The organism is Sphingobacterium paramultivorum (assembly GCF_014109745.1).
GTDB lineage: Bacteria > Bacteroidota > Bacteroidia > Sphingobacteriales > Sphingobacteriaceae > Sphingobacterium > Sphingobacterium paramultivorum.
On record NZ_CP058555.1, the window covers coordinates 4,093,533 to 5,016,278 of the forward strand.

At 39.8% G+C, this 922,746-nt stretch carries 731 protein-coding genes, 13 tRNA genes, 6 rRNA genes, 1 pseudogene and 1 riboswitch (1 of these 752 cut by a window edge); of the genes and pseudogenes, 308 read left to right on the forward strand and 443 right to left on the reverse strand.

Annotated features, from left to right (window positions below; all coding sequences use genetic code 11):
- From HS960_RS17185 to HS960_RS17200, 4 genes are all read left to right on the forward strand, one after another.
- Positions 1 to 1,708 carry the 3' portion of a SusC/RagA family TonB-linked outer membrane protein gene (locus HS960_RS17185; protein ID WP_182330200.1) on the forward strand. It extends 1,640 nt beyond the left edge of the window, so 1,708 of the gene's 3,348 nt are visible here — the last part of the coding sequence; its start codon lies beyond the left edge, outside the window; the stop codon is at positions 1,706 to 1,708.
- 11 nt (positions 1,709 to 1,719) lie between these two features.
- Positions 1,720 to 3,300, forward strand: a complete 1,581-nt coding sequence (locus tag HS960_RS17190; RefSeq protein ID WP_182330202.1) for a SusD/RagB family nutrient-binding outer membrane lipoprotein — start codon at positions 1,720 to 1,722, stop codon at positions 3,298 to 3,300.
- 74 nt (positions 3,301 to 3,374) lie between these two features.
- Positions 3,375 to 4,811: an alpha-L-fucosidase gene (locus HS960_RS17195; protein WP_120333537.1), complete on the forward strand. Its 1,437-nt coding sequence runs from the start codon at positions 3,375 to 3,377 to the stop codon at positions 4,809 to 4,811.
- Positions 4,812 to 4,972: 161 nt separating this feature from the next.
- A complete protein-coding gene (locus tag HS960_RS17200) occupies positions 4,973 to 6,007 on the forward strand; it encodes a sialidase family protein (protein ID WP_228280056.1) in 1,035 nt (344 codons plus the stop codon).
- Between the two features lie 221 nt (positions 6,008 to 6,228).
- Here the strand turns inward: HS960_RS17200 and HS960_RS17205 are convergent, their stop codons facing one another.
- From HS960_RS17205 to HS960_RS17240, 8 genes are all read right to left on the reverse strand, one after another.
- Positions 6,229 to 8,592 (reverse strand): glycoside hydrolase family 3 N-terminal domain-containing protein, encoded by a 2,364-nt coding sequence (locus HS960_RS17205; RefSeq protein ID WP_182330204.1) that lies wholly within the window; start codon positions 8,590 to 8,592, stop codon positions 6,229 to 6,231.
- A 412-nt stretch (positions 8,593 to 9,004) separates the two neighbouring features.
- On the reverse strand, positions 9,005 to 9,499 hold the full coding sequence (locus HS960_RS17210; protein ID WP_153847080.1) for a hypothetical protein: 495 nt from the start codon (positions 9,497 to 9,499) through the stop codon (positions 9,005 to 9,007).
- 93 nt (positions 9,500 to 9,592) lie between these two features.
- Positions 9,593 to 10,441: a glycerophosphodiester phosphodiesterase family protein gene (locus HS960_RS17215; protein ID WP_182330206.1), complete on the reverse strand. Its 849-nt coding sequence runs from the start codon at positions 10,439 to 10,441 to the stop codon at positions 9,593 to 9,595.
- Positions 10,442 to 10,598: 157 nt separating this feature from the next.
- The gene (locus tag HS960_RS17220) at positions 10,599 to 11,792 is read right to left on the reverse strand and encodes a purple acid phosphatase family protein (RefSeq protein ID WP_153847082.1); all 1,194 of its coding nucleotides are present in this window, start codon (positions 11,790 to 11,792) and stop codon (positions 10,599 to 10,601) included.
- A gap of 58 nt (positions 11,793 to 11,850) precedes the next feature.
- The gene (locus tag HS960_RS17225) at positions 11,851 to 13,503 is read right to left on the reverse strand and encodes a SusD/RagB family nutrient-binding outer membrane lipoprotein (RefSeq protein WP_153847083.1); all 1,653 of its coding nucleotides are present in this window, start codon (positions 13,501 to 13,503) and stop codon (positions 11,851 to 11,853) included.
- A 12-nt stretch (positions 13,504 to 13,515) separates the two neighbouring features.
- Positions 13,516 to 17,169: a SusC/RagA family TonB-linked outer membrane protein gene (locus HS960_RS17230; protein ID WP_202883700.1), complete on the reverse strand. Its 3,654-nt coding sequence runs from the start codon at positions 17,167 to 17,169 to the stop codon at positions 13,516 to 13,518.
- 116 nt (positions 17,170 to 17,285) lie between these two features.
- Positions 17,286 to 18,275, reverse strand: a complete 990-nt coding sequence (locus tag HS960_RS17235; RefSeq protein WP_182330208.1) for a FecR family protein — start codon at positions 18,273 to 18,275, stop codon at positions 17,286 to 17,288.
- Positions 18,276 to 18,338: 63 nt separating this feature from the next.
- Positions 18,339 to 18,959 (reverse strand): RNA polymerase sigma factor, encoded by a 621-nt coding sequence (locus HS960_RS17240; RefSeq protein ID WP_153847085.1) that lies wholly within the window; start codon positions 18,957 to 18,959, stop codon positions 18,339 to 18,341.
- Between the two features lie 450 nt (positions 18,960 to 19,409).
- Between HS960_RS17240 and HS960_RS17245 the strand changes: the two genes are divergently transcribed.
- Positions 19,410 to 21,800, forward strand: coding sequence for a TonB-dependent receptor (locus HS960_RS17245; RefSeq protein WP_153847086.1), 2,391 nt, complete (start codon positions 19,410 to 19,412; stop codon positions 21,798 to 21,800).
- Positions 21,801 to 21,935: 135 nt separating this feature from the next.
- On the opposite strand, the gene HS960_RS17250 is transcribed toward HS960_RS17245, so the two are convergent.
- Positions 21,936 to 22,103, reverse strand: a complete 168-nt coding sequence (locus tag HS960_RS17250; RefSeq protein WP_182330210.1) for a hypothetical protein — start codon at positions 22,101 to 22,103, stop codon at positions 21,936 to 21,938.
- Between the two features lie 284 nt (positions 22,104 to 22,387).
- Here HS960_RS17250 and HS960_RS17255 point away from each other — a divergent pair, with 284 nt between their 5' ends.
- The 4 genes from HS960_RS17255 to HS960_RS17270 all read left to right on the forward strand — a co-directional run bounded on the left by HS960_RS17255 (position 22,388) and on the right by HS960_RS17270 (position 30,617).
- Positions 22,388 to 25,588, forward strand: a complete 3,201-nt coding sequence (locus tag HS960_RS17255) for a SusC/RagA family TonB-linked outer membrane protein (RefSeq protein WP_182330212.1) — start codon at positions 22,388 to 22,390, stop codon at positions 25,586 to 25,588.
- A 92-nt stretch (positions 25,589 to 25,680) separates the two neighbouring features.
- Positions 25,681 to 27,384 carry a RagB/SusD family nutrient uptake outer membrane protein gene (locus HS960_RS17260; RefSeq protein WP_153847088.1) on the forward strand — a complete coding sequence of 568 codons (1,704 nt, stop codon included), beginning with the start codon at positions 25,681 to 25,683 and terminating at the stop codon, positions 27,382 to 27,384.
- A 2-nt stretch (positions 27,385 to 27,386) separates the two neighbouring features.
- Positions 27,387 to 29,315, forward strand: a complete 1,929-nt coding sequence (locus tag HS960_RS17265) for a heparinase II/III domain-containing protein (RefSeq protein ID WP_182330214.1) — start codon at positions 27,387 to 27,389, stop codon at positions 29,313 to 29,315.
- A 45-nt stretch (positions 29,316 to 29,360) separates the two neighbouring features.
- Positions 29,361 to 30,617, forward strand: a complete 1,257-nt coding sequence (locus HS960_RS17270; RefSeq protein ID WP_153847090.1) for a glycoside hydrolase family 88 protein — start codon at positions 29,361 to 29,363, stop codon at positions 30,615 to 30,617.
- A gap of 67 nt (positions 30,618 to 30,684) precedes the next feature.
- On the opposite strand, the gene HS960_RS17275 is transcribed toward HS960_RS17270, so the two are convergent.
- Together HS960_RS17275 and HS960_RS17280 are read right to left on the reverse strand one after the other, a co-directional pair.
- The gene (locus HS960_RS17275) at positions 30,685 to 32,787 is read right to left on the reverse strand and encodes a polysaccharide lyase 8 family protein (RefSeq protein WP_182330216.1); all 2,103 of its coding nucleotides are present in this window, start codon (positions 32,785 to 32,787) and stop codon (positions 30,685 to 30,687) included.
- A gap of 20 nt (positions 32,788 to 32,807) precedes the next feature.
- Positions 32,808 to 34,217, reverse strand: a complete 1,410-nt coding sequence (locus HS960_RS17280) for a sulfatase-like hydrolase/transferase (protein ID WP_182330218.1) — start codon at positions 34,215 to 34,217, stop codon at positions 32,808 to 32,810.
- Positions 34,218 to 34,327: 110 nt separating this feature from the next.
- On the opposite strand from HS960_RS17280, the gene HS960_RS26935 reads away from it, so the two are divergent.
- Positions 34,328 to 34,975 (forward strand): hypothetical protein, encoded by a 648-nt coding sequence (locus tag HS960_RS26935; protein WP_228280057.1) that lies wholly within the window; start codon positions 34,328 to 34,330, stop codon positions 34,973 to 34,975.
- A 16-nt stretch (positions 34,976 to 34,991) separates the two neighbouring features.
- Positions 34,992 to 36,074, forward strand: a complete 1,083-nt coding sequence (locus tag HS960_RS17290) for a Gfo/Idh/MocA family protein (RefSeq protein ID WP_153847093.1) — start codon at positions 34,992 to 34,994, stop codon at positions 36,072 to 36,074.
- Positions 36,075 to 36,183: 109 nt separating this feature from the next.
- On the opposite strand, the gene HS960_RS17295 is transcribed toward HS960_RS17290, so the two are convergent.
- From HS960_RS17295 to HS960_RS17325, 7 genes are all read right to left on the reverse strand, one after another.
- Complete coding sequence (locus HS960_RS17295; protein WP_228280062.1) at positions 36,184 to 37,428, reverse strand: YdcF family protein; 1,245 nt, start codon at positions 37,426 to 37,428, stop codon at positions 36,184 to 36,186.
- A 17-nt stretch (positions 37,429 to 37,445) separates the two neighbouring features.
- Complete coding sequence (locus HS960_RS17300) at positions 37,446 to 38,966, reverse strand: RagB/SusD family nutrient uptake outer membrane protein (RefSeq protein WP_153847094.1); 1,521 nt, start codon at positions 38,964 to 38,966, stop codon at positions 37,446 to 37,448.
- A gap of 135 nt (positions 38,967 to 39,101) precedes the next feature.
- Positions 39,102 to 42,353, reverse strand: coding sequence for a SusC/RagA family TonB-linked outer membrane protein (locus HS960_RS17305; protein ID WP_153847095.1), 3,252 nt, complete (start codon positions 42,351 to 42,353; stop codon positions 39,102 to 39,104).
- Positions 42,354 to 42,560: 207 nt separating this feature from the next.
- Positions 42,561 to 43,526 (reverse strand): DUF1735 domain-containing protein, encoded by a 966-nt coding sequence (locus HS960_RS17310; protein ID WP_159730634.1) that lies wholly within the window; start codon positions 43,524 to 43,526, stop codon positions 42,561 to 42,563.
- A 30-nt stretch (positions 43,527 to 43,556) separates the two neighbouring features.
- Entirely contained in the window at positions 43,557 to 45,131 is a 1,575-nt protein-coding gene (locus HS960_RS17315; protein ID WP_159730636.1) for a SusD/RagB family nutrient-binding outer membrane lipoprotein, read from the reverse strand.
- 28 nt (positions 45,132 to 45,159) lie between these two features.
- Positions 45,160 to 48,240: a SusC/RagA family TonB-linked outer membrane protein gene (locus HS960_RS17320; RefSeq protein ID WP_182330220.1), complete on the reverse strand. Its 3,081-nt coding sequence runs from the start codon at positions 48,238 to 48,240 to the stop codon at positions 45,160 to 45,162.
- A 295-nt stretch (positions 48,241 to 48,535) separates the two neighbouring features.
- The gene (locus tag HS960_RS17325; RefSeq protein ID WP_182330222.1) at positions 48,536 to 49,666 is read right to left on the reverse strand and encodes a TlpA disulfide reductase family protein; all 1,131 of its coding nucleotides are present in this window, start codon (positions 49,664 to 49,666) and stop codon (positions 48,536 to 48,538) included.
- 275 nt (positions 49,667 to 49,941) lie between these two features.
- On the opposite strand from HS960_RS17325, the gene HS960_RS17330 reads away from it, so the two are divergent.
- Positions 49,942 to 50,292 (forward strand): helix-turn-helix domain-containing protein, encoded by a 351-nt coding sequence (locus HS960_RS17330; RefSeq protein ID WP_120333559.1) that lies wholly within the window; start codon positions 49,942 to 49,944, stop codon positions 50,290 to 50,292.
- Positions 50,293 to 50,352: 60 nt separating this feature from the next.
- Here the strand turns inward: HS960_RS17330 and HS960_RS17335 are convergent, their stop codons facing one another.
- From HS960_RS17335 to HS960_RS17350, 4 genes are all read right to left on the reverse strand, one after another.
- Positions 50,353 to 50,664, reverse strand: a complete 312-nt coding sequence (locus tag HS960_RS17335; protein ID WP_182330223.1) for a hypothetical protein — start codon at positions 50,662 to 50,664, stop codon at positions 50,353 to 50,355.
- A gap of 159 nt (positions 50,665 to 50,823) precedes the next feature.
- Entirely contained in the window at positions 50,824 to 51,513 is a 690-nt protein-coding gene (locus HS960_RS17340; protein WP_182330225.1) for a hypothetical protein, read from the reverse strand.
- 16 nt (positions 51,514 to 51,529) lie between these two features.
- Positions 51,530 to 55,027, reverse strand: a complete 3,498-nt coding sequence (locus HS960_RS17345) for a DEAD/DEAH box helicase (protein WP_182330227.1) — start codon at positions 55,025 to 55,027, stop codon at positions 51,530 to 51,532.
- A 10-nt stretch (positions 55,028 to 55,037) separates the two neighbouring features.
- Positions 55,038 to 56,777, reverse strand: coding sequence for a hypothetical protein (locus tag HS960_RS17350; RefSeq protein WP_182330229.1), 1,740 nt, complete (start codon positions 56,775 to 56,777; stop codon positions 55,038 to 55,040).
- An 802-nt stretch (positions 56,778 to 57,579) separates the two neighbouring features.
- On the opposite strand from HS960_RS17350, the gene HS960_RS17355 reads away from it, so the two are divergent.
- From HS960_RS17355 to HS960_RS17405, 11 genes are all read left to right on the forward strand, one after another.
- Positions 57,580 to 58,425 (forward strand): S41 family peptidase, encoded by an 846-nt coding sequence (locus HS960_RS17355; protein WP_182330231.1) that lies wholly within the window; start codon positions 57,580 to 57,582, stop codon positions 58,423 to 58,425.
- Positions 58,426 to 58,459: 34 nt separating this feature from the next.
- Positions 58,460 to 59,551: a DKNYY domain-containing protein gene (locus HS960_RS17360; protein ID WP_182330233.1), complete on the forward strand. Its 1,092-nt coding sequence runs from the start codon at positions 58,460 to 58,462 to the stop codon at positions 59,549 to 59,551.
- Between the two features lie 323 nt (positions 59,552 to 59,874).
- Positions 59,875 to 61,338, forward strand: a complete 1,464-nt coding sequence (locus tag HS960_RS17365) for a hypothetical protein (RefSeq protein ID WP_182330235.1) — start codon at positions 59,875 to 59,877, stop codon at positions 61,336 to 61,338.
- Between the two features lie 127 nt (positions 61,339 to 61,465).
- The gene (locus tag HS960_RS17370; RefSeq protein ID WP_112373850.1) at positions 61,466 to 61,993 is read left to right on the forward strand and encodes an RNA polymerase sigma-70 factor; all 528 of its coding nucleotides are present in this window, start codon (positions 61,466 to 61,468) and stop codon (positions 61,991 to 61,993) included.
- A gap of 96 nt (positions 61,994 to 62,089) precedes the next feature.
- A complete protein-coding gene (locus tag HS960_RS17375; RefSeq protein WP_182330237.1) occupies positions 62,090 to 63,037 on the forward strand; it encodes a FecR family protein in 948 nt (315 codons plus the stop codon).
- A 34-nt stretch (positions 63,038 to 63,071) separates the two neighbouring features.
- Entirely contained in the window at positions 63,072 to 66,449 is a 3,378-nt protein-coding gene (locus HS960_RS17380) for a SusC/RagA family TonB-linked outer membrane protein (RefSeq protein ID WP_228280065.1), read from the forward strand.
- A 53-nt stretch (positions 66,450 to 66,502) separates the two neighbouring features.
- Positions 66,503 to 68,023: a RagB/SusD family nutrient uptake outer membrane protein gene (locus HS960_RS17385; protein WP_182330239.1), complete on the forward strand. Its 1,521-nt coding sequence runs from the start codon at positions 66,503 to 66,505 to the stop codon at positions 68,021 to 68,023.
- Complete coding sequence (locus tag HS960_RS17390; protein WP_182330241.1) at positions 68,017 to 69,870, forward strand: alkaline phosphatase; 1,854 nt, start codon at positions 68,017 to 68,019, stop codon at positions 69,868 to 69,870. Before HS960_RS17385 ends, HS960_RS17390 begins: the two co-directional genes overlap by 7 nt.
- A gap of 166 nt (positions 69,871 to 70,036) precedes the next feature.
- Positions 70,037 to 71,830: an alpha-L-fucosidase gene (locus HS960_RS17395; RefSeq protein ID WP_228280067.1), complete on the forward strand. Its 1,794-nt coding sequence runs from the start codon at positions 70,037 to 70,039 to the stop codon at positions 71,828 to 71,830.
- A 211-nt stretch (positions 71,831 to 72,041) separates the two neighbouring features.
- A complete protein-coding gene (locus tag HS960_RS17400; RefSeq protein WP_182330243.1) occupies positions 72,042 to 73,937 on the forward strand; it encodes a PAS domain-containing sensor histidine kinase in 1,896 nt (631 codons plus the stop codon).
- A 159-nt stretch (positions 73,938 to 74,096) separates the two neighbouring features.
- Positions 74,097 to 74,504, forward strand: coding sequence for a response regulator (locus tag HS960_RS17405; RefSeq protein WP_153847470.1), 408 nt, complete (start codon positions 74,097 to 74,099; stop codon positions 74,502 to 74,504).
- 105 nt (positions 74,505 to 74,609) lie between these two features.
- Here HS960_RS17405 and HS960_RS17410 read toward each other — a convergent pair whose 3' ends face one another.
- Positions 74,610 to 76,385 (reverse strand): aminopeptidase P family protein, encoded by a 1,776-nt coding sequence (locus HS960_RS17410; protein ID WP_159730652.1) that lies wholly within the window; start codon positions 76,383 to 76,385, stop codon positions 74,610 to 74,612.
- A gap of 236 nt (positions 76,386 to 76,621) precedes the next feature.
- On the opposite strand from HS960_RS17410, the gene dacB reads away from it, so the two are divergent.
- The 5 genes from dacB (at position 76,622) to HS960_RS17435 (ending at position 84,217) form a co-directional block, all read left to right on the forward strand.
- Entirely contained in the window at positions 76,622 to 78,046 is a 1,425-nt protein-coding gene (dacB, locus tag HS960_RS17415; RefSeq protein WP_159730654.1) for a D-alanyl-D-alanine carboxypeptidase/D-alanyl-D-alanine endopeptidase, read from the forward strand.
- Between the two features lie 93 nt (positions 78,047 to 78,139).
- The gene (locus HS960_RS17420; RefSeq protein WP_153847473.1) at positions 78,140 to 80,422 is read left to right on the forward strand and encodes an NADP-dependent malic enzyme; all 2,283 of its coding nucleotides are present in this window, start codon (positions 78,140 to 78,142) and stop codon (positions 80,420 to 80,422) included.
- Between the two features lie 32 nt (positions 80,423 to 80,454).
- Positions 80,455 to 81,036 carry a Holliday junction branch migration protein RuvA gene (gene ruvA / locus HS960_RS17425; RefSeq protein ID WP_153847474.1) on the forward strand — a complete coding sequence of 194 codons (582 nt, stop codon included), beginning with the start codon at positions 80,455 to 80,457 and terminating at the stop codon, positions 81,034 to 81,036.
- A gap of 667 nt (positions 81,037 to 81,703) precedes the next feature.
- On the forward strand, positions 81,704 to 83,560 hold the full coding sequence (locus tag HS960_RS17430; RefSeq protein WP_153847475.1) for a beta-N-acetylhexosaminidase: 1,857 nt from the start codon (positions 81,704 to 81,706) through the stop codon (positions 83,558 to 83,560).
- Positions 83,561 to 83,740: 180 nt separating this feature from the next.
- Complete coding sequence (locus HS960_RS17435) at positions 83,741 to 84,217, forward strand: GAF domain-containing protein (protein WP_153847476.1); 477 nt, start codon at positions 83,741 to 83,743, stop codon at positions 84,215 to 84,217.
- 134 nt (positions 84,218 to 84,351) lie between these two features.
- On the opposite strand, the gene HS960_RS17440 is transcribed toward HS960_RS17435, so the two are convergent.
- The 13 genes from HS960_RS17440 to HS960_RS17500 all read right to left on the reverse strand — a co-directional run bounded on the left by HS960_RS17440 (position 84,352) and on the right by HS960_RS17500 (position 96,008).
- On the reverse strand, positions 84,352 to 84,954 hold the full coding sequence (locus HS960_RS17440; RefSeq protein WP_182330245.1) for a hypothetical protein: 603 nt from the start codon (positions 84,952 to 84,954) through the stop codon (positions 84,352 to 84,354).
- A 31-nt stretch (positions 84,955 to 84,985) separates the two neighbouring features.
- Positions 84,986 to 86,206: an LVIVD repeat-containing protein gene (locus HS960_RS17445; protein WP_153847478.1), complete on the reverse strand. Its 1,221-nt coding sequence runs from the start codon at positions 86,204 to 86,206 to the stop codon at positions 84,986 to 84,988.
- A gap of 124 nt (positions 86,207 to 86,330) precedes the next feature.
- A complete protein-coding gene (locus HS960_RS17450; RefSeq protein ID WP_153847479.1) occupies positions 86,331 to 87,233 on the reverse strand; it encodes a WD40 repeat domain-containing protein in 903 nt (300 codons plus the stop codon).
- A gap of 276 nt (positions 87,234 to 87,509) precedes the next feature.
- Positions 87,510 to 88,094: a bifunctional phosphoribosyl-AMP cyclohydrolase/phosphoribosyl-ATP diphosphatase HisIE gene (gene hisIE, locus HS960_RS17455; RefSeq protein WP_075990989.1), complete on the reverse strand. Its 585-nt coding sequence runs from the start codon at positions 88,092 to 88,094 to the stop codon at positions 87,510 to 87,512.
- Between the two features lie 114 nt (positions 88,095 to 88,208).
- Positions 88,209 to 88,961, reverse strand: coding sequence for an imidazole glycerol phosphate synthase subunit HisF (gene hisF, locus HS960_RS17460; protein WP_153847480.1), 753 nt, complete (start codon positions 88,959 to 88,961; stop codon positions 88,209 to 88,211).
- Position 88,962: 1 nt separating this feature from the next.
- The gene (locus HS960_RS17465; protein WP_075990987.1) at positions 88,963 to 89,715 is read right to left on the reverse strand and encodes a 1-(5-phosphoribosyl)-5-[(5-phosphoribosylamino)methylideneamino]imidazole-4-carboxamide isomerase; all 753 of its coding nucleotides are present in this window, start codon (positions 89,713 to 89,715) and stop codon (positions 88,963 to 88,965) included.
- A 12-nt stretch (positions 89,716 to 89,727) separates the two neighbouring features.
- Positions 89,728 to 90,327, reverse strand: a complete 600-nt coding sequence (hisH, locus tag HS960_RS17470; protein ID WP_153847481.1) for an imidazole glycerol phosphate synthase subunit HisH — start codon at positions 90,325 to 90,327, stop codon at positions 89,728 to 89,730.
- Between the two features lies 1 nt (position 90,328).
- A complete protein-coding gene (hisB, locus tag HS960_RS17475) occupies positions 90,329 to 91,468 on the reverse strand; it encodes a bifunctional histidinol-phosphatase/imidazoleglycerol-phosphate dehydratase HisB (RefSeq protein ID WP_153847482.1) in 1,140 nt (379 codons plus the stop codon).
- Positions 91,469 to 91,472: 4 nt separating this feature from the next.
- On the reverse strand, positions 91,473 to 92,531 hold the full coding sequence (gene hisC / locus HS960_RS17480) for a histidinol-phosphate transaminase (protein ID WP_120333585.1): 1,059 nt from the start codon (positions 92,529 to 92,531) through the stop codon (positions 91,473 to 91,475).
- Between the two features lie 119 nt (positions 92,532 to 92,650).
- Positions 92,651 to 93,562 carry a ribonuclease Z gene (locus HS960_RS17485; protein ID WP_159730662.1) on the reverse strand — a complete coding sequence of 304 codons (912 nt, stop codon included), beginning with the start codon at positions 93,560 to 93,562 and terminating at the stop codon, positions 92,651 to 92,653.
- 1 nt (position 93,563) lies between these two features.
- Positions 93,564 to 93,944 (reverse strand): STAS domain-containing protein, encoded by a 381-nt coding sequence (locus HS960_RS17490; protein ID WP_075990983.1) that lies wholly within the window; start codon positions 93,942 to 93,944, stop codon positions 93,564 to 93,566.
- 33 nt (positions 93,945 to 93,977) lie between these two features.
- Complete coding sequence (locus tag HS960_RS17495; RefSeq protein ID WP_153847524.1) at positions 93,978 to 94,928, reverse strand: phosphoribosylaminoimidazolesuccinocarboxamide synthase; 951 nt, start codon at positions 94,926 to 94,928, stop codon at positions 93,978 to 93,980.
- A gap of 114 nt (positions 94,929 to 95,042) precedes the next feature.
- On the reverse strand, positions 95,043 to 96,008 hold the full coding sequence (locus tag HS960_RS17500; RefSeq protein ID WP_153847484.1) for a PhoH family protein: 966 nt from the start codon (positions 96,006 to 96,008) through the stop codon (positions 95,043 to 95,045).
- Positions 96,009 to 96,359: 351 nt separating this feature from the next.
- On the opposite strand from HS960_RS17500, the gene HS960_RS17505 reads away from it, so the two are divergent.
- The 19 genes from HS960_RS17505 (at position 96,360) to HS960_RS17595 (ending at position 115,924) form a co-directional block, all read left to right on the forward strand.
- On the forward strand, positions 96,360 to 97,148 hold the full coding sequence (locus tag HS960_RS17505; RefSeq protein ID WP_046672337.1) for an SAM hydrolase/SAM-dependent halogenase family protein: 789 nt from the start codon (positions 96,360 to 96,362) through the stop codon (positions 97,146 to 97,148).
- A gap of 157 nt (positions 97,149 to 97,305) precedes the next feature.
- Positions 97,306 to 97,860 (forward strand): hypothetical protein, encoded by a 555-nt coding sequence (locus HS960_RS17510; RefSeq protein ID WP_153847485.1) that lies wholly within the window; start codon positions 97,306 to 97,308, stop codon positions 97,858 to 97,860.
- A gap of 160 nt (positions 97,861 to 98,020) precedes the next feature.
- A complete protein-coding gene (locus HS960_RS17515; protein WP_182330247.1) occupies positions 98,021 to 99,856 on the forward strand; it encodes an ABC transporter ATP-binding protein in 1,836 nt (611 codons plus the stop codon).
- Between the two features lie 103 nt (positions 99,857 to 99,959).
- Complete coding sequence (locus HS960_RS17520; RefSeq protein WP_075990980.1) at positions 99,960 to 100,358, forward strand: hypothetical protein; 399 nt, start codon at positions 99,960 to 99,962, stop codon at positions 100,356 to 100,358.
- Positions 100,359 to 100,435: 77 nt separating this feature from the next.
- On the forward strand, positions 100,436 to 101,095 hold the full coding sequence (locus HS960_RS17525; protein ID WP_182330249.1) for a heme exporter protein CcmB: 660 nt from the start codon (positions 100,436 to 100,438) through the stop codon (positions 101,093 to 101,095).
- A gap of 37 nt (positions 101,096 to 101,132) precedes the next feature.
- Entirely contained in the window at positions 101,133 to 101,795 is a 663-nt protein-coding gene (gene ccsA, locus HS960_RS17530; protein WP_153847489.1) for a cytochrome c biogenesis protein, read from the forward strand.
- Between the two features lie 148 nt (positions 101,796 to 101,943).
- Positions 101,944 to 102,153 (forward strand): CcmD family protein, encoded by a 210-nt coding sequence (locus tag HS960_RS17535; RefSeq protein WP_046672332.1) that lies wholly within the window; start codon positions 101,944 to 101,946, stop codon positions 102,151 to 102,153.
- Between the two features lie 20 nt (positions 102,154 to 102,173).
- Positions 102,174 to 103,157: a DUF6427 family protein gene (locus HS960_RS17540; protein ID WP_153847490.1), complete on the forward strand. Its 984-nt coding sequence runs from the start codon at positions 102,174 to 102,176 to the stop codon at positions 103,155 to 103,157.
- 175 nt (positions 103,158 to 103,332) lie between these two features.
- Positions 103,333 to 104,658, forward strand: coding sequence for a hypothetical protein (locus HS960_RS17545; protein WP_182330251.1), 1,326 nt, complete (start codon positions 103,333 to 103,335; stop codon positions 104,656 to 104,658).
- An 8-nt stretch (positions 104,659 to 104,666) separates the two neighbouring features.
- Entirely contained in the window at positions 104,667 to 105,296 is a 630-nt protein-coding gene (gene lptC, locus HS960_RS17550) for an LPS export ABC transporter periplasmic protein LptC (RefSeq protein ID WP_182330253.1), read from the forward strand.
- 293 nt (positions 105,297 to 105,589) lie between these two features.
- On the forward strand, positions 105,590 to 107,695 hold the full coding sequence (locus tag HS960_RS17555; RefSeq protein ID WP_182330256.1) for a peptidylprolyl isomerase: 2,106 nt from the start codon (positions 105,590 to 105,592) through the stop codon (positions 107,693 to 107,695).
- 61 nt (positions 107,696 to 107,756) lie between these two features.
- The gene (locus HS960_RS17560) at positions 107,757 to 108,278 is read left to right on the forward strand and encodes a DUF2480 family protein (RefSeq protein ID WP_075990973.1); all 522 of its coding nucleotides are present in this window, start codon (positions 107,757 to 107,759) and stop codon (positions 108,276 to 108,278) included.
- Between the two features lie 118 nt (positions 108,279 to 108,396).
- Positions 108,397 to 109,182 carry a DUF3108 domain-containing protein gene (locus HS960_RS17565; RefSeq protein ID WP_182330258.1) on the forward strand — a complete coding sequence of 262 codons (786 nt, stop codon included), beginning with the start codon at positions 108,397 to 108,399 and terminating at the stop codon, positions 109,180 to 109,182.
- 5 nt (positions 109,183 to 109,187) lie between these two features.
- Positions 109,188 to 109,751, forward strand: a complete 564-nt coding sequence (locus HS960_RS17570) for a DUF3109 family protein (RefSeq protein ID WP_182330260.1) — start codon at positions 109,188 to 109,190, stop codon at positions 109,749 to 109,751.
- A gap of 50 nt (positions 109,752 to 109,801) precedes the next feature.
- Positions 109,802 to 110,773, forward strand: coding sequence for a polyprenyl synthetase family protein (locus HS960_RS17575; RefSeq protein WP_182330262.1), 972 nt, complete (start codon positions 109,802 to 109,804; stop codon positions 110,771 to 110,773).
- A gap of 1 nt (position 110,774) precedes the next feature.
- Positions 110,775 to 111,827 (forward strand): TerC family protein, encoded by a 1,053-nt coding sequence (locus tag HS960_RS17580; RefSeq protein ID WP_153847496.1) that lies wholly within the window; start codon positions 110,775 to 110,777, stop codon positions 111,825 to 111,827.
- Between the two features lie 267 nt (positions 111,828 to 112,094).
- On the forward strand, positions 112,095 to 113,282 hold the full coding sequence (locus HS960_RS17585) for a C1 family peptidase (protein WP_153847497.1): 1,188 nt from the start codon (positions 112,095 to 112,097) through the stop codon (positions 113,280 to 113,282).
- Between the two features lie 111 nt (positions 113,283 to 113,393).
- Positions 113,394 to 114,632 carry a thioredoxin family protein gene (locus HS960_RS17590; protein ID WP_153847498.1) on the forward strand — a complete coding sequence of 413 codons (1,239 nt, stop codon included), beginning with the start codon at positions 113,394 to 113,396 and terminating at the stop codon, positions 114,630 to 114,632.
- Positions 114,633 to 114,685: 53 nt separating this feature from the next.
- Positions 114,686 to 115,924 (forward strand): thioredoxin family protein, encoded by a 1,239-nt coding sequence (locus HS960_RS17595; RefSeq protein WP_182330264.1) that lies wholly within the window; start codon positions 114,686 to 114,688, stop codon positions 115,922 to 115,924.
- Positions 115,925 to 116,054: 130 nt separating this feature from the next.
- Here the strand turns inward: HS960_RS17595 and HS960_RS17600 are convergent, their stop codons facing one another.
- Positions 116,055 to 118,178: a prolyl oligopeptidase family serine peptidase gene (locus tag HS960_RS17600; protein WP_182330266.1), complete on the reverse strand. Its 2,124-nt coding sequence runs from the start codon at positions 118,176 to 118,178 to the stop codon at positions 116,055 to 116,057.
- Positions 118,179 to 118,416: 238 nt separating this feature from the next.
- Here HS960_RS17600 and HS960_RS17605 point away from each other — a divergent pair, with 238 nt between their 5' ends.
- From HS960_RS17605 to HS960_RS17645, 9 genes are all read left to right on the forward strand, one after another.
- The gene (locus HS960_RS17605) at positions 118,417 to 120,585 is read left to right on the forward strand and encodes a M1 family aminopeptidase (RefSeq protein ID WP_182330268.1); all 2,169 of its coding nucleotides are present in this window, start codon (positions 118,417 to 118,419) and stop codon (positions 120,583 to 120,585) included.
- A gap of 59 nt (positions 120,586 to 120,644) precedes the next feature.
- A complete protein-coding gene (locus HS960_RS17610) occupies positions 120,645 to 121,400 on the forward strand; it encodes a UDP-2,3-diacylglucosamine diphosphatase (protein ID WP_120333599.1) in 756 nt (251 codons plus the stop codon).
- Positions 121,382 to 121,972 (forward strand): Crp/Fnr family transcriptional regulator, encoded by a 591-nt coding sequence (locus HS960_RS17615; RefSeq protein WP_120333600.1) that lies wholly within the window; start codon positions 121,382 to 121,384, stop codon positions 121,970 to 121,972. Before HS960_RS17610 ends, HS960_RS17615 begins: the two co-directional genes overlap by 19 nt.
- A 66-nt stretch (positions 121,973 to 122,038) precedes the next feature.
- Complete coding sequence (locus HS960_RS17620; protein WP_153847502.1) at positions 122,039 to 122,368, forward strand: DMT family transporter; 330 nt, start codon at positions 122,039 to 122,041, stop codon at positions 122,366 to 122,368.
- A 98-nt stretch (positions 122,369 to 122,466) separates the two neighbouring features.
- Positions 122,467 to 123,540 carry a peptide chain release factor 1 gene (prfA, locus tag HS960_RS17625; RefSeq protein ID WP_153847503.1) on the forward strand — a complete coding sequence of 358 codons (1,074 nt, stop codon included), beginning with the start codon at positions 122,467 to 122,469 and terminating at the stop codon, positions 123,538 to 123,540.
- A 73-nt stretch (positions 123,541 to 123,613) separates the two neighbouring features.
- A tRNA-Asp gene (locus HS960_RS17630) sits at positions 123,614 to 123,687 on the forward strand.
- A gap of 59 nt (positions 123,688 to 123,746) precedes the next feature.
- Positions 123,747 to 123,823, forward strand: a tRNA-Asp gene (locus HS960_RS17635).
- Positions 123,824 to 123,854: 31 nt separating this feature from the next.
- Positions 123,855 to 123,928, forward strand: a tRNA-Asp gene (locus tag HS960_RS17640).
- A gap of 25 nt (positions 123,929 to 123,953) precedes the next feature.
- Positions 123,954 to 124,030 (forward strand) — tRNA-Asp (locus HS960_RS17645).
- A gap of 64 nt (positions 124,031 to 124,094) precedes the next feature.
- Here the strand turns inward: HS960_RS17645 and HS960_RS17650 are convergent.
- The 3 genes from HS960_RS17650 to HS960_RS17660 form a co-directional block, all read right to left on the reverse strand.
- Positions 124,095 to 124,316, reverse strand: coding sequence for a (4Fe-4S)-binding protein (locus HS960_RS17650; protein ID WP_088160155.1), 222 nt, complete (start codon positions 124,314 to 124,316; stop codon positions 124,095 to 124,097).
- A 62-nt stretch (positions 124,317 to 124,378) separates the two neighbouring features.
- A complete protein-coding gene (locus tag HS960_RS17655; protein ID WP_182330270.1) occupies positions 124,379 to 125,620 on the reverse strand; it encodes an MFS transporter in 1,242 nt (413 codons plus the stop codon).
- Positions 125,621 to 125,841: 221 nt separating this feature from the next.
- Positions 125,842 to 129,888, reverse strand: a complete 4,047-nt coding sequence (locus HS960_RS17660; RefSeq protein WP_182330273.1) for a glycoside hydrolase family 2 TIM barrel-domain containing protein — start codon at positions 129,886 to 129,888, stop codon at positions 125,842 to 125,844.
- A gap of 384 nt (positions 129,889 to 130,272) precedes the next feature.
- On the opposite strand from HS960_RS17660, the gene HS960_RS17665 reads away from it, so the two are divergent.
- On the forward strand, positions 130,273 to 130,845 hold the full coding sequence (locus tag HS960_RS17665) for an RNA polymerase sigma factor (RefSeq protein WP_075990961.1): 573 nt from the start codon (positions 130,273 to 130,275) through the stop codon (positions 130,843 to 130,845).
- A gap of 15 nt (positions 130,846 to 130,860) precedes the next feature.
- Complete coding sequence (locus HS960_RS17670; protein WP_153847507.1) at positions 130,861 to 131,976, forward strand: S1 family peptidase; 1,116 nt, start codon at positions 130,861 to 130,863, stop codon at positions 131,974 to 131,976.
- Between the two features lie 78 nt (positions 131,977 to 132,054).
- On the opposite strand, the gene HS960_RS17675 is transcribed toward HS960_RS17670, so the two are convergent.
- Positions 132,055 to 132,690, reverse strand: a complete 636-nt coding sequence (locus HS960_RS17675; RefSeq protein WP_145331041.1) for a peroxiredoxin — start codon at positions 132,688 to 132,690, stop codon at positions 132,055 to 132,057.
- 473 nt (positions 132,691 to 133,163) lie between these two features.
- On the opposite strand from HS960_RS17675, the gene HS960_RS17680 reads away from it, so the two are divergent.
- Positions 133,164 to 134,300, forward strand: a complete 1,137-nt coding sequence (locus HS960_RS17680) for an acyl-CoA dehydrogenase (protein ID WP_159730690.1) — start codon at positions 133,164 to 133,166, stop codon at positions 134,298 to 134,300.
- A gap of 74 nt (positions 134,301 to 134,374) precedes the next feature.
- On the opposite strand, the gene HS960_RS17685 is transcribed toward HS960_RS17680, so the two are convergent.
- The 5 genes from HS960_RS17685 to uvrB all read right to left on the reverse strand — a co-directional run bounded on the left by HS960_RS17685 (position 134,375) and on the right by uvrB (position 140,188).
- On the reverse strand, positions 134,375 to 134,749 hold the full coding sequence (locus tag HS960_RS17685) for a hypothetical protein (RefSeq protein WP_228280070.1): 375 nt from the start codon (positions 134,747 to 134,749) through the stop codon (positions 134,375 to 134,377).
- 39 nt (positions 134,750 to 134,788) lie between these two features.
- Positions 134,789 to 136,039 (reverse strand): glutamate-5-semialdehyde dehydrogenase, encoded by a 1,251-nt coding sequence (locus tag HS960_RS17690; RefSeq protein ID WP_159730694.1) that lies wholly within the window; start codon positions 136,037 to 136,039, stop codon positions 134,789 to 134,791.
- Entirely contained in the window at positions 136,036 to 137,067 is a 1,032-nt protein-coding gene (gene proB / locus HS960_RS17695) for a glutamate 5-kinase (protein WP_046672306.1), read from the reverse strand. The genes HS960_RS17690 and proB overlap by 4 nt, the downstream gene beginning before the upstream one ends.
- A 350-nt stretch (positions 137,068 to 137,417) precedes the next feature.
- Positions 137,418 to 138,023, reverse strand: coding sequence for a porin family protein (locus HS960_RS17700; protein ID WP_153847511.1), 606 nt, complete (start codon positions 138,021 to 138,023; stop codon positions 137,418 to 137,420).
- A gap of 131 nt (positions 138,024 to 138,154) precedes the next feature.
- Positions 138,155 to 140,188, reverse strand: coding sequence for an excinuclease ABC subunit UvrB (uvrB, locus tag HS960_RS17705; protein WP_182330275.1), 2,034 nt, complete (start codon positions 140,186 to 140,188; stop codon positions 138,155 to 138,157).
- A 284-nt stretch (positions 140,189 to 140,472) separates the two neighbouring features.
- Between uvrB and upp the strand changes: the two genes are divergently transcribed.
- The 8 genes from upp to HS960_RS17745 all read left to right on the forward strand — a co-directional run bounded on the left by upp (position 140,473) and on the right by HS960_RS17745 (position 149,140).
- Positions 140,473 to 141,120: a uracil phosphoribosyltransferase gene (gene upp / locus HS960_RS17710; protein WP_153847513.1), complete on the forward strand. Its 648-nt coding sequence runs from the start codon at positions 140,473 to 140,475 to the stop codon at positions 141,118 to 141,120.
- Positions 141,121 to 141,224: 104 nt separating this feature from the next.
- Positions 141,225 to 141,698 (forward strand): ribonuclease H-like YkuK family protein, encoded by a 474-nt coding sequence (locus HS960_RS17715; RefSeq protein ID WP_046672303.1) that lies wholly within the window; start codon positions 141,225 to 141,227, stop codon positions 141,696 to 141,698.
- A gap of 52 nt (positions 141,699 to 141,750) precedes the next feature.
- On the forward strand, positions 141,751 to 142,353 hold the full coding sequence (pnuC, locus tag HS960_RS17720; protein WP_075990952.1) for a nicotinamide riboside transporter PnuC: 603 nt from the start codon (positions 141,751 to 141,753) through the stop codon (positions 142,351 to 142,353).
- Positions 142,354 to 142,376: 23 nt separating this feature from the next.
- Complete coding sequence (locus HS960_RS17725; RefSeq protein ID WP_153847514.1) at positions 142,377 to 142,910, forward strand: AAA family ATPase; 534 nt, start codon at positions 142,377 to 142,379, stop codon at positions 142,908 to 142,910.
- 151 nt (positions 142,911 to 143,061) lie between these two features.
- Positions 143,062 to 143,472, forward strand: a complete 411-nt coding sequence (locus tag HS960_RS17730) for a BrxA/BrxB family bacilliredoxin (RefSeq protein ID WP_070563263.1) — start codon at positions 143,062 to 143,064, stop codon at positions 143,470 to 143,472.
- A gap of 341 nt (positions 143,473 to 143,813) precedes the next feature.
- Positions 143,814 to 145,379, forward strand: a complete 1,566-nt coding sequence (locus HS960_RS17735; protein ID WP_227550291.1) for an amidohydrolase — start codon at positions 143,814 to 143,816, stop codon at positions 145,377 to 145,379.
- Between the two features lie 195 nt (positions 145,380 to 145,574).
- Positions 145,575 to 146,480, forward strand: a complete 906-nt coding sequence (locus HS960_RS17740) for a GLPGLI family protein (RefSeq protein ID WP_153847516.1) — start codon at positions 145,575 to 145,577, stop codon at positions 146,478 to 146,480.
- Positions 146,480 to 149,140 carry a peptidase associated/transthyretin-like domain-containing protein gene (locus tag HS960_RS17745; RefSeq protein WP_153847517.1) on the forward strand — a complete coding sequence of 887 codons (2,661 nt, stop codon included), beginning with the start codon at positions 146,480 to 146,482 and terminating at the stop codon, positions 149,138 to 149,140. The genes HS960_RS17740 and HS960_RS17745 overlap by 1 nt, the downstream gene beginning before the upstream one ends.
- A 133-nt stretch (positions 149,141 to 149,273) precedes the next feature.
- On the opposite strand, the gene lipA is transcribed toward HS960_RS17745, so the two are convergent.
- Positions 149,274 to 150,155, reverse strand: coding sequence for a lipoyl synthase (gene lipA / locus HS960_RS17750; RefSeq protein WP_182330277.1), 882 nt, complete (start codon positions 150,153 to 150,155; stop codon positions 149,274 to 149,276).
- A 173-nt stretch (positions 150,156 to 150,328) separates the two neighbouring features.
- On the opposite strand from lipA, the gene HS960_RS17755 reads away from it, so the two are divergent.
- Positions 150,329 to 152,563, forward strand: a complete 2,235-nt coding sequence (locus tag HS960_RS17755) for a beta-N-acetylhexosaminidase (RefSeq protein WP_228280071.1) — start codon at positions 150,329 to 150,331, stop codon at positions 152,561 to 152,563.
- A gap of 260 nt (positions 152,564 to 152,823) precedes the next feature.
- Entirely contained in the window at positions 152,824 to 155,643 is a 2,820-nt protein-coding gene (gene carB / locus HS960_RS17760; protein WP_153847519.1) for a carbamoyl-phosphate synthase large subunit, read from the forward strand.
- 49 nt (positions 155,644 to 155,692) lie between these two features.
- Here the strand turns inward: carB and HS960_RS17765 are convergent, their stop codons facing one another.
- The 9 genes from HS960_RS17765 to HS960_RS17805 all read right to left on the reverse strand — a co-directional run bounded on the left by HS960_RS17765 (position 155,693) and on the right by HS960_RS17805 (position 166,907).
- Positions 155,693 to 156,631 carry a formylglycine-generating enzyme family protein gene (locus tag HS960_RS17765; protein ID WP_228280073.1) on the reverse strand — a complete coding sequence of 313 codons (939 nt, stop codon included), beginning with the start codon at positions 156,629 to 156,631 and terminating at the stop codon, positions 155,693 to 155,695.
- Between the two features lie 167 nt (positions 156,632 to 156,798).
- Positions 156,799 to 158,205 carry a Gfo/Idh/MocA family protein gene (locus HS960_RS17770; protein ID WP_220801655.1) on the reverse strand — a complete coding sequence of 469 codons (1,407 nt, stop codon included), beginning with the start codon at positions 158,203 to 158,205 and terminating at the stop codon, positions 156,799 to 156,801.
- 1,008 nt (positions 158,206 to 159,213) lie between these two features.
- Positions 159,214 to 159,325 (reverse strand): 5S ribosomal RNA (gene rrf, locus HS960_RS17775).
- Positions 159,326 to 159,450: 125 nt separating this feature from the next.
- A 23S ribosomal RNA gene (locus HS960_RS17780) occupies positions 159,451 to 162,330 on the reverse strand.
- A gap of 229 nt (positions 162,331 to 162,559) precedes the next feature.
- Positions 162,560 to 162,633: transfer RNA gene (locus HS960_RS17785), tRNA-Ala, on the reverse strand.
- An 11-nt stretch (positions 162,634 to 162,644) separates the two neighbouring features.
- A tRNA-Ile gene (locus tag HS960_RS17790) sits at positions 162,645 to 162,718 on the reverse strand.
- A 121-nt stretch (positions 162,719 to 162,839) separates the two neighbouring features.
- Positions 162,840 to 164,369: ribosomal RNA gene (locus HS960_RS17795) — 16S ribosomal RNA — on the reverse strand.
- Together the 16S, 23S and 5S rRNA genes with 2 tRNA genes alongside form the textbook arrangement of a ribosomal RNA operon.
- A 143-nt stretch (positions 164,370 to 164,512) precedes the next feature.
- Complete coding sequence (locus HS960_RS17800; RefSeq protein WP_153848835.1) at positions 164,513 to 164,656, reverse strand: hypothetical protein; 144 nt, start codon at positions 164,654 to 164,656, stop codon at positions 164,513 to 164,515.
- Between the two features lie 1,078 nt (positions 164,657 to 165,734).
- Positions 165,735 to 166,907, reverse strand: coding sequence for an acyl-CoA dehydrogenase family protein (locus HS960_RS17805; protein WP_153848128.1), 1,173 nt, complete (start codon positions 166,905 to 166,907; stop codon positions 165,735 to 165,737).
- Between the two features lie 125 nt (positions 166,908 to 167,032).
- On the opposite strand from HS960_RS17805, the gene amaB reads away from it, so the two are divergent.
- Positions 167,033 to 168,562: an L-piperidine-6-carboxylate dehydrogenase gene (amaB, locus tag HS960_RS17810; protein ID WP_153848129.1), complete on the forward strand. Its 1,530-nt coding sequence runs from the start codon at positions 167,033 to 167,035 to the stop codon at positions 168,560 to 168,562.
- A 19-nt stretch (positions 168,563 to 168,581) separates the two neighbouring features.
- On the forward strand, positions 168,582 to 169,871 hold the full coding sequence (gene lat / locus HS960_RS17815; protein ID WP_153848130.1) for an L-lysine 6-transaminase: 1,290 nt from the start codon (positions 168,582 to 168,584) through the stop codon (positions 169,869 to 169,871).
- Positions 169,872 to 169,932: 61 nt separating this feature from the next.
- On the opposite strand, the gene HS960_RS17820 is transcribed toward lat, so the two are convergent.
- From HS960_RS17820 to HS960_RS17830, 3 genes are all read right to left on the reverse strand, one after another.
- Complete coding sequence (locus HS960_RS17820; protein WP_202883701.1) at positions 169,933 to 170,700, reverse strand: suppressor of fused domain protein; 768 nt, start codon at positions 170,698 to 170,700, stop codon at positions 169,933 to 169,935.
- 79 nt (positions 170,701 to 170,779) lie between these two features.
- Positions 170,780 to 171,184, reverse strand: coding sequence for an energy transducer TonB (locus HS960_RS17825; RefSeq protein WP_159731349.1), 405 nt, complete (start codon positions 171,182 to 171,184; stop codon positions 170,780 to 170,782).
- A gap of 115 nt (positions 171,185 to 171,299) precedes the next feature.
- Positions 171,300 to 172,283, reverse strand: a complete 984-nt coding sequence (locus HS960_RS17830) for a hypothetical protein (RefSeq protein ID WP_153848133.1) — start codon at positions 172,281 to 172,283, stop codon at positions 171,300 to 171,302.
- Positions 172,284 to 172,508: 225 nt separating this feature from the next.
- Between HS960_RS17830 and HS960_RS17835 the strand changes: the two genes are divergently transcribed.
- Genes HS960_RS17835 through HS960_RS17850 form a run of 4 tightly spaced genes read left to right on the forward strand, consistent with a single transcriptional unit; the run spans position 172,509 to position 174,685 of the window.
- A complete protein-coding gene (locus HS960_RS17835) occupies positions 172,509 to 173,015 on the forward strand; it encodes a GbsR/MarR family transcriptional regulator (protein ID WP_112373885.1) in 507 nt (168 codons plus the stop codon).
- 4 nt (positions 173,016 to 173,019) lie between these two features.
- Complete coding sequence (locus tag HS960_RS17840; protein ID WP_153848134.1) at positions 173,020 to 173,382, forward strand: hypothetical protein; 363 nt, start codon at positions 173,020 to 173,022, stop codon at positions 173,380 to 173,382.
- A gap of 4 nt (positions 173,383 to 173,386) precedes the next feature.
- Complete coding sequence (locus tag HS960_RS17845) at positions 173,387 to 173,767, forward strand: hypothetical protein (RefSeq protein ID WP_075990933.1); 381 nt, start codon at positions 173,387 to 173,389, stop codon at positions 173,765 to 173,767.
- A gap of 27 nt (positions 173,768 to 173,794) precedes the next feature.
- Entirely contained in the window at positions 173,795 to 174,685 is an 891-nt protein-coding gene (locus HS960_RS17850; protein WP_153848135.1) for a TIGR01777 family oxidoreductase, read from the forward strand.
- 33 nt (positions 174,686 to 174,718) lie between these two features.
- Here the strand turns inward: HS960_RS17850 and HS960_RS17855 are convergent, their stop codons facing one another.
- Positions 174,719 to 176,830: a type IA DNA topoisomerase gene (locus tag HS960_RS17855; RefSeq protein ID WP_153848136.1), complete on the reverse strand. Its 2,112-nt coding sequence runs from the start codon at positions 176,828 to 176,830 to the stop codon at positions 174,719 to 174,721.
- A gap of 111 nt (positions 176,831 to 176,941) precedes the next feature.
- Positions 176,942 to 178,300: a deoxyguanosinetriphosphate triphosphohydrolase gene (locus tag HS960_RS17860; protein WP_153848137.1), complete on the reverse strand. Its 1,359-nt coding sequence runs from the start codon at positions 178,298 to 178,300 to the stop codon at positions 176,942 to 176,944.
- Between the two features lie 250 nt (positions 178,301 to 178,550).
- Between HS960_RS17860 and HS960_RS17865 the strand changes: the two genes are divergently transcribed.
- The gene (locus tag HS960_RS17865; protein WP_153848138.1) at positions 178,551 to 179,609 is read left to right on the forward strand and encodes an aldose epimerase family protein; all 1,059 of its coding nucleotides are present in this window, start codon (positions 178,551 to 178,553) and stop codon (positions 179,607 to 179,609) included.
- Positions 179,610 to 179,693: 84 nt separating this feature from the next.
- On the opposite strand, the gene argH is transcribed toward HS960_RS17865, so the two are convergent.
- Positions 179,694 to 181,025 carry an argininosuccinate lyase gene (argH, locus tag HS960_RS17870; RefSeq protein ID WP_075990928.1) on the reverse strand — a complete coding sequence of 444 codons (1,332 nt, stop codon included), beginning with the start codon at positions 181,023 to 181,025 and terminating at the stop codon, positions 179,694 to 179,696.
- Between the two features lie 672 nt (positions 181,026 to 181,697).
- On the opposite strand from argH, the gene rbfA reads away from it, so the two are divergent.
- The 4 genes from rbfA to HS960_RS17890 are packed head-to-tail and all read left to right on the forward strand — an operon-like array spanning position 181,698 to position 184,480.
- Complete coding sequence (gene rbfA / locus HS960_RS17875; protein ID WP_088160129.1) at positions 181,698 to 182,069, forward strand: 30S ribosome-binding factor RbfA; 372 nt, start codon at positions 181,698 to 181,700, stop codon at positions 182,067 to 182,069.
- A 29-nt stretch (positions 182,070 to 182,098) separates the two neighbouring features.
- Positions 182,099 to 182,746: a leucyl/phenylalanyl-tRNA--protein transferase gene (gene aat / locus HS960_RS17880; protein ID WP_153848140.1), complete on the forward strand. Its 648-nt coding sequence runs from the start codon at positions 182,099 to 182,101 to the stop codon at positions 182,744 to 182,746.
- Complete coding sequence (locus HS960_RS17885) at positions 182,739 to 183,827, forward strand: aminotransferase class V-fold PLP-dependent enzyme (protein ID WP_182330279.1); 1,089 nt, start codon at positions 182,739 to 182,741, stop codon at positions 183,825 to 183,827. Before aat ends, HS960_RS17885 begins: the two co-directional genes overlap by 8 nt.
- A 2-nt stretch (positions 183,828 to 183,829) precedes the next feature.
- Positions 183,830 to 184,480, forward strand: coding sequence for a hypothetical protein (locus HS960_RS17890; RefSeq protein ID WP_153848142.1), 651 nt, complete (start codon positions 183,830 to 183,832; stop codon positions 184,478 to 184,480).
- A gap of 50 nt (positions 184,481 to 184,530) precedes the next feature.
- On the opposite strand, the gene HS960_RS17895 is transcribed toward HS960_RS17890, so the two are convergent.
- Positions 184,531 to 184,929, reverse strand: a complete 399-nt coding sequence (locus tag HS960_RS17895; protein ID WP_153848143.1) for a hypothetical protein — start codon at positions 184,927 to 184,929, stop codon at positions 184,531 to 184,533.
- 220 nt (positions 184,930 to 185,149) lie between these two features.
- Here HS960_RS17895 and HS960_RS17900 point away from each other — a divergent pair, with 220 nt between their 5' ends.
- The 5 genes from HS960_RS17900 to hemL all read left to right on the forward strand — a co-directional run bounded on the left by HS960_RS17900 (position 185,150) and on the right by hemL (position 191,783).
- Positions 185,150 to 185,989: a flagellar basal body-associated FliL family protein gene (locus HS960_RS17900; protein WP_182330281.1), complete on the forward strand. Its 840-nt coding sequence runs from the start codon at positions 185,150 to 185,152 to the stop codon at positions 185,987 to 185,989.
- Positions 185,990 to 186,208: 219 nt separating this feature from the next.
- Positions 186,209 to 187,450, forward strand: a complete 1,242-nt coding sequence (gene hemA / locus HS960_RS17905) for a glutamyl-tRNA reductase (RefSeq protein ID WP_153848145.1) — start codon at positions 186,209 to 186,211, stop codon at positions 187,448 to 187,450.
- Positions 187,451 to 187,808: 358 nt separating this feature from the next.
- Positions 187,809 to 189,395, forward strand: a complete 1,587-nt coding sequence (gene hemC, locus HS960_RS17910; protein ID WP_159731359.1) for a hydroxymethylbilane synthase — start codon at positions 187,809 to 187,811, stop codon at positions 189,393 to 189,395.
- 90 nt (positions 189,396 to 189,485) lie between these two features.
- The gene (hemB, locus tag HS960_RS17915; RefSeq protein ID WP_120333168.1) at positions 189,486 to 190,469 is read left to right on the forward strand and encodes a porphobilinogen synthase; all 984 of its coding nucleotides are present in this window, start codon (positions 189,486 to 189,488) and stop codon (positions 190,467 to 190,469) included.
- Positions 190,470 to 190,472: 3 nt separating this feature from the next.
- A complete protein-coding gene (gene hemL, locus HS960_RS17920) occupies positions 190,473 to 191,783 on the forward strand; it encodes a glutamate-1-semialdehyde 2,1-aminomutase (RefSeq protein WP_182330282.1) in 1,311 nt (436 codons plus the stop codon).
- Positions 191,784 to 191,876: 93 nt separating this feature from the next.
- Here hemL and HS960_RS17925 read toward each other — a convergent pair whose 3' ends face one another.
- Genes HS960_RS17925 through HS960_RS17940 form a run of 4 tightly spaced genes read right to left on the reverse strand, consistent with a single transcriptional unit; the run spans position 191,877 to position 194,203 of the window.
- A complete protein-coding gene (locus tag HS960_RS17925; RefSeq protein ID WP_182330284.1) occupies positions 191,877 to 192,422 on the reverse strand; it encodes a DUF4252 domain-containing protein in 546 nt (181 codons plus the stop codon).
- A gap of 6 nt (positions 192,423 to 192,428) precedes the next feature.
- Positions 192,429 to 192,950: a DUF4252 domain-containing protein gene (locus HS960_RS17930; protein WP_120333165.1), complete on the reverse strand. Its 522-nt coding sequence runs from the start codon at positions 192,948 to 192,950 to the stop codon at positions 192,429 to 192,431.
- Between the two features lie 6 nt (positions 192,951 to 192,956).
- Positions 192,957 to 193,646: a hypothetical protein gene (locus HS960_RS17935; RefSeq protein ID WP_182330286.1), complete on the reverse strand. Its 690-nt coding sequence runs from the start codon at positions 193,644 to 193,646 to the stop codon at positions 192,957 to 192,959.
- 41 nt (positions 193,647 to 193,687) lie between these two features.
- Positions 193,688 to 194,203 carry an RNA polymerase sigma factor gene (locus HS960_RS17940; RefSeq protein ID WP_182330287.1) on the reverse strand — a complete coding sequence of 172 codons (516 nt, stop codon included), beginning with the start codon at positions 194,201 to 194,203 and terminating at the stop codon, positions 193,688 to 193,690.
- A 272-nt stretch (positions 194,204 to 194,475) separates the two neighbouring features.
- On the opposite strand from HS960_RS17940, the gene HS960_RS17945 reads away from it, so the two are divergent.
- Positions 194,476 to 195,312, forward strand: coding sequence for a hypothetical protein (locus HS960_RS17945; protein ID WP_182330289.1), 837 nt, complete (start codon positions 194,476 to 194,478; stop codon positions 195,310 to 195,312).
- 105 nt (positions 195,313 to 195,417) lie between these two features.
- Here the strand turns inward: HS960_RS17945 and HS960_RS17950 are convergent, their stop codons facing one another.
- Positions 195,418 to 196,710, reverse strand: coding sequence for a DUF3472 domain-containing protein (locus tag HS960_RS17950; RefSeq protein WP_182330292.1), 1,293 nt, complete (start codon positions 196,708 to 196,710; stop codon positions 195,418 to 195,420).
- A gap of 429 nt (positions 196,711 to 197,139) precedes the next feature.
- Between HS960_RS17950 and HS960_RS17955 the strand changes: the two genes are divergently transcribed.
- The 4 genes from HS960_RS17955 to HS960_RS17970 all read left to right on the forward strand — a co-directional run bounded on the left by HS960_RS17955 (position 197,140) and on the right by HS960_RS17970 (position 200,539).
- The gene (locus HS960_RS17955) at positions 197,140 to 198,294 is read left to right on the forward strand and encodes a sensor histidine kinase (protein WP_182330295.1); all 1,155 of its coding nucleotides are present in this window, start codon (positions 197,140 to 197,142) and stop codon (positions 198,292 to 198,294) included.
- A 61-nt stretch (positions 198,295 to 198,355) separates the two neighbouring features.
- Positions 198,356 to 199,045 (forward strand): LytR/AlgR family response regulator transcription factor, encoded by a 690-nt coding sequence (locus HS960_RS17960; RefSeq protein ID WP_182330297.1) that lies wholly within the window; start codon positions 198,356 to 198,358, stop codon positions 199,043 to 199,045.
- A 74-nt stretch (positions 199,046 to 199,119) separates the two neighbouring features.
- Positions 199,120 to 199,842 (forward strand): dioxygenase family protein, encoded by a 723-nt coding sequence (locus tag HS960_RS17965; protein ID WP_182330299.1) that lies wholly within the window; start codon positions 199,120 to 199,122, stop codon positions 199,840 to 199,842.
- 10 nt (positions 199,843 to 199,852) lie between these two features.
- Entirely contained in the window at positions 199,853 to 200,539 is a 687-nt protein-coding gene (locus HS960_RS17970; RefSeq protein WP_182330301.1) for a hypothetical protein, read from the forward strand.
- A 129-nt stretch (positions 200,540 to 200,668) separates the two neighbouring features.
- On the opposite strand, the gene HS960_RS17975 is transcribed toward HS960_RS17970, so the two are convergent.
- From HS960_RS17975 to HS960_RS17990, 4 genes are all read right to left on the reverse strand, one after another.
- Positions 200,669 to 201,166, reverse strand: coding sequence for a DUF1648 domain-containing protein (locus tag HS960_RS17975; RefSeq protein ID WP_159731368.1), 498 nt, complete (start codon positions 201,164 to 201,166; stop codon positions 200,669 to 200,671).
- Positions 201,167 to 201,455: 289 nt separating this feature from the next.
- Positions 201,456 to 202,469, reverse strand: coding sequence for an N-acetyl-gamma-glutamyl-phosphate reductase (gene argC / locus HS960_RS17980; protein ID WP_159731370.1), 1,014 nt, complete (start codon positions 202,467 to 202,469; stop codon positions 201,456 to 201,458).
- A 105-nt stretch (positions 202,470 to 202,574) separates the two neighbouring features.
- Positions 202,575 to 203,759, reverse strand: a complete 1,185-nt coding sequence (argG, locus tag HS960_RS17985; RefSeq protein ID WP_159731372.1) for an argininosuccinate synthase — start codon at positions 203,757 to 203,759, stop codon at positions 202,575 to 202,577.
- Between the two features lie 161 nt (positions 203,760 to 203,920).
- Positions 203,921 to 204,637, reverse strand: coding sequence for a GNAT family N-acetyltransferase (locus tag HS960_RS17990; RefSeq protein WP_070561978.1), 717 nt, complete (start codon positions 204,635 to 204,637; stop codon positions 203,921 to 203,923).
- Between the two features lie 575 nt (positions 204,638 to 205,212).
- On the opposite strand from HS960_RS17990, the gene HS960_RS17995 reads away from it, so the two are divergent.
- Complete coding sequence (locus HS960_RS17995; protein ID WP_075990905.1) at positions 205,213 to 205,476, forward strand: hypothetical protein; 264 nt, start codon at positions 205,213 to 205,215, stop codon at positions 205,474 to 205,476.
- 24 nt (positions 205,477 to 205,500) lie between these two features.
- Here the strand turns inward: HS960_RS17995 and HS960_RS18000 are convergent, their stop codons facing one another.
- Positions 205,501 to 207,609, reverse strand: a complete 2,109-nt coding sequence (locus HS960_RS18000; protein ID WP_182330303.1) for a S9 family peptidase — start codon at positions 207,607 to 207,609, stop codon at positions 205,501 to 205,503.
- A gap of 325 nt (positions 207,610 to 207,934) precedes the next feature.
- Here HS960_RS18000 and HS960_RS18005 point away from each other — a divergent pair, with 325 nt between their 5' ends.
- The 5 genes from HS960_RS18005 (at position 207,935) to HS960_RS18030 (ending at position 213,925) form a co-directional block, all read left to right on the forward strand.
- Positions 207,935 to 209,560, forward strand: coding sequence for a S8 family serine peptidase (locus HS960_RS18005; RefSeq protein ID WP_159731376.1), 1,626 nt, complete (start codon positions 207,935 to 207,937; stop codon positions 209,558 to 209,560).
- A gap of 436 nt (positions 209,561 to 209,996) precedes the next feature.
- Positions 209,997 to 210,674, forward strand: coding sequence for an endonuclease III (gene nth, locus HS960_RS18015; protein ID WP_153848181.1), 678 nt, complete (start codon positions 209,997 to 209,999; stop codon positions 210,672 to 210,674).
- Between the two features lie 67 nt (positions 210,675 to 210,741).
- Positions 210,742 to 211,767 (forward strand): recombinase RecA, encoded by a 1,026-nt coding sequence (recA, locus tag HS960_RS18020; RefSeq protein WP_153848162.1) that lies wholly within the window; start codon positions 210,742 to 210,744, stop codon positions 211,765 to 211,767.
- 190 nt (positions 211,768 to 211,957) lie between these two features.
- Complete coding sequence (locus HS960_RS18025; RefSeq protein ID WP_182330305.1) at positions 211,958 to 212,725, forward strand: endonuclease/exonuclease/phosphatase family protein; 768 nt, start codon at positions 211,958 to 211,960, stop codon at positions 212,723 to 212,725.
- Positions 212,726 to 212,743: 18 nt separating this feature from the next.
- Positions 212,744 to 213,925 carry a metallophosphoesterase family protein gene (locus tag HS960_RS18030; RefSeq protein ID WP_159731380.1) on the forward strand — a complete coding sequence of 394 codons (1,182 nt, stop codon included), beginning with the start codon at positions 212,744 to 212,746 and terminating at the stop codon, positions 213,923 to 213,925.
- Between the two features lie 61 nt (positions 213,926 to 213,986).
- Here the strand turns inward: HS960_RS18030 and pruA are convergent, their stop codons facing one another.
- The 6 genes from pruA to HS960_RS18060 form a co-directional block, all read right to left on the reverse strand.
- A complete protein-coding gene (pruA, locus tag HS960_RS18035; protein WP_159731382.1) occupies positions 213,987 to 215,624 on the reverse strand; it encodes an L-glutamate gamma-semialdehyde dehydrogenase in 1,638 nt (545 codons plus the stop codon).
- 168 nt (positions 215,625 to 215,792) lie between these two features.
- Positions 215,793 to 216,452 carry a peptide-methionine (S)-S-oxide reductase MsrA gene (msrA, locus tag HS960_RS18040; protein ID WP_159731384.1) on the reverse strand — a complete coding sequence of 220 codons (660 nt, stop codon included), beginning with the start codon at positions 216,450 to 216,452 and terminating at the stop codon, positions 215,793 to 215,795.
- Positions 216,453 to 216,607: 155 nt separating this feature from the next.
- Positions 216,608 to 217,216 carry a superoxide dismutase gene (locus HS960_RS18045; RefSeq protein WP_120333147.1) on the reverse strand — a complete coding sequence of 203 codons (609 nt, stop codon included), beginning with the start codon at positions 217,214 to 217,216 and terminating at the stop codon, positions 216,608 to 216,610.
- 101 nt (positions 217,217 to 217,317) lie between these two features.
- Complete coding sequence (locus tag HS960_RS18050; protein ID WP_046674913.1) at positions 217,318 to 217,785, reverse strand: nucleoside deaminase; 468 nt, start codon at positions 217,783 to 217,785, stop codon at positions 217,318 to 217,320.
- A gap of 9 nt (positions 217,786 to 217,794) precedes the next feature.
- Positions 217,795 to 218,136: a tRNA-binding protein gene (locus tag HS960_RS18055; protein WP_153848168.1), complete on the reverse strand. Its 342-nt coding sequence runs from the start codon at positions 218,134 to 218,136 to the stop codon at positions 217,795 to 217,797.
- On the reverse strand, positions 218,133 to 218,342 hold the full coding sequence (locus HS960_RS18060; protein WP_070561956.1) for a hypothetical protein: 210 nt from the start codon (positions 218,340 to 218,342) through the stop codon (positions 218,133 to 218,135). The genes HS960_RS18055 and HS960_RS18060 overlap by 4 nt, the downstream gene beginning before the upstream one ends.
- A gap of 87 nt (positions 218,343 to 218,429) precedes the next feature.
- On the opposite strand from HS960_RS18060, the gene HS960_RS18065 reads away from it, so the two are divergent.
- From HS960_RS18065 to HS960_RS18085, 5 genes are all read left to right on the forward strand, one after another.
- Complete coding sequence (locus HS960_RS18065; RefSeq protein WP_153848169.1) at positions 218,430 to 219,026, forward strand: porin family protein; 597 nt, start codon at positions 218,430 to 218,432, stop codon at positions 219,024 to 219,026.
- Between the two features lie 171 nt (positions 219,027 to 219,197).
- Positions 219,198 to 219,968, forward strand: coding sequence for a succinate dehydrogenase cytochrome b subunit (locus tag HS960_RS18070; protein WP_046674909.1), 771 nt, complete (start codon positions 219,198 to 219,200; stop codon positions 219,966 to 219,968).
- A gap of 57 nt (positions 219,969 to 220,025) precedes the next feature.
- Entirely contained in the window at positions 220,026 to 221,960 is a 1,935-nt protein-coding gene (locus tag HS960_RS18075; protein ID WP_088160104.1) for a fumarate reductase/succinate dehydrogenase flavoprotein subunit, read from the forward strand.
- A gap of 14 nt (positions 221,961 to 221,974) precedes the next feature.
- Entirely contained in the window at positions 221,975 to 222,748 is a 774-nt protein-coding gene (locus HS960_RS18080; protein WP_182330307.1) for a succinate dehydrogenase/fumarate reductase iron-sulfur subunit, read from the forward strand.
- Between the two features lie 169 nt (positions 222,749 to 222,917).
- Positions 222,918 to 226,664, forward strand: a complete 3,747-nt coding sequence (locus HS960_RS18085; RefSeq protein ID WP_159731386.1) for a HAMP domain-containing sensor histidine kinase — start codon at positions 222,918 to 222,920, stop codon at positions 226,662 to 226,664.
- A gap of 313 nt (positions 226,665 to 226,977) precedes the next feature.
- Here the strand turns inward: HS960_RS18085 and HS960_RS18090 are convergent, their stop codons facing one another.
- From HS960_RS18090 to HS960_RS18100, 3 genes are all read right to left on the reverse strand, one after another.
- Positions 226,978 to 227,904 carry a hypothetical protein gene (locus HS960_RS18090; protein ID WP_153848173.1) on the reverse strand — a complete coding sequence of 309 codons (927 nt, stop codon included), beginning with the start codon at positions 227,902 to 227,904 and terminating at the stop codon, positions 226,978 to 226,980.
- 98 nt (positions 227,905 to 228,002) lie between these two features.
- On the reverse strand, positions 228,003 to 229,154 hold the full coding sequence (gene gmd / locus HS960_RS18095) for a GDP-mannose 4,6-dehydratase (protein WP_046674906.1): 1,152 nt from the start codon (positions 229,152 to 229,154) through the stop codon (positions 228,003 to 228,005).
- A 248-nt stretch (positions 229,155 to 229,402) separates the two neighbouring features.
- Complete coding sequence (locus HS960_RS18100; protein ID WP_046674905.1) at positions 229,403 to 229,957, reverse strand: lipocalin family protein; 555 nt, start codon at positions 229,955 to 229,957, stop codon at positions 229,403 to 229,405.
- Positions 229,958 to 230,431: 474 nt separating this feature from the next.
- Between HS960_RS18100 and HS960_RS18105 the strand changes: the two genes are divergently transcribed.
- Positions 230,432 to 231,346 (forward strand): lysylphosphatidylglycerol synthase transmembrane domain-containing protein, encoded by a 915-nt coding sequence (locus tag HS960_RS18105; protein WP_075990891.1) that lies wholly within the window; start codon positions 230,432 to 230,434, stop codon positions 231,344 to 231,346.
- Positions 231,347 to 231,348: 2 nt separating this feature from the next.
- Positions 231,349 to 232,056, forward strand: a complete 708-nt coding sequence (locus HS960_RS18110; RefSeq protein ID WP_159731388.1) for an SDR family NAD(P)-dependent oxidoreductase — start codon at positions 231,349 to 231,351, stop codon at positions 232,054 to 232,056.
- Positions 232,057 to 232,215: 159 nt separating this feature from the next.
- On the opposite strand, the gene HS960_RS18115 is transcribed toward HS960_RS18110, so the two are convergent.
- Genes HS960_RS18115 through HS960_RS18130 form a run of 4 tightly spaced genes read right to left on the reverse strand, consistent with a single transcriptional unit; the run spans position 232,216 to position 235,012 of the window.
- Positions 232,216 to 233,589 carry an alpha/beta hydrolase family protein gene (locus HS960_RS18115; RefSeq protein WP_159731390.1) on the reverse strand — a complete coding sequence of 458 codons (1,374 nt, stop codon included), beginning with the start codon at positions 233,587 to 233,589 and terminating at the stop codon, positions 232,216 to 232,218.
- A gap of 12 nt (positions 233,590 to 233,601) precedes the next feature.
- Complete coding sequence (locus HS960_RS18120; RefSeq protein ID WP_159731392.1) at positions 233,602 to 234,186, reverse strand: hypothetical protein; 585 nt, start codon at positions 234,184 to 234,186, stop codon at positions 233,602 to 233,604.
- On the reverse strand, positions 234,176 to 234,667 hold the full coding sequence (locus HS960_RS18125; RefSeq protein ID WP_153848179.1) for a hypothetical protein: 492 nt from the start codon (positions 234,665 to 234,667) through the stop codon (positions 234,176 to 234,178). The genes HS960_RS18120 and HS960_RS18125 overlap by 11 nt, the downstream gene beginning before the upstream one ends.
- Positions 234,668 to 234,712: 45 nt before the next feature.
- Positions 234,713 to 235,012 (reverse strand): DUF2089 family protein, encoded by a 300-nt coding sequence (locus HS960_RS18130; protein ID WP_153848180.1) that lies wholly within the window; start codon positions 235,010 to 235,012, stop codon positions 234,713 to 234,715.
- 123 nt (positions 235,013 to 235,135) lie between these two features.
- On the opposite strand from HS960_RS18130, the gene HS960_RS18135 reads away from it, so the two are divergent.
- A complete protein-coding gene (locus HS960_RS18135; RefSeq protein WP_153844948.1) occupies positions 235,136 to 235,870 on the forward strand; it encodes a lysophospholipid acyltransferase family protein in 735 nt (244 codons plus the stop codon).
- Between the two features lie 7 nt (positions 235,871 to 235,877).
- On the opposite strand, the gene HS960_RS18140 is transcribed toward HS960_RS18135, so the two are convergent.
- Positions 235,878 to 236,888 carry a glycosyltransferase family 2 protein gene (locus HS960_RS18140; protein ID WP_227550101.1) on the reverse strand — a complete coding sequence of 337 codons (1,011 nt, stop codon included), beginning with the start codon at positions 236,886 to 236,888 and terminating at the stop codon, positions 235,878 to 235,880.
- A gap of 103 nt (positions 236,889 to 236,991) precedes the next feature.
- Positions 236,992 to 237,966 (reverse strand): lysylphosphatidylglycerol synthase domain-containing protein, encoded by a 975-nt coding sequence (locus tag HS960_RS18145; protein ID WP_153844947.1) that lies wholly within the window; start codon positions 237,964 to 237,966, stop codon positions 236,992 to 236,994.
- A 100-nt stretch (positions 237,967 to 238,066) separates the two neighbouring features.
- On the opposite strand from HS960_RS18145, the gene ruvC reads away from it, so the two are divergent.
- Positions 238,067 to 238,633: a crossover junction endodeoxyribonuclease RuvC gene (ruvC, locus tag HS960_RS18150; protein ID WP_088160095.1), complete on the forward strand. Its 567-nt coding sequence runs from the start codon at positions 238,067 to 238,069 to the stop codon at positions 238,631 to 238,633.
- On the opposite strand, the gene HS960_RS18155 is transcribed toward ruvC, so the two are convergent.
- Positions 238,634 to 239,680, reverse strand: coding sequence for a hypothetical protein (locus HS960_RS18155; RefSeq protein WP_159731397.1), 1,047 nt, complete (start codon positions 239,678 to 239,680; stop codon positions 238,634 to 238,636).
- Positions 239,681 to 240,068: 388 nt separating this feature from the next.
- Between HS960_RS18155 and HS960_RS18160 the strand changes: the two genes are divergently transcribed.
- Positions 240,069 to 240,542: an Lrp/AsnC ligand binding domain-containing protein gene (locus HS960_RS18160; protein ID WP_046674894.1), complete on the forward strand. Its 474-nt coding sequence runs from the start codon at positions 240,069 to 240,071 to the stop codon at positions 240,540 to 240,542.
- A gap of 35 nt (positions 240,543 to 240,577) precedes the next feature.
- On the opposite strand, the gene HS960_RS18165 is transcribed toward HS960_RS18160, so the two are convergent.
- The 34 genes from HS960_RS18165 to rplC form a co-directional block, all read right to left on the reverse strand.
- Positions 240,578 to 241,642: a M20 family metallo-hydrolase gene (locus HS960_RS18165; RefSeq protein WP_182330309.1), complete on the reverse strand. Its 1,065-nt coding sequence runs from the start codon at positions 241,640 to 241,642 to the stop codon at positions 240,578 to 240,580.
- On the reverse strand, positions 241,632 to 242,438 hold the full coding sequence (gene proC, locus HS960_RS18170; protein WP_182330312.1) for a pyrroline-5-carboxylate reductase: 807 nt from the start codon (positions 242,436 to 242,438) through the stop codon (positions 241,632 to 241,634). Before proC ends, HS960_RS18165 begins: the two co-directional genes overlap by 11 nt.
- A 27-nt stretch (positions 242,439 to 242,465) precedes the next feature.
- A complete protein-coding gene (gene argB, locus HS960_RS18175) occupies positions 242,466 to 243,263 on the reverse strand; it encodes an acetylglutamate kinase (protein WP_046674891.1) in 798 nt (265 codons plus the stop codon).
- 51 nt (positions 243,264 to 243,314) lie between these two features.
- Positions 243,315 to 244,277, reverse strand: a complete 963-nt coding sequence (locus tag HS960_RS18180; RefSeq protein ID WP_075990879.1) for a Rossmann-fold NAD(P)-binding domain-containing protein — start codon at positions 244,275 to 244,277, stop codon at positions 243,315 to 243,317.
- A gap of 141 nt (positions 244,278 to 244,418) precedes the next feature.
- Entirely contained in the window at positions 244,419 to 245,564 is a 1,146-nt protein-coding gene (locus tag HS960_RS18185) for an aspartate aminotransferase family protein (RefSeq protein ID WP_153844942.1), read from the reverse strand.
- A gap of 157 nt (positions 245,565 to 245,721) precedes the next feature.
- Positions 245,722 to 246,225 carry a 50S ribosomal protein L17 gene (gene rplQ, locus HS960_RS18190; RefSeq protein ID WP_153844941.1) on the reverse strand — a complete coding sequence of 168 codons (504 nt, stop codon included), beginning with the start codon at positions 246,223 to 246,225 and terminating at the stop codon, positions 245,722 to 245,724.
- 130 nt (positions 246,226 to 246,355) lie between these two features.
- Complete coding sequence (locus HS960_RS18195; RefSeq protein WP_153844940.1) at positions 246,356 to 247,348, reverse strand: DNA-directed RNA polymerase subunit alpha; 993 nt, start codon at positions 247,346 to 247,348, stop codon at positions 246,356 to 246,358.
- A gap of 95 nt (positions 247,349 to 247,443) precedes the next feature.
- Entirely contained in the window at positions 247,444 to 248,052 is a 609-nt protein-coding gene (gene rpsD, locus HS960_RS18200; RefSeq protein WP_153844939.1) for a 30S ribosomal protein S4, read from the reverse strand.
- 60 nt (positions 248,053 to 248,112) lie between these two features.
- On the reverse strand, positions 248,113 to 248,502 hold the full coding sequence (gene rpsK / locus HS960_RS18205; protein WP_046674885.1) for a 30S ribosomal protein S11: 390 nt from the start codon (positions 248,500 to 248,502) through the stop codon (positions 248,113 to 248,115).
- 10 nt (positions 248,503 to 248,512) lie between these two features.
- Complete coding sequence (rpsM, locus tag HS960_RS18210; protein WP_112373918.1) at positions 248,513 to 248,890, reverse strand: 30S ribosomal protein S13; 378 nt, start codon at positions 248,888 to 248,890, stop codon at positions 248,513 to 248,515.
- A gap of 30 nt (positions 248,891 to 248,920) precedes the next feature.
- Positions 248,921 to 249,037 carry a type B 50S ribosomal protein L36 gene (gene ykgO / locus HS960_RS18215; protein WP_013665024.1) on the reverse strand — a complete coding sequence of 39 codons (117 nt, stop codon included), beginning with the start codon at positions 249,035 to 249,037 and terminating at the stop codon, positions 248,921 to 248,923.
- Positions 249,038 to 249,082: 45 nt separating this feature from the next.
- On the reverse strand, positions 249,083 to 249,301 hold the full coding sequence (infA, locus tag HS960_RS18220) for a translation initiation factor IF-1 (protein WP_002997456.1): 219 nt from the start codon (positions 249,299 to 249,301) through the stop codon (positions 249,083 to 249,085).
- A 74-nt stretch (positions 249,302 to 249,375) separates the two neighbouring features.
- On the reverse strand, positions 249,376 to 250,158 hold the full coding sequence (map, locus tag HS960_RS18225) for a type I methionyl aminopeptidase (protein ID WP_046674883.1): 783 nt from the start codon (positions 250,156 to 250,158) through the stop codon (positions 249,376 to 249,378).
- Between the two features lie 9 nt (positions 250,159 to 250,167).
- The gene (gene secY / locus HS960_RS18230) at positions 250,168 to 251,505 is read right to left on the reverse strand and encodes a preprotein translocase subunit SecY (protein ID WP_046674882.1); all 1,338 of its coding nucleotides are present in this window, start codon (positions 251,503 to 251,505) and stop codon (positions 250,168 to 250,170) included.
- A 3-nt stretch (positions 251,506 to 251,508) separates the two neighbouring features.
- On the reverse strand, positions 251,509 to 251,955 hold the full coding sequence (gene rplO, locus HS960_RS18235; protein WP_046674881.1) for a 50S ribosomal protein L15: 447 nt from the start codon (positions 251,953 to 251,955) through the stop codon (positions 251,509 to 251,511).
- Between the two features lie 119 nt (positions 251,956 to 252,074).
- Complete coding sequence (gene rpmD / locus HS960_RS18240) at positions 252,075 to 252,254, reverse strand: 50S ribosomal protein L30 (RefSeq protein ID WP_046674880.1); 180 nt, start codon at positions 252,252 to 252,254, stop codon at positions 252,075 to 252,077.
- Positions 252,255 to 252,259: 5 nt separating this feature from the next.
- Positions 252,260 to 252,778: a 30S ribosomal protein S5 gene (gene rpsE / locus HS960_RS18245; protein WP_075990876.1), complete on the reverse strand. Its 519-nt coding sequence runs from the start codon at positions 252,776 to 252,778 to the stop codon at positions 252,260 to 252,262.
- Between the two features lie 12 nt (positions 252,779 to 252,790).
- Complete coding sequence (gene rplR, locus HS960_RS18250) at positions 252,791 to 253,144, reverse strand: 50S ribosomal protein L18 (protein WP_088160091.1); 354 nt, start codon at positions 253,142 to 253,144, stop codon at positions 252,791 to 252,793.
- A 5-nt stretch (positions 253,145 to 253,149) separates the two neighbouring features.
- Positions 253,150 to 253,704 carry a 50S ribosomal protein L6 gene (gene rplF, locus HS960_RS18255; protein WP_153844938.1) on the reverse strand — a complete coding sequence of 185 codons (555 nt, stop codon included), beginning with the start codon at positions 253,702 to 253,704 and terminating at the stop codon, positions 253,150 to 253,152.
- Positions 253,705 to 253,725: 21 nt separating this feature from the next.
- Entirely contained in the window at positions 253,726 to 254,124 is a 399-nt protein-coding gene (rpsH, locus tag HS960_RS18260; protein WP_046674876.1) for a 30S ribosomal protein S8, read from the reverse strand.
- 139 nt (positions 254,125 to 254,263) lie between these two features.
- Positions 254,264 to 254,533: a 30S ribosomal protein S14 gene (rpsN, locus tag HS960_RS18265; RefSeq protein ID WP_028071569.1), complete on the reverse strand. Its 270-nt coding sequence runs from the start codon at positions 254,531 to 254,533 to the stop codon at positions 254,264 to 254,266.
- The gene (gene rplE, locus HS960_RS18270) at positions 254,526 to 255,095 is read right to left on the reverse strand and encodes a 50S ribosomal protein L5 (protein ID WP_153844937.1); all 570 of its coding nucleotides are present in this window, start codon (positions 255,093 to 255,095) and stop codon (positions 254,526 to 254,528) included. Before rplE ends, rpsN begins: the two co-directional genes overlap by 8 nt.
- Positions 255,095 to 255,439 (reverse strand): 50S ribosomal protein L24, encoded by a 345-nt coding sequence (rplX, locus tag HS960_RS18275; protein WP_070570406.1) that lies wholly within the window; start codon positions 255,437 to 255,439, stop codon positions 255,095 to 255,097. Before rplX ends, rplE begins: the two co-directional genes overlap by 1 nt.
- A 2-nt stretch (positions 255,440 to 255,441) precedes the next feature.
- Positions 255,442 to 255,810, reverse strand: a complete 369-nt coding sequence (rplN, locus tag HS960_RS18280; RefSeq protein WP_046674873.1) for a 50S ribosomal protein L14 — start codon at positions 255,808 to 255,810, stop codon at positions 255,442 to 255,444.
- Between the two features lies 1 nt (position 255,811).
- Entirely contained in the window at positions 255,812 to 256,066 is a 255-nt protein-coding gene (gene rpsQ / locus HS960_RS18285) for a 30S ribosomal protein S17 (RefSeq protein ID WP_153844936.1), read from the reverse strand.
- A gap of 14 nt (positions 256,067 to 256,080) precedes the next feature.
- Positions 256,081 to 256,299 (reverse strand): 50S ribosomal protein L29, encoded by a 219-nt coding sequence (gene rpmC / locus HS960_RS18290; RefSeq protein ID WP_153844935.1) that lies wholly within the window; start codon positions 256,297 to 256,299, stop codon positions 256,081 to 256,083.
- A gap of 92 nt (positions 256,300 to 256,391) precedes the next feature.
- Complete coding sequence (gene rplP / locus HS960_RS18295; protein ID WP_046674870.1) at positions 256,392 to 256,814, reverse strand: 50S ribosomal protein L16; 423 nt, start codon at positions 256,812 to 256,814, stop codon at positions 256,392 to 256,394.
- Between the two features lie 60 nt (positions 256,815 to 256,874).
- Positions 256,875 to 257,669 (reverse strand): 30S ribosomal protein S3, encoded by a 795-nt coding sequence (gene rpsC, locus HS960_RS18300; protein WP_046674869.1) that lies wholly within the window; start codon positions 257,667 to 257,669, stop codon positions 256,875 to 256,877.
- 11 nt (positions 257,670 to 257,680) lie between these two features.
- Positions 257,681 to 258,115, reverse strand: coding sequence for a 50S ribosomal protein L22 (gene rplV / locus HS960_RS18305; protein WP_077438121.1), 435 nt, complete (start codon positions 258,113 to 258,115; stop codon positions 257,681 to 257,683).
- A gap of 6 nt (positions 258,116 to 258,121) precedes the next feature.
- Positions 258,122 to 258,388 (reverse strand): 30S ribosomal protein S19, encoded by a 267-nt coding sequence (gene rpsS / locus HS960_RS18310; protein WP_002997495.1) that lies wholly within the window; start codon positions 258,386 to 258,388, stop codon positions 258,122 to 258,124.
- Complete coding sequence (rplB, locus tag HS960_RS18315) at positions 258,388 to 259,215, reverse strand: 50S ribosomal protein L2 (RefSeq protein WP_046674867.1); 828 nt, start codon at positions 259,213 to 259,215, stop codon at positions 258,388 to 258,390. The genes rpsS and rplB overlap by 1 nt, the downstream gene beginning before the upstream one ends.
- A gap of 6 nt (positions 259,216 to 259,221) precedes the next feature.
- Positions 259,222 to 259,512: a 50S ribosomal protein L23 gene (gene rplW, locus HS960_RS18320; RefSeq protein ID WP_075990874.1), complete on the reverse strand. Its 291-nt coding sequence runs from the start codon at positions 259,510 to 259,512 to the stop codon at positions 259,222 to 259,224.
- 1 nt (position 259,513) lies between these two features.
- Positions 259,514 to 260,143 carry a 50S ribosomal protein L4 gene (rplD, locus tag HS960_RS18325; protein ID WP_075990873.1) on the reverse strand — a complete coding sequence of 210 codons (630 nt, stop codon included), beginning with the start codon at positions 260,141 to 260,143 and terminating at the stop codon, positions 259,514 to 259,516.
- A gap of 5 nt (positions 260,144 to 260,148) precedes the next feature.
- Positions 260,149 to 260,766, reverse strand: coding sequence for a 50S ribosomal protein L3 (rplC, locus tag HS960_RS18330; protein ID WP_104385215.1), 618 nt, complete (start codon positions 260,764 to 260,766; stop codon positions 260,149 to 260,151).
- A 338-nt stretch (positions 260,767 to 261,104) separates the two neighbouring features.
- On the opposite strand from rplC, the gene HS960_RS18335 reads away from it, so the two are divergent.
- The gene (locus tag HS960_RS18335) at positions 261,105 to 261,575 is read left to right on the forward strand and encodes a DinB family protein (protein WP_153844934.1); all 471 of its coding nucleotides are present in this window, start codon (positions 261,105 to 261,107) and stop codon (positions 261,573 to 261,575) included.
- A 151-nt stretch (positions 261,576 to 261,726) separates the two neighbouring features.
- Here the strand turns inward: HS960_RS18335 and HS960_RS18340 are convergent, their stop codons facing one another.
- The 7 genes and pseudogenes from HS960_RS18340 to HS960_RS18365 form a co-directional block, all read right to left on the reverse strand.
- Complete coding sequence (locus HS960_RS18340; RefSeq protein ID WP_153844933.1) at positions 261,727 to 262,680, reverse strand: helix-turn-helix transcriptional regulator; 954 nt, start codon at positions 262,678 to 262,680, stop codon at positions 261,727 to 261,729.
- 517 nt (positions 262,681 to 263,197) lie between these two features.
- Positions 263,198 to 263,389 (reverse strand): annotated as a pseudogene (locus HS960_RS27060) (glucuronyl hydrolase); the annotation flags it as partial.
- 132 nt (positions 263,390 to 263,521) lie between these two features.
- Positions 263,522 to 263,989 (reverse strand): hypothetical protein, encoded by a 468-nt coding sequence (locus HS960_RS18345; protein WP_153844932.1) that lies wholly within the window; start codon positions 263,987 to 263,989, stop codon positions 263,522 to 263,524.
- Between the two features lie 590 nt (positions 263,990 to 264,579).
- Positions 264,580 to 265,854 carry a glycoside hydrolase family 88 protein gene (locus HS960_RS18350; RefSeq protein WP_153844931.1) on the reverse strand — a complete coding sequence of 425 codons (1,275 nt, stop codon included), beginning with the start codon at positions 265,852 to 265,854 and terminating at the stop codon, positions 264,580 to 264,582.
- Between the two features lie 38 nt (positions 265,855 to 265,892).
- On the reverse strand, positions 265,893 to 267,161 hold the full coding sequence (locus tag HS960_RS18355) for a DUF2264 domain-containing protein (RefSeq protein WP_153844930.1): 1,269 nt from the start codon (positions 267,159 to 267,161) through the stop codon (positions 265,893 to 265,895).
- A gap of 139 nt (positions 267,162 to 267,300) precedes the next feature.
- Complete coding sequence (locus tag HS960_RS18360; protein WP_153844929.1) at positions 267,301 to 269,193, reverse strand: RagB/SusD family nutrient uptake outer membrane protein; 1,893 nt, start codon at positions 269,191 to 269,193, stop codon at positions 267,301 to 267,303.
- 108 nt (positions 269,194 to 269,301) lie between these two features.
- Positions 269,302 to 272,643, reverse strand: coding sequence for a SusC/RagA family TonB-linked outer membrane protein (locus HS960_RS18365; protein WP_153844928.1), 3,342 nt, complete (start codon positions 272,641 to 272,643; stop codon positions 269,302 to 269,304).
- Positions 272,644 to 272,779: 136 nt separating this feature from the next.
- Here HS960_RS18365 and HS960_RS18370 point away from each other — a divergent pair, with 136 nt between their 5' ends.
- The gene (locus tag HS960_RS18370) at positions 272,780 to 276,655 is read left to right on the forward strand and encodes a hybrid sensor histidine kinase/response regulator transcription factor (protein WP_153844927.1); all 3,876 of its coding nucleotides are present in this window, start codon (positions 272,780 to 272,782) and stop codon (positions 276,653 to 276,655) included.
- A 196-nt stretch (positions 276,656 to 276,851) separates the two neighbouring features.
- On the opposite strand, the gene HS960_RS18375 is transcribed toward HS960_RS18370, so the two are convergent.
- Both HS960_RS18375 and HS960_RS18380 read right to left on the reverse strand, forming a co-directional pair.
- On the reverse strand, positions 276,852 to 278,099 hold the full coding sequence (locus HS960_RS18375) for a glycoside hydrolase family 88 protein (RefSeq protein WP_159731401.1): 1,248 nt from the start codon (positions 278,097 to 278,099) through the stop codon (positions 276,852 to 276,854).
- A gap of 168 nt (positions 278,100 to 278,267) precedes the next feature.
- Complete coding sequence (locus tag HS960_RS18380; protein ID WP_153844925.1) at positions 278,268 to 280,409, reverse strand: glycosyl hydrolase family 95 catalytic domain-containing protein; 2,142 nt, start codon at positions 280,407 to 280,409, stop codon at positions 278,268 to 278,270.
- Between the two features lie 384 nt (positions 280,410 to 280,793).
- Between HS960_RS18380 and HS960_RS18385 the strand changes: the two genes are divergently transcribed.
- The 3 genes from HS960_RS18385 (at position 280,794) to HS960_RS18395 (ending at position 286,878) form a co-directional block, all read left to right on the forward strand.
- Complete coding sequence (locus tag HS960_RS18385; RefSeq protein ID WP_088160080.1) at positions 280,794 to 282,062, forward strand: Gfo/Idh/MocA family oxidoreductase; 1,269 nt, start codon at positions 280,794 to 280,796, stop codon at positions 282,060 to 282,062.
- 12 nt (positions 282,063 to 282,074) lie between these two features.
- Positions 282,075 to 285,476, forward strand: coding sequence for a DUF1080 domain-containing protein (locus HS960_RS18390; protein ID WP_182330314.1), 3,402 nt, complete (start codon positions 282,075 to 282,077; stop codon positions 285,474 to 285,476).
- Positions 285,477 to 285,627: 151 nt separating this feature from the next.
- Positions 285,628 to 286,878: an ROK family transcriptional regulator gene (locus HS960_RS18395; RefSeq protein WP_153844923.1), complete on the forward strand. Its 1,251-nt coding sequence runs from the start codon at positions 285,628 to 285,630 to the stop codon at positions 286,876 to 286,878.
- Here HS960_RS18395 and HS960_RS18400 read toward each other — a convergent pair.
- The 8 genes from HS960_RS18400 to HS960_RS18435 all read right to left on the reverse strand — a co-directional run bounded on the left by HS960_RS18400 (position 286,875) and on the right by HS960_RS18435 (position 295,579).
- Positions 286,875 to 287,234: a CoA-binding protein gene (locus tag HS960_RS18400; protein WP_153844922.1), complete on the reverse strand. Its 360-nt coding sequence runs from the start codon at positions 287,232 to 287,234 to the stop codon at positions 286,875 to 286,877. The genes HS960_RS18395 and HS960_RS18400 overlap by 4 nt on opposite strands.
- A 128-nt stretch (positions 287,235 to 287,362) precedes the next feature.
- Positions 287,363 to 288,553 (reverse strand): serine hydrolase domain-containing protein, encoded by a 1,191-nt coding sequence (locus HS960_RS18405; RefSeq protein ID WP_153844921.1) that lies wholly within the window; start codon positions 288,551 to 288,553, stop codon positions 287,363 to 287,365.
- 382 nt (positions 288,554 to 288,935) lie between these two features.
- A complete protein-coding gene (locus HS960_RS18410) occupies positions 288,936 to 290,561 on the reverse strand; it encodes a pyruvate dehydrogenase complex dihydrolipoamide acetyltransferase (RefSeq protein WP_182330316.1) in 1,626 nt (541 codons plus the stop codon).
- 29 nt (positions 290,562 to 290,590) lie between these two features.
- Positions 290,591 to 291,586 carry a pyruvate dehydrogenase (acetyl-transferring) E1 component subunit alpha gene (pdhA, locus tag HS960_RS18415; protein ID WP_046674850.1) on the reverse strand — a complete coding sequence of 332 codons (996 nt, stop codon included), beginning with the start codon at positions 291,584 to 291,586 and terminating at the stop codon, positions 290,591 to 290,593.
- Positions 291,587 to 291,829: 243 nt separating this feature from the next.
- Entirely contained in the window at positions 291,830 to 293,212 is a 1,383-nt protein-coding gene (gene hisS, locus HS960_RS18420; RefSeq protein ID WP_182330318.1) for a histidine--tRNA ligase, read from the reverse strand.
- Positions 293,213 to 293,236: 24 nt separating this feature from the next.
- A complete protein-coding gene (gene rnc / locus HS960_RS18425; protein ID WP_075990857.1) occupies positions 293,237 to 293,977 on the reverse strand; it encodes a ribonuclease III in 741 nt (246 codons plus the stop codon).
- A gap of 84 nt (positions 293,978 to 294,061) precedes the next feature.
- The gene (fabF, locus tag HS960_RS18430) at positions 294,062 to 295,315 is read right to left on the reverse strand and encodes a beta-ketoacyl-ACP synthase II (protein ID WP_120333106.1); all 1,254 of its coding nucleotides are present in this window, start codon (positions 295,313 to 295,315) and stop codon (positions 294,062 to 294,064) included.
- Positions 295,316 to 295,342: 27 nt separating this feature from the next.
- Positions 295,343 to 295,579 carry an acyl carrier protein gene (locus HS960_RS18435; RefSeq protein WP_028070665.1) on the reverse strand — a complete coding sequence of 79 codons (237 nt, stop codon included), beginning with the start codon at positions 295,577 to 295,579 and terminating at the stop codon, positions 295,343 to 295,345.
- Between the two features lie 287 nt (positions 295,580 to 295,866).
- On the opposite strand from HS960_RS18435, the gene HS960_RS18440 reads away from it, so the two are divergent.
- Entirely contained in the window at positions 295,867 to 296,361 is a 495-nt protein-coding gene (locus HS960_RS18440) for an IPExxxVDY family protein (protein ID WP_227550100.1), read from the forward strand.
- A 134-nt stretch (positions 296,362 to 296,495) separates the two neighbouring features.
- A complete protein-coding gene (gene pyk, locus HS960_RS18445) occupies positions 296,496 to 297,923 on the forward strand; it encodes a pyruvate kinase (protein ID WP_153844918.1) in 1,428 nt (475 codons plus the stop codon).
- A gap of 47 nt (positions 297,924 to 297,970) precedes the next feature.
- Here pyk and HS960_RS18450 read toward each other — a convergent pair whose 3' ends face one another.
- The gene (locus tag HS960_RS18450) at positions 297,971 to 298,300 is read right to left on the reverse strand and encodes a hypothetical protein (protein WP_153844917.1); all 330 of its coding nucleotides are present in this window, start codon (positions 298,298 to 298,300) and stop codon (positions 297,971 to 297,973) included.
- A gap of 381 nt (positions 298,301 to 298,681) precedes the next feature.
- Here HS960_RS18450 and HS960_RS18455 point away from each other — a divergent pair, with 381 nt between their 5' ends.
- The 3 genes from HS960_RS18455 (at position 298,682) to metE (ending at position 303,985) form a co-directional block, all read left to right on the forward strand.
- Positions 298,682 to 300,514 (forward strand): sensor histidine kinase, encoded by a 1,833-nt coding sequence (locus HS960_RS18455; protein WP_153844916.1) that lies wholly within the window; start codon positions 298,682 to 298,684, stop codon positions 300,512 to 300,514.
- 102 nt (positions 300,515 to 300,616) lie between these two features.
- Entirely contained in the window at positions 300,617 to 301,306 is a 690-nt protein-coding gene (locus HS960_RS18460; protein ID WP_172840643.1) for a response regulator transcription factor, read from the forward strand.
- Positions 301,307 to 301,490: 184 nt separating this feature from the next.
- Positions 301,491 to 301,594, forward strand: a riboswitch (SAM riboswitch).
- A 78-nt stretch (positions 301,595 to 301,672) separates the two neighbouring features.
- A complete protein-coding gene (metE, locus tag HS960_RS18465) occupies positions 301,673 to 303,985 on the forward strand; it encodes a 5-methyltetrahydropteroyltriglutamate--homocysteine S-methyltransferase (protein WP_159731409.1) in 2,313 nt (770 codons plus the stop codon).
- Positions 303,986 to 304,085: 100 nt separating this feature from the next.
- Here the strand turns inward: metE and HS960_RS18470 are convergent, their stop codons facing one another.
- Positions 304,086 to 304,616 (reverse strand): hypothetical protein, encoded by a 531-nt coding sequence (locus HS960_RS18470; RefSeq protein ID WP_153844914.1) that lies wholly within the window; start codon positions 304,614 to 304,616, stop codon positions 304,086 to 304,088.
- 422 nt (positions 304,617 to 305,038) lie between these two features.
- Here HS960_RS18470 and HS960_RS18475 point away from each other — a divergent pair, with 422 nt between their 5' ends.
- Positions 305,039 to 305,629, forward strand: coding sequence for a helix-turn-helix domain-containing protein (locus HS960_RS18475; protein ID WP_153844913.1), 591 nt, complete (start codon positions 305,039 to 305,041; stop codon positions 305,627 to 305,629).
- A 31-nt stretch (positions 305,630 to 305,660) separates the two neighbouring features.
- Here the strand turns inward: HS960_RS18475 and HS960_RS18480 are convergent, their stop codons facing one another.
- Positions 305,661 to 306,026, reverse strand: a complete 366-nt coding sequence (locus HS960_RS18480) for a hypothetical protein (protein ID WP_145327180.1) — start codon at positions 306,024 to 306,026, stop codon at positions 305,661 to 305,663.
- A gap of 174 nt (positions 306,027 to 306,200) precedes the next feature.
- Here HS960_RS18480 and HS960_RS18485 point away from each other — a divergent pair, with 174 nt between their 5' ends.
- Entirely contained in the window at positions 306,201 to 306,596 is a 396-nt protein-coding gene (locus HS960_RS18485; protein WP_153844912.1) for a single-stranded DNA-binding protein, read from the forward strand.
- Between the two features lie 53 nt (positions 306,597 to 306,649).
- Here the strand turns inward: HS960_RS18485 and HS960_RS18490 are convergent, their stop codons facing one another.
- Both HS960_RS18490 and HS960_RS18495 read right to left on the reverse strand, forming a co-directional pair.
- Positions 306,650 to 307,057, reverse strand: a complete 408-nt coding sequence (locus tag HS960_RS18490; RefSeq protein WP_153844911.1) for a hypothetical protein — start codon at positions 307,055 to 307,057, stop codon at positions 306,650 to 306,652.
- A 644-nt stretch (positions 307,058 to 307,701) separates the two neighbouring features.
- Entirely contained in the window at positions 307,702 to 308,421 is a 720-nt protein-coding gene (locus tag HS960_RS18495; RefSeq protein WP_227550099.1) for a helix-turn-helix domain-containing protein, read from the reverse strand.
- 31 nt (positions 308,422 to 308,452) lie between these two features.
- On the opposite strand from HS960_RS18495, the gene HS960_RS18500 reads away from it, so the two are divergent.
- The 6 genes from HS960_RS18500 to HS960_RS18525 all read left to right on the forward strand — a co-directional run bounded on the left by HS960_RS18500 (position 308,453) and on the right by HS960_RS18525 (position 317,657).
- Positions 308,453 to 308,842 carry a YbjN domain-containing protein gene (locus HS960_RS18500; protein WP_046674974.1) on the forward strand — a complete coding sequence of 130 codons (390 nt, stop codon included), beginning with the start codon at positions 308,453 to 308,455 and terminating at the stop codon, positions 308,840 to 308,842.
- Positions 308,843 to 308,846: 4 nt separating this feature from the next.
- Entirely contained in the window at positions 308,847 to 309,554 is a 708-nt protein-coding gene (locus HS960_RS18505; protein ID WP_088160063.1) for a PspA/IM30 family protein, read from the forward strand.
- On the forward strand, positions 309,541 to 309,735 hold the full coding sequence (locus HS960_RS18510; RefSeq protein WP_088160062.1) for a DUF4177 domain-containing protein: 195 nt from the start codon (positions 309,541 to 309,543) through the stop codon (positions 309,733 to 309,735). The genes HS960_RS18505 and HS960_RS18510 overlap by 14 nt, the downstream gene beginning before the upstream one ends.
- 11 nt (positions 309,736 to 309,746) lie before the next feature.
- On the forward strand, positions 309,747 to 310,472 hold the full coding sequence (locus HS960_RS18515) for an OB-fold-containig protein (RefSeq protein WP_153844910.1): 726 nt from the start codon (positions 309,747 to 309,749) through the stop codon (positions 310,470 to 310,472).
- A 120-nt stretch (positions 310,473 to 310,592) separates the two neighbouring features.
- A complete protein-coding gene (locus tag HS960_RS18520) occupies positions 310,593 to 312,710 on the forward strand; it encodes a flotillin family protein (protein ID WP_153844909.1) in 2,118 nt (705 codons plus the stop codon).
- Between the two features lie 102 nt (positions 312,711 to 312,812).
- Positions 312,813 to 317,657 carry a DNA repair ATPase gene (locus HS960_RS18525; RefSeq protein WP_153844908.1) on the forward strand — a complete coding sequence of 1,615 codons (4,845 nt, stop codon included), beginning with the start codon at positions 312,813 to 312,815 and terminating at the stop codon, positions 317,655 to 317,657.
- A gap of 104 nt (positions 317,658 to 317,761) precedes the next feature.
- On the opposite strand, the gene HS960_RS18530 is transcribed toward HS960_RS18525, so the two are convergent.
- The 9 genes from HS960_RS18530 to HS960_RS18570 all read right to left on the reverse strand — a co-directional run bounded on the left by HS960_RS18530 (position 317,762) and on the right by HS960_RS18570 (position 328,881).
- Positions 317,762 to 319,465: a bifunctional alpha/beta hydrolase/class I SAM-dependent methyltransferase gene (locus HS960_RS18530; RefSeq protein ID WP_159731413.1), complete on the reverse strand. Its 1,704-nt coding sequence runs from the start codon at positions 319,463 to 319,465 to the stop codon at positions 317,762 to 317,764.
- Positions 319,466 to 319,528: 63 nt separating this feature from the next.
- The gene (locus tag HS960_RS18535) at positions 319,529 to 320,965 is read right to left on the reverse strand and encodes a phosphatase PAP2 family protein (protein WP_159731415.1); all 1,437 of its coding nucleotides are present in this window, start codon (positions 320,963 to 320,965) and stop codon (positions 319,529 to 319,531) included.
- On the reverse strand, positions 320,947 to 321,702 hold the full coding sequence (locus HS960_RS18540) for an SDR family NAD(P)-dependent oxidoreductase (protein WP_153844905.1): 756 nt from the start codon (positions 321,700 to 321,702) through the stop codon (positions 320,947 to 320,949). The genes HS960_RS18535 and HS960_RS18540 overlap by 19 nt, the downstream gene beginning before the upstream one ends.
- A complete protein-coding gene (locus HS960_RS18545) occupies positions 321,699 to 322,727 on the reverse strand; it encodes a patatin-like phospholipase family protein (RefSeq protein WP_159731417.1) in 1,029 nt (342 codons plus the stop codon). Before HS960_RS18545 ends, HS960_RS18540 begins: the two co-directional genes overlap by 4 nt.
- 50 nt (positions 322,728 to 322,777) lie before the next feature.
- Positions 322,778 to 323,608 carry a phosphatidate cytidylyltransferase gene (locus HS960_RS18550; protein WP_159731419.1) on the reverse strand — a complete coding sequence of 277 codons (831 nt, stop codon included), beginning with the start codon at positions 323,606 to 323,608 and terminating at the stop codon, positions 322,778 to 322,780.
- Complete coding sequence (locus HS960_RS18555; protein WP_075990835.1) at positions 323,601 to 324,203, reverse strand: CDP-alcohol phosphatidyltransferase family protein; 603 nt, start codon at positions 324,201 to 324,203, stop codon at positions 323,601 to 323,603. The genes HS960_RS18550 and HS960_RS18555 overlap by 8 nt, the downstream gene beginning before the upstream one ends.
- 162 nt (positions 324,204 to 324,365) lie before the next feature.
- A complete protein-coding gene (locus tag HS960_RS18560) occupies positions 324,366 to 325,850 on the reverse strand; it encodes a TPM domain-containing protein (protein WP_182330320.1) in 1,485 nt (494 codons plus the stop codon).
- A 180-nt stretch (positions 325,851 to 326,030) separates the two neighbouring features.
- Positions 326,031 to 327,353, reverse strand: coding sequence for a gluconate:H+ symporter (locus HS960_RS18565; RefSeq protein WP_153844902.1), 1,323 nt, complete (start codon positions 327,351 to 327,353; stop codon positions 326,031 to 326,033).
- Positions 327,354 to 327,369: 16 nt separating this feature from the next.
- Entirely contained in the window at positions 327,370 to 328,881 is a 1,512-nt protein-coding gene (locus tag HS960_RS18570; protein WP_159731421.1) for a gluconokinase, read from the reverse strand.
- Positions 328,882 to 328,892: 11 nt separating this feature from the next.
- Here HS960_RS18570 and HS960_RS18575 point away from each other — a divergent pair, with 11 nt between their 5' ends.
- Both HS960_RS18575 and gndA read left to right on the forward strand, forming a co-directional pair.
- The gene (locus HS960_RS18575) at positions 328,893 to 329,075 is read left to right on the forward strand and encodes a hypothetical protein (RefSeq protein WP_182330322.1); all 183 of its coding nucleotides are present in this window, start codon (positions 328,893 to 328,895) and stop codon (positions 329,073 to 329,075) included.
- Positions 329,062 to 330,477: an NADP-dependent phosphogluconate dehydrogenase gene (gene gndA, locus HS960_RS18580; RefSeq protein WP_182330324.1), complete on the forward strand. Its 1,416-nt coding sequence runs from the start codon at positions 329,062 to 329,064 to the stop codon at positions 330,475 to 330,477. Before HS960_RS18575 ends, gndA begins: the two co-directional genes overlap by 14 nt.
- Positions 330,478 to 330,600: 123 nt before the next feature.
- Here gndA and HS960_RS18585 read toward each other — a convergent pair whose 3' ends face one another.
- Positions 330,601 to 332,232 (reverse strand): ABC-F family ATP-binding cassette domain-containing protein, encoded by a 1,632-nt coding sequence (locus HS960_RS18585; protein ID WP_182330326.1) that lies wholly within the window; start codon positions 332,230 to 332,232, stop codon positions 330,601 to 330,603.
- A gap of 77 nt (positions 332,233 to 332,309) precedes the next feature.
- Between HS960_RS18585 and trmD the strand changes: the two genes are divergently transcribed.
- From trmD to dusB, 13 genes are all read left to right on the forward strand, one after another.
- Positions 332,310 to 332,987, forward strand: coding sequence for a tRNA (guanosine(37)-N1)-methyltransferase TrmD (gene trmD, locus HS960_RS18590; RefSeq protein ID WP_088160046.1), 678 nt, complete (start codon positions 332,310 to 332,312; stop codon positions 332,985 to 332,987).
- A 258-nt stretch (positions 332,988 to 333,245) separates the two neighbouring features.
- A complete protein-coding gene (locus HS960_RS18595) occupies positions 333,246 to 334,649 on the forward strand; it encodes an anthranilate synthase component I family protein (protein WP_153844898.1) in 1,404 nt (467 codons plus the stop codon).
- The gene (locus tag HS960_RS18600; RefSeq protein ID WP_153844897.1) at positions 334,646 to 334,939 is read left to right on the forward strand and encodes an isochorismate pyruvate-lyase; all 294 of its coding nucleotides are present in this window, start codon (positions 334,646 to 334,648) and stop codon (positions 334,937 to 334,939) included. Before HS960_RS18595 ends, HS960_RS18600 begins: the two co-directional genes overlap by 4 nt.
- A complete protein-coding gene (locus HS960_RS18605) occupies positions 334,926 to 335,501 on the forward strand; it encodes an anthranilate synthase component II (RefSeq protein ID WP_153844896.1) in 576 nt (191 codons plus the stop codon). The genes HS960_RS18600 and HS960_RS18605 overlap by 14 nt, the downstream gene beginning before the upstream one ends.
- An 11-nt stretch (positions 335,502 to 335,512) precedes the next feature.
- Complete coding sequence (gene trpC, locus HS960_RS18610) at positions 335,513 to 336,295, forward strand: indole-3-glycerol phosphate synthase TrpC (RefSeq protein WP_153844895.1); 783 nt, start codon at positions 335,513 to 335,515, stop codon at positions 336,293 to 336,295.
- Between the two features lie 66 nt (positions 336,296 to 336,361).
- Positions 336,362 to 336,877: an RNA polymerase sigma-70 factor gene (locus tag HS960_RS18615; protein ID WP_227550098.1), complete on the forward strand. Its 516-nt coding sequence runs from the start codon at positions 336,362 to 336,364 to the stop codon at positions 336,875 to 336,877.
- A gap of 54 nt (positions 336,878 to 336,931) precedes the next feature.
- Positions 336,932 to 337,564, forward strand: coding sequence for a hypothetical protein (locus HS960_RS18620; protein ID WP_088160043.1), 633 nt, complete (start codon positions 336,932 to 336,934; stop codon positions 337,562 to 337,564).
- Positions 337,565 to 337,707: 143 nt separating this feature from the next.
- Positions 337,708 to 338,796, forward strand: a complete 1,089-nt coding sequence (locus HS960_RS18625; RefSeq protein ID WP_182330328.1) for a DUF4374 domain-containing protein — start codon at positions 337,708 to 337,710, stop codon at positions 338,794 to 338,796.
- 112 nt (positions 338,797 to 338,908) lie between these two features.
- Complete coding sequence (locus tag HS960_RS18630; protein WP_088160041.1) at positions 338,909 to 341,296, forward strand: TonB-dependent receptor; 2,388 nt, start codon at positions 338,909 to 338,911, stop codon at positions 341,294 to 341,296.
- A 23-nt stretch (positions 341,297 to 341,319) separates the two neighbouring features.
- The gene (locus HS960_RS18635) at positions 341,320 to 342,549 is read left to right on the forward strand and encodes a DUF4374 domain-containing protein (RefSeq protein WP_088160040.1); all 1,230 of its coding nucleotides are present in this window, start codon (positions 341,320 to 341,322) and stop codon (positions 342,547 to 342,549) included.
- 70 nt (positions 342,550 to 342,619) lie between these two features.
- A complete protein-coding gene (locus HS960_RS18640) occupies positions 342,620 to 343,753 on the forward strand; it encodes a PepSY-associated TM helix domain-containing protein (RefSeq protein ID WP_182330330.1) in 1,134 nt (377 codons plus the stop codon).
- A gap of 28 nt (positions 343,754 to 343,781) precedes the next feature.
- Positions 343,782 to 346,223 (forward strand): outer membrane beta-barrel family protein, encoded by a 2,442-nt coding sequence (locus HS960_RS18645; protein ID WP_182330332.1) that lies wholly within the window; start codon positions 343,782 to 343,784, stop codon positions 346,221 to 346,223.
- Positions 346,224 to 346,289: 66 nt separating this feature from the next.
- Positions 346,290 to 347,285, forward strand: a complete 996-nt coding sequence (dusB, locus tag HS960_RS18650; RefSeq protein WP_153844891.1) for a tRNA dihydrouridine synthase DusB — start codon at positions 346,290 to 346,292, stop codon at positions 347,283 to 347,285.
- Between the two features lie 67 nt (positions 347,286 to 347,352).
- Here dusB and HS960_RS18655 read toward each other — a convergent pair whose 3' ends face one another.
- From HS960_RS18655 to HS960_RS18665, 3 genes are all read right to left on the reverse strand, one after another.
- On the reverse strand, positions 347,353 to 348,822 hold the full coding sequence (locus HS960_RS18655) for a lipopolysaccharide biosynthesis protein (RefSeq protein WP_088160036.1): 1,470 nt from the start codon (positions 348,820 to 348,822) through the stop codon (positions 347,353 to 347,355).
- A 44-nt stretch (positions 348,823 to 348,866) separates the two neighbouring features.
- On the reverse strand, positions 348,867 to 349,148 hold the full coding sequence (locus HS960_RS18660) for an acylphosphatase (RefSeq protein ID WP_046674815.1): 282 nt from the start codon (positions 349,146 to 349,148) through the stop codon (positions 348,867 to 348,869).
- 118 nt (positions 349,149 to 349,266) lie between these two features.
- Complete coding sequence (locus tag HS960_RS18665) at positions 349,267 to 350,442, reverse strand: amidohydrolase family protein (RefSeq protein WP_088160035.1); 1,176 nt, start codon at positions 350,440 to 350,442, stop codon at positions 349,267 to 349,269.
- Between the two features lie 408 nt (positions 350,443 to 350,850).
- Here HS960_RS18665 and HS960_RS18670 point away from each other — a divergent pair, with 408 nt between their 5' ends.
- The 5 genes from HS960_RS18670 (at position 350,851) to HS960_RS18690 (ending at position 356,421) form a co-directional block, all read left to right on the forward strand.
- Entirely contained in the window at positions 350,851 to 353,286 is a 2,436-nt protein-coding gene (locus HS960_RS18670; protein ID WP_153844890.1) for a TonB-dependent receptor, read from the forward strand.
- A gap of 140 nt (positions 353,287 to 353,426) precedes the next feature.
- Entirely contained in the window at positions 353,427 to 353,885 is a 459-nt protein-coding gene (dtd, locus tag HS960_RS18675) for a D-aminoacyl-tRNA deacylase (RefSeq protein ID WP_088163428.1), read from the forward strand.
- 16 nt (positions 353,886 to 353,901) lie between these two features.
- On the forward strand, positions 353,902 to 354,228 hold the full coding sequence (locus HS960_RS18680; protein ID WP_088160033.1) for a nucleotide pyrophosphohydrolase: 327 nt from the start codon (positions 353,902 to 353,904) through the stop codon (positions 354,226 to 354,228).
- 61 nt (positions 354,229 to 354,289) lie between these two features.
- Entirely contained in the window at positions 354,290 to 355,990 is a 1,701-nt protein-coding gene (gene ggt / locus HS960_RS18685; RefSeq protein WP_088160032.1) for a gamma-glutamyltransferase, read from the forward strand.
- A gap of 56 nt (positions 355,991 to 356,046) precedes the next feature.
- Entirely contained in the window at positions 356,047 to 356,421 is a 375-nt protein-coding gene (locus tag HS960_RS18690) for a hypothetical protein (protein ID WP_159731427.1), read from the forward strand.
- Between the two features lie 60 nt (positions 356,422 to 356,481).
- Here the strand turns inward: HS960_RS18690 and groL are convergent, their stop codons facing one another.
- From groL to HS960_RS18820, 26 genes are all read right to left on the reverse strand, one after another.
- A complete protein-coding gene (gene groL / locus HS960_RS18695) occupies positions 356,482 to 358,119 on the reverse strand; it encodes a chaperonin GroEL (protein WP_153844887.1) in 1,638 nt (545 codons plus the stop codon).
- Between the two features lie 167 nt (positions 358,120 to 358,286).
- Positions 358,287 to 358,562, reverse strand: a complete 276-nt coding sequence (locus tag HS960_RS18700) for a co-chaperone GroES (RefSeq protein ID WP_028070710.1) — start codon at positions 358,560 to 358,562, stop codon at positions 358,287 to 358,289.
- A 302-nt stretch (positions 358,563 to 358,864) separates the two neighbouring features.
- On the reverse strand, positions 358,865 to 359,278 hold the full coding sequence (gene secG / locus HS960_RS18705; RefSeq protein WP_159731429.1) for a preprotein translocase subunit SecG: 414 nt from the start codon (positions 359,276 to 359,278) through the stop codon (positions 358,865 to 358,867).
- A 12-nt stretch (positions 359,279 to 359,290) separates the two neighbouring features.
- A complete protein-coding gene (locus HS960_RS18710) occupies positions 359,291 to 360,361 on the reverse strand; it encodes a hypothetical protein (protein WP_159731431.1) in 1,071 nt (356 codons plus the stop codon).
- 13 nt (positions 360,362 to 360,374) lie between these two features.
- Entirely contained in the window at positions 360,375 to 360,890 is a 516-nt protein-coding gene (locus HS960_RS18715; RefSeq protein ID WP_046674805.1) for an LptE family protein, read from the reverse strand.
- A 9-nt stretch (positions 360,891 to 360,899) separates the two neighbouring features.
- Positions 360,900 to 362,174, reverse strand: coding sequence for a sigma-54 interaction domain-containing protein (locus tag HS960_RS18720; RefSeq protein ID WP_153844884.1), 1,275 nt, complete (start codon positions 362,172 to 362,174; stop codon positions 360,900 to 360,902).
- 36 nt (positions 362,175 to 362,210) lie between these two features.
- The gene (gene miaB, locus HS960_RS18725; RefSeq protein ID WP_153844883.1) at positions 362,211 to 363,647 is read right to left on the reverse strand and encodes a tRNA (N6-isopentenyl adenosine(37)-C2)-methylthiotransferase MiaB; all 1,437 of its coding nucleotides are present in this window, start codon (positions 363,645 to 363,647) and stop codon (positions 362,211 to 362,213) included.
- 266 nt (positions 363,648 to 363,913) lie between these two features.
- Positions 363,914 to 364,597 carry an OmpA family protein gene (locus HS960_RS18730; protein ID WP_394353570.1) on the reverse strand — a complete coding sequence of 228 codons (684 nt, stop codon included), beginning with the start codon at positions 364,595 to 364,597 and terminating at the stop codon, positions 363,914 to 363,916.
- 218 nt (positions 364,598 to 364,815) lie between these two features.
- Complete coding sequence (locus tag HS960_RS18735; protein WP_153844882.1) at positions 364,816 to 365,568, reverse strand: hypothetical protein; 753 nt, start codon at positions 365,566 to 365,568, stop codon at positions 364,816 to 364,818.
- A 207-nt stretch (positions 365,569 to 365,775) separates the two neighbouring features.
- Positions 365,776 to 366,174 carry a hypothetical protein gene (locus HS960_RS18740; RefSeq protein ID WP_182330336.1) on the reverse strand — a complete coding sequence of 133 codons (399 nt, stop codon included), beginning with the start codon at positions 366,172 to 366,174 and terminating at the stop codon, positions 365,776 to 365,778.
- 11 nt (positions 366,175 to 366,185) lie between these two features.
- Positions 366,186 to 367,595, reverse strand: coding sequence for a 23S rRNA (uracil(1939)-C(5))-methyltransferase RlmD (gene rlmD / locus HS960_RS18745; protein WP_153844881.1), 1,410 nt, complete (start codon positions 367,593 to 367,595; stop codon positions 366,186 to 366,188).
- Positions 367,596 to 367,828: 233 nt separating this feature from the next.
- The gene (locus HS960_RS18750) at positions 367,829 to 368,404 is read right to left on the reverse strand and encodes a TetR/AcrR family transcriptional regulator (protein ID WP_046674798.1); all 576 of its coding nucleotides are present in this window, start codon (positions 368,402 to 368,404) and stop codon (positions 367,829 to 367,831) included.
- A 125-nt stretch (positions 368,405 to 368,529) separates the two neighbouring features.
- On the reverse strand, positions 368,530 to 369,570 hold the full coding sequence (gene pheS, locus HS960_RS18755; RefSeq protein WP_153844880.1) for a phenylalanine--tRNA ligase subunit alpha: 1,041 nt from the start codon (positions 369,568 to 369,570) through the stop codon (positions 368,530 to 368,532).
- 239 nt (positions 369,571 to 369,809) lie between these two features.
- Entirely contained in the window at positions 369,810 to 370,268 is a 459-nt protein-coding gene (locus HS960_RS18760; protein ID WP_046674796.1) for a single-stranded DNA-binding protein, read from the reverse strand.
- Between the two features lie 19 nt (positions 370,269 to 370,287).
- Positions 370,288 to 371,337 carry an A/G-specific adenine glycosylase gene (gene mutY / locus HS960_RS18765; protein ID WP_182330338.1) on the reverse strand — a complete coding sequence of 350 codons (1,050 nt, stop codon included), beginning with the start codon at positions 371,335 to 371,337 and terminating at the stop codon, positions 370,288 to 370,290.
- A 42-nt stretch (positions 371,338 to 371,379) separates the two neighbouring features.
- Positions 371,380 to 371,862 carry an urease accessory protein UreE gene (locus HS960_RS18770; protein WP_153844878.1) on the reverse strand — a complete coding sequence of 161 codons (483 nt, stop codon included), beginning with the start codon at positions 371,860 to 371,862 and terminating at the stop codon, positions 371,380 to 371,382.
- On the reverse strand, positions 371,855 to 372,796 hold the full coding sequence (locus HS960_RS18775; protein WP_153844877.1) for an urease accessory protein UreD: 942 nt from the start codon (positions 372,794 to 372,796) through the stop codon (positions 371,855 to 371,857). Before HS960_RS18775 ends, HS960_RS18770 begins: the two co-directional genes overlap by 8 nt.
- A gap of 12 nt (positions 372,797 to 372,808) precedes the next feature.
- Positions 372,809 to 373,429, reverse strand: coding sequence for an urease accessory protein UreG (gene ureG / locus HS960_RS18780; RefSeq protein ID WP_075990808.1), 621 nt, complete (start codon positions 373,427 to 373,429; stop codon positions 372,809 to 372,811).
- Between the two features lie 18 nt (positions 373,430 to 373,447).
- Positions 373,448 to 374,134: an urease accessory protein UreF gene (locus HS960_RS18785; RefSeq protein ID WP_153844876.1), complete on the reverse strand. Its 687-nt coding sequence runs from the start codon at positions 374,132 to 374,134 to the stop codon at positions 373,448 to 373,450.
- 23 nt (positions 374,135 to 374,157) lie between these two features.
- The gene (locus HS960_RS18790; RefSeq protein ID WP_153844875.1) at positions 374,158 to 374,652 is read right to left on the reverse strand and encodes an urease accessory protein UreE; all 495 of its coding nucleotides are present in this window, start codon (positions 374,650 to 374,652) and stop codon (positions 374,158 to 374,160) included.
- A gap of 10 nt (positions 374,653 to 374,662) precedes the next feature.
- Positions 374,663 to 376,513 carry an urease subunit alpha gene (ureC, locus tag HS960_RS18795; protein WP_088160014.1) on the reverse strand — a complete coding sequence of 617 codons (1,851 nt, stop codon included), beginning with the start codon at positions 376,511 to 376,513 and terminating at the stop codon, positions 374,663 to 374,665.
- Positions 376,514 to 376,515: 2 nt separating this feature from the next.
- Positions 376,516 to 376,887 carry an urease subunit beta gene (gene ureB, locus HS960_RS18800; protein WP_075990804.1) on the reverse strand — a complete coding sequence of 124 codons (372 nt, stop codon included), beginning with the start codon at positions 376,885 to 376,887 and terminating at the stop codon, positions 376,516 to 376,518.
- 15 nt (positions 376,888 to 376,902) lie between these two features.
- The gene (gene ureA, locus HS960_RS18805; RefSeq protein ID WP_046674789.1) at positions 376,903 to 377,205 is read right to left on the reverse strand and encodes an urease subunit gamma; all 303 of its coding nucleotides are present in this window, start codon (positions 377,203 to 377,205) and stop codon (positions 376,903 to 376,905) included.
- A 37-nt stretch (positions 377,206 to 377,242) separates the two neighbouring features.
- A complete protein-coding gene (locus tag HS960_RS18810) occupies positions 377,243 to 378,433 on the reverse strand; it encodes a porin (protein WP_153844874.1) in 1,191 nt (396 codons plus the stop codon).
- A gap of 157 nt (positions 378,434 to 378,590) precedes the next feature.
- Positions 378,591 to 379,973 (reverse strand): sensor histidine kinase, encoded by a 1,383-nt coding sequence (locus HS960_RS18815; protein ID WP_088160012.1) that lies wholly within the window; start codon positions 379,971 to 379,973, stop codon positions 378,591 to 378,593.
- A complete protein-coding gene (locus HS960_RS18820; protein WP_088160011.1) occupies positions 379,963 to 380,643 on the reverse strand; it encodes a response regulator transcription factor in 681 nt (226 codons plus the stop codon). Before HS960_RS18820 ends, HS960_RS18815 begins: the two co-directional genes overlap by 11 nt.
- A gap of 408 nt (positions 380,644 to 381,051) precedes the next feature.
- Between HS960_RS18820 and HS960_RS18825 the strand changes: the two genes are divergently transcribed.
- The 6 genes from HS960_RS18825 (at position 381,052) to HS960_RS18850 (ending at position 386,256) form a co-directional block, all read left to right on the forward strand.
- Positions 381,052 to 382,455, forward strand: a complete 1,404-nt coding sequence (locus HS960_RS18825) for a WG repeat-containing protein (RefSeq protein WP_182330340.1) — start codon at positions 381,052 to 381,054, stop codon at positions 382,453 to 382,455.
- The gene (locus tag HS960_RS18830; RefSeq protein ID WP_182330341.1) at positions 382,445 to 382,885 is read left to right on the forward strand and encodes a hypothetical protein; all 441 of its coding nucleotides are present in this window, start codon (positions 382,445 to 382,447) and stop codon (positions 382,883 to 382,885) included. The genes HS960_RS18825 and HS960_RS18830 overlap by 11 nt, the downstream gene beginning before the upstream one ends.
- A gap of 83 nt (positions 382,886 to 382,968) precedes the next feature.
- On the forward strand, positions 382,969 to 383,529 hold the full coding sequence (locus HS960_RS18835; RefSeq protein WP_198386026.1) for a YeeE/YedE family protein: 561 nt from the start codon (positions 382,969 to 382,971) through the stop codon (positions 383,527 to 383,529).
- The gene (locus HS960_RS18840) at positions 383,530 to 383,943 is read left to right on the forward strand and encodes a DUF6691 family protein (protein WP_182330343.1); all 414 of its coding nucleotides are present in this window, start codon (positions 383,530 to 383,532) and stop codon (positions 383,941 to 383,943) included.
- 88 nt (positions 383,944 to 384,031) lie between these two features.
- Entirely contained in the window at positions 384,032 to 384,847 is an 816-nt protein-coding gene (locus HS960_RS18845) for a sulfite exporter TauE/SafE family protein (RefSeq protein ID WP_182330345.1), read from the forward strand.
- Positions 384,848 to 384,858: 11 nt separating this feature from the next.
- Complete coding sequence (locus HS960_RS18850; protein WP_182330347.1) at positions 384,859 to 386,256, forward strand: MBL fold metallo-hydrolase; 1,398 nt, start codon at positions 384,859 to 384,861, stop codon at positions 386,254 to 386,256.
- Positions 386,257 to 386,380: 124 nt separating this feature from the next.
- On the opposite strand, the gene HS960_RS18855 is transcribed toward HS960_RS18850, so the two are convergent.
- Positions 386,381 to 387,238 (reverse strand): hypothetical protein, encoded by an 858-nt coding sequence (locus tag HS960_RS18855; RefSeq protein WP_153844868.1) that lies wholly within the window; start codon positions 387,236 to 387,238, stop codon positions 386,381 to 386,383.
- 160 nt (positions 387,239 to 387,398) lie between these two features.
- Here HS960_RS18855 and HS960_RS18860 point away from each other — a divergent pair, with 160 nt between their 5' ends.
- Entirely contained in the window at positions 387,399 to 389,276 is a 1,878-nt protein-coding gene (locus HS960_RS18860) for a M1 family metallopeptidase (protein WP_182330349.1), read from the forward strand.
- A 101-nt stretch (positions 389,277 to 389,377) separates the two neighbouring features.
- On the opposite strand, the gene HS960_RS18865 is transcribed toward HS960_RS18860, so the two are convergent.
- Entirely contained in the window at positions 389,378 to 390,499 is a 1,122-nt protein-coding gene (locus HS960_RS18865; RefSeq protein ID WP_202883702.1) for a glycoside hydrolase family protein, read from the reverse strand.
- Positions 390,500 to 390,867: 368 nt separating this feature from the next.
- On the opposite strand from HS960_RS18865, the gene hemW reads away from it, so the two are divergent.
- Entirely contained in the window at positions 390,868 to 391,995 is a 1,128-nt protein-coding gene (gene hemW, locus HS960_RS18870) for a radical SAM family heme chaperone HemW (protein ID WP_153844866.1), read from the forward strand.
- A gap of 134 nt (positions 391,996 to 392,129) precedes the next feature.
- Entirely contained in the window at positions 392,130 to 393,581 is a 1,452-nt protein-coding gene (locus tag HS960_RS18875) for a glyceraldehyde-3-phosphate dehydrogenase (RefSeq protein WP_228280076.1), read from the forward strand.
- Between the two features lie 84 nt (positions 393,582 to 393,665).
- On the opposite strand, the gene HS960_RS18880 is transcribed toward HS960_RS18875, so the two are convergent.
- On the reverse strand, positions 393,666 to 394,910 hold the full coding sequence (locus HS960_RS18880) for a 3-deoxy-D-manno-octulosonic acid transferase (RefSeq protein WP_182330351.1): 1,245 nt from the start codon (positions 394,908 to 394,910) through the stop codon (positions 393,666 to 393,668).
- Positions 394,911 to 394,975: 65 nt separating this feature from the next.
- On the opposite strand from HS960_RS18880, the gene HS960_RS18885 reads away from it, so the two are divergent.
- Positions 394,976 to 395,968 carry a UDP-glucuronic acid decarboxylase family protein gene (locus tag HS960_RS18885; RefSeq protein WP_120333049.1) on the forward strand — a complete coding sequence of 331 codons (993 nt, stop codon included), beginning with the start codon at positions 394,976 to 394,978 and terminating at the stop codon, positions 395,966 to 395,968.
- On the forward strand, positions 395,968 to 396,999 hold the full coding sequence (gene galE, locus HS960_RS18890; protein WP_153844864.1) for a UDP-glucose 4-epimerase GalE: 1,032 nt from the start codon (positions 395,968 to 395,970) through the stop codon (positions 396,997 to 396,999). The genes HS960_RS18885 and galE overlap by 1 nt, the downstream gene beginning before the upstream one ends.
- Positions 397,000 to 397,122: 123 nt before the next feature.
- Here the strand turns inward: galE and HS960_RS18895 are convergent, their stop codons facing one another.
- The 8 genes from HS960_RS18895 to HS960_RS18930 form a co-directional block, all read right to left on the reverse strand.
- Complete coding sequence (locus HS960_RS18895) at positions 397,123 to 398,793, reverse strand: helix-turn-helix transcriptional regulator (protein WP_153844863.1); 1,671 nt, start codon at positions 398,791 to 398,793, stop codon at positions 397,123 to 397,125.
- A gap of 327 nt (positions 398,794 to 399,120) precedes the next feature.
- Positions 399,121 to 399,705 carry a 5-formyltetrahydrofolate cyclo-ligase gene (locus tag HS960_RS18900; RefSeq protein WP_153844862.1) on the reverse strand — a complete coding sequence of 195 codons (585 nt, stop codon included), beginning with the start codon at positions 399,703 to 399,705 and terminating at the stop codon, positions 399,121 to 399,123.
- Positions 399,706 to 399,958: 253 nt separating this feature from the next.
- Positions 399,959 to 400,519 (reverse strand): elongation factor P, encoded by a 561-nt coding sequence (gene efp, locus HS960_RS18905; RefSeq protein ID WP_153844861.1) that lies wholly within the window; start codon positions 400,517 to 400,519, stop codon positions 399,959 to 399,961.
- Positions 400,520 to 400,819: 300 nt separating this feature from the next.
- On the reverse strand, positions 400,820 to 401,449 hold the full coding sequence (locus HS960_RS18910) for an ABC transporter ATP-binding protein (protein ID WP_310889295.1): 630 nt from the start codon (positions 401,447 to 401,449) through the stop codon (positions 400,820 to 400,822).
- A 17-nt stretch (positions 401,450 to 401,466) separates the two neighbouring features.
- Positions 401,467 to 402,255 (reverse strand): acyl-ACP--UDP-N-acetylglucosamine O-acyltransferase, encoded by a 789-nt coding sequence (gene lpxA / locus HS960_RS18915; protein WP_075990789.1) that lies wholly within the window; start codon positions 402,253 to 402,255, stop codon positions 401,467 to 401,469.
- A 10-nt stretch (positions 402,256 to 402,265) separates the two neighbouring features.
- Entirely contained in the window at positions 402,266 to 403,666 is a 1,401-nt protein-coding gene (locus tag HS960_RS18920) for a bifunctional UDP-3-O-[3-hydroxymyristoyl] N-acetylglucosamine deacetylase/3-hydroxyacyl-ACP dehydratase (RefSeq protein ID WP_172840641.1), read from the reverse strand.
- 139 nt (positions 403,667 to 403,805) lie between these two features.
- Positions 403,806 to 404,846 (reverse strand): UDP-3-O-(3-hydroxymyristoyl)glucosamine N-acyltransferase, encoded by a 1,041-nt coding sequence (lpxD, locus tag HS960_RS18925; RefSeq protein ID WP_182330352.1) that lies wholly within the window; start codon positions 404,844 to 404,846, stop codon positions 403,806 to 403,808.
- Between the two features lie 33 nt (positions 404,847 to 404,879).
- Positions 404,880 to 406,130, reverse strand: coding sequence for an HD domain-containing protein (locus HS960_RS18930; protein WP_182330355.1), 1,251 nt, complete (start codon positions 406,128 to 406,130; stop codon positions 404,880 to 404,882).
- A gap of 220 nt (positions 406,131 to 406,350) precedes the next feature.
- Here HS960_RS18930 and porX point away from each other — a divergent pair, with 220 nt between their 5' ends.
- From porX to HS960_RS18945, 3 genes are read left to right on the forward strand one after another with little or no spacing between them, the layout of a single operon-like run.
- Positions 406,351 to 407,904, forward strand: coding sequence for a T9SS response regulator signal transducer PorX (gene porX / locus HS960_RS27230; RefSeq protein WP_153844857.1), 1,554 nt, complete (start codon positions 406,351 to 406,353; stop codon positions 407,902 to 407,904).
- A gap of 12 nt (positions 407,905 to 407,916) precedes the next feature.
- Positions 407,917 to 408,327, forward strand: a complete 411-nt coding sequence (gene tsaE / locus HS960_RS18940; protein WP_182330357.1) for a tRNA (adenosine(37)-N6)-threonylcarbamoyltransferase complex ATPase subunit type 1 TsaE — start codon at positions 407,917 to 407,919, stop codon at positions 408,325 to 408,327.
- Positions 408,328 to 408,350: 23 nt separating this feature from the next.
- Positions 408,351 to 409,397, forward strand: a complete 1,047-nt coding sequence (locus HS960_RS18945) for an ABC transporter ATP-binding protein (protein WP_182330359.1) — start codon at positions 408,351 to 408,353, stop codon at positions 409,395 to 409,397.
- 9 nt (positions 409,398 to 409,406) lie between these two features.
- Here the strand turns inward: HS960_RS18945 and HS960_RS18950 are convergent, their stop codons facing one another.
- Together HS960_RS18950 and HS960_RS18955 are read right to left on the reverse strand one after the other, a co-directional pair.
- Positions 409,407 to 410,258 carry an alpha/beta hydrolase gene (locus HS960_RS18950; RefSeq protein ID WP_182330361.1) on the reverse strand — a complete coding sequence of 284 codons (852 nt, stop codon included), beginning with the start codon at positions 410,256 to 410,258 and terminating at the stop codon, positions 409,407 to 409,409.
- Positions 410,259 to 410,337: 79 nt separating this feature from the next.
- Entirely contained in the window at positions 410,338 to 411,549 is a 1,212-nt protein-coding gene (locus tag HS960_RS18955) for an alanine dehydrogenase (RefSeq protein ID WP_153844853.1), read from the reverse strand.
- An 85-nt stretch (positions 411,550 to 411,634) separates the two neighbouring features.
- Between HS960_RS18955 and HS960_RS18960 the strand changes: the two genes are divergently transcribed.
- From HS960_RS18960 to ytxJ, 5 genes are all read left to right on the forward strand, one after another.
- The gene (locus HS960_RS18960; protein ID WP_227550096.1) at positions 411,635 to 413,608 is read left to right on the forward strand and encodes a polysaccharide biosynthesis protein; all 1,974 of its coding nucleotides are present in this window, start codon (positions 411,635 to 411,637) and stop codon (positions 413,606 to 413,608) included.
- A 78-nt stretch (positions 413,609 to 413,686) separates the two neighbouring features.
- A complete protein-coding gene (locus HS960_RS18965; RefSeq protein ID WP_088159993.1) occupies positions 413,687 to 414,358 on the forward strand; it encodes a tetratricopeptide repeat protein in 672 nt (223 codons plus the stop codon).
- A gap of 87 nt (positions 414,359 to 414,445) precedes the next feature.
- Positions 414,446 to 414,934: a 6,7-dimethyl-8-ribityllumazine synthase gene (gene ribH, locus HS960_RS18970; protein WP_182330363.1), complete on the forward strand. Its 489-nt coding sequence runs from the start codon at positions 414,446 to 414,448 to the stop codon at positions 414,932 to 414,934.
- A gap of 287 nt (positions 414,935 to 415,221) precedes the next feature.
- Positions 415,222 to 415,962 carry a hypothetical protein gene (locus tag HS960_RS18975; RefSeq protein WP_153844850.1) on the forward strand — a complete coding sequence of 247 codons (741 nt, stop codon included), beginning with the start codon at positions 415,222 to 415,224 and terminating at the stop codon, positions 415,960 to 415,962.
- Between the two features lies 1 nt (position 415,963).
- Positions 415,964 to 416,302, forward strand: coding sequence for a bacillithiol system redox-active protein YtxJ (gene ytxJ / locus HS960_RS18980; protein WP_200845685.1), 339 nt, complete (start codon positions 415,964 to 415,966; stop codon positions 416,300 to 416,302).
- Between the two features lie 121 nt (positions 416,303 to 416,423).
- On the opposite strand, the gene HS960_RS18985 is transcribed toward ytxJ, so the two are convergent.
- Positions 416,424 to 417,509, reverse strand: a complete 1,086-nt coding sequence (locus tag HS960_RS18985; RefSeq protein ID WP_228280078.1) for an isoaspartyl peptidase/L-asparaginase family protein — start codon at positions 417,507 to 417,509, stop codon at positions 416,424 to 416,426.
- Entirely contained in the window at positions 417,466 to 417,876 is a 411-nt protein-coding gene (locus tag HS960_RS18990; RefSeq protein ID WP_088159990.1) for an RNA-binding S4 domain-containing protein, read from the reverse strand. The genes HS960_RS18985 and HS960_RS18990 overlap by 44 nt, the downstream gene beginning before the upstream one ends.
- Before the next feature lie 399 nt (positions 417,877 to 418,275).
- Here HS960_RS18990 and HS960_RS18995 point away from each other — a divergent pair, with 399 nt between their 5' ends.
- The 4 genes from HS960_RS18995 to folP are packed head-to-tail and all read left to right on the forward strand — an operon-like array spanning position 418,276 to position 421,054.
- The gene (locus tag HS960_RS18995; protein ID WP_075990775.1) at positions 418,276 to 419,094 is read left to right on the forward strand and encodes a 2,3,4,5-tetrahydropyridine-2,6-dicarboxylate N-succinyltransferase; all 819 of its coding nucleotides are present in this window, start codon (positions 418,276 to 418,278) and stop codon (positions 419,092 to 419,094) included.
- A 25-nt stretch (positions 419,095 to 419,119) separates the two neighbouring features.
- Entirely contained in the window at positions 419,120 to 419,698 is a 579-nt protein-coding gene (locus tag HS960_RS19000; protein WP_153844849.1) for an L-threonylcarbamoyladenylate synthase, read from the forward strand.
- Position 419,699: 1 nt separating this feature from the next.
- The gene (locus tag HS960_RS19005) at positions 419,700 to 420,179 is read left to right on the forward strand and encodes a DUF4920 domain-containing protein (protein WP_182330365.1); all 480 of its coding nucleotides are present in this window, start codon (positions 419,700 to 419,702) and stop codon (positions 420,177 to 420,179) included.
- A 32-nt stretch (positions 420,180 to 420,211) separates the two neighbouring features.
- Entirely contained in the window at positions 420,212 to 421,054 is an 843-nt protein-coding gene (gene folP, locus HS960_RS19010; RefSeq protein WP_182330367.1) for a dihydropteroate synthase, read from the forward strand.
- 7 nt (positions 421,055 to 421,061) lie between these two features.
- On the opposite strand, the gene HS960_RS19015 is transcribed toward folP, so the two are convergent.
- The 29 genes from HS960_RS19015 to HS960_RS19155 form a co-directional block, all read right to left on the reverse strand.
- Positions 421,062 to 422,084 (reverse strand): cytochrome-c peroxidase, encoded by a 1,023-nt coding sequence (locus tag HS960_RS19015; protein WP_182330369.1) that lies wholly within the window; start codon positions 422,082 to 422,084, stop codon positions 421,062 to 421,064.
- A 147-nt stretch (positions 422,085 to 422,231) separates the two neighbouring features.
- The gene (locus HS960_RS19020; protein ID WP_159731466.1) at positions 422,232 to 423,080 is read right to left on the reverse strand and encodes an MbnP family protein; all 849 of its coding nucleotides are present in this window, start codon (positions 423,078 to 423,080) and stop codon (positions 422,232 to 422,234) included.
- Positions 423,081 to 423,102: 22 nt separating this feature from the next.
- Positions 423,103 to 425,091 carry a TonB-dependent receptor plug domain-containing protein gene (locus tag HS960_RS19025; protein WP_159731468.1) on the reverse strand — a complete coding sequence of 663 codons (1,989 nt, stop codon included), beginning with the start codon at positions 425,089 to 425,091 and terminating at the stop codon, positions 423,103 to 423,105.
- 5 nt (positions 425,092 to 425,096) lie between these two features.
- Positions 425,097 to 426,002 (reverse strand): hypothetical protein, encoded by a 906-nt coding sequence (locus HS960_RS19030; protein ID WP_228280080.1) that lies wholly within the window; start codon positions 426,000 to 426,002, stop codon positions 425,097 to 425,099.
- A gap of 413 nt (positions 426,003 to 426,415) precedes the next feature.
- Positions 426,416 to 426,793, reverse strand: coding sequence for a hypothetical protein (locus HS960_RS19035; RefSeq protein WP_153844843.1), 378 nt, complete (start codon positions 426,791 to 426,793; stop codon positions 426,416 to 426,418).
- Positions 426,794 to 426,990: 197 nt separating this feature from the next.
- Positions 426,991 to 428,328, reverse strand: coding sequence for a DUF5125 domain-containing protein (locus tag HS960_RS19040; protein WP_182330371.1), 1,338 nt, complete (start codon positions 428,326 to 428,328; stop codon positions 426,991 to 426,993).
- Between the two features lie 57 nt (positions 428,329 to 428,385).
- Positions 428,386 to 429,858, reverse strand: a complete 1,473-nt coding sequence (locus HS960_RS19045) for a glycoside hydrolase family 30 protein (RefSeq protein ID WP_228280082.1) — start codon at positions 429,856 to 429,858, stop codon at positions 428,386 to 428,388.
- 79 nt (positions 429,859 to 429,937) lie between these two features.
- Positions 429,938 to 431,455, reverse strand: coding sequence for a RagB/SusD family nutrient uptake outer membrane protein (locus HS960_RS19050; protein WP_182330375.1), 1,518 nt, complete (start codon positions 431,453 to 431,455; stop codon positions 429,938 to 429,940).
- 11 nt (positions 431,456 to 431,466) lie between these two features.
- Positions 431,467 to 434,412 (reverse strand): SusC/RagA family TonB-linked outer membrane protein, encoded by a 2,946-nt coding sequence (locus HS960_RS19055; RefSeq protein ID WP_227550092.1) that lies wholly within the window; start codon positions 434,410 to 434,412, stop codon positions 431,467 to 431,469.
- Positions 434,413 to 434,701: 289 nt separating this feature from the next.
- Positions 434,702 to 436,330 (reverse strand): DUF6377 domain-containing protein, encoded by a 1,629-nt coding sequence (locus tag HS960_RS19060; RefSeq protein WP_153844838.1) that lies wholly within the window; start codon positions 436,328 to 436,330, stop codon positions 434,702 to 434,704.
- Between the two features lie 163 nt (positions 436,331 to 436,493).
- Positions 436,494 to 441,044, reverse strand: coding sequence for an efflux RND transporter permease subunit (locus HS960_RS19065; RefSeq protein WP_182330377.1), 4,551 nt, complete (start codon positions 441,042 to 441,044; stop codon positions 436,494 to 436,496).
- A gap of 13 nt (positions 441,045 to 441,057) precedes the next feature.
- Entirely contained in the window at positions 441,058 to 442,164 is a 1,107-nt protein-coding gene (locus HS960_RS19070) for an efflux RND transporter periplasmic adaptor subunit (RefSeq protein WP_153844836.1), read from the reverse strand.
- A gap of 184 nt (positions 442,165 to 442,348) precedes the next feature.
- Complete coding sequence (locus HS960_RS19075) at positions 442,349 to 442,711, reverse strand: hypothetical protein (protein WP_070561742.1); 363 nt, start codon at positions 442,709 to 442,711, stop codon at positions 442,349 to 442,351.
- Positions 442,712 to 442,936: 225 nt separating this feature from the next.
- Positions 442,937 to 445,234, reverse strand: coding sequence for a GH92 family glycosyl hydrolase (locus HS960_RS19080; RefSeq protein WP_153844835.1), 2,298 nt, complete (start codon positions 445,232 to 445,234; stop codon positions 442,937 to 442,939).
- A gap of 250 nt (positions 445,235 to 445,484) precedes the next feature.
- Positions 445,485 to 446,528, reverse strand: a complete 1,044-nt coding sequence (locus HS960_RS19085; RefSeq protein WP_182330379.1) for a PKD domain-containing protein — start codon at positions 446,526 to 446,528, stop codon at positions 445,485 to 445,487.
- Positions 446,529 to 446,570: 42 nt separating this feature from the next.
- A complete protein-coding gene (locus tag HS960_RS19090) occupies positions 446,571 to 447,941 on the reverse strand; it encodes a discoidin/SUN/FTP domain-containing protein (protein WP_153844833.1) in 1,371 nt (456 codons plus the stop codon).
- 16 nt (positions 447,942 to 447,957) lie between these two features.
- Positions 447,958 to 449,694, reverse strand: a complete 1,737-nt coding sequence (locus tag HS960_RS19095; RefSeq protein WP_159731485.1) for an alkaline phosphatase family protein — start codon at positions 449,692 to 449,694, stop codon at positions 447,958 to 447,960.
- A gap of 16 nt (positions 449,695 to 449,710) precedes the next feature.
- The gene (locus HS960_RS19100; protein ID WP_159731487.1) at positions 449,711 to 451,327 is read right to left on the reverse strand and encodes a DUF5008 domain-containing protein; all 1,617 of its coding nucleotides are present in this window, start codon (positions 451,325 to 451,327) and stop codon (positions 449,711 to 449,713) included.
- Between the two features lie 36 nt (positions 451,328 to 451,363).
- Positions 451,364 to 452,125, reverse strand: coding sequence for a fasciclin domain-containing protein (locus HS960_RS19105; protein WP_153844830.1), 762 nt, complete (start codon positions 452,123 to 452,125; stop codon positions 451,364 to 451,366).
- 11 nt (positions 452,126 to 452,136) lie between these two features.
- The gene (locus HS960_RS19110) at positions 452,137 to 453,684 is read right to left on the reverse strand and encodes a RagB/SusD family nutrient uptake outer membrane protein (RefSeq protein ID WP_153844829.1); all 1,548 of its coding nucleotides are present in this window, start codon (positions 453,682 to 453,684) and stop codon (positions 452,137 to 452,139) included.
- A gap of 12 nt (positions 453,685 to 453,696) precedes the next feature.
- Complete coding sequence (locus HS960_RS19115) at positions 453,697 to 456,855, reverse strand: SusC/RagA family TonB-linked outer membrane protein (protein ID WP_153844828.1); 3,159 nt, start codon at positions 456,853 to 456,855, stop codon at positions 453,697 to 453,699.
- A gap of 11 nt (positions 456,856 to 456,866) precedes the next feature.
- Positions 456,867 to 457,976 carry a DUF5007 domain-containing protein gene (locus HS960_RS19120; protein ID WP_227550091.1) on the reverse strand — a complete coding sequence of 370 codons (1,110 nt, stop codon included), beginning with the start codon at positions 457,974 to 457,976 and terminating at the stop codon, positions 456,867 to 456,869.
- Between the two features lie 21 nt (positions 457,977 to 457,997).
- Positions 457,998 to 459,104: a fasciclin domain-containing protein gene (locus HS960_RS19125; RefSeq protein ID WP_120333017.1), complete on the reverse strand. Its 1,107-nt coding sequence runs from the start codon at positions 459,102 to 459,104 to the stop codon at positions 457,998 to 458,000.
- Between the two features lie 11 nt (positions 459,105 to 459,115).
- Complete coding sequence (locus tag HS960_RS19130; RefSeq protein ID WP_153844826.1) at positions 459,116 to 460,630, reverse strand: RagB/SusD family nutrient uptake outer membrane protein; 1,515 nt, start codon at positions 460,628 to 460,630, stop codon at positions 459,116 to 459,118.
- Positions 460,631 to 460,640: 10 nt separating this feature from the next.
- Entirely contained in the window at positions 460,641 to 463,574 is a 2,934-nt protein-coding gene (locus HS960_RS19135) for a SusC/RagA family TonB-linked outer membrane protein (protein ID WP_182330381.1), read from the reverse strand.
- A 603-nt stretch (positions 463,575 to 464,177) separates the two neighbouring features.
- On the reverse strand, positions 464,178 to 466,472 hold the full coding sequence (locus tag HS960_RS19140; RefSeq protein WP_182330383.1) for a GH92 family glycosyl hydrolase: 2,295 nt from the start codon (positions 466,470 to 466,472) through the stop codon (positions 464,178 to 464,180).
- A gap of 10 nt (positions 466,473 to 466,482) precedes the next feature.
- Positions 466,483 to 467,205 (reverse strand): basic secretory protein-like protein, encoded by a 723-nt coding sequence (locus HS960_RS19145; protein WP_153844823.1) that lies wholly within the window; start codon positions 467,203 to 467,205, stop codon positions 466,483 to 466,485.
- A gap of 10 nt (positions 467,206 to 467,215) precedes the next feature.
- Positions 467,216 to 469,564, reverse strand: a complete 2,349-nt coding sequence (locus tag HS960_RS19150; RefSeq protein ID WP_153844822.1) for a GH92 family glycosyl hydrolase — start codon at positions 469,562 to 469,564, stop codon at positions 467,216 to 467,218.
- 148 nt (positions 469,565 to 469,712) lie between these two features.
- Positions 469,713 to 470,699 carry a LacI family DNA-binding transcriptional regulator gene (locus HS960_RS19155; RefSeq protein ID WP_153844821.1) on the reverse strand — a complete coding sequence of 329 codons (987 nt, stop codon included), beginning with the start codon at positions 470,697 to 470,699 and terminating at the stop codon, positions 469,713 to 469,715.
- A 400-nt stretch (positions 470,700 to 471,099) separates the two neighbouring features.
- On the opposite strand from HS960_RS19155, the gene HS960_RS19160 reads away from it, so the two are divergent.
- The 16 genes from HS960_RS19160 to HS960_RS19235 all read left to right on the forward strand — a co-directional run bounded on the left by HS960_RS19160 (position 471,100) and on the right by HS960_RS19235 (position 495,916).
- Entirely contained in the window at positions 471,100 to 472,533 is a 1,434-nt protein-coding gene (locus HS960_RS19160; RefSeq protein ID WP_228280085.1) for an arylsulfatase, read from the forward strand.
- A 160-nt stretch (positions 472,534 to 472,693) separates the two neighbouring features.
- Positions 472,694 to 473,269 (forward strand): RNA polymerase sigma factor, encoded by a 576-nt coding sequence (locus HS960_RS19165; RefSeq protein WP_120333010.1) that lies wholly within the window; start codon positions 472,694 to 472,696, stop codon positions 473,267 to 473,269.
- Positions 473,270 to 473,420: 151 nt separating this feature from the next.
- Entirely contained in the window at positions 473,421 to 474,548 is a 1,128-nt protein-coding gene (locus tag HS960_RS19170; RefSeq protein WP_182330385.1) for a FecR family protein, read from the forward strand.
- 303 nt (positions 474,549 to 474,851) lie between these two features.
- Positions 474,852 to 478,310, forward strand: a complete 3,459-nt coding sequence (locus HS960_RS19175) for a TonB-dependent receptor (protein WP_182330387.1) — start codon at positions 474,852 to 474,854, stop codon at positions 478,308 to 478,310.
- Positions 478,311 to 478,322: 12 nt separating this feature from the next.
- Entirely contained in the window at positions 478,323 to 480,239 is a 1,917-nt protein-coding gene (locus HS960_RS19180) for a RagB/SusD family nutrient uptake outer membrane protein (protein ID WP_153844817.1), read from the forward strand.
- A 22-nt stretch (positions 480,240 to 480,261) separates the two neighbouring features.
- Positions 480,262 to 481,569, forward strand: a complete 1,308-nt coding sequence (locus HS960_RS19185) for a DUF5000 domain-containing lipoprotein (protein ID WP_120333187.1) — start codon at positions 480,262 to 480,264, stop codon at positions 481,567 to 481,569.
- Positions 481,570 to 481,575: 6 nt separating this feature from the next.
- Positions 481,576 to 482,301, forward strand: a complete 726-nt coding sequence (locus HS960_RS19190; protein WP_182330389.1) for a DUF4998 domain-containing protein — start codon at positions 481,576 to 481,578, stop codon at positions 482,299 to 482,301.
- A 200-nt stretch (positions 482,302 to 482,501) separates the two neighbouring features.
- Positions 482,502 to 483,059: an RNA polymerase sigma factor gene (locus HS960_RS19195; protein WP_153844814.1), complete on the forward strand. Its 558-nt coding sequence runs from the start codon at positions 482,502 to 482,504 to the stop codon at positions 483,057 to 483,059.
- A 209-nt stretch (positions 483,060 to 483,268) separates the two neighbouring features.
- A complete protein-coding gene (locus HS960_RS19200) occupies positions 483,269 to 484,384 on the forward strand; it encodes a FecR family protein (protein ID WP_153844813.1) in 1,116 nt (371 codons plus the stop codon).
- A gap of 34 nt (positions 484,385 to 484,418) precedes the next feature.
- Complete coding sequence (locus tag HS960_RS19205) at positions 484,419 to 487,901, forward strand: SusC/RagA family TonB-linked outer membrane protein (protein ID WP_182330391.1); 3,483 nt, start codon at positions 484,419 to 484,421, stop codon at positions 487,899 to 487,901.
- 2 nt (positions 487,902 to 487,903) lie between these two features.
- Positions 487,904 to 489,358, forward strand: a complete 1,455-nt coding sequence (locus tag HS960_RS19210) for a RagB/SusD family nutrient uptake outer membrane protein (RefSeq protein ID WP_153844811.1) — start codon at positions 487,904 to 487,906, stop codon at positions 489,356 to 489,358.
- An 8-nt stretch (positions 489,359 to 489,366) separates the two neighbouring features.
- Positions 489,367 to 490,149 (forward strand): DUF4843 domain-containing protein, encoded by a 783-nt coding sequence (locus HS960_RS19215; protein ID WP_153844810.1) that lies wholly within the window; start codon positions 489,367 to 489,369, stop codon positions 490,147 to 490,149.
- Between the two features lie 7 nt (positions 490,150 to 490,156).
- Positions 490,157 to 491,719 (forward strand): PKD-like family lipoprotein, encoded by a 1,563-nt coding sequence (locus HS960_RS19220; protein WP_153844809.1) that lies wholly within the window; start codon positions 490,157 to 490,159, stop codon positions 491,717 to 491,719.
- A 75-nt stretch (positions 491,720 to 491,794) separates the two neighbouring features.
- Positions 491,795 to 493,288 carry a retropepsin-like aspartic protease gene (locus tag HS960_RS19225; RefSeq protein ID WP_182330393.1) on the forward strand — a complete coding sequence of 498 codons (1,494 nt, stop codon included), beginning with the start codon at positions 491,795 to 491,797 and terminating at the stop codon, positions 493,286 to 493,288.
- Between the two features lie 45 nt (positions 493,289 to 493,333).
- Positions 493,334 to 494,560 (forward strand): thioredoxin family protein, encoded by a 1,227-nt coding sequence (locus HS960_RS19230; RefSeq protein ID WP_182330395.1) that lies wholly within the window; start codon positions 493,334 to 493,336, stop codon positions 494,558 to 494,560.
- 12 nt (positions 494,561 to 494,572) lie between these two features.
- A complete protein-coding gene (locus HS960_RS19235; RefSeq protein WP_182330397.1) occupies positions 494,573 to 495,916 on the forward strand; it encodes a TlpA family protein disulfide reductase in 1,344 nt (447 codons plus the stop codon).
- An 87-nt stretch (positions 495,917 to 496,003) separates the two neighbouring features.
- On the opposite strand, the gene HS960_RS19240 is transcribed toward HS960_RS19235, so the two are convergent.
- The 11 genes from HS960_RS19240 to HS960_RS19290 form a co-directional block, all read right to left on the reverse strand.
- Positions 496,004 to 496,858: a PIG-L deacetylase family protein gene (locus tag HS960_RS19240; protein ID WP_182330399.1), complete on the reverse strand. Its 855-nt coding sequence runs from the start codon at positions 496,856 to 496,858 to the stop codon at positions 496,004 to 496,006.
- Positions 496,859 to 497,036: 178 nt separating this feature from the next.
- Positions 497,037 to 499,514: a phosphocholine-specific phospholipase C gene (locus HS960_RS19245; protein ID WP_182330401.1), complete on the reverse strand. Its 2,478-nt coding sequence runs from the start codon at positions 499,512 to 499,514 to the stop codon at positions 497,037 to 497,039.
- A 141-nt stretch (positions 499,515 to 499,655) separates the two neighbouring features.
- Entirely contained in the window at positions 499,656 to 501,179 is a 1,524-nt protein-coding gene (locus HS960_RS19250) for a SusD/RagB family nutrient-binding outer membrane lipoprotein (protein ID WP_227550089.1), read from the reverse strand.
- A 22-nt stretch (positions 501,180 to 501,201) separates the two neighbouring features.
- Positions 501,202 to 504,549 carry a SusC/RagA family TonB-linked outer membrane protein gene (locus tag HS960_RS19255; RefSeq protein ID WP_182330403.1) on the reverse strand — a complete coding sequence of 1,116 codons (3,348 nt, stop codon included), beginning with the start codon at positions 504,547 to 504,549 and terminating at the stop codon, positions 501,202 to 501,204.
- Positions 504,550 to 504,552: 3 nt separating this feature from the next.
- On the reverse strand, positions 504,553 to 505,509 hold the full coding sequence (locus HS960_RS19260) for a FecR family protein (protein ID WP_153844801.1): 957 nt from the start codon (positions 505,507 to 505,509) through the stop codon (positions 504,553 to 504,555).
- A 56-nt stretch (positions 505,510 to 505,565) separates the two neighbouring features.
- Positions 505,566 to 506,120, reverse strand: a complete 555-nt coding sequence (locus HS960_RS19265; protein ID WP_153844800.1) for an RNA polymerase sigma factor — start codon at positions 506,118 to 506,120, stop codon at positions 505,566 to 505,568.
- Positions 506,121 to 506,417: 297 nt separating this feature from the next.
- Positions 506,418 to 508,001, reverse strand: coding sequence for a DUF3843 family protein (locus tag HS960_RS19270; RefSeq protein WP_182330404.1), 1,584 nt, complete (start codon positions 507,999 to 508,001; stop codon positions 506,418 to 506,420).
- Positions 508,002 to 508,272: 271 nt separating this feature from the next.
- On the reverse strand, positions 508,273 to 509,073 hold the full coding sequence (locus tag HS960_RS19275; protein ID WP_227550088.1) for a tyrosine-protein phosphatase: 801 nt from the start codon (positions 509,071 to 509,073) through the stop codon (positions 508,273 to 508,275).
- Positions 509,074 to 509,248: 175 nt separating this feature from the next.
- Complete coding sequence (locus HS960_RS19280; RefSeq protein ID WP_153844798.1) at positions 509,249 to 511,219, reverse strand: DUF4836 family protein; 1,971 nt, start codon at positions 511,217 to 511,219, stop codon at positions 509,249 to 509,251.
- A 91-nt stretch (positions 511,220 to 511,310) separates the two neighbouring features.
- Complete coding sequence (locus tag HS960_RS19285) at positions 511,311 to 512,015, reverse strand: hypothetical protein (protein WP_182330406.1); 705 nt, start codon at positions 512,013 to 512,015, stop codon at positions 511,311 to 511,313.
- A 160-nt stretch (positions 512,016 to 512,175) separates the two neighbouring features.
- Positions 512,176 to 513,306 carry a clostripain-related cysteine peptidase gene (locus tag HS960_RS19290; RefSeq protein WP_182330408.1) on the reverse strand — a complete coding sequence of 377 codons (1,131 nt, stop codon included), beginning with the start codon at positions 513,304 to 513,306 and terminating at the stop codon, positions 512,176 to 512,178.
- A gap of 156 nt (positions 513,307 to 513,462) precedes the next feature.
- Between HS960_RS19290 and HS960_RS19295 the strand changes: the two genes are divergently transcribed.
- The 6 genes from HS960_RS19295 (at position 513,463) to HS960_RS19320 (ending at position 522,601) form a co-directional block, all read left to right on the forward strand.
- On the forward strand, positions 513,463 to 515,067 hold the full coding sequence (locus HS960_RS19295; RefSeq protein ID WP_120332985.1) for a fimbrillin family protein: 1,605 nt from the start codon (positions 513,463 to 513,465) through the stop codon (positions 515,065 to 515,067).
- A 37-nt stretch (positions 515,068 to 515,104) separates the two neighbouring features.
- Positions 515,105 to 516,541, forward strand: coding sequence for a fimbrillin family protein (locus HS960_RS19300; RefSeq protein ID WP_182330410.1), 1,437 nt, complete (start codon positions 515,105 to 515,107; stop codon positions 516,539 to 516,541).
- An 87-nt stretch (positions 516,542 to 516,628) separates the two neighbouring features.
- Entirely contained in the window at positions 516,629 to 519,346 is a 2,718-nt protein-coding gene (locus tag HS960_RS19305) for a TonB-dependent receptor (protein ID WP_182330412.1), read from the forward strand.
- A gap of 11 nt (positions 519,347 to 519,357) precedes the next feature.
- Positions 519,358 to 520,737, forward strand: coding sequence for a DUF5689 domain-containing protein (locus HS960_RS19310; RefSeq protein WP_227550087.1), 1,380 nt, complete (start codon positions 519,358 to 519,360; stop codon positions 520,735 to 520,737).
- Positions 520,738 to 520,744: 7 nt separating this feature from the next.
- A complete protein-coding gene (locus HS960_RS19315; RefSeq protein ID WP_182330413.1) occupies positions 520,745 to 521,770 on the forward strand; it encodes an endonuclease/exonuclease/phosphatase family protein in 1,026 nt (341 codons plus the stop codon).
- Positions 521,771 to 521,956: 186 nt separating this feature from the next.
- A complete protein-coding gene (locus HS960_RS19320; protein ID WP_153844791.1) occupies positions 521,957 to 522,601 on the forward strand; it encodes an HAD family hydrolase in 645 nt (214 codons plus the stop codon).
- A gap of 133 nt (positions 522,602 to 522,734) precedes the next feature.
- Here the strand turns inward: HS960_RS19320 and HS960_RS19325 are convergent, their stop codons facing one another.
- The gene (locus HS960_RS19325) at positions 522,735 to 524,243 is read right to left on the reverse strand and encodes an alpha-L-fucosidase (protein ID WP_182330414.1); all 1,509 of its coding nucleotides are present in this window, start codon (positions 524,241 to 524,243) and stop codon (positions 522,735 to 522,737) included.
- Positions 524,244 to 524,308: 65 nt separating this feature from the next.
- On the reverse strand, positions 524,309 to 525,916 hold the full coding sequence (locus HS960_RS19330; RefSeq protein WP_182330415.1) for a beta-N-acetylhexosaminidase: 1,608 nt from the start codon (positions 525,914 to 525,916) through the stop codon (positions 524,309 to 524,311).
- A 469-nt stretch (positions 525,917 to 526,385) separates the two neighbouring features.
- On the opposite strand from HS960_RS19330, the gene HS960_RS19335 reads away from it, so the two are divergent.
- Together HS960_RS19335 and HS960_RS19340 are read left to right on the forward strand one after the other, a co-directional pair.
- Positions 526,386 to 528,620 carry a glycoside hydrolase family 2 protein gene (locus tag HS960_RS19335; RefSeq protein ID WP_182330416.1) on the forward strand — a complete coding sequence of 745 codons (2,235 nt, stop codon included), beginning with the start codon at positions 526,386 to 526,388 and terminating at the stop codon, positions 528,618 to 528,620.
- Positions 528,621 to 528,877: 257 nt separating this feature from the next.
- A complete protein-coding gene (locus HS960_RS19340; RefSeq protein ID WP_182330417.1) occupies positions 528,878 to 529,156 on the forward strand; it encodes a DUF4342 domain-containing protein in 279 nt (92 codons plus the stop codon).
- Positions 529,157 to 529,180: 24 nt separating this feature from the next.
- Here HS960_RS19340 and HS960_RS19345 read toward each other — a convergent pair whose 3' ends face one another.
- Positions 529,181 to 531,190, reverse strand: coding sequence for a beta-N-acetylhexosaminidase (locus tag HS960_RS19345; protein WP_182330418.1), 2,010 nt, complete (start codon positions 531,188 to 531,190; stop codon positions 529,181 to 529,183).
- A gap of 250 nt (positions 531,191 to 531,440) precedes the next feature.
- On the opposite strand from HS960_RS19345, the gene HS960_RS19350 reads away from it, so the two are divergent.
- Positions 531,441 to 533,555: an ATP-binding response regulator gene (locus HS960_RS19350; RefSeq protein ID WP_182330419.1), complete on the forward strand. Its 2,115-nt coding sequence runs from the start codon at positions 531,441 to 531,443 to the stop codon at positions 533,553 to 533,555.
- A 33-nt stretch (positions 533,556 to 533,588) separates the two neighbouring features.
- On the opposite strand, the gene HS960_RS26820 is transcribed toward HS960_RS19350, so the two are convergent.
- From HS960_RS26820 to HS960_RS19435, 16 genes are all read right to left on the reverse strand, one after another.
- The gene (locus tag HS960_RS26820; RefSeq protein WP_202883703.1) at positions 533,589 to 533,954 is read right to left on the reverse strand and encodes an SHOCT domain-containing protein; all 366 of its coding nucleotides are present in this window, start codon (positions 533,952 to 533,954) and stop codon (positions 533,589 to 533,591) included.
- Between the two features lie 594 nt (positions 533,955 to 534,548).
- Positions 534,549 to 534,660: ribosomal RNA gene (rrf, locus tag HS960_RS19360) — 5S ribosomal RNA — on the reverse strand.
- A gap of 124 nt (positions 534,661 to 534,784) precedes the next feature.
- A 23S ribosomal RNA gene (locus HS960_RS19365) occupies positions 534,785 to 537,664 on the reverse strand.
- A gap of 229 nt (positions 537,665 to 537,893) precedes the next feature.
- Positions 537,894 to 537,967, reverse strand: a tRNA-Ala gene (locus HS960_RS19370).
- An 11-nt stretch (positions 537,968 to 537,978) separates the two neighbouring features.
- Positions 537,979 to 538,052: transfer RNA gene (locus HS960_RS19375), tRNA-Ile, on the reverse strand.
- A gap of 121 nt (positions 538,053 to 538,173) precedes the next feature.
- Positions 538,174 to 539,703, reverse strand: a 16S ribosomal RNA gene (locus tag HS960_RS19380).
- A 1,301-nt stretch (positions 539,704 to 541,004) separates the two neighbouring features.
- Complete coding sequence (locus tag HS960_RS19390; RefSeq protein WP_182330420.1) at positions 541,005 to 542,597, reverse strand: M60 family metallopeptidase; 1,593 nt, start codon at positions 542,595 to 542,597, stop codon at positions 541,005 to 541,007.
- 109 nt (positions 542,598 to 542,706) lie between these two features.
- Positions 542,707 to 543,702 carry a hypothetical protein gene (locus HS960_RS19395; protein WP_182330421.1) on the reverse strand — a complete coding sequence of 332 codons (996 nt, stop codon included), beginning with the start codon at positions 543,700 to 543,702 and terminating at the stop codon, positions 542,707 to 542,709.
- Between the two features lie 5 nt (positions 543,703 to 543,707).
- Positions 543,708 to 544,394 (reverse strand): fasciclin domain-containing protein, encoded by a 687-nt coding sequence (locus tag HS960_RS19400; RefSeq protein WP_182330422.1) that lies wholly within the window; start codon positions 544,392 to 544,394, stop codon positions 543,708 to 543,710.
- 11 nt (positions 544,395 to 544,405) lie between these two features.
- On the reverse strand, positions 544,406 to 545,869 hold the full coding sequence (locus HS960_RS19405; protein ID WP_182330423.1) for a RagB/SusD family nutrient uptake outer membrane protein: 1,464 nt from the start codon (positions 545,867 to 545,869) through the stop codon (positions 544,406 to 544,408).
- Positions 545,870 to 545,880: 11 nt separating this feature from the next.
- On the reverse strand, positions 545,881 to 549,033 hold the full coding sequence (locus tag HS960_RS19410) for a SusC/RagA family TonB-linked outer membrane protein (RefSeq protein WP_182330424.1): 3,153 nt from the start codon (positions 549,031 to 549,033) through the stop codon (positions 545,881 to 545,883).
- A gap of 568 nt (positions 549,034 to 549,601) precedes the next feature.
- Entirely contained in the window at positions 549,602 to 551,818 is a 2,217-nt protein-coding gene (locus HS960_RS19415; RefSeq protein ID WP_182330425.1) for a glycoside hydrolase family 16, read from the reverse strand.
- An 11-nt stretch (positions 551,819 to 551,829) separates the two neighbouring features.
- Positions 551,830 to 554,565, reverse strand: a complete 2,736-nt coding sequence (locus HS960_RS19420; protein ID WP_182330426.1) for a glycoside hydrolase family 2 TIM barrel-domain containing protein — start codon at positions 554,563 to 554,565, stop codon at positions 551,830 to 551,832.
- A gap of 9 nt (positions 554,566 to 554,574) precedes the next feature.
- Complete coding sequence (locus tag HS960_RS19425) at positions 554,575 to 556,497, reverse strand: 7TM diverse intracellular signaling domain-containing protein (protein WP_182330427.1); 1,923 nt, start codon at positions 556,495 to 556,497, stop codon at positions 554,575 to 554,577.
- A gap of 162 nt (positions 556,498 to 556,659) precedes the next feature.
- On the reverse strand, positions 556,660 to 558,540 hold the full coding sequence (locus tag HS960_RS19430; protein WP_182330428.1) for a RagB/SusD family nutrient uptake outer membrane protein: 1,881 nt from the start codon (positions 558,538 to 558,540) through the stop codon (positions 556,660 to 556,662).
- Positions 558,541 to 558,554: 14 nt separating this feature from the next.
- Entirely contained in the window at positions 558,555 to 561,632 is a 3,078-nt protein-coding gene (locus HS960_RS19435; protein ID WP_182330429.1) for a SusC/RagA family TonB-linked outer membrane protein, read from the reverse strand.
- A 451-nt stretch (positions 561,633 to 562,083) separates the two neighbouring features.
- Between HS960_RS19435 and HS960_RS19440 the strand changes: the two genes are divergently transcribed.
- Positions 562,084 to 562,632: an outer membrane beta-barrel protein gene (locus tag HS960_RS19440; protein WP_153848040.1), complete on the forward strand. Its 549-nt coding sequence runs from the start codon at positions 562,084 to 562,086 to the stop codon at positions 562,630 to 562,632.
- Between the two features lie 74 nt (positions 562,633 to 562,706).
- On the opposite strand, the gene lepB is transcribed toward HS960_RS19440, so the two are convergent.
- The 6 genes from lepB to HS960_RS19470 all read right to left on the reverse strand — a co-directional run bounded on the left by lepB (position 562,707) and on the right by HS960_RS19470 (position 571,377).
- Positions 562,707 to 564,284: a signal peptidase I gene (lepB, locus tag HS960_RS19445; protein ID WP_153848039.1), complete on the reverse strand. Its 1,578-nt coding sequence runs from the start codon at positions 564,282 to 564,284 to the stop codon at positions 562,707 to 562,709.
- Between the two features lie 9 nt (positions 564,285 to 564,293).
- Positions 564,294 to 565,025 carry a hypothetical protein gene (locus tag HS960_RS19450; RefSeq protein ID WP_153848038.1) on the reverse strand — a complete coding sequence of 244 codons (732 nt, stop codon included), beginning with the start codon at positions 565,023 to 565,025 and terminating at the stop codon, positions 564,294 to 564,296.
- A gap of 329 nt (positions 565,026 to 565,354) precedes the next feature.
- A complete protein-coding gene (locus tag HS960_RS19455; RefSeq protein ID WP_153848037.1) occupies positions 565,355 to 565,828 on the reverse strand; it encodes an LIC11966 family surface protein in 474 nt (157 codons plus the stop codon).
- A gap of 113 nt (positions 565,829 to 565,941) precedes the next feature.
- The gene (locus tag HS960_RS19460) at positions 565,942 to 567,003 is read right to left on the reverse strand and encodes a hypothetical protein (RefSeq protein ID WP_182330430.1); all 1,062 of its coding nucleotides are present in this window, start codon (positions 567,001 to 567,003) and stop codon (positions 565,942 to 565,944) included.
- Positions 567,004 to 567,104: 101 nt separating this feature from the next.
- Positions 567,105 to 568,892 (reverse strand): HSP90 family protein, encoded by a 1,788-nt coding sequence (locus HS960_RS19465; RefSeq protein WP_159730381.1) that lies wholly within the window; start codon positions 568,890 to 568,892, stop codon positions 567,105 to 567,107.
- A 7-nt stretch (positions 568,893 to 568,899) separates the two neighbouring features.
- Positions 568,900 to 571,377, reverse strand: a complete 2,478-nt coding sequence (locus tag HS960_RS19470; protein WP_153848034.1) for a tetratricopeptide repeat protein — start codon at positions 571,375 to 571,377, stop codon at positions 568,900 to 568,902.
- Positions 571,378 to 571,621: 244 nt separating this feature from the next.
- Between HS960_RS19470 and HS960_RS19475 the strand changes: the two genes are divergently transcribed.
- From HS960_RS19475 to HS960_RS19485, 3 genes are all read left to right on the forward strand, one after another.
- Positions 571,622 to 573,790 (forward strand): TonB-dependent receptor, encoded by a 2,169-nt coding sequence (locus tag HS960_RS19475; protein WP_182330431.1) that lies wholly within the window; start codon positions 571,622 to 571,624, stop codon positions 573,788 to 573,790.
- A gap of 111 nt (positions 573,791 to 573,901) precedes the next feature.
- On the forward strand, positions 573,902 to 574,378 hold the full coding sequence (locus HS960_RS19480) for a DUF4625 domain-containing protein (RefSeq protein WP_075990700.1): 477 nt from the start codon (positions 573,902 to 573,904) through the stop codon (positions 574,376 to 574,378).
- Positions 574,379 to 574,422: 44 nt separating this feature from the next.
- Positions 574,423 to 575,442, forward strand: a complete 1,020-nt coding sequence (locus HS960_RS19485; RefSeq protein WP_182330432.1) for a DUF4625 domain-containing protein — start codon at positions 574,423 to 574,425, stop codon at positions 575,440 to 575,442.
- Positions 575,443 to 575,546: 104 nt separating this feature from the next.
- Here the strand turns inward: HS960_RS19485 and HS960_RS19490 are convergent, their stop codons facing one another.
- From HS960_RS19490 to HS960_RS19505, 4 genes are all read right to left on the reverse strand, one after another.
- Complete coding sequence (locus HS960_RS19490; RefSeq protein WP_182330433.1) at positions 575,547 to 575,996, reverse strand: PepSY-like domain-containing protein; 450 nt, start codon at positions 575,994 to 575,996, stop codon at positions 575,547 to 575,549.
- 82 nt (positions 575,997 to 576,078) lie between these two features.
- Positions 576,079 to 577,362 carry a sensor histidine kinase gene (locus tag HS960_RS19495; protein WP_182330434.1) on the reverse strand — a complete coding sequence of 428 codons (1,284 nt, stop codon included), beginning with the start codon at positions 577,360 to 577,362 and terminating at the stop codon, positions 576,079 to 576,081.
- Positions 577,359 to 578,036 carry a response regulator transcription factor gene (locus tag HS960_RS19500; RefSeq protein ID WP_153848028.1) on the reverse strand — a complete coding sequence of 226 codons (678 nt, stop codon included), beginning with the start codon at positions 578,034 to 578,036 and terminating at the stop codon, positions 577,359 to 577,361. The genes HS960_RS19495 and HS960_RS19500 overlap by 4 nt, the downstream gene beginning before the upstream one ends.
- Positions 578,037 to 578,173: 137 nt before the next feature.
- On the reverse strand, positions 578,174 to 581,230 hold the full coding sequence (locus tag HS960_RS19505; protein ID WP_182330435.1) for a beta-L-arabinofuranosidase domain-containing protein: 3,057 nt from the start codon (positions 581,228 to 581,230) through the stop codon (positions 578,174 to 578,176).
- A 416-nt stretch (positions 581,231 to 581,646) separates the two neighbouring features.
- On the opposite strand from HS960_RS19505, the gene HS960_RS19510 reads away from it, so the two are divergent.
- Both HS960_RS19510 and HS960_RS19515 read left to right on the forward strand, forming a co-directional pair.
- The gene (locus tag HS960_RS19510) at positions 581,647 to 582,543 is read left to right on the forward strand and encodes a helix-turn-helix domain-containing protein (RefSeq protein ID WP_159730369.1); all 897 of its coding nucleotides are present in this window, start codon (positions 581,647 to 581,649) and stop codon (positions 582,541 to 582,543) included.
- A gap of 126 nt (positions 582,544 to 582,669) precedes the next feature.
- Entirely contained in the window at positions 582,670 to 584,019 is a 1,350-nt protein-coding gene (locus HS960_RS19515; RefSeq protein WP_159730367.1) for an amidohydrolase, read from the forward strand.
- An 86-nt stretch (positions 584,020 to 584,105) separates the two neighbouring features.
- On the opposite strand, the gene HS960_RS19520 is transcribed toward HS960_RS19515, so the two are convergent.
- Positions 584,106 to 585,143, reverse strand: a complete 1,038-nt coding sequence (locus HS960_RS19520) for an acyltransferase family protein (protein ID WP_182330436.1) — start codon at positions 585,141 to 585,143, stop codon at positions 584,106 to 584,108.
- A 215-nt stretch (positions 585,144 to 585,358) separates the two neighbouring features.
- On the opposite strand from HS960_RS19520, the gene HS960_RS19525 reads away from it, so the two are divergent.
- Genes HS960_RS19525 through HS960_RS19535 form a run of 3 tightly spaced genes read left to right on the forward strand, consistent with a single transcriptional unit; the run spans position 585,359 to position 588,107 of the window.
- On the forward strand, positions 585,359 to 585,880 hold the full coding sequence (locus HS960_RS19525; RefSeq protein WP_159730363.1) for a hypothetical protein: 522 nt from the start codon (positions 585,359 to 585,361) through the stop codon (positions 585,878 to 585,880).
- Between the two features lie 21 nt (positions 585,881 to 585,901).
- On the forward strand, positions 585,902 to 586,705 hold the full coding sequence (locus tag HS960_RS19530; RefSeq protein ID WP_159730361.1) for a fimbrial biogenesis chaperone: 804 nt from the start codon (positions 585,902 to 585,904) through the stop codon (positions 586,703 to 586,705).
- Complete coding sequence (locus HS960_RS19535) at positions 586,680 to 588,107, forward strand: hypothetical protein (RefSeq protein WP_182330437.1); 1,428 nt, start codon at positions 586,680 to 586,682, stop codon at positions 588,105 to 588,107. Before HS960_RS19530 ends, HS960_RS19535 begins: the two co-directional genes overlap by 26 nt.
- On the opposite strand, the gene HS960_RS19540 is transcribed toward HS960_RS19535, so the two are convergent.
- Together HS960_RS19540 and HS960_RS19545 are read right to left on the reverse strand one after the other, a co-directional pair.
- A complete protein-coding gene (locus HS960_RS19540; RefSeq protein WP_182330438.1) occupies positions 588,104 to 590,938 on the reverse strand; it encodes an MSCRAMM family protein in 2,835 nt (944 codons plus the stop codon). The genes HS960_RS19535 and HS960_RS19540 overlap by 4 nt on opposite strands.
- 85 nt (positions 590,939 to 591,023) lie before the next feature.
- Positions 591,024 to 591,635 (reverse strand): LuxR C-terminal-related transcriptional regulator, encoded by a 612-nt coding sequence (locus tag HS960_RS19545; RefSeq protein WP_159730355.1) that lies wholly within the window; start codon positions 591,633 to 591,635, stop codon positions 591,024 to 591,026.
- A 372-nt stretch (positions 591,636 to 592,007) separates the two neighbouring features.
- On the opposite strand from HS960_RS19545, the gene HS960_RS19550 reads away from it, so the two are divergent.
- Positions 592,008 to 593,945 (forward strand): tetratricopeptide repeat-containing sensor histidine kinase, encoded by a 1,938-nt coding sequence (locus tag HS960_RS19550; RefSeq protein ID WP_182330439.1) that lies wholly within the window; start codon positions 592,008 to 592,010, stop codon positions 593,943 to 593,945.
- Between the two features lie 6 nt (positions 593,946 to 593,951).
- On the opposite strand, the gene HS960_RS19555 is transcribed toward HS960_RS19550, so the two are convergent.
- The 6 genes from HS960_RS19555 to HS960_RS19580 form a co-directional block, all read right to left on the reverse strand.
- Positions 593,952 to 594,764, reverse strand: a complete 813-nt coding sequence (locus HS960_RS19555) for a glycosyltransferase (RefSeq protein ID WP_202883704.1) — start codon at positions 594,762 to 594,764, stop codon at positions 593,952 to 593,954.
- Between the two features lie 86 nt (positions 594,765 to 594,850).
- Entirely contained in the window at positions 594,851 to 595,711 is an 861-nt protein-coding gene (rfbA, locus tag HS960_RS19560) for a glucose-1-phosphate thymidylyltransferase RfbA (RefSeq protein ID WP_182330440.1), read from the reverse strand.
- A gap of 30 nt (positions 595,712 to 595,741) precedes the next feature.
- Entirely contained in the window at positions 595,742 to 596,599 is an 858-nt protein-coding gene (gene rfbD, locus HS960_RS19565; RefSeq protein WP_182330441.1) for a dTDP-4-dehydrorhamnose reductase, read from the reverse strand.
- Between the two features lie 6 nt (positions 596,600 to 596,605).
- Positions 596,606 to 597,160, reverse strand: a complete 555-nt coding sequence (rfbC, locus tag HS960_RS19570; protein WP_182330442.1) for a dTDP-4-dehydrorhamnose 3,5-epimerase — start codon at positions 597,158 to 597,160, stop codon at positions 596,606 to 596,608.
- 2 nt (positions 597,161 to 597,162) lie between these two features.
- A complete protein-coding gene (rfbB, locus tag HS960_RS19575; protein ID WP_182330443.1) occupies positions 597,163 to 598,218 on the reverse strand; it encodes a dTDP-glucose 4,6-dehydratase in 1,056 nt (351 codons plus the stop codon).
- Between the two features lie 202 nt (positions 598,219 to 598,420).
- On the reverse strand, positions 598,421 to 600,421 hold the full coding sequence (locus HS960_RS19580; protein WP_228280087.1) for a polysaccharide biosynthesis protein: 2,001 nt from the start codon (positions 600,419 to 600,421) through the stop codon (positions 598,421 to 598,423).
- Positions 600,422 to 600,869: 448 nt separating this feature from the next.
- On the opposite strand from HS960_RS19580, the gene HS960_RS19585 reads away from it, so the two are divergent.
- Positions 600,870 to 601,667, forward strand: coding sequence for a tyrosine-protein phosphatase (locus HS960_RS19585; RefSeq protein ID WP_228280093.1), 798 nt, complete (start codon positions 600,870 to 600,872; stop codon positions 601,665 to 601,667).
- A 5-nt stretch (positions 601,668 to 601,672) separates the two neighbouring features.
- Here the strand turns inward: HS960_RS19585 and HS960_RS19590 are convergent, their stop codons facing one another.
- From HS960_RS19590 to HS960_RS19625, 8 genes are all read right to left on the reverse strand, one after another.
- The gene (locus HS960_RS19590) at positions 601,673 to 604,453 is read right to left on the reverse strand and encodes a hypothetical protein (RefSeq protein WP_182330444.1); all 2,781 of its coding nucleotides are present in this window, start codon (positions 604,451 to 604,453) and stop codon (positions 601,673 to 601,675) included.
- A 57-nt stretch (positions 604,454 to 604,510) separates the two neighbouring features.
- Entirely contained in the window at positions 604,511 to 605,587 is a 1,077-nt protein-coding gene (locus HS960_RS19595) for a hypothetical protein (protein ID WP_182330445.1), read from the reverse strand.
- On the reverse strand, positions 605,571 to 606,386 hold the full coding sequence (locus tag HS960_RS19600; protein WP_182330446.1) for a fimbrial biogenesis chaperone: 816 nt from the start codon (positions 606,384 to 606,386) through the stop codon (positions 605,571 to 605,573). Before HS960_RS19600 ends, HS960_RS19595 begins: the two co-directional genes overlap by 17 nt.
- A 91-nt stretch (positions 606,387 to 606,477) precedes the next feature.
- Positions 606,478 to 607,059, reverse strand: coding sequence for a hypothetical protein (locus HS960_RS19605; RefSeq protein ID WP_182330447.1), 582 nt, complete (start codon positions 607,057 to 607,059; stop codon positions 606,478 to 606,480).
- Positions 607,060 to 607,281: 222 nt separating this feature from the next.
- A complete protein-coding gene (locus tag HS960_RS19610) occupies positions 607,282 to 607,809 on the reverse strand; it encodes a hypothetical protein (protein WP_182330448.1) in 528 nt (175 codons plus the stop codon).
- A gap of 236 nt (positions 607,810 to 608,045) precedes the next feature.
- The gene (locus tag HS960_RS19615; protein WP_182330449.1) at positions 608,046 to 608,876 is read right to left on the reverse strand and encodes a helix-turn-helix domain-containing protein; all 831 of its coding nucleotides are present in this window, start codon (positions 608,874 to 608,876) and stop codon (positions 608,046 to 608,048) included.
- Between the two features lie 159 nt (positions 608,877 to 609,035).
- On the reverse strand, positions 609,036 to 610,616 hold the full coding sequence (locus tag HS960_RS19620; RefSeq protein ID WP_182330450.1) for a fimbrillin family protein: 1,581 nt from the start codon (positions 610,614 to 610,616) through the stop codon (positions 609,036 to 609,038).
- A 28-nt stretch (positions 610,617 to 610,644) separates the two neighbouring features.
- Positions 610,645 to 610,833 (reverse strand): hypothetical protein, encoded by a 189-nt coding sequence (locus HS960_RS19625; protein WP_182330451.1) that lies wholly within the window; start codon positions 610,831 to 610,833, stop codon positions 610,645 to 610,647.
- A gap of 1,306 nt (positions 610,834 to 612,139) precedes the next feature.
- Here HS960_RS19625 and HS960_RS19630 point away from each other — a divergent pair.
- Positions 612,140 to 612,295, forward strand: coding sequence for a hypothetical protein (locus tag HS960_RS19630; protein WP_182330452.1), 156 nt, complete (start codon positions 612,140 to 612,142; stop codon positions 612,293 to 612,295).
- Between the two features lie 50 nt (positions 612,296 to 612,345).
- Positions 612,346 to 614,154: a hypothetical protein gene (locus HS960_RS19635; protein ID WP_182330453.1), complete on the forward strand. Its 1,809-nt coding sequence runs from the start codon at positions 612,346 to 612,348 to the stop codon at positions 614,152 to 614,154.
- A 291-nt stretch (positions 614,155 to 614,445) separates the two neighbouring features.
- On the opposite strand, the gene HS960_RS19640 is transcribed toward HS960_RS19635, so the two are convergent.
- From HS960_RS19640 to HS960_RS19650, 3 genes are read right to left on the reverse strand one after another with little or no spacing between them, the layout of a single operon-like run.
- Entirely contained in the window at positions 614,446 to 615,234 is a 789-nt protein-coding gene (locus HS960_RS19640; RefSeq protein WP_182330454.1) for an HAEPLYID family protein, read from the reverse strand.
- 39 nt (positions 615,235 to 615,273) lie between these two features.
- On the reverse strand, positions 615,274 to 616,452 hold the full coding sequence (locus HS960_RS19645) for a C1 family peptidase (protein WP_202883705.1): 1,179 nt from the start codon (positions 616,450 to 616,452) through the stop codon (positions 615,274 to 615,276).
- An 8-nt stretch (positions 616,453 to 616,460) separates the two neighbouring features.
- Positions 616,461 to 617,588, reverse strand: coding sequence for an acyltransferase family protein (locus HS960_RS19650; RefSeq protein WP_182330456.1), 1,128 nt, complete (start codon positions 617,586 to 617,588; stop codon positions 616,461 to 616,463).
- A 298-nt stretch (positions 617,589 to 617,886) separates the two neighbouring features.
- On the opposite strand from HS960_RS19650, the gene HS960_RS19655 reads away from it, so the two are divergent.
- Positions 617,887 to 620,211: a TonB-dependent receptor gene (locus HS960_RS19655; protein WP_228280094.1), complete on the forward strand. Its 2,325-nt coding sequence runs from the start codon at positions 617,887 to 617,889 to the stop codon at positions 620,209 to 620,211.
- A 4-nt stretch (positions 620,212 to 620,215) separates the two neighbouring features.
- Entirely contained in the window at positions 620,216 to 620,995 is a 780-nt protein-coding gene (locus HS960_RS19660) for a DUF4249 domain-containing protein (RefSeq protein ID WP_182330457.1), read from the forward strand.
- A 67-nt stretch (positions 620,996 to 621,062) separates the two neighbouring features.
- On the opposite strand, the gene HS960_RS19665 is transcribed toward HS960_RS19660, so the two are convergent.
- Positions 621,063 to 622,133: an endonuclease/exonuclease/phosphatase family protein gene (locus tag HS960_RS19665; RefSeq protein WP_182330458.1), complete on the reverse strand. Its 1,071-nt coding sequence runs from the start codon at positions 622,131 to 622,133 to the stop codon at positions 621,063 to 621,065.
- Between the two features lie 88 nt (positions 622,134 to 622,221).
- A complete protein-coding gene (locus HS960_RS19670; RefSeq protein ID WP_228280095.1) occupies positions 622,222 to 623,307 on the reverse strand; it encodes a mechanosensitive ion channel family protein in 1,086 nt (361 codons plus the stop codon).
- Between the two features lie 777 nt (positions 623,308 to 624,084).
- On the opposite strand from HS960_RS19670, the gene porL reads away from it, so the two are divergent.
- Together porL and porM are read left to right on the forward strand one after the other, a co-directional pair.
- On the forward strand, positions 624,085 to 624,897 hold the full coding sequence (gene porL / locus HS960_RS19675) for a type IX secretion system motor protein PorL/GldL (protein WP_075990642.1): 813 nt from the start codon (positions 624,085 to 624,087) through the stop codon (positions 624,895 to 624,897).
- A gap of 30 nt (positions 624,898 to 624,927) precedes the next feature.
- On the forward strand, positions 624,928 to 626,463 hold the full coding sequence (gene porM / locus HS960_RS19680; RefSeq protein ID WP_159730309.1) for a type IX secretion system motor protein PorM/GldM: 1,536 nt from the start codon (positions 624,928 to 624,930) through the stop codon (positions 626,461 to 626,463).
- A 74-nt stretch (positions 626,464 to 626,537) separates the two neighbouring features.
- Here the strand turns inward: porM and HS960_RS19685 are convergent, their stop codons facing one another.
- The 10 genes from HS960_RS19685 to HS960_RS27035 form a co-directional block, all read right to left on the reverse strand.
- Positions 626,538 to 626,948 carry a hypothetical protein gene (locus HS960_RS19685; RefSeq protein ID WP_182330459.1) on the reverse strand — a complete coding sequence of 137 codons (411 nt, stop codon included), beginning with the start codon at positions 626,946 to 626,948 and terminating at the stop codon, positions 626,538 to 626,540.
- Between the two features lie 65 nt (positions 626,949 to 627,013).
- Positions 627,014 to 627,574 (reverse strand): CHAP domain-containing protein, encoded by a 561-nt coding sequence (locus HS960_RS19690; RefSeq protein ID WP_182330460.1) that lies wholly within the window; start codon positions 627,572 to 627,574, stop codon positions 627,014 to 627,016.
- Positions 627,493 to 627,879 (reverse strand): hypothetical protein, encoded by a 387-nt coding sequence (locus tag HS960_RS19695; RefSeq protein ID WP_182330461.1) that lies wholly within the window; start codon positions 627,877 to 627,879, stop codon positions 627,493 to 627,495. Before HS960_RS19695 ends, HS960_RS19690 begins: the two co-directional genes overlap by 82 nt.
- Before the next feature lie 28 nt (positions 627,880 to 627,907).
- Positions 627,908 to 628,450, reverse strand: a complete 543-nt coding sequence (locus tag HS960_RS19700; RefSeq protein WP_182330462.1) for a DUF6266 family protein — start codon at positions 628,448 to 628,450, stop codon at positions 627,908 to 627,910.
- Between the two features lie 85 nt (positions 628,451 to 628,535).
- A complete protein-coding gene (locus HS960_RS19705) occupies positions 628,536 to 629,180 on the reverse strand; it encodes a DUF6266 family protein (protein WP_159730290.1) in 645 nt (214 codons plus the stop codon).
- A 371-nt stretch (positions 629,181 to 629,551) separates the two neighbouring features.
- Positions 629,552 to 629,857, reverse strand: a complete 306-nt coding sequence (locus HS960_RS19710) for a MerR family transcriptional regulator (RefSeq protein ID WP_182330463.1) — start codon at positions 629,855 to 629,857, stop codon at positions 629,552 to 629,554.
- Between the two features lie 30 nt (positions 629,858 to 629,887).
- A complete protein-coding gene (locus HS960_RS19715; RefSeq protein WP_182330464.1) occupies positions 629,888 to 630,640 on the reverse strand; it encodes a LytR/AlgR family response regulator transcription factor in 753 nt (250 codons plus the stop codon).
- Positions 630,641 to 630,667: 27 nt separating this feature from the next.
- Positions 630,668 to 631,726 carry a histidine kinase gene (locus HS960_RS19720; RefSeq protein WP_182330465.1) on the reverse strand — a complete coding sequence of 353 codons (1,059 nt, stop codon included), beginning with the start codon at positions 631,724 to 631,726 and terminating at the stop codon, positions 630,668 to 630,670.
- A gap of 82 nt (positions 631,727 to 631,808) precedes the next feature.
- The gene (locus tag HS960_RS19725) at positions 631,809 to 632,714 is read right to left on the reverse strand and encodes a hypothetical protein (protein ID WP_153845431.1); all 906 of its coding nucleotides are present in this window, start codon (positions 632,712 to 632,714) and stop codon (positions 631,809 to 631,811) included.
- 80 nt (positions 632,715 to 632,794) lie between these two features.
- On the reverse strand, positions 632,795 to 632,920 hold the full coding sequence (locus HS960_RS27035; protein WP_262885289.1) for a hypothetical protein: 126 nt from the start codon (positions 632,918 to 632,920) through the stop codon (positions 632,795 to 632,797).
- A 310-nt stretch (positions 632,921 to 633,230) separates the two neighbouring features.
- Between HS960_RS27035 and HS960_RS19730 the strand changes: the two genes are divergently transcribed.
- A complete protein-coding gene (locus tag HS960_RS19730; protein ID WP_182330466.1) occupies positions 633,231 to 633,854 on the forward strand; it encodes a cyclic nucleotide-binding domain-containing protein in 624 nt (207 codons plus the stop codon).
- Between the two features lie 108 nt (positions 633,855 to 633,962).
- The gene (locus HS960_RS19735; RefSeq protein ID WP_153845429.1) at positions 633,963 to 634,352 is read left to right on the forward strand and encodes a hypothetical protein; all 390 of its coding nucleotides are present in this window, start codon (positions 633,963 to 633,965) and stop codon (positions 634,350 to 634,352) included.
- A gap of 44 nt (positions 634,353 to 634,396) precedes the next feature.
- On the opposite strand, the gene HS960_RS19740 is transcribed toward HS960_RS19735, so the two are convergent.
- Genes HS960_RS19740 through HS960_RS19755 form a run of 4 tightly spaced genes read right to left on the reverse strand, consistent with a single transcriptional unit; the run spans position 634,397 to position 639,973 of the window.
- Positions 634,397 to 635,740: a RagB/SusD family nutrient uptake outer membrane protein gene (locus tag HS960_RS19740; RefSeq protein ID WP_182330467.1), complete on the reverse strand. Its 1,344-nt coding sequence runs from the start codon at positions 635,738 to 635,740 to the stop codon at positions 634,397 to 634,399.
- A 28-nt stretch (positions 635,741 to 635,768) separates the two neighbouring features.
- The gene (locus tag HS960_RS19745; protein WP_182330468.1) at positions 635,769 to 638,924 is read right to left on the reverse strand and encodes a SusC/RagA family TonB-linked outer membrane protein; all 3,156 of its coding nucleotides are present in this window, start codon (positions 638,922 to 638,924) and stop codon (positions 635,769 to 635,771) included.
- Between the two features lie 43 nt (positions 638,925 to 638,967).
- Complete coding sequence (locus HS960_RS19750; protein ID WP_228280096.1) at positions 638,968 to 639,594, reverse strand: TlpA family protein disulfide reductase; 627 nt, start codon at positions 639,592 to 639,594, stop codon at positions 638,968 to 638,970.
- 1 nt (position 639,595) lies between these two features.
- Complete coding sequence (locus HS960_RS19755) at positions 639,596 to 639,973, reverse strand: hypothetical protein (RefSeq protein WP_182330469.1); 378 nt, start codon at positions 639,971 to 639,973, stop codon at positions 639,596 to 639,598.
- Between the two features lie 875 nt (positions 639,974 to 640,848).
- On the opposite strand from HS960_RS19755, the gene HS960_RS19760 reads away from it, so the two are divergent.
- Entirely contained in the window at positions 640,849 to 641,334 is a 486-nt protein-coding gene (locus HS960_RS19760) for a helix-turn-helix domain-containing protein (RefSeq protein WP_159730278.1), read from the forward strand.
- 309 nt (positions 641,335 to 641,643) lie between these two features.
- On the opposite strand, the gene HS960_RS19765 is transcribed toward HS960_RS19760, so the two are convergent.
- Positions 641,644 to 642,552: an RpnC/YadD family protein gene (locus HS960_RS19765; protein WP_159730276.1), complete on the reverse strand. Its 909-nt coding sequence runs from the start codon at positions 642,550 to 642,552 to the stop codon at positions 641,644 to 641,646.
- Positions 642,553 to 642,804: 252 nt separating this feature from the next.
- Entirely contained in the window at positions 642,805 to 644,436 is a 1,632-nt protein-coding gene (locus HS960_RS19770) for a TlpA family protein disulfide reductase (RefSeq protein WP_182330470.1), read from the reverse strand.
- 368 nt (positions 644,437 to 644,804) lie between these two features.
- On the opposite strand from HS960_RS19770, the gene HS960_RS19775 reads away from it, so the two are divergent.
- The 4 genes from HS960_RS19775 (at position 644,805) to HS960_RS19790 (ending at position 651,614) form a co-directional block, all read left to right on the forward strand.
- On the forward strand, positions 644,805 to 647,543 hold the full coding sequence (locus tag HS960_RS19775) for a TonB-dependent receptor (RefSeq protein WP_182330471.1): 2,739 nt from the start codon (positions 644,805 to 644,807) through the stop codon (positions 647,541 to 647,543).
- 11 nt (positions 647,544 to 647,554) lie between these two features.
- Positions 647,555 to 648,907: a DUF4876 domain-containing protein gene (locus tag HS960_RS19780; protein ID WP_159730270.1), complete on the forward strand. Its 1,353-nt coding sequence runs from the start codon at positions 647,555 to 647,557 to the stop codon at positions 648,905 to 648,907.
- A gap of 155 nt (positions 648,908 to 649,062) precedes the next feature.
- The gene (locus HS960_RS19785; RefSeq protein ID WP_182330472.1) at positions 649,063 to 650,484 is read left to right on the forward strand and encodes a DUF6850 family outer membrane beta-barrel protein; all 1,422 of its coding nucleotides are present in this window, start codon (positions 649,063 to 649,065) and stop codon (positions 650,482 to 650,484) included.
- A gap of 11 nt (positions 650,485 to 650,495) precedes the next feature.
- Positions 650,496 to 651,614, forward strand: a complete 1,119-nt coding sequence (locus tag HS960_RS19790) for a cytochrome-c peroxidase (protein WP_182330473.1) — start codon at positions 650,496 to 650,498, stop codon at positions 651,612 to 651,614.
- A gap of 244 nt (positions 651,615 to 651,858) precedes the next feature.
- Here HS960_RS19790 and HS960_RS19795 read toward each other — a convergent pair whose 3' ends face one another.
- A complete protein-coding gene (locus tag HS960_RS19795) occupies positions 651,859 to 652,767 on the reverse strand; it encodes a DUF4625 domain-containing protein (protein ID WP_182330474.1) in 909 nt (302 codons plus the stop codon).
- Positions 652,768 to 653,129: 362 nt separating this feature from the next.
- On the opposite strand from HS960_RS19795, the gene HS960_RS19800 reads away from it, so the two are divergent.
- Positions 653,130 to 656,108 (forward strand): SusC/RagA family TonB-linked outer membrane protein, encoded by a 2,979-nt coding sequence (locus HS960_RS19800; RefSeq protein WP_182330475.1) that lies wholly within the window; start codon positions 653,130 to 653,132, stop codon positions 656,106 to 656,108.
- 11 nt (positions 656,109 to 656,119) lie between these two features.
- Entirely contained in the window at positions 656,120 to 657,802 is a 1,683-nt protein-coding gene (locus HS960_RS19805) for a RagB/SusD family nutrient uptake outer membrane protein (protein WP_182330476.1), read from the forward strand.
- Between the two features lie 62 nt (positions 657,803 to 657,864).
- Here HS960_RS19805 and HS960_RS19810 read toward each other — a convergent pair whose 3' ends face one another.
- The 7 genes from HS960_RS19810 to HS960_RS19840 all read right to left on the reverse strand — a co-directional run bounded on the left by HS960_RS19810 (position 657,865) and on the right by HS960_RS19840 (position 667,515).
- Positions 657,865 to 659,778, reverse strand: a complete 1,914-nt coding sequence (locus HS960_RS19810) for a polysaccharide biosynthesis protein (RefSeq protein WP_182330477.1) — start codon at positions 659,776 to 659,778, stop codon at positions 657,865 to 657,867.
- A 133-nt stretch (positions 659,779 to 659,911) separates the two neighbouring features.
- On the reverse strand, positions 659,912 to 660,874 hold the full coding sequence (locus tag HS960_RS19815; RefSeq protein WP_202883706.1) for a nucleotidyltransferase family protein: 963 nt from the start codon (positions 660,872 to 660,874) through the stop codon (positions 659,912 to 659,914).
- A 158-nt stretch (positions 660,875 to 661,032) separates the two neighbouring features.
- Complete coding sequence (gene porN / locus HS960_RS19820) at positions 661,033 to 662,049, reverse strand: type IX secretion system ring subunit PorN/GldN (protein ID WP_182330478.1); 1,017 nt, start codon at positions 662,047 to 662,049, stop codon at positions 661,033 to 661,035.
- Positions 662,050 to 662,081: 32 nt separating this feature from the next.
- Positions 662,082 to 663,380, reverse strand: coding sequence for a T9SS ring complex lipoprotein PorK/GldK (porK, locus tag HS960_RS19825; protein WP_182330479.1), 1,299 nt, complete (start codon positions 663,378 to 663,380; stop codon positions 662,082 to 662,084).
- Positions 663,381 to 663,411: 31 nt separating this feature from the next.
- Positions 663,412 to 664,104 carry an outer membrane beta-barrel protein gene (locus HS960_RS19830; protein WP_182330480.1) on the reverse strand — a complete coding sequence of 231 codons (693 nt, stop codon included), beginning with the start codon at positions 664,102 to 664,104 and terminating at the stop codon, positions 663,412 to 663,414.
- A gap of 214 nt (positions 664,105 to 664,318) precedes the next feature.
- A complete protein-coding gene (locus HS960_RS19835) occupies positions 664,319 to 666,724 on the reverse strand; it encodes a GumC family protein (protein ID WP_182330481.1) in 2,406 nt (801 codons plus the stop codon).
- Positions 666,725 to 666,732: 8 nt separating this feature from the next.
- Complete coding sequence (locus tag HS960_RS19840; protein WP_182330482.1) at positions 666,733 to 667,515, reverse strand: polysaccharide biosynthesis/export family protein; 783 nt, start codon at positions 667,513 to 667,515, stop codon at positions 666,733 to 666,735.
- Between the two features lie 334 nt (positions 667,516 to 667,849).
- On the opposite strand from HS960_RS19840, the gene HS960_RS19845 reads away from it, so the two are divergent.
- The gene (locus HS960_RS19845; protein ID WP_182330483.1) at positions 667,850 to 668,953 is read left to right on the forward strand and encodes a hypothetical protein; all 1,104 of its coding nucleotides are present in this window, start codon (positions 667,850 to 667,852) and stop codon (positions 668,951 to 668,953) included.
- An 88-nt stretch (positions 668,954 to 669,041) separates the two neighbouring features.
- Positions 669,042 to 670,145: a nucleotidyltransferase domain-containing protein gene (locus HS960_RS19850; protein WP_182330484.1), complete on the forward strand. Its 1,104-nt coding sequence runs from the start codon at positions 669,042 to 669,044 to the stop codon at positions 670,143 to 670,145.
- A gap of 42 nt (positions 670,146 to 670,187) precedes the next feature.
- Here HS960_RS19850 and HS960_RS19855 read toward each other — a convergent pair whose 3' ends face one another.
- From HS960_RS19855 to HS960_RS20035, 37 genes are all read right to left on the reverse strand, one after another.
- Positions 670,188 to 671,324 (reverse strand): aminotransferase class I/II-fold pyridoxal phosphate-dependent enzyme, encoded by a 1,137-nt coding sequence (locus HS960_RS19855; protein WP_182330485.1) that lies wholly within the window; start codon positions 671,322 to 671,324, stop codon positions 670,188 to 670,190.
- Positions 671,325 to 671,341: 17 nt separating this feature from the next.
- Positions 671,342 to 671,929, reverse strand: coding sequence for an acetyltransferase (locus tag HS960_RS19860; RefSeq protein WP_182330486.1), 588 nt, complete (start codon positions 671,927 to 671,929; stop codon positions 671,342 to 671,344).
- Between the two features lie 9 nt (positions 671,930 to 671,938).
- Positions 671,939 to 672,544, reverse strand: a complete 606-nt coding sequence (locus HS960_RS19865; protein WP_182330487.1) for a sugar transferase — start codon at positions 672,542 to 672,544, stop codon at positions 671,939 to 671,941.
- Positions 672,537 to 673,703: a glycosyltransferase family 4 protein gene (locus HS960_RS19870; protein ID WP_182330488.1), complete on the reverse strand. Its 1,167-nt coding sequence runs from the start codon at positions 673,701 to 673,703 to the stop codon at positions 672,537 to 672,539. The genes HS960_RS19865 and HS960_RS19870 overlap by 8 nt, the downstream gene beginning before the upstream one ends.
- A gap of 11 nt (positions 673,704 to 673,714) precedes the next feature.
- Positions 673,715 to 675,310 carry a glycosyl hydrolase family 28-related protein gene (locus tag HS960_RS19875; RefSeq protein ID WP_182330489.1) on the reverse strand — a complete coding sequence of 532 codons (1,596 nt, stop codon included), beginning with the start codon at positions 675,308 to 675,310 and terminating at the stop codon, positions 673,715 to 673,717.
- Complete coding sequence (locus HS960_RS19880) at positions 675,300 to 676,382, reverse strand: glycosyltransferase (protein ID WP_182330490.1); 1,083 nt, start codon at positions 676,380 to 676,382, stop codon at positions 675,300 to 675,302. Before HS960_RS19880 ends, HS960_RS19875 begins: the two co-directional genes overlap by 11 nt.
- Positions 676,379 to 677,464, reverse strand: a complete 1,086-nt coding sequence (locus tag HS960_RS19885; protein ID WP_182330491.1) for a glycosyltransferase family 4 protein — start codon at positions 677,462 to 677,464, stop codon at positions 676,379 to 676,381. Before HS960_RS19885 ends, HS960_RS19880 begins: the two co-directional genes overlap by 4 nt.
- A gap of 3 nt (positions 677,465 to 677,467) precedes the next feature.
- Positions 677,468 to 678,862: an O-antigen polymerase gene (locus tag HS960_RS19890; RefSeq protein ID WP_182330492.1), complete on the reverse strand. Its 1,395-nt coding sequence runs from the start codon at positions 678,860 to 678,862 to the stop codon at positions 677,468 to 677,470.
- Positions 678,863 to 678,867: 5 nt separating this feature from the next.
- A complete protein-coding gene (locus tag HS960_RS19895; RefSeq protein ID WP_182330493.1) occupies positions 678,868 to 679,821 on the reverse strand; it encodes a glycosyltransferase family 2 protein in 954 nt (317 codons plus the stop codon).
- A 1-nt stretch (position 679,822) separates the two neighbouring features.
- Positions 679,823 to 680,938 (reverse strand): polysaccharide pyruvyl transferase family protein, encoded by a 1,116-nt coding sequence (locus HS960_RS19900; RefSeq protein ID WP_182330494.1) that lies wholly within the window; start codon positions 680,936 to 680,938, stop codon positions 679,823 to 679,825.
- A 1-nt stretch (position 680,939) separates the two neighbouring features.
- Positions 680,940 to 681,512 carry an acyltransferase gene (locus tag HS960_RS19905; RefSeq protein WP_182330495.1) on the reverse strand — a complete coding sequence of 191 codons (573 nt, stop codon included), beginning with the start codon at positions 681,510 to 681,512 and terminating at the stop codon, positions 680,940 to 680,942.
- Positions 681,502 to 682,962, reverse strand: coding sequence for a lipopolysaccharide biosynthesis protein (locus HS960_RS19910; RefSeq protein WP_182330496.1), 1,461 nt, complete (start codon positions 682,960 to 682,962; stop codon positions 681,502 to 681,504). The genes HS960_RS19905 and HS960_RS19910 overlap by 11 nt, the downstream gene beginning before the upstream one ends.
- A gap of 74 nt (positions 682,963 to 683,036) precedes the next feature.
- Positions 683,037 to 684,320 carry a nucleotide sugar dehydrogenase gene (locus HS960_RS19915; RefSeq protein WP_182330497.1) on the reverse strand — a complete coding sequence of 428 codons (1,284 nt, stop codon included), beginning with the start codon at positions 684,318 to 684,320 and terminating at the stop codon, positions 683,037 to 683,039.
- Positions 684,321 to 684,350: 30 nt separating this feature from the next.
- Positions 684,351 to 685,319, reverse strand: coding sequence for an SDR family oxidoreductase (locus HS960_RS19920; protein WP_182330498.1), 969 nt, complete (start codon positions 685,317 to 685,319; stop codon positions 684,351 to 684,353).
- A 205-nt stretch (positions 685,320 to 685,524) separates the two neighbouring features.
- Complete coding sequence (locus HS960_RS19925) at positions 685,525 to 687,186, reverse strand: FAD-dependent oxidoreductase (RefSeq protein WP_182330499.1); 1,662 nt, start codon at positions 687,184 to 687,186, stop codon at positions 685,525 to 685,527.
- Positions 687,187 to 687,316: 130 nt separating this feature from the next.
- Positions 687,317 to 687,799 carry a hypothetical protein gene (locus tag HS960_RS19930; protein ID WP_182330500.1) on the reverse strand — a complete coding sequence of 161 codons (483 nt, stop codon included), beginning with the start codon at positions 687,797 to 687,799 and terminating at the stop codon, positions 687,317 to 687,319.
- Positions 687,800 to 688,072: 273 nt separating this feature from the next.
- Positions 688,073 to 689,071, reverse strand: a complete 999-nt coding sequence (locus tag HS960_RS19935; protein WP_182330501.1) for a mannose-1-phosphate guanylyltransferase — start codon at positions 689,069 to 689,071, stop codon at positions 688,073 to 688,075.
- A gap of 6 nt (positions 689,072 to 689,077) precedes the next feature.
- On the reverse strand, positions 689,078 to 689,500 hold the full coding sequence (locus HS960_RS19940) for an adenylyltransferase/cytidyltransferase family protein (RefSeq protein ID WP_182330502.1): 423 nt from the start codon (positions 689,498 to 689,500) through the stop codon (positions 689,078 to 689,080).
- Positions 689,501 to 689,558: 58 nt separating this feature from the next.
- On the reverse strand, positions 689,559 to 690,023 hold the full coding sequence (locus HS960_RS19945; RefSeq protein ID WP_202883707.1) for an adenylyltransferase/cytidyltransferase family protein: 465 nt from the start codon (positions 690,021 to 690,023) through the stop codon (positions 689,559 to 689,561).
- Between the two features lie 114 nt (positions 690,024 to 690,137).
- Positions 690,138 to 690,659: a 3'-5' exonuclease gene (locus HS960_RS19950; RefSeq protein ID WP_182330503.1), complete on the reverse strand. Its 522-nt coding sequence runs from the start codon at positions 690,657 to 690,659 to the stop codon at positions 690,138 to 690,140.
- A 125-nt stretch (positions 690,660 to 690,784) separates the two neighbouring features.
- Positions 690,785 to 691,915: an MraY family glycosyltransferase gene (locus tag HS960_RS19955; protein ID WP_182330504.1), complete on the reverse strand. Its 1,131-nt coding sequence runs from the start codon at positions 691,913 to 691,915 to the stop codon at positions 690,785 to 690,787.
- A 139-nt stretch (positions 691,916 to 692,054) separates the two neighbouring features.
- The gene (locus tag HS960_RS19960) at positions 692,055 to 692,651 is read right to left on the reverse strand and encodes an LbetaH domain-containing protein (RefSeq protein ID WP_228280097.1); all 597 of its coding nucleotides are present in this window, start codon (positions 692,649 to 692,651) and stop codon (positions 692,055 to 692,057) included.
- A 59-nt stretch (positions 692,652 to 692,710) separates the two neighbouring features.
- On the reverse strand, positions 692,711 to 693,499 hold the full coding sequence (locus HS960_RS19965; protein ID WP_182330505.1) for a glycosyltransferase family 2 protein: 789 nt from the start codon (positions 693,497 to 693,499) through the stop codon (positions 692,711 to 692,713).
- A 51-nt stretch (positions 693,500 to 693,550) separates the two neighbouring features.
- A complete protein-coding gene (locus HS960_RS19970; RefSeq protein WP_182330506.1) occupies positions 693,551 to 694,747 on the reverse strand; it encodes an O-antigen polymerase in 1,197 nt (398 codons plus the stop codon).
- A 6-nt stretch (positions 694,748 to 694,753) separates the two neighbouring features.
- Positions 694,754 to 695,716, reverse strand: a complete 963-nt coding sequence (locus tag HS960_RS19975) for a CgeB family protein (RefSeq protein WP_182330507.1) — start codon at positions 695,714 to 695,716, stop codon at positions 694,754 to 694,756.
- A gap of 12 nt (positions 695,717 to 695,728) precedes the next feature.
- Entirely contained in the window at positions 695,729 to 697,264 is a 1,536-nt protein-coding gene (locus tag HS960_RS19980; protein ID WP_182330508.1) for a polysaccharide biosynthesis protein, read from the reverse strand.
- Positions 697,254 to 698,426, reverse strand: coding sequence for a hypothetical protein (locus HS960_RS19985; RefSeq protein ID WP_182330509.1), 1,173 nt, complete (start codon positions 698,424 to 698,426; stop codon positions 697,254 to 697,256). Before HS960_RS19985 ends, HS960_RS19980 begins: the two co-directional genes overlap by 11 nt.
- Before the next feature lie 44 nt (positions 698,427 to 698,470).
- Positions 698,471 to 699,223, reverse strand: a complete 753-nt coding sequence (locus tag HS960_RS19990; protein ID WP_182330510.1) for an SDR family oxidoreductase — start codon at positions 699,221 to 699,223, stop codon at positions 698,471 to 698,473.
- Positions 699,224 to 699,271: 48 nt separating this feature from the next.
- Positions 699,272 to 700,567 (reverse strand): glutamate-1-semialdehyde 2,1-aminomutase, encoded by a 1,296-nt coding sequence (locus tag HS960_RS19995; protein ID WP_182330511.1) that lies wholly within the window; start codon positions 700,565 to 700,567, stop codon positions 699,272 to 699,274.
- Positions 700,560 to 701,267, reverse strand: coding sequence for an acylneuraminate cytidylyltransferase family protein (locus HS960_RS20000; protein WP_182330512.1), 708 nt, complete (start codon positions 701,265 to 701,267; stop codon positions 700,560 to 700,562). The genes HS960_RS19995 and HS960_RS20000 overlap by 8 nt, the downstream gene beginning before the upstream one ends.
- A gap of 2 nt (positions 701,268 to 701,269) precedes the next feature.
- Positions 701,270 to 702,319 carry a nucleotidyltransferase family protein gene (locus tag HS960_RS20005; protein WP_182330513.1) on the reverse strand — a complete coding sequence of 350 codons (1,050 nt, stop codon included), beginning with the start codon at positions 702,317 to 702,319 and terminating at the stop codon, positions 701,270 to 701,272.
- Positions 702,316 to 703,470: a UDP-N-acetylglucosamine 2-epimerase gene (gene neuC / locus HS960_RS20010; protein WP_182330514.1), complete on the reverse strand. Its 1,155-nt coding sequence runs from the start codon at positions 703,468 to 703,470 to the stop codon at positions 702,316 to 702,318. The genes HS960_RS20005 and neuC overlap by 4 nt, the downstream gene beginning before the upstream one ends.
- Positions 703,471 to 704,475 carry an N-acetylneuraminate synthase gene (gene neuB, locus HS960_RS20015; RefSeq protein ID WP_182330515.1) on the reverse strand — a complete coding sequence of 335 codons (1,005 nt, stop codon included), beginning with the start codon at positions 704,473 to 704,475 and terminating at the stop codon, positions 703,471 to 703,473. It lies immediately after the preceding gene.
- A gap of 44 nt (positions 704,476 to 704,519) precedes the next feature.
- Positions 704,520 to 705,662, reverse strand: a complete 1,143-nt coding sequence (locus tag HS960_RS20020) for a LegC family aminotransferase (protein ID WP_182330516.1) — start codon at positions 705,660 to 705,662, stop codon at positions 704,520 to 704,522.
- A 2-nt stretch (positions 705,663 to 705,664) separates the two neighbouring features.
- Entirely contained in the window at positions 705,665 to 706,852 is a 1,188-nt protein-coding gene (locus HS960_RS20025; RefSeq protein ID WP_182330517.1) for a UDP-N-acetylglucosamine 4,6-dehydratase, read from the reverse strand.
- Between the two features lie 8 nt (positions 706,853 to 706,860).
- On the reverse strand, positions 706,861 to 707,940 hold the full coding sequence (locus HS960_RS20030) for a GumC domain-containing protein (protein WP_182330518.1): 1,080 nt from the start codon (positions 707,938 to 707,940) through the stop codon (positions 706,861 to 706,863).
- A gap of 10 nt (positions 707,941 to 707,950) precedes the next feature.
- Positions 707,951 to 710,479 (reverse strand): SLBB domain-containing protein, encoded by a 2,529-nt coding sequence (locus HS960_RS20035; protein ID WP_182330519.1) that lies wholly within the window; start codon positions 710,477 to 710,479, stop codon positions 707,951 to 707,953.
- 365 nt (positions 710,480 to 710,844) lie between these two features.
- Here HS960_RS20035 and HS960_RS20040 point away from each other — a divergent pair, with 365 nt between their 5' ends.
- From HS960_RS20040 to HS960_RS20060, 5 genes are all read left to right on the forward strand, one after another.
- A complete protein-coding gene (locus tag HS960_RS20040) occupies positions 710,845 to 711,756 on the forward strand; it encodes a DUF5106 domain-containing protein (protein WP_182330520.1) in 912 nt (303 codons plus the stop codon).
- Between the two features lie 3 nt (positions 711,757 to 711,759).
- A complete protein-coding gene (locus tag HS960_RS20045) occupies positions 711,760 to 712,218 on the forward strand; it encodes a S24/S26 family peptidase (RefSeq protein WP_182330521.1) in 459 nt (152 codons plus the stop codon).
- 185 nt (positions 712,219 to 712,403) lie between these two features.
- Entirely contained in the window at positions 712,404 to 712,673 is a 270-nt protein-coding gene (locus HS960_RS20050) for a PqqD family protein (RefSeq protein WP_120335714.1), read from the forward strand.
- On the forward strand, positions 712,670 to 714,298 hold the full coding sequence (locus tag HS960_RS20055) for an ABC transporter ATP-binding protein (protein WP_153845368.1): 1,629 nt from the start codon (positions 712,670 to 712,672) through the stop codon (positions 714,296 to 714,298). Before HS960_RS20050 ends, HS960_RS20055 begins: the two co-directional genes overlap by 4 nt.
- 179 nt (positions 714,299 to 714,477) lie before the next feature.
- Positions 714,478 to 715,392: a hypothetical protein gene (locus HS960_RS20060; protein ID WP_153845367.1), complete on the forward strand. Its 915-nt coding sequence runs from the start codon at positions 714,478 to 714,480 to the stop codon at positions 715,390 to 715,392.
- A gap of 240 nt (positions 715,393 to 715,632) precedes the next feature.
- Here the strand turns inward: HS960_RS20060 and HS960_RS20065 are convergent, their stop codons facing one another.
- Together HS960_RS20065 and HS960_RS20070 are read right to left on the reverse strand one after the other, a co-directional pair.
- Positions 715,633 to 717,132 carry a S41 family peptidase gene (locus tag HS960_RS20065; RefSeq protein WP_153845366.1) on the reverse strand — a complete coding sequence of 500 codons (1,500 nt, stop codon included), beginning with the start codon at positions 717,130 to 717,132 and terminating at the stop codon, positions 715,633 to 715,635.
- A gap of 190 nt (positions 717,133 to 717,322) precedes the next feature.
- Positions 717,323 to 718,603 carry a replication-associated recombination protein A gene (locus tag HS960_RS20070; RefSeq protein ID WP_159730151.1) on the reverse strand — a complete coding sequence of 427 codons (1,281 nt, stop codon included), beginning with the start codon at positions 718,601 to 718,603 and terminating at the stop codon, positions 717,323 to 717,325.
- Between the two features lie 314 nt (positions 718,604 to 718,917).
- Here HS960_RS20070 and HS960_RS20075 point away from each other — a divergent pair, with 314 nt between their 5' ends.
- The 3 genes from HS960_RS20075 (at position 718,918) to HS960_RS20085 (ending at position 723,428) form a co-directional block, all read left to right on the forward strand.
- Positions 718,918 to 720,021, forward strand: coding sequence for a tetratricopeptide repeat protein (locus HS960_RS20075; RefSeq protein ID WP_182330522.1), 1,104 nt, complete (start codon positions 718,918 to 718,920; stop codon positions 720,019 to 720,021).
- 207 nt (positions 720,022 to 720,228) lie between these two features.
- On the forward strand, positions 720,229 to 722,349 hold the full coding sequence (locus HS960_RS20080) for a carboxy terminal-processing peptidase (RefSeq protein WP_153845363.1): 2,121 nt from the start codon (positions 720,229 to 720,231) through the stop codon (positions 722,347 to 722,349).
- Positions 722,350 to 722,597: 248 nt separating this feature from the next.
- Positions 722,598 to 723,428, forward strand: coding sequence for a universal stress protein (locus HS960_RS20085; protein ID WP_159730145.1), 831 nt, complete (start codon positions 722,598 to 722,600; stop codon positions 723,426 to 723,428).
- Between the two features lie 145 nt (positions 723,429 to 723,573).
- Here the strand turns inward: HS960_RS20085 and HS960_RS20090 are convergent, their stop codons facing one another.
- Positions 723,574 to 723,981, reverse strand: coding sequence for a DoxX family protein (locus tag HS960_RS20090; RefSeq protein ID WP_159730142.1), 408 nt, complete (start codon positions 723,979 to 723,981; stop codon positions 723,574 to 723,576).
- 223 nt (positions 723,982 to 724,204) lie between these two features.
- On the opposite strand from HS960_RS20090, the gene HS960_RS20095 reads away from it, so the two are divergent.
- Complete coding sequence (locus HS960_RS20095; protein WP_153845362.1) at positions 724,205 to 725,035, forward strand: universal stress protein; 831 nt, start codon at positions 724,205 to 724,207, stop codon at positions 725,033 to 725,035.
- A gap of 41 nt (positions 725,036 to 725,076) precedes the next feature.
- Here the strand turns inward: HS960_RS20095 and HS960_RS20100 are convergent, their stop codons facing one another.
- Positions 725,077 to 725,979 (reverse strand): S66 peptidase family protein, encoded by a 903-nt coding sequence (locus tag HS960_RS20100; protein WP_153845361.1) that lies wholly within the window; start codon positions 725,977 to 725,979, stop codon positions 725,077 to 725,079.
- A 324-nt stretch (positions 725,980 to 726,303) separates the two neighbouring features.
- On the opposite strand from HS960_RS20100, the gene metG reads away from it, so the two are divergent.
- A complete protein-coding gene (gene metG / locus HS960_RS20105) occupies positions 726,304 to 728,373 on the forward strand; it encodes a methionine--tRNA ligase (RefSeq protein ID WP_182330523.1) in 2,070 nt (689 codons plus the stop codon).
- 77 nt (positions 728,374 to 728,450) lie between these two features.
- Here the strand turns inward: metG and HS960_RS20110 are convergent, their stop codons facing one another.
- From HS960_RS20110 to uvrA, 5 genes are all read right to left on the reverse strand, one after another.
- Entirely contained in the window at positions 728,451 to 729,245 is a 795-nt protein-coding gene (locus tag HS960_RS20110) for a GLPGLI family protein (RefSeq protein WP_228280100.1), read from the reverse strand.
- Positions 729,242 to 732,034 carry an outer membrane beta-barrel protein gene (locus tag HS960_RS20115; protein WP_182330524.1) on the reverse strand — a complete coding sequence of 931 codons (2,793 nt, stop codon included), beginning with the start codon at positions 732,032 to 732,034 and terminating at the stop codon, positions 729,242 to 729,244. The genes HS960_RS20110 and HS960_RS20115 overlap by 4 nt, the downstream gene beginning before the upstream one ends.
- A 217-nt stretch (positions 732,035 to 732,251) precedes the next feature.
- Positions 732,252 to 732,692 carry an RrF2 family transcriptional regulator gene (locus HS960_RS20120; protein WP_153845359.1) on the reverse strand — a complete coding sequence of 147 codons (441 nt, stop codon included), beginning with the start codon at positions 732,690 to 732,692 and terminating at the stop codon, positions 732,252 to 732,254.
- A 290-nt stretch (positions 732,693 to 732,982) separates the two neighbouring features.
- Positions 732,983 to 734,626 carry an alkaline phosphatase PafA gene (gene pafA, locus HS960_RS20125; protein WP_153845358.1) on the reverse strand — a complete coding sequence of 548 codons (1,644 nt, stop codon included), beginning with the start codon at positions 734,624 to 734,626 and terminating at the stop codon, positions 732,983 to 732,985.
- A gap of 141 nt (positions 734,627 to 734,767) precedes the next feature.
- A complete protein-coding gene (gene uvrA, locus HS960_RS20130) occupies positions 734,768 to 737,569 on the reverse strand; it encodes an excinuclease ABC subunit UvrA (protein ID WP_182330525.1) in 2,802 nt (933 codons plus the stop codon).
- A 419-nt stretch (positions 737,570 to 737,988) separates the two neighbouring features.
- On the opposite strand from uvrA, the gene HS960_RS20135 reads away from it, so the two are divergent.
- A complete protein-coding gene (locus tag HS960_RS20135) occupies positions 737,989 to 738,495 on the forward strand; it encodes an ecotin family protein (RefSeq protein WP_182330526.1) in 507 nt (168 codons plus the stop codon).
- Between the two features lie 95 nt (positions 738,496 to 738,590).
- Here HS960_RS20135 and typA read toward each other — a convergent pair whose 3' ends face one another.
- From typA to HS960_RS20155, 4 genes are all read right to left on the reverse strand, one after another.
- A complete protein-coding gene (gene typA / locus HS960_RS20140; RefSeq protein WP_153845355.1) occupies positions 738,591 to 740,396 on the reverse strand; it encodes a translational GTPase TypA in 1,806 nt (601 codons plus the stop codon).
- A gap of 78 nt (positions 740,397 to 740,474) precedes the next feature.
- Positions 740,475 to 741,665: a glycine C-acetyltransferase gene (kbl, locus tag HS960_RS20145; protein WP_153845354.1), complete on the reverse strand. Its 1,191-nt coding sequence runs from the start codon at positions 741,663 to 741,665 to the stop codon at positions 740,475 to 740,477.
- A gap of 482 nt (positions 741,666 to 742,147) precedes the next feature.
- Positions 742,148 to 743,395 carry an ABC transporter permease gene (locus tag HS960_RS20150; protein ID WP_088159803.1) on the reverse strand — a complete coding sequence of 416 codons (1,248 nt, stop codon included), beginning with the start codon at positions 743,393 to 743,395 and terminating at the stop codon, positions 742,148 to 742,150.
- Between the two features lie 154 nt (positions 743,396 to 743,549).
- Complete coding sequence (locus tag HS960_RS20155) at positions 743,550 to 743,975, reverse strand: DUF2147 domain-containing protein (RefSeq protein WP_182330527.1); 426 nt, start codon at positions 743,973 to 743,975, stop codon at positions 743,550 to 743,552.
- A 385-nt stretch (positions 743,976 to 744,360) separates the two neighbouring features.
- Between HS960_RS20155 and HS960_RS20160 the strand changes: the two genes are divergently transcribed.
- Positions 744,361 to 744,702, forward strand: a complete 342-nt coding sequence (locus tag HS960_RS20160) for a phage holin family protein (protein ID WP_153845352.1) — start codon at positions 744,361 to 744,363, stop codon at positions 744,700 to 744,702.
- A gap of 264 nt (positions 744,703 to 744,966) precedes the next feature.
- A complete protein-coding gene (locus HS960_RS20165; RefSeq protein WP_182330528.1) occupies positions 744,967 to 746,883 on the forward strand; it encodes a heavy metal translocating P-type ATPase in 1,917 nt (638 codons plus the stop codon).
- 111 nt (positions 746,884 to 746,994) lie between these two features.
- Here the strand turns inward: HS960_RS20165 and pgi are convergent, their stop codons facing one another.
- A complete protein-coding gene (gene pgi / locus HS960_RS20170) occupies positions 746,995 to 748,665 on the reverse strand; it encodes a glucose-6-phosphate isomerase (protein ID WP_153845350.1) in 1,671 nt (556 codons plus the stop codon).
- A gap of 218 nt (positions 748,666 to 748,883) precedes the next feature.
- Here pgi and prfB point away from each other — a divergent pair.
- From prfB to HS960_RS20205, 7 genes are all read left to right on the forward strand, one after another.
- Positions 748,884 to 749,967 (forward strand): peptide chain release factor 2 gene (gene prfB / locus HS960_RS20175; protein ID WP_153845349.1). Its coding sequence is split into 2 segments (ribosomal slippage): positions 748,884 to 748,943 and positions 748,945 to 749,967, totalling 1,083 coding nucleotides; the frame shifts between segments, so codons are not numbered across the junction.
- A gap of 452 nt (positions 749,968 to 750,419) precedes the next feature.
- Positions 750,420 to 751,865, forward strand: coding sequence for a glycosyltransferase (locus HS960_RS20180; RefSeq protein WP_202883708.1), 1,446 nt, complete (start codon positions 750,420 to 750,422; stop codon positions 751,863 to 751,865).
- 201 nt (positions 751,866 to 752,066) lie between these two features.
- Positions 752,067 to 752,609, forward strand: coding sequence for an RNA polymerase sigma factor (locus HS960_RS20185; RefSeq protein WP_120335693.1), 543 nt, complete (start codon positions 752,067 to 752,069; stop codon positions 752,607 to 752,609).
- A gap of 140 nt (positions 752,610 to 752,749) precedes the next feature.
- Positions 752,750 to 753,859, forward strand: coding sequence for a FecR domain-containing protein (locus tag HS960_RS20190; RefSeq protein ID WP_182330529.1), 1,110 nt, complete (start codon positions 752,750 to 752,752; stop codon positions 753,857 to 753,859).
- A 237-nt stretch (positions 753,860 to 754,096) separates the two neighbouring features.
- Positions 754,097 to 757,495, forward strand: a complete 3,399-nt coding sequence (locus tag HS960_RS20195; protein WP_182330530.1) for a TonB-dependent receptor — start codon at positions 754,097 to 754,099, stop codon at positions 757,493 to 757,495.
- An 11-nt stretch (positions 757,496 to 757,506) separates the two neighbouring features.
- Positions 757,507 to 759,312, forward strand: a complete 1,806-nt coding sequence (locus HS960_RS20200) for a RagB/SusD family nutrient uptake outer membrane protein (protein WP_182330531.1) — start codon at positions 757,507 to 757,509, stop codon at positions 759,310 to 759,312.
- 62 nt (positions 759,313 to 759,374) lie between these two features.
- Positions 759,375 to 761,756, forward strand: coding sequence for an outer membrane protein assembly factor BamB family protein (locus HS960_RS20205; protein WP_182330532.1), 2,382 nt, complete (start codon positions 759,375 to 759,377; stop codon positions 761,754 to 761,756).
- 196 nt (positions 761,757 to 761,952) lie between these two features.
- On the opposite strand, the gene HS960_RS20210 is transcribed toward HS960_RS20205, so the two are convergent.
- From HS960_RS20210 to HS960_RS20220, 3 genes are all read right to left on the reverse strand, one after another.
- Positions 761,953 to 762,588, reverse strand: a complete 636-nt coding sequence (locus HS960_RS20210) for a carbonic anhydrase family protein (RefSeq protein ID WP_153845343.1) — start codon at positions 762,586 to 762,588, stop codon at positions 761,953 to 761,955.
- A gap of 82 nt (positions 762,589 to 762,670) precedes the next feature.
- Entirely contained in the window at positions 762,671 to 764,260 is a 1,590-nt protein-coding gene (locus tag HS960_RS20215) for a GrpB family protein (protein WP_182330533.1), read from the reverse strand.
- Between the two features lie 149 nt (positions 764,261 to 764,409).
- Positions 764,410 to 764,481, reverse strand: a tRNA-Glu gene (locus tag HS960_RS20220).
- Positions 764,482 to 764,621: 140 nt separating this feature from the next.
- Here HS960_RS20220 and HS960_RS20225 point away from each other — a divergent pair.
- On the forward strand, positions 764,622 to 767,138 hold the full coding sequence (locus HS960_RS20225; RefSeq protein ID WP_182330534.1) for a family 20 glycosylhydrolase: 2,517 nt from the start codon (positions 764,622 to 764,624) through the stop codon (positions 767,136 to 767,138).
- Positions 767,139 to 767,383: 245 nt separating this feature from the next.
- On the opposite strand, the gene nagB is transcribed toward HS960_RS20225, so the two are convergent.
- On the reverse strand, positions 767,384 to 769,312 hold the full coding sequence (nagB, locus tag HS960_RS20230; RefSeq protein WP_153845340.1) for a glucosamine-6-phosphate deaminase: 1,929 nt from the start codon (positions 769,310 to 769,312) through the stop codon (positions 767,384 to 767,386).
- Between the two features lie 141 nt (positions 769,313 to 769,453).
- Entirely contained in the window at positions 769,454 to 770,602 is a 1,149-nt protein-coding gene (locus HS960_RS20235; RefSeq protein ID WP_153845339.1) for a methionine aminotransferase, read from the reverse strand.
- 72 nt (positions 770,603 to 770,674) lie between these two features.
- On the opposite strand from HS960_RS20235, the gene HS960_RS20240 reads away from it, so the two are divergent.
- Positions 770,675 to 771,358, forward strand: a complete 684-nt coding sequence (locus tag HS960_RS20240) for a peroxiredoxin family protein (protein ID WP_153845338.1) — start codon at positions 770,675 to 770,677, stop codon at positions 771,356 to 771,358.
- Positions 771,359 to 771,511: 153 nt separating this feature from the next.
- Here the strand turns inward: HS960_RS20240 and radA are convergent, their stop codons facing one another.
- From radA to HS960_RS20255, 3 genes are all read right to left on the reverse strand, one after another.
- Positions 771,512 to 772,897 (reverse strand): DNA repair protein RadA, encoded by a 1,386-nt coding sequence (radA, locus tag HS960_RS20245; protein ID WP_182330535.1) that lies wholly within the window; start codon positions 772,895 to 772,897, stop codon positions 771,512 to 771,514.
- Positions 772,898 to 773,129: 232 nt separating this feature from the next.
- Positions 773,130 to 774,290, reverse strand: a complete 1,161-nt coding sequence (locus tag HS960_RS20250; RefSeq protein ID WP_153845336.1) for a dipeptidase — start codon at positions 774,288 to 774,290, stop codon at positions 773,130 to 773,132.
- Positions 774,287 to 776,011: a serine hydrolase domain-containing protein gene (locus tag HS960_RS20255; protein ID WP_159730052.1), complete on the reverse strand. Its 1,725-nt coding sequence runs from the start codon at positions 776,009 to 776,011 to the stop codon at positions 774,287 to 774,289. The genes HS960_RS20250 and HS960_RS20255 overlap by 4 nt, the downstream gene beginning before the upstream one ends.
- A gap of 197 nt (positions 776,012 to 776,208) precedes the next feature.
- Here HS960_RS20255 and xseA point away from each other — a divergent pair, with 197 nt between their 5' ends.
- Positions 776,209 to 777,495 (forward strand): exodeoxyribonuclease VII large subunit, encoded by a 1,287-nt coding sequence (gene xseA / locus HS960_RS20260; protein ID WP_153845334.1) that lies wholly within the window; start codon positions 776,209 to 776,211, stop codon positions 777,493 to 777,495.
- Positions 777,496 to 777,537: 42 nt separating this feature from the next.
- Positions 777,538 to 777,759 (forward strand): exodeoxyribonuclease VII small subunit, encoded by a 222-nt coding sequence (gene xseB, locus HS960_RS20265; RefSeq protein WP_182330536.1) that lies wholly within the window; start codon positions 777,538 to 777,540, stop codon positions 777,757 to 777,759.
- Here xseB and HS960_RS20270 read toward each other — a convergent pair whose 3' ends face one another.
- From HS960_RS20270 to purD, 10 genes are all read right to left on the reverse strand, one after another.
- Entirely contained in the window at positions 777,760 to 778,137 is a 378-nt protein-coding gene (locus HS960_RS20270) for a hypothetical protein (protein WP_182330537.1), read from the reverse strand.
- A 47-nt stretch (positions 778,138 to 778,184) separates the two neighbouring features.
- Entirely contained in the window at positions 778,185 to 778,829 is a 645-nt protein-coding gene (locus HS960_RS20275; protein ID WP_120335676.1) for an MgtC/SapB family protein, read from the reverse strand.
- Between the two features lie 85 nt (positions 778,830 to 778,914).
- The gene (locus tag HS960_RS20280; RefSeq protein WP_153845332.1) at positions 778,915 to 779,628 is read right to left on the reverse strand and encodes a pirin family protein; all 714 of its coding nucleotides are present in this window, start codon (positions 779,626 to 779,628) and stop codon (positions 778,915 to 778,917) included.
- 98 nt (positions 779,629 to 779,726) lie between these two features.
- Positions 779,727 to 780,473 (reverse strand): aspartate/glutamate racemase family protein, encoded by a 747-nt coding sequence (locus HS960_RS20285; protein WP_182330538.1) that lies wholly within the window; start codon positions 780,471 to 780,473, stop codon positions 779,727 to 779,729.
- A 56-nt stretch (positions 780,474 to 780,529) separates the two neighbouring features.
- A complete protein-coding gene (locus HS960_RS20290; protein ID WP_182330539.1) occupies positions 780,530 to 781,513 on the reverse strand; it encodes a DUF4973 domain-containing protein in 984 nt (327 codons plus the stop codon).
- 15 nt (positions 781,514 to 781,528) lie between these two features.
- On the reverse strand, positions 781,529 to 783,586 hold the full coding sequence (locus tag HS960_RS20295) for a RagB/SusD family nutrient uptake outer membrane protein (RefSeq protein ID WP_159730046.1): 2,058 nt from the start codon (positions 783,584 to 783,586) through the stop codon (positions 781,529 to 781,531).
- A gap of 11 nt (positions 783,587 to 783,597) precedes the next feature.
- Positions 783,598 to 786,687: a SusC/RagA family TonB-linked outer membrane protein gene (locus HS960_RS20300; protein ID WP_182330540.1), complete on the reverse strand. Its 3,090-nt coding sequence runs from the start codon at positions 786,685 to 786,687 to the stop codon at positions 783,598 to 783,600.
- Between the two features lie 13 nt (positions 786,688 to 786,700).
- Complete coding sequence (locus HS960_RS20305) at positions 786,701 to 788,167, reverse strand: IPT/TIG domain-containing protein (RefSeq protein WP_182330541.1); 1,467 nt, start codon at positions 788,165 to 788,167, stop codon at positions 786,701 to 786,703.
- 735 nt (positions 788,168 to 788,902) lie between these two features.
- Positions 788,903 to 788,974 (reverse strand) — tRNA-Glu (locus HS960_RS20310).
- An 87-nt stretch (positions 788,975 to 789,061) separates the two neighbouring features.
- The gene (purD, locus tag HS960_RS20315; RefSeq protein ID WP_153845327.1) at positions 789,062 to 790,336 is read right to left on the reverse strand and encodes a phosphoribosylamine--glycine ligase; all 1,275 of its coding nucleotides are present in this window, start codon (positions 790,334 to 790,336) and stop codon (positions 789,062 to 789,064) included.
- Between the two features lie 123 nt (positions 790,337 to 790,459).
- On the opposite strand from purD, the gene HS960_RS20320 reads away from it, so the two are divergent.
- The 7 genes from HS960_RS20320 (at position 790,460) to idi (ending at position 798,966) form a co-directional block, all read left to right on the forward strand.
- Positions 790,460 to 793,144 carry a carboxypeptidase-like regulatory domain-containing protein gene (locus HS960_RS20320; RefSeq protein ID WP_182330542.1) on the forward strand — a complete coding sequence of 895 codons (2,685 nt, stop codon included), beginning with the start codon at positions 790,460 to 790,462 and terminating at the stop codon, positions 793,142 to 793,144.
- Positions 793,145 to 793,180: 36 nt separating this feature from the next.
- On the forward strand, positions 793,181 to 793,945 hold the full coding sequence (locus HS960_RS20325) for an enoyl-CoA hydratase/isomerase family protein (RefSeq protein ID WP_153845325.1): 765 nt from the start codon (positions 793,181 to 793,183) through the stop codon (positions 793,943 to 793,945).
- Positions 793,946 to 793,962: 17 nt separating this feature from the next.
- Positions 793,963 to 794,646 (forward strand): hypothetical protein, encoded by a 684-nt coding sequence (locus HS960_RS20330; RefSeq protein WP_153845324.1) that lies wholly within the window; start codon positions 793,963 to 793,965, stop codon positions 794,644 to 794,646.
- A gap of 32 nt (positions 794,647 to 794,678) precedes the next feature.
- On the forward strand, positions 794,679 to 796,415 hold the full coding sequence (locus HS960_RS20335; RefSeq protein WP_153845323.1) for a phospho-sugar mutase: 1,737 nt from the start codon (positions 794,679 to 794,681) through the stop codon (positions 796,413 to 796,415).
- Positions 796,415 to 796,957, forward strand: a complete 543-nt coding sequence (locus HS960_RS20340; RefSeq protein ID WP_153845322.1) for an NUDIX hydrolase — start codon at positions 796,415 to 796,417, stop codon at positions 796,955 to 796,957. The genes HS960_RS20335 and HS960_RS20340 overlap by 1 nt, the downstream gene beginning before the upstream one ends.
- Positions 796,958 to 797,036: 79 nt before the next feature.
- Positions 797,037 to 798,350, forward strand: a complete 1,314-nt coding sequence (locus HS960_RS20345) for a nicotinamide mononucleotide adenylyltransferase (protein ID WP_153845321.1) — start codon at positions 797,037 to 797,039, stop codon at positions 798,348 to 798,350.
- A gap of 76 nt (positions 798,351 to 798,426) precedes the next feature.
- Positions 798,427 to 798,966 carry an isopentenyl-diphosphate Delta-isomerase gene (gene idi, locus HS960_RS20350; protein WP_182330543.1) on the forward strand — a complete coding sequence of 180 codons (540 nt, stop codon included), beginning with the start codon at positions 798,427 to 798,429 and terminating at the stop codon, positions 798,964 to 798,966.
- 75 nt (positions 798,967 to 799,041) lie between these two features.
- On the opposite strand, the gene HS960_RS20355 is transcribed toward idi, so the two are convergent.
- The 3 genes from HS960_RS20355 to gcvP all read right to left on the reverse strand — a co-directional run bounded on the left by HS960_RS20355 (position 799,042) and on the right by gcvP (position 803,820).
- The gene (locus HS960_RS20355; protein WP_182330544.1) at positions 799,042 to 799,869 is read right to left on the reverse strand and encodes an N-acetylmuramoyl-L-alanine amidase; all 828 of its coding nucleotides are present in this window, start codon (positions 799,867 to 799,869) and stop codon (positions 799,042 to 799,044) included.
- A gap of 209 nt (positions 799,870 to 800,078) precedes the next feature.
- A complete protein-coding gene (locus HS960_RS20360; RefSeq protein WP_182330545.1) occupies positions 800,079 to 800,735 on the reverse strand; it encodes a hypothetical protein in 657 nt (218 codons plus the stop codon).
- 211 nt (positions 800,736 to 800,946) lie between these two features.
- Positions 800,947 to 803,820, reverse strand: a complete 2,874-nt coding sequence (gene gcvP, locus HS960_RS20365) for an aminomethyl-transferring glycine dehydrogenase (RefSeq protein WP_182330546.1) — start codon at positions 803,818 to 803,820, stop codon at positions 800,947 to 800,949.
- A 575-nt stretch (positions 803,821 to 804,395) separates the two neighbouring features.
- On the opposite strand from gcvP, the gene ctlX reads away from it, so the two are divergent.
- Complete coding sequence (gene ctlX, locus HS960_RS20370; RefSeq protein WP_182330547.1) at positions 804,396 to 805,346, forward strand: citrulline utilization hydrolase CtlX; 951 nt, start codon at positions 804,396 to 804,398, stop codon at positions 805,344 to 805,346.
- Positions 805,347 to 805,505: 159 nt separating this feature from the next.
- Here ctlX and HS960_RS20375 read toward each other — a convergent pair whose 3' ends face one another.
- From HS960_RS20375 to rpmB, 7 genes are all read right to left on the reverse strand, one after another.
- Complete coding sequence (locus HS960_RS20375; protein WP_182330548.1) at positions 805,506 to 808,691, reverse strand: TonB-dependent receptor; 3,186 nt, start codon at positions 808,689 to 808,691, stop codon at positions 805,506 to 805,508.
- A gap of 297 nt (positions 808,692 to 808,988) precedes the next feature.
- On the reverse strand, positions 808,989 to 810,578 hold the full coding sequence (gene bshC, locus HS960_RS20380; RefSeq protein WP_182330549.1) for a bacillithiol biosynthesis cysteine-adding enzyme BshC: 1,590 nt from the start codon (positions 810,576 to 810,578) through the stop codon (positions 808,989 to 808,991).
- A gap of 363 nt (positions 810,579 to 810,941) precedes the next feature.
- Positions 810,942 to 812,279 carry a 30S ribosomal protein S12 methylthiotransferase RimO gene (rimO, locus tag HS960_RS20385; RefSeq protein WP_182330550.1) on the reverse strand — a complete coding sequence of 446 codons (1,338 nt, stop codon included), beginning with the start codon at positions 812,277 to 812,279 and terminating at the stop codon, positions 810,942 to 810,944.
- Between the two features lie 18 nt (positions 812,280 to 812,297).
- Positions 812,298 to 813,260, reverse strand: a complete 963-nt coding sequence (ftsY, locus tag HS960_RS20390; RefSeq protein ID WP_046672598.1) for a signal recognition particle-docking protein FtsY — start codon at positions 813,258 to 813,260, stop codon at positions 812,298 to 812,300.
- A gap of 139 nt (positions 813,261 to 813,399) precedes the next feature.
- Entirely contained in the window at positions 813,400 to 813,561 is a 162-nt protein-coding gene (locus tag HS960_RS20395) for a DUF4295 domain-containing protein (RefSeq protein ID WP_153845312.1), read from the reverse strand.
- A gap of 51 nt (positions 813,562 to 813,612) precedes the next feature.
- Positions 813,613 to 813,795, reverse strand: a complete 183-nt coding sequence (rpmG, locus tag HS960_RS20400; protein WP_002998409.1) for a 50S ribosomal protein L33 — start codon at positions 813,793 to 813,795, stop codon at positions 813,613 to 813,615.
- 75 nt (positions 813,796 to 813,870) lie between these two features.
- On the reverse strand, positions 813,871 to 814,104 hold the full coding sequence (gene rpmB, locus HS960_RS20405; protein ID WP_046672597.1) for a 50S ribosomal protein L28: 234 nt from the start codon (positions 814,102 to 814,104) through the stop codon (positions 813,871 to 813,873).
- A 217-nt stretch (positions 814,105 to 814,321) separates the two neighbouring features.
- Between rpmB and HS960_RS20410 the strand changes: the two genes are divergently transcribed.
- The 3 genes from HS960_RS20410 to HS960_RS20420 all read left to right on the forward strand — a co-directional run bounded on the left by HS960_RS20410 (position 814,322) and on the right by HS960_RS20420 (position 816,009).
- Positions 814,322 to 814,573, forward strand: coding sequence for a signal peptidase (locus HS960_RS20410; RefSeq protein ID WP_120335659.1), 252 nt, complete (start codon positions 814,322 to 814,324; stop codon positions 814,571 to 814,573).
- Positions 814,557 to 815,279, forward strand: coding sequence for a DNA repair protein RecO (gene recO / locus HS960_RS20415; protein ID WP_088159768.1), 723 nt, complete (start codon positions 814,557 to 814,559; stop codon positions 815,277 to 815,279). The genes HS960_RS20410 and recO overlap by 17 nt, the downstream gene beginning before the upstream one ends.
- A 241-nt stretch (positions 815,280 to 815,520) precedes the next feature.
- On the forward strand, positions 815,521 to 816,009 hold the full coding sequence (locus HS960_RS20420; RefSeq protein ID WP_182330551.1) for a DUF805 domain-containing protein: 489 nt from the start codon (positions 815,521 to 815,523) through the stop codon (positions 816,007 to 816,009).
- A gap of 134 nt (positions 816,010 to 816,143) precedes the next feature.
- On the opposite strand, the gene HS960_RS20425 is transcribed toward HS960_RS20420, so the two are convergent.
- Both HS960_RS20425 and HS960_RS20430 read right to left on the reverse strand, forming a co-directional pair.
- Positions 816,144 to 816,338 (reverse strand): quinol oxidase subunit 4, encoded by a 195-nt coding sequence (locus tag HS960_RS20425; protein ID WP_088163406.1) that lies wholly within the window; start codon positions 816,336 to 816,338, stop codon positions 816,144 to 816,146.
- Positions 816,339 to 816,539: 201 nt separating this feature from the next.
- Positions 816,540 to 816,731 (reverse strand): cold-shock protein, encoded by a 192-nt coding sequence (locus HS960_RS20430; RefSeq protein WP_046672593.1) that lies wholly within the window; start codon positions 816,729 to 816,731, stop codon positions 816,540 to 816,542.
- Positions 816,732 to 816,893: 162 nt separating this feature from the next.
- Here HS960_RS20430 and HS960_RS20435 point away from each other — a divergent pair, with 162 nt between their 5' ends.
- The 6 genes from HS960_RS20435 (at position 816,894) to gcvT (ending at position 821,287) form a co-directional block, all read left to right on the forward strand.
- Positions 816,894 to 817,610: an SIMPL domain-containing protein gene (locus tag HS960_RS20435; protein ID WP_182330552.1), complete on the forward strand. Its 717-nt coding sequence runs from the start codon at positions 816,894 to 816,896 to the stop codon at positions 817,608 to 817,610.
- Positions 817,611 to 817,612: 2 nt separating this feature from the next.
- A complete protein-coding gene (locus HS960_RS20440) occupies positions 817,613 to 818,104 on the forward strand; it encodes a DUF4112 domain-containing protein (protein ID WP_153845311.1) in 492 nt (163 codons plus the stop codon).
- Positions 818,105 to 818,249: 145 nt separating this feature from the next.
- On the forward strand, positions 818,250 to 818,618 hold the full coding sequence (locus HS960_RS20445) for a DUF4359 domain-containing protein (RefSeq protein WP_075990458.1): 369 nt from the start codon (positions 818,250 to 818,252) through the stop codon (positions 818,616 to 818,618).
- A 1-nt stretch (position 818,619) separates the two neighbouring features.
- Entirely contained in the window at positions 818,620 to 819,312 is a 693-nt protein-coding gene (locus tag HS960_RS20450; RefSeq protein WP_182330553.1) for a pseudouridine synthase, read from the forward strand.
- On the forward strand, positions 819,306 to 820,124 hold the full coding sequence (locus HS960_RS20455) for a DUF6929 family protein (protein ID WP_182330554.1): 819 nt from the start codon (positions 819,306 to 819,308) through the stop codon (positions 820,122 to 820,124). Before HS960_RS20450 ends, HS960_RS20455 begins: the two co-directional genes overlap by 7 nt.
- A gap of 80 nt (positions 820,125 to 820,204) precedes the next feature.
- Entirely contained in the window at positions 820,205 to 821,287 is a 1,083-nt protein-coding gene (gene gcvT, locus HS960_RS20460) for a glycine cleavage system aminomethyltransferase GcvT (protein ID WP_153845308.1), read from the forward strand.
- 29 nt (positions 821,288 to 821,316) lie between these two features.
- Here gcvT and HS960_RS20465 read toward each other — a convergent pair whose 3' ends face one another.
- The gene (locus tag HS960_RS20465) at positions 821,317 to 821,547 is read right to left on the reverse strand and encodes a DUF6358 family protein (RefSeq protein WP_046672586.1); all 231 of its coding nucleotides are present in this window, start codon (positions 821,545 to 821,547) and stop codon (positions 821,317 to 821,319) included.
- A 302-nt stretch (positions 821,548 to 821,849) separates the two neighbouring features.
- Positions 821,850 to 822,164 (reverse strand): rhodanese-like domain-containing protein, encoded by a 315-nt coding sequence (locus HS960_RS20470; protein WP_070562591.1) that lies wholly within the window; start codon positions 822,162 to 822,164, stop codon positions 821,850 to 821,852.
- A 258-nt stretch (positions 822,165 to 822,422) separates the two neighbouring features.
- On the opposite strand from HS960_RS20470, the gene HS960_RS20475 reads away from it, so the two are divergent.
- Entirely contained in the window at positions 822,423 to 823,727 is a 1,305-nt protein-coding gene (locus HS960_RS20475) for a M20/M25/M40 family metallo-hydrolase (protein ID WP_182330555.1), read from the forward strand.
- Here HS960_RS20475 and HS960_RS20480 read toward each other — a convergent pair.
- From HS960_RS20480 to surE, 8 genes are all read right to left on the reverse strand, one after another.
- Entirely contained in the window at positions 823,724 to 824,224 is a 501-nt protein-coding gene (locus tag HS960_RS20480; RefSeq protein ID WP_182330556.1) for a GNAT family N-acetyltransferase, read from the reverse strand. The genes HS960_RS20475 and HS960_RS20480 overlap by 4 nt on opposite strands.
- Positions 824,221 to 824,799 (reverse strand): hypothetical protein, encoded by a 579-nt coding sequence (locus HS960_RS20485; protein WP_182330557.1) that lies wholly within the window; start codon positions 824,797 to 824,799, stop codon positions 824,221 to 824,223. Before HS960_RS20485 ends, HS960_RS20480 begins: the two co-directional genes overlap by 4 nt.
- Positions 824,800 to 824,806: 7 nt before the next feature.
- Complete coding sequence (locus tag HS960_RS20490) at positions 824,807 to 825,997, reverse strand: M20 metallopeptidase family protein (RefSeq protein WP_153845303.1); 1,191 nt, start codon at positions 825,995 to 825,997, stop codon at positions 824,807 to 824,809.
- Positions 825,998 to 826,010: 13 nt separating this feature from the next.
- Positions 826,011 to 826,469, reverse strand: a complete 459-nt coding sequence (locus tag HS960_RS20495) for an SPOR domain-containing protein (protein ID WP_153845302.1) — start codon at positions 826,467 to 826,469, stop codon at positions 826,011 to 826,013.
- Between the two features lie 20 nt (positions 826,470 to 826,489).
- Entirely contained in the window at positions 826,490 to 829,777 is a 3,288-nt protein-coding gene (gene secA, locus HS960_RS20500; protein ID WP_153845301.1) for a preprotein translocase subunit SecA, read from the reverse strand.
- A 258-nt stretch (positions 829,778 to 830,035) separates the two neighbouring features.
- Positions 830,036 to 830,905 carry a menaquinone biosynthesis family protein gene (locus HS960_RS20505; RefSeq protein ID WP_159730012.1) on the reverse strand — a complete coding sequence of 290 codons (870 nt, stop codon included), beginning with the start codon at positions 830,903 to 830,905 and terminating at the stop codon, positions 830,036 to 830,038.
- Between the two features lie 48 nt (positions 830,906 to 830,953).
- Complete coding sequence (locus HS960_RS20510) at positions 830,954 to 831,214, reverse strand: hypothetical protein (RefSeq protein ID WP_153845299.1); 261 nt, start codon at positions 831,212 to 831,214, stop codon at positions 830,954 to 830,956.
- A complete protein-coding gene (gene surE / locus HS960_RS20515) occupies positions 831,204 to 832,004 on the reverse strand; it encodes a 5'/3'-nucleotidase SurE (protein WP_075990445.1) in 801 nt (266 codons plus the stop codon). The genes HS960_RS20510 and surE overlap by 11 nt, the downstream gene beginning before the upstream one ends.
- 542 nt (positions 832,005 to 832,546) lie before the next feature.
- On the opposite strand from surE, the gene kduI reads away from it, so the two are divergent.
- From kduI to HS960_RS20530, 3 genes are read left to right on the forward strand one after another with little or no spacing between them, the layout of a single operon-like run.
- Positions 832,547 to 833,392, forward strand: coding sequence for a 5-dehydro-4-deoxy-D-glucuronate isomerase (gene kduI / locus HS960_RS20520; protein ID WP_159730010.1), 846 nt, complete (start codon positions 832,547 to 832,549; stop codon positions 833,390 to 833,392).
- Position 833,393: 1 nt separating this feature from the next.
- Positions 833,394 to 834,515 carry a DUF4861 family protein gene (locus tag HS960_RS20525; RefSeq protein WP_182330558.1) on the forward strand — a complete coding sequence of 374 codons (1,122 nt, stop codon included), beginning with the start codon at positions 833,394 to 833,396 and terminating at the stop codon, positions 834,513 to 834,515.
- 5 nt (positions 834,516 to 834,520) lie between these two features.
- The gene (locus HS960_RS20530; protein WP_182333283.1) at positions 834,521 to 835,285 is read left to right on the forward strand and encodes an SDR family oxidoreductase; all 765 of its coding nucleotides are present in this window, start codon (positions 834,521 to 834,523) and stop codon (positions 835,283 to 835,285) included.
- Positions 835,286 to 835,311: 26 nt separating this feature from the next.
- Here the strand turns inward: HS960_RS20530 and HS960_RS20535 are convergent, their stop codons facing one another.
- From HS960_RS20535 to dnaN, 10 genes are all read right to left on the reverse strand, one after another.
- Positions 835,312 to 836,151, reverse strand: a complete 840-nt coding sequence (locus HS960_RS20535) for a formylglycine-generating enzyme family protein (protein ID WP_159730004.1) — start codon at positions 836,149 to 836,151, stop codon at positions 835,312 to 835,314.
- Positions 836,148 to 836,930, reverse strand: a complete 783-nt coding sequence (locus HS960_RS20540) for a hypothetical protein (RefSeq protein WP_159729995.1) — start codon at positions 836,928 to 836,930, stop codon at positions 836,148 to 836,150. Before HS960_RS20540 ends, HS960_RS20535 begins: the two co-directional genes overlap by 4 nt.
- Positions 836,911 to 837,666, reverse strand: coding sequence for a hypothetical protein (locus HS960_RS20545; RefSeq protein WP_153845293.1), 756 nt, complete (start codon positions 837,664 to 837,666; stop codon positions 836,911 to 836,913). The genes HS960_RS20540 and HS960_RS20545 overlap by 20 nt, the downstream gene beginning before the upstream one ends.
- Before the next feature lie 222 nt (positions 837,667 to 837,888).
- The gene (gene nadD, locus HS960_RS20550) at positions 837,889 to 838,464 is read right to left on the reverse strand and encodes a nicotinate (nicotinamide) nucleotide adenylyltransferase (protein ID WP_075990440.1); all 576 of its coding nucleotides are present in this window, start codon (positions 838,462 to 838,464) and stop codon (positions 837,889 to 837,891) included.
- A gap of 4 nt (positions 838,465 to 838,468) precedes the next feature.
- Positions 838,469 to 839,038: a guanylate kinase gene (gmk, locus tag HS960_RS20555; RefSeq protein ID WP_075990439.1), complete on the reverse strand. Its 570-nt coding sequence runs from the start codon at positions 839,036 to 839,038 to the stop codon at positions 838,469 to 838,471.
- 2 nt (positions 839,039 to 839,040) lie between these two features.
- On the reverse strand, positions 839,041 to 839,916 hold the full coding sequence (locus HS960_RS20560; RefSeq protein WP_083663423.1) for a YicC/YloC family endoribonuclease: 876 nt from the start codon (positions 839,914 to 839,916) through the stop codon (positions 839,041 to 839,043).
- Positions 839,917 to 840,000: 84 nt separating this feature from the next.
- Entirely contained in the window at positions 840,001 to 840,573 is a 573-nt protein-coding gene (locus HS960_RS20565; RefSeq protein WP_159729993.1) for a CAP domain-containing protein, read from the reverse strand.
- A 172-nt stretch (positions 840,574 to 840,745) separates the two neighbouring features.
- Entirely contained in the window at positions 840,746 to 841,393 is a 648-nt protein-coding gene (locus tag HS960_RS20570) for a DedA family protein (RefSeq protein WP_182330559.1), read from the reverse strand.
- A 27-nt stretch (positions 841,394 to 841,420) separates the two neighbouring features.
- Positions 841,421 to 842,083: a DedA family protein gene (locus HS960_RS20575; protein WP_182330560.1), complete on the reverse strand. Its 663-nt coding sequence runs from the start codon at positions 842,081 to 842,083 to the stop codon at positions 841,421 to 841,423.
- A gap of 13 nt (positions 842,084 to 842,096) precedes the next feature.
- Positions 842,097 to 843,218 carry a DNA polymerase III subunit beta gene (gene dnaN / locus HS960_RS20580; RefSeq protein ID WP_088159749.1) on the reverse strand — a complete coding sequence of 374 codons (1,122 nt, stop codon included), beginning with the start codon at positions 843,216 to 843,218 and terminating at the stop codon, positions 842,097 to 842,099.
- Positions 843,219 to 843,427: 209 nt separating this feature from the next.
- Here dnaN and HS960_RS20585 point away from each other — a divergent pair, with 209 nt between their 5' ends.
- The 7 genes from HS960_RS20585 (at position 843,428) to HS960_RS20615 (ending at position 849,205) form a co-directional block, all read left to right on the forward strand.
- Positions 843,428 to 844,573 carry a DNA polymerase III subunit gene (locus HS960_RS20585; RefSeq protein WP_153845288.1) on the forward strand — a complete coding sequence of 382 codons (1,146 nt, stop codon included), beginning with the start codon at positions 843,428 to 843,430 and terminating at the stop codon, positions 844,571 to 844,573.
- A 6-nt stretch (positions 844,574 to 844,579) separates the two neighbouring features.
- Complete coding sequence (locus HS960_RS20590; protein WP_182330561.1) at positions 844,580 to 845,956, forward strand: PSP1 domain-containing protein; 1,377 nt, start codon at positions 844,580 to 844,582, stop codon at positions 845,954 to 845,956.
- 53 nt (positions 845,957 to 846,009) lie between these two features.
- Positions 846,010 to 846,480 carry a gliding motility lipoprotein GldH gene (locus HS960_RS20595; protein WP_182330562.1) on the forward strand — a complete coding sequence of 157 codons (471 nt, stop codon included), beginning with the start codon at positions 846,010 to 846,012 and terminating at the stop codon, positions 846,478 to 846,480.
- Positions 846,477 to 847,526 carry a tetraacyldisaccharide 4'-kinase gene (gene lpxK, locus HS960_RS20600; protein WP_182330563.1) on the forward strand — a complete coding sequence of 350 codons (1,050 nt, stop codon included), beginning with the start codon at positions 846,477 to 846,479 and terminating at the stop codon, positions 847,524 to 847,526. Before HS960_RS20595 ends, lpxK begins: the two co-directional genes overlap by 4 nt.
- 151 nt (positions 847,527 to 847,677) lie before the next feature.
- Positions 847,678 to 848,046, forward strand: a complete 369-nt coding sequence (locus HS960_RS20605; protein WP_147420956.1) for a hypothetical protein — start codon at positions 847,678 to 847,680, stop codon at positions 848,044 to 848,046.
- 303 nt (positions 848,047 to 848,349) lie between these two features.
- Entirely contained in the window at positions 848,350 to 848,733 is a 384-nt protein-coding gene (locus HS960_RS20610; RefSeq protein ID WP_182330564.1) for a hypothetical protein, read from the forward strand.
- A 64-nt stretch (positions 848,734 to 848,797) separates the two neighbouring features.
- Positions 848,798 to 849,205, forward strand: coding sequence for a hypothetical protein (locus tag HS960_RS20615; protein WP_182330565.1), 408 nt, complete (start codon positions 848,798 to 848,800; stop codon positions 849,203 to 849,205).
- A 145-nt stretch (positions 849,206 to 849,350) separates the two neighbouring features.
- Here HS960_RS20615 and dnaA read toward each other — a convergent pair whose 3' ends face one another.
- Complete coding sequence (dnaA, locus tag HS960_RS20620; protein WP_046672557.1) at positions 849,351 to 850,775, reverse strand: chromosomal replication initiator protein DnaA; 1,425 nt, start codon at positions 850,773 to 850,775, stop codon at positions 849,351 to 849,353.
- A 549-nt stretch (positions 850,776 to 851,324) separates the two neighbouring features.
- A complete protein-coding gene (gene dxs, locus HS960_RS20625) occupies positions 851,325 to 853,253 on the reverse strand; it encodes a 1-deoxy-D-xylulose-5-phosphate synthase (RefSeq protein WP_182330566.1) in 1,929 nt (642 codons plus the stop codon).
- A 160-nt stretch (positions 853,254 to 853,413) separates the two neighbouring features.
- Between dxs and HS960_RS20630 the strand changes: the two genes are divergently transcribed.
- The gene (locus tag HS960_RS20630) at positions 853,414 to 854,202 is read left to right on the forward strand and encodes a segregation and condensation protein A (RefSeq protein WP_182330567.1); all 789 of its coding nucleotides are present in this window, start codon (positions 853,414 to 853,416) and stop codon (positions 854,200 to 854,202) included.
- Between the two features lie 33 nt (positions 854,203 to 854,235).
- Here HS960_RS20630 and thiL read toward each other — a convergent pair whose 3' ends face one another.
- The gene (thiL, locus tag HS960_RS20635) at positions 854,236 to 855,288 is read right to left on the reverse strand and encodes a thiamine-phosphate kinase (protein ID WP_182330568.1); all 1,053 of its coding nucleotides are present in this window, start codon (positions 855,286 to 855,288) and stop codon (positions 854,236 to 854,238) included.
- Between the two features lie 228 nt (positions 855,289 to 855,516).
- Positions 855,517 to 856,512 carry a quinolinate synthase NadA gene (nadA, locus tag HS960_RS20640; RefSeq protein ID WP_153845280.1) on the reverse strand — a complete coding sequence of 332 codons (996 nt, stop codon included), beginning with the start codon at positions 856,510 to 856,512 and terminating at the stop codon, positions 855,517 to 855,519.
- A gap of 3,132 nt (positions 856,513 to 859,644) precedes the next feature.
- On the opposite strand from nadA, the gene nadB reads away from it, so the two are divergent.
- Both nadB and HS960_RS20650 read left to right on the forward strand, forming a co-directional pair.
- Positions 859,645 to 861,237 (forward strand): L-aspartate oxidase, encoded by a 1,593-nt coding sequence (gene nadB, locus HS960_RS20645; protein WP_088163399.1) that lies wholly within the window; start codon positions 859,645 to 859,647, stop codon positions 861,235 to 861,237.
- A gap of 5 nt (positions 861,238 to 861,242) precedes the next feature.
- Positions 861,243 to 861,749, forward strand: a complete 507-nt coding sequence (locus HS960_RS20650) for a gamma carbonic anhydrase family protein (RefSeq protein ID WP_182330569.1) — start codon at positions 861,243 to 861,245, stop codon at positions 861,747 to 861,749.
- A gap of 29 nt (positions 861,750 to 861,778) precedes the next feature.
- On the opposite strand, the gene HS960_RS20655 is transcribed toward HS960_RS20650, so the two are convergent.
- The 4 genes from HS960_RS20655 to apaG form a co-directional block, all read right to left on the reverse strand.
- A complete protein-coding gene (locus tag HS960_RS20655; protein ID WP_182330570.1) occupies positions 861,779 to 863,479 on the reverse strand; it encodes an Ig-like domain-containing protein in 1,701 nt (566 codons plus the stop codon).
- 78 nt (positions 863,480 to 863,557) lie between these two features.
- Positions 863,558 to 865,417, reverse strand: coding sequence for a tRNA uridine-5-carboxymethylaminomethyl(34) synthesis enzyme MnmG (mnmG, locus tag HS960_RS20660; protein ID WP_182330571.1), 1,860 nt, complete (start codon positions 865,415 to 865,417; stop codon positions 863,558 to 863,560).
- A 93-nt stretch (positions 865,418 to 865,510) separates the two neighbouring features.
- Positions 865,511 to 867,376 carry an ABC-F family ATP-binding cassette domain-containing protein gene (locus tag HS960_RS20665; protein WP_182330572.1) on the reverse strand — a complete coding sequence of 622 codons (1,866 nt, stop codon included), beginning with the start codon at positions 867,374 to 867,376 and terminating at the stop codon, positions 865,511 to 865,513.
- A 348-nt stretch (positions 867,377 to 867,724) separates the two neighbouring features.
- Positions 867,725 to 868,111, reverse strand: a complete 387-nt coding sequence (gene apaG, locus HS960_RS20670; protein ID WP_046673176.1) for a Co2+/Mg2+ efflux protein ApaG — start codon at positions 868,109 to 868,111, stop codon at positions 867,725 to 867,727.
- Positions 868,112 to 868,260: 149 nt separating this feature from the next.
- Here apaG and HS960_RS20675 point away from each other — a divergent pair, with 149 nt between their 5' ends.
- From HS960_RS20675 to HS960_RS20720, 10 genes are all read left to right on the forward strand, one after another.
- The gene (locus HS960_RS20675; RefSeq protein ID WP_182330573.1) at positions 868,261 to 868,971 is read left to right on the forward strand and encodes an SAM-dependent methyltransferase; all 711 of its coding nucleotides are present in this window, start codon (positions 868,261 to 868,263) and stop codon (positions 868,969 to 868,971) included.
- Between the two features lie 204 nt (positions 868,972 to 869,175).
- Positions 869,176 to 869,931: an alpha/beta hydrolase gene (locus tag HS960_RS20680; RefSeq protein ID WP_182330574.1), complete on the forward strand. Its 756-nt coding sequence runs from the start codon at positions 869,176 to 869,178 to the stop codon at positions 869,929 to 869,931.
- Between the two features lie 22 nt (positions 869,932 to 869,953).
- Positions 869,954 to 870,439: a hypothetical protein gene (locus HS960_RS20685; RefSeq protein ID WP_153847935.1), complete on the forward strand. Its 486-nt coding sequence runs from the start codon at positions 869,954 to 869,956 to the stop codon at positions 870,437 to 870,439.
- Positions 870,429 to 871,529, forward strand: coding sequence for a Nif3-like dinuclear metal center hexameric protein (locus tag HS960_RS20690; RefSeq protein WP_153847936.1), 1,101 nt, complete (start codon positions 870,429 to 870,431; stop codon positions 871,527 to 871,529). The genes HS960_RS20685 and HS960_RS20690 overlap by 11 nt, the downstream gene beginning before the upstream one ends.
- Entirely contained in the window at positions 871,529 to 872,281 is a 753-nt protein-coding gene (locus tag HS960_RS20695; protein ID WP_153847937.1) for a zinc ribbon domain-containing protein, read from the forward strand. The genes HS960_RS20690 and HS960_RS20695 overlap by 1 nt, the downstream gene beginning before the upstream one ends.
- 145 nt (positions 872,282 to 872,426) lie before the next feature.
- Positions 872,427 to 875,744, forward strand: coding sequence for a S41 family peptidase (locus HS960_RS20700; RefSeq protein ID WP_228280101.1), 3,318 nt, complete (start codon positions 872,427 to 872,429; stop codon positions 875,742 to 875,744).
- 239 nt (positions 875,745 to 875,983) lie between these two features.
- Positions 875,984 to 876,907 carry a CPBP family intramembrane glutamic endopeptidase gene (locus HS960_RS20705; protein ID WP_153847939.1) on the forward strand — a complete coding sequence of 308 codons (924 nt, stop codon included), beginning with the start codon at positions 875,984 to 875,986 and terminating at the stop codon, positions 876,905 to 876,907.
- Positions 876,882 to 877,097: a putative signal transducing protein gene (locus HS960_RS20710; protein ID WP_182330576.1), complete on the forward strand. Its 216-nt coding sequence runs from the start codon at positions 876,882 to 876,884 to the stop codon at positions 877,095 to 877,097. Before HS960_RS20705 ends, HS960_RS20710 begins: the two co-directional genes overlap by 26 nt.
- Complete coding sequence (locus tag HS960_RS20715) at positions 877,094 to 877,894, forward strand: phosphatidate cytidylyltransferase (protein ID WP_182330577.1); 801 nt, start codon at positions 877,094 to 877,096, stop codon at positions 877,892 to 877,894. Before HS960_RS20710 ends, HS960_RS20715 begins: the two co-directional genes overlap by 4 nt.
- A gap of 7 nt (positions 877,895 to 877,901) precedes the next feature.
- The gene (locus HS960_RS20720) at positions 877,902 to 878,573 is read left to right on the forward strand and encodes a DUF2461 domain-containing protein (protein ID WP_182330578.1); all 672 of its coding nucleotides are present in this window, start codon (positions 877,902 to 877,904) and stop codon (positions 878,571 to 878,573) included.
- Here HS960_RS20720 and HS960_RS20725 read toward each other — a convergent pair whose 3' ends face one another.
- Positions 878,574 to 879,770 (reverse strand): anhydro-N-acetylmuramic acid kinase, encoded by a 1,197-nt coding sequence (locus HS960_RS20725; RefSeq protein ID WP_182330579.1) that lies wholly within the window; start codon positions 879,768 to 879,770, stop codon positions 878,574 to 878,576. It abuts the gene before it with no gap.
- A gap of 100 nt (positions 879,771 to 879,870) precedes the next feature.
- On the opposite strand from HS960_RS20725, the gene gcvH reads away from it, so the two are divergent.
- Positions 879,871 to 880,251 (forward strand): glycine cleavage system protein GcvH, encoded by a 381-nt coding sequence (gene gcvH / locus HS960_RS20730; RefSeq protein WP_075990412.1) that lies wholly within the window; start codon positions 879,871 to 879,873, stop codon positions 880,249 to 880,251.
- Positions 880,252 to 880,315: 64 nt separating this feature from the next.
- Here the strand turns inward: gcvH and HS960_RS20735 are convergent, their stop codons facing one another.
- The 3 genes from HS960_RS20735 to mqnB form a co-directional block, all read right to left on the reverse strand.
- A complete protein-coding gene (locus HS960_RS20735; protein WP_182330580.1) occupies positions 880,316 to 881,071 on the reverse strand; it encodes a DUF6263 family protein in 756 nt (251 codons plus the stop codon).
- Positions 881,072 to 881,180: 109 nt separating this feature from the next.
- Positions 881,181 to 882,167: a pyruvate dehydrogenase complex E1 component subunit beta gene (locus HS960_RS20740; RefSeq protein ID WP_046673190.1), complete on the reverse strand. Its 987-nt coding sequence runs from the start codon at positions 882,165 to 882,167 to the stop codon at positions 881,181 to 881,183.
- A gap of 123 nt (positions 882,168 to 882,290) precedes the next feature.
- Positions 882,291 to 882,932 (reverse strand): futalosine hydrolase, encoded by a 642-nt coding sequence (gene mqnB / locus HS960_RS20745; protein WP_159729971.1) that lies wholly within the window; start codon positions 882,930 to 882,932, stop codon positions 882,291 to 882,293.
- Between the two features lie 593 nt (positions 882,933 to 883,525).
- On the opposite strand from mqnB, the gene HS960_RS20750 reads away from it, so the two are divergent.
- The 8 genes from HS960_RS20750 (at position 883,526) to HS960_RS20785 (ending at position 889,619) form a co-directional block, all read left to right on the forward strand.
- Entirely contained in the window at positions 883,526 to 883,939 is a 414-nt protein-coding gene (locus tag HS960_RS20750; protein WP_159729969.1) for a 6-pyruvoyl trahydropterin synthase family protein, read from the forward strand.
- 28 nt (positions 883,940 to 883,967) lie between these two features.
- Positions 883,968 to 884,597 carry a GTP cyclohydrolase I FolE gene (folE, locus tag HS960_RS20755; RefSeq protein ID WP_046673193.1) on the forward strand — a complete coding sequence of 210 codons (630 nt, stop codon included), beginning with the start codon at positions 883,968 to 883,970 and terminating at the stop codon, positions 884,595 to 884,597.
- Between the two features lie 241 nt (positions 884,598 to 884,838).
- The gene (locus HS960_RS20760) at positions 884,839 to 885,474 is read left to right on the forward strand and encodes an O-methyltransferase (protein ID WP_153847979.1); all 636 of its coding nucleotides are present in this window, start codon (positions 884,839 to 884,841) and stop codon (positions 885,472 to 885,474) included.
- A 22-nt stretch (positions 885,475 to 885,496) separates the two neighbouring features.
- Positions 885,497 to 886,021: a glucosaminidase domain-containing protein gene (locus HS960_RS20765; RefSeq protein WP_159729967.1), complete on the forward strand. Its 525-nt coding sequence runs from the start codon at positions 885,497 to 885,499 to the stop codon at positions 886,019 to 886,021.
- Between the two features lie 15 nt (positions 886,022 to 886,036).
- On the forward strand, positions 886,037 to 886,870 hold the full coding sequence (locus tag HS960_RS20770) for a glucosaminidase domain-containing protein (protein WP_182330581.1): 834 nt from the start codon (positions 886,037 to 886,039) through the stop codon (positions 886,868 to 886,870).
- A gap of 70 nt (positions 886,871 to 886,940) precedes the next feature.
- On the forward strand, positions 886,941 to 887,693 hold the full coding sequence (locus HS960_RS20775; protein ID WP_220801722.1) for a hypothetical protein: 753 nt from the start codon (positions 886,941 to 886,943) through the stop codon (positions 887,691 to 887,693).
- A gap of 22 nt (positions 887,694 to 887,715) precedes the next feature.
- Complete coding sequence (locus HS960_RS20780) at positions 887,716 to 888,753, forward strand: DUF3078 domain-containing protein (RefSeq protein ID WP_159729960.1); 1,038 nt, start codon at positions 887,716 to 887,718, stop codon at positions 888,751 to 888,753.
- 11 nt (positions 888,754 to 888,764) lie between these two features.
- Complete coding sequence (locus tag HS960_RS20785) at positions 888,765 to 889,619, forward strand: N-acetylmuramoyl-L-alanine amidase (protein WP_228280102.1); 855 nt, start codon at positions 888,765 to 888,767, stop codon at positions 889,617 to 889,619.
- 25 nt (positions 889,620 to 889,644) lie between these two features.
- Here the strand turns inward: HS960_RS20785 and HS960_RS20790 are convergent, their stop codons facing one another.
- The 6 genes from HS960_RS20790 to HS960_RS20815 all read right to left on the reverse strand — a co-directional run bounded on the left by HS960_RS20790 (position 889,645) and on the right by HS960_RS20815 (position 896,280).
- Entirely contained in the window at positions 889,645 to 891,360 is a 1,716-nt protein-coding gene (locus tag HS960_RS20790; protein ID WP_182330582.1) for a sodium:solute symporter, read from the reverse strand.
- Between the two features lie 94 nt (positions 891,361 to 891,454).
- Positions 891,455 to 891,664, reverse strand: coding sequence for a hypothetical protein (locus tag HS960_RS20795; RefSeq protein ID WP_070562731.1), 210 nt, complete (start codon positions 891,662 to 891,664; stop codon positions 891,455 to 891,457).
- Between the two features lie 7 nt (positions 891,665 to 891,671).
- Positions 891,672 to 894,125 (reverse strand): PIG-L family deacetylase, encoded by a 2,454-nt coding sequence (locus HS960_RS20800; protein ID WP_182330583.1) that lies wholly within the window; start codon positions 894,123 to 894,125, stop codon positions 891,672 to 891,674.
- A 642-nt stretch (positions 894,126 to 894,767) separates the two neighbouring features.
- Positions 894,768 to 895,022 (reverse strand): DUF6952 family protein, encoded by a 255-nt coding sequence (locus HS960_RS20805; RefSeq protein WP_046673203.1) that lies wholly within the window; start codon positions 895,020 to 895,022, stop codon positions 894,768 to 894,770.
- Positions 895,003 to 895,317, reverse strand: a complete 315-nt coding sequence (locus tag HS960_RS20810; protein ID WP_046673204.1) for a thioredoxin family protein — start codon at positions 895,315 to 895,317, stop codon at positions 895,003 to 895,005. Before HS960_RS20810 ends, HS960_RS20805 begins: the two co-directional genes overlap by 20 nt.
- 84 nt (positions 895,318 to 895,401) lie before the next feature.
- A complete protein-coding gene (locus HS960_RS20815) occupies positions 895,402 to 896,280 on the reverse strand; it encodes a peroxiredoxin (RefSeq protein ID WP_228280103.1) in 879 nt (292 codons plus the stop codon).
- A gap of 42 nt (positions 896,281 to 896,322) precedes the next feature.
- On the opposite strand from HS960_RS20815, the gene HS960_RS20820 reads away from it, so the two are divergent.
- The 3 genes from HS960_RS20820 to HS960_RS20830 all read left to right on the forward strand — a co-directional run bounded on the left by HS960_RS20820 (position 896,323) and on the right by HS960_RS20830 (position 897,564).
- Positions 896,323 to 896,406 (forward strand) — tRNA-Tyr (locus HS960_RS20820).
- Between the two features lie 233 nt (positions 896,407 to 896,639).
- A tRNA-Arg gene (locus tag HS960_RS20825) sits at positions 896,640 to 896,711 on the forward strand.
- A 178-nt stretch (positions 896,712 to 896,889) separates the two neighbouring features.
- A complete protein-coding gene (locus HS960_RS20830) occupies positions 896,890 to 897,564 on the forward strand; it encodes a phosphatase PAP2 family protein (RefSeq protein WP_153847952.1) in 675 nt (224 codons plus the stop codon).
- A gap of 33 nt (positions 897,565 to 897,597) precedes the next feature.
- Here the strand turns inward: HS960_RS20830 and HS960_RS20835 are convergent, their stop codons facing one another.
- The gene (locus tag HS960_RS20835; RefSeq protein WP_182330584.1) at positions 897,598 to 898,785 is read right to left on the reverse strand and encodes an MFS transporter; all 1,188 of its coding nucleotides are present in this window, start codon (positions 898,783 to 898,785) and stop codon (positions 897,598 to 897,600) included.
- Between the two features lie 555 nt (positions 898,786 to 899,340).
- On the opposite strand from HS960_RS20835, the gene HS960_RS20840 reads away from it, so the two are divergent.
- The 4 genes from HS960_RS20840 (at position 899,341) to HS960_RS20855 (ending at position 904,542) form a co-directional block, all read left to right on the forward strand.
- The gene (locus tag HS960_RS20840) at positions 899,341 to 902,544 is read left to right on the forward strand and encodes a S41 family peptidase (protein WP_182330585.1); all 3,204 of its coding nucleotides are present in this window, start codon (positions 899,341 to 899,343) and stop codon (positions 902,542 to 902,544) included.
- Between the two features lie 315 nt (positions 902,545 to 902,859).
- A complete protein-coding gene (locus tag HS960_RS20845; protein WP_159729924.1) occupies positions 902,860 to 903,621 on the forward strand; it encodes a hypothetical protein in 762 nt (253 codons plus the stop codon).
- Positions 903,622 to 903,755: 134 nt separating this feature from the next.
- Positions 903,756 to 903,828, forward strand: a tRNA-Lys gene (locus HS960_RS20850).
- 249 nt (positions 903,829 to 904,077) lie between these two features.
- Positions 904,078 to 904,542 (forward strand): response regulator, encoded by a 465-nt coding sequence (locus HS960_RS20855; protein ID WP_046673283.1) that lies wholly within the window; start codon positions 904,078 to 904,080, stop codon positions 904,540 to 904,542.
- A 100-nt stretch (positions 904,543 to 904,642) separates the two neighbouring features.
- Here HS960_RS20855 and HS960_RS20860 read toward each other — a convergent pair whose 3' ends face one another.
- The 5 genes from HS960_RS20860 to HS960_RS20880 all read right to left on the reverse strand — a co-directional run bounded on the left by HS960_RS20860 (position 904,643) and on the right by HS960_RS20880 (position 911,118).
- Positions 904,643 to 905,728 carry a hybrid sensor histidine kinase/response regulator gene (locus HS960_RS20860; RefSeq protein WP_153847956.1) on the reverse strand — a complete coding sequence of 362 codons (1,086 nt, stop codon included), beginning with the start codon at positions 905,726 to 905,728 and terminating at the stop codon, positions 904,643 to 904,645.
- Positions 905,729 to 905,810: 82 nt separating this feature from the next.
- Entirely contained in the window at positions 905,811 to 907,961 is a 2,151-nt protein-coding gene (locus tag HS960_RS20865; RefSeq protein ID WP_182330586.1) for a sensor histidine kinase, read from the reverse strand.
- A 9-nt stretch (positions 907,962 to 907,970) separates the two neighbouring features.
- A complete protein-coding gene (locus HS960_RS20870) occupies positions 907,971 to 908,735 on the reverse strand; it encodes a methyltransferase domain-containing protein (RefSeq protein ID WP_153847958.1) in 765 nt (254 codons plus the stop codon).
- On the reverse strand, positions 908,735 to 909,544 hold the full coding sequence (locus HS960_RS20875; RefSeq protein WP_070562848.1) for a hypothetical protein: 810 nt from the start codon (positions 909,542 to 909,544) through the stop codon (positions 908,735 to 908,737). Before HS960_RS20875 ends, HS960_RS20870 begins: the two co-directional genes overlap by 1 nt.
- Before the next feature lie 239 nt (positions 909,545 to 909,783).
- On the reverse strand, positions 909,784 to 911,118 hold the full coding sequence (locus HS960_RS20880) for a metal-dependent hydrolase family protein (RefSeq protein WP_153847960.1): 1,335 nt from the start codon (positions 911,116 to 911,118) through the stop codon (positions 909,784 to 909,786).
- Between the two features lie 211 nt (positions 911,119 to 911,329).
- On the opposite strand from HS960_RS20880, the gene HS960_RS20885 reads away from it, so the two are divergent.
- The 5 genes from HS960_RS20885 to HS960_RS20905 all read left to right on the forward strand — a co-directional run bounded on the left by HS960_RS20885 (position 911,330) and on the right by HS960_RS20905 (position 915,474).
- Entirely contained in the window at positions 911,330 to 912,193 is an 864-nt protein-coding gene (locus HS960_RS20885; RefSeq protein WP_153847961.1) for a LytTR family DNA-binding domain-containing protein, read from the forward strand.
- Positions 912,194 to 912,286: 93 nt separating this feature from the next.
- Positions 912,287 to 913,069, forward strand: coding sequence for a CPBP family intramembrane glutamic endopeptidase (locus HS960_RS20890; protein WP_153847962.1), 783 nt, complete (start codon positions 912,287 to 912,289; stop codon positions 913,067 to 913,069).
- Between the two features lie 190 nt (positions 913,070 to 913,259).
- Positions 913,260 to 914,390: an SH3 domain-containing protein gene (locus tag HS960_RS20895; protein WP_153847963.1), complete on the forward strand. Its 1,131-nt coding sequence runs from the start codon at positions 913,260 to 913,262 to the stop codon at positions 914,388 to 914,390.
- Between the two features lie 132 nt (positions 914,391 to 914,522).
- The gene (locus tag HS960_RS20900; protein ID WP_153847964.1) at positions 914,523 to 914,999 is read left to right on the forward strand and encodes a hypothetical protein; all 477 of its coding nucleotides are present in this window, start codon (positions 914,523 to 914,525) and stop codon (positions 914,997 to 914,999) included.
- 7 nt (positions 915,000 to 915,006) lie between these two features.
- A complete protein-coding gene (locus HS960_RS20905; RefSeq protein WP_182330587.1) occupies positions 915,007 to 915,474 on the forward strand; it encodes a hypothetical protein in 468 nt (155 codons plus the stop codon).
- Positions 915,475 to 915,603: 129 nt separating this feature from the next.
- Here the strand turns inward: HS960_RS20905 and HS960_RS20910 are convergent, their stop codons facing one another.
- The 4 genes from HS960_RS20910 to HS960_RS20925 all read right to left on the reverse strand — a co-directional run bounded on the left by HS960_RS20910 (position 915,604) and on the right by HS960_RS20925 (position 920,433).
- On the reverse strand, positions 915,604 to 916,353 hold the full coding sequence (locus tag HS960_RS20910; protein WP_153847966.1) for a LytR/AlgR family response regulator transcription factor: 750 nt from the start codon (positions 916,351 to 916,353) through the stop codon (positions 915,604 to 915,606).
- Between the two features lie 127 nt (positions 916,354 to 916,480).
- Positions 916,481 to 917,548: a sensor histidine kinase gene (locus tag HS960_RS20915; RefSeq protein ID WP_153847967.1), complete on the reverse strand. Its 1,068-nt coding sequence runs from the start codon at positions 917,546 to 917,548 to the stop codon at positions 916,481 to 916,483.
- A 6-nt stretch (positions 917,549 to 917,554) separates the two neighbouring features.
- On the reverse strand, positions 917,555 to 918,169 hold the full coding sequence (locus HS960_RS20920; RefSeq protein ID WP_153847968.1) for a tetratricopeptide repeat protein: 615 nt from the start codon (positions 918,167 to 918,169) through the stop codon (positions 917,555 to 917,557).
- 116 nt (positions 918,170 to 918,285) lie between these two features.
- On the reverse strand, positions 918,286 to 920,433 hold the full coding sequence (locus HS960_RS20925; RefSeq protein WP_182330588.1) for a TonB-dependent receptor: 2,148 nt from the start codon (positions 920,431 to 920,433) through the stop codon (positions 918,286 to 918,288).
- A gap of 272 nt (positions 920,434 to 920,705) precedes the next feature.
- Between HS960_RS20925 and HS960_RS20930 the strand changes: the two genes are divergently transcribed.
- Together HS960_RS20930 and HS960_RS20935 are read left to right on the forward strand one after the other, a co-directional pair.
- The gene (locus HS960_RS20930; protein ID WP_153847970.1) at positions 920,706 to 921,674 is read left to right on the forward strand and encodes a D-2-hydroxyacid dehydrogenase family protein; all 969 of its coding nucleotides are present in this window, start codon (positions 920,706 to 920,708) and stop codon (positions 921,672 to 921,674) included.
- A 23-nt stretch (positions 921,675 to 921,697) separates the two neighbouring features.
- Positions 921,698 to 922,744, forward strand: coding sequence for a PLP-dependent aminotransferase family protein (locus tag HS960_RS20935; RefSeq protein ID WP_182330589.1), 1,047 nt, complete (start codon positions 921,698 to 921,700; stop codon positions 922,742 to 922,744).
- Positions 922,745 to 922,746 lie beyond the last annotated feature (2 nt).

A 922,746-nucleotide genomic window follows, 5' to 3' on the forward strand; every position in this document is an offset into this window, starting at 1 on the left:
ATTAGGAAATCAAAATGCAAATATCTATTATACCGATTTATTAGCTACTTATAACAAAAAGATAAATAAAGACATCAAAATCGGTGTCGTTGGTGGTTATACAGCTACAAGGTCAGAAGATGTCTATGTTCAAAATCAAACAGAAGGTGGATTGACGGTGAGAAATTGGTATGATGTCAATGCAACTTTAAATTTAGCAACGAGAAACGACAAGTACAATTATAGAAATCGCATGCTAAGAGATGCATTATTTGGAACTGTCAATTTCAATCTTAAAGAATTTTGGAATGTGGAAGGAACAATACGTAGAGAGCGAATTTCAACTATGCGCCCAGATAATAATGTGCTCTATTATCCGTCAGTAAATTCAAGTTTTATTCTTTCTGACGCCTTCCATTTACCAGAGTTTTTCAACTATGCAAAGCTTCGTGGTTCTTGGGGGATTGTAGGTAACTATCCGGATATCTATAAGAGCGCATTGTCTTACACACAAAAGACTTTGGGATCACAAGTTGACGGTGGCGCATCTGTTATCTACACAACAGTGCCGACAACAGAATTTGGAAATGAAAACATCAAACCAGAAACTAAAAATGAGGTAGAATTTGGTTTGGAAACTAGAATGTTGAATGGACGATTAGGATTTGACATAACCTATTATAATGGGTTGATCAAAGATCAAATTTTGAATTATACATTACCAATCAGCACAGGCTCTAACTCAATCCTTGCCAATGTGGGTACATTAAGAAATACAGGTTGGGAGTTTGCAATCAATGGAACTCCGATTCAAAAAGAGAATTTCAAATGGTCTACTACGTTGAATTTCTCTATGAATAAAAATGTCGTCAAAGAATTGCCTGGCAATACAGGAACATTATTATTGAGAGATTATGATGGTAATGCTGCTCAGCTTGTAGCCAACGTAGGACAGTCGATGGGTGATATTATGGTTCGTCCTATTAAAACAGATGAAAACGGCAACAAAATTGTATCTGCTAATGGTATGTACGAAATCGATGGAGACCGTTGGATAAAGGCTGGAAATGCTATGCCAAAAGCAGTAGGAGGATTCATAAATAACTTCAGCTATAAAAATTTCAATTTAGATGTTTTGATGGATTTTAGACTTGGAGGTAGTGTCATGCCTACTGGTATAAACTGGATGACAAGTAGAGGTCTAACAGAAGAAAGTTTAAATTACATGGATGCTGCACATGGTGGGCTAAGCTACTATCAGACAAAAGATGCAAGTGGCAATATCATCGGGGTAGCTACGAGTGGCAATACTGGACCTAATGGTGAAACTGTTTACCACGATGGTATGTTGATGGACGGAAAACTCGCTGATGGAACAAACAACAGCAATATTATCTCTCAAGCAACCTACTATAATGGCACTTACAACTGGGGAGGTCCTCAATACTCTCAATCGAGATACGAACTTTATGTCAAAAAAAATAATTACATAAAAATGCGTGAGATTTCGCTAGGCTATCGTCTACCTGCCTCTGTAGCTTCCAAATTAAAAGCAAAAAATATACAGCTCTCAGCATTTGGACGGAATCTATTCTTCATTTATAGATCGATCAAAGATATAGATCCTGAACAAATGACAGGTGGTTCTAACTGGATCAATAACGTTTCTAATGCAGGTACATCGCCAGCAACTAGAACCTATGGTTTAATGCTACGCGCTAGCTTCTAAATTTTACGACAATGAAAAAACAACTTTTTATTTGTGGCCTATTGGCAGCATCCATATCGACAATAACATCTTGCAAAAAAGATTCATTTGGAGAATATTATGAAAATCCGGGAAAAGTTTCTGAGTCTACGCCAGAAAAGCAATTTACAGGAATGATCTATGACTTTAGAGCATTAATCATTCCAACATATGGAAATTATTTTATCACATTACGCCCTACAATTAATTTATATATACAGAATCTAGGATCCATAAATCAAGCGAATCAATTAGTTCCGGGCTCTGCAGCAATCGAAGAACGTTGGAATAAATATTACGCAGGCTTAGCACAATATAAAGAATTTGTTCGCCTATATGAGGCATTGAGTGATGAAGACAAAACTCAAAAACGTTCAATGGCGTTGGCAGCAAAGATTCTATTTTACGACCAAACACAACAAATGGTAGATTTGGTCGGTGATATTCCGTGGACGGAAGCTGGTAAATTGATGGGCAATGGGGGAGATTATACAATTTCCTATCCAAAATATGATAAAGCAGAGGATATCTACACAACGATGTTGGATGACTTAAAAGCGATTAGTACAGAACTTAATTCCATAACTGTTCCACAAACTTTTGCATCGACCTTTAAAACGCAGGATCTAATTAATAATGGTAATCTTACGTTATGGAAAAAATACTGTAATTCACTTCGTTTGAGGATGTTGACGCGCGTATCTGAAAATTCTCAATTTTCTGCTAGAGCGGCAACGGAACTAGCTCAAATCGTAGAAAACCAAACAACTTTTCCACTTATTCTAACAAATAGTGAAAATGCACAATTGGATATTTTCAATACAAGTTCAGATATTAAGTCCGAGGATATTAAAGGTGCTTTTGAAACTGATGGTTGGTATTCGAACATAGCAAGTAAATATATGATCGATGAAATGAATAAAATCAGCGATCCAAGACGTCAGCTATTATTTGAAACAGGATCAACAGCGAATGGTGTATACATCGGTCTTGATCAAAGTGCCCCCTCTGCAGAACAAAATATTTTAGTTAGAGGAACAACTTTAAGCTTCTTACATCGTAACACTATTTCACGTAACAGATTTCTTCCCGGTCTGTTGGTCACTGCATCGGAAGTTAATTTTCTCTTAGCAGAATACTATAGCAGACACAATAACAATGCTGCAGCTAAAACTGTATTCGAAACAGCACTCAAAGAATCTGTCGATCTGTATACAAAAATTAGTCAGAAAAGTGATGATGCCACTATCGCTAAGGCTGCGGTACCTACTGCAACACAAATTACTGATTTCGTAACCGCTGTAAATTGGGATAATACTACGAATAAAATCCAATTGATCGCTACGCAAAAATGGCTACATTTCAACCTTTTTCAGGCTGTACAAAACTGGTCAGAGCAACGTCGTTTGGACTATCCGAAGTTTACAATCCCTACATTTACTACCGATAGACAGAAAACTGTTCCTGTTAGGTTGACTTTGCCACAAACAGAAGCAACATACAATGCAAAAAATTATGAGGAAGTAAAAAGTAAAGATACGCCAGACACCAAACTTTTCTGGGACGTTAATTAACGTATAAACTACATCTATCTATAAGAAGGCCACCTAAGGTGGCCTTCTTTTTATCATTTTCACTATCTTTATCCATGCAAAAACTAAAAACCATTATATCCACTGCGCTGATTGCTTCAAGCGCAACACTAGCGTTTGGCCAGGCACACAACGTATCTAATGGCTATCAAAAACCGACTGATCCCTTAGTAATTGAAAATCTCGAACAATGGCAAGATATGAAGTTTGGTCTTTTCATGCATTGGGGTACCTATAGTCAATGGGGAATCGTTGAAAGCTGGAGTATCTGTCCTGAAGATGAAGGCTGGACCCAACGCAAACCCGAACATGGTAAAACTTATTTTGAATACCTAAAGAACTACGAAAATCTACAGACCACCTTTAATCCTACGGATTTCAATCCACAAAAATGGGCCGATGCCGCGAAAGCTGCCGGCATGAAATATGTCGTCTTTACAACAAAACATCACGATGGATTTGCCATGTTCGATACCAAAGAATCGGATTATAAAATTACATCCTCCAAAACGCCATTTTCCACAAATCCAAAGGCAAATGTGACCAAAGAAATCTTCAATACCTTCCGCAATGACGGTTTTAAAATTGGGGCCTATTTCTCCAAACCGGACTGGCACTCCGATTACTACTGGTGGTCATACTTTCCGCCAAAAGACAGAAATGTAAATTATGACCCTAAAAAATATCCGGATCGTTGGCAAAAATTCAAAGACTTTACCTACAATCAAATCAACGAGCTGACCTCAGAATATGGCAAAGTCGATATCCTCTGGTTGGATGGTGGCCAGGTGCGCCCCTTAGAAACCGTTGACAAATCTGTTGACTGGCAGCAAACAATCAAAATGGATCAGAATATTGACATGGACCGCATTGGTGGCATGGCAAGGAAAAATCAACCCGGCATTATCGTTGTCGACCGTACAGTACCTGGAAACTGGGAAAATTATGTTACACCTGAACAAGCGATCCCTGAACATCCCTTGGATATTCCATGGGAAAGTTGTATCACCATGGGTAATTCGTTCAGCTATGTGCCCAACGACCAATACAAGCCGACAAAAAAGATTGTTGAAACATTGGTAAAAATTATTTCCCGCGGTGGAAACTACCTATTGAACATAGCCCCTGGCCCAACAGGAGATTATGACCAGGCAGCATACGATCGCTTGAACGAACTGGCAGCCTGGATGAAAATCAATCAAACGGCAGTGTTTGCAACACGTACGATTGCTCCATATCACCAAGGTGACTATTACTACACAAGAAGCAAAGACAGTAAAGTGGTCAATGTATTCCATCTTTCTGAAGGTGATACTTACCAACAACCCAATGAATACGTCTTTCAAGTACCTGATAATTTTAGCGTAAAGAAAATCGCTATTTTGGGTCATAAAGGTAAATTGGACTGGTCTCAACGTGGTAACCAAATTACCTTAAGAAGCCCCAGTACACGATTTAGTTATGCTACTGCAATTCAATTGCAAAGCAAATAATATAAAATTCCGTTGGATTATATCCAACGGAATTTTATCATTTAACAAGGTCATTATTTACCGATCACCGCCTGAATATCTCAATATTCCCAAAGCCTCTGCTCAGGAATAAGAAAATAAGTCATCAACAAACTATGGGGTTTTTAGAACCTTAAATTCCAATGAAAAAAATCAACCTATTTCCACTATTTATCCTTCTTTTTCTATCCTCATGTACAACGTATAAACCTCAGATCCTGGTGTCAGAGCAAATTTTTAAAACAGGCCAGGTTCCATTCCAACAATGCCATGCTTCCACGATTCAAGTCATCGGAAAAGACAGTTTATTGGCAGCCTGGTTTGGTGGTACACATGAATCTAACGCCGATGTTGTCATATGGAGTTCACTGTATAGCCAGGGACAATGGCAGCGTCCTGTACAGATTGCAGATGGAATCCTTGCTGACAACCGCTTTCCAACATGGAATCCTGTCTTCTATCAATACCCGCACAGTGATACACTCTCTTTGTATTATAAAATAGGGCCCAACCCCAGAGAATGGAAAGGCTATGTCAAACATTCGCTGGATAAAGGAACGACCTGGTCTGCACCGCAGCAATTGCCTGAAGGTATATTGGGGCCAATCAAGAATAAACCACTCACCTTGACAAACGGACTTCTTCTCTCCCCTTCCAGCACGGAGTCCAAGGAAGAAATCTGGAAAGCACACCTGGAAATCAGCCGCGATCATGGCCGCTCCTGGTCCGTCAGCGCAATACGCCCAGATACCAGTATCCAGGTTATTCAGCCAAGTGTGATCCAACATGCGGATGGTCGCATTCAGGTGCTCTGTCGAAGTAAAGAAAATAAAGTGATGGCAGCATTCTCAGCAGATGAAGGCCTTACCTGGGGCCCCTGGCAAGCCACAAACCTGCTCAATCCCAATTCTGCCACAGACGCCATCCGTTTAAATAATGGTTTATTTATGATCGTCTTCAATCCGGCTATCGCTGGTAACGACTGGTGGGAAGGGCGCACAAAACTGCATGTCGCCATATCAAAGGATGGCTTACAGTGGAAAGATGTCCTAACCCTTGAAGATGGGGTAAAGAACGATGAGTATTCTTATCCGACAATTATTCAGGACACAAACGGTCTTATCCACATCACCTATACCTGGAATAGGAAAAGTATCAAGCATATTGTGCTCAGGTAACTTTCTTGAACAGAAACAGCGCCAGTAGATCCGACTAAGACACCATGCTATCGGTACAGTAAAAAAGAGATTGTCTGGCATTTAATATAAATCGCTGTGGGCCCAATATTCAAAATAATACAGCAGTTTGAAATGGTACAATAGGTGGTTTCAACTCGCAAGATAAAAAATGGGGCGGTCCAAAAAAATTGGACCGCCCCATTTCATATTTTTGTCTAGGATTAATAATCTTTTGTTAAAACCGTTTCTCCCTTCAACCGGATATCATCGGAAGATGCGCCGACCAAAAGTTTAAACCTGCCTTTTTCCGTCTTCCATTCGTTTCCTGCATTCCAAAGTTTGAGGTCCTCCTTGGTCAATTGAAAAGAATAACGTTCTTTCTTTCCTGCGGCAATGTTTTTACGCTCAAACCGCTTCAACTGCATAACAGGTGTCACGACCGAACTTACTTCATCCACAACATACAACTGAGCGACCTCATCGCCCGCCAATTTGCCGTTATTAGCCACGTCGAACGACACCATACATACAAAATCATTGCCATTCTCCTTCAGAGAGACCTGTAAATTGGAGTAATCAAAACTGCTGTAGCTCAACCCATAACCAAAAGCATACAATGGTTTGGCCGACATTTCCACATAATCGTGATGTTTAGGTTTTGTATGGTTGTAATGTACCGGAAGCTGGCCGACCGAACGAGGTACCGAAATCGGTAATCTTCCAGCCGGATTATAGTCACCGAACAATACATCGGCAATAGCCAAGCCGCCTTCTTGTCCCGGATACCAGGCATTGACGATCGCAGGCACATGTTCAGCTGCCCAATTTAAGTTCAATGGTCTCCCCATAATCGTAACAAGTACAACTGGTTTTCCCGTTGCCTGTATCGCTTTCAGCAACTTGATCTGATCGCCCATCATATCCAGAGAAACGCGATCAAATCCTTCTCCGCTCTCCATATCACTTACCGTATTGGGATCAACATTGGCTGCTCCAGTTGCTTGATACGACGTTTTAAAATCACGTGCACTCGAACCACCTAGGACTAAAACCACCGCATCGGCCTGCTTTGCAGCTGCGACGGCGGCAGCAATATCGGAATTGCTTGTATCACGGATCGCACAACCTTTCACATAATCAACCTTCGTACTGTTACCAACTGCCGCCCTTATTCCGGTCAATAGGGTCTGAACTTTCCCTTCAGCCTGTGGAGCAGTATAATCGCCCAGCTGATTATAGGCATTGTCGGCATTCGGTCCTATAACGGCTATTCGTTTCAACGATTTACTTAAGGGTAAGATATGCTGATCGTTTTTAAGCAAAACAATCGACTCGCGGGCCACCTGTCTTGCCACCGTTTTATTTTGTGCCGTAGCGACTTTTTGGGCTACCAACTTTTCATCCGCATAAGGATGATCAAAAAGCCCCAGATTGAACTTCATTCGCAGTACACGGGCCACTGCTGTATCAAGAACAGCAGGTTCAACGAGACCCTGTTGGACAGCCTTAAGCAGATTTGAACCGTAACCAGTCCCGCTTAGATCGACATCCAATCCGGCATGTATACTTTGTGAAGCCGCTTCTTCTGCGGTCGCTGCTGTTGCATGCCCTCCATTGAGCCCTGATATACTCAATAGATCAGATACAACAAAACCCGTAAACCCCCAGTCTTTACGTAGAATGTCTTTTAGCAACCAGGGGTTCGCTGAACAAGGAATACCATCAATGCTATTATATGCTGTCATAACCGACCCAGCTCCTGATTTTACAGCACGCTCAAAAGGCGGCAGAAAATACTGTCTCAGGCTTCGTTCTCCAAACGATACGGACTCACCATTGTGACCGCCATCTGGAGCAGCATAGGCAACAAAATGCTTTAAAGTTCCTATTATTTTATCGCGCTCACCTAACTTCTCACCCTGAAAACCACGGATCATCGCAGTTCCCATCTGACCGATCAGATAGGGATCCTCCCCATAGGTCTCTTCAGTGCGCGACCAACGTGGATCTCGTGCTAAATCTAATACAGGACCGTAGCCGTTTTTACCACCCACGGCATAAGTCTCCATGGCAATTGTTGATGCCATATCCTGAATCAACATTGGGTTCCATGTACTCGCCTGTCCGATCGCGGTAGGAAACACTGTTGCACCAATCGCCATATGTCCATGTGGCGCCTCCTCAGACAACAACAATGGAATCCCTAATCGAGTACTATCCACCATATAACGTTGGATCGCATTTGTAGCGCGTGCAGCTTCTACAGGGCTCAGGCCATTCAGCAAGGTTTTCTGTGTCCAAGGATCAGCACGTAAGGTTGCCCATAATAATCCGATATGCTGTTCTTTTACGGCCTTTCGCAATTTATTGCTGATTGTAACCTGCTTTCCGTTTTTGCTATACATTTCCCAGCCCAGCAATTTGCTCAATTGCCCGACTTTCTCTTCCACAGTCATTCTTCCCAATAGATCACTTACCCGTTTTTCAATTGGTAATGTACTATTCTTATAGGGCAATTGCTGGGCTTGAAGTTGTGGGCAGAGCAATGTCGTCATTGCCGCCATAAGTAATATACGGACTTTCATAAGTGGATTATTATTTATCTAGTTTTCTTCATTGATCGGATCCGGTTTAATTATTTCACATCATCTATGCAACCGGTTTCCAAGTCACTAAATTAACGATTTAGCCCAAATAATCAAGTTAAATTTTGATTCCTAATTCTTTTAACAATCTATAGGGCGGCAGCATTGGTTTGAACAGCGTTCATCTAAGCAATCTAACATAGGGTGTACTTTATGTACTGAAGTAGAGGAGAGCAAATGGCAAACATCCACGAAATTGATTCTTGCACGTTGGGCAACAACAAAACAGGTAGACAAAGAAAAAATTAATGTGAAATATTCAATTGCAACTTCATCAAAACAGAATTTAACAAAAAAAGAAAGAAGGCAAGCCGTCTTTCTTTTGAGTGTTAAAGGAAATATACTACTTATTTTATTTTGTTGCAGCCGTTCGCTTACCTTGAAAATAGTATTCAATTGGTAGTACGTATGCTAAAGGATTATTATTGCGCGAAATTAATATGAGCTGATCAGCATCAAGCTGTACCTCATAACTTTGGTAAGGATCACTGTCAGCAAACTTGATACTTTTCTTCCCTTTATCATAGGTAAATCCGCGATGCTGTTGTTCAGAAAAAATCAAACTTTCAAATGTTAGCTTATCATCCCCACATAGTTCTTTACCACGATTGACAGTGAACTTATTCGCTGATTCAGCAAATGTAAACGTATACACATTATCCTTTTCACAATCTTTCGGTTTATGCTTCAATTGCTCGTTTGCCGTCCCTTTCGCAGACACGATAGGGCTCCATTCAAAACTTTCCAGCTGTTTTTGAACATCCATAGGTACAGTCACTTCATTTTCCTTACTACAGCTCGTCAGTAAAAAGAGAATAGCAAAACTCCCAGTAAATAATTTATTCATTGTGGTTTCCATTAGTTATATCTTGATGACGATCATTTTACCAATATCGCTACAATAAAATCAAGAATTTTTAACTAAACAGATAAAAATAGACTAAGAGCCGGAGAGCACTTCGCGCCACAAACTAGGATGATCTGTTTGAATAAGACGTACAAAAGGATATTTCTCCAAAAAAGATCGATAAGCCTCCCTTCCCTCCTGTTTTGCTTTTTCGTCATATTCCCCCAAACTATTCATCCAAAAATAAATGCCCTGTTGGCGCAATGCATTAAGTTTTTCGGTATCAGTAAATGATTCATCAAGATGGACAATTGAGGTTAATTTCATCTTCAGTATGGCCGTTAGATCCTTCATACTGCGTGCCCTCGGAAAAAGCGTGATCGTTGGATTGAGTTTGTAAATCTTGGGCATGTCTTTGTAATCGTAAAGAAAAAACAGTACCTGGTCTTCCATCCCCTCCTGTTCAACAAGCGCATAGGTTTTCTTAATAAACTCTTTGCGTTCTTCTTTAAAATCGAGATCAACAAGGATTTTTCCCTTTGCAACGCGCAAAGCTTCCGATAGGGTTGGTATAACATGATCCGAGGCTTCACCATTTGCCTTTTTGCGTAAGTGGAGCAGTTGAAGCTCGGCATAGGTCTGTTTGGCGACCTCTCCTTGCCCGGTTGTCGTCCGATTGACTGTTTTATCGTGCATCAGCACAAGTACACCATCTTTGGTGGCCCGCACATCTACCTCTACCACGGAAGCCCCCTGCCGAATAGCCTCTTCGATAGCAGCAATTGAATTTTCAGGTTGCTCCAGATGAGCTCCCCGGTGTGCGGCAACGTGTAAACTTTTTTGATCTAATTTTTTTATTAAATCGTTCGACTGAGCATATAAGTGGGTTGTAGAACTTACTATCATACTCAACAAGATAGTAGAAAATAAAATCTTTTTCATTGCTGTATAGCTATTTTTTTGCAATCTCTTTTTGTTATACTTTAGAAACCGGCGATCTCGCCGCAGTTACATCTTAATCGCGTCATGGATTGAATCCCGCACCTATATTGACGGAAAGTAATCCGGTTTGAATGGATCACCTTCCGTCTATGTCGTTCTACTTTTTCGACAATTCGAATGAATCAAACAACTGCCCATTCAGCTTGTAGCTTGAAAAATATAGTTTATTATCGGTCAGCTTGATCACTTGATACAATTGCGTCTGTGACGTTGCAACTTCCATCCAGCGTTCAGAATCAGATTCGTACATCTTAGGCCCCGCTACAGACAGGAGATAGACAGGTCGCTTTTTACCCAGCCTGCCACGAGCGTAGGTATGATCGTGGCCCTGAAGGACCAAATCGACACCATATTTCTCGAAAATAGGTTTGAAACGTTCTCTCAAGATGGTATTGTCACGATTTTTTGCCGTAGAGTATACGGGATGGTGCATGACAACAATATTCCATTTTTTTTGTGATGAAGACAACACTTTCTCCAACCACTTTTCCTGTATCGCTGCTGCAGTAGAGTCGAGCATAATCAATTGAGAATTTAGGGAAATCATACGTAGATCCTGATAATCGAGGTAGTAAACAGCATCTTGCATACCCTCAGGGCCATTCCTTGGCAAGTTGAACTGTACTTTCCAATGCGGGTCAAGTACAAGCTTCCCAAGCGAGTCGCGACGGTACTCGTGATTACCCGGTGTTGGAACAGCAGGAATCATCTGATGAATAAATCCTGCGGCCTCATGCCATTCTGCCCACTCCTCGTCTGCATTCGAACGATTGATCAGATCGCCCGCGTGAACAATAAAGCGTGCATTCGCTTCCTGCTGGAAAGCACGCCGAATGGCACGTGCCCAGCGTGAACGTAAGTCGTTCTGTGCATCACCCAAATAGATAAATGAAAACGCGCCTGAACGCTCCGCAGTCCTAAATTGGTTCCAGGCACTCCAATTGCTGCCATCTCCAACGCGATAGGCATAAACTGTACCTGGTTTCAGGTCACGGAAGGTTACCTGTCCATAAGCATCCTCTTGCTGTCCTCGCTCGAGCGGTAGTGCTGTTCCATTTATTGTGATCGCGTTTTTTTCAAGTTCTGGATTGCTCTGTTCTTCAGCAATCTGACCAATTATTTTGGTCCTATCCGCATTGATCCGCCAAGAAACAGACTGCGTACTGCTGGGCTCATCGGACCAGGTCAACGTAATACGATCAGGTTGTTTGTCTTTATTATCCGTCTGGCTTTTCCCTTCCAATAAAGCACAGCACAGTACTACAGCAAGAAGAATATGTTTGATTTTCATTGTGATATTGATTTTATAAGCGATTTGATTACTCTATTTAATAACTTTTAATTACTAATTACCAGGGCTTGTTTGTTCCTTGCAATAACCAAGGTTTTGACCAGGCACTATTTTCATTGTCTGCCTGTGAATAAGCTGTCTTTTCAATACGTTTCAATGCCTCCTCGGCATTTTTTTGATTCACACTCATTTCGGTTTGCATATAAGGTACACGAACAGGAAGCTGTGTACGAATGGCTGCGGGGCCGGCCTTTAAAGCGGGGTACCCTGTGCGACGATAATCAAACCAGGACTGTGCGGCAGTTGACCAACTAGCGATCCATTTTTGTTCAATGATCTGCACTTGCGTATTTTCAAACGCCACACCTTTCTGGCGGATATAGTTGGAATAGTCTGCGCCCTTTCCCCAGCTTGCCAAAGATTCCTGTATAGCACGCTCATAATAGGTCTTGGCTGACTCAGGCAGCCCCCATCCTTTCCAGGCTGCTTCAGCCAAAATAAAATTAACTTCGGCAGCAGAAAGCAAGCGTGCTTTTAACAAACTTCCCTTCGCCGAACGATAGCTATCATTCAGGTAAGAAACATGCGGATTGATCGAGGTTTGCCCCGGTGTTGGATTGAGGTTGTAGGCCGAAGGGTTTTTAGATACACTTGGCGGCAGTCCAACATACTCCTTATCGGTATCCACCGGAACGCCTTTGACGACATCTGGCGATACAATCCGAACACCATTAACGATCTTATCTGTACCTGCGGGCTCGTTGCTGCGGATCTCAATGGGTATGTCTACCTTTCTGGCCCAAACCGCCAAACGGGGGTCGCCAAGTTCCTGTAGTCGGTCGACCAATGTTGCACACATTTTCATTCGTCTAAAATTACTTCCACTGGCATCATACACCGTATTTGACGGCCAGGAGTCATTTGCATTATTTCCAACAAAATCCATCAATACATCATCAGTGGTACTCGTAATAATTGGAAATTTATCGGGATTGGCAACAATACTTTCAATCCCCTGTCTGGCAAAGTCAGCAGACTTTCCTGAAATACGCATATAATACCGTAATGCCAAAGAATTGGCAAAACGACGCCATTTGGAAGCCTTTCCGCCAAAGTAAACATCCGCATTCGCCAGCACCTCATAAGAACCATCGGGGCGGGATAGAAGTTCATTGGCTTGATTCAACTCGTCGATAATTCCCTTATAGATTATTTCCTGACTATCGTATTTCGGAAAATTATATACAGCATCTCCCAGTTCCGCTTTTAAGGCATCGGTATAAGGAGCGTCTCCCCAGAGATCAGTCACCAATCCGAATAAGTAAGCGCGCATCACCAGCGAAACTCCTTTATGAAAATCCAACCCTAATTTCTCCGCGCGTTTACGCATAAGCTCATTGTCACGTAAAAAGCCATAATAAGCATCCCAACTCAGAATCCCTCCTGTCCATTCGTAGTCATTATGTGAATTGAACCATGCATCAAATTGGGTGTGCTGCATAACTCCGCCAAGATCTGAGAAACTCAATTCGTTGTATTTTTTCGCTGTTCCTGTCAATATCGTCGGCAATAACAGATTGGGATTGGCGTCTTCCTCACTTACACCGTTCGGATTGATATTAAGTTCAGTCAGATCTTTACAAGCTGAAATATTCCATACCATCCCAAGGCCTACTACAGCCATGGTGAATCTCTTCAACTGATTTTTCATTTATGTCGTATATTAAAATGTCACATTTACTTTAAATCCAATAGGCATTGACCAAGGGGTAACGTTGTAGCGCTCAATCCCCTGTTTAAATCCAACACCAGTTTCTGGCTGAAAGGCCATTTCCGGATCTATACCTACTTTCGCTTTGGTCCATAAGATCAGGTTACGGGTATAGACTCCCACGCTACCATTCTCTATTCCAAGACGTTTCAGCCATTTTCCTGATAAATCGTAGCTAAAGGACAGTTCCCGAAGCTTGATAAAAGAAGCATCAAATGTCGCCGCATTCATAAAATCCCAAGGGTAATTGTCTGAATAAGCGATATATTTTGTTCCTTCACCACCAAGATTCTCTGTATAACCTGTGATATTACCTTTATCATCATATTGTGCGATAACACCTGGATTAAACACCCCGAAATTGCCAACAAGACCACCCACACTGATCGGATAACCACCATACTCTTCGCCTGGTCCTCCAACAATGGGATACCTATTGCCCTGCACGCGAACAAGATTGTTATCGACCAAATAATTGCGTAGCGTTTCACCTGTCATCCCATTGGGGTTGATCATTTGGTCAAGAAAACGTTGCGTGGTTAGATTCGATTCGAAATAGCGATAGGTCTGCGACATAAATTTCCCTCCAAAACGCATATCTGCGGCAATATTCATTGTCCATTTTTTATAGCGAAGACTTGACTGTAGGCCCATCGTGAAATCGGGATTAAAATTTCCGATTTTGTTTCGGCTATTATTGATCCGTACAGCCTGCCAAGAACCATTTTTATTGAGAATAGGAAAACCATAGTACGGCGACGATTGATCCTCCACGGTCACTAACTTGGAATCGTACAGATCCCCGATCTCTTCCCCGACATAGGTACGTGCCCCACCCCGACCGTCGGTCCAAAAGGTATAGAATTCTACACCATCAGAAAGCTCATCGATACGAGTACGATTGCGATGCCAGTTGACACCAACGTCCCAGGACCAATTTTCCTTGGCAATAGGTCGCCCGGAAACAGCAAGTTCAATACCGCGGCTGCTTAACAGTCCGGCGTTGATATTTTTCGAATTGAAACCACTTGATCCGGGAAGTGTTGTTGAAATAATTTGGTTTTTGTTCTCCAGCTTATAGTAGGTTCCTTCAAACTTCAGTCGATTATTCCACATGCCCAGATCCAAGCCAAATTCGTAAGATGTGGCAATTTCGGGCTTCAGATTAGGAACCAAGAGTGACCCCGAACGTGTTAGTCGCAATACATCACCCCAGCTACCGGGATTACTCAGTACATTGGAGAGATTATAGGGATAAGTATCATTTCCCACGCGCGCAATACCCGCTCTCAGTTTTGCCAAATTGATCGTTTTAGGCAGAGAAAACACCTGGTTAGCCAACACACTTAGGGATGCCGAAGGATAGAAATAGGATCGATTGTTCACAGGTAAGGTGCTGGACCAGTCGTTGCGCCCAGTCACATCCAAATAAACCATATCCCGGTAGCTTAGATTGATCAGTCCGTAAACACTGTTTATGGCTCTTTCAGAAATTGTACTGTAGAAATCCAAATTTAATGGACTGATATTGGCCAATGTGTAGAGTCCCGGCGTGATTAATCCTGCGCCATTCTTTGAGGTATTTTGCACGGATTTACCACGATTATACCGCAAATTTCCACCCAATGACCCTGTGATCTGAAAGTCGCTCATCTTCTTTGTATATGCTGTCAGAAAATCGATATTCTGTTCCATATTCATCAGATTAACAATCCCATAAGCACCTCTGGGTTCGTTCGTATAACTGTAAGGGATTTTTGTTTCCCTATTTTCCCAATAAATATCTGTTGCGTACCGTATCATGGCCGTCCAATCTTTTTTGATGGTCCAATCTAACCGTAAGTTTCCAAAGACGCGGTCTCTTGTAAAAGCATTATTTACTCCATAAGCAAGGAAATACGGATTATTGTGGTTGCCAATAGACTGTGAACGCTGTTGGATCTGCTCCTGCCCTGGCAGCCAATAATCCTGTAAGTCCAGAATATTGATGTGAGGTGCAACTTCATAAGCCGCTTGCATCGGATTGGTTCCCCGATTTCCCGCAGGTCTATTGTTGGAGTTATTTCTGCTGGCATCTAGCGAGAGCCCCAATGTCAAACTATTGCGAAGGCGCATGGTCGAATTGATATTCAAGGTGTTTCTGAACAGATCCGAATTGGGGATAATACCCTTATTGGCCATATTGGAATACGAGAAACGATAGTCCAATTTTTCGCTTCTGTTGCTGAGGGAAATCCCATTGGTACTTGTGACCCCAGTCTGGACAAAGTTTTTAATGTTATTTGGGTACGCTTTTAGTTCCGTAGGAATGGGCTTGCCGTTCTCGTCAAGTGGACTATTCCATTGGACAGCTTTATACCCCTTATCCAGTGCAGGGCCTACCATAACACTAGACTCCTCCTCAATAACTAAATTGCCGGGCAGGTCGCCTGGTCGCCATGGCAAGGTACCGCTTGCAAATTTGTTATGCAATTCAATAAATTTATACGGGATATCAAATACTGTGTTACTAGTCACAGCAATGGTCATCTTCTCCGCATTCTTACCACTTTTGGTTGTGATCAGCACCACACCATTACCTGCACGTGAGCCGTAAAGCGCAGCTGCACTTGGCCCCTTCAAGATGGAAATATTGTCAATATCTTCGGGATTGATATTGGCAATTGCATTACCATAATCCACTTTGTTGTCGTCACCGATCTGACCAACATTATTTAAACTATTCATCAAGGGCACTCCATCTACGACAAATAGCGGCTGGTTGTCTGTACTTAGCGATGATGCCCCCCGAATCACCATATTCACGCTGGAACCGGTGGGTCCTGTAGAACTAATCGAAACCCCGGGTATTCTACCTGCCATACCAACCAGAAAGTTATCATTATTGACCCGATTGATATCCTCGCCCTTAATTTTACCGACAGCATAACCAAGGGAACGATCCTGTCGTTTGATGCCCAATGCAGTCACGACCACTTCATCCAATTCGTTGTCATCTTCGTTTAAGACCACCTGACGTATACCTGCTGTGTTGGCATCGAGCTTGAGATCGTTCAACTCTTTTTTTTCATAGCCAACATGGCTTATCAGTACATCATATACGCCGGCAGCTAATCGAATGGTCACTTCACCTTTGGCATTCGACAAGGCGCTCTGTCCAGTCAGTGGAATATGTACAGAAGCTCCTCCAATAGGTCGTTTTGTGCGATCGACAAGCTGCAATTTCAAATCATAAGACTCTTGTTTACCCGTATTTTTTACAAGGACAATACCCCCTGACACTCTTTTTGACTTAATGTTGGTCCCGTTCAGGATATAGGCAAGGACTTCCTCGAAGCTCGCATTCTGGAATTTTTTTTCGGCAATTAAAATCCGATCTAATTGGAGCATACTCCGATCGTAGCCGATCGCTTGACCTGTTTGTTTTGACAACTGCAGTACCGCCTGCGCGGCGTTACCACTAGACAAATGAATATTGATATTATCCCAGTAAGCGTGATTGATCTTTTCCAATCCCTCAGCATGGCTATTGGTTACAGCACAAGAGACCATAGCGCAGATGGCAAGCTTTGTCGCAAGGCCGGTAAGCTTAATTATTTTATACATATATTTGTATGAATGTTTTAAACATGAATATTCAGGTGCTCACTGGTCGATTTAGCGGTTTGCCAGATGAGCACTTTTCTTGGGCAGATAAATTATGCTGTTCTACCCCCTACAGCTTATTTGTATAAGATTATTTCATTTTTCTCCCTCCTAAATTTGATTTGATGAATATTGCAAACGATATTCAGCACCTGGTCTAATGACTGTACATGCGGTATCATAAGCGAATAATTGAAAGTATCTGTATTCAGATTTTCGGTAAGCAACACAACACCGAAGCGGTTATAGATTATTTCTTTCAGTTCCTTGAAGCTGATGTTATTCAATTGCATACCGCCTTGTGTCCAAAGACTGATGTAAGCTGCATCGCTATCGAAAGTTTCAAAATCATTTTTATCTACGCTATACCGGACGGCCTTACCTGCTGTAAGAATATGGTTTGCTCCATTTTTTGCATTTAGAACACTCACCCGCCCAGTTTTAACTTCGACGGTGACATGTTTAGTAGACATCGAATTGTTGACGTTGAATGATGTTCCTAGGACTGCAACAGAGACGCTGCCTGTTTCTATCTTAAATGGATGTAAAGTATCCCGTCTGACCCGAAAGAATGCCTCCCCCCGATCTAAAAAGAATCTTCTATTTGATGCAAAATTCTTACGATCGTAGCGGATACGTGTATTTCCGTTTAAAAAAATGGATGTGCCATCAGGTAACTGAATTTCTTTCAATTCGCCCGCATTCGTAACCGTTTCCGTCAGTAATGCGACCGTTTCTGTACGCTTCCGAGAAAGCGACATCGGGTTGTGCTGTAAAAATAGCAGACTGATGCCTCCTAGGACCAAAATAGCCGCCGCTGCAGAAAGCCAGGAGAATTTTCTGATCGGTATGTTGGGCACCTTCTTTGCCCTGGCAGGTTCTTCAGCTATTCCTACACGAATAAATAATTCTTGTTTGATTTTTTCCCGATGATTTGCATCTATAAAAGGTGGAATGTCGTCGTTTGAAATAGACTCGTACCAGTCGTCAACATGACCTTTTTCCCCTTCAGTCAATTTCCCCTCGAGATAATCTGTTATGATAAGTTTAAAGCGTTCTAAATTCACCTGCATTAATTTTTATACTAATACAGATCAAAACGGGCAAAGTACTTTAATTAAATATGTTCTTTATATTAAATAATCATAAAGGAGATAGCTACCCGCAAGCAATAAAAATACAGAATCGTGGTTGGCAAATCTTCTTGTCAATTCGTACCGCATGATCTTTTTGGCCTCTGACAGGTAATTTTTAACGGTCTGTTCCGCCAGATTGAGTTCCTTGGCAATTTGTGTTATTGAATAATTGTCAGAACGCATTAGATAGACTGCTTTCATCAATTTAGGCAATTTGTCTATCGAATCATCCACAATAGCCTCCAGCGCCCTATACCTGGCAAAGGCCTGGCTATCCAAATTGGAAAAAGCTTCCATGCGTTCCATTGATTTCTCCAGGACCTGTTTTCGTACACGCTCCGAGGCGTAGTAATTCAGTATTTTGTTTTTGAGGGCTTTGTGAAAATAGAATTTTATATCGGAGTATTCAGTACTCACGAGCGATCGTTTTTCCCAGATATGGATGAATACTTCCTGCACAAGATCCTTAGCCTGATCCTCTTCCCGAAGATGACGAAAAGCGACGGTGTATAGATCCTCCCAATACCGCTCAAAGAAATAAGCAAAGGCAATGGGGTCACCTTCTTTAAAACGCAACACATAGTGGTTATCTACATTGGCTTCGGTAGTTTTCACCTAACAAAGATAGGTTCGTCAGATTATCAAAATGTTAATTTTTCGGGAAGCTTTTATTTGAATGAACTGCGCCATTTGAATGCACTCCACCATTTGAATGCACTCCGCCTGGCATTTGTAAAAAAACGTCCCAAAAATTGTTAATAAACATGTTAACTTTCTAGTATAGAGCAGATCTTTTGTTAAAAACGTAGCGGACTTCCTATTTTTTTACAATTAGGCATTTAGGGCAAAAACAGTTCAGACAAAATGTTAACAACAATGTTAATTAACTTGTAATCAACAACCTTTATGTTAATAACTACTTATCAGTAAAACCTATAAATTTCATGTAATGACATGTTAACAAAAGTTGAATCATGCATATTCGTGGGGTGAAAAACAAAAAATTCGGTAAAAGCTAAGGGTAAATTGAAAGTCGGCTGTCATAAAGATAAAAACTAATCTTTTATGAAACTATCGCCAATCTTACTCATTGGATTATCGCTTCAAGCAGGGTTTACATTCGCCCAGCAACCAGCATCGCCAAAGCAAAAAAATCAGGTTGTGACCGAAACTGTCAAAGGAACCGTGATAGATAAAAATACCAGACTACCGCTTACAGGTGCCACAATTGTCATTTCATCCAGTGATGGGACAAAGTCTGTAAGTACAGACGCACAGGGCATATTTCGGCTGCAGCAAGTTCCGGTTGGGCGTCAACAGCTTCAAGTTCGCATGGCTGGATATAAACCAGAAGAATTTACGGAATTACTGATCACCAGTGGACGGGAGAATATGGTCAATGTGGAAATGGAGCCGCAAATAAATGCATTAAATGAAGCTGTCGTCTATGCCAATGCCGGAAAACAACCGCTCAACCAGATGGCAATGACGAGTGGACGCTCTTTTTCGCCGGAAGAGACCAACCGCTATGCTGGCGCCTTTTTTGATCCCGCCCGTATGGCACAGAGTTTTCCAGGTGTTGCTGCCGGCGGCGATGACAATGAAATTATTGTTCGCGGAAATTCCCCCAAAAGCTTGCAATGGCGGCTTGAAGGTATCGAAATTGTAAATCCCAATCATTTTGGAGCCGAAGGCGCTGCAGGCGGCGGAATCAGTATGCTCAATACCATGGTATTGGGAAAATCTGATTTCTATACCGGTGGACTTGCCGCGGAATACAGCAATGCAACAGCAGGTGTTTTTGATCTTAGGTTCCGTAAAGGAAATACCGACAAACGCGAATACACATTCAACGTCGGAGTCCTGGGCGTAGGAGCAACGTTAGAGGGGCCTTTCAAAAAAGGAAGTGACGCATCTTATTTGATTAGTTACCGCTATTCTTCATTGAGTCTACTGGAAAAAGTAGGTGTAAAAGTTTCAGACACTGGCGTCCCAAAATATCAGGACCTTTCTTTTAATTTTGTATTTCCCACAAAAAAAGCCGGAACCTTTTCCTTATTCGGTATAGGTGGCTTGGGGAAACTTCAACAAACTGCCGAGCGTAATTACGAAAAATGGGAGGAACGAACAGATGCCCAGGATCTAAATTTAAAGTTCAACGCGGGGAGTGCTGGACTAAAACATCAATACATTGCAAACGACAGATTATATTTCACCGATATTGTTTCCATGTCCCTTAGCCGTAATTCCAATAGCACCGATACATTAACACGGGACTATATTTCCAGCCTCTATCACAAGGACAAATTTACGAATACGGCTCTTCGCTATGCGGGTACGCTTAACTATCGCGCCAACAGTAAAAACACGATTAGAGCGGGCTTAAATGCAAGTTTATTACACTATGACCTCTATGCGCTGTCCTACGACACCGAGCTAGCGGCATTGAAAGAGCGGATTAATGAAACTGGGAATACAAGTACTTATGATGCTTTTGCACAGTTAAAAACAGTTTTGAACGACAAAATAACGCTAAATACAGGAATACATGCAAATTACTTCGCCTTGAGCAAGAGCTGGTCTATCGAGCCAAGGCTTGGCCTAAACTGGCGTATTACCACAGATCAAACGATCTCCTTTGGGACTGGTCTATATAACCGACTGGAGCCCTTGGTCTACTATTTTGCCAAAAGTAGCGATCAAACAAGTCTTGAGCCAAACAAGCCTCTTTCGCCAACGAAATCTGCCCAGGCTGTTATTGGCTACGAAAAGAACCTAAGCAGAACACTCCGGTTTAAGACAGAAATCTATTATCAGCATCTTTATGATGTCCCAGTATCTACCGATTCCGACATCAACTTCTCCTTACTCAATGTATCGGATATTGCAGCCATTGGCACATCAAACTATCATCAGCTTATCAATAAAGGAACCGGCAAAAATTACGGCATTGAGCTAACGCTTGAGAAATCATTGAGTAAGGGTTATTACTTCATGGTAACGACCTCCTTCTTTGATTCCAAATTCAAAGCACGCAATGGCAAAGAATATAATACCACATTTAATACACGTTATGTAGGAAATATACTGATGGGGAAAGAATGGACCGTGGGAAAGAGTAAAAATAATCTGTTCGGTCTTAATGCAAAATTAATTTATGCCGGGGGAAGAAAGTACTCTCCTGTTCTGGAAGAAGAATCGCTTCGTTTAGACGAAGAAGTTATTGACCAAGATCGCATCAATACACTGACTGCCGCCCCCTACGTACGTGTTGATTTCTCATCGAGCTATCGGGTTAACCGCAAAAAAGTAAGCCATCTGTTTATTTTGGATATTCAGAATCTACTTAATAGAGAGAACACTGTGGGTATGCACTACAATTTCAGCAAACGCATCATTGAACCCCAAAAATGGACTGGTATTATTCCAACCATTAACTACCGGATTGAATTCTAATACGCAATAATAGCAAGTACAACGAAAAGGTTTATTTCCAATCGTTTGTCTCCAGACACTAGCCGCTGAAGACAAACGATTGGATTAATGAGACGAGCTCATGCTTCCAACAACGCTCTTAATTATTCGCTGTTTTTAAGTTACTAAAACCGATAGCCAACTGAAATACCTAAGGCGGTTACGTATAGCATCCACATTTGAAAAGGCAACTCCGGCTTTTACATTCCATTTTGTCTGTGCATAGCCTGCATATGCTCCAAGTGACAGATACAACAATAACGCGGTTTTTTTGATATTCATCATTTGATATTCACCATTTGATATTCATCATACGAAAAGAAATAGGCTTACATAATTTCCTTATTAAACGACAATCGCTTACAGACGCTACACTGACCTTTGAATTATTGATCCAAATACTCCCAGCAGGCATACCTTTATAAACAGATATTAACCAAAAATCTTTCGGTTTTTAGGCGGGTTGTTACGAAAACGATTGCGAGAAAACGTCCTTATTGTTCTTTATCAATACTGTAAATTCACTTCACAGAAAATTCATTTTTCAGACCAATTAAATCTAAAAGCCTATGATCAAGATCAAGAACACATCCGTTTCGAAGAATCGTTGGATGTATCCGGCAATACCATTATCCTGCTTGTTGGTCGTATCTAGCCTGACAACACAAGCGACTCCATTTGCACCTGTTAAAACAAACAGCAAGCTTTCACTGGCCATGCAGCAGACAACCATTCGGGGTAAGGTTGTAGACAAAGATGGCAAAGGCATCGCCAATGTCACCGTTCAGATTAAAGGAACGAATCTAGCAACATCGACCAATGCAAGTGGTTCATTCGAAATCAAGAGTCAGCAGAACGACGCAACATTGATTTTCACGAGCATCGGTTATAAAAGTATCGAAACGAAGGCGCAAGCTGGCAGCCCGCTTACGATCACCTTGGAGAATGAGTCCAAGGGACTCGACGAGGTTGTTGTTGTCGGTTTTGGTACACAGAAAAAAGAGAATGTAACCGGTTCGGTCTCTTCCATCCAGATGTCCGAGGTTGTGGAAAGCAGACCTGTAACCTCCTTGTCAGCTGGTCTAGCTGGACAGGCGCCGGGATTATATGTTAATCAGGGCTCAGGCAGACCGGGCAGTGATGGGGGAACACTACGTGTTCGTGGACAGGGAACACTCAATAATGCCAATCCTCTTGTCGTGATCGACGGTGTTATTGGCGACATGAACCTGATCAACCCGCAAGATGTTGAAAGCATATCTGTTTTAAAAGATGCAGCTTCGGCATCAATTTATGGTTCAAGAGCCGCAAATGGCGTTATCCTCATTACAACCAAAAAGGGTAAATCGGAGCAATTTAAAGTTATTTACAACAATTATTTCTCGAGTCAAAAACCATCCAATACCATTGGAATGGTTTCCAACTATGCCAACTATATGGAGCTGATCAATGAAGGCTATCGCAATGGCGATCCAAATGCTAAGCCCATATTTTCGCAGGAAAAAATTGACCTTTGGCGCCAGGACGCTGGACAGGATCCATTGAAATATCCCAATACGGACTGGGTTTCGGATCTTTTCCAGAACAAAATCAGCCAAAACCACAACCTTTCCTTTACCGGAGGTAGTGACAAAATCAAATTCTTTGGTTCCTATGGTCTCCTCAACAACCCTGGGATCATCGAACAGGCAACCTATAAACGTCATACCGGACGTATCAATCTAGAAGCTGATGTAAAACCCTGGTTAACGTTGGGAGCCAACATCAATGGTGTCGTTTCCAAAACAGATATTGGTACCAACATCATCGATGATGTATTTACTTTTGCTGCAGCAAGTACTCCGGGAATGGTACTGCGTGCTCCAGATGGAAGATTTGGTTCGCCAAACAATCCGGAAGATGATCCGCAGTCCAACAACGTACTTCACCGCCTTTATGCGCAGAAAGGTAACATCAACAAAAACCGCTTCGTGTCGCGCTTCTACGGAAAACTGAAACCCATTGAGGGACTTTCCATCGAAGGATCATACACCTATACCTATGATGATGATTTCGTCTATTCCCAACCCGTGTTCAATGACCGGTGGAACTTTTTGACAAATACAATTGCCTCAGCGGGTACAGGCCGTTCGTCGGTAACTAACGAATCAATCAAATCCTACCGCTATTACATGGATGGAATTGCCAAATATAAAAACAAGCTCTTTGAGAAACTGAACTATGAAGTCATGGTCGGTGCCAGCCAGGAGTATTTTAAAGATGGCTGGTTTGCTGCATCCAAACTCGATCTTGTAGATCCGTCGCTGACCGTTCTGAATGCGGCGACTATGGATGCCTCAGCATCCGGCAATATCACCGATTGGGCTATGCGTTCGTTTTTTGGTCGGATCAACCTATCCTGGGATGACAAATATTTGTTGGAAGCCAATCTACGGACAGACGGTTCATCGCGTTTTATGAGCGGAAAAAGTCGATGGGGAACTTTTCCTTCAGCTTCTTTTGGCTGGAAAGTTTCTTCAGAGGATTTCTATGACATCAAATGGATGCCCACTTTGAAATTCCGCGCATCATATGGCGCCTTGGGTAACAATGGAACCTCCGATGAGTCTTTCCGCAAAAACGCCAACATCAACAATTATGAATATCAAGCGCTTTATAATCCAACAAACTATGTGTTAAACAACCAGCTCTATGTAGGTTTTGCACAGACCGTATTGAGTAATGCGCTTCTGACTTGGGAAAACACTTATATCCTGAATGCTGGTTTAGATTTTGACCTTTTCAATTACAAACTAGGAGGCTCGATCGATGTCTTCAACAAAGTAACAGACAACATCTTAATCAACCTACCCGCTCCGCTTGTTGTCGGAAATGCAACAATACCACGCACCAATGCAGCGAAAGTACGCAATAATGGTGTCGAGCTGAATTTGACTTACCGCGATAAAATTGGCGATAATTTTAAATTCAACATTGGAGGTAACTTTACTTTCATTGACAATAAAGTAGTCAAGTTTAAAGGCAATGACAAGTCTATTAGCGGTTCCAATTTGCTTCAGGAAGGTTATGCCATCAATACCCAATATATTCTGTTGACAGACCGCATTTTACAGACAGATGCTGATATGCAGCTCGTGCAACAGATGATCGATAATGCGCCAATCGACCCAAACACCAATCAAAAAGTCAATCCATTCGCATCCTATGGTACACCTAAAAAAGGTGATCTCTTGTATAAAGACACCAATGGCGACGGCGTCATCAACGACAATGACCGGGTCCCGGTAGGTCATGGTACAGCGCCACGGATGACCTATGGTTTTAACATGGGATTCGATTATAAAGGATTTGATTTCTCAGTCTTCTTGCAAGGTAACGCAGGCAACAAAGTCGTGTGGACAGACGGTTATTACACACCTACTGTTCGCTGGGGCTATCAAATCAATCAGGAAATTGCTGATGGCCGATGGACTGAAGGTGCAACAGATGCAAAATTTCCGCGATTGTTGCCTTATACAGATACAAGAAATACCAAAAACAGTGATTTCTGGTTACAGAACAAGGCATTTATCCGCGTAAAAAATATCCAGCTGGGCTATACAATTCCGAACGATATCACCAAGCGGATACAGGTACAAAACCTACGCGTCTTTGCTTCGCTGGAAAATTTCTGGACCATTACCAAATATAAAGGTTTCGATCCGGAGATCAGCGGTACCAACTATCCAACAATGAAACAGGCCGTTTTTGGAGTTAGCTTATCCTTTTAAGAAGAAAGGTGTGCGACAGGGGATATGTTCCCTACCTGTAACAGATAAATTATGAACAAAAGTTGAATAGGGCTTTTAATTAATTAAACCTCATGAAAAAGATTTCACTACTCATAGCCGGATGCATTGCTTTATCATCTTGTTATAAGCTTGATACCAACCCCTACAGTCAGGTAAGTGCTAGCACATTCTGGCAGAATGAAGACCAGGCCTTAGCTGGCGTACTGGGCTGTTATAACGACTTAAAAAAAGAAGCCACCTTTGGCTTGCAATTTTCTTACGATGGACTTACCGATATTGGTCTGGGCTATGATCCTCCGGGTTTGGGCGAAGTAATCAGCGGTACTTTTACGGACCGTTCGTCAATTATTGTGGATAGATGGCAAGCGGGTTACGATCTTATCCAACGTTGTAATCATGCAATCGCGCATATCCAGCCCATGACCATAGACAAGGCCAAACAGGAGGGCTTTATTGCAGAAGCGAAGTTCTTACGTGCGCTCATGTATTTCCAGCTCACCAATCTATATGGCGCCTTGCCGATATACGATGAAACTGTCGACTTGAACAAAGATTTCGCTGATCTTAAAAACAGTCGGTCTTCGGTAGAAGATGTCAATAAGTTTATCCTCAATGATCTGAACTATGCAATTGAAAAATTGCCGGTAAGCTATGATGCAAAGTATTATGGCCGGGTCACCAAAGGAGCTGCGTATGCTTTGAGAGGGAAAGTAGCCCTTTACAATAAAGATTGGGCGGGAGCAATCCGGGATTTTGAAGAGATTGTTTACAACAAGACCAACACCTATGGCTATAGTTTAAGCACAAGCTACTCGACCTTATTCACCATGGATGGTGATCAATCGCCGGAGATGATTTTTGCCATTCAGAATATGGGTGGTACGGGCTTCCCTTATGGTATGCCCATGGCCTTCTATATGGGAACGCGTTCAACCTTTGGTAGCGACTGGAACAACTGTATGCCGAGCACACGTCTTGCTGATCGCTACGAAAACCGCGATGGTAGTCCATTCAACTGGAATGATTATTTCCCCAACTATACAACCGATAATGCGGTCAAAAAACAGGCGATGGAGTCTACGCAATCTGGAGGCACGCTTACCAAAGTACCAGATACAGCAAAACTGCGTCAGATCTATGCCAATCGCGATCCTCGGATGAATCAAACCTTGATCGTACCTTATTCGCATTACTTAGGATGGAATGCCAACAAAGAAAGAGATATGCAGCTGATATTGGCAACCGGTGTAAACGAAAACTTTGGTCAGATCCGCAACAATCGGGGTTGGTACACCTATCTATGGCGGAAATTTGTTCCTGAAGGGAACCTAAAAGGCGCCATTACCGATCGTGCACATACACCGATCAATTTCCCTATTATACGTTTGGGCGATGTACTTTTGATGCTTTCCGAAGCGTACAACGAGTCCAATCAATTGGACAAAGCGATTACTGAGCTTAATAAAGTACGTACACGCTCTAAAATGCCAGCACTAAATAGTGGCAGCTCATTTTTGGTTGTCGGCAGCAAAGCAGATATGAGCAAACGTATTCAGCATGAACGCGCTGTAGAACTAGCAGGTGAAGGATGGCGTTATTTTGATCTTAAGCGCTGGAACCTTTTAGAAAGCCTCTCCAAAGACTACATTGAAAAAAGTATTACCGGAGACAATCTCGTTACGCGTGGTTACCAAAGCCGTCATAAGCTTTGGCCAATACCAGGGCAAGAGATTGAAATGAACCCGGCATTACTACCACAAAATCAAGATTGGTAATTATGAGAATTTACTTAATCCTACTATTTTTCCTTAGCAGTTTTTCTTTCCAAAGACTGCTAGGGAAAGATCTGAACCTGCTAACAGGAGCTTTTAAACAGGAGAACCTGAAAGCCAGCCTAGGCGATGACAAATCTTGGGTTCCCTACCCTGCTTATTCCGACCGTTTAGCCTGGGATAAGCTGATGGCTCCCTTTAAAGAGCGTATTATAAAAAAGGGAAACGAGGCCCTGAACTACCAATGGCAGGTCGTCAAAGCAACCGACTACCTTGAATATGAGCGTTCAGGCAACCGCAGCATAATGGAAAAGCCAATGAATGAAAATTGTACCGCGCTGACCAACCTACTGTTGGCGGAGCTTGCAGAAGGACAGGGGCGCTTTGTTGACCAAATCCTAAACGGCAGTTGGCAATTGACGGAAATGGCAACATGGTCTCTCTCGGCACACCTTGGGGCCTTTCAGTCCAGTAAGCGATCATTGCCGCAAGAGCGCACAAAAGTAGTCGATCTGATGGCCGGTGATGTAGGCTCGCTCCTCTCCTGGGTTCATTATTTCTTCCGCGATACATTCAATACAATAAACCCCGAAATCAGTACCCGTCTAAAACAACAGATCCAACAACGCATTATACAGCCCTATCTGGATCGTAACGACATGTGGTGGCAGGCATTTGAACTCAAGGAAACACAGGTGGTCAATAACTGGAATCCATGGTGTAACTTTAATGTTCTTACGGCCTTGCTTTTGGTTGAGGACGATCCCGATATACAACTGGCGGGAATTTATAAGACAATGTCTTCTGTGGATCGCTTTATCAATTATGTCAAAACAGACGGTGCCTGCGAAGAGGGTCCCTCCTATTGGGGCCATGCTGCGGGCAAACTGTACGATTATTTAAAAATACTTTCGCTGGCCACCAAGGGCAAGATCAATATTTTTGATAAACCTGTAATTCGCGATATGGGCGAGTACATTGCACAATCCTATATTGGCGGAGATAAATGGGTAGTTAATTTTGCCGACGCTTCGGCAAAAGGGGGCGGCGACCCACTATTGATCTACCGTTATGGACAGGATGTCAATAGTAGCGAGATGATGCAATTTGCCCGATATATGGAAAATACCGGCGACAAAACTGCAAATTTCAAACCTTCAAGGGATATTTTTCGCGCCTTCGAAGACCTGAGATGCTATCCACAACTAGAGCGTGTTACCGCTGCGCTCCCTCAAAATAATGCGAAGTGGTATCCGGAAACACAATTTATATATCTCAAAAAGGGTCCGTTTTTCTTTGCCGCCAAAGGTGGTTTCAATAATGAAAGTCACAACCATAACGATGTCGGGAGTTTTATCTTATACGAAGATCAACAACCACTGTTCATTGATGCCGGCGTCGGCACCTATACCAAAAAGACCTTTAGCGATGACAGATACAGTATCTGGACGATGCAGAGTGCTTACCATAATGTTCCGATGATCAATGGAGCCGACCAATCTTTTGGAAAGGAATATAAAGCTGAAAATGTAGCATTTCTGCCTGCACAAAATAGATTCCAACTTGATATTGGAAAAGCATATCCGAAGTCGGCGAATGTTGAACACTGGAATAGAAGTTACACCCTCGTACAAAACGGGCTGGACATTCAGGATGAGTTTAAAATCACAGGTCCTAAGCAGGCCAATATTATCCATTTTCTGGTTGCTCAGGAACCAAAAATTGGCAAAGGGGAAATCCGCCTCAATAATGGGCACGCAACCCTACACTTTGATGCCGGACAGTTCACAGCGAGCTACGAAGTCATTCCTCAAGATGACTCCCGTTTGAGTCAGGTATGGGGTAAGGAACTCTATCGTATCAAACTCACCGCTAAAAGCATCAAATCCGCTGGAAAATACACCTTTACGATTCGCCAAGAGGCTATAAAATAAAAAGAATCGAGATTATTATGTAACTTACTAAGAATATAAGCCGTTATGAAAAAAAGAAAACCTGGTCTAAAAGCACTTTTTGTGATCACATCCAGTCTGATTGCACTGAGTTTTACAGATCAAAAACCAAGCTTTATTGACACAAGTTTTAAAGCTGCAGAAAAACAATATCAATTTTTAGAACAAGCTGCAGAAAAGCAGCACAAATTTCCACGCACATTGAGTCCTGCAGGAAAACTGGTAGGGACAGACGAATGGGATTGGACCGGCGGTTTCTTCCCAGGGTCACTGTGGTATATCTACAACCATACCCATAACAAAGAGACCGAAGCTGCGGCGATCAAATGGACAGAGGCGCTTGAAAAAGCCAAAGACCTTGATCAACATCATGATATTGGTTTTGTGATGTATTGTTCCTATGGCAATGCCATTAAATACCTCAAAGATCCCAAAAAGGTTGCCGCTTATAAGGATATCCTCATCCACTCGGCAAATACTGCGCTTAAACGTTATAATCCACAGGTGGGCGTCATCAAATCATGGAACGAGAAGAAGTCCTGGGACGGCAAGACCCTATGGAAATATCCAGTTATTATCGACAACATGATGAACCTGGAAATGCTGTGTTATGTGTCCGACTTGACTGGAGATACCAAATATAAGGATGTGGCCATCAGCCACGCCACCCAAACCATGAAAAACCATTTTCGTAAAGACTACAGTACTTACCATGTTGTCGATTACGATGGTAATGGCCATGCTATCCACCAACAAACGAACCAAGGATATGCCGACAATTCAACCTGGGCACGCGGTCAAGCCTGGGCTATTTATGGATTTACCATGATGTACCGGGAGACCAAAAAACCAGAATTTCTTAAAACGGCAAAAGCGGCGGCGAAGTTTTACATGACCCATCCGAATCTTCCAAAAGATAAAATTCCGTATTGGGATTTTAATGCCGGAAAGCCGGGTTATAAATCGGATGCTGATTTTTCTTCCTTGAAATTAAATTTTGTACCGCGCGATGCCTCAGCTGCGGCCATTGTTGCGTCTGCACTGATTGAACTCTCAACATTGACCACTGGCACCGAAAGCAAATCCTATTTGACATTTGCTCAGGAAAGCCTGCAAACACTATCAGGAGCCACCTATTTTGCTAAATATGCAAGCAATGGCGGTTTCTTACTGCAGCATAGTGTGGGTAGCTTACCCCATCATTCGGAAATCGATGTTCCGCTGACCTATGCAGATTATTATTATCTGGAAGGTTTGACACGGTTGGAGCAGCTCAAAAAATAAAAATACAAAGGGGAGATATTTAATATCTCCCCTTTGTATTTTTATAAGCTTTCCAATTGAATCTGGATTATTTCTTCCCGATCGCGATTTGGTTACTTACAGTACTCCCGGCGTATTCGCCCTGTGGAAGCGAAACCTCCAACGATTGATTTACACGAAGCTGTTTATTGACGAGCAGAACCTTCACTGTTTTGGCTCTTTGGAGTGGATCTGCCACATCAAGCTGCATGCTAGTTGCTTCTCGTAGGTTCAATTGCATGATAGCAGGTTGATCGAGCTTTATAGACCAATCGCCAACTTGGTACGTTCCTGCTTGATAACAAACAATTTGTAGAATCCGGCTCCCTTTATGCTCCACGGCCTGTAAATCCGATGTATTCTGCCAAATTTTTAGCTGCTGCATTACTTTTGTATCAACAGTTTTGGTACCAGGCACAACAATATAAGCATAGCTCGCATTGTTTGGAGCAACAGCATGATCAAACCAAAGCTTGAAGACCTTTCCATGTACAACATCTTTGGAACGGGAACGGTTGATCCGGTACCAGGAACCAACCTGATCTTTGGTTGTCAATCCAACATTCATAGCTGCTGGAAAATAATACAGAACATTGTTATGGGTTATAAAATCGCCTGCTTTGACAGGTCTCTGTACTGAATCGAGTGCAGACATTTCCTTTCCATTCCAGACAACGGGTCCATTCAGCCAAGTTTGGTTTAAGGTTGTTACCACAGCTTCTGGCGCAGCACAATGAATCCCAGCACCCAAACAAACAATTTCCCGATCGAAAAAGAACCAGGCTTTTTGAGCCCTGACCCCGTCGTACTGGACCGACATAGCTGAAGCCCCTGTCTTATCGTTGCTTACGCCGCCCGCAAAGTTATTTGCAGCAAGTGCTCCCCATTGTTCTTTCAATTCCAGGTCGCCTGGATAATCGCGTGTTGTCGTTCCAGGAATTTTATCCCACTCCCATACGGGCATAATATTATAATATTCGGGTCCAAATACCTGAATATTGGTCACACCATCAGACATATTGCGACCAAGAACGTTTTCTCCATTTCCAGACTCCGATTTATTGGTACGGCTACTGGCCAACCGAACATTAAAATGGAATTGCTTACGCAGATGAGTCGTGTAGTCTCCTTTCCAGTAATGGCGGTGAGCCTCGATATTCTCAGCGTCAAAAGGCTGGACGCTATCTAGTTTCGCTAGCGCTTTATTCCAAATGGTATTTTTGGCGGGATCAATCAACTTCATTTGTTGTAATATGGCGGTTTCCTGTGTTTTTTCCAAGATATTGGGGCGTGAGATCCCGCGACCATGTACATTAAAATCGATATAGCGCGAACGAATAATTGGCAGGTAGGTTTCTGTAAGAAAATGTTCAAAAAGGCCGAGTCTCTTCATGTCTACAGCATAAGGTGTCTCGCGCACATAGGCCATAACTTTTGAGATCCCCTTCAGAAATTCCTCCCCATAGCCTGCAATGTATAATTGAGGGCCATGTTGTAAGTAAGAGAAATCGTATTGCAGTCCTTCCTTGCCATTCACGAGCTGTATCGGAAAAAGCAGCTGCTCCATAGCAGCAGCTAAAAGATTTTCATCTTCCAAGATCAATGCACGATAAAAATAGTGCATGGCAATATCACTTTTATTCGCCCCTGTTTTTGTGTAAGGATCACCACGCTTCATCAGCTCAACAAGTGGAGTCTCTAGTGTAGTAGGAATTTTTTCCTTTCCAAATTTCATCAGGATAAGACAGACACCGATGGCTTTTGGCGAAGCGATCTCGTTATGCCACCAATTTGAAGACTCAAAACGATTATTTGCCCAATATTGTGCGGCAAGCAGGATTTTATCGTAAAGTGATTTTTGCTGATAAGATGCACTTTGTGGAGACACATAGGCGACAATAAGTGTCCTTAACCGATCCAAGTGTTCTCCCGGAGGCCAAAGCGATATTGACTTACTGCTGTAATCGATATCTGCCCAAGTACCATCAGTACGCAGTTGATTACATAGGCTTAACGTTTTATCTGCATTTGGCAATGGGCCACTTAACTCATCATCGTATACATGCTTTTTAATACGCACAAACGTATCGCTGTTCTGCGCCTTTGCCATAACCAAGGCAAAGGACAATAAAAATAGGATTAGTCCTTTCATCTGTTTTTAGTATTCATTACTTAAGGATATTGTCGTTCTGCGGCTCGTCCGACGACATCCATCCGGTGTTTCATCAGTTGATTTTGATCATTGTCCAATACGGAGCTCAGCCATTTGGGATTCTCCAGTCCCTTTTCCCATTCCGTCAGTTTATGCAGCATCTCCTTTACATGCTCAGGGTATTTAGCGGCCAGATTATGCTGTTCCCGAAGGTCATCCCTAAGATTGAACAATAATATCGGATCATCTTTAACCACAATCAGTTTCCACTCTTTGTGTCGCACAGCACGTGCAATCCCTCGACGCCAGAATAAATAGTCGTGTCCATTTTTCACATCCTTATAGGAAGAGAGTAAACTGATGCCATCGATTTGCTGACCCTGGATTTTCTTCCCTTTTATTGCGTCGATGCTGGTGGGTAAAATATCCATTCCCGATACCATGGCATTTGATGTTATCCCTTTCGGTAGCTTGGCTGGCCATTGCATGATAAGGGGAACCCGAATTCCACCTTCCCATTTCGATCCTTTTAAACCACGCAATTGCCCATTGTCTGCGCCATTATTTGTTGCCGCACCATTATCATTCATAAAAATAATTAAGGTGTTTTCATAAAGTCCTTCTTGCTTTAAATGTTCGATCAGACGTCCAATATTTTCATCCATATTGTCCAACATAGCCAAGTAAGCACGTCGCAAAGGATCCGCTACATCTTTATACTTATCAATGGTCTTCAAGGGCGCTTCGACGGGTGTATGCACAGCATTGAAAGCTAAATACATAAAAAAAGGCTGGCTTCGATACTGTTGAATATACGCAATTGCTTTATTGGTCAATGTTTCAGTCAAATAATGAATTGAGTCTTCGGGGACTATACGTCGATCGTCATAAAGCAGCTGCGTTGGCTTCACGGCTCCATGGATTGGGAAGTAAGGCCGGTCACCACCAATAAAACCATAAAAATGTTCAAACCCACGTTTCAATGGATTAAATTGTGGACCATCCCCCTGATGCCATTTGCCAATCGCTACAGTTTTATAGCCGTTATACTTCATGAAGTCAGCAATGGTGGCTACCTGCGGATCCATTCCGATATCTTCCGGTGCGACACCCGCAGTCGGGCGTTTCGAAATATTATGTTCAAAACCAAAGCGCTGCTGGTAGCGGCCAGAAAGTAAGCCCGCCCGAGAAGGAGCGCATACTGAAGCTGAGGCATAGGCCGACTGAAAACGCACGCCATTTTTCGCAAGTGCATCAATATTTGGAGTGTAGACCTCCTTACCGCCGTAACAACCAAAATCATCGTAACCTCCATCGTCGCTCAGGATGACAATAACGTTAGGATGTTGCTGTCCGAATACAGGAATCCCAAACCTAAAGAGTATATTCACAAGAGTTAATATACTATAGCAAGTAAATCGGTAGATCATAACATTAGATTTATCCTTAAATGTATCGTTAAATGTATAGGATTTTTTGTTAAAAAACCGCAAACGATTTCGTTAGGCTATTTTTAGACGATTAAAAATAAAGGTCAGAGATGAAAACAGATGAAAAAAAATTGGTCGGTACACTTGCTCATTTTTTGGTCAGTGATTCGGATGGCACTGCATTAAGGTCATTTTTGTGTTCATTGACCTATCCGCCCAGTACCATTAGAACCGAACTCGTTCAATTGTTGAACAAATGGCAAAACAAAGCTGCTGGAACAGTTTTTCTTGGGGAGGATCTCTGGACGGATTTTAAGCAACTTGTGGGGAGCAATCCCGATCTCGGCGTGGCTGTGATTGATTGCTGTAACATCAACGATATTGCAAGTTTTTACGAAGAAATCAATGCCGTCTACATGTCCAGCGAAAGCTGGAAGATAGGAAGCCTAGACGGCTTTGACGACCTGCTTTACGGTGGATTTGGGACCTTCAAAGACGCAGCTTCACATTGCATTGTTTGGAAGGATATTGCACACAGCAGGACGTCATTGGGCGTTGAAACAACTTTGGCGTATTATCAAGGTAAACTTGGAGCAGAATCACCGTTCAATCAAACGCATTTTCAAAAGAAACTCGATGAGCTAAAAGCTGGTCGTGGAGAAACCTATTTTGACATTGTGGCCGACATCATCCAATCGCACCGCAAAGTAACCTGGATTTACAACGGGTATCCTCAGCACAAATCGGTATATTTATAATAACTAAACTTAACATATGAAGCATCTTATCCGCCTAGTTTTCCTGCTCCTATTCTTCCAACAAATTGCACAGGCCAGTGAACGGCTTAAGGTTGCTGTTGCAGGGCTCAACCATGACCACGTATTCTTGCTTTTAAATTTATATAAGGATAAAAAAGTCGATATTATCGGTATTGCCGAACCGAATCAAACCTTATCAAACAAAATACGAACGCAGTATAATTTACCTGACGCAATCTTCTATCATGACTTACCCAGCTTATTGAAACATGTCAAACCGGATGCGGTACTTGCCTACAATCCAACCGATGAGCATATCCGCGTCGCAGAGACCTGTCTCCCGCTTAAGATCCCTGTAATGGTAGAGAAGCCCCTTGCTACGACTCTTTCTGACGCAAAACGTATTGCATTTTTGTCAAAACAGTTCGAAACACCCTTTTTGGTAAATTACGAAACGACCTGGTATAAAAGTAATCAACAGTTGAAGCAGCTGGTCGACAAGGGTGAAATTGGAAAAATCACACGCATACTTGTAAAAGACGGGCACGAAGGACCTAAAGAAATTGGCTGTAGCAATTACTTCCTCGACTGGCTTACTGATCCGAAAAAAAATGGTGGCGGTGCCGTGATGGATTTTGGTTGTTATGGTGCCAATCTGATGACCTGGCTCAAAAATGGAGAAAGGCCAATTTCAGTGACAGCCTTTACACAACAGCTCAAGCCAGATGTTTATCCAAAGGTAGACGACAATGCCACCATCATACTAAGCTACCGTGACGGCAGCACAGGTATTATTCAAGCTTCTTGGGCTTGGCCATACAGTGTTAAAGATCTGCAGGTTTTTGGCACAAAAGCTCAGCTCTACGCTAAAAACGATAAAGAGCTTCTAAAATACAAACAGCAGAATGATCCACCTACAAATATAACGACTACGGTCCCCTATTTTGAGAACCATATTGCCTATCTGGAACAGGTTCTGAAAGATGCCATGCCACCAGAAAATGATCTCGGATCGATCAATAATAATGTCACTGTGGTCGAAATCCTGGAAGCGGCAAAACGCTCGGCTAAAGAAGGAAAATCCATTGTTTTAAAATAAAAAAGGTCCGTAGCTTGCACCGCTACGGACCTTTTTCATGCCTTCCCATAAGCCATATACAACCCCGATCTGCTCAGTTAATAGATTAGCAATCGGCCTAGTTAGTCGACTAGGGGTCTAAGGGTTCATCAGGATCGATTGTATAGGCCTCTTCTTTTGCCTTGAACTCGATGATCACATCTGAAATTCGTTTACCCAATGTATAGGGAATATACCCCAATTCACGCATACAACGATCGCCCATCTTTTCCACCGCATCAATGTGCACTTTACTACTGTTAACGATGGCGTATTTATCTTTCGGAAAACCATAATTCAACAGAATACGTGCAGTATTACGCAAATTTGTGGTCGTATGCCTTGCATGTGGATCAATCAATATTGCCGCTTCAGGTACTCCCATAACCTCGATCAGATACTTTTTCATTTCTATTGCCTCAATAAAGCGAGTCTTATAGGGATGTACTTTACCGCCAGACAACACAATAAAAGGGGCTAGTTTTTCAAAGTAGCTTCGGGCTGCCATTCGCGCACGTAACATTCCACCAGGACTAATAGGCTGTCCATACACCTCGGGGCCTGCACCTAAGGTCAGCAACAGACTATAGGGATAGCTTGCGAAGTCGGTATTTTTGACCGCTTCGTAAGCTTTCTTGTTTTCGAGTTCAATCAGCGGCTCCAGTTGTGCCGCGTCCCATCGCTCATTAATTTCCAACAAGCGTACAGCAGTCATCATGGTCAAAAAAAATGCCGTTTTATGTGTTGGAATATCTTTGCGGATGTCTTGGCGAACATCGTCCAAAAGATGAAGGTAGGCCGCACGTCTTACATCGAAAGAGATCGAATCTATCTTGGGGTAATTGGGACTTTTGCCTCCTCCATAGACGTCCACCACATAATTCATTGCTTTTAAATCCTGTTTCAAGGCTTTCATAAAATAGGCCTTTGCCGTTTCATGATGCAACACACCATAGGTCATTGATGGAATAAGATTAGCCTGAACAAGCTGGTCCAATTTCTTGTTATGACCAATTTGCTCCGCCAACTGCTCTGCCAACAGGTCAATTTCGTTATCCTGCCATTTGAAGGCATTCAAATAGCACATGAGATCAGGACAACTGGCGCTGTTGTTAAAACGTTCGAACCGTTTTTCCAACACCTGTGCTACCGGCTTGGAGCCCACGAGCTCCTGTATAAAGGCAGGATCTTTTAAGAGCAAATAGGATGCATAATAATTCTTTTTGATCAGCCAATCCTGTGGACCAACAGGCATATTGTTTACTTGACCTTTGGAAATATGCAGGCAGCATATTCCCAAGGTAAGTAACAAGATCTTTCTGATATTTTTTATCATATCTATTCAATTGCAGATTAATAACCGGGGTTTTGATACATACGTGCCGGATCCAGCTTGTATTCATCAAAAGGAATTGGATAGTATCTATCTTTTGTCGAGATATTGGAGATTTTAGCATTTCCATAATCAGCCTGGCTCTTCGTTTTGAAATAAGTCACCAGTTCTTGTGCATTATAATTACGGATCAAATCAAACCAACGTTGGTTTTCAAATGCCAGTTCTACACGGCGTTCATGCAATATGGCCTCCTTTAAGGTTGGATATTTACTACGATAAGCCGTATTCAACATGGAAGTAGCATACGAAGGCAATCCTGCACGTTCACGTACTTGATCCAAAAGCGCGATAGCTTCCGCATCTTTACCCAAGTGATATTTTGCTTCTGCCAACAACAGCATCACATCGGCGTAACGGATCAAGATCCAGTCGTTTCCGCCCCAACCATTGGTACCGGCAGCGTCACTATTATCTCTAAATTTGGTTACAAACCAATCGTTAACCTGTGTATTCGCTGCAAACTTTACCGAGAAGCCTTTTCGGATATCGTCTTGCTCATAATCTTTAATCAGATCTAGTTTTGCTACCTCACCAGCACCTGTTGAATTGTAGCGTGAGTTGATGGTCTCTCCTCTCGCCTGGTAATTACGGGCAATACTCGAGCTATAGTTTTGGTCACCTTGTTTGTACTGAATCTGAAAAACAAGTTCTTTACAGCTATTCTTCTTAGTCACATCGAAAACATCCGCATAGGGGATTTCGTTCAGTTTGCCAAAAGTTCGCATTTGGTAGGCCGCATTGAGGTACTGTTCTGCCTTCGCAAAATTTTCTGCACTCCCCGACGTCTGCGTTGCTCCCAACGTTAAGTATACTTGACCCAAAATTGCATTAATGGCCGATTTAGATGCTCTGCCAATGACGTAATCTTTCTGTATATTGGGAAGATTGCTGGACAATGCCTCCGTCAAATCCTTAATGATCTGTTCGTACACAACCGACTCTTTTTGCCGAAAAGCCAATTCATTTGCTTGCTCTTTACTGGTCACCTGTACCGTAGATAATGGAATATCTCCGAATTTACGCACCATATGGAAATATAATAATGCACGAACGAATTTCGCTTCCGCAATATAACGTCCTTTTAATTCTGCACTTGTAAAGGTTACATCGTCGACATGTGATAGAACCACATTACAGCGGCTGATTGCCGCATACATAGCCGACCAATGAGTCTTTAGATAGGTATTACTTGGCAGCAACGAAAAGTCATTGAATTGGAATGGCTCCCCAGCGTTGGATTGGTTATCATTACGTCCACTATTATCCGAACGTTCCTCGTTATACAATGTACTGGATTCACCGATCGTACTTCCCGAACGAAGGGACTGGTAAAGACCGTTAACCGCCAAGAGCACATCATTTTCTGACTTAAAGTAATCATCGATCGTAACGGCGTTGGGATTTTTCTGATTTAAAAAATCTTTGGTACATGAAGACAATGCCAACAAAACAAAGGGTAATATATATCTTTTTTTCATCCTGTTATTTTTTTATTTTTCATCAGCCCACGGAACGGCAAAGAGCAGTCTGTAGGACTATTTTTACAATACTGGAGCTATTAACACGGGGTTTTCCTTGATATTCCTATGCACAATAGCTCCTCGATCCTGCTATTAGAACGTTACTTTCACACCAAGGTTATATGATCTCACCAATGGATAAAGCCCATAATCCACACCTGGAGTCAGGTTGCCGCGTTGATTATAATCCGGTTCCGGATTGTAGCCTTTGTATTTAGAAATCGTAAATGGATTGTCCACTGTCGCGTAGACTCTTACCCCAGAAAGTGTTAGTTTTTCTGCTAGGCTTTTGGGAAGATTATAACCCAAAGCAATATTTGTCATACGCAAGAATGAACCGTCCTGCAGATAAAAATCGGAAAGACGTGTACTGTTACTTTGCGTACCGCCACGCGAGGCACGGTAGACTTTACCATTTCCCGGATTTTGAGCCGAACGGTAGCGTTGTGCGACATCCGCATACTGATTGCCGGAACCTTCCATATTGTAGAGGTAATAATCATAGCCATCCAGCACTTTATTCCCTTGGGAGCCATTAAATGATGCGCGTAGATCAAATGCCTTATAGCGTGCGTTGACGGCAAAGCCATAGGTAAAATTAGGATGCGGATTGCCGATCACACGTTTATCGGCGTCATTGACGATACCATTGCCATCTACATCTTCAAAATAAAGATCTCCAGGTTGTAGCGGAGTTGTTGAAGCCGCTGAAGGTGCGACAGTTTTATAGTTTTCCTCTGTTGCAACCCCCAGAACTTTAAAACCATAGAACATACCAATTGGACTTCCTTCTTGTGTAATATGCGTTAAGTAGGAGCGTTCAGCACCATTCGTCAAGATGGTAGAAGCCCCACCAAGATCGAGCACTTTATTTCTGTTGACATTGATATTTCCACTGAATCCTAATTCAAATTCATTTTTGCGAATCAGTGTTGCATCAATCTGTAGATCAAAACCTTTATTCTGCACCTTCGAATTTGGCAGATTGGTCAAGATCGTTGTTGATCCAGATACAGCGGAGAGTGGCTGGTTGAATAATAAATTGAAGGAACGGCTCAGGTAGAAGTTGGTCATAATGTTGAGGCGGCCTTTCAACAAACCGAGATCAAGACCGGCGTTGTATTGCGAAGTTGTTTCCCAGCTCAATTTTGGATCGAGTAGATTGCCTGCCGTATAAGAGGTCTCTACTTTATCCCCAAGGATCACACCCGCTGGTGAGTTGATCACGGATATCGCATTGTAATCACCAATATTATTATTTCCACTACGACCCCAGCTCGCTCTTAGTTTGACTGTCGATTGTTGCCCTAACCAATCCGTATAAAACTCCTCTTTGGAGAGGGTCCACCCGGCTGAAACCGATGGGAAAGTTCCCCATTTACTGTTCGGTCCAAAGCGCGACGAACCGTCTGTACGAATGGATGCCGAAAGGAAATATTTCGAATCAAAGCTGTAATTTACGCGGCTGAAATAAGACTGGAGCGTTGTTATACGTTTGAACGTATCGTCTTTTAGCAATTGGAAATTAGAAGGATCGGCTCCCTTATCTGTAATTTCCCCAATTGCATTATTATTAAAACCGTTGGCTCTCACACCTTGATAATCGTAATCTGTTCGTTGAGCCGAATAGCCCAATAAAGCGGATACCTGATGTTTACCACCAAAGGTCTTGTTATAGTTTAGCGTTGTTTCCAGCAATTTGTCCAATTCATTTTTTGTCTTGGCATCTGCATAGGCAGCAGAAATTGCCTGCGGTGAAAACGGTTTGTTGTTTCCATCGGATATACTTGTCGGACGGAAATAATCATACTTCTCGTCATAAGTAGACAGTCCACCGTTTACTTTTAGATTTAGGCCGTCAATAATGGAAAAATCAGCAAAGGCGTTGTATAGCCCCCTCTTTCCACGACGGTTGTTTTTAATCTCAGTAACATAAGCCAATGGGTTTTCAGGGTTCTGGATACCGTAATTATTCGCCGAAAGATCGGCCATCAGGTATTTGGCATAGGTTCCATCTTCATTATAAACCGGCAGTGTCGGCAGATAGATTAAAGCTGCCATAGACGGACTTCTGTCGTAACGGCCTGTCGTCACCTCGTTATTGTCGTTATATGTAAACGAAACATTTGCGCCGACGGTCAACCTCTTGCTTACTTTGCTATCGATATTGGCACGAAAATTAAAGACTTTTTGATCCGTCCCAAGCATGATCCCTTGTTGATTCTGATAAGATCCACTTAGGAAATAGCGATTTTTTTCGTTACCGCCATACGTAGAGAGATTATGACGTTGGAAAGGAGCATTACGGTATAAGGCATCCTGCCAATCCGTATCATATTTCGCTTTTTTTGCTGTACCGGACGCAAAGTCATAGTAGTCTTCAGGAATACTTACTGAACCGGCATTTCCGACATTGGCGATACGCGTTTTATTATCATCAAAGCGTCTACTATCACTCCAAGCAATCCCTTTCGTAGCCAGAAGGTCTTTATAGGAATTGTTACGACCATCAATCAAAAGATCAATAAACTGTTCCGAATTTAAAACATCGATTTTCTTGGAAAGTTGACCAAAGCCCCCCAATACTTCGTAGTCCACATTACTTTTACCTTCCTTGCCACGCTTGGTCGTAATCAATACAACACCACCAGCGCCACGAGATCCATAGATCGCTGCAGAAGCGGCATCCTTTAAAACATCGATAGACTCAATATCATTGGGGTTGATATTTAGATTGTTCCCTGCTGGATAACCATCAATAACGTACAATGGATCCGAACCAGCATTGATCGATCCCATTCCGCGAACACGCATTTTGGTCCCATCGTATGGAGCACCACTTGTTTGCATCACCTGTACGCCCGCTACTTTACCAACCAATGCCTGGGATAATTTTGGTGCGCTCAAATTAAGTTCCTCGGCCTTAACGCTAGCGATCGCGCCAGTGACGTCCGACTTTCTGATCCGCTGATATCCGATAGAGATGGTCACCTCTTCCAGTGTGTTTTCATCGGTCTGTAGAGAAAATATCTGCCCATTGGATTGGGTAACAGCTTGCACAAGTCTGCTATACCCAATAAAAGAAATACCCAGGTTATCACCCATTTCGGCTTCGATCTGAAAATTTCCTTTTTCGTCAGACTGAACAGATTTTTTACTTTTCAAATTTTGAACGGTTGCTCCTGCGACAGCATTTCCTTGGGCGTCAACGACACGGCCTTTAACGATCCCCTGTGCATACGTAAATTGTGACGTGGTTAGTGTGAGCGATTTGGCTTGAACAGCGGGTGAGCTCGCTGCAATGGCACATAACAACCAAAAGACATTGTTGGCTTTAAATTTCATAAGTAGCGCATTTGATTTATGGGTACAAGATTACAAATGCTATATGAAGGTAGGGTCAATAAAACATTAACAGTTTTTAACTAAACCGAGTTAGCAAGCTACGGAAGCTTAACAAAAAGGTAATACGAAAAAGGCGACTGTGTACTCAGCCGCCCTGCAAAATAGCTATAAATATATTAAAAAAGTGCTGCGGAAACCTCGTATCAACTAACGCGTTTTTTTGAACGTATAAATCTCCGTAAATTTCCCCCGCCGCCCGGAAGGCTGGACAAGATAATACGTCACATGTATGGTCTTAGTTGCTGGATCATAATAGTTATTTGCCGTATTGTCGATCTCGCCATACCGTCCACTACTATTGGTACCCTGTCCATAATAGTTTGCCACCCCTGTGACCTTATTCGTTGCATTGTCAAACGTGAATATCGGGCTCCAATTGCCGAAATATGAATTTGATCCCCCTGCGTTAAAGTAATAGGAATGCGGAGAACTACCGTTATTGAAGGTTGTATAATTAATTTCACTGGTATTACCTGTGAGCGTAACCAGATTTGCGGTCTGTGGATAGATTCCCGTGAATGCAGCATTAACATAGTCCTGATAGGTTCCTGTGACCTCATAAATACCATCGTATTTATTTTTTATCGACACCGCATAAACCCCTTCGGCATAATTTCCGCTGATCTTTCCTCCTGTCGCAGACTGGATCTGAACGCCAAGCGCATAGGATTTGGTAAAATCGATGGCAGTAAAACGTGGAGGATAAATTTTAATATTCAAGATAGCTTCTTTTGCCCCTTTGGGGATGATAACATCATAAGTGTCCACAGCATATAAACGAGTAGGCAATGCTTCATATTTAGATTGCCAGGCCAGGTTGTATTTTTCAACAGAGCCGTCGTTTATTTTCAAGGTTAGCTTCAGCTCTTCTGTGGCACCCTGTGCACCTGTCAACTGAACTTTTACAGGCAGCGTCACAACGTCCAGGGCTTCAAAAACAGTCGTCACAGCACGGGCAATTGCCGTACTGCTTGTCCGTGCTGGAAGTACAAGCTGCACGATACCTGAACTTCCACCATCTTCAAAGACACCTTTTTCTTTCACGCAGCCCCAGAGCGTCATACTCAAGGCGACAGCTGCCACGCCTAATAGTGATTTTTTATTTATTTTCATTGATTTTCAAGCTTTAGTTGATGATGTTGATCAATTGATATCCCAAAAGATTGGATCCGAAAATCCATTCGTCAATTTGGGAACGTTCGCATTTAAATTTATTTCAGTCTGTGGATAAAGATTGCGTATTGGAAGTTTATCTGTACGGGGCGAACCCGATTGGACCGATGCAAATGTTTCCGTGGCAACTTGCGAACCATTGACAATTTTTGGATATCCTGTACGGCGAAATTCGTTCCAGGCCTCATGACCATGGAAAAAATTCAAAGCAATATATTTCTGCGTGATGATAGCCTCCAACCGTTGTGCGGTTGTGGTAGCCAATGCGTAATTGACAAGATAATTTGTACTATTTTCTGTTTTATAATTCGCAGCATCGTTAGCAGGTACCTGTCCTGTTGCTAACGCGTTAGTCGCATTCTTTTCCAGATAAGTAAATGAAGCTAAAATGCCTTTTTCGAAGTTGGCTGATGCCGAGCCACTAAGCTCGTGCCCATATAGAGCTGCCTCGGCCAATAAGAAATATGTTTCCGAAGCAAGAAATATAGGTAAACCTGCGGTACGTCCTTTCAATACACCTAGGGCATCTGCACTTCCTGTTCCAACATACCAGACATAGTCATCAGAATTGGGATTATTAACTTCATCGCCGAGCTGACCGATGGATGTATTGGGGAAATTTCGGAACGTAAGCTTGCCCCGTTTTTCATCGGTTATTTTACGACCGTCATAGAAGGTAAACAGATATTTAGAAGGCACATAATAATTGGCTGCCGTCGAAATTGAACCAGCAGTTGAGCTATGAAAAGTTGCAAATAGGGGGTTCTGTGTTGCCGTGGCCTGATATCCGGGATCTACGAGTACATCATCGATCAGAAATCCATCCGTCGAGAATTTACTAAAAGCCGATTGGACAAAGCTGTCAATAGAAGTGCCTCTTGCCCGCACCAAAAGACGCAATTTAAGGTTGTTAGCAAACTTAATCCAGTTATCGAGATTACCAGCAAACACCGGATCGGTCTTTTTCGATAAACTCCGGTAATTTAGATCACCTTTATACTGCTTAATATCCGCGATAATTGCATCGAGCTCGGTAACCAAAGCTTGGTAAACGACTGCATCATCGTCAAACTTAGGAGCCAAGTTGTTATCTCCTTGGAGCGCTTCCGTGTAAGGAACATCTCCGTAGGCATCGACAAGCAACTGATAATTGAATACTTTAAAAATGCGCGCTATATCACCAAAAAATTTATACTCGGGACTTTTTTGTGCATAATTGATAATAAACTGATAATCGCGAAGATTGTTGAACACATTGTTCCACAATCCAACGTTGGTATTGGATGTAATGTTATAGGTATATGTATCTCCATAACCGCCAATTCCGCCACCTGGAAGCTGATATCCAACCAAAAATGCGCCATAAGAATGATAGCTAACAATATTGGAAGCTGTGCTCGCGATCGCCTGCGTCAACACCAGGTCGGGTGTTATGGTCGCTTCGGTTGCCGCATTGGGATTTTCATTGATATCCAATTGCGAGCAAGAAGATAGTGCAATGATTATTCCAAGAGACAATATATTTTTCAAATGTAATTTTTTCATTGAGAATAAGTGTATGATAGTTCACTAGTTAAAAAGTAAGTGACAGTGTAGCCCCAAAATAGCGTGTAGGTGGAGTCTGCCCTGTCGTCGAGACCCCTATGGCATTGTTATCATTGGCACTGTAATCGGGGTCGGTATACTCGTTGGATTTAGGGGTAAATAGCAAAAGATTACGTCCTTGGATGCTGACCGAAGCAGCTTTAACACCTTTTAGGCGAGAAAGGATACGCTGTGGTAAGCGGTAGGAAAGCGAGGCCTCGCGCCATTTCCAATAATTACCAGAAATCACATAATTGCTGTACACACCTCTATTGTATGTGCCCGAAGTCCAAAATCCAGCTCCACCGTCTGAAACTGTAATATGATCATTAGTTACATATTGACCACTGGTAGCATCTAAATAAGAGGAGTTTGGAAAGACAAACGCCTCCCGGTTGTAGTAGGCACTTCGAGCCGATGACCCGCCAAAATCAAGCGTGCTACCGAGGTCTATAGCGGCAAATTTGTACCCACCACGATATTCAAAAAGGGTGCTGAAAGAGAAATCCTTCCAGCGTAAAGAAAGGTCAAGGCCCAGACGGTGCCGTGGTGTGGTATTGCCAAGTATCTTACTTTCAGAAGCCACGGAAGGGTAACCTGTATTTGCATCGACGATGACACGGCCCTGTTCATCACGAGCATAATCTGAAACGATGATCTGATTCACCTCCAGGCCCTTCTGTCCATAGATCACACTACTTCCATTAATAGAAATACGATCTAGCCCGGGGTAAAGATCCTGTAAGATGTTTTTATTGTGCGTATAGTTTCCGCCAACTGTTAGTTGGAAATCCCTGCTACGAATAGGCGTGATATGCAAAGCGGTTTCGATCCCCTCGTTCGTTACTTTACCCGTATTGACATAAAATTGAGAATAGCCGGAGGAAATCGCTATCCCGGCAGGAATCGCCTGTCCTGTTGTTCCTGTATGATAGTACGTGATATTTGCATCAATGCGGTTATCCCACAATCTAAAATCGGTACCAAACTCAAACCCTGTAGTAATCTCTGGTTTTAAATTAGATGAAATAATGCGGCTTCCCTGAGAAAAGAATGTTCCGCTACTATATCCTGTAACTGAGGAGAAGGTAGGTACCAGCGAGTAAGGATCCACGTTGACATAGCCAGTGCGCGACAGACCACCTCTCAACTTCCAGTAATTGACAATCGAATTGTCTTTTAGTTGCTTAAAGGCATCCGTTGGAATGAAAGACAAGTCTACAGAAGGGTAGAAATAAGATCTATTTGCTTTGCTGAGGACTGATGTCCAATCGTTTCGGCCTGTAGCATGTAAGAAAAGGTAATCTTTGTATCCGACCAAGAGGTCACCCCATACCGCAAATGTACGTGCCAGGGTATTCGATTCGCTGGCGCCAGCTTCCCCGATTCGGTTGGACACATTGTAAAGCCCTGGGATTTCAAGACCCGATGCCGAAACAGCTACCGATTTATATCGTCGGCTAATAGCAGTACCGGTCAGATTAAAATTGAAAGAGAAGTCATTGACATCTTTTTTTATCCCTATCTGAAGATCATGGTTGATACGGGCACTGTTATATTCGGTGTCCGAAACACCACCCGCTAAATTGGTACGTCCAATAGTATTGACAGAATAGCTCGAATAAGTCTGTTTGGGTGAAACAGATTTTGTATCATACCATCGGTTGGAAATTGAGGGTCTATAGGTAAACTCTAACCAAGTTGTCGGACGATACTTTAATTCGATTTTGGCTGTCAGATAGCTGTTTTTTGTTTTCGACCGATAATTATCCGCTGTCCAATAAGGATTTAAGTACCAAGGATTGTACCAGCCATCAGGTGTCGCAAAGGGATTATTGACATAGTCTTTGTAGCTCAATAATGGAATATTGGCTGGAGTCTGTGTTAACTGCGTATAAATGGAGCTTGTCGCTGAGGTAATATCATAAAAGTTCTCGACATAACTCGCTGAATAATCCAGATTCAGATTGGGATAAAAAGCTCTTGTACCGTTTAAACGAAAAGAGATCCGGTTGTATTTATCGCCGGGAGTTGTTCCTCGACCGGTAAGATATTGACCGGCGATGTATTGCGAAGATTTATCATTTCCGGAGGAGATCGAAAGATCAGTTTGGTTATTGCGGCCGACATTCCAAAAATCAAAACGATCATTACGTGCTGAATAAGTACCATATTGCTGTTCCCCATTTTCCAGCGGATTACCGATCGCAACGGTAGACCCGTCGAAAGCAGGACCATACTGTTGGTTTTCTTCGGGGTTGTAGATCTGTGTACCCGAAGTGGATCCTGCACCAAACTTATCCTGTAACTTCGGAAAGAAACTGATTTCTTCCAACGTAAAGGTATTACTCAAGTTGATCGCGGTACGTCCCGCCTGTCCTTTTTTCGTTGTAATGATTAACACCCCATTGGATCCTTCAGCTCCATACGCAGCAGCACCTGAAGCTCCATTCAGAACCTGTACATTTTCTACATCTGCAGGATTAATATTGTTGAGCAGATCACTGCTCACAACAGCATTATCCAACACGATTAAAGCTGTATTGTCGCCCAATAAAGATCTGTTTCCTCTAAGCACCAACCGGTAATTAGGGTTCACACCACTGCTGATCTGATTAATCTGCAATCCCGGTACCTTCCCCTGAAGCCCCCCAGCAATAGTCGGTGATTTCCCTTGGGTGAGATTTTCGCCGGTGACCTGCGTTGTTGCATAGCCCTGCTCGCGGGGAGTCCTGAGAATCCCCCCTGCTGATACCACAACTTCATCCAATACAGATTCCTCTTTCAGTAACACAACATCCAACGATGATCGTCCTTTTAAATCAATGTGACGGACCTGATAGCCTATGAAGCTAAATATAAGTTTTTCGGAAGCAGCGACACGGATGCTATATTGACCATCTCTACCTGTTTGTGTGGCCTCCTTCGTATTCTCCACCCGGATAGAAACTCCAGCCAAAGGAGTACCATCCGGTGCAGATACAATTCCGCTGACTTTACGAGAAGACTGTGCCTGAACATGGATGGCAAAGAGGATCCCCAACAAAAAATAGATTAATTTTTGTTTCATTGTAATTTTCGATTAATAAAAGTGTAGCATGTCACACAGGGACAAGGCAATGCCCTAGGGGCATTTGCTCAGCATCCCTTTTTGCGACAAAAAATATAACAACATGAGGTAAACCCCATATCGTCAATAAATAAAATAGAGGGAGTAGTTTAGACCTACATATATGGAATAGGCATGCACATTCGTGCTTGGGAAATATAGACTGAATCAACAACATGCACTGTCGTCGTAGCAATGGATTTTTTACGGGATAAAATCGATAACTGTCTTTTCATAAATTCTGTATGTTTACTGTTTAATCAACGATATATTTAGAAAGTTGGAGTTCCAAATCTTCACCACGAAGGTTTTTGGCAATTATTTTTCCATTGGGATCGATCAGAAAATTTTGAGGAATCGATCGGATATTATAAAGCTTAGCGACCTGGTTATCCCAAAAATTAAGATCCGAAACCTGATCCCACTCTAATTTATCATCTGCAATAGCCTTTAGCCAATTGTTCTTTTTGCCAGGTTGATCTAAAGATACGCCGAGCACGGTAAATTTTTTGTTTTTTAGGGCATGATAAGCTTTTACGACATTTGGATTTTCATGACGGCAGGGACCACACCAACTTGCCCAGAAATCCAACAACACATATTTACCTCGATAATCAGCAAGGGAAATATTTTTACCTTCTGGGTTAGCTTGCGTAAAAGCCGGAGCAATCTGTCCGATCGACGTCGCTTTGGTTTGATCAATCTGTAGTGCAAAAGCTTTTCCTTTTTCTGAATGACGTATTTCTGGACTGAGCTGTTTGAAATATCGATCCAGGTCCTCAGCTTCGGGAGCATAGCCTACGACCTCTGCAATACGGTCTAGGCTGACGAAAGAATTGGGATTCTCTGAAATAAAGGTTTCCAGGATTTTTTTATTCTCAAGCTGATAGTTTTCGCTGAGCTGTTCGATTTCCTTTTTGAATTCGGGGGAGTTTCGTTGCTCTTGGCTTGCCGAAAAATATTTTGTATTCAGCGCATCACGCAAAGGGGCAATTTTTTCAAGCCGCGTCTTTAATTGGCTAAGCTCCGTATTTGTCTTTCCTCCTTGAACCGATGGATTTTTCAATGAATCGGTAGACTGAACCTTGATCGCTGTGTTTTCAAGATAGAACGTCAGACTTTTTGAACGTTGCGCTAAGGCCAGTGTTTTACCTATCGTAAGGCTAGCTATTGTCGGATCGGCAATCGTATAATTGAATTGAAATGTTCCGTTTGAACCGATGATAACCGAATCGGCTATGCGTTGTGTACCATTCCGATAGCTCAGAAAAGCTTTGTCCTGCGTTGTATAGCCAGTCACTTGACCGTTTAGCAGGGCAGTTTTATGCTGCGCCATAATCGCTGTAGAGAAAGTGAGCGATGCAATCAATGTAAATACTTTAGTCATATGTTTATTTTTTAATAAAAACTACTAAATAAGTAGACTACTCAAAAATAAGGGGTTTGACTATTCATTTCCAACAGTTAGGTAGAAAATATTCCTATATTAAATGGTGCTATGAACATTTAATACGCCTTAGCGGGAAAGATTTTTCGAGGAGGTAACAGTAGTTTTGAAATAAATAAAAATAAAGACTACCATATAAGTAGATTATATTTTCAAATTACTTATCTTTGGCTATACCAAACCCTGTGTTCACATTAATTTGAATTGTACTAACCATGAGCAATGTTACATCACAAGAAATTATCAAAGCCGTTAAAGAGCGTAGGAAATATCTCAAGATATCACAACGGGCAATGGCTGAACAGCTATATATTTCCTTAAAAGCCTATCAGAACCTTGAGATTGGAACGACGAAGATAGACATTGAACGTCTACAGCAAATTGCGGATATATTACAAACGGATATGAATAGCTTGATCAATCCTCCGACAGCTCAGATAAAGGGAGAAAAATTACCCTTAGCAAAGGAAAAGCAGCTTTTACGGGACAAAGAAAGTTATATTTCTTATTTGGAGGAAAGTTTACAATTCTACAGAAATCTTATTAAGGAGAATAATCTGATGTAGCTAAAGAGCTTCAAATTAGAAAAGGTATGCTTGACATTCTTTATGAAATTCATAGACCACCTAGCGCTTTCGTATGGTGACGCTATAAATCCGGAAAATCATCAAAGCCAGGGTTGCAGCAAAAAGAATATTGCCGATCAATTTTAGAGGTTCAAATTCATGGTATCCGACCTGCTCATTAAGATCTGGGCTATAACCGCTTCCTTCCCTATAAAATGTCCAGGGAAATCCTATCGTCAAGCTGCCGTCAACATCAAGTTGATTATGATAGAAACAAGCGGTCAAAATAGCAAAAACACCAATAGTCCCAACAAGAATTTTGCATAATACTGGTACTATTGATGTTTTTCGTTGTTCAGGTTTTGCATGCATGATTAAATATAGCAATTCATTTTGATTGCATGTTATAATCACTATCGTTGCCCTATTAATGACTAGTTAGGTTTAAACATTTTGATCCTCGTATTTTACAAGGTTGATCAAACTTAACATAGCATTATGCTGTATGTGTTGTTTTATCTCTCACTATCATTAATTGAATTTCTCATGTCCCATCTTTCTATCAACCGGATAAAAAGAATACCTTCCTTCCACATTTCTGACGACCAACCTATTTTGCTGAATGAGTCCATACAGCACATTTTTCAAATGCCTTGGATAAATCTGGAGATGAACCTGCCCCGTTTCCTTAACTTTCCGAAACAGTTGCCAAGGAGCTGCGCCATGCACAAAGAATTCCAGATCCAATAGCCCTTCAATCTTTTGGCGCACATGTAACATCGCATCCGATTCAAGCTGGATATCCTTTTCAGCTTTCCATTCCTCAAATTGCAATGCAATTGAAGACTTTTTTTGAGAGACAAACTGCCAAGGAATTTCAATAGAATAATGCCATCTGACCTCGTCCTCTTCAATATGAAGACGGACGAGACGTTCTTCGGTAACTTCATATCTTTCGCGATGGAATTCCATCGGTTCAATGTATGAGCTCATGTATATTCGATCCAGCAAGATCGATTCCTGGGTCAAAAAACTTCGTACCTGATACATTTTTTCAAAGTCTAAATATGCATGATCAGGTCTACCAACCAGGAACGACAGTTCTTCAGGTCTCCAGCCCTTTTCTATCCTCCGTTTTAGATAGGTGTACCATAGTTGAAAATCGTGCGAATACATCATTCCTCCAAAAGATACCTTTAGTCTAGATACTTTTTTCATCATTATAGTGTACAATTGGTTATTCAAATAATTTAAGCAGCTCATCTTTACTGATCGATTTCATTAGATTGGCCTCATCTAAAATCAGTCCTTCGGATATTCGTTTTTTACTTTCTTGAAGGGCTAAGATGTGCTCCTCAACGGAATCCCGACAAACAATCTTATAAGCCATCACATGCTTTTCTTGCCCTATTCGATAACAACGATCTATCGCCTGTGCTTCGGCAGCAGGATTCCACCAGGGGTCCAAAATATAGACATAGTCGGCAGCCGTTAGATTTAATCCTGTTCCTCCCGCTTTAAGGCTGATGAGAAACACACGGCATTCGTCCTCTTTCTGAAATCTTTCGACCGCATTTTGCCGCTGATCTTGATTCATCTTACCATCAAGGTAGGCATAAGCTATTCCCTTATTTTCGATTCGTTGAGCCACCAGCTTAAGCATGGAAGTATACGCCGAAAAGAGAAGAATCTTATGATTTGGAGCTACTTCATCCATGATATCATCAATAAAATCCAATTTAATAGATTCATGACCGAAGCCGCCATCTTTCATCAGAATGGGCGAGTTGCAAAGCTGCCGTAGTTTTTGCAGCGCCTCGATCGCCCAAAATTTGGATTTCGGGGAATCAGCGTTATTCAGATTATTTTCAATCTCTCCCTTGAATATTTTTCTGACCTTATCGTATATTTTCCTTTGCTCCGGAAGCATATCCATATACAGAATTGTTTCGGTCTTTTCAGGAAGGTCCAAAGCAACCTGTTTTTTTGTACGCCGAAGAATAAAAGGTTGGATCATCTTTTGGAGGCCAAGGACAGTTTCTTGCGCTGTATTTTCATCTTTGATCCCCCGATAGGTGTTATTAAAATTGCCATAAGTTCCAAAAAAACCCGGGTTGACCATACTCATTTGTGCATAGATATCCTCCACGCCATTTTCAATAGGTGTTCCTGTCATCGCTATGCGATAGCAGGATTTTAGCTCAGTAAGCGATTTAAATCTTTTTGAATTACGATTTTTCACCGCCTGCGACTCATCTAAAATCATGTAACTAAAGGACTGGGATTTAAGAAAATCGAGCTCCATCATAACTGTTCCATAGGTTGTAATCAAGATGGATTCGTTCTCTATTTCTGTGACTTCCCTCCTTTTTTGTCCATGATAAATAGATGTCCGACGATTTGGGGAAAATTTCTTAAATTCTGCCAGCCAATTGAATAGCAGGGAATTGGGTACAATAATAATTGAGGGGGCTGCCTTTGGATTATTTTGATAGAAATATTCCAAAAGCGTTATTGCCTGTAAGGTTTTCCCTAATCCCATATCATCAGCCAAGATACCGCCCCATTGAAAATCGCTTAAGAATACCATCCAGCTAAACCCTGCCTGTTGGTAAGGGCGCAACTCTGCCTGGATCTCTTTCGGAACATCCAACAAGGCTATTTCATCCGTATTCAACAGTTTCTTTCGACGTTCCGCTAGGCTATTTTGAATAATACGGGGATCAATTCGATCCAGCCGTGTTTGGAAAGATAGCAATTGGGCTGAAGTGAGTTTAAGACAGTCGGTTTCAACAACCGCATAATTAAACAGCACATCAAATAATGCTTTATCTGAGGCTTTGATATATCCGAAAGATTTGTCCGCCAATTGAATGCTACTGTAGTCGTTTACGATCTTTTCTTCAAACTCTCCCGGTAAATAGATCATAGTTCCAAATTTGAAAATCATGTAAATGGAAAATACATTATTGTCCTGACGAATATCCAATACTTCCCATTTCAGTTGGTGCGGCAGCAAATAAGCTCCCTTTGAAATATTGTTCAGTATAGTTTTGTACCCCTTGCTCTTACATTTTTTTATAAATTCATACAGTCTATTTCTGTTGCTATACCCCTGCCATTCCAAGCGCTTAACCATCCTATTGCTGCAACTTTTCAAATTTGGCAACTGTGCTTCAATAAAGGTATTAAACTCATTCTCGCCAACAAGATCTCGCTCAGTATATAGGCAGGTTCCATTTTCCGATTTTAAAATCAAGTTTCCTCCATATGGAATTACATATTCTTCCTTTTCACTCAGCATAGCTTTCAATTCGAAATTTAAATGATCATCGTCGTCTTTCTCCACCACAACCTTAAATTGCGGCACATGATGAGCGGTATTAGAAATAAAAACTGTATCCTTGTTTAAAGGTTCAAGGTCTATATGAAGGGATGTTGACAATGGAATCAACATACACGTAAAGAAGTCTTCATAGTCCCTCTTTAACACCGTTATTTTAGTGGAAATACTGTGAAAGAAACGTAATAGAAACTCCTTTTGTAGATTATCAACAAAAAGACACTCATCTTCATTTAGATTGATAAAGAAGAAATTGGACCGACATTCGGATGTATAGTCTTTCAACTCCTCTCCTTTGTAGACAAGAATTAACGATAGAAGCAGGTGATCGCTGTATTCTTTCAAATGAAATTTCAGGCTAAGATCATCGCCCGCCAAAATCACATTCCGATAAGTTGTACGATATTTGGATGGATATTTAAAGTTTTCGATTGTGGTTTTAAAATTATTCCTATCGACAAAGGCAACACGTAATCTTTGATCCGATTTTCCTTCCAAAAGTTTACGCCAAGCACTGACGATAAAATCCTTCTCCACATGATCAAAGTCATTCCGCAGGTTATCTTGTTCCCTATCCCTTATTTGTCTTTGTGGACTTTTGGAAAAGGCTAAAATCTTACGACATAAATCGATTTTTAAGACATCACTATCAGCAAAATTCGCCAACTCATTACCAAATTCTCCTAAATAATTTATCTTACTGTCTATTTCAAAAGGTATTAAAAAGGGCAGTCCGTCCACCTGACGCTCACTAGGAATAACATACATAAAATCCGGGAAAGGCGCCCCAGGCTGTCCCAGCCATCGATTTTCAGATGCTGCATCTAGCAATTCCGATTTAAGCTCCTGGTGGTCGAAATAATTATATACCTGACCAAATTGCTTATGGTTTTCAATACAAACCTTATCATTGCGGTAATATAGTCTAGAAATACCCAATTGAAAGAACTTATGCTGACTTTCGGGTAGGATGGCAATATCTTTTGCATATAAATCATGTAAGAATTTATTACTGAGTAAAAACTTACGATAAAGTCCAATAATTACATAATCACACAGACTATCATGACGCTTTTTACAATCACACTTAACCTTCAATCCGATTTCTTTGATCTCGAGATCAATTTTGAGATATTTGTTTTTATAATTTCCGTCTCTTCTTAAAGAAAATGGCCATTTAAACTTGTTGACTTTGATTATCCTAACGCTGTAACAATACAGGCGGAAATCTTCCAGTGGTATTTCTCCTTTATAGAGCTTAAGAAAGTAGTCTGATGAAATATAAAGATCCTCTTGGTTTTCCCAAGGAATAATAAAGCTATTCTTCTCTTTGTCAGGTATAATCGGAGCAACATCTGTTGCTAGCCCCAGATTTTCAACATTATTTCCCATAGATCCTTCTTTAGTGCTTATTGAAATTAACCTCCGATTTCAGCTCCATATACCGTATGCTCTGACCACAGAGATCGACAAAGAAATCTGTAATTTCTCTCGCTTTTGACCTAAAGTAGTCCATATCAAGCTGAGCTAATTGTGAAGGAAGCTCATAGACCCGCCCTTTCATTTGTTTTAATAACTCTGCATTCAATATTTCTTCTATATCAGCTCTGGTTGTAAAAAACTCTTTCACTTTTTTATCACAGATACAGGTCCAGTCCACCAGATCGGCTATAGTCACATTCATTGGGGCATAACCGATCCGGAGGTAGAGATAACTGTATAGTCCAATTGAAGTCAATTGATTTAAAAATAATACAGCCAATTGTGGACTAGCGAGTCCTTCAAAAGCAAATACACCTAGCAGATCCTGCATGAGTTTTGAATTGCGTGTCCATGAAATGGATGTCTTAAACAATGTATCATGCCAATTGACAGGAGAAACGGAATATGTTGGCTTATAACTCGGACGACGGTAAACAACAACAGATTCATTCCAGATGGTATGGGAGAAACGGCTGCCCAGATCCAGTTTTGTTGTCAGGAAATCTGTACTCATAAAAGCTACAACTGCAGTAACTCGACCATAAACGATTTTTCGAAAATGACAGTGACCTATTTTCTTTTTTATTACTGCAAGGTAGATTTCTGCCTTTTCATTTTCCACCGCAGGAAAATGAAAAAGTCCTTTTCCATGTGCATCGCTGACGTAATAATTGAGCAGCATCATTTGTTCGGGATTATTCTCCTGACGAATCTGAGCCAGCACATGAAGTATATCTTCCTCATACCGTTCCGGCCAAGGAAATGCATGAAACTGCGAGGCCGTGGCATTCGATAATGTAGTCTCCTTCGCCGCCAGATTACCTACTGCAACTTCGACGTTTTTATTTGCGACTTTTTGTTCCGCTATTGCCAACAATTTTTCATAGCCCGTTTTAAGGCCTTCCATAAAACTCAAGTACAGCTGTTCAATTGTATGAAGAACAAACTTGCAATGCTCATAAAGCCAGGAGGCATCAAAGGCGGAGATTTCGAGGTCCTTATTTTGTTTAACCGCATCAAAGGCACTGTCCAATAATCTAAAACGTTTCTTTTCTTCCTCATCCTTTCCGACAAGGGACTCCCTTAAAATGGAAAAATGCTCATTGAGGCTTTTAATTCTGTTATTAACATGATGTACATTATTGGCTTTTCCGTCAATCATTAGCTGTAAAAAACGCAAGTGGTTTTCCATACTTTGATGTAACATAAATACAGCCCTTTGATAGTTGCCCTGTTGACCAAATGTTTCAGCCCCCTGTAAGAAGCCCGCTGAAATAGGCAAGAGCTTCTGGTAATATTCATCAGCTATTTCTAGAACACTTTTTAGCTCTTTCGCTTGAAGGGGTGGGTTCTTTTTGCTACCAGCCTGATGAACGGTATTTTCAAGTAGGGAGGCATAGGAATAATACAGACTCCCCACTTTGACTTTACTGAGCATTTCAGCAATTGGCACCAGCTCAAAGGAAATATTCTTCTGGTCCATTAAACATAATTCCACAATAGGCTTTAAGACCTTCGGTGAAAGCCCGCTCACATGCTTGAGCGCAAGAAGCAAATGATAATGATCCTGACCGAGAAACTGATATTTAAAAAGATAGGCACGATCGAGATCCATACGCTGAGAAAGCCGATCGATAATTAATTGGCTATTAATTTCCATACTAAATGATTTGAGATTAAAAATTTGGCACAATAAATTACCCCAACAGATCAGACTGTTACAGATCATTATTGCAAATAATCAATACTTTATTGTAAAAAAAACAGTATTACAACCAAGGAGACTAAAGAGGGGTTAACACATTACTACATATAGACGTTCGCCCCTTGGCTTTTCAGGAAATACCAGCATTTAAATCAACATGTATTCAAATCATTCATTTAGCGAAAAAGTGTTTCACCGTCGCTGGCAATATAGACAGAGAAAACACTTTGTTTTCCCCATTAAAAGAAAAACAAAATAGAATACATTAATATAGTTTATATATACAAATATATAAATAAACAAAACCAAATCAAAATATTATTTATCATTAAAGTTTTAAATAAAGGATATCGGCCTGTACATAAACACACGACCATTTATTTCCGGCTTTTACAAATTATAAATATATGCTGCGAATTGTAAACAACTCACGAATCAATTATATATTTCTATTATTTTTAGGCTATTCAATTTTTAAGCTATCAGAAAATACGCTATTTCTTAAATTGCATTAATTTTAACAACCATATCCATGACCAATACCAAATTATTCCTCATCTTTTGTCTCGTTTTCTTTGTTCGACCAATATATGGTCAAACCACCTGCAACTGCTCACAGTCACTTAAGCAATTAATTATAAAAATAGAGAGCGAGTACCCTGGTTTTCCAGAAAAAACCAAGCAGAATAAGGACCTGTATCAAGCTAAAAAAAATATATTAACGAAGAAAAGCTTGCTGGTTTCAAATGGGACCTGTATGCAACTTTTGCAGGAATATCTTGACTTCTTCCACGATGAACACATTGTCTTAGATGATCTTTCCAAAAAGAAAAATGCTCCACAGACAAGTACCGAAACCCCAAAGGCAGAACCAGAAGAGGAAATAAGTTCAAAATCGATCAGTCCCGATATATTTTATATTAAGATCTCAAGCTTCGGGTATGAAAACATAGCCCCTTTCAAAGAGCTGATCGAAAAAAACAAAGAAAAGATCGAAAGCAGTAAAGGACTTATTATAGATGTACGAAACAACGGTGGTGGAACGGACGATGTATACCAGCCGCTGTTGCCTTACATCTTAACTAATCCCATCCGGATTATGAGTGTTGAGTTTTTTGCGACACAAACCTTAGTCAATGGATTGCGTGATTATGCCATCAAGAATATCAAGCAGGATTCTCTGAATGAAGTAAAAAGAATTGACGAAGATCTGCGGGAATACAGGGAGAATATCGGAAAATTTGTACTGTATGGTGACAAGAAGGTGATCATAGATACGATTGTCCTTAATAAAAAGAGTCCGCAACAGGTCATTATCCTAGCCAATAGAAATGTAGCCAGTTCAGCGGAGAATTTTTTATTCAGTTCCCGCCAGAGCAAAAAAGTAAAAATCATGGGAACCCCGAGTATGGGCGCCCTTGATTATGGCTCTATACGTGAGTTCAAATTTGGTTGCGACAATTATCAGCTCCTTTTGCCGACCTACCGATCTACCCGTTTACCGCAATATCCGATTGACAATATAGGTATACAGCCCGATATCTATCTAGATGAATCCATTTCAGACTGGATCGATTTTGCGGTGCGTTACATCAATGAATAATCAATAATTGCAATAAGGTATAACGTTGGCGAGTATGAAAAATATCTTAAAAATGGGAATAATAAGTGCTTTGATAGGTCTGCTCTTTTCCTGCAAAGAGCAAGTGAGTCCTTTGTCTGAAGATTACTACAAAAAGAGCGGTGCGATTTATTTTATACCGGGCGGAAACGGTTTTGAACGAGGTTCGAGAAAGATGGTTGCCGATCTGGCAAGTTTTGCTGTGATCAAAGAGGTCTATGCCCGCGATAAAGATCACGTCTATTTTATGGGATGCCCGCAAGAGCTGGTCGATGTAAAGACCTTTCAACTGAAAAACAACATTCCAATCGATCAGGAGCATGTATTCAAATTTGAAGGTTTTGCTTCGGCTACTTCAACGTGTAGCCAAAATCAGCTCACCATTATCGAAGGTGCCGATCCTGCAACTTATACAACGTTATATCATCAACTTCCAGCACTAGCTAAAGATAAAGCACATTACTTTTATAGGTATCAACCGCTGAACGTCGACTATGCTTCATTCAACGTAGTTAACAGTAATTTTGTAAAAGATAAAAATCTGCTTTTCGTAGTAACAGACAAGGCGATTCTTCCGCTCCACTATAAAACAGAAAACGTTAAGGCTCTCAATATAGCCTATCTACTACTGAATGACCGAATACTGCTCTACTACGAGCCTTATCAAAACATCGGCATACTGGAGATCAAACTTCCCTCGTCAAACAACATAAAATTCCTTAATGATAAGACAGTAATCATTGACCAATTGGTGATTATCTCGGGTAAGCAATTTAAATATGCAGCGGTCGATGCCGAAAGTTTCGAGCTATTGGAAGGGGCAAATGGAAAAGTCCTTTGGTCGCGCGACAAAAATCATGTCTATTACGAGCAACAATTATTTGCTGAGGCAGATCCGAAAACCTTCGAGGTTCTCAAGTTCGCTGTGGCAAAAGACGCGAACCACATTTTCATTGGAAATAAAATATTCAATGGCCCTGATGTAAAAAGCTTCAGAAAGGTTGATAAGTCGCGAGTAAACCATGATTTCGAAGATGACCTGGGCAACAAATACTGGTACCAAACCAACAAAGGGGAGGTTATTTTGGTTCCGGTTACTAAAAAGTGATCACACTAATCGGCTCAACCCCAAAATTAGCGCTGCTCCTTCCCGATATCATCTGTCCAATCAACGGTTAATATTACACGCCAACTGGCTATAACTTACAATATACGGTATTCCATTCACTTTCATTACACTAAATCTCCCCTGATTGCCGCCAAGATAATCACTGAAATCGGCTATTTTCCTAAAGCTTGTTTTCCACTACTTTAGCTTCGAAACCAACGCGTTTCAGCCCGTGTACGATTCGCATTCGGGCTCGATCAACGAGAGCAATTGCAATAACATGCGAGCTGCAAACAAGTAGGTCCAATTTATAGAAAAAAAGGATGATCAAATCATTATTGCTAAGTATAACAGCTATGCTATGTATCACAGCATGTGCACAGGAATCCGCCATAATCACAAAAAATGACCGGGTTAAATGGATTCCGTATCAAACCAAAAATAAGCAGTTTGTCTATGTCGACAGTGCATTCCATAAGAAGCTATCCCAAGAGTTCCATTGGGCTCAGCCTTTCACGTCCACAGGATTTGCACTGGTAGCCAATGAAAAGGATCAAACGGGGATCATTAACAGCAAAGGTGAATTTATCGAACATTATTCCGACGCAGATTTACAGCTCTTAGACCTCGAACAGGTGACTCTCGTAATGAAACACCAGGAATATGAAAAGAAATTGCCCTTCTGGAAATGGGACTGGAATATCCTAAGCAGTTATATCAAGAAAACAGCTACTTATGTCAAGCTCGAAATACGGGTATTGGAAAGTAATCAGTTCTTGCTGAAAAAAGATATTCCTTACGATGAGAACGAGTATAACCTTGCAACTTACCCCTTAGACGACAAGCACCTGATCCTCAACGGAAACCTGTATCTGCTAAAAGATCAAAAAGTTAAGAAAATAGAAGAACACATTGAAATGCCCTTGGAAAACGGACGTTATATTCCAGCATCAGCAAACAGTTTTGCTATCCTTGATATCCAAAGCAAAAAACCGGTTTTATCCGCTTTGACAGGCATAGACAAAATAGACCTTCTTTGGAAAAATGAGGCCATACAGCTCGATTCCATCAATCAGGAGCGCTACAGCCCAGCAATCCCCAAACTACTAAAGGACAATAATACAGGCAGCATATATACCTTTCCACAATACGACAAAGCTTTTCCAAAACAAATTAGACAAGCCAATGCTACACAGATTGCCTTTCTAAAAGAAATATCCTTAGTTTATTCGGTGACTAATTCGCCCTATTTTATTCTAGGCAGATTTAACTACGATCATGCCATCTGGGCTTATGATTGGCTATATATAGATAAAGATGGCAACTTATTGGACACCATCAAAGCCCCGAATTTCTATATCCTGGATCAGGTGGGTAATTTGGTCTGGCCAGACAAACACATGTTACTCACCTCAAATGCCATGGAGAAGAATTGGAAGACCGGAAAAATAAAATACATCGATTCATCAGAAGATCTTTATTTAATTGATGTAAAACGAGGTGATCTGGAACCTACAAAAGGCCTATGGAATTCAAGTGCAAAGACTTGGGATATAAATCCCAAGTTCGAACATATTGAAACCTTAGATGGTAAACGACAAATCTTCGCATTACAGGAACATAAAGAAGCTCACTATACTTTATACAACAATAAGACAAAACAACGAATCGGCAACAAAAGCTACATGACCATAAATCCCAACGGTTGGGTACAGCATAAAAATGAACACAATCAGAATGAGAGCTATTTTATAGACATCGCTACAGGCAAGGAATTTAAAGAATAAAAATATACCGCTCAATTTCAGCAGAAATCCCAAAGATTAATTTATAACAGACAAAATATACTCTTTAAGATTTATTAACTTTAAAGGAATACTGAGTTATTAGCTTTGTCCAATTAAAACTGATCTTGTGAGCGAATTATTGATAGCATCATTAAAGCAAGGTGACCACTTTGCCATGGAACAGATTTTTAATCTGTATTGGGAAGCCATATTTGATGCAGCTTTTAAGAAAATAGGTGACGAAAATGTGGCTCAGGACATTACCCAGGAAATCTTCATTTCGCTGTGGGAAAACCGTGAACAGGTCATCATATCTGGTGGCCTTGCAGCCTATCTACATGGGGCTGTAAAATTCAAAGTAATCAACCATTTTCGGAATACGACAGTTAAAGATGGACACAAAGCCGAACTAGCGACTTTAATGAACCAACAATATGCGGATTCAGCGGACGACCTGCTGATCCTAAAAGATGCGCAGCAAAAAGTTGAAGAAGCTTTAATGCAGCTTCCCGAACGTATGCGACTGGTCGTCACAATGAGCCGCAAGCAAGAAAAATCAATCAAGGAAATTGCGAGCGAGCTGAATGTATCAGTACAAACCGTCAAGAATCAAATTACCTCGGCCATGAAACTGCTCAAAAAAAGCCTCTCTTAGGCAGTTCCTACATTTTTTTGAGTGTTAACAATAAATTAATATACTCCTAATATTTTCGACTAGTACCAATTCCCATTTGAAGTGACATGTATTCAAATGATGGAAGAAAAAGCAAAGCAGCTACTGCAAAAATATTTAAATGGAGAGGCCAGCGCCGCCGAGATTAAACAAGTCGAAGATTGGTACGCCCAACTGGATAACGCATCAAAAAAAATTCCGCAGGAACGCAAGGCAGCACTGCGCGAACAATTATTGGCCAATATCCAGTCCGGTATTTCAGAAAAGGAAAGTAAACGACCTTCCCTGCTGTATTCACCTGTATTCAAAATAGCGGCCGCTATTTTAATGATTGCTTCTATAGGACTTCTTTATTGGAAAGTAAATAATCAACCTATCGCACCATCTTCGCAGATCGTCACAACAACCCTTGCAGGTGAACATAAAAAGATTGTATTGGCAGATGGTTCGGAAATTATCATGGAACCATCTTCCAAAATCAGCTATCCAAGTAAATTCACGGGAAATATCCGTGAAATAGCACTTACCGAAGGGGAAGCCTTCTTTGATATTGCCCACGACGAACAACACCCATTTCAGGTACAGCTTGCATCCAAGCTAGCAGTTAAAGTATTGGGTACCTCCTTTCGGATAAAAGCTTATCAGGCTTCCGACCAAGTCGAAGTCACCGTTGCTACCGGTAAGGTGGCGGTACAGCAACAAGATAAAATCTTGGGTATATTAACCAAAAACCAAAGTCTACGTTACAGCAAAGAAACCGCACAATCTTCACGTAGCGTAGTAGAAAAAAATACAGCTGTCGCCATAGCGTTTGATGGAACAAATCTACAAGAGGTCGCAAAAAAACTGGAATATATCTACAACATTGAAATTATCTTAAAGGATACATCGCTTACGTCTCTAAAAACAACAGCCACATTCAATAGCACACAAAATCCGGCCGAAATACTGGATATCATCTGCAGCCTGCATCACCTCAAGTACAGTACGATTGAAAAGGATAGAGTATTTAAAATCCACAAATAATGTCTAAAAATTTACCTAAAACATCTTAGTCACCATGCGTAATTCATTACCTAATTATTACAAAAAAATGAAAACACCTGCATTCAAGAGAGAATTCTCTTTTTACCGGATCATGAAGTATCCCTGCATCGCATTTTCGATTACTTCAGTATTCTGCAGTTCATTGATGGCCTCCCCAAGCATGGCCCAACGTTTGGACAAAAGCAGCGTAAACATCAAAATAAGCAAGGGCGAAAAACTCGATGTGATTCTCCACAAAATCGAGAGTCTTTCGGGCCTTCATTTTGTTTACAATCCCGATCTATTGCAAGAACGGAACACAGTCTTAAGCGGCAGCTTTAAAACTGAACCCGTTCGCTCTCTCTTGAATAAGCTTGGAATCAATGCGGTGGAAAAAGAGGACTATGTGATCCTGAACACGCAAGCAAACATCAAGGCAGACCGCATCGTTACCGGTTTTGTAAGAGATACAACAGGGGTTGCAATTGCGGGTGTTTCTGTAAAAGTAGTGGGCACGCAGGTTGGGACCACAACAGATATAAAAGGTGCATTCCGTATCGAAGCAGGACCGCAAGCCGTACTTTCCTTTTCGATGGTCGGATTCCATTCTAAAGATGTTTCTGTTGGTGAAAATGAAGTTATAAATGTAACGCTAAGCGAAGAGCGTTCGACCTTATCAGAAGTTGTTGTAGTGGGATATGGAACCCAGAAAAAAGAAACATTAACAGGTGCCGTCAGCTTGGTATCACTTGACAAATTATCGTCTAGATCTGTCAACAGTGTTGGCGAAGTATTGGCTGGTAAATCACCAGGTGTTATTGTTACGAATGAAGGTGGTGACCCAACTGCAACGCCACGTATCAATATCAGAGGCGCCGGTGGTATCAATGGCGAAAGTGTACTATACGTTATTGACGGTTCAATTTTCCTAGGCACCCCACAGCTCAATCCAAACGATATCGAATCCATTTCGGTCCTTAAAGATGCATCTGCAGCGATCTACGGAGCGAGAGCTTCTGGTGGTGTGGTATTGATCACCACTAAAAAAGGAAAAAAAGGACAGATGCAAATTAGCGTTGATGCCAAGTTAGGTCAACAAAGTGCATGGCGAAAATTACAGCCTTTAAATGCCGAACAACGTGCACAAGTCGCTGCAACAGCCGCTCAAAATGGTGGAACAACTATCCTACCTGCTTTTGATCCGACCAAATACCCAGAAGGTTTAGTCACCAAAACAAACTGGATGGATGAAGTTTTTAGAAATGCGACACTACAGGATTACAATGCTGCAATTAATGGTGGTAGCGAGAAGTCCAACTTTTACCTGAGTTTTAATTACCGCAACGCCGAAGGTATTGTACTGAATACCAAAACCAAGCGCTATAATTTCCGTATAAATTCAGAACATCAACTTACCCCTTGGTTGAAAGTTGGTGAAAACTTATCCTATAGCAGTACCAATGGAAATGGTGCCAATACCAGCAGTGACTATACAGGAGCCCTACTTTCTGCCATTTATTATCCAACTAATGGAACCCCTTACAATGCAGATGGAAGCTTTGCTGGTTTACCGGGTCCATTCCCTGGCGATTACGGTGATATCATTAACCCCGTTGCCGAACTGATGCGCATCGACATCAACAATCCGGTCAATGTCCTTGTTGTCAATCCTTATGCTAGCATCCAATTAGCAAAAGGTTTAACATTCAGATCTAATTTAAGTATTACTAAATCGAATGCTCGATTTAAAAGCTTTACACCAAGACGTCCTGAAATAGGTAAACCGGTTTTGAGCAATAGTCTAGTTGAACGAGCTGATGATGCAAATGATATCCTTGCAGAACAAGTTTTAAATTACAAAACTTCTTTCGACAAGCATCAACTTGACCTAACCGGTGGTTATACCTTTCAAAAAACAAAAAGTACCAGTCTATACGCTTCAGGATCCGGATTTGATGATGAATCTAAACAATATCGATATTTAGGTAATGCCAATATCTCTCAACCTTCGGAAAGCGGATTAAATGCCACAGCAATATCATCTTTATTCTTAAGAGCAAACTACAGTTATAACGACAAGTATTTACTATCGTTGATTGGTAGACGAGATGGTTCATCCATGTTGACAAAAGAAAATAGATTTAAAAACTACGCTTCTGCTTCAGCAGGTTGGGTGATCAGTAAAGAAGAGTTTTTAAAATCAGCAACCTGGTTAGATCAATTAAAATTACGCGGTAGTTATGGTATTTTAGGTAATCTTGCTAGCTTGTCGCCAGCGGCTGTAAACCCGCTACTCGCCATTACCCAAAGCTATTTTGGTCAAACACCGGCCTTACAAAAAGGATATGTTCAAACTATTCTAGCGAACAAGAACCTGACTTGGGCTGAAAGTAAACAAACCAATATTGGTTTAGATCTGGGGATCTTCAACCATTTTAACTTAGTAGCCGATTACTTTATTAAAGAAACAAATAAAATGATCTTGACGAGATCGCTTCCAGGGACAGCGGGTCTAAATAGTCAAACGATCAACGCTGGTTTAGTCAATGACAGAGGAATTGAGCTGGGATTGACGTACAATAGCTCAAAAAACGCTGACTTTAGCTATTCCATCAATGCGACCTTGACCAAATTGAACAATAAAGTTAAAGAATTGGATGCGGGTTTATCAACAATAGCGGTGCCTACAAATTTCAGGAATGAATTGGCTCCTCTCTCTATTACTGTTGGTCAACCGCTCTACAGCTACTATGTACTAAAAACAGATGGTATCTTCCAGAGCCAGGCCGAAGCTGATAATTACAAAAATGCCAATGGACAAAAAATTCAACCGAATGCAAAAGCAGGAGATTTCAAATTTGTAGACATCGATGGCAATGGTTCAATCGGGTCTGAAGATCGTTATTTTGCGGGCAGTGCATATCCGGATTTCTCCTATGGATTGAGCTTTAATGCGAATTATAAGGATTTTGATTTCAATATTTTTGCTCAGGGCGTTCAAGGCAACAAGCTTTTCAACGCTATCAAAAGAACAACGTATAGTGCGAGTGGCCCTTCTTACAATAAGTTAACGGGCATTTTGGACGCCTGGTCTCCAGAAAATCCAAATGGTAAAGTGCCGATCATCTCCACTTCAGATGCAAATGGCAATTTCAATGCGTCCGATTTTTACATCGAAAATGGTTCTTACCTCCGCATTCGTAACGTTACATTAGGCTATACCTTACCAAAATCAATTGCAAACAAATTTAAGATGGGTAATGTACGCGTTTATGCAACGGCCAACAACCTATTTACCATTACGAAATATACAGGTTTTGACCCAGAAATTGGAATGGATAACAATGGTCTTGACGTGGGACGTTATCCACAAGCCAGAAGCTTTATTGTTGGTTTAAATGTCAATTTTTAATCTTAAAAAAATGCCGATGATTTATACTCATCAGCCATTAAAAAAATAAAACGATGAAAACGAATATAAAATACCTTGCAATAGCAGCAGTAGCACTTTTTGCATCGTGCAATAAACAGTTAGATATAACACCAGAGGGCTCACCATCCGCACAGAATTTCTGGAAAACAGAACAAGATGCGATCAAAGCAGAAGCCGGGATGTACGAAAAGTACAATGAAGAGGATTATTACGGTCGCGGGATGTTTTGGTTTATTAATGCCAGTGACGACATGGTAACGGGACGTAACAAACCGGAAGCCGATAATATCAAAAATTTCAACCGCAATTATATCGGTGGTGGTTATACAGAATCCCAATGGAGCATGCGTTATGCGATTATAAAAAGAGCTAACGACATTATTATTAATGTTCCCAATATAACCATGGATGAAGCTCGAAAAAAACAGATCATTGGCGATGCCTATTTCAACGCAGGTCTGGTTTATTTTCAATTGGCGGCAAACTATGGTAACGACAAGGCAGGTGTGCCTATTGTTACACCTGAAACAGATGCTTCTGTTCCTGTAGCTAAAGCCAACAACGTTAACGAAAACTACGATTACATCATTTCACTACTATTAAAAGCGGCCGACAACCTTCCTTATTTTTCTGAAATGAAGGATACCGATTATGGTAAAGCCCACAAAACAGCTGCATGGGCCTATTTATCAAAAGTATATCTGTACAAAAAAGATTATACAAATGCTGCGAAGTACGCGGATATGGTGATCAGTTCGGGCAAACATGATTTATTGACCAATTTTGTGGATGTGTTTAAGGCGGCTAACAACTGGTCCAAAGAATATATCTGGTCGGTGGTCTGTACACCCAATGGTGGTGGTACTGGCTGGGGCAGCAAACTTCCCGGTGTTATGCTCACCAATAAAGCTTGGGGAATATACAACGGTTGGGGCTACTATCTACCGACAAAAGAACTGTATGATTCTTTTGAATCTGGAGATCTACGCCGTGAAGCGACTATATTGAAACCCGGGGACAAATTCCAGTTTTTTGGCGCAGAACGTACATTTACAAAAGACGGTGGTGCGACTTCGAACTATCAGTTCAAAAAGTACATGGAACCATTTTCATACGCCAATCCTATTCCAACACATGTCAATCCAAATGGCGATAACGGAACAACAGACCTCAATGTACCATTGATGCGTTATGCCGAAGTATTATTGATTAAAGCTGAGGCAGCCATTAATTTAAATGGGGCTGGGGCCGGTGATACTGAATTAAATAAAATTAGGAAGAGAGCTGGTTTAATAGCAAAAAGCGGAATGACCCTTGTAGACCTAAAACGTGAGCGCCGCAATGAGCTTGCTGGTGAATGGGCAGACCGTCACCGTGATCTGGTCAGATGGGGCGATGCGCAAGCTACCTATGCCAAACCTTTACACGATTTCGATGGTGCTGTAATCTGGCCGGCTAGAAATTTCAATCCGCAAGTACATGATGTTTGGGCAGTTCCGCAACGCGAGATCGACAACAGTTCCGGTGTCATTAAACAGAATGCAGGATGGTAAAAAACAATAAATTAATGTGGCTGCTATTTGCCGGCCTAAGCATTCAGTCAGTTTCTGCACAACAGAAACTGACTGCCAATGCAGGTCACAGCCACAATGATTACAAACAGCAAATCCCCCTGTTGGAGGCTTACTATGCTGGAATGGGCTCTATCGAAGCGGACGTCTTCTATCGCAATGGAGAGCTTTACGTCGCCCATGAAAGCAGCGAAATCAAACCAGGGAAGACGTTAAAAAAACTTTACATCGACCCTTTAATTGCTTTCTTTAAGGAGAACGGCAATAAACCTTATGCCAAACCTGAGCAGACCTTACAGCTCGTGATTGATATCAAAGAAAATTACGAACAGGTATTGTCTAAATTGTTGGCCGATTTGAAGGGCAACGAATCTATATTCGACCAGCAGAAAAATCCTTCCGCCATTAAAATTGTCGTCAGCGGTGAAATCCCGCCGCCGGAAAAGTTCGACAATTATCCATCGATGATTTATTTTGATGGCCGGCCGGAAAAAGATTATACGCCGGCACAGCTCAAACATATTGGGATGATCAGTCAGGATATTAAACAGTATTCTGTCTGGAATGGCAAAGGGACGCCTACTCCACCCGACCTTGAAAAGATGAAATCTGTGATAGACAAAGCGCATAAATTGGGTAAACCCTTTCGTTTTTGGGCAACCAAAGACAGTCCCAATAGTTGGAAAGAACTTGGTCACATGGGGGTAGACTGGATCAATACAGACCATCCTACTGCGCTTAAGAATTTCTATTTAAACAACGCTAAAGTCGAATACGCAAATCCAAAGGCCTACGTTCCCTATCAGCCAACCTATAAAAATGATGGCGCAACGAGCAAGGTCAAAAATGTTATTTTACTTATTGGTGATGGAATGGGCTTGGCCCAAATACAAGCAGGTTTAAGTGCCAATTTTGGTCAGTCCAATATCATCAATATGAAACATATTGGTCTTTCGCGCACCGAAGCATCCAATTCGGATTTTACCGACTCCGCTGCGGGCGGGACAGCTTTGGCTACCGGACATAAAACCAATAACCGTTACATTGGCGTGGATGCTGACGGTAAATTGTTGAGCGCTATTCCCGACACACTTGCTCAACATGGGATCAAAAGTGGTATCATCAGTGCGGGAGATATTACAGATGCTACTCCGGCTGCATTTTACGCACATCAGATCGATCGAACAATGTCACAGGAAATTGCGGCAGATTTCAAAAATAGCCATGTGGATATCTTAGTTGGATCCCGTCGCGAAAGCTTCCTCAACAACAAGGATAACACGCTGATGAAGCAACTGACCGAAAAAGGGTATCAGCTTCAGCAAAATTTAGACGACTTTGAAAAAGCGACATCGGGCAAACAGTTGGTGCTCCTAGCGGATTCTGCGACAAGAAGAATACTCGATGGACGGGGAGAAATGCTAAAAAATTCCCTCTCAAAAACGATTCAGCTTTTGTCTAAAAATAAAAATGGCTTCTTTATCATGGCCGAGGGTGCACAAATCGACTATGGAGCCCATGCCAACGATCTTCCCTATGTTGTCACCGAGCAACATGACTTTGATCGGCTTGTAGGGGAAGCCCTAAAATTTGCGGACCAAGATGGTGAAACACTAGTCATTGTCACTGCAGATCACGAAACTGGCGGACTTTCCCTATTGGATGCCAATTATAAAAAGGGAACTGTTAGGGGTAATTTCAGTAGCGATGACCATACCAATATTATGGTACCTGTCTTTGCTTATGGACCAGGTGCGCAAAATTTTATTGGCATTTACAACAATACAGCAGTTTTTAAAAAGATTATACAAGCCTATAACTTGAAATAATCGCTTTAAAGTTTTCATACAACACGAAAACCCTTAGTTTAAATACGAGGGGTTTTCACTTTTTCACCGACTACATTCCATAGTTTACAACCACTCCAAAATCCAATTTAAGGATTGATGTTCGATTTTTTGCCTATCTTGTAAGTCAAAAAACAGAACAACCTTTATGATACCATCAATCAAGCGACTACTGATTTTGTCATTATTGCTATTCAGTATTTCGGCCAAACTATTTGCACAAACTTCTGAAAAAGCCTCTTGGTTTAAAGATGCCCGCTTTGGCATGTTCATTCATTGGGGACTATACAGTGCGGCTGAAGGCATGTGGAAGGGTGAACCTTTACGTTATATGAATAACTATGCCGAGTGGTTAAGATATCGCAACCGCGTTTCCAAAGAAGAGTACGGTACTTTGGCAAAACGTTTCGACTGGAGTAAAATAGATCCTGAGCAATGGGTTCTTCTAGCAAAAGAGGCTGGGATGAAATATATCATCATCACCGCCAAACATCATGATGGTGTTGCCCTTTGGGACACAAAAGTTGGTCATTATAGCCTCCCAAAATTGAGTGGTTCCAATCGGGATGTCATCAAAGATATCGCAGAGGCTTGTAGAAAGCACGGCATGAAATTAGGTTTTTATTATTCACATTGGATTGACTGGGAACATCCATACGGCTGGAACCATCAACAGGAGCTGTCTGGACATGTTACCGATGCTCAATACAATCAATATTGGCAGGAAAAAGTTATCCCTCAACTTCGCGAACTGATGACTAACTATGGCGACATTGCATTGATATGGTTCGACATGTGGATCCCTTATCAAAAGTCGATCATTAAAAAAGAACAATTACTGCAAGTTGTCAAACTGATCCGTGAACTACAGCCTAATTGCCTGATTAATTCACGTCTAGGTCTTCCTACGGATGCGGAGAATGTGGATTTTGAAACATTAGGAGATAACCAATTTGGCAGCAATTACATTAACCATCCATGGGAGACACCGGGCACCATCGCGCATTCATGGGGTTACAACGGTCAGGAGAATGAATGGAAATCAACCAGTCAAATTTTCCAGTCATTAATCTCCAATGTAAGTCTCAACGGGGGCTTCACCTTAAATATCGGGCCACGTGCCAACGGAACAGTTCCCTACGAAAGTGTCAGTCGTCTGCACGAAGTCGGAGATTGGCTAAACAGCTATGGAGAGGGCATCTATGGCAGTACCGGCCTTGATCTAAAAAACAATCATTTCGATTGGGGTTACCTAACGACCAAAAAAGAAGGACAAAAAACAGTCGTATATGCGCACGTCTTTAATTGGCCCTTAGATCATACACTTCGGATTACAGGAATCAAATCGACCCCAGAACAGGTTTCACTAATGAAGGGAAGTGTATCTACGGCACTAAAATTTGATCAAAGTCTCAGTCTAATCCATATCCAATTACCTGACGCGCAACCTGACCACTATGTTTCAGAAGTTAAATTGACTTTTAACAGTCCGCTGGAATTGGACAAAAATACAATCTCGGAATCAACCTTTGGTGGCTTTTCGTTGAAATCAACCAATAGCCTCAACCAAGGGCTCAAAATTGTACGCTATAACGGCAAAAATCCAACGCATGCGATCCTGACGGATGATACGAAGATAGATTGGGAGGTAACCATCCCTGAAGCAGGCGTCTACTCACTCGATTTCTCAGCACATAATCCCAATAAACAAAACAGTGTTTTTGAAGTCAGTACTGCCAATCAGCTGCTGAAAGGAAGTTTTGCTCCTACAAACAAAATGGTGGTCGAGCCCAATGAAAACAATTACACAGAAGAATTTGTCGAAAACCGCATCGGCAAATTTAAATTCGATAAGCCCGGAAAATATATCGTAACCTTTAAAAGTAAAGAATTACAGCCACTTTGGTTTAACTGGATTTGGCTCGAAAAAATTAAGAATTAAACATAAGTCCTTAGGTACAGAAGATGTAAATTACCAGCAAGCAGATTACTATGCACACATAACAATCTGCTTGCTAGTAATTTATACAAAAAGTTACATATTTTAATATTTATTTATTATTTTGGGGTAAAAGTTACCAATTTTGCAAATAGGGGCTGATAGGCCACTTATGCTTATAAATGAGAAAATTAACCCTAAACATTGTTGGATAATGCATCTGCAACGGGACTCTTTATCTATGCTTTCTGACCAAACTGTAAATACAAGGTTGGAGGGATTAATCACGACCACCGATGATGGCACTATTCTACTGTTTAACAAACGCGCACAAGAGCTTTTAGACCTCGAAAGTACGGCAAACACCAACAAACTACATGAATTAATTACGTTTTATACAGCTGATGATCTTTCAGAACTATCGCCTACAGAAACGCCATTTTTTAGTGCTCTTTCCAAAAACCAAAACCAAAATGAAATTATCCTAGGACGAAAAAAGGATCAAGAGTTTAGATGGTATCAATTCAATGTTCATCTTATTATAGAAGACAATAAAAAAGGTCTTTTAATCTCATTTATTGATGTATCGAAATTGGTCAACAAAAATCGTGTCCTAGAAGATAAACAACACCAACTTCAATTGCTTGTTGCCTCATTGAATGATCTTGTATTTGAAGTAACCGATACTGGGGTATTTAAAAACTACTGGACCAACAATCCGGATCTATTGTTCTATACGCCAGAAGAATTTCTAAATAAGAGCCTCACGGAACTCTTTCCACCTGATCTTGCAGTGCCCGCTCTTCAATTAATACAAAATTCATTAAAATTGGACCGCGAACTTAAGATGGATTTTCAATCCAATTTAAAAGAGCACAAAGACAAATGGTACCGTTTACAGATTAAACCTATACATAGGGCCCTGAACCGGGTAGCCCTGGTTATTTCCGACATTACAAAACAAGTCGAGTCCAATGAAAAGAGTAAATTTAATGAACACAAGTTTAATCAAGCATTTTATTTATCTGGTCTGGGAATCTCGTTGACAAGCCTCGAAGGTTACTGTATAGAATCCAATAACATGTTAACCAAAATTCTTGGTTATTCTCATGAAGAAATGTCGACAACCAAGTTTACTGATAGAACACACCCAGACGATATAGACAAAGATGTTGAACTTAGAGAAAAACTTGTCAGGGGCGAAATCGAAGCATTTACGCTTCAAAAACGCTATCTACATAAATTAGGGCATTTTGTATGGTGTTCTGTAACGGTTGCGGCAGTTTTTGATAATGCCAATACCGCACAATTTCTGATCGTCCAGGTGCAAGATATTTCAGAATCAAAAAAGAATATCGAAATCCTAAAAAGGCAAAAGATTGAATCGGATCTAGTCAAAATAGATCTTGAAACCAAAATACGACAACTAGAAGAATTTGCTAACATCCTCGCTCATGATCTAAAGGGCCCACTCAGCAATATACAGATGCTTATTGACGAAATCAAGGTAACGGATGATGAAAAAATAAAGGCTGATTTTATGAACCTTCTGCATATTAGCAGTGACAACCTGAACGAAACATTACATGATTTGGGGGGTATACTTGATATCAAATCAAACAATTCACTGATTTACGAGCAATGTAATTTTCTAGACGTATTCAAAAAAGTGCAACAGCAATTTATGGAAGAAATACAGCAAAAAAATGCGACTATTTCCATCGAATTCAATGTAAAAGACATTTATTATCCCAAGATTTACCTCGAAAGTATCTTAAGCAATCTCCTGAGTAATGCACTCCGATTTACGGCAACAGATAAAGCCCCTAGGATCGAAATACATACACATCTGGAACAAGAAGGAACGTTATTAACGGTTAAAGACAACGGGCTGGGTATTAACCTGCCAAAATACAAATCTGAGCTGTTTATGTTTAAAAAGGTTTTTCACCGTGGATTTGAGACTAAAGGTGTCGGGTTGTTTCTCATTAGATATCAAATCGAATCATTGGGCGGAAAGATCGATGTACAAAGTAAAATCGATTCGGGTAGTACCTTTTATGTCAAATTTTTAGAAAAAGCATATAAAGATCCGCTGATACAACTATAATAAAAAAATAGTGTTCAATCCTGTTCGTAGAAAATGACTGCTACGATCCTGGACAGCGTGATATCACAAGTAAAAGAGTAAAAGAAAAACTGCAATGTCAATCAACAACAAAGATGAGGTTTATTGACACGATGAAAACAATTATTAATCAAAAAGACCATGACTCCTGAAACTAAAAGAACGATCATTCTCATTGATGATAATGCCATTTTACGTACTATTTTCGGTCATATGCTACAGGGATTTACCGAATATGAGATTGACTTTCATTCCTTCAAAAATGCACTGGATGCATTGGATTTTTTGGATAACAATGACATCAGCCAGTCGTTGATGCCACCCATACTCTTTGTGGATATCAATATGCCATTTATGACTGGTTGGGAGCTAATGGATGTACTTGAAAACAGGACCGACTTCATCAAACGAACCAAGATTTTTATTGTCAGTTCCTCTACGAGCAAAAACGATCAGGAGCAACTGGCTAATTATCCTTTTATAAGCGGTTTCATTCTGAAACCTTTTGGAAAAGAATCTATTTATGAAATTTTGAAAAAAATCGATTAAAAAAAGCCCCCCAAACTTTATTACTTAATTATTGGGGGGCCTTTTATTTTGACAACTTATTGTTGTGGACAGCGGACAGCCACTGTCGTTATTCTTTTTGAGCGATTAAATTGCCTGACACTTATCTGCCAACCAATTTTTTTCCTCAACAGTAAGATGAGTCGATAATTGATCAAATACCCACTGATTATAGTTATTTAGCCAGGCAATATGTTTCTTATCCAATAAGGATTTTTCGACTAAATCGGTTGCGATATAACATATTGTTAGTGTCTCAAAGTCCAGAAATTCTCCAAATTCGGAAGATCCTGCTTTACGGGTCAACACGAGGTTCTCAATGCGAATACCATGTTTGCCGACGCGATACAATCCAGGCTCTATCGAAGTAATCATACCTGGTTCAACAGCAACATCTATTGCAGCTGCATTGAACACTTGTGGACCTTCATGTACGTTCAAGAAGAAACCGACACCATGTCCCGTACCATGCCCATAATTGCGTAATGTTTCCCACAATGGACGACGCGTAATTGCATCGATCTGATAGCCCCGTGTTCCAGTAGGGAAAATGGCCTGAGAACCTTCTATTGTTCCCTTGAGTACAAGCGTATAATCCTCTTTTTCCTCCTGCGTAAGGCCTCCAAGCGTTACCACTCTTGTAATATCCGTTGTACCTGTAGTATATTGCCCCCCAGAATCTACCAATAGTAAACCTTTAGGCTCTAGTGCATAATTCGATTTTTCATTAGCCGAATAATGCGGCAGGGCACCATGATCCAAATATCCCGCAATTGTCGTGAATGAGACGTCAACAAAGCCATCTTGACTTTCGCGAAATCCACGTAATTTGTCAGCAATAGATAATTCAGAAAGCTCACCAGAGGAGACATTCTCTTCCAACCATTTGAAGAAACGAGTCAACGCTATACCGTCTTTTACAAATGTATGGCGGTTATTTTCAACTTCAACCTTATTCTTAATTGCTTTTAAACTCGTCGAAGGGTTTATTTTCTCAACAATTTTAACCTGTTTAGGTACGCTGTCGAAAACAGCAAAACAAGTCCGTTTGGGATCAATTAAAATTGAAGTAATATCTAATGTAGGAATCGTTTTAAAAACATCCTCATAAGCTGCAATATCCACTCCATAGCCTTTCAGTTCTTCCGTTGCCTGAGTTGTCAACTTCGAAGGTTCAATATAAAGCGTTGCTTTTTCTGCTGTAATCAATACAAATCCCAAAACAACAGGATTACAAGGTACATCCTGACCACGGATGTTTAATAACCAGGCCAGGTCATCCAAAGATGAGATCAGATGAGCCTCCGTTCTGTTCTTTTTCATCTCCGCGCGGACAGCTTCAATTTTAGAAACTGTTGACTGCCCCGTAATATTTTCGTCCAGCAGGTAGGCCTGTGCCTTAGGCAGCTCTGGTCGTCCTTCCCATAATGATGACAACAGGTCAACATGACCATCTACTTTAATCTCCAAAGGCTCCAAAGTATTCTGAACAGATTGAGCCACCAATAAAGAAGCGAGATTGCCATCAAAAGCAACCTTAGCACCAGCACCCAACTGCTCGCCCAACCAATCTGCATACTCCGCTGCGCCCTGCACTTTCAATTTCACCAATTCAAAACCTGTTCCTGCCAATTGCTCCACTGCTTGGACAAAATAGCGAGAATCGGTCCAAAGGCCGGCAAAATCTTGTGTGATTGCCAACGTACCTGCTGACCCGGTAAAACCCGAGGCCCAGGCAATGCATTTATAACGTTCCGGTAGATATTCACTGATATGAGGATCTGAAGATGGAATGATATATCCATCGATTCCCTGAACCTTCATCGCCTCACGAATGGCAGCTAATTTTTCGATATGCTTCATGTCGTCTATACAATTTTATGCAAGTTAGGATTTTTTAGGGTCGAATGCCTAACTTTAAGCCAAATAAAACAAACGAAGTACAGCGAACGCTTTTCCCTTAAAATAGGCTGCGTTCAAGTCATCATGATAAATCCAATGGAATATCCATGATTGCCAGCACGAATAGAGATAACCGTGTTTACAAACTCATTGAAGATAAACTGGGATATACCATAGGACGATAAAAAATATTATATATGAACCAATTTCTGCTAAGTACCATTGCTTTTTCTACTTACGCGTTAACGACCGTTACCACTCCATTATTTGCGCAGGATCTTCGCAGTAAAATTCAGGATGCTTTTACGCAGTTTCAAAATCAGGAAAGCCTCAGGAATGGTTTGAGCTCACTGATAGTTTTCGACGGAAAAACAGGCCAGACTGTATTCGCGGCAAATGAAAATATCGGACTAGCAACCGCATCCACCATGAAGGTAATCACTTCGGCGACGGCCTTGGACTTCCTGGGCAAGAATTTTCAGTTCAAAACAACCCTGTATTATACAGGTGAAATCGACGAGAATGGTGTGTTAAACGGAAGTATTATTGTGACAGGCACGGGAGACCCCACCCTTGGCAGCGCTCGCTATCCGGAGACTCAGGCAACAACGATACTGAACAAGTGGCTTACAGCGATCCAAAATGCCGGTATCAAAAGTATTAATGGCGCTATTATCGCCGATGATCGGCTTTATAATGGGAACCAGCTTCCGGGTGGCTGGATCTGGACTGACATGGGTAACTACTACGGCGCGGGGATTTCTTCGCTCAATTGGTGTGAGAACGCTTTTGGCATCAATTTTACCCCAAGTAATAAAATTGGCGCCAAAGCGGAGATCCTTAGTTATACAGCCCAAGTTCCCTATCTGGAAATTATCAATGAAACAACCACTGGTAAATCAGGAAGCGGCGACAATGTATACGCCTATGCTGCCCCCTATTCAACCAAGATATTTGTGCGTGGTTCGTATGGCCAGGATCTCAAGAAAACAATTGAGCTCTCCTCTCCCGATCCGGCTTACGATCTCGCTTATCAATTAAACGAAGTCTTAAACAACAACGGTATTGTTGCCAGCGAACGACCTGCTACTGGGGCAAAAATGGATTCAGTCGATGTTTCAAAAAAACAAACCCTGGATATTCACCTATCCCCAACCTTAGATAAAATTGTCTACTGGTTTAACCAAAAGAGCATCAATCTCTATGGAGAAGCTCTATTGAAAGCGATCGCTTATACAACAGCGGGTAAAACGGGCACCGACGATGGCGCCTATTATATCCAAAAATATTGGAATGCCAAATTAGGCATAAAATCCAGTGAGCTCAATAGTATGGATGGTTCGGGACTATCGCCTCAAAATCGAGTGACCACATCAGCGATGAATAAGATTATGCAGTATGCACAAAAACAAAGTTGGTACCCTGCTTTCTACGAAAGTCTTCCCACCTATAACAATATGAAGATGAAAAGTGGAACAATCGGCGGCGTACTTGGTTATACAGGTGTACATACCAATAAAACAGGACAGTCATTTACCTACACTTTACTGGTTAACAACTATTCTGGGTCGGCCTCCAGCATGCGTCAGCAAATGTTTAAACTGTTGGATGTCCTGAAGTAACATATTATTGTCTAATTATAATAAGATATTGGCAAATATTTCCAATTATCAAAAAGAATGATAGATTTGTAGCCTTAAATTAATAAAATCGTAATGAGTAACACTAATCGTAAACAGGCAGCGTTAAACTACCACGCAATGGGTAGACCTGGTAAAATAGCTGTTGTTCCGACCAAACCAACAAATTCGCAAAGAGACTTATCATTAGCATATTCTCCAGGTGTAGCGGAGCCATGTTTGGCTATTGCTGAGAACAAAGAAGATGCTTATAAATATACCGCAAAAGGAAACCTCGTTGCTGTTATCAGTAATGGTACCGCAGTATTGGGCTTAGGCGATATCGGCGCCCAAGCTGGTAAACCAGTCATGGAAGGTAAGGGTTTATTATTCAAAATTTTTGCCGACATTGATGTATTTGACATCGAAGTGGACACCAAAAATGTGGATGAGTTTGTCAACATCGTCAAAGCATTGGAGCCTACTTTTGGAGGGATCAACCTGGAAGATATCAAAGCACCGGAATGTTTTGAAATCGAACGCCGTCTAAAAGAAGAAATGAACATCCCAGTGATGCACGATGACCAACATGGTACGGCAATCATCTCAGGTGCAGCATTGATCAACGCCTGTGAAATTATCGGTAAAGATATTTCAAAAGTAAAAATCGTCGTCAATGGTGCTGGAGCAGCTGCAATGTCGTGTACAGCAATGTATATTTCAGTAGGTGCTCGCAAAGAAAATATTGTGATGCTGGATAGCAAAGGTGTAATCCGTACTGATAGAGAAAATCTAGACAGTATGAAAGCACAATATGCAACAGATCGCGATATTCGCACCCTGGCAGATGCTGTAAAAGATTCGGATGTATTTATCGGTCTATCGGCAGCAGACGTCATGTCGGCAGAGATGTTGTTATCGATGGCTCCAAACCCAATTGTATTGGCAATGGCAAATCCAAATCCTGAGATTGCTTATGATTTGGCGATGGCAACACGTAACGATATTATCATGGGTACAGGTCGTTCAGATTATCCCAACCAAGTAAACAATGTATTGGGTTTCCCATATATCTTCCGTGGTGCTTTGGATGTACGTGCAACAGCAATTAACGAGGAAATGAAAATTGCCGCAGTGCGTGCAATTGCAGATTTGGCGAAACAACCTGTTCCAGAAGAAGTAAATCAAGCCTATAACACGAGTAATTTAAAATTCTCGGAAGAATATATCATTCCAAAACCTACTGATCCGCGTTTGATCACTGAAGTTTCCATGGCTGTTGCAAAAGCTGCCATCGCATCAGGTGTAGCAAAGACCGTAATCGAAGATTGGGATCAATACAGCGATGCCCTACGTAAACGTCTTGGTAAAGATGATGCGATTATGCGCAATTTGACTATGGCTGCTAAAAGAGATCCTAAACGTGTTGTCTTTGCAGAAGCAGACAATTACAAAACGTTGCGTGCGGCACAGATTGTTAAAGAAGAAGGCATTGCGATTCCAATTCTTTTAGGTAGAAGAGATAAAATCGAACGTTTAATCAAAGAATATGCTTTTGAATTGGATGGTCTTGAAATTATCGACCCAGTTGCTGAAGTTGACAACGAAACGGAGCGTTCGAAGAAATTTATTGAACATCTTTACATCAAAAGACAACGCCGTGGTATATCGAAATACGATGCCCGTAAGTTGATGTACGACCGTAACTATTTTGGTGCCTCTTTAGTGGAATTTGGCGAAGCTGATACCCTAATTTCCGGTATGACCAAAAATTATGCAAATACAATCCGTCCTGCATTACATGTAATCGGTGCTAAACCAGGCAGCCGTGTCGCAGGTATGTATATGATGTTAACTAAAAAAGGACCAATCTTCATGGGTGATACAACCGTAAATGAAGACCCTACAGCACAAGAATTAGCAGACATTACCCTGTTACTAGATAAAGCTGTGAGACGCATGAACATTCAGCCACGTATTGCATTACTATCTTACTCTAATTTTGGTTCAAGTGAAGGAAAAACGCCAACAAAAGTGAGAGCGGCAGCGCAGATCCTGCACGATCAACATCCAGAGATTATTGCTGATGGTGATTTACAAGCAAACTTCGCCTTAAACAGCGAAATGTTGACAGCAAACTTCCCTTTCAGCTGCTTAAATGGAAAATCTGCGAATACACTCGTATTTCCTAATTTGGAGTCCGGAAATATCGCTTATAAATTATTGCAAGAAGTTGGTGAAGCTGAGGCTGTAGGTCCAATCCTTTTGGGTATGAACAAACCAATTCACGTATTGCAATTGGACAGCTCTGTGCGCGAAATCGTCAATATGGTTACCATTGCCGTAGTAGATGTACAAGCACATCTTAAAAATTTATAGAATAGCTTAAAATCTTCCTATATTCGTATACTATGTACGAATATTTCAATGGAAAATTAGCATATAAAGCCCCCACTCATGTTGTTATCGATGTGAGTGGGATTGGTTATTATGTCCACATCTCTCTCTATACCTTCTCCCAAATCAAGGATCAGGAAAATTGTAAACTATTTATTTCATTTCAAGTTCGGGAAGATTCACACACGCTTTATGGCTTTGCGACAGAAGGCGAGAAAAAATTATTCGAAAATTTGATCTCTGTTTCCGGTATTGGCCCAAATACAGGCCGTATGATCCTATCGTCAAACACACCGGATGAGATCCAGTCTGCCATCGTCAATGGCCAGGTTGCCCTAATTCAAAAGATTAAAGGAATCGGCCCTAAAACAGCACAACGTCTTATATTGGAACTTCAGGATAAATTAAAAAAACAGGGCTTCGAAGCCTTGGCATCACCTATCCAATCCCAATCTGTGCCAGAAGAAGCTTTATCAGCGCTGGTTATGCTCGGATTCAACAAAGCCGCGGCAGAGAAGGTGTTAAATACCATTTTAAAGACCGAAAGCAATCTTTCCGTAGAAGATATGATCAAATTAGCACTGAAACGACTTTAATGCATAAACATTTGCTGAACATATCCGATATCAATCATTGGATGATGAATACATGTTGTTAATGCTGTAGCGTAAAAGATATAAAGGAACCTTCGGGTTCCTTTGTCATTTCCCGAACCTCAGTTTTGCTACAAATCGGTCGCTATTCACAGTGCTTCAAATATAAAGCATCAAAACAATATATCCATAAATTATAAGGAGCTAATAGGGACTTTATAGGGACCTCATTCGGACCTTATTCGGATAAGCCCCTATAAGATCCGTTTAACATACCTATAAATTAAGTCGTAATAACAGATTAAAAATGGCTGTCGTCAGAAGATGGTCCAAGGTTGTTATCTCCTCTATCGCTTCAATCGTCTAAATCAGCCGCCTGCACAGCAAATGATATTTATGGGTAGATCATCCGGCCATAAAAAGAAAAAACAGTTAAAAAGCACATTTTTTTTACGCGAATTTAGATCGCATTCCTCGAAGTAAAATGTCAGCTTTAACAGGCTAAACAAACGATTGATCTACTTCAAACAGGCTATTACCCAAAACACTTCTAAGTGCCCAAGAACACTTTTAACAGTGTTTTCATACCCTATTTGTTACATTTTCTCTTTGCTAAAACGTATTTATTCACCTATTTTTAGGACTTCTTATTTCAGTTATAATCTCACGCATGAAGAAACTATTTTCACTTGCGCTGGCTCTAAGTGTAGGAGCAGCAGTATTTGCGCAAGAAAAGAAAGATGCTACCTTGAACATTGTGCCATTACCGCAACAGGTTCAAATTAAAAATGGCACGTTTAAAATCAACGCTAACACCAAAATCGCCTTTGATAGCGAAGAGGACAAAAAAGTTGCAACGCTGTTTCAGGATTTCCTAAAAAGCAACTACAATCTCAATTTATCAGTAGTGAAATCAGCGAGCAGCAATACGATCTATTTCTCCTCCAAAAACGCAAAATCCACTAATGCTGAAGCGTATGAACTTAACATAAGTTCGGACCGCGCAACTATTAGCGGAAAAGCTGCCGGTCTATTTTATGGTATGCAATCGTTGATCCAACTGCTACCTGTAGATAAAAAGGCCAGCATAGAAATTCAACAAGCTTCAATCCAGGATGAACCGCGTTTTGCCTATCGTGGATTACATCTCGATGTTGGCCGTCACTTCTTTCCTGTAGAATTTGTAAAAAAATACATTGATATTCTGGCATCTTACAAATTGAATACGTTTCATTGGCATTTGACAGACGACCAAGGCTGGCGTATAGAAATCAAATCACATCCAAAATTGACTCAAATTGGCGGTTACCGCAAGCAAACACTGCTGGGTAACTACAAGACAGATGGCGATTATGACAACACACCTTATGGTGGTTTCTATACCCAGGACCAAATCAAAGAAGTGGTTGCTTATGCAAAAGCTAAATATGTAACGGTTATACCCGAAATCGAGATGCCAGGGCATGCACTAGCAGCACTTTCGGCTTATCCAGAATTGGGCTGTGGTGATAAGCCAGGACCTTATACAGCTGCTCAGACTTGGGGAGTGTTTGACGATGTTTTCTGTGCCGGAAAAGAAGAAACATTCAAATTGTTAGAAGATGTAATTGATGAAGTCATTCCCTTATTCCCTAGCGAATATATCCACATCGGTGGTGATGAGTGTCCAAAAACAAAATGGAAAACATGTCCATTTTGTCAAAAAAGAATCAAAGATAACAACCTCAAAGATGAACATGAGTTACAGAGCTATTTTATCCAACGTATGGAAAAATACATCAATAGTAAAGGTAAACGTATCATTGGATGGGATGAGATCTTAGAGGGCGGTTTAGCGCCTAATGCGACTGTCATGAGCTGGAGAGGCGATCAAGGTGCAATTGATGCAGCCAATCAAGGTCACGATGTGATCATTACGGCAAACAGCTATGGTCTATATTTTGATCACAAACAAGGTCCTGATCAAAACAGAGAACCTTTAAGTATCGGCGGACTTTCCACATTGAGCAAAGTATATTCGTCTGACCCAATGCCTAGCAAAATTGCTGAGAACAACAAAAAACACGTTTTAGGTGTACAAGCAAATATTTGGACAGAGTATATTGGATCATCCAATAAAGTCGAATTTACAGTGCTACCGCGCGTTTTAGCGCTTTCTGAAATTGCCTGGACTCAGCCAGAGAAAAAGAACTGGAAAAATTTCTCAGAACAGCGTGCAGCAAATCAGCTGGCTAAACTTGACCAAACCAATACATTCTATCGTGTACCGGAAGTATATGGCATAACAGATACCACCGTATATGCTTCGGAATATACGATCAGAGGTTTGAAACCATCTGTTGAAGGGGCCAAAATTTATTACACATTGGACAACTATGATCCTTCAGAATTGGATTTAGAATATACAGGTCCAGTGAAAATTACGGTTCCTAATAGCAAGGAACGTGTTTTCAAAGCCGTTGTTGTAACGCCTTCCGGCAAAAGAAGCAACTACATTCGGGTGAACATTATCAACACCAAGAAATAATAACATTTGCCTGATGCGAAAGCGCTAATATTCTGTTAACTTTGAACAGCGTATTAGCGCTTTTTCATTTCATGCAGGTTGGAACGCAATATGCCGTGAAGCCTTCCGGACAGGCAAAACATGCTTGGCAATTGTAATCCTGATAGCAAATGCATGATTATTTTTTTTACATAGATTTTTATGGCAGAGGATTTACAAATAGCTAAAGGTAGCAAAGAAGAACAATATCAAAATTTACTTCCTCAGATCGGAGGACTATTGCAAGGCGAACCTAATCAAATTGCCAATTTGGCTAACATCGCTGCTGCACTGAAAGAACAATTCAATTTTTTCTGGGTTGGTTTCTATCTTGTGGATGGAGACGAGCTCGTATTAGGCCCTTTTCAGGGACCCGTTGCATGCACACGTATAAAAAAAGGTCGTGGCGTATGTGGGGGTGCTTGGGCACAGGAAAAAACATTGATTGTTCCTGATGTGGAGCAATTTCCGGGACACATTGCCTGTAGTTCGCTCTCGCGGTCCGAAATAGTGCTACCCGTTTTTAAACAGGGACAGATTATCGGTGTGCTAGACGTTGACAGCAGTGAATTAAATAGTTTTGATGAAGTCGATGAGAAATACCTTACGCAGATATTACAGCTTTTAGACAACGAATAAGTAAGCTCTACAACTGAAGAGTGAAATAGCGTAAGTATCGGTCTAGATTTGAAAAACGAACCGTATACTTACGCTATTTTTTTATAATTCAAGCTATCGACACCTGTTAATCCAAAAAAACATCCGATCGATACCTAAAAACCAAATCCTACCTGTAAAGTAAAACGGTGCAGATCATATTTTTTATCCATTTGTGTTATTCCATACCCTATGCTAGTGTGTGGTAAGTTTGCTGAGGGACGCGTATAAGTATCCTTTCGGCTATAGTGCTGATACCGGTATCCCGTTGCCAAAGACCAATATTTCGCTGAATTCTTAAATTTAAAGCGCCAACCCAGCTGTGGATTTACCAACAAGCCGCCCTGATATTCATATTTTAAATTGCTCTCGACTAGATTTTTATTTAAGAAAGCAAAACTATAGCCTAAATCCAATCCTGCAAAAAAACTACGTTTTCTGTCAGGGAATTCCACATAATTCACTCTGGCTGAGAGTGGTAAAAACCATTTTGATCCTTCATTGTTTACAGGATACCTATCCACCCCTGTATTTAAACCCAGAGCGATATTTTCATGGAGCTGCACCCCATGGAATGTATGCAGACCAAATCCAGATTCGAGAAAGGCAGGGCCATAAGTAATAACCGAAAATTCATTATGATTTGTATATTTTTTTGTTTGGGCATCAACAGTTAAATACCCGAGAAGAGCCAAAATGGCAATCGAAAGTCTTTTCATATCAGAATAATGAAGCTCTTGAAATAGTTTCTTAATTGGATCTAATAACAGGAATAATGCTCAATTCCTTCAATTTGGCCTTATTGCTATAATCATATTGATGTACACCTTTTTCTCCAACAACGATCAGCGATTTTGGTCCAGCGATAACATCTATGCTCATCAGATCTTTGTGAGTTTCTAAAAGCTTATTACCTATTTGGCTAACATCACTGGCATCGAATGACTTCAATCCGAATTTTCCATCACAGACATATAAGGTTTTGTCTGCTAGCGCCAGGCCATAGGGATTCTCCAAAGTGAAGGTATTTTTCAACATCGGTTTTGTCAAATCTTGGATATCGATAACTTCCAACAAATTTTGTTGTCCACCACATACCACGCCTGCACGTAAAGTTACAAAGGCATATTTCTCATTGACAACGACAGGATCACAGGCACGAATATGTGCATAACGTGACAGTTCTACGGGAGCAGATGCCGTCGTGATATCATAAATCACCATGCCTGTATTGGAACCGATAAACAGGCTATTTTTAAAGGGAAAAATTGTTTCGATACCAGGGCCTATTTTGATATCCTTTACATAGGCCGGTTTACTTGCATTCTGTACGTTAAAAAGGTGTAATGTCGTTTGATCTACAGCATAGAGGTGTTTATTCGCAATGGTAAATCGCGCCATGGATCCGCCCTGTCCTGATCCCGAATTGGTCTCGTTATAGAGAGGTTCTTTTCGGTCATAAGGTGAATATTTATCTTTTTGGCTATAGCTTACCAGACTATCTCGGAATCCTGTAATGATGCGATCGGCACTGTTATTGAAGTAATCCATTTGAAGCAACATCTTAAACACATCCTTATTCCGTGTCAATAATTTGGGAGATGCAGGGTTTTCGAGATCGAAGGTCAATAGATCTGTAAAACTATCAGCATACAGCTTTCCATCTAGAACCGCAAGATCCACATTGCCAGGTATACTCAGGAACGATATCGCCAGAGGTTTTGACGGATCGACATTATTAAAAATATGAATACCTTTACCCGGCTCATTAATAAACAGGTAATCTTGATAAATATAGATCTTTCCAGTTTGAACAATTGTCGTGGGGCTGCTCACGGGATTAGCTTTAGCCCGTATACTTTCCATTGTTTCGAATATGGGCACTCGAGTCAGATACATTCCTTTACTTTCGATTTTATCACAGCTCGAAAGCGCTATACAGCCTAATAAGATAAGCCAAATTCTTTTCATAAAATATAACTATAAGGTCAATTAAATTTATAATTACCATAGTTAACGATATAATTATGAATTCGCTACAGAGGAAATCTATTTTTTTATCTGCTCAGTTAGTCCGTACCTTCTGCCCAATCTTTTATAAATGAAATTCCCAGACTTTTACTAATTTGTCGTCACCGACACTAAAGAAATATTGTCCATTTTCGGACCATGCTCCTGCATTTACAGATAAATGATGGCCATCTTGCATCTTCTCGCGGCTCATATTTTTCAATAGTGCAAAATCGGCTGTGGACCAAAATTTCAACGATTTATCGCGACTGACAGTTGCAAAAACTGGCGCTTCAGGATGGGGATATATTCCGTATACGGTAAAAAGATGAGGTACAAAGGAAAAATTAGTTGTCAATTGATTTGGATCTGAAATCACCAATTGCGCATCCCTTCCACCGCTTAGCAATTTATTATGGATAAATGCCAGCGACGTAGCGGGCATACTATGCAATTTTGAATCATTAATAACATGAAAGTCAGCACTGTCCAACATATAAACCTTTCCATCTTTATCGCCCAATGCTATTCGTCCAAGTCCTTCATCAATTGCAATTGCTCGAATTGTTGTTGGGGATATACGCTTCTCGTAAATACTTTTATAAGTTTCCAAATCAATGACATACAATGTCCCCTCTTCACCTACTGCCAAAAGCTCATTTTTCCAGGACATATAAGCCAATGCAAAAATAGCTTTGGTGCTCAGTTGTATGCTTGCTACAAGCTTTTGCTCTTCAACATGTACAAAAAGCAGCTTGCCCTCGCGCAATGCTATGGCCAGAATCGGCGTACCCGTTATCAACCGTAAAGCGTAAACCGATGAACTTACCGCGCAGAGAATACGCTTAAATGCATTCTGCTCAATATCCCATTCGACAACGCCCTTATCGTTACCAGCCGTAAAAAATGTATGCGTATAATAGCCCTTTTCTACACAAAAAATAGGGTTTTGATGTCCTGGTAATGTCGATTTTAATGTAATATCCATAGTAATTTCGCTAAAACTCTTTCTCTATCCGGATCGCATATTTTACGCCCATTTTTTATGCTGTAGGGCTAAATTCTCCGCTGATCAAGCTATGCATCCAGTAAAGATCAATACAGCAATACGTATTGTTAGCCCGTAGAAACAAGAAGTGCAGTATATCCACAAATATACTGCACTTCTTAGATTATTTTGTCATCTTAGCTTAAAGCCTTCTCCCGGCTTCGGATTTTGTTCAACGGTAATGCCATTTTCCAGGTAATGCCATTGTCCAAATACCTATTGATGTCTGCTCTCGAGGTTTTTCGCAATTGTTTCTAGAGAAAATCCTTTCTCACGCAACAATACGATCAAATGAAACAGTAAGTCTGAAGTTTCATTGATAAAATCAGTATCTGTTTCTGTCAATGCTGCAATTACTGTTTCTACGGCTTCCTCGCCAACTTTTTGGGCAATCTTATTGATACCGCGAGAACGCAGACGATTGACATAAGATTCGTCAGAAGGATGTTCATAGCGATGGTTGACAATACGCTCTAGCTCCAACAGAAAGTTTTGGTTGAAGTCTGTACTGAAACAGCTTCTGCTCCCTGTATGACAGGTTGGCCCCATTGGTTCTGCTTTGATCAAAACAGTGTCCTTATCACAATCAACATGGATGCTTTTTACATTCAAAAAGTTTCCACTCTCCTCTCCTTTTGTCCAAAGGCGATTTTTGCTTCGGGAGAAAAACGTAACACGTTTTTCTGCTTGTGTCTTCTCCCAAGCTTTCTCGTTCATATAGCCTAACATCAACACTTCCAACGTTTGGAAGTCCTGCACAATCACTGGAACGAGGCCGTCACTTTTTGCAAAATCTAACATGATTTTAGTATTTCAATTTTTAATTATTTTCGAAGAGCCATGAGCTCTGTTTTAACTTCTCAGGATTTCAATCAGCAAGTTTATGGCTTACTTCTCCTTGGTCAATCTTGTTTCCTATCTTACGACAATTCCATTTTGACGCAAGGTAGCTTTAAGATCGGGAATCAATATTTCACCATAATGGAAGACCGATGCCGCCAGGGCAGCATCCACGTTAGCTTGCTGAAAAACATCCACAAAATGCTGTTGATTACCAGCTCCGCCAGAGGCAATCAGTGGAATATGAATCTGGTCGTTTATTGTTTTTAAAAAACCATTGTCAAAGCCATTTTTTGTTCCGTCATGATCCATTGACGTCAGCAGGATCTCTCCTGCTCCACGTTCCTGCGCTTCAAGTATCCAATCTGCTGTGTTCAATTCCGTCTTGATACGCCCGCCACTCAGATGGACAAAATTCTGCCCTTCGATGGATCTAGTATCCACAGCAACCACAACAAACTGCGCACCAAAAGCTGCCGCCATCTGATTGATAAGAGCGGGGTTACGTACCGCAGCGGAATTGATGGAAATTTTATCTGCACCTGCATTCAACAGGATGTCAGCATCTTTGATTTCATTGATACCACCGCCGATTGTAAAAGGGATATTCACCTGACGTGCGACCGCTTTGACTAAATCAATTGTCGTTTTACGCTCCTCATGTGTCGCTGTAATATCCAGAAAAACGAGTTCATCAGCCCCTTGTTGAGAATATTCATAGGCCAATTCAACGGGATCACCCGCATCGCGCAGATCCACAAAATTGACTCCTTTTACAGTCCGCCCATCCTTGACATCCAAACAGGGAATTATACGTTTTGCCAGCATTTTAAAATCTGATTAACGATTTTAAATTCCAATCTTTGATTTCATCGATCGAGATTCTATTTTCATAGATTGCTTTACCAACGACAACAGATTCTACACTGCCCAATTCCTGAAGTTTCTGAATATCATCCATTGAACTGATCCCGCCAGAAGCAATTAACTTGATAATTGGAGAATGGTTTAACAACTTTTGGTACAATTCAACGCCTGCACCGCCCAATTTACCATCTTTACTAATATCGGTACATAAGAACCTAAAGAATCCTAAAACCAAGCATTTATCAATATATTCGATCAATTTGATTGGAGAACTTTCCAGCCACCCGGAGTATTTGATGACTTCATCCAAAACGTCAATTGCTATAACGATGTGGTCGGCATATTTTACTTTACCTTCGTTCAATGTAGCCAGTTCCTCCAAAAATGAAGGATTTGTGATTGCCTGTGTTCCGACAATAACGCGATAAACACCCGCATCTACCAATTCTTTAACCTTCTCTATGCTTCTAACACCACCGCCATATTGAATCTTCATATCCGTCTTCTGGATGATATCAAATAAATAGGCCTGATTGCTGAAGTCTCCTTTTGCACCATTTAAATCAATGATATGGACGAGTTCCGTACCATTTGCACGGTAGGTTTCGATTTGCTCTTCTAAACTAATCGCATACGTTGTAACGTCATTGTAGTTACCCTCTCTCAAACGGACAACTTTTTTGTCCAAGACGTCTATTGCTGGAATGATATACATAGTCGAATATTTTTAATCAATTTGAATAGTTGAAAAATTGAGCAACAGCTGCTCTCCTGCTTTTCCAGATTTCTCTGGATGGAATTGTACGCCAAAGAAGTTGTCTTTAGAAATTGCAGCCGAAAAAGGCTGTCCATAGACACATTTTGCCGCGGTATATGTCGCATCGAATTCGATAAAGTACGAGTGGACAAAATAAAAATAAGTCTGATCTTCAATATGTGCAAATAAAGGACTATTTGCTGGCACGGAAACACTATTCCAGCCCATATGTGGTACTTTACCCGACTTTTCGACATCAAAATGTAACGTCTTCAAAGGAAATAGCTTTAACATTTCGGCATTTCCTTCTTCTGAAAAAGCCGTCAGTAATTGCATACCAACACAAATCCCCAATACAGGCTTTTTTAGCTTTTTGATATAAGGCACCAATCCTGATTCCTGTAGTTTGTCCATTGCTGCGCCAGCATGCCCCACTCCAGGAATGATGATACGATCGTATTGATCGATATCATCTGCGGTATTGACCATACCATAGGTAAGCCCAACACGATCCAGTGCCGCTGTCAAAGAGAAAATATTCCCCGCACCGTAATTAATAATTCCTATCATCTTACAATACTCCTTTTGTACTTGGCAATTGCATATGGTCGGCATCGCGTCTTACCGCCTTCTTGATAGATTTAGCAAAAGCTTTGAAGATCGCTTCGATCTTATGGTGCTCATTGTCACCTTCCGCTTTAATGTTTAAATTCGATCGTGAAGCATCTGAAAACGACTTAAAGAAATGGAAAAACATTTCCGTAGGCATATCGCCAATCTTCTCCCGTTTAAATTCCGCATCCCACACAATCCAGTTGCGACCACCAAAATCCAATGCAACCTGAGCCAAACAATCATCCATTGGCAAAGTATAGGAATAACGCTCAATTCCACGTTTGTCTCCTAAAGCCTTCAAAAAGACCTCGCCCAGTGCGATACCCGTATCTTCGATGGTATGATGTTCGTCGATATGAAGATCCCCTTTCGCCTTAATGGTCAAATCAAGTGCTCCATGTCTAGCCAATTGATCCAACATATGGTCGAAAAACGGCAATCCCGTTTCGATATCAGACTTACCCGAACCGTCCAAATTCAACTGAATAAAAATATCCGTTTCATTGGTTTTACGATGATGTTCGGCAGTGCGCGTACCCAATTTAAGGAATTCATACACCGTCTTCCAATCTGTTGTCTCTAAAGCTATAACAGTTGGATCTATCGCAAGGTTTTCCAAAACACCTAATTGATCGTTAGCACGCAGCCAAATTGCCTTTGCGCCGAGGTTTTGTGCTAATTTAACATCATTCACACGATCGCCGATGACGAAGGATTGGCTCAAATCGTATTTCGACGTATCAAAATAAGCTCCAAGCATACCAACTCCCGGTTTTCGGGTTTCCGCATTCTCGTGTGGAAAGGTTTTATCAATATGTTCCTCGGCAAACACTACTCCTTCTCCTGCAAACGTATCAATCACAAAATGATGGACTGGCCAGAAATTCTCCTCCGGATGGGAAGACGTTCCTAAACCATCTTGGTTGGAAACCAAGATCAATTCGAAATCCAGCTCCTTTGCGATACGTGGAAGATACTGCAAAGCACCAGGATAGAATTTTAATTTGGTAAAAGAATCGATTTGTTCGTCTTCAGGTTCCAAAATTAATGTTCCATCGCGGTCTATAAACAGTACACGTTTTAAGTTTTCAGGCATAGTATTATTTATTGATTTGATTAAGTTTTTCTAACAATATTTGATTTTCGGCAGGCGTTCCAACAGTGATCCGCAGACAGCCTTCACATAATTCGACCTTGGATCTATCTCTAACGATAATTCCATACTGAACTAGATAATCGTAAACTTCACGTGGCTGCTCCATCTTGACCAAAATAAAGTTGGCATCAGAAGGTGTAATATGCTGCACATAGTCCAGTTCAAGCAATTCACGCACGAGTTTCTCACGCTCTGCCACTGTCTCCTTGATCCAGTCATTGACTTGATCAACCTGATCTAAGGCTTCCAACACAATATCTTGTGTAGCCTGATTAATGTTGTATGGCGGTTTTATTTTATTGTAAACAGCTATAATCTCTTTACTGGCAAAAGCCATGCCCAGGCGTAGGGCCGCAAGCCCCCAAGCTTTAGACAAAGTCTGCAATACCACTAGATTGGGGTATTCAGCAAGTTCTTGCGTAAATGACTTGACAGCAGAAAAATTAATATAAGCCTCATCCACAACAACAAGCCCCTGAAAATTATTCAAGATCGTTTCAATATCCTGACGACGGATTGAGTTTCCTGTTGGATTATTTGGAGAACAGATAAAAATCAGTTTAGTATGTGCGTCTATTGCATTGGCAATACCATCCAAATCCAGCTGGTAATCAGCAGTAAGGTTTACCTTTTTGAAAGCAACATCATTGATGTTCGCAGAAACTTCATACATCCCGTAAGTTGGCGGAACTAATATGACATTGTCAACACCAGGGGTACAAAATGCACGGTATAAAATATCAATAGCTTCATCACTTCCATTTCCCAAAAAGATATTCTCTGATGGTACACCTTTTATTTTAGAAAGTTTGGCTTTAACTTGATGTTGGAGAGGGTCTGGATATCGGTTGTAATCATGGTTTAAGGGGGATCCAAAAGGATTTTCATTGGCATCAATCAATATGGATGCCTCCCCTTTAAATTCATCTCTTGCGGATGAATAAGGTACGAGCTTCTTAATATTTTCCCGTAGTAGGTTGTTTAAGTTGAATGGATTATCCATTATAAAAAAATTAGAGCCGTAAACTTAGATAAATTGTTCATCATATGCAATATAATAAGCAATTATTCATAGGTCTTAACCCATTCATCGTTGGGATGTAAGAGAAAATTCAAAAAAAACTAAACGGAAAACCATCTACCTTCCACAGAGAGTTCCGTGTTTGGGAATACAGTTCTCGCTTCTTCCAACAGGGGATTTAAATCTCTGTACCGAGCTGAATAATGACCTAATAGCAACTTCTTTGCGTGAGTTTCCTGGGCGATTTCTCCAGCTTCCAGCGCTGTTGTGTGAAACGTCTCTTTTGCGCGATCAACCATATCGTGCAAGAATGTAGACTCATGATACATCAGATTAGCCTTTTGCACATAAGGCAGATATTCTGGCGTCCGTACGGTATCCGAACAATACACATAACTGCGCGATAAGGGGGCAGGAAGGCTCAGGTCGTCTGCACGATATACTGTACCGCTTTCATCGACGTAATCAAATCCTTTTTTGATCATCGGAAAATAGGCGGTAGGTATATTTAATTCCTGTACAACATCGCCAAGCAATGTTCGCGCGCGGGGTCCCTCATCAAAACGAAAGCCAGTACAGGAAATACGATGCTTTAATGGAAAAGCACTTACTTTTAATGTTCTGTTTTCAAAAATAACGCCAGGCTGTTCCGGTGAAATCGGATGAAAAACAAGATTATAACGTAAGATAGTCTCGGAATGCAAAAACTGCACGTCTAAAATTTCCTTTAACGCAGGTGGGCCATACAAATGGAGATCACTTTTTCGGCCGACAAGGTGCATTGATGAAAGCAGCCCCACCAAGCCCAAATAATGATCCCCATGCAGATGGCTAATAAATATATGTGCTATGCGATTGCTTTTGATACCGTATCTGCTGAGTTGCATCTGTGTGCCTTCTCCACAGTCGATCAAAAACAATTGCTCATTAAAGTTCAACACTTGGCTAGTCGGATGACGATCAAACATTGGCGTTGCCGAGCTATTTCCTAATATCAGAACTTCAAACTTCATATTAATCCTCAATTGTCCCCCGATACTCAGATTCCAATTCGTGTGCAAAGATTAAATCCTCCGCAACCTTTAAAGATGGTGCTATTTTCAGCGATTTATCCAAATGCGATACACGAACCATATCCATTAACGTTGGACAAAGATTAACCAAAATAAATATGCCACCAACAGACTGACATAAACGATGGGCAAGCACGCCTAAACGGATACCTACCTCGTCCGTTTGCTTAACGTGGATCATATCCAAAACGATATTCCGTTGTCCAATCGTATTCCGCAACAAAAACTCCCCTTTGAGTTTAGCGGCATTATCCGCGTCAATCACATCGACATGAGGTTCTATGACAATATAGCGATCGTGCTTATCAATGGTATACTTCATTAGTCTATCTCCTTTGTTTGAGGATACAATGTACTAATAATTTAGCGTTTTCAAGGCGTTTGCCACATTTCTTTCCACACGTTCCAGTACGTTTTCCTGATCTGGGTACACAAACTTCTCTCCGACGATATGCTCGTATAGCTCAATATAACGTTCAGAAATGGAAGCCACGATCTCATCGGTCATCTCCGGAACGACCTGACCGTCTTTCCCTTGGAAGCCGTTTTCGATTAACCATTTGCGAACAAACTCCTTCGACAATTGCTTTTGTGACTCACCTTTATCCTGGCGTTCCTGATAGCCTTCTGCATAAAAATAACGGGAAGAATCTGGTGTATGAATCTCATCGATCAGCACAATTTTGCCGTCTTTTTTTCCAAACTCATATTTTGTATCCACCAATATTAGCCCTCTTTGCGCCGCAATTTCAGTTCCTCTTTGGAACAACGCTTTGGTATATTGCTCCAATTGAACATAATCTTCCTCGCTTACGATACCTTTTTTCAAGATATCGGCACGTGAAATATCTTCATCATGTCCAACAGCAGCCTTTGTTGTCGGTGTAATAATTGGCTCAGGCAATTTGTCATTTTCTTTCAGTCCTTCTGGCAATGCCTCACCACATACTTCACGTTTGCCTGCAGCGTATTCACGCCAAGCGTGTCCCGACAAGTAGCCTCTAATAACCATTTCTACTTTAAACGGCTCACACATTTGACCGATAGTTACACTTGGATCCGGAACAGATACAACCCAATTTGGAATAATATCAGCCGTAGCCTTTAAAAATTTGGCCGCAATTTGATTCAACACCTGCCCTTTATAGGGTATAGGACGTGGAAGTACCACATCAAATGCCGAAATACGATCTGAGGCAACCATCGCCAAATAAGTATTGGCAATCGTATATACGTCACGTACTTTTCCCCTGTAAAAAGCAGTCTGATTGTCGAAATTGAAATTTGTTTCTTTTATAGCATTCATGTTCAAAGTAAAATTCAAATGTAAGTAATTGTTCATTTATGACTGCGTTTAATGGCATTCATAGATGCAGCGCATTGATTTAAGAGCTCGCTCTGCTCGATTTGCCTTTTAATATTAAATATCACCATACGCTTCGAGGATGCGGCGAACCAATTTATGGCGAACCACATCTCCACCACTGAGGTGGATAATGTCTATTCCTTCGATATTCTCCAATAAACGAATCGAAGTAGATAATCCAGATTGATTTTTTTTCGGTAAATCTACCTGTGTCATATCACCTGTAACGATAAATTTTGCCGTTGGCCCCATACGGGTCAAAAACATCTTCAGCTGCATATCCGTTGCATTCTGAGCTTCGTCCAGAATCACAAAACAGTTATCAAGTGTTCGTCCACGCATAAACGCTAAAGGGGCGACCTCAATGGTCCGATTTTCCAGATAACCTTTTAGCTTCTCCGCTGGAATCATATCGTCCAACGCATCGTAGAGCGGTCTCAAATAGGGATCTACCTTCTCCTTTAAGTCGCCAGGTAAAAAACCGAGATTTTCGCCGGCCTCTACGGCTGGTCTTGTTAGAATGATTCTTTTGATTTCTTTATTTCGAAGTGCTCGAACAGCTAATGCAACCGCTGTATAGGTCTTTCCTGTACCCGCCGGTCCGATAGCAAATAAGATGTCATTTTTCGAAATACTATCCACCATCTTCCGCTGGTTGGCCGTACGTGCACGTACAATAATACCATTAGGCCCATAAACGATCGGTTCGGATCCAAAGGCTGCATGTTTGGCCGCAAGTTCTTTTTCTTGTTGAACAGCAGAACCTGCACTTGCTCCAAGGAGATTTTCAAAATCCAATAAAGTAACGTTGTTAAATTTCTCCAGATGAGCCATGACTTCCTTAAACGATTGCTCAAACAGATCTAATTCCTTCGCGTCTCCCAACACTTTCATTTCACTTCCGCGAGCTACAATCCGCAGTTTTGGGAATTGCTTCTTCAAATAATCGAAGTGCTCATTGTCTGCTCCCCATAATATGGGCAAATTCAGACCATCTAATGCAATTAGTAATTCGTTCAAATTTTATCCTATTTAGAATTAATTAGATTGTAGCCATTACACAATATCGTTCCTGTATAATACTATTCAAAATTAACGTATTCTAACGAAACAACCAAGAAGATACAGCGTACAAACGACGATGATTTAGAAGCTTATGGAGACAGACCACAAAGGGACACAAAGATTTCATTATACATAAAATCTTCGCTATGTTTGTGTATATCAATCGAAAAAAGACCGATTCAAAATAAGTTATCCAATTAGCTTTATAAATCATCTGATAAATAGTAATTTTGTCCACTATTTAGATAAATATAAGGGTATATTTAAGGGAATTCGACAGCAATTCGATCTAGGATTTAGATTATAATGGCAGTAATTACATTAACAACAGACTTAGGACACAAAGATTTTTATCAAGCCGCGTTAAAAGGTAGTCTTTTATCGCAGCTGTCCGGTGCCAATATTGTTGATATTACCCATGAAATTCCCGCGTTCAACATCCCTCGTGCGGCCTTTGTATTAGGTAACGCTTATCATTATTTCCCTAAAGGAACTGTACACATTATCGGAATTAACACTTTGTTTCATGAAGAATCGAAATATATCGGCATGAAATACAACGATCATTATTTCGTCGGGGCCGACAATGGTATTTTCAGTCTATTGCTGAATGGCAATGAACCACAGGAACTCTATGAGCTCAACTTAATGCAAGACCTTCGGTATCTTCACTTTCCGCTTGCAGATATCCTTTCTAAATCCGCTTGTCATATTGCCAAGGGGGGCAAACTGAAAGAAATCGGGACTTCAATGCAACAGCTCATCGAAAAAGTAACTTTGCAGCCTATCTTTGATAAAGACATGATCCGAGGCAACGTCATTTATGTTGATGCTTTCGGCAACGCCATTACCAATATCTCAAAAGATCTATTCAATAAAGTTCAAAAAGGACGTCATTTTGTCCTTTATTTCAAACGCAATGAAACCATTACCAACCTTTCCTGGCATTACAACGAAGTTGGAGAAGGCGAGAAACTTTGTTTATTTGGTATTTCCAACTACCTTGAAATCGCCATCAATAAAGGTAATGCAAGCCAGCTACTCGGACTTCATGATGACGATTCCAATGTAATTCGTATAGAATTTAAAGATTAATTTCATAAATTCATTTGTAGTGCTTTCGCTCCATTTTTTTATCCTTGGTCAAACTGATCATAGGGCTAAAATTGTAGATGTAGCTTTATGGCAAAATAAAATTTTACCATGAACGTTAGTTTAAACTAAACATTTGATAAATAGATCGTCCAAATACATGATGAAATTCTTAAGATTCCTACTTCCAATCGCCGTTCTATTTTGCTTCTTTGGACAGGCCAAGTCGCAAAACAACGCAGACTCCAGCTCTTTTGAGGTACAACGAAGCCGTGTAAATGACCTACTCGATGCTAGACAACAGAAATTCGGGGCTTATGACACAAGCCTCACTCAAAAAACAGGACTTTTTGGCCTTTTCAAATCAAAAGGTGATATGCAAAAGAGCATTGATATCCTAAAAGATATCGTCATCACAGATAACAACATTTTCCTGGAAACCCAAAAACTATTGAAAATCAAAGATTTTGAGAAGGATAAATACCAACAATTGGCAACAGATTACGACAAGCAGGTCTCAGCCTATATTGGAACCATAAGTAAGCTTCAAAAAGAAAACGAAAAGCTGCGGGCACAGGGAGACAAAACATCCGGGAATCTGCCGCTAAGCAACATCCTCCTTTATATCGCTTTACTTATTATCGCCGTATTGGGATATTTACTCTATAAATTTAAAGCGCAACAAACAGCTTCGAAACAACAAAATTTAGGATAAAGCACCACAGCGATAAGCATTTGCACAACGACAAGCTACTTAAAACAGCTGTTTAAATCAGAAAAAGTACGATTCTGTTCAAAAATTGACTAAAGTATGATAGCAAAATATTTTTAATCTCTTTACATTTGTCCTCGCAACAAAATTTGAAGTAGCGGATATGGCAAGAGGATTCAACAGCGGTAATAAACAAGAAGAAGATCTACCAAAACCAAAATTGAATAAGGAGCTCCTATTGAGAGCATCTAAATTGATGACCTATTTAAAACCTTATCGGTTTAAATTTGGGATCGGCATGTTTTTCTTGGTATTATCCAGTTTGGCCATGCTCGCCTTTCCGGCTTTGCTTGGTGCAATGATTGATGCTGCGCAAGGCAAGCAAACCTATCCATGGCTTGCACCACACGTTTATTATATTGGTGGAATTGCCTTTATTATTCTGTCTTTTCTATCAGTCGTCTCTTTTTTTCGTATACGAATTTTTGTTGAGATTGCTGAACGTACGCTATCCGCATTACGCAAGGACACCTACCTCAAACTCATTTCATTACCAATCGAATTTTTCGCCAATCGTCGTGTTGGGGAATTAAACAGCCGCTTGTCTGCAGACCTTTCACAGATTCAGGATACGTTAACAACAACATTGGCTGAAATCTTAAGACAGTTGATTAGTCTTTGTTTCGGTGTATTCCTTTTGGTTTGGGTATCGCCCAAACTTGCGCTCATGAACCTTTGTATATTACCGATCATTGTTGTGGCTGCTATTATTTTCGGAAAATTCATCCGCGAATTGTCGCGGCAGGCACAGGATAAAATGGCCGAGTCAAATAGTATTGTCCAGGAAACATTGTTGGGGATAAGCAACGTAAAAGCCTTTGTGAATGAATATTTCGAATTCAACCGCTACAGTAATCAGATGGATTCGGTCGTGAAATTAGCGGTCAAAGGAGCTACCTTCCGGGGTGCTTTTGCGTCTTTTATTATCTTCTGTATTTTCGGAGCTGTGATCGCTGTCATCTGGTATGGAGCGGCATTAGTTTCTATCCATGAAATGACAGTAGGCGACCTCACGACCTACATTCTATATTCGATGTTTGTAGCAGGTTCTATGGGTAGTTTTCCTGAGCTATATGCCAATATCCAACGTTCCCTAGGAGCGAGTGAACGGATTTTGGAAATTTTAGATGAGCCGCAAGAAAACCTCAATGTGAAGCCGACTTGTAAGGAAATTCACAAGACCATGACTGGTAAACTAAGCTTCAATCATGTTTCCTTTGCCTACCCAAGCCGTCCCGATATTGAAATCCTGAAAGACATCAACTTTACAGCCAATGCGGGCGATAAAGTCGCCATAGTCGGCCCAAGTGGAACCGGAAAATCAACAATAGCTTCATTGATTCTACAATTCTACACAGCAAAAAAAGGGGAAGTAAGTTACGACGACAGACCCGCATCCGATTTTGAACTTTGTGATATCCGCAACCAGGTCGCTATCGTACCACAGGATGTTTTGCTATTTGGCGGGACAATACGTGAAAATATAGCTTATGGTAAGCTCGAGGCTACAGAAGATGAAATTATAGCAGCTGCGAAACGAGCCAACGCACATCAATTTATTTTAAATTTTCCTGAAGGCTATGACACCCTGGTTGGTGAACGTGGCGTTAAACTCTCCGGTGGTCAGCGCCAGCGCATTGCCATTGCCCGTGCACTTTTAAAAGACCCTGCAATTCTTATCCTGGACGAAGCCACCTCTTCCTTAGACTCAGAGTCAGAAAGACAGGTACAGGAGGCATTGGAGGAATTAATGCGTGGACGCACCTCGATCATTATTGCACACCGACTATCGACCATTGTTGATGCCGATAAAATTATCGTTGTCGAAAATGGAATCGTGTCCGAAAGCGGCACTCACTTTGAACTGCTCCAAAAAGAAAGTGGTCTCTATCAGCATCTGTATAATCTACAGTCAAAGCAGCAGAAAATTGATATGTAAAATTTTGTTAATTATTGATTCTTTTTAAACAAATTCACCCTGTGATTGTTCATTTGGTATCATACTTGATTATCATTTGAATATATAACAAAATAGAAGAATTATGAAAAATAGCAAAAATGGATTAGTGGCATTTGCTTTGGTAGGATTAGCTGCGGGAGCTGCTGCATGGTATCTTTTAGGAACTGATGATGGAAAAAAACAATTAGATCGTGCAAATGATGGCATTAAAAGCTTAACTAAGTCATTGAAAGATCTTTCAAAAAAAGAAGCTAAAAAGGCGCAAAAACTAGCTAACAGAGCTTCGGCTGAACTAGACCATTTGAAATCAAAGGCACAAGCAGCGTTCAGCAGAGCTTCAGATGATGCAGATGCATTGAAAAACAAAGCAAAAGAAGCCGGCAGAGAAGCTTTGGACCACGCCAATAATGCCGCTCAAAATTTGGCAAGCAAAATCGACAATACAACTGATGCTGCAAAGTCCAAAATTTCTAACGCATAAGTAAAAAAACAGCTTTTTTAAGAATTGATGGTTTTGGTCACTCTCGTGGTCAAAATACATTTGTATCTTTGCTGCATATGACTTTGCTGCAACAGGTAAAAACTTTAATTCTTAAAGACATCATTCTGGAATGGCGTTCAAAATATGCTATTAACGGAATTCTACTATATGTCGTATCAACTGTTTTCGTCTGCTATCAAGCGTTCAAATCAGTTGATACGGCTACTTGGAATGCATTATTCTGGATCATTATGCTCTTCGCTTCGATCAATGCAATCAACAAAAGCTTCGTCCAAGAAAACCCAAACCGGCAACTTTACTATTATTCACTGGTCGATCCCAGAGCAATCATTTTAGCGAAAGTCATTTACAATATAATGATGATGAGCCTGCTGGCCATCATTGCCTATTTTGTCTATTCGACAATATTCAGAAACCCTGTCGGTGATCCAACGCTTTACTTCATTTCGGTCATCTTGGGCAGCATTAGTTTTGCTACTGTTTTTACCATGATCTCCGGGATCAGCTCCAAAGCGGGCAACAATAGCACTCTAATGGCCATCTTGAGTTTCCCCGCCATTATCCCGCTGTTGATCGTATTAATCAAGCTGTCTCGCAATGCAATAGAAGGCCTAGAAAGGGCTTCCAGCAGCAAAGAAATAATCGTATTACTTGCAATTAATGTAATCACCATCACTATTTCTTTGTTGTTATTTCCGTACCTTTGGCGAGATTAAATGTCAGAATTGAGAACAAACTAAATTCAATTTATCCATGAGAAAAAAATGGTGGAAAATATTAGCGGTAATGATTATCTGTGCGGTCATTATCAATGGTCTTTTAGGACCTGTTCCCCGTCTATTCATCCTTCACGAAAGCATACGAAATGTTTATTTTCATGTCCCAATGTGGTCTGCCATGTTCGTTATGTACTTGGTTTCCGTTATTTACAGTATTAAATACCTCAATACGGGCAAACAGGAGTATGATTTAATGGCCATTGAAGCTGTCAATACTGGAATAACATTTTGTTTTCTTGGACTTGCGACAGGCATGCTTTGGGCAAACATCACCTGGGGAGAACCCTGGCCAAACGATCCGAAGCTTAATGGCTCTGCAATAGCAACACTTATGTATCTGGCCTATCTGGTACTCCGTAATGCGCTGGAAGAAGAGCAAAAAAGAGCCAAAATATCGGCGGTGTACAATATCTTTGCATTTCCAATTATCGTCGTGCTACTTTATATTCTACCGAAGATGACAGACTCTCTTCACCCCGGAAGTGGTGGGAACGCCGCCTTTGGCGATTTAAAAATGAGCAGCGAGCTGCGTCCTACATTTTATGCAGCGATGATTGGCTGGCCAATGATTGCAGCTTGGATCTGTTCACTCCGCTATAGAGTACGTTTGCTCGAAAAGAAAGATTTGAACGCATAGAATTGAACGGCTAATACGACCCTTCATTTCTAAAATAGAGAAATCGGGTAAAGCCCAATCAATAAAAAAACAGGATATTACATAAATCAAATAGCGTGTATCGAATCATGTATAACAATGAAAACGACACGAATAATATTTTAAACAAATGAAAAAAATAACATTGTCAATCGCCTTACTACTCTTATCGACTTTGAGCACATTTGCACAAGATGATGTCGAGATGGCGACTGGATTGCGTAGCGAAGGTAAGATCTACGTTGTTGTATTGGTCATGTTGGTCATTTTTTTAGGTTTGGCTTTCTTCCTTTTCTTGCTCGATCGCCGTATCAGTAAATTGGAAAAAAAGAATAAATAGCATTTTATTGATCGCATACAATGATTATAAGTCAGTTTAGAAATTATTCACCCATCAATATTTTATTTCTATCCCTCGTGGGTTTTGTTTTATGTTTAGGCATATTTCTTCACCTTCCGGACAAACTTGATTCTGTAATCTTTGAACCTGCCTTGGGGAATCTTTTGGGAGAGAATAACTTAATCAACCTCTCTCCTTCGACCAATGTTTTTATCACACTCATCTTGACGATTTCTCAGGCAACGATACTCAATCGCATCACAAGCCATTTTAACCTGCTGGGCAAACCCAGTTTCTTGGTTGCTTTGATGTACATGACATTGGCCAGCTTGTTTTTACCATTTTTGGTACTGTCTCCGACCCTGATCTGTAATTTTATTTCGATATGGATGTTAAGCAAGTTGCTCTCCCTCTATCGGCAGACAGATGTTAAAGCCGAAATGTTTGATCTCGGTATGATTGTAGGTATAGGAAGTCTGATCTACTTCCCGTTTCTGAGTATGTTCTTCTTATTGTGGATAGGCCTACTCATTTTTAGACCCTTCAATTGGCGTGAGTGGATCACCCCTTTACTTGGCCTAGCAACAGTCTATTTCATCTTAGCGGTTATCTATCTATGGATGGGTAAAATGGAGCAATTTTATACCATTTGGCTGCCATTTACCTACAAATTCCCTACTGCAATTCGCATTCAATTAGTCGATTATCTGGTACTCGTCCCGGTAATCTTTACGTTAATACTTTTCCTTTTGGTATTGAAAGACAATTTTTTCAAAAGTGTCGTGCATATTCGCAAGTCATTTCAACTGTTGTTTTTTATGTTATGCCTAGCGATCGTCTCTTTTTATTGGAATAAAAAACTAACGGAGGCCCATTTTTTACTTTGTGCCCCTTCTATCGCTATTTATATGGCTTATTATTTCACTTATGCCAAAAAGAAATGGTTTTTTGAAGTCGTATACGCCATCATAACACTTACCATAATCTACTTTCAGTTTTTCTAAGCCGTTGTACAATAGGTGTTTAACCTTTTTTAACAAAATCGGCTTAACAAGCTCGCAAAAATTGAATAGTTTTGTATGCGATTAAAAGCAAAGAACATTTAATATAAGAGTCAGATAACTCGAAAATTTCACTAAAACTAAATAAACATTAGTTTCTCAATTTTATAGATTGACCATGCAGAAACGCTTTACAAGCTCTCTAAGAAATAAATCACTCCAACTGTTGTTAGCAGGTGGAATTTTAGCTAGTTCTACTACCGCATTTGCACAAAAAACGACATCCGCATCACCTTATTCTCAATTTGGACTTGGTCAGATGCGTGAAGATTTATTGCCACAATATAGAGGGATGGGAGGTGTCAATACCGCTGTCCGGAGAATCAATGGCGTATACAATACCAACCCAAGCAATCCTGCATCTTATTCTGCAACACAGTTTACAACCTTTGATGCTGGTTTATATGGGAATTACACGCAGTTGAATTCGACGACCAGATCCGATAATACCGCGGACTTTGCCTTTAGCCACATTACCATGACTTTCCCAATGAAACGATTTGGTGGTATCAGCTTGGGTATCCTTCCCTACTCAGATATAGGCTATCGGACATCTTCAGCTGGAACAGTAAATTCTGATCCCTATACGAAAGTTTTCACGGGAGAGGGTGGTTTAACTAAAGCCTATGCCGGTTGGGGGGTACGCATTGTAAAAGGTCTGAGTATTGGTGCCAATATGTCTTATCTATTTGGAACTTTAAATGATTATAGCCGTGTAGAGTTTTTACCTACATCCGGAGCATTAAATACGCAACAACAAAATAAACGTGAAATCCAAGGGATTATCTTTGATTATGGCCTGCAATACGAACAACCTTTAAATAGAGAATATTCGTTGATCGTTGGTTATTCAGGATCGCTAAATAATGACGTCAAAGAAAGAGCAACAATTTTTAATACAAGAGTTACACCTTCAACGGATCCAGACAACCAAAATATTCCTTTGGATAGTACCTATGTTTCAGACCGTAGCAGCAGGCATTTGACGCTTCCGTTGAGACATAACGTAGGTATTACCCTTGCACGTAATAACCGCTGGTTAATAGGAGCCGATTTTAAATATGCCGATTGGTCAAGATTTCAGACAAGAGCGGGTGAAAACGAACTAAGGAAGAATTATGGCGTAGCCATTGGAGGTCAGATTACACCAGATGTTACTTCGCTTAAATATTTGAACCAAGTAGACTATAGAGTTGGTTTCAGGTATAATAAAACGCAATATTTCTTAAGCGACCAGAATATCAACGATATGGCGGTTACTGTAGGCGTAGGCTTGCCATTGGCAAGAAATCAATTTTCAGGGGCCTTCTCTAAAATAAATTTCTCTGCAGAATTTGGCCAAATGGGCAAAATCAGCAATAGCCTCCTACGTGAGCGTTATATTAACTTTAATATCGGCTTTACCCTAAATGACCGCTGGTTTAGAAAACCTCCTTTAGATTAATTAATACGATGGTACGCAAGGCATTTGCTTCATCCATATTCCAAAATATATCGCCCCTAGTAATATTATCTTTACTAGGGGCGCTCTCATTGACCTCTTGCGAACCGGATCTCAAAGAGGTGGATCGCCTTGCCAACATGAAAAAGGAAGAGGCGGTCGACATTTCACGTCATGTCGATATTATCTATAGCGATTCCACACGGGTGAAAGCGAATCTCACAGCGCCCGAAATGCGTATCAAACACGATAGCACCGAAGTATACGAATTTCCAAAAAGCATAAAAATCATCTTTTATGACGACAATTTAAAGGAAACTCAGCGAATCACTTCCGACCACGCCATTCGAAGGGAAAAAGAAAAGACGACCACCTTTACAAAAAATGTGGTGGTAACGATGGCCGACGGTTCTATCATCAAAACAGAAGAGATCATCTATGACGAAAGTAAAGCCGATAGCAACAGCAACATGACCTTTTATAATCATGTTCCCATTACGGCATTCTTTCGAGATAATCGCGGCAACTTACAAGGTTCATCATTTACTTCGGACAAGGATTTTAAACATGTCAATATTGCTAACGCAACCGGCTATACCATCGTTACCAACAATAACCTATTCCCCTCGCTAGGTAAATAGCTATGTACAGGCCATAAACCGGATTCAGGTTTAGTTTAACAGCCGGTATGGATCTGACAGGATGGCTTCAGCCAGTTTATTTATACGATTAAGTTACTCAAAACGAATCGTTTGAACTAAAAGAGAACAAAAAACTCCGCTTTATACAAATAGTTTTCAAATTTGTTTTGCTACATTCAGGAAAATATTCCGTTTTTTTTTATAAAAATTGTATCTTGCACCGCATTTTGCTATGCTATGCATAAATTAACGAAATACAAGTATTTACACAATATAAACACAATAAGCAGACTATGGGATTAATGGGCTTTTTGCGTAACAAAGCTGGCGTCATCTTGACCGCGGCTATGGCTATCGCAATTTTAGCATTTTTACTAGGCGATGTCGTTCGAGGAGGAGCTCCTTTTTGGGCGAGACATCAAAATCGTGTAGGGGAAGTCAACGGAACTGAAATTGAATATCCTGCGTTCAGTAAGCAAGTTGAACAAACAGAGGAAATGTTCAAACAACAAATGGGCGGTGCAGTTACCCCTCAAATGCGGACCTACGCTGTTCAACAAGTATGGAATCAATTTTTGTCAAGAGAGATCTTGAAAAAGGAAATTGAAAAAATAGGTTTGACTGTCGGTAAAGACGAATTAAATGATTTAGTACAAGGCAACAACCCTTCGCCTCAAATCGTTCAAGCCTTCACCAACCCACAAACAGGACAATTTGACCCGAGTCAACTTCGTGCTTTTATTAGCCAAATGAACACATCAGGCAACCAACAAGTGGCTGATCAATGGGAAGCACTACTGGAAGGCGTTAGAGATGAGCGTTTAAGCAGCAAATATGGCGAATTGCTTTCCAATAGCGTATATGTTACTTCTTTGGAAGCAAACGAAGAATACCAAGAGCGTAATAAACTAGCAGACTTCAAATACATTCTTTTAGATTACGCTTCTGTTAAAGATGCTGACGCTAAATTGACTGATGCAGATTACCAAGAATATTATAATGAGCATAAAAGTATGTTCAAAACACAAGAGGAAACACGTGCGATTCAATACGTAATGGTGGATGCAAAACCTCTTGCGAAAGATTCATTGGCCGTAAAAGAGACGATCAATAAATTGAAACAAGATTTAATCGTTGCCAAAGATGACTCTTTATTTGCTTCGATCAATTCAGACAACAAATTTCCGTTTACTTATGTAAAAAAAGGACAGTTGAGTCCTTCTTTGGATTCAGTTGTATTCAATGTGGCAGCCGGAACAACAGTTGGACCTTTCTTAAACAACAATGCGTTTGAAATCGCGAAAGTTGTTTCGACGATCGTAAGCCCTGACTCTGTGAAAGCATCACACATCCTATTGGATCCTGCTGCCGAAGGTGGAATGGATAAAGCATTAGCGAAAGCAGATTCTATCAAAGGATTGATTCAAAAAGGAGACAATTTCGCAGCATTGGCAGTTCAATTCAGCAAAGATCCAGAGAGCAAAACCAATGGTGGAGAGTTGGGTACTTTAACAAGAGGCCGTATGGCTCCAGATCTTGAGACAGCCATCTTCGAAAGTAAAACAGGCGATATCAAAGTTGTAAAATCACAATATGGTGTCCATGTCATTAAAATAGAGAAACAATCAGGTAGTTCAAAATATGCTAAAGTTGCCATCATTGACAAAGTGATCAACAGTGGAAAAGAAACGTTGAACAATGCGCATAGTAAAGCAACAGCATTCTTATCTGCAGCTACAGCTCAGAACTTTGCTCAAGAAGCGAAAAAACTTGGTCTAGAAGCAAAAACAGCCTCACGCGTAACAGCGATGGACAATGTACTAGATGGCGCCGAAGCTCCACGTGATTTAATCAAATGGGCTTTCGAAGCTAAAAAAGGTGAAATTTCAGATAAAGTATTTGAGACTGAAACCTCTTATATCTTAGCAAGCCTAGTCGACATACAGCCTAAAGGAACCCTTTCCTTGGATGCTGTTAAGAAAGATATTGAACCTGCAGTAAGAAATATGGTTAAAGCTAAAATCTTGAAAGATAAATTTGACAAGGCTTTAGCAGGTACATCTTCTATTGATCAAGTTGCACAAAAAGTCGGTAAAGCAGCTATTCACGTTGAAAATGTTGTCTTCGCAAATCCAGTTATCCCTGGTGTTGCATTAGAAAACAAGGTAGTTGGTACTGTTTTTGGACTACAGCCAAACAAACCTTCCAAAGCTATTGAAGGTAATACAGGTGTATATGTTGTACAAGTGAATGGTTTTACCAATCCTGCCGCTATTTCGGATATCAACGGACAAAAGAAACAAATGCTTGCAGCTAAAGCACAACGTGCTTGGGGATCTATTTTCCGCGCATTACAAGACAAAGCTGAAATCATTGACAATAGAGTGAAATTCTTTTAAAAGATTTTTAAGTAAATTTGTAGCCGGACGAATTATCGTCCGGCTTTTTTTTGATGTAAATATGGATATTCAAACAAATATTGTCAACAAAGTTGCGCAAAGTGGGTTAGTCACAGTTGACTTGGCCAACTACCATCCTAAAGCAGACAATGTAGTATATGATATTAAGGATAATCTCTTCCATGGCTTGATTCTTAAAGAAAAGGACTTCCGCGAATTCATTAAGACACACGACTGGTCGCAATACGCGGGTAAACATGTCGCCATTACGTGCACTGCCGATGCCATTGTCCCGACTTGGGCTTATATGTTATTGGCCAACAAATTGGAGCCCTATGCAACGACAGTTATTTTTGGGGATTCAGAAGAGTTATTGCGTATTCAGTATGCTGCGGCAATTGAACAGATTGACATGGAACAATTTCGGGATCAACGTGTCGTTGTGAAAGGTTGTGGCGATACTTTTATTCCAGAGTCTACATTTGTACAGTTTACAGTAAAACTAAGTAAGGTGGCAAAAAGTATTATGTACGGTGAACCCTGTTCTACAGTCCCGGTATTTAAGCGGACACAGCCTAAATAAATCAGCTCAGAAATAAGTATAAGTCATCGTCCATGAACGTCTCATTAACTCCAAAAGTTAAATTTATTTGAATGAAATTAACATTTCTTTTTCAAACAAATTTCGTAAACTTACGTACATGAAACTTATATCGACTTTGCTCCTTTACTTATCCGTTATCGTAAGTACTGCTTTCGCTCAAGATTTACCGCATTTAAAAGAATCGGCATTTAAAGGTGGTGAGAAATTAAAATATAAACTCCGTTATGGCTTTATTTCAGCCGCTACGGGGACATTAACCGTTGAGGATACCAAGGACGGAGCTGGAAACCCTTCCTTTCATCTATACGCTGCCGGCAAAACAGCTGGCGCCTTTGCGATATATACCGTAAAAAATGAATACAACTCGTATATCAACAGCAAAACATTTTTACCGTATTATTATACAGAGAACATTCGTGAAGGTGGATATAGACGGAATGATAAGGTGCGCTTCAACCAGGAGACAAATAGTGTTATAGGCAATAAAGGGACTTTCAACTCGAAGGTAGATCAGACTTTCGACTTGCTTTCTTCCTATTATTTCGCCCGTAATTTAGATCTGTCGACTGTTAAACCAGGAGAATCTTTTAAGCTGACTTATTTTTTGAATGATGAGATTGCCACCTTAGGCATACAATATATTGGAATAGAAAAAATAAAAACGGAATTAGGCACATTAGAATGTCTCAAATTCAGTCCTGAGATTAAACCGGGACGTATCTTTAAAAAAAATAGCAAGCTTTATCTGTGGGTAACCAACGATGGCAACCGTATTCCGGTCAAAGCCAATGTAGATATTCTCATCGGCTCGGTAACATTAGAATTACTCGAAGCCAGTGGATTAAAATACAAATTGGGACAAAAAGCAAGCTACTCAAAATAATTAGAATGATTGAAGTAGGAAATGTATTGGTACACGAAGATCTAATCAACAATGACTTTGTGTGTAATTTATCAAAATGTAAAGGAATCTGTTGTATTGAAGGCGATTCAGGCGCCCCTTTATTGGAGAGTGAAAAGGCTATATTGGAGGAAATTTATCCCAAAGTAAAGCCCTATATGACCGAGAAAGGCATTGAAGCGATTGAAGGGCAAGGGAAGTATGTTGTCGATGTTGATGGCGATCTAACCACCACCTGTGTCGATGGAAATAAAGAATGTGCCTATGTGACCTGGGAAAATGGAATTACAAAATGTGCTATCGAAAAGGCGTACGAACTTGGTGAGGTCCATTGGCGCAAACCCGTTTCGTGTCACCTCTATCCTATCAGGACAACACATTATCCCGAATTCGACGTACTTCACTATGACCGTTGGCATATCTGTAAAGATGCATGCTCATTTGGCAAAGAATTAAAGGTGCCTGTATTTAAATTTTTAAAGGATCCTCTCATCCGCACCTATGGTGAAGAATGGTACAAAAATCTTGAGAAAGCAGTCGAAGAGTTGTAACAAAATCACTATCTTTAAGCTTTAACTATTTTGGTATTTCACCCCAATTCATGTCAAAATTAAGAGAGATCCAACGCCCTATTGCCCACGAACTTGAGGCTTTTGAAAAAAAATTCAAAGCTTCAATGAAAAGCTCCGTCCCCTTGTTGGATCGTATTACACAATACCTGATCAAACGTAAAGGCAAACAAATGCGGCCTATGTTTGTGTTCTTTTCTGCTGGTATCTGCAACGGAATTAATGAGTCCACCTACCGAGGAGCTGCTCTTGTAGAATTGTTGCATACCGCCTCACTCGTACATGATGATGTAGTGGACAATTCCTACGAACGCAGAGGTTTTTTCTCCATCAATGCATTATGGAAAAATAAAATCGCTGTTTTGGTGGGTGATTTTCTGCTGTCTAGAGGCCTACTCCTTTCTGTAAAACATCAGGATTATCACTTGTTAAAAATTGTATCGGAAGCTGTGGATCAGATGAGCGAAGGTGAATTGCTTCAAATCGAGAAGGCCCGTAAACTGGATATCGAAGAATCTATTTATTTTGAGGTCATACGGAAGAAAACAGCTTCGCTGATTGCCTCTTGCTGTGCCTGTGGATCGGCTTCTTCCAATGCAGATCAGGAAACAATAGATAAGCTCCATCAATTTGGTGAAAAAATCGGAATTGCATTTCAAATCAAGGACGATTTATTCGACTTTGGGTTAGATGATGTCGGCAAACCGCTCGGCAATGATATCAAAGAGAAGAAAATGACCTTACCGCTAATCTATGCCTTGAATCAAGTGACTTCAAGTGAAAAGCGTAGAATCATTAATTTGATTAAAAACCATAATGAAGATACGCACAAAGTGGCCGAAGTCATTGCCTTTGTCCGCCAGAGCGGAGGGCTCGAATACGCTACAAATAAGATGCTGGAATACCAACAAGACGCTTTCCGGATTTTGGAAGACTTTCCCGACAGTGAATACAAAGCGGGGTTGGAGCAGCTGGTAAAATATACAACAGAAAGAAAAAAATAAAATGAGTCACGAATTAATGTTTTTTGGCGGATTCCTCATCTTTATTGCACTTATGCTCGCAATAGATCTAGGCTTATTCTCCAAAGGCGACAAGCCTGTTAGCCTAAAGATGGCTAGCATCATGAGCGCCATCTGGGTCTTATTCTCATTGGGTTTCTATTGGCTTCTTCGTCACTATGGATTTGAACTACACAACATCCATGACTTGGACCACCTTCAGGAAATCATTACCAAACACCACCATGATATTAAAATCATTCCGGGTGATTTAGCGGCGAGTCTCGAGCTCTACAACAAAAATCTTGGTCTGGAATATCTCACCGGTTACGTTGTGGAATATGCCCTATCCGTAGATAATATCTTTGTGATGGTATTATTATTTACATCTTTTGGGATTCCGGAGCGCTATTACCATAAAGTTTTGGTATGGGGAATTTTGGGCGCAATCATTATGCGTTTCTTATTTATTTTCCTTGGCGCTACCCTGATTGCTAAGTTCGGCTGGATTCTATATGTTTTTGGTGCTTTTTTGGTCTTTACAGGGGTAAAAATGTTTATCAACCGTAACCAGGAAGAAGAAGTAGATCCACAAAACCACCCAGTTGTTAAATTCGCTTCCAGATACTTTAAGGTAACACCAAAATTAGATGGCGGGCACTTCTTCCATGTAGAGAACGGAGTGAAATATATGACGCCACTATTTCTTGTATTACTGGTCATAGAATTTACGGATTTGATTTTTGCTGTGGATTCTATCCCTGCAATTTTCTCGGTTACCAAAGATGCCTATGTTGTATTTTTCTCCAATATTTTTGCCATACTTGGATTGCGGTCTATGTTCTTCCTTTTGGTCAATATTATCCACAAATTCCAATACCTCAAAGTCGGTTTAGCATTTTTGCTGGTCTTCATTGGTTTAAAGATGCTGCTGCATCACTGGTTGGCCGAAGTAGGTTTTACAACAACACATTCGTTGATCGTTATTGTCGGCATACTTGCGTTGAGTATCATTGCTTCGCTGCTTTTTCCAAAAAAGCCTTCACCGGCTGATTAAGCGATTATTGACAACCTACCGGTGGTCATTGTTCGACAAGAAACACCGGTAATCAGCGCTAAATTATAAACGACACAAAACACCATGGTCAGAAAAAATTTCTGACCATGGTGTTTTGTGTTATCGCTTCTTACATATCCTATTCTCCAACAAAAGATTAGCAAAAAAATAGTAGATTTTTAAGAACAATTATTTTACAGAGGAATTTACCTTACTAAATTTAATTTATTTAATTTAGCACCACACTAAATTAACAAAATACTAACAATGAATTGGAATAAAACTATTGTACTAGCTGCTTCACTTTTCGCAGCTTCATTCCAAGTACAAGCACAAGACAATTTGATCAATGCACTAAAAGCAAATCAAAATGACAATAGCAAATCTGGATTTACATTTACTGAAGTTATCAATTTAGGTAACACATCCATCAAAAACCAAGGTTCATCAGGCACTTGTTGGTCTTATTCAGGTAATTCTTTCCTGGAGTCAGAGATGATCCGTATGGGTAAAAAACCAGTTGAGATCTCCCAAATATATACTGCGCGCAATACGTACTTAGATAAAGCACGTACTTATGTTCGCCTTCATGGTGGATTGTCATTGGGTGAAGGTGGTCAATTCCATGATGTTTTGAACTCATTCCGTAAATACGGTACAATGCCGCAATCTGCTTACACAGGTCTTCACTACGGTACTACACGTAACAACTTTGGTGAAATGACAAATATGTTGGATGCGATGTTAGGAGCAGTAGTAAAAGGCAAAACATTAACTCCAAACTGGGAGAAAGCATATACCGCAGCGATGGATTCTTATCTTGGGGAAGTACCTGAGAAATTTGATTACAACGGTAAATCCTATACACCACGCACTTTTGCAGATCAGGTAATCGGTATCAATCCGGATGATTACGTAGGTATTGCTTCGGTAAGTGACCATCCATACTACAGCCAATTCGTATTGTTGATTCCTGACAACTGGTCATTCGACCGTTTCTATAATGTTAAGATGAACGATTTAACGGACATCATCGACAATGCTTTACAAAAGGGTTATACTGTAGCTTGGGCAACTGACGTATCAGAAAAAGGGTTCTCTTGGAAAAATGGTGTAGCTTATGTACCAGAAAAACCTTTCGAGGAAATGACAGATCAGGAAAAGTCAACGATGTTTGTTGGTCCTAAACCAGAGTTAAAAGTAACAGCGGAAGAAAGACAAAAAGCTTTCGACAACTGGCAAACTACAGATGACCACGGTATGCATATTGTAGGTCTTGTAAAAGATCAAAACGGAAAAGAGTATTACATCGTTAAAAACTCTTGGGGCACAACAAATGACTATCATGGTTATTTATATGCATCAAAAGAATTTGTACGTTATAAAACAACTTCTTTGATGTTACATAAAGACGGTCTAACAAAAGATTTAAAATCGAAGATAAATATCAAATAAGCGATTTATCCGTCCACGAAAACACCTCTGAAATTAATACTTCAGAGGTGTTTTTGTTTTCAGATTAATTTAATAACTTAAACATAATTATGAATCTTTTGTTGAGTGAGTATGAGAAGTATAATCGCGTTATGTCTTACAATTTTATTCGGGAATTTGGCTCAGGCCCAGACTAAGGGGGTGAAATTTGTAGAAGGGTTGAGTTGGAAGCAAATAAAGGAGCGGGCACAAGCTGAGAACAAGTTTATCTTTGTAGAGCTATTTGCAACCTGGTGTGGCCCTTGCCAATATATGAGCAATGAGATCTTTCCCTTAGAGCAGGTGGGGCAGCCAATTAATCAGAACTTCATTAGTGTCAGGGTACAAATGGATTCCACAGAGTCCGACAATGCCAATGTCAAAAAATGGTATGCCGATGCGCGTGCTATTTCCAATGAATACAATATTCAATCCTTTCCCACATTTCTTATCTTTAATCCCAATGGGCAAGTGGTACACCGAATTGTCGGTGCAAGTGATGCTCCCGAATTTGTCGGTCATGTGATGGATGGACTATATCCCGAAACACAGTATTACACGCTGTTAAAAAAATTCGAGAAAAGACCTCAAGATATTTATACAGCCAAGCAGATGCTGAAAGCAGCGAATATCGCTTACGATGAAAATACAGCACGAAAGGCAGAAAATACTTTAGCAAATTCGTTGGGCACGGATGAGTTATTCAAAAAAGAAAATGTCCATATTTTATTGGCGGCTGCCAAATTCACCAATTCAAAAGCTTTCAATCTTATTCGCAACAATAAAGAGAAAATTGATATTCTATTAGAGTCACCAGGTATTGCCAACCGCACACTGGCAAATGTTGTCGTCAACGAATTATTTCAGATTAAAATAGATGCCAAACATGAACCCAACTGGGATAGTTATCAAAATGAACTTGCTGCAAAATATCCAGACATCGATTTCGTCCCGATGTTCAAGAAGATAAAAGCACACTATTACCTTCAGGTGAAGAATTATATAGCCATGAAGAATACCATCAATGATTACCTTTCGTCAGAAGATTTTACTCCACACCAATTAAATACCTTTGCCTGGACTATTTTTAACAATAGCAGTGATGCTGCATGTATTGAATCCGCGTTAAGCTGGAGCAAGAAATCCATCATTGAAGATCCAAGCAGTGCATTCTTGGATACCTATGCAAACCTACTCTATAAGAAAGGAGAAAAAGAAAAAGCCATAAAGTGGCAAAACAAAGCTATTGAAATGGCCAGTGAGGACGATCGTCCTATCTATCAAGAAACACTGGACAAAATGATGAAAGGAATAAAAACTTGGGAGAACTAACCTTATCCCGACCAATGTGAACGATTAAATTAAAAATCTAAAATACCGACATTATGAAAAAATTGATTTTAATGCTATTTCTAATTCCTACCCTACTATTTGCGCAAAGCGAGGGGGTCAAATTTGAGCATAGGCTCAACTGGAGTCAGATTAAGGAAAAAGCGGCTAAAGAAAACAAATTCATTTTTGTAGACTGTTTTACAACCTGGTGTGGCCCTTGTAAATATATGTCGAGTACCATCTTCCCACAAGCTAAAGTAGGTGATTTCTTCAATGCGAAGTTTATCAATGCAAAAATTCAGATGGATAAAACCAAGAATGACAATGAAGATATAAAATCATGGTACGAAGAGGCCGACCGTTTTGCCAAAGATTATAAAGTTAGGGCATACCCAACTTTTCTGATCTTTGATTCAAAAGGTACCCTTGTGCATCGTATCGTTGGTGGCGGTGAAGCGGACGATTTTATAGCGAAAGCACAAAAATCACTTGATCCAAATACACAATATGAAACGCTATTAGCAAAATTTAATGCCGACCCAACTAATGTAAACATTGCCAAAAGTATGGCTATGGCAGCCAAAGAAGCTTATGATGAAGAGACACAGGCAAAAGCGGAAGGAGTCGTATTAGCGTCCTTGACTACCGATCAAATCTTTACAAAGGAGAATATCAGTTTATTACTTTCGGCGGCGAATGTTGTCGATTCTAAGGCTTTTAATTTAATCAAAGATAACCCTGCTAAATTTGACGCCGTTAGTGAAAAAGTAAAAGCAAATGACTTCTTGTCCCAGCTGTTGGTTAGCAACGCCGTAAATACCAAAATCCGTGCAAAGGAAACGGTTGATTTCGCAAGCATAGAAAAAGAATTGGCGCAAAAATATCCAACTGTCAATACAGAAAAAGCAAGTCTCGAAATGCAACCACGTTATTACGGTTATACCAAAAATTACCCGGGCTTAAGAGATAGCTTCAATAAATATATTGCAAAATATGGGTCGACCATCACAGCAGCGGAATTGAACAACATGGCTTGGTCTATTTTTGAAAACTGCAATGATCCTGCCTGTTTAAAAGCAGCAGCGGAATGGAGTAAATTGTCCAATGAGAAAGAAAAAGATGCGCCGATGTATCTAGACACTTTTGCAAACATATTGTATCGCCTTGGAGAAAAAGAAAAAGCAATTAAAACGCAAGAAAAAGCGATTTCACTGATCACAGATGCTACCCAAAAAGAAGAATATGTAGCGACCTTACAAAAAATGAAAAAAGGTGAAAAGACTTGGCAATAAGAAGATATTCTAATCGTCGATGAATAAAAAAGCCGCGGTCAATAACTTGATCGCGGCTTTTTTATTCATTGCTCTACAGACAGTGCTTTGAACCAACAGATAATGCTTTGAGCATTGGAAAACTGTCTACTTATTTTAATTCTTTAACCCCCATATTCCAGAGCGCGAAAGCATATTTATCAACTGTACTATTGATCAGAACTTCTGTTGACCGTCCAGCGCCGTGGCCAGCTTTTGTTTCAATACGAATCAATACTGGGTTATCACACGCTTGTTTTGCCTGCAGTTCGGAAGCAAACTTGTAGGAGTGCGCCGGTACCACCCGATCATCATGATCTCCGGTAAAGACCATCGTTGCGGGGTAACAAACTCCAGATTTCACATTATGCACCGGAGAATATGCTTTCAGATAATCAAACATTTCTTTGCTATCACTGACCGTACCATAATCATAGGACCAACCTGCACCAGCTGTGAAGGTATGATAACGCAACATGTCCAAAACACCAACCTCAGGCAGTGCGACCTTGGCTACTTTGGGATCTATTGTCATTGTTGCCCCAACGAGCAAGCCACCATTGGATCCCCCCGATAAAGCAGTATACTCGGGTGATGTATAACCATTCTCCTGAAGATAATGTGCCGCGGCAATAAAATCGTTAAACACATTCAATTTATTGAACTGTCTACCGCCATCATGCCATTTCTGACCATACTCACCACCTCCGCGCAAATTCGGAACAGCATAAATACCACCATTTGCCAACCAAACCGCAACGGAAGTACTAAAGGCAGGTGTCAAGCTGATATTAAAGCCGCCATAACCATACACAATCGTCGGGTTTTTCCCATTCAAGACAATCCCCTTTTTGTACGTAATAATCATCGGAACCTTAGTACCATCTTTGGATGTGTAGAAAACCTGTTTCGATTCATACTGATCGGAATCAAATTTCACCTTAGGTTTGATATAAAGTGTAGACTGACCAGAATTTACGTCAAACTTATAACTTGAAGAAGGTGTAATGTAATTTGAAAAACCAAAATAGATTTCTTTTTCCTTTTTCTTACCCGAAAAGCCACTCGCCGTACCCACACCAGGCAATTCTATTTGCCGAATCTTTTTACCTGTATAATCATATTGAATCACAACCGAAACGGCATCTTTCAAATAGTTTGCAAAAAGATAGCCCCCACCTGTACTGATCGAAAGTACATTTTCAGTTTCTGGAATAACATCTTTCCAGTTTTCCTTCGCAGGATTCTTCAAATCAACTTTTACCAAACGGTTGTTGGCAGCCTTGTAGTTCGTCTCCAATAAGAAACTATCCCCAATATTGTCAACGACACCTGTATTGGCATCAAAATGATCTTGTAGGCAGACAATCTTGCTATTCGGCTGATGGAGATCCTGATAATAAAGTTCATTTCCCGTTGTTGTATTTGCAGCGGAAATAATCAGGTAACGTTGATCGTCTGTTAATGAAGCACCGACATAACGTCTCGGTGTTGCAGCACCGCCAAAAACCAATTTATCTGTAGATTGGGCTGTTTTAAGTTTATGGTAGTATAATTTATGTTGGTCTGTTTTTTCAGAAAGTTCAGATCCCTTCGGCTTATCGTAACTCGAGTAATAAAAACCATCGTTTCCTTTCCAAGCAATACCAGAGAATTTGATATCCACTAATGTTTCACCCACAGGCGACTTATCTTTGGCATTCAGTACAATGACTTTCCGCCAGTCCGATCCCCCTTCAGAAATAGAATAGGCGACTAAGCTCCCATCCTTTGAAAACGAAACATCGGCCAATGAAGTCGATCCATCTTTCGAGAATGTATTTGGGTCCAAGAAAACTTCTTCTGCTCCTCCCTCCCCTAGTTTACGGTAAAGGACAGCATGTTGCTGCAAGCCATTATTCTTAAAAAAATAAGTATACTCGCCTTCCTTAAACGGGGTTCCTATCTTTTCATAATTCCATATTTCGGTTAATTGATCTTTTAATTTTGTACGGAATGGAATTGCATTCAAATAGTCAAACGTCACTTTATTCTCCGCCTGTACCCAGCTTTTTGTTTCAGCTGAACGATCATCTTCCAGCCAGCGGTAAGGATCTGCTATCTTTTCACCCCAAAATTCATCCACGACAGTCCCTTTATTTGTCGTCGGATATGTCAACTGTTGTCCATAACCGGTCGTCGCCGTACCTGCCATACCTATCATCATTAGAATAAGGCCAAAATTTTTGTTTATCATAAAAAATCGTCTACTTGTTTCAACCAACCTAAGTTTTATTCACTTAGCATCTGAAAATTCAATTTGAGTTGAATATAAATAAATTTATCGATCTCTTATCTTAAAATATACGATACACCTGCATTTTTTCACTCACAACAACCTATCCAACAACATTATACACATATTTCTTCGCGGTATATTTTTATAGCAACCGAAATTTCTTTAGATTTATTTAAATCTTGAAAATATTACAACAATGTTAAAAAAAGTCATATATCTTTCTTTGTCAATTTCCATTCTTCAAATTGGAATAAGCGAAGCACAACAACTTTCCATAGATCAACAATATCGAGCCACTCCTACTAAGATCAACGATCTTGTCCACACCAAGCTCGATGTACATTTTGACTATACCAATCAATTCCTCAATGGAAAAGAGTGGGTTACATTAAAACCTCATTTCTACCCAACGGACTCCCTTCGCCTCGATGCAAAAGGCATGGATATCAAACAGGTTTCTTTGGTCAATGGCTCACAATTGATTCCTTTAAAATATACCTATGATGATCATTCGATACTGATTAAGCTCGACCGTAATTACCTTGCAAAGGAGCAATATACGGTATACCTCGATTACACAGCAAAACCCAACTTATTAAAAGTTCAGGGCAGCGCAGCGATTAACGATGCTAAGGGACTATATTTTATCAATTCTGATGAACGCGTGCCGAACAAACCTCGTCAAATATGGACACAAGGTGAGACTGAAGCATCATCAGCCTGGTTCCCGACGATTGATCGCCCCAACCAAAAGACTACAGCAGAAATCTCCATGACCGTTCTTGACAATTATGTAAGTTTATCGAACGGTGCATTGAGCAATCAACAGAAAAATAGTGATGGCACACGTACAGATACCTGGAAAATGGATTTACCACATGCCCCATACCTATTTATGATGGCTGTTGGTGATTTTAAAATCTATCAGGACAAATACAACAATATCCCCGTTGACTACTATCTTGAACCGAAATATGCGCCCTATGCCAAAGATATCTTCGGTAAGACACCAGCGATGATGGACTTCTACAGCAAGACATTGGGTGTTCCTTACCCTTGGAATAAATATGCGCAGATCGTCTGTCGCGATTATGTCTCAGGCGCCATGGAAAATACAAGTGCAACACTACATGGCGAACATGTACAAAAGACAAAACGCGAATTGTTGGACGATAATCAGGAAGGAACGATTGCGCATGAACTATTTCACCAGTGGTTTGGTGATTTGGTCACAGCAGAATCCTGGTCCAATTTGACCATGAATGAATCTTTCGCCACTTTCGGCGAAGTGATCTGGCGTGAGCACGACGGCGGTAAAGATCGTGGAGATAAATCCAGATTTGAAAAACTCCAGTCCTATCTCAAATCGACTAAAAATGGGAAAAGCCCGACTTTAGCCCGTTATCATTATCATGATAAAGAAGATATGTTTGATAATATCAGCTATGCGAAAGGCTCATTGATTCTCTATGCCCTAAAAGAGCAAATGGGTGATGAAGCGTTCTATCAATCGTTGAAAAAATACTTGACAGACAATTCTTTTAAAACCGGTGAACCACAACAGCTCCGTCTAGCGATGGAAGAAGTGACCGGCAAAGACTGGGCTCCGTACTTCAATCAATGGTATTACCAAGGCGGACATCCAATTTTGAAGATCACAACAAGAAACGGAGAGAACAGTGTCGTACTAAATGTAGCCCAAATTCAAGATTCTACGGTACAGACTTTCCAGCTTCCCTTGGCCGTCGATATCTACACCAAAAATGGGAAGATCAGACAGACCTTTCAACTCAACAAGCGGAATGCTCAATTTATGATTCCATTACCTGCTGCTGTTGAATTTATTGATATTGATCCCGAAAAAACACTCGTGGGTCAAATTCAAATCGATAAATCAGATGGCGACTATCTATATCAATATGAGCACGCCCCTTCATTTGCCAACCGCGTCGGTGCGATTGTCTATGCCTCAAAAAATCCGACAAATACCATCAGCCAGCAAATCTTAACAAAAGCATTGGCGGATACCGATGCGGATCTTGCTGCAACAGCGATTCAAGGTCTCGATCTAAGCAATCCCGCGGTTCGCAAGTCAACAGAAAAAACCATCCTAACACTTGCAGAGAAATCCGAAGCATCTGTTATCCGTGCCTCTGCGATTCAAAAGCTTTCACAGACAAAAGATAAAAAATACAAAAGTCTAATTTTAAATGCTGTAGCCGACAAATCCTATATGGTTATTGCAAGTTCAATCATGGCAATAAAAAGTGCTTATCCAGATCAACTTCAGCAGTCTTTGAAGCGCATTGATCCCGATGCTACGGAATATCTAAAAGCGCTCATCACCGAATTATCTAAATCATAGCAAAATATATTGTGGAGGCGAATTTTGTATTCGCCTCCATTTTTTTTAGTTTTGGCCACATGTCAACAAGAACAAAAATTTATTTTGCCTCCGACTTCCATCTTGGATCTTACCCCTTGGAACGTTCACGGGAAAGGGAGCTGCAAATTATACAGTGGCTGGACCAGATCAAAACAGATGCTGCACAGCTCTATCTTGTTGGTGATATTTTTGATTTCTGGTTTGAATATGCTACTGTTGTTCCAAAAGGCTATATCCGCTTTTTGGGTAAATTAGCCGAAATTGCAGATCTCGGCATTCCCATTACTTTATTTAAAGGCAACCACGATATGTGGATGTTTGATTACCTCAAAAAGGAATTAAATGTACGGATCATCGACAATGAGCTGGAGTTACAACTCAACGGCAAACATTTTTACATTCACCACGGCGATGGTTTAGGTTCGGGAGATTACAAATACAAGATACTCAAGAAAGTATTTCGGAGCCGTCTCTGTCAATGGTTATTTGCACGGTTGCACCCAAATCTCGGAATCGGAATCGCGACACGTTGGTCCAAACATAGCAGGCTTTCGAATAATGAGGACGAAAAGTTTCTGGGCGAAGACAAAGAATGGTTGATCGGTTATGCAAAGGAACTGGAGTCAACCCAACATCACGACTATTATATCTTTGGCCATAGGCATCTTCCCTATGATGTTGAGCTGAACTCCAATAGCCGTATTCTAAATTTAGGGGAATGGATCAATTACCATACCTATGCCGTATGGGATGGTGAAACTTTACGTTTGGAAAAATGGGCGAGCAAATCCTAATTTCTTTATCCGATTGCCTGAATGGTTATCACTTTCTAACGCCTGAAAGTGCTGCAAAATTGGAGCAGGTCAGTAAGAAAATCACGGCGAAAAGAAATAGCCTGTTGATCGAACAGGACAAAATTCAAAAAGACATCTATTTTCTGGCTTCAGGATTAGCCCGCGTTTACTACGAGACGGCCAACCGTCAGATTACCCTGGATTTTGTTTCACCCGGCGGAACACTCATATCGATGAATAGTTATGTCCATGATACCCCGGGTTATGAAAACATAGACCTTTTGGAAGATAGTGTTGTTTATCAGATAGACCAAAAGCAACTTTTTGACCTCTACGAAAGTGATATTGCCATTGCAAACTGGGGAAGAAAGATGGCTGAACTTGAGTTTATCAAGGCCGAACAACGAACCATGTCCAAGCTCTTTAATACTGCCCAAGAGCGCTATGCTGAATTACTTCAAAAGTACCCCCAATATATCCAACGGATCAAACTTGGTTACATCGCCTCCTATCTCGGCGTCAGTCAGGTTACCTTAAGCCGGATTCGCGCAAATATTCACTCAAATTTTTAACATTTGTAAAAATTATTATCGGCCAAAAGCTGGACCTTTGTACCAAAACAAAAAATAGAAAACAATATGAACTGGATATTTTTAATATTGGGCGGATTATGTGAAATTGGTTTCACCACGTGTTTGGGTAAAGCCAAAGATGCAACCGGGAATGGGCAATGGTTCTGGTATGGTGCCTTTGTCGTATTCCTATTTGCAAGTATGGGCTTATTGATCAAAGCCACACAGACACTTCCCTTGGGCACAGCTTATGCTGTTTGGACCGGAATAGGTGCGGTAGGTACTGTTTTAATGGGGATCATCTTTTTTAAGGAGCCAGCAGATTTCTGGCGCATATTCTTTATTTTCACGCTGATTGCTTCCATCGTAGGACTAAAAGCAGTTTCCTCTCATTAATAGCAGGCTAGGTTGTTTAAAAGCAACAAAATTTCCTTACTTTTGTACACTCAATAGTAATCTAGGTCATACATTCCTAGAAGAAGCATTTTTGATATATGTTAGACAAATTACAAGCGATAAAAGAAAGATGGGAAGAAGTGGAAGCTGAATTGAGCAACCCTGATACCATGCAAGATATGAAACGTTTTGCCAAATTGAATAAAGAGTACAAAGATTTGGGCAAAATTGTGGACCAATACCATATTTACAGAAATATGGTGAGTAATATTGATACCAATAAGGACATCATCATGAACGAGAAGGATCAAGAACTTCGTGAGATGGCAAAAGAGGAATTGGATCTTTTATACGTAGCAAAAGAAGAAAAAGAAGAAGAAATTCGCTTAATGCTTATTCCGAAGGATCCTGAAGATGCGAAAAATGCCATTATCGAAATTCGTGGTGGATCAGGTGGTGATGAAGCAGCCTTATTTGCGGGCGACCTTTACCGCATGTACACACGTTATTTCGAAACCAAAGGCTGGCGCAACGAAGTAATGGACGTTACTGAAGGAACTTCTGGCGGTTACAAGGAGGTGATCTTAAAAGTTATTGGCGATGATGCTTATGGTCAATTGAAATACGAATCAGGCGTTCATCGTGTGCAACGTGTTCCTGACACGGAGACACAGGGCCGTGTACATACTTCTGCGGCATCTGTTGCAGTTCTTCCTGAAGCTGAAGATGTCGATGTTGAGATCAATCCGGGTGATATTGAATTACAGACATCCCGTTCAGGTGGTGCTGGTGGACAAAACGTCAACAAGGTAGAAACAAAAGTACAGTTGACGCATAAACCAAGTGGCATTGTTGTTGTTTGTCAGGTAGAACGTTCCCAATTAGCCAACCGTGAGTTAGCGATGGAGATGTTGCGGAACAAACTTTACGAGCTCGAGTTGAACAAAAAGAACGGCGACATCGCTGCAAAAAGAAAAACTTTGGTTTCTACAGGAGACCGTTCGGCAAAAATTCGTACATATAACTACCCACAAGGTCGCGTAACGGAGCACCGTATTGGAATGACGATGTACAACTTACCGGCAATTATGGACGGTGATATTCAAGGAATTATCGATGCATTGCAGTTTGCTGAGAATGCAGAGAAGATGAAAGATGGCCAAGTAGATTAGTTTTTTTTCAAAAAATCTTTGCAGATACGTAAACAAACGCTATATTTGCACACCTTCTGAGGAGAAGGGTTGAGGTCTGGTAGTTCAGCTGGTTAGAATACATGCCTGTCACGCATGGGGTCGCGGGTTCGAGTCCCGTCCAGACCGCTTCAAAAGAGAGAGAAATCTCATACGTTCTTTAACAAAATAAGTTTTTAAGATTTTTAGGTCTGGTAGTTCAGCTGGTTAGAATACATGCCTGTCACGCATGGGGTCGCGGGTTCGAGTCCCGTCCAGACCGCCAAAAATTATTAAAAACAATCCTTAAGATTTTAGGTCTGGTAGTTCAGCTGGTTAGAATACATGCCTGTCACGCATGGGGTCGCGGGTTCGAGTCCCGTCCAGACCGCTAAAATTTTAAAAACACAATTGTTGGTCTGGTAGTTCAGCTGGTTAGAATACATGCCTGTCACGCATGGGGTCGCGGGTTCGAGTCCCGTCCAGACCGCCAACAAAAAAAAGCATCATTTAATTATAAATGATGCTTTTTTTTTGCCTAAACAATACACCAGTTATTATTTTTTTAATTCGTACTGAAGAGCTCCCGAAGGACAGTGCTTGATCTGTTCAATCAATTCGGCCGTACTCGCATTTTGGGCCGTGACCCAGGGCTTATCTTTCGGATGATACACATTCGGCAGACTCTTTACACAAACTGCAGCATGTACACAGCGTTCAGGTATCCAAAGGACGGTTATCTCTCCATTTGGATGTGGATATCTAACTATTTTTTCCATAATTCCATCTCTCTTTAGCAATTCATATTTTAAGAACTAATAACGATAAAGACAATTTTGTTTTAAGAAACAGCGCGTCGTTTTCTGATCATATTACTCACCCGATAGACCATAAAAATACCCACGATGGAAAGTAGAATAACAATCATCCCCAATGTCGGGTAATGCTCCAAGGGGCTTTCTTTTGTTTCTTGGACAATGATCACACCAGCCATTGAAGCTGCCACTCCACCAGCCAACTGTTGTAATGATGAACTGATACTCATAAATGCGCCCCTATCTTTCATCTCCGGAACAGCAGTGATCAAAGCCGAAGAAGGTGTCATCCGGCTCAAAATGCCCGCCATCATCAAAATGTTCAAGATAACAACGATATAAAATGGCGTAACACCTAGGTTCGTATAGATAAATACGACGACCATAAGCCAAAGGGAAGCGAAAGCGAAAATCTTAAACTTATCGTAACGGTCACTCAATTTCCCTACAATGGGCATAATAATCAAGGATGCGATACCCGATATCATAAACAACATCGGTAGCTGTTCGTGGCTTACTTTTAGATTATTTACTGCAAAAGCACTTCCAAACGGCATCATCATATATCCCCCGATCGAAAGCAAAGCTGTTGCCATAAAGCCGATCCGATACTCTCGCTGTGAAAAAGTCAACCAAAGATGTTTTAACGCAGATTGATGTTTCTGAAGGCCTATATGCGCTGTAATAGGAACGAGCTTGGCCGCTATGATAACGACAATAATCAAAGCCATCACTGCAATCCACAAAAAGGCGCTGTGCCAGCCCCAATTGTTTGCAATATATAATCCTATGGGAATACCCAAAACCTGACTTGCACCAAAGCCCATCTGGACAAAACCCATAACACGTCCGCGCTGTTGGAGTGTAAAGATATCGGTAATAATAGCCATAGAAATTGAACCAATAACACCGCCAAACAATCCCGTGACGATTCGGGCAACGACCAAAGTCCCGTAATCGTTGGCAAAACTACAGCAGAATGTTCCGATGATAAATCCAGTATAGAAAAACAGCAACAGTTTCTTCCGGTCAAAACGATCGGCAAACCCGGCAGTCAGCAAGCCCGAAGCCCCCGCGCTAAAGGCGTAGGCCGAAACCGCAATACCAAATTGAGCCGGTTTGAGATCTATGGCTTTCATCAGGATATCCCCCATCGGTGACATCACCATAAAATCGAGTACAACCGTAAACTGTGTCATTGCCAATAAAAACACCACAAGTTTTTGATATGCCGTAAAGGGCGCGTTATCAAGTTTATTTATTTCCATACTGTTCAGATTGCCTCGGTTTAAACTGGTCTAAAAATACAGAAGTGCGCGAACATTCTTTGTAATATGTTTGCAAAATTATCGCTCAAGATTCTATCTTACCTGTTTAGGCTAGACAATCAATCGTTTCTGTCAATCGCTATTTGAACATAGCATAGGGTCGCTAACAAAAAAGCCAGCACCTGTGACAGGTGCTGGCTCAATATGCGATATAAAGCAAATTATTCAGCTATAACAGCAAATTCAGCTCCGGAAGCATAGTCGTCACCACGCTGTGAGTTAAGTCCTGTAAAACGGATATAACGTCCTTTAACAGGCGTTTCGAATCGAACAGTTTTTAGTTTTTTATTCCGTTCAAAAGATCCTGACATCACATCTTCCCAGTTCTTCCCATCTTTACTCACCTGAATCTTATAATCCTTGATATCACCATTGGGTCCATCCTGTCTTGGCAGAAAAGTGAAGCCCTTGATTGTTTTGCTACTTCCAGCATCAAAATCAACCCAATGTGGATACTGTGCTACGGTAACCGAATACATCGTATGCCAAATCGAGGAAGGATCTCCATCCAAAAGGTTCTTAGCATCACCTTCGCCAGTCTCTTGACTTGAAGCAAAAACAACTTCCATTGGAATAGTTTCGATTTTAGTGTATTGCTGTGTTACCTTTAATTTTTCATTATGCTGATACCAAGCCGTTACTGTACCGCCGGCGCGTAAATCAAAAGGCGCTTTGTAGACGCTTGCTTTCGCATTGTTCAAACTGTATACAACAGGTTCATTCTCATTACCTGACAAAATAGAAACTTCACCGTTTGAACTTCTTGCCAAAGAAATTGGCGCATCGCCTGCAGTCGCTACCTGAGCCTTCTCCATCATATCATTATTCTGAATCGGTCGGATAATAAAGCCCATAGACGTTGGCACTGCTTTCACACGGTCTTTTTCCAACGGTGGCCCTTGTCCACAGCTATTACCGCCCAATCCTGTTACCGCCGCATCTAGATGCAGATGTACACCTGAACTTTTTGGCAATTGATAAGGGTGCGGTGCAAACGTCAGTTCGAGCTCACTATATTCCAAAGCGGAAGTTGCTAAATGATTTTTTGCAACAAAGATAGCTCCTTGACCATTATTGTTTGTTAATGCTGTCCAGCGCACATCCTCGTTATTGCTCATATTTTGCGGATTAGGCCATGGCACAAACTGATCTTTTACGGTGCTTTTGTGCAATTCAATAAATTGAGCAGTCTTGCGATCAGCATAATTGTTGATCGGTCCGCGGCCATAATAACTATAGTTGCTATATTCAGCCGGTAATTGCAAAGAATAGCCCAATCGAGCTAACACGACACTCGCATTATTGGATGTAATACTTGACGACAATTCAATAGAGCCATCCTTATAGATTGTCCAGATCTGATTGCTTGTAAATTTAAAATCATCCTTACCAAAAGGCTTATCTGTATGCTCTTTAAGGGTATACGTTCCCGAAGTTCCCCCCAACAAAGACGCACCATATGGAGCTTGTGATTCAATCGTAAACGCCAATACAACTGTTCCATCCTTCTTGGTATAACTGTTTGAAGACAAAACCTTATGTTTCAGGTTATGCAATCCTTTTTCAAACCATTGTTGGTAAGCCCAGTTGTCATTGTCAACCGGAGCACGTAGTGCATCTAATTTGGGTCCTTCACCATCGCGAATGATCTGTTTACCAGCATAGATTAAGTTATATAGCGACCCTGTCTTATTATCAAATTTGGCAGTAAACTGTTGTCCTTTCACCACCTGCAAATCACCTTCTTTGGAAAGCAACGCAGCCTCTCCGTGTGCCACAGATGAAATCAACGGTTTATTTTCAGCCGCTTTTACAAACAGTTGTTCCTCCATTTGTACAAAACCTTTGGCTGCCCAAGGTCGATCCGTATTGAGAATAAACTGTACTTTTACAAAATACTCCGATCCCGCATCTAACTGCGCATAATTTATCGGCAATACAAGCTGCTTGCGTTGGCGCGCCTTAGGCAAATCTGTTGCACTGATTGTACCCGTGCTATTTTCCACCTCTACCCCATTTTTATATAGCGACCATTGAACCTGATAATCGGATAGATCCTTAAAATAATTTTTATTGAAAAGCTCAATTTTCCCTTGTTGAATATCAACAGCTTTTACACCGGCATTTTGGTACACTTTCTTTACCTCATAATACTGTGGCTTAGGTTTCATATCGGCAAAGATCAACCCGTTATTGACAAAGGTTCCATCATTGGGTTTGTCTCCAAAGTCGCCACCATAGGCTAAGAAGCGTTCGCCGGTCTTTTTATCATAATAATACATGGCCTGATCAATCCAATCCCAGATGGCACCGCCCATAAAAAAGTTGGTCGATTCGATGGCTTCCCAATAATCTATAAGGTTACCAACGGCATTCCCCATGGAATGTGAATATTCCGAAATATGAAATGGATATTTCAATTTGTAGGTACCTTTTACCGCTCCTCTTACCCAGTCTATCGAAGGATATTGGTTGGACCCCATATCAACGATTGTATTGTTACGCTCGTATTGAACAGGTCGTGACGTATCAATTTTCTTGATAGCCTGATAGGCGGCCACGAAATTATCACCCGGACCGGCTTCGTTTCCTAAAGACCAGATCACAACAGCCGGATGGTTGATGGTCGAATGCACCATCTCGATATTACGGGCTACATGGGCATTTTTCCATTCAGGAACATGAGAAAGAGACTCTTTGCCATAATAATACTCATGACTTTCGATATTGGCTTCATCTTCAAGATAAATTCCATATTTATCGCATAAATAATACCAATAAGCAGGTTCTGGATAGTGCGAATTCCGGACATGGTTGATATTCGCCCGTTTCATCAATTTCACCTCAGCTTCCATCTGCTCTCTGGTCACTACCTTACCATGTTCAGGATTGGTCTCATGACGGTTGACACCTTTCAGTTTCACCGTCTTGCCATTGACATAATAATAACGTCCGGCCAAGCCAAATTCATCATCAGCAGCCTTGGTGTCTTTAATCTCAACCTTTCTAAATCCAACGTAGGTAGAAATAGTCTCTATGGTTTTGTTCTTTTTATCCTTCAATTCAGCTACCAAAGTATACCGATATGGTAATTCGGCAGACCATTTATCTGGATTTTTAACGTTCAACGTTGCTGCGATGCTATTGGAAACTTGATCATCCAGGGTTGGCACAGCAGAAGAGGCTTCTGTCTGGTCAACAAGGGTATTCTCGTCACTGTATAGCTTATTTTTATAAAGTGAATAAACAACTTTATACCCTTCAGCCTTCTTATTCCCTAGATTGCGTACAGTACTCGTAATTTTTAACGAACCATTTTCGTAATTGCTATCCAAGTCTGGAATAGCCGCTAAATCGCGAATCTGAACTTTTGGCGTTGAAGTCAGAGAAACATCCCGAAATATCCCGGGCAATCTAAACATATCCTGGTCTTCCAAAAAGGAAGCGTCCGAACTGCGGTAAACTTCAACAGCCAACACATTTTCAGCACCCTTTTTTAAGTAAGGTGAGATATTGAAAGAAGCGACGTTTCTTGAATTTTTTGAAAATCCGACATATTTGCCATTTATCCACAGGTAGAAAAAGGAGTCTACACCATCAAAATTGATAAATACCTCACGACCGTCCCAATCAGTAGGTACTGTAAAATTGCGTCGGTACGATCCCACTTCATTACGGTAGACATAAGTTGTCCAATCTTGGGCTGGTGTTCGCATGACTCCACCGCGCCAATCATCGACCTTTACTTGATGATGAAAGATCACACGTTGGTTGGTATAAATAGGTACACCATATTTTAGGCTTCCATCCTTCTGTATACCATAAATATTCCAGCTCATCGGGACTGGAACAGATTCCCAGGCACCAACATTATAACTAGGATCATAAAAGTCCTTTGGTCGCTCTTCCGGAGTCTTTACCCAGTTAAACTTCCAAGATCCATTGAGCGAAAGCCAATAGTTACTATGCTCGGGAAGTACTTTTCTTGCACTTTCTACGTTCTGAAAGGAGAAGAACGAAGCATGTGGCAACTCCTTATTAAGTGATAATAATTGAGGCGATTCCCATTCATTCCCTTTTGGAGCCACTGCAGCTCCATACTGGAAACCGTCGATAGATGGCGTAATCGTTTGCCCTATCGCAACGGTAGTGTCCAGCGACAGCAATGAGGCTAGAATCGTTGAAAAAATAACAGAGTTTCTTAACATAATGTAATTAAGCAATTTAGTCCAGGAAATCAAATGTAACTTCATTTTGCAGTAATAACAAGCAGATTATTAAAGCACTCGATTGCGAAACTTTTTCGATACAAAAAAAGATCATATAGAACGTTAAAATCGTCCCATAAGATCTTCTTTCGAGAATTGTACATAAAACAAAGCAAAAACATAAAAAATAGAGGCGGCGAAAAATCACTATTTCCTCCCAAAAGCAGCTGATTTCAATAAAAAACAAATGCTTTCGGTTTCAAGGAATAAGCCTTATTTTTGGGGATAGATTTCGCTTTAAACAAATAAAAGTTTACGTTTGAAAATATTTCGAAGAATTTTATTTTTCAAAGGGTTACAATTTAAGCATTAAGGTATTAATAGGTGAGTAAATTCAGTAAATCAGTCCTGCTAGAAAATGATGAGCAAATCATTGAAGGCATCAAAGACGGCAACAGCTTGGCGATAGATGCTATCTATAAGCGGTACTATCCGTCTATAAGCCATATGATCTTGCAAAACAATGGAAGTGAGGACGAAGCGAAAGATATTTTTCAAGAAGCTGTCATTGTGCTCTACGATAAAGTTTCCAAAGGGAACTTTGAGCTCAGCAGCAAACTAAAAACATATCTTTACTCGATTTGCAGAAGGCTTTGGCTTAAGCAACTCAATCGTGCTGGTTTTGGCAATAGTGACATTCGCGGTTATGAAGATTCCTTATTTGAGGAAGAAGATCTTCAACAGCATCAAGAACTTGAAAAAAAGTTCGATCAAATGGAGCTTGCCTTAGAGAAAATGGGAGAACCTTGTAAGACAATCTTACATGATTTCTACATCTTAAACCATTCGATGCAGGACATCTGTGAAAAATTTGGTTATACCAATACAGATAATGCCAAGACTCAGAAGTATAAATGCCTACAACGGCTGAAAAAAATATTTTTTTCAACAGATTAAAACTAGTGTAACACCATGGGAACAATGAATCAAAAAGAATTTTTCGAATTAGCAGACCAGTATCTTCGCGGCGAATTATCGGCCGAAGAAAATGCTGCATTTGAATCTTTTTGTGCTGATCAGCCCTCCTATGCTGCCCAATTACAACAACACCGGGAATTTGTTGCCAATATGAAAGAAACTAGTCAACGGCTGGATTTCAAAAATGCATTAGCGCAATCAGCAAAAGAATACCATAAAACCCAAAACAAACCCGCAAAGGTCGTTCCTATAAAACAATCAACGGTAATTTCACTTTGGGAACGCATCAAAGCAAGTTCTTTGGTGGCTGCAGTGGTAGCGGTATTTGCAGTATTTGGCACATTATGGCTGAGCGGTTATTACAGCAACCTCGAGAAAGCTTCTTCCGATTACAGTGCATTACGTAGAGACATGAACAATGTCAAAAAGAACGTCAACGCTCACAACGCTGCAATCAGGGATATCAATGACAAAAAATCAGTAAAAGGTACCGAAAGCCAGTTTGGCGCAACAGGATTTATGTTGACAACAGATGGCTATGTCGTCACCAACTACCATGTCATCAGTGGGGCTGATTCGATCTATTTACAAAATAGTAAGGGCGAATCGTATAAAGCACAAATCGTACATACCGATCCAAGCAAAGACTTGGCTATTTTATACATTGCAGATAAGACCTTTAAGAAAGCTAAAAGCTTACCTTATACATTCAAAACATCGACTTCAGATCTTGGCGAAGATATTTATACGATCGGCTTTCCTCGTGACGAAGCAGTATATGGTCAGGGATACCTAAGCTCATCAACAGGTTATGCCGGCGATACCATCGCTTATCAGATCTCCGTGCCTGTCAATCCAGGTAACAGTGGCGGTCCGGTATTGGATAGCAGAGGTAATGTGATTGGTATTATTTCCGGAAAACAACGTGGCATCGATGGTGCCGCCTTTGCAATCAAAACGAAATCAATCTTGAATGCTTTAGCGGACATCCCAAGTGATTCACTGGTTACTGGTCTTAAGATCAACAAAAAGAATAGCTTGGCAGGTTTACCAAGAACAGAACAAATCAAGAAAATGCAAGACTATATCTACATGGTTAAAGTCTATTAGGACGCATTTATAACTTATAAAAAAAGGCAACGTTTTCCCAACGTTGCCTTTTTTTATCCCTTAATACAAGCCTAATCCTTACAGATTAGGTTGTGGCGTCGTCCTCAAATACGGTTTGATCTCCTTAAACCCTTTTGGAAATTTAGCAGGAATATCTTCTGTCTTTATCGCTGGAACAACAATAACATCTTCACCATGCTTCCAGTCAGCAGGCGTAGCCACTTGATAATCGGCTGTTAACTGTAAAGAATCAATGACTCGTAAGATTTCATCAAAATTACGACCTGTTGATGCTGGATAAGTCAACGTCAATTTGATCTTTTTGTCAGGGCCAATAATAAATACGGAACGTACGGTCACTGTTGCGGAAGCATTTGGATGGATCATATCGTACAATTCGGATACATGATGATCTTCATCAGCGATAACCGGGAAATTCACTTCGGTATTTTGCGTTTCATTGATATCCTTAATCCAATTCAAGTGATCGTTTACATTATCGACGCTTAGCGCAATGGCCTTCACACCTCTCTTGTCAAATTCAGATTTCAATTTTGCAGTACGGCCCAACTCTGTTGTACATACCGGCGTATAATCTGATGGGTGCGAAAAGAAAACGACCCAGCTATCTTTGATATAATCGTGAAAGTCTATTTCACCAATGGTTGTTTGCGCTTTAAAATTTGGCGCTTCATCCCCTAATCTTAAACTCATAATCTTATTTTTTAAATGTGTTTAAATCATATAGTCTACAAATATAGTAGATTAAATTTAGCAAACAAGTAATTCTTCAATTTTTTAAATTAAGATGAAAAAACTAAACTTAATCCAATTGAAAGTAAGGATTTTACACCTATAAACAAAATGGAAAATCAACATGATCCTTTATGTTTATCCCATGGAGAGGTTGACTTCCCTCTGCAAATACGTCTCCAGATTAAACGAGACTAGATGCCCTATCCAGCCCATTATTCACCAAAAAGTTTATTATGATTAACTAAAGTAGTATAAAAAGTAATTTGCCTAATTACTATGCTTGCATAATATATATTTTGTATATTTGAGTATGGTGATACACCAATCTCATAAAATGATTGTGAGTTGGGAGAAAACTTTTTGACAGCAAACCTTATTAGATATATAAGTTATCGGCTTGGTAACTGACGAACCAAAAAAACTGAAATGCCATGAATTTTGAATTAAGCGAAGAACATAAAATGATCCGCGACGCAGCGCGGGAATTCGCCCAGGAGCTAAAGGCTGGGGCAATCGAGCGCGATGAAGCCGCAAAATTTCCAACAGATTTTGTCAAGCAGATGGCCGAATTAGGATTTATGGGTATCATGACCCCCGAAGCTTATGGTGGAGCTGGCATGGATACGTTGGCCTATGTTCTTGTTCTCGAAGAAATTGCCAAAATTGATGCCTCTGCGGCCGTTATTGTATCCGCCCACAATTCCCTGGTATTATATGGACTCAATGCTTTTGGTACAGAGGAGCAAAAACAAAAGTACCTAGTTCCTTTAGCGAAGGGCGAGAAACTTGGCGCTTTTGCGTTATCAGAACCTGAAGCCGGTTCGGACGCCTCCTCGCAACACACAACCGCCGAAGATAAAGGAGATCACTATCTACTAAATGGCACAAAAAATTGGATCACCAACGGTGGCCATGCCGATATCTACCTTGTCGTTGCACAGACACATCCTGAAAAAGGCCACAAAGGAATCAATGTATTGATCGTTGAAAAAGGGCTGACGGGATTTACCATTGGTCCTAAAGAAAACAAATTGGGTATCCGCAGTTCTGATACCCATTCACTCCTATTTTCCGATGTTCAGGTTCCTAAGGAAAACCGCATCGGAGAAGATGGCTTCGGGTTTAAATTTGCCATGAAAACACTCGATGGCGGTCGTATCGGCATTGCAGCACAGGCCTTAGGAATTGCTGCCGGTGCTTATGATCTCGCTTTGGCTTACTCAAAAGAGCGAAAGACCTTTGGAAAACCAATTTCGGACCATCAGGCCATACAGTTTAAATTGGCCGATATGGAAGTCGATATCGAGGCAGCTCGACTTTTGACGTATAAAGCTGCCTGGACGAAAGACCAGGGACTTCCTTACGGTAAAGAAGCTGCCATGGCCAAACTACATGCATCGGAAGTCGCCATGAAACACACCGTAGAAGCTGTACAGATCCACGGTGGCTATGGTTACGTAAAAGAATATCACGTCGAAAGGTTAATGCGCGACGCAAAAATCACACAAATCTATGAGGGGACCTCTGAAATCCAACGTCTGGTGATCGCCCGCGAGATTCTGCGCTAAGCTGTCAGTCATGCTATGAACCCAAAAAGTGTCTAACTTTTTTGTGGCATTGCATGACTGACAGCTTTTTAAATTTAAAGGCTCTTCAACTTGTTATCGATCATGGCAAGATATTGATAATCCTGAAAGGCAAAGCTCGCCGTTTCGGCCATCGCCAGATTCAAAATAAACTTTGCTTTGCGAAGTAAATTCTCCTGATTACCATCTGTAGCATTCAAACCGTCAAACAAAAAGGTTAAAGCCAATGGATGTAGTTGCTGTATTTGAAGATCTGTTTTGAGATATGCCGAAAGCTCGCTTTCGGAAAGATTTAAAAAATAGGCCCTACTCTTTTCGAAGAATTTCTCATAAGCATCTTCAAACACTGCTGGATCAGTCGGCTCCGTAAAGGCATCATGGCCTTCTGTCCAAATGCGAAGAAATTTACCAATTTCTTCGATCCAATTCATCAATACATCTTTTTTAAAACTTAATCCCATGATCTATGCTTATCTGATCTGTCCATTTCCACGGACAATCCATTTCTCTGTTACCAATTTTTCCAATGCAAATGGTCCGCGGGCATGTAACTTTTGGGTAGAGATACCGATTTCTGCCCCCAAGCCAAACTCACCACCATCCGTAAATCGTGTTGACGCATTGGCATACACCGCAGCTGCATCCACTGTATTTAAAAATTGTTCAATATGGAGTTCGTTAGAGGAAACAATACATTCCGAATGTTTAGAGGAATATTTTGCAATATGCTCCAACGCTTCATCTAAACTCCCAACCGTCTTTATTGAACACTTCAAATCTAAAAATTCTCTTCCAAAATCCTCTTCTTCTGCGTGCTTTAAATTTGAAAAACTTTCACCCTGCAGTACCTCATAAGCCGTAGAATCCGCGAAAATTTCCACCTGAGCATCTTCAAAATAAGTTTTCAATTTCCGTAGAAACTCGGGAGCAATAGCGCGATCGACCAAAACAGTATCTAAAGAATTACACACCGATGGCCTGGAAATTTTAGCATTAGCAACAATTTTAGCTGCCATATCCAAATCTGCTGTACGGTCCACATAAGTATGGCATACTCCCGCTCCTGTTTCAATGACAGGCACCTTAGCGTGCTCCCTGACATAATCAATCAACGACTGTGAGCCACGTGGTATGATAATATCAACATATTCGGTAGCCTCCAATAATTCCAAAACATGCTTCCTCTCAACAGGCAACAGTTGCACAATAGTTGTTGCAATACCATGCAGTTCCAAAATATTATGGATCACTGTCAATAACGCTTCGTTAGTGTGTAATGCATCAGAACCGCCGCGCAATAGACAAACGTTACCCGATTGAATACATAATGCAGCAACATCTATCGTCACATTGGGCCGCGATTCATAGATTACCCCCACGACACCGAGCGGCACCGTAATTTTCTCGATCTCCAATCCATTCGGTAATATCTTTTTTAGTAATAGCTGATCTGTTGGATCCGCTAACTGAGCGATCTGCTTAACACTGTCTGCCAAACCTTTTAGACGATCGCTATTGAGCAAAAGACGATCCTTTTTGGGGTCGTCATCAGACATACGATCCAAATCAATCTTATTGGCTTGTAATATATCCGCAGTATGTGTGACAAGACCATCTGCGATGGCATTTAAAATAGCTATTTTGGTATCAGGAGCCAGTTGTTGCAAAATTTGTTTTGCTTTGGCCGCCGCCTGAAGTTGTTTTACGATGGATTCACTCATAACAATACGATATCATTTGCATGTGCAATTTCTACATTTTTTTTACTGGTTTGGGACAAAGCAGATGAATCCATCTTCGCCCGGGCAACGGCAACGGTTAAGCCTTCTAGATTGACGATATTTAACACTTCTCCTTTTTCAAAATGTTCAACGATACGGGTTACCCCCACGGCTAGTAAACTTTTGTGCTTCAATAATGCTTCCTCCGCTCCACGGTCAACCATCAATTCCCCTTTTATCAAACTTCCACTCGCAAGCCATTTCTTGCGGGAAGAGATCTTCTTACTTTGAGCCAGACACAATGTGCCAGTCTCGTGCTTAACCGCTTTTTGGATCGCCTCTTCGGTTTGCATACTAAAAATGACAACAGCGATCCCCATCTGATTGGCCAATCGGGCAAAGTTCAATTTCGAAGTCATTCCCCCCAATCCCACTGAAGATTTGTCCTTCCTTGCCAAACCTAAGATATCCCGATCGATGGTTTCAATTTGCGGTATAATCTTGTTGTTTGCATCCAACACACCGGGGACGGAAGTGCTAAACAATAACTTTTCGGCCCCAAAACCAACAGCAATCAAGGTTGCCAGCTCATCATTATCTGAAAACTTCAGTTCTTTATTACTCACCACATCATTTTCATTTGCGATTGGAATAACATTGTTCCGCCACAATTCCTCGTAGGTATTTTTTAATTGTAGAAATTGATCCCGATTGGAAAAATGATGTCGCTCGCATAAACTTTGCGCCAATGAAATTTTAAACGGTCGGAAATAAGTTGAATAAGTATTAATCAATATGGGGTTCCCAATTGCAGCAGCGGCCTTTCGTTCGGATAACGTCCCCGTATAACTGGGCAGAAAACGTTTACCGGCAGCAACAGCACCTGAAGAGACCAAGACAATATTGTATTTCTTTTGTAAGGAAGCAATCTGCCTAGCGATCTCCAAAACAATACGTTCATCAACTTCTCCCTCTTTCGTGGTAATAGAAGCCGATCCAAATTTGACAACGAGAATTGGCTTTTTCATTTTTTAGTATGTTTTAGTTTAGATTTGAGCACTAATTTACTGAGAAGAATTTGATTTACGCAAAATATGTTAACAATTGAACAATATAATTCAATTGAAAAACTCATGAAATAAGGTCGATTCCAATGGATCAGGAGACATCCGATGTGAAAGAAAGGAAAAGAATTAGAATAGATCCCAGAGGTCAATACAGATCTCAGAGATCAGTACAAATGACCTGAAGATGAAAACATAAAACTTGAGCTTACAAAAAAGCAGCAAATCCGATGATAACGCTTTAAAAAAAACAGGTTCTTTCTGAGGCGATATAATTGATGGAGTGCTGCTTCCCGTTAAAGTTATATTAGTTGCTATTTTTTCAGTATCTGATGGAGGTCAAATCGTAAGCCAACATTGAACGTACGGTTATAGAGTTTTACATTTTCATTGACGCTCATATCCTTCATCCCATAATTAGAGCCAATGAAGAAACCATAGCCCCCATTCCATTTGTAACCTAAGTTAAAACCCAAACCATAGTCTGAAGGATTGGTCGTTGCATCGTAAAATTTTCCATCATTATTATTCACAGACATCTGTATACCATAATAGGGACTAGCAGCAAGATAAATCCGACCTTCTCCAACCGTAATATTATAAGCTATGTTTAAAGGAAGATCGATCGCATTTCTTCGGTATGTTGTCCAGTTATTTTCAAGAGCATGCTTTGCCTCCATACCATTTTGGGTAAAGTTTACTTCAGGCTGAATAGAGAGTCCACCAACGAGCGGTATTTCAAGAAAAAGCCCTGCTGTAACACCCGAAATGCTTCGGAAGCTATAACTGTGCGTTCGTTTATTGGATACCAATGATCCGGCATTTGTGTACCCTGCGTTTATACCGTAGGAAATTTTACTTTGGCAGCATGCTGTGGAAAACACAGAAAACAGTATTATACTGCAGATTAAATGTTTCATATGTGGTCAATTTATTTACAATTGCCACAAATATGCACGGCGGAATCTTAATTTAAACGCTATTTAGCGTTGTTTAACAAATCTTAATATTGATTAACAATAATTAATACATATTAACAAACCGCCTTCCTTTACCATGGGAATCGCTCTTCATAGAGCTTCTCCAAGGAGAACATTTCATCACGGTATTTCGCTGCTTCCAAGAAGTCCATTTCTTTTGCTGCTTTATCCATTTTCTTCCGTACGTTATCGATCGCTTTCTTCAGATCCTTCTCACTGAGATACTGCATCACTGGATCAGCTGCAATGGCCTGCGACGGATCAGGTTCAACATAAATTTTAGGTTCAATACCCGAGAAATCAGCAACAGAAGTCTGCTCTAAGATCTCCTCTCTTGTTTTGCCGACTGTACGCGGTGTAATGCCATGTTCCAAGTTATATTTCATCTGCTTGTCTCGACGACGATTGGTCTCGTCTATCGTAACACGCATGCTATCGGTCATTTTATCCGCATACATGATTACTTTTCCCTTATCATTTCTGGCGGCACGACCAATCGTCTGGATAAGCGATCGTTCGGAACGCAGAAAGCCTTCCTTATCTGCATCGAGAATAGCAACAAGCGTGACCTCAGGTAAATCAAGCCCCTCACGGAGTAAGTTCACCCCGACCAGGATATCAAATTCACCCAAGCGAAGACCCCGTAAGATTTCCACCCGCTCCAAGGTTTTAATTTCGGAGTGTATATAACGGACTTTTAAGTTCAGCTTGGTCATATATTTGGAAAGTTCTTCGGCCATGCGTTTGGTCAATGTAGTAGCCAAAATACGTCCTCCTTCTTTGATGGTCTTATCCACTTCCTCCAATAAGTCATCCACCTGATTGATCGCTGGCCGCACTTCAATAATCGGATCCAGAAGTCCTGTTGGACGAATGACCTGCTCAACGACAACACCTTCGGTCTGTTGCAGTTCGTAATCGCCCGGAGTCGCCGATACATAGATTGTCTGATTCGTCAGGGATTCAAACTCCGGAAAGTTCAGTGGCCTATTATCCATTGCAGCGGGTAACCTAAATCCATGTTCCACCAAGGAAACTTTTCGCGATCGATCTCCGCCATACATCGCACGCAATTGCGGTAAGGTCACGTGGCTTTCATCGATGACCAACAGGTAATCCTCCGGAAAATAATCCAGCAAACAGAACGGACGCATCCCCGGTTGTCTACCATCGAAAAAGCGGGAATAATTTTCAATTCCCGAGCAATAGCCCAGTTCACGCATCATTTCCAAATCATAATTGACCCGCTCTTCCAAACGCTTCGCTTCAAGCATTAAGCCTTCCTCTTCCAGTTGCGTTTTCCGTTGCATCAATTCATCTTGAATAGCCCAGATCGATTCTTTGAATTTTTCCTTCGGTGTGACGAAGAGATTCGCCGGAAAAAGAGCAAGATCTTCCATCTTGTTGAGCGTTTTTCCTGAAACAGGGTCGATTTCACTCAGTTCATCAATTTCATCACCAAAAAAGGAAACGCGAATTGCAAAATCCAAATAGGCGGGATAGATATCCACCGTATCACCTTTAACACGAAAAGTACCCCGTTTAAACTCTGTGGTGGTACGTGAATATAAGATCTCCACCAATTTATGCAGGAAAGCATTTCTTGTGACAGTCATACCGACACCAAAACGAAAAATAGACCGGGAGAAATCCTCCGGATTTCCCATACCGTAGATACAGGATACCGAAGAAACGACTACGATATCACGCCGCCCCGACATCAATGACGACGTGGTTGCCAAACGCAACTTCTCGATTTCTTCGTTAATCGCTAAATCCTTCTCGATGTAGGTATTCGTCGAAGCAATAAAAGCTTCGGGTTGATAATAATCATAATAAGATACAAAATAGTTGACCGAATTATTGGGAAAGAACTGCTTGAATTCACCGTACAACTGAGCCGCCAATGTTTTATTATGGCTTAAAATCAATGTTGGCTTTTGTGTTTCCTGAATCACATTGGCAACAGTAAAGGTCTTACCCGATCCCGTTACCCCCAAAAGCGTCTGGTATTGCTCTGCCTGCTCTACACCTGCAACCAACTGCTTAATTGCTTCTGGCTGATCGCCTGTGGGTTTGTACTCCGATGTCAATTCAAATTTCATATACTTCCTATTTCTTAAAGAAAACTATTCAGGCCTTTTCCAGCAAACATTGCACCACGAATTGCTTGAGCCGTAGGCTCAAAAACAGCTTTTGTGATCCGATGGTTTCAATCTGCAAAAAAGAGGATTTTTCGACCTGTGGTCCAGGCCATATCCTCCTACGGTCTTACACAAATTTACTAAAAATTTTACCATTTTAGCGCAAACTATAATAATACCATAGATGTTATTACTTTCAATTGATTATTTATTATCTTTAGTTTAATTGAACTAGCACACACGCCATGGTCACTATTCTATCTACCCAAAATAGCATTGCAAATCATTTTATTGCCGAGCTGAGAGATATCAGCATTCAACAGGATCGCATGCGCTTTCGTCGGAATCTGGAACGATTAGGTGAAATTTTCGCTTATGAAATCAGCAAGACGATGGCCTACAAACCTGTTGAAGTTGAAACTCCGTTAGGTGTGGCCAAAACCCATCTCTTGATGGAACAACCCGTGCTCGCAACAATTCTGAGAGCGGGCCTTCCCTTTCATCAGGGACTTTTAAACGTATTTGATCAGGCCGACAACACCTTCATTGCGGCCTATCGGCATACAAAAAAGAGCGGTGAGTTTGAAATTCATAAGGAATATGTCAATACACCAAACTTAGACAACCGTACAGTAATCATTGTAGACCCCATGCTGGCCACAGGAAAGAGCCTTGTTTTATGCTGTAAGGATCTACTGGCCGAATATGATATCAAAGAATTACACATTGTTGCGGCCATTGCATCCGAAGAAGGACTAAACCACGTTCAGGCTTTTGTACCCACGGCGCATATCTGGGTTGGTGACGTCGACCACGAACTGACCTCAAAAGCCTATATTGTACCTGGGCTCGGTGATGCCGGAGACCTGGCCTATGGTGTAAAACACCATTAATGTGGATAAATTATTTAAAACTAAATTAACACTTAGCTCATTGAAATTCAGTAAATTTATGTCAATGATGAAGTTTAATTTTTTTATATCTAATTTATATCGCTATGAGATGGCAAAAATACAATGGCGAATCCATTCGCTCCACGATTTTCGATGCTGTTGAAGAAGTCATTAAACGAGAAGATGCCCTAGGGAATAAGCTCAAGGTTTATATCGGCACCGATTCCCAAGTCAAGAGAGGCATCATCGACTTCGCAACAGTCATCGTCTTTCTCCGGGAACATAAAGGTGGATTTATGTTTATCCAACGGGACAAAAGGCACCACCGAATGAGCATTAAAGAAAGGATGCTACTCGAAGTCCAAAAATCCATCGATATAGCCTATCAACTCTGCCCCCTCCTCGAAAAACACAAAGTAGACCTCGAAGTCCACGCCGACATCAACACCAATCCAAATTTCCAGTCAAATGTTGCCCTGAAAGAAGCCATGGGCTATATTATGGGTATGGGATTTGTTTTTAAGGCCAAGCCCGAGTCTTTTGCCAGTACCAATTGCGCTAATAAACAGGTTCAATAATTGACTATAAGGCAGACTTTGTATATTTAGGGTGTAATTTTTAATACACCACATGCATGAATTTTTTCAGCAGATTGCACGTCAATTTGCCCAGACCTCTTGGCTCGAATGGTTAGGTACCCTGACAGGCTTTCTTTGCGTCTATTTGGCCGCTAAGCAAAATATATGGAACTGGCCGATTAGTATCATCAGCGTGGCGTCCTATGCTATTCTGTTTTATGATGCCAAACTATACGGAGATACTGTACTGCAATTCTACTTTCTGTCTACTGCTGTTTATGGCTGGTATTATTGGATAAAACGAAAAGAGGAAAAAAAGAAACCCATCGTCAAAGCCAGCAAGGGGCAGTTGCTCCTTTGCCTCCTGGCAATCCTCGTCCTGACACTGTCAATCGGTTATCTCCTCGATAGCAAGACAAATTCCGATGTTCCTTATATTGACGCTTTCTGCACGTCCGTAAGTTTTGTTGCTCAATTTCTGATGACACGCAAAGTGCTTCAAAACTGGCTCTTATGGGTATTTGTGGATATTTGTTATATCCCGCTCTATATACACAAAGACCTTATGCTGACCGCAGTACTCTACCTTGTTTTCACACTCATTGCTTGGAATGGCTATCGCGATTGGCAGAAAACCTATAAAAATTTTGCGTAATATTGCCTATCAAAACGATCGATGTGGGAAAAGATTTCATAAAAATTGCCGTTGTTGGCCCCGAGTCCACCGGAAAATCAACGATGGCACAATTTCTTGCGAAGGAATTTCAGACGGTATGCGTGCCCGAATATTCACGTTATTATTGCCAAAGCCTCAACAATAAATATACCTTACAGGACGAAGTCAATATGTTTTATGGACAGGTCGCTTTGGAGGAAGCGCTGGTCCCTTTAGCACAAGGACAGCTCCTCATCTGTGACACCACCTTCCTTACGGTCAAAATTTGGTCAGATCATCTTTTCGGTCATACTCCACAGGAAGTCACCGATAAAATTCAACAACATGTTTATGACCTTTATCTGCTGATGGATATCGATCTACCCTGGCAGGATGACCCACTACGGGATTTTCCCGAACAGCGTGAACATTTCATGGAGATCTGGAAAAGCGAATTGAACGCCATTAGTGCGAATTATCATCTTATTTCGGGGCTCGGCGACCAACGTCTTGAAAATGGACTTCATGCTGTAAAAGATTTTCTGACATTGATTTGAGACAAGTGTCTTGACGAAGCAGCCTTTTACAGCTATATTTGTAGGAATAAAATATAGCTTATTGTTTATGCGGAGTAAGTATACTTGCCCGGCGACAGAAAGCTTTATAGACACAATTAAAATAGAATATTAACATTTTACTTAAGAAATAATGTATCCAGAATATTTAGTAACTCCAATGCGTCAAGAGTTAGTTGATGCGGGATTCGAAGAATTAAAAACACCTGAAGCAGTTGATCAGGCTATCGCATCAGAAGGAACTGTTTTTGTGGTTGTAAACTCTGTTTGTGGTTGCGCTGCTGCAAATGCACGTCCAGCTGCAAAAGCTGCTGTAAAAAACGAAAAACACCCAGCCAAATTGGTGACTGTTTTCGCAGGTATGGAAACTGATGCAGTAAACACTGCACGTAACTACATGTTGCCTTACCCTCCATCTTCACCAGCAATGGCTTTATTTAAAGACGGGAAATTGGTACACATGATTGAAAGACATATGATTGAAGGTCGCCCGGCACAAATGATTGCTGACAATTTAGTTGCAGCATTTGACGAGTACTGTTAATCACGTATTTTGATTTTTGAATTAAAAAGGCTGTCCAAGTTATTTGGATAGCCTTTTTTGTCTATTGGATAATTCGTATTTTCCTTACTTTTCCTGCACGTCCCCTTTCATAACTTTACTGATGGTCCCCTGTCCGAACAATATGCGGCAACCCAGCATAGGCGCTTCACGTAAAGCAATTCGATCAGCCAAAACCTCAAGTCCGCATATCCAGCAGACCTAGCCCCAAGTCTAGTTTTAGTTTATTAAAAGCTTTTTCCTATTTTTAGGTTATGAAAACCTTCCCAATAATCATTTTTTTATTCTGCTTGACGATCATATCATGTTCACCGCAAACGAAAGTGGACCTTATTGTTTATCATGCGCAAGTATATACTGTAGATTCGGCTTTTAGTACAGCACATGCTTTTGCAGTCAAAGATGGTAAGTTTATTGCCATCGGTTCCGATGAAGAAATACAGCGAAAGTACAAAGCAGTAGAAAAAATTGACGCACAGGGGAAGGCCATTTATCCGGGATTCTACGATGCCCATGCGCATTTATTTGACGAAGCCGAACTAATGGATCAAGTCGATCTAAACGGCGCCGATTCTTTCGAGGAGGTTATTCAACGTGTCAAAAACTACCAACAAAAAAATCCGCACAAAACTTGGCTGATCGGTGGTGGCTGGGACCAAAATCGCTGGAAAGATAAAACTTTCCCAACCAAGGATCTACTCGACACAGCTTTCCCGGATATCCCCGTCTACCTCATGCGTGTAGATTATCATGCGGCGGTTGCGAACTCCAAAGCGCTCGAATGGGCAAAATTAATGAGTATCCCCATCATTCGCGGCGGTGTGGTCGGCGGGACTAATGATACTCCCAATGGTCTCTTGATCGACAATGCAATGGATCTTGTCAATAAGAAAATTCCGGTTCCGAGTGAAAAAGAATATTTAAGAATGCTCAAGCGGACGCAAGACTCTCTCCTTTCCGTTGGCCTTACCTCCATTGTAGACGCAGGTTTATCAAAAGAAAGACTCGATCTGCTAAAGAAATACTATCGGGAAGGGCAGTTGAAAATTAGAGATTATGCCATGATCCTAGGCAATCCCCAAAATATAAAGTCATTTATCGATCAGGGTTTCTATGAAACAGACCGTTTCGAGATCAAAGGATTTAAACTGCTCGCCGATGGCGCATTGGGATCCCGTGGTGCATGCCTCCTTGCGCATTACCATGATGCACCCACCCACGGCTTTCTCCTCCATAGCCCTCAAGAATACGAAGCAATGATCAAACAGATTGCCGAAAGTAAGTTTCAGGCAAATACCCATGCGATAGGCGATTCGGCCAATCGTATTATATTGGATATTTATGGCAAATACCTCCATAATAATGGCGATCGTAGATGGCGAATCGAGCACGCCCAAATTATATCGCCTGCAGATTTTGATAAGTTTCGAAAGTATCAAATCATACCATCTGTACAACCCACACATGCAACCTCCGATATGTACTGGGCCAAAGATCGACTCGGTGAAGAACGTATGAAAGGCGCTTACGCTTATAAGCATCTGTTGAAAGAATATGGAAAACTCGCATTGGGGAGTGATTTTCCGGTCGAACATTTCAATCCCTTATATGGTTTCCACGCGGCAGTAGCCCGTGTCGACAAAAAAGGGTATCCTAGCCACGGATTTCAGATGCAAGACGCGATAAGCCGTGAAGACGCTTTGAAAGGAATGACAATCTGGGCGGCATACTCCTGTTTTCAGGAGAAAAAAAGAGGAAGTATCGAAGTAGGAAAAGATGCCGATTTTGTTATCCTCGAAAAGGATATCTTGAAAATCCCGAATGAGCAACTGCGAAATGTAAAAACAGAACGGACAGTAATTGCAGGTGAGACTGTGTTTAAAAGATAACAATAGCTCATATGCCTAAACATGTCTACTAAACTTATATCGCTAACAATACAACATAGTTAACAAAAAAATCGCTAACAAATCAAACATTTCTTCACCTGCAGCAACCTCCTCTAGGGAGGATTACAAGGAAAAGTTTGAATAAATTTTCATGATTACGAATATTTCGTATATTTACGATATAAACATACATTTATGAAATATTCATTACCACTCCTATTATCCTTAGCGACACAGCTGTTATTTGCACAAGAGCGTACTCCAGCAATCGCTAAAGTACATTACGAATTCAAGCATGTAAATGACAGTACCCAACGGGATCAATTTATACGCGATGAAACAGTCGTTTACCTGAATCAACAGGCGAGCTACTACACATCATATTCATCCAAGCGCATGCAAGATGAGGTCAAAAAACAAATGGAGGGCCCCAGTTTCGACGGTACACTAAACATTACTACTCGTTCGACACCATCGAGCTCCTCCTATTTATTAGACGCCAATCAAAACAAAATGACCGAAGTGGTCAGCGTTGCCAGTGACAATTTTGCCATTCCACAGGTTTACCCTATTCAAGATTGGGAAATACTGGGTGACCGCAAAGAAATTGGTGGCTACAATTGCCAGAACGCAAAAACAACATTCAAAGGCCGAACCTATATCGCCTGGTTTACAACCGAACTGCCGTTTTCCTATGGTCCGTGGAAACTTCATGGCCTTCCTGGCCTAATTCTGGATGCCCGTGACACAAAAAATGAAGTGATTTTTGCTTACGCCGGATTCGACAAAATTGAGGATGGCAAAACATCGGTGGCCCTGCCGCAAAACGCCATCGTAAGTACTGTAGAAGAGGTGAAAAAAGTTCAGGAAGCCTTTAAGGCCAATCCACAAGCTTATATGCAAGCCCAATCGGGAAAAAACAGAACCATCAGTGTAGGTTCATCGGGAAATATGGTTGCAGTGAGATCCAGTTCCGGCTCCGGAGGAGGCTCCCCTACTGGTGCTTTGGATCCGTCAAAAATAAAGAGTTTCAATATTTCAAGAGACGATAAATACAAACCTTCAAAAGTTACCAACAATCCGATAGAGCTGACGCCTTAATGAAAGTATTTTTATGTTTATTTATAGTCGTTTTGCTTGGGCAAATGACCTTTGCCCAGCAAACGATTAGTGGAACGGTCCAAGTGGATAAGATGCAGCATCCCGTACCCTTTGCCAGTGTCAACATCCTTTCAGACAACAAAATCATCGCTTTCAAACCGACAGATAAAGAAGGGCGTTTTACAATTACATTAACAAAGGACTATGCAAGCCTCTACCTGCAGATCAATCACCTTACTTACGAAAAATTTGAGCTCAAACTTGGCACGCAGACATCCAATCTTCGGATCGCCCTCGTACCAAAAACCAATCTACTACAAGATGTCATTGTAAAGAGCAAACCTAAAGTAAGCCGTTCAAATGATACAATCTCTTACGACGTCGGATCTTTTGCCAAAGAAGAGGATCGAAATATAGGCGACGTAATCAAACGTCTTCCGGGTATGGAAGTTACTGAATCGGGTCTTATTAAATACCAGGACAAAACCGTTTCTAAACTTTACATTGACGGTGACGATCTATTGGAAAATCGCTATGGTGTAGGTACACGGACAATCCCGCATAAAATGGTAAAGGACATTCAGGTACTCGACAATCACGAACATTATAAAGTCCTTAAAAATAAAAGGTTTACAGACGACGTCGCCATAAATCTCGTTATCAAAGAGGAAGCAAAGCTAAAACTCACTGGGCAGGCCAAAATTGGCGTCGGCACGCCCAATCTCTATGATCCTGAATTGAACTCAATCCTATTCAACAAAAAAGTTAAGATGTTGAATGTCCTCAGCGGTAATAATACCGGCAATGATCTTTCCGGAGATATCATCGGCGCCAATCAGTCCTCTTTACTGGCCAAGTTTGGCAGCTCGCCCATCAACAATCTCCTGGCGACGAGCACAACAGGCAGTCCAAATATTCCTAAAAGCAACTATTATTTCAACAATACAGGTTCGCTAAACACCAATAACCTATATAACCTTAAGAATCACTGGCAGCTAAAATCAAATATTCAGGTTTTATACGACAACGATAGGCAAAATAATACCTCAAGCACACAATACCTGCTCGATGATGGCGACGTCTATTTTAATGAGCAAAATCACCTGAAAACAGCGCGATGGCTCGGCGCAGCCAGACTTTCGGCATCCACCAATACGGAAAAGAAATATGCGAGTAATGCCTTGTCATTTGAGTATGAAAAAAAAGATATAACAGCATTGTTGGCAAACTCTTCAGGCCAGATCGAGCAGTTCCAAAAACACCACATCAAGGGATTCAGCAACTTGTTCAGCTATATACCCCAACTTAAAAACAATGACATTATTGCAATCAACTGGTCTTTAAATTATGGTAATAAACCACAGACTTTACAGATCTATCCTGGGGTTTTTCCAGAAATACTCAACGATAGCATTCCCTATAAAAGTAGTCGCCAGCAAATTGAAGTTCCTTCCTTTTTTACGGAGATCAGTACAGGTTATCGCTTCAATAAAGGCAGAATCAAGCAATACTATCAAATTGGCTTCAATACAGATCGCCAACACTTCAACTCGCTCCTTGCAATAGCGGATAATGATCAACATATTCGAACATTGGGCGATAATACCCGTAATGATCTGCATTGGAGCAGGTCCCAAGCATTTATTACTCCTCAATATTCATGGAAAACAAATCGGTTTGAAACCCAGCTCGACATCCCGGTCACCTATTTATTTACGCATTATGAAGACGTCAGTCATCAGCTGTCCACTTCCAAAAATTCTGTGCTGATCAATCCTAATTTAAAAGCGAGATGGCAGGTTTCTCAAGAAGACTATCTTCAATTTAACTATCAATTTGCGCAGGACATTGGCAACATAGAAGATATATACCGTGGTGCAGTATTACGGAACTATAGAATGCTCAGCCAAAATAATGCAGCGCTAAATGAATCAAAAAAACATACATTTAATCTCAATTATAACTTAGCCCGTACCCTAAAAGTATTATTTGCAAATGCTGGTATTAGCTATTCAAGATCGCTTTCCAACACGATATTATCTTCCGTTATAAAAAATAACATCACCGAAAATATCTTGGTCAATATGGATAACCTTCAGGAGCGCTGGTCTTCTCAGATCGGGTTTGATAAATATATTTTCCCCCTGGCAAGTACCCTCAAACTAAAAGCAAGCATTTCTCACTTCAAATACAATCAATTGTTAAACAATGCCCTAGTCCCTATTCGAAGTATGAGCTATCTATTTCAACCCAGTATAGAAGCTAAAGTCTTTAAATCTTATAACATTTCCTATTCAGGACTATTCAATTGGAGCAGGAGTAAACAACAGGGTCTGGACAATACGATCCAAAATAAAACCACCACAATGATGCATAATATAGGTTTTCCGACCAGCCCCTTCAAAAACGGCTTTATGCGGCTAAACCTGCGCAATCTTGCCACCTTTCAAACAAACATGAAGAATGCAAGTTATACCTTCATAGACTTTTTTACGCGCTACAAGGTCAACAAGTGGAAAATGGATTTCGAATTGGAAATGAATAATTTGGCCAATATCAAAAACTATCGTACTTATCTGATGACGGCCAATATGATTTCCCAGAATGAATTTGAACTTCGCGGAAGAACAATTTTACTCCGCACAGTTTTTAACCTTTAAAGCATCAGACCACATCGGAAAGAAACAATTGCGTTGGGCTATAAAAAAAAGAAGCCTGAGCAAAAAAATCACTCAGGCTTCTTTTTATATCTTGCGAAAAGTATTCTTTGTTAAAAAACTTTAGAACTGTTTTCTATTGCATATCGAATAAATGTTTCTCAGCATGATAAGAAGAACGAACCAACGGTCCAGACTCCACATACTTGAATCCCATTTCTAAACCAATTTTCTGATATTTCTCAAATTGTGCAGGTGTAATCCATTCGATTACAGGATGGTGAGCTTTCGTAGGCTGTAAATATTGACCTAATGTCAAAATATGCACCCCGACGTTATATAAATCTTGCATTGCCTCGATAACATCTTCCTCAGTTTCACCTAAGCCAAGCATAATACCAGATTTTGTACGGAGTCCAGCTTCAGAAATGCGACTTAGGCACTCGAGTGAACGATCGTATTTAGCCTGAACGCGAACTTCTCTTGTCAAACGACGGACAGTTTCGAGGTTGTGCGAAACAACTTCGGGACGTACTGCGATCACGCGGTCCAAATTATCCCATTGTCCTTTAAAATCTGGCAAAAGTGTTTCCAGGGTTGTTTCTGGGCTTTCTCTACGGATTGCATTGATTGTCTCCGCCCATATTATCGAGCCACCATCTTTTAGGTCATCACGATCTACCGAAGTGATCACACAGTGTTTCACCTGCATTAACTTGACAGAATTGGCGACACGATTGGGTTCATCCAAATCAACCGCCAAAGGACGACCGGTTGCTACCGCACAAAATGAACAAGAACGCGTACAGATATTTCCCAAAATCATGAAGGTTGCCGTTCCAGCCCCCCAACATTCGCCCATATTCGGGCAATTTCCACTCTCACAAATTGTATGTAATTTATGCTCGTCTACAAGACTTCTGACATGTCTATACTCTTTACCAACAGGCAATTTGACACGCAACCAATCAGGCTTGCGTTGTGCAGGAGTTGCCGGAATAACTGGAAGTTCAATCATACAACAAAGTTAAGGATTAAAAATGTAATTTCTAACCGTCAATTTGTTGGTTTTATATCATAAAAAATGACCGATTGCCACCAATAATAGAATTATGAAACAAAAATTAGGATATTTGTGTTGATTATCATTAATCTAATAACAAAACTATGCGACTGAGCCGATCTTTATCCATGTTGTTACTTGGGGGTGCAACCATCTTTACTGCACATGCCCAAACCAACTTTGACATTATACCCAAACCTTCGAAAATCACATTGGCTACGGGAACATACGCTATCTCTACACATCTTCAGGTTATTGTTTCAGATGAATTTCAGGAGGCGACACAACTGCTTACTGAACACCCAGCTATCAAAAGCCTAGCTGTCGAAGTACTCAAGAAAAATAAAAAAGGTCCAAAAGAAGGCTTTCGCATTATTAAAGCAGTTGATGCAGATAACCTTAGCAAGAACGCCTATTCCATCCAAATCGATGAAAAAGGCCTGCTGCTCAGGGCCTGGAATGTACCCCAGGTTATCAATGGGATTTACACACTGGTTCAATTGGGCTATCTACAAGCTGATCCAAGTAAAATAGCCTATGCGACTATAGTCGATGAGCCACGATTTGCCTACCGTGGCTTACACCTGGATGTATCGCGCCATTTTATGCCGCTATCTTTTGTAAAAAAGTATATCGACATCATGGCCATCTATAAATTCAACAACTTTCATTGGCATTTAACTGATGGAGCGGGATGGCGGCTGGAGATTAAGAAATACCCCGAGTTAACACAAAAGGCGGCCTGGCGTACACATACGGGCTGGAAAGATTGGTGGAACAATGGTCGTCAGTATGTAGAAAAAGGGAAGCCAAATGCCAGCGGTGGATTCTATACGCAGGAAGAAGCCCGCGAATTGGTCGACTATGCAGCCCGCAAAGGAATCAATGTTATTCCTGAGATAGAAATGCCCGGGCATTCGGAAGAAGTATTGGCCGTATATCCAGAACTCTCCTGTTCCGGAAAGCCCTATGGTCAGGGAGAATTCTGTATCGGCAATGAAAAAACCTTTGAATTTTTAAAAAATGTTTTGGATGAAGTCCTCACGATATTCCCTTCCCAGTACATTCATATCGGCGGTGATGAAGCTGAGAAAAAGCATTGGGAAACCTGCCCAAAAGATCAGGCGCTCATGCAAAAAGAAGGATTAAAATCTGTCGACGAATTGCAGAGCTATGCTATCAAACAAATGGATCTATACCTGCAATCCAAGGGTAGAAAGCTGATCGGTTGGGACGAAATCCTCCAAGGGGGGCTCACCGAAGGAGCTACCGTCATGAGCTGGCGCGGTGAAGATGGCGGCATAAAGGCCGCAAATGCAGGCCATGATGTCATCATGACTCCCGGTTCACACCTTTATTTTGATTCTTATCAGACAGACCCTCGGACACAGCCTGAGGCCATCGGAGGTTACCTTACACTTGATAAGGTTTATTCGTATGATCCTATTCCAGCTGCCATACAAGGAGATAAGGCGAAGCATATCCTCGGAGCACAGGCGAATATATGGACAGAATATGTACCTACCACCGAGCACCTCGAATATATGGTTTTCCCACGGGCATTGGCTTTGGCGGAGGTCAATTGGACGAATAAAGATGGAAAAAGCTGGACTGACTTTCAGCGAAGACTGCAATCACATTATAAGCTTTTACAAGATCTAAACGTCAATTATTATCGTCCTTCCTTTAATGTCGCTTATACAGCAACATACAATGCCGCTAAAAACAATAATAAAATTACGCTGACAACGGAGCAACTAAAAACGGATCAGATCCGATATACTATTGATAGCAGTGAGCCTACGATCTTGTCTACGCCATATACTGGACCATTTGAACTCAGCTCAACAGGTCATATCAATGCCGCTTATTTTCAAGATTCTATCAAAATAGGTCCAACCCTATCCTTTGATATTGACATTCATCGTGCTATCGGAAAAAAAGTAACGTACAACACAGCATGGTCTGGATATCCAGCACAAAAAGATTCTACCTTAACTAACGGAATCATGGGCGGTCTTTCCTATCACGATGGTCAATGGCAAGGATTCACCAGTCCGATTGATGTTGTTGTCGATATGGAACGAAGAGAAGAAATACACCTGGTAGCCATGAATTTTATGCAGATGATTGGCCCGGGCGTTTATATGCCAGGAGAAATGGAAGTCCTACTTTCGGATAATGGCCGTACCTTCAGATCCGTAGGAACAATCAAAAATGACATATCCGATAAAGAATCCAAGTTGACTTTCAAAAGGTTTGAACTCAAACTTGACAAAGCCCAACAGGCTCGTTATATAAAAATCAAAGCCAGCAATCCAAAAAAAGGCTACTTGTTTACGGACGAAATCATCATTTATTAAACAAATCAACCCCATTATTGCCTACGAGTTGGAAAACATATCGCTTATGTTTTCCAACTCGTTTTTGTTTTTTCAGGACCACTTTTCTAAAAAACTACATTTTTTCTGAAATATTCTTAAAATAAATAGTTAATTTTCAAAATTTAAAATGTAACTTTGCACTCCGACAAAGCAGTCGGAATGACCCTTCCCCATGAGCTACTTTTGATTGTCTTTGCTCAGATTTACAATAGGAAATTTAATTTTTTGAACTAGATATAATGCCAAGAAACACTTCCATTAAGTCGGTTTTAATCATCGGATCAGGTCCCATCGTTATCGGTCAAGCTTGTGAATTTGATTATTCTGGATCTCAAGCATCCCTTTCATTGAAAGAAGAAGGTATTGAAGTATCCATCATCAACTCAAACCCTGCAACAATCATGACGGACAAAGTTGTTGCAGACAATGTCTACTTACTTCCATTAACATGCGAAAGTATTGAAGAAATTTTGCAAAAACACAACATTGACGCTGTACTTCCTACCATGGGTGGCCAGACTGCTTTGAACTTATGTATCGAAGCTTCTAACCTAGGTCTTTGGGAAAAATACAATGTAAAAGTTATCGGTGTTGATGTTGCTGCCATTGAAAAAACTGAAAACCGTGAAGAATTCCGTCAATTAATGGTTGATATCGGTGTGGGCGTTGCAACATCCAAAATTGCAAACTCATTCCTTGAAGGTAAAGAAGCGGCACAAGAAATTGGCTATCCGCTTGTTATACGTCCATCTTATACTCTTGCAGGTACAGGAGGTGGATTTGTTCACAGAAAAGAAGATTTTGATGCGGCCTTAAATAGAGGTTTACACGCTTCACCAACACACGAAGTTTTGGTAGAACAAGCGGTATTAGGCTGGAAAGAATTTGAGTTGGAATTACTTCGTGATACCAACGACAATGTTATCATCATCTGTACCATTGAAAACTTCGATCCAATGGGTATCCACACTGGAGACTCAATCACTGTTGCACCAGGCATGACATTGTCAGACAAATGTTATCAAGATATGCGTAATCAGGCTATTCTGATGATGCGTTCTATTGGTACATTTGCAGGTGGATGTAACGTTCAGTTCTCTGTAAACCCAGAAAACGAAGAGATCATTGCCATCGAAATCAATCCACGTGTATCACGCTCTTCGGCTTTAGCATCGAAAGCAACGGGTTATCCGATTGCGAAGATTGCAGCTAAATTGGCGATTGGTTACAACTTGGATGAATTGCAAAATCAGATCACAAAGACAACATCCGCATATTTTGAACCAACATTAGACTATGTGATCGTTAAGATCCCTCGTTTCAACTTCGATAAATTCAAAGGAGCAAACAAGGAATTAGGTCTACAGATGAAAGCGGTAGGTGAAGTAATGGCAATCGGCCGTACATTTATCGAAGCTTTACAGAAAGCTTGTCAATCATTGGAGACTGGCCGCGCTGGTTTAGGTGCTGACGGTCGTCAATGGAGAAACCTTGACGAAATCATGGACAGTTTGGAACATCCAAGTGGTGACCGTTTATTCCATATCAAAGATGCTTTCGAATTAGGCGTTCCTTTGGAATCTATCCGTAAGGCAACACGTATCGACAAATGGTTCTTAGTACAGATCCAAGAGTTGGTACACCTTGAGCAAGAATTACGTCGTTATCAATTGAATAATATTCCACGCGATTTCTTCATGACCTTAAAACAAAAAGGTTATTCAGATGTACAAATCGCATGGTTATTAGGAAATGTAACAGAGGATCAAGTTTACGATCGTCGTAAGGAGTTAGGTATCAACCGTGTTTACAAAATGGTAGATACTTGTGCTGCAGAATTCCCTGCACAAACACCATACTACTATTCGACATTCGAAGAAGAAAACGAATCGATCTCTTCAGATAAAAAGAAAATCATCGTTTTAGGCTCAGGTCCTAACCGTATCGGTCAAGGTATCGAGTTCGATTACTCCTGTGTACACGGTTTATTGGCGGCTAAAGAATGTGGTTACGAAGCGATTATGGTTAACTGTAACCCAGAGACTGTATCGACAGACTTCAATATGGCTGACAAATTATACTTCGAGCCCGTATTCTGGGAGCATGTACGTGAGATCATCGAATTAGAAAAACCAGAAGGTGTTATCGTTCAGTTGGGTGGACAAACGGCTCTTAAAATGGCTGAGCGTCTAGAGCAACTTGGCGTAAAAATCATCGGTACTTCATTTGAGAATATGGACTTGGCAGAAGATCGTGGCCGTTTCTCCGATCTATTGAAAGAATTGGAAATTCCATATCCAAGATACGGTGTAGCAACTTCAGCAGAAGAAGCATTACAAGTTGCAAACGAAGTTGGATATCCAGTATTGGTTCGTCCTTCTTACGTGTTGGGTGGACAAGGCATGAGCATTGTCATCAACGATGAAGATTTAGAAAAAGCTGTCGTCAACTTGTTGAAAAACCTTCCTGGAAACCATATCCTGATCGACCACTTCCTGGATCGTGCAGAAGAAGCTGAATCAGATTCAATCTGTGATGGTGAAGATGTACACATCATTGGTATGATGGAACATATTGAACCTGCTGGTATCCACTCAGGGGACTCTTCAGCTGTATTGCCTCCATTTGGCCTATCACAAGCAGTTCAGGATAAAATGGAAGAATATTCCATTAAACTAGCAAAAGCATTGAACGTAAGAGGTCTATTAAACATTCAGTTTGCCGTAAAAGGTGAAAATGTGTATGTTATCGAGGCCAACCCACGTGCATCACGTACGGTCCCTTTCATCGCTAAAGCTTATGATGTTCCTTACATCAATATTGCAACTAAAGTCATGTTGGGTGTTAATAAATTGAAAGACTTTACGATCGAACGTAAACTAAAAGGATACGCGATTAAAGAACCTGTATTCTCTTTCAGTAAATTCCCTGAAGTAGACAAGCAATTAGGCCCTGAGATGAAATCAACTGGTGAAGCAATTCGCTTTATCAAAGATCTTCAAGATCCTTATTTCAGAGAATTGTACAATCAAAAATCAATGTTTTTGAATGCACAATAAGACATATCAATAAAATAGAATAGAAAAGGCTTGCAAATGCAAGCCTTTTCTATTTTATATCTTTTACACAGCGGAACCCTACATTATTTGTAGGACTGTTGACCTCCCCTTTTCCTCTGCTTCCGGCTTTATACCTTTCGCAATATTGATCATTGCAAAGAAATGACCCTCCCCGCTGAACGCGTTTTTCAAGATTTGGTTCCTGCGGATCATAAGAATCTTGTGGTCCTTTGGGGTTAGCAGTTGTACTATGCTGATAATAATCGGGTCTATAAAAATCAGCACACCATTCCCACACATTCCCTTCCATATCGTACAGTCCCAACGCATTTGCCTGAAATGATTTTACAGGTGCTGTCCCTTCAAATCCATCTTCTTTCGAATCTTGTACAGGAAACTTTCCCTGGTAAATATTTGCGGTCCATTTACCATTAGGCTTCAATTCCTTACCCCAATAATACAAGTCGTCGTTTGCATCTTTACGTCCTCTAGCCGCATATTCCCATTCCGCTTCTGTAGGTAATCGTTTGCCTGCCCATTTCGCATAAGCTGCAGCATCTTCATAGGCAACCTGAACAACAGGATAATTCATTTTATCCTTTATCGAGCTATTCGGTCCCTCGGGATGTTGCCAATTTGCACCAGGGACATACTCCCACCACATCAGATAATTATTTAATGAATTGAGTTCTTTAGGTTTGGAAAATACAGCCGATCCCGGAACTAACATCTTGGGATCCACTCCAGGAAAGTCTTTCGGATCCAGCTCCCGCTCAGCAACAGTTATATAACCTGTCTCCTTTACAAACTGCGCAAACTGTGCATTTGTGACCTCATGTTCGTCCATATAAAATGAATTCAGTTGCACCTGATGTAAAGGCTTACTATCTTCAAAGTTCGAACTTCCCATCAAAAATTTGCCCCCTTCGACTAATATCATCTTGTCCGTAGTCTTACTTTTTAACTGAGCAATTTGGGATTTTATCATACCTGCGCGCGTAGGTATATTTTCCCCAACACAACAGGAAAGTGTATCCTTGGTGGAAAATAACGATAAACAGGTAATTAGAGTCAGATTGAATAACATAATTAAAGATAAACATAAAAGGGGAACAATAAAAAGTTCCCCTTCAATAAGTCATTTATATAAGAGGGCTATACGCCCAATTGTATATTTTCTTTTTTCGCTGATCTAGAACGAATAGGCGTATTTCCACCGCCTTTTAACGTGATTTCTACCGGCGTATTATTTTTCCATGCACCCTTTGTGAAATCCGGTACATCAACTGTTTTACAGTTCTTTTCTACAGATTCGAAACTCAATGGCACGATACAGCTCCATGAAGCAGCATCATAGACATCCTGGTCCAAAGGTAATCCGTTGCGCAAACAGTCAATCAGACGCCAGTCCATCATAAAATCCATCCCACCGTGTCCACCAACCTGTTTTGCCTGCTCACCAATATATTTTACCAATTCTGGTGTGTATTTATCGTACAGTTCTTTTAATTTCTGTTCTGTAATGAATTCATGGCCAAAAGCAATATTCTCCGTAGGATACTTTTGTGCAAACCCTTTGGTTCCACTTAGTGTATGTAATCTAGAGTAAGGTCTAGGAGAAGTGACATCATGCTGCAGCATAATCGTTTTTCCTTTTGCGGTGCGGATAAGCGTTGTATTCATATTACCGCGGTATTTCTTTCCGACAAATTCCTGAAAAAAAGAATCCTTGGCCGCTAGCTCTTTTGCTTTTTCTCCCATCATAAAATCATTGGAAGACATTGCCACAAGATGATCCATCTTATCCCCTCTATTGATATTTAAGCATTGTGCCACAGGCCCAAGTCCATGAGTAGGATATAGATTTCCATTTAATTTTATATTTTCTCTCAGGCGCCACATGTTATCATAGCCATTCTTTGCAAAATTAAGATCAAGCAAATCGTGAATATAAGCACCCTCGGCATGGACGAGTTCGCCAAACAAGCCTTGGCGCACCATATTCAATGTCAGCATTTCGAAGAAATCATAACAGCAATTTTCCAGCATCATACAATGCTTTTTAGTCGCTTCAGATGTCTTCACGACCTCCCAACAATCTTTGATCGTCAAAGCAATCGGCACTTCACAAGCCACGTGATTACCCGCTTTCATCGCGGCAATACTCATCGGAGTATGATAATCCCAAGGCGTACAAATATAGACGAGATCGAGTTTCTCTTCTTTCAACAAGGATTTCCAGCCATCTTCACCTGAATACGCTTTCGGAGCTGTTAGACCTTTCGATGTAACGATTTTTGTTGCGCGCTCAACCCGATCCGGATGTTTGTCGCAAAGTGCGACAATTTCGCATCCCTCAATAAAGGATAACCGTTCAACAGCACCAGGACCGCGCATGCCCAGTCCAATCACCGCTACTCTGACTTTATCAATTTTTGGAGCTGCATAGCCACACATATTAAACGACTCTGCTGCCGTATTGGCATTGACCAAAGTAGGGAGTGAAACAGCCAGTGATGACAATATTCCGGCCTTTTTTAGAAAATCTCTTCTAGAATCCATAATTTAAAGTTCATATAAATTTAAAGGGACCAATTGGTCCCTCTAAAAAATCACCTATTTTAAAACAAACTAAACAGTCAATAGAAAAATCCTTTTGGATTGGATTTATATTTGGTTCTTATGTAAGAACTTAATCTCTATAACAATAATATAACACTTTTTTCTAAATAAAAAATGAAACTTGAAAGCAATCGTTTGCTTAATCTACACAAACGATTGCTTAATTTTTTATCTTCGTTGTTTTTCAATCGATATTCATCAGCCACAAAGTTTTCAATAATGAAATCCCTGATAGGATAAGCCCATCATAACCGGTTACCCTAGCAGGGAATATCGAGCTGCATTTGCTATCGTTATACAATTGTAACTACACAGAGGTATAGCTGCAGGTATAATGTTATATTACGTTCCTGATCAGGATGTGTAAATAAGAAGATCAACTTATGTGGCTAATGACATTTGCCAATAAAGCTTAATAATAGAGTAGAATAGCTGTATAGCATGTAATTATGAGAGCTATATCTGTAACCACTACCTGTATACTTCCCAACAGTCGGATAGCATATACAACTGCTTATTACAAGTAGCTACTGCAAGGCCATTGATATACAGCAATACGATACAGATGAAAAACAATATAGCTTGATAAGGATAGTAGCAGGACAGGATATTCCCCAATAATTACGAGTAGTCCTTGCTGTACTTACCGATATACGGCTATAGGACACTGGTGAAAAGCAATAAGGTTTGACACGGTCAGTGAAGGCTGTATGAGTGCTGTCCACTGGATTACAATTCCCCTCGGCTACAAGGATGCTCCATACCACTGAGCAATACCACTGAGCACAGTGAGAGTTGCGGAACAGCTACCGATGGATCAGGCTCATCGACGGCCATGTGCTGCGATAACCAATATGCGGAGGACAGGCAATAGCCTGTACATGGAAATACGGAAGTATTTAAACGAAAGAAGCCCTTGACTGTTTCCAGCAAGGGCTTCCGTGTAAAAAAAGGCACCGACCTACTCTCCCACCTGTTACGGCAATACCATCGGCTCTGGCGGGCTTGACTGCTCTGTTCGGAATGGGAAGAGGTAGACACCGCCGATATAGGCACCTAAAAATCTTTATTGGCTGATCTATGATATTCATATCATCTTATTCATGCCAACTGACATATCTATTGAAAGAGGTTCGTTTCTGTTTGTTTCAAAAATTAAAGAGGAAGACAACAGTGTCTGTCTGCTTGAGAAAGCTTCGGGCTATTAGTACCACTTGGCTTTGGTCTCTCAACCTTTACACCTATGGCCTATCAACGTAGTCATCTTCTACGACCCTATAAGGAAGTCTCATCTCGTGGCTAGTTTCGCACTTAGATGCTTTCAGCGCTTATCTATTCCAGACGTAGCTACCCTGCCGTACACCTGGCGGCATAACAGGTTCACCAGAGGTCTGTCCAACCCGGTCCTCTCGTACTAAGGTCAGATCCACTCAAACTTCCAACGCCCACAACAGATAGGGACCGAACTGTCTCGCGACGTTCTGAACCCAGCTCGCGTGCCACTTTAATGGGCGAACAGCCCAACCCTTGGGACCTTCTCCAGCCCCAGGATGTGACGAGCCGACATCGAGGTGCCAAACCTCCCCGTCGATATGAGCTCTTGGGGGAGATCAGCCTGTTATCCCCAGCGTACCTTTTATCCTTTGAGCGATGGCCCTTCCATACAGAACCACCGGATCACTATGTCCGTCTTTCGACCCTGTTCGACTTGTCGGTCTCACAGTCAAGCAAGCTTATGCCATTGCACTCCACGTACGGTTACCAAGCGTACTGAGCTTACCTTTGAAAGCCTCCGTTACCTTTTTGGAGGCGACCACCCCAGTCAAACTACCCACCAAACAATGTCCTCGGCATGACCGAGTTAGAAACCGAATACAGAAAGGGCGGTATTTCAAGGTTGATTCCATGACTCCTGGCGAAGCCACTTCAACATCTCCCGCCTATCCTACACATCCTGTACCCAATCTCAATGTTAAGCTATAGTGAAGGTGCATGGGGTCTTTCCGTCCCGTTGCGGGTAATCGGCGTCTTCACCGATACCACAATTTCACCGAGCTCATGGCTGAGACAGCGCCCAGATCGTTACACCATTCGTGCAGGTCGGAACTTACCCGACAAGGAATTTCGCTACCTTAGGACCGTTATAGTTACGGCCGCCGTTTACTGGGGCTTCGATTCAATGCTTCTCTTGCGATGACATCCCCTCTTAACCTTCCAGCACCGGGCAGGTGTCAGGCCTTATACTTCATCTTGCGATTTTGCAAAGCCATATGTTTTTGTTAAACAGTCGCCTGGGCCTTTTCACTGCGGCTGCTCATCGCTGAGACAGCGCCCCTTCTCCCGAAGTTACAGGGCCATTTTGCCGAGTTCCTTAGCCATGACTCACTCGAGCACCTTAGGATTCTCTCCTCGACCACCTGTGTCGGTTTGCGGTACGGGTCTTCATAACCTGAAGCTTAGCGGGTTTTCTTGGAAGTCTGTTTACCTGCTCTATCAGCGCCACCGGAGCTTTGCTGTACTATTGGGTTTCAGCAGGGTCGGCGGATTTGCCTACCGTCCCTATACCTACGCCTTTCAACGAACTATTCCGTCAGTTCGCGGCAGTGTCACTACTCCGTCACCACATCGCAGTTATGAAGAGTACTGGAATATTAACCAGTTGTCCATCGGCTTGCCCCCTTCGGGTGCGCCTTAGGTCCCGACTGACCCTGATCCGATTAACGTTGATCAGGAAACCTTGGTCTTTCGGTGGGCGGGTTTCTCACCCGCCTTATCGTTACTTATGCCTACATTTGCTTTTCCATAACCTCCACAGTTCATTGCCAAACTGCTTCTCCGGCGATGGAATGCTCCCCTACCAGATGCACCTAAGTGCAAATCCATAGCTTCGGTACCGTTCTTGATGCCCGTTTATTATCCACGCCCGGCCGCTCGACTAGTGAGCTGTTACGCACTCTTTAAATGAATGGCTGCTTCCAAGCCAACATCCTAGCTGTCTGGGCAACCGGACCTCGTTAGTTCAACTTAGAACGAATTTGGGGACCTTAGCTGATGGTCTGGGTTCTTTCCCTCTCGGCCTTGGACCTTAGCACCCAAAGCCTCACTGCCGGCTATATTTGATAGCATTCGGAGTTCGTCTGGATTTGGTAGGATTTGACTCCCCCGCACCCAATCGGTAGCTCTACCTCTATCAAACTCTACGCCGACGCTGTTCCTAAAAACATTTCGGGGAGTACGAGCTATTTCCCAGTTTGATTGGCCTTTCACCCCTACCCTCAGGTCATCCGGAAACTTTTCAACGTTTATCGGTTCGGTCCTCCATTACATGTTACTGCAACTTCAACCTGCCCAAGGGTAGATCACAAGGTTTCGCGTCTACCTCATCTGACTATGCGCCCTATTAAGACTCGCTTTCGCTTCGGCTGCGTCCCTGAAGGACTTAACCTTGCCAGACAAGAGTAACTCGTAGGCTCATTATGCAAAAGGCACGCTGTCACAGAACTTGTCTGCTCCAACCGCTTGTAAGCACACGGTTTCAGGTTCTTTTCACTCCCCTGTTCGGGGTTCTTTTCACCTTTCCCTCACGGTACTGGTTCACTATCGGTCTCTCAGGAGTATTTAGCCTTACCAGATGGTGCTGGTGGATTCCCACAGGATTTCTCCGGTCCCGCGGTACTCAGGATACCACTATGTCAACATTCTTTACCTGTACGGGGCTCTCACCCTTGTCGCGCAGTTTCCCACCTGCTTCCAGTTCATAGCGCTGTACAATCTCGTGGTCCTACAACCCCGACCATGCCGTAACATGATCGGTTTGGGCTCTTTCCCGTTCGCTCGCCACTACTTGGGAAATCATTGTTATTTTCTTCTCCTACGCCTACTTAGATGTTTCAGTTCAGCGCGTTCGCGTTTTATACGACTATTCTTCAAATAGTCAGGTTGCCCCATTCGGAAATCTCTGGATCAAGTCGCATTTGCCAATCCCCAAAGCTTATCGCAGCTTATCACGTCCTTCTTCGCCTCTGAGAGCCTAGGCATCCCCCGTGTGCCCTTATTTACTTTCTTCACCGGCATAGCCTTTTGCTACTATGCGGCTGCTTTTGATATATATACACGTATGCTAGGTTCGGGATCGTTCGGCCTTGACCGAGGGTCTCTCCCTTACTTCAAACACATACACGTATTGTCTCTATACTGTTGTCTTCTCTTGTAATTTTTTTTCTCTTTCAATATGTCAAAGAACTCTTTTTCCGGTTTATTTTAGGAGCATCTGTCGATGCTCCTCCCGGAGATGTGGAGAATAACGGATTCGAACCGTTGACCCCCTGCGTGCAAGGCAGGTGCTCTAGCCAGCTGAGCTAATTCCCCTCTTTTTTTCGTAGTCCCGAGCAGATTTGAACTGCTGACCCCTACATTATCAGTGTAGTGCTCTAACCAACTGAGCTACGGGACTAGCTTATCTTGTTCATCTCTTTCTCTCGGTCCTGCTCCTTTCGGGGCGGGCACTTTCTTCTGATGTTTTCTCTTTTTGCAATCATATGTAACGTGACGAGTACCGATCCGCGATACTCTAGAAAGGAGGTATTCCAGCCGCACCTTCCGGTACGGCTACCTTGTTACGACTTAGCCCCAATTATCGGTTTTACCCTAACACGCTCCTCGCGGTAACATGCTTTAGGTACCCCCAACTTTCATGGCTTGACGGGCGGTGTGTACAAGGCCCGGGAACGTATTCACCGCGTCATTGCTGATACGCGATTACTAGCGAATCCAACTTCATGGGGTCGAGTTGCAGACCCCAATCCGAACTGTGAATGGCTTTTAGAGATTAGCATCATATTGCTATGTAGCTGCCCGCTGTACCATCCATTGTAGCACGTGTGTAGCCCCGGACGTAAGGGCCATGATGACTTGACGTCGTCCCCACCTTCCTCACTGTTTGCACAGGCAGTCTGTTTAGAGTCCCCACCATTACATGCTGGCAACTAAACATAGGGGTTGCGCTCGTTGCGGGACTTAACCCAACACCTCACGGCACGAGCTGACGACAGCCATGCAGCACCTAGTTTCGTGTCCCGAAGGACGAATGCGTCTCTGCATTCTTCACTAACTTTCAAGCCCGGGTAAGGTTCCTCGCGTATCATCGAATTAAACCACATGCTCCTCCGCTTGTGCGGGCCCCCGTCAATTCCTTTGAGTTTCACCCTTGCGGGCGTACTCCCCAGGTGGATAACTTAACGCTTTCGCTTGGACGCTGGCTGTCTATCGCCAACATCGAGTTATCATCGTTTAGGGCGTGGACTACCAGGGTATCTAATCCTGTTCGATCCCCACGCTTTCGTGCATCAGCGTCAATACCAGCTTAGTGAGCTGCCTTCGCAATCGGAGTTCTAAGACATATCTATGCATTTCACCGCTACTTGTCTTATTCCGCCCACTTCAAATGGATTCAAGCCCATCAGTATCAAAGGCACTGCGATGGTTGAGCCACCGTATTTCACCCCTGACTTAATAGGCCGCCTACGCACCCTTTAAACCCAATAAATCCGGATAACGCTCGGATCCTCCGTATTACCGCGGCTGCTGGCACGGAGTTAGCCGATCCTTATTCTTCCAGTACATTCAGCTTCCTACACGTAGAAAGGTTTATTCCTGGACAAAAGCAGTTTACAACCCATAGGGCAGTCATCCTGCACGCGGCATGGCTGGTTCAGGCTTCCGCCCATTGACCAATATTCCTTACTGCTGCCTCCCGTAGGAGTCTGGTCCGTGTCTCAGTACCAGTGTGGGGGATTCTCCTCTCAGAGCCCCTAGACATCGTCGCCTTGGTAAGCCGTTACCCTACCAACTAGCTAATGTCACGCGAGCCCATCTCTATCCTATAAATATTTAATAGCTAACCGATGCCGGTCAGATATGTTATGCGGTGTTAATCTCTCTTTCGAGAGGCTATCCCCCTGATAGAGGTAGGTTGCTCACGCGTTACGCACCCGTGCGCCACTCTCACCGTCTTCGAGCAAGCTCTCCGACGGATCCCGTCCGACTTGCATGTATTAGGCCTGCCGCTAGCGTTCATCCTGAGCCAGGATCAAACTCTCCATTGTAAAATGAAGTTTTTGATTCCAACTATTTACATAATCAGAATTCTTTTTTTTATATCTCTGATCTTGGATCGAATTGAACTAATTCTTGAATTTGTTCATGACTTTCGTTTGTCTACTCGTCACGCTTACATGATTGTGTTTTCTTAAAGAACTTTTCGCGCTTCAACTTCCGTATCCGCTATATTCCGATAGGCATTGCGCCCCTCTTTATCGTTTTGTTTTTCCCTTCGTTTCCGTTGGGACTGCAAAGGTAGAAATCTTTTTTGAACTTCCAAAAACTTTTTCAAGTTTTTTTTCTTTTTCTTTTTTTCGATTTCCGCGTTTAAAATAAACTGAGCGGGATCTTAAATCCTGTCAGGCTTCTCTTAAACCCTTCTTTTTTCATCGTTCCCTCTTTCGGGGTAACCGTTCCTCCCTTGCGGAGTGGTGCAAAGATAGGGAGTTTTAACAATCACTTCCAAGCCTTTTGTTCTTATTTATTTCGTTTTGTCCCTAACTGCCTGTAACGGTGCGAGATTCTTTTTGTAAAACAGGTGATCGGAGGGCCAGGATGGCTGATCCGGCAGCCAGATTGGGCCTTCGGAGAACCCCAGGTCATCATATATAGTATGGAGGCAGGCTTCGCATCGGATCTATTACCAATTTCGTTCAACTTTTGTTCCTAATTAAAAGGGATATTACAGGGATATTACAGGGGGTTAACAGGGGGGTAGCAGGGGTACAACCCCTATTAACCCCCTGTTAAAGCGGTGCTATAGTGCTGTTAATTACAAATCAGTATACAATTTGAACATAAGCAACGTAACAACAGAGCTCCGCAGCGTTTAATACCATCGATATACATAATAGAGATAGGACGTGACAGCGAACCGCAACCGCAGCGGAATAGAGGATGGCGGAACCAGTCTAAAGTAAACCTTGATCAATTCTCATTTTGGTATAGCTTTTACTTAGGGTTTACTTAGGGTTTAGTTAGGGTTAGTTTAGGTATAGCTTAGGTTATACCTAAACTAACCCTAACCAAAAGCTAACTAAATACCAATTAAAATCTAGCTTAAAGAAGAACTAAATAAAAGCGAATAAATAGAACACTACATAAATAGCCCTATAAGTGTCCCAGCATCCAACCAGAATCGCCATGATATAGGCATTTTTTATGAAAACGTTAGCCTGTTATCCGTTTTGGAGACTGCTCATTATAGCGCGACGGTATGAGATTAAGAATAAATAAGTCTATACGGACCGAAGATTTATTTTGGCAATAGCAAAGCCTGCACAAACTATACGATGCTTTATTGGATAAAAATTCACTAAAGCATCGTATAGTTAATCCCCGTGGAGGGTGGGTTGGATCAAAGAAAATGATTAAGAAAAAGCGTTCAGCCCCGTAATATCTTGTCCTGTGATTAATAAATGAATATCATGCGTCCCTTCATAGGTAACTACAGACTCTAGGTTCATCATATGCCGCATTATTGGAAAGTCACCAACAATCCCCATTCCGCCAAGGATTTGCCTAGATTCACGCGCTATCTGCAGCGCCATATTCACATTGTTCCGCTTTGCCATGGAGATTTGCTGTGGAGTAGCACGCCCCTCATTCTTGAGCAGCCCTAAACGCCACGACAACAACTGCGCCTTGGTAATTTCTGTCAGAAATTCCGCTAGCTTCTTTTGCTGCAATTGAAAACCAGCAATTGGTTTATCAAACTGATGTCGCTCTAACGCATAATGAACAGCAGTTTCATAACAGTCTATTGCTGCTCCAATCACCCCCCATGAAATTCCATAGCGGGCTGAATTCAAACAGGAAAGCGGTCCACGCATTGAATTTACAGCAGGAAGCACATTTTCCGCAGGGATATAAACATCATGAAAAACCAATTCACCTGTTTTAGATGCGCGTAACGACCATTTATGCAAAGTCTCCGGAGTTTCAAAACCAGCCATTCCACGCTCAACAATTACTCCCCGCACTTTTGCGGACTCATCTCGTGCCCAAACGACGGCAATATCACAGACAGGCGAATTTGTAATCCACATCTTTGCCCCATTTAATAAAAAACCATCTCCTTTTGCCGTCAATTTCGTTTCCATTCCACCCGGATCAGATCCATGATTAGGCTCAGTAAGCCCAAAAGACCCGACCAACTCGCCGGATGCCAACCCCGGTAAATATTTACGACGCTGCTCCTCGCTGCCATACGTATAAATGGGAAACATCACCAAAGAGGACTGCACCGATGCTGCAGAACGAATTGCCGAGTCACCGGCTTCCAGTTCCTGCATAATCAAGCCATAAGAAATCTGATCCAATCCCGCCCCGCCATATTCAGCAGGAATATAAGGCCCCAAAGCTCCAATTGCCCCCAATTTAGGCATCAACCCCCCAATAGCGCGATGTTCCTGTGCCGCATCTTCAATGAAAGGCTTGATCTCTGTTTTCACAAAATCACGGACAGACTGCCGTATCAGTTTATGTTCTTCGGACAATAAATCGTCCACTTGGTAATAATCGATATTAATCTGTTTGATCATGATATAGTCTACATTAGCTTATCTAAGATAATGATTATTTCTCACTGAACAATATTCAGAACAAACTTGTCAACAAAAAATTTATTTCATATATTTAAACTATTCCACGAATAAAATAAACCATTATGATAAAAGTAGCGCTTAAAACACTTGGAATATCTTCCCAGAATTTAGGATCATCAACTGGACAGCAATGGTTTTCCGAAGGTAAAGAATTCGAATCCTTTTCACCTGTCGATGGAAAACTCATCGCAAAAATAAAAGGCAGCAATCGTAAGGACTATGAAGCGGTCATTAAGCAGGCCGGAGATGCATTTTTACAATGGCGCCTACTACCTGCCCCAAAAAGAGGCGACATCGTTCGCCAACTGGGAGACAAGCTCCGGGAGCTTAAACCCATTCTCGGAAAATTAGTTTCCTATGAAATGGGTAAATCTTACCAAGAAGGCATGGGGGAAGTGCAAGAGATGATCGATATCTGCGACTTTGCGTTAGGCCTATCCCGCCAACTGTATGGTAACACCATCCACTCGGAACGCCCCGGGCACCGCATGTACGACCAATATCACCCTTTGGGCGTCGTAGGTATTATTACAGCGTTTAATTTTCCGGTGGCGGTATGGGCATGGAACACCGCTCTCGCCCTGGTCTGCGGCAACACTGTCGTCTGGAAACCCAGCGAAAAAACACCGCTATGTGCCATAGCTTGCCAAAAATTACTTGCAGAAATCCTACACAACAACGGGCTGCCCGAGGGAATATCCAACCTCATTATGGGCGACAGAGAAGTTGGCGAGTGGCTTTCGGCAGACAACCGCATCGCTTTGATTTCTGCAACAGGATCCACGCGCATGGGAAAAGAAGTCGCCGTCACCGTAGCACAACGCCTCGGTAAAACACTTTTGGAACTCGGTGGAAACAATGCGATCATCGTTACTCCAGACGCAGACTTAAAAATGACCATCATCGGCGCTGTATTTGGTGCCGTGGGTACAGCCGGACAACGCTGTACAAGTACCCGAAGACTTATTATCCATGAGCACATTTATGACAATGTCAAAAAACAACTGACCAAAGCTTATGGTCAGTTAAAAATTGGTGACCCTTTGGACACGAAAAATCATGTAGGACCATTGATCGACAAAGCCGCCGTAAAATCATACTTAAACGCACTGGACAAAATTAAAACACAAGGGGGAAAAATGCTGATCAAAGGAAAGGTACTTGAAGGCAAGGGGTACGAAAGTGGCTGTTATGTGCAGCCTGTCATTGCCGAAGTCGAAAATCATTATGAAATCGTACAGCATGAGACCTTTGCCCCTATTCTTTACTTAATCAAATACAAGGGAGATATCGGTGCGGCCATAGACCTACAAAACAGCGTCGCACAGGGATTGTCTTCTGCCGTCATGACGAACAACCTACGGGAAGCCGAGCTATTTCTGAGTGCTGCTGGCTCTGATTGTGGTATCGCCAACGTCAATATCGGCACATCAGGAGCCGAAATCGGAGGTGCTTTTGGAGGCGAAAAGGAGACTGGCGGAGGTCGGGAATCTGGGTCGGATGCCTGGAAAGCCTATATGCGCCGTCAAACAAATACCATCAATTATACGACTGACCTACCGTTGGCACAAGGTATCAAATTTGATTTATAAACCATTTAGACACAAAATTATGAGCAACGTACATGAAAGATTAAGCAAACATATATTGGCTGATGGATTTCCTTTGGTTATGGATATGGAAAAATCCCATGGTTCTTATGTCGTGGATGAAAATGGAGATGAATACCTCGATATGTTCAGTATGTTTGCTTCCATGGCCGTGGGTTACAATCATCCACATTTGGTCAAACAACGTGACTTCTTAGGCAAAATGGCCGTCAATAAACCAGCCATGTCGGATATTTACCCAAAAGAGTTTGCTGATTTTGTCGACACTTTTGACCGCGTAGCCATACCGAAAGAACTCTCCTATGCCTTTTTCATCTCGGGCGGAACACTCGCCGTGGAAAATGCTTTAAAAGCTGCCTTTGACTGGAAAACAAGGCTTAATTTTGCACAGGGAATACAAAAGGAAGCCAGCCAGGTCATTCACTTTAAACAGGCTTTTCATGGTAGATCCGGTTATACCCTATCATTAACAAATACACAAGACCCCAGAAAATACCTTTATTTTCCAAAGTTCAACTGGCCACGCATTACCAATCCGAAGTTGAGCTACCCCTTAACAAGCGAACATATCGATCAGACGATTGCTTTGGAGGAAAAGGCTGTCTCTGAAATACACCAAGCCCTTGCCGCCAACCCCAACGATATTGCCTGTATCATTATTGAACCGATACAGGGTGAAGGTGGCGACAACCATTTTCGAAAGGAATTTTTCGTACAGCTTCGTCAAATCTGTGATGAAAATCAGATCCTATTGATTTTTGACGAAGTACAGACTGGATTGGGTATTACGGGGAAAATGTGGGCTTACCAACATTACAACGTAATTCCCGATATCATTGCCTTCGGCAAAAAAGCACAGGTATGTGGTATACTGGCGAGTAAGGAAAAATTTGATCAGGTGGAACATCATGTCTTTAAAGAATCCAGTCGTATCAATTCAACATTTGGTGGCGATTTTATGGATATGCTCCGCTTTAAATTAATTCTTGAAGTCATAGAACAAGAAAATCTGGTTCAAAATGCAGCAGAAAAAGGGCGCTATCTACAAGATAAGCTCCAGGAACTGTTAGCGAAAAAACCGCAGCTGTCCAATTTACGAGGCGAGGGTTTATTCGTTGCATTGGATTTCGCATCGGAAGCTGCACGCAATGAATTTATCAAAAATGCCTATGCAAATAAACTGATTATGTTAGGCTGTGGAGAGAAAAGTATCCGTTTTAGACCGCACCTTAATGTGAGTTATGAGGATATTGATAAAACGATAGCAATTATAGAAAAGAGTATTTCCTAAAAAATAAGCAATGCTAAAAAGCTTCAATGTAGCCTATAGCATTGCTTATTTTTTTTATAAACTATCTATCTCTACATACATTGGGACGGTCAATATCGACCAGTTCTGAAATTCCATACTCATCAAACAGGTCTAAGAGTGCATCTGTACCCTCTTCAAGTTTGTAATCCATCTCTTCTTTATATACAGGGATCATTGCATAAAAATTGATCAGATTACCATCTTTGGTTTTTAACTCCAAAAATTCCTCATCAAAACTTAGCATAGGTGGAAGCAGCAACATACAACCGAAACCAGTATTTGCAATATCCTCGGCTTCCATCCCATTGGGAATGGTATGCCCATATCCCAACCAGGTTTTATATTCATGGGGAAACCGTGCTAATCTTTTCAAAAAATAGACCGGCCAATAATTGTTATCATCCTGAAATTCCTCTTCTCCGATCTTCCAATCTGCAGGCAACACGACCATTAGCTCCGCCCGCTCATAAGCCTCTTTGTTTTCCACTTCATCTGGAACATGCATGGCCAAATCACTCATGCCCGACGTAACCAATATATGGTATGGATAGTTTGCACTTGGTTTAATCCAATGTACATCGATATGAACAAGTTCGGAGATAATCTCATGGAACACCATATCGGGTTCGGCAATATATTTGGTCAAATGCTCCTCGATTTCATCCAGATAGACACATTGTACCTCGGGGAATAAGTTTTTTGGATCCTTATCATCAGATTGATCTTCATAACGGTAGACCGTAGACCCTCCAGCAGTAATTTCTGTATCTTTTTTTTCGGACGGAGATTCTTCCTCTTCGCCGCTCATAATTTTTTTGACTTTATCCCAAAATGACATATTATCTTATAAAAGGTGAAAATTTAAGCTATTCTTTTGCTTTTCAAATTTATTCGATCACAGCAACTACAGGTTGCCTAAATCTTGTTTTAACTGGTTTTCCCTTGACCTGTCCCGGCATCCATTGCGGCGATCTGCGCATGGCAGACAACACAGCCTTTGCAAACTCGGGACTCACTTTATCGGGATTCTCGATTTCAATATTACAGATCGCCCCATCTTCACAAACAATAAATTTCAGAATTGCCGTCTGTCGAGATCCGTATTTTGCATAGGCCACACTGTCCATTGCCCTGATTGTTCCCGACAAATCCAGGTTATTTTGCAAAAATCTGGACCAGGCCACCACCCCGCCCTTGAAATAGGGAAAATCATCAACGTTCTGCGCAATACTATCTGCAGGAATATCCCGTTTAGCAATCACTTGTGCACTTGCGGAAGTACACAATACCATAAAAAGTAGAATTGAAAAAAAAGTCTTAAATCCCGTTAAATACATAACCTATCCTATCCATAATCGTACCATTTAACGCTTGTATAAGATAATTTATTGCTTTAAATACTCCGGACTAATTGAGCGGCATAGCAACCTCTGCAACAAACGCCCCTGTTTCATCAACAAGAAAACTGATCGGATGCTCCGGATTTTTAATAATCTCGAATAAAGTCAATCCCCAAGGTTTCCAAAAATTTTCCAAAACTTGGCCATAAGTCTTATTTTGCCAATGATCAAAGATAGGTTTCATCGACATATCTGCTAATGGCATAGGTTCAACATAGACTTTTTGCGGGGTGTTTAGATAGGTATAATCTGGCAGACGGTTAAATAAGTAGGCTGAATAAAAATAGCGTGCACACAATTCTTCAAACTGGATCGGGTGTAATGTTTTGCCCGCAATGACTTTGAGAATATCTTCGTGATAAATATTGTTTGTAGCATTATCTTGAAGACAGGCAACTACAGCAAAGTCCTTCATACGGATCGAGAAGATCAAGGTATTGATTTCATCACGATACATAAATGTATCAGGTGCATTCTCAACAGGTACAACAACCAATGAAAATGGGAATGTATTTTCAAACTCCATCGGTACAACCAGAGACTGTAACATCGCATGTAGATTCGTAAAACGCTGCGCGAGTGCCTGAGAAAAGTTCATATCTTCACCAGAAGCTTTTTGCTGCTGAATTCCCGCAAGAATTTCATTAAAAACCACCCCATAGATAATTTTTGTCATCCATTGAAACAATAGTAATGGATCCAACTGTTTGACGGCTTCATAGCCTTGTTCAAACGACTGTTCTACCGCACGCTCCATTTGCTCAATAGCTTCGGATGCAGCCATGGAACAGGGTAGTTTCAACGATTTGTAAGTAACCAGATTCTCATCCAGCATTTTAAAAGGTTTATCTTCCAATTGAAAAGATTTCATCATCCATACAGGAAACACCTGAATGGATTCTTCTTCCGACTGAAGCTTATTCCCTGTTAAAAAACAAATATCTGAATCAAACTGAAATTGTTTGAATGGATTATACAAAGTTGTCGCCATAATGCTGGCAAAGTTAAAACAAATCGAAAAGCCCGCAAGAAAAGCAAATTCTTATTACGATATGGTGACTTGCATCTTTAAACTTATTTTATTTTCAGAAATTATTGAAAATACAAAAACTTTAAATACCTTTGATATAGGCAATCACAAAAAAGGATGGGAAAGCCGATCGGTTCAATAGTCCGATAAAAACAAATTGAGGTATTGGCAAAAAATAAAAACACGATGGAATTACAAGAAGCAAAACAACAGTTCATAGACACCTGGGGCGCATTAGGTTCTGAATGGGGGATCAACAAATCTGTTGCTCAGGTTCATGCCCTACTCCTTTCCGCAAGCAATCCCATGTCTACAGATGAGATTATGGAAAAGTTGGTGATCTCGCGCGGGAATGCCAATATGAGTATCCGGCAATTGATCGATTATGGTATTGTCTACAAAAAACATATTGCTGGTGATCGAAAGGAATATTTCGTTGCAGAGAAAGAGGTCTTAAAATGGGCGATGAAAATTGCGGTGATGCGTAAGCAGAAAGAGCTTGACCCCGTTATGGATATTCTAAAGGATATAAGCCGAAATACCGAAAAGGACCAGACAGCAGAAGGCAAGGAGTTCCATAAAACGGTAAAGGACATCCAAAATCTGACGGATCAACTCGAAACTATTGCCAACAAGATTTTCAATACAAGCGGCGGAGATTTATTAATCAAATTGATTAAACTAATGATGTAGCGTCATGAACTTCAATATCCTAGCGTACGCAATCTACGGCCTGCTCACCTGTTATATTATTCTTTGGGTCGGTCGGTTATTCCATAAAAATGGTCGGATTTTCATCCTATCGCTTTTCCGCCAGGAGGTCAACTTGGCCGATACGACAAATAATTTATTGCTGCTGGGATATTACCTACTCAACATCGGATATGCAATCCTGCAATTTAGTTATTGGCGACAAATTGAATCATTTGATGAAATGATCAGCAGCATTGCCTTTAAAACAGGACGATTACTTTTTGTCCTTGTTGGGTTACATTACTTCAATATGCTCAGTATTTACTTTTTCGCAAAAAGAAAGAATTCATTAACCATTAAACATTAATATCATGGGAAATTTAACAGTTATCGGGTACTTTATCTACTTACCCATTGCAATAGGATTAACCTATTATGTTGCCTACGTGCTTTTTAAAAATAGCATTGTTTACATGAATGATATCTTTGCCGGTAGGCCGGAGGTAGCCCATGCGACGAATAATTTATTTCGCATCGGATTCTACCTCATGAATTTAGGATTTGCACTCTATATACTTGAAATCAGCCTGTACAAGCCGAGCATTCAGGAACTCATTGAGCGTCTGAGTTATAAAATCGGTGGATTTAGCATATATCTTGGTGTAATGCTCTTTCTTAATATGTTTCTCTTCTTTAGAGGCAAACGGATTGCAAAACAACGAAGAAACATGGATACAACCTTCAATGCATAATTAAAACAGACTGCAGATACACTTGTCATGAATAAAATAGTCATCGCTGGAGGAACAGGTTTTGTTGGACAATATCTTTCCGAGAGATTTCGTACATTAGGCTATCAGGTGATCATCATTGGCCGTCGGCCGGGCAATATCCTTTGGACCGATCGATCCGCTATTTCCGATTCACTGGAAAATGCAGCGATGCTAATCAATCTAGCCGGAAAATCTGTCAACTGTCGGTATAACGAAAAAAATAAGGCCGAAATATTTTCTTCACGAACAGCAACGACTACGCTTCTCGGGGAGCTCATAGCAGGCTGTACCAATCCACCAAAGCTATGGCTAAACGCGAGTACCGCTACCATCTATCGTCATGCCGAAGATCATCCAATGACAGAAAGTTCGGGGGAGATCGGAACAGGTTTTTCCGTTGATGTTGCAACATTATGGGAAAAGACTTTCTTCGACTTCAAATCGGAAAAGACAAGACAGGTGGCACTTCGGATGGCGATAGTTTTGGGCGCGGATGGAGGGGTTATCCTTCCTTTTAAAAATCTTGTACGTGCCGGACTAGGGGGTATACAGGGAAATGGTCAGCAATATTTTAGCTGGATTCATATTGAAGATCTATTTCAGCTTATTTTGTTCTTAAAAGGTCATGAGGATTTGGATGGTGTCGTTAATTGTGCGGCACCCAACCCGATTATGAATAAGACTTTTATGGCAACTTTTCGACAGGTAATGAACCGTAAAATTGGCCTACCATCTCCAAAATGGCTACTGGAAATAGGTGCGGTTTTAATCGGGACGGAGACAGAGCTGCTTTTAAAAAGCCGTTGGGTATTACCTGAAAGGTTGGAGAACAGTGGATTTACCTTCCAGTTTCCAACGATTTCAACTGCTTTGCAGGATATTCTGCAGCGGGGATAAAAACCGAAAAGATAAATACGTGGGGTAAACCATTTATCCCACGTTAACCTTGAAATTTTCAAATACAAGCGGCGCAGTGACAATGGCGCCCTCGTTATTTTTTACGCCTTTAAACTCGGAGGTTTTTCCTTTCTCCAATAGGTTCTTCATCTCTTTTTCGTCCAGAAAGATACCATTTAATGTCCGCCAGATCTTAAAATCACATCCACGGGCATAATGGTCGCACTGGGCTACTTTATCGTAGAGCAAAATCAATCCCTTCTCACATTTCGGACATTTTATCTTTCCTTTTTGTTGAGGTTTAACTTCCTCTTGTGCGAGAGAAATCCGCAGTGTCAACAATTCTTTTGTGATTTTGGCCGTATAGTCCTTAATATGTTTCATAAAAACATCATAAGACACTTTATTGGCCCGCATTTCCTCCAGCTTCTGCTCCCATTTACCGGTCAAAGTTACTTTGGCAATGGAACGATCTTTTACAAGATTGTATACCGCAAGCCCCTTTTCCGTTGGAATCAGTTTTTTCTTGTCGCGCTTAATATAATCACGTTGAAAAAGTGTTTCGATGGTTGCAGCACGCGTAGCAGGTGTACCAAGTCCACAGTCCTTCATGGCCTGTCGCATCTCATCGTCTTCAATTTCCTTTCCCGAGGTTTCCATGGCCTTCAATAACGAAGCTTCGGTATGTATGGGTCTTGCTTTGGTAAAACGTTCGGCAAGTTCGAGGGTCAGAACCTGCAATAATTCCTCGGCTAACAGCTTCGGTAATTGCGCATTTTCATTATCCTGATCGTCATTGTTTTTATCTTCATCAGGCGCTTCGATCTGCTCCGCGGAAAGGCGCCAGCCGTACTGCTTGATCACAGTACCTTTGGCGATAAGTTCAACTCCCTGCGCATCAATTGTCACGGTGGTAATATCTTTTATACAAACTTCCGAGAAACTTTCCACCATACGCTTGGCAATCATATTGTAAACGTTCTGTTGCTCTTTGAGCATGGGCCCCGGTTTTTCATCCGTCACCAACAAAGCGTGGTGATCTGTTACCTTTTTGTCATCGACAGAACGTTTGTTCAATTTTGCACCGATCAGGTTTTTTGCAATCGACGCGATGGATTCATCTGCGGTATCTGCTAAATGTTGAAAAAGTGCGCCAATTTCTTCAAAAACATCCTCACCGATGTAACGGGAACCCGTACGCGGATAAGTGATGACCTTCTTTTCGTAAAGTGTTTGTGCGATATTCAGTGTCTGATCTGCCGAATAACCATATTTTTTATTTGCATCCTGTTGCAGCGATGTCAAATCAAACAGCAAGGGCGGCTGCTCTTTTGTTTCTTTGGCTTCCACCTTTGCCACACGGGCATTGGAACCAACGGTCAATCGCGCAATGGTTTGCTCGGCAACATCTTTTTTATCGATCTTATTGGAGGTTGCCTTAAAACTGATATTGTCTTTTTCAAACCCAGCCTGAATTTTATAAAATGCCTGGGGTTTAAAGTCTTTGTTTTCCAGATAGCGCGAACAGATCATGGCCAAAGTTGGTGTCTGTACGCGACCCAAAGAAAGTAATCCTTTATTCCCCGCCGCCAAGGTGATGGCCTGCGTCGCATTGATACCGATGAGCCAGTCCGATTCCGAACGTGAGCGGGCAGACATGTATAGACTATCATATTCCGTACCTGCTTTCAAATTGGCAAATCCTTCTTTAATGGCCTTATCTGTTTGGCTCGATATCCAAAGGCGTTTAAAAGGCACTTTAGAACCCAAAAAATAATATATATTACGAAAGATCAATTCACCCTCACGTCCAGCATCGGTAGCCACAATGATTTCTTCGGCCTGTTCCAAAAGGGATTTTATGGTGTTGAGTTGCTTAACTGCTCCGGTATCGTCCATCTGCTTGCCATCACGCTTCACCTTCTTCGACTCCAGCTTAAATGTTGGTGGAATGATCGGCAAGTTCGAGATTGTCCACGAATTGTATCCATAAGCCTGTGGCGTACAGAGTTGAACCAAATGACCAAAAGCATACGTAAAAGCGTAGCCATTGCCGGCGATATAACCGTCTTTGACTTCCTTCGCCCCCATCACTCGAGCTAGATCACGCGCCACGGAGGGCTTTTCAGCAATTACAACCTTCATTTTAGATATGAGATGTTAGATTTTAGATCCGAGACTTTAGGATAATACCTCCTGGTATTACAGCTAGTCTCAATTTAATATTGATGTTTTACCCCTTTACCTTAAACGTCCCTATTCTATTGATGGTATCGTTATTCCCTGGATCTTACGATAAAGTTCAATGGCATAAACATCGGTCATTCCGGAAACAAAGTCTAAAACACAGCGAATTTTCGAATACGAATCTTGTTTTTCCGTATAAAATTGTGCTGGAATTAAAGCGACTAGTTTCTTATCGTAATTATTTTTGTTCTTCTTAAGATACGCCGGAACAAACTCTTTTAATAATGCATCCATCACCCGGTAACCGGCAATTTCAATCTGAACAACTGTTGGAGCGTTGTAGATTTTTGCGATGGAAATTTTAGAAATTTTGTTCATCTGCGTGACAATCTCCTCATCAAGGGCGTCCATCAAAGCTGATCCGAAAGTTCCCGATAAAAACTTGTCCTGTTCCCGGACAAAGACATCAACACACCCCTTAATCAAGGTATTGATCGCTTTGGCACGCAACAATGCTACGCGGCTCGGGGTATCCAGCAATCCATCGAGCCTGTCACGAAGATTCTCTTTACCACATAGCGGCAATAGTAATTCTTCCACTTCTTGATAGGACAATATTTTAAGATGATGAGCATCTTCCAAGTCAATAATATTGTAACAGATATCATCTGCAGCCTCCACGAGATAAACCAAGGGATGTCTCAGATAGCCCTTTGGATTAGAGGGATCTTTTAATAGTCCCAATTCATTGGCAACCTTCTCAAACGCCTTTTGTTCTTCGGTAAAAAAACCATATTTCTTGCGGTGATGGTTCTTCTTAAGGTGGCCATCAATTGCCAGACAGGGGTATTTTACAATGGAAGCCAGGGAAGTATAGGTCAATGCAAAACCTTTGGGATCCTTGCCCTGGAAGGCATGCGTCAGAATCCGTAGGGCATTTGCATTTCCTTCAAAGTGGGTCAGATCTGCCCATTCTTCGGCCGTGACCTGCTCTTGGTATTTACGTCCATCTCCATCCGTGAAATACGTGGATATGGCGGATTCACCCGAGTGACCAAAGGCAGGGTTGCCCAGGTCATGTGAAAGACATGCCGCCGAGATAATATTTCCGACTTCTTGCAGAAAAGGGTAATCATTATCCAGGTTTGGGTTTTCCTCTTTCAGCTGCGCATAAAACATACGCCCCAAAGAACGTCCCACACTGGCAACTTCTAAACTATGTGTCAATCTATTATGCACGAATACAGCGCCAGGAAGTGGAAAAACCTGCGTCTTATTCTGTAATCTCCGAAATGGGGATGAAAAGATCAAACGATCATAATCCCGTTGAAATTCCGACCGGGCCACAAGGTAACTATCTACGCTCCGATCTTCGTAACCCCAGCGCTTTGCAGAGAGCAAATCTTTCCAATTCATTTTTTCAGACATAGCGCAAACTTAGATAAATTTGCCTTCAAATACAATTATAATCATAGGATACAGATTTAGGAATTACCCGAATGACTGTCCGCATATCGCTATATTTTACTCCTGTTATTCACCTATCAAGGAGTCATTTTTGCAACAGTATCTATGATTGTATTTCAAAATGACAAATTTTACAAACAGCTGTTATCAAAGTCATTTTTATACTGGTTATATTCTGTATCTTTAACCTAAATACCAATAGGGATCCATCATGACGAAATATCAAACACTTATTCCAAAATATTTTGAAGGTACAATCGAAGGCAAAAACACGCATTTGCTCTTATTAAAAAACGAAGGAGGCATGCAAGTCCTCTTAACGGATTACGGTGCTCGTATTGTCAGTATTTTGGTACCTGATAACAAGGGAAATTTAGTGGATGTAGCACTGGGCTTCGATTCAATTCAGGCCTATCTCGATTCTGATGAGAAATACCATGGATGCACAGCGGGGCGTTTTGCCAATCGCATTGCTGATGGCAAATTTGAGCTCAACGGAAAACACTATACGCTTCCGCAAAATAACGGAAATAATTGTCTTCATGGTGGCATTTCGGGCTTTCATGATAAGGTTTGGGACAGAAGGGTAACTTACCAATCGCACGTCGAATTTTATTATGTTTCCCCAGATGGTGAAGAGGGCTTTCCAGGAAACTTAAAAGTTATGGTTTCTTATACCCTGACCAGAAATAACGAGATCATTATCAAATATCATGCGCAATCGGATGCCGATACGCACGTCAACTTGACCAATCATACGTACTTCAATCTGGATGGGGAAGGCAGTGGCGACGTATTGCAGCAGATCCTTCAGATCAACTCAGATGAGGTCTTATTTGTAGACGACAACCAGATACCAAATGCAATAGTACCTGTGGAAGGCACCGCCTTCGACTTCCGCATACCCAAACCTATTGTCCAAGATATTACGGCAAATAACGAACAATTGATCGCTGCCAAAGGCTATGACCATTGTTATGTCAACAACCTGCCTATTTCGCAGCCTTGTGCAACAGTCTATTCAAAAAACACAGGCATTCAGCTGGATGTATTTACAACGGAGCCGGGTGTACAGCTCTATACAGCAAACTGGATGACGGGAAATGATTTTGGCAAAAGAGGTTATAAATATCTACCTTATGCCGGATTCTGTCTGGAAACACAGCATTTTCCGGATACACCCAATCAAGCAGAATTTCCTTCAACCCTGTTAAAAGCGGGCGAATCGTTCGACTCCGAGACACATTTTAAGTTCTCTATAAAAAAATAAGAAAAGAAAACGGCCGATAAGCACATGCTTACCGGCCGTTTTTTGTTGATGTGCTGTTTCCTTTGTAGGGTCACAGCACATTTTTTATTTTAAAAGATCATCCAATGCTGATTCGACTTTTTCAAAACCAAAAGTGGCTTTGACCTCTCCGAACATACGTTGAATCTGATCATTGCATAGATTTCCAATGCTTCCTTCGTGGGTATGGTTTACCTCTTTTGATGGCTTGAAACGCCCTTCATCAATATCAATGCCGATAGTCCTGTAGGCCTCCCGGAAAGGAACCCCTTTCAGGACCTCATTGTTCACGACTTCAACAGAGAACAAGTAATCGTATTTTGGATCGTCCAGGATATTTTCTTTAACGGAAATGTTTTCCAACATGAAAGTTGCTATTTCAAGACATTCATTGAGCGATTTAAAAGCCGGGAATAAATTTTCCTTTAACAATTGAAGATCTCTATGGTAACCAGATGGCAGGTTGGTAGTCATCAACGCAATTTCATTTGGCAATGCCTGTATCTTGTTACAGCGTGAACGGATCAACTCAAAGACATCTGGATTCTTTTTATGCGGCATGATGCTCGATCCCGTAGTTAAATGTGCTGGAAAGGAGATAAAGCCAAAATTTTGATTAATATACAGACATACGTCCATTGCAAATTTAGCCAATGTCGCCGCGATGGAACTCATGCCCTGTGCCAAGATACGTTCGGTCTTACCTCTCCCCATCTGTGCATAAACCACATTGTAATTTAGGTCTTCAAATCCCAGCAATTGCGTCGTCATCGTTCTATTTAATGGAAAAGATGATCCATAGCCTGCAGCAGATCCTAAAGGATTCTTATTACAAACCTTCCAGGCTGCACGCATCATCTCCAGATCATCAACAAGGCTTTCTGCGTAAGCACCAAACCATAATCCAAACGATGAAGGCATAGCAATCTGCAAGTGCGTGTATCCAGGAATCAAAATATGCTTATATCGCTCGCTGAGTTGGATCAATTCATTAAAAAGAGCTTCCGTATTCTGGATGATATGCTGAATCTCTGAGCGGAAGTATAATTTTAGATCGACCAAAACCTGGTCATTACGGGATCTGCCGGAGTGAATTTTCTTACCTGCCTCTCCAATACGCTGTGTAAGCAGCATTTCAACCTGTGAATGCACATCTTCTACCGAGTCCTCAATACGAAAGTCACCGGCTAAAATTTCTTTATAGATATTTTTCAGTTCTTTTTGTACAAGCACTAGATCCTCATCGGTCATCAGATTTATGCTATTCAACATGCGTGTATGGGCCAATGAACCCAAAACATCCGCAGCAGCAAGTTGCAGGTCCATTACGCGGTCATTGCCCACCGTAAACGATTCTACAAAAGAATCGACATCTATATTTTTTTGCCAGATTTTCATTCGTATAATTTCTTTTTGATCCTGTTATTATCAAAAGCCTTTGGTCGGTTTAGGGTTGATTGAAGCTCCTGATAATTCTATCACATACAATTTTTACAAAAATACCAATTGCAAATGGTTATATCAATGCAAAGATTGCATACATTTTGCTCGGACAATTTGATGAAAAACAAAAAATCGGGTGAAAAAAAAGTGCCGTTACAAAAAAAATTAAATGTTAAAAGTTTGTTAAATCGCGATAAACACACATTATAAGTAACCACTCACTTTATTTTTAAAAGTTATTTTGTCAGTTTTTTAAGTATTCCTATGTTTGTAGTGTAAGGGAGATGAAAAAATAGAAGATGGTAAGGTTAGTAAATACTTACCGCTTTAAATACACCGAAATTTCAAACCAAATATGATAGACCCCAAAGTCTTAAAACTTGAAAGAAATTACCTAACCAATTGTGAATCGAAATTTAAAGGCACGTCAAACCAAGATGTGCCTTTTTTCTTGTGCTGCTTATTTTAGTGTTTTCAAAGCTGTAATCCGTTCGCTACCAATCGATGGTTTATTGTATATTTTTTGTCAAGTAAGCGGCAAGAGGTCGAACCAAATTTCTCTTTTAATTGAAATTTTGGCTATTTTTGTTTGACATAATTGAGAATATTCAACATAAAACGTATACGATGGGAACAGAAAGCAAGAGACAGCAACGTTTTGCTGGGGTGATTCAACAGGATTTAGCAGCATTATTTCAACGCGAAGGTAATTCATGGGCTCCTGGAGCATTTATTACGGTTACACGGGTTCGTGTTACGCCGGATTTAGCAATTGCCCGCGTTTACGTGAGCTTTTTAAACACAAAAACGGCACAGGAGGATATTAAGGCCATTCGTTCCAAAACATCTGAAATACGCTACAAATTGGGTGCAAAAATTAAGAACCAGGTAAAGATTGTTCCTCAATTGGAGTTCTTCCTCGATGATACCAACGAATATGTTGAACACATGGATAAACTATTTGAAGAAATAGGCAAAGAACCGCGTCAACCAGAATAATGCCATCTATCGCAGCATGTTAAATAACCATGGTATTTGAACTGGATACTAAAAGGCTGGAGTTTCCACACCCAAGCTATGCAGAAGAAGATGGTTTACTCGCCGTAGGTGGAGATCTTTCGGTAGATCGTTTGCTACTGGCCTATAGTAACGGAATTTTCCCGTGGTTCAGCGATGATAGCCCAATACTTTGGTATGCCCCAAACCCCCGATTTGTGATCGATCCGTCCAAGATAAAGATCAGCAAGAGCATGACGAATGTTCTCCGGAAAAAAACATTTTCCTTATCGATAGACCGCAGCTTTAAAGAAGTCATTCAGCTTTGCGCGACTATGAATAGAAAAGATCAGACTGGAACCTGGATAACACAGGACATGATTGAAGCATACAGTAAACTTGCTGAGCTAGGTTATGCACATTCGGTGGAAGTTTGGCAAGATAGTATACTGGTTGGGGGGCTTTATGGTGTGTTAATCAATGGCGTCTTTTGTGGCGAAAGCATGTTTTCAAAAGTCGCCAACGCTTCGAAAGCGGCCCTGATTTATCTCGCCCAAGAAATTGAACTTCGGTTAATTGATTGCCAATTTCACACGGATCATTTGGAAAGCATGGGCGGAGAATACCTCTCCTTGACAGATTATTTAGCAATACTAACAAAAGACCAAAGACATGAGTAGTCCCTATCGTAAACATTTTGACATCGCTTCAGCGGTAACTTACCTCACCACACCAGGATCCGGCTTACTTTCACGTGAAACAAAGGCCTGGCGTGCAAAAAGAGACCAAGATTTCTTTGACTCGAATACCACCTTACGCGAACAGCAAGGCGCAACTTTAGACGCCTGTCGGGATACACTCGGTAAATTTTTCAATTGCCCTTCCCAAAATGTCTTCTTATCAAGTTGTTTTTCCTTTGCCTTCAATGCGCTATTGGCAGGTTTACCAAAACAAACTAAGGTTTTATTACTGAATAATGATTATCCTTCCGTTAATTTTCCGACGATATTAAGTGGTTTTGAACACCAATTTGTCACGATGGACGAACAACTGGAAACGAACTTATTGGACACAATAGCAACATTCAAACCAGATGTCCTTATCCTTTCTATTGTTCAATATATTTCGGGGTTAAAAATAGATCTATCCTTCATACAGGAATTAAAGCATCAGCATCCCGAGTTGTTGATTGTAGGCGACGGCACCCAATATTTAGGGACGGATCTTTTTGATTTCGCACTTTCGGGCTTTGACGCCGTATTATCAAGTGGATACAAATGGCTTATGGCAGGCTTTGGTAATGGTTTTGTTCTCCTAAGCGAAAGGCTCAAAGCGACGCTTTATGCGGATATCCAAAAAAATTACAGCTTCCTCAACAATCAATGGATGAATAAATCTGTGGTACAACTCTGTTTTGAACCAGGGCATTTGGACACCCTGTCCCACGGAACTCTACAGCAGTCTCTTCTTCAATTGGAGGAATGGGGATTTGCCGAAACAGTGGCCTATACCCAAAAATTGATCGAAGATGTCCGCGCTGAACTTGCCGACAGAAAACTGTTATTGGACAGCATCATCAATAGACGTCCGCAGAGCAATATTTTCAATATTCAGATCAACCCCGACTATTATCAAACTCTCCTGGATGAGGGTATAAAATGCTTTCCCCGAGGTTCGGGCATCCGTGTCGGATTTCATTTGTACAATGATCACTCGGATCTTGAAAAGCTACTATATATTATTGACACAAAAGTAAAGTAAACATGAAATTTAGAATAGGCGACTTAGTACGGTTTGTCGATGAACCCATTGAAGGGCATATCACATCCATGCAGCCCAACGATATTGTAGGCGTTACAGACGACACTGGTTTTGAGATTCCGGTGCCAATGGATAAAATCACCCTTGTCTTCGGTAATATGCGTCGCGCAGATGATGAACTTGACCAGCATGCGACACCACTGACACCACATCGATTTATCGAAAAAGGAATACTTTTGGCAATCTCGGGAGATCACAAAGATGGACTTGCCAAATTACATATCATCAATGAAACCAGCTTTGAGCTCCTGGTATCCGTATCTGAAGCGACAGCGAATAAAGTGAAAGGTATTTTCAGCAATAAGATACCGCCGCACGACTCTATGCAGTTTTATACAGGCAACTTTGCAAATGTTGGGAAATGGCCTGCCTTCCGTTTTCAGATCATACGGCATAGCGGCAGTTTGCAGGAACTGACCTCACCAATCAACAGGGAACAACGTGTACGTCCTGTAGATCTTACTAATCCAAAAGTCCTTAACGAAATTTTGGATGAAAAAATATGGTCCTACGAACTGGATAAGATTGAAGAGGATTTAGGACTGGACAAGCTGAAAAGTCATTTCGTACCGCATCGTCCAAACAAAAAATAAGCTAGATGAATTTCATCTAGCTTATTTTTTGTTTGGCAAACGGCTTTATTTTATTCAGCTGTTGCAGAAACCTTCTTGGTACTCAACAATAACAGTAAGATTCCAATCAAATAGACAATCCAGCCCCAGCGCATGTGTAAGGATTTAGAAAGCAATTTATCGGCAAATCCCCAACCGAAATAGTTATTGATCTTGAACCAGACCGCTGTTATACTCAACAGGTACCAACAGGCGGCTAATCGAGTCATCCATTGATAAGCTCGAACTGCACGAACAAAAAATAAAAGGGCCGTCACCCCCAGAATAAGTAATGTAATAAAGAATAAATAGGCATCTACCTGATATAAATTCCAATTTCCTTTAATAGGCACTTTTAAGAACGGCGTCATGCTGGACAAAAAAGAAATGACTAGTCCAACGATGGCAAAGTATTTTTTGATAATAATCATGATTCAAATTCCTTTAAAACTGCTACGAATATAAGTTGAATATTGACACATATATAACTTGTATTTCACTTTTTGAAAAATTATTCTATTTTTAAGCGCAATTAACGCTTAGAACAAATAAAAAACAAGGATAATCAAAAGACCATCAATCATTTATAGCCTTTTTTTACTTGTTTAAAAGAGATGAGTATAATTTTTAGCATTAAGCCGAATAATAAACATGAAAAGAGAAGTTGAAGAAATCGCTGCGGAACAACCTGCACAACCAAATAAAAAGAAAAGGGTATATATCATTATTGGCGTCGTCCTATTGGTTATCCTAGCGGGTGGCGGATATTACAATTATAGCCAGCGACAAGCTTTCGACGGCTTGCAGGTAGATAGCGCCGCTACGGCTGCCGTCGGATTTGACAATGCCGATCCCAAAGACTTGGAAGATGCTGATGGCTGGAGTTCATTAGAAAACTATCAACACTGGAATAATGCAATCTTCACTCTTCCGGAATATGACAACATCCCATTACGCTATAGAAGGGGGATTACAAAGATATTTATGGGTAATAACTACCTAGAACCTGTAGATGATAAACCTATATACAAGTTTACTCGGATAAAAGATCGGGCTAAATCTGTTTTCTGCTATGGAAACTTTACCGATCGCAACGATTCTGACAGTTGGAATAAAGAAATGGCTTTCCTAGTAGAAAAGAACGACTACCAGAGCAGTGCCATCTGGATTATATCGGCAAAAGGCGATATTTTATTCTGGAAGGAATATTCAAGCGAACTGCCACTCATCAACAGCTTCAAAAAGGGACAGAAAATTTTTATGGATGAGATGAAGTTAGTGCCCGCTCCTGCCGATGGAATTATTGTCAAGAATAAAAACTCCAAGTACGCATTGATTTACAATAAAAGCAGCAAGACCTTCGACAGCTATTACCAATATAGCGATAGTGAAATTCAAGAAGCTACTACTTCTGAAGAGGAGCCTTATGTGGAAGAATTGGAAGATGTCACCATCGACTCTGCAAGAACAAATACGGGTACTAAAGAGTAGTTTATCGTATTTTATAGCTTAAAATTTTCGTCACGACAGATCGTGACGAAAATCACTTAGCACCGAACCACAACATAATAAACTATAATACAATAACTTAAATAAAAAAAACAGCTATTTAAAATCTTTCTAAATTAATCCCTTTGACAGATTTTTGACACAAGCACAAAGCTTTTAAGCTACATTTGTACCGTTAAATATAAGCGAGGGATTAGAGCTTTGAAAAATCTTAAAGTATTAGCGTTTACTCATAAACATGTCGAACTAAAAGATCTAGGTAATCTAGTGATCTGCAATGAGGATTTAGAAAGTCGTCTCATCAATCTAAAGCATAGCCTAGACATTCCGGAGATCTTTTATATTGGTACTTGTAACCGAGTAGAGTTTGTATTTTATGGTGCTCACGAATTGACCCATGAATTCATTGCTGATTTTATGGGAAAATTGAACTTCTGTGTACCTCAGGAAAGACTACAATGTTATTTAGGACAGGTCAACAAATACGAGGGTATGGATGCTTTAAATCACCTGCTTCGGATGTCATGTTCACTTGAAAGTCTTGTTGTTGGTGAAAAAGAAATTTTGGCACAGGTACGTCGCGCATATGATCGTTGTAGAGAAGCCGGTTTTACTGGAGATTTTCTACGTCTGATGATGGATCGTCTCGTAAAAACAGCTAAAGAAGTATACACCTATACTAAAATTTCCAGAAACCCAATTTCCGTTGTCTCTCTTGCCTACCGCAAATTGCGCGAACTAAAACTGGTTGAAAACCCTAGAATCATCATCATCGGTTCTGGAGAAACCAATCAGAATTTAGCGAAATATTTCCAAAAGAACCAAAAAGCGAAGTTCGTTATTTTCAACCGCACACTGGAGAATGCAAAGGCCCTAGCTGAAGAATTAAATGCTGAAGCTTACCCCTTGGCTGATATTGATCAGTACAAAGAAGGTTTTGATATTCTGATTACTTGTACAGGTGCGCCTACCTCCATTATTGACAACACACTTTATCAATCGTTATTAAACGGAGAGACTGATAAGAAAATTATCATTGACTTAGCCGTTCCGAATGATGTTGATGCTGAAGTTCTCCAAAATAATCTGATTCATTATATCGAAGTAAGCAGCTTACAAGCTATTGCGGAGAAAAACATCCAAGAGCGTTATAATGAATTGGAGAGTGCCGAAAAGATTATCCAGGACAATATCCAAGAATTTTTACCTTTAATCAAACAGCGACGTGTAGAAGTTGCTATGCGTGAGGTTCCTGAAAAGATTAAAGAAATTAAATCATTCGCTCTAAATGAGGTTTTTGCCCAAGAGGTTCAAGCCCTAACTCCCGAAGCGAGAGAAGTTTTGGAAAAAGTCATCAACTATATGGAAAAGAAATACATTAAGGTTCCAATGGTTATGGCGAAAGAAATTTTGGTTAAAACTCCAGAAACGGAAAAAAACTAACATTAAACTTGCTCTTGGAGCAGTGATTTCCTTTTACTTTTAATTATTACCCTAGGTTTTGTACTAAGGTTATTCTGCTCGCTGAATGTGCTCTGCTCACATCCCATGAAGCTACCCTTTGACTGTTTCCCATAAATTTCGGTTTATCAATTATTTCCTGACATATAATGACAGTAACGTGTCAACATATTCCTTTCATTTATTTATTTTTGCTCTGATAAATGGTATTAAACACATTTTTCCGAAATTGTTCATTTTCCGGGGCTCAATTGAATTAAAACACATTCTGTGCTAGTTGAATACGTAGCTACCGGTGGAACATCTTTGTGATTGTTTTAATAGGTAAAGTAAAATTAACGTGAATAGAAAACTAATTATTGGTACCCGGGGAAGCGTTCTTGCCATGTGGCAGGCAAATTTTGTAAAAGATCGATTGGCAGAAATCGGAATTGAAGCAGAATTAAAAGTCATTAAAACACAGGGTGATATCATTCAACACCTTCGTTTGGATAAATTAGAAGGCAAAGGATTTTTCACCAAAGAGCTTGAAGAGGAGCTTTTAAGCGGGACCATTGATTTAGCTGTACACTCACACAAAGATTTACCTACGGTCAACCCTCCGGGATTGATCATTGCAGCGGTTTCTGAGCGCGAAGATCCAGCTGAATTATTGATTATCCACAAAGATTGCGTAGATATCAAAAAACGTCTTTCATTAAAGCACAATGCGACTGTTGGAACGTCATCCAACCGTAGAAAAGCGCAGATCTCGGCATTACGTCCTGATCTAGAATTTGACGATCTCCGTGGTAATTTGCAGACAAGAATCCAGAAACTACGTGATGAGCAATATGATGCCATAGTACTTGCAAAGGCAGGTATTAGCCGTATTGAAATGGATATTACAGATTTTCATGTCGAGGAGATTCCTCCCGTTGAAATTATCCCGGCACCAGCGCAAGGGGTACTTGCTATTCAGATCCGTGAAGTTGACAAGGAACTTTTTGACGCTTTACAGCCCTTGAACAATGAAGAAGTAGCACAAACAATCTCCGTAGAACGTTTGGTATTAAATAAATTTGACGCAGGATGTCATGCGCCACTTGGCTGTTATTGCCGCAAAAGCGGTGATGAATATGAAGCTTGGGCCTCTATTGCTGAAACAAGTGAAGATTTCCCTGACCGTGTTTACCTTAGAGATACCGATGCGACACGTTTAGCGGAGCGCATTTTCAATAAGTATGCAAAGGATAGAAAGCTGCCACAATCTGTATTTATCTCCCGAGAGGTAGACGAAAATTCCTATTTCGCAAGAGCAATGGCCAAACACAATATTACTATTGAGGGCCGCTCTTTGATCAAAATATTCCCTATTATCAATAAATTGGATCCTTTTATCCTAAAACACGTTGATTGGATTATATTTTCAAGCAAAAATGGTATTGAGCACTTTTTCAATTTAGAGCCTCGTTTGAGCAAAAAGACCAAGATAGGTGTCATTGGCCGCGGCTCGGAAGAGATTTTGCGTAAATATGACCGCGTTGCTGATTTCTCTGGCGACAGTGAGGGTATCAATATGGATGAAATTGCGAAGAAATTTGCTGAATTGGCCAATGGTGGTACCGTCCTTATTCCACGTGCGAAAGAATCTTTGGAAACGATCCAAAAAGCATTAAGCCCGGAGACGAAAATCATCAATATACCGGTATACGAAACTGTCTTAGAAGAAAATGTAGATCCATCCAATGCGGAGGTATTGGTCTTTACCAGTCCAAGCAATGTGGAAGCTTATTTTGCGGATAATTTATTGGAACCGGGCCAGAAAGTAATTTGTATTGGCCGCTCTACCGGTGCAAAGTTTGATGAGATGAATGTCCCTTATACACTTCCTTATTCTCCAGATGAGATCGGTCTTTCCGAAGCCGTTTTTGGATTGGAGTATTAGAATCGTATAAAGTAGTTTGTATTTCAACGTCGGTAAATGATTCCATTGACGTTGAAATAAACAACATAGATCATAAATAATCTTAATATAATGTTACAACGTCCGAGAAGAAATCGTAAATCTGCCGTGATTCGCGACATGATTCAAGAGACACGTTTAGACGCGTCAAATTTGATTTTCCCACTTTTTATCGTCGATGGGCAAAATCAAAAAACTGAGGTTAAATCGATGCCTGGCATCTATCGCTATTCAATAGACAATCTATTGAAAGAAGTGGAAAGTTGCCTAAAGTTGGGCTTACGCTCATTTGATCTTTTCCCTAACATTGAAGAGTCCTTAAAAGACAAGTATGCTACAGAAAGCTACCGTGATGGAAGTTTATACTTACGTGCGATTGCAGCCGTAAAGAAAAATTTTCCGGAAGCTTGTATCGTAACGGATGTTGCTATGGACCCTTACAGCAGTGATGGGCACGATGGAATTGTCGAAAACGGTGAGATCCTAAACGATGAGACATTAGACGTATTGGGCAAGATGGCTTTGGCACATGCGCAATCAGGTGCAGATATCATTGCTCCCTCAGATATGATGGATGGCCGCATCGGTTACATCCGTGAGCTATTGGACCATAATGGTTTTACAAACGTTTCTTTGATGTCCTATACAGCAAAATATGCTTCGGCCTATTATGGTCCTTTTAGAGATGCCTTAGGCTCGGCGCCCAAGCATGGTGATAAAAAGACCTACCAGATGAATCCTGCCAATGCAAAAGAGGCGCTTATCGAAGCACAGCTCGATGCACAAGAAGGAGCAGATTTTCTGATGGTAAAACCAGGACTTCCCTACTTAGATATCGTTAAACTTCTTGCAGACAACTTCGATCTGCCAATTGCGGTGTATAATGTCAGCGGAGAATATGCGATGTTAAAGGCGGCTATTCAAAACGGCTGGTTGGACGAACGTGTCATTCTAGAAACGTTATTGAGCTTCAGACGTGCTGGCGCTACAGCAATCTTATCCTACCACTCCAAAGAAGTATTGGAGAAAGGTTTTATTTCGCATTCAACTATTTAGACTATGCAAGCACCTGATATTTCAAGAGCAAAATCTGCTGAGCTATTTGAAAAAGCAAAACAATATTTCCCTGGAGGTGTAAACTCACCTGTTAGGGCCTTCAAATCCGTATATGGTACCCCATTATTTATTGAGCGTGGCGATAAGGCACATCTTTGGGATGCGGACGGGAATGAATTCATCGATTTTTGTTGTTCATGGGGTCCCCTAATTTTAGGGCACAATAATGATCAAGTTCGTGAAGCTGTAGCGGCACAACTCGGGAAAGGCTTAAGTTTTGGCGCTCCTACTGCGTTGGAGAACCAACTGGCTGAGTTGATTATCGAAAACAATAGATTTATTGAAAAAATTCGCTTTGTCAGTTCTGGAACCGAGGCTGTAATGTCTGCTATCCGTTTGGCTAGAGGCTATACGAAACGTGATAAGATCATCAAATTTGATGGCTGTTATCATGGCCACTCCGATTCTCTTTTGGTGAAAGCGGGTTCTGGCCTGGTAACCTTTGGTGAGACATCCTCGGCGGGTGTACCTAAAGCATTTGCAGACGAAACCATTGTTATCCAATTAAATGATAAGCAAGCTTTAGAAGCTGCTTTTGCAGAATTTAAAGATCAGATTGCGGCAGTTATCATTGAGGGTATACCTGCAAACAATGGTTTATTGTTGCAATCTAAGGAGTATGTTCACTTCTTACGTAATATCACCAAAGAACATGGTGCAATGTTGATTATGGATGAAGTGATCACAGGATTCCGTATTGGTTTTGAAGGTGCTTCAGCTTACTATGATATACAACCTGATATTATTACCTACGGTAAAATTATTGGCGGCGGAATGCCTGTCGGTGCTTATGGAGCCTCAAAAGAATTGATGGCCTGTATATCTCCTGATGGTGCAGTTTACCAAGCAGGAACTTTATCCGGAAATCCAGTTGCTATGGCTGCCGGCATTGCTGCATTGGGTATCTTGGCTCAAAAGGATTTCTACACAAATTTAAATGCCAAAACAGAAGCTTTCGTCAATGATATGCGTACTTATATTGCTGAGAAGGGGTATAAAGTTCAACTTTTCCATGTTGCTTCTATTTTTTGGTTTGCATTCACTGAACAGCAAGAAATTAAAAAAGCGAGTGAAATCGATCCTAAATCGATGGAATCTTATAAAATTATGCACCGCGAGTTGTTAAATCGCGGCGTTTATTTTGGTCCTTCAGGCTATGAAGTAGGTTTTGTTTCTGATGCACATACAACGGCGGATCTTGACCAGGCAAAAAAACATATTTTCGATGCTTTGGACATTGTCTTTAGCGCATAAAAATCAAACTACTATAAAAAGAGCCCTCTAGTATATTACTAAAGGGCTTTTTTTATGGGTTAGTGGAAGTTTCGGTTTGAATCAACGTACTTATTAAAGTTTGTTTGCCAACTTCTTATCTTTGGATTTCATCTTATTTAATCCGGCGATAAGTTCATCCAACGAAAACTTACCTTTGATATCCATAAATACACTTTCATCTTCATCATCATGGACCAGTAAAGAAACCCGCTGAATGACATTATTCTTATCAATACGAGCATTTAGCGAAATTTCCTGGCCATCGGTGTTAATAACCAGAAGTTCCTCAAATTTATTTTTCTTTAAAAACTTATGGTAATCGTCCAAAATACGCGCATTCTTTGTTTTATCATTATTCGAAAGCGTCAGCATTCTGAACTTCTTTAATTTCTTTACAATTTCGGCCATTGCACGAGTATCTTCATCGTTATCATCCTTTAAGGCTTTTTTCATAAAGGGTTTTGTTAACCACATCGGTAAATTAATAGCAACAATCTCAGCATCGTCAGATACATTAGACCGGCTGACGAAGTCCATATTGGACGCTTTTTTTATCATACAAGATTGCATGGAGAAAAGAACGCCCACTAGGCACAACAAGGTTAGTAATCTTTTCATAATTTTCTACTTTTTGTTGTTATCTCCTTTGTTCTTATTCACTTTATTATTCCCTTCATTGACCAAGCTAGTCACATCTTTCAACGGTATAGCCCCGTCAAGAATCATAAATAGGTTTTGCCCATCTCCATTGATTGTAAGTAACAGATTGTTTAGGATATCAGCATTTGCGGACATATTTTCCACCATGAAGCGGATATCTTGCCCATCACTGTTGAGAGACATAAGCTCTTCATACTTTAAATTTGACACTGCTCCCCGAATAATACCTGTTAAGGCTTTATCTTCTCCATCCTCAACAATCAGCATCCGCAACGATTTAACATTCTTAAGTAGTGGTGTAATTGTCTGCATATCCTCATCGTCTATTTTCAAATTACCCAATAGTTTGAACATCGGCGCCCCGATTTTGAGTGTTGTCACGCCTTTCTTTCCTTGGTATTGTTCAAAAAGTTTATCCAACTTTGAAATTTGTGCATTTGCCATACTTGCTACAAGTAGAAGGCAAGCTATTAAAAAACCTTTCATTTTATTTTAGTTAATCGTTATTGACATTTGTTTTATATTCATTGCTTTATCTACACCATTTTCCAAATTATTTGCCAGTAAGCCTAAAGATTTTAGGGTCAGTTCAACAGCTTCCTGTTCGTTCGCTACAGGTTTCCCATTCAAAACAACATAATCTGCCTGATAGAGTTCACTTTCGACTGACTGCAGACTTTCAGCAACTATTTCCTTCTTTTCAGTCCATTCCTTAGCTTGTTTTTTAACTTTAGGATGTTTGACCGTTTCTGCGATCTGTAACGTCTTACCGCTTTTCACCGAACGGAAGCTATCATTAGAGTTAGGAACTACTGTTTCTTTATTTTGATCTTCGATCAGCTTCTTGTCCGCGGATTTTAGCTCCTTCATTTTCTTTTCAGCAAGTACCGGTACTCGAGTTGTTGGTTCCTGATTTAGGAATAGCGCAATTCCAATAGCCATTACCAACATGGCTGTTGCAGCATATTTTATCCAGCTATTATTCCACCACACAATTCGTTTCTTATCATCATTGATCTCACTTTGGAAGTCCTCAAAGGACCAGTCCATTGTCTCGTTCTTTTCCTGATTCAATGATTGAAAAAAAGCATTGTCCGAGTTTTTCAATGCTCTTTCTTCCTCTAATGACGACTGGCCATTAAAGTACTTCTCTTCCAATTCTTTTAATTTCTTATCTTTCATCACTGTATATCTTATTTTCAAAGAAGATGAAACAATCGGGTTTATTTTTTACCTGAATAAATCCGCGTGGTTTCATAATCGAATAATCTTGTCAATTGTTCTTTTACCTTCTGTCTTGCACGCATCAAATTAACTCTCACTGCTGACTCCCCCATCTCCAATACTTCACCGATTTCATCGATGTCATAATCCTCAACATCGCGCAGGTGCATAACAAGCCGTTGTTTTTCGGGAAGAGAATTGATCATCTCCAGAATAATTTCTTTTGTATTCCCAACAGTATGTTCCGTCATCGCAACAACCTGATGCTGTTCAACAAAATCTGCCCGGACCTTATCTCTTTTTATACGATTGAGTGCTTCATTTTTCACACTCTGCATGCAGAAGGCTTCCATATTTTTGTATTGAAGCAACTGATCTTTTAATTGCCACAACCGCATCATCACATTTTGTACCGCATCGAAAGCCTCGTCATCATCAACCAAGATCCGTTTCGCAAAGCGAAATAGCTTATCCTTATGGATGAAAACGGTATTTTTAAATTGCTCTTGATTCATGTTATCGTCAATATTGAGACTTACTCTATTTTAATTTTTAATCGGCTTATGCTCCATCTCAATATCACCCGTGCCTTTTATATAATCAAGACATTTCAGCATATCGATTTATTACATCTAATATGACTATTTTTTTAAAAATATTTAATTCACTGTGTATTACTCTTCAATGAGTAGCCCAAACGGCCTATTTTTAACCTTATTACAAACAAAATAGGAACATAGACTGTTACTTAAGATGCTGAATGATTAAAAAATTAAACAAAAAAATTATGAAGTATTACAGAATTACAGGTATTACTGCTGCAGTAGCACTCATGGTAGGCGCTATTGGGTGTAACAACTCTTCTACGAAAAGTACAGGTGGAGCTGACTCAAGCAGCAGTATCGACACAAATACTGCACAAAAAATGGACTCTATCACCGTTAGTCCTATTGCAGACTCGAAAGAATTTCCTGGAGCTGATCTGCAGATCGCCTCGATCACTGCAGAAAAGGTAGGAACAGACTCCGCAAAAGTAACTGTAAAATATGCGATTAAGAATTTCAAATTGACTGAGATGACCGATGATGCCCATGCTGCCCATATGGCAAATTCGCATGATGGACAACATATTCATTTTATTTTAGACAATAAACCTTACACGGCTCTTTACAAGCCCGAGAACTCCGTAACAGTACCGTTAAATTCGGAACATTACCTGCTCTCATTTTTATCAAGATCCTATCATGAATCCATAAAAACCACTGAAGCTTCTAAATTGGTAAAATTTAAGATTGATGCAACAGGTAAATTGACGACAGATGCAACACCAAAGGAACCATCACTTTTCTATTCGCGACCTAAAGGTGAGTATAAAGGAGATGAAACAAAAAATTTACTGTTAGATTTTTACGTAGTCAATACCAAACTTGCTCCAGACGGCAACAAAGTAATTGCAGATATTAATGGCCAGACATTTACATTAGACAAATGGGGCCCATATGAGATAAAAGGCCTGCCAATGGGCAACAATAAAGTAAAATTGACCCTAGTAGATAAGGATGGTAATGCTGTTACCGGAGATAATGTTTCGGTAGAACGTGATATCAAACTGTCTGAAAAATAAATTGAGGGCTGTACTAAACATAAAAGAGTCGCATTTCAATGCGACTCTTTTATGTTTAGGATAAACTTTGAGCGACAATAAGATATTGTCTTTATTCTTTTTTGATTAAGGCAGTTTGTCAAAATCAATTTGCGGTGCACTGTTTTTATTCCGGAATTCAAACTTACTTCCTGGCTTAACAACGTCATTAAAGAAACCACCATTTCTAAGGAAGTATCCGTTTTTGGTAACGCCGCCGATTGCATCAATGCGTTGATTTGCACGATAGGTATTATCGACACTGAAAGAAGCCTCCTGTACAGCTTTCCATTGTCCATCATAGACCCATTGATTGCCAAACCCAACCTTTCTACCCAGGTAGCCTTGATTAGGACTAAAGTTCTCCAAGAAACTATGGAATCGTTTGAGGTAGGTATTTGTCTGTGGACGTTTGAAGCTTGCGATCACATTCCATGCATTCTCTTCGGGTACAAAAAACCAAGCCGTATAATCAGTATTCCCTTTTCCATCGGGCACGCCTTTCAAGAGAAACTTATAGGTTACACCTGCTTTCCAAAAGTACTTACGGTAACTCTGTCCGCCTGACCCTTCATTTCCAAACTCACCCGAATGCACATCCTTTCCTTTTTTTAGTAGATGGATTTTTTGCTCATCTGGAATACTTTTCGGATCATCTGTGTGGAATGGACTCCATACGGAAAATAAGATACGTCGCTCGGTTTCTGAATTAACCTGTATACCAAAGTAGCCTTCGCCAAAACCATTCGCCATAAAATAGGAACCAACTTTATCTTCACCTTGAGGGACGGTTACTTCGTTATAATAGTAACTAACGTTACCCTCCGTAGGAACAGTATAATTTAGATGACAAGAAGGGCCTCTTCTGGACCAATAGTAATACTCAGGATCATTGGAAAATAGAAGACCTCCCGAAGCCGCTTCGCCGCTCACAAGCAATTCGGTTACATTGGCAAAATTGCTTCCCGATTTACTTAAGCCTTTTAAATTAACCTGAACGTAACCGGGCGATTTTACATCAATGGACAGAGGCGCTGTTTCCGACAGCTCAGTACTTTCCACATTCACGATCGCCTTTTTTCCTAAAGCGTCTACTGCTATTTTGGATTTTCCAGCATCGTTTTTTGCCTTCAGTTTCAAAGTCAATTTCCCCGCCTTTTGAGCCCTAAAATAAACCGATACCACTTCCTGATCGCTTGACCATTTTACAAGGCCATTACGACCGGAAATTTCCGCTTCACCAGCTTGTCCTGCGGTAATGAAAGCATTCCCAGCAAGTGGTACGGCATAAGTCTTCCCTACTGTCTGCGCTATACTGCTTATCGAAAGACAGGATAAAGCTCCCATAAAGAGATACTGGATAAAGTGTTTTCTTTTCATACTTTATTTTTTTTATCAATTTATATATCAAACCTAGGCTAGCTATACTACCTGTGGTTATTAATGCTTGCCATGAATTCGAGATGCTGCTATACTCGAATACTTCACGAAACCAAACTCCTTTAGCTCTGCTGAAACTCAATTTATCAGCTATCTTTCTGTTGCACTTTACTATTGAATAAAGATGGTATCGGTTTGTGAAACTGGATTATTTGATGAAGATAAGGCTTAGATTTACAGAAAAAGAAAGGAAATGTATATCAATCGATTGTGTAAAAAAACAGCAATAATTGACCACCATTCCTTTCCATTTAAATGAACTATTATAAAATGAGATGTATATTTTAACATTTTAAAAATACGGTCTAATCTTTTTGCGTATTTTTAGGATCAGAGTCGCCATTAATAAAAGCTAAAATAGCAAGCTCCATGGACAAATCTGCTGATAGCACATCAAAACGTATCTTAGGACAAAAACAAATCTCCATATTGATCCATGGACTCGCCTGGCTTATTTTCTTATCCTTTCCAGTACTATTTTTTAACAACGGTCAATTGGAAATTAAGGAAATACTTTTTGCACCAGCATTTTGGATTTTTACAGGCTGTTTTTTAATCCTATTCTATGTCAATGCTTACCTGCTAATTCCTTATGCGATAAGAAAACGAAAATTTATCCGTTACGGAATCTCCATTATTTTGACAGGCTTGTTACTAGCCTGTTATCTTCAGCCCTTCGATCGCTTGATGCATATTGGACGTCAGCAATTACCTACCCCTGGAGAAAGAGAATTTTCGCCTAGGCATCACCCTGATTTTCCACCGCCGCCATCTGCTAGGCATTTCCCAGACCGAGGTCCGGGGCAGACCCCGGGACAACGGCCACAACCCATCGATATTGCTTCCGTGTATATTTTCCTGTTAACCATTAGCCTTGCCGCGCTCTATAGAATCGTAACCTACTGGATGGAAACCCAGCAAAAGATGCAATTGGTCGAACAAGACCGGATGAAGGCCGAACTATCCTTCTTAAAAGCCCAGGTCCACCCCCACTTTTTGTTCAACACCTTAAATAATATTTATGCATTAGCATTGACCAACGATGATGCCGTCGCGAGTAGTATTCATCGTCTTTCGCAATTAATGCGTTATTATATGGATGAACGGCATAGTGATACGATTGACATCAAGATCGAAATTCAGGCTATACAAGATTTTATCAATCTCCAAAAGCTACGCACTGGCCCAAATTGTTCGATCAGTGAACACTATGCGGGGCTCGAACACGCCAAAACGATACACGCATTTGTGCTGCTTCCGTTTGTTGAAAATGCGTTCAAATATGGATTAAGCACCATAGAGCCCTGCCAATTAAGTTTTGAGGTCATTCTAACGCCAACATCCTGTGTATTAAATGTAAAGAATAGCATAGCTACACAGTCAACCGAACAACACCGCACAGGAACAGGTCTCAAAAATGTCAAACGTCTATTGGAACATTTTTATGTCGACAGACATTGCCTGACTATCCAGCAGCAAGATCACTCATTTTTTGTTCAGCTTATCCTTTACATTTCTCCATAAATTGTTTTTATATTAGACTATACGATTATATATACAAAAGCAATTTATCTTAATTTAATCGATGTTAACTTGCATAGCTCTTGACGATGAACCCCTGGCTCTTCGTATTATTTCGACGTTCACAGCAAAGCATCCTGCTATACAGCTTGCTGCAACCTTCTGTAACCCCCATGATGCGAAGCTGTATCTCGCCAATAACAGTGTTGATTTGATTTTTTTGGATATTGATATGCTCGAGATCAATGGTATTGATTTTGCAAAGAACTTAAATCCAAGACCTTTATTGATTTTCACCACAGCACATAAGGAGTATGCGATAGATGGATTTGAACTTGATTCAGTAGACTATCTTCTCAAACCATTTGACTTCGTTCGTTTTGAACGGGCCATCGATAAAGCGATGACACGTTCAGCTATACAGAGCCATCGCCCCTTTTTAATCGTGAGTGTAGAATATCAACGAATCAAGATCTATCTTGACGAAATTGAGTGCTTGGAAAGCATGCAAGATTATATCAAAATACACCTCATACACGGAAAAACAATATTGACCCTATCGACAATGAAAGCCATGCTCGAGCGTTTGCCAAAAAATCAGTTTATCCGTATCCACCGCAGCTTTGTTATCGCAGCCAAACACATCATTACATTTTCACAGCGTAAAGTACAATTACCCAACTTCACATTGAAAGTCGGCGACGGATACTATAATGAAGTTATCAAGTTTCTACGTGATTCGTCGATGCAATAAGTCTCTTTATCGGCACTTAACATTATTTTACATCTCCGTCCACTACCTTGCTTCAATTAAGAAAAAAAAGAGATATGGAACGCAAAAATTTTATAAAAACCTTATCATTGCTCGCATTTTCAGGACCAATGGTTTGGGCTGCTTGCAAGAAAGACGATGCCTCAACAACGCCTGATGGAGGCACGGATGTAAATATCGATTCAAGCTGTAGTGTGACACCTTCGGAAACCGAAGGGCCTTTTCCGACAAAAACACCTTCAAGTTATGTCCGGTCAAATATACGCAAAGGTGATAGTATTGGGGCGAATATGCTCGGTTTAATTACCATTGTTAATACAAACAATAACTGTGCGGCACTAGAAGGAGCTTTAGTGGATATTTGGCATTGTGATGTGGAAGGTAACTATTCCCAATATGGCGGAACACAGATGCAATCCAGCAACTACCAGTCTGTCAATTGGTATCGCGGTAGACAAATCACCAATGCCAATGGACTTGTTTCTTTCCAAACCATCTTTCCGGGCTGGTATCAAGGTCGAGCAACGCATATTCACGTCCACGTATATGATGCTACGGGTAAATCGCTATTAGTGACGCAAATCGCCTTTCAAGATAGTCTGTGTCTTGAAGTCAATAACACAGGTTCATCTTATGGTTACAAAAAAGGTGTTTCAGGATATACCTATAATGCCAATGACAACGTATTCAGCGATGGTGTTACCAAAGAAATGTCTACGGTCACAGGATCCTTATCTGAAGGTTTCCAAATGAAAATGACGATTCATGTTAATGCTTAACAGCCTGATCATGCAGGATATTAGAATCTATATCGCGGAACAGCGAGGGGAAACATCTATTGGAACACATTTAGTCAGGAGCACACTCAATTATGGCTCCTTTGCTGCTCCTCACCGGGAGGCTATTGGCCGGCTGCAACTGGTGAATAGCTGGCAAGTAGCGCCTCAAGGTACTTTGGAACTCCCGACCAGTCAAGATACGGTCTCACTTTTGATTCCTTTGGTTGGGGATCTACTCGTGACGATGGATGCCCAAACCTATACCGTTCCTGTCGGAACAATCTTAGTACACAATTTTGAAAATAATACGGCAATTCACATAAAGGCATCGTCCGAAGTTGCGGAGCCTGCGATCTTTCAAGAATTTGTGCTTAATTCGGCAATAAACAATCCTACACTACCTCATATTGTGGATCTTCCACTTACATCTTCGTTTGGGAAAAACAAGATGTATCCTGTAGGCACCGACTTAGCTACTGATTTTCAGTTCTACTTCGGTGCGTTTGCCGGAAAACATGATTTTGAATTACAGATTGGCCAAGACCACAAAAACGCATTTGCATTTGCGTTAGATGGTAATTTTGAAGTTGAAGAACGCATTCTTTATCCATCTGATGGTCTTTATCTACCATATTCAAACAATTTAGACATCGAATGCTTATCGGCAACTGGCCTTCTGGTTGTTTTGTGTTTCTAACATTAATATCTATCATCGAAGTTCAACATGTCAATTCGCTCAGATTCACTAAGCTTTCGGCGCTCTAATGGCATTATATCCCTTATGGAGTGAACACGATATATAGAAAATTTAGATAAATAAGGAAATTTAAGCCGTCTTGACCGATTTTATGAGAAAGTAGATGACAGGTACAAAAACCGATAACAATACGAAGGGCAGAAACCAAGTTCCCAATCCCTCTGAAGTTGCTGCGACATTGGGAATAGATTTAAAAGCGATTATCCCAAAAATAACGACCACAATAAACTTTAAATATCGTATCAAACGACTCGCAGAAGTATATTGTTGCAATGCATTTTCTTCAGTAATCTTGACAGGATAGTTGAATAGATGTGGAAACCTGTTGATGATGGTCATTGCTACGTATAAAACAGTGGTAATGAAAGGTATCATCAATAGGACTGACTTTGGACCAAATTTGTCAACCTTTCCTTCTGCATTATAATGTACGGGAACAATTTCAGGTAATTTGCTATAATGAACAGTTACCGCATACCATAACAATAGCACTACACACCAGCCCATAAATTCTAACACTTTATCAGCAGCCGTTAGTCTAAGTTTAATTCTTGGCCTATTGTTCATAATCGAATCAGCTCTTGTTTATTTGCTCAGCATGGACTTCCTATCCCTAAGTTAAGGAACTTAAGCAGTCAATGCAAAATGATGATCCGTTTTTTTATAGACGACATGTCATTGTTTATTACCGGATGATGTATGTTTGGGAAGGCCGATTCATAAAAAAAGTGCAGGGTCTACCCTTCACTTTTCCACACGATGTTAATAAAATGTTGAAAACCTCGTTTCGACCTAAAAGCAATTCCTAAAGTTATTCACAACTTGTTGGTATTGATGTTTAATACCCCAAAAGAGTTTAAAAACCAACGCTCTTCAAATTCAGCCCTGTACGTTCATCTAAGCCAAACATTAAATTCATATTTTGTACTGCTTGACCCGATGCACCTTTCAGCAAATTATCTGTTGCATTTAAAATAAGGAGCTTATTTCCGTGTTTTTCGAGATGGATTATACTTTTATTTGTATTAACGACCTGTTTGAGGTCAATATTTTTAAGGCTGACATGTGTAAAAGGATGAGCGGCATAATAGCTCTCATACAATGTGTAGGCCTGCTCTTCAGATAAATCGGTGTCTACATAAATTGCCGAGAAAATTCCGCGGGCAAAATCTCCACGTTGTGGAACAAAATTAATTTTCGCTGCAGCACGTTCCAACAATGATCCTTCTGACACCGGCAAAAATCCCACTTGCAGCTGATCCAAGGACTCTGAAATTTCCTGCAAATGCTGGTGTTCAAAAGATTTGTAAGCAGAAAGGTTATTGTTACGCCAGGAGAAATGCGTTGTTGCCCCCGGCTTTTGTCCTGCCCCTGTTGATCCAGTCGTCGCATTGACATGGATTTGGTCTGGCAACAAGCCTTTACTCGCCAATGGTAATAAAGCCAGTTGGATATTTGTTGCAAAGCATCCTGGATTAGCAATATACTGAGCTGTTTTGATTGCTTCTCTGTTTAGTTCTGGAAGCCCGTACACAAATTGTTGTCCTTGATAAGCCGTATTCGCACGAAGACGATAATCTTGTGAAAGATCAATAATCTTCACGGATGCATCGATCGGATTTGCATCTAAAAATTTCCGTGCATCACCATGACCAACACATAAAAACAATACATCAACAGCTGAGTAAAAGTCCGAAGAGAAGGTCAATTCAGTATCACCAAATAAATCATTGTGAACTTCATATAACTTATTTCCTGCATTGGAAGCGCTATTAGCAAATACGATTTCCACCTCCGGATGATAAATCAATACACGTAATAATTCACCACCGGTATATCCTGCCGAACCAATAATTCCTACTCTTATCATTTTTTTGAATTTAGTATTTAGGTATACGTTATCACTTATAGGGAAGTGTATCTTTTCTTACCCAGTTCGTCATGGTAAGAAAAAATACATTACGCCAAACAAGGTTTATTTTTTATTCACTTTGTGCCAAATGATGGTTTGATTTCCAAAAATTTTGGAGAAACCTTTCACATCGTCACCTGTATAACCTTTATTCATTTCACCATAGCTACCGAATTTGTTGGACATCAAATCGTGTTCAGACTCGACACCAATGACGACAAAACGGTATGGGTGAAGCTCAACAATCACTCGGCCCGTCACTGTTTCTTGTGAAGATTGCAAGAATGCTTCGATATCACGCATAACGGGATCGTGCATTTGGCCTTCGTGCATATAATTTCCGTAGAAAGCAGCGATTTGATCTTTCCAGGACAATTGCCATTTAGTTAAGGTATGTTTTTCTAAGGCATGATGTGCCTTGATTAAAATTACAGACGCAGCGGCTTCAAAACCCACACGGCCTTTAATACCAATGATTGTATCACCAACGTGGATATCACGGCCAATACCGTATGGTTGAGCTATTGCCTGTAATTCTTGAATCACTTTAACGGAAGCCATTTTATCACCATTTAATGCAATAGGCTCTCCCTTCTCAAAATCGATTGTAATTTGTTGTGGCTCTGAAGAAGTCACTGGAGTTGGCCATGCCGATTCAGGCAAATATTGGTTGGATGTCAATGTTTCCGCTCCACCAACAGAAGTACCCCAAAGACCTTTATTGATGGAGTATTTTGCTTTTTCAGCAGAATACTCTACACCATGCTTATTCAAATACTCAATTTCGGCTTCACGCGACAATTGTAAATCACGGATTGGTGTGATTATTTCCACGCCTGGAATCAGGGTTTGGAAAATCATATCGAAACGTACTTGGTCGTTTCCTGCACCTGTAGATCCATGCGCAACACATTCAGCTCCAATTTTCTTTGCGTAGTTTGCAATTGCGGTTGCTTGGCATACACGCTCAGCAGATACTGACAATGGATAAGTCGCATTTTTTAACACATTGCCAAAAATCAAAAATTTAATAGTTTCGCGGTAATAGTCTGCCGTTTCGTCTATAGCTGTATGTGATTTCACACCTAAAGCATAAGCACGTTCTTCAATATTTTTTAATTCTTCATCCGAAAAACCACCTGTATTTACAACTACGGAATGAACTTCTAAACCTAAATCTTGTGTAAGATAGATACAACAGAATGAAGTATCTAATCCGCCACTAAATGCTAAAACTACTTTTTTCATTAGAATGTTATTTTATGAGTGTTTGTTTTCAACGGCTGATTTAAGCTCGTTTCACTCGGTTTTTTATTATTATGTTGAGAGAACCTTGAACTGATCTTGTTGCTATGAACACATCCAGTTACCTGTTACATCTATTTTCAATATAATCGCTCAGCCTTAGCTTAATATCCTTTTGCGACTTTGTTATGCTTCGGAAAATTGACAGCAATAAATTTATTGGCCGATTTCCAAAACTTCGCCTGTATACGCTTTAGCAGAGACTGTTTTTGTGTAATTCTTTCCAAACGTTCTTTCGCTTCATGCTTGCGCTGGATCTTCTCCCGCAATTCACGTTCCTTCTCTTCGGGATCCCAAAGCATGGCGGTACACATACAGTTTTTACGGTCTTTACTCATCAGGATCTCATAATTCACGCAGCTTTGACAGCCTTTCCAGAATTCATCATCGGAAGTCAATTCGGAATACGGAACCGGTTCATAGCCTAGTTCTGAATTGATTTTCATCACGGCGAATCCGGTTGTCAAACCAAAGATCTTCGCTTTAGGGTATTTCTCACGTGAAAGCTCAAAGACTCTTTTTTTGATTGCTTTTGCCAAACCCACTTTTCTGAATTCGGGATTGACAATCAAACCTGAGTTAGCGACATAATCACCATGCCCCCAAGTTTCTATATAACAAAAGCCTGCCCATCGGCCATCTCTATGTAAAGCAATCACTGCTTTACCTTCATTCATCTTGTTGGCAACGTACTCTGGTTTACGACGTGCAATACCAGTACCACGAGCCTTTGCAGACTCGAACATTTCGTCGCAAATAACCTCTGCATAATGTGCATGCTCAGGTTTAGCTGGGATAATTAAAAAATCTGATATAGTCATTGACTTACGACCCTAATAATAAAACAACAACTACTGTCGTGTTTTGTTACTAAATAAATTAAAATAATGGATTCAAAACCATCGGACAATCATGGTCTTGCTTGGAAAGATTCACTACCTCAAATCAAGCCCGAGGTAGTATAGGTCGTCGGAGGCGTAAAACAGGTATTTCTACAAAAATGAAAGCACAAAAGACCTTCTTCATAAACTTCTCAAAAGTTTGAATATAAGAATAATCGTTCTTTTTGTTCTGCTTCATTTTTTTATGCTCTGTCAATTGTTTCTGACGATGCAAATGTATAAAAATATTTTTTTCTTTTCCACAATATTCTCATTGATTTTTTGCAAAAATTAAAAATTTACAATCCACCGTCAAAACCTTCCTGTAAGCTTCATTTTCAAGCAATTAATCCACAACAAGCCGGTAATAGACCGCTCACATTAGTGATATTAATTTGACAATAAAACGGATAAAGGTTTAAGGCTTTATCAATTGGAATTGTTGTTTTTTCTATAGGTTCGTTATTTTTAGTCAAAAACGATACTTTTGTAGGGATCATTTAATGGAGAATAGTATGTCACCGAGTTTAATTTTCTATATTATTTTTGCCGTCCCTTACATTATCTTTATGTATTGGCTCGTCAAACAGGACAAACATAAGTATGCCTGGGGAATAGCAATCATTACTATTGTTGCCCTATTGGCGATCTATGTATCGCAGAAAGCCAGTAAAGTGGCCATGGACAATTATCAACAGCATCAGATCGATTCTAGAGAGATCGAACGGGAAGAGCGTTTACAAAAACAACAGGATAGCATTAATCATGCTCAACAATAAAAAAAGCGGTTAATACCGCTTTTTTTATTGTCCCTTTCTATCATCTGGGATAATCCCTTCCAATTTAAAGAGAAAAGCATATTCCAATGCAATTTCCTTTAAATAGTCAAATCGACCCGATGCCCCACCATGACCATAATCCATATCTGTTTTCAACAATAAAACCGCATCTCCTATTTTAGTAGCTCTCAGTTTTGCTACCCATTTTGCTGGTTCAAAATACTGCACCTGACTATCGTGCAGCCCGGTTGTGACCAATAAATTAGGGTATTCTTTTGCCTCAATGTTTTCATACGGAGAATAGGCCTTCATATAGAAATAAGTTTCCTTCTCATTGGGGTTACCCCATTCATCATACTCGTTTGTAGTCAACGGTATTGTATCGTCCAACATGGTATTCACGACGTCCACAAAAGGCACCTGAGCTATTATGCCATGATATTGCTCGGGTGCAATATTAGCGATTACACCCATCAGCAAACCTCCAGCACTTCCCCCTTGCGCATAGAGATGCTCGGCTGTGCAATAATGCTTTTCAATCAGATATTTACCACAATCCACAAAATCATAAAAGGTATTCATCTTGTGCATCATTTTTCCATCTTCATACCACTGCCGCCCCATTTCTTCACCTCCTCTAATGTGAGCCAAGGCGTAGATAAATCCACGATCCAACAAACTCAGTCGATTGCTCGAAAAGGTAGGGTCCATCGAAGCACCATAGGACCCATAGGCATATTGCAATAATGGAGCTGAACCATCGAGTTTGGTTCCCTTTTTATAAACAATAGAAATTGGCACTTGAATACCATCTCTTGTGGTTGCAAAAACACGTTCGGTGATATATGCGGTTTGGTCATATCCACCCAAAATCTCCTGTTGCTTTAACAATACTTTCTTCTGCCTAGCCATGTCATATTCATAGACTGAACTCGGTGTCACTAAAGACGTATAGCCATACCGCAACTTGTCACTGTTGTACTCGACATTAATACCTGGATATACCGTATAGGCAACTTCCCCAAAATCCAAGTAGTGCTGTTGTTGACTGTTTAAATCATAAATCGCCAATTGGGTCAATCCATTTTTCCTTTCAGCAATCGCTAGAAAATCCTTAAATTCTTCGATATCGCTGACCAGCACATCTGGTCGATGGTCTATGAATGTATGCCAGTTGCTGCGCTCTGTACGATCTAAGGGACATTGCATGATTTGGAAATTGATGGCCTCATCATTGGTCAGAATTAAAAAGCGATCATCCAGTGCAATGATCGAATACAGAACATTGTGTATCCTTGGCTGAAAAACGCGAAATTCAGCCTGCGGTAAATCAGCATTCAATACCCAGATTTCTGAGGACAATGTTCCTTCTGAATTGATAATAATATATTTTCCATTTTTGGATTTACCAACAGCAATATAATTTGTATTATCTTTCTCTTCATACACCGGTACATCGGCTTTTGGATCGCTGCCCAATGTATGTCGCATAATCTTCTCGCTAAGTAAGGTGATGGGATTTTTGGCCGTATAAAACAAAGTTTGGTTATCATTTCCCCATATCGCAGCCCCCTCTGTATTCTTTATCTGGTCAGGATATATTTCTCCGGTCTCAATATTCTTGATAAATATAGTATATTCCCTCCGAGATACGGTATCCACACTAAAGGCTATCAAACGATTATCCGGACTAACAGAAAATCCCTTTGCCGTATAATATGCATACCCTTGGGCCAGCTGATCTACATCCAACAGCACTTCCTCTTCGCCCTCAAGTGTGCTCTTTTTCCGACAGAATTTGAAATATTGGTTTCCCTCCTCTGTTCGGCTATAATAGTAATAGCCATTTTTGTAATAAGGTACAGACTCGTCTTTTTCCTTAATACGGGACTTCAACTCCTGGAAAAGATTTTCCTGTAAATCTACTGTATCTTGAAGCATCAAACTGGTATAATCGTTTTCCTTTTCCAGATAGTCAATAACTTCTTGAGATTTTTCTCCTTTTTTAAAGTAGTCGATCATCCAGTAATAATCATCTTGAACAGTATCATCATGTATCTTTCTGACATGAGGGTAAATTGCTGACACTGGGGCCATCACATTAGGCCAAACTATTTTCTTATTTTGTTGCATTCGCTCTTTTATACGCTAATCAATATATACTCTTTCTTATCCTAGCTATCTAGATCATCCAAATAAAACAGGAGACTCTTAGAAATGGTTTGAATTTAAGATATTTCGTCAACAGTTTGCCAAGAGATATGGATTATAAATACTTTTAATAAAAATTAACAGTTCAGAAGAAGCATTAGCATTATCTTTGCTATTCTGCTATAGTCAGGAATAAGCGAGTTTACACGCTCATGAGGAAAATTTAAAATAAACAGTAGAAAATAACCGGGTGGGACGCGTGCATTGAAACAAATGAAAGCAAACACTTATAAAGAATTATTTACATATGAATTTAAAAAAATCACTATATCTAATTGCTTTAGGCTCATTGCCACTTATCTCTTTCGGACAATCTGATACCATTCCAGCAAATTGGTTTAATTTGGATTATAAAACGGATGGGGTCATGGGAATCAGTACCGAAAAAACGTATAAAACGTTATTGAAAGGAAGAAAATCTACTCCAGTCATTGTTGGCGTATTGGATGGAGGTGTTGATGTTTATCACGAAGATCTCAAAGATGTTGTGTGGATCAATACGAAAGATAGTCTCGCGAATGGTTTAGATAATGATGGCAATGGCTATATTAATGATAAATACGGGTGGAATTTCATTGGTAACGCAGATGGAAAAGATGTGCAATTCGACAACTTGGAATTGACAAGACAACTTAGGATCCTGGATAAAAAGTTTGCAAATATTACAGCAGCAACAGAACTCAATGAAGCTGGTCGAAAAGCTTTCACTAGTTATCAAAAGATGCTTGCCAAATATAAAAACAAGCTAGAAGAAGCTAAGATGGGCCAATTTTCCTACGATGCGCTCAAACGCAACATAGACGCTGTGGTACGTGAAATAGGTAAAAAGCCCGAAGATATCACACAGGATGATATAGATAATTTCAAAGCAACCACAAACACGCAACGTATCGCACTTGGCTATGCAAAGGATGAAATCAACAACGGCGGCTTCGCCAAATTTTTTGATGATATCACCGAAGGTGCAACATATTTCAACAATCAAGTTGATTATCATTTAAACAAAGCATACGATTCTCGACCTATTGTTGGAGATAATTATGAAGATGCGTCGGAGCGACATTATGGCAACGCTGATGTAAAGGGACCGGATGCATTACATGGTAGCCATGTCGCAGGAATCATTGGTGCAAAACGCAATAATAATATAGGTATCAACGGAGTAGCGGACAATGTTAAGATACTTACCGTTAGACTCGTTCCTGATGGTGATGAGCGTGATAAAGACGTCGCAAATGCTATTCGCTATGCAGCAGATAACGGAGCCAAAGTACTCAACATGAGCTTTGGAAAAAGTTATGCCTATAATAAACAGGCGGTAGATGATGCGATCAAATATGCTGAATCCAAAGATGTACTGCTGGTACATGCCGCGGGGAATGACAGTGAAGATAACGATATAGAACCTAATTTTCCGATGAAGTATTATACGGATGTAAAAGGTGACACAACCGGGGTTGCCAATGCATGGATCACAGTGGGCGCAACCGGCCTTCATTTGGACAATGAACTTTTGGCTGATTTTTCCAATTATGGTAAAAAAACTGTCGATGTTTTCGCACCTGGTGTCCACATCAACTCTACCGTACCGGATTCCAAGTATAAAGAAGAACAGGGCACTAGTATGGCTGCTCCCGTTGTTGCCGGTTTAGCCGCAATGATCCGTTCTTATTATCCCAATTTGAGTGCTGTGGAAACCAAACAGATTATTATGGAATCTGTAGAAAAGCCGAATCAACTGGTGCAGATAAAAGTTGGTGAAGATGCCAGCAAAACGGTTCGATTAGCTGACATCTCGGTCACCGGAGGTATCGTCAATGCATATAATGCCATTATTAAAGCGGAGGAATATACCAACAAAAAGAAAAAATAAATATTTTCTCGTTTTTTATACCAAAACTATCTTTTGTCCGTTTAATTAATTAACTTACAGAGACAAAACAACAGATGCTTATGGTAGAAAATTTTACCCAATCAGAAAACGAAGTTCAAAATTTGCTAACCCAAAACGAGAAGGTAATGACAGACGAGGACATAGAAAATGAATTGAAACTTCAATTACCAAAAATGTTGCTTCATCCAAGCAAAAGATGTGTTGAGAATATCCTTGCATATTCTAAACAACTAGAAAAAAGAAAGGCCTAATCTGGAGATTAGGCCTTATTTTTTTACCTTACGACATCCATGATCAGCTATAGTATAAAACAGCTGTGACTCACCTTACCTTTCACAAACTAAAATCGGTTATTCCCCGTGGACTGGACTTCAAAATTTCTTTTTTGATGGAAATTTTGGCTAGTTTTGAACCGATGTTAAAACAAGAACGATACAAGGCTTTCGTAGATTATTTCTCCAAAAATAGTCCTGACGCACAGACAGAACTCAACTATAGTAATCCATTTGAATTACTGGTTGCTGTTATTTTATCTGCACAGTGTACAGATAAAAGGATCAATCAAGTCACGCCCAAATTGTTTGCACGCTACCCTGATGCACACAGCTTGGCGGCTTCCAGCGTAGACGAGGTGTTTAGCTATATACGATCTGTAAGCTATCCGAATAATAAGGCCAAACACCTTGTGGGGATGGCTCAGCTACTGATTGAAAAGTTCGACAATATTGTACCCGAAAAAATCGAGGATCTTGTGAAACTTCCAGGTGTAGGTCGAAAAACTGCTAATGTCATTTCCTCTGTTGTTTATCATAACCCCGCTATGGCTGTAGACACACATGTTTTTCGTGTTGCAAACCGTCTTGGGCTAACTTATCGTGCGACAACGCCATTGGCCGTGGAAAAACAGTTGGTAAAAAATCTACCCAAAGATACAATTGCGATTGCCCATCATTGGCTGATCTTACATGGACGTTATATATGTCTGGCCCGAAAACCAATGTGTGAGAAATGCCCTATCACTTATATGTGTAAATACTTTGAAAAAAATCACCATATAAAAAGTGTCTCAGCTATACCAGAAACAAAAAACTAATTTTTTTAGTGAAAATATTTGGTTTATGATTTTTAATTTTTAATTTTGAGAAATATATACTAAAAATATGAGCAACACAGATAAACTAAAAGCTTTACAGCTGACGTTAGATAAATTGGAAAAGAACTTTGGAAAAGGTTCAATTATGAAATTAGGGGATACTGCTGTTGAGCCGATCGAGGCTATTTCTACAGGATCTCTAGGTTTGGATATTGCCTTAGGAATTGGCGGTGTACCAAAAGGCCGTATCATTGAAATATATGGACCTGAATCGTCAGGTAAAACTACCTTAGCAACTCACATTGTTGCAGAGGCACAAAAAAAAGGCGGTATTGCAGCAATCATTGATGCTGAGCATGCTTTTGATAAATATTACGCTCAAAAATTAGGCGTAGATGTAGAAAATTTATTGATTTCTCAACCAGATAATGGTGAGCAAGGTTTAGAAATTGCTGATAACCTAATCCGTTCTGGTGCAATCGACGTTATTGTTATTGACTCCGTTGCGGCTTTGGTGCCAAAAGGTGAGATCGAAGGCGAAATGGGTGATTCTAAAATGGGCCTTCAAGCTCGTTTGATGTCTCAGGCTTTACGTAAACTGACCGGTACAATTTCAAAAACAAACTGTTGTTGTATTTTCATCAACCAATTGCGTGAAAAAATTGGTGTGATGTTTGGCAACCCAGAAACAACAACTGGTGGTAATGCATTAAAATTCTACGCTTCTGTACGTTTAGATATCCGTCGTACATCACAAATCAAAGATTCTGATGAAGTATCGGGTAACCGCGTAAAAGTGAAGATTGTAAAAAATAAAGTAGCCCCTCCTTTCCGCATCGCGGAATTTGATATCATCTTTGGTGAAGGTATCTCTAAAGTAGGTGAAATCATTGATTTAGGTGTTGAATATGGCATCATCAAAAAGGCAGGCTCTTGGTTTAGCTATGGTGAGACCAAACTAGGACAAGGTAGAGATGCCGTCAAAGCTTTATTATTCGACAATCCAGACTTAATGGATGAACTTGAAGCTAAAATCCGCGCTGAAGTAACAGGAGAAGATCCAATGCTTAACATCGAGGAAAACCAAGACTAGTTCCTGTAAAAATTAGTATAATGTAGGTAGCCATTCTGTTTAGGATGGCTATTTTTTTTCATGAAGGCTCAAGTGCTTAAATGATTATTTTGTTACATGTCTCAAGTTTTCAATTTGTACTCATAGATTTTATTAATTTTAGCAGGAAGAACTAAAATCCGACATCCAAATGCTAAACTTAATATAAACAATGAACCGTAAACTAATTCCATTCCTCTTGATACTGCTAGGATCAGTATTTCATCTAAATGCACAAACGATACGCGTACTCTCCTTTAATATCCACCATGGGAACCCACCCACCGAAAAAGAATCAGTTATCAACCTTGACACAATTGCCAAGATTATTAAAAATTCAAAAGCCGATCTCGTAGGGCTTCAAGAAATCGATGTTAATCTCGGTAGGTCTTATTTTGAAAACCAAGCAAAAAAACTCGCAGAATTGACAGACATGCATTATGTATTTTCCAAAGGAATAGATCTTGAAAAAGGCGAATATGGTACTGCTATCCTATCTAAAAGTCCGATTGAACGTGTAGAGAAACACTTTCTGCCCTCCCCTGTGGAAAGCGAAAGGCGCAGTTTATCTATCATCGAAGTTACAATTCACAAAAGGAAAATCCTCTTTGCCAATACACACCTGGATCTAAAGGACAAAAACAAAATCGAACAGGCGAAATTCATCACCAATCGTTTCGAGAATGAAAAATTACCCACCATCCTCGTCGGTGATTTAAACTCCGAGCCCAAAGATCCTGCCATTACGGAGCTTGGTAAAGTATTTAAAAAAACCAGTATCACCAAGGGGTTTACTTTCCCTCAAGACAAGCCCACCACTGAAATCGATTATATCATGATTACTAAATCTGCCGCTGCGAAATTTTCCAACCACCGTATTCTGAACGAACAATATGCGAGTGATCATCGGCCATTATATGTCGAGATAAACATTAAATAACCACTTGTGACCTTAAATATGAATTTTAACAGAAGAAGATTCTTAGAATCCCTGGCTCTGGCCGGGCTTACATTACCTAATATAAGCGTTGCGCAAGAAAAAGACGCCAATGAGGCAGAAAACGAGTTTAGCTTTGTCGTACCTGCCTATCTACAAAATCAAACCGAAACAGGAATCAGTATTTTTACGATTTTGAGCAAAGATGCCTTTGCTTGGCTCGAGATTCTCGACAACACAGGGAATGTCCAAAAAAAGATCTACCAATCCGAGGATGGGATGATCAATGCCAATACTGATTTCTTTCATTTTACTATTGAGGACGCACCCCGATCGTTTCGCTATCGCGTCAAGGCGAAGGAAATCCAAAAATTCGATCCTTATAAAATCGTATACGGTCAAGAAATAGAAAGCCCTATTTTTGAGGCTAAATTAGCCCGGAATAATCAAGAGCAGATTCGATGTCTGGTCTATAACGATGTGCATGAGGAAAAAAGCAGCTATCTTGATCTTATCCCGCGTCAGGATATTTCACCCTATGATTTTTTTGTACTGAATGGTGATTCCTTCCATTATGTCACCAATCAGCAAGATATTACAGAGAAACTACTAAAGCCAATTGAATTTTTTGCGACAAGCAAACCATTCATTATGAATCGGGGAAACCATGAGACAAGGGGATCCTTCGCACGTAATTTCAAACGATATTTTGGTTATCCTGACAATAAGTACTACCAAGCTTTTAAAAGGGGACCTATTTTTTGGATCATGTTGGACAGTGGTGAGGACAAGCCCGATAACCATGAAGTGTACGCCGGAACAGTAGATTATGATAACTACAGAAAAGAACAGGCTAAATGGCTGGAACAGGTCCTCCAGTCCAAGGAAAGAAAGAGAGCCCAACACACGGTCGTCATTAGCCATATTCCAATTTTTCATTCGGATGATTGGCATGGCACCCTGGACAATAGAGCATGTTTTCATCCCCTATTTCAAAAATATAAAATTGATGCCATTATCTCTGGCCATACCCATCAATATGGATACTACCCGGCAGATAAAGACCATAATTATCCTGTTTTTATAGGCGGAGGTCCCAAAGTAGGTAAAAGAACAGTTATCGATGTATCCGGGAACAGCAAGTCACTGGCTATACGGATGACAAGAGACGATGGTACCGAATTGGGATTATTTAAGAAATAGAAAAGGGCGCTTAATTAATCGTCCTTTTCTATATTTAACAAACCTATAATGCTAGCTTCGCTTATTCTCCTTTTTCCAAGAAAGGATATCTATAATCTGTATCTGGATTAAATGTCTCTTTGATTGTACGTGGAGACACCCAACGAAGCAAGTTGATCATTGATCCCGCTTTGTCGTTTGTACCCGAGCCTCTAGCACCGCCAAACGGTTGTTGACCTACGACAGCACCTGTACACTTATCGTTCACATAGAAGTTACCAGCGGCATGTCTCAATTTATCTGTTGCTAAACTAATGGCATAGCGGTCTTGTGCTATAATCGATCCTGTCAAGGCATAAATAGATGTTGTATCAACAATATCTAAAGTTTCTTCAAACTTAGCATCCTCGTAAATATATACGGTCAATACAGGTCCGAATAACTCCTCAACCATCGTTTCGTAATCTGGTTTTGAAGCCTCAATGATTGTTGGATGAATGAAATACCCTTTAGATTTATCGTATGTACCGCCCACTACAATTTCTGCTTCATTAGATTCTTTAGCTTTGTCGATATACTTCGCTAATTTATCAAATGACTTTTCATCAATTACAGCATTGAAAAAGTTTGTAAAATCTTCTGTTCCACCGATTGTAAAAGATTTTACGTCAGTAGTCATAGATTCTTTCAATGCCGGCCACAATGATTTTGGAATATATGCACGTGATGCTGCAGAACATTTTTGACCTTGGTATTCAAAAGCGCCACGAACTAAAGCCGTATTCGCCACTTTTAAATCAGCCGAAGGGTGTACAACGATAAAATCCTTACCACCAGTCTCACCAACAATACGTGGATATGTTTTATAACGGTGGATATTGTTACCGATCGTTTTCCAGATATCTTGGAATACTCCTGTTGAACCGGTAAAGTGGATACCAGCGAAATCAGGGTGTTGGAAAATCACATCGCCAGCGTCAGGACCTGAAACATATACCAAGTTGATTACACCATCCGGAAGCCCAGCTTCACGGAAGATTTTCATCAATACATTTGCTGAATAGATTTGTGTATTGGATGGTTTCCATACCACAACATTTCCCATCATTGCAACACAAGAAGGTAGATTACCCGCAATAGCTGTAAAATTGAATGGAGTCAATGCAAATACAAAACCTTCAAGAGGACGTTGTTCTACACGGTTCCAAACACCTTTACCAGATACTGGAGGTTGTTGTTTATAGATTTCACTAAGATATTGCACATTGAAACGCAAGAAATCTATGATTTCACATGCCGAATCAATTTCTGCCTGATATGGGTTCTTCGATTGCCCCAACATTGTAGCAGCATTCAACTCATAACGATATTTTCCCGAAATCAATTCAGCAGCCTTTAAGAATATCGCAGCACGATCTTCCCAAGTAAGATTTTCCCAATCTTTTTTTGCGGCTAAAGCTGCATTGATTGCATCTGTAACGTGAGATTTATCGCCTTGATTGTATTGACCTAAAATATGTTGGTGGTCATGTGGAGGAGCTAGGTTTACTTTTTTAGAAGTAGTGATTTCTTTACCACCAATATACATTGGGATATCGATTTGTTTAGAACGTGCCTCATCAATTGCTGCTTTCAACAATTTACGTTCTTTCGTTCCGACAGCGTATGTGTACACCGGTTCATTGGTAGGAACAGGAACTGTAAAAAATCCTTTAGACATATTACAATTATTTATTATTCATCCAAAAAAATGCTATTTAACAGTCATGAAGCTATCAAGTTTGTTTAACCATTATTTACATAAGAAACCATGGTTTCAACTTATTAGCATGATACTAAATAGCGCTAATAGAAGTAAAATTACCTCAAATTTTATGAATACCCAAAGTTACTGTCCCGCTTTGAGCACAGTGGAAAAGATACGTTTAAATTTTTCCAATTTCGGTTTAATGACCAATTGGCAATAGGGTTCTTTTCCATTTAATCTATAATAATCTTGATGATAGTCTTCTGCCGGATAAAATACTGTTGCCGGAACTACTTCGGTTACAATGGGTTTGTTAAAAACTTTTTCTTTCTCCAAGACCGAAAGATAATATTGAGTCTTGTCAAGCTGCTCTTTATCGTGTACAAAAATAGCCGAACGATATTGCGTGCCAACATCATTTCCCTGACGATTGAGCTCCGTTGGGTCATGTGCCACAAAAAAGGCTTCCAATAATCTGTCGTAGCTGATCACTTTAGGATCAAAAATAATATTGGTTGCTTCTGCGTGTCCTGTACTCCCGGTACAAACCTGCGCATAACTTGGATTTGCTACCCATCCGCCAGTATATCCTGAAACAACATTTACAACACCCTTTAACTCCTTAAACTGTGCCTCAGTACACCAAAAACATCCCGCCGCAAATGTCGCCGTATCCAAACTTGCCCTATTTTTTGCAGGTAATTTGGTGAAATCAGGTTTCTTTACCCGCGGCCCCTGTTGCTGCCCCTGACAAGAGTTCAATGCAAAAAGTACTGTTAAAAATATCAGAATATTTCTCATAAATAGCTATCTTTCTTCCATCCGTTTTTCTTCCTTTAATTATTGGAGTCAAATTGATGTTCTATAAACAAACACTAACGACGTTTTGTTTCTAAAATAGAAAAGCGACAATAATAACTTATTGTCGCTTTTCTATTTTTCTATCAAATGATCACTTATTTTGCTGCAGCATAGTTTTGTGCTACTGCATCCCAATTGATAACATTAAAGATTTCCTCTAAATACGCCGGACGCTTATTTTGGAATTTCAAATAATAAGCATGCTCCCAAACGTCGATACCTAAGATAGGCGTGCCTTTTACCTCAGCAACATCCATCAATGGATTGTCTTGGTTTGGTGTAGAAGTTACAGCTAATTTACCATCAGCACCAACAATTAACCAAGCCCATCCTGATCCAAAACGAGTTGCACCAGCAGCTTGAAGTTGCTTTTTCAATTCATCAAATGAACCAAAAGTAGCATTGATTGCTTCAGCTAACTCACCTGTTGGAGCTCCGCCAGCATTTGGGCCTAAAACTTTCCAAAACAAAGAGTGGTTGTAGTGACCACCACCGTTGTTACGTACTGCCGCAGAATATTTACTTACATTTTTGATGATATCCAATAACGATAGGTTTTCTGCGTCTGTTCCTGCGATTGCTTTATTTAAGTTATCCACATATGCCTGATGGTGTCTGTCATGGTGGATTTCCATTGTAGTTTTGTCAATATGTGGTTCCAATGCGTCGGCTGCGTATGGTAACGCTTCTAATTCAAATGCCATATCTATTTTAATTTAAATGTTTATTACTTCGTTTATATATACAAATATAACATAATATACACGGTTATGTTTTTATGTATTACAATAAATCCATTATCTCTCTACCGTTTTTGACGAAAAAATGATTTTACCAGATCAGCACATTCTTCCTGCAAAACGCCATGTGTAATGACAGTTTTGGGGTGTAATATTTTATCGTGAAAATGAGAATAACCACGCTTTTCATCTTTGGCTCCATAGACTATTTTACCAATATGTGTCCAATAGGCCGCTCCGGCACACATAATACAAGGTTCAATAGTAACATATAATGTGCATTCATCCAGGTATTTGCCTCCAAGGTAATTTGCAGCTGCCGTAAAAGCCTGCATCTCAGCGTGAGCTGTCACATCATTCAATCGCTGCGTCAAATTATGACCTTTCCCTATAACACGTCCTCGATGAACAATAACCGCCCCAATAGGTACCTCTCCCTCTTCGTACGCAACCTTAGCTTCATTCAATGCCATACGCATGAACGACTCGTCACTATCGATGAGTTGTGTTCCTTCAAAATCTATAAATGTCATGGTACAAACTTAACTAAGTTTAGATCCATTTGGTAATTTTTTGTCGACTGATGTCAAAATAATATCTCCATTTTCGTCAGGAAATCCTGTTACCAAGCACTCAGAAAAGAAATTAGCAATCTGCTTTCTGGGGAAGTTTATGACTGCAACCACTTGCTTTCCGATCAGCTCCTCTTTGTTATAGTGTACTGTAATCTGGGCACTACTCTGTAATATACCGATTTCATCTCCAAAATCTAGTTCCAGTTGATAAGCTGGTTTCTTCGCTTTTGGAAAGTCTTTTGCATCCAGGATCGTTCCTACCCGTAAATCCACTTTCTCGAAATCGCCCCAACTAATGGCATCACTCATAATCGGTTGCTACTAATATCCTGAATCTCTTTACCTATTGTAAACAAAACATATGAAGGTTTTCTTCCCAAACGTAAAGACAATCTATTGATCAGTTTATCTTCCTCTCCTGCTTGAAAAGCTAAATCTTCATCACTTAAGTGGTTGTACTTGCGACGGAGTTTTTCTTTGGCTACTTGCCATTGTTCTTCGTTAATTTTCAGCATAACTAAGATTTAGGTATAAAATTTGTATATCTTTACTGAACTGTAAAAGTTTGTTTAAAGATACAATATATACATAAATAAAAGATTATGAAAAAGATTTTACCAGCATTACTTTTGATTTGTGGTAGCGTAGCAACGGCACAAGCGCAGCTTCTGCCCGGGTTTGAGGTGGGTGTAAAAGGAGGCTTGAACTTCTCTAAGCTTAAAAGCGATGGCAAATATTTCAATTCAGACACAAAAGCAGGCTACCAAGCAGGTCTTTATGGACGTGTTGGTGTATTGGGATTCCATATTCAACCTGAGGTTTATTTAACCGGTAAAAACACGACAGTGAAAGCTGAGAATGGCGAATCGACAGATGTAAAATTTACAACGGTTGATGTTCCTATTTTATTGGGCAAGCGCTTTGGTTTGGGCCCTATCGGAGCAAGAATCCAGACTGGTCCTATATTTTCATTTAAAGTAGATGACAAGCAAGATAAAGTCATTGATCAGTTGAACCCAAATAACTATAAAAAGAGTGGTACTTCTTGGGCCTTCGGTGTAGGTGCTGACATTTCAAGCTTACGTGTCGATGTAAGATACGAAATGGGCTTAAACAAAGTCAACAATGAGAGCCAGGCAAATCCAAAAATTAACATGTGGAGTATCGGTTTAGGCTATAGATTATTCAGTATTCTATAGTTCGTTAAACACTGTTCATATACCGTTAGAAAGTCCGTTTTTATTCAAAACGGACTTTTTATTTCAATAAACTTTAGAACCGTTCTAAATTGTTGCTTTTTCTTGTCAAAATGGTATCATATTTAATAGCAAATAGTAGATTTGCCTAATTCAAATTAAATTACAAGGATAATGAGTAAATCAAAGCCAGTTTTCAGTTCTTCGATTGGGAAGAAGCTAATCATGAGCTTAACAGGAATCTTCCTATGTTTATTCCTAGTTGTTCACTTGGTTGGTAACTTGCAATTATTTAAAGATGATGCGGGTCTAGCGTTCAACAAGTACGCCTATTTTATGACTCACTTTACACCAATCAAAGTTGTTTCTTACTTATTGTATGCTTCGGTAATTGTTCACGTCATCTACGCCATTACATTGTCGATGAAAAACAAGGCCGCTCGTCCTATTGGTTATGCCAAATATGATGGTCAAGCAAACAGCAAGTGGAATTCACGCAACATGGGTATCTTAGGTACTGTCATTTTAGTATTCTTAGCTACGCACATGTCTAATTTTTGGTGGAAGTTTCACAATGATGAAGTGCCGTACATTGAATACCGTACTGATTTGGCAACTGGACAAACCACAGCGAGAGAACTTCAAGCTTCTGAATTCCACGACTACCAAGAAACGGTAGAAAACAATGTTCAAATCTTAAAAGCGAGAGATTTGTACAAGCAAGTTGACTTTGCATTCAAAAATGTTGCATTGGTAGCTTTGTATGTTATTGCGATGGCAGCTTTGGCATTCCACTTAATTCATGGTTTCCAATCTGCATTCCAAACTTTAGGTTTTAACCACAGAAGATATATTGGAATCATCAGAGCAATCGGTGTTTGGGTATTTGGGGTATTAATTCCAATTGGCTTTGCAATAATGCCATTGTTTTTCTTCTTTAAATAATTCAGAATCTTTTAAGATAAAGCTCTGGCTTTATCGATCAATATAAAATTAAGAGATATGTTAGATTCAAAAGTACCAGCGGGCCCATTAGCCCAAAAGTGGTCAAATTATAAATTTAATCTTAAGTTGGTTAACCCTGCTAACAAACGTAAATTTACTGTTATTGTTGTTGGTACAGGTCTTGCTGGTGCATCTGCAGCAGCATCTTTAGCCGAATTAGGATATAATGTAATTACCTTCTGTTACCAAGATTCACCTCGTCGTGCGCACTCTATTGCGGCACAAGGTGGTATTAACGCAGCAAAGAGCTACCAAAACGACGGAGACTCTGTTTTCCGTTTATTCTACGATACAATCAAAGGTGGTGACTACCGCTCACGTGAGGCAAATGTTTACCGTTTGGCAGAAGTATCTGTCAACATCATCGACCAATGTGTTGCGCAAGGTGTTCCTTTTGCACGTGAATATGGTGGTTTATTGGACAACCGTTCTTTCGGTGGTGCTCAGGTAAGCCGTACGTTCTATGCGCGTGGTCAAACTGGACAACAATTGTTGTTAGGTGCGTATTCAGCATTAAACCGTCAAATCAAAAAAGGAAAAGTAAAATCTTATACGCGTCATGAGATGTTAGACTTAGTTATGATCGATGGTCATGCTAAAGGTATTGTAACTCGTGACTTGGTTTCAGGTAAAATCGAAACTCATGCTGCACATGCAGTATTGATGTGTACTGGTGGTTACGGTAACGTATTCTTCTTGTCTACAAATGCAATGGGATGTAACGTTACAGCAGCTTGGAGAGCACACAAACGTGGTGCTTACTTTGCAAACCCTTGTTACACACAAATTCACCCAACGTGTATTCCGGTAACAGGCGATCACCAATCCAAATTGACATTGATGTCAGAGTCTTTACGTAATGACGGCCGTGTATGGGTTCCTAAAACTCAAGAAATGGCAGAAAGATTACGTAAAGGTGAGATCAAAGCCAATGATATCAAAGAAGACGACAGAGACTATTTCTTGGAGCGTAAATACCCTTCATTCGGTAACTTGGTACCACGTGACGTAGCATCTCGTAATGCAAAAGAAGCCGTTGATGATGGTCGTGGTGTTGGTAAAACTGGTTTCGCCGTATTCTTGGATTTTAAAGAAGCGATCGGTCGTCTAGGCGAAGATGCAGTACGTGCTAAATACGGTAACTTATTTGACATGTACTACCAAATCACTGACGAGAACCCATACAAACAACCAATGCGTATCTACCCGGCTGTTCACTACACAATGGGTGGCGTATGGGTTGACTACAACTTGATGACTACAATCCCTGGTTTGTATGCTTTAGGTGAGTGTAACTTCTCTGACCACGGTGCAAACCGTTTAGGTGCATCTGCATTGATGCAAGGTCTTGCCGATGGTTATTTCGTAATTCCTTACACTGTGGGTGATTACTTAGCTAAATTAGGCTCATTCGCACCAGTAGATCACAGCCATCCTGCCTTCGAAGCTACACGTAAGGAAGTTGAAGACAAAATCAACAAATTATTGTCTTTAAACGGTACAGAAACTGTTGATGATATCCACAAAAAACTAGGTCTCATCATGTGGGAATATTGTGGTATGGCTCGTACAGCTGAAGGATTACAAAAAGCACAAGGTTTGATCCAAGAGTTGAAAAAAGAATTCTGGACAAACGTTAGAGTACTTGGAGAGAACGAAGAATTAAATCTTTCTTTAGAAAAAGCTGGTCGCGTAGCTGACTTCTTAGAGTTAGGTGAGTTAATGGTTGTTGACGCATTGCAACGCGCTGAGTCTTGTGGTGGTCACTTCCGTTTAGAAAGCCAAACTGAAGAAGGTGAAGCAAAACGTAACGATGATGAATTCGCCTATGTATCTGCTTGGGAATACAAAGGAGACAATGTACCTGAGGAATTACACAAGGAAGACTTGGTATTCGAGAACGTTCAGTTAACACAAAGAAGTTATAAATAAGAAGGAAAATTATCATGGCACAACATATGAATTTAACGCTGAAAGTTTGGCGTCAAAAAAATGATAAAGATAAAGGTCAATTTGTAACTTATCAGGCAAACGATATCGCTGATGATATGTCTTTCTTAGAGATGCTTGATATTGTCAATGAAGAATTGACTCGTAAAGGAGAAGATCCTGTATATTTCGATCACGACTGTCGTGAAGGTATCTGTGGGATGTGTTCATTAGTAATCAACGGTCGCCCTCACGGTCCTAAAGAAGGTACCACAACATGTCAATTGCACATGCGTAGCTTCCACGATGGACAGACTATCGTGATAGAACCTTGGAGAGCTGCTGCATTCCCGGTATTGAAAGACCTTGCAACAGACCGTACGGCTTTTGACCGCATTCAACAAGCGGGCGGATATGTAAATGTCAATACAGGTGGTGTTCCTGATGCCAATGTTATTCCGATCCCTAAACGTATTGCTGACGAAGCATTCGAATCGGCTACATGTATCGGTTGTGGTGCTTGTGTTGCAGCATGTAAAAATGCTTCTGCAATGTTATTTGTGTCTGCAAAAGTATCTCAATTTGCCTTATTACCTCAAGGCCAAACTGAGCGTTACGAACGTGCACAGGCAATGGTAGATCAAATGGATGCAGAAGGTTTTGGTAACTGTACGAACACTGGAGCTTGCGAAGCAGAATGTCCTGTTGGTATCAAATTAACAAACATTGCTCGTCTAAACCGCGAGTATTTGACTGCCAAAATCTTCCGTCAAGAAGAACCACACGTTTAATTAGCGTATTAAATCCTTCATGTTTTCGCTAGCATCAACAGCTAAAGAAATCTAATGAAGATTCTTTCTGGCCCATGAAAATAGATAGTTCAGAAAAATAATATAAAAGTCCTTGCCCTAAGAAAGCAAGGACTTTTTTTTATATTTACAATAATGTAAATTGACGAACGTGAATTCTGGTATAAAAATTCGATTACTCCTACTTATCTTGACTTTATGCTTTATAGGAACAGCTATCACCATTAAAGAATCTGTTACCAATAAGGAAATACTGGACATTGATACAAAATCACTCAATGATTATATCGCTCAACAAGAGAAAAAAGTCGACCGAATTTTCAATGATTCACTCCTACTCAAAACATTTAAAAACTACGATCAGTATCCGATAGCAGTTTATCAGGCATTTGAAAAGTTTAAAACCAATGAGAAGGTTTATTTATTTCTCTTTAAGGACCATGAACCGAAGATGTGGAGCACGCATCTATTTGTACCTATTACAGATCAGGGATTTCCAGAAAAATCCAATTTTATTCAGGATGATAACCGTTCTTACGTTGTTCGAAAAAAAACAATTGGCAATATCAGTATACTCGCCTATATTATTGTAAAAGGCTATACAAATAACAACAACCCCTATTTAAATAGCTCTTTGCGGAGAAACTTCTTCGACACCAGAAATATTGACATTGCCTCCTATACAGACACGGTCACCATTAAAAATATCTATAGCAATGAGGGGTCTTATCTGTTCTCCGTTAAGCTGAAAGATGGAGAGCATGAAAATGCCTATACAATTTTGCAATTCTTCTGCTGGCTACTTGCCTGGATCGCATTACTGATCTTCTTCAATAGCCTCTGCTTACATATGGCCAAGACAGGACGGGCCTGGTGGTCTGCAATCCTGCTGTTATCGATATTTAGCCTTGTCAAATTTGCTGATCTTAAATGGAATCTGCTGTCCGAAAATGCGACATTTTCAATTTTCGACTCGCGTAATTATGCTTACAACCGTTTCTTCCCTAATATATGGTCCGTGATGTCCACCACCATATTGGTGCTATGGTTGGTTCTATTTATCTATGCAATTCGCAAAGAGCTCAACTTTGACAAAATAAAAAACATCCGGCTCTTTAGAATTCCTATCGCAATCGGATTTATTCTAAGTATATATCTATCGTTCGGTCTATTGTATGATATCGCTGGTACATTGATTACACACTCCAACAACATCTATTTTGATTTCACAAAACTTGTCGATTTACATTTCTTAAGTTGGGTAGATCTAGGCATTGTTGGCATGGGTATTTTGGCCTTAAGTATCTACATTGATCTTGTACTATTTTTTCTTAAAAAATTAGAATTAAAACCGACGCAGCTACTCAATATTCAACTGGCATGTGTCATTTTTGTCATCCTGATCATTTCCTTCTATATAGAGAAAAATAGCCTGGTCAATTTGTTACTTGCACTGATCATCCTTATTAAATCATTTGGCGAGAAGTATTTCGACCGACATATATTAACAAATTATATCGCTGTACTGATACTTTGGGCAATCATAAGTGCGATCACGCACGCACGTTTCTATCAGGAACGGAACTTAATCGACATGAAAATCTTGTTGAGTAATCTACAATCAGAAGATGATGTCAATGCTGTTTCATTATTCTCTGATATTGAAAGCAGCATAGCAAACGATGAAGAATTAAAACATTTATTTAATATCAGTCTACCCTATACCAATACCGAAGGGATCAACGATTTTATCAAGAAAAAGTATTTTAGTGGCTATCTTTCCAAGTATGAGTTCAAAGCATATTATTATGATCAAAATAATATTCCCCTCAATCCAGCCAGTCAGAATAAGATCAATGAATATCGAGAAAAGGTAATCAACAAGTCTATAAAAGTCACGCAGAACTTCTACCGTGCCAGTGCGGAATTAGGTACGCATGAATACTTCTCCATTATTCCTGTCGCCATTGACCAAAATAGGGTTGTCAATGTCATCATCAATCTTTCCAATAAAGATTTTAGTTATACGGTTCCCTATCCCGAAATCCTCACCGATATGCGGATCAACAATTCACAATATTATAATAAAGGGGATTATTCGATAGCCCTCTATAAAGGAGGCTCTTTAATAACACAGTTTGGAAAATATACCTACGAGAACAATTTAAGGGGGCTGAAAGGTGTTCCAGGAGAATATATTCAAGTACTGGACCGTGATGCATACCTACATATGGCTTATGTTGCCAATAAATTCTCAACATATGTTATCAGTAAACAGAAACCTTCTTTTTGGGATTATCTAGCGACTACTTCATTTTTGTTCCTGGTATTTTTTATGATTTTCATGTTTTTCCATTTTATAAAATCATTCTATATCTTTCTCAAGAATACCAAGCTAACTTTCCGTAATTTAAAATATCAGTTCTACAAAATAATAAATAAAATACAGTACTCTACACGTATTCAGACCTCCATTATCTCATCAGTAATACTGGCGATCCTTATATCGGCGGTAATTTCGTATATAAGTATCAACAAGCAGCTTTATAATAATAATAGAGCAAGTAAGGAACGTTTTATTATCGAATTGGGCAAACGGATGGAAAATATGTTGACCTACACGGATGAAACATCCACCGAAACGCAGCTTATCAGCATGCTCAAGACATTATCTGAAACTATTTCCAAAGACTTCAATCTTTATTCCAAATCAGGCAGGTTACTTTATAGCTCACAGCGTAGAATCTACGATCTGGAGCTTTTCTCTACATTCATTAATCCAGCTGCACTGAAGAATCTTTCTATCTTAAAAAAATCGGAGACGATTGAAGATGAGCGTATAGGCACTTTTCAATTTGAGACCAGTTATGCCACCATCAGGGATAAAAACTATAATACACTGGCTTATATAGGTATACCAAACTTCTCGCTTCAGAAGGAAGAAAATATCAATAAAAATCTTCTTTTAAATACGATAGTGAACATTTATTCGCTGATCATCATAGGCTTTGGTTTTTATGCGACATTTGTGGCCAACAGTGTCACCAATCCATTGAGCATCATCAGTAAGAAGATCTCACAACTACGCCTGGGACAACCCAACGAACCTCTGTTTTGGCAACGAAATGATGAAATAGGTACATTGATCAAAGAATATAATCTCATGATCATAAAACTTGAGGACTATGCCAATAAAATCAAAGATACTGAGCGAGAATCCACTTGGCGCGAGATGGCTCAACAGATAGCCCATGAAATCAAAAATCCGCTGACACCAATGAAATTAGGCATTCAGCAACTCCGTAGATCGTACAAAGATGAGGACCCTAAATTTCCGGATCGCTTCAATAAATTCTCCACTTCATTTATCGAACAAATCGATGCATTGACACATATTGCCTCAGAATTTTCGCACTTCGCAAAATTCCCAAATACGGTAATGGAAAACATCAATATTGTAGAAAAAATAACAAAGTCCATTTCCTTGTACAACAATACACCAAATGTAAGTATTCGTCTCATTAACAATGCTGATCACAAAACCCTTATTGTTAAGGCTGATGGTAATGAGCTATTGAGAACCTTCAATAATTTAATAAAAAATGCAATTGAAGGCGGTTATGGACGAAAAAACATGAAGATCGAGATTTCCATTGAACGCTACTCAGACAAATTTGTCAAGATAGACATCAAAGACAATGGTTATGGAATTCCCAAAGAGATGCAGGATAAAATTTTCCAGATTAATTTCACGACAAAGAGTTCAGGAAACGGTTTAGGGCTAGTTCTTGTCAAAAAAACAATTGAAGCCAGTAATGGGCAAATTTATTTTGAGACTGTAGAAGGCGAAGGTACGACGTTTCATATACTGCTTCCTTTGCAACAGGTAGAGTCTTAATATGTGCAGATAACAATCAACAAAAATAAGACATCGAAGAAAGCGTATATGAAACCTATCTCCAGTATATCTAATAAGGACCTGCCGCTCCATTTGTGTAAAGAAGGGGTCGTCATGCCAACTAATGTAAATAAAAATATAGCGTTCAATTAGGGCACCTCATAACTCAAACACTGATAGCATAAAACTAACCAGTTAATGGATAGCCTTACTCTTTTGTTTTAAGGGTCAGTATAACAAGAACAGTATACTATAAACAAAAAAGCTCTCTGCATGACTGCAAAGAGCTTTTTTGTTTATAGTATATTTATTTTTAACGCAATACAACAGTAGATCGTCCCATAATTGCATTATCTTCATATAACAAAATCGTATAGGCCCCTTTAGAGAATCCTTCCTCTGCTGCCCAATAGACGATATAATCTTCACCTTTGTTGGTAAATAAAATATTGTGTTTAAAAGTATATTGTAATTTCTCGCCATGTACATAGAAAATATTATCACCTTGCACGACCAGATTTCCCTGTGGATCTATAATTCTGACATAGATATCACGTTCTCCATTTTTTGCTAAGGGGTTATCAGCAATGGTAAAATTGATTTTTAACTTATCAATTTTTTTAGCGCGTTCCTCTACAAATTCCTTTCCATTCTTTTTGACTTCAAGGCCATTTATACTGATGCTTGAAACCTTTAATGCTGAAGCAGTTGCAACCTTCTCTTTCAGATCCGAATTTGATGTAACTAATGAAGTAATCTGTTTTTCTTTTTCGACAACAGATTCGCTCAAGTTGGAGTTTTGCTTCGATAAAATCTGATTTTCCTGAATCAGCCGCTGCACATTTACACGATAAGTATCCACCTGCTTCTTAAGCTGATTGATCTTGTGCTGTGCTTCATCGATATCTTTTGGAGTAATACTCTTATTTTCAAGTTTTTTACGAAGCTCTGCGATCTCAGCTCTGGAATCATCCTTCTGCACGGACATCTCTGGAGTCAATTGGACATTTTCTACATCAATTTTATCCAATTCAGCTTCAATACGATCGATTTGTACCTGCAAATTTTCTTTTTCCACTGTAAGTGTATAGACCTTTTCACCATTGGTCTTAAACTTGACATAAAAATATATGTTCGTTGCAAGTAATGCTGCTATCGCAATGATAAAGAAGTAAATCTTCGAAGAATCTTTCTTCTTTTCTTCTTCTTTCTTACTCGAAACAACTTCTGAATTTATCATAATATACTGTCATATTCATAGGTATAAATCTATAATTTATACTATTGAATGTTTAAACAAAAATTATTCCAGTTTTATTTTTTATTACCAATTATGAATTATTCAAAATAATTCAAGGTCTCAAATCCGCCTTGTTTTAAGTATTCTTCCTTTCTCATCAGGTGAAGATCGGATTGTACCATATCTGTTACCAACATCTGAAGATCATATTTTGGCGTCCATCCAAGTTTTGTATTTGCTTTAGTCGGATCACCAATAAGTAAATCGACTTCAGTTGGTCTATAATATGCTGGATCAACTTTGACAACAGTCTGACCGAATTTAATCAGCGACTTATCAATATTTAACTGGGCTAGGCGCTCCTCGTCAATATCGATAATTACCCCCTTCTCCTGCTCTCCCTTTCCACTGAACTCAATCTCGATTCCCAATTCTGCAAAAGCCATGCGAACAAAGTCCCTTACAGTTGTTGTCACACCTGTAGCAATCACAAAATCTTCTGCGGTTTCTTGTTGTAGAATCAACCACATTGCTTCTACATAATCTTTGGCATGCCCCCAGTCGCGTTGTGCCGACAGATTACCAAGATATAATTTATCCTGTAGCCCTAGCGCGATTTTTGCTACAGCTCTGGTAATTTTACGTGTCACAAAAGTCTCTCCCCTTACAGGGCTCTCGTGATTAAATAAAATTCCATTACAGGCATACATCTTATAGGCTTCACGATAATTGACAGTAATCCAATAACCGTACATTTTTGCTACAGCATAAGGACTTCGCGGATAAAAAGGTGTTGTTTCACTTTGTGGAACCGCTTGCACCAATCCATACAGCTCGGAAGTAGAAGCCTGATAGATACGGGTTTTCTCAATCATTCCCAATAATCTGACTGCTTCAAGAATCCGCAAGGTACCGATACCATCGGCATTTGCAGTATATTCCGGCGTATCAAAACTAACTTTTACGTGAGATTGCGCCGCAAGATTGTAAATCTCGTCAGGCTGTGTTTCCTGTATAATACGGATTAAGTTGGTTGAATCCGTCAAATCACCAAAATGCAATGTGAAATTTCTATTGTCAAGATGGGGATCTTGATAAAGATGATCAATACGATCTGTATTGAATAAAGAACTGCGACGCTTTAAACCGTGTACTTTGTAACCTTTCTTCAATAGGAATTCTGCTAGATAGGCACCATCTTGTCCTGTTATACCTGTTATTAAAGCAGTTTTCGTGTTTTGTTCAGCCATGTTTCTCTCTAGATTAAGCAATACCTGACGAAATCGTTAGGTATATATCCCATTTTCATACTTAAAATAAGCTTATCCGCCCACAAGATTATCATGCATAGTTGGCTTTTTCACTGTATCGGTAAATTCCGCAGCCTATGGCACAAATAAATCATAATGAATTGGGAGTGTAAAAGTATTAAATTTTAAACAAAAAAAGCCATAGGAATTCCTATAGCTTTCTGTTATTCTTCTTTTATCGTTTACGTTTAGTTCGAACGCGTAAAATTAAACACTAAATAGGCTTCTCCGTTAGCAACAGTCAATGGCATGCGCATAACTAATTTATTCCCATCCGAATAAGATAAATCCAAACGGTAACCTGTTGTTACGTTCTTCGCCTTATCGCCTGCATAAATCTTTTTAAATTGAAACTGAGGTTCTCCTAAGCCTTTTCCAGGGTTATAGATAGACCAAAAGATCTCACGTGATGCACCCGGAGCACATAAAGTTCCTTGCGCATTAAATGTAATTGATCCTTTACCATTTCCAATAAAATTCCATGTACTACCTACGAAACATTCTGCAGGAGCCTCTTCAAATACACTTTTAATCGTGAATGAAGAAGGTAAATTCTCTCTATCGATTGTATTCAATGTCCACGTTCCTTTTACAGCGGATTTCCAATCCGAAGCGCTAGGACCAGAAGCTGCACTCGTATTGGAAGAAGGATTTCCAGTTGATGTACCTTGCTTTTGTGCTCCACAAGAAAATAAGGTCACCGTAGCAAAAACTGTTGCTAATGATAAAACGAATCGATTCATATGTATAAATTTTAATTTCAAATTGTATTTTTGGGGTAAATTAATCCACAAATCATGAAGATTACAGCCAAAAATCATACCATAAGCAAAATAATCGCAAAAACGCTGTTAAGGTTATTTATCATTTTATTGGCCTTTGCTTCTTATCCGCTTTTTTTAGGACAGGAAGCAAAAAGCAAATTGAATCAAATCAGCCTTGCATTTACCAATAAGATCGCGCTTGTCGCTCCTATTTTATTATTTTGCTTCATCATTGGATTGATGATCGCTGTGCTCAAGCACAAATATAACAGAATTGACCTAAATTGGCTATTTTCTCTTGCTACTATCTTTGGTATTTTATATTTGATATTATTGTATTCAAGAATTTACCCAACGATAGCTTAAGCACAATTGCACAATTCGACAAAGTTTCTAACTTTGGATTCGCCAAATCGCTAATTACAGCTGAACAAGATTGGACGTATAATTTCTATGGATAAAAAAAAGGGGCTCAAAATAGCCAAAAATATAGCAAAGATCGTTGTTACTGTGGGAGCCTTATATTGGGTATTCAGCAAGGTATCTCTAAAGGATCTGAAAGAAGCTGTCATCAATTCCAATCCGCTCTATCTATTCTTTGCTTTAGTCGCTTATAGTATCTCCATTTTTATTTCCTCTTCGCGTTTATTAACCTTTTTAAAGGCAATCGGTCTGGATGTCACGGAAAAATATAATTTGAAATTGTACCAACTTGGCCTATTTTATAACCTCATTCTACCTGGGGGTGTTGGCGGAGATGGATATAAGATATTTTTCCTCAGGAAAAGATTCAATATTAAAGGAAGAAAATTATTCACGGCCCTATTTTTAGACAGATTAAGCGGCCTATGGGCACTATGCCTTATCATCGCAGCGCTGGTTACCTATATGCCACAGCTAGGGATTCCAAACTATCTTACCATCATTTTATTTATTATAGGGAGCGTTCTCTATTACTTTATCGTAACCAAGTTCTTTAAGGAATACAAGGCAACATTTCTAAGAGCACATTTAAAGGCTATTGGTGTACAATCAATGCAGGTTCTCGCAGCAATCCTCATTCTTTATGCCTTAGGTTTTAGCGGTAAGTTCTCTCCGTACCTATTTCTATTCCTTGCATCTTCTTTGGTTTCAATCATTCCGTTTTCTGTTGGGGGATTGGGCATGCGTGAACTTGTGATTATGTGGGGAGCTGGCATATTCCAGGTAGACTCTCACAATGCGGTTTTGATCACATTGTTATTTTATATTATTTCCGCTCTCGTTGCTCTTTCGGGGATTTACTTTATCTTTCATCCGCAAGCAATTGGCGAGGACAAATTACCTTCCGCAGAAGAAGTTGAACAAAGTCAAAAACTAGAAGAATAAACATGGCAAATATTATTATTACAGGTGCAAGCAGTGGTGTTGGATTTGAAGCGGTATTGGATTTGACCTCTAAAAAGGACAACAAAGTAATTGCTTTGGCTAGATCAGCAGACAAACTGAGAAAACTTCATGAAATTGCAGGTCAGCTCAACTATGATGGCGGCACTTTATATCCGGCTCAATTTGATATTGTCTACGATGACTATACTACTCTCGTTCCCTTCATCCAATCAAAATTTGATAAGGTTGATATCTTGATTAACAATGCTGGAGCACTCATCAATAAGCCATTTATGGAAACTGATGGAAAGGATTTTGCTGAAATGCTACAAACCAATGTGATGGGACACGTCAATATGATACAACACGTTGTTCCCATGATGCAATCAGGCTCACATATTGTCAATATTAGCAGTATGGGCGGATTCCAGGGATCCCTAAAGTTTCCCGGACTTTCGGCATATTCAACCAGTAAAGCTGCATTAGCAGTGCTTACAGAATGCTTAGCGGAGGAATTTAAGGAAAAGGGAATCAAAGTGAACTGCCTAGCCTTAGGATCTGCTCAGACTGAAATGTTCGAAGCTGCTTTTCCAGGTGTTGAAGCGGGTACTTTAGCCTTTGAAATGGGACGCTACATCGCAGATTTCGCTCAAAATGGGCATCACTATTTCAATGGGAAAATACTTCCCGTAGCCAATACAACACCCTAATTGGAATAGCGCACTTCAAAGAGATATCCCTTGTTCTAATACACTCAGGTTTATCTAATATAGTCAGGACCATTTAATGCACTATTAAATGGTCCCGATTTTTTTAAACTTATTTGATCCGGAAAAAATATTAAAATCCGCAGCCTTTAGTTGATTAAATCAATTTGTTTTCAGTTTAAGCCATTTCGTAAGGTCATCCATCAATTGTTCATTAAAGCTCTCTGAGTTTTCAAAATATTCTTCAATTTTTCCTGTTTGCGCATTTTGAAAAAGGTGATTCAAATTAGGATAATCCTTAATGGTGACGTCGGTGGTGTTTAAATGCAGGTGTTGGAGACAATAGATGTTTTCATTCGCCGGGACTTGAACATCCTTTCCCCCGAAGGAAGCGAAAATCGGTACTTTCACCTGCTTCAGATAATAAGCTGGATCGATGCGAAGAAACGTTCTAAACCAGGGGCTCATCATTGGACTAAGTTTAATCTTCATATCAGGAGTCAGTGGATTCCCGTTATTTTGCTGAATAAGTTCTTTTTCCAACGATTCGGCCAATACTTTTGGTGGCTCGTCTTCCAATAGAATATTATACAATTTTCGATTATTTGCTTTATTTACATCCAAAGCCTTTTCAGATAAACCACCGACTTTCCCCAAGGCGTAACTTTGTAAGATCAGTAGGGAATCACCTTTAATCACAGGTCCGGATAGAAGCGCTATGTATTTTACTTTACTATTTTCTGATGCCACTATTTCAGCAATTAAAGCGCCCTCACTATGGCCAATCATCCCGATTTTATCCACATCAACTACAGCTTTTTTGCTTAGAAAATCAACTGCAGCATTGGCATCGGAAGCAAAGTCAATCGTTGTTGCCAAATTAACTTCTCCTTTGGAGCCACCTACTCCCCTGTCATCGTAACGTAATACGGCAAAACCATTTTTCGTAAGACGATCAGCAAGCACCTTAAATGGCCTGTGACCAAACACTTCAGAATCTCTATTTTGTTGCCCACTGCCATTGATTAATACTACCGCAGGAAACGGCCCTCCACTTTTGGGATAAGTCAGGGAACCCGTAAGTAGCGCATTGCCCGCGCTATTTTTGAATTCCACTTCCTCTTCCGTATAGCTATAAGGGGGGAAAACATCCTGTTTACGAGAAAGCCCACTCTGTTCGTTCTCGCTTCGTACCAAAATCATAGCAGATTCAAAAGGACCTTGTTTCATCACTCCTTTCATAACATCTTTATCCCGATCCAAAAAGCCAGCATACAGAAGACCTATATTCCTAACGTCCATCCAAATGGAATCGTGCTCTATACGTATTTGATTGATTGCAAATTTCTGCGCTGTTTGCATCGGACTCTCAAAGGTTCCATTCCACTTCCCTGCGCTATCTTTTTGAATGTTGAACACCAGCAGCAACTTCTGCCCCGAAACCTCAACCTCGCCCTTCCATGATCCATCAAATGTCTGTGCATGGGAACATGAAAAGTGGAAACAAATGATAAATAGGTATAAAATTTTTCTCATTGTCGTTTTTTACTAGAAATTAAACTGTATACATAGATCCAGTATAAAATATAATGCCACAAATAGTACACTGATACCAATCTTCTTATTGTTAACCGCTACATTCATGCCCTTGACCAATAAATAGAACTGATAAAACAGCAATAATAAACTGATTATTCCAAACATACCAAATAAAAATAGTTCAGTTTTATCAACTCCGGCCAATGTATGATCGCCTTTTTGCACCGCTTTTAATAGTTGGTCAGTAAATTTGTCCGGATTTAATAGTTTCCCCAAAAATAATGCAAAATAGAGCGGAAATGGTATAATCAAAACGACATTCATGACATCAATGATTCTAGTCTTTCTGTTTAATAACATCCCTGTACCGTAAAGAAGTGTAAAAGGAGCCAAAACCATAAAGGCATGAACGCCCAAGACAACCCATATGGACACCCCTATATCTGGTTGATAGAAATGCATAAATCCATTAAACTGCTGGCCCGATAAATAAATAACATAGCTTGATAACAAAAATCCGATAACACCAGCAAAGAATAGTTTCCACTCCGGCAATTCCGCAAATGGATTCTGAAAAATCTGTTTAACTTTCATTTTTTAAGAATTGAGATAAGCTCAGCTTTTCGATTTCTACTGGATTTTGGGTTCCAATAAGTAATATCTTGCCAGTTTCCAATGTAAGTTGTAAGCCCATATTACCACGAGCTGAAAAAGCCAGCCCTTTCTGCCCTCTCCGAAAACCCCATCCACCAAACTCACCAATCGGGTTATATTTTCGTACCTCAACAGCACGAATATCTGTCCAACGCGCTCTTTTACGATAGAAATTAAATGGAAAAAAATAGACTTCAATTCCATCTTCACGAATAGTAGTTCTTAATCGTAGAACGCCAAACAATCCCCATAATACCAAATTGATCCAAAACCCCGGTAATTGAAATAATGGAGCAAAATTCAACCGCAAGAGCTCATTCCAGTGCACAGAAAAACTGGCCACACTGACAGATAAAAGGATCAGACAGAGCCACCAGCTAAAAAAAGATTGGCTTTCGGTATAAAGCGTATTATTTTTCATCTTGATATAATTCTTTGTTTATCAATCATTCGATTGTCCAGACTGCTAAATACTTCTATTTTTGCCACCATTGTTTGTATGATCAAGCGATTTCAATTTGCGAATCAGATCATCGAGAATATTACGGACCGTCGGATAGGATTTGCCCATCTGATTTGCCATTTCTTTTAAACTCCCTGAGTGCATCAAAAAATTCAAAACAAGTTCTTGCTCCTCTACAGTAAGCTGCATCAACACAGGTAAAGAAAACTTACCTACAACTTCGGTTTCACAGGATTCACACACCAATTTGGCGACTTTTAACTTCGACTCACAACAAGGGCAATCAACCGGTATTTTTTTCATTAAATAATAACATTATTAACATTATTAAAGATAATATTAATAATGTTAAAACAAAACATTATAAAATCAATATTTTTCAAAAACCATTGCTTAATGATATATTTGTATCATTAAATAACGTTTATGAAGAAGTTTTTAGGCTATTTCCTATCTATTATATTTTGGTTTTGTTTTGGTTTATCCTTAATTATTTTTCACCCCATACAGTGGCTATGTTTAAAGCTAGGTGGATATGATGCCCACAAAAAAAGTGTCGATATGTTAAATGCCTGCCTCGTTGCCTGCTATTACACGCTATTTAATCGGGTGACATTTATCGACAACAAAAATATTCCAACAGGTCAACCTATCGTGTTCGTTGCCAATCACCAAAGTACTTTTGATATCCCCCCAATGATCTATTTTTTGCGTAGATTTCACGGAAAGTTTATTTCTAAAATAGAACTTGCCAGCGGTATACCTAGTATCTCATTCAACTTAAAACATGGTGGTGCCGCAAATATAGATCGCAATGACCCCAAACAATCTATTGCTGAAATATTAAAACTTGCCAATAATATGAAAACCAAAAACTGGTCCGCGTTTATTTTTCCAGAAGGTACAAGATCAAAGACCGGGAAAATGAAGGCCTTTCATGTTGGTGGGATTGCCACATTATTAAAGAAAAATCCACATGCACTCGTTGTTCCTATTGCGATCACTGGATCATATGAAATGGTACAATATGGGATGTATCCACTGACCCCATTTCTTCACATGACCTGGGAAGTGCTAAATCCGTTGGATACGGAGGGTAAGAATATTGAGGAGATCGTTAAATTAGCTGAAGAAGCGATAAAACTAAAGGTCGAGAAATAGGAATAAGCTACTTAACCTGCCTTCCCTTCCAGTCGTACTTACCCACATTACCCAATATGCCTATATAAGCCAGATAAAGAATATGAGCCAAGCTCAATAAAGGAAGATACCATAAGAGTTCCTTTCTGCTTGCGAACCTGGTCAAAGGTTCAATAAAAAGAAATTCGACGACCATCTTCAATAGCAATGCAAAAAGTACAACCCAAGCAACGAATTTCACGCCGAAAAGAGCAAGAACTGAAGCTACCAAAATCAATAAATTAAAGAACCAAATGGAAATCCCCAATGCGATGACACCTTTATTTTTATATTTGGTACTTTTTGAAGCCCAACGTCTGCGTTGACTAATGAATGACTTCAAATCTGGTTTCGCATCCGTATAAACAACGGCATCTTTTGATTTACAAAACATTATTTTCTCGGGATATTGTTCTGCTACCTTATGTAAAAAAAGTTCATCATCTCCGGATGCTAGCTCATCAATCCCTTTAAATCCGCCCATTTGTTTAAAAATATCCTTTCGATAGGCCAAATTTGCTCCATTACAGGTCGTTGGTTTTTTGTTACCAATACCTGCAGCGCCCAGACCTATCAAATACAAAAATTCCAAGGTTTGCAGTCGTTCAAAAAAACTTTTCTCCTCCGAATACACCACTGGAGAAGATTGTAGATAAGCACCTTCTTTCTCAAATGTGCTGATAACCGTTGCTAACCAGTTCGACCCCATGCGGCAGTCCGCATCAGTGGTAATAATAATTTCACCATGACAACATTCTATTGCTCTTGAAATTGCTAATTTCTTGTACGAATTCAAACGGCCATTTTCGTTTAATTGAATCAGCTTAACACCTTTATCTTCATATTCTTTCACAATCAAAGACGTATTGTCGTCTGAATGGTCATCGATAATAATTAGCTCAAGGAGCTCTTTAGGATAATTCTGCCCTAGTATGGATTCAATGGTGCGCCTAATATTTAACTCTTCATTCCGCGCAGCGATAATCACAGATACGGTCATTGTTGGCCTAATAGAATTGTTAGGTTCCAAAATCAAGGACCAGCCCCTGCGCATCCATAAAACTAGAATTGCATATACGCAGGTAAAAATGATCAATAAATAGTTAAGAATTTGTATCACCGAAAAAATTAATCTTAAAAACAAAAATAGAACCAAATATAGCTGGAAGAATCAAATTAACGAACCAAATACAGGAAACAATAGCCATTACAGCAATTTCTTGTGTGGTAATATAGCTATATAGATTGCTAGCAACAAAACTTCTAACACTGAAATCAAAAATATCCAATGTAGGTAGAGCTGCCTGGACAAAAAACAGGATAAAAATCATCAGAATCATGGATAAAAGTGGTAACTCAGGCAAAGTTAGCTTCATCAAGATGATATACTGAGAAGTAAAAATAACAAATCGCGCCAAAGAATTTAAAAGAACAATACTGAGCTCCCGCATTGAATAATGCTCCAATACTTCAAAGAAGGGCTTAATCCGTGTCAAAAACTTAATTTTACCGACCAATAAATCAATCCATTTTACATTGAAATATAAGATTACAAATCCTCCAGCATAGATAATAGCAAGTAGCCATACCCCAAATTGTACTGTTAAAGGAGTAGAAAGAAATTTACAGATAAACCAAGCGATACTTAGTGATCCAGCAACGCTTGTGAGCACCAATTGCGCAAATAATCCAACGCCCATCGCTACGGCTCCTTTTGCCCGATGTTGGGGCTGTAGAAAAAGTACCCGCCCGCCATATTCTCCAATCCTATTGGGTGTAAAAATAGCCCAGGTAAGCCCGCAGAAAACGGATTGGAAAGCCTTCCAAAATGACATATGCTCCAGTTTAGATGCAAGATACCGCCATTTCACAACTTCAAGCAACCAATTGACAAGCATTAAAACCACAATTAAAATAAGGGTCCAAACAACCGAATGCTGCTCCAAACCGGCAATTAGGGTTTTGAACTTCTCAATATTGCTTCTATCGGATACCTTCACAACGATATACCAGGTCGCTAGGGCGAAAACCAGTATCTTCAATAAAAGACTGATGTATTTTTTTTGTCTTCCAGTCAACTTTTGATAATTAGAGAGCAATGTTACTAAATTTTAGCCAAATGATTAAGTTTTGTCGAACGCAATCCGCGAATAAAACGCAAAATTTGTATTATTGTATATGCAGAAGGAAAAGGCGAAAGAAAGAATAATTTTAGGTATAGACCCCGGAACAGTAATACTTGGGTATGGCATCATCAAAGAAGTCGGCAATAACATATCCTTGGTCTCAATGGGGGTCATCAAAATGGGACATTTAGATGACCATGCCCTAAAACTACAACGTATATTCAAAAAAACTTCTGCTCTAATGCAGGAATATAATCCCGACTGCGTAGCTCTTGAATCACCATTTTATGGCAAAAACATACAGGTCATGCTCAAATTAGGGCGAGCGCAAGGTGTTGCCATGGCGGCGGCGCTGGCGCAAGATATTCCAATCTTTGAATATTCTCCAAGAAAGATAAAACAATCCGTTACAGGAAATGGAAATGCTACAAAGGAGCAGGTTTCCGCTATGCTAAAAAATCTATTAAAATTTGAGGAAACACCACAATTTTTAGATGCCACCGACGGATTGGCAATCGCTGTCTGCCACTCGTTTCAGAAAAATGCAGTATCAGGCAGCAGCAAGTCGTACACTGGATGGTCCGCCTTTATCAAAGACAACAAAGATCGGATCAAGTAATTACATTTGCACCTGACGAATCACATTCTTCACATTCAACTCAACAATATCCGTCATCGTTTTACACTTGAGGTAGGAGTTATTCTGATAAAATTCAGCATAGCCCTCACGTAACTGTTCGATATTCTCCTGCGTCGAGAGCACCTGCGTTTGCGAAGCATCCCTCAGATCAGCAATCCGATGTCTTTCGCTTCTGACTCTATGCACAATGGAAGAACGTTCCTCCTGTTGGTATTGCAGCACTGTTTTTTCATTTAGATGTTCCATCGCTAGTTTGACATAGGGAAGATTCTCCTTAAAAAATTGTGGCATATATACTTTTGGATTTCCCTCATAAAACTGCTGGTCAAAATCTATTGCCCGAATTCGAAACTGGAAATCATCGAAATCCGGTGTAATCTGCATCACAAAATTGTAGGCTCTCATATCCCCCAACAACGTAATAATACACCGTTCATTAAACTTGACAAATTCTTTGGAAATCCGGGTCAGATTATAATCAGGCGAGAACATACGTGTTTTCGAAAACGTGTCCCCAGGAATTCCAACAATATGTTCTTCAACCAAAGTATCATGGTCTACCATATAATTCACCTGATTGGGCGACAATATTTCTTCTAACTCCAATCCATATATTCTTGACGCATCAGCTTGCTTGATGTAAAAATAATCGTACACATCATTTAAACGGTTTACGATACGAATACGAAATGGTTTAGTATTGCCAAAGCCGCAATACTCGACACGATCAATATATTTATGCTGGACGATTCGCGTATTACCTGATGCTTTCAGTTTAGCATAAATCACCTTCAACCCGTCATACAATTGGTCAATAAGATATTGCGGATACAGTGGAGTCTCCCAAAAAGTATCGTTGCCAAATTTATCCATGACAGGTACTGTCTCCGTAAAATTCAGTAGATCTTTGTATCCTATCGGCAACTTTTCGTCTCGCTGATACAGCTTAAGGTATTTATGAAGTCCTTCCCCTACTTCAAAAATCGGTTTCTTTTTCGAAATCTTTACATCTTGAACTTCTTCCATCTCTATTCCGTATTTGATTTTTCGATTACTAAAACATCACACAGTCTGCTACATTTTTAACCCATCATACGCTAAATACGAACTGATTAGATTTTTAATATGCCAACTGTTTTTCCTACTTCTAAAAAAGGTAATACTAAATTAATCTATCATAATCTTGATATCAAACATGAAAACAATCACTTAACCTATAATAAGATCACCATGAAACAATTATAATCACTTTCAATCAAAAACATATAACATTATCAATATGAATAAGTATTTTTTATTAAATTTACATCTATAAACCGAAAATTCTTAGTAATTTTGAAATAAATTTAATTATTTTAGCTATTGGTCAGATCTTGATGCAACGACCAATTAATGAACACAAAAACCATTGTTAATGGAAAATCAATATGCAAACTATGATCTAGACAATTTGGATATCCAAATCTTGTCTATTCTAATGAACGATGCCTCTATTCCTTATACAGAAATAGCAAAAAAGCTAATTGTATCAGGTGGTACAATTCACGTTAGAATGAAGAAGATGGAAGAACTAGGTATCATTAGAGGGTCAAATCTAATTATCAATCCCCAAAAAGTCGGATTTGATATCACTGCCTTTTTGGGTATCTATCTTGAAAAAGGTTCACAATATGCAGATGCGGTAGATAAATTGAAAGAAATCAAAGAAGTGGTCGAATTACACTATTGTACTGGCCAATACAGTATTTTTGCAAAAATCATCTGTAGAGATACAGTTCACCTGAGAAAAGTATTGAATGAAGATATTCAATCCGTACCAGGGATTCAACGTACCGAGACGATCATCTCTCTCGAGGAGAGTATCAAACGTCAAATCAGCTTAGTCTAGTATAAAAAAAGCTTCCATTTTTATGGAAGCTTTTTTTATACTATCTTTTCTAACATGGCGATATAGAGATCGATCCCTGCTCTAATTTCGTCAATATAGATAAACTCATCTGCCATATGCGACCGCGCGCTATCGCCAGGTCCCAGCTTCAGAGAAGGGACAGGAATAAGAGCCTGATCACTCATCGTCGGTGAACCATATACTTTACGTCCCAGTACAATGCCTGCTTTGACGATTGGATGCGTTTCAGGAATAGAAGAAGACTTCAGGCGCGTCGATCTCGCTGTGACCTCTGATTTTACATGAGACTTGATAATATCCAACGTCTCTTCATTCGAATAAGCATCTGTGGTTCTGACATCAACAACAAAGTTACAAGTAGCCGGTACCACATTGTGCTGTGATCCCGCCTGAATTACTGTTACCGACATCTTAATTGGGCCTAAGGTTGACGAAGTTCTTTCAAATGTATAATTTTGAAACCATTCAATATCCTTGATCGCTTTATAGATCGCATTATCACCCTCATTACGTGCAGCATGTCCAGCCGTCCCTAAAGCGGTACAATCCAACACCATGAGCCCCTTTTCTGCAATTGCCAAATCCAATAAGGTAGGTTCACCCACAATTGCAAAATCAATTGAACCGATAGCATCCAAAACAGATTCTACACCATTCTTACCTGAGATCTCTTCTTCGGCACTGGCGACAAGACAGAAGTTATACTTCAATTCCGTCTGCTGGTAAAAATACAAAAATGTAGCTATCAATGATACCAAACAGCCTCCAGCATCATTGCTCCCCAATCCGAACAATTTACCTTCCTCTACAGTTGCCGCCAAAGGATCCCTTGTATAACCCGTATTTGGTTTTACTGTATCGTGATGGGAGTTAAGCAATATCGTAGGTTTAGTGATATCATAATGGGCGTTATACACCCAGACATTATTGCCTTTCCGATGCGTTTTGATATCACGCTCCCGAAAGAAGCGATCAATTAAATCTGCCGTGAACTCTTCCTCTTTACTTAAAGACGACAGTCCAATTAATTGTTTTAAAAGGGCCAGAGCATCTTCAAATAGATGCTGTTTATCCTTCATGGTATAGTCCTCCTGCTTTATCCGCAGACAGTTTAATTCCCTTTATAAAAGCAGAACTAAAACCGTTATGTTCCATTTCGTTCAATCCCGCTATTGTACATCCCTTTGGTGATGTTACCTTATCAATCTCTCCTTCTGGATGAGCATTGGTATGCAATAACAAATCAGCAGCGCCTTTTGCAGTTTGAACTGCCATTTTTAATGCGTCGTGCGCATGAAATCCGATTTCAACTCCACCTTGTGAAGCAGCACGAATAGCACGTAGGAAGAATGCGATACCGCAGGCACACAATGCCGTTGCCGATGTCATAAGGTCTTCATTAATGACAACCACTGAACCAACAGTTTCAAACATCTTCTCAACCTCCTTCAAACTATCGTCCGAAGCATTGTCGCTGGCGATACAAGTCATTGATTGAGCGATTGCTATTGCTGTGTTGGGCATTGCCCGTATAACTGTGGCATCTGCACCCAACTCTGCTTTTAAATCGGTACAAGAGACTCCTGACACGATGGAGACAAAAATCTGATTTGTCTTTTCAATTACAGGGGCCACTTCCACCAATACCTTTTTTAGTTGTTGAGGTAGTATTGCGAAAACAACAATATCAGCCCCCTTTACAGCGAGCCTATTATCATTACTTACTGAGAAGCCCTGGCTCGCTTCTTCGGCCAGTGCATTCAAATTTCTCCTCGTCAATGTAATATCGGCAGCATGGGCAAATTCACTTTTTACAAGTCCTTTTGCCAAAGAAAGACCGATATTACCGCTTCCGATAATGGTGACCTTTTTCATAGCGATCGTTGGGTTTAGGTTAGATTTTTATTTTAATGTCAAGCAAGTGCCAAATTGTCCTTGTTGAAACAAATGCAAATTATTAGCATTTCCAATATAGACCTCTTGAACACCTTTATTTATAGCATTGAATGCATTTTGCAACTTAGGGATCATCCCGTCATTCACCACGCCGGATTCCTTAAGATGTTCAAACTCTTCTGACTTAATCGTTGGGATTACTGAATTCTCATCTGTTACATCGCGTAAAACGCCGTTCTTCTCGAAACAATAAACCAAAGAAGTTTCATATAATGAAGCCAAAGACACCGCCAATGAAGAAGCTATAGTATCCGCGTTGGTATTGAGCAATTGTCCAAGGCCATTGTGTGTAATAGCCGAAAACACCGGAACAAACCCAGCTTCTAGAAATTTCTTGATAGCCAGCGTATTTACAGAGTCATGCAACAAATCACCTACAAAGCCGTAATCGATATCTTTAACCGGACGCTTTATCGCTTTAATGACATCACCATCGGCTCCAGTCAATCCAACAGCATCACATTTCAAATTTTGTAACTTAGCAACGATTGTTTTATTTGTCAATCCAGCATATACCATTGTTACAATGCGTAACATTTCCTCATTTGTCACACGACGCCCTTCTACCATTTGGGCTTCAATTCCCAGTTCACTAGCCAAACGAGTTGCAATTTTACCCCCACCATGTACAAGAATCTTTTTCCCTGATAATGCGGAGAACTTTTCTAAAAAAGAATCCAATTGGCGCTCATCATCAATAATATTCCCGCCAATTTTAATTATATTTAATACACTATTAGCCATTACGCAACTTTTCCCAATAAAAATAGTTTTTCAATAATCTATAGGATTGGACTATGCCAAATCCTCTAACATACGTTTTAAAACAACCTGAGCAGCCCATACACGGTTGCTAGCCTCTTTAATCACGAGTGAGTTTGGTCCATCTAAAATCTCAGAAGACAATTCAAGATCTCTTCTTACTGGCAAACAATGCATTACTTTGGCATCGTTCGTCAAATTGAGCTTCTTGTTATCCATCATCCAATCTTCATCAACACCATATACCTCGCCATATTCTTGATAAGAAGACCAGTTTTTCACATAGACAAAATCAGCATTCTTTAAACTTTCCTCAAGATTATTAGATATGGTTGCTCCAGCAGTAAATTCTTCACTTAACTCATACCCCATAGGTTGAGCTATCGTAAAATCGACCAATCCCTCTTCTTGTGCTTTGCACATCCATTCTGCAAAAGAATTAGGTACTGCCTGAGGTAATGCCTTAACATGCGGAGCCCAAGCCAATACCACTTTCGGCTTTTCAGTCTTCTTGTACTCAGTGATGGTAATCATATCTGTCAAACTCTGCAATGGATGGCGTGTTGCACTCTCTAAGGAAACAACAGGAACACCACAGTACTTAATGAATTTGTTGAACAGGTCCTCACTATAATCCTCTTCACGATCTTTCAATTTTGGAAAGGAACGAAGTCCCAAAATATCACAATACTCGCCCATAACAGCGGCGGCTTCTCGAATATGTTCAACAGTTGTTCCGTTCATCACAACACCATCTTGTGTCTCAAGAGCCCAACCATCTTTATCCATATTCATAACCATCACATTCATGCCCAAATTCATCGCCGCTTTTTGTGTGCTCAAACGCGTACGTAAACTCGGATTCAAAAATACAAGTCCCAAGGTTTTATGTTGGCCAAGGTCCTGATTGTCATATGGTGCAGCTTTCAAAGCTAACGCTTCTTGAACAACGTCCGCTACACTGGAAACATCCTTAACAGAGAAAAACTTTTTCATCTATATTTATTTATTCGAGTGCATTTTCAACGGCAATAAATAGGCGCCTCACACTCAGTATATATTTTAACTACTATGGCGCAATCAAATTTGCATTAGCCGATGTGTGGCTATTGGATAATTTGATCGACAGCCTTAAGGTTATGCAACCGTTACTGCTTTGATATGTGCTTTCAATGCTTCTAAAAACTGATCAGCATGATCTTTCGTAATATTCAAAGCAGGCAATAAGCGAATCACAAAAGGCTTAGCCTCTCCTGTAAAGATACGGTTCTTTAGCAAGAGATCTTTCTTCACATGGGCCAAAGATTCAGGTAGTTCTATACCGATCATTAATCCTCGGCCTCTCACTTCTATAATCTCATCGAGTTGCTTAAGCTCATCAATAAGATATTGTCCGACTTGAGCCGCATTTTCCATCAGTTTATCTTGTTGGATAATCTCCAATACAGCCAGTGCGGCAGCACATGCGAGATGATTGCCACCAAATGTCGTTCCCAAGCTACCGTAAGTCGCTTTAAATTTGGGCGATATACTGATTGCACCAATTGGGAAACCATTGCCCATACCTTTTGCCATGGTGTAAATATCGGCCTCAACGCCCGAATAGTCCTGCGCATAGAATAAGCCTGTTCTTCCGTACCCACATTGTACTTCGTCTGCAATAAACACCGCATTATATTGATCGCAAAGAGACCGAATCAATCGAAGAAACGATACTGACGCTTCTCTGATTCCACCTACCCCTTGGATACTTTCCACGATAACAGATGAAATTTCATCACCATATGATGCGAAAGCCTCAGTCAAAGCCTCTTCATCATTGAAAGGAAGAAATACAATATTATCAGTTTCATTGACAGGAGCAACTATACTCGGATTGTCTGTAGCCGCTACGGCCAATGAAGTCCTTCCATGAAAAGCTTTTGAAAACGCTATGACTTTTTTACGCTTATTGTAAAAAGAAGCCAGCTTCAATGCGTTTTCATTTGCTTCTGCGCCAGAATTGCAAAGAAATAAATCGTAATCAACCTTTCCCGAAATTTCCCCTAACAATCGGGCAAGTTCACGCTGAATTGGAATCTCGACAGAGTTGGAATAGAACCCAATACGGTTCAATTGTTCTGTGACGCGTTGTACATAATGTGGGTGCGTGTGTCCTATCGATATCACAGCATGGCCACCATACAAGTCCAAGTAAGCATTTCCTTCGGCATCCCACACCGTTGATCCATTAGCTTTTACTATGTTAATGGGATTAATGGGATAAACATCAAATGGTTTCATCTTAATGAATTATAGATTGATAAACGAAATAGCTAGTAATAGAAAAAGCTATCAGATTTTAGCATTACAAATATATTAGTTATAACGGTAGGAATGGTCATAAAATAAAAAAAGTCCCCTTAAAAAGAGGACTTTTTTATGCTAGATCAGAAGAAGACTATTCTCCGTCTACTTTTTCTTCACCTTCTACTTCAGCTTTAACTTCTGCAGGAGCTTCAGTTTCGGCAGCTGTAGTTTTCTTAGCACCACCACGACGACGAGTAGCTTTTTTATCAGCAGCAGCAGCTTTTTTACCATAGATTTCGTTGTAATCAACTAACTCGATGAAAGCCATTTCTGCGTTATCACCTAAACGGTTTTCCATTTTGATGATACGAGTATAACCACCTGGACGGTTAGCTACTTTTTCAGAAATTTCGCGGAATAAGATAGAAACTGCGTCTTTATCTTTCAAATAAGCGAATACTGTACGACGAGAGTGTGTTGTGTCGTTTTTAGATTTAGTAATCAAAGGCTCTACATATGTACGCAATGCTTTAGCTTTAGCTAAAGTAGTCGTAATACGTTTGTGTAGGATTAATGATGTTGCCATGTTAGCCAACATTGCTTTTCTATGGCTATCCGTACGGCCTAAGTGATTTACTTTTTTTCCGTGTCTCATTTTGATTTTATTATACTATATATACCGTTCTTGCTTTACTTAAATTGCGAAATCTATCAAAGGCAAAAGCCCATCTTGTTCAGCAATCAGCTTGAAGAGGAATTACATATAGTGGTCGCTTAATAAATTATTATTCTTCGTCTAATTTGTATTTTGCTAAGTTCATTCCGAATGACAAACCTTTTGATTTAACCAATTCTTGAATTTCACTTAACGATTTTTTACCGAAGTTTCTGAATTTCAACATATCAGCCACGTCGTAAGTTACTAACTCAGCTAATGTGCGAATATCAGCAGCTTTCAAACAGTTCAATGCACGAACTGAAAGATCAAGATCCACTAATTCTGTTTTCAAGATCTTACGCATGTGTAAGATTTCTTCATCAACAACTTTAGTTTCTTCTTTCGTTTGAGACTCAAGAAGCATATTCTCATCAGAGAATAAAATAAAGTGTTGAATTAAGATCTTAGCAGCTTCTTTCAAAGCTTCTTCGGGGTGAATTGAGCCATCAGTAGAGATATCCAACAACAATTTCTCGTAGTCAGTTTTTTGCTCTACACGGTAATTCTCAATGGTATATTTAACATTCTTGATCGGAGTAAAGATCGAATCGATTGCGATAACACCTACTGGCGCATCAACAACTTTATTCTCATCAGCATTTACGTATCCACGACCTTTGGCAATACTCAATTCCAATTCAATTGTCACTGAATTATCCATGTTACAGATTACCATGTCTGGGTTTAAGACCGTAAAGTTATTAGAGAACTTTGTGATATCACCAGCTAAGAATTGTTCTTGACCATTGATTACTACAAATACCTTTTCGTTGTCGCCAATCTCACCTGTTTTTTTGAAACGAACTTGTTTCAAGTTCAAGATAATTTCAGTTACGTCTTCAACAACACCTTTGATCGTTGAAAATTCGTGCGAAACGCCAGAAAACCTTATCGACGTAATTGCATATCCTTCTAAAGAGGACAATAGAATACGGCGCAAAGCATTACCAATGGTTACACCAAAACCAGGCTCCAATGGACGAAATTCAAACGTACCATCAAAATCCGTAGATTTTTGCATGATAACTTTATCCGGTCTTTGAAATGCTAAAATTGCCATTTATTTTCTTTTAATGTTTTATTTGTAATAATAATTATAATACAATAGAAGATGCATACCCCAAAATTGGACTATGCATTCTTCTATTTTATTTATTATTTAGAGTATAACTCAACGATTAAGTTCTCTTTGATGTTTTCAGGAATATCAGCTCTTTCTGGATAGCTTAAGAAAGTACCTGTCAATTCTTTCGCATTCCACTCTAACCAAGAAAATTTGTTTACAGTACGACCTGCAACTGAATTTGTGATGGCTTCAAGTGTTTGAGAACGTTCACGAACTGCTATAACGTCACCTGGACGTAAGCTATATGATGGAATGTTAACAACTTCGCCGTTAACAGTAACGTGTTTATGGGATACCAACTGACGAGCAGCGGCACGAGAAGTAGCGATACCTAAACGGTAAACTACGTTATCCAAGCGAGCTTCTAACAATTTTAAGAAGATCTCACCTGTAATACCTTGTTTAGAGGCAGCTTTAACAAATAAGTTTGCGAACTGGCGCTCCAATACACCATAAGTGTATTTTGCTTTTTGTTTTTCTAACAACTGAATAGCATATTCAGATTGTTTACCTCTGCGTTTAGAAGCTCCATGTTGTCCAGGAGGGTAGTTTTTCTTTTCTAACGCTTTATCTGGGCCGAAGATCGGCTCTCTAAATTTACGGGCAATTTTGGACTTAGGTCCTGTATATCTAGCCATTTTCTTTTACAATTAAAGTATCTATCAGCCTATTGCCGATGAATCTTATCTTTAAATTAATTAAACTCTTCTGCGCTTTGGAGGACGACAACCGTTGTGAGGAAGTGGAGTGATATCTTTGATAGTAGTCACATCGATTCCTACAGTTTGCAATGTTCTGATTGCTGATTCACGACCAGCACCAGGTCCTTTAACAAACACTTCAACTTTACGTAAACCCAAGTCGTGAGCAACTTTTCCACAGTCTTGTGCAGCTTGACCAGCAGCGTATGGAGTGTTCTTTTTAGAACCACGGAAACCCATTTTACCAGCACTAGACCAAGAAATAGTTTGACCTTGATTATTTGTCAAAGTTACAATGATATTGTTAAACGTTGCGTTAATGTGAGCCTGACCTACAGGTTCGATAACAACGATACGCTTTTTTGCAGCTTTTTTAGTTTTAGCCATTTCTTATTTATTATTTAGTAGCTTTTTTCTTGTTTGCAACTGTCTTACGTTTACCTTTACGAGTACGTGAGTTGTTTTTAGTACGTTGACCACGAACTGGTAAGTGTTTACGGTGACGCAATCCACGGTAACAACCGATATCCATTAAACGTTTGATGTTTAATTGAATTTCTGAACGCAATGCACCTTCAACTTTCAATTCGTCGTTAATGATGGTACGAATTGCTGCCAATTGGTCATCATTCCACTCTTGTACCTTCACATCTTCGCTGATACCAGCTTTTTCCAAGATATATTCAGCTCTTGTACGACCGATACCAAAAATATAGGTAAGGCCGATCACACCTCTTTTGTTTTTAGGTAAATCAATACCTGCTATCCTTGCCATATAATATTAAGCTATTATTTTTTTAATGAATTAACCCTGACGTTGTTTAAACTTTGGGTTCTTTTTGTTGATTACAAAAACTTTACCTTTACGACGGATGATCTTACAGTCCGCGCTACGTTTTTTTATTGATGCTCTTACTTTCATGATATTTATTTTTTCAAAAGCTTGCACTAATACAAGGACTTACGGCTATTTATAGCGATAAGTAATCCTTCCTTTAGTCAAATCATACGGAGACATTTCCAATTTAACTTTATCACCAGGTAAAATTTTGATATAGTGCATACGCATTTTACCAGAAATATGGGCAATGATTTCATGTCCATTTTCCAACTCTACCCTAAACATAGCATTAGAAAGTGCCTCTCTAATTATACCGTCTTGTTCTATTGAGGCTTGTTTAGCCATATATTCTCGATTAAATTTAATTTAAAAGCCTGCGAACAGGAGTGCAAAGATAAATAAAAATAATTGAAAACCAATTACTTTTTGTTCAAAACTTTCTCTACATGTTCGAATGTCAGCAACACATCTGGTTCTCCTTTTCGGATTGCAACCATCTGTTCGAAGTGCGCCGATAATTTTCCATCCACTGTACTTACTGTCCAACCATCATCCCAAAAACGAACACCCGCACGCCCCGCATTGATCATCGGTTCGATACAAATAACCAAACCTTCTTCCAATTTAGGACCAGCACCTCGTTTTCCATAATTGGGAACCTCAGGTTTTTCATGTAAGTGATAACCAACTCCGTGTCCAACCAGCTCGCGAACAATTCCGAATCCGAATTTGCTCACATACTCCTGAACAGCCGAAGAAATATCCCCAACACGTTTACCAGCCACAGCCTGTTCAACACCTTTGTACAATGATTCCTTTGTTACATCTAATAACAACTGTGCTTCCTCAGATATTTCACCTACACCAAAGGTATAAGCCGAATCACTGATAAAACCATTCAGATTGACACCACCATCGACCGAAACAAGATCTCCATCTTTAATTTCATAATCACTTGGAAAGCCGTGTACAATTTGATCGTTGACAGATATACACAAAGAATATGGAAATCCTTGATAATTTAAGAACGCAGGCGTCCCGCCGTTATCATGAATATACTCATAAGCTAATTTATCAAGAGATATAGTCTTTACCCCAGGCTTAATCACTTTTGCGATTTCACCAAGCAATTGCGAAAGCACATCTGCTGACTTCCGCAATTGCTCTATATCTTCTGCTGACTTATAAAATACTTTAGACATCTAAAGAAATTAAATTGCCGAATGATCCATTCCCTCAACAGACGCGGCCGAACGACCTTTAATGCGACCTGTTTTCATTAATCCATCGTAATGACGCATCAATAAATGAGATTCGATCTGTTGCAAAGTATCCAACACCACACCTACTAAAATCAATAAAGACGTACCACCGTAGAAGTGCGCAAATTGATTATTAATACCAAACAAACTTGCAATAGCAGGTAGAATAGCAATGATCGCTAAGAAAATTGCACCTGGAAATGTAATATTTGATATTACGCGGTCTATAAAATTACTAGTTTCCAATCCCGGTTTAATACCCGGTACAAAACCTCCATTCTTCTTCATGTCGTCCGACATCTGTTGTGGGTTCACCATGATCGCTGTATAGAAAAACGTAAATGCGATAATTAACACCGCAAATGTCACGTTGTATGCTACAGAAGTATAGTTACTCAACGAAGTCAAAAATTCCGACTGAAGATTTGGGAAGAACTGTCCTAAACTCATTGGCACAAACATGATTGCCTGCGCAAAAATGATAGGCATTACACCTGCAGCATTTACCTTTAAAGGTATATACTGACGTACTCCACCGACTTGCTTGTTTCCAACGATTTTCTTCGCGTATTGTACAGGGATCTTACGAACACCTTGTACGATCAAGATCGTAAAGATCACAACAAAGAACAAAGCTACAAATTCAAGCAACAATGGAATTGGACCACCACCACCTTTCGCCATTCTAGAAACCCATTCCGCAGTGATACCACTTGGCAATTGAGCGATAATACCAGTCATGATGATCAAAGAAATACCATTACCGATACCTTTATCAGTAATTTTTTCCCCTAACCACATCACAAATAAAGTACCGCCTGTCAAAACTATGGCAGTTAGAATAGTGAATAATGGGTCAGCTATTGTCTTAGCACTTGGCTCGATTTGAGTACGTACATAAGCAAAAGCCTGAAGCAAAGTAATCCCTAAAGTTAAATAGCGAGTAATTTGATTCATTTTTTGACGACCACTTTCCCCTTCCTTCTGCATCTTTTGGAAGTAAGGAACCGCGATGCCCAGCAATTGAACAACAATGGATGCCGAGATATATGGCATTACCCCTAAAGCAAAGATAGCCGAACGAGAGAAAGATCCCCCCGCAAACATATCCAATAAGCCCAATAAACCCTCTTTTTGACCAGAAGCCAAAGCATGAGGATTTACACCTGGTAATACCACGTGACATCCAATACGGTAAATCAAAAGAAAAAGTAAGGTATTTAGAATACGCGTACGTAAATCATCGATTTTCCAAATATTGGTTAAGGTTGTGATTAGTTTCTTCATTTATTAAATTTTAACGATAGAACCGCCTGCAGCTTCAATAGCTTTTTGAGCAGAAGCAGTAAACGCGTGCGCTGTTACTTCAACTTTAGCTTTCAATTCACCGCGACCCAAGATTTTAACTTTGTCATTTTTAGACACTAAACCATGAGCTTTCAATGCGTCGAAATCTACAGCTGTTAAATTGTATTTCTCGATCAACGCTTGTAAAGTATCTAGGTTTACACCATTGTACTCAACACGGTTGATGTTTTTGAAACCAAATTTAGGCACACGACGTTGCAAAGGCATTTGACCACCTTCGAAACCGATTTTCGTAGAGTGACCTGAACGAGAACCAGCACCTTTGTGACCACGAGTTGAAGTACCACCACGACCAGAACCAGTACCACGGCCAATACGTTTGCTACTTTTTACTGCACCTTTTGCAGGTTTTAAATTACTTAAGTTCATTTTTAAACTAAATTGTGCTAGCCCTTCGCTCTCACTAAACAGGTACTAGCGATTAAAAAATAATGATTATTAATAACAAGTAATGGAAGAAGCCCAAAGACCTCTTCCATATGCTAATATTAAATAGTTTCGATAGCTACTAAATGGTTTACTTTACGTACCATTCCAATAATTGATGGAGTAGCTTCAACTTCTACTGAGTGGTTGATTCTTTTCAAACCCAATGCCTCAATAGTTTTCTTTTGGCGCTCGCTTCTGTCGATAACGCTCTTTATCTGGGTGATTTTGATTTTTGCCATGATAATTAACCGTTAAATACTTTATTCAAATCGACACCGCGGTGTTGTGCTACTGTATATGCATCACGCATTTCTGCTAAAGCAGTTACAGTTGCTTTTACCACGTTGTGTGGGTTAGAAGAACCTAATGATTTAGCCAATACATCTTTGATACCAGCAGACTCCAATACTGCACGCATTGCACCACCTGCTAAAACTCCAGTACCACCTACAGCTGGTTTAATCAAAACTGAACCACCAGAATATTTACCATATTGTGCGTGAGGAACAGTACCTTTGATAATAGGAACTTTTACCAAGTTTTTCTTCGCGTCATCGATACCTTTTGTGATTGCTTCAGTTACCTCTTTAGCTTTACCTAAACCGTAGCCAACAATACCGTTTTCATCACCTACTACAACAATTGCAGAGAAGCTGAAAGTACGACCACCTTTAGTAACTTTAGCTACACGTTGGATACTTACTAAGCGATCTTTTAATTCAATTTCGCTTGATTTTACTCTTTTTATATTGCTTAATGCCATTTCTTTCTATGATTAAAAGTCTAAACCGCCTTCGCGAGCACCTTCAGCCAAAGATTTGATACGGCCATGGTATAAGTACCCATTACGGTCAAAAACTACTTTATTAATACCTGCTGCTACTGCTTTTTCAGCCACCAATTTACCTACAGCTTTAGATTGATCAACCTTGTTACCAGATGCAACAAACTCTTTTGACAAGCTAGATGCAGCAACTAATGTTTTACCTGCATTGTCATCAATGATTTGCGCATAGATACCTTTGTTACTTCTAAAAACCGATAAACGTGGACGTTCAGACGTTCCAGCAAGGTTTTTTCTGATTCCTTTTTTGATTCTCTCTCTACGAGATGCTTTTTGTCCTGCCATGATTATTATTTTTTAGCTGATTTACCTGCTTTTCTTCTCAATACTTCACCTGCAAACTTAACACCTTTTCCTTTGTAAGGTTCTGGTTTACGGAAGCCACGGATTTTAGCCGCTATCTGACCGATTAATTGTTTGTCAGCACACTCTAAAGTGATTGTAGGGTTTTTACCTTTGTCAGCAGTAGTTGATACTTTAACCTCGTTTGGCAATACAAAAACAATCTGGTGAGAGAAACCTAAAGTTAACTCTAATACATTACCAGTACTTGAAGCACGGTAACCTACACCGACTAACTCTTGCGTAGTTTTGTAACCTTCAGTCACACCGTGAACCATGTTAGCCAACAGGGAACGATATAGACCGTGTAATGCTTTGTGTTTCTTTTGATCAGTTGGACGTGTTACAACGATATTGCCTTCTTCTTGAGCAATCGTGATGTCACGGTCAACTTGTTGTGTTAATTCGCCTTTAGGACCTTTTACTGAAACTAAGTTTTTGTCCGAAATAGTAACAGTTACCCCAGCAGGGATAGCGATAGGCGCTTTTCCAATTCTTGACATTTCTTTGTGCTTTTACCTAGATTAATAAACGTAACATAAAACTTCACCACCAACATTTTGAAGTCTAGCTTCTTTATCTGTCATTACACCTTTAGATGTTGACAAGATAGCAATACCTAAACCATTCAAAACACGAGGCATAGTATCAACGCTTGCATACTTTCTTAAACCAGGTTTACTCACACGTGTCAACGTACGAATAGCCGGAATTTTGCTAATTGGGTTATATTTCAATGCGATTTTGATCGTACCCTGTACGCCATTCTCATCGAATTTGTAATTAGCAATGTAACCTTTATCAAAAAGAACTTTAGTAATCTCTTTTTTTAGGTTCGATGCAGGAATTTCAACAACCCTGTGGTTGGCCTTGATGGCATTCCTTACTCGTGTAAGGTAATCCGCAATTGGATCTGTAGTCATTATATATGAAAATTTGTGACAGCGGTTTCCCTCCCAACCGTTGGTATGGGACCTTCTATCTGTTAAACAATTTTAAAATGCAAAAACCCCGGCAATCCTAAGTTGAATTGCCCGGGCAAAATTAAGTATTTTTTTTTAATTACCAAGAAGCTTTTTTCACCCCTGGGATTTTGCCATCTAAAGCCATCTCGCGGAATGTTACACGAGAGATACCGAATTGACGCATATATCCTTTAGGACGGCCAGTCAATTTACAACGATTGTGTAAACGTACTGGAGAAGCATTTTTAGGCAATTTATCTAATGCAACGTAATCGCCAGCAGCTTTTAATTCTGCACGTTTTGCCGCATATTTAGCTACCAATTTAGCGCGTTTTACTTCGCGTGCTTTTAATCCTTCTTTAGCCATTGTTATTAGTATTTTGATTTTTAAATGGTAAACCGAATTGTTTCAACAATTCTAAAGCCTCAACATCATTTTGAGCAGAAGTCACGAAAGTGATATCCATACCTTGGATCTTGTTGATTCTATCAATGTTGATCTCAGGGAAAATGATTTGCTCAGTGATACCTAAGTTATAGTTACCACGTCCGTCAAAACCTTTATCGTTGATACCGCGGAAGTCACGAATACGTGGAAGCGATACTGCTACCAAACGATCCAAGAATTCAAACATGTTGTTGTCACGTAAAGTAACACGTGCCCCTACAGGCATACCTTTACGTAATTTAAAGTTTGAAATATCTTTTTTCGATTTTGTAGCAACGGCTTGTTGACCTGTGATTAAAGTCAACTCAGCAATAGCGTTATCGATTAATTTTTTGTCAGCTGTTGCAGCTCCTACGCCTTGTGAAACAACGATTTTCTCAAGTTTAGGAACCTGCATAATACTTTTATACTGAAATTTTTCTTGAAGTGCTTTACGGATTTCTTCCGCATATTTCACTTTTAATCTTGGTACGTAAGTCATTATTTAATTTCCTCCCCTGATTTTTTAGCGTAACGAACTAATTTACCATCTGCATTTAACTTACGACCTACACGTGTAGTTGCACCTGTTTTAGGATCGATAACAGCTAAATTAGAGATGTGAATACCAGCTTCTTTCTCAATGATACCACCATTAGGATTAGCTGCACTTGGTTTAGTGTGTTTTTTTACGATGTTAGCGCCCTCAACGATAGCTCTATTTTTATCCACTAAAACAGTTAATACTTTTCCTTGAACACCTTTAGAGTTACCAGCGATAACTTTCACTAAATCACCTTTTTTAATTTTGATTTTGTGCGTAGTTGTTTTTGTTTTCTGTGCCATAATTATAAAACCTCCGGTGCTAATGATACAATTTTCATGAACTGTTTCTCACGCAACTCTCTAGCAACAGGGCCAAAGATACGTGTACCACGTGGTTCATCATTATTATTTAATAATACAGCGGCGTTGTCATCGAAACGGATATATGAACCATCTTTACGACGGATTTCCTTTTTCGTTCTAACTACTACTGCTTTAGAAACGGAACCTTTTTTCACGTTTCCTGAAGGCATAGCGCTTTTCACCGATACAACAATCTTATCTCCGATTGATGCATAACGCTTGCGCGTACCGCCCAATACACGGATTACTAAAACTTGTTTAGCACCGCTATTGTCAGCTACATTAAGTCTTGATTCTTGTTGTACCATGTTATTTAGCTCTTTCTATAATTTCAACTAATCTCCAGTTTTTTGTTTTACTCAGCGGACGAGTTTCCATGATTAATACCGTATCGCCGATACCGCAGGTATTAGTTTCGTCATGAGCTTTAAATTTAGTAGTTTTTTTCACGAACTTACCATAGATCGGGTGTTTCACTTTACGTTCCACTGTTACCACGATAGATTTGTCCATCTTGTTGCTAACTACTAAGCCGATTCTTGTTTTTCTTAAATTTCTTTCCATTTCGACTTTAAATTTTACGCCTCAGAGGCTGTTTCATTTTTAGCTGCAGCTTTGCGTGCACTGATCTCTGTACTGATACGAGCGATAGTTCTGCGTGCTGCTTTGATCACGTTAGGGTTCTCAATAGCTGAAACAGCATGTGCAAATTTCAATTTTGTAAGGGCTGTTTTCTCTTCTACAAGACGAGCTTTTAAGTCCTCATTAGATAATTCTAAAATTTCTGAATTTTTCATGTTTTTTCAGTTGTTATTTGGGTTATCATCGCTTTATATATAGCGTTAGGGGTAACGGCCCTAACGCTTAAATGATGACATTACCAAGATTTTTATGCTTCAACGTAGTCTCTACGAATCACAAACTTAGTTTGAACCGGAAGTTTTTGAGCTGCAAGGCGTAATGCTTCTTTGGCAATTTCCAAAGGCACACCTTCTGCTTCAAATAACATACGGCCTGGGCGTACTACTGCTACCCAGTATTCTGGAGCACCCTTACCTTTACCCATACGTACCTCTGCAGGTTTTTTGGTAACAGGTTTGTCAGGGAAAATACGAATCCAAACTTGACCTTCACGTTTCATATAACGTGTAACCGCAATACGAGCTGCCTCGATTTGACGACTAGTGATCCATGCTTGCTCCATTGTTTTGATACCGAAAGAACCGAAAGCTAACTCCGCTCCACGAGAAGCGTTACCTTTCATGCGGCCTTTCTGCATCTTTCTGAACTTCGTTCTTTTTGGCTGTAACATGTTCGTATACTTTTTAAATCTGCTTTTTCAGCAGGTTTTGTTGTAATCTAAATAAAACTATTAATCTTTTTTCGGACCACGGTTGCTTCCACCACGGTTGTTTCCACCACGGTTATTTCCACCGCGACCACCTTTGTTATTACGGTTGTCACGACGTTCGCCACCACCTTCGTGGTTGCCACGTGATTTTACACCAGATGCTTGACCAATGTTTGGAGATAAGTCACGTTTACCGTAAACCTCACCTTTACAGATCCAAACTTTGATACCGATTTTACCGTATGTAGTCAATGCCTCAGCTAAAGCGTAGTCGATATCAGCACGTAATGTGTGTAAAGGAGTTCTTCCTTCTTTGTATTGTTCAGTACGCGCCATTTCAGCACCACCTAAACGACCAGAACACATGATTTTGATACCTTCTGCACCCATACGCATTGTAGAAGCGATTGAAGTTTTCATTGCACGACGGAATGAAATACGTGCCTCTAATTGTTTAGCGACACCTTCAGCTACTAACTTAGCATCTAACTCAGGGCGTTTGATCTCGAAAATGTTGATTTGAACATCCTTTTTAGTCAGTTTTTTCAACTCTTCTTTGATCTTGTCAACTTCTTGACCACCTTTTCCGATAACGATACCTGGACGAGCAGTGTGAATTGTAACAGTGATACGTTTTAAAGTTCTTTCGATAACAACTTTAGCTACACCACCTTTTGCAATACGAACAGAAAGATATTTTCTGATTTTTTCGTCTTCAACTAATTTATCGGAATAGTTTTTACCTCCGAACCAGTTAGAATCCCAACCTTTGATGATTCCTAATCTGCTACCTATTGGATTTGCTTTTTGTCCCATTTCTCAATAAATTAGTTTTGTTCAACGTTTAATTTGCTATCAACTACCAACGTAACGTGATTTGAACGTTTACGAACTCTGTATCCGCGACCTTGAGGAGCTGGGCGCAATCTTTTCAATTGACGACCGCCACCTACTGATACTTCTTTTACAATTAGTTCGCTTTCTTCCACTGATTTACCTTCGTTTTTGGCTTCCCAGTTTTTGATTGCAGATAATAATAATTTTTCTACACGAGCAGCAGCTTCTTTACTTGAGTGTTTCAAAATGTATAATGCATTTTCCACACGTTGACCGCGAATTAAGTCTACCACTAAACGCATCTTACGAGGCGAAGTAGGGCAGTTCAATAATTTGGCATCCGAAGCTCCTCCTTGTTGAGCTTTCTCTTGCTCTTTGCGTTGTCTAATTAAGACAGACTTTTTAAGTTTTTTTGTTGCTTCCATTACCTATTATTTTTTCTTTTCTGCGTGGCCTCTGAATGTACGCGTAGGAGCGAATTCACCAAGCTTGTGACCTACCATATTTTCTGTTACATAAACAGGGATAAATTTATTCCCGTTGTGCACTGCGAAGGTATGGCCAACAAAATCAGGGGAAATCATTGATCTACGAGACCATGTTTTGATAACTGACTTCTTGTTAGTTTCATTCATAGAAAGAACTTTTCTCTCTAAGTTGTGATCGATATAAGGACCTTTTTTAATTGAACGAGCCATTATTTTTTCCTTCTCTCAATGATGTAACGATTCGATGTTTTCTTCTTGTAACGTGTTTTGAAGCCTTTAGCTAATACACCTGTACGTGAGCGTGGGTGACCTCCTGAAGTACGGCCTTCACCACCACCCATAGGGTGATCTACTGGGTTCATCGCAACACCACGAACTCTTGGACGACGACCTAACCAACGTTTGCGACCTGCTTTACCTAACACTTGGTTAGATCTTTCATGGTTCGATACCGAACCAATTGTAGCAACACAAGTCAATAAGATCATACGTGTTTCGCTCGAAGGCAATTTGATGATGGCATATTTACCATCACGAGCAGACAATTGAGCATAAGTACCAGCCGAACGAGCAATTGAACCACCTTGACCAGGATTTAATTCAATGTTGTGGATGATAGAACCCAATGGAATGTTTGCTAATGGTAATGTATTACCAACTTCTGGGGCAACTTTATCACCTGCGATTACAGTTTGACCAACTACTAAACCAGCTGGAGCAAGGATGTAACGTTTTTCACCATCAGCGTAATGCAACAATGCAATACGAGCAGTACGATTTGGATCGTACTCAATAGTAGCTACTTTTGCAGGGATATCTTTTTTATCGCGTTTGAAATCAATTAATCGGTATACTTTTTTATGTCCCCCACCGAGATAACGCATAGTCATTTTACCGGAGTTATTACGACCGCCTGATTTCTTGTTGATTTTTACTACTAACGATTTTTCAGGAACGTTTGTAGTAACATCAGAGTAGTCAGCGCCTACTCTGAAACGAGTACCAGGGGTTACCGGTTTGAATCTTTTAACTGCCATTTTTTATTATATAGTACTGTAAAAGTCAATAGTTTCGCCGTCTTTAATAGTAATGACAGCCTTTTTATACTTAGGAGCTCTACCAGATACGAAACCTGCTTTTGTGTAACGGCTTTTTGCTTTACCAGCTACTACTGCAGTGTTTACAGCAAGAACTGTAACACCAAACATAGCCTCAACAGCTGCTTTAATCTGGATTTTGTTTGCTCTGTGATCCACTTTGAAAGCGTAACGGTTTAATTTTTCCGTTAACATAGAAGCTTTCTCAGTCAAGATAGGTTTTTTAATAATTTCCATATTACTTAGCTAATGCTTCCTCCAAAGATTTAACAGAATCTGTAGTCAACAATAATTTTGTTGCGTTCAATACATCATATGTATTTAAATCAGATGCAACAATAACTTTTGCTTTTTTCAAGTTTCTGCTTGATTTATAAACAATTTCATCGTAAGCTGGCAATACCAACAATGTTTTCTCATCAGCTACATTCAACGCATTTATTAAAGCAACATAATTTTTAGTTTTGATAGCATCGAATTTTACTTCATCCAATACCACAATATTATTATCTTTTGCTTTGTAAGACAACGCTGATTTACGTGCTACTTGTTTCAATTTTTTGTTCAATTTGAACGAGTAGTCACGAGGTTGAGGACCGAATACACGACCACCACCATTAAACAATGGAGACTTGATAGAACCCGCACGAGCACCACCAGTACCTTTTTGTTTGTGTAATTTACGAGTAGAACCCGCGATTTCGTTACGTTGTTTAGATTTGTGAGTTCCTTGGCGTTGGTTCGCTAAGTATTGTTTCACATCCAAATAGATCGCATGATCGTTAGGCTCTAACCCAAATACCGACTCAGGAAGTTGCACCTTGGCACCTGTTTCTTTACCTGATAAATTTAAAACTTTAACTTCCATCTCTACTATTTGTCTACGATTACATAAGAACCTTTAGCTCCTGGAATGGAACCACTAACAACGATAAGGTTTTGCTCAGCGTAAACTTTCAACACCTGTAAGTTTTGAACTTTAACTCTGTCACCACCTGTACGACCCGCCATGCGCATACCTTTGAATACGCGTGAAGGCCATGATGAAGCACCTAATGAACCTGGAGCACGTAATCTGTTGTGCTGACCGTGAGTCGCACCACCTACACCACCAAATCCATGACGTTTCATTACACCTTGGAAACCTTTACCTTTTGAAGTACCGACTACATCCACGAATTCGCCTTCCTCGAAAAGTGTAACGTCAACTACGTCACCAAGTTGTTTTGCATCTGGGAAAGTTTTAAACTCTACCAACTTACGCTTAGGCGTTGTGTTTGCTTTCGCAAAGTGCCCTTTCAAAGGAGCTGTCGTGTTTTTCTCCTTAGCTTCGTCGAAACCAAGTTGAATTGCCGAGTAGCCATCCTTTTCTTCCGTACGTATCTGCGTAACCACGCACGGCCCGGCCTGAATCACTGTACAAGGAATATTTTTCCCATCAGCGTTAAACAGGCTCGTCATTCCTACTTTTTTTCCAATAATACCTGACATGTTGTAAATTAATTAATTAAAAGTCCTTCGAAGCAGTAGGGCTTCGCTCAAGACACACTATTCCCATTAAGGGACTGCAAAGTTACAAACATTTTTATAACTGTCAAATAATTAGTGAATTATTTTTTTTATTTTCTACTTCTTTTTATTCTCCCCTCCTATTTTACGATTTATCCCTTCAACATTCCATACACGAAATAAACGCCCTCAAAAAAAAATAAAATTAGTATTCCGAATTTATACTGCCACACAGCTGTCACAAACCGCAGTAATTTTGAACTGTCATACAACGCAGAAGGCGATGTATAGCTTACTCAAAAACTTTAAATACGAGAATCATGAAAACAGAAATCATTTCCAAGAACGAGCTACTTCAGCATTGGTTAGGCCACAGAAACCTAACAAGACAAACCATTGAAAAATTTCCAGAAGAAGGATTGTTCGATTACAAAGTAGAAGGCATGCGCACCTTTGCAGATATGATTAAGGAGCTATTAGGTATTGCTGTTCCAGGTCTCCAAGAGATTGTCAACAACAAGAGCGGCGAACTCAATGAGAATCTCAGTTATTCGACCAAAGCACAATTGCTTCAGGCTTGGGATGAAGCTACTCCTCAGATCAGTGAACTGTTCAATCAAATCCCAGAAGAACGCTTTGCCGAAGAGTTCAATTTATTTGGACAATACAAATCGCCCATTATCCACAGCATATTTTATTTTATCGACAATGAGATCCACCACCGCGGTCAGGGATTTGTTTATCTAAGATTACTCGGCATAGAACCTCCATTTTTTTGGGAAAGAGGTTAAATAGGTAATGTCTGCAATGAAAATTCCTTCTTAACAGAGCGCTGAAGCTTATTTTTAGTACAGCCTACAAATGACTTGTTCGGTACCTGTCCTTTCAGCCGAACAAGTTTTTTGCGTACAATAGCAGCAAGGCTGATTTCGTCGTTTTTGACTAAACTTGCTCCAATGCCGATGAGAGCAACCGCTTTACGACCTCTTTTAACGATTCAGGTTCAATAATTGTTCCTTTATCGGCAAACATCAGATACCAACGCGCAAAGCCATTCTCCATATTAATGCTTTCAAAATGCATTTCCACATAGTTATCAGTGACCGTTTCTTTTTGGAAACCAAAATAGTGGCGATCCCATTCCATATAGCGGGCCATATCCTTGTCCACTTGCACGACAACTTTTGTCGTGGGAACGTCATGACGTTTATTCAGAAAAGATGAAAGTTCAGGATGCTCCTTTGCAAAGTCATCGGCAAGTATTCTAATATTGTTTATTCTATCCAAACGGAATTGCCTATAATCTTTCCGTAATCTACAAAAAGCAAGGACATACCAAAACTTGCTCTCCACAAAAATACCCACAGCTTCGATTTCACGCCTTTCTGGAGTTTTATCCGAAGGTTTGGAATAATAGATTTCCACACATTTCTTTGCAGCGATACTTTCGATCAGTATATTGGTGCCATGGGTAAGCTTCTCATTGAATTGATGACGCCCACCGCGCACCAGAAAGTTATCCCCTACTAAGGCCACCTGTTCTTTTTCATTGCCCCGCAATATGGCTTTCATTTTCAGCAATGCTGTTGTAAAATGATGCGCAAGATTCCGATCTGTATACTTTTCCACCAGTTTCTCCGCTGCGACAAAACTCAATGCCTCCTCTCGGGTAAATTGCAGAGGTGGCATCTTATATCCCTCCACCAAAGAATAACCGCTTCCCGCTTCACCATAAATCGGAATTCCAGCTTGCATCAGGGATCTGATATCACGATAAATCGTACGCTGACTAACTTCATAACGTTCCGCCAAAGCAGCGGCGGTGACCACAGGTTTAGCTTGTAGATGCATATAAATAGCGAGTATGCGGTCGAATCTCTTTTGAATATCGGTCATTGGGATAAAGGTACAAAAAGCCCAAATGATTTAATGAATGTCACAAAAAATGGCAAAGTTTTAAATTATGGAACACGGCAAATATAATACAGCAAAATATATAGTTCTGCTCGTGTATCTTTATCGAACGTATATCAAATATAAAGCTTACCTGTAACTGGCTTCTTCAGGAGCAAATAATTAACAAGTTAACATCAGATTCCGAATTAAAAAAGGAGTAACACTATTTTTATTAGGGGTTAGCAGGGGGTTAACAGGGGTAGTACCCCTGTTAACCCCCTGTTATCCCCCTATAAAACCCCTATTAATATAGAAAATAATATCATGTTATACTACCCATGTGCACTAGATGAAAGAGACTGTATTTGACAGAGAATAGAATCAAGTACAACATGAAGAAACTTGTTTTTAGATTGAGAGCGTTAAATCCAATAAAACAAAAAAAGTGAAGTACCTATATACTTCACTTTTCCACATCGTGTTAATAACTTTGTTGAAAACTTAAAAAAGTCACTCCTTATTGCTTGATTACCTTTTCTCCTCGGAGCAACCGATCATATCGCACCAATGCCTCCACATAGTAGTAATCGGCATAGGTCAAGGGCACATCCACTTCTGTTTTATGTGGAATTGATCCGACACTATGCTTCAAGATATAGCCACCGGCTTCTTTATAATCTGCTTTGTAGGGTTTAGAAGAAAGCGACCGCTACATCTGCTTAGCCTTCGCGATGTAGCGGATCAAAAATTCTTTCGGCTTCTACCATCGTATTCGACCGAAATAGTAAATAGCTGCCCCAATGAAGACATTGAGACAGCAACATTAATTATTTTGGGCAATTTAATTGCTTCCGACATCTAACGATGTACAGCCAGTATCGCTCAAATAAACATTTTCGAAAGTGTAAGATTGTCCGGAGCCCGAATGACCGCAGCTCATCGCATACCACATTGTTAACCAACTAGGACAACTTGCATAAATATCATAATTTCCACTTTGAATATTGACTGGATAAGACAACGTATTCGCAGGGACTACAACATGCTGTGTGGTTCCTCCTGGAAAATTCCCGCTAAAGGTCAAATAAATGGGTGAATTACTAAAGTTATACACATAAAAGTCGAATGTGCTGCTTAGTGTTTTAATAGTCGTTTTGGTATTTTTTTTTGCCCCAACATTTTCCGTAGAAATTATATTTCGTTTATTAGATAATTTTACTGCTGCTGGTACACTCAAATCTCTAGCTTGAACGAACAAACCAGTGACAATAAATAACGCAAAGGCTATTACAAATGATTTTTTTAACATAATTCAAAAGTGTTTATAAATAATTGACTATTTCAATAAGCTTTTTTGAGATATAGCTTATCAACAATTGGCTTCTGTCTTAACTAAATCATAAGGGCCTCCTTTCTTTTAGATAAATTGACTAAAGTTTCTCGATCATTAGCGAATGATGCCTCACCATTAATAATTATGGTTGAAAGATCAACGGCGCATCGCTTTAAAAAATTCTCCGTAAAAAAATAGGTGTACTGCCTACTAATACGTCCAAATGATTACTTGATCAGAATATACAATTTTAAAATACAAGAACTTACCGACCCCTAAAAAACACAATAAGTGTAATTTCAATAAATCTGACTTTACTATTTGTTGTTTTCATTCTTTGTTAGATTTATGATATTGGTAACGTATAAACGGAGCGGTATAGATCTGACACATCCGGGTGACAGATCTCGCCAAATATTATGGGTCTATCGCGACTATTATAACAGGAGATGCTCCAATGAAAATTTGGGATTGGTTGGAACTGCATTTTTCCCAAGAGCACAAACGGCTAAAACTGTTCCTAAAACAACACTTATTTTAAGAACAGTTTAAACGTGCCTTATCGTCTATTGTTTAATCACCTTTTCTCCGCGGAGCAATCGGTCATACCGCACCAATGCCTCTACATAATAGTAATCGGCATAGGTTAAAGGCACATCCACCTCTGTTTTATGTGGGATTGAACCGACGCTATGTTTCAAGACGTAGCCACCGGCTTCCTTGTAATCTGCTTTGTAGGGTTTAGAAGAAAGCGAGCGCAACATCTGCTCAGCCTTCGAGATATACAGCTGGCTTTCACTGCCTGTTGTGTATTGTGCCAGTTCCAGCAAAGCCGAAGCAGTCACTGAAGCTGTCGACACATCGCGAAGATCTTTTTGGCTATAATATTTACTGTCCGGCGTAAGTTTATTCTGATCCATATCCCAATAAGGTATCAGATCTTTCGGAAGATTGGGATGATTCAGATAAAACTGAGCAATATGCCTAGCCTGCTCCAAATATTTCTTGTCGCCCGTTTCGCGGTACATCATTGTATAACCATAAAGTCCCCAAGACTGTCCCCTAGCCCATGCAGACTCATCAAAAGCGCCTTGTGCCGTCTTTCTCGAAATAATACGTCCATCTTTCGGATTGTAATCCACCACATGGTAGGAACTATAATCTTTTCGATAGTGATTGACCATCGTTGTATTTGCATGCGTTATAGCAATATCACGATAGCGTTTGTCTCCTGTCATTTTGGAAACTTCCGTCAAAAACTCCAGGTTCATCATATTGTCGATGATCACTGGATAGGTCCAGGGTTGGTCATCCCAGTTTTTGCCACCATCCCATGAACGAATCGTTTGCGGTGCTACATGGAAACGTGTTGCCAGCGATGCTGCTCCTGTACTTAAAATCTCCTTATAAGCAGCTGAATCTCCCGTCAAACGTAATGCATTACCAAAACTGCAGTATAACATAAAGCCCAAATCATGTGTTCCCTTGTTGTTCTTCTCCTTCTCGAGTTCTTTTAACTTACTTTTCGCTTCCGTTAATAGCTTCTCATCTTTGGTATATTCATAGAGATAGAGCACTGTACCGGGATAAAACCCCGAACACCACCAACTCGAACCCCAATTCACATATTTACCATCTTTATAAGTCGTGGGCATATCGGATTCATTGATCGATGCTGCGAGGTAAGCGATTTGTTTATGTGCATCTTCTAAATTTGAATGAACGAATTCTTTGTCAAGCCCCAACTTAACGGATCCTAAATTCCGTTGACTAGAACAAGAAATTCCTTGCATTCCCAGCCCAATGATTAGGCCCCCCGTAATATAATGTTGTATCTTCATGTTTATATAAAATTTAGAACCCTCTATTCTTGTTTTATTTAATAACTTACATAATAGTCCTTCGGAAATTGCTCGGCACTCCAGCATTTCTGAGAAGTCCAGGGTTGTGAAGCACAGGTCCAGAACTCATCGTCTGCAGGTAATCCCAAAGGCAAGAATGACAGGGAGGCCACATACATAGACCCTGCATTTGTATAGTAATCTGCGAGATTGGATTGTTTATCACCTACCACTCCCATACGCAGCCATCCTGACGAGGCAAAGGTTTTGTCAATATAAATATGCCTTAATATCGCTGTAAGAGCTGCCCGGACCTGTCCTTTTGAGATATCCTCAGGTAGCTTGTTTTCTAAAGCAACTGTCGCCAAAGGTTGGAACGCTGCATTCTTATAAGTTGACGAGCGACCGACAACGACATAGTGACCTTCTGGAGAAATCATACGTTCCAAATGATGTGCATAGCGCTGCATTCGTTTATACGCTCTATCATACATTTCTTTGTATTTTCCGCCGGCGGTAATATTATGGCGTAGCGACTCAACCTGCATGCAGTGAATCACATACCCATTGTAATGATCAAAACTAAAACGCGCTCCGTCGCTGTACCAGCCATCTCCGACATACCATTCCTGATCAAATTTATTGACTGCATAATCGATCTTTTCACGCGCGCACTCCTCCCCGATGCTATAGAGAAATGTCTCTGTCATCGCGGCAAACAGCAACCAATTACTCTCATTCGGCTTGATCTTCCGCAGCAGTTTGAATTCTTCAACTACTCTTTTTTTAGTAACTTGGTCCAAAGGCTGCCATAAAGCCTGTGGGGCCCTCAAAAAAGCCAGCGCAAGATGCGCCGCATCGACGAGTGTTTGGGATGAAGGGCCTCGCCAGGTAAAATAATCCGGCGATTTAGGATCGACACCATATTGTATACCGAGTAATGCTTGGTCACGTAATTTTTTACGCAATTGACCTTCTTCAGTTGCGTCATCTGGCAAAGCCAACCAAGGAGCCATACCTGCCAACAAACGACCGAAAGCTTCTAAGTATCCGACTCCAGGGTCTCGACTATCAAAAGTAGGGCTCACTTCCATCGGCATATTTTTACGCCATTGTTGCTTACTGATATTGCCTAATATTGGAGCAGCCATCTTATGTAAAATAGACACCCAATAGGCACGATCGTTCTCGCTGTAATTATTTCTTTCCGACGCGGCAACATTGGCTTTCGCATCACCAGCAAAAGATGTCGCCAGTGCGCCCATCCCGGCACCGCCCAATAGTTTTAATAAGAGTCTTCTTTTCATTGACATTGGTTTATAACGAACATAATCGAAGTGTTACACAAAACATTAAAAATCTTTATTTTAAGCTAAAAAAACAAATCAAAAAAAATCAATCGCTCTAGCAAACGATTGCGTGAGCGATTGATAACAACTTCTTTACTTAATAAACCCACCCTGGTGTTGGCTTCAAATTTTTATTTAACTCTATTTCAGATTTAGGGACTGGCCACGTGTACCATTGGTCACCTATCCATTCATAAGTGGTACCACCAGTATTTTCTGTGCCACCCCAAACATGTTGTGCGAATTTTTCGTTGAACTTTGTTTCTTTCAGTGTCTTCCAACGCATTTCATCAAAAAAGTTAACTCCTTCACCAATTAATTCCCGGCGCCGTTCATCTCGTACATAATTCCGTGCTTTGGTTTGATCTGAAAAAGAAGAGGCCATTGTTGGAATTCCAACCCGATCTCTGACCTGTTTTACTTTTGCCATCGCACCAGGTAAATCATTCATTTCGACTAATGCTTCTGCCCACATCAACAAAACATCAGCATAACGAATAATAGGTTCGTCGACCGGATTTTGCTCACGGCGAGCATATTCTAACCCTTCGCCCACAAACTTACGATGGATATACTTAAATTCTGCCTGCGCATTGGCACTTCCCGAAGTATAATAACTACCAGGTAAACTACTATTTAAATTGGGCTCAGCTCCAGATTGGTCTACATAGTACTTACCTGTGACTGGGAATCTGTATGTATACATACCTGCAGCCGTGGAATTGCTATTCACTCCCTGGAAAGATGCATAAGGAGTCACTACATTATAAGCTAACCGTGGATCCCTATTTGCATAAGCTGCTTTAAGCCGTGCTTCGTTACCCTCAGGCAGATACAACACTCGCGCAGTACTATTCAATTTATTTAATTCTGTATTGATTACTGTGGTTACCGTAGGGTGAACATCATTTCCGTTAACTTTTTGGTCTCGTATAAAAAAGACCTTTCTATTGGGAGCTCCTAAAGCATTTACAGTATTCCATTCAGGAATATAATCCGACCAACTAAAAGGACGTACAGTAGTACCATCAATTATTTCTTCATACAAATTGACCAAAGCCGGGGTTACTTGCAAATCTGTCCAACACCCTCTACTATCTTTTGCTCCCTGTTGAAATGCGGCGGTATATTTCTGTACGGCAGAACCGTATCCTGAAGGTTCCTCAATATATTGAACGCTCAAAATCATCTCTTCACAACGTTCATTGGCAACTTTAAATAATTGCTTATAATTTGAAAAGAGTTTATAGCCGCTCTCTCCAACTTTCGCAAAATCAGCAACTGCCTGATCGTATTTTTTGGTCATAAGATAAGCACGGCCACGTAGTGCATAAGCGGCACCTTTACTCACACGTCCTTCACCTTGGATTTGATTGTTCGGCAAAGCACTCTCATTGATTGCATCAGTCAAATCTTTAATAATAAGCGCCCAAACATCCTCTTCTGAACTCTGCCCTTTATTACCTTCTGCAGGACTGATAGGCTCGGTGTAAATAGGAACACCTAAACCATTCCGACCATACAGTTCATTGAGCCGCATGTAAAAAAAGGCTCGTAATACTTTACATTCGGCTACTAATTTATTCTTTTTCTCCTGAGCCATCGTCGCACCGGGAATATGAACAATTGCATCGTTAGCGCGATGTACACCATCATACAACCATTTCCATTGGAATGAAAAATAGGAATTACTTGGATTCACAGCGCTGGAGAAAAGGTTATTTAAGTTATATTCACCTTGACCAGTCATACCAAATGCCTCATAAGCATAATACCCAATATTTGCAGATGTCCCTACAATTCCGTCACTTCTTACCGGACGTTGTAACGAATAGTAAACACCTATTACCCCTTGATCAACCAGCGTTTCCGTTGACCACATTGTTCCCGAAGATATTTTGTCATTAGGTGCAAGGTCCAATATTTTCGTACAAGACGATAAAGAACTTGCTATACCAATTGCTATGACAGATTTTAATATTTTTTTCATCTCTATTTCTATTTTATTTGACTAAACAGAGTTTAAGATTAAGATGCTAGTCTAAGTCTTACTCTATTGAAAACTCAAATTAACTTATCCTTCTGTTCTGAGATTAAGTTAAAAAGTTACTGATACCCCGGCGGAATATAACTTCGCGATCGGATAAACAATCAATGAACCACCTAATTCCGGGTCCACTCCTGGAAAGTCTTTATGTTTAAAAGTCAATAGGTTTTCTCCAGTTACAAATACCCTTAAGTCTTTAATTTTAGCTTGATTAATCCATTTTTTAGGAAATGTGTACCCCAACTGCAAAGACTTTAACTTTAAATACGAGGTATTGTACAGATAGAATGTATTAGCCTGCATGATTGAACTTGAAGAAAGTAAACGTGGATATTTACCATTTATATTTGCATTTGGATCTGTAGCAGGATCATAATTATCATAATCGCTATTTGCTCTTACTGCATCATAAGAATAATATTTGGTCCAGGCATCTGCTGGCAATTGATCACCTGTATTCGCTAAGATTGATCCATTAGATCCACGCTCATTAATATAATGATAAGAGCCGACACGTCCCGCCAAAAGCATGCTTAGATCAAAGCCCTTGTACGCTGCTGTCAGATTTAAGCCAAACACAAATTTGGCAACAGAAGACTTCCCAGTGAATTCACGGTCATCATCATTACCGTACTTACCATCACCGTTCGCATCTGCCATAAGCATTTGTCCATACCAAATATTTGCTGCTCCCGGGCCCACTGTATTGTTATTGAAAGAATAATTTGCAGCAATCATGGATTTCACCCACTCCAGGTCGGCTTTAGTACGAATCATTCCATCTGTTGGACCACCATTGGGATCTACACTTCCATCAGATTTCATATAAGTTCCAGTACCCGCGTAAGGCTTTCTTAAAAACCATTCGTCAAGCATATGCTGTTCCACACGACGCTCGTTTCCTCCTGTAGACACATCTGCTAAATTCGTATAACGCCAAGTTGGATTACCCCAAATATCGAGAGTCGATGGATCTTGTTCATACTTTAACGTTCCTTTAAATCCGGAAACTCTGTTCATGTTGTAAGAGATATTACCACTAACTCCATACCTGAAATCTCCAATTTTGTCGTTCCACCCCAAATTTAGTTCTATCCCTTTATTATTCATTGAAGCAGTATTGGACATCGGTGCATTGATATTACCCATCGTCAAATAAATAATAGCTGCCGTTAAGATATCAGAAGTCTTTCGGGAATACATATCGGCCTCGACACTCAAACGACGATTTAAGAAACTGGCTTCCAACCCAACATTATATGTCGTTAGTTTCTCCCATGATAAACTAAGATTTTGGATAGTTTGCTGAATAACCCCATTCGCAACCGACTCGTTAAATACATTATTCACTTTCTGATAAAGAGTCTGCCAATCGTAATTTCCACTTATTGTATTCCCTAAGGTTCCATAGGACCCTCTAAGCTTTAAGTAATTAACCGTTGTTTTGGCTGGATCAAAAAACCCTTCGTTACTGATAACCCAACCTGCCGAGAAAGAAGGGAAAAATCCTGTGCGATGTCCTGGAGCAAACTTAGATGACGCATCCGAACGAAAGTTTCCTTCGAACAAATATTTACCATCATAGGCATAGTTTACCCGCCCAAAATAAGAAATCATTGCGTTCTCCGCTTTTGCATTATCTTTTCTATTCTGATCAGAGCCGCCAATGGACTCCATTGTACCTCCCGAGTTTATATCAGTAACACTCCAATCAAGCAATCCTCGTTGAGTAGCATTAAACCCACTTGTCTTTGAATAATATTGCTCGTAACCTACTAATCCGCCAACATCGTGTTTTCCAAAAGTATGTGCATAACGCAATAATGCATTCGCTGTATAACTGGAAGATTTATAAGAAAAACGGTAAGTTGTCGCCTGGTCCAAATTTCCTATACCCTCTTTAGGCTTCTCAAAGCTTTCTCTAAAACTATACCTCGGCAAATTTTGGGAATAATTTTCATCTTCACGCGTATACTCACTGTAGTTAAAGCGAGCCTCTGCAATAATTCCCTTCCAAAGGTCCGCGTTAGCATACCATGTGCTATTGATACGTGTGTAGTTGTTTTCTCCACCATTCGAAGCCACCTGTTGGAGAATATTATCCTTATTTGTTGTGTTGGGATCTTCACTGGATCCATATTTTCCCTCATAAATTGGTGTCATTCCTGGAAAAGCCTGAAGCAAATAAGTCATTGAAGTGCTACCAGGCTGCTTATACTCCTTTGTAGCATAGGTTTGTGTTCCAAAAGTAATTCTATCCGCAATTTTTGTTTCCAAATTGGTCCGAATGTTGAATCTCTTCATTCCAGTATTTGCCAACGTTCCAGGATTATTTTGGTATCCGGCGGACATGAGATAAGAAGATTTATCACTCCCTCCAGTTACTGAAACACCATATCGCTGATAATATTGAGGCTGGAAGAGAACCTGCGCCCAATCAGTATTTGGATATGCCAACCAATTAGGGATGCTGTTCCCAGTGATCGGATTAGTATATGTACCATTAGGATCAGCATTTGCTTTGCGCCAGTCTTCAATCGTTGAAAGTGTATAATCAGGAGATGTCGAAGTCGGGTTAGCATTCACCTTAGCGATGTTGTGTAGTTCCATCCAATCTGCTGTACTCGACATAAATTTCAAATCAGTTTGCGCTTTCTCACGCGCATACAATGCATTGAATGTTATTTTAGGCGCCTCACCTTTCCGCCCTTTTTTAGTAGTTACGAGAATGACGCCATTAGCAGCACGAGATCCATAAATTGCTGCTGAAGCCGCGTCTTTCAAAATAGAAATATTCTCGATATCATCCGTATTTAATGGAACCATATCGGCTACAGCACCATCAACAAGAATCAGCGGGTTATTATTATTGAAAGACCCTGTACCACGAACACGAATGGACACATCCTCGCTTCCGGGATTCCCATTGCCCTGCGTAACACGTATACCAGGTGCAGTTCCACCTAGAGCCGCGGCAAGGTTCATTATCGGTCTATTTGTAAGTTTATCTGCACCGACAGTAGCGACAGATCCAGTCAAATTGACTTTTTTCTGCGTGCCATAACCCACAACAACAACTTCATCAAGCGCTGAGGTGTTTTTTTCCAGACTGATATTAATTATCGAACGCCCTTTAGGATTGATTTCTTGATCCTGATATCCTATATATGAAATCAGTAATGTAGCATTTTCTAAAACAGAAATGGCATATTGACCTGCCTCATTTGTTGAAGTGGCGGTCTTTCCGCCCTTTTCTCGAATCGTTACACCCGATAAAGGTGCTCCTTGACTGTCTGTAATCCGCCCCGTAATTGAAATTTTCTGTTGTGCCATACTCGCACCCACAGTAAACATCATCATAGCAGACAGTCCAACTTTGTAAAACTTTGCCATACTTTAGGAAATTAGTTTTATAATAAAAATTGGTTGTTTAATAGGTCAAAGATGAGTCTATGAGCAAATTAAGAGGGGTGAAATTCATAAATATTTGGGGGTAAAATCTTAAATTTGACACAAATACCCCATAACCATGAGCATACTACCTATTTTATCGCGACAATTTCTGCTGTTGATATCCATCATTTCCATTTGTCATGCCCAGAATTTAAAATTTGAGACACTAAGCCAGGAGAACGTATTGGATAAACAGGCGGTATTAGCAATTGCTCAAGATAAACAAGGTAAACTTTGGTTCGGCGGCGGAGCCAACCTTTTTGTATATGACTCCCAAAATATCACCAATATTCTCGTACAGGATACGGTATTTAAAAAGGTAGATTACATTAACAAGATTGCCATCAACGCAAATAATGACCTTTTCATTGCTACAGCAACGCAGTTATTCATTTTCGATATCGACAAACGCAAAGCGGTATTTAAACAGGGAAAACCTTTTCAAGAAAAAATTGCCGTCGCCGACATACAGATCTTTTCAGACAAAATATTTCTGTGCACCGACAAAGGGCTCTTTCAGGCTATCCCCACAGCAGGCACCTACAATCTAAAAAAAATCATTAACCAATCCCGTGTACAATCGATTATTCAGACAGGACCGGAAACCTATATCATGGCGAGCATGGATGGTATAACGTCCTTTTCATTAAAAAATAATCAAATTTCTACGATCCAGAATCTTATAGCATCCCCCCTGCCGCTAAAAGAACAGATTTTCAGCACAATGTATCTTCATAAAAACATCCTGTGGGTTGGCACAAAATTGCATGGAATATTCCAATACAACTTCGTTGATAAAAAATGGAATAATCTAACAGAAACAAATAGCAATCTGCTCAGCAATAACATCAGAAAAATCGTCCCAACTAAACAGGGAGACCTCTTGATCGGTACATTAAAAGGACTCTCCATCTTTAATGGGGCACCACATTTCCTAAATTATAAACATAATACCTCCGTCAAAAACTCATTGAGTCAAAACTCTATCTATGATATCTTTATTGATCGACAACAGATCACCTGGATAGGAACTTATTTTGGAGGAATCAATGCCATCTACCCCGATCTGATCCCCATACAGCATTATTCAACACGTTCACGTCCTGGTCTCAGCCTCAACAGCGATATCACCGGCAGTTTCGCAGAGTCAGAAAATGCGTTTTGGATTGGAACAGAAGAAGAAGGAATCAACAAAATTGACAAAAGAACAGAAATGACCTCCCCTTTGTCTAAATTAACCCAGTCAAACCTGATCAAGGATCTATACGTTAGAGATAACAAAATTTATGCGGCACAGTATGGCGGCGGTTATTCCATTATCGATGCACAATCTGGAAACACACAACACTTTTACCTGGAAAAAGATCTCCTGAATCTCAAAAACAATATTTATAGCATTTATGTCGATCCAGTTCACCGCATTTACCTCGGAACCAATAAAGGGCTTTACATCGTCGATCCTGGAAAACCTGCAGCATATAACGCTGCATTAAAAACAGGCACAATTGATGATATCCAAGCGGACAATAAACAGCAGACATATTTTCTCAGAGGAGGTACACTTTTTCGCAAAAAAACGAATGAATCAAACATAAAACCAATAAAACAGCTGGATACATTGACGCTAGGTGGGTTTTATGTTCATCCGAACGGGGACATCTGGCTGACATCCAAAGAATACTTATATCATTTTGATCAGCATGATCACTTAACCAAGGTATCTCGCTTTCCGAACAATTCGCTAGGCTGGCCCATCTTTGTGAACAAGCAGGTATGGCTTACCAGTAAAAATGGATTAATATGCTATAATCCCAAAACAAAACATAGCTACCTCCTGAATCAGTATGACGGTTTACCGGTCAAAAATTTACTTGGAGCCAAAGTCTTTGCCAGCAAAACAGGAACACTATTCGTCACAACTCTCAATGGTGTAGTTGCCCTGGATACCCGAAAAATAATCTTCAATCTGACTATCCCTGAGGTATTTTTCCGAAATATCTTTCTTGAAGAGACACCATTGAACTACGGACGGATTCAGAAAACAACAGATCCCAACAGTTATCAGCTCAAACTCCGACATGATGAAAACTTTGTTACGATTAATTTCTCAGGTTCTAATTTCATCAAACCGCAAAAGAATAGATACCGATACAAGCTCGATGGTTTTGACAAGGATTGGCTTGAAACAAGTACTCCGTCAATACGATATACCAATATTCCAGTCGGAATGCATACCTTGACCATATTCGCTAGTAATAACGACGGCATCTGGAGCAGTATACCCCTACGGATCAATATCGATATTAAACCTCCCTTTTGGAGAACTTGGTGGGCGTATCTGTTGTATGCCGGCTTGTTTACGCTGGGGGTACATTTTGTCATCAAGTTCGTTGTCGAACGTGAGATGTTGATCAATTCAGAACGGGAACAGGAAAAGAAAATAAAATTCTTTACACAGATATCGCACGAAATTCGCACACCCTTGACTTTGATTACAGCTCCATTAGACGAAATTATTTCCGAAACGGCCAATCTTACCGCTACTCAAAACAAAGTAAAACGGATAAAAAAGAATGCCAGTAAACTCCTTGGTGTAATCAACGAGCTGCTGGACTTTAAAAAATTCGATGACAAACACTTTGTGCTGAAGAAAACCGACATCTCTTTTAGAGAATACATAGAAGATACGTTCTACTTACTGAATGACCTTGCCAAAACAAAACATCTCAACTATTATATACGTCAGTTGGATGCTGTAGGACTGCAGTCCATCGATACAGTCCAATTTGACAAAGTGATGTTTAACCTACTCTCCAATGCCATCAAATACACACCCGAATATGGTACAGTCTATCTGGATCTGATCGAAAGCGAGGACTCGTTTTCCATAAACATAGTTGATAACGGCATTGGCATTGCCACAGACAATCAGTTTAAAATTTTTGAAGAATACTATCGTGAAGAACAAGCTAATGATGCGATCGGCACAGGCATTGGTTTGGCACTTACCAAACAAATTGTACTGCAGCACAAGGGAGAGATTCGTTGTTTTTCACAGGACGATGAAAAAGGAAAATGGACGGTATTTACGGTAACCTTACCGAAACAAGCTGGCGAGAAAGTAGAGCCACAAGCAATAGGCCTCCTTGCAAAGGAAGCAGAAGACGTTAGCATACTGGTACCAAACACGCTCGATACTTCCTTGCAACAAACTATTTTAATTGTAGAAGACAACAAAGAATTATTAGCAACGGTAGTCAGTCTGTTTCAGGACACCTACACAATCATTACGGCTGATCATGGCGAAGAAGCTCTTTCCAAAGCATTGGAATATATCCCTGATCTTATTATTTCAGACCTGATGATGCCTTATATGGATGGAGCCCAACTGTGTCAGGCCGTTAAAACAAATATGGTGACAAGCCATATTCCGTTCATTTTGTTGACAGCCGTAACAGACAGCCATTCACAAACCTTAGCCCTGGAGCAGGGTGCAAATATCTATTTAACAAAGCCCTTCGACAATAAACAACTATTTCTTTCTGCTCAAAACCTCCTGGCTATCAGCCACAAAAAGAGTAAAGAATTTCAGGTCAAAACAGCTTCATTCGACAATGAACTTGATGCGCAATTCATCTCATCCCTAAATGAGTTGATCGAAGAAAATATCCAGTCAGATAGCTTTGATGTTAATTTTATATCGCGTACAATGGGAATGAGCGCTCCAATTCTCTATCGTAAGCTGAAGGCCATATCCAATTTATCGCTCAATAATTATGTTAAAACGTATAGGCTAAACAAAGCGAAAGAACTACTGAATTCTGACATGAACATCAGTGAGATCGCCTATGCTGTGGGGTTTTCGGACAGGAAGTACTTTAGTAAGGAATTTAAAAAACAGTTTGGATACAATCCGTCGGAACAAACCGCTACGCCCAACCAGAATAGCTAAACCCTGTTATATCGAACTGTAGTCTCCGTAATGCTCAATAAACGCTGTTATTCCCAATAAAAAAGACAGAGGTGGCTATGCCACCTCTGTCTTTTAGCTTTAACTACGTTTTTAATCAAGTTCGAGCCTTACTTAAAACAAATCATTTTTTAAACGATCTGATCCCACTAAAATAAGCTTTTAACTGTTGACAACCTTATTTAGCGATCTCTTTGATCATAGGTTCTCCGGACAATAGGCGTTGATAACGAACCAAGGCTTCAACATAGTAATAATCTGCATAAGTCAACGGCACATCGATTTCCGAATTTAATGGCAGCGCTCCAACACTGTGTTGTAAGATATACCCACCATTTTGACCATAAGGTGCCAGATAAGGTACCTTCGACAGGTTCTTAAGAATCGTTTCTGCTTTATCAAAATAATTCAAAGCTTCACTTCCCTTTGTGTATTGTGAGAGCTCTAACAAAGCAGATGCATATAATGCCGCCGCAGATACATCCCGCAGATCCTTATTCGGATACATTTTATCTGACTGCGCAATTTTATCTTTATCAAAATCCCAGTAAGGAACCAGATCAGCAGGCAAATTCGGATTGCTTAGGATATACTTTGCGATTTGCTGGGCCTGCTTCAAAAATTCTTTCTTCTTTGTCTCGCGGTACATCATGGTATAACCATACAGCGCCCATCCTTGTCCTCTTGACCATGCCGATTCATCAAATGCGCCCTGATGGGTCTTTTTACCAATGGCCTTACCTGTGTTTTTATCATAATCGATCACATGGTATGAGCTATAATCTTTTCTGAAGTGATTTTTCAAGGTTGTTTCAGCATGAGATACCGCAATATCATAGAATTTTTTATCTCCAGTCATTTTAGACACCTGTGTCAAAAACTCCAGGTTCATCATATTATCGATTATAACCGGATACTGCCATGATCCGTGATCCCAAGAACGGATCGTTTTGGTAGTTGGACTATAGCGAGATGCTAGGGAATTGGCGCCGGTGCTGAGTACTGGTCCATACTTTTGGTTATCACCCGTGAGACGCAGTGCGTTTCCAAAACTACAGAATAACATAAACCCTAAATCATGTGTACCCTTGTTGTTCTTTTCTTTTTCTAGATAGGTCAATTTCTCAGTTGCTTTCTTTAATAGCCCTTCATCTTTGGTGCCTTCATATAAATACAACAATGTCCCTGGATAGAACCCCGAACACCACCAGCTCGACGAAGAAAATACCTCTTTGCCATTTTCGAAAGTTTTTGGAAACTTTTCTGCCGGAGTTTCACTCGCCAGGACTTTTATTTGCTTCGCTGCAGCATCTAGCTGCTGCTGAATAAACGCTTTGGATAGATTTGGTTTTGCCGTTTGCGCCTGAACGACAGTCGAAGTACCCAAAATGGCCAATAATAACACGGAAAGTTGTTTTAATTTCATTATTTTCTATTCTTTTATTTTTATTTGGTCAGCGCATTAGCGCTTCAATTTTATACCTAAATAATATGCTCTTTTTCCTTATTTCAATTGATTGAGGAATATAGAGCGTTGATTCACAGAATCTGCCTATTTAGCTCGTCCTGTCTTACTTTCTTTAATCTCGCGTTATCAATGTGTGTTGATCAAAGCGATTGCTCCCTTATCAAGCTGCAGATCAATCATTCCGTCTTTCCTGATATCAAACGTACCCTTTCCCTGTATCTTTACCTCTGGTATTCCGATATCGGATTTTAAACGTAGACGACCTCCATATTGACTTTTGATCCGGATGTTGGCCGTTTTTCCATTTTTCCGCTCTGCTGATACGAGATTTCCACCATCTGTCAAAAAATTGGTAAAGGAAACATCCTTCCATCTATGAGGAATAGCAGGAAACACTCGTAATACACCATTCCAATACTGCATACACAATTCTTGAATACTCGCCATCGCTGCCAGTGGGGTTTCTATCACCGGACCGCTTTCAGCATATAGCGTATTGGCTTTAATATATTTCTGCAATAGAACATCCAGTAAAGCCAAAGCCGAGTCTCCTCTCCCCATCATGGCATACATAGAGGCAGCCCCCGTAAATGAATAGCCCTGCAACCATTGCTTTTTGCTCTGCCAATGTGCAATAGAGCGCTCAATAAGAGCTTGATTAGTTACCTGATCCCAATTTATATCGTAAAAAGGATAAATCATCATTAGATGCGAATAGTGCCGATGCGACTCGCCATAGGGAAGATCTTTTGCGATCATAAAGCCATCGACATCTTGTGGATAATCAATCAAGTTGGCCAATACGTCTTTCCAGACAGCATGAAGTTTATCCTTGCCGCCTCTTTCTTGATCCAGCTCAATAAGCGTCTTGAGCCCCCATTTGAAAATAGAAAGATCATAATTTGTATCATAAGCATACCCTTTTGAATATTCTGGCGAATAGGTTTTCACACCGATATGGTATTTTCCTGCTTGATTCTTTTCCACTAGGTGCAAATGATAATTTATCGCTTCCTTCAGTAGCGGGAACAAGCGATCATATACTTCCTGCGACAGCGTCGCTCGATAATATTGATAATAACTATGCAACAGCCATACGAGATTCCCCAGTTCCTTTTCTCCATCGGAAGCCGCATCCAATGAAACATTTTTTGCCAGAAGAACAGGACTCCATAAACTTGGCCCCGAGGAGCGACCAACAGCCAAACTGTTATAGCGATAAGGCTCGGGAACATTTTGTCTTAAATTATCTTTATTCCGATCAATCATCTGGATCAACGAGCTTGCAATACCGAGCTGGTTCGCTTTGAAAACAGGGGAATAAGCAAGTTGCATATTAAGATTAAGCCAGTACGCTGGCCACGGAGTTGGACTTGTCCAGGGACCCTGTAAATCCATGGCGGGTTTATCTGACCTTGTTGCACTGGCAAGCTTATACAGTTGCATATCATAAAACTGCTGGTAAACCGTATCTGGCAGCTCCAGTGTAGATGCTGCAAAATAGTCTGTCCACCACTTGCGATGGGCTGCCAGTCCCTTTGTTAACTTTTGCTTATTAAAATTCCGAATATAATTGATCGCCTTTTTGACATAAGCGGTTCCCCGCTGGTTATAATCTACGGTAATTAAATAGGTATCCACTTCTTTGCCGGATCTGCTACAATAAGCCGTCACATACCCTCCCCCGGCTAGAAGGGGCTGATCAAAATATTTTGTTTCGCCTTGGGTGCCAAAACTTCCTTTTGGATTTGTCGGATAATTTTTCGGTTTTTGCGTATAGCTGAATCCCATCCTTGGACTGATGGCTTCGTCGGGTTTCCATGTAAGATGGTAATTCCCGTTAAAATCTTTTTTAAATACCTCTAGCAAAATAATGTTGTCATTTGATAAGGTGATCGTCCGAATTCTCACCATCCCTTGGTCTGTGCCGACTTTCGCCTCAGCATAGGCATCTTTTAAATGAATTTCTCCTTGTGCCTGCACAATAGGGCTTTCAAATTCTATTTCAAAATGACCTAACGACATACGCGCCTGATCAAACAATTTATCGGCCGAATTCGCTCGATGATCATAAATATCAGTTCTTCCAATATCCACACGCATCGAATTCTTACCAGCTAAGTAAGTCATCGTTCCCAGGAGACCATTTCCGGTAAACACACCTTCATAAATCGTATGGCCCAATACTGGAATTCTAAATTGAGCTGATCCTCCAAATGGCTGGCATAGGATGCAAACGAGTAAAAACAGTATTCTTAGATTCATCATTAGGATTTAATGCTATCAGAGCGACCATAAAGATGCTGGATTATTCTCCTGAAATCAAGCCTCTTTTACGAAAACGATTGAGGAAAACCTAGATTCAACTCCTTCTCTGTCCATCACATCGAATAGCTACATCATTGAAATGTAACAATTTAGTAGATAAAACAACAAAGCATAGGCAATAATGGGGTGGCTATATATGAAAGAAATGAATTCAACAGCATTCTTTTGTTATTTTTTAACAAAACACAAATAAACAATATGTAAAATTTTAGTTATCAGTTTACATTTATCAGTTTTTTATCTATTTTTAAGATTAAATATCCAATGCCGTTATTTTTAACAGCCTAATAGTGGATCAATTATAAAACAACTAATCCAACCAAAATGAAAGAACAGAATTCATCAAGGCGTGATTTCATAAAAAAATCCGTGGTCGGTGCTGCGGCATTTTCTATTGTACCACGCTTTGTACTCGGAGGACAGGGCTATCTTGCTCCGAGCGACCATCTAACCAAAGGTGTAATTGGTGTCGGCAATATGGGCCGTGGGCACTTTGGCTACGCCGGAACTAAAACAGTAGCCATTTGTGATGTGGACAAAACCCATCTAGCGGCAGCACAAGCAGACTTAGGCGGTGGTGTGAAGGAATACCATGACTTTAGGGAGTTGATTAAATCTCCGGAAGTAGATATTGTGCATATTGCTACTCCGCCACATTGGCATGGACTGATGTCCATTGAAGCGGCAAAAGCAGGAAAAGATATCTGGTGTGAAAAACCAATGACACGTACTATCGGTGAAGGTAAAAAAGTGAAAGAAGCCATTGCACAACATGGCAATATCTTCCGTTTAAATACCTGGTTTCGTTTCAAGGATGACTTTTATGGAATGAATGTTCCAGTAAGCAAAATCAAAAAATTAGTTGATACTGGCATGTTAGGTTGGCCTTTGAAAGTTACGATAAGCAAACATACCGGCTTTGACTGGAAGTTCTATTGGGTAGGAAAAGAAAATTTACCAGAGGAGAAAGTACCGGCTGAACTTGACTACGATTTTTGGTTAGGTCCGGCGCCATACAAGCCTTACAATAAACACCGCGTACATACCACTTTTAGAGGATATTGGGATTATGATGGTGGCGGTCTAGGAGATATGGGGCAACATTATATGGATCCTGTTCAATACTTCTTAGGTAAAGACAACGAAAGCCCGATTACCGTCGACGTTGATGCTCCGCAGCAACATCCGGATGCCGTGGGCACATGGAGACGAATTACATTTACCTATGCCGATGGTTGTCAGATTATTTTAGACGGTGAAGCGAAAGATGAAAAGGCAGCCTATATTGAAGGTCCAAAAGGTAAATTATATCGAGGATTCCAATCAGATATACCAGATTTGGAAAGAAAACTTGCACAGTACCCTGAACCTGCACCACAGATTACTGACTTCTTGGAATCCGTTCGCACAAGAGAAAAGTTTGCACTGAATGAAATCAATGGACACCGTTCTTGTACCTTGGTCAACATGGGATTAGCAGCATTGCGACTGAACAGATCACTAAAATATGACTCCCAAAATGAGCTATTTATTAATGACGACGCCGCAAATAGATTAATTCACCAACCAATGAGAGGCCCTTGGTCTATTTAAAAAGATATCCTAATGAAAAGAATATTCAATTCGCTGACCGTATTGCTTCTTATATCTAGTGCAACCTACGCTCAGCAACCACAAAATAGAACGACTGCAACTAAAATAGCAGACGTATTGGCACAACAGCCTGCCGAAGAAAAAGAAAAGTTTTTACTTGCCATGCATGAGCTGGAAGGTTTTTCTTCTGATGACGTCGTTACCTTCCTCAAAGGACTTAAAGCACCAGGTAGCAACAATGCTCCGATAGAATTTGCGGCAAACAGCTATTCGTTTTACGTAAACCAACCAGGCAAAGAACAGCAGAAAAGAGTGTTTGTTGAAGGATTGGCAAAATCCATAGCGCAATTGAGTGAACCAACAAATCAGGTCTTTGCCCTACGCCTGTTACGTCAATGCGCCGATAATACAGCTATACCAGCTGTCGCTAATTGTTTGACAAACGATTATCTTGCCGATGCAGCAGCGAGAACCCTAGTATCTATTCGTACCCCAGAATCGACAGCAGTCTTAGAAAAAGCTTTAGCAGCATCCACAACAGAGAAAACTGCCATTGCCCTGGTTACAGCACTCGGAGATCTAAAAGATAAAAATGCTGAAAGTGCCATTTTAGGATTAACGCAAAAATATAATTCGGATGGCTTCCAAAGGACAGCATTAATCGCGCTGAGCAAAATCGGGGGCACAGCTTCTGAATCGCTATTCCAGGAAAAACTAAATGCTGCCGGCTATAGCTATGACAAATTGGATGCGGTAGGACTTGGTATTGACTATGCTCAAGCATTGATCGACAATAAACACGACCAAGATGCGGTTAAGTTCCTAAACAAGTTTTTCCAGGAATCACAAAAAGTAAAATCGATCAACGGCCAAATTGCATCGCTTAAATTATTGACGACCATCGACCCAGCGAAACAACAAAAGAACTTGTTAGCAGCTGTTAAGAGCGATAATGGTGCTTACCGTAACATTGCATTACAATTACTTGGAAAATACGGAAAAGGCGCCGACGCAAAAAGCTTGCTTGCTTTAGCAAGCAAGGGTACTCCTGAAGTGCAAGAAAGTGTATTGAACTACTTAGCCCACAATGGTTCGGCAAGCAGCTTAAAACTAATCCAGGCATTAGTAAATAAAACACAGTCTCCCGTAACTAAATTAGCTGGATTAAGTGCACTAAATACACTATCTCAGGGTAAAGAAACCAATACCTTAATCCAGGCGCTCAATGCTGATCAACAATTCAACAATTCGGTAAAAGCATTGATCCTGTCATCGAAAGATGCAAATGTCGTTACCGATGTCAACAATGCACTTGCCACTGTAGACGATGACAAAAAGATTCAATTGCTGGATATTTTAAGTAAACGTTCCAACAATGCATCATCCAAAGCTGTATTAGCCATAAAGAGTTCAAACCCTGCTGTCGAAGAAGCGATCAACAAAGCACTCCCAAATGTAGCTCAGGAATCGGACTTAGAAGAACTATTCAGTAGGTTAAACAATACGACAGACAATAAATCTGCCGTGCTATTGCAACGTGCCATTGTCAATGTGGTTCAGTCAAGCACAAATTCAAAAGGATTAACAGAAAAACTAGCAGCCAATATATCGAAGTCTGCAGCGCCTAATACGGCTAAATATTTCCCTATTTTTGCTGGACTTGGTGACGCCCAGTCATTGAAAGCTGTAACTGCATACCTTAACAACAATAATACAGGTCTACGGTCCGCAGCAATTGAGTCTTTGGCTAGCTGGTCTACCTCCAACGCACTGCCAGAATTGGTATCTCTTTCCCGAACAGAAAAAGACGATAATCTTTTCAATACGGTATACAGAGGATTAATTAAATCAATTTCTTCTTCTTCGAATACGCCTGAACAGAAAACTTTGTTATTAAGAGATGCATTCAACGTTGCCAAAACAACAGATCAGAAAAAAGCAGCATTATCGGCGTTACAACCTACAGGAACATACCAGTCTTTAGTTTTTGCCGCCGATTTAATGAACGACGCTCAACTTGGCGGAACTGCGGCCAATGTAGCGATGAACATTGCAATGGACAACAAGTTCTATGGCAAAAAGGTTAGAGAGGTTCTTGAACAGGTAATCGGTAAATTGTCGGGTAGTGAAAGTGGATACCTTAAAGAAGCTGTTGTTCGCTATCTTGCTGAAATGCCAATCAAAGAAGGCTATGTTTCGATGTTCAACGCTAAAGACCTAAGTGGCTGGAAAGGTTTGGTAGCGGATCCGATCAAACGAAGTAAAATGAACGAGAAAACTTTAGCAGCAGAACAAGCTAAAGCCGACGATATCATGCGCAAAGGCTGGACAGCATCCAACGGTGAAATTGCCTTCAGTGGTAAAGGAGATAATCTGGCTACCGTAAAGAAATATGGCGATTTTGAAATGCTCGTAGATTGGAAATTGGAGAACTATGGCGGTATAGAAGGTGATGCCGGTATCTACTTGAGAGGTACTCCACAAGTACAAATTTGGGATATTGCAAATACAAGAGTCGGCGCCCAAGTTGGCTCTGGCGGATTATACAACAACCAGAAAAATGAAAGCAAACCATTAAAGGTTGCCGACAATGCTACTGGCGAATGGAACACGTTTAAAATCAAAATGGTAGACGATAAAGTCACAGTTTGGTTAAATGGACAGTTAGTAACCGATAATATTCCTCTTGAAAACTATTGGGATAGGAACCAGTCAATTTTCCCTACCGAACAAATTGAGTTACAAGCGCATGGTTCAGTTGTTTATTATAGAGATCTTTTTATCAAGGAATTTCCAAGAAAACAAATCTTTAAATTGAGCGATCAAGAGAAAAAAGAAGGTTTTGAAGTACTTTTTGATGGAACAAACCTCGACAAGTGGACAGAAAACCAAGCTTATGTCGTCAATGACGAAGGTTATATCTGGGTGTATCCAAATGCAAAATTTGGTGGAAACCTTTACACAAAAGAAGAATATGCAGACTTCATTTATCGCTTCGACTTCAAATTAACTCCTGGTGCCAACAATGGTGTGGGAATACGCGCTCCTCTGGAAGGAGATGCCGCATATGAGGCTATGGAAATCCAGGTACTTGATGATGGTGCAGATGTTTATAAAGACTTGAAGCAATACCAATATCACGGTTCAATTTATGGAGTTGTTCCTGCCAAAAAAGGTCATTTAAAACCTGTAGGTGAATGGAACTCCGAGGAAATAGTGGTGAAAGGAAATCGCATCAAAGTTACACTGAATGGCGCGGTTATCGTGGATGCGGATATCGCAGAGGCAAGCAAAAATGGAACCCTGGATGGCAAACAACATCCCGGGCTTAAAAGAACCTCTGGTCATATCGGGTTTTTAGGACACGGTACCGAAGTATTCTTTAAAGATATTCGAGTGAAAAAACTCAAATAGTCTAAACTTATACGTAGAGAGGGGATAAGGAATCTTATCCCCTTTTTGCTAATTAGCCCACTTGCTTGTCAAGTGAGAAAAATAACCAAATGATTCCAAAACTTTTGCTAAATTAAAGCCCTGAGGATTCTATTTCAAAATATGATGTTTTATGACTAAAGCCGTAAACTTACTGATTAACAAAAAATTGGAGAGTAAACCTGAAAAGAAAAATCTGTTCAATAAAATCTCCATTATAAAATTAATAGCCGAATTAGGATCTGTATCGGTAAATGACATTGTAAAAAACCTCTATTTAAGCCTGCCTACGGTAAATAGCCTCATTGCAGAATTGCTGGAAGATGATTTTATCCGTCAATTTGACAAAGGAGAATCTATTGGAGGACGTAAACCCAATTTATATAAGCTTTGTGATGGATTGTTTCAGGTGCTATCGATTGAACTCCAACGTTTCTCCATCACACTGAGCATAATGGACAACAACCAGAACATTATTGCTGAAACGATTGAGCTTGATAATGAATTATCTCGCAATGGAGAAAATCTAGCTATTATCACACAAATCGTTGATCAATATCTCATCGATAAATCAGTTGATACCGAGAACCTAACAGGGATTATTATTGGCATGCCAGGACTAATCAACGCTGAAGAAGGTACCAACGAGACTTTTTTACATGAGGACAATCAATCCATAACAAACTATTTTGAGCGCATATATAAAAAACCGGTCTTCATTCTGAATGACGTCAAAGGTGCAGCTTATGCTGAATTAAAATTTGGATTGGCAAAAAACACAAAAAACAGTTTAATTATCCTAATGGATTGGGGGATAGGTTTAGGAATCGTGTCCAATGGCGAAGTCTACCTAGGCCGTGATGGCTACTCCGGCGAAGTAGGACATATGCCCTTTATCGACAACGGTGAACTTTGCTATTGTGGGAAAAGGGGCTGTTTGGAAACCGTAGCTTCCGGAATTGCTTTGGTCAACAATGCTAAACAGGAAATCCAAAAAGGAGAGCTGACTAAATTAAATGAATTGCAACCCGATGAATTACAACATTTAACACCGACACATATTATTGAAGCGGCAAACAAGGGTGATCAATTTGCAATAAATCAGATTTCAAAACTAGGGACAAATCTAGGAAAAGCTTTTGCATCCTTAATACAGCTACTCAATCCCGAATTGATCGTGTTGGGTGGAAAAATTGCAAAAGCAAATGAATTGATCACGATTCCGATACAGCAAGCCATAAATTCCTATACCATGGCCATTTTGAAGGAACATTGTGACATAAAAGTGTCAAGTCTAAATCTCGACAGCAATACCGTGGGTCTGACAAATTATTTTATCACGAAGTACCTATCGGTTGAATTGCTTCATAAATCCAAAATCTAAAACTGTCCTGTACTCAACAAGACAAGAGTACAGGCTCTTTCTGTCTTAATACCGTGCTCCATAGCGAGCTGTTCCAATTCTGCATTCTCCGCACCAGGATTAAATATGATCCGTTTTGGCTTCGTCGCTAATATATAATCGTAATATTCTTTCTGATTAGGCTCACTAAGATACATTGTCACAGTATCAATATCTGTATAGATCTCACCTTTCTTTTCAATAGGAACTCCTGCAGCTTCCCCTCCACTCAAGCCAATATTGACGATAGCATGCCCATGTTTATGCAGCATATTTGCAGCTTTATTCGAATAACGTGAAGGATTGGTACTAGCACCTAAAATCAATGTTCTTTTCATCCCTTTTTATATCTTTTGTATTTACCTGTTGCATGCACACTCAAGGCGTGTAGATTATCTTCTTTGCCTGCTAATTACAATAGGATAAAGAAGATAATCCAAATTCTCAAAATAGCATCGCTCAGAAATTACTCATCAATGATAAAATCACCATGATTGCTATACGCATTTTTACGCAATACTGGCATTCCCATGATTTTATAAAGCTCGTCCAACTTGACCAAGCTTCCATTCGTCATATTAGAAAGTAAAACAATAACAATGTTTCTTTTCAAATCTCTTACATAAATATGTCTAAAACCGTGCCACCAACCTGTATGGTATACGATATGATCATTACCATGCTCAAACGTACGCCAACCGTAACCATAGCTAAAGATTCCCTTTTTGGCATCGGGATATCCCCGGTATGCCGAATCCAATGTTGACTGCTTTAACAATCGTCCATCTCTCAAAGCAAGATCAAAACGATAAAGGTCACGCACTGTACTATAAATTCCTTTGTCACCAAGCGGTCCATCCTGAAAATTTTGCACGACCGATCTTCGCCATACCTTGTCATGCCCAATAACGTTAGTCGGGATTTTATCATACACTGCCTTAGAAAGTGCAGCTGTATTTGTCATTCCGGCAACATTAAATACGCTATCTTTCATATACGTAGCATAATCTTGCTTTGATATCTTTTCAATAATGGCCCCTAAGACCATAAAGTTCGAGTTATTGTAAAAGAAACGGCCTCCTGGCGCACCATAGCGATTAGGCTTAAATTCGGTCAGCATTTTCATCACATCCTGATTCGTCATTCCTTTCTTGCGATCAGGCCAATGTTCCTCTGAAAAATAAACGTAATTAGGTAATCCCGAACGGTGTGTCAATAACATTTTTATGGTAATACCAGGATAAGGAAAATCTGGATAGAAGTCATTGATCGTTTGATCGAGCCGTAACTTTCCTGCCTCCACTAACTTTAAAATTCCGACAGCTGTAAGCGGTTTAGAAACGGAAGCGAGTTCAAATTTGTCATCAATTTTTAGACTATCCCGTTTTAAGTAATTGGCCCAGCCGAATGTATTCTGATATAAGATTTTACCATCTTTAGCAACAAGAACATTCCCATTGAATGCAGCTTTTGAATGAAGATTTTTCATAAAAGCATCGATCTTCTGATCTGCATTATTTGGATTATAGATGAGCCTTGTGCTATCCACTTTTGCCTGCGCTATCGCTGCTTCCTTCTGTTTTTTCTCTTTTGAACTACAAGCCACTGTAGATACAAACAAAAGAGCGACTATTCCCTTTAAAAAAAATAATTTCACTATACTAAGTCTCCCGGATTTTTGTGTTTTCTGTATTGTATATCAATAAATAGCCCCTATTTCCTGTGTCCTAAATAATATCAAATTATTGAAGCTCGTAATAGAAGGACCAGCATACTGATAATAATGCTAAAATGAAGATTTTAGTATAAAAAAACGAATTTTTCCCCACAATAATTGTTATTCATCGTATATGTTACCTTTTTTACGCACAGACTCTCCTTTACTATAGCGTTGGACAACGTGTACTTACTTCAACCAAACAGATAACGATAGAAACTATCGGTAAAAAAAGCTTTCCCGTGGAATGAGCTTAATCAATTAAGGCCATAAAAAAAGCCACTTTATTACTAAAGTGGCTTTTAATTCCTCTATTAAAGGATTATGCTAATAATCTTACTGGATTTTCAACCAAAGATTTTAATGTTTGCAAAAATGCAGCTCCAGTTGCACCATCAACCACGCGGTGATCACAACCCAAAGTCACTTTCATTACATTACCAGAAACTACAGCACCGTTTTTAACAACAGGAACTGCTTGAATAGCACCAACAGAAAGAATAGCTCCATCTGGTGAGTTGATAATGGATGTAAATTCGTCAATTCCAAACATACCTAAGTTGGAAACTGTAAATGTAGATCCTTCCCAATCCGCAGGCTGTAATTTTTTAGCTTTCGCCTTTTGGGCGAAGTCTTTCACCTCTGCAGAGATATGTGACAATGATTTACCATCTGCAAAACGCACAACAGGAACTAATAAACCATCTTCAACAGCCATTGCAACACCAATGTTGGTATGCTCGTTGAAACGGATTTTATCGCCTTGCCATGAAGAGTTTACAGCAGGATGTTTTTTCAAGGCAACAGCAACAGCTTTTACAACGATATCATTGAAAGAAACTTTTACTGGAGCAATCTCATTGATCTGTGCACGAGCAGCCATTGCATTGTCCATGTCAATAGATACAGTCAAATAAAAGTGTGGAGCTGTAAACAATGACTCTGCTAGACGACGCGCAATAGTTTTACGCATTTGGTTAACTGGTTTTTCAGTATAACGCTCTTCACCAACAAATGTAGGCAAAGTAATTGCTTTTGCTTCGGTTGCAGGAGCAGCTTTTGTCTCCGCAGGTTGTGCAGCAACAGGAACAAATGATTCAACGTCTTTCTTCACAATACGGCCACCATCTGCAGAACCTTTGATATCACCTAAGTTGATCCCTTTTTCTTGTGCAATTTTACGTGCTAAAGGAGAAGCTTTCACACGAGAATCATCGCTTGAAGACGATGCTACCGGTGCAGCAGTTACAGCAGCAGCTGAATCAGCTTTAGGAGCTTCAGCACTTTCCGCCTTTGCAGGTGCAGATTTTTGATTTAACAAAGGTGTGATATCAGTTCCAGCAGGACCAACGATCGCGATGATATCGTTAACCTTTGCAGCTTGTCCAGCTTCAAGACCAACATATAACAAGGTACCATCAGCATAAGCTGTAACTTCCATAGTCGCTTTATCAGTTTCTACATCAGCAATAGCATCGTCAGATTTAATCGTATCACCAACTTTGAAGTTCCATTGCGCAATGACGCCCTCTTTCATGGTATCACTTAACAAAGGCATTGTAATAACTGTACATCCCAATTCTTCAGGAGTTACAGTACTAGCCGAAGATTCTGATCCAGAAACTTCTTCTGCTTTTTTTTCTTCAGTTTTTTCTGGTGCTTTTTCAGCAGCAGGTGCATCACCACTCAACAATGCTTGAAAATCTTCACCCGGCTCTCCTAAAACAGCAATAACAGCATCAATAGCTACTGCTTCGCCTTCTTTGGGACCAATATATAAAAGAGTTCCTTCTTGGTAAGACTCAAAGTCCATCGTAGCTTTATCTGTTTCAATCTCAGCTACTAAATCACCAGAATTTACTTTATCACCAACTTTTTTGTGCCATTTCGCGATGACCCCTTCGGTCATTGTATCGCTCATTTTCGGCATTCTTACTACTTCAGCCATTCTTTATTATATTATCAAGTTAAAGAGTATTAATCTAAAATAAATGGATAGTCTTGTTGTACATATACATCTTTGTACAATTCATCTGCAGTTGGATAAGGAGATTCCTCTGCAAATTTCACAGACTCCTCAACGACCTTTTTCACATCAGCCTCAACTTCTGCAAACCAAGCGTCATCTGCATAGTTGTTTTCTAAAATAGCATGTTTAGTCGACAACAATGGGTCACGGTCTTTATACGCTTCTAGTTCTTCTTTCGTACGATATTTAGCTGGATCAGACATCGAGTGTCCTTTGTAACGGTATGTACGAATTTCTAGGAATGTTGGACCTTCTCCTGCACGAGCACGTTGAACAGCTTCGTCCATCGCATTATGTACAGCAACAACATCCATTCCATCAACCGGAGCAGAAGGCATATCGAAACCTAAGCCCATTTTGTAAATATCCTGCATGTTCGTTGTACGTTGTACAGAAGTACCCATTGCATAACCGTTGTTTTCACACACGAAGATAACCGGAAGTTTCCACAACATCGCCATGTTCAATGTCTCATTGAATGCACCTTGACGCACAGCTCCATCACCCATATAACAGATATTTACATTATCTGTACCAAGATATTTTTCAGCAAATGCAATACCAGCACCTAAAGGAATCTGACCACCAACAATACCATGGCCACCCATGAATTTGTGTTCTTTGGAGAAGAAGTGCATAGAACCTCCCTTACCTTTTGAACAACCAGTGATCTTTCCATATAATTCAGCCATACAAGCATTTGCGGAAACGCCTTTAGCCAAAGCGTGGGCGTGATCACGATAAGCAGTGATTAAAGAATCTTCAGGTTTGATTACTGACATCGTTCCAGCGACTACAGCCTCTTGTCCTATGTACAAGTGACAGAAACCACGAATCTTTTGCTGTCCGTAAAGTTGACCTGCTTTTTCTTCAAACTTACGCATAAGTAACATAGACTTATACCACTCCAAATATGTCTCTTTTGTTATAGGTGTTGAACTCATTTCAAAGTTTTGATTTTCTTACTATTCTAGACTACAAATCTAATAATTTTGGACGAATTTCCTTGCCCAAAAATCAATTTTATTTATACTTTAAGACACTTCTAAGACATTTGATTTAAAGTATATAGCATTTGATTGCAAATAAATGAACGGCACAATCAAATAAATCAAAAACTTATGAAAATAAAAAAGCCAAAGGACTTAATAATCATTTGGCTTAATCTATTTTATGCAAACTGTTTGCTATCGAAGTTTTTGTATCAGCTCACTTTCAGTTACCTTTATCTGTTCCCCGATTTCCATGTCCTTTAAAGACAATTGCCCTGAAGTAGCCTCTTCGTCACCCACTAATAATACGTAGGGAATTCCTTTCCCATCCGCATAACCCATTTGTTTTTTCAATTTTACAGGAGAAGCATAGAGTTCCGAAGCGATATTTTCCTTCCGAAGCTTATTGAGTAAATTCAGGGTATAACTTTCCAGTTGCTTATCAAAATTTATAATCAGGAGCTTGGTAGAATCGGCCTTACCGATAGGAAATAACTCCAGCTCTTCCAACACATCATAGATGCGATCCGCACCAAAGGAAACACCGACTCCTGTCAGCCCCTTCAGCCCAAACATACCTGTGAGATCATCGTAACGACCACCGCCACCTATACTTCCCATGGCAACCTCATTCGTCTTGACCTCAAAGATACAACCTGTATAATAATTAAGACCTCGAGCCAATGTAATATCCAGATCTATGATTTGATTAAGCAACTTTTCTTCAGCACCTAATTTGCTGACATAGTCAAACACTTCTTCAATCTCAGCAATACCATTTAAACCGACAGCAGAAGTTGCTAAAATCGTTTTTAAGGAAAACAGTTTCTCATCATTCGAGCCTTCCAATAAAATTATAGGTTTCAAAATAGCAAGATCTGCTTCTGTAAAACCTCTTTCCAACAGCTCTTTGTTGACACCTTCCAACCCGATTTTATCCAATTTATCGATCGCGACGGTCATATCCACAATCAGTTCCGGTTTTCCGATGATTTCAGCAATACCTGAAAGAATTTTCCGGTTGTTGATTTTGATATTAAAATCTTTCAGTCCAAAACGTTCGAAGGCTTCTTGATAAATCAAAATAAACTCAGCTTCATTCAATAGACTTTCTGACCCGACCACGTCGACATCACATTGATAAAACTCACGGTATCTTCCGCGCTGCGGACGATCTGCACGCCACACAGGTTGTACCTGAAAACGCTTAAATGGTAAAGTAATATCATTTTGGTGCATCACAACATAGCGTGCAAACGGCACCGTAAGATCATATCGTAGTGCTTTCTCTGATATATGAGGAATGAGCTTATTGGAATTTTTATCATGAAGCAGGTTATCTGGCGCTTTCGCCAAATAATCACCCGAATTAAGAATCTTAAAGATCAATTTATCACCCTCGTCACCGTATTTACCGGTAAGAGTTGTCAAATTTTCAAATGAAGGGGTCTGTATTTCATTATAGCCATATTTTCTGAATACCGTTTTCAGTGTATCGAAAATATAGTTACGTTTGATCATTTCGGAAGGTGAAAAATCACGCGTTCCTTTTGCCAAAGAAGGTTTTACTACTGCCATATTTGGCAAAGTTAATAAAATCCTTTATTCTACTTCCAGAATTTTAAGGAATTCACAGGCTTTTTCGGCAGCAGATTTCTCCGCAGATTTCTTATTAAAATCACGGCCAAGCCCACAAACAACGCCATCAACGACCGCTTCAATACTAAACATTTTAGAAGACTCCCCTTCTGGGTTGTCTGTTTGCCGAAATACGATCTCTTTGCCAGTATGTTGACACCATTCAATCAATCGACTCTTAAAGTTTGTTTCCGTCTGTTCCAATAGATGAATATCGACGTGCGGTTTAATAATTCGATTCAATAAAAAGCTCTTTGTAAAAACATAGCCCCTATCCAGATAGACTGCCCCTACCAATGCCTCAAAAGCATCTCCCAATAAGGATCCTTGTTTATTCGGAAAACTGATCATTCGCGCATCAAACTGGATAAGCTCATTAAACCCCAACTTTCTGGAAAGCTGGTTTAGGTTTGCTCTACTGACAATTTTTGAGCGCATTTCAGTAAGGAACCCTTCATCTTTATAAGGATACTTCTTAAATAACAGCTCAGCCACAACCGAACCCAAAACAGCGTCACCCAAGAATTCTAAACGTTCGTTGCTATTCTTTGCGCCCTCCTTAATTGTAACGGCGACAGACTTGTGTCTAAACGCCATCTTGTACAGATGTACATTTCCGGGAACAAATCCAAGCAGGTTTTTTAGTTTTCTAACGTATTCCCGATCTGGCGAAAAATATAATTTATATATCCTTGCAAAAGGCATCTCTTCTAAAAATAAGGCGACAAGTCCTAGTTAAAGAACCTGTCGCTAGCTCATATTATCAAACCATGTTTGAAGGATCAAACATTAAGCTTTATATTTTTTCACAATAACGGTAGCATTATGCCCACCGAAACCGAATGTGTTGCTCAACGCCGCATTAACGGTACGTTTTTGCGCTTTGTTGAATGTAAAATTCAAGTTATTATCAATTTCCGGATCGTCTGTAAAGTGATTGATTGTCGGAGGGACAATATCATTTTGAACAGCCAATATAGAAGCGATAGTTTCTATGGCCCCTGCAGCACCCAAAAGGTGTCCTGTCATTGATTTAGTTGAACTGATATTCAATTTATAGGCGTGTTCACCAAACAGGTCAACAATAGCCTTCGTTTCACTAATATCACCGACCGGTGTAGAAGTCCCATGAACATTGATATAATCAATATCTGAAAAATCCATCTCTGCATCATTTACAGCCATTGTCATAGCCAGTTTTGCGCCCAATCCTTCAGGATGCGATGCTGTGATATGATGTGCATCAGCACTCATTCCACCCCCTGCAATCTCTGCATAGATTTTTGCTCCACGTGCTAAGGCATGCTCCAAACTTTCTAAGATCAAGGCACCTGAACCCTCTCCCGAAACAAAACCATCTCTATCTTTATCAAAAGGACGCGAGGCTGTTTTAGGATCGTCATTTCTGGTTGACAAAGCATGCATAGCATTGAACCCACCAATTCCAGCTTCATTGACTGTAGCTTCTGATCCACCCGTAACAATCACATCAGCTTTGCCCATACGAATATAGTTAAAAGCATCTATCATTGCATTGGTAGCTGAGGCACAAGCCGATACGGCAGAAAAATTGGGACCACGAAGACCATGACGCATTGAAATATGTCCTGGAGCAATATCAACGAGCATCTTAGGAATGAAGAAAGGATTGAAACGAGGTGTTCCATCTCCTTTTGCAAAATTTGCAACTTCTTCAGTGAAAGTTGTTAAACCCCCAATTCCTGAACCCCAAATTACTCCGATACGATTTGTATCTAATTTTTCAAAATCTAAGCCAGCATCTTTAATTGCCTCATCTGTTGACGCAATTGCATACTGTACAAAAGGATCGACTTTACGAGCTTCCTTACGATCCATAAATTCATGCGGATCAAACCCTTTTACCTCACATGCAAACTGAGTCTTGAATTTTGACGCATCAAAATGCGTAATAGGAGCAGCTCCGCTTACACCATTTATTAACGCCTCCCAGTAAGCTGAGACGGTATTTCCAATTGGTGTAAGGGCGCCTAATCCTGTTACTACTACTCTTTTAAGCTCCATTTATTACGATTAGCCTAATTAAATTAGTTAGTTAACGTTTTTTTCTAAATAAGCGATTGCTTGACCAACAGTACCAATAGTCTCTGCTTGATCATCAGGAATAGCAACGTTGAATTCTTTTTCAAACTCCATGATCAACTCAACAGTGTCAAGTGAATCAGCACCTAAATCATTAGTGAATGAAGCTTCTGGTGTTACTTCGTTTTCGTCAACACCTAATTTTTCAACGATAATTGCTTTTACTCTTGAAGCGATATCTGACATGATTTTATAGTTTAATTGTTTAATAAATCTGTGCAAAGAAAAATAAATTTCATCAAAATTCAAACCTAAATTGATATTTAGATGAAAGTCACCACGTTAGGCGACCGAACTTATTCGCGTCTTATACTAGCTAACCCACTCTATATTAACTTAGTTCAAGTATAACAAAAAATATTTTGTATTCCAAACGCTCAGCTAATTAACTCAAATTTTACACAAAAAGTATATTCCAACCTTGAAATTATTAGTACCTTCGTTAGCAGAGGAACATATATTTAAGCATTAAAGTGGTCAATAAGTTAGTAGCAAGATTAGATATGGATATGGACGAAGAGTTGGATTTTACCCTACTCGCCATTACCTGTTCTTTGAAAGATTACCGACTCTGCCATTTCATCAACAAGGAGACTAATCTGAATTTTTCCAGAGGAAAAGAAAGCAAATACGACCACGATGGTCGACAAAAAAACAAACCCGAAGAAGAACTTGAATATCATATTATCTTTGACACAAAGAAAAAAATAAGCTACCACTTCACTGCTTTTCATCACCTTATCCCCGATGCCGATACCGAATATTTTCTTATCAACAATAAGAGCATCGAAGGAACTTATTTAATTCCTGAAAACCCCCACTTTGATTTTTTTATCATTATAAAAAACTACATCTGTGAGGATGACGTGGAACATATTATCAAAAGGATCAGCAAATTACCCGAAGTCGTCATTGCAAAAGAAATATCGCCAAAAATATTGAAATCTAAAGAAAATCTCATATTTTAGCAAACTGTAGGTTAGTGTAGCAAATACACCCCAGTTTAGATCTAAATTAATTCGATTTAGTTTTGACAGAACACAACAATATAGTTTGCTATTTGTTGTGATTAATGAAGAACATTTAAAATACAAAATAACAGATGGAAAAAGTTCAAAAAAGGACTAAAATTGTCGCAACATTAGGCCCTGCCTCGGCAGACAAACAAGTTTTGACCAACATGATTGCCAAAGGGGTTGATGTGTGCCGGTTGAATTTCTCTCATGGCAGCCAGGAAGATCACCTTAAGGTAATCGAAACTATAAATGCAATAAATAATGAAACAGGATTCAATGTTGCCATCTTAGCCGATTTACAAGGTCCAAAAATTAGGATCGGAAAAATGAAAGAAGGTGGCGCTGTTCTCGTGAATGGTTCAAAAGTTGAAATCACGACACACGAGCTTATCGGAGACGAAAACAGAATCTACATTACATACGAAAACTTTCCAAACGATGTTGAAGCCAACGAAATCATTTTACTTGACGACGGAAAACTTCAACTTCGTGTTTTAGAGACCAATCATAAAGACACTGTTGCCTGTGAAGTTGTACACGGAGGTGTTCTTACTTCACGTAAAGGCGTTAACTTACCAAATACCAAAGTATCTATCCCTTCGTTGACCGAAGAAGATTTAGACAACTTGAATTTTGCCTTGGATCATGGTGCAGACTGGATCGCTATGTCTTTCGTCCGTTCGGCAGAAGATATTTTTCAATGTAAAAAAATCATTGAGGCAAAAGGAAGCCATGCACGTGTAATCGCAAAAGTTGAAAAACCAGAAGCGATTGAAAATATTGATGCAATTATTGAAGCTACAGATGCTGTTATGGTTGCTCGTGGAGACTTGGGTGTTGAGCTTCCAATGGAAGAGGTACCAGGACTTCAAAAGATCATCGTACAGAAATGTAGAGATCTTTCAAAACCAGTGATCATTGCGACACAGATGTTGGAAAGTATGATCACTACACCACGTCCTACACGTGCTGAAGTAAATGACGTAGCCAACTCCGTATTGGATGGAGCGGATGCTGTGATGTTAAGTGGCGAGACTTCAGTTGGTGAATTCCCTGAAATCGTTATCGAAACAATGAGCAAAATCATTATCCACGTGGAACAAACTTCTTATCCTTATTATAATGAGAAAGTTAGTGAAATCCACGACGGAACACTTATTCCGGACGCGATTTGTGCTTCTTCAGTTTACCTTGCTCAAAAAACAAATGCATCAGCAATTGCGGTATTAACATCATCTGGAGCAACAGCGTTTGAAATTACAAGTTATAGACCAAATGTAGATATCTTAGTTTTCACAGGAACACAAAAATTGCTGAAACAACTCAGCCTACTTTGGGGAGTAAAAACATTTATCTACGACAAGTTCGAAAGCACGGATGGATCTATCCATGATGTTAACAAATTTATTGTAAAAAATAACTACGTTAAACCTGGATCTATCATTATCAATACAGCTTCGACGCCGTTAATCGAAAAAGGTAAAACAAATACAATCCGTGTTTCCCAGCTATAATGGACAATAAGGATTAAAGCAAAAAAAATAGTGTTCTAGATAGAACGCTATTTTTTTTGCTTGTTTGGATACAAGGAGTCGATTTTTAATTTAAAGTCCTTCACCTTTAACGAATCATTCAAGCGCCTAAACGGAAGATTGTTTTCTTTCTCATCACCTTTGGGCATTTTTTCTGTTCCTGGCATCGGAGCTAAACCATCCACACGATTTGGCTTCTTAATGGGCATATGATATTTTTCATCTGAAGAATCCAATTTTAGGACAGGCATCTTTGATTCTTTTTCCTCCATTAAAGGAATCTGCGGCTTTACCTTCACCTGCCCCAAAGCAATGGTCCCTATGGAAGATAATACCAATAATAATACATAACTTTTCATCTCTATATAGTTGTTAAAGAGTATCTGCACTCATTTGCACCAATGAACACGTTATACTCGGCTTATTCACTTCTACAGCAGCCAGACTCGACCGCGTAGATTAAATTTATCAAATAGACCAATTCAGCACATAATTCATTTCTATTCACTAATTTACAAACAACAGCACCTATATTTAAACAGATTGCTGTTAAACATTGTTAAAACAGCATCAAAACACATTAGCATCTTTATATTTGTAACAATTTAAGAAAATATGAGCTACCGGACCTTAAATGGCCACTCACATGGTATAAGGGATGGATACGCAAATGGTAAATAAACTGAGTGCTATAAACTTTGTTATATATTCAAAATACATTTATTTAATACCCAATTCTAATGAAGAAAAATAGCATTGTATTAATCATTGGACTGATGTCTCTAGCTCTAATTGGGGTATTGGCTATGCAATTCTATTTTCTGAGAGATTCCTATCGTCAAAAATCCCAATTATTTGATGAGTCCGTCAATGCTGCGATTACAGCTGTTGCCGGAAAGCTTGAACGACGGGAAGTGGTCGACTTTGCTAAAGTTCAACAGGAACGTAATATTGAAAAATCCAAGCAGGAACAAGCCAAACAACGTCTTTTGGCCGAGCAACTCGAAATACAGTATAGAATTGAAGAATTAAAAAACAAACAGCATGTTGTTTTCTCAAACTTTAAAGAGCAAGAAGACCAATTACGCGCATTGTATCCAAATGTAATTGAAATCAAGAATTCTTTTTACGAAACATACATCAAAAGACCGGAGTACCAGAAATTCATCAAATTTTCTGTTTCAAATGAGCTTACCGACGATAATCTGGTACAGGCTTTTATCATGTTAAATGCATCAAAGGTAGATGATCAGATTAGTGGAAAAGACGATAGCACACGGTTTGTTATCCCCCTTATGGACCCACTGGTCAATCAACAGACAAAATTCAGGGTAGCCACATTACCACCTAGAGAGAACACGAAACTTGCAAAAACAATTTCTGATTTGGAAAAAAGATTGGATATTCTCAACAGAAAAAATGCTTGGAGTGGTTTTAATGTATACGATTCCGTTGCCATGCTGGGGGGCAAAAAAGCAGACTACATCGAAGATGTTGCTATTGGAATGGAGCTGGCTAAACGTCCGTTAAAAGATCGATTGAATGTTATCATCGTCCAAGAACTTATCAAAGAAGAGTTGGCTCAACGCGACATTAAAGCTCCTTTTAATATTGAAATATGGAGTACAAACAATATATTACTGAATAATATTTTAAACGAAGCCGCTTTAAATAACCCAACAAATACAACAAAATACTCGACCGCACTTTTTAAAGGTGATATCGGTGCTGCGCCAGGGAAATTAACAATCTATTTCCCCAATAAAAAGGCAATAATCGCAGATAATATGGGCTATCTGTTACTACCTATGCTGGCACTACTTTTCTTGTTGGTGGGTTGTTTTGCTTATACACTGATTATCATCTTCAGACAAAAGAAAGTTTCGGAAATGAAAACAGATTTCATCAACAACATGACGCATGAGTTTAAAACACCTGTTGCAACAATTATGATTGCTAGTGAGTCACTTAAAGATCCAGACATCAATGCCGACCACAAGCGCGTTCAGAAATTGGCTAATATCATCTACGACGAAAATGTTAGACTCGGAAATCATATTGAACGTGTACTCGATTTGGCAAGACTAGAAAAAGAAACGCTAAAACTCGACCAGGTAGAAGTAAGCATCAATGATCTTGTTTCTGCAGTAACGGACAGTATGCAGCTACGCATGCAGAATATCGGCGGAAAATTCAGTATAGATCTTGCAGCGACAAAGGATATTGTCATCGGTGATGAGTTACATTTTTCGAATGTATTTTACAATTTATTGGATAATGCCATCAAGTACAGCAAAGGAGATTTACATGTCAACATCAATTCAAAAAATGTTGGCGATACCATTGTCGTCACTATTGCCGACAACGGTATTGGGATGAGCCGGGATCACCTGCAAAAGATTTTCGACCAGTTCTACCGTATTCCAACTGGAAATGTTCATAATGTCAAAGGATTTGGTCTTGGCTTAAGTTATGTACAGGACATCCTGAGAAGGCTGAACGGAAAAATTACAGTTAAAAGTGAAAAAGATAAGGGCACGACCTTTGAAGTAATTTTGCCTATTAAAAAATAAAACGTTCCTTTTTTGTATATTTCCTCTTTAAAAAATTTCAAAGGTTGAGGAAAGCTGATTTATCAGCATCAAGGGACATTGGTGAAAATTAATATAATCATTATGCAAAAGATATTATTAGCAGAAGATGATCCTAATTTGGGGGATCTTTTAAAAGACTATCTCGAATTAAAGGGAAAATTTGACGTCACATTATGCACGGATGGAGATGAAGCGATTTCTCAATTCAAAAAAAATAACTACGACCTCTGTATTTTCGATGTCATGATGCCAAAAAAGGACGGATTTACAGTTGGACGTGAAATCAGAAAAACAAACAACACTGTTCCTATTATCTTTGCCACAGCAAAGGGGATGATGGAAGATAAAACCGAAGCCTTTGAATTAGGGGGAGATGATTATATCACAAAGCCTTTTCGAGTGGAGGAATTATTGCTCCGCATCAATGCTTTGCTGAAGCGCAGTGTTCGAGACAAAGAAGAGGAAGTGGTTGCTGATAAATTTGAAATTGGTGATTATTTCTTTGATTATACAAGTCAGCAAATTTCTTACAAAGGACAGATGCAAAAACTATCCACCAAAGAAGCGGAACTACTACGTTTGCTTTGTTTAAAGAAAAATGATGTGCTGACCCGGGAAGAAGCTTTATTAAAAATATGGCATGATGACAACTACTTTACGGGTAGAAGTATGGATGTATTTCTCAGTAAACTTCGTAAATATCTAAAAGAAGATAGTAAGGTTGAAATTGTCAATGTGCACGGAAAAGGTTACAAACTTTTGGTGAGCTAAAAGAATGGGGAATGAGAAACAGTCATTCCCCATTTTTTATGCCACAACGTATTGAAACATGGCATACACTAAATCACGGATGAAAAGAAAAGAACAAAACAATTTTATCCTTAGTAGAATATAAAAAATTGATGCACTTTTATAAAAAATTTGCATTTCAAAAAGAAATGTTCTAACTTAGCGTCGCTTATAGAGAAAGGCAGAGGGAATAGACCCGATGAAGCCTTAGCAACCTGTCCCTTGACAAGGTGCTAAATTCTACCCTACTTGATATGGGAATGATAAGCCGAAGTCACCGAATTCTAGTGTGTCCTTCTCTCTCTAGCAAGAAATATAGTTGAAAAAGAAATATTAAAAACATTCATTATGTTATTGACTAACAATTTAGGTTACCCTCGTGTGGGCGCGTTCCGCGAATTGAAAAAAGCCAATGAGGCCTATTGGGCTAAAAAATCTTCTGTTGAGGAATTATTGGACACCGCAAAAAAAATTCGTGAAGGCAATTGGAAAACACAAAAAGATGCTGGAATAGATTTGATCCCTTCCAATGATTTCTCTTTTTACGATCAAGTATTGGATTTAACCCTTACTGTTGGTGCAATTCCTGCTCGTTACCATTCTTTATTGAATAAAGTAGACAACAATTACAGCTTAGATCTATATTTTGCCATGGCGCGTGGTTTCCAACAAGAAGGAATCGACGTGACTGCAATGGAAATGACCAAGTGGTTGGATACCAACTACCACTATATGGTGCCAGAATTCACAAAAGATCAAGAATTCAAATTGACGTCCGAAAAATTCTTAAATGAATATAACGAAGCAAAATCATTGGGCATCGATACTAAACCAGTTCTACTAGGTCCTATCACTTACCTTTTGATCGGTAAAGAAAAAGAAGCTGGCTTCGACCGCATCGATTTATTGGATAAACTTGTTCCAGTATATGAGCAAATATTAGCTAAACTAGCTGAGGCTGGTGCCCAATATGTTCAGATTGACGAGCCTTTCTTAGCATTGGATTTAGATGCTAAAGTAAAAGCTTTATATCAACCTACTTTCGAAAAATTAGCTGCAGCAGCAAAAAATATCAAATTAATCGCGACTACTTACTTCGAAGCTTTAAAAGACAACGAAGATATCGCAGTTAACCTACCTATCCATGCTTTACATTTAGATCTGGTACGCGGTGAAAACCAATTGGATACGGTACTAGCTAAAGTTCCTGCTTCATTAACATTATCTTTGGGTATTGTTGAAGGCCGTAACATCTGGAAAAATGATTACGAAAAATCATTGGTTAAAATCAAACAGGCTGTTGATGCATTAGGAAAAGACCGTGTATGGGTAGCTCCTTCTTCATCATTGTTGCACGTTCCTTTTGACTTAGACAATGAGCACAATGAGCAATCGCTACCAGCTGAAGTAAAAAACTGGTTAGCATTTGCTAAACAAAAATTAGCTGAGGTAAAAGACTTAGCCGTACTAGCGGAAGGTGAAGTTGATGCTGAAACAGCAAAACGCTTCGAAGCTAACAAAGCTGCTGCTGAAAGCCGTCGTACTTCTCCATTGATCCACAAACCAGAGGTTAAAACACGTACAAGCAATATCACTGATAACGATGCAAAACGTACTTCAGCATTTGCTGACCGTAAAGCAGCGCAACAAGCGAAATTCAACTTGCCGGCATTCCCTACTACAACTATTGGTTCATTCCCACAAACGAAAGATGTTCGTAAATGGAGAGCAGACTTGAAAAAAGGTGCTATCACGCAGGCAGAATATGATAAAGCAATCGCAGAAGAAACTGAGAACACAATCCGTCTTCAAGAGCAATTAGATATCGACGTATTAGTACACGGCGAATTCGAACGTAACGACATGGTTGAATACTTCGGTGAACAATTGGCTGGTTACGCTTTCACACAAAACGGCTGGGTACAATCTTACGGTTCACGTTGTGTAAAACCTCCAATTATCTATGGTGATGTATACCGTCCTGAAGATATGACTGTCCGTTGGTCTTCATACGCGCAATCATTGACTAACCGTCCGGTTAAAGGTATGTTGACTGGTCCGGTTACTATCTTACAATGGTCTTTCGTACGTAATGATCAACCGCGTTCAACAACGACTTACCAAATTGCATTGGCGATCTTGGATGAAGTACAAGCGTTGGAAAAAGCAGGTATCAAAATCATACAAATCGATGAACCAGCTATCCGTGAAGGATTGCCGCTACGTAAAGCTGATCAAAAAGATTACTTGAACTGGGCAGTACGTGCTTTCCGTGTTTCTTCATCAAATGTAGAAGACGATACACAGATTCACACACACATGTGTTACTCTGAGTTCAATAATGTAATCGAAGATATCGCTGCAATGGATGCTGACGTCATCACGATTGAGACTTCACGTTCTCAAATGAAATTGTTGAATGCTTTCGCCGGTGATTTCAAATATCCAAATGATATTGGTCCAGGTGTCTATGACATTCACTCACCACGTGTTCCAAGCAAAGATGAGATGGTAGATCTATTGCGTAAAGCAAAAGCAGTAGTTCCAGCAGAACAGCTTTGGGTTAACCCTGACTGTGGTTTAAAAACTCGTGCTTGGCCAGAAACCAAAGCGGCTTTAGAGTCGATGGTTGAGGCTGCGAAAATCTTAAGAGCAGAATAATTCTTAAACTATATTGATAAAGCCCTAGATGAAATTTCATCTAGGGCTTCTTTATCGGACCTTGGTTCGAAACAAAAACTGTTATCGGGATAGTGTGAGACTATTTTCGGGTGTTCTTCTTTTCTTTCTTATTTTCCTTTTCTCTCCCGTTCTTAATTTCCTGTTTCCCTTTAATCCGATCTTCAATCGACTTCAGGCTTGACGAAAAATCAAGATCAACATTTTCAAGTTTTGCCATCTTTAACGCCTTCAATGCCTTTTTGTATTTTCTTAATTTTTCAAATAGAAGTGCTTTCTTGATCCAAATCCCTGTCAAGGGCATCGCCGGAAGTGTCAAAGCAAATTTAATCGTCTTTTTTGCAGCTTCATAATCCCCCATATCAATCAATGTCTGAATGAAATAAGGATATACTTCCAATGCCTGTACATTATGCACCAAAGCTTCCTGGAAATACCTTTTTGCCTGCTCATAGTCCAATAGCTGTTCGGCATGAACTCTTCCCATCAAACATAGCGCCATTGTATTAGACTCATCATAAGACAGTGCATAGGATAAGGATTCCATGGTCTCCTCCAAATACATAGGATAATTATCCAGTGCCTGAAGGACATATTTATTTACTGAATTCATAAAATTTTCTAAAACATAACATTCATATCCAGCTTTCACAATAACCTTGAAAGTAACTGGATTTTTAAAACTCCATAATAAGCTAAGCATATTGGAACAGTGGACCACCATTTAGAGAGCCAAGTTTTAGCCAATATCAACATAGGTTACTTAACGTATTAAGAAAGAAGATTAGGAAAGGGCCGTATTCCGAAGAATATTCCCGAGAATCTTCTCTGTGGACGAAGCGGGATTTTCTGATATTACAAACATATTCTTCCGTTTTTATTAATTACTCTATTAAATTGCAAAGATTCAAAATATTTACCAAATTCCCAAAAACTTTTGATTATTAATCCGTTATATCTTACAGCACGATATTGGCATATTATTGTCGCATCAATTTCGCTGAAATTCAACGACTATTTCCCCATCTTTGGACTATGGAAAGTCAATCAGCTAATCAATTAATCAAACTATCAAGAAAACGTAAGGGACTAACGCAGCAGGAACTCGCCGATCAGGCGGGTGTATCGCTAAGAACAGTGCAACGCATCGAAAAAGGCACTGAAGAAATCAGTGGATTTAGTCTCAAACAGATCAGTCAAATCTTGGAAATACCTTTAGAACAACTCATTATGCCAAATGTAAATCAAATCAGTATCGACAACAATCAAACAGGAAGTATTAAAGCGCTATATTTAGCATCGCTCACCTTTTTGGTCAATCCGTTATTAGGATTATTGGTCCCAGCAATTATGGGCTATACAAAGCAAAACAAAGACGCCTTATACAGTAAACACCTAAAAAAAATAATTGTAATACATGCTGTTGGACTATTTTTTCTCGGAAGTTTCATAGGCTATATTATTATTGCAGATTTTTTTAAGATTTCACTACCGTCTTTTTTAAGCGATATATTCAATAGCGCCTATTTTTTACTCATCCCAGTATGCTACTACATATTGATTCTAACCTTCACTATTTTTAATTATATCGCAATAAGGAAGGCCAAGCTCAGTTCTGCAAACTAAACCAATACTAATGAATCTGTTGCGATTAAAATCACAGTGGTTTCTTTTGAACGATCAATACCCAATCATTCTCCAGCAACAGATAGCCTGTTTCATAAATAAAGTTATAGGTCTGTCCCTTGTTATTGGAAAAAGTATGTGTATGAAACTTAAAATCAAATCCCAACCGCTTTAACTTTTCCCGTTGTATCTTGATCATACCCTCCCCACTCAACGCTTCCAATAAAATACGACGGTTTTTTCGTAGGATATTATTCACATTGCGCACCATATTGGTCTGGTCGCTATTTAATTTATTGTTATAGGCGTTCCGGCAAGCATCATCACAAAATCGCTTGTCAGAACGGCCATATATACCCTTGCCACATTCAAGGCAGACTTTCTCGACAGAACTCATAACGGAAGATTAAACGACAACAAACGGTTACAATCGACTATAGTCGAATACAAATGGTAAATAGACGACTATATTCTTTTCCCCGCCCCACCTTTGCTTAAGATCATTTGGCATCGATAGCCAATGACCGTCAACTAAAATAAGAATTATTAAAAACATTTAAAAATTAGACGCATGAGCACATTACGCAACAAAGTACAATTGGTTGGGCATTTAGGAAACGACCCATTAATCAAAACAACTTCCACCGGTACAAATTATTCCGTATTACGTCTCGCCACCAATGATCTTTTCAAGAACAAAGCCGGCGAGTGGGTTGAAGAAGTTCAATGGCATACACTCGTGGTTTGGGGTAATCAAAACAATACCATTGAAAAGAAATGCCAACGTGGAACCAAACTCATGGTTGAGGGCAAACTCACCTATCGTAATTATGAGAATGCAGATGGGGTAAAACAATATGTCACAGAAATTAAAGTAGATAATTTCATGGTTTTATCGGAGTCCAACGGTGCCAAAGAAGACAGCCCAAAACTTCCGGATGAAACTGAAGATGACCTCCCCTTCTAGTATGATCGACGAGGTAGATTTTTCAAGTCTCTACCTCGTCGATTGTTCCCAACTTATTTTGTTAGGCTTGCTGTCAACTCTCTTCCTAGGTTCTCAGCATAAGCCTTCCATAATTTGGCATCTTCCGGTGTAAACTTAGAAACAGCTTCAGTTTCTTTGGTCGCCCATTCCTGACGCTTGGACGCAAGCTCCTTGAGCTTAACAACATCGCCACTTTTAGCAACAGCGATAAATTCCTTGATATATTTTGTGTAATCCTCCGCCAATTTTTGTGTCTCAACAGAACTAAATTTAGGTATTGGCACTTCGCCGCCTCTATTTTCCAGCAGCGTTTTGGCCGTATCTTTTTTAATGTCAATAGCGGCAGTCGTATCTTTTACTTCAACTTTTTTAGTCGTGGAATTATTACAGGAAATAACAAAAAATCCAGCAATTAATGCTAATAAGGTTACTTTCTTCATCTATTTAAATTTAGTTTTTTATCCATGGTAATTTAGCCGTTTATGCATGTTGTACTGAAACTAAATAAATCACACTACTTTTAGCGGATCGACAAGTTCGTCACTATTTATCTTACTTATAACATTACCGATTTATAACATTACCGTCCTTGAGATTTATTCTTACCAATAAAAACCAACTCTCTGTTGATGATACATTATCCTATTATCCAGGTGTTGACTCCTGATCTTGGATCGAATCCTGCACAAATTTCCATTTTTATTGTGAGATAACAGTTTAGAATAATCTCTCATGAACCAAAGACGCGAATCAACAGCGCAAAAGTTTTACTTTATTATCGAACTAATTTAATTACAATGCCCGACTTCACAAAATTTTTTGTGGGCATTCACATCTGCAGACCTGATTTAGTAGTCTTCTTTTCTTGCCTGAAAGTCAGCATCAGATCAACCTCAAGACCGCTTTTCGTAGGGGTATTACAAGGGGTTAACAGGGGTATAGCAGGGGTAAATCCCTGCAAACCCCTTGTTAACCCCCTGTAAGTAGAGTACAATAACACCATTAACCTAGAATATGGTAACAATATGTAAATACGCTCGATACCGGCAATACCAAATAAACAGCAGGAAAAAGTTCCACGCGATTAGATTCGCTCAAACTTGGCATACAATTTCCAGAAATATGCTTTCTCTCCCAAAGTGAAATCAATCTTCTTCCAGACATTTAAGGCTAAACTAATCTCCTTTTCCTGCAAACTGTATTTTCCAATAAAGAACTCTTCCTCGGAAAAATACAAACCAAAGGCATTATCCAAAGTATGTAAGCTCTGAACATCAACTTCTTCAAAAAACAAAATGGATTGAGGGCTAGCCAAAAAATCGCTCGGTACCGGAATAGGGTCAGCATATTCGATTGCGATGAGACGGTTCCTACTTTGCAAAGGAAATTCAATTATTGGAAGCTCATCTAATTTCGAAAAATGAGTACTCGCTTCAAAAATAGCATCCCGTTCCAGCAGCGGGATTTGTAACAATCTTTTACGTCCAATAATAGAAACATTTGGCTCAAAATAATCATTGAAATTAAGAATTTCATTGACAGATAGATTTTTTTCAATAAGATGCTGCACAGGAATGCCAAAATAATTTGCAATTTTAAGAACAATTTCAATTTTTGGTTCCGCACGCATTTCTTCGTAAGACGAAATATTACCTCTAGTAAGATTAAAAATATCCCCAAACGCCTGTTGACTCATTCCTTTCACTTTTCTTAGTTTCTTAATATTGTTCCCTACGTTACTCATTTTAAAAAAAATTGAATTTTTATTGCAAAATATTTTTGCATTTTTATTACCTTTATGCAAAGAATATGTGCAATATATAAAAAACTTGATTATGTACTTCTCAAAAATTGAAAATTATATCGCCAACATCGGTTACACCATTACCCATAAGGATACAAAAGAAGGAATCTTTGTCATCGAAAATGAAGACGACGGAATTCGTAACCTCATTGTAGGCATTGCCCAACCCATCCTGATTTTTGAGCAATACCTTTTTACAATCAGCAATGACACCATGGATATGTTCAAATCACTATTGATAAAAAATAGAGATATTATCCACGGCGGATTTGCGTTAACGGAAGATGGTACCAAAGTTATATTTCGGTATACGTTACAAATACATAATCTCGACCAGAACGAATTTGATGCAGCCATCAATTCGCTGAGTCTGTTGATGAGTGAATATTATAATCAGTTAATAAGTTTTTCAAAATTATAGAATAATGAATATTTTTAAGAGAATTTTCAGAATCGGTCAAGCAGAGATCCACGCAGTCGTGGACAAAATGGAAGACCCCATCAAAATGACGGAACAGGGTATCCGTGAGATGAAAGAGGACCTGGAACAATCGTTGGAAGCCTATGCTAAAGTGAAGGCCTTAGCCATACGTACCCAAAACAATTGTGAAAAGAAAAAAGAAGAAGCCAATGAATTTGAGAACAAAGCTATTCTATTACTCCAAAAGGCACAAAAGGGAGAGCTAACGGCAGAAAAGGCCGAAGGTCTGGCAAAGGAAGCGCTGTTACTGAAAAAACAGTTATTAATCGAAGCTAGTGAATTGGAGAAACAAGCCGTGATTCATCAAAGTTCAGCCGATGAGCTACACAAAAATGTAGACATTCTCAAATTCAATATATCGAAATGGGAAGGTGAACTCTCCACATTAAAGGCACGTGTAAAGGTCTCTAACGCAGCTAAAATGGTCAATCGGCAGCTCGCTAATATCGATTCCAATAGTACGATTTCCATGTTAGAACGTATGAAAGAGAAAGTCGAGGAAGACGAGGCACTAGCGAAGGCCTATGGCGAGATTGCACTAGGTAATAAAAGTAAAGTTGATGAGATTAACGAGACCATCGGCGGGTCTGAAGCCGTCAACAACGAATTAGAAGAACTAAAAAGAAAATTAAATAGTGATGAAAAGATTTGAGTATAAAACGCTAAAAATTGAACCTAAGGGTTTCTGGGGAACAAAGTTGGATCCCGAAAAAATTGATGAAATCTTAAATGATCTTGGAAATCAAGGCTGGGAACTGGTAACCATGCAGGACCTTGAGGTCAATGGCAGTTCCTGGTCGTTCCATTACACATTCAAAAGGGAGAAAATTTAAACAATAACACGATGACAGAACTAATCAATATCTTATTCAATCCATTATCCAATGGAATTATGACAGTCTTAACTGGCATGTCTGTAGTGTATTGGTTATTTATGTTTCTGATGGGTGATGGAGTACATCTCTTTGATGCCGATGCAGATATAGACCTCCATCCCACACCTGATGTCACAGACGTTGATGGATCACATGATATCGCAACTGAGGGGGGCGACCATGCTCACCATCATCATACGGATACGGACGCTAATACAGAACCTGGTTTCTTTGCAAAAGCAATGGATTACATCAATGTTGGCAAAGTACCCATCATGCTTATTGTAACACTATTCAAATTTATAGGCTGGATAATTACCATTATTTCTTCGCTCTTTATCGACGTTGCTTCATGGGGAATAAAGTCTGTATTAATCCTAATCCCCGTTTTCATTGTTACATTTATATTAATGCATTTTCTGACCAAACCCTTAGCTAAAATGTTTAAAACTATAGGTTACAATGGCGAAGAAAGTCACGATTTTCTTGGTCGCATGGGTAAAATGAGAGCCAGTATTGAAGGCAAGAAAATAGGTTCTGCCGAATTTATCATCCAACAGGATCCTATTCGCCTCAATGTTGTCAGCCACAATGGGGAGAAAATAGGCTACGGAGACGATGTCATTATTGTTGACGAATCCAAGGACAAGAAATATTATTATGTGACCAAAGAAATCACGATAGACAATATTTAATGAAAAAAGAATAAAAGAAAAGAATCGACACCTAAACAACTGTCCTAAAAGAACGGATATTTATTCTTTTAAATCCTAATCGTAAACCCAAATATTAAAATCTAAATAAATACAAATCATATGCTATATCAACCTCTTTTATTTTTAAGTGGCTTAAACGGAATTATACTTTTAATTGTCGGATTGGCTGTCTTTTTAATTTTTGCATTCTTTGTTGTATTGAGTGCATTCTATAAGAAAATTCCACAAGGGAAAGCAATTGTCCGAACTGGTGTTGGTGGTACAAAGGTAGCATTCAACAAAGGAATGTATGTTGTACCTGTATTTCACAAGATGGAGATCATGGACATCTCTATCAAAAAAATTGAGATCGCCCGTATGCAAGGTGAGGGTTTGATCTGCAAGGACAATATTCGTGCAGATATCAAAGTTGCTTTCTTTGTTCGCGTCAATAAAAGTGTAGATGATGTGATCAATGTTGCCCAAAATTTAGGTTGCGACCGTGCAAGTGAGCCGGAAACATTAAAAAGCATTTTTGAATCTAAATTCTCCGAGGCCTTAAAAACAGTCGGTAAGAAATTTGATTTCATCGAATTGTATGAAGCGCGTCGGGAGTTTCGCGACGAAATTTTGGATATCATCGGAACAGACCTGAACGGTTATATTCTAGATGACTGTGCAATCGACTATCTTGAGCAGACAGATATTGAGCATCTCAATCCAAACAATATCTTAGACAGTGAGGGCATTAAAAAAATAACGGAGCTAACGGCGAAGCAAAATATCAATGCCAATTTTATCCGTCGTGACGAAGAGAAGTTGATCAGAAAGCAAAACGTGGAAGCTCGTGAAGCGATTTTGGAACTTGATCGTCAACTTGCTGAAAAAGAAGAAAAGCAAAAACGTGAAATTGATAACATCAAGGCCCGCGAAGAAGCAGAAATAGCAAAGGTCCGTGAAGAAGAGCGCTTAAAATATGAAAGTGTCCGTATTTCTACCGAAGAGCAGCTGGCAGTACAGGAAGAAAATAAGCTGCGTCAGATCATCATTGCTGAGAAAAACAAGCAGCGCACGGATGCTGTGGAAGCAGAACGCGTAGAGAAAGACCGTGCTTTGGAACAAACTGAACGTGAACGCATTGTTACCTTGGCCCAAATCGACAAAGAACGCTCAATCGAGACTGAAAAGAAAAGTATCCAAGGTGTTATCAAGGAGCGCGTACAATTGGAGAAAGGTGTTATTGAAGAGCAACAAGGCGTCAAAGACATCGAAGTATTCCGTGAAGTAGAACGAAAGAAACAAGCTGGTGTTATCGCTGCATCACAAGAAGCAGAAGAAAAATTAATATCCACTGTTAAGGCAGCCGAAGCTGCAAAAATTGCTGCAGAGCAGGAAGCGGAGAAAAAAGTAATCGACGCAGAGGCGGCTCGTAAAATTGCCGAAAAGCGTGCTCAGGAATTATTGATAGATGCTGAAGCGAAAAAAGAGGCATCACTGAAGGAAGCCGAAAGTCGTAAAATTATTGCTGAAGCACAAGCCAAAGAAGAAGCCGCGCTTGGCTTATCCGAAGCTGAAGTGATGGTTGCAAAAGCCGAAGCCGAAGAAAAACAAGGTACCGTTGAAGCTAATGTGATCGAGAAGAAAGCGGAAGCGATGCGTAAAGAGGGCTTAGCACAAGCGGAAGTTGTGCGTGAGAAAGCGCTTGCTGAAGCAAAAGGTATCGAAGAGAAAGCAGAGGCGATGAAGAAATTGGATGGTGTGGGCAGAGATCACGAAGAGTTCAAATTGCAATTGCAAAAAGAACGTGATATTGAACTCGCACACATCAATATCCAAAAAGACATTGCTCAAGCACAAGCTGGCGTATTGTCGGAAGCACTTAAAACGGCAAAAATCGACATCGTTGGGGGTGAAACGATGTTCTTTGAGAATATCGTCCGTCAAGTTTCCAATTCCAAAGGTTTTGACCATCTGATCGACAACTCCAAACATGCGACCGATATCAAAAATTCCCTGATAGGTCCAGATGGACAAGGAGACCTTGCAGAGAAGGTGCGTGGATTAGCCGATAAATATGGAATTTCCACAAACGATATAAAGAACCTCACAGTTTCAGCAGCATTGATAAAACTTCAACAAGCGGCGACTGACGCTGAAAATGGCGAAGACACCGGTTTTATCAATTCTTTGTTCGGGTTAGCAAAAAACTTAGGCATATCCAATAAAAAGCTGTCTTAGTTAATACCTACTCCATTATTGCCTGCAGATGAATGCTATTTATCACTGCAGGTAATAAACAAAAGATTTCACCACATATACAAAGTCGATAAAGCTCATTTTATGCCAGAAGAAAACGTAATAAACCAGAACGACTCCCTTGATCAAGGTGCATATGAGATTATTCGAAAGCGACTCCTTACACAAAAAGAAGAGCTTTCTTCCAAACTCCTGCAGCTAAATGATGCCCGCAAGGAAGTATTTAATGCGACAAGTTTTATACTCAAGGCCAATCAACGGATCACCACAGAAAACAACTGTGTTGCCCGTGGTATTTTAGCCCTCGACAATCTATGTATATTTGGCTATAATGTCCATTTTGGCTTACGCTCTGAAATTAAACTCGAAGATGTTTTTAGTGTATATGCATTTGAAAACAACCAGTTTATACCACAATCACTCGATCTGATCAATGATCACAATTTCATTAGTGATTATCAAAATCTATATAAATACTATCGCGACTCGATCTTTTCCAAGTTTCGACGTACGGAAAACTATCTTTACATGATCTTTCAGACCAGCAAAAATCCTGCTGACCTGAAAGCTTTCAAGTGGTTGATCAAAGACGGAACGCTTCAATATCAGGACGACCGAAGCATTCATGAGGTCAAATTGCCTAACCAGTTTGAGTTTGATTGGACAAAAACAACACTGGAAGATCGTCGTCTTGGGAAACATCCACACATATCCATTAAGGACAAAATCTTTATTGAAGCAATCAATGGCGATATTACTTTCAAAATCGAAAATAATACCGATACGGGGAAAGGGATCTTCTCCGAAAAAGTTTCAAACACCGACCAACAATTGGACGATGCGGATTACTATTATGCAGACCTTGGCAATTTGATAGCCGTTCGCATCAAACCCTATCAAGAAGATTTCCGCGCATTTGTCTTTAACCAACGGACAAAAGAAGTTGTCAATCTTAAATCGCTTAATGAATCAGCCATTCTACTTCCCGATAATCAAGGAATCATTTTTTCTAACGGATACTACCTGCAGAATGGCACCCATAAAATCTTTGACGTCCAGTTTGACCAGGTTAGCTTCCTTAGACGCATAGCATCACCAAACGGCGAAGACTTTCTCTATATCTTTTGTCAGGAAGAGACGAATACCTACATCTTACTGTCTTATAATATCATTCAGCAGCATGTCGAAACTCCGATCATCTGCAATGGCTTCACACTTTTCAAAGACGGTAGTTTAATTTACTTTCACACAGAGGCTGAAGCAACAAGGCATCATCAGGTTCAGATCTGGGAAACCCCTTACTTGGCCGTACTCAAAGAAAATGAGCTAAAAAAAGACGATCCGCTTTATAAGGTTGGTAATAAACAGATCGTACAAGCCATGGCCGAGGCACAAGAAGTCATACAGCTCATTAACAAAGAAGACAGTTATGAAGGTCTTTACGAGGATATACTCAAAAAATCGACTGTCCTGCTTGACTCCTATTTTTGGATAAAGGATGAAGCCTTGTCAAACCTTGGGCAGCCATTAGCTCAAATCAAGGAAGTTGCCAATACAGCAATTGACGAGTTTGTTAAGGTTCAAGCCCAACGTAAATACGCCACAGAGCTCAATAGCAGTGCCGAGAAGAAAATGGAAGAGCTTACCTTTTCCATCAATAGTACAGTAGTCGAAAAGCTTGATCAACTTGTTCATCAACTGGCAGATTCACGTCGTTTACAAGGCGAAATCATTGACCTCAAAAATGTCAAATATATCGATATAGTCCGCATCGATGCTTTACTCGATAAACTACAGTCAATCACCACCGAACTCGCCGAAAAGACAATTGCCTTCTTGCTTCGCGACGAGGCATTGCAGTCCTATGAGCAAAAAGTTGAACAACAGAAGAACAACGTCGCTGCAATTATCAAAGTTTATGATGCCAAAGCGATCGAGGAAACGAATTCGGCAATATCCAGTGAGCTCGAGCTCCTAATTGACATACTAAACAGCTTAAAAATAGACGATTCCACCCAGACGACTAAAATAATTGAAAAGATAGCTGTTATTTTCTCGTCCTTGAATGAAGTCCGGTCGCAGCTTACACGCAAACTCAATTCATTAAAAAGTACGGAAGCCATTGCAGAATTTTCGGCCCAGCTTACGCTACTGGAGCAATCTGTCACCAACTACCTTGAACTCTCCACAACAACAGAAAAAGTAGACGAGTATTACACCAAAGTCATTGTCCAACTGGAAGAACTCGAAAGTAAATTTTCAGAATTTGAGGACTTTGCACTGAAGATCGCAGATAAACGCGATGAAGTTATCAAAGCATTCAATTCCCGCAGAGAGCAAATCGTTGAACAGATCAACAAACGCAGTTCTTCGCTCGAACAAATTGGGCTTCGTGTTTTAAAGAATATCGAAAACAAATCAAAGACATTTGCAACACGTGAAGAAATCCTGAGTTTCTTTGCTTCAGATTTGATGATTGACAAAATCAGACAACTTGTGCAAGAACTGAAAACGCTCAGTGATGTTTCAAAAGCCGAAAATCTTGAAAACCTACTCAAAAAATCTCAAGAGGATGCATTGCGCATTTTACGTGACAAGAATGATCTTTTTGTAGATGGAGAGAATATTATTGCGCTTGGCAAGCATAAATTCGCCGTCAATAATCAGTCACTTAGTTTAACGCTCTTGCGCAAAAATGACGAAATATACTTCCATCTTACCGGAACAAGCTTCTATCAAAAAGTCAAAGGCTCCGAAATAGAAAACTTTAGAGATATTTGGGATCAGGAACTGATTTCCGAAAACAAAGATGTATACCGAGCTGAATATCTCGCTTATAAAACATTCCTTGCTTCTAAAGGACAGCACGATTTTGATGCCAACCTGTTTATCAATCAGACTGTCGAGCAAAGTTATTCGGAAGGTTATGTCAAAGGAGTGCATAATTTTGATGCCCTGGTAATCTATGATACCATCAAACAGCTAGACAGCAAGCTTGATCTTTTACGTTACGATGCTCATTTGCGTGCTATGGCGCAGTTGTTTTGGCATTCACTGGCCCAAGACCAACAGGAAAAACAGAAAGCGTTGATCCAGTCTACACACTCCGTATTAAAAGCATTTCCAAATTCCACACGCTACCAATCTGTCGTTGACGAACTCACAAAATTATTCAACAATTGGGACACTCATTTGGACCGCTCGACAATTAGTGGAGAGGAGATCGCGAGCTATCTTTTCCAGACTTTCACAAGCTACAGCAAGTTTGTCGTCAGTGAGCAATCGGATGAACTGAAGAAGGCTTTCATCAGGTTATTGGAAAACAAAAAGAGTTTCAAACTCTTTGAAGCAGATATTCAGCATACACAATTTAATCTCGTAGACCGTTTCTATTTGACTTTAAATTGGCTAAATTCTTTTATCGACGAGAACAGTGACTACCAGGCTTTCCACAAGTACATTGAGGAAACTGCAGTCACACTCCTTTATCCAAAAGATGAATACCAATTGATCATCGCCAAAGACAATGCGCTCATCCAGGGATTAAAGGGAAATCATCCGATCTTGAACAATGGAGAAGAGCAGATTCAATACCATCAATTTCTGAGTAGGTTGAAGACATTTGCCGAATTGAATGCCCCTCGTTTTCAAGAATTCGCTTCTTTGAAGGAGCAGCTTGGAAAAACATATGCCAAGGAGCTGAAAATCGGAGAATTTGAACCAAAAGTCTTAACATCCTTTGTCCGCAATAAGTTGATCAACGAAGTTTACTTTCCATTGATCGGAAATAATCTGGCCAAACAACTTGGGGCAGCTGGCGACAATAAACGTACCGCCAGAATGGGTATGCTTCTCCTCATTTCTCCGCCAGGTTACGGAAAGACAACATTGATGGAATACCTAGCGAAAACCATGGGATTACATTTTGTGAAAATCAACGGACCTACAATTGGGCATTCCATTACTTCAATTGATCCTGTGGAGGCGAAAACTTCCGGGGAACGTGAGGAACTTAAGAAGATTAATCTTGCCTTTGAAATGGCCGACAATGTGATGCTCTACCTCGATGATATCCAACATTTGAATCCTGAATTCCTACAGAAATTTATTTCATTGGCTGACGGCCAACGTAAGATCGACGGTATTTTTGAAGGCGAGAGTAAAACATATGATTTGCGCGGGAAAAGATTCTGCATCGTAATGGCTGGAAACCCCTATACAGAAAGCGGGTCCAAATTTCAGATTCCAGATATGCTTGCCAACCGTGCCGATGTCTACAATCTAGGGGATGTGATCGGTGATACCGAAGCACTATTCAATCTAAGCTTGATCGAAAATGCGGCAATTGAAAACAGCTACCTTGAAAAAATAGCAAGCAAATCCTTCAACGACTTTTATGCTTTAGTGAACTACGCGCAATCGGTGGTAGACCAACTTCCCGATTTAGAAGGCAATTACCTGAAGCAAGATATCGATGATTTTATAACGGTATTAAAACATGTATTAAAGATCAGAAATGTTGTCATTAAGGTCAATCAAAATTATATTCAAAGTGCGGCCATGCAGGACAATTACCGAACAGAACCGCCGTTCAAAATGCAAGGATCTTACCGGAATATGAGCAAGCTCATTGCGCAGATCGTGCCCATGATGAACGATCAGGAAATCGATCAAGTTATCCTCGCACATTATGAAAGCGAGTCACAAACCCTTACTGCCGATACAGAAAGTAATCTTCTAAAATTGAAAGAACTCGCCGGATTGATAAACAATGTGGAACAAGAGCGCTGGGAACACATCAAACAAATCTTCCGCAAGAACAATAAACATGGTGGTTTGGCCAAAGATGATAAGGTGTTTGCACAAATGCAGGACTTTAACGAAAATCTAGAGGGTATCATACAGGCCATTCGTGCTTATAAGAATTAGCATTTTTCATGATTTTTCCAGCTGACGACAAAAGATGAGTCAGCTGGAAAAAACTATCCTAAATAGACGCACAACAGTGCTTTTCTAGAAATAGCGATTGCGGACTACTTATTTACCAGGCCCGAAGAGACTGTAAATATGCCAAAGTCGTCGATTAGCATACGTTCCTTAACGACTCCATTGTAGGCCATCAGACGGTCTAATTCTTTCTGCGAACGACGGCGCATCACCCAGTCTTTTTTCTGATGACTGTTTAACACGTAAGCAATCATCTTTAACTGTGGATGCCATGGCTGTCCAGTATAAACCAAATGACTGCTTTCTTCACAAATCGAAGTTGCACCTTTTAAAGCCCTACTTGCCATTTCATTGTCACCAAAAAGTTCAAAAATACCTGAGATAATAACAATGTTAGGCTCAAATTCCAGTTTGGAATAGGTAGCTGTATCAAAACAATCGTAGTTGGTAAATCGTATTCCCTGCAATCCGTTTCTACGGATAATCTTCTCTCCTACCGCAATATTTGACAACAGGAATTCATTAATCACGATTTCGGCTTCGGGATATTTTTCTTTAATATCAAATAAGTAATTTCCGGTCCCACCCGCAATGTCCAATATTTTAACGGTTTTTCCAGCAGCTTTAACTTTCGTTATATGCTCTTCCAGCAACTGTAACAAGTGTTGTTTTCGAATGCGAATTCCTTTCCAGCCGATGGCCTCCAGATAACCACGGTCGAGGATACGCCCAAAGCGATTTTTACCCTGCGATTCATTGCGATAGACGTAGTCCAGCGATATCCCAGAATCAAATCCAAACTGCAGGCCTAAATTCATTCCTTTACTTAAGGAACCTATTTTACCCAATGCCCATTTTTGGACCGCATAATTCAATTTTTCACCCGCAGGAAGTAACTTATGGTATAATTGTTCATACTCTTTCACCGAAAACTCATCGGGTTCAAGCGTCAACTCAGGACTTTGTCGGGCATAGGCCTTGTCGATAAAGTTTCGCAGATACTGGTAAACTTTCTGCCGGTTTGTTTCAAATAGAATCCCATGGTAGAAATTACGTAATGTAATAAAGGTCTTCAACTTTGAAGCAATTGTCACAAAGAATTTTTTCTGTACCGAATTTTTGACCACATAATCTTTTTCAGCAGAAAGGACAATCACAGGAATATCAATCGCCGCAGCGTCTTCAACGATACGCTCGCCAGCTTTTAATAGATCAACCAACAAAGCGCCATTGATAGATTTGGATATCAAAGGATCGGCATCGTAAGCCTTCTGCTGATCGATATCGTGAGTCAACACTTTAGATTTGACATAACTCTGGATAATCAGATCTTTTTTTAGCTTTGTTCCCAAAGCAATCATCTGATTTGCCAAGGGCACATATAATTTAATTTCAAATGCAGGTGCCAACAATGCAATACCAGCGACTTTAGGAGCAAAATCATGTACCCAGGCACTGACAATAACTCCTGCAATACTATTGGCGATAACGAAAATGTCTTTCGAATCAACCAAATATTCTCGGCCTATATAATGAACGAAACTATCTAGATCCCGTACATAATCCATAAAGATCGCTGAAACTGGTTCTTTCGTATAGCCATGTCCGCGCAAATCAAATGCAAAGATTGAATGATCGGCAAACTGTGGATCCGTAGCCATCTCCTGCAGACGTTCCGAATGCTCATGCCCACGGTGCAGTACGATCAATGTCCGCTGTCCGGCCTGATAATTCCAAACGCGATATAATAACTCCCCTTGATCAAAACTCTTGAAGTAACCTGATTTCATGTATAATTTTATTGACTAATATCAAATAGTATAGTTAACAACAAAGATCATGCAAATGACTGTCTAGCTATTTCTCTCGACCAGCACCTCCATCAACTTAAGTGTATGTCTATGCAATACAAGATGCTTATTATGAGATTTAACCAAATCTATAGCATCCATTAAATCTAAAGATAATATTTTTTGTGACAATAGAACAGCAAAAATCATACTCCTGTTGTAGCCCATTGTACAATGTATAATCATATTTTCACCTCGCTTCAATTGCTGATAACTGATGACAAGCGCAGCCAATATCCTTTCGGCATCAGCCAGCGTAATTGCCGCTATATCCAACAATGGAAATGAATGATAGTTTTCCTGTACATGTAGGATCGCTATTTCTTCCAATTCTGCAGCCAGGTCAAAAACAACCAGATGCTTATTCAGACCAAGCACACGGAGCTCTCCGGTTGTCGTCCTCGGGCCTACATAACAACGTGGTAAAATCTCAAGCAATGGCGGATTATTACGACGTCTTACGAATCGCCACAACAACCAATAAATCCATTGGTATGGGCTATAAAACAATTTCTTAAAGCAGGGTATCCAACCTTTTTCATTTTTCAGAAACTTTGGATTATTGATAACATAATTTCTTCCTACCGCAATACAGACTAAGGATGGCCAACACAAAAGATATAATCCAAATGCATGAGTCCCACCCCATAATGCCAGTAACAGTAAACACCAGCCGATAGCGTAGTAAACGTTGCCAATTCCATGGTTTCTACGACAAACCTCGGCCTCCAAGTCTAATTTCCCCTTTTCGTCTAATTTCATCTTTTCGGTACCGGCCAAAAAGGGCAAATCCCCCGCCTTTAGCCTCGATAAAGCGCTGTCATGAAGCAATTCCGATGGAGATGGGAATAGGACAAATCCAACATGAGCCAGAATCAACGCTGTCAACACATCCACCAGATGGTGCTGATAAACGGTGAGTGTAGCAATCCCCATGAATAGCAGCCAAATCCCCACTACCCAGCGTGTCCAGCCTTTTAGCGGCCTACCGAGCACAGACCAAAACAGACATGCATACGCCACATGCAGCGAAGGTGCTTGATTAAATGGAGAGTCATGCTTATTCAAAAAGGTGAAGAAGAATTTAAAAACAGGATGCTCAACGCTAGGCCTATCAAAAGAAAATCGCAAGGGAAAAATAAAAAAACAACAAATAGAGACGATTGTAATGAAACTGAAACGCTTCGTATAGACCCAAAGCTCTTCTCGACTTCGACAACAGAAAGGAACCAAAGCGAAGAACAAACCGCTACTCATGTAGGGGATAATCATCCAAGAAACGAACGGCATAAAGTGTTCAAAAGGAAACACAAACGAAGATACAGTAGCCTGATTTGCAGCATGGACCGCAGCAGCAGAATAAGTCAACTGGAAAAATAGCGCACAATAAAGGAAAACAGCAAATTGCAGCCCCCTATTTTTCAGTCGTTTTTCATCCATTTGGCCTTCCTTGACATAATTTTATTCAACACAATATTTGGAAGTAGTCCCAGAGATGCCATCAACCACTTCATACGCTTCGGAAAAACGACTTGCTTCTTCTTCTGTTCGATAGCTGTCATTATACGCTCTGCTGCATCGTCTACAGGGATTAAGAATGGCTTTTTAGACAAATCTTGCTTATTGAGCGCTCTCAGTTTATCCGTATCAACATAGCCCGGAGCAATAACAGTAACCGCAATTCCATACGGATGGAGTGCCCTACGATACGCGTCAGCCACTTGGATTGCAGCACGCTTTGTCTTACTATATAGGCTTGAATTGGGAAAATGAAGCGTTCCCGAAACTGATGCAACGATTGCAATTTGTCCTTCCGACTGACTTTGCATAGCAGTTCTTGCCGCTTCAAAACAATTTAAAGTGCCCATCATATTGACCTGGAGCATAGCCACCGCCTCCTGATAGCTTATTTGTTGAGCAACGTCATCCGCGTAACTCCCTGTACAATTGATAAAGAGATCTAAAGGCATATGTGCACAAAATGAACTGACCGCATTTTGCAGGCTGCTCAATTGATATACATCGACTTCAAAACTTCTGATGCTATGTCCCCAGGAATATGCCGACATTTTCGTCAAATCACGCCCACATACCGCTACCTCCGCTCCTTGCTCAAGATAACGCTTGGCCAAAGCAAGGCCTATTCCACTTGTACCACCGGCAATAAATACTTTCATTTCAATGAATTTAATGTCACCTCATAGCCATAGTTCCATTGCGCTTCCATCGCTTCAGCAAATTCTTGTTGATCAATCGGGAAAGACAGCGTAACTTCAAATTTAGACCAATCAATTCCTTTTTTACAGTATTTCCCAGCTAATTGTTCCGCGGCATCCTGTGTATCAATCCAATGTGCATACGGAAACTGCTGTTCCAAATCTGTTAATCGTTTATTTCCGCTAAAGCCCAATACCGCCCGAACCAACGCTTCTTCTTGTGGTTTATAAGGTTGTTTTCGCTCACATATGATGTTTTGAGCAAGCGCCTTTGCTAGCTCCATTGGAACAAGATCAATTGCTCCACCCGTATAATAGGTTTTATTGGAGCATACAGGTTCAATATAAAACATATCGGACATCGAAATACGGGCCGCCTGTAGCATAGAAAACTCAGCGCTCAAATGAACAGCTTTAGCCACTGCACTATGCTTGTAATTATCATCCAAAATTCCTATTGTCTCAACCGGCACGTTTGCCAATACATCCTGAGTTCCCATCAACATCTTTTGATAGAGTTTCCGATCCCCACGCCGCTGCCCAACTTCAGACGGACTGAACAGCACTCTAGCGCCAACCACAAGTGCTGGAGTTTCTGCTGAGAATGGTCTATCCAATGTAGGCAATAGTGAGGAAAGATCCTGTTCCATATGGACAAGATAGCGATTAAAAACATCCTCAATAAAGGGCGCCCGTTTTCTGTTAAACTGTTTTTTCAAAACATACACGCCCAGCCTCCCCAAACGACGCTGTTCTGTAAGCCGATGATGCAGGAAAAACTGATAAAACTCGTCTGATTGCAGATAGGACTTGCGAGCTTCATGTGTATCAAAGGCCTGTATAACAGCCACTGCCATTGAACCACCACAGCTTGCGATAAGGAGATCTGGTTTTAAGCCCAGCTCATCTAACGCAGCATACATACCAAGATATAGACTGAACCGAGTTCCGCCCCCCGAAAATAAAACTGCACGTTGATAAGCCATCAGATTGAAATTTTAGTTAGCCTTCTCACTACCACATTCATCAAATTCTATTAATTCCCCAACAACAGGATAATCAAAACATAAAACAGTGGCGCATTGAAGATCAGACTATCGATACGATCCAATAATCCACCATGCCCAGGAATTAATGTCCCAGTATCTTTCACTCCTGTCTTTCTTTTCAGATAGGAAAAAAGGACATCTCCCCAGAATCCCAAAATACCGAAAAACAAACCGAACAACGAAAAGTATAGAAAATTCTGAAATGGCAGTAAGAAATAGCCCAATAAATTACTCAGTATAATTGTTAAGCTGATACCGCCCACACATCCCGCAATTGTCTTATTTGGACTAATACGCGGAACGATTTTACGTTTGCCAAAAAACTTACCCATCAGGTATTGAAAGACATCATTCAGTTCCGTTAGCACAACAATATATCCGATTAATTTTAGTCCTAGGAACGCGTTGCCATCCATTTTAATGGATCGGATAAAAGCTAAATGACTAAATGCAAGCAAACAAGCTACCGCGCCCAAAAACAGCCCGAATACAGCTCTCTTCTTAACCTTTAAACCATACTTGAAAAACAAGGCAGTCCCCAAACACAAGAAGCTAGCCAACAATAGATATGCTCGATAGGAACAAAAGTATAGGAGCAACGCTTGCAACAATGCCATGCAAAGAAACACCAATGGATGCGTCTTACATTCAGGGATAAACATACGAGCAAACTCGCGCATCCCCTGAAAGGTTATCCAGGCGACAAACAAGGGTGATAGTGTTGCAGGAACGAAGGCAACCGCCAGTACCAAGACAATATATCCCCAGCTTCTAACACGAACAGGAACATCTGCGAATTTGCCGTTGGCATCAGCCATGTGCCAAAGCCTTTCTCAATCGAGTTACCGAACTCAAAAGTAAGAGTAAGCACAAAACACCAAAAATATAACCTGAAACAGTAACCATTGAAATATGCAATAATGCTAAAATTCCATATACCCCCAACAGCAAAGCACGATCACTTTTACCCATCGGTCCATCGTAACGACGATCATTGGCAATCACCTTCCCGATCAATCCACAAAACTCATTCACAACACTTAATACGATAAAAGCGACGATCAGATATATGCTTTCCGGATGAAACTTCAACAAAGGAAAAAATAGCACGACATCCGAAACAATATCTCCGACTTCGTTCAAGACTTCGCCCGTCTTGCTAGTCTGATTAAAAAGTCGTGCCATCATGCCATCTAAGGCATTCAAAGCCATTCGTAATAACAATCCGATTGGCAGGGCCAAAAAGAAAATCGGGAAGCGATCAGCATACCAAAACAGTAAAGCAATGATCAAAGACAATACAATAGATCCGATCGTAATCTGGTTTGCCGTTACCTTTTTTCGATGCAAAAAGTTCAAGATCGGCATCAGCAACTGCTGAAATTTTGGTTTTAATTTATAAACAGAAATCATCTCGCGCTAGCTGTAATTTATTTTTTCATTTTTTTTAAAAAAAAATTTGCATAGTGTAATATATACACTATATTTGTGTCATCATAATTTAGGTTTATAATTGGTTATTTAAGGTTTTCATTCTCCCCGTTTGGAAACCTTTTTTTTGCCCTAAATTATGGATTACCATCGTCCACCGGCACCACCCCCGCCAGAAGATCCGCCACCAAAGCTTCCACCGCGACCACTACTACTAGATCCTCCACCAGAGCTACTCGATGTTGAACGCACTTTAACTGGAGTCGAGTGTTCACCATGAGATACCCGATGTCCACAATTCTTACATAAGTCAAAGCGTTCCTCCAATCCCTGCGAACTATAAGTTGCTGCACGTATCGTCTTGGTACGTCCAGTCTCAAAAGTTCGATAATGACATGCAGGACATTCACTGAACCCAACATTCTCGTCCCAGGGAACCAGCTTTGTTTCATTGGTCTCCTGATCTATCCAGATTTCGTACGAACGGCTACCAATTTTTTCCTCCAAAAGCTGCCCCTTATCCAGGTACGCACTTTCACGGGTAGATACATCATCCTTATTCATGCGCAACCAGCGACCAGATTGATCTGGAGGAACCAATCGAAGTTGATTCTTCCGAATGCGTTTATTTAATCCAATGAGATCAAATAGTGCCAATGGACTCAGTAATAGCGGAACCAAACCCCAGACGCGAAATTTACGTAGGGCCTTTTGAATATTTTCCTCATCCTGATAGGAATTAACAATTTGCGTGCGGCTTGCATTGTATTTCATGGCCAGGGTAATACTACCAAAAACAACTATAAAATAAGGTAGATTTTTCCACTGATAGACCTTCTCAAAATTATTGAGGGCAAATGCACAGATAAACACCGAGATAAACATTAATATCCCCATACAGCCGCATCCACTGACTAAAGGCGGAAAATATTTACTTTTTTTGGTCAACTTTCCTTTGATCGCTCGCGTCACCTCGCCCAACCAGATATAACAGATCGCAAATAAACCTAAAACCAACAGTGAATTTCGCAGAATAGGACTTTTAAAGCTCCAGACCGGCGTTGCCTCTGGCATCAAGCGTTCCAGCTCGGCCTTACTATCCGGTGAGGTAAGTATTGTCTTAATAAATTCTGCGGCCTCCTTAACACCGCGGTCGTAATCTTCATTCCTAAAATTGGGTACGAGATATTTTTCGCCAATACGTTTTAAATAGGCATCGGGCAAAATACTTTCCATACCATACCCTGTAATAAAACGGTATTCATGTCGGTCTTTAGCAATAAACAACAAAAGCCCATTGTTACTTTCCTTCTTACCGATACCCCAGGTATTGAATAATTTTAAGGCAAATTCGAAATCACTGTCGCCAACATAATCATTCACAACAACGATGGCAAATTCACCTTTTGTAGCAGCCTCAATCTGCGTCGATAAGCCATCTAATTCGGCCACTGTACTCGAGGATAGGATTCCATCCGGATTGGAGACAAAATAATCCTGTCCCTGTAATTTCGGGCTTGGCAAATTGTCGACGGTATAGGCGATAAATTGCCCGAAAGCTGACAGCCCGGGGAGGCAGCTTCCTACCCAAATCAATAAAAAAATATAAAAACGATGTAATCTCTGCATAGTTTTAGAACAACAAAATTTGGCTCATTGTCACGATATTAAGAAAAAAAAATCAAACAAAGGTTTTCATCAAAAAAAAGCCCATAATCAACCGATTATGGGCCTATATAATTCAATATTCGTTTAAGACGCTCTGTCCTATTAATGTATCCTAGCAATATGAAACTTTCCCATTCGCTGTCAATGACCAAGCCAGTGTAAAATCAAGACACCGATCAATCCAATAACAGAAACGAGCGTTTCCATCACCGTCCATGAGCGAAACGTATCCTTCATGCTCACTCCAAAATAAGATTTAAACATCCAAAACCCCGGATCGTTGACGTGTGAGAACATGAGACTACCCGCTCCCGTCGCTAGCACCATTAATTCAGGAGTAACCTCTCCTGCCCGCACAATGGGAAGCATAATGCCCGCTGCCGTGAGCCCAGCAACACTAGCCGAACCGATAACTAGGCGAATGATACCGGCTATTAACCATGCAAGCACAAGAGGCGACAAGCTCAGGTCTGCGGTTAGGTCAGCGATGTAATTCGCTACACCACTATCTACCAAAATTTGCTTGAAAGCGCCTGATGCTGCAATGATAAAAAGGATCATCATTATCCCGCGGATTGCTTCTTCCACACTTGCTGACTGCTCCCGCAAACTTTTGCCTTGGCGGATACCCATTGTGTACATCGCCATTAGCGATGCAATCATTAAAGCCACCACCGGGTCACCCAAGAAACGTAGTGCCTTCAGCCAAGAGGAGCTTTCTGAAAATATTAGATGGGAAAATGAACCAAAAGCAATTAAAATTATTGGAAAAAGCCCCGTAAATATACTAATTGCAAATCCGGGAAGCTCTTTTCGATCTGCTTGATTGTGTTCAGGAAAAAACTCAGTGGGCGGGTTGGTCGGAATACGCTTAAGCATCCTGCCAAAGAGCGGTCCACCGATAATTATGGCAGGAATTGCCACAATAATGCCATACGCCATTGTTAAACCTATATCCGCTTTGTAGGTAAGCGCTATGGCCGTAGCTCCCGGATGTGGAGGCAAATAACCGTGTGTCACGGACAGCGCTGCCAGCAACGGAATGGCGACGTAAAGCAAGGGCATTTTATTGGAAGCACATACCATGAAAACGAATGGTACTAAGACAATAAAACCGACATTGTAAAATAAGGGAATTCCTACTAAAAAGCCCGTGAGAACCATTGCCCAAGGTAAGTTCTTTTTGCCAAATACAGCCGTTAGTACCTTTGTAATCTTTTCTGCAGCACCACCCTCCGCCATCAATTTCCCCAGTAGAGCCCCGAAAGCCAACAATAGTGCCAACTGGCCCATAGTGGTACTCACTCCAGTTTCAACAGATTTAAGGATATCGACGGCACTCATATTCATCGCAAAACCAACCGCAACGGAGGTTATCAGTAATGAAAAGATCGTGTTTAACCTGACGACAGTGACTAAAAGAAGTAGTAAAGCTACTCCCAAAATAACGATGATTAGAGGCATAATAATTTATATCTAGTTAAAAATCACCTTCCAATATATGGTACAGGTGTTCAAATTTCTGGAAGTTTTTAATATATACAGCGTGATTCTCCGCACTCGGTTTATAACAGTGCTCGGTATCTTGCTTTCCTTCCGTTTGTTTGTTTTTTATAGTAGGCTCACCTCCCTGTATACCTAATGCTTCCAAGCCTATCAATGCTGCTCCCCATGCAGAGCTTTCTACTGTATTTTTGGTAAATACAGGTTTATTGAAAATGTCTGCAAGCATCTGCACCAACAACGATGAACGCGCTAAGCCGCCGCTTGCAAAGATCGTATGAATGGGACCGGTGTTCTCCTCTAATGCGATTCCTACACTGTAAATTGCAAACAACATCCCTTCCATCATGGCACGTGCAAAGTGCGCCCTGCCATGATGCAACTGTATTCCAAAATAAACACCTTTTGCATTGGAATTCCAATGTGGTGCCCGTTCACCAGTTAGATAGGGCAAGAATATCAAGCCCTCCGCCCCGGGAACGACGGAGTCGACCAAAGCATTTAACGACGCAGAAGGATCTCCATCTGCTTCCATTTGGGTAAATTCGCACAAAAAGTTGTCTCGAAACCAGTTGCGTAATACACCGCCATTGTTAACCGCACCACCAATTATATATTCATTTGGTCTAAGTAGATATGTAAATAGTCTTTGTTTTTTTTCTTGATTTGCCTGCGAACTTGCTACGCGAATAGCCCCACTGGTACCGACTGTTACCGAAGCCACTCCAGGACTTATAGCCCCTACCCCGAGATTAGCCAAACAACCATCGCTACCACCTATAACAAAAGGGGTATCTTCAGGGATGTGCATCAAGGCCGCAATTTCTCGGCTAGGCATATTTAAAATATAATCGACCGGAACTGGAGATGCTAGTTGCTCTTCCGATATACCCGCCAAGCTTAACGCCTGATCAGACCATGTTAGGTGATGTATGTCGAAAAGCCCTGTTGCAGATGCGATGGAATGATCGACTATGTAAACTCCAAAGAGCCGGTAAAAAAGAAATTCTTTGATACCGATAAACTTGTGCGACTGAGCAAATAATTTTTGATCGTTGGACTTTATCCACATTAATTTGCAAAGCAAAGACATGGGATGTATTGGTGTACCCGTCTGCTGATAAAGCAGCCTGCCCACCTCACTTGCCTCCAAGGCAACCGCAATATTCTCGCTTCTGCGATCTGCCCATATAATGCAATTGCTAAGTGGCTGCCCCGCCGAGTCAACAGCGATCAGTCCGTGCATAGCACTGCTCACCGAAATACATACGGGTTTCGGTAGCTCAGCACGAGATTGCCTTAAGCTAATCATTACATACCGAACAGCCTCAATACATGCAGCATAAACAATCTCCGGATCTTGCTCGTACCAGCCTTCCGACGGGTTTAATATAGGATAAGGTACACTATGCTGGGATAAGATGTTACCTTCGTAGTCAAATGCAACAGCTTTCGCAGATGATGTCCCAATGTCTAATCCAATGATCATAAATAAAATTGATGTTTAGGAGAGCTCAATATACGGATTATCTGTTGGTTTACAACAAAAGGCTCAATACCAGCAAACTAATTGGAGCGAGAAAAGCGCCGCATACCGATCTGCTGATAATTGTCTTTCATAGTATCAACAAAAATGGTAAATTTCAACTTAGAAAAACGGTATTAAACGATGAGTATAGATAAAAAGAATAACTACGATTTTGGAATAGTTGGACTCGGCGTAATGGGACGTAATTTATTGCTGAACATCGCCGACAACGGTTTCGCAGTAGCAGGACTAGACCTGGATCCACAGAAAGCGGAGTCATTGGAAGCTGAAGCAAGCGAAGGACATCGCATCAAAGTGACGACCCAAGTAGAAGAGTTTATCGGGGCTTTGCAACAACCCAGAGCAATTATGCTATTGGTGCCGGCCGGAAAGCCGGTAGATATGGCAATTGCCAGTCTTGTTCCGCTTTTGAATAAAGGAGATATAATCATCGACGGCGGAAACACGTACTTCGCGGATACAGACAGAAGGTTTAATGAGCTTTCCGTTTTGGGTATACATTTCTTCGGAATGGGCATATCGGGAGGAGAAAGTGGCGCTCGTCGCGGGCCAAGCTTGATGCCCGGTGGCGACAAAAAGGCATACGAAAGACTAAGACCAATATTTGAGGCGGTTTCGGCCAAGGTAATCGGCGAGCCCTGTGTGGAATTTTTAGGCAACGGGTCGGCCGGAAATTATGTAAAGATGGTGCATAACGGTATCGAATATGGTATCATGCAGTTAATTGCAGAGACCTATGACCTGATGAAAAGATTATATGGTTTTGACACCCAAACTATACAGCAGACCTTCGAAGAATGGAACAAGGGCGAACTAAACTCGTTCTTGCTTGAGATTACCGCTCAGATTCTGAAGAAAAAAGAAGGTGACCAGTATTTGGTGGACCTGATTTCAGATTGGGCAAGATCAAAAGGAACGGGTAAATGGACTTCGCAAAATGCGATGGATCTACAGGTGCCAGTCCCGGTGATTGATGCAGCGGTCAATATGCGCGATATGTCCAAATACAAACCCGAACGTTTGGAGGCAGCAAAATTACTTCAATGGGATGGACAAGCGGTTGATCTCCCCGCAGCAACACTCATTTCTCGCTTAAAAAATGCATTGTACTTTGTGATCATCACGACCTATGCGCAAGGTTTGGCACAGCTTACTGTTGCATCGGAAAGCTATAGCTATGAGTTAGATTTACAGGTGGTAACCAAAGTCTGGCGAGGCGGCTGCATTATTCGCGCGGCTTTGCTCGAGGATTTTAGAAAAGCCTATGCGGCTAATCCGGACTTGCGCAATATCCTACTCGATAGCACCATTGCACAAAAGTTGCTGAGTACACAGGCCAGCCTTCGCGAGGTATTGAAAGATGCTATCGCAAATGGGATACCCGTATCCGGATACGTAAACGCACTCTCTTATTTTGATGCCTATCGATCGGAAAAATTACCTACAAATATTATACAAGCACAACGAGACTATTTTGGTGCACATACCTATGAACGTATTGATCGGGAAGGTATCTTTCACACACTTTGGGATTAAGGAAAAAAAGCTTGAAGATTCGATTAATCTTAATTAAAAACGCAAAAAAGCGGCTTTTATATAAAAAAGCCGCTTTTTATAACTGAGCCCCCTATCGGGGTTTATACTACGTCTATTTAGATGCTAACGTTCAATATCCTTCAAGCTACTCATCTTCTTGTATTCCAAGAAACCTTTAATATCCTCAAAATGTTCGCGTACGCGTTTATTTCCGAATTCAAAGACTTTCTCAGCCAAACCATCCAAGAAGTCACGGTCGTGCGAAACAAGGATCAGCGTACCATCGAAATCTTTCAAAGCATCTTTGATAATGTCCTTTGTCTTCATGTCCAAATGGTTTGTCGGCTCATCGAGAATTAATACATTTACCGGTTCCAACAACAATTTTATCATCGCCAGACGTGTTCTTTCTCCTCCGGACAGCACTTTCACCTTTTTAGTTGTATCATCGCCACTAAACATAAAGGCTCCTAAAAGATCTTTCATTTTAACACGCACTTCACCTACAGCGATTTGATCAATGGTATCAAAAACGGTCATCTCTCCATCAAGCAATGCGGCCTGATTTTGTGCAAAGTACCCAATTTTTGCATTGTGGCCGACTTTCAAGGTACCCTCAAAATCGATCTCACCCATAATTGCTTTAATCATGGTCGATTTACCCTCACCGTTCTTCCCGACAAAAGCGACCTTTTCACCACGTTCGATGACCATATTTGCTTTTTGAAAAACAACGTGTTCATCATAAACCTTCGTTAGATCCTCAACGATAACAGGATATTGACCCGAGCGCGGGGATGGTGGAAATTTAAGACGCAGTGCGGAAGTATCTACCTCGTCGATCTCAATGATTTCCAATTTCTCCAACATCTTTACACGCGATTGCACCTGCAATGTTTTAGAATAGGTACCTCTGAAACGATCGATAAACTCCTGATTGTCCGCAATAAAGCGTTGTTGCTCTTCGTACGCTTTTAGCTGATGCTGGCGACGCTCCTGACGTAACTCCAAGTAATGACTGTACTTGGCACGATAGTCATAAATGCGTCCCATCGTCACTTCGATGGTCCGATTGGTGATATTGTCCACAAATGTCCTATCGTGCGAAATAACAATAACTGCTTTAGCCGAATTGACCAAGAAATCTTCCAGCCATTGAATACTCTCGATATCCATGTGGTTGGTTGGCTCATCCAATAAAATCAAATCAGGCTTTTTCAATAATATTTTAGCTAATTCGATACGCATCCGCCAGCCACCGGAAAACTCAGAAGTCTGTCTTGTAAAATCCGAACGCTCAAAACCCAGCCCCTTCAATACCTTTTCAACCTCTGCATCATAGTTAACTTCCTCAATCGAATAGAACTTTTCACTTAATTCGGATACACGTTCGATCAATTGCATATAATCGTCAGACTCATAGTCTGTGCGGATATTTAATTGCTCATTCAGGTTCTCCAGTTCATCACGCATCCCATAGACTTCTTCGAAAGCCTTTGATGTTTCTTCAAAAACGGTCACGTTATCCTCCGTTAGCAAATGCTGCGGTAAATAGGCGATAATCGCATCTTTTGGACCAGCAACATTACCTGCAGTAGGTTTACCCACTCCAGCGATAATTTTTAGTAAGGTAGATTTGCCGGCACCGTTTTTACCCATCAATGCGATCTTATCATTCTCATTAATGGAAAATGATACATCTGAAAAAAGAGTCGTTCCCCCAAAGGAAACAGAAATATTATTTACGTCAATCACTGTATATACACTTAATTTTGGCACAAAGATAAGCGAATCAATCTTATAAATGGTGCATTTTTGTGTATCTTTGCCACATGCGTTTTGATATTATTACGGTCTTACCTGACCTCTTGGAAAGTCCATTTGCACACTCTATTTTACAACGAGCAAAGAATAAAGGCTTGGCTGAAATTTATGTCCACAATTTAAGAGACTATTCAACAAATAAACACAAAAGTGTCGATGATTATCCCTATGGAGGCGGATCGGGCATGGTCCTTCAAATCGAACCCTTTGCCAAGTGTATTGAGCAATTGCAAGCTGAACGGGAATACGATGAGATCATTTACATGACTCCCGACGGGGAAACATTCAATCAGGATATTGCGAACGGATTATCTACAAAAGGAAATATGATGATTCTCTGTGGGCATTACAAGGGAATAGATCAACGTATCCGTGATATTTACGTAACAAAGGAGATTTCGGTCGGTGATTATGTATTGTCCGGAGGAGAGCTTCCGGCTGCGATTGTTACAGATGCTGTTATCCGTCTGATTCCCGGAGTTTTGTCGGATGAAACATCCGCGCTTTCAGATTCTTTTCAGGATGGATTACTTGACGCGCCTATCTATACACGCCCTGCAGACTGGAAAGGCCACAAAGTACCTGATATTCTCCTCAGTGGTCATGAGGCAAAAATCGCTGCATGGAAAGATGAACAACAGTTAAAAAGAACGCAAGAAAGACGTCCTGATTTATTAAATGATTAAGAAATAAGGTGAATTTTTGTTTTTTTATCACAAAAAGTTTGCTTATTTATTTTTTTTTATAAATTTGTGTAATAATGACACGAAGATATACAAATACAAATTGGTGGTGGCCTGAAGCAATAAGCATCGGGAACTAATTGGTATTGTCATAATATTTCATAATCAACCAAAACCATTTATGGAAATTCCAACCCCGATGCTGACCAGTATCGGGGTTTTTTTATGCAAAATTTACAACAAGAAGATAAGACACAAAAAATGAAGTATACATTCAAAACACAAACCAGAAAGTTGCTTGCGGATACAACTACACCAGTGAGCATCTATCTTCGCCTAAGAGATATCTTTCCAAACTCATTGTTACTGGAAAGTTCCGACTACCATAGTCGCGACAACAACATAAGTTACATCTGTTGTCAACCAATCGCTGGGATCCAGCTCGATGAGAAAGAGCTGACGCTCACTTATCCGGGTAGAGAACGTATCGTAAAAAATGCGCACGAAATCGAATTACGTCAAGAAGTTTCCGATTTTAGAAATTCCTTCGAAGATCATACAATTGCTGAACTTAACTTGATCTCCAATGGCCTATTTGGTTACTTCACCTTCGATTGTATTGAACACTTTGAAGACATCAAACTAACAACAATGGTAGATCCAGCACGGAAAATACCGTTTATGCAATATCATGTTTACAAATATGTCATTGCCATCGACCACTTCCGTAATCAACTCTATATTTTTGAACATCTGCTGGATGACGAAGAATCAGAACTTGAAAGAATGCAGTTCCTTATTCAGAACAAAAACTTTCCCGAATATACCTTCAAACTAGCCGGTGAGGAAAGCTCCAATCGTACCGATGAAGAACACCGTCAGTTGGTCAAAAAGATGAAAGAGCATATACAACGTGGTGATGTATTCCAGATCGTTCCATCCAGAGGCTTTAAGACACCGTTCTCCGGGGATGAATTTAATGTCTATCGTGCGCTCCGCTCCATCAACCCTTCGCCCTATCTTTTCTATTTTGATTATGGTGACTTTAAACTTTTCGGATCATCGCCTGAGGCTCAATTGCGTATCCACGGGAAACAAGCGACAATTTTCCCTATTGCAGGAACATTCAAACGGACAGGCAACATGGAGGAAGATCAAAAAATAGCCACCAAGCTCAAAGAAGACCCTAAAGAAACTTCAGAACATGTTATGCTCGTCGATCTTGCCCGCAATGACTTAAGTAGACATTGCACCCAAGTTAAAGTTGAGTCCTACATGGAACCACAATATTACTCGCATATTATCCACTTGGTCTCCAAAGTAACGGGCACATTAAAAGATAATATCAACCCATTTGACATCGTAGGTGATACATATCCAGCGGGTACGCTTTCAGGTGCTCCAAAACATATGGCGTTGACATTGATTGATCGTTATGAAGGATTACAACGCTCATTTTATTCGGGTGCAATTGGATTTATGGGTTTTAACGGAGATTTTAATCATGCCATTATGATTCGTTCCTTCCTAAGTAAGCAAAACACCTTACATTATCAGGCCGGTGGCGGTATCGTACTAGATTCAGACCCTGAAATGGAGCTACAAGAAGTAAATAACAAAATTGCTGCGCTACGAAAAGCATTACAATTAGCAGAAACATTATGATCAGACCATTGGAATACTGTGTCAACAAGCAACATATCCATGATTCGGTAGACACCATTGACAACCGCATCGTTGAGCTATTGGCATTACGAAAAACCTATATTGGCAAAGGCAAGTCTTTAAACGATGAGCAAAACGGAGAGCAGAATATTATACGGAACCTGGACAGTAATTATGTCCTACTGGCAAAAAGATTTCATTTGCCAATCGTATTTATTCAGTCCATATTCCAGGAAATTGAAAATTATATTAATCAAGATTTTATAGCAAAAGGTTATGAGCAACAATAAAATAGTCGTTATAGACAACTACGATTCGTTCACCTACAACTTGGTCCATTTGTTACAGGAATTAGATCAAGAATATGTTGTATGGAGAAATGATAAATTTAAACTGGAAGATATTGATGCTTTCGATAAAATACTTCTTTCGCCGGGCCCAGGTATTCCAGAAGAAGCTGGATTATTACTTGATGTTATCCGTACCTACGCCCCACATAAAAGTATATTGGGTATTTGCTTAGGCCAACAGGCTATTGCAGAAGTCTTTGGTGGTACACTATTCAATATGGAAAAACCTTTGCATGGCGTAGCAACAAATATTACTGTTGTTGATGAGTCAGAGAAATTGTTTCGGGACTTCCCAAAAGATTCCAAAATTGGACGCTACCATTCTTGGGCCGTAAACAAAGACAGCCTACCAGCTAGCCTCAAGGTAACGGCGATCGACGAGAATGGCATCATTATGGCCTTAACCCATACCGAATACGATGTAAGGGGAATGCAGTTCCACCCAGAGTCGGTATTGACCACAAATGGTAAAAAATTAATTGAAAACTGGTTGGGAATCTAACATCTAAAAAAATGACTATACTTGATAAAATCATTGAACGAAAAAAAATAGAAGTAGAAAAAGCAAAAGCTTTAGTTCCTTTGGAAGAGCTATTAAACTATCCCTATTTCAGTGTGGCTTGTCTATCGTTGAGAGAATCTATTCTTGATCCTGAAAAAACAGGAATTATAGCTGAATACAAAAGAGCATCGCCATCAAAAGGAGACATCAATAGTACTTCAGCAGTGGAAGATGTTGTAAAGGCATACGAGGAGGCAGGTGCTTCGGCAGTCTCGGTTCTCACTGATGGTGAATTTTTCAAAGGCAATTTAGAAGATCTATCGAAAGCACGTAAGGCTATTAGCATTCCTATCTTAAGAAAAGAATTCATCGTGGATAAATATCAGATCACCGAAGCAAAAGCTTATGGAGCAGATATCATCCTTTTAATTGCAGCATGTCTGAAAAAGGAGGAAATACAGGAATTTGCAGCCTATGCACACCAATTGGGTTTAAATGTTTTACTTGAGGTACACAATGAACAGGAACTGTTGGATAATCTTTTCGATGACATTGACGCAATTGGTGTCAATAATAGAAACCTTAAAGATTTTTCAGTCGACATTCAGCATTCTTATGATCTCCTGAACAAAATACCAACAGAATATATTAAAGTATCTGAGAGCGGTATAGCTGATCCTTCGACAATTAAAGCCTTAAAAAAAGCCGGATTCCAGGGATTTTTAATTGGTGAAAATTTCATGAAGACAGCCGATCCTGGACAAGCTATCAAAGACTTTGTAAAAGAAATATAGAAAGTTATTTAAAATCAATCTAAATAAGATTATATTTGCCAAGGTATAAGCTAAGGTCAGTGTATTTTGGAAACGGATTTTTTTATTATAGATCGAGAGAGTTTTGAGCAAATATATCTTCGTCATTGGGAAGGTATGTTTGCTTTCTGTCTTAGTAATATCCAAGATGAAGAGCATGCAAAAGAAATCGTTCAAGATGTTTTCAAATCACTTTGGGAAAGACGAAATGAGCTTCGACTGAAAGAAGTGGAACGTTATCTGATCCGCTCGGTAAAACTCAAAGCTTTTGAATACATTCGCAACAAGGTCTCCCGTCAACAACACCTAAGCAATATTTCAAACACCAGCGAATCCCACTATACGGACAATACGTTGATTGCTGAGGAACTCGCAAACAAAATTTCCCACCTGGTCAACACACTGCCTAACCAATGTCGAAAAGTATTTCGGATGAGCAGGGAACAGGGACTTACCAACAAGCAAATTGCCCAGGAACTGGTGATCTCTGAAAGAGCTGTAGAATACCATATTTCGCGGGCACTTAAAACATTAAAAACAGAATTAACAGAATATATATTGTAAGTTGATCCATAAAAAGAGAAATCTCGTATTTTTGTTAGCAAGTTGAATATACTGATGAACATAGACAAGAAGTTAATAGAGAAATATCATTTAGGCCAATGCTCGCCAACAGAAAGACTGTTGGTCGAACAATGGTTGCTGGATGACACCTTCGAAACTAAGCCATTGCCTATTTCTACAGCTCAAAAAAACAAATTAGAAAGCGATATCTGGGCCGACATCAATGCGCATATTGAACAATCCAAGGCACCAATAAAAATTAAACAAAAAAAATACAATTTTAGATACCTTGGCATTGCAGCTTCGTTATTAGCCGTACTGAGTATTGGCTTCCATCTGTTTAACATGAGTGAAAAAACTGATGCGACATTCGACAACAGAACGAATGCTAACCTAAAATATATCAATCAGGATAACTATAAAATAGTTTTAGGCAAAAATGCGACTGCTCAGATCAATACCGATACTGGGGAAATTAAAACGACAGGCAATATGCTCTTTATACCCAAAAAGAACTTTGCATTCAGCCTTTCGGGAGATAAAAAGAAAGAACTAAAAATCGGCGAGACCTATTTTGTACTGCAACCGCAAAAAAATGGAAATCAGGTTATCATTGCCAAATCCGAACTAACTTTTCTTGCACCAACATTACAGCACGAACTTAAATTACAATTTAACATCATTTAATCGATCCCTATCCCCCATCCTATAGAACCATGCTAACAAGCCGTCTTATCTTATTCTTACCGCTCTTGCTTCTTAGCTTTACGATAAGTTGCCGATCAGAACATGCTGAGAAAAACTTAGCTGGCAAATATAGCTTCTATACCATGGATAAGGATTTAGGAAACACCATCATCACGACCAACAGCATTGATAGCGGAAAATTAACGATTCGACAAAGTGGAGTTGATATCCCAACACAAGAGTTCGATCGCAGCATCATTGTTAAAAATGGCAGATTTTATTTCCTCAGAGAAGGGAAATTTAGAAAATATACACTAGAAAAAACAGGCCTAAAAGAAATTGCTCAGCTGTCTATGCCTGACCAACATATTGAAAATATCAATTGGCTCAACAACGACACCTTACTCCTTTTCACATCAGACAACAAAACCAATCGCCGCCTATGGTACACTAAGGTTGCTGTCAATGACTTTAACGTCGCTCAGCAACAAGAAATAATCATACCTTCCTCAGCTTCCGATTTCAATATTATTTCTGTTGGCTTTAGTACCATACACCAGCAACAGCTACTCGTTGGATATACCTTCAATAAAATAATCAATGAAACAGACTTCACCACAATAGACACCCTCTATGTAGCAACATTCGATAAAACGACATTACAATTAAAAGAAATTCAAAAAGATACCCGATCCACTTATCCCGGAGGGATCAATACGGTACAATCTTATAGTTTCAATGATGAAGAGGGAAACTATTATTTTATGGCATGCCCAGGCATAGCCTTAGGAAATATTCCCTCAAAGCCAACTGCTATCTTTAAAATTGGTCAGAAATCAACTCAAATTGACCCGAATTATTTCTTTGATTTAACAGCACAGACCCATAACCACGCTTATGGTATGTGGTACCTGGGAAATCATCAAGCAATTGTACGGAGCGAACGTAAAGATCGCTATACCGATTTCAGCGACCACCACTCTACTTATCAATTTGAATATTTCCTTGTTGACCTCAGTGCCAAAACCACACGCAAACTCAACCTACCATTTGACAAAGGCACCCGTAAAGAATCTGTACTTGTTGAAAATGGTAAAGCATATATCACCATTGATGACAGCTTAGACAAACATCAGGTTTGGGTTTATGATATCAAATCAGGTCAAATTACCCCAGGGCTTCAATTAGATCGAGAGACCGATTTCATTGTAAGAATCGATCGACTAAATTAATTCTATCTGTAAAACAGACTATTACAAAAATTATTCTTTTTTTTCACCTTAGGACCTTCGGTAAATTTAGAGTTACGCAACTTCTTTATGTGTAATTAATCTAAATAAAACAATGTTCAAATTTAAAGTGATATGGTTAATGTTATTTTTAACCCTATCTTTTCCCTCGTTTTCTCAGCAACTGGCCCAGATCGAAGGTAGCATCAAAAATAGCACAAAGGAACCGATTGAAGGCGCTACAATCCTCCATAAAGGTACTAACAACGGTGCAAAAGCAAATAGAACCGGTACCTTTATACTAAAACATGTACCCTTTGGGAATCATGAATTTATTATTTCAGCACTCGGCTATAAAACTTTAACGCTGAAACTCGAAGTCAATAAGTCAACGGAAATTCTAAAAGAGATCACATTAAGTACGGAAAGCAATTCATTGGATGAAGTACAAGTTGAAGGAAAAACTGTCAGCAAAAGGATCAAAGAATCTGGTTTCAACGTTAATGTAATAGAAACCAAACAATATGCCAATACCAATTCCGATATAAATCAAATACTCAATCGAAGTACAGGCGTAAAGATTCGAGAACAAGGCGGCCTAGGTTCCCGATATTCCTTTTCGCTAAATGGCTTATCTGGCAATAACATTAAATTTTTTATCGACGGGGTACCAATTGAATCTTTCGGCAGTGGCATGAGTCTCAATAATATGCCGGTGAACATCGCAGAACGCATTGAGGTGTATAAAGGTGTCGTACCGGCACACCTGGGCTCAGATGCTTTGGGTGGAGCGATCAACATCGTCACCAATCGTGATTATAAAAAATCTTTAGATCTCAGTTATAGTATTGGCTCATTTAATACACACCGCGCTGCGGTGAGTGCTGGTTATAAACATCCCAAAAATGGCTTGATGATCAATTTGAATAGTTATTACAATTTCTCAAATAATAACTATCTCATGAGAACCAATCCCAAAGCTGGTGTATACCTAAAGGCACCTATACCTCCGAAAAACGAATTATTTGACACCCTGCAATCCGCAAGGCGTTTTCATGATGACTATCGTTCATTTATGACACAGGTTGAAGTGGGCATAAGTAATAAAAGATGGGCCGATATCGCTGTCTTAGGCTTGACTTATAATGACGTGTATGACCAGCAACAAACCGCAGCGACACAAGAACGTGTGCTAGGGCATGTATTCAGTAAAAGTCATACGTTTACTCCAAGCTTGCGCTATAGAAAAGACAAGTTTCTTTTTGAAAATTTATCAGCAACTGTATACGCAAATTATTCACGAGGCGAAAATATTATCACCGACACGAGCTCGAGGACATATTACTTTTGGAACGGTATAGCTACAGAATATAGTCCCAATGCAGGCGAACTGAATAGCTACAAATCCATCACCCATCAAAAGATTAACAACAGCTTTTCGCAGGTAAATTTAAATTACAAGCTATCAGCATCGCACCTATTCAATTTCAACTATAATTTAAACACCAATAAACGCGAAAATTACAATGAGATAGATCCCTACAATGATTTTTATAATATAACAAATCAGATCTATAGAACGACTATTGGGCTCAATTATCAACAGATTCTTTGGAAAGAGCGACTAAATAATTCATTTTTCATCAAAGAGTATGGCTTATCTGGCAAAACCAACACTGCTGGTAAAACCTCCAAAAACTACTTTGGTTATGGCGCTGTGACGAACATTAAATTAGATGCGAGTTACGGCATAAAACTATCGTATGAACATGCCTATCAACTACCAACTTTTACCGAGCTTTTTGGAGATGGTTTAAACGTTATGGCTAATGAAAAATTAAAGCCTGCAAATAGCGACAACTATAACCTGAATTTCTACTATGGAACAACCTTTGGAAACCACTATCTAAATGTGGACGCTTCAACCTATTATAGGAATGTTAAGGACTATATCATTCAGAAATCTTACGACACCCCGCAGGGGCAAAAACAATTAGCGGACAATGAAGGCGGAGTGAAGGTCAATGGCCTTGATTTCGAAGTTAAATATGGGTACAAATCCAATTTTATGGCCGTATTAAACATGAGTTATTATAATGCAGTCGATCGCGAAAAGTATGATAAAAATAATAGAGAAAAGATAACCTACAAAAATCGTACACCCAATGAGCCGTGGCTATTTGGAAACCTAGACATCAGTTATGGCCGGAATAACCTTTTTAGCTCCAAAGACAATCGTATACAGCTAAATTATTACTTGCAGTTTGTAAATAACTATTCGTTAAGCTGGTCCAAATTAGCAGAAAAATCAACAAAAGATTATATTCCAGCCCAATGGTTACACAATATTGCCGCTACCTATTCTTTCAATAACAATACTTATAACATCACCGTCGAGGGAAAAAATTTGACTGATCAAATTGCTTACGATATTTTCAAGCAACAGCGCCCCGGTCGTTCTGTATATCTAAAATTACGGTACCTCATCCGCTCCTCACATTAAAAATTATTTAAAACTATAATATCATGTTAAAATCAATTACAAAAAACGTTAGTTTAATTGCTTTGGCAGGCATTTCGTTAATAGGCTGTAGCAAATCCACACCTGACAACGGTACGCCCACAAATCCAACGGAAGAAGTTGGTGGAAATTTTGCGATAAAGTTCAGTACAGACAATGGTTCGTTTATGCTTCCTGTAAAAGATCTCATGTCAGGTACGATCTCTCCAGTAGGCGCCGGTACTGATGTAACAAGTATGTTCCCATGGGAAGAAAATGTAATTCAAAAAGGCAAGTATTTCTACTCGATTGATCCAAATGCCGCTCAGTTCGGAAAATATAGCTTTGAAAATGGTGTATTAAAGGCTATTAAAGTCATTCCGTTCACCAAGTTAACCACTTTATATATAGGCTGGCATAGTTGGCTGGATGACGATCGCTTGGCCGTCGGCCCACGCAATAGCAACGAATACGCTGTAATCAACACAAATACGATGCTTGTAGAGGCAAGTGGTACAATAACCTCAGACACCGACATCCCGAAAGACCATAATATGCGGATTTATGCTTTTCTTCCTCAAGGTAATAAAGTCGTCTTAGGTTATTGTTTATATAACAATATAACAAAGGTAAGCTACGACATTACGTATACAGGTTCGGTTGACTATCCATCGTTTAAAAACTTTAAGAAAACAGGTGAAGACAACCGTTCAGCACCCGTAGGTCCAGTTAGAAACGGTTATTTTCATAAATTCAAGGAAAATGGTTACACTTATTTGCAAACGTATACAATGCCCGCATTGGGTGGGGGCAAAAACCTACCTACTGGATTCTATCGAATTAAAGATGGAGATGACAAACTTGATCCAAATTACTTCTTCAATATCAGTCAGTACCAAGGCGGAGATAACCAACTGGGGGTTTCTTACCTAGGTAATGGTAAGGCTTTACTTATCAGCGCACATGACACAAAAAATAATGTTAAAGAATGGAACGATTGGTGGTATGCTGCTATGTGGGAATACCTAATCGTTGACGTAAACTCACAAAAAGTAGTTAAAAAATTAGACTTTCCATTGGTCAGTAATTCCCGCTCGGCAGTTGTCATCAATGGGAACGCATACATAGCGGTAAATGATCCCAAAGCTGACGCCATCTATATTTGGGAGTATAACCCAACTACGGACAAATTAACAAAAGGCGCCAAAATACTTGGGGGTGACGCAGATACACCAATGCTATATAATTTAGATTAATCTCTTATTAAACCGGGGCGACCTATTGTCGCCCCTTCGATTAAATACTATCCGTTATCATTATTAAATTATGTTCAGTAAAATCAACGCCTGGCTGCATCTTTGGTTGGGACTTGCCGCCGGTATTCCCGTTATTATCTTAGCAATTACAGGTTGTGTACTCGTCTTTGAACATGACATCAAAGAATTGACTACCAACTATATTCACGTCGAACCCAGAAGTGCCGAAGAACAACTTCCTCCTTCCGTTATTTACAAAGCAGTAAACCATATTCTTCCTGATAAAGAAATCGCAAGTTCCTGGTATAACGGATTAGACAAATCCGTCAAAGTGAGTTTGGACCATTCCGATAGTCTAGTTTACGTAAATCCCTACACCGCAGAAGTCCTCGCCATTGTAGATCATGAAGATTTCTTTCATTTCATGGATGAAGGGCATCGTCACCTTTGGATGCCTGTAAAAATAGGACGACAAGTAGTCGGCTGGAGCACATTCATCTTCTTTATATTGTTGATCACTGGGCTTGTACTCTGGTGGCCAAAAAAATGGAACAAGAGATCTAGAGAACAAAGCTTTTCAATCAAATGGAAGGCGAAATTTAAAAGAGTGAATTATGACCTTCACAATGTGCTCGGCTTCTATTCGCTAACAATAGCGCTGGTTATGTGTTTTACTGGACTCATCATGAGCTTTCCATGGATCCGAAGCGCTGTCGTCTCGTTGACTGGGGGGTATCCAAATAAACCTAAGATAGAGAAATCAAATAAAGAAGAATACATTGATCAACCTTTAAACGATGCTTTAGTTGTTGCAGACCAGATTTGGCATAAAGTACGTCGTGAATATGCCAAATATAACAAAGAGGCAGTCATTGTCCATTATCCTGAGCCGGAAGACAAAACAGTGTATGCTTGTACCGACATGGAAGGTGGCACCTGGCGAGATCTCAATTTCGACCGATATACACTTGAGCTAGCCGGCAGAAAACAAGGTCCCATTGATGAGGCAAATACCACAGAATGGTTGATGCGATCCAACTATGCACTCCATACTGGTTTTATTGGAGGAATGACAACAAAAATCATCTATTTCGTGGCCTCATTGATCTGTGCGACCTTACCGGCAACGGGATTCTATATCTGGTGGGGCAAGAAAAGAAAAACGGTAAAAAAAACAAAACATACACAGCTAGCAACTCCTTAAATTTTAGTAATCTCTTAATCATAGTACTATGCGTCATATCCAGCATTATATCGTAAGTTTTCTATTTATTTGTACAACGTTCAATTGCTATGCACAAAAAACCAATCCTATTAAGGGACAAATTGTGGGTGAAGATAAACGAGCTATTCCCTATGTAAGTATAAGCCTTCATAACGCCAAAGATAGTACACTATCCAATACGATTCTTTCGGATAGCTTAGGACGTTTTACATTCGCCAATGAAAAAGCAGGTCGTTATTTTGTGAAGATAAAAAACATCACGCATCAAGAGACTTTTAGCCCACATTTCAGCCTGACAGAGCAACTGGGTAAAATTAACCTCGGTCAGATTACCCTCTTACCGAATAATACGTATTTAGCAGAAGTACTGGTACAACGCAAAAAGCAATTCATCGAACAACAACAGGATAAGCTTGTGTTCAATGTAGAAAACTCGATGCTTGCTGATGGCAATAATGGACTTGAACTACTGAATAAGATTCCAGGAATAGCTGTAGATGACAGCGGAGTATTAAGTATGAAAGGGAAATCGGGAGCAACCCTGATGATCAATGGCAAGATGACCTATCTTTCAGGCGATCAACTTGCCAATTTACTGCGGAGCACATCTTCCATTGATATCAACAAAATCGAGGTTATGTCCAACCCTAGTGCAAAACAAGATGCGGCCGGTTCAGCAGGAATTATCAATATCGTTTTAAAAAAAGGAATAAAACAAGGATGGAACGGTGCCATCTCGCTCAATGGAGGGTTAGGCAGGGGCACACATCTTGGCGGTAGTCTCAATTTAAATTACCGCACGGAGAAACTCAATGTATTTGGAATTTACAATCAATATCATCAGAACCTCGAATATTTCAATTCCCTCACCCGGTATTTTTATCCCGATCAGCACAATGTTCCAGAATCTTATAGCCAACAGGAAAATAACATACGCCCCAAACTACGGTCTAATAACTTTAGAGCTGGTATAGATTATAACATAGATTCCAAACAGACACTTGGCCTACTTATCAATGGCGGTTTTGGCAAATATCCGAAGTATGAACCCACGACAAATAGTTTCAGAAACTTTGACGATAATCAATTAGTGTGGTCTTCTGCTACGATAACGGAAGGAAAAGAACACTGGCGGGACATGCTCTACAATGTCAACTATACTGTCAAATTTAACGAGAAAGGGCACGAACTAAAGATCGATCTCGATCTTGTCGACCATTATTCCAAAATGGATCAGCAGCTGAACACGAATTATACGAAAGCAGATGGCTCCACGCTCAACCAACCATCGTCACGTAGAGGAGACATTCCATCAGACAATAAAGTGTACGTCGCCAAGTTGGATTATATACTCCCGCTAGCCCAAGGGTATAAACTGGAGACAGGTTGGAAAGCCAGTCATGTACGCACAGAAAATGACCTGCATTATGACACCTTACAAAAGGATCAATACGTCCCGGACCTGACAACAAGCAACCATTTCATTTACAAAGAAACAATACAAGCGGGTTATATCAATCTATCCAAAAGCTGGCATAAAATTTCGGCACAGGTTGGTGTCAGAGGTGAGCATACGCATACTTTAGGTAATCAAATCACCCTCCATGAGCAATTTGAAAAATCATATTTCAAACTATTTCCTTCGGCATTTCTAACCTATACCCTCAATGAAAAAAACAAATTGCAGACAAGCTACAGCTACCGCGTACAAAGACCATCATTTTGGGATCTCAATCCATTTCGCGTATATACAGATCCTTTTTCCTATTCGGAAGGCAATGCTCAGCTGAATCCTGCTTACGAGCATTCTCTTGAGTTTGGCTATACACTTGCCAGCAAATATATTTTGACCTTAAACTATGCAAAGAGGACCAATGTCGTTAACGAGATCATTGGTACGGATCCAACCAATCCATACATTACCTACGAACGTCCTGAGAATATTGGTTCATTTAGAAATTACGGATTGTCAATTATCGCCCCTAGCCAATTGACAGCTTGGTGGTCAGCTACACACTTCGCAAATTATTACCGTAATGAATATAATATCCCACAAGAGGATGGCTTGATCAGCCGAAAAGGCAATACGCTTACACTCAATAGTCAGAATACATTCAAATTGCCTAAAGATTGGTCTATAGAACTCGGCGGGAACTACGTATCGGGGCTGACAATAGGCTTAAGTCAGATCAAGAGTTACGGCCAAATATATACTGGCATCCAAAAAAATATACTCAATAAAAGAGCATCTGTCAAGCTAGTTGTGAATGATATTTTGAGGACCAACAATCGGCGTTATGAGACCTTTTCGTCAACAATAAGGCTCGTAGGGAAATCGAACCCTGACAGTAGGACGGCTATACTCTCCTTTAACTATCGATTTGGCGGGGTTGGCGATTCGAACGGTCAACGTTCGACAGGATCTGAAGAGATCAAAAATCGGCTCTAAACTCGTGACAGTTAGCTAACTTTATACTAATGCCAAATTTTGTACCTTTGTAAAAAATTATCGAAGATGTCGGTCAAGATTGGTGAAAATATTGATTTGGGTAAATTCCCATTGTTATTAGCTCCGATGGAGGATGTAAGTGATCCTCCGTTTCGCTATGTGTGCAAACAGAATGGTGTTGATTTAATGTATACTGAATTTATTTCTTCGGAAGGCTTAATTCGGGATGCTGCAAAGTCAATTCAAAAACTTGATATTTTTGAATATGAACGTCCTATTGGCATTCAGATCTTTGGTGGAGATATTGAAAGTATGCGTCAGTCTGCTGAGATCTGCACAAAAGCAGAGCCTAATTTAATCGACATCAATTACGGCTGTCCAGTTAAAAAAGTAGTCTGCAAAGGAGCTGGTTCATCCCTGCTACAGGACATCGATAAAATGGTTGCAATGACAAAAGCTGTCGTTGAGGCTACGGATTTACCCGTAACGGTGAAAACACGTCTTGGCTGGGATGATAACACAAAAAATGTATACGAAGTTGCCGAAAGGTTACAAGATGTGGGGATCAAAGCACTTGCTATTCATGGACGTACGCGCGCGCAGCTGTATAAAGGTCAGGCGGACTGGTCTATGATTCGTGATATCAAACGCAATCCGCGCATCAAGATTCCAATTTTTGGCAATGGCGATGTAGACTCTGTCGAAAAAGCTGCGGCATGGCGGCAGGAGTTTGAAGTGGATGGCATTATGATTGGCCGTGCAGCAATCGGATACCCCTGGATTTTTAGAGAAATAAAACATTTTTTCAATACTGGTGAGCGTTTAGAAGGACCAACTATTGCCGAACGTGTCGAGGTTTGCAGAACACATCTGAACAAATCCATTGAATGGAAAGGTGACAAATTGGGTATTTTTGAAATGCGCAGGCATTATGCGAATTACTTCAAAGGAATCCCTAACTTTAAAGAACACCGAATGAAGTTGGTCAGCTTACAAAGCCAAGCTGAGATTCTTGAGGTACTTCATGAAATTGAACACAATTTCTCGGCAGAAATGGTATAATCCTAAAGTCCACAATTTATAAAGAAAAAGGTCGTGCTAAGTTAATATTAGCACGACCTTTTTTCGTTTAAGCGTCTTTCTTTATGAATCGCTTGAGCTGATTTCTTTCCATCATAAATACACCTCCAATGTAAGCAATCAAAAGCCCATTACCAACGAAGGCATTATGATTAAATACAAAGTAGGATAGATAGGAGAAACATATCCCTAAAAGTATATACATCAGGATCTTGCCCAATTTATAGGGTATAGGATAATGTTTTTGCCCCCATACATAAGATAGCACCACCATAGAAAAGTAGGCTAGAAATGTGACTATTGATGCTCCAACATAACTGTACCTCGGGATCAGGTAATAATTTGCAACGATGGTTATTCCTGCCCCTACCAATGAAATATACAATGCGTACCGCGTTTGATCGGAAAGCTTATACCATACGGAGAGATTCATATAAATACCCAGCAGGACATAATTGAATAGTAATAGCGGAACGATAAAAAGTCCAGACCAATATAAGTCACGAGTTTCCACATTTCCTTTAATAAAATACTTCAGCCAGTCAATATTCGCTGTAATCCCCAGCATAACTAACATCATGGCAATTACGAAATATTCCATAATCAACGCATAGGTCTTCTTTGCATTGGCATTTTTTGCATAAGAAAAGAAAAATGGTTCGGCCCCCAATCGAAAAGCCTGAACAAAAATGCTCAGAAACATTGCTAATTTTCCAACGGCTCCATAGATCCCCAAATCGCGATCCCCAATATCCTTAGGCAGGTAGATTGGCAACACAATTTTATCTAAATTTTCGTTGATGATATAAGAAATATTGGCAATTAAAATCGGAAAGCTATACGATAGCATCTTTAAGATTAGCTGCTTTTCCGGTTTAAAATAGAAACCCCTCATTTCAGGAAGGAGCAATAGAAAGGTTGCTGCACTTGCCACAATATTAGAAATAAATACATAACCTATCCATTCATTTCTATACCAACCGGAACACCAATTACCCAAAGTACCACCATCTTTTATCAGATAGGGAACTAGCGCAATAAAGAATAGGTTAAGAATAACCATAATACCGATGTTGGCCAATTTAATAGCACCAAATCGAATAGGCCTTCCCTCCGATCTCAATTTCGCAAAAGGAACAATAGCTAAAGCATCCAATGCCAATATGAGGGCGAAATACTTCACATAGCTCTCGTAATCGGCATTGTAAGTTCCCTTATTCAACCAGCTACCAATAGTGCCAGCAAAGACTATGGCCGTAATAAAAAATAATGTTGCCAAAGAGGCAATGACGATAAAACTGTTATTGAAAACCTGCTTTTTATCCTTTTCTTCGACTTTTTGGAGAAACCTAAAAAAAGTTGTTTCCATTCCAAATGCCAAAACGGCATTGATCATGGATGCCCAGGCGTACATATTAGTAAATATTCCGTAGGACGCAGGTGGATATTTGAGGACATACAATGGCGTCATGACGAAATACAGCATACGGGCTATAATCGTACTCAGGCCATAAATCATGGTCTGTCCGGCGAATTTTTTAAGTACTGACAAGGCGAAACGGCTTAAGATTGAACTCTTTTAACTACTTCAAAATTGGAAAAGCCCTTCATTTCGCCTTCCTTTACCTCAACACTTTCAACGATTGCACCCTCGGGTCCTTCTTGGCAGAACTCCAACAGTGAATCTAGTGCAAAATCGTCGCCCTCGCCCTCTATATAGACAGAACCATCTTTTAAATTGACAACAAAGCCTCTAACACCGACTTGATCTGCAACCGCCTTGGTTGTCAATCTAAAAAAGACCCCCTGTACTTTACCTCTTATTGAAATATTCAAATGTTTCATCTGTAACTTATTTTTTCTTCCATCGGTCAGATGGAACTTACCATGACTATAGTTTCGTTATTATAGTCATGGACGGTTCAATAAGAGCAAAAGTACAGAAGTTTTGGGGAATTAAATACTACGCTAAACGTTTTACCTTAACATCTTCATTTAGGCGCATGTGTTCCATACCTTGCAACAACACAATCCCAGGTTTTTTACCCACTTCAAGTGAGCCAAATTCATTCTCAATGTTCAACGCGATAGCACCATTGATTGTAGCCCATTGAATAGTCTGCAAGAAATCCAGATCCTCAAAGTGCGCATGCAATACCTTTAGCTCCTCCAAAATGGACAATGTATCGTTTGAAGCTAAACTGTCCGTTCCGATTACCAAACGCTGTCCGGCATTCATAAAATTCTGAACCTTTGGTAATGTTCCCTCAATATAAAGGTTGGCTTTTGGACAGAGACACCACATCACATCACGATCCATACGCTCTACAAAATCCAAATCTTTAAGAGAGGTATAGGTGTTATGAACCAACAATAATTTATTTGGATAAGGCAAATAAGGAAGATAAGACTGAATCGAATTTCTTGCCTGCGCCTTAATCGCATCAGCATTTTTTCCTATACTTTTATAAAAGTCCAAGAACTCACCCATTTTATAACGGAACAGTTTATTCTCCTCTTCACTTTCTTGATTGTGAATACTGATAATATTTGTTTCCGGAACCATCTTCTTGAATTTCTTAAAAAGGACCTTCGAACAAGAATAGGGAGCGTGCGGAGTAATGGATACATGCCCATTCCTAAACTCTTGGGTCAACGATTTAGCCTCCTTTAACTTAAAGTCAGCTTCTTCAGGTTCAATTCCGAGCACCTCCACAAATGTGTGATATAATATCTGTGAATCTTCCTTCAATTTTGAAGAATTATCAGTGTTGGCGTGATCTCCGACTGCGACAATACCATTTTCGTACATATCTCGATCGGCTTTGGCCATAGCGTCATCTATTTTTTTCATCGATGCCGACCGCGTTGTCATCACCTTACTGAGAAAGCTCGGAAGCCCCGTACCTTTAGGAACAATACCTTTCATATGCGACAATTCAATGTGGCAATGTGCATTGATAAAACCTGGAATTATCACTCCTTCATATCTCTCAACCTTCGTTTTATCTGAAGGTGTAAATGAAGTTGGGTCATAGATACCTTGAATTACCCCCTCCTCATCTACCGAAACAATACCGTCTTTTATTGGCATTGAAGTAATCGGCAGAATATAATTAGCGCTTAAATATTTTAACATTTTATCTCCTCACTATCAATTTAGTAACTAAAATTTTTTGACCTGTATGAATACATACCTCTAGTAGAAAAATTCATGCCAAGGTACCTAAAAAGAACAATAAATACCAAAAACAACAATTTGCACAAATTTTTAACCAAAAAGAAATAATACCGCAAATCCACTCTTTTCCATTTGTCATAAATTACTTCTTTATACTTCATTTCAATTTTAAATTTATATATTCGCAGCATCGAATAGGGGTGCCTTGTTTTGTCAGGAACACAAATAAAGGCTGAGATTATACCCAACAGATTAAATTCTGTACACCTGATCCAGATAATGCTGGCGTAGGGAGAGGTTAGTTAAATAGTGCGGTCATAGTAACCCCTTGCTATGATTTGTTTAACTCAAACAAAATACATTACCATGATCAAATTTTTGATTTGTAGCTCCTTAGCTACTATTTCAAGCCAAATTGCCATTGCGCAACAAAATCTGACAATTAAAGCTGTAGACAATACTAATCAGACCCCCTTACAGTATGTTTCCATATCCATAGATGGACAAGCATCCTTCGCTGGCCAATCGGACAAAAATGGACTGATTAAACTATATCGTATCAATACAGGTAAGCACCAGATCCAGGTATCTTCTCTTGGATATAAAACATGGAGCCAAAATGTGGATGTTAAAGACAATTTGGAGCTTACGGTAGCGTTAGAACCTAGTACAATTCAAATGGAAGAGGTACTTGTTCAATCTACCCGTGCCAAAAGAAATGCTCCTACAACCTTTAAAAACATCTCCAAAGAAGAAATAACGCGTAATAACCTCGGCCAGGATATTCCATTCCTTTTAAATCAGACTCCATCCGTGCAGGTCAATTCCGATGCCGGTGCAGGTATAGGTTATACCGGAATGACAATCAGGGGATCGGATAATCAACGAATCAACGTAACATTAAATGGAATCCCTTTAAATGATGCGGAGAGCATGGGTTCATTTTTTGTAAACCTTCCCGACTTTGCCTCTTCTACCGAGAGCATCCAAGTTCAGCGTGGTATTGGGACTTCGACGAATGGTGCCGGATCATTTGGAGCCTCATTAAATATTCAGTCCAATACGTTAGTCGAAACCCCTTACGCAGAGCTCAACAATTCATTTGGCTCCTACAATACCTGGAAAAATACAGTCAAGGTAGGTACCGGGCTAATTAACGACAAATTTGCCTTCAATGCCAGATTATCTCGAATCAGTAGCGATGGTTATATCGAAAGAGGTAGTTCAGACTTACAATCTTTTTATGTGGACGGAGGTTATTATGGCAAGAAACATATTTTAAAAGGAATTGTATTCTGGGGAAAAGAAAAGACATATCAAGCCTGGAATGGCGTTCCCGAACCATTGATTACTGGCGATCGATCACGCATGGATGACTATGCAGATAATGCACTCGAAATCTCGGGCGCAGAGAAGGATCGTTTCATGAACGCCGGCCGGAATTATAATCTATATACGTATCAAAATCAAACAGATAATTATACGCAGAAACATCATCAACTTCATTATACCAATATCCTGAACGACAAATTGACGCTCAATACAGCCCTACACTATACAAGAGGTTATGGTTACTATGAAGAAATGAGACCCGGAGATAAACTAAGTAAATACGGTTTGCCTAACGTCATCATTGGTAAAGATACCATACAAAAAACAGATCTCGTCCGCAGGAGATGGCTTGATAATTATTTTTATGGCATGACCTATGCCCTAAATTACAGACCGAATGATCAGCTTGAAATTACTTGGGGTGGAGCTTATAATCAATACAAAGGAAAACATTATGGCCAGGTGATTTGGGCACAATATGCATCAACAGGTTTTCTTGACGATAAATATTACTTCGGGAAATCACAAAAAAATGATTTCAGTAATTTCTTAAAGGTCGATTATAAACTAGATAAGTGGATATTAATGGCCGATATTCAATATCGGAATGTAGATTACCACATGTATGGTGATGATGATAAGGTGAAAAATTATAATTATCATCCTAAGTTTAATTTCTTAAACCCTAAAGCTGGTGCAACTTATTTGCTAAATGACCATTCAAATGTATACGCTTCTTATGCCTTTGCACAGAAAGAACCTGTTCGCAAGGATTTTATAGAGAAAAATAGCGCCTTACCCGACCCGACCCCGGAGAAAATGCAGGACATCGAATTTGGCTATCGCTTTACAAATGAAAAATTCAACATCGGATTGAATGGGTATGGCATGTTTTACAAGGATCAGTTGATCCCAACAGGTGAAATCAGTGATACTGGCTCTCCAATTCGACAAAATGTCAAAGATAGCTATAGAATGGGGCTTGAATTCGATGGATCATGGAACATCAACAAGCAGTTCAACTGGAAAGCAACAGCTAGTTTCAGCCAAAATAAAATTAAAGACTTTGAAGAGGTAATCGGTGATACAAGGATATTTTATTCGAAAACAGACATTGCTTTATCTCCGGGAACGATTTTGTCAAGTAATTTTTCTTATAGTCCGATAACATCACTTACATTCTCTCTTCTATCCAAATTTGTAGGAAGACAATATCTAGATAATTCATCTGCGAAAGAGAGAAGCATTTCCTCTTATTTTGTCAACAATCTGTTAGCAAACTATAGCTTTACAGCATTAGGTATCAAAAACATCAGTGCAACTTTACAGGTCAACAACATCTTCAACGAAAAGTACGAAGCCAATGGCTACACCTTTGGTTGGATGGAAGGTGATACCCGAAAATATTATAATTTCTATTTCCCACAAGCACCAACAAATTTCCTATTGGGCTTGAATTTCAAATTTTAGAAACAATTTATTTAAATAAAAAAACGTCTCTTTTTTCCTGAGGAAGCAAGAGACGTTTTTTATTTAATATGGTGGATAAATTGCACATTACATCGTGTTTAACAATCGGAATTTTTACCTTTGGTTTTATACTTTTCATTATGCGCGCAGTTATACAACGAGTGAAAAACGCCTCTTGTACGGTAGATAATCAGATTACAGGCCAGATCCAGAAGGGTTTAATGATTTTATTAGGAGTTGAAGAAGCAGACACAACAGAAGATCTTAAATGGTTAGGACAGAAATTCATCAACTTACGCATCTTCGAGGATGAACAGGGCTTGATGAATAAATCGATACAGGATATAGACGGAAATATCTTACTCATCTCACAATTCACCCTCTTTGCTCAAACAAAAAAAGGAAACAGACCTTCTTTTATCAGAGCAGCAAAACCGGATAAAGCCAAACCAATGTATGAAGAGATGGCTTTATTGTTAAGTCAATTGCTCCAAAAAGAGGTTCAACTTGGCGTATTCGGAGCAGATATGAAAATCGACCTACTGAATGATGGTCCAGTTACCATCGTCATGGATACAAAAGATAAGGACAACTTTTAATTTTTTATTGAAAAAGATGACAATTAAAGAAGCACAAGAGGTTATTGACAAATGGATCAATAGTACCGGAGTACGTTATTTCAACGAACTGACAAACACCGCCATACTCATGGAAGAAGTCGGTGAGGTTGCCCGAATAATGGCTCGGAAATACGGAGAGCAATCTTTCAAAAAATCAGACAAAGAAGTCAATTTAGCAGATGAAATGGCCGATGTATTATTCGTTTTGATGTGTCTTGCCAATCAAACGGGAATTGATCTAACAGAAGCTCTGGAACAAAATCTTCAAAAGAAATCAATTCGGGATGCCGACCGCCATAAAAACAACGAAAAACTTAAATAATTGGAGATAGTATTGTTTGTACAACTCTTTGAGATAATATTAAAGTTTTAAATCGAATACGATGTATAAATTCATAACTTATTCGCTCATAGCGAGCATATGTCTTGCCTCTTGTGCGACAAAACAACAGCTAAATTCTAAGGTCGAGCAGGCCAGTACTTTTAATAAGGCTACCGTAGTCACAGCGCATCCTTTGGCTTCAGAAGTCGGCGTAAAGATTTTAAAACAAGGTGGAAATGCAATAGATGCTGCAGTTGCCGTGCAATTTGCTCTTGCAGTTGTTTATCCCAATGCAGGAAATATTGGCGGCGGCGGCTTTATGCTCTACCGCGATCATCGGGGTAATTTAGATGCCCTAGATTTTCGTGAGAAAGCTCCTCAAAAAGCATCCCGGGATATGTATCTCGATGCCCAAGGTAATGTTATTCCTGAGTTGAGCCTTTATAGTCAATTGGCCTCAGGCATCCCTGGGTCTGTTGCCGGTATGTGGGAAGCACACAGAAAGTATGGCAAGTTGCAATGGAAAGATCTCGTACTCCCAGCAATACAGCTAGCCAGAACAGGTTTTAAAATCAGTCAACGACAAGCTAATGAGTTTGAAAGCCATAAAGATCGTTTTGTCAAGCTGAATCCCTCTGGTGCTGCAATTATCAAAACCAAAGCTTGGAAAACAGGTGACCTATTTATCCAGGAGGAGCTAGCGAAAACGCTGGAAAGAATCGCAATAGAAGGGCGAGACGGCTTCTATAAAGGTAAAACGGCCGACTTAATTGTTGCCGAAATGGGCAAGGGGAAAGGCATTATTAACCATCAAGATCTACTGGATTATCAGGCACTTTGGCGTATCCCAATTTCCACAAATTATAGGGGCCACAAAGTTATTTCCATGCCGCCGCCTTCGAGTGGGGGAACATCTCTTTTGGCCCTGCTCAAATCAGTCGAACAGTTTCCACTTCAACGCTGGGGCTTTCAAACCGATTCAACCATTCGTGTCATGGTCGAAGCTGAACGTTATGTATATGCCAATCGGGCCAAATATTTAGGAGATCCTGATTTTATTAGGGTACCCGTCCAACAGCTTATTGACTCCAGCTCAAATGCACATAAACTCAATTCATTCAATTTCCGTAAAGCGACATTAAGCAAAGATGTCAATGCAGATGTCATTCCTGGCTATGAAAGTGAACAAACGACACATTTCAATATCGTAGACGAGCAAGGGAATGCAGTATCCATTACAACAACACTCAATGATTCTTATGGCTCGGGAGTATTTGTGGCCGGCGCAGGTTTTCTCCTAAACAATGAAATGGATGATTTCTCTGTGAAAACCGGTGTCCCAAACATGTATGGGCTTACAGGAGAAAAAGCGAACGAGATTCAGCCCGGCAAAAGAATGCTCAGCTCAATGACACCCACTATTGTAGAAAAAGATGGCAAACTATTCATGGTTGTGGGAACCCCGGGGGGATCAACTATCATTACCTCTGTTTTTCAGACTATCCTCAACGTTATTGACTTCCGACAAAATGCACAATCGGCAGTGAGCCTGCCAAGATTTCATCATCAATGGCTTCCTGATCGCATTGATGTCGAAAATAACGCTATCAATGCCAATTTACGTGGCCAATTAACAAAAGATGGCTATACGATAAATCCGAGAGGGGCAATCGGCCGTGTGGAGAATATACTTGTCTTACCAAATGGTAAATTACAGACAGGAGCCGATCCACGTGGAGACGATACAGCGAAAGGTTATTAGATTAAAAATGATTAAACTATTTGATGCAATCCCTATCTTACAAGAAATAACATATTATGATTCAAAGGAACTACAACAGGATTTTCAGAGCAACATTAGCGACCATATTTACGTTAATTTTATTTTCAAACTGCAAAATACTTCAAGGGCCTGATCTTACAAAGATACAAGTTGGTATGACCAAAGCACAAGTTATTCAAAAACTTGGAAAACCAGATGCTATTGTGGCTGCTAAGAAGTATCAGGAAGGCATCTTAGAAATATACGAATATAATACTCCTCAACTTGAAAATCCAGTAGATTCAGCCTCAGGATTGCGTCAATATTGGTTACATTTTTTTAATGACGAGCTGCAGGAATGGGGTACTAAACGTAATTATTCACCTCGAGAATACGATCATTATTACGAGAAATATAGAAGGCGTCATTAAGTACAAGGCATAAAAAAACCTGTTATCTAAGATAACAGGTTTTTTTTATAAGGATGAATCTTACATCATTCCACCCATACCGCCACCCATTGGAGGAGCACCAGCACCTACAGGGTTTTCTTCAGCTTCGTCAGCTAATACACACTCCGTAGTCAATAACATTGAAGCAACTGAAGCTGCATTTTCCAATGCTACACGAGATACTTTAGTTGGATCAATTACACCAGCAGCGATTAAGTTTTCGTAACGGTCTGTACGCGCGTTGTAACCGAAATCTGCAGTTCCTTCTTTCACTTTTTGAACGATCACAGCGCCTTCGATACCTGCATTATTACAAATTTGACGCAAAGGCTCTTCAATAGCACGTTTGATGATATCAATACCGATTTGCTCATCTTCGTTTTCACCTTTAAGGTTTAATAAAGCCTCTGTAGCGCGAATGAAAGCAACACCACCACCAGCGATAATACCCTCTTCAACAGCAGCACGAGTTGCATGCAAAGCATCATCAACACGGTCTTTTTTCTCTTTCATTTCAACTTCAGTAGTCGCACCTACATACAATACAGCAACACCACCTGACAATTTAGCCAGACGCTCTTGTAATTTCTCACGATCGTAATCAGAAGTTGTTGTTTCAATCTGTGAACGGATTTGAGAAACACGCGCTTTGATGTCTTCTACATTACCTGCACCGTTGATGATTGTTGTATTATCTTTGTCAACTTGAACTTTCTCAGCTTGACCTAAATAAGATAATTCAGCATTTTCCAATTTGAAACCTCTTTCTTCTGAAATCACAGTACCACCTGTCAAGATAGCGATATCTTCCAACATAGCTTTACGACGGTCACCGAAACCTGGAGCTTTAACAGCTGCAACTTTCAACGAACCACGGATTTTATTAACAACTAATGTTGCCAATGCCTCACCATCTAAGTCCTCAGCAATGATCAATAATGGCTTGCCAGTTTGAACTTGTTTCTCCAAAATAGGCAACAATTCTTTCATGTTGCTGATTTTCTTGTCGTAGATCAAGATGTATGGGTTATCTAATTCTGCTTCCATTTTGTCAGAGTTTGTAACAAAATATGGAGACAAATAACCACGGTCAAATTGCATACCTTCTACAGTTTTTACTTCTGTTTCAGTACCTTTTGCTTCCTCAACAGTGATAACACCATCGTTACCTACTTTTTCCATAGCTTGAGCAATCAAAGCACCAATTACTTCGTCGTTGTTCGCTGAAATAGTAGCAACTTGTTTGATTTTGTTGTTGTCTTGACCAACTTCTTGAGACTGAGATTTCAAGTTTGCAACAACAGTTACAACAGCTTTATCAATACCACGTTTTAGATCCATTGGATTAGCCCCTGCAGCCACAGATTTGATACCTGGAGCAACAATTGCCTGTGCTAATACAGTAGCAGTCGTAGTACCATCACCAGCTTGATCAGCTGTTTTGGAAGCTACTTCTTTTACCATTTGTGCACCCATATTTTCTAAAGCGTCTTTCAATTCGATTTCTTTCGCTACCGAAACACCATCTTTAGTAATTACTGGAGCACCAAATTTCTTCTCAATAATTACGTTACGTCCTTTAGGACCCAATGTTACTTTAACTGCATTAGCTAAAGTATCTACACCTTTTTTAAGGGCCTCGCGAGCCTCAACGTTATATTTTACTTGTTTTGCCATTTTTATATGAGTATTTAGTATTTCTAAGAAGCATAATTAGGCATTGAAATAGAACCGTAAACCAATTTTATCTTTTAATACGTCTAATTTTAAAGCTTCACTAAAATAACCTATTGAATTCTTATTTGAGCCAGCAAGCTCCTTTTTAAATAACCTGTTCGTATTAATTAGATAACAGCGTAAATATCAGACTCACGCATAATTAAGTACTCTTTTCCTTCATAAGTGATTTCAGTACCTGCGTATTTTCCATACAATACTTTATCACCAACTTTAACAGTTAACGGCTCGTCAACTTTACCTGTACCTACAGCAACTACTGTACCTTGAGATGGTTTTTCTTTCGCTGTATCGGGAATATATAACCCTGAAGCTGTTTTTTCTTCTGCAGGAGCAGCTTCTACTACTACTCTATCTCCGATAGGTTTGATACTTAATGCCATAATTAATTTACTTTTTATCTGTTATTGAATTTATTTTAATGTTATAATCGTTATAAACACATCATCTTTTATGCCAATTGTAAATAAGACAGCTTATAAGACAATTTTTCACAGAAAAGATAATATCGCCATCGACAAAAATTCATTTTGCTGTCACACTGTCATTCCCGGTCTGCCAGTCTTACTTCCGCCGACCGCCATCCCTATAAATTTAACGGTACATGCCTACCTTAGACAAAATACCCAACATAAAAAAGCCCCGTCTGTAAAAACAAACGGGGCTCATAATTTTTTACTGACAACTATTTCTTAGCTTCTTCTACCGGTTTTGTTGTCGGTGTAGCCGCTGGGGCCTTTTCTTGCGATTGAACCGGAGCAGCTTGCTCTTGTCCCGCCGGAGCACCAGCAGGTTGTTGTCCTGTACCCAAGTTCAATGGACCTTGTTGTTTAGGTGCTTCGATTTGACCTCCCAACCCACCTTTAGATGTACTTGGAGACGTACCAATAACATTTACACCTAAGCTAAATACCATAATGGCAATAACCATGATCCAGGTACCTTTTTCCAAAAAGTCACCCGTACGTTTTACTCCCATAAGATTCGTTCCACCGGAAAAACCAGATGACAAACCTCCTCCTTTTGGATTTTGGATTAAAACCAAAAACGCTAAAATAATACTAGCTAATATGATTAGACCGATTAATAATCCTTGCATCTCTTTATGTTATTAATTTAATTTCTTTTCTAATTCTGTTATGCGTGCCGCAAAGTAAGCATTTTTTTCTGGATATTTCAAAACTAATTTTTTGTAAACCTCTATTGCTTTTGGATATAAGCCTTGCTCTATATAGATCTTTGCAAGTGTTTCGGTAACAAGAGAATGTTGATCTTCTGAACTTTTCCTAGCTTTATTCTCCAAGTCTAATTTTTCCGCTTGCAAAGGCTGAATCATAGGTTCCTCACGAATAAACTTCTCGATCACCTCGTCAGTTTTACGCGGTATTTGAAAAGAGATTGTCGTTTTAACCTCATCACTCAACTTTGCTTCAGGCGATTGTAAATGAAAGATATTCTCCCGGATCTGTTGATCGAGTAACTGAGTATCCAGTTTCTCATGAATTTTAGCAATATCGTCATTGGAGGGTGTCATTGGGCCTAATGGAGATTTAACATAAGGCTGATAGGTATCAGCATATTCTAATCTCGTCTTATGCAACCACCATAAGAAACTGTATGGCATGGTATCATCATCATAGACCGAAACACGCTCTTGACCATCATCCATTATATCGGCAACAGATTCCGCTAGAACAGGTGCTACTAGTGGAGGCTCCTCTGAATCGGCAATAATTTCTTGCTGCTGATCGTTTGACCGAAAATAATCTTTTGCAACCCCTGCTTGAATCAAACGATCCAATTCATCAACCTCTACCTTGGATAAAACTGGTTCAGCCACCATTTCGCTCACAGCTTCAATTTCGACAATCGCATCATCGTCGCGAAGTGCTCCATCCACCGGGAAATCATCTGAAGGCATTATTGCATCAGGTTCTGCCGCTGATTTACAATGCATAAATTCATACAACCAACTCGGAGAAGATGCATAGAGCAAAGTAGACGATAAATTCTGAACTGAACTATGCTTGCCAAAAACTTTACGTTCATAAACGAATCGCAGGCTTTGGGCATAAGGGTATTTTTCAATCAATGCTAAAACAACATCTTCCGCCACAGTGTCCGGATGATTGATTGCTTGAAAAAAAAGCTCGTTATTGGATAATGATATATTAAGATTCATCTTGGAAATAGAATTACCAATTAGCAAACGCTTTATTGTATATATCCTCAGTTAACATTTGAATAATTTCTTTACCCAAGGTCTCTTCTTGTGCACTCTGAAGATTTCCTGCAAACTCTTTAAATCGCGTAAAAGGCTGTTCAAAATCATCCTTCGGATTAATTTTATTATGATAGGTAACCTTGATTGTAATAGTCAATCTATTCATAGCTGCACGATCTGTCCCGGCTTCAACAGCTGCTGGACTTATCGAATACTCTGTAATAAATCCCTCAAAGGTAGCATCACCGTCTTGATTCACCTGACTCAATCGAGATTGGTTACGGATACGCTCTTTCAGTGCCTCCGTAAAATTCTGACTTAAGGTCGGATAAACCAAAGGAGCTATATTTTCGAAATATTGAATATTGACTGTTTTCATTCCCTCAGGAATGGATCCACCAGTAAATCCATATTTTACCCCACAACTATTCATTACAAACAAAAAGATTGTGGTGAGAAAAGCATATAAAATTTTTCTTGACAACATCTGTAAACCTTAATCTAAATTTAAGTCTTTAATTTTTCTGTACAACGTTCTTTCAGAAATTCCCAACTCCTGCGCAGCAGCTTTACGTTTACCACGGTGCTTTTTTAGTGCTTTCTTGATCAGATCAGACTCTTTATCAACAAGCGATAAAGATTCCTCAACTTCTTGAGCATCCTGCAGATATTCATCTTGTGCAACAGGACTTTTTAATACATTTGTCGTATTTGCCGGAGAATGTATAGTTAGTGTTGGGGTCGTATTATAATTTTCTGGATCTGCTTTCAATTGTGGTTCAATCTCCTGATACAATTGATTAATGTAGGGAGAATTTTGATCAAATGTGCTAGAATCGACACCTTTCTGAATTAATTCAACCACCAGTTTTTTCAGATCAACCATATCCTTCTTCATATCAAATAAGACCTTATACAGCAAATCTCTTTCTGAGAAATCCTCTTTTCCACCATTATTTGAAGGAACTACCGCCGGCAAACTCGTTCGGGATTCATTGGGCAGATAATTTTGAAGTATATATGCATCAACAATGCGTTCTTTCTCCAAAACAGCGATTTGTTCCGCAACATTTTTCAGTTGACGCACGTTTCCGGGCCAGCTATAGTTGCGTAGCATATTCTGTGCATCTTCTGTCAATTGAACCCCAGGTGTACGGTATTTCTCAGAAAAGTCCACAATAAACTTGCGAAATAATAAGTTGATATCTTCAGGTCTTTCACGTAAAGACGGTACACGCAACGGCACAGTATTTAAGCGATAATAAAGATCTTCGCGAAATTTACCTTTTTGTACGGCTTCAAACACATTCACATTTGTCGCAGCAACCACCCGCACATTTGTCTTCTGTACCTTGGATGACCCTACCCGTATATACTCACCTGACTCCAATACACGTAATAATCTTGCTTGTGTACCCAAAGGCAACTCACCTACTTCATCCAGAAAGATTGTTCCACCATCAACGACTTCAAAATATCCCTTTCTGGCTTCGTGGGCACCCGTAAAAGAGCCTTTTTCGTGACCAAACAACTCGGAGTCAATGGTCCCCTCTGGTATAGCTCCACAATTGACCGCAATAAAAGGGCCATGCTTACGGGAGCTCAATTGATGGATAATATGCGAAAAAACTTCTTTACCACTCCCACTTTCACCCTGTATTAATACGGAGATATCAGTTGGAGCCACTTGTCGTGCAATATCAATAGCACGGTTCAACAAAGGCGAATTACCGATAATTCCAAATCTATTCTTTATATCTTGGTTATCCATAAATTTCCAGTTGGAAATAAAACAATCTAAGTTTTCTTAATCAACAATCTTTCCCAATAATGTCGCAGAAGTACATGACTCGATAAGTACATTCACATAGTCACCTTGTTTAAATCGAGGATCGATTGGAAATACCACCAATGCATTTTGATCATTACGACCACAAAAATCGAACTCAGACCTTTTTGAAAATCCCTCAACAAGCACTTTACAAACTTTGCCAACAAAATGTTGATAACGATATAAGCTATGATCGCGCTGTTTATTGATAACTTCTGTTAAACGACGTTTTTTCACCTCCTCCGGAATATCATCTGCATATCTTTTTGCAGCCAAAGTACCTGGCCTTTCTGAGTAAGCAAACATATAGGCGAAATCGTATTTGACATAATCCATCATAGACAATGTTTCTTGATGTTCCTCTTCTGTTTCAGTACAGAAACCTGTAATAACATCGGTAGAAATAGCACATTCAGGAATAATACGACGGATGGCATCCACACGTTCCATATACCATTCACGGTCATATGTACGGTTCATCAGTTCCAATACGCGGGAATTTCCAGATTGAACTGGTAAATGAATATAATTACAGATGTTTTCATGCGAAGCTATTGCATATAAAACTTCATCTGTAATATCTTTTGGATGGGAAGTAGAGAAGCGAATACGTAAAAGCGGGCTGATTTCAGCAACCATCGTAAGTAGAGACGCAAAAGTTACTGTCTCAGTTTGCTCTTCACCTTCGGTGACAGGAACGCTATATTTATACGAATCCACATTTTGCCCCAACAACGTAACCTCCTTATAGCCTGCATTGAAAAGATCTTGGGCCTCCTTCAGGATAGATTGTGGATCACGGCTACGTTCACGTCCGCGTGTGAAAGGAACAACACAGAAAGAACACATATTGTCGCAGCCACGCATAATCGAAATAAAAGCTGTTACGCCATTTGAATTCAAACGGACTGGATTAATATCGGCATACGTTTCCTCTCTAGATAACAAAACGTTTACAGCTTTAGCTCCATCGTCAACCTTATCAATCAAATTTGGTAGATCGCGATAAGCATCTGGCCCTACAACGACATCAACCAATTTTTCTTCCTCTAGGAATTTCGATTTCAAACGCTCCGCCATACACCCCAGCACACCAACGATCATTCCGGGATTTTTTGCTTTAGCAGCTTCAAATTCCTTTAGACGATTGCGCACACGCTGTTCTGCATTTTCGCGGATTGAACAGGTATTAATAAAAACCACATCAGCTTCCTGATAATTCTTAGTTGTTTCAAATCCCTTATCCAACAAAATAGAAGCAACAATCTCACTATCCGAAAAATTCATCTGGCAACCGTAACTTTCAATATACAGTTTGCGTCCATTACTTAAAATCGGATCCTGTTCTAATAATAATGCCTCACCCTGACGAGATTCGTCGTGTTCCTTAGTGGTATGTGTTAAATCTAGCATAGCTCGATATTCAATAGAATATAATTTTTATTATTTTCGATGGCGTAACCAATGCAATGACCGATCTTTTTGCTGATCTGATTTTATGCCCTTAGTTATTTCAAAGACTACAAAGTTAGAAATTTAAATCCATATAATGACAGTTTGGCAGACAGAAATATGGTTTATGCTTTGTCAAATTTCACAAAAAAAGCGTCGATTAAATCAACGCTTTCTTATGATTCAAGATCAATAGATTTGTTTCAGGAGAATATTCCTGAAAATGCTTACTGACCTGCTTGTTGTTTTGCTTCTTTCTTCATTTGATCACCTGCAACAATAACGATTTCAACACGACGGTTTTGAGCACGTCCTGCTTCCGTATCGTTACTTGCAATTGGTTCAGAGAAGTTTCTACCTTCAGTTCTAATACGCGAAGACGCTAAGCCTTTAGATACCGCAAATGCACGTACAGAATTTGCGCGGTCCAAAGACACTTTTTCATTTGCAGCCAACGTACCTACATTATCTGTGTGCCCGATAACCAAGATTTCAGTACCTTGTTCCTTGTTCAACGTTGCTACTAAATTTGCGATATTATCTTTAGCTGACGCTTTTAAATCTGATTTATTGAAGTCAAATAAAATACCTGAATCAAACTTAACCACGATACCTTCCGCAGATTGCGTAACTTCAGCTCCTTCAACAGTTTTAGAAATCTCAGCAGCTTGCTTATCCATTTTTTTACCGATCAATACACCCGCAGCTCCACCAATGGCAGCACCCGCTAATGTACCAATAGCCGTATTACCAGCTTTGCCACCGATCAATGCCCCTAAAGCACCTCCGGCAACACCACCGATTACTCCGCCTTTAGTCGTATTATTTGTATTTTGGATGGTAGAACAACTTCCAAATAACATAGCTGAGGTTGCAACTGTCAAACCTAATACAGCTAATTTTCTATTCATTTTCATATGTATGCTATCTAAGACTTTTAATATTCCAATTAAATACCGCTCTACTAAAATCAAACAAAGTGCCAAAAGATATATTTACCAACTTTTTTGTTACAAAACACTAAAAAAGGCTTTTGAAACTTCCAAAAATGACGTTGATACGCTACAAAATTTTAAATCACCTTTTCCTACTCTTACAAACAGCTAACAGTAACAAAAGCAAAATGTTTTTATTTTTCTTGGGTCTTTACTTCAATATCAGGTAAAAGAGCCCCTTTAGGCCTTCCCTTTGCATTAAAGTCGTCCATAGATTGTTGTACGTAATGCATCAAATCATACTGTCCCCAATGCTCAGCCAGATCAAAAGATGGACGGTAACGTATCATAAAAGCATCTAATTCTGTACTATCCAGCTTCGTCAGATTTTTAACGGCTTCACGAGAGAAAATACGATCAACTTGTAATTCATCCTTCTCTTTGTCCATAAATCGTCCAAAGCGTTTCGCATTCTTGGCTTCCCTTCCAAAAAGATTATAAAGGGCGGTTGCAGGACTACCCAGGTAAGTTCCAAACTTATTTTTACCCCCATTATAAACACCCTTTTTAGCGTAATTATTCATGGCATCATTTAATTCGGCCTCCTTCGTTTTTCGTTCAACGATGACGGTCTCCAATCGTATCCCTTCTTGCAATTCCACATAAAACTCATTCAGGTTGGTCAGCACGGTTTTAACAGGTGAATACCCGACTTTGGTAAAAGACAGGGAATCTCCTACCGATGCATCAATCGTAAAAACACCAAAAGAGTTGCTCAACGTTGATCTGTGCGTGCGCATATTAAGCACCACAGCATCTCCAATGCGATTACCGTTCCCCTTTTGCAGTACCATCCCCGAAACCTTCTGCAGTTGTTGCGCAGTAGCTCCGAAATAGGTAAATAACAGCAAAAAAAGCCCTAATATATGTATCTGTATTATTTTCATCCTATTATCTCTCTTCAATTACCCCAATTGGTTTCAGTGCGATTGTAATTATCAACAATTTCATTGGGTCAAACATTCAATTCCGTAAGGAACAGCCTATAATTTATTTCAATCTTATTAATTCCCAGCTACACCTAACCTACTTTGCTAAAAGTAGTAATAGTTTGACACTTGTATTGTTAAAAAAGTTTAAATATTCTTTGTTTATCATTTGTATGGATAAAAAACAAAATTAGCCCCTTCAGCAACTACAACAAACAAGCACATATAGTCTTTCGCAGGCTTATAGTTCTGAATAAAAGACGCTTTACGATCTTCTTGAATAATATCCATTTCTACAAACTCTTCCAATGTAGAGGCGTTTATGCTCCATTTCGTCTCCAATTCCTTGCGATCTAGTATCACTTCGCCAACGGAAACTTCATGCTGATGTGCGACAAAAATTGGGTAGTCAGAATAACCTTCTTCAACAATCTCCAGCGCTACTTCGCGGATTGATTCACTATAAAAATCGAGATCTACCTGCAGACTCTTTAATGGACTTTGCTCTGTAGACGGCGCATTTTCTTCTCTTGCAGATCCTGCAAACAAATCTTCTACTTCCATACTGTATGCTATTACTTCTTTAACTCCAATAAAACCACATTTTCAACGTGTTGGGTATGCGGGAACATATCTACTGGCTTGATGCGTTTCACTTCATATTTTTCGCCCAACAACACCAAATCGCGTGCCTGTGTAGCAGCATTACAACTGACATACACAATACGCGGAGATTCCATTTCTAACAAACGAGCTACAACGTCAGCGTGCATTCCTGCACGTGGTGGATCGGTAATCACCACATCTGGTTTACCGTGTTCGGCGATAAAGGAAGGGGTCAACACATCTTTCATATCTCCAGCATAGAACTTTGTATTCGTAATATCATTGATCGACGAATTGACTTTAGCGTCCTCAATGGCGGTAGGGACATACTCTACACCAACAACTTCTCTTGCCTTCTTAGCGACAAAGTTTGCAATTGTACCTGCTCCTGTATACAAGTCATATACCAACTCATCCCCCTTTAAATTGGCAAAGTCACGTGTGATTTTATACAGCTCATACGCTTGCGCAGAGTTTGTTTGATAGAACGACTTAGGCCCTACTTTGTAACGCAAACCCTCCATCTCCTCATAGATAAAATCACGACCGGCATACACATGAATATCCTGGTCGAAGATTGTATCATTGCGTTTCTGGTTTACGATATATAACAGAGAAGCGACTTGCGGAAACTTTTCTTTAACAAATTCCATCAACAACTCAACCTGTCCTTCTTCCGGATATGCAAACACAACGATCACCATCATCTCCCCGGTTGAAGAAATACGGATAATCAAATTGCGCAATACACCTGCGTGCTCACGCAGATCGTAGAACGTCATACCTTGACTAAGAGCAAAATCACGAATGCTATTACGAACTTCATTTGAAGGATCTTCTTGCAAAAAACAATGATCGATATCTAAAATCTTATCAAAACGTCCAGGCACGTGAAAACCCAGTGCGTTCATTTCTAATTGGGACGAATCTTCATCAACAGAAGTCAACCATTTTTTGTTTGAAAAAGTATATTCTAATTTATTTCTGTAATATTCTGTTTGCACAGAGCCTAAAATACTTTCCATCGCAGAAGTATCTACTTTCCCAATACGCGACAGCGCATTATCGACAGATTGTTGCTTAAATTTTAACTGAGCATCATAGGTCATATGCTGCCACTTACATCCACCACACACTCCAAAATGTGCACAAAACGGATCTACGCGATAAGATGAAGCCTCTTTTAAACTGGTTACCCGAGCTTCCGCAAAATTCTTTTTCTTGCGCATAAGCTCCACGTCAACAACATCACCAGGAACAGCTTTTTCTACAAACAAAACCAAATCTTCGGTTTTTCCAACACCTCTACCCTCTTCGGCAATATCAATGATGGCAATATCTTTCAAGAACTTTTTATCTTGCGGAATTCTTCTACTCATAGGGTGCAAAAATACAAATTTATACCGATTTTCCATCTGCATAAATTATTTATAGGCATTGATTATCACTGGTATAAACGGGTTCTTAACAGGCTCGTAACTTCGTAAAGGAAACAATGGGACAAAGGAATATGAGCAAAAGCAACTCCCCTACAAGAGAATCATAAGAAAAGAGAGCTATACTCAAAAGATGGCGCCGCGATTTGGGCAGAGATGAAAGGCTTAGGATAATTTTACTGAACTGTTGCCTGAACAAGATAAGGAAGGATCTCTTTCTGAAACGAAATAAAGTTTTTTCGTACATCGGCATCTGAGACGGCCGTAAAAGCAAAAGAAAACACAATGCTTTTACTGGACTTGATCAAAAAGGTCAGCTTTTCTTCGCTAATCGCTTCATTTATTTTTTCATTCTGAATGAATGTGCTTAGGAGCAAAAACTCCAAATCTTCAGAAAGCGTTTTTAAATATTCTTGTGCGTTCGCAGATTCCCGGATAAACTCCCAACCGATCAATTCATTGCAAGCCGTATAAGTCAGTCGGCTTACCCGCAAAATTGTTGAAGCCAAAAACGAAGCCATATCATCTTCATATTTGGTTGTTTTCAAAATATCCTGCAGACTCGCACGAAGATAATCCATAAGAATGGCATGCAAGATCATCTCTTTACTATCAAAATACTTGTACACCGTCGCCTTCGCAATCTTAGCTTTTTTTGCCAATGTGTTTACACTGGTTTTATGGTAGCCATTTTGACGAAAGAGCTCACGTGCTGTTCTTTTTATGGATTCAATAATATAATCTGGTTCCATATACGTTAGATCGTACGAATGTTGAAAGTCATCTACAAAGCTTAAAGACCAAAAAGCATCACATTATTCTCTTGCCTAGTTATCGTAGAGAATAATGTGATGCCACAATCTTTACAATGATTAATTTATATTAATTCAGTCTCAAATTGAGACAAGAAACGTGTGTCATTTTCTGAGAAAAGACGTAGGTCTTTAATCACATATTTAAGGTTTGTGATACGTTCTATTCCCATACCAAAAGCAAAACCCGAATATTTTTTACTATCGATACCACAGTTATCAAGCACGTTAGGATCGACCATACCGCAGCCTAAAATTTCTACCCAGCCAGAGTACTTACACAAGTTACACCCTGCCCCTTTACAGATTGTACAGGAGATATCCATTTCTGCCGAAGGTTCAGTGAAAGGAAAATAGGATGGACGGAAACGTACTTTGGTACCTTCGCCATACATCTCTTGAACAAAATGATATAAAGTTTGTTTCAAATCCGCAAAAGAAACATTTTCATCTACATATAAACCTTCTACTTGATGAAAGAAACAGTGTGCACGTGCTGATATAGCTTCATTTCTATAAACACGTCCAGGCATTATTGCACGAAACGGTGGTTTACCGGCTTCCATTAAACGCACCTGAACCGAAGAGGTATGCGTTCTCAATGTAATGTCATTACCTTCTTGTTTTTTGATAAAGAAAGTATCTTGCATATCACGCGCAGGATGTTCCGGCGGAAAATTCAACGCAGAAAAATTATGCCAGTCATCTTCAATTTCCGGCCCTTCTGACACAATAAAACCCAATTTCTTGAAAATTTCAACAATTTCTTTACGAACTAAAGAGATTGGATGTCTAGACCCCAGTTGAAAACCTTGACCAGGCAATGTTAAATCACTCGCTAATTCCTGGGATTTTTGCTTATCACCAGACCCGAACTTTTCTTGTGCTTCTTTGAATGTATTTTCTGCTAACTGCTTAAATTCATTCAACACTTTTCCCAAAGTACGTTTCTCTTCAGGCGTAACTGTTTTGAATTCATCAAAAAGATTTTTCACAATCCCTTTGGAAACCAAAAACTTCAATCTGAAATTTTCTACATCGGCTGAAGAAGTTGGCACAAATGCCTTAATCTCTTCAGTATACTGCGTAATTCTATCTTGCAACATAATTAGAGCAAACATAGCCAAAATTTCCGCTAAAAAGAAATTTTGAACTTCGACTGAGCATCATAAAAAAACACGCAACAGAAACAGCATACTCGCTTGGGAGAAAGCTATCAGATTTCAACCCCCAAAATACGAATAAAACAAAAGAGCAGGCATAGTTGCCTGCTCTTTTGTTTTTCGATGATTTTACTATATTTACTATACATGTAAAGTTTTTACATAATCTCAAATTCTTCCGCTTAAAATGGTAATGGATTATCCTCCTGATCATTCTCCGTAAAATCGACCTCCACTTCCTTATCTTCGACTTTTTGCGCTTGTGTGTTTGCTGTATTACCAGCACTTACACCTGCATTCGGCTCAAAATCCGATTTACGGCCTAAAAGCGTAAAAGTTTCAGCGACAACCTCGGTAGCATATCGTCTAATACCTTCCTTATCCTCATAAGTACGAGTCCGCAGCCGACCTTCAATATAAACTAACTTCCCCTTTGTTAGATATTTTACAGCCACGTCAGCCAGACCTCGCCACATAACAATATTGTGCCATTCGGTTTGTTCTACTCTTTTTCCGTCTTTGTTATACGTTTCTGATGTTGCCAATGGAAAACTGGCAACAGAGACATTGCCTTCTAAATAGCGAATTTCGGGATCTTTTCCAAGATGTCCCACTAAAATGACTTTGTTAACTCCTGACATAATTTAAAAGCATAAATGGTTAAAAATTTGATCTTTCCAAAAAGGTAAAGATCAACTTGTGTTTAGCTAATTTATCTAAATCTTTTAGAAATACATAATCCCAATTGGATTTTTTTTGAATTAGATCGCCTTTTAACCGCACCTCAAAAAATGTCGCATAAATATTCTGATGACTCAAGATATGTTTTGTCTGCTGCTGTAAAACATGCAGCTCTGCATCGGAGCCGAAACAGGAAATAAACCACTCATCGCTAAGAACATCCGGAATTGACAAGCTGTAATTAGACTCCAAAAGTGGAAACTCATATAGATTCTGCCAAACGTCACCTTCACCGCGTTTAGACATCAGTATCCGATCGTTGTCCTTCAAGATAAAATAATTAAAGTATCTATCTTTGCTTGCCTTGGCTTTAAGCTTTACAGGCAATTGATCTACCTGGCCTTTAGATAACGCATAACAGGAAGGACGAAACATACAGAATTCACATAAAGGCAGCTTGGGCTTACAATGGGTAGCACCAAAATCCATTATCGCCTGATTATACAATGCCGGGTGTTTAGGATCAAGATTTTCTTTGGCTATAGCTGTAAAAATCTTCTTTCCTTCCGTAGAATTGATAGGTGTTTCTATGCCATAGTATCGCGCCAATACACGAAACACATTTCCATCCAATACCGCCTGGGCTTCATCGTTCGCAAAAGAGGATATCGCCGCAGCAGTATACTCTCCTATTCCAGGAAGCGTTATTAATGTTTGATAATCTACCGGAAAAACACCCTGATACTGATCGCGAACTATTCGCGCGGCCTTATGCATATTCCGGCCTCTAGAATAGTAACCCAGACCTTGCCAAAGATGGAGAATATCATCTTCTTCTGCATTCGCAAATTCCACAACATTCTTAAATCGCTCGACAAAACGTTCATAATAGGGCAAACCCTGTTCGACACGAGTCTGTTGCAGAATAATTTCAGAAAGCCATATTTTGTAGGCATCTTTTGTTTCTCGCCACGGTAGATCTCGCTTATGTTGTCGATACCATACTTGCAATTCCTCGCCAAATTTCATAGCGACAAAAATGCGTAATTTTTCGCTAATACCAACATTCCATCATTCGAGGATAGGTCTACGAATGTAGGTAATCTGTTCATCAGGTTCTAAAATCGTATTTTCCAATGTGATAAAGCCCTTATATTTTTCCTTTAGCGCCTGATAGAGACGTCCATCATAAGAAACAGCAAATCGCCCATCGGCTTTGAGATAAACCGGCAAATGTCGATTGCCCACGTCGAAGCAGAACTCGCCCACAACAGATAGATTCTGACTATCCAACAATACACAAAGACAAGGTAAAATGTTGACCTGGATAAATAAATCACCGCGATGATAAATACACTGCCCTGAACGCAATGCGCTGCTATCATCACGCTGTATGCGCACTAGATTACCCTTTCTTGTTTTCCGCTGGATAACGCGCTTATTTACTTCATAATAGGAAAGATCCAAAATATCTGAATCGCGGCCCAGCTTCAATTTGTCAAAATCAGGGATAACATCAATCCATATCTCGTCGTGCAGGTTTCCCTTATGCATAGTTAGTTCCTTCCACCACTACAGCATCCACCAACTCCCGCTTACTTTTTCGACGAGGTTTTCTGTGTTCAATGACGGTGATTTCCTGCGCCTTCGATTTCTCATCTTCGGCTATAGCTTCAACTGTTGTGTCTTCCTTCTTTTCAGAAAGCTTATGTTTTGTAAAATCCCAACACAATTGCCCCAACATATGTAAAAAGTCATAAAGCAACTCTCCATCAGTACCCAAAGCACGTAGGATAACCACATCTTTTGAAGCCTGCGTAAAGCCGTAAGAGATGTCATTGTATTCAACAGTTAGGATTTCATCCAATTCATATTTTAATTCTTGCGCAAAAAGAGCCGAGAACACAAAAGTTGCCTGATGGGTGTATCCCTCAAAAAATAACATCTTCTGTATCGGCTGACTTTTGGGACGCAAAAGCTGATTGTCAATAAAGGACAGTTTACCTTGTCTAAAAATCTTGGTTTGGGTATGCAGGCTACCAAACTCAAAAGCTTCTTTCATGTGGATTCTTCCCACACTAATAATGTCCCCCCACATCAAAACTGCATCTTCAGCCAAGTGAATATGATTGCTTGCCTTAAAAATAGAATCCTTAAACGGCGTTACTGGATGTGGAATGTAATGAAACAGGCCTCCGGCATCCACATGCACGTCCGTATGTTGTCTTGCTCCGGTTTTCATGGGATGAAGCTTATTGAATGACTGTGTAAAAAGTTTCAATTGTGCATCTTTTTTCACATGAACATCAATGTGCAAATAATCCGTATCCATAATACCAGGCGATGCACTCATGATGATCATTTCCAAATGATTGGTCAATCCTGACGCGCCATAATGCGTTAGTTTATAAGGTGCATTATGATAACTTTCCTTCAATCTACTTCTGCCGTCCTCTTTGGCAACATTTAATACGATTTTGCTATCCATATACGATAAATTTTAACCTACGGGCTCCAACAAAGCATACTTTTTGATCCATGATTTCACATCTTCTAAACCTTCTAAAGTCATTAAGTTTGTAAAAATAAATGGTCGTTCACCGCGCATGCGGATTGTATCCTGGCGCATAACTTCCAAGTCGGCATTTACATAAGGAGCAAGGTCTATTTTATTGATCAACAACAAATCCGAGCGCGTAATACCTGGCCCACCTTTACGCGGCATTTTCTCTCCTTCAGCAACATCGAGAACAAATATGGTCAGATCGGCTAGATCCGGACTAAAAGTCGCCGTCAGGTTATCGCCCCCACTTTCAACAAAAATCAGTTCCACATCCGCAAAACGATTCGCTAATTCTTCTACAGCTTCAATGTTCATCGAAGCATCTTCACGGATAGCCGTATGCGGACAGCCCCCTGTTTCAACACCAATAATACGTTCAGCGGGCAGGGCCGAATTCTGTTGTAGATACATAGCGTCCTCACGCGTATAAATATCATTTGTTACGACACAGATACTATAATCTGCCGACATCGAACGTGTCAACCGTTCAATAAGTGCCGTCTTGCCAGAGCCCACAGGACCAGCAACACCAATTTTCACGTAATTTCTCTTAGACATCTTTTATTTCAGTTATTTTTACGAAATGTAAATTCTCGTGTATAATTTTTCATGTTGCATGCATCGAATATCCTGAGCGATACAACAATTTCCGATCAGATCATCATCCAGTTCGGGCTGTAATCCAACCAATTTATTAATCAAGGGCTGTAGTTTAAACAAAATCTGCTGTGCATCCATTTGGCTAATTGGAACCAGTTTGGCACAATTTGTCATAATACCATTCAAAGAATTATAATAAAAAGCACTCAGTGCGTCTGCATAACTAATTTCCTGCGCATGGGCAAACATGGCAAATGCCATCGCATAGTGACCATGCAATTCTTGCGCATTTATCGCCTTTAGATAAGCCGAACAACGCTTGACCGGTTTTAACTTTTCTGTCAATTTTAAAAACCGTATTCCCAATTTCTTACTGGCATCCCGAATCTCATAAGGGGCTTTGAAAGCGGTTATCAATGCATCCAGTTCAGCGATCTTTTTCCTAGTTGCTCTTGATTCACACAATTGCCAGGCCTTATGAAAAAAAGCGGCATCGTTGTAATAGAAACTATGCTCCAATAAAGTCTGTGCATATTCTTTTGCAGTTTTAGCATCATGTACAATCTCTTTATTGATATAAGTTTCCAAGCCATAGGAATGTGTGAAGCCTCCAATCGGAAATACAGAATCATTAATCTGCATTAATGTCAACAATGGATTCATATGTAATCGTTATTAATTAAGTATTAGAGCCCATTGGCCAAGGTAATTTTGTGCTGGACTACGGCATACTGATGTATGCGTAACGTATGGGTTCTTTCAATCACCCGTAGTTCTTTCGTCGGTGTAAAACCTGCCCTTTCTAAGGTTTCCCAAAGGGGATTTTCATAGGCTGCAATAATTTCATGTGCAGCGTTGATGAAAACAGGGATATGTTTGTTGCCAATTTCGAGACATATCCGAGCCATATCCAAGAGGTTTTTGGGACGTACAACAAGGCAAGGACAGGGCAATATTCGAACAGCAATGCGCAGTTCCTTTGTTTCGAACAAAATATCACCGTCAAACAAGGATTCCGTCCCCAAATTTTTAAAGCCTATTTCACGGCCTTCAACAGTGAACCCTCGGATAATACGTCTTTCCGTATCAAACCATTCGAGTTCCAAAAAATCAAGTTCAACACCGTTCTGATCTGTGCTATCGGCCCAAATATTCCCCTTAATGTCTCTTGCTAACAACATAAATAACCAATTAGAATAAGAAGTACCGTTGGGCCATTGGAAGTTCCTTCAATGGTTCACAGGTCGCCAACACACCATCGACTGTTACTTCATAGGTTTCTGGATTAACGACGATATTTGGTGTTGCATGATTATGGACCATATCTTTTTTCATCACCGTACGACATCCCTCCACAGGCAGGCATTTACGCGACAAATTCAATTTTTGAATATTTCCGTTCTCCAAAGAAATTTTCGAAACGAAATTGAAGCATAGTTTTGAAACTGCTTTACCATAATTCCCAAACATTGGCCTATAAATGATTGGCTGTGGTGTCGGAATTGACGCATTGGCATCCCCCATTTTAGCGCCCAAAATCATACCGGCTTTGATGATCAACTCGGGTTTTACACCAAATAATTCTGGTTTCCAAAGGATCAAATCTGCATACTTTCCTTTTTCAATCGAACCAATATATTGGTCAATACCATGTGCTTTAGCAGGGTTGATGGTAAATTTAGACACATAACGTTTGACACGGAAGTTATCATTTTCTTTGCCTTGATCTTCAGCTAAAGGGCCGCGTTGGATTTTCATCTTATGGGCGGTTTGGAATGTACGGGAAATGACCTCTCCCACACGTCCCATCGCTTGGCTATCCGAACTCATAATTGAAAATACGCCCATGTCTTGCAAAATATCCTCGGCAGCAATTGTCTGTGGACGGATACGTGAATCAGCAAATGCCACATCTTCTTTCACATTTTTATCCAAGTGATGGCAGACCATCAGCATGTCCAAGTGTTCTTCAGCAGTATTTACCGTAAAAGGTTTTGTTGGATTGGTAGATGCAGGGAGGATATTGGGATACATGGCGATCTTAATAATATCCGGAGCGTGTCCACCGCCGGCTCCTTCCGTGTGAAAAGTATGGATTACACGACCATCTATCGCAGCAACAGTATCTTCCAAGAAACCGGCCTCATTCAGTGTGTCGGTATGGATCGCAACTTGTACATCGTATTTATCAGCAACTTTCAATGCCGCATCAATTGTTGCCGGAGTCGCTCCCCAATCTTCATGGATTTTCACGCCCAGTGCACCAGCTTCAATTTGTTCTTCGATAGGTTTAGTGGTCGATACGTTACCTTTTCCGAAAAAACCAACATTGATAGGAAGGTTTTCAAAAGCTTCAAACATACGCTCGATATACCACTTTCCTGAAGTCACTGTCGTTGCCAGTGTTCCATCTGCTGGTCCCGCACCGCCGCCAATAAAAGTAGTTACACCAGAATATAGCGCTGTTTCAATCTGTTGCGGCGAGATAAAGTGAATGTGCGTATCAATACCGCCTGCAGTTAGGATATAGCCCGCTCCCCCATGAACTTCCGTAGAAGCACCGATGATCATGCCCTCGGTTACACCATCCTGTACATCTGGGTTTCCAGCTTTACCAATACCTACAATTTTACCATCCTTAATACCGATATCGCCTTTTACAATACCCCAGTGATCAATGATAATGACATTAGTGATGCAAAAATCCAACACACCCTCATCACGCAAGGCACGAGCAGATTGCCCCATACCATCACGAATAGTTTTACCGCCACCAAATTTGTTCTCTTCTCCGTAAACATTGAAATCTTTTTCAATTTCAATAAAAAGCTCTGTATCTGCCAGACGAACCTTATCTCCAGTGGTCGGTCCAAAAAGAGCCGCATATTTGTCTCTCGGGATATAAAGTTCCCCATCAACATATTTTACAGATGATTTATCTAAACCTAGTTTATCTAAACCAAGCGCATGTAGACCAACAGTAGTACCCAAAGTAGTGAGCCCTACAACTTTAATCCATTCGCGTCTATTCCATCCTCCCATATTTATTTAGATTGTCTGAATTTCAATTTTTTCATTTTATCAATGGCTTTGGTCTTCACCGATTGATCTGTATACTTCCCATTTGTCAATCCATTAAAACCGTGGATTTCCTTACTTCCGCCAAATTCAACCAGAACAACTGATTTTTGTTCCCCTGGTTCAAAACGAACAGCGGTGCTGGCTGGAATATTCAAGCGCATCCCAAACGCTTTCTCCCTGTCGAAGGAAAGCAACTTGTTCGCTTCAAAGAAATGATAGTGTGAACCTACCTGAATCGGTCGATCACCTTCATTTTTCACAACAATGCTTGTGGTTCTGTGCCCAACATTAGCTTTGATTTCCTCTTTTTTTAAAATGTATTCTCCTGGAATCATATCATTCAATATTTATTAACGAATAGGATCATGGACAGTCACCAATTTAGTTCCGTCCGGAAAAGTAACTTCGATCTGTACATCATGGATCATCTCGGGGACTCCTTCCATGACTTGGCTCCTCTTCAATAAGGTAGTACCATAAGACATTAAGTCCGCCACAGACCTTCCGTCCCTAGCCTCCTCCATAATCTGGGCACTGATGTAAGCGATACACTCTGGATAATTTAATTTTACCCCGCGTTTCAATCGCTTAGCCGCCAATTCGCCGGCCAAATGCAACAACAGCTTTTCTGTTTCTCTCGGTGTTAAACGCATAAAAAAATAATTATTTGTTAATTTGTTAAAGAAATTATTATAAAACTGGAATGGTAAAATATGCCCCAAAGGCTAAGCGGTTGTACTGACTCTTGGCCATATCCATATAGCCCTTATAGTTTACGGTGTTACCAACGTAACCTAAATAAAACCGAAGATCCTGGTTGTGAAACGGCTTATGTTGCAAAGCCGCAAAATAGGTCCAGTTTTGGCGAAAATTCTTACCGAGTTGGTTATCATCTCTCGATCCCGCGATCTCATACCCACCTTTCAAAGCAACCTCCCATTTTTTACTCAAAAATTGATCATAGCGCAATATGGCAGAGCTGTAGTTCACATCTTTGGCCAATACACGGTTCTCGCCAGTTCTACCATAAAATTCGTTGATCGCCGAAGATGCAATCATCGCATGATCGACAGCAAGATAAGAGTACTGTAAATCAAGATATAGCATCTGTTTTGCTGTTTTGAATTTATTCGCTAATGAAACGGCATGATTAGTATGTCCCTTTGCAAACTGAGAGATGTTGTAAGACCATTTCGTATTAAAACGCTTATCCATAAATGCACCCACCCAAGTGAAATAGGCTCCCATTGGTACACTAGAGCGTTCCAAATCACCTACAGCAAAACCATTTTTTGCATGAAGCTCCATAAAACTATCATTGGTCGTGTTGTAAACTTGGGCATGTAACGAATGATTCGGGTTGACTTCATAAGATAACATTCCACCGACAACAAAGAGATTCAGTATACGGTCGACATAGTCTGTGAACTTATATTCGTAAATTGGGTTATTTTCAAATTCATAACTCCCGACCATCGCACTTTGCTTGCCGGCCGTAACGGACCATTTGAGATCCTTGCCAAACTTGTACTTGATCAATGCCATGTCCAAGGCTCTGGATCCATTATCCTGACTCGTTGGAGCAAATGACCGATTCAAGCGAAAACGTACTTTATACGACAGTCTATCATTGTATTCCCCGCTCATCAAAATACGGGCATCATCAAGGTTTGCTTTTGCTTGAGACGCCCCCTCCCCATTGTCCGTTTGCAGGCCTGCTCTTAACAGGACATCCAATTGAAATGATTTTGCTCTCGCGGGTTCTTTCAGTAACAAGCTGCTCCTTTGCGCCTGAACAGAGTCCGTTTGGATCTGCTCCTGCGCATGCAATGATGCTATGCCAATCCCCAGTGTTGTAAAAAGTGAAAGTGTTTTTTTCATCCTTATATCTTGTTCCTTTATGGTAACGAAGCAATCCCGCGGTTTCAAAACATAATTCGATTCGAAACAACAAGATAGATCCATGAGTTATACTTATCTCTGGTACAAGTATATCACAGCCACCTAAAAATGGAATAAGGATGAGATTAAAATGAAATTAGAGAGGAGTTTTTGGGATTGTAACAACGACCAAAGTGCCTTGACCTTCCGTTGAATTGAGGAACAATTCAGCACCATGGAGGTCAAAGATATTTTTGGCTAAAACAAGCCCCAAACCATTGCCATAGATGTCACCTACATTAGAAGCACGGTAAAAAGAGGTAAAAATATGTGGCTGGTCTTTTTTAGGAATACCTATCCCTTGGTCAAACACTTTTATCGTAATATTTTTGCTATCGCTACTTATGGCTACGCCAACCTGCAGTCCATTGCCGTACTTAAATGCATTTGAAATAATATTGCTAAAGGCAATAAAAAACAGATCCGGGTTCGCCAAAACCGTAAGTTCATCACTATCTTCTGGAATTTCTGTTAGATCAAAAGAAAGCTTGAGGTCCTTATGAATACTTTTTTCGGCTTTATAAATTTCATAGAGTAACTCGTCAATTCGAATAATTTCTTTATTGTCCACTTCCCCCTTGAAGCCCATGCGGGATAGTTGCAAAAGATTGTTGATAATCAACTCCATTTTATCCGCATATTTCGCGATAGTCTCCAGGGAATAGTAGGCTTCATGCTCTTTCGACAGGAGCTGTTGTGCCAATTCGGCTTCTCCCCCAATAATTGTAAGTGGGGTCTTTAGCGAATGAGAGGCATTTCCAATAAAACTCTGTTGCGACTGAACCGAGATATCCAATCGGCTAAGCATTGAATTTAAGTTCGCAATCAAAACACCCAATTCATCTTTGCTATTGCTAAATTTACTAAACAGGCGATGGTCTAAATGTGCGATATCAACTTTATCTAAATCATTGTTGATATCCTTAATGGGTTTCAATAATCGGTCAGCAAAGTAAAAAGACATCAGTACAATTAAAAAAATCGCCAAAATCCCACCTGTGATCAGGGTACGATCCAATTGACGCTGTTCATCATGGCCGTAATCATCAATACCTTCCGATACAACAATCAAATTTTCCTGGTGAAGATGATCCTGAAAGAATACCGCTACAAAGGCAGTCTTACCATGCATATATCTTCCCTTTCCATGACGAATTACATCGGCATAGAATGTTTTTGGCATAGGCAGCTCAGGCCTCAATTGAACTCGATCACTTCCCTTAACAACACGAATGAGATGGTCTGTTCCTTCAGATAATTGTTTCAGGTATTTACGTTTTACCTGAATATAAAGCGCCCTATTTTCATCCTTCTGATGGACGATATGATCTCCGACAATCACGGCGTTCTCTTCTAGCCGATGAAAAAATTTGGTCTGTAGACTGTCGTACGTGAAATAAGACACATAAATGGCAAAAATAACAAGCAGCAGGGTGCTGATGATAGAAAATAGGAGAACTATTTTGGTCCTAATTTTCATGACGGATTACATAGCCCATCCCAATCACTGTATGGATAAGTTTACGTGAAAATTGTTTATCGATCTTTTTCCGAAGGTAATTCACATACACGTCAACAACATTGGTACTTAAGTCGACATCCATACCCCATACTTCTTCTAGGATATCGATCCGACTTAATACCTTATTTCGGTTGAGCATTAAAAATTCAAGTAAACGAAATTCAGTAGCTGTGAGAATAATAGGAGAATTGGCACGTTGAACCGATTTACTGTCTCTATCCAATTGAAGATCGTCAAATACCAATATATTTTTCTGCTCGGTAATGGTTTTGGATTTGCGGCTGTAGCGACTGATTCGAGCTTTTAATTCCTCTAAACGGAACGGCTTTGTCAAGTAATCATCCGCATCCCTGTCAAAGGCCTCGACAATGTCCTCCGTTTGATTTAATGCCGTTAAGATAATAATTGGGACTTCGTTGTTGGACATCCGAATGTTTTTACAGACATCTAAGCCATTCATACCAGGCAACATCACATCCAATAGGATCAGGTCATAACGGTTCAATCCCGCCATTTTTAGACCAGTATAACCATCCATAGCAATACTAATATGATAGCCTTCTTCTTTTAAGCCTCTTTCGATCAATGATATGACGGATGGTTCATCCTCTATTAGTAATAGTTCCACAGGTATCTTTTTTAAACAGTAAAAAATTCGAGGTTTGTAAAATACAAAATTAACATTTCACCTTTTTCCAAAAAGCTACATTCCCTAATTATTTTCGCTTTTTCTTGACGATTATATGATAATAACCTATAAAACAAGTAAAAAATACATACACCCCCGCAAGACCGCTATCTCAACCGTCGTCCTTACAACGATTTACTTCACTTGATATAGAAATAGTCCACAACTTAAGGTCTCTACTCAAAAGATAGGACTATTTCGAGCACCTGAATCTGAAGCACAGACCAAAAATTAGATTTAAACAACCAAATACAATAATATCTATTTTTGAAAGAATTTCCACAAACAGCGAAAGATTATTTCAAAAATCAATCGAATTTCAATATTTTTGCAGCTTAAAATCACACAATGAAACAATTTATCCTTTGTTTACAGTTGGCGTTTTTACTCCTTATCGGACAAGGACACGCTCAGCAAAAGCTATATAAAATTTCATATCAATTTGCTGATCCTGAAACGGGAACAGATACCGCATCTTCAGAATTCATCAAAATATTGGCTGGAAATAATGAAGCATTAATGCAGGCCTTCATCACCAAAGACCAGATGCGAATTGAAAGTTTATTATTCGGAAAATCGATACAGATCAGCAATATCCACGAAGGCAGCTCTTTTCTACTGGATGAAATAAATAAAACCTATACTGCAACAGAGCTGGCCACCGGCAAACTCATTGAGACTGCCGTAAACGAGGGTGATAATTATGCCTATTCGGGAGATTTTGAGATCAGCTTAGTTCCCGATCAAAAGAAGATAATTGCAGGAATCACCTGCGAAAAAGCAACATTCAATCTAACAGGTAGCCAAGATCCACAAACGGAAATTACCGTTTGGTATGCACCAAAATTGCCAAAGTTATACTGGGGCACTTACGATTATCTCGAAAAAGTGCCCGGGGCAGCGCTCTATATCGGATCGGCCGGGCTCGGAATACAAGCGACCAAGGTGGAAGAAATAACATTCGACAAATCACTCTTTGAAATTCCGGCGGATTATGAAGAAGGTGAACCTATTGAAGAAGCTGTAGATTCCACGCTAAACGACCATTTATCTTGGTATCAAGATTCCAATACAGCATATTTTGGTGTACAGGACAGCTTAGAAAACAAATTAACACCAGCAAAGTATACGGCAATATATAGCTATGTAGGAGACTATGCCATCGTAACTGATGCAGCACAAATGTTTGGCTTAATAGACATACACGGCAAAGAAGTTATTCCATGTCAATATGAATCGCTCAGTTTAGAAACCGAAGGCGGTCCAGTAGTTTATATGAGAGATCTTAAGTATGGCCTGTTGGATACAAACGGTAAAATATTGCTGCAGGCCAAATATGACTTTATTTCAGTTCCTAGCCCAGAATATGCACTTTTTACGGAAGGAGAACATACGGGTATCATGGATCAAAAAGGCGCTGTTTTACTTCCTGCCAAATATGAAACCATTTCGGATTATCGCGATAACCTCGCGTTAATTTTAGTCAACCAATCCTACCAGCTTATTAATAAAACTGGGCATAATCAACTTAAAACGGATTATGAGTTCCTATCGTTTGCGGGTGAAAGACTTCTACTGGCATTTAATGACAATAAATATGGGTACATTGATTACACAGGAAAAGTCGTTGTTCCATTTAAATTACAAAATGCCCAAGCTTTTGAAAACGGGCTAGCGCTTGTAACGGAGGATCTAGAGAATTTTTACTATATTGACGCAAAAGGGAAGTTTATCAAGAAATATGAAGAGTAATCCACAGACATTCTACTTGTCGACGTTGCATCGTGGAAAATACATGTTAATCTTGCTGATTTCAATCTTTTTGATCGGAATGGGGATGTCTAAAGTTCCCATACAAGAAATTCTCAAGATTATTATTGCTCTTTTAATGATTCCTTTAGCACTGTATCTGGCCATAAAGTCTTCGACTTTGTCATCGACTTGGGTCTTGGATGAAAATACACTTCAGATAAGCAATGCTAAAAAAACAATCGTTTTCCCTTTGAATAATATTTCTCATATCAGAAATCTTAAACGTTCCGGTGGCAACCTGATCATTATCAACCAAAACAAAGGGCCAGCCTTTCGTACCTGGCGCAACAAACTATTTCAAAAGGAAGATGATCTTCCCCTGCTAACGGAAGCCCTAAAGGACGCTAACATCGAATATTACGACCTATAAATTCTTTCTTCCTTCGGTAACATTTGTTACAGGCTTTTGCAAAGGCAGTATGTACCTTTGTAACATCACTTAAGGACATTGTTATGCTATTGGAATACATCAAACAACCATGGCCCTGGTATATTTCAGGACCTTTAATTGCACTGGTCATGTACCTGCTGCTCAAACAGGGAAAGGATTTTGGCATGTCCAATAATCTGCGCACCATGTGTACTGTATTAGGGGCCGGAAAGACTTCCTCTTTTTTCAGATTCGATTGGAAGACCCAGTCCTGGAATTTATTGGTGGTACTTGGGACAGCTATTGGCGGTTTTATTGCACATAATTTTTTGAGCGACGGCACTGCAAGCCAGATTAATTCCAAAAGTGTTGCCGACTTAAAAGAGCTGGGTATTATCGACCATCTACAAGGCTACCTTCCTGAATCCATTTTCATTTTCGACGGATCTTTGTTTCAGTTTCTACTTTTAAGTATTGGCGGTGTATTGATTGGATTTGGAACACGCTATGCTGGTGGATGTTCATCAGGCCATGCTATTTCTGGACTTAGCAATTTTCAGCTTCCTTCTTTGATCGCCGTTATAGGTTTCTTCCTAGGTGGGATCATTATGGTTCATTTTTTATTTCCGCTAATTTTCGCATAAATGAAAGCATTAAAATTTATTTTCATTGGTATATTGTTTGGCATCATCTTATACAAATCGGAAGCCGCATCATGGTATAGAATCTACGAAATGTTTCAATTTCGTTCCTTTCATATGTATGGGATTATCGGTACAGCACTGACCACAGCAATTATAATCGTACAAATCATCAAGAGAAAACAAATCAAAGATAGTAACGGGATGCAAATAGCATTCTATGACAAAGACAAAAGTATTACACGATATCTGCTCGGGGGAACAATCTTTGGCTTAGGATGGGCATTGACAGGCGCTTGTCCAGGACCAATGTTTGCCCTAATCGGTGCTGGTTATTGGACTCTAGGAATCGTCCTTCTTTTCGCTTTGTTGGGTACTTGGCTTTATGGTGTCTTGCGCAATAAGTTGCCGCACTAGTTTTAACTAGCTGCTTTACAGTAAATTAATCACATACCCGAAATCTGACTGACGCCTGTACCACTAGTTAAAATTTTAGAAAAAGAAAATGGAATTAATATTTATAGCTGGTTTTATATTAGCTGTTCTGGTCGGTCTATCAATGGGTTTGATGGGTAGCGGCGGAAGTATTCTAACATTGCCAATATTTGTTTATATTTTTCATATAGAACCTCAATATGCATTGGACTATTCGCTGTTTTCTATAGGAATATTAGCCTTGGTCGGATCAATTTCTCCATTGCAAAAAAGAGAAATTGACCTGAAAACTACGGCCATTTTTCTCTTTCCATCGCTAATTTCGGTCTATTTGACCAAGCGTTATCTCCTTGTAGCCATACCAGAGTCATTCCACCTGGGCGAAATAGCGATCTCCAGAAACCATATTATCATGCTGCTTTTCTCGATTGTGATTCTGATTTCTGCGACAGCAATGGTACGAAGACGTAAACAGGTTCAGCACGATCGATTCAGAGGTGGAATTGGCCAGATTTTCAACGTTGTCCTCGTCGGATTGCTCGTCGGTATCATGACCGGCCTGGTGGGTGCAGGAGGAGGCTTTATCATTGTACCGGCCCTCGTATTACTCTTAGGAATTCCACTTAAGCAGGCCATTGCCACCTCGTTGTTTATCATCGGTTTAAACGCCTCATTCGGTTTGATCGCTAATTATCAGTTCCTGGAACATATGAATTGGTTTATATTGGTTACCTTTACGTTAATCACTTTAATAGGCCTCCAAATTGGTTCCAAATGGAAAGACAAATTAGATGCGGCAAAATTGAAAGGTATTTTTGGGTACTTTTTAATTAGTATCGGCATCCTAATCTTTGCTTTCGAATTCATTCAATTTGTAAATCATTAAAATCACACGTTATGTTTTTTCAACACATTTTTGAGTCATCTTTAGCACATTCGAGTTATATCATTGGTTGTCAAGCCAAGGGTGTAGCGCTAGTCATTGACCCTAAAAGAGATGTAGACAGCTATCTTGAGATTGCACAAAAGAATAATCTGACCATAACCCATATTGCGGAAACGCATATACATGCCGACTACCTTTCAGGTACACTAGAATTAGCCGCATTGACAGGTGCCCAACCTTATCTATCCGATGAAGGTGGAGAAGATTGGCAATATGAATTTCCACATATTGGATTAAAACATAGAGATCAATTTCAAGTTGGAAATCTGATTTTCCAGGTTATCCATACACCCGGACATACGCCCGAGAGTATCAGTTTTATATTGATTGATACGCCTGCAACCATGGAGCCAGTCATGATATTTACAGGTGATTTTGTATTTGTTGGAGATATCGGACGCCCAGATCTGTTAGAAAATGCAGCGGGAATGATCGGAACCAAGGAAATTGGAGCCCACCAAATGTACCGATCGTTGCAACATTTCTTGGCTCTACCTGATCATATTCAAGTATGGCCTGCACACGGAGCCGGATCCGCTTGTGGAAAGGCGCTAGGCGCCGTTCCGAGTTCAACAGTTGGTTATGAAAAAATACGAAACTGGGCGCTTCAATACCAAAACAACGAAACAGCCTTCGTGGAAGAGCTATTATCAGGACAGCCCGAACCGCCACGCTATTTTGCCATGATGAAAAAACTCAACAAAATAGCACGGCCTTTGCAAACGGCAGTTCCTCAGTACAACAAGTTAACGAACGAAACTTTTCTGGGTTTATACCATAAAGGAACAACTATCATTGATACACGCCATAAGTTTGAGTTTGCCAAAGGATATCTCCCCAATAGCATCAATATTCAGAATAACAAAACGTTTAATACCTGGGCTGGTTGGATCCTTAATTACACGGATCCTTTTATACTCATTGTAGAGGAAAGCCAATTGGACGACATTGCCCGCAAGCTTATGCGCATTGGATTGGATCATGTCGCTGGATATGTTACGCCTGATACGATTCCTCATTTGGGGATTCCATTGGAACATCAGCAACTCATCGGTTTCGAAGAGATGAATAGTGTATTGGGCAAATCCGACATCCAAATACTTGATGTGCGCAATGCCAGTGAGTTTTCAGAGGGCCATTTACCGCATGCGACTCATATCTTTGTTGGTACAATTGCAGACAATCTTAACCAAATTGATCGAAATAAACAGCTGTACCTGCATTGTCAGTCTGGAGACCGAGCAACCATAGCGGCATCCATATTGGCAAAAAATGGTATTAAGGACGTCAAAATTTATAGTCCTTCCATCAATGAATGGAAATTAAAGGGTGGAACATTGGTACAATAACATGTAAAAAAGATCCCGGGATATTTTATCCTGGGATCTTTTTTTAAAGAACCAAGCTATACGATCGAACTTTAGCTGCCACTGCATTCAATATAGAGCAACTCAGCTCGGCGGTATGTTTCGTTTATAGACTATTTCTATTGATCCGCAAGAATTCGATGATCTCATCCTTCTTCTCTTCCATCTTGCCTTTCTTTTCTGTAAATTGATGGTTATAGATGGTCAGGTACTGATGGTCGTCCGTTTCAGATTCATATAATTCGGCAGTGGCAAAAGAGAAATGCTCTTCTTCATCCGAAAGATGGTCATACACATAGGCAAAATCATGATTACCCAAGGAGCTTACCACAGCATCTTTATCCGCTACGAATTTTAACCTTCCCGGCAATGTCCGCTTATTCATCCATGTTTCGTCTTTTTCAGAAAAAGGATAAATAGTAATACCCCTGAATGCCATAATAATTGGGGTAATCAGAATAATACCCATTTCAATCGCCCACACGGCCCACAACATACCGCCCGAAACCGGACTCTTTTTCAAAGTAAAAGTGCCGACTTCATTTAAACCCTGCATCGCTTCCCAAATAAATGAAGGGTGTAAGAAAAACGCCTTAAACCCCTCCAGATTAAAAGACGATTTTACCCAGGTATCTCCGCCCATTGTCCCCTCCGCATTGTACATCAGCGACACAAAAAGAGCCCACTGGGCATAAAAGCCTAAAATTGCAATCAGCAAAGTAATCAATATTGCAATGCCCTTATTTCTTAATTTCCATTGTTTGAAACAGAAGTTAAGAACATAGAATATTCCAGCACCAAATCCCAATGTAATAAATACATTAAAATAAATAATAGGAATAAACCATTGTAAGGCGATGTATACAATTGCCAATACAACGGCACTAATTGCACCTAAGACCAGAGAGCCAATAAATGCCAACGCAGGAGCCTTTCCCGAGGGCTTATAATATAGATTTTCCATAAAAACAGTAAAATTGATTTTTAACTTAACAGATAAATCCCCTAACCAAAACCAAGCCAATTCTCCAAAGACCAGTCAATTTTCGTCAAGATTTAATGACATTAACTTCGTTACATTCGTTTAAGTGCCATTTATTGAGACAATTTTGTAAGTTTGGGGCATGAAAATCAAAATAATATCCTTTTTTACACTTGCATGTGTATTAAATATTTGGGGGGCAGTAGCGAAGGCCCAAAGAAAAGGATTCTGGCAACAGAAAGTTGACTACAACATGGATGTCAACGTGGATGAAAAAGCATATCAGTACGATGGAAAAATGACCTTGAAGTACAGCAATAATTCAGGGCAGTCACTAAAAAAGGTATATTTCCATTTATATTTCAATGCTTTTCAACCAGGATCGATGATGGACTATCGATTAAAAAACATAAGTGACCCCGACAAGCGAATGGTCACTAACTTGGGTACAAAAGAAAAACCGGCATATCAAAGTCGCATCGGAGAACTGAAAGCCAATCAAACTGGTTACCAGAAAATTAAAACCCTAACGGTCAATGGTGCCAACACAACATTTAAAATTGATGGAACTATTTTGGAGGTAACTTTACCAGTTGCGATCCAAGATGGGGAAACAGCACGTTTTGATATGGAATGGACCGCACAAGTTCCGGAACAAATCAGAAGAACTGGCCGAAATTCGGCCGAAGGTGTAGCACTATCTATGGCGCAATGGTATCCAAAAATGGCTCAATTCGATGAATTCGGCTGGCATTTGGATGAATATACAGGTCGCGAATTCATTGCCCCTTTCGGCAATTTTGACGTTACCATACACCTCAATAAAAATTATGTCGTTGGTGCCTCTGGTGTTCTTCAAAATCCATCAGATGTTAAAGGCTATCAACCAAAAGCAAAAGTAAAAGCCGTCGACAATAAAGCAACGTGGCACTATAAGGCCCAAAATATCCATGATTTTGTATGGGCAGCAGACCCTAAATTTGTCGTGGATTCCGCTTCAAGTAAAAATGGTATAAAAGTGTATACCGTATTCTTGCCAACAGACAAAGAAGTGATCTCGAATTGGAAAACAGCAATAGGCCTTTCTACCGAATTCTTTGACTTCTGTAGTGCGAAGTTTGGTAAATATCCATGGCCAACTTATACCATCATTCAAGGTGGAGATGGCGGAATGGAATATGGTACAGCTACGCTTATCACAGGTGGCCGCAATCTAAAAAGCCTTGTCGGTGTAATATTCCATGAATCGGCGCACTCTTGGTACCAACAATTGTTTGGGATCAACGAAACCGTAGATGAATGGTTTGATGAAGGCTTCACATCTTATGTCGAAGAGTTAGCTATGCAGCATATCTTTGAAAAAAGAGGTGCCATAGCATCTAACCCGCAAATTGCAGCCTACCGTGGATATTATAAATTGGCCCTTTCAGGTAAAGAAGAACCGATGAGTTTACTGGCAGATTATTATAACACCAACTATGGCTACAGCAACGAAGCATACAACAAAGGTGCCGTGCTTGCAGAGCAGTTGGGTTATATTATTGGTCAGGAAAATTTAGAAAAAACCTTCTTGAAATTTTATGACATCTGGAAGTTTAAACATCCGACACCAAATGATTTCAAACGCGTTGCTGAAGATGTTTCCGGTATCAATTTAAAATGGTATTTCAATCTGTTTATCAATACAACACGTCAAATCGATTACGCCATTGAAAAAGTAACAGATACAGAAATCCTATTGGCCAATAAGTCCAATTTTGCCATGCCACTGGATGTTCTGGTAGAATACACCGATGGAAGCAAAGAATTATTTTATATCCCTTTGCGTGAAATGCGCGGAGAAAAACCAGAAGAGCATTTTGACATTTACAAAGGTGTTAAAAGAACCGTGCTTGAGGATTGGTTCTGGACCAAACCGGACTATACTATCCATGTATCGAAAACACCAAAAACGGTAACAATTGATCCTTCATTGCGATTAGCGGATGTAGAATCGGCAAACAACAGTTTTAGTAAGTAACTACATATATTTCCCATTATCCGAACAGATGGGAAAATCAAGACAGCTTCCAAACCCAATATATACGACGCGGTTTGGAAGCTGTTTTTTAATTCCGTGGATTATATACTCTTAAGGGGAATAACCATATTCCATGTACGTTCAAATTGATAGGGCTCTGAACCATCCCCGGTTGCCGCAAACAAATGAGTAGGCTTCCCATTTTCAAATAGTAAAAACGGTCGTTCAAAATTGGCCTGATGACTCGTCGTGCCATCATCCCATTGAATTGTTTTAGAATAAGCTTTTACAGACTTCGAAAGATGCCAATCTATGCCATCCTTCGAATAAGCATGTATCCCGCCCCCCTCTTCACCGCAGATCTTTCCGTAACGGTCCTTCATAATAAGTTCAAACTGCTGACCGTTATACCAGACAAATGGATCTTCTACATCATTTTCATGGTTTTGGTCCGTATGGAATGAAAAAATAGGCTTGTCCGATAAACGGCGATAAGGTCCGAGGAAAGAATCCGCTTGCGCGGCTCCCAATAAAAGTGGTGGATTATAATTTACTGGGGAAGATTTATAAACTAAATAAACCTTTCCGTTCGGTAAGACAACTGGCGAAGGATTTGATGTAATGGAGGCATCCCATTCCCCTTTTCGGGGATTCAAAATCGGTTGATCAACTCTTTTCCATGGCCCTGCAATTGACTTGGAATAGGCCATCCCAATACGTTTATGCATCCAGGCTTTCTGGCCTAAGCCCGACTCCCATACGTTTTCTGTAAAAGAGGGATTTGGTTCGTCATAATTATTGCCAAAGTAATAAAGCACATAATAGTCACCATTTTTTACAATTCGAGGATTGTGTGTTGTACAGCCATCAAAATATTGCTTCCCCCGGGCAGGCAGTACAACTTCAACAAATTCGTATGGCCCTTCAGCGGTATCTGAAATAGCCCTGACGACTTCGGAGTTTGTCACCCAATTACCAAAGCCATATTGTTTGCTCCAACGCGAAGCAAACATATGATATCGTCCATCTTCTCCTTTTATGACCGATGGGTCCCAAATCCAATAATCTTTCATCGCAAATCCTCCTCCTTTTGGCGCCGGTAATAACTTATCTATAAAGGAGTCTTCAAGACTGTCCCCCCAAGCATATCCATGGTTTGAAAATATGAAGAAGCCAGAAACACCGGCTACATTTTTTAGAAAGTCTCGACGGGAGGTTTTCATACGTTTTACTTTTATTAGAAGAAAATAATTCGTTTTTTAATCTATTTGATAAGCTCCCATGAAATAATTTACACGAGCCTGATACCTATAGCTTTTCGATTTTTTCAGAAGGAAACTTTTGAATTCACTCCTCCTTCATCAGACATTAGGTGCTATATTGGTGCTTTCTACCAACAAATATTGACAACAAGATAAAGAATAACTAGCTTGTTGTCAACCTTCTTTTAGATGATTCTTCCATACTATTGCACTTTCTTTTTAAATCCTTAATGAGCGTGCGGAAAAGCCATGCGAAGATTTCAGGTACGCATAGTCGAAAGAAGAAAAAATAAAGGGCGATTTGGTCAGGTCTTGGTATATTTGTCCCCATGATTTATGTCCATATCCCCTTCTGTAAACAGGCTTGTCATTACTGTGACTTCCATTTTAGCACTTCACTACAATACAAAAGTGAGATGATCAATGCCATACGACGGGAAATTGAGCTCAGAGCAGCCTATTTGGAAGACAAAAAGGTCGAATCGATCTATTTTGGTGGTGGCACGCCATCCTTATTGGAAGCTGAAGAGATCGCACGGATCATCGATACGATAGCAATGCATTTTGACATCGTAAATCAGGCTGAAATTACGCTGGAAGCAAACCCCGACGATCTAAATGCGGCCAAAGTAAACAGTCTGCGGAATACAGCAATCAATCGATTCAGCATAGGCATACAGTCTTTCTTTGAAGAGGATCTTAAATGGATGAACAGAGCACATAATCAGCAGGAAGCACTGGCTTCTATCATGCGGGTGCAAGATGCGGGCTTTGAAAATATTACCTGTGATCTTATTTATGGCTACCCGCTGTTGACTGATGAGAAATGGCGCCACAATATGCAACAGCTGATTGACTTTGAAATTCCCCATATTTCTTCGTATTCCATGACCGTAGAAAATAAGACAGCATTGGATCACTTTATTAAAAAAGGCTTAAGTCCGGCTATAGATTCAGATCAGGCAGCGGATCAGATGAGTCTTCTTATCCATACATTGAAAGCCGCGGGATATGAACAATATGAAATTTCCAATTTTGCAAAAAATGGCCGTTATGCGCGTCACAACACAAATTATTGGAAAGGTAAACATTATCTTGGTATAGGTCCTTCGGCACATTCGTTCAATGGAACTTCCAGAGCTTGGAATGTTTCCAACAACGCAAAATATATGACCTCAATCAATTCAAACCAACTTCCCCTGGAAATTGAGGAGCTTTCTACGCTGGACCAGATCAACGAAAGTATCATGACTTCACTGAGAACCATGTGGGGACTGGATTTGATTGCGCTGGAAAGTAAATTCGGGCAATCTGTCAAAAATCGTGTATTGAAAGATGCAGAACCATTTCTAGCAGAGAAAAATCTCGTTTTGGAAGAAAACAAATTACGCTTGACGGATCCCGGTAAATTAATGGCCGATCATATCATGTCTGAATTATTCATAATAGAGGATTAACAAATAAATCACTAATATTTTATTAAAATAATAATATTACAAGTATTTACATTTAAAAAATTACGAAAATAAAAATATAAATCTATTTTCTAGGCGGTTTGTACTATGTTTGCAACATAATCTATTATAAAATTATGATGTCACACAAGCCATCTTTTGATTTAGAGATCAAAAGTTACAGAGAGCAACAAAACGCTGCCGTAAGCTTAATTCAAATTGTCAGTAACCTGTGGTATAACCACGCTATTGAACTTGTATTTTTTCGAAATCAACTCATTGATGTAAAATCGAGTTCAATTCTCAACCTGATCAAGGAAAGCGTCCTCCTTACCGACGAGCCATTCAATATTTTTGACACCCTTCACACAGCACAGGTATTGGAAAAACTCACGCTATCACCTGCGCGTATCGATATCGGAAAACTCACCTTACAGGGCAAGAAACAGACTATTGACAACAACGATCTGCCTAGTTTTATTACAAATGAATTGAAAGATATCAATCAACAAGCGGAATTAAAACCACGCGATGTTGTGCTTTATGGATTTGGTCGTATCGGCCGTTTACTCGCCCGAGAGCTTATGCATAAAGCCGGTGCTGGACAGCAGCTTCGCCTTCGTGCCATTGTAACGCGAGACGCCAATGATAGCAAGTCCATATTGAAAAGAGCGACACTATTAAAAACAGATTCCATACATGGTGCGTTCGAAGGCGACGTACAGGTCGACATTCCAAATCAGGCACTTATTATCAATGGCATCACTGTCCACCTTATCTCTGCCAAACAGCCAGAGGACATCGATTATACCTATTATGGAATACAGCATGCTTTAGTCGTCGACAATACGGGTGCTTTTCGAGATGAGCAAGAACTGAGTCGCCACCTGAAATCCAAAGGTACCGCCCAAGTTTTATTGACAGCACCCGGGAAAGGTATTCCAAATATCGTATACGCAGTCAACGAAAATGATATTGACGTGCAAAAGCATGCGATCTTTTCCGCCGCTTCCTGTACGACCAACGCAATATCCCCTATTTTGGCGGTCCTTGAAAATAAAATAGGCATTGAAAAAGGGCATATCGAAACCATACATTCCTATACTAACGACCAGAATCTTGTCGACAATATGCACAAGAAGTCCAGACGGGGCCGTGCCGCAGCGCTCAATATGGTGATCACAGAAACTGGAGCGGGGGCTGCCGTTTCAAAAGTATTGCCTTCACTGAAGGGCAAACTGACCTCCAATGCCATTCGCGTTCCCGTGCCAAATGGATCATTGGCAATTTTAAATCTCGAAATTAAATCTAAAACTACCGTCGAAGAAATCAATGCACTTTTAAAAGAGGCATCACTACAGGGTGACCTTGTCGAACAGATTAAATTTTCTAAAGACAATGAACTCGTTTCTTCCGATATCATCGGCTCCGCTGCCGCTGCGATCGTGGATGCTCCAGCGACGATAGTCTCGGCAGATGGCAGGAATGTCATTCTATATGTCTGGTACGACAATGAATACGGATATTCCCATCAGGTAATGCGCTTATCTCGTCATATTACCGGCGTAAGAAGATATACCTATTATTAGGGACCAGTAAAGCATCAAGAAGAACAAGAATAAATAAATCACGCGGAACCTGTGGAATATAGGCGGCGGCAGTACAGCTACCGCTTATATTTTTACGGGATTGCTTTTGAGGTATTTCATAATGATCGGTGTTGCTCCTGCTTTCTGCAGAACATATTCACGGGCCAGTTTTCCGGCCTTTTGACGGACAGTCTGATCTTGCAAAACAGCAAAGACTTTCTTTAATTCTTTAGCACTGGCAATGGCGAAACCTGATCCATTTTGCACAAGATCTTTCGCCTCCTGAAACTTCTTGAAATTTGGTCCAAATAGAACCGGTATGCCATAAGTTGCGGCTTCGAGTGTGTTATGTATCCCCACGCCAAAACCACCACCAATATAGGCCAGTTGGCCATACCCGTACAAAGACGAAAGCATACCAATGTTATCGATAACCAATACCTTTGAATCGGCTATTATTGCGTCATCGTAGGTAGTCATGTCCGAAAAGCGGAGTGCCTTCGGCCAAAGGTTAAAAATGCTCGCTAAATGTGATTCATTAATTTCATGCGGAGCCAAGATCAGCTTATAGTCTGAATTATCCAGAAGCAATTCCTGTAGAGCCTGCTCATCCTCGGGCCAGGTACTTCCTGCAACCAAGGCCGGATTTTCACCAATAAATTGGCTGATCTCGGGAATCATTTTTCTGCTTTTAGGAATGTCTACTACACGATCAAAACGTGTATCTCCGGCTAACCCGGCATTCCGTATCCCAAATTCTTTCAAAAGACGTACACTCTCTTCATTTTGCACAAAGAAGTAAGTCACATAACTTAAAATTTTCAGAAAAAAAGTACCATAGGCCTGAAAGAAAATCTGATCGGGTCTAAATATTGCTGAGATCAAAAACAAGGGAATGCCCCGTCTATGCAGGCCTTCAAAAAAATAATACCAATATTCATATTTCGTAAACACAGCGAAACTTGGATTGATCAAGTCGAGAAAAAGCCGGGCGTGCTGAGCAGTATCGTAGGGGAGATAAAAAACATAATCGGCCAAAGCAGTGTTTTTTCTGATTTCATAGCCAGAGGGAGAGTAAAATGTTACAATTATTTTATGATCCAAATAATTATTTTTCACCGCTTCCAGGACAGGTCTTCCTTGCTCAAATTCCCCCAATGAAGCAAAGTGAAACCAAATATGTTTTTGGGAAGAATCAACCGTTTGTTTCATCCTCGAATACCAGTCTTTTCGTCCCTCTACCATGAGCTTGGCTTTGGCATGAAAAGGAGCCAAAATACGCAGTAAGAGTCCATAAAGAAAGATTCCAATTGAATAAAGCAAACGCATGTTTTTAAAATAATGTTTATCTTAGTCAAAGATATTAAACCCATTTCATTAAACGGAACCATTGAGTGGAAAATAAACATCGCAAACGGATTTTGATAACAGGAGCAGCTGGCTTCCTCGGTTCTCACCTTTGCGATCGCTTTATTGCGGAAGATTACGATGTAATTGGAATGGACAACCTAATTACCGGAGATCTACAGAATATAGCACATCTATTTAAGTTGGAAAATTTTGACTTCTATCATCACGATGTCTCAAAATTTGTCCACGTTCCCGGGCACTTGGATTATATCCTGCATTTCGCTTCGCCAGCCAGTCCCGTTGATTACCTTAAAATTCCGATACAAACATTGAAGGTAGGATCCTTGGGCACACATAATCTCTTGGGCCTAGCGCGTGCTAAACAAGCACGCATTTTGGTAGCCTCCACCTCTGAGGTTTATGGCGACCCACTGGTTTCACCACAATCCGAGGACTACTGGGGCAATGTAAATCCCGTGGGACCTCGCGGTGTATACGATGAAGCGAAGCGCTTCCAAGAGGCGATAACGATGGCCTATCACAATGCACATGGTCTGGAGACCCGTATTGTCAGGATATTTAACACCTTTGGTTCCAGAATGCGTCTCAATGACGGCCGAGCTATCCCCACCTTTATCGCACAAGCGATACGTGGCGAAGACATCACGATTTTTGGGGATGGTTCACAAACACGATCATTCTGTTATATTGACGACCAGGTCGAAGGCATCTTTCGCTTGCTGCATTCGGCATGTGCAACACCTATAAATATTGGTAATCCAGACGAAATCAGCTTGCTACAATTGGCCCATGAAATTGTCGAATTGACAGACAGCTCGAGTAAAATCGTCTACGAACCATTGCCGGTTGATGATCCCAAACAACGGAAACCCGATATTGGCTTGGCCAAATCAAAATTAGCTTGGGAACCTCAAATAGACCGAAAAACAGGATTGAAAAAAACCATAGAATTTTACAAAAAGATCCCTTTGGATACCTTATCACATAAAGACTTTACTTACTATAATCAACAATAATGAACAAAAAAATACTAGTCACAGGAGGAACAGGTTATATCGGTTCGCACACAGTAGTCGAACTACATAAAGCAGGATATGTACCTGTCATCGTGGATGATCTGTCCAATTCAAACATCAAAATTTTGGATCAGGTTGAGAAGATCATCGGCGTTAGACCTGAATTTCACCAATTTGACCTTTGTGACACAGACCGCGTGAATGAATTTGTAAAAAACAATACCGATATCTCAGGAATTATCCATTTTGCGGCCTCTAAAGCAGTAGGTGAATCTGTACAGAAGCCTTTGAAATATTACCACAACAATTTCTTCTCGTTAATTAACTTATTAGAGGCATATCAAAATAAGCCTATTAATTTTGTCTTTTCTTCAAGCTGTACCGTATATGGTGAGCCAGACTACTTACCTGTAGACGAGAGTGCTCCCGTGAAAAAGGCAACCTCTCCTTATGGAAATACAAAACAAATTGCTGAAGAAATCCTACAGGAAACTGCTGCTGCATATGACAACTACAATATTATTGCGCTCCGTTATTTCAACCCTGTAGGTGCACATGAGTCGGCATTGATCGGTGAATTACCAAACGGTGTTCCTCAGAACCTGCTTCCTTTTATCACACAAACAGCCATTGGAAAAAGAGAAAAATTAACGGTATTCGGCTCTGATTACGACACACCGGATGGATCTTGTATCCGCGACTATATCCACGTTGTTGATTTAGCAAAAGCTCACGTTGCAGCAATCAGATTATTGGAAAAAGGCAACCCGAACGGAAAATACGATGTCTTTAATGTGGGAACAGGAAATGGATATTCTGTCCTTGAAGCGATCAAGGCTTTTGAGAAAGCTTCAGGACAAAAACTAAATTACGAATTTGGTCCACGTCGTGACGGAGATATCATCAAGGTTTATGGGGACGTCACTAAATCGGCCAATCAGTTGCATTGGAAAGCAGCACTTGGTATTGATGAAATGATGGCTTCTGCCTGGGCATGGGAAAAAAATCTGAAGGAAAATCCATTAGATTAAACAATAGCCTCTGCTGCTACAGCAAAGCATTATACTCAGCTTAACTTTATATGACCGTCTTAAAAACTGAGACGGTCATCTTTTTGGCTCCCAAAGGGTCTATCTGCCAACTGAAGGTCAACATTAAACAAACTCTTTGTCGGAAATATATTCCATAAGCACTCCGGCCTGATCTCCAAGCTTCTTTTTCAAGCGCTGCATAGATTTTTTTATCGCGTCTGGAGTAACCCCCAATACGTTGGCTACTTCCTTATTATTTAGCCCCAGTTTCATAAGCACAATTACCCTCAGATTGGATTCCGTTATATCGGGAAATCTAGATTGTATATCCTGGAGTAAATTGGGAAATTCTTTTACAATCAATAATTTAAATTCCTGCCATTTCTCTTCAGTGATGAGATGTGACTGCAACAATATTTTTAGCTCCTCGCGATCTTTTTCAACAACATTCCCTTTTTCTTCAAGCATCGCAGAAAGTACATTTATCTGTTCATTATTGCGCTTAAGATAAGCGACGTACTCTTCCACTTGGCTTTTAGAGCTCACCAGTTCCCTGTCTAATTCCGCTTTTGTATACTTTAAATTAAGAAGCTGATATTCATAGTCACGTATCCGTTTTCTAGCACGGGATCGAACAGCATTATAAATAAAAAAGAATAAGACCAATACCAATAAACTTAATATTAGCCATAATCGTCTCTCAGCTTGCTTTTTCTTAATAACAGCTTGTGCCAGCGATAATTTATCGGCATACTTTTGCTTGTCGGCCATAAACTTCAATTGGGACAATACTGGATCACCATCTAAAAAGCGTAGTGAGTCTTGGAGACGTTCTATCCTTCTTCGTGCATTCAGCTCACGACCTATATCGTTACTTTGCATAGCCAAATTCAACTTGTGAATCTCAAGTTCAAGTATTGTCTTCTTATCATCCGAGCCCAACAAAAGGGACTCAGCTTCCGCAATCATATGACGAACATCCTTCGTTTCCTTATTCGCTATATCTAATCGAATCCGCATCATTAAGGCAAAGATTGTATTTCGGTCATTCCCAAGAGATCTGGAAATCTCAAGATCTTTATCTAGAAGCAATAAAGCCTTATGGTAATCCTTCATACCTTCAAACACAGCAGCCTGATTCCCTAAAATCTTCGCGTAGCGTAATGAGTCATTTTCTGAAAGTGCTAAAGTTTGAGCCAATTCAAAAATTTTCATTGCCTGCAAGGTATCACCACCACTTTTCAGAGTCAGTACACCTAAATTGTCTAAGATTTCAGCTTTCAATTTCGGTGAAATTTGTTCTTCTCGTTGCCCTAATTCCAGATATTTAATTCCAGAAGTATAATCACCTAAAGTTCCAAAAAAATAGCCAAGCTTCTTGTAAGTTTGTGTTAGGTCTAAAACAAGTTCTTTCGGTATATCTTCGAGCCCTTTCTCTCCTTCCAAGATAAAAGGTAATGCCTCAGAGGCTTTCAGACATCGATATAAGTAAAAGCCATACATTACCTTTACCCAAACGCGTACGTTTTGATAGCTATAGCCTTCTTCAAGGTCCAGCGCTTTTAAATAGTATTTATCACTAAAGTTATTTCTTGCACCCTCGTCATTAAACGACTGATCCGCCAATAAACAATAATAGATTGCCAAAAGTGCCTTATCATTTTTTCGTACCGCTTGGCTAAAATATGGCGCAAGATACTTGCTCAACGACAGACTAGAGGATTGATACTGCGCTGATTCTTTTATAATTGTTTCGTAAAAGTTCTTCTCTTCTATCGAGGAATTGGAATCCATTAAATCCATCCCATAGACAACACGACAAGGTATGATTGTTAGGAAAAGAAAAAATAGAAGACATCGAAACATATCGGCACAGGCATTGAATTTCGCAATAAAAATAAAAAATAATTTTAATTAAATCATCATGAGAAAAAATCAACCAACTACAAACACTGTTAAGATTGAGACCGTACTCGTGCCTTACACTCTTCGATTAAAAAGAAGAATAGTGCATTAAATAATATCCTACTATTGTTCGCGAATTAAACAGAGAAGCCACTTTTTAAAAAACCTTGTGACTATTCACAAAAACCGGTGAGATTATTCTTCTGACCAATAGTATTACTTGTCATCAAAAAAATGATAAATTTGATCTGGTGTAATAGCTTTCGTTAATTGGACATCATATTCATTTTTATCTGCAATAACATCAATTGGATTAAAAAAAGATAGTCCGACACGCTGTACACCAACTTTACAGGACGAGAAAAAACGGTCATAAAACCCCTTCCCATAACCTACCCTGTATCCGAAAAGATCAAAAATTAACAATGGCACTATAATCATATCAATAACCGATGAAGCGACCTTAATGCCAGATATTGGCTCTGGAATACCCCAGCTGTTCATCTCAAATAGTGTATGCTCATCCAATATGAAATGTTGCATCGAATAATCATCAAAATTAGATCGCGAAACAACGATCTTTATCTGTGGAAAAAACTCTTGAACATAATTTATTATTAAATATGTATTGGGTTCGTGGTATTTTCCTATAGGAATGAAAATATGCAAAAATTCGACCCCTGAGAGATCAAGCTTTGTAAACCGCGAAAGTAGTTGTTCATTGAGCGCAGTTTCTTCCTCTAAAGACAATTGACATCGCTTAGTTTTATACTCAAGTCTCAATTCTTGTTTCGATTTCATTTGTAAAATAGTTATTTCCAAAATTTATTTCTCTTTCTTACCAAAAGCCCCATTAAATTCCATCACCTATGCCAAGATCAATCAAAAATAGCATTCCTTCCAATTCAATTTTTATTTAAGCTTCAAAAGCGATTAGAGTTTTTTGTTCAGAATAGAAAAACCAGGTGGTAAACCGAGTCTAGTATTACAAAAAACGGCCTTGTAGCGAGCGCTAACAAGACCGAATAATCAACCTAAACCTAAAATCTTTATATTATTTTACGCGCTCGATATAATTACCTGTTTGCGTATCAACTCTTACTTTCTCACCTTGATTAATGAACAACGGCACCATAATTTCAACACCAGTCTCTACAGTTGCTTTTTTCAATGCATTTGTAGAAGTATCTCCTTTTACAGCCGGTTCAGTATATGTAATTTCTAACTCAACACTTTTTGGAGCTTCTGCCATGATAGGCTCATCACTTTCAAAAGCAATAATTACAGTCATTCCTTCTTTCAAGAAGCGTGCAGAATCACCAAATAAAAATTTCGGAATATTAAACTGCTCATATGTATTATTGTCCATTACAACGAAGAAATCGCCATCATCATATAGATACTGATAATCATTCGTTTCTACACGTGCAATCTCGACAGACTCATCAACTCTAAAACGGTATTCAACTAACTTACCAGTTTTAACATTACGCATTCTAGCTTGATAAAAAGCACGTAAATTACCTGGTGTACGGTGTATATATTCCTCTACGGATACTAATTCTCCGTTAAATCTTAAGATATTTCCTGATTTTACCTCTGATGCCTTAGCCATTCTTTGAATTGAACTTTAAACGGTTATCTCATTATTGAGTCGTCAAAAGTACAAAAACTAATTGTGTTATTAAAATTTCATTCGCTACTTTTTTATTGAAATAACCGTTTTCAAGAGTAGCTGGAGCCATCCCTATAATTTCAAAAAGCGGATACGAATAATATACTCCCATCATTTACCCAAAAACAGATATGCAGCTATAAAGATTCCAATTCGTAACGATTTGGGTTCATAAAAAAATGAAATATTAGGATGTTATTGTTAAGCATTGTGCATTAAATGCTATGAGAAATAGGAGAATTAGGCTTTAAAATCCAGAATGGATATCGTTTCATCACAGAACTCATATTCTTTCTTTTGATTTGAACAAACGACAAGTATTCTTGATTTTAATTTTGCTCGATCGATCAAATTCAAGTACCATTCTTCACCGGCACTATCCAAATTACTTGTTGGCTCATCCAACAATACCAAGCTAGATGCAGAACAGCAAGCTAGTGCTAGCTTTACCCGTTGACGCATACCTGAAGAAAAAAATCTTATCTCTCTGTCAAGTGCATGCTCCAATCCCAATAAGCTGACAACTGTTTCTTTATCAAAAGAAGGAAGATAATTTTTAAATTTAAAATGGAAATCGATCAACTCATTTAAGGTAAATTCCTCGATCAGTTCAACGTAGGGGGCTGCAAGAGACAGTTGTTGATATATTTGATCCACACTTAAGACCTCTTCGCCATATGTGTAAATCAATTCACCCGCTGAGGGTGTCAAACTACTTGAAAGCACTTTTAGGAAAGTGGACTTCCCTGAACCGTTATGGCCAAGGATGGCATAACTCTTACCGGACTCGAAGGTATAGTTTATATGCCTAAAAATCCATTCATTGTTATACCTCCTACCAATATCTTTTAATGTAATTTTCAAATTCACTAGAATCGACAATGCGATTACATCGCTCTATTATTGAATCCCTTCATGATACCCCGGCCTGAATTCCGAATAAAATCCAAAATTTCATCACGGATTTCCGTTGCCTGATATTCAGCTTCTATAATTTCTATTGCTTTAGCCAAATTTCTGTTTTGGACAAAAAGAATTCGATAAAGATTCTGAATCTCGGCAATTTGCTCTTCCGAAAAGCCTCTTCTTCTCAATCCAACAGAATTAATACCAGCATAAGAAATCGGTTCACGTGCGGCCTTAACAAAAGGAGGAATATCCTTACGCACCAATGAACCACCGGTAACAAATGCATGCGAACCAATTTTGACAAATTGGTGAACAGCAACCATTCCAGCAAGTACAACATAATCGCCGACCGTAATATGTCCAGCAAGTGTACTGTTGTTCGAAAAAACACAATTATCACCTACTTCACAATCATGTGCAACATGACTATAAGCTTGGATCAAACAATTTTTTCCAATGACCGTTTTATACCTATCCTTGGTTCCTCTATTGATTGTTACACACTCACGAATGGTTGTATTGTCTCCAATTTCAGCTGTAGTAATCTCACCATCAAATTTTAAATCTTGAGGTTCCCCAGAGATTACTGCACCGGGATATATTTTACAGTTTTTTCCAATTCGAGCTCCATCCATGATCGTCACATTTGATCCTATCCAAGTGCCTTCACCAATGACGACGTCTTTATAAATGGTTACAAATGGCTCGATGACCACATTTTTAGCAATTTTTGCCTCCGGATGAATATAAGCTAATGGCTGTATCATCTATACTACTTTAGTTGTTATTTACTCTTACGATCTGTGCCATAAGCTCCGCTTCGCACACAATTTTCTCTCCTACCATAGCCACACCTTTCATTTTTGCGATACCTCTTCGGATCGGCTCCATCAAGTCACATCTAAAAATAACAGAATCTCCTGGAGTTACCTGCGCTTTAAAACGTGCATTTTCAATTTTAAGGAATAAGGTCAGCCAATTCTCTGGATCAGGGACCGTCTTCAAAACTAAAATTCCCCCTGTCTGTGCCATAGCCTCCACTTGCAAAACACCGGGAAATAATGGTGCACCAGGAAAATGTCCCATAAATAAATCTTCGTTCATGGTAACATTCTTCAACCCCACAACATGTGTTTCTGTCAACTCAAGAATTTTATCGACCATAAGCATGGGCTGACGATGAGGTAAAATCTTCATGATTTCTACCGTATCGTATAATGCCGGCATATTGGGATCGTAAACTTTAATTTTTTTTCGTGTTTTATCTTTCTTGATCTGCTCCTTTATCTTTTTTGCAAAAGCCACATTCGCTGCATGACCTGGCCGTGCAGCCATAATATGCCCTTTCAAAGGTCTTCCGACTAGCGCTAAATCTCCAACCATGTCCAACAATTTATGTCGAGCAGGCTCATTTTGGTAACGCAATTGATTATTGTTTAATATTCCTTCCTTAGCAACTGCAACGGTTTCTTTATGAAAAAGGTGCGCTAATTTTTGCAATTCCTCAGGAGAAGTCTCCTTGTCCACAATAACGATGGCATTACTTAAATCACCACCTTTAATAAGCCCATGATCAACCAACATTTCCAATTCGTGTAAAAAACAAAACGTACGCGAAGAGGCTATTTCCGATTTAAAATCCTCAATAGATGTTATTGCTGCATGCTGGCTTCCCAACACAGGCGAATTAAAATCGATCATACAAGTCAAACGATAACCATCCATTGGCATGCCCAGTATTTCAACTTTGCGATCTGGTTCTGCATAATGGATATTATTGGAAATCTCATAATAATCCCGATCAGCATCTTGTTCTTCAAATCCCGCTTCCTCTAACAACTTCACAAAAATAGCTGAACTACCATCGAGAATTGGTATTTCAGGACCATCAATATCAATCAGCACATTATCAATTTGTAAACCAATTAACGATGCCATCAAATGTTCAATTGTACTCACACTTGCTCCATTCTGCGTTATTGTTGTCCCTCTGGAGGTATCCGTAACATTATCCGCATCAACCAAAATTTCCGGTTGCCCCTCTAAATCCACACGTCTGAACTTAAACCAGTGATTTTCCGGAGCTGGCTTAATCGTCATCGATACAATTTTTCCTGTATGAAGACCTACCCCCGAAATTTCAACCTCGTTTTTGATGGTTCTCTGTTTTACATTCATTTCTAATAACATATTTTTAAATCAAAACTTCTTTTGACAAAACATTTATCCTTGAAGCTATTTCGATGTTCGCCATAGCCTTACTAGGAATGATTATTTCATCACAAATAAAGAACAGTTTATTTTCAATGAAAAATAATTATTTCAATTTTTTTTCTACTAACTTTTCTAACTCTTGGATTCGTTTTTCCAACTCAGGAAGACGTGCAAAAATCACATTAGAACGCAATTGCGGCTGATAAGGCATCACTGGTGTACCGCCCCATTTTTTGCCTTCTTCTTTAATCGATCTATTCACTCCTGATTGGGCTTGGATTTGAGACCCCTTTGCAACAACAATATGCCCAACAACACCAACCTGTCCTCCTAAAACTACATGTTCTCCAATTTTTGAACTACCAGAAATACCTGTTTGCGCTGCGATTACTGTATTCTTTCCAATATCAACATTATGTGCAATTTGAATCAAATTATCCAACTTAACACCATCACGCACTATTGTAGCGCCCATTGTTGCCCTATCGATTACAGTATTGGCGCCAATCTCAACATTATCCTCCACTTGCACATAACCGATCTGCGGTACTTTTTTATATGTTCCGTCTTCTTGTGGAGCAAATCCAAATCCATCCGACCCAATCACAACACCGGAATGTACTACGACATTTTCCCCAATCTTACAATCATGATAAATCTTCACCCCTGGATAGAGTGTTGTATTATCTCCAATCGTAACTTTATCGCCAATATAGACCTGTGGGTAGATTTTTACGTTATTTCCAATGGAAGCCCCGCGTCCAATATATACAAATGCACCGATATAACCTCCTTGGCCGATCTCCGCTTCAGCATGTATAAAATGAGGTTCCTCACGTCCGCTTTTGTCAAGACGAAACTCATTATACATGTTCAAAATAGTAGAGAAAGCAGCATAGGCATTCTTAACCCGTATGATCGTCAATGTCGGTTTAGTTGCTTGGGTCAATTGTAAATCTTCATTAACAATTACAATCGAGGCGTCAGTAGTATAAATAAAATGCTCATATTTTGGATTTGACAAAAAAGAAAGATCGCCTTTTTTACCTTCCTCAATTTTGGCAAGGTTACCTACAGTAACTTCTGGATTTCCTTCAATCCGTCCTTCTAATAATGTCCCTATTTGTTGAGCAGTAAATTGCATGGTACAAATCTATGTTTTTTTATTAAAAAATAACTACTTGATGGAAGTAATTGCAACATATCCCACCTCTTTTGGATAACATAAGGAATATTTAGCTACATTTTTCGATAGCGCTTCTAAATTCCCTAGATCAGAAGCCTCTGTTATATCGACGAGCTCGCCCGATTTCAATAATATTTTAATTTGATCCCTGGAAGAATTATAGGCCCGGTTTTGAATTTCCTGCATAAATACATAATAATGAATATCCTCTTGAGCCACTCCCATCTCAGCTTGTACTTTCGCCTTTACTAAATCAACATATTCTGGCAAGAATGGCTTATCACTCATGACAGATCGATATAGATTACGTTTCATAACACGCTGGCACATTGTACTTAAAATCGAATCCTCATGACGTTCCCATGTTTTTATGGCTGACATAATATCCGTATCATCTAAACGAGTAAACCAATCCAAATGTAACGAGTCATCCAAAAAGTTAGTTTTGTTGACCTGCTGGCTTAAAAACCAATGAAAAGCCGGGGTAGAAAAGAGCTTATGGCCAGCAGCCGTCAAATATTTTGCCCGCTGCAGAATTTTAATCAATAACTGTTCAGCACCGATAACGGTCTTGTGTAAATATACTTGCCAATACATCAACCGCCGCGCAATCAGAAATTTCTCCACAGAATAAAGCGCTTTATACTCCACTACTATTTCATCGTCCACCACATTGAGCATTTTTATAATACGGTCAAATGAGATAACGCCTTCCGATACGCCTGTAAAAAAACTATCTCTATTGAGGTAGTCCATTCGATCAACATCCAATTGGCTCGACACCAATTGATGAAGAAATTTACGTTCGTATTTATTATTAAAGATTGTAATTGCTAGACTTAGTCTTCCACCCAAATCATTATTGATTCGATCCATTAAAAGGGAAGACAATAGCTCATGAGAAACTCCTTCAATCAAACTATGCTCCAAGGAATGTGAAAAAGGGCCGTGACCTATATCATGCAGCAATATTGCCGACAGAACAGCCTCCTCTTCATCCGCTGAAATTATAACACCTTTACTCCTCAAAGTTTCCAAAGCCATCGACATCAAATGCATCGCTCCTATGGCGTGCTGAAAACGAGTATGCAACGCTCCGGGATAGACAAGATGCGTCATGCTCACCTGCTTAATATAGCGGAGCCTTTGGAAATAAGGGTGTTGCACTAGGTCAAAGACCAATCCTGTAGGAATAGCGACAAATCCATATACCGGATCATTAATAATTTTATTTTTGTTCAATGTGGAGACAAATTAATACGATCATCAACACTATAAATATGAAACCGAGCCCTTTAATCATGAACTACTGGTTAACACTAGTATAAACTTAAAACAAAGATAGTTAGTTCATCGTTAATAAATGTTAAAAATAAAATCTGAAGCACGATATTTGCTTATGTTAGCATGAGATCGAAAATCCGATCCTCCCCTCTACTACTAATAGACATATAATAACAAGATGCAAAAAACACATATTCTTTGGGCTGACGATGAAATTGACTTTCTAAAACCACACATTTTATTTTTAGAAAGCAAAGGTTACAAAGTTGACACAGTCAATAATGGAAATGATGCCGTTGAAGCCTTTAAAAATGGTTTTTTCCACCTCGTTTTCTTAGACGAAAATATGCCTGGGCTAACCGGGCTCGAAACACTTGCTATACTCAAATCGATCAACCCTACTGTCCCCGTTGTTCTGGTCACAAAAAATGAAGAAGAACATGTCATGGAAGATGCCATCGGCTCCAAAATAGATGATTATCTTATCAAGCCGGTCAACCCCAAGCAGATCTTGATGACAATAAAAAAATTAACGGAGAACAAACGTCTTGTCAATGAGAAAACATCCATGGCCTATCAACAAGACTTCCGCAATTTGGGGATGATCCTGAATGACAATCTGGATTTCAACCAATGGTCAGAAGTTTACAAAAAACTTGTCTACTGGGAATTATCCCTCGAAAAGCTTGAAGATAACAATATGCATGAAATTCTGACGATGCAAAAATCCGAAGCAAACATGCAATTCTCAAAATTTATAGAAAACAACTATATACAGTGGATTAATCGTCCCGAAAACGCGCCCATTCTTTCACACCAGCTATTTAAGAAAAAGGTATTTCCGACCATAGAAGATGATACACCGACATTTTTCTTTCTAATAGACAATTTGCGTTTCGATCAATGGAAAATTATCAATGAGGTGATCACCGACTATTTTAGACTTGAGGAGGAGATAAACTATTACAGTATTTTACCAACAGCAACACAATATGCTAGAAATGCCATCTTTAGTGGATTAACTCCACTGGAAATGGAAAAACGCTTCCCGAAATTATGGCAAAACGATGAAGATGAAGGTGGCAAGAATTTATATGAGGATAAATTTTTGGAAGATCAGATCAAGCGACTTTACCGCAAGTCCATAAAACACTCCTACACGAAAATTTTGACCCTGGAACAAGGAAAGGATGTGTTAGACAATCTCGGTAATATGATGCACAATCAACTGAATGTGTTGGTGTATAACTTTGTTGATATGCTTTCTCACGCACGTACGGACAGCTCTATGATTCGTGAATTAGCAAACGACGAAGCAGCGTATCGCTCTCTCACTTTGTCATGGTTTGAACACTCACCTTTATTAGAGGCTATAAAATGGCTCTCACAAAAGAAAGTTCGTGTGATTATTACAACCGACCATGGCACGATACGTGTAAAAAAGCCAAGTAAAATCGTTGGTGATCGAAATACAAATACAAATTTGAGATATAAGCAAGGGAAAAATCTGAACTATATTGACAAAGATGTTTTTGCTATCAAAAATCCCCACGAGGCACAGTTGCCTAAACTTCATGTTAGTTCAACATACGTTTTTGCCAAAGAAGATTCGTATTTTGTTTACCCCAACAACTACAATCAATTTGTCAATTACTTTAACGGAACATTCCAACATGGAGGAATCTCTTTGGAAGAAATGATTATCCCCTTTGCGACATACTTACCGAAATAGTAATTTTGCAACATGGAAATTATTGTAAATACGACAGCGGATCTATCTCAAGCGGCTCAGACACTTTTAAATAGTTTTTCAAAGGACCGGATTTTTCTATTATATGGTTCAATGGGAGCAGGAAAGACAACTTTTGTAAAACACCTGTGCAAACAATTGAATGTACAAGATAGTACATCTAGTCCAACATTCTCTATTGTTAATGAATATGAGTCTCCCGTTGGACCCATATATCACTTTGATTTTTACCGCATTAAAGATGAACAGGAGGCTTTCGATTTTGGCTATGAAGAATATTTCTATTCAGGTGCATATTGCTTTGTTGAATGGCCAGAGAAAATCCCCAATTTACTTCCTGAAGAAGCAAAAGAGATACATATTAGCATCATAGATGCAACAACACGTAAAATTTCTATTCGTTAACTACCTTTTTTCGACTCCCTACTATGGCTCATTTATCATCTTGTCAATATATTCCATCTGATATCCATGTGCCCGGATTAGCGGCTATACACGCCGAACACCTTAGCTTTTCCTTTCATGAGAACAATGTGCAGTTTGCTGTTGAAAATAGTTCTTTCGATATCGATGAAGGAAAAATAACAGCGATCATTGGTGAATCTGGCAGTGGAAAAAGCACCTTACTACGATTAATATATGGTTTATTGGAACCAACAGACGGTTCTGTCCGTTATAAGGGGTGGCAGGTTCCTACACGTAAAGACAAGTTAATTCCCGGACACGATGCGATGAAATTAGTATCACAGGGCTTCGACGATTTAAATACTTATGCCAATGTATGGGATAATGTTGCATCGCAGTTGCCAAATACAGATATTAAACGCAAACAAGACAAAACCGCGGAAATATTGCAACGTCTACGGATAGATCACCTCGCTAAAAAAAGAGTAGCAGACATCAGTGGGGGAGAAAAACAACGCGTCGCCATCTGTCGTGCGTTGATCAACGAGCCTGAAGTTTTACTAATGGATGAACCCTTCAATCAGGTTGATGCCTCTTTTAGGGATACCTTGCAACAGGACATAAAAGATATTGTTAAAGAAACTGGGCTGACCGTCATTTTAGTTTCACACGATCCTACGGAAGTACTTGCTTTGGCAGATAACCTCATTGTGATGAAATCTGGTAAAATCCTAGATCAAAACAATCCACATGTATTGTATAGCAATCCATCACACCCTTATACTGCGCAATTACTGGCAAAAAGCAATATATTACAGGTTGAGCAAGCTCAAAATTTAGGCATAACAAGCGAAAAACCAATCGCGATACATCAAGAATGGATTTCAATTAGTCCTTCTGAACAGTCTACTTTTTTTGTAAAAGATGTCCGATTCAGAGGTTTTTATTATGAAGTCGTCGTCAGCAATAATGAGATTAACTTACATGCGATTATAACATCGCAAATAATTCCACAAAAACAACAGGCTGTCGATCTAACCATATCTCACTGGATCGCTTTTGACCATTAATTGTATGCCCTAGTCTTGTGTGTCTAGCCAAGATAAAAATGCGTCAAACCATAATTTATCCGAGGTTTTGTTAATTAATCCGAAACCGTGCCCCCCCTGCTCAAAGGTATAAAGCTTGTTGGGCACTTTTGACTTGTCCAAAGCTGCCATCATTCTATAGCTATTTTCTATTGGCACAGCCATATCGTCTTTGGCATGAACAAAGAAAACCGGACAAACGTTAGAAGACACCTGCAAATTGGAAGAAAACAGCTTTATTTGGTCTTGTGAGGGGGTTTCTCCAATGAGATTTATACGCGAACCTTTATGTGTTATATCATTTTCCATAGAGATTACTGGATAAATTAATCCTGCAAAATCAGGTCTTAGCGATACATGGGAAGGATTCGCTATATAGTCTTTCTTAAACTTCGTAATTAAAGTGGAAGCTAGGTGCCCGCCAGCGGAAAATCCTATTACCCCAACTTTTCGAAGTCCGGGATGCAAGGTTCGGATCAACTGCATTGCCCGCTGGGCATCCTGAAGAGGTCCTATTGATTTGTCACGCATGATATTTGGTGAAGGCAATCGGTATTGTAAAACAAATGCCGAATAGCCATTTTTTATCAGCTCTTTTGCAACGGCATGCCCCTCATGATCCATTGCTATATGAGAATACCCTCCTCCTGGAATAACCAGTACCGCGATATTTTTATCTATACTTTTATCTGCTGTATATGCAAATAACTTTGGTACATTCTTTTCTAAATTTACCTGCTCTTTATCAGTCGAATTTGGAATAGAATCTGCATAAAGGTTGATTGCTTCCTGCGCTTTAACAAGCGAAATCAACGAACATAAAATCATAAAAATTCTTTTCATTAAAATGATATTTTAAAAGAGAGCTCCAGACTACATATACTAAAAAAAACGAATCAAACATGAACTGGATACCCCTGGTTTATAAGGAAGAAACAACTAAAAGATCCAAATCTTTCGCCGTCATATTAAATCTTGAGGCCATGTCAATATTTGTAAGGTTTCCTTGGTACAAATAAATAGAACTCCGAATACCGGGATTCTTCCAGATTGCATTTTTCAGTCCCCCGAGTTCTGCAAAATCAAGCAAAATAGACGTAAAAATATTGCTCATTGCATAAGTGGCTGTTCGTGCTACCCGAGACGCTATATTGGGAACACAATAGTGAATAACATCAAATTTCCGAAAGATAGGTTTATCATGTGAAGTCACTTCTGAGCTTTCAAAATTCCCCCCTTGATCGATACTCACATCTATCACTACAGAATTAGGTTTCATTTTAGAAACTGTTTCCTCCGAAATTATACAAGCAGAACGTCCATTACGAGCTCGTAAAGCGCCAATAACTACATCCGAACTGATCACAGCCTTGTTTAAAATAATAGGCTGTATAACGGAAGTGAAAACACGGCTACCAAGATTGTTTTGCAGGCGTCTAAGTTTATAAATCGAATTATCAAAAACCTTTACCTGTGCACCTAGCGCCAAAGCCGTTCGGGCAGCTTGTTCACCAACGGTCCCCGCGCCTATAATAACGACTTCTGTGGAAGCTACGCCGGTCACACCACCGAGCATCAGTCCCTTCCCTCCAAATGCATTGCTCAGATACTCTCCAGCGATTAAGGTTGCCGTTGCCCCCACGATTTCGCTCATCGCACGAACCACTGCCAGGCAACCGCCCTCATCTCTTAAATATTCGTAAGAAATTGCAGTGATTTTTTTATGCATTAACGCCTTTAGTACATCCAGGTTCATGAGTGAAGGTTGCTGAGAAGATAACAAAAGCTGTCTTTCTTTCATCAACTTAACTTCACTAAGCATAGGGCTACCAACTTTAATGATCAGATCTGCTTGGTACACCTCTTCCCGAGATGAAACGATACGAGCGCCCTGTTCACTATAATGATGATCCAAAAAATTGGCCCCAGCACCTGCTCCCGTCTCAATGATTACTTCATGTCCATTTTCTACCAATAATGCAACCGCTAATGGCGTCAAGCAGATCCGCTTTTCCTGAAGCGAGATTTCTTTTGGAATGCCTATAAATAAACTCTTTGCATTCTTTTTCTTCTCAAACAGCATCTCTTTTGGAGAAATCATAGCCTGACTCGCAAGCTTTCCTAACTCATTCATCTTGTAAAATTGATAGTTAGCTAAAATTACAATAAAAAATCAATCTTATCAAACGAAGATAAATTTGGTTTGGCACGGCTTTGGAATGAAACAAATTTATATACATTTGTCTAAATTAATCAGATATAATACCATGCTCAGTAAAGTCAATATAGTGCCACGATGGATCATTTTTTTATTGGACATCTTTAGTGTTTCCATCGCTTATCTCCTCGCAAATGTTATTTACTATGATTTTAACTTCGATTTTCTGCTCGACATTGATTTTAGCATTCGTTACATTTTATTTATAGCCATATGTTCTTTATCATTCTACCTCTTCAAGATGTATACTGGGATAGTTCGTTACACAAGCGCTATCGATTCCATACGTATATTATCAACGATAACATTTAGTGTTTTCGTTCTCTTGGTTATAAAATTAGTGATCCAGGCAAACGAGATAGAGCGAAACATCCCAACTGCACTCATTATCTTCTTTGCACTCTTTTCATTTCTTATTTTAACCGTATATAGAACAATTATTAAAATTTTCTTTCTATACACCAAAAAAGTCAACGGATCCAGAAAAAAGACGCTCATCTACGGTGCCGGTGATTTGGGAATTGCTGTAAAAAGAACCTTAGACCATGATGTACGATCCAAAAATGCTATTGTTGGATTCTTAGACGATAATGAGCAAAAAATTAACAAAGTTATTGATGGGACCAAAATTTACTCTTCTCAAAAGTTTAGCCACCTCATCAACACACTAAATATTGAAGAGGTCATCATCGCTTCGCACAACATTCCTTCCGACCGTAAAAATGAAATTACAGATGTTGCGCTCGAAAAAAATGTCAACATATTAACGCTCCCTCCTGTTAAAAAGATCATGAATGGTGATCTTAACCCCAATCAGATCCAAAAAATAAAAATTGAAGATTTACTAGAAAGGGAGCCGATTAAGATTAACGACGACCACATCCTAAGCCAAACGAAAGGCAAAAGGATCTTAGTTACTGGGGCAGCAGGTTCCATAGGTAGTGAGATTGCATCCCAATTGGGGAAATACGAGCCCCAGATGATTATCCTTTGTGACCAAGCGGAGTCCCCGTTACATAATCTCCAACTTGACCTTCAAGATGAATTTCCAAATCAAGTTTATCATACTTATATAGCAGACGTCCGAAGTACAAAAAGGATGCAATTACTTTTTGACACTTTCAAGCCGCATTATGTATATCATGCGGCAGCTTACAAACATGTGCCAATGATGGAAAACCATCCTTTGGAAGCAGTACAGACCAATGTCATGGGTACTAAGAATCTAGCTGATTTAGCCGTGGAATTTCAAGTTGAAAAATTTGTTTTTGTCTCTACCGATAAAGCTGTCAATCCCACGAATATCATGGGAGCGACAAAGCGTATCGCAGAAATCTATGTACAATCTTTAAACAATCATTTGGAAAACTCGTTAGGGGCAACTGTGCACACCAAATTTATCACAACCCGCTTTGGCAATGTCCTAGGCTCCAATGGATCTGTTATCCCTCGATTCAGAGACCAGATTCAAAAAGGTGGCCCTGTAACAGTTACTCATCCAGAAATTACGCGGTATTTTATGACCATTCCCGAAGCATGCCGACTAGTCCTTGAAGCTGGAACAATGGGACAAGGTGGCGAAATCTTTGTATTTGATATGGGTAAATCTGTAAAAATAGTTGAGTTAGCTAAAAAAATGATTCGTCTTTCAGGATTTAAACCGAATGAAGATATTGAAATAAAATTCACTGGATTAAGACCTGGTGAAAAACTGTATGAGGAATTACTGAATGATTTAGAGAATACCTTACCGACTCACCACGAAAAAATCATGATCGCCAAAGTCAGAGAAAATAATTATGATATCGTGTGTATGAAAATTGGCGAATTGCAACAGCGTTTAGCGACACAAAACAAAAACGAAGTTGTCTATCAAATGAAAATTATTGTACCTGAATTCAAAAGTAAAAATTCCATCTACGAACAGCTAGACAAGGAAATTGAACTATCGAATGAGTCAGAAAACCAAAGTTAATTCACTTTAAAATTTGCAAAACGCTTGCAAATTTGCTCGAAAAGTGTATTTTTGCAATCCATATTTTACTGATTAGTAATGTCTAAAAACACAAATAATACAAATCAAGGTTTCAAACCTTCAAAAGGATCTTTTTTTCAAGATAACCAAAAAAGTGTAGTGTTCATTTTAGGTGGTATCGTTGTATTGATCTTACTTTATTTTGGATATCAAAAGCTTTATCTAGATCCAAGAGCAGAAGAAGCTTCGAACCGTATGTACAAAGCAGAACAGCTTGCTACAATTGATTCTTTACAAAGTAAAGCAATCATGGGTGATGGTGCGTTTCTTGGTTTTAAACAAATTGCGGACGAATATTCCAATACAAAATCTGCCAATATTGCAAACGCCTATTTAGGAGGTTTATATTTGCGTCAAGGTAAATTCGATGAGGCTGCGAAAGCGCTTGAAAAATATGCTCCAACAGGAAGCCAAATTCTAGACCCACTCGTAATTGGTTTAACAGGTGATGCTTTTTCAGAGTTAAAAGACTACAAAAAAGCCGCTGATTACTACAAGCAAGCTTCTGAAAAATCAAGCAACTCGTATACAACTCCACTCTTTTTGAAAAAACTAGGACTTGTATATGAAGCACAAAATGACTATAAAAGTGCAGAGACTGCTTACAAGAAGATTAAAACAGATTTTCCTGAGAGTCAAGAAGCTTCAACAATTGATGGTTTATTAGGCCGTGTACAAGCACATCTATAATAGATAATTATAAAAATATAATAAAAAGAGGCTATTTGATAGCCTCTTTTTTTGTGACCATCTAAAATCACTATCTTTGTTACTATTATGGCAAGTAGCATTAAAAATTTATCCGACTTTTCGCATATCCAGGTTGCGGATGCAAGTCCATTCAAATTTGCAATCGTTGTTGCACAATGGAATGCAGAAATTACAGGTGCATTATTGAATGGTGCAATAAAGGTCTTGGAAGAGCATGGCGCTCAGGAAAGCAATATCCAAGTCATAGAGGTTCCTGGAAGTTTCGAATTAATTTCAGGAGCAGACCTCGCATTCAGAAATCAGAGTTTTGACGCTGTAATCTGTTTAGGCTGCGTCATTCAGGGTGAGACCAGACACTTCGATTTTATCTGCGATGCAGTTGCAAATGGCATTGCCAATGTAGGGCTAAAATACAATAAACCAGCTATTTTTGGTGTATTAACGACTGATAATCTTCAGCAAGCATTGGATCGCGCCGGAGGGAAACATGGTAATAAAGGTGAAGAAGCTGCTATTACAGCAATACAAATGGCTCATATTGCCAAAAAATTCTAGTTTGGTATTAATTTTGCCTACCATTCAATGATGAAAAGTATTGCTGAGCACAGCTTATTACTCAGGTACTTATATTTTGAATAAATCGATTAATAAAATATTTAGTTATCTTATTAATCGATTTTTATTTTTTCACTAGAATAAATTGTTATTGAATTGTCTTGATTGTAGTGTAAATCAGTTATACAACAGTCGGTAGTTTTATAGACAATGACGCAATGATGAAGTTTAACGCTATCAATTTTGGTACGAATTACTTGATGATTGTTTCTTTAAAAAATAGGATTATGAAAACATTATCGAATGTACTCTTGGTCGTTATACTGACGTTATTTTGTCAGTTGGATCTAGTGGCACAAGACGATAGTCTAAACAAGCAGATTTGGCAAAGTATCGGTGGCCAGGAAAAATGGGATTCTTTGCAGTTTTTGGCTTTCTCAGCAAAGGGAAATACCATCTCAGACCAGTTGTCAAACGACGAACGAAAGTTCCTGTTCAATAGAACGACTGGAGCATGTCGATTTGATGGCTATAAGGGAACGGATCAGGTGACCTACCTGTTTAATTTTAAAAACCCAGGGTCAGACAAACTCTTTATTGGAGGGAATTTATCTGCAGATGAGCCAGAGCTCAAGAAATCAATTAAAAACCAGCTATTTTCGGATCTCAATCTGCTACTTTTGCCCACCTTGATCGGGCAGAAAAATGTGCAGCTGAAAAGCCAAAAGGAAAGTTTCAGTGCTGGACAGAAATTAACGATAGCAAATATCAGCTCGTCAGGCCCTATCTTTGGTTCAAAGATTGATGGTTTGCTTTATATTGATCAAAATACCGGTGAGATTGTCCGTTACGAATACACAGATAAGGGCGAAAAAAACACCTATGAAGTGAGCAAATATAAGGAGATTGGCGACGGTATACGTTTACCCAGTTTTTTCAATTCCACAAGCAATGACCAAAAGAGTTGTATATTCTCCTCTATTTCATCTTTTGTACAGGTAGAACAGAAAAAATTTACAGAACTATAATATGATTAATTGGATAGAATTAAATACAGAAGAACAGCTACAGGAGCTTTATCAATCTGATAAAGTTGTAGCCATCTTTAAACATAGCACAACTTGTGGTATTAGCAATATGGCTAAGCGTAGTCTTGAGCGTATGTCTGCTACTTCAGACCATGATTATGCGATTTATCTTTTAGACCTTTTGCGTTACCGCCCACTATCGAATGAGATTGCCCAACGTTGGCATGTAGAACATCAATCACCCCAAATACTGATTGTTGCAGGAAAAGACAGTCTATATGACGCTTCACATGGTGATATCCAATTTGATGAGATAGAACAATACCTAACGGCAATTTGACATTATAGGCCATAACTGCTGTTCAATAAAAAATTTTAGCAAAATTTATCCCAAGCGATCTTCAACATGTATTGTATTGATCACTTGGGATATTTTATGATGATGAAAAAAGCTGAATTGGCTATTTATAAATTTCTACAGTTATTTTACCGTCTTTAGTCACCGTACCCCGATACATGCCGGCGGTATTAAAAGGCATAGCAACATGTCCATTTTTATCCAATGCGATCATGCCGCCATTACCGCCCATTTCACCAATCCGATCGATTACTTGCCGGCTCGCTTGATCAACATGTTCACCTTTATATTCCATTAAAGCTGACACCGAATATGCAGCCACGGTGCGGATATAATATTCACCCCATCCAGTGCAGGAAACAGCACAGGTATTATTGTTCGCATACGTTCCAGCACCGATAATTGGCGAATCTCCGACCCGTCCAAACTTCTTGTTTGTCATCCCTCCTGTTGATGTGCCCGCAGCCAGATTACCTGCTTTATCCAAAGCAACACAACCTACAGTACCAAATTTAGCGTCTTTATTGATAATGCCTAAACGTGAACTTTGTTTTTGATCGTGATCTAGTTGTGTTTGAGTACTATCGTCCTTTCTCACTTTCTGCAAAGCTTCCCAACGTGCTTTCGTCCAAAAATAAGAAGGATCTACAATGGCTAATCCCACTTGCTTCGCAAATTCTTCGGCACCTTTACCTACCATCATAACATGCTCAGATTTTTCCATCACAGCCTTGGCTGCTGAGATTGGATTTTTGATTGTTGTCACTCCCGCAACGGCGCCTGCAGCCAAGGATTTACCATCCATGATGGAGGCATCCAGTTCGTTATGTCCGTCATGTGTAAAAACCGCTCCTTTCCCCGCATTAAACAAGGGAGAGTCTTCCATAACATGGATAGCAGATTCAACCGCTTCCAAACTGGATTTACCTTCTTGCAACTTTTGATAGCCCATACGAAGCGCTTGCTCCAAGACAATTCTATAAGCTTGTTCCATCGAATCTGTCATATTCTTTTTCAAGATCGTCCCCGCTCCACCATGGATCGCCAAAACAAATTCTCCCTCAGTCACGGCTACAGGTTTTTTATATGATTTACAGGAGATTGTCAACAGACTTCCCATAATTATCATGGCGCATATCTTGAGATTATTCATCTTCCTTCTCCCACCATTCTGAAGATTGTAAATCATCTATCTCACGACGGTCTTTTTTCGTAGGGCGCCCTGTACCGCGGTCGCGTTTTAGGACAGGCGCATGAAATACGGATTTAAACCCTACAGTTTCTTCAACAGGTGTTTGATCCTCGTAGAATTGAACAGCAGTCTTGGCGTCAACACGACGTTCCAAAAGACCTGTCACCATCACCACTTTTTTCTCAATTCCCTTTTGGACATGGTATACATCTCCGATCTTAACTTCATAAGAGGGTTTTATATTTTGGCCTTTTAGTTTCACCCGACCTGCCTTACAGGCCTCTGTTGCCAAAGTTCTTGTCTTAAATAAGCGAATTGACCACAAATATTTATCAATTCTCAATTTTTCTGATGTTCCAGCCATAATACAAAAATAATTATATTTTTAGAATCATTATAACCAAAAGCAATTATGGAAAATTCCTATTAAACTGAGTTCACTTATTAAAACGTCTTTCATCCGTTCGCCGGAAGAGTTTAATAGCTAATTGCCGACAAGTTATCATCAAATCCATACCAACTCCTGACTGCAAGCGGGTTGTTAAAACAATGTCTGTAGCGTGAACGCACCTTAAAAAGGTGGACTCAACGTGGACTCACTGTGCACACACTGTGGTTGGAGTCAGGAGTTGATCATAATTTGGTAGGGTGTTGTTATCAGGAAAGTCTATTGCAAGGAACAATGGATAAAGTTGTTTTTAAGTCCAACTTTATCTAAGTTTGTACATCAAAATAAACTAATTCAAATAAGAAAATAAATAATATGGTAGAGCCACTTAAAAAACTGATTGAGGAAGCTTGGGAAGATAGGCAATTATTAGAATATAAAGAATATACAGAAGCCATTCGCGCTGTTATCATGAAATTAGATAGCGGTGAAATCCGCGTCGCTGAAATGATCGGTACAAGATGGCACGTCAATGACTGGATTAAGAAAGCTGTTATTTTATATTTTCCAATCAATGATATGCGCGAAATGACTGCAGGTCCTTTTGTGTTTCATGATAAAATGAAATTAAAGACAGACTACAAGCACACTGGAGTACGTGTTGTACCAGGGGCTTCTGCTCGTTTAGGTGCATATTTGGCTAAAGGAGTGATTATGATGCCTTCTTACGTTAACATCGGTGCTTATGTAGACGAAGGTACCATGGTGGATACTTGGGCAACTGTTGGATCTTGTGCACAAATTGGTAAACATGTCCATTTAAGTGGCGGCGTCGGAATTGGTGGCGTATTAGAGCCCGTACAAGCAGCTCCAGTTATTATTGAGGACAATGTTTTCATAGGTTCAAGAGCGATTGTAGTAGAAGGTATTCGTGTAGAAAAAGAGGCTGTATTGGGTGCTAATGTCGTATTGACAGCGTCAACAAAAATTATCGACGTTACGGGACCTCAACCAGTAGAATATAAAGGTTATGTACCTGCCCGCTCTGTTGTTATCCCGGGTTCTTACACCAAAAAATTTGCGGCAGGGGAATATCAAGTTCCTTGCGCTTTGATCATTGGTCAACGTAAAGAGTCTACAGACAAAAAGACTTCATTAAATGATGCACTACGTGATCATAATGTAGCTGTATAAAAGTTAAAACTAGTATAAAGATAAGATGAGTGCATTCGTAGATCGTGAGGATTTGAATAAGGCCTTGGAGACATTAAAAAACGGCGGATTAATTCTATACCCCACCGACACCATTTGGGGGATAGGTTGTGATGCCACCAATCCAGAAGCCGTGGAGAAAGTTTTCCAACTGAAAGGAAGAGATAAATCCAAAAGTCTGATCGTCCTATTACACAACGACAATCAATTAGCGAGTTATGTAAATGAAATCCCGGATGTGGCTTATCAACTTATTGAATACACCGAAAAACCCTTGACAATTGTCTATTCGAATGCCAAAAATCTTGCGCCCAATGCGATTGCTGAGGACGGTTCAATTGGCATTCGAATTGTCAAGCACCCTTTTTGTGAACAACTTTTACAACGGTTTCGCAAACCGATAATTTCAACTTCGGCAAATATCAGTGGTGAACCCACAGCGAAAGATTTTGACGAAATATCTGATGCCATCAAAGATGGGGTAGACTATATTGTCGCCTATGACAGAGACGTAACAACAGATGGGAAATCATCTACTGTCATGAAGCTGGACCCAAGTGGTAAATTTGAATTTATTAGAAAATAGCATGAAAAAGATCGTTTTATTTTTTGCATTAGCATTTGCTGTTACCAATTTATCTTTCGCACAGCAAAAGGATATTCCCGCAGCCAAACCAGGCGTAAAATATGGCAAAGAAATCTCTGCGACCAATGCGATTTCAGTAGCTAAGCTTGAAAAAGAACTCACGCAAAAGAATGCCTTCAATGGAAAGATATCGGGCAAAGTTGTTGAAGTGTGTAAGAAAAAAGGTTGTTTCATGACCTTGCAACGGGACGGCGAAGAGCCTATTACCGTCCGTTTTAAAGACTATGGTTTCTTCATGCCAGCAGACATTGTCGGTAAAACAGTTGTCGTCGAGGGTATCGCAAAGAAAAAGGAAGTTTCGGTAGCATCGTTACAACATGCGGCAAAGGATCTTGGTAAATCACAGTCTGAAATAGACCAGATTACACAACCTAAAAAAGATATTAGCATTATTGCTGACGGTGTTTTGGTTGTCAAATAAGACGCTCTCACACCAAGCCTAGCATTGTTCTGATGAAAAGATTCCACACTTCAACCTGTCATTCTATACTGGTCGATGGTACCTTAATGACCTTCGAAAAGCCTATTATTATGGGGATACTCAATGTGACTCCAGATTCTTTTTATGACGGTGGCGACAATACAACCGTAGCACTTGCGATAGAGAAAGCAAAGAAGCTATTGCTTGAAGGTGCTCAAATTCTTGATATTGGCGCATATTCCTCACGTCCGGGCGCTCCATTAATTTCATCACAGGAGGAAATGGATCGAGCTCTTCCCGCTATTCGAGCAATTAAAACTGCATTTCCTGACGCTATTTTATCAATAGATACCTTTAGGGCAGACGTTGCTGCTGCTGCAATCGATGCGGGAGTGCACATCATAAATGATGTGTCGGGAGGTACGCTCGATGATAACATGTTCGCCACGGTGGCAAAATATCAAGTTCCTTATATTCTCATGCATATGCGCGGTATTCCCGAAAATATGCAGGAAAAAACAGATTATACAGATATTGTAACTGACGTAGCCACCTTTTTAGGTGACCGCATTGCGACGCTAAGAAGTATGGGGGTGAAAGACATTATTCTTGATCCGGGATTTGGTTTTGCAAAGACAGTCGAACAGAACTATGAGTTGCTCTATCGTGTCAATGAACTTCACTACTTCGAATTACCAATTTTGGGCGGAATATCCCGTAAATCTATGATTTATAAAAAAATCGGAATCACCGCCCAAGAAGCTTTAAATGGCACCACCGCTTTAAATACCTTACTTCTCGAAAGAGGCGTACAAATTCTCCGCGTACATGATGTAAAAGAAGCGAAACAATTGGTTGATCTCTTCTATTCATAAATCAGCATTATTTGCCTACAAATTTGGGATCACTTAATGTTTTAATAAAAGCTATGATAGCTTCCTTTTCTTCTTCTGTCATAGGAATTCTTTTACCATTTTCCTTAAGAATCGGATCTAGGTTAGCTGCATCCAAAACACCCTTGTCAAAATAATCCAGGACAGATTTTAACGTTGGGAACTGCCCAAAACTTCCATAAGGCGCTGTATATTCCGCATTTCTTAAAGAAGGTACCCGAAAAGCCATATAGTCTGTTTCAATACCTGTGATGCGTGCTCGCCCGGCCTCATCGGGATGCTTATTTAAAGGAAACCCTACATTTCTAAAACTCTGATCGGTAAATAATTCTGTTGCATGGCAGCTTTCACATTTCAACTTAAACAGCTGATACCCCCGTTCTTCCTCGATCGTGAATTGCTCCCCTTCACCTCTTTTTACCTGATCATATTTACTGTCGGCCGAAACTAAGGTATACTCATACTGTGCAATGCTTTTATAAATTCGTTCAGGTGTAATATTCTCATCGCCAAAAGCCTTCTTGAACAATCTTTTATAATCAAACTCGCCATTGATTTTACCGATGACCTCCAGGATAGATGAGTTCATCTCCTCATGCGTGATAATTGGCACTAAAGGTTGCTTTTCCAGTTCGAGTATATTGCCATCCCAATTATAAAATTTCATAAAAGCCAAATTCTGCAAAGGTGGAGTGTTCCGAAATCCGACGCGATTATCTATACCCACTGCCTGCATTTTTCCATCGGAAAAAGCCAATGAGGGATTATGGCAACTGGCACATGATATCGTATTATTTCCACTGAATCTTTTTTCATGAAATAGTTTTTCACCCAATTCAACACCATACTTTGTTGGCTTATTGCTATTAAATGCATTATTCAGACTCGGAAAATCCGCAGGAATATTGAACATGACTGTGGGGTTGTCTTCCAGCGTAGATTCAATGATATCATCCCTACTACAGGATAAAGCAATCAGTATAACTGCCAGGATTAAGATGACTTTTTTCATCCTTTTATTTTTATCAATGGTTGATGAATATTCAGAATGCACACTTGAAAGTCATGGTGCAATCGGACGGCGTTCTTTTGTTTATGCATAACGTATTTTCAGCAATGGCTACAACCTCATTCAAGATCATAGCCATTTACGTAAAATTTAGTTAGAAACACGCTCAACAGTGAACATCCCTGCTGTATCACTGCTGCCGTTACCGCCAAGATTATCAACAAATTTGACCATTTCGACTGCCGAATGAATACTAGGCACAGCGTTGTTAGCACCCAATGTAATGGTATTCGTTTTCCCGCTTAAGAGCTTATCGAAATCCGCCCTGATATTAATCTGTGGTACACTTTTTCCAACAGTAACTAAGGACGGTAAATTCAACGTAATATCCCGATAAGCATCTACCCCCTGTTTATAAGTGGATTCATCACCATTTGTTCCGTTGATCGTACTTCCTGTGTGAATAGACAACTCTTTATGATCTGCACCATAAAAGCCTTCCAATTTCGTAAATCGGTAACCTGTTCCCCATTCCCAGTGCATTTTGGTGTCATTAGCCCCTGCTGTTGCATAGAAAACTGGGAATCTCAGTTGATCCAATGTATTTATTTCCTGTTTTACTCCCAAACCGAATTTGATCTGTTTATAATCGCCAACAGGTATATTACTCAGTACATAATTTAAAGTTGCTGCTTTCGCCTGATCAATTACTGTAGCCCCTTTATCGAGGTCATTTACATTATAAGGGATTTCAGATCCATCGGCTTTAATAAGCCTGATATTGCTAATTACATACTTCAGCTCAGAAAACTGATGCAGTTGCCCACTGGCTGATGTATTTGTTGTGGCAGCTGGTGAATCTGCACTACCCAGCACAATTGTTGTATTTTTAAATGTATTGTTGAAATGTAAGTTAACACTGTTGGCGACATCTTCACTTTTGCTACAAGAAACCATAACCAAAGAAATCATCAGGAGTTTAATTGCATTGTTTTTCATTTTATTCTAAGTTTTAAGGTATTTAAAAATTGATTTTTAAGGATGTAAAAATATTCCTACCCATGCGTGGTATATTTCCCCAATCTGCATAGGTACTATAGTATTCATTGAAGAGGTTCTCCGCACCGACCTGAAACACGGCATTTAATTTTCCAATAGTGAAGGTATAGTCTGCCGAAACATTCCATATCTTATAGGATGCAGTTTGGTCCTCTCCGTATTCAGGGCTAAAATTGACCTGGCTAAAGTCCCCGTTCATTGAAGTTTGCACACCGATCATTTTGTATCGATAATGCAATGATGTTTGATAACTTAAGGGACGTATAAAAGGCAGGTTTCCGCCCATATTGTCTTGCCCTCTGGCATAGGTAAGTACGACTTTCCAATCTAGACTTGGCAAAATTTGATATTGCGCATTGAGTGCTAGGTTAAACAGAGTCGCATGATCTAAAGAGGTATAGCCTTTCACACCTACCGATTGATAGTTCATAGGGCTACCCAAACTCAAAATCCGGCCAATAATGTAGTCTTGGATAAAGAAATAATTGGCCTTGGCCCCAATGCTTAACTTTCCGGTCTTAAATCCGGCACTGGCATTGGCTTCATAAGAGACTTCATTTTTTAAATCCGGATTTCCGATATAGTCATACCGATCGAAACTGTTGTAAATGTAATAACCATAAGCCTCCGAAACAGAGGGAGCACGATGCCCAAACCCTGTTCCTATGGAAAAGTCAAACTGACCAATATTTAACTGATAACTGGCGTGTAGGCTCGGAAGAATTCTATTTTTCTTCTGTGGAGAACCAGGATGGAAGATCCAGTTGAATTCAACATATTTCGAATAGTTATAGTTCAAACCCAATGAACCTCCAAAGACAAGTCTACTGATATCAGAAAGATCTAACGAGTTATTAATGGCTACACTCGCGAAACGGGTGGTCACCCATGGCCAGCTATAGGCAAACATGGTCTGTTTGGATCGATCCTGCGGGTACATACGCATCTCAGCTATGGATAGATTATCGTAAGCATTTACTTGTATTTCCGAAGAATAACGATCTTTCTGCAGATTAATTTTGGACAAAAGACCATAGGTTGTACTCCAGCCCGGCATATCCATATGGACCAAATTCTCGGGACGGGTCGTATCATCCATATAGTGCTCAACTGCATTAAAATAAACTTTGGTGTCCCATACTTTTACCAAGCCCTCTTCAAACAACTGTTTGTATGCAGCCGAAGTGATAATCGCTCTGGATAAGGATAAGTCCATTGGCAAAGCCGGGAATCCCACATCTTTTGCACGATCAAAAATAGCATCTACCCGAACAGCAGAAAGCGGACTTGTTTTATAGGCCAAGCCCAGCGACGCATTGAATTTATTATATTGTGAATGCCGTACTTCATCGTCATTTCCATCATAATAATTTCCAGCCTTCCGGAAGGCAATACTTCCATCTGCCACAAATTTGTCACTTGAGTAATATAAATTCCCAAGATTGAAAGTCTGCTTATTATTGAATTCAAAACCTGTCTGATAGGCTCCGCCAATTTTTTTCTGCAAACCAAACGAGGTATTCCTTCTTTTTAGATCTATACTGCCAGCGACCGTAGCACCATGCAGATTACCTTCCTGCCCCGATTTAATATCTATGGCGGCAAGGTTATTACTTTCTACATACGAGGTTATCGGGTCCATTTTATCCGTACATGCTCCAAAGACATGCATCCCATCGATCGTAATTGTCGAACGCTCGCTACTCATATTATTGAGTAGGGGTTCCCAAGCATAGGCTCCGCGTTTGATAAAGCTAATATTACTTGCAGAAGCCAAATATTCATCCACGGAGACTGTCATCTTCAGATCGTTTTCAATTCTCTTTTTGGCAGCTGCATTGACTGTAACCTCGGCTAGACGTCTCGTTGTATCGCGGGTAACAGGATTGTTTTGTCCGTGTACGTTCCATCCCAAAGACAACATAAAGAGAATAATACTTATCTTCCTCATAGCCTCTAGAATAGAATATCAATGTATAACTCGCTTTTACGACCTTCTACCCCCGGTGTAAAGTCCTTGGGCACCTCAGTTCCTGCTATCACCCTTCCATTTTGGTTAACCAAAATAAAATTCAATGTCCAGTTTCCTGTCATTGTGTAATTCACAACACCGTGGTACAATCCGTCGGCCTGTTGTACCAAGTCTTTATTATTGGGCGAAGAATGGTTGCCCATCGAAGGTTCTGGCATACGCGGATCCAATTGTAAGGTATATCCATTGACTGTCGTATAAGACAATTGTGCCAAGTCCAACTTATAAATCCCGGCGACCAGTTTATTTTCAGAAACAGTTGGTTTCCAAGGAGCAATCAAGGCGATTAAATACTGTTCGCCATCTTTCCCGGTTAAGGTGGTTATGTTACGATTTTTATTTACCTGCGGCTTTACAGTTACTTGTTGTGTAGCGGTGAAGGTCTGATCGCCAATTGTAAAATCGATTTCCAAACTCCAGTTTGCTGCTGCAGAGCTTTCATCTGTAAACACACTGTAACCCGAAAAGTAGCGACCATCCAACGTGTAGTCCATTTCGGACTGGTGCGGACAAACAATTTTCATTCCTTCCACATTGGTTTGGACTGGCAGCAATTTGACTGAGGAAACGGCTACAGGTTCATTATTTTGCTGCTTATTGATTATCACGCGGATATCATTATAACCGCGATACAATACCCCGCCTAGAGCCTCAATACGAATACTATACCCTGAAGAAACAAGGCTTGTAACCTCTTTAAACTCTGTATTCTCTGCCACAGTATTTCCCCGCTCTGCCTCATAGTCTGTTTTCTCCTTTGTACAAGCGACTAGGAGAAAAGACATAATCGCGATATAAAAACCCACTTTTTTTATAAATAAATCTCTCATCTATAATTTTTCATTTGTTAGGAAGCTATCCGATTTATTGCGTGAGCACGAGGGCTCATCCAATAAATCAAAATGATATCCTATTGTGACGAACGGATATATTTCATCGTATAGATGCGCTCCATTCAACTTTTAGAGAAATGAAACTATCAATATTGATCTTAAACAGATTATTATCTATTATCAATATTCAAATGATTCGGATCCACACCATGATGTAGCCCAAATAATTAGGAAGATTTCATTGAAATAAATAGTTATTGAAGAAATAGCTTAACCGAAGATCGATTTTATGGACAAAGCATCACTAAAAGCATTTTCACAGCACAATTATAACGCGAAGGAAATCTTAGCATACCTTGTAATCCATCGTCAGTGATCGACTACTTAATCAAATAAATTTCTAAGTGGATTTAAACCAAAGGGGGGTGAAATATCGTAAAGATGGGATTATAAGAATAATCTTCATTATATACTGGAAGCAGGCGCTCCACAGTATCTTCATAAAGAGCCGTATTTTTAAATGTAAAATCTTGTGTATTATTTATAAAAACAACATCGATAATACGCAATTCAAGATTTTTTTGTTCCTTTTCCTCATGCTCGCGCATTTTCTTCATCAAAATACACTGGCCTCGACAGGCAAGCGCATTATCGTTAAAACGATTGATACATTCGTAACGTGCGATATAATCCCGATTCAACTCGAAGACTGTCCATAGCCATACCGTCGAGAAGCTCTGGAGGAGCATCAAGGGTAATAGAATCCATATAAACAGTCTGGTTTTCATTCGAATATTTTATTCTCAATAGCAGCTTACATCGTTAAGATTACTTCTTTATCTTGTAAGCTTACCAAATCGAGCTCATGCTAATTCGTTTTGAGTTTGGGCAAATATAACAAATGAATCTTGGAATAAACAAATGCTATTTAAAAGAAAAAGTCCTAGGCAGACTACTACCTAGGACTTATAAAACTCAATTTTAATTATTTTGACGTGACCGTCAAAACTGCTTTCTTATTGCCGGCGGTCAAATCCAATGTAAAAACATAGGTTTTACCTGCCTCTAAAACTTTACCCGTTTTGATGCCCAGATTGCCTGAATCACGACCATTCTTGCCATCCCCGACAAAGACGATATCATTTGAGGTTGTCACATCTGTACCCCCAAATTCACCTCCCCATCCTTTTTGATGGAAAAATTTGAAGTTGATGTTATCAGAATTTATAGACTCTCCTGCCTTAACAGTTATCTGGTATTTCTTGTTACCTAGTGGAACCAGACAAAGCGCTTTATCCGTGTTCCAGCCCACCTGGTTACTGGATACTTTAGGCTTTCCAATTCCTTCACCAATAATCCAGACAGCCCCAGATCCATCATCTTGGAGTTTTGCCAAATCATTGCCCGTCATCGCCTCAACCACAAAGTATTTTAAGTTAAAGTCTGCGGTAACACGATATTTCCCTGTCGCTCCTTTAAAGGATAGGGTGCCATCGGCCGCTTTGGTAAAGAAATCTGGATCGATCCACCAATCTTGCAGATCCGCAATCCCTTCAAAAGTCGTCGTTTTCCCTTGCGCCAGCTCGATTTCAACTTTAGCATGTTTATCATCCAGTCGACTGAACTGCGATCCATTTAGCAGTACAACAATAAATGGAGATGCCTGAAATGTCAATGTATTAAATTGAATTGGATATACGCCAGAAGTCGAATTTGAAAAAGGAATTTCAGCGGTAGACCCCAAGTTAATAACATTATTGACCCATCCAAAGTTCATCGCATTGCCTTGTGTACCTACTTTTGGCGCTTGAATATAGCCTTTTACCTCAGCTGCAAAATTTTCTTTTGCCGCATATTGGTTGCGCCCGACCTTTTCCATGCGATAGGATTTGGATTCTGTGACTAAAGTCAAATATGGAAAGTCGGGTCTGCTCAGGTTAATATCAAAAGATTGTTCCGTTATTTTTTGGCTAATATTCTGTAAGACAAACTTAAGGGTTGCTTTTCCATCGGGAATATCTTTCAGGAACGGAACATAAATCTTTCCAGCATAGTCTCCATTTTGTTTGGTACGGATAACGGTTTCTGTTACCTTGTCATCTGTAAAATACAATTGTGCTTTAACAGTAGACAGCGCAACTTCACTATCCGACACATGGACCTGAAACTCGAGACTATCCCCAAAATTTGCAGCCGAGATAGGCGATTTCAATTCGATTTTAGGATCCCCTATTTGATAGGTATATTTTTCATCCTTTTTACAGGAACTAACTGCAGTAATAGCAGCAGTTCCCAATAGTATATTGATGAGATATCTTTTCATTTGTTCATAATTTATGCGCTATCAATGTGATAGCGCTTAGGGTTTATCATCCTCCAGTTAATAGGTCCAACGGTAAGAAACAACCGACTTAGCTGGCACATCATAGCTAAAATGATGTTTACCGTCTGCGACGGTAATTTTACGGCTATCTCCTGACTCGTTTAACAGAACAACAGCGTAGGTCCCATCTGTATTTTGAAAGGCTGTATAAACTAGCCCTTCTGCTGTATACCCAGAAGTACCAATCCGCGAGGCTCCTGATTTGACAACCGAAGAAAGATGACCAACAATATAGTAGTGCGAATTGCGCGTTATATTCTTATAATTTGCCTTACTAATATCCACGGCGCCATAACATGTCTGACAGCCACCTTCGCGATTTGGCCCTTTGTCAGTATCAAGCATCAGGTTCCATACAATAACACCCTTACTCCAATTGTTCACTGTACCGAGAGCCACTTCACGCATATCCTCCATCAAACGTTTTTCAAGATTGCGTCCATCATTCCATTCCCCAATGGATGTTTCCGTAAATACCAGTTCCTTGTCTGGGCGTTGATTATGAATATCGATAAGTTCAGCTTTATCCCCTCCATAATTATGGTATGCCGCTCCGGCGAAGAATGACGCTGCTCCGGCATCGTTATAAATCTTTACTGGGTAATCAGACTGATCGGCAATATTATCATAGTTATAATTATGATCAAATGCATAGATCTTTGTTGATAAGTTAGCCGCTTTTAATTGCGGGCCTAGCGCTTGTTTGACAAAAGCCTGTTGTTCCTGCCATGACATATAAAGCGAAGCGGAATTTTTTCTATTCAATGGTTCATTTTGAACAGTAATCGAATAAATATTAATGCCTTCTTTCTTCATTGCCTGGATCCATTGAACGAAATACCAACCATAATCCTGGTAATATTTTGGATTTAACTGACCACTGGTCCATGAATCAAAGGGCTTTAAATCAGTTAGGTTGTTAACTTTCATCCATTTCGGTGGAGTCCATGGGGAGCCCATGATTTTTATGGATGGATTGATAGCAAGTATTTCTTTCAGCACCGGAATGATATATTGGGTCTCTTCAGACTGCAATCCAAAATTTTCCTTTCCTTCTTTGTCCCAACAGGTATATTCACTCAAAGAGAAGTCGGAACATCCAATAGCAATACGGATATAGTTCATTCCCATTCCATCTTTATCTGAAAAAGTCTCTGTAAGGAATTTTGTCCGATCTTCCTTACTCATTTTCATTAAATTATAACATGTTGAGCCTGTGATGGCTGCACCGAAGCCGTCCATCGTCTGGAATTTCTTAGTAGGATCTAGCGTAATTGTATTGGGCGACATATTAAATTTGGAGCTGAAATCAACAAAGCGCTTTCCAAAATCCAAAGACCGACTGCCCGTCGTCGTATAAATGGTAACATCACCACTTTTTTTAATTTCATCACCTTGCGAAGGTGTATAGCTGTCACGGTTACAAGATGTTGCCGTCACTAGACAGGACAACAAGAATGTATATATCATAGTTTTTTTATTATTACGTTTCATCTGTTAATATATTTGTCTCCATCCATCAGATGGGGGATTCCACTTGTTAAATCAATTAATACCCCGGATTCTGAACTAGATTAGGATTCTGATCAATTTTTGGTTGCGGAACCGGTAAACGATAAGAGTTTTTCGTAAAGGGATACACCTGCGCCTTTCTGCCAGCGTCTTTTGCATAGACCGCATTCATGACAGATTCCACCTTATCTAAGCGCACGAGATCGAACCAGCGTTGTCCTTCGAAGGCTAATTCAAGACGACGTTCTTTCAGATAAGCATCTAATAAAGCATCCTTATTTGAACGTATCGCAGTTGACAATTTTGGTAATTTAACACGTGTGCGAATTTTGTCAATAATGTCTGCTGCGCCGGATAAATCTGATCCCTGTTGAATTAAAGCTTCTGCCTTGAGCAATAGAAGATCTGCGTAACGAAGCTTGACAATACTATTAAATGCAGACCGCAATTTAAACATGAATGGATAATGATTTGAAGGATAATAGTTGCTCCAAGTAGTGGAATAATAGACGATAGATTGCCCCAAACGAATCTGATCCCCTTCATTAGTATATGCTTGTATCAAATCCCGTGATGGGGTTATCCATTTTGCCCATGTGAAGTTATTATCATAATTGGACAAATCCCTTCCAAACATCCAAGTCGCCCAATTGCCTCCACCTGCAGTGAACTGTGCTTCCAAAATCGATTCTTTCGTATTCCGTTGTGCAAGATCTGTGCTGCTTGCATTCATCGCATATAAATCCGAGTAATTGGTATTCAGATCAAAGCCATCCCCAGTCAATGCATCAACAAATTGGATAACTTTAGCATAATCGCGAATTGGTTTTTCGGCATAGATCTTTGCCAGCATAGCTCGCGCTACGGATTTAGTAAATAAAGTCTTATTTCCGTTATTGTTGGCCGGCGCATCTGCCAATCCATCCATCAAATCTTTTTCGATCTGCTTATAGGCTTCTTCTTCGGTAGCTTGTTTAGGGAAATACTGCGGATAAACTTCATTGACATTATCACCGGTAATATCGGGTGCAATTGTGGTAATGACAGGGATAGATCCAAATATACGGACCATATCAAACATCGCCAATGCTCTGAATAGTTTCGCTTGTGCTTTATAAGTCCTAATTTCTGTATCGCTCACCGATTTATCAGCGACACTATCCACATAAATGATCAATCGATTTGCACGTCCAACATCTTCCAGATATCTTCCCCAATCCCGGTCAACCACAGAATTAGACCCTTCAATAGAATTATTTTCAAAAGGTACAACTTCCGCGCCGGTCGTTCCCGCATAGGAATTATCGGCGTGCGAATCGCCAATCAAGAGCAGGTCGAGGTACCAATGTTCCTGCCGATCTTTCATCTGTTGATAGATCCCCGCCAAGTAAGTTTCAACTTCGGCTTTATTCTTGAAAACGACCTGCGTTCCTGTCTCTGTCTTCCCTTGACTAACATCCGAATAATCTGAAAGTGGATCACGGTTCAAAGAGCAAGAAAATAAAAACAAAGAGCCGGTTAGCAAAGAAAGAGCGTTACTTATATATTTTTTCATGATACAGACAATTAAAACTCAATATTAAGACCTAAAACAAATGAACGATTCTGTGGATAGGTCCCCCAATCAATACCCTGGATTCTGGAATCAGATCCACCGGAATACTGGTTTACTTCGGGATCCATACCTGAATATTTAGTCAAGGTAAATAGATTACTTACAGATAGATAAGGCTGAATTTTATGGATACCAATACGTTTCAGTCTCTCCGGAGAAATGGAATAGCCCAAGGAAACATTTTTCATCCGCAAATAACTACCATCCTCAACAAAATAGGTTGAATTCTTCATGTCAAACCCAGCTTTCGGAACGTTGGTAATTTGTCCCGGTACCCGCCAACGATCCAATACAACAGTAGTTTGATTTCGACCATCATACATCCCCTCTGTTTCCATGCGGCTCGCATTGAAGATATCGTTTCCGTAAGTTCCCTGAATAAATATACTGAGGTCGAAATTTTTCCAGGAGAAGCTGTTTGTCATACCATAGACAAACTTTGGAAGAGGATTACCGATATATGTGCGGTCGCTCGATGAAATCTTTCCATCGCCATTCAAGTCGCGGTACATGAGTTCGCCGGTTTCAGGGTTTACACCATCAGAGATATAACCGAAGAATCCTGCAAGTGATCTTCCTGGCTCATTCTTCACGACAAAATCATTGACATAATCGTTTGTCTTTACATCGTAGTACACTTGTTGAAGATCCAGTTGTTTCAGTTTATTTCTGTTAAAAGAAATATTAAAATCGGTATTCCAAGTCAAGTTTCCGGTCAGATTTTTTGAATTTACCGCGAATTCAAAACCATGGTTATTCAACCTTCCACCATTTCTTTGGATTGTGGTTGCTTGCTGTCCTGCGGGCAAACTTGCATTCATTAAAAGATCTTTCGTATCCTTGTTGTAATAATCTGCACTGATGCTGAGTCGATTATTCAACATAGTGATATCAAAACCAATACTGGTTGTGCTTGTCGTCTCCCAAGTCAAATCTTTCGCTCTTAAGATTGTTGGTTTATTGATATTTGGCAATGAATTGTCTTTTCCCTCAACGAACCACTGTTGACGTTGGATCCCACTCAACTGTAGGTACGCATAATCACCTAATCCATATTGATTACCTGTCTGTCCCCATCCGCCACGGATTTTAAAGTCGTTTATCCAGGTTACATCTTTCATAAAGTCTTCAGAAGAGATTCTCCATGCAGCTGAAACCGATGGGAAATACCCCCAGCGACGTTCCGGACTCAACTTCGAAGAACCATCGGCACGCATATTTGCGGTCAATAAATACTTGCCATCATAATTATACATTGCGCGGGCGAAATAGGACATAATCCCCCAGTTGGATGCTGTGGATCCTGTTCTATCCCAAGAGATTTTGTTTGCCGCATTAAGTGTCTCAATGATTCCATTTGCATAGTTTGAACCATAGATATAGCTTCTGGAGTACTTGGAATCTGTCCATGACGAACCGCCCATTACTTCCAAATTATGCTTTCCAAAGCTCTTCGTGTACGTCAAGAAATTGTCCCAAGTCAACACGGTATTTGTATTACGAATATCTGAAGCCTCCCCGAATTGGTTTCTTCCCCAAGCTGTTGTCCAAGGGTCCAAAAAGGTCGTCATCACACCTGATCTTCTATCTAATGAAAACGCAGTTTTCCAAGTTAAATTAGGCATAAAAGAAACCAGTGCACTTCCTGTGGCAACAAGTCGGTTTTCGCGGTTATTATTATTTCTTGTCCGGGCTAGGTTTTCCAAAGGACTGGTGATGTTGTTGATCCCATAGAAATTATTATAGAATCGATCCGGATTGGTTAGATCCCATACAGGCGCGTAGGTTGGTGTTGTAATCACCGATGTAACTACCCCCCCACGATTAGAACCCAATCCTGAGGTAATTCCATTATCATTGTTATCGGAATAATTGATATTCGCATTCACCTTTAGCCATTTTCGGACTTGATTATCAATATTAGCACGAAAATTATATCGTCTAAAGAAGGATCCTTGTAGTGTTCCTTTTTCGTTCAAATACCCCCCACCTAAATAATAACGGAGCTTCTCATTGCCATCCGAAACGGATATTTGATGATTTTGTTGAATACCTGTCTTATAGGTTTCTTTAAACCAATCTGTTTGATCCAACAATCCCTCTGGCAGATTTATCATGCCTATTTCATCCTGTAAATCTTTGTATTGACTGGTATTTAAAACTTTAACCGTGTTATTGACAACATTGGCTGTCCACTGTGTTCCCAGTGTAATTTTTGCTTCCCCGGCTTTTCCTGATTTTGTCGTAACCAAGATAACACCGTTAGAACCACGGGAGCCGTAAATCGCTGCCGATGACGCGTCCTTTAGAATTTGAATATCCGTGATATCATTAGGAGACAAGAACTTAATATCTTCCACAGGAACTCCATCAACAACATACAAAGGAGTGGTATTGCTATTAAAAGACGTTATCCCACGAATTTGTATCTGAGGTGCTGCACCTGGCTGACCACTCGGCTGAATAACAGTGACCCCGGCAGCTTTACCCTGAATGGCTTGCCCAAAATTAGTAACGGGTCTCTTTTCTAAGTCTTTGGTGGAAACTGAAGAGATTGCAGTCGTGACATCTTTTCTTTTCACGCTACCATAACCGATTACAATAACATCCTCCAGCAAATTGGTTGAGGAATTTAATTGGACAATCATGGTACTGTTGGCAGGTAGTTCTTTACTGTCGTAGCCAACAAAAGTAAATTGGAGTATACTGCCCGTGCTAGCTGAAATCTGAAAACGCCCATCTCCGTTACTGGAGACTGCGTTATTACTTCCTTTTTGAGTAATGGTTACTCCAGAGAGTGGTTTCTGATCTTGGGCATCCAAGACTCGTCCACTAACTTGAATTCGGTCTTGGGCAAACACCAAATTCACCAAAGTAAACAAGAAAGCTAACCCCATTGAAAAGGCAACTTTTCGTGTAAAGTAAATCATATGAAATAAAAAAATTGGTTATTGTTTAATCTTTTGGTTATTCCAAAATGGCAATGAGTTTCCCCTGCTTCATTGCTCAAAACAAAACTAAGATCAGCTTGACGGAGAAAAAAGAGCTAGTACTTAAAAAGTACCGAAGAAAAAACATAAATAACTAAAAACAAGATGACTATAAAAAATATACACCCTTAAAAAGTACCTAAAGGAGCGTACAATTGTCTTTAACATAGACAATTTTCGGGTATTACAGCACATTTTATGCCCGGTCGATCACCGCAATCTGACATACAGCCGCCTCGAAAGCATCACGATTTCCCGCGGCTTTATTACGTACTTTTGTTCTGTAATTATAAACCGTCCGAAGCGAGTATCGCAGGAAACTTGCAATCTTCACGGAATCATCGATCCCTAATCGAATTAATGCGAAAATCCGAAGTTCGGTATTTAACAACTCTGTCTTTTTGGGATAGATCTTCTCCTCTTCCTGAAGTAGCGCATTGAATTCATCAACAAAGGTTGGATATAGATTTAAAAAGATACGATCAAAATTAACATAAAGCTGCTGCACTTCCCTTTCTTCCATTTGCGTTGACTTTAACTGTTCCCGCAGCGCATCCCATTGCTGATTCGTCGCTTTTTTCAGTAATGCCTTTCTGATATCTTCCATTTTATCGATGTAACTCGAACACATGTCAAAGAATTGGGCGATATATTCTTCTTTAATATGGTTGGATTCCGACAATTTAAGGTTAGTCTGGTTAATTTCGTTATTCAATGAGCGAAGCTGCTGATTTGTGGCAGATAATTCTGATCGTATTCGCCGCAAATGTTGTACCTGTCTATAGATAACAACAAGTCCAATAATGACACCGATCAATAAAATACTAACGATAATGACCAGTCCAACCAATTGTCGATTTTGACTACTGATTTTCTGCTGATAGGCGGCATTGATAATGGGATAAGAAGAGGTCCCCTCAATAATGCGATACCGTACTTTACATAACATCGCATCGTCGATTGCTTTTTCAATAAACTGAAAAGCCCGATCAAAATCCTGTTGATCGTAATACGTTAACGCCAGATCATGAAAAGATGCATTATCACGATTTGCCATTTCAATATCTGCACTGGCCGATATTGAAAGGTAGTAAATTTGGCTTTTCGTATCCTTTTCATATTTATAAATGAGCCCCATAAAATAGGCGATCAGCGCGCGCTGCTCAATATCCTTTTTATTCTCATTCCAGAGGATTAACAATTGCTTTTTAGCGTCCTCCCGGTTACCGTTAAACAGCGTTTTTATCGCAATGGTGGTACGATATTCCAAGGAAGACTTCGGTAGTACCGTTAACAAAGAATCACGATATTTTTCACTTGCCTGATAATATTCTGGTCGATTATTGCTCTGACCATAATGACTATAGAACGAGCTGTAGGTATCGTAATACTTGGCGAGAAGATCCCTACCTAGATGAGCGGGATCGACTTGCTTCAACAATTGTGAAGCTTCTATATACCTTCCGATGGTGGAATACACCCAGGCCAAATCGAGATGAATCACTGCCTGTAGGGAGTCATTAAGCGGTGGAGCGAGCTTTTGACACAGTAAAATATAAGTAAGCGCTGCGTCAGAATCAAACTTCTTATAATTTTCAAAGATTTCGTAGTTCTTCTTCAAAAATTGAACGGGATTGCCTTCTAATGCTTTTGCCTCCTGTTTTAATTTCTCCAATTTATCTTCACGGTTCTTGATGTAAATTTTCTGATTTTCCATCAGATATTCCAATCGTTGCAAAACCCGGGTGCTATCGGAAGCCACTTGTGCAGATAGGTAAAGACTAAAATGTGCGAAAAGAATAAAAAGAAAAATGCGCTGCAACATAATAAAATCGGTTCAAGATAGTGTAGACTAAACTACATAAAAATAACAACAAAAAAGAGGACGTCTCACGACGGCCTCTTCCCCTGACCCAGTTAAGGGTCCAAGAATTAACAAGTTAATTCTTTATCGCATGAAAAATAGTTTTCTTTTTTTATATCGCAACCTATTGCCAACCTCCTCCCAAGGCTTTGTAGAGTAGAATCTGATTTAAAGTATTCTCTTTCTCCAATTCTACTTTTCCTATTTGGGCTTCCAGAGACTCTTTTTGTGCTGTAACGACATCAAGAGAAGTCACCCGCCCCGCAATAAATAGTTCCTGTGCCGCTTCAATAGAGAGGTTTAACGCTTGAACATGTTCATCGACAAAGCTACGTCGTTTGACGATTGCCTCTTGCGTCATGACAACATTGGAAACTTCGTTATAAGCGTTTACAACTGCTTTTTCATAGTCTACAAACGCAATTCCATAATCTGCTTTCGCAATCTCATACTGTGTTTTAAGCTGTCTTTGATTAAATATCGGCAGTGTAATACCTCCAAATAAATTATAAGCAATAGATTTATCCAAATTAAATAACTTGTTAAAGCTAAAGCTCTGTAATCCGAGAAATGGACTTATTGCAACAGAAGGCAAAAAAGCCAAACGTGATGCTTCCTGATTATTCGAAGAAGCAATGACTTTCAAATAAGCGGCCTTAATATCTGGGCGTTGGTTCACGAGATCATCTGGTGTACCAAAACGCATTGCATGATACAAATCTGCATTTTCGGTATATGTACTTCTTACAATAGGCTGATAAAAACGTCCCAACAGGCCGTTGATATGATGTTCCCAAAGTGCTATTTCCTGGCTCAATTGTTCTTTGGCAGCTTTCGAGTTGGCTAATAGTGCTTTAAATTGTTGCACAGAAAGTTCAGTCGCATAACCGGCATCTTTTTTCACCTCAACAACTTCCAGTGCATTTTTATGTAATTCAATATTCCGATTGTAAACTTTTATCTTTTGATCCAAAGCAATTAGTTCATAATAAGCCGTCGCAATATTGGATACCAATTCCGTTTCTAATAGACGCTTGCCTTCCTGTTCAGCTAAAAAGCTAAAATAAGCGGCCTGCTTTTGACTCTTCAACTTTCCCCAAAGATCAATCTCCCAGGACGAACGAAGTCCTATAAAATAATCTGGGATAAATGGTTCGGGCAATTTTTCATCACTTTTCAAGTTCTCCGAAAAATTTGAATCATAATTACCTATTCCTGATTCTGTATAATGCCCATATTTCCGAATTCCTCCTTCTACTGCAGCCTCTACAGTTGGCCCCAATGCCGCCTTCCGTTGTTTAAAATAAGCTTGTGCAGATTCCAACCGCAAAATGGATTGACGAATATCTAAATTGTTCTGCAGAGCAGAATCAATTAGAGAAACCAACTTCGGATCTTTAAAAATTTCCTTCCAAGACCGGCTTCCTACATTTAAACTATCTGGAGAAAGATGTTTGGAAAAAGAAGTCGGTACATTTAATTTCTCCGGTTGAAGCGTTTTTTTGGGAACCGAGCAACTACCAAATAAAATAAGTGCAGCTATGACTAAAGATGCTTTTTTAACGACCTGTTTCTTGTTATCCTTTTTTGAAAATAAGATCACTAATCCCGGGATGACAATTACTCCGAGTATGGTTCCGATAAGCATTCCTCCCACCGCAGCGGTACCGATACTTCGATTACCCAATGCTCCTGCTCCACTGGCCATCATCAAGGGAATTAGACCTGCAATAAATGCAAAGGAAGTCATTAATATCGGACGCAAACGGGCAACAGCTCCTTCGATTGAAGCGGTCACGATATCCATTCCCTGCTTATATTTCAAATTGGCATATTCCACAATCAGGATCGCATTCTTACCTAACAAACCAATCAGCATGACCAATGCGACCTGCGCATAGATATTGTTTTCCAATCCAAAGACTTTCAAGAAGATAAATGCACCAAAGATCCCTGCCGGAAGACAGAGCAGAACAGGTAAAGGCAACAGAAAGCTTTCATACTGTGCACATAACAACAGATAAACAAACAGAAGACAGAGTGCAAAAATATACAAGGCTTGATTTCCGGAGATTTTCTGTTCACGAGTCATCCCCGACCATTCGATACTATACCCTTGCGGCAAAGAAGAAGCAATTTTCTCGACTTCTTCGATAGCTTGTCCGGAGCTGAAACCGGCTGAAGACTGTCCAGTAATCATTGCTGAACTGAACATATTGTAACGGGTAATTTGTTCAGGACCATAAATTCTTTCCATCGAAATAAAGGCATTGTATGGTACCATCTCACCCGTCTCATTCTTCACATATAAGCGTAATACATCTTCTGGTCTTTGGCGATATTCGGGACCAGCCTGTACCATGACCTTATACATCTGTCCGTAACGGATGAAATTTGTTGCGTAAAGACTTCCCATTAAGGTCTGCAGTGTATTCATGGCATTCTCCACCGATATTCCTTTTTTTGCAGCCATATCGTAGTCCACCTTCAGCATATATTGCGGGAAGTTTACATCAAAACTGGAACCGATATCCTGAAGGACTTCGCTTTTCTCCATATCGTCCATAAACTTCTGCAATACCTCAGCCGTCTTATTGAGATCTTCGTTACCACTGCGATCCAAAAGCCGCAACTCAAAACCTGAAGAGTTACCGAAGCCTGGCACCGTTGGCGGTGGAAAAAAATCAATCTCTGCATCCGCAAAATCCTTAGTCTTATCACGTAATTCTTTAATGACATCCGCTACGGTCTGATCACGTTCTTTCCAAGGCTTAAGGTTAATCATCCCCATCCCATAGGAAGCACCGGATACTTCTGTAATGATACTATAACCGGACAACGTAGAGACTGTTTCAACAACATCGAGTTTCCGTGATACGGAGTCAATTTTATCCAAAACGCGTTCTGTACGGTCTACGGTTGCTCCCGGCGGGGTTGTTACAGCGACATAGATCATTCCTTGATCCTCGGTTGGAATAAAACCTGAGGGTAAGATGGCACTACTTCCCCAGGTCACTAGAAAGAATCCTCCAAGTAGAAGGAGAGTCAATCCACGTCGCGCACTGGTTTTTACCAAAATTCCCTTATAGCCGAAGGCAGTCTTGTCATAAATGGCATTGAATTTTTTAAAGAAACGATCCAACCAGTTATTCGAAGGTTTACGGTCATGGGGCGATTTTAGGAAAAGCGCGCATAAAGCCGGCGTCAATGTCAACGCGTTGATACCTGAAATAACAATGGCAGCCGCGAGCGTCAATGAAAATTGACGATAAAATATCCCCACCGGCCCTGAAAGAAAGGCAACTGGAACAAACACGGCAGACATCACCAACGTAATGGCCACTACAGCGCCACCGACTTCTTTCATTGCCTCCAATGTCGCCTCCATAGGTTGAAGATGTTCTTCTTCCATCTTTGCATATACAGCCTCGACGACGACAATTCCATTGTCCACCACAATACCTATGGCCAGTACCAAGGCAAACAAGGTCAGCAGGTTGATTGAGAAACCTAACATCTGCATAAAAAACAATGCTCCAATCAAACATACTGGTACAGCCAAAATTGGTATAATAGTCGCCCTAAAATCCTGTAAAAAGATAAATACAACGATAAAAACTAAAAGAAACGCCTCCAATAAGGTTTTGATGACAGAAGAAATTGAAGCATCCAAAAACCGCGACACATCATAACCCATGGTATAGGTCATGCCAGTCGGGAATTGCGTTTGTTTCAATTCTGCCATGCGGTCTTTTACACGCTGAATAACCTCTTGTGCATTTGATCCCGGCAATTGCTTTAGCATGATGGATGCGGATGGACGTCCATCAGTTTTGGATACCATTTCATAATCCAATGAACCAAATTCAACATCTGCTACGTCTTTTATACGGATAATAGAACCATTTGAAGTAGCTCGAATAGGTATATTGGCATATTCCTCAATTTCAGTGAATTTACCTGGATAACGCAATACATATTGTTGCATGTTACGCATTTTATCGGAACTGATACCGGTTTGTCCAGGCGCAGCCTCGATATTCTGTTTTCGTAATGCGGCCACCACATCCTCCGTAGAGATATTATAAGCTGCCATACGGTCAGGTTTAACCCATACACGCATCGCATAATCACGCATTCCCATAATCTGAGCGAGACCGACACCTTCAATCCGTTTCAGTTCCTTTAGAATGTTGATATCTGCGAAATTGTAAATGAATCTTTCATCCGCGGTTTCATCATCGGTAAAAACATTCAGATACATCAGCATGGAGTTGACCTCTTTTTCGGTGGTTACCCCTGCTTTGATGACCTCTTCAGGGAGTTCATCCAATACAGTAGTTACCCTATTCTGTACGTTTACAGCTGCAATATCTGGATCTGTACCAACTTCAAAAAAGATTTGAATAACCGTGCTGCCGTTATTGGTAGACACTGAATTCATGTAAGTCATCCCAGCTACACCGTTGATTGCTTTTTCCAAAGGAATAGCGACGGCATTTGTACTCACCTCAGCATTGGCACCTGTATAATTGGCATTGACGACTACCGAAGGTGGTACAATGTCCGGAAATTGTGTGATGGGCAATGTAAATAAGGCCAACAACCCTAAAAGTGTAATAAACACCGAAATAACCAACGACAATATGGGTCGTTTTATAAATGTTTCAAACATAATTTATCCTCCCCTACAGTTTCCTCATTTTTGGATTAATCTTCATTCCACTCCGCAGTCCCTGTACCCCCTCATAGACAATCTTGGCGTTGGGATCTAAACCTCCATCCACGATGTAATAATGCCCCACACGCGGGCCCGCTGTAAAAGGTGTCATTTTTACGGTACTATCTGCCTGTACAGTATAAACGTATGTCTTGTCCTGAATTTCAAATACTGATTTTTGGTGTACAAAGGTATGTTCCCCTGTCTGCATTGGCACAGCAATCTTACCTGTTGCACCATGTTTTAGGATATGCTCGGCATTGGGAAATTGAACCCGAAGGGCAATGGATCCAGTATTGGCTTCAAATTCACTTTCTACCAAATGGGCAATTCCCTCGTGTGGATACAGCTCACCATTGGCCAAAATTAACTTGACCGATTTTTGCGTTTCCTTACCGTCCAACTTATCACGCATAAGTGTCAGATACTCCCTTTCAGAAATGTCAAAATAAACGTTCACTTTGCTTAAATCGGAGATCGTCGTAATTAAGCTACCCTCGGTCAATAAAGAGCCTTCTCTCAATAAGATACGGTCTATACGGCCGTCAAAAGGAGCTTGTATAACAGTATAGTCCAATCTTGTCTGTGCCTGATTAACCAAAGCTCGGGCTTCTTCTATCTTAGAATTGGCCGCTTTTAGTTGAATTTTCAATAAATTATATTCGGAAGAGCTCACAATATTCTTGTCAACCAATTTTTGAGTTCGCTCCATTTCCAGCTTAATCTTTTGTGCTTCGGCAATGGCATTATCATACTGTGCTTTGGCCTTGGCTAATTCCGAACGATATTCCTCATTATTATACCTAAATAGTATTTGGCCTTTCTTTACCCAAGCCCCCTCGTCTACATAAATTTTATCTAAAAACCCATTCAATTTGGAACGAATTTCGACGTTTTTTAAGGCTTGAACATCCGCAATATACTCTTGATAAACAGTCGTATCCATTACCATTAAAGGTACTACAGGGATATTTTTGAGTTCTTCTTTCGGATCAGCGTTAGCGTTGGATGAATGGCATGAAGCCAGCATCCCAACCATACCCACGAAAAGGCACAGTAAAAGTAATTTCTTCATAAACGATAAAAAATGTAAAATGTTAAACCCTCCTACGGTATTTTAAAATCAGTCGTTAGGAGAATGTGTTAGATGGGAGCTACAGCAATTCTATAGTGTAAAGAGCGGCCCAAGGCCTTCCATACCATATATAGAAATAAAATTAAACTGTTGCAGCCTCCGCTAGAAAATTAGAGGAGCGTAACTAGAATGGCCTAAAACGGGACAGGAAGCGATAATACCCTGGTAAGCATAGGGTTTTAGATCGGTAAAAAGGATGTTCATCATCTTTTGCGAAACATAATGCCGTAAAGACGATTCCAAAAACAAAAATAAAAATTGGTAGTACTTGACTATTGAGCGAAAATATACGATAATCATCTTGCAATAGTACTTTTTCTTCTTGGGAAGAATGAATGGGTTCCAAATCCAATACATCATCCAGAAAATACTCCACAATAGTCTCACCTGCATGCAGCACCTGTCCGGTTGCCGAGGAGAAAGACTCATAGGTCAACAGATTAAGGTATGCAAAGAGTGTTAAAAAATGAAATATTTTGCCTAACATATCGAAATTTCGAACTACAAAGGTATGACTTTAAATAGCTAAGATTATTTTATTCGTGTAAAAAAACCATGACAGCCTAAAAAATTAGCTGTCATGGTTTTCAAAAAACAAGTAATGTTCATGGTTTCCGTTATAAACCTTAAAAGATCAATTAAACAGTCGACACAATTACTTCGAACTAAAGTATCATCATTGAATTCATTATTGTCTATCAGAACTCAATCTTTATTTTCCTTTTATTTTTTCGTTACTAAAGGAATATGGAGCATCTTCTTTTTTTGTACCTCTATTTCTATTCGGTGCGTCGCTCATTTTGAAATCAAGTTTGGCACCCTGCAATAAATCTTTATAACGGATATAATTATGACTATAAGGCTTTCCATTCCAAGTTAGTTGATCTACGTAGACCTGATTTGCTCCCTGCTGTTTCGCTTGGATATTCACTTTTTTCCCATTTTCAAGATTTAATGTCACCTTATCGAATTGTGGTGAACCAATCACGTATTCGCCCGAGGCAGGAGAAACAGGATAAAATCCTAGCGAAGAGAAGACATACCAGGCTGAAGTCTGCCCATTATCTTCATCACCACAATAGCCATCTGGTGTAGGCAAATAAAGTTTATCCATTATTTTGCGTACCCAATATTGTGCTTTCCAGGGCTCTGCAGCATAATTATACAGATAGGGCATATGTTGGATAGGCTGATTTCCATGCGCATACTGCCCCATATTCATCACCTGCATTTCACGCATTTCATGGATCATTCCGCGACTTTTCATACCCTCATAACTCGGAATAACAAACACCGTATCCAACATGGAAGCAAAAGATTTATTACCACCCATCAAATTAATTAAACCCTGAGGGTCATGGAACACGCAAAAACTCCAATGCCAAGCATTTCCTTCTGTGTATTCGCGCGACCAGGCACTTGGATCAAAATCTGAGACGAACGATCCGTCTGCTTTTTTTCCACGCATAAGTTTTGTACTTGGGTCAAACAGATTTTTATAGTTCATCGCGCGTGTTGCATAAATAGCTGTTTCAGCTTCCGGTTTGCCCAGTGCTTTGCCAAATTCATAAATACACCAGTCATTGTATGCATATTCCAGTGAACGTGCTACATTTTGGTCTACTTTTACATCAGCAGGTATATAGCCCAATTTATTATAATATTCATAACCGAAGCGTCCCGTCGAAGAGTGTTTCGGATAGGCACTATTGGCCCCATGCTTAAGCGCTTCCCATAACAGGTCTTTATCATAGCCTTTGCGATCAGTAATCAAGGCATCTGCTACAATAGAAGCGGAATTGTTTCCAATCATCGATGCACGATGTCCTGGCGAGGCCCACTCCGGAAGGTAACCACTCTCTTTATACGCATTCACCAAACCTTCCTGCATCCGATCATTCATCGACGGATACAATAAATTCAACAGGGGAAACAAACTTCTAAAGGTGTCCCAAAAGCCTGTATCCGTAAACATTTCGCCAGGCAGGACCTGCCCATTGTAAGGGCTATAGTGTATACGCTTGCCTGTTCCATCAATTTCAGAAAAGTCCCTTGGAAAAAGTGTTGAACGATAGAGGCTGGAATAAAATGTACGTAATCGGTCAATATTAGGATCTTCAACCTGTACACGTCCGAGGATTTCGTTCCACTGTGCTTTACCTTCGTCAACAACCTGTTGAAATGTTTTCGATTTAACCTCCTTCAGGTTAATTTCTGCCTGCTCAAAACTTATAAAGGAAGAAGCAATACGGGCGGTGACCTTCTCCCCTCTTTTCAAGGGAGAGAAACCAACGACTGCTCCAGCGTGATTATCCTGAATTTCCAATTCGTCTTTACTTATCGCTCCGCTTTTAACAGCAGCTTTGTAGGAGAATGGTCTATCGAAAGTAATGACGAAGTAATTCTTGAAATTCTCTGGAACACCACCGCTATTTTTTGTTGAATACCCGATAATCTTATTTTCCTGCGGAATTACTTTAATATAAGACCCCTTATCAAATGCATCAATAATAACATAAGCACTGTCTGTTTTGGGGAAGGTGAACTGAAAGATCGCTGCCCGTTGTGATGGCGACAATTCTGTTGTCACATCGTGATCTGCAAGGTAAACGCTATAATAATAAGGTTTGGCAATTTCAGCTTTATGCGAAAACCAGCTCGCCCGTTTTTCTTGATCAAATTGCGGTGTACCTGTTATTGGCATGATTGAAAACTGACCATAATCATTGTTCCAGGGGCTTGGCTGGTGGGTTTGCTTAAATCCTTTAATTTTATCTGCCGTGTAAGTATATACCCAGCCATCGCCCATATTTCCAGTCTGCGGGGTCCAAAAATTCATACCCCAAGGACGAGCTATTGCAGGATAAGTATTGCCATTAGACAATTCATACTTCGATTCAGTACCAATCAAAGGGTTCACGAAATCAACAGGCGAGGTTTGTTGCGCCATTCCAGCATGCGTCGCGAATAGAAAAAGAATACTACCTGTTAGTTTTTTAATATTAAACATAAATTATGTATTTGGTTGATAGCACTAGCAAAAAAGCTAAAACGTATTAGTAAATATAAGTAAGATAATTAAATATAGAAGATGGCAAGGTATTTTTCACAAGATGGTTACAAAAAAAGAGTAGATCGTATCCTACCCAACATAAAAATAACCGTAGAATATTCCTCTTTCAAGCGAATATCTTACGGCTACTTTTTGAGCCAATCACCCTCTTTTCGCTAACTAGCGTGCTGATGTCGTTCTTTAGTGTCTACTGAGGTAGTTCCAAAAGCCTAAATTCGCTCATTTGGAAATTTGATCCAGAGGAGACTGATTTCACAACATACCGATAATGGGTGTAAGGTTTTGAATTCGTAAAGGTGAAATTGACCGATTTATTTCTATCAGCCGGAGTATTTCCAAAACTATACCCCGTGACAGTGCCCAATGTTACCCAAGTATCTCCATTTTCAGAGGCCTGTATTTCCCAATCTTTGGGATCTCGTTCTGGAGAGTCGTTTCCTGTTGTTATGGTATAACCATTAATGGTTTGTGGTTGATAGAATACAAATTGCCAATACATTCCAGGTTGATATCCACCAATAAATAGTTTCGTCTTGTTATCACCATCTATTAACTTCTTCGATCCTTCACCTGCGTCAGGGCCGCTCGAGTTGTCTTGAGAGATTCGAAAGGTATTATCAATATTTGTCCAGTCTTTTATAATGCCTAGATCGGTAAGCATCTTGGTAACGACGATTTGAGATCCTTTAGGAGTTTTTACATTTAGCTGGTAGGTTTCGAATTTCCCCACCTCAATCGAAATATCGGCTTTCTCCTTATCAGAAACTTGCTCATATTTATCTTTATCAGTCATCTTTGACCAAATGACTCCTTTAACTGCAATATCACTAGCATAACTTAGGATCAACTTTCCTGTTCCGTTCTTTGTCGCATTGAATCGAATTAGCTTCTCCGCATCAATTTTAATGACCTCCTCCCGTTGAGCCCAATCGCCATTTTCATTGAGCACTTTAAGTCTTACAGTGAAATCACCCGTCCCTAAAAAAGTATGTTGCGGCGAAGTTTTCGAAGAGGTGCTATCATCACCAAAGCTCCAACGTGTTTCAGTATAGTCTTTTGACTGATTTGTAAATTCAAAAGTAAATGGGTCATCCTTCGCAACCTGCTTAATAGAAAAAGCAGAAACCGGATTGGGAAGCTGAGGTTTGTCAACAACCACTTCCTTTTCTTTACTGCAACCTAATAAGGTAAACAGTAAAAGTATATAAAAGTTATATCTTACTAATTTCATCTTCATAAATTCATCGTTGTAATACCATAAGTTACCGCCCGTCTATAAAAATTCAATCATCCTCCATTCAGAACATTGGAATAAACTACTTCCAACGTTTTCTGTAATATTTAGACGATAAAATTTATAATTACCTGGTTTTTGCACATTAAATCGTCTTGTTTGAATTCTATTTGGGAAACTTTCATTTACTCTTGTATCAATAGTGACCCAATTTATACCATCTAAAGACGCCTCAAGAAACCAGCTTTTTGGATCACGTTCTATAGCATCATTTCCAGATGTAAGTGTATATGCTCCAATCTTCAGGGTTCTGGTAAATGTAAGCGTGCACTGCAGATCACCTGTAAATGCGCTCTGCAAGAATTTTGTACTCGTCAGATCATCCACCAGCTTGAGACTCCCCTCACCTGCATTTGCACCACCATTATTATCGCGATTTACCGTTAGAGTTGCTTCCCCCGTTACATCGAATTCGACAACCTTTGCACAATCAATCAAAATCGTAGTATAATTTTTCTGAGGATTGATCACATGCAGCGTCGGGTCCTTCAAGTAGACCGTTACAGCGAGAAACTTATCTTTATTTTTGGTAATAACATCCCAAGGAATTGATATATTGAACGCCGCTGCGGATTTATTACCCAAAACCTGCACGCGTGAAGGAATGGAATATTCATTCTCCTTTAAACCGATCGTGTTCACAGGCACCTTTTTCTTCGTTATCCAATTTGAAATTGAATCAGTTGTTCCTCGCACTTCAACATAAAAAAATTTACTAGGAAAGGACGCTAACGAAACACCGATCGGTATTTCAATTCCAGAAGGTGTTGTATTGTAATTATTATGATCACTTGCCAGGATAATATTGCCAGGTGAATTTGTTATCGAAAGATAATGGATATCTTGCACAGTCAGCAGATCCTTTGAGTCCATCGTTATAATTATGCTATTTGGATTTCCCAACTGATTACCTTTTCCTGGATTAGACAACTTATACGACAGTGCGAACTTCTTACCGTAAACACGTTCGATTTCTGTTCGCGAAATCGTTAACAAAAAAGAGGTGGTATCTGCACCATATTGAAACTTCACTACATTGGGAAAAGAAAATGCTGAATTCGGAAGTGTAACCACCTCTTTTAGTGTTCCCGATTCGATTAATTTGGTAACTGTATCGGTATTCAATTGAAGCTCAACATCAAAAGTTTGGGATGCTGGACTACTCAATTTCACTTTCATCGGAACCTGTACATAATCATTTGTTTTGATCAGATCTTTTCCCTCACCTTCTGCGATAACTTGAACAGGAGCCCCTCCTTGTAAATTAAACACTTCTAGATTATCTTTTGAACAAGCCAAAAATTGACTACAGCCCAAAATTATCGTTATATAATAAAATAGTCTTTTCATATTAGCTTTTTTAAGATTATTTGTCTACCCAAACTCGTCCATCTAGTTGCCAATTCTCCTGTCTAGCAATCTGCAACCAGCTAAATATCTGGGCAGTTATATCGGTATTTTTCGGCACTAACGTACTTATTGTTTCAACAGAAGGAGCGCAAAGGAAATCATTCAGTTTAGAAATTTCATAGGCGGAATCCCCAATCTTCAATGTATTGCCATAGGGGCCATCATCATAAAGTACGCCATCAGTAACAGTTCCCACAATAGGCCAATTGGCCGCAAGATTTGGGTAATAGGGATGTTCTTCACTTACTCCTACTTGGCAATTATATTGCGTAATAACTGCCAGGGGCAATGCTACTTTCCAAAATCGAACATCAGCCAAGTAGTAATCGCCTTCGTTCCAATTGCTTCCCCCATTTAACAGTCCCAACCTAAATTTTGCTGGACTACTAATTGAACCCCATGAACTAATGTCCATCTCATTGCCGGGGAGACCATTTGTATAGGTTTTAACTATGCGTTTACCGTCACTTGTCAATGCTCCGACTATTGTTACATTATTCCATGTTGCGTTGTTCAATTTCGGGCCATTTACCTCACCACTTCCATTCGGACCGCGACCATTGAACATCCAATAATCGTCTTTGAAAGCCATGATCCATCCATTTGTCGGCGCGCCTGATTCCCATTTCTCTCGTTTACCAATAAAAGATGGATAATTGGGAAATTTATAGGTATTATTTGGTCCTTTATTCTTCTTAACTTTTAATTCAATGGTAAATTCCTCATTATCGCCGAGATCAAAAACAGGATTATCCCCTTCGGTCAACTCTGCGTAAATACCGCCTTTAAACCTTAAAAAATCTCCCGAAAAGCGACTGCCCAAATAAGGTTTATTGATATACCTTGAATTATATTTCGGCGAGTAGAAAATAGTAAAGGTATTAACATTTGGGTTGCTAAAGATTGTATTGTCATTCTGCGTCGGAGGAATTTCAAACGGCCCCCCTTTACTTGAAGTGATGATTACCAACCAATTCTCTTTTTTAAAAGCGGGACGTTGCTCCAACGCCTTAATAACTTCCCCTACCTGCTTATCGAAATTTTCTATGGCAGCTTTATAAACAGCACTGCTATTGTCATAAGCGCTAGCCTTTCCTGCTTTATCAATCGCTGTAAAATGTGCAGTTAGCATTGTTAACTCTGGTTGCTTTAAACCCTCCTTAATACCATTGACAACCTCTTCGTCTGTACTCTCCAATTTAGCTACCGCAACAGGAGTTAGATGATCAACAAATAGTTTAGAACTGCTATACACCTTAAATTCAGGGTTTTTCATATTTGAAGCGACCCTTGTATAGACTGTCGGAAAGGTCTGAAAATTATTGTTCTTAAAATTATCACCAATGACCAAATGTTTATTTTGGCTTACCCCGGTGATAATACTGGATAAATCAGCGCCAGTAGCAGTTGCATCGTCATGTTCCTCGCTTAACGAAACCCATGAATAAATCGAATGGTTGAGCAAACCATTCATCGTTGGAATATTTGCCGTTCGAACCGATTCTCCTCTTGCTCCATCCACAATGAGCATGAGCACTTTAGGCTTACCATACACCAGGTCCACGGTATCTTGTTTACCCTCATTATCCGGTAGCAAGCGACCGAATTCATCTTTACAGGACATGAACATCGATAACATGACCAAAGACATTAGCCAGCGGCTTATATTTCGAAAATTAGCTTGAGATCTCATCAGTTTAAAATTTAAGTTACTGTTCCAATTTAATTCGAATCAGATTATGTACTTCTTCATTATTAAATCGTCCAAAAAAGCCCATCAAAAGTAATGCGCGTTTGCCATCTTCTGTTTTTGTCTCGACAACTTTATTGATATAGCCAGAGAAATAACCAGAAGTGTTATAATCTCCATTCAATTCTCCATTGGAATTCAGGATCATAAAGCCATTTCGGGCAATATTACTATAGCGCGCAAAATCTCCCGAAACGACAACTAAACCATCATTTAATTGCATCGCATAGAAGGGACTTCCACCTTCAAAAGTTTTGGCCTGGAAACTTTGGTCTACTGTTCCATTTGCATTCAACATAATAACTTTTATTGCAGCTACACCGTTGTATTTACTAAAATCTCCAACAACCATATATTTATTCGTGACATTATTGTAAGTAACCGAAGACACATTGTAGTCCGCTCCAACTCCACCAGGGTTAAATGTAGCATCTAATGTTCCATCAGCATTTAACCGTGTTATATATCCTGCGGATTGTCCATCAAATCTATTGAAAGAACCATAAGCTAAAATTTTCCCCTTTAAAGCCCCACTATTATGATAGACAGTTGCTACAGATCCATTTCCACCAGCCATTGCTTTGCCATCTGCCCCAAACCTAAAAGACTTATCCAGTGAACCATCCAGATTCAATCGGGCGATATGCCTGATTTCTGTACTATCCAAAATAATGGTATCTCTTGTCTCAAGCCGATTTGGCTTATCATAGGTGCGGTGAATGTAATATCTAAAATTTCCTGTCGCTAAGATTTTTCCTTCAGACTCATAAATATTTCCGATATTTCCATCAAACCCACCATTAAATGTCGGATAATACTTTAGTGTATCTATTTGCCCAGGACGTCGGAATGGTTTAATGCCCATTGTATCGATAGCTCCTGTTGTATAAATTCGTGTCAGATTGCTGATATCTGAATTACGCTGCCCATACCCCGAAAAAGAACCTGCCAAAAAATAGTAATTTCCTAATTTTAAAATGCTATTTAGCGAATTATTGGCGCCGGTACCTATACGAAAGCTTGCATCATACGTTCCATCTGCAAAAGTTCTGACGAGACGATTAATTGGCCGGATCGATCCTTTATTATTATAATTTGTAAAGGCCCCTGTAAAGATCATTTTGCCATCTTCCAAAAAAAGAACATCAGAAACGGTATTATTTGTTCCTACCCCCACTTGAAAAGTTGGATCTATAGATACATTTCCTAAAACCGTAAATTGTGGTCCAAAAAATACAATATCATCAATTGCAACAGAAAGCACTCCCGTACTAGCAAAAGGCGGAACCTTAAGCTTTACATAATCTGCTGTTAACTCGACAATCTGTGCTTTCTCGCCGTTAAATCGGATGATAGCTTTATCTTTATATTTATCTAAACCTTTAATCCGCATGATTGTCTCAACTCCGGTTTTACCCGATTCTGGTTGCATTTTATCGGTTGGATTGATTTCTATATCCAAAGGCGGTAGCCCTTCCTCATATGGAGCTGAAAACATCTTATTATTCTTATTGCATCCCAAAAAAAGAGCAATAACAAACAACAAGGCTGTAAATTTCCAAATCGTATTGTACATAACTTTCATAATTTAAACTACAACTGGTTATTGTTATTAACGCTTACTTTCTAATATATCCCATAGAATATCGCTCTGATTGAATCCGAACTGAGCTTTGGTATAATCGATTACATGGACAACGCCATTATCAGGTTGAATATCTGATGAAGCGACCGGGCATGACCGCCATTCATTTGGCCTACTGATATCTGGAATATAGGAGATATACAATTGTCGGTACCCCATATATTTCAATCGGGTGATATTGTTTTTATCAGAATCATTTATTGCATCGTTATAGACAACTCCTATATTGGAAACTGTATTTGCAAATGAGGTGTAATTTTGTCCTTTATAGACATTTAGTAAATCAAAATCGATCTGTGGATAGTCCATTAATTTTCGTTTTCCATTAAACATATAACGCCGTAAATACTTACGCCAAATCGCACTATCTACATCTGCCAATGTTTTGATGGTATCTCGCCCTAAATTGTAAAGCAACCAATTAACACTTGACTGATCGATAATGGAATTTGATTTCGCTCGACCAATCAACCTCTTTATATTTTCATCCCTCGGAGCAAAAAAAGTAAATTCCTTGGTCTTAAAATCTTCTTCCAAACCTGCCAACCTAATTATTTTGGCAATCGAATCAAATTCCCTTGGTTTTGAATCCAGGTAATCTATAATGGAGCCATCAAATTTTGCCTGCGCCAATCCGCCATCTTTATAATATGCATCCTTTTTGCATGATCCCAGGCCAAACAGTAACATCGTAATGAAGGCATATCCTATAATCTTAGCTTGTCTCATAATAAACTGATTTAATTTCCTCCTGTCCAATAATCGTTCAACACGATTTTTGAATTAAAATTTTTAGCTGAAGCATCCAAAGGCCAAGTCCACGCACGACGGTTATACTGATCAATTGTCATGGGATTCATGGTCCATTGTGGATTTAGTATTCTTCGGGTCCGGATCAGATCAAAGTATCTTGCCCCTTCGCCAATCAATTCACGACAACGCTCTTCGAAAATAAAATTCTTAAGATCTGTACCACCACCAGCATAGCGAGGGGCTTCAGCCCGATCCCGAACAATATTAAGTACTGTGATTGCCTCAGCCTCACGTGCAGCACCTAAATTAGCTAGCGCCTCCGCTTCTAATAACAGCGCATCCGCATAACGAAATATCATAAATGTATTATCCGGATTAGAGTCTTCATTTCCCGACGCAAAGACATTGGCTGCAAATTTCTTCAAAACAAATAATCCATCATTCGCATACATATCCTCATACCAAAGCTCTTTTCGCTTATCTGCAGGACCATTTAGCGGATAAATCCTGTACATGAAAATGGAGGAATAATAAGCAATGCTGAATTGCTGGTTATAACGAGGAAACTTATATGGCCAACGTAAAAAATGATCCCACAAAGGCGCATATGCATTGTTCTGATCATCGTAATTGATCGTTCGGTAGAATTCGAACAGCGATTCCTCCGTACGTCCTTTTGAGACTTTAGCCCACTCCTCGGGGGTTAGTTTGTACAGACGGTGAACGCCACTAGCACGCAACTCCTTACCTAAGCTAGCCACACTTTCATAATACTTCGTTGCATTTGGCGAATCAAAATTCGCATTCCACATCTTCATGTGCATCAACAAAGCGATAATGCTTCCCCGGCTTGCTCGGGCCCCACGCTGTGATGACTCCCCAAAAGTCCATGGCATAATATCTTTAACAGATTCTAAGTCGGCAATGCTTTTGCTAATTACAGAAACCATATCCTCACGTGAAAGTTGCTTTGCGAAGTATGCATCGGTATAATAAACCACGTCGCCATATAGACGAACCATCCAGAAGTAACTTAGACAACGCATAAAAGTGGCTTCAGCTTTATAACGATCTTTATCCGAAGCAGATAAACCTGGAATTCCCTCTTCCAATTTGGAGATTAAAATATTACAGCTCTGAATTACCTTATAATAAGTATCCCAGATAGAAACCTTATACATGGCATAACCTTGGGAACGACCGCCACTCATTGTATTGTTATACACAGCATTCATGTCATTCGTCCCTAGGTCGCGAAGTATCATTCGATCAGTTCCAGCTGTAGGGGCGGGAAAAATTTCTCCCGACCTCGCCTCACCAATGGCACCGATTACCCATGACTCGTTCAGTTTTTCAAAAAACTGACTGTAGATACGTGCTATATTTGCTTCTACATCCTCCTTTGACTGATAGAAATTGTTACCCGTAAGCCTATCGATCGGCTCCACCGTCAGAAATTTCTTACAGCCCATCATTACGGTTGTACATAGAAATATGACAAACGCTATTCTTCCTATATTTCTTTTTATTTTCATAATACAGCTCGATTAGAAATCAATATTAACACCAACATTATATTGCCTAGGAACAGGGTATCCACCAGAAGCATCCCTACCCATCGTGCTTACATTTTCGGGATTAGGTCCACTGTACTTGGAGAATGTGTTTATATTTTCAGCCGAAACATATACCCGTAGACGCTCAAGTCCATATCTTCTGATAGCATTTTTTGTAAACATGTAAGACAGTGTCACACTATTTAACTTAAAGTAGGACCCATCTTCAGCCCAGAGATCTTGATCCATCCGAAACGGATTAACACTTGAGTATCTTCTGAAATCGTAAGCATAAGGATACTTTGCATTATCGCCGGGTTTCATCCACATATTAACATCATCTAACGGAACCACCGCTCTATCACCATAGGGATCGCTCATCAATTGCAGTCGCTCGGCAAGTGCATTATTCAAGATGGTGCGTTTTGCCGTATAGGACGCATATAAGTTCAAACCAAATGATCCGAGAGTTTCATGATTGTAATTAAAATTCAATTGCATACCGCCGGTAATCAATGGTTGAGAATTCCCGGTACGGGCATAGTCATTTTCATCTAAAACATAGTTGCCATCTAAATCTGCAAAAATGGGATCACCCGCCTGAAATTCTGTACCATTGGCCATCCGATAACGTCGTCCAGTCGCCGGATCAACCGGTACATCCGCATCTGTGCTGTATACACCTCTATTTAATAACATGTAGTTGGACATCGTTGAGGTTCCCACTCTAAATACAACGTGTTGCTTATATTTATCAATATTTTCCCAACGGACAAATTGCCCACCATAATGCTCAGGTAGTTTTAACAAAACATCCCGGTTATAGGCTCCGTTTACCCCTATGGACATGGTAAAACGACCTTCGGTCAAAGGCCTTAACATAACAGATAACTCATGTCCATAATTGGCAATGGCAGCTGAGTTGCTATTTACCTTTTCAAAGCCGAGCGACGAAGAAAGTAGTTCTTCAAATAGAATATTGTTTACTTTCTTATAATACGTGTCATAAGTCAATTCAAATCTATTTTGAAAGAAAGCGAGGTCCAAACCTAAGTTATACTGGCTTGTTGTTGTCGGTTTTAGATCAGGATTTGGAATTTGTTCATAATTGATTCCGATGCCTATCTTATCATTATAGCTTCCTGCAATATCGTATTTTCCGTAAACGCGCTCCAAGGTACTATTCGGCATAACATTCACCCCCCAACTGGTTCGAATGGAGAGCAAATTAATCCAGTCCACATCTCTCAAGAAATTCTCATGATAGGCATTCCATCGAAGACCAACAGCAGGATTTTTGGTATACAGGTTTCCAAATCCATTCTGTGACGACCCATCCATTCTGTAAGAGAGGTCTACCACATACTTCTTCATGTAATCGTAAGTTCCAGCGATTGCAAAAGATAATCCTCTTTCTTTTCCGAATCCACGGCGCAATAATCCTCCTCCTTTGGAAAAATAGCCATCAAATCCAAGAGGTCCTTCAAATTGATCATTTGGTGTACGGGCTTGTAAAGTTGCATTTGCTTGTTTTTCCAAGGTCCGAATCTCATTGAATAGATTGAAAAATACGGTATGCTTTTCATTAAACGTGTGACTATAATTGATAGAGTTCCTATTATACAATGAATTGTATCGACCATAATAAGCATAAACTTGTGCAAATTGACCATTTGCTGCCGCTGGTGTAAACGTGTTTTCATTATCGGAAGTAGACTCATAACTCATTGTTGTTGTTGCCCGCAAACCTGGAATAATTTCATAGGATGCTTCAATGAAAGGCTTGATCGATTTAGACGAATTATCATTTCGGGTCTTCAATGCTGAATTATATCCTGAGGATGCCAGATAAAAAGACGGACCAGGCAACAACGTTGATGCCATCCCGTTTGTTGCCACACCAGATTGTAAAATACCTAACCCGTTCCCCTTACTTTTTGAGCCAAGTGAAGCACTTATCTGCGCTGTAAATTTAAATTTCTCGTTGGGATAATATTCAAATCGCATATTGGTCATATAGCGATCAAAACCCGTATTTTTGATGATACCATTTTCATTATAATAATTCAGGTTCGCCTTATAGTTTAACTTCTGGTTCCCCCCATCAATTGCGACATTATGCGTTTGGTTGTAGGTTGTCGCATAAAATAAGTCCTGCCAATTGGTTGAATTATTGTAATAAGCGTTCAAACTATCCGATAACATGGGGGTTTGTGAAATTCGGTCCAGGTCATCCTGCGACAGCGCATTTCCGTAGATCTGCAATAGCTTTAAACGGCGTTCTAGATTTCCTCCCAAAGTTGGACGTAACTGGGGTGGCGTTTTCAGGAAGAAATTGCCCGTATACCTGACTCTGGGAACCTCAGAATTACCACGTTTCGTATTGATAATGATCACACCATAGGCAGCCAACGATCCATATAGCGATGTAGCCTGCGCATCTTTAAGCACCTCTATACTTTCTATATCCTCAGGGGGAATTAATGACAATGGACTGATTCCTGGCCCCTGCTGGCTTAATCCAAGTTCATTGGCTCTATCCGCATCCATTGGCACGCCATCGATAACATACAACGGTGAGGTGGGGGTCAGAAATGACTGATCACCGCTACCTGTCACACTGATTGTCGAAAGTCCACGGATCTGTGTGGATCCTCTAAATCCCGGTGCTCCAGTATTTACCTGTATATTTAACCCTGCGACCTTGCCTTGAAGCAAATTTTCCACATTCGCCGATGGAATATCTTGAATTTCTTTTCCACTGATCTTAGTCGAGGACCCTGTAGTTGTCTCTCTTGGACGCTTCACATACCCCCTAACAACAACTTCATCCATTTGATTATCGATCTCCTTCAATTGAACGACTACATTTCTGTCGGCCTTCACAGTCATCGTGGTTCCATCATAACCAATTAATCTAAAGGCAACGGAAGTTCCGGTTGCCGTTGTTAAGCTAAATGCCCCCGAGGAATTTGTCGAGGTCGCTTCCTTTCCAGATTTGCCAAAACGTACTGTAACACCCGCCAGCGGCCTCCCTTTATTATCTGTTACCTTACCAGACATAATGACTGTCTGTGCAAAAACCTTTGTAGAAAGAAACACACACAATATCAACAGCATGCAGCTGTTATAAAATATCTTAAATTGCATAACTTTTTCAATTATTCATTATCAAATCGTGGATTCTCCCTTTGAAAATGGAAAACAATCTCCCAATCTCCTTTGGTAAAAATTTTAAAGTTCAACCCAAAATTGGCCGTAATTAAACCGCCGCCAAATCCCTTTCTGGAATAGGAAAAATCGACCTTTGCACTGTTCCCATTGCTATACTTTGTTGGGAAACTTGTTAAGGGAATTGGATAAGCTACATCATATTGCACATAAGTAGAGGTTTTTTTCATGTTAAAACCATGCACCAGTTCATTCCACTTTGTTTCATTAAAACTATCCGGATTTATCGGTTCTCCATTTTTATTCAAAAAGACAAAGCGCAAATTATGTCCATTCCCTCCAGTAAATCTGCGGATATAGACAACCAGATCTTTAAACTGATCATCCGTGCGTAATAACTGATTGGAAGATTCCCCATACACCCCATTCATATAGGAAGGCCAGATATAGCTTTTCTTGTTTGGATTTTTAGGGTCATTTGGATCAGGAGCAGTTTCGCCATTATATGGATTTTTATCCGAATAAGGTTCATAGTCCTGAACACGCCATGGCAGGATCATAAAATCCTTGATCACTGTAGACCCACCCGAATTGGAGACCTTTAGATCAAAATATCGTATATTCTGCACCAGATCTATACTGTCTTTTGAGCGCGGCTCGATCAACTCGTTTGTCGAAGAATTCCACAAAATAAAGCTACCTGTAGAATCTACCTCAAAAAGAGGGCGATACACCAACTGGCGCTTGGCCTCAATTTCTTCCAAGTTCTTTTCAGTACCATCGTAACGGTATATCCACCGATAGACAGGTTTTACTTCGAAAAGGTCCTTGTAAGGACGCCCATCACCATAACGGGGATTAACAATTTCAAATCGTAGCGGTGTGGTCGAATGATCGGTATTAATATTCCCCATCAGCGAGGTTCTTCCCAAGATGGGATAAAAAGATTTTCCGTCGTAAGTCAAGTTGACACTTAAAAATTCCTTTTCATCAGGTAAATTGTAAAGCTTTTTACATCCATTTAAGCCGACGCACATCAAGATGAGCAGTCCCAAGTTGCATGTCTTATTTATTGTGTTAAATTTTCTAGCAATTTTCATGTCCATACATTCTTAAATTGGTTATTGATTACGATTCATTGTCCAATCTGCCAACTGGAAATCGTTACCACCGTACATGCGTGCAATATTCAAACGATAAGCTTTGTACGTCTTCGTATTTGTAAAAAAGAATACGCGCAATTGAAACCTCTCGTCAAACTCCTCCCCTTGTCGAGAGTCCAATAAGATCCATTTCCCACTTTCTCCATCAAGCCCCTGCAAAGTCCAGTCTGTTGGATCTCGGTCTTGAATATCATTAGCTGAGCGGAGTGTGTAACTGTTGGCAAGTACTTCGACAGGAAAATCCCACTGCAGATAGAACTGCCCAGGACTTGATAAAAAGAACTTTGTTTCTGGATTACCATCGAATACATATTTTGATGCTTCTACTGCATTGGGCCCACCTGAAGTTTCTTTCGATGCAGAGCCCTGTCCTTTGAATTTTATGAAAAGATTTTCTGGCGGTGGGATGTAAATGATCTGACTAACAAACTTGTTAAATCCAAATACATGGTCTGGGTTCAACACATGAACAACGGCATTATCTGTTTGGATATTTAACGAACTGGTTTCAGTCGTTACCCAGTTACGATTGAAAACAGATCTTCTTGTATCGGACAGGTCAACAATCGTAGGGCCGCCATTCATATAGCCAGATGAAGATTGTTTGTTCAGCCCAATATGCATTGGATAGCCATAGCGAATTCCCAATACATCCTTTCCATCCTGACTATTAAGGGAATCGCTCGCAATTTTTCCTTGGATAATATATTGGCATAACAAAGAATCCAGTATTTCATACTTGACCGAGTTCAGGTATTGTGCAGGCTTGTCAGACACACTCAATGTATTATTCAGGTTTTGAATAGCCAATTGAAAATTGGCATTAGTTAGCGCAAACAGTGTTACTGTACTATCTTCCAGTTTCTTTTGGAGACCGATTCTATCGATGACCTTAACCAAAGAGTCATACACACCAGGTTTACTTTTAAGGTAGCTATATAAATTGCCTTTAAACACCGGCTCCTGGGATATGGGCGAATAATAGCCTTTATCCTTGGCACAAGCATACAGCAGGGCTGTCATTAAGAGTGCATATACACCACGTACAAATAGGTTATTTCTCATAATTAACTCCTTTACTTCCAATAAGCATTTTGTTCGATCAACTTATTTTGTGTTAGAATCTCTCGAGCAATTGGCCAATAGATTCCATCATTGGCTATCAATTGTGCCAACTGAGGATTGTCATGTTTGATCTTCTCCCGCCGAATCATATCATACCAGCGGTGCCCTTCACCCATCAATTCTCTCTTTCGTTCTAAAAAAATGGCATCTACCAGATCTCCATTTGTCGTTTCACTATAAACTTTAAGCCCCCTTCGTTCCCTAATCTCATTTAGAAGTTCAATGGCAGTAGATTTTTCACCCAACACGGCTAAAGATTCCGCCCGCAAAAGCGTGATATCTTCCAAACGTGTGAGTACAGTCGCACTGGTAAAAATGCGAAAAGTAGGATCGGAAGAACCTCCCATGATACACTTGATTTTACTAAAGATTGGATACTTACCATTGAAGTTTCTGAAATACACTTCAGTAGTGGGGCTACCTAGTGTATCAATACTAAAGCGCTGATCCTTCTTCTCATTAAAAGTTTTTAAAATCGTTTCTTTCGGCATATAAATATCTGGCACCGACTTGTTGACAACAGGAGCAGCCAGTGTCAATTCTTCAATATGCCCTGTAAACGATGCCTCCACATGGGCCCATATGTAAGGAAATGAGAACATCTGCTCGGACCGTTTCTCAAAGAAAAAACCATTGCCCTCCGTTAAAAACGAAGTAGACAAATAATAGGCACCTCCTTTACTATAATTATCCATCACAAATTGTGAATAAGAAGCCGCATCAGCATAATTAGCTTGCCATGCCGCCAAATGTGCAAGAATAGCATAGACAGAAAGCTTCCTAACCAAAGCACCATTCCATCTTGAAGAGGCCTCATTGTAATAGTTGCCAATTTGCTGTTCATCACCGGTACTATAGGAATAAGGCAATAATTGCGCTGCATCATACATTTCTTTTTCAATCCAAGCATACAGTTTTAACCGATCTTCCTTGGGCTTATTCTCAAAATTTCCGTCATGGGAATTTAGTATTAGGGGTACATCACCCCAAATACGGACCATATTAAAATAAGCGTAAGCACGTAGAAATCGAGCCTGAGCAACATCTACTACCAAATTATTTTCGGTGTAGCGCATGTCTTTTTCTCTTACTCCCGATGCACGCTCCATAAAAATATTAGCGGCATTAACTACCGCAAACCACCGTCTCCAATTCGATAATGCATTCAGCGATTCATAATTCGCTTTGAGGTCATTCTTAATAATTGCTTTGAGATCCTGCCGATTAGGGCTTTCGAAATCTCCCGCCCGAACTTCTCCATATAACCAATACGCATTATTATCGTCCAAAGCCGCTTTGGTTAAACCATAAATTCCCATCAAACCTGCGCGCGTGTCCTCCAAAGTATTCCACATGTTCTCTTCCTTGACCGTACGAGAGGAATCTATATCCAGCATTTTCTTACAGCCTCCCAGAAGCAATAAGAAAAGCAACAAAACACTCAATATGAGGTGATATCTTTTCATTTCTTTACGTTTAAAAGTCAACTTTTATTCCTAGCGTATAAATTCGTGGTATCCTCATCTTTGACCCAATATCATAACCTGTGTAATCTACAATCTCAGGGTCCACTCCACTATAAGATGTAATCGTAGCAACATTATTCGCAGATACGTAGGCATATGCATTTTTAATGGCCTGAGTTCGGCCCGCCACAAGAGAAGTTAAGTTATAGCCCAAAGTGACCGCCCTTATTTTAACAAATGAAGCATTCTCTAAGAAAAGATCTTGATCGGCCTGATAAGCTATAACAGTACTCCACGGGTTATACAGTGGATATTTACTGTAATCACCCCTTTTTTCCCAATACGTAATCTCTTTGATAGCATCTAGATTTTTCGCCCCTTCATTATTGATAAAATCAAACCGATTAGCCATTTCTTGATTAATGAGTTGTCGACCAATATTATAGTACATATTGATCCCCAGGTCCCATTTTCCAAACACAAAATTGTTATACCAATTACCAAATACAGCAGGTAAACGATGGCCTTGCAATTTCCGATCCTCATCATTGATTGTATTGTCGCCATTTCGATCTTTCCAAATCGGATCACCCGCACGTAACTGGATCGCATTGTAGGTCATTCCCTGAGGAACATCTGCATCTGTCCTGTAAATACCTTCATTAGCAAGTAGCCAATACTGGTCTAATGGCTTGCCGACCTCCAAAAGATTATTCCCTATCACGAGCCGATCTAGACCATTAGGCAATGCCTTTAATTTATTTTGATTATGGGATACATTCAGTGCCGTAGACCATTTAAAATTATCTGATTGAACCGGATCAAGCCCAACAGTCAATTCTGCACCTAAATTCTGCACATTCATTCCTGCTGCATAGCTCGATTTATAGCCATATTCGCTATAAGATGGAACGTTAATCAACTGGTTTTTTGTCTGTTTCACATAGACATCAAGGGAAACATGAAAATTTTTCTTTTGAATGGCATAATCCAGGCCCAGATTGCCTTGGTCTATGTAGGCCCAAGGAATATTGTATCCAACCCATCCCGACTCATAAGGTCTTACCAACCCTGCAATCGCATTATAACCAGCGATAAGCTGATTACCCGTAAAGCCCATTTGAGCGACATAATTGGGACCTTGTGCAAAATCATCAAACACATTGTTCAAGCCAATACGTCCAACACTGAAACGAGCAGTAAGGTCTTTCAGACTAGTATTGGTATTAAAATAACTATTCTTGATATTCCAATTTATAGACAATGAAGGCGTAAAAATCCAGCGAGCATCCGGTTGTGCATTAGAAGATCCATCAGAACGCAGTAAGAGAGACGTCTCAACCTTATCGCCATAGTTATAGGTCGCTTTTCCATAAAATGAGACCAGGTTATGACGAATGCGATCTAAAAATTTAAATATAAGCGCCTTAGGATATGCAGTAGCTTCGAGATAATTTGATTTAAGCGCATCATCTTCCAACAGATTCACCTTAATGAAATCATTCACTCCCTTATAAGCATAAGCATAGTTGTAGCGATAGGTATCCCATTGCAAACTATTGCCGACCAATAGATTTATCTTATTCTTTTCATTAATATTCCAATCATAAAAAGCCTTATTGTCAAATACTGCCCGCTGATTATAGCCATAGTAGTTTGACGCAAAATTATTGGATTCCATCAGCTTACTATGATAGAATTGGTCCCTATAGCCCTCATTATAATCGAGCATTCCTGTCGAAAGAAAATGAAAGTTTCCAAAATCAAACTGCAGCTTTCCGTACCCCTGCACAACGTTCGTCTTGTTGTTATCAAAGCCCTTTTTATAATAACTTAAATACTCATTGTAGACCTCCTTATTGGGTGACAAGGGTGCCGACAGATCCGGAAAATAGGCTAACTGGGCAAACCTATCCCGCAGGTTCAGATTACGATTACGATCGAGTCGAGCTATATTTGCCTGCATGGAGAACGTCAGCCAAGTCATCGGCCGCATATTCAGCCCAAACAAAGCATAATATTTATTCAATTTTACCTGATCAGCCACGCCTTTATCCTGTGTTGAGCCCGCTGCAAATTGAAAATTTGCACGTGGCCCACCACCTGATAAATTTGCATTCAAATTGTAAACTAAACCACTATTGTAATAAGAGTCCGTCCAATCGGATTTTCCAAAATAATTCATGTTGAGCGAGTCACTTAAATACACAGGGTATGAATCGCCGTCATTATATTTGCCATTGGAAGTATACAGATCATAAAACTGCTTTCTGAATTTATTTTCGTATTCGCCATTAATTGTTGTGACATGTGGACGCTCGGCCAAACCCGTATACATATTGACCGCTATCCGGTTGCTTTTATCCGCTTTATACTCTTTCGTACGAACAACTATAGCTCCGTTTGCAGCGTTAGGCCCATACATCGCAATCGCGGCAACATCTTTTAATACTTCAATAGACTTAACCATGTCTATATTAATATTCGCTAATAAATTGGTAGCCGGGCCAATACGCTCTAGGTTATAGGTTTGAACGGCATAAGCAAAGGGGTGTTCTCCAACCAAAGGAACTCCGTCCACAACAACTAATGGCTGATTCTGAAATACGTCAATATCAGAGAACAATGGCCTCGAAATACCACGAAAATACATTGGCTGCTTGGTACCCGATTCCCCGGAAGGTTCAGTTACATAAAGCCCAGTATTATTTCCTTTTAGGTATTGTGCTAAGGAAGAGTAAGGTAATAACGCCTGTTTTTTTATTTCTATTGGATTTACTTGGCTAGTCTTAATCTGAAATACTGAATCCAATTTTGAAGTTCCAATCTGAAGCTTAAGACTATCGGATGGTGATAACACCTTATCTTGACCAAAAGCAAAAGAATAACAGGCACAGGACCACCCTAAAAGAATAAGCCTATCCAAATACCTTTTTTTTATCATGTGCATATGAATGATATATAATTAGGTTATTTTTACTTTTCTACTATAACTGGTTAAAATCACCTCAAAAAAGAGGTGAAAATTCATTGATTTTTCGGGATAGGAAAATTGGTCGATTCCCATCCAAAATTGATATTACGCAGTATCAAATAGGATTAACATCATAATTTAAGGTTTTAAGTTTAAAATATAAAAACGTTTTAGCATAACAAAACATAATGAAATGTCAAAACGAGTCGGTTTGCTTAATTGGTCAGCACTTATCTCTCTTGGTTATATTGAAGATATATAGAAAAATGAGAAAAAAAAATTATCAGTGAAATTTTCTTTATTTGCTAAACTGGTTTAGTCACTAACATTAAGCAATTTATAGCTTAAAAACTGGTTTTTTACGTAGAAAAAATATGATTTTGCTAAAATGGAATTTTAAATTAATTTTTTTTTCCAATTGTAACTTCATGGCACAAACGAATTTAAAAACGAATGGACAGCTTAGCAATCATATGAATACCAGCTTGCTAGCACTACTCATTCAGATTGTAGGAAAAAAATAAAAACCCCTCGTAAAAGAGGGGTTTTTATTATAGTAATCTATCGTTACTATTATTTGTTCGGTTTATTACTCATCTCGAAGATTAATTCACCGCCATTTATAATGCTGCTATAGGGTAGTAGCAAATCAGCCAATTTCCGCCCGTTTAAAGAAACGGATTTAACGTAAACATTCTTCTCAGACTGGTTACGGGCAACTATAGAAAGACTGCGTCCGTTTTCAAGATTAACCTTTGCCGATTTTACCAAAGGACTGCCAATCCAATAGTTATCTTCCCCAGGTGCCACCGGATAGAAGCCTAATGCAGTAAATAAATACCAAGCAGACATTTGTCCACAGTCATCATTTCCCCCTAAGCCCGCATGACCATTATGATACTGATTCCGTATGATCTGTCTTACACGTGCCTGAGTTTTCCAGGGGCTTTTGGTGATATTGTACAAGTATGCCACGTGATGTGAAGGCTCATTTCCGTGCACGTAATTTCCGATAATGCCATCCCGGGTAATATCCTCCGTATGTTCAAAATATTTATCCGGTAATTCCATGGTAAACAGTGAATCCAAATAAGACTCTAAACGTTTTTTGCCTCCCATTAATGCCATCATTTCAGTAGGTTGATGCGGTACATACAGGCTGTAATTCCATGAATTACCTTCAATAAATCCTTGTCCATGTGTATCCAAAACATCAAATTTCTCCTGAAATTTACCCGCTGAATTCTTCGGACGCATAAATCCAATAGCGGAATCATAGAGTGATTTCCAACTTTCAGCCCTTTTGGAAAAAGTCGTGTAAATATCCTCTTTTCCCAATTTTTTCGCTAATTGCGCGATACACCAATCGTCATACGCATATTCCAATGTATTAGAAACAGATGTTCCCGATACATCTGCAGGAACATATCCCTTATCTATGTAAGCCCCAATACCCTCATACTGACGTTTATTGGCTGTTTGTACACAAGCTGCTAACGCGGCTTCCGAATCACCTTTGTAAACACCTTTGAGGATAGCATCAACAATAACCGATACGGAATGATAGCCACTCATGCACCAGTTATCATTTGCATAATGCGACCAGATCGGCAACATTTTCAATACACTCTGATCATAATGAGCCATCATGGATGCCACAATATCTGCATTACGAGAAGGGTTTATTAGATTCAACAGCGGATGAAAGGCCCTAAAGGTATCCCATAAAGAAAATGAGGTATAATTCGTAAAGCCTTCAGCGCGGTGCACCTCCTGGTCCAACCCTTTATACTCACCATTGCTGTCCATATACACCGTCGGCATTAAGCTTGCATGGTACATAGCTGTATAAAAATTAACAAGGTCTTCCTTGTTCAACATTTCAGCTTCTATTTTATGCAACTCCTTTTCCCAGGCGTTTTGCCCTTGCTTAACGTAGCCGTCAAAATTCCAGTCCGGAGCCTCAGCCTCCATATTGGCCAATGCATTCTTCATACTTACTGGACTTAAAGCTACTTTCAGGAGGATGGATTCTTGTGCTTTTGTATCAAAATCCAAGTGAAGCTTAATATTGTGCGCAGCAAGATCAGGGAAATTGTTCTGTTGATCAAACTTACGCCAGAAACCATTATAGACAGATTTTCCATCTTCATATTTGGCGCCGTAATTCTTAAAAGCTTTTGATGTCTTTATCGCAAAGTATACGGTGCGGGTTCTTGACCAACCGTTTGTCTGGCGGTAGCCTACCAGGGTTGAATCGTTCAAGACCTTGACAACGGTCCAAACATTCTTGCCGTCATAATTATAGATCCCAGCAGTTAAGTCTACAATAAGATGTGAAGCATTCGATTCTTTGAACGTATAACGGTGCAGTCCTACACGTGTTGTTGTCGTTAATTCAGCTTTAATCTGATGTTTATCCAGTAAAACACTGTAATAGTTGGCCTCAGCCCGTTCATTGGCATGCGAATATGGAGATCGATAACCATCTTGTGGTCGATCAGCTGTACCCGGGTTTAATTGGACTTTTCCTTGTGTCGGCATGATCTGTATATCACCAAGATCGGAGTGACCTGTGCCACTAAAATGCGTATGACTAAACCCAACAATCGTCGGATCATCATATTGATAACCAGCACAATATTTATAAACATCGCCGTTATACCGCCCATTAACAGCATACGATAATGTATCCGTATCAGGGCTTAATTGTACAGCACCGAATGGAACTGTCGCCCCCGGAAAAGTATGCCCCATTTTCGCCGTACCGATGAGAGGTTTGACATACTGAACTAATTTAGTTTCTTGTGCCTTTAATAAATATGGGACACTAATTAATCCCAAAAAGACTAAACTTCTGATATTCATCGCTTATGAATTATAGTTTGGGATTTTGGCTATAATCGGCCCACAGCTCATCAATAGTTTTACCCGTCTCCACTTTCCAAAAAGCATCACTATAGCTTTTGCTACGCATCGCCGCATCCAATTTTTTGACAAAATCCTTCTTTACATGTAGATTGATCCAGTACAAAAAGCGCGCTGTAATACGATAAGAATCTGTATATTTCTGCTTTTCGTTATATTCTGGCAGCTTCCAATTTGCTCCAGCATTATCTATTCCATCATCAAATCGCACAAAATCGGCTATCCCCTCGGTAATCCACCAAGGGCCTGCCCCATCGGGGTATGCTTGGACAATATGCATTACCTCATGGGTAACCACATCAATATCACCCGGATTTTTGGCAAACCAAGCTGGACTGTAACGGACGATCCCGCCCGCTGTTGCTGCCACACCTTTATAGTCCGGATCAATAACGAAAGACACCTTTTTTATGGTCTTTTTATTATATTTCTTGGCTAGTTTAGGATAGTTTGTAAAATATGCCGCCACCAACCTTTCTTTTAAAGGAGCACTAAAATCTTTGTCTTTATTTATCCAAATCAGGGTGTACCCACCTTTACTGATACTATCAACATCCACAGCCACTTTGCGGTCGTTTTCTGTATGTTTCCAGTTGTCCTGCGCGAAAAGTGAACAAGAGTATACCAAGCCAAATACGGTAACAACTACTTTTAAGTTTTTAAAGTTTATCATAACCCAATGATTATTTCTTTTTGTTCGACTTCAACTTGATATTTGTTTGCGAATCCGTTGTCATTGAATAAGGCGCTGAATTTTTGGACGATCCCCTCGTATAATTGGGTTTTGCCGTCATGTCAAAATTAAGTGTGCCACCTTCATGCAATGCTCTGTGACTTAACCAGTTCTTGCCATAATCCTTACCATTCATTTGTAATGTGTTTACATATACATTTTCAGCTGAGTTCTTTGGTGCATCAATGGTCAATGTCTTACCATTTTCAAATGTTAAGGTCACTTTTTTAAATAATGGAGCTCCGAGCACATATTCATCCGTCGCCGGACAAACCGGATAGAATCCAAGCGCTGAAAAGACATACCATGCAGAGGTTTGACCATTATCTTCATCACCACAATAGCCATCAGGTGTAGGCTTATACATTCGGTCCATCACTTGACGCACCCAATATTGTGTTTTCCAAGGTTGGCCAGCGTAATTGTACAAATATGGCATATGCTGAATTGGCTGATTACCATGTGCATATTGCCCCATATTCGCAACTTGCATTTCACGTATTTCATGGATAATACCACCATAATAGCTATCGTCGAAATCTGGGGACTGAACAAACACCGAATCCAACATGCTCACAAAAGTCTTCTCTCCGCCCATTAAATCGATAAGCCCCTGAACATCGTGAAATACGCTCCACGAATAATGCCAGCTATTTCCTTCTGTGAATGCGTCACCCCATTTTAATGGATTAAAAGGAGCCTGGAATTTTCCATCTTTATTCTTTCCACGCATAAGATTGGTCGATGGATCAAATAAATTCTTGTAGTTCTGTGCACGCTTAGCATACAAATCAATTTCAGCTTTCGGACGGTTCAACGCTTTTGCCAATTGGTAAATAGTGAAATCGTCATAAGCATATTCCAATGTACGTGCTGCATTTTCATTGATTTTAACATCATATGGCACATAACCTAAACTATTATAATATTCCACCCCTTTTCTTCCAACAGCACTCATTGGTCCTTCGTTATTAGCACCGTGTTGTAAAGCTTCGTATAACTTATTGATATCATAACCGCGTAATCCTTTCATATAAGCATCCGAAACCACCGAAGCGGAGTTATTACCCACCATGATATCGGCATATCCAGGACTGCTCCATTCAGGAAGGAAACCTCCTTCTAAATACGCATTAAGTAAACCTTCTTGCATCTCCTTATTAATGGAAGGATACATAAAGTTTAAGAATGGATACAACGCTCTAAAAGTATCCCAAAAACCTGTTCCTCCAAATAAATAGCCAGGAAGTGTTTTTCCATTATATGGACTGTAATGTACAGCCTTTCCTTGCGCATCAATTTCATATAACTTGTTCGGGAAAAATAAAGTCCGATACATGGTCGAATAAAATGTACGCAGTTGATCAATATCATCACCCTCTACTTTAATCTTCCCTAAAGTGGAATTCCAGATCTGACGTCCGTCTTCTTTTACTTGATCGAAAGATTTATTACCTAACTCATTTAAGTTTAATAAGGCTTGTTCGGCACTGATAAAGGAAGACGCCACTTTCACCTGTACTGGTTTCGTTTTGTCTTTTACCTTAAACCCTACGATTGCACCAGTGTGATCACCTTTGATCTGAAGTTGCCCATCCTTCTTCTCTTTGCCTTCCCAAGTAGCGACACTTGCAAAAGGCTGATCAAAAACCAAAACAAAATAATTCTTGAAATTAGCTGGCAGCGGACCGCGTGCATATTTCGAAGAATAGCCAATTATCATATTTTTTTCTGGAATAATCTGCACTTCAGATCCCTTTTCATAAGCATCCAAAACAATATAAGCGTCGTCTGTTTTATTAAACGAGATCCTAAACATGGCTGCGCGTTCTGTTGGTGTCATCTCTGCAGTCACATCGTGATCTGCTAGATAAACCGAATAATAATACGGTTTTACAATTTCCGCTTTATGCGAAAACCAGCTCGCACGCTCATCTTGATCAAATACAGGTTTTCCGGTCACAGGCATGATAGAAAAAACACCGTAATCATTCATCCAGGGTGATGGTTGGTGAGTCTGTTTTAAACCACGAATCTTATCAGCGGTATATTGATACTGCCATCCGTCGCCATTTTTCCCTGTTTGTGGTGTCCACATATTCATGCCCCAAGGTCTCGCAATCGAGGGATAGGTGTTACCATTGGACAACTCAAATTTGGATTCGGTACCCATTAATGGATTAACAAGATCGACAGCTTCTAGCTGCTGCCCTCTAAATTTCTGAGCCAAAACCGGTTTTGCGTAAAACAAACCCAAAGACAATAACGACCCTAGAAAAACACTTAAAGATTTCTTCATTATTTAGGATATATAAAAATATTTCTACTAAAACGTATTAGTAAAGATATAAAAAAGAATATTAAATCAAAATAAAGACCTGGAATTGGACAAACACGTCTTATGATTTTTACAATTCAATTTTTATATATCCATTTGTTGTCCCATTTTAGCGCCGAATCAATTTCGTTGAGATGATATATTCTTTTGGTGTGGATATCCCTTGATCTATTTCCTTTAACAAAACTTTCGCACAAGTTTTAGCCAGAGGTTCCAATGGTTGCTGGATACAGGAAATTTTAGGATTCAAAATATCAAATAATTCATGGTCATCAAAAGAAAACATCGGAAAATTATAGCTATTCTCAGGCGCCGACCGCAATACCTTTAATCCGAGAATACAAAGATAATTTGTGGTAAAAAATAGACCATCTAAGCCTACCTGCTTAGCTGCCCAATTTTTCAACATACGTGAACCTTTCTGTTTCAGGTGCTGATAAGGTAATTGCAGTATGCGAGGTTCCATTCCGTATGTGTCACAAAACTCCAAATAAGCACGCTTACGTGCCAGCATTTGTGGTTGATCCGAATCGATGGTTACCAGCCCAAAATTTCTACAACCAATAGATTTCAAATAGTCACATGCATTCTTCCCACTAACTTCATTGTCAATATGTACATAATGGGTTTCCACTGTTGGAGAATTTCTATCAAAAACTACCAACGGAACCTTATGCTCCAATATTTTTCGCAGATACTCTTCCAGATCTACTGTCGGGGCCAAAATAATACCCTCCACTTTCTTTTCCAACATCGAATCGATGATATCGCGTGCATTTTGCGAATCTCCAAGCGTACTACTGTAGAGGACGTGATAATTTTTCTTTCGGAACAATTCCTCTACATACAATGCAAATGGACCAAAAAAAGAATCCCCAATATTCTCTACAATTAGACCAATGGTATTTGACCGCCCCGTTGCTAAACTCTTGGCGAGAGCATTGGGCTTATAGCCAACTTTTTCAACGTATGCAAGTACACGGTTTTCCAATTCCTTGCTAATACGTGCTCGCTCGGCTTTGTGATTAATGACTAACGAAACAGTTGATTTAGACACATTGAGTTCCTGTGCTATTTCTTTAATTGATTTGGCCATAAGAGCATTTTCATAAAATTAGGGTGAAATTAGAAAATAAATATGAACATATCGGAGATTACAATTGACATCACACAATAAATTATTACACAATCGTATGCGTAGGCAGCAAAAAGGAACAGATTATCAAATTAAGGCTCTTTCATTACCGTTGCTATCCCTCCACGAATGCAAGCCAATACGATCAAAAAGATATTTTTGAGTAAATTTAACGCTCATTCTTTTTAGAATAATACTTCTATTTTAAAGAAGTATTATTCTAAAAAAACATACGAACCATTATAAATAAAATTAAATAGGACCACCTGACTGTTTTAATGGATTAAGTTGCACTGCAATATAAACTAGTGGACAATCTTAGCTAAGAAAAAAATTAATTTAAAGAAATAACCGAATGCAAATGAAAACATCTTTTATGTTATCTCTTCTTTTGACTCTAGCCTCTCTTGCTATTGCTCAAAAGAAGGACCAGAGACCGAATATTGTACTTATCATGGCAGATGATCTTGGTTATGGAGACCTTGGTGTATACGGTCAGCAAAAAATTGAAACGAGGCATATCGATTCATTGGCTGCCAAAGGGATGAAATTTGACAACTTCTACGCTGGTACATCAGTGTGCGCTCCCTCGCGATCATCTTTAATGACAGGACAGCATACTGGCCACACCTATGTAAGGGGTAACAAAGAACTTGAGCCCGAAGGACAACAACCCTTAGTCGACTCTGTACAAACTTTTGCTATGCTTCTACAACAGGCAGGATATACAACCGGTGCGTTTGGAAAATGGGGACTTGGAATGGTCCATACAACAGGTGCTCCTGATCAAAAAGGATTCGATGAATTCTATGGCTATAACTGCCAACGTCAATCCCATCGTTACTACCCAACTCACCTCTGGCATAATAACGAAAGGATAGAACTCCATGAAAATGGTTTAATGGCCCAAGGGCAGTATGCACCGGCATTAATCCAAGAAAAGACCTTGAAATTTATTGATGAAAATAAAGAAAAGCCTTTTTTCCTTTATGTACCTACAGTTCTTCCTCACGCCGAATTATCAGGTCCGGATGACAAATATTATCAATTATATGCAGACAGGTTTGATGAAAAACCACATAAAGGAAATGACTATGGCCCACAAGCGACTGTTCCCGGTTACGCTTCGGTAGAAAAACCGCATGCCATGTATGCGAGTATGGTAAGCCGTATGGATGCTTATGTCGGTCAAATTGTTGATCGGTTACGCGAGAACAAGCTATTGGATAATACAATTATCATTTTCACGAGCGACAACGGATCGCACAAGGAAGGCGGAGCCGATCCCAATTTTTTCAATAGCTCTGGCGGGTTACGCGGCAACAAACGCGACCTCTATGAAGGTGGCATTAAGACCCCTTTCATTGTTTATTGGCATGGCAAAGTTGCCGAAGGGAAAACCTCAAACTACCTGGGCGCTTTTTGGGATATTATGCCTACGATGGTCGAGCTTGCCGCGACAAAAAAACCGCATTATACAGACGGAATTTCATTTTTGCCAACGTTGCTAGGTAAAAATAAGCAACAAAAACAGCACCAATACCTGTACTGGGAATTTCATGAAGATGGGGGGCGTCAAGCCCTGCGCCAGGGAGATTGGAAACTTATCTTACAAAAAGTTACAAGTAGCCAACCTACAGCCGAACTATATAATCTCAAACAAGATCCAAAAGAACAACACAATATTGCCCAAGGAAACCCAACGAAAGTAAAAGAATTACGTCAGCTGATTGAAAAAGCGCATGTCGAAAGTGGTATTTTCCCATTGACAAGTGTAAACACGCACAAAAAATAAAACTAAGTTTGGGGAGTAGCTAACTGAGTGTTATTCCCCAAAAAACGATTAAAGTCACTGAAAATATAGCAATGTAGTAAGAACGCTAAAAAATAGAGATTATCTTTCCTGTAACAAGAAATCATATTTTTTTCGCTAAGTTTACTGCCCGAGTACACCCATGAAAAATCAAAAATCATATCAATATCACGAACTTCTCCCTCTTATACGCCAAGGGGACCAACGAGCATTTGTTATATTATATGACCTTTTTACGCCCGATTTAATCGCTTTTATTGCAAAAAAAGTTGCTAGCAGTGAAGTCGCTGAAGATATACTGCACGATCTTTTTATGTCAGTATGGAAAAATCGGGAAATGATTGAACAAATAGAATCTCTCCCGGCCTATCTATTTAGCTCCTGTAGGTACCTCATCCTTGCTCATTATCGCAAGAATTTAAAATTAAAGGTATCATCTCTCGATTTTGAGGAGCTCGAACTGGAAGATGAAACCGTTGCAATAGAAGATAAACTCTATTATCGTTATATCATCGATATTGTCGCCAAAGAAGTCGAAAACCTTCCCGAAAAGTGCCGAGAAGTATTTAAATTGAGCCGTGACTTCTACATGAGCAACAAAGCTATTGCCCAGCAGCTTAATATCAGCGAGTCTACCGTCGAAAAACACATTAATAAAGCAATCAAACATCTTCGAGCAGCGACAAGCCATTTATTTCATTTTACACTGTTTTTCTAGTCAACACCCGTACCTTTTTAACAGGTATTTTCATAGATATTTTATCCATTTTAAAAAAAACACTTTTTTTTCATTTTCGACTGGAGGTTCCACCTTATTTTACACACTTGTATAGTAACTGACCATTCCAATGGAACCTGTTATGAATCAAATGAACGAAATATACAAGCTGATTTCCGTCTTCTTGAACAGGAAGGATACTGTTCAAGATAGAAAAGAACTACTCGACTGGTTTGAAAAACAGTCCGAAAATGGCATTTCTGAGACCGAATTTGTGGATATTCAAAATAATGCAAAAAAGAGTCTTATCAAGGAAATACAAAATCCGGCAAGAAATATTATACAGTTTCGGACAGTCAGGTATATAGCAATCGCCGCCAGTATACTGCTGATAGGTTTTTCGATCTTACAATTCTGGCCAAAGCCCGAGATCTTAGCGACCACAGAGCAATTGGCATCAATCCCTCCCGGTAAAGAAAGAGCAATCATTATCTTGGGAAATGGTAAACGAATAGATCTCGAACATCTTTCGCTCAATCAAAGTATACAAACAGGCGATGTCATTATAAAAAAGGATGGTAAGGGACAAATCAGCTATCATGATGTTAAAACAGGACAAATAAGTATACAAAAAAATAGCATGTATACGCCAAAGGGTGCCACCTATGACCTAACCTTATCAGATGGCACATTAGTGACACTAAACGCTGATTCGAAAATCTCTTACCCAACCTCCTTTGATAATGGAAACAGAGAAGTTGAATTACAGGGTGAAGCCTACTTTCATGTACAGAAAACAACCAATAAAAGCAAATTTATCGTTAAAACACGTGGTCAGAAAATTGAAGTTCTTGGAACCCGCTTCAATGTCAACGCATACCCCGAGACAGATAGAACACAAACAACCCTAGAGGAAGGGTCTGTTGTAGTCTCAGCACAAGATGTACCTCAATCCAATCTTTACCTAAAACCAAATGAGCAGGCTACTCTGCAACATGGCACACTAAATTCCCGCCACATAGATCTTGAAGAAGTATTAAGTTGGAAAAAAGGTCAGTTTTATTTCAATGGTAATAACACGGAAGAGGTAATGCAACAAATTGCCCGCTGGTATAATATTGACATTACGTACAGACGAAGTAAAAGTAAAGAACAATACACGGGTACAATTCCCCGCAATCTAAGCTTAAACAAATTGATTGAGCTGCTCAATTTTGCAGATATCAATACAAAAGCTTTGGTGGGTGACAATAGCCGAATTAAATTAATCATTACATAACCAATTGCTAAAATTATGACAAGCACAAAACTGCCACCATAAATCCTTATTGATAATACCAATAAAAAACGGACCCTGTTGGCGCAGAATCCGTAGTAGTAATTGGTATTAAAGCATCGTATAACATCTCAATTATTAATACATTAAAACCAAACGAATTTAATGAAATTTTCAATAACTCCGTTCATGAAGAAGGAGAGGGATTTTCATGAAGGTTTGTTGGGCGTTCACATGACGCCTAATAAAAGCCTTAAAAGTGAAAAACAAATACCTTTTTTTGCGCGACCATTACCTAGATCTCTTATGAGGGTCAACTTAATCACTTTATTGATCGGCATAGGACTATCCCAAGTGGATGCTCATACCTATGCACAGCAAATTACGCTTAAAAAGCATAATGCGAGTCTTCAAGTTATTTTAAAAGATCTTGAGAAACAAAGTGGATATACTTTCTTCTATAAAAAGAATGAAATATCTGCCAATAAAGACATCTCTATCGATGTAAAAAACCAGCCATTTTCACAGGTTTTAAACATTGTATTGGGAAATGCAGATTTTACTTACGATTTCTTTGACAAAACAATTGTCATTAAGAAAAAAAATGAACCGCTGAGAGAGGACCTTAACAAGATTATTAGCAGACCAATAATCAATAAGAGTTTAGACCTACAGCAAGAAACTCAAGTAATAGGCTCTGTCAGTGACACCTTAGGCAGAAAACTTACCGGTGTAAGTGTAAGTATCAAGGGGAAATCAGGCCTTGGTACAGCAACAGATATCAATGGAGCTTTTGTACTAAAAGTACCCGCTAATGCGACCCTGATTTTCACAATGGTTGGATATGACCCACAGGAAGTTGCTATTAACGGAAAATCAAAATTTGATATCATATTAAAAGAATCTGCATCAAGTTCCATTGACGAAGTCGTTGTTACAGCATTTGGTCAACGTTCCAAGAAGAGCGACCTTATTGGTTCCGTTTCATCACTTAGCCCCAAAGAATTACGTGCCCCAGTAAGCAATCTTACGGCAGCATTACAAGGCAAAGTTGCCGGTGTCGTTTCATTTCAACGTAGCGGAGAGCCGGGAGGCGATAATGCCGATTTCTTCATCAGAGGTGTAGGAACTTTTGGAACAAATAACAAGCCGTTAATCCTTGTTGACAATATGGAGGTCACAGCGGATGATTTGGCACGTATCCCAGTTGATGACATCGAAAACTTTTCGATCTTACGTGATGCCACCGCATCAGCCGTATATGGCTCTCGCGGAGCAAATGGTGTTGTCCTCGTGACAACAAAGGTAGGACGTGACGGACCTGCAACGATCAGCTTTAGAGCCGAACAACGAATATCAACACCTACCCAAACGTTGAAATTTGCTGATCCTGTCACTTGGATGAAAATGTACAACGAAGCTGTTACAACACGTGACCCCTTGGGGGTAGAACCTTATGGGCAATATAAAATTGAACGCACTGCTGCTGGAGATGATCCTATCACCTACCCAGCAGTAGATTGGCTCAATGCCCTCACTAAGAAGACCACAACAACCCAAAACTACAACTTAAGTGTATCTGGTGGTGGACAAATTGCAACTTATAACGTGAGTGGAAATTTTACCAATGACAATGGTCTACTTAAAATGGATGCTTTGAACAACTTTAACAATAACGTTAATTTCAAAGTTATGAACCTGCGGAGCAATATTGGTATCAACTTAACCAAATCAACATTCGCTATGGTTCGCACCGTGGCCAATCTTCAAAATTACAGTGGTCCACCGACAAATGGAGCAGAGGCCTACAATCTTGCACTTCGTGCAAATCCTGTTTTATTTCTCCCTGTATATCAAGCTGGTCCTAGTCAGTCCTATATTCAGCATCCACTCTTCGGAAATGCCGATAAGGGACAGTATGCCAACCCTTACGCACAGATTATGCGCGGATACTCGGAAAGAAAGCGAAGTGATATTCAGGTACAATTGGAATTAAAACAAGATTTTTCAACAATTCTTTTGGAAGGTCTAAATTATAGAGGACTCTTTAATCTAAGCAGAAATTCTTATTTTGCCCAATCACGCCAGTACAACCCGTTTTATTATGAGCCAATAGGAACCGATCCAAAAAACAACTCTTTGCTCTTTCGCGAGATCAATCCTGAAACAGGAACAGAATATCTCGACTTTGTTCCTGGAGAAAGAACCCAATCCGCTGTTTTCTATATGGAGAATCAGCTCTCCTATCAACGGACCTTTAATGAGAAGCATAATGTATTTGGAATGTTGATCAACACCATTCGGGATAATATCAAAACACCCGTCGACAATAACATTTCCCTAATCAATACGCTTCCCAACAGAAATGTGTCCTTATCAGGTAGTTTCACCTATGGTTATGATAATCGTTATCACGCTCAATTTGCTTTTGGGTACAATGGCTCGGAGAAGTTTTCGGACAAATTTCGTTGGGGATTTTTCCCTTCCTTCGGTTTAGCATGGAATGTCTCCAATGAGCAGTTTTTCGAACCAATTAAGGATGTCGTCAGTAATTTAAAATTCCGCTTCACTCGTGGTGTTCTCGGGAATGACCAGATACTTGATACTCGATTCTTCTATCTTTCAGATGTCAACCTTAATAGCACAGACTATGGTTATTCCTTTGGCTTACCTGCCGAGTCAGGGCGTAGAACCGTCAACGGTATTGTGGTCAATCGGTATGCCAACCCCGACATTAGATGGGAAATTTCCAAACAAACCAATTTAGGAATTGACTTAAGCTTATTTAAAGGCGCATTAACATTTACAGGTGATTTTTATCAGCAAGAACGCGACAATATCGTTCAAGCACGTTCATTATCCTCAATCAATGGTCTAACCGCCTCTGTTTTTGCCAATGTCGGAAAATATAAGAGTAAGGGATTTGACGGAGAATTGGTCTACAATAAGTCTGTTAACAGTGATTTATGGTTCCAAGGTAGAGGAACATTCACTTTTGCAACAGGGGAATATGCATTTTTCGAAGAGCCAGCCTATAAAAACGAGTACCGTCAACGCCAAGGAACTTCCGTAAGCAATCAGTTCGGCTATATAGCGGAGCGCTTGTTTATTGATGATAACGAAGTCTATAATAGTCCCGCCCAAGAATTCGGATCAACAGTCCGTGGCGGAGATATCAAATACTTGGACGTTAACCGAGACGGTTTAATCAATGACGACGACCGCATGCCAATTGGCTATCCTACGACTCCAGAAATCAATTATGGGTTTGGTTTAAGCACTGGCTATAAAGGTTTCGACTGCTCGTTCTTTTTTAGCGGAGTTGGAAGAACATCGTTATTTATTAATCCAACAACGAATAATACGAGCAGTCCATTGAGTCGAGGAATTGCTCCATTCGGTGCTGAAACATCACCCAACGCTGTCTTCCAAGAATGGGCAAATAATTATTGGTCCGAAGACAATAAAAATATCTATGCAGCATGGCCTCGTTTAAGCGTAATGCCAATGGCCAACAATACGGTTCAAAGTACTTTTTGGATGCGTAATGGCAGTCTGCTTCGGTTAAAACAAGTCGAACTAGGCTACACATTCAACAAAAAACTAACGCAACGATACAAATTCAAAAACCTACGTATTTATGCCAGTGCAACAAATCTATTGCGATTTAGCTCTTTCAAATTATGGGATCCTGAAATGGGTGGTAATGCGCTAAACTATCCGCTGCAAAGGGTATTTAACATTGGTATCAATGCTAATTTATAAGAAACTATGAAAATGAGATTTAAGAAAAGTATAATCGCGTTAGGGTTGTTCGTAGGTCTTTCGACCTCCTGTAATAAATTTCTGGATGTTGTTCCAGATAATGCACCTGTACTCGATCAAGCATTTGCAATGCGCACAATGGCCGAGCGTTATTTAGTGACTTGTTATAGTCAATTACCACAAAGCTTTTCGATGACCAATAACCCAGGTTGGCTCTCTGGAGATGAATTTTGGTTAAACTCCGAATCAACCTATTCGGGGTACTTCAATTGGAGAATCGCTTTGGGCAACCAAAATGGCGACAACCCCCTGTTAAATGCTTGGGATGGGAACAATGGAGCAACAAATCTTTGGGTGGGTATCACAAACTGCAATACATTTCTCGACAATATTATGTCGGTACCGGATATGACAGACGAAGAGAAACAGATGTGGATCTCAGAAGTCAAATTTCTGAAAGCCTACTATCACTTTCTCCTAATGAAACAGTACGGTCCAGTACCTATCAGAGACAAGAATATCCCTATCTATGATAGCCCGGGATCTTCTCAGTTGCCTCGAAATAGTATAGATGAATGCTTCAACTATGTTGTCAGTATGATTGATGAATCCATCCCCAATTTAATGGATGACGTTACTGCAGTGAACAGTGAAACAGGACGCATCACAAAAATCGTCGCCAAGGCAATGAAGGCTGAGATATTGGTTTATGCCGCCAGCCCTCTTTTCAATGGAAATGTTGGTACGGAAGCTTCTATTAAAAACAGCGATGGGAAAGAGTTGTTCAACCATACCTATTCGGTTGAAAAATGGCAATTGGCAGCGAAAGCTTGTAAAGAAGCCATCGATTTTGCTACTGAACATGGAAAGAAACTGCATACCTGGACGCCCACTGGAGGATTCACCCCACAAGCGAGTACACAGTTTCAAATGAATATTCGGGAGGCCTATAACGAAAACACCGATAATCCAGAAGTATTGTGGTTAGATACGAAATCAACTGCCAATGGAACCATCCAAGGTTATTTTATGCTTCCTCGCTATACCGCCAATGCAACGTCGGGAACCCTGTTGGGCTTTATGTCTGCAACAATAAATATTGTTGAAAAATTTTATTCAAACAATGGCGTCCCTATTGAGGAGGATATTACTTATCCATATACATCGAGATTCGATTTGATTACAGTTCCCAACACAGATGCTTATAAATACGATTTGGTCGCTGGGAAACAAACAGCCCGAATGAATCTAAATCGGGAAAATAGATTTTATGGCACCTTAATGTTTGATGCCGGACGTGTATTTATGTTGCAAGCCGGTTCGGATGCAAATGCTTACAATATTGATCTCAAATATTCGGGATCTTCAGGAAAAGTGGACCCCACACGATTCAATTGGACAGGATATGCCTCAAAAAAACATTATAATTATCGAAGTACTGTTGGTGCAAGTAATGCATATACTGCGCGGTTGTTTGGCCATCCGATCATACGTTTAGCAAATCTTTACCTTTACTATGCAGAAGCATTAAACGAAACAAATGGTCCCTCAGCAGAAGCTTATTCCTACATTGATGCTGTCCGAACGCGCAGTGGTCTTAAAGGTGTAGTTGAATCATGGCAAAATTACTCTTCTGCGCCAAATAAACCTGCAACTAAAGATGGACTGCGTGAAATTATCAAACGTGAACGTACAAATGAGTTTGCTTTGGAAGGTGTACGTTTTTGGGATCTTCGCCGTTGGAAAGATGCCGTCAAAGAACTAAACAATCCAATTTTAGGATGGGATATCAATCAATCATCCGAAGGCTCTTACTATCGGACAACACTATTATATACACGGTCATTTATGGATCGGGATTACTTTTGGCCATTGAGCTTAAATGAAAGAAGACGTAACCCAAATCTTGTCCAAAGTGCAGGATGGTAATTTAAATTACAAATATCGCATAATGAAAAATTTAATAAATAAAACCGCTCCAATCATGCTAGCAATCCTTTTGATGGCTCCATTACTATGGACAAGTTGCAAGGAAGACATAGGCATTACCGCAGCAAGACAAGGAGAAAAACCGAATACCTTAAAGAACCTTGCCTATGAAGAAGCTCCTGGCGGAGCAAAGATCAGCTACGATTTACCTACTTCAGCAGACTTACGCTATGTCAAGGCAACGTATACATTGGAAAATGGAAAAGAAATGGTCACCAAGGCCAGCATATACGATAACCAACTTGCTGTACAAGGATATGCTGCGATAGGTGAACATGAAGTTAAACTTGTTGCTGTCTCAGTTGGTGACGTGGAATCCGATCCTGTTACTATTAAAATCAAGACAGGAAAGCCCAATTATATCATCTTAGCCGAATCGTTTAAATCTAACGATTTTTTCTATAGTACATTTGGTGGTGTAAACCTCAAATTTGAAAATAAAGATGCTGCAAATATCATTTTAAGTGTATTCAAATATGGGGAAAATCCGACCACCAAAGAGATCGGCTGGAATGTCCTGAACGAGACCTATACAAAGTCCAAAGAAGGTGTTATTCGCGTTCGTGGAGAACAACCGATCGCAACAACCTACGGTATTGTAATACGCGATCAATGGGGTAATGTATCAGACACCATTCGTCGCAATTTAACACCACAAGAAGAATATGAAATCAACAATTTACTGATCTATAATGGTATCACGGCCTATAGCGATATGAATAGAAATGGTGATTACATCAGCAATTACAATGCACAAAGCGGAAGTGCCGAAATGCAGGTATCACTATTTGATGGGATTGAAGGATCACCATATTATATCACAAACAAGCAGTGGTGGGGTAAGGCTGCTCCGATCCCATTCCAATTCACGTTGGATGCGCGTAAAAAGGCACAGGTAAGTCGGGTCAAACTTTGGGGTCGAAACGACAATTATGGGCTATTGTTTCAAGCTACACACCCAAAAGAATTCGAACTTTATGGCAGTAATTCACCTGCACAAGATGGCTCCTGGGATTCTTGGACATTACTCGGAACATTTGAAGGCGTCCGTCCATCCGGCCTAGCTTTTGGCACTAACGCAAATAGTGAGGATCAAGATTATGCACGTAAGGGAGAAGATTTTGAAGTAAACTGGGACAACCCGAGCGGATTCAAATATTTCCGCATAAAAGTAAACTGTACATGGAACGGCGTTCGAGAACAACCTCTGGGTAATGCCCTCACAGTTGCTATATCGGAATTGAAATTATATGGAAAATACGTAGACTGATAAATTATGAAAAAGATATTGAATTATATGCTGATCGTATTGGGTACTGTCCTTTTAACCTACAGTTGCAAGCCGTCAGACTACTATTATGGGGAATACCTAAAAAATGGGGAAATTTACTATCCGGGCCGGATAGATTCGCTATCTATTATCCCCGGTAACCAAAGAGGGATACTACGATTTAAGGTAACGACAGACCCCAAAGTGAATAGCGTTAGAGTCTATCTAAGGAGCAGTCTCTCACCTACGGCAGAAGTAAAAAATTACCCGATAGAAGCCAGTGAACATGGGAAAGTCAAACTCATCACCTTAGATGCACTTTCGGAGGCAACATATACGGCAAACGTTTATTCATTTACCAGTCAGGGTGATAGTTCTCGATCGGTAGCCTCGAGTCAGTTTATTTACGGTCAGAGTTATATACGTACCCTTGTAAATCGCTCATTTTCAAAATTTGACAAAGCAAACGCCAACGAGCATTTCCTGGTACTAGCCCGAGAGAACAATTTGCCCAGACAGGGCACATTTTATCCAATGCAATTTACAGAGGTCACCTATCGTAACAATTCCGGAGATTCCACAACTGTGCGTATTACACCCTATGAGGATTTTGCAAGTTTAAAAAATATTGTTAGTCCAAGCACGGTCAAGTATAGGACTGTTTACAAACCTGTACAAGCTTCTATCGACTATTTTTATACCGCTTTTACAGAACAGAAATATAGCAAATAACAAGAATACCAACAAAATTGTAACTATTGCGACGATACTTGGTAAGGTAAATAATTGGGATTTCCTTACATGCATTTTTTGATCCCGTAGATTACAACAGAAAAGGTTAGACGGAAACGCTTCTCAAGCAGTTCCCTGTCTAACCTTTTTTAACTATCTTTTTTTTAGATACATTTGTACCATAATTGGGGAACTAAAAGATGGATAGTACAATTGCACTTTGGCTGAAACAAATCGCAGAAGGCGACCGAACTGCATTCGATGCACTATACAATCATTTCTGGAAAACAATCTACCAATATGTTTACCCCAAAACTAAAAATACAGAAGCAACGGAAGACATTCTACATGATCTATTCCTGAGTATCTGGAAAAACCGGAGTAGATTGCAAGAAATCAATAACATCGAATCATACCTCAAAACTGGCGCACGTTACCTCACCTTCTCCTACTTCAATAAAAATAGCGAACAGCATAGGGTGGATATCGATAAAGTAGATATCATCGTTGATGATGCGCCAATCGAAGATCGCTTACATTACCGCTATCTATTGGACCTCATCCAAGAAGAAATACAAAATCTTCCTGAACGTTGCCGAATTATTTTCAATGAAAGCCGCATCAACCACAAATCCATCAACCAGATAGCCCTTGAATACGGACTATCAAAAAGTACCGTTGAGAATCAAATAAACAAAGCTCTCAAACGTTTACGCCTAGTTACCAAAGACTTCCATGCCTTTCTCTCATTTTTTTAATTTTTTTTCATTTTAGCGTAGGTGCTTTCAGTTTTTTCGATGACTATATCTATACAAGGCTAACCAAACGACCTGTGAAGTCATAATGATGTATTCAAGTGATACAGGATAATGCATATCACTGATAACTCAATCATAGCTGAAACAGTCGAAGGCAACATAAATCTCTTAAAGAGACTGCTTACTAATGAATAAATAGATTTAACTAGATGAAAGTACCTAATACGCTGCAAAAACTAATCAAAAACTATCTATTGGGCTTCGAAAATAAAGCCGAATACGATACCTTGAAAAAATGGTTTGAAGAGGCCGAGGCAAGCAACATGCCGACGGATAACGATATTCAAGCAAGTCAGCACCGTATACTACAACGTCTAAATCATAGTATGACATTCCCTGAACCTAAATCAATTGGCTATAGGTATTGGATTCGTATAGCAGCTTCGATTACGATTGCGCTCGGTTTTGCCATGGGCTACTTCTACTATCAGCATGCCGTGTTCGATAAAATAGCACCTGCGCAAGTAGCGATGATACGCCCCGTTCAGGAAAATGTACAGCTTACTTTTGAAGATGGAGCAGTCGTCATACTCAATAACCAAGGTAAAGCTACCCAAGCTATTGAAGGCGTTCAGGAAATCAAAAACGGAGAACTTGTCTATAATGACAACGCAAATCACATCGTTCAAAATACGCTTTCAACACCTCGGGGACAACTATTTAAAATTGTACTTCCCGATGGAACCAAAGTATGGATGAATGCGAATAGCTCCTTGAGCTACCCTTCGAAATTCATAGGCCCAGAGCGTTTAGTTGAATTACATGGTGAAGCCTATTTTGAAGTTAGCAAAAATCCAGAACAACCATTCATTGTAAAAACAACCGATCAACAAGTCAAAGTTTTGGGTACACATTTCAATATCAATGCCTATGATAATGATCTTACGACGCAAACAACACTTGTTGAAGGTAAAGTTGAAGTACAACATCAGCAGCAGAAAATACTCTTGACACCCAACCAACAAGCGAATTTTAAAGGTACAACGCTCAGTAAGAAAAATGTGGATGCCGCCGAGTATATAACCTGGCGTGAAGGTTATTTTACCTTCCATAATGCCACAGCAAATGAAATCATGCAACAGTTGGCAAGATGGTACGATCTCAACGTCCGTCTTGACGACTCCGAAATAAACGAACGATTCAGTGGAAAAATCAATAAGCAGATGAATTTGCAGGAAATCCTAACCGTCCTCCAAACTGCTGGGTTGAATTTCGATATCGTACAGAATAAAAATCAACAAAAAACAATCCTACTGAAAAACTAAATTATTAATACTGAACTTATAAAACATTAACCTAATGCAAAACAACAGGAAGGCCAAACCTTCGGTCCCATGGGATAACCATGTCCAAATTTCAGCAAACTCAGACGCCATCACCTGGCCTCAGGCTATTGTGGAGAGCAGTAATGACAACAAATTACCCACCGTATTTAACCGAAAAAACAAACTGCGTTTTCACCTTGTTTCGGCGCTTTTGACGATCAGTCTGATGCAGCTCCATGGCACAACAAATGCGCAGCGCATCTCTATCAATTCAAATCAGTTGTCCATCAAGCAAGTTTTCCAGCAACTTGAAAAACAGTCTGGCTATAGTTTTTTCTATAAAGACGTCATTCTCGAAAAAATTAAGGATACGGGTGTTAGACTCGAAAATAGCTCCCTTCAACAAGCTTTAGATGCCATTCTTAAACCAAATGGTTTGGATTATGAGGTTGTTAATATGACTGTAATTATTAAACCTATCTCAAAACCAATCCAGACCAACAAACTACTAAGTAAAAGCTTACAAAGCTATGTCACCGGAAGGATCCTAGATGAAAACGGCAAACCTATTCAGGGCGCATCTATTCGACTAAGAAACGATGAAAAGAAAGGTGTTAAAAGTCTAGTTGATGGAAGCTTTAACCTTCCCATAACCTCACTAAATGAAATTCTTATTATCTCTTCCGTAGGTTATGAAAAGAAAGAAGTTAAAGCTAGTTTGAATAAGGATGAAATGATCATTCAGTTAAAGCCACAAAATACCGCTCTGGATGAAGTTTCTATAGTTTCGACTGGTATCTTTAAAAAAGAAGACAAAAGTTTCACCGGAGCGTCTCGAACTATTTCTGCTAAGGAATTAAAACAATACGGTTCCCGCAACTTAGTAACATCACTTCGAAATATAGACCCATCGTTTAATATCATTGAAAGCAATTTATTTGGTTCCGATCCGAATAGGCTTCCAGAGATCCAAATGCGAGGGAATGCAAGTATCCCAAATGTTAATCAGATTCAAAGTGAAACGAAGACGCAATTAAATACCCCTTTAATAGTAATAGATGGATTTCAAACGACATTGCAAGCGTTGATTGATATCAATGAAAACGATGTTGAGGCTATTACGCTATTAAAAGATGCCGCAGCGACAGCTTTATACGGTTCCAGAGGTGCCAATGGAGTTATAGTTGTAACAACTAGAATGCCTCGTCCAGGAAAGCTGAGATTAACTTTTGGATCAGAATTAAAAATTGAGATGGCAGATTTAAGCGGCTACCATCTCCTCAATGCAAGGGATAAACTGGAACTGGAGCGGCAAGCTGGTTATTATGACAAAGCAAATGCTTATCAAGATATACCTTCAAAGAGATATTACAATTTTCTTCTCAACGAAATCAATAGTGGCGTAGAAACGGATTGGATGGCAATTCCCTTAAGAACCTCACATGCATTGAGAAATAACCTACGTCTTGAAGGAGGTGACCAGCAATTTCGGTATTCCGCAACCTTACAGAACAATAATACTGCGGGTGTGATGAAAGGTTCTTCACGAAATACAATAAATGGATCGATCACCTTATCATACACCTACAACAACCTATTATTTCGAAATTATCTGAATGTTAATAATGTCAAGAGTCAGGAATCTCCATACGGTACTTTTTCAGACTATGTTAAACTCAATCCATACTGGCGTCCTTACGATGTTAGTGGGAATGTCAATAAAGTATTGGGCGATCCGGGAAATGATGACAACATATACGTAAGGGGTACCTTACCAACTAATCCCCTTTATGATGCGACATTAAAAACATTTGAAAAAGGTGAACAAACGCTAATCACAAACCAGACGGCTGTTGAGTGGAAAATCATAAAGGATCTCCTACTTACAGGTAAATTTAGTTTTACGAAAACAAATAGCCAAAATGATGCATTTAGACCCGCAGAACATACAAACTTTGCAAATTATACCGGTGATGATGTCTTTAGAAAAGGGGATTATGCTCTTGGAATTTCAAATGGAATGAGATATGAGGGTGGATTGAACCTATCTTACAGGACCAAAATCAAAGATAAACATCAGATCTTCGCAGGGGCTGAGGCAAATATTTTACAAAGTAAATCTTCCGACTATTCATTTTTAGCAGAGGGGTTTCCAAATTCTAATCTGGATTTCCCATCAATGGCTTTACAATATCAAAAGGGAGGAAAACCAAGTGGTAGAGAATACTTCTATCGAACGTTGGGATTTGTTGGAAATGCAAATTACAATTATGCCAATCGCTATTTTATTGATGGTACATTTCGCTATGACGGATCATCCCAATTTGGATCAAACAAGAAATTCGCACCTTTTTGGTCTGCAGGTTTAGGCTGGAATATAGATGAAGAAAAATTTTTCAATAAAGAAGGAAAAATCAACAGACTGAAGCTGAGAGGGTCTGTAGGAACCTCAGGTTCTACAAACTTCGACACCTATCAGGCGCTCACGACTTACGCTTACTACACCGGTGATCGCTATTATAACTGGATAGGGTCCTATTTATTGGGAATGGGTAATCCCGACCTCAAATGGCAACAAGTTATGAAATATAATATTGGAACAGATGTCGATCTATTCAATCGCTACCTTCTTCTACAAGCAAATTATTATATCGAAAACACCAATGATTTAGTCTCGGCTATTAATACCCCGGCATCTAATGGTTTTGAATCCTACACATCAAACGTTGGGAAACTTCGCAATAAAGGATTCGAATTCTACGCAACAGTTTTTCTTATGAAAAAGCCAGAAGGAGTTACCTGGTCTGTTTCAGGAACGGTTTTACATAATAAAAATAAAATCATTAAAACCTCCGAAGCCTTGAAAGATGCGCAGAAAACTTTACAGGGAAACCAGTACGATGCTGCACAGATGTATATAGAAGGATATTCTAGCAACGCGATTTGGGTTGTAAAATCTCTTGGGATAGATCCAAGCACAGGTAAGGAGCTATATTTATCATCGGATGGTACACCAACCTACACATGGAATGCAAATGATGTGACAGCTGTCGGAAATACAGATCCTAAAATATGGGGTAGCTTAAATACCATGGTACGCTATAAAGGATTGACATTCACTGCAGCCTTGAGTTATAAGTTCGGCGGACAAACGTATAATAAAACGCTGGCCGACCGAGTAGAAACAGGAAATTATTCCAATAATGTTGATCAACGCGTATATACTGGCCGCTGGCAACAGCCCGGAGATATTGTTCCATTTAAAGGACTATTAAATACTACGCCGACTTATAAAACATCCCGATTTGTACAAGACGAGAATACCTTTTATGCCCGGAATTTCAATGTTCAATATGATTTCCGTTATGCAAAATGGGTTAAAAAAATCGGTTTCGAAAATGTTAACGTAGGACTAAATATATCAGACCCATTTATCATATCAACTATTCGTCAAGAACGAGGAACCAGTTATCCATTTTCTCGTCAATTTACATTGAGTTTAAATGCAACTTTTTAAACATGAAAAAATCTATCTATATAATCTTGCTTGCTACTGCGTTTTATACAGTTTCATGCAACAAATTCTTGGATATCGTACCAAAAACCCAAGTTCCGCAGGATCAACAATTTGATACTGAACAAGGATTTAAAGATGCTTTGACTGGCGTCTATATTAATCTAAAAAATGAAAGTACATATGGCAAAGAATTAAGTTTTGCTACCATTGAAAATTTAGTATCAAGTTGGGATGTCACAAACAACACCGTCGAACAACAATTGGGCCTTTACAATTTCTCGGATAGCAAAGTAATCGACAAATTTAACCTAATCTTTAGCCAACAATATAAAACAATAGCTCATATCAATGCTATACTGCAACAAATCGATTTAAAAAAATCGGTCTTAAAAACAGCAGGTATATACGAAATCATAAAAGGGGAATGCCTCGGTTTAAGAGCCTTTATCCATTTAGATTTAATGCGCTTGTATGGTCCTATGCCTCAAAACCATGCGATTGGCAACGAATTAGCCTATGTGACAGAATTTGGAAGAAATATCAATGCACATATTTCCTATGAATCCTACAAAGCACAACTATTGAACGACATCAAACAAGCAGAAGAACTTATTAAATCAGTAGATCCCATGCTTAACTATTCAATGGCAGATATACGCAACCCCAATGGGTATGGTAGTGCTTTTAAACCAGATGATGACTTTATCGCCTACCGGAATATGCGCATGAACTACTATGCAATAAAGGCATTGGAAGCTAGGGCGAACTTATGGTATGGAGATAACGACAAAGCATATTTGGCTGCAAAAGAGATCATCGAAGCACGTAACGAAAAAAATGCCCCTAAATTTCAATTAGCTGGTGGCGTTGAATATACAGCATCAAATTTTATGCTGACAACCGAACAAATTTTTGGCCTTTATGCTTATGATATGGCCAAAACTTATACAAATTATTTCGGAAACGGCCTCTACCGCAAAGGGACATCGGCCACAACAATTACAAATCAATTATACGGTAATACCGGCACCGATTTCAGGGAAGCTACCTTATGGAATTTAATTACCATGACTAACGGCTCAAAATATAACGTCATCAAAAAGTATCTCACAAATGAAAATAACGTTACTGTAAGCACGGATTATAAACAAATTCCACTACTTAGGACAAGTGAAATGTATCTAATTTTAGCTGAAACAGCACCATTTAATGAAGGTTTAGATTATTTTAAACAATTCAGACTCTCTCGGAATATTGGATCCACTGCTATACCACAAGATAAATCAGGCCTGCTATCAGAAATAATTAAAGAATATCGGAAAGAATTTTATGCTGAAGGTCAGGCATTTTACACTTACAAAAGGTTAAACGTTCCCAAAATCCAAGTGCTATTCGCTCCATCAGCAGCTTTAATTAATTACTTATTACCTATGCCAACGGTTGAATCATCTAATTAAGAAATACAATGAACAACTATAAATCTATACTATTTATGCTCTCAGTATGCACCATAATATTTATCTCCTGTGCAAAAGATGAGTACTATATTTTTAACGATGAAGCTCGTATTCAGTTTGGGCCTCCTATCGTACCGCGAGGAACGACTGTTTCGGAATATCAGGATACATTAAAAGGTGCGACTTTCTATTACGATGCTGAAAAAATCACTAGGGATACCATATACTTCGACATTTATACAATTGGTAAATTGTCCAAAACAGACCGCAGCTATAAAATTGAGCAAATAAATCTACCAAATGTCGATAATGCTATCCCCGGAAAACATTATGTAGCATTTGACGACCCGAGTCTCACAAATGCATATAGCATCAATGCCGATTCAGTACATGCAAAGGTTCCAATTGTTATCTTACGCGATCCAGAATTAAAAGCCAAAACGATAAATCTCGGATTTCAATTAGTAGAAAACAACAATTTCAAGCTCGGAGAAAACAGCAAACTCTGGCGTAAGCTCCAAATAACAGATCGTCTAAATAAACCCAATAATTGGACAACTACGATCTCTCAATACTATTTTGGAGCATATAGTGTCCGAAAACATCAATTTATGATTGAGACTACACAAGAAAGATGGGACGATAATTTTTTTTCAGAAGTATATAGCGCTATAGATCTAATCAACTATTATAAATCTTTCCTTGGCACTGCATTGATCGATTACAATAATGCACACCCGGGCAATCCATTAAAAGATGAAAATGGAGAATTAATCACCTTTCCAAACTAAAACGAATATGAAAAAGTTTCTCTATTATTTACTAATTGGACTTACACTAATTGTCTCCTCTTGTGCTAAAGATAAAAGCAACTACACATACAATACAGAAGAGTACATTGAAATTGAAGGTATCGAAGACAAGTATACAGCAGTTGCATTTCAAGATACCATCAAGATTGAACCACAGATCAGCTCAAACAAAGATGGTGATTTAGAATATAGCTGGGGCATATATGAAACAAATGTGCAAGGTCGATCGGCTCCAGTAGACACAATTAGTCATACGAAAAATCTAAAATATGCAGTCCATGAAGACGCAAAAGACTGGGTGCTGGTGTTCCTTGCAAAGAATAAAAGAACAGGATACACCCAATATAAAACTACAACACTAACGGTCGCTACTGCTTTTACTAGAGGTTGGTACATACTGAAAGATGACGGTGCAAATTCAGATCTAGATCTTTTTTTAACCCCCCAAAGTATCATGGTCAATGGAAAAATCGAAAACGCGCTTAGCACAGCGAATGGTTCTAAACTTCAGGGCAAAGCAAGTAATTTCAGTTTTACATCTGCATACAAAAGTAATATCTTGAACCCTACAACATATGCAAATACGAGAACCTTATTTATCACCACAGAAAAAGATGTACAAGCTGTAGGCATTAATAATTTAAAAACAATCAGAGACAAATCAACACTATTTATAGGTGGAGACCAAAACATCGCTCCCCCAGTGAGTGCATTTGTTGGAAATTCTGCCATATATCTTATTAATAGAGGTGAATTATACAATATCTACTCCAATAGCGTAAATAAAGGGCAATTTGGGAGCAAAGTAAGATATGACGACAATAATAGCCCATATAGCCTATCCCCTTATTTTGCAAGCCAATATAGTGTAGATCCTATTTTATTTGATAACAACAGTAGTTCATTTGTTACGCTTGTAAATGGATCGGGATCTACATTGACGACTTTCTCAAGTGTTGATGGAAATACATTACCTACGGTCAAAAACAATAAAACAGCTTTATATTTAGGATTCAAATCCACCACATACCTACCAGCACCGGATTACTATTCTAAAAGACAGGGATACGCTATTTTGAAAGATAAAACGGATCCTTCCTTAAAATCCTTGTGTTTTCTAGAAGGCGACAGAACAAAATTGACTATTAAAAGTGAAACTTTAAGCTCGAGCTCTCTATTACAGAATGCCTCACTATATACCTTGTTGACTGAAGATGAAAATCTATTATATTTTGTCACCAATAACAATGTTTACAGCAGAAATCTTAGCAATGGTTTTGAACAATTACAATATGCCGTACCAAGTGGAGAACAAGTCACTTTTATCAAACATCTAAAATATGCCGTCACAACCGAGCCGGAATACAATTTCAATTTCTTTATCATAGGAAGTAAATCTGGATCAAACTATAAAATAAGAATGTTTAAGAAAAACTCTGGAAATTTAGAATCTGTTCCCACTCAAGTTTTAGAAGGAACTGGTTCCGCCAGATCAATTTTATATATCTCGCCAAGGGTATCTGAAAGTAGTTATCCGAGTACCTATTAATTCATTATGGAAATCTAAAGCCATCTCTAAGGTTCTAAGAAACACCGATGGTTAAAAGTATTTAAAACCAATTTTATGTGGTATATACAAACAAAAAAATCAATTTTATCTGGGTTATGTGCCTTAGCTTGGTTCAGTAGCTATGCACAATCTACAGAAATATTTACCCAAAAACTGCTTCAAACTTTCCAGCAGAAAGACACCGCTTTCATAGCTGGAAAATTGGCACCCAACTTCTCAATAGCAGGACATACTGATGCTGGAGCCCAGTTTCGCTTAAACCAGATTGTCAAAAATTACCCGGTTTCAAAAATTGAGGTTACATCAGAAAAAAAAACAGCAAAGGGAACTACCTTGCAATTGAACATCACATCTGGGGCCGATAAACAGCGTAATACAGAAGCGTTTCTCGATAAATCGGGCAAGTTAGTGCGCCATTCCCTATTTGACCAACTCTACGGTATGCAACGTAAGGAAAAAGCACAATTACGTGCTATTATCCCCTTCGAAAACAAGAACGGCTCCATTTATCTCCAGGTCAAAATCAACGGATACGAAAAACCATTACGACTATTGTTTGATACTGGAGCGGACGGCATGGCTGTAAATCAACAATTAGCCGATGCTATTGGCCTAAAGGTCACAAGAGAGAATAATGCTTCTGTGGTTGGTGGCAATACCAAAATTCAAGTGTCGGACAATAACAGCATTCTATTAGACACCTTAAAATTAAACGGACAGGGTATTGCGATATTCCCAGAAATAGGTAAAGAAGGTGATGGTATCATTGGTAATACATTAATTCGTCAATTTATTACCCACATCGATTACGACAAAAACTTAATTTCGCTGTATGATTTTGGAGATTTTCAATATAAAGACAAAGGAACTACCGTTCCGATTACAATGCCCGCGGGAGTAATGATTCTTCCCGGTCAACTTGAAATCATACAAGGTAAAACGTATACAGGACATTTTGTATTCGATACCGGAGCATCCTATGACCTCATCTGTTTCCGCCCTTTTGTACGCCAAAATAAGTTACTTGTCAGTGGATTTAAGCCCGAAGCTCAGGCAGCAACCGTAAGCATGGGCGTCTCTTCGCCGACCTTCTCCGGTAACAGTTATCAATTTGCTATTTCACCACTACCCGCCGTAAAAGGTTTACCCATTACATTAATGGGAGGTAGTTCTGCAAACGAGCAATGGAAGCCAGGATTTGACGGATCCATAGGCGTCCGCCTCCTCAGCAGATACAATATCACAATCAATCTAGCAGATAATGAGGTCCATTTTTCACCGAATAAGCTACATACCGCCCCGCAAGACTTTCTGGTAAAAAACTATCAATTTGGATGGGACAATGTTGGTCGACTGAAAGCTTTAGGAATAATAGGTGCCCTTGAAAACCTCGATGGCTTAAAAGCAGGGACCATAATTCAAAGGATCGACAATTACACCGAAGATCAACTTAAGAAAAAACCGATGCTGATTGAAGAAATAAGACTAAAAGCAAAGGAACAGCCCATTGTCATTACTGTTGCGGACAATAAAACAATTACAATTTAACAACTGAGAGGCCCTAAATATACAATCGCCCAAAACACAGATTAGATGAAAAAAAATATCTTTTATATGGTCGCAACCTGTTGTGGTCTGCTCTTGTCATGCCTGTTGCATGCGCAGGAAAAAATAGTTCAAGGAACTTATGCCGAATGTCAAGCGCTGGCAAAAAAAGAGAACAAACTTATCCTTATTGACCTTTACTTTGTCGGATGTATGCCCTGTGCGGAAATGGATAAGCAAGTATTCCCAGACCCTGCTGTGGTCAGTGAACTCAAAGCCAATTATATTCTCTACAAAACCGACGTGATGAAGGAGATGGACGGCAAAAGGCTGGCCCGAAAATACGGTGCCCCCGGTTTCCCAACTTATGTTATTGTAAATCCAGATGGAAAAACGCTATTGACCGAATCAGGGTTCTTTGGGGTAGACCGATTTGTCCCCTTGTTAAAAGAAGCCGTTCAACGCAGCAAATCCGAATTATTTCTAGCCTTTAATAATAGTCTGGACAATAACTATCCAGCGGCCTATAGTGAGCGGTTTATCAAGACCGGTGAGAAGCACGATTTTGCAGAATTAGAAGGCTACCTGGATCAACAAAAAGACCTTTTCGGCGAAGCAGCATTTTTAGCCAATAGCGTTACCTCACTCCCGAAATACAACGATTGGGTTTACACACACCTACCTCAACTCATCAAGATGTACGGTAGTAATCTACTTCGGAATAAAATTTCAGCAATGGCATCAAAGAAAAGCAAACAATATGGTTCTACGCAACAGCTGGACAGCTTAGAAAGCATGCTCACGTATATTCGTCCAACTTTTAATGACAAACTTTGGGATATCTTTTTACCCGCATTTATCTCCAATTATTACACAAGCTCCAAAGATGCCAATACCTATATGAAATTGATCACGCAATTCAATCTTTACACGACTTGGGATCTTAGAAGCAATGCATTGGGACAAGTCATCATAGACCAAGCAAAGGAGCCTAAAATACTAAATAAAATATTAGCCGAATACCAGCAACAGCAAAGTATGCAGCAACTAGATGCCATCGATAACTACCGCTTGACCTTACTTTATTACTATCTAAAAGACTTTAAAAACGCGACAAAATCTGTGCAAACACTCTTAAACGCTGATCTGTCTAGCTCCAGTCATTCCACATTAAAAAAAGAATTACTTGCCTTGAAAGATGCCATAGACAAAAAGAATCCAGATTTATTTCAAGCGAAAGATATCAAGAAAATTATTCCATTTACACTTAGTTAAACCAATTCAATCATGATCAGAAAAACCATTTTATTATTGACGACATTCGTTTCATCGGTTGTTGTGCTAGCACAACAACCGAGCAATGTTACCGGAACAACAGATCCTATTAAAGTAAAACGTGTAGGCCTATTCAAAGTACTCAATGGACGACTAAAAGAAATTGCAACAGCTATTCCGGATGCTGCTGGCCGATTTGGATTCCGTTTCACACCAGAGTATGAAGGCTTATATTCGATTGGTAGCGGAACCGCACAAAATCAACAGGGATTGTTCCGCTTCTATTTCAAAGGCAGTGAGGAACTTAATTTAAAATTGACACCGAGTGAATATGAACTTATTGGCAACAATAGTCCCGAAAATGAGGCGCTTTATCATTGGGACAAACTTTCAAAAAGTTTCCATGATAAAGGAACAACACCGGGTGGTATGAGTACCTATGTAGATTTCTTTCCTGAGGTGGAACAATTCAAAGGAAAACTCGATGGTATCAAAAAAGCAGTTAAAACCGGAAACACAAACTTCGATAAATTTTTCCCTGAAATAGTAGATTACGATTTTGCGTATTATGCGATCTCCTATTTATACATGCCCCGTACGGCACACCCGAGCAAAGAGGAAATGAGCGATTATTATACGCAATTTAATGCTGATCGCTTTCTCACAACTGAGCTTCTTAAATTTCCTTACGGAGATCGCTTCATGAGTAATATGGTGTACAGGAAGTTAGACTTGGCAACGAAACCGACATTTGATCAACAGGTTGCTGCGATAGGTCCCGATGTGCTTAAAGGACAATATGTGCTACAACGTCTCGAAGGAGCACGCTCTTACAGCGACTTTCACGAAATGAATAATAGCTATAGAAAATACTTTACTTTACCTGAACAGATTGAACGTGCAAAGATTGTTGAAGCTAAGCTTGTCGAGACAAAAACTGGTGTACCTGCATTTCAGTTTAGCTATCCGAATATTAGTGGTCAAAAAGTTAGCCTTGCGGACTTAAAAGGCAAAGTTGTTTTAATCGATATGTGGGCAACCTGGTGTGGTCCCTGTCGTGCAGAAGAACCACATTGGGAAAAATTGAACGAGGAATTCAAAAACAAATCAGTTGCTTTTGTTGGGGTTTCCGTTGATCAAGATAAACCCAAATGGGAGGCTTATGTAAAGGAAAAAAACTTAAAAGGGATCCAATTACACGCAGGATCTGGAAATACCCTATCAGACGCCTATAAAGTCAACTCGATTCCACGCTATATCCTCATCGACAAATCTGGCAACCTGATCTCAGCCGATAGTCCGAGACCAAGCGACCCTAAATTGAAGGCACTACTCGAAGAATGGAGTAAAAAATAGGAAAATCCAGCCATACATTTACCTAAAGAAAGGCCATCCAAGGATGGCCTTTCTTAAAACAAAGCATCTTTCAAGTAGCAATAATCCTCATCTTTGAGACAGCATTGGAAAAAATAAAGGCATCTCCTTCTCCTCGAGTTGACGTCCAAATTCAGCAATTTCATAGGATTCAATATACTTTATCCCGGCACTATCCTTTCCATACCACTTGAGCAGCGCTGGTCGATTAATGTCGGTAATATTACTGAATGGATAAGCATTGTCATAGATTATTTTCTTCTGTTTCTCAGGGTCTGCCCTAACTTCATCCAAAATCCCCATACTATGGGGAATAACATCCGCAAGCTGAGATCGATGAGCCCCTAAAGCGGCTAGTTTGACAGGCCAAACAGCATCAATGGCAACAGCAAAATCAGGTATATATGAAAATTTGATGGTGTGGTAGTCACGAACATATACAAAGACAGGCTTTTTCTTCATCTGTAGGTTTGGTGCTGCATCACGAACAATATAACCGGCGCTCATATTATCTATATGCCCTCCTTCCGCAGGGTAATATGTAAATACAACATCGGCCTGCCAGTCTTGAATACTCTTAATAACCTTCTCCTGTGCCTCTTTTGTATTTTTCAGATATTTATCATGATAATTCAGTACTTCATAAGCATCTAATGCCAATATTCGTTTAGACTCCATAACCTCCTGATAGCGCATCTTAGTTAATTCAACTGGATTCATCGCATAATGACCCGCATCTCCGTTTGTTAGCGACATAAATTTTACTTGATGCCCCATTTTTGTATACAAAGCAGCAATACCGCCCGTATATTTCTCGCCTTCATCAGGATGCGCAAAGATGATCATTATCTTTAGGCTCTTTTGAGCCACACTTAGTTTAGTCTGTAATAAGAACAATGCAGCGAATAAAAAAAGTCTAATCATGGTTAAAATTTCTGGTAAGTCAAAGTGTATGATGAATTTAACTAAATTCATCATAACAAACAAATGATTGACTTCCTATACAGGCACAAAAAAAGATCCTAGCCCACTGTAGAACTAGGATCGTATAGATAAAGAAGTACCGCCAACAGATACCATTTATCAATGAATCGTTAGCTTATTATCCCAACTGAGGGTCAGTTTTCGAATGATTACCCGTTTCCACACGCCCCGCAAACTGGCGTACAAATTTGGTTCCCTCCACGTGCAAAGTAACATCATACCAGCCATGGGTTTTATGAGATTCCACAATCCACTTCGTAGATTTCCCTGCTGCAAGTACAACAGATTTCTTCCAGGTGCTGTAAGCATTATCTTCTACATGTACATGAAATGATTTTTTCCCTTTGTTATGGACCTCCAGTACAAGATTACCCGTCAAAAGACCTTTCTTTCCGATTTCATAGATCGCTCCAACCGATAAGGGTTCCTCCTGTCCTTTAAATCCGCGCATAAAACCATTAGGTCCGTACACAGTCAAATCGTAATGGTGATCTTTAAAGTCCGCCAAGTTCCAGTCAAAGCTTAGTTCCTGCCCAGCGACAACTGCAAATGGCCAAAATTTCATACCGTCCTTATAACTCGGTCCACTATAGACATTAAATGGGCTATTTAGCGATTTACTGCCAAATACCTTATTACCAACTTCTAGTGTCAAATGAATCTGATTGTGTTCCTTAGCAAAAGAGTCTTTGACATAAAGCTCGTACGCCAACGCGCTGGAGTTTTTCTGACCTTTCTCCTGTCTTGCCAGTAAAGTGGAACGACCTTTAGACCGCAATCCTGCGGCATCCTCTTTCGACCAAACATGAAAATTATTAGGTAGTGGTTTCGATTTTGCCTGATCAATGGCATAAATCTGCTGATTCCGATCAAGGAAAGGCAAATCAACAGCATTCGCTCCCTCAGCTTTCCGAAATATCGATGTCAAATCACCTGTAATTGCCCGGCGCCAAGAGCTGATATTCTCCTCTTTCACATGCTTGCCCAACTTTTTCTCAAAGAAATGCTCCATAAACTGAATCGTCGATGTGATATCGCAAATCTCCGAATTGACCCAACCGCCTTTTGACCAAGGTGACGCCACAATCAAAGGTACGCGGTAACCGAGCCCCACTGGGCCTTCCGTTGCATTATCTTTTTCTTCACCGTCGGCAAGCTCCTGTGCTAAACTCACATATTCACCACTATAATCTAATTCCGGCGAAGTCTTTCCTGAATGGCTATCTGCAGGATTAGGCGCTACAAAAGGAGGAATATGGTCAAAATAACCATCATTCTCATCATAGTTCAGAATAAAAATAGTCTTCTTCCAGATTTCGGGATTCTCTGTCAGAATATTCAAAAGCTCCGATACATACCAAGCTCCATACATAGGGGCGCTCGGATGATCTGAGAAGCTTTGTGGTGCTACAAGCCAAGACACTGCGGGTAACTTTCCAGATTTCACATCATGTCTAAATTGGTGTAAAACATCTCCCTTAGGAACAGTAATCTTTTCACCTTCATGTGTCACCACGCTTGTCTCACGATAGAAAGAATCACCCTCGTTCGTTTGAAAAGCGCGGTCATGCAAGGCACGCTGTTCTTTAGGAAGCTGCTGAAAAGCATGATCCGTAAGACGTGCCAAATGTTTTTGATAGCTATTCAGCTGCTCTTGCTTCTGCTTGAGTTTATTCTGTGTTTTCTGGACACTCTCAGAGCTATTATTCGCTAATGCTTTTTCAAGTTCTTGAATCTCCGCTGGTAATTCTGCAACACGTTTATGCATAAAATCAAGATGGCTTTTCTTGAATTCAATATGATATTGCGCAAACCATTCCAAATTATTGTCCGTGAAATTACCCAACAGATCCTCACCGTCTAAGCCACTTTCTATGCTGACTTCATTTTGGTAGACTTTCCAGGAGATCCCTGCTTCTTCCAAGCGCTCAGGAAAAGTCTTCCAATGTGCCCAACGGTTAAAATAGATATCTGAATTCCGCACCAATGGCTTCGCCCCTTTATGTGGCACACAGGTTCCCGTCCAAAAGAAATGCCTATTGGTTGTTGTACCTGTAATAGACGAACAGAAGTGCTGGTCACAGATTGTAAAGGCATCAGCCAATGCATAATAAAAAGGAATATCTTCACGTGTATAATAACCCATCGTCAAAGGAATCTCTTTCAGCACCTTTCCCCCCGGACGCTTCGCTTCGATCCAGTTATCGTGTTTTCCCTGATTACGGGCTGCCATCTGGTTTTCCCAGGAATGTGGTAAATTTCCGGTCCAGGCAGCATTTGAGTTTTTGATATCCAGTCGAAACGGTGAATAGGTCTTACCTGCAGCCGACGACTGCAACCATACGGGGTTACCATTAGGTAATTTAATCGCTCGTGGATCATTGAATCCCCGAACCCCACGAAGTGTTCCAAAACTATGATCAAAAGAACGATTCTCTTGCATCAATAATACAATATGTTCGGCATCTAAAAAGGTACTTCCTGTTATAGGTTCAATCGCCAATGCTCGCTGTATGGCATCTGGCATAGCACTCTGTAAGCCAAAAACACCAGCTAACAATGAAGCCTTCTTGATAAAATCTCTTCTGCTATCCATAAATAAATTTGTTGTCTCTCTACTAAATTCAATGGTCTACAGCGAATATATTCATTCGCTACCTTTTTTTATGTAACGTTTTTAACAAACAATCCCCGCAAACGATTGATCTCATCTGCGGGGATTGTTTTTCCAAATGGTCTATTTCAAAAGCCACATCAATTGGTTGATCTCATCATTGCCTTTATATTGGCGCTGCATTGCCTCGTCCAAATTTGCAGAATTATAATTGTACTCTAATGATGGGTAACGCCACCGCATCGGTATTTTATCCGGTGCGACTGAATTCAAACTTGATGTTGGATTGATTTTCCATTTAGGATAGCCCGTTCTTCTGTAATCATAATATGGGGTCATACGACCCTGCAAGTAACTGGCTAAATATTTTTGTGTCATAATAGCCTCCAGTTGTGCTTCGAGTACAACCGGAAATTGATTTCCATAAGTTGCTACTGCTGTATTGATGTAGTTGGCATCCAATGGCATATTATGGGTATATTGAGCCGTATTCGGCGTATTATCCGCTATAAATTTCATTGCGGCTTCAATTCCTTTCTTATACCAATTAACGGAAGATTCGGCAACCCAGCCCCTTGCGGCAGCTTCAGCTATCACAAAACATAGATGTGCATAACTGTATTGTTGTGTTGGTTCACCACTAACTAGTTCCGTATAACGGTCATTCAATTTAGAATAATCATTTTTCTTCTTTAACTCAGCAATTTCACTAAAGGAAAGAGAAGGATCTGTCCCTATGTACGCGCTAAAATCATTAGACTGTTTACCGTTTGTGATCTGTAATGCGGAAGGATTCGCATAATAAAACAATCTTCTATCTTGATATTGTTTCAATCGGTCAATAACCTCTGTCGAAACAATAGGATAAATAACAAAGCTATTACTAATCTTATAAAAAGGATAAGTTTGGCTGGCTTTGTCCTCATGAACGACTTGAAAATTATCTGCATTACTACCAAAGATCGGTTTACTGGTCAAGATTGATTTAAAACGATCTTTTATCTTCAGATCGGCATCACTTTCTTTTTTGCTTAATTGAATAAGAACATTTAATGCAAAGCTGTTTACCAATTTGCGCCATTTCGTGACGTCTCCAGCGAACAATGGATCACCATCAAATTTTTCACCTTCCGAAAAGAGTTTATCTGCAAGCTCCAATTCATTCAAAATACCCAGAAAAACATCTTTTTGAGTATCATATTTAGGAAAATAAACTTTATCCGTTTCCCCTTTTAATGCATCTTTATAGGGAATATCTCCAACACTCATTGTCCCCTCGTAAAACTTCATGGCACGCGCAAAATACATCAGACCATTATACGAGTTCTTGAGTTTTTCGCTTGTTGCAAACTCTCCCATAAAATGAGCATCGTTGATCGAGGTCATCGAGATATCCCATTCGCCGAGGCTATTGTATTGATATCCCTCTGTTAATTCTGTCCAAGCAATCTCTTTGGTAAGCATATAAGGCTGCATAAAACCTTTAGTTGAGGATTGGCGTGCCAAATTTAATATTATACGAGTAGCCAACATGGAAGGTTTAACAACCGATGGTGTCTCAGGATTGGTATTGATCTCATCAAATTTGGAACAACTTGTCGACATCACCAAAGTACCTAGGGTGATATACGTCAATAATCTTTTCATGTTCATATTTGTCATGTAATTTTTAAAAAGTTAGGTTAATATTGAAACCAATGTAACGCATCGATGGTGAACTTAAATCTTCAGAACCAACATCTGGATCTGAGAAACGAAACTCTTTGGTCCACAACAATAAATTTTGCCCCGTCACACCGACACTGGCGCGTTTCGCTTTAAACTTCGAAGCGATCTTATCGGGCATTCGGTAACTAAGCGACAATTCACGAAGTTTAATGAATGTTTCGTCCCAATAATTCCATCGGCCTGAATAGGCTCGTTTGTAATACCCCTCATATGAAACCACTTTATCATTTGGAGCAAATACACGCGTATCCTCTGTAATCTGACCGTATTTATCATAGGTCACACTACCGGAAACAATTTTAACACCCGGAGCGATAAAGGTTTTATTGCCATTAACCACCTCCTCATAACGGTATGGTGTATCTGAATCAGGATGAGAACCTGTCTGCCATAAACGACCATTCATTGTTGAGTAGGACATCCCTTTAATTCGACCATCTAGGCTAAAACCAAATGAGAAGTCTCTATAACGAAACTGATTTGAAAAACCCCAAAACCATTTTGGCGCAGTATATCCTATTAATTGATTGGCATACTGAGCTGAAATTGGCATCCCAGAACTATTTAGTATCATCTGTCCATCCGGAGAACGCTCCCAGTCCTTATATTCGATATAATCGGCCCGCAATCCTTCCTTAACATATAATGCATCTTTTGAATATTGAGGATCTAACTTGTGGAAATAGCGCATGTTCTGAGAAAGGTTCATCGTAATATCCCATTGGAAATTTTCACGCTTAATCGGTGTACCTCCCAATGTGATTTCATGCCCTTTAGTCATCTCCTCTTCCTTTGTATTTATCAAGCGCTCCTCAAATCCTGTAGTTTTTGAAATCTTAGCTTTGACAATCTGATTGTGTAATAAACGATAGTAGCGGGTATAATTACCATACAACCGATTGTTCAATACCGCGAAGTCAAACCCGAACTCCGTCAAATCGCGTTGCGTAGGTGAAATCGAATAGTCTTTGATAATATTCGGATAGGAGGCTGTTGGCAAGCCATTCCAAACATTGCTTGTAACCGTAAAAGTTGAATTTATCTCATATGGATTCAGTACAGATTTTGTAATAGCCCAAGATCCCCGTACTTTGAACATGTCCAACCAGAGAGGCTTTGATGGAAGTAGGTCCGTAACAACAACACTTCCTGAAACTGAAGGATAAAAATAAGAGCGATGATCCTTCGTTAACGTTGATACCCAATCATTACGTCCAGTAGCTTCCAAAAAGATCGCATTTCGCCAAGACAAAGAAAGACGTCCATAAAGGCCATTCCGCATTTCTTTAACACGCGACTCAACCGCTTTTGCCGGATCGATTGAATTCCGTAATGAATAAAATCCTGGAATTGACAAACCGTTAACCGTATTCGCGATCAAATTATTATCCTTGCTATAGAAAATAGACCCCCCTAATAATCCATCAACTCCCCAGTCGCCAAAATTTTTCTTGGCAGTAAAGATCGCATCATTCGTCGTCGCAAAGCCATCATAATCGGCTTTCATATACTTCCCTTTACTATCAAATCCACCAAAATCTTCAAATCCGCCCCGTGTTCCATATATTCCGATCGGATTTTGCTGAGTCCTTGACTTGCCATAATAATCATAACCAGATCGCACCATGAATTTCGCCCAATCGTTAACCTTATAATTCAAGGTAACAGCAGCATTCACCTTATTGACTAATTCGGGAGTAGTTTTTTCGTGCGCGATCAAGTATGGATTGTCATACCATCCTTTATACATCCAATTTTGAGACTGGTCTTTCACCAGCCAATAGTCTTTGTAATCTTTCAAATTATATTCAGGGCCGGTCCACACTAAGATATTATAGATGTATCCTTGATCATTATAGCCAGAACCAAAATTATTAGAGGAAGAACTTCGGTTATACCCAAGCCTAGTTTCCAAGTCAAATTTCTCGCTGATCTTGGTTGTTCCTGTCACCGAAATATTTGTCAGGTTCAACTTTTGATTGGGATACTGTCCTTTATTATAAATATGGTTAATGGATGTTCTTATGCTTCCATGGTCCCCTTGATTAGTAAAGCTGACTGTATTGTTGGTGATGAAGCCTGGTTCCAAAAAGTTTTTAAAATTGTCCTTACCCCTTGACGTAAGCTCACTTACTTCATACTGTTTGCTAATTGGATTCCATTGTTCGGCAGTTCGGCCAATATCCAACTTATCCCCCCAGACATAATCATCATTGTTAAATTTTCCGGACTCGCCCGAAGAATAGCTATGCTGTACCTCAGGCAACGCAAGATAGCCTGAAAAGAACATATTATTGGTATTCACCGTAATCTCTGTTCCTTTCTCTGCTAGACCTTTTTTGGTCGTGATCATGATTGCTCCTCCTTGTCCCTTACTTCCATAAAGGGCGGTAGCAGTAGCTCCTTTCAAGACCGTCATATCCTGGATATTGTCGACAGGGACATCCCTTAGGTCCATATTTTCGTAAGCCACGCCATCAATGACCAAAATAGGTGTCAGTCCACGTACTTCGATTTGTGGTGTTTTGTTAAATTCTGTACTATTCATAACACGTACACCAGAAATACGTCCGGTCAAAGTCGTTCCGACATCTACTCCTTTCACACGAGTCAAATCTTCTCCCTTCACACTTTGAGTTGAATACCCCAAAGCCCTTTGCTCTCTTTTTATTCCCAACGCTGTAACAACAACCTCTTCCAATGCTTCGGAAGATTTGACTAGTTTAATAGTGCCTGCTTGTGTCGACAAAATTTCAACACTTTCATACCCTATATAGGAAATTTGGAGGATCGCATCGTCAGCAGTATCTGGCAGTTTGAAGACACCGCTTCCGTCGGTAGTTACAGCAATGGCAGTCCCTTTAATCCGTACGGTCACACCAGCGATAGGCTGCCCCGTTTCTTGGTCGACAACCTTTCCTCGGATCTCTTTGGCGGCGTTAGAAACTGGCTTGTCGTTTTTCACCTTAGTATCGTTGCCAGTTTTTCTCGATATCACATAAAGCTTCTCATCAATTTTTTTGACCTCAAGATTTCCGTCTGAAATTGTCTGGATAAATTGAACAATTTGCTCCTTTTTCAATTTATCAAGGTCAGCGGCTTCATTGATCTTTTGGTTCGAGATCGAAGCGTCATAACCAAATTTGACGTTGAATTTCTGTTCCATTCGCGTGAGGATTTTCCCGATTCCTTCACTGGTTGAAAATTGTGAGGCCATGGTCTGAAGTGCGAGCGACTGAAAGAGCAGCGCACTTCCCATAAGTTTTAAATAGTAATTGGTTCTTTTCATAAATTACTTTTTATGGATAATTGTTTGATTAAATGCAGTATTAAGCATCTTGAGAGATTTTTCCAAATCGCTAGCCGGTAGATAACCGGTATAACTTTCAGTCCGGAAAGAATCGATTAATTCGAGATTACTGTCAGGATAAAGATTATTTAGATCGGCTACGATCTGCGTGAGTGGAACTTGATTAAATGACAAAAGATCACTTTTCCAATTTGAGGCTATAGTTGTATCGGCCTTGGATACATCAAATTGCTTGTGTTGCTTATCATAGGCGACTTTCTCTCCGGGACTAACAACAGAATATTGTCCAGCACGTGAGACCCGTACTTTGCCATGATTCAACACCAGGCTGCTATGTCCTTCAGAACAATTTAAATTAAATGCTGTACCCAATACACGTACATCAAAGTCGCCAGAACTGGCAATTACAAAAGGTTGCTCCGGATTCCTCGCTACCTCAAAAAATGCTTCCCCAGAAAGCTTTATCCGACGTAAACTGTCGGTATCGAAATCTGACAACAATTCAATCTCTGCCCCTTGTCGAAGAGAAACATGTGTACCATCTGGTAATACAAGGCGCTTAACAAATTTTGTCGGATTGGAATAATAAACAACTTCAGAAGCTGTAGTCCCATGTTGTTCCTTAAATTTAAATTGGAATAGGCAGGCGAGACTGATCAACAGTAAACAGGCGGCTGCGGAAATGACAGACCAACGCCTTTTCCAAATAGGTATTACTGGCTGAGTCAACGAGGTCCCTGTAATCGTAAAGAAGATATCCTCGGAAGTTGTTTTATTTAGTTCACAATCGCGATCGTCCAGCGCAACGACTTCCTCCACACCTGGAAGTTCATCCCTGTCACAAGATGTCAGTAAATCAAGAAATATGGTGTTTTCCTCGGGACTAAGTTCTCCCTTAAGGAATTTTTTATATAAAGCAGCTATTTTGGAATTCATCATCTATGCCCATCTTTAAATACATATACGTACCTAGATGACCGAAAGACGATGCGGCTCTAAAAAATATTTAAAAAAATCAATAGGGCTATTGAAATCTCAAAATGATCAATAATATATTGCCGAACGAACTTATTGCCTTTAACCAATTGATCTCGAACGGTATTAACGGAAATCCCAAGCCTATCTGCAATTTCCTGATTATCCAAAAACTCTTCTTTACTCAAAAGAAAAATTTCGAGTCGCGCTTTTGGGAGTTTTGAAATGGCCTCACGATAAACTCGCTCCAAATCTTTAAACCGAATAGCTTCCTCATTCGAATTGTCTACCAATTTGGTCTGATCGATATCTGAAGCTTGAAATTGGAATCTGACCTTTTGTTTCCGCAATTCGTCAAACACAAGATTTCGGGCAATCGTATAGAGGTAAGACTGCGGATTTTTATTTCCGTCTAATTCCGCCCATTTTTTCCAAATTCGGGAGAATGTTTCCTGGACCAAATCCGCAGCAGCTGGTTCTTCTTTCAGATGTAAATAAGCATATTTATACACTTTGTCCTTATACAACAAAAAGAAGGTTTTAAAATCCAGGGCATTATTATTTTCAATAGGCATTCTTCATCACATATAATTGATCCTACAAGTTTAGTGAGAATTTTTTAAAATATGCCCATGAAATGCATAGGATGTGCGGCATGTAAGCTCAAGCAAAATAAGTGGTAACAATTTAATTATAATGAATTTACATTAAATTAACACTAGTATCATGGGATATTCGATCAACAAAATAGTGGCCAGGAGACCACACAATCTTCTACAGCAAAGAATAGCCTGACTTAAATACATAAAAAAATTCCATGACATGTATGCCATGGAATTTTTATTTATTTCTATTGATTACAATACTGCTTACTATTTTAACAACGGAAATGGCCCCAAGAAGTAAGTTCCTCGCTTATAAAAACGGAGAAAGAAATCGAGTACCGCATCATTCACTGGAAAGAAGAACTGTTTATCCACCTCCGCCTTAAATAGATTAACATAGTACTTCGGCAACTCGCTTGGGAAAAAATCTTCAACCAAAAGATTCAAAAAATACCGTGCATAAGGTACCTCACTTTGATCATCTTTCTCTACAAAGTTGTTATTCTTTAATGGAAAGAATTCCGCTATACCGCCAAAAACTTCTAAACCCGTTTTTGGATTAAAGAACACCGTAACTTGGGCATCTTCCGTAAGATCCAAATTTGATTCTGGAAGTGGAGATTCTTCTTTGCTCGGATATTTTTGTTGATATTTCTTAAAGAAATCTGTTGCAAATTCCTTCACTTCTTTTCCTTCCATAAACGCAACAGCCGCCTTATGCTCTGACTGGAACAATTTACCCATATCTTTCAGCTGCTTTTCCGTTTTCTTCAAGCTCTTATCCTTACCATTCAAGGCCTCAATGCGATAAGTCATCTCATACTGCTCCGGTAAATCAAAATTTACCTCATCGGTATTCACAACGGTCATGATTCCAGAGAGATTCCAAGCATCTTTCCATGGCACAATTTCCATATAGAAAGATAAGGTTTCCGTAGGTTCAACAAATTGCTGTATAGAGTCCTTAAAGATTTTAAACGCAGACTTTGTACCGATATGTTTTACATGCACATAAAGCTCGTCCGTTTTTACATATTCAAAAAAGCTATTAATGCGATTACCTAAAGTTTTGACAATACCATATAGCGCATGTTCTTTGCCAACCACCTCAGCTACAAATTCAGATGCCTTCAATGCAAACAGATGCAGTCTATAATTATTGAAATGGTTATCTCGAACGCGATAGATCATCTGCTGTAACTGATTCTGATCGTGTTGATATCGCCCTATCTCCGCAACTTGCATCAAATGATTGAGATTGGTGTTATATTCACCCGCTGTCAGGTAATTTGTGGCGACAAGCTTTTCAATAAAATTACGGACTTCAAAATAGTTCGCTCCTTCGTCCAAAACATATTCTAGTTTTAACTTTTCATTTTCAGGAGCAACTTCATAATGTTCTTCCAAGATCGAATAGGCCAAATCTGTAACCAATTGGATCAAACGACCACGGGGATCAATAAATAAATGTGGATTACGTTCACTGAAAAACAACCAGGTCAATACAGCAATATCTTCACTATTAATATCCTCAGCATAATAATCCATTAGGTCATTATCACTATAAAAAGGCAAAAGTTGATTGTATAGTTCTGTATGGATCGTTCTAAAAGCAGCAAAAATTCCTGTTTTCGCAATAACGTCTTCTAAGTAACACGTTAGATAGATACTCAATGTCTTTAAAGCATCGGTATGGATGAGATCATTTGTCTCTTGCTCCTCAAACCATAGGGTAGATAAACTATCATTGATTTCATTTGCAACGCGTAAGTAATAACTATCTATTTCGTTTGTTTTTTGATAAGTATGGTGTGCTATCCAGTCTTGAATAAAAATTCTGTTTCCTCTCATATGAAAAATGCTAAAACCAAAAGTAGCCAAATTTTCGAAATATCCATACGGGCAAAACACAAACGCGGACGAAAATAATCTACATGAGCTAAAGCAACCACAAACAGCAAATAACAACCAAGAATCCCTCGTAAAATTTTAAAATACGTCCTTACTGCAAAGCAGACTAACTGGACTAAAAGCAGGCGGTATCTGCCAGGAAAGATAAAATTGTCACAAAAAAAGAGATACCTAAAAGGGTATCTCTTTCTCCAATTAATATATTTTGATGCTAGCCAGTAGCGATCACATTCTTATTACTTCCCAAATGGTCCTGCAATGACGGATTCAATATGGGACATGTTTTGAGTAAATCACGTACAGGATATTTAGCCACCACATCTTCTAAAGCAGCCAAATGGCGTTCATGATGTGCGTCTGACCCCACAAAATCATACATCCCAGATTTAATCATCGTCAAAGCTGCCGATTTCACCTCAACACCATAATACCGACTGATAGACAACAAGTTCAGCTGCAACATGCAACCGGCGTCCTTAATCTGTTTATACATATTAAAGTTATAATGGTAATAATTATAACGTTCTGGATGCGCTAAAATAGGTTGATAACCGAGATTTTGTATATCCAATATCGTTTGAAATAGCGCTTTGGATTCTTGTAAATAGGACATCTCAATAAGCACATAACCACCGGGCATAACACAGAGTTCATTTGACCCGATTAGATTCACGATTCCGTCATCAATCATATGTTCAGCTGCTGCATGAATTTCCGGCATATTAGGCAGCCCAACCATACCAGCTAGTAATTTGTCCTTAGCAGCTTCAATCGTACGAATCGAATTTGGATGTACACCATCCATAATATGCGGTGTACATATAAATTTCTCGAAGCCCATTCGGCCAAGCCCTTTCAACAATACTAATGATTGTTCAATTGATTGACTTCCATCATCTATTCCAGGAAGGATATGGTTATGCATATCCACCTCCAAGAAGGCCAATTTACCGACAACCTTTACTTTTGATTCCTGAGTTTTGTTTCCAAACAGTTTTGAAAATATCCCCATACCGTGATGTATAAAATCGTTTTTTAGTCTATTTACTTAATTTATTAAACGTCAAAAGTACCATAAACAAGCCAAACGATCTTAATATTATTTTAACATTATAAAAATATAACCATAATATTACAAAAGACACCCAAACAATAGTGCAATAAAATTGTTCAGCACCCTCCTTTAGTTACTTTTTATTTAATTCCGCCAAAATTTGATCGAGTAAATAACCGATCGCACCATCACTGGTCTGCGGCAATCTTGTCGACATTTCAACTTCGGCACGGTTACCCACTACGCCCTTTGAAGTAATTGCGGTACTGCCATATTGATTGAGTTGTGCCAGCGTTGCTTCCCATTGTTTACCAGGTGCAACCCCCATTTCCTTTAACATAGCAGGTAGCTTTTGTAGGTCTATAGCTGCTGACATCTTGTTTTGCTTCATCAGTTTTACAAAGTCTTTATTTCCGGGAGCATTCATCTTATTCTGACGGATATCATTTAGAGACAATGAATCATTACTGACCATTACAAGGTCTTCTTTCAAGAGAACATACATTGGAAAATCCTTGGCTTGCTGTTTTGAAAACGCATAAATACCGTCATAAACCTGCCCAACTTGCTTTGAAACAGCCATGTCCAAGCCTTTTTTTATCAGACGTTGATCCTTTGACGTGAACATCCAAATAAATACTGGAAGCGTCTCTTCCTTCGTCTTTTTCACTTCGGTTGCATTGTAATCATCGTCATAGGTGTAATCGATATAGTCTTTTTTGAACTTCCGAAGACCGTTAACGACAACCAAATGGTCTCCTGGCATCACCTGGGCAATGGCCTTTTCATCTAGCGCTATTTCGAGAGCCATCAGTCCCCATTCTACAACATCTTGTTGAGGCCCCAACAAACCGCTATAATATTTTGCCATATAGGCAGGCATTTCTCTCAGATAAGCCTCCGAATTAATATTCACATTAAAAAAACCTAAGGTTTTATCCGTTAAATATTTACTGAACTTTGAATTAGGTTTTCGCGCATACATTCTTTTGGTCATCTCAGCAAGGTCTTTATCTAAACCCACAGATCCCTTTAATTTCAGCACACTCCCCTCTTGCACTAAATCCAATAGACCGTCTTGATATCCCGTCTTGAACTTATCCAGTTTGATTCCCATATAATAATAAGGAAGAGAGGTGGTATAAGGTAAAAGACCACGGTACAGATCCTCTACACGAGGAACATACAATCGAATAAGCCCGAGATTCTTTAAAACCTTATCCTGATCTGCAATTGACAAAGGCTTATAACGTCCTGAAAGCAAACGGGTAACCTCATTCAACAACCATTTATCGCGTAAGCCGTTACGAATAGAATCGTTTTTCCGATTTTGATCTTCATAGGCCGTATAAAGTGAATCATAATAACTAGGATCATGTATTTCTGCCGCTTCATCCATCGCAATATCAGCAACAGGTGGCAGTACTTCCGTAGCACCTACTATCGTATCAGGCTCCACAGCTATAGCAACCGGTGGGGATACCGGTACAGCTAGATTTTCATCCGCATCCCAGACTACGGCAACCGAATCCACAGCGGCTACAGTTGTATCTGCCCAAGCATCTTCGTCGTCGGCTGGACGTGCAACGTAATCCACCTTTTTGATTCCATAACGACTAGCGATCGAATCATTATCCAAAAAGGTGGTATTTGTCGTCGCCGAAATAAATCGAGCAACCCGATCGTTATACAACAACATACTGCCGGCTTTGAGACCTATGCTCGTATAACCATTGGCAAATGCTTTGGGTTCTCCAGCCTCATGAAGCAGTTTCTCAAATTGCCCTCTGTTGTTCAAGGAAAATATAAATTCCGTAAAACTGATACTATCGGTCTTTCTGGTATAAAAATAGGCCGTTTGAGATAGGTCTACTCCCAAATTTTTAATATCATTGCTCGCTGAGATTCCAGATTTCTCAAAAAAACCTGCTTTCTGAAGCAACTCGTTCAGCTTATTTGCATTAGCCTTCTGTACAATATCTTTTACGTTAAAGGCCGCAATCATTTCTGCATCTTCAGGGATCTGTTTGATCAAGTCCTGCGCCTTTACAATTGTCCCAAAAGACAAACAGGCTAATCCTACCAGTATAATTTTTGATTTCATCTTATAAATAATTTTTCAGCTACACCCAACCTACTCTATAGAAGCGCTTTCAGCAACTAAATATGGTCCTGGTTTCACCAATGTTATTAGGTTATTTTGTTAATGTGATTTTATTTGCCAAACTCGATTTACCATATACCAAATCCATAAAAGGTAGCTTTAGCAAGACCCCTTTCTTATTTCCGGCAACCTTTGCCAGGCCGTTTGCCTGAGATGCTATCGGTTTTTCAAAACGAATAATCTGCGTATAGAATGCATCTGCAAACTGGGTCGTATTATCGCTTCCCAACTGATTGAATTTTGTCTTCCAGTCAGCAGAAGCCACAAATTTGCGTTCAAACACATTGCTTTGTGCGTTATAATAATAGCGGTTTGAATTCGATATCTTCATTTTAAATCGATTTGCCAATATATCTGAAAAGGCATTCAACGATTCTATCTGACTAAAGTCACATGAAATATTAACGATATAATTGGTAAAATCTGTGCTGTATTGTACATTTGAAATACCTTTAGTCTGCTTGAGTAGCTGAACCGCAGATCGAATCTCTTTCTCCATATCGGCCTGAGAAGGGATCTGGATTCCCTTGATACTTTTCATCTTCATTAAAGAAGCTACCTTGGTCTTACTTTTACTTAAATTCAATGTCGCTGCAATATGCCCAGAACCATTCGTTTTTAAGTCGATCTGCTCAACAAAATCAAAGCAGCTCGATAATGTCAACGCCATTACAACGGCACAGATCATCGTATAAAATCTTTTCAATTTTCCTTTCACTTTAAGTACTTCTTCCATTACAACGTTGTAACGATTAATAATTTGTCAAATCAATATATGTTTTGACATGAACAGCAAACATTGTGCTATTTTTTTCCTATTGACAAATTTATTAAAAACGAGAATGCAGTTTACTACCTGATTTCAGGGAAAAATGAAGAAAACCAATGCGATGCTATTACTCCTTCACAAAGGAATTAAAACCGCTATCCTTAGCCCATTGGAGCGAATTATAATAGGGATGTATCCACTTATTTAAATCATTAGGGACATAACAGGACAGTCCAGAAAATCGCAAAATGGGTTTACCTAAAAAAGTTGCTGTATTCGCCTTATAAATAACCAATTTCGAAACTGTAGCCTCGATAGCGGTAGTCTCAATCGGCAACATATTCTGATGTACAAAATCAAGAAAATCAAAGCCAGCCGATAAGGATTTTTCATCAAAATCCAATCGCTGTAAGTTATCGCGATAGATCACCGTGAGCGGGGATCTGGTCAGTGCGACGTGAACGTTATTTGCAAGATCTGGCCAATATGCATTATTGACCACAGAAATAGTAGCAGATCGATAGAGTCCTGTCAACTGATTATAAAAATTAAAATATGTTGTCGCAGTAGATATCAGCCCCCGTTCAAGATCAGGGTCGACCAAGTGTTTCAAGACCAAATGATAAGGCATACTGGTTGAAAGCACTTCTGCTGGAGAAGCTATCGTATACTTTGCTTTATCCCGAAGTTCATATAATACTTCGACACTTGCCATGGAACAGGCGTCAAATAGGAGAAAATCAAGCCCAGAAGGAATGATCGCCTGCAAATCTCGCAACTCCGTTTTATTTCCCCGATCTTCATTAAACGACATTAACTTGACCCCAACATTCGGCAGCCAATTTGTTGCATGTGACCACAGAACCAGACCTGATGGGCGATTACCAACATATCCTTTCATCGTCTGCAGGATTTGCTTCATCACTACTGGATTCGCCGAATCTTGATCCCCATAAGATTTGATGACCGTACTCTTTATTTCCGGGCTCTGGTCAGCAACAATTTTATAAATTTTAGGTGTAGTACCTGCCAAAGTCGCATACACATACACATCTGCATCTAATCCAACCATTCCCTCTTCCATTGCATTGATGCTATTGTAAGCATCCGAAACTAAATTATTATTGGCCCCAATATAAACCAACACAACACGACCATCTCTTTCATTTATAGCATTTTCTTTGTCATTGCAACTAGTTAACAGCACTACAAATAGCAAATAAAACACTCCAAATAATCTGAACAGCCTAGAATTCATCAAAATACAATTAAAATCGCAACAAATATATCTAAAAATCAAATATATACATCAAACAAACATTTAATTACACAAAAGAACACGAAAGGTTCACATTAATTTAACTTAACTTAAGTATTTTTGTCATTACTTTATTAACACACACTAACTATCAATATGATTAACAAGATCATAACTATTCCAAGACAGAATATCTTGCGAATAGCTTACTTTATGATTGCATTGCTTACATTAGATTCCTGCCAGAAAACAGAATCTAAAATGGAGCAAGCTGCAGTACAATTTTCCCCGACTATCGTCGGCCAAATTAACACGAAAGCAACTGGAACCTCCTGGGATCAGAATGACCAGATCGGAGTATTTATGTCCAAATCAGGCCAGCCTCTGGAAGCAACTTCCATTGTTGATGAGGTCAAAAATCAGTTATTTACTTTCAATGGCTCACTATTCCAAAGTGCCCGCCCAATCTTCCTATCTGCTGAAAAAGTAGATTTTATCGCCTATCATCCTTATAAATCCCTTACAGATTTTCAATATCCAATTGATTTAAGTGATCAGTCTAATCCGACAGCTTTAGATCTGATGTACGCAAACAATGCCAAAAACATCGACAAGAGTAACAATACGGTTCCCCTTATTTTTGTACGTCAATTGAGTAAAGTCAGCATTAATCTATCCATTACCAATACTGCCGCATTGGAAGCAAACCAGATTACAGTAAAAATGCCGTCCATAAGCACGCAAGGAGGATTTGACTTAACAACAGGGAAATTGACAGTCAATTCGACGGAGAAAAAAGATGTTCAAGGAAAAGTATCGGTAAATGCCAATAAAACGGCTCGCATAGAATTTATACTACTCCCCGGTGAAGACATTACAGGAAAAGCTATTAAGTTTATGGCCGCTAATGGTGATACCTACACCTGGACAATCCCGCAAAATCAGAATTTAAAAAATTTAATAGCTGGAAATCAATATAGCTTCGATATCAAAATCGACAATGGCAAGCCAAGTGGTGGAATCGGTGATTCACAAGCTTATTTGGAAATCCCAAAAATGAGTAACCTAGGCAATGACGAGGTATTTATTCAACATTTTATGCCCGATGCAAGCGACAGTAGGAATTACGCGATGCTCTATGACAAAAAGCTAAAAATGGCTTATTGGGTAGCCTATCCATTATACAGCAGTATTCTTGGATCAGGCAATCGTACAGATGCATGGGGATATGATCCGCAAGTATCTACTGCGTTTCAACCCAATCTATTTAAAGGTTTCCAGCCAACAGGCTATGACAGAGGCCACCAGTTGCCAAGTGCAGACCGCAACTTAAATACAACCCAAAATAAAACAACGTTTTATTTTACCAACATGACAGCTCAGGTATCACGTCTTAACCAAGGAATTTGGGCAAACCTGGAAACCAAAGTCAGAACATGGACGGCACAGTGCGATACAATGTATATTGTAACTGGTGCAATGCCTAAGACAAGCACAGATAGCCGCCTAGATTTTGCACAGGACAATGACGGAAAAGATATCGCCAAGCCAAAATACTATTTCAAAGCATTAGCCATGAAGAAAGGGTCCGAATATTATACCCTTGCTTATAAGATAAATAATGAAACCCCTCCTTCAGGAGTAACCTTCGAAAATTATAGATTAACCGTGAGCGACCTTGAAAAAGCAACCGGCTTCACATTTTTTCCTGATCTAAATGATACACAAAAAGGAAATATAAATACCTCTATTTGGAAATAATTAATAAACGATTTAGTCATATCAATTCAGTTTAATTATGAAAGTAAACCAACTTTTATTCCTAGCGACTGCGGCAGCTGCCGTAACCAGCTCTTGCCAAAAGGCACCTATTTCAGAACAAGAACTCACCAAGGCGGTGACTTTTTCGTCAACAATCTCTAACCAAGTGACCACAAAAGCTGCTGGCGCAAATTGGGAAAGCAACGATGCAATCGGTGTTTTCATGAAAACCGGTAGCGGCTTAAGCAATGCATTGGCAAGCAACAAGCAGTATGTAACGACAAAAGGAGATGGTAATTTTAGCGCAAGCAGCATTACTGAAGAAATTAATTATCCAGCTGATGGCTCCAATGTAGATTTTATTGCCTACTACCCTTACCAAACAACAATCACAAACAACATTTATCCAGTTAATGTAGCTGATCAAACCCAACAAAATAAAATTGATCTCTTATACGCTAATAATGTAACTGGAGCCAACAAGAATAAACCAAATGCGCAACTCCAATTTGGCCACAAACTCAGCAAAGTCGAATTGACTGTTGCTGCTGGGACTGGTGTAAGTTCCCTATCAGGTCTTACGGTAACTTACAATGGATTTAATACTACAGCAAACTTCGACCTAGCAACAGGTACATTAGCTGCTGGCGCTAACCCAGCTTCGATCAAGGCAAAAACTACAGCGGGAACAACTACAACAGCGGCAGAGGCTATCTTATTACCTGTAGCTAGCGTTGCCGGTGCAAAAGTTGAATTCAAAATTGGTAATGAAACCTATACGTGGACTTTACCATCATCAACAACTTACGAAGCCGGTAAAAAATACAGCTACAATATCACCTTGCAAGAGCAGGCTGGCAACAATGCAGCTATTGTGGCGTCTGGAAATATCACAGACTGGACCGATGTACCGTCGGGTTCATACGTGATCGGTAAAGACGAAGATAATGGTGGTACAACTGATCCTGTTGAACAGACTTTATATGAAGAAGGATTTGGAACAGAGAAGATTGCCGCTAACACAGATTTCGATAAATTCACAGGCTGGACAAACACAGCTGTGAAATACACATTAGATGCAGGTAAATTATCAATCCGCTATACTGGCTTTAGTGATAATAACATTTGGGTACCCGCTAATGCTGACGCAAAATTTACGGTATCCGACATTAATACTGCAGGTGCCACTAAATTGAAGTTTAAATTTGCTTTCGGAGTAAATAGCACTGCCGCGGCATCTGCATTTGACTCAAAAGATATTGTTGTCACATTTAATGGCAAAACCTATTCTCCTGCCTCCGTGGTATTTTCTGATGCAAATGGTTACAAAACCAACACAAAATATCCTTTGGAAATCGATTTATCAGCGGAAACTACTATTCCTGCAAACTCTACAATTTCAATGGCTGTTGCCGGGACAGCAAATACGATCGGTATAAGATTCGATGATTTAACACTTGTCGGCCAAAAATAAAATACAATAAAAACATCCTCAAATGCAACACATCTAAAATGTGTTGCATTTGTCATCTAAATACATTTCACTATTTAACCTCAAGCTATGTATAAAAAATACATACTTTTTGCCCTCTTATCTGCTGCCAGTACACCTATATTTGCCCAAAGGGCCAATGTACAGGGTATTGTCCGCAACCAGGTGAGCAAAGAACCTTTCTCCAATGTACGTCTCGTCTTCGAGAAAAATCAAAAGTCGGTCGTCACCGATTCCAAAGGGAACTTCAGTCTACCGAAGTTAAACTCGGGTGAAGAAACGATCCTGATCACAGGTGGTAATATCCAGGAGATCAAAATTACCGTTCAGATCCCGGCCTCCGGCCTGCTCAAAATGGACGATATCTACGTCCTTCCAAGTACCGACAACGACAACATGGTACAACTAAGCATGGCTGCCGATGATCTATTGGATGATGACAACGAATCTTTCGACCAAAACATTGCAGCCAAGATTATCCTTTCTAACGACGTATACGTCAACAAAATTGGTTATCAGCTCTCTCAATTCCGTTTTCGCCTCCGCGGATACAACAACCGCTACGAACAAAAATACATCAACGGCGTACACTTCAACGACCAATTGCGCGGAGTCTTCAACTATGCTTCCATCGGTGCCATCAATGATTTGACTCGAAATGGAGACCAAGACAATGCTATGGACGCCTCGACCTTTACATTCGGCTCCATCGGCGGTTCCGAAAATATCAATATGCGCGCCAGCGCCTTCGCCAAAGGAGCAAAAGCAACAGCCACATACACCAACCGCAATTATTATAGCCGGGGTATGCTGAGCTATTCAACGGGACTAATGGACAATGGCTGGGCATTTACAGGCTTAATCGGTGGCCGCTATGCGGATAAAGGAAATATTGAAGGTACATTTTACAAAAACTTCTCCTACGCACTTTCCATCGAAAAACAATTCCAGCAAGGCAAACATAGTTTATCACTGGTCACCTTTGGTTCACCGGTAGAGCGAGGCCAACAATCAGGTTCTTTCCAGGAAGCCTATGATCTCCTCGACAACAACCTATACAACCCCAATTGGGGCTATCAAGACGGAAAAATCAGGAATTCGCGTATCGTCACTGCTTATGACCCTACCGCAATCCTTTCACATATCTGGAAAATCGATCCAAATACAAAACTAACGACAGGTATATCGCTGCACTATGGCAAGTATGCCAGTACAGCATTAAACTGGTACAATGGTCCGGATCCAAGACCAGACTATTACCGCAATTTGCCGAGTTATTTTACGGATTCCATTACCAATCAGTCCTATACGAACTTATGGCAATCGGCCAAGGTATCACAAGTGGATTGGGACAATTTATACCTCGTCAACAAGCTAGAAAATAAAATCAACGATGGTGCAGCCATCTACATGTTGGAGAAACGCCATAGCGACCTATTGGAAAGCAGTTTCAATACAACACTCAACAAAACTATTAATGAGCATGCTAAATTGACGCTCGGTATAGGTGCCAAAGGTTCCCAATCGCAACAATATAAAACTGTAGCGGATCTGCTGGGCGCCGAATATGTACTGGATATTGACAAATTCTCTGAACGCGACTTTGGGCAAAATACAGGTCAGAGCCAAAACGACTTGTTAAATCCCAACTTTAAGGCACGAAAAGATGATATTTTTGGATATCGTTACAACATCAATATCAAGTCTGCGAATGCTTGGCTACAAAACGAATACACGTATTCGAACATCGACTTTTTCTACGCAACACAGCTTTCATACACCAGTTTTCAACGCGTAGGCTACATGAAAAATGGACGCTTCCCGACCAATTCCTATGGTAAAGGGCAAGAACACCACTTTTTTGACTATGCTTTCAAGGGTGGAATGACCTACAAATTCAATGGCCGTCATTTATTAAACGCCAAAATCAGCTATCAGACCAAAGCACCATTGGCCAATGATGCTTACATTTCACCCAGGGTAAGTGACTTTACTTTTGAAGACCTCAAAAGTGCCAAGATATTCTCTACAGATATCAGTTATGTCTTCTCCTTGCCGAAACTAAATGGTCGTTTATCGGTCTTTCAGACCAACTTTACAGATCTCATCAGCAGACAAAGTTACTATAACGATGCCGCCCGTACCTTTATCAACCATGGTCTAAAAGATATGAACCAGGTCAATAGAGGGATAGAGCTCGGATTGACCTATAAAGTTGACAACAATTGGAGTGTCGATCTCGCAGCAACAAAGGCTGAATACTATTATAGCAACAACCCAATGGGAGCACAAAATTCCGAAAATGGATTGATCAATAATGAACGCGAGATGGTATACCTCAATAACTACTATGTTGGTGGAATGCCACAGACCGCAGGAACTTTAGGAGTCCGTTATTTCGTAAACTACTGGTTTTTTGGCGCTAATTTAAATTACGCTGGCGATATGTATCTATCGAAAGCTCCTCTTCGTCAGTTGGCATCTAACTACAGCACCATCAATCCTTACGATCCAGAGCTCGATAATGCTTATCATATCCTTACTGATCAAGAAAAGTTCAAAAATAGCACAACAGTCGATCTATCAATCGGTAAAATCCTTTACCTGAAAAATCGCAATTCAATGAACTTCAATTTAGCGGTCAATAACGTCTTAAATAACAAAAACATCAGAACTGGAGGTTTCGAAAATGCACGTTTGGATATTACTGCAGCAAATAAGTTTGCATCCAAATATTATTACATGCAGGGAATCAACTGTTTTATGAATGTATCCTATAGATTTTAATCTCGACAATAATGAACAAAAAAAATATACAAGCTGTCTATACATCGATGCTATCGGTTATCTGTATTGGACTCATCTTATTTACAGGAGCCTGTAAGCGTGATCCTGAAGCCCCCCTATTGACTCAACCGATCTATGACGGTCCCAATGCCAACACAACGATAGCCGCATTGAAAGAAAAATATGCTAACATTACCGATCCAAAAGTAATCGATGAGGATCTGATCATTAAAGCACTGGTGACCGGAAACGACATTTCGGGCAATATCTACAAACAATTGTACATCCAGGATGAAACTGCTGCCATCAATCTAGGAGTCGACCAAAATAGCATGTACACAACTTTCCGCGCAGGCCAGGAAGTGTATATCAACTTAAAAGGCCTGTCCATGGTGAAATATGGTAGTGAGCTACAGATCGGTTTCAGTGGAACCAATGCCAACCGTATCGCCTGGGAAATTTTCAAAGAGCATACCAAAGTAAACGGATGGCCAAATGCAGCCAATTTAACGCCATTGGAAGTTGATCTTTCTAAATTAGACGCTTCGATGGTCAACAAGTTGGTTATCATTAAAAATGTGCGTTTTAACAATGGTGGTGTCAATGCTTTCGCAGGTGGAACGGCGACCGTTAGCGAAGTAGTCAAAGATGCGAATGGCAAAACATTGGATGTCCGCAACAGTAACTTCTCCAGTTTTGCTAAAGATATTCTTCCTAAAGGGAATGGAACATTAGTCGGAATATTGGGCCGTTACAATGGAGGCTGGCAGCTCTTCCTGCGCGATAAAACAGATGTGATTGACTTTGATGGAACTGACGCCGGAACAACACCAACTGACCCTGAAACCGGAGGAACAATTTTCAACGAGACATTTGGAAATGGCACCTACCCGAGTGGCAACCGTCCTAAAATTGCAGATTTCACCGATTTCGACATGAAAGCTCCGGTGACGTACAGCGAGGAAAGTGGTTCGGCAGATATTCGTACAGCGACAGGAATCAGTGCCTCAGTATGGCTTCCGGCAAACAAAGATATTACACTGAAAATCGCTGGAATACAAACGGCCAACAAAACGGATCTTACATTGAGCTACCAGCTTGTTCCTAATATTTACAATGTTGGTGAAGCGACCAACCTCAATGCTATGAAGGTGAAGGTCAACGGAACAACTTATACGATTCCAAGCACACCAGTAGCGATCAACTCAACAGATGACCGTAATAAATATTACACGGTCAGTATTCCAAACATTACACCTGCAGCGACAAGTACCGTCGAATTTATAATGACTGGCGCTGACAATGCCTTTGGCTTCCGTTTAGATAATATTAAAATCGTAAGCGCAACTGGCGGAAACGGTTCTGGCAATACGATTATCGTTACTAAATAAATTAAAGATGAACTATAAACACATCAGCTGTATTTTTCTTCTCCTTTTATTTGTTGTACACACAAGTTTCGCACAAACCAACCGTCGGGTTTACCCCATCGCATTCTACAATTTGGAGAATCTATACGATCCTGTAAAAGATTCAACGATCAATGACGATGAGTTTACACCAAAGGGTGCCAATACATGGACAGAAGCTAAGTATCAGCAAAAAATAAAAAACATGGCACGAGCGATTCGTGCCATCGGTTCACCTAGTTCTAGTTTGGGTCCTATCGCTCTAGGGGTAGCCGAAATTGAGAACCGTCGGGTTTTGGAAGATCTTACACGAGATCCCCAGCTCCGTGAGCTGGGATTAAAGATCGTTCATCACGATTCTCCTGACCGTCGCGGTGTGGATGTTGGGTTCCTTTACAATCCGGAATTCTTCACGCCTTTTAATGACAAGGTTCATCCATTCAATCTACCAGAAAACCCAGGCTTTAAGACGAGAGATCAACTATTGGTATCCGGTACGATTGCTGGAGACACTGTACATATCATTGTCAATCACTGGCCTTCGCGTTATGGCAATAAATCTTCTGAACTTCGCGAATTTGCAGCAGGTATTACCAAAGGTATCTGTGATTCACTTTATCGTGAAAATCCCGAGGCCAAGATTATTATCATGGGCGATTTAAATGATGATCCCAAAGATAAAAGTGTAAGGGAAGTATTGCAGGCCAAGAAAAATCCGCAGGATGTACCTGCGCAGGGCTTATATAATACCATGTGGAAGTTTTACGATAAGGGCATTGGATCACTGGGCTATCAGGGACAATGGAATCTCTTTGATCAAATCATCATTTCTAGACCTTTATTGGACAACAAAAACAAGGGTTTACGTTTTGTCAAAGCTGAAATCTTCAATCGGGATTTTTTGGTGCAACAGGAAGGCCGCAACAAAGGCTACCCACATCGAACATTTTCTGGAGGAGTATTTATCAATGGCTACTCAGATCACTTTCCAACATTGATCTATTTGGTAAAATAATATAAATGAAATCCGATTAACTCTTCCTAAGCGGAATTAAAGATAGGAGTTCATTATATATGAGCTCCTATCTTTTTTTGATCTCCCCCAGTCTTCAGTAATCTTTTATTATACACAAGATATAAACTACCATTTAATCTCATTATTATACCATAGTTCAATCGCAATTTTTACTAGATTTATCAGATGAAGCTTATACTATTTGATCTGGACGGAACACTGCTAGACACATTACAGGACCTCGGGGACAGCTGCAATGCTATTCTTGAACAATATGGATACCCAACGCATCCACTCGTTGCCTATAAGAAATTTGTAGGCAATGGCGTACAGAAACTTATCGAAAGGGCATTACCCGAAGAAGCACGGACAGTAGAGACGATCACAGTCTTACTTGCAGCTTTTAAGACATATTATGAACAAAAACCTGTATCGCATACACGACCCTACACAGGGATTATACCGCTACTACAAGAACTGAAATCATTAGGCTATCTAATCTCGGTAGCATCAAATAAATACCATGAAGCGGTGATACCTTTGATGGCCGAATACTTTCCCGATATTTCATTTGATCTCGTCCTGGGGCATCGAACAGGTCGCCCCGCCAAGCCTGATCCCGATATTGTCTTCGACAGTATCCAAACACTCGGTGTTAGCAAACAAGATTGCTTTTATGTAGGCGATTCATCCGTGGATATGGATACCGCCAATAATGCAGGGGTAACAGCTATCGGTGTTACTTGGGGCTTTCGGGAAGAGAGCGAGTTAAGACAACACGGTGCACAGCATATTATCCACCATCCACAGGAACTGTTGGAAATTCTATAAAAGAAAAGCGGGACCTAAATCAACACTGATTTAAATCCCGCCTTTTTCGATCACTCCCAATGGTCTGGAGTAGCGCTCATATACATTTGAAATGCCGATGAGATCGCGAAAACCTTCGCGCTAATGCCAAAATTTACATTTTTGCATCCATGAGTTGATCACTCTGTCCTTTTGGCCTACCAAGCTTCATTTTTACAACAAAAGCTTTATCTGCACTAAACGTTGCCGGAAGAACAATATCATAGTATGTATTCTTATCAAGATCCAAACCAATGTCGGAACGTTTAAGAGCTAATGATTGACCATTTTGCAATAAAACAGCCTCTACCGGAACCTCAGCTGAATTCTTCGGTACAGCAATGCGGACAATATTATTGACCGGTCGATTAAAGACAGTAAGATAGAGGTTGTCCTCTTTTTTGGTAAAATAACCCAATTTAGATGGAGCAAGTCCTGCATGTCTCACACCATAAACAGCTTCACCATTGATTTTGATCCAGTCACCAATCTCTTTCGCCAATTTATCCTCTCCTGGATGCATCCGACCATTTCCATCCGGGCCAAAATTCAATACGAAATTCCCGTTCATCGACACACAATTCATCAACATATCGATCAAATCGTCGGATGTCTTTGTATAAATACCCGACCAATCTTTCATGTAACCCCAACCGTTAGGCGGGATGGTCATCACACAATCCCAGTCACGTCCCTCTAGCCATTCAAATTCTTTCGGCATTTTGCGTTCCCAGCCTTGCTCATAATCTCCCAACATATCACCATTCGAGTCGAAATGCCGCTTTCCAAATTCATCGTTTCGAAAACGACTACCGATGATTAAGCCCGGGTGTTTCTCGCGGAGTTCCTTCTCCAGTTTATAGGTAAAGTCATAGGACTGAATCCAGGACTGATCCCAGGTACCATCGAACCAAAACCCTTTTATCTGCGGATAGTTTTGAAGCAGCTCCAACAATTGGTTACGGGTATACTCCAAAAACTTATTGAATTTTGCCTTTTCTTCCGGTGTAGACGGCGCCTTACCCATATAGTTTGAATTATTCCATTCTAAGATCGAAAAATACAAAAACACATCTATCCCTTCAGCGGTGTAAGCGTCTACAACCTGCTTGACGATGTCTTTTTTATAAGGGCTTTTCTTAATGGTATAGCCTGTATACTTCGAAGGCCATAAGGCAAATCCATCGTGATGTTTGGTGGTAAAAATCAGGTATTTTGCCCCCATTTCTTTAGCCTGCTTAGCCCATAGCTTTGCGTCAAATCCTTTGGGATTAAATTGCTTGTATAAATTATCATAGGTGTTTTTCCAGTCCTTTGGTGCAGTAGGTCCACTCCAGGTACGAATCCATTCGGAAGCGGCCGCACCTTTACGAGCGCTTACTCCTTCCCATTCATTGCCAGGAATTGCATAAAGCCCCCAATGGATAAACTGTCCTAAACCATATGTCCGAAAACGCTCCATCGCTTCATCGGTTCGATGTGCCGGTGTTAAAGGCCCGTATTTTACGTCAATTCTTTGCTCCACCTTTTTGCGTGGCCCAGTCCATTGGGCAGAAACAGTTTTCCCGGCCAATAGCGCACCAGCCAACAGCAAGGTCATCATCAATCTGTTATAGCTTATCATATTTTATCTAATTGTTTATTACCACGATTCTATATAGTCCAACTTATTCAAAGACAAAAACGCAACTAGTCGGGACGATCAATATACTGTTTCTGTACTTTCTTCATGACGACCGGTTCAGGGTTACTGTCCTGAAATGGATCAAAGTAATAGAGTCCCTGTTCCCGATACAATGCTAAATGTTTCTTTAACACTTTAGTGAACTGGTCAAAATTACGTTGCTTGCCAGATGTCCATGCTGCTTCCGCCAATGCCGCAATTCTCGGAAAGACGAGATAATCCAATCGATTGGTATTTGTCACGGTTTCAGTCCATAGATTGGCCTGGATACCCAATATCTGTTTTCTTCGACCACCTAAACTATCCAACTGTTCGCCTGCAAAATTGTAGACATCTTGAATAGGGTTAAACCCTTTGCCCCATTTCCGTCCATACCGATGGTTTTCCTGCTGCACAAAATCAAAATATAAAGGTAAACGCGGTGTAAGAATTGCCTGATATCCTTTATCCAAAATTTTGTTGAGCTGTTCGGGTTTATCATGGCGCCACCACATCATCACAGTCTGCGCTTTATTCAGTTTTGCGTCTACCATCTCATCCCAAACAATGATTTTTCCATTTATTCGGGCAACGGAATCTGCCATACGTCGAATAAAATACTCTTCCACTTCCTTATTGGATTTCAGCCCTTCTGCCTTTTTTAACTCCTGCACCTGTAGATCATTATTCCAGGCATCACTACCGAAAGCAACCTCATCTCCGCCCAAATGAATGTAAGTCGAAGGAAAAAGCGCTTTTACTTCGCGCAACACATGGCTTAAAAATGAATATGTCGTATTTTTTGCTGGGTGAAAAGTAAAATCAGGGTGTTTTTCATTACCCCCGCCCGATAAAAACGGATACGCGCGATTTGCAGCTGTTGCATGTCCAGGCATATCAATCTCAGGAATGACCTCAATATTACGTTCATCAGCATAAGCAATAATCTCACTGATATCATTTTGCGTATAATACTGTACTCCAGCATAGGGGTCTAAATAATTGCCTATACCCCCTATTTGAGCCAGCCAAGGATAACGTTGTATACTAAGGCGCCACGCAGGCTCATCCGTCAAATGCCAGTGAAACTTGTTCAATTTATAAAAAGCCATCCAGTCCAACAATGACTTTACTTTTTCCTTCCCGAAGAAGTGTCTCGACTCATCTAACATAAAGCCGCGCCATGTAAATTGTGCTTTATCTGTAATTTCAACAGCATCCAACTCACGCTGATCACCGCTTAGGGCTGCAACGGACAACAATTGGTCTAAACTTGCAATTCCATTGACAAGTCCTGATTTATCTGAAGCGTAAATTCGAATATGAGTAGGATCTATCTGCAAACGATAGGCCTCATGTTCAAGTGTTTTATCCCAGCTTACCATAACTTGGGCTTCGTCGGCCTTGGTCGCAGCATAGGCCGAAATCCCGAAACGCCCAAGCAGGAGCTTCTTGAAATACAATATCGTGGGATCAAAATAAGGATCGCTTATAATGCCTATATTTCTACCTAGGATAAGTTTCCCCTTCCGCACTTCCTGCTGCTGAGGACGTGGGATGATAGCAACCTGTGCCTCCACAAACTGTATCGTCAAGAATACCAAAAGAAATGTTCCTATTAATCTATGTTTCATCCGTTCTATAGTTATTTTCAACTGATCAGATTAAATCTGCTTGTGTAAAGTATTTGTTTCTAAGTAGGTTCGATCATACATTATTCGAACCTAGTTTGTGCTATAATCGGCCCACCACAGCCAGCACGCGATGTAAAAGGAATACGAAAATCCATCGTATGAACTGTTTACATCGGTTCTGCCCACAGTTTATCTTGTAATGCAATGGTAAAGAATTTATTATTTATTACTGTAGCCCAAGTATAGTCAATCGTTTGCGCAAATCTCGAAAACGTTGTAGTGAATGGACGCAACAAAGCGAATAAAGAAAAAACAATAATTAATAGAGATATTTTGATCACTATTAATTAAAAACAAGATCGAATAGCAGTTCTACTGAGGCTAGTCCAATTAGTCATTATCATTTTGTTAGCTATATTTGAAGACATAAATTTGAAGACACAAATACAATACCCTAAGTTAAAACCGTATGATAAAAAAGATCTTTTATACCTTAATCTTTATTGGAATACTGCTATTGAACATACAAGCACGAACCGTAGTTCCATTTAATACCAGCTGGACTTTCAAAAAGGGACCTTTTTCTACTTCGACATTAGACTATAATCAACTGTTTGAAGGGAAATGGCAGCTTGTCAATTTACCGCACACCTGGAATGCAAACGATATGCAGGCCAAAGAGATTAAGTCTGGTAGTTTAGGAAAAAATGAGCGTTTTTATACCGGTGATGCTTATTATCGCAAATCTTTTGTTCCCGAAACAGCTTGGAAAGGCAAACGCATTTTCATTCGATTTGAAGGGGTCAATACCAACACAGAAGTATACGTAAACAATCAGCCCCTTCCTACCAAAGAAGGCAAAAATGATATTACCTACGACAATACGAAACGCAATGGAAATTATAACTTCGTGGGCAGACATCAGGGTGGTTATTCTGCATTTGTATTCGAACTGACCACTATGCTCCAATTTGGAAAAGAAAACGAGATTTTGGTGAAGGTAAACAATGAAGCTACTCCACAGGTCATTCCTGTTAACCATACCCTTTTCCCCATGTACGGCGGTATTTATAGACCAGTCGAGCTTATTGTAACCGACGACATCCATATTGCGGTGAATGATTTTGCAGCTAAAGGAATCTATATCACGCAAAAAAATGTCTCCAAGAAAACAGCCGATGTTGCTGTAAAAATAAAAATAGACAACAAATCCGGAAAAAAACAACCAATTGAGTTATTGACAACCGTTTTCGAAAAAGACGGATCGATTAAAGCCAAACAAAGCACACAGTACACGTTGTTACCGCAAGGCCGTCAAACCGTTACGCAACAAATCCTAGTCAAAAGTCCACATTTATGGCAAGGTTTAGATGATCCCTATCTCTATAAGGTGGTCACACAAATCAAAAAGAACAACCAGGTAATTGATGAGGTAACAGCACCTCTTGGTCTTCGTAAATTTGAATTACGAACCGGTGAAGGATTTTTCCTAAATGATATCAAATATCCACTATATGGTGTTTGTCGCCATCAGGATCGACTAGGTAAAGGATCTGCCCTAAGCAATGCAGACCACGACGAAGACCTGGCAATCATCAAAGAAATGGGAGCAACATCGATCCGATTGGCACATTACCAACAGTCTGAGTACTTCTATTCGAAATGCGATAGCATGGGTCTCGTTATCTGGGCCGAAATCCCGTTTGTCAATCGGGTAACCACCTTGGAAGACAACAACGCACAACAACAACTGAAAGAACTGATCCGCCAAAATTTCAACCATCCTTCCATCTATATATGGGGTATGCACAATGAGGTATACTCTCCTTCAGCCTATACCGTCGAACTAACGACCAAATTAAATGACCTCGCTAAATCCGAAGATCCTGATCGCTATACCGTTTCTGTCAGCGGTTATAATGTTATCGACCATCCAGTTAACAATAATGCAGATGTACAAGGCATCAATCATTACTTTGGCTGGTATAATGGTGAATTGGAGAATAAATCAGATAAAGAGGATGATGTCGCCTCCTGGGCAAAACGTATCAGTGAAGAATTCAAAGATTACCGGATTATCTTTTCGGAATATGGTGCAGAAGCCATTCCCGAAGATCAAGCAGAAGAGGTTGGAAATTTTGGAAATCAATGGAGCAATCCATCGTTTTTCCCTGAAGAATATGCAACCAAATTTCATGAAGTACATTGGGGTGTGATATCCAAAAGTCCAATTTTCCTGGGTTCTTACGTCTGGAACACATTCGATTTTGCCACGCCCATTACTGCGCTGAATGTTAACCCCCGGAATTATAAAGGACTGGTTTCCTTTGACCGTAAACTGAAGAAGGATGGCTTTTATTGGTACAAAGCCAATTGGAGCAAAGAACCCGTGTTATATATTACACAGCGTCGTATGATCAACAGAGGTAATGAAATCACGCCTATTACGGTTTATTCGAACCGAGGTGAGCCAACATTGATCATCAATGGGCAAACGATCAAAGGGGCCAAAATTGGTCAGACCAATGTACACTACATCTTCGAAAACGTGAAGCTAAAACTGGGGAAGAATACTGTAGAAGCAAAAGTAATCCAAAAAGACGGTAAGGTATTAACCGACACGATTGAATGGAACTATGACCCAGCGTTTAAACAAGGACCATCGGGACCAACAAAATCGAAAACAGAGCACGTAGGTCTATAATCACGCTAGCAAAGTAATAGACAAAAGACAGGGGTAGCCTAAAAAGTTATCCCTGTTTTTTGTTTAAGGATATATGCCCCCTCGGCTATATTGATCATCATATCACTTACCCTAATTTCAAAAAAGTATTAACCGATAAAAGCGGGTCGTTTACCGAGATTGTCTCGAGACTGGCCTAATGAGCCTCTTTAGCGCCATATTTGCGTCCTATCTTTGAGTCATCAAATAAGAAATAAAAAAATTAAAAAATAAACATCATGGCAACTAAAACAACATTCAGCATCAACAGTAAAACAATTACTAAAGTTTTTCAAGATCTTTTTGATTCCTTTAAAAGCTCCCGTTTAAAAGTTTCATCCAAGAATGGACAAGAATACTTAAATATCTCCCTGCTATTAGCTGTAATCATCGGAATTATTTTCCCTGTAGCTTTCATTGCATTGATTATTTTAAGTCTGATTTCACCTATTGAAATTGCAATCCTTCAAGAAGTAAAAGAAGAGAATGCAAATCAAAAGATGATCGAACTCAAATAAGTAAAAAATAAAGGGTATTACCCTTTATTTTTTTTCTATCTTATCAAAAGGCCTATTCGGAGACAAATTAAATGTAAAATTTCCTTTTGAATCCACACCGCCAGCGCCTCGGACACGGGCTTTGATTTCGTATTTCGATTGGGGATTATAATTCGTTACTGTAAAATTGTAGTAAAAAGGTTTGATCTTGTTGGTTCCCCTAAATTTATCCGCAAGCGCATGATGTCCATCCTCTGCAATGACATGCCCGTCCTGTAGCAATTGTACGGCATCGATCTCCAGGAAATTCTTCCCCTCCACAAAGAAAAATCCAGCTTGCGCTCGTCCATTATCGTAAATCTTCCTGCTCACGTCAAAAGTTAGAAAACTATACGTTTCCTTGATATCATTAGGTCCCCATGATCCCGCAATATATCCCCCCGGACGATAATAATCAATACGCATGGAATCTAATCTTGGAAGATTGGCATCCAATCGATGGCTGAACGCTGTATAATCTTTCGCAGACTTAGCAGCCCATCCAATTTCAGCAACTGCAAGCAATCGCGGAAAATTCTGCACATTCAGGTCTTTAATATCCTGGGCCAACGCTGTCCACATATTTCCCTGAACACCGAGGACAAGCTGATCCTCAGCCGGACTAAGTCCTGCAGAAGGATCAAATTCATACACTCTTTTCAGCGAGTTTATCTGCGGATAGGCCAGGTCAGTCATGGTACCATCATTCCGATCGGCCTGTGTAATATCAAAATAGAGATGCGATGCTGGTGTGGCTACGGCCTTAAATCCATCTTTGGTCGCTTCCTTGATCGCTTCCTCACCAAGCCAGCTCATGATTCCTGTACTCTTCGGCAAGTTTTCAGCATCAGCTAAGATATCATTCCACCCGATCGGTTTTTTCCCTTTCTGGACAATGATATCAGAAACGCGTTGAACGAAATAGCTCTGAAGTGCTTTGACATCCTTAATCTGGTGCTGCTTCATAAAATCCTGCACATGAGCCTCTTTTTCCCACAAATCATGACGAACCTCATCCCCTCCAAAATGAATATAACTACCCGGGAAGAGATTAGCGATTTCGGTGAACACATTATTCAAGAATTCATACGTAAACTCTTTTGTCGGATCCAGTGTATTGGGGGTAAATTGATTTCCCCAATATCCCCAAGATGACACAAAAGGAAAGATGTGATTCGGGTAGGAATTTTTGTTGACCCCAAGTTCAGGATAGGCCAATATTGTCGGCCAGGAATGTCCAGGAACATCAATCTCGGGCACAATCGTGATATTGCGTTCTCGAGCATATTGAACAACTTCCTTGATCTGCTCCTGTGTATAAAATCCACTGCGTTCTGCAGGTTGCTTTTCTGTTCGATGAAATACCGTCGCATTTTCCATGGTCAATTTCGGATATTTCTTTATTTCAATCCGCCAGCCTTGGTCATCCGTCAAATGCCAATGGAAAATATTCATTTTGTATAATGCCATGACATCCAAATACTTTTTCACGGTTTTCACATCAAAGAAGGTCCGGCTTACATCTTTCATATAGCCGCGCCAATGATAGCGGGGATAATCTTTAATTTTCACTGCTGGAATATTCCAGCTTATTTCTTTGGTTGGGTTACTACCCTCGAAAGCTGTCGGTAAAAGTTGCCGCAGTGATTGCGTTGCATTGAAAAGCCCATGGGAGCTTTTTGCTGTCACGACCACTCCCCGATTGGAAACCTCAAGCTGATAGCCTTCATCATTAGGTGTTGTCAATTTAGGGTCTAGTCTAAATTCAATACTATTGCTCGCCTGTTTCCTCACGTTCAGGGGATAATGCGTTACTTTTCTCAGCTGCTCAACAAACAAAGACACATCTTTCACATCGCAGTTCTTAAAACTTAAGGTAGTTTGTGGATTTAACAGAAACTGGCCTGCTCCCCTATTGATTTCCTGAGGCTTGGGGATAATATCAATCCCAGACTGCGCATGGAGCCCTTGCGCAAATAAAAGGGATAACGCTACTGAACAGAGGAGTGTTTTCATTAAAATTTAAGTTTTTATTTTTAAATAAACAGACAAAAAAAAGACCGTTTATTGGTTTCGTTATGCAAAATAAAAAATAAAAAATGATCCTTCTACTCCAACTTTCAATCAAACGATTGTGTAAGATTTTCAAAAAGTAGCTCGTTGGCTACAGGCACACCAAGAGGATATCATTTTTTAGTATTAAATTTGACTTCCAGACAAAACAAAATAGGCTATAGTTAACTTATTGGGGTGAAAGAACAATAACGTGAAAAACAGTAAAAAATTATTTATTATCAGGACAGTTTTAATTGCTTTCCTGATTCTTTCCTTGGTTTATATCGGTTCGATATTTACCTATCAATATATTGAGTACCAAAAGACTGAAGCCCGTTTAAATAAAGCTTACAGCTCTAAGAATCAATTGACTAATCTTTTTTACGAACTCTTCTCCTCTTACAACGCTGCTGGAAATGCTTTTCGCTCTTATACCGTGGACTTCAGTGCCGAAAATTTAAAGAATTACAGCAATAGTTTAGATACGTTACGATTTTATATTGATTCCCTTTCGAAGTTATCTTCCCAAAAAGGACTTACTTTCTCTACAAATACTTCCTTGGAACAAAATATCACTCTTTCAGACGAGTTTGCTCACATCAAATTAGCAGTTGACAACATGATTTTTTTGGCCAAAGACTCGCTGTCGCTCTTAACGAAAACGAATAGAACCATTCGTCCAGGGAATAATCGAATACTTGCAGATTCTGTTGTCAATAAAATATTACGAGATACCGCACTCAATGTAAGTAAGAAGGATACCATTGTCCGAAAGAAAGAAAAACTCTTTACGCGTATTTTCAAAGCCAAAAACGACACCCTGGTTTCCGATAAACTCGAGCAAAATTTCAACGTTAATCAAATCAAGGCAATACATAGCCAGATCCAAAATTTGATCGAACAAAATGAAACATTCCATCGGCAAGATTTCAGTAAGATTCGTCGTTCATTTGCGGAGCTTCAACACAAGGAAAGACAGCTTCTACAATCTAATTATAACTTATTCAGCACGATTAGTACAGCCTTGCTTCGCATTAAGACCCATGAAGATGAGATACTAAGGGCTGCTGAAATTCAAGATTTCAAACTCTATAGAGAAAACTCTTCCATTTTTGGCAAACAGGTCATCGCTTCTATTATTCTCATGATTATTATGGTGACACTCTTGTTGTCCTACCACTACAATACACTTGTGTATGAGCGTAAGCTTACTGCCGCTAGAGATTATGCCTTGCGAACAGCGAAAGAGAAGGCCAGTATACTGGCCAATGTAAGTCATGATGTGCGCACACCGGTCAATTCTTTGGTCAGTGTTATTGATCTGCTAAAGAGCAATGCGGCAAACAATCGGGTCAACCCTATTTTATTAGACTCCATTACACAAGATATCCATGTGATCAATGATACTGTGGAAGATATTCTGAATCTTGGTAAACTAGAGTCTGGTACACTAGAAATTAAGGCTGAGTATTTTTCGCCAACTCAATTGCTCGCGAACCTCATAAAAATGCAGCAGGCTCAAGCAGATAAAAAAGGGTTAAAACTCATCAGTTACATTGATATCGATCCAGACATCTTAATCAAAAGCGGAACGTATCGTGTACGCCAGATTGTTTCTAACCTCTTGAGCAACGCCATTAAATATACAGATAAGGGGCAGATAGAGGTAAAAGCCTTTATCAGCAGAGACCAGGGATCCAAATTACATATATTAGTCAACGATACAGGAAAAGGTATTTCGGCAAAAGATCAGGAGCATATTTTCGAACAGTATTATATGACCGATCAGAAATCCAAGAATAGTTTTGGATTGGGATTACATATTTCTAAACTCATGGCCGAACAGCTAAACGGAACGTTAAGTGTTAGCAGTCAACAGGGCAAGGGATCAACATTTACATTAGTCGTTCCATTCACCGAAGAAAAGAAAAACAGGAAACAAATTACGAGCTTGGATAAGCTCTCAAAAGAGCTACGCTTTGTCGTTATTGATGACAATCCGATCAATAATCTATTCGTAAAACAAGCATTGCAACATTTCGAAGATGTGAAAATCTATCAGGATTCATCTACTGCAATAGCCTATCTGAAGGAAAATAGAACGGATATTATTATCACCGATCTCAAAATGCATGGCCCTACCGGTTGGGATATCCTCAATACGGTCAAAGACAACAATAGCGTAAAGGGATGGAATAGCAAAGTTATTGCGCTGACGTCAGACGAATCACAAGTAACCGTGCAGATTCCCGAAGGGCAGCTACATCAATTTGATGGAGTAATGGTTAAACCATTTAATTTAAATGCGTTCTTACCGTTTATCTAACAAGTATAGAGTAGGCAATAGACAACTTAGTTTCTAGGAGTTGCGAAGTAATTTTGATTTGTAGTAGTCAAATTCTTCTTGTGTAATGGCGCCATTATCCAGTAACTGTTTAAATTTGGTTAATTCGTCGGCAATATTTGATCCTGTGTTACCTTTATCAATTTGATTTGTACGGTTGTTGGATTGGTTTATATAATTTTGACGAAATTGTGCTTCTTGGTATTCGATAACACGTTGCATGGAATATTTCTTTTTCGAGAAAAGAGCAACAAAAAAACCTATAATTGGGCTTACTATTAGTGAAATTGCAAAAATTGGCAAAAAGCCTATTTCCCTATTCTTTCCAATTAAGCCAATTAAAGCAGATCCTCCAACCCAAAATAATATCATTAATTCCATTTTCTAAGTTTAAATTTCACAAAATAATTTCCTTAAAAATAATAAATAATTACTAAGTCACTTCATCAGGTTGACAGAAACTATTTAATTTAAGATTATACACACTGATATACCTAGAAAGAGAGGCTTTCTCCCATCTTTAAGCTACGTTCATAGGGATCTGGTCAGGTATAACCTAGAAATTATGATTAACGACTGCAAGACTTATTGATATTCAGCTATACGATACTGGTGAAGGGCTATTTGGTTTACAATAAACGGTGGCTATTTAAGGTTCTCCGCCACCCTGGTTAATATTCCGGATAGGCCGCAGAGCGCGATCCGTTTATCCAGGACTCATCCTGCAGCTTGTGGCTATCAATAAGGGAGCATTTGGTTTAAGGGCTAATGACCGATGTACCATTACCACTGAGCACAGTGACAGTTGCAGGATAGCGACGGTTGCGAAACAGCTTCCGATGGACAAGGCTCACCGACGGTCCTGTGCTGCGATAACCGATAGGCGGAGGATCGGCAATAGCCTGTACATGGAAATACGGAAGTATCCAAACGAAAGAAGCCCTTGACTGTTTCCAGCAAGGGCTTCCGTGTAAAAAAAGGCACCGACCTACTCTCCCACCTGTTACGGCAATACCATCGGCTCTGGCGGGCTTGACTGCTCTGTTCGGAATGGGAAGAGGTAGACACCGCCGATATAGGCACCTAAAAATCTTTATTGACATGATCATGATTGATATCATGTTATTCATGCCAACTGACATAGCTATTGAAAGAGGTTCGTTTCTTGTTTGTTTCAAAAATTAAAGAGGAAGACAACAGTGTCTGTCTGCTTGAGAAAGCTTCGGGCTATTAGTACCACTTGGCTTTGGTCTCTCAACCTTTACACCTATGGCCTATCAACGTAGTCATCTTCTACGACCCTATAAGGAAGTCTCATCTCGTGGCTAGTTTCGCACTTAGATGCTTTCAGCGCTTATCTATTCCAGACGTAGCTACCCTGCCGTACACCTGGCGGCATAACAGGTTCACCAGAGGTCTGTCCAACCCGGTCCTCTCGTACTAAGGTCAGATCCACTCAAACTTCCAACGCCCACAACAGATAGGGACCGAACTGTCTCGCGACGTTCTGAACCCAGCTCGCGTGCCACTTTAATGGGCGAACAGCCCAACCCTTGGGACCTTCTCCAGCCCCAGGATGTGACGAGCCGACATCGAGGTGCCAAACCTCCCCGTCGATATGAGCTCTTGGGGGAGATCAGCCTGTTATCCCCAGCGTACCTTTTATCCTTTGAGCGATGGCCCTTCCATACAGAACCACCGGATCACTATGTCCGTCTTTCGACCCTGTTCGACTTGTCGGTCTCACAGTCAAGCAAGCTTATGCCATTGCACTCCACGTACGGTTACCAAGCGTACTGAGCTTACCTTTGAAAGCCTCCGTTACCTTTTTGGAGGCGACCACCCCAGTCAAACTACCCACCAAACAATGTCCTCGGCATGACCGAGTTAGAAACCGAATACAGAAAGGGCGGTATTTCAAGGTTGATTCCATGACTCCTGGCGAAGCCACTTCAACATCTCCCGCCTATCCTACACATCCTGTACCCAATCTCAATGTTAAGCTATAGTGAAGGTGCATGGGGTCTTTCCGTCCCGTTGCGGGTAATCGGCGTCTTCACCGATACCACAATTTCACCGAGCTCATGGCTGAGACAGCGCCCAGATCGTTACACCATTCGTGCAGGTCGGAACTTACCCGACAAGGAATTTCGCTACCTTAGGACCGTTATAGTTACGGCCGCCGTTTACTGGGGCTTCGATTCAATGCTTCTCTTACGATGACATCCCCTCTTAACCTTCCAGCACCGGGCAGGTGTCAGGCCTTATACTTCATCTTGCGATTTTGCAAAGCCATATGTTTTTGTTAAACAGTCGCCTGGGCCTTTTCACTGCGGCTGCTCATCGCTGAGACAGCGCCCCTTCTCCCGAAGTTACAGGGCCATTTTGCCGAGTTCCTTAGCCATGACTCACTCGAGCACCTTAGGATTCTCTCCTCGACCACCTGTGTCGGTTTGCGGTACGGGTCTTCATAACCTGAAGCTTAGCGGGTTTTCTTGGAAGTCTGTTTACCTGCTCTATCAGCGCCACCGGAGCTTTGCTGTACTATTGGGTTTCAGCAGGGTCGGCGGATTTGCCTACCGTCCCTATACCTACGCCTTTCAACGAACTATTCCGTCAGTTCGCGGCAGTGTCACTACTCCGTCACCACATCGCAGTTATGAAGAGTACTGGAATATTAACCAGTTGTCCATCGGCTTGCCCCCTTCGGGTGCGCCTTAGGTCCCGACTGACCCTGATCCGATTAACGTTGATCAGGAAACCTTGGTCTTTCGGTGGGCGGGTTTCTCACCCGCCTTATCGTTACTTATGCCTACATTTGCTTTTCCATAACCTCCACAGTTCATTGCCAAACTGCTTCTCCGGCGATGGAATGCTCCCCTACCAGATGCACCTAAGTGCAAATCCATAGCTTCGGTACCGTTCTTGATGCCCGTTTATTATCCACGCCCGGCCGCTCGACTAGTGAGCTGTTACGCACTCTTTAAATGAATGGCTGCTTCCAAGCCAACATCCTAGCTGTCTGGGCAACCGGACCTCGTTAGTTCAACTTAGAACGAATTTGGGGACCTTAGCTGATGGTCTGGGTTCTTTCCCTCTCGGCCTTGGACCTTAGCACCCAAAGCCTCACTGCCGGCTATATTTGATAGCATTCGGAGTTCGTCTGGATTTGGTAGGATTTGACTCCCCCGCACCCAATCGGTAGCTCTACCTCTATCAAACTCTACGCCGACGCTGTTCCTAAAAACATTTCGGGGAGTACGAGCTATTTCCCAGTTTGATTGGCCTTTCACCCCTACCCTCAGGTCATCCGGAAACTTTTCAACGTTTATCGGTTCGGTCCTCCATTACATGTTACTGCAACTTCAACCTGCCCAAGGGTAGATCACAAGGTTTCGCGTCTACCTCATCTGACTATGCGCCCTATTAAGACTCGCTTTCGCTTCGGCTGCGTCCCTGAAGGACTTAACCTTGCCAGACAAGAGTAACTCGTAGGCTCATTATGCAAAAGGCACGCTGTCACAGAACTTGTCTGCTCCAACCGCTTGTAAGCACACGGTTTCAGGTTCTTTTCACTCCCCTGTTCGGGGTTCTTTTCACCTTTCCCTCACGGTACTGGTTCACTATCGGTCTCTCAGGAGTATTTAGCCTTACCAGATGGTGCTGGTGGATTCCCACAGGATTTCTCCGGTCCCGCGGTACTCAGGATACCACTATGTCAACATTCTTTACCTGTACGGGGCTCTCACCCTTGTCGCGCAGTTTCCCACCTGCTTCCAGTTCATAGCGCTGTACAATCTCGTGGTCCTACAACCCCGACCATGCCGTAACATGATCGGTTTGGGCTCTTTCCCGTTCGCTCGCCACTACTTGGGAAATCATTGTTATTTTCTTCTCCTACGCCTACTTAGATGTTTCAGTTCAGCGCGTTCGCGTTTTATACGACTATTCTTCAAATAGTCAGGTTGCCCCATTCGGAAATCTCTGGATCAAGTCGCATTTGCCAATCCCCAAAGCTTATCGCAGCTTATCACGTCCTTCTTCGCCTCTGAGAGCCTAGGCATCCCCCGTGTGCCCTTATTTACTTTCTTCACCGGCATAGCCTTTTGCCACTATGCGGCTGCTTTTGATATATATACACGTATGCTAGGTTCGGGATCGTTCGGCCTTGACCGAGGGTCTCTCCCTTACTTCAAACACATACACGTATTGTCTCTATACTGTTGTCTTCTCTTGTAATTTTTTTTCTCTTTCAATATGTCAAAGAACTCTTTTTCCGGTTTATTTTAGGAGCATCTGTCGATGTTCCTCCCGGAGATGTGGAGAATAACGGATTCGAACCGTTGACCCCCTGCGTGCAAGGCAGGTGCTCTAGCCAGCTGAGCTAATTCCCCTCTTTTTTTCGTAGTCCCGAGCAGATTTGAACTGCTGACCCCTACATTATCAGTGTAGTGCTCTAACCAACTGAGCTACGGGACTAGCTTATCTTGTTCATCTCTTTCTCTCAGTACTGCTCCTTTCGGGGCGGGCACTTTCTTCTGATGTTTTCTCTTTTTGCAATCATATGTAACGTGACGAGTACCGATCCGCGATACTCTAGAAAGGAGGTATTCCAGCCGCACCTTCCGGTACGGCTACCTTGTTACGACTTAGCCCCAATTATCGGTTTTACCCTAACACGCTCCTCGCGGTAACATGCTTTAGGTACCCCCAACTTTCATGGCTTGACGGGCGGTGTGTACAAGGCCCGGGAACGTATTCACCGCGTCATTGCTGATACGCGATTACTAGCGAATCCAACTTCATGGGGTCGAGTTGCAGACCCCAATCCGAACTGTGAATGGCTTTTAGAGATTAGCATCATATTGCTATGTAGCTGCCCGCTGTACCATCCATTGTAGCACGTGTGTAGCCCCGGACGTAAGGGCCATGATGACTTGACGTCGTCCCCACCTTCCTCACTGTTTGCACAGGCAGTCTGTTTAGAGTCCCCACCATTACATGCTGGCAACTAAACATAGGGGTTGCGCTCGTTGCGGGACTTAACCCAACACCTCACGGCACGAGCTGACGACAGCCATGCAGCACCTAGTTTCGTGTCCCGAAGGACGAATGCGTCTCTGCATTCTTCACTAACTTTCAAGCCCGGGTAAGGTTCCTCGCGTATCATCGAATTAAACCACATGCTCCTCCGCTTGTGCGGGCCCCCGTCAATTCCTTTGAGTTTCACCCTTGCGGGCGTACTCCCCAGGTGGATAACTTAACGCTTTCGCTTGGACGCTGGCTGTCTATCGCCAACATCGAGTTATCATCGTTTAGGGCGTGGACTACCAGGGTATCTAATCCTGTTCGATCCCCACGCTTTCGTGCATCAGCGTCAATACCAGCTTAGTGAGCTGCCTTCGCAATCGGAGTTCTAAGACATATCTATGCATTTCACCGCTACTTGTCTTATTCCGCCCACTTCAAATGGATTCAAGCCCATCAGTATCAAAGGCACTGCGATGGTTGAGCCACCGTATTTCACCCCTGACTTAATAGGCCGCCTACGCACCCTTTAAACCCAATAAATCCGGATAACGCTCGGATCCTCCGTATTACCGCGGCTGCTGGCACGGAGTTAGCCGATCCTTATTCTTCCAGTACATTCAGCTTCCTACACGTAGAAAGGTTTATTCCTGGACAAAAGCAGTTTACAACCCATAGGGCAGTCATCCTGCACGCGGCATGGCTGGTTCAGGCTTCCGCCCATTGACCAATATTCCTTACTGCTGCCTCCCGTAGGAGTCTGGTCCGTGTCTCAGTACCAGTGTGGGGGATTCTCCTCTCAGAGCCCCTAGACATCGTCGCCTTGGTAAGCCGTTACCCTACCAACTAGCTAATGTCACGCGAGCCCATCTCTATCCTATAAATATTTAATATCCAACCGATGCCGGTCAGATATATTATGCGGTGTTAATCTCTCTTTCGAGAGGCTATCCCCCTGATAGAGGTAGGTTGCTCACGCGTTACGCACCCGTGCGCCACTCTCACCGTCTTCGAGCAAGCTCTCCGACGGATCCCGTCCGACTTGCATGTATTAGGCCTGCCGCTAGCGTTCATCCTGAGCCAGGATCAAACTCTCCATTGTAAAATGAAGTTTTTGATTCCAACTATTTACATAATCAGAATTCTTTTTTTTATATCTCTGATCTTGGATCGAATTGAACTAATTCTTGAATTTGTTCATGACTTTCGTTTTGTCTACTCGTCACGCTTACATGATTGTGTTTTCTTAAAGAACTTTGTCGCTTCAACTTCCGTATCCGCTATATTCCGATGGGCATTGCGCCCCTCTTTATCGTTTTGTTTTTCCCTTCGTTTCCGTTGGGACTGCAAAGGTAGAAATCTTTTCTGAACTTCCAAAAACTTTTTGAAGTTTTTTTTCTTTTCCCTTTTTTCGATTTCCGCGTTTAAAATAAACTGAGCAGGATTTTAAATCCTGCCAGGCTTCTCTTAAACCCTTCTTTTTTCATGGTTCCTTCTTTCAAAGCAACCGTCCCTCCCTTGCGGAGTGGTGCAAAGATAGGGAGTTTTTACAATCACTTCCAAGCCTTTTGTTCTTATTTATTTCATTTTGCCCTTAACTGCCTGTAACGGTGCGAGATTCTTTTCGTAAAACAGGTGATCGGAGGGCTGGAATGGCTGATCCGGCCGCCAGATTGGGCCTTCGGAGAACCCCAGGTCATCATATAGCGTATGGAGGCAGGCTTCGCACTGGATCTATTACCAATTTCGTTCAACTTTTGTTCCTAATTAAAAGGGGTATTGCAGGGGGATAACAGGGGGTTAACAGGGGGTTAGCAGGGGTACACCCTTGTTAACCCCCTGTTAAAGCGGTGCAATAGTGCTGTTAATTACAAATCAGTATTCAATTTGAGCCTAAGCGGGGTAACAACAGAGATCCGCAAGTTTAATACCATCGATATACATAATAGAGATAGGATGTGACCGCGGACCGCAACCGCAGCGGAATAGAGGATGGCGGGACCAGTCTAAAGTAGACCTTGATCAATTTTCATTTTGGTATAGCTTTTACTCAGGGTTTAGTTAGGGTTTGTTTAGGTATAGCTTAGGTTGTATCTAAACAAACCCTAACCAAAAGCTAACTAAATACCAATTAAAATCTAGCTTAAAGAAGAACTAAATAAAAGCGAATAAATAGAACACTACGTAAATAACCCTACAAGTGTCCCAGCATCCAACCAGAATCGCCATGATATAGGCATTTTTGGAGGGTTTATGGGATCAAAGAAAATGAGCAGGAGAAAGCGTTCAGCTTGTAAAACGTTTAGAATAACGACTAAGTTCAAAAGACATAACAACCAAACAAAAGGCTCCGAATCAATTTAGATGATTCGGAGCCGCAGACGTTATTATAGTTTACATGCTCTAATCTCTTAGTACTGTAAGATCAGCCTTAGGCTTGGGTAAGTTCATGTTTTTAATTGCCAGGCGGCAGGCATCAACCATTTCCTGCGTCATGGTATAGGTATACTTTCCATAATCATCGTATTCCAACGTACCAACAAAAAAGAATCCGTATTTATCAAAGAAATCCGTCAAATCCAATTTGGCCACCTCGCAGGCTGTTTTAACAAAATTCAGCTGATGAACGGCAGGATTACGCTCTCCCATCATTCGATCGGAACTCCAATCCGAACGCTGTCTTCTCGCTTTATTCATATTCTGCTGACGGAAGGCTTCAAATAGATCCGCATAAAAATCGGGACGTTTTCCTTCACTCTCAAAATAGAGCTGTAACTGCCAAAAAGGAATCAAACGATCGAATACATCCGGATCGGACAAATAAGAAATTCTCTTTTCAATAATATTGGCCTTCGCTTTCTCAAAATTGTTCTGTTCTGAAACCCGTGTTTTATTACCAAACGAACGTGTTACATATAAGGAAAACAGGTTGTTGCTCACTTCACCCAAGCCCCCCCAATTAAACATTGGACGTGTCTGGTGCACGTGGCCCACCTCATGACTGAAACCCCAACAAGGATCCCCTTTAATCACCGATTCCGGCGTTACCACCATCTTCATCGCGTAACCAACTTTATCGCCCATATAGGCAACACCATCTCCATCACGAAACATGTAATAATTATAGTTCACCCGTGCTAGAATACGATTTTTAGGTACTTTATTATACTTCTCCAGCCCCATCAATCGATGTTGCCTATACACCAGCGAATCGTAATTACGAATTAGCTCGACGCCTTTTCCATAAGCATACTGTTTCAATGCTTCTATTGGATAAGCGGTCTGAATATACTCGCCTTTTGCATCCATAATCGGGAATACAGCGTGATCGATCAGACTATCCCACTCCTTATTCCCCTGTTTTTTAAGATCAAAGTAACCATTTACCTGCCCTGTCGGAAAATGAACCCTAATCGGGTTTTCCTTTTCAGGTTCTTCCGAGAAATAATCGATATAGGCTAAACTTCCGTAATCATCGAGCTGGATAATATTGACACCATTCTGCAATCTGAATTCCTGTTTTTCCAGTCCCCAACCTTTCGGATCCTTTGTAGGCTCCTGCGGATTAGGGGCTTTTCGCAACCAGTTAGGTACAACAAGGTTTACCTCTTTACCAGCTGCAATACCGTCCACGATAACAATATGCTTCCCTTTGGGAAGATACACACCGGTCATATTTTCATATTTACTATAACCGTCCCCAATACTTAATTGATGCCCTAATGTTATCGGATTCAACAAGGCATAATAAGTTGCATATTTATAATCCTTGTTATAGTTGCCATCAAGTATAGCCTGCGCGACCCGGCGCAGGGTAGTATCAGCAATCTGATTGAGCTGTTTTTTCTTAATCCCCTTTTTTAGTGTTAATGCCAGAGGATCTTCGAATACAGCAAGATCGGCATAGGTCTGTTTAAAATCCTGAGCGGTTTGCGCCTTCAGATTGGCGCTCGCCAGAAGCCCCAGCCCAAGTAATACGATTAGTTTCTTTCTCATAATTACTATAATTAGATTACGGCATAGTATGATCAACATATCTAAAGCCGTAATTAAATAGGAAACAAAAAAGGTTGAATACCGAAGTATCCAACCTTTCATTTTAAAATTAGTTATATACTCTCCTCGTGACTTGTGGCACGATCACATCAATTTGATAATTTCCGCTCTCGAATGTCTGAAAAGAAAATCTGGCGTTACAGGTATATGTATTATCTAGGATCCCCAAAGCATCGTCAAAATGCACAAATTTAGTAGGGATACGATAATAGTAATTGAATCCATTCCCTAGGGAGACCAAAGGGAATGGCACTACCCCGTATGTAAATTCAATCCGATCATCATACAATACGGTACCAACGGCATAATCCTGCATAGTCTGTAAGTAACCGCCAGCAGTTCCACTTTGTGGACGTCGGGTAATTTCACCTTTTTTGGGGTTAAATATCGCACCGTTTTTATCTAGAAAACGGACAGTAATTTTATTTCCCTGCTTTGATAATTGCGTAACCTTAATATGGTCAGCATTGCTCGGAATCGATTTTGATTTTGTTTCATCACCCACCATAATTGCAGCAGTAGAACGCACTGCTGGGACCTCAAAGGCCAAAGCAGGGACAATTTTAAATTCTGCAATACCAGGAAAAGCCTTTGTACCAGCAACATTACTAACGTCCACATCGAACTTATACAATCCAAGAGGAAGATTTACGGTATTGTAATTTGCCTCCAATTGTCCAGAAATAGCATTTAAAGTGATGGGATATACCATCGAATCCACCTGCTTCGCATCAATCAATGCTTGTGTAGTATCAGTTTTAGGATCATATGGCTTTTTCCAAACCCTTTGTTGATATTTCTTCAGAAAAAGACTAGTCACATCTTCGCCAGTTTCACTTTTATAAATCTTGACCAATTTAATTGTAATCGGCTTGGTAGAACCTGCAGGATTAATTGCATCTGTCACAACTGGTCTACCTTGCTTTATCTCCATCGGTTGCTGCTCATAACGTATAATGTCACTTAAATTACCATCTGGAATTTTCTTACAGCCTAAAATTGTCCCCAGACTTCCAATCATTAAAAAATATAAGATCTTTTTCATAACTATTATCGATAAAAGAATAAGATATGGCTATTGTTCAATACATGAACAACACCCGTTGTCGTTTGCGCATTAGAGGTTTGCACACGTGTCCTAACCCCGACAGGGAGCGCGATGTCTGACGCTGGCACATTGTTACCTAGCACCTGGAATAAGTACGAGAAGTATACTATTCGAGGTCTTACCGACGACGCTTCATTATACCCCAAATTAGGATCATCTGTTGGTTCATAAGAGACCACTACATCCTTACCTTTTGCATTTTTATATTTTGTACCATTTTCGGTCAACAAATCATTTGGTAATGTTTGATTCACAATATACATATCGATAGAATCTGCAAAACGTGGTAATTCATATTTAATCATCGAATCAACAGTCCATTTTTTTTCTGGATCAATACGTTGCATCGCGATCGATCTCGCTTGAACATAATTGTAAATATCATAATCTGTAGGAGCAAAAAAGGTAATCCCTTGTTTGTTAATTTTATCTTTTACCCCTGCTTTGTCGATCAACATGATGACCGTATCAAAAACTCCGTCTTTATTACTTTTGAGCCAGTCGTAAGTAGTCAAATTTATTTTAGGATTATGCAAATCCCCACCAACAAAATAGCCATCTTTTTTACAGGAATACATAATCGCCCCCAGGACGACCACAGTTAGTATTGTATATATAATTCTTTTCATTATGTTATTCATTAATGATTTTTCCACCATGGGTTTTGCGTTAATTTCTCATTTTGCGGCAACAAATCGCGCATATTCAGTGGCCAATAATACCCCTGATTAGCGATACGGTCTGCCGTATAGTAACCCGAGTATTCACTCAACTTACCCAAAAGGCCCATACGAATCAAGTCAAATTGTGTGGTCCCCTCACCGATTAATTCTCGCCGACGCTCATTAAAAATCTCCTCAAACAACTTTTCCCCACTCAAACTTATATCAGAAAGCCCAGCCCGCTTTCTAATCTTATTAAGATCTCCCAACGCCAAATTCTCCTGACCAGTCTTCGCGTAGGCTTCGGCGCGCAATAAATAAATATCAGCCAAACGAAGCAATACCAAATTATTACTTACTGCATAATCCGATGTATTATTATTATAATACTTCACAACATCATATTTTTGCAATAACCAAACGTTGGCAGACACTTTTCTAAAAACAGCAGCAGGCCTCTTATCGGTTGAGGTTGGATCGTCTACTTTGAAAGACTCATTTAACAGATCTACATCTATTGGCCATGCAGAAGACAAGCTTTTCCCTTTTATTGTTGGATCAGCTAAAAATGCATTAAAGAAATCCTTACTGAATTCATTTCCACTTTCAGAATAGGTCATTGGAAGCTCAAAAATAGTTTCTTCTGAATCGCCGGCCCAAATACTCTTATAGTCCTTTACATCAACCAGGTCAAAATCACCTTGAATCACTGCTGTTGCCATTTTTTCAGCATTCGTATAATCATGGCGCCACGCGTAGACATGTGCTAACAGCGCTTGTGCTGCTGCTTTAGATGCAAATCTCTTTGTAATACTTTCATCAAGATTGTCAACTGCATACTTTAGATCTTCTGTACAAAAATCCAACGTTTCCTTTTCAGAACTTCGCGCCATATCAGGAATGTTTTGCGGATCGGTAAAGACATTTTTGGTCAATAATACGTCTCCCCAAACACGCTGCATATAGAAAAACGTATAGGCACGCAGAAAACGAGCCTCTGCGATTGCTTTTATTTTTTCACCCTCGCCTCCTTCAAACAAACTACTGTCCATTGCTTCTGTATGTTCGACAATCAGATTACATTGGTTAATTATTTTATAAAAGCGCGTCCAATTCCACAATGATCCTTCCAAATAAGGCGCATAACTAAACTTAAAACCACCCGATTTTATCAGACTGGTGTAATTCCAGTAGTCACCGCCCACCTGAAAATTTCCTGCAGCTAGATCTCCAAAAATAAAAAACGATCTACTATCACGAAGTGCATCACGAAGAAGTGAGTATGTCCCTAGCTTTGCGCGGTCAACATTGCTTCCGTCTTTCCAAAAAACATCATCGTATGTGCTATTTTGGGGTTCTAAATTAAGATATTTCGAGCAGGATGTTCCAAGCATCACGACACTTGCTATCCCGATATATTTTCCAATTGTTTTTAATTTCATCTTCTTTCCTATTAAAAATTAACTTCTAGACCAATTGTATATTTCTTTGGCAAAGGATAAGCACCGCCACTGTATTCCCCTTGAGGAGAAACCAACTCCGCATCAGGTACATGTGACTTTTGGAAGGTATGAACATTATCAAGCATTGCATAGAAACGGATCAATCGCGCTCCAATTTTTAGACGATCAACGATTGTTCTTGGAACAAGATATCCTAACGTAATAGTCTTAATTTTGAAATAACTTCCATTCTCATTGAACATGGTACTAAATGGCAGGAACTGATAAAAATATCCACCAAATGGAGCAATTGACGGGAAGCCAGCTTGATAATTTGGATCTTTGGCTTTTTCTGGGGTCCAGTAATCTACACCCTCCAAATCCGGTAAACGATTATTTGTGAAATTATAAATATTAGAACCGATTGAATTGAATTGATTACTTTTCAATGTATTGATAATATCACGACCAAGGGTGAATGTATTTAGAATACTGAAAGAAAAGTTTTTATAGGTAAACTCATTATAAAGACCTCCTGTAAATTTAGGATTTGGATTACCTGTTGGAACCAAGTCTCCATCCGCAGCGCCTTTGTCTTCATCACTCCATACATCCCAATCATTATTTACATCCAGCCAGTTTGGATAACCAGGCTTTACAGGATTATTTCCTTTAAAATAGGTCAACGGTCTTCCTGTGATTGGATTTCCAGGTATCTGATCTTGATGACTATATACCCCTTGATAAATCATTTGGGCCCACTGATAAATTGGACTACCTACACGATACAATAGTTGTTCATTCCAGCCTCTGGAATCTGCATAGAAACTACGGTTACCATAAGGCAAAGCTCCAATTCTATTTCTGTTATAAGTAACATTTAAATTGGTATTCCATTGCAAGGCACTATTTTTAGATAAATTCCGTGTAGCAATTGTCAAATCGAATCCTTCATTATAAATCGTCATTGGAACGTTGTATGAAAGATTAGTATATCCTGTATAATAGGGGAATGGGAATGACATAATCGGATCTTTTGTAATCTTCCGATACGTATCAAACGTAATATTCAATCTGTTATTGAATGTAAACAAATCAAAACCAATATTTGTCTGTTCTGATTTGTTCCAGGTCAAATTGGTTAATGTCAATGGCTTTTTGAAAGAAGGGACTGCAAATGTCGTTCCGTCATAAGCATTGGAAGAAAGCTCCCATACGTTGTAGGGTGCATAGAAATCGGATGGCAATACGCCTGATTTCCCCCAGCTTCCACGTAGTTTAAACAAATCCACCCATTTGAATTTACTCATGAAAGATTCATCTGAGACGACCCAAGCACCAGAAAGCGCTGGAAAATATCCCCATTTGGTATCTTTACCGAAACGTGATGAGGCATCTGCACGCCAGGAAGCATTAAAAATATATTTTGATTTATAATCATATGAGAACTGCCCCATGTAAGATAACAAACCCGCTTCTTTAAAATCTGTACTACCGCGAAGATCCTTTGCAGCCACCCCTTGAATTACTTTAATATCATCCGTTGGGATATTGTACCCCAACAAGTAGGCAGACTTTTGTTTGTCATATTGAAAAGACTGCATTGCTGTAATCGCTATACTATGTTTATCTTGAAATGTACGAGCATAATTCAACACGTTCGCAAGATTGTAAGTGTAGGCATTTCTATTATTGGATTCCGCAAAAGAAACACCGTTATTTAGCTCTTTAGGTTGAAATTGGTCCCGAGAATCAAGATTAATCTGTGCAGAAGCCTCTAGTGAATATTGCAACCCCTTGATAATATCTACATAGGTCTTTGAGAACAAATTGATATTATCTGTTTGGTTATCGTCTTTTAACTTATCATATTGACCATAATAGAAATCATAATCTGCTTTGGCCAATCCTACAAAGGACGATGGCATTTGACCTTGGTTGACTGGCACTACCTCATCTATCCCACGTCCAAGACCACGTTTTCTATTGATACGTGCCGTTGAAAACATAAAATCTGAGCGGATAATAGGAGCCAATTTAAAACCGAAGTTTCCACGTAAAGAGTACCGTTTGAAACCTGTATTTCGAACAACACCATCTTCATTATAGTATCCCCCAGACAAACGATAGTTTACGCCCTCATTACCCCCAGAAATACTTGCATCCGCATTATCAATATTTCCAGTGGTATAGAATAGATCCTGCCAATCCGTTGCATTATTGTAGCTACTATTTAAACTGTCGGTCAAAGGCTGCGTAATACTCCCCATTTGCGCCCAACTAGCATATTGAGAAATAATACCCATTTTTGCTCTTCTTTCAGCAGCTCCTCCGAGTGTCCTTTGCAATTGCGGTCTTTCTGTTACCCCTTTATAATATGAAACACGCACCTGTGGCTTGCCCACATTTCCCGTCTTAGTTTTAATTACAATGACACCATTCGCTCCTCGCGACCCCCAAACCGCAGTAGCAGAAGCATCTTTCTGTACAACAATACTTTCAATATCGTTGATATTGATTCCTGCAATATAATTTGTCCCAGTAGCCGTAGAGTTTGCCAAGTCGGTAATAGACAAAGGCATTCCGTCAATAATATATAGCGGAGAACTCATGGTATTAGCTAAGTCAACTTCTGAGTTCAAATCTGGAGAGATAGTCGTATTACCACGGATAGTAAACGTATTCCGGGCTCCGGGTTCTCCCGTAAAGTTTTGGATGTTAACCCCTGCGACCCTTCCTTGCAGCAAACTTTCAAAACTTGGCGCAGGAAGATCCTGAATGGTTTTTCCAGAAATGACCTGAACCGCACTGGTCGTTTTCTTAACAGATTGTCTCTGATATCCAACGACTACGACCTCATCCAAAGACGAAGCGTCGCTCTGAAGGGTCACAGCTGGAGCCTGTTTTGTTGTCACATGGACTTCCTGCCTTTTAAAGCCGACACCAGAAAAAACCAAAGTTACGGGAAGGCTTTTTACAGCCAAAGTGAACGAACCTTGCTGATTTGTCGACGCTTGATTCGTTGTTCCTCGCTCTGTGACGGTCATGCCCGCCAACGGCTGCCCATTTGCATCTCGAACAGTCCCTTCCACAGGAATTGTTTGACCGAAAACATGAAAATAGGACATCACCACGAGAATAATAATCGGTAGAATTCTCTTCATATTAATTTAGTGTTAGTGAAGTGAAGGTAGATCAAAAATCTTGACGCCACAAAAAAGAAGGAACAAATAAATAACTATTAGAATATTAAATTTCAAAATAACACACTCAAACGATTGCGCTACTTTTACGCAATCGTTTGAGTAAATTTTACAAAAAGCTGAATTTGTATCAGTAACAGTTCAGATTAGGCTTATTTAAACGTCATCTTAAAACAACAACTGCAAAAACGCACCACAAATAACAACCAACAATAGATAATTCGAAGGCATAGTTATATATCCTATTAGTTAACATCAACTTTGATTCTAAATACTCAATGGTTTTAAAAATTAATCAATACAAACCAAAATATCTACGAACTTTTCGATGACTTAATTAATACAACTAATATAAAACAGAATGTCTATTGACTAAGAGGTTAAATTAGGATTTGATCTTCCAGATTAGGCCATTTACTATCAAAAAAGCATCCACAAAAGAAGACAAAGTGCCTAATAAACTAAAAATAGCGCCATCCTATCGAAAGCGCTATTTTTTAAAACAATTAGTTGATTCGGAAACTGGCCCTTAAGGAAACTCCACCACATACGTCCGGTTATCGCGCCAGGTATTATAGGTACTTTTTCCAACTTGATTGATCACATAGCCATAGCCGCGATTGGGACCACTGGACAAGCTGTTGTTACAGATATGTTTGAGCTTAATACCAGGTTTTACCGGCACTTCCACCGAACTTTCAATGCGAATCGGATTGACCAGCACATCATATATCCCAAAAGCATAGGCCTCATGTTGCTGTACCGCATCGGCAACTTTATAGGCCGCATATCCGTCACGCGTTCCATGCTCACTTCGATAGGCTGCCTGATTCGGCGCATCGTAAGGGCTTTCACATTGAAAGAAATAGGTGCGGCCATAATTACCGGTCCAATAGGTTTGATACTCCTGAAAATGTTCATTGAACAATGCATACATAGTCATATAGTCTCCATTGACCACCAAGCCATTACGTGTCGTATTAATATCCCAGCCAACACTGCCCTTCACCCCATGATCGGCACGCCATATCCAAAAGTGATCACCAATCACATCATTGCTATTGATAATAACCGATTGGTCCACATGAACTTTGTCGGCCCGAAATCCGCCAATACGCAGAAATAGATCTGCCAACAGGGTTGGGTTACTGTCATGTCTTATTCCGCTCTTTTCCTGCCCGACCTGAATCAAACTATGCGAACTATAATGCGCATCAAACATCAATGAGGCAACTGTAACACCTGCAACATCATCAACGTCTATTGCCGTCTGCGGATTTGCTGAGCCGGGTATCAATGTGGCCAACCCAAGTCCAAGTATGATGGTATTGGCCTTGCTAACATGAAGGGGTTCGGATAACTCATACATTCCAGGTGTAATCAGCAAATGCCTGCCATTCCCTAACTGTCGGTTCATCTCCGCCGCTGTATCGCCGGGTTTGACAACATAAAAATCCTTCTCCACATCAATAATATCTCCCGCCCCCATATTGTCCCGTGTATAGGATACGCCTGTATGATTATGTTTTAATGCTGGTCGAAACACCTTATAACGTCCATCTTTGTCAAAAAACACAAAGGGCTTTTCACGAATCACGGGTGTTGTTGGAATGACCGTCACGTTGCCCCCTGTTGCCCAATTATTTTGATAGCTATTCTTATCAACAGAAGGTCCAAAATCGACCCCCTGAAAGCAATAATTGTATTTAATTTCTTCAAACTTACCTCTTCCTTTGTTTAGAAAGGAGTTTCGTGTATACCACTGCTGTTGGTTTTTGGAACCTGCAGCTGCTTCAAAATAGCAGTCTGCGGTATAACCACCACTAACCCATCCATTTGCCCATTGATTGCGCACCACTCGTGTGGAATAAATACGACGTAAGGGGGCAGCTTGGGAAACCGCCCATTTAAATGTTTGCTCCTCTTCATAGCTCTCTGGACCAATGACAGACAGATTCTCAGCAGCACGCCAGAATGTACAGGTCCCGTTCCCATCGGCAAGATGAGGTGGCGTGTGTATATTTGAAATCGCAACATCATAAGGTACTTTGCCCAATCCAGCAATCTGCACATAAAAAGGAATCTTCAATAGTCCTGCCTCTTTGTAATCTCCCGATTTGAACAGCAATGCATAACGATTGGGACTAAATTCTTTTCCAAACATCTTTTCATGGAGCTGATTGACTTCATTGCCGACACGTGCCTTATTATCTGTTGGACTATAAACAAATGTATTTTCACCAAACAGTTGAAGTTCTAGACTCAAACGTGCAACAAGCTCTCCTTTTACGGTCTGGATCTCATAATAATAGTCGTATGGACTACCTACGAGCACTTGATCCACAAATTTGGGCTGCGTGACTTTGGCAATAGTTTGATAATCGCCCAACCTGCCCTGGCTCCGTCGGATAAGAAAGGGTCCTTTCATTTTTTTATCGATCAGCCGTTTACTGAAGTTAAGGCATATTCGTCCCTTTTGGATGAAGACTTCTGGACTCCCTTCCTGGGATTTATCTTTCACAACAGCAGTTTGCGCCCTGGCTTTTGCCGCAGTCGTTTTCCTTACCTCATTTGGACTTTCCGCGATCTCACTTAGATCAGGTTGATGTGCCACACCGGCGGTTACTGTAGTTCCGTACGCCCCAGTATAGGTTGGTTTATTTAGCTTATAGCTAGTTTCTGCAAGTACGGGTTGTATCATCAACAACGCTATAATAGGCTTAATATAGTTTCTAAATGGTTGCATAAGTTTCATTTTTATGGGTTGACTGACTGGTTTATTTTTTTAAGTCGGATCGCATTCAGCATTGGTTCGCCTTTCTTAGGAATAAACGAAATCACCAAGTTACCATCGCTGTGCACTTTCAGTGGAAATTTTCGACGAAGCACGCTAAATGCCCCGGCTTCACCCAACACATTTAAATCCGTAGCAAGCGCATGGCCTCCAATGCGAATGTCAAAAACGCGATCTATCCCCTTTTGCTCCTGTTTCTTCTCTCGTTGTTCAAGATCATATAAGAGATTTTCCTTGTCATTCGGGCCATCCAATTCGGCAAAAAACAATTCGACCTCGTAATTGCCATTAGGCAGATCAAATCGGTAGGATTCCAGTCCCTGTAATTGTGTTTGGAAGAGCGGGTCATCCCCTGTACCTCTAATATTTACATCGGTCCCCAGATTTTCACGGCCTGTATTTTTCAGACCATATTTCTCGCCCTTTAAATAACCCCAGCTTCCCCTTTCATAAGGCTGATCTGGGAACCACCGATTTCCCAAGGAGTCAATGTATTCCCGATTGTCGCCAACATTGACGCGGAGTTCTTGCCAGTCTTTATCTTTCTTCAGATCATAGGGCAATACCTCACAATCCATTACCGTTTCGTCGACGGAACTTAATTTTCCGTTATGGAAAGCCTGGGCTTTCACAGTGTGTAATCCACGGCTTAGGTTTACAGGCCATAATATCATCCGATCCACAGGCTTGCTTACGCCCAACGACATACCATCCAGCAGGAGTTCCACCGAATCAGCATTACTGAATATAGGTAGCTTTAGCCATCCGGATCCTATTAATGCTCGGTCCCGCGCAGTCCTTACAGCCCATTTTTTCCCAAAAGTACCTCCTATTTTTACAAAAGGGACTTTCTTGAGATAAGCTTGATATAGAAAATAGCTATCCTTCGCTTTCCGGTCCCAGGTCAGCAATCCTTTGGTATTGATATGTGGCATGCTTTCCTCCCTGGTCTCCGAATTAAAATCGGATAAATTCCATGCCACCCCGCCAGCGACAAATGCTTTCTGTAGGATGTCATTGAGATAGCCCTGATGGTACCTAATAGCATATTCAATACTTTTGTCGAAACGAACTGGTTTATCCGAATGTATTCGATAGTCGGCATCTGCTCCATATTCGGTTACCAATAAGGGTTTCTCGGGCAGCTGTTGATGAATATGTTCTAACTGCTTGCCAAAATCTGCAATTTTGCCACCATACCAGCCCGGATACAAATTCCAGCCCACAAGCATAGGAACCTTGGTCAGCCCCGTCCGATGATAGAGATCAAAGTTCCCATGATTGGCGATCATCGTATAGCGTGTAGTATCTTCGGCTCGTGTGAGCGCTTCCAGTTTTTCCGCCAATGATACCACTGATTTAAAATATTTTTCCTGACGTTCTTTATCTTTTGGAAAATGGGGCCGAAGAAAGATTTCGTTCATATAACCCCAGATAATGATACTCGGATGGTTAAAATATTGTCTAATCATCTCCTTCTGCATCTGAAAGCTATTGGTTGCAAAAGTTGAACTTTCGGTAATCTCGTTTACAAGCGGAATTTCCACCGATGCCAACAAGCCCAAGCTGTCACAGGCTTTCAATACGGCAGGATCCTGCGGATAATGTGCCACGCGCAGGAAGTTACCGCCCATCGCTTTTAATTTCACAAGATCCTGTACTTGTAGGCTATCGGGAACAGCATTGCCCATACCTTTAAAATCCTGGTGTCGGCTGGCTCCTACTAATTTTAGTGGCTTTCCGTTTAAAAAAAAGCCTTTTTCGGGATGGAATGAAAACCAGCGGAAACCAACGGAATTATCCAGATGGTCCAGCTGTCGGCCCTTGGAATCATAAATCCGTGTTATCAAACGATACAAGTACGGCAAGTCTGGCGACCACAATCTTGGATGCATAATTTCAGCCATGTTCAATTGGAAATTGTTTCTTGAATGAGGTTTTAGATTTTCTTTCTGCTGTACTTTTTTTACCGCCACTCCATCGGCATCCATAAGCGTAGTTTCAATCACAATAGCTTGTTGTGATGCTGAAGCATTCTGAATAGCTCCATCAAGATTAATTGTTGCATTTTCTGAGGAATCAATCTTTGCATTTACGCGCAAACCACTACTTCCGTAAATAGGATCTGCAAAATGGATCTGATCCAACAGCAGCAAAGACACTTTTCTGTAAATACCTCCAAAAAAAGTAAAATCGCCACTTAATGGCGCGATATCCTGATTGAAGCGATTGGTGACTTGAATGACTATCGTATTTTTTCCATTTACTCTTCGATTAAGATAGTCTGTAATGTCGACATTGAAAGCCGTATAACCGCCAATATGCGCTTTCACCTGTTTACCGTTGACAAAAACGGTTGCTTCCTGATTGGCGGCCCCTACATGAAGTACTATTCGTTTAGTTTGCCAGGCGGTTTTCCAATAGAGGGTATTTTGATACTGGGTGGCACCACGATAATAGCCCGGCGTATCGTCCATGACATCAGCTATATTCCAGGTATGTGGTAGATCAACAATCTGTTCCCGTTGTTTTTGTTTAACTATACGGCCTGTGGAAGCTTCCTCCTTCCTGAATTTCCAGTTTGACGAGAAATCAACTGAAACTCTTCCATCTAGTACGGTTTGCGCATGTACGCTCGAAGAGAAAAATAGACAGGCTATATAGCCTAGGCTGATGAGTTGTTTAAATATAATATTCATGTATAGCATTTATGTTGGTCGATCCAGTGCCTGCAGCACCAGTCTCGTCCAACCTGATTTTTCATTTTTTTTATGTTTTTTACCGCTTGTTGTCAGGATGTCTTTTACCTTGCTTGCATAATTCCAGCAGGTACTCTGCCGAATACCCAATTTCTGCGAAAGCTTATAGGAAGAGATGTCGCCCTGATGGAAATGGACGAGATAAACCAGATAAAAGGCTTTATTAATTGGAATCCGTACATTTTCAAAAATCGTATTGTTCAACACAGATTCTTCATAGGTACACTTGGTGCATCTTCGGCTATAGGGTGTTTTACCGACACAATAGTTATCGTACCCACATTTTATACAACGGTATTCTTTTTTCCATTTCAACTCGGACAAGACCTTATAACAGGTCTCCTTATCTGGATATTTGACACCAAATTCTTCAAAATTCATTTCCTTGGAAAGCACCCGATCATCGGTAATCCGTTCAATATTGGTCTGTAGGTTTTTATTATCCTTTGTCAATAACTGGTTCATGCGGCCAATCTCTTCCGACTGAGCCCATAATAGGCTATTCATCTCTTTCAGTTCGCGATTCTGATCGTTAATAATTTCGGATTTTTCAAGTAGTTCTTTTGATTTCTGCATCACTTCCAGCGTGCGCTCCTGCACTTTCCGTTCGAGATCTCTGTTGTGCTTCTCCTGGAGTTTTTCGTTGATCTGCATCTGTTCAATAACTCTCTTTTGCGCCCGTTCTTTCTTGCTTTTCAAGAGCCGAACTTTATCATGAATTGCGAATGAGAGAAAAGTCATCTCCAGTACAAAGCCAAATGTGATGCTATAATGCCCGATCGAACTGGGCAGGAAACGCGCATAGCCCAATACATAGATTACCTTCAACACAAAGCCGAGGAAAAGAAATGTATAAGCAAGCACGAAATACCGGGCTGGACGATAGTTTTTCTTCCAAAGCCATATCCCCGAAAAAAAGGCAACTGACAATGGAACGATCTCAACAAATTTGTAGATAAACCAGTTCTGGTTAAAAGCTAAGCAGTACAGAAAGAATGCTATTCTTAAAATAATGACTAGATCCAACAAACGATTCAATTTAGGCTCTTTTTGCTTTACATGCAGTAAGGATTTCGTAAATAACAAGGCAAAAACGCTGACACAGCAGACAAAAACTGCTGTTGCGTATTGATTGAACCAGGGATTTTCGGGCCATAGATACTGAAAAGCAATACCATCCGAAGACATCTCGTATAGTCCTACACACAAGATATAGAGGACATAATACAGGTATTGACGTCCTCTGACAGCAAAATACATGAGTAAATTGTTGAAACTAAACAGAATAATCATCCCATAGAACAGGCCGAAAGTAAAATATTCAGTCAGCGTATATTGAACAAAACGATCTAGGGTACGATAGACCAAAATTACGTTGACCATCTGTCTTGATCGTACCTTAAAATAAGCCTCATAAGTACCTTTCTGCAATGCAGGAATTAGAAATTCAAAATTCTTGTGCATAAATTGCCTATTCTCGAAATCGATCGAAGCGCCGGCCTGATAATGGACAAATCCACCAGTTCCATTTGGGATAAATGCCTCCACCAGATCGGCAGTCTGATCGAACAGTTCGATAATCCGGTCGCGGGATATGTGTTGATCAAAAGACATTCGCACCCTAAACCAATAAGTTGAGGATCGATTGAAATTTTTCGGATAGTATCGCTCATTAGGTTTAAATTGTTCTGCGTATTCCGGTGATCTTAATTCTGCAAATGACAGGGCATTGGTACTATCTTCGATATAGTATACTTCTGTGGTCTTAAAAATATGTTCGGCTGTACCGGGCAATAGCGCAATAGGCTTTTGACCAAATAGCAAACCCATTTGAAATAACAATAGCAATAACGCAAATCCGCGTATTCTCATCCTTTTTACAGTATACATAGCTCGTCTCACCTCTTTCTTTTGGTTATTTATGACCGGATAGGCATTCGTATTTGGATACGGATCCTATCCGGTTTTTAGAAGGTCAAAATAACAAAATTATCAGAAAGCTTATAGTGCTCATTTACGATCTGACCATCGCAACTAATCAACAATCTTATCGAGCGGCGGCACATTGTTTTCTGCGCCGGCATAACCCTGGTTCTGATTGATCATCCCGTTGGTATTAAATCGTTGCGCTGATGCAGGTACAGGCCATAGCACATGGTATGGAGCAATCTCATAATGTACCCCCTGTACAGTAGGAACCTTATCGCGATAGAAGGAATTTTTTTCAATAATACGGTCGTAGAAGAAATTGTTTTGTGCGAAGTTGGCCATGCTATATGTTTTGCCATTATAAGCAGGGATGCCAGTCTGTGCAAAAATATAGGCAATACGTGTCAACTCTGATTTACGTGCTTCCTCCCAAAAGAGTTCTCGTGCCCTTTCATCCAATACGGTACCGATAGTAACTTTTGCCGCATTTTGCAGTAACGCAGCATTTGCTCTTCCCCGAACGGCATTGATATCTGCCATAGCCTGTGCCTGCTGGCCCTTCCATACGTAGGCTTCTGCACGCAACAAGTATGTTTCAGCCAAACGGAAGACATACCAGTCCGTGTTTGTTCCACGCGGTGGATTCCAATTTGGATCTTCGGCGAATTGATTGGTTGAATTGATGAAAACCTTATAATGAGGCCATCCAAACCAGTGACGAATGGTATCCAACGAACCATTGGTAAACACTTTATTGATATTTTCTTTTGTAAACTGTTGGATCGGCTGACCATAAAGTTTACTGATTTCGGGGTCTTTTGAAGCTTTGATTGCCGGATTATTGTAAACAAGATCCGTCATATCCATCCACATTCCCTTTGCATGGCGGTAATCTGTCTGATCTGTCCATATTTCTTTGGTACTGTAGTACGTACCGCGATAGCGACCAATGCCACGACCATACATACGTGTCAATGGGATCTCTGCACTCACAGCATCGACAATAGCTTGCAGTCCGCCTTGTGGGATTTTTAAGTTGGCAAAATGCCAAGCTGGAACGGTATTCCGCATCAACTGAGAACCAAGATCCGTACGGCCTTGCAGCGTTTGTCGATCAATCACCAGGAACAAAGCCTCTTTATTTGCAGGTATTGCTTTGTTGTCCATGCGATGTAAATCCCACACGACATTTTTAGATTGGTCTGCCGCGGTGCTACCAAAACGGTTTTTCATCAGCGTATATTTACCACCGTCAATGACTCTACTGGCAGCAGCAATAGCTCCGTCAAAGTCTCCCAATGCGAGATCTATTTTTGTCAACAGGTGATTGACCGCCCCATTAGTCACTTCCCCTTTATTAACACCATCTTTAACCCAGAGCTGTGCAAACTCCAGATCTTCTTTCATCTTTTTAAGGATAACCTCTCTTTTGGTTGAATAAAAATCATATTTCGGAGCCGAAAGATCTTTCAACTGTAGCGGTACATCGCCAAATTCGTGTACCAATCGATAATAAAAATAAGCGCGATAGAAATAAGCTGCGCCCAAGATTTCATTTTTCTGAGCCTCTGAACTATATGTTGGGCGATCGATATTACTAATCACCGTATTTGCCGACCGGACCGCAGCGAAAAAATTGGTCCAATACCAACCAATCTTATTGAAGTCGTCACTATTGAGGTTGGCATCTGGTGTGATCAATGAAACAAGGTTCTGAGCCGGTGTTGCCTTGTCTGTTGTACCTTCCACAGCAACATCCGAGAAGATAGATTCGGTCAACATGGGAGCAGCATCACCAAAAAATTCGCCCCGGGCAGCTTTACCCAAAGCGTTCAATACACCTTTAAGAGCATCGACATTGTTTAGATTATCCGGAGAGTACTGCGATAGCTGATCAGAGTCCAAAAAGCTCTTTTTGCATCCATGGACAGCCAATAAGATGATTGACGCGAAAACGGCAGCTACTTTTATATTTATTTTCTTCATTTTCTTCGTTTTGATTAAAGAGATACATTCAAACCTAGTGTATAATATCGTGGCGTAGGACCGTCATTCTGTGGATCCCAATAGTTCCAAACCGGTGCATATACCGCAGCATTGTTGACGTTCATATATACTTTCAGATTTCTTACTTTAAGTCGTTCTGACACCGTTTTCGGCAGAGAGTAGGCCAGCGATATATTGTTCAGACGTATAAAACTATTTTTCCAATAGACATTGAAACTGGTTCCGTTCGCGCCGCTTCCTAAGCGCGCATAGTCGTTGCTCGGATTTTCGGGAGTCCAATACGGTTGAACGTAGGACGTTGAACGCATAAAGCCCACACTTCCGGGATTGTTCTTCGCCTGATTAAATTGTTTTTTCTGACCCCAATTAGAAATCAATTGAAATGAAAAGTCGAAGTTCTTGAACAAGTTAAACTCATTCCGTAAGGACCAAGTAAAACGTGGGGAAGTGTAACCTATAAATTGCTTGTCTTCATCGTTATAGACATAATCACCGTTTACATCTTCTAATTTGAAATCTCCGGGACGTATACTTGCTTTTGTATACTTTTTAGCCTCCTCGACCTCATTTTCCTGCCATACGCCCAATACTTTATAATCCCATATTACATCGATATCCTGTCCTATAAACCAACCGTTACCGGGGTCGTTATTTGGTGTTGCAAGACGTGAAATCTTATTTCGGTTCAAGGAAAGGATAAAATTGGAGTTCCATTTAATATTTCCGTCGACAATATTGCGACTTGTCAAACTGACTTCGAGTCCTTTATTGTTCACCTCTGCCAAGTTGGAATAAACAAATTGGTAGCCTGACACACTGGAAAGCGATTGTTTGACCAAAAGGTCATTTGTCCTTTTACTATACACATCTACTGAGCCACTGATTCGATCCTTGAAAATTGAAAAATCCAATCCTGCATTGAGTGAGGTGGTTTGCTCCCATTTGAGATTTTCATTTCCCATTCGGGAACCGACCACAACTGTATTGACCTCTGCCGGAGTACCGTTGGCGTCGACAGTCTGGTATTTATTGACCGTCAGTTGCGATAAAGCGGCATAAGGATCGACAGTTCCATTATCAGGATTACGAAGATCTCTGTTACCGTTGATACCATATGAAAGTCGAAGTTTACCGAAATTTAGCCAGGAAAGGTTTTTCATAAACGATTCTTCGGAGAAGGTCCATGCTCCAGCTACAGCCGGAAAAGTCGCTCTCTTACTATTGACTCCGAACACAGAGTAACCGTCCCTACGCACCGATAAGGTCAAATTATAGCGATCCATAAGACTATAATTAACCCGTGCCATCAGGGCGTCACCGGTATATACTTTATCCTCGCTATTGACAGTAGGCAGATTACCACTGGCTAGATTATGATAGCCAAGATAGTCCCCGGGAACAAAACCTTGATTGGCCGCCTGCGTCCACCAAGTTTGATATTTTTCAGAATTTGCCAAAAGGGTTACATCCACACTGTGGATTTCAGCAAATTTCCGGTTCCATTTCAGGAGATTATCGATCTGCCAATTATAACGCGTTTCCTGATCACGACTTGCCGATCCACCAGTAATAGTCACATTGGGATTTGCAGAAGAGTTATGGTTGAAGGTACGATACATATCAATACCGGGACTAAAGTTGAACTGATAAGTAATACCAAAAGGCAAGTTAACTTTTGCAAAGAGACTTGCAAAAAGGGTATTCTGCTTGTTCATCCGGTCATTGTAGGTCATATTTAGAAAAGGATTACGGGCATTCAATCCGCTATCATCTGTCGGAATCCTTCTTAATGTACCATCTGGATTGTATTTATCACCATAGGGCGATAGATTTGTCAACTGTGCCCAGTCGGCCTCAATTGCTCCCTCGTCGCGATCAGCATATTGCACATTGGCCCCCATACGCAGAAAGTTCGTCACCTTACCTTCGAGATTCAATCGCGCCCGAAATGTACTGAATTCACCACCCTCGATCAGATTTTGATTTTTGTTATACCCAACCGACATGTAGTAATTGACATCTTCCTTTCTTCCGCTCATACTCACCGTATGATCCTGACGAATTCCTGTTCTAAAGATCTCATCATACCAATCTATGGTCTTACCCGCCATATAGTTGGCTTTTTCATTCGCCACTAGACCAAGCCTATCTAACCAAATATCTACTGGATCCAAATCTTTATTGCCCCCTGAAAGCCATTGATCAAATGTCACGTCGGAAGGGAGGTTACGCGGATCGTCATAGAAATAGGATGGCCTTGTACCACCAGCGCGCCCCACATCTGCTCGCCATTTCAGAAAACCAGGGCCATCGTAAACACGTTGATTACGCGCTAGGGTAGCTAATCCCCAGTTGGTATTCGCCGTCAACACGGGTTTATCGCTTGTTCCTTTTTTGGTGGTAATGGCAACTACCCCTGTAGCAGCTTTAGCACCATAAACAGCCAATGAGCTCGCATCCTTCAGGACATCTATGGTCTGTATGTCATTGGGGTTAATATCAGAAAGCTGCCCATTGTAGATAATCCCATCCAATACGATCAATGGTGAAGTCGAGGCACTGAGCGTGGTTTTACCACGCACCAATAGATCTCCGCCTCCTTTCGCAGAAGTATTTTGTGATACGCTAAGACCTGCGATATTCCCTTTAAGCAGATCCGCAACACTCTGCGGGTTCTCGTTTTCAAGCTGTTCAGCTTTTACACTTGCAATGGAGCCCGTGACATCCTTTCGGGAAGCGGTTCCATAACCGATGACAACAACTTCGGTCAATTCGGTATTGCCCGAGTCCATGGTTATATTCAACGTTGTCTGTCCATCGACGTCCTGCTCCTTATTCAGAAAGCCCACACTTGACAATACTATCGTAGACTTAGGAAAGACAGCAATAGAAAACCTCCCCTGGTCATCCGTTGTCGTTCCCCCAGAACGATTTTTCAGTTTGATAGATACTTGTGGAATTGGCTTCCCTTGGCTATCCACTACAGTACCGCTGACTGTCCGATTTTGTGCATTTGCCATATAGGTACATGCAAGTACACTTGTAATCAGGAGCGTTAATTGTTTGGCCATAATTTATGGAAATTTAGCGTTCAAATAATTGTTAATTGGGTTATTTATGGAAGCTAAATTAATTCGATCAAATCAAAAAAACAACTAAAATAAAGTGTAAAGTATTGCAAATTAGATAGTTATAAAAAATAATAATACACTTAAATCCCAAGTAATTACATCCTTAACTGATTGATCTACACAGGTTATATCGAAAGGAAATAGCGATTATTAATACGGTATATCAACAAGCAATATTTTTTGATTTTTCTTGTCCACCATTTGGTCTTATTATTTTTAGCGCTCGCGAGAAAAACATAAGCCACAAAAGGCGTTGTTATGATTTACGCAAATTGCATCACTCAATCAAAATGCAGCCGTTCAGGTTTGTTGTATTAAAAAATAAAAAGAATCCCCCTTATTAGTCATTTAACTATTGAAATACTATATTCGCCATAAAAATAATTAACCAATGAAAAGAATATTTTTTATAATGCTTACCCTGTTGGGTCTGCAAACTGTATCGGCCCAAGAAACACCAACAGCGATCTCTAAAGGAAAATGGATGGTCGAAACGAATCTCTCGCCACTTACCGGCCTCTCTACTTCCGGCTTTAGCTTTTATTCCAACAATGGCGCCCGGCTCTGGTCTGTAGGCGGTGAAGCAGGTTATTTTTTCCAAGATAAACTAGCTGTCAAAGCAGGATTAGGTTTCACTGGTCAAAGGTATGCATTCGATTTTGATGGCCAAAAAATCGAATTGAATTCTACACATTCGTTTATTTATAAAGCGGGATTAAAATACTATATTATCAATCAATTGCCCGTGCAGATAGATCTAGGTGGTATTAATAGTGGTGGCGAGAATGCTTTCATTTTTGGAGGTCAACTTGGTTATGCCCTATTTGTAAAAGAAAACATTGCTATAGAGCCGGCAGTACGTTATGATCATGGCCTAAACGACAATGCCGATGGCATCAATGCTTTCAGCGCAAGAATAGGTTTTTCACTGCATTTCTAAAACAATTAAAACAATAAAAAAGGGGAAATGATTAGAATCATTTCCCCTTTTTTATTGTTTTAATCCATTCTTTTTTAATGGATACCTTTAAAAATTCTATTCCACCGTACTTTGGAAAGCCCATTGCCATTTGCGTTCCAGCTCATCCAGGTAAATAATGCTTTTCCGACAATATGATCCTCAGGAACAAACCCCCAATCCCTCGCATCGAGCGAGTTGTGCCTATTATCTCCCATCATCCAATAATAATCCATTTTAAAGGTGTAGGAATCTGTTCGATTTCCATTGATATAAAGCCCATCCGTTTTCTTTTCCAACAGGTTATTTTCATACACCCTTATGGCTCGCTCATAGAGTGGTAAGGTCTGTGCATTCAGTGGAATAGTCATGCCCTTTCGAGGAATAACAAAGGGGCCGAAATTATCATAATTCCATTTGTATTGTGGGTCGTTCGGAAAGGTATTTGCTTGAGCCACTCCCGGTTTTTCCAAGTTCATTTGCATGGATTTGACATTGGACCAAGATTTTACCATGGCTGCCTGGTCTTTTGTTAGAAAGATTAGGTAAACTCCAGGCTGAATTAAAGAGACTTCTATTTCCATATCTTTCAGGCGCTGTTCGTTCAGACCTGTGTCATCTGTGATCACCGTATAATCCATCTGACTTTCCGGGGCTACAAAACCTGGTTGGTCGTTCACAAACAATACTCCTTCTGTCATGCTAATTTTATCCCCGGGCATTCCCACACAGCGTTTAATTAAATGTTCGCGTTTATCGACTGGGCGGGTCTGAATTGTAAATTGTTGATGTACTGCTTCACGCCCCATGCTACGCACCAAGTCATAATAGGGCAAGTCTTGATTTTCGACAGCAACGGTATCACCGGCAGGTGCATTAAAAACGATCACATCATTCCGTTTTATTTCTTGAAATCCGGGCAATCGTTTGTAAGGAATTTTAATGAGTTCGGAGAATGCTTTTCCTCCTACTAATGGCATCGTATGATGTGCAAAAGGAAACGCTATAGGTGTATTTGGAATACGGGGGCCGTAATTTAGTTTACTGACAAAAAGATAATCTCCTATGAGGAGAGACTGTTGCATAGACCCCGAAGGAATCATAAATGCCTCCAATAAAAAACCACGAATCAAGGTTGCAGCGACAGTCGCAAAAACAATCGCATCCGCCCATTCTCGTACCATCGATTTTTTATAGGGATATTTTTTCTTATAGTCTATATACGATTGATGCGCAATTTCCAGTTCAGATTCCTTTGTCGCCACGCGACCTTCGGCATGCGCTGCTTTCAGATTTTTGGCATATAGCCCATTCAGAAATTGCACGTTTTTATCTCTGCCCCAAAGTGGCAGTACGATAAACGGAAGCAGCGCCGCGGCGCAGTTTTCCCAAAATCTTCTTTTTCCAAAACAATGAATAAAATCAAGGTAGAGATTATAAAAGACAAAAACATTGACGATCGGAACAAGCAAAAGGATAAGCTGCCAGGTCTTCTTGCCGAGTATACGCGATTGTATCCACTGACTATAGACGGGAACAATTCCCTCCCAGCCTTTGCGCCCTGCCTTTTCAAATAGCAACCAAAAGCCGTAGGCTGCGACTATAGTCAATACAATAAAGATGATAAGTATCATAAATTCGTTTTAATAAATAAAGAATCGCTCTGTTGATTCCGGAGAGCTCTTCGATTTTTGTAATTCGTTATATCGCATGATGTATTTAATAAAAAGATCATAATCATACTTTTTTTCATTTTCAAACTCAGCAAACAACTCCGGTTCGTCATTGATCAATTTACCAAAAGTAATGGGTCTTTTCTTTTTCACATCACTAAACCACCCATTATGGTTGCTATTGATTTCAATGACCTCGCCAGTTGATTTTTTCAATGCATAAGCATGTTTATATTTATTGACCATGATATTTCCCATCGTACCTGCACCACCACCAATAGCTATGCCGGCCCCACCACTGACCTTCGTTTCCGAAACATAATATGCAATAATTTCTCCATCAGCCAGTACTTCTGCGAAAGTGGGATTTTGATTGAGCCCCTTCTGAATTCGATACATCTTTGGAGATGTTCCAGGCACCACTTCTAGTCCATCTTCTACATAAGAGGGCGCATAAACTTTCTTTTTGGATTGCCAATATACACGATAGATATCGCCCGGCTCAAACGTTAACTTTTCTTTTTGCTGATTCTCAAATTTGAGTTTTTGATCTTTTACAGAGGAGATTTTCCCATAAAGGGTATCTGCATTCATAAGCACTAAGTAGTCTAAATTTTTGGCGACTTCCTGTGCGTGAGCTGTGATCGAGATGCCTACACAGGAAGACAAAATCACGGCAGTTAAAATTGATATGGCTTTCATTGGACTCTGTATTTGTCAATAGCTTATGCACCTATTAACCTATTTTGATTGTATTAATGATATACTTGGCACTCTCCGTCCAAGCTTCATGTAAAACTACATAAAAATATGAAATTCAAGTTCGGCCTTCGGAGTTTTAACGTTTGTTAGCATTTTGTTTTGCTAGGCGCATTCCTACAATATTCCGCAAAGATTTTAAGACCCCTAAAAACGATCTCTAACAATACAAGTCAATACAGCCGTATTTCTTAAGCAACAGCTGTACTGCAAAAAACAAAGCCACATCATTTCTTGGTGATGTGGCTTACCCAATTGCTCATGCAATAAGGTTAACTTTTATATTTACTTTCAAATGCTGTAGATGCTTGATTGACACCATTGCTCATATTTTCAAATGCTTTATTGATATTTTCAAGCAATTCAGACTCTTTAGCAGCATCAGGTGTCTTATTTTTTCGGAGTTCAATCAATTTCGGATAATCCTCTGTAACGATTTTTTTATACCCATTTAAGCCATCAAGAACTGCTTTTTGGAATATCGCATCGCCTTTAAAATCTCCCAGATCTTCGACTTTCTTGATATCATCATTCAAAGATTTTTCCCAATCTGCGCGGACCTGTTCGGCTTTCGTATAATCGGAGCCATTCATGGCGGCATTCATGTCTGTCACATGTTTTTCACTACTATTTATAACGGTAATAATTGAATTGTTGTATGCTGCAGGATCTTTTTCTCCCGAACCACAACTTGACAGGCTCAGAACCGCTGCGGTCATCATGCCCGTAATAAATTGTTTAATCATATTAATCTATTTTGTTGATGTATTTCAGTATTTAATGCTCATTTACACAAAGATAGCCTTCAAAACAACTGAATTTCATCACGGAAATCAGGGATTTCTGCAGCCATTCCAAGCTAAAGGGACATTAACTGATTGCGAAAGTTGTGATTGCCATTACGTTGGTCAAAGCGGTCTGCGAGTTGATCCGCCAGTTTTCCATAATGATTGGCCAATTCGCTTGCGGTGTAGGTATTTTTCCCTTGAAAAAAATTATGCTGATTGCCGAGCTCAAGCATAAAAGATTCATCAGGGCCAAAATTCCTCATGGCTTCACAGATATAGCAGGCCAACTGAAACATGGATCGATTGTCGGGACCATCAGCCCAAGGCAAAAATCGTTCGATCCATTCCTTCGCTTTACCAATATTGGTATAGGAAAAATAGGTTGCTAGTTTAATTGCCGAAATCAAAATTGCGGAGTCCTTTTCTTTCTTAAACACCTCCTTTTCTGCCAGCTGCGCCATTTTATCGGCCTGCTCAGTATCACCTTGCTTAAGACCTTCATATGCCAGGTTCACGGCCGTACGCAAAGGGACATGCGAACAGGTAAACTGGCCTTCAATTAAAGGTAAGGCTTTATCGACTGCTTGGCTATAGCCATCCTGTAATAGTGTTGCTGATACTTCTGCATCCATTTCACAGGCTTCACAATCGCTCATGTCATCTCTTTGCATAGCATTTACGTTCTTCAATGCGCGCTCGATGGCGACAATATCTTTTTGCGCCAGCGCATCACTCAGCTCCTCATTGTATATGGCACGCTTACCATAACCGTTGCGGATCAATCGTTGTTCAAAGTCGCGCAAAGCCGCTTCAATCTGCTCACGGCTGACAGCAGGATTATCGTATAATTCGGACATCATCCATTTGTATTGCCACAAGAAGTCTTCTTCATTAAAGAGTTCAGGATTTTCATCGTAAGCCTGTAATATCCACGCAAATGCAGGTAATGATTCGGTTGAAAAAGCAAGGTCTATCTCTTCGCTGATTAAATCTAAGCGAAGGTCATATCCCCATTCAATATCTTGATTTTCATCTGCAATCCGAATAGCCTGTGTCAACAGGTTAACCTTTTCCAAGGTATTGTCTACTCGTGCAATCTGATTGCGAAGTTTCTGAATTTTAAGTGTATACATCTAATTACTCCTTCTTTTTTTTTTTTGAGTATATTTACTTTTTAATATATTTTCTATGCAATAAAAGGAAATCCGTACGCGGTGGAGTATACTCAACCGCTTTAAAGATTCACAAAATTATCCAGCCCCATGACGATGAGGCTTTTTAGGGCCTCATTCATGACCTTCATTTCCCGCTCCTGGACAGGATACTTACCTAAAATTAGCGCTTGCACGTAAAGCACTTCCATAACTGAACGAAGCATGTAGACATCTTTTATATCCATTAGCGTTTTGATCAGCGCATTGTCAGCATTTAAACATAACGTATTCTGGATCTTATTCGGCCTCGATGTCTTAAGTACTTGCGCAAAAGGATTTGCATTTTCCTTTAATTGGCTAATCGTATTTTCTACATTATTTTGCTCCATTTTTGTAAAAATAGCCGGCGTATCAATCGGTTTAAACCGTCTAATTTCAAGGACGCAGCTATAATCGTCTAAAATGCGCTGCACTTCTTTCTGAAAAGAAACATAGTGATTGTGCTCATCTTCATGAATCGGCTGAAACGTTTCCAGGAGCTGATTGGGCGACATCTCTGTTATCTTATAATCGCTATATTTTTGTTTGATCCTGCGGAGCAACTCGGTATCAAATGTGTAGGACGCATTCACAAGAATCATCCCCTGTGTATCGGCCATACGGTCAATCTGTTTGAAATCTTCAAAATCAGCACAGTAATAGAGCTGTTGCTGATGATCAATGATATTTTGAAAGCTTCGTTGTCCGCGATTGGTTTCAAACGGAATATCTGCCAAAAATATCGCTAGAAAGTCCGGATCTTCAAGCGCAAAAGCTTTCAAGTGGAGATAGTGAGTTTGGATAATGCGAATATATATATCGAAATCGATCTTCTTCACCTGTTGCAGGTACGTTTTCAGCACAGCAGCTATTTCTTTTCGCGCCTGCCGTAGTAGATCATTTTTCATCAAAGACTCCCGTGAGGCGGTGGCACTAAGTTCCTCTGTGTTGACAAGCATCCGGACAAAAAAAGCCCAATTTGGCAAAATAGACTGATCTTCTTCAGCGAGAAACATGCGCTTCAAGTAGATACGGTGACGCTGCTTACTGCTAAACTGCGTACGGAAAGGTAAAATATACAACACCCCTTTTGCCTTTCCCGCCGTCGTTTCAAATGGAATTGCATCTAAAAAGTTGACATGAAAGAGTTCTTTTCCAACAGCCAGCAATTCTGCTTTCGAAACTGATGAAGCAAGCCATTGGGGTTCTTCTTTATGAATAATCTTTTCGGTAGCTCCAACTACAATCGAAATGTTTTCTCGCAGCGCATCTCCATAAAACTTGATTTTTTTCTCAAGATAATCCGCTTCAAAGATATAGTTGAATTGTTTTTTAGGGCTTAGGATAACACGTGTTCCGACAGGAATATCTTCAGTAAGCCGCTCGATTTTATAGTCCCCTTCAGCTCTCGCGGTCCAACGTAGAGGCAGTTGTTCAAGGGCCGATTTTGTTTCCACAATTATCTCATCGCTGACCACAAAACAAGAAAGTAGTCCAATACCAAACTTACCAATGAAATCCTGAGCATCCTTAATGTCTTTACTCTTTGAACTCTCACCTATAACCGACAAAAATTGATGAATATCGGTCTCCTTAAGGCCTATCCCATTATCGCTGAACAGAAACTTCGGTTGTTCAATGCTTGGCAGCTCAATCGTTATTTTACCCTGATGCTGTTCATCCAAGTGTTTCAATGCTGTAATTGCATCCACGCCGTTTTGAAGCAATTCCCGAATAAATGTATTGGGATCGCTATACAGGTGCTCGGAGAGCAGTGCGATCATTCCTTTCAGATTGACCTGAAAGGAATAGGATTTTTCTTCTTGCATGTTTTTCTTACTTTCTCGTTTTCTTTGTCAATCGAATAGCTTCTTCATGTCCATTGTCTGCCGCCCTTTCAAACCACTCCAGGGCAAGATCTTCATTTTCTTCTACCCCATCACCCATAAGATAACAGTTGGCCAGTTTATATTGTGCTTCAGCATGATCGGCTTCAGCGGCCTTCATAAGCCATTCTACACCGTCGCGAAGATCCATCGGTATGCCATCTCCTTCCAGCAGCTGAACCGCAACAAAGTAACAGGCATACACATTACCTTGCTGTGCTACTTCCATAAAATACCCATAGGCAGCTGCTTTATCGATCTCGGTACCTACTCCAAAATAATAGCAACGGGCTAATCGGTAGCTCGCCTCCTGATTTCGTCGCTCTGCAGCTTGTTTATAATATCCAAAAGCTTTCGCTGGCTGTGCTTCCACGCCGATACCAAACTCATAACACATGCCAATTCCCTCCGTCAGATAGCCAAGTTTTTCGGCACGCGTGTAGTAATCAAAGCCTTTGTCGTATTCTTCCAGCTGATCATAGTCGAAGAAAAAGTAGTCGCCAAGCAGCAAGAGCGCCTCAGCTACATTTTTTTGCGCGGCCTCTTCCAAAAGCTGAAGACCATGAGCTGCATCCTTTTGCACCAATCCGGTCAAATAGTATCGTCCCAATACATAAGTTGCATAAGGGAACCCCAGATCAGCAGCCTTCTTAATATTTTCCTGTGCTTTAAATGTATCTTGGTTCAATCCATAACCATATTCATAACAGAGACCCAGATCAGTCAAAGCCTGTACGTGATTTCGTTCAGCAGCCTGTTGGTATAAAGCAATCATCCGGTCCAGATTTATCTCCGTACCTATGCCCCCCCGATAGCAGCGCGCCAGTTCATATATACTATTTAACTCCTGCATATCGGCTCCAATTTCAAACGCCGTAAAAGCTGCTTTCGGTTGGGGAGCTCCGGACTGGTGATAATCATTTTCCAAATAAATACCTTTTAAATAATACGCATATGGATAACCAAGCTCTGCCGCACGCGAGAAATAATCAAAGGCCAATTTATAATCCGGTTCGGACTTTAATTCAGCAGCTAAACCCATTTCCGTTAGCGCAGTGGCGTTATTATATCCTGCCGCTTCTTCAAAATAAGGCAATGCAGCGGCCAAATCTGGTTCCTCTCCATGGATACCATATTTTAGGTACCTACCAACCTGATATAAAGCTTGAGGCAATTTATCTGTTGCTGCATCCTGATAGTAAGCAAAGGCGGTTTTGTAATCCGGAGCAACTCCATCATAGCCAGATTCGACCATATTACCCATGCGCAACTTGGCGTAAGCAATGTTTTTTTCCGCCATTGCGCTGAAGCGCCGAAAGGCTAATTTTTCATCCCTTGGGAGGAACCTACCTTCGAGGAGAATTTCAGCGAGTTCAACCTGAGCTTCCACATACCCGTCTTTCTCGTCGAGCAGACGTAATAAAGATAGTCCCTTTTCGATGTCCTGCACAGCCTCCTGATAGAGATACAGACAGGCGAGACGATAACCCGCATAATTATTATTATAGTCGTATGCTTTCTGAAGATACCACAGCGGTTCTTCGAAATCCTGTTTTTCCTGATTGTTGTTGGCCAGTGCCTGAAGTTTGATAAGTGCAATTTGCACCGCGGCGTCCATCATTCCGTATTCAAACAGTTCTCGATATTCCGGTACAAGAAGCTCCTGTTCACCTATGGAAGCCGCCTCCGCACGTTTTATTTCATTCAGCACAAATCTGCAATAACGAGATTCAGCCATCGTGATACCCTCTTCCAGGGCTTCCAAGCGTTTGCTCTTATCCTCTTTACGCGCATAGTAAAATTGGAGCGCCTCATAATAATGGCGCAGTATTTTCCTTTCCGGAGATTGCTTGAGCAGCTGAATACGGTCAAAGACTTCTTCATATTTATCGGTCCAGACATCAATATGGGCAGCATATGCAATTCCCCAAAGATATCCGCCCAAAGCGAGTGCATCCAGTTCGGCCTTGGCGATATCGCGGTCGATATCGGCCAGCAAACCTAAATAATTGTAGTATAGATAAAGGGGTCTTGCCCATTCAACCCCAGCATCGATGCCTCTCTTCAAATAAAGGGAAGCCTTTTCTTTCTCTACCACATGTCGGCGACATAAAATATGCTGTAAGCCAAGCTCCACCCATGCATGAGGATTGATCGCAGCATAGCGCTCTAATATTGTTCGTATTTTATCGATAAAAAAGGTATAATCCTCTTCGTTCAGATATACGTTTACGGCAAAATCAGTTCCTTTTTCAAATAATGCATCATAAAGTGCAGCCGCACTGGACTGCTCCAAGTTGTGCTCAAAATAAATCAGGACATCAAGCCATATATCGGGCGTAATTCGTTTCGAAAGGTCAACTGTCAATTGATGTTCAGCCGATTGCAATGCGGCAACTTTAATAGAATATTCTTCACTTAACTTCATATATCATCGTATGTACTACTTGTAAAATATGCTTTTTATACTCTTTAGGCGCCAAAAAGCAACAAAAACTTTGCCACTGTATCATACAGTCAATTCTGTTTATTATAATGCAACTATATTGCTTTTAAAATCTTTTTACTTATATTTGTTGCAACTTAATTGCAATACATATCAATTGTAATACATATTGATTGTAATACATATTGATTGCACTGATTACTCTTTACGAATCGAATCCACATAGATGAATAGGTATATCATTTTTTCACTTATCGCAGCACAACAGCTATTTTTCCCATGTTATGGACAGGAGAAGAGTATCGAGCTTGAAGAAGTAAAAGTTGGAGGGCGACGTTATCACCGGGCAGCAGAAGGAGCATTATCGATCCAGCTATTAACTGCCGACTCTATACAAAAATACCAGGCGGGAAGTTTAATGCAGACATTAAGCAGACTTCCCGGTGTCAGTGCCATAGGCATAGGTGCCAATCAGTCTAAACCGCAGATTAGAGGGCTCGGATTTAATCGTGTGGCCACGGTAGAAAATGGCATTAAACATGAAGGCCAGCAATGGGGGCTGGATCATGGATTGGAAATCGATCAATTCAGTGTGGGGAGTGCCGAGGTACTAAAGGGGTCCAGCTCATTTCTGTATGGCTCAGATGCCATTGGCGGTGTCATTCGGCTATCACCGCCAGCGGAACTACAGGAGACAGGTTTTAAGGGGCAGTTTAACCTATTGACAAAGTCAAACAACGCGACTTTTGGCGGATCGCTGCAAACACAGGGCCGAAAAGGAAATTGGGTATTTGGAGGAGGATTCACACATCTGGAATATGGCGATTACCGTGTCCCCACAGATACAGTCTATGTTTACAATTATGCGGTACGTCTGAAAGATCGGCATGTTCGCAACACTGCGGGACGAGAGACACATTTTCAACTACGTGGCGGATATCTATCAGATCGTTTTTCTTCGATTTTCTACCTGAGTAATTATCATACAAAGTTTGGCTTCTTTGCCAATGCGCACGGCTTGGAACCAAGGGGCGTAGATACAGCACTTTATGACAAATCCAGTCGTGACATTGGTTTCCCAAGCCAGACGGTCAATCACCTGAAGCTTATTAACCGCAACTTTATCGATCTGAATACGCATAAGCTTTGGATAGACCTGGGCTATCAGAAAAATTACCGGCAAGAATATAACAATTACACCGCGCATGGTTATATGCCACCTGTTTATCCAAAAGATATGACTATCCCAATCAATTTGGAAAGGTTATATGACAAACAGGTCTATAGTATCACTGTAAAAGACCAATTTGAGTTGGCCACACATCGACTTACCATTGGTGCAAATGGAGAGTATCAGGATAACCGGATTGATGGTTGGAGCTTTCTCATCCCCACTTTTAGCCAAAAAGCAATGGGCCTATTCGTTTACGATCAATACAAGATCGCGGACGAAACCATGCTATATGGGGCATTGCGTTACGATTACAGCCATATTCAGACCTCACCGTATCAGGATTGGTTCGAATCACAGCTGGAAGATAATCAGTCGGGCAGAATAGTCCGGGCTTCGGCGCTCAGTCGCCGTTTCAATAGCCTGGTTTGGTCTATAGGAGCGGCACATCAATTCGGAGATCTAGAAACAAAAATCAATGTAGGAAAAAGTTTCAGGGCCCCCATTGCACAGGAGCTCGGCGCCAATGGTGTCAACTATCACTACTTCAGTTATGAAAGAGGCAATCAATCATTGTCTCCCGAACAGTCCTATCAACTGGATTTATCATTGACCTGGAGTCCCAGAAAAGTCTTTGTCGCCTTTACGCCATTCTTTAATTACTTTTCCAATTATATCTATCTCAATCCCACGTCAAGCTACGATCAATATTATGGCGCCGGCAATCAAATCTTTGAATATATGGAAAGCCGTGTTCGCCGTTATGGAGCAGAATTGAAACTCAGCTACCAGCCTCTGAAACAATGGAAAGTAGAATTATTGGGTGAATATGTTCGATCGGAACAACTATCGGGTGCAAAGAAAGGATATACACTTCCTTTCTCTCCGGCACCTTCAGCTTTGATGGACATCAGCTGGACAGCAAAAAATAGCAAACATTTTAAAGAGACCTACCTTTCCGTCGATTGCAAATGGACAGCAGCGCAGTATCACGTTGTTCCACCAGAAGAGTCCACAGCAGATTATCAAGTCTTCAACTTCCGGGCAGGAACACAACTTCGGTTTTCGGGATCTGTCCTCCAATTGCGCTTACAGGTTCAAAATCTCTTTGACAAGAAATATATGGATCATACCAGCTTTTATCGGCTGATCTCTTTGCCTGAACAGGGAAGGAATTTTATTCTATCCATTGGAGTTCCCTTTGGGAAACAGTCCCGATCATAAGATTATTAAAACTAAACCCTTTGCTCCCTATAAACAACCGTTGAGCAATATACGAGCATCGCAAGCTTATGAATATCGCTTAACACATACACGAATGAATAAAATTTATATATGAAAACACTTCAAAAATACACACTTATTACAGTGTTACTTGCCATGACTGTTGCCTGTAAAAAAGATAAGGAAAGCATTGATACCGAAAAACCGACCATCGCCATCGATTCGGAAACGGCTTTCCCAAAACAATGCAGCACAATTAAACGAGGTACAAGTTTTACTTTCCACAGTAAGCTATCTGATAATGTAGCGCTCGGGAGCTATAGCATCGACGTACACCATAATTTTGACCATCATTCGCATAGTACAGAAATCGGCGAATGCACGGTTGAAGCGATCAAAACTCCCATCAAGCCCTTCACCTTGGTCAAGACAGTCAATATTCCGGGGCAGCCACAGCAATATGATGCTGAATTAAAAATCGATGTACCAGCAGATATCGATCCGGGTAATTATCACTTTATGATTCAGGTGACTGACCTGGCGGGATGGAGCAGCCAGAAGGGAATCAGCATCCGTATACTCGAGTAATACCATACATATTTATCAACTCAATTTAATTAAATCCATTTTACATGAAAACTAGAAACATTCGCTTCTTCTTCCTGTTAAGTACAATTCTTTTAGGCTTCCTATCGTCCTGTAAGAAAGATAACGAAGAAATTCCAGCACTTGCAAAGCCCCAGATAGGCACACTTGAAATCGGCAGTGGCAATAACAAAACTGTCCAGGCGGGATCAGATCTACATCTTGAAGGCGATATTGTTGCCGAAGCACTGATTGCTAAAATCGAAATTGAGGTTCATCAAGAAGGTGGCGGTCAGTATAACTTTACAAAAGCCTATACGGATGGGAAATACATTGGCGTGAAAAATGCAACATTTCATGAACACATCGATGTTCCTGCTGATGCTCCCGCCGGGGCATATCATTTTCATTTTACGGTAACCGACAAAGCCGGAAATGCGACTACAGCTGAATCACCGTTGACTATACAAAGTTCAGATGCCAAAGTTGCTTATAAGCTTGTATTTACGGAAGTAGCCGGCGAAGCTCATGGAGACCATTTCCATGATCTTGCCGACAAAGAAAAGGTAGAACCAATTACGATCAGCTTTGACGAGAAGGGGACAGCATTGGCTGGAGGACATGCTCACCTCAATCCTGCAGGTATCTATAAAATTGAATTAAAACAATTTGATGCTTCTTCAAAAGAAATTCAGAGCCAATACATCAGCAATAAAGCAACTGCAGATTACTACAAAGCATTCCTTACGGGTGGTTCTTTTATTTTAAATCCGAATAGCAGTACAGGAAATGGTGCGATCTTTCAAACGAAAGAAACGACCTATGGTGATGGCTCTGCAGTCAACGGAGCAACGGAGACGACAGGGATTATCACTTATTTTACCGCAGGAAAAGACAATGAGGGCGAGAAAAATGTATTCTTTGTACTTCGCAAGTTTAACGATGCCAGCACAAAGGCAAAAGTTACCCGTACTGACTGGAACCTATCGGATTACGCCACTAAGTTTGCTGGTCAAGACCTCATAAAGCTATCTTTTGAAATCCACGCAGAGGAAGGAGAAGATTAGTTAGCGCAATAAACTCAGCTTACTTGCCCAAAAGAACCTTCATGATTTCGCCGCTATGAATGCGTGTAAAATCATGAAGGTTTTATTTGTACAGAAATATCTGCTTAGTCCCTTACTTTCGTAAGAACATTTCCCTGTGGATCGAGTACCAACTTCCACTCCTCTTTTCGACTTTTCACTTCAAACGCATAACTTACTTTCTGCTCGGCGGTAATCTTTTTTGCGTCTTCAATGCGATATCCCGGAAAATCTCTTTTCACCCGGTCCAGCACACTCTTCGGTAGTTCTCTTTTGTTGATTTCAGTCTTGTAGCGCAGAAGTTTTCCGTTATGCTGAAACCAAGCTTCCTGGTCAATACCAAATAAGCCCGTTTCAAACTCCGCTTCATAAACATTCCCCTTCAATTCCCAATCTACTTTTTTGGCTTTTGGAAATTTCTGCTGGAAACTATTCACCACGACAGCGGGAACTTGACTTTGTGGTATATCTTGAGCAATAGCTCCTGTGGTTGTCAGTGCAAGTACGAAAGCACTACAGATTAATTTACAGTTCATGATTCTATTTTTTAGTGTACTACAAAGTAAAAAAGCGAATCTGTAAAGATTTGGGAACACATGCCTGCTCCTGGAATATTTTCTAAGGGACCATATTGAGCTGAAAGCTATGCTGATTGTTTTCATAATGGTAGACGATTGCAAAACTATAGAGGTGACAGATGGCCTGCACAATGGCAAGCCCCAAGCCAGTACCTTTGGATGCTGCATCTGATTTATAAAAACGGGAGAATACCAGGTTAGCATCCAACGCAGCATGTGTACTCGTATTGGACACGGCCAGCCCTTTGTTCGTTATATGGATATTCACCTCGCCGCCCAATCTATTGTGGAACAAAGCATTTCGTAGGAGATTTGATACCACTATATTTGCCAAAGCACCATCCATTTGTACACTCAGCTGATCTTCTTGTACAACATTGATTTTTACCTGTTTAAATTCAGCAATAGCCTCAAACTCCGCTAAAATATTCAGCACAAGCGTATTGAACGAAAGATCCTCATTGTGCAGAAATTGTTTATTCTCAATTTTACTCAACAGCGACAAGGATTTATTGAGGCGAACAAGCCGCTCGGCAGTTGCTAATACCGCTGCAACAGTCTCAGACTGTTCCTGGTTCAGCCCCTCTGTTTCCGCCATGATTTCCAATTTGTTGATCATAATGGCCAACGGTGTCTGTAATTCATGCGAAGCATTGCCAATAAACTGTTTTTGCTGTTCATAGCTTTCCTCGTTATGGCGAATTAAGGTAGCCACTGCAAGCTGTAGATCTTTAAATTCTTGGATCTGCGTATCCATAGTAGGCTTCTCCTTGGTTTTGCCTAAACGAAACCGTGTCAACTGATCCAAGAAAATATATAATGGTCCCCATAAACGTTCTATTACGACTTTATTGATGGATACGATACTGATGACCAACAAAACAAATAAAATAACAACAGAATAAAAGAGATTCTTGATTAGATCGCTTTCTTCGATCATCGAGTTGATGATCGAAAGTTCATAATAATGTCCTTGATGTTCAAATGCTGTCGTCAACATTCGGACTGGTTCCAGCTCCGGTTCGGGATCATCATCGTCCTGCATATACAACATGGTGTCCTTATAAACGTTTTGCATCTTAAGAGCTTGTTCTTCGGAGATCTGGCGCACCTTATAGTTATTTATCCCAAACTCTAAATCTGGAGCTACGGTGGGATTGCTAGAAAGTTCCTGGATAATGAGCCGTTTTTGGTTTTCGAGTTCTTCGTCGATATTATCGTGGATCACCTCCAACATAAATAGATAGAACACTGTTGACCAGAGGGCTATGACCACCAACACGGAGATAGAAAGGTACTTTAGTGTTTGGTTGGCTAATCTCATTTTTCGACAAGTTTATAACCGATTCCATATACCGCTTCAAAATCCACATCAGCATGACTAGCCAAGAATTTTTTGCGCAAGTTTTTTATCTGTGAATAGATGAAATCAAGATTATCCGCCTGGTCCGTATTATCGCCCCATACATGTTCTGCCAGCGCACTTTTGCTGACCAGTCTATTTTTGTTCAATAAGAAGTAGTTGAGCATATCGAACTCCTTCCGATTTAAAGGCACAGGCTCCTGTGCAATAAATAAGCAGCGTTCATTGAGATCCAGCACGATGTTTCCCATTTCCAATGTATGCTTACCTTCCCGTTGTTTCCTTCGTAACACGGCTTTAATCCGTGCATTCAGCTCAGCAATATGAAAGGGTTTTGTCAAATAGTCATCGGCTCCAAGTTCGAGTCCCTTTAGCTTATCGTCCAAAGAATCCTTTGCGGAGATAATGATCACATTATCGGACTTACCCTCATTTTTGAGCTGATCGAGGATCTGCAAACCATTGCCTCCAGGCAGCATGATGTCGAGCAGGATACAATCGTAATCATAAACAGCGACTTTCTCAAGGGCTGATCCATAATCAGCGGCAGTTTCTACCGTATATTCTTCCTTAAGTAAAGATGCCTTCACAATTTCCCTTAAATCCGCTTCGTCTTCAATAACCAATATTTTCATCTTCTTAATTCTATTTAGAGGAAAACTTGTGTAAACAATAGTAATCTGTCCATGCTAAATGACAATTTACATACACAATTGTTTATGACAAAGGTACCTTGAATTTGGGAAAGATTTAGGAATACACTGCTAGCCTCCTATTTTAAGCTGACATCCAGGTAAACCGAATGACGTCCGTAAGTATCATAAAAAGGTTTATAAAGCACATCATCAATGTAAAATTCCAATGTTTCGGGATTCCCTTTAATAGACTTAGCAATATCCTTTGCGTCTAAGGTTACTTTACGCCAGTCCTTTCTTGCTGCAGGTTCCTGGGCTGCCAATAAGATTGGCCCATAAAATAGACTTGCAATATTGGGCTGATCCATAACCGGGTCCAGATGAAACTGAAATGGCATTTTGAGGTTGATCACATCCCCATCTTTCCAGGTACGGTTTAAGGTCAGGTAAGTACCCGGCTCAGCTTTAATTTTTTGATCGACTCCATTTATTGCAACAAAAAATCCCTTTGTTGCCCAGCTTGGCACCCGCAAATGAAGTTCAAATTTGCCATTCCCCCGTATGGTCAGCGCTGTTTGATCCGCTTTCGGAAAACTGGTTTGTTGCTCGACGCTGATTCCGCGTTCCGTCCAATGTAAGGTAGAAGGAATATACAGGTTGACATACAGCGACTGGTCATCTTTGCTTTTAAAATAGATTGTATTCTGCAATTTAGTACTGCTCTCAATAGCCGTACCATTACAGCAGGTAAAGCCTTTCATATTGGCATTTCCAAACTGCTTAATCGATCCTGCGCGTAAAGGCACATGATACGTGTTTGCTGGACTATTTTCTGCAACAGAAGCTAAGATATGATTGTATAATCCACGTTCATAATAATCCATCAACTCTGCGCGCTGATCGAACATAAACAAGTCACTTGTCAATTTCAGCATGTTATAGGTTGCACAGGTTTCGTTCTGCCCGCCTGCAGAAAATCCATTTTCATATAATGTCGCCGGCTGGCTAATAAAACATTCGGCATTGGCCGGATTTCTGGCCCCAGCCACACCACCGATACTATACATATAATCGTTGGTGGCCTTATACCAAAAGTTGTCCGCGATTTTATAATATTGGGGCTCATTGGACACCCGGTATAGCTCCATGCTACCCACAATTTGAGGAATATGCTGATTGGCATGTAAGCCCCTAAAAGTATCTACATTTTTGGCCAGTCCATGTGTGTGCGCGGCATTGCCGTAGAACATATCAATATTGTCAAATAAGCGGGCGGTTTTTAAATAGTTCTCCTCACCCGTTATACGATATAACCTTGCCATCACTTCATTCATTCCCCCAAATTCACCCGCGATATACGTATTCCACATCTTGATTAATGTTTCTGTCGGGACTTTATTTAAACGTGTATACACCCAATTGCCCATTCCCTCTGCGATCTCCAATGCTTTTTTATTCCCACTTACCTCATAAACGTCCATCAGACCGGCCAGAATTTTATGCAGGGTATAATAAGGTGCCCAAATCTGGTTCTTCTGCCCTCCATATTTTGCGCCATGTTCAAGCATAATAAACTGATCCGGGGGATAGGCACTGATAAAACCAAGTCCCCAGTTCCAATAATCTGTACGGATTCCTTCGTCACTCAGGTCAGAATCATAAGCTGATTTACCGGGGCCATAAGGTACCGCAGCAGGATCCGCAATAGAAGCCTGTCCCGCTTGTCTCGGCGTACCCGACAACTTTGACAAGGAATAAAGCACGTTGACCATGGTATCCATCTTCCCCAAAAATTTTGACTGGAGTACCTTATCATAGCCTGTACTCGCATAAGCTTGTGCAATTGCCGTCAGGTAATGTCCTGTAGCATGACCGCGCAGCTTGATATCCTGGCTGTCCCATACCTCCAAGGGCTGCGCACCGATCGGTTGTGTTTGCCCAAAGGCGTGACGAAACATATAGAGGAATGAATTGGGATCCGATTTTGCCAATGTATCAATGAATTTATTGCGATTTTCAATAAACTTCGTTTGATGCTCCTTTACATCCGTATTAAGGGAAACCTGATCCAAGTGAAATGCGTCCAATTTTAAGCTAGGCATCTTGGACTTTACCTTCCCTTTGACTGTAATGATGGCTTTGGGTTTCAGATCAGTCCCGGGAACACGCCCCGTGACGGTGTAAGCTGTTTGCTGCGCGACGGCACTATTGTCGGTTGGTGCAGGCCACAACACACGCACTTTTGGTCCCACCATACCGTCTTTATATGTACCGACGACATAACTCGGCAATCGTGGCAGCTCGCCTACCTCTGTTTCTACCGTGACATCTGCAACTCCGGTTAAAAAGGCATTATAAAGCTCTGCTTTGTTCATTGGAAATCGCGGTAAGTCATCCTCAGCCTTACCTTTAGAAGTAACATCTTCACGCACACCTTTCAGCGCATTTCTGTACACCATGCCGATCTGGTTTCGATTCAGTGGCACACGATAAATGCGAAAATCATGCAACAGTGCATTTAAACTTACATTTCCATCCAACAGGGATTTTCCAATGTATAGTGTCCTCTTACTACCTGTCTGTCCAAAAACCTCGGTCAACTCCTGTGGGATACCTTTAACTTCTCCGGTAGGCATACCATCTAAATACGTTTGCATGGTCCCCGTAGCAATATCAACCACAATGGCCAAGTGCACCCATTTGTTTAAAGGCACTGCCGAAGAGACCGCATTTTTTACTTCTGCCTTCTTTTGCGCGATTATCCCCATATAGCCATTTTGTAGCGCTGTACCTGTTGGTGTTCCAGCAAAATGCCTGGTGATATCTTGTCCAAAATCGAATAAATACTGGCCAGATTGCGCTGCACGTAAGTACATCCAGCCTGTAATGCTGATCGACTCGAGATCAGCGAGTACTTGCGCTGGAAGTACGACAAAATCGTCCTTTCCTCCAGCGAGAGAAAGCACCTTTGTAAATTGCTTATCTGACACAAATGACGCTTTTGTCCCTTGGAATTTACCATGTAGTCCATTGCGCGACCAATCCTTAAAATCCCCATCAAAGACGTAACGGGCCACCATGCCTGTCTCTCCAATACCATCCAGGATCTGATCCCCACCCTGTGCCACAGCTACAGCGGTCGTTTTGATAAAAATCGTAAGAATTGCCGCAAAATATATCGTATATCTTTTCATATCGCTATCTTTTATTCGCTAATGATTTATTGTTTAAAGATCACCTTCTAGCCAGGTAAAAGCTATTAACGTATCCTTTTTCCTTGATTGTCTTCAAAAGATGACAATCAAAAAGAAAAGCAATGCCTATTAATAAGCTTCCAAAGTCGAAGAACATTTTCCGCATTGCTGTCTATTTGACATTTATAAAATTAATGACTCTACATCATTATACATAGGTTTATTTTAGCCGATATTCTCCAGATTTTAACTAAGGTGTATCGCGTCGACTGCCGTCCATGGGGCCACAACCCCTCCCCCCCGTAGGAGCGGTAAAAAACGCCAATATATTACGAAGATACAAACATGCGCAAACTCAGCTCGCTATGATCGATTACTCCTCGGTAATTTGTATTTTAGATTCGATATGATCTACTATGGATAAACGAAATTCAAAAATTTGGGCACCAGTGATCAGTCTGGATGGTTTCCGCAAGGAACAGACTGCAGGGCGCGACGAACTCCTATTTAATGAACTGCATGGCGAACGGCTCATCGACAAACCGCATAAACATGATTTTTTTATCATAAATCTGTTCGATAAAGCATCAGGCGTCCATACCATCGATTCGATTGACCATATCATAAAAGACCATCAGGTTCATGTGCTCTTTCCGGGGCAAATGCACAAATGGCATGTCTATGCGGGTACAATAGGCTATCAACTCATGATTGAACGATCTTTTTTTGAGCACTTTGCTCCTTTTTTCCGCTTTTCATTCACCAATTACCAAAACCATCCTGTCATTGATCTTACCGCGGATGCTTTTGCACAATTGCATTATGAATTTGAATCTGTCAAGCAGGAGTTAAAAAGAGAAAATTCACTTATTCCATTGATAACTGCCCGAGCGGGAGTCATCGCAGCGATTGTAAGTCGAGAGGCGGAGTCTTCCTTCACCGAATTCAAAGTCTATCAATCTGTTCCACGACTTGCCAAGTTCAATATGCTCATTGATGAATTTTTTAGGGAGCAAAAGCTCGTCGCCTTTTATGCCGAAAAGCTTCATATTTCACCCAATTATCTGAATATACTGTGTAAAAAACATCTGAAAATATCCGCTACACAACTTATTCACCAACGGGTCAGCATTGAAGCCAAACGTCTTTTGCAAAGCACCGAGCGGTCCATCAAAGAAATTGCCTTTGAATTGGGCTTTGCAGATCAAGCTTATTTTTCGAACTTTTTTAAACAGCAAACTGGGGCAAGTCCAAGTGACTTTAGAGAAAACATTCATGTGGGGGAAACTCCAAGTCCCTTGAAAGCAACTTGAAAAAAAGATAAATCACACAAAGAATGGCAGAAATCTCCCAGCAATAATAGGGTACCAGCTATGTAACTTTGTAAAAGACTGGTAGACTTTTTATTCCGGTCACAAAATAACATAATAGGAAATCAAATGAAATCAACGGCCCTTACACGCAAGGAATTTATCAGAAACTCTGCTCTGGCTCTTGCGGGTGCAACATTTATCCCAGGAATGCTATTTGCAGAAAATCAACATAATGCGGTTCATCAAGCACTTTTGAGCGGCTACCAAGGCAAAAAAAGTTACACGTTGAAAAACGTGTTGTTGGAAACCGGATTTGAGTACGATGGTGATGGCAATGTAACCGCAACAAAGACCGGTCTTTTTTCCATTCAGATAGCAAACGGCAAAATCAAAAATATAAGTACCAACAGCAACAGTGTTGATGCGATCGATGCAAAAGGACTTTTGATGCTGCCTTCTTTTAAAGATATGCATATCCATTTGGATAAGACCTATTATGGCGACAAATGGCAGGCAGTAAGACGTGGCCCCGGAGGTGTAAAGGGTATGATTGCTCTTGAACAGAAAATTTTGCCCGAACTGCTCAAAAACTCTACCCATAAAGCAGAAAAACTAATTGAACTGTTACAATCCAAGGGAACTGCCTTTGCACGTAGTCATGTCAATATTGAACCGACATCCAAACTAGACTCTTTACATCATCTGCAACTGGCACTTGAAAACAAGAAAAATGGATTTGGAGCTGAATTGGTTGCTTTTCCACAACACGGTGTCTTCTATACCGATTCGGTACCTTATCTCAAGGAAGCGGCTAAAACCAATATTGATTTTATCGGTGGGGTCGATCCTTTTTCCATCGATGGCGCTATTGAAAAAACAATGGATTTTACGGTTCAACTGGCATTGGACAACAACAAAGGAATTGACATTCACTTACACGAGTCTGGAGAATCGGGTTTGAAAACTGTAGAATACTTAATTAATAAGGTAAACGAGAACCCTGTTCTCAAAGGCAAGACCTACCTCAGCCATTGTTTTGTGCTTGGTCGACTGGAAAAAGCCAAACAACAAGAAATGGCCGAGAAACTGGGTGCCGCACAAATCGGTATCGTTTCTACGATCCCATTTGGAGGGTTGATTATGCCTATTCCGATGCTCATGGAAAATAATGTTAAAGTCATGACGGGGAATGACAGTATTGTAGATCATTGGAATACTTTCGGAACAGGCAGCGTGCTACAAAAAGCTAATCTTGCAGCTCAGGTATACGGCCAGGCTACAGAATATGCACTATCCCGTATGCTGAAACTTGCTACTGCAGGCCCTACTCCATTGGATGACAAAGGCAATATGCAATGGCCAAAAGTCGGAGACAGTGCAGATATTGCATTCCTTGACGCAAGTTGCTCAGCGGAAGCTATTTCAAGAATATCGCCCGTAAAATCACTTATCTATCAAGGAAATCTTGTTTTCTAGCCGTAAGACAAGCCAATAAACGACGCAGGCAGAAAACATCTCCTATGAAAACCAGAAAGGTTCGGGGTATAATACCTTCGGACCTTTTATTTATATTTAAAACGCCTCATAATCCATGGTTCAATCCGATCGCTCAGGAAATAGGCAAGTGCGAGCATAAGCACTATAACAGCTGAAAGGAGCAAGTACTTATTGACATGCAGGTAAAGGTGATTAAAAATAATAAAGCCTATGTGTTGGTGGATTAAATACAGCGGGTAAGTCAACATGCCAATTTTAACAAATTTGGACGAATTGATCGCCTGCAGCTTTTTACAGGAAACCAGTAACATAAGCAGGTAAAACACAACAATGGAAGCCCCAATAATATAAGGGGAAAAATCACTGTGAAAAGTACGTTCCAACCAATGGATCCGACCTATAGCGCCATCGATGGAAATATACAAGCACCAAGGTAAAGCGACAAAATGCTGGACTTTTGGTCCATGCAGAAAAATCTGACAGAATATAATTCCCGCAATAAAATACGCACTCCAGTCGAGTAAAAAAAACTCGTGGAGCCCATCATAAATTTCCGAAGGCCCAACAAAAAAGCGTAAGCTGGACAATAGCAGCCAAAAATAAACCAAGTAATCCAAGCTTATTTTTTTAAATCGATTTAGAATTAGAAATAAAGCGATGATCAGGTAAAATTTCAACTCCACATAAAGTGACCAATAAGCGCCATCGACATCCCCCTGTCCCCATAGTTTTTGCACCATGGTCAGATTGGCCAATAGTTGGGTAAATGTGACATGATAACGTGGTGCGCCCCAAAAATAAGAAACGATAAAAGTCAACAGCAAACAAATCCAATACATTGGATATAAACGCTTGAAACGGGAATAGCAGAACTTACGTAGCGAAAGATGTTTAATGGAAAAAGCGATCACAAAACCACTAATGATAAAAAATAAGTCTACCCCTAGATAGCCGTATTTAAAATATTCTCCGACTCCATCGAAACCCAATAGCGACATATTCCCGGCTGCATACCCCCGATATAAATAATGATATAATACAACGGCGGATGCTGCGATAAAGCGAAACAGATCGATTTGATAGATTCTTTTGGACTCGGACATTTGAGAGCAAATATACGCTGTTTCCGGAAAATTTTAAGGAGCAATATACTCGCTATATAACAGATGCCATATAACAGCTATTATTAAAAGACACCGGCAAAAAGCGCCTGCTCTCACTCAACTTTATAACATCATTATGTGACTTGTTTACATTGCATTTAGCGCGGTTGCTGAGTAACTTTACTAGAGTTTAATCCCATAAAATAGAGGAAATTATGAAAAAGAACCTATTTATACCCCTCATTGCACTTGCAGCCATATGTTTTGGACATCAAGCCAAAGCCCAAGTGACAGCGACCTCCCAACCTGTTACTGTAAATATCAACTTGACAGATGCTATTTCAATCACATTAGGCGCAAGCCCAACAGTCAATTTTGCATACACCACTGCGGCCGACTATACCGCATCGAAAACTGTTGAAAAAGCAGGCCACTTTACCGTCGTTAGCAATAAGCCGTATAACCTTACCGTTGTCGCCACGGGAGCATTTACACCTGCCGGAGGTCCTGCCCTAAATGTTGTAACAGTTACAGTTCCGGCAGCGAGTGCCAATGGAGGTACCCCAGTGGCGAACGTACCACTTAGCACTACTGCTGCATCATTGGTTACTAATTCAACAGCTTCTACAGGAGCAAGCTACACAGTGGATTATACCATAGCCAATCCTGCATCCCTGTTGAATCTTGGGGCATCTGCTTACAGTACTACGGTCACTTATACAGCGACGCAACTCTAATTAGAAAAATAATTTTCGCTTGTGAGATATTATTTAACATTATTAGTCCTTTATATCTGTAATACCCTGACCTATGGACAGGGTATTTCAATTTCTCCCTCCCGCATTTTTTTTACTGGCGAACCGGGACAGACAGTTTCTCAGGTGATTACTTTTAGCAACACCTCGAACGCTGAGCTCAATTTTGTCGCCAACTTGAAAGATTGGGACCGCGATTCTATTGGGGTAAAAAAATATTATTCTCCGGGTCAAAAAGAGCAATCAAATGCGGCCTGGCTTACGCTATCAGAAAATACTGTGCGCCTGGCTCCGGGGGAGACCAAATCGGTCAATCTTTCCATGACGATCCCCAAAAACCCAGCTCCGCAGCAGCTAAGCAACACCATGCTTTTTTTTACACAAGTGAAAGAACAAAAGGCCGCACTGCAAAATGGCCTCAATATGAACGTGCTTATTGAAGTAGGTATTCAGGTTTACCATACCCCTTCCGGATTAAATCCTGGAGATCTGGAATTCCTTGCTTTTGAGGATAGACATTTGATTCCGACTCAGACGGGTAAGTCTGTGCGCCGCATGGATGTACACGTTAAAAACACCGGACAAATTAACAAGGATGCATATGTACGTTTTGAGCTAACCAATACAGAAACGGGAGAGGAAATCCCTATTAAAGCCGTCGCTATCGCGATGCTCCCTAATTCGGGACAGTGGGTACAAATAGACCTTCCAGAGAAACTTGCTGCCGGCCGCTATCTTGCCGTTGCAATATTAGACGCGGGCAGCCAATATGATTTGAAAATTGCAGAGAAAGAAATTACATATTAAGCGGAATTTTGCGGTTTACTTCCTAGGCTTATTTAGCTTCTATGGGCATCGTACTTATGCACAGACGACGACTTCCATCACCTTACCTCAAGCGAACATACAGGCTAGAACCGACTATAATACGACTATTAATGCGGGGACCTATAACAGTGTCATCACCTTACTTCCTTCTTTTTCCGTAAAATCCACTGCAGCAAATTTTACCAGCACGACAAGTGGAAGCTTTCCGGCCAGTTTAGTGCACATGAAACTTTCGAGTATTGGCAGTCTTGTATTACTTGGGTTGGGCACAAATAATGAAGTCGCCCTATCAACTAGTGGCGGTGTACTCTATGCGGCTGTAGCTAGCGTCGCTTCGGGCGCGGTAACCGCCAATGCACGTATTGCTACTGCGAGCCAGACTTGGACTTCTGGGGTATTTACAGATGATGTCAGCTTTTACACGCAAGGATTATTGGCGGGGTCTATCTCTCCAGCAAGCTTCACGCTATCCATCACCATCCCCGGATTTATCAGTCCACCAAGCAGTATAGGAACAACCAATATAGCTGTAAACGATCTTAGTTTTTACCGTTCTGTCAATGGGATCAGCGCCAGTCAGGTAATACCAGTATCAAGCACCGTACCTTACGTCCCAAGTATCCGATCAAGCAGCGCTCAATTTAGTTTTAGTACAACCTTTGCCAACAACGCTTCGCCTGTTTCACCTGTCTCCACAGTGAGTGCTTCACTCAGTGGTGTCGCGACAGCAACCTCGGCCATTTTGTCGACCAGTGACCAAACACTTACAAGCGCTGCCGGAATAGCCGTTCCTGCCAACAACAGCAGTTCGATCACACATACGTACGCCATTAGCACCGCATTCCTAAAAAGCAACTTTATACAAGCCGGAACCTATACCGTTCCCCTCACCTACACCTGGAACAAGTCGTCCTCGGCCACCTATCCTACAACACCGGTACAGGCGCAGGCTAGCGGAAATTTGACAATTGCTGTCAGCGACTTGGGAGAAATCATCGCAAATCAGCAGTCTGTTAATCTTCCTTTTACGACAACCAGTAATTATGTTAACGGAGTTAGTACGAATATGCCCACCCATATAAAACTGAGTAAGACCACGCCCTACAACTTGTATGTACGCGCCACTTCTTCTAGTTTTACCTCCGGCGTCAACAGTATTCCATTAAGTGTTTTGCGTATCGGTCCAATGACTGGTCAGACTGGAGTAAATACAGTCACCCTCTCCACAACAGCCCAACAACTCATTCAAAATGCAGACCCTGTCATTGATCGAACACTTGACATGCAATACAGCATTCCAGCATCCCAGACTAGTAATCTTTTTGGCAAACCAGCCGGCACTTATACCGCGAATATCATCTATAGCTTTGTAGCTCCTTAAAATCTTTTAACACCGACTTTACGCCTTTGATCGCTGTATCGAAGGGAGGGCAGCTCAGTCAGTCCTTCAGCTTTCACTTCTGCTTCGCAATTTGAATTTTCAATAACAAAAGGCATTCCTTCCGTCTCAACCGTCAACTTATAAAAACCTATAGGCAAATAGAAAACATATTCTCCTGCTTCGTTGGTTAATGTATTATATTTCTTGCCTTGTCTATCATTCGCGGTAATTCTGATCCCACTCAAATCAGGCTTAGACTCCAGGTATTTATTAGTAATTAAGTGCATTTTACCTTTTGCGGATTTCGTTTTTATCAGCGGGATATCCATTGACTGATTTTTTGTAAGCACAATCGTCGATGGCCCCTGGGAAATCCAACCTTGATTATTTTCTGCTTGAATGGAAAAAGAGCCAGCTTCCATGTCAACAAATTTGACTCGTCCCTTTTCGTCTGTTATGGCGGCGTCTTTTCCGATTCGAATCAATACCGATTCGACAGAAGGTTCCTCGCTATCTCTAATTCCATTGTTATTTTTATCGTCAAAACAGGTCAGCTGCAAGCGATAGCCTTTATAATGTCCCCTATGTCCAAAATTCTTTTCTATCCCTATTCGAATCTGTCTATTGTTAAACGAATAGCGGTCCAGAGGTTGCGGTTGCGGCGGATTTATTGGATCTGTTATAAACAGTAATTTTCCTTTGATAAACGTATAAAAAATATCTGCAGTGAGACTCCAGTTGTCCTTCATTCGCCAACGTGCATTCCCATTGATGGACAAATTATTGCTTCTCGAAAAGCTATAATAACTGTACATGGTCGCAAGCTGTACCTGTAAATTATGACCGAATGCCTCGAAGTGTGTGTTAGGTCCCAGTGAATACACCCTATAATTAGAATTGGCATAGGTAGCCAAAAGATCACTCAAATAATAGGGGTTGATCTGAACAAATGCATTAAAGCCGAAAAGTGCATTGTCGTAGTTACCCGATACACGTAATGAATGAAAGGGTGCAATGGGCTTTTCAGCTGTATTTTTGTAAGTATAACCATAGTCTGTTTGGAGCGAGAAACGATGGCTTTGCGTAAAAAAATTAAGGTCTGCAACAGTTCTTAAGGAACTGGACTTCCAAGCTACAGCAGCATTTCCCAAGCCCAACCAGCTGTGATAATCTGCACGCTGCTTCATCCAATAAGGCCTCAAATCAACATTTAACCTCCCTAATGCAGTACGATATCCCAGTTCATAAATTTCAATACGATTGCTGTTGTTAAAAAGGTAGTTCCTATCCCCAACTTGATACTTGGGTTGGTTATCCATAAAACTCATCCTGATCGATATGTTCTTGGCTTCCTCCAGCGGAATGACAACACGTGAATCCGACTGCAGGAGTCCCCTTCTGAGCCCAACATAATAAGGAGAACTATAATAATTGATACTTGATACCTGCACTTCATTAAAGATTCCATTATAATTCACACCTGCGGCCAAACCGAATTTATGCCCTCCTGCGTCCAATTGTTCTACACTTGTCCCTGCTTCCCAAGTAAGATTTTGTTTTTCCGTCCAGTCTTTGTATCCCTTTCCGCTAAGCAGATGGCTTCGGACATTTCGATAATTGTCTTTGCTGTGCAAATAAGCAAGGCTACTTTCTTGGTTTTTCTCGGATGTAAACGCATACTTTAGCCCCAAAACGCCCCCCCCAGGCGAAAAACTACTCATCTGATTCCAAAGAAAATAATTGTTTTGGACAGCGTATACATTGATCGAACGCGATTTATCAAATTTATAGTTTGCTCTAAGTCCGCGACCATTAACATATTGATCAAGATTTTCGTAAATATTACCCGCTTTCAGCCCCCATTTTTCCGTTTGATAATTGAGATAACTATCATACATATTAAGAGCACGTTGACTTCGAAAATAATCAACATTCATGCGATAGCTCAACGAGCTCTCTTTACTCAGCGCAAGATTTCCATATCCCTGCAGTTGATACACGGATATATCCTGCCCCATATTGAGATAACGTAGGGCGATCATATTATTATAAGGCTGATTCTGCAAGTTCATGGCCGAACCGAACCGTTTTACGCTCCCTACTGTCATGATGCGAACCCGGCTCGATGCCAGTTGTTTACCACCCGCCTCGACAGCTATCATAGTCAGTTCTACATCAGTAGCTATTTTTTTTGTGCGCATACGAGCTGTAAATGTCAATAGCGATTGTCCGCCCGCAGCCAATGTTATTGGCAATGTTTCGCCGTTGATTTCCAGTTCGGAAGGAAGGTTGCCAAATTGCAGTTGAAATGTAAGTGGTATCAATCCCGTATTAAGTGCACGCACCAAAAACTGAGTTTGTCCAGTTGACTGATCAATAAAATACTCGGACAGCTCAGATTGAATCAGTAAAGCCGCTTGAACATCCAGTTTTGTATAGAAAACCTGAGGTGGCTGAATAATTAGAGTGGTGTCTTCCGAATTCAGTCCGACACTAAATTTTTGTATTGCATTCGAGATTGTCCGTCGATCAGTCATGTATTTCAGGGGAAACATTTTCGTTTCATGTGCCTTAAGCTGTATTAATGGTGGCAATTTGATCAGACCTTGTAAAGCCTTCGTATCATTGGACCGAGCAGTGAGTTCAACTGTTCTATCGGTGTAGTTCACAATGGTTAATTTGTTGGAGAATGTTTGGGACGAAGAGATTAGGATGGAATCGTACTCGAAATGGAAGGCAATATCGTATTGTTGCTGACTTTTCGCTATGGATAAGAAAAGAGCAGAGTAGCAGAAAAGAAACACAAACACTAAAAGGCTTCTTATTGGCATAGCATATCATTAAAGTAGCTATAAAAATCAGGCTAAATTTAAATAGATCGAAATTTAGGAGGTCACATGTTCATGTAATGAATTATTAAGCCGTCAATTGCGCAATCAATTCACCTTTACTATTGATCTGAAACTTTCTATATATTCGCTTGATATAAATACGTACCGTGTCCAACGAGATTGCATATTTTTGGGCAATCATTTTATAGCTAAGGCCTTCAATAATACCATTAGCGATCTGCAACTCGCGCGCAGTCAGTAAATTTTCGGATTGTTTGGCACTGAAGGCCTGTTCAATCAAAGCGCGATTAACAAAAGGGCTAATAAAAGAACCATTTCCCAATGTCATTGTTATCGCATTTTTTAAAGATTGGAGACATGTTTTCTTCAACATATACCCCACCGCACCTTGCCTAAAACAGCTACGCACCATCCTTACATCACAATTATTGGTCAGAACCAGTATTTCAGCCCTTGGGAACACGCTTTTCACCCTTTCGACAATTAAGCTATCCTGATGATCAATGTCGACAATCATAACATCAGGAACTTGATTGCGCCCTGAAGACGCAAGTGTATCCCGATCAAAGAGTACATGGATCGGGATTGTTGATTCAGCTATATTTTTTTCCGAGATGATTTTTTTTGTTTCCACCCGTTCTTGCTCATCCATGTCTATTATCCCAACTGTAATCATGATATTTCACATTTTAATTAAACTGAACACTATAAACCCTACCGATTTCCACGCTATTTAGAACTCTATGCTATCAATCTATTGTAATATAGACAAACCGATCCTTAAAATTGTTTCTAAAGAAAAAAAATAATCATAATAAAATTTAAGACGAAGTGAAATTAATCACTTTAGAAATGAATTTCACAATAATTTATATACTGGCCAATAAATAGATTAAAAACGATTTATATAAATATAATTTTTATTATTTAGAAATCTAAATTTCTTCGACTGAAAATTAAATGTCACAACATCATATGCTATTCACAGCTCTACAAGTCGTGGTCCACACATTACTAAAAACTTAATTATATTTGAAAAAAAATCCCGATGGGTCGTCTATCTATCCTATTTATTGTTACTTTAACAGTGTTGTTTATCTTTCCTGCACATGGCCAAAATAGTGGTTGGGACAAGTTAGACAAGCAGCTGGCGGAAGCAAGCAGCGATTCTACACGAATATTAGCTTATTATAAAGTTGCTTCAGAAATTTACCGCAGTAATCCCCAAGAAGCACAGGAGATCGTTTCCAAAGGGTTAAACCTCATCAGCGAAAAGAAATTCGAACCCTTACAAATCGATTTATTAAATCTACAAGGTGTCATTTACCTGAAACTTAACAACTTCGATGAAAGTGTAAAAACTCATTTCAAGGTACTCAAAAAACGGGAAGAACGAAACGATAAGAAAGGGGTGATGCTTTCTTACCTTAACATAGGAAATGTTTTCAATAAAAGTTATGATCCCGACCAGGCCTTAAAATATTATCAACGGGCACTTGATCTCGCAAAGGAATTGCGCGACACTAGGAATCGTGCCAACATATCGACTAATATTGGGAATATATATGCCCAAAACGCCTTGAATGGAGAGAAGAAGCAGGATGTTGCCCATGCAATCGATTATTTGGTAAAAACGGTTGAATTCTGTAAAGCCAATGCACCCGAAGTCGACCTTTTCAATACCTACATTTTATTAAGCTATCTCTATCTCAAGGCAGATAAGCTCGAATGGAGTACATACTATACCGATCTTGCGATTGACATTACCGCGAAGAAAAAGGATCCTGTCGGCGAAAGTTATGCCCGCATCAATCGGGCGAACATTTACGTCAAAGAAAAGCGGTTTGATCTGGCCGCAAAAGAAGTAGCTCTTATCAAAAGTGTGATCGCAGAAAGCGGCTTCACAAATCTGACGGAAGATCTTCAGGGAGATTTCGATAAAATAGCGAAAGCGATCAAAGAGCAGGATGCACATTTAATACTGAGTGATCAGGATAGTTCGGATCGAAAGTTTCACGAAGATGCTGAGGTTTTACGCGTCCGTATTCGGGAAGAACTTCGAGAGAAGTATGAAAGTGAAAAGAAGGAACTTGAGAATAAAAACTTGTTATTAAAAAACGTGAGTGTAGAACGTGAAGCACATTGGGTAAAATTGATGTGGCTAACAACCTTTTTTATTCTTTTAATTATCTCGATTATGGTGTTGTTGTTGATCAGAAAGAATAGATTATTACGTGAAGAAAAACGGAAAGTCGATCAGCAGGCCACCGAGATCAGGCATCAACATGAAGAACTCCTCCATGCCGATCGGTTTCGATCCAGTATATTTTCCGTTGTGTCGCATGATCTTCGCAGCCCTATTGCGACTTTCCAGACTCTACTCTCTGTAGCAAAAATCGTAGATCTGCCAGCCAATGAAATCAAAGAAATGCTGCTCAACATTGGCTATCAGGTAGAAGTTGCTTCAAAGATGCTAGATGATCTTTTAGTCTGGTCCTCGCAACAGATGGCCGATGACAAACTCGAAATCCAAACAGTATATCCATTACATGTGATAGAAGAATGTCAGCAATTGTTTGCCGACAGAATTCACCTTAAGAAATTAAATGTAACGATTGACATCTCTGCCGAATTGGCCATCAAAACAGATTTAAAGCGGTTTGAGTTTATTATCCGCAATATCTTCAACAACGCCATCAAATTTAGTCTCAGCGGAAAATCTGTTGTAATTGGTCAGCAGGAGAATCCCCAAAGCATTATTATCTCTATTCGAGATGAAGGTCTAGGCATGGACGCAGCTACTATCCGTTCACTTCAGGACAAGGGATTTCAAAAGAGTTTCGAAGGCACTTTTCATGAAAAAGGGACTGGAATAGGACTTCTATTATGCCACGAATTTGCAAAGCGAATTAACTGTACAATTTCTATCGAAAGTACGATTGGGTTTGGAAGTACATTCTATATTCAGATATCAAAAAACAGCTGATTTACGCTACTTGAATTGTTTCCTTGTCCGCTCATTTAGGCGAGCCCTTTCACTATCAAAAAACCAACCCCATTTTCTAAAATATGCGCGGATAGAGCTAATATGAACCTTAAACAGACCATAACTTTTACTTGAGCCTGCTGCATATCCGTGTACAACAGCTACTTTAGGGTAATATACCGTCCTATATTTTACATTCATCCTTCTCGATATGTCCCAATCTTCAAGATACATAAAGAAGCGGTCGTCATAAAGTCCTATTTCCTGTAGTGCTGAGACACGAAATAACGTAAAACATCCAGAAATAACAGGGGTATCATATATTAAGTTTGAGGCTATATCTCTAAGCTCGTATTTTGTAATAAAAGATTTGAATACGTTAAATTTACGATATAATATCCGTTTGTAAAAGGAAATAGGGGTAGGCAAAAATTTCGGCAAATACTGGATAGTCCCATCCGTATTCAGTATTTGCGGCATAACCATACCTACTTCATCATTATTCTCCAAAAAATCAACTAGCGACATGACAACATGGTCTTTCAAATGCACATCTGGGTTAACAACAAAGTGATAACGGCTCCCGAGAGACATCGCCTTCTTGATTGCAATATTATGCGCAGCGCCAAATCCTGGATTATCCGCTTGATGTATATATTGAATATTTGGGTGATTAATCTTAATCTTTTCTTCGATAGCATTAAATGGCGAATTGTCAATAATAAAAAGGGTATTGATACCCGACTGGTTTAATCCATTTAATAGAGATTCGATCTCAGCATATGTTTGTTTAAATAATACTATTGAAGCAGTTATCATTTTTATTATAATAATGAATTGTGTGATAGTCTTGAATAAGAACTATACTATCCAGATTGACCATAAAAATTGCAAATTTAATATAATTATTTAACTAATTGTATTAAATACTCCCCATATCCGGATTTTCTTAGTGGAGACGCAACATCCAATAACTGTTGTCGGTCAATATACCCCATTCGATAAGCTACTTCTTCTATGGCACCTATTTTCATTCCTTGCCGTTCTTCGATCACTTGTACAAATTGCGCAGCCTGCATCAAGGATTGAACAGTTCCTGTATCTAACCAGGCCGTTCCTCGATCGAAAACCCCCACTTTCAATCTACCCTGACGCAAATATTCTTTATTGACATCCGTAATTTCCAGCTCTCCCCTGGAAGAGGGTTTTATACTTTTAGCAATAGCGACGACATCATTATCATAGAAATAAACACCGGGCACCGCATAGTTGGATTTAGGTTCTTTTGGTTTTTCCTCAATAGAAACAACATGCTTTGCATCGTCAAATTCAACTACACCATACCGTTCCGGATCTTGAACGGGATAGGCAAAAACAACACCTCCATCAGGATCAGCACAAGACTGTAAAAGCTTCGATAAGCCCGATCCATAGAAAATATTGTCTCCAAGAATAAGGGCTACCTTATCGTTACCGATAAATTCCTCGCCCAATAAGAACGCCTGTGCTAATCCATCGGGACTTGGCTGTTCTTTATATTCAAATCGACAGCCCAATTGTGTGCCATCGCCAAGTAGTTTTCTGAAATTCGGAAGATCCTGTGGCGTCGATATAATCAAAATCTCACGTATCCCCGCTAACATCAATGTTGAAAGGGGGTAATATATCATGGGCTTATCGTATACAGGCATTAGCTGCTTGCTTACAGCCAGTGTTAAGGGATGTAATCTTGTTCCTGAGCCGCCTGCTAAAATAATTCCTTTCATAGTACTTGTATTTAAATTGAGAACACTCTCTTAATTTTTAAACTCTTCAGCTAACATGTTAGCCAGACTTTTTTCCCAGTTGGGCACTTCAACCGCAAAAGTATCCTTGATCTTTGATTTATCGAGCAAAGAATACTTTGGCCTACGCGCAGGTGTTGGGTATGCACTTGTGGGAATCGGGTTTACCTGACAATCAAACGAACGAAAATCACGTATCGCTACAGCAAAGTCATACCAAGAAACCGCCCCCTCGTTGCTATAATTATAGATGCCGGATTCAAATCCGGAAGAATCTGCAATTTTTAATATTGCAGCAGCAAGATCTCTTGCATAGGTGGGGCTTCCAATTTGGTCGTTGATTACATTGACTTCATCACGCTCAGCCATTAAACGGCACATCGTTTTTACAAAGTTTTTTCCGTAAGAGGAATATACCCAAGAGGTACGTATGATGATTGCTTCAGGACACCATTTCTGAATCGCCTGTTCTCCGGCCAGCTTAGTTTCTCCGTATACATTGATAGGTGCCGTTGCAGCCATTTCTGTTAAAGCCACATCAGATGTCCCATCAAAAACATAATCAGTTGAAATAGCGATAAGTCTTGTATGATTGATGTGGCAGTATTGTGCAATCTCTTCACAGGCAAAATGATTGACCAGATTCGCAGTCACCTGATCCTCCTCCGCTTTATCTACGGCTGTATATGCACCTGCATGAATAATGAGATCAGGTTGATATATCGCCAAGATTTCCTGTATGATCTGGATTTGATCCAACGGTAATTGTTTCCTATCCAAAAAATAGCACTCTTTTTCTGTATCCTCCAGCAAAAGATCTTTTAATTCTGACCCAACTTGCCCCGAAGCCCCTGTTATAACAATCCGCATATACTCTTAAATTAATTTCAGGCGTAATCCTTCAAAGGATTGTGCCTTCTGGTCTTTTTGTGAGAGAATCATTCGTTCATGGGGAATTTGCCAATCTATCGCCAATTGCGGATCTAAAGGATTTATACCATCTTCTGATTCTTTATGATAGTTATTATCACATTTATAGAAAAACACCGCATGTTCTGACAATACCGAAAAGCCATGTAAGAAACCTCTCGGTACAAATAGCTGCTTTTTATTATCAGCTGAAAGTTCTACGCTAATATGTTGTCCAAACGTAGGGGACCCTGGACGAACATCGACAGCGACATCCAATACGCTACCTTCAACAACACGGACTAATTTTGCCTGCGCATGCTCACCGCCTTGCAAATGTAGGCCGCGTACGACACCAAACTGTGATTTGGATTGATTATCCTGAACAAAGTGTGGCTTATAACCTAATATGGAAGTTAGTTTCGTTTCATTAAATGATTCAAAAAAATAACCTCTTTCATCCTCAAAAACAGTCGGTTCAAGTATAAAACAGCCCTTTAATTTAGTTTCCGTATACCTCATCCTTATGCGTCTTTGTATTGATTGTCGTAATATTTTTTATAATCCCCAGATGTTACATGTTCCAACCATTCCTGATTAGACAAAAACCAATCTATAGTTAACGACAGTCCTTCTTCAAAAGTTACTGAAGGCTTCCATCCCAATTCCTTATTGATCTTCGTAGCATCAATGGCATAACGCAAATCATGTCCCGGTCGATCTTTAACAAAAGTAATCAATTGTGCTGAAGAGCCCTTGGCACGATCCAATTTCTCATCCATTTGTTTGCACAGCTCCTTGATCAGATCTATATTTTGCCATTCATTGAATCCGCCCACGTTATAGGAATCTCCATTTTTCCCTTCATGAAAAACGAGATCAATGGCTTTTGCATGGTCGATCACATATAACCAATCGCGGGTATATTTTCCATCACCATAAACAGGGAGTGCTTTATTATTTAAAATATTATGAATACAAAGCGGAATCAATTTCTCTGGGAAATGATTAGGACCATAATTATTGGAACAGTTGGTCAAAACAATAGGCAAGCCGTAGGTATCGTGGTAAGCCCGCACAAAATGATCCGAACTTGCTTTGGAAGCTGAATACGGTGAGTGCGGATCATATTTTGTCTCTTCCGTAAAATATCCCTCGTTACCGAGAGCGCCAAAAACCTCATCTGTTGATACGTGATGAAAACGTTTTCCTTCAAAATTATCCTTCCAAATTATCCGGGCCGCGTTCAATAAATTGACCGTTCCTATAACATTGGTCATAACGAAAGCCATTGGATCGACAATTGAACGGTCGACATGGGACTCCGCTGCCAAATGGACTATGCCATCGGGCTGATATTCTTGAAAAATAGCCAATACAGCATGTTGATCTGTAATATCTCCCTTAACAAAGGTATAATTGTGCAAATGCTCTATATCCTTTAGATTCTCCAGATTACCCGCATAGGTCAAAGCATCCAGATTAACAATCCGATATTCGGGATATTTTAATACAAACTCACGTACAACATGCGAGCCTATAAATCCTGCTCCTCCAGTAATTAAAATTGTTTTATTCATATAATGACTATCGAATGTTTAGGCCATTGACCTAGGAATGATGAATTCACCAAATAGTTCGCTAAAATTAGGATGATTTTTGTTAATTGACAAGTTTTAATCCTTGAGTAAACATAATCATTAAGAAAAAAAACCTCTAAAAGAGGGCTTTTTAATTTCTTATATTTCAACTAGTCAACAACTTAGCTGATTTATACTCAGATTATAAAACATTCTTGACTAAAGAATATACCGGAACCTCGACCGGCGGCTCATTAACCAATTCGATCTCTTCCTCCCCCGCCACTGCATCAAGCACTTCGTATTCCGAATTTTGAGATTTAAATTCCGGAACGATCTGCTTCATTCCGGCAACAAGCTCCATAAAATCTGGTAGTTGAACATCTGCATCCAAAATCTGCTGGCAGATCGCATTGATACGTTCTGCTTTAAGCAGCAATTCATCGTGATTTACTTTTGCGATCATGATTTTAGGATGATGGGTCTTCACGGTATTCTCATTATTCGCCAACAGTTCTTCATAAATCTTTTCACCTGGACGTAATCCCACAATTTTGATATCGATATCTTCCGGGTAACGATAACCTTTCAGCTTGATCATCCGTTTTGCTAAATCAATTATTTTAACAGACTTGCCCATATCGAAAACAAAGATCTCGCCCCCTTTTCCCATCACACCGGCCTCCTGTACCAATTGGCAGGCCTCGGGAATCGTCATAAAGAAGCGGGTGATTTCAGGATGGGTCAACGTTAGCGGCCCTCCTTCTGCCATTTGCTTCTCAAAAAGCGGAATAACCGAACCGTTTGAACCCAGTACATTTCCAAATCGGGTAATGATAAAACTCGTATTGGATTTACCGCTGCAGCTGCTCACATAAATCTCGGCCATACGTTTGGTCGCCCCCATCACATTGGTTGGGTTAACAGCCTTATCCGTAGACACCATGACCATCTTTTTCGCACCATATTGCATACAGAGATCTGCCACGTTTTTGCTCCCCAATACATTCGTCTGAATTGACTCGTAGGGGTTTGCCTCCATTAACGGCACGTGCTTATAGGCCGCTGCATGAAACACCAAATCGGGCTTATATATTGCAAATACATTCTGCATGAATGCATAATTACGCACATCACCGACTACACAATGCATATCTTCGGGCAATGTAGCCTTAATAGACTGCTGTATATCATACAATGCTGATTCAGCTTGATCCAGCAAGATTAATTTTCTATAATGACGTCTGGCGATCTGACGGGCCAGTTCCGAACCGATGGATCCAGCGGCGCCGGTAACCAGGATCACTTTCCCCTGCATCTCTTCCTCAATCTCAGGATGATCCAATTTGATCGGCTTCCGCCCCAATAAATCTTCAATCTTTAATGGTCTGATTTCACGCTTGGCTCCTGAATTAAGTAAAATTCTCGCTGGAGGCATGATCTTCAGTTCAAGTCCAATATTTTGGAACCAATCCGACACATATTCCAAACGTTCGGGATCGTTATTTTCAACAGCGATAATAACCTGCGAAATCTGATTTTTTTCGACGAATTCTTTTGATATTTCTGTAATATCACGAATTTTCAATCCCGCAAGACGCTTACCGATGCGCGAGATCTTATCTTCCACAAAAGCGACAACTTGATATTTGATCCGTTGATCTTCTTTTAATAAGGAATAAGAAATCAAACCTGGGCGTGAGGCACCGAAAATCAGGACGTTCTCGCCTTTTCTCGCCGGTAAAAAAAGATACTCATAGATGGTACGATAAACGACGCGCGCGCCTACCATAATCACCAACAGAATACACGCTTGCATAGTCAGAACGCCATAAGAGAGGCGAAAATAATCACCTGCAACGGTACCTTTATCAAATACAGATTTGATCAAAAGCGTCAATAGCATGAGTACAAGGTAGGCTGAAGCTACTGTTTTAAATATCTTGATTGTATCACGAATTCCTGTTTGCCTAACAATACCTCTATAGGTATTGTAGCAGAGAAAGGTGATAAAAAACACAGGCAGTACCACAACAAGTTTCTTCAACATCAAAGCGATATCAAACACCCCTTTAAAGTTATTAACCACATAGTTGGAAAACACATAACTTCCAAACACAAACCACATATCGATCAATAAAATAACCCATCGCGGATTGTCCTTACGAAGACGTCTTTTTAAATCTCCCAGAGAACCCATCATAAATTTCCCTTTTTTATTTTTATTTTTTATAATACTGTCTTAGGTTTTTGTCTTAAACCCAGTATATATGGCTTTTGCAATATTTGTAAGAGAACGCCAAGATACTTAAAATTTAACAAGCAATTAAACAATCTCCTAAAATATCAATAACAAAAACCTATTCTTTGCTATTTGTCCACTATGGGGGGACAAGCAAGTATTATACCGAAACTGTTACAAAGGCGAATTAAAATATAAAAAACATAAACAAAAGTACTTGCAAGATTGTTCCGCTCAAGAAAGCTTCACCCGAGCTATACATCCATTTCGGTAAACAAAAAAACTGGCATATTGTTTGTAAAGTTCTTTCTGGGATATGAATTTCAGATCTAAATGCCAGCATCATCATATATTGAATACCAACAAAAGCACATGTCCCAATTTAACTTAGTATTTTAAACATTTCATTATGGGCTTCTTTAGCAATTTGTTCGGCACCACTAATAAATCATCCATCAGACCTCTAGCACAGCTTGAATTTTTAGAAGTGGATATGCATAACCATTTGCTTCCTGGAATAGACGACGGGAGCACTTCAGTACAAAACTCACTTACTTATATTGATGGATTGCAACGATTGGGATTGAAGAAATTTATCTGCACGCCACATATTATGGCAGGAGTTCACCCAAACAGCAAATCGAGTATTGAAGAAGCACACAGCAATCTAGAAAGTAGCCTGAAGAATATCGGAAGCAAGGTTGAAATTTTTGCAGCTGCTGAACATATGATTGATGACGGACTTTCAGATCTTGTCCGCGATAATGAGCTTTGTATTATACCAGGAGGTTATGTTCTTATTGAGATGTCCTATTTATCGGAGGCGAAGGCTCTTTTCCATACGATCTTAGCTATCCAAAAACTGGGTTATAAACCAATTCTTGCGCACCCCGAGCGATACAACTATTATCATGGTAATTTTAACATCTATAAGCAAATTAAAGATGCCGGCTGCCTGCTCCAGCTGAACCTGCTATCCATCAGCCGTTATTATGGTGTCGACGTCAAAGCAATCGCGATGACTTTATTGAAATCAGGCATGTACGATTTTGTAGGCACTGATCTCCATCATGAAAAACACCTCAAGGCCCTTACGGATATTGCCGAAAAATACCCTGTTCGAGAAATGCTAAAAACATCCCCTATTTTAAATCAGTCACTGTTAGATCATATCAGCGATGTCAAGTCTCAGCATATCGCCGGATAGAAAACCTATTGCCCAAAGCGCTTGACATTGACCTTTTTTGACTTCACTTTTAAAACAAAAGGCTCAAGGACCAAGTCAGTATCAAGTTTTACCGTTCCCGATTGTGCCTCTTGATCTGTAAATACGTTTGCGGGGAAGCTCGCATTATCCAAATAGAAACTATAAGTACCCTCTGGTAGGCCAAACTCAAAATGTCCATCCTTATCCGTATACATTTCGATGATCCTTCCGTTCCTGTCTTTTGCCAACACTTTGTAAATATCTAAATTCAGATCAGTCTCCAAGCTAAGCCCTTGGGTGTACTCGACACGAACAGCTCCCTGTACCATTCCACCGCGCTGGAGCGGAATCTGAATTTCTAGATTTGACTGCTGTATCGCGATCTCTTTCGAAACCGCCATATACTGCCCCTGCTTTGGCGAAAAAAACAAGTATGACCCGTACGGTAATTTTTTAAAGGATGCATATCCTGCTTTATCCGTTACAAATAACACCCCTTTTACGGTAAAGCTATGATCAACCATCGGAACATCCCCCTTATCAAATATTCCATTAAAATTTTGATCATAAAAACAGAAGACCCGTAAATTCCCTGTTTTGATTGCTGGACGATCAAGATTTGATCCTTTTAAGTTTTGCCGAACACCAATCCGTAAATTATTGAAATCATAGTTATATCCTGTTTTCATGACACTGTAATTGTATTGAAAAAGTCCTGTAAGCAAAGTGTTTTTTAGCACACGATAATTTACACTCGCATTCCCCCCAAAACTATTTCCATAACTGCTACTCAGATTCGCCCGGGCATTGGCCGTCCACTGTAATCTCTCCTGCAACAACGTACCGCTTACACGGGGCCCTAAAGAAAAACGATTTCCAAACGAACGTCCTATTAATAGTGCACTCACCAGATCCGAAATTTGAAAAGCACCCTGCTGATAAGAAGCTGAAAGTCCCAGACTCTTATAATTGTAATTTAAATCTGTCCGCACCGCAAAAAGCCCAGCAGCTTGATCGGTCATCGACACAAGCCCTGCCTCAGTCGTTACATTCAGGTTGTGCTGTAGGTTACGCGACCGCACATTCACAGTTGACAATAGTCGCCATGAGGTTGACTTCAGTTCACGGGTACCTGCAGCAAACATATAGGTTCCAATCTCGCGATTATAGTTTGGCAATACGGATAGCGTCACAAATGAACTCAAGGGCATATACATACTTAAATCCCATCGGGAAGATTGGCTTGCGTAATTGAGAAAATGTGTATTTAGATAACTTGGGTTATACCGGTAAAAGGTATAACTTAGTGCAGCCGATAACTTACCCCAATTTCGATTTAAACGTTCGACAAACTGCAAAGAACCACGACGATTACCTGTATAATAAGGAGAACTATAAAAATTGTCTGAGCTAAAACTCCATTTGGCAAAACGCTGGTCCATTCGCATACCCAATGCCCATGAAGGCATGGATGAATCTGGCCCTACTTGTCGACCGTTTTGGCTTTGAAGTCCAGCGGCGACAAAACCGCGCAGTACCGTGTTGCCTGCATATTTTTGTTTCAGAAAGTCAAAAGAATTTGCCCAAAGCAAACTAGTTGTACTATCTAATCCATTGCGATCGTAGAAGATTTGTCCTTCATAACGCCGGTGCTCAAGTTTATTTTCGGCCAGCACTACCTTTCCAAAAGCTGTATAACCGGGATCCCTGGAAGAGCTGTAATCCAGCAGGTCCACAGCCCGCTGTAACAGGCCTACTGTAAAATTGGCGGCACGGGCCGTATCAACATGGTCAAATTTGACTCCTCTTCCAAAAGCCGAAGCCTCCATACTTTCCTGCAAATTTCCAACCGTGTAGGTATTGTTCCCTTTCTGGAAGGCAGCAAAAGTATTGCTTAACGTAGGCCGGTCCATTCCACCGGTTTTGGTCAAATAAGCACTATATCGAATCTGTCCATTGGCCAGACGATACTCCCCCTCCGAGCGGAAATAAAAAGCTTGTTGTTCGCCAAGCAGGTTATCGAGCTGCAAATCAAAAAAATTATGCGAGTATGCGGCCAAATTACCTCGGTTGTCAAATAATTGCTGGTAATTTCGATCTGCCGCAATATTTGACAATAGCACCGATAGATTCCCAAACACATCGCCATTATCGTATAGCCCCGTGATGTTGAGCGTGTATTGCGCCCTGTTTAACATATATTTCTCCACAGCAAAACGGAGTATGAAAAGCGTATCACGCCCTGCCGAAAGGAAAAGGTTTTCTTCCTTAAATTTGGTATTTCCGATTCGATCCGGGGAGGAAAACAGGATTTTGATCTGCTCATCCGTTGTCCCATTATTTATAACCCGTGTCCGGATAAAGATTGAGTCGCCCACATGCTTCAAATACTGCTGTTCCGAAACATCCTGCAAGATCACTGCTTTTTTAGGTGGCACATCGATAGCCATTGTCTTATTGTCGACCATATTACCCTGTGGATCCCGAAGCTGAACAACTACTGCCTGCCCCCTGAGCTGTGCAGGTGTCTGACTTTGTAAACGTTGGGTAATAAAGCGTTTTTTTCCTGCGGGTACAGTAAACGTTAAACGATCCGAACCAAGAGCTCGTAAACCTTGAGGCAAGATCAAGTTGATTTCTCCAGTAAAATCCTTTTCACTCGTGTTGACCAGCTGCAGATCAATACTATTGAGACCTGCTTCCAAACGGAGCTGATCAGGCAAAATCAGGTGCACAGTTTTTTCCTGCTGTGCCCAAACGAACTTGATCAGCAGCAATAACAGCACGAAGACTGTAAATCTAATCTTATGATAAGAGCATTTAAACACGCGATGGGGATCAAACTATTGTGGAATCAATAAATAGAGGAGGGACACACTATAGCTTCCTGATTTAGAAGCCGACACCTGATCAGCGGTAAGATTCGCTTTATACTCCACATTAAACGTTTGCGCTTGCTTTTTATCCATCGAGGCCGCCGATACCGCCACCTGCTCTTGGGTTGTTAAAAATACTTTTGGATTAGATTTTATCCTATTTAATCCTGTTCCAGCAGTCAACTGAAGCGATAGTACCGACAACGGAAGTGTACCACCACCATTGCGGACAAGTTCGCTATCAACCGACTTAACACGGAGCTCGTAGTCCGTGATAGAGTTCACGCGGATTGCATTTGCAACCAACGAACTAACTCCTTGTATATAATCTTTTTGTGTCGAAAACTGTAATGTGGCATTAGCGGCTTCCGCGGCAACCTCTAGACTATAGTCTGGCTCCATATCGACCATTCCACCATCGGTAAGGCGGGGAGGCAATTGCATTTCATAATTAATTTCTTGCGTTCCCAAAACTTTTCCACTTTCGCTATACAGCGTAAACAACAAGGGAATTCGGTACTTCAGGTAGGTATACTGATCCGGACTCAGATAATCATCCAGATATTTACCTTGAGCAATGGTCAAGGCACTATAAAGCTGATATTGCAGATAATAATTTCCATTGGAACTGATGGGTTGTTTCGCCCGATTAATCAACAGCACATCGTTACTATTTTGCAAAATAATCGGAGTCCGGCTTGCACCGATCCCATCTAGGCGAAAATTCGCATCATTGTTGTCGCCGGTCCACCGTAGACTTATTTTATCTACGGGAAATGTATTTCCACTACGATTCTTTCCCCCAGCAATGGTACGTATTGGTGCCAGTAAACGGACCGCGAGAGACCAATTTTTCTCGTTCACGTTGAGACCATTCAGGTCAAATTGGAATATATTAAAGCGATCCGGCGTTGTTTTACCCAAATAGGACGTCACTTCGAAATAGTTATCCGACCAGACTGAAAACCGCAATTGCGCAACAAGAGGCATGGCTGAAAACAAGCCCCAAATTAAGAGTAATACTATTTTAGTTCTTTGCCACATGTTTAAACTCCAATTCCGCGATCTTAACCACATCCTGATCGCCATAAAATGCCAATACTGAAACGAGGTAATTCCCAGATTTCAACGATTTGGGAATTGCAATATATTGTTTACGCTTATCTCCAGGCAAGCAATAAAAATTAAGATTGTCCACCACTTCCTTTTCGCCAGTTTCCTGATTTAAAAACTCGGCACGCAACCTTCCTTCCAGCCAGATATTTCCGGTCACATCGTAACTGACCTCCAGAAACTGTCCAACAGAATCCACATCTTTATAAACTAGATTCGTAATTTCAAGATCTGGCGCTTCCCTTCCATTGAAACGATGATAAACCTTCACACCGGAGCGTACCGCCAAACGGATATTAGCCCCTTCCTGTTTTTCTCTTGCTCTAGGGTTCAATTGCGTGACAAAGAGCATTGCTGTATGAATTGGCACCTCGGCAGTGAATTTTGCATCCTTAGGCACCTGCATATTCAACTGCAATCGTTTTGATTCACCGGGTTTAAGCGAGAAATACGATTCAGATACCGACAGCCAGCTTGCACAGCTCGTTGGTAATGTTCCTTTTGGGCTAAGCTCATTATCACCAACGGCTGAATAAGACCAATCTTCAAAAGAGACACCCAGTTCGAGTGTATAATCTTTACTGGGATTTGTCACATCCACATACTGCGTTTGCGCCTGTCCGGCATCACCCACAAAATACAACCTGGGCGGACCAACGGTCAATCCCGTTTGAGAAAAAGCTATTGTAGCTGTAAAAAGCAAGAAAAATGAGGCAATCAGGTTCTTCATAAAAATACAATTTGGCATAAAAATACATAAAAAAGCAGGTATCTTCCGATACCTGCATCTATATGATTTTCATAGCGTAGTATAGGACCTACTAGTTTGCTGCGATAGTGTATACCACATCGATGGTATATTTTGCTTTTGTATCTTTACCACCATTACCCAACAATTCTTTTACTGTTGCTTCATTAAGTGGTTTACCGATATATTTTACATCCAATTCTTTGTTTAACACAGAAGATTCAGCTGTACTTGTGCTTCCGAAAGGACCAAACTCCATATTCACATCTGTAGAAGCAGTTTTGCCATCAACTTGGATTTCGATTAATTTTTTAGCATCGTAAGTATTCGCCCCATTTCCAGCCACTTTATTGAACTGACCATTAGAAGACAACGTTGCTTTTACTTTGTAACCAGAACCTACCGAAGACACTTTCAATTGTTTTGCGATCAATTTATTAACCCCATTTGTATAGTCAGCTGCCTTTTCGTATTTCAAGGTTACTTCGTCATCATAACCAGATGTAACCTGGCCATCTTGTCCAGCACCGCTACCAATTTCGATAGATTGAAAAGGGTTCAATTCTACATTCACTTTTACCTTTGCTTGTGATTGTGCATTTGCCACAGATACTGAACCGATGATCGCTGCTGCGAAGAAAATAATTTTTTTCATTTTGTAGTTTTTTATATTTTAATATGACTTATTCGTTATTATTTATCCTCTTTGGACAAAACAAAAGTACAGCAGGAAATGAGGCAAAAAGTATGAATTTGAACCCAAAAAGTATGAAAAAGGGAGTGTGTAAAATGTTGTAGCTACACAGCTACAAAAGCTTGTAGCGTGATTACTACAGCACGGGGTATCTACGGCAAAAGAATTGAATTTAGGGGAATATTATCTTGTTTCGATGCTATAAAGAACATCATTTGTAAAAGTAACCGTGTTATTTTTCTCTACGTATTGCATTAAGCCATCAGCTCCAGGTCCAGTGTAGGTAACATCGAACAGTCCATTGAGGGTGGGTGAATCTGAAGAAATGATCGTTTCCTTATTTGTAGAAAGGATGCCACTAGTTGTATTTACTGCTTGTCCTATATGAGTGGCAGTAGCTTTAACACGAATCAATGGCGCGGGAATTTTTTCTGTTTGCGCCTGGCCGAGTTTTATAAAGTCTTGATTGGCCAACTTGACCTTAACTTCATAGCCCGACGTACTAAATACAGAAAGATGTGCTTTTTGGACGGACTCAACGCCATTTTGATAATCTGCTAAGGTATGGTAGACCAAGGTAACGGTTGATTGATCTGGATTAATAACAAGGTGCTGCACATCGTGGAGCTCAATATTCAATCGCACGCCTGTCTGTGCGAAGGCTGTACCACCAAATAATGCCAATCCTAAAAACAATATTCCCTTTTTCATATCCTAATATCCTGTCCTATTTACTGGCCGTATGAATCATCTCTACTATTCATGATCATCCTGCTCATCTATGGATCTTTAGCAATTTTGAAGCCAGAAGAACATGAATTCTCACAATATGGATATTTCATACGCTTTCGTTGTTCTACTATAAATATACCTTTTATAAAAAAAACGAAAGAATAAGAACAATTCTTTTTAATAAGAAAACATGTATTATTTTTAATACAGAAATGTTATTGTTGCCAGCGCTTACGATATTCGGTTGGCGTGAGGGCGGTTTCCTTCAGAAAAAAGGTACTAAAGTTATTCACGTCTGTATAGCCCAACTCCCATGCAACTTGCTTTATACTTAGTGAGGACTCCACAAGAAGCTTTTTACTTACCCGGAGCAATTCCTCCGTAATGACTTCTTTGGGTGTGGTACCCAAAGTCTCTTTGGTCAGGTTGGTTAATTTTTTACTTCCGATATTGAGCTGATCGGCATAAAAGGCTACCTGTTTTTCCTTTTTAACATGTTTTTCAACTAGATCCTGAAAACGCCTTACCAAGGACACATCTGTTCGTTGCCCAAGTAGCTCACCCGATTGCTTGTCTTCTGCATAGATAGCAGCCAAGAGCACGATCTGTTTCACAATGTTATGTGCCAGATCGCGGTAAATTGCTTGATTATAGTTTTGCTTAGAAAGTTTCAACTGCATCCCTACAAATTCATAATAGGTCGCATACTCCATGGGCACGCTCAAAGTCCTATAGGTGTATTCATTTTTGTTAAAGGATTTGAAGTTTCGAAGGAAGGCAGTATCGACCTCTGTGCGCGCAAAAAAGCTTTCCGAAAAATAAATAATTAAAAAAGCACGTTCTTCAGCGGGATTGGCATCTACGGTAATTCCTCGAGGTATCAAAACCAAGCTATATTCTGCAATTTCCGTCGTCTGTTTATTAATGAACATACTGCATCCGCCACCAGACACAAAAAGAACGATATAGTTCTCCTTAGTTGTTGCATCTCTAATTTCCGAAGACTCCTGCGCTACACCAATAACCCGATGAACTCCAAATTCCATAATAACTATTTACCGCATGTATATCTAAAAAGCATCGCCATACATCTAGACAGGGACCAATTTAGCAAATAAATCCCGAACACAAAAAAACGCATCCCTCAACCTGAGGGATGCGTCTCCATTAAACTTATTATCCAAATAAAATATTTCCTATCGCGCTTATTTCTTTACGCAGCGGATCTGTACAGCTTCTGTGCTGGCAGCTGCTCTCCAACCAATACCATAACCAATATCTTTAGCGACACCAGTCATATGCAATGTTTTATAACCACCACCAGTTGCAGTGACCATGTAAGCACCTTCTTTGCCAATAACACTTCCATTGTTATCATTTGGATAATAACCACGGAAGGCAAAGAACAAATATTTATCCCGCTGATTTACAGGAAAATTAACAGGCTGATCAGTATTCACACCAAAGAACATACCCAATGGAGTAGTTGAAGAACCGTTGTAATAATCCACATAGCGAGCCGGATTCCATGTCGCTTGCAAATTTGAATTATCTTGACCTTTACCACCCTGTTTCGGTGCAGTACGATCTATTAGGGCTTGAATTTCAACCTCGTTTGGCAATCTCCAGGTCCCCAAAGGCTTCACAAGCGCACAAGGATCCCCGTTACCACCATTTGTACCGTCTGCCCCTTGATTTGTTCCATCCAAGCGTTTTGGCAACAAACGATCTGGAAACCAATAGTCTCCAGCACTATTTACCTCCGTACCAAAGTGATACTCACCTGTTGATGGATTGCGTTCTAGGTTACCTCCCGACCAAGTCTCATTACCAATCTCGAAAGTAGGCAGTTTTTTAGCTCCCAAATTTAAATCCAATGTATACTGCACCCCTTGACGCAATGATAAACCTGTCAATTCAACATTCCCAGTCACTCCATTAATCGTTACAGGATCCAATTTTACTTGACCAGCAGTCGTATTTTCAACGGCGATCATTACAGCATTGCTAGTCCAAACCTGTCCAGCAGTTTGTGTTGGAAAGCTAAATGTTTTTGTAGCTCCTGTTCCACTGTAGCTAACAAGACCCGTTACCTCATCAAAACTATAATTGAAGTTAGGCGTTATCGTCGCTCCACCGATTGCAGAAATTGTACGGCCACTTCCCGCATCAAATTTTACGGTAACCTCAGTTAGTTTGTGCTTCAGTAAAATATCCAACGCATTTGTTCCAGCAGCAACTGTTTGATTGATTTCTTGCCACAATGGATCTTTATCCGCTCCAGTTGCAGTAGCATTGCCGTAAGCAGACACAATAAATTTATAGGCACCTGGTGCTAGCTCAAACTTGTTGCTCGCTCCGCCAATGCAGTTTATGGTCGTTTCTAACGTTGTACTCCCTTGTTTATACACACGAATGGTGAAATTTCCGCTAAAAGGTTTAATTGCTCCAGTCCCGGTTGAAGTGGTTGCTGCTTTGCTCGCAGAAGCACGCAATGCCGATGATGTTGAACTTTTCACTTCGGTTAATGTTGCTCTTACAACCAGATCCTCACCAAAAGGGACGGTTACTTGTTGTACAGCTTCGGTCGAAGCCAATGAAGTACTAGCAGCTGAACGTGCCAACAGCTTTGCACCATCTTCAAGACCGATACCATTCATATTGACTGCTATAGCTGCCATTTCCCCGGCTTGATTATCCGTACTGTTATCTTTCTGACAAGAAGAAACGAAAAGTACCATTACAATAAGAGCCGTCAATAAAGTTTTCATGTTAAATTGTTTCATAGCTAATTAATTTGATCAAAATTTGCGTTTAGTTCCAGAAGTTATTATCTACTTCATGTGTTTGCGTTTCTGTTTCGCCCCATTGTTGTTGTACAGATGGATTTACCGAACCAGCAGCCACACTATACTCCAATTCAATATTCTGTTTTTTTACGGTTGGAGCAACATAAACTAAACGGTCAGTTTTGCTAATCAAATTTGTCTTTTGCGTTTTCATGATTATATTTTTATGTGTTATAAACTTTTCTGAACCTTCAAAGTAAAAAGCAGTAAAAAACACAGAAAAACAAGCTGTATTAGAGCTATTTAAATAAGTTAAATACGACACTTTTCATTTCGAAGATGTGCGAAAGTAGACAATAATTAATCCGCTAAACAATATTTTAAGCTAAGTTTCCATACTTGTAGCGACACAGCTACAAAGCCGCTACAAACAAACAACTTACCACTATCATGAAAAGAAATAGCAATTAATAAAGAACTTAATAGGTAAAAATTGAAACGTCGATAGACATTAAAATCAACGACCTTAGAAACGCACAGGAGAAGAAGGTTAGAATCGCAATTATCAAAAACTAATGGGCTTAAATAGCGCCGAATAGCCCGTTTAAACATACCTTAGTGAATTTAGTTAAACAAAGCAACCTTATCCAAAAACGCGTTTCCATATCTAATAGACGGTAATTTTTACATTTATTAACACTGATGGAAAATAGACAAAACAGTTAGTTGCATCCGCAATTTTCCTAAAATGAAATCTGACAACATAAAACACAAGGAAATATATTACCAATAAATAGAGTATTTGGTATCTCTAAAAATTAAAAAGGAATTATTTATATTGAAAATCAATAAATAAATTAACAAATTCAGGCATTGTATGGAAAAAAAATAAAACTCATGCAAAAGACATTATCAACACAATCACTATCAAAAAAAGAAATATATATCCTTATAATACTCAATAAAAGCTATAAAACTGACTTACGGAAAAACACTGTTTAAACATATTAATTATAGAATAATAAACAAACAAAAAAAACATTTTAAAAAACATAAAACAAAAGGCTAACTGGTCTGTTTTATGAAAAGCCAGCAAGAAGAACGCTGATCAAACAGTAAAATTTATAGCCGTAAAGTACTTTTAACCGATATTTCAGTCATAGATCATAGCTAATTATAACAATAAAGAAAGTTGTTCCATTATGAAATCAACAATGATTTAAAAAAAAGTTTACAATTTTTTTTTGCACAAGTTGATATTAAGTCGTAATATTACAATTCAATTCGGGAAAAGTATGACTAGCCGATAGCAAAATAAATATTAACAATTAAATTAGAAACACACAAACACAGAAAAATAAAATCAAAAATGCGTCCGCTAGAACAGCATTAATTGCCTATACGCAAAGGCAAAGCCGTTCAACAGCGCGTGTATTTTTGAACATGAAACAGGGTTAAAATTGTCCATTAAATTTAAACCCCATGCTTGTAATGGCATGGATTATCCAAATAATATTATCATGAATAAGAACGCAAAAAAAATGTACGTTGCTCCGTCCATCGTGGAGAACGTAGTTGAATTGGAACAAGGCATTGCTGCTGGCTCTGCTACCCCTGCCCCTACCGACGGAGGTTTCGGTGAAGGTACAGGTGGCACAGGCACAGGTGAAGCATAACAGCCTGAAAGGACTTAAAAAAGCATTTAACAAACGATTTTAAGAAATTTATGAACTTTTCAACGATTAGAAAAGCTAATTGGGTAGTTGCGACTGTCCTATTGGCCACATCTGGAATGCTTGCAACAAGCTGTTCCAAAGAGCGCGGCGCTGCAGTAGAGCAAGCCGATAACCATGAGGGCACAAACATTGTGCTGTCCATCAAAGGTATTAACGAAGGATCAGACAATACCGTAAAACAAGCTTCAAACAACAGTAAATCCTCAAAACTACAGGTAGAGTCCTTTGGTGACGTTGACGTTGTATCAGCTGTTGACAACAATGTTCCATTCAAAGCTGCAGCATCAGATGCTGTACAAAGCAGAAATGCGGATGGTACTGTCGCTGCTGCAAGCACAGGCCTACGCGCTGCAGCCTTAGACAACGGCGTCACTTACAGGGTTTACCTTTTCTCTGCCGATGGAACACAATTACTCTCTTCAAAACAATACAGTGTTTCAGGAACAGATCTTACAATCCCTGTAACACATGGCACCACGTACAAATGGGTAGCCTTATCCTACAACAATACAGATGCTATTCCAGACATTACCGTTGCAAACCCAACACTTCAATTACCGGAGAACAAGGATGTCCTTTACGCTTCTGGAAGCATCACTATCCCGACTACGCCAGGGACAGATGTTAGCTTACCAATCACCTTTGCACACAAATATTCTCGTATCGCTATTGAGCTGAATACCATGGGTGTATTTGGAAATATGGTATCTGGAAATCTTGCTGTATCGAATTTAGCTTTACGGAGCGCCGCACTTAATGTAGCTACTGGAGCCCTTACACCGTCTGCAACCACATTTGCACCGACATTAAACTGGGCTAGTTTTACCAATATTGACCCAACTTACTCGGACGCGAAAATTGCCTACGTGTATACAGCAGGAACGACAGCCCTAAATAACGTTACTGTCTCAGTAACAAATTTAGCCATCAAACATGCCGACAATGTGGACCGTACTTTTGCGACCACTGCGCCGATCAATATTTCATTTAATGTGACCCCTGTATTAGGAAATAGTCATCGTCTATTGGCTAATATCGTTGAATCACCATTGACTTCGACAGGATCTACAGTAAAATGGTCACGTTCAAATCTGTATTACACCGCTGGTCACAACCCGTATCGTTTCTTCGCGAACAACAAACAACGCTCCGAAGCGAATAGTTACTTCGCATATGGCGCTATTCTTCCGGGCCAATTTCAGTCCATGACAGCCTACGCTGACCCATGTGCACAAGTATATCCTCAGGGACTTTGGAGAAAACCAAGCCATGCTGATTTTTCTACAACGGCTTATGTTAGCTCAAATGCGCTTTTAACCGATGTATTGCAAAACATTACGGATCTTTTAATTGGAACAAAAGCGCCGAACTCTTCGCCTAGTCCTACAAGTGGTTCAACTACTGGAAATTATATTCAGTACACTACAACATCCGGCACGGGCAATTCAGCATTTGATGCAGCTTCCAACAACCTTCGTTTTTATTACAACGGTCAATTGGCACGTGTAAATGTATTGGATCCAAATTTCCTTACACTTGATTTAACAGCTATCCAAGCCCTTTTAGGACTAAGTTATGGTCGTGAAGCTGCTTTATGGACTTCAGATCCACCGAACAGTATTTTAGGTTTGGTTAATTTAGGTACTTGGGGATATTTGGCAGTAACCAAACAACCACTTTTAACTGGACGTATTGCAACTGCCCAAGGTACAGCTGAGCTATTATCTACGGTGAGCTTACTTGGTATCAACGTAGCAAGTTCATCACTTAAAAACGTGCGTTGTGTACGTACAAACTAGACAATACAAATAGTTTTTGGTAACTCTATAAACAGAACGGCTAGCGCAATCTAGCCGTTTTTTTTATGGATAAAAAGCTGTAGCGCTCCATCTACTTATTCTATTTTTTACCTAATTATGGTAATTTTTTAGAAGGAAAGTTCCACAATATTTTTTTACATTTGGGCCGTCAAGTCATTTTTTTTGCGTTCGACTTGATAATAATAATGGATATAATGGGGCGAAGGCGTTCGCCCCATTTATTTTTTATCCCATCATCAGAAGCACATTTCATACATTATTTTTAACAAATTATAATTGATAGATCAGCCTCCAAAATCCGCTAAGCACCTTTTCTTTGCCACTAATAGGCAAACCCACCGCCATACCAATGGCCATTTTGTTATTAAGTCCGAGCTTAATCTGGGGATGTAGTGTCGTTTGTATGCCCTCGGAAGAAATTTCCTGATTGACCTCAACGCCGATAAAGTGATCTGTCTGCGGTATGGTATAATGAAATGAGGTATTCACCTGCCACATCAAATCCATTTTGGATGAAGCATAACGATACGTGAATTCTGGTCCAGTATAAATCAATGCATGCCAATTGTTATGCCAGTTTTTGGCGGCTATAAAGAATGGATTAAACCCAGTGCCACCATCCACAAAATCAAATATCTGTGTATACCCAATAGCCAAAGTTGTTGCATGTTTTTTAGAAACATAAAAGGAATATTGCGAAGATAAACGCAACCTTTCCAATTGATTGCTGGAAGACCCATTGGCCATGCGGCTTTTTGAATATGCAAAGTCTGTTTCCGCTTCCAGTCCTAATCGATCTATCGGCGCAAATTCATATTCCATGAGGTAGCCAAATTCATCAGCCGAATGCGTTCTTTTAATATCAGCGCCGACATTAAATTCCTTCTCTCCTTTCCGTGCACCAAGATCCCGGACAAGATCATTATATAAAGGTTCGGCATGATGTACTTTATCGGGTAGGGATCTATTTTCTTGCGCAAGAGCGACAATCGAACAAGTTATAGCACATATAAATAAACATGCGCGCAAGCACCGAGAAGTAAGTTTATTGTTTTCCATATCACAAACTTCGACGTGAAATATGGAAAGACTTGGGAATTATAGGGTGATTTTTGTCTTTATTTTAGCTTCTAGCGCATCTTTGTGCAAGAGCAGCGAAATCGTTTTAAAACGAACAAATTCTTTGGTTACATACATATAGCCTTTATATGGATTGGCTTTACCCCAGGAATTTTTGACGATATAGTAGGGTCTTCCATACTGGTCGTTAGCCAATCCAACAATATGCATAGCGTGATCGTCGGTGGTCTGCCAATTCTCAAAAGCGGCCTGCCTTTCAGCGGCAGTAATCTTCCGTTCGGGCATCGGTTTCACAAACATTGTGTTTATTTCTTCTTTTGACATCTCATCTTCGGACTTTTGCGGCACATACGCCAAGCCATGCTGCCAGGAGAAACCATTCTCAGAGACATCCGTCGTCCATGCTACAGTAAAGCCTCGTTGTAGCGCGGTATCGATGGTATTGGTAAGCTGCTCCATGGGCACATTGTAGAACGAATCAAATGACCAGTTATCGGGGATAAGCAGCACAAAAGGCTCATAAAAAGGTTGGTCTGTAACCGACGCCAAAGCCACATAATCATCCGGTCTGATACCAATCACCTGATCAGCAAAATTTCGCGCAGTATACTTTTTACCCTCATAATCAAATGTTTCGGGAACTTTTCCTAAATGTGCATCTAACGCTGCTTGATAAGATTCCTCCCAATTGGACCGTAATGGTTTGGTTTTGACCAACACTTTAAGCAGGCTATTCAACATGGGCGTCATCTTTTTAAAGTCATTGTAAGTATTATTTCCATAGAGACCTGAATAGGCTGATTGCGGTAGCGCTCCATATTTTCGGAATACATTCAGTACATCGTGGATCTGGCCGCCCTCACCCATGGACAACCCACCATGAAGTCGAACAAAATTTTGTGCCCTGCCGAGGTAGGCCTGTCGAGCCGTATAAATCTGGGAAATTTCAACCGGCTTTTTTCCCATTCGAATCATTTCAGATTCCAGGAAAGAATTACCCGTATAGGACCAACAGGTATTAGAAGCGCCCTGTTGCTTAACAGAGGTACAGCCCAAATTGATTATTTCGGTAAATTCGTATTGAGTTTTAACCTTTGCGTACTTATTTCTATGGATAAATGGCAAGCCATATCTATAAAAAAGCATAGTCAAAACGAGGACGAGTACCAGCACAAAGATCCATTGCTTCTTTTTCATTCGTATCATTATCTTCCTCCACAAATTATTGCTGTAAATCTTGGCAGCATGTTTTTCAATACCCGATAACCGAGCAGTCCCAGCATAATGACTGCAGCGGGACATGCGATATATAACAATAGGAATGACACTTCAGACTGCGGCCGGATTATATAAAATAAAAATTTGATGACAAATACTAAGGGCAAGCGATGATAGGCAAAGATAAAAAAGCTTCCCTCTGCCAAAAAGGAATTCGGCTGCCAGTAACCCTTCTCGATAAAACGCGCTGAAAGTGCTATTGAAAATAGTAAACCAACCATCACACTTGCACAATAGAGGTAACTCCAGCAGCTCTCACCAAAAAAATAAAATTCTGCAGCAACTATAAATACAAAGAGTGCTGCCGCCCAAGGTAAAAGAGGTTTCATCAGTAGCACAAAATCCTTTTTGTAGATACTAAAATATGCACCAGCGGTAAAGAAGAAAAACGATACCGTACTAATACCAGGGAGGTAGAAATAAGGATTATATAGCCAAAGCAAGCCCAGAAGAGCTAGAACAAAAACACCAAGCTTTTTGACCAGCCAATATAGGAGAGGGGAAAAGACCACCACCACCATCAGGTCACGTATAAACCAAAAGGGAGAATTGGCAGGAAGTGTTTTTTCAAGATGAGGATTCACTTTAGACGTATCCCAAAAGGACCATATCCAATCCATTACACTATAGTCGACAATTGGCTTATTTACCCCAGAAATGAGGCTGCCAGCGAAAAAGGCCTGGGCAAGAAAGAAGAAGAGCAGCACCACGAAATTCCAAAATATATAAGGGATAAAAAGCGATCGGAAGCGATCTTTTAACTTTTTAAAGTATATCTGAATCGAAAATCCTTCCGTTCGATAAAAAAATAAAAAGCCAGAAATAAAATAAAACAGCGGCACACAAACTTCAAAAATTATCTTAGAAAACAGAAAAAAAACACTTGTGAAGATCGGAAAATTTACAAAGTCAATTTGCTTTACGCCTGCCAATACAATATGTGAAAAATCTGTATGGATAAACACCACCCCCACGATCAGCGGAAAGCGCAAGAAATTGATTGTTTTTGACAATAGATCTTCACCAGTGTGTTTTAAATGATAATCTTTACCCATTAGTTAGATTTAATAAAATTGTTTAGCATCTGTTAAATTACAAATTTCCGATGAAATTCTGTCAAAGTTCATATGACATAAAAACAATTAAAACACTGCCTAGCAAACACTTAAAATCATCGCCCTATTGAAACAATATTTTTACACGATAGATCGTTATCATATTATCTAAACCAAAACGAATATATGCAACAATTACAACCCACGTTTAACTAAACTACAATAACAAATTTTAATCACTGATTAACAGGTCATTCCATTTAATTGCACAAAATCAACTATCAGACAAGAACTTCAAATGATCTCCATCGTTCAGTATTTCCTCCCAGTGTCACTGGCACTGTTTCCTTTTGTTACGTCGGCACAACAGATTTCCCTTACGGGAATCGTCCGGGATTCCTCTAGCAATAAGCCCTTAAGCGGAGCGCTAATCCGCACGGAAAATAATCCTCTTGGTAGCAAAACAGATATACAAGGTCGTTATTCTTTGACGCTCCCAAAAGGTTCACATCGTCTGTTTATTAGCTACATGGGCTACCAACAACAGGTGCTTGAGATCCGATTGGACCAATCCCTGCAGAAAAATTTCGATCTACAGCCCTTGAGTCGACGTATCGACGAGGTTATTGTCACGAATTCAAAAAAAGGCCAAAATGTAGCGGATACACAAATGGGCTCTATTCAACTCAGTACAAAAGAAGTGGATGCTTTGCCCGTTTTGTTCGGTGAAAAAGACTTATTAAAGACGATACAGCTACTCCCCGGTGTGCAAAGCGGCGGTGAAGGTTCAACCAATTTTAATGTACGCGGCGGCGACGCAGGGCAGAACCTGATCTTATTGGATCAAGCCACCATATATAATGCCTCCCACCTACTCGGTTTTTTTTCAACCTTCAATTCAGACGCTATCAAGGATATACAACTTTATAAAGGCGATATCCCGGCTCAATATGGCGGCCGTATTGCATCCGTTCTGGATATTTCAACTTTAGATGGAAACCAGAAAAAATTTAGTACCGAAGGTGGCATAGGTATTATTGCTTCCCGATTAAAGGTGGAAGGTCCGCTTGAAAAAAACAAAAGCTCCTTTCTCTTCAGTGCGCGACGCTCGTATGCCGATTCATTTCTGAAACTGGCCAAGAATAAAGACATGGCCAAAAATACCCTGTACTTCTATGATCTGAATGCAAAACTCCGCTTTAATTTCGGCGAGAAGACGACTTTATATCTTTCAGCATATAATGGAAGGGACGGACTCAAATACAGCGATCTATTTAATATTGCCTGGGGAAATACGACCGCAACGGCACGATTGAACCACCGCTTTAATCCAAAAATATCAAGCAATACTTCTTTTATCTATAGTGGATTTAATTATCAGGCAGGAGTTTCGAGTGAACAGACCAATTTTGAGGTTGCTTCGAGGATCCGTAACCTCCAGTTCAAGCAGGACTTTGCCTATTATGCCAACGCCAATAATATCATACGACTAGGTGCGGGAGCAGTTTTTCAAGCGATCAGACCCGCCAACCTCTCCTCTCCAACCAATCAATCCGTCAATCCAACAGCCATCGAAAGTCAACGTGGCATTGATGTTGGCGGTTATGTTTCTCATGAATGGAAGCCAACAAGTGCACTTTCGATTCATTACGGACTACATATACATGATTTTATGGTTCTGGGCCAACGTACTTTTTATGAATTTGACAAAAACGGCAATCCTATTGGAGGGAAACGCGACAATAGCCGAATTGCAAAACACTATATCAATATGGAGCCACGCGTATCCGCAAGTCTATTGCTGGACGAACAGAGCAGCCTAAAGGCCTCGTACAACCGAGCCGTTCAGAATCTACATCAATTGAGCAATAGCACGGCCAGTCTGCCCACAGATCAATATGTACTCAGCAGCCTGAATATTAAACCCCAAATTGTGGATCAAGTTGCCTTTGGCTACTTCCGCAATTTTTCAAAAAAACAATACAGCTTGTCTATAGAGGCGTACTATAAACGATTAGGCAATCAAATCGACATCCGCAATGGAGCAACCTTGCAGGCCGACGCCCATTTCGAAGGAGAGTTACTCTTTGGTCGGGGAAGGGCTCTGGGTGTCGAATGGTACCTGCGTAAACACAGCGGGAAACTGAACGGCTGGATAAGCTATACCCTCTCAAAGAGCCAGCGACAATTTGCAGGCATCAACAACGGTACCTGGTTCAATGCACGCCAAGATCGCACACATGATCTGTCTATTGTAGGACTTTATACCTTTTCGAAAAGCTGGACGCTGGGAGCGACCTTTGTATACCATACCGGCAATGCTGTTACATTTCCCAGCGGAAAATATCAGGTCAATGGAAAATCGTTATTCTATTATACTGAACGAAATGGCTATCGGATGCCCGAATACCACCGGTTAGACTTATCGGCAACCTACGATCCCAAACCTACAACGGAACGTTTTCATTCGAGCTGGACATTTGGTATCTACAATGCCTACAACCGCAAAAACGCCTACACGATAGACTTTCGCGAAGACAAGTCAAATCCAAATAACACGGCGGCTTACAAAATTGTACTTTTTGGCATTATCCCTTCAGTAACCTGGAACTTTAAATTTTAAACCCATGCTATCCAAATCCTCCTATATACTTCTATATTCCATTCTTCTTTTTTCGGCCTGTGAAGAAAAAGTAGATCTCAATCTGAATGCAGATAGTGGTCGTGTTGTGATCGATGCGCAGCTTTCCGACGCGAGCAATATACAACGTATTCGAGTTTCGCAATCCGTAGCTATTGATGCAGAAATGGGTTCTACAGCGGTCAAAAACGCAATAGTAACTGTCAAGGACAACTTGAATCAAAACTATTTATTCCAGCATGAAAAAGATGGCTATTATATCAATCGAAATTTTAAACCTGCCGTTGGAAGAAAGTATACGTTACGTGTTGGTGTGAATAAGCAGCAGTTTGAATCGAGTAGTACGATGCCCGCCTATATCAACATAGAAACGACACACATCATTGAAAAGGAGATCGCCGGTAAAACATATTTCTTTATCGCCTTGGCCTTTAAAGATCCGGCCAAGATCGCGAATTATTATATGTATACCTTATCCATTAATGGGAAGGAATTTCGGTTTGCCAGCACAGAAAGCGATCAATTCAACGATGGCCTTCAGGTAACACATTATATATCAGAATTGGAACGGAGTCTATCTCATGGAGACAAGCTCACAGTGCGCCGATATTGTGTGGACGTCGGAACTTTCCATTACTGGAATGGTTACCAAAGCACAAATTTGTCAACTGCTGCTCCAGGGAACCCTAAGTCTAACATTTCCAATAATGCACTCGGCTATTTTTCCGTAGCACCTGTTAAGGAATACCAATTGCTGATTCCGTAAAGTATATTGATCATAAGCTGGACCAAACATACAATAATGCAGCACAAAATATTGGCACGCTTAAACGTTAACACCGATTGTCACTTTCTTCCTCTTTTCCATCAGCAATCATCTCATTGACGTGGGCCATATCCCCAGCTTCCAAATGTTCAATATCTTCAGCCTGCTCTTCGGAGTAGCGATCGATAAAGAATGTACAGCCCATTGGAAAATGATCGGACCCAACAGAAGGATAGATAAACAACTTATCGATAAATACGGTTGGACTATGAAACAGCAGATCCAAGGGCACTCTAAAAAACCAATAATTGGCATGAAAGGTGGAAAGAATACCCCGTCCGATGCGTGCATCGATCAATTTGCTGGTTTTCTTGAACAAGAGGGAAGATTTTGCCCAGGCCACATTGTTAAAATCCCCCGTGACAACCACGGGCATTTTATAATCCCGTACACGTTTGGCCACACTGAGCAGATCGCCGTCCCTTTCTTTGGAATTCTCCTCTTCAGTCGGACTCGGCGGCGGTGGATGAACAGCAAAAAAAATAAAACGGTGTCCATCGGCGGTTTCCAGTTCAGCTTCAATACTGGGAATATCATCGGCTACAAAATAATGCACCTGACATTTGTTAATCTTCAGATTGGTATAAAAATGCATACCGTAGGTATTGTCCAGCGTTACCTTCTCAAAATTAGGGTAATAGTTTTCAAGTACACGTAAGGCTTTTTCCCATGCGGCATCACTTTCCATGGTCAAAAAAATATTTGGCTGTTCTTTTTGAATCAGGTCAATAAAGCGATCATAAGCCGTATTGAATTGCAGCACATTACAGGAGATCACTTTGATACTATCAGATGCATCTTGGCCTTTTTCATATTTTTCGCGACGCCAAAATTTGGTGTAGCGTATCAATATATAGGCATGGTATACAATCAGCGCCAGCTGTACAGCCTGCAACCACCATATCCATGAATCTTCCCCCACGAGATAAAAACCCATTGCCAATGCCGGCACCTGAAAAACCAGCAGCTGCAACTTGACAAACTCAGCTACCCGAAAAATCCAATGTTGGCTTTGGATAAAAGGTAACAGACTCAGTAAAATCAATATACTGGAGAATATAACATAGAAAATCAGCATATCACTAGCGCTAACATTTTAAACAAACTTAAACAAATTCCACTTATTTTTTCAACAGGTTACCATTTATCAAATGGCTAATTAGCTGTTACAGGTCCTTTTGAATGCTGTCCTGATAATCCACCCGTGTTCTGGCTAATGCATTTGGAAAGTTCGAATGGATATAGGCAATCATCTGTTCACGGATGAAACAGCGTAGATCAAAAGCCTGACCCGAATTGCGGCAGCTCATCAGGCATCGGATCTCCATGGTACGCTCTTTAAAGTCAGTTACCTGAAGGACATTTACTTTACCATCCCAAAGCGGGTGTCCGGTTAATAAAGTCGTCAATTTTTCACGCAATTGTTGCACAGGAACGGTAAAATCTGTGTAGATAAATACGGTCCCCAATATTTCAGAAGTTGTGCGTGTCCAATTTTGGAACGGCTTTTCTATAAAATAGGTGATGGGCAACACCAATCGGCGTTTGTCCCAAATATTGACGACAACGTAGGTCAGATTGATTTCCTCCACGCGCCCCCATTCCCCCTCGACGACCAAGACGTCATCCATACGTATGGGTTGTGTAAATGCAATCTGAAAACCAGCGAGGAGATTTCCCAAGGACTTCTGTGCAGCAAAACCGATGATAATTCCGCCGACCCCCACTCCAGTGAGCAGGCCAGCACCGATTTTCTGCATGCTATCAAAACTTAATAGGATAATCGCCAAGGAGATCACGATGATCAGGGTGACCACCACTTTTCGGATAAAGACGATTTGCGTCCTGATCTTTCGTTCGCGCAGGTTATTTTCCTTGTTGATATCAAAACGATGGTAGAGGTAATCTTCAAAAACCTTGATCCCCTGTATCAGCACAATGGCAAAAAAACTGACCAACAAAAGTTCATTGGTTTTGCTCACCACACGCAGTGTGCGTTCGTTTAATTGGGTAAAAGGCAATAAACTGTTAAAAACAATCAATGGTATAAACACACTCAGCACACGGTTAAAGCGTCGAATAAATGAACGAAAAAGAGAATAAGATTCCTGTTGAATAGCCTGCCTGCGCAAAAGCGGAATAAAAATTAGTTTGATCAGGAGACCAATCAAAAATGAAAAGAGAATTAATGCAATATTCCAGAGCCAAGCGGGCCAGGTCTGTGAAAGTTGAATTAATGTTTCGTTCATCATGTTGTTCTTTCTTTGTGTTTACGACTTATTTCTTATTAAAGTATAACTGCTAAGAAAGCCTAACGTTTGTTTTATTTTGAGAAAAATTGGTTACATGAATAACAAAGAACACCGTTATGTATTTCCCTTGACATAAAGAAGCATTTATCTACCAAAAAAAACGAAATCCAAGTTATAACAAGATAATTTAACATTAAAAACTATAAATAACAACCTTATTAAAAATAAATAGAATAAATGGACAAAAAAAAGATACAAACCAAACAATAACACATAAAATAATAACACAAAAACAGAAAAACACTCAAAATAAATATGATTAAATTAAAAAACACTAAATAAAACACAAATAATATTGAAAAAACAATAAAAAATCATACATTTACAACACCTTATTAGGTTTATAATTGGTTATTTAAAGGTTTTCATTCTCCCCGATTGAAAACCTTTTTTTTATTTCACATTTTACAACAAAAACATGTAGTGTATGAATTGCCGCTACAGGAAACTCGCATCAGTCTCTACTGAATCCCCATAATATGGGTAATACTTTCTAAGTTCAACTTAAATTCTCAGCTGTTTACTATCCCTGATTATTGAAGGATGGCCTTTTGGTATGTTTTTTGAGTCTACAGAGCCAATTGCAGGCAATCAACAAAATATATACATGATCATGCTGATATACTATACAAACGACATTGACCGTTTATTAATGACGGATATAGATCAGACGCATAAGCTTTCCAAGAAAAATTAAACCAAAACATAGAGATAACAATGAGCAAGAAAAAAGACAATTCTAGATGGCTGAATGTGGCCATATCCTGGGGAGCGAGTATCGTCATCATCGGGGTACTATTTAAGATTCTACATATCGGCGGCACCACAGCCAACTATATGATCGGAATCGGTTTAGGAGTAGAAGCCTTCCTTTTCTTTTTAATGGGTTTCAATCCGCCCGCGCCAGAACCAGATTGGACTCGGGTTTATCCTGAATTGGACGACAATTTTAATGGTGATCTTCCACAAAGAGGAAAAACTGTTGTTGCCCAACCTGCAGGTCCATCGGCCACAGCTGCTTTAGATAAAATGTTTGCCGATGCCAATATTGAACCCGCAAGCATTGAAAATCTCGGTCGTGGCCTACGTGATTTCAGTGAAAAAGTATCAGCCATCAATAAGTTATCGGATGTTTCATTAGCAACAGAAGAGTTCACGAATAAACTCAGAACAGCAACTTCTAAGTTTGATAACTTGAGCCTAGCGTTTGAAAAAGCTTCGCAAAACCTAGTCGCCATGTCAAATACTTCTGGTGATACATCCAACTACCACGAACAGGTAAAAAGCCTGACAACCAACCTAAGTCAATTAAATGCAATGTATGAGCGTGAATTACGCGATTCGGCATCACATTTACAATCGATGAACAAGTTTTATGAGAACCTAAGCTTTACCATGCAAAATTTCAACGAATCGCTGGATGATTCCAAAGCATTTAAAGATGAAGTGGGCAAGCTAGCGAAAAACCTCAATGCCTTAAATGCCATTTATGGCAATATGCTGAGCGCGATGAATCAACCGCGTGTGTAATTAATTCTTGTATCACTTAAATCAAAAACAATGGCATTAGGAAGAGAAACTCCAAGACAAAGGATGATTGGCATCCTCTATCTGGTCCTGCTCGCCTTATTGGCGCTCAATGTACCGGATTCCATCTTGGATGCATTCAAAAATATCAACAACAGTCTCGAAACATCCAAATCGAATGTCAGCACAGCGGTTCAACAACTTTTCTCCGCATTCGAAAACACCAAATTAAAGGAAGAGCCGGCACGTGCCAAACCAATCTACGATAAGGCAAAAAAAGCACAGGCTATCATTGGGGAACTCAATCAGTATATTGGTTCCTTAAAAGAAGAGTTCGTTAAACAAGGCGGTGGATACGATGAAGAAAAGGGTGATCTGGCACAACGTGAAAACGAGGATATCTCCCCCAATCTCATGATCAATGAGAAAAAAGGAACCGTCTTAAAAGACAAAATCAATACAACACGTACCAAACTATTGGCCCTACTGACACCTGAAGAACAAAAGATGGTTTCGTTCTCTTTAGAGGCTAAAGATCCAGAGAAGTCTGTAAACGGCAAAAAATCCTGGGAAGAAATTAATTTCGGTAGTGGCACACCTTTGACCGCAGCGATGACCATTTTAACCAAAATTCAGACCGATGCGCAGAATGCAGAGTCCGATGTGGTCAAGCTTATCTTGGGCAAAATGGATCAGGCCGTAGTGAACCTCGATAAATTTGCTGCTGTTGCTGTTGCTCCTACCTCCTATTTGGTCCAAGGGCAACCTTATAAAGCCGAAGTATTTCTGACGGCATCCGATTCCAAATCTGAACCGGCCATTTCGGTTAATGGATCATCGCTTCAGGTGGTGGATGGAAAAGGTGTTTATTCGATCAACACCAGTCGCGAAGGTATCTATACCTGGACCGGTGTGATTAAAGTCAAACAGACAGACGGGTCTTATAAAGAATATCGTACCCCTGTACAGACCTACCAGGTTGCGCGTCCTTCAGCGGTCGTATCGCCAGACAAAATGAATGTACTTTATATCGGTGTGAACAACCCGATATCGGTATCAGCTCCGGGTACTCCGACAGATAAAGTGCGGGTGAGCATGAGTGGCGGCAGTATTTCTAGTGCCGGCGGTGGTAAGTATAATGTGAAAGTAAGTTCTCCGGGTACAGCACATATTTCGGTTTCGGCTGAAGTAGCACCAGGAAAAACACAGACATTGAGTTCGACAGAATTCCGTGTGAAACGGATTCCAGATCCTATTGCCAAGTTTGCTGGTAAAACAGGCGGATCAATGGCTACCGTAGCACTTAAAGCACAAAATGCATTGTTTGCGAAACTGGATAACTTCGATTTTGATGCTACTTTCAGAGTCACCAAATTTACCATGATCATTGCTAAGCCTCGTGCGGATGCAATCGTGTTATCGACTTCGGGCGGGCAGTTGAGTTCAAGCATGTCTTCAGCCCTTAATGGTATTGTACCTGGCACACGCGTCATCTTTGACAATATCGTCGCTGTAGGTCCCGACGGAACTTCCAGACAGCTCAATGCAGTTGCGCTGACCGCAAATTAATGTAACCGACCTACATCTACTTAACAAGCAAATGCCCCTGCATAGAAACAGGGGCATTTATAAAAAACGAAGGCCTACTTTCTTATCCTTTTCCAAGCCAGATAGCCCAGCCCTACCAAAATAGCCATCAGTACAACGACGATCAAAATCAAGGATAACCAATCTTTTTCCCTTTTCACAATCAAATCAGAAGCCGCTGCCTCCTCGCTGTTTGCCCGCTGAAGCTGCAAATTCTCTTCAGTTCGCTTTATGTTCGACTGCTCTGCGAAAAGTCTTCCTCCCTTAGCCCATAATCCGCTATCTAAATGAAACCATAATGGACTGTCCGTACTAAAATACCAATAGGAAGATAAACTATCCTGCTGTTTCTGATGAAATGCCAGATCCCAATGTTCATATTGACTATAGCGCTGCGTGGATTTCTGTTCCAATTGCTTTTTCCCCTGGAAGACGCTGCAGCTGATGACTACAGCAGTGCTTATCATGAAGAGGAAAAAAATTAGGCTTCCAGCTACCGAAATTTTGTATTTATTCATTGACAGTGCCCTCCTCAATCGATCCAATTTGCAATGGCATAAATGGTTGTAAGGGGCCGCCGCCGTGATTCCACCCGGTCGTGGCTATTTCCTTCTACCGAGATCAACATCGGGCCATCAATTGCTTTGACTAGCCCTACATGATGGATACGTTTCAATTGGCTGCTATAGATCGCGAACAAATCGGCTTGCCGCACATCTCCTTTCAAGAGCTGTTCTTTAGTATAGCAGCGCGCTTTGGGAAAAAGCGCGGGACTCCATGCATTGCGCGGCATTGAACGACCAGCCTGACCATAACACCAGCTGGCAAATGCTGCACACCATTCATGGCCATCACCCAGGCCGACATAGGCAAGGTACTTCGAAATCTCTGGTCCCTTATTATCGCCTCCCATCTCCCTTACGCCTGTTTCATTTGCAGCAATTTCATCGATCTGCTGCCTAAGCAGATCAGTTTTACGCACACGAGCATAAACATTGTTACACCTTCCGTCTAAAACAGCATTTCCAGTAGCAGGAGAAATGCAAAGAGCAATAGAAAGAAAACCGAGAAATAAAGAATGGATTGTTGCCATGAGTTTAATTGATTAAAGTGATAATAAATATCCTGTCTATAATATTTGAAGGGTCTCCAGAGGTATTCCAGCAACCAGGTGCAGCAACAGATAAAGACCATTCCGGCCATTAGCCCAAAATACAACAGGGACAGTACCCCCAGATCAAGCGCTGCTGATGCCGGGTCGAAAAATTGCAAGATACTTCCAACAAAAAGGAAAATAATGACCAATAATATGCTTGCCATACCGAGCAGGTACTTGGGCTCGATTGGCAGTTTTTGTGTTAGACCATACCATGGTCCTTTCATTTCTACACTGTTCATAGTGATATAATTTAATGATAGAAAATTGTTATACGTTTCCCGCATATTGACTGCGCGAATAGCGGTTTCTATTTCGATCGCGCACCAAGACAAAGACATCAAGCCTGACATTTTTCATGTAATCAGGCAGTTCGAGTCTTAAGCCTGAACTCGAGCGCGTAACCAGCATCTCATTACGTATAGCAACTCCTGCAATCGGATCATAAGCCACCAACAGCAGCTCATCATCGTGGTTCAAGGGCGTAATCTCACCACCGTCGAAATCTAGCCTCAATGCATCATTTTCCAGCATAATATCTTCTACCTTTATCCCCTGTACGGAACCATCGGAGAGCAGAATGAAAGCTGGATCAACATATAGCTCTGGGTAGTCACCTTTGACCGCATATTTCATCGCATGCGCCATCGCTAGGTTGCGTGCAGACAGATGTTTACCTTTTTCCCGGCGTACATACTGTGCAAATCCCTCCTTAAGGACCGATGCCAATGGCAAGAGATATTGGCTTGCCAGATAAAACTTTTGTTGCGTCAGCAGCATGCCTATTGTCTTATTTTGTTTTCTTTTTTTCATCTAAAATTGTACTACTAATAATAACATACATTTTTTCCTTCCAAAATCTGCCAGGGGCACAGTTACCCCTGGCGATTATTCCAGCCTAGGCAAGCATTATTTCACCGAGATAGCTGCTTCTGCTGATTTTGGTCTTTGTCCGGTCGGACATAAAGTACCAGATATGCACGGCGTCACCCAACAGATGCTCAGGCACTCCAAATGTGACCGTTCCATCTTGCCTTTTCGGCACTGTTGGCGAAGTCATGAATTCATCCTTTGCCGGATGGTAGCAGATCACATAAAACAGATCGTCTTCTTTGGTTTGGTAAACATCGTTGATGCCCGTCGACCAAACCACTGTAATGACATCTGCATCAAAACCAGCTTCTACTGTTCCGCCGCCACCATAGATGCCATCCGCAATTCTGATCTTGCTATAGTCCAAGCTCAGATCAGGATAGACGCCCTGAATAGCCAGATCCTGATTCAGCTGAAAAGCATAGTTGAGCGGAGTGAGACGGTCTGCCTTTTTCTGGCCAAAACCGATTTTTAGAAAGTTATTAATCGGCAGCAGAAAACGCATCAGTGTCTTAAATCTTGCCTGCACGATGAGCTGTGCTTCCGTATAAGGTTTGTTGCTCTTTTTAGCGAGCCCTCTGATGTAGTTGATGCTCTTCCAGCTGGCACCGATCACTGAGCCGGCCTTACCACTGAAGCCCCCATTTGCTCCGTTTACAATTGTTCCCATTTTTAAAAATTTTAAAGATTAAAAAATAAATCGCCAAGATTTTTATACCGGTATTTTTGCTTGACAGAACAAACATAAAGCATTCATAAACAGAAAAATATAGGACAGAATAGATTGTCCGACGCTTGTCCGAAGGTTGCCTATCAATTGTCCGAAGACCGCCAAAAGCCAACGCCAACGCCGCTGCACAGACCATTGACAGGGCTGCTTATGACCTGGGTTTGAGGTTAACCTACCAGATACCGACAAAGCCCCTAGTTCCGACCTAGTTTAGTAGGTAAACACTAGGTCTAAACTAAGTGCAGGCTAGGGATATCAGCGAACAAAGGCCATGGAAGATGCGAATAAAGGCATAAGCAGGTGTGAGGCTCCTAGCCATTTAAGTAACGTTTGAGCCGGAGCACGTCGTCAAGCTGAAAATACTTTTTGCCCCCTTTATCGCGCTGGTACACCTGAATAAGGCCTAAGTTTTGATACCGCAGCAACGTACGGTCCGATACGCCTACGGTGTCTTTGACAAATGCTGCATCACGAAGTTCGACAGTGGTATCCGCTGTCTGAAAGCTATCCTGTATTGCTCTTTTTAATACTTGTATTTCTGTAAAGAGTATATGTAAAGCCTGCAAGAGATGAGCATCTGTCTTACGGCCTATATTGTTAAACGAATCTTTTCTCATATTTTTAATTGTTTATAATGACAAATACGCTTATCCACCAAGGATATTGGAGTTAATGAAGCTAAAGAAGTCTGCATACAGTTTCTTATCACCTACAGGAAGTGTTTTTTTCGTCCCTTCAGTCATCAAGACACCGCCGACCCCATAGCTGTAAAAAAAATTGATATTAATTACAATGCTCTGATGGCATTGCTTAAACCATCTGACCGGCAATCGCCCCAATACTTCCCGCATGGTACTGCCGCAGGTCAGAATTTTATTGCCGATCATGTGAAATTTAACCTGGCCATTGGCGCTTTCCACATAAACAAGTTCTTTCATACGAACCTCCGTACGCTGATAACGCACCGGCCCTTTGATCATAAAATAATACGTATAATTTTCTAGTGAATCGTGATCAGAGAGTGGGATCAATTTAGCGAGCGCTTCATCCACCCGGCGCAATGCGGCATAGAAACGACTCTTAGACACGTCTTTGAGCAGCACATCAACGACACCGAAATCATATCCCGGATCCTCGTATTGGCGGTGTGCTGTATAAAGAATTGTTTTTAGATTTGAGCTGGGCAAGGTTCTTAAAAAATCAAAAGCGTTGGTCTTCCCTAATTCGACATCAAGGATCATAAAGTCAACTTTGTTGGCACGCAGAAAAATTTTGGCATCCTGCGGATCGCTAAACGTTTTGGCAATCTGCACATAGCCAATCTCTTCGACCATCTCAAGCAGATGGTCGATATGCGGTTTCTGGTCATCGATGATGATTCCAATCCATATTCTATTCATATTTTCCGTCATTTTTTGTTCCTTTAATTATCTGTAGCGCTGCACACTTAGCATGAGTTCATAATGATTAGCGTCTTGATGTTCTTCCATCGAAAAATCCGCTCCAAAGAGATATTCCATGCGTATTCTTATGTTCCGAAGTCCTACATCGTGACTTGGCATCATCTGAGGTCCGCTTCGCTTTTTATTTTGAATCGTAATCCGATAACCGGCATTACCGACAAGAATGTCGATTTTGGCTGGGTGATCTTTATCCCACAGGTCCGCATGCTTAAATAAGTTACCAGCGAGCGTCTGCAATAATGTAGGTGCAATACTAAATCGCATCAGGTTACCCGAGCAGGAAAGATTTATGTAAAAAGGATTTGATTCGACTTTCTCCTGTATGGACAAGTACTGCTCCAGTGCTTTCACTTCATCCGCTAATAAAATATGGGTTGCCCCCTCCACGTGATGAGCCTCCATATAGAATTTCATTAAGCGATAAATTTCCGAAAGCTGCATACCCAACTCAACATCATATGGGTCTACCTTATTTTTTAAATTGCTAAAGATATTCGCCATCATATGCGGATGCACCTGTGCAGATAAGGTCGTATATTGAAAAGATTTCATCGTTGATTCTGCGGCGAGACGTGCGTTTACAGCTTCAAGCTTATCATCTGATTCACGAAGCTTACTCTTATAGTAATAATAGCCCACCGCCATCACCGTATAATTACTATGCATGACGAGAAAGGTCTGAATATACTTCGCCCAACTAAAAGCGTGTTTAGTTATGACATACCTATTATTTATAATCTCCAGTCCAAATCTTCCATACAATTCATAGTACACAATCAGGGCGGAGATTAGATAAAATCCGCTCATCAATAGCACAGTTCCAAGTATATGACCCTGATCGAAAATATATATCAAGATCAGATATACCGCATAGAAGATGACGGCACAATAAAATACGGTGATGAGGGAAGCTCCCAAATTCAGTCTGGAATTGCCCAGTGCATTTACCGCAAAAAAATAAAAACTATATCCTATCCAGAAGTAGCAGTGCAACAACCACTTTCTTTTAAAGAACCTATTCATATTATTGGTTTATATTGATAACCTAAAGATAATTACAACATCATATTTAGACAAGTGTTCCGATATATTTCTACTAAAATCGTTACAGGGGATAACTCAGGTAAGTAAACTTATCAAGCAGCAACTGTTTCTCTTTCATGCTAAATGAAATTATACGATTAGTTGCCGGCCAGGTTGCTACATCCGAGCTTGGTGACATGATTTTGTGTAGGTAAAGCCAGGCCTCCCAGGCCTCCGGATATTCTAATAAGGTTTCCTCAAAATCTTCATAAATGATGCGGCTAAAATAGTCCTTAAACTGCCTGGCGCTCGGAAACCAGTTTTCAAACCAATGACTCAATTCACAAATAACAATAGGCTCATTTTCTGCCGCTATTTTGGCAATTAAAACTGTTATATTTTTTTGAAGCAAAAAAGCCATACTTAGAATCCCATGCTTTATCTTAATGCTGCCATTTAGAAAAGGGATTTCGCTTAATTTTTGCGCCTGGAAATCTTTTGCGGCATTTACCCCTCCATCAAGGTAGCAGAATATATGATAGCCAAGATCCATCTGCTGCCGTAACTTAAAGAAAAGATGTGGATCCTCGGCTTCCAGAAATACAACTTGTTTTTGCCAACGGTCACCGAGCAAAGCGGCGTAATGCTGTGACTGCTGCAACATGACTTCTTTAGCCACAGGAATACAAAGTTTATAGCCGCGCTGAACCAAAAAGGCAGGAACGGCCCGATAGTAGCCAAAATGAAAACTTAGAATAAATTGAGCGCGCTCCGGAGAAATCCAATAGGTTTTGTCCTCGAGCAGAAATTTAGTGGCGTCCGTTTCTGCCTGCCGCCTTGAGAAATTGATCGCCGCACGGTGTAGATTTTGCTGGATATCGAGCTGATGGATACCCAAAAGATGTTGCACATTGGCCGAGAAAAAAACAAAGTCCCGCCAGTCCTTTTCGGTGTACCCGTTCATGGCGGCTTTCCAAGTAAATTGCATATAAAAATACGTTAGGGTTAATATTGGGAATATGCTATGCCCAAGGATAAGGCAGAGCATACTCAATTATTATCATGTTCTTAAGGGAAAACGATATTGCATTTCCCTCCATCTTCCTCTTCATCAATACCTAACATGAGGTCAGTGATGGTCAGAGGTTGTGGATTATATAGACCAAATTGGGCCAATAGTGTTGTTATTTCCACGTTGTTTCTCGTAAAAAATAAAACCATAGGCTGTTCTCGCAACAGCTTTACGGCTTCAGGCACTGAAGACTGTGGATCGATCGGGAGTAAAAATTCAACTAATAATTGGAGAGCTAAAGGACATCGCCTTCATCTGCCATTTGGTTCCTAAACTTTCCATTTTGTCGATAATTTGGGTGGCAAAAGAGGTTTTTCTAGAGGCAAAAGGCCTTATAAGGGTAGTTTCTTCAATGATTTTAAATCATCGTAGTTTTGTTAGCGCAACATATATTATTGACAGTAAACCAGATAAACCAAAAAAAACTTTATTATGTCAATTAAGCATAACACTAAGGCGGGATTCAAACTATTATTTGATTTTTGGGGGAAATATCACACAATAGATCATTTTCACTATCAGTGGGCAAAGGACAACCTCAAAGTCAAGATCGTCAAACGAGGCGAGCAACTCAGTCCAGTTAACCTTCATTCGGAGATGACCTATTTTGTCGCAAAAGGCCTCCTGGCTCGGGTCGAAGAAAACAATGAAACCGGCAAGCGCAAGATTATGAGCCTGGCTATTCCGAACATGGCTTTAATGACGACCAATCACCTATATACACATCATCTACACAGCGGGCATATTGTGGCACTCCGTTCGGGAATTATTATTGCGATCCCACACCCGGTACTACGGCAGTTTCAGGAACAGGAAAAATCTATTGATACGCTAATTGATGTACTGAGCAATAAAAAGAAGAGGCAGCTGATTTTACTTAGACAGGCCAGCTTGGGCTATTCTCCTTTTGAGCGCTACCTTAACTTTACCCGGTTGTTGCCCGAAATCAAAGCTGCTACCACTCAAGTCGAGCAGGCAGATCTTCTCTGCATTTCCCGCCACACGGTGCAGCAGGCCCAGTATTTTCTGCTCACGGGCAAATATGCTCAAAAATAGCTCCTATAGTACAGGCCTATATCAGACTTATTTTGCATGCAACTTTGTATAAGGAGCTAGCGAAAGGTGCTGGCTTTAATAAACATTTTATAAACTAAATTTTTTGCCATGGCAACAAAAAGAAACAGCTGGCTACGTGCCGGCACATTAGCAGTATTAGGATTGGGGCTCGCTTATGGAGCGCAAAGTTTCACAGAAAAAGAAGATGTGAAAATTGAAAACAAAGTATCAAAATCACTTGAAGATCCGACTTGGTATAACAACGAGCTGGTCAATTCAGATCCAACCAATCCAGCGAATTATGCTTTGACGCCTAAATTTGAGTGTGGTGATGATGACCAGGAGATCTGTTCCATCAAAGCACCAGACAACGGTTCGGGTAAGCCCGATATGTCGCATCAAGTGTCTCCCGGCGTAACAGTGGAGGATCAGATTGAAGATGCTGTATCCACCTCCAACACCAACACTACTGTACAAGCATTTCGTTCCAATCAGTAAACAGAAAAGCAGGCTTTCCATTAACGGAAGCCTGCTTTCGTTTCTCACCGTGGGTTTTGTTCAATATTACTCTGACTAATCACTTCCGTCGGAATAGGGTATAGGTAACGTGCGTCGTTAGCCGGTAGCTCATACCGCTTTGTCTCCCCATTGGCCGTAACCTCCCGTACCAGATTTACGGCATGGTCCGGTTCTAGGTTTAATCGCTTCAGATCCGACCACCTTACACCACGAAACAACATTTCCTTGCGGCGTTCATTGAGAATAAAAAGCAATAAATCTTTCGGATCTGACAATTTTAATTCGGTAAATGAACCCTTTCGAATCCGATTTTCCAACAGTTTATTCATATCTACCAAGGCTTCTTCAGTAGCTCCTAGACGGACATTGCATTCTGCCCGGATCAGAAAAAGCTCATCATTGGCAAAACCTGCAAAATAAGTAGCCGAACGCCCAGAATAGTAGCCTTTGAAAGCATATTCTGTTGCATTCACGGATTTAAAATAAATGAGTTTACGGAGATCATTAGCATCAAATAGGTCATATACTTCCATGGGTATTCTGGCCCGACTGCTGTTCAGTGCAGCGCTTCCCGAAATTGTTGATCCATAGTAGATCATTTCTACATTTTTTGGCGTGATGGGGTAATTAAGCTTAGCATCAATAGTATTAAAATCCATCAAATCTGCATTTATTCTCAGGCATTCATTGGCATAATACCGTGCTTGCTCATAGTCTGCAATACTCAGATATATTCTTGCCAATGCGGCATACGCTGCTCGTTTGCTCGGTCTATTAATCTCAGCGGCCTGATCCCTCAAATATGGGATTGCCCCTTTGATATCATCAATAATCTGTTTGTACGTTTGATGTACCGTAGCACGTGTAACAGGAACATTAAAATCGGAAGTCAACCGTATCGGCAGCCCAAAAGGGCTATCCTCAACCTCATTATAAAGCGGGCAATACAACTGAGCCGCATAGAAGTGTGCCAGCCCACGGACAAATAGGGCTTCGCCTTCAATATCTTTATTTTTGATTGGCTGCAGACGCTCAACACCTTCCAGCACAATATTGGCGATCATAATGGTATTATAACAGGCTCTCCAATAGGCGACATCCGTTGTGATCATTTCTTTATCCCATCGATAAGCCTCCTGAAAACTGGCCAGCATATTATTATAGGTATCATTGTTCAGATAATAGTCATCTGTACCCAGCTCAATTAGTCCCGGATAATAGAGATTGATCTGAGACTCAAAGTCCAAAAGTGCTCTTAAGTCCTCTTCCTTGTCGGGAGTAGCCGCAGATAACTGTGGCTTTTCGTCCAAAAATTTAGTACAAGACTGGCAGCAAAGGCTCCATAGAAAGATGCCTATCCACATCATATTTTTCATTATAATTCCTTCCTTTCTGTTAAAAATGAATTGATAACCCCAAGCTATAATTTCGCGCAGGAGGCATATTGTTAAAATCGGGGTCTATGCCCCATTTGTTGGCTTTCCATAGCAGCGCTACATTGTTGGCAGAAGCATAAGCCTGTACGGGAAACTTACGCATGAGCAGCCATTGATATTGCAAACGAATATCCTGCAAGCGTATAATATCCCCCTTACCGATATTGGCTTCCGAGTAAGCATAGAAATCATCACGGTTTGAATTGGCCGGATAAGTCATCGATGGAACGGTTGTTTGAGATTCATCTCCCGGATTCTGCCAACGTTTGGCATAATCCCCATGCGTACGCCAACCATTGAAAAGATCGAGGTACCGAATTGTTTCCTTCTGGAAGAAGTGGCCAAACTTGTAGGCGATATTGACACTCAAGAGCCAGGATTTCCAGCTAAAAGTCTGGTTGAGCGATCCGTAATATGGCGGGATTCCCGAACCGTGGTACACCAGATTTTGGATGGAGTCTGCCAACATTTTAGTATAATCCTTAGAAGTAGCGCCTTGCAGCGATCCCTGCGGATCGCCATTTTCAGGATCAAGTCCCATAAAGCGGTAAGAGAATACTGGATAAAGCGCCTTACCTTCGATTGGAGAAACATTTCGCCCAGAATAAGCTGTAAAGGTCAAAGCACGCCAGGTACCGCCGTAATACTTGTCCACTTTATCCTTATTGATTGTAAATAGCACCTTCGTGTTCCATTTAAAGTTTCCATCCAATATTTTTGCATTGAGATCAATATCAATACCCCTTCCCGAAGCAATAGCCACATTCCTTCGCACAGTACTAAAACCATAAGTCGGGTCGATGGGATCAGAAGCAAAAAGGTCCGTCGACTTTTTAAAATAGGCATCCGCGGAAAGCACAATACGATTATTGAACAAGGCAGCGTCCAACGCTATATTGAACATGCGGACATCTTCCCAACGGAGCGATGGATTGGGCAGCAACGAGACAATGGCACGTGGAAAAGTACTGACATCTGTATTTAGTCCCGACATATAACTGATAATAGGCAAACTGGTTGTCATACCACCCGAATTACCACTATGCCCTAATGTAGACCGCAGCTTCAAGCTATTAACCATTCTATTCTTCGGGAAGAAAGCCTCATCCGACAGCTTCCATGCCAGTCCAGCCGACCACAAAGGATTCCATTTGTTGTTGGCATTTACCCCAAACAGGTTAGAGGCATCTTTCCGGCCGCTTACCGAAAAGATATATCGCCCCCGATAGGTGTAGGAAGCATTCCCAAATAGCGATACATATCGACGCATTCGTTTATCAAACCCATTTGTATAGGGAATACGGCTCAATCCACTCAGACCATCATAGATCGGATAAGCGTTTATCGGATCTATCAGCTGGCTATTGTACAGATTTTCATCAAAACCGTAGGTTGTAAACAGGCCGCTTTCTTCCGTCCGTGCCGACACTTCAGCGCCGCCAAAGAAATTCAGTTCATGTAAGTTACTCCATTTTTTCGCAAAATTGAGCTGTACTCTTCCCTTATGGCTTGTGAAATCATTGTTACCATTGGTCAGTATCCCTCCCAGCGGCACAATCCGTTTCACCGTCCCATTATCGATCTGCGTAAAACGGTTAATCAGATCACGCGTGAAGAAGGACTCCTGTCCGCGTAAGGTTCGATTCGCACCCAGTTGACCTTCAAAGCCGTATTGGCCAGTAATCTCCAGACTATTCCACAGTTGGAACGACAGCTTAATCCCTGCATTCCAATAATTGGTATTATTATTGGCTCTGGATTTACCAAATTCATCCAAAGGTCGATAAAACCAGTCCAGCAGTCCATCATTGCGCGTAGCTACAGACTCTATATACTTAAAATTATATTGCGATGGAATCGCTAGGGGATTTCCGGCATCATCCATCAACTGTGCGTAAGGATATAGATTTGTCCTACCTCCGCCGACACCTATTGGATAATCAATGAGGTCCGGATTATAGCTGTTTTTCATATTGGAAAAAAGCAGGTTGCTCTCCAGCCTAAAGTGTTTCCAGAAATTCAGCTGATAAGTTCCATTGATCACCAGCCGCTGATTACAACTTTCCCTTTTGCTAAGCGTATTTCTATCGTAGCCGATCCCTACTCGGTAACCACTCTGCTCATCACGACCAGACAGCGCAATATTATTTTGGCTTAAGACACCATTGCGATAGACGTAGCGGAGCATGTCTTTTCGATAATCCTGCGTCTTATATTGTTCGATACGCGCATTCATCTCCTCTTGTGTGACCAATCCTTTGGAGAGATCATACAGACCGTCTACAACTGGAGAAACAATCCCCCTATTCGAATTAGTACCGTTCAATATGGTATTGTAAAATCCTTTATCAAAAAGCATTTTTTCGACATCGATAAACTCTGCCGAAGACATTTTAGGTAAATACATCAGGTCAGGTTTTGCGGTAATGGTCAGGTTAGACGAAAAGTCCACTGCTGTTCCCTCCTGTTTATTGCGATTTTTTAGTGTGATCACGATAACACCATTTCCAGCCCGTGCCCCCCAGACCGATGTCGCTGCGGCATCCTTAAGTAGCGTAACGCTCTCCACATCATTCGGATTAATCGCGTTGATATCACCCTCAAAAGGCAGATCATTGACAACAATTAGTGGCCCCATGAGCGCACTGGAAAGCGTATTGATACCACGAATATTGATCTGATTGGTACCATCGCGCCGATCCATCTGCAGCGCTGAAAAATTCCCATCCAGGCGGTCCATAATGTTGGCCGATGATAGTCTCTGGGTTATGATTTTATCATCTACCTGTGCAAAAGCCCCTGTAGCACGGTCTTTGGGAATGCGCTGATAGCCTGTTTCGACCATCACCTCATCAAGCTGATTTGTTTTCTTGGTAAGAACGATCCAAAAGTTCCTATTTTTCGATTCAGTGAGCGCCAGTATACGCGTTTCATACCCCATGTAGCTGACAGATAGCCGTTCATTAAGATCAGTCGCCGATACGTGAAACTTTCCTTCGCGATCTGTCCTGGTTTGCGTTTTCGTTTTTAACAGCGTAATGCTTGCGCCGGCAATTGGGTGGGCTGACTCATCTACTACTGTTCCAGTATAGTTGAGCTGCGCCTTTAATTCCATCTGCATGAAGCATAATGTAATGAACAGCGCGTAAATTAACCATCTATTCATAATTACCTTGCCCCCTCAACAAGTCAATTACATTATCAATCTGTTCTTTATTTACGAATGTATGCCCTGTAATTGCCAGCACGGTACCGCGTGGCGAGATCCACACATACCTCGGAATTGAAGCATGCGGGAACAAGCGTATCAAGTATTCATCATCATACACAGTAGGGAGCAAATTTCCTCCTATCCGAGATAACGTTTCGCTGTAGGCCTTTTTAATTTTTTGGAGATCATCCCGGCGATGTCTGGTATTGACAAGAACTATAGCTAGCGTATCTGCATACCGTTGACTCAGCTTCTCACCTTTTGACATCTGGGTTAGACACATTCCACACCATGAGGCCCAGAAGTCCAAGATGACCAACTTACCTTTCAGGTGTTTTAGATCTGTAGTGACAGCCTTACCATTCGTGTAAACTTTATACTGTCGGGTATAAAAATCTTCGGGAACCCGATCGCCTACATTGATCGCTGCAACTTCATGAAGCCCATTAGCCCCGCTGTCCTTGCGGGGCGTTTGGGCAGATAAACTAAACATAGAAACCAAACACAGCAGTATCGCTCGTGCTCGTTTGCTCTTAAAAGCCTTGTATAAATTATATAGTATTGATTTCATCATCTTAGGGTTTTGGTTGGTTAATGGATTGAAAAAAATCGTTGATTTTTTTGGTCAGTCTGATTTCCTCCATATTCAGGTCCAGTGTCGACAGTTTTATTTGAGTTGTATCAATATGGCGACTATGCATCAGGAAATAAGCTATTAGCGTGCGCAAGATATCCGCTAGAAAGAGGGATTGCTGTACGGCTTCTAATTTGCTTTCGGAGGTTGTCCCGAGCGTTTTACATTTCAAATCCAATGCGTAGAGGTTTTCGCGTATTGTGGCTAGCGGATAATTACCCCAAAAGCTTTCGATACATTTCAATGGATCGTAACTGTCTTCATGGATCTCGTAGAATGGCCTGTCGAGATGCAGTAAATCTTCATAAATGGCTTTCATGTGTTTAGTTTTTAGCTGTGACCATAGCGCATAGCATTCCCTATCCGACCGAAATCAGCTTTTTGCGGGAACCTGAAAAAACTCAGGTAACAGCGGTTAAAAAATAAGAGATAGGTTATCGGGCGCGGTGCAGGACAGTTACACGTAATTTGATAGAGACGATACCGCGTCCATTGGTAAAATAAAAAACCGACCTTTTTTATAGAAATTCTATAATATTATTTTCTAAAATCTTTGCTTTTGAAATCGTAAACCCTTACTTTTAAAGTGCGAAGATAAAAGAGATGCGGGCTGTTCAATTTTAGAGCGTAGATATAAAGAATAGGCCGGCAAAATCAACAATTGGTATGCTATAAATAGGCTATTAAGGCTTTTTTATATCCATTCGATACCCAGGGGATATCGGCCACTGTTGATTTTAAGCTTTTAAGAAGCTATTCAGGTGGGCAGTATTTGTTCTTGGTGAGCAGTGATACTGCAAGCTCGTTAAGCTGATCCTTGATCTGCCGTCGTTCTGTAAATGTTCTTAGCTCTTTTGATCTCATAATCTTACAATTTGGTTAACAAAAAGAGTCTCAAAGGGGAAGTAAGACGCAAGCATCTATAAATATAAAAGAGGCAAGCCCCACTATCTTCCACTGAATACGAGGTACGACGAATACCCATGACGCAGTTTCCAATAGGGGAGCTTGCCCCTTCCTTTTGCGAAAATACAAAAAGCACAGGGGGTTCGCAAACCCTACGTCTCGCGTCATTGAAATTTCGTCGTTTCCGTATTCGAGACTAAATCAGATTAACTGATTATAAGGCAAATATAAAAATAAAAATCAATATTAGTCCTATTTGAGACTTTTTATTTTAAATAACGAATAAAAATGGCTGATTATCAACTAAATAAACTGGAAGAATTCTTCAAATATATTTTATCCATACTTAAGAAAAAGATTAAAAATAAATCTGAATTAAAAAATAAGTCTAAAGAAATATCAAATCTTCTTAGTGAGAGCTCTCCCAAACTAGATGGCAGAATCTTTCATAAGACCTTGATTTTTTTAGGAGAAGATATTGATACTTTCTGTAACAATTATTTTAATAAACATGAGGGCCATATTTTAGCGAGTCTAAAAAAGAATGAAAACTTATTTCACGATTTGATCAATCCTTATATAAATAGCCAGAATCAAATTAGTGATAGCTCTAAAATTATTGCGAAGAGATTTAATAGACTTTTCTCAGGAGAACTTAAAGAGCTATATGCAGATGAAATATATGGCCTTTCTAAAGCTCTAGCGTGCAAACCAAGTCAACTCTTCGACTACTTCTATGGCGAGGGAGAGCGTCCAGTAATTGGATTAAACTAAGAAAGCTCTTCACAAAAAAAGGAAAAACAAACATCAGAAAGATATTTTTAATTTTTTCAATTTCAAAAAAATATTTCTATATTGAATAAGCTGGTTGAAATATACCAAAATCTAGCGAAGCGGCTTAATCTATTAGGACGCTTTATTATTAACGATAAGATTTTTTCATATATTTAGTTTAAAAAGGCACTCCTCTTTTATCAGCAATGAAAGGGGAGTTTTTTAAAGGACAACACAGTTTAAATGAAAAAGCCACTCCCTTCCGGAAATGGCTCAAAATAAATATCTATAAACTTTAAAAGTATTTGATTACAGCTTTTCGATCTCCTCAATAGAAAGGCCTGTTCCTTTGGCTATATCAGCTATTGCAATACCCATTTTCTTAAACTCTAGTGCAATGGCAATAGCTTCCTCGCGCTTACCTTTTTCAATGCCTTTCTGAATTCCCTTTTTTTCCGCTTTATCTAATAAATATTCTTGAGTGCCCATAGTATCGCTCCTTCCTATTTTTGTTTTTATTTCTTTTTCAAATATACCCAAAACTTCCTCATTATCAAAACTTACGTAGTAAGTTAGGAAATCATATAGCCCTTGCCGGGTATCCTTATCCATATCTCGATTTAGCATCTCGTCATAAAGATCATGCTTAATAGCTTTCAGACCTTCGTCACTTATTTTCTTATTCTTGATAGCCAAAAGAGCAGTAAGGACAATCACTGAAAATGGATTCTCATTTGCTCGCAAAACCGACTCTTCCTGATCCATGATCTTGTAACTGTTAAAATCATAGCGCAATGACGTGCCCATAAATTTTTGCCTATATACCGCTGGCCGATAGCCTTCATTTTCATCTGCCAAAATTGCAATTGCAGTAATTGGAACTTTGTAACGATCCCATATTCTATAAAAATAGTGAAACATGCGCTCGGCCAAATCGCCATTTCCCTTGCTGCTCTGGATCTCCACATGACAGAGCACAAACTGTTCGCTCCCGTCATTTAAATAGACTTTGACGAGCTTATCGACATAACGGACTCCCTTACCGTTGCTTTCCGGAGGGAATAATTGCTCAAACTCTTTGTCAAGATAATCAAAGGGTCTGCTCAAATCAAAAACAGCATCTGCATCCGGAAAAATAAATCGTAGAAAATGCGAAAATGTTTGCTCCAAAATAGATTTCCACAAGGGATCATCTATACGCCTTTTTCTTGGACTCATAATTATTTATCAACTGGTTAACAGTACAAAGATAGGAAACAGCAACACAAAATACTAATTTAATTAGCGCAATGTATTACTATTTCCTCTTCGAATATTCACGGGAAAGGCGAGCGTCTAAAGATTATTTTGAATATCTAAATAAAATTGACCAGCAAGCTTTAATAGAAAAAGGGTTACCATTAAATGATAACCCTTCAAAATATATAGGAAGAGAGTTAAATTGCGGAATTGTATCCATAACCACTCAAATTAATTGATCTCTTGCATCAATTGATAGGTAAACAGCTGTGGATAGTTTTTCGGAAGTTCAGTTGTCAGATTATGCATTTGAAAATTATCATTTCTAATTCTACCATCAGGATCCATCAGTACATACCTCGGAATTCCATTAAATTTAAATAGTTCGCGCAATGCCCTATATTCATCGGCAGAAACCCGATAGGATTCAAACATGCTATTTTTAACGATATAATCTTTATAAAACTCCATATCTGGAGTCCCCTCGCTATCTGTCACAAAAACAAACACCAAATTCGGATTATCTTTGAGTTTTAAGCGTTTCCCTTGCGTTGATTCAATACCGGAGCGGCAGGGACCGCACCACTGTGCCCAAAAGTCCACAACAACGACTTTATCACGGTATTTATCTGTCATGCTCTTAAAGATAGCTGCAGCATCAGTATGGGGCAGCAAATAGCCGTTTTTGGATTTCTTCACACGTTCGGCCAGTTGGAGCGCTTCATGCCTTAAATCTCTATTTTTTAACACGGCCAATAATTGTTCTGTAGTTTTTGTTATCCCAACTGTATCAGCCGCACCTTTTAATGCAGACTGCAAGGTACGTAGTTTCGCAACTTCGGAGATCAACGTATTGGCTATCGTTGGGTTAGATTTTTGATTTGCCGAATCCAATACCAAATATAAATTCCCTTTACGTTGACTATTTAAGGCATCATAATAGACATCACGACTAAATAGTGTCGAATACTCAAATCGGTTGATAAAGGTTGAAAACTCATCCTGCACCAAAATAGCTGGATCATTTAGGTCTAAGCGAGATATAAAATTAAAATAATCACTGGGTAGCGGCTCTTTTAGGAAGGCATTTGTAGGATTGTTCCTTAGGTAATTCTTTCTATACATTTGCAGATCCATCAATTGCACTGCATACATGAGCCCAACTTGCGTATAGACCAGATTTTTTACTTTTGGTGAAAAATCTGTTTTCTTTAACCGTCCCTTTACTTCATTTTGTACCGAATCCCAAGCTGTCAAGAATTGCTTTTTGATTTCTGAAATTGGTTGCTCTTTCAAACGACTTTCCATACCCTGATAAAAGGCACGGAGGTTATTTCCCCAATCAAAGCCTCCGAGCTGTTGATTCTCGGCAGCAAGGGGGCCATCAAAACCTATTAACGCTAAATTTTGATCTGCTGTAACGCTAAATCGCAACGCCAGCGTTTGTCCCGGCTCGATATAAAATTTAAAACGGTTATTTTTAAACGTAATGTAACTAGTTTTCGGATTCGTAGCCAAGAAGCTCGCCTCAAAACGACCATCAGGATAAACCTGTACGGTAGTCGGATAATCTTCACGAGTCAGCTCATTACTGCTATAAATAATACCACTTGTAAATTCTAATGCAGGACTATAACCTTCGATAAATCCAATTAGACGTACAGTATCAAATTGGAAAAAATTGTCTTTATACGACACTAGATTTTTTTTCACTTGAGCATTAGACAACTGTTGCATTATCCAGTCATTTGGATCGATTTTAAGCGATTTTTCAACTGATGATTGAGCTGTAGCAAATGATAAAAAGAAAAAAGAAAAAAAAGAAAGCAATGAAAACTTCATAACTAGGCCACTGGTTTCCATAAAGTTAATCATTTATTTAGACAACAACGAATAAAATCGTTAATGTGTGAAATTTGCCGAATCATAGAAATAAACCAATTTATACCCCAATTTGGTATAAAAGATTTCATGAAGACCCGTATCATTTATTTTTAAATAAATAACAAAATCTTATCGATATTGAAACGAGTTATGATTACGGAAGTTCCAAATCTACATAGAACTGAGTTTTTTGCATATTTCGCTCATAAATAAGCAATATTCAGGAAGATGTTAATTAGATTGATTAAAAATAATTTTAAAAAACCTTTTTTTTAAAGTATTTTTGCCACTGTTCATCATTCGGTTAAAAATCACACAAACTGGATTTTGCGTTTTTCTACGTACTTATGAAAAAAAAATTGACAGTATTTGCGCTATGTGGAATGGGGCTAATGGCTGAAGCTCAGGAACGATTTTATGGACTAGTGAAAGATGAGCACGGACTGCCGCTACCCTTTGCATCAGTAACGCTTCTAAATAACAATACCAGCTACATGTCCGATCGATCGGGAAATTTTGATTTCGACGTACAAGCCCGAGATTCTATCCGCATCAAAGTTGTTTATCTCGGTAAACAGTCCGCTACCCTCAATTTCCCGCGCGAGCAACCTCCTGCGCGAAAAACCATTGTCCTGCGTGATCTTTCTCTCAAGCTAGAAGAAGTCAATATCTTACCAGATGTTAATGACAAAGGGCGTTCAAATTCTTCCATCCAGATTGATCGGCAAGCTATCGATCAGCTGCAGGCATTTAGCCTCGTGGATGTCATGAATGCATTACCTGGGAAGAAAACAGTACCACTGGACTTAAATAGTCTATCGACACTCACCTTACGGGGCGGTGGACTTTCGGGAAGTGCATTTGATCTCAATAATTCACAGGGAATTGCCATTATTATTGACGACATGAGACTATCCAATGATGCCAACTTACAGACCCGCGGACTTTCCCGTGGAGGCCTAAACGGAAGCACGATCACATCTTATGCCTATAGAGATAGCTATTTCGGCAATAAAGGAGTACAAAGCTATGATACACCTTTTCAAGGAATTGATCTGCGCGATATACCCGTCAATAATATTGAAAAAATAGAGGTCATCCAAGGTATTGCCCCTGCCCGTTATGGAGAAGTGACCAATGGCGCTGTTATTGTCGATCGGCAGGCCGGTAAAAGTCCCTATGTTGCCAGTTTTAACATTAACGGCGGTTCTACAAGCAGCTCCATAAGCAAAGGATTTTTATTATCCCCAAAATGGGGTGCTTTAAATTTCAGTACAAACTGGACCTACAGCAATGCTGATCCAAAAGATAAAGTGAAATCCTTTCATCGCTACTCCCAGAGCATGCTTTGGACCAATGTCTTTGGAAAAGTAAAAAATACACTCTCTTTTGATTATACAGGACGAAACGATAGCAGACGTCAGGATCCGGACGACAATTCACTCCGATCATCCAAGTTTACCAACAATACATTTTCTTTCAATAATAGAATGGGTATACAGATCGGGCAGACATGGATGAAAAACCTAAAGGTCAACAGCAGCATCTCATTGGGAAAACAGGAGTCCTATGCAAGCTATGCGATAAACCGGGGGCTTACACCGATTGCTTCGCTGGATACCACGGGAATTTATGAAGGAAAATATGTCGTTTTATCGACCATGACAGAAGAGCTGATTATTGGAAAACCAGTTACTGCGGCGATCAATCTATCAGCCAACGGCGAGGCACAATCAGGTGAAGTACAGCATAATTTTAATTATGGCATCAGTTTTAACTATTCTAATAACGGGGGCCAGGGCGTGGTATCTGACCCAGAAAGGCCACGCCTGATAGGTAGCAATCAGCAAAATCTGAGACCCTATTCTTTTGAATATATTCCTTCGTCCAAAAACTGGAGTGCCTATATTGAAGATCAGGTCAATATAACTTTGGGGAAACGCACGCTGTCTAATCAAATCGGGCTACGGTATGATGTACAGAACGGCTATGGTACCTTGCAGCCTCGCATTAATTCACGCTTGCAATGGAACAAGCACTGGACCTTTACCGGAGCATTGGGCATCGCCAGCAAAGCCCCTTCACTCGCCCAGCTCTATCCCGGACCTACCTATATTGATTACGATCTTATCACAGCAAGTACAGGAGGCGTAGACCCCTCGCTTTACCTCTTGTATACCGATAAGATACAGATTGACAACAGCAAACTTAAACCCTCCAAATCTTTGCAGATAGAATTCGGTGTGGTACATAATAACCGCTGGTTTAACTCGTCCCTCTACGCCTATTACAAAAAAAACAGCGCTGGTTTTTATGCGACCACCAACCTTCGCCGATACGAGCTACCCCAGTATACTGTTTGGTTAAACGAAACAACCAATAAGTTTGAATATGCACCTACAGGCGCAACTCTTGTCACCGGTGGATTTATAGACCATCAGCTGACTAACGGTCTGAGTTCTGAAAGCTACGGCTTTGAATGGTATTTATCAACGCCCAAAATTCCAGCTATAGCAACCTCCTTTTCACTCAACACATCCTATAGCTATACCAAAGCGACCAATGCCGTTAATGAGGCTGTCACACCGGCAAATAGGATCTATTTTGATGACAACCGTTACATCAAAACCTTGTATTACGAGCCATCACGGGAATCCGCTAAATCACTGCTATCAAAATTTAACACGGTTACGCATTTTTCCCGTATCGGATTCATTATCAATTTTTCATTGGACATCAACATACTAAACCAGAGCAATACCTTGAGCAGCTCGGATCCTGTAGCCTATCTAACCGATGACATACGCTACCACAAACTGACAGCTGATGAAGCCAATACTGCACCTTTCAATACCCTCATACGGCAAACCAAAGACAGTAAAAAGGTAAATACACCTTTTGTATACACAACGATGAACATGGGATTTGAAAAGGAAATTCGCAAAAATTTTCGGGTTAACATGCGTGTATACAATCTTTTGGACCTTCGTCCTTATAAGCTCACTACACTTGATAACGGCATCGACAACATATTCAACCCAAATACCAAACCAAGCCTAACAATAGGCACAACATTAAAATTTTAACATACAACAACATGAACAGAAACCTTATCATCATCGCCATGCTTCTTTTGACTGTCGTAATTGGCTGTAAAAAGTCGGAAGACGACCGCGTCCAACCCGTTTCGCTCAACTTAACGATTCAGGCTCAAGAAGGCGATGTTTCTTTTGACGTTTCAAAATCTACCGTCAAAATTACCAATCGCTCCACCAGCGAAGCCTATAACGCAGAAGGGGCTACTTCAGGAAAAATAACGTTCGCAAACATCACACCCGGTTCTTATGACATCGCTGCTGTACTGGTCGTCAGTGCACAGGAATATACGCAAAAAACAGGGGTTTACACCGAAGAAGATGTGACATTTAATGCCGCTTTGGAGCGTTTGGATGTTAGTTCCAATACAGAAAAACAACTAGATCTGGTCATTGGTAAAGTAGGCAATTGGGTATTCAAGCAAATCTACTATGCCGGATCTGACCCCAGCAAAGGAGCTATATTCAGAGACCAGTTTTTAGAAATTTACAATAATTCAAATACTTTGCTATATGCCGACAGCCTCTACATTGGTCAGGTCGAGGGGAAAAACAACAACAACTCAGGCCAATATTTTCAATCTGGGAGCAATCAATATGACTGGAGCCAATCTATTGGTATGACTGTAGGCGCAGGATTAGACGCCAATAACGACTATGTCTACGCCAATACACTATTTATGGTACCAAGTGATGGTACGGGCAAAAAGTATCCCGTTCAGCCAGGGCAGAGCATTATCATTGCTGCAACCGCAATTGATCACACCAATTCTTACGCCGACAACAACGGAACAAGCGTGATTATTACCGACCCCAATTTGACCGTGAATCTCTCCAATGCCGACTTCGAAACAAACTTAATCAGTTATTTAGGCGGTGTACCTTATAAATATGATATAGACAACCCAAAAGTTACAAATCTAGATGTTGCCTATTTTGTATCAGGAAACGACATGGTGTTGAACGCTTTGGGTCGCGATGCCTATATCCTATTTAAAGCCAACCAAAATTTGCCTGCGGTAAAAAATCTGCCGGCATTTGCTACACCAGATCAGCGCGAGATAACTGCTACCACGAATAAATACCTCCAGATTCCCGTCAGTTATATCGATGACGCTGTAGAAATCATGCATCCGACAGAGAGCAAACGCGTACCAAAACGCCTCCCTAACGTATTGGATGCCGTTCGCACATTTGTTCCGGCCGGGCAGTATTCAAGCCAGTCTTTGGTGCGCAAAACACTCAAAACTGTCAACGGACGTCGTATCTTAAAAGATACCAATAATTCCAGCGAGGACTTTGGTTATTTGAATAAAGCAGATGTATCCAAATCTGCAAGTTCTTTTATTGATTAACATATTCAATCATTGGGACAGCTGAGGCTGTCCCAATATTTTTTGTTATGCGCTATTTCAGCTTTTTATTTTTGTTGTGCTGCTGTAACTTGACTCTAGCACAAAAAAACTATCATTCAGATACCGTTCTGTGGCAGCAGGCAGGTACACAAACAATGCAATATCTCTTTGATCATACTGTTTTGCTACAAGATACCACCCGAAATAATTTTGGAGATATCTCAGTTTATTATGACTTGAAAAACCAAAACTACCGCAGCAGCCAGAAAGCCCAAAGGACTACTATTGCAGCCCTCGAAGCCCGGGGAATCAACTACCTAACGGACAAAATAGTCGTATCAGGTAGGTTCAGTTACGCAAAATCCTGGGAAGACAGTCTAGCCTATTTTTTAGGCGGATTGGACGACAATCGTATTCCAGGCTATTTTTACACGCCAAAAGCCGGAAAATTTGAACGCCAGACCTATGATGCCCAAGCACAATTGGGTTACAAGCTAGACCAGCATTGGCAAGCCGGTATACAGGCCAACTACACACATCACTGGGCAACACGATCAGTAGATCCCAGAATGGAGCATTATAGCATGAAATTTCTATTAAAACCAAGCTTATCGTATGTAAGCGGCAGCCAGCAGCATTTTTCAATCACGGGTATATGGGGCTACGGTAAAGGAAGGACAGATCTTTCCTACAAAAATCAGAAATTAAATCAAGGTATCTCCTATCCCGAATATCACTATTTTTCAAGTTTTGGATATGGCTCAATCAAAGCACTTGATTCCGCATCCATTCAACAATACGATCGCTATCGCGGACTAGAATTAGCGGGCACATTAAACAAACCCCAATGGATATTATACTGGTCCGCAAGTTATTTACAACGCAAAAACGAGAATACAAACGATGTACGTCATCTGCAAGACTATCTGGTTAAGCAGACGTTCGACCTTGATCAAATTGCTATAGATCTGCTCTTTCGGGACAAACGCGTCAACGGTAATCTCGTACGTTTCAGATTAACCAATGAGAGTGGACAGGATGGAATTTATCATAAAGGAAGCAATTACTTCTTGACGCGCTGGAATAGCAGTCTGCTTTACAGTAAAGCGTTTTCGTCACTCACCAGCACGCCCAAGGAAGTTGGTATTTCTATAGAAAGTCTTTACGACAAACGCGACGATGCGCTTACAGCACTCGCAGAACGAAGCTGGATAGCCCTTTCCTTGCCCTTATCTTGGACAAAAATCGGACAATCTAATGATCGGTTTCGATTACAGTTTACCCCTTCTTACCGACTTAAGTTAACAAACAGTCTACAAATACCAAGCGGTCAGTTGAATTCATTTACAGCAGGTATTGCTTATCCCGAATTCTACTATTATGATACCAATGTGCTCGGCATACAGACAAGGCTATCTTATCTGACGAGCAAAATATGGCGTACGGCAAGGACCTCATTTTTTGTCGATTTCCAATTTGAAGCTTCAGACAACTCAAGCCCAAAATTAATGGAAGGCACAACAGCCTTTCGCGGCAAAAATACGAATTTGCGCATGGGAGTCAATTTCTATTTATAAAAGAGAGAATAATGAATAAAAGTATTGTGTTAGTAACGTTGGCATTAGGAGCGATTCTTTCCTCCTTTGTCTATTCACAGCAAGAAGAATTACGTCAGTTATACACGCGACCTCTAGGGGAATGGCCGATTCCCACCATTGACCCCGGTGTAAAATGGACAGAATTTAAATCACTTCCAAAAGTTGATTCAACCTATTTTGCCCTTATGGAACGTCCCGATGTCAAATTGGGTAAATTATTGTTTTTTGATCCTATCCTGTCCGGGAGCAATCAGATTTCCTGCAGCAGTTGCCATAATCCGCAAACCTCATGGGCAGACAAACTAACGGTCCCAGTCGGCAACGACCATATCGAGGGACAGCGCAACACGCCTTCCCTGTTAAATGTTTATGCCCGTAAAGCCCTGTTTTGGGATGGCCGTGCAGGTTCTTTGGAAGAGCAAGCATTAGGGCCTATAGAGGCCCATCACGAGATGAATATGGACCTCACAAAGCTCATCCCAAAGCTTAAGTCCATCCCATCCTATAACAAACTTTTTGAAGCAGCATTTGGAGAAGCTGAATATTCGATGCCCGAAGTACTAAAAGCCCTGGCCGCATTCCAGCGTACACTTAGCAGCAGAAGGAGTCGATTTGACGAATTCCTGGATGGCAACTATAAGGTTTTAACTGATCAAGAAATCCGAGGTCTACATCTTTTCCGTACCAAAGCCCGTTGCATGAATTGTCATAATGGACAGTTTTTCACGGATAATTTATACCACAATATAGGCTTGACCTATTACAAGCGAAAGTTTCAAGACCTTGGACGTTATGAGATAACAAAAGATCCAAATGATGTCGGTCGCTTTCAGACACCGTTCCTCCGAGATGTGATGAATACCGACCCATGGATGCATAACGGATTATTTTGGAATATGACCGGATTATTAAACATGTACAACAGTGGAATGCAAATGAATTCAGCAACAGCCGAGCAGAAAGCAAAAGATCCACTTTATCCAGTCACAGATCCCTTGATGCAGCCCCTGCATTTGAGCAAGTCAGAGATCAAAGACATTGAAGCTTTCTTGCACGCTATTACTGCAACAAGTTATCGTATGAGACGCCCAGAGAGTTTACCTCGTTAAAAGTATGGGCTAAAAAGTAATGATTAAAGGCAATGAACGTACTTATCCAACTTCCACCGATACAGCAATCATTTACATCAGCAAACTCCCTATTAGCGCACAATGATATAATTAGCGATAACATCAGTCGCAATTCCTTCAAGTAAAACCGCTAATTCACCATGCTTACATAGCAATTATTAAGAAAGTAAAAGCCTTCCTTTAATTGGGAAGGCTTTGATATATTTAACTGGGCAAATATCTTCTAATACGAAATAGTAATTGGAATCGACTTAAAAGTACTCATATTAAAAGTGGTATTTTTATATAATATAACGAGATTGTACTGACCAGATTGCCATTGTCTCTCACCAGAAATCTGACTGCCCAAACCATCTTTCTCGGCACCGATTAAAATATCATCACCGCTTATCGTACCATTGACCAACTTATAGGTATTGACTTTTGATGCTGGCCCCAGGTCTTTATGCTCCACTTTAGATATAATTATAGCCTTCGTCAAGTCAAGTTTATCAACCGTTTCAGGAAAATGATTCAGCGTTCGTCTGATCAATGCTGTATATAAAATACCATCACCTTGGATCTGCTTGATCTGCGCACGTGCCGTAAACTTATCTCCTTTTTTGAAAAGCAGTGGATCCTCTACATAGGTATTCATATAGTATACCATATCATCGTTTCGTGAGAAAATATCACGGTCCACAATCGGGTCAACAGGCATATTAGCCGCATCGAAGATCTGAAAATCTTCCTTTAACTCAAGCTTTGATCCATTAACATCATTGACAACAAAGAAAAAATCAAATTTGCCCTCAGGCGCTTCCAATGGAATGGTAAAATGCTTATGCACATTGGCATTTTTTAATCCCTTAAACTCTTCCCAAGCAATTTCCATTTTCCATGGCGATGAATAGGTCAGCCCTGCCTTAAGCAGAATTTTGACTTGAACAGACTCGATTTTATCTCCAGCAAGAATATCCGCATTAAAGTGAAAATCCCGCCCTCGGATTGCTTGCTTATTATTGGCATAGCCAATTTCTACATTTTCTGCTTTTGGCGAAACGACCTCAGGTGCCTCCCCTTCTTTTTTACAGGATACAAAAAGCCCAGATACCAGCATAAATGCCAGGATAATTTTTATTGGTTTGATCATTTGGTATAGTATTTATTATTGCAATATAGTTGCAAATATAATAAAACTAACACAAAAGCAATACAGTTGCAATATCAAAAAGATATAATATTCTGGCTACTTGCTTTAGATTGATACCTTTTACCATTTGCTGTTATCACCGACCAATTTGTCTCAAAGTATCATCATATTGTCTCAACTGACAGGGCCTATAAAGCTAATGCTGTACATTTAGTGTTCATATCACACCAATTATATGCAGTATCTTGAATTTGAATATATCCATCTTATCTGGGGCCGACAGCTGACATCGACCATCCCACAAAGGGCCTGTCAAGCTCTTTTATCTTAAACAACCAATATTCTTTAATAAACATTAGCACATGAATTTTAAAATCAACAGTTTTAAAGTGGCTACTAAATTATTGCTATTCAGCAGCAGTTTTTTTGCTGGAGCCGCTTATGCGCTACCCCATGCACCCTATGTGCAGGAGGTTCAGACCACAGTCAAGGGCAGTGTTAAGGACCAACAGGGCAATCCCATAGTTGGTGCCACGGTCTCTGTGAAGGGCAGCAATCTACGGACTTCAACCGACGCCAATGGTACATTCACCCTGACTAACGTGGAGCAAAATGCTATCCTCGTCGTTCGAATGATCGGCTTTAGCTCTAGGGAAATCACGTATACGGGTGGTTCCAGTTTGAATGTACAACTGGTATCTGACACGCAGCAGCTCGAGGAGGCTGTTGTGGTCGGTTATGGCTCCCTTGACAAAAAAGAATTGACCAGCGCCGTATCGAGCATCAAACAGAAAGACATGGTCGCAGGAGCTGTCTCTCCCCTTTTGGCGATCCAAGGAAAAGTTCCGGGGCTCAGTGTCATCTCCACCAATGGAACCGATCCCAATGCTGGTATCTCCTTGCAATTGCGCGGTGTCAATTCGGTAAACGCCACACAGGGACCCCTAGTGGTTATTGACGGTGTTCCTGGTGGTGATATCAACTCCGTTGCGAAAGAAGATATCGAATCTATTAACGTACTGAGGGATGCCTCCGCTGCCGCGATTTACGGAACACGTGCCTCCGGTGGCGTAATCCTAATCACCACAAAAAGACCACAGGTTGGAAAGGCACAGGTAAATTTTACTTCGGAATATTTTGTCGAATCCATCCGCAAACGTCCCAAAGTCCTCTCGGCAGAAAAATTTGTCGAATATGGCCTCGGTGAAGACCTTGGACATCGCACCGACTGGTATGATGAGGTTACCAACAATAATCCATTCAGCCATCGGCAAGTCGCAAACATCAGTGGTGGTTCCGAAAACGCTAATGTCTATACTACCTTTACCAAGCGCGATGCCAAAGGAATGGCGATCACCTCAAAGCGGGATGAAATCGGCGGACGGATCAATAGTGCCTTCAAATTTTTCGATGGCTTTGCAGAGTTGAATACCAATGTAAGCTACAACCAGGTGAAAGCATTTGGCTCCAATGGAGATATCTTTAACAACAATGACATTTTTAATATGGCCCTGGTGATGAATCCGACCGAAACACCATACGATGCCAATGATGTCAGTGGCTACAACGTACTGGAAGGTGGTTACGATACCTGGAATCCCGTGGCCGAAGCACGTCTCCGCAGCGATGAAAAGCAATTCAAATACCTGTTGGCAAATGCGACCTTAAAGTTAAACCTCACAGAACATCTGACCACCAGTGCGACCATCGGGATAAAGAACAACAGCGAACACGGCAATTATTACCGATCGGCACAACATCGCATTTCTCGGGAGAACAATGTGGACGGATTTGCCAAGCAATATTATAGCCGGTTCAATGACCGCGTCTTTGAATGGACCGCCAACTATACAAACCGCTGGGCCGCGCATTCCTTGAATGCTGTGGCGGGCTATAGCTACCAGGATTTTAACGGACAGGGATTTTCTGCCGAAAACTCTAATTTCCCCGTTGATGGTATTGGGGAAAACAATATGGGTACAGGAACCTATTTACCGGATGGACGAGCGGGCATTGGATCCTGGAAAAATCCCTGGGTCAAGCTTGCCGCCTTTTTTGGCCGTGTCAACTACTCCTATTTGGATCGCTATATTCTGACCGCAACGGCACGTTACGAAGGATCCAGCAAATTTGCGCCTAAAAACAGATGGGGATTCTTTCCGGGACTTTCCGCAGGCTGGCGGGTTTCTCAGGAACCTTTCCTACGGGATGTCAAATTTATCAATGACCTTAAATTACGTGCGGGCTACGGAGAAACGGGCAATGAAGGTTTTGATGCCAAAGTTGCCACGCGGATGTATAGCGCCGACACCTGGTTTTTGCAGGATGGAAAATGGTTCAGAACCTATGGTGTGATGCACAACCAAAATCCAAACATCAAGTGGGAAGTCAAAAAAGAATACAACCTTGGTTTAGATTTCACTGTACTGAACAACCGTTTAAGTGGCCGTTTTGACATCTACAAACGGAAGATCGACGATCTGATTTATGACATCAGCGTTTCCCAACCGCCGGCGATCCACGATAAAACTACCATGAATGTGGGCAGCATGCAAAATACAGGATATGAATTTGAACTGAACTTTAAAGCCGTAGACAATGATCATTTCAGTTATACCACCAGCATTGTCGCTTCACATAATAAAAGCAGGCTCAACACCTTATGGGGCAGTCAAACTTTTACCGACCGAAAAGACTTCCCGGCTCCCGGTTCGCCAGGGTCGGCAGTAAGGCTATATCCGGGTGAGGATATTGGCCAATTCTTCCTCTGGAAATTTGCAGGCTTTACAGATGATGGCTATTGGAAGCTTTATGACAAGGATGGAAATGCCTTTGATGTGCGAGACCGTAACAAGACTGTGGGCGACAAGTCTTTTGTCGGCAATGCGATTCCTACATTACAACTCTCCTGGAACAACCAATTTACCTATAAAAACTGGGATGCAAGTATCTATATGCGTAGCTGGATCGGCCACGATGTGTTCAATATGATCAATATGTACTACAGCCTACCCAATGTAAAAGGACAGAATGTGCTGGAAGAAGCATACGACAAACATAAAAATATCAAAGGAGAAAAAGAGCTAAGCGATTACTGGTTGGAAAAAGGCACTTTTTTAAAGGTTGACGCGCTGAATATCGGTTATCGTTTTAACCAAAATTGGATCAAACCATTGAAGTCGATGCGAATCTATGCCACTGCACGCGACCTTTTTGTGTTTACAAACTACAGTGGCCTGGATCCCGAAGTCAATATCAATGGCCTCGAACCTGGTTTTGAGGAGCGCAATGTCTATCCAAAGACAAGAACCTTTATGATGGGTTTACAAGTAAATTTTTAAAGCGAGCAAACATGAAAAAATACATTTCCATAGCAACATTATCCGTAGCATTATTGCTATCAGGATGTACCAAATTGGATCAGGAGTTTTATAGTTCGGTCACGCCGGACACCTTTTTCAAAAGTGAGAAAGACATCAAGGCAGCCTTATTTAGACCATTTACCCATGCGAAGTGGTATATGGGCGAAGATCGCTGGCGCCTTCAGGAATATACGGCCGACAATTTTGCCATTACCACCAAGGGCCGGCATTGGTACAATGGTGGCGAGAATGAGCGCTATCATTACCACCGTTGGACGGCGGATGACAATTGGATTTGGGGAAGCTGGCGCGGAACCCTGATGGGTGTTGCCCTCGCACTGGATACAAAGAGCGATCTGAGCAAATTAGACTACGGCAAATTTGCCCTGAGCGACGAGCGGAAAGCAGCAGATCTCGCACAATTGGATGCCTTGATCGCCTATTTTTATCTACGTGGATTAGATTATTTTGGCGGTATGCCTATTTTCGAATCCCTAGACCAAGAGTCACTACCGCGCAATAGCGATCAGGAACTTTTTGCCCATATCGAAAAGCTGCTCAAGGCTGCGATTGAAAATCTTCCGGCAAAGAAGTCCGGCGACAAGGAAGAAGGCGCGATTCGAAAAGCTGCGGCTGCAGCCATGCTGGCACAGCTCTACTTCAATGCAGAAGCCTATATTGGTAAAGCCATGTACGCTGAAAGCCAAAAATTGGCACAAGATATTGTCAATAAAGTCTATGGCGACTACAGCTTGGATACGAAGTGGAACGGGGTACATGGATTTAAAAACAATGAATCGCCCGAGATTATCTGGTCTATGCCTTCGGAATTCAAGATGCTGGAGTACAATTGGTTTTATGCAGACTTCTATCACTACAACACGAAGCAATTCTTTGCACAGGATATGGGCGGGAATAATGGCGCTCACCTGACGCCATCCAAGAAACCTAATGGCTCAAGCTACGGTGTGGACTTCAAGTTAGGTTCACCTTTTGAAACCTTCGACCAAGGCGATCTCCGCAAAGCACCTTACGTCTATCACGGCTCGGACCAATATGAGGGTATGTTTATTGTTGGCCCACATAAAACACCTACTGGCGAAGCTATTCTTGGCGGTGAAGAATACAAGGACAAGCCTTTGAACTTTGTAGACCAAGTGGGTCGTTTTTCGGAAGTTGGCCCCGGAAAAAAATACAGTTCAATCGATCAACTACCCTCTAAAATATCGGAAGGCGAGGAAAACACAGGCATACGCCTGGTGAAAGTACCGATTCCAAATCTGGCCAACAATACCTTACGCTGGGGAGCCGATATGCCGATTATCCGACTGGCAGAAGTTTACTATATGCTGGCCGAATGTGATTTCAGATTAGGGAACAAGGAAAAGGCTACGGAACTATTCAATGCTGTCCGAAAAAGAAACTTTGTCAATGCAGCCGATCCTAATCCCGTGACTAGCGCCAATATTGACAAGTACCGTATTCTGGATGAATGGAGTATTGAGTTTTTAGGGGAAGGTCGGCGACGTACAGATCTGATCCGATGGAAAGCTTTTACTACGGAAAAGTGGTGGGATCATAATCCAAGTACTTCCGCACATCTGAATCGCTTCCCAGTGCCCAACCAGGCTATTGCTGGCAACAGCAATCTGGCACAAAATCCGGGTTATTAAAATTGACAATAAAAAAAGCCAGCCTGCGATTGCACACGCAGGTTGGCTTTTTTGCGATAGACTTACTTGTCTAATGCTATAAAAACAGAATTCTGAGAACGGAATTCCGGCACAATATCTTTCACCAGCTGTACTAATTTCATTTTATCATCATTCGGATCAGCTGTTTTGGCGAGCGCACATAATTGCTCAATTCTCGCTTTTTGTAACGCAAGATCTGGGGTATTGACCTTCGCAATCATAATCTTCTCATGATACGTCTTTTCGGTATTCTCTCCATTCGCCAGAAGCTCCTCAAAAATCTTTTCACCAGGGCGCAGGCCTACGATCTTAATATCAATATCTTCTGGATAGCTATACCCTTTCAGTCTTATCATCTGTTTTGCGAGATCTATAATCTTAACAGGCTCACCCATATCAAATACAAATATTTCACCGCCTTTACCCATTACCGCAGCTTCCTGTACCAATTGGCAGGCTTCAGGTATGGTCATAAAATAACGGGTTATATTTGGATCGGTAATTGTCAACGGTCCCCCTTTAAGCATCTGCTTTTCGAAAAGTGGAATTACCGAGCCATTGGAACCCAACACATTGCCAAAACGCGTAACGATAAAATTGGTTTTGGAATTCATATTGACTGTTGATATCGCAATCTCGGCCACACGTTTGGTAGCGCCCATTACATTCGTCGGATTCACAGCTTTATCCGTTGATACCATGACAAATTTAGCGACTTCATATTTATCTGCCAACAAAGCTACATTGTACGATCCCCATATATTCGTTAGAATCGATTCGTAGGGATTCGCTTCCATTAAGGGAACATGTTTATACGCAGCTGCATGAAAGACGTAAGTTGGTCTGTAAAGCTGAAATAGGGTTTCCATAAATAGTGCATCCCTGACATTTCCTACTATAAATAGGCAACGTCCAAAATTTGCAGATGAACTCAACTCCTGTTGGATATCATATAAAGAAGATTCAGCTTGATCTACAACGATAAGCTGTTTTAGATCAGTATGCGCGAGCTGACGTACGAGTTCTCCACCAATAGAGCCGGCCCCTCCGGTTACCAATACGATTTGCCCCTTCATTTCTGCAGCAATGGTAGGATTGTCCACATCGATCGCCTTCCGTCCCAATAAATCTTCAATCCGCAGACTTCGGATCTGTCTGGTGGCCACCTCGCCCGCTAACATACGTGCAGTATCAGGGATAATTTTAACAATTAAAGGAATCGGTTCAGCCAGTTTAAATATTTTACTCAAGCGTTCGGGCGTACGATTATCGATAGCCACAATAAGCTCAGCTGCATTTCCATGCCGTTGCACAAACTCTTTGTTTAGTTCATTAATATCGTGGATCTTAAAACCCTGGATCCGGTTGCCGATACGATGTGGATTATCATCTATGATAGCCACAATACGATATTTGTTACGTGATGTTGTATGAATAAAATGAAAGGTTGTATTGCCCATATTTCCTGCACCAAATAAGATAACAGGAATACGGTTGTCTTTATTACCCCACATCAGCTCGTGGTAGAGCGCCCGATAAAGCACGCGGCTGAAGGTCATACCGAAACCGACAATCAATGCATGAAAAAGAAGCTGTGTATCAGAGAAAGGAAAAGCGGCATCTAAGAACGAAGGTTGTGTCCACTCTAATACTTTACATACGATGACTGATAAAAAATAGGCCATTACAATCGCTAATGCCATACGTTGTAATTCACGGATTCCGGTTTTATGGATAACACCTTTAAATGTTCCCAGCGAAATAAAACAGATCAGATATATCGTAGATACCAATATGAGCTGTATACGCAAGGCGTCGACCTCCACCCCGCCCCTGTGCTTAAAAATGAGTATGTAGCTAATCAAAAATGCTACACCTACAATAATCATATCCAACAACAGAATGACCCAACGAGGCTTGTTGATGGACAAGCCTTCCCTCCATAAATTACTCATTAAAAAAATGTTAAGTTCCCTTTCAACGTTTAAGTCTTCGCAAAATTACCAAAATAAATGGTATAAATACGTTAAAAGTTCTCCCTCGATATAGGAGAACTTTCGCGGTGTGTATTAAAAGAAATATTAATCTTTAAAAATCCAGATAAATACTTTCATCGACTACCTTTTTCTCTGGCCATAATCGTTCAGGATAATGTCCGTCTTCAATTAACCGATGAATACTTTGTTGGACTTCTTCCTTGTCCTCTTTATAAGTTACACCAAACCATTTCGCATCGGTAGGAAGTACCGAAAAATTGGCAATACCCTGCTTGACCATATAATCCGGCAAATCAGGGATAAAAAATTCCGCTTTTGGATTCTCATGGTTTTTCTCTACAAAATCAGGGAACAAGCTGCGTGCAATCTCAAATATTTTGGGCGTAAATCCCCAGAAATTCATTGAAACTCTTGTTTCACTAGGCAAGGCAATTTCTGCTTCATCTTGTGCATAGACAATATCTTGATTTTTTCGATAGATGTTTGTTCGTTCAGTAACACTCTGCAAATGATTTGTAGTATTTACTTCACAAACACCACGCGAGACGTAGCCAAAGTCGGAAAGGGTATTACCGACTTCAAATCCGACGAGTGCCATCTCTTTATCATCCGCTCGCTGTGTTAAAAAATTAGCCATTTTTTGAAAGGCATCGTAGCCATAGAAATCGTCTGCATTGATCACACAAAATGGTTTATCCACTTCATACTCTGCACTCATTACTGCATGACCTGTTCCCCATGGCTTTTGCCGTTCAACGATTCTATCAACTCCAAACTTTTTCAGGTCAAAATTCTGATAAGCATAAGCGACCTCGACAGATTCAGGAAGTTTTGCACCAACATTTGATTTCATGATCTCTAAAAATTCTTCCCGAATGACAAATACGACCTTTCCGAATCCAGCACGAATGGCGTCATAAATGGAGTAATCTATTATTTTTTCGCCAAATGGCCCGAAGCTCTCCACCTGCTTAGCCGAACCATAACGGCTCGCCATACCAGCGGCCAATATAACCAGAATAGGTTTTTGTATATTATCAATACTGTTCTTCATTTCTATTTAAATGTGATGTTTATCCTGCGTTTGCATCCAATAGCAATATTGGTACCAGCTTTATAATTTTCCATATTAATAAATAATAAATTATTAAACAAAAGCGAGCTTTTCTTTATATCGAAAAGCTCGCTTTGAACAAAATAGATTATATTGCTTTACAATTTCTGTTCCGTTTCTTTTTCTTGGTTTTGGCTCTGTGAAGTTTTACCATCACCGGACTTATTTCCTTCCAGTTCTTCGGCTTTTACCCCTTTTGGATTGCTCCATAATTTCTTCTTATAGGCATCCAGTTTCTCTTCCACTTTTTTCCCATCTAGCTGCTGTCCACCATTTTCTGTTTCTTTGAGGTTCTGCAACATGCCAGGCGAAGATTCACGCACGATGGTACTGGCAAATTTATTCTGAACAAAGAAATCATCCATGGTCATATCGTAGAGTCCCTTATCCGGATCAGAAATATCTATCTGGATAAGGCTATACCGCAACTGTGGGAAATAAAGCCAAAATGCAGGAGTCGCGCCGACCGATTCCGCTAATTCTGCAGAAGTTGTAATATTCATTAGGGGCGCAACACCGATAATCCGCGTTTCCAGTCTGCTGCGTTGTTTATCAAAAAATATGTCCTCTTTAATTCTAAATTTAGTCACCCGTGCAGGATCAAACTCATTCAATGCCATTTTGGAATCAATCTGATTTCCTTCACCATCAAAAATAGGTACAAGCACGCTATCTGCGAAACGAGCCATTCCTTCCTGCGCACTTAATCGGCCCTTAAAGGAATCGTCATCGGGACTATAGAGGGAAAGTTTTCCTTTTTCAATCGCCTTCATGACAACCTCGATCAAAGAATTGCCAGGAATAGCAAGAATATTGTTTTTTTCGTCCTTTAAATCAATATCTCGCCATACACGTTTGTAAAAGCGTATATTTTTTTTGTTTACCTCAGGATAAGCGAAAGGAACAGCATCCTCCATATTATTTGCCTGATAGAATCCATCAGTTAACGGGATTGTATCCTGAATTACTTCTCCTGATGTTATAGGATTACCTGAATTAACATTATTTAAAATGTTTTGATTCTTGGGGACTGTATCTATTGTTGTCTCTTGTTGAGCAAACAATGACCCAACTCCGAAAGTCATCGCCGCTATCAATACTATTTTTGTTTTCATTGTTCTCGATTTTTGGATTTTAAAACAGGAAATTAATACTTACGCGTTTTGCTTTGTACAGTAGGCATTTCAAAGGCCGACATGACACAACGGAAACCGATGTACGAATGCGGTTCATAGTCTACCGAATAATTACGCGTTTCGCTATTTAACTGCTCTCCATTATCTTTCCATGAGCCCCCGCGGACCACTTTCCGTTTCAATGCATCTCCATCTTTAGCATCTGCATCATAAAGCAACGCAGGATTTAAGTCGTTGACAAATACAACCGCAGATGGGCTATAGGCATCCAAGGTCCATTCGGAGACATTTCCCGCCATATTATAAACACCAAAAGCATTTGGCATATACGATTTTACGGGCAGTGTGAATGTAGCGCCATCACGTGAATAAGTTCCTTCCCCTTGTTTAAAGTTGACAGCCAATTTTTTCTTACCTTCTGTTCCATCAATTGTCATACGTGATCCTGCGATCGTATCCTGTGGATCCAATTTGCCCGAAGCCGCATATTGCCATTGCGCTTCGGTTGGCAAGCTTAAACTCAACTGATAACCGTTTAGATAAGAATTCTTAAGTACTGTAGCGGCCATCTCGTTTGCACGCCAATCGGTAAAGGCACGTGCCTGCCTCCAGGTTACACCAACGACAGGGTAATAGTCAAAAGAAGGATGCGTAAAATAGTTGGCATCCAAAGAAGCAAGCTGCGCATTTGGAAAATCTTTTGTCCAGATATCCTCAACAGGCATTACGGCAACCGAATCAGTCACGTATTTCTTTTTCACATTACCTTTAGACTGCAGGTATGAAAAACGGTATTTAATCGTTTCAGGATTAAGGGCCCTTCTATTTCCATGCATTTCAAGCATAGGAGCAATGCGTTCTTGAATACTTGGATCATTGCTTTTCCATATTGGAGATATCTTTTTGACTTTTGCCCAATTGATACGCTTTTGGCCAACCTGTTCACCTGCTATTTCCAAAAAGTATTGATCATCATTTAAATAATCTGTTACTGCGACGGAATCGGCAACCCAATTTACAAATTCGCGATACTGCTTATTCGTCACTTCGGCTTCATCGATAAAGAAAGCACTCACACTGACATTCTTACCCACATTGCCACTATCGAGCGATCCTTTAAAAAGAATTGTCCCAGAAGGTACGTATACCATTCCCGGAGGAGCTGGAAGCTTTCCGCCTCTAAAAGCATTCACTTTTGGAGCCTTATAGATAGCTGAATTTGATTTACAGGCAGAGAAGCCAATTATAATAGCAATAGCTAGCAGACCAAATAGTTGATTTTTGGAAATTGCTCTATATATATTCTTCATGTGTCTATTTTAGATTAAAAAATTCGATAGTTTATTTTCGATTGAATAAGGCATATTTAACGCCTACAGAAATAAGACCATATTGATCATTATTTTTATTGATGACGCCATCCAAATTATCATTAAATGTCAAGGTGTGCTGATAGTTTACATTTATTGCCCACTGTGGTCCGTATAATGTTCTACCAAAGGGAATATCCAGTCCGACATTTAAAGGAAGTACAAAATGAATTTCGCCCAATTTATCAGAGAATTCTCCTCCTTGATTAATGATCGCCTCACTATATGCCGGAGATAAGTGTCTCGCAATGCGGTTTTTCACGAGTCCTGCACCTGCTCCCACATAGACGTTGGAAAGAATTCGTGAAAAAGTATTTGCCTCCAAGGTATAATAGCTATAATTGCCGGTATTTGCCAGAAACTGTCCCAAACGGAGCTTTCCATTAATATTTCCTGCAAAATAGCGATTCTTAAAGTCGCTTTCGTAACCATTACCAGCTAAAGTACCCTTCTCACCATGCAGACCAACGGAAATATAAGGGGTAATTAAATAATCCAATTCTCCATAAAATGCAAATTTAGGTTCTACATTACCTAAATCAGTTAAATTGATCGCTGTCCCTGCCCCTGCCCCAACGCTAATAGGTCTGGAAAACTGAGCTGATACAGAACCTGTTGTTAAAAAAAATAGTCCTACTACAGCGTATAGAAATTGTTTTTTCATCGATAAATATTTAAAGAGCTTAAGTTTAAAGTTTAGTGAATTATTTTGCATTGAGAATAGCCTTTGATATACATGATATAAGTTTGTACCGATTAGTCTTACTTAATTCAAAAACGCGCGATCTTAATAATTAGTATAAACAAAAAAAATCCCAAACCGACGTATCGATTTGGGATTCTGCAACAATAAGGCCAAAACCTCTATTATTCCAGTATTATTTAATATTTAGGCGATCTTTCAAATCTTGCCATACTTTGGCGAAACCTGTTTTTTTCTTACCCTTATCTCCATAACCGTAGCCGTAGCCATAGCCATAACCATAACCTCTTGCGAAATCAACATCGTTGACAACCGCAGCAAGGTTTTTCAATTTTCCATCGACATACAATTCGCGAGGCACCTGCAATAAACGCTTATCGAGGTAATTAACACGAGATACATACAACGTTAAGTCTGCATTATGTGCTATTAATAGCGTATCGGTCACCAAGCTCACCGGAGCTGTATCCACCAGAATATAATCATAGTGCTCACGAGAATATTTGATTACATCATCGAAATGGCCATTCATCAATAACTCTGCAGGATTTGGCGCGATATAACCCGAATAAATCACATCAAAATCATAATTCCCTGGTTTTTTAATAATAATATTATCGACATCCATATCCGGATTGATCAAAAACTGAGTAATCCCAACATTAGTATGTTGTAAGTGTGATAAACCCAAATAATCTAACACCTTAGGACTCCGGATATCAGCACCGATAAGTACTACCTTTTTTCCAGACATAGATAGTATCTGTGCTAAATTAGTCGTCACAAAGGACTTACCTTCCCCTGAAATTGTAGAGGTTACAAAAATTACCTTTGAAGCCTCCTTCTTATCAGCGCCAAACATAAAATTCATATTAGTCCGTAGGATACGAAATGCTTCCGCGAGTGAGGAACGATCATTTAGATGCACAATTGTATCCTCAGCCGTAGGAATTTCGCCCAGAACAGGAACTTTAACAATTTCCTCAATATCTTTACGCGAATGAATCTTGTTATCCAATAAAAATTTAAGATAGAGAAGAATAAAAGGAATTAAAAAACCAACAATAATTGCGCCCAATAATACAATAGATTTACGCGGTGAAACAGGCACTCCATTTCCATAAGCTGAGTCAATAACCTTCAAATTATCTGGTGTTGCGGCAGCCTTTACTTCACTTTCTTCCCTCTTTTGCAATAACAAAAGATATAATGATTCTACGATTTGTTGCTGTCTTGAAATCTTTTTAAAACCTTGTTCTTGGCTAGGAATTGAACTGATTCGCCCTTTAATTTCATTTGATTTTTGCTGTATACTATTTAAGGCTAGTTGGGTTACCTTTTGATAATTTTTAAGTGATTGACGAATATTTTTATCACTCTCAGCAATATTTTCGTTTAACGCCACTACTGCGGGATTCTGATCTGAAGCGGATTTCAATAAGTCGTCCCGTTCTAAAACAAGTTTATTATAAGCAGTTATTGCCGTTCCAATGGAAACATCCTGTAAACCTATGTTTGAAGGTAATAGTTTACCAACCTCCTGATTTTTTAAATAATCATTCATATGATCAACAAGCTGCAATTGCGTGCGGTATTCCAACACCTTTTTATCGTTGTCAGAAGCTGTGCTTAGAAACACGCCAGCCTCAGTAGCCATATCAACCATAGAATTTGCCGACTTAAATTCGGCGGCCTCCTCATCGGCTCCAGAAAGATCTTTGGAAATCAACATTAGACGTTTGTTAATAAAGTCCGATGTCGCACGCGTCATGCGCAATTTGTCATTGGTTAAGTCATTATTATAGGCTTCAATAAGGGAATTTAAAATTAACTCTGCCTTTTTTCCTAGAGTCGATAGCATCGAGAAGTTGACAACATAGGATTGCATTTCCTTACTTGGCATGATACTAATAGCTTTCAAATTCATATCAACCGCCCAGTCTCTAGGAATAACGTTGATTAAATACTCAACGTCGGAATCTATCTTTATATTTTTATTGGCCCCTCTCTTAAAAACTATAAAATTTCGTCCAATCCTGACATTTTTATCGAATCCAGCAGAAATATGCTCGCCCGACATTAAATCCGTAACTTTCAACAACTTACCATCAATTGAACTTACACGTAGGCTCAGTTTTATAGAATCTTGACTACTCTGAGGTTCAATAGTAAATGGCATATCTTTCTCCATGAGCTCAGAAGATCGAATCTTACCTTTGGTAGAATAGATAATGTTTAGATGATTTTGTTCGACTACTTTGCGCATTAACCTTCTTGAATATAACACTTCAATCTGATCAGTAACAAATGCGGCGCGACTTCCCCCCAAGCCGATGCTGCTACTTAATTCTGCAATACCGGCAAGTTCACCTGCAGATCCACTCCTCTCGTCCTTTAATAGAATTTTCGCTGTAGTACTGTATGTCTTTTCAGCGTAGCGCAAATAGATAACAGCAATTCCCAAAGCCAAGATTATAGTTAAAACAAACCACTTCCAATAAAAAGCATATTGTTCAAAAAGTTGACGTAAATTTGTTTCGTCTTGTTGATTTTCCTGAATATGAATAGATTTTTCTTCCATGAATTTTACTATCGCGTCAATACTGATATTACAGTGATTAATAAACTTGCAATCGAAATAATAATATTTGTATTTGCACCTAATTTCGAATTGTTGATCTGAGCTTTGTTTGGTTCAACATAAATCACATCATTTTGAGCCAAATAATAATATGGCGAATTCAATGTGTTTTGTTGAGTTAAGTCTAGCCGATGCATCGTCTTTTTTCCGTCGACTTCACGAATTAGCATAACATTTTCTCGAACGCCTCTAATGGTCATATCACCAGCCAATCCTAATGCATCCAAGACAGTAACACGCTCTGTAGGCAAAATAAAGGAACCAGGACGAGTAACTTCTCCTAGTACGGAAACCCTAAAATTGTTAAAGTTTATATTTACCCCAGGATCTTTAATATATTGATTCAATTCAATCCTCAATTTTTCAATTGCCTCTACACGAGTGAGCCCAGCGACATGTACTTTGCCGAGCATGGGAAGAGTGACATCTCCCTGTCCATCGACAGTGTAGGTCGGTCGTAACGCCATATCTACCGATTGGCTCATGTTATTGCTCATCATTGAACTAACAGGATTGAATGGTGCGGTGACCTTCGGATCTGCAGCAGTTACAACAATTGTTAAAATATCATTATTCTGAATTTTAGGTACATATTGTTCATATAATGTATTAATTTGGCTAGAATCTTGTTGAAGATATACCATCCTCCTGCGTGACCCGCAAGAGCTTAGTATCATTAAGAATGTTGCAAACAAACCTAATGATATACCATACTTTAAAAATAATCGCATTCGTTATTTATATTATTAATTGACTTAGTACTTTCGTTAACAAAAATATACTTTTTTATCAAACCATCCCCAAAATAAAGAAATTAAAAGTCTAATAAAGCTGCCTGACGAAAGCAAGATCTGTGCCTAAATTAATTCTATACATCTTTTTTATTTTTTTATCTAATTCAGTATCTAAATATATATCGAAAGTAAGCTCAAATATTTTCTTTAATTAGAGAATGTAATATTATCTTTTTGAAATTCACAAAAACAAGCAATATAAGAAGAAGCAATATAAGAAACTGTATTTCAACTAAAAATATCTTTGGCATAAGAAATTTAATATATATTTTTGGCAACAACAATTGCCATATTTAAAATGAAGAGTAAAAAAAATCTAATAGGATGCTTTATCTTATATTTTGTAATAATTTCATGTACAAAAAAAAGGAATGAAGAACAAAATACCCCTTCGCTCCCGCCGTTAGCGCAACTGGAAAAGAGGGACACAATCGGTAGCACGACAGATACTATCGCTTACGTCAACCGATCGCCAAATGCTTCTGAAATATTAAATTTCAATAATTATCTAAATAACACAGAAAATATTCATCCCAAAGTGCTTTATTTTTCGAAAGGCTGGAAGGGCTATAAATTTTGGATGGCATATACCCCTTACCCTCAAGGTGATGTTAAATATGAAAACCCTTGTATTGCTGTAAGTCAAGATGGAATAAACTGGGCTACTCCAAAAGGGCTAGAGAACCCATTAGATCTACCATTTGAAAACGGCTATAATAGCGATACTCATCTTGTTTATCGAGAAGATCTTGATATTATAGAATGTTGGTATAGACCTTACGATATAAAAACAAATAAGAACGCTATCTATAGGAGAGTTTCATCAGACGGTATCCATTGGCAAAATAGAGAGGTGATTTTTGATTTCAACGATGTGCAAATGCTGAGTCCCGCGATCAATTTTGAAAACGGGAAATATAAAATATGGTATTGCCTCGGGAATGAAATTCGATATATTGAATCTCTAGATTCTTCCGCAAAGAGATGGCCAAAAACTTTCCTTGCACTAAAATTCGATTGGTCTAAATTCTATCCATGGCATTTGGATGTAATTAAAACAGAAAAAGGGTATGAAATGATTGTTTGTGTTTGGGAAAAAGCAATAAAAGGGGCCAACAATAATAGTGCAGATTTGTTTTATTGTTCTACTGATGAAGCTAACAAGGTAATAGATCAACCGTATCCTATTTTAAAAAGAAACACGAATAAAGACGCATTCGACTATAGATCGATTTATCGAGCATCTTTTATTAAGGTTAATGGAAAATATTACATTTATTATTCGTGTATTTCCAACAATTGGACGAGATCTATGGCTCTTTCCTTTGGAAGCGATATAAATGACCTACACGGATATGTTAAGAAGTCAAAGTAAAGCAATTTCTTTCTACATGATACTCTTATATGCTAATGAACTAATGTGAACCAAATATTTCAATAAATTATTATATTTGGTCTATTATATGGATAATCAACTCCGAGATATTTTCTTTCAATTATTGCGTATCGGCCTATGGGGGCAAGGTGGTTTATCAACTTTTACACAGCTTACGGAGCGTGAATGGGCCCAAATTTATGCCTGGGCCATTCCTCATACGGTAGAAGGAATAATTTATGATAGCTTTGCTTTTTTAAATGAAGATCAACTACCTCCAAAATCTTTACGATTAAAATGGGCTGTACGTGTAGATCAGATAGAACGGTATAATATTCAGATGAATAAAGTAATAGCTTCCCAATATGAAGCTTTTACAGCGCTTGGCATACAACCTATCTTACAAAAGGGACAAGGTGTGGCACAGTTCTATCTTAATCCCTTACATCGAATATGTGGTGACATTGATTGGCATTTCGAGGATAATGGTTATTCTGTAGCTCGCAATTATATAAAAGAACAAGGTATAACTGTAGAAGATACAAAAAGCTTTAGCTTACATTACAACTGGAACAATCAGTTTATTGAACATCATAAGCAGCTTTTTGATCTGCGAAATCCTCTTATACAACCTTACTTACGTTCCATCTCTAAACTATACCTTAAGAAACAGGGTATCTTGAAAATTGAACATGTATCAGTACGGATATTAGCTCCAGAGCTACAACTTTTTCAGGTCAATTCCCATATATTGAAGCATTTAATTACCTTCGGAATGGGACTGAGACAATTTTGCGATTCGGCAAGATTGTATGCTCAATACAGTAATCAAATTGATGCAGAGGCTTTAAAGAAGATCTATCAAAAGACTGGAATTTTAAAATGGACACATTTACTCCACCAAATTCTAGTAGATTACATTGGATTGTCGAAGTCACATCTTCCTTTTGCATACCCTGCACATACTAACTCGGATTGGATGTTGGAAGAAATTTGGTATGGGGGTAATTTTGGTTATCACGACGAACGCTATGCTGAGGGAAAAGTAAATAGTACTGTATCGGTACATCCAGATGGCGCTAAACGGCTTTGGCGTAATTTTAAGCGCTACCTCCCCTATGCTCCACAAGAAGCGATCTTTTTTCCCATCATGCATTTCTATTCCAAATTCCTTGGGATAGACAGAGATTAAAAAGAAAAGAGCTTTTAAATAAATTTAAAAGCTCTTTTCTTTTTATTTATCAAAAACTTGTTCGATCTTGATGCGAATGCGTTCTTTCTCCGCCTCTGTTAAGTTTGATCCCGAAGGTAAACAAAGGCCTGTATCAAACAATTTTTCAGCGACATTACTTCCATAATATGGTGAGTTCTCAAACACAGGCTGCAAATGCATTGGCTTCCATAGTGGGCGCGATTCAATGTTATCCTCCAACAGCGCAAGGCGTAAATCTTCACGCGAGACACCTGTTAAAGCCTCATCAATCGTGATTGCAGCCAACCAATGGTTAGAATAAAAATCTTCGCTAGGCTCTGTTAACACGCGAACTCCATCAATACGAGCAAATATATCGGAATAGAACTTTGTCATACCGCGACGTGCTTCAATACGATCTCCCAAGACTTCCATCTGACCTCTTCCAATACCTGCACAAATATTAGACATTCTATAGTTATAACCAATATGCGAATGCTGATAATGCGGGGCATTGTCTCTCGCTTGTGTCGAAAGAAATACGGCTTTGTCTTTATCTTCTTTTGTATGACATACCAGAGCTCCACCACCTGATGTTGTGATAATTTTATTACCGTTAAAGCTTAATACACCAAAACGACCAAAAGTACCACATGCTTTTCCCTTGTAAGTAGATCCTAATCCCTCAGCTGCATCCTCAATTACTGGGATATCAAATTCCTTGGCCACAGCCAATATTTCATCCATTTTTGCTGGCATGCCATAAAGATGGACTACAATTATTGCCTTTGGTTTCTTGCCATTGGCAAAACGATCACGTATTGCTTCTTTCAGGGCTGTGGGACACATATTCCAGGTGTCAGCTTCAGAATCTACAAATACTGGAATCGCTCCTTGATAGGCGATCGGATTAGCCGATGCGGAGAATGTCATTGACTGGCAGATCACTTCATCACCGTAATTTACGCCGCATTCGATTAAGGCTAAATGCAAAGCTGCCGTCCCCGCAGAAAGGGCCACTACCTGAACATCCGAATTTAAAAATTTCTCCAAATCCTCTTCAAAGCCATTGACATTGGGTCCTAAAGGTGCTACCCAATTATGATCAAATGCCTCGTGGATGTATTTTAATTCATTTCCCCCCATGTGAGGAGAAGATAGCCATATTTTATCTGACATAGTGGTAAAAATTAACGTTACTTCTTTATTATTCTTCCTGGATTACCTACCACGGTACATCCATCTGGTATATCTCTAATAATCACGGCCCCAGCTCCTATCTTCACCCATTTCCCAATTGTTATCCCCTGAATAACACAAGCTCCAATGCCGACATGTGTCCCCTCTCCTACATGCACATTTCCTGCCAGTGCTACATTTGGCGATAAATGTACAAAATCTTCGATAATACAATCGTGATCTATTGAAGCATTTGTATTGATAATACAATGTTGACCAACATTCACGTCCACATTAATCGTTGCACCAGCCATTACTACTGTACCATTTCCTAAAATACTACGGCTAGAAATATTAGCCCCCGGATGTATTAAACTTGGATAAGTAAAGGAACGAGTTTCGTTTACTATTCTTTTCCTTACTTCATTATTTCCAATAGCAATAATTGCTTCAATTGGTCCCTCCGGATTTCTATGAAAAACAGTATATCCCAATAACGACGATTTATTTAAATCGGTATCGATAAAGCCTTCTATTTTTAGGTTATTACGCTCAGCAATTTCTGCTATTACTTTTCCATGGCCACTTGCTCCAAACAAATACATACTTAACAATTAGTTGTTTCCATTAAATGGTTCTATTGTAACATGTCCGTCGGCAGAAATTCCCTCTCTTTTAAATACTTTTTTAAATGTTGTGAAAAAGACATTCAAATCGGTAAGAAAGGAGACATGGTCTACATACCAAACGTCCAACTCAAATTTCTTGGTCCACGAGATTGCATTTCTCCCATTTACTTGTGCCCATCCCGTTATACCAGGCCTTACTTCATGACGGCGTCGTTGCTTATCATCATACAACGGTAGGTATTGAATCAAAAGTGGCCTAGGTCCGATAATTGCCATATCGCCTTTGAGTACATTAATTAACTGAGGAATCTCATCCAAAGATGTCTTTCTCACAAAAGATCCGATAGGTGTTAAACGTTCTGCGTCAGACAGAAGATTACCATTGGTATCTTTTTTATCATTCATTGTCTTGAATTTGATAATTTTAAAGATCCGCTCGTTTAACCCTGGACGGGCTTGAAAGAAAAATGGTTTGCCATCATTGGCAAAATAAAGTCCTATTGTCACAACAATAAAAATAGGACTAAGGACAATCAAACCTATAAGTGCAATAAAAAAATCGAAGAGTCTCTTAAAAAAATGCCTATACATTGTCTAGTCCTTTATCTTTTAATAAACTTTTGTATTCAGTCAGAAGGGCATCCCAAACGACTTGCTGTTCATAACGTTCGGTTATCATTCGTCTAGCATTTATTTTCATCTTTAAATAAAGCTCCTTATCTGTTATCATCATTTCCATTGCATCTTTAACTGCGTCCACATTTTTAACAGGAATGATTGTTCCATTTTTTCCTTCGATGATGATTTCGTTACAACCATTTATATCAGATACAATCGCAGGAAGCTCCATTGCCCCGGCTTGCATAACCACATTCGGGAAACCTTCTCGATAACTTGGAAATACCAATGCATTCGAAATGGCAAAATAGGGCCGGACGTCTTTTTGAAAACCTGCAGAGATAATACCCTCATTCTCATCAATCCGTCTTAACGTATCATTATGCAAAGGATCGAGATCACTCTCCAGCGGTCCAACCAACAAAAGTTTCACTGATGGATAATTTAATTGACAAAAAGCCTTCACAAGTTCATTTACTCCTTTATCGCCAACAAGCCTACCGACGAAGACAAAAACAAAATCATCATTTCCAATGCCCAAGTCATTTCTTAATAAGTTTTGCTGTTCTTCTGATATAACTTCTTTTGAAAATTGAGAGGTATTGATACCGTTCGAGGAGCCATTACCTATTAACTTTAATTTATTTAAAGAAGTATATTGATGAGAAACGATAAAATCGAATAAACCTTTTGAATTGGGATATACCTTTGTGGCCGCACTATAGGTAAGACGTTCGACAAAATCTAAGATCTTTCGTTTTCCCCCTGTCACTTCCATTAGTGGCATACCCGCTACGGTATGCAGTCGTATGGGAACTCCAGCTAATTTAGCAGCAACCATTCCTACAATGCCAGCCTTGGGTGTATGACTATGGACTATAGTAGGTTTTTCTTTTTTGAATAAACGATAAGCGGACCATAATGACTGAAGATCTTTTAAAGGCGTTATTTTTCTAGACATCTCAATTGGCACAACTCGAATACCCTCATGTTCTCGGACATCTTCCAATTCGCTTCCACCACTCGAAACTCCGATAACATCGAAATGATGCGATATAAACTTTAGTTGTCCTTTGAGCAAAGTCCTTAAAGAAATTGGCACTGTTGTAATTCGGACTATGCGATTTTTCATACTTTAAAATACTATTTCCTATTATCAAGAATTTTACTTGAAACTTTATCATAAACATTGCTACCAAGGTTTTTACGCCGCCAATTATTATCCAAAATTACTCCCCGTTCAATAAATCCTTTGTCGCTTGAATTTTGAATCGTATTTCCATCAATTAATAGTTCCCCTCCATCGGTTCCATTTAACAAAAACGCAGTATGGTATGTTATCGAATTATTCGCATTTGTATTTCCACAATCGATAACTTTATTGCCAGTAATTGTAATCTTTGGTGTTTCACCAACCTTTGAAGTACTTAATAAAACTCCCGAAGGAAGATTCTTAAATACATTGTTTTCAATAGTCAGGTTTTTAATGGAGGCACTTATTATAGATGGAAATGAATATTTTGAAGAACGGGAACCGACATACTCAATATAATTTTGCGAAATTACTAAATTATTTATTGGAGTCTTAACCTGTTTTGTTAATGAAAAAGCCTCGGTTGGAATTATTTGAGTTAACTTATTATTTTCTATAATAATGTTATCCATCGTATTATTGTTCCAAACCCAAAACTCAGCCAACCTCATTACATTATTACATGTATTGTTCCTATAAGAAGAATTTACATGAGAGGATACTGTTGCGACAATATTAAAGGCATTTTTAAAATTTGATATAGTGTTGCCCTCTACTCGAGCAAAATCAGAATGGCTTTCAATTGCCGTACTTACCGGAAGCTGATTAGATATGGGAGGATTATAGAAAGTATTATTATTACAAGTAAATCTTTCAGCTACAACATAGATACAACTATGATCGGTTTGAATATTATTTCCCTTAACACCATTTCCAACGTTTATAAACTTACAATTACTGACAACGACGTCGAAAACACCTTTGTTTTTAAGCGAACTTCCAAGCATGATGGTTTGTCTTCCGGCATTATTCTTAAATATTATTTTTGATATATTTACATTTCTGGCCCTTTTTGCTCCAATTGCGATATTTGCTCGCTTAATTACTTGTGGACATAAATTTGCTGTACCATTTAAATCTATAGTTAGATTTGAAAATCCAATATTTTCAACATAGTCTTCACTAAAAAAAATTTTAGGATCACCATTCTCTAATTTCCCTCCTGCTTGTAATAATACAGTTTTTTCGCCCTTTCCAATAAATGTTAGGTTTGAATATAAGGGTAAATATATTCCGTTGACAGTTGAAGATAACAGATATGTCTTAGCATCGAATACAATTTTACTAATCTTGTTATCGCGAGCATATTGTATAGCTTTTCTAATTGCAGGTGCATCGTCCGTTTTTCCATCCCCTCTTACACCAAATTGTGAAACATAAATAGTATTTTCCTGAGCAGCTTTTGGTTCAATTTTCGCTATATCTAAAACATTATTTTCTTTAACAATCTTCAATTGCTGCTCATCTTTAATTTCCGAATCTCGACTTACATCAGCTTTGGCTTTAAACTCATTAACTTGATGAAGATTGCTTACTTCTTTTTTTTCTAGCATAGAAAAAAAAGAATTGTTGATAAGAAAAGAAAAGAACACTATTAGAATAGCCATAATAATAAAGATTAATTTATTTAAATTTCTATTTTTCATTTAAGGAATGATAAATAGTAATGTATTTTGAAACCATGTTTTCGATAGAAAAATCCTTTGCCCTATCCAAGCATCTTTGTGCAATCATATTATAAAAAGCTTCTTCTTTCAATTTAATCACCAAATCTGCCAAAGCTTTATAGTCACCGTTTTTAAAGACCAATCCAAAACCTTTTACAATTTCACTTAACCCGGGAATATCAGACGCAATACAGGGTTTTCCACAAGCCATCCCCTCTAAAATAGCGAGCCCAAAACCTTCATGGTTAGAACTTAATATACAGACATCAGCATACTTTAATAAATCACTAACGTCACTTCGGTTTCCTAAAAACTTCACTTTATTTTCTATATGCAATTCTTTTGCCAATTCCTCATGGAAACTTCGTAATGTCCCATCTCCGACCAATAATAATTTTATGTCATCCGGTAACAATGAAAGGGACCTCATTAAAGTTTGCTGATCCTTTTGCTCTCTAAAACTCGATACTTGTATTAAAACAAAACTATTCTTATCGAAAAAATCAAATTTGGATATACTGTTTGTTGCTGTAAACTCTTCTAAATTTATTCCATTATATATAACGCCAATATCAGCACTTTTTGAATGAAGATAATTTGTTAAATTTTCATATGTCGCCTCAGAAATACAACCTATGTAGTTTAAAAATGAGTATATCCATTTATCGAAATATCTCAATCCGAATATATCTCTACGTCTATTATAAGTACTATGCTCGGTGTATACTACCTTACATCTTCTTCTAGAAAAAATACGTGCTAATACAACCCAGTATAAGGCCGGAAAAAGATGAGTATGAATTATATCATATTTTTTAAGAATGGGTATTATTTTAAATATTAAAACAGGGTTGTAAACGGACCCTTTGGTTAAAGCAATAAACTTCCCTAATGCTTTTCTTTCAAACTTTTGATAAAATGAAGAATTAGTCTTTTTTAATACCAAAAGATCCACATCTAAACCATGACGTTGATAAAAAGGGATACTTTCGACCACTAGCCTCTCTGCCCCCCCCATATCCAACGAATTAATTACATGTAATATTTTCATTGTACAATTTTTTCAAAGATATTTTCCCAACTTTCCAAAATTTCCTTCGGCTTAAATCTTTGAGATAACACATAGGCACTATCAGACATTTCACTTCGTAATTCCTCATTAGAAATAAGTTCGAATAACTTGTCCGTATATTCTTCCATATTTCCATCTGCAATTAAAACACCTGAATTTTCAGTTAAAATCTCTGATGGACCAGAATATATGTCAAAAGAAATACAAGGAAGACCAAAATTTTGCGCTTCGATGAGAACCATTGGCAAACCTTCAAAAAACGATGTCATACAATAGATACCCGCATTTAGTAAAAACTGTTGTGTACCGGCAGCGCCATTTTTCAAGATTATTGAGGTACAATTCTCCGAATGGATTAGCTCCGAATATGTCGACTCTAGATCCCCATACCCAACAATCTGAAGTTCCCAATCTTTAATATCGTATTTCCTAGACATATTTGACCAAATTCTAATTAGGCGTTCAAATCCCTTAACTGGAACATATCTTCCAATAGCAATAGCTTTCCTAGATTTGACAGAATAGGGATTATTTATGTTCTCATATGAACTAATATTGTATATAAAAGTAATTGGAGCTTTCATTTTTAAGTGTTCACGCCACATCATTACATCACGTTCTGTTAGAGTAACAATCATATCAGCATATCTTGCCGCCAACTTTCGAAAAAATTCCCGAGATTTTCTCCCATTATTGTTCTTAAAGTTGAAATGCTCCCATACGACGAGTTTGGTATTTTTTTGGATCCCTAACATTGGTAAAAATGAAAAAAGTAAGGAAATTGCTTCTACAGAAATAACGACATCTATTTTCATTTTTTTAATGAGCTTTCGGAACCGGAAAATCATTGAAAAATATTCCCTCTTATAAGAAAGGATATTTAAGTTTAAAACTGTAATATTTGGCCTAACGGCAAATGCAAAATCATCCACTTTATCATTAAGGGTTAGCAAGTAAATCTCGTGCGACGAGCTCTCAGCCAGCGAATTAATCAACGCAACAGTTGCACTTTCGACCCCACCCTTATTTTTCAATGAAGAGAGAAAGAATAAAATTTTCATAAATTACTTTATATTTGAGATCTTCATCCTAACCAAATAAGGATAGATTTGAACAACAATTAAATTGAAAAATATAGAAGCTATTAAGTCATTTAAGCTTGCACGAGGAATAAATAACACGAATGATGTTATTGAAAAATATATTATATATGTATTTATCTTTACATAATTTTTATAAATATTTATTTCGCTTTTCGCGAAAAGAAATCCTAAAAAGCCCAAAGCGAATAGAGAGCCTAAAAAGCCCAAATTCACCAAGGTGTCACCTAAAGCAGTTGTACCTACTCCATAAGAAGCTGATGAAATCCTGGTCGCAATAACTGCAGAATCATAAACGGCTGGATCCAAAGAAATAAATCCGGCCAAACCAGGTACAATTCTTAAAATACCGATAAAAAAGCTATAACCATACATTAAAAAGTCATGTTGATACCACTGGCTGAATAAAATTGATTGAGCATAAACGGAATTTGCCAACTCTGCTGTAAATGGGAAATAAGATTTAGAAATAACATAATTGTTATCAATTGTTAGTCCTGAATCCAAGATATTATTTATACCATACAATTTAAAAAGCGTTGCAAAAACCGTCAAAAACACGAATATTCCAACAACTACGATCGTTTTGATTCGTTTTTTGGAAAAGACAAAAAATGCGAATAGAAACGGCGTTAATGTTAAAATTACAAAGACACGGTTATGTGCTAGAAAGAAAATTATTACTGTTATTAACAAAAATGCCAAAAAACTTTTACTGAAAACACCTATAAAATCTTTAAGAGTCCGAGTCTTTTTTAGACTGTCCTGATTATTATATATTACCATTGATATATACACAATAGAAAGCCGACTGAAAAGTGCATAAAATGAAAATCCAATTCCTTCGAATCTAACTGTACCGTGCCCACCGTCAATGTATGAAGAATTAATATTGAAGACGAACATCACAAAACAAGAAACAATTACAACATATAATGGCTTAACGTTAAATTTTCTCGTTATTAAGACTTGAGTTTTTACAGCTTTATCTCTATTTTTTATATACCCAATTGTAACCCCAATAATAAATAAATCTAGAGCCAAAGCCGAAAAGCACACCATTTTATTTACCACAAAAATATCATATATAGACCTATATTGAAGTAAAATTGTATTATCAAATGCGATTTCTAATGGAATCTGAAAAGAAATTATAAATGACATCGCAAAGAAAAACAAGATTATAGAGAAATTATTATTCTTAATTCCTGTTTTATTCCTTACTAGAATAGAAATTATAAATGATGCTAACGTAAGAAGAGAAGAGGCCAATATGGTGAAACGATCAAAATTATTGATCGGATTTAATGTAAACAAAAAGAACTGCACCAAAAAAATTAGCAATTGAATTATAATCATCACATCTATTTCTTATTTCCCTTAAATCTAATCATATTTAGATATAAAAATGGAAAGAACCTTATTAAATAATAGAATTTAAGCCCCAATATGTTTTTGTAGGAATAGGATTTTAAGTGACTATCGATATCTCTCTTAAAATTCTGGGCATTTAATTTTCCTGCTCTTGCACTAAATGAAAAAAATGATTTAATCATATACTCAATTCTGCTCCGAAAGAAAATTCCTTTTACAAGATTTAAATCTTCGTAAAAGTCCAGTATATTCGCTGCCACGATGAGATGGTTTTTAGCATTATTATAACTAAATGCCCTAGCCATAGCTGAATTACCACGAATATAATAGTGATAACCGATTATAGAAATTGTCATCACCCTTCTTGAGACACTTAATGCACAGATTACAAATTCCAGATCCTCCGCATACTTTATACTTGTATTAAATCTAATATTGTGGTCGCTAATAATAGATCGGCGAATTAAATGAATCCAAAGTGTATAATTTTTTAAAGATCCAGAATTGTAAAATTCATCTAGATCCTTAAATTCCTTCGTCTCAAGAGGAAGTTGTTCTTTATCTGGTTTATTCTCTTCAACTGTTTTAAATCCAAATTGAACTACGTCGATACCAGTCAGACTTCTAGTTGACAAAAAATCCAAGCAGCTCAAATTGATATCATCATCCGCATCAATAAAATAAATCCACTCCCCTAAAGCGTGGTCCAATCCAAGATTTCTGGCTGAACTTACCCCACCATTTTCTTTATGGAAGACCTTTATTCTTTTATCCTTTATAGTAAAGCTATCACAAATTGCACCTGACCCATCAGTGCTCCCATCGTTTACAAGAATAATTTCAAAATCTCTGAAACTCTGAGACAGAATACTTCCAATACAAGCATTCAGGTATTTTTCCGCATTATAAACAGGAATAATTATTGATAATTTTGGTTGCTCCATTTTAAGCTTTTAAGAACTCATCCAACGCACTAAATTGCATCTGTGCATCTATCTTTTGCTGATCAATATTATATTTATTTAATTCTATCTGCTTTAAAGTTCTAGAAATATCTAGTTCTCCTATTTTTTTCATATCTATATACTCCCCGCCATACTCAATATCTTTAAGAACATTTGTCATCTTCTCACTATAAACTACAGGAAAAAGTTTCTGATTGTATAACATACTAAGAATCATTGCATGAAAACGTCCACAATACATATATTCCATTTCAGAGTAGTGTTTTAGAAAATCATCAATATCTCCTTTATAATAAACTCGATTGATGTTATCTTGTGACTCTAATAAGGCAATAACACTCTCTATAGCGTTTTCATCGCCCTCTTCTTTGCAAAATGAAAAAAGACTAATTTCAAACCCTTTTTTTTGATACTCTTTAATTAGCTCTGCATATTTACTGAAGTACCCTTGCTCCGAGACAGCCCCTCTAGCTGGAACTATAGAAAATCCGACAGTACTTGACCTAGTGTCATTAGGCTTCATTTTCATTCCAAAAACTACATCGGGAGCCAACCTTACATTGTCTAAATCCTTAAAAAGATCGAAAGAAAATTGTTCTCGGAAACATACGTCAGTTGATCTCTCAAATATGCCAGTATATTCTTTCAGATATTCAGCAGATCTATATGGTCCAAAGTTACATCCAATAAAATATTTGGGTTTATCTTTTAACTTCGACTCAATCAAGTGATAATATGCAATTTCGTTATCTAAACTCACATCTTCCGCAATTTGTATGAAAATTGATCCTCCTATAGAGACAAATCCATCCACTTTATCTAGAATATCTTTGTTTTGATCAAAAAAAACTTTTTGTATTTCCTTTTCAAATTTTTCGGGCCAATACTTCCTAATCGCTACCCTTTTTAGTTTCTTTAAAAATGAATCTTTAAACGATCCTTGATAAGTAGCCAAATTATTCCAGCGACCTGATTTCAGATAATCATTTTTTGCAAGAAGAAAGAAATTAACATATGGATATCTCTCGCAAATTATCTTCAAGAAAAGATCGTCTCCTAAATTTAAACGTGGGTATAACTTCAATAGAATATTCATACTAATTAAAATCAGGTTTTATAATACCAGCGTTTTTCGCCTCTAAATAAATTTTCCCATTGGTTTTAAGCCTCATATAGTCTTCTTCATTACGGCTTCCAATTATCTTGCAAGGATTTCCTACCACAATCGACAATGGAGGGATATCACCACTTAAGACAGCTCCCATACCGATAATACACCCTTCTCCCACAGTGGTCCCTGGAGCTATATTTACATTTGCACCCATCCAAACGTTTTCTCCAATGATTACTTCCTTGAAAATATATTTTTCATCATAAGGCAAATATTCGGCTTTTTTAAAATTATGATTTGCAGTATGAATATAAACATTAGGGCCAATTATAGTCCCCTTTTTTATTGTAAGTCCACCAATTCCATTAAGTACACCATTTGGGCCAATATGAATAAATTCAGCAAGGGAAATTCTTTCAGGAAAATTTATAACGACAGTATTGTCCAAATTTAAATTTCTGCCTCTATATTTTAATTTCTCAATTTTGCTCTTTAAAATAGCTTCTTTATACTTATTAAGTAAGCTATAAATAAGTCCTCCTAAGCGTCTATTTATCATTTTTCCTCCGTATTTTACTTCTCAATATACTTAAAATATGTCCACGCTCATTATTAGAAATCCCAAAAGAGAGAATTGCAAATATTGCATTCAAAATAATGATTGGAACGTTAATAAAAATATTTTCCATCAAAAATGTGCTCTTACTCAGCAAATAAATACATAAAATTAAAAATCCTACCGTCGCTATAATTCTTAGAAACACCTTTTTAAAAAAATCCGAGATATTAATTTGAAATTCTTTTTTAACAAGAAAAAAACGTAGTAAGAATGAAAAAACACTAAAAGTAAGCAAAATTTGAAATGCAACTGTTGGAGGAAATCCTAATTTTAACAAGATATAAGAACATGGCAATGTTAGAATGTTAAAACTTCCTATGATGACATTATAATATTTTATTTTTCCTGTTGCAAGTATACCGGTCATTAAAGGCCCCGACAAACTATCAATTAAAATAGTAATAAGACTAATCTTAATAAATAAAGAAGTATACTCAGGCACATGTCCAAGCCAAATTTTAAGTATTGTTTCAACGTTAAATATCAGTGGAAAGACTAAAATCATCATCAACAAGAAAGAGAATTTAGCCCCGAGAAACATTAAACTGACAGACTTTTCCTTATTTCCACCTGCATAGTTCTGGATAATCTGAGGATTCAATGCTGTCTGAAAATTAGAAACAAACTGATTTACAGCCCCTTGAACTTGCATAGCAATACCGTAAGAAGCATTTATCATGGTACCAAAAAAGAGATTTAGAATCATATTAACCCCTTGATTTTTGGCTACTAAAGACATCGTTCCAAATAAATTCCATCCAGAGAAAGAGATCAATTCAACAAAATAACTTTTATTATATTCAAATTTATACTTACTTTCTGGAAAATTTCTTTTACAATAGTATTTGTAGATATTTCTAATGATAAATACGAGGCAGAATGTCAATATCGAATACAATATTAATTTATCAACTCCGAACCATAGTAATGAAAACGCTACAACTAACTTCAACCCTGCTTCTAAAATTGATACATAAGCATAGACATTCATTCTTTCGCGTGCTAATATTAACGCATTATACGGAACTTGGATAATATCTAAAAATAAAGTCAATAAGGAAAATTGAAAGACGATATTTACGGCTATTGATCTTTCTGGAGGAAAAACCATTTTGTAATTAATATACCACAATCCAATTGTCTCACCTAAAAAAAACACTATAAAAGCGATTAAAAAGTGAACTGAAAGGGTTGCGCTAAATGTCTTCTGCAAACTATTAATGTCCCCTTTTCCAATATCAAACGATAAATAACGTTGGGTAGCTCCCGCCATCGCGGAATTAAGGAAACTCATCATAGCAACAATTCCCCCCACTACATTATAAATTCCATAGTCAGAAACTCCCAAAGCTCCTAAAATCACACGAGAGGAGTATAAAGTGACTCCCATGATTAGGAACATCCTTAAATATAGAAGAGCCGCATTTTTTGCTATTTTCTTGTTCGAGCTCAAACCTAATTTTTTTATAGTCTATTATCAGCCTGACCAGAAATAATCCCTTTCACATCATACACAACTGATGTCTCCTTTTTAAGAGAGTCTAAGTTTACACTTAAAAATTCTTTATGAGCAACCCCTAATACAATAGCATCAAACTTTTGAGCTGGTAATTCAATAACGCTATCTATATTGTACTCATGCTTTACCTCAAGAGGATTCGCCCAAGGATCAAAGGTGGTCACTTTAACACCATAATCTTCCAAGGCCGCGATCACATCCACAATCTTTGTATTACGCACATCAGGACAATTCTCCTTAAAAGTCACCCCTAGCATCAATACTTCAGCACCATTTACATTGATTCCTTTTTTTATCATTGTCTTCACAACCTGGGAAGCCACATACTCACCCATAGAATCATTCAAACGACGACCCGCCAAAATGATCTCTGGATGATAGCCATGCTCTTGTGCTTTTTGAGCCAAATAATAAGGATCAACACCAATACAGTGGCCACCAACCAATCCTGGTTTGAATGGTAAGAAGTTCCATTTGGTACCAGCAGCCTCTAAAACGGCATGTGTATCAATATTTAAGATATTAAAGATCTTAGCCAATTCATTGACAAAGGCAATATTAATATCACGTTGTGAATTTTCAATCACTTTAGCAGCCTCAGCAACTTTGATACATGGTGCCAAGTGTGTTCCGGCAGTAATCACCTCTTTATAAACGGCATCAACTTCCTCCCCGATCTCAGGAGTTGAGCCCGAAGTTACTTTTAATATTTTCTCAACCGTATGTTGTTTATCACCCGGATTGATGCGCTCTGGCGAGTAACCGGCAAAAAAATCCTCATTAAATTTCAAGCCAGAAATTTTCTCCAATACGGGTATACATTCTTCTTCCGTAACGCCGGGGTATACTGTCGATTCGTAAACAACGATATCACCTTTTTTCAAAACTTTACCTACAGTTTCTGACGCTTTATACAACGGTGTCAAGTCAGGACGATTATTCTTGTCAACTGGAGTAGGAACAGTTACTACATAAAAATTTGCATTTTCAATATCAGCTAGTTGGTTTGAACAATACAGGCCATTTGTATTTGTAGAAAACGGATTTTCATTGACTAAGGCAGCCTGCAAGATATCATCTTCAACCTCTAAAGTGAGGTCCTTACCTGCGCGTAATTCATCAATACGTTTTTGATTAATGTCAAAACCCAAAACTGGGAATTTCGTTGCAAATAATCTTGCCAAAGGCAGGCCTACATACCCCAATCCTATTACAGCTATTTTTTTCATTTCTTTTTCGTCGATTTAATTGATTAATTTCTATTTCAAATTATCCCAATACCATTTTACGGCCTCCTTCAACCCTTCACGGATGACATGAGTGGGCTCATAAGCCAATAACTGACGTGCTTTGTCAATGGACGCCAACGAATGCGGGATATCTCCCTGTCTATTTGGCCCATGAATAATTTCTACTTTCGCAATTTCAGCATCATATTCTGTCAAAAACTCTTTTAGGTAACCAACCAATTGATTCAATGTCGTACGGTCGCCAACAGCCGTGTTATATACCGTGTTAATTGCATCTGGATTTTCGGTAGTCATTGCACGCTCATTCATTTGAATGACGTTGTCGATGTAAGTAAAGTCTCGTGAGTAATCGCCAGTACCATTGATTACTGGACTTTCATGGTTCATAAATTTCTTAACAAACAACGGGATAACGGCAGCATAAGCGCCATTAGGATCCTGGCGACGCCCAAATACATTGAAGTAGCGCAACCCTATCGTTTCCAAACCATAAGTCTTTGAAAAAATATCTGCGTACAATTCATTAACATACTTAGTAATCGCATAAGGAGACAATGGCTTGCCTATGATATCTTCTACTTTTGGTAGATTTTCAGAATCGCCATATGTCGATGATGAGGCTGCATAAATAAAGCGCTTAACGCCTGCATCACGCGCAGCTACCAACATATTTAAAAATCCAGTTACATTTACTTCATTGGACGTTTGTGGATCTTTGATCGAACGAGGTACAGATCCTAATGCTGCTTGATGTAAAACGTAATCAACACCTTCAACAGCTTTTTGACAATCTGCATTATTGCGAATATCGCCTTCAATTAAGGTAAAGTTCGAGTTATCGCTATGTTGCTCCAAATTATAACGATGCCCAGTAGCAAAGTTGTCCAAAACAACAACTTGATGTCCTTTCCCCAAAAAATGTTCTACGAGATTAGACCCTATAAACCCGGCCCCGCCTGTAATTAAAATTCTGCTCATTTTTATATAATACCTATTTCAGTTCGTAATTTTATGTATTTTGACCAATTAATACTGCACCCCATTAAGCAATAAATATGCCTGAAATCATTATCCTGTAAAATTAATTCTGTTTAATAACTATAAATCTTATTAAAATTTACAGTAGTCTAAAAGTTAACCAATTGTCATTTAAAAATTCATATAGAATAGTTTATACGGACTACTAATAAGAGAGTACTACATTCCTGCTTTCTAATCTCGGTTTTAAATTTGAATATGCTAGATCCTGTATAGAAGATATATTTAATTCAAGACATTTTACAGCAGCACATGCAGCTGATTGCCCCAAAGTCATAAACACCGGTTCCATGCGAATAGAGCCATAAGCAGCATGTGTGGCTGACAAACAAATAGGAACAAATAAATTAATACAGTCGGATTTAGATGGGATAATTGATCGATAATCAATTCCATAAGGTTTATTTACTCTCCCATAAATAAGCCCTTCATTTCTAATAAAACCCTGCTCATCTACATAACGTTGAACAACATGGGAATCGATAGGATAATCTGCCATTCCTACAGAAAAAGGTGCTTGATTAATCCCCAAGCAATTTCTTTCCGTCATTACATAGTCACTGATCATCCTCCTTGCTTCTCTTACATATAGTTGATTGGGCCAATTCCCATTATCAGTAAATTCATCCTTCGCTAATCCCCATCTTTTATAATAATTTCTTATATTGACAGGAACCTTCGGATGATTAGCCAAAGTCCACAATAATCCAAGCTGATAAGACTTATGTTTTTTTGAAATTGCCTCCCTCAACACATAATCCCCATCAGGATATGCATAATTTTGCCCTACATAATCAGTAGAAATTGGGCCAGAATTATTTGAGTCTGTCTTATTATTTGGCAGCTTTTTAAAATCATTAAAAAAGAGAAATTTTCCGGGATTATTATTGATGTGACTGAACACTAATTCATAGTCTGATTCATTGTAATCTGTAGGTTTACTAATTAAAACACGGTTACTAGGTTCATCTGTCAAACACATTCGATAACAATATGCTTGTACTTTATTATCGGCAGTCCCATCTGCGAATGGCAATCTAAGAAAATCAGAACCTGACCTTATTCCATCTTGAAATTGATAAATGCTAGTAGATTGAGTACCCCTTTGAATACCATTAAAAGTTTCGCCATAAAGGCTATTACTTTCTCTTCCCACTGTATATTTTACACCAGCTTTAGCCATCAAATCTCCTTCGTAAGTCGCATCGATAAAGAATCGTCCTTTAATTTTTAGACCTGACTCCATAGTAATAGATGTGATTGCCTTCTTTGTATTTTTATTAACACCTTTATTTAGATCTAATCGGGAAGATTCAATAATTACAATCTTGTATTTCTCTAGAAATTGACGCATAACCGTTTGTGCCGCCTTAGGTTCAAACCAGAGCATCATACCATCTATTGCCGATCGCTGTAAGTTTTCATATGATGCAAGCTGTCCATACTTCCAGTTGCTTGGATTTTGATAATAAGTATATAACGCTGTATAAAACTCTTTTGATAATCCACCGATACTTTTAGGATTGGAAAGATCTGTAACTCCTAATCCATTTGTTGTAACCCCACCTAAACTACTTCCAACAGGATTTATCAGCACAGCTGTCTTCCCTGAATTCACCACTTCAACTGCTGCCATAATACCAGACATCGTTCCTCCATAAATAACGACGTCAAATACTTGCCCTGGATCAACATCTTCGGGATCCGGAATAGAATCTAAATCAACTACAGGAGGTAAATCGATTATATCCTTTTTACCACATGCAAAGGAACAGAATAGGACTGCAATAATTAAGAACCTTTTCATAATAACTTTTCATAATAACTTTTCACAAGGCAAAAATACTGTAAATTACTCAAGTTTCTTTGAAAAATTAATTTCTTAATCCACGTGGAACATAGATATATTATATATTTAAACAATTGTAAATGAATAGCTACTTAAGGTCTGATAAATTTTTATACCGATCAGTAATGGGCAATGTAGCAGTAAATGGCTCCGATCGACTCTGCTCAAAATTCATTACGCCAGAAATACTTACCCGTCCCCCTTTTAGATCTTCAACGCTAGCCCCCCGCTTAATCACTTTGAAACGAACAGAAACGTCCGAATTGGGTGTATCTTTCTGTTCAAAAGGAATAACCAAAATTTGCTCGAGATTAACCCCCAAAGCCGAATTTAAAGGTTTCACTTTACGGATGACAATATTTTTCAATTTGTCATCGTTCCTTTCGGCTTTGAATACAAATACACCGCTCCGAACATTCCGGTCTCCACTGTATTGGCCCGGCCTATCCTGAAACATGTAATTGACAGTCATCCCTACGCGTCGGCTAAACCGTTGTTCCAATTGCCTTTTCCGCATTAAAAAATAAACTGTGATCAATACTAAGATAGATAGCGTTATAGCAGGTGTCATAAGAATATGTTAAATAAATTTAAATGGCTTCTTCATAATCGGTATTTATAGCCGACCACATTCAAATATATCTTAACACCTTACTTTATCGCTAAAATTCGCTAGGGACAAACAAGGGACAATTCATAAAACACTAATAATCAATAAAATAAACAATGTTATTTTATTATTAACAAATAGTCTTAATGAAAAATAAATTAACAAAAAGGTGAATTCAGGTTAAGAAAACATGAACAAGGAGCGTTAAAATGACCACGCTCCTTGAATAATTTTTTAGTCGATCAATTTAGATTGATGACGTTCAAGTGTATTATATATTTTTTTGACATCTTGCGATTTCTCTTTCTGAAGGACCAAAATGGCATCTTTAGTGTGTACGAGAATACTATCGCGTAAGCCTACAAAAGCAGTATAGACATCTGTTCCAATGACCATATTCCCGTTTTCATCAACAGGATGTCCTGTTTGCTTCAGATAGTCGTACATCGATTCAAAAGAACCTAAATCCGACCACTGGAAGCTGGTGGCGACAACCCTAATTTTTTTGGAACGCTCCATTACAGCGTAATCAATGGAGATGGATGGAATCTCCTTAGATAAAGCCAAATCCAGCTCACCATCCTTACGGTGCTTCCAGGCATTGAAAGCCGTCGCATACACTTTAGGCTCAAAAGTCTGCAACTCTGTAAGAAATGTATCCGCCCGAAAACAGAACATCCCCGAATTCCATAGAAAATTACCGCGCTCAATAAAATCCTCCGCTGTATCCTGGTTGGGTTTCTCACGGAATGACAAAACCTTATCATCCTTATATTCGATATAACCATATCCCGTCTCCGGACGCGTGGGCTGTATACCAAAGGTAACAATATATCCCTTGTTGGCCTTTTCTATTCCAGCTTTGATCGCTTCGGCATAAGCATCCTCCCCAACAATCACATGATCCGAAGGGGTTACAATTAAAATATCATCGGGCTGAGCAGCAAAGGCAGCGAAAGCAATAGCGGCAGCTGTATTACGAGGAGTAGCCTCGACAATGTCAATATAGTCGATCTTATTGTTTTCCATGACTTCACGGCTCAAACTATGGTTGTCACAGTTGCCCACAACAATTACTTGTCCGCAAAGGGATTGATTACGCTTAACGGTCATCTCAAACAATGAACCATCTTTAAATAAATCAAGGTATTGTTTAGGATAACTTTTACGTGAAAGAGGCCATAATCGACTACCTACTCCACCCGTCAAAACAACATGTATAATATTGCTCATAATATATTAATGTTTCTCTGCTTCTTTATCTGCGACAACTCTTCGTAAACCTGCACTTGAAAAACGATGCGTACGCTTGTTGTAATAAATTTCAATATTTTCTTCAACACAATATAACCTGCCGGAAAAATCGGTATCCCGATATTCCTCACCAATAATACGCATATCAATTGGAAGAGCTTTGATCATATCAATTAGATCCTGCTCGGTCTCATAAGGAATAATTTCATCCACATAGCGACAACCCTCCAACTGAATATAACGTTCCACAATGGTCTGGGTCGGCTTTGCTTTTTCGGGGAAAACCTCTGAAGGGTCGGTATTGAGCCCAACAATTAAATAATCACAGTGTCTCTTTGCTTCTTCCAGCATCATAATATGACCGGCATGCAATAAATCAAAAACACCGAAAGTAATTCCAATTTTCATCTGATTATCTTTTTTTAATGGCGAAGAGAGCTCACAAGCCCGGTTTCACCCTTGCTGCTTAAATAGATTTTAATATTGTTCCTTCTCCTGAATTAGCATCGGCCACTATCTTACGCAGGCCCGAACTGGAAAACCGATGGTCTCTACTATTAAAATACAATTCAATGCCTTTCTCTTCACAATACGCTCTACCTGTAAAGTTCTTTTCACGATATTCGTCCCCCACAATACGTACATCTATCTTAAAGGACCGAAGGATATCTTCCAAATCCTGTTCAGTAGCATAAGGAACAATCTGATCTACATACTTACAACCTTTGAGCTGTATATAACGTTCGACCACCGTTTGAGCAGGTTTATTTTTCTCTGGGCGATCCAACGTCGGATCAGTTTGTAGGCCACATATTAAATAATCGCATTGTCGTTTTGCATCTTCAAGCATTTTAATATGCCCGGCATGCAGTAAGTCGAAAGCACTAAATGTAATACCAATACGCATGTCTTTGGCAGGTATATTTATCATAATCAAACTGTAATTAAAATAATAGGGTACAATATTATTTACTTATCAAAGATAAACTTTATAATGAGAACAAAGGAACTCATTGGTTCGTTCACTAATAAATTAACGTAAATATCATGCCAAAGAAGGGATATCGGCATGCCTTAAATATAATTGTGCGCAGGCGCGAGCATCAGATAACGCTTCATGGTGATTCAATTCAATACCAAGCACTTCACAGCAAGCATTTAATCGTGCTGGCTTAAAGCCTTTTCCTTGATATATCTTGAATGTGCACTCCCATTTTTCCATCAGTCCCAAATGATCGTAGGACAAATTATAATACCCCATTGTCTTACGAAGAACACCACGGTCAAACAATTCATTGTGGGCTACCATGACCCGATTATTGATGAGTGGATAAATGCGGGAAAATAATTCTTTAAAGGTAGGTGCATCTGCGGTATCCCTGGGCCGAATACCATGTACACGCGTGGTCTGCCACATATATTGATTTTGGGGCGGTTGAATCAGTGAATAAAACTCTTCAACAACAACTCCCTGCTCAACCACCACCAGGCCAATGGCACAGGCTGAATTTTGGTTGGCTGTCGCTGTTTCGAAATCTATTGCTGTAAAACTTAATCCTGATTGCATAATCGCTCCTCCTAAAGTTGCGGTAAAATTACTACTTTTTTCATTCTACCCAAACTCATCGTCTAAATCATATGCATATTAGGATTGGAATCCATGATTATAAAATAGTTGCTGTACAGCGAATATCACAAAGATCGAACTCCACTGCGTAACAGATCCTCACTGTTCTCCTTCCTTGGCATATCTATAATTTTCACCTCCTGAGTCAATTTAACTTCCGGAATAAGATATGCTTTCTTGCTTCTACGCGCCTTCAACTTTCGTAAACGCCGGTGCCGTATGGCGTAGCGTTCCTCACCTTTAATATAATAGTTATTGAAAATATATTGCTTCCAGATAAGATAAAATGCACTTAATCCAGCAAGAGCAACAATAGCAAATGACCACTGCACCGAGGCTCCAAACTGCACTATATATATAACAGAAGCACCAAGAGCCAATTGAGCCAGTCCATAACCCAGGGAAACCAACAGGCTGTTGTATCCTACTTCATTACTTAGCATATGAAGTAAAAACGTGCGATGCGGTTCGAAAATATGGTACCCCTGATAAACCCGCCTTGCTACAGACCAGCCTATTTCTATGCCATACACAGATAGGAAAAGAATATAAGTAAAGTCACCCGTTTTTAGTATAAGTTTTCCCAAGGCAAACAACAACATAAAGGATAATACGGCCGGTCCCACATCACCTGCAAAGCAAGCTGCTTTTTTGCGAAAATTAAAAAATCCGAAAACGACAACCCCAAGTAAGGTATAGATCAAGAAATCTTGTTCGATATAGTTTATTTTAGTATTAACATAAAGTAAAAGCCCGCCCATCACCAAAGTACAACAAGCGGTCATCCCATTGATACCATCCATGAAATTATAGGCATTAATGACACCTATCGTAAAAACAAATGCTAATACAAGGTAATACCAAGGGTAATTAAACACACCAAACTGATAAACCATCAGCAGCACAGATGCCAAATGAACCGCTAATCTCGCTGTAGGATGTACTCCACGAATATCATCCAAAAATGAAATATAGGTTAATAGCGTAAGCCCCAAAAAGAACCAGGGATACTCAAAATCATTAGTTACAAAATATATAACCGAAGCAATATAAAAAATAATACCTGCACCCCGAATAGTTACTTTGGTATGTGAAGAACGTTCATTTGGTTTATCTATGATATTAAACCTATCTGCAATCTTCAGATAGATGAGTTCTAGAACAAAAAGTATTATCAGCGTAAAAATATAAATCATAAAATATAATTAGTGAGTCAAATAAAGCTGTGCAAATATAATAATATTAAGTTTTATTTAACAAACGTGATTTGTATTTTAAACGCTACAGTTGGAAAAAAGTTTTTTTTAATACATTTGTTGCTTTTTTTCGGGGGATTTATACCGATACCCATTTATTCTCTTTAAAATCAAACTGTTTGATTACTTTAGCAGGCACGCCTACCGCAATTGAAAAATCTGGAATATCCTTTGTAACAACGGACATAGACCCGACGATACTGCCGCGACCAATAGTAACACCAGCTAAAACGCATACATTCTCTCCAATCCAGACATTGTCTTTAATGTAAATTGGGCTGGCCGATAATAATCGTTCATTTGGCTTTGTTAATGGACTGTCTTGATTATCTCCAGAATAGGAGCCATGATTTAAATCGGATATAAACACACGACTTGCGATCAACACATCATTACCAATAACAACTTGCTCTCCTGCTGCGATATGCACATAATCATTCAACTGTACATTATTTCCAAAAATTAGATATTTCTGCTCTCTTTTTTCCACAGGATGAACTTCTAGCCTACAGCCAAAACCTGTCGTTAACTTATTCCCGAGGTCGATCAATCTTCGATTTCGAATATCAAAAGGTAAACGGAGAAGTCTGGCTCTACGATAAAAAAGTCTTGTATGTAATATACTGACGATTAAACGTATCCCACCCAAAAACCCATAACGTTTATACATTTCCATATAAAATCATTTTTAATTATTATTTTAACCAGCTAACCTCCCTTGACGAAAAGAAATACCTAACGACCCAATACAATTAACACCCTTCTCCCGTACTTTAAAAAAGAAAACACATTAAAGAAAAGGAATTCGGCGATATTAATTACGCCAATCCTAAACGCCATTCGAATATTTTTAAGTTCTCCCTTTTCCATTTCCCATAGATTGCTAGACAAACCAGATTCCCCAAAATCATGCTTACCTCCACCTGTAATTACCAAGCTCTCATTTAATAGATAGCAATTGCAGGCGTTTGCAACTCGGATAAAGTAATTCCCTTCTTCAGCAAACCGTTGGCTCTCATCAAAATATCCCACTCTATCAATAATTTCTCGCCTAAAAATTACAGTAGGCGTAACAAAAACAAACTTAAAAAGCAATTCCTTAGCTGATACATGATTGATCTTGCCAAGCCTACGGAAAGCCAATTGCGAAAAATATTCTCCATTTCTTGTTGTTCCCAAAAAATCAATGGATGAATCTTTTAACACCTCTAATTGCCTTTCTAATTTATTTGGCAGCCAAGTGTCATCAGAATCCAATAGGCAAATCCAATCCCCCGTACACCGTCTCATCCCCTCATTACGGGCTCTTGACACGCCTGCATTCTCTTGATCCACTAATAAGATATTATCTCGACTATTATCCTGAATATATGCCTCTACCAAAGCTTTTGAATTATCTTTCGATCCATCGTTAACTACAATTATCTCAAGGTCTCCTCTCCAAGTCTGTGTATAAATAGAATCAAGACTATGTAATATTGATTTTTCAGCATTATACATTGGTATGACAACAGATATTTTCATTCTCTAAATTTTAATTGTATTCTCCGACTATTAACGCCCTATCAACAGTAATTAAGGCTCTATTTTAGAATTTGTTTCCTCTTTTAACTTTCTAAAGTCAATTTTAAACGCTTCAAGTAACCAAACGAAAAACTTTAATGTAACTATTGTAAGTAAACTTGTATAAAACTGAGTAAATACCATCACCCAATCGAAGAAATAAATCACATTATAAAATACGCCTAATAAGACAATAACAAAGAGTGGATATTTCTTAAAGCAAAGGACTAATTTATAAAAGCCTAAAATATACAATACGGTTAAAAGGCCCGAAAGATAATGATATTTCATATATAAATATATCGGTAGAGTCAAATTTACCGACATGTAGTTTTCGAACACAAATTCCTGGTCATACCCAAGAAAGAAAAACCGATAATAATTGTTAGGCATTACATCAAATTCAAATATCTGCCCCGGCAATATCGCATCCATCCCTAGCTTCAGTTGATTCCATACACTATATTTATCGTAGAATATTTCAAGGTCTAAATTATTATCATAATAATGAACAGGCAACATGGAGGTCTCCAATGTTGACATACGCCCGAAAATCTGATCTAATAAAAAATCCATACTTAAGTCATATTCTGCGTCCCGCATACGGGTAGCTAGGACGAAAATGACAGGAGTTATTAGCATACCATATTTCAAAAAAACAAATAGCTTTTTCTTATAATCTTTAAAGGCCACAAAAGAAAACCCAATAAAAAACACAAAAAACATGCTGATTATACCGCTTCTACTACCCGACAAAGTGACAGAAAGTACATAGAATAGTACCGCTAAAATAATATTAGACCGTTTCTTTTGAACAAAAAGCATGACCAAAAGCAAGGTAAAAGGATTCAGAAAAATTGATATGTAGTTAGCCAATGTACCATTCAGCTCTCCATTAATGGCAGCAGCAAATCCCCCCGTCATATAAACGACGACCAGTTTGAACAAAACGGAAAAATAAAACAGAATTGTAATGGGATGGCCATCAATGTTTGGAGAGATAATATCATCACGCTTAGGTAGAAAAAGCAATATAATAACCGATACCAATAAAGGAACCACGATTAAAAAGAAACTCTTAATCAACGCTGGCAGATCAGCAAAATCCGAATAAATTGGTCTAAATCCATTGAATACGTAGTAAGAGCCAGGTATAAACACATGGAGCACCAAAAAGTATAGAACAATAGCAATTATCGAATTTTTCATGATAGACTATCCAAATATGGTTTTAATCCAATTCTCCAGCGAATAACCAGTCGGTTTAACATCAAATGGTTTATCCATAAAATCTACTATTTCTTTTGAAAAATCATTTGAAGTTACGAAAATTTGGCTTTCATTAAATATGGCTTCTTCTTTTATATAAGTGTTGTTAATTAGCAATTTTTTTCCACTTTCAATAGTTTCAATCGTTCGTTGCGACATTCCTGTCTGTAAATTGCTTCCCATATCAAAAATCATTTTGGATTGCCAGAATAGATCCATATAGTCGGATCTTTTGAGTGGAGAAAATTTCAACACATCTCTATCGAGCCTATTTCCAAGTATCCATTCTTTGATGTACGTGGAAAAGGAAATAACTAAAATTGCTTTCAACTTCAAATTATATTGGGAAGCAAAAGCCTTCAATTTACTTACAATCTCATATCGTTCAGGCAGATAAGAAACTAAAAAAAGAATATCGTAGTTATACGCACTAACCTTTGCATCATGAACATCTTCCAAATAAAAATTTGGGAGATACTTTAATGCAGGATACTTTTTTACATCTAGAGGATCAAATGAGAAAAAACGGTCAAAACTACCGATAAGATGAGAAAACGAGTTATTATTCTCAGAATCCCACTGATGCATAATAAGCTTAGCTGAAGGATATCGTTTTTTAAATGAATTTATAAACCCGCTAGACATCTTATATCCTCTTATTACGAACAAATAATCGAATTCGATTCCATTCCTCCGATTAAAGATACGTTTATAATGCTTTGCTTGAAATTTATTCAGTCTACCGGGAAAGAAATTATTAACAATAGTAAATTTAAAGGTATAGTCGCGCTCAGGTTCAAAATAAACTTTAGCGCCAAGACGTTCTAGCTCTGCTTTTATAATTTCATGATAGTTATAAAAAATGGGTCCTATAAAAAGAATATTTTTATTTTTTAAGTCTATTTCCATAGTATCTATTAATTAAGTCCGCACTTGCTTAATAATCTGTTTTGCCCGGTTTCGCAAAGGCTTTGAGACTGTATATTGCAGGATAAAAGCAATTAGAATAAGCCCGCCAATAAGCGCTGCGACAAGCAATAAGTCTGTCTTCGACTTTTCCACCGTTTGCATATAAGGCAACAATAGCAGCGTTGCTCCAAAAATGAAGCCGCAAGGAATCAACATTGGTTTGAAAATCAGCTTGAATGAAGAGGCAAATGAGATCTTCAAATATTTAAGCATAAAATAATAATAGGTTGCTCCTGCGATAAGAAAAGCGACTAATTTAAATAAAGCAAAGGACCGAAGTCCAAGGTAATGAACCGATGCATATATTCCAATCCAAAAAATAAAAGGAAGTAAAGTGTTGACCAAATACATCTTCTTAATTTGTTCCGTAGCCATCAGTAAGATACCCGTAGGATAAGAAATAAAGGCCAAAAGATTACACAAAACCAGATATTGAGCGATAAGGATAGATTCTTCATACATTGTCCCAACCCAAGACATAACCAAAGGACCAGTCATCATACATACAGTCAAAATTGGCAGTATCACGACCGGAGCAAACAATGACGTAATTTGAATATAAAATGCGCGCAGGCCTTCTTCATTATTTTCACCGATAAAATGGTTAAATCTTGCATTAAAAGGTGAAAAAAGAATGCCGAATATACTCCTGCTAAAGCTAAGCAAAGTTAATCCAATGGCATATATTGCAACCTCTTTCGCACCAAAAATTTTACCTATGGCCACTGAGTCAAGTTCATAATACAGTATCCAGGAAACTGTCATAAAAAGACTTGTAAAAGCTAAACTCTTGGTCTTTGTGAAGATATCCTGATTAAACCGGAAGGATCTGAGTACTGCAACATAATCATAATTAAATCGCTTTCTTACGACATACATCGTAATTAATAGCGTTAGCAAAGTGATAATTTGAGTAAATAGAAAATAGCCAACGATATCATAATGGCCTGATCTAAAAAACCAAAATACTGCACTAATTTTAATGATACTTGCAAGTGTATTCGTACGCTGAACAATGTAATCCGCTAGACGAATGCCGCAGATCATCTGAAGCATACGCTGAAGTAGCGTCAATGGTGTCGACAAGGCCAATATGAGCAATAGTGATGAGGCCGTTTTGTAACTTGTAGTATCATCCAATCCGCTAATCATCAACTCAGGTTTTAAGCTTAATAAGGAAAAACCTATCACAAATAACAGTAAAAACAGGAATAATATGAAACTAGAAAAACCTATGACTTTAATTTCCTCAGTTCTATTATCTTGAGAAAAATATTCAGCAGCATATTTCTGCCCTGCATTAATAAAACCCAAATCTGCATAAGCCAAAAAAATTGAGGTGGAGATACAAATCGTATATACCCCATAAAGCTGCGGATTTGATGAAAGAAAAGGGATCACGACAAACATGGAAAGAAAATTCAAAACCATCGAGACCCCTTGCCAAAGGTATATCTTAATGTAATTTATGGTATAACTACCCGCCATGATACTCTTTTAATATCTTCATAAAAATCTCACTGGTTCTTGTCCGCTCACTTTCTGCTGATGTCAAATAATCATAAAGGTATGCATTGTATATCTGCTCATCAACTTTATCGATCTTAACGTCAGAAGATGAATAATGATCTATATTGATAAAGGAACTGTTCAGTTTAACTGAAAAATGTGCAATAAAATGATCGTATTGTGGCATTACTTTTTTAATCGCTTCCGTTGTCAAGGTAATTACAGGTTTCTTATTTAAAACAGCAAAACTTTGGGACGTAGAGATATGGGCCAAAACAAATTCACAATCACGTGTTAGTTGGCTCGTCTTTCCAAAAACAACCTTTCGTCCGTTAAATGGGTTCTTCGATTTGTACATCTCTGCCTTTGGATGTGCAGCAATCACTATTTGTAACTGATACTTTTCTTCGATAACATCGAAAAATCTATTTAGTGTCGCGTAATATTCATCCGCATCCACGCTTTTTATTCCTAAAAGTTTAAAATCAGGATGGAGAGGAAGGTATTCATCCAAGAATAAACAAAACTTCCCTTCGATTATCGGAGTTTCGGAAAGATTTTCAAGTGCAGTATCATAGTCATGTGAATTAATTGCTATGATTTTTGATTGTTGCTTTTCTATATCAGCTGCTATTCCAACGGTTAGATAGCCAAAATTGCCCGCAGAAAATACGATATCATAGGGCTTGATATAGCCGATCCGCTTTAACAATCCAGCATATTTATTCTTGAAAAACCCCGCAAGAGTTCTTAGATTCAAGGTCTTTAAAATTTTTTCTACCCAGGTACTTTCGCGATTCGAAACTGGCAAAGCTCCTCGCGCAAAAAAAGAAATCGTACAGTCATACTTTGTCAACAGCCGAAATAGATCAAGAACACGATATTCATAAGTAATATGCAATACAAAAAAACATTCCTTTATCTGACATGCATCTAACTTAAGCACCAGCTCGTTTTTATCGCTAATTTTTATAATTCTTTTATCAACCACGCGATCATGGAGAACATTAGGGAAATAGATCATACTAAGATCCCAATATTCCACCTGAAAGCCATTGTCATTCAGGATCGAAAAATAAAAATCTTTCACGACCTTATCTGTCAATGGCTGATATCCGATTACAATTACTTTTTTAATCATTCCCCATCAAAATTCTACATATTATTCCTTCGATTCCCTGTCGATTAGATCGCAGTCCATCCGCCGTCAACCATTAGGTTGTGTCCCGTTATAAAAGAAGCATCGTCCGACAATAGAAAACTAATTGTAGGTGCAATCTCTTCAGGACGTCCCATCCTGCCCAGAGGCGATTTTGCGCTATATCTTTTGATGAAAGACGGATGTTGGTTTTTCTCGTCTATAATACCGCCGGGCGAGACACAGTTCACGCGCACATTATGCTTTCCATAGTACGAGGCCAAGTATTTAGAGAAGTTGATCACGCCTCCTTTTATTGCAGCATAAGCTGCAGGCGAAGTGCCTCCATATTCTTCGTAGAGAGAAAAATCATTGCCGACGACACCATAAATGGACGCGATATTTACAATTGCACCCGATTGTTGGCCCTTCATAATCTCTAATACCTGTTGACAGATGTAAAAAACAGCATTGAGTTGCATATCAACATTTTCCTGCCAAGATTCAAAAGGAATATCCTCAAATCTGGTTCCCCAATCGGCCGTTCTCGGATAGGCCAAATTGACTAATCCGTCAATTTTACCATATTTGTTTAATACATACGTCACCAATCGGTCAATATCGTTCTTTTGGGCAACATTGCTCTGAAAAAAGTCAACTTTGCTTTCCGCGTTCGCTCGCTGAACAATATCTGCGCCTATGACAAGAGCCCCCTTTTTTGTTAAATCGGCAACTGTCAGCGAACCAATTAAACCTGAAGCGCCAGTAACAATAATTACTTTACCATTTAATGAACTCATAATTACCTATTTTTATTTAAAACTAAATTGTCCCAATTATGGGCCCGACTAATTATATTTTCTAAAAACAGGTTTAATAACTTTTGATTTTAAAAACTCCCCAATGTTACCTTCCAATGCTTTTTTAACTACTTCCAAAGAAGCTTGTACAGCATCTAAAGTTAGCGCCAGCTCTTTATCTTGATGGGCATATGACAATGCCAAATATGGCATCATTACGCCATTTTTGATCATTTCCTGCGCGAACAATGTCCTTAGAGGTAAAGAGACATTGTGCTCAGCATCCTTCACAACATAATTTGGTGAACAGGCAAATCCTTCAACATAGAAATTATTTGCGAGACCTAGACCATTGGAAATATTATTCATTCCATCTGTCAATCTTTTTCCAAAATCCCAAAAATGCTGCACAACATTGTCGCGTTGAAGAACCTCCACTGTTTTAATAAATGCACCCAAAGCACTCATTTCTGCTCCATGCGTCGTTGAAGTTAAGAAAACCCTTTCGGCTCCCTCTTCCAAAATGCCGCCGATTTTCATTATTTCTCTCTTCCCCCCCAATGCCGCTACGGCAAAACCATTTGCCATTGCTTTGCCAAAAGTACAGAGGTCAGGTTCTATATCGAAATAAGATTGCGCACCTCTCAGGTCCCATCGGAATCCAGTAATCATTTCATCAAGAATAAATACTGCTCCGTTACGATGGCATAGATCTTTTACCTGATGTAAAAAATCATTAACTGGCCCTACCGTCGTTGTAGGCTCCATAATCACACCTGCAATTTGATCAGGATATTGATCGAACAACAATTGCAATGACTGGATATCATTATAATGGAACTTGCATGTAAATTGACCGAATTCGCTTGGAATTCCACGTTCCAGAACGGTTGAACCGATAAACCAATCGTCATAAGAAAAGAATGGCTGTTCATATGGAACCGCAATATATTTTCGACCTGTATAAGCACGGGCAAGCTTTACCGCTGCGCTAGTAACAGCAGAGCCATGTTTGGCAAACTTGACCATCTCAACGGAAGGCAATAAATCCACCATTAATTCAGCCGCAGCTAGCTCCGTCATAGAAGCCCGCGTCAGATTATTTCCCTTTAGAATTTCAGCATAACATGCGTCAGCAATTTCTTTATTTCCATATCCGATATTAACGGAACGTAATCCCATTCCAAAATCTAAGAATTTACGTCCCTGATCATCGAAAACATAACAGCCCTCCCCTCTTTCTAATATTGATGGTGCATTTTCTGGGAACTGATCGTCTCCACGCGAATATGTATGTGCTCCACCAGGAATTAATTCATGTAATCTATCTTTATAACTATTCATAACGTTTCTTTCTTTCAATAATAAACTCTGCAAATTCCCAATCCAAAGGTTCATCTATCTCCAGACCTGAGATTTCATCTACTTCATATGCGATTGTCTTATTCGCATAAAACGTATGTTCCGTCAGAAATTTCTCCCACCGGCATATATAAAACCCTCCGGAGGGAGTTATCTCTTTAACAAAATTCTGTCGACCTAGCCTTTGGTATTCATTGATATTAGAACAAAATTCATCCAGATATTTGGCCTCTTTCTGCACGAATATTGTCGCAGGTCGCTGTTCTTTAACGGCAACAACACCATGTGCTTCTAAATCTTGCTCCAGCTCGTCAATGGCGGAGTCTATATCAGCTACTTTTATAAATGGTGAAGTAGGCTCTAATAAGCCAACAAGATCATATTCCAAACCTCTTTCTTTAGCAAACTGCATGGCATGTAGTACCACATCACTAGAACTAGCATGATCAGTAGACAGCTCTTCCGGTCTTAAGAAAGGAGCCTCTAATCCGTACTCCTTAGCTATTACCTTGTATATCTCTGAATCTGTACTTAGCCAGATATCATGTGTAAAAGCACTATTTTTAGCTGCTAAAAATCTATGGATCATTAAAGGATATCCGCCAAGATCTTTTATATTCTTATCTACAATAGATTTAGAGCCAGATCGAGCAGGAATTATCCACAAAATTTTTTTTCTCATTTTCAAAATTTAATATGTTTAATATCCTCCTGAGCCTTTTTAAAATCTTCATGTTTCCCAATATCCAACCAGTAACCATTGATCGGGTAAGTCACCAATTTTAGGTCCATTTCGATAATACGATCCATTAAATCAGTGATATCGAAAAATTTATCCTGCGGGATCATAGAAAGCAAATTTTTCTTTAAAATATAAATACCTGCATTAGAATAATAAGTATATCTAGGTTTCTCCTTTAATGATTTGACTGCATTATTTTCACTTACTTCCAACACGGCATAAGGCACATCTACATGATAGGACGTTGTGGCGACGATCATGTCCGCTTTAGCTTCTTGATATGTTTTGAAAAAATCATTAAAATCAATATTTGTCAATAGATCAGAGTTCATGATAATTATATCCTCATGGTCAAAATCTTCAACAAGTAGAACCGAGCCTATAGTCCCTAGAGGCTTGGTCTCCCGTACATAATTGATTCGAATATCTTTTTGGCTACCATCGCCAAAATATTGCTCGAGTTGATCTCCTAAATAATTTATACTGATATTAATGGTATGGACACCAACCTCTTTTAGCCTATCAATATTATATTCAATAATCGGCTTTTCACCGACAAGCAGTAATGGTTTCGGTGTCTTTTCAGTCAATGGACGTAAGCGCTTTCCTTCCCCTCCAGCCATTAATACCGCATCAGCAGGAATAAGGGTCCTACGCTGGCTAAAATCGAGTATATCGATAACCTGCTTTTCACCATTAACAATTGGTATAATCTTTAAATGATCTTTCCGAAACTGCTCCAGCTTATTGAGATCGTATTCTCGCTCACGGATAAAAACTGGATTGGGTTGTACAAAATCCAATAAATTATTTTCAAAGTCCAAACCCCTGATAAACCCACGACGCAGGTCTCCATCAGTTAAAGATCCAAGCAATAAGTTTTTTTCATCCACAACAAATAAAATCGATGAGGGTGAAATAAGATCCAACTTAATCAAGGCATCTCTGATGGACAAATCTTGGTGAATGGTATGTTTCTCTACGATATTCATATTAAATTGTGAAATTTTTTAACGGCTTTCAGATCAAGACGGGACTCTATAACAGCCAGAATCTGTTGTGCAGCACCTCCATTTTCATACGGAGAGACTATATTATTTAAACTCTCTTGGAAACTGTAAGTCTTGATGACTTCAAAAGCATTCAATATTTCGTTTTCTTCACAAGATACATTTACTACACTTGCCGCTTGTAAACGTCCACGTTGTCTGTCGCCAATATTTATTGTAGGGGTTTTTAAAGAAGGTGCTTCCAGAATACCACTAGAACTATTTCCTACTATAGCAGTACAAACCTTGACTAGCGATAGAAACCGCAGCGTGCCTAATGAAGCATAAGCTGCCGCTTTACCTGGATTATCAGCAACATATTTATCAATCATTTGATTTATTACTCTTCCATCCGTATCAGCATTGGCTTTAGTAAAAACAAAAAAACTATCTTCCTGTTGATCTATTGCCTTTAGTAAGATCTGAAACTGTTCCGCAGAACTTAATTGCCCGAGTGTTTCTGGATGAAATGTTATTTGATAATTGTATCGCCTAAATGTGATATTTAATTCGCTTTCTAACTCTCTCCGGGTTAATAGATTTAAATTTTTAATATTATCCAATCCAATTGCCCCGACGTTGAATACGGTTTCAGGATTTTCCCCCATCTGGATCACGCGATTTCTGTATTCTCGTGTTGACGTGAAATGTAAATGGCTGAGCTTGGTTAGGGCATGTCTGATGGCATCATCATAAGCGCCTTCGGTAATTTCTCCTCCATGAATATGAACTATAGGAATTTTAAACATAGTAGCAGCAGAGGCAATAGCCAACATTTCATAACGATCACCCAAAAGTACCAATATATCAGGTTTGAGCCTCGGCAAGATCTCTGCCATTCCATGCAAAGCCAAGCCCATTGTTTTTACAATACCTGTAGAAGTGTCTGAAGACAATAAAATCTCCAGTTTCTCATCAATCAAAAAACCATCGGCCTCAATTTGCTTATAGGTAAGTCCGAACTCAGCAGATAAGTGAGTACCAGTCGCAATAATTTGCAACAACATCCTATCGGAATGTTGAATTAAATCCATCAATGGTCTTAAAAGACCGTACTCAGCTCGCGTAGCAGTAACAACACAAATTTTCTTCATCTAAACCTCGATTAAATCATCTTCATCAAAATTTCGATTGGCAATTTTACCTATAATTTCATCCCAATGCATCGGAGAAATTCCAGTTCCAGGTCTTTTGACCGTTAAGTTATCCTCCGATAACAATTCCCCTCTCTTGATACTCCTTGCAGCAACAATACTTTTGCGTGCTACTGCGATATTTTTTAATTCAGATTGGGAAGGCGTCTTTAGCCCATCTCCTTTCATCGCTAACTCAATATTCCGTATTGCAGCAACCATATTAACTAACTCAACAGGCTCCAGAGATGCCGCATGATCTGGACCCGGCATAGTTTTATCCAATGTAAAATGCTTCTCGATAACAGAGGCCCCTAAAGCGACCGCTGCAATTGGAACTTCTATTCCTAAAGTATGATCCGAATAGCCAACTTCTGTTTGAAATTGTTCCTTAATAGCTAGCATAGCTTTTAAATTGACATCTTCCAAAGGTGTCGGATACTCTGTATTACAATGTAAAATTGTAATATCGAAAATTCCTTCAGTCTGGAATACATCCACTGCGGATGAGATGTCATCCATTGTCGACATTCCAGTGGATAATATTACTTTCGAAAACAACTTTGCTGCTTTTCTTAAATAAGGTAGGTTTGTTATTTCCCCAGAAGGAATTTTAACCAACTCTAACCCAATATCTTTCAAATATTGTAATGAATCCAAATCAAATGCGGTAGAGAAAAATTGTATTCCCTTACTTTTGCAATAATTGATTAGCGTTTCGTGATCTTGAAGAGAAAGTTCTAATTTTTTCAGCATTGCATATTGCGAATCCTCCTCACCGCCCATATTTTGAATCTGATATTCAGCTTTTTTTGCATTTTTAGACACCAGTTTCTCTGCTTTGAAAGTCTGAAATTTAATATAATCTACTCCAGCACCAACAGCAGCATCAATAAGCCTAATCGCATTATTTATATCGCCGTTATGATTTACGCCCGCTTCTGCAATAATCAATGTTTTTTTCATTACATCATTTTTTAGAAGGCCATCCCTTCTATAATAAATACTATTTATCGTACACTACTTGGAATATTAACGATACGCTGCTCCAAAAATTCCGCATTTACCTGCTCATCCCGGTAGCAATGCTGATACATAGGCAAGCGATAGGTCAGCGCCCATATTGGACGCGTCATGATACCCTTTTCGTTTGTTTCACTCAAAAAGCGATCCCGTTGTGATTTATCTTCCAGTTCCACACACATCAACCAATAATTTGCCTTAGTTTCTGTTGTTTCAGTTCTGAAATTAACCCCAACAGATCTGAAAAAGTCGGCATATTCTCCCGCTAATTTTCGCTTATCAGCCAAAAAGGATTCTAGCATTTCCATTTGAGCACAGGCTAAGGCTGCATTTAAATTAGGCATCCTATAATTATAGCCTATTTCATCGTGAAAAAACTCGTAGGGGTGAGGTCTTTTAGCTGTTGTTGTAAGATATTTGGCTTTCGTCCCTATTGCAAGATCATTTGTGACTAGCGCACCGCCGCCGCCACAGGTAATTGTTTTATTCCCGTTAAAGGAAAAACAGCCGACTTGACCAATAGTCCCTGTATGCTTTCCTTTATAATAGCTTCCCAGCGACTCAGCAGCATCTTCGACCACTGGAATCTTCCATGCGGAGCAAACGCCAATCAGCTCATCCAAATGGACAGGAAAACCAAAAGTGTGCATAGGTACACATGCTGAAATCTTATTTCCGGTAATTTTATTATAACAAGCGTTTTCTCTTAACTCGCCATAATTTTCCAAGAAATTTCTAACAGCTTCTGGCGACAGGCCCATCGTATCGAGATCAACATCCAAAAATACGGGAACTGCATTGTTATAGGAGATCGCGTTGGCTGTTGCAATAAAGGAAAGCGCTTGCGTAATAACTTCGTCTCCTTTGGAAACGCCTACCAATCGTAACGCGACCTGTAAAGATGCGGTTCCATTTACAACAGCAACAGCTTTTGTCGCTCCCGTAAATTGTTCCATCTCACCTTCAAATTGATCCACATAAGCTCCTACAGAAGATACAAATGTTGAATCTATTGTATTTATTAAATATTCTTTTTCATTACCTCGAAATCTAGGTTCATGTAAAGGAATAAACTTATCGGTCCTATATTGTTCCTGTACAAAAGAAACAAACTGATTTATATTTTCCATCTCTACATTTTAGCATCTAAGTACCGCCCCGTTTCTTTGTGTCCAAAATCTGGAAGCATATAAAAAAATAAATCTACAATCTCTTGTTTTGTCCACTTGCGATTACCTTTCATCTTTGAAATAGCTTCTTCAAAATCTTTCAGCTTGATGGCCTCGACATTCAATTCGTTTTTTATGATCCCCAGATTCTCGAAACGTTCCATATCCAATGTTTCCTTATCTGTAAAAAATTCCTCGAAATCCTTTTCACCTGTAGTATCGCTAACCGTAAAAAGACACGGCCATTTCCCTAACTGCGGCAATGTATCCATTAAGCTCCTTGCCTCATCTTCATTACTACAATAATGAGGTTCATAGCCTTTTTCCTGCAAATACTGAATAGCAATATCAGCAAAAGTGACTAAGTGCAGGCCCTCATTTAATTTTGGAAAAAAAATATCTCTATTTTCACCAAAAATACAAGACATCAGGCAAAGCTCTCCAGACTCCTTTGGAATAACAAAATATCTTTTGATATCATTTGGCGCGACAATTGGTTGCCTCTTTTCAATTCTTTTATTAAAACCATGTAACAGCGATCCATCTGAAAAAGCGACATTCGCAAATCTTGCTGTCGATATCACAATATCTTCACTTCTCCGCATCAAAAACATTTCCATTATTCGCTTCGACGCTCCCATCATATTTACAGGATTAGCAGCTTTATCTGTTGATACACAAAAATATTTTTTAACACCTTTTCCGGCTGCTTGAGCTAGTGTTTTATCTGTATTGAATATATTTACATCAATCATACGCATCAATGTATAGGGGTCTTTCTCACTACGAACGTGTTTCAGCGCAGAAAGATTTAATACATAATCATATGCACCGTCTGCTTCCCAAAAAGCATCGTATTCTATAGAGCCTATATCAAGTGCAAATGTCTGAAAATCACCATCTATATAACCAAAGGAGCTTCTAATATCACGGACCAGCTCAACCATGTTGTTTTCACTGATATCAACAACATGCAGCTTTATTGGGTTTCGCTTAAAAATCTCTTTTACAGTAGCTTGACCTATGGATCCAGCTCCACCAATCACAAGGAATCGAGATTGAGAAACAATCTCCGTTAGTCTCGATTCATAGGTATTAATATCCTGCTCAAATAGTTCTTGACTTCTTCCTATAAGTTTTAATATATTCATCTTGATTTTTAATTCGCAATTACACTTGTAAACAATCTCTTTATTGTAACCCAAATTATGGCGAGCAACCCAAATAAAAATGCTCCAATTACAGGCGCTTTAATAAGACCTACTTTTTTCTTCTCCAACGGATAGATGGGGGTATCCACAGTCTGTATTAAAGGAGCCTCCTTCATTAGCGCCATTTTTGACATTTCAAGATTTTGCACCAATTGACCTAAAATAGCCTTATTGGTTTCCGCAGAAAACTGTGACCTCTGGGAAGGGACGATACGCTGAACCTGCCTCGTGGGGTTTAAATTTGGAGTAGCATCTATTACAGCAGCAGCTGTACTGATGCTGCCGTACATGACAGCCCTTACCGAATCTGTTTTATGCTGCAATATTTCAATATTATTTAATGATTTTTTTGTCTTAGTTGCTAAATAGAATGCGTTTACTTCGTTTACAAGGGCCTCATTAAATTCCTTTGCAAAGATCTCATCTTCGGATTTAACATCAACTTTTATTATCGATAATTTTGAGCTCGGTTTGGCTACTGATAAGCTTCCTTTATTGATGTCCTTAATTATTTTCTGTAGAATACTATCTCTATCTCTTTGTAAACCTGCCTGATTATTTTTTCGAAAGTCAATTTCCATCAAGACAGGCTTTTTAGATTTCCAATCCTTTTTCATCTCACTTACATCTAAATAACGATCAATCAAAAGTTTGGAACTATCGCTCTTTAAGGGTGTGAGTAATGCCGCTTCCAGCATCTTACGGGATTTATAGAGCTCAAGAAGGTTATCACCCTGAAATATCCCTCCACTACCTCCGCCTAAATCGATGCCCACCATAGCTGCAACTCCTGCATATTGCCCTAGGCCGCCAGCAGCTTTTTCACCGGATTCTAAAACGAAAGTAGTCGTTGCAGTAAATACAGGCTTGGTAAATTTAGCATATAGAATCCCCGCTCCTGCTCCAACAAAACCAGCAATCAATAATATATACCATTTAGAAATAAAATACTTTACCCAGTCTTGGAGAGCTAATATAACTTCTTTTACGCCAAGTGCTTTCTCATTTTTATTTGCCTCTGTTGCCATTATCGTTAACTTATTTGAACAAACTAATAATAATAGCCAATGTTGAAGCAATACCAGTTCCTATGCCGATCCATGCTTGCGAACTCAATTTCTCCCTCGGTGCACGCTTAGGCACCACAATCTCAGCTCCGGGCTTCACTTCAGGATATCCGCCGTCTTTGCCTTTTACAGCGCCATTTGCATATTGAACAAACACACGTTTTTTCAAGGCATTATCTGTAAAACCACCAGCTTGGTTGACATAATATTTCAAATTCTTACCTTTAACATAGACGACGTTGTTTGGATTCAATACCTCGCCCACAACTTTTACGGTCTCCAGTTCTTTTGGCACGGTGATAATATCCCCGTCTAAAACAAGAAGGTCTCCTTTTTCATATGGCTTTTCTAAAATCTTATTCAATTCAATTCCAACAAGGTCACTTGGCTCGATATCAGAAGCAGATATCCCTTGTTGCGACACTTTTGCCAAAGCTGCACTTTTTGCTTTGGAACCATCATTATTCTTTTCTGAATCTTGATCTAAGCTAGAATCTTTTGGGTTACCATCTTCATCTAACCTATCCTTTTCCAATTCTTTTTTCAAACGCTCCTTTTCCTTTTTCTCCTCCGCTTTCAATTTAGACATCCCCGTACGTTTCAGGGAAGCGCCCTCCGTATAAGCATAGGGAGTAAGTCCGCCTGCACGTTTAATGATGTCCGAAATACGTTCGTCTTCACGTGCAATAGTATAAAAGCCCGGATAAAGCACTTCGCCTTCGATTTTCACCTGACGTTGGGTACGGAAACCAGCATCGCCCAAAATAGAGATAACATCATAAGGTTGCAGCGTCATATTAGGATCTGTGAGCACACCCTCTTTAATATCCACTAAAATAGTTTTCGAAGAGCGATGGTCCGTCACATCTAAGTTTTGTATGCGTCGAGCAATTTCAACCCGTGCGTTTTTAGCCGCTTCGGTAAATCCGCCCGCTTTTTGGATGACATCCCCCAATGTAGCATTGCTCGCAAATGGGAAATCTCCAGGAAAACGCACCTCTCCTTGCACAGTGAATTTATATTCGTCCCTTAAATCAAAAATGGAAGAGATTTCAATCTTATCTTCTCTTTTCAATGGAATATCTGCTGCAGTTCCAGCTAATATGTCTCTTACATTGAAATTGATCAACTCCGAAGTATTATCGGCTTTCAGGCGATTGATCATACCGCGTTCCAAAAAGGCGTCTTCGCGTACGCCATCAGCCATTTCCAATACCTGTTTTAACGTCATCCCTGGTTCCAAACCAAAAATACCCGGACGAAACACCGCGCCTAAAACACTGACACGGTTGGCGAAACGTTCCAATATAGGTTCTACAATATACTGATCTCCACCTTTGGGTGTATAGTTTGCAAACTGATCCGCGTAGATATCTTGTACACTACGCTCCCGCCCTGTTGTTTGAAGGACTTTAACTTTGGCACTATAGGCATTTTCGGTAAAGTCACCAGCATAACGCAAGATATCTGATAGCGACTCTCCCGGTACCGTTTCAAATATTGCCGGACGTTTTACTTCGCCTTCAAACTGTACCCTGGCTCCATAAACGGGTATATGAATAATATCCTGATCCTGCAAACGGATATTTCCCTGTTGTATGCCGTTAGCCAAGAAATCATAGACATCGATTGTGCTTACAACCCGATTGCCGCGGATTACCTGAATTTTACGATAAGTCCCGTTTTTATTAGGTCCCCCTGAGGCATATAGTGCATTAAATACCGTTGCCAATGAAGGTAAGCTATAGGTTCCCGGCTTAGTAACAGCCCCCGTCAAGGTAACACGAATTGTACGAATATTACCGATGTTGACGCTCACTTGAGTTCTTCCTGAACGTAAAGCTGGATAAGTGCTACTTAAACGTTGCTCGATCTTACTTTTCGCCGCTGCTATGGATAAACCTGCCACATTGATCTGTCCAACATATTCCACCTTGATGGTTCCATCTGGACTTACCGGAAGCTGATAGGACGCTTCGTTATCCCCTGTAATATCCAACAAGATCTCATCATCTGGCCCAATAATATAGGAACTTGGTGTAGCCATACGTAAGTTAGGCTCAAAGGTAATGGCGTTATTCTTAAAGAGGTCAGAGCCAAAAATCTTGAGCTTCCCGTCCTCATTTTCAACGGAGTCCCTTTTATTTAATTGTTTAGTTTGCAATGAATCGGCATTTGATGCTCCTCCAACCTGACGGCCATTGCTCCGACTATTGCGAGATTGGCTTGATGATCCCTTCAACTGATCCGGCTGCTGTTTTTTTCGTTTAATTGTAGCCAAACGTTCTTTGAGCTTCTGAACCTCAACAGCAGACACACCCTGTGCTCGGGCAAAACCATCCAGCTGGCTTTCATCGTAGCCCATTAATGCTGCCTGTTTCACATATTGCTCGATCTGAGCATCACTAAGATTATCAACTTTTATATTCGCAGGGTTGGTTTGTGCATGTACTGTGCCCACAAATCCTGCTATACATAACCATAATATTATTCTTTTCATTCGATACGTCGGCATTTTGCCGCAAAATTAGTAAAACTATTTAATTAAATGGTTTAAAAATTTACTCAATGGATGTCTCCTTTCCTACTTTACACCTGATTTAACCTAGTTGGTTGAAGGATTTATCAAATTTTCATAACGTAGTTATAACAGCATTCGCTACTTAGTAACTTTAAATTAGATATATATTAAATACTTACTACCCTCTCTATCCCCAACATGCTATTCTGAGTCAATTTGAGGGTAATAGGAGATTATTCCTCATTATACTCTTACGGTCAATAAAATCTTACAGCATAGGATTACATTCGTTCAAGTAGAATCCTGAAAGTTTTATTAACTTCGTAAAGTTAAGCATAAATTAAATGAAAAGTCCAATCTTTAACTTTTGGCTACCCATATGTGTAGTAATCCTATTCGGTTACTCCTGTAAGGACAATACAAAAGGAAAACAAAAAAACGACACTGCACAACAAAGCAAAAAACCTTTAAGCGCTGCTGATAGCACTTTATTCCATTTCTGGGATAAATTTGACATGCAGGATACTGCACAAGTAAAAAAACCTGAGAAGGGAGAACAACAACTTGCTGATTTCATTCAACTATTGGCACAGACGCCAGATTCTGCAACAAGAGACAAAGCTGTAGATCTGATGCTCGACCAAGCAAAAGCCAATCGGCCAAGCTTTGATTATTTCATCAAACAATATGAACATTATCTATACGACGGCAATTCGCCCATGCGCAATGATATTGTGTACGAATCGGTTTTGCGCTACCTAATCAAAACAGATTTGCTTTCAGACCTTGAAAAAGAAGCCTACAGACCAACTTATAAATTGGTACTTCGAAATAAAGAGGGAAAAACTGCCGAAGACTTTACTTATGAACTAGCGAATGGCAAAAAGCAAAAGTTATCGGATACAAAATCAAAATATACCTTCTTGATCTTTTACGATCCGGATTGCTCGCATTGCAAAGAAACTATTCATCAGCTCCGCGATACTCCTCAGTTGGTACAGCTCTTTTCCCAACTACAAGTACAGGTACTCGCGATCGATCCATGGGGAGATCGCACAAAGTGGAAAAACTATCAATCTGAATTGGCGGACCAATGGATCAACGGTTTTGATGGCGAAAGCAAAATATTGTCTTTCAACTTATACGATCTGAAAGCTTCGCCAACGATTTATCTTTTGGATGAAAACAAAAAGGTATTATTAAAAGACACCTATTTACAGCAAGTCATTGCGTATTTTGTTAAAACCAATCCCTAACTGATGTCTGAAAATACAAACGACAGCAAAACACGGGTTATTTCAAACGAAGACTATTTTGCCGAGGTACAACGCATCCTTAATGAAGGCAAGGAAGTCCGCATCAGAATCAAAGGAAACAGTATGCTTCCTTTTATCAAGGATGGAGATACTGTGCTCCTGCGAGCATATCAGGGAGAACCCTTAGTTTTGGGCTGTAATATACTCGCCAAGGACAACGATAAGTTTGTCTTCCATCGGTATGTAGGCAAGAAAAAGAACCAATATGTATTAGCGGGAGATGGCAATCTTGTGCTCCGCGAATATGTAAGAGCAACAGACATCATGGCTATTGCTTATATGCACTATCCGCAAACCGGAAGAGAGGCCGTCGACATCAACCGCAACTGGGCAAGATTACGGGGTTTAGGCTGGTACCATCTCCGTCTGATTCGCCGCATTGTCGCAAAATTGAAACGCTGAGACAAAAAAATCATTAACTTTGGCTTAAAAAAATCAAAAAAAGCATAGGAATTCATTTATATATTTGAAAGAATATGCTTTACTTTATGTACACAATTACATATGGAGCATCCATCTTTAGGGTTTGAATAAATCCGCTATTACCTTGATACTCCTAATGTCAATAAAAAACACATTATTTACATATGAAATTAAGATCGGATTTAGTTTTGAGAACAATTGGTTCAGATCATTTGATTGTGGATCCTAGCCAAGATATGGTTGACCTATCAACAGTTTATACGCTAAACAGCTCTGCAGCATGGTTGTGGGAACAACTCAAAGGAAAAGAATTCACAATTGACACCATCGTTGATTTACTTTGTGAAAATTATGACGTGGACATCGAACAGGCAAAATCCGATGCAGAAATTCTCCTTCAAGACTTCCAAAAACAGGGATTATTGGAAAAATGAATAACAATAGCCTGAAGCAACACCTGCGCTGGGCTTGGTCAATCACCCAGGGATACCGAAGCAAACTGTTCCTTTATTTCATACTGGAACTGATATGCATTGGCCTTTCCCTCGCTTTTGTGTTTTTATCCAAAAAGGCTGTCGACACGGCCACATCTCATGGGGATTTACCACTGAAATGGCTACTTATTGGCATCGTGGGAAGTATTGCCTTAAATGTAGGCATCAAGGGGTATTCGGGTCGCATGATGGAGCAGATCAAATTGATGCTTACGCTCCAGCTCCAACGAACGATGCTCGACGCGCAAATGCTCTCCATATGGCAATTAGTCAAAAACTGGCATACAGGCGATATTCAGATCCGCATCCAGACGGACTGTGAGGAAGTCGCCAATACCATCGCCAATACATTCTTGTCTTTTATATTAACCACGATCCAATTATTGGCGTCTGTCGGTTTTCTTTGGTATATGGACCCGATGCTGGCGCTGATGATCCTGGCTATATCCCCACTTTTTGTGTTTTCAAAATTGTATTTCCGCAAGATGCGTAAGCTTAGCAAGGAAGTCAAGGAGGAGGAAAGCAACTTTTCAAAGGTGCTGCAGGAAAATCTTCGTTTTCGACTCCTCATTCGGGCGATGGGAATCTTCCCTAAAAGAAGAGAGAAACTCCTAGCGAGCCAGCATCAATTATTATTGTTGAAAATACGCCAGCTCAACTTCTCCACATACACTCAGGGAGCCATGAAAGTAGCCATGAATGCCGGTTATTTAATCGCTTTTATCTGGGGGATCTATCGATTACAGGCGGGGCAGATTTCATTCGGAACAATGACCGCTTTTCTACAATTGGTAGCACGGATTCAATCGCCAATCCTCGCACTGATTGCTTATATCCCAGGCTTTGTACGCTTCCGGGTATCTGCAGATCGCCTATTGGAATTGCAAGCTGGAGAAATCGAACCACAGGTAACACAACAGCGTCTCCATGAGACACAGGAGCTTCGGATCAGCGACCTCTCCTTCCGTTATGAAGATAAATGGGTGTTACAAAATTTAAATCTTTCCTTAAAGGTGGGTGAGCCCACCGCTATCATCGGACCGAGTGGAAAAGGAAAGACAACATTGATCCGCTTACTGCTGGCATTGCTAAAAGCTGAAAAAGGACAAATTAGGCTTTTAGATAAGGATGGTGAAAGAGAGTTAACGGCCAGCCATCGGATCAACCTCGCTTATATTCCGCAGGGAAATTCACTATTCAGCGGTACCATTCGTGAGAATTTACTCCTTCATGTCAAAGAAGAAGGGGCAATGGATATGCAAAAAGCACTTTGGCTTGCTTGTGCGGAATTTGTATTTGACCTACCCGACGGAATTGATACGGTCGTCGGTGAATCTGGCATTGGCCTATCAGAAGGGCAGGCACAACGCGTTGCTATTGCCCGCGCACTCATGCACGACGGTGATATATGGCTCTTCGATGAGGTTACTTCCGCATTGGATAAGACGACATCGGATACGTTAATTCATCGACTATTGGAACATGGAAAGCACAAAATCTGCTTGTTTGTAACACATGACCTCCACCTGGCCGAAAAATGCCAGCAACGTATTTATCTCGACTAATCCTAATTCGAGCAACATAGTGGATCAATAAGACGCATATCGGCACAATAGCCAAATGAAAAGAAGTAGCTGACAACAGCTATGAAATAAAAAGAAATGACCGGCAGATACTTAAGTCTGAATTTCTAACAAGTTTTTAAAAGACAAATCGGGCGAGCCCACGAAATAATTATTTAAACATGAATTTGACGACATCATCCGAATTATCCCAGACACGCTACCGCATCGCGGAATTAATACTGGAGTTTAATCATCCTGCAGATTATCCGCTAGCCCAGCTTCTTCCTTCGTTTCGCGACTTCCAATGGCTAGACCCCACCGACAAAACAGACATTAGTATCACTGTCAGTGTAGCAAAAGCACCGATACCTGAGGATATGGGTATACTTCGGACAGACGAGTCCATTGCATGGGGAGATCGATTTCGTTTTTATGAAAAAGAGGATACTTTCATCACAACAATCAGCAACGAACAGGGCAATGGGATCTGGTACCTCCAAAGTGACCGCAACTTTGAACGTTCTTTACTTTATGTCCCTGCAAGCACAGCGGATGAACAGGGTGGCGTTATTACCTGGATGGCGATGATGATCTTTGGGCAAGCCAGCCTGCTGCATAACACCATCATGATCCATGCTTCTGTTGCAAACCACGCCGGCAGAGGTGTAGCATTTTTAGGCAAGAGCGGTACCGGTAAGAGTACACATAGCCGCCTTTGGTTAAAACATATCCCAAATACCTCTTTGCTCAACGACGATAATCCAGCTATTCGAATAACCGATGAAGGTGTATTAATTTATGGAACACCTTGGAGCGGCAAGACGCCGTGTTATAAAAATGAACAACTGCCCTTACAAGGATTCGTTCGCTTGCAACAGGCTCCTAAGAATGAGTTCGAATGGCAAACTGGACTTAAAGGCTTTATCGCTGTATTGCCGAGCTGTACTTCCATACGTTGGAACAAGGAATTATTTTCCAACATGAACACCATTTTGGAAAAAATCATCGCTCAGGTTCCCGTTGGCTACTTAAAATGTTTGCCAGATGCTGCCGCGGCAGAACTGTGCCATTCTTATCTTTTTTCGAACGAATAAAAGGGATCAGATTCGTACTTTGTTCGTACCTGCTTCGGATGCGCACAGACTTTGACCCGATATGCAACAGACCTTGACCAGATCCCGAACAGAAATTATCTGGTCAGCATCTGCACAAAGTTTCTACACGTATTGATCAGCCCCGAACGCTGTCCGAACACAAGGCGAATAAAGCTATAAAAAAATCCCCCAAAGGTCTTGATGACAGATGGGGGATTTTTTATTATCAATGTTTCTTGATTAACGTTTCTTGATCATGCCACGGTCTGGTCGTATATTAACCTCGCCTTGGTCAAGCGTGCGGTAGCCCTTTCGGCTTACTGCATTGATAGAAGCTTTGGTGGTAATACCCGGTGCAGCATCGTTCAATGCTGTCGCCAGCATGGTCTCCTTCTTATCGCCTACATCGACAAACACGTAATCTGTTATATTGCTTTTATCTGGAACCAACCCATCCCAATAGTCTGAAAAATTCGCAGAATTCTTCAGAAGAAAGGAAACTGGCCAGAAAGATACCTTCTTTTGGACAACCTGCTCAAAAAAGCCTACAGGTTTACCGTATGTACGCGCACCAGAGGCTATGATCTGCACTTGCAGATAGGGCTTGAGCACATTAATTAACATTTCCGCTGCCGATGCTGTACGATCACTCACCAGGAAATAAACTTTACTCAAGTTCAGATTGCTCTTGCCTTCAAACTTGGTATCCTGAAACATTTTATTGATGCTCGGCGTCGCTTTAATATAATCGTTCACCTCATAGGTTAGCATCAGCTTTCCTTTCGTAATGGCTCCCCCAATTTTATCGGCGACATAAGCAGAAGCGTCTACATAACCACCGCCATTGTAGCGTAAATCAACAATTAAACTTTTAACCTGCTGAGCCTGGAACTTATCAAATGCTGCATCAATCTTTTGTTGATTGACATTATTATTTTCAATTTCCTCAAACGACGACAAGGCAAGATAGCCTACATTGTTTCCGTTATAGGTATAGATCGAATCTTTATAGATCGGGTCAATGGTGTAGCCATTCGCATAGGTAAGATCCTTGGTCGTTGTTGTCCCGTCCTGATGTTTCACTTGAAGTTTAAGTGTACCAGCGTCCAGAGCAGCATTCAATTTATTCATCATTTTGTCCCGAGCACTAGCGTCATTAATCGAACAACCAGTCGCCGTACAGGTGACAGCAATGGAGTAATCGGAATCACCATTCACTGCCGTAATAAAATCAGATCGTTTGAAACCTGCCTTTTGGGCCGGAGAGCCACCTTCTACAAAATAGATAATGGGCTGTGCCGTTTTTTCGTCTTCTGTCCCCAATTGAACATAAATTCCGTACCCATCATTGGTATCCATCTTAAGCCTGCCAGAAGCGGTTGTTCCGGTATTATAACCATCTAGCCCCAACATATAGGAAAATCGGTCAAAGACTCCATTTGGATAAGCCGTATGTGCTGGCGTCATCTTCTTCAGCGCATCGAGCACCAAATCTGCTGAGCCATATTTATCCGTGAATTGAGAAGGATCACTGGTATAATCAGGAATGGATTTATCCCAAAGTGAATATAACTTATAATACTTATAGATATCATCCTTGATCAGCTGCGCTTCGGTGCGCTCCACTGGTTCCGGCTCGGGCTCGGGTTTAGGATTATCCTTTTTGCAGGAAAAGACAAAAAGTCCAGTCAGTGCTATGGTGGCCAAACGTCCTGTTTGTTTTAAAGGCTCTAAGTTCATAGTTGAAACATTTGTAAAACAAACATAAATAATTTAAGTTGATCCGCAATAAAAAAAACACGCTAACTATGGAGAGTGCCAGCGTGTTTACTACCTATTGAAAAACGTTATGAGAACAAGCAAATCCATTAGATCGTTTTAACAAAAGTCAAAAATACTTTCTATGCCTAGTTTTTCAAGACATATTGATTTAATACTTATATTTCTCTTTCCATTTGTCCCTTAAACTCTGTCTCAATTTTTCCTCCTGCGAATTTTGCCCAGGCTCATACAATTTGACTCCACTGATTTCTTTGGGAAGAAATTCCTGAACGACAAAGTTTCCCGGATAGGCATGTGAATATTTGTATTCGGCGCCATAATTTAAGTCCTTCATCAATTTGGTCGGCGCATTGCGGATATGCAGCGGTACAGACAGATCTCCTGTTTGTTTCACCAAGGCCTGTGCCTTATTGATTGCTTCGTAGGAAGCGTTGCTTTTAACTGAAGTAGCCAAATAGATAACCGTTTGCGAAAGAATGATACGTGATTCGGGCCATCCAATGACATTGACTGCCTGAAAACAATTGTTTGCCAACAACAAGGCATTCGGATTGGCATTGCCAATATCTTCAGAAGCTAAAATCAACAACCTCCGTGCAATAAAGGATGGATCCTCCCCGCCTTCGATCATCCGTGCAAGCCAATATACTGCTGCATTCGGATCAGACCCGCGGATTGATTTAATAAAGGCCGAAATAATATCGTAATGCTGCTCACCCGCTTTATCATAAATGGCCATATTTTGCTGTACCTGCTTCAATACAAAAGCATTTGTAATTGGCTCTTTGTGCAATACAGCAGCATTCACAACCAACTCGAGAACATTCAACAATTTACGTGCATCGCCACCGGACAACCGCAACAAGGCCTCATATTCTTCTACAACAATAGCTTGTTTCTGTAAATATTCATCTTCATGTAATGCTTTTTGAATTAATCCAATAAGATCTTCTTCCGAAAGATGTTCCAATACATACACTTGGCAACGCGAGAGCAATGCGGAAATGACCTCGAACGATGGGTTTTCTGTTGTTGCACCAATCAGTGTCACAAGCCCGCGTTCAACAGCCCCTAAAAGTGAATCTTGCTGCGACTTGGAAAAACGGTGAATCTCATCAATAAATAAAATGGGTTGATCTTGGTTGAAGTTCATCAACCGTTCGGCTTTTTCGATGACTTCACGAATATCTTTCACCCCTGCCTGAATTGCACTTAATGAAAAGAACGGCCGATCCAGCTCTCTTGCGATCAGCAAGGCCAAACTTGTTTTTCCGACCCCGGGAGGTCCCCACAAAATCATGGATGGAATATTTTTTTGCTGGATCGCATGGTAGAGTACTGCATCTGGGCCCACAATATGTTGTTGTCCTACATAATCACTCAATTGCCGCGGTCTAAGTCGTTCTGCTAATGGAATTCGTGTCGCCATAACACAAAGTTAAAAATTAAACGGCACAGCGACTAAATATTTTAGCTTTATTCATCCAAACTCTTCTATTATGAGTTCTGCAAAGCGATAAGCATCAAGCTTTCACAAACATAGTTTTGAGGGTTATCATTCGCCGTTCGATATTACTTTAACATTTTTTCACACAATTTTTCGTCATATTTGCTCTATTATATATGTAAATTGCTTTTGGCAGAGCATAACCAAACGTACAGGTTTATCGAATTAAGTAGTAGATTGCTCAAATATGTCCTTTAGCTAAATTTATGTAGACGTTAATAATAACGTAATATTTTATGAGAATGACAAAATACTGGATTTCTATATTTACCGCTTTGACTGCATTCATGAATATACCATGTCAGGGAATCGCACAGGATGCCGCCAAAGATTATACTGGCGCAATAAAACAATACGATACTTCCTTTAAAGGTATCGGTCCAGAGGTCTATTTTTTACCACCTCCAAAAACAGCCAATGAAATACTAGCAGAGCATTATGCCGACAAGAAGTCTTTCAGCAAAGAAATTGCCAGGCAGCTCCTGCTCCAGCGTCTATTATTGCAACTGCGGAGTACCAATAACTTGGGCCATTTTCAATATTTAATGAACCCCATGCCTATTGCGGCAAATAGCTGGGATAGTGCTATAGAGACGCAAACAAAAGCTGAAAACTGGATTGCTGGCTATGCGCTTGCCAATGAAGCAGCCTTATTTTCAATTAAAAATAACGATAGCAGCAATGCCTCAAAATTTTTATATCAGGCGCTTTCCTTGGCAAATCGTACCGATAACAGGGATGATATTGCTACAATTAATATGAACATCAGTAATTTCCAGCTGTATCGTGGAGACTTTGTACGTGCTGAAGAGAGCGCACAAAATTATCATACCTATGCCATGAAGAGCAAAAGCTATGCAGACCAAGCCAACGCCTGGCTTTTAATTGCTATGGCACGAGCCGGTCAGGGAAATTATAAAACTGCCGAGAATAATATTATCCGCAGTGCGATCCCTTTACTCAATAAGGCCAAAGCCTATGAGGGGAAGATTTTTGCATGGGAAATGCTTGCTGAAATTTATTTTAAGCAAAATAAATTTACCGAGGCTCAGTGGTTTCTGCTACAAGCCCGCGACTTGGCCAATGCAAAAAAACTGAGTAGCGAGCTCGCTGAAATCGAATACTTGCTGGCCTCCTCCAAGCAAAAAGATGGTAATTATAAGGTGGCGATCAAAGAATTTGTGCAGGCCGCTGAATTGGCTTCAGATGAAAATAACAAACAGCTCTCACTCGCTATATTGGATAAACTAGGCGAGGTCTATCTTGTGCTAAAAGATTATCCATCTGCTGATCAGACCTACAAAGCCTATACACAGTTAAAAAATGAATTGTACAATTGAAACATTTAAAACAATCTACCCCTTCTATTGGTCTGTTGAAAGAGCAGTCTACAAAGAGATTTTAAGCTTTTTGTAAATATTGAAGGATAAATCAAATAAATTTTTAGATTCTGCGATAATGTGCTACGAATTTCACTAAATTTAGCACGCTCATCAATAGGAGCTGAATATTTTTTAAAAAGAATGATTATTAAAACCGTCGAAAATATGTTTAGGAAACTCATATTTGCACTTTTTGTTGTATCCATTGTTTCTTGTGGTTCAAAACCACGAGTGGCGCTTCCTGATGATGGAGGGCTTAAACCAAGCACACAACATCAAATTATCGCTAAAGAAGTCTCGGGATTATTGGAAAATGCGAGCTACAAAAAGGTCAAAATGAATGATTCGATATCGGGTATCATATACGATAATCTAATCAAAACTTTGGATCAAGGAAAAAATTATTTGCTTCAAGCGGATATTGATGAATTTCAAGCGTACAGAAACAATCTTGCGCAGGATATCAAAAATGGAGATCTTTCTGCTGCATTCCATATTTTTAATGTCTATTCAAAGAGATACCTGGACAGAATGCAATATGCGCTTTCAGAAATCGATAAGAAACAGGATTATACGAAGGATGAGTATTACCAACCTAACCGTGAAAAATTAGGCTGGTTCAAAACGGCAGATGAAGCCAACGACCAATGGCGTAAACGCGTAAAATACGATCTGCTCAACTTAGAAACCGCGAGTGGTAAATCGACCGACAGCGCGAGGACTAAACAGGTGGAAACACTAAAAAAACGCTATGTCAATTTGATCTCGCAGGCAAAGAAAACCAATGCCAACGATGCTTTTCAAGTGGTCATGCAAGCATTGACAGATGCTGTTGACCCACATACGTCTTATTTTAACCCTTCCTTTGCACAGGCATTCAATGAAGGAATGGCCAATACGTTTGAAGGAATCGGAGCACGACTTGTCGTCGACAACGAGGCCGTAAGCATCTTCGAAATTATCCCTGGTGGACCAATATTCAAAGACAAGAGCATTCATGTCAATGATAAAATCATTGCTGTAGCCCAAGGAAAAGATGGTGAATTCGAAGACATTATTGGCTGGAGACTTGATGCAGCCGTAGCAAAAATCAAAGGTCCAAAAGGAACCATTGTTCGCCTGAAAATTATACCTGCTGGTCAGCCAATGAACTCTCATCCGCGCATTGTATCTTTAGTACGTGAGAAAATCGTCGTTGAAGAAGAGTCTGCGAAAAAAGAGATTATGAACGTCAAAGGTGCCGATGGAAAAACGTACAAAGTGGGTATCATCAATATTCCGAAGTTCTACATGGATTTTGAAGCTTACAGAAGACGCGATCCAAACTATAAGAGCACAACGAGAGACGTTAGGTTAATCTTAGACACCTTGAAACAGGAAAAAGTAGATGCTGTGGTTATCGATTTGCGATTCAATGGTGGCGGTTCCTTACCGGAAGCAATTGATCTAACTGGTTTATTTATCGATAAAGGTCCAGTTGTACAAGTAAGAGACACCAAAAATAACATCGATGTCGAAGAAGATAAAAACGCGGGTGTATCCTGGGATGGTCCATTGGGCATCATGATCAACCGCTTCTCGGCTTCGGCTTCTGAAATCTTTGCCGGTGCTATCCAGGATTATGGAAGAGGTATTATCTTAGGATCTCAAAGTTATGGTAAAGGAACAGTACAATCGGCAATCGACATGTCACGCGTTATCAGCCCGACAAGCCGCTTACTGTTAAAGGCCTCAGGTGAAAAAGATCCAGATACCCCAGAAGGTGCTCCTCAATATGGACAGATCAATATCACCCTAGGTAAATTCTATCGTGTAAACGGTAGTAGTACACAACATAAAGGGGTTACACCAGATATCGTATTCCCTTCGCAGTTCTCCGCAGAGAAATTTGGCGAGAGCTCAGAAAAATCAGCACTCCCTTGGGATCAAATCCAATCGAGCAACTTCAAAAAAGTAGCTGATCTAAGTGCTGTTGACAAAAAATTAGAAGCGATGCATGAGGCACGCATTAAAACCTCATTGGAATATAAGTATCTAAAAGAGGATATTGAAGAAGCTCAAAAAGATGAGGATGTTAAAATTCCATTGGAACTAAACAAATTCAAGAAAGAGAAAGATGACAACCTCAAGAAAAATAGAGACCGCATCAACGCCCTATTGAAATTACAGGGTAAACCAGCATGGGAGGAAGGTAAATCCCAACCTAAAATCGATCTTGACTTTGTGAAAGATGAAAGTGCCAAAGTGATGACCGATTATATCATCAACTTTCAAGCAAAAAAATAGAACGTATTCTCTCTCTAAAAAAAGGCAACCGTAATCCCGGTTGCCTTTTTTTATGACACTCATCACAATAGGGAGAGTTTAACATTAAATTCACGTTTTCTTTGTAACTTATCGCTACATTCATTGTTTTAGTAATATACCGGTACTGCTTGAAGTCCGAATGATTCCCATAGCTCATACGCTAAAGATTTTGCAGGACAGGATGCACCAACCAGGTTATAGAAGTTAAACGTATAAAAAAGAACATCATGAAACGGATCCTCCTGTTAACTGACTTTTCAGAAAATGCTCTTCTTGCAGCAAAACAAGTTGCGCTGTGCACAGAAGCCTGGAAAACTCAAAAGGTTATTATCTACCATACTTACAATAGTGTTACCATTGTCAATAACGAACCTATTGTCATTGTCAATGATGAGGTAAAAGAGACCAAAGAGAAAGAACTGACACAATGGTTTGACCAAATTAGATTATTGTTCCCTCCACAAGTGGAACTAACGCATCAGATGGAAGATGTTGATCTGCCATTGGGAGTCAATGACATGTGTAAATCGCACGACATTGACCTTGTCGCATTGGGTATCACCGGACAAACAGGTTTTGCTAAGATTTTGGTCGGAAGTAATGCTATTACGTTGATGGACATCTGCAATAAGCCCATGCTTATCGTTTCCCATAAGGTAAATCCTGCAGTCCCCAAAAATGTGTTGGCTACAACCGATCTGAAAGAGGTAGACAGAAAGCTGGATTTATTCAATTTAGATCAGGTTTTAGACACTTTCAATGCACAATTATATGTTTTGAATGTTGCTAAAAAAGAAGGTTCAGCCGCAGATTTGGCACAGGAATTAAAGCATCTCCATGAACGCCTGGACAAATATCATCCGATTTATGACTACATCAGCCATGATGATATTGCACTAGGTATTGAAGAATATGCCAAAGAGAAACATATTGATCTCATACTTTCATTCCATAAAAAGCAAGGACTATTAGCGAGCCTATTCAAAACAAGCATTTCTAAGAAAATAGCCTGGAATGGCGCTGCCAACTTACTGGTTATTCCCATGGATAGATCCTAGAAATCTGTGCTTTGTAAATATCAACAACGATGGACTCGTTGTCCAACAGAAACAAATTATACGACAAAACGCCGCAATTTAGAATACATTGCGGCGTTTTTGTCGTATAATTCTTCCTCTGGGAAATCTCTTACCGGGGAGTCTCTTATTTCTTGTCAACCGAATGTTTACCCGGCCCAATAAGGATAAGTCCTAAAAACACAAAGCAAAGCTCAATCGCATGTGATGCACCAGAGATACCATCTCCTTTAGAAAGATGCATTAATCCAGCGATAACCATCGTAAATGCAAGCAATAATGCCGCTGGTCGGAAAAAGAGCCCCAGCAATAAAAATAGGCCCCCAACAGTTTCGGTCGCAGCTGCCATAAACCCCCAAAAGGTAGGCATAAAATGAATACCAATATTACCCATAGATTTTCCTACACCTGCCCAGAGCTCAGGACCGCCCTGTAATTTGGGCAGACCGTGCATGATCATCATCACCCCAAGTCCAACACGCACGACCAAAAGTCCCGTATCCCTATATTTACCCAATGAATTCCAAATTGCCATAAAAAACGTTTAATTTATTAAAACTTGAATTACCGATCTCCCTAAATTAATGAAATTATTTAAATTGAACAGCTCACAGCACTCACCATAATAAATAAAGCTATTGCATTTATAATACTTAATGCGTAATTTGATGACTATAGACCCGATTATAATGCTTGGAACGGCTAAGACAGCGTAAAAAACCGTAGCTGCGGATTATGGATCAACAAATAACTAAAGGATGAAAAACCTACTCTTGTTAACAGACTTTTCGGACAATGCCTATGCTGCTGCTCGATATGCCGCACAATTAGCTCCACTTTGGGGCATTGAAAAAGTTGTCCTATACCACACATACGAAGTAATCCCTACCGTAGGTACTGAACCTGTTGTCATCAGCAATTCAGAAATCTTGGAAGAAAAACAAAAAGATCTCAATACCTGGCAACAGGAACTGATGTTGCTTTTCCCTGAGGGCATTGCCTGGAAATCAGTTCTTGAGGAATATGAACTTAGTTATGGCGTAAACCGTACCTGTGCCGAGGAGGACATTGACCTTGTCATCGTCGGGACTGCAGGTAAAAGCGGCTTAAAGAAACTGCTTCTTGGAAGCAATACCCTCAAGCTGATCGAAAATTGTCACACACCATTACTGGTGGTCCCCGCACGAGCAGAATTTCGGGTACCCAAAAAGATGTTGATCGCCACCAATCTCAAAGAGGTAAAACTAAAATTAAACCGTCTTTTGGTTAATGCGTCCGAAGTATTACGTAAAAGTGAGGTCTATGTCGTCCATGTGACTAAAGAAGATCCGGCAAATAAAGCCGTTAATGCAGAAATAACAGCCATGCAGGATTTACTGGCACCTTACCACCCAATCTATAGCTATATCCTCAATGCAGACATTGCTTCAGGAATCAACCAATACATCAACGAAAATCATATCGACATGATGGTCACTTTCCATCGGGACAAGGGCTTATTAAGTCGAATTTTCAATACGAGTATAGCGCAAAAGATGGCCTGGAAGAGTCAGGCTGCCATGATGGTCATCCCTGTACATTCGGGATAATCAACCAATAAATAAAACAATGAGATTCTGTTCAGCTTCCCCTACAAATAGGTTAACTGAACAGAATTTACTGTTGTATTCAAGGCTACTTTTCGCCCAAATACCAGGGCGTGATTATCATCAATATGCCCTGCTGGATAGCCAAATGCTACCGGGAAATCATATTCTTTAACTATATCCCACACAATTTCCTCTACACGCTGCCCAAAAGCAGGATCATTGTCTTTCATAGCAGAAAAGCCCCCTACAATTAGACCATTCAATTTTTTTAATTTCCCCGCGCGCTTCAATGCCCTTAGCATTCTGTCTACGGAGTAATAGGCTTCACCTACATCCTCTATAAATAAAACTTTATTCTTGTAATTGACATCCGAATTAGAAGCAAGTACAGACAGTAAGATTGCTAAATTTCCACCGACCAATTTTCCTTCGCCTCTACCCGCACGATTGGGGAATAACGTTTGCTCGTAGGCAAAATCCATATTATGGCCAAACAATGCATTTTTTAAAGTTTCCAACGATGCTTTTGTGCCCGTTTCAAAAGACTTTGGCATCTGTCCATGTATTGTTGTAATTTTATAGTTCCGTTGAATATGACTATGCAATACGGTAATATCGCTAAAACCCACCAACCATTTGGGATCTTTTTCAAAGCTTGAAAAATCTATCTGATCGACAATACGAACACAACCGTAACCTCCGCGCGCGGCAAAAACTGCTTTAATCGACGGATCATCCAGTGCCCACTGCAGATCGGCAGCGCGTAAATTGTCATCTCCGGCAAATTGATGGAACGATGTCCCAACAGTCTTCCCAACCACAACTTCCAGCCCCCAGTTCTCCAATGTTTTTATGCCAACATCGATAGAGCCACGTATAAAACTCGCAGGACAAACGATAGCTACTTTATCGCCTTCTTTCAGAAAATCAGGTATTTTGGACATCTTTTTTTATCGCTAATGATCAAACGTAAGGAGCTCTCCATTGTAGAGTCCAGTTATAAATTTACTTGATATATTGTGCTTATATGTACAAATAAACGTAAATTTATCTAAGTTTTCTACCGCTATTTTGAATAATATTTCTACGATAACAAGCTGTTAAATGGAAGCGCATTTTAATCAAGTTGAAACAATCGTAGAAATGAGCCAAAACAAGAATTCAAGAATAAATTGTTCGATATGACACGCATTTATATTGCATATAAACAGCAATTTATCTAAGTTTGCCAAAGAAAACAAGTACACACTTTAATATACTTTCAAGCATTGAGTATTCTAGATAAAAAACGTTATACCATCACATCGGCATTACCTTATGCCAATGGTCCTTTACATATTGGACACCTTGCCGGAGCTTATATCCCAGGGGATATCTTTGTCCGCTATTTGCGTCTGAATCAAAAAGATGTAGTCTATGTATGTGGTTCAGATGAGCATGGTGCGGCGATTACCATCCGTGCAAAAAAAGAGGGCATCACCCCGCAACAAATCATTGACAAATACAATAAACAAATCAAAGAAAGCTTTGAGGAGTTTGGTATCTCTTTCGATATATATCACCGTACATCGGAGCCCATACATCACCAGTTATCGCAGGATTTCTTCTTGAACCTTTACAACAAAGGTGAATTTGTCGAGAAATTTTCGGAGCAGTACTACGATGAGGAATACCATCAGTTTTTGGCAGACCGCTACATTACGGGAACTTGTCCAAATTGTAAGTCCGAAGGCGCTTATGGTGACCAATGTGAAAAATGTGGGACATCACTTAGCCCAACAGATTTGATCAACCCAATTTCAACATTGAGCGGAAAAACGCCAGTTTTGAAAGAAACGAAACATTGGTACCTACCTTTGGATAAATACCAGCCTTGGCTTGAAAAATGGCTGATCGAAGGAAAGAAAAATATCCTTAAATCCAACGTTTTTGGCCAATGTCAATCTTGGCTTAAATCCGGTTTACAGCCGCGTTCAATGACAAGAGATCTGGATTGGGGCGTTGATGTACCTTTGGCTGAAGCAGAGGGTAAAAAACTATATGTTTGGTTAGATGCACCTATCGGTTATATCTCAGCAACAAAACAGTGGGCTTTAGACCATGGTAAAAACTGGGAAGACTATTGGAAAACCCATGAAAACCCAGCAGACGATTCTACGCTGATCCATTTTATTGGAAAAGATAATATTGTTTTCCACTGTATTATTTTCCCGGCGATTCTTCATGCACACGGCGACTATATTTTACCAGAAAATATTCCAGCCAACGAATTCCTTAACCTGGAAGGTGATAAGCTGTCCACGTCCAGAAACCATGCGGTTTGGTTACATGAATACCTACAGGAATTTCCTGATAAGCAGGATGAATTGCGTTATGTATTGACATCCATATTACCGGAAACTTCGGATGCCGAGTTTACCTGGAAAGATTTCCAAGCTAGGATCAACAATGAGCTCGTTGCTATTTTTGGAAACTTTGTCAACCGTGTCTTGGTACTTTCCCACAAATATTTTGATGGCAAGGTATTGAACGGCTCGCCACTAACAGCTGTAGATCAAGCGGTACTGGATGAACTAAAATCATACCCTACTTCTATCAAATCGTCTTTGGAGCAATTCCGCTTCCGTGAGGCATTGGCAGAATTTATGAATGTAGCTCGTCTGGGCAACAAATATCTTGCCGATGAGGAACCATGGAAAATCATTAAAACAGATGAGGAACGTGTCAAAACAATCCTAAATGTAGCGGCTCAAATCGTTGCCAATCTTGCCGTTCTTGCACAACCGTTTTTACCAAAAACAGCTATCAAATTATTTGAAATGCTTAATTTTCCACAAGGGAACTGGAACGACGCAGGTTCAGATGCTTTGATCCAAGCTGGACACCAATTGGGTGAAGTGCAATTGTTATTCGACAAAATAACCGATGAACAAGTCGACTTCCAGTTAAACAAACTTGCTGAAGCAAAAGCGAAAAACTTAGCCGATAATGCCAAGGTTGCTCCTGCAAAAGAAAATATTAGCTTCGATGATTTTGTTAAAATGGATATCCGTGTCGGAACCATTGCCGCTGCTGAAAAAGTTGCCAAAACCAAGAAGTTGTTAAAATTGACGATAGACACCGGCTTAGATACACGCACTGTCGTTTCGGGTATCGCAGAGTTCTTCAGTCCTGAGGAGATCGTAGGCCGCCAGGTATCCATCTTAGTCAATCTTGAGCCTCGTGAAATAAAAGGAATTATGTCACAGGGAATGATCCTTATGGCCGAAGACGCTGATGGTCGATTGGATTTTGTCAAACCCGATACAACAATTAAAGTCGGAAGTACGGTACGTTAATATAAGACCTACCTCCTTTTACACAAAAAGCCTGTTCATACGAACAGGCTTTTTTATCATCTCGACCGCCTACCCCCCTAAAAGAGTATACTCTGCAAACGCTTCTTAAACGCCTTCTCATCCATATAATCATAGACGGTATCTTTCAGTTTTTTTATGATCTCTGCCCTGGATTCCGCAACAACTTTTTTCTTCTTGGTCAGCACGTTGGAAAATGCGGTATTGGTAATCTCCACCTTTGTGGCAAACATATTTACATTCATACTTGGGATGGATATCCCCATCACTAAGCCCGGGAGTCCGTGTATAAGTTCAGGACCACCGGAGATAGGGATTTGCCCCGCAAAAAACGCAACCACATAGACCGAATCTTGAATAATTCCATTGGCTCTTCTGCAGTCATATCCCGCAATATTTCGGTATTCATCGGTATACTTCCATTTTACAGTAGGCAATGAATCTTTAAGCAAGAGCTGATCATCTCCAAAGGGGAGCAATTTTAAGAATTCCTGATTCTGGAAATTAATGTACGTTTTTGAATCCGGGAGAATAGAATTATAGTGAGTCACATTACGATAATTTGCGGGATAATCTTCCTGCACCGTTTCAAACAGGGTCTCATTATCGTAAAATTTCAGGATATGATGGGTCACCACCTCTGCAGGCCCATTCTTCACCGCATTGTCGACCATCAGCTTATCCCAGGTATCTAAATCGGGTTTGCTGAGATAATTGCGTTTTAAGAAATTCTGCACATGAAACTTCCGTTCATAAGTCACCGTTCCGCTGCTCGGAAAATACGCGTGTTGTGCATGGGCTACTCCTGAGCTCAACAATAATACCCAGACCATCAACTTTATATACTTACTCATTTGGCATCTCCTTTCATTGTTGTAAAATTGTAGATTACTTTTAGCATTCCATAACGACGCAGTACATCGTTGCTGGTCTGGATAAATGAAGTTCCATTTTGATAACGGTACACCCCATTATTTTTGTTTAAAATATCATTGACAAATACCTGTACTTCCAAAGACTTATCTTTCAATAATTTTTTGGAAACATACCCATTCATATTAATGATATTAATGGATTGCAATGTTTTCGTCGCAGCTTGATAATTTTGGTCTGTAGACAGCGAGATTTTAAAATCTTTTGGCAAATAATAAGTGAACTGCGAATAAGAACGGAATTTAAAGGTTGTACGGTTCAATTCGGGCTGTAAAAAAGAGCTCATTTGCTCGACCCCCGGCATCAACGAAATATAAAAGTCCATCTTATTTGCTTTATATCTGTTAAAGCCTATTTCAGGAGTTATACTCTTTGTCTGATTTCTATTGAGCTTTGGTTCTTCGTTATACGATGATAAATAACTAAATTGGCTATTGTACTGACCGTTGACACCGATATTCATTTTCAATCCCCATTTCTTTTGTAGCACAAAACTGTAAGATCCACTACCATAAATACGCCAATTATCCTTATCAATATTAACATAGGAAATTTGTTGCGTACCCTCGTCCAGGTTATAGCGTACATTGGTATTGATATTCTTCTTACCCTGATCTGCGCTCGCATAAAAATAGAATCCCTGGTCTTTCAACTGCTTATAGCTATTGTAATTAATCGAATAGGAGTTGTTAAACCCTGCTTTCAGATTTGGATTATCCAAATATTCCACAAGCGGCTGTGCGTTTTGCTTTAAAGGCTCGATCTGTGTCAACGAAGGTTGTGCCGTACGTCCACTATAACGAAATCCAATGTTTTTACTCTTCGAAAGTTTATAGTTCACCGAGACGTTCGGGTTGATAGAAGTCTGATTGCGCTGCAATGTTGTATTGAGGTTGTTATACGTTCTCTTTACATCCTCAAAATCAACTCTATTGCTTAAATTGACAGTTAAACTACTGGTTTTATAATTCAGCGAGGTGTTAATACCATTTTTCAAACTGGAAAAATCGAAATCATTTAATAGATTTTGATCCAGGACAGTGTATTTACCTGTAGCAGGATCTTTATCGAATGACTGATTAAGTGTTTCCGAGTTGTTACTATTAAAAGAATACCCTACTGCAGCTGTCAATCTTTTGGAAAGGGGCTCCGAGTACGTCACAGAAGCGGCATAAGCATTATTTGTAAGTTTATCATTCTTAAATTGATCAATTACAGTCTTATTTCCCGAACTTTCAAAGTAGTTCTCAGAAAAATATTGCGTTTTAGAACTATTTTTATCCGTATTGGCACTGACATTAAAAGTAACAGATCTACGCTCCTTTTTAAAACGACGGGTTAGCATCGCATTCACATTGAACTTATCCTGATCACTATTTAGATCCGTGTTTGAATTAGTTTCTGTAATCAGTGTTCCGTCCAGTTTACGTTGGTCGGCTTTGGAGTCTGATTTACTATCGCGATTGGACTTGGTATATCCCATATTGACCGTCAAATCGGATAGTGAATCTAACTTTAAATCATATCTTAAATTTGCAATATTTGCCTGCGTTTCGGTTTCTGATGACGTCACATTATTATCTACCTGTGCACGTTCAGGAAGGTTATTCTGCGCGTTGTATGTACTTGTATTGTTGACATTGATCTGATTCCGCTTAAAGTTTGCATTGATCTTATGCTTATCATCTTTGGATTTGTCGGAATAACTTGCTCCCATGTTTATGGCCTTAGGCACGCCGCCACCATAGTATTTACCGTCCCATCCCCCATCGGAACCATCACCACCACCAGAAATCATAATACCACCACCGTCCATCATCTGTACATTGCTACTTCCGCCCACACCATATTTTTGGCTATCTTCAAATCCTAGTCCGACCATTCCATCATTGGCCAGAATACCATAAGCAGCAATTTTCTGCGATCCCTTAAACTTATTGAGCATGACTTTTCCGCCATAATATTTATCTGTACCAGCTCCCGCAACAGCTTGGCCGAACATTCCTTTTTTCTTATCTTCTTTAAGCTTAATATCAATTGTCTGCGTTCGTTCACCATCATCTACCCCTGTACGTACGGCAAGATCTGATTTCTTCTCATAGACTTGTACCTTGCTGACCATATCTGACCGAATATTCTTGGTGATCAGGGTTGGATCATCCCCAAAAAACTCTTCCCCATCAAGCAATACTTTTTTTACTTCCTTACCTTGAGCGATGATCTTGCCTGATCCATCCATCGTAATACCCGGCAATACCTTCAACAGATCCTCTACTTTAGCATCCTTCTCTACTTTAAAACTACCGGCATCGTATTCGATGGTGTCGCCTTTAATAACTACAGGAATTTTACCATTCACCTGAACCTCCTCCAATAGTAGAGCTGCTTTGGATAGCTTTACAATACCAATATCTAAATCTTCGGCAGCCACATGGATATCCTTTACCAAGTCAGCATACTGCGGATAGGAAACCACCATTTTATAGGTACCTGTGTCGATATTAGCTATTTGGAATGTTCCATTTTCCTTCGTCCGACCGAATTTAACCAAAATCGAATCTTTGGGACTGAGCAGCGCGATTGAAGCTTGATGTAGTTTTGCAAGATCTTTGATATCGGCCACCGATCCCACAAGTTTATGTTGTGCATAGGACTTGGAACTCAGGACTGAAAATAAAAGAAACAAAACTAGAGAATAGGTTAGTTTCATAAAATTTCGTTTATATATTGTCGAGGTAAATATATAAATGTTGCTACGGAAAATTCGTAAAATAATGTTAAATAATTATGTAATTAATAAATGAAACTTGACCCGCTCAAATAAAACACGATAATTCACGCTATATCAATAATTTAATCTCATAAAAAAAGAGGCGTAACTTATTTGTTACGCCCCAGTATAAATAGAAAAATATATTTTATTTCCTTTAATCTACATTTAGGTTCAATTCTTTTTCCTTATTGATTAAATGGGCAATACTTGTATCATTTAAAATCTGCAACATGGCATTTCTTACCTCAACAAAGGTATCGCGTATGCCACAGGCATGTTCTTGAGTACACTCATCACATGATCTGTAGAAGTTTAAGCTCACGCAGGGTAACAAAGCGATAGGTCCATCAATCAGGCGCATAACCTGCGATAAGAAAACATCTTCGGGAGCCTTATTGAGGCTATAACCACCTCCAGCGCCTTTTTTGCTATAGAGAATTCCGGCATTTCGCATTTCAAGCAGAATTTGTTCCAAGAATTTTTTTGGAATATTCTCCTCCTGTGCAATCTTCACGATTTGCATAGGCTCATTGCCGTAGTTACGACCAAGCACCATAAGTGCCTTTATTGCATATTTTGTCTTTTTGGAAAGCATAATTTGTTAACCCCCTGTTGAATTGCAAATTTACGTTTTTTATTCAATAGAATAAAACCGCCCTAATTTCACGTATGTATCATCTGTATGGGCGCAAACTGTAGTTCACATCTGCCCACACTGCAGTCTTATGCGTCGAAGATATGCTATTGCTATACATGATCACCTACGATAAACTAACTATTTGTTTATCTAAAAAATAACCTTCGGATTTAGTTTATCCATAAGGATTCTACTACTCCGAAGGTTGTCTGTGTTGTTAAAACTTAATGAGCGTTCGCTCTGATCTCTTATTGTCCCAATACCGCCGTAATCGGTTTTCCGATACTGCCATTAGGCTCGGTAATGTGTAAGAGCGACGAAATTGTCGGTGCGATATCCACAATATGCACCTCTGTATTAGATACTCCGGGTTTAATTCCCCAGCCCATAAATACCAAAGGAATATGGGAATCATACCCAGACCAGGTACCATGTGTCGTACCGGTCGAACGAGGCGTACCGTCGTACCATTGTGGCTCACAAACGATCTGGATTGAACCGCTACGTTTAAAATTGTAGCCATTGATCATTTTTTCACGGATAGGCGCCGGAATCATCAGACTTTCACCCTTTTCCATATCAGCAACATAAGCGACGCCTTCTGTATGGCGAAGCTCACGAATGATGGTCTCTTTTATTTTATCACGATCCAAGTTCAAAGAATCAATCAATTGATTATTTAAGTGCACCTGGTAGTTCATCATACTTTTAACAAGCTTCTCTTGTCCAAATTTCTCTTTAAGGGTTTTGTTAAGTCCTGTGATAATCTGACGGGAATAGAAATAACCACCGTTTCCTTTCATATCCATAAAGAACCGAGAGTTATAAGAAGCGCCATGATCTGCTGTCAGGAAGAACGTGTAGTTACCCTTGCCCACCGTCTTATCCAGGTAGTTGAAGAAATCGGCAAGCTGTTTATCGAGCTGCAGATAGATATCTTCAATCTCCACTGCTGTCAATGAGTAACGGTGCCCCACATAATCTGTTGCTGAAAGGCTCACACAAAGAAAGTCGGTATTTTTAGTTGGGTTATTTCCCATCTGCTCATTTTTGATTGCTTCCATAGCTAGATCCAACGTAAACTGATTTCCCATTGGTGTGGTTTTGATCAGCTCATAGCCTTCGTCTTTCATTAGCTTGGAAGTCGCACGCGGCAAAGTCGGCTTTTCTTCTCCAGGGTACTTACCTTCGTAGATGTTATCATCGGCAATACTGTTGGCAGCATAGGTGCTGATATCATACATTGGTTTCCAGTCGCCTTTCAGGTATTTCTCGGCCAATTTTTTCTTGTTGAAGTCCACCACCCATTTTGGCAGTTTATCCATGTAGAAATTAGAGGTAATCCAATCACCTGATTTTGCTTCAAACCAATACGCTGCATCGGCAAAATGTCCCGCCGGCAGAATACCGCCACGGTCTTTGATTGCAATACCGATCACTTTGGATTTAAAGTTAGAAGCGAGCTTCAATTGGTCCGTTACGGTCGAAGCAAGCAAATTACGTGGAGACTGCTGCCCTTCCTTGGCTGTAGTACCTACACCAATGACATTGTCGTCCTGCGTACAGTACATATTCTTGCCCGTCTGTTCTTCGATCCAGTCATTGCCTGCAATACCATGTATGGAGGGAACTGAACCTGTATATACCGAACTGTGCCCAATGGCTGTGTATGTCGGAATATAATTAATCAATGTATTTTCACAGGAGAATCCTTCTTTCAAAAGTCGTTTGAAACCATCATTTCCATATCGATCTGCAAAACGATATAAATAATCCCAACGCATTTGATCCACCATCAGGCCGACAACCAATTTTGGTCTTTCCGGTTGTTGCGCCATGGACGAAAGCGCCGCTATTCCAAGGACGACACTTAAAAAAAATCTTTTAATCATAATCGTATTAAGTATTGAAATATTAGTTTTTTATTTACTGCATAGTATTCTATCAGGCCTTAACAAAAGGAACAATAAATCGCAACTTATTGGCAGTCCAGTTGCCCTGATACAGATTACTTCACTTCGCTAAAGTAGGATTTAATCTCTTAAATGTGCCTTTAAAAATTGACCTGTATAAGAATCTTTACAATGGATAAGTTCTTCAGGAAGTCCCGCAAAGACTAGCTTTCCACCTTTATTGCCACCCTCAGGACCAATATCGATGACCCAATCTGCCGATTTGATCATATCCATATTGTGCTCGATCACCAAGATACTGTTTCCTAAGGCAATCAGTGCATCAAATGATTTCAATAGCTTTTTAATATCCTGAAAGTGTAAGCCCGTCGTGGGCTCATCAAAGATAAAAAGTGTCTTCTTGCTGTTATTTCCCTTAATGAGGAAGGAAGCCAGCTTAATCCGCTGTGCTTCACCACCAGACAATGTACTTGACGATTGTCCGAGCTTAACGTAGCCTAGTCCAACGTCCTGTAAAGGCTGCAATTTCGCTAATATTTTAGGCTGGTCTGCAAAGAATACGATCGCTTCATCAACACTCAGCTCGAGAACATCTGCTACCGACTTGTTTTTGAAGTGTACATCAAGCACAAATTGTTTAAATCGTTTGCCTCCACATGCCTCACAGGGCAAAACGATATCGGCCATAAATTGCATTTCAATTTTAACTTCGCCTTCGCCCTGACAAACATCACAACGTCCACCTTCAACATTAAATGAAAATGCCGCAGGTTTCAATCCAGCAGCTTTGGCCGGTGCCTGGTTGGCATATAAAGCCCTGATTTCATCCCAGGCTTTCACGTAAGTCACCGGGTTGGATCGCGAAGAACGACCGATCGGGTTTTGATCGACCATTTCAACTTGTTCGACTTGGGTAATATCCCCCTCGATCGCATCATAGACCCCCGTCTGCTCACCGGAGTAATTGCCTATCGACTTCTGCAGTGCTGGGTAAAGGATACGTTTGACCAAGGAGGTCTTACCTGATCCCGAAACACCCGTTACCACAGTAAACGTATTCAATGGAAATTGTACATCAATCCCTTTGAGGTTATTCTCATGGGCTCCTTTAATGGTAACACTATTGGACCATGGACGGCGTTTTTTGGGTACCTCAATCTGGCTTTTGCCACTGAGGTATTGACCCGTAAGGCTCTTTGTATCTTTCAGAATCTGCTGATATGTACCCGCGAAGACCATTTCGCCGCCATTGATCCCGGCTTCCGGTCCGATATCGATCAGGTAATCAGCCGCCTCCATCATCTCCTGCTCATGCTCGACCACCACCACTGTATTACCAACATCGCGCAGAGATTTCAGCACAGAGATCAGGCGCTGTGTATCACGTGGATGAAGTCCAATACTTGGCTCGTCCAACACATAAATAGAACCTACGAGTGAACTTCCTAATGAAGTTGCCAGATTGATCCGCTGTGATTCCCCTCCAGAAAGGGTATTCGATAGCCGGTTCAAGGTCAGGTAACTTAATCCAACATCGCACAAAAATTGCAATCTATTATTAATTTCAGCAAGAAGTCTTTTGGCAATGACAAGTTCATTACCCACCAGCGGTAAAGTTGTAAAGAATTCCAAGGCGTCCTCCAGCGGCATCAAAACGATATCGGTGATAGACTTGCCCCCTACTTTCACGTAAGTAGCATCTTTACGTAATCGGGTCCCACGGCAGTCCGGGCAATCTGTCTTCCCACGATAGCGAGACAACATCACACGGTATTGAATTTTATAAGTCTGCTCTTCAAGTTCCTGAAAGAACTGTGTCAGGCCGGTAAAATATTTATTTCCCGTCCACAGCAACTCTTTCTGTTCAGCGGTCAGATCCATGTATGCACGATGTATTGGAAAATCAAATTTCAGGGAACTTTTAACAAGCACTTGTAACCACTCGCCCATTTTCTCCCCGCGCCAAGGGGCAATTGCGCCATCGTAGACCGAACGGCTTTTGTCTGGAATAACAAGATCAGGGTCAATACCAATGATCTTTCCATAACCTTCACATCGGCGACAGGCACCATAAGGATTATTAAAACTGAAGAAATTTGGTGTAGGTTCTTCAAATGTTATTCCATCAAGTTCAAATTTATGAGAGAAATGATGTCTTTGACCATTTTCCTCCATATAAAATTCCCCCTTACCTTCGAAAAAACCTGTTTGGACAGAGTCAGAAAGTCGATTGACTGTGTCATCGTCCTGTTCAATGCGAACCCGGTCGACGACAATAAGCACTTCACCATCCTGAAGGTCTTTATTGGCGATGGCCTTATCATCGATAATAGCTTCGATCTTCTGCATACTATCCCCATAGACGACACGCACAAAACCTTTCTGCAACAAGAGAGACAACTCTTCTTTGAGTTTGCGTCCATGAGAAGGAATAAGTGGCGCGAGAAGCGTCAACGTTGTCCCCTCTTCCAAATTCAAGGCAAAATCCACCACTGAACTCACACTGTCTTTGGTCACCTCGCGACCAGATACAGGAGAAATTGTCTTTCCGACTCGGGCATATAACAATTTCAGATAATCATAGATCTCGGTGGATGTTCCTACCGTCGAACGGGGGTTGGAAGTAATGACACGTTGCTCTATGGCAATTGCAGGGGCGATACCTTTGATGTAATCCACCTCCGGTTTATTCATCCGTCCCATAAATTGTCTTGCGTACGAAGAGAGACTTTCGACATAACGCCGCTGTCCTTCGGCATAGAGCGTATCAAAAGCCAAGGAGGATTTTCCTGAGCCCGACATTCCAGTGATAACAACTAATTTATTTTTAGGGATATCAACGTCAATATTCTTTAAGTTATTAACTCTTGCTCCTTTTATCTGAATATATTCTTTTGGAGTGTGCTCCACCTGTTTACTCATAATAATCCTTATCTCACACAAAGTTACGTATTCTTGGCTGATTATATTCCTGCGAATTAAAAAGCAATTCGGTTTTCTATCACCTGAATTTCAAAAAAGAGCAACTGTTCCAAAGTCGGCAAAATTTTGATGAAAGGCTTCATACACGACAAACAAGTAAATCTACGACCAGCTATAAATTGAAATACATCAAACAATTTAGTTTCCCAAGCAATTATTATTTAACATTTTTTGTTTTTCGATTAATCCTTCCAAAAACAATACAGTCCTATAGGTGTTATATCTGTTATAAGCGTGTAGCATTTTTTGCAGATAGCGCGTTTAAAAAACAAATAAAAATAATAAAATGGGGTATTCAAGTTTACAACACACAAAAAACAAGAATATTTCATGGCCATTAAAATTAAATAATTGCATATATGAAAAAAAATGTATTTCAAGTAATGATGCTATTGATGATCGCATTAGTATCCTCAACAACTATTAGTAAAGCGCAAATGGTTATCGACAAAATTGACTTAGGAATTTTTCCTAGCCCAGAAAAAGGGTATAAAAAAATGGTGATTGAAGTTCCCTATTCAGAAAGTGATAAAAACAAAAAAATAGAGTTTTCGGTGGGAAAATGGATGGAAGTAGACGGATGTAATACCTTTAATTTATCGGGCACTTTAGAGAAAAAAGATCTTCAGGGCTGGGGTTATGACTATTATTTATTCAAAACAAATGGTAATGTCGCCAGCACTATGATGGCTTGCCCAAACAAAGAAAAAAGAAACCTTTTTGTTTCAGCACAACCTGAGACTGTACGTTACAATGGCAGAATGCCGATTGTGATTTACGTACCTGAAGCTTATGATGTACAATTCAAAATCTACACAACTGACGGCGACACCTATCGCGCAGCAGAGGTAAGAACAAAAAAGTAAACCGCTACAGTTATTTGGTGAACCAAATATCCATGCAATAAAAAAGCCCTCGAACAATGTTCGGGGGCTTTTTTTATATCGCGTTCCGCTATTGACTATTGGAATTTCTTCGCGTTTACTTTACGCTCATTTTCAGTCAAATAGATTTTACGCAAACGGATAGACTGTGGTGTAACCTCAATGTATTCGTCAGCTTGGATATACTCCATAGATTCCTCTAAAGAGAATTTAATCGCTGGTGCGATACGTGTGTTATCATCTGTACCCGAAGCACGCATATTTGTCAATTGTTTACCTTTAACGATGTTGATCGTTAAATCATTGTCACGGATATGCTCACCCAAGATTTGACCTTCATAAATATCCACACCTGGATCAACGAAGAACTTACCTCTGTCTTGTAACTTATCGATAGAGTATGCTGTAGTTGTACCTTTATCTAAAGAGATCAATACACCGTGCAAACGTCCAGGGATTGGTCCTCTCCAAGGCTCGTAACCTTTTAAACGGTGCGCCATAACAGCTTCACCTGCTGTAGCTGTCAACACGTTGTTACGTAAACCGATGATACCACGAGAAGGAATTTCGAACTCAAGATGTTGCATTTCACCTTTCGTCTCCATCACTAAAAGTTCACCTTTACGTTGAGTTACTAGCTCAATTACTTTACCAGAAACCTCTGCAGGCACGTCAACTACCAACACCTCGATAGGCTCACATTTTTTGCCATCAATTTCTTTTAAGATTACCTGAGGTTGACCTACTTGTAGTTCGTAACCTTCACGACGCATTGTTTCGATCAATACCGACAAGTGAAGGATACCACGTCCGTATACCAACCAAGCATCTGGAGATTCAGTGGGAACGACGCGTAAAGCCAAGTTCTTTTCTAATTCTTTTTGTAGACGATCGTGGATGTGTCTCGAAGTAACCAATTTACCTTCTTTACCGAAGAAAGGCGAGTTATTGATGGTGAACAACATGTTCATTGTTGGTTCATCAATACTGATAACTTCCAGTTGCTCCGGATTTTCGAAATCTGCAATTGTATCACCGATATCAAAACCTTCGATACCAACTACGGCACAAATATCGCCACATTTAACTTCTTCTACACGACGACGGCCTAAACCTTCGAATGTATGCAATTCTTTAACACGTGATTTCACGATCTTGCCATCACGTTTTACCAACGAAATAGGTTGACCTTCTTTGATTATACCACGCGCTACACGACCGATGGCAATACGTCCTACGAATGTAGAGTAATCCAACGATGTGATCTGCATTTGTAATGTACCTTCAACAAATGGGGAAGGTGGGAAATGACTGATGATAGCATCTAATAATTCAGACACATCTTCTTTCTTTTCTTTCCAATCTGTTGACATCCAACCATGTTTGGATGAACCATATAATACAGGGAATGCTAATTGTTCTTCTGTCGCATCTAGGCTAAAGAATAAATCAAATACATTCTCGTAAACCTCTTCAGGACGACAGTTTTCTTTATCGACTTTATTGACAACTACCAACGGTTTCAACCCCAGGGATAATGCCTTTTGTGTAACGAAACGTGTTTGTGGCATCGGACCTTCGAACGCATCCACAAGCAAAACAACACCATCAGCCATTTTCAATACACGCTCAACCTCACCACCGAAATCGGCGTGACCAGGTGTATCAATAACGTTAATTTTTACGCCTTTATATTCAACAGAAACGTTTTTAGCGACAATAGTAATACCGCGTTCACGTTCTAAATCATTATTATCCAGAATTAAATCACCTGTACCATCATTGTCTCTAAAAAGATTTGTGAAGTGTAAGATTTTGTCTACCAACGTAGTTTTACCGTGATCGACGTGAGCGATAATCGCTATGTTTCTAATATTTTGCATCTAGCAAGTAAATTTGTTTTTAAATTCAGGGTGCAAAGATAAACATTTTGCACCATAAATTTTATAACTATGTGTATTTTATTTAATTACACCTAATTCTTTACCTACTTTAGTAAAGGCGGCGATTGCTTTATCCAGGTGAGTAACTTCGTGTCCTGCCGAAATCTGTACACGGATACGAGCTTTTCCCTGAGGTACAACAGGATAATAGAAACCTATTACATAAATTCCCTCATCCAACATCTTGGATGCAAATTCCTGCGCTAATTTCGCGTCATACAGCATCACAGGCACAATCGGGTGGAAACCTGGTTTGATATCAAATCCAGCAGCCGTCATTTTTTCACGGAAGTAGATTGTATTTGATTCCAATTTATCACGTAATGCAGTTGTCTCGCTCAGCATGTCCAAGACCGCAACAGAAGCTCCGGCAATTGCTGGTGCTAGGGTATTCGAAAATAAATAAGGACGTGAACGCTGACGTAACAAATCGATGATTTCTTTTTTACCGGAAGTAAAACCTCCAGAAGCACCACCTAACGCCTTACCTAAAGTACCTGTAATGATATCTACACGATCAATTACATTGAAAAGCTCGTGTGTACCACGTCCAGTTGCACCGATAAATCCTGTACAATGCGACTCATCGATCATCACTAGCGCCTGGTATTTATCCGCAAGATCACAGATCTGGTCTAATGGAGCTACAGATCCATCCATCGAAAACGCTCCATCTGTAACAATGATTTTATGCCGAGCACCGGATGCGGCCTGTAATTGCGCTTCCAGATCAGCCATATCCGCATTTTTATAACGGAAACGTTGTGCTTTACACAAACGAACACCGTCAATGATAGAGGCGTGATTTAATTCGTCGGAAATGATTGCATCTTCGGCACCAAATAACGGCTCAAACACCCCGCCGTTAGCGTCGAATGCTGCCGCATATAAAATAGTATCTTCAGTTCCGAGGAACGTAGAAATTTTTGCTTCTAATTCTTTATGCACATCTTGGGTACCGCAGATGAAACGTACGGAAGACATTCCATAACCGTGTGTATCAATCGCTTTTTTAGCAGCTTCGATTACTTTTGGATGTGAAGAAAGTCCCAAATAATTGTTAGCACAAAAATTGACAACTTCCTGTCCTGTGCTTACTTTGATGTCTGCTCCTTGTGGAGTAACGATCACCCGCTCTTGTTTATACAATCCCGCTTCTTTGATTGCTTCCAATTCCTTTTCTAAAACTGGTTGTAATGTATTGTACATAATTCGATTTTATTTTTTTATACAATATTACAGTTTTTTCATTGGAATAAGTTGCTTTACCTTTCGAGAAAAGGGCTATTCACGGAGAATTCACCCCAAATCAATGATTTGGTAACATTAAACCGATTGCATAAAATTCCTTTTTTCGATCGATCTACTTTTCCTCTTGGTTTGATAGCGACCAACAGGGAGACAAGCCCTAGACATCTTCGACCTGTAAGCAGGGTGCATGCGCGGTGTCTCAATGGTAAATCCACCTTAAAAAGGTGGACTCAACGTGGACTCAAGGTGGACTCATTGTGCTTGCAGTCCGAAGTTGGTATAACCTTATCTCAACTTTGGTCTCTCGCATTTTAGCTGAAAAGCGCCGGAATTTTAATAACAGATAGGAACGAAAGCTAGCGGATTTAAGCTATCGCATAACAAAAGGTCTTATCCATAAAAATTTCGTAAAAATAGCGTTTTAGGCGCCCCAATGTGAATTACTCGTAACGGAGCGCATCGACTGGATCCAGTTTAGATGCTTTTGAGGCCGGGTAATAGCCCGATAGCATACCGACGAGTCCACATACCGCGAAACCCAAAATAATCGCTCCCCAAGGTATAATAAAGGATGTGCCGAGCTGCAGCGCCAGAATATTACCAATCAAAATGCCTATAAAGATCCCGGCGACACCTCCAATCATACAGATCACAATTGCTTCCATCAGAAATTGTTTACGTATAACACTTGGTGTTGCACCGATTGCCTTACGAATACCGATCTCTCGTGTACGTTCAGTGACCGAAACTAGCATGATGTTCATCAATCCGATTGAAGCTCCCACAAGGGTTATAAAAGCAATCACGACCGCTCCCAAAGTAACCATAGCCATATTTTGCATCAGCATCTGGGCAACCGCATCTGATTTGGTGATTTCAAAATCATTTGACTGCCGTGATGCCAATCCGCGGATATTTCTAAATACGATTGTAGCTTCGCCGATTGCGGCTTCCAATCGCATGGGGTCATTGGAAGAAACAGTGATCACATAGGAAGGCTCGGTACCCTGCATCACTGCCCTGGCCTTGATCAGGGGAATAAAGCAGGCTCTGTCCCCACCCATCCCGGCAGAAGAACCTTTACTTTTTAAAACTCCTATCACCAAATAGCGGATATTGTTAACAGTAATAAACTGTCCTATTGGATCAATAATTTCGTTGAATAGCATTTTACTCACTTCACTACCGATGATGATGACGCCACTACCTGTTTCAACCTCTCGCGTAGAAAAATTACGGCCTTCGCTGACAACATACCCTGATGTCTGCAGATAATTTTCATCTGTCCCGATCAGGCCGATATTAGGGTTTGTCTTTTTGGATTGATATTTTGCGGTTGTATTCCAACTCACATTGGCACTGATTGATGTCAACGCATTAAAGTGAAAATCCTGTCTGAATCTTGCAGACTGTGCGTAGGTAATATTAGCAAAGACTTTTGAGCGAGTCCCTTCATTACCGATCCGAACATTCAATCCCCTGTTGCGTATGTTGAAGGAATTTGACCCCATCGACGAAAAGGAATCTGTCAGCGAGTTTTTCATGGCATCAATCGAGGTCAATACCCCTATTAATGCCATCATCCCTATGGCAATGATCAGTGCTGTTAAAAATGTCCGCAGCTTATTCCCTACAATGGACTGTAGTGCAAGCTTGACATTTTCAACATAAGACATCTTTACGGCCATAGAGCTGGTATTTATAATTTGTAGGGATGAAAATACTGTAATTCCAGCACAAAACCAAAAAGGCAATTTACTTCCTAGAAATAAATTGCCTTTTTGGTGGAATCTGACCTATCCATGCAAGCGGATTATTTTGATTTTGCAGCCATTTTCTATCTTAATTAATTCTTTTCCATGTCTCGGTGCGTCCAAGCAAGCTCACACCCACATAACCTCTGATATCAAGCTTATCACCTTTTAAGGTCATCTTGCAGCTATACGTTTTGCCCGACTTCGGATCATAGATCTTTCCATCAACATAAGTATTGCCATCTTTATCAAAATTGGTCAAAATTTCGAGTCCCTGTACATTTCTACTCTGCAGTGCTTTATCTGGATTTTTTATATCTTTCTTCAGCTGACCGGCTTCATTATTTGGAAATTTCAGCCAATAGAGCTTGCCAAAAAACTTCTCGCCTTTCTTGTAAATTTCAACGTGACCTTCTCCGCTTGGGTTTTCCCACTTTCCGATGATGGGATCTGTTTGCGCAAATAATGCTACTGTAGTCAGCAGCATTATGAATGACATCATAATTTTCTTCATGGGTCTATTATTTTATGAACTTAATTCTTTCAATTTCCGCCCTATTGTCAATATGATCGCTTTTACCCCCCCCAAACACTCCTATCAATCCATTTCTACCATCAGCAATCGCCCCACTTAACGAATATAATGACTGACCACCAAATAACAATAGCATCATAGCTTCTGAATAAATATACAAAATATTTACTATGCTTGCATATATTTTTATTTCTAAAACTGCTCATCTCCAATCGGACGGCCCGCACTAATCCACGCCAACGGCCCATCAACGCCCATTTCTCCAGAAGACTTAAATTCATAATCTAAACAAAGTTTGGCATCGGGTTTGCACGATAGTTATTATATTATTACTTTATTTACTCTTTATAAATTAGCACATATTATGAAATTTATTATTAGTCTTTTACTTACTGGTGTAGTCGTCGCAATTGCATGCTGGATTGTCCCCGGCGCTCACGTTGCCGGATTCGGTTGGGCTATCGTTACAGGACTCGTCATTGGATTTGTCAATGCGACTGTGGGATCGATTTTAAGGTTATTTACATTCCCGTTGAATTGGCTTACCCTTGGCCTGATTTCCTTTATTATTACCGTATTGATGGTCTTGTTATCAGATTCACTACTCGGCTCCAAATTTGATGTAGATGGATTCTGGACCGCTGCGCTGTTTGCCATTGTCGTTGCCATATTGGAAATGATTATTGGCAGTACTTCGAAAGATTAAAAATACATTCATAAAATAGCAGCGGGCGTCCGCATCAATACATGTGGACGCCTTTTCATTGCTCAGCGATTGTCCCCCTTTCTTGCCGACATCATCTTCCTTTACTGACAGCATCTGTCGTTTGAAAAACAGATAGTTTACTGTTCCACTTCCTTTAAAATAATCGTCTAAAATAATCATCCTTATGGGTGAGTTTATCCTCATTTCCCTCGCTTTTTACAGCAGAATTCGCTAAATTTAATTCTTTAAAAGAACCGCTGATATATGTGCGAACACAACCACGAGCATAGCCATGACACACAGGAGCACGGCCTTCCAACAAAGGAGCATCCTTGGTGGATCGCTCAAAGTAAGCTCCTCATGGCCCTTGTCATTCTACTTACTTTACTCCTATTGAAATATGCTTTTAAGATCAGCCTTCCCTTTGGCATCAACTTGACCTTAAATAGCATCGCCTATCTTCTCGCGGGAATCCCCGTTATTCAAATGGCATTGCGCAAGGCAAGTCGTGGCGATATTTTTAATGAATTTTTTTTAATGACCGTTGCAACATTGGGAGCTTTCGCCATTGGAGAATTTGAAGAGGGCGTCGCGGTCATGGTCTTCTATCAAATCGGAGAATGGTTTCAGGATACTGCCGTCGACAATGCCAAGAAATCAATCAAATCCTTATTGGATATCCGCCCTGACGCAGTAACGGTCATACGCAATGGGCAGCAACAGCAGATAAATCCAAAAACTGTCACAATTGGCGAAATTATCCTTGTAAAAGCTGGAGAAAAAGTGGCTCTGGATGGTACATTGAAAACGGAAAAAGCGGCATTTAACACTGCTGCTCTGACTGGGGAGAGTAAACCCGATACAAAATATTCCGGTGATGCTGTTTTTGCAGGTATGATCAATTTGGAAACAGTCGTTGAAATCGAGGTATCCAGCGTATTTGAAGATAGCAAGTTGAGCAAAATTCTCGAAATGGTTCAGGATGCCACTGCACGAAAATCCAAAACTCAGCTGTTTATTGCTCGATTTGCCAAAATATATGTCCCCATCATCTTTGGGCTTGCGCTCTTGGTCCTTATTGCACCCCTATTTTTTGTTCATGACTATAATTTTAAGGACTGGTTCTACCGGAGTTTAGTCTTTCTGGTGATCAGCTGTCCCTGCGCCCTGGTCGTTTCCATTCCCCTGGGTTATTTTGGCGGTATAGGCTTAGCTTCCCGAAATGGTATATTATTTAAGGGCGGGAACTTCCTCGATGCCATCACTTCAGTCGATACCGTTGTCATGGATAAAACAGGTACGCTTACAGCCGGTGTCTTTGAGGTAACCGAAGTTTTTGCCGTCAATGTAGATCCAGAGGAATTATTGAACTATGCGAAAGCCATTGAGGCACATTCAACACACCCCATTGCGAAGGCGATCGCCAGTTATCATCCCGGCAGTGCCGCATTTCAGGCTGAGAAAATCCAGGAAATAGCAGGCCACGGACTTTTCGCCACTGTTAACGGAAAGCACACACTCGCGGGCAACAGCAAGTTACTGGACAAATTCGATATTAGCTATCCGGCAGATCTAAGGCAAATGGCATACTCCATTGTATTACTTGCCATCGAAGGTCAATATGCGGGTTATATTACTGTTGCGGATCGAATTAAACCAAATGCCAAAGCTGTGATCCAAGCCATGCATGCGCAAGGTTTGTATACAGTTATGTTATCTGGAGATAAAACAGCGGTGGTAGATGAAGTCGCCAAAGAACTTGGACTCGACAAAGCCTATGGCGATCTTCTTCCTGAGGATAAAGTAAGCCATGTACAGCAGCTGATTGACCAAGGACGCCGCGTTGCCTTTGCCGGCGATGGCGTAAACGACGCTCCTGTAGTTGCCTTAGCACATGTTGGCATTGCTATGGGCGGACTGGGAGCTGATGCAACCATTGAAACTGCTGATGTTGTGATCCAAAACGATGAGCCACACAAGATTTTGTCGGCCATAAAAATTGGAAAAATAACCCGAAGTATTGTCTGGCAGAATGTCATCCTGGCGATGGGAATAAAAATCATTGTTTTGATCCTCGGCGCCGGGGGGATTGCAACACTTTGGGAAGCGGTCATTGCTGATGTGGGGGTAGCTCTTCTGGCAATTTTAAATGCCATTCGGATCCAGCATAAACAAGTTTAAAAACTGAGCGATCATGTAAAGCCCGAAAAAAGCACTGCCCCCAAAAAGTTAGATACTTTCTGAGGGCAGTCCTGTTGTATCAAGGATCTCTTTTAGATCCTAGTTAGAAATTTAATCCCGCCAAGCTTTATAGGCATTGATCAATCCATTGGTAGAAGAGTCATGACTCGTAACCGTATTCGCGTCACTTAATTCCGGAAGGATTTGATTGGCCAATTGTTTACCTAGCTCCACACCCCATTGATCAAAACTATAAATATTCCAGATCACACCCTGCACAAAAATCTTATGCTCATAAAATGCGATAAGTCGTCCTAAAGTACGTGGTGTCATTATTTTGAACAGGATTGAATTCGTCGGGCGATTACCCTCAAAGACTTTATAGGCTTTAAGCGCTTCTATTTCTTGGTCCGATTTGCCTGCTTTCTTGAATTCAGCAACTACTTCTTCCTCCGTTTTGCCATTCATCAACGCCTCAGTCTGTGCAAAAAAGTTGGACAATAGCAATTGGTGATGGTTTCCGATCGGATTAAGACTATTGGCCGGGGCAATGAAGTCACAAGGAATCAATTTGGTTCCCTGGTGAATCAACTGATAGAAGGCATGCTGCCCGTTCGTACCAGGTTCACCCCATATAATCGGTCCAGTCTGATAATCCACCTGTTGACCATTACGGTCAACATATTTGCCATTACTCTCCATATCCCCTTGTTGGAAATACGCAGCAAAACGGTGCAGATATTGATCGTAAGGAAGAATAGCATGACTTTCGGCCTGGAAAAAATTATTATACCATACACCAAGCAAAGCCAATATCACGGGAATATTGGATTCGAAAGAAGTTTCCTTAAAATGAACGTCCGCATCGTAGGCACCTTTCAAAAGGTCCTCGAAATTATCAAAGCCTATTGCCAAGCTAATTGAAAGACCTATAGCAGACCATAGGGAATAACGACCGCCTACCCAGTCCCAAAACTCAAACATATTTTGAGTATCTATTCCAAAGGCACGTACTGCTTCTGTATTGGTGCTCAACGCGGCAAAATGCTTAGCGACATCCTCCTGAAGGGCACCACTCGCCAAAAACCAGTCTTTGGCTGTATGGGCATTGGCCATCGTTTCCTGCGTTGTGAAAGTTTTTGAGGCAATCAGAAACAAGGTTGTTTCAGGATCCACAGCTTTCAATGTTTCGGCAATGTGTGTACCGTCTACGTTGGAGACAAAATGTACATTTAAGCGCGTTTTATACGCTTTTAATGCTTCTGTTACCATCACAGGACCTAGATCTGAACCACCGATACCGATATTAACCACATCTGTAATTTCTTTACCCGTACACCCTTTCCACTGACCAGATATAATCTTTTCCGTAAAAGCTTTCATTTGTGCCAGCACGCGTTTAACGTCGGGCATAACATCTTTTCCGTCCACATAAACGGGTTGATCGGATTGATTTCGCAAAGCGGTGTGTAATACCGGTCTGTTTTCGGTCACGTTGATGCGCTCACCGGAGAACATCGCTGCTATCGCATCAGCAAGACCACATTCTTTAGCCAACTGGACTAAGAGCACTTTTGTCTCTTCGGTAATCCGATTTTTGGAGTAATCCAAAAGTATATCTTCAAAAGCGATCGAGAACTTTTCAAAACGTGCGGGATCTGCGGCAAAAAGTGCACGTAAATCTTTTTTTTCGCTATTGCTAGATAGACCTGATAATGAATCAAAATGCTGCGCTAGATTCTTATAGGCCTCAGTCTTTGTAAAATTAATTTTTGGGAACATACTGTTTTTACTGAAATTATTTGTTTTAAACATCAATAAGAGCCTTCGGTATTTCTATACTACACATCGTGTAGATCTTTAAATGAAGGTTTATTCCGTTGACAATACCAAAACTAAAAAAAAAAGGTCAAATTATCCCTATTTGGCAATCTATATTGGGCGCGAAGTTATTCGATAGAAGCACGAATTTATTAATTAAAATTTCTACTTTAGCGGATATGACAAAAGAACAAATTCAAGACTTGAGGGATCGTGTTACTTCCCTGAGGAGGCATCTTTGACATCGATGCACGCAAAGAAGAAATAGAAAGAGATCAAGCTATTACGCTTGAAGCGAGCTTTTGGGATGATTCCAAAGCTGCAGAAAAAATACTCTTGGCCATAAAAAACCAAAAGGTATGGACAGACCACTTCGACGAAGTTGCAGCGGCGGTTGAAGACGCATATGTCATGTATGAATTCTTCCAATCTGGCGACGCGAGTGATAAGGAAGTGGACGACCAATATAAACTAGCTTTAGCGCAAGTCGAGGAACTCGAATTCAAAAACATGCTTAGCGCCGAAGAAGATCAGCTGGATGCAATTTTACAGATTACAGCTGGTGCCGGCGGGACTGAAAGCTGCGACTGGGCTGCCATGCTGATGCGTATGTATATTATGTGGGGCGAGAAAAATGGGTATAAAGTGACCGAACAAGATTCGCAGGAGGGAGATGTAGCTGGTATCAAGAGTGTAACATTACAGATCTCTGGAGATTTTGCTTATGGCTATCTCAAGGGAGAAAACGGTGTACACAGGCTCGTTCGGATTTCTCCGTTTGATTCCAATGCAAAACGCCATACCTCTTTCGCGTCTGTTTATGTCTATCCTCTGATCGATGATAATATTGAGATTGATGTTAAGGATTCGGAAATCGAATGGGACACGTTCCGCTCAGGTGGTGCAGGAGGTCAGAACGTAAATAAGGTGGAAACAGCTGTTCGATTACATCACAAACCTACTGGCATTATTATTAAAAATCAGGAATCCAGATCGCAATTGCAAAACAAAGAAAATGCGATGCGCTTATTGAAATCACAGTTATATGAGATTGAAATGCGTAAACGCCAGGAAGCTTCCGCTGCTATTGAAGGCAACAAGAAGAAAATAGAATGGGGATCCCAAATTCGAAATTATGTCCTACATCCTTATAAGTTAATTAAAGATTTACGGACCAATTACGAAACATCCAATACACAGGCTGTGCTGGATGGTGATCTAAATGATTTTCTAAAAAATTATCTGATGGAATTTGGCGGATAAAGACGATTCCGAAACTTAATGATATTGAAGACGTTCTCTTTTGGAGGCGTCTTTTTTTTGCACTATCCCTTGCTTTTTTTATTTGGCTTAAGTTGATTTCTTCACCTGACCCATTGCCCCCTTTCCAACACAGTTTGTCACAGAAATTGTCAATTTCTCTTAACAATCAGCCGGCAAATGTTAAAAAACCTTAAAAGTCTACTGCCCATATCGTTATTATATTTTAATCAATTTTTATTACAAAACACAGTTAAAAAACTGAAAACAAGCAACTTGCGTAACGTTATTTTGTATCAAGAACGTTACAATTTGAGCAGTCGGGTCATTTTTGGCACAAAATAAAGGCATGTGTTTTGCGTTTATGGATTCGTAATATTTTCATTACAAATGATACCGATTGCGGCATCGATTAAATATAGAATGAACGAATGTATATCTAAAATAGAACGGTTATGAATTACATGAAAGAAAACTCGATCGTATCCAAGCAGATGACCAAACAATGGAAGCCTGCTGTATATGATGTAAATGCAGGAGAAAAGCGATCTGATAATACAGTGAGCAAAAACGAGGAAAGCAACTTTGGTCCAAAAGAATATGGTATTTTTGGAGCGACTTTTTTTATACTATTTGCGTCAGTTTTTGGCGTATACATGCTTCAGCCAGATTTTGATGCATTACGTTTCCAACGTTTAGACAGCATCGGCGGAACATTTCTGATCGCCTTAGGTATATTTTTAGCTGCTATCGCCGTTAGCTTTTTGATTTTTTTGATTGTACTACATCGTAAATATAAACCCATCGCTTCTGTATCGGACGATGAGCTACCTACTTGTACGATTATTGTTCCAGCTTATAATGAAGGACAGTTAGTCTATGATACCTTACATAGTTTGGCTAGCAGTGATTATCCGGAGAAGAAACTTCAGATCATCGCCATTGATGACGGTAGTAAGGACAATACCTTTGCCTGGATACAACGTGCCAAAATGGAATTGGGCGATCGTGTTGAAATTTATCAGCAGCCCAAGAATATGGGTAAGAGACATGCTTTGTACCGTGGATTTAAGTTAGGTACGGGAGAAATCTTTATTACGGTTGATAGTGATTCTATTGTTAAAAAGGATACTATACGTAATATGGCGAGTCCTTTTGTAACAAACAAGGAATGTGGAGCTGTTGCGGGTAATGTGCGCGTATTGAATAATAAAAAAGCGATTATACCTCGTATGTTGAATGTTAGCTTCGTATTCAGCTTTGAGTTTGTACGTTCTGCGCAAAGTATGTTGGGTACGGTCATGTGTACACCAGGAGCCTTGTCCGGCTATCGTAAAGAGGCTGTCATGAACTGTTTGGAGGATTGGATCAACCAGACTTTTATGGGGCAACCGTCTGATATCGGTGAAGATCGCGCCATGACGAATATGATCCTAAAACAAGGGTATCATGTGTTATTTCAATCCAATGCATACGTTTATACCGACACTCCTGTACGTTACAAAAATCTGTATAAGATGTTTATCCGTTGGGAACGAAGCAACGTGCGCGAAAACATTGCGATGAGTAAATTTGCATTTAAGAATTTCCGTCAGGGACCTAAATGGGGAGCACGTATCTTATTGCTTATGCAATGGAAAAAAGTATTATTGTCTTATCCAATGATGTTATTGATGCTGTGGACTGTATTTCATTATCCATTGATGTTCTTAAGCTCAACGTTGGTCGGTATCTTAATATTTTCCAGCATCCAGGCCTATTTCTTTGCTTCTAAAAACTCTGACGCCAAAGAAGCCTTTTGGGCATATAGCTATAGTATCTTTTATGCCTTCAGTTTATTTTGGATTACACCTTATGCCATTGCGACAGCTGGACGCAGAGGTTGGTTGACAAGGGGTTAAATGATAAGACCACGCGGCGGTTTTCCTGTTACTTTCTATGATCTGTAACAGGAAAACCGCCGTTTTTTTATATTAAAAATCCAATGCAATCGTTTGATTAAAAAAAACATTATCATATTTTTTGTTTTTAATACTAACTTAACACCACAATTATAAATTTGGCCTAAATTAAACTAAGGGAGTACACAAATTGCGGTAATTATGGAACAGTTAGATGACACCGTGCTATTCGTTGGGATTCAAGCCAATGACCGTCATGCTTTTTCGGAATTAGTCAATCGCTATTCTGCTATACTTTTTCGATTTATACAGCGCCGTGTTTCCTGTGTTGAAGACTGTGAAGATATCCTGCAGGAGGTATTTGTCGCCCTTTGGAACAATAGACACAAAATAAACATTGAGTCCTCCCTCTATCCGTATCTTTTTAAAACAGCCAAGTACAAAATCATTGACTGGACTATTCATGAACAAAGGAAAGTTGTCCGTGCTGAAAACCTCTCCAAGACCTTTCAAACACAAACTTTAACCACGACATCTGAAGAAGAACTATTGGCAAAGGAACTCGCTGTGCTTATCGAGCAAGAAATTGACAAGATGCCTTCAACAATGCGATCTGCTTTCTCGCTTAGCAGAAAAGAATCCATGTCCATTAAAGATATCGCCACGGAACTTGCACTATCAGAACAAACCGTAAAAAACAATATCTCCCTGGCTTTAGGCTGGCTCAAGCTTCGATTCAAATAATAAATCCGCTAGACGAACTTGTGTCATGCGGTCTCATTTCCCAATACCTCACAATTTAAAAACACTGTAATACAGTAATTTATATTTTTTTTTAATTTTTCTTCGGTACTTCTCTTCGCATAAGGGGATTATAGGTTTGTATGAAGGAACAAGAATCATCAGATCAAGCCAAAGCCTTGCTTAAAAAATACTTGGAAGGCCAATGTACAGCTGCGGAAGAACAACAGGTACTCCGTTGGTTTTATACATTGGACCAATCCGAGAACGAGCTGTCAGTGAACGAAAATCCACCCGACCTGGCATCACGTATCAATGCAAGATTAGATGACCAACTATTTGATGAACCAGCACCGCTCAAACGAATGAGCTGGGTACGATCTAAATGGATGGTTGCTGCCACGCTTATCGCCATTTCGGGGTTTAGCTTCTGGTTCTATCAAAAATTGTCCTCACCAGCACAAATACCGCTTACATTGGCTGCGGAGGTTCGTTCCCACAATAAGACTTTTCACAACGACATCCTTCCGGGAGGACATTATGCAAAACTTATAACACCGACAGGAAAAGAGCAGCAGCTCGCAGATCCATTTGTCCAACAGCATAATTCAACGACAGCTATAGCTGGGAAAAATTTCCGTGTTGATGTACCCAAGGCCGGCACTTATATGGTCATTTTAGAAGATGGTACAAAAGTATGGCTCAATTCGCTCACTCAGCTTTCTTATCCAACACATTTTGAGGAAGATCAACGTCAAGTTACATTAACGGGAGAAGCTTATTTTAAGGTCGCTAAGGATGCCAGCCGACCTTTCCGGATCCACGCCAACGGCACAACAATCGAAGTATTGGGCACCACATTCAACGTCAACGCGTATCAGAATGAAGTGTCCACGTCTCTCGTGGAGGGAAGTGTAAAAGTTCTTAAAGAGGGCAAACAAACAATTATTAAACCCGGTGAGCAGGCGACAACATTAGCGAATGATATTCAGGTCAAAGTAAGTGATCTAGCAAAAAATACGGCATGGCAGCGTGAAGAATTTTATTTCGACGGCAGCAATTTCAACGATATCACACAGCAAATTGCACGTTGGTATAATGTTGAATTTAAAAATATCGAAGCCATCACTAACGCTTCTACCTACAAAGGCTCCATAAGCAGAAACAGCAAGCTTTCGGAAGTATTGGAAATCCTTGCTTTAGCGACAGGGCGAAAATTCGACATCAACGGTCGGAACGTAATCGTGCAATGAAATTGATTATCTACCTTAAAAATACATCTATGGCATAAACATCGACTTATCGCCTGGCAATAACAAAAGAAGGGGATGTTGACGCATCCCCAGTTAAATCCAAGGCTTATTTTACTGATTACCAACAGAAATTTAAAACCTCAAAAATCATTCTAATTTATGAATTTTTTTTCTCCAATGAAAAGGCAGGAGAAAACACGGGAATTCCGGATCCCTCCAGCCTTTAAAACTTTATGTATGATAAAGTTAAGCACTCTTTCTTTGCTTTCTCTTGCTTTGGGAGCACATGCCTCGGGAAATGCACAAACAGTCAATCTCTCCTTGAAAAAAGTAAAGGTTGAGAAAGTTTTACAAGAAATTTCTAAGCAAACAGACTTACGATTTTTTTATGATGAAAAACTGCTGAATAATCTGCAGCCCATCAGTGTGGATGCAAATCATGCTTCCATTTCACAAGTGCTATCCAAAGCACTTAAAGGACAGAATCTAAGCTATCAGATTCTCAACAACACCATTGTAATTTCCGAAAAACAACGTACAGATTTCGAAATCACAGGTACAGTTCGCGATTCAAAAGCAGCACTTGCCGGTGTAACGGTGTCTGTAGAGGGAAATTCCGCATTATCTACAAAAACAGATGCCAACGGACATTTTTCGCTTCGGATACCCGAGAAAGCAGTATTGGTATTTCAATATATGGGCTACACAACAGAGCGTGTACAGGTGGGAAATCAACGCACATTAAATGTGACTTTACAAACGAGCACATCACAATTAGATGAGGTGGTGGTCGTTGGTTATGGTACACAACGGAAAATCAATTTAACGGGCGCCGTTGACCAGATTTCCGCTAAAGAAATTGAGAATAGACCGGTCACCAATCTAGGTGCTGCCCTACAAGGTTTGATCCCAAACTTGAACATCACCAACGCGAGCGGTAATCCTTCGCAAAGTGCAAAATTCAATATCCGCGGTATCACATCAATCAATGGTGGTGAGCCTCTTATATTAGTAGACAACATTCCTGTCACTGGCGATGAGTTAGCAAGACTCAATCCAAATGATTTTGAAAACGTATCGGTCTTAAAAGATGCGGCCTCAGCTGCAATCTATGGAGCTCGTGGAGCATTCGGTGTAGTTCTTGTAACAACCAAATCTGCCAAGTCCGAAAAACTTCAGGTAAATGTAGGAATGAGCACCCAATGGCGCACCACAGGCAAATTGCCTGAAATTGTCACAGATCCACTTACCGTGATGCAATATAAACACGATGCAGCTTACCCATTATATGATTTGTATCCGGATGCCGTACGTGAATATGCGAAAAAGCTTCAGCAGGATCCGAGTTTACCCAACACCATCCTAGACCCCACAAATCCAGAGAAATGGGCTTATTATGGTCAAACCGACTGGATGAATGAAGCCTATAAAAAACTGGCTCCAACCAACACGCTCAACTTGAGTTTGGGTAAAAGAACGGACAAATTAAGTTACTTATTTTCTGGAGAATACTACAAGCTCGACGGTGCGCTAAAATATGGAAATGACAAACTTAACCGTTACAATGTCCGCAATAAAATGGATATGCAGGTCACTCCTTGGTTGAACTTCGGAAACAATACGGTACTAACAAGCCGTCAATATGAAGCGCCAGTTTTCATGGGCGGTGATTTCTTTTGGAATGTAAACCGTACCTCATCTTTGGATGTTCCAAAAAATCCGGATGGCAGCTGGACGCAAGCAGGTGCTGGCCTTTTGGGACTATTACAAGAAGGAGGACGAAGAAAAGAAAATATCAACGAGTTCCAAACAACATTCAATGCCAAAGCAGATCTGATCAAAAACATATGGACAGCTAACGCAGATATTACTTTCCGTCGTTCCTTTGGTGTAACAGATGGGTATAATCGTCCTGTTCAGTACAAGACAGGGCCGAATGCTACGCCTCAATATGCAGGTGGAACTGTACCTTCCGCATATAAGCAGCAGGAAAACACCCGATATGATGTAATCAACGTGTATACACAATATACGCAACAGTTTAATGACCACCATGTAAGTGCCTTAGTCGGTTATAACCAAGAATATAGAAATACCGAAACAAATTACGCCCTTAAAAATGGTCTTTATTCGGCTGACATACCATCCATCGGTTTAGGTAGTGGAGCGACAACAGTTACCCATAATATCGACGATTATGCACTGCAAGGTGTATTTTATCGTCTGAACTATGATTATAAAGGGCGTTACCTTATTGAATCCAATGGCCGTCTGGACGGTTCTTCACGCTTTCCAAAGGGTGACCGCTGGGGATTTTTCCCATCGGTATCTGCAGGATGGGTACTTTCTGAAGAGCAATTCTTTAGCCCGCTCAAATCTGCGATCAACTTCTTAAAACTTCGGGGTTCTTATGGACAATTGGGTAACCAGACTGTCTATGATAATAATATGAATCCACTAAGTTATCCTTATTTGCCTTCTATGGCAGTGGATAACGGCATTCCTCGCGTGATTGAAGGTAATCGTCCGATATCCTTGAATCCGCCATTAGTGGTCGCCAAATCCTTAACATGGGAGCGTATTTCAACAATCAATGGGGGTATTGACTTTAATCTACTCAACAGTCGCCTAAATACGACATTTGATATTTACAAACGGACCAATGAGGGTATGCTGATCCCAGGAAGAACTCTTCCCGGTGCCTTTGGCGCTGACGCACCGAACTTCAATGCGGCCGACATGAAAACGAATGGTTGGGATCTACGCATTAGCTGGAAAGACAAGTTCGACCTAGCTGGCTCGCCATTCCATTATAACGCTACATTTACACTGGCAAACAGCAAAGCTACAATTACTAAATTTGATAATCCAACGGGCGATATTAGACAGCATTACGCCGGACAGCGCATCGGTGAGATATGGGGTCTTCAAGCAGATGGTTTCTTCCAAAATGAAGATGAGCTAGCCAAATTGGATCAAACCGATGTAGGAACGGATGATCAGCAATATAAATACTATGTCGGTGATATCAAGTTCAAGGATATTGCGGGCGGACCCGATGGAGGACCTGACGGTAAGATCACTAAAGGTAAACAAACCCTTGCTGACCATGGTGACCTCAAGATTCTAGGCAATTCAGAAATTCAATACCCCTATAGCTTAGACCTTTCAGGTTCATGGAAAGGTTTTGATCTACGTGTATTTCTTCAAGGTGTCGGAAAAAGAGACTGGTATCCACCGGGAAGCCAAATCTATTTCTGGGGAATTTATGCACAACCCTGGACGAATGTGACCAAACAGAACTTAGACCATTGGTCTCCAGATAACAGAGATGGGTATTTTCCACGGATAAAATCGTACAGTGCGGAAGATAACGGAGAAGAACTCGGTATGCCTAATACACGTTACTTGCAGAATGCAGCCTATTTAAGGGTAAAAAACATCACTTTCGGCTATAGCCTTTCGCAGAATTTCACAAAAAGAATTGGCTTACAGGCCGTACGCTTCTATGTAAGTGGTGAAAATTTATTTGAACGCTCAGGGCTCAAAGTAAACATAGACCCCGAAGCCTTAGGCAGTACAAGAGTATATCCTTTCCAACGCACTTATGCCTTTGGATTAAATGTTAAGTTTTAATACGCATATTCATGAAAATATTTCACTATACTACACTAGCGTTGTCTTTATCACTATTGACAATAAGCTGTAATAAAGACTTTTTGGATCGTAGCAACAAGACTGCTGTGACAGACCAAAACTTCTTTAAAACGCCGGAAGATCTCAAAACCTATACCAACGGCTTTTATCGATTCATTGGCGGATCATATGACGACATCTTCTCAGATAATATCGGTGGATTCACAGGAAGCAGCTCAACCAACAATATGCTCCGTGGTACACTTACACAAGGCAACGCATCTGGCTGGTCGGATGAATGGAAAAATTTACGCCGCATCAATTATATGATGGATCACCTTGGTACTGTAACCGGCGATCAAGCACAAATAGACCATTACGTTGGAATTGCCCGTTTCTTTCGTGCCTACATCTACTTTAATTTAGTGCGCGATTATAACAATGTTCCTTGGTATGATACGGCTTTGGGCGCTGAGGACGAAGCCATGTACAAAGACCAAGATTCTCGCGAGGTTGTTGTTAAACATATTATGGAGGATCTTGAATTTGCCGCAGCTCATATCAGAGAAGATAAAGTAGCCGGTAATTTCAAAGAACGTGTTACACAAGGAGCTGCATTAACACTGTTAGCCCGCATTGCCTTACACGAAGGAACATTCCGTAAATACCATGAGGAGCTAAATTTACAAGCTTCTGCAGATGAGTTTTTAAAAAGAGCAGCTTCAGCATCCCAAGAAGTTATAAGTTCCGGAAAATACAAAATTCATAATACTGGTGCCAAAGAAGTTGACTTTAGAACATTGTTCAGCAGCAACAATTTATCCTCGAATACAGAAGCGATTTTTATCCAAAAGAATGACCGTTCGCTGGGTATCGCAAACAATTCACACACCGTATTGGACTGGCAGTGGGCATTAAGCGGAGAATTGATGGAAGAATTCCTAACAGCTGACGGAAAATCGTTTACATCGACTCCGGATTACAAAACGAAAACCTTTACGCAAATATTTCAAAACAGGGATCCCCGATTGGCTGAAACCATCATGCCAGCTGGGTTTAAGACTGATCCGAATAACCCCACGGCTTATTTAATAAAACCTAGTTTTGGTGGATATTTACAGATTAAATTCTACCCTAGAGATCCTGCTCTTCGTGGTGGCTGGAATGCAAACTACACCGATCTTCCTATTATGCGTTATGCCGAAGTATTGCTTATCAATGCTGAAGCGAAAGCTGAATTGGGTACGATTACACAAGCTGATCTGGATGCAACCGTGAATGTTTTACGTGGACGCGTCGGTGTACCAGCCTTACTGTTAGCAACGGCCAATACACAGGTAGACCCTGTTCTTGCGGCACGCTATCCGAACGCTCAAGGAGCCAATAAAGGAGCCTTGTTAGAGATCCGTCGTGAGCGCCGGGTTGAGCTTGCCTGTGAAGGCTTCCGTTTCAACGATGTGCTACGCTGGAAAACAGGAGACTTACTAGCCGTTGCCCCACATGGAATCTACGTCCCTGCATTAGGCGCTATGGACGTTACAGGTGATGGAAATCCGGATATTGCCATTCTTGAAAATGAGAAAGCAACAGGTCCAATTGACCAGTTACCGGATGCTGTAAAAACCAAGCTGGTAAAATATTACCTCGATGGAGGCGCATTTTACCTTAGCAATGGTACTTCGGGATATATTATGATGACTGTTGACCAAAAAAATAAGCGGTCATTTGTCTCTCCAAAATATTATTACAAACCAATACCATTGGGTCAAATAACATTGAATCCCAATTTAAAACAAGTATTTGGATGGGATAAATAGTTATAATGTTATTCACTTTTTGCTAGCTCTGAAACCGGAGCTAGCTTTTTTATTTAAACAACATGAAATTACTCAAATTACTTGCCTGCTGTCTCCTTCCGATTCCCTCCCTTTTTGCACAACAACGTGTCGGCCGGGTTTTTGAAGATCAGAATGCGAATAACCTGTTCGAACAGAACGAAAACCTACTCGGTGGAATCACAGTATCCGATGGTTATGATGTGGTAAAAACCAATAAAGAAGGAACGTATACACTACCTTATAACCCCAATGCCCGCTTTTTGTCTGTCACTGTACCCAGTGGTTACAAGGCTACCAAAACACATTACATTCCGTTGCGCGCGGATGCCAAAAATCTAGACTTCGCTTTAGTCAAAGATGCGGTCCAACAAAACGATTTTCTACGGTTTATCCAAATCGCGGATACAGAAACGCCGTTGTATGGACCTTGGATTGATAATGTCAGAAATTACGCCAAACAACAGCGTGCAAGTCTGATCATGCATACCGGAGATATCTGCTATGAACCGGGCATGCTTTTTCATGCCAAGCAGGTTAACAGTGAACTCATGGGCAGACCGACCTATTATACCGTCGGAAATCATGATCTTGTCAAAGGTGAATATGGCGAGAAGCTATTTGAAGATCTTTTTGGTCCGACTTATTACTCATTCGATGCCGGGCCGGCTCACTTCGTCGTTACACCAATGCCAAATGGCGATTATAAACCCAGCTACACCGCTGATCAGATCATAGCTTGGCTCAAAAAAGATCTAGCTGCCATGGATAAATCCAAGCCCTTGATCTTTATTAACCATGACTTCTTTGTAGGGCCTGACTTTGTACTTAAAGGAGAAAAAGAACAGATTGATTTAAAGCAATATAACCTTAAGGCCTGGTTCTATGGACACTGGCACAACAATTTCGTTTTCAAACAAAATGGTGTCTATGTCGTTTGTTCCAATGCCCCCAACAAAGGTGGTATTGATAATTCTGCCGCACAGTTTGTTGTCGTCGATATTGACAAACAAGGCATCAAGAATATCAAGCCGATCTACACAAACTTACGTGACCACGTCCAGTTGGTACGGCCCGTGGGCAATCAGTCGTTAAATGCAGACCAAACGCTGCCTATACTGGTCAACACCTACGATAGTGAGCGACAAATACAGGGCGTAGACCTCACAATATCCGCACATGAGACCGGAAATCGCATAAGCTCAATTTCGCTGAAAGCCTCCGGAGATTGGACATGGCAAGCAAATGTTCCTTTCCAAAAACAAAATCACAAAGGACAATACGATGCACTTATCACGATTCGCTACGAGAATGGTGAACAGACCCTAAAGAAAGAAACGTTTAGCCTCGCGCCAGCAGAAAATGATAAGATCAAACTACAGTGGTCCACTTCAGTCAATGGAAATATCTGGAAAACAAGTCCTCTGGTTATTGGCGATAAACTTTTTATAGCCACAATGGATGATGGCATAGGAACCAGTCATGCAATCAAAGCCTTGGATAGACGGAGTGGAAAAGTATTATGGTCTCTGCCAACTATAAATTCCATTAAGCATAAATTACGTTTCAGCGATGGTATATTGTTGGCCACTGATGTTGAAACCAATGTCTATGCGATAGATGCAAATACAGGCAAAATCCTGTGGACAAAGAAACCTTCGGCTCCAAGTCTCCCGACCTTTGTTTCTGGCGCTGCGCTTGACAACGGGATCTATTATACTGGATTAGGAAAACGAATGTCGGCAATTGATATCCATACAGGCAAACCGTTATGGGAAGGTGTAGAACCGTCAGGCGGAGAAGCTACTCCAGCAGAGCTATCGGTTGTCGGTCAAGTTCTTTTAGCTGGATACAACTGGAATGCACTCTGTGCTTATGATATCCATACCGGAAAACTGCTCTGGAAACGTCAGGAAGATGGTTTACGTTTTAGAAGTGGCGGGATAACAGCTCAAAAGGATTACATCTATACGACCGGCCTCAATGGCATCTTTAAGATCGATCTAAAAACGGGAGAAATCTTACAGAAGAGCATTAAAACCGACGATTTTAAGGTGATGACTGCACCAAAGATCAGTGAAAACCTTTTGGTTATGCCAACTTCCACCAACGGAATAAAAGCCTATGATCTACAGACTCTGGAAGAGAAGTGGCATTTTCCCACAGGAGAAGCGCTTGTCTATTCTTCTGCATACAGTAGTCCTGACAACCATAAACTGGTCGGCACAGTTGAATCAGCAGTCATTGAAGTCAAAGACAAGTTAGTTTTTGGTGCTTCAGACGGCTATGTCTACGTCCTTAATAAAGCAGGTAAACTCTTATCAAAATTCAACCTGGGTTCGCCTATATTTTCAGACATCACAGTAGATGGCGATTTGATTTATGTTGCTGATTTTGCGGGAAATGTTTCCTGCTTTAAACTCTAGTATTTATACATAGAACAAAAAAGGGAGGTGCTAACTTTAAAATGAGTTAGCACCTCCCTTTTTCTTTTATTCTTAAGAAGTGTACACCCCATTCGACTTATGATCAGCGAATCTTGGGATACCTAATCTTACCTAAAGTAAGGTAGGGTTGTCCATCTTCTATAACCGACAAAACCTGTGCGTCAGTTTCTACAACTTACATCCAACTTACGCTACCAGTTTCAACGTCATAGTTTGCACCAACAATCTTAATTTTACCCTCTTCTTCAAGTTTACGGAGCGTTGAGCTTTGTCTGCGAATGTCACGGATCGCATGTTTAATGTTCTGTTGATTTAGCTTCTCAAGCAACACACTGTTTTTAGAAGAACGTTCTTCCCCTTGATCGATCACCTCATTAATGATCGGGTCGAAATGGTTAATCAAATGGTTTAGGTTATCCATTCCCATGCCCTCGATCTGTGCTGCATCCAATCCTCCTTTTAATGCTCCACATTTGGTATGCCCTAGAACGACAACAAGTTTAGAACCTGCCACATTACAACCAAACTCCATCGAGCCTAAAATATCCTGGTTGACAAAATTTCCGGCGATCCGGATACTGAAGATATCGCCCAATCCCTGATCAAATATAAGTTCAGCTGAAGTACGGCTATCGATGCAGCTTAGCACCACGGCAAATGGCCATTGTCCCTCACGCGTAGCGTTCACCTGTTCGAGTAGATCGCGGTTAGCTTTCAGATTATTAACAAAGCGCTGGTTTCCCTCCTTCAGGAAATCTAATGCTTTTTCAGGTGTAATCGTCGATTGTGTTTCGTACGTATGTGCCTTCATAAAATTTTATTATTTGGAATATTAAAGGTAAAATTAATACGTTACATTTTAATTACCAATAGGACAAAATACCTGTAATTTCTTATATAGCCCCAGTGACTTCGTTCTTTGTGTAATAATCCATCCAAGCTTTAATTCTTCCGACAAACATTTTAAGATAGTTTTCTGTCAAAAATATGTTGGACCAATCAAATCTTTGTGCCTGTACGCCAAGATAAAAAATAAAAATAGAAGCGCCTGCTTTTGGTATTAAGCTGAGCTCTTTTTCAGATAAAAATCTATTGCTCTGGTATCCACGTAAGAAGCTTTGCATTTTTAATTCATACTGCTCTTTATCTGATTCTATGAAAAACAGTTGTTTGCAGAAATATCCAACATCCAAAATTTGCCATCCATTTCCACAAAAGTCAAAGTCAAAAATCGTAATCTCCTTTTCGTCTGTAACGGCCATATTATCATACCATATATCCATATGTATAATTCCGGTTTTCGTATTATCAAAATCTGAATTTTGAAAATTTTCTCCAAGCTCCCTAATGAATTCCATTTCTGGCAAGTTGTCTGAAAAGAATTGTTTTAAATACGCATAAGGTAGTTCTATAAGAGACGTCTTATGATAAGATACTCGGTTAATGTTCTTGTTTTCGGTATGGTTGTGAATATTTGCCATTAGAGAACCTATTCGAAAACAGGTTTCGTTGTCCATAAATCGAATTTTCTCACCTTGAGCAAAGGAAAAAAGTACAACGTATCTGATTCCTTCAGGAGCATTTATTTCTTGAATGAATGCTCCGTCTTTATCTTCAATTGGAAAAGAAACACTTAAATTTTTATTCTTCAATGATTTCAGAAGTTCAAGCTCTTCAATAATTTCGGTTTTTGACCTCCAGTTATGACTATAAACTCGCAAAACGTATTTCGTTTCGGTGTTGGAAAGAAAATACGTGTGATTCATTCCTGTTCTGAATAGGGTACAATTGTATTTGTCGTCTAGGCCATATCTATCTTTCACAAAATCTCCTAATTGTTTGGCAGAAAGAGTAGAGGCTATAACAGGAAATGTTGTCATTTTTTTAGTCGCTAAATTTATAGTTTCGTTGATGAAGGATGTTTTTCCAAGTACATACGAGCCGCGGTCATTTCTGAATTTAGATGCTAATTCAAGTTTTAACTCTTCGTATTCCTTTGCCCGTTTAATATTAGAATTTAGATAATCCCGAAAGTCAATTTGCGCCCACATTGCATTGTCTTTTGGGCACATGTGAATATGGAAAATTTGTTCGTTCTTTCCATCAATGTTATATCCTTTTCCAAATGTTGAATATTCCGCTATATTTTCTCTTGAGGGAACTTTAAAATGTGAATAGCCTAGTGCTGAGAATTCGTCAATTAGTTCCTTGTTGAACAATAATTCTTTTGGAATCTCAATTATTATATCAATATAAGGTTTAGATTTGATTGAGCTAATAGCTGTACTGCCAAAATGTTCGATCCGTAAAATCTTTTCTTTTCCGATCTTACCTAAAATCCGTTGTTTTTCGGCCGTAAATATATTTTTCCATTCAGGATTATGATCAACTAATTCGACGGAAAAAAGTCTATTCCAATCGTCCTTTTTCAATTCTGTTAGGCTCTTTTTCATTTTAGTTATTGCTGGAATTATTAACTGCATTAAGGTTTTAAGTGAATCGTGTAGCTAGATAAAATGCTTATGACACCCTTTTTTCCTGGAAGTTCGTATTGTTTTTTTTAGATACTAAAAGACAAAAAAAGCTTGCAATATGAATTGCAAGCTTTTTTAAGTTTTAATCTTTCGATCTGTAGCCCGTAGGGGAATCGAACCCCTGTTTCAAGAATGAAAATCTTGCGTCCTAACCCCTAGACGAACGGGCCGTTTTCTGTTTCGGTGTGCAAATATAGAAATATTTATAAATGTGTCAAAATTTTTATCTTTTTTTTATTCATATTTTTTAAAATAGATCATAAACCCCTCTAGAATAGCTATATTTAGAGTCATTGAAAAAGTAACCAACATGACTAATTTTAAAAAAATCAAAAAACCGCTACTCTATGCCGGACTAGGCTTGGCTTTATTAAGTCAGGAAGCCTATGCCCAGAAATCGAGTGCTATTGCAGATCAACTGCAACTCACCTGGAAGGTCAAAGACGGACAGAATATCCGTAAAAATCCGGTATCCACCCTAATTTTAAAAAACAAGGGAAAAAGTGCTGTTCAACTCAACGATTGGAGCCTCTGGTTTAATTTTATTCGCTCTATTGATCCCGATAAGGTCGACAAACGTTTTGCGATAGACCACCGAAATGGGGATCTCTTTCAGGTTAGCTTTAAGAAAAATAATTTTTTATTAAATGCGCAAGACACAGTCCACATCGATTTTATCACGACTGGACTGGTCAATTATACGGATGGACCAATTGGTCTATACCTAAAAAATAATAAGACTGGGCTTGCAACAAATATTTCGGATTATTCTGCGGTTAAAATTGCTCCCCAGTCGGAAGCGGAAAAAACGGATTACTTTGCTTATAAATACGATCAAAATAAGCTGGTAGAGGGTGCAGTAGCACAGCATATCATCCCTTTACCAAGCAATATCAGCATCAATAATAACGAGAAATTCAACCTATCGACAGATACAAAACTGTTTGTTGACCATGAATTTGCTAGCGAAGGAGGCTTTCTGACAGATTTCCTGACCAGCTATTCAGGCGTTAAGCTAGCAGCTTCATCCAGTCCACAAGGCGGCATTGAAATTGTCAAAGCAAACAACTTAAAGCCCGGATCCTATCACTTGACGATTGGTGCTAAAGGTATACGAATAGAGGCTTCTGATAAAGCTGGTGCATTTTATGCCATACAATCGCTAAAATCGTTGGTCAATCACAGTCAATGGAATAAAGCCACAAAATCGATCACATTACCATACGCTAACATTGAAGATAGCCCGCGCTATGGTTACCGTGGATTTATGCTGGATGCTGCCCGTAATTTCCATAGCAAAGCCGAGGTTTTAAGAATATTGGATCTCATGGCTTCTTACAAGTTGAACAAGTTCCATTTCCACTTCATTGACGACGAAGGTTGGCGATTGGAAATTCCGGCCCTACCCGAATTAACGGCTATCGGAGCCAACCGTTCGGCTAATTTTGAAGATGGAAAGGCAATACAGTCTGCTTATGGATCTGGCTCTACGGCTAAACCGCATCAATTCTACAGTGTTGCTGACTATATCGAAATTTTAAAGTATGCTCAGGCAAGACATATAGACGTCATACCAGAAGTAGAAACTCCTGGTCATGCCCGCGCAGCGATCAAAGCAATGCGCGCGCGTTTTGCACATTACTCAAAACTTGGTGATAAACAAAAAGCGGAGGAATTCCTGCTTGACGATGCAGAGGACAAATCTGTTTATAATTCTGCACAAAACTGGAATGACAATGTCATGAACCCTGCCCTACCTTCAACCTATCACTTCCTGAGCAAGGTGATCGATGAAATCAAAGCGATGCATGATCAAGCTGGAGTTCCGTTGACAATTATCGATTTGGGAGGCGACGAGACGCCAAGTGGTGTTTGGGAAAAATCGCCAAAGGTATTGGCCTTTATGAAGGAAAATAATATCGCCAATGTACTCGATGTATGGCCACTGTATATTACCAAAATTAATACCCTTGTTCAAGAAAAAGGGTTGACGATGTCTGGATGGGAAGAAATGGGTATGCGCAATAAAGGAAAAGGCATGGTTGTAAATGCCGATCTAGGAAAATCCGGCATCCACTTGAATGTATGGAACAATCTCCCTGGCCAAGGACAGGAAGACCTCGCTTATCGATTGGCAAATGCAGGATATAAAGTTGTTTATACGAGTGCTGCAAACAACTACCTGGATATGTCTTGGGACCGTGATTTTGCTGATCCAGGACACAGTTGGGTCGGTACGGTTAATCTGAATAGAACTTATTCGTTTTCTCCTGAAAATTTCTTCATCAATCTGCGCAAGGATGACACCGGAAAAGATCTTAGACCTGAGGCATACACCAATAAAGAACAGCTTACAGCGGAAGGGAAGAAAAACCTCCTCGGTATCAAAGGCGCCTTATGGGCAGAAAAGGTATCTACTGACCAGCGTCTTGAGGAAATGATATTTCCACGTTTAATAGCGATTGCTGATCGCGCGTGGGCACCCGAACAAACCTGGGAAAAAGGAAATTCTTTTGACGAGGCCACTTATCGTAAATCGTATACCTCTTTTATCAAAAAATTAGGCGAGGATGAATTGAGAAAACTGGATAGGATAAATGGAGGCTATACCTATCGACTTCCTAAAATTGGAATCAAGAAAGAGGGTAGCCAACTCCTTATCAATACCGATTATCCTGGTTTCAAAGTCTATTACAGCGACAACGGCAGTACGCCAACATTGAAATCCAAAATAGTGAACGGTCCAATACCATTCCAAACTGGGAAAAAATACTTATTTAAAGTATTTGATGCCAAAGGACGGTCAGGTGATGTGATCAGCTATTAATTCATTGGAACGCAAAATGATAAACGCTATTGGCGTTGACAATAAAAAAAAGCTGCCTAAAATAACATCAGTCACTTCAAAAATCGACTGTTTGAACTGGCACTTAAGCTGATAAAGGCAAAATAGAATAAAAATAGGGCTGTCCAATTTCTTTGGGCAGCCCTATTTTTATAAGTCCTAAATTTTTTAAGTGGCTCAGGACTTTTTATGTCGTCAGACAGTTATTTTATAGTCAGACAATTATTCTAGTCAAATTTCCATCTTACGAACGCTTCAATAGCTTCATAATTTGCAAGACCTAATTGGTCATATAAAGCTGCGGTTTCGCTTGTACGGTCTTCAGCACGTACCCAGAATTCACGTGGATCATCTCCAGGGAATACAGGTAAATCTTTCTGAGACTGGTGTTTGAAGATGGCTAAACGTTTGCGATAAACTTCTTGTGGAGATAACGGAACGGCCATTTGGATCTCGTGGATTGGGTATTCATGCCATGCTCCTCTGTATAACCATAACCAACAATCTTTGGTCCACTCATCTGTTTTGCTCAATCTGCTCAATGCTTCAAACAAGATATCGAAACATACTTTATGCGTTCCATGTGGATCCGCAAAGTCACCCGCAGCAAATACCTGATGTGGTTTTACATGGCGCAACAATTCCATTGTTTGTTGAATATCATCTTCAAAAGATACATTTTTCGAGAACTTCTGTCTATCATAGAAGGGTAGATCCTGGAAATGGATATTTTCATCGGGCAAACCAACTAAACGAGCTCCCGCGATCGCCTCACCCTTACGGATCAATGCTTTGATTTTACGGACAAGTTCAGTATCGATCTGATTTGGTTTTTTTGTTGCAAAAATTGCTCTTTCCTCATCATAAATTCGACCGATCTGAGAAGCTTCCGCCTCTGCCCCTATTTGTTTTGCTAAATCTTCAGCAAACTCCAGATAACGTACGACATCATCATCCCAAACAGCTGTATTACCACAAGTTTGGTAAGCAACATGGACATTGTGTCCTTGGTCTGCCAGACGAATAAATGTACCCCCCATCGAGATGACATCATCATCAGGGTGTGGAGAAAATACAATTACATTTTTCTTCGCTGGATTGGCACGCTCAGGACGTTGTGAATCGTCAACATTGGGTTTACCTCCTGGCCATCCCGTGATCGTATGCTGAAGTTCGTTGAATATACGGATGTTGATATTATATGCCGGACCGGTCTCTGTAACCAACTTGGCCATCCCGTGTGCATTATAATCCTCGTCGGTAAGTTTCAGGATTGGTTTTTTGATCTCCAAAGCTAACCAAACGACTGCTTTTTTAATTAACGAAGGTGTCCAGGTAACATCTTCTGCCAACCAAGGAAGATCAAAACGTGTCAACAATGAAGCAGCAGCTTCATCAAGAATAAATTCAACGTTATCTGATAATTGAAGATAAGTTGCAGGAATCTCTGAGGAGATTTCACCTTCAACTGCTTTTTTAATGATCTCAGCCTTTGTTTCGGTCCAAGCCATTAAAATAATCTCTCTTGCTTTGAAGATTGTACCTACGCCCATGGTAATCGCTTTTGTTGGTACATTTTCTTTTCCACCAAAAGCACGGGAAGCATCGCGACGGGTTAAATCGTCCAACGTTACTACACGTGTACCTGAGTTAGGGGCAGAACCTGGCTCATTAAATCCGATATGGCCTGTACGGCCAATACCTAATAATTGAATATCTAAACCTCCTGCTGCTGTAATCTTCTGTTCGTAAGCCTCACAGAATGCATTTACTTGATCAGAAGCTAAGGTACCATCTGGAATATTTACATTGGCCGCATCAATATCTACGTGTTCGAACAAGTTTTTGTTCATAAAGGTCACATAGCTCTGATCAGCATCAGGTTGCATAGGGTAGTATTCGTCAAGATTGAAGGTAATCACGTTCTTAAAGCTTAAACCTTCTTCTTTATGCAAACGAATCAATTCTTGATAGACTTTTACCGGTGTGGCACCGGTAGCAAGGCCCAGAACAGCTTTCTCACCTTTCTCTTGCTTTGCACGAATAATTTCAGCAATACGATTTGCAACGTTTTTCGAAGCTGAATTTTGATCTGGATAGACGCTCACAGGGACTTTTTCGAAGCGCGTTTCTTCCAATAAATTTAATCTAGCCATTTTATGGGTATGTTGATAAACGTGAATTACAAATTTATAAAATTAGTACCTCAAGTTGAAGTAAAATTTTAATAAAGTGGTTCTTTCTTAGCGATATTTTAAATAAAACCTTTTAGCTATTCTTTTAGGTCAATAATACGATTATACCTTATTCAAAATCTCAACGGCTTTTAATAGCGTTTCATCCTTTTTAGCGAAACAGACCCGCAAAACTTGTTGATTTGTCGCTTCTTTATAGAACGCTGAAAGTGGGATTGTTGCAATTTTGTGTTGTCTAGTTAACGAACAAGCAAATTCAAATTCCTTCTCCTGACTGATTGCACTATAATCTATATTAAGGAAATAAGTTCCTTCGCAAGGAAGAATCTTAAACCGGGATCCCCTTAATCCATCCTTCAACAAATTCCTTTTCCGCTCAAAAAAATCCGATAGGCCTTTGACATAGCTTATATCCTCCAGATATGCTGCGATAGCGAATTGCATGGGTGTATTTACGCTAAATACATTGAATTGATGTACTTTTCTAAATTCTTGAGTTAATTGCGGCGGGGCAATGCAATAACCAATCTTCCAACCCGTGGTATGCAATAACTTTCCAAAGGAAGCAATAACAAAACTTCGCTCCCGCAAGGTGGGTATTTCCAGTACCGATTGCGGCGAAACACCATCGAAAACAATATGCTCGTATACTTCATCACTCAACAACAGTGCGGTGGTACTTGCCAGCAAATCCCCAAGTTTAATCAGTTCTTCTCGACCCAGTACTTTGCCTGTTGGATTATTTGGATTATTGATGATGATTAAGCGGGTTTTGGAATTAATTAACGTAGCTACGTAATCCCAGTCAATCTGAAAATCAGGAGCCAATAATCGCACGGGAACAACCTTACCGCCAAATAATTCGATAGTTGGCGCATAACAATCGTATGCCGGTTCAAAGATAATAACCTCATCTTGTGGTCTAACAACTGTGGCAATAGCTGTAAAAATTGCTTGTGTACCGCCAGATGTCACAGTAAGCTCCGCTGTTGCATCAACCGCCACGTCATAAACTTCACGATATTTTTTAGCGATAGTATCACGTAATGCCTGTGCTCCAATCATTGGCGCGTATTGGTTATGTCCCTGTTCCATTGCCTTAGAAACCAATTGAACCAACTTCGGATCTGTCTCAAAGTCAGGAAAACCTTGCGACAGATTTAAAGCTTGCTGCTCGTTAGCAAGCATCGTCATTTTGGTAAAGATCGTCGTGCCGACATGTGGAAGTTTAGAAGTTAGGTTGAAGTTCATTTTTTGACATTTTATTAATCTACTAAATTAGTGGATTTTCTTATATTTGTAAATATATATAAGAATAATAACATGATAAAATACATCACACTACTTTTTTTAGTTCTGCCATTCTTTGGTTCTGCACAAAAAAAAGAACTTACCAAAGAGGAGTATATTGCCCGTGTCAAAGCTTCTCCAGATTCAATCTCGACATTGGTTGACTTGCGTAGAGTTGGAGGTTATGACCCTGTATACCCCGAGCTTCAGGCGCTTTATAATACCTTGAGTAAAAATGTCAAGAATTCAAGTGAAGGAAAAGAGTTTCAAGATTACTTAAATACATTGGAAACGGTTCAAATTGGAAAAATAGCGCCAGCGTTTACGCAAAATGATACCACTGGTACCCCTGTAAAGCTTTCGGACTTTAAAGGAAAGTATGTTCTCCTTGATTTTTGGGCATCTTGGTGTCCGGATTGTCGTGTCGAAAGCCCAGATCTTGTAAAAACATACCAACAATTTAAAGGTGAAAACTTTGAAATATTGGGTATATCCTTTGATAAGGATCGCAATTCTTGGATTAAAGCCATCCATGCAGATAAATTGCACTGGCGTCATGTTTCGGATCTCAAACGTTGGCAAAATGATGTCGGAACATTATACGGCGTAAAATCTATTCCACAGAATGTACTGATCGATCCCAATGGGAAAATCGTCGCCAAGAATTTACATGGTGATGCTTTACGCGCGAAATTGAAAGAAGTCTTGAAAAAGTAAACTATAGACGATCCATAAAAAAGACCATGTTTTAGTAAAAGCATGGTCTTTTTATTTTTATTCTTTGAAGAACGCCATTTTTCTGAAAAAATCTATTTTAAGATGATCCCAGTAAATTAGGATATTAAACGATTGATTGCCCCTTTTTCTCCCTTAGCCAAACAAAGCACTGAAGATGTCCTCCAATTTGGCAACCGGACGAATGGCAATATTATATTTTTTAGCATCCAATCCTTTGGTATTGAATTTAGAAATAAAAATACCATCAAAGCCCAGCTTCTCGGCCTCCTGTATACGCTGTTCAATGCGATTTACGGCCCTTATCTCACCCGATAAACCAACCTCACCGGCAAAAGTCAGATTGGATCGAATCGCGATATCTTGTTGTGAAGAAATAATTGCAACAACAACAGCCAAATCGATCGCAGGATCTTCAACACGCAACCCACCGGCAATATTCAAAAACACGTCCTGTGCACTTAACCTAAAACCAAAGCGTTTCTCTAAAACAGCCAGCAGCATGTTTAATCGCTTCGTATCGTAACCTGTAGAAGAGCGCTGAGCAGTTCCAAACGCCGAATTACTCACCAGAGCCTGTACTTCAATCATCATAGGGCGCACTCCTTCAAGCATCGCCGCAATGGAAACGCCACTAACAGGTTCATCGCGCTGGGAAATCATAATCTCCGAAGGATTTGACACCTCCCTCAATCCCGAGCCCTGCATTTCATAAATACCCAGTTCTGAAGCAGATCCAAAACGATTTTTTACGGCCCGTAAAATCCGGTATACATGATGACGATCACCCTCGAATTGAAGCACCGTATCCACCATATGTTCTAAAACCTTGGGACCTGCAATAGACCCGTCCTTGGTAATATGCCCTACAATAAAAACTGGTGTACTGGTTTCCTTTGCAAACCGCAGCAATTCTGCAGTACATTCGCGTACCTGAGAAACCGACCCTGGCGCCGATTCAATTTGTGAGGAATGTAAAGTCTGTATAGAATCTATTACAATGACATTGGGCTGCACCGTCTCGATCTGCTTGAAAATATTTTGAGTAGATGTCTCGGTAAGGATATAACAATTTGCTTTAGAAGATTGTGACAATCGCTCTGCCCGCATCTTAATTTGCTGTTCACTTTCTTCCCCAGAAATATAAAGTGTCTTGACTTGTGGGATCGATAAAGCGAGCTGTAACATCAACGTAGACTTCCCAATACCGGGTTCGCCTCCGATAAGTACCAATGATCCCGGAACAATACCACCACCAAGAACCCGGTTAAACTCCTGATCTGGAGTCAATATCCGTAATTCATCCTGATAGACAATTTCGTGGATGATGGCAGCTTTATTCGCTCTTTTCGTGCTTCCGCCTGTGGTGGAACTACGCCATTCGGGCACTTTTGAGCTCGCTTTTTCGACGACTTCCTCAACAAAACTATTCCATTGCTTGCAAGAAGGGCATTGCCCCATCCATTTGGGAGATTCGTAGCCACAGTTTTGACAGAAATATGCTGATTTTGATTTTGCCATGTTACGAAATTACAAATTTATAGCTGTTAAAGGTGTAATATCATGCCCCGTACGTATTATATTACCCAAGATATTACGTAAGGACTGATCAGCCTTTCCATAATGTTACTCCTATGGCGGCTTAAGTCAATACAAAGTATTACTATATACCGCATCACTACTTTAGCAATACCTCAACAATACTGCATGTCTACTGGAACCTCACTGAAAAGCCTTAAAAAAACCGAAGTGTTTATTCTTCATTTTCTTTTAAGATCCGCAAAAAATTTTGTCCCATGATCTTCGCAACATCCGTTTTTGTATAACCTCTCTCCAACAGCGCTTTGGTCAGTAGTGGAAATTTAGAAACATCTTCCAGACCTTGGGGTGAGGATTCTATGCCATCGAAGTCCGAGCCTACAGCAACATGATCAATACCCACTTTTTTGACCAAATAGTCGATATGATCCAATAATTTCGACAGTGGAGCATCCGCTTGCCGTTGAAGTTCTTTTGGCAACTTTTCATACATAGACCAAGTACTCAATTTTGTATCCCCGTTATCACCAAATTTACCCACATACAAATCCTTAAGCCTTGTTTCATAGGCTGGATCCAAAAAACCTGAATAAAAATTGACACCAACAACGCCCCCATTTTTTTTCAAAGCTTCCAATTGTGCATCTTTCAGATTGCGGAAATGTGGACATAATTCATAGGCGTTGCTATGGGAAACCAAGATCGGTTTGGTCGTTATCGCCAGCACATCATAGAAAGTCTGCTCTCCTCCATGCGACAGATCAACCATCATCCCTAATTCGTTCATCTTCTGGATAATTGCTCGACCTTTTGCCGTCAACCCTTTGTCCTTGGGATTCATACGACCTGATTCCATTGCAGCACAACTCGCCCAGGACAAATTGTAGTTCCAGGTCAAAGTGAGGTATTTGGCACCACGCTCATAGAGTCGCATTAAATGATCAACACTTCCCTCAATCATATTTCCGCCTTCAACCCCAATCAAAGCGACTATTTTTCCCGTTTTTAAGATTGAATCGATATCACGTGAAGATTTTGCCAAACTTATTTTATCGGTATTTGCTGCAATCATCTTTTCCAATGCATCTATCTGGTCATTGGCGTGCTTAAATGCCCCAGATTTCCACTTCGCATCATCGGACCACACAGCAAATACCTGCACATCTACGCCCCCTTCCCGCAGTCGAGGTAAATCAGTAGCCCCCGTACTTATTCGCTGGCCGATATTTTTCCCCTGGAAAATGGATTCGTATATCACATCATTGTGTCCGTCGACGACCACCAAATCTTGGTGTATCTGTTTATAGTCTTGACTATATCCAACATTGTTGAGTGTTGTCATTGCTAGTCCAAGTAATAGCAGGCCTTTTATCATTTTTGACTTTCATTGATCGTTTCATAAATAGCATCCTGAATCCTGCTTCTGATATTCAGATCCAACAGCCTAGTGCTCACCTGAGGATGTACGCGATTAGACAAAAAGATATAGATCAGTTGATTTTGTGGATCAATCCAGATACATGTTCCTGTATAGCCTGTATGACCAAAGACCGAGCTATTCGCTAATTTAGATGGATATTCATTTTTTGGGTTTGGATCCCAACGGTCAAAACCTAAGCCCCGACGACTGCTTGTCGATTGCCTGGAGGTAAATAAATCTATTGTTTCGGTTTTAAAGTAGCGCTCCCCCCCGTACTCTCCTCTATTCAATAACAGTTGACCATAGATTGCCAAATCATTTGCTGTAGCAAATAATCCGGCATGCCCGGCAATACCGCCAGCCATTGCCGCACCCTGATCGTGGACATAGCCTTCTAGCAATGTTTTCCGAAAAGAGGTATCCTGCTCGGTAGGAACAATTTCATCCTTTGCAAAACGTTCTCGGGGAAGGTAGCCAGCACGCGTCATCCCCAATGGCCTGTAAAAGTTCTCCTGCACATAATCTTGCAGAGGTTCAGCGGTCTGATGTTCTGCAACTTCTTTCATCACGTACATACTGATATCACTATACACATAATTTCCAGTGGGTTTTACAGGTGATTTTAGCATCTCGGGCCACATGACATCGCGGTAATAATTGTTGAGAATATAGCTATTGTCGGCCATTTTCACTTGATGGTTATCATCGCGCGCTGAAACAACGTCTCCAACTTTCAGATATTTATAGAAGGGAATAAAAGGTGTAAATCCTGCTTCATGCAACATCACGGAACGAAGCTTGATATCCTTTTTATTGGTATACTTTGCCTGCCATAGGTAATGTCCCATGGTACTATCCAAATTAATAATATTCCGCTCGGTAAGACGCATAATTACAGGAGTAGTACCGGCAATCTTACTGACAGATGCGAGATCAAAAATATCAGTTGTTTTTGTGGGAATATCTTTGGAATATGTGTGAAATCCGTAAGATTTCTCCAAGAGTACTTGTCCGTCTTTCACGATCATGACAACAGCTCCCGGTGTTGCTTGCTTATCGATGGCTTCTTGCGCAATAGCATCAATTTTCTTCGTCAATTTGGTCAGGTTCAGATTAGAACTTGATGCAGCTCCATATTGCAGCCTTGTCTGTGTGGTTTTGACATGACCGGCGGTTATAGGAATCCCACCAAAAATAGACATTGCCATCTGACGCTGTCCAGTCTCTGAAAAAGGAGCAAGTAATTCGATCAAATCAGACTGTGGATGCTCCGATAAACTCTTTTTGTTCTTTTCATTTTCAAAAAAATGACAAAGGATAACTTTTTTATTGTTTAATACGGCCTGCTTCAACTGTGCTAGACAAGCTGCATCTAAGTCATCTTCCTTTCCAGCCACAATAATGGTGTTATAATATTTGATGTCCTCATCAAATTTATTAAAATCAAAAACTTTAGTGTTTGCATAACGAGCCAACTGTTCTGTGAACATCGCATATTTTGCAGCGTTAGGAACGACAACTGCAATACGAAGTTGATCCAGATTTTCTAAAGGTAGCAACTGATCGAGGTTATTAAACAGTATCGTTTCGTTTTTAATCGTAGACTTATATTGAGCAAAGAGGGGGCTAATACAGAACAAACCTGCAAATAAAGCCCCAAAAAATCGTTTTTTCATTCTGCTTTTATCGTTTTTTAGGTTCTATCAAATAAAAATACGAATTAAATAACGAAGGAATATGCTCGCTCGAAAAAAAATCAATTTTGTTACTCTACTTGACGATGTGAGTTAATAAAATTCTTTCATCCTTTGGCCATAGCGTATTCAACCATCCCCCGATTGCATCATGAAGGTTTTTTCTGTAAGTTTGACTAATGCCAGAATTGATTCAAGATAAAACAATATTTTCCTTGCTGGAAGTCAGCCGCAGTATCCAAAAGACACTTGCGGAGCGGTATAAGAGTTTGTACTGGATCAAAGCCGAAATGAACAAGCTCAATCATTATACGCATTCTGGCCACTGTTACCCTGAAATGGTTGAAAAACAGGATGGTAAAATTGTCGCTGAAATTCGGTCCATCTTATGGAAAGCTGATTACAATCGTATCAACAACAATTTTCTTAAAGTCGCCCAAGAACCTTTGCGAGAAGGGATTACGATGTTATTTCAGGCAAGTATTTCCTATGACCCCATGTACGGATTAAGTTTGCGCATTGTTGATATTGATCCGACTTTTACCTTAGGTGAACTTGAAAAGGAGAAGTTAGACAGTATTCGAAAGCTGAAAGCAGAGGGCATATATGAGTCCAATAAATTATTGGGCTTTCCGGTGGTTCCTAAAAGATTGGCGATTATTTCAGTAGAAACAAGTAAGGGACTTTCTGATTTTTACAAAATTATTAATCAAAACCCATGGGGTTACCGCATAGAATGCACGCTCTTTCCGGCATTATTACAAGGAGACAAGTCAGTACCTTCTATTATCAATCAGCTTGCAGTTATTGCTGAAAAAATCGACACGTACGATGTCGTCGCCATCATACGTGGAGGGGGTGGTGAGGTTGGGCTTTCCAGTTATAACAACTACTTATTGGCACGTGCTATCGCTATCTTCCCAATCCCTGTATTGACAGGCATTGGACATTCGACGAATTACACGGTTAGCGAAATGGTCGCCTATAAAAACGCGATCACTCCCAGTGAGCTAGCCGATTTTTTGATTCAGAAGTTTCATAATTTTGCGATTCCGGTTGATAAGGCAGCAGAACGTATACAGCAGCTCATTCTTACCCGATTTAAAGAAGAGCATAATATGCTATCTCAACTGGCAACGCATATACAATGGATCGGGAAGAGAGAAATTCAGTCCTCGAGGGCGGCCATTCAGCAATTTCAACACGATCTTAACGCGTTGATAAAATTGCGGTTCTATGAGCACAAAACGGCTTTGGCCCATACCGAACGAATTATTCAGCTATCTGATCCAATTAGGCTATTGAAACAAGGTTTTTCAATTACTAAGGTTAACGGAAAACTACTGCAGTCGGTGACACAAGTGTCTCCAGGCGATGTGATACAGACGATACTCGAATATGGCGAACTTACCAGTACTGTAACGGATAAATCGCCGACAGAAGGTTTGGATGCGGACCAGGCTTAATTTGGCCATCGGTACACAAAATTTTAAAGAAAGCATATCATAATGGAACAGAATTATACCTATACAGACGCCTTTAACGAGTTGCAAACAATCGTAAGGGAAATTGAAAATGGCACAACAAATATTGATGAGCTCGCAGGAAAAATCAAGAGGGCTTCCAACCTCATTCAAGTGTGCAAAGCCAAGTTAACAGCGACAGAGGACGAGGTAAACAGTTTATTACAGAAAATATCCCCTGCTCAGGAAACGGATGATGACGAATAGTTAAACCAAACGACAAGGCACATCAAGATCCTCGGTAAAATAATAACTGGCACATAAGCGGTGGTAACCATCTGCTATGATAAGTTTCCCGTTTGCCCGAACCAACAGAATTGGAGATAGCTTTTCTTTCTTCTTGATCTTTCTTAGATTTTCCTTGACGTGGCAATTGGTATCAGGAAGTAGCGGAAGTGCACTAGCCCGCAAAATATCCTTGGATTTCTTTTTTATCGTAGTTGCTCCTCTAAGTTTGTCAACAAAAGCCTTACATTCTTCCGGAACAAATAAAAGCTCCAAATAATCGTAAGCTGCGGGGAAGTCATGTTCCTGGGGATCCGCTAACCAAAAAGCCTGTCCTTTTTCAATTTTAACTGTACTCATAATATAGCTATCATTTCCTAATACATTTCAGCTCATCCTAAAGCTTGCTAATATTGATAAGCCACGACCTGCCTATCACGGCGTACCGTTTCTACAAACTCCCGATGTTTGGTCACATTTCCCGTCAATCGCCATATGGTATTCAAACTTTCTTTGTTATAGCGTTGACTTACAATGACTGCCTTAAAACCCATCCTTCTGATTAACTGCTCGGTATGTTCAAAATCTGCCTCAGATGAGGTCTGCAGTTCATAGTCTTTTATTTTGTGATAATTGTCAATATAGGTTTGTAAATACGTTAACAATGCCAAAATAGCCAAAACCAACCCTACACCAATAAACGCTAAAAATATATATCCGGCACCAACACACATGCCCAAAGAAGCTGCAGCCCAAATTGTCGTAGCGGTCGTTATACCACTTACTTTATTGTCTTCTTTGAAAATCACACCTGCTCCTAGGAAACCGATACCAGTAATAATGTTTGCCGCCAATCGATCTGGATTTGCCAATCCAATTTTTAATGAAAGAATAGTAAAAAGACAAGATCCAAAGCTCACCAATATAAACGTCCTCAAACCCGCGGATTTATTGCGATATTCACGTTCAATCCCAATCAGCAGACCTATTAAGACTGATAACATAATAAGTAAAACGTCACGCGATTCAAAAGGTTGTAATAGGTTATCCATGAGTTTATTTCTTCTTCATCCAATTTAAGAAAAATAGGGAGATCTATCAAATGACCTCCCTATTAAAGAATAGCTTTTCTTCGACCTAATACATTGGTACTTCAATTAGCAGTAATGATGTATCATAGTAAGCTTCAATCGCTATTTTTTCTGTTTCGTATAAACCAATGGCATCCCTTCTTGAAAGCATTTCATTTGCTACAGCGATCTTTCCTTCCAAAACAAAAAGATAAAGCCCATTTTGCTCCGAATGAACAGTATATTCTATCTTTTTACCCGCCTCTATGTCTGCCAAGTTAAAATATGCATCCTGATGTATATGTACAGCATTGTGATCCATTTTATCCGGTGAAACAATCGTTGCAAATTTATTGTGCCGATCTAATTGAAGGTAGGATTTCTGATCGTATCTGGGCTCTAGCCCTATTTCGTTGGGGATTACCCAAATTTGCAGAAATTTAACAGCATCCTTCTGATTGCTATTAAACTCGGCGTGCTGCACCCCAGTACCTGCAGACATGATCTGCACATCTCCTGTTTGGATCGTACGGCCATTGCCCATACTATCCTGATGTGCCAGTGCCCCCTCCAGTGGTATGCTAACAATTTCCATATTGTCGTGTCCATGCCGATCAAAACCTTGACCACCTTCCACCTGATCATCATTCAATACCCTCAGGGCACCAAAATTCATCCTTTCGGGATCAAGATACTGTCCAAAACTGAATGAATGCGCACTTTTCAGCCAGCCGAAATCGACGTGGCCACGATCACTTTCCCGATGTATAATCTTTTGCATGTTGTCCTCCTTACTGCATAAGCTTCTAACTATCAAGGACAAAACCCATACCAACAGGAATATAAACCCAAAATCTGACAATTTGTCAAAAGAGAGGACTATAGTGGCTTTAATTTATCTGGAGCAAGCGAATGAACGAGTGCACGTGCGAGAATTCTATTCGGGTCTATGACAATCATCCCATTGTAATCCCGTTCAGGGATAGCCAAAGGTAACTCTGCACAACCCAAAATAATGACCTGCGCTCCTTTCTTTTTCAGATCATCCATGACCAACAATAGATCTTCCCTTGCTTTATTCGCGATCGGTACCGGTTGGGCCTTTATTCCATAATCCTCATCATAGATTGCATTATTTACCTTCTCTTGCTGCGATCCTTCTGGCTCGACAACAACGAAACCTTTTCGAATAAATGCTTCCCGATATAAACTGCAGATCTGCTCTCCTGCGGTAGACAAAATCCCGACTGTCGTGTCGGGATAGTTTTCGTCTACAAATCGGACAGTCTCATAGACGATATGCAATAGCTTCAACGTGCTCCCCATACGAGCCCTCTCATCTTGAACAACAGAAAAAATCGGTTCTGCATGTGCCGTATTGGACGGAATCGCCGCAATGGTCGCTCCGGCCATTTCAAGTTGTCTTAAAATTGCAGCGATAGCCTTACCGGGATTGACATTGGATTTATCCAATAAATACGCCGTTCGGTCAGAGATCAAATTTGGACATGAGAATAACAAGAGCGGCAAGTGTTCCTGATCGGATCTTGCCGCCGTCTCATCTATAATTTTCTTCGTAATATCCAAGCCGCCATAAGGGCCTAGTCCACCTACTATTCCAATCATAAAACTATTTTTATATCATAGATATAACCAATAGTCTTACAAATGGTTTGTAGAAATTACCATTCTATCGCTTGGTCCTCGTCAGGAATCTGCGTATTCAATTTTCGTTCTAAAGTGAGAGATCCTGCGACTTTATAGCGGATTGGCACATTGGGAATCATCGTATAGTCTGTAAATTCATAATCGATATTATTGATCGTAAGCCAACGCCATTTCAAATAGGGCCGTACTTTATCCATTGCTTCTGACATGGTATAACTTGCATCTTTATTCACAACAAACTTAATATTAGGATTATCCGAACGAAAAGTCACTGTACCTGTTTTGGTAAAGGTTGCATATATTTTGTAATTCCGCCTATCTTGTCGTTCTTCGTCAATATTTCCTGCATAGAAAAAAACAGTATTTTCGTCGACGACATAACTCCGGATTTCGCTTTTCACGACAGGGGTTTCATTTTCTTGACCTTCCATCCTCGTTAAAAGCGCAGATCCAGAATAATTTCCTGAATAATCGTTGAATGGATTAACGCGAAGTATTGCCTTCCTGTAATACTTTCGCGGATGCCCTTTATAATTTGCTGAAGGATCATCCATAATCGTCAGCGGTAATACCCATTTTTCAGTCATATCAATACCCTTTAAAGAGAAATCTATGGCCAGCAAGCTCGTATTTTCGCCCGCATTGATATTAACGGTGGTAGGAAACGAATAATAATTACTGCTTAATTGTTGGTAATAAAAATCTTTCCGGTTTTGAAATCGTTCAAAATTTAGCACATTTAATGTATCGGCATCCAGTGCAACCTGAACTGCAAAATTTGATTCGTTTGTCGTTGACCCACTTACAATCAAAGGCTGTAAAAATGTGCTCTTAGCAGCATCCTTATAGCGAACATAAATATTGGAAACTCCGTTGTTGTCCAAAGGAGCCTTGAAAGAAATATAATGTTCATATTGTTCTTCTTTCCATTCATCATTGCAGGCTCCAAAAATGAAGGTTATCAGCAATAGAAAGAATTGTATATATAACTTGTTCATAAGACATCTATTTGATTAATCGTTATAAGTCCATCCCGGATTTTGTGTTAAGTTTTTGTTGCGTTTAAGTTCGCTATGACTAATTGGCCAAAACCACATTTTGTCGGCAAAAGTGGTTTTTAAAGCCCATACCGCAACTGGCTGATGAAAAAGATCCCGATCTTTTTGATTCATGAGAATATTACAGCCATAGATGGGCAAAGCCTCTTCAACAGGAGCATCCATCCAACGACGCAAATCATAGTAACGTTGTCCCTCTCCCATAAGCTCGATAAAACGCTCGCGCTTCAAGGTTTTTCTAAGCTCGACTTTACTACTGTATACATTTGCACTATAATCTGGCACGCCACCACGAATCCGTACAGGCTGTATCCCCTTTTTCATCTCTGCAATATCGCGGCTGATTGTGTAAACACCGCCTCGCCAAGATGGAATACTGTAGGACCCACCCAGCTCATTTAATGCTTCTGCATACATAAGCAGAATATCCGCATAGCGAATTGCTGGCTCTGCTTTCGGTACGATACGAGCCATACTTCCCCCTTCATAAGTATCATTGGGATGGACAAACTTTTTAACACCGAAACCTGTGCGAAGCCAATAAGCATTGGACGAGTTAAACCCATTGCCCCTGTCATTATCGCGATAATAGAACACCTGCTGGTTCCGATTACGCTCTTGTGTTTCATTCAACAGCGTCCAGAAACTACCATTAAAAGCAACAGAAGCATAAAAACGAGGTTCGCGATTCGCATACTGCAAAGAGACTCCCGGGCGCAAGGGTTTATATTTTCCCTTGTCATAATCTTCTTGTGATACATAACCACCCAAGCGATTTGAACCATTTCCACGGCCTATTTCTTTATCCATTCCCGGTACATTCAAACCATTATCCATATAGTAAGCATCTACAAGCTTTTGCGTCACCCCATGCGTGTTCCATCCCGTTGCCGAGCGAGGAAGCTGATGGGCAACCATGGCATCAATCCCTTCGTTCTCCTGATTGGTACCACGTGTGAAGATTAACTCAGGATTTCCAGAGGCTGGCAACGTACCGTCAAATACCTGTGCATAAGATTTAGCCGGATCGATATTTGCCCAGCCATCGGGCCAGCTCTTTTCTGAAAAATTATTGTCTTTTGGTGGTACTACTGTAGCATCATTTCCTGTTGTTTGCAATCCTGTCCAATACAATTGATATACCCCTAGTTCCATTACATCCCGTGCCGCCGCCGCTGCTTTAGCCCACTTCTCTTCGTTATATTCCGCAGACAGCAAACGTTTTCCTTTATTATCAACCAACCTCGCCCCAATACTTGTATTATTACCATTGGCCAGCGGGCTTGCTGCATACAATAAGGCTTTAGCTCGCGTTGCCAAAGCTGCACCTACACTCGGCCGGGCAGAGCCATCTTGGCTTCTTTTCATACCCAAAGCCGCCATTTCTTTTGCCGCCAATAACATTTCATTACCGATATAATTAGCACATTCTTCATATGTATTACGTGGAACCGCCAAATTATCATAGCTATCTGTATAGTCTAACCCCTCATCTGGTAGCACGGGAATGGGGCCATATTTACGAAGCAAAAGCCAGTAGAAATAAGCTCTTGCAAAACGTGCCTGCCCGCGATAGTCCGCAATTTCAGCAGCAGACATTTCAGTATTCATATAGATATTCTGAATAAAGGTGGTTGCATTCCGAATCCCACGGTAGCATTGCGCCCATGTTCCCTGTTTATCATTCTCCGTATACAGGCCCATCTTAAACATATTGTAGGACAGTTCATTTTTTGATGGATCATAATCTTTATCGCGATCACCGAAGTACATGTCATCTGCAAAACAATGTGGAGTAAGCCCTTTACTCGCCACATCGGCATTTTCACCTTTGAATTCTAAAAATACATTTGCTAACCATTCTTCCGAATAGAGCTTACTTTTAAAGACTTTCTCCGTTGTGAGGCGATCCTTGAAATATTGATCAGACTTTAAATAATCCTTTGTACAAGAAGAAATGACGCCTGTGCCAAGCAGAAGCATGAATACAATATATAATTTCTTATTTTTCATTTCTTTAAATTTTATAGGTTAACATTGACACCGAAAGTGAACGATTTTGGCAATGGATAATCTTCTCCCCTTGGGCTTGCCAATTCGGGATCCCATAATTTGAATTTTGACCAAGTCAGGAGATTACTGCCAATTACAAAAAATCGAATGCTATTTGCCCGGATACGATTGGCCAAATGTTTGGGCAAGCTATAACCAATATCCACTGTTTTAAGTCGAAGATATTGACCATTACGCAGCCAAAAGGTAGACTCCCGAAAATTATTCGGATTAGGTCCATAACTAAGGCGAGGATATGAAGCATTTGGATCTTCTGTTGCCGGATTTCCAGAAATATCAGCTGCAATCCATCGATTATCGCCCATGCTACCTTTCATTACTTGCCCCCACTCGCCTTCGCTAAAGGCATATACAGTCTTTCCATAAGTAAAGAACGTGGATTTGCCTGCACCTTGAAAATGCACACTAATATCCAAATTTTTCCAGCTTGCCGACGTCCCCACACCATAGATTAGATTGGGTCTTCTAGTTGCACCGACAGCAACGCGATCGCCATCATCGATAACGCCATCACCATTCACATCTTTGTATTTAATATCGCCGGGTTGGTAGGTTCCGAAGGTTTGTTTTGGACTATTGCGAATGTCATCATAGTCTTTAAAAAGCCCCAAAGAGATCAATCCAACAGCTTGATCTACACGGTAGCCTTTTTGATTTTGATAACCATACACATTATTTTCTTCATCGATCGTCGTAATTTCATTTTTACTGTAGGTAATATTGCTTCGTCCTGTCAGATTAACTTCGCCCAATTTTCCCTTGTACTCCAAACGTCCATCGAAACCACGTGATTTAACCGCTCCCACATTTGCCCTTGGTGTACTTTCCAATCCCACCAAGCTTGGCAAATACCTACGTTCCATATAAATGCCGGTCCGTTTTTCATCAAAGAAATCCAAGTTGGCGATAACTTTATCCTTAAAGAGGGCGAGATCAAATCCCAGATTCTTCTTGACAGCCATCTCCCAGGTCACATATGGTGAAGCAACTTGACTATACCTTAAACCCGTATAATTCCGATCAACACCATAGTCTCCCCATTTGTAAACACTAGAAATACCAGAAATTGTATATAAATACGGAAAGCGTTCCAGGTCATTCCCAATTTTAAGCTGATCGTTCCCCACTTTACCCCAAGAATAACGAATCTTGAACATGTTCATCCAAGGCATATTTTCCTTGACAAAAGTTTCTTCGGAAACATTCCACGCTCCTGAAAATGCAGGGAAAAACCCATACTGCTGACCAATGGCAAAGTTCTCTGATCCATTATAACCGAAGTTAAAATCAACAAAATAACGCGATTTCCAATTATAGGTTACGCGACCAGCCATCCCTTGATTACGTCTTGCTATACCATTTTTTATATCATCGCCGAGATCTACTGTTTTTACAAGAGCATCGCGTGTAAACCGGGCAACCGCTCCGATATTATGATCACCAATATTTTTATCATAATTGAACATCATATCATAGAATTCGCGTCGGTCTCCTTTGGAGAAGCTGTACTGATACATTTCTCGCGGATCTGATATATGTCGGTAAACTATTTGGCCGTTTTCATCTCTTGCTCGTTCAGCGAGCCATTGTTCCGGCCATTTTCGTCGCTCAATATTGTTCTCGTTAAAAGTGTCGTAGCCGACAATGCCTCGAAAACGAAGACCTTTGGTGATAAAATCAAAATTCTGTTCAAGAGTAATATTTGTCTGCACTTTATTTGTCCAGTTCTCATTGAAACCAGTCTGTGTTGCCACGACCCACGGGTTTGTCATATTACCTTCGCCGATAGCCGGAACCCGACCATCTGAATACATAATTGGAGTTCGTATGGGCGAATACCCAAAAAGTACGCCCCAAAAGAAGTCATCACCAAGCCCCGGACTATTTCGTTTACTCAGGTCGCCCGCCACACCAACCTTAAGCAAAGTAGATTTGGTCACATTGATATCCGTATTTAAGCGATAGTTCCAACGTCTAAAATTTGCATTTGTGTTATAGTCTTTACGTAGGGCTTCATCTGTTTTGTACATCCCACCCTCATCAACATAACTTCCTGAGACAAAATAACGTGCAGTTGGTCCGCCGCCACTTAAATTCAAATTAGCACGGTAAGTCATCGCTCCTTTTTTGAGCAATAGATCTTTCCAATTCACATTCGGATAAAGATCAGGGTCGAGGCCCAATCTTAAGATTTCGAGTTCCTCGGGTTGGTAGACTGGGGCATTGTTTCGTGTAATACGTGCTTCATTAAGCAGGTTTGCATAAGTTACACCGTCCTCAAATTCGGGCGTAATGGTACGTGTATTGTAGATATTTTCATCTTTCAGGTTAATGCTAATTTTCCCTTCTTTACCATGTTTGGTTGTGATTAAAATAACACCATTGGCCCCCTTAGACCCATAAATAGCTGTTACAGCCGCATCTTTAAGTACAGTAATGGTAGCGATATCTTCGATATTGATATCATTGATATCTCGTTCAATATTATCAACCAGCACCAGTGCAGCGGTTCCACCGCCAAAAGTCGAGATCCCACGTATCCAAAATTCAGAAATGTTCTTACCTGGTTGACCAGACTGCATCATAGCCATCACCCCAGGGACATTTCCGGCGAGAGCATTTGTAATGCTGGATGTAGGATTTGATTTCATGGTCTCAACATCTACTGTACTTACAGCTCCTGTTAAGGTGAGTCTTTTTTGCGTACCTGTACCCGTTACAACAACCTCATCTAACACACTCGTTTCCGCTTCCAGCAGGGTTACGTTGACTGTCAAATTATCTTTTACCAAAACCTCCTTTTTTTGATAGCCAACAGAAGAAAAAATAAGGGTTTTATAGCGATCTACCTTGATTTTATAACGTCCATTATTATCGGTTACCACGCCCCATCCCGGAGCATCTTTTACCGACACGCTCACACCAACCATCGGTGTCTTCTGAACATCGGAGACAAGGCCAATAACCTCCACGCTTTCTTGGGCCATGGTTAGGCCAATTACCGTGAGCAGTAGCGTACATAGCAGTAATAATCTTTTCATAATTCTTTTTATTTTATTGGTTTTGGCTAGCTTGATCCATCTCTTCCAGCGCAATTTTACGAATACGACGATTGGCTTGATCTCCAATATAAAACGCACCTTCAGCTTCATCATAGGCAATACCTGAAGGGCGATCAAAACGTGCTTCTAAACGTAGATCTCCATTGACATAGCCATAAGGATTACTATTGAGACTAGAACTTCCCCTACCCGCAAAGGTTGTAACACTTGCTTCAGGGGTTAAAATCCGAATCGCATGATTCATCTGATCTGTAAAATAGAAATCATACGCGTCATTCTTACCCGCATCAACATAGGCTTGATTTTTTACAAATACACCTTGATAAGGATTATTTAGGCGCGCTGAAGAGCCTACGCCATCTTGATAACCATACGCTCTAATTTGACCACATACGAGGTAGGGCTGTGTAAATCGTTTCTTTTCCCAGTTGTAGTTTACACGGAGAATATAGCCTTGATTAATGACAACGATATAGGCGTAGTTGCCCGTTGGATGAATGAAAATCTTGTACTCCCATTGTGGATCATGCACCACAAATAACGTTTCATAATCTTTGACACCTAAACCTTCACTAAAGTATTTATTGAGGTCAAATCGAAAAAATTGACCCTTTTCATAGCTATTGAAATACATCTCTCCATTCACCGGATGGATTGAGGCGCCATTACACTGTTTATAAGTAGTTAAAACTTCCCTATCCTGCCAATTTTTGTCACGCGATAAGCGATATGTTGCCCGGTCATTCTCGCCGCCGCGATCCTCAGCAATAATCATATACTTCTTATCTAAAGTAAAATCAACACTACGTGGACGATCAAAATCCGAACGTTTTTTCGTGATGGTACTATCCTCAAAATTGACAAGGTATAATCCATTATTATTGTCAAAGGTCATCCAAAGATGCTTAGGATTGGCAGGATCAAACTTCATAAAAGAAGGCTCCCAAAACCCGCTTGCCATTTTATTTTCGTCTGCGTCCTTGAATTTCCCATCCCGCCAGGGTTCATCGCCACGCGCATTTCTGTAGCCCGCTAGTGTGGACACAACCATCTTGCGTTGATAATCGAATATTTTCTCAGCTTTACCTACAACTTGCTTGTCCTGATTACCGATGCGGACCTCAATATCCCCCTTAAATGCCTGTTTAGGTACAAGGCAATACAGAGATTCTCCTAAGGCATTGACAACGACAGCCTGTTTTCCGCCGATAAAGACCGCTACATTCTTCGGGTCATTACCAAAGTTTTTACCGTAGATTACTAGACGTTGACCTACCCCCCCAGATGATGGGGCAAAGTCAGATACAACCACAGGTTGGGAAGGATCAAAAGGGATCCCTTCATTTACACCGACAGGCTTATCATCTTTACAACTTACAACGCTTAAACTTAGCCCGACAACAGCCCAGATTAATCCATACAATAGCCAGCTAAAGCTCGCTGCTTGTTTAGTTTTCATAAGATATTATTATTGGTTAGAATTTTATTTCAACAACTTTACTATAACACCGTCAACGAATCCCAGATTCACCGATTTTGCGATATATTCCTTAAAATTTCATTAACATTACTGCTATTTATAGGATAGTTTTAGGACGAACGGATCGATGCTCGCCCTATTATTAGGCGAACGCTTTGTTTTAATTTCCACATAATTGGTTATTTTTATATAAAGCTAAATGGTATTAGCTATCTTAAGCTAAAAAAAGACTTTATGACAATTGCTTCAAAGTCTTCTGGTTTTTAAAAATTACTTTTCTCCTTATTTTCTATTTTAAACTCACAATAGCTGCCGACCTTAACGGTTCCCATTCCCACGCTCTACACTATTTTTTCTTCACGAAGAAAATGGACGAATGATTTCTGATTTGACTTTCTAAATGCTTCTCTAAGGTTTTCTTTCTATAATTGATTACTCAAATTTAGGGATTGTAAAGATTCTGATACTATAGAATTTTCTCAATAAACTGCTTATTTGTATCACAGCAAATAAAGATGACCACATATTTGCGTACACGCCACTTCTTGGATATTATTTTGAAAAAAGGTTAGCATGTGAAAAAGCATTTTGCTTTGGCTGACTGGAGAATTAGCCAGCTATTCGGAGGTCTTATGGATCAAGCCGCATCATTTGCTGCTCGCTTGGGTTCAAACAAAAAAAACCTGCAAAAATATTTGCAGGTTTTATCTTTTGTAGCCCGTAGGGGAATCGAACCCCTGTTTCAAGAATGAAAATCTTGCGTCCTAACCCCTAGACGAACGGGCCTTTTATGCAACTCCAATAACATTGTTGTTTTTGGAGTTGCAAATATAGATCTTAAAATCAGTATTCCAAAAAAAAATTAAATATTTTTTAAATAAGGTCGAAACCGATATCTCTTCTGAAGTATTTACCTTCAAAATATATCCTTCCAGCATCTGCAGTTGCCTGTTGAAGGGCTTCAAATAGCGTATCTTGCAATGTGGTAACAGCAATTACACGTCCACCTGCAGTAACGATCTTACCATCTAACTCCTTCGTGCCCGCTTGAAACACGATAGATTCTTTGACATTTTCAATATTAGCGATCTCTTTTCCCGACTCGTAATCTCCAGGATAACCTCCCGCAACCAACATAACCGTTACGGCTGTTTTAGGAGATACCGTATACGAACGTTGATCCAAATTGCCTTGTGCAACACCTTCCAGTAAATCCAATAGATCCGATTCAATACGTGGCAATACGGATTCAGTCTCTGGATCTCCCATACGAACATTATACTCGATGACATAAGGTTCCCCTTCTACATTCATCAGACCGATAAAAATAAATCCTTTATACGGAATACCATCTTTTTTAAGTCCTTCAACTGTCGGTCTGATAATACGCTCTTCTACTTTATTTAAAAATGTCTCATCGGCAAAAGGAACCGGAGATATCGATCCCATACCACCCGTGTTTAGGCCTGTATCACCTTCCCCAATACGTTTATAATCTTTTGCAGAAGGAAGCACTTTATATGAATTACCATCTGTCAAAACAAAAACAGACAATTCAATTCCTTTTAAGAATTCTTCAACAACCACAACTCGGCTAGCTTCTCCAAACTTTGAATCTGCAATCATCGCTTTTAGCTCAGCTTTAGCATCTTCCAGCGTCTCACAGATCAACACTCCTTTGCCTGCAGCTAAACCATCAGCCTTAAGCACAATCGGCAATTTTTGCGTTTCAAGGTAAGCCAATCCATCTTCCAACGATGTTGCATCAAACGATCTTGAAGCGGCAGTAGGTACGCCATGGCGATCCATAAATTGCTTTGAAAAATCTTTTGAGCCCTCCAATTGAGCCCCCTCCTGTTGTGGCCCTATTACCGGGATATTTTTTAAATCTTCCCGATTTAAAAAATAATCATGAATACCTTTTACCAAAGGCTCTTCGGGACCGACGAGCACCATTTGCACGTTATTCTCCAAAACGAAGGAAGCAATAGCAGCAAAGTCAGTAACTTTAATATTTATATTCTGACCATACGCACCTGTTCCAGCATTTCCTGGAGCAATAAACAATTGATCTAAACGTGGACTTTTCGACAACTTATAGGCGAAGGCGGATTCACGACCTCCTGAACCGATTATTAGGATATTCATAACACAAAGATATTTTTTTTATGCTAATTTTAAGGTATCAGATCGTTTAAAATGAGACTAATATTTTGATTTATAAATTGATTAAAGGAAAATATTTTCTAATTTTCATAAAACATTAGTCATATGTACGCTAAATTACTGCTGTTAGTAAATTGCCTCCTATTCGCTTTGTTGGCGTCGGCCCAGATCGATCAGACGTTGCAGAAACTGGATACTTACCATAGCCAGCACATTAAGGAAAAAATCTATCTCCATTTGGACAAAAATGATTATTCGGCTGGAGAAACCATCTGGTTTAAATTATACTGCACCACCGCCCCTTTTAATTATTTGAGCAACATTAGTAAAATTGCTAATGTAGAATTGATTTCTCCAACTAATAAGATCATTAAAAGTATCAAAATTCCAATTACACTCGGTCTAAGTATAGGCGACTTCAATCTGCCGGACACCTTGGAAGAAGGCTCATACCGCGTTAGATCATTTACCAGATGGATGCAAAATGACTCTGTGGCCAATTTCTATGAACGCGTTATTCCGATCACAAATGGCCGATCCGATAATATCATGACGAGAAGTGAATTGGTCAAAAACGGAACAGAAAACATGTTCCAGATTAATCTCAAAACCATTCAGGGAGCCCCGCTGATTAATAACAGCATCAGTTATACCCTACAACCGAACAACAGTAAAGAGAAATCCGGTCGATTAAAATCGAATGATAATGGCACTGTGGCGCTGGAATTGAAAGAAGACTTTAAAGGAGGGACGTTGTCTTTACAATTTCTTTCTCTGGATAAAAGACGTATTCTCAAAAGTTTTGTTATCCCCGATCCAAACAGCCAAAATAGCATTCAAATTTTTCCCGAAAGTGGCGAACTGATCAACAACATATTATCCAAAACAGGGTTCAAAATCCTTACTCCTGCTGGATTGGGAAAAAAAGCGAAAATAACCGTGGTGGAAGAAAATCAAACGACTATTGCAGACTTTGAAACAAATTCACTGGGTATGGGAAGTATCCCACTCGTCTTACAGACGGGAAAAAAATACGTCGCTACAGCCCTTTTCGAAGATGGGTCTTCAACAAGTGCTTCTTTACCCCCTGTACAAAATTCCGGATATGTTCTAACGGTAAATTCAGTACTAAAGGATAAGATTGCAGCACAACTTTCCGCTACTGCAGACTTGGTCAATGGCAAAGATATTTATCTGGTCGCCCAATACAATGGCCTTGTCTTCCATGCCGCTAAGCAGAAATTAAATGGAACGGAGATCCTATTCAATATCCCTAAAAAAAACCTACCTTCTGGAGTTTTACAATTATCCATCTTAACAGAACAAATGGTTCCTATAGCAGAAAGATTGGTATTTAATTACAATACGACATCGACCTTACTTCCTGTCTCCGTAGAACTCAACAAATCCAGCTTCACAACACGCGATAAAGTGATGGCAAATCTTTCCGTCAAATATGACGATAGTGACACCACTAGGTTTGCTGCGCTCTCCGCATCAGTGGTAAACCTCAGCAAGGTTGATTCCACGACAGATCGCTATTATTCATCTATTGTCTCGGAGCTACTATTGAAATCTGATCTTCGTGGCTTTATTGAACGCCCCAATTATTACTTTGAGGATTTAACAAACATTAAACTGACTGAACTGGACAATCTTATGTTGATCCAAGGTTGGCGCAAGTTGGACTGGAAGAATTACACCAGTACATCAACAACTTCATTCCTTCCTGAAAAAGGACTTACGATCGCTGGGACCATCAAGAAAACGGCCCGAAAGGCTGTAGTTCCAAATGCCAAAGTAACGCTGATACCGACGAGCAATATGTTGCTGAGTGTAGATACGCTGACAGACAATAATGGGCGATTTTCATTTGACGAACTTTTATTTGCAGACAGTGTCAAGTTTATTGTGACAGGTGATGGCCCTAAGGAGAAAAAAAGAGTTGATATTGTTATAGACAACCCGCTCACCCCCCTTCCAAATACGAGTAAAGATCAACCCTTGCTGGTTAACGACATCAATACCACGCTGCTTACACAACTGAAAAATAGCCAACAATTCCTTGGCGAATTGGAAGCTGCGGGCATAATCCAAAAGAGCATTCGGTTGGAAGAGGTACAGGTCAATAGAGTACGAACAAATAAAGCTGACAAGAACTCCAGAAACCTCAATGGACCAGGAAATGCCGATCAGGTCATTTCGGCAGAAGACCTTTCCACTTGTACGACACTGGAGCAGTGTCTTGCGGGTCGATTAGTTGGTGTCATGTTTCGAAATGGTGTCCCTTACAGCACAAGATCCATGGGGTTAAATGGCGGAAGTCCCATGCAAATTGTTCTTGATGGGATGTATATTGAAGCTGATCAAATTGATATGATCAATGTCGCCGATATTGCTAGTATTGAGGTTCTCCGCAGCATAGGCAACACGGCCATATACGGCAGCTACGGAGGCAACGGTGTTATCGTTATTACCAGTAAATCGGGAGATGCCATCTCCTCATCTTATACCCCTACAGGAATTCTAACGATCACGCCAAAAGGGCTATATGTACCCCGAACCTTTTTCAAGCCCCAATATGATGCAACAATCCAACATAAGCTTACACGCGATCTACGGACAACAATCGCATGGGAACCAAATCTGATCATACCAAAAGATGGGAAAACGCATTTCGAATTCTTCACTTCTGACGAACCTGGGACTTACAAACTAACCGTTGAGGGAATAAGCATGGATGGCAAGATTGCTCATCTTGAGTATTTAATAGAGGTAAAACCACAATAGTAGTGCAAACAAATCGTTAAATTTAAAGACAAGGTTATGGAACATATTAAAACCAAAATAGAAGATCATATTTTAAGTATTTTCATCGACAGGGGAAAATCAAATGCCATCGACACACAACTATTGAAGGAACTGATAAATACCTTGGAATCTTCCCAGCAAAATGAAGCTATTTATGGTGCAATATTGATTGGCAAGGAAAACTTCTTTAGCGCGGGACTCGATCTAATTACCTTATTCCAATACGATGAAGAACAAATTCGGGAATTCTGGAATTTATTCCTGGAAGCGACATCATTACTCGCGGCTTTTCCAAAACCAATAGTCGCCGCAATATCTGGTCATAGCCCAGCTGGAGGATGCGTACTGGCGCTATGCTGTGACTATCGGATTATGGCCGAAGGGAATTTTGTGATCGGTCTTAACGAGATTCCTGTCGGACTCATCGTCCCTGAAAGTATATTTCAGCTTTATGCATTTTGGATCGGAAAACGGAATGCTTATCAGAATTTGCTCGAAGGTAAATTGCTTTCTCCTGTAGAAGCAAAAACACAGGGTCTTATCGATGACATTGTTCCCGCTAATATACTCTTCAATACCGCAACAAAAAAAATAAAACAGATCACCCAGTTCAACCAAAAGACCTGGCAGACATCCAAATTGAACTTCCGAAAGGAAATAATCCTTAAATTGCGCGAGAATAGGGAAGAGACAATCCAGCGCATCCTCGAACAATGGTGGCTTCCGTCAACACGCTCTATTTTAAAGTCAATCATTGAAAACTTGACTTCAAAGAAGTAATATTAAACAAAATCATCATGAGAAATCTCTTTTTCTTTATTCTTATTTGTCTAACTGCAAGCACGATCTCCTGTAGAAATAGCAAAAAAGAGGATAAAGCTGTAAAAATCATTCAGGATTCAATTCCTGTGGATACCCTACAAAAACGTGACACGACTGAAAAGGAAGTAAAGAAAGAGAACTCCGAAACGCTGGAGGAAGTACTGGAGAAACTTGCCAAGGCATATTCAGAACAGGACAGTAAAACAATAAATTCCTATATACATCCCAAATTGGGAATTTATATTATCTATCGTCCCGGCGCGCTAGACTCTTATGTACACCAAAACAGTTTTAATTTTTCTAAACCTGTGCCAGAGTACCATTCTTATGAAAAGTTAACGTACAAGGGCCCATTGAAGGCCGGAAAACTACCTATTTTTGATTGTGGTACGATGAAGTGGGATAAAGCCGGATTCTATTATGATAAAAAGTCCCGCCCCAATGAACTATCTCAAACGGCAAAGTTCATGAATGAAATTCTTGATGCCAAAATTAGTAATACTGAATTACAGCGACTAAGAAATATAGAATCCAGAAGTTATAGAGCCATTATGACCTCCAATGAGCATGAAGAACCCTTTGTTTTTCACGTGACAAAAGAGGAAGAAAAATGGTATATTACAGTAATAGACCGTGCTTATGCTGGATGTGACGCATAATATTTTGTAAATTTTAACCAAACTTAACGATAATGAAAAATTTAGATAAGGACATACAAAAGAAAATCGAAGATTGGTTAACCCCAAGTTATGATGAAGGAACTCGGAAAGCAGTTCAGAATTTAATCGACAATAATGAGGAGACAGAACTTACGGATTCTTTTTACAAGGATCTTGAATTTGGAACCGGAGGTTTAAGGGGCATTATGGGTGTGGGCTCCAATCGTATGAATAAGTATACGATCGGCAAAGCCACGCAAGGATTAGCAAACTATCTAAAGAAACAGTTCCCAGATCAGGAGATTAAAGTAGCGGTATCTTATGATAGCCGCAACAATTCGCAGGCTTTTGGCCAGCTGGTTGCAAACGTGTTTGCGGCCAACGGCATCAAGGTACATCTGTTCACCGCATTGCGCCCGACCCCAGTATTGTCGTTTGCCATCCGTCATTTCGGCTGTCAGAGCGGTGTAATGCTAACGGCTTCACACAACCCAAAGGAGTATAATGGTTATAAGGCTTACTGGAACGATGGCTGCCAGCTGACTGCACCTCATGATAAAAATGTAATCGACGAAGTAAACGCAATCAGTTCAGTTAGCGCTATTAAATTTGACGGAAATACGCAAAACATCATTCCTGTCGGGGAAGAAATCGATCAGCTCTATATCAATGCCAATAAAACATTAAGTATTCATCCGGAAGCGGTAAGGGCTCAAAAAAACTTGAAAATTGTTTTTTCGCCGATACATGGCACTGGAATTACCATTGTTCCTAAAATGCTAGAAGCCTGGGGATTTGAAAATGTTTCAGTCGTTGCTGAACAGGCCACGCCCGATGGCAACTTTCCAACAGTAATCTATCCAAACCCCGAAGAGGAAGATGCAATGGCCTTAGCAAAGAAAAAAGGGGAAGAAATTGATGCTGACCTTGTATTAGCAACAGATCCCGATGCTGATCGTGTAGGGATTGCCGTAAAAAATAATAAGGGACAGTTTCAACTGCTCAATGGTAATCAGATCGGCAGTTTATTGATATACTATGTCCTCAGTGCAAAAAGTGAACTAAAACAACTCGGATCGAATCCATATATTGTAAAAACAATCGTAACCAGCAATTTACAAGCCGATATTGCAGATCACTACGGTGTAACGCATTATGAAACACTGACAGGCTTCAAATATATTGGTGAATTGATTACTAATCTAGGCGATTCAGCACAATATCTTGTGGGCGGCGAGGAAAGCTATGGTTTCTTGGTCGGCGATCTAGTGCGTGACAAGGACGCTCCAAACGCTTGTGCTTTCCTAGCCGAAATGACCGCCTATTTCAAAACAAAAGGAAAAACAGTTTACGAAGTTCTATTAGATATCTACAAAGAATTTGGCTGTTATCAAGAAAAGCTAATTTCCCTAACAAAAAAAGGAAAGGCTGGTGCCGAAGAAATTCAGGCCATGATGAATGGCTTACGTCATAATCTACCAACCATACTCGGTGGAATAAAAGTCAAAGAAATCAGGGACTATCAGCTTTCCCAAATCACAGATATGAGTACAGGGGAGCGAAGAGCGATCGCGTTACCTAAATCTGATGTGTTACAATTTATAACAGTAGATGGCGATGTGATTTCTGCCAGACCATCGGGAACGGAACCCAAGATTAAATTTTACTGTTCTGTAAAAGAAAGCTTAAAGGATACCGCTGATTATTTCGATGTGCAAACTATTTTGGAAGAAAAGGTTGACCGTATGATGAAAGATATTGTAAGCTAATGGAAAAATGGAAACTACTATCCTCTGAATATATCTGTAAAGAGCCTTGGGCTACACTGCGCAGAGATACCTGTGAGCTTCCGGATGGACGGATCAATGACCATTATTACGTACTGGAGTATCCAGATTGGGTAAATATGATCGGAATTACTGAGCAGAACGAACTTCTGGTCATTAAGCAATACCGCCATGGAGCAGGCATTATTTCATTGGAGATTCCCGCAGGGACAACAGAACCAGGAGAAGATCCTAAAAATGCTGCTGTGCGTGAAATGCTTGAAGAAACAGGCTATCAATTTGATCAGATTGAAGAAATCGCCACGCTTTATGCCAACCCGGCGACAAGTGGCAATATTACCTATACCTACCTGATGACAGGGGGCAAAAAAGTTCAGGAACAGGCATTAGATGAACATGAAGAAATCGATGTTTATCGTATACCGCTTGAAGAAGCAAAAAGCATGTTGCTGAACAACAAATTCAGTCAGGCACTACATGCTAGTGCGCTATTCTATGCTTTCAACAAATTAGGCTTGTTATAAAACAAGCCTAATTTTATTCTGTTTTTTTCATTCATACTTTTAATTTTCACTAGCTTGCTGATTTTTGTACCTTTGCATCATGGCAAGAGAAATTTTTGAAACCAAGCGAAAGGCCCTGAAAATAAATCTAAACCCAGAGATTTATGGAACCTTTGCAGAGATCGGTGCTGGACAGGAAGTCGCACGTAACTTTTTCAACGCAGGAGCAGCATCAGGCACAATTGCTAAAACAATGTCAGCTTACGACATGGCTTTCAGTGATGCAATTTATGGTGAAGAGGCTGATGGTCGATATGTCAGCAGAACACGTTTAAAGAAAATGCTCTCCCATGAATTCAATCTTCTTACCCAACGACTTCATGGCGATAAATACTGCAACAAAAAATTCTTTGCCTTTGCAGATACCGTAACAACCCTCAATTTCACCAAGACAAATGAACCTCATGGCTGGATCGGACTTCGCTTCCAACATGAAGTTGGAGGCCCTACAAATGATATCATTGTCCATGTAAGACTGCTAGACAGCGACAACCAATTGCAACAAAAAGTTTTAGGTATAATTGGTGTAAACCTATTATTTGCGGCTTATTATTATACAGACAATGTGCAGACCATGATCGAATCATTGGTCGATAACCTTTCTGTTGGTTCCGTTGAGATTGACCTGGTTAAATTAAACGGGCCTCTATTTGAAAACGTCAACCAACGTCTAATCAACTTATACCTGATTGCAAAAGGATTTGCTAAAGCCGCAATATTCCAGCCTGATGGTAAAGCGGTACAAATCAAAGATTATCTGTACAAAAAGAACATTATTTTACTTCGCACCAAATACCGTCAAAAATCCCTTCCAAACTTTGATCTCTTCAATCTTGCCGTTGAACAGTTCAAAAAAAATACGGGTGCAACCGACACAGACACCATTGTATTAATTGAGGTCCTGATGGGAAATGTGTTGGAAGATACGCATGAAATTACAGATGAAGACCTGCAAGAATTTGCTTCTAGAGCTGACGAACTATGTGCGACAGGCAATAATATTATCGTTAGCAACTTTAGAAGAAATAATCATTTAGCAGAGTTTATAAGCAACTTTAAGCCTAAGAACATTGGAATTGCAACCAACGTTTACAATTTAAAGAACATTTTCAATTCAGATAATTATAATAAAGAGTTATACACCAATGAACTCCTTTCCTATATCTCGGGAATGTTCAATAAAAATGTGAAACTCTACGCATATCCTTATCTCTTGAAAAAAGAAAATAAGATTATTACGACGCACAATATGCCGGTTTCTGAAGAAGCCAAACCTTTATTTGAATTCTTAATTAAAAACGGCTATATCATAGATATTGAAAATTACGATGAGAAATTTGTAAAAACCGTATAAGCAGATCGTCTCCAAAATTTTAATTTATTATATAGCCCAATTTTCTTAAATTGGGCTATATTTATTTTTGTGCCTTATGAAGCAAGAAAATGTAATACTGGTTGACAGCAATGACAAGATGATTGGCAGCATGGAGAAATATGAAGCCCATGAAAAGGGGCTATTGCACCGTGCTTTTAGTGTATTTTTGTTCAATGACCAAGATGAATTGCTCCTGCAACAAAGAGCATTAAGTAAATACCACTGTGGCGGACTTTGGACCAATAGCTGCTGCTCGCATCAGCGCCTGGAAGAAAGTAACGTAGACGCCGCCAAAAGGCGCTTAATGGAAGAATTAGGGATTACAGCTACAGCTCTTCAAGATATCTTCTCGTTCGTTTATAAAGCTCAATTTGACAACGGACTTACGGAGCATGAATTCGATTATGTCTTATTCGGAAAATTTAATGGGACTCCAGAAATTAACGAAGAAGAAGTTGCCGCAACAAAATACATGAATCAACGGGAAATTCAAAATGAAATACAACACTCACCCGAGCAGTTTACCCCCTGGTTCAAACTAATCTATCAACGTGCGTTTGATACTTACTTTAGTATATATAAAAACAAATTATAACAATCTTATACCGTGCAAAAAAAGATCCTGCCTTTTAAAAAGCAGGATCTTTTTTGTCTTTAGTTTAGCGAATCGCTATAAGAATTTTTTATAGATGGAATACAGAATTTTAAGATCATTCTCACTCATGAACGCTGTATTTACGTCCTGCTGAATGTAGTGAATCTTAAATGCTTTTATTGCCGCATCGAGATTACTTACATCGTAACCGATAATACGTAGTGCCATTTTCGGGTTAAAGTCTGCTGGAGGCACCTCTAAATAGTCCTCATACCAAAAGCCGAATCCTTGATCAGCCAGTTTTTTCCATGGGAAACGTGACGGATCGTTTTTTCGAGTTGGTGCCAAATCCATATGTCCAATAAAATTTGCCTGCGGGATTCTATAGGTCGCCTTTAAATAAGTCAACAACTGCGTCAAGGCTTTTATTTGGCCATCAGTCCAAGGATCAGTAGTCCCATTATTGTCGAGCTCAATGCCAATGGAAGAAGAATTGAGGTCCGTATCATTGCCCCATTTCCCCAAGCCCGCATGATGTGCCCGATAGAGGTCATTGACCATCTGAACGACTTTTCCATCCCGACCTACCACATAATGGGAGCTTACACCTGCTTTCGCGGAATGAAATGTACGGATGGTCTGTCCCAAAGAATCCTGTGCAGTATGATGAATGACTACAAAATTTGGTTTACGGATGCCAAAATTAATCGAGGCGATCCATTGTTGTTCTTTGACATTCACCTTCTCCAATTGACCGGTGACAGGCGATTGTTTATAGAGTTTTGAAAATTCTTTTGCTTGCTTCTTATATACCTTTTCAGTCTTCGCGTATTTCCCTCCCGCACAGGAAGCCAATAATGCTGTTGCGACACAAAGATTGATGGAAAATTTTAGTATCTTCATATTGAAATGTTTCAGCACAAACTAAGGCAAATTTGCCAACAAAAGCAAATTTATTAGCTTCGTCCTATAGTTCGACATAATTTCCAAATATCCTTTTCTTATACATTTCGGAACAACGCCGCCTGCTTTTAAAAAAAAGCCCAAACCAATGTTTGAGCTTTTTCCATGTCAACTATGCATTTCCTGCTTAACTGAAATTACATTTTTTATTATTTTAATGCGCTGAGGTTCAATTTTGACAAAAACCCCTTCAGCTCGTCCAGGCTATACCCATTTCCTCGGAGGGTAATTAGATAGCGGTCTTTCTCGAGATAACTTATCTCGGAGCTTTTTGCCGTTGAGCCTTCCACTCCTTTGCTATCCGTTGTTTTTGCCCGTTTACCTTCAAATTCGCCAGTTTTTTCTATTTCAGTATCTGTAATTTTCTCTGAATCTACCATGAAGCCCATTTGCGCCAAACCCACGATTGCCGAAGCAGTCTCGCCCGCGCCATCAATGATATTGACTTTAATTTCCTTCTGGTTATCGACAGTATAAGTAGCCTCTCCAGATACAACTTCTGCCCCGTACATTGATCCGCCAGAATAGGAAGTTCTTTTTAAACCATCTAAGCTTTCCGGTAAAAAAGCTTTCAACTCTTCCGAACTTAAAGGTTTCTCGGATTTAAGTTTGGCTTGAAGGTCTTCCAATTTTTTTGCCCCATCACTCAGATTACCCAAGTTGGATACTCCTTTAACCACATCCGAAATCCCAGTCTCTTTCTCCTTAGCATCTTCGCCGCCTTCACTGGATTTGCTGTTGCCGCAGCTCGCGACCAAAAGGCCCAGTCCTAAGAGAACAGGCATTACTTTCCATTGTCTTTTCATGATTATCAGTTTTAATTAAAACGCTAAAAAGAACAAAATAATATAATTAATCTAAATTTTAAAATCTGTTCGCATACGATCTTTAGACCTTAAAGCGCGACCTAAATTTCTACCTGTCACTTGTTTTACTCAGGTACTGCCGAATGGGACTGCGCTACACAAAAAAAGGCCCCTATACCAGTATAGAGGCCTTCCGTTATAACTACCGATATTATGCTTCGGCGTATTCTTCAATTGAAGGACACGAACAAATCAATGTACGGTCACCTTGAGAGTCGTTCACACGACCTACTGAAGGCCAGAATTTACGTTCTCTTACATACTCCAATGGGTATGCGGCAGTTTGACGACTGTAAGGTCTGTCCCACTCATCTGCTGTTACAACCGAAGCTGTATGTGGTGCATGTTTCAGTACATTGTTAGCTTGATCCACGTCTCCTGCTTCAACCGCAGCGATCTCTTCACGGATAGCAACTAATGCATCACAGAAACGATCCAATTCAGCCTTAGACTCCGATTCAGTAGGCTCAACCATCAATGTTCCTGCAACAGGGAAAGAAACAGTCGGTGCGTGGAAACCATAATCCATCAAACGTTTTGCAATATCTGCAACCTCGATACCGAAGTTTTTGAATCCACGGCAATCTAAGATCATTTCGTGTGCACAACGTCCGTTAGTACCTGAATAAAGTACTGGATACGCATTTTCTAAACGTGCTTTAATATAGTTTGCATTTAATATTGCTGTTCTTGTCGCATTTGTCAAACCTTCACCACCCATCATTGAAATATAAGCATGGGAAATAAGCAAGATTGATGCTGAACCAAATGGAGCTGCAGAAACAGCAGAGATACCCTCTTCACCAGAAGTCGAAACCACTTCGTGGTTAGGTAAGAAAGGAACTAAGTGTTTTGCAACACCGATAGGTCCCATACCTGGACCTCCACCACCGTGAGGAATACAGAATGTTTTATGAAGGTTCAAGTGACAAACATCGGCACCAATATGCCCTGGGCTTGTCAATCCAACCTGTGCATTCATGTTCGCACCGTCCATATAAACCTGACCGCCGTTTGCATGAACAATTTCACAGACTTCAATGATTGACTCTTCAAATACACCATGTGTAGAAGGATAAGTCACCATCAGTGAGTTCAAGTTTGCTGCATGTTCAGTCGCTTTTGCTCTTAAATCTGGAATATCGATATTTCCTAATTCATCACATTTCACGACGACCACTTTTAAGCCAGCCATAGAAGCAGAAGCAGGGTTGGTTCCGTGTGCAGAAGCAGGGATCAAACAGATATTACGTCCATGATCACCACGGCTCTCATGGTAAGCACGGATAACCATCAGACCAGCATACTCGCCTTGTGCTCCTGAATTTGGTTGGAAACTCATCTTCGCAAAACCGGTAATTTCAGACAACCAATCGTTCAATTCACCGATCATTTGCATATATCCAGAAGTTTGATCTGTCGGAGCAAATGGATGTAAACCGCCAAATCTCGCCCAAGTAACTGGCACCATTTCAGCTGTAGCATTCAATTTCATCGTACATGAACCCAATGGAATCATCGAGTGGCAAAGCGATAAATCTTTTGCTTCCAACGATTTGATATAGCGCAACATCTCATGCTCAGAATGATAGCTATTAAAGTTTGGATGTGTTAAGTAAGCAGAAGTACGTACTAAATCGGCAGGAATTGAAGAACCTAAATTCTCTTCTAATGCATCGAAATCTACGTCATTCAATGTTTTACCTTGAATTTTAGCAAATACTTTGACAATCGTTTTAATATCTTCGTATGTAGTTGTTTCGTCGATAGCAATTGAAACTTCCGAACCATTATAATAGAAGTTTAATTCGTTATTTAATGCTTCAGATTTCAAAGCACCAGCATGAGCACCTAAGCCTACACGTAGTGTATCAAAATAAGCTGCATTCAATTGCGTATAACCCAAGGACTGTAATGCTTGATCCAACAGATTGGCCAAAGCATTGATACGTGATGCTATATTTTTGATTCCTTCTGGGCCATGGTACACGGCATAGAAAGAAGCCATAATCGCTAAAAGAGCTTGTGCAGTACAAATGTTTGAAGAAGCTTTATCACGGCGGATATGTTGTTCACGAGTCTGCAAAGCCATACGCAATGCATACTTTCCATTTGAATCGGAAGTAACACCAATAATACGACCAGGGATATTACGCTTAAAGCTGTCGCGTGTCGCAAAATATGCTGCATGAGGACCACCAAAGCCCATCGGTACGCCAAAACGTTGTGAATTACCAACAACAACATCTGCACCCCATTCTCCTGGAGGCGTTAGCAATGCTAAACTCATCAAATCTGCCGCAGCACACACGGTAATATTTTTACTGTGAGCTGTAGCTGCAAATGATTTATAATCAACAATTGATCCATCAGCTGCCGGATATTGAACAAATGCAGCAAATACATCGTCTGTCAATTCTGATTCAGCAATAGCCGCAATTTTAAGCTCGATACCAAAAGACAAGGCACGGGTCTTCAATACATCAACCGTCTGCGCATAGGCATTGTCCGACACCAAGAATACATTAGCATCTTTATTTTTCCGAGCTGAATAAAGCATAAACATGGCTTCAGCTGCAGCCGTAGCTTCATCTAACAAAGAAGCATTTGCAATTTCTAAACCTGTGAAGTCACAAATTACAGTCTGGAAGTTCAATAAAGCTTGTAACCTACCTTGTGCGATCTCCGCCTGATAAGGAGTATACTGCGTATACCATCCTGGGTTTTCAAATACATTTCGTTGAATTACGCCCGGAAGGATTACATCGTAGTAACCTTGACCAATAAAAGATTTAAAAACTTTATTTTTCTCAGCGATTTCCGCAATACGCTTTAAATAGGCTACCTCAGACAATGCTTTAGGAAGATTTAAAGGTTTTGGAGCACGAATTTGAGAAGGGACCGTTTGGTCAATAAGTTGGTCAATTGACGAAACGCCTAATTTAGCCAACATTTCATTCGCTTCAACTGGACTTGGGCCATTGTGGCGACTTTCGAATTTTTCTTGGAAGTGTATATTGCTCATGTGTGCAAAAAGTTAACGCTTATAGATAGTTAGCGACATAATAATTAGGCAATTAACTCTCTTATAAACAGTCGTTTTTTGGATGAGCAAAGATAGCAAAATAAATGACTGAAAACGAAGCAAAAAAGTGGATAAAAAGTCAGTTTTACTGAGCTACTGAAATGCAATCGATTGTCTTTGTCAATTAATTTTTGGAATAACCTCAAACATACAGATTGTTCATTATAAATATAACAAACAATACAACAATCGCTTGCTACAATTTTAAAAAAACACAGGGTTATCTGTTATTTCACCTACGCATTTCTTTCATTACTTCACTATTCTTTTTTGCAATGCCAATGAATTTTCAATAAATTAGTATATGTACCAATTGTAAAGTGACTTCGAAATAACGATATACACTTTTTTGCTAAGAACAACTGATATCAAGGGTATTTTGCTATCAGGAATCTTAACAAAGAAAACATTATCCAGCTAGGGAAGCATCTCTTTTGACAAATGTAAATTATCACAAAAAACGAATATCATTTCTTTTTAACGAATATAAAACAGCGAAGTAACGATTATAAACCATGAGAAAACAGGTAACAGACAGCGTTCTTTTAGTAAGACCCTCTGTCTTCCGTAAAAATGAACAGACTGCGGTCAACAATTTCTTCCAAAGGGATATCGAAAATCTCAGTATAGAAGAAGTCAACAAAGAAGCGCAAGGAGAGTTTGACGCGTTAGTAAATGAATTGAAGTCACATGGAATTTTGGTGACTGTCATTCAGGACGACGAGAAATCAGAAAGCCCCGACAGTATATTCCCCAATAATATTGTCTCCTTTCATCAGGATGGAAAAATAATTTTCTATCCTATGTTTGCTCCCAATCGTCGAAAAGAACATTTATTGGATTTCGAAGGTCCATTGAAGCAAAACGGTTATTATGTAAAACTAACCAAGGATCTCAGTGAAGCCGAAAACAATAAGCAATATTTGGAGGGCACTGGCGCACTTGTCTTGGACCGCGCTCACCGTGTAGCCTACTGTGCCTTATCGGAAAGGGCAGACCGGGATATGCTCGACGAATACTGCAGGACTGAAAACTACACGCCTGTTGTATTTCACGCCTTCCAAACTGTCAATGGAGAGCGGAGACCTATCTATCACACCAATGTGGTGCTAGCCGTAGGCGAAGACTTTGCCATCTTATGCCCACAGGCAATCGATAATCAGGCCGAGCTCCAAACCCTGCTGAAGAGTCTAAAAGATACAGGCAAAGAGATCATTGAAATCAATGAGAACCAACTCGAATCTTTTGCAGCAAACTGCCTCCAGGTGAGAAATAAATATGGCAATCGTTTTATTGTCCTGAGCAATCAGGCTTTATCTTCATTGACTTTATACCAAACAGCGCAATTAGAAAAGCATGGTAAAATCATCCATCAAGACCTACATGTTATCGAGACATGTGGTGGTGGAAGTGTACGTCACATGATGGCTGAAGTTTTTCTTCCGAAAGAAAACATACTGAGCTAGCCCCAAGCATAATGATGCAGTTAGGCTGCTCTTTTTAAAATAAGCCTATTTTGCCTAATCAGGCTTATTTAATAGACAAATAAAAATGCCCCTTGGAGCCATTGCTCTCAGGGGCATTATCTTTTCTAAAACAATCTAATTCCTATTTCTCCAGTCAATTTAGAACGAATACCTCAATCCTAATTGGAATTGGTAAGGATTCCCTGAAGGCGATACAATACCAGAGTTGTTCAATCTATAATTGAACTGTTGCTTAACAGGGTCGAATGCAGGAATTTCGGGATTTCCATTTGCTGCCGCTGTTTTTGATACAGCATACAACGATTGATTACCTAAAGATTCATTGACTCCCCAAGTTTTCTTAAAGAGATTCGCAACATTGAACACGTCTGCTGAAAGCTCTAAAGCATGTGTTTTGTAAAGGTTGAATTTTTTAGCTATTCTTAAATCAATCAAACCATAAAAGCTATTGATACCGCCATTTCTTTCGGCCATCTTACCTTCGTACTTTTTAATATAATCTTTCAGACTTTGACTAGCTTCACCATTCGCCAACAATGCATTCATGGCATCAGCCAAAGCCTTTGGTGTATTTGTACTATTGGGATCGAAAATAAAGGCTAAATCATTCGAATTGGATACAAAATCGCCATTGATATTACCTCCAGCAAGCAAGCTGTAGCGTGTTCCACCAATTCCCGAATAACGAACCCCTACACTGACACCATAAAATGTAGGTAGTGTACCATAAATAACAATTTTATTTCGGAATTGATTATTCGAATAACTCATCTTACTCAAATCTCTTGGATCATCTTTTACCGCCAGCGATAGGGTCGCTGTATTGGCAACATTTCCATTGTAGGATGTGTTATCTTTCGCATCGTTCCACGTGTAGCTTACAGAAATCGATCCATCTTTGTAGTACTGATAACTTGCATCCAATACAACTGCAAACTGATTTACTTTTCCTTCGGAATTTAATTCTAACACACGTCCAAACTTATTGGAAATCCTTCCCTGTTTCCAATCTGGAACACCATTGACAATAGCCGTCGCTGGTACGAATACCCCACGATTATCTTCATTCGCCAATCTAAAGAACGGATCTTGAACCATATTACGATCAACATACATGTAGTTGTTGCGTCCTAGATTCATATATCCTGAAAGACTCGCTTTTAACTTTTCCGTAAAGAAATGCGTGTAAGATACATTGGCCTTGTACACCACTGGTATTTTCGCATCAGCTCCATAGGTGTTGATCGTTGGCACCTGAAATTGTGCCAGGGTTGGTGTTGTTGACGGATCATTTCTGTACCCCACAAAATTAGGTGTAGGCACATCGTTACCACGAACATCTACTGTCGCAAAATGCTTCCCATCAAAAGTTAAATTATTGATGGTCATATAATTATTAATATCAGATGCAAAGATACCTGCCCCTACACGGAAAAAATCTTTTCGCTCTTCATTCACATCCCAAGTCATCTGGAAACGAGGCTGTACAACAAAAGATTTCAACTTGTGATCTGTACGTACCCCCACTTCTTTCAGCAATTCTTCATTCAGTGGAGAGGTTGGATAATGGCCATAATCCAATCGTAGTCCCGCAACCAAATCCAATCCTTTCGCCAATTTGGTCTGCAACTGTCCATACGCACCAGCATTAAATATCTTACCGATCACAGTTGGATCGGCCACCAAAGGGACCTCCCGGTAAAATGCATAAGGTTTTAGGTTTGCAAAATTTTGCAATGCCGTATTGTTCGCATCGTCCCTAAAATGAAAACGTCCGTTGACTTCACTTCCGTAAATCGAATTTGCATGTGTATACATCAAATCCACACCAAACGTGTAATTGATATTATCTGTACTGTAATAAAGGTTATTGACCAACTGTACGACATTATTCTTAAAGGACTCCTGTGCAAACCGGTGACCGCCTAATTGAATATTGGTCGACAAATTACTTCCGTCAATGGTAGAAACCACATTCTCTACAATGGCACGGGGAATATTTTGACTAGGCAACATATCTCCAGGACTACTTTTTTGAAAAGTATAAAGATGTTGCAATTTCAGTTCATTGGTAAGCTTTTGGGAAATGGAAGTACGTAAAGTTGCTAAAAAACTGTTATCAATATTCTTGTCATTTCCGTATGATTCATATAAATTGATGGCGGTATTATCCTCTAGACCAAGCTTATTGAGGTCACTTGTAAAGTTATTCCGTATTGTCAATAAGTTCTTTTCATTGATCTGCCAATCTATACGACCAAATATGGCATCAGAGTTTCGTTTCTTATCGAAAGAACCATATTGCCTATCATTACTCAATCCATATTTTTCACGTCCTATACGAATATACTCATCTAGGGTCGATTGTGTAACATTGAAACGCTTTTCATCTGCTGGCGAATTGATATCGGCGATAATCAAGGGGCGGGCATCGCGTTGATGATCCCAAGCTACAAAATAATGTAATTTGTCTTTAATGATGGGACCGCCTAATGTAAATCCATATTGATACGTAGAGAAATCGTTGCTTCGTTTATTTCCTCTAATATCGTATGGGCTAGACAACCAATCGGCCCTTGAATAAAGCCATGCGCTTCCGTGCGTTTGATTTGTTCCTTGTTTGGTTACCGCACTGACTGTTCCTCCCCCTGCTCTTCCATAAGTCACATCATATTGGTTGGTGACCACTTTAAATTCACGAACGGCTTCTATTGAAATGGAGAACGGAGCACCACTACGACTGGTTGTTGAACCTGCAGAAGTCGGGTTTTTGGCATTCATACCATCAATCGTAAAATTAGTAGAGGAACCCAACTGACCACCGATATTATCTCCCTTACTCAAAGGAGACAGGTCCATCAGCGAAGTAAAATTCCGACCGTTGACAGGCAATTTCGCAATATCCTTGGCTGTAACCGCTGTAGCAGCACCTAGATTTTCTATTTTGTTCTTTAGGGTACTTATTCCTGTTAATTCAACCGTTTCTAATACATTTGAGGTATTTTGGATAGGAATCCTCAGGCGGACCATATCGCCTTGATTTAAATTAAATCCCGAACGCACTTGTTCGCCATAGCCTATATAAGTTACTTTGATTGTGTAGGGGCCGCCTAAAGGCAACTCCTTAAAGTTGAAATCGCCATTTGCATTGGTCGAAGTCTTCGTTGTGAAACCCGTTGATTCATTACGTACTTCAATTGAAGCTCCGTGAACTCCTTTATCATTTTCGTCCGTAATCTTGCCGGAAAACCCGGCTTGGGTCGTTTGGGCGTACAAACCTGTTCCAAGCGCAATGGCACATGTTGTGAGTAAAAATTCTTTCATTTAGTTGTTGGTTGTGATAATGAAAGCAAAACTACACTGGAACTGTTAACAGGAGCTAAACGAAATATTATGAAATTATAAACAAAGCATTTTAAAATATATATTAATAAAAATGAAAGCACTTTTGAAAAAAACAAGGCAATATCGGAACATGCAACAAAAGCATTTTAAATAGGGATAGAAATAGACCGTATCTGCAAAAAGTCTACATGATTCGTAAAAACCAACAGAAATGATCCGAACCGAAGGTCTTTCTTGCGAATAACATCACAAAAAAAGTCAGCCGAAGCTGACTTTCTAATACAAAATTGTAAACTTAAAATCCAATGGATTAAAGTATTTGTAAAGATCCCTAAATAGGTTATCTCCGTATTTGACATAGAGTAACGCGAAATTTTCAGACCTTTCCTGTAGTCCTCCTCCAGGAAAGAGCTTTTCCTTCACATTATCAATATCCGTTAAAGCATGTTGATGATTTCGCTTTTCGGCTTTCATCAGCTTTTTCTCTAAATTATTGATCGCTTTTTTTAACCGCGCTTTTACGGCTTCGGTACTAGGACCCAAACTTGGATCTATTTTATGAGTTCGTAACCTTATCTTACCAAAAATAGCGTTCAGCTCCATCCATTCGTCATTGAGATTCAGACGTTCTTTAGTATGGCGTCGAACATATTCTTTTTTCAGCACTTCTGCCGGACGAAAGATACTCTTAAACGTTAGATCAACGCGAAATAATTTAGCCGCAATGTTGTCCTCTGTTATCATAGCTGAATTGCGCGGTATCAAAATTGGAAAATCTACCTGATATTGGTCAAAGTTAGACTTCAATTGCATCCAGTAGACCATTTCGGCGCCACCGCCAATATAAGCAAGATTGGGAAGTATAATTTCTTGATACATCGGACGCATAACCACATTTGGACTGAAACGCTCTGGATAATGATCAATCTCATGTTCAAGCTCAGCCTTCGTAAAATAAATATTCTGGTGCAATACTTCGTATCGACCATCGGCAGCGAGCACCAAACGCTCCCTAAATTCATCCGTTAAATAAAAGAAATTAATCTCTCGAGCATGCACTTGGGTGGAGAAACCGTTTGATTCCAACTCTTCCGATCGCGCTGTTATTGCCTTAAAGCTTTTTTCAGATAAGATATCTTCCTTAATAATTGGCTTGAACAGGTCCTTCAATTCCCGGTCATCCGCATCGACGATCAAAAGACCGTAAGACTTAAACAACTCATTGACCATATACCGTGTTGCATCTGCTAATCGATCATGGTTCAAATAGGCTTCTTCCACAATTCGTGTAAGTTTAGTCGAATTTTCGGAAAGCCCTAAAATATTTGTGTACTGCTTCACAGCATCAACGATTGTTGCTGTATCCATTCGCCCGGTAGCAGAAACTGCAGGCGTATCCCAACTAATTTTCTTACCGAAGACTTTCGTATGGTTGATTTCTTCAAAATCATGATCTTCGGTCGCCATCCAATATACAGGAACAAAATTTTTATCGGGGTGTTTGCTCTTCAAATCTTCCGACAAACGTATTGCCGTCATGATTTTAAAAATAAAATACAAAGGTCCGGTAAAAATATTGAGCTGATGTCCCGTCGTGATGGTATAAGAATTCTGGTCGAGCAACAGCTCTATATTGGCAGCTACAGCAGGAGAATCCTTTAATAGCTCGCCATATTGATTTTTAAGACGCTCAACAAGAATCTCCCGGTGTTCAAATTTCTTCTTTTCGTTCAATTGCTTTTCAAAACCAGCCCAAGTAGGCCAGTTTCCAACAAAAGATTTTAAGGCTTCATCATGCGCCAAATAAGCCAATAAAGTCTTAGAGAAGCTATTTGTTTCACTATATTCAATATAAGTTGCCTTCATCTGCAAATTTTATTAATTATTCTCTATTCTTAATTGATAACGAAAATCCCCCAAAGCAAGCTGACATGGCAGTGCATCTTTTTCGCTAAATAGAACCTATTTTCAATTTTAATCAGAAGGATGATTCACCATGAAACGACAGGCTTTCTTGAATCTGATTTTAAACGGCTATAGATTGTTTAAAATGGGGATTGTACGCTTACAAATGTATCTAGTTTGCGTCGACAAAATAGTGAATTTTCACAAAAAGCTTGTCCCGCTTTTAAATTATATCATTTTACTGACAATTGTCTAAAAACAAACGGGCCTCCTTTGAATAAAGGAGGCCCGTTTGTTTCTATTATCATCTATAAGCTTTTAAACTTATTTCCTTACAATCTCACCATATAGATCGAAATCTTCAGCTCGGTCGATTTTTACCTGAACAAAATCACCAATACGTGCATAAGAATCTGCAGCAGGAATCAAAACTTCATTGTCGACTTCTGGAGAATCGTATTCTGTGCGGCCAATAAAGTAATCGCCGTCTACCCGATCAACCAATACTTTATACGTATTGCCCACTTTGGACTGATTGATATCATACGAAATACCTTGCTGTACTTCCATGATAGCTTCCACACGCTCTTCTTTTACTTCCTGTGGCACATTATCCTCTAGCGAATGTGCGTGCGTCTTTTCTTCATGAGAATAGGTAAAACAGCCTAACCTGTCAAAACGGGTCTCTTCAACCCAATCCAACATCTCCTGGAAATCCTGTTCAGTTTCACCTGGATAACCACAAATTAATGTTGTACGCAAGGCGATATCTGGAACTTTGTCACGTATTGCGTTGACAAGATCGATCTGTTTCTGTTTCGTTGTACCCCTTCGCATAGACTTCAACATCGGATCAGATATATGTTGCAATGGCATATCCAAGTAATTACAGATATTTGAACGTTCATTCATGGCGTCCAAAATATCCATTGGGAAACCCGAAGGATAGGCATACTGCAGTCTGATCCATTCGATACCATCAACATCTGACAAATGGCGCATTAAATCAGAAAGATTGCGCTTTCCATAGATATCTAAGCCATAATAGGTCAGGTCTTGTGCAATCAGAATCAATTCTTTCGTGCCATTCGACGCGAGAAATTTTGCTTCTTTCACAAGATCGTCAATGGATTTGGAAACGTGTTTACCACGCATCAAGGGAATTGCACAAAAAGAGCAGGGACGGTTACATCCTTCGGCAATCTTAAAGTAAGAAAAATGCGAAGGAGTTGTCAATAAGCGTTCGCCCAACAATTCATGCCGATAATCAGCACCAATGGATGACAATAGCTCCGGCAAATCATTCGTACCGAAAAAGGCATCAACATTGGGGATTTCAGCCTGTAACTCTGGTTTATATCGTTCAGAAAGACAACCTGTAACGATCACTTTATTGATTTTACCCTGATCTTTTAGATCCGAATATTGTAAGATCGCATCAATCGATTCCTGTTTGGCATTATCAATAAAACCGCAGGTATTGATTACGACGATATCATTCGCCTGTATATTGGATGCTTCATGCACGACTTCCATCTGATTGCCCTTTAACTGGCCCATCAGGACTTCACTATCGTGAATATTTTTCGAACAGCCCAAGGTCACCACATTGACACGTGGTTTATTGATCAAAGGCGCTGGTTTCGCGTATTTTGTCTTCATATGATTAGAAGGTAGACTCTATTTGAAAAGGGAGTCCACAAATTCCTTTTTGTTAAACAACTGAAGATCACCTATTTTCTCTCCTACACCAATGTATTTCACCGGGATCTTAAATTGATCAGATATACCAATAACCACCCCACCCTTAGCCGTTCCATCGAGTTTAGTCAATGCTAAGGCATTCACATCCGTTGCCTGCGTAAACTGCGTACATTGCTCAATAGCATTTTGTCCTGTCGATGCATCCAAGACCAACAAGATTTCATGTGGTGCACCTGGAACAACCTTCTGCATCACATTTTTGATCTTCGTGAGCTCATTCATGAGGCCAACCTTATTGTGCAAACGGCCTGCGGTATCAATGATACACACATCTTCACCATTTGCCACTGCCGATTTCACGGTATCATAGGCCACTGAAGCAGGATCCGAGCCCATTGCCTGAGCGACAACACGCACGCCAACACGCTCACCCCATAATTTAAGTTGATCAACAGCAGCTGCCCGAAAGGTATCCGCTGCCCCCAATACAACTTTGCTTCCAGCTTGTTTCAGCTGATGAGCCAGTTTGCCAATGGTCGTTGTTTTGCCAACCCCATTAACACCTACAACCATAATGACATATGGTTTATGATCGCCATAATTGAAATTCTCGAAATCAGCACTATTATTCTCTGCCAGTAGCGTTTGAATTTCCTCTTTCAGGAGATTGTTTAGCTCAGAAGTAGAAACGTACTTATCGCGGGCAACACGGGCTTGTATGCGATCAATGATTTTTAAGGTAGTTGTAACCCCAACATCAGAAGTAACCAAAACTTCTTCCAGATTATCCAGCACATCGTCATCTACTGTTGACTTACCAACGACAGCTTTTGTAATCTTGGAAAGAAAGCCTTCTTTTGTTTTTTCCAAACCTTTATCTAAGGCCTGTTCTTCTTCTTGTGTTTGTGGTTTTTTCTTAAAAAAATCAAATAATCCCATGGAGTGTAGTAGTGAAAATTGATGTTCAAATATAAACAAATGTCTGCAACAAAAAAAGCCCTTTCGGTAGGATACCAAAACGGCTATTTTTATCGAATTCTTTTTAAAGAAAAACTTTAAAAAAGGAAAATGCTACTAGTTATTTTTGAGCTGCTGCAACTGCGTCTTTCACTTTATCGTTGTGAACCATACCTTCTTTGAAAGTATACGCGCCAGTTTTTGCAGATTTAGTAGTAATAATAACCTTTGTAAATTCTTTACCGCCACCTTTTTGTAACGATGCAACTGCTTTCTTTGCCATGGTATATTAATATTTTACTTAGCGTCTCTTTCAAGTGCTAAGATGTGTGACTTACTTAATTTCTTTATGAACAGTAACTTTTCTCAATACTGGGTTGAATTTTTTCAATTCCAAACGCTCAGTTGTGTTCTTTTTGTTTTTAGTAGTGATGTAACGAGACATTCCCGGAAGACCACTTTCTTTGTGTTCAGTACATTCTAAGATAACTTGTACTCTATTTCCTTTTTTAGCCATTGTTTTACTTTATTTTGATCCTATTATAGGATTGAAATTCATGAATAATCTTAATGTAACAGGCGCGACAATCAATTAGATTGACCCTTTAACGATAAATTTATTGATCGCTGCTGTAATCCCGTTCTTGTTGATAGTCTTGATAGCAGAAGTAGATACTTTTAACGTAATCCAACGATCTTCTTCTGGAATGTAAAAACGTTTCGTTTGTAAATTTGGATAGAATTTACGTTTAGTTTTAACGTTTGAGTGAGAAACGTTATTTCCTGTTAACGCCGCTTTGCCTGTTAAATCACAAATTCTTGACATGATATTATTTTTTTGTTGTCTTTATTACAATATGTTAATCCTTTGCACTCTCTGCAAAGAGTTTGCAAATATCTATATTTTTTTTTGGATAAGCAACAAGATAATTGGAATTATTTTTAAAAATAGTTCTACACAGGGATGGTAAGGGCAAAAATAAAGGATTTTATTGTATTATATTTGCTCTGTAAAGAAAAATAGTTTTCAACAATTCACATTTATGAACAAATATCTTCGCAAGGGCTTAAGGGAAATAATCATTGGTGTCGTCCTTGTAATCTTAGGATATTATCTCATGGAACAGCGCTCCAATTGGTATAAACTCGCTATGCTTGTCGGAGTTATTGCATTTAGTATCGGTGTCCTGACTTTAATCTATCGCATGATTCGTAAGGTAGACCGAAATGCCATTATTGAGATGCGTGAAGAATCGCATAAAAAAGATAAAGAAGGAGATGCTGAACAAAACTAGGGGTATAGTCTTAAAAACAACCAACTATTCGGAAAGTAGCCTTGTGGCACAGCTATACACCGAACAGTTTGGCATGCAATCCTATCTCATTACTGGCGCAAGGAAGCCTAAAGCAAAGATCAAGGCCAATATCCTTCAACCCTTACATTTATTGGAAATTGTCGCTACACATAAAGATAATGGTTCATTACAGCGGATCTCCGAAGCTCGTCAAGTCCCTGTTTTGCAAGAAATTCCTTATGATATTGTCAAAAGCTCGCTCGCTCTTTTTCTGAATGAAATACTCTATAAAATTCTGAAGGAACAAGAAACTGACCATTATCTTTTTGAATTCATCCACCAATCTATCCGTTGGCTGGATGAAACGCATTTAAATCTGGCCAATTTTCACCTTGTTTTTCTAATCAAGCTAACCCGTTTTCTCGGGTTTTATCCAGCTGAATCTAAGCAGGCCCACCCTTATTTTAATCTTCATGAAGCTACATTCTCAAATAGCCTTCCTGAACATCCACTTGTATTACAGGAACCACATACGTCAATTTTCAGAAATTTAATCGAGTCCGAATATTCGAATTGCGATCGCATCAAAATGAGCAGTTCTGATCGTCAATTCCTATTGGAAAAAGTGCTCGACTTCTATCGTCTGCACCGTACAAATTTTAAAGAAATAAAATCACTCTACATTCTTGAAGAGATTTTTAGATAATTAAGCCCAAGTTTCCTATTCAAAAGATCCAACAGGCGCTCTTTGGATAATAGGAAATAAATATCCCCTCTGAAACGCTCAACCAGCCTAAACAAAATATCCAGCAATTACCTACCTGGTAACCATCCACTTGTCTCTAATAATTGTTCTCTCAGATAAATTCTTGGTACATTTATTGTAACAAAGTTGAAATAACATTTGGTTTACTAACATCATTTTCACCTAAAAAACTCTTAAAGATATGGAACTTAAAGAAGCCTTTTTAAAAGTTGTCCGAGACAACTACGCAAATTTTGAGGGGAGAGCCCGCCGAAAAGAATATTGGATGTATATACTTACGGTTCTTATTATTGGAGCAGTATTCGGAATACTAGGAAAAGTTGCGAGCTTATTTACGTATATCTCCGGCCTAGTAAGTTTAGCTTTATTTATTCCAGGGATAGCTGTTACGGTCCGAAGACTGCACGACACCAATAAATCAGGCTGGTTCATATTAGTTTTCTTTATTCCGTTTATTGGTTGGATTTATCTGTTCTACCTATTGGTTTTGGAAGGTGACAAAGGTCCAAATCAATACGGCCCTGACCCCAAAGCCCTGGAGAATGAAACGAATCATCCTTTTACTCAAAGCCAAGATCCTTTTGGTTCTTCTCGGCCACAGGATCCATTCGGAAGTTCGCAACCTTCGAATCCTGCGCCACCAGCACCCGATAAAGATCCCTTTGCTTAAGGATAACCCATATAAAAAGCGCTTTCACAAAATTGTGAAAGCGCTTTTTATTTAAATTCTATTTTTGATCTTTCCCGACCAACTAACGAAAATTCACAGCCCCAAGAATTGATAACGGATTTGATTCTCTAGAATTAATATCTATTCTTTTTCTTTTGTTGCCCGGGAGCAAAATCACGAGCAGACTGCTCTCCGTAGTATTTTTTAGCCTGACCTGGCGGCATTTTTTTCGGACCTCGGCCATGGCTGTGGCCATGATGGGTGGAATAACATGCCGACATGGAAACTGCTATTACAACAGAAAGAACCAATAATAAAGTGCGTTTCATCTTAATCTCCATATTTTAAACACTTCATTACAATTATCAGTCCAAAATGTTTAACCGACCATAACAACCGCCCCCGCGCTTACTCTTTGGAATTGCCAATGCTAAAGGATAATATTGATCCTGGCTCATGAAATATAACTGCATAAAAAAGCCCATGCTGTTCGCATAGGCCTTTTCACAATAAATATATCTTCAATCTAATTAGATAACTCTTACATTTACCGCATTAAGACCTTTACGGCCTTGTTCAACTTCGTAAGATACATTGTCATTCTCACGAACTTTGTCTACTAATCCAGAAACGTGAACAAAAATTTCGCTCTCGCCTGAGTTAGGGATGATGAAACCGAAACCTTTGGTCTCATTAAAGAATTTTACTTTACCTTCTTGCATGGCACTATATTATTAATTTCCCTAAAGGTATAGAAATAAAATCAAAAATCTTAACCTTTTTATTTTTTTTATCCGTTAAACTTTTTCATCAACTTTGGCTCCAATCTTGTAGCAAAGCGATAATAGCAATCGTATTATTATAAAAACTTTAAGACAAAAAACATGAAAAAAATACTTTTAGGACTTGCCTTTTTAGGTTTGATGACTCAATTAAACGCGCAACAAATGGTTAATAAAGAATTTGTATCCACGGTAGGCCGTGCAGAAGAGGAAGTAACTCCCGATATCATCTACATCGATGTGACACTGAAAGAGTTTTATGAGAATGGTAACACCAAGAAAAAAGCTGCAATAGACAAATTAGAAAAGGATCTGTTTGATTCGGCAACAAAAGCTGGTGTCAAAAAAGAGGATTTTACCATCCAGAATATCTGGAGTTATAACGTTCCGGACAAAAAGAAAAAAGATACAGATATTCTACTTTCGAGACAGTACCGTATCAAGTTAACCAACTTGAATAATTTGGATCAATTACTAGATGGAGTCGACAAAGCAGGGATCCAAAGCACTTATATCAGTGAATATGACTATTCGAAGAAAAAAGAACTGGAAAAAAGTTTAAAAACCAAAGCAGTATTGGATGCCAAAGCTAATGCACAGATTCTAGCAGAAGCAGCAGGTCAAAAAATTGGCAAAGCTATCGTATTATCTGAAACACCGCAACAAATTATATTTGGCGTTCAACCGATGATGCGTAACGCGATGTATAAAGGCGCCATGGCCGAAGCTGCAGATAGTGCTGCTGGCAATGGGCTTGATTTAAATATCAGACCGATGAAAGTAACGAGTGAGATCAGCGCTTCGTTCGAGTTATTGTAATCATGCACAGAGAAAAAACTCCAGCAGATAAATTAAAACAAATTGACCAAGATTTCGGTTGGATCGACCGAATATCTTGGTTAATGGATAATCAGTTTAAAATTGGAGGATTTCGGTTTGGCTTAGATCCGCTATTAAATCTTATTCCCCTAGGAGGAGCAATAGCGGGTTTTGGAACATCACTAGTCTTAGTAATAGCCATGTGGCGTAATGGCGCCAGCCCCAAGCTCGTTATACGCATGCTCCTTAATATTTCCCTGGATGCAATTCTTGGTAGCATTCCTTTCCTCGGAAACCTGCTCGATTTTTTTAGCAAAGCCAACGAAAAGAATATCAAATTACTGAGACAACATTATTATGAAGGAAAACATACGGGTTCCGGTATCGGAATCGTCATCGGCATCCTGGTTGTCTTTTCCCTTCTTATCGCTGTTACATTGTATCTTATTTGGACATTATTCTCCTGGGCTTTTTCGCTGCTAAATGGTATCTAATGCCAGCAACTCCCGTCATTCTCCCACTAAAATAGAATCCTTGGTATTTCTGGGGAAACAATGACCTATATCTAATATCTATTTAATAATTTTGATGTCGATAGTCATCCAGTTATGACATCCAAAACTTAATCTCGAATTTAAAATGAGTAAAAAAAGAATATTTGCACTGATTTTGATCGTCGTCATGCTGGCCGCAATTTTGACTAACCCCAGCAAAGAGGAACATGAAAAAATTGTACGTGCGAAAGCTGAACAGCTATTGAAAAGCCAGCTTCATGCAAAAGATCAGGAATTTTTCGGATTGGGGATGCAGCTTTTTGGCAACGACATTGTCGATAGATTTATTCAAACTTCGGTCGTGGTAGACAACTACTATTTGTTTTCCTTGACAAAAATAAAATGGCAGGGCACCGAACAGATCATAGGCGGAGGAGCCTTCAAACATATTTGGCTGAGCCCAAAAATTGATGAAAAAGCAGATGAAATTATTGCTGCATTGAAAAAGATCTAATATGCCTTTAGAAATACTTTACGAAGACGAATCCATCGTTGCAATCAATAAACCGCATGGACTATTGGTACATCGATCTTCTATTGCGCGCGATGCTTCAGAATTTGCGCTACAGCTCCTTCGGGACCAACTAGGAAAAACAGTTTATCCGGCACATCGTTTGGATAGGAAGACTGGAGGCATACTGCTATTTTCGCTAAATAAGGAGACTGACCAATATTTACAAAAAAGTTTTCAGGAGCGCAAGATCGACAAAAAATACCTCGCCGTCCTCAGGGGCTTCGCGCCAGCAGAAGGTCTGATTGACTATCCCTTAAAAAGGGACGATGGCACGGTTCAGGAAGCGCAAACATCTTTTCGTTTACTTGCTCAAGGCGAACTTGCCGTTCCCTTCGGAAAATTTCCGACATCGCGATATAGTCTCGTCGAAGCCAATCCAATTACAGGTCGGATGCATCAGTTACGTCGACATTTTGCTCATATCTTCCATCCTATTATCGGCGATCGCCCGCACGGATGCAACAAACAAAATAAGTTCTGGAAAGAAACGTACCAAATGGATACCATGCTATTACATGCATCGGAGCTGACCTTTAAACATCCTTTATCAGGCGAAGACGTTCATATCAAATCTGCCCTACAACCTGATTTTGTGCGAGTATTGGAAATATTAAACCTCAACGAAGTATGTTAAAGTTAATTCTCGAAGCCTTTATCAGCATATCCGGTATTACTGCAGCTTCTGGCATTGTCTATCAGGATAGGCAGATCCATATCGTTTCTGACAATAGCAATTACCTCTATAGCTATAATCTCACAGACCAGAAGTTGTCTAAAACGGTACTCCGGCAGTCTGATCCGATGGAAAACATTGCTAAAGCAGCTAAAATGGATTTGGAGTCAATCACTTTCGATGGTAACCGCTACTATCTCTACGGTTCGGGATCTACACAAAATAGAAACAGCCGTTTTATTTGGGACGGCAAAACAGTCCTTCAGGAAGACTACAGTAAAATCTATTCTTCCTTAATGGAAAAATTCAGTATTTCCAAAGAAGACTTCAATATTGAAGGCGTTGTTCATTTAAAAGATAAGATCTTATTTTTTAACCGGGGAAATGGTCCTAAAGGCACAAATGCCATTTTAGAGTATCACCCGCTTTCTCCTAGCCGGTCCCGTTGTATCCCGATTGAACTACCCAAGCTAAATGGCATACCGACAGGCTTCTCAGATGCAACTCTGGTTGGAAATGAAATCTATTTTATCGCTACCGCCGAAGACGCAAAATCGACTTATCTGGATGGAGAAATCGGTGGTTCCCTTCTTGGAAAAATACCTTCAGATCTTTCTGGTAAACCCGAGACATTCGAAATTCCTGAAAAGCATAAATTTGAAGGAATCACCTTGAAAGAGGAGACGGCCCAAGGTCTAGTTTTCCTGCTGTGTGAGGATACCGATAGCGAAGATGATAATATGACCATCTATTCACTCCAGGTAAGCAATTAAATCGATTGTTCTAAAATGGATTCACAGTGAGGAATCACGTATATTTTATTAAATTTGTAGCTGATTAAAACTTAATTTTTATGTTAAAAAATACTGCCCTTTCGGAGACGCACATTGCTTTAGGAGCAAAAATGGTTCCCTTTGCAGGCTTCAACATGCCCGTACAATACACAGGCATCAATGATGAGCACGAAACAGTTCGCACAGGTGTAGGAGTTTTTGATGTAAGCCACATGGGTGAATTCATCCTAAAAGGTGAAAAAGCCCTGGATCTACTTCAAAAAATCTCTTCCAATGATGTGTCAAAATTATACGATGGCAAAGTTCAATATGCTTATATCCCCAATGAAACTGGCGGTGTAGTTGATGACTTCCTAACATACCGTATAGACGATAAGACATATTTTTTGGTTGTGAATGCGTCAAATATTGAGAAAGATTGGAACTGGATCTCCAAGTACAATACAGATGGTGTGGAGATGAAGAATATCTCGGATCAAACCTCTTTATTTGCGGTACAAGGTCCTAAGGCTGCGGATGCACTTCAATCGCTTACAGATATCGAATTAGCTCCAATGGAATACTACACCTTCGCAAAAGGTACATTTGCAGGTGTAGAGAATGTGTTGGTCTCTGCAACAGGATATACTGGCGCTGGAGGTTTTGAAATCTATGTGGCCAATGAAGATGCCCAAAAAGTGTGGGATGCTGTTTTTGAAGCAGGTAAAGCTTATGGAATCAAACCAATTGGTTTAGGTGCCCGTGATACTTTACGTCTAGAAATGGGTTTCTGCCTGTACGGAAATGATATCGACGATAATACATCTCCTTTAGAAGGCGGTTTAGGCTGGGTAACGAAGTTTACAAAAGACTTTGTGAATTCTGCGGCGCTTAAAGCGGAAAAAGAAGCTGGTCTAAAGAAAAAGCTTGTTGGTTTCGAGATGATTGACAGAGGCATTCCTCGTCATGATTACGAAATCGTCGATGCTGATGGAAATGTAATTGGACGTGTTACTTCAGGTACGCAATCACCAACATTGAAAAAATCAATCGGTTTAGGTTATGTGGATACAGCCTTTTCAAAAGACGGCACCGAGATCTTCATTCTGATCCGCAATCAAAAAATAAAAGCAAAAGTAACAAAACCACCATTTGTGAAGTAATAAAAAAAGCCTGCTTAAAGCAGGCTTTTTTACTTCTTCTTTTGTTTTGTAGTAGGTTGCTGTTTACCGCTTTCTTTTTGTTGAATAAGCGATCGAACTCGTTTGCTTAAAACAACGCGGAGGTAGATCAAAACCACCAAAAAGGCGATGGATAATCCCGTTACCAACATGTTGCCGGCCTTATACCCTTCAAAACCACTGTAAACTAAAAATACAATAGCCAAACTCAACACTATATTTAGAAAAAAATACTTTAACATATTACTTTTTTATTAATCCCAATACCCGTTGTCTCCATCCTCCAAAGAAATAGAATGCCCCCCCAACAATGTTTAATAAAACGATCGTCAAAGCCATCAGCATCCTTTCTGTGTTAGAAATTGTCCTCGAAAGCATGATTTCCCGTAGAACCAATATTACCCATAGGAGAGACAATAAAATGGAAAGGCTACCTAATATAGGGAATATACCAAGGTTAAATAATCGCGCTAAAATAGCTACGCTATAAAAAGCAAGACTAAACAAGAAAGCTTGCTTAGTCTGATGCTCCAAATTCTTCATCTTAATAAACGTCTAACTCTGGATCGATTTCCTCTTTCCAAGCTAAAATTCCGCCTTTTAAGTTTGCAAGATTGTCAAAACCCTGTTGTTCCAATAACATAATCGCCTGTGCAGAACGTTTTCCAGAACGGCATTGTACGATAACAGGTTTATCTTTCGCAATCTTATCAGCTTCGATCAATATACCTGAAAGTGGAATGTTCAATCCATTTAAATTTGATACTTCATACTCAAAGGATTCACGAACGTCTATCAACTGAAAATCTTCGTTGTTATCGATTTTATTCTTTAATTCTTGTACAGATACTTCTTTCATTTTCAAACTATTTAATATTCAAATATACTACATTTTTTCCGAAAGTGTTCGCTTTCATGGATGCTCAAAATCAGTCATTTTTAGTGAGAATAGCATAAAATACACCTCAATTTTTAGTGTATTAACGGCGTTAGAAATGCTAGAGGGGTTTTCCCTATCTTCGCATTATTTTGTCTGGATCATTTTAGGAAGTTTTTTGCATGCCCAATTCGCTTGTAGAATTTTCCTTATCTTCACCCCGACTTTACTAAGCTTTATATGAATTCAATACCTAAAATTATACTGTCTATATCCTTACTAGCACTCTCGGCAGTAACTTATGGACAGCAAGTCATTTCCGCACAGGAACGCCAAGATGTGAGCCGCATACTCAATACCTTAGCCGCCGACGATATGCGCGGTAGGTCTGCGCTGACAAAAGACATCGAACCAGCAGCAGATTTTATCGCCGCTGAAATGAAGAGAATAGGCCTTACCCCCTACGCAGAACAAAATTATAGGCAAACATTCCAATTGGATAAAATCTCTCCGGTAAGCAAATCCGCAACCATCAATAAGCAGATTATTCCAGCTGACCATATTATTTCACTTGGAAATCACGTGGATTTACAGTGGGATAATCAAAGTAGCCTTAACATCGTCGAAATAAAATCGGGCGATGATTTTGCGAAAGTATTTAGAGAACATTCACTAGGCAAAGAAAATACACTTGTCTTGGTAGATCCTTCCTTTGAAAGCTATTTTGTACGTTTTGGTCAAATGCTCAACGCTCCAAAATTTATAGAGGAATCCACCAAACAAAAACCATCGATTGTCTACCTTTTGACAGCGGAAAAGCCCAAAACATTTCAAATTCATATTGAACGGAAACTTCAAAATTTCCCCTTGTTTAATGTGGCGGGAATCATCCCCGGAAAAAGTAAACCGAACGAATACATTATCTTTTCGGGACATTACGATCACATTGGCATCCTTCCGGCAGTCGGCCAAGATTCTATTGCCAATGGCGCCGATGACGATGCCTCGGGCGTAACAGCGATGTTGACCCTGGCAGATTACTACAAAAAACAGAATAAAAATGAAAGGACGCTTATTTTTGTCGCCTTTACCGCTGAAGAGCTTGGCATGTATGGCTCAAAATATTTTTCCAACCATATCAATGCGGATCAGGTAGTCGCGATGATCAATATGGAAATGATTGGAAAAGATTCAAAGTTCGGCCCCAATACAGTGTATATTACGGGATATGATCAATCCAATCTTGGCGAATTGATGCAGGAGAATCTGAAAAATACAACCTTCAAATTCTACCCAGATCCTTATACCAAACAGAATCTGTTTTACCGTAGTGACAATGCAGTATTAGCGGCCAAGGGAGTTCCGGCACATTCGTTCTCAACTTCTCAAATGGATAAGGATGAATACTACCACACCGTAAAAGATGAGGTATCTACGCTAAACGTTCAGAACATTATTTCCAGTATAGAAGCTATCGCGATAGGTACCTCGGGAATTGTAGAAGGCAGACAAACACCTTCCCGCGTCGAAAAACTAAAAGATTAAGAAACAGCCGAAGCTTTTACTTTCATTTGCATGACATAATCGTTTAGCACATAGTCATAATAAGGAATATCAATAGTTTCAATGACCTCAAAGCCCTGCTTTAAATAGAAATGGTAAGCAGGGTTATTTCTATTTACATTCAGTTCAAGAATACCTTTACCTTTTAGCAATGTTTTTTCTGAAGCGAAGTCTATCAGCGCCTTTCCGAAACCTTTTCCTTGAACATTAGGCATCAAGTAGATCTTTTCAATACGGACGCGATCTTCAAGAGTTCTCAAGGCTATAAATCCCTGTCCGATACCATCTTCTTTCAAAACATAAAAAAATTGGCCATTAACCATGCTTTCTGCAAGTCCTTCAACAGTATAACTTTTTTCTAGCATAAAGTCAATTTGGTCCTGTGAAAGTATCTCTCCGTAAGTAACTGGCCAAATAATATGAGCCATATTTGAAATGCTTCTGATATCGCTTTGTTCTGCCAATTCTATTGTTATCATGCTATCTTTTCTCCTATTAAAATGTATTTTACATGGGAAAATTTAAGGACAAATAAGCCGTCTTTTTCCATTTCGTATTCGTTGTCACTGATCTTAATCAAGCCTTCGTGCATATTTTTTTCATCAGCATCAAGCCCCTCAATTCGGATTCTTTCCCCTGCAGGCTTCCACTTGGTGAATCCCGTTGTCACAAAACAATAGCGAACCCCCTTAGTGATGAGGACAATATTAATCTGCTCAAGATAGGGCTGGTAATACGCCACATCAAGCTGATCGGTCAAGATATTCACCGCTTTATAATGATGTGCTATAAGGTATTCAATAGCTGTCCTTAGAAAAGCATTATCATAGGAAATTACCTTTAAATTTTCCTGTGAATCGTTAATGAATTTCTTTGTAAAAACGATATCGAACTTATAACCACGCGCATCCAATAGATCAACGGTTTCCGCTTCAATTACAATAGTAGGGCTCCATTCCAAAAGCTGTCCCAAGCCCTCTTCATCGATGAGGAAAAGGTCTTCAATCAGTAATGCAGGTTCCTGATTCTCTCTAACAATATGATGAGATGACATATATAATTTAATATCCGAGCCTACGTAACGTGATATATGCCATCAATCCCGTACTGATCTCCAACGAGCTTTCGTCCACATCAAAGGTCGGCGTATGAACAGCTGAAGAGATCCCACGCGCTGCGTTACCTGTACCCAAACGATAGAAACAAGCATTAATTTCTTGTGAATAATAGGAAAAATCCTCCGCGGCAGGCCATAGATCTAAGTCTACAACATTTTCCTTACCGAGATATTCTTCTGCAAAAGTCCGTGCACTTTTAGTCAATTGAGGTTCGTTTATTAAAAAAGGATATCCCTTACGGACCTCAAATTCACAAATTGCCCCCATACTTTCAGCAATGCCGACAGCAATTTTCACCATTCTTTCATGCGCCTCAGCACGCCACTCCTCGTCAAATGTGCGAAATGTACCTTCCAGATATACCTGATCAGGAATAATATTTGTCGCTCCATTGGCTATAATCTTTCCAAAAGATAACACCGTTGGGGTACGTGGATCTGCAAATCGACTAGCGATCTGTTGCAAAGCGGTAATGATCTGTGCTGTAATAACAATTGGATCAATGTTTTGATGCGGATGTGCACCATGCCCGCCCCTGCCTTTGACTGTCATAAACAGTTCATCGCAGGAAGCCATATATTTTCCCTCACGGAAACCAACCTTGCCTACCTCAATAAAGGGCATCACATGCTGTCCTATTATAGCCGAAGGGGCAGGATTCTGCAAAGCGCCCTCTTTGATCATTAGGGAAGCTCCTCCCGGCAAGCGCTCCTCGCCAGGCTGGAAGATCAATTTGATCGTTCCTCCAAATTCGGCTTTCAGGCTATTTAATATTTTAGCTGTCCCCAAAAGAGAAGAGGTATGTACATCATGGCCACAGGCATGCATCACTCCTGGGTTCTTGGACCCATATGAACGGCCCTCCACTTCCTGAATTGGTAAAGCATCCATATCTGCCCGTAACGCAATAACTTCATCTGATGGTAGGTCACCTTTGATTAAAGCGACAATGCCCGTATCAGCTTTAGCCTCATAAGGAATTCCCAATTCATCCAATTGCGCTTTTACAAATGCCGAGGTATTGTATTCTTCGAAGGAAAGTTCAGGATTCTGATGAAGATGTCTACGATTGGAAACCGTATCTTCAAAATATTGATGAGCTAAGGCCAGGACTTTTTCTTTCGTACTTGCCATAAGGTTGATTGATTTATTGATATACAAAAACGTTCTCTGAAAAAACAAAGACGTTGCTAAAATATTGACGTAACTCGCGCATGAAGGCATTTGCCTCAGAGCGACTTCTAAAATCTCCTACCTTAACACGATAATTAGGTTCATCATAGGTGATATAGGTATCAATATCTTTATACATGCTTCGGAAACGTGTCTGCTCCGAAAATGCCTGATTCCGGTTAGATCCAGCGAAGATCTGTACGCGGAATCCCCTTACTTTGACCCGTGTTGCCGCTGAGCGGACGATGGGTTTGGAAGGGACTACTGTCGTTTTGCTTTCGACAGGATTGATCCCCATAGCTGCCCTGAAATTTTGAAGCTGTGTAATCAATGAATCTTTGGTTACAATTACTCCACCTTTTTCTTGTGCGTTCACCTGAACTAGCGCAAACAACACAAGTGCATGTATGAAAATCAATCCTCTCTTCAGCATAGTTTAACCTTTCTTATCGATTAGTTATTTGCGCCGTGGCAATTTTTATATTTTTTTCCTGAACCACAAGGACATTCGTCATTGCGTCCCACAGTATTCTCGTTACGAACAGGTTCTTTTGCACCCTCATTCACATCTTCCTCACTCACACCTGTAGGCGAAGCCAATTCAGCTTTACTTTCAACAGTTTTCACTGGAGCCTGCTGTACTTGTCTAGCTTGCATAGAAGTCGGTTCTTGACCTGGAATCTCTCCTTTGAAAATAAAGCTAATGACGTCTTTATTCATGGAAGCCAACATCGATTTAAACAAATCAAAGGCCTCCATTTTATAAATGATAATCGGATCCTTTTGTTCATAAACAGCATTTTGAACGGATTGTTTCAAATCATCCATTTCACGCAAGTGCTCTTTCCAAGCCTCGTCGATTAATGCTAATACGATTCCTTTTTCAAAAGATTTGAAAACTTCTTTACCGTTACTTTCGATTGCTTTTTTCAAATTCGCCGAAACCTGAATGCCACGGATACCATCCGTAAATGGAATAACGACATTTTCGACGATTTGACCTCTTTCCGCATACACATTATTCAATACAGGAACTGTCAAAGCGCCAACGGCTTCAATTTTATGGTGGTAAGCATTAATTGCATGCTCAAATAGACGATCGGTCAAGCCTTCAATTTTACCCTGTGCAAACTCTTCTGCTGTAATTTCTGGTGTAATCGCAAAAATACGGATTACTTCGATTTGGAAATCTTCATAGTTACCTTGCTCTTTTGCTTCAACGACAATTTCTTCGGCTACATCAAAAATCATGTTGTTCAAATCCACATCCAAACGTTCTCCAAACAAAGCGTTTTTACGCTTCGAATAGATTACAGTACGTTGTGAATTCATGACATCATCGTATTCCAATAGACGTTTACGAATACCAAAGTTATTCTCCTCCACTTTACGTTGTGCACGTTCGATGGATTTAGTCAACATACTATGTTGCATTACTTCACCTTCTTCAACACCCATTTTCACCATGATGTTAGAGATTCTCTCTGAAGCAAATAAACGCATCAAGTTATCTTCCAAAGAAACGAAGAATTGCGAAGAACCTGGGTCTCCCTGACGACCTGCACGACCACGTAACTGACGGTCAACACGACGAGATTCGTGTCTTTCGGTACCGATAATTGCAAGACCGCCAGCATTTTTAACTTCTTCGGTCAATTTAATATCCGTACCACGACCAGCCATGTTCGTCGCGATGGTTACTTGTCCTGGACGTCCAGCTTCAGCTACGATATCAGCTTCTTTTTGGTGTAACTTCGCATTTAATACGTTATGTTTGATCTTACGTAATTGAAGCATACGGCTCAATAACTCCGAAATTTCAACCGATGTCGTACCGACCAATACTGGACGTCCCGCATCTGTCAATCGTTGAATTTCTTCAGCTACTGCATTGTATTTTTCACGTGCCGTACGATAAATCAGATCTTGACGGTCATCGCGTTGTGCAACACGATTAGTCGGAATTTCGACCACATCAAGTTTGTAAATTTCCCAAAGCTCACCGGCCTCTGTAGACGCTGTACCTGTCATACCCGAAAGCTTGTGGTACATACGGAAGTAATTTTGCAGTGTAATCGTTGCGTAAGTTTGTGTTGCATCTTCTACTTTCACATTCTCCTTTGCTTCGATCGCCTGGTGCAAACCATCTGAGTAACGACGGCCGTCCATGATACGACCTGTTTGCTCATCAACAATTTTCACTTTACCTTCATCAACGATATATTCAACATCATTTTCAAACAAGGTATATGCTTTTAAAAGCTGGTTAATCGAGTGAATACGTTCTGCTTTAATTGAATAATCGCGTAACATATCTTCCTTCTGAGCGGCCTTTTCTTCCAAAGTCAAAGAAGACTTTTCAATTTCAGCGATCTCAGTACCAACATCAGGTAAAATAAAGAATGAAGGATCCTCACCTGTTGCTGTAATCAACTCAATACCTTTTTCTGTCAATTCTACTTGATTATTCTTTTCATCAATCACAAAATAAAGTTCTGCATCTACTTTAGGCATATTTTTATTTTGCTCTTGCATATAGTAGTTTTCTACTTTTTGTAAGATAGAACGATTAGCACCTTCGCTTAAGAACTTGATTAATGCCTTATTTTTAGGTAAACCTCTATAAGCTCTTAATAATGCCAAACCTCCGCCTTCAACATCAGAATCTCCTGCCGCCAACGCTTTTTTAGCATCATTCAAGACTGTATTGATGTAAGCTTTCTGTACGTGCACCAAACGTTCGATACGCGGTTTTAATTGGTAGAATTCGTGTTGATCGCCACGAGGAATCGGACCTGAGATAATTAATGGTGTACGTGCATCATCGATCAATACAGAGTCAACCTCATCGACCATGGCAAAGTGTAATTTTCCTTGCACCAATGCGTCCGGAGTCTGAACCATATTATCACGTAGATAATCGAAGCCAAACTCATTATTCGTACCATATACGATATCCGATTGATAAGCTTTACGACGTTGTGGGGAATTTGGTTGATGTTTATCGATACAGTCAACAGATAGCCCATGGAACTCAAATAACGGTGCATTCCACTCCGAGTCACGACGAGCAAGGTAATCATTCACCGTTACGATGTGTACTCCTTGACCAGAAAGAGCATTTAGATAGGTCGGTAATGTTCCTACTAACGTTTTACCCTCACCTGTTGCCATCTCGGCAATTTTACCACTATGCAAGACAATACCACCGATTAACTGGACGTCATAGTGTACCATGTTCCAAGTGACCTCAGTACCTGCAGCCATCCATTTGTTTTTCCAAATCGCTTTATCACCATTGATGATAACGTTTGATTTGTAAACAGCCAATTCTCTGTCAAAATCGCTAGCAGTAACTTCTAATTCTTCGTTTTCTGTCAAACGTCTTGAAGTTTCTTTTACCACGGCAAATGCCTCAGGCAAAATATCCTTCAATACCTCTTCCAACTTCTTGTCACGGTCTTTGGACAATTTGTCCACTTGCTCGTAAATAGAAGTTTTCTTTGCCATATCGTCCTCGTCTTGATCCGCTTCTTTTTTAAGCGCATCAATTTCTTGGTCAATATCTGCTAGGTAATTTTTAATTCTTTCTTTGAAATCAACGGTCTTGGCACGTAACTCGTCATTGGTTAGATTTGAAAGCTTCTCATATTCAGCTTTGATTTGGTCTACCACAGGCTGAATTCCCTTGATATCTCTCTCGGATTTACTTCCAAATAATTTACTTAAAAACTTTAACATAATTTTTTTTCTATCTCAACTTAAGATTTTGTACAATAATGACTCCAAAGTAAAATTGCAGACAATTTGACACTAATCGGGCAAATTTAGTTATTAGATATGATATCTAACAGCTTACATCCATTTTTTTTACGTTATTTTTATTGAAAATGTCAGTTCCTTTCAGCCAGTAAGAATCCTATATATATTTATCCCCTTTTATGCTACCTTTACGTGAAGTTTTTCTGGGTAATATATAGCCTCTAAACCGTCAGCTGATTATGATAAAAACAACTTTTGGTCTGATTGCGGAATGAATCCCATTTCCTGAGCCTTTTCAAACATTCTCGTAATCGCATCACGTCCTTCAAGCCCCAATTCTACTGAATATTTATTGACATAAAGTTCAATATGCTTGTACATCACCTCTTCACTCATTTCCTGTGCATGCGCACGAATAAATTCAAGTCCAGATTTCGGATTGGCAAATGCGAATTCTACACTTTCCTTTAAAATTGTATTCAATGTTTCCTTCACTTCTTTTGGCAAACTACGTTTTACGACAATTCCTCCAAGAGGAATCGGAAATTTTGTCGTCTTCTCCCAGTACTCGCCCAGATCCACGACTTTATGCAGTCCTTTTTCGGCATAGGTGAACCTATTTTCATGAATAATCAATCCCAAATCAATGGATCCATCAAGTAAGGCTCCCTCAATATCCGAAAAAACAAGTTCTACTTTATTTTTTAATTCGGGGAATGCCAAGCTTAATAAAAAGTTAGCGGTTGTATATTTTCCTGGATAACCGACTTTCAATTGATCGAATCCCTCCAGGCTCTCAGCTCTTTCTAATTTTTGCTGAAGTAATTTCGCTAATTTCGGATCCTTCGTAATCAGCATAGGCCCTACACCAAATCCTAAAGCACTACCTGCATCGAGCAGTTCATAATCTTCAACCGCGTAGGCAAAGGCATGATAGCTCAGCTTGGTGATGTCAAGATCGCCTTGAAAAGCTTTCAAGTTCAAGGTCTCCACATCTTGATATTCCACCTCAAAATCCAGTCCTTTGGTATCTATCTTATGATGAATCAATGCATCAAAAATAAATGTATCGTTTGGACATGGAGAAAATCCTAATGTTAATTTCATGTTGTACAAAATTTTTCCCATCGGTCAGATGGGATTTATGAATTTTAATCAAATCGTAATTCTATGCGTTATCAGGTAAAGTATCATTGCCAAAAAAGTACTTGCAATAATTCCTTTTCCGAGATGATCATTCCCCGATCGATACGCAAAACGTAAAAGCACTAAATTAACCAATATGGCTATGGTATAGATAGCCATGGGTTTCTCGGGTAAAAAATGAAGTTCAAGATCCGTAAAACGTACTAAAATATGAGCCAATACTGGAGATACAGTACCGATACCCAATCCTATCCAGAGATTATTTTTCACGTTTATCGTCTCCCCTTGTATTTCCCAGATGATCAAAGCTCCATGAATTCAATTCTGGGATAGCGTGATGTGCCGTCATATCGAACTGTGTCGGAACGACAGATACATAACCATTGGCCAATGCAAAACTATCGGTATCTTCCCCCCTGTCCTGCAAGACAAATTTACCCGTTGTCCAATAATAATCGCGATTGTGTGGATCAATGCGTTCATCAAATTCTTCTACCCAATGTCCTCCAGCCTGTCTACAAATTTTAATACCTTTAAAACCTGCTGTTTGCGGAAAATTAACATTCAGCAATGTATTTTTAGGAAGACCATTCGCCAGCACCTGCTCGGCAATAGAAATCACGTAAGGTCTGCAATAGCTAAAATCCGCATCATGGGAAAAGTTATCGAGCGAAAAACCAACAGAAGGAATCCCTTCAATAGCCCCTTCTACCGCAGCGGACATCGTACCGGAATACAAAACATTGATTGAATTGTTGAGCCCATGATTGATTCCCGAGACGCATATATCTGGCTTTTGCCCTTTGAAAACTTTATTCACCGCAAGTTTCACACAATCTACCGGTGTTCCTGAACACTGATACATTTCAACCCCTTCATATAAATTGATTTTATCCAAACGTAGCGGTCTACCAAGTGTAATGGCATGCCCCATTCCAGATTGCGCCGAATCAGGAGCAACGACAACAACATTTCCTATTTTCTGCATCTCCTCTAACAACACCTTAATCCCCGGCGCTGTGATACCGTCGTCATTAACAACTAAAATATTGGGTTTCATATGTAAATAATTTCTTTTTTAAAGGCCTTTATAGCATACCCAGCTATTTCTATCCCTGTTTGTGCTTTTAGAACCGGGTATTTCTTTTTAACCATATACGAAGTTAGTAAATCTGAAACCGAGATGTAAATAATATTGACACAACAGGCAATTATTATCTGTAAAGGTTGCTCATTAGGACATGGCAAACAGCATAAGCGACTGTGGAAACAGGGGTTCAAACGAATACAGGGAAGCTGCAAAGGAGCGATGAGTTTAGGTGCAACAAACGAAGATGAGATGGTAACCAAACTATACGTTTTAACAGTGCTTGTTCAGTGCTCGTTCAGTGATTGTTCAGTGCTTGCTCAGTAACGACTGAATAAACACTGATTAATCACTGTCTAAACATTGGTTAAATATTATTATTAGGTATAATTTGGTAGGGGGTATGATTTACCACCGATCACTACGACATCGTTTGCGTAAGATTGTGTCGTTATTGACAAATATTAGCCCTAAATTTAGCATTCAAACAGACAAACAAAGATAATAATTCAGTTATGAGCATTAATTTTGAATCCCGTTATGCAATAGGGCCAAAGGAATACAAAACTTTAGATACACAAGGGTTAAGGGAGAATTTTCTAATTGAAACAGTTTTTGAAGCAGACAAAATTAACTTTGTCTATACCCACTATGATCGCTATATGGCTGGTGGAGCAATGCCTGTAAGCTCAAAAATCAAATTAGATACCATTCCCGCGTTATTAAAAGAACCTTACTTCCTTTCTAGAAGAGAGTTGGGTATTATCAATGTCGGTGGGAACGGTCAAGTTGAAGTTGACGGCATTACATATGATCTCAATACCAAAGAAGCTCTTTATATCGGACAGGGTGCTCAAGAGGTTTATTTTTCAAGCAAGGACGCCACACACCCCGCAAAATTCTATTTAAACTCTACACCTGCACATTGCAGCTACCCAACTAAAAAGGTAACGAAAGAAGATGCAAATAAAATAGAATTGGGTTCATTGGAAACAGCTAACCACCGTACGATCAACCAGATGTTATTGAACAAAGTGGTACAAACCTGCCAATTACAGATGGGAATGACCGAATTAAAACCGGGGTCTGTATGGAATACAATGCCATCCCATACCCACGATCGTCGTATGGAAGTCTATTTCTATTTTGAATTACCAGAGGGACAGGCAGTATCACATTTTATGGGACCCATCGATGAGACCCGCCATATTTGGATGCATAACGATCAGGCTGTAATTTCTCCACCATGGTCAATTCACTCCGGAGCTGGAACTTCCAATTATACCTTTATATGGGGGATGGCGGGTGAAAATTTAGATTATGATGATATGGACAAATGTGCCATCACAGAATTGAAGTAATATGAAAAAAACACTCGTATTGAGTTTAGCGCTAGGACTTTCAACACTTGCTTTTGCGCAGAACAACAAAACCATTACTGTAAACAACTCTTCCGCTAGCGCAAGAACAGAGTTGATCAGTATTCCTTATACAACATTCGAGAAACACTTCGAGTTAAAAAACAGTGTATTTACGATTGTGGATAAGGATAAAAAGGAACTGGCCTATCAACTTGAAAAACTAGGAAAACCGACGGCACAAAATATTTTAATCCAAATAACCGTTGCTCCTAAAAGTTCAACAACCTTCGGGGTAAATGGGAATAAACCCACAGCTATTGCTTCCAAGACCTATGCAAGGTACGTCCCTGAACGCAAAGATGACTTTGCATGGGAAAACGATATTGCGGCTTTTAGAGCCTATGGAAAGGCTTTAGAAGGCAGCTCAGAAGATGCACAGGGCTTTGACTTCTGGGCAAAACGTAGCAATGACCTTGTTGTTGACGAATGGTATAAAACTGGGGATTATCATGCCGATCATGGCAAAGGCTTAGATTATTATTCCGTTGGACAAACCTTGGGCGTTGGCGATGCAACTCCATTTATTGACGAACAGGTTGTTTACCATAAGCATTATCGCCAATACGAGGTATTGGACAACGGTCCGTTGCGCTCCACATTCAAACTTATCTATGAACCGGAGAATGTAAAAGGTCAGCAGCTACAGGTTGAAAAGACCGTTTCCCTAGATGCTGGGAGTCAATTGAACAAAATAAGCTATTCCATCAAAAACGCAACCTCTGCCTCTACGCCAATTGTTGTGGGGATCGCTAAAAGAAAAGAGGAAAAACCTCAAATTCTAAATGATGTAAAGAATGGTATTTTAGCGTATTGGGAACCTGCAGAAGGAGATAAAATCACTGGAACTGCGGTTATTCTACCGAAAGTAAAATATATATTCAAAGATAGTCCAAAACAATTTTTATTGGCAACCACCGTCAAAAATGATAAACCATTAGTTTATTTTGCGGGTGCTGCGTTCAATAAAGCGGGTAAAATAGGTAGTTTTGAGCAATGGCAGTCTTATGTAAAAACATTTAAAAATAATTTAGATCAACCGTTAACAATAAAATATTCAAAATAATGTCCATACTGCAATCTTTTGACTTAAGTGGGAAAGTAGCCTTGGTAACAGGCTGCAAAAGAGGAATTGGCAAGGCAATTGCCGAAGCATTGGCTGAAGCCGGAGCAGATATTATCGGCGTTTCAGCGTCATTGGAACCTGAAGGCTCTGCAGTAGAAAAATCCGTTAAAGCATTAGGCAAAAATTTCTATGCCTATCAGTGTGATTTCTCTAAACGGACAGAACTTTACAAATTTATCGAAAAAGTAAAATCAGCGCACCCGACGATTGACATCCTGTTTAACAATGCCGGAAATATACTTCGTAAACCTGCTGCCGAGCATCCGGATGAATATTGGGATGAAATTATCGAGATCAATCAAAATGCGCAATTTATATTGACTCGTGAAATCGGAAAGGACATGATTTCACGTGGAACTGGAAAGATCGTATTTACAGCATCTTTATTAACTTTCCAAGGTGGTATCAATGTTCCGGGATATGCCGCTTCAAAAGGAGCTGTAGGATCTATGGTAAAGGCTTTTGCGAATGAGTGGGCTTCCAAAGGTGTCAACGTAAACGGATTTGCTCCAGGATATATCGCCACGGATAATACCGAGGCACTTAGGGACGACCCTGAACGCTCTAAGTCCATTTTGGACCGTATACCTGCAGGTCGCTGGGGAACTCCAGAAGACTTTAAGGGGCCAGCGGTATTCCTCGCTTCAAAAGCTTCTGATTATGTACATGGAACTATCCTTACCGTGGATGGTGGCTGGATGGGAAGATAACAATCAACCTCTAAGATGAGTTTGTTTTAAAAGTCTTTATCCGAAGGGGTAAAGACTTTTTTTACAATTCTAAATCCCAGATTACTAAAAGATGCATTGGGACTAACTGAACCTATATATACTGTATTAAAAGCAGCACAGCTATTTTTACTACACCACCAGGAGCCTCCTCGGGCATGGGCAATAGAGCGATCACCATCTCTTTCAAGCTTTCCGGTACAAAATTCAAAGACATTTCCAAAGATGTCATAGAGCCCCCATGGATTGGGTTTGAATTTTCCGACAGGAGAAGTATACAGATAACCATCTGAATAATCCGCTTTCAAATGATCTCTTCCATGCCATACATTTGCATATTCACCCATATTCTCTTTACTGAAACCTTCAAAATAATAGCCTTCGCTACCCGCTCTTGCCGCCACCTCCCATTCGTCAAAAGAGGGTAATCTACAGTTTGCCCATGTACAATATGCCAGCACATCCTTATAGGAAATGCAGGTAACAGGGTGATCCATCTTGGCCTCAATGCCGCCACGACTTACACCATTCGGAAAGCGCCAATAGGCTGTACTATCCTGTAGCCAACGAAACTCCGCCAAGCCAGGTTCAAAGACCATGGCGTTGTGATAGCGTTCTGCTAATGTTTTATAACCTGTTGCTTGAACGAATTTCTCAAATTCAGCATTCGTCAGCTCAAACTTAGCGATCCAAAACGATTCAATTTGCACAACTCTTTTTGGATTGTCTAGACTACCTGTATCACCCAAATGATAGTCTCCGGCCGGAATCTGGATAAAGTTTCCAGCTTGGGCTTCACATTGGAGATGCAAAACAATCAATCCTATCAAATAGAGTAACCTTCTCATTCTCCTTGCCGTTTGTTATAATATGCTTGTGCTGTTTCAATAATATACTGTTCATTTGCCTCGGAAAAATCCATCCAGCTCTCATAGTTTGTATCCGGACCGTAGAGTTTGTGATATATTTTCGACTGTTTAAAATCGGATAATTCTCCCTTTTTTAAAAGCAACAAAAGTGTTGTCAATATGTCTTTGTCCCGCCGGTTATTCTGGTAAAAATCAATTAGAAAAGGGATACTTTCCCAAGCGTTCATCTCCAAAATCGCCGACTTATAATTTAGGCCCATTTCATTCGTTTTGCCAGATAGCTCCCGGATGAAAGTCAAAACCTGAGCCTTATTTTTTTTCATATAGGAGATTTGCCGTTCACTCCAAAAGACACCGTTGTAAACAAAAAGCAACTGACCGAATATCTTTTTCTGGGGGTCATTTACAAACATCCGTTCCGCACAGGCCTGACTAAATATTTCTGGATAAATCATCGTATACGTGAATTTTTCCTCAGCAGTCAAAGTATTAAAATCACGAGCAGGTATTCCAGCATCATAATCCGTCAATGCTTCGTCAGGAAGGGTCTTTAAACGTTTATCGATTAAAAATTGAATCTTTTTTGTACTAAAAGGGGGAATACTATTTTTTTCACGGAAGGCATAATAAGAAGAATCCTGAGGCCGAGGATCCCCCCATGCAACATCCGTATTTTCCTGTGCACTAACGACGGTCCCCACTAATCCCAAATACAGGAATACTAAAAATCCAACTGCACTACTTGCTTTTTTTCTCATCGTAATATTTCAGCGCTCGACTAAAGATCAGTGCCTCATTTTCTTTATTGTAATTTAGATAGGAGTAATAATTGCTATTTTCTCCATATAACTTTTTAAAAGACGTAGACTTTATAAATTCACTATATTCACCACGTTTCATCAGCAACATAAGTAAGGTCAGGGCATCTTTGTCTTTCGATGTCTTCTTGGCATACTCAATAATAAAAGGAATCATTTGCCAACCGTTTAGCTCCACTAGGGCATGCTTATAATTTACACCCATCCGTTTGCTTCGGATAACAGATTCCTGAATAAGTTTGATTACTGAATCCCTATTCTCCTGCAAAAAATCAGTCTGCCTTTGTGACCAGGACGATTCATTAAAACCGTCCAATAATGTACCAAAGATTTTTTTGTCGATCTGCGTTTGGTATTCAGGTATAGCGCAATTCTGTGCATATAGTTCTGCGTGAATCATGGTATAAGTAAACTTTTCGCGCAGGGATAGCTTTTTAAAATCAGTAGCCGAAATTGCATTTGTTCCAGCATCGGTAGTTTCTTTATCTTCTTCGGGGATTATTTTTGCGATTAACGCTTTTACTTTGTCCAATCCATAGGGCGGAATGGTCATTTTGTTCCGCATTTCGATAGCAGCAGGATCCATAAAAAGACTCTCGTCATCCTCTGGATTCGTTTGTGCAAAAACACCCACCCAACACAGGAAAGAAATAAAAAATAAAAGTCCCCTTTTCATATCGTATGATTTAATATCTTTTAAAAATAAAGAAATTACTGCTACAAAAATTATTCCTCTTTATTTTATAGGGCTCCCTTTCGCCCTGATCTGCCTTTTCCTAATTGCAATGATTCCTAAATACAATGATTCCTCTTTGCAATGAATACCATCTGCTCCTAACAAAAATCCCCGGATTTAATAAAACCCGGGGACGCTATATTTCTTTTACTTTTGCCTATATCAAGAATATAAACCTTTCTTATCGATAAACTCTATCACCTTTTGCGGTACAAAAAATTGAATATTTTTATTTTCCTTGATTGCCTTTCGCAAAAAGGTAGAAGACAATTCCATCAATGGTGTAGCTGTGATGGTGATTGAAGGATGATCCTTAAGCTTTCCACCATCATATCCAGGACGTGGATAGACATAAATCTGGTAGTCGCGTAAGATAATATCCGCATTTTTCCATTTTTCCAAAGATTCCAAACTATCTTCTCCCATGAGCAGCACAAATTCACGATTGGGATATTTTGCTTTTAAATGGGTGAGCGTATCTATCGTATATGACGGTATTGGTAAATGGAATTCAATATCTGTTACCCGCAGGTGTTCAGCACCCTCCAAAGCCAGATTTAACATCTCCAGACGATCGTAGGGATCTGCCAATGTAGATTTCTTCTTAAATGGATTTTGAGGAGAGACCACAAACCAAACTTCATCCAATTCAGTAAAACTGGCCATATAATTAGCGATGATCAGATGCCCTATGTGCACCGGATTAAAAGAACCAAAATACAAACCAATTTTTCGCATGGACTTATTTATTGATAAATCCCATAACAATTTCTTCAGCTTCGGCACATGCAGTAGCTAAATCAAAGTTATTCAATATGACATCAAATTTATTAGCATAGGTAAGTTCCAGTTCAGCCTTGGCAAAACGTTCTTTCAATTTTTCTTCTGAATCCGTTCCACGTCCTGTCAAACGCTCCTTAAGCACCTCCAATGATGGTGGTTGTACGAAAATAGAAATTGCCTGTTCTGGGAATTTTGATTTCAAACGTAATCCACCAACAACATCGATATCAAATATAACATGTTTACCTTCTTTCCAAATACGTTCAATTTCTGAACGCAAAGTACCATAGAAAGTCCCTGAATATACTTCTTCAAATTCGATAAACTCCTGTTTGGCGACCTTATGTAGGAACTCCTCCTTTGACATAAAATAATAATCTTTTCCGTCTACTTCCTGTCCTCTGGGGTCACGGGTACTCGCAGAAATGGAAAACTCTATTTTATCGCCATGTTTACTTAAAAGATCTCTTACTATTGTTGTTTTACCCGCTCCTGATGGAGCCGAGAATATAATTAATTTACCGCTCATCCTTATAATACGTTGAGCAATTGCTCTTTTATTTTTTCTAATTCTTCTTTCATTCTAACCACAATCTGTTGGATTCCGGCATGATTGGCTTTAGAACCAAGGGTATTGATTTCTCTACCCATTTCTTGTGAAATAAAACCTAATTTTTTACCATTTGAATCGGCTGAATCAAATGCTTTTAAAAAGTAGTTGCAATGGGCGCGCAATCTCACTTTCTCCTCAGTCACATCCAATTTGTCGATGTAATAAACCAGTTCCTGCTCAAATCGATTTTGATCGACATTTTCTTTACCAACCGTATCATTCAAAAATTGCTCGATACGCTGTCTGATCAAAGGTATACGTTCTACTTCCAAAGCCTCTACCTCAGCAAGGTAAACTAAAATAAGCTCAGCCCGCTTCTTTAAGTCTCCAGCAAGTACATTTCCCTCATCTTCACGAAATGTATTAAAACGTTTGACGGCATCATAAAAAGCATCCATCAATACTTTAGACTCCTCGTCATCAACCGAATCATCATTGTTCGTGATTACCTCAGGCATATTTAATGCGAGTTCAAACAGGTTGACATTCGTATCGTTGAGCTCTACAGCGATCTGCTGCAATTGACTATAATATTTTTTGAGTAAATCAGCATTAATGGAAGACGCCTTCGCAGTTTGATCCGTGTATTCAACCGTTACATTCATGTTAACTTTACCACGTTCAATAAGTTTGCTACTTTCAGTACGCAGGGTCAATTCTTTGTCCGAAACAACTTTGGGCAAACGAAGATTTAATTCAAGGAATTTTGAATTTAAGGACTTTATTTCGACACTATATTTAACTTTACCGTTATCAGCGGAAGCTGTGCCATATCCTGTCATGGATTTTATCATATGCAAAGGTATGACTTTTCAGGAAAAATTAAATACACTGTATTGATTAATTGCTGATACTCGCCAAATTACCTTTCTTTTTATTTACCAATCGTGTTTGGCAATGATAACAACTAAGTAACTTTCATAAGGTTTGGCACCTTTGCATTCAACATAACCAATCCCAATATCATATAGCGAAGCGTTCCACTGATCCATGCCCAATAAATGGGTACGATGATGATAACCCGGAGCTTCCTTTCCAATAATTAAGGCCTTAATGCCAGCGGTAGCACTGGCTCGGTTGGCGGCAATGGACTCAAAATTGTTGGTGTTTCGTTTTGACAGCCATGCCGGATTAAGCTGATATCCTGCTTCGTCAATGAAATAATTAGGTCCATACCCCTCAGGTGAGACATGGTCAAAATAAGAACGTTTAGCCATATCTTTTGCTCGATAAACCGCAACCTCGGCCAACTGCTTATTCCAATTGAGTTTGGTTCGTTTAATCTTCTGCAAATTAAAAAGCTTCAGCTCCTTCTTATACTTTTCGGGATTTGTACGAATTTTGTTCAATAGCTCATAGGCCTCGATGGCTTGATTATGATCGACAACCACACGTTGTGCAAAAATAGACTGTGTAAAAAGCAGGGTAAATGCTAAAACCAAATAGTTCATACGTAAATAATCTCTTCTTCAATGACCTTACGAAATATCCAGACGATCTTGTCCGCTTAACTTAATTTTATCGCGTACAAACTACATTTTGCGCACAGTATCTGTACTTTCTCAATAGGGATATTTCGTATCAATCCTTTAACCTTAAAAGACCGTATTTAGTATGTAACGTTTAATCTTTTTTTGTTTTTTTCGCAGACAAAAACTGTATAAGCATGGGTATTAAGCTAATAAAGATAACCGCCAAAATAACAAGGGAAAAATTATGCTTAAAAAATGGCAGCTGTCCAAAATAATAGCCAGCCATAACAAATAATGAAACCCATAATATCCCCCCTAGTATATTATATTTTCCGAAGACCACATAGGGCATTTTGCCAATACCTGCTACAAATGGTGCAAAAGTCCTTACAATCGGTACAAATCGGGCATAAACAATAGTCTTTGTTCCATGTTTAGCATAGAAATCTTGTGTTTTTTGCAGATAAGTTGGCTTAAATATTCTTGATCCTGGCTTAAAAACACGGATTCCAACATATTTGCCAATTTCATAATTCACAAAATCTCCGGAGATAGCGGCAAAAATAAGAATGACTATAAATATTGGTAAGGAGAGCTGACAATCTGGGCGGGCAATTATTGCCCCCAAGGCAAATAAAACTGAGTCACCAGGAAGGAATGGTGTAACAACAAATCCTGTTTCCGCAAAGATGATTAAAAACAAAATCAGATAGGTCCAATTTTCATAACTATTGATCAGTTGCAAAAGATGCTGATCGATATGCAATATAAAATCAATAAGCTGTAAAATGATTTCCATTTTTTTGATCTATAAAAAAAGGGAATCTTATTGGACCCCCTTTTTAGTTTTTATCTTTTCTTTTATAAGCTCGAAGATTATTGGTAATATGGATATAAAAATAATAATCAATACGACCTTCGAGAAGTTATCTCTTATAATAGGAATATTTCCTAAAAAATATCCCGCGAGGGTTATACCACCAACCCACAAGACAGCACCCACGACATTATAGGTAATGAAAGTACCATAATTCATCCTTCCAATACCTCCAACGAAAGGTGCCAAGGTACGTACGATTGGTACAAATCGAGCGATAACGATTGTTTTACTGCCATATTTCTCATAAAACGAATGAGTCTTGGCAATTTGCTCATCTTTGACTACCTGCTTACCAAAGAGCTTAAATCTTGTTAGGCGCATACCAAAATGCTTACCGATAGCATAGTTTAAGGAATCCCCAGAAACCGCGGCTACCAATAAAATGAAAATCATCAACCATACGTTAAGATCATTTGGTTGTGCGGCTAGCATGCCCGCTGCAAACAATAAAGAATCTCCTGGTAAAAAGGGCATCACAACCACTCCTGTTTCTACAAAAATAATAAGAAACAGAATAAGGTACGTCCAAGTCTGATAATCATTGACTATTTCAACCAAATGTTTATCAATATGGAGAATAAAGTCTATAAGATGCGTAATTAGTTCCAAACCCTGACGAAGATTAAGCGTTGTTTAACATAACAGGCATCACCAACATCAAAATATCTTCATGATCTTCAGATACGGCCGGAATCAATAAACCGGCACGATTTGGCGTACTCATCTCCAAAACAACTTCTTCACTCTCTAAGTTATTTAACATCTCCACTAGGAACTTGGCGTTAAAACCGATTTCCATATCATCCCCTTCAAATTGACAGGACAAGCGTTCATGCGCTTCATTAGAGAAATCTAAATCTTCTGCAGAGATATGCAATTCACTTCCTGAGATCTTCAGACGAACCTGATGTGTCGTTTTATTAGCGAAAATCACCACCCGTCTCAAGGTATTTAAAAACAATAATCGATCTACGGTCAACTTGTTCGGGTTGACCTGAGGGATTACAGCAGCATAATCTGGGTAACGTTCATCAATCAAACGACAGATCAAATTAATATTACCAAAGCTAAAGAACGCATTGGTTTGATTATATTCTATCGATACTGTAACATCATCAGATGGTAACGATGATTTGAGCAGTGAAAGTGCTTTTTTCGGCAAAATAAGGGATGCTGGTTTCTCAGCACCGATATCAGTTCTCGAATAACGCACCAACTTGTGCGCATCAGTAGAGACAAAAGTCACATTCTTTTCAGCTAATTGCACCAAAACACCAGACATCGCAGGTCTCAATTCGTCGTTACTGACAGCAAAGATCGTTTTACTGATCGCTTCTGACAAAATAGGAGCTGGCATCTGAATAACTGACCCGTTATCGATTGAAGGAATTTTAGGGAAATCGTCGGCATTTTCTCCACTCAACTTATATTTTCCATCACCTGCACTGATCTCAATAGCCAAGGTATTCATATCTACTGAAAATGCTACTGGCTGATCTGGTAAGGTTTTTAACGTCTCGATCAAAATCTTCGAAGGCATGGCTACTCTTCCCTCTTCTTTTGCTTCGATCTGTAAAGAAGTAACCATACTTGTTTGCAGATCCGTAGCAGAAATAGTCAAGTTATTGTCTTTTATTTCAAAAAGAAAGTTTTCCAAGATAGGCAAAACAGTACTTGTACTGGATGCGCCATTGATAGCTTGTAACTGCTTTAATAAAATTGATGTTGATACAATGAATCTCATTTCCTGAATACTAATTATTATGTGCAATAATACACAAATTAATCAATATTTTTCAGTTTTACAGGCCGCTTTCTTTCCACATAAAGAGATTTTGATCGCTCAAATAAGCAATTGTATTTCAATTAATAAGCACAGCGCCAAAAGTATAGAAAGCAAATTCGGCCCGATAAATCACAATATTTATTACATTTGTATAATAGCAGTAGTGTATGCAGTTTAAAGAGATCATTGGGCACAAAGACATCAAGGAACATTTAGTTCGCACGGTTCATGAAAATCGTGTGAGTCATGCGCAATTATTTCTTGGTCCAGAGGGCTCCGGCAGCCTTGCATTAGCCTATGCTTATGCACAGTTTTTGAATTGTGAAAACCGACAGTCAGCCGACAGTTGTGGCGAATGCCCCTCCTGTCGAAAATATAATAAGCTGATCCATCCCGATCTCCACATGTCCTATCCTTTCATAGCCAAACATAAGGAAGATACGGCAACCGATTATGCGGACAGCTGGCGAAAATCTTTTTTATCCAATCCATACATGGGATTGGAATATTGGCGCAATCAATTGGATGCGGACAACAAACAAGTCAATATCAATATTGCCGAGGCGCATGGTATCATCAAAAAATTAAGCCTAAAGTCCTTTGAAGCTGAATATAAGGTTTTAATTATGTGGCTTCCCGAATACCTGGACACACAAGGCAATGCACTGTTAAAGTTAATCGAAGAACCACCCGAAAAAACGCTCTTTATTCTGGTTGCAGAAAATCAGGACAAAATATTAAATACAATCATATCACGTACGCAATTGGTCAAAATAAAGAAGTTGGATCACACAGAGATCGCACAACATCTAAAAAGCGTACATCATCTTTCGGATCAAGAATCAGCTGAAATTGCTTTTATTGCGGATGGAAACCTACAAGAAGCAATGAATCAAATCCAGTCGCAAACAAATAATCATTTTGGCATTTTAGTCAATTGGTTACGTTTCATTGTTTCAGATGCGGGAACCAATATGATCTCTTTAGTGGAAGAAGAGCTCTCAAAAATGGGGCGAGAAAACCAAAAAAGCTTTCTTTTTTATGCAATTAATATGATGCGTCAAATTATATTAATCAAAGAAGGGCTTTCCAGCTTAGTATTCTTACCGGCCAAAGAATTGGATTTTGTTCAAAAATTTGCTGTACACTATACCGTTGAACAAATTGAAGCAACAATAAATCTATTTGAGGAAACACATTATTTTGTAGAAAGAAATGCAAATCCCAAAATATTATTTTTAGATTTATCTTTGCAGTTAACATTAATATACAAGTACAAAACGTTTCCGAAAGGAACTCAATATATAATATAGAAAACTATGGGATGTGGCAGTTGCTCATCCGGCGGAGGTTGCGGTACTACCACGGCAAATGGTACACCGGCAGGATGTCAGAATAATGGCTCTTGCATGACTAGCGGATGTAATAAATTAGATGTATATGACTGGCTTTCCGATATGGATATGCCTTCAAACTATAAACCATTTAATATCGTCGAAGTACGATTTAAGGGATCACGAAAAGATTTCTTTATTAATGTAGACAATACCTACCTTGAAATGGGGGAGATGGTCGTTGTAGAACCTTCTACTGGTGGCTATGATGTCGGACATGTCTCCTTAACAGGTGAATTGGTCAGACTACAATTAAAAAAGAACAATGTTACCCCAGAAATGGTAACTAAAAAAATCTATCGGAAGCCCAATGAAATGGATGCAGAGAAGTATAACGCAGCAAAAGATCTCGAATGGGAAACTATGCACAAAGCACGTAAACTGGCTTTGGACCTGGGTTTGTCCATGAAGATTTCTGATGTTGACTACCAGGGTGATAAAACCAAGGCTACCTTTTACTACACTGCTGAGGGCCGCGTGGATTTCCGTGAGCTTATCAAAAAAATGGCTGAAGCTTTCAGAATACGCATTGAAATGCGCCAGATAGGTATGCGACAAGAAGCTAGCCGCCTCGGTGGAATCGGCTCCTGTGGTCGCGAACTTTGCTGTTCAACCTGGTTAACGGATTTCAAAACGGTTTCTACATCGGCAGCACGTTATCAAAATCTTTCTTTGAATACGTTAAAGTTAGCGGGACAATGCGGAAAATTAAAATGCTGTCTCAATTATGAATTGGATAGTTACATGGATGCTTTAAAAGACATCCCGAATAATATCGACCGCATCGAAACCCTAAAAGGAGTTGCTTATCTTCAAAAGACCGATATTTTCAAGAAAATGATGTGGTTCTCTTTTCCTGGAGCCGAAAATTGGATCGCCATTCCCGTTCAACAAGTCAAAGAGTTTGTCGAAATGAATAAGCAGGGGATCAAACCGGAAGCAATTTCGAGTGCAGTAGATAACGATGAAGTCAGAGAAGAGAAAAATATCAATTACGATTACGAAAATGTAGTCGGACAGGATAGCTTAACTCGACTTGATGATCGGAATAAAAGAAAGAAAAAAAGAAAATCCAAAAGCAGTACTGTCAAACCTGAAAGTAAGGCTGGACAAAAAACTGAGAAGTCCGAACAAAGTACACCTAGACAAAGTGCTAAACCTCAGATTTCGACCGATGCTGGAGCCCCAAGCGCGAATAAAGAAAATAAAGAAGGATCTAATAACAGACCCAAAAAGCGTTTCAATCGCCATCGGAATAAAAACAAAGGTAATAACAACAATGCTGCACCGAAAGCAGAATAAAAAAAAATATGCCTAATTTTAACCCATTAGGCATATTCTTTTTATAAATAAACATGAAACTCAAAAGCTCTCCTTTCTTTATTGGTTTGTTATGTATTGGCATAGGGTGTTCTTGTGACCAAACTTTTGTCATAAATGAAAATAAACCCATTGATAATAAAGCTTGGCTGAATACGTCACCGCCTAGTTTTCAATTCCATATCGGCGACAAGACCAAACGATATGATGTATTGATGGATGTCCGTCATACACCGGAATATGCTTTTTCCAATCTTTTTGTACTTATTTACCAACGAGGCCCAGGTAAAAAGCAATATACTTTTCGTAAAGAAATAAAAATGGCCAGATCGGATGGAAAATGGATAGGAAAATCCTCCGGTAGCTTGTATAACAATCAATCCATCATCCATAAAGATTACCTATTTCCGGATACAGGAATTTATACGATTTCCATCGAACAGAACATGAAAGAAAATCCGTTGAAAGAAATCACAGACGTAGGGTTAACCGTTGTTCCAAAATGATACGCTTATTACGATATCTATTATTTCCTTTTACCATCATCTATGCCCTTGTAGTGTGGATAAGAAATAGATTATATGATCTTAAGCTGCTTCCCTCGCGGTCTTTCGACATTCCAACTGTTGTCATAGGAAATCTTGCCGTAGGTGGAACAGGAAAAAGTCCAATGACTGAACTTGTGGTCTCTAGCCTTAAAGGTCATTTTAAAACGGCAATACTCAGTCGAGGATACGGACGTAGCTCCAAAGGGTTTTATCTGGTACAGACGGATTCATCGGCTATGGACGTCGGTGACGAGCCCTTACAGTTCAAAAATAAATTTCCGGCTATCACTGTTGCGGTTTGTGAAGATCGCTGTACGGGAATAGAAAAACTTCAATCAGATCATCAACTGATTATTTTGGATGATGCCTATCAACATCGGAAATTATCGCCGCTTTTCAATATTCTATTGTTTGATTTTCTATCATTTGCTAGTCCAATGTTTGTTTTTCCTACAGGAAACTTTAGGGATCTCCTTATGGAGGCCAAACGCGCACAGATCATAGCAATTACGAAATGTCCTATTGATCTTTCTACCAAAGAAAAAAAACGGATAGAAAACAAAATCAGGTATTATAACAAAGAAGCTTTAATTGTTTTTAGCTATATCGACTATCTTGAACCCATCAATAGTAAAGGAAGTCTAATCGATATCAAAGGCAAAGACATTATTTTGGTTACGGGTATTGCTAAACCTAAGCCCTTAGTGTATTATCTCCAAAACAAAGCCAATTCAATCCAACACATTTCCTTTGAAGATCATCATTCTTTTACTGAATCGGATATCAATCAAATTGCAAAATCTTACCACAATCTGGCGAGTAGCAACAAAATAGTATTGACAACAGAAAAGGACTTTCAGCGATTAAAACCTTTTAAACAGCAATTTACTGCAATTGATTTGGCTTATCTGCCAATTGGTCTTCAATTTCACGACCCCATCCAACAGGAAATATTCCATAAAAGGCTATATGATGCAGTGGATCAAAGTGTTAATCAACCTTAAATTTTGTTAATATCAGATGCTATACTAAACTTTTTCATCAAATTTATATTCTATATGTAAACAGAGAATCTCAAAAGTTTTCGCTCTGTCTATAATGAACAAATTGAGTGTACACCCGATATTCGGCACTCATGATATAAACTATACAAAGATGAAAAAGAAAATTTTAATGGCAGTAGCTTGTCTATTTTTAAGTGCTACAGGAGTTTTTGCCCAACAACGTCAGCAACGTAGTCCTGAAGAACAAGCTAAAATGCGCGTAGAGCATTTAGACAAATTATTAAGCCTCAATCAAACGCAAAAAGATTCGATCTATAACCTTACATTAAGTCAGGCTCAACAACGGGCTGCACTTCGAAATGATGGTGGAGATCGAAAAGCGAGTATGGAAAAATTTAAACAGCTTCAGGAAATACAAACAACCAAAATCAAATCATGGCTTACTCCTGACCAAGCTAAGCTATTTGACGAACAGCAAGAAAAAATGAAAGAAAGAATGTCTAAACGTTCCGAAAATTAAATAAAGCTATCTTAGAAAAGGCCTTGTAAAAAAACAAGGCCTTTTTTATTTCACGTTCAGTTCTATTCTGACGTTGTCATCACAATTAAGCTCGTCTAACTTTATCGATCCTGTTAACAGTGCAATAACAACGATATCATCAATTTTTGCATTTCACATCACAGATAAAAACCCATATTTCCATGAATTACAACCAGTTAATGTTAAAACTTTGTTAAAGTAACATAGTTGATACAATAAAAGACCCCTTTCCGAGTTTTTATAGCAAGATCGTTTAATTGTAACTTTTTAAATACAATAGATATGAAAAAGCTAATTTTAACAGGAATAGGATTTTGCTTGACTCTCAGCCTGATGTTTGCACAACAGGTTAGTCCCGAGGATGCAGCTGCTAAAGCAACGACTGAACTTGTACAGAAACTGCATCTGAATGATGAGCAAAAAACTGCGGTATCAACCATTCTATTGGATCAGGTAAAAGCAGAACAGACAATAGTAAAAGATAGTGGGTCTTCTGCTCAAGCGAAAAGCGATGCACTTCATAAGCTACAGACTGAAGTGGATACCAAAGTCAGTCAATTACTTACCGAAGATCAGAAATCCCTTTATCAAAAAGTCATAACTGAAAGACCAGCTAAAGCCGTGCCGACTACAGCTCAGCCTACCAAAACTGAATCCGGTCAATAATCAACAACAACGTAAAATTAGGTAGTAGAAAAACATTAAATAATTTCATCTAAAATTGAACATCATGAAAAAGTTATTTTTAGCAGGCATAGGTTTCTTCCTAGCGATGGGCCTAACATTTGCACAACAAACAACTCCTGAAGAAAATGCAACAAAGGTAGTGACTGAGTTAGTCACAAAGCTGACATTAAATGACGAGCAGAAAACTGCAGTATCAACAATCGTATTGGATCAAGAAAAGGCTATAGCGGCTGTCATTCAGGATTCCACGACTAAAGCTGACGTCAAAAAGGAGAATATTGCCAAAATACAGGGTGAATCAGATACTAAAATAGCACAATTGCTAACAGATGAACAAAAAGTTGCTTATCAGAAATATGTTACTGAGCGACCTCCCGTAAACATTCCGGCAACGCAAGAAACAACAGAACAAAAAGAATCCGGTAACGGACAGAGCAATCAACAACAATAATCATTCGAGAACGAATGAAAAGCCTCTGGACATGCAGTGCATGTCCAGAGGCTTTTTTATGCCTTACAGCGTCTTAAATACATCAAAAAAGGGCTGTCCATATTACTTGGACAGCCCTTTTTGTTTTTACTTACTGTAATTGATATTAAGATTTCAATTTTTTCATAATATCACTTACATAAGTCTTAAATTTCTTGTCAGTTTCAATTAAATCCTCTACGGTTTGACATGCATAAATGACTGTCGAGTGGTCTCTTCCTCCGAAGAATGCTCCGATCGATTTTAGTGAAGATTTGGTATGGGCTTTTGCTAAATACATCGAAATTTGCCTGGCCTGCACGATTTCACGCTTCCTCACTTTCGACTTTACCATATCTACAGGAACTTCAAAATATTCACAAACTAATTTCTGAATAAAGTCCATTGAAATTTCCTTATGGGTATTCTTCACAAAATTCTTCAACATCGATTTTGCTAAGCCCAAATCAATCTCTTTCTTGTTCAATGTAGACTGAGCCAATAATGAAACCATGGCTCCTTCCAACTCACGAACACTATTATCGATTTGTGTTGCGACATATTCCACTACATTTTCAGGTAAATCAATACCATCAGAATACATCTTCTTCTTCAAAATTGCCATTCTCGTCTCAAGATCAGGAATTTGAATATCTGCAGATAATCCCCATTTAAAACGACTAAGCAAACGTTCCTCCAAACCAGCTAAATCCTTAGGCGCTTTGTCTGAAGTTAAAATAATCTGCTTTCCAGATTGATGCAAATGATTAAAAATATGGAAGAAAATATCCTGTGTTTTTTCTTTACCAGCAAAATTGTGCACATCATCCATAATGATGACATCCATTGCTTGATAAAAGTTAACGAAGTCATTGATCGTGTTATTTTTCAATGAATCCACAAACTGTTGACAGAATTTTTCACAAGACACATAAATGACCAATTTATCGGGAAGATTTCTTTTGATTTCATTTCCGATTGCTTGGGCAAGGTGTGTCTTTCCCAAACCAACATCACCATAAATCATCAAAGGGTTGAATGAAGTACCACCTGGTTTATTCGCTACAGCATAACCTGCAGAGCGAGCAAGACGGTTACATTCACCTTCGATAAAATTTTCGAATGTATAGTTTTGATTCAATTGCGGATCAACCTGCAATTTTTTCAATCCAGGAATAACAAACGGATTTTTGATATCCCTATTTAAAGATACCGGCACAGGGATAGATTGCCTTTTCCCTTCTGCTCCATTGCCATTCGATGGAAGATTAGTCGTATAAGGATGAGAAGCTGAAGACTTCTCTACTACAATATTGTATTCCAATCTACCTTGCTCTCCTAAGAATTTCTTTACGGTCTTGCGAAGAATTCCTACATAGTGTTCTTCCAGCCACTCATAAAAAAATAAGCTAGGCACTTGAATAGTCAAAACGTCACCCTCCAAACGGACTGCTTTCACAGGTTCAAACCAGGTCTTGAAACTTTGTGCTGGTATATTATCTTTGATAATCGAAAGACAATTATTCCAGACACTTGAATACGTTTTTTCCATTCTAAAATTGTTAATAAGTTGATTTACAATACGCGACAAAAAATATGTTGATAACTTTCTCTGAGAACGAAGATGACAAAAAAAAATCAGCTAAAAAACTAAAATATAAAATAATTGATAAGATACTATATATCAGATTTTTACCGTGTAAAATTGTGGAAAACTAGCGCTAAAATTGATCTCTAAAAATAATTATTAACATTCCAAATTTATTTCAAAAAAAAGAACAAAAAAAGTAGCAAACTTACTACCTATCAGTCTTTAAGGTCTAAATCTAAATTAACCAAAATAATAGCTAATTACAATCTTTAGTTCATATATTTTTAATATTAAATTTATAAGAATTTAAAGCCAACTTAACATCATTGTCAGAGGACTATTAAAGTTATTTATGCATAACCATAAAAGAAAAATCAGTGCAAATTATATCTTAGAAAAAAACAAATTGTAACAGATGAGATTAATTGTAAACTTAAACATACGCACACTTGACAAACAAAAAAGGAGGTCCATATGGATCTCCTTTTTTGTTTGTCAAATATATAACTCTTATCCGACCATTGAACTGGTCAATTTTCCATTACAAAGTTTTTTAGCTTCTGCTATGATCGCATTCGCATCGTAGTGCGCATTCTTCCACTGTGCATTTTGTTCAGCATGTTCAATGATCTTATCCGGAATACCCAAACGAACAACCTGGCTATGATATCCGTGATCGGCCATAAATTCCAATACAGCCGAACCTATGCCCCCTTGTAAACTTCCATCCTCAACCGTGATAATTTTACCAAACTTCTGAAAGACCTGATGGAGCAAGGCTTCATCCAATGGTTTAGCAAATCGAAGATCATAATGCGCTGGATGTATTCCCAATTCATTTAACTGCTGTACCGCTTTAACAGCTTCATTTCCTATCGCTCCAAAACTTAAGATAGCAAGCTCCTCTCCTGCTGTTATAAGACGTCCCTTTCCTATTTCTATTTCTGTAAATGGACGACGCCAATCCGGCATAACGCCATTTCCTCTCGGGTATCTGATAACAAAAGGACCTTTATTAGGCAACTGTGCAGTAAACATCAAATTTCGCAGTTCCTCTTCGTTCATCGGAGCAGAAACTGTCATGTTTGGGACACATCGCATAAACGCTATATCATAAGCGCCATGATGTGTAGCGCCATCTGCACCGACCACTCCCGCACGATCCAAACAGAAAACAACATTTAGATTTTGTAATGCAACATCATGGATTACTTGATCATAAGCGCGTTGCATAAAAGACGAATAGATATTACAGAACGGTAATAATCCCTGTGTTGCGAGTCCTGCACTGAACGTAACCGCATGCTGCTCAGCAATACCAACGTCAAATGCGCGGTCAGGCATAGCTTTCATCATAATGTTCATAGAAGAACCAGAAGGCATTGCAGGCGTTATACCCACAATCTTATCATTTTCTTCCGCAAGCTCAACTAAAGTATGTCCAAAAACATCTTGAAATTTAGGCGCTACCGGTTTATCATTCGAAGACTTCTTTATCTCACCCGTAATTTTATCGAATAAACCTGGAGCATGCCATTTCGTCTGATCTTTTTCAGCTAACGCAAAGCCCTTACCTTTGATGGTGACGGCATGCAATAATTTAGGGCCTGGTATATGTTTAAGGTCTTCAAGGGTCTTGGCTAATTTCTTGACATCATGCCCATCAACCGGTCCAAAATATCTAAAATTTAAAGATTCAAAGAGATTGGCATTTTTTAACAAAGTTCCCTTTATGCTTTTTTCCAGTTTTTTGGCAATACCAAGTGCATTTGGACCAACTTCAGAAATCTTGGTTAATACAGCTGCAATATCGTCTCTAAAACGATTATATCGTTTTGAGGTTGTAATACTTGTCAAATACTCCTTCAATGCACCTACATTAGGATCAATGGACATGCAGTTATCATTCAGAATAACCAAAAGGTTGGATTTGGAAATACCGGCATGATTCAATGCTTCAAATGCCATTCCACCAGTCAACGCACCATCACCAATAACCGCGATATGCTGACGATCCTTTTCGCCCCTTATTTGGGAAGCAACCGCCATACCTAATGCTGCAGAAATAGATGTTGATGAGTGCCCAACGCCAAATGCATCGTATTTAGATTCAAAACGGTTAGGAAACCCAGAAATTCCGTTCTCAATTCGATTTGTATGAAATATATCGCGACGCCCCGTTAGGATCTTATGCCCATAAGCCTGATGACCTACATCCCAGATCAATTGATCGTATGGGGTATTCATTACGTAATGTAACGCCACCGTTAACTCGACGACTCCCAAACTTGCTGCAAAGTGACCACCATTAACCGAAACCTGATCAATAATAAATTGACGTAATTCCTGACTTAACTGTTCTAATTGGTCTTCCTTTAGCTTTTTAAGATCAGAGGGATCGTTTATTTTACTTAATAGTTCTCCAGCCTCAAACTGCATAGTACTGCTATTTACATGATATGTTCGTACAAAGTAACGACAATTTTATTTAATCTTTAAAATTAAATCGCATTTACATATTGGGGTACAACAAATAAAATAATGAATAGTTTGTATCGAAGTTATTCCAAAAGATTTTATATGTAAATTTGTATAAGATATGCAAGTAGAAGAAGGCTACGAAATCAAGCTTCCTCAATTTGAGGGACCTTTTGATTTATTATTATTTTTTATCGAACGGGATGAACTAAATATCCACGATATACCGATTTCAAAGATTACAGATGATTTTTTATCGTATGTGAGCCAAATGCAGGCGCTCAATATGGAAATGGCAAGCGAGTTTATCTTTGTTGCTTCGACACTGATGCGTATTAAAGCTAAAATGCTCTTGCCTCGTCTAGATCTAGACGAAAATGAGAATGAAATCGATCTTAGAGAAGATCTTGTTCAAAAACTTATTCTCTATAAGCAATTTAAAGAGACCTGTGAAGATTTGAGAGTCTTGGAAGAGGATCGTCTCAAACTATACAACCGAGGCAACATACGCTATGATATCCAACAGAGACTAAAATTAGATTCTACCGGAGAAAATTTGGATAGCTTCGACCTTTATAGTCTAATGATGATTTACGAGCAAATGATGTATCAATTCCGTAATCGTCCCCCTGAAGTAACACATACAGTTGTCAAATATCCATACACCATTGAACAACAGAAGAAAGCAATAGCCGAACTAATTGAAATCAATAAAAAATTGGATTTTCAAGAAATTCTTAAAAACTCAGAAAATAAAATACAATTTGTCTATAACTTTTTAGCAATTCTTGAAATGCTGCAACAGAGATTATTACAGATCGAAGTGGGCTTAGGCTATAACAATTTCAATGTAGGTGAAAGAGATCCAAATGAGGCGGAGGAACTCCGGCTTGAAGAGCAAGAAGCATAAAAAAAGACCTGTTAGAGACAGGTCTTTTTCGTATTAATCTTTTTTCTTAAAAGCATTCCAACCTTGGGCTGTTATCGGATAAAGATTCCCAGATTTGGAAATCATCTCACAACCTTCGGATCTTGGCGTCATATAACCAATAATGCTGATATCCGGTAAGTTTTTGATTTTATCATGATCAGTCTGAGCTATTGTAAACAGTAGTTCATAATCTTCACCGCCATTAAGTGCAGCTACGGTTGGATCAATGCCAAATTCCCGCCCTGTATCATAAGTCATCTGATCCAATGGAATCTTTTCTTCATATAATCTGCAACCTTTGTCAGATTGTCTGCAAATATGTAGAATTTCTGATGCAAGCCCGTCTGAAATATCCATCATCGCTGTGGGCTTGATCCCTAGCTTGGCAAATAATTCAACAATATCTTTCCGGGCTTCAGGTTTCAATTGACGTTCAACGATATAATCTTTTCCCTCTAAATCAGGCTGTACATTTGGATTTTCTAAATAGATATCCTTTTCACGCTCCAAGAGCTGTAAGCCCATATAAGCTGCTCCTAGATCACCAGACACACACAAGAGATCACCTTCCTGTGCACCACTACGATAAACGATCTGATCTGCATCAGCATGACCAATGCTTGTCACGGAAATAACCAAACCCTGGGCTGAAGCCGAAGTGTCTCCCCCAATTAGGTCAACATTATATTTCTTACAGGCAATCAAAGCTCCCTGATAAATCTCTTCTACAGCTTCCAATGGAAATTTTGAGGACAGACCTATTGAAAAGGTAATTTGCGAAGCTATTCCATTCATCGCGTAAATATCGCTCAAATTGACCTGAACAGCTTTATAACCTAGATGTTTTAACGGAACATATCTAAGATCAAAATGAATCCCTTCCAACAGTAGATCAGTAGATATCAAGGTTTTCTTACCTCCAAAATCTAGAACAGCAGCATCATCGCCAATCCCTTTAATTGTGGATTTTTCTGTTAATTCTACAGCTTTTTTTATATAATCAATCAAACCGAACTCACCCATTTCTTCCAAATTAGTTCGCTCGGTGTTATCAAAATCAAACATGCTAAAAAGTTTAAAAGTTTAATATAGATAATGCCAGCTGATAATCATCTTCCAAAGATTTATTTGAATGGCATTACAAAATAAGTATTACTATAAGACCAATGACTCCCCTGCTCATACATTGGACTCTTTCATTGAACTACATATAAACAGCTCAACAAAATCATTATTGATCATTGAAAACCAATCAGTTATTGTCTTGGTTATGATCAAAAATTATGCAGATTTCTATAAGCCTAAACTTGCCGATATTTCCAACATACGTTCAATAGGACGCTGGGCTCGGAGAATAACATCCTCGGGAAGAAGGATTTCGGGCGATTCATACTTCAGACAGTTATATAGCTTCTCAAGCGTATTAAGCTTCATATGCGGGCAATCATTACATGCACAGGCATTATTAGGAGGTGCAGGAATAAAAGTCTTATGTGGACTTGCTTTTTGCATTTGGTAGAGAATACCTGATTCTGTAGCAACAATATAAGCTTGGGCCGTATCTGTCTGGGTAAATTTAAGCATGCCGGCAGTCGATCCCACATAATCAGCTATCGCCAGTATATGATCTTCACATTCCGGATGGGCAATAAACTTAGCCTCGGGGTGCTCGCTTTTCAAACGATCAATTTTATCTTGAGAAAAAATTTCATGGACCATACATGCACCGTTCCAAAGCACAAGATCTCGTCCTGTTTTCTTTTTAACGTATGCTCCGAGATTACGATCCGGGCCAAAAATGATTTTCTGACCCACTGGCAGGCTCTCTACGATCTGAACAGCGTTACTAGAGGTACATACAATATCGGAAAGCGCTTTCAATTCCGCTGTACAGTTTACATAAGTGATGACCAAATGATCAGGATATTGTTCCTTAAATTTAGCGAAAAGATGCGGAGGGCAAGAATCTGACAGCGAACAACCTGCTTTGGCATCTGGCAAAAGAACCTTCTTTGTCGGTGAAAGTATTTTAGCCGTCTCAGCCATGAAATGTACTCCAGCAAAAACAATTACATCTGCATCAGTTTTCGCAGCTTCCTGGGATAAGCCAAGGCTATCTCCTATATAATCTGCTATATCTTGAATTTCAGACTCTTGATAATAGTGAGCCAAGATGACAGCGTTCTTTTCTTTCTTTAATCGTTGGATCTCTTTAATCAAATCCAGTGAGGGATCAATCGGAGCATCGATATAACCTTTTGCTTGAAGCTCATAATTTACAATTTCCATGCGAGTAGTTTCAACTTTTATGAACAGCAAAAATAAGCATTGTTAGATATATAAAAGTCAATTAAAAGCAAATTAATCAGGTCATGGTAATATACCTCTTGCTTGAATGTGCCCCATTATTAGATAATAACAAATAAAACACTGATATAAAACGTATTATTAATAAGTAACAGATTACAACGGATTTGCCAAGTCCAGCTTATTGGGTAAAGTCAGTTTGCAAATTTGATCGAACAACTGCACATATTGCCCAATTCCATGATCTTGCAGAACCGACAGCTAAATACCTATTTCAAAATACAAATCAACCGTTTGCAAGTATTAATAGTTAAATTAGTTTATATAAAGTTTAACCAAACAATATTACGCCCATATAAACTCTTTTAGACTTGAATATTTCGGAAACTATTCGAACTCTTCATTTATACCAAAAGCTGAAAGGGTTTATTTCACATTATTTCTATCTTCGAAAATCAGTTTCATCTACATCCAACCTTCATAGCCTAAGGAACGTTTTTAGGCATATTACAAAACAATGAAAAATATAGCACAAAAGGAAGCTTTATTTATTAACATTTCAGATTAAAAAACGTTTTTGAACTCGTATAGGAGAGATTAATGGATTCTGGATTGATCTATAATTTTATATCAAATTCTCAGCGAGTTCATTCGGTAAATTTTAAGGGAATTGTGCATGCATCCAACACTGAAACCGTATAAATAGCAACGAATAAAAAACAAACGCTCTTACAATCGTGTATAGCTTATTTTGTCATTACGGTCTTTATATATGCCATTCTAATTGCAAAGATTTGAAGTTTATATATTCGCCATTTACCAACTTATACAGCAACGAAGGCTAGAATGGGGCCAAAACCAATTTTCCTAAATCAAAATTGGTCATAGATAATCAATAGAAGGCGATAATTTCTAGAATAAATGCTTTTAGAATTGCATATAAAAATAATAGCAGCTTGTAAAAATGAATATAGGACTGTAGTAAGGGTAAACTCACGCTGATTCAGGGAAATAGCGTTGAATTAAATAGTTCAAAATAAACCCAATAAGAATTGGATATTTATAAAAAAATATAAAAGAGTAGAGTAGAAGGGAATCTAGAAGAGAATAATTCGCGGAAATTGAAATATCCGACTAAATAACGGCTACAGAATCCAAAATAAAGCGGATGAGAATTAAATATTGACTACTGTAATCGAGGATAGTGTATTTATTTAATTCTAAGAGGGTTTAATAAAATTTTTGCAATTTAATTTCACAAAATTCAAAAGCAATAATAAATACAACTTAAATAAAATCAATTATACCCAGTATCTGGATAGGAATCGAGTAAATAGCTCCCCTCGACAGCTCAATATAACAGAATCGGACTGTATATCCCGCTAGACTGAGCATCTTCTGGCAATCATTATCGCATAAATTACAAAAACTCAGCACATGTAAGTTATAAGATATTAATTAATATAAAGAGAAAGATAAACTTGTTACAGATTATAAATTTTCAATTTTATATTTAATTTAATGAATTAAAACGCTTCATACTCAAATATATAGATAATATTAAAAGAAAACACTAAATATGCGACTGACAAAGCACTTTCAAAACAATTTAGTCGCTTAGAATTAAATATTCGAAACAAATAGCGAATCAAGTCAATATATTCGACCTATAAGAGCTTTATTTTAGAAAAATACGCCCTGAGAATGATCTAAAAAAATACTAAAGAACAATAATCCACAATATTCGAATGTCATTGATCTAAATTTGGATAATTCCGACATCTAATGAATGTTGGGCTGCAAATATAGTAAGATTGTTTGTTCTACAATAAATTATTTAAAGAAATTATTTGCAATCCAAAACTATAAACAAGCTAATCTTCGAATTCACGCTAGATCGTAAAAAATTCACTATTTAAACGCATAGAATGCAGTAAAAAGTATTGAAAACGAATTTTTAAAAAATATCCAATTTTAAACGGGTTTATTTTTAAATAATCGCCTTTAGATTCTGTTAAAAATTTAATGCTGTCAAAATCAAATGGATATTTTAGCCAAATCCGAATACAATCGCCCAGATCCAGGAATAAAAAATCTCAATAACCAAATCCGTTACAATTTTCATTTTGAAAAATTTCGCATTCCAATTTTAACTTGTTGACAAAGCCATATTCAAATATTTTTGAGTATGATTAGCAAATAACCAAACCTAAAACGACTTAAAATCCAAATAATAAAATCAACTAAATTGCCTTTTTCAAAGAAATTTTCAAAGCAAAAATTAGTAGCTATTAGAATTCAATAAAAGAATTTATCTGGTTGAAAGCCAAAAATATTGAAATCTCATAGCACCCAAATGAGAATTAAACCTTTTCTTCATCGATTTCTATCAGTTACAATCCAATTAAATTGAAATAAGACCCTACAAGGGAAAATATTCAAGTATAAAACAGCTTAAACGAATTTTTCCTTGAAAAAATTATAAATAACGCGCTGAAACTACATTAAATCCATATGTAAAAAAAAATAAAATAAATATCCAATCCTAAAGCGCTTTAAAAGCCAATAGGAAATTAAAAAAATAATATAAACTCAATTAGAATTAAATATTTCAATAGGGGACTCTATAATTCCCAGATATTGAAATCTAACGGCCTCTAATCGAACTTGACAAAACTAAACAAAGATTTTCGAACGTATTCCACAATCTTTTTTTTCAATAAATACTAATTATTTAAAATAGAAAATCTCTTATTGTTTATTATGGTGTGGAAAAGTGGTATAAATTCCTTTATTCCAATTTTGATTTTAGGTTTTTATGGAGTTTTCAACAATTTTTCAACAGGATTTGTCTATTAAAGAGCTGATTTTTAAAATTCTAATTTATCGTATTTTTTATTTTCCATATTTTTTTGTTGAATAGTTTTTGTTTGGAAAATGTGGAAATCTAGGGATTTTTGTGCGGAAAAATTTTAGAAATAAGGCTTCAAAATAGGGGATTTGTGAATTGTTAAATACTTTTCATTTTTATTTAACCTTTTATTTACACGTTTTCCACATTTTTCGTTAATTTGAATCGTCACTTTTGGGGATAGTTTGTGAATTTTAATTTATATGGCAGATAGAAAGGTAGATTTTTTGGTCATTGGATCAGGTATTGCTGGATTAAGCTTTGCTTTGAAGGCATCGAAATTCGGTAAAGTATTGATAGTCACTAAGTCCAATGAGGATGAGTCTAATACAAAATATGCGCAAGGGGGAGTGGCTGCCGTTGTGGATAAGTCTGATAGCTTTGAAAAGCATATCATTGATACTCAGATTGCTGGGGATGGTTTATGCGATGTTGAAATTGTGGAAAACGTAGTAAGAGAAGCGCCGGAACGGATAGCAGAACTTATTTCATATGGCACATCATTTGACAAGGAGGAATCGGGCTTGTATGACCTGGCAAAAGAGGGGGGACATTCAGCTCATCGTATTTTACATTATAAAGATATAACTGGCTACGAAATAGAGCGTGCATTATTGGCTCAAGCACATAGTGATCCTAATATTGAAATTGTAACACATTACTTTGCCATTGATTTGATTACACAGCATCATCTGGGTGAATACGTGGATAAAAATAGGGAAGACATTACCTGTTATGGAATTTATGCTTTTAATACCTCATCACATTTAGTTGATCAGATTTTGAGTAAGGTCACCGTGATGGCCTCTGGGGGAGCTGGGCATGTTTATTCGAGCACAACAAATCCAACTATTGCGACTGGGGATGGTATAGCGATGGTGTATCGGGCAAAGGGTAAGGTACGTAATATGGAGTTTATGCAATTTCACCCTACTTCTTTATATAATCCAAAGGATTCGCCTGCATTTTTGGTATCCGAAGCTGTACGTGGATTTGGGGGGATTTTAAGGAGGATCAATGGTGAATCTTTTATGGAGGAGTACGATGAACGTGCTTCTTTGGCACCAAGGGACATTGTTGCTAGAGCTATTGATGCCGAAATGAAGAAGTCGGGAATTGATTATGTTTACCTCGATATTACGCATCGGGATAAGCAGGATATTATCAAGCATTTTCCAAACATTTATGAAAAGTGTCTTTCGATCGGACTGGATATGGCGAAGGATTTTATACCAGTTACACCGGCGGCGCATTACCTCTGCGGGGGTATCTATGTAGATGATTTTGGACGCAGTAGCCTTGTTAATTTATATGCTTGCGGTGAGTGTTCTTCTACTGGACTACATGGTGCAAACCGATTAGCTTCTAATTCGCTTCTTGAAGCACTTGTTTATGCACATCGTATTTTCTTAGACGCCACAAAGTCGATAGGATTGATTAACCATATTGTTGACGTTCCGGAATGGGATGACTCTAAAACCTCACTTTCAAATGAGGATATTTTAGTAAGTCATAATTTACGCGAATGCCAAAAGATTATGAGTGACTATGTTGGTATTGTGCGTTCCGATTTTAGGCTGGAGAGAGCCCTAAAGCGATTACATCTTTTATATGAGGAAACTGAAGAGTTTTATCGGAATACAAGGCTTTCTGTTAAATTGTGTGAATTGCGTAACGTTATTCAAGTAGCTTATATTGTGACAAAATCAGCTATGTTGAGGAAAGAAAGCAGGGGATTGCATTATACAACGGACTACCCGAAACATTCGGAGGTACTACAGGATACAATTTTTTAAGGAATATGGCACTTATTTTACCTGTTTTAGATGTATCTCCGGTGATAGCCGAAGAATGCTTCTTAGCTCCTAATTCAACGATTGTGGGAGATGTAAAGATTGGACATCACTGTTCGGTATGGTTTAACGCTGTAATACGTGGGGATGTCAATTATATTCGTATTGGTAATTATACGAATATTCAAGATGGTGCTGTTATACATTGTACCTATAAGAAATGCGGTACAACGATTGGAAATTATGTGAGTATAGGCCACCAGGCTATGGTACATGGATGTATTTTGGAAGACCATGTACTCATTGGTATGGGAGCTATCGTTATGGATAATGCTATTGTTGAATCGAATGTTATTGTAGCAGCTGGGGCAGTAGTTTTGGAAAATACACGTTGTGAGTCGGGATTTTTATATGCTGGGGTACCTGCAAAAAAGATAAAGGCACTTACTGAAGAGCAGAAAGATTTATTGCAGCAGTTACCACATAATTATGTTCTGTACAGCTCTTGGTTTTAGCTTAATCGAATTAGCAGTATTTAAAGTTATTATTTTGGAATGGCCTCAATTATTCTTTTTTTGAGGCCACTCAATGAAAAACTATCTTTTTGTTCCCAGTTAGCACGTATAGTAAATACTTTATTTAGATATATAACAGGTTCCGGAAAGGTTTTCTTTTCGACATCTCCAGTATCCCAGAGTCCATTATCGTTGTCGTCGCGAATTACACGTATGCTATACTTTCCTCCTGGATACTGTTTGTATACGACGGCCGGATTGTTCATGTTTATTTTGTCGACGCGATAGACTTTATCTTTTTTCTCATTGATTAACTCTACCAGATATGTTGTATTGCTATCTAGATCTGTAAAATCAAATGTCAGATCTCCATAGTTTTCACTATCGTCATAGGTCAAATCCAGCTTTTTCTCTTTATTTTGCTCGCCAAAATAGCCTGTTATGGCGCCTTCCGTAAACTCAATTTGGTACTTTTTATCTTTTCTCCAATTATATCGAATATGGTAGATATTGGTATTCGCTGTATCAACGGCAAGTTGGTAATTGGTTCGGATCAATGAGTCTTCTTTGAATTTCAACTTGGTTTTATCTATATTCTTGATCGGTGTGAATGCAGATACCTGAAGGTGTGTAATCCGATCGACTCGCCCATTATTTGGGGTAAAAATTGGCTCAATTGCCTGCTCTATTTTTACATTCCCTTTTCTGATTAGAATGGTGTCCAATGGTCTTTCATTTTCTGTCAGAACTAGCTTTAGGGAGTCTATTTTTAAATTTGGAATAAACAAAGTAGCGGAGTCCGATGTATTTGAAAAACGTACTATTTTATCTTTGTTGTTTACTTCATCATTTAGGATATTGAGTTTGGGTTTGTCCACTCGCCTGTTAAAAATAAGAAGTATACTTCCATTTTTTTCAAATTTCTTCTCTTGCGTTCTAAACTTTTTTGGGGTTCCTTTGAATATCTCCAAATTGATATTGTTTAAGTCTCGCTCTAGTACGATAGAGTCTTTTAGGAAACCTATTTCTTCATCAGCGCCATTATAGATCCTATCATTGTTCTTTTCTTGAAGTGCGTAAATGCGATAGGTTCCTTCTCTTAAATTGTTTAGTTTGTAATTACCTGCAGTATCCGTTGTCGTAAATATATTCGCTTTCTTCTTGCCGAAAATAGAGTCTTGGCTAATGGGGATCAATAAGACTTTAACATCTTTTTGGACCTCTTTAGTTATAGCACTTTTTACATTACCTGATATACTGAGCGAATCTATTTTATCTCCTGTTGCGAATACGTAAGCATAATTGACCAATGCATTTCCTGCGTTATAATCGACTAGTCCTTTACCGAAATATATGCTGTAAGTAGTATTTTTTTCTAGAGAATCAGGTAAGGTAATTTCTAGATTTTTTTTCTTGACCTTGAATTCTGGGTTACTACCCATGTCGGGCGTAATACTGAATTCTTTTTGTTGATTTGCCAGTTTGATATACTCGTCGAAAGTGATTACTATTTTTTTTGCTGTAAAATTCTTCGAAAAATTCGTAGGACTTTCCAATAGTATTTTCGGGGGAATGGAATCTTTTGGCCCCCCCGTAGGCTGTTGTATGCTCGCACATTGTATAGACAAGCCAATAAGCATAATAAACATGCTTAAAATAAGTAATCTTGTTTTTAAGCTACTTTTTAGCCTTTTTGAACCACTTTTATTTTCTTTTAAAGAAGTTGTCATAAAAAATAGAATATTGTCTTAAATCGCTTATTTTAAGCTATGTGATGTTTTGTGTGTAAATATTTGTTTACCAGGTATTTAGCTCATGTGAACCATCAATACGGTGATATCAGAGGGTGAAACACCCGAGATTCTTGAAGCCTGCCCCAGTGTACGTGGTTTTACCTTTGATAGCTTTTGTCTTGCCTCAATGGACAATGACGTTAGCAAGCTGTAGTCGAAATCAGGGTTTATTTCTCTATCTTCCATCTTCTTCATACGATTAACTATTTCCATTTCTTTATCGAAATAGCTTTCATATTTGAGATTGATCTCTGCTTGTTCGATGGTATCGTTATCAAATTGGGATACATAGTGTGCAAAGCCTTCATCTCCTTTCAGAATATCTTGGATACCAACTTGTGGTCTCGCAAGTACATTACTCAATCTTGTTTTCTGAGGAAGTGCACTCGAGCCAACTTCCGCTAACACCGTATTCATCTTTTCAACATTGGTTGAATTTTGTTTTAGATACTCTATTATTTTATTTGAGTTATCAATTTTGTCTTGTACTTTTTTGAGTCTTTCTTCTCCTACTAATCCCAATTTGTAAGCTAAGGGGGTTAGGCGAATATCAGCATTGTCCTGGCGTAAAAGTAGACGATGTTCGGCTCTTGATGTAAACATACGGTACGGCTCTTCAGTTCCTTTTGTTACCAGATCATCTACCAATACACCTATATAAGATTCGGATCTTTTTAGAATAAGTTCCTTATCATCGTTGATGCGTTGATGAGCATTTATCCCGGCTAGGAAACCTTGAGCGGCGGCCTCTTCATAGCCAGTAGTCCCATTGATTTGTCCCGCAAAAAATAGATGTTTCACCAATTGGGTTTCTAGGGTAAGATCCAATTGCATTGGTGGAAAGTAGTCGTATTCTATGGCATAACCTGGTCGGTACATCTTCGCATTTTCAAAACCTGGGATTAATTGCAAAGCTTTCAATTGTACATCTTCTGGCAATGAGGTAGAGAATCCGTTGACATAGATTTCTACTGTTTTAAAACCTTCTGGCTCCACGAATATCTGATGCCTTTCACGCTCGGCGAAGCGATTGATTTTATCTTCTATTGAGGGGCAATAGCGTGGTCCCAATCCTTTGATACGTCCAGTAAACATGGGTGATTTTTCAAACCCAGTGCGAAGCATTTCGTGAACTTTATCATTTGTGTAGGTAATCCAGCAACAGCGTTGTTCAGTAGGTATTTCTACATCTGTATAAGAAAACCGCCCTCTTTTTTCGTCGCCCCACTGTTCTTCCATCAATGCATAGTTGAGGCTTCTCCCATCTATACGGGGTGGTGTCCCTGTCTTCATTCTTCCTGATTCGAAGCCAAGGGAAACAAGTTGTTCGGTTAAACCTGTGGCTGCCTTCTCTCCTGTTCTGCCGCCTCCAAATTTCTTGTCGCCAATGTGAATTACACCATTTAGAAAAGTTCCATTAGTTAGCACGACAGCGTCCGATTCTATTTCTATTCCCATTGAAGTGACGACACCGCAAGCTCTTCCATTTTTAACAATAACTTCTTTTACGGTATCTTGCCACATATCTAAATTTGGAAGAGACTCTAATTGTAACCTCCATTCTTCCGCAAACCGCATTCGGTCATTTTGTGTACGTGGGCTCCACATAGCTGGACCTTTCGATAGATTAAGCATTCGAAATTGAATGGTTGATTTATCTGCTATGATACCGGTATATCCACCCATAGCATCTATTTCTCTTACAATTTGTCCTTTTGCGACTCCACCGATTGCGGGGTTGCAACTCATTTGGGCTATTACCCCCATATTCATTGTGATGAGTAAAGTGGACGAACCTAAGTTGGCTGCTGCCGCCGCCGCCTCACATCCGGCATGACCTGCGCCAACTACAATTACATTATATTTTTTAAACATTTTTCTGTTCTTGTTCCACGTGAAACGTGGCGTTTTTATTTCTTTGTAAATTTACGTTTTCTTTGTGTTCCACGTGAAACCAATAGTGAAATTTTACATAAAATCAGCAAGATATAACCATCTTTCGGATTTGTCGTCTATCTGTGTTTGGATAGATTGAATTTCTTCCGCTAAGGAAGAAAGCTTTAGATGGTCTGTTTCCTGGTTTAGTTTCTCCGTTTTTAACGTTACTTGTGTTTCCAGTTTTTCTATTTCTTCTTCTAGTTTAGTATATTCCAATTGTTCCTTGTATGAGAGTTTTTTCTTTTCCTCTTTTACAATTGGCTTTACCTGTTCTTGGGTTATTCTTTTTTGTTTTTCTTTTTCTAATTTTTGGATTTCGTCTTGTTCAAGTTTAAAGTCGGCATAATTTCCATTGTATATCTGTACACTCCCCTTTCCTTCAAAAATAAAAAGCTGATCGGTTAGTTTATCTAATAAATACCTGTCGTGTGATACCAATATTAGTACCCCTTTGTAGTTATCAAGAAAATCTTCCAGTACGTTTAAAGTATCAATGTCCAGATCATTGGATGGCTCATCCAGGATTAGGAAATTTGGATTCTTCATTAAAACACGCATAAGTTGAAGTCTTTTTTTCTCTCCTCCACTTAATTTGTTAACGAAACCAAATTGTTTTTCAGGAGGAAATAAAAAGTGGGTTAGCAGCTGTGAAGCTGTGATTACTTCCCCATTTGCCATTTCAATATAGTCTGCTATATTTTTTACAACATCTAATACTCGATCGTTTTCGTTTACTTCCAATCCTCCCTGTTTATAGTAGCCATATACTGTGGTTTCCCCTACCGATATCGATCCTGAATCAGGTTTTTCTTCTCCCGTGATTAAATTAAGAAAGGTTGATTTTCCAGTGCCATTTTTTCCAGCTAGACCAATACGATCACCTTTTTTAAATGTGTATGAAAAATTATGTATGATTTCTTTCGTTCCATAACGTTTGGCAACATGTTCTAGTTCGAGTATTTTTGAGCCCTGTCTGCTTACTTTTACACTGAGGTGTACCGAGTCATTTCCTTTAATTGCTTTAGATTTTTCTTCTAAGTCATAGTATGCTTCTATACGTGATTTGGATTTGGTGCCACGTGCCTGTGGTTGACGACGCATCCACTCCAATTCACGACGAAGTAGATTTCTGCTTTTCTCTACCATAACCGCATCAATAGTTTCGCGTTCGGACTTCTTCTCTAGAAAATAGGAATAGTTACCTTTATAGCTATAGAGATTGCCTCTGTCCAGCTCTCGAATCTCAGTACATATATTATCTAAGAAGTAGCGATCGTGCGTTACTAAAAGAACGGTTTTGCTACCTGTTGTTAATAGTTTTTCAAGCCATTCAATTGTTTCTATATCCAAGTGGTTGGTGGGTTCATCTAATATATAAATGTCCGGTTCGTCTATCAAAAGTTTGGCTAGCGCAAGGCGTTTTCGTTGGCCTCCTGATAGACTTTTAATATCTTGATGGAAATCCATAATGTTTAAACGATTAAGAATCGTCTTAATATTATGCTCATACTCCCAGGCATTCAATGAACTTATTTTTTCTGAAAGATCTTCTAATTTTTTCTGATCGATATCAGTCTCCAATAGCAGTTCCTCGTACTCTCGGATAAGACGTTGTTGATCGTTGTCTGTACTATAAATAAAATCATTGATTGATTTTAATCCTGTGAAATCAGGATCCTGTTCTAAAAAACCAATTTTTATACCTTTTTCTTTTACAACTTTTCCTGAGGTTGGTAAGATTCGCTCTGCTAAAATGGCGAGTAAGGTTGATTTACCTGTGCCATTGATTCCGACCAAGGCCACACGATCTCCCTTCTGGAGGCCGAAATGTAAATCTTTAAAAAGCCATCGATCATGGAAGGAATGGCTTACTTGTTCTGTAGCTAAAATACTCACGTTATATCACCCTAAATTATATTCAGTCAATTTACACGTCAAAACACTGCCAAGAGGTTTCTTCTTTTGGTAATGCATATCGTGTTGATAATCAATATTTTAAATATTTATTATTGATTATCAGTTATTTATATATTGAATCAATAATCGTTTTGATTGCTGACTAATTTAATCTATCGGGTGGCATACGATCAAATGCTAGCATTTGCCATCGGGTAAAATGATAATACCCCGAGGTTAGCATGTTCATTTGGAATGCTCGCAAAAATAAAGAAATAGTTTCTTATTCGATGCGAAAAAAGCTTCGTTATTTGATTAATTGGCAATAATGATACTGCCTTGATAAAATTAATTCAATGCGTAATCAGCTATCAGATTGAAACGTGGTATTTCAACTTGAAAGCTGCCGTTGTCCAGTGTTCGGATCATATTGTAATATCCTTCCATGAATCCGAATTCGCTATTGAGATTGCAACCTGAGGTATACTGATGAGTCTGGCCAGGTTCTATAATAGGCTGTTCGCCCACTACCCCTTCTCCAGATACCTCCCTATAGTCTCCTTTTGCGTCAAAGATTTTCCAATAGCGACTTATCAATTGAACCGTGTAATCGCTGAGATTTTCTATGCTGATATGATAAGCAAACATGAAATGTTCACGGTCCGGATTCGAATACTCTGATTGATAGATCGTTTCAACCGAGATTTTTACGCCTTCTGTAATTTGTGTGATCATTTGAATGATGTTTATTGTTGCAATGAATATTTACGCTAAAATACTAATAATGAGTTTAAAAATCTAAATTATAATCATTTTAAAAGGTTAAATAATGCTAAGTTTAAAATTAGTATAGCCAAATGGACCTTAATTAGTAGGTTTGTATTATGGCAAATGGTATCTTATATTTAATTCCTGTTCCTTTGAGTGATGACGCAGCTTTCCAATCGTTTACTTCATATTTAGTGGAAACAATCAATTCATTGGACGAGTATATTGTAGAAAATGAAAAAACGGCTCGTAAGTTTTTAAAACTTGCAGGTTTAAAGATTCCGCAGAGCGAACTAAAAATTCATGATTATGGAAAACATGTGCGGGACAAGGGAAATATAAATGATTTTTTTGGAGGCTTGAAACAGGGCAAAAATGTTGGTTTAATGTCTGAGGCAGGATGTCCTGGTGTTGCTGACCCCGGAGCTTCTATTGTGGCACGGGCACATCAATTGGGTATTAAGGTCGTTCCTCTTGTTGGTCCAAGCTCTATTCTACTGGCGCTTATGGCTTCTGGATTTAGCGGACAGAAATTTGCTTTTCATGGGTATTTGCCTATCGATAAAATTGATCGTGCTAAGGAAATTAAAAATCTCGAACAACAATCAGCACGCGAACGGCAGACTCAGATTTTTATTGAAACTCCATTTAGAAATAATCAGCTTTTGGCTGATCTACTAAAAATATGTAAACCTTCCAGCTTACTCTGTGTTGCATCAAACGTAACAGCTACCGACGAAAATATCCAAAGTTTGACGATTGGTGAGTGGAGAAAACGATCGTATGATTTTCATAAAAAGCCTACTATCTTTTTACTTTATGCATGATGTCTTTATAGCTCCCCCCTACCCTACTTTCATTGATGATGTTTAGTTGAGAAGCTAAAAGCTCTTTCTATTGGATTTAATCATGTTTTAATAAAGTGAGTAAGTGATCACGTTTAGTTTTTAAATACAAATGTAAACTGGGGTATCAATACATTTTCTGAACAGATTTTGTTAAGTGTCGAGGATGATTAAATATATAAGACAATGAATAACTGTAGATTACTATTTATTATATTTTTCTTTTCATTAGTTGGATTCGGTAAAGATGTTTCTGCGCAGCCTTCTACGTATGTGATCGTCCATGGAGCTTGGGGTGGCGCTTGGCAGTTTAAAAATACTGCAGTTGAGTTAGCGAAAAAGGGAAATGTAGTTTACCGCCCTACACTAACAGGTCTGGGCGAGCGTTATCATTTAGCAGATACTTCTATTCGATTGCAAACTCATGTCAATGATGTTGTGAATACGATCCTGTTTGAGGATCTTCATGATATTATACTGGTGGGACATAGTTATGGTGGTATGGTAATTACAGCTGTGGCCGATAGTCTTCCGGATAGAATACGTAAATTGGTTTACTTGGATGCTATACTTCCGGAGGATCAGCAATCGGTAATAAACTTAATGGGGAAATCTACTGCAGCAAATGGACTGTTAAAATTAGAAAAGGATGGTTATATTTTTCCTTTCTGGGTGAAGGATGTTAAGAAGCTTCCTAGAGATGTCCCCCACCCGTTAAAAACAATGACAGAAAAGATTAATTTAAAAAATCCGAAACGGCTTAAGATCCCAAGTACATACATTTTGACTTATACGGATGGTACAGCAATTGAGGAGGACGATTTTTACCCGTTTTATAAGAAAGCTAAAACCATGGGTTTTAAAACAATCGAATTTGTTGGAGATCATAATCCACAAATAAAAAGGTTGAAAGAATTAGTAGATTTGTTGGAACAGGAATAATAAATAAGCAATAAATAGTTCAATGACGCAAGAGGAATTAATAAAAGAGTTAAGTAAGCCTGAAGTAATTTATACCGCTATGGGTATTGTGGCTATACGTATTATTGTATGGCTTTTATTTGCAAATACAATTCGAAAGACCTTAAAATTGGTCGCCAAAGAAAATAGATTAATGACGCCTAACCAATCCTGGTTAGCTGCCATTCCGCTGGTTAATATTTATTGGAATTTTCAGGTTGCTTCGCGTCTAAGGGATTCTTTGATCAATGAATTTTATGATCGGAAAATAGCTGTGGAAGAAAACCCTACGTTTAGGAAAGGATCGCTATATGCATGGATTTACTTGGCCACAAATATTCCTCTCCCACTTTCCATTTCCGGTGTACTGATCATTATGCATTTTGTGACCTTGGCTAATTATTGGTTTGAAATTAACGCGAATAGAAGAATTTTGGAAGAACATAATAAATTTAGAGAAAAGGAGGTAATTGTAGACCATGAAAATTAAAGAAGTCATTGATTATTTGGAGCAATTGGCTCCTTTAGATTTGCAGGAGTCTTATGATAATGCTGGGCTTATTGTGGGCGACGCCAATAGAGAGATTACAAAAGTGCTCATTTCTTTGGACTGCACAGAAGCTGTTGTAAAAGAGGCTATTGATAAAGGATGTAATTTAATTATTTCGCATCATCCTATTGTGTTCAGGGGCCTAAAAAAATTTAATGGAAAAAATTATGTGGAGCGTACGGTTATTAAAGCAATTGAACATAAAGTTGCATTATATGCCATTCATACAAATCTCGACAATGTTACCGGTGGAGTGAACACGAAAATTGCCGATAAATTGGGATTAGAAAATCAGGCTATACTGCAATCTAAAACAGATGTATTGCGAAAAATGGTCGTTTTTGTACCGAGGAGTCATGTTGAAGATGTCCGACAGGCATTGTTTGATGCGGGTGCAGGTAAAATCGGAAAACACTATGATCAATGTAGTTTTAATACGGCAGGTTATGGTAGTTTTAGACCTTTAAAAGGGGCCGATCCTACCATTGGAGAGATTGATGTTCAAGAGCGTGTAGAGGAAACACGAATTGAGGTTATCTACCTGAAATCTAGTGAAAGGAAGTTACTTTTAGCACTCTATGAAGCTCATCCCTATGAGGAAGTAGCTTATGATTTGTTTGATATTCAAAATACGGCTACCGAAATTGGTGCTGGAATGATTGGAAATTTGGCTGAACCAATGGCTGAATTGGAATTTTTAGCTTATCTTAAGGACAAACTGAGGTTGAATGTCATTCGTCATACAGCCTTATTAGATAAAAAAGTTAGTCGTGTAGCTGTATGTGGTGGCTCGGGTGGATTTTTACTCGGTGCAGCCAAACGTTCTGGTGCTGATTTTTTTGTTACAGCAGACTACAAATATCATGAATTTTTTGATGCTGAAGGTGAAATCGTGATTGCAGATACGGGACATTTTGAGAGCGAACAATTTACGCAAGAATTATTGTACGACATTATTACGAAAAAATTTCCTAACTTTGCAACCTTAACAACAGAAATAGATACAAATCCTATAAAATACTACAGTTGATGGAACAAACCGTAGAACAAAAATTGAAAGCATTATGGCTGTTACAAGCCGTACATACTAAAATAGACAAAATTCGCCAAGTTCGTGGTGAATTGCCTATGGAAGTTGCAGATCTTGAAGATGAGATTGCGGGTTTAGAAACTCGTATTGAGAAGATCAGAATAGACTTAGACGATTTAGAAGATTCGATCGTTAAGCGTAAAAACATGATTAAGGATGCTCAGGCTGCTATCAAAAAATATGAGACGCAGTTAAATGAGGTAAAGAATAATCGTGAGTATGACGCTATTTCGAAAGAAATTGAAATCCAAGGTCTTGAGATTCAGGTTTGTGAGAAACGAATCAAAGAAGCAGAATTTGAGATTCGCAACAAAACGGAAAACTACGATACTACTGTAGGAAATCTTGAGTATAGCAAAAGCGAGCTTGAGGGTAAAAAGAAAGAATTGGAAACAATTACTTCTGAAACTCAAAAGGAAGAAGATGCATTATTAGCAAAAGCCGCTGAGGCTGAGGCTAATATTGAAGAGCGTTTGGTAAAAGTATACTACCGTTTACGTAATTCGTTCAAAAACGGGCTTGCTGTAGTCTCTATTGATCGTGATAGCTGTTCAGGATGCCACAATAAAATTCCGGCACAAATGCAATCGGAAATTCGTCAACGCAAAAAAATCATTATCTGTGAACATTGCGGACGCGTTTTGGTTGATGAAGGAATCGTATTGGAAATCGAACAAGAATACGGTTTTTAATCGTTGAGAGATAAAAGATGGCCCTGCTGACAAGCAGGGCTTTTTTTTTGTCATTTTTTTTATGCAACTTTGTTGATATACTGACTAGGTCCATTTTGCAAAATCGTAATTTTGTAGGTGGTAAAATTTTAACCTTTAAATGTTTATGAATAAAACTCATTTCAAGTTAATTGCAGCCTTTTTGCTGGGAACAACTTTTCTACAAGCAAAAGCGCAAGAAACCTTATTGCTTCGAAATCCCAGTGTAAGCGCTAGTAATATCGCTTTTGTCTATGGTGGAGATATTTGGATTGCAGACAAAAATGGCGCTAATCCAAGGCGGCTTACTACAAATCCTGGCGTAGAGCAGAATCCGATGTTTTCTCCTGACGGTAAGAAAGTGGCATTTACGGGGAATTATGATGGAAATACGGATGTATACGTGATTCCTATAACAGGTGGTGAGCCTAAACGTATTACTTATCATCCCTCGTCGGATGTATTGCGCGGATGGCTCAATAATGATGAAGTGTATTATACTACATCTCGTGATTTCACCTATGCTTTAAGTCCACGATTATACAGTTCCAATATTCAAATGTCAGGAATGGACAAGGCGCTCATTATGCCTGAGGCTACTCAGGGAAGCCCTTCTGCCGATGGCCGCTACTGGGCTTACATCAAGAATACTGACCCTACTGAAAGAGATCGAGTGGCCTTTAAACGTTACCGGGGTGGTGGCATGCCAACCATTTGGATTTTTGATACCAAAACAAAAGAAATCGAGGCTATTCCGAACGTTAAAAGTAATGATGTTAAACCATTATGGTTGGGAACGAAGGTTTATTTCCTATCTGACCGCGATAAAATTGTCAATATTTTTAGCTACGACACCAAAACCAAAAAGGTTGAAAAACTAACAGATTTCAAAGATTATGATGTGCGTTCCTTGAATGGGAATGGTAACGACTTGATTTTTGAATATGCTGGAGTATTGAATACACTGAATCTAAACGGAAATAAAATTACTCCTTTGCACATCACTGTGAATACAGATGTCATGTATAAAAGGCCGTATTACAAAGACATCAAGGACGATATACGTTATGCTACACTATCGCCAACGGGTCAACGGGCACTATTAGAAGCACGGGGAGAGATCTTTACGGTACCAAAGGAAAAAGGAGAAGCTCGAAATTTATCTAATTCACCAGGTTCGCATGAACGTTTTCCAGATTGGTCTCCTAATGGCAAATGGGTTTCATATATTTCAGATAAAAATGGATCCTATCAGTTGGTACTGATGGATCAGTTCGGAAAAGATCAGCCGTTATACTTTAATTTAGGGGAAACCAATTTCTATTTTGAACCCACTTGGTCGCCAGATTCAAAGAAGCTTTTTTACAATGATTCGCATCTTAATCTGTATTATATTGATATTGCTTCCAAGGCTGTTGTCAAAGTTGCCGATGACAAATTAAGTGGTCAAACCGGGCGTGTATCCAATCATTTCCAACCAAGTTGGTCTCCAGATTCAAAATGGATTTCCTTTATACGTACACTGGAAAACGGGGCACCTGCTGTGTTCATGTATAACTTAGATACAAAGAAAACTCAGCAAATTACGGATGGTATGAGCTCTGCCCGCAGTACTGCATTTTCGCAAGATGGTAAATATTTATTTTTCACGGCGAGTACAAATACAGGGTTAACAAATTCTGGTTTACATATGTCCGCTGTACAGCGTAATGTAGATTTTGCAGTCTATGCTTTTATCCTGTCGAGCAAAACACCATCATTCTTTAAAAACGATAGTGATGATGAGCAAATCCGTGAAGATAAACCTGATAAAAAGGAAGAGGGAGAGAATAATAAAAAGGAACGTGTAAAAGAGAATGATAAAAAAGCTCCTAAAAAGGATAAGAAGGAAGAGTCAGTTGCAAGCAAGCCGGTTGACAAATCTATTCAGGTAGATTTCGATCGTATAGAGAATCGAATTGTTGCCCTCCCTTTGCCAGCCGGTCCTTACTGGAATTTAAATGGTCTGGTTCCAAATCAATTGACTTATCAACGTGGTGGAACAATCGGTGCATATGATTTTAAGGATCTTGAAAACAAAACCTTAGTAGAGAATGCACGTAACTTTGTTATTAGTGCAGATGGTAAAAAGATGTTATATCAAACGGGAAATGGATTCAATATTGTAACAGCTGGGCAAAAAGTAGCCTCTCCTACTGCGGGGGAAGTCAAATTGGGTGGAATTCAGCAACTGGTGGACCCTGCGGCGGAATGGAAACAGGTGTTCAATGAAGTATGGTCGATGCAAAAAGACTATTTCTATGTAGAAAATATGCACGGTGCAGACTGGAAGGCGATGAAAGCCAAATATGAAAAATTCCTACCTTTTGTAAACCATCGTTCTGATCTTGGTTATTTATTGAACGAAATGATGGGAGAAATGGTCGTAGGACACAATTATATCTATCCTGGAGATCAACCTTCCACGCCATCAGTTTCAGTTGGTGTGTTGGGAGCAGATTATACGCTAAAGAATGGTTATTATCAGATCGCCAAATTGTTTACGCGTCTTGAATGGAATCCATCGTTCAAAGCCCCATTGGCTGAACCGGGATTAAACATAAAAGAAGGAGACTATATTGTTGCCGTGAATGGTACTGAATTGACTGAGGATAAGGATATCTATAGTTTATTTGACAATACTGTTGGTAAACAAGTTACGTTGAAAGTCAATTCAAAACCATCGCTGGTTGGCGCACGTGAAGTAATCGTTAAACCGATCTCGTTTAGCGATGAAATGAACTTGCGTAGCATGGAATGGGTCGAAAGAAACCGTAAAAAAGTAAATGAATTGAGCAATGGGCAAATAGCTTATGTGTACATGCCGAATACCGGTCCTGAGGGGTATACTTATTTCAATCGGTATTACTTCGCTCAGATGGATAAAAAGGCTCTTCTAATGGACGAAAGGAATAACGGTGGTGGCTGGGTTGCCGATTATGTGATCGACCTCTTATCGCGCGAGTTAATCGCTGGCTGGGGAATTCGTGATGGAAAAGGATTTACTACACCGGGAAATGGTATTTATGGACCAAAGGCCATGATTATTAATGAAAATGCAGGCTCAGGTGGCGATATGATGCCTTATATGTTCCGTTTTAAAGGGCTTGGCAAACTGGTCGGTCGTACGACAATGGGGATTTTGGTTGGCATAAGTGGTTATCCTCCTTTGTTGGATGGAGGCCGTATTACTTCTCCAAACTTTGGCGTATATGACCTCAAAGGAAATTGGATTATTGAAAATGAGGGTGTTGCTCCTGATGTATTTATCGAACAATTGCCTAAAGATCTTTTGGAAGGTCGAGATCCACAGCTTGAGAGAACGGTGAAGATATTGTTGGAAGAAATGAAAACATATCCGTATAAAAATCTGCAGAAACCTGCTGATCCAATTCGAGTGAATTAAGATAGTCTACATAAAAAAGGCTTTGGATTTTTCCAAAGCCTTTTTTATGATCATATATGCTGTATCAAAGGTATCCATATCCCGGATGATCGAATACCTCTGGTGGAGTTTTTATGGTAATTTGACCATATCGCTCGTTGCCATTCGGCTAGTACAAACGAGACGGTAGAATTTGATTGAGTACGACAATTTTAATAAATCTTGCTTTTATTGCTATCTTTAACTGATATTTAATAGCTATGTTTCCTGAACAAACACCCCATCCGTTTCAATCTTTGTTACGATTGATCTTAATGGTTATCGGTTTTACCATTCTTTCGCAGATTATTGCTATTCTGATTATTGCAAGTTATTATACATACACTAGGCAGGTCTTCTCCTTGGAATCCTTAATGAATGGATCGGCCAATGAGATGCGCTTTATGTTGTTAATGAGCAGCTTGGGATCTTTTGTTGTACCAGCTTATCTGATGAATACACGCGAAGGATATGGCATTACTTATTTTAAACTGAAAAAATGGCCTAACGGAATGCAATTTGGCTATATATTTTTGGCAATGCTTTCTTTTATGCCTTTGATGAGTCTGATCGGTCACTGGAATGAATCCTTACAATTGCCCGATAGTATGCAATCGTTGCAGCGTTGGATGGAGCGTAGCGAAAAGGAATCGGGTGATTTAATTAAGGGCATAATTATGGAGTCGAGTATATCCGGCTTTTTGTACAATATTGTTGTACTGGCCTTAATTCCGGCCATAGGTGAAGAATTGCTGTTTCGTGGTATTTTGCAAAAAATAATAGGAAGATGGTTGAGCAATCAGCATGTGGTTATATGGCTCGTTGCTATTATCTTCAGTGCGATACACCTGCAATTTTTTGGTTTTGTTCCCCGAATGTTATTGGGCGCTTTTTTTGGCTATCTTTATGTATGGAGCAAGAACATCATATTGCCCATCTTTGGGCACTTTGTCAACAATGCCGGAGCCACAATTGGAGCATTTTATTACGTAAGACAGGGAAAGAGTTATGATGAACTCAATGCATTTGAGTTACAATCTTGGTGGATATATCTTGTAGGCTTCATTTTTACTCTTATTTTTGTATTCTTATTTTATCGATCAACGCAAAAAGAAAACAATGGAGAACGATTGGAAAAAAATTAAAACATATACAAATGCTATTCAAGCCGAAATAGTCAAACAAATGTTGGAAGAGAATGGTATTCCGGCTGTCGCGTTGAATAAACAAGATTCTTCTTATCTGTTTGGGAAAATTGAACTTTATGTCAGCGAAGGATCTATCGGAGCAGCCGAAAGGTTAATTGAGGAATCGGAAGGGGATTTTAGTTTATGAAAACAAGAGCAATAACCGGAGTAATCTTTGTGGCTGTTATGATAGCGGCTACTCTTTTGGGAGCTTATGTTTATTCCATCTTTTTTACCTTGCTAAGTACATGGTGTCTTTATGAATTCTATGGAATAGTTTCATCCGAAGAACGCGCTCCAAATAAAGTGATTGGTATCGCCCTGGCCTTGGTACTGTTTGTTTTGGGATCCTTAATTTCGATGGATCTGCTTGCGGTAAAATTTTTAGCACTGATTATTCCGTTTATAAGTGCGACTTATATTATTTCACTTTTTCAGAAGAGAACTTTTCCTTTTAATGATATTGCCTATACTTTTTTGGGAATAGCGTATGTTACATTGCCTTTTTTCCTATTTTCCAAATTAGGGTTTATGCAAGGTACTTTTAACGATGTGATGCCTTTAGGTTTTTTGATCTTATTGTGGACAAACGATACCGGGGCATATCTCGCTGGACGAAGCTTCGGAAAACGTAAACTATTCGAACGGATCTCACCAAAGAAAACATGGGAAGGTTTTTTCGGTGGATTGATTTTGGCAATTGTTGCTGCAGTGAATCTAGAGAAGTATTTTGGTTATCTACCGCTCTGGCAATGGGTAAGTATAGCGGCAATTATCAGTATTGTGGGAACATTAGGTGACTTAGTTGAGTCGATGTTAAAGCGTAGTTTGCACGTAAAGGATTCCGGAAATATATTGCCTGGACATGGTGGTTTTTTAGATAGATTTGATGGGTTGTTATTAGCGGCACCTATGGTCTATGTTTTCTTAATTTTAATCAATTGATTGTATTATGAGTCACATTCAAAAATCTACATTTGATTTTTTAACGGAATTGAAAGCCAATAATTCTCGGGAATGGTTTGCCGATAACAGAGCTAAATATGAAGCTGCATTGGCTGATGTGAGAAGTTTTTTGACAGATTTAATTGCCGCTTTGAGCGAGTTTGACCCTAAAATCAATACTTCCATACAGGCAAGTAAATGTTTGTTTCGTATTTACCGTGATACACGCTTTTCAAATGATAAGACACCTTATAAAAGTTGGTTTGGGGCAGGAATTTCAGTTGATGGAAGAAAGTTGCAGGGACCAGAGTACTATATTCATATTGGAGCAGAAAATTCATTTATTGCCTGTGGATATTGGCGTCCAGAAAAGCAACATTTAGAGGCAATAAGACAAGAAATTGATTACACCGGTAATAAATTGGATGAAATTTTAAAAACTGTATTGACAGGCGGTAATATTGCACTTTTCAAAGAAGATTTACTGAAGCGTGCGCCTGCTGGCTATAGTGAGGATAATCCTTTTATTGACTTTATCAAATTGAAAAGTTTTGTGTTGGATAGATCTTTAACTATAAAGGAGTTATCTGCAAAAAATGCACTAGATAATATCGTGGCTTCCTATAAAAGTATGCTTCCTTTTAAAGAGTTTTTACAAGAAGCCATCGATACGGAATAATTATTCGGGTAAGCTGATTTTGCCCATGCAGACAGCGGGCGAATCTTTAATTTGCGCTACATTGGATTTGTTACCTACCAAAGTCTCATTTGCTAATAGAGCAAAGAGGACGGCCTCTTTTGCATCTGGATTGATACCTAATGTTGCGAAACTTTCAACGTTACTGGTAGGTAAGCTCCTTTTGATGTAATCAAACAGCAATGGATTGTGTAGTCCACCGCCACTTATGTATACCGCCACATCAGATAGTCCTTCTGACTGCTTCCGAATGCCGTTGACCATCGCATGAGCCGCAAAGCGATTGAGGGTTGCCATAACATTCTCATGTGGAATATGAGTTGTTTTCGAACGATCTTGTGCCCTTTCGAGATAAGCGAGATTAAATAGTTCTGGCCCGGTGGTTTTTGGAAAGGGCAGTGTTAGAAATTCTTCTGTTAATAATTGATTCAATAGCGCATCATTTACTTGTCCCTTTTTGGCCATATAGGCATCTCTATCCATCTCCTGATTAAAATTAGCCTTCATGTATTGGTTCATCATTGTATTGCCTGGACCGAGATCTGTTGCATAGGCTTTCAATTTTGTTTGATGGCTTGGGATAAATGTGAAATTAGAAATACCGCCAATATTCAGTAAGAATCGATTCTCTGTCGCATGCGAGAAAAGTAGATAGTCGCCATAGGCAGCCAAAGGTGCCCCTTCCCCTCCCGCAGCAACATGTTTCTGTCTAAAGTCAGACAGGGTTATGATGCCGGTATTTACGGCAATATGATCTCCATCGCCGATCTGTAAGGTACTATTGGGCCAGTTGCGGTCTTTGGTCAATGATTGAGGTGCATGGTATACGGTTTGCCCATGGCTGGCTATACAATCAATCTCGCTGCTTGCTATATTCCATTGTTGTAATGCTGTATTGATTAATTTAGCATGTGTGACTCCAATATAAGCATTGAGTCCGGAAAATAACTGTTGGTCGATATTTCGTTTTGCAAAGACTTCACGGACTCGTGCTCTGAAATCATCCTCATAATCCATTGTAGCAAAATTCTCTAGCTGTATTTTTGTTGTTTTACCTGCATTTTCTATGCGGCATACTGCAATATCAAGACCATCCAGAGAAGTTCCGGACATCAGGCCAATAATACGACGTTCTTTCTTTTGTGAAATTTGGTAAAGTCTTTCGATTTGAGGATTCATAGCTTAAAAATAAACACAAAAATGTTATGATGAATATCATTTTTGACAATTAAAGATATTTTGTAACTTCACGGCATTAAAAATCAAAAAATTAAATACAATGAATTTTCCAGCAGAATTGAAATACACCAAAGATCACGAATGGATTCGTGTTGAAGGTGATGAAGCAGTTGTAGGGATTACCGATTTCGCTCAACGTGAATTGGGTGACATCGTTTTTGTTGACATAAACACTGTAGGTGAGGAAGTTGCCGCTAATGAAGTTTTCGGTACAATTGAAGCTGTAAAAACAGTTTCTGATCTATTTTTACCTGTATCAGCTACGATTTTATCGGTTAATGAAGCTATTGATGCATCTCCTGAATTGGTCAATTCTGATCCTTATGGTGAAGGTTGGATTGTTCGTATTAAATTGAACAATGTTGCTGATGTAGATGCTTTGTTATCTGCTGATCAATACAAAGAAGAGATCAACGCATAAATTTGATATATAAGAAATAAAATAGGGGCCTTTTGGCCCCTATTTTATTTCTCGTTCCAGTCGTTTATTGACTTTTTAATGTGGTCGTTATTTTTGCTTCAGGCATATCCACGGCACTTGTCATTTCTGTTATCTTGGTAAGGCAGGTCTTTTTATCCAAGACATAAAAACCCTGTACGTTGCCTACCTGATTTGCATCCGGGCCGAACATTTTTCCTTCAACATTTACTTTATAGCCTAGCTCATTTGCTTCTATTAAAGTCATTTTGCTTTCCACCGAAATGCCGGAATCATCAGATTCCGTTTTGGATGTCCATGAGTCACCGATTTTAACAGGCTGTTCAGGTAATACTGTACTTATATTTTCGAACATACTTTTATCAAACGGGATGTTAATACCCTCAGGTAACTTGATGTCAGAAGATTTGCCAAGTTGATCAACATTAAAGCTAATGCTATTTTCTAGCAATTTGCCTAAGGTAGCATGCATCTGTTTGGAAAACTCATTGGCCTCGGGGTTTTTCGAGTCGTAAGACATGTCCATTCCCGCCATATTCATTTTCATGTTTATTCCGGTATATCTAAGGTCAAACGCGAAGATATTGTCTTTTTTCGTTGTATTGGTGATATCAAAGCCCATATTAAGGTCTGTAACCATTTTTTGGCCAGCGGCGTCAATATCCATTGTCATCACAAGGTTTTGCGATATTTTTTTCCCTGAATCGGGATTTACACGTAGTGTGTATTTCTTTTGTGCGGAAGCAGATATCACTAGAAATACAAATACGGCCATCAAAGAGGCAATTCTTAATTTTTTCATATATGGAATTTTAATTTTTTTAATAAGCAACAATCGGCCAGCTTAAATATAAAAAAAATCCCTTTTACGGGGTAAAAGGGATTTTAATTTTTTAAGAATGTAATTCGTATTACTTCTTGATATAAGATACTTCTTTCACAGCTTTAACAACTTTCTCAACGCTAGGTAAAGCAGCTTCGATCAATGTTGGAGCATAAGGAAGAGGTACATCTGCACAATTTACGCGGATAACAGGGGCATCTAAATAATCAAATGCGTTACGTTGTACATTGAATGCTAAATCCGTAGAAATAGACGCCAATGGCCATGCTTCTTCCACGATTACCAAACGGTTTGTTTTCTTAACAGACGCGATGATTGTAGGGTAATCGATAGGACGTACCGAACGCAAGTCAATTAATTCAACGCTGATACCTTCTTTTTTCAATTCTTCAACTGCAGGAATGACAACGCGAGGAAGCATTTTACCAAAAGATACAACAGTTACATCTGTACCTTCTTGGATAATATTAGCTTTTCCGATTTCCAAGTAATATTCTTCTTCAGGAACTTGTCCTTTATCACCATACATTACCTCAGATTCCATGAAGATAACAGGATCTGGATCGATAATAGCTGATTTCAATAAACCTTTAGCTTCATATGGGTTAGAAGGAACCACAACTTTTAAACCTGGTGTATTTGCAAACCAGTTTTCGAAGTTTTGAGAGTGTTGTGCTGCAAGCTGACCAGCATTTCCAGTTGGACCACGGAAGACCATTGGAATAGAGAACTGTCCACCACTCATCGAGTGGATTTTAGCTGCCGCATTGATTACTTGATCAATAGCAACAAGTGAAAAGTTGAATGTCATGAACTCAACAATCGGTTTTAAACCATTCATTGCAGCTCCAACTGCGATACCTGCAAAACCAAGTTCAGCAATAGGTGTATCAATGATACGTTTTGCACCGAATTCATCAAGCATACCCTGACTCACTTTGTAAGCTCCGTTATACTCAGCAACTTCTTCTCCTAATAAAAATATTTTGTCGTCTTTACGCATTTCTTCGTTCATTGCTTCACGAAGTGCTTCTCTGAATTGTATTTCTCTCATCAGTTGTAAAATAGTGTCAATTTTTAGATTACAAATCTACTATTTAAAATTGATATTTTGAAGATTTGAACCCGCTAATTCTATAGTTTTATGTCATTTTTTAATAAGTAAATGACTTTTGTATTAAATTTTTGAATATAAGTTGTTCAGATATTCCAATGTCTTTATAAGTGCCTTATTACTATTCATTATCGCTAACGGAATGTTCCACGTGGCACGGTTCCTTCTTTCCACGTAATTTGAAATACCACGAATCTCAATCACGGGAATTGTCATTTTATCGGCGGCATAGAAAACAGCAGCTCCTTCCATACTTTCAACAAGGCTATTAGGATGCAGTTTTTTAATTTTTTCGATACTTTCTGTTCTACCATGGACTTTGTTTACGGTAATTCCTTCCCCCTGTTTTAGAAAAGGAAGCCTAAGCTCCTTGTCATTCAGTAAACATGAGTTAAATGTAGACCTTCCATAGCCCAATTGATCTATTGGAATAAAATTATGACCGTCTTCCGCGCCTAGTTCAACAAATGATTCCGAAACGACTTGAATAACCGAGCCTATTTCAATCGTACGATCCAAACATCCTCCTATCCCGACATTAATGAGGAGATCATAATTTTTTTCGTGTAGCATTCTTCCCAGCTCAAAGGCTGTGGCGACCATGCCTACACCAGTTACTAAGGTATCGCATTGATCGTAATTTGATACCACTTCCAGAAAAGGCTGTAATTCAAATGAAGTAGCCGCAATAATTAATATTTGCATGACAAGCTCGTTTTTGATTGAAAATTACACATTATCTTGCAAGTAGAACTCTTTTTAGTATAAAAACATCGTTCTTGCAATGCGTCCTGCTTAGAAACGCGAGCTTGATGTCAATAAGGCCAACTGCTTTTTTGCTACGACCTTCTCTTTTATAATGCTGTACGAACTGTATAGTTTTCGCCCTGATGCTATTGTAAACAATACTAATAGATTAATATAACATCTTAAATTAGTTTAGATTTTATATATTTTTAGTTTAGGTTTTAGTTAGGCTTACTTTAGGTAAAACCTATATAAAACCTAAACTAAACCTAACTAAAACCTAAGTAAAACCTAACTAAAGATAAAAGAAAATTGGCCTTAAAAAATCAGCATTCGTTGTAGTTCTTTTTAAACTGGGAGTATTTACACTCCGCTACAAAATTTTATATCAAATCATTCTTGAAAGCGGGTTGTAAGTAAGGATAAAGTGCTTAGATTTTTGCCTGTTTGTTCAACAAAAGAGAAAGCACTTCATTATATTACTATATTCTGACGGCATTCCTTAAATTGAGATGCTTTAATTGCACTTAAAGCCTTATCTTTGTATTATTATGATATTTATAACTCGTCGTGAACGTTTCTGTGCTGCGCACAAGCTCTATCGTGAAGACTGGAGTAAGGAGCAGAATGAACAGGTATTTGGTCTTTGCTCCAATCCAAATTGGCATGGACATAATTATGATCTTTATGTAACAGTGAAAGGAAAAGTCAATCCCGAGACTGGTTTTTTGATAGATTTAAAGATCATGAAAGAAATAATCAATCGTAGTATCATTGACAAAGTCGATCACCGTAATTTCAATTTAGATGTTGATTTTATGAAAGGAGTCATGGCTTCTACGGAGAATATCGCAATCGAAATATTTAAGATCTTAAAACCGCTGTTTGATGAACAGGGTGTGATCTTGCATAGTGTCCGTTTGCATGAAACAGAAAATAATTACGTCGAATATTTTGGCGATTAATCTTTAATACATTTAAATAGTAGAAACTATGAGTCAACACTCATTTGACAACGAAGAGTTGGATGGATATATTAAGATCGACAAATACAATACTGAAAAGGTAGATCGCATCGCTGCTCATTATACAGATATATTAGAATGTCTGGGGGAAGATCCAAAACGCGAAGGTTTAGTGAAAACACCAGAACGTGTTGCAAAGGCATTGCAATTTTTGACACATGGCTATGATATCGATGCTGCGGAGGTATTACGTGGTGCTATGTTTGAGGAAGACTACAGTCAAATGGTCGTCGTTAAGGATATTGAAGTATATTCTCTTTGTGAGCACCATATGTTACCTTTCTTTGGCAAAGCCCATATCGCGTATATTCCAAATGGCCATATTGTAGGTTTAAGCAAGATACCACGTGTCGTTGATATTTTTGCGCGTCGTCTGCAGGTTCAGGAACGTCTCACCAATGAGATCAGAGATTGTATTCAAGAAACTTTGGGCGCTCGTGGAGTAGCTGTGGTTATGGAATGCAAACACATGTGTATGGCGATGCGTGGTGTTCAGAAACAGAATTCTGTAACGACTACCTCTGCATTTACGGGAGCATTCCAAAATGATGTCACAAGATCCGAATTTCTACGCTTGATCACTGCTGATCTTGCTTAGTATATTTGTTGTTTAATAATAAAAAATGCCCCCCTAAAAGATCGTCTTTTAGGGGGGCATTTTTTTGATGAAATTTGGAAACAAAATAGAAAATCAAAAAATGGCAATATGGCTTTTTTATGCATCTGACGCGATTCCCGAAAAAAGCTCTTTACAAAAGGATAATTGTATTTTACTGGTATTCAGGTTTTTGTAAAAAAAAGTTTTTATCATAAAAATGTTTTTTGGTACCTTTGTGGTTATGGAAATTGTTGCCGACGATTTAGAGTCCTATTTGGAACATACTACAGACGAAGAAAATTCGTTACTGAAAAGGGTAAATCGGGAGACATATTTGAAGGAAACAATGCCCCATATGTTATCTGGACACTACCAGGGAAGAGTTCTTTCTTTATTGAGTAAATTGGTTGCTCCGAAACGTATCTTGGAGATAGGAACGTTTACGGGATATGCAACATTATGTCTCGCAGAGGGGCTGCAGGAAGATGGGATATTACATACTATCGATATCAATGCAGAGCAACAAGAACGCGTCCAGAGGTATTTTGATGAATCGGCATTTGCTGATAAAATCAGCTATCATATTGGAGATGCAGCGGTAATACTACCTACATTAGATGAAACATTTGATTTGGTATTTATCGACGCGGACAAAAAGAGAAATTTATATTATTTCGAAACGATAATAAATCAAGTTCCGTCTGGGGGACTTATTTTGATTGACAATGTCTTATGGAAAGGTAAGGTGTTAGATTCAAAACCAGACAACCAAACAAAGCAGATCATTGATTTGAATGCACGTTTAGCTCAGGACAAGCGCGTAGAAAAGGTAATATTACCGATTCGAGACGGACTTTTTGCCTTACGCAAGAAGTAATTTGTGAACTAAAACATTCTTCATGAATTTAAAACAATTAAAAAGCTTTGTACTGTTACTAGCTTTGGGAACTTTTGGATTAACAAAAGTTTCGGCTCAAAGTAATGCGGCATATGTCGATAAGTACAGTCCAATAGCAAAAGAAATGATGGAGGAACACGGTGTTCCAGCATCGGTTATCTTAGCCATCGCTATGCATGAAAGCGGAAATGGTGGTAGCAGGGTAGCAAAAAATTTGAATAACCATTTTGGTGTCAAAGGAAAAAACAACAGTACCGTTATTCGGTCAGCTTACAAAGGTTATCGGTCTGTAATGGACTCGTATGATGATTTTGTAGGAATAGTAAAAAGAAAAAAGACTACTCAGAGTCTTTTTGAAAAACATCCTGGTGAAAAATACGAAGCTTGGGTAAAAGCGATTGCTCGTTCGGGTTACTCCACGAGTAAAGGTTGGACAGCAAAAGTACTCGCTACTATTAAACAATATCACTTAGATATGTTTGATAATGATGCTAAGCAAAATAGATTCTCGTCAACAAAAAAATAAGCGCGACATTATTGCATGAAGAAGTTTTTTTATGGCATGTTTGTATTCATGATGTTTATTACATCATGTTCAAGCCGGAGAGGCACAATATCCTCTTCTAAATCTGGCTCCAATTCAAAAACTTCTTCATCCTCTTCTGTGGGGCGACCGACCATGGCTGGCAACGACTATATTGCTCATTACAAAGATGTGGCCGTTGCAGAAATGAATAAATATGGTATCCCTGCGAGCATTAAACTTGCTCAGGCTTTACTGGAATCCGGTAATGGTAATAGCTATTTAGCACGTGAGGCTAATAATCATTTCGGTATTAAATGCGGTGGAGTTTGGAAAGGAAAATCCGTGACTCGTCCTGATGATAATATTAATGATTGCTTTCGTGTTTATGAAAATCCCGAACAATCTTTTCGGGATCACTCAGAGTTTCTGTTACGACCGCGATATGCGGCACTCTTTAAGTTGGATAAGAATGACTATAAAGGTTGGGCTAAAGGCTTGAAAGCAGCAGGGTACGCCACAAATCCACGTTATCCTGAATTGTTGATCGAAATGATCGAAAGATACCATCTTGATCAATATGATCGCGTTGAATCACGGCGTGAAAAAGTTGTACGAGAAGAGACCGTACAGGTTGAGATCGTACAAAATGTACAAGAAACACCTCCTACCGTAGTAAAAACAGAAGAAATCAAGAGCCCTGTCGCTATGCGTATTCATGAAGTTAAAGCTCAGGATACGTTATATTCGCTCAGTAAGCTGTACAATGTATCCGTTGATCAGATCAAATCCCTAAACGGTCTTACCGATGATGCGTTATCTTTAGGCCAATTATTGGTTATATCTAAATAGTTACGCTTTAAAAGATGTTAAATATTTCGCTTTTGTACAGCGATATAGTAGTTTTACGAAAGTGATACTATTGCGATATATTTTTCTACTTATTGCCCTTGTGGGCTTTACTTCTCCACTTTTTTGCCAAGATAAAAAAGTAGAGGGTATCGTTTTTGATAAAAATACCAAACAACGTATTGGAAATGTAAAGCTGGCCAACTTACGTACTGGAGAGGTCAATTATAATACTATCAAAGGAGAATTTGTCTTTAATGCACAGCTAGGAGATCATATTGTTGCGATATGTAAAGGCTATTTTTCGGATACTCTTCAGGTGGATAACCGTGGATTGTTGCTGTTTCATTTGGTACGGGAATCGTTTTATATTGATGAGGTTCAGGTTTTTGCACGCAAGACCCCAGAAGAAATTCTGAAAAAAGCAAAAGAGGATTATGAGAAAGCATATCGTCTTGCGGGTTATGGTGACGTATTTTCTGTTGGCCCAAATGGTGCTGGATTAAGCATTAATTCAATCTATAGTTTATTTAGCAAGGAGGCTAAAAGAGCACGTCGACTAACTAAAACCATTGAAAACGATTATAAGGAAAATGTGATCGATTACAAATTTACGAAAGAGCTTATTAGTAAGATTACAGGATTAAATAGCGAAGAAGCTGAACGATTTAGAAGGATATTTAGACCCTCCTATTTCTTTATTCTCTCAGCGAGTGATTATGAACTGGTGAATTATATCAAAGATTGTTATTCACGGTATCAATTGAACCCTTCGCAATATTTTATTGAGCCTTTTCCAACAATTAATTATAAATTAGTACCGTAAACAAAAAATAGACGTTTTCAGAATGAAGTTATTCAATTTTGTCGGCATGGCTATGCTTTGCCTTTCTATTACCAGCTTAAAAGCACAGGATCTGAAAGATCTTCGAGCAAAACCAGATACCGTAATTTCTGTACAGAAAGAGCAACCATTAAATATTAAAACGATTCGTCCTATAGTTCCAAAATTAAACTTAGAGGTAGACTATTGGAAACATTGGACAAAATTCGGGATCAATTTAAACCAGGCGTCATTTAATGATAATTGGAAAGGTGGTGGTGTTGGTTCTATTGCTGTAGGATTGAATGCTAATCATAAATCGGATTATACGAAGGACAATTTCAATTTTGTAACCGAAGTTGATTTACGTTATGGAAAGATAAAGAATACGAATAATATTGCGAAGAAGAATAATGACCGTATATTTTGGGATAATAAGCTTTCTTATAAATTGTCTGCCAATTGGGCATTGTTTACGTCGGTGACATTTGAGTCGCAATTTGATGCGGGTTATAAGTATAAAACGGTTAACGGCAGAGATACAATAGACTATATTGAGAATGCTTTTATGGCACCAGCTTATCTGACAGAATCTTTCGGTCTTGAGTATAAGCCTAGTAACGAATTTTCCTTGCGTTTTGGTACGGGTACTGCACGTCAAACTTTTATCTTGGATGAGCGTGTTAAGCCACGTTCTGGAGAAGGTTTCTTTGAGAAATATGGATATTATAGAGATCCTAACAATCCAAGTGCGGGTACTGGTGAACGATTTGGTGTAAAGGAAGACCGCTCTTTTGCCAATGCACTGGCTTTTCAGCTAACGGGTAACCTAGACAAAAACTTCACAGATAAACTGAATGTAAAGGCTCGTTATAACCTTTTTGCTGACTACGAGAAACTTTCCAACCCTACGCACCGTTTGGATGTAACTGTAACGGCAAAAGTTACGAGAGTCATCAATGTGAACTTAAATGGTATCATGATCTATGATCCAGATGTCATTTCAAGAGTACAATTAAGCCAGTCGTTGGCGATGGGTATAGTCTATAGTTTACCAAAATAATGTTTAGGCCTGTGTCAATAGGGATATTGCTTTGTTCATTGCTGTCTTTGGCAAGCTGCAAGTCGAAGATACAGCCGGTGGTTGCAAAACCGCTAGTTGCGTCATTTGCTTCTGCATTGGTTGTGGAAGAAAAGGTCGAAGCTAAGCCAGATACCAATTTATTGACACCGGAGGAAAGAAAGGTTGTTTTTTTACAGAAGTCTGGAAACCATCCTTATTGGCGCCAAGAGGAAGCCATACATTATGATGTTCGTAAACCTAACTATGTCATTATTCATCATACAGCACAAGATAGTATTGGGCAGACAATCAAAACCTTTCAGATTCCAAGAACTAAAGTGAGTTCACATTATGTCATTGGCCGGAATGGCGAGATTATACAAATGTTGAACGATTATGTTCGGTCTTGGCATGCGGGGGTGGCAAAATGGGGTTCTATTGTCGACATGAACTCCTGTTCTATTGGTATAGAGTTGGATAACAATGGTAGGGAACCTTTTCCTGAGGCACAAATTAATTCATTGATGACAGTGCTTGATACCTTGAAATCGCGTTATTTAATCCCAACAAATAATTTTATTGGCCATGCCGATATTGCACCATCACGCAAGAATGATCCAAGCGTTTTTTTCCCGTGGAAAAAGCTTGCAGAACGAGGTTTTGGAATATGGTATGATGAAGGTCAGCTTGTGGCCCCTCCTGACAGCTTTAATGCGATAGATGCGCTTAAAATTATTGGTTATGACACCTCCAATCTAAAAGCCGCTATCGTTGCCTTTAAACGAAAGTTTGTCGTTCGGGATACAACCCCCGAATTGACCATATATGATAAGAGTGTATTGTACAATATCTATAAAAAATACTGAGCCTGATTAATCAGGCTTTTTTATTTTATTCAAGATCCCTTTTGTCCTTTATAGGACGAAGCACTTTCATCCCCGGTTGTAGGATATAGGCGATTAGCATGACAGCAAGGCAGCCAATAAGATTTAGCCAGAGAAAAGGAATCTTATTCATCGACCATACTGCTATTACTATAATTTCGGAAAGAATGGCTGCAAAAAAAACAGCTTTGCCTTGGATTTTCTTCATGTAGAAGGCGACGATAAAAATTCCTAGGATAGTACCATAGAATAGTGAACCCAAGATATTGACCGCTTCGAGGAGATTACCCAATCTGTTCGCATACAAAGCAACAATAACAGTAAATGTACCCCAGATCAACGTAAATAAACGCGACCACAAAAGGTCTTGTTTTTCAGATGAGTTAGGATTAATAAATCTTTTGTAGATATCAATGGTCGTTGTTGAGGCCAATGAGTTAATAGCACTTGCCGTAGACCCCATGGATGCGAGAAAAATGACCGCTATGAGTAGCCCAATTAGGCCCTTTGGAAAGACGCTTGTCACAAAAGAAAGAAAGACATAATTATTGTCATTCGTTTCCGCTATTGGGTTGTTCTTTTTGATTAAGTCCAAAGTCCCTTCTTTTACCGCTTGCATTTTTGCATTAAGTTGACCGAGTGAGGATCGATAATCAGCAATTCTTTTTTCATCGTCGTGATCCAATGCTGTATTAAGCTGCTGAACAACAGATTCACGTGTTTTAAATAGCTCGCTATGCTTTTGCTCGAGAATCTGGTAGTCAGGAGCATATTTGCTTTCTTTGAGCTTCTTGATCTCGACTTGATTGAAAAAAATGGGCGGCTGATGGAATTGATAATAGGCAAATACCAGAACTCCAATCAACAGGATAGCAAATTGCATGGGGATTTTCAATAGACCATTCATAATTAATCCCATGCGACTTTCTTTGATCGAAGCCCCTGTCAAATAACGACCTACTTGACTTTGGTCGGTCCCGAAGTAGGAAAGCTGTAGGAAAAAACCACCGATTAGTCCTGTCCAAAGTGTATAGTTATTATTGAGGTCAAAAGTAAAATCCAATGCATTGGTTTTTCCTGATTTTCCTGCAATATGAAGTGCTTTCGATAATCCAATAGACTCTGGCAGCAGATGGATAACTAATATACCTGCTACGAGTAATGATCCAAAGATAATGCTCATTTGAAGCAACTGTGTATGAGACACAGCTTTGGTTCCTCCATAGGTCGTATAGATAACAACAAAACTTCCTATGGCCAATGTGGTCCATGTTAGATCAATATGAAGGATGGTCGATATAATTAAAGCCGGTGCAAAGATGGTAATACCCGTTGATATCCCTCGCTGTATCAAAAAAAGAATGGCGGTGAGCCCTCTGGTTTTGACATCAAACCGTTTTTCTAGAAATTCGTAGGCTGTAAATACTTTTAGCTTATGAAAAATAGGAACAAATGTAATGCAGAGCACAATCATGGCCAACGGAAGACCAAAGTAGAATTGGACAAAACTCATTCCTGAGGAATAAGCTAAGCCGGGGGCAGATAAGAAAGTAATGGCGCTCGCTTGCGTCGCCATTACCGATAATCCGACGTGATACCAGGGTAAAGAACGATTACCTAGAAGATATCCATCAATATTTTTTATACCTCTACTCTTATAAACGCCATATATGACAATAACTAAGAGTGTCAGAAATAACACGATCCAATCTGCTGTACTCATGAATAGTGGTTCGTGAAAATGTACAGAAAAAGGATGAATACGAATAGCCAGATAACGACCAACCAGTAGAAACGCTTCCAGCTATTCATCTTTCTTATCTATCTGAAGGCTTTTGAGGATAGATAACACTATTAAAAATAGCAGCGATAATCAATCCGACAATAGCACCACCGAAGATGCTTAGAAATGTCTCGTTTGCAGTGAATCCAATTAATGCACCAAATACTACAGCAACTAAAAGAATGATTCCTTTTGCTTTGCCAGCATCAATTGTTGTGCAGCTGTTGTCAATCTGATTTTCCATTATTATATTATTTTGATTTTGATAACAAATTTACGAATAATCTGTAAGCTCCGGGAATTCCGGCAGGCAATTGTCTGAAAAAAGACAAAGATGTATAAACAAATTTACCTTTTCCATATTGAGCAATGAGTAATGAGCCATTATGTAACGGTTCGCCGGGATCTTGCATCGTGATCGGAGTGCGGTACTTTTTATCAATATCTTCCGAAAAGTAGAGCCCTCGCTCCTGTACCCAATGTTCGAAGTCAGCTTCGCTGATTTTGTTCGGGTAATTGAAAATCGGATCATTTTTATCGAAGTGTACTGTTGCAAGTTCGTCTGTTACACGGCTTCTGCCGATGCTAAAAGGAAAAGGACCAAAGTTTTTTGAGATCAGTCCATTGTTTACATTGTATTGTTCTAGGACTGTTCCGCCCATGTTGACATACGCAAATAGTCTGTTTTGGAGCTGCGCAATTTGCTTGTTGACGTTGAATATTCGTACACCCAAGATTACAGCATCGTAGCTAGAGAGATCTGCTTTTAATGCCTGTTCGTTACTTAATACATCAACTTTAATACCAATGGCCGCCAGCGACTCCGGAATTAGATCCCCTGCCCCATGGATGTATGCCACTTTTTTTACCGCGTTGATCAGGTTGACATTGCTCATTTTTATAGCAACATCTGGAAAATAAACAATATTAGGTATATGATTGTAATCGATGGATTTTATCTCTTTTAAGTGCTCTTTGTTTGCTAAGAGGAACCCCAGGGTATCAATGGAAGATTTTGAAGCATCTGATGGTTTTATGCTGATCTCTTTGGAAATTGTACGTTCGCCTTTGTCAAAAGATAGGTCAAAAGATGCCGGTGAAACTTCCCAGCCTTTAGGTACATTAGGTCTGACGTTAAACGTGGTTGTGTTTGCTTGTCCGTTTTTCTGAAAAGTCAGATTCACTTTGACAGTGTGGGCATTTTGTGTAAGTGCCAAAGGGCTGGAACATTTTGCCGTCAACTCTGGGACGATCACAATGGGGTCGTAGATTTCGCCACGAACAGGATCGGTATATTTATATTTTATGGGTTGACTGAGTGTGATATTTTCACCATTGATCCGGAGTTGAAATGATACCTCTGGAGCGTAGGGATTTTCTGGATAGCCCGTCAGGTTAAAATCACTGACATTAAATTTACCTTTTCCATGTGGTTCAATCAACCAGTAGGGTTGTGTCGTCCTGTCGGCATGTATAAGAACAGAGTCTCTTTGTAACTTGTTTATTTTTAGTGTTTCATGAATGCTGTTTCCATTTATTTGGGTCAGATCAACAGTTACATTTGGACGCCGAACAATAATGGAATGTTCCACTTTGATCTGATCATTCAAGGCATAAGATGGATTTTTAGCGATACTTTCGACCCAAATTCCACCACAGGCAAGAATTAGTTTTTCAACCTCTTTTTTCTTTTCAGTTTTCCAGTATTCATCATCAATTTGATCCAGTGCTTTGTACAGTTGGATCAATTCAGCAATGATCAATTCGGGCTTATCAATTTGATATGTTTGATTGATGTGATCAATCAAGGACTGAACTTTACTGCCGTTTTGAATTCTTTTCCATGAGGTGTCAACACCGTCCAAGAGTGTATTTTTTGCAGGGACACCGTCTACATATTCAAAGTATTCGATTGATGAGCCGCGTTGGCTTGCCGAACCAAAGCCTTGGCTTTTGTGTGATGAACGGCTGTGTGCGGCAATTTCCCCATAAGAGGCTCCTAGAAGAGAATTGTAATCCCCGATATCTATTTTTAACTGATCTTCACGTGTATTGTTTTGACCTCCGAAATTAGCTGTATTCCAAAGCAAGCGTTTAGCTTTCCAGGGGCGTACAAATTGAAGTTGCTCTGGAAATTGATTCGGATCAGCAGCAGCTTTAAAGGCTTCATGTGCTAGAATGGCGGAAGCTTGATGATGACCATGTCCACCCCTTGGATCGGGAGGAAAACGTGTGATGATGACATCGGGCCTAAATTTGCGGATAATCCATACGGCTTCGCTAAGAACACGCTGTTTATCCCAGAATTCGAAAGTTTCTTCTGGAGTCTTTGAGAATCCAAAATCATATGCTGAGGAAAAAAATTGTTCGCCCTTATCGATTTTTCGAGCAGCCAGTAATTCCTGCGTTCGAATTAATCCAAGTTCAATACCTTGTTCTGTTCCGATGAGGTTTTGTCCGCCGTCACCTCGAGTTAGGGATAAATAACCTGTTTTATATTTTTCTTCCTGAGCTAGCCAAGCGATTAGCCGGGTGTTTTCATCATCGGGGTGTGCTGCAAAATAGAGTACCGACCCCAGTACGTTCAGTTTTTCTAGATTAAGTTTAATTTCAGCAGCGTTCCACTGTGGATTCTGTGCTTTAACGATTGAAGTTGACAAGATACCAGCCAAAATAATGATAACAGAGAGAAAAGGTCTTCGCATGTTTAAAGATAAAGATTTTGGTGAACAACGGATTGTTGGAGATTGTAATTTTATTGAAAGTCTTTAAGTAGTCCGTTTGTGACGTTGGTTTATTGCTTTGACTTATGGATATCATGCTGAATAAACTTAGGTCAATAAGAAAAATTTAGTTTTAGCGACGAAGTAAGGGGATCGATCGCTGAAAGGTAAAATATAGGCATAAATAAAAAACGGAAATCCCAATCAAGTTGGAATTTCCGTTTAACAATTAAAATATTTTTTCCTGAAACGAATTTTTAGAGAATAGTTATTTTGTCGCTTCGCTCCAAGTGGCAACCTTTAACATAGTAAATATATGTAGAAAATATTTAGTTCTGTCAGATTACTTTAATTAGTTTTCCACATTGCTAAATTTTGTCAACATTTTAGCTTTTGGAAAACTTATAATATATAGGCGCCATACATTTAAGATGCTGCAATACAACGATATTTAGGATAAGATAGATTCTCTGCTACCTTCAAAAAAATCTGGATTGGTCTAAATCTAATTGCATATTTGTTTGAAAAATTTCAATTGATGTTAGTTTCTATGCTTCAAATGCTCAAAAATGACAGGAACAACCTTTAAAGAAAGTTTCACAAGAATGCTTTTTTGGGCAAAGACTATTTATCAATCGCACCTAGAACACGCTTCATAAACATATTTAACGCGTCTTTTTTTGAGTTGCCTTCTTTAATCAATTTATCAACCTCTACAGCTCCGTATAGGTTTGAAATCAATTCACCAAGAACGTCAAGTTCTTCATCTTTCAAAGGAGCCTCGGTTAATGCTTCCAGTGTCTCGATTGTTTCCAAGACATAATCTACATCATTCTGCTCGATGAACTCTGTCAAATGCTTAATTACTGGTAGTTTCATTGAATAATTCTACTAATGCGTCTAACTTATTTGTTTGTACCTGATTGACTAATTTACCATTTTTAAAAGCGGCAAAAGTGGGTAGGTTATTGACATTTGCTAGTTTGCGGGATTCAGGGAACTTTTCTGCATCAGCAATAACAAAAGGTACACTATCATTTTCGCCAGCCAATTTTTTGAATTTTGGTTTCATGATTTTGCAGTTACCACACCAGGTGGCGGAGTACTGAACCATAACAATATCGTTATTGTTTACAATTTCTTGTAAATTATCGTTTTCTAATTCTTGTAACATGATTTTATTATTAAGGTGATTGTTGGAGAAATCAACAGGAGCTGGGAAAAGCTCCTGCTGATAAGACGCTGTGGTCTTGTATTGTTAGTGTTTAGCTAAATAATCAGCTACACCTTTTCTATCTGCGTTCATGGCATCTTTACCTTCTTCCCAGTTTGCAGGACACACTTCGCCAAATTTCTGTACGTGAGCGTAAGCGTCGATCAAGCGTAAGTATTCTTTAACGTTACGGCCCAAAGGCATGTCGTTTACTGATTCATGGAATACACGGCCAGTTTCATCGATCAAGTAAGTTGCTCTATAAGTAACTGCAGAACCTTGTGCCAATGTTCCGTATTCAGGGTGTTCAACTTCTTGAACATCTAAGATTCCCAATATACTTGATAAGTTGCGGTTAGTGTCTGCCAAAAGAGGATATTCAACACCTTCAATTCCACCATTATCTTTTGCTGTGTTTAACCATGCAAAGTGTACTTCATTTGTATCGCAAGAAGCGCCGATTAAGACTGTATTGCGTTTTTCAAACTCAGCAGCTGCTTCTTGGAAAGCGTGTAATTCAGTAGGACATACGAATGTGAAATCTTTTGGATACCAAAACAAAAGCACTTTTTTACCTTCTTTAACTGCTTTTTCAAAAATGTTGATTTGTAAATTGTCGCCTAAATAATCAATTGCATCTACTGTAATGCTTGGAAAACTTTTACCTGTGAAACTCATAATATATCTTTCTTTTTTTTGTTGATACAAAGATACAGCAACTCGATGCAAAAAGCGAATTGATTTTACCAATACACTATCGTCAAAATCTATTATGACTAGATTATAACAATAAGTTTTTATTATAATAATGATAACTTGATCTGGCGAAGAACAGACCATTTGAATGTTTCTTGAAAATAAATGAATTAATACTGGGGTAGTTACAAATTTATGCCCTAAAATAATTGCAGTTTTGCAAATCAAAAGCTACTTTTGCGACGTTCAATTCTAGAACAACACAATGCTGGAGGGGTTCCAGAGCGGTCAAATGGGACGGACTGTAAATCCGTTGCTTCGGCTTCGAAGGTTCGAATCCTTCTCCCTCCACCATTTTTCATTTTCTAAATCCAGTTTATCTTACAGGTTCTAAATTTGCGTTTGATCTAGACTATTTCATAGTAGATGAAACCGATTTAATATTGATTTTGGCTATTGTGGATGTTAATCGCTTAGTAAAACTAGTCTATATAGGGGCTACCTCTCTTTTTTAAAAAAAATATAACAGGATTTTAGACTAGCTATTGACTTATATATAAAATAAACCTAAGTTTGGCTTCTGAAAAGGCCCCGTAGTTCAACGGATAGAATAGATGTTTCCTAAACATTTGATAGCAGTTCGATTCTGCTCGGGGCTACTGAGAAAAGCGATGGATTTCCATCGCTTTTTTTGTTTAGTGCCTAATAGTTTTTCTTTTCTTATCAAAATAAATACGTAATAGAATTGTAAATTTTTAATAGAATGTTTATTTTCGGATCATTATTTACACATACAGCAATTTTACTTTTGGCCTGTAATTCTGTAACATACATTGAATGGGAAAATTTTTATTGTACCAATTTAGAAAGGTATATGCAGCTAATCCTGCTTTTTTTGTTTGCTTTGCCATTTGGATGGCCTTAATGACAGCTATAGTTGTATTTATTCCGAAGGGAGATTCATTCCATTTTGTGAATACACGTCATGCATTTTGGGCCGATATTCTTTTTACAATACAGACCTATTTTGGAGATGGTCTTTTTGTTATAGGTGTATTTATTGCTTACTCCTGTACACAGCAGTGGAATTTTGCTCGAGCTATCCTCGGGACTTATATCTTTTCAGGGCTGATCTGTTGTGTACTGAAAAACCTTTTCGATGCCGATAGACCGGCAACGGTATTTCATGGAGACCCAACATTCCATGTTGTTTCTTGGTTGCGTGTAGCGCACTTTAACTCCTTTCCTTCTGGACATACAACTTCGGCCTTTGCAATGGCGGCTACGTTAGCCATTATCTCAAAAAATAGGGCTTTTGGGATAATTTTATTTGTTCTCGCTGTATTAACGGGTTACTCTCGGGTGTATTTGGGCCAGCATTTTGTGGAAGATGTATGGTTTGGCTCCATCTTAGGGACAGGTACGGCTTGTTTTTATCTATTGGCAATGCCTTATGTTTTAAGAAGTAAACGTATGTCATTTAGCCTGAGATTTCTTCAGGTCAAAATCTAAAGTGCAAATTCGGTAAACATGTGCTTTGATAGATTAGGCCGGGCGTGTTTCTTTAAATAAAGATAATCGTCCAACCATCATAAACATCAATAGGCCGAAACAGGCAAAAACACCGTAAGAATAGCGTAGGCTAAAAGCTTCAGCAATATATCCAATTAAAGGCGGTCCCATTAAAAAACCCAGGTAACTGATGCTTGAAACCATGGCTAAGGCTACTCCAGATGGTACATTTTTGTTCTGCCCAGCAATGCTGTAAATGGAAGGGACGTTGCAGGCCACGCCTATACCTACTAACATAAAAGCGAGGGTGCAGATGATAAATTCAGGAAAAATAACCGATGTCATCATTCCGACGAACATCAGCAGACCACTGTATTGCAGGGTTCTTTTTCTACCTAATTTGCGAATGACAGCATCACCAACAAAGCGCCCAGTGGCCATCATAATCATAAAAGAAGCGTAGCCAACGACAACAAATTTTTCGGGAGCTTGAACGATCTCCTTGAAATAGACCCCACTCCAGTCAAACATAGCACCCTCTGTTGCCATGCTGAAAAAGCCGATAATGCCGAGTTGAAGTAGGCCACCTTCCGGTTTAGAGAAAAAACTACGCTTTTCCTTTTGAGGAGATTTGCCCGGAACCAAATACTTTTGGTTGATTAGTGTATTCGCTGCGACAATGACTAATATGATTAAAAAATGGTAAAAGGTGTTCAGACCCAAATTCATCGTTAACAAGCCGACTAGTGCACCTGTGAAGCCAGCGATGCTCCAGGCTCCATGAAAAGAAGTCATTATTGATTTTTTGAAAATCTGTTCAGTTGCAACGCCTTGCGTGTTAACGGAAATATTACACATATTGCCGGTGACACCAAACAGAAATAATATGCCCCCCAACTGCCAGGCATTCTGTGCAAAGGGGATGGAGCACAGGACCAAGGTATAAGCGATGGGCACAATACGCAAAACACTTGCACTGCCATATTTTGTGACCAGCTTTCCTGAGAGAGCCATTGTTGCAAGCTGCCCAACAGGAAGCATTAATAAAATTGTACCCAATTGCCCCTCACTTAAATGGAGATGAGCTTTAATAACGGGAATTCGACTTGCCCAAGATGCAAACGCGATCCCTTGGCAAAAAAAGAAAAGTGATACCGCGATTCTTATGCGATTTCGTTTGTTATAAAGATCTTCTTCTGAGTGAGTTAACGTTGCGTCCATAGTTTCTGATTTGAGGGTGCAAAGTTAAGGATAAGTATCCCATTAAAAAATATAATGATTCAAAAAATACTTAAACTTTTAGGTTGCAACTTTTAGGTTGCAATAGGGATACAGAAATATGCCTATTTTTAAATTGTTCATCGATTTGTTGATAATTATATGCGATTATTTTGATAATTATCTTCTACTTCAATCTTCCGGTAAGAAAATAATACGATGTCCTTCTTGAATTTGGCTAAATCATATTTATTCAATATGATATGTTTTGCATAACCATTCCTTGTATAAGAACCGGAAAGAGACACATTTGTTTCAGTCTATTTTCAGGCATGTTTCAATTTAAGAAGATATTAGATGTTGAAGTCAGAAATAGGCCGATTAGGGACCTCTAGCTCATTAGAAAATAAATACCTATGAATAAGGGGAAAAGGTCTACGATAAAATGCTGAAATAGTGAAGAAATAAAAATATAAAATTCTTCATTATTTCATATTGGTTTGTTCAATACCTATTCTACCTTTGTATTGGCAAACAATTATTAGCCTCCTAGATAAAATGATAAAAAAACTAATCTTAAGCACAGTACTAGCTTATGCTGGAACTACCTGTGTTATTGCGCAGCAACCCACATTTTTGTCCCATCCGACGTTGAGTCCCGATGGTAAGGAAATGGTTTTTAGTTACGAAGGTGACCTTTGGAAAGTAGGGAGCCAGGGTGGTGTTGCAGTTCGGCTGACAGGAATGGAAGGAAATGAGATCAATCCACGAATTTCCCCTGATGGAAAATGGCTAGCGTTTTCGGCCAATCAAAATGGTAACATGGACGTCTATGTGATGCCTTTGGCTGGTGGAGATATACGGCAGCTTACATCGCATGATGCTTCGGATGAAGTAGACAGCTGGAGCTGGGATAGTAAGTCACTTTATTTTACGTCATCGCGTTATAATAGAATGAGTGCCTTTCAAGTTGCTTTGGATGGCGGAACGGCAACAAGGTTGTTTCCTCATGTCTTTAATTATATCAGTAATGTAGTGCCAACACCTTCAGGAGAATTATTATTCAATGATAGTTGGGAAGGCTACAGCTCGGCCAACCGCAAACGTTATAAAGGTGCTTTCAATCCGGATATAAAGTCCTATAATCCAAAAACAAAAGCTTTTCAGCAATATACAGATTATATAGGTAAAGATTTTTGGCCGACAGTAGATCAAAAAGGAAATATTTTCTATGTGTCCGATGAAAGCAATGGTGAGTACAATCTCTATCAAATAGCGGGAAAGTCGAAAACCCAATTGACATCTTTCCCAGAGTCTATCAAGCGTCCGTTTGTCGCGGCAGATGGTAGTAAGATCGCATTTGAAAAAGGCTACCAGCTTTATATTTACGATGTCAATGCAAAGAAAACCATACAGCCCAACATCGCGCTTAACCGCAATCAGGTTCTGGGAAAGCTGAAAGAGTTTAACATTTCAGGTAGCATCAGTAATTTTGACGTTTCACCGGACGGGAAAAAGATGGCATTTGTATCCCGTGGGGAATTGTTCGTTTCGGATATCGAAGGAAAGTTTGTTCGTCAGATGCCAAGTCAAGGGGAGCGCATCATGGAAGTTAAATGGCTTAAAGACAGTAAAACATTGCTCTATAGTCAAACGTATCATGGATATCAGAACTGGTTTTCACGCACAGCAGACGGTAAAGGAGAGGTAAAACAATTGACACAAGATCTGCGTAATAATCGGGATATTACATTCAATGCAGATAAAACAAAAGCGGTATATCTCAGCGGACGTGATGAAGTTCGTCTATTGGATTTGACAAGTTTGAAGAGCCAAACAGTAGTTAGAGATGAAATCTGGGCATTTCAAAATTCTTCACCCTCATTTTCTCCCGATGGAAATTATCTTTTATTCACGGCTATACGCAATTTTGAACAGGATATCTTTGTGTATAACCTGAAAAATGAGCAAACGACAAATTTGACAAATACAGGTGTTACAGAAGCAGCACCATATTGGTCTCCTGATGGTAAATACATTTATTTTGCGAGTAATAGGACTAAGCCTTCTTATCCTACTGGTATGCAAAACTCAAGCATTTTCCGAATGGCATTGACCAACTTTGACCAACCTTATCGTAGCGCAAAGTTTGATGAATTATTTGTAACAGCTGAAAAGAAAGATACGACAGTAAATAAAACTGGTGCAACTAAGAAGGAAGATGCTACTAAGGATAAGAAGAAAAATGATGCCGACAAGGTAAAGTCAACCGCAACAACAGCAGCCGAAGCCAAGAAAGCTGTTTTGGTCCAATTGGATTTAGAAGGATTGCGTGACCGAATTGAGCAAGTCAGTCCAGCATTTGGAACACAATCTGATCCTTTGGTGATACAAAAGGGCGATAAATCCTATTTGTTCTATGCTTCCAATCATGAAGGAAAATATAGTACATATCGTACCGTATATGAGTTATTTACACCAGCCAAAAGCGAGAAAGTCACAGATGGAGGCATGGGGCAATTTGTAGAGTCTGCAGGCAAGTACTTTGTGTTGAGTCGAGGAACAATTCAGAAATATAATCTTGATTTGAATAAGCTTGATGCGGTCACAATGAGTTTTAAATTCAATCGGGATCTTGAGAAAGAGTTCAATCAGATGTTTTATGAGACATGGGCCAATCTGGAGGAGAATTTCTACGATAGCAATTTCCATGGTGTAGATTGGACCGCTGTTAAAAAGAAATATGAGAAATATCTTCCAGGCATCAACGATAGGACAGATTTGCGTATCCTCTTAAATGATATGTTGGGCGAACTCAATTCGTCACATTTGGGGTTCAGTTCTATGGGACAGGAAGAACGTAAGCCGTTTGGTTTTGTAACGAATGAAATCGGTGTGATCTATGATACAAGCAACCCTTATAAGATTAGCTATATCGTTCCGAATGGCCCCGCAGCAAAGAAAGAGGCTGATATTCATGCTGGTGATATCCTCATTGCGATTAATGGAACAAAATTGAATACGCAGGCAGATCGCGATAGTTATTTTACTTGGCCTTCACTGGAAGAAGAAATCCAATTGACCTTGAATCGTAATGGTAAGGAAATTCAAACAAACATTCGCCCGGTATCAAGCGCTGTGTTTAGAGACCTACTCTACGACCAATGGATTAGAGATAACCGAAGTCGAGTTGATCAGTTGAGTAGCAATAAGATAGCGTATTCACATATGAAAAACATGTCGGATACTGAATTACAAAGGTTCTTGATCGACATGGCTGAACAGGAGAATAACAAACAAGGGATTATTTTAGATTTACGGTATAATACAGGCGGAAATGTGCACGATGAAGTTTTACGATTCCTGTCACAACGCCCTTACTTACAATGGCAATACCGAGGCGGTAAACGTGCGCCACAAAGTAATTTTGCGCCATCTGCCAAGCCTATTGTTTTATTGATTAATGAGCAATCGCTGAGCGATGCTGAAATGACCGCTGCGGGCTTTAAAGCCCTTAAATTGGGGAAAATCATTGGTAATGAAACCTATCGCTGGATTATTTTTACTTCTGCTAAAGGCTTAGTCGACGGATCAAACTATCGACTTCCGTCTTGGGGATGTTATACCCTTGATGGTCAGGATCTCGAGCAGACCGGAGTTGCCCCCGATATTCTTGTAAAAAATACAGTACAAGATCGGATGGAAAATAAAGATCCGCAGTTGGAAAGAGCGATAAAAGAAATTCTTGACAATATAAAATAGGGAAGTAACTGTTAGAATTACTTACTGTAAATAGGCTGTCCAACTTTTTTTGGACAGCCTATTTTTTTTAACGTCTCATGTTTTTATGAATACGACCTTCTGATTTTCGCTATTTATCGCCCTTCAGCGTATAATTTGCCTCATTCGGTTAATTTACTTCATTTGGTCCCACCCTTTGCTCAGTGGAAGTTAATAGACGATTTTAAGCAGTTTTATTTTTTTAAGTACCTGTTTATCAGTGTTTAGTTGTTTTGTGCGCTGTTTCATTATGAAATTGGCGATTTTTCTGCATCCCTTCTCAAAATATAAAGCAATATGGAAAAGATTATATTACAGGTAAAAGAATCTTGCTCTGCAGATTGGGGTAAGATGACGCCACAAGAACAAGGCCGTTTCTGTGGTCAATGTGAGAAGATGGTTGTTGATTTTTCACAGATGAATGATCAGGAAATTGTGGATCAAATAAAAAAAGCCAGTAGGGGGTTATGTGGCCGATTTTATGAAGATCAGTTGATGCGCGAATTGGATGCTACTATTTCTTTTTCTAAAAACCCTATTTGGCAAGGAAGGTGGACAGGGATTGCTGCGGGCCTCCTATTGGTTGGATCCTTGAGTTTTCATACTGCTCAAGCACAAAACAAACTGACTGGAGAAGTTGTCGTTGTCCAAACAAAAACGAAAAATGATCAGATAAAGAAGCAAGGTCGGGGCAACTCATCAACAAATGATAATTCAGCGTTAAAAGGAAGCCATGATAGTACTAAGGTAAGCATAAAAGGTAAAGTTGTTTGTGCTGGAAACGATGTAAGTATGGTGGGCACAGAAGTATCCTTAGGAAATTATCGTACGAAAGTGGATGAAAATGGAAATTTTCAACTTTGGGTACCGCAATCTTTGTTTCGAGTAGATCAAGAGCTCCGTGCACAGATGCTTGGCTATAAAACTGTTGTGATTCCATTCAAAAAAGGGAGTAAAATGCAACTGGATAAACCAATAGAAATGGAAGTTAAGCCAATGATTATGGGGAAGATCGCTGTGGTGGGGACGCAAGGCAATATAGGGCGAAAGAATAAATAGTTTAATTGTCTTATTTTGGTCTGTTTTTTATCGGGCAGCTGCCAAAAATCTCGCTTGAATGTCATAAAAGTCAAAAAAATATTCTTTTCCACTTGACTTTTTCTACGGTGAACCTTACATTTGGATTATCGAATGACTTCGTAGCTCAGTTGGTAGAGCAACAGACTCTTAATCTGTGGGTCCTGAGTTCGAGCCTCAGCGGGGTCACTTTCAAAAAAGCCGTTTTACAAATGTAAGATGGCTTTTTTGTGTCTAATGCAAGTTGGATTATTACCGTTGTGCAGATATTAACTTTAAATCGTTTTTCCGGCGTCGGATGCTATAATTTTCGGATAACTAATCCAATATTTCTATCAGCTATCGCGTATTATTTCTGCTAGGAAAACATAAAACTCTTTAATCTGTTATTAATTCAGCGAATTTATTACGTAAATTTGTATTTCAGACGATAAGCTTATGGAAGACAAGAAGATTTCGATATTGTACGTTGACGACGAAGAAAACAATCTGTTTTCTTTTAAAGCGACATTTCGACTAAAGTATAAAGTGTTTACGGCAATTAGTGGTGCCGATGCAATCGATATTGTCAAAAACAACCAAATACATATTATCATTACTGATCAACGGATGCCGGAAATGACCGGTGTAGAGTTTTTGGAGGAGATTATTAAGATCAATGCAGCCCCAATGCGTATCCTTTTGACAGGGTATACAGATATGGCGGCTGTCGTTGATGCTGTCAATAAAGGAAAGATCTTTCATTACCTCAATAAGCCGTGGAGTGAAGAGGAGCTCGATCAAACGATTCAACGCGCTTATGATGTCTATGCTGAGCGTCAAAAGATTGTGGAGACGAATTCTCAACTTGAGACTTCAAATGATCAGTTGGAGTTTCTGCTGCGACAAAAGCTACTTTCCTAAAAGATTATAATTTTAGGAAAGGCAACTTTTATTTAAAATGTCTGTTTGCTTTCTGATACTCTTCGCTACAATTGCATAGGATTGCGGAAAGTGAGCGGCCTTATTTGCTCGGTATGATGACTGTAAAGGTTGTGCCCTGATTTGGCTGTGATTGCACTTCAATTTTTCCCTGTAGTTTTAAGAGTGCGTTCTGAACATTATACAGCCCAAATCCCATGCCCTTAGCTTGATCACTTGCTCTAAAGAATAATTTAAAGATATCTTCAACATACTCTGGAGATATGCCTATTCCGTTGTCACTCACAATAATTTTAGCTTTACGTTCTGATACGAATACGGAGAGTTTGACGAACTGGTTTTCCTGCCCTTTACGTTGGTATTTAAACGCATTAGAAAGAAGATTATGCAAAATTAGTTCTAGAAGTGCTTTATCGCCGCTAAAGATCTCTTTTTGATCCACTGAAATTTCAAAAGCAACATCTTTATTTTGCGTGTACATACTGTAAAACTGACGTATATTGTCAAAGAGCTCTTCGAAATTTATGGCTGACAACATAAGTTCGCCTCTTCGTAAGAGATAATAGTCTCGCAGACTGTCAATATAAGCATCTAAGCTGACCAATGAACTATCCATTAGTGATAACAACTCATGAATACGATCTATGCTGTCAAATTCTAACCCAAGTTTCACCGCAGAAAGAACCCCTGTCAATGGATCACGAAGATCATGACTAACACTATATGCGAATTTATCTAATTCATCATAAGCTTTTTGCAGCTCTTGATTCTTAACTTCTAGCATAGAGTTTGCAACATAAAATTTATTTGCTTCTTCTATAGCGGAAACGATTTCTTCATTCATCCAGGGTTTTCGGACAAACCTAAAAATATGGCCCTTGTTAACTGCATCAATTACAGTTTCCATATTGGCATAAGCCGTTAAAAGAATACGGATTGGTTTTGGAAAATCTTTTTTAATGCGGTGCAAAAAATCGATGCCCATCTCATCCGGCATACGTTGGTCACAGAAGATAATACGGATATCAGGATGAGCATGAAGGATCGTTTCGGCCTCACTCGTATTGGATGCTGTATGGATAGCGTAATCGTATCTAAAGTTCGCTTTAAAGCTAACCAAATTGTTTACTTCGTCATCGATATATAATATTTCAAGCTCCCTCTGCATAATTTTATTATATGGTTTTATTCCCTTACAAAAGATATGAAAAAATAATAGTTAATTGAACTATTTTCAGTTTATAGCGGTATTAATTGTTTTGTTGAATTGGAATGAGGAGTGTAAAACTTGTGCCCAGTCCCACTTCTGAATCTACAATAATCTTCCCATGATGTTTCGCAATGGTATTATAGGCAATGGACATTCCCAAACCAGTACCTTCGCCAACGTCTTTCGTTGTAAAAAATGGTTCAAATATCCGTTCATGGATTTCTTTTGGAATACCGATACCATTGTCTGCGATTTTGATAAACACAGCTGTATTATCCTCCTTAACTCCGGTCTCAATACATATTTTACCACCAACATCGTGATTAAACTTTTTATTTACGGCGTAAATAGCATTTGTCACGATATTCAAAAAGACTTGATTAAGTTTTCCTGCATGACATTCGACCTTTGGCATATCGCCATAGATCTTATCAACTTCAATCGTGTTATTTAATAAACTATTGAGGATAACCATTGTTGACTCCAGCCCCTCATTTAGATCGGCAAATTTTAATGTATCCTCGTCTACTCGCGAGAAGATCCGCAAACTCTTTACTATTTCGGCAGTCCGATGGGCCCCATCATGCATTCCCTTTAATAGAAAATCTACCTCTGTTTTCAGATATTCGATATCCTGGTCATCTTTGAATTTTTTGATCTGAGATTGCTTTTCAGTATCGGATATCCCTTCTTTAAAAGCGATACGCTCTACTTCCTCCAGCGTTTCCCAGATCATCTTAATATCACGTTTTAACGGAGCGACATTAGACGTAACAAAGTTGATTGGGTTGTTGATCTCATGAGCAACCCCAGCAGTCAATTGACCAAGGGAGGCCATCTTCTCGGCTTCGACAAGTTGAGATTGCGTTTCCTTTAAGTGAGTAAGAGTGGTTTGTAGAGACTCATTAGATTCTGTTAATTCACGTGTCCGCTCATCTACTTTTTGTTCCAATACAATATTTTGTTCACGTATTAACTTCTCGTTTTCTAACGAGATTGCTAATTCCCTGATTTGTGATGCTTCTTTTTCTTCTTTTAAAATATTGATACTATAGGCTAGACCGAAGGACAATAAGGCCATCTCCACAACAGATGCAATTTGTACAGCATTGCTCGTAAAATCGTTATATTTTAAGATGCCATAGTCTTTCAGTAAAAACACGACAGAACCTAATAATAAAATTGTCCAACCGTAAACAAAATATTTAGCCGGTTTATAACCATTTATCATCACACGATAGGATAAGTAAAGGACAAATAAAGACCCAGCCCCTGTTGTTAGCTGCATAACCATGAACGCTGGTTGTGTCAGGTTGAGCAGTGTAAGAAGGCTGCCAATGACAAAAAGGATGATAAAAACAGTAATCACACGTCTTGACCGAGGAGCATTTTTCGGTAATTGAAGAAATGAATCTGCAAAAAGCAGGGCGCATAGGCCTGATAAACATCCAAAGATAATAGGACCCTTTGTTGCAAAATAAATCCAATTTGGCCACAAATATTGAAAACTGTAACCTTTAATACCCATTTGTGTTATTCCTGCACAAAGGACATAAAGGACATAGTACAGATAGCCCCTTTCACGAACAGAAAAAAACAGGAATAAATTGTATATCGCCATAATACCGACAATACCAATATAGATGCCGCTTAACAAACTGTCGTCATTCATCTCTTTTAAGAAACTGCGCTCGTTACTTAAATAGATCGGGAGAATAATCTGTTCCGTACTTTTTATGCGAAGAAAAAAGATGGTCTTCTCATTTCCAGGTAATTGGATATCGAATGCATAATTAGGGACCTTATATTTTCTAGCCGAAAAAGATTGATGCTCGCCCAACTTGATCGAGTTATAATGCCCGTTTGATGACGGTACAAAAAGTTCGACCTCATCCAAGAGAGGGTAGGCAATTTCGAGCAAGAGTTCAAGCTTTTCTTTGCCCTTGTTTGTCACGGGTAATCGAAACCAGATGTCAGCGGGTGATATGCCCAAATTGGGGACCTTGCTTTCTAACGATTGAAAGGAGGAAGCTGAAGTATCTGCAAAGTTAGGCTCTCCTTTCCCGGTATAACGCTCCAGGCCATATCCGATCAATACACGCTGTGTCGGTTTATCGATAATAACCTCTCCAAAACAAGTTGAACTGCACGTAAAAATAAATAAGAAGATCAAGTTAAGCCAGCATTTCATCACTATATGCTATTTTTTTGCTTCGGCAATAACTAAATTCATAGAAACAAGGAAACAACCCGCTTCATCAGCTTGATCCAATGTGTTTTGAAATTCCTCCATTTCAGCTGTACTTAACTTCTCTTTTTCGACCATTTCCAAAAGAATTTTATCTAAGAAAAGATAGCGGTTGGCCTCTTCTTTCGAACGGGCTACCATACAGAATGTTTGCAATTGTACTTGTTTAAAGCCTTGAGACAATAAGTCCGAAGTTAATTTATTCCCAGCCCAGCCATTGTTGACTTTTTCTTCGGTCAAATAATGGCATATCTTAGCCTCAATGTCAACATGCTTACTGTAAAACGTCAGGCTATTCCAAATCGTCTCAACGATCACTAAGGGTTGACCTTCACGCAAAACACGGTGAACCTCAGCAAACATTTTTGGTGCTTCCAGCAGATGTTGTACAACGCGTTCCATTCTAATGCCAGAAATGGAATTATCTGTAAAGCTAAGTTGATAAACTTCACCCTGAACAAAGTCGACGTTCTTTACCTCTGCACTGCTTGTTTTGGCATGCTCGATTAAGGCCTTATCATGATCCAATCCAACAACAAGTACATTATGGCCCAGCATATTAGCCAAATTGATGGCATCCATTCCAGTTCCACAGCCAAGATCGACGACAACCCCCTCTTTAATCGTATTAAAAGGAGTATATGAATGTATTTTTAATTGTTTAAGAAAATCACCGGTATCCATTAAATAGCCGGCACCATAATGTTTAGTGTCCATTATAAGATATTTAAATTACGATCATCTGGTTTATGATCTAATGATGTATGTTTCAGATTTTTAATAATTTCATTTAAATCCCATTGATTGAGATTTGGAATATCGATTTGATAATGAATTTCAATCTCCTTATTCCGTAAAGTTTCTATGCGGACAATATTGGAATTATTACGAAGCGACAAAATTGCATCTTTGTTTTCTTGGTCGGCTTCAGTCAAGGTGTCTAGATTGCGCATAATCATTACGGTAGCCAATAGATCCAGCTTCGGATAATAGAATGTGCCATTATTTCCAACACTTGTATCAATGCGGTAGCCAACACTTTCTGCTAATTTCACCGTGTAAGGAGCACATAAAGCAAAGAGTGATTTAATGCCAACCTGTGTACTGATGGCGGCACCAGCTCTCGTCAAAAATATGCTGCCAATGCCATATCCAGCAATCTCCCTGGAGTTCCAAAGGCCACAACCTTCACCTGTCCCCTGTTGCGCATAATCATAAACAAGGTCTAAGATTTTAGCATCCATCGCTCCCGTGGCCTGTTCAATGGGAAGTGGTTCGCTCCCTCCCGATACGTGTATACGTACTCCACCATAGACTTTATCGCCATCAAGGGATTCTACGATCAGTACGAATGATGCGGGATTGTACATCCAGTCATTTTTGGAAGAAGTTACTTTCTTTACGCCTATAGCAGTTAACACGTGCGCGTGTCCTTCTATGAAACGTTCACAGGTTTGGGGATCGTCGATAGCCCGAAATGCTCTTAGTCTTACTACAGGACGCCCGTCGTTGAATAATAATGCCACCGAATGCTTTGATTTATCGTTTAAACGCAAAACTAATCAATTAAATGCAAAGGTGTTTACTCTTCAAATAAATTATACCGTAATGCAACCGCCTGCACCTAGTGATGGTAAAAATTGTTTGATTCCTTTATCACCTTTAAGGGCCCAAATAGCCCCTTTTAACTGATGTCATCGAAAATACATTTTATCATCTTAATATGCTGTATTTTCGATATACAATAAATTTGACCTTGGAAATATTAACGTTTCTGGAGGCTATTTTTATGAATCTGACCGTCTTTCATGATCAACAGAAAGTTTTTTTCAGGATCTGCCAATAGTTTTAAATTCTTAAGAGGATCTCCGTCTACAAGGATTAGATCTGCCAAAGCTCCTTCTTCTACTATTCCCAGCTTGCCAGGATAAGGACTTCTTAATCCCGAAAGCTGCAGAAGCTCGCCATTGTCTTGGGTAATCATTTTAATGATTTCGACATTTGTAAACCACTTTTGAAGTCGCAAAATAAAAGTATTCTGCAATTTATTCAGGTCCGGTTCAAAAAGGAAATCTGTACCCCAAGCTAGTTTTACCCCATATTTCTTAGCCATAGGCCATACTTTTTCCTGACCTTCAATGACAGGCTTACGCTTGATTCTTCGTTGCGGATCCATATCGGGTGTATCTTCCACAAGATTCTGTAAACTAAGCCAGATATTTTTTTTTGCAATTAGCTGTAAAGTTTCTTCATCGAGCAATTGTCCATGCTCTATACATTTTACGCCAGCTTCGATTGCTCTTCGAATTGCTCTTGGCGTATATGCATGTACAGTGACATAAGTTCCCCAATCTTCGGCTGCTTCTACTGCTGCTTTCATTTCGTCTAGTGTATATTGGGTGACGTCCACAGGATCATATGCTGAGGAAGTTCCTCCACCCGCCATGAGTTTAATTTGACTTGCCCCGAATCTTAGATTCTCTCTTACTGCAGTCAGGACCTCATCACGACCGTCGGCGATGAAGGTTGCTCCATATCGCTCCGCACGAGAGACAACGCCGAAAAAACGACGCGATTTTTCCTCCGGTGTCCGAAAATCTCCGTGGCCTGCGGTTTGGCTTACAACGGCACCAGAAGGCCAGATTCTAGGCCCTAAAATCTTGCCCTTGTCGATCGCTGCTTTTAACGGAAATATGGGGCCACCAACATCTCGTACGCTTGTAAAACCCCGCATTAGCATTTGTTGAGCCGAGAGCCCCACCGTGTTGATCAAGAATTCCTCGGATAGTTCATTTGTCATCATTTGAGGCATTGTCAAAGCTCCAAATACCAAATGGACATGCACATCAATCAATCCAGGTATCAGTGTTTTGCCTTTAGCGTCAATTCTGACGATATTCTTTCCTTGTGCGGCAATAGGGGATGTACTGATGGTCTGAATTGTGTTCCCGTTTATTAAAACATGTTTTGGTGGAGTTAACGTTTGAGTTGTATAGTCGAGCAGTTTGACATTTTCTATTAAAACTTGGCTTTCCTGTGCTTGGATAACATGTACAAAAGCCGAACAAAGAAATAAAGTAAGTAGTTGACCTAAACGCATAGCTTGGAGAATTACGTTAAAATATAATATGACAAATCAATTTTAATTCAAGCTGACTAATGTGCTTGAAAAAATATCTTCTAAGTTAAATTATAAATTCAATATATTTCAAATTTTTCATTATAAATTTTGGCTCTGCCAGCCTTTTTTGAAGAAGTCTTTGTGTAATGTACGCTGTTAATCACAAGAAAAATGCTAAATTTATCCAATCATGATATATAAAAAATCTATTATAAATTATTTAAATATCGTAATTCCCAAGATTGTCTCCATAAGAGAGCTGCTCACCTATGCCCTCTTACTCGGCTTATCAGCTTATGTATTCCTACTGGTTTTTCAGCCATTTGGAACGTATAATTTTGAGAATGTCTATAAATTTAGCTTGTTATCCGGATACGGGGCGATTTTATCCATTGCATATGCCTTAATTTCTATCGTCTTGCGTAAAAAAAGGGGAACAGTTGCGATAGAACTATTTCGTATTTTTCTTGTGTTCCTATTATCAAGTTTTTTAAATTTCGTCTATCATGGTTGGTTCATCAATCAGGCGCCTTTGCAGTGGAATAACCTACCCTATATTGTATGTTATACGTTTTCACTTTACAGCCCTATTGCAGCGATTTATTTTTTGCTTCGAGTTGATAAGCGTCATTCGAATCATGAAAAGAATAACTCGTCGATGGAAAGTCTTTCAATAAAGCCAGCTATGATATTGAGCCAAGCGAATGACTGCCATTTGGCTCCGGTCGATATTCCTAATGGTAATCAACTGTTAAAGTTGCTGCCAAGCGATTTTATTTTTGCAAAATCAATGGATAATTATTGCATGATCTACTTTAGGAAGGATGGTATGGTAAAGAAGCAGATGGTACGAATTACGTTGAGCCGCTTATCTGAACTGTTGAATACAATGTCTATTCACCGATGTCATCGGTCCTTTCTTGTCAATTTTGAAAAAATCCTTGTAAGGGAAGGGAATGCCCACGGTTTTTTGTTACGTTTTGCAGATACTGAAGATTGTGCTGTTATTTCGAGGTCTGCTATAGAATCAGTTAGACCCTATTTGTCGGACTGACCACCACGTTATGGTCAATCGTCCCTAAATCTTGCCATACGCCACATAACTTTGTATACTCGTCTTGGGTAGCATAATTTTGTTCAAAAAAAGATGAACACAAAAAGTTTAAACCTGCTGGTATTATTTCTCTTCTTCGGAATATATTTTATCCTCGATTATTTGTTTTTTGCGATCCTTCAATCCATGATAATCAAGTATGTCCAAAGTAGATTTTTGGGGCATGTGCTGACGTATTCAATTAGCCTTGTACCGTTGCTTTTTGGGGCAATGCTGCTTAAACCGAAAGGGCAGAATGAATTCTTGGAAAAATTTGGGTTGAAAGGTAATTTTTTACAGGGGCTTTCTTTTGGAATAATAGCTACCTTACCGATGTTCTTGGGTTATGCCTTTGTTTTTACCTTAAATCGGAAAATAGATGCAAACGCGCTATTAATAAATAGTGTGTCATCAGGATTCTTTGAAGAAATGATCTTTCGTGCCTATTTTTTTGGTTTAGTTTTTCGCTATACCCGACTAGGTTTTATTCCATCCATTTTAGCTACATCACTCCTGTTTGCTTTACTACATCTTTATCAGAGTCAGGATTTGGGAGAATTGGTCCTGATTTTCGGTATGACTTTCTTCGGCTCTATCCTATTTTCGTGGTTGTATGCTGAGTGGAAGTTTAACCTTTGGATACCAGTAACACTTCATGTTTTGATGAATTCGGCTTGGATGATTTTTGATGTTTCGGACAATGCTGCGGGAAATGGATGGAGCAATTTTTTCCGCTTCTTGACCATCATTGTAGCAATCATAATGACCATTGTCCATTCAAGGAAGTCAAATGGCGGTCTACAAATTGAAAGGAAAAATTTGTGGCTAAAAGATTAAAAATCCGGAGTTTTTTTAATGAACCTTCATAGCTGTAGATATGTTCTTCAAATGATCTCGTCCATATTTGGAATGAGCGTTAGATTTTAGGTTGCCAAAACTATGAACCTTTTGATAATAGCATTGGCTCTCGAAGAACCCCTGAAAACCAGTATTTTTTTTTGGCATGGGAATCGCTACCTTGACCTTTATGAATAGACAGCTATTTTCACTCCTATCTTTATTTCTAGGAACGACGTTATCCATGGGAATTTTGAGCTGTGGACACAATACAAAAGTCAAAGGTGCGGATTTAAAGGATTCTGCTGAACTTAAAACAGTCGCTGTGAAGGATACGATGGCTGCTGCTAAATTTCCTCCTTTGCCAATTGACTTTGACAAGACGAAGGTTTTAAAAAATACCTATGTTGTTGATCGAGCTGGAGCCGAGCTTAGACAAGGCGCGGATAAGGCTGCCTCGCTATTAGGAAGATATCCCTATGGTACCAAGCTCGATGTGATCGGTGAAGAAGGAGAATGGATTGCCGTAATGGATCGTATCCAGCGCGATTATAGCGGGAACAATGGCGAAAAAGGTGATGTAACGCGATGGGAAAAGGTCTATGTAGCGAAGTCCAAGCTGGGGAAACAAGATAAAATTACAATCTCTCCCAAAGATTTAAATTCAATCGTTTCATTGACGATAAATGGTAAAGAAATGCATTACGAAAATGGACATTCTTTAGATAAGTATCTCCAGCTAGAGTTGATTGATGAGCAAACGTTCTTAGCCGCTCGGAATACGGCTAAAAACTACTTGATCAAGGATACTCTGTCTTATCCGAAAAATGGAAAGATCTTGGAATTGCCGTTGACAAATGGGAAAAAGCTAACATTTAAGGATAAGGATATCGATAATGAATTAGAAGCCAGCTATTCTTATAAAGGGCATTACGATTTTTTAAATGCTTTTGCTGTTGATGGGAATTATTGGGAAAGTGCTGATGTGCGGCTTTTTGATAAACAGGATGGTCATCTTATTGTGGAATGTGGGGATTATCCATTCTTCTCTGCCGATAAAAATTACCTGATGACCTTACACGCCGACCCCTATGAATCGACGGGCGACCTGCAGCTCTTCCACGTGAAACAAGGAAAGGTGACACCGATGCTTTTTATTAGTTTTAAAGAGTGGATGCCAACCTGGAAAGAAGAGTTAATGTTCTGGGGCAAGGACGGTTGTATCTATACTGCTGCCAACCATGTAGACGGTTACTGGGGTGAAGAAGGATCGCTGAACGAAAGATCACAGTTTATCAGAATTAAGATATTACCCCATTAAACAGGCACAAACCATACTTTTATTGGTTTACTGCAGGTGTATATATTTATTGTTTTTCTGTTTTAAGTAAAACTATTCTGGCATGCACCTGTTGTATTCCATAAAATAGATTATAGTTTGTAATTTAGCTGGATGAAACTAAGAATATTATCGTTATTTACTATCCTTCTTCTCTTTTCCACCTTGTCTATGGCACAAGATAAGCCATGGAAACAGCATAATAGATGGATTTGGGGTCCTTCAGTAGGGTATCAGTATCAAAGTGGTAATTTTCTGAAAGTTTCGGGCTGGGGCTTATTTGCACCTAATGATTTTCAATATATGAAAATTGATGCCGGAGCCAATTTCAGCTGGATGGAAGGTAAAACGACTGTTATTCCAGAGCTGGGTTTTACCTACTACCTAAATGATTTTGTTGTTTTTCCTTTTTTGAAAGCGGAGTTAACACCTTACACCATAACGCCAAAAGTTGGTGCCAGTCTATTCTCTATTGTGGATCTGGGAATAGGTTATGGATTTGATTACAATACTAAGAAAAATTTTAAGCCGATTGACGGAATTACCATTTCAGTAGGGGTAAATATTCCGCTCAATTTTCATATTTATTAATTGAAAAATGCGCAGTAAGACAATTTATAAACTCCTAGGGTCACTTGTTGTGTTGTTAGCTATAGTTAGCAACCTAAAAGCGCAAGACCACTTAATCGGTCCGACGTTGAGCTACCAGTTTCAAAAAGGGAGTATAATAAAAACTGGTGCTTATTTCGCTTTTCCTTTTATAGGAGATCATATTTTGCGAGCAGATGCCACAGCCAACTTTACTTGGACACAAAGGAAGTTTGCCGTGATACCTGAGGCTGCAGTAACGTATTATCCTCAAACATATGTCTTAACTCCCTTTGTTCGTGCAGAGTTTACTCCGTATACCTTTACGCCCAAAGTTGGAGTGAGTTTGGCCACATTGGTGGATATCGACTTTGGTTATGGATTTTCCATCAATGAAAAAAAAGATTACAATCCGATAAAGGGGTTCGCGGTGTCTCTGCGATTTAGTATTCCGCTAAATTATCGAATCAATATGTAGCTTAGATTCATGAATCCCCCTTCGCTTGGTTTACCTTCCAAAAAGCTAAACTTGACAGGATCATTTTTTATGATAGTCTATTTCGCTTGCAAAGTAATTGTGCTAAAGCACTTTTAAGGAACGACTAGACTAATTGTCAAGCCAGTTTTTGAAAGCCGTGACTTTCTCCCGTGAAACAATGAGCTCATCCGATTCATAATGCTTAAGGTATATTTTCAACCGGGCATTAGAATGTACAGCAATATTTTTGATAGCATCAAATTGAACTATAGTGCTTCGGTTGATCCTAAAAAAATCTTTAGGGGACAATTGCGGTATCAGGGCGTCCAATGTTTGGTCCAAAAGATAGTTCCCATTTTCATTGGTATAAACATAAGTGCCTTTGTTTTCACTGTAAATACATTCAATTTGCTGGGTGGTCACTACTTTTAGGTTTTGGCCTATTTTGATGGTAAAGCGTTCCTTATATGTTTGGACAGTGTTTCTAAATAAAGCTTCAAAAGGTGCCAGATCGAACTGTGGTTTTGGCTGCCTAAATTGGCGGAATTTTTCAATTGCGTTTTCCAATTCTTCATCTTCAATTGGCTTCAGGAGGTAATCGATGCTATTTTGTTTAAATGCCCGCAACATATATTCATCGTATGCGGTGGTAAAAATAATGGCCGAACTGGGCTTCACCTGCTCAATGATGTCAAATGAAATCCCATCGGCGAGCTGAATATCCAAGAACAGTAGGTCAGGTTCGGTATTTGACATAAACCATTCGATAGATTCTTCCACAGTCTGCAGTACTGCAGATACTGTATAACCAAGATCCTCAAGTTTTCTTCGGAGCAATCTCGCCGACGGGAGTTCGTCTTCTATAATTACTATTTTCATTGCTTTTTTTGCATGCTTATCGATCATCAGACCGTTGTATTGTTTAATTTATTGAGCATCGTTGTGCCCTAGCTATTGTTTTTTGCTGCTATTAGGCCTCGCATGTTTATTTAAGAACAGGTTGCTTTTAAGAGACTATTTCATTGATAATGGGCAGTCCGACAGAAAATAAAATATCAGTTTCCTGAAGATGCACAGATAGATTGGACAGTATAGCGTAACGTTCCTGAATATTTTTCAGACCGATTCCCGAATGATCATGGAGCACTTTCTTCTTTTGAAGAGTGTTTTCAACATAGAGGTAATTATTTTTTCTATAAATCTTCAATAAAAGAGGCTTCTTGACCGAAATAATATTGTGTTTGATTGCATTTTCGATCAGTAATTGAAGGGAAAGGGGTAATATAAAACCAGTATGTTGTTCCGCATTGATCTGTAAATCGATCTGTATACCGGCTTCGAAGCGAAGACTCAAGAGGTTTAAATAGGCCTTTGAAAAAGTGAGCTCATCCTGTAAAGAAACGAGGCTTTTGTCTTTTTGTTCCAATACATAGCGATATATCTTAGAAAGATCCGTGGTAAACATGCTGGCCTTTTTGGGGCTTTCTTCAATTAATCCATTCAATACATTCAGGCTGTTGAACAAAAAATGTGGATCGAGTTGATTTTTGAGCGACTCAAATTGTGCTGTTATTTGCTGTTTTTCCTGATGAGATTCTTTGATTTGATAGTCTTTGAACCTTTTATAGAAATAGAAACCAAAAAAAATCATCGAAATACACCAGGATATCATCGCAGTTTGAAAATAATATGCAACACGTTGTTGGTGAATAAATTGGTGGAAACGCTGCAGGAAATTTTGGGTAACACCGGAGTTAAACAGTCCGGAGAAAAAAGCATTGACAATAAAAACGACCAGTATGGTCAAGAAGAAACTGACACTGTAAAAAACAATCATCTTTTTTCCAAAATCTTTACTGCTTGGGTATTTGTTCCCGACCCATTTCGATAGATAGCTATGACCTAGAAAGAGAAAAAATCCGTATAGTAAACCTCTGACCATATTAGGATGAAAGATGATGGATATCCAAGGGACATCATTGTGGTCAAGTTTGGCCACAACCACAAAATAGATGGTTACGACCAAACTTGCGAGTAGTGCTTGTATAATAGCTTTAAATGGTGCTTTCTTCACAAAGTGTTATTTGCATTCTTTTATCAACTGTTCTGCCCGATCTTTGCCCCATGAAGGTGCAAATGGCGTAGTAATTTTCTCTTCACCGAATAAAGATAGCGCTTTCTTGACATCCTCACATTCTTTGCTGGTATCCTGGTTGAAATATTTTTTTGAGTTTATTTGGAATTCCGCTAGTCCCAATACCGCACGTGGATTGTTTGGAGCAAGGGTGATGGCTTTTTTATATAGCCCTATAATCTTAGGTGAAAGCTCTTTGGCTTTTGTCATTGGATCTGTAATCATCAAGGCCGTTTGGTTCATCGCTCTCAGCACAAGCCATTCTGAATTATTGTCCTGGGCGCTATTGTTTAGTATTTCTTCTGCAGACTGTATATATTTTGCCTGTGTCTCTTTATTTTTCTCCCTGAAGGATGCTGTTGTCAGTACCATGGCCTGATAATAGGCAGGAATCCAATTGTCCTTTTCTGCCTGTGAAATACGTTCTAAAAGAGCGGTCGCTTTCTGCGTCTCACCCGATTGCCATAGGCTCATGGCTTGTCCCATACTTTTTTCAAAATTGCTTTGTGCAAATGTGCTGCCACTTATAAGGCAGATGAGGGCGATAATAAATGATTTCATGATCTTTCGTTTTTAGTAGTAAATATTTTTCTAAGTTATTGAAGTTGGTAATCCTTCTCTGCAAACAGAAATAATTTTGGATGGACCGACGTATTTCGATGATGAGTTGATGTTTATTATAGATTGTCCAATTGATTGTCTTTTTCATTTTTACTGATTGTCCAAAAATAGCCTAGAAATACAAAGCGTTTGGCCGTAGGGACAATCGGTCTACGGTCGTAGATTCCTTGTGAATTTGGTCGGTCTGCATATTGATACCCATAGATTGGGCTAGCGCCAAGAACATTACTGACGGATAAATGGATAATTTTTTGCTGGCTGTAAAGAAACGACCAACTCATAGACAGACTATTGTAGCCTTTTGTATGGCCATTCATGAATACTGTTTGGTTGGGATCATTGTAATTTCTGCCGGATACAAACGAATTTGTCAAACTGAGCTGTGAACGTAGGCTTGATAGCCAGTATTTTCCAACGATATAGAAACTGTGTTTGTAAACATAAGGGGGAGTGACTGTCGTCGGATAATTCGCTTCATTTCTCTTACTGTCCGTATAGGAATATGAAATCCAGTATTGGAGGTTTTTGATGCTGCTGCTGTTTTTATAAAATAAATCAAAGCCTTTGACCTTACCGCTTCCGTTATTGTCATATTGGCTGTCATATTTTGGAGTTATACTATTGTATTTTGCCAAATTGTTATATTCTTTGTGATAGGCTTCTAAGCGAAGTAAGTGCCCTCCACGCGCATAGAAATAATTTGCGATATAATGATTTGCCTCCATCCAGTCAAGTTGCGGAGCATACTTTAACAGCGGTGTTGGCGCCTGCTGATGGAAGTTCCCATAAGCAAGTGAGAGCTGCGTATATTTATTTAACGCATAGCCCAGCGAAGCCCTCGGCTCTAACGTGCTCTTCGCCTGCAAATTGGAGGAAGTTTCTCGTAGGCCAATCTTCCCGATTAAGTTCGGGAGGATGCCGAAGGTAGTTTCCGTAAATACAGCGGTCATCTTGCTATGATAACCATAGCTATAGCCAAGGGTTTGTCGGTGATATTCTTCTTGATAATTCGTGTCGAAATATTCTATTCCTCCAATACTTTTAATCTTATTGTTCCAGATCTTGCTTAGCGTTGCTTTTAAGTGAAGACTCTTTTCTTCATTAGGGAGGTAAACGTCATCGTAATGCAGCTTATCGGTCAGGTAGCCTAGGCCAACACCAGACTGGAATGTCCATCGGTTTCCTAAATTCTGACTGTAGCTGATGTTGGCGTAGGCATTGTTGGATTTCTTTTTCAATGGGACAGGTTGCTCATAATTGATGTCCGCTTGGTAAAGTCCTATATCTTCGAAATTGTAAGCCCCATAAATATTTAGAAAACCTTCTTTAAACTGATGGCGATAAATCATTTCTCCAGAAGCGTTTTCATAGGGTTTCGTCCATTTTATATCTGGTGTAATAATTTTGGAATAGGGTTTTAAGTTTGTATAACTGCTGTTGAAGGTGAGGGAGTTTTTGCCCCATTGTAAGGTATGTCCTAACCCTAATCCAACGGAAGATAGCGAAAGCTCTGTTTTGGACTGTTCTATGGCATTTTCGGTGTTTAGGGCTAGAATGCTGGACAGCGCATTACCAAATTCTGCAGAATAGCCGCCTGTAGAGAAATTCACGCCTTTAAAGAGCATGGGTGAAAACCTGCCCCTTACAGGGACTTCGTTTGGTGTTGCGGTGTAGGGTTGGGCTACTCTGATTCCATTGATGTAGGTCTGTGTTTCGGAAGCATCTCCACCGTGGACCATAAGACGTCCATTCTCTCCCCCAACCTGTGCTCCGGGCAATGTTGCTAGTGCGCTGATGATGTTTCCCATGCTGCCTGCCGTAGTGACAATATCCAATGGACTCATTACCGTGTTTTTTCCGGAGCTATTGGCTTGTAGAACCCCTGCCTGAATCGTGACTTCCTGTAGGCGATTCTCACTTTCTTGCATTTGAATAATCAGCAATTCTTTTTGGGGTAGCTGGATAGACCTGTTATATGTTGGGAGGCCCACAACAGACGCTTTAATGATTTTAGTACCTTGTTCACTGGTCTCAAACACGAAGTTTCCAAGCGAATCGGTGGTGCCGCCATCATAGGTGCCTTCAATATAAACATTGGCTAAATATATAGGTTTGCCGTTTTTGCCCAGCACTTTCCCTTTCAAGATGGACTGCGCCGATACGATGGTAATACTTAAAAATAGTAAGGTTAATAACAGCTTCATTTTTCTTTAATTTTATTCAAATATCAGCGGCTGTAAGTGTTCCTGCGAAAAAGAGTGGATGGAATGTCAAAATATCATGACGAATTGCAGGATTCCAACCTTATGCTGTAAATTGATATCGAAAAACAAAATTTCCTCCATAAATAAGTTCCGCAATGGAAAGTGGAGAATGCGAAAAATTGCTTTTATATGCGACGTACTTATAGCGGATATAAAAGTCATTTTACTTTCGTTTGATATTGAAAATAAGGGTTTAAAATTAAGTCAGAAAAATGCGAATAACCATTTTAGATGACTATCAAGACGCTGTCCGAAAGTTGGACTGTTTCAAAATTCTTGATGGTCACGATGTCCAAATATTGAAACAGTCCTATTCAGATCCGGCTTTACTGGCCGAAAAATTGAGCGATGCGGAAGCGTTAGTGCTCATCAGAGAACGGACGCGAATTACAGAAGACCTGTTGTCTCAGCTTCCCAAGCTAAAGTTAATTAGCCAGACGGGCAAAATTTCAAACCATTTGGATTTGGCTGTTTGTAGCCGTTTCCATGTGGCTGTTGCTGAAAGTATGGGCTCTCCTGTTGCTCCAGCTGAATTGACTTGGCTTTTGATCATGAATGCCCTCCGTGGTTTACCTAAGGCTCTTTCAGATATGGACAAAGGCCTATGGCAAACGAACATAGGAGATTGTGTCGCCGGGAAAACAATAGGGATATGGAGCTATGGAAAAATAGGGAAGCGAATAGCGCAATATGCAAAGGCTTTTGGTGCACAAGTAATTGTTTGGGGAAGCGAAAATTCCCGAGAGGAAGCTGTAAGAGACGGCTTTTTAGCTGCTGCCAGTAAATCCGATTTTTTTCATTTTTCAGATGTTGTTACTCTACATCTTAGGTTAGTGCCTGAGACGCGAGGTATCGTAAAGCTCGAAGATCTCCGGTCTATGAAGCCGACAGCGCTTTTTGTCAACACCTCTCGTGCTGAGTTGGTTGAAGAGGGGGCACTATTGACCGCGCTCGAGACAGGTGTTCCAGGGATGGCTGCGGTAGATGTCTATGAGTCTGAACCAATCTTTGATCCTAACTATCCGTTATTGCAGCTGCCAAATGTGCTTTGTACGCCACATATTGGCTATGTGGAGAGAAATGGTTACGAACAATTATTTAGACTTGCTTTTGAGAATATTGTAGCCTTTTCCGGGGGCGATCCACAGCATATCGCTAACCCCGAAGTATTGACCCGCTAATTAAATGAATCGGCTATACATAGATGAATAATTTTACGCATTTAGAACAACCAACAGGTCGCGTTATTGTGGTCGGCGGTAAGGAATATCTTTTTTTTGGTGGAACTTCCTATCTAGGGCTGGCAACAGATCAAGCATATGCTTCTATTTTTATAGAAGGTATACAGCGGTATGGTATCAACAACGGCACTTCACGAAATAATAATGTGCAACAGGCCATATTTGATCAAGCCGAAGAATATGCAGCAAAGCGTTTTGGTTTTGAAGCAAGCCTGTTGCTCTCAAGTGGGTATTTGGCAACGCAATTTCTTGTAAGAACCTTGGCGACCGAAGGAGAAGTATTGTATGCTCCCGCTTGTCACCCTTCTTTATGGCTAGATAAGAAGCCCGTCGCAACTGGGCATTTTGTTGCGTGGGCCAATGCAACGATCGAGTATATCAATCATTCAGCCCAAACATCATTTATCATCGTTAGCAACAGCTTGGACAATATGCGGCTAGAATTGTACGATTTCACTGTTTTCAATCGTATTGATCCGGACAAAAAGATTATACTGCTCTTGGACGATTCTCACGGAATAGGAGTTTTGCGCAAGAATAGCATTTCATTGGATAAAAGTAGTGTTCAACAAACTAATATTGAACTGATCGTCGTCGCATCCTTGGCAAAAGGCCTGGCAACAGATGCAGGATTGATTTTGGCCGATGGGGAACGGATCAAGTATCTCAAGCGATCAAACTTTTATACAGGGGCTTCCCCAAGTTCACCAGCGAGCTTATATGCATTTGTTCATGGAGAGCAGATCTATCTACAGCAATTCGAAAAGCTGCGGTATAATATTGATTCCTTCAAAACACATATGGGATCTGGATTAAACGCTGTTGCTAATTTTCCGGTCTTTTCTTCAAAGGATACGGGCCTTTATGCGAGGCTGATGAATGCTGGAATACTGGTTTCAAGTTTTCCTTATCCCCTCGCTACAGATCCCCTATTAAATCGAATTGTGGTAAACGCACACCATACCAAGGCAGATTTGGATCAGCTAAGTCATGCAATTGGCATATATTGATT

Bases quoted from the DNA above. Each gene is read 5' to 3' on its own strand.
- HS960_RS20410 (WP_120335659.1), top strand. From the start codon at position 814,322: ATGAACAAATATCTTCGCAAGGGCTTAAGGGAAATAATCATTGGTGTC.
- HS960_RS20305 (WP_182330541.1), bottom strand. From the start codon at position 788,167: ATGAAAACTAAACAAGCAGCGAGCTTTAGCTGGCTATTGTATGGATTA.
- neuB (WP_182330515.1), bottom strand. From the start codon at position 704,475: ATGAAAAAAACATTGATTATTGCAGAAGCGGGCGTAAATCATAACGGC.
- HS960_RS17955 (WP_182330295.1), top strand. From the start codon at position 197,140: ATGGACAAATCTGCTGATAGCACATCAAAACGTATCTTAGGACAAAAA.
- HS960_RS20535 (WP_159730004.1), bottom strand. From the start codon at position 836,151: ATGAGAAGGTTACTCTATTTGATAGGATTGATTGTTTTGCATCTCCAA.
- HS960_RS20890 (WP_153847962.1), top strand. From the start codon at position 912,287: ATGAACACAAAAAGTTTAAACCTGCTGGTATTATTTCTCTTCTTCGGA.
- HS960_RS17270 (WP_153847090.1), top strand. From the start codon at position 29,361: ATGAAAAAAAGAAAACCTGGTCTAAAAGCACTTTTTGTGATCACATCC.
- HS960_RS20020 (WP_182330516.1), bottom strand. From the start codon at position 705,662: ATGGAAAATATAAATCAGTTTGTTTCTTTTGTACAGGAACAATATAGG.
- HS960_RS19485 (WP_182330432.1), top strand. From the start codon at position 574,423: ATGAAAACTAGAAACATTCGCTTCTTCTTCCTGTTAAGTACAATTCTT.
- HS960_RS20340 (WP_153845322.1), top strand. From the start codon at position 796,415: ATGGAAAAATGGAAACTACTATCCTCTGAATATATCTGTAAAGAGCCT.
- lptC (WP_182330253.1), top strand. From the start codon at position 104,667: ATGGTACGCAAGGCATTTGCTTCATCCATATTCCAAAATATATCGCCC.
- HS960_RS20425 (WP_088163406.1), bottom strand. From the start codon at position 816,338: ATGAAACGCACTTTATTATTGGTTCTTTCTGTTGTAATAGCAGTTTCC.
- HS960_RS17360 (WP_182330233.1), top strand. From the start codon at position 58,460: ATGAAAAATATCTTAAAAATGGGAATAATAAGTGCTTTGATAGGTCTG.
- HS960_RS20055 (WP_153845368.1), top strand. From the start codon at position 712,670: ATGAATAACAATAGCCTGAAGCAACACCTGCGCTGGGCTTGGTCAATC.
- HS960_RS19880 (WP_182330490.1), bottom strand. From the start codon at position 676,382: ATGAAAATATTACATGTAATTAATTCGTTGGATATGGGGGGGGCAGAG.
- HS960_RS20345 (WP_153845321.1), top strand. From the start codon at position 797,037: ATGGCAAGAGAAATTTTTGAAACCAAGCGAAAGGCCCTGAAAATAAAT.
- efp (WP_153844861.1), bottom strand. From the start codon at position 400,519: ATGGCTAAGGCATCAGAGGTAAAATCAGGAAATATCTTAAGATTTAAC.
- HS960_RS20060 (WP_153845367.1), top strand. From the start codon at position 714,478: ATGAATTTGACGACATCATCCGAATTATCCCAGACACGCTACCGCATC.
- HS960_RS18065 (WP_153848169.1), top strand. From the start codon at position 218,430: ATGAAAAAGATTTTACCAGCATTACTTTTGATTTGTGGTAGCGTAGCA.
- HS960_RS20830 (WP_153847952.1), top strand. From the start codon at position 896,890: ATGGGAAAATTTTTATTGTACCAATTTAGAAAGGTATATGCAGCTAAT.
- HS960_RS18060 (WP_070561956.1), bottom strand. From the start codon at position 218,342: ATGCTGAAAATTAACGAAGAACAATGGCAAGTAGCCAAAGAAAAACTC.
- HS960_RS17195 (WP_120333537.1), top strand. From the start codon at position 3,375: ATGCAAAAACTAAAAACCATTATATCCACTGCGCTGATTGCTTCAAGC.
- HS960_RS20920 (WP_153847968.1), bottom strand. From the start codon at position 918,169: ATGAAATCATTTATTATCGCCCTCATCTGCCTTATAAGTGGCAGCACA.
- HS960_RS19420 (WP_182330426.1), bottom strand. From the start codon at position 554,565: ATGAATATTATATTTAAACAACTCATCAGCCTAGGCTATATAGCCTGT.
- HS960_RS20035 (WP_182330519.1), bottom strand. From the start codon at position 710,479: ATGAAAAGAATAATATTATGGTTATGTATAGCAGGATTTGTGGGCACA.
- HS960_RS20900 (WP_153847964.1), top strand. From the start codon at position 914,523: ATGAAACTAAGAATATTATCGTTATTTACTATCCTTCTTCTCTTTTCC.
- HS960_RS20335 (WP_153845323.1), top strand. From the start codon at position 794,679: ATGAAAAATTTAGATAAGGACATACAAAAGAAAATCGAAGATTGGTTA.
- rplW (WP_075990874.1), bottom strand. From the start codon at position 259,512: ATGGAAATTATTAAAAAACCTATCTTGACTGAGAAAGCTTCTATGTTA.
- HS960_RS19665 (WP_182330458.1), bottom strand. From the start codon at position 622,133: ATGCTGATTTTCTATGTTATATTCTCCAGTATATTGATTTTACTGAGT.
- HS960_RS20330 (WP_153845324.1), top strand. From the start codon at position 793,963: ATGAGAAATCTCTTTTTCTTTATTCTTATTTGTCTAACTGCAAGCACG.
- dusB (WP_153844891.1), top strand. From the start codon at position 346,290: ATGTCGGTCAAGATTGGTGAAAATATTGATTTGGGTAAATTCCCATTG.
- HS960_RS20040 (WP_182330520.1), top strand. From the start codon at position 710,845: ATGAAAAGTCCAATCTTTAACTTTTGGCTACCCATATGTGTAGTAATC.
- rfbD (WP_182330441.1), bottom strand. From the start codon at position 596,599: ATGCGGATTGTTATAACAGGGGCTTCGGGGCAAGTTGGGTCAGAATTA.
- HS960_RS18450 (WP_153844917.1), bottom strand. From the start codon at position 298,300: ATGAAAAGTTATGTATTATTATTGGTATTATCTTCCATAGGGACCATT.
- HS960_RS20005 (WP_182330513.1), bottom strand. From the start codon at position 702,319: ATGAATATCGTAGAGAAACATACCATTCACCAAGATTTGTCCATCAGA.
- HS960_RS19310 (WP_227550087.1), top strand. From the start codon at position 519,358: ATGAACAAAAAAAATATACAAGCTGTCTATACATCGATGCTATCGGTT.
- HS960_RS17280 (WP_182330218.1), bottom strand. From the start codon at position 34,217: ATGATCTACCGATTTACTTGCTATAGTATATTAACTCTTGTGAATATA.
- HS960_RS20235 (WP_153845339.1), bottom strand. From the start codon at position 770,602: ATGAACTTCAACCTAACTTCTAAACTTCCACATGTCGGCACGACGATC.
- HS960_RS19950 (WP_182330503.1), bottom strand. From the start codon at position 690,659: ATGCAATCAGGATTAAGTTTTACAGCAATAGATTTCGAAACAGCGACA.
- HS960_RS19275 (WP_227550088.1), bottom strand. From the start codon at position 509,073: ATGGGGATATTTTCAAAACTGTTTGGAAACAAAACTCAGGAATCAAAA.
- HS960_RS17440 (WP_182330245.1), bottom strand. From the start codon at position 84,954: ATGAAAAGACTTTCGATTGCCATTTTGGCTCTTCTCGGGTATTTAACT.
- HS960_RS17275 (WP_182330216.1), bottom strand. From the start codon at position 32,787: ATGAAAGGACTAATCCTATTTTTATTGTCCTTTGCCTTGGTTATGGCA.
- hemB (WP_120333168.1), top strand. From the start codon at position 189,486: ATGTTACAACGTCCGAGAAGAAATCGTAAATCTGCCGTGATTCGCGAC.
- HS960_RS20000 (WP_182330512.1), bottom strand. From the start codon at position 701,267: ATGAGAAAAAAAATTTTGTGGATAATTCCTGCTCGATCTGGCTCTAAA.
- HS960_RS18155 (WP_159731397.1), bottom strand. From the start codon at position 239,680: ATGGAAGAAGTTCAAGATGTAAAGATTTCGAAAAAGAAACCGATTTTT.
- amaB (WP_153848129.1), top strand. From the start codon at position 167,033: ATGATAAAAGTAGCGCTTAAAACACTTGGAATATCTTCCCAGAATTTA.
- lipA (WP_182330277.1), bottom strand. From the start codon at position 150,155: ATGATTGAACTTCCAGTTATTCCGGCAACTCCTGCACAACGCAAGCCT.
- pnuC (WP_075990952.1), top strand. From the start codon at position 141,751: ATGCATGAATTTTTTCAGCAGATTGCACGTCAATTTGCCCAGACCTCT.
- HS960_RS19345 (WP_182330418.1), bottom strand. From the start codon at position 531,190: ATGAAAACACTCCTCTGTTCAGTAGCGTTATCCCTTTTATTTGCGCAA.
- HS960_RS17215 (WP_182330206.1), bottom strand. From the start codon at position 10,441: ATGAAAAAGATTTTATTTTCTACTATCTTGTTGAGTATGATAGTAAGT.
- purD (WP_153845327.1), bottom strand. From the start codon at position 790,336: ATGAATATCCTAATAATCGGTTCAGGAGGTCGTGAATCCGCCTTCGCC.
- trpC (WP_153844895.1), top strand. From the start codon at position 335,513: ATGACTATACTTGATAAAATCATTGAACGAAAAAAAATAGAAGTAGAA.
- HS960_RS18750 (WP_046674798.1), bottom strand. From the start codon at position 368,404: ATGGAACCAGATTATATTATTGAATCCATAAAAAGAACAGCACGTGAG.
- HS960_RS19975 (WP_182330507.1), bottom strand. From the start codon at position 695,716: ATGGAAATAGACTTAAAAAATAAAAATATTCTTTTTATAGGACCCATT.
- HS960_RS19100 (WP_159731487.1), bottom strand. From the start codon at position 451,327: ATGTACAATACGATTTGGAAATTTACAGCCTTGTTGTTTGTTATTGCT.
- HS960_RS19295 (WP_120332985.1), top strand. From the start codon at position 513,463: ATGATTAACAAGATCATAACTATTCCAAGACAGAATATCTTGCGAATA.
- ccsA (WP_153847489.1), top strand. From the start codon at position 101,133: ATGAGAAAAAAATGGTGGAAAATATTAGCGGTAATGATTATCTGTGCG.
- HS960_RS19235 (WP_182330397.1), top strand. From the start codon at position 494,573: ATGATCAGAAAAACCATTTTATTATTGACGACATTCGTTTCATCGGTT.
- HS960_RS20030 (WP_182330518.1), bottom strand. From the start codon at position 707,940: ATGGCAACAGAGGCAAATAAAAATGAGAAAGCACTTGGCGTAAAAGAA.
- HS960_RS17610 (WP_120333599.1), top strand. From the start codon at position 120,645: ATGTCAACAAGAACAAAAATTTATTTTGCCTCCGACTTCCATCTTGGA.
- HS960_RS17595 (WP_182330264.1), top strand. From the start codon at position 114,686: ATGAAAAAATTGATTTTAATGCTATTTCTAATTCCTACCCTACTATTT.
- HS960_RS20910 (WP_153847966.1), bottom strand. From the start codon at position 916,353: ATGAAAATAGTAATTATAGAAGACGAACTCCCGTCGGCGAGATTGCTC.
- HS960_RS19855 (WP_182330485.1), bottom strand. From the start codon at position 671,324: ATGTCAGATAAAATATGGCTATCTTCTCCTCACATGGGGGGAAATGAA.
- HS960_RS20740 (WP_046673190.1), bottom strand. From the start codon at position 882,167: ATGAGAGAAATACAATTCAGAGAAGCACTTCGTGAAGCAATGAACGAA.
- HS960_RS20095 (WP_153845362.1), top strand. From the start codon at position 724,205: ATGAAAAACCTACTCTTGTTAACAGACTTTTCGGACAATGCCTATGCT.
- HS960_RS19605 (WP_182330447.1), bottom strand. From the start codon at position 607,059: ATGAAAAAAATTATTTTCTTCGCAGCAGCGATCATCGGTTCAGTATCT.
- HS960_RS19065 (WP_182330377.1), bottom strand. From the start codon at position 441,044: ATGTTTGAAACATTTATAAAACGACCCATATTGTCGTTGGTTATTTCG.
- HS960_RS17410 (WP_159730652.1), bottom strand. From the start codon at position 76,385: ATGAAGCATATCGAAAAATTAGCTGCCATTCGTGAGGCGATGAAGGTT.
- HS960_RS17935 (WP_182330286.1), bottom strand. From the start codon at position 193,646: ATGAAAGATAAGAAATTAAAAGAATTGGAAGAGAAGTACTTTAATGGC.
- HS960_RS17715 (WP_046672303.1), top strand. From the start codon at position 141,225: ATGAGATGGCAAAAATACAATGGCGAATCCATTCGCTCCACGATTTTC.
- HS960_RS17395 (WP_228280067.1), top strand. From the start codon at position 70,037: ATGATACCATCAATCAAGCGACTACTGATTTTGTCATTATTGCTATTC.
- gndA (WP_182330324.1), top strand. From the start codon at position 329,062: ATGAGTATAGATAAAAAGAATAACTACGATTTTGGAATAGTTGGACTC.
- HS960_RS17225 (WP_153847083.1), bottom strand. From the start codon at position 13,503: ATGAAAAATCAGTTGAAGAGATTCACCATGGCTGTAGTAGGCCTTGGG.
- HS960_RS19285 (WP_182330406.1), bottom strand. From the start codon at position 512,015: ATGGAAGAAGTACTTAAAGTGAAAGGAAAATTGAAAAGATTTTATACG.
- HS960_RS18710 (WP_159731431.1), bottom strand. From the start codon at position 360,361: ATGAATCTTAATATATCATTATCCAATAACGAGCTTTTTTTTCAAGCA.
- HS960_RS20465 (WP_046672586.1), bottom strand. From the start codon at position 821,547: ATGTTAAAGTATTTTTTTCTAAATATAGTGTTGAGTTTGGCTATTGTA.
- HS960_RS17515 (WP_182330247.1), top strand. From the start codon at position 98,021: ATGGCAAGAGGATTCAACAGCGGTAATAAACAAGAAGAAGATCTACCA.
- HS960_RS19195 (WP_153844814.1), top strand. From the start codon at position 482,502: ATGGATAGTACAATTGCACTTTGGCTGAAACAAATCGCAGAAGGCGAC.
- trmD (WP_088160046.1), top strand. From the start codon at position 332,310: ATGCGTTTTGATATTATTACGGTCTTACCTGACCTCTTGGAAAGTCCA.
- HS960_RS19725 (WP_153845431.1), bottom strand. From the start codon at position 632,714: ATGCAATTTACTTGGAAAGCCGCCATGAACGGGTACACCGAAAAGGAC.
- HS960_RS19125 (WP_120333017.1), bottom strand. From the start codon at position 459,104: ATGAGAAATAACCTATTTGTACGTGGTGTATATGCACTCTTAATGACA.
- HS960_RS19430 (WP_182330428.1), bottom strand. From the start codon at position 558,540: ATGAAGAAAATAAATATAAAAGTAGCTGCCGTTTTCGCGTCAATCATC.
- HS960_RS20110 (WP_228280100.1), bottom strand. From the start codon at position 729,245: ATGAGTAAGTATATAAAGTTGATGGTCTGGGTATTATTGTTGAGCTCA.
- HS960_RS19760 (WP_159730278.1), top strand. From the start codon at position 640,849: ATGGCTGATTATCAACTAAATAAACTGGAAGAATTCTTCAAATATATT.
- rpmC (WP_153844935.1), bottom strand. From the start codon at position 256,299: ATGAAAAATTCAGAAATTTTAGAATTATCTAATGAGGACTTAAAAGCT.
- HS960_RS19685 (WP_182330459.1), bottom strand. From the start codon at position 626,948: ATGATAAGCACTGCTGTAGTCATCAGCTGCAGCGTCTTCCAGGGGAAA.
- HS960_RS18070 (WP_046674909.1), top strand. From the start codon at position 219,198: ATGAGTAAATCAAAGCCAGTTTTCAGTTCTTCGATTGGGAAGAAGCTA.
- HS960_RS19750 (WP_228280096.1), bottom strand. From the start codon at position 639,594: ATGATGAAATCAATACTATATAATTTATACAAGGCTTTTAAGAGCAAA.
- rpsE (WP_075990876.1), bottom strand. From the start codon at position 252,778: ATGGCATTAAGCAATATAAAAAGAGTAAAATCAAGCGAAATTGAATTA.
- HS960_RS19490 (WP_182330433.1), bottom strand. From the start codon at position 575,996: ATGAACTGTAAATTAATCTGTAGTGCTTTCGTACTTGCACTGACAACC.
- HS960_RS18105 (WP_075990891.1), top strand. From the start codon at position 230,432: ATGGATAAAAAAAAGGGGCTCAAAATAGCCAAAAATATAGCAAAGATC.
- HS960_RS20690 (WP_153847936.1), top strand. From the start codon at position 870,429: ATGAAAATTAAAGAAGTCATTGATTATTTGGAGCAATTGGCTCCTTTA.
- HS960_RS18985 (WP_228280078.1), bottom strand. From the start codon at position 417,509: ATGATTTACAATCTTCAGAATGGTGGGAGAAGGAAGATGAATAATCTC.
- HS960_RS19660 (WP_182330457.1), top strand. From the start codon at position 620,216: ATGCTATCCAAATCCTCCTATATACTTCTATATTCCATTCTTCTTTTT.
- HS960_RS20935 (WP_182330589.1), top strand. From the start codon at position 921,698: ATGAATAATTTTACGCATTTAGAACAACCAACAGGTCGCGTTATTGTG.
- HS960_RS19205 (WP_182330391.1), top strand. From the start codon at position 484,419: ATGCAAAACAACAGGAAGGCCAAACCTTCGGTCCCATGGGATAACCAT.
- HS960_RS19890 (WP_182330492.1), bottom strand. From the start codon at position 678,862: ATGATTATAATTCAATTGCTAATTTTTTTGGTGCAGTTCTTTTTGTTT.
- fabF (WP_120333106.1), bottom strand. From the start codon at position 295,315: ATGGAGCTTAAAAGAGTAGTAGTAACAGGATTAGGCGCCCTTACACCA.
- HS960_RS19325 (WP_182330414.1), bottom strand. From the start codon at position 524,243: ATGATAAGCTATAACAGATTGATGATGACCTTGCTGTTGGCTGGTGCG.
- HS960_RS20190 (WP_182330529.1), top strand. From the start codon at position 752,750: ATGAAGGAACAAGAATCATCAGATCAAGCCAAAGCCTTGCTTAAAAAA.
- HS960_RS20085 (WP_159730145.1), top strand. From the start codon at position 722,598: ATGAAACGGATCCTCCTGTTAACTGACTTTTCAGAAAATGCTCTTCTT.
- HS960_RS17245 (WP_153847086.1), top strand. From the start codon at position 19,410: ATGAAACTATCGCCAATCTTACTCATTGGATTATCGCTTCAAGCAGGG.
- HS960_RS19625 (WP_182330451.1), bottom strand. From the start codon at position 610,833: ATGAAAACGCAAAAGACAAATTTGATTAGCAAAACTGACCGTTTAGTT.
- HS960_RS18785 (WP_153844876.1), bottom strand. From the start codon at position 374,134: ATGAATCCATTGTTGACATTAATGCAGATTAATGATTCTGTATTTCCG.
- HS960_RS19400 (WP_182330422.1), bottom strand. From the start codon at position 544,394: ATGAAAAGAATTATATATACAATACTAACTGTGGTCGTCCTGGGGGCG.
- HS960_RS19095 (WP_159731485.1), bottom strand. From the start codon at position 449,694: ATGAGATCTCAAGCTAATTTTCGAAATATAAGCCGCTGGCTAATGTCT.
- HS960_RS20150 (WP_088159803.1), bottom strand. From the start codon at position 743,395: ATGGCCGTAAAGATGTCTTATGTTGAAAATGTCAAGCTTGCACTACAG.
- HS960_RS17805 (WP_153848128.1), bottom strand. From the start codon at position 166,907: ATGATCAAACAGATTAATATCGATTATTACCAAGTGGACGATTTATTG.
- HS960_RS19465 (WP_159730381.1), bottom strand. From the start codon at position 568,892: ATGCAAGAAGAAAAATCCTATTCCTTTCAGGTCAATCTGAAAGGAATG.
- HS960_RS19505 (WP_182330435.1), bottom strand. From the start codon at position 581,230: ATGAAAAGATATACGATATATTTTGCGGCAATTCTTACGATTTTTATC.
- HS960_RS17650 (WP_088160155.1), bottom strand. From the start codon at position 124,316: ATGGAAAAAATAGTTAGATATCCACATCCAAATGGAGAGATAACCGTC.
- hisIE (WP_075990989.1), bottom strand. From the start codon at position 88,094: ATGTTAGATTTTGCAAAAAGTGACGGCCTCGTTCCAGTGATTGTGCAG.
- rpsN (WP_028071569.1), bottom strand. From the start codon at position 254,533: ATGGCTAAAGAAGGATTAAAAGCACGCGAAGTAAAACGCGCTAAATTG.
- HS960_RS26820 (WP_202883703.1), bottom strand. From the start codon at position 533,954: ATGGAATTAATGATATTATTTTGGGTTGGAGGATCTGCTTTAATTGGC.
- HS960_RS19580 (WP_228280087.1), bottom strand. From the start codon at position 600,421: ATGATGGGTTCTCTGGGAGATTTAAAAAGACGTCTTCGTAAGGACAAT.
- HS960_RS20675 (WP_182330573.1), top strand. From the start codon at position 868,261: ATGGCAAATGGTATCTTATATTTAATTCCTGTTCCTTTGAGTGATGAC.
- HS960_RS20240 (WP_153845338.1), top strand. From the start codon at position 770,675: ATGATAAAATACATCACACTACTTTTTTTAGTTCTGCCATTCTTTGGT.
- HS960_RS20355 (WP_182330544.1), bottom strand. From the start codon at position 799,869: ATGAAGATACTAAAATTTTCCATCAATCTTTGTGTCGCAACAGCATTA.
- HS960_RS19965 (WP_182330505.1), bottom strand. From the start codon at position 693,499: ATGAAAATATCTGTTGTCATACCAATGTATAATGCTGAAAAATCAATA.
- HS960_RS20480 (WP_182330556.1), bottom strand. From the start codon at position 824,224: ATGATAACAATAGAATTGGCAGAACAAAGCGATATCAGAAGCATTTCA.
- HS960_RS17430 (WP_153847475.1), top strand. From the start codon at position 81,704: ATGAAGAAACTATTTTCACTTGCGCTGGCTCTAAGTGTAGGAGCAGCA.
- HS960_RS18370 (WP_153844927.1), top strand. From the start codon at position 272,780: ATGAGCATACTACCTATTTTATCGCGACAATTTCTGCTGTTGATATCC.
- argH (WP_075990928.1), bottom strand. From the start codon at position 181,025: ATGAAAATCTGGCAAAAAAATATAGATGTCGATTCTTTTGTAGAATCG.
- argG (WP_159731372.1), bottom strand. From the start codon at position 203,759: ATGAAAAAAGTAGTTTTAGCATTTAGTGGCGGATTAGATACTTCATTC.
- HS960_RS18195 (WP_153844940.1), bottom strand. From the start codon at position 247,348: ATGGCAATTTTAGCATTTCAAAGACCGGATAAAGTTATCATGCAAAAA.
- argB (WP_046674891.1), bottom strand. From the start codon at position 243,263: ATGGCTAATAGTGTATTAAATATAATTAAAATTGGCGGGAATATTATT.
- HS960_RS20045 (WP_182330521.1), top strand. From the start codon at position 711,760: ATGTCTGAAAATACAAACGACAGCAAAACACGGGTTATTTCAAACGAA.
- rplQ (WP_153844941.1), bottom strand. From the start codon at position 246,225: ATGAGACACGGAAAAAAAGTAAATCACTTAGGCCGTACGGATAGCCAT.
- HS960_RS19695 (WP_182330461.1), bottom strand. From the start codon at position 627,879: ATGAACAGTGTAGAAATGAAAGGACCATGGTATGGTCTAACACAAAAA.
- HS960_RS17295 (WP_228280062.1), bottom strand. From the start codon at position 37,428: ATGATAAAAAATATCAGAAAGATCTTGTTACTTACCTTGGGAATATGC.
- HS960_RS20450 (WP_182330553.1), top strand. From the start codon at position 818,620: ATGCCTTTAGAAATACTTTACGAAGACGAATCCATCGTTGCAATCAAT.
- HS960_RS20280 (WP_153845332.1), bottom strand. From the start codon at position 779,628: ATGCAAAAGATTATACATCGGGAAAGTGATCGTGGCCACGTCGATTTC.
- HS960_RS18055 (WP_153848168.1), bottom strand. From the start codon at position 218,136: ATGAGTGATGCCATTAGTTGGGGCGATTTCGAGAAAGTGGATTTACGG.
- HS960_RS18975 (WP_153844850.1), top strand. From the start codon at position 415,222: ATGAAAACATTATCGAATGTACTCTTGGTCGTTATACTGACGTTATTT.
- HS960_RS20070 (WP_159730151.1), bottom strand. From the start codon at position 718,603: ATGGCGACACGAATTCCATTAGCAGAACGACTTAGACCGCGGCAATTG.
- HS960_RS20725 (WP_182330579.1), bottom strand. From the start codon at position 879,770: ATGAATCCTCAAATCGAAAGACTTTACCAAATTTCACAAAAGAAAGAA.
- HS960_RS18435 (WP_028070665.1), bottom strand. From the start codon at position 295,579: ATGTCAGATATCGCTTCAAGAGTAAAAGCAATTATCGTTGAAAAATTA.
- HS960_RS19920 (WP_182330498.1), bottom strand. From the start codon at position 685,319: ATGAGCAGAATTTTAATTACAGGCGGGGCCGGGTTTATAGGGTCTAAT.
- HS960_RS20895 (WP_153847963.1), top strand. From the start codon at position 913,260: ATGAATAGACAGCTATTTTCACTCCTATCTTTATTTCTAGGAACGACG.
- HS960_RS18645 (WP_182330332.1), top strand. From the start codon at position 343,782: ATGCGTCATATCCAGCATTATATCGTAAGTTTTCTATTTATTTGTACA.
- HS960_RS18670 (WP_153844890.1), top strand. From the start codon at position 350,851: ATGATCAAATTTTTGATTTGTAGCTCCTTAGCTACTATTTCAAGCCAA.
- proB (WP_046672306.1), bottom strand. From the start codon at position 137,067: ATGAAAAAGCCAATTCTCGTTGTCAAATTTGGATCGGCTTCTATTACC.
- HS960_RS19075 (WP_070561742.1), bottom strand. From the start codon at position 442,711: ATGTTAGGCAAAATATTTCATTTTTTAACACTCTTTGCATACCTTAAT.
- HS960_RS19145 (WP_153844823.1), bottom strand. From the start codon at position 467,205: ATGATAAACTTTAAAAACTTAAAAGTAGTTGTTACCGTATTTGGCTTG.
- HS960_RS19450 (WP_153848038.1), bottom strand. From the start codon at position 565,025: ATGAAAGCCATATCAATTTTAACTGCCGTGATTTTGTCTTCCTGTGTA.
- porN (WP_182330478.1), bottom strand. From the start codon at position 662,049: ATGAAAACAAAAATAGTATTGATAGCGGCGATGACTTTCGGAGTTGGG.
- HS960_RS20275 (WP_120335676.1), bottom strand. From the start codon at position 778,829: ATGGATAACCTATTACAACCTTTTGAATCGCGTGACGTTTTACTTATT.
- HS960_RS20695 (WP_153847937.1), top strand. From the start codon at position 871,529: ATGGAACAAACCGTAGAACAAAAATTGAAAGCATTATGGCTGTTACAA.
- HS960_RS20760 (WP_153847979.1), top strand. From the start codon at position 884,839: ATGGAAATTGTTGCCGACGATTTAGAGTCCTATTTGGAACATACTACA.
- HS960_RS17865 (WP_153848138.1), top strand. From the start codon at position 178,551: ATGACGAAATATCAAACACTTATTCCAAAATATTTTGAAGGTACAATC.
- HS960_RS19915 (WP_182330497.1), bottom strand. From the start codon at position 684,320: ATGAAAAAAATAGCTGTAATAGGATTGGGGTATGTAGGCCTGCCTTTG.
- gmk (WP_075990439.1), bottom strand. From the start codon at position 839,038: ATGAGCGGTAAATTAATTATATTCTCGGCTCCATCAGGAGCGGGTAAA.
- ruvC (WP_088160095.1), top strand. From the start codon at position 238,067: ATGCAGAAGGAAAAGGCGAAAGAAAGAATAATTTTAGGTATAGACCCC.
- HS960_RS18510 (WP_088160062.1), top strand. From the start codon at position 309,541: ATGAAAAGATTTGAGTATAAAACGCTAAAAATTGAACCTAAGGGTTTC.
- HS960_RS18605 (WP_153844896.1), top strand. From the start codon at position 334,926: ATGAGCAACAATAAAATAGTCGTTATAGACAACTACGATTCGTTCACC.
- HS960_RS18350 (WP_153844931.1), bottom strand. From the start codon at position 265,854: ATGAAGATACAACATTATATTACGGGGGGCCTAATCATTGGGCTGGGA.
- hemW (WP_153844866.1), top strand. From the start codon at position 390,868: ATGATTTATGTCCATATCCCCTTCTGTAAACAGGCTTGTCATTACTGT.
- HS960_RS19860 (WP_182330486.1), bottom strand. From the start codon at position 671,929: ATGTATTTGTTTGGAGCAAGTGGCCATGGAAAAGTAATAGCAGAAATT.
- HS960_RS19620 (WP_182330450.1), bottom strand. From the start codon at position 610,616: ATGAAACAATTTAACATGAAAACTTTATTGACGGCTCTTATTGTAATG.
- rplF (WP_153844938.1), bottom strand. From the start codon at position 253,704: ATGTCAAGAATTGGAAAAGCGCCTATCGCTATCCCTGCTGGGGTAACT.
- HS960_RS17850 (WP_153848135.1), top strand. From the start codon at position 173,795: ATGAATAAAATAGTCATCGCTGGAGGAACAGGTTTTGTTGGACAATAT.
- HS960_RS18660 (WP_046674815.1), bottom strand. From the start codon at position 349,148: ATGAAACATTTGAATATTTCAATAAGAGGTAAAGTACAGGGGGTCTTT.
- HS960_RS17995 (WP_075990905.1), top strand. From the start codon at position 205,213: ATGTCACCGAGTTTAATTTTCTATATTATTTTTGCCGTCCCTTACATT.
- HS960_RS17960 (WP_182330297.1), top strand. From the start codon at position 198,356: ATGTTAACTTGCATAGCTCTTGACGATGAACCCCTGGCTCTTCGTATT.
- HS960_RS17525 (WP_182330249.1), top strand. From the start codon at position 100,436: ATGACTTTGCTGCAACAGGTAAAAACTTTAATTCTTAAAGACATCATT.
- lpxK (WP_182330563.1), top strand. From the start codon at position 846,477: ATGATACGCTTATTACGATATCTATTATTTCCTTTTACCATCATCTAT.
- HS960_RS18550 (WP_159731419.1), bottom strand. From the start codon at position 323,608: ATGGCTGATGCCAACGGCAAATTCGCAGATGTTCCTGTTCGTGTTAGA.
- HS960_RS19840 (WP_182330482.1), bottom strand. From the start codon at position 667,515: ATGCGATTATTTTTAAAGTATGGTATATCATTAGGTTTGTTTGCAACA.
- HS960_RS18640 (WP_182330330.1), top strand. From the start codon at position 342,620: ATGTTCAGTAAAATCAACGCCTGGCTGCATCTTTGGTTGGGACTTGCC.
- HS960_RS18030 (WP_159731380.1), top strand. From the start codon at position 212,744: ATGAATTTTAACAGAAGAAGATTCTTAGAATCCCTGGCTCTGGCCGGG.
- HS960_RS20395 (WP_153845312.1), bottom strand. From the start codon at position 813,561: ATGGCAAAGAAAGCAGTTGCATCGTTACAAAAAGGTGGCGGTAAAGAA.
- HS960_RS17340 (WP_182330225.1), bottom strand. From the start codon at position 51,513: ATGATGAAAAAAGTATCTAGACTAAAGGTATCTTTTGGAGGAATGATG.
- HS960_RS17300 (WP_153847094.1), bottom strand. From the start codon at position 38,966: ATGAAAAAAAGATATATATTACCCTTTGTTTTGTTGGCATTGTCTTCA.
- miaB (WP_153844883.1), bottom strand. From the start codon at position 363,647: ATGCTAGATTTAACACATACCACTAAGGAACACGACGAATCTCGTCAG.
- HS960_RS19735 (WP_153845429.1), top strand. From the start codon at position 633,963: ATGGCAACAAAAAGAAACAGCTGGCTACGTGCCGGCACATTAGCAGTA.
- infA (WP_002997456.1), bottom strand. From the start codon at position 249,301: ATGGCTAAACAAGCCTCAATAGAACAAGACGGTATAATTAGAGAGGCA.
- HS960_RS17585 (WP_153847497.1), top strand. From the start codon at position 112,095: ATGAATTGGAATAAAACTATTGTACTAGCTGCTTCACTTTTCGCAGCT.
- HS960_RS18340 (WP_153844933.1), bottom strand. From the start codon at position 262,680: ATGACCGATATTCAAAAGAGATTCGACCGCATACTCGCTATTTATATG.
- HS960_RS18545 (WP_159731417.1), bottom strand. From the start codon at position 322,727: ATGGCTTATCAACGTGCAGTTTTATTTTCGGGGGGCGGAACTCGGTTC.
- HS960_RS19710 (WP_182330463.1), bottom strand. From the start codon at position 629,857: ATGAGAAAAGATTCGTTTAACAATATAGGCCGTAAGACAGATGCTCAT.
- HS960_RS20430 (WP_046672593.1), bottom strand. From the start codon at position 816,731: ATGCAAGAAGGTAAAGTAAAATTCTTTAATGAGACCAAAGGTTTCGGT.
- HS960_RS17345 (WP_182330227.1), bottom strand. From the start codon at position 55,027: ATGGGAAATAATGTTGAAAATCTGGGGCTAGCAACAGATGTTGCTCCG.
- HS960_RS19865 (WP_182330487.1), bottom strand. From the start codon at position 672,544: ATGTATAGGCATTTTTTTAAGAGACTCTTCGATTTTTTTATTGCACTT.
- HS960_RS17355 (WP_182330231.1), top strand. From the start codon at position 57,580: ATGCAACTTTTGCAGGAATATCTTGACTTCTTCCACGATGAACACATT.
- ykgO (WP_013665024.1), bottom strand. From the start codon at position 249,037: ATGAAAGTAAGAGCATCAATAAAAAAACGTAGCGCGGACTGTAAGATC.
- HS960_RS20615 (WP_182330565.1), top strand. From the start codon at position 848,798: ATGAAAAAGTTATTTTTAGCAGGCATAGGTTTCTTCCTAGCGATGGGC.
- HS960_RS18385 (WP_088160080.1), top strand. From the start codon at position 280,794: ATGAAAGAACAGAATTCATCAAGGCGTGATTTCATAAAAAAATCCGTG.
- neuC (WP_182330514.1), bottom strand. From the start codon at position 703,470: ATGAAGAAAATTTGTGTTGTTACTGCTACGCGAGCTGAGTACGGTCTT.
- rimO (WP_182330550.1), bottom strand. From the start codon at position 812,279: ATGAAGACAAAATACGCGAAACCAGCGCCTTTGATCAATAAACCACGT.
- kduI (WP_159730010.1), top strand. From the start codon at position 832,547: ATGAGCATTAATTTTGAATCCCGTTATGCAATAGGGCCAAAGGAATAC.
- hisB (WP_153847482.1), bottom strand. From the start codon at position 91,468: ATGCCTGAAAACTTAAAACGTGTACTGTTTATAGACCGCGATGGAACA.
- HS960_RS17590 (WP_153847498.1), top strand. From the start codon at position 113,394: ATGAGAAGTATAATCGCGTTATGTCTTACAATTTTATTCGGGAATTTG.
- rplB (WP_046674867.1), bottom strand. From the start codon at position 259,215: ATGGCAGTTAAAAGATTCAAACCGGTAACCCCTGGTACTCGTTTCAGA.
- HS960_RS19745 (WP_182330468.1), bottom strand. From the start codon at position 638,924: ATGGAATTAAAGGCGCAGCTCAACTATACTGGAACAGTAGTAGATGAG.
- HS960_RS20835 (WP_182330584.1), bottom strand. From the start codon at position 898,785: ATGGACGCAACGTTAACTCACTCAGAAGAAGATCTTTATAACAAACGA.
- HS960_RS20685 (WP_153847935.1), top strand. From the start codon at position 869,954: ATGACGCAAGAGGAATTAATAAAAGAGTTAAGTAAGCCTGAAGTAATT.
- uvrA (WP_182330525.1), bottom strand. From the start codon at position 737,569: ATGAGTAAACAGGTGGAGCACACTCCAAAAGAATATATTCAGATAAAA.
- HS960_RS19050 (WP_182330375.1), bottom strand. From the start codon at position 431,455: ATGAAAAAATATATAAGTAACGCTCTTTCTTTGCTAACCGGCTCTTTG.
- HS960_RS17680 (WP_159730690.1), top strand. From the start codon at position 133,164: ATGAATTTTGAATTAAGCGAAGAACATAAAATGATCCGCGACGCAGCG.
- nadB (WP_088163399.1), top strand. From the start codon at position 859,645: ATGGCAGATAGAAAGGTAGATTTTTTGGTCATTGGATCAGGTATTGCT.
- HS960_RS18485 (WP_153844912.1), top strand. From the start codon at position 306,201: ATGAGCACATTACGCAACAAAGTACAATTGGTTGGGCATTTAGGAAAC.
- HS960_RS18515 (WP_153844910.1), top strand. From the start codon at position 309,747: ATGACAGAACTAATCAATATCTTATTCAATCCATTATCCAATGGAATT.
- HS960_RS19210 (WP_153844811.1), top strand. From the start codon at position 487,904: ATGAAAAAATCTATCTATATAATCTTGCTTGCTACTGCGTTTTATACA.
- HS960_RS19690 (WP_182330460.1), bottom strand. From the start codon at position 627,574: ATGGCAACAATCCATTCTTTATTTCTCGGTTTTCTTTCTATTGCTCTT.
- HS960_RS19290 (WP_182330408.1), bottom strand. From the start codon at position 513,306: ATGAATTCTAGGCTGTTCAGATTATTTGGAGTGTTTTATTTGCTATTT.
- HS960_RS17555 (WP_182330256.1), top strand. From the start codon at position 105,590: ATGGGATTAATGGGCTTTTTGCGTAACAAAGCTGGCGTCATCTTGACC.
- HS960_RS19135 (WP_182330381.1), bottom strand. From the start codon at position 463,574: ATGATAAAAAAAAGGTATTTGGATAGGCTTATTCTTTTAGGGTGGTCC.
- HS960_RS18075 (WP_088160104.1), top strand. From the start codon at position 220,026: ATGTTAGATTCAAAAGTACCAGCGGGCCCATTAGCCCAAAAGTGGTCA.
- HS960_RS19030 (WP_228280080.1), bottom strand. From the start codon at position 426,002: ATGAGAGATTTATTTATAAAAAAAGTGGGTTTTTATATCGCGATTATG.
- HS960_RS19270 (WP_182330404.1), bottom strand. From the start codon at position 508,001: ATGAGAGGAAACAGAATTTTTATTCAAGACTGGATAGCACACCATACT.
- HS960_RS17380 (WP_228280065.1), top strand. From the start codon at position 63,072: ATGCGTAATTCATTACCTAATTATTACAAAAAAATGAAAACACCTGCA.
- HS960_RS19635 (WP_182330453.1), top strand. From the start codon at position 612,346: ATGAACTTTTCAACGATTAGAAAAGCTAATTGGGTAGTTGCGACTGTC.
- secY (WP_046674882.1), bottom strand. From the start codon at position 251,505: ATGAAGAAACTAATCACAACCTTAACCAATATTTGGAAAATCGATGAT.
- HS960_RS20930 (WP_153847970.1), top strand. From the start codon at position 920,706: ATGCGAATAACCATTTTAGATGACTATCAAGACGCTGTCCGAAAGTTG.
- HS960_RS20475 (WP_182330555.1), top strand. From the start codon at position 822,423: ATGAATTCAATACCTAAAATTATACTGTCTATATCCTTACTAGCACTC.
- rpmG (WP_002998409.1), bottom strand. From the start codon at position 813,795: ATGGCTAAAAAAGGAAATAGAGTACAAGTTATCTTAGAATGTACTGAA.
- HS960_RS18730 (WP_394353570.1), bottom strand. From the start codon at position 364,597: ATGAATAGAAAATTAGCTGTATTAGGTTTGACAGTTGCAACCTCAGCT.
- HS960_RS20155 (WP_182330527.1), bottom strand. From the start codon at position 743,975: ATGAAGAAAATTATGATGTCATTCATAATGCTGCTGACTACAGTAGCA.
- HS960_RS20075 (WP_182330522.1), top strand. From the start codon at position 718,918: ATGAGAATGACAAAATACTGGATTTCTATATTTACCGCTTTGACTGCA.
- HS960_RS20320 (WP_182330542.1), top strand. From the start codon at position 790,460: ATGTACGCTAAATTACTGCTGTTAGTAAATTGCCTCCTATTCGCTTTG.
- HS960_RS19240 (WP_182330399.1), bottom strand. From the start codon at position 496,858: ATGATTAGACTTTTTTTATTCGCTGCATTGTTCTTATTACAGACTAAA.
- HS960_RS19670 (WP_228280095.1), bottom strand. From the start codon at position 623,307: ATGATGAACGAAACATTAATTCAACTTTCACAGACCTGGCCCGCTTGG.
- HS960_RS19475 (WP_182330431.1), top strand. From the start codon at position 571,622: ATGAATAGGTATATCATTTTTTCACTTATCGCAGCACAACAGCTATTT.
- HS960_RS19700 (WP_182330462.1), bottom strand. From the start codon at position 628,450: ATGAAAAAAAGAAAACAAAATAAGACAATAGGCATGCTGCTGACGCAA.
- dxs (WP_182330566.1), bottom strand. From the start codon at position 853,253: ATGCAGTTTGAGGCTGGAGAACTATTAAGTAAAATAAACGATCCCTCT.
- HS960_RS17450 (WP_153847479.1), bottom strand. From the start codon at position 87,233: ATGGATATTACATTAAAATCGACATTACCAGGACATCAAAACCCTATT.
- nadA (WP_153845280.1), bottom strand. From the start codon at position 856,512: ATGGAAATTGTAAATTATGAGCTTCAAGCAAAAGGTTATATCGATGCT.
- HS960_RS19875 (WP_182330489.1), bottom strand. From the start codon at position 675,310: ATGAAAAATAGAAATTTAAATAAATTAATCTTTATTATTATGGCTATT.
- HS960_RS17385 (WP_182330239.1), top strand. From the start codon at position 66,503: ATGAAAACGAATATAAAATACCTTGCAATAGCAGCAGTAGCACTTTTT.
- HS960_RS20545 (WP_153845293.1), bottom strand. From the start codon at position 837,666: ATGAAAAGGGGACTTTTATTTTTTATTTCTTTCCTGTGTTGGGTGGGT.
- HS960_RS18875 (WP_228280076.1), top strand. From the start codon at position 392,130: ATGATGTCACACAAGCCATCTTTTGATTTAGAGATCAAAAGTTACAGA.
- HS960_RS19225 (WP_182330393.1), top strand. From the start codon at position 491,795: ATGTGGTATATACAAACAAAAAAATCAATTTTATCTGGGTTATGTGCC.
- HS960_RS19980 (WP_182330508.1), bottom strand. From the start codon at position 697,264: ATGGCGGGTAGTTATACCATAAATTACATTAAGATATACCTTTGGCAA.
- HS960_RS18185 (WP_153844942.1), bottom strand. From the start codon at position 245,564: ATGAAACCATTTGATGTTTATCCCATTAATCCCATTAACATAGTAAAA.
- HS960_RS18365 (WP_153844928.1), bottom strand. From the start codon at position 272,643: ATGGCAAAGTTTTACAAAGTTGGACTGTCTGCTATGATGATGTTTACT.
- HS960_RS17350 (WP_182330229.1), bottom strand. From the start codon at position 56,777: ATGGAAATTAATAGCCAATTAATTATCGATCGGCTTTCTCAGCGTATG.
- HS960_RS19795 (WP_182330474.1), bottom strand. From the start codon at position 652,767: ATGATCAAACCAATAAAAATTATCCTGGCATTTATGCTGGTATCTGGG.
- HS960_RS20540 (WP_159729995.1), bottom strand. From the start codon at position 836,930: ATGAGAAAAAAAGCAAGTAGTGCAGTTGGATTTTTAGTATTCCTGTAT.
- HS960_RS19215 (WP_153844810.1), top strand. From the start codon at position 489,367: ATGAACAACTATAAATCTATACTATTTATGCTCTCAGTATGCACCATA.
- HS960_RS19940 (WP_182330502.1), bottom strand. From the start codon at position 689,500: ATGAAAATTGGAATTACTTTCGGTGTTTTTGATTTATTGCATGCCGGT.
- HS960_RS18410 (WP_182330316.1), bottom strand. From the start codon at position 290,561: ATGGCTGAAGTAGTAAGAATGCCGAAAATGAGCGATACAATGACCGAA.
- apaG (WP_046673176.1), bottom strand. From the start codon at position 868,111: ATGATCACACAAATTACAGAAGGCGTAAAAATCTCGGTTGAAACGATC.
- HS960_RS19510 (WP_159730369.1), top strand. From the start codon at position 581,647: ATGGATAAACGAAATTCAAAAATTTGGGCACCAGTGATCAGTCTGGAT.
- rplO (WP_046674881.1), bottom strand. From the start codon at position 251,955: ATGAACTTAAGTAATTTAAAACCTGCAAAAGGTGCAGTAAAAAGTAGC.
- HS960_RS20285 (WP_182330538.1), bottom strand. From the start codon at position 780,473: ATGATTGGAATAGTAGGTGGACTAGGCCCTTATGGCGGCTTGGATATT.
- rpsM (WP_112373918.1), bottom strand. From the start codon at position 248,890: ATGGCAAGGATAGCAGGTATTGATTTACCTAAAAACAAAAGAGGTGTG.
- ytxJ (WP_200845685.1), top strand. From the start codon at position 415,964: ATGATTAATTGGATAGAATTAAATACAGAAGAACAGCTACAGGAGCTT.
- HS960_RS20205 (WP_182330532.1), top strand. From the start codon at position 759,375: ATGAAATTACTCAAATTACTTGCCTGCTGTCTCCTTCCGATTCCCTCC.
- HS960_RS19770 (WP_182330470.1), bottom strand. From the start codon at position 644,436: ATGGAAACCAGTGGCCTAGTTATGAAGTTTTCATTGCTTTCTTTTTTT.
- HS960_RS18815 (WP_088160012.1), bottom strand. From the start codon at position 379,973: ATGAAAATTAGGACCAAAATAGTTCTCCTATTTTCTATCATCAGCACC.
- rpmB (WP_046672597.1), bottom strand. From the start codon at position 814,104: ATGTCAAGAATTTGTGATTTAACAGGCAAAGCGGCGTTAACAGGAAAT.
- HS960_RS18535 (WP_159731415.1), bottom strand. From the start codon at position 320,965: ATGGATGAAAAACGACTGAAAAATAGGGGGCTGCAATTTGCTGTTTTC.
- HS960_RS18625 (WP_182330328.1), top strand. From the start codon at position 337,708: ATGGATAAGGATTTAGGAAACACCATCATCACGACCAACAGCATTGAT.
- HS960_RS20655 (WP_182330570.1), bottom strand. From the start codon at position 863,479: ATGACAACTTCTTTAAAAGAAAATAAAAGTGGTTCAAAAAGGCTAAAA.
- HS960_RS18345 (WP_153844932.1), bottom strand. From the start codon at position 263,989: ATGTTAAAAAAATCATTTGTAATAGCCTTTGCGTTATTTATTGTCACT.
- HS960_RS20905 (WP_182330587.1), top strand. From the start codon at position 915,007: ATGCGCAGTAAGACAATTTATAAACTCCTAGGGTCACTTGTTGTGTTG.
- upp (WP_153847513.1), top strand. From the start codon at position 140,473: ATGGTCACTATTCTATCTACCCAAAATAGCATTGCAAATCATTTTATT.
- HS960_RS20165 (WP_182330528.1), top strand. From the start codon at position 744,967: ATGTGCGAACACAACCACGAGCATAGCCATGACACACAGGAGCACGGC.
- HS960_RS18865 (WP_202883702.1), bottom strand. From the start codon at position 390,499: ATGAAAACCTCCCGTCGAGACTTTCTAAAAAATGTAGCCGGTGTTTCT.
- HS960_RS20485 (WP_182330557.1), bottom strand. From the start codon at position 824,799: ATGTCATCTCATCATATTGTTAGAGAGAATCAGGAACCTGCATTACTG.
- map (WP_046674883.1), bottom strand. From the start codon at position 250,158: ATGTCTAAAGTATTTTATAAGTCAGCAGAAGATATAGAGCAATTGCGG.
- HS960_RS17565 (WP_182330258.1), top strand. From the start codon at position 108,397: ATGAAACTTATATCGACTTTGCTCCTTTACTTATCCGTTATCGTAAGT.
- HS960_RS19220 (WP_153844809.1), top strand. From the start codon at position 490,157: ATGAAAAAGTTTCTCTATTATTTACTAATTGGACTTACACTAATTGTC.
- HS960_RS20565 (WP_159729993.1), bottom strand. From the start codon at position 840,573: ATGAACTATTTGGTTTTAGCATTTACCCTGCTTTTTACACAGTCTATT.
- HS960_RS19160 (WP_228280085.1), top strand. From the start codon at position 471,100: ATGAAAACATCTTTTATGTTATCTCTTCTTTTGACTCTAGCCTCTCTT.
- HS960_RS19460 (WP_182330430.1), bottom strand. From the start codon at position 567,003: ATGTATACACTTAAAATTCAGAAACTTCGCAATCAGATTGCACGAGTA.
- gcvH (WP_075990412.1), top strand. From the start codon at position 879,871: ATGAATTTTCCAGCAGAATTGAAATACACCAAAGATCACGAATGGATT.
- HS960_RS19335 (WP_182330416.1), top strand. From the start codon at position 526,386: ATGATAAAAAAGATCTTTTATACCTTAATCTTTATTGGAATACTGCTA.
- HS960_RS17765 (WP_228280073.1), bottom strand. From the start codon at position 156,631: ATGATAAAATCCCAAATTGCTCAGTTAAAAAGTAAGACTACGGACAAG.
- HS960_RS17205 (WP_182330204.1), bottom strand. From the start codon at position 8,592: ATGAAAGTCCGTATATTACTTATGGCGGCAATGACGACATTGCTCTGC.
- HS960_RS17570 (WP_182330260.1), top strand. From the start codon at position 109,188: ATGATTGAAGTAGGAAATGTATTGGTACACGAAGATCTAATCAACAAT.
- HS960_RS20735 (WP_182330580.1), bottom strand. From the start codon at position 881,071: ATGAAAAAATTAAGAATTGCCTCTTTGATGGCCGTATTTGTATTTCTA.
- HS960_RS19265 (WP_153844800.1), bottom strand. From the start codon at position 506,120: ATGCCTATTGAAAATAATAATGCCCTGGATTTTAAAACCTTCTTTTTG.
- HS960_RS17465 (WP_075990987.1), bottom strand. From the start codon at position 89,715: ATGTATATCATTCCAGCAATAGACGTCTTGGACAAAAAAGTTGTCCGT.
- HS960_RS20810 (WP_046673204.1), bottom strand. From the start codon at position 895,317: ATGTTACAAGAATTAGAAAACGATAATTTACAAGAAATTGTAAACAAT.
- HS960_RS20765 (WP_159729967.1), top strand. From the start codon at position 885,497: ATGAATTTAAAACAATTAAAAAGCTTTGTACTGTTACTAGCTTTGGGA.
- HS960_RS19755 (WP_182330469.1), bottom strand. From the start codon at position 639,973: ATGAAAGCCATTTATGAAGATTTACTGCATCTCGACAGGCCATTCTAC.
- HS960_RS20590 (WP_182330561.1), top strand. From the start codon at position 844,580: ATGGGATGTGGCAGTTGCTCATCCGGCGGAGGTTGCGGTACTACCACG.
- rpsS (WP_002997495.1), bottom strand. From the start codon at position 258,388: ATGGCTCGTTCAATTAAAAAAGGTCCTTATATCGATCACAACTTAGAG.
- HS960_RS17290 (WP_153847093.1), top strand. From the start codon at position 34,992: ATGAAGCATCTTATCCGCCTAGTTTTCCTGCTCCTATTCTTCCAACAA.
- ftsY (WP_046672598.1), bottom strand. From the start codon at position 813,260: ATGGGATTATTTGATTTTTTTAAGAAAAAACCACAAACACAAGAAGAA.
- rfbC (WP_182330442.1), bottom strand. From the start codon at position 597,160: ATGAGGTATACGGAAACTAAATTAAAGGGCTGTTTTATACTTGAACCG.
- HS960_RS20295 (WP_159730046.1), bottom strand. From the start codon at position 783,586: ATGAAAAATAAGAAATTATATATTGTATTCATGCTTCTGCTTGGCACA.
- HS960_RS20225 (WP_182330534.1), top strand. From the start codon at position 764,622: ATGACTAATTTTAAAAAAATCAAAAAACCGCTACTCTATGCCGGACTA.
- rpsD (WP_153844939.1), bottom strand. From the start codon at position 248,052: ATGGCTAGATATACAGGACCTAAGTCCAAAATTGCCCGTAAATTTAGA.
- HS960_RS20610 (WP_182330564.1), top strand. From the start codon at position 848,350: ATGAAAAAGCTAATTTTAACAGGAATAGGATTTTGCTTGACTCTCAGC.
- HS960_RS19315 (WP_182330413.1), top strand. From the start codon at position 520,745: ATGAACTATAAACACATCAGCTGTATTTTTCTTCTCCTTTTATTTGTT.
- dtd (WP_088163428.1), top strand. From the start codon at position 353,427: ATGCGCGCAGTTATACAACGAGTGAAAAACGCCTCTTGTACGGTAGAT.
- HS960_RS19500 (WP_153848028.1), bottom strand. From the start codon at position 578,036: ATGAAAATATTGGTTATTGAAGACGAAGCGGATTTAAGGGAAATTGTG.
- rplP (WP_046674870.1), bottom strand. From the start codon at position 256,814: ATGTTACAGCCAAAAAGAACGAAGTTCAGAAAGATGCAGAAAGGCCGC.
- HS960_RS19595 (WP_182330445.1), bottom strand. From the start codon at position 605,587: ATGTGGCAAAGAACTAAAATAGTATTACTCTTAATTTGGGGCTTGTTT.
- dnaN (WP_088159749.1), bottom strand. From the start codon at position 843,218: ATGAGATTCATTGTATCAACATCAATTTTATTAAAGCAGTTACAAGCT.
- HS960_RS20080 (WP_153845363.1), top strand. From the start codon at position 720,229: ATGTTTAGGAAACTCATATTTGCACTTTTTGTTGTATCCATTGTTTCT.
- HS960_RS18380 (WP_153844925.1), bottom strand. From the start codon at position 280,409: ATGATGAATCTAAGAATACTGTTTTTACTCGTTTGCATCCTATGCCAG.
- HS960_RS18900 (WP_153844862.1), bottom strand. From the start codon at position 399,705: ATGAAATCGAAACAAGAATTGAGACTTGAGTATAAAACTAAGCGATGT.
- HS960_RS18160 (WP_046674894.1), top strand. From the start codon at position 240,069: ATGGAAAATCAATATGCAAACTATGATCTAGACAATTTGGATATCCAA.
- secG (WP_159731429.1), bottom strand. From the start codon at position 359,278: ATGCAAGGATTATTAATCGGTCTAATCATATTAGCTAGTATTATTTTA.
- HS960_RS17545 (WP_182330251.1), top strand. From the start codon at position 103,333: ATGCAGAAACGCTTTACAAGCTCTCTAAGAAATAAATCACTCCAACTG.
- HS960_RS19945 (WP_202883707.1), bottom strand. From the start codon at position 690,023: ATGATAAATATACCTGCCAAAGACATGCGTATTGGTATTACATTTAGT.
- HS960_RS18045 (WP_120333147.1), bottom strand. From the start codon at position 217,216: ATGGCATTTGAATTAGAAGCGTTACCATACGCAGCCGACGCATTGGAA.
- HS960_RS19110 (WP_153844829.1), bottom strand. From the start codon at position 453,684: ATGAAAATAAAAAGAAATATAGGAAGAATAGCGTTTGTCATATTTCTA.
- HS960_RS19705 (WP_159730290.1), bottom strand. From the start codon at position 629,180: ATGGGAACAATTGTAAACGGAGCAAATGGGGGCTTCAGTGGTAAGGCC.
- HS960_RS20595 (WP_182330562.1), top strand. From the start codon at position 846,010: ATGAAACTCAAAAGCTCTCCTTTCTTTATTGGTTTGTTATGTATTGGC.
- HS960_RS19850 (WP_182330484.1), top strand. From the start codon at position 669,042: ATGGATAATCAACTCCGAGATATTTTCTTTCAATTATTGCGTATCGGC.
- HS960_RS18825 (WP_182330340.1), top strand. From the start codon at position 381,052: ATGAAACAATTTATCCTTTGTTTACAGTTGGCGTTTTTACTCCTTATC.
- gcvT (WP_153845308.1), top strand. From the start codon at position 820,205: ATGTTAAAAAATACTGCCCTTTCGGAGACGCACATTGCTTTAGGAGCA.
- HS960_RS20840 (WP_182330585.1), top strand. From the start codon at position 899,341: ATGATAAAAAAACTAATCTTAAGCACAGTACTAGCTTATGCTGGAACT.
- HS960_RS20090 (WP_159730142.1), bottom strand. From the start codon at position 723,981: ATGGCAATTTGGAATTCATTGGGTAAATATAGGGATACGGGACTTTTG.
- HS960_RS18005 (WP_159731376.1), top strand. From the start codon at position 207,935: ATGAATTTAAAAAAATCACTATATCTAATTGCTTTAGGCTCATTGCCA.
- HS960_RS17965 (WP_182330299.1), top strand. From the start codon at position 199,120: ATGGAACGCAAAAATTTTATAAAAACCTTATCATTGCTCGCATTTTCA.
- HS960_RS20050 (WP_120335714.1), top strand. From the start codon at position 712,404: ATGAAATTAAGATCGGATTTAGTTTTGAGAACAATTGGTTCAGATCAT.
- HS960_RS19970 (WP_182330506.1), bottom strand. From the start codon at position 694,747: ATGAAAAATTCGATAATTGCTATTGTTCTATACTTTTTGGTGCTCCAT.
- HS960_RS18715 (WP_046674805.1), bottom strand. From the start codon at position 360,890: ATGTTGTCAAGAAAAATTTTATATGCTTTTCTCACCACAATCTTTTTG.
- HS960_RS18530 (WP_159731413.1), bottom strand. From the start codon at position 319,465: ATGAAATCAGGTTACTTCAAGAGTTTTGATCAAGGGGAGTTATTATAT.
- rplE (WP_153844937.1), bottom strand. From the start codon at position 255,095: ATGACTTACGTACCAAGATTAAAAGTGAAATATGCGGAAGAAATCCGT.
- HS960_RS17540 (WP_153847490.1), top strand. From the start codon at position 102,174: ATGATTATAAGTCAGTTTAGAAATTATTCACCCATCAATATTTTATTT.
- HS960_RS19230 (WP_182330395.1), top strand. From the start codon at position 493,334: ATGAAAAAAAATATCTTTTATATGGTCGCAACCTGTTGTGGTCTGCTC.
- HS960_RS17860 (WP_153848137.1), bottom strand. From the start codon at position 178,300: ATGTCTGAAAAAATGAATTGGAAAGATTTGCTCTCTGCAAAGCGCTGG.
- HS960_RS20750 (WP_159729969.1), top strand. From the start codon at position 883,526: ATGATATTTATAACTCGTCGTGAACGTTTCTGTGCTGCGCACAAGCTC.
- HS960_RS18920 (WP_172840641.1), bottom strand. From the start codon at position 403,666: ATGAATGTAAAACAGAGAACCATCAAAAACGAGGTTGAAATTTCGGGG.
- hisH (WP_153847481.1), bottom strand. From the start codon at position 90,327: ATGATAGGAATTATTAATTACGGTGCGGGGAATATTTTCTCTTTGACA.
- HS960_RS19470 (WP_153848034.1), bottom strand. From the start codon at position 571,377: ATGAAGTTAAGTGAAGAATATTCTATTAAAGTTGCCGCATTGCAATCG.
- HS960_RS20585 (WP_153845288.1), top strand. From the start codon at position 843,428: ATGCAGTTTAAAGAGATCATTGGGCACAAAGACATCAAGGAACATTTA.
- HS960_RS20115 (WP_182330524.1), bottom strand. From the start codon at position 732,034: ATGAAACTAACCTATTCTCTAGTTTTGTTTCTTTTATTTTCAGTCCTG.
- hisC (WP_120333585.1), bottom strand. From the start codon at position 92,531: ATGGATAATCCATTCAACTTAAACAACCTACTACGGGAAAATATTAAG.
- ureB (WP_075990804.1), bottom strand. From the start codon at position 376,887: ATGATTCCAGGAGAATACATTTTAAAAAAAGAGGAAATCAAAGCTAAT.
- HS960_RS18950 (WP_182330361.1), bottom strand. From the start codon at position 410,258: ATGAAAAGAATTTTTATGATTTTATGTTCGTTGATTTCGCTTGTTAAA.
- HS960_RS17265 (WP_182330214.1), top strand. From the start codon at position 27,387: ATGAGAATTTACTTAATCCTACTATTTTTCCTTAGCAGTTTTTCTTTC.
- HS960_RS19740 (WP_182330467.1), bottom strand. From the start codon at position 635,740: ATGATGTGGATAGGCATCTTTCTATGGAGCCTTTGCTGCCAGTCTTGT.
- HS960_RS18600 (WP_153844897.1), top strand. From the start codon at position 334,646: ATGATCAGACCATTGGAATACTGTGTCAACAAGCAACATATCCATGAT.
- HS960_RS18480 (WP_145327180.1), bottom strand. From the start codon at position 306,026: ATGAGTTCTGTCGAGAAAGTCTGCCTTGAATGTGGCAAGGGTATATAT.
- HS960_RS26935 (WP_228280057.1), top strand. From the start codon at position 34,328: ATGAAAACAGATGAAAAAAAATTGGTCGGTACACTTGCTCATTTTTTG.
- HS960_RS20210 (WP_153845343.1), bottom strand. From the start codon at position 762,588: ATGAAGGCACATACGTACGAAACACAATCGACGATTACACCTGAAAAA.
- HS960_RS18115 (WP_159731390.1), bottom strand. From the start codon at position 233,589: ATGAGAAAAATTTTATACCTATTTATCATTTGTTTCCACTTTTCATGT.
- HS960_RS19405 (WP_182330423.1), bottom strand. From the start codon at position 545,869: ATGAAATTAAAAACAATTGGAAAATATATCGGGATAGCAAGTGTCGTG.
- HS960_RS19115 (WP_153844828.1), bottom strand. From the start codon at position 456,855: ATGCAATTTAAGATATTTTATAACAGCTGCATGCTGTTGATATTGTGT.
- HS960_RS19480 (WP_075990700.1), top strand. From the start codon at position 573,902: ATGAAAACACTTCAAAAATACACACTTATTACAGTGTTACTTGCCATG.
- HS960_RS18560 (WP_182330320.1), bottom strand. From the start codon at position 325,850: ATGCAGAGATTACATCGTTTTTATATTTTTTTATTGATTTGGGTAGGA.
- HS960_RS20100 (WP_153845361.1), bottom strand. From the start codon at position 725,979: ATGTCCAAAATACCTGATTTTCTGAAAGAAGGCGATAAAGTAGCTATC.
- HS960_RS20925 (WP_182330588.1), bottom strand. From the start codon at position 920,433: ATGAAGCTGTTATTAACCTTACTATTTTTAAGTATTACCATCGTATCG.
- porX (WP_153844857.1), top strand. From the start codon at position 406,351: ATGCAAAAAACACATATTCTTTGGGCTGACGATGAAATTGACTTTCTA.
- HS960_RS20680 (WP_182330574.1), top strand. From the start codon at position 869,176: ATGAATAACTGTAGATTACTATTTATTATATTTTTCTTTTCATTAGTT.
- ureG (WP_075990808.1), bottom strand. From the start codon at position 373,429: ATGTCTAAGAGAAATTACGTGAAAATTGGTGTTGCTGGTCCTGTGGGC.
- prfA (WP_153847503.1), top strand. From the start codon at position 122,467: ATGTTAGACAAATTACAAGCGATAAAAGAAAGATGGGAAGAAGTGGAA.
- HS960_RS19955 (WP_182330504.1), bottom strand. From the start codon at position 691,915: ATGATTTATATTTTTACGCTGATAATACTTTTTGTTCTAGAACTCATC.
- HS960_RS19180 (WP_153844817.1), top strand. From the start codon at position 478,323: ATGAGATTTAAGAAAAGTATAATCGCGTTAGGGTTGTTCGTAGGTCTT.
- HS960_RS19925 (WP_182330499.1), bottom strand. From the start codon at position 687,186: ATGAAAAGGTTCTTAATTATTGCAGTCCTATTCTGTTCCTTTGCATGT.
- HS960_RS19165 (WP_120333010.1), top strand. From the start codon at position 472,694: ATGAAAAATCAAAAATCATATCAATATCACGAACTTCTCCCTCTTATA.
- HS960_RS18635 (WP_088160040.1), top strand. From the start codon at position 341,320: ATGTTAAAATCAATTACAAAAAACGTTAGTTTAATTGCTTTGGCAGGC.
- HS960_RS17885 (WP_182330279.1), top strand. From the start codon at position 182,739: ATGAGTAGTCCCTATCGTAAACATTTTGACATCGCTTCAGCGGTAACT.
- hisF (WP_153847480.1), bottom strand. From the start codon at position 88,961: ATGCTGGCAAAACGTATAATTCCCTGTTTGGATGTCAAGGATGGGCGG.
- HS960_RS18840 (WP_182330343.1), top strand. From the start codon at position 383,530: ATGAAAGCATTAAAATTTATTTTCATTGGTATATTGTTTGGCATCATC.
- rplR (WP_088160091.1), bottom strand. From the start codon at position 253,144: ATGGCAGGACAAAAAGCATCTCGTAGAGAGAGAATCAAAAAAGGAATC.
- hisS (WP_182330318.1), bottom strand. From the start codon at position 293,212: ATGGCAGTAGTAAAACCTTCTTTGGCAAAAGGAACGCGTGATTTTTCA.
- HS960_RS17655 (WP_182330270.1), bottom strand. From the start codon at position 125,620: ATGGAAATAAATAAACTTGATAACGCGCCCTTTACGGCATATCAAAAA.
- HS960_RS19000 (WP_153844849.1), top strand. From the start codon at position 419,120: ATGAGTGCATTCGTAGATCGTGAGGATTTGAATAAGGCCTTGGAGACA.
- xseA (WP_153845334.1), top strand. From the start codon at position 776,209: ATGCCAGAATTGATTCAAGATAAAACAATATTTTCCTTGCTGGAAGTC.
- HS960_RS17670 (WP_153847507.1), top strand. From the start codon at position 130,861: ATGGGAACAATGAATCAAAAAGAATTTTTCGAATTAGCAGACCAGTAT.
- aat (WP_153848140.1), top strand. From the start codon at position 182,099: ATGGTATTTGAACTGGATACTAAAAGGCTGGAGTTTCCACACCCAAGC.
- msrA (WP_159731384.1), bottom strand. From the start codon at position 216,452: ATGAGAAATATTCTGATATTTTTAACAGTACTTTTTGCATTGAACTCT.
- HS960_RS18860 (WP_182330349.1), top strand. From the start codon at position 387,399: ATGAAAATCAAAATAATATCCTTTTTTACACTTGCATGTGTATTAAAT.
- HS960_RS19790 (WP_182330473.1), top strand. From the start codon at position 650,496: ATGAATAAAAGTATTGTGTTAGTAACGTTGGCATTAGGAGCGATTCTT.
- HS960_RS20185 (WP_120335693.1), top strand. From the start codon at position 752,067: ATGGAACAGTTAGATGACACCGTGCTATTCGTTGGGATTCAAGCCAAT.
- HS960_RS19655 (WP_228280094.1), top strand. From the start codon at position 617,887: ATGATCTCCATCGTTCAGTATTTCCTCCCAGTGTCACTGGCACTGTTT.
- HS960_RS19395 (WP_182330421.1), bottom strand. From the start codon at position 543,702: ATGAAAAAGATCTTATATTTTTTAATGATTGGAAGTCTGGGGACAATT.
- HS960_RS17505 (WP_046672337.1), top strand. From the start codon at position 96,360: ATGGCAGTAATTACATTAACAACAGACTTAGGACACAAAGATTTTTAT.
- HS960_RS17305 (WP_153847095.1), bottom strand. From the start codon at position 42,353: ATGAAATTTAAAGCCAACAATGTCTTTTGGTTGTTATGTGCCATTGCA.
- HS960_RS19140 (WP_182330383.1), bottom strand. From the start codon at position 466,472: ATGAATATCAGAAGTTTAGTCTTTTTGGGATTAATTAGTGTCCCATAT.
- HS960_RS20570 (WP_182330559.1), bottom strand. From the start codon at position 841,393: ATGGAAATCATTTTACAGCTTATTGATTTTATATTGCATATCGATCAG.
- HS960_RS20250 (WP_153845336.1), bottom strand. From the start codon at position 774,290: ATGATAAAAGGCCTGCTATTACTTGGACTAGCAATGACAACACTCAAC.
- HS960_RS19525 (WP_159730363.1), top strand. From the start codon at position 585,359: ATGAAAAAGAACCTATTTATACCCCTCATTGCACTTGCAGCCATATGT.
- HS960_RS19435 (WP_182330429.1), bottom strand. From the start codon at position 561,632: ATGGCCAAACAATTAACGCTCCTGATTACAAGTGTACTTGCATGTACC.
- rpsC (WP_046674869.1), bottom strand. From the start codon at position 257,669: ATGGGACAAAAAGCAAATCCAATAGGTAGCAGATTAGGAATCATCAAA.
- HS960_RS20710 (WP_182330576.1), top strand. From the start codon at position 876,882: ATGGAGAACGATTGGAAAAAAATTAAAACATATACAAATGCTATTCAA.
- HS960_RS18945 (WP_182330359.1), top strand. From the start codon at position 408,351: ATGGCTCATTTATCATCTTGTCAATATATTCCATCTGATATCCATGTG.
- HS960_RS19610 (WP_182330448.1), bottom strand. From the start codon at position 607,809: ATGAAAAAGGGAATATTGTTTTTAGGATTGGCATTATTTGGTGGTACA.
- HS960_RS19090 (WP_153844833.1), bottom strand. From the start codon at position 447,941: ATGAAAAGACTATTTTATTATATAACGATAATTTTGGGCTGTAGTCAA.
- HS960_RS20805 (WP_046673203.1), bottom strand. From the start codon at position 895,022: ATGAAACTACCAGTAATTAAGCATTTGACAGAGTTCATCGAGCAGAAT.
- HS960_RS18100 (WP_046674905.1), bottom strand. From the start codon at position 229,957: ATGAATCGATTCGTTTTATCATTAGCAACAGTTTTTGCTACGGTGACC.
- HS960_RS19895 (WP_182330493.1), bottom strand. From the start codon at position 679,821: ATGGAGCAACCAAAATTATCAATAATTATTCCTGTTTATAATGCGGAA.
- HS960_RS19035 (WP_153844843.1), bottom strand. From the start codon at position 426,793: ATGAAAACCAGACTGTTTATATGGATTCTATTACCCTTGATGCTCCTC.
- HS960_RS17700 (WP_153847511.1), bottom strand. From the start codon at position 138,023: ATGAAACATTTAATCTGCAGTATAATACTGTTTTCTGTGTTTTCCACA.
- HS960_RS17375 (WP_182330237.1), top strand. From the start codon at position 62,090: ATGATGGAAGAAAAAGCAAAGCAGCTACTGCAAAAATATTTAAATGGA.
- HS960_RS19995 (WP_182330511.1), bottom strand. From the start codon at position 700,567: ATGAATAGTTATAAAGATAGATTACATGAATTAATTCCTGGTGGAGCA.
- HS960_RS17435 (WP_153847476.1), top strand. From the start codon at position 83,741: ATGGCAGAGGATTTACAAATAGCTAAAGGTAGCAAAGAAGAACAATAT.
- HS960_RS17770 (WP_220801655.1), bottom strand. From the start codon at position 158,205: ATGGATTCTAGAAGAGATTTTCTAAAAAAGGCCGGAATATTGTCATCA.
- recO (WP_088159768.1), top strand. From the start codon at position 814,557: ATGCTGAACAAAACTAGGGGTATAGTCTTAAAAACAACCAACTATTCG.
- HS960_RS18595 (WP_153844898.1), top strand. From the start codon at position 333,246: ATGAAGTATACATTCAAAACACAAACCAGAAAGTTGCTTGCGGATACA.
- HS960_RS18165 (WP_182330309.1), bottom strand. From the start codon at position 241,642: ATGAAGGATAAACAGCATCTATTTGAAGATGCTCTGGCCCTTTTAAAA.
- HS960_RS19830 (WP_182330480.1), bottom strand. From the start codon at position 664,104: ATGAAAAAACAATTTCTATACGCTGTAGTAGGACTATTTTTTTTAACA.
- HS960_RS19835 (WP_182330481.1), bottom strand. From the start codon at position 666,724: ATGGAAGAAAAATCTATTCATATTCAGGAAAATCAACAAGACGAAACA.
- HS960_RS20360 (WP_182330545.1), bottom strand. From the start codon at position 800,735: ATGAAAAGACAATGGAAAGTAATGCCTGTTCTCTTAGGACTGGGCCTT.
- HS960_RS17220 (WP_153847082.1), bottom strand. From the start codon at position 11,792: ATGAAAATCAAACATATTCTTCTTGCTGTAGTACTGTGCTGTGCTTTA.
- HS960_RS19060 (WP_153844838.1), bottom strand. From the start codon at position 436,330: ATGTTGCAGCGCATTTTTCTTTTTATTCTTTTCGCACATTTTAGTCTT.
- HS960_RS19910 (WP_182330496.1), bottom strand. From the start codon at position 682,962: ATGGGAGTCACTTTATACTCCTCTCGTGTGATTTTAGGAGCTTTGGGA.
- HS960_RS18775 (WP_153844877.1), bottom strand. From the start codon at position 372,796: ATGGATAGCAAAATCGTATTAAATGTTGCCAAAGAGGACGGCAGAAGT.
- rnc (WP_075990857.1), bottom strand. From the start codon at position 293,977: ATGCCTTTTGCAAGGATATATAAATTATATTTTTCGCCAGATCGGGAA.
- HS960_RS18830 (WP_182330341.1), top strand. From the start codon at position 382,445: ATGAAGAGTAATCCACAGACATTCTACTTGTCGACGTTGCATCGTGGA.
- hemL (WP_182330282.1), top strand. From the start codon at position 190,473: ATGCAAGCACCTGATATTTCAAGAGCAAAATCTGCTGAGCTATTTGAA.
- HS960_RS18655 (WP_088160036.1), bottom strand. From the start codon at position 348,822: ATGATTTATGGCCTGAGTACGATTATAGCCCGTATGCTGTATTTCGTC.
- HS960_RS17320 (WP_182330220.1), bottom strand. From the start codon at position 48,240: ATGAAACAAAAATTAATCTATTTTTTGTTGGGGATCCTCTTTGCCATC.
- HS960_RS20490 (WP_153845303.1), bottom strand. From the start codon at position 825,997: ATGGCAAGTACGAAAGAAAAAGTCCTGGCCTTAGCTCATCAATATTTT.
- HS960_RS17315 (WP_159730636.1), bottom strand. From the start codon at position 45,131: ATGAAAAAATTACATTTGAAAAATATATTGTCTCTTGGAATAATCATT.
- dacB (WP_159730654.1), top strand. From the start codon at position 76,622: ATGAACCAATTTCTGCTAAGTACCATTGCTTTTTCTACTTACGCGTTA.
- HS960_RS18130 (WP_153848180.1), bottom strand. From the start codon at position 235,012: ATGAAAAAAATACCGGTTGATTGCCCTTGTTGTGAGTCGAAGTTAAAA.
- HS960_RS17510 (WP_153847485.1), top strand. From the start codon at position 97,306: ATGATGAAATTCTTAAGATTCCTACTTCCAATCGCCGTTCTATTTTGC.
- ctlX (WP_182330547.1), top strand. From the start codon at position 804,396: ATGAGAAAACAGGTAACAGACAGCGTTCTTTTAGTAAGACCCTCTGTC.
- rfbA (WP_182330440.1), bottom strand. From the start codon at position 595,711: ATGAAAGGAATTATTTTAGCAGGCGGCTCAGGAACAAGATTACATCCC.
- HS960_RS17690 (WP_159730694.1), bottom strand. From the start codon at position 136,039: ATGAGTGAATCCATCGTAAAACAACTTCAGGCGGCGGCCAAAGCAAAA.
- gcvP (WP_182330546.1), bottom strand. From the start codon at position 803,820: ATGAGCAATATACACTTCCAAGAAAAATTCGAAAGTCGCCACAATGGC.
- HS960_RS18850 (WP_182330347.1), top strand. From the start codon at position 384,859: ATGTTTTTTCAACACATTTTTGAGTCATCTTTAGCACATTCGAGTTAT.
- HS960_RS18965 (WP_088159993.1), top strand. From the start codon at position 413,687: ATGTCTAAAAACACAAATAATACAAATCAAGGTTTCAAACCTTCAAAA.
- HS960_RS19080 (WP_153844835.1), bottom strand. From the start codon at position 445,234: ATGTTTAATATTAAAAAACTAACAGGTAGTATTCTTTTTCTATTCGCG.
- HS960_RS18700 (WP_028070710.1), bottom strand. From the start codon at position 358,562: ATGGCATTAAGTATCAAACCTATCGGAGATAGAGTAGTAGTAGAAGCT.
- HS960_RS17755 (WP_228280071.1), top strand. From the start codon at position 150,329: ATGTTGTTACTTGGGGGTGCAACCATCTTTACTGCACATGCCCAAACC.
- lepB (WP_153848039.1), bottom strand. From the start codon at position 564,284: ATGATACTTATCATCTTTATTGTATTGACTATAGTCGCAGCCTACGGC.
- HS960_RS20255 (WP_159730052.1), bottom strand. From the start codon at position 776,011: ATGAAAAAACGATTTTTTGGGGCTTTATTTGCAGGTTTGTTCTGTATT.
- HS960_RS17495 (WP_153847524.1), bottom strand. From the start codon at position 94,928: ATGAATGCTATAAAAGAAACAAATTTCAATTTCGACAATCAGACTGCT.
- ribH (WP_182330363.1), top strand. From the start codon at position 414,446: ATGGCAAGTAGCATTAAAAATTTATCCGACTTTTCGCATATCCAGGTT.
- HS960_RS17840 (WP_153848134.1), top strand. From the start codon at position 173,020: ATGAACTTCAATATCCTAGCGTACGCAATCTACGGCCTGCTCACCTGT.
- HS960_RS19440 (WP_153848040.1), top strand. From the start codon at position 562,084: ATGAAAAGAATATTTTTTATAATGCTTACCCTGTTGGGTCTGCAAACT.
- rbfA (WP_088160129.1), top strand. From the start codon at position 181,698: ATGGGAACAGAAAGCAAGAGACAGCAACGTTTTGCTGGGGTGATTCAA.
- metE (WP_159731409.1), top strand. From the start codon at position 301,673: ATGTTATTGACTAACAATTTAGGTTACCCTCGTGTGGGCGCGTTCCGC.
- ruvA (WP_153847474.1), top strand. From the start codon at position 80,455: ATGTACGAATATTTCAATGGAAAATTAGCATATAAAGCCCCCACTCAT.
- HS960_RS20200 (WP_182330531.1), top strand. From the start codon at position 757,507: ATGAAAATATTTCACTATACTACACTAGCGTTGTCTTTATCACTATTG.
- HS960_RS17485 (WP_159730662.1), bottom strand. From the start codon at position 93,562: ATGAAGTTTGAAGTTCTGATATTAGGAAATAGCTCGGCAACGCCAATG.
- HS960_RS18460 (WP_172840643.1), top strand. From the start codon at position 300,617: ATGCAAAAGATATTATTAGCAGAAGATGATCCTAATTTGGGGGATCTT.
- HS960_RS17945 (WP_182330289.1), top strand. From the start codon at position 194,476: ATGAAGTATTACAGAATTACAGGTATTACTGCTGCAGTAGCACTCATG.
- HS960_RS17400 (WP_182330243.1), top strand. From the start codon at position 72,042: ATGCATCTGCAACGGGACTCTTTATCTATGCTTTCTGACCAAACTGTA.
- HS960_RS18680 (WP_088160033.1), top strand. From the start codon at position 353,902: ATGACAATTAAAGAAGCACAAGAGGTTATTGACAAATGGATCAATAGT.
- HS960_RS18455 (WP_153844916.1), top strand. From the start codon at position 298,682: ATGAAGAAAAATAGCATTGTATTAATCATTGGACTGATGTCTCTAGCT.
- HS960_RS18390 (WP_182330314.1), top strand. From the start codon at position 282,075: ATGAAAAGAATATTCAATTCGCTGACCGTATTGCTTCTTATATCTAGT.
- HS960_RS19170 (WP_182330385.1), top strand. From the start codon at position 473,421: ATGAACGAAATATACAAGCTGATTTCCGTCTTCTTGAACAGGAAGGAT.
- HS960_RS20880 (WP_153847960.1), bottom strand. From the start codon at position 911,118: ATGCGTTTAGGTCAACTACTTACTTTATTTCTTTGTTCGGCTTTTGTA.
- HS960_RS18740 (WP_182330336.1), bottom strand. From the start codon at position 366,174: ATGGAAGTAGAAGATTTGTTTGCAGGATCTGCAAGAGAAGAAAATGCG.
- ureA (WP_046674789.1), bottom strand. From the start codon at position 377,205: ATGCGTTTAACACCGAGAGAAACAGAAAAGCTGTTGTTGCATTTGGCC.
- HS960_RS18760 (WP_046674796.1), bottom strand. From the start codon at position 370,268: ATGTCAGGAGTTAACAAAGTCATTTTAGTGGGACATCTTGGAAAAGAT.
- HS960_RS18570 (WP_159731421.1), bottom strand. From the start codon at position 328,881: ATGATCATTGGATTAGACATTGGGACATCATCTGCGAAAGCTGTTGCA.
- HS960_RS19540 (WP_182330438.1), bottom strand. From the start codon at position 590,938: ATGCCAATAAGAAGCCTTTTAGTGTTTGTGTTTCTTTTCTGCTACTCT.
- rplD (WP_075990873.1), bottom strand. From the start codon at position 260,143: ATGGAAGTTAAAGTTTTAAATTTATCAGGTAAAGAAACAGGTGCCAAG.
- HS960_RS19520 (WP_182330436.1), bottom strand. From the start codon at position 585,143: ATGTCCGAGTCCAAAAGAATCTATCAAATCGATCTGTTTCGCTTTATC.
- HS960_RS20770 (WP_182330581.1), top strand. From the start codon at position 886,037: ATGAAGAAGTTTTTTTATGGCATGTTTGTATTCATGATGTTTATTACA.
- HS960_RS17685 (WP_228280070.1), bottom strand. From the start codon at position 134,749: ATGAATTGGATCGAAGAAATTGGTAAATTTCTTCGCATTTGGACAGAA.
- HS960_RS20720 (WP_182330578.1), top strand. From the start codon at position 877,902: ATGAGTCACATTCAAAAATCTACATTTGATTTTTTAACGGAATTGAAA.
- HS960_RS19600 (WP_182330446.1), bottom strand. From the start codon at position 606,386: ATGAAGAACCTGATTGCCTCATTTTTCTTGCTTTTTACAGCTACAATA.
- HS960_RS19885 (WP_182330491.1), bottom strand. From the start codon at position 677,464: ATGAAAATTTTATTCTTTCTCTCTTCATTGAAAAATAAGGGTGGGGTC.
- rplV (WP_077438121.1), bottom strand. From the start codon at position 258,115: ATGGAAGCAACAAAAAAACTTAAAAAGTCTGTCTTAATTAGACAACGC.
- HS960_RS19715 (WP_182330464.1), bottom strand. From the start codon at position 630,640: ATGAATAGAATATGGATTGGAATCATCATCGATGACCAGAAACCGCAT.
- HS960_RS18575 (WP_182330322.1), top strand. From the start codon at position 328,893: ATGTTTAGGAGAGCTCAATATACGGATTATCTGTTGGTTTACAACAAA.
- HS960_RS20705 (WP_153847939.1), top strand. From the start codon at position 875,984: ATGTTTCCTGAACAAACACCCCATCCGTTTCAATCTTTGTTACGATTG.
- HS960_RS18690 (WP_159731427.1), top strand. From the start codon at position 356,047: ATGATTCAAAGGAACTACAACAGGATTTTCAGAGCAACATTAGCGACC.
- HS960_RS20440 (WP_153845311.1), top strand. From the start codon at position 817,613: ATGCACAGAGAAAAAACTCCAGCAGATAAATTAAAACAAATTGACCAA.
- HS960_RS19640 (WP_182330454.1), bottom strand. From the start codon at position 615,234: ATGGAAAACAATAAACTTACTTCTCGGTGCTTGCGCGCATGTTTATTT.
- pyk (WP_153844918.1), top strand. From the start codon at position 296,496: ATGGAAAAAGTTCAAAAAAGGACTAAAATTGTCGCAACATTAGGCCCT.
- HS960_RS17535 (WP_046672332.1), top strand. From the start codon at position 101,944: ATGAAAAAAATAACATTGTCAATCGCCTTACTACTCTTATCGACTTTG.
- HS960_RS19935 (WP_182330501.1), bottom strand. From the start codon at position 689,071: ATGAGCAATATTATACATGTTGTTTTGACGGGTGGAGTAGGTAGTCGA.
- HS960_RS19515 (WP_159730367.1), top strand. From the start codon at position 582,670: ATGAAATCAACGGCCCTTACACGCAAGGAATTTATCAGAAACTCTGCT.
- carB (WP_153847519.1), top strand. From the start codon at position 152,824: ATGCCAAGAAACACTTCCATTAAGTCGGTTTTAATCATCGGATCAGGT.
- thiL (WP_182330568.1), bottom strand. From the start codon at position 855,288: ATGTTTGATTTTGATAACACCGAGCGAACTAATTTGGAAGAAATGGGT.
- HS960_RS19390 (WP_182330420.1), bottom strand. From the start codon at position 542,597: ATGAGAAAGAAACTAATCGTATTACTTGGGCTGGGGCTTCTGGCGAGC.
- recA (WP_153848162.1), top strand. From the start codon at position 210,742: ATGAGCAACACAGATAAACTAAAAGCTTTACAGCTGACGTTAGATAAA.
- HS960_RS17975 (WP_159731368.1), bottom strand. From the start codon at position 201,166: ATGAACAATAGGCCAAGAATTAAACTTAGACTAACGGCTGCTGATAAA.
- mnmG (WP_182330571.1), bottom strand. From the start codon at position 865,417: ATGTTTAAAAAATATAATGTAATTGTAGTTGGCGCAGGTCATGCCGGA.
- gmd (WP_046674906.1), bottom strand. From the start codon at position 229,154: ATGGCTGAACAAAACACGAAAACTGCTTTAATAACAGGTATAACAGGA.
- HS960_RS19545 (WP_159730355.1), bottom strand. From the start codon at position 591,635: ATGATTACAGTTGGGATAATAGACATGGATGAGCAAGAACGGGTGGAA.
- HS960_RS19990 (WP_182330510.1), bottom strand. From the start codon at position 699,223: ATGAGTTCATTAAATGGTAAAGTAATTATTGTTACTGGCGCTTCAGGT.
- HS960_RS20885 (WP_153847961.1), top strand. From the start codon at position 911,330: ATGATATATAAAAAATCTATTATAAATTATTTAAATATCGTAATTCCC.
- HS960_RS19185 (WP_120333187.1), top strand. From the start codon at position 480,262: ATGAAAAATTTAATAAATAAAACCGCTCCAATCATGCTAGCAATCCTT.
- HS960_RS20860 (WP_153847956.1), bottom strand. From the start codon at position 905,728: ATGCAGAGGGAGCTTGAAATATTATATATCGATGACGAAGTAAACAAT.
- HS960_RS19495 (WP_182330434.1), bottom strand. From the start codon at position 577,362: ATGAGATTAGCCAACCAAACACTAAAGTACCTTTCTATCTCCGTGTTG.
- HS960_RS20160 (WP_153845352.1), top strand. From the start codon at position 744,361: ATGAAATTTATTATTAGTCTTTTACTTACTGGTGTAGTCGTCGCAATT.
- HS960_RS20795 (WP_070562731.1), bottom strand. From the start codon at position 891,664: ATGGAAAATCAGATTGACAACAGCTGCACAACAATTGATGCTGGCAAA.
- HS960_RS19040 (WP_182330371.1), bottom strand. From the start codon at position 428,328: ATGAAAAGATATCTCATCAATATACTATTGGGAACTGCTGCTATTACT.
- HS960_RS19130 (WP_153844826.1), bottom strand. From the start codon at position 460,630: ATGAAAAGATATCACCTCATATTGAGTGTTTTGTTGCTTTTCTTATTG.
- radA (WP_182330535.1), bottom strand. From the start codon at position 772,897: ATGGCAAAATCAAAATCAGCATATTTCTGTCAAAACTGTGGCTACGAA.
- porK (WP_182330479.1), bottom strand. From the start codon at position 663,380: ATGAAGAATATATATAGAGCAATTTCCAAAAATCAACTATTTGGTCTG.
- HS960_RS18400 (WP_153844922.1), bottom strand. From the start codon at position 287,234: ATGAAAAGAACATTGATTTTAGGTGCTAGTACCAATCCTTCACGTTAT.
- HS960_RS17970 (WP_182330301.1), top strand. From the start codon at position 199,853: ATGCAGGATATTAGAATCTATATCGCGGAACAGCGAGGGGAAACATCT.
- HS960_RS20630 (WP_182330567.1), top strand. From the start codon at position 853,414: ATGCAAGTAGAAGAAGGCTACGAAATCAAGCTTCCTCAATTTGAGGGA.
- HS960_RS17335 (WP_182330223.1), bottom strand. From the start codon at position 50,664: ATGCATGCAAAACCTGAACAACGAAAAACATCAATAGTACCAGTATTA.
- HS960_RS18555 (WP_075990835.1), bottom strand. From the start codon at position 324,203: ATGATTTCTGTTTATAAATTAAAACCAAAATTTCAGCAGTTGCTGATG.
- HS960_RS19045 (WP_228280082.1), bottom strand. From the start codon at position 429,858: ATGATATATACATTCTTGTTGTCCTGTCTAGTGACGGCAACATCTTGT.
- HS960_RS20505 (WP_159730012.1), bottom strand. From the start codon at position 830,905: ATGAAATTAACATTAGGATTTTCTCCATGTCCAAACGATACATTTATT.
- HS960_RS18490 (WP_153844911.1), bottom strand. From the start codon at position 307,057: ATGAAGAAAGTAACCTTATTAGCATTAATTGCTGGATTTTTTGTTATT.
- pafA (WP_153845358.1), bottom strand. From the start codon at position 734,626: ATGATTAAAAGATTTTTTTTAAGTGTCGTCCTTGGAATAGCGGCGCTT.
- HS960_RS18630 (WP_088160041.1), top strand. From the start codon at position 338,909: ATGTTCAAATTTAAAGTGATATGGTTAATGTTATTTTTAACCCTATCT.
- HS960_RS18790 (WP_153844875.1), bottom strand. From the start codon at position 374,652: ATGTTGTTAGCAAGAGACATTAAGGGGAATATTTGGGCCGATAGCACA.
- HS960_RS20605 (WP_147420956.1), top strand. From the start codon at position 847,678: ATGAAAAAGAAAATTTTAATGGCAGTAGCTTGTCTATTTTTAAGTGCT.
- HS960_RS19020 (WP_159731466.1), bottom strand. From the start codon at position 423,080: ATGAAAAACAATGCAATTAAACTCCTGATGATTTCTTTGGTTATGGTT.
- xseB (WP_182330536.1), top strand. From the start codon at position 777,538: ATGGAACAGAATTATACCTATACAGACGCCTTTAACGAGTTGCAAACA.
- HS960_RS18990 (WP_088159990.1), bottom strand. From the start codon at position 417,876: ATGGCTGGAACATCAGAAAAATTGAGAATTGATAAATATTTGTGGTCA.
- HS960_RS19200 (WP_153844813.1), top strand. From the start codon at position 483,269: ATGAAAGTACCTAATACGCTGCAAAAACTAATCAAAAACTATCTATTG.
- HS960_RS19805 (WP_182330476.1), top strand. From the start codon at position 656,120: ATGAAAAAATACATTTCCATAGCAACATTATCCGTAGCATTATTGCTA.
- HS960_RS20455 (WP_182330554.1), top strand. From the start codon at position 819,306: ATGTTAAAGTTAATTCTCGAAGCCTTTATCAGCATATCCGGTATTACT.
- HS960_RS19650 (WP_182330456.1), bottom strand. From the start codon at position 617,588: ATGGGTAAAGATTATCATTTAAAACACACTGGTGAAGATCTATTGTCA.
- tsaE (WP_182330357.1), top strand. From the start codon at position 407,917: ATGGAAATTATTGTAAATACGACAGCGGATCTATCTCAAGCGGCTCAG.
- HS960_RS19905 (WP_182330495.1), bottom strand. From the start codon at position 681,512: ATGATAAATAGACGCTTAGGAGGACTTATTTATAGCTTACTTAATAAG.
- HS960_RS20120 (WP_153845359.1), bottom strand. From the start codon at position 732,692: ATGCTTTCCAAAAAGACAAAATATGCAATAAAGGCACTTATGGTGCTT.
- HS960_RS18720 (WP_153844884.1), bottom strand. From the start codon at position 362,174: ATGGATAACCAAGATATAAAGAATAGATTTGGAATTATCGGTAATTCG.
- HS960_RS18025 (WP_182330305.1), top strand. From the start codon at position 211,958: ATGAACCGTAAACTAATTCCATTCCTCTTGATACTGCTAGGATCAGTA.
- kbl (WP_153845354.1), bottom strand. From the start codon at position 741,665: ATGTACAATACATTACAACCAGTTTTAGAAAAGGAATTGGAAGCAATC.
- rplN (WP_046674873.1), bottom strand. From the start codon at position 255,810: ATGGTACAACAAGAATCAAGACTTAATGTAGCTGACAATAGCGGTGCT.
- nth (WP_153848181.1), top strand. From the start codon at position 209,997: ATGTTAAAACAAGAACGATACAAGGCTTTCGTAGATTATTTCTCCAAA.
- HS960_RS20325 (WP_153845325.1), top strand. From the start codon at position 793,181: ATGGAACATATTAAAACCAAAATAGAAGATCATATTTTAAGTATTTTC.
- HS960_RS18845 (WP_182330345.1), top strand. From the start codon at position 384,032: ATGGAATTAATATTTATAGCTGGTTTTATATTAGCTGTTCTGGTCGGT.
- HS960_RS18125 (WP_153848179.1), bottom strand. From the start codon at position 234,667: ATGAAAAATAATACGCTTTATACCGAAAGCCAATCTTTTTTTAGCTGG.
- HS960_RS19250 (WP_227550089.1), bottom strand. From the start codon at position 501,179: ATGAAAAGATTATTGACGTATATCACCCTAGGTACTTTGGTGATGTCG.
- HS960_RS19015 (WP_182330369.1), bottom strand. From the start codon at position 422,084: ATGAAAAAAGTCATCTTAATCCTGGCAGTTATACTGATTGCTTTATCC.
- HS960_RS20195 (WP_182330530.1), top strand. From the start codon at position 754,097: ATGATAAAGTTAAGCACTCTTTCTTTGCTTTCTCTTGCTTTGGGAGCA.
- HS960_RS18120 (WP_159731392.1), bottom strand. From the start codon at position 234,186: ATGAAAGTTAAACAGATTTTTCAGAATCCATTTGCGGAATTGCCGGAG.
- HS960_RS17310 (WP_159730634.1), bottom strand. From the start codon at position 43,526: ATGAAAATAAATAAAAAATCACTATTAGGCGTGGCAGCTGTCGCCTTG.
- HS960_RS17675 (WP_145331041.1), bottom strand. From the start codon at position 132,690: ATGAGTTTAAGATTAGGGGATGAAGCGCCAAATTTTAAAGCGCAAACA.
- HS960_RS18355 (WP_153844930.1), bottom strand. From the start codon at position 267,161: ATGAAAAGAAGACTCTTATTAAAACTATTGGGCGGTGCCGGGATGGGC.
- HS960_RS19615 (WP_182330449.1), bottom strand. From the start codon at position 608,876: ATGGAATTTGGAGTTCATCGGGTTATTGGTGTAGCGCAGGAGTCTTCG.
- HS960_RS18470 (WP_153844914.1), bottom strand. From the start codon at position 304,616: ATGAATTCAGTAAATAAATATGTCCTTCAGGCACTGGATAATTATCCT.
- HS960_RS20180 (WP_202883708.1), top strand. From the start codon at position 750,420: ATGAATTACATGAAAGAAAACTCGATCGTATCCAAGCAGATGACCAAA.
- HS960_RS19105 (WP_153844830.1), bottom strand. From the start codon at position 452,125: ATGAGACAAGCTAAGATTATAGGATATGCCTTCATTACGATGTTACTG.
- nagB (WP_153845340.1), bottom strand. From the start codon at position 769,312: ATGGCTAGATTAAATTTATTGGAAGAAACGCGCTTCGAAAAAGTCCCT.
- HS960_RS18835 (WP_198386026.1), top strand. From the start codon at position 382,969: ATGCTATTGGAATACATCAAACAACCATGGCCCTGGTATATTTCAGGA.
- HS960_RS17325 (WP_182330222.1), bottom strand. From the start codon at position 49,666: ATGACTAAAGTATTTACATTGATTGCATCGCTCACTTTCTCTACAGCG.
- HS960_RS19245 (WP_182330401.1), bottom strand. From the start codon at position 499,514: ATGGATAGCAGAAGAGATTTTATCAAGAAGGCTTCATTGTTAGCTGGT.
- HS960_RS17605 (WP_182330268.1), top strand. From the start codon at position 118,417: ATGTTAAAAAAAGTCATATATCTTTCTTTGTCAATTTCCATTCTTCAA.
- HS960_RS19555 (WP_202883704.1), bottom strand. From the start codon at position 594,764: ATGATAACTGCTTCAATAGTATTATTTAAACAAACATATGCTGAGATC.
- surE (WP_075990445.1), bottom strand. From the start codon at position 832,004: ATGAAACCCAATATTTTAGTTGTTAATGACGACGGTATCACAGCGCCG.
- HS960_RS19960 (WP_228280097.1), bottom strand. From the start codon at position 692,651: ATGGAAATGTATAAACGTTATGGGTTTTTGGGTGGGATACGTTTAATC.
- lpxD (WP_182330352.1), bottom strand. From the start codon at position 404,846: ATGCAATTTACTGCTCAACAAATAGGGACATTATTAGAAGGACGGATT.
- HS960_RS18475 (WP_153844913.1), top strand. From the start codon at position 305,039: ATGGAAAGTCAATCAGCTAATCAATTAATCAAACTATCAAGAAAACGT.
- HS960_RS19810 (WP_182330477.1), bottom strand. From the start codon at position 659,778: ATGAGTAATTTATGGAGGGAAGGCTTGTCCATCAACAAGCCTCGTTGG.
- groL (WP_153844887.1), bottom strand. From the start codon at position 358,119: ATGGCAAAACAAGTAAAATATAACGTTGAGGCTCGCGAGGCCCTTAAA.
- HS960_RS19455 (WP_153848037.1), bottom strand. From the start codon at position 565,828: ATGATTAAACAATTTATTACGGGCATGATGACCGCAGCGGTTCTGAGC.
- HS960_RS17255 (WP_182330212.1), top strand. From the start codon at position 22,388: ATGATCAAGATCAAGAACACATCCGTTTCGAAGAATCGTTGGATGTAT.
- HS960_RS20865 (WP_182330586.1), bottom strand. From the start codon at position 907,961: ATGAAATGCTGGCTTAACTTGATCTTCTTATTTATTTTTACGTGCAGT.
- HS960_RS17895 (WP_153848143.1), bottom strand. From the start codon at position 184,929: ATGATTATTATCAAAAAATACTTTGCCATCGTTGGACTAGTCATTTCT.
- HS960_RS20135 (WP_182330526.1), top strand. From the start codon at position 737,989: ATGAAAAAAAATGTATTTCAAGTAATGATGCTATTGATGATCGCATTA.
- HS960_RS20270 (WP_182330537.1), bottom strand. From the start codon at position 778,137: ATGAGTACAGTTAAAATTGAAAAAGGACAGGCTTTTTGGTTAGCGGAT.
- HS960_RS19055 (WP_227550092.1), bottom strand. From the start codon at position 434,412: ATGGGGTTAGCTTTCTTGTTTACTTTGGTGAATTTGGTGTTTGCCCAA.
- HS960_RS19005 (WP_182330365.1), top strand. From the start codon at position 419,700: ATGAAAAAGATCGTTTTATTTTTTGCATTAGCATTTGCTGTTACCAAT.
- HS960_RS20560 (WP_083663423.1), bottom strand. From the start codon at position 839,916: ATGATAAAATCCATGACAGGATATGGCACAGCTTCCGCTGATAACGGT.
- HS960_RS17890 (WP_153848142.1), top strand. From the start codon at position 183,830: ATGAAATTTAGAATAGGCGACTTAGTACGGTTTGTCGATGAACCCATT.
- rpsQ (WP_153844936.1), bottom strand. From the start codon at position 256,066: ATGGAAAGAAATTTAAGAAAAACAAGAATCGGCTTAGTAGTTAGCAAC.
- HS960_RS18335 (WP_153844934.1), top strand. From the start codon at position 261,105: ATGAAAACAGAAATCATTTCCAAGAACGAGCTACTTCAGCATTGGTTA.
- secA (WP_153845301.1), bottom strand. From the start codon at position 829,777: ATGTTAAAGTTTTTAAGTAAATTATTTGGAAGTAAATCCGAGAGAGAT.
- HS960_RS17835 (WP_112373885.1), top strand. From the start codon at position 172,509: ATGGAATTACAAGAAGCAAAACAACAGTTCATAGACACCTGGGGCGCA.
- HS960_RS17190 (WP_182330202.1), top strand. From the start codon at position 1,720: ATGAAAAAACAACTTTTTATTTGTGGCCTATTGGCAGCATCCATATCG.
- HS960_RS20845 (WP_159729924.1), top strand. From the start codon at position 902,860: ATGGAAAAGATTATATTACAGGTAAAAGAATCTTGCTCTGCAGATTGG.
- HS960_RS17580 (WP_153847496.1), top strand. From the start codon at position 110,775: ATGAGTCACGAATTAATGTTTTTTGGCGGATTCCTCATCTTTATTGCA.
- HS960_RS17745 (WP_153847517.1), top strand. From the start codon at position 146,480: ATGAAAGTATTTTTATGTTTATTTATAGTCGTTTTGCTTGGGCAAATG.
- bshC (WP_182330549.1), bottom strand. From the start codon at position 810,578: ATGAAGGCAACTTATATTGAATATAGTGAAACAAATAGCTTCTCTAAG.
- HS960_RS19155 (WP_153844821.1), bottom strand. From the start codon at position 470,699: ATGGCCAAATCAATTAAAGAAATAGCACAGGAACTCAATGTGTCTAAA.
- HS960_RS19280 (WP_153844798.1), bottom strand. From the start codon at position 511,219: ATGAAATCAAAAATTATACTGGTAGGATTAGCCTGTTTGTCTTTTGGG.
- HS960_RS18140 (WP_227550101.1), bottom strand. From the start codon at position 236,888: ATGACCGTATCTGTGATTATCGCTGCGCGGAATGAAGAGTTAAATATT.
- HS960_RS17600 (WP_182330266.1), bottom strand. From the start codon at position 118,178: ATGATAAACAAAAATTTTGGCCTTATTCTAATGATGATAGGTATGGCA.
- folP (WP_182330367.1), top strand. From the start codon at position 420,212: ATGAAAAGATTCCACACTTCAACCTGTCATTCTATACTGGTCGATGGT.
- HS960_RS17950 (WP_182330292.1), bottom strand. From the start codon at position 196,710: ATGAAAAGAAAACACTTTATCCAGTATCTCTTTATGGGAGCTTTATCC.
- folE (WP_046673193.1), top strand. From the start codon at position 883,968: ATGAGTCAACACTCATTTGACAACGAAGAGTTGGATGGATATATTAAG.
- HS960_RS20290 (WP_182330539.1), bottom strand. From the start codon at position 781,513: ATGAACAAGTTATATATACAATTCTTTCTATTGCTGATAACCTTCATT.
- HS960_RS18505 (WP_088160063.1), top strand. From the start codon at position 308,847: ATGAATATTTTTAAGAGAATTTTCAGAATCGGTCAAGCAGAGATCCAC.
- HS960_RS17820 (WP_202883701.1), bottom strand. From the start codon at position 170,700: ATGAGCGGCGAAGAGGAAGAATCTCCGTCCGAAAAAAAAGATACAGAA.
- HS960_RS19645 (WP_202883705.1), bottom strand. From the start codon at position 616,452: ATGAAAAAGAAGCAATGGATCTTTGTGCTGGTACTCGTCCTCGTTTTG.
- HS960_RS18135 (WP_153844948.1), top strand. From the start codon at position 235,136: ATGAAGAAGTTTTTAGGCTATTTCCTATCTATTATATTTTGGTTTTGT.
- HS960_RS17940 (WP_182330287.1), bottom strand. From the start codon at position 194,203: ATGAATCAAGAGCAATTTAAAAATACCGTTTTCATCCATAAGGATAAG.
- nadD (WP_075990440.1), bottom strand. From the start codon at position 838,464: ATGCGAAAAATTGGTTTGTATTTTGGTTCTTTTAATCCGGTGCACATA.
- HS960_RS17925 (WP_182330284.1), bottom strand. From the start codon at position 192,422: ATGAAAAGATTACTAACCTTGTTGTGCCTAGTGGGCGTTCTTTTCTCC.
- HS960_RS19415 (WP_182330425.1), bottom strand. From the start codon at position 551,818: ATGCAACCATTTAGAAACTATATTAAGCCTATTATAGCGTTGTTGATG.
- HS960_RS17825 (WP_159731349.1), bottom strand. From the start codon at position 171,184: ATGGTATTGTGTACTTCCGCAAGTGCACAAGTGATTGCTAAACGGGAT.
- HS960_RS19780 (WP_159730270.1), top strand. From the start codon at position 647,555: ATGAACAGAAACCTTATCATCATCGCCATGCTTCTTTTGACTGTCGTA.
- HS960_RS19255 (WP_182330403.1), bottom strand. From the start codon at position 504,549: ATGAAAAGAACCAATTACTATTTAAAACTTATGGGAAGTGCGCTGCTC.
- HS960_RS19425 (WP_182330427.1), bottom strand. From the start codon at position 556,497: ATGAGAATACGCGGATTTGCGTTATTGCTATTGTTATTTCAAATGGGT.
- HS960_RS17900 (WP_182330281.1), top strand. From the start codon at position 185,150: ATGAAAAGAGAAGTTGAAGAAATCGCTGCGGAACAACCTGCACAACCA.
- HS960_RS20065 (WP_153845366.1), bottom strand. From the start codon at position 717,132: ATGAACTTAGAGCCTTTAAAACAAACAGGACGTTTGGCCACCATAGCA.
- rfbB (WP_182330443.1), bottom strand. From the start codon at position 598,218: ATGAATAAAACAATTTTAATTACTGGAGGAGCAGGATTTATAGGCTCG.
- HS960_RS20215 (WP_182330533.1), bottom strand. From the start codon at position 764,260: ATGCAGTTAATAATTCCAGCAATAACTAAAATGAAAAAGAGCCTAACA.
- HS960_RS17445 (WP_153847478.1), bottom strand. From the start codon at position 86,206: ATGAAAAGAATTTGGCTTATCTTATTAGGCTGTATAGCGCTTTCGAGC.
- HS960_RS19175 (WP_182330387.1), top strand. From the start codon at position 474,852: ATGAGGGTCAACTTAATCACTTTATTGATCGGCATAGGACTATCCCAA.
- HS960_RS20470 (WP_070562591.1), bottom strand. From the start codon at position 822,164: ATGAAAGAAGTATCTGTACAAGAATTAAAGAATAAAATCGATAACAAC.
- galE (WP_153844864.1), top strand. From the start codon at position 395,968: ATGAACAAAAAAATACTAGTCACAGGAGGAACAGGTTATATCGGTTCG.
- HS960_RS18080 (WP_182330307.1), top strand. From the start codon at position 221,975: ATGGCACAACATATGAATTTAACGCTGAAAGTTTGGCGTCAAAAAAAT.
- HS960_RS17845 (WP_075990933.1), top strand. From the start codon at position 173,387: ATGGGAAATTTAACAGTTATCGGGTACTTTATCTACTTACCCATTGCA.
- HS960_RS18090 (WP_153848173.1), bottom strand. From the start codon at position 227,904: ATGATAAATTCAGAAGTTGTTTCGAGTAAGAAAGAAGAAGAAAAGAAG.
- HS960_RS17490 (WP_075990983.1), bottom strand. From the start codon at position 93,944: ATGAAGTATACCATTGATAAGCACGATCGCTATATTGTCATAGAACCT.
- HS960_RS19815 (WP_202883706.1), bottom strand. From the start codon at position 660,874: ATGAAGAACAGTATTGATAATATACAAAAACCTATTCTGGTTATATTG.
- HS960_RS20715 (WP_182330577.1), top strand. From the start codon at position 877,094: ATGAAAACAAGAGCAATAACCGGAGTAATCTTTGTGGCTGTTATGATA.
- HS960_RS19410 (WP_182330424.1), bottom strand. From the start codon at position 549,033: ATGAAGAGAATTCTACCGATTATTATTCTCGTGGTGATGTCCTATTTT.
- HS960_RS18360 (WP_153844929.1), bottom strand. From the start codon at position 269,193: ATGAAAAAAATATTAAAATCTGTCATAGCAATTGGTATAGCAAGTTCT.
- HS960_RS17210 (WP_153847080.1), bottom strand. From the start codon at position 9,499: ATGAATAAATTATTTACTGGGAGTTTTGCTATTCTCTTTTTACTGACG.
- HS960_RS17260 (WP_153847088.1), top strand. From the start codon at position 25,681: ATGAAAAAGATTTCACTACTCATAGCCGGATGCATTGCTTTATCATCT.
- HS960_RS20800 (WP_182330583.1), bottom strand. From the start codon at position 894,125: ATGCGAAGACCTTTTCTCTCTGTTATCATTATTTTGGCTGGTATCTTG.
- HS960_RS19765 (WP_159730276.1), bottom strand. From the start codon at position 642,552: ATGAGTCCAAGAAAAAGGCGTATAGATGATCCCTTGTGGAAATCTATT.
- HS960_RS18855 (WP_153844868.1), bottom strand. From the start codon at position 387,238: ATGGAAAATCTATATTATAAGCCCTCGGGAAAGGCTCCTGCGTTGGCA.
- porL (WP_075990642.1), top strand. From the start codon at position 624,085: ATGAGCAAGAAAAAAGACAATTCTAGATGGCTGAATGTGGCCATATCC.
- argC (WP_159731370.1), bottom strand. From the start codon at position 202,469: ATGATAAGAGTAGGAATTATTGGTTCGGCAGGATATACCGGTGGTGAA.
- HS960_RS19305 (WP_182330412.1), top strand. From the start codon at position 516,629: ATGTATAAAAAATACATACTTTTTGCCCTCTTATCTGCTGCCAGTACA.
- HS960_RS18500 (WP_046674974.1), top strand. From the start codon at position 308,453: ATGTACTTCTCAAAAATTGAAAATTATATCGCCAACATCGGTTACACC.
- HS960_RS19085 (WP_182330379.1), bottom strand. From the start codon at position 446,528: ATGAAATTAGTAAGATATAACTTTTATATACTTTTACTGTTTACCTTA.
- HS960_RS18520 (WP_153844909.1), top strand. From the start codon at position 310,593: ATGCTATATCAACCTCTTTTATTTTTAAGTGGCTTAAACGGAATTATA.
- HS960_RS20445 (WP_075990458.1), top strand. From the start codon at position 818,250: ATGAGTAAAAAAAGAATATTTGCACTGATTTTGATCGTCGTCATGCTG.
- HS960_RS19320 (WP_153844791.1), top strand. From the start codon at position 521,957: ATGAAGCTTATACTATTTGATCTGGACGGAACACTGCTAGACACATTA.
- HS960_RS18180 (WP_075990879.1), bottom strand. From the start codon at position 244,277: ATGAAAAAGTTTTTCTCTGTTAAGGATGTTTCCAGTGTAGCGGACGTT.
- HS960_RS19930 (WP_182330500.1), bottom strand. From the start codon at position 687,799: ATGACACCTGCTATAACGCTATCTATCTTAGTATTGATCACAGTTTAT.
- pgi (WP_153845350.1), bottom strand. From the start codon at position 748,665: ATGTTCCCAAAAATTAATTTTACAAAGACTGAGGCCTATAAGAATCTA.
- HS960_RS19550 (WP_182330439.1), top strand. From the start codon at position 592,008: ATGGGTCGTCTATCTATCCTATTTATTGTTACTTTAACAGTGTTGTTT.
- rplX (WP_070570406.1), bottom strand. From the start codon at position 255,439: ATGGCACAGAAAACAAAAACAACTACGCACAAAATCAAAATTAAAAAA.
- HS960_RS18565 (WP_153844902.1), bottom strand. From the start codon at position 327,353: ATGCCTCTAATCATCGTTATTTTGGGAGTAGCTTTACTACTTCTTTTA.
- HS960_RS19300 (WP_182330410.1), top strand. From the start codon at position 515,105: ATGAAAGTAAACCAACTTTTATTCCTAGCGACTGCGGCAGCTGCCGTA.
- rlmD (WP_153844881.1), bottom strand. From the start codon at position 367,595: ATGAGTAGAAGAATTCCGCAAGATAAAAAGTTCTTGAAAGATATTGCC.
- HS960_RS20525 (WP_182330558.1), top strand. From the start codon at position 833,394: ATGAAAAAAACACTCGTATTGAGTTTAGCGCTAGGACTTTCAACACTT.
- HS960_RS19870 (WP_182330488.1), bottom strand. From the start codon at position 673,703: ATGAAAAATCGCATAGTCCGAATTACAACAGTGCCAATTTCTTTAAGG.
- proC (WP_182330312.1), bottom strand. From the start codon at position 242,438: ATGAAAAAGGTCACCATTATCGGAAGCGGTAATATCGGTCTTTCTTTG.
- HS960_RS17740 (WP_153847516.1), top strand. From the start codon at position 145,575: ATGAAATATTCATTACCACTCCTATTATCCTTAGCGACACAGCTGTTA.
- dnaA (WP_046672557.1), bottom strand. From the start codon at position 850,775: ATGGAAAAAACGTATTCAAGTGTCTGGAATAATTGTCTTTCGATTATC.
- HS960_RS17365 (WP_182330235.1), top strand. From the start codon at position 59,875: ATGATCAAATCATTATTGCTAAGTATAACAGCTATGCTATGTATCACA.
- HS960_RS20650 (WP_182330569.1), top strand. From the start codon at position 861,243: ATGGCACTTATTTTACCTGTTTTAGATGTATCTCCGGTGATAGCCGAA.
- HS960_RS18000 (WP_182330303.1), bottom strand. From the start codon at position 207,609: ATGCAACAAAATAAGAAAATAGTTTGGCCTAATGTGATGGCCCCAGTG.
- HS960_RS19330 (WP_182330415.1), bottom strand. From the start codon at position 525,916: ATGAAACATAGATTAATAGGAACATTTCTTTTGGTATTCTTGACGATA.
- HS960_RS19190 (WP_182330389.1), top strand. From the start codon at position 481,576: ATGAAAAAGATATTGAATTATATGCTGATCGTATTGGGTACTGTCCTT.
- HS960_RS18955 (WP_153844853.1), bottom strand. From the start codon at position 411,549: ATGAATGAGTTAGGAAAGCTTGCGAGTCAGGCTATGATTTCTCCAAAA.
- mutY (WP_182330338.1), bottom strand. From the start codon at position 371,337: ATGAAATTTGGCGAGGAATTGCAAGTATGGTATCGACAACATAAGCGA.
- HS960_RS18895 (WP_153844863.1), bottom strand. From the start codon at position 398,793: ATGGATTCCAATTCCTCGATAGAAGAGAAGAACTTTTACGAAACAATT.
- mqnB (WP_159729971.1), bottom strand. From the start codon at position 882,932: ATGCAAATATTAATTATTGCGGCTACTTCATTTGAATTACAGCCTTTT.
- HS960_RS18050 (WP_046674913.1), bottom strand. From the start codon at position 217,785: ATGACATTTATAGATTTTGAAGGAACACAACTCATCGATAGTGACGAG.
- HS960_RS19150 (WP_153844822.1), bottom strand. From the start codon at position 469,564: ATGAAGAAATCTTTAAGTGTTTTTCTAGGGTCGTTATTGTCTTTGGGT.
- pheS (WP_153844880.1), bottom strand. From the start codon at position 369,570: ATGTTGCAAGATAGAATTACGCAGTATACTGAAGAGATTAAGGCATTT.
- HS960_RS18735 (WP_153844882.1), bottom strand. From the start codon at position 365,568: ATGAAAATAATACAGATACATATATTAGGGCTTTTTTTGCTGTTATTT.
- HS960_RS18525 (WP_153844908.1), top strand. From the start codon at position 312,813: ATGCCAGAAGAAAACGTAATAAACCAGAACGACTCCCTTGATCAAGGT.
- idi (WP_182330543.1), top strand. From the start codon at position 798,427: ATGAAGCAAGAAAATGTAATACTGGTTGACAGCAATGACAAGATGATT.
- HS960_RS19720 (WP_182330465.1), bottom strand. From the start codon at position 631,726: ATGAATAGGTTCTTTAAAAGAAAGTGGTTGTTGCACTGCTACTTCTGG.
- HS960_RS19120 (WP_227550091.1), bottom strand. From the start codon at position 457,976: ATGAAAATTGCTAGAAAATTTAACACAATAAATAAGACATGCAACTTG.
- HS960_RS17330 (WP_120333559.1), top strand. From the start codon at position 49,942: ATGAGCAATGTTACATCACAAGAAATTATCAAAGCCGTTAAAGAGCGT.
- HS960_RS18540 (WP_153844905.1), bottom strand. From the start codon at position 321,702: ATGAAAGTATTTATTGCCGGTGGTACAAGTGGAATAGGCCTTGCTTTG.
- HS960_RS18995 (WP_075990775.1), top strand. From the start codon at position 418,276: ATGGTAGAGCCACTTAAAAAACTGATTGAGGAAGCTTGGGAAGATAGG.
- HS960_RS18375 (WP_159731401.1), bottom strand. From the start codon at position 278,099: ATGAAATTAAAACAACTTTCCGTGTTATTATTGGCCATTTTGGGTACT.
- HS960_RS18110 (WP_159731388.1), top strand. From the start codon at position 231,349: ATGGCAAATATTATTATTACAGGTGCAAGCAGTGGTGTTGGATTTGAA.
- HS960_RS17855 (WP_153848136.1), bottom strand. From the start codon at position 176,830: ATGAAGGTTGTAATTGCTGAAAAGCCCTCCGTGGCGCGTGATCTAGCT.
- HS960_RS19585 (WP_228280093.1), top strand. From the start codon at position 600,870: ATGGGCTTCTTTAGCAATTTGTTCGGCACCACTAATAAATCATCCATC.
- HS960_RS20855 (WP_046673283.1), top strand. From the start codon at position 904,078: ATGGAAGACAAGAAGATTTCGATATTGTACGTTGACGACGAAGAAAAC.
- HS960_RS19070 (WP_153844836.1), bottom strand. From the start codon at position 442,164: ATGAAGAAATTACTTTTACTGTGCCTTTTCGTGGGTATGGTTGGGATG.
- HS960_RS19730 (WP_182330466.1), top strand. From the start codon at position 633,231: ATGTCAATTAAGCATAACACTAAGGCGGGATTCAAACTATTATTTGAT.
- HS960_RS20870 (WP_153847958.1), bottom strand. From the start codon at position 908,735: ATGGACACTAAACATTATGGTGCCGGCTATTTAATGGATACCGGTGAT.
- HS960_RS20300 (WP_182330540.1), bottom strand. From the start codon at position 786,687: ATGAAAAGATTATTACTGCTATGTACGCTACTGCTCACGGTAATTGGC.
- porM (WP_159730309.1), top strand. From the start codon at position 624,928: ATGGCATTAGGAAGAGAAACTCCAAGACAAAGGATGATTGGCATCCTC.
- HS960_RS18665 (WP_088160035.1), bottom strand. From the start codon at position 350,442: ATGTTAAAATATTTAAGCGCTAATTATATTCTGCCGATTACTTCAATG.
- HS960_RS17730 (WP_070563263.1), top strand. From the start codon at position 143,062: ATGTATCCAGAATATTTAGTAACTCCAATGCGTCAAGAGTTAGTTGAT.
- rplC (WP_104385215.1), bottom strand. From the start codon at position 260,766: ATGTCAGGTATTATTGGAAAAAAAGTAGGAATGACGAGCCTGTTTAAC.
- HS960_RS17930 (WP_120333165.1), bottom strand. From the start codon at position 192,950: ATGAAAGGTTTTTTAATAGCTTGCCTTCTACTTGTAGCAAGTATGGCA.
- rpmD (WP_046674880.1), bottom strand. From the start codon at position 252,254: ATGGCAAAAATCAAAATCACCCAGATAAAGAGCGTTATCGACAGAAGC.
- HS960_RS20435 (WP_182330552.1), top strand. From the start codon at position 816,894: ATGAAAAAAATACTTTTAGGACTTGCCTTTTTAGGTTTGATGACTCAA.
- HS960_RS18960 (WP_227550096.1), top strand. From the start codon at position 411,635: ATGAAACAAATTTATATACATTTGTCTAAATTAATCAGATATAATACC.
- lpxA (WP_075990789.1), bottom strand. From the start codon at position 402,255: ATGATACAGCCATTAGCTTATATTCATCCGGAGGCAAAAATTGCTAAA.
- HS960_RS20780 (WP_159729960.1), top strand. From the start codon at position 887,716: ATGAAGTTATTCAATTTTGTCGGCATGGCTATGCTTTGCCTTTCTATT.
- HS960_RS17520 (WP_075990980.1), top strand. From the start codon at position 99,960: ATGAAAAATAGCAAAAATGGATTAGTGGCATTTGCTTTGGTAGGATTA.
- HS960_RS19775 (WP_182330471.1), top strand. From the start codon at position 644,805: ATGAAAAAAAAATTGACAGTATTTGCGCTATGTGGAATGGGGCTAATG.
- HS960_RS19260 (WP_153844801.1), bottom strand. From the start codon at position 505,509: ATGATGAATTCCAAAATAGCTGCTTTATATAAAAAATTCCTTAAGGGA.
- HS960_RS17660 (WP_182330273.1), bottom strand. From the start codon at position 129,888: ATGTTAAGAAACTCTGTTATTTTTTCAACGATTCTAGCCTCATTGCTG.
- HS960_RS20700 (WP_228280101.1), top strand. From the start codon at position 872,427: ATGAATAAAACTCATTTCAAGTTAATTGCAGCCTTTTTGCTGGGAACA.
- HS960_RS20025 (WP_182330517.1), bottom strand. From the start codon at position 706,852: ATGAATATATTAAAACTTATAGGAAGAAGTCAAGAACTATTTGAGCAG.
- HS960_RS17230 (WP_202883700.1), bottom strand. From the start codon at position 17,169: ATGTATAAAATAATTAAGCTTACCGGCCTTGCGACAAAGCTTGCCATC.
- HS960_RS19630 (WP_182330452.1), top strand. From the start codon at position 612,140: ATGAATAAGAACGCAAAAAAAATGTACGTTGCTCCGTCCATCGTGGAG.
- HS960_RS17250 (WP_182330210.1), bottom strand. From the start codon at position 22,103: ATGATGAATATCAAAAAAACCGCGTTATTGTTGTATCTGTCACTTGGA.
- HS960_RS17420 (WP_153847473.1), top strand. From the start codon at position 78,140: ATGAGTAACACTAATCGTAAACAGGCAGCGTTAAACTACCACGCAATG.
- HS960_RS19785 (WP_182330472.1), top strand. From the start codon at position 649,063: ATGCAATATCTCTTTGATCATACTGTTTTGCTACAAGATACCACCCGA.
- HS960_RS17615 (WP_120333600.1), top strand. From the start codon at position 121,382: ATGGGCGAGCAAATCCTAATTTCTTTATCCGATTGCCTGAATGGTTAT.
- ureC (WP_088160014.1), bottom strand. From the start codon at position 376,513: ATGGGAGGATGGAATAGACGCGAATGGATTAAAGTTGTAGGGCTCACT.
- HS960_RS17575 (WP_182330262.1), top strand. From the start codon at position 109,802: ATGTCAAAATTAAGAGAGATCCAACGCCCTATTGCCCACGAACTTGAG.
- HS960_RS19025 (WP_159731468.1), bottom strand. From the start codon at position 425,091: ATGAGGAAGATAAGTATTATTCTCTTTATGTTGTCTTTGGGATGGAAC.
- rpsH (WP_046674876.1), bottom strand. From the start codon at position 254,124: ATGACTACAGATCCAATTGCGGATTACCTTACACGAGTAAGGAATGCC.
- HS960_RS17830 (WP_153848133.1), bottom strand. From the start codon at position 172,283: ATGGCGACAACTTTGTATAATCCATTCAAACAATTTCAGTTTGATTCA.
- HS960_RS18395 (WP_153844923.1), top strand. From the start codon at position 285,628: ATGACTAAAGCCGTAAACTTACTGATTAACAAAAAATTGGAGAGTAAA.
- lat (WP_153848130.1), top strand. From the start codon at position 168,582: ATGAGCAACGTACATGAAAGATTAAGCAAACATATATTGGCTGATGGA.
- HS960_RS17560 (WP_075990973.1), top strand. From the start codon at position 107,757: ATGGATATTCAAACAAATATTGTCAACAAAGTTGCGCAAAGTGGGTTA.
- HS960_RS19340 (WP_182330417.1), top strand. From the start codon at position 528,878: ATGGCAACTAAAACAACATTCAGCATCAACAGTAAAACAATTACTAAA.
- uvrB (WP_182330275.1), bottom strand. From the start codon at position 140,188: ATGAAATTTGAATTGACATCGGAGTACAAACCCACAGGCGATCAGCCA.
- HS960_RS17990 (WP_070561978.1), bottom strand. From the start codon at position 204,637: ATGACTATATCAGATTTTTTAATTATCCCAGCTAAACCTGAGCATGCA.
- HS960_RS17200 (WP_228280056.1), top strand. From the start codon at position 4,973: ATGAAAAAAATCAACCTATTTCCACTATTTATCCTTCTTTTTCTATCC.
- HS960_RS20375 (WP_182330548.1), bottom strand. From the start codon at position 808,691: ATGAAAGAATTTTTACTCACAACATGTGCCATTGCGCTTGGAACAGGT.
- HS960_RS18770 (WP_153844878.1), bottom strand. From the start codon at position 371,862: ATGCATAAGGGAAACCTGCACGACGAGATATGGATTGATGTTATCCCT.
- HS960_RS20790 (WP_182330582.1), bottom strand. From the start codon at position 891,360: ATGAGTACAGCAGATTGGATCGTGTTATTTCTGACACTCTTAGTTATT.
- pdhA (WP_046674850.1), bottom strand. From the start codon at position 291,586: ATGAGTTCAACACCTATAACAAAAGAGACATATTTGGAGTGGTATAAG.
- HS960_RS18810 (WP_153844874.1), bottom strand. From the start codon at position 378,433: ATGAAAAAAACACTTTCACTTTTTACAACACTGGGGATTGGCATAGCA.
- HS960_RS20420 (WP_182330551.1), top strand. From the start codon at position 815,521: ATGGAACTTAAAGAAGCCTTTTTAAAAGTTGTCCGAGACAACTACGCA.
- HS960_RS17405 (WP_153847470.1), top strand. From the start codon at position 74,097: ATGACTCCTGAAACTAAAAGAACGATCATTCTCATTGATGATAATGCC.
- pruA (WP_159731382.1), bottom strand. From the start codon at position 215,624: ATGTCTAAAGGATTTTTTACAGTTCCTGTTCCTACCAATGAACCGGTG.
- HS960_RS19985 (WP_182330509.1), bottom strand. From the start codon at position 698,426: ATGATTAAAAAAGTAATTGTAATCGGATATCAGCCATTGACAGATAAG.
- typA (WP_153845355.1), bottom strand. From the start codon at position 740,396: ATGCAAAATATTAGAAACATAGCGATTATCGCTCACGTCGATCACGGT.
- HS960_RS17620 (WP_153847502.1), top strand. From the start codon at position 122,039: ATGAACTGGATATTTTTAATATTGGGCGGATTATGTGAAATTGGTTTC.
- HS960_RS19900 (WP_182330494.1), bottom strand. From the start codon at position 680,938: ATGAATATTCTATTGAAGTTATACCCACGTTTAAATTTAGGAGACGAT.
- HS960_RS18620 (WP_088160043.1), top strand. From the start codon at position 336,932: ATGAACATAGACAAGAAGTTAATAGAGAAATATCATTTAGGCCAATGC.
- ggt (WP_088160032.1), top strand. From the start codon at position 354,290: ATGTATAAATTCATAACTTATTCGCTCATAGCGAGCATATGTCTTGCC.
- HS960_RS17390 (WP_182330241.1), top strand. From the start codon at position 68,017: ATGGTAAAAAACAATAAATTAATGTGGCTGCTATTTGCCGGCCTAAGC.
- HS960_RS19800 (WP_182330475.1), top strand. From the start codon at position 653,130: ATGAATTTTAAAATCAACAGTTTTAAAGTGGCTACTAAATTATTGCTA.
- rpsK (WP_046674885.1), bottom strand. From the start codon at position 248,502: ATGGCTAAAACTAAAAAAGCTGCAAAAAAGCGTATCGTTGTTATCGAA.
- HS960_RS20495 (WP_153845302.1), bottom strand. From the start codon at position 826,469: ATGCTGAAGAGAGGATTGATTTTCATACATGCACTTGTGTTGTTTGCG.
- HS960_RS18880 (WP_182330351.1), bottom strand. From the start codon at position 394,910: ATGCGTTTGCTTTATTCAATTGGAATCTTTCTTTATGGACTCTTACTG.